At 35.7% G+C, this 922,746-nt stretch carries 861 protein-coding genes, 8 tRNA genes, 3 rRNA genes, 3 other RNA genes and 2 pseudogenes (2 of these 877 cut by a window edge); 427 read left to right on the top strand and 450 right to left on the bottom strand.

What is annotated here, in order from left to right; all coding sequences use genetic code 11:
• From LZF87_RS13835 to LZF87_RS13810, 6 genes are all read right to left on the bottom strand, one after another.
• A protein-coding gene (locus LZF87_RS13835; protein ID WP_244339852.1) for a M1 family metallopeptidase crosses the window boundary here: on the bottom strand, positions 1–1,895 show its 5' portion. It extends 349 nt beyond the left edge of the window; only the first 1,895 of its 2,244 coding nucleotides appear in the window; the start codon lies at positions 1,893–1,895; its stop codon lies beyond the left edge, outside the window.
• A 143-nt stretch (positions 1,896–2,038) separates the two neighbouring features.
• Positions 2,039–2,779 (bottom strand): head GIN domain-containing protein, encoded by a 741-nt coding sequence (locus LZF87_RS13830; RefSeq protein WP_244339850.1) that lies wholly within the window; start codon positions 2,777–2,779, stop codon positions 2,039–2,041.
• 118 nt (positions 2,780–2,897) lie between these two features.
• Positions 2,898–4,625, bottom strand: coding sequence for a PspC domain-containing protein (locus LZF87_RS13825; protein ID WP_244339848.1), 1,728 nt, complete (start codon positions 4,623–4,625; stop codon positions 2,898–2,900).
• A 5-nt stretch (positions 4,626–4,630) separates the two neighbouring features.
• Positions 4,631–4,960 (bottom strand): PadR family transcriptional regulator, encoded by a 330-nt coding sequence (locus LZF87_RS13820; protein ID WP_023574004.1) that lies wholly within the window; start codon positions 4,958–4,960, stop codon positions 4,631–4,633.
• 93 nt (positions 4,961–5,053) lie between these two features.
• The gene (locus LZF87_RS13815; protein ID WP_023574003.1) at positions 5,054–5,506 is read right to left on the bottom strand and encodes a DUF4870 domain-containing protein; all 453 of its coding nucleotides are present in this window, start codon (positions 5,504–5,506) and stop codon (positions 5,054–5,056) included.
• 241 nt (positions 5,507–5,747) lie between these two features.
• Positions 5,748–6,197 carry a hypothetical protein gene (locus LZF87_RS13810; protein ID WP_244339847.1) on the bottom strand — a complete coding sequence of 150 codons (450 nt, stop codon included), beginning with the start codon at positions 6,195–6,197 and terminating at the stop codon, positions 5,748–5,750.
• Between the two features lie 177 nt (positions 6,198–6,374).
• On the opposite strand from LZF87_RS13810, the gene LZF87_RS13805 reads away from it, so the two are divergent.
• Positions 6,375–6,827, top strand: coding sequence for a DUF4442 domain-containing protein (locus LZF87_RS13805; protein WP_244339846.1), 453 nt, complete (start codon positions 6,375–6,377; stop codon positions 6,825–6,827).
• 81 nt (positions 6,828–6,908) lie between these two features.
• Positions 6,909–7,814, top strand: a complete 906-nt coding sequence (locus LZF87_RS13800) for a TIGR01777 family oxidoreductase (RefSeq protein ID WP_244339844.1) — start codon at positions 6,909–6,911, stop codon at positions 7,812–7,814.
• A gap of 63 nt (positions 7,815–7,877) precedes the next feature.
• On the opposite strand, the gene LZF87_RS13795 is transcribed toward LZF87_RS13800, so the two are convergent.
• Positions 7,878–9,125, bottom strand: coding sequence for a LamG-like jellyroll fold domain-containing protein (locus tag LZF87_RS13795; RefSeq protein WP_244339843.1), 1,248 nt, complete (start codon positions 9,123–9,125; stop codon positions 7,878–7,880).
• Positions 9,126–9,529: 404 nt separating this feature from the next.
• Positions 9,530–10,189, bottom strand: coding sequence for a YceI family protein (locus tag LZF87_RS13790; protein WP_244339842.1), 660 nt, complete (start codon positions 10,187–10,189; stop codon positions 9,530–9,532).
• A gap of 207 nt (positions 10,190–10,396) precedes the next feature.
• Here LZF87_RS13790 and LZF87_RS13785 point away from each other — a divergent pair, with 207 nt between their 5' ends.
• From LZF87_RS13785 to LZF87_RS13760, 6 genes are all read left to right on the top strand, one after another.
• Complete coding sequence (locus tag LZF87_RS13785) at positions 10,397–10,933, top strand: nucleotide exchange factor GrpE (RefSeq protein ID WP_244339840.1); 537 nt, start codon at positions 10,397–10,399, stop codon at positions 10,931–10,933.
• 19 nt (positions 10,934–10,952) lie between these two features.
• Positions 10,953–12,080 carry a molecular chaperone DnaJ gene (dnaJ, locus tag LZF87_RS13780; protein ID WP_244339838.1) on the top strand — a complete coding sequence of 376 codons (1,128 nt, stop codon included), beginning with the start codon at positions 10,953–10,955 and terminating at the stop codon, positions 12,078–12,080.
• Positions 12,081–12,244: 164 nt separating this feature from the next.
• The gene (locus LZF87_RS13775) at positions 12,245–13,168 is read left to right on the top strand and encodes an ABC transporter ATP-binding protein (RefSeq protein WP_244339836.1); all 924 of its coding nucleotides are present in this window, start codon (positions 12,245–12,247) and stop codon (positions 13,166–13,168) included.
• A 32-nt stretch (positions 13,169–13,200) separates the two neighbouring features.
• A complete protein-coding gene (locus LZF87_RS13770) occupies positions 13,201–14,505 on the top strand; it encodes an ABC transporter permease (protein ID WP_244339834.1) in 1,305 nt (434 codons plus the stop codon).
• A gap of 76 nt (positions 14,506–14,581) precedes the next feature.
• Positions 14,582–15,745 (top strand): sigma-54-dependent transcriptional regulator, encoded by a 1,164-nt coding sequence (locus LZF87_RS13765; RefSeq protein WP_244339832.1) that lies wholly within the window; start codon positions 14,582–14,584, stop codon positions 15,743–15,745.
• A 74-nt stretch (positions 15,746–15,819) separates the two neighbouring features.
• On the top strand, positions 15,820–16,461 hold the full coding sequence (locus LZF87_RS13760; protein ID WP_244339830.1) for a DEAD/DEAH box helicase: 642 nt from the start codon (positions 15,820–15,822) through the stop codon (positions 16,459–16,461).
• Positions 16,462–16,512: 51 nt separating this feature from the next.
• On the opposite strand, the gene LZF87_RS13755 is transcribed toward LZF87_RS13760, so the two are convergent.
• Together LZF87_RS13755 and LZF87_RS13750 are read right to left on the bottom strand one after the other, a co-directional pair.
• Entirely contained in the window at positions 16,513–17,118 is a 606-nt protein-coding gene (locus LZF87_RS13755; RefSeq protein ID WP_244339828.1) for a hypothetical protein, read from the bottom strand.
• Positions 17,119–17,130: 12 nt separating this feature from the next.
• Entirely contained in the window at positions 17,131–17,625 is a 495-nt protein-coding gene (locus LZF87_RS13750) for an RNA polymerase sigma factor (protein ID WP_023573989.1), read from the bottom strand.
• 287 nt (positions 17,626–17,912) lie between these two features.
• On the opposite strand from LZF87_RS13750, the gene LZF87_RS13745 reads away from it, so the two are divergent.
• Both LZF87_RS13745 and LZF87_RS13740 read left to right on the top strand, forming a co-directional pair.
• The gene (locus LZF87_RS13745) at positions 17,913–19,217 is read left to right on the top strand and encodes an NAD(P)/FAD-dependent oxidoreductase (RefSeq protein ID WP_244339826.1); all 1,305 of its coding nucleotides are present in this window, start codon (positions 17,913–17,915) and stop codon (positions 19,215–19,217) included.
• A gap of 83 nt (positions 19,218–19,300) precedes the next feature.
• The gene (locus tag LZF87_RS13740) at positions 19,301–20,545 is read left to right on the top strand and encodes a GNAT family N-acetyltransferase (RefSeq protein ID WP_244339825.1); all 1,245 of its coding nucleotides are present in this window, start codon (positions 19,301–19,303) and stop codon (positions 20,543–20,545) included.
• 33 nt (positions 20,546–20,578) lie between these two features.
• Here LZF87_RS13740 and LZF87_RS13735 read toward each other — a convergent pair whose 3' ends face one another.
• Entirely contained in the window at positions 20,579–21,640 is a 1,062-nt protein-coding gene (locus tag LZF87_RS13735) for a DUF3810 domain-containing protein (protein ID WP_244339824.1), read from the bottom strand.
• A 100-nt stretch (positions 21,641–21,740) separates the two neighbouring features.
• Between LZF87_RS13735 and LZF87_RS13730 the strand changes: the two genes are divergently transcribed.
• Together LZF87_RS13730 and LZF87_RS13725 are read left to right on the top strand one after the other, a co-directional pair.
• The gene (locus LZF87_RS13730) at positions 21,741–22,034 is read left to right on the top strand and encodes a (2Fe-2S) ferredoxin domain-containing protein (protein WP_244339823.1); all 294 of its coding nucleotides are present in this window, start codon (positions 21,741–21,743) and stop codon (positions 22,032–22,034) included.
• Positions 22,035–22,119: 85 nt separating this feature from the next.
• Positions 22,120–23,583, top strand: coding sequence for an aminoacyl-histidine dipeptidase (locus LZF87_RS13725; RefSeq protein WP_244339822.1), 1,464 nt, complete (start codon positions 22,120–22,122; stop codon positions 23,581–23,583).
• Positions 23,584–23,597: 14 nt separating this feature from the next.
• Here the strand turns inward: LZF87_RS13725 and LZF87_RS13720 are convergent, their stop codons facing one another.
• From LZF87_RS13720 to LZF87_RS13710, 3 genes are all read right to left on the bottom strand, one after another.
• Positions 23,598–24,734 carry a PepSY-associated TM helix domain-containing protein gene (locus tag LZF87_RS13720; protein WP_244339821.1) on the bottom strand — a complete coding sequence of 379 codons (1,137 nt, stop codon included), beginning with the start codon at positions 24,732–24,734 and terminating at the stop codon, positions 23,598–23,600.
• Between the two features lie 72 nt (positions 24,735–24,806).
• Complete coding sequence (locus LZF87_RS13715) at positions 24,807–27,017, bottom strand: TonB-dependent siderophore receptor (RefSeq protein ID WP_244339820.1); 2,211 nt, start codon at positions 27,015–27,017, stop codon at positions 24,807–24,809.
• Between the two features lie 179 nt (positions 27,018–27,196).
• Entirely contained in the window at positions 27,197–27,709 is a 513-nt protein-coding gene (locus tag LZF87_RS13710; protein WP_244339818.1) for a DUF6265 family protein, read from the bottom strand.
• Positions 27,710–27,853: 144 nt separating this feature from the next.
• Between LZF87_RS13710 and prfA the strand changes: the two genes are divergently transcribed.
• The 3 genes from prfA (at position 27,854) to LZF87_RS13695 (ending at position 30,852) form a co-directional block, all read left to right on the top strand.
• Positions 27,854–28,927: a peptide chain release factor 1 gene (gene prfA / locus LZF87_RS13705; protein WP_244339816.1), complete on the top strand. Its 1,074-nt coding sequence runs from the start codon at positions 27,854–27,856 to the stop codon at positions 28,925–28,927.
• A gap of 257 nt (positions 28,928–29,184) precedes the next feature.
• Entirely contained in the window at positions 29,185–29,997 is an 813-nt protein-coding gene (gene pyrF, locus LZF87_RS13700; RefSeq protein ID WP_244339814.1) for an orotidine-5'-phosphate decarboxylase, read from the top strand.
• A gap of 45 nt (positions 29,998–30,042) precedes the next feature.
• Complete coding sequence (locus tag LZF87_RS13695; protein WP_244339812.1) at positions 30,043–30,852, top strand: ABC transporter substrate-binding protein; 810 nt, start codon at positions 30,043–30,045, stop codon at positions 30,850–30,852.
• A gap of 152 nt (positions 30,853–31,004) precedes the next feature.
• On the opposite strand, the gene LZF87_RS13690 is transcribed toward LZF87_RS13695, so the two are convergent.
• Positions 31,005–31,736, bottom strand: coding sequence for a DUF4197 domain-containing protein (locus tag LZF87_RS13690; protein WP_244339810.1), 732 nt, complete (start codon positions 31,734–31,736; stop codon positions 31,005–31,007).
• 229 nt (positions 31,737–31,965) lie between these two features.
• Between LZF87_RS13690 and katG the strand changes: the two genes are divergently transcribed.
• The 6 genes from katG (at position 31,966) to LZF87_RS13660 (ending at position 44,006) form a co-directional block, all read left to right on the top strand.
• Positions 31,966–34,167, top strand: a complete 2,202-nt coding sequence (gene katG / locus LZF87_RS13685) for a catalase/peroxidase HPI (protein WP_244339808.1) — start codon at positions 31,966–31,968, stop codon at positions 34,165–34,167.
• Between the two features lie 12 nt (positions 34,168–34,179).
• Positions 34,180–34,839 (top strand): VOC family protein, encoded by a 660-nt coding sequence (locus LZF87_RS13680; protein ID WP_244339807.1) that lies wholly within the window; start codon positions 34,180–34,182, stop codon positions 34,837–34,839.
• Positions 34,840–34,918: 79 nt separating this feature from the next.
• Entirely contained in the window at positions 34,919–35,980 is a 1,062-nt protein-coding gene (locus tag LZF87_RS13675) for an NAD(P)-dependent alcohol dehydrogenase (protein WP_244339805.1), read from the top strand.
• Between the two features lie 580 nt (positions 35,981–36,560).
• A complete protein-coding gene (locus LZF87_RS13670; protein WP_244339803.1) occupies positions 36,561–38,993 on the top strand; it encodes a T9SS type A sorting domain-containing protein in 2,433 nt (810 codons plus the stop codon).
• A 430-nt stretch (positions 38,994–39,423) separates the two neighbouring features.
• Positions 39,424–42,849, top strand: coding sequence for a methylmalonyl-CoA mutase family protein (locus LZF87_RS13665; protein ID WP_244339801.1), 3,426 nt, complete (start codon positions 39,424–39,426; stop codon positions 42,847–42,849).
• A gap of 179 nt (positions 42,850–43,028) precedes the next feature.
• Entirely contained in the window at positions 43,029–44,006 is a 978-nt protein-coding gene (locus tag LZF87_RS13660; protein WP_244339799.1) for a hypothetical protein, read from the top strand.
• A 114-nt stretch (positions 44,007–44,120) separates the two neighbouring features.
• On the opposite strand, the gene LZF87_RS13655 is transcribed toward LZF87_RS13660, so the two are convergent.
• Complete coding sequence (locus tag LZF87_RS13655; RefSeq protein WP_244339798.1) at positions 44,121–45,242, bottom strand: hypothetical protein; 1,122 nt, start codon at positions 45,240–45,242, stop codon at positions 44,121–44,123.
• Between the two features lie 39 nt (positions 45,243–45,281).
• A complete protein-coding gene (locus LZF87_RS13650; protein WP_244339797.1) occupies positions 45,282–46,010 on the bottom strand; it encodes a porin family protein in 729 nt (242 codons plus the stop codon).
• A gap of 405 nt (positions 46,011–46,415) precedes the next feature.
• Between LZF87_RS13650 and LZF87_RS13645 the strand changes: the two genes are divergently transcribed.
• The 5 genes from LZF87_RS13645 to LZF87_RS13625 all read left to right on the top strand — a co-directional run bounded on the left by LZF87_RS13645 (position 46,416) and on the right by LZF87_RS13625 (position 53,034).
• Positions 46,416–46,940, top strand: a complete 525-nt coding sequence (locus tag LZF87_RS13645; RefSeq protein ID WP_244339796.1) for a hypothetical protein — start codon at positions 46,416–46,418, stop codon at positions 46,938–46,940.
• A 318-nt stretch (positions 46,941–47,258) separates the two neighbouring features.
• Positions 47,259–49,448 (top strand): glutamine synthetase III, encoded by a 2,190-nt coding sequence (locus tag LZF87_RS13640; protein WP_244339795.1) that lies wholly within the window; start codon positions 47,259–47,261, stop codon positions 49,446–49,448.
• Between the two features lie 601 nt (positions 49,449–50,049).
• A complete protein-coding gene (locus tag LZF87_RS13635; protein WP_244339794.1) occupies positions 50,050–50,805 on the top strand; it encodes an OmpA family protein in 756 nt (251 codons plus the stop codon).
• A gap of 57 nt (positions 50,806–50,862) precedes the next feature.
• The gene (locus tag LZF87_RS13630) at positions 50,863–51,717 is read left to right on the top strand and encodes an OmpA family protein (protein WP_244339793.1); all 855 of its coding nucleotides are present in this window, start codon (positions 50,863–50,865) and stop codon (positions 51,715–51,717) included.
• Positions 51,718–51,855: 138 nt separating this feature from the next.
• Positions 51,856–53,034, top strand: a complete 1,179-nt coding sequence (locus LZF87_RS13625) for an AIR synthase related protein (RefSeq protein WP_244339792.1) — start codon at positions 51,856–51,858, stop codon at positions 53,032–53,034.
• Positions 53,035–53,062: 28 nt separating this feature from the next.
• Here LZF87_RS13625 and LZF87_RS13620 read toward each other — a convergent pair whose 3' ends face one another.
• Positions 53,063–53,917 carry a class I SAM-dependent methyltransferase gene (locus tag LZF87_RS13620; RefSeq protein WP_244339790.1) on the bottom strand — a complete coding sequence of 285 codons (855 nt, stop codon included), beginning with the start codon at positions 53,915–53,917 and terminating at the stop codon, positions 53,063–53,065.
• 263 nt (positions 53,918–54,180) lie between these two features.
• Here LZF87_RS13620 and LZF87_RS13615 point away from each other — a divergent pair, with 263 nt between their 5' ends.
• Together LZF87_RS13615 and LZF87_RS13610 are read left to right on the top strand one after the other, a co-directional pair.
• Positions 54,181–54,537: a hypothetical protein gene (locus LZF87_RS13615; RefSeq protein ID WP_244339788.1), complete on the top strand. Its 357-nt coding sequence runs from the start codon at positions 54,181–54,183 to the stop codon at positions 54,535–54,537.
• Between the two features lie 201 nt (positions 54,538–54,738).
• On the top strand, positions 54,739–55,176 hold the full coding sequence (locus tag LZF87_RS13610) for a hypothetical protein (RefSeq protein WP_244339786.1): 438 nt from the start codon (positions 54,739–54,741) through the stop codon (positions 55,174–55,176).
• A 67-nt stretch (positions 55,177–55,243) separates the two neighbouring features.
• Here LZF87_RS13610 and LZF87_RS13605 read toward each other — a convergent pair whose 3' ends face one another.
• The 4 genes from LZF87_RS13605 to LZF87_RS13590 all read right to left on the bottom strand — a co-directional run bounded on the left by LZF87_RS13605 (position 55,244) and on the right by LZF87_RS13590 (position 59,276).
• Entirely contained in the window at positions 55,244–56,455 is a 1,212-nt protein-coding gene (locus tag LZF87_RS13605) for a peptidylprolyl isomerase (protein ID WP_244339784.1), read from the bottom strand.
• Between the two features lie 70 nt (positions 56,456–56,525).
• Positions 56,526–57,611: a peptidylprolyl isomerase gene (locus LZF87_RS13600; protein ID WP_244339783.1), complete on the bottom strand. Its 1,086-nt coding sequence runs from the start codon at positions 57,609–57,611 to the stop codon at positions 56,526–56,528.
• Positions 57,612–57,640: 29 nt separating this feature from the next.
• Complete coding sequence (gene gldI / locus LZF87_RS13595; protein WP_244339782.1) at positions 57,641–58,198, bottom strand: gliding motility-associated peptidyl-prolyl isomerase GldI; 558 nt, start codon at positions 58,196–58,198, stop codon at positions 57,641–57,643.
• A gap of 43 nt (positions 58,199–58,241) precedes the next feature.
• Positions 58,242–59,276, bottom strand: a complete 1,035-nt coding sequence (locus LZF87_RS13590; RefSeq protein WP_413614304.1) for a DHH family phosphoesterase — start codon at positions 59,274–59,276, stop codon at positions 58,242–58,244.
• Between the two features lie 93 nt (positions 59,277–59,369).
• Here LZF87_RS13590 and guaA point away from each other — a divergent pair, with 93 nt between their 5' ends.
• From guaA to pafA, 13 genes are all read left to right on the top strand, one after another.
• Positions 59,370–60,899 carry a glutamine-hydrolyzing GMP synthase gene (guaA, locus tag LZF87_RS13585; protein WP_244339780.1) on the top strand — a complete coding sequence of 510 codons (1,530 nt, stop codon included), beginning with the start codon at positions 59,370–59,372 and terminating at the stop codon, positions 60,897–60,899.
• A 77-nt stretch (positions 60,900–60,976) separates the two neighbouring features.
• On the top strand, positions 60,977–62,926 hold the full coding sequence (locus tag LZF87_RS13580) for a LysM peptidoglycan-binding domain-containing protein (protein ID WP_244339778.1): 1,950 nt from the start codon (positions 60,977–60,979) through the stop codon (positions 62,924–62,926).
• Positions 62,926–63,330 (top strand): OsmC family protein, encoded by a 405-nt coding sequence (locus tag LZF87_RS13575; RefSeq protein WP_244339776.1) that lies wholly within the window; start codon positions 62,926–62,928, stop codon positions 63,328–63,330. The genes LZF87_RS13580 and LZF87_RS13575 overlap by 1 nt, the downstream gene beginning before the upstream one ends.
• 4 nt (positions 63,331–63,334) lie before the next feature.
• Positions 63,335–63,568: a DUF3820 family protein gene (locus LZF87_RS13570; protein ID WP_244339774.1), complete on the top strand. Its 234-nt coding sequence runs from the start codon at positions 63,335–63,337 to the stop codon at positions 63,566–63,568.
• Between the two features lie 264 nt (positions 63,569–63,832).
• Positions 63,833–65,449 (top strand): CTP synthase, encoded by a 1,617-nt coding sequence (locus tag LZF87_RS13565; protein WP_244339772.1) that lies wholly within the window; start codon positions 63,833–63,835, stop codon positions 65,447–65,449.
• Positions 65,450–65,547: 98 nt separating this feature from the next.
• Positions 65,548–67,434: a membrane protein insertase YidC gene (gene yidC, locus LZF87_RS13560; RefSeq protein WP_244339770.1), complete on the top strand. Its 1,887-nt coding sequence runs from the start codon at positions 65,548–65,550 to the stop codon at positions 67,432–67,434.
• Positions 67,435–67,514: 80 nt separating this feature from the next.
• On the top strand, positions 67,515–68,315 hold the full coding sequence (proC, locus tag LZF87_RS13555) for a pyrroline-5-carboxylate reductase (protein ID WP_244339768.1): 801 nt from the start codon (positions 67,515–67,517) through the stop codon (positions 68,313–68,315).
• A 194-nt stretch (positions 68,316–68,509) separates the two neighbouring features.
• Entirely contained in the window at positions 68,510–69,247 is a 738-nt protein-coding gene (locus tag LZF87_RS13550) for a toxin-antitoxin system YwqK family antitoxin (protein ID WP_244339766.1), read from the top strand.
• 23 nt (positions 69,248–69,270) lie between these two features.
• On the top strand, positions 69,271–70,458 hold the full coding sequence (gene mnmA, locus LZF87_RS13545; protein WP_244339764.1) for a tRNA 2-thiouridine(34) synthase MnmA: 1,188 nt from the start codon (positions 69,271–69,273) through the stop codon (positions 70,456–70,458).
• A 26-nt stretch (positions 70,459–70,484) separates the two neighbouring features.
• Positions 70,485–72,101 carry a S8 family serine peptidase gene (locus tag LZF87_RS13540; protein ID WP_244339762.1) on the top strand — a complete coding sequence of 539 codons (1,617 nt, stop codon included), beginning with the start codon at positions 70,485–70,487 and terminating at the stop codon, positions 72,099–72,101.
• A gap of 12 nt (positions 72,102–72,113) precedes the next feature.
• Positions 72,114–73,055: an NAD(P)H-dependent flavin oxidoreductase gene (locus LZF87_RS13535; protein WP_244339760.1), complete on the top strand. Its 942-nt coding sequence runs from the start codon at positions 72,114–72,116 to the stop codon at positions 73,053–73,055.
• Positions 73,056–73,074: 19 nt separating this feature from the next.
• Complete coding sequence (locus LZF87_RS13530) at positions 73,075–73,482, top strand: hypothetical protein (RefSeq protein WP_244339758.1); 408 nt, start codon at positions 73,075–73,077, stop codon at positions 73,480–73,482.
• A 50-nt stretch (positions 73,483–73,532) separates the two neighbouring features.
• Positions 73,533–75,146 (top strand): alkaline phosphatase PafA, encoded by a 1,614-nt coding sequence (pafA, locus tag LZF87_RS13525; RefSeq protein WP_244339757.1) that lies wholly within the window; start codon positions 73,533–73,535, stop codon positions 75,144–75,146.
• A 67-nt stretch (positions 75,147–75,213) separates the two neighbouring features.
• Here the strand turns inward: pafA and lysA are convergent, their stop codons facing one another.
• Positions 75,214–76,419 carry a diaminopimelate decarboxylase gene (gene lysA / locus LZF87_RS13520; RefSeq protein ID WP_244339756.1) on the bottom strand — a complete coding sequence of 402 codons (1,206 nt, stop codon included), beginning with the start codon at positions 76,417–76,419 and terminating at the stop codon, positions 75,214–75,216.
• Between the two features lie 204 nt (positions 76,420–76,623).
• Between lysA and sucC the strand changes: the two genes are divergently transcribed.
• Positions 76,624–77,817, top strand: coding sequence for an ADP-forming succinate--CoA ligase subunit beta (sucC, locus tag LZF87_RS13515; protein WP_244339755.1), 1,194 nt, complete (start codon positions 76,624–76,626; stop codon positions 77,815–77,817).
• Positions 77,818–78,125: 308 nt separating this feature from the next.
• Positions 78,126–78,467, top strand: a complete 342-nt coding sequence (locus LZF87_RS13510; protein ID WP_244339754.1) for a hypothetical protein — start codon at positions 78,126–78,128, stop codon at positions 78,465–78,467.
• A 72-nt stretch (positions 78,468–78,539) separates the two neighbouring features.
• On the opposite strand, the gene LZF87_RS13505 is transcribed toward LZF87_RS13510, so the two are convergent.
• The gene (locus LZF87_RS13505) at positions 78,540–79,001 is read right to left on the bottom strand and encodes a DUF1456 family protein (RefSeq protein ID WP_244339753.1); all 462 of its coding nucleotides are present in this window, start codon (positions 78,999–79,001) and stop codon (positions 78,540–78,542) included.
• Positions 79,002–79,082: 81 nt separating this feature from the next.
• Between LZF87_RS13505 and LZF87_RS13500 the strand changes: the two genes are divergently transcribed.
• On the top strand, positions 79,083–79,484 hold the full coding sequence (locus LZF87_RS13500; protein WP_244339751.1) for a TerB family tellurite resistance protein: 402 nt from the start codon (positions 79,083–79,085) through the stop codon (positions 79,482–79,484).
• Here LZF87_RS13500 and LZF87_RS13495 read toward each other — a convergent pair.
• The 6 genes from LZF87_RS13495 to LZF87_RS13470 all read right to left on the bottom strand — a co-directional run bounded on the left by LZF87_RS13495 (position 79,481) and on the right by LZF87_RS13470 (position 89,434).
• A complete protein-coding gene (locus tag LZF87_RS13495; protein WP_244339750.1) occupies positions 79,481–81,667 on the bottom strand; it encodes a prolyl oligopeptidase family serine peptidase in 2,187 nt (728 codons plus the stop codon). The two genes, LZF87_RS13500 and LZF87_RS13495, sit on opposite strands and share 4 nt — an antisense overlap.
• Before the next feature lie 399 nt (positions 81,668–82,066).
• Positions 82,067–84,055: an excinuclease ABC subunit UvrB gene (gene uvrB, locus LZF87_RS13490; protein WP_244339749.1), complete on the bottom strand. Its 1,989-nt coding sequence runs from the start codon at positions 84,053–84,055 to the stop codon at positions 82,067–82,069.
• A 45-nt stretch (positions 84,056–84,100) separates the two neighbouring features.
• Positions 84,101–85,405, bottom strand: coding sequence for a DUF389 domain-containing protein (locus LZF87_RS13485; protein WP_244339748.1), 1,305 nt, complete (start codon positions 85,403–85,405; stop codon positions 84,101–84,103).
• A 132-nt stretch (positions 85,406–85,537) separates the two neighbouring features.
• Entirely contained in the window at positions 85,538–86,200 is a 663-nt protein-coding gene (locus LZF87_RS13480; protein ID WP_244339747.1) for a thiamine diphosphokinase, read from the bottom strand.
• Between the two features lie 26 nt (positions 86,201–86,226).
• On the bottom strand, positions 86,227–87,054 hold the full coding sequence (locus LZF87_RS13475) for a DUF4249 domain-containing protein (protein WP_244339746.1): 828 nt from the start codon (positions 87,052–87,054) through the stop codon (positions 86,227–86,229).
• Positions 87,055–87,058: 4 nt separating this feature from the next.
• A complete protein-coding gene (locus LZF87_RS13470) occupies positions 87,059–89,434 on the bottom strand; it encodes a TonB-dependent receptor (RefSeq protein WP_244339744.1) in 2,376 nt (791 codons plus the stop codon).
• Between the two features lie 378 nt (positions 89,435–89,812).
• On the opposite strand from LZF87_RS13470, the gene LZF87_RS13465 reads away from it, so the two are divergent.
• The 7 genes from LZF87_RS13465 to LZF87_RS13435 all read left to right on the top strand — a co-directional run bounded on the left by LZF87_RS13465 (position 89,813) and on the right by LZF87_RS13435 (position 113,093).
• Positions 89,813–91,408 carry a helix-turn-helix domain-containing protein gene (locus tag LZF87_RS13465; RefSeq protein WP_244339742.1) on the top strand — a complete coding sequence of 532 codons (1,596 nt, stop codon included), beginning with the start codon at positions 89,813–89,815 and terminating at the stop codon, positions 91,406–91,408.
• 11 nt (positions 91,409–91,419) lie between these two features.
• Positions 91,420–92,607: a tetratricopeptide repeat protein gene (locus LZF87_RS13460; RefSeq protein ID WP_244339740.1), complete on the top strand. Its 1,188-nt coding sequence runs from the start codon at positions 91,420–91,422 to the stop codon at positions 92,605–92,607.
• Between the two features lie 450 nt (positions 92,608–93,057).
• A complete protein-coding gene (locus LZF87_RS13455) occupies positions 93,058–99,279 on the top strand; it encodes a T9SS type A sorting domain-containing protein (protein ID WP_244339738.1) in 6,222 nt (2,073 codons plus the stop codon).
• 187 nt (positions 99,280–99,466) lie between these two features.
• Positions 99,467–106,060 (top strand): choice-of-anchor J domain-containing protein, encoded by a 6,594-nt coding sequence (locus LZF87_RS13450; RefSeq protein ID WP_244339736.1) that lies wholly within the window; start codon positions 99,467–99,469, stop codon positions 106,058–106,060.
• A gap of 68 nt (positions 106,061–106,128) precedes the next feature.
• Entirely contained in the window at positions 106,129–107,064 is a 936-nt protein-coding gene (locus LZF87_RS13445; protein ID WP_244339734.1) for a PorP/SprF family type IX secretion system membrane protein, read from the top strand.
• Between the two features lie 17 nt (positions 107,065–107,081).
• Positions 107,082–108,953 carry an OmpA family protein gene (locus LZF87_RS13440; RefSeq protein ID WP_244339732.1) on the top strand — a complete coding sequence of 624 codons (1,872 nt, stop codon included), beginning with the start codon at positions 107,082–107,084 and terminating at the stop codon, positions 108,951–108,953.
• A gap of 141 nt (positions 108,954–109,094) precedes the next feature.
• On the top strand, positions 109,095–113,093 hold the full coding sequence (locus tag LZF87_RS13435; protein WP_244339730.1) for a T9SS type B sorting domain-containing protein: 3,999 nt from the start codon (positions 109,095–109,097) through the stop codon (positions 113,091–113,093).
• 274 nt (positions 113,094–113,367) lie between these two features.
• Here the strand turns inward: LZF87_RS13435 and LZF87_RS13430 are convergent, their stop codons facing one another.
• The 7 genes from LZF87_RS13430 to LZF87_RS13400 all read right to left on the bottom strand — a co-directional run bounded on the left by LZF87_RS13430 (position 113,368) and on the right by LZF87_RS13400 (position 120,439).
• The gene (locus tag LZF87_RS13430) at positions 113,368–115,590 is read right to left on the bottom strand and encodes an NADP-dependent isocitrate dehydrogenase (protein WP_244339728.1); all 2,223 of its coding nucleotides are present in this window, start codon (positions 115,588–115,590) and stop codon (positions 113,368–113,370) included.
• A 246-nt stretch (positions 115,591–115,836) separates the two neighbouring features.
• Entirely contained in the window at positions 115,837–116,187 is a 351-nt protein-coding gene (gene rplS / locus LZF87_RS13425) for a 50S ribosomal protein L19 (protein ID WP_244339726.1), read from the bottom strand.
• A 194-nt stretch (positions 116,188–116,381) separates the two neighbouring features.
• Positions 116,382–117,059: a tRNA (guanosine(37)-N1)-methyltransferase TrmD gene (trmD, locus tag LZF87_RS13420; protein ID WP_244339724.1), complete on the bottom strand. Its 678-nt coding sequence runs from the start codon at positions 117,057–117,059 to the stop codon at positions 116,382–116,384.
• 128 nt (positions 117,060–117,187) lie between these two features.
• The gene (locus LZF87_RS13415; protein ID WP_244339722.1) at positions 117,188–117,634 is read right to left on the bottom strand and encodes a DUF1569 domain-containing protein; all 447 of its coding nucleotides are present in this window, start codon (positions 117,632–117,634) and stop codon (positions 117,188–117,190) included.
• 4 nt (positions 117,635–117,638) lie between these two features.
• On the bottom strand, positions 117,639–118,310 hold the full coding sequence (locus tag LZF87_RS13410) for a TIGR00730 family Rossman fold protein (protein ID WP_244339720.1): 672 nt from the start codon (positions 118,308–118,310) through the stop codon (positions 117,639–117,641).
• A gap of 4 nt (positions 118,311–118,314) precedes the next feature.
• Entirely contained in the window at positions 118,315–119,712 is a 1,398-nt protein-coding gene (locus LZF87_RS13405; protein WP_244339719.1) for an MBL fold metallo-hydrolase RNA specificity domain-containing protein, read from the bottom strand.
• Between the two features lie 268 nt (positions 119,713–119,980).
• Positions 119,981–120,439 carry a GNAT family N-acetyltransferase gene (locus LZF87_RS13400; protein WP_244339717.1) on the bottom strand — a complete coding sequence of 153 codons (459 nt, stop codon included), beginning with the start codon at positions 120,437–120,439 and terminating at the stop codon, positions 119,981–119,983.
• Positions 120,440–120,569: 130 nt separating this feature from the next.
• Here LZF87_RS13400 and LZF87_RS13395 point away from each other — a divergent pair, with 130 nt between their 5' ends.
• The 5 genes from LZF87_RS13395 (at position 120,570) to LZF87_RS13375 (ending at position 125,364) form a co-directional block, all read left to right on the top strand.
• On the top strand, positions 120,570–121,502 hold the full coding sequence (locus tag LZF87_RS13395; protein WP_244339715.1) for a peptidylprolyl isomerase: 933 nt from the start codon (positions 120,570–120,572) through the stop codon (positions 121,500–121,502).
• A 441-nt stretch (positions 121,503–121,943) separates the two neighbouring features.
• On the top strand, positions 121,944–122,687 hold the full coding sequence (locus LZF87_RS13390) for a hypothetical protein (protein WP_244339714.1): 744 nt from the start codon (positions 121,944–121,946) through the stop codon (positions 122,685–122,687).
• Positions 122,688–122,816: 129 nt separating this feature from the next.
• Positions 122,817–123,260, top strand: coding sequence for a hypothetical protein (locus tag LZF87_RS13385; RefSeq protein WP_244339713.1), 444 nt, complete (start codon positions 122,817–122,819; stop codon positions 123,258–123,260).
• A 527-nt stretch (positions 123,261–123,787) separates the two neighbouring features.
• Positions 123,788–124,804, top strand: coding sequence for a hypothetical protein (locus LZF87_RS13380; RefSeq protein ID WP_244339712.1), 1,017 nt, complete (start codon positions 123,788–123,790; stop codon positions 124,802–124,804).
• 38 nt (positions 124,805–124,842) lie between these two features.
• Entirely contained in the window at positions 124,843–125,364 is a 522-nt protein-coding gene (locus LZF87_RS13375) for a hypothetical protein (RefSeq protein ID WP_244339711.1), read from the top strand.
• A gap of 52 nt (positions 125,365–125,416) precedes the next feature.
• Here the strand turns inward: LZF87_RS13375 and LZF87_RS13370 are convergent, their stop codons facing one another.
• Positions 125,417–125,977: a thioredoxin family protein gene (locus LZF87_RS13370; protein ID WP_244339710.1), complete on the bottom strand. Its 561-nt coding sequence runs from the start codon at positions 125,975–125,977 to the stop codon at positions 125,417–125,419.
• 84 nt (positions 125,978–126,061) lie between these two features.
• Here LZF87_RS13370 and LZF87_RS13365 point away from each other — a divergent pair, with 84 nt between their 5' ends.
• Together LZF87_RS13365 and LZF87_RS13360 are read left to right on the top strand one after the other, a co-directional pair.
• Positions 126,062–126,535, top strand: a complete 474-nt coding sequence (locus tag LZF87_RS13365) for a DUF962 domain-containing protein (RefSeq protein ID WP_244339709.1) — start codon at positions 126,062–126,064, stop codon at positions 126,533–126,535.
• Positions 126,535–126,867 carry a tRNA-binding protein gene (locus tag LZF87_RS13360; protein WP_413614291.1) on the top strand — a complete coding sequence of 111 codons (333 nt, stop codon included), beginning with the start codon at positions 126,535–126,537 and terminating at the stop codon, positions 126,865–126,867. Before LZF87_RS13365 ends, LZF87_RS13360 begins: the two co-directional genes overlap by 1 nt.
• Before the next feature lie 139 nt (positions 126,868–127,006).
• On the opposite strand, the gene LZF87_RS13355 is transcribed toward LZF87_RS13360, so the two are convergent.
• Together LZF87_RS13355 and LZF87_RS13350 are read right to left on the bottom strand one after the other, a co-directional pair.
• A complete protein-coding gene (locus LZF87_RS13355; RefSeq protein WP_244339708.1) occupies positions 127,007–127,393 on the bottom strand; it encodes a PUR family DNA/RNA-binding protein in 387 nt (128 codons plus the stop codon).
• A gap of 74 nt (positions 127,394–127,467) precedes the next feature.
• Positions 127,468–129,216: an ABC transporter ATP-binding protein gene (locus LZF87_RS13350; protein ID WP_244339707.1), complete on the bottom strand. Its 1,749-nt coding sequence runs from the start codon at positions 129,214–129,216 to the stop codon at positions 127,468–127,470.
• Between the two features lie 200 nt (positions 129,217–129,416).
• Here LZF87_RS13350 and LZF87_RS13345 point away from each other — a divergent pair, with 200 nt between their 5' ends.
• The 4 genes from LZF87_RS13345 (at position 129,417) to yajC (ending at position 132,330) form a co-directional block, all read left to right on the top strand.
• Entirely contained in the window at positions 129,417–130,523 is a 1,107-nt protein-coding gene (locus tag LZF87_RS13345; RefSeq protein WP_244339706.1) for a Glu/Leu/Phe/Val dehydrogenase dimerization domain-containing protein, read from the top strand.
• Positions 130,524–130,606: 83 nt separating this feature from the next.
• Positions 130,607–131,551, top strand: coding sequence for a transcription antitermination factor NusB (gene nusB / locus LZF87_RS13340; RefSeq protein WP_244339704.1), 945 nt, complete (start codon positions 130,607–130,609; stop codon positions 131,549–131,551).
• 16 nt (positions 131,552–131,567) lie between these two features.
• Positions 131,568–132,020: a DUF1573 domain-containing protein gene (locus LZF87_RS13335; RefSeq protein WP_244339702.1), complete on the top strand. Its 453-nt coding sequence runs from the start codon at positions 131,568–131,570 to the stop codon at positions 132,018–132,020.
• A 34-nt stretch (positions 132,021–132,054) separates the two neighbouring features.
• Positions 132,055–132,330, top strand: a complete 276-nt coding sequence (yajC, locus tag LZF87_RS13330) for a preprotein translocase subunit YajC (protein ID WP_244339700.1) — start codon at positions 132,055–132,057, stop codon at positions 132,328–132,330.
• Positions 132,331–132,397: 67 nt separating this feature from the next.
• Here the strand turns inward: yajC and LZF87_RS13325 are convergent, their stop codons facing one another.
• From LZF87_RS13325 to LZF87_RS13300, 6 genes are all read right to left on the bottom strand, one after another.
• Positions 132,398–133,075, bottom strand: a complete 678-nt coding sequence (locus LZF87_RS13325) for a hypothetical protein (RefSeq protein WP_244339698.1) — start codon at positions 133,073–133,075, stop codon at positions 132,398–132,400.
• A 101-nt stretch (positions 133,076–133,176) separates the two neighbouring features.
• The gene (locus LZF87_RS13320; RefSeq protein ID WP_244339696.1) at positions 133,177–133,758 is read right to left on the bottom strand and encodes a YdeI/OmpD-associated family protein; all 582 of its coding nucleotides are present in this window, start codon (positions 133,756–133,758) and stop codon (positions 133,177–133,179) included.
• Positions 133,759–133,765: 7 nt separating this feature from the next.
• On the bottom strand, positions 133,766–134,233 hold the full coding sequence (locus tag LZF87_RS13315) for a GNAT family N-acetyltransferase (RefSeq protein ID WP_244339694.1): 468 nt from the start codon (positions 134,231–134,233) through the stop codon (positions 133,766–133,768).
• Between the two features lie 103 nt (positions 134,234–134,336).
• Entirely contained in the window at positions 134,337–135,584 is a 1,248-nt protein-coding gene (gene pepT, locus LZF87_RS13310; protein WP_244339692.1) for a peptidase T, read from the bottom strand.
• A gap of 119 nt (positions 135,585–135,703) precedes the next feature.
• Positions 135,704–136,249 (bottom strand): DUF4468 domain-containing protein, encoded by a 546-nt coding sequence (locus LZF87_RS13305; protein WP_244339690.1) that lies wholly within the window; start codon positions 136,247–136,249, stop codon positions 135,704–135,706.
• A gap of 223 nt (positions 136,250–136,472) precedes the next feature.
• Entirely contained in the window at positions 136,473–137,561 is a 1,089-nt protein-coding gene (locus tag LZF87_RS13300) for a class I SAM-dependent methyltransferase (RefSeq protein WP_244339688.1), read from the bottom strand.
• 1,185 nt (positions 137,562–138,746) lie between these two features.
• Between LZF87_RS13300 and LZF87_RS13295 the strand changes: the two genes are divergently transcribed.
• The gene (locus LZF87_RS13295; RefSeq protein ID WP_244339686.1) at positions 138,747–139,313 is read left to right on the top strand and encodes an SHOCT domain-containing protein; all 567 of its coding nucleotides are present in this window, start codon (positions 138,747–138,749) and stop codon (positions 139,311–139,313) included.
• 373 nt (positions 139,314–139,686) lie between these two features.
• On the opposite strand, the gene ssrA is transcribed toward LZF87_RS13295, so the two are convergent.
• Positions 139,687–140,083, bottom strand: a transfer-messenger RNA (tmRNA) gene (gene ssrA / locus LZF87_RS13290).
• 204 nt (positions 140,084–140,287) lie between these two features.
• Here ssrA and LZF87_RS13285 point away from each other — a divergent pair.
• Entirely contained in the window at positions 140,288–141,490 is a 1,203-nt protein-coding gene (locus LZF87_RS13285) for an NAD(P)-dependent oxidoreductase (protein ID WP_244343823.1), read from the top strand.
• 59 nt (positions 141,491–141,549) lie between these two features.
• Here the strand turns inward: LZF87_RS13285 and creD are convergent, their stop codons facing one another.
• From creD to LZF87_RS13255, 6 genes are all read right to left on the bottom strand, one after another.
• On the bottom strand, positions 141,550–142,926 hold the full coding sequence (creD, locus tag LZF87_RS13280) for a cell envelope integrity protein CreD (RefSeq protein WP_244339684.1): 1,377 nt from the start codon (positions 142,924–142,926) through the stop codon (positions 141,550–141,552).
• A 77-nt stretch (positions 142,927–143,003) separates the two neighbouring features.
• Positions 143,004–143,300, bottom strand: a complete 297-nt coding sequence (locus tag LZF87_RS13275) for a winged helix-turn-helix domain-containing protein (RefSeq protein ID WP_244339682.1) — start codon at positions 143,298–143,300, stop codon at positions 143,004–143,006.
• Between the two features lie 2 nt (positions 143,301–143,302).
• Positions 143,303–143,911 (bottom strand): hypothetical protein, encoded by a 609-nt coding sequence (locus tag LZF87_RS13270; protein WP_244339680.1) that lies wholly within the window; start codon positions 143,909–143,911, stop codon positions 143,303–143,305.
• 134 nt (positions 143,912–144,045) lie between these two features.
• The gene (gene kdsA / locus LZF87_RS13265; protein ID WP_023573835.1) at positions 144,046–144,864 is read right to left on the bottom strand and encodes a 3-deoxy-8-phosphooctulonate synthase; all 819 of its coding nucleotides are present in this window, start codon (positions 144,862–144,864) and stop codon (positions 144,046–144,048) included.
• A gap of 97 nt (positions 144,865–144,961) precedes the next feature.
• Positions 144,962–145,423, bottom strand: a complete 462-nt coding sequence (locus LZF87_RS13260; RefSeq protein WP_244339679.1) for a 2-dehydro-3-deoxyphosphooctonate aldolase — start codon at positions 145,421–145,423, stop codon at positions 144,962–144,964.
• A 2-nt stretch (positions 145,424–145,425) separates the two neighbouring features.
• On the bottom strand, positions 145,426–145,902 hold the full coding sequence (locus LZF87_RS13255) for a DUF4199 domain-containing protein (RefSeq protein ID WP_244339677.1): 477 nt from the start codon (positions 145,900–145,902) through the stop codon (positions 145,426–145,428).
• A 117-nt stretch (positions 145,903–146,019) separates the two neighbouring features.
• Here LZF87_RS13255 and LZF87_RS13250 point away from each other — a divergent pair, with 117 nt between their 5' ends.
• The 3 genes from LZF87_RS13250 to LZF87_RS13240 all read left to right on the top strand — a co-directional run bounded on the left by LZF87_RS13250 (position 146,020) and on the right by LZF87_RS13240 (position 147,619).
• The gene (locus tag LZF87_RS13250; protein WP_244339675.1) at positions 146,020–146,577 is read left to right on the top strand and encodes a YeeE/YedE family protein; all 558 of its coding nucleotides are present in this window, start codon (positions 146,020–146,022) and stop codon (positions 146,575–146,577) included.
• A gap of 8 nt (positions 146,578–146,585) precedes the next feature.
• The gene (locus LZF87_RS13245) at positions 146,586–147,008 is read left to right on the top strand and encodes a DUF6691 family protein (protein WP_244339673.1); all 423 of its coding nucleotides are present in this window, start codon (positions 146,586–146,588) and stop codon (positions 147,006–147,008) included.
• A gap of 188 nt (positions 147,009–147,196) precedes the next feature.
• A complete protein-coding gene (locus LZF87_RS13240; protein WP_244339672.1) occupies positions 147,197–147,619 on the top strand; it encodes a lipocalin family protein in 423 nt (140 codons plus the stop codon).
• A gap of 55 nt (positions 147,620–147,674) precedes the next feature.
• On the opposite strand, the gene LZF87_RS13235 is transcribed toward LZF87_RS13240, so the two are convergent.
• Positions 147,675–147,950: an ATP-dependent Clp protease adaptor ClpS gene (locus LZF87_RS13235; RefSeq protein WP_244339670.1), complete on the bottom strand. Its 276-nt coding sequence runs from the start codon at positions 147,948–147,950 to the stop codon at positions 147,675–147,677.
• A gap of 28 nt (positions 147,951–147,978) precedes the next feature.
• Entirely contained in the window at positions 147,979–148,815 is an 837-nt protein-coding gene (gene prmA, locus LZF87_RS13230; RefSeq protein ID WP_244339668.1) for a 50S ribosomal protein L11 methyltransferase, read from the bottom strand.
• A 283-nt stretch (positions 148,816–149,098) separates the two neighbouring features.
• On the opposite strand from prmA, the gene ccsA reads away from it, so the two are divergent.
• Complete coding sequence (gene ccsA, locus LZF87_RS13225; RefSeq protein ID WP_244339666.1) at positions 149,099–152,245, top strand: cytochrome c biogenesis protein CcsA; 3,147 nt, start codon at positions 149,099–149,101, stop codon at positions 152,243–152,245.
• A gap of 109 nt (positions 152,246–152,354) precedes the next feature.
• The gene (locus LZF87_RS13220; RefSeq protein WP_244339665.1) at positions 152,355–152,939 is read left to right on the top strand and encodes a glutathione peroxidase; all 585 of its coding nucleotides are present in this window, start codon (positions 152,355–152,357) and stop codon (positions 152,937–152,939) included.
• 98 nt (positions 152,940–153,037) lie between these two features.
• Here the strand turns inward: LZF87_RS13220 and LZF87_RS13215 are convergent, their stop codons facing one another.
• Positions 153,038–153,535 (bottom strand): GNAT family N-acetyltransferase, encoded by a 498-nt coding sequence (locus LZF87_RS13215; protein WP_244339664.1) that lies wholly within the window; start codon positions 153,533–153,535, stop codon positions 153,038–153,040.
• 252 nt (positions 153,536–153,787) lie between these two features.
• Here LZF87_RS13215 and LZF87_RS13210 point away from each other — a divergent pair, with 252 nt between their 5' ends.
• Together LZF87_RS13210 and menD are read left to right on the top strand one after the other, a co-directional pair.
• Positions 153,788–154,387, top strand: coding sequence for a hypothetical protein (locus tag LZF87_RS13210; protein ID WP_244339663.1), 600 nt, complete (start codon positions 153,788–153,790; stop codon positions 154,385–154,387).
• Between the two features lie 61 nt (positions 154,388–154,448).
• The gene (menD, locus tag LZF87_RS13205) at positions 154,449–156,119 is read left to right on the top strand and encodes a 2-succinyl-5-enolpyruvyl-6-hydroxy-3-cyclohexene-1-carboxylic-acid synthase (RefSeq protein ID WP_244339661.1); all 1,671 of its coding nucleotides are present in this window, start codon (positions 154,449–154,451) and stop codon (positions 156,117–156,119) included.
• A 21-nt stretch (positions 156,120–156,140) separates the two neighbouring features.
• On the opposite strand, the gene LZF87_RS13200 is transcribed toward menD, so the two are convergent.
• Complete coding sequence (locus tag LZF87_RS13200) at positions 156,141–157,673, bottom strand: hypothetical protein (RefSeq protein WP_244339660.1); 1,533 nt, start codon at positions 157,671–157,673, stop codon at positions 156,141–156,143.
• Positions 157,674–157,783: 110 nt separating this feature from the next.
• Here LZF87_RS13200 and LZF87_RS13195 point away from each other — a divergent pair, with 110 nt between their 5' ends.
• On the top strand, positions 157,784–158,629 hold the full coding sequence (locus tag LZF87_RS13195) for a CvfB family protein (RefSeq protein WP_244339659.1): 846 nt from the start codon (positions 157,784–157,786) through the stop codon (positions 158,627–158,629).
• Between the two features lie 86 nt (positions 158,630–158,715).
• Positions 158,716–159,594, top strand: a complete 879-nt coding sequence (gene ygiD / locus LZF87_RS13190) for a 4,5-DOPA dioxygenase extradiol (protein ID WP_244339658.1) — start codon at positions 158,716–158,718, stop codon at positions 159,592–159,594.
• 71 nt (positions 159,595–159,665) lie between these two features.
• On the opposite strand, the gene LZF87_RS13185 is transcribed toward ygiD, so the two are convergent.
• The 3 genes from LZF87_RS13185 to LZF87_RS13175 form a co-directional block, all read right to left on the bottom strand.
• Positions 159,666–160,850, bottom strand: a complete 1,185-nt coding sequence (locus LZF87_RS13185) for a serine hydrolase domain-containing protein (RefSeq protein WP_244339656.1) — start codon at positions 160,848–160,850, stop codon at positions 159,666–159,668.
• A 325-nt stretch (positions 160,851–161,175) separates the two neighbouring features.
• Positions 161,176–161,373: a hypothetical protein gene (locus tag LZF87_RS13180; RefSeq protein WP_244339654.1), complete on the bottom strand. Its 198-nt coding sequence runs from the start codon at positions 161,371–161,373 to the stop codon at positions 161,176–161,178.
• Positions 161,374–161,484: 111 nt separating this feature from the next.
• Positions 161,485–162,603, bottom strand: a complete 1,119-nt coding sequence (locus tag LZF87_RS13175) for a C1 family peptidase (protein ID WP_244339652.1) — start codon at positions 162,601–162,603, stop codon at positions 161,485–161,487.
• Between the two features lie 70 nt (positions 162,604–162,673).
• Here LZF87_RS13175 and LZF87_RS13170 point away from each other — a divergent pair, with 70 nt between their 5' ends.
• The 7 genes from LZF87_RS13170 to LZF87_RS13140 all read left to right on the top strand — a co-directional run bounded on the left by LZF87_RS13170 (position 162,674) and on the right by LZF87_RS13140 (position 173,634).
• The gene (locus tag LZF87_RS13170) at positions 162,674–163,513 is read left to right on the top strand and encodes a 1,4-dihydroxy-2-naphthoyl-CoA synthase (RefSeq protein WP_023573815.1); all 840 of its coding nucleotides are present in this window, start codon (positions 162,674–162,676) and stop codon (positions 163,511–163,513) included.
• 138 nt (positions 163,514–163,651) lie between these two features.
• On the top strand, positions 163,652–164,188 hold the full coding sequence (locus tag LZF87_RS13165) for a PH domain-containing protein (protein ID WP_244339651.1): 537 nt from the start codon (positions 163,652–163,654) through the stop codon (positions 164,186–164,188).
• On the top strand, positions 164,181–165,695 hold the full coding sequence (locus LZF87_RS13160; protein WP_244339650.1) for a PH domain-containing protein: 1,515 nt from the start codon (positions 164,181–164,183) through the stop codon (positions 165,693–165,695). Before LZF87_RS13165 ends, LZF87_RS13160 begins: the two co-directional genes overlap by 8 nt.
• A gap of 43 nt (positions 165,696–165,738) precedes the next feature.
• Positions 165,739–166,632 (top strand): 1,4-dihydroxy-2-naphthoate octaprenyltransferase, encoded by an 894-nt coding sequence (menA, locus tag LZF87_RS13155; RefSeq protein ID WP_244339648.1) that lies wholly within the window; start codon positions 165,739–165,741, stop codon positions 166,630–166,632.
• 19 nt (positions 166,633–166,651) lie between these two features.
• Positions 166,652–167,329 carry a metal-dependent hydrolase gene (locus LZF87_RS13150; RefSeq protein ID WP_244339646.1) on the top strand — a complete coding sequence of 226 codons (678 nt, stop codon included), beginning with the start codon at positions 166,652–166,654 and terminating at the stop codon, positions 167,327–167,329.
• A gap of 182 nt (positions 167,330–167,511) precedes the next feature.
• Positions 167,512–168,555: an o-succinylbenzoate synthase gene (locus LZF87_RS13145; protein WP_244343822.1), complete on the top strand. Its 1,044-nt coding sequence runs from the start codon at positions 167,512–167,514 to the stop codon at positions 168,553–168,555.
• A 330-nt stretch (positions 168,556–168,885) separates the two neighbouring features.
• Positions 168,886–173,634 (top strand): T9SS type A sorting domain-containing protein, encoded by a 4,749-nt coding sequence (locus tag LZF87_RS13140; protein WP_244339644.1) that lies wholly within the window; start codon positions 168,886–168,888, stop codon positions 173,632–173,634.
• A gap of 67 nt (positions 173,635–173,701) precedes the next feature.
• Here LZF87_RS13140 and LZF87_RS13135 read toward each other — a convergent pair whose 3' ends face one another.
• The 9 genes from LZF87_RS13135 to LZF87_RS13095 form a co-directional block, all read right to left on the bottom strand.
• Positions 173,702–174,373, bottom strand: a complete 672-nt coding sequence (locus LZF87_RS13135; protein ID WP_244339642.1) for an FAD-binding oxidoreductase — start codon at positions 174,371–174,373, stop codon at positions 173,702–173,704.
• Positions 174,374–174,567: 194 nt separating this feature from the next.
• Positions 174,568–175,377, bottom strand: coding sequence for an alpha/beta fold hydrolase (locus LZF87_RS13130; protein WP_244339640.1), 810 nt, complete (start codon positions 175,375–175,377; stop codon positions 174,568–174,570).
• A gap of 22 nt (positions 175,378–175,399) precedes the next feature.
• Positions 175,400–176,413, bottom strand: coding sequence for an HAD family hydrolase (locus LZF87_RS13125; RefSeq protein ID WP_244339639.1), 1,014 nt, complete (start codon positions 176,411–176,413; stop codon positions 175,400–175,402).
• 51 nt (positions 176,414–176,464) lie between these two features.
• Positions 176,465–176,857 carry a hypothetical protein gene (locus LZF87_RS13120; RefSeq protein WP_244339638.1) on the bottom strand — a complete coding sequence of 131 codons (393 nt, stop codon included), beginning with the start codon at positions 176,855–176,857 and terminating at the stop codon, positions 176,465–176,467.
• Positions 176,858–176,887: 30 nt separating this feature from the next.
• A complete protein-coding gene (locus tag LZF87_RS13115; RefSeq protein WP_244339637.1) occupies positions 176,888–178,585 on the bottom strand; it encodes an arylsulfatase in 1,698 nt (565 codons plus the stop codon).
• A 1,492-nt stretch (positions 178,586–180,077) separates the two neighbouring features.
• Positions 180,078–180,659, bottom strand: coding sequence for a hypothetical protein (locus LZF87_RS13110; RefSeq protein ID WP_244339636.1), 582 nt, complete (start codon positions 180,657–180,659; stop codon positions 180,078–180,080).
• Between the two features lie 199 nt (positions 180,660–180,858).
• Positions 180,859–181,275 (bottom strand): hypothetical protein, encoded by a 417-nt coding sequence (locus tag LZF87_RS13105; RefSeq protein ID WP_244339634.1) that lies wholly within the window; start codon positions 181,273–181,275, stop codon positions 180,859–180,861.
• Positions 181,276–181,394: 119 nt separating this feature from the next.
• Positions 181,395–182,381 carry a phosphotransferase gene (locus LZF87_RS13100; RefSeq protein WP_244339632.1) on the bottom strand — a complete coding sequence of 329 codons (987 nt, stop codon included), beginning with the start codon at positions 182,379–182,381 and terminating at the stop codon, positions 181,395–181,397.
• 195 nt (positions 182,382–182,576) lie between these two features.
• Positions 182,577–183,917 (bottom strand): DUF2268 domain-containing putative Zn-dependent protease, encoded by a 1,341-nt coding sequence (locus LZF87_RS13095; protein ID WP_244339630.1) that lies wholly within the window; start codon positions 183,915–183,917, stop codon positions 182,577–182,579.
• A 768-nt stretch (positions 183,918–184,685) separates the two neighbouring features.
• Between LZF87_RS13095 and LZF87_RS13090 the strand changes: the two genes are divergently transcribed.
• Both LZF87_RS13090 and LZF87_RS13085 read left to right on the top strand, forming a co-directional pair.
• On the top strand, positions 184,686–185,423 hold the full coding sequence (locus LZF87_RS13090) for a hypothetical protein (protein WP_244339628.1): 738 nt from the start codon (positions 184,686–184,688) through the stop codon (positions 185,421–185,423).
• A 643-nt stretch (positions 185,424–186,066) separates the two neighbouring features.
• Entirely contained in the window at positions 186,067–187,614 is a 1,548-nt protein-coding gene (locus LZF87_RS13085) for a hypothetical protein (RefSeq protein ID WP_244339627.1), read from the top strand.
• 229 nt (positions 187,615–187,843) lie between these two features.
• Here the strand turns inward: LZF87_RS13085 and LZF87_RS13080 are convergent, their stop codons facing one another.
• The 90 genes from LZF87_RS13080 to LZF87_RS12635 all read right to left on the bottom strand — a co-directional run bounded on the left by LZF87_RS13080 (position 187,844) and on the right by LZF87_RS12635 (position 260,382).
• The gene (locus LZF87_RS13080; RefSeq protein WP_244339626.1) at positions 187,844–188,491 is read right to left on the bottom strand and encodes a hypothetical protein; all 648 of its coding nucleotides are present in this window, start codon (positions 188,489–188,491) and stop codon (positions 187,844–187,846) included.
• 111 nt (positions 188,492–188,602) lie between these two features.
• The gene (locus tag LZF87_RS13075) at positions 188,603–189,421 is read right to left on the bottom strand and encodes an IS3 family transposase (RefSeq protein ID WP_244343817.1); all 819 of its coding nucleotides are present in this window, start codon (positions 189,419–189,421) and stop codon (positions 188,603–188,605) included.
• A 23-nt stretch (positions 189,422–189,444) separates the two neighbouring features.
• Positions 189,445–189,828, bottom strand: a complete 384-nt coding sequence (locus LZF87_RS13070; protein ID WP_244338796.1) for a helix-turn-helix domain-containing protein — start codon at positions 189,826–189,828, stop codon at positions 189,445–189,447.
• 206 nt (positions 189,829–190,034) lie between these two features.
• On the bottom strand, positions 190,035–190,871 hold the full coding sequence (locus LZF87_RS13065) for a DUF4886 domain-containing protein (protein ID WP_244339624.1): 837 nt from the start codon (positions 190,869–190,871) through the stop codon (positions 190,035–190,037).
• Positions 190,872–191,067: 196 nt separating this feature from the next.
• Positions 191,068–191,643 (bottom strand): hypothetical protein, encoded by a 576-nt coding sequence (locus tag LZF87_RS13060; protein ID WP_244339623.1) that lies wholly within the window; start codon positions 191,641–191,643, stop codon positions 191,068–191,070.
• Between the two features lie 197 nt (positions 191,644–191,840).
• Positions 191,841–192,644, bottom strand: coding sequence for a hypothetical protein (locus tag LZF87_RS13055; RefSeq protein WP_244339621.1), 804 nt, complete (start codon positions 192,642–192,644; stop codon positions 191,841–191,843).
• Positions 192,645–192,844: 200 nt separating this feature from the next.
• Positions 192,845–193,444, bottom strand: coding sequence for a hypothetical protein (locus LZF87_RS13050; protein WP_244339620.1), 600 nt, complete (start codon positions 193,442–193,444; stop codon positions 192,845–192,847).
• 201 nt (positions 193,445–193,645) lie between these two features.
• Positions 193,646–194,386: a hypothetical protein gene (locus LZF87_RS13045; protein WP_244339618.1), complete on the bottom strand. Its 741-nt coding sequence runs from the start codon at positions 194,384–194,386 to the stop codon at positions 193,646–193,648.
• Positions 194,387–194,435: 49 nt separating this feature from the next.
• Positions 194,436–195,254 (bottom strand): IS3 family transposase, encoded by an 819-nt coding sequence (locus LZF87_RS13040; protein ID WP_244343817.1) that lies wholly within the window; start codon positions 195,252–195,254, stop codon positions 194,436–194,438.
• Positions 195,255–195,277: 23 nt separating this feature from the next.
• Positions 195,278–195,661 carry a helix-turn-helix domain-containing protein gene (locus tag LZF87_RS13035; RefSeq protein ID WP_244338796.1) on the bottom strand — a complete coding sequence of 128 codons (384 nt, stop codon included), beginning with the start codon at positions 195,659–195,661 and terminating at the stop codon, positions 195,278–195,280.
• 236 nt (positions 195,662–195,897) lie between these two features.
• Positions 195,898–197,298, bottom strand: a complete 1,401-nt coding sequence (locus LZF87_RS13030; protein ID WP_244339616.1) for a T9SS type A sorting domain-containing protein — start codon at positions 197,296–197,298, stop codon at positions 195,898–195,900.
• Between the two features lie 188 nt (positions 197,299–197,486).
• The gene (locus LZF87_RS13025) at positions 197,487–197,999 is read right to left on the bottom strand and encodes a hypothetical protein (protein ID WP_244339614.1); all 513 of its coding nucleotides are present in this window, start codon (positions 197,997–197,999) and stop codon (positions 197,487–197,489) included.
• Positions 198,000–198,160: 161 nt separating this feature from the next.
• Positions 198,161–198,742 (bottom strand): hypothetical protein, encoded by a 582-nt coding sequence (locus LZF87_RS13020; protein ID WP_244339613.1) that lies wholly within the window; start codon positions 198,740–198,742, stop codon positions 198,161–198,163.
• Positions 198,743–198,940: 198 nt separating this feature from the next.
• Complete coding sequence (locus LZF87_RS13015) at positions 198,941–199,297, bottom strand: hypothetical protein (RefSeq protein WP_244339612.1); 357 nt, start codon at positions 199,295–199,297, stop codon at positions 198,941–198,943.
• A 195-nt stretch (positions 199,298–199,492) separates the two neighbouring features.
• On the bottom strand, positions 199,493–200,014 hold the full coding sequence (locus LZF87_RS13010) for a hypothetical protein (RefSeq protein WP_244339610.1): 522 nt from the start codon (positions 200,012–200,014) through the stop codon (positions 199,493–199,495).
• 164 nt (positions 200,015–200,178) lie between these two features.
• Positions 200,179–200,862: a hypothetical protein gene (locus tag LZF87_RS13005; protein WP_244339608.1), complete on the bottom strand. Its 684-nt coding sequence runs from the start codon at positions 200,860–200,862 to the stop codon at positions 200,179–200,181.
• A gap of 164 nt (positions 200,863–201,026) precedes the next feature.
• Positions 201,027–201,797 (bottom strand): hypothetical protein, encoded by a 771-nt coding sequence (locus LZF87_RS13000; RefSeq protein ID WP_244339607.1) that lies wholly within the window; start codon positions 201,795–201,797, stop codon positions 201,027–201,029.
• Between the two features lie 277 nt (positions 201,798–202,074).
• Positions 202,075–202,482, bottom strand: a complete 408-nt coding sequence (locus tag LZF87_RS12995) for a hypothetical protein (RefSeq protein ID WP_244339606.1) — start codon at positions 202,480–202,482, stop codon at positions 202,075–202,077.
• 183 nt (positions 202,483–202,665) lie between these two features.
• Positions 202,666–203,484 (bottom strand): hypothetical protein, encoded by an 819-nt coding sequence (locus LZF87_RS12990; RefSeq protein WP_244339604.1) that lies wholly within the window; start codon positions 203,482–203,484, stop codon positions 202,666–202,668.
• A gap of 30 nt (positions 203,485–203,514) precedes the next feature.
• Positions 203,515–204,021, bottom strand: coding sequence for a hypothetical protein (locus LZF87_RS12985; protein ID WP_244339467.1), 507 nt, complete (start codon positions 204,019–204,021; stop codon positions 203,515–203,517).
• Positions 204,022–204,180: 159 nt separating this feature from the next.
• On the bottom strand, positions 204,181–204,792 hold the full coding sequence (locus LZF87_RS12980) for a hypothetical protein (RefSeq protein WP_244339603.1): 612 nt from the start codon (positions 204,790–204,792) through the stop codon (positions 204,181–204,183).
• Positions 204,793–204,997: 205 nt separating this feature from the next.
• Complete coding sequence (locus tag LZF87_RS12975) at positions 204,998–205,543, bottom strand: hypothetical protein (protein ID WP_244339601.1); 546 nt, start codon at positions 205,541–205,543, stop codon at positions 204,998–205,000.
• Positions 205,544–205,702: 159 nt separating this feature from the next.
• Positions 205,703–206,317, bottom strand: a complete 615-nt coding sequence (locus LZF87_RS12970) for a hypothetical protein (RefSeq protein ID WP_244339599.1) — start codon at positions 206,315–206,317, stop codon at positions 205,703–205,705.
• A gap of 170 nt (positions 206,318–206,487) precedes the next feature.
• The gene (locus LZF87_RS12965; RefSeq protein WP_244339598.1) at positions 206,488–206,826 is read right to left on the bottom strand and encodes a hypothetical protein; all 339 of its coding nucleotides are present in this window, start codon (positions 206,824–206,826) and stop codon (positions 206,488–206,490) included.
• A 240-nt stretch (positions 206,827–207,066) separates the two neighbouring features.
• A complete protein-coding gene (locus LZF87_RS12960) occupies positions 207,067–207,555 on the bottom strand; it encodes a hypothetical protein (protein WP_244339597.1) in 489 nt (162 codons plus the stop codon).
• 248 nt (positions 207,556–207,803) lie between these two features.
• Complete coding sequence (locus LZF87_RS12955; protein WP_244339596.1) at positions 207,804–208,565, bottom strand: SDR family NAD(P)-dependent oxidoreductase; 762 nt, start codon at positions 208,563–208,565, stop codon at positions 207,804–207,806.
• A 223-nt stretch (positions 208,566–208,788) separates the two neighbouring features.
• Positions 208,789–209,289: a hypothetical protein gene (locus LZF87_RS12950; protein ID WP_244339595.1), complete on the bottom strand. Its 501-nt coding sequence runs from the start codon at positions 209,287–209,289 to the stop codon at positions 208,789–208,791.
• A gap of 221 nt (positions 209,290–209,510) precedes the next feature.
• On the bottom strand, positions 209,511–210,080 hold the full coding sequence (locus tag LZF87_RS12945) for a hypothetical protein (RefSeq protein WP_244339593.1): 570 nt from the start codon (positions 210,078–210,080) through the stop codon (positions 209,511–209,513).
• A gap of 181 nt (positions 210,081–210,261) precedes the next feature.
• Positions 210,262–210,738, bottom strand: coding sequence for an HXXEE domain-containing protein (locus LZF87_RS12940; RefSeq protein WP_244339591.1), 477 nt, complete (start codon positions 210,736–210,738; stop codon positions 210,262–210,264).
• Positions 210,739–211,206: 468 nt separating this feature from the next.
• On the bottom strand, positions 211,207–211,791 hold the full coding sequence (locus tag LZF87_RS12935) for a hypothetical protein (RefSeq protein WP_244339589.1): 585 nt from the start codon (positions 211,789–211,791) through the stop codon (positions 211,207–211,209).
• Between the two features lie 515 nt (positions 211,792–212,306).
• Entirely contained in the window at positions 212,307–212,822 is a 516-nt protein-coding gene (locus LZF87_RS12930; RefSeq protein WP_244339587.1) for a hypothetical protein, read from the bottom strand.
• A 191-nt stretch (positions 212,823–213,013) separates the two neighbouring features.
• Positions 213,014–213,502 (bottom strand): hypothetical protein, encoded by a 489-nt coding sequence (locus LZF87_RS12925; protein WP_244339585.1) that lies wholly within the window; start codon positions 213,500–213,502, stop codon positions 213,014–213,016.
• Positions 213,503–213,719: 217 nt separating this feature from the next.
• Positions 213,720–214,079, bottom strand: coding sequence for a hypothetical protein (locus LZF87_RS12920; RefSeq protein WP_244339583.1), 360 nt, complete (start codon positions 214,077–214,079; stop codon positions 213,720–213,722).
• 184 nt (positions 214,080–214,263) lie between these two features.
• A complete protein-coding gene (locus LZF87_RS12915) occupies positions 214,264–214,656 on the bottom strand; it encodes a hypothetical protein (protein ID WP_244339581.1) in 393 nt (130 codons plus the stop codon).
• 739 nt (positions 214,657–215,395) lie between these two features.
• Positions 215,396–215,845: a hypothetical protein gene (locus LZF87_RS12910; protein WP_244339580.1), complete on the bottom strand. Its 450-nt coding sequence runs from the start codon at positions 215,843–215,845 to the stop codon at positions 215,396–215,398.
• 81 nt (positions 215,846–215,926) lie between these two features.
• Positions 215,927–216,772, bottom strand: coding sequence for a M23 family metallopeptidase (locus LZF87_RS12905; RefSeq protein ID WP_244339579.1), 846 nt, complete (start codon positions 216,770–216,772; stop codon positions 215,927–215,929).
• A gap of 183 nt (positions 216,773–216,955) precedes the next feature.
• Positions 216,956–217,378 (bottom strand): hypothetical protein, encoded by a 423-nt coding sequence (locus tag LZF87_RS12900; RefSeq protein WP_244339578.1) that lies wholly within the window; start codon positions 217,376–217,378, stop codon positions 216,956–216,958.
• 226 nt (positions 217,379–217,604) lie between these two features.
• Positions 217,605–217,985, bottom strand: a complete 381-nt coding sequence (locus LZF87_RS12895; RefSeq protein WP_244339576.1) for a hypothetical protein — start codon at positions 217,983–217,985, stop codon at positions 217,605–217,607.
• A gap of 217 nt (positions 217,986–218,202) precedes the next feature.
• The gene (locus LZF87_RS12890) at positions 218,203–218,970 is read right to left on the bottom strand and encodes a tetratricopeptide repeat protein (protein ID WP_244339574.1); all 768 of its coding nucleotides are present in this window, start codon (positions 218,968–218,970) and stop codon (positions 218,203–218,205) included.
• Positions 218,971–218,976: 6 nt separating this feature from the next.
• Positions 218,977–219,471 carry a hypothetical protein gene (locus LZF87_RS12885; RefSeq protein WP_244339573.1) on the bottom strand — a complete coding sequence of 165 codons (495 nt, stop codon included), beginning with the start codon at positions 219,469–219,471 and terminating at the stop codon, positions 218,977–218,979.
• 184 nt (positions 219,472–219,655) lie between these two features.
• The gene (locus LZF87_RS12880) at positions 219,656–220,042 is read right to left on the bottom strand and encodes a hypothetical protein (protein ID WP_244339572.1); all 387 of its coding nucleotides are present in this window, start codon (positions 220,040–220,042) and stop codon (positions 219,656–219,658) included.
• Between the two features lie 329 nt (positions 220,043–220,371).
• Entirely contained in the window at positions 220,372–220,926 is a 555-nt protein-coding gene (locus tag LZF87_RS12875; protein ID WP_244339570.1) for a dihydrofolate reductase family protein, read from the bottom strand.
• A 247-nt stretch (positions 220,927–221,173) separates the two neighbouring features.
• A complete protein-coding gene (locus LZF87_RS12870) occupies positions 221,174–221,581 on the bottom strand; it encodes a hypothetical protein (protein ID WP_244339568.1) in 408 nt (135 codons plus the stop codon).
• A 359-nt stretch (positions 221,582–221,940) separates the two neighbouring features.
• A complete protein-coding gene (locus tag LZF87_RS12865; RefSeq protein WP_244339566.1) occupies positions 221,941–222,414 on the bottom strand; it encodes a hypothetical protein in 474 nt (157 codons plus the stop codon).
• A 13-nt stretch (positions 222,415–222,427) separates the two neighbouring features.
• Positions 222,428–222,901, bottom strand: coding sequence for a hypothetical protein (locus tag LZF87_RS12860; RefSeq protein ID WP_244339564.1), 474 nt, complete (start codon positions 222,899–222,901; stop codon positions 222,428–222,430).
• Between the two features lie 197 nt (positions 222,902–223,098).
• A complete protein-coding gene (locus tag LZF87_RS12855; protein WP_244339453.1) occupies positions 223,099–223,608 on the bottom strand; it encodes a hypothetical protein in 510 nt (169 codons plus the stop codon).
• Between the two features lie 207 nt (positions 223,609–223,815).
• On the bottom strand, positions 223,816–224,490 hold the full coding sequence (locus tag LZF87_RS12850) for a hypothetical protein (RefSeq protein WP_244339562.1): 675 nt from the start codon (positions 224,488–224,490) through the stop codon (positions 223,816–223,818).
• A 46-nt stretch (positions 224,491–224,536) separates the two neighbouring features.
• The gene (locus LZF87_RS12845) at positions 224,537–225,355 is read right to left on the bottom strand and encodes an IS3 family transposase (protein WP_244343817.1); all 819 of its coding nucleotides are present in this window, start codon (positions 225,353–225,355) and stop codon (positions 224,537–224,539) included.
• 23 nt (positions 225,356–225,378) lie between these two features.
• Entirely contained in the window at positions 225,379–225,762 is a 384-nt protein-coding gene (locus LZF87_RS12840; protein WP_244338796.1) for a helix-turn-helix domain-containing protein, read from the bottom strand.
• 209 nt (positions 225,763–225,971) lie between these two features.
• A complete protein-coding gene (locus LZF87_RS12835) occupies positions 225,972–226,685 on the bottom strand; it encodes a hypothetical protein (protein WP_244339560.1) in 714 nt (237 codons plus the stop codon).
• Positions 226,686–226,778: 93 nt separating this feature from the next.
• On the bottom strand, positions 226,779–227,417 hold the full coding sequence (locus LZF87_RS12830; RefSeq protein ID WP_244339558.1) for a hypothetical protein: 639 nt from the start codon (positions 227,415–227,417) through the stop codon (positions 226,779–226,781).
• A gap of 266 nt (positions 227,418–227,683) precedes the next feature.
• On the bottom strand, positions 227,684–228,163 hold the full coding sequence (locus tag LZF87_RS12825) for a hypothetical protein (RefSeq protein WP_244339555.1): 480 nt from the start codon (positions 228,161–228,163) through the stop codon (positions 227,684–227,686).
• Between the two features lie 199 nt (positions 228,164–228,362).
• The gene (locus LZF87_RS12820; protein ID WP_244339554.1) at positions 228,363–228,971 is read right to left on the bottom strand and encodes a hypothetical protein; all 609 of its coding nucleotides are present in this window, start codon (positions 228,969–228,971) and stop codon (positions 228,363–228,365) included.
• A gap of 84 nt (positions 228,972–229,055) precedes the next feature.
• Positions 229,056–229,445, bottom strand: coding sequence for a hypothetical protein (locus LZF87_RS12815; RefSeq protein WP_244339552.1), 390 nt, complete (start codon positions 229,443–229,445; stop codon positions 229,056–229,058).
• 164 nt (positions 229,446–229,609) lie between these two features.
• Positions 229,610–230,065, bottom strand: coding sequence for a hypothetical protein (locus LZF87_RS12810; protein ID WP_244339550.1), 456 nt, complete (start codon positions 230,063–230,065; stop codon positions 229,610–229,612).
• Positions 230,066–230,279: 214 nt separating this feature from the next.
• A complete protein-coding gene (locus LZF87_RS12805) occupies positions 230,280–230,837 on the bottom strand; it encodes a hypothetical protein (RefSeq protein ID WP_244339548.1) in 558 nt (185 codons plus the stop codon).
• Positions 230,838–231,222: 385 nt separating this feature from the next.
• On the bottom strand, positions 231,223–231,531 hold the full coding sequence (locus LZF87_RS12800; RefSeq protein WP_244339547.1) for a hypothetical protein: 309 nt from the start codon (positions 231,529–231,531) through the stop codon (positions 231,223–231,225).
• Positions 231,532–232,304: 773 nt separating this feature from the next.
• The gene (locus LZF87_RS12795; RefSeq protein WP_244339546.1) at positions 232,305–232,970 is read right to left on the bottom strand and encodes a hypothetical protein; all 666 of its coding nucleotides are present in this window, start codon (positions 232,968–232,970) and stop codon (positions 232,305–232,307) included.
• Positions 232,971–233,192: 222 nt separating this feature from the next.
• A complete protein-coding gene (locus LZF87_RS12790; RefSeq protein WP_244339544.1) occupies positions 233,193–234,074 on the bottom strand; it encodes a restriction endonuclease in 882 nt (293 codons plus the stop codon).
• A gap of 185 nt (positions 234,075–234,259) precedes the next feature.
• On the bottom strand, positions 234,260–234,838 hold the full coding sequence (locus tag LZF87_RS12785; protein ID WP_244339543.1) for an immunity 53 family protein: 579 nt from the start codon (positions 234,836–234,838) through the stop codon (positions 234,260–234,262).
• Positions 234,839–235,032: 194 nt separating this feature from the next.
• Positions 235,033–235,461, bottom strand: a complete 429-nt coding sequence (locus LZF87_RS12780; protein ID WP_244339541.1) for a hypothetical protein — start codon at positions 235,459–235,461, stop codon at positions 235,033–235,035.
• A 183-nt stretch (positions 235,462–235,644) separates the two neighbouring features.
• On the bottom strand, positions 235,645–236,241 hold the full coding sequence (locus tag LZF87_RS12775; protein WP_244339539.1) for a hypothetical protein: 597 nt from the start codon (positions 236,239–236,241) through the stop codon (positions 235,645–235,647).
• A gap of 154 nt (positions 236,242–236,395) precedes the next feature.
• On the bottom strand, positions 236,396–236,671 hold the full coding sequence (locus tag LZF87_RS12770) for a hypothetical protein (protein ID WP_244339469.1): 276 nt from the start codon (positions 236,669–236,671) through the stop codon (positions 236,396–236,398).
• A 686-nt stretch (positions 236,672–237,357) separates the two neighbouring features.
• A complete protein-coding gene (locus LZF87_RS12765) occupies positions 237,358–238,257 on the bottom strand; it encodes a retropepsin-like aspartic protease (protein WP_244339537.1) in 900 nt (299 codons plus the stop codon).
• 181 nt (positions 238,258–238,438) lie between these two features.
• Positions 238,439–238,858: a hypothetical protein gene (locus LZF87_RS12760; RefSeq protein ID WP_244339535.1), complete on the bottom strand. Its 420-nt coding sequence runs from the start codon at positions 238,856–238,858 to the stop codon at positions 238,439–238,441.
• Between the two features lie 168 nt (positions 238,859–239,026).
• Entirely contained in the window at positions 239,027–239,869 is an 843-nt protein-coding gene (locus LZF87_RS12755) for a hypothetical protein (RefSeq protein WP_244339533.1), read from the bottom strand.
• Between the two features lie 196 nt (positions 239,870–240,065).
• Positions 240,066–240,917: a hypothetical protein gene (locus LZF87_RS12750; RefSeq protein ID WP_244339531.1), complete on the bottom strand. Its 852-nt coding sequence runs from the start codon at positions 240,915–240,917 to the stop codon at positions 240,066–240,068.
• Positions 240,918–241,760: 843 nt separating this feature from the next.
• Positions 241,761–242,372, bottom strand: a complete 612-nt coding sequence (locus tag LZF87_RS12745) for a hypothetical protein (RefSeq protein WP_244339529.1) — start codon at positions 242,370–242,372, stop codon at positions 241,761–241,763.
• Between the two features lie 151 nt (positions 242,373–242,523).
• Positions 242,524–243,033, bottom strand: a complete 510-nt coding sequence (locus LZF87_RS12740; RefSeq protein WP_244339526.1) for a hypothetical protein — start codon at positions 243,031–243,033, stop codon at positions 242,524–242,526.
• Between the two features lie 204 nt (positions 243,034–243,237).
• Positions 243,238–244,143, bottom strand: a complete 906-nt coding sequence (locus LZF87_RS12735; RefSeq protein WP_244339524.1) for a hypothetical protein — start codon at positions 244,141–244,143, stop codon at positions 243,238–243,240.
• A gap of 265 nt (positions 244,144–244,408) precedes the next feature.
• Positions 244,409–244,666 (bottom strand): hypothetical protein, encoded by a 258-nt coding sequence (locus LZF87_RS12730; RefSeq protein WP_244339522.1) that lies wholly within the window; start codon positions 244,664–244,666, stop codon positions 244,409–244,411.
• A 200-nt stretch (positions 244,667–244,866) separates the two neighbouring features.
• Positions 244,867–245,508, bottom strand: coding sequence for a hypothetical protein (locus LZF87_RS12725; protein WP_244339520.1), 642 nt, complete (start codon positions 245,506–245,508; stop codon positions 244,867–244,869).
• 222 nt (positions 245,509–245,730) lie between these two features.
• Positions 245,731–246,273, bottom strand: a complete 543-nt coding sequence (locus tag LZF87_RS12720; protein WP_244339518.1) for a hypothetical protein — start codon at positions 246,271–246,273, stop codon at positions 245,731–245,733.
• Between the two features lie 146 nt (positions 246,274–246,419).
• The gene (locus tag LZF87_RS12715) at positions 246,420–247,265 is read right to left on the bottom strand and encodes a M23 family metallopeptidase (RefSeq protein WP_244339516.1); all 846 of its coding nucleotides are present in this window, start codon (positions 247,263–247,265) and stop codon (positions 246,420–246,422) included.
• A gap of 150 nt (positions 247,266–247,415) precedes the next feature.
• Positions 247,416–247,607, bottom strand: a complete 192-nt coding sequence (locus tag LZF87_RS12710) for a hypothetical protein (RefSeq protein WP_244339514.1) — start codon at positions 247,605–247,607, stop codon at positions 247,416–247,418.
• Positions 247,608–247,615: 8 nt separating this feature from the next.
• Positions 247,616–247,885 (bottom strand): hypothetical protein, encoded by a 270-nt coding sequence (locus LZF87_RS12705; RefSeq protein ID WP_244339512.1) that lies wholly within the window; start codon positions 247,883–247,885, stop codon positions 247,616–247,618.
• A gap of 214 nt (positions 247,886–248,099) precedes the next feature.
• Complete coding sequence (locus tag LZF87_RS12700; RefSeq protein WP_244339511.1) at positions 248,100–248,471, bottom strand: hypothetical protein; 372 nt, start codon at positions 248,469–248,471, stop codon at positions 248,100–248,102.
• 200 nt (positions 248,472–248,671) lie between these two features.
• Positions 248,672–249,241: a hypothetical protein gene (locus LZF87_RS12695; RefSeq protein ID WP_244339510.1), complete on the bottom strand. Its 570-nt coding sequence runs from the start codon at positions 249,239–249,241 to the stop codon at positions 248,672–248,674.
• A 166-nt stretch (positions 249,242–249,407) separates the two neighbouring features.
• On the bottom strand, positions 249,408–249,779 hold the full coding sequence (locus LZF87_RS12690) for a hypothetical protein (RefSeq protein WP_244339508.1): 372 nt from the start codon (positions 249,777–249,779) through the stop codon (positions 249,408–249,410).
• 167 nt (positions 249,780–249,946) lie between these two features.
• Positions 249,947–250,681 (bottom strand): hypothetical protein, encoded by a 735-nt coding sequence (locus LZF87_RS12685; RefSeq protein WP_244339506.1) that lies wholly within the window; start codon positions 250,679–250,681, stop codon positions 249,947–249,949.
• Between the two features lie 180 nt (positions 250,682–250,861).
• Entirely contained in the window at positions 250,862–251,386 is a 525-nt protein-coding gene (locus LZF87_RS12680; protein ID WP_244339504.1) for a hypothetical protein, read from the bottom strand.
• Positions 251,387–251,551: 165 nt separating this feature from the next.
• On the bottom strand, positions 251,552–252,220 hold the full coding sequence (locus LZF87_RS12675; RefSeq protein WP_244339502.1) for a hypothetical protein: 669 nt from the start codon (positions 252,218–252,220) through the stop codon (positions 251,552–251,554).
• A 204-nt stretch (positions 252,221–252,424) separates the two neighbouring features.
• Positions 252,425–253,018 carry a hypothetical protein gene (locus LZF87_RS12670; protein WP_244339500.1) on the bottom strand — a complete coding sequence of 198 codons (594 nt, stop codon included), beginning with the start codon at positions 253,016–253,018 and terminating at the stop codon, positions 252,425–252,427.
• Between the two features lie 193 nt (positions 253,019–253,211).
• Positions 253,212–253,592: a DUF5958 family protein gene (locus LZF87_RS12665; RefSeq protein WP_244339499.1), complete on the bottom strand. Its 381-nt coding sequence runs from the start codon at positions 253,590–253,592 to the stop codon at positions 253,212–253,214.
• Positions 253,593–253,825: 233 nt separating this feature from the next.
• Positions 253,826–254,338, bottom strand: a complete 513-nt coding sequence (locus LZF87_RS12660) for a hypothetical protein (RefSeq protein ID WP_244339497.1) — start codon at positions 254,336–254,338, stop codon at positions 253,826–253,828.
• Positions 254,339–254,565: 227 nt separating this feature from the next.
• Entirely contained in the window at positions 254,566–254,910 is a 345-nt protein-coding gene (locus LZF87_RS12655; protein WP_244339495.1) for a hypothetical protein, read from the bottom strand.
• A 154-nt stretch (positions 254,911–255,064) separates the two neighbouring features.
• Positions 255,065–255,679 (bottom strand): hypothetical protein, encoded by a 615-nt coding sequence (locus tag LZF87_RS12650; protein ID WP_244339493.1) that lies wholly within the window; start codon positions 255,677–255,679, stop codon positions 255,065–255,067.
• 203 nt (positions 255,680–255,882) lie between these two features.
• Positions 255,883–257,199, bottom strand: coding sequence for a hypothetical protein (locus tag LZF87_RS12645; protein ID WP_244339491.1), 1,317 nt, complete (start codon positions 257,197–257,199; stop codon positions 255,883–255,885).
• Between the two features lie 784 nt (positions 257,200–257,983).
• Positions 257,984–258,490, bottom strand: a complete 507-nt coding sequence (locus tag LZF87_RS12640) for a hypothetical protein (RefSeq protein WP_244339404.1) — start codon at positions 258,488–258,490, stop codon at positions 257,984–257,986.
• A gap of 1,322 nt (positions 258,491–259,812) precedes the next feature.
• On the bottom strand, positions 259,813–260,382 hold the full coding sequence (locus tag LZF87_RS12635) for a hypothetical protein (protein WP_244339490.1): 570 nt from the start codon (positions 260,380–260,382) through the stop codon (positions 259,813–259,815).
• Positions 260,383–260,531: 149 nt separating this feature from the next.
• Between LZF87_RS12635 and LZF87_RS14750 the strand changes: the two genes are divergently transcribed.
• Positions 260,532–260,657 carry a hypothetical protein gene (locus LZF87_RS14750; RefSeq protein ID WP_262917897.1) on the top strand — a complete coding sequence of 42 codons (126 nt, stop codon included), beginning with the start codon at positions 260,532–260,534 and terminating at the stop codon, positions 260,655–260,657.
• Positions 260,658–260,684: 27 nt separating this feature from the next.
• On the opposite strand, the gene LZF87_RS12630 is transcribed toward LZF87_RS14750, so the two are convergent.
• From LZF87_RS12630 to LZF87_RS12620, 3 genes are all read right to left on the bottom strand, one after another.
• Positions 260,685–261,059: a hypothetical protein gene (locus tag LZF87_RS12630; protein ID WP_244339488.1), complete on the bottom strand. Its 375-nt coding sequence runs from the start codon at positions 261,057–261,059 to the stop codon at positions 260,685–260,687.
• 345 nt (positions 261,060–261,404) lie between these two features.
• Complete coding sequence (locus LZF87_RS12625; protein ID WP_244339486.1) at positions 261,405–261,881, bottom strand: hypothetical protein; 477 nt, start codon at positions 261,879–261,881, stop codon at positions 261,405–261,407.
• A gap of 197 nt (positions 261,882–262,078) precedes the next feature.
• On the bottom strand, positions 262,079–262,429 hold the full coding sequence (locus tag LZF87_RS12620) for a winged helix-turn-helix transcriptional regulator (protein ID WP_244339484.1): 351 nt from the start codon (positions 262,427–262,429) through the stop codon (positions 262,079–262,081).
• 94 nt (positions 262,430–262,523) lie between these two features.
• Between LZF87_RS12620 and LZF87_RS12615 the strand changes: the two genes are divergently transcribed.
• A complete protein-coding gene (locus tag LZF87_RS12615; RefSeq protein ID WP_244339482.1) occupies positions 262,524–263,261 on the top strand; it encodes an NADPH-dependent F420 reductase in 738 nt (245 codons plus the stop codon).
• Between the two features lie 277 nt (positions 263,262–263,538).
• Here the strand turns inward: LZF87_RS12615 and LZF87_RS12610 are convergent, their stop codons facing one another.
• The 20 genes from LZF87_RS12610 to LZF87_RS12515 form a co-directional block, all read right to left on the bottom strand.
• Positions 263,539–264,045, bottom strand: coding sequence for a hypothetical protein (locus LZF87_RS12610; RefSeq protein WP_244339480.1), 507 nt, complete (start codon positions 264,043–264,045; stop codon positions 263,539–263,541).
• A gap of 42 nt (positions 264,046–264,087) precedes the next feature.
• Positions 264,088–264,906 (bottom strand): IS3 family transposase, encoded by an 819-nt coding sequence (locus LZF87_RS12605; RefSeq protein WP_244343817.1) that lies wholly within the window; start codon positions 264,904–264,906, stop codon positions 264,088–264,090.
• A gap of 23 nt (positions 264,907–264,929) precedes the next feature.
• Positions 264,930–265,313: a helix-turn-helix domain-containing protein gene (locus tag LZF87_RS12600; protein ID WP_244338796.1), complete on the bottom strand. Its 384-nt coding sequence runs from the start codon at positions 265,311–265,313 to the stop codon at positions 264,930–264,932.
• Positions 265,314–266,201: 888 nt separating this feature from the next.
• Positions 266,202–267,122: a hypothetical protein gene (locus LZF87_RS12595; protein WP_244339478.1), complete on the bottom strand. Its 921-nt coding sequence runs from the start codon at positions 267,120–267,122 to the stop codon at positions 266,202–266,204.
• 203 nt (positions 267,123–267,325) lie between these two features.
• Positions 267,326–268,213, bottom strand: a complete 888-nt coding sequence (locus tag LZF87_RS12590; protein ID WP_244339476.1) for a hypothetical protein — start codon at positions 268,211–268,213, stop codon at positions 267,326–267,328.
• Positions 268,214–268,409: 196 nt separating this feature from the next.
• Positions 268,410–269,414 (bottom strand): DKNYY domain-containing protein, encoded by a 1,005-nt coding sequence (locus LZF87_RS12585; protein ID WP_244339474.1) that lies wholly within the window; start codon positions 269,412–269,414, stop codon positions 268,410–268,412.
• A 222-nt stretch (positions 269,415–269,636) separates the two neighbouring features.
• The gene (locus LZF87_RS12580; protein ID WP_244339472.1) at positions 269,637–270,488 is read right to left on the bottom strand and encodes a DUF4238 domain-containing protein; all 852 of its coding nucleotides are present in this window, start codon (positions 270,486–270,488) and stop codon (positions 269,637–269,639) included.
• Between the two features lie 169 nt (positions 270,489–270,657).
• Positions 270,658–271,269: a hypothetical protein gene (locus tag LZF87_RS12575; RefSeq protein ID WP_244339471.1), complete on the bottom strand. Its 612-nt coding sequence runs from the start codon at positions 271,267–271,269 to the stop codon at positions 270,658–270,660.
• Between the two features lie 268 nt (positions 271,270–271,537).
• Positions 271,538–271,813, bottom strand: a complete 276-nt coding sequence (locus LZF87_RS12570) for a hypothetical protein (RefSeq protein ID WP_244339469.1) — start codon at positions 271,811–271,813, stop codon at positions 271,538–271,540.
• Between the two features lie 235 nt (positions 271,814–272,048).
• The gene (locus LZF87_RS12565; protein WP_244339467.1) at positions 272,049–272,555 is read right to left on the bottom strand and encodes a hypothetical protein; all 507 of its coding nucleotides are present in this window, start codon (positions 272,553–272,555) and stop codon (positions 272,049–272,051) included.
• A 159-nt stretch (positions 272,556–272,714) separates the two neighbouring features.
• Positions 272,715–273,503, bottom strand: coding sequence for a LamG domain-containing protein (locus tag LZF87_RS12560; RefSeq protein WP_244339465.1), 789 nt, complete (start codon positions 273,501–273,503; stop codon positions 272,715–272,717).
• 212 nt (positions 273,504–273,715) lie between these two features.
• Complete coding sequence (locus tag LZF87_RS12555) at positions 273,716–274,588, bottom strand: DUF2971 domain-containing protein (protein ID WP_244339464.1); 873 nt, start codon at positions 274,586–274,588, stop codon at positions 273,716–273,718.
• 159 nt (positions 274,589–274,747) lie between these two features.
• Entirely contained in the window at positions 274,748–275,380 is a 633-nt protein-coding gene (locus tag LZF87_RS12550; RefSeq protein WP_244339463.1) for a hypothetical protein, read from the bottom strand.
• Positions 275,381–275,536: 156 nt separating this feature from the next.
• Positions 275,537–276,106 (bottom strand): hypothetical protein, encoded by a 570-nt coding sequence (locus tag LZF87_RS12545; protein WP_244339461.1) that lies wholly within the window; start codon positions 276,104–276,106, stop codon positions 275,537–275,539.
• 225 nt (positions 276,107–276,331) lie between these two features.
• A complete protein-coding gene (locus LZF87_RS12540) occupies positions 276,332–276,898 on the bottom strand; it encodes a hypothetical protein (RefSeq protein WP_244339459.1) in 567 nt (188 codons plus the stop codon).
• A gap of 225 nt (positions 276,899–277,123) precedes the next feature.
• On the bottom strand, positions 277,124–277,648 hold the full coding sequence (locus tag LZF87_RS12535) for a hypothetical protein (protein ID WP_244339457.1): 525 nt from the start codon (positions 277,646–277,648) through the stop codon (positions 277,124–277,126).
• A gap of 179 nt (positions 277,649–277,827) precedes the next feature.
• A complete protein-coding gene (locus tag LZF87_RS12530; RefSeq protein ID WP_244339455.1) occupies positions 277,828–278,388 on the bottom strand; it encodes a hypothetical protein in 561 nt (186 codons plus the stop codon).
• Between the two features lie 192 nt (positions 278,389–278,580).
• Positions 278,581–279,090, bottom strand: a complete 510-nt coding sequence (locus tag LZF87_RS12525; RefSeq protein WP_244339453.1) for a hypothetical protein — start codon at positions 279,088–279,090, stop codon at positions 278,581–278,583.
• Positions 279,091–279,266: 176 nt separating this feature from the next.
• Positions 279,267–279,908, bottom strand: coding sequence for a hypothetical protein (locus LZF87_RS12520; protein ID WP_244339451.1), 642 nt, complete (start codon positions 279,906–279,908; stop codon positions 279,267–279,269).
• 190 nt (positions 279,909–280,098) lie between these two features.
• Positions 280,099–280,848 carry a hypothetical protein gene (locus LZF87_RS12515; protein WP_244339449.1) on the bottom strand — a complete coding sequence of 250 codons (750 nt, stop codon included), beginning with the start codon at positions 280,846–280,848 and terminating at the stop codon, positions 280,099–280,101.
• A gap of 415 nt (positions 280,849–281,263) precedes the next feature.
• Between LZF87_RS12515 and LZF87_RS12510 the strand changes: the two genes are divergently transcribed.
• The 12 genes from LZF87_RS12510 (at position 281,264) to LZF87_RS12455 (ending at position 301,561) form a co-directional block, all read left to right on the top strand.
• A complete protein-coding gene (locus LZF87_RS12510) occupies positions 281,264–282,481 on the top strand; it encodes a site-specific integrase (RefSeq protein WP_244339447.1) in 1,218 nt (405 codons plus the stop codon).
• Between the two features lie 258 nt (positions 282,482–282,739).
• Positions 282,740–283,639, top strand: a complete 900-nt coding sequence (locus tag LZF87_RS12505) for a hypothetical protein (protein ID WP_244339445.1) — start codon at positions 282,740–282,742, stop codon at positions 283,637–283,639.
• A gap of 89 nt (positions 283,640–283,728) precedes the next feature.
• Positions 283,729–284,007 (top strand): helix-turn-helix domain-containing protein, encoded by a 279-nt coding sequence (locus LZF87_RS12500; RefSeq protein ID WP_244339443.1) that lies wholly within the window; start codon positions 283,729–283,731, stop codon positions 284,005–284,007.
• Positions 284,008–284,085: 78 nt separating this feature from the next.
• Positions 284,086–286,182 (top strand): VapE domain-containing protein, encoded by a 2,097-nt coding sequence (locus LZF87_RS12495; protein WP_244339440.1) that lies wholly within the window; start codon positions 284,086–284,088, stop codon positions 286,180–286,182.
• Between the two features lie 421 nt (positions 286,183–286,603).
• A complete protein-coding gene (locus tag LZF87_RS12490) occupies positions 286,604–289,303 on the top strand; it encodes a DEAD/DEAH box helicase family protein (protein WP_244339438.1) in 2,700 nt (899 codons plus the stop codon).
• 185 nt (positions 289,304–289,488) lie between these two features.
• The gene (gene dinD, locus LZF87_RS12485; RefSeq protein WP_244339436.1) at positions 289,489–290,328 is read left to right on the top strand and encodes a DNA damage-inducible protein D; all 840 of its coding nucleotides are present in this window, start codon (positions 289,489–289,491) and stop codon (positions 290,326–290,328) included.
• Positions 290,328–292,268, top strand: coding sequence for a site-specific DNA-methyltransferase (locus LZF87_RS12480; protein WP_244339434.1), 1,941 nt, complete (start codon positions 290,328–290,330; stop codon positions 292,266–292,268). The genes dinD and LZF87_RS12480 overlap by 1 nt, the downstream gene beginning before the upstream one ends.
• A gap of 9 nt (positions 292,269–292,277) precedes the next feature.
• Entirely contained in the window at positions 292,278–294,161 is a 1,884-nt protein-coding gene (locus LZF87_RS12475; protein ID WP_244339432.1) for an AAA family ATPase, read from the top strand.
• Positions 294,127–295,986: a phosphotransferase gene (locus LZF87_RS12470; protein ID WP_244339430.1), complete on the top strand. Its 1,860-nt coding sequence runs from the start codon at positions 294,127–294,129 to the stop codon at positions 295,984–295,986. The genes LZF87_RS12475 and LZF87_RS12470 overlap by 35 nt, the downstream gene beginning before the upstream one ends.
• A 51-nt stretch (positions 295,987–296,037) precedes the next feature.
• Positions 296,038–299,442 (top strand): P-loop NTPase fold protein, encoded by a 3,405-nt coding sequence (locus tag LZF87_RS12465; protein ID WP_244339428.1) that lies wholly within the window; start codon positions 296,038–296,040, stop codon positions 299,440–299,442.
• Positions 299,443–299,555: 113 nt separating this feature from the next.
• Positions 299,556–299,897, top strand: coding sequence for an excisionase family DNA-binding protein (locus LZF87_RS12460; protein WP_244339426.1), 342 nt, complete (start codon positions 299,556–299,558; stop codon positions 299,895–299,897).
• 1,241 nt (positions 299,898–301,138) lie between these two features.
• Positions 301,139–301,561 carry a DUF6943 family protein gene (locus LZF87_RS12455; protein WP_244339424.1) on the top strand — a complete coding sequence of 141 codons (423 nt, stop codon included), beginning with the start codon at positions 301,139–301,141 and terminating at the stop codon, positions 301,559–301,561.
• Positions 301,562–301,712: 151 nt separating this feature from the next.
• On the opposite strand, the gene LZF87_RS12450 is transcribed toward LZF87_RS12455, so the two are convergent.
• The 3 genes from LZF87_RS12450 to LZF87_RS12440 form a co-directional block, all read right to left on the bottom strand.
• Positions 301,713–301,967, bottom strand: coding sequence for a hypothetical protein (locus tag LZF87_RS12450; RefSeq protein ID WP_244339422.1), 255 nt, complete (start codon positions 301,965–301,967; stop codon positions 301,713–301,715).
• Positions 301,957–302,220 carry a hypothetical protein gene (locus tag LZF87_RS12445; protein ID WP_244339420.1) on the bottom strand — a complete coding sequence of 88 codons (264 nt, stop codon included), beginning with the start codon at positions 302,218–302,220 and terminating at the stop codon, positions 301,957–301,959. The genes LZF87_RS12450 and LZF87_RS12445 overlap by 11 nt, the downstream gene beginning before the upstream one ends.
• Positions 302,221–302,291: 71 nt before the next feature.
• Positions 302,292–303,095, bottom strand: a complete 804-nt coding sequence (locus LZF87_RS12440) for a hypothetical protein (RefSeq protein ID WP_244339418.1) — start codon at positions 303,093–303,095, stop codon at positions 302,292–302,294.
• Positions 303,096–303,192: 97 nt separating this feature from the next.
• Between LZF87_RS12440 and LZF87_RS12435 the strand changes: the two genes are divergently transcribed.
• The gene (locus LZF87_RS12435) at positions 303,193–303,684 is read left to right on the top strand and encodes a thermonuclease family protein (RefSeq protein ID WP_244339416.1); all 492 of its coding nucleotides are present in this window, start codon (positions 303,193–303,195) and stop codon (positions 303,682–303,684) included.
• A 111-nt stretch (positions 303,685–303,795) separates the two neighbouring features.
• Here the strand turns inward: LZF87_RS12435 and LZF87_RS12430 are convergent, their stop codons facing one another.
• The 10 genes from LZF87_RS12430 to LZF87_RS12385 form a co-directional block, all read right to left on the bottom strand.
• Positions 303,796–304,392 (bottom strand): hypothetical protein, encoded by a 597-nt coding sequence (locus LZF87_RS12430; protein WP_244339414.1) that lies wholly within the window; start codon positions 304,390–304,392, stop codon positions 303,796–303,798.
• A gap of 198 nt (positions 304,393–304,590) precedes the next feature.
• On the bottom strand, positions 304,591–305,115 hold the full coding sequence (locus tag LZF87_RS12425; RefSeq protein WP_244339412.1) for a hypothetical protein: 525 nt from the start codon (positions 305,113–305,115) through the stop codon (positions 304,591–304,593).
• 138 nt (positions 305,116–305,253) lie between these two features.
• A complete protein-coding gene (locus tag LZF87_RS12420) occupies positions 305,254–305,781 on the bottom strand; it encodes a hypothetical protein (protein WP_244339410.1) in 528 nt (175 codons plus the stop codon).
• Positions 305,782–305,993: 212 nt separating this feature from the next.
• Positions 305,994–306,491: a DUF1990 family protein gene (locus tag LZF87_RS12415; RefSeq protein ID WP_244339408.1), complete on the bottom strand. Its 498-nt coding sequence runs from the start codon at positions 306,489–306,491 to the stop codon at positions 305,994–305,996.
• 544 nt (positions 306,492–307,035) lie between these two features.
• Positions 307,036–307,368, bottom strand: a complete 333-nt coding sequence (locus tag LZF87_RS12410; RefSeq protein WP_244339406.1) for a hypothetical protein — start codon at positions 307,366–307,368, stop codon at positions 307,036–307,038.
• 800 nt (positions 307,369–308,168) lie between these two features.
• Positions 308,169–308,675: a hypothetical protein gene (locus LZF87_RS12405; protein ID WP_244339404.1), complete on the bottom strand. Its 507-nt coding sequence runs from the start codon at positions 308,673–308,675 to the stop codon at positions 308,169–308,171.
• A 194-nt stretch (positions 308,676–308,869) separates the two neighbouring features.
• Positions 308,870–309,358: a hypothetical protein gene (locus tag LZF87_RS12400; protein WP_244339402.1), complete on the bottom strand. Its 489-nt coding sequence runs from the start codon at positions 309,356–309,358 to the stop codon at positions 308,870–308,872.
• A 171-nt stretch (positions 309,359–309,529) separates the two neighbouring features.
• Positions 309,530–309,952: a hypothetical protein gene (locus tag LZF87_RS12395; RefSeq protein WP_244339400.1), complete on the bottom strand. Its 423-nt coding sequence runs from the start codon at positions 309,950–309,952 to the stop codon at positions 309,530–309,532.
• A 204-nt stretch (positions 309,953–310,156) separates the two neighbouring features.
• Positions 310,157–310,564, bottom strand: a complete 408-nt coding sequence (locus tag LZF87_RS12390) for a hypothetical protein (RefSeq protein WP_244339398.1) — start codon at positions 310,562–310,564, stop codon at positions 310,157–310,159.
• A gap of 193 nt (positions 310,565–310,757) precedes the next feature.
• Positions 310,758–311,828, bottom strand: a complete 1,071-nt coding sequence (locus LZF87_RS12385) for a tyrosine-type recombinase/integrase (RefSeq protein WP_244339396.1) — start codon at positions 311,826–311,828, stop codon at positions 310,758–310,760.
• A 166-nt stretch (positions 311,829–311,994) separates the two neighbouring features.
• Between LZF87_RS12385 and nadC the strand changes: the two genes are divergently transcribed.
• The 4 genes from nadC (at position 311,995) to priA (ending at position 317,508) form a co-directional block, all read left to right on the top strand.
• Positions 311,995–312,852, top strand: a complete 858-nt coding sequence (gene nadC, locus LZF87_RS12380) for a carboxylating nicotinate-nucleotide diphosphorylase (protein WP_244339394.1) — start codon at positions 311,995–311,997, stop codon at positions 312,850–312,852.
• 159 nt (positions 312,853–313,011) lie between these two features.
• Entirely contained in the window at positions 313,012–313,965 is a 954-nt protein-coding gene (locus tag LZF87_RS12375; RefSeq protein ID WP_244339392.1) for a YihY/virulence factor BrkB family protein, read from the top strand.
• On the top strand, positions 313,962–314,531 hold the full coding sequence (locus LZF87_RS12370) for a chalcone isomerase family protein (protein WP_244339391.1): 570 nt from the start codon (positions 313,962–313,964) through the stop codon (positions 314,529–314,531). Before LZF87_RS12375 ends, LZF87_RS12370 begins: the two co-directional genes overlap by 4 nt.
• A gap of 526 nt (positions 314,532–315,057) precedes the next feature.
• Positions 315,058–317,508, top strand: a complete 2,451-nt coding sequence (priA, locus tag LZF87_RS12365) for a replication restart helicase PriA (RefSeq protein WP_244339390.1) — start codon at positions 315,058–315,060, stop codon at positions 317,506–317,508.
• Here the strand turns inward: priA and LZF87_RS12360 are convergent.
• Positions 317,505–318,203, bottom strand: coding sequence for a LytR/AlgR family response regulator transcription factor (locus tag LZF87_RS12360; protein ID WP_244339388.1), 699 nt, complete (start codon positions 318,201–318,203; stop codon positions 317,505–317,507). The genes priA and LZF87_RS12360 overlap by 4 nt on opposite strands.
• Before the next feature lie 172 nt (positions 318,204–318,375).
• Between LZF87_RS12360 and rpsF the strand changes: the two genes are divergently transcribed.
• The 8 genes from rpsF (at position 318,376) to LZF87_RS12320 (ending at position 324,318) form a co-directional block, all read left to right on the top strand.
• On the top strand, positions 318,376–318,717 hold the full coding sequence (gene rpsF, locus LZF87_RS12355; protein WP_023574916.1) for a 30S ribosomal protein S6: 342 nt from the start codon (positions 318,376–318,378) through the stop codon (positions 318,715–318,717).
• Between the two features lie 5 nt (positions 318,718–318,722).
• Positions 318,723–319,019, top strand: a complete 297-nt coding sequence (gene rpsR, locus LZF87_RS12350) for a 30S ribosomal protein S18 (RefSeq protein WP_007138295.1) — start codon at positions 318,723–318,725, stop codon at positions 319,017–319,019.
• A gap of 66 nt (positions 319,020–319,085) precedes the next feature.
• Entirely contained in the window at positions 319,086–319,529 is a 444-nt protein-coding gene (gene rplI / locus LZF87_RS12345; RefSeq protein WP_244339386.1) for a 50S ribosomal protein L9, read from the top strand.
• 98 nt (positions 319,530–319,627) lie between these two features.
• Positions 319,628–320,101, top strand: a complete 474-nt coding sequence (locus tag LZF87_RS12340) for a DUF6495 family protein (RefSeq protein ID WP_244339384.1) — start codon at positions 319,628–319,630, stop codon at positions 320,099–320,101.
• An 81-nt stretch (positions 320,102–320,182) separates the two neighbouring features.
• Positions 320,183–322,183, top strand: a complete 2,001-nt coding sequence (gene ligA / locus LZF87_RS12335; protein WP_244339382.1) for an NAD-dependent DNA ligase LigA — start codon at positions 320,183–320,185, stop codon at positions 322,181–322,183.
• Positions 322,176–322,892 carry a hypothetical protein gene (locus LZF87_RS12330; RefSeq protein ID WP_244339380.1) on the top strand — a complete coding sequence of 239 codons (717 nt, stop codon included), beginning with the start codon at positions 322,176–322,178 and terminating at the stop codon, positions 322,890–322,892. Before ligA ends, LZF87_RS12330 begins: the two co-directional genes overlap by 8 nt.
• Positions 322,882–323,586 (top strand): lysoplasmalogenase family protein, encoded by a 705-nt coding sequence (locus tag LZF87_RS12325; protein ID WP_244339378.1) that lies wholly within the window; start codon positions 322,882–322,884, stop codon positions 323,584–323,586. Before LZF87_RS12330 ends, LZF87_RS12325 begins: the two co-directional genes overlap by 11 nt.
• Positions 323,587–323,619: 33 nt before the next feature.
• On the top strand, positions 323,620–324,318 hold the full coding sequence (locus LZF87_RS12320) for a hypothetical protein (protein ID WP_244339376.1): 699 nt from the start codon (positions 323,620–323,622) through the stop codon (positions 324,316–324,318).
• On the opposite strand, the gene LZF87_RS12315 is transcribed toward LZF87_RS12320, so the two are convergent.
• Together LZF87_RS12315 and LZF87_RS12310 are read right to left on the bottom strand one after the other, a co-directional pair.
• A complete protein-coding gene (locus LZF87_RS12315) occupies positions 324,289–325,221 on the bottom strand; it encodes a bifunctional metallophosphatase/5'-nucleotidase (protein WP_244339374.1) in 933 nt (310 codons plus the stop codon). The two genes, LZF87_RS12320 and LZF87_RS12315, sit on opposite strands and share 30 nt — an antisense overlap.
• An 11-nt stretch (positions 325,222–325,232) precedes the next feature.
• The gene (locus LZF87_RS12310; protein WP_244339372.1) at positions 325,233–326,015 is read right to left on the bottom strand and encodes a 5'-nucleotidase C-terminal domain-containing protein; all 783 of its coding nucleotides are present in this window, start codon (positions 326,013–326,015) and stop codon (positions 325,233–325,235) included.
• A gap of 48 nt (positions 326,016–326,063) precedes the next feature.
• Between LZF87_RS12310 and LZF87_RS12305 the strand changes: the two genes are divergently transcribed.
• The 14 genes from LZF87_RS12305 to LZF87_RS12240 all read left to right on the top strand — a co-directional run bounded on the left by LZF87_RS12305 (position 326,064) and on the right by LZF87_RS12240 (position 338,759).
• Positions 326,064–326,582, top strand: coding sequence for a DUF6913 domain-containing protein (locus LZF87_RS12305; RefSeq protein ID WP_244339370.1), 519 nt, complete (start codon positions 326,064–326,066; stop codon positions 326,580–326,582).
• A gap of 2 nt (positions 326,583–326,584) precedes the next feature.
• Positions 326,585–327,466, top strand: a complete 882-nt coding sequence (gene dapA, locus LZF87_RS12300) for a 4-hydroxy-tetrahydrodipicolinate synthase (RefSeq protein WP_244339368.1) — start codon at positions 326,585–326,587, stop codon at positions 327,464–327,466.
• Positions 327,467–327,489: 23 nt separating this feature from the next.
• Positions 327,490–327,996 (top strand): ferritin, encoded by a 507-nt coding sequence (locus LZF87_RS12295; RefSeq protein ID WP_244339366.1) that lies wholly within the window; start codon positions 327,490–327,492, stop codon positions 327,994–327,996.
• A 178-nt stretch (positions 327,997–328,174) separates the two neighbouring features.
• Positions 328,175–328,981 carry an outer membrane protein assembly factor BamD gene (locus tag LZF87_RS12290; RefSeq protein ID WP_244339364.1) on the top strand — a complete coding sequence of 269 codons (807 nt, stop codon included), beginning with the start codon at positions 328,175–328,177 and terminating at the stop codon, positions 328,979–328,981.
• Between the two features lie 6 nt (positions 328,982–328,987).
• A complete protein-coding gene (locus LZF87_RS12285; RefSeq protein ID WP_023574904.1) occupies positions 328,988–329,308 on the top strand; it encodes a DNA-directed RNA polymerase subunit omega in 321 nt (106 codons plus the stop codon).
• 9 nt (positions 329,309–329,317) lie between these two features.
• Positions 329,318–330,526: a bifunctional phosphopantothenoylcysteine decarboxylase/phosphopantothenate--cysteine ligase CoaBC gene (gene coaBC, locus LZF87_RS12280; RefSeq protein ID WP_244339362.1), complete on the top strand. Its 1,209-nt coding sequence runs from the start codon at positions 329,318–329,320 to the stop codon at positions 330,524–330,526.
• Positions 330,519–331,406, top strand: coding sequence for a DUF4835 family protein (locus tag LZF87_RS12275; protein WP_244339360.1), 888 nt, complete (start codon positions 330,519–330,521; stop codon positions 331,404–331,406). Before coaBC ends, LZF87_RS12275 begins: the two co-directional genes overlap by 8 nt.
• Before the next feature lie 33 nt (positions 331,407–331,439).
• Positions 331,440–333,092 carry a DNA repair protein RecN gene (gene recN, locus LZF87_RS12270; RefSeq protein WP_244339358.1) on the top strand — a complete coding sequence of 551 codons (1,653 nt, stop codon included), beginning with the start codon at positions 331,440–331,442 and terminating at the stop codon, positions 333,090–333,092.
• A gap of 76 nt (positions 333,093–333,168) precedes the next feature.
• Positions 333,169–334,359: an enoyl-ACP reductase FabV gene (fabV, locus tag LZF87_RS12265; protein ID WP_244339356.1), complete on the top strand. Its 1,191-nt coding sequence runs from the start codon at positions 333,169–333,171 to the stop codon at positions 334,357–334,359.
• A gap of 184 nt (positions 334,360–334,543) precedes the next feature.
• Positions 334,544–334,708 carry a T9SS type A sorting domain-containing protein gene (locus LZF87_RS12260; RefSeq protein ID WP_262917913.1) on the top strand — a complete coding sequence of 55 codons (165 nt, stop codon included), beginning with the start codon at positions 334,544–334,546 and terminating at the stop codon, positions 334,706–334,708.
• 88 nt (positions 334,709–334,796) lie between these two features.
• Entirely contained in the window at positions 334,797–335,795 is a 999-nt protein-coding gene (locus tag LZF87_RS12255; RefSeq protein ID WP_244339352.1) for a glycosyltransferase, read from the top strand.
• Position 335,796: 1 nt separating this feature from the next.
• Positions 335,797–336,381, top strand: coding sequence for a dephospho-CoA kinase (gene coaE, locus LZF87_RS12250; RefSeq protein ID WP_244339350.1), 585 nt, complete (start codon positions 335,797–335,799; stop codon positions 336,379–336,381).
• Between the two features lie 71 nt (positions 336,382–336,452).
• Positions 336,453–338,036, top strand: coding sequence for a sensor histidine kinase (locus LZF87_RS12245; protein ID WP_244339348.1), 1,584 nt, complete (start codon positions 336,453–336,455; stop codon positions 338,034–338,036).
• Positions 338,037–338,042: 6 nt separating this feature from the next.
• Complete coding sequence (locus LZF87_RS12240; protein WP_244339346.1) at positions 338,043–338,759, top strand: response regulator transcription factor; 717 nt, start codon at positions 338,043–338,045, stop codon at positions 338,757–338,759.
• Between the two features lie 240 nt (positions 338,760–338,999).
• Here LZF87_RS12240 and LZF87_RS12235 read toward each other — a convergent pair whose 3' ends face one another.
• From LZF87_RS12235 to LZF87_RS12200, 8 genes are all read right to left on the bottom strand, one after another.
• On the bottom strand, positions 339,000–339,734 hold the full coding sequence (locus LZF87_RS12235; protein WP_244339344.1) for an acyl-[acyl-carrier-protein] thioesterase: 735 nt from the start codon (positions 339,732–339,734) through the stop codon (positions 339,000–339,002).
• A gap of 105 nt (positions 339,735–339,839) precedes the next feature.
• Positions 339,840–340,769: a tRNA (adenosine(37)-N6)-dimethylallyltransferase MiaA gene (gene miaA / locus LZF87_RS12230; RefSeq protein WP_244339342.1), complete on the bottom strand. Its 930-nt coding sequence runs from the start codon at positions 340,767–340,769 to the stop codon at positions 339,840–339,842.
• Positions 340,762–341,601 carry an ion transporter gene (locus LZF87_RS12225; RefSeq protein WP_244339341.1) on the bottom strand — a complete coding sequence of 280 codons (840 nt, stop codon included), beginning with the start codon at positions 341,599–341,601 and terminating at the stop codon, positions 340,762–340,764. Before LZF87_RS12225 ends, miaA begins: the two co-directional genes overlap by 8 nt.
• A 29-nt stretch (positions 341,602–341,630) precedes the next feature.
• On the bottom strand, positions 341,631–342,992 hold the full coding sequence (locus LZF87_RS12220) for an exonuclease domain-containing protein (protein ID WP_244339340.1): 1,362 nt from the start codon (positions 342,990–342,992) through the stop codon (positions 341,631–341,633).
• 59 nt (positions 342,993–343,051) lie between these two features.
• Positions 343,052–343,714 carry a YggS family pyridoxal phosphate-dependent enzyme gene (locus tag LZF87_RS12215; RefSeq protein WP_244339339.1) on the bottom strand — a complete coding sequence of 221 codons (663 nt, stop codon included), beginning with the start codon at positions 343,712–343,714 and terminating at the stop codon, positions 343,052–343,054.
• Positions 343,715–343,833: 119 nt separating this feature from the next.
• A complete protein-coding gene (locus tag LZF87_RS12210; RefSeq protein WP_244339338.1) occupies positions 343,834–345,054 on the bottom strand; it encodes a DUF1015 domain-containing protein in 1,221 nt (406 codons plus the stop codon).
• 74 nt (positions 345,055–345,128) lie between these two features.
• Complete coding sequence (locus LZF87_RS12205) at positions 345,129–346,016, bottom strand: 3-hydroxyacyl-CoA dehydrogenase family protein (RefSeq protein WP_023574887.1); 888 nt, start codon at positions 346,014–346,016, stop codon at positions 345,129–345,131.
• Positions 346,017–346,047: 31 nt separating this feature from the next.
• The gene (locus tag LZF87_RS12200; RefSeq protein WP_244339336.1) at positions 346,048–347,016 is read right to left on the bottom strand and encodes a Gfo/Idh/MocA family protein; all 969 of its coding nucleotides are present in this window, start codon (positions 347,014–347,016) and stop codon (positions 346,048–346,050) included.
• Positions 347,017–347,182: 166 nt separating this feature from the next.
• Between LZF87_RS12200 and LZF87_RS12195 the strand changes: the two genes are divergently transcribed.
• A complete protein-coding gene (locus LZF87_RS12195) occupies positions 347,183–347,824 on the top strand; it encodes a protein-L-isoaspartate(D-aspartate) O-methyltransferase (protein ID WP_244339334.1) in 642 nt (213 codons plus the stop codon).
• Between the two features lie 77 nt (positions 347,825–347,901).
• Here the strand turns inward: LZF87_RS12195 and LZF87_RS12190 are convergent, their stop codons facing one another.
• From LZF87_RS12190 to LZF87_RS12175, 4 genes are all read right to left on the bottom strand, one after another.
• Entirely contained in the window at positions 347,902–348,537 is a 636-nt protein-coding gene (locus LZF87_RS12190) for a hypothetical protein (RefSeq protein WP_244339332.1), read from the bottom strand.
• Between the two features lie 72 nt (positions 348,538–348,609).
• Positions 348,610–349,062, bottom strand: a complete 453-nt coding sequence (smpB, locus tag LZF87_RS12185; protein WP_023574883.1) for an SsrA-binding protein SmpB — start codon at positions 349,060–349,062, stop codon at positions 348,610–348,612.
• Between the two features lie 42 nt (positions 349,063–349,104).
• A complete protein-coding gene (locus LZF87_RS12180; RefSeq protein ID WP_244339330.1) occupies positions 349,105–349,557 on the bottom strand; it encodes a SixA phosphatase family protein in 453 nt (150 codons plus the stop codon).
• Between the two features lie 10 nt (positions 349,558–349,567).
• Complete coding sequence (locus tag LZF87_RS12175) at positions 349,568–350,122, bottom strand: GNAT family N-acetyltransferase (protein WP_244339328.1); 555 nt, start codon at positions 350,120–350,122, stop codon at positions 349,568–349,570.
• Positions 350,123–350,243: 121 nt separating this feature from the next.
• On the opposite strand from LZF87_RS12175, the gene LZF87_RS12170 reads away from it, so the two are divergent.
• Together LZF87_RS12170 and LZF87_RS12165 are read left to right on the top strand one after the other, a co-directional pair.
• The gene (locus LZF87_RS12170; RefSeq protein ID WP_244339327.1) at positions 350,244–350,528 is read left to right on the top strand and encodes a hypothetical protein; all 285 of its coding nucleotides are present in this window, start codon (positions 350,244–350,246) and stop codon (positions 350,526–350,528) included.
• Positions 350,529–350,845: 317 nt separating this feature from the next.
• Positions 350,846–351,382: a hypothetical protein gene (locus LZF87_RS12165; RefSeq protein WP_244339326.1), complete on the top strand. Its 537-nt coding sequence runs from the start codon at positions 350,846–350,848 to the stop codon at positions 351,380–351,382.
• Between the two features lie 63 nt (positions 351,383–351,445).
• Here the strand turns inward: LZF87_RS12165 and LZF87_RS12160 are convergent, their stop codons facing one another.
• Positions 351,446–352,690 (bottom strand): MFS transporter, encoded by a 1,245-nt coding sequence (locus tag LZF87_RS12160; protein WP_244339325.1) that lies wholly within the window; start codon positions 352,688–352,690, stop codon positions 351,446–351,448.
• Between the two features lie 161 nt (positions 352,691–352,851).
• On the opposite strand from LZF87_RS12160, the gene LZF87_RS12155 reads away from it, so the two are divergent.
• A complete protein-coding gene (locus tag LZF87_RS12155; protein ID WP_244339323.1) occupies positions 352,852–353,277 on the top strand; it encodes a hypothetical protein in 426 nt (141 codons plus the stop codon).
• A 202-nt stretch (positions 353,278–353,479) separates the two neighbouring features.
• Here the strand turns inward: LZF87_RS12155 and clpB are convergent, their stop codons facing one another.
• Positions 353,480–356,083: an ATP-dependent chaperone ClpB gene (gene clpB, locus LZF87_RS12150; RefSeq protein WP_244339321.1), complete on the bottom strand. Its 2,604-nt coding sequence runs from the start codon at positions 356,081–356,083 to the stop codon at positions 353,480–353,482.
• 152 nt (positions 356,084–356,235) lie between these two features.
• Here clpB and ytxJ point away from each other — a divergent pair, with 152 nt between their 5' ends.
• The gene (ytxJ, locus tag LZF87_RS12145) at positions 356,236–356,622 is read left to right on the top strand and encodes a bacillithiol system redox-active protein YtxJ (RefSeq protein ID WP_244339319.1); all 387 of its coding nucleotides are present in this window, start codon (positions 356,236–356,238) and stop codon (positions 356,620–356,622) included.
• A 33-nt stretch (positions 356,623–356,655) separates the two neighbouring features.
• Here ytxJ and argH read toward each other — a convergent pair whose 3' ends face one another.
• From argH to fahA, 12 genes are all read right to left on the bottom strand, one after another.
• Complete coding sequence (gene argH / locus LZF87_RS12140) at positions 356,656–357,936, bottom strand: argininosuccinate lyase (protein WP_244339317.1); 1,281 nt, start codon at positions 357,934–357,936, stop codon at positions 356,656–356,658.
• Between the two features lie 11 nt (positions 357,937–357,947).
• Complete coding sequence (locus LZF87_RS12135) at positions 357,948–359,021, bottom strand: M20 family metallo-hydrolase (RefSeq protein WP_244339315.1); 1,074 nt, start codon at positions 359,019–359,021, stop codon at positions 357,948–357,950.
• Between the two features lie 4 nt (positions 359,022–359,025).
• A complete protein-coding gene (argB, locus tag LZF87_RS12130; protein ID WP_244339313.1) occupies positions 359,026–359,811 on the bottom strand; it encodes an acetylglutamate kinase in 786 nt (261 codons plus the stop codon).
• Positions 359,801–360,754: an N-acetylornithine carbamoyltransferase gene (locus LZF87_RS12125; protein WP_244339311.1), complete on the bottom strand. Its 954-nt coding sequence runs from the start codon at positions 360,752–360,754 to the stop codon at positions 359,801–359,803. Before LZF87_RS12125 ends, argB begins: the two co-directional genes overlap by 11 nt.
• Positions 360,751–361,887, bottom strand: a complete 1,137-nt coding sequence (locus tag LZF87_RS12120) for an aspartate aminotransferase family protein (RefSeq protein ID WP_244339309.1) — start codon at positions 361,885–361,887, stop codon at positions 360,751–360,753. Before LZF87_RS12120 ends, LZF87_RS12125 begins: the two co-directional genes overlap by 4 nt.
• Positions 361,888–361,898: 11 nt before the next feature.
• Positions 361,899–362,876: an N-acetyl-gamma-glutamyl-phosphate reductase gene (gene argC, locus LZF87_RS12115; RefSeq protein ID WP_244339307.1), complete on the bottom strand. Its 978-nt coding sequence runs from the start codon at positions 362,874–362,876 to the stop codon at positions 361,899–361,901.
• The gene (gene argG, locus LZF87_RS12110; protein WP_244339305.1) at positions 362,869–364,107 is read right to left on the bottom strand and encodes an argininosuccinate synthase; all 1,239 of its coding nucleotides are present in this window, start codon (positions 364,105–364,107) and stop codon (positions 362,869–362,871) included. Before argG ends, argC begins: the two co-directional genes overlap by 8 nt.
• A 4-nt stretch (positions 364,108–364,111) precedes the next feature.
• Positions 364,112–364,729: a GNAT family N-acetyltransferase gene (locus LZF87_RS12105; RefSeq protein WP_244339303.1), complete on the bottom strand. Its 618-nt coding sequence runs from the start codon at positions 364,727–364,729 to the stop codon at positions 364,112–364,114.
• A 464-nt stretch (positions 364,730–365,193) separates the two neighbouring features.
• On the bottom strand, positions 365,194–366,669 hold the full coding sequence (locus LZF87_RS12100) for an N-acetylmuramoyl-L-alanine amidase (RefSeq protein WP_244339302.1): 1,476 nt from the start codon (positions 366,667–366,669) through the stop codon (positions 365,194–365,196).
• Positions 366,670–366,672: 3 nt separating this feature from the next.
• The gene (locus LZF87_RS12095) at positions 366,673–367,524 is read right to left on the bottom strand and encodes a hypothetical protein (RefSeq protein ID WP_244339301.1); all 852 of its coding nucleotides are present in this window, start codon (positions 367,522–367,524) and stop codon (positions 366,673–366,675) included.
• Between the two features lie 131 nt (positions 367,525–367,655).
• On the bottom strand, positions 367,656–368,843 hold the full coding sequence (locus LZF87_RS12090) for a hypothetical protein (protein WP_244339300.1): 1,188 nt from the start codon (positions 368,841–368,843) through the stop codon (positions 367,656–367,658).
• A 180-nt stretch (positions 368,844–369,023) separates the two neighbouring features.
• The gene (gene fahA / locus LZF87_RS12085) at positions 369,024–370,307 is read right to left on the bottom strand and encodes a fumarylacetoacetase (protein ID WP_244339299.1); all 1,284 of its coding nucleotides are present in this window, start codon (positions 370,305–370,307) and stop codon (positions 369,024–369,026) included.
• A gap of 111 nt (positions 370,308–370,418) precedes the next feature.
• On the opposite strand from fahA, the gene glyA reads away from it, so the two are divergent.
• Together glyA and LZF87_RS12075 are read left to right on the top strand one after the other, a co-directional pair.
• The gene (gene glyA / locus LZF87_RS12080; protein WP_244339297.1) at positions 370,419–371,693 is read left to right on the top strand and encodes a serine hydroxymethyltransferase; all 1,275 of its coding nucleotides are present in this window, start codon (positions 370,419–370,421) and stop codon (positions 371,691–371,693) included.
• Between the two features lie 431 nt (positions 371,694–372,124).
• Positions 372,125–372,793: an FAD-binding oxidoreductase gene (locus LZF87_RS12075; protein WP_244339296.1), complete on the top strand. Its 669-nt coding sequence runs from the start codon at positions 372,125–372,127 to the stop codon at positions 372,791–372,793.
• 177 nt (positions 372,794–372,970) lie between these two features.
• Here LZF87_RS12075 and prfB read toward each other — a convergent pair.
• Positions 372,971–374,069 (bottom strand): peptide chain release factor 2 gene (gene prfB, locus LZF87_RS12070; protein ID WP_244339294.1). Its coding sequence is split into 2 segments (ribosomal slippage): positions 372,971–374,005 and positions 374,007–374,069, totalling 1,098 coding nucleotides; the frame shifts between segments, so codons are not numbered across the junction.
• Positions 374,070–374,116: 47 nt separating this feature from the next.
• Here prfB and LZF87_RS12065 point away from each other — a divergent pair.
• A complete protein-coding gene (locus tag LZF87_RS12065; protein WP_244339292.1) occupies positions 374,117–375,142 on the top strand; it encodes a threonine aldolase family protein in 1,026 nt (341 codons plus the stop codon).
• On the opposite strand, the gene LZF87_RS12060 is transcribed toward LZF87_RS12065, so the two are convergent.
• Positions 375,139–376,839, bottom strand: a complete 1,701-nt coding sequence (locus LZF87_RS12060; RefSeq protein ID WP_244339290.1) for an RluA family pseudouridine synthase — start codon at positions 376,837–376,839, stop codon at positions 375,139–375,141. The two genes, LZF87_RS12065 and LZF87_RS12060, sit on opposite strands and share 4 nt — an antisense overlap.
• Positions 376,840–377,018: 179 nt before the next feature.
• Here LZF87_RS12060 and LZF87_RS12055 point away from each other — a divergent pair, with 179 nt between their 5' ends.
• The 7 genes from LZF87_RS12055 to phoU all read left to right on the top strand — a co-directional run bounded on the left by LZF87_RS12055 (position 377,019) and on the right by phoU (position 384,338).
• Positions 377,019–377,870 (top strand): DUF2490 domain-containing protein, encoded by an 852-nt coding sequence (locus LZF87_RS12055; RefSeq protein ID WP_244339288.1) that lies wholly within the window; start codon positions 377,019–377,021, stop codon positions 377,868–377,870.
• Between the two features lie 426 nt (positions 377,871–378,296).
• The gene (locus LZF87_RS12050; RefSeq protein WP_244339286.1) at positions 378,297–379,538 is read left to right on the top strand and encodes a porin; all 1,242 of its coding nucleotides are present in this window, start codon (positions 378,297–378,299) and stop codon (positions 379,536–379,538) included.
• A gap of 175 nt (positions 379,539–379,713) precedes the next feature.
• Positions 379,714–380,583 carry a PstS family phosphate ABC transporter substrate-binding protein gene (locus LZF87_RS12045; protein ID WP_244339284.1) on the top strand — a complete coding sequence of 290 codons (870 nt, stop codon included), beginning with the start codon at positions 379,714–379,716 and terminating at the stop codon, positions 380,581–380,583.
• Positions 380,584–380,771: 188 nt separating this feature from the next.
• Positions 380,772–381,980 carry a phosphate ABC transporter permease subunit PstC gene (gene pstC / locus LZF87_RS12040; RefSeq protein ID WP_244339282.1) on the top strand — a complete coding sequence of 403 codons (1,209 nt, stop codon included), beginning with the start codon at positions 380,772–380,774 and terminating at the stop codon, positions 381,978–381,980.
• Positions 381,981–381,983: 3 nt separating this feature from the next.
• Positions 381,984–382,862: a phosphate ABC transporter permease PstA gene (gene pstA, locus LZF87_RS12035; RefSeq protein WP_244339280.1), complete on the top strand. Its 879-nt coding sequence runs from the start codon at positions 381,984–381,986 to the stop codon at positions 382,860–382,862.
• 1 nt (position 382,863) lies between these two features.
• Positions 382,864–383,616, top strand: coding sequence for a phosphate ABC transporter ATP-binding protein PstB (pstB, locus tag LZF87_RS12030; RefSeq protein ID WP_244339278.1), 753 nt, complete (start codon positions 382,864–382,866; stop codon positions 383,614–383,616).
• Positions 383,617–383,663: 47 nt separating this feature from the next.
• Positions 383,664–384,338 carry a phosphate signaling complex protein PhoU gene (phoU, locus tag LZF87_RS12025; protein WP_244339276.1) on the top strand — a complete coding sequence of 225 codons (675 nt, stop codon included), beginning with the start codon at positions 383,664–383,666 and terminating at the stop codon, positions 384,336–384,338.
• A gap of 30 nt (positions 384,339–384,368) precedes the next feature.
• On the opposite strand, the gene LZF87_RS12020 is transcribed toward phoU, so the two are convergent.
• Positions 384,369–384,692: a YbaB/EbfC family nucleoid-associated protein gene (locus LZF87_RS12020; protein ID WP_244339274.1), complete on the bottom strand. Its 324-nt coding sequence runs from the start codon at positions 384,690–384,692 to the stop codon at positions 384,369–384,371.
• Between the two features lie 132 nt (positions 384,693–384,824).
• Between LZF87_RS12020 and LZF87_RS12015 the strand changes: the two genes are divergently transcribed.
• Positions 384,825–386,885, top strand: coding sequence for a S9 family peptidase (locus tag LZF87_RS12015; RefSeq protein WP_244339272.1), 2,061 nt, complete (start codon positions 384,825–384,827; stop codon positions 386,883–386,885).
• 81 nt (positions 386,886–386,966) lie between these two features.
• A complete protein-coding gene (locus LZF87_RS12010; RefSeq protein WP_244339270.1) occupies positions 386,967–388,007 on the top strand; it encodes a PLP-dependent cysteine synthase family protein in 1,041 nt (346 codons plus the stop codon).
• A gap of 361 nt (positions 388,008–388,368) precedes the next feature.
• Here LZF87_RS12010 and LZF87_RS12005 read toward each other — a convergent pair whose 3' ends face one another.
• The 5 genes from LZF87_RS12005 to thrA all read right to left on the bottom strand — a co-directional run bounded on the left by LZF87_RS12005 (position 388,369) and on the right by thrA (position 395,022).
• Positions 388,369–389,079, bottom strand: coding sequence for a YebC/PmpR family DNA-binding transcriptional regulator (locus LZF87_RS12005; RefSeq protein WP_023574841.1), 711 nt, complete (start codon positions 389,077–389,079; stop codon positions 388,369–388,371).
• A gap of 112 nt (positions 389,080–389,191) precedes the next feature.
• Entirely contained in the window at positions 389,192–390,274 is a 1,083-nt protein-coding gene (gene gcvT / locus LZF87_RS12000; protein WP_244339268.1) for a glycine cleavage system aminomethyltransferase GcvT, read from the bottom strand.
• 76 nt (positions 390,275–390,350) lie between these two features.
• A complete protein-coding gene (gene thrC, locus LZF87_RS11995) occupies positions 390,351–391,637 on the bottom strand; it encodes a threonine synthase (RefSeq protein ID WP_244339266.1) in 1,287 nt (428 codons plus the stop codon).
• Between the two features lie 10 nt (positions 391,638–391,647).
• Positions 391,648–392,571, bottom strand: coding sequence for a homoserine kinase (locus LZF87_RS11990; RefSeq protein WP_244339263.1), 924 nt, complete (start codon positions 392,569–392,571; stop codon positions 391,648–391,650).
• 9 nt (positions 392,572–392,580) lie between these two features.
• On the bottom strand, positions 392,581–395,022 hold the full coding sequence (gene thrA, locus LZF87_RS11985) for a bifunctional aspartate kinase/homoserine dehydrogenase I (protein WP_244339260.1): 2,442 nt from the start codon (positions 395,020–395,022) through the stop codon (positions 392,581–392,583).
• 357 nt (positions 395,023–395,379) lie between these two features.
• On the opposite strand from thrA, the gene LZF87_RS11980 reads away from it, so the two are divergent.
• Complete coding sequence (locus tag LZF87_RS11980; protein WP_244339257.1) at positions 395,380–396,225, top strand: NAD(P)H-hydrate dehydratase; 846 nt, start codon at positions 395,380–395,382, stop codon at positions 396,223–396,225.
• 58 nt (positions 396,226–396,283) lie between these two features.
• Here LZF87_RS11980 and LZF87_RS11975 read toward each other — a convergent pair whose 3' ends face one another.
• Positions 396,284–397,648 (bottom strand): TlpA family protein disulfide reductase, encoded by a 1,365-nt coding sequence (locus tag LZF87_RS11975; protein WP_244339255.1) that lies wholly within the window; start codon positions 397,646–397,648, stop codon positions 396,284–396,286.
• Positions 397,649–397,777: 129 nt separating this feature from the next.
• Between LZF87_RS11975 and hutH the strand changes: the two genes are divergently transcribed.
• A complete protein-coding gene (gene hutH / locus LZF87_RS11970) occupies positions 397,778–399,286 on the top strand; it encodes a histidine ammonia-lyase (RefSeq protein WP_244339253.1) in 1,509 nt (502 codons plus the stop codon).
• Positions 399,287–399,313: 27 nt separating this feature from the next.
• On the opposite strand, the gene LZF87_RS11965 is transcribed toward hutH, so the two are convergent.
• The 7 genes from LZF87_RS11965 to LZF87_RS11940 all read right to left on the bottom strand — a co-directional run bounded on the left by LZF87_RS11965 (position 399,314) and on the right by LZF87_RS11940 (position 405,479).
• Positions 399,314–399,679 carry a DUF1304 domain-containing protein gene (locus LZF87_RS11965; protein WP_244339252.1) on the bottom strand — a complete coding sequence of 122 codons (366 nt, stop codon included), beginning with the start codon at positions 399,677–399,679 and terminating at the stop codon, positions 399,314–399,316.
• A gap of 2 nt (positions 399,680–399,681) precedes the next feature.
• Positions 399,682–399,879 carry a GldL-related protein gene (locus tag LZF87_RS14780; protein WP_413614284.1) on the bottom strand — a complete coding sequence of 66 codons (198 nt, stop codon included), beginning with the start codon at positions 399,877–399,879 and terminating at the stop codon, positions 399,682–399,684.
• A gap of 8 nt (positions 399,880–399,887) precedes the next feature.
• Positions 399,888–400,316, bottom strand: coding sequence for an SRPBCC family protein (locus tag LZF87_RS11960; protein ID WP_244339251.1), 429 nt, complete (start codon positions 400,314–400,316; stop codon positions 399,888–399,890).
• Between the two features lie 16 nt (positions 400,317–400,332).
• Positions 400,333–400,911: a TMEM175 family protein gene (locus tag LZF87_RS11955; RefSeq protein WP_244339249.1), complete on the bottom strand. Its 579-nt coding sequence runs from the start codon at positions 400,909–400,911 to the stop codon at positions 400,333–400,335.
• Positions 400,912–400,917: 6 nt separating this feature from the next.
• Positions 400,918–401,421: a DUF421 domain-containing protein gene (locus LZF87_RS11950; protein WP_244339241.1), complete on the bottom strand. Its 504-nt coding sequence runs from the start codon at positions 401,419–401,421 to the stop codon at positions 400,918–400,920.
• Positions 401,422–401,481: 60 nt separating this feature from the next.
• Positions 401,482–402,849, bottom strand: coding sequence for a 30S ribosomal protein S6--L-glutamate ligase (gene rimK, locus LZF87_RS11945; RefSeq protein WP_244339239.1), 1,368 nt, complete (start codon positions 402,847–402,849; stop codon positions 401,482–401,484).
• 80 nt (positions 402,850–402,929) lie between these two features.
• Positions 402,930–405,479, bottom strand: coding sequence for an ATP-dependent Clp protease ATP-binding subunit (locus tag LZF87_RS11940; protein WP_244339237.1), 2,550 nt, complete (start codon positions 405,477–405,479; stop codon positions 402,930–402,932).
• A gap of 266 nt (positions 405,480–405,745) precedes the next feature.
• Here LZF87_RS11940 and gyrA point away from each other — a divergent pair, with 266 nt between their 5' ends.
• The 6 genes from gyrA (at position 405,746) to LZF87_RS11910 (ending at position 413,622) form a co-directional block, all read left to right on the top strand.
• Positions 405,746–408,298 (top strand): DNA gyrase subunit A, encoded by a 2,553-nt coding sequence (gene gyrA, locus LZF87_RS11935; protein ID WP_244339236.1) that lies wholly within the window; start codon positions 405,746–405,748, stop codon positions 408,296–408,298.
• A gap of 20 nt (positions 408,299–408,318) precedes the next feature.
• Complete coding sequence (locus tag LZF87_RS11930; RefSeq protein ID WP_244339235.1) at positions 408,319–409,638, top strand: tetratricopeptide repeat protein; 1,320 nt, start codon at positions 408,319–408,321, stop codon at positions 409,636–409,638.
• A 147-nt stretch (positions 409,639–409,785) separates the two neighbouring features.
• On the top strand, positions 409,786–410,466 hold the full coding sequence (locus tag LZF87_RS11925) for a hypothetical protein (RefSeq protein ID WP_244339234.1): 681 nt from the start codon (positions 409,786–409,788) through the stop codon (positions 410,464–410,466).
• Between the two features lie 131 nt (positions 410,467–410,597).
• Positions 410,598–411,686 carry an efflux RND transporter periplasmic adaptor subunit gene (locus tag LZF87_RS11920; RefSeq protein ID WP_244339233.1) on the top strand — a complete coding sequence of 363 codons (1,089 nt, stop codon included), beginning with the start codon at positions 410,598–410,600 and terminating at the stop codon, positions 411,684–411,686.
• On the top strand, positions 411,686–412,942 hold the full coding sequence (locus LZF87_RS11915) for an ABC transporter permease (RefSeq protein ID WP_244339232.1): 1,257 nt from the start codon (positions 411,686–411,688) through the stop codon (positions 412,940–412,942). The genes LZF87_RS11920 and LZF87_RS11915 overlap by 1 nt, the downstream gene beginning before the upstream one ends.
• A gap of 2 nt (positions 412,943–412,944) precedes the next feature.
• A complete protein-coding gene (locus LZF87_RS11910) occupies positions 412,945–413,622 on the top strand; it encodes an ABC transporter ATP-binding protein (RefSeq protein ID WP_244339231.1) in 678 nt (225 codons plus the stop codon).
• Here LZF87_RS11910 and LZF87_RS11905 read toward each other — a convergent pair.
• From LZF87_RS11905 to LZF87_RS11890, 4 genes are all read right to left on the bottom strand, one after another.
• Positions 413,619–414,194, bottom strand: coding sequence for a pentapeptide repeat-containing protein (locus LZF87_RS11905; RefSeq protein ID WP_244339230.1), 576 nt, complete (start codon positions 414,192–414,194; stop codon positions 413,619–413,621). The two genes, LZF87_RS11910 and LZF87_RS11905, sit on opposite strands and share 4 nt — an antisense overlap.
• Positions 414,195–414,224: 30 nt before the next feature.
• Positions 414,225–414,605 (bottom strand): response regulator, encoded by a 381-nt coding sequence (locus LZF87_RS11900; RefSeq protein ID WP_244339229.1) that lies wholly within the window; start codon positions 414,603–414,605, stop codon positions 414,225–414,227.
• On the bottom strand, positions 414,605–416,962 hold the full coding sequence (locus LZF87_RS11895; RefSeq protein WP_244339228.1) for a sensor histidine kinase: 2,358 nt from the start codon (positions 416,960–416,962) through the stop codon (positions 414,605–414,607). Before LZF87_RS11895 ends, LZF87_RS11900 begins: the two co-directional genes overlap by 1 nt.
• A 113-nt stretch (positions 416,963–417,075) precedes the next feature.
• A tRNA-Arg gene (locus LZF87_RS11890) sits at positions 417,076–417,149 on the bottom strand.
• Between the two features lie 73 nt (positions 417,150–417,222).
• On the opposite strand from LZF87_RS11890, the gene LZF87_RS11885 reads away from it, so the two are divergent.
• Positions 417,223–417,774 (top strand): adenine phosphoribosyltransferase, encoded by a 552-nt coding sequence (locus tag LZF87_RS11885; RefSeq protein ID WP_244339227.1) that lies wholly within the window; start codon positions 417,223–417,225, stop codon positions 417,772–417,774.
• A 54-nt stretch (positions 417,775–417,828) separates the two neighbouring features.
• On the opposite strand, the gene LZF87_RS11880 is transcribed toward LZF87_RS11885, so the two are convergent.
• From LZF87_RS11880 to LZF87_RS11865, 4 genes are all read right to left on the bottom strand, one after another.
• Positions 417,829–418,221: a VOC family protein gene (locus LZF87_RS11880; RefSeq protein ID WP_244339226.1), complete on the bottom strand. Its 393-nt coding sequence runs from the start codon at positions 418,219–418,221 to the stop codon at positions 417,829–417,831.
• 38 nt (positions 418,222–418,259) lie between these two features.
• Complete coding sequence (locus LZF87_RS11875; protein WP_244339225.1) at positions 418,260–419,006, bottom strand: hypothetical protein; 747 nt, start codon at positions 419,004–419,006, stop codon at positions 418,260–418,262.
• A gap of 160 nt (positions 419,007–419,166) precedes the next feature.
• Entirely contained in the window at positions 419,167–419,658 is a 492-nt protein-coding gene (locus LZF87_RS11870; protein WP_244339224.1) for an SRPBCC family protein, read from the bottom strand.
• A 238-nt stretch (positions 419,659–419,896) separates the two neighbouring features.
• On the bottom strand, positions 419,897–420,037 hold the full coding sequence (locus tag LZF87_RS11865; protein ID WP_244339223.1) for an SsrA-binding protein: 141 nt from the start codon (positions 420,035–420,037) through the stop codon (positions 419,897–419,899).
• Positions 420,038–420,215: 178 nt separating this feature from the next.
• Here LZF87_RS11865 and LZF87_RS11860 point away from each other — a divergent pair, with 178 nt between their 5' ends.
• The gene (locus tag LZF87_RS11860) at positions 420,216–420,467 is read left to right on the top strand and encodes a 4a-hydroxytetrahydrobiopterin dehydratase (protein WP_244339222.1); all 252 of its coding nucleotides are present in this window, start codon (positions 420,216–420,218) and stop codon (positions 420,465–420,467) included.
• A 15-nt stretch (positions 420,468–420,482) separates the two neighbouring features.
• Here the strand turns inward: LZF87_RS11860 and LZF87_RS11855 are convergent, their stop codons facing one another.
• The 6 genes from LZF87_RS11855 to LZF87_RS11830 are packed head-to-tail and all read right to left on the bottom strand — an operon-like array spanning position 420,483 to position 426,575.
• Entirely contained in the window at positions 420,483–421,595 is a 1,113-nt protein-coding gene (locus LZF87_RS11855) for an ABC transporter permease (RefSeq protein WP_244339221.1), read from the bottom strand.
• 2 nt (positions 421,596–421,597) lie between these two features.
• Positions 421,598–422,704, bottom strand: coding sequence for an ABC transporter permease (locus LZF87_RS11850; protein ID WP_244339220.1), 1,107 nt, complete (start codon positions 422,702–422,704; stop codon positions 421,598–421,600).
• A 1-nt stretch (position 422,705) separates the two neighbouring features.
• Entirely contained in the window at positions 422,706–423,443 is a 738-nt protein-coding gene (locus LZF87_RS11845; RefSeq protein ID WP_244339219.1) for an ABC transporter ATP-binding protein, read from the bottom strand.
• Positions 423,440–424,396, bottom strand: a complete 957-nt coding sequence (locus tag LZF87_RS11840) for an ABC transporter ATP-binding protein (RefSeq protein ID WP_244339218.1) — start codon at positions 424,394–424,396, stop codon at positions 423,440–423,442. The genes LZF87_RS11845 and LZF87_RS11840 overlap by 4 nt, the downstream gene beginning before the upstream one ends.
• A gap of 12 nt (positions 424,397–424,408) precedes the next feature.
• Complete coding sequence (locus LZF87_RS11835; protein ID WP_244339217.1) at positions 424,409–425,335, bottom strand: HlyD family secretion protein; 927 nt, start codon at positions 425,333–425,335, stop codon at positions 424,409–424,411.
• Positions 425,325–426,575 (bottom strand): TolC family protein, encoded by a 1,251-nt coding sequence (locus LZF87_RS11830; protein ID WP_244339216.1) that lies wholly within the window; start codon positions 426,573–426,575, stop codon positions 425,325–425,327. Before LZF87_RS11830 ends, LZF87_RS11835 begins: the two co-directional genes overlap by 11 nt.
• Before the next feature lie 170 nt (positions 426,576–426,745).
• On the opposite strand from LZF87_RS11830, the gene LZF87_RS14745 reads away from it, so the two are divergent.
• Positions 426,746–426,880 carry a hypothetical protein gene (locus tag LZF87_RS14745; protein WP_262917896.1) on the top strand — a complete coding sequence of 45 codons (135 nt, stop codon included), beginning with the start codon at positions 426,746–426,748 and terminating at the stop codon, positions 426,878–426,880.
• Between the two features lie 49 nt (positions 426,881–426,929).
• Positions 426,930–428,699 (top strand): ABC transporter ATP-binding protein, encoded by a 1,770-nt coding sequence (locus tag LZF87_RS11825; protein WP_244339215.1) that lies wholly within the window; start codon positions 426,930–426,932, stop codon positions 428,697–428,699.
• 183 nt (positions 428,700–428,882) lie between these two features.
• Here the strand turns inward: LZF87_RS11825 and LZF87_RS11820 are convergent, their stop codons facing one another.
• The 5 genes from LZF87_RS11820 to LZF87_RS11800 all read right to left on the bottom strand — a co-directional run bounded on the left by LZF87_RS11820 (position 428,883) and on the right by LZF87_RS11800 (position 436,555).
• Positions 428,883–430,805: a M56 family metallopeptidase gene (locus LZF87_RS11820; protein ID WP_244339214.1), complete on the bottom strand. Its 1,923-nt coding sequence runs from the start codon at positions 430,803–430,805 to the stop codon at positions 428,883–428,885.
• Positions 430,806–430,810: 5 nt separating this feature from the next.
• Entirely contained in the window at positions 430,811–431,170 is a 360-nt protein-coding gene (locus LZF87_RS11815) for a BlaI/MecI/CopY family transcriptional regulator (protein WP_244339213.1), read from the bottom strand.
• Positions 431,171–431,707: 537 nt separating this feature from the next.
• A complete protein-coding gene (locus LZF87_RS11810; protein WP_244339212.1) occupies positions 431,708–433,372 on the bottom strand; it encodes a T9SS type A sorting domain-containing protein in 1,665 nt (554 codons plus the stop codon).
• 271 nt (positions 433,373–433,643) lie between these two features.
• Entirely contained in the window at positions 433,644–435,254 is a 1,611-nt protein-coding gene (locus LZF87_RS11805; RefSeq protein ID WP_244339211.1) for a tetratricopeptide repeat protein, read from the bottom strand.
• Between the two features lie 95 nt (positions 435,255–435,349).
• Entirely contained in the window at positions 435,350–436,555 is a 1,206-nt protein-coding gene (locus tag LZF87_RS11800; RefSeq protein ID WP_244339210.1) for an MDR family MFS transporter, read from the bottom strand.
• A gap of 109 nt (positions 436,556–436,664) precedes the next feature.
• Here LZF87_RS11800 and LZF87_RS11795 point away from each other — a divergent pair, with 109 nt between their 5' ends.
• Genes LZF87_RS11795 through LZF87_RS11785 form a run of 3 tightly spaced genes read left to right on the top strand, consistent with a single transcriptional unit; the run spans position 436,665 to position 438,665 of the window.
• Positions 436,665–437,255 (top strand): DUF1684 domain-containing protein, encoded by a 591-nt coding sequence (locus tag LZF87_RS11795; protein WP_244339209.1) that lies wholly within the window; start codon positions 436,665–436,667, stop codon positions 437,253–437,255.
• 9 nt (positions 437,256–437,264) lie between these two features.
• Positions 437,265–437,900: a TatD family hydrolase gene (locus LZF87_RS11790; RefSeq protein WP_244339208.1), complete on the top strand. Its 636-nt coding sequence runs from the start codon at positions 437,265–437,267 to the stop codon at positions 437,898–437,900.
• A gap of 48 nt (positions 437,901–437,948) precedes the next feature.
• Positions 437,949–438,665: a tRNA threonylcarbamoyladenosine dehydratase gene (locus LZF87_RS11785; RefSeq protein WP_244339207.1), complete on the top strand. Its 717-nt coding sequence runs from the start codon at positions 437,949–437,951 to the stop codon at positions 438,663–438,665.
• 40 nt (positions 438,666–438,705) lie between these two features.
• Here LZF87_RS11785 and LZF87_RS11780 read toward each other — a convergent pair whose 3' ends face one another.
• A complete protein-coding gene (locus tag LZF87_RS11780; protein ID WP_244339206.1) occupies positions 438,706–439,782 on the bottom strand; it encodes an SRPBCC family protein in 1,077 nt (358 codons plus the stop codon).
• Positions 439,783–440,083: 301 nt separating this feature from the next.
• On the opposite strand from LZF87_RS11780, the gene LZF87_RS11770 reads away from it, so the two are divergent.
• Positions 440,084–440,467, top strand: a complete 384-nt coding sequence (locus tag LZF87_RS11770) for a nucleoside triphosphate pyrophosphohydrolase family protein (protein ID WP_244339205.1) — start codon at positions 440,084–440,086, stop codon at positions 440,465–440,467.
• A 75-nt stretch (positions 440,468–440,542) separates the two neighbouring features.
• Here LZF87_RS11770 and LZF87_RS11765 read toward each other — a convergent pair whose 3' ends face one another.
• Positions 440,543–441,610, bottom strand: a complete 1,068-nt coding sequence (locus tag LZF87_RS11765; RefSeq protein WP_244339204.1) for a branched-chain amino acid aminotransferase — start codon at positions 441,608–441,610, stop codon at positions 440,543–440,545.
• A 302-nt stretch (positions 441,611–441,912) separates the two neighbouring features.
• Between LZF87_RS11765 and LZF87_RS11760 the strand changes: the two genes are divergently transcribed.
• The 5 genes from LZF87_RS11760 to LZF87_RS11740 all read left to right on the top strand — a co-directional run bounded on the left by LZF87_RS11760 (position 441,913) and on the right by LZF87_RS11740 (position 444,355).
• Positions 441,913–442,410: a DUF4920 domain-containing protein gene (locus LZF87_RS11760; protein ID WP_244339203.1), complete on the top strand. Its 498-nt coding sequence runs from the start codon at positions 441,913–441,915 to the stop codon at positions 442,408–442,410.
• Positions 442,410–442,853, top strand: coding sequence for a hypothetical protein (locus tag LZF87_RS11755; RefSeq protein WP_244339202.1), 444 nt, complete (start codon positions 442,410–442,412; stop codon positions 442,851–442,853). Before LZF87_RS11760 ends, LZF87_RS11755 begins: the two co-directional genes overlap by 1 nt.
• A gap of 3 nt (positions 442,854–442,856) precedes the next feature.
• Complete coding sequence (gene mnmD / locus LZF87_RS11750) at positions 442,857–443,516, top strand: tRNA (5-methylaminomethyl-2-thiouridine)(34)-methyltransferase MnmD (RefSeq protein WP_244339201.1); 660 nt, start codon at positions 442,857–442,859, stop codon at positions 443,514–443,516.
• Between the two features lie 139 nt (positions 443,517–443,655).
• On the top strand, positions 443,656–443,853 hold the full coding sequence (locus LZF87_RS11745; protein WP_244339200.1) for a hypothetical protein: 198 nt from the start codon (positions 443,656–443,658) through the stop codon (positions 443,851–443,853).
• Between the two features lie 301 nt (positions 443,854–444,154).
• The gene (locus LZF87_RS11740; RefSeq protein ID WP_244339199.1) at positions 444,155–444,355 is read left to right on the top strand and encodes a hypothetical protein; all 201 of its coding nucleotides are present in this window, start codon (positions 444,155–444,157) and stop codon (positions 444,353–444,355) included.
• 40 nt (positions 444,356–444,395) lie between these two features.
• On the opposite strand, the gene LZF87_RS11735 is transcribed toward LZF87_RS11740, so the two are convergent.
• Positions 444,396–445,349: a LysR substrate-binding domain-containing protein gene (locus LZF87_RS11735; protein WP_244339198.1), complete on the bottom strand. Its 954-nt coding sequence runs from the start codon at positions 445,347–445,349 to the stop codon at positions 444,396–444,398.
• A 247-nt stretch (positions 445,350–445,596) separates the two neighbouring features.
• Between LZF87_RS11735 and LZF87_RS11730 the strand changes: the two genes are divergently transcribed.
• The 4 genes from LZF87_RS11730 (at position 445,597) to can (ending at position 449,051) form a co-directional block, all read left to right on the top strand.
• Positions 445,597–445,881, top strand: coding sequence for a hypothetical protein (locus LZF87_RS11730; protein ID WP_244339197.1), 285 nt, complete (start codon positions 445,597–445,599; stop codon positions 445,879–445,881).
• 86 nt (positions 445,882–445,967) lie between these two features.
• On the top strand, positions 445,968–447,632 hold the full coding sequence (locus tag LZF87_RS11725; RefSeq protein ID WP_244339196.1) for a SulP family inorganic anion transporter: 1,665 nt from the start codon (positions 445,968–445,970) through the stop codon (positions 447,630–447,632).
• A 55-nt stretch (positions 447,633–447,687) separates the two neighbouring features.
• Positions 447,688–448,371, top strand: a complete 684-nt coding sequence (locus tag LZF87_RS11720; RefSeq protein WP_244339195.1) for a carbonic anhydrase family protein — start codon at positions 447,688–447,690, stop codon at positions 448,369–448,371.
• Between the two features lie 44 nt (positions 448,372–448,415).
• Positions 448,416–449,051: a carbonate dehydratase gene (gene can, locus LZF87_RS11715; protein ID WP_244339194.1), complete on the top strand. Its 636-nt coding sequence runs from the start codon at positions 448,416–448,418 to the stop codon at positions 449,049–449,051.
• A 30-nt stretch (positions 449,052–449,081) separates the two neighbouring features.
• Here can and LZF87_RS11710 read toward each other — a convergent pair whose 3' ends face one another.
• The 4 genes from LZF87_RS11710 to LZF87_RS11695 form a co-directional block, all read right to left on the bottom strand.
• The gene (locus LZF87_RS11710; RefSeq protein WP_244339193.1) at positions 449,082–450,281 is read right to left on the bottom strand and encodes an LETM1-related biofilm-associated protein; all 1,200 of its coding nucleotides are present in this window, start codon (positions 450,279–450,281) and stop codon (positions 449,082–449,084) included.
• 76 nt (positions 450,282–450,357) lie between these two features.
• Positions 450,358–450,927 (bottom strand): YdeI/OmpD-associated family protein, encoded by a 570-nt coding sequence (locus LZF87_RS11705; RefSeq protein ID WP_244339192.1) that lies wholly within the window; start codon positions 450,925–450,927, stop codon positions 450,358–450,360.
• Between the two features lie 195 nt (positions 450,928–451,122).
• Positions 451,123–451,380: a hypothetical protein gene (locus tag LZF87_RS11700; protein WP_244339191.1), complete on the bottom strand. Its 258-nt coding sequence runs from the start codon at positions 451,378–451,380 to the stop codon at positions 451,123–451,125.
• Positions 451,381–451,768: 388 nt separating this feature from the next.
• Positions 451,769–451,933 (bottom strand): hypothetical protein, encoded by a 165-nt coding sequence (locus LZF87_RS11695; protein ID WP_244339190.1) that lies wholly within the window; start codon positions 451,931–451,933, stop codon positions 451,769–451,771.
• A gap of 496 nt (positions 451,934–452,429) precedes the next feature.
• On the opposite strand from LZF87_RS11695, the gene LZF87_RS11690 reads away from it, so the two are divergent.
• Positions 452,430–453,839 carry a T9SS type A sorting domain-containing protein gene (locus LZF87_RS11690; protein WP_244339189.1) on the top strand — a complete coding sequence of 470 codons (1,410 nt, stop codon included), beginning with the start codon at positions 452,430–452,432 and terminating at the stop codon, positions 453,837–453,839.
• A 205-nt stretch (positions 453,840–454,044) separates the two neighbouring features.
• On the opposite strand, the gene LZF87_RS11685 is transcribed toward LZF87_RS11690, so the two are convergent.
• Both LZF87_RS11685 and LZF87_RS11680 read right to left on the bottom strand, forming a co-directional pair.
• The gene (locus tag LZF87_RS11685) at positions 454,045–454,788 is read right to left on the bottom strand and encodes a hypothetical protein (RefSeq protein WP_244339188.1); all 744 of its coding nucleotides are present in this window, start codon (positions 454,786–454,788) and stop codon (positions 454,045–454,047) included.
• Positions 454,789–454,999: 211 nt separating this feature from the next.
• Positions 455,000–455,524: a superoxide dismutase family protein gene (locus LZF87_RS11680; protein WP_244339187.1), complete on the bottom strand. Its 525-nt coding sequence runs from the start codon at positions 455,522–455,524 to the stop codon at positions 455,000–455,002.
• A gap of 214 nt (positions 455,525–455,738) precedes the next feature.
• On the opposite strand from LZF87_RS11680, the gene LZF87_RS11675 reads away from it, so the two are divergent.
• The 5 genes from LZF87_RS11675 to LZF87_RS11655 all read left to right on the top strand — a co-directional run bounded on the left by LZF87_RS11675 (position 455,739) and on the right by LZF87_RS11655 (position 462,785).
• Complete coding sequence (locus LZF87_RS11675) at positions 455,739–456,179, top strand: META domain-containing protein (protein ID WP_244339186.1); 441 nt, start codon at positions 455,739–455,741, stop codon at positions 456,177–456,179.
• Positions 456,180–456,250: 71 nt separating this feature from the next.
• Positions 456,251–457,576 carry an OmpA family protein gene (locus tag LZF87_RS11670; RefSeq protein ID WP_244339185.1) on the top strand — a complete coding sequence of 442 codons (1,326 nt, stop codon included), beginning with the start codon at positions 456,251–456,253 and terminating at the stop codon, positions 457,574–457,576.
• A gap of 218 nt (positions 457,577–457,794) precedes the next feature.
• Entirely contained in the window at positions 457,795–458,889 is a 1,095-nt protein-coding gene (gene ychF, locus LZF87_RS11665; RefSeq protein ID WP_244339184.1) for a redox-regulated ATPase YchF, read from the top strand.
• A gap of 254 nt (positions 458,890–459,143) precedes the next feature.
• Positions 459,144–462,377: a PAS domain S-box protein gene (locus tag LZF87_RS11660; protein WP_244339183.1), complete on the top strand. Its 3,234-nt coding sequence runs from the start codon at positions 459,144–459,146 to the stop codon at positions 462,375–462,377.
• Between the two features lie 9 nt (positions 462,378–462,386).
• Positions 462,387–462,785, top strand: coding sequence for a response regulator (locus LZF87_RS11655; protein ID WP_244339182.1), 399 nt, complete (start codon positions 462,387–462,389; stop codon positions 462,783–462,785).
• Positions 462,786–462,904: 119 nt separating this feature from the next.
• Here LZF87_RS11655 and LZF87_RS11650 read toward each other — a convergent pair whose 3' ends face one another.
• Positions 462,905–463,444: a hypothetical protein gene (locus LZF87_RS11650; protein ID WP_244339181.1), complete on the bottom strand. Its 540-nt coding sequence runs from the start codon at positions 463,442–463,444 to the stop codon at positions 462,905–462,907.
• A 227-nt stretch (positions 463,445–463,671) separates the two neighbouring features.
• Here LZF87_RS11650 and LZF87_RS11645 point away from each other — a divergent pair, with 227 nt between their 5' ends.
• Positions 463,672–464,199, top strand: coding sequence for an NADPH-dependent FMN reductase (locus LZF87_RS11645; RefSeq protein ID WP_244339180.1), 528 nt, complete (start codon positions 463,672–463,674; stop codon positions 464,197–464,199).
• A 67-nt stretch (positions 464,200–464,266) separates the two neighbouring features.
• On the opposite strand, the gene LZF87_RS11640 is transcribed toward LZF87_RS11645, so the two are convergent.
• Positions 464,267–465,100 carry a cyclase family protein gene (locus LZF87_RS11640; protein ID WP_244339179.1) on the bottom strand — a complete coding sequence of 278 codons (834 nt, stop codon included), beginning with the start codon at positions 465,098–465,100 and terminating at the stop codon, positions 464,267–464,269.
• Positions 465,101–465,384: 284 nt separating this feature from the next.
• Here LZF87_RS11640 and LZF87_RS11635 point away from each other — a divergent pair, with 284 nt between their 5' ends.
• The 4 genes from LZF87_RS11635 to LZF87_RS11620 all read left to right on the top strand — a co-directional run bounded on the left by LZF87_RS11635 (position 465,385) and on the right by LZF87_RS11620 (position 473,896).
• Entirely contained in the window at positions 465,385–466,068 is a 684-nt protein-coding gene (locus LZF87_RS11635) for a TIGR02117 family protein (protein ID WP_244339178.1), read from the top strand.
• Between the two features lie 203 nt (positions 466,069–466,271).
• Entirely contained in the window at positions 466,272–468,134 is a 1,863-nt protein-coding gene (locus LZF87_RS11630) for a DNA topoisomerase IV subunit B (RefSeq protein WP_244339177.1), read from the top strand.
• A 36-nt stretch (positions 468,135–468,170) separates the two neighbouring features.
• Complete coding sequence (locus LZF87_RS11625) at positions 468,171–471,140, top strand: ELWxxDGT repeat protein (RefSeq protein ID WP_244339176.1); 2,970 nt, start codon at positions 468,171–468,173, stop codon at positions 471,138–471,140.
• A 65-nt stretch (positions 471,141–471,205) separates the two neighbouring features.
• Positions 471,206–473,896 carry a DNA gyrase/topoisomerase IV subunit A gene (locus LZF87_RS11620; RefSeq protein ID WP_244339175.1) on the top strand — a complete coding sequence of 897 codons (2,691 nt, stop codon included), beginning with the start codon at positions 471,206–471,208 and terminating at the stop codon, positions 473,894–473,896.
• A 202-nt stretch (positions 473,897–474,098) separates the two neighbouring features.
• On the opposite strand, the gene LZF87_RS11615 is transcribed toward LZF87_RS11620, so the two are convergent.
• The 9 genes from LZF87_RS11615 to LZF87_RS11575 form a co-directional block, all read right to left on the bottom strand.
• Positions 474,099–474,872, bottom strand: a complete 774-nt coding sequence (locus LZF87_RS11615) for a TerC family protein (protein WP_244339174.1) — start codon at positions 474,870–474,872, stop codon at positions 474,099–474,101.
• A gap of 36 nt (positions 474,873–474,908) precedes the next feature.
• Positions 474,909–475,280, bottom strand: coding sequence for a DNA topoisomerase IV (locus LZF87_RS11610; protein ID WP_244339173.1), 372 nt, complete (start codon positions 475,278–475,280; stop codon positions 474,909–474,911).
• Complete coding sequence (locus LZF87_RS11605) at positions 475,277–475,852, bottom strand: DUF1572 family protein (protein ID WP_244339172.1); 576 nt, start codon at positions 475,850–475,852, stop codon at positions 475,277–475,279. The genes LZF87_RS11610 and LZF87_RS11605 overlap by 4 nt, the downstream gene beginning before the upstream one ends.
• On the bottom strand, positions 475,839–476,066 hold the full coding sequence (locus LZF87_RS11600) for a DUF6095 family protein (RefSeq protein WP_244339171.1): 228 nt from the start codon (positions 476,064–476,066) through the stop codon (positions 475,839–475,841). The genes LZF87_RS11605 and LZF87_RS11600 overlap by 14 nt, the downstream gene beginning before the upstream one ends.
• Before the next feature lie 3 nt (positions 476,067–476,069).
• Entirely contained in the window at positions 476,070–476,252 is a 183-nt protein-coding gene (locus LZF87_RS11595) for a hypothetical protein (protein ID WP_244339170.1), read from the bottom strand.
• Positions 476,253–476,285: 33 nt separating this feature from the next.
• Positions 476,286–476,756, bottom strand: a complete 471-nt coding sequence (locus tag LZF87_RS11590) for a hypothetical protein (RefSeq protein WP_244339169.1) — start codon at positions 476,754–476,756, stop codon at positions 476,286–476,288.
• Between the two features lie 11 nt (positions 476,757–476,767).
• Positions 476,768–477,580, bottom strand: coding sequence for an N-acetylmuramic acid 6-phosphate etherase (murQ, locus tag LZF87_RS11585; RefSeq protein WP_244339168.1), 813 nt, complete (start codon positions 477,578–477,580; stop codon positions 476,768–476,770).
• Between the two features lie 211 nt (positions 477,581–477,791).
• On the bottom strand, positions 477,792–478,487 hold the full coding sequence (locus LZF87_RS11580) for a ZIP family metal transporter (protein ID WP_244339167.1): 696 nt from the start codon (positions 478,485–478,487) through the stop codon (positions 477,792–477,794).
• A 1-nt stretch (position 478,488) separates the two neighbouring features.
• Entirely contained in the window at positions 478,489–479,232 is a 744-nt protein-coding gene (locus tag LZF87_RS11575; protein ID WP_244339166.1) for a class I SAM-dependent methyltransferase, read from the bottom strand.
• A 113-nt stretch (positions 479,233–479,345) separates the two neighbouring features.
• Here LZF87_RS11575 and LZF87_RS11570 point away from each other — a divergent pair, with 113 nt between their 5' ends.
• Positions 479,346–480,518, top strand: a complete 1,173-nt coding sequence (locus LZF87_RS11570) for a THUMP domain-containing class I SAM-dependent RNA methyltransferase (RefSeq protein WP_244339165.1) — start codon at positions 479,346–479,348, stop codon at positions 480,516–480,518.
• A 57-nt stretch (positions 480,519–480,575) separates the two neighbouring features.
• Positions 480,576–480,809 (top strand): hypothetical protein, encoded by a 234-nt coding sequence (locus tag LZF87_RS11565; RefSeq protein WP_244339164.1) that lies wholly within the window; start codon positions 480,576–480,578, stop codon positions 480,807–480,809.
• A gap of 92 nt (positions 480,810–480,901) precedes the next feature.
• Here LZF87_RS11565 and LZF87_RS11560 read toward each other — a convergent pair whose 3' ends face one another.
• Genes LZF87_RS11560 through rlmD form a run of 3 tightly spaced genes read right to left on the bottom strand, consistent with a single transcriptional unit; the run spans position 480,902 to position 483,521 of the window.
• On the bottom strand, positions 480,902–481,615 hold the full coding sequence (locus tag LZF87_RS11560; RefSeq protein WP_244339163.1) for a DUF6048 family protein: 714 nt from the start codon (positions 481,613–481,615) through the stop codon (positions 480,902–480,904).
• Positions 481,587–482,084: a DUF6452 family protein gene (locus tag LZF87_RS11555; RefSeq protein ID WP_244339162.1), complete on the bottom strand. Its 498-nt coding sequence runs from the start codon at positions 482,082–482,084 to the stop codon at positions 481,587–481,589. The genes LZF87_RS11560 and LZF87_RS11555 overlap by 29 nt, the downstream gene beginning before the upstream one ends.
• A 21-nt stretch (positions 482,085–482,105) precedes the next feature.
• Positions 482,106–483,521, bottom strand: a complete 1,416-nt coding sequence (rlmD, locus tag LZF87_RS11550; RefSeq protein ID WP_244339161.1) for a 23S rRNA (uracil(1939)-C(5))-methyltransferase RlmD — start codon at positions 483,519–483,521, stop codon at positions 482,106–482,108.
• Positions 483,522–483,671: 150 nt separating this feature from the next.
• Here rlmD and LZF87_RS11545 point away from each other — a divergent pair, with 150 nt between their 5' ends.
• Positions 483,672–484,391, top strand: coding sequence for a hypothetical protein (locus LZF87_RS11545; protein ID WP_244339160.1), 720 nt, complete (start codon positions 483,672–483,674; stop codon positions 484,389–484,391).
• 227 nt (positions 484,392–484,618) lie between these two features.
• On the opposite strand, the gene LZF87_RS11540 is transcribed toward LZF87_RS11545, so the two are convergent.
• Positions 484,619–485,086, bottom strand: coding sequence for a hypothetical protein (locus LZF87_RS11540; RefSeq protein WP_244339159.1), 468 nt, complete (start codon positions 485,084–485,086; stop codon positions 484,619–484,621).
• Positions 485,087–485,293: 207 nt separating this feature from the next.
• On the opposite strand from LZF87_RS11540, the gene LZF87_RS11535 reads away from it, so the two are divergent.
• Complete coding sequence (locus LZF87_RS11535) at positions 485,294–485,836, top strand: DUF1697 domain-containing protein (RefSeq protein ID WP_244339158.1); 543 nt, start codon at positions 485,294–485,296, stop codon at positions 485,834–485,836.
• On the opposite strand, the gene LZF87_RS11530 is transcribed toward LZF87_RS11535, so the two are convergent.
• Positions 485,837–487,606 carry a cytochrome c peroxidase gene (locus tag LZF87_RS11530; protein ID WP_244339157.1) on the bottom strand — a complete coding sequence of 590 codons (1,770 nt, stop codon included), beginning with the start codon at positions 487,604–487,606 and terminating at the stop codon, positions 485,837–485,839.
• 72 nt (positions 487,607–487,678) lie between these two features.
• A complete protein-coding gene (locus LZF87_RS11525) occupies positions 487,679–489,133 on the bottom strand; it encodes a hypothetical protein (RefSeq protein ID WP_244339156.1) in 1,455 nt (484 codons plus the stop codon).
• A 308-nt stretch (positions 489,134–489,441) separates the two neighbouring features.
• Between LZF87_RS11525 and rocD the strand changes: the two genes are divergently transcribed.
• A complete protein-coding gene (gene rocD / locus LZF87_RS11520; RefSeq protein ID WP_244339155.1) occupies positions 489,442–490,686 on the top strand; it encodes an ornithine--oxo-acid transaminase in 1,245 nt (414 codons plus the stop codon).
• Positions 490,687–490,754: 68 nt separating this feature from the next.
• Here rocD and LZF87_RS11515 read toward each other — a convergent pair whose 3' ends face one another.
• Together LZF87_RS11515 and LZF87_RS11510 are read right to left on the bottom strand one after the other, a co-directional pair.
• Positions 490,755–491,114 (bottom strand): CCC motif membrane protein, encoded by a 360-nt coding sequence (locus tag LZF87_RS11515; RefSeq protein ID WP_244339154.1) that lies wholly within the window; start codon positions 491,112–491,114, stop codon positions 490,755–490,757.
• 12 nt (positions 491,115–491,126) lie between these two features.
• Complete coding sequence (locus LZF87_RS11510; RefSeq protein ID WP_244339153.1) at positions 491,127–491,405, bottom strand: DUF2752 domain-containing protein; 279 nt, start codon at positions 491,403–491,405, stop codon at positions 491,127–491,129.
• 101 nt (positions 491,406–491,506) lie between these two features.
• Between LZF87_RS11510 and LZF87_RS11505 the strand changes: the two genes are divergently transcribed.
• A complete protein-coding gene (locus tag LZF87_RS11505) occupies positions 491,507–491,689 on the top strand; it encodes a hypothetical protein (protein ID WP_244339152.1) in 183 nt (60 codons plus the stop codon).
• Positions 491,679–492,236 carry a Smr/MutS family protein gene (locus tag LZF87_RS11500; protein ID WP_244339151.1) on the top strand — a complete coding sequence of 186 codons (558 nt, stop codon included), beginning with the start codon at positions 491,679–491,681 and terminating at the stop codon, positions 492,234–492,236. The genes LZF87_RS11505 and LZF87_RS11500 overlap by 11 nt, the downstream gene beginning before the upstream one ends.
• Positions 492,237–492,292: 56 nt before the next feature.
• Here the strand turns inward: LZF87_RS11500 and LZF87_RS11495 are convergent, their stop codons facing one another.
• On the bottom strand, positions 492,293–492,817 hold the full coding sequence (locus LZF87_RS11495; protein WP_244339150.1) for a hypothetical protein: 525 nt from the start codon (positions 492,815–492,817) through the stop codon (positions 492,293–492,295).
• A gap of 190 nt (positions 492,818–493,007) precedes the next feature.
• Here LZF87_RS11495 and LZF87_RS11490 point away from each other — a divergent pair, with 190 nt between their 5' ends.
• The 3 genes from LZF87_RS11490 to LZF87_RS11480 all read left to right on the top strand — a co-directional run bounded on the left by LZF87_RS11490 (position 493,008) and on the right by LZF87_RS11480 (position 496,897).
• Positions 493,008–494,789 (top strand): MFS transporter, encoded by a 1,782-nt coding sequence (locus LZF87_RS11490; RefSeq protein WP_244339149.1) that lies wholly within the window; start codon positions 493,008–493,010, stop codon positions 494,787–494,789.
• A gap of 77 nt (positions 494,790–494,866) precedes the next feature.
• Positions 494,867–495,775 carry an EamA family transporter gene (locus LZF87_RS11485; RefSeq protein ID WP_244339148.1) on the top strand — a complete coding sequence of 303 codons (909 nt, stop codon included), beginning with the start codon at positions 494,867–494,869 and terminating at the stop codon, positions 495,773–495,775.
• Entirely contained in the window at positions 495,776–496,897 is a 1,122-nt protein-coding gene (locus LZF87_RS11480) for a cysteine desulfurase family protein (RefSeq protein WP_244339147.1), read from the top strand.
• Positions 496,898–496,947: 50 nt separating this feature from the next.
• Here LZF87_RS11480 and LZF87_RS11475 read toward each other — a convergent pair whose 3' ends face one another.
• From LZF87_RS11475 to truA, 8 genes are all read right to left on the bottom strand, one after another.
• Positions 496,948–497,916 carry an MlaD family protein gene (locus LZF87_RS11475; RefSeq protein ID WP_244339146.1) on the bottom strand — a complete coding sequence of 323 codons (969 nt, stop codon included), beginning with the start codon at positions 497,914–497,916 and terminating at the stop codon, positions 496,948–496,950.
• Between the two features lie 7 nt (positions 497,917–497,923).
• On the bottom strand, positions 497,924–498,673 hold the full coding sequence (locus tag LZF87_RS11470; RefSeq protein ID WP_244339145.1) for an ABC transporter ATP-binding protein: 750 nt from the start codon (positions 498,671–498,673) through the stop codon (positions 497,924–497,926).
• A gap of 5 nt (positions 498,674–498,678) precedes the next feature.
• Positions 498,679–499,458, bottom strand: a complete 780-nt coding sequence (locus LZF87_RS11465; protein ID WP_244339144.1) for an MlaE family ABC transporter permease — start codon at positions 499,456–499,458, stop codon at positions 498,679–498,681.
• A gap of 123 nt (positions 499,459–499,581) precedes the next feature.
• A complete protein-coding gene (locus LZF87_RS11460; protein WP_023574725.1) occupies positions 499,582–499,854 on the bottom strand; it encodes a DUF4242 domain-containing protein in 273 nt (90 codons plus the stop codon).
• A gap of 215 nt (positions 499,855–500,069) precedes the next feature.
• A complete protein-coding gene (locus LZF87_RS11455) occupies positions 500,070–500,489 on the bottom strand; it encodes a cupin domain-containing protein (RefSeq protein WP_244339143.1) in 420 nt (139 codons plus the stop codon).
• 427 nt (positions 500,490–500,916) lie between these two features.
• A complete protein-coding gene (gene lpdA, locus LZF87_RS11450; RefSeq protein ID WP_244339142.1) occupies positions 500,917–502,305 on the bottom strand; it encodes a dihydrolipoyl dehydrogenase in 1,389 nt (462 codons plus the stop codon).
• Between the two features lie 102 nt (positions 502,306–502,407).
• On the bottom strand, positions 502,408–504,159 hold the full coding sequence (locus tag LZF87_RS11445) for an ABC transporter ATP-binding protein (RefSeq protein ID WP_244339141.1): 1,752 nt from the start codon (positions 504,157–504,159) through the stop codon (positions 502,408–502,410).
• Positions 504,159–504,902, bottom strand: coding sequence for a tRNA pseudouridine(38-40) synthase TruA (gene truA / locus LZF87_RS11440; RefSeq protein ID WP_244339140.1), 744 nt, complete (start codon positions 504,900–504,902; stop codon positions 504,159–504,161). Before truA ends, LZF87_RS11445 begins: the two co-directional genes overlap by 1 nt.
• Positions 504,903–504,946: 44 nt before the next feature.
• Here truA and LZF87_RS11435 point away from each other — a divergent pair, with 44 nt between their 5' ends.
• Both LZF87_RS11435 and LZF87_RS11430 read left to right on the top strand, forming a co-directional pair.
• Positions 504,947–505,228, top strand: coding sequence for a hypothetical protein (locus tag LZF87_RS11435; RefSeq protein WP_244339139.1), 282 nt, complete (start codon positions 504,947–504,949; stop codon positions 505,226–505,228).
• The gene (locus LZF87_RS11430) at positions 505,225–505,722 is read left to right on the top strand and encodes a metallophosphoesterase family protein (protein WP_244339138.1); all 498 of its coding nucleotides are present in this window, start codon (positions 505,225–505,227) and stop codon (positions 505,720–505,722) included. Before LZF87_RS11435 ends, LZF87_RS11430 begins: the two co-directional genes overlap by 4 nt.
• A 2-nt stretch (positions 505,723–505,724) precedes the next feature.
• Here LZF87_RS11430 and LZF87_RS11425 read toward each other — a convergent pair whose 3' ends face one another.
• From LZF87_RS11425 to LZF87_RS11410, 4 genes are all read right to left on the bottom strand, one after another.
• The gene (locus tag LZF87_RS11425) at positions 505,725–507,476 is read right to left on the bottom strand and encodes a tetratricopeptide repeat-containing sensor histidine kinase (protein WP_244339137.1); all 1,752 of its coding nucleotides are present in this window, start codon (positions 507,474–507,476) and stop codon (positions 505,725–505,727) included.
• A 4-nt stretch (positions 507,477–507,480) separates the two neighbouring features.
• A complete protein-coding gene (locus LZF87_RS11420) occupies positions 507,481–507,762 on the bottom strand; it encodes a hypothetical protein (RefSeq protein ID WP_244339136.1) in 282 nt (93 codons plus the stop codon).
• A gap of 18 nt (positions 507,763–507,780) precedes the next feature.
• Positions 507,781–508,446: a response regulator gene (locus LZF87_RS11415; protein ID WP_244339135.1), complete on the bottom strand. Its 666-nt coding sequence runs from the start codon at positions 508,444–508,446 to the stop codon at positions 507,781–507,783.
• Positions 508,447–508,650: 204 nt separating this feature from the next.
• Positions 508,651–509,061: a DUF4293 domain-containing protein gene (locus LZF87_RS11410; RefSeq protein ID WP_244339134.1), complete on the bottom strand. Its 411-nt coding sequence runs from the start codon at positions 509,059–509,061 to the stop codon at positions 508,651–508,653.
• Between the two features lie 183 nt (positions 509,062–509,244).
• Between LZF87_RS11410 and rho the strand changes: the two genes are divergently transcribed.
• Complete coding sequence (gene rho, locus LZF87_RS11405; protein ID WP_244339133.1) at positions 509,245–511,035, top strand: transcription termination factor Rho; 1,791 nt, start codon at positions 509,245–509,247, stop codon at positions 511,033–511,035.
• Positions 511,036–511,497: 462 nt separating this feature from the next.
• Here rho and LZF87_RS11400 read toward each other — a convergent pair whose 3' ends face one another.
• From LZF87_RS11400 to LZF87_RS11390, 3 genes are read right to left on the bottom strand one after another with little or no spacing between them, the layout of a single operon-like run.
• On the bottom strand, positions 511,498–512,613 hold the full coding sequence (locus tag LZF87_RS11400) for an endonuclease (RefSeq protein WP_244339132.1): 1,116 nt from the start codon (positions 512,611–512,613) through the stop codon (positions 511,498–511,500).
• Positions 512,614–512,630: 17 nt separating this feature from the next.
• Complete coding sequence (locus tag LZF87_RS11395; protein WP_244339131.1) at positions 512,631–513,845, bottom strand: RsmB/NOP family class I SAM-dependent RNA methyltransferase; 1,215 nt, start codon at positions 513,843–513,845, stop codon at positions 512,631–512,633.
• A gap of 49 nt (positions 513,846–513,894) precedes the next feature.
• Entirely contained in the window at positions 513,895–514,770 is an 876-nt protein-coding gene (locus LZF87_RS11390; protein ID WP_244339130.1) for a helix-turn-helix domain-containing protein, read from the bottom strand.
• A 102-nt stretch (positions 514,771–514,872) separates the two neighbouring features.
• On the opposite strand from LZF87_RS11390, the gene LZF87_RS11385 reads away from it, so the two are divergent.
• The gene (locus LZF87_RS11385) at positions 514,873–515,232 is read left to right on the top strand and encodes a DUF983 domain-containing protein (RefSeq protein WP_244339129.1); all 360 of its coding nucleotides are present in this window, start codon (positions 514,873–514,875) and stop codon (positions 515,230–515,232) included.
• A 42-nt stretch (positions 515,233–515,274) separates the two neighbouring features.
• On the top strand, positions 515,275–516,363 hold the full coding sequence (locus LZF87_RS11380) for a WD40/YVTN/BNR-like repeat-containing protein (RefSeq protein ID WP_244339128.1): 1,089 nt from the start codon (positions 515,275–515,277) through the stop codon (positions 516,361–516,363).
• A 23-nt stretch (positions 516,364–516,386) separates the two neighbouring features.
• Here the strand turns inward: LZF87_RS11380 and LZF87_RS11375 are convergent, their stop codons facing one another.
• Genes LZF87_RS11375 through LZF87_RS11365 form a run of 3 tightly spaced genes read right to left on the bottom strand, consistent with a single transcriptional unit; the run spans position 516,387 to position 517,817 of the window.
• Positions 516,387–516,833 carry a sensor of ECF-type sigma factor gene (locus LZF87_RS11375; protein ID WP_244339127.1) on the bottom strand — a complete coding sequence of 149 codons (447 nt, stop codon included), beginning with the start codon at positions 516,831–516,833 and terminating at the stop codon, positions 516,387–516,389.
• A 3-nt stretch (positions 516,834–516,836) separates the two neighbouring features.
• A complete protein-coding gene (locus tag LZF87_RS11370; protein WP_244339126.1) occupies positions 516,837–517,244 on the bottom strand; it encodes a hypothetical protein in 408 nt (135 codons plus the stop codon).
• Between the two features lie 30 nt (positions 517,245–517,274).
• A complete protein-coding gene (locus LZF87_RS11365; RefSeq protein WP_244339125.1) occupies positions 517,275–517,817 on the bottom strand; it encodes an RNA polymerase sigma factor in 543 nt (180 codons plus the stop codon).
• A 258-nt stretch (positions 517,818–518,075) separates the two neighbouring features.
• On the opposite strand from LZF87_RS11365, the gene LZF87_RS11360 reads away from it, so the two are divergent.
• Both LZF87_RS11360 and LZF87_RS11355 read left to right on the top strand, forming a co-directional pair.
• The gene (locus LZF87_RS11360; RefSeq protein WP_244339124.1) at positions 518,076–518,747 is read left to right on the top strand and encodes an HAD family hydrolase; all 672 of its coding nucleotides are present in this window, start codon (positions 518,076–518,078) and stop codon (positions 518,745–518,747) included.
• 71 nt (positions 518,748–518,818) lie between these two features.
• Complete coding sequence (locus tag LZF87_RS11355; protein WP_244339123.1) at positions 518,819–519,142, top strand: hypothetical protein; 324 nt, start codon at positions 518,819–518,821, stop codon at positions 519,140–519,142.
• Positions 519,143–519,195: 53 nt separating this feature from the next.
• Here LZF87_RS11355 and LZF87_RS11350 read toward each other — a convergent pair whose 3' ends face one another.
• Together LZF87_RS11350 and LZF87_RS11345 are read right to left on the bottom strand one after the other, a co-directional pair.
• On the bottom strand, positions 519,196–520,482 hold the full coding sequence (locus tag LZF87_RS11350; RefSeq protein WP_244339122.1) for a cryptochrome/photolyase family protein: 1,287 nt from the start codon (positions 520,480–520,482) through the stop codon (positions 519,196–519,198).
• 6 nt (positions 520,483–520,488) lie between these two features.
• Complete coding sequence (locus tag LZF87_RS11345; protein WP_244339121.1) at positions 520,489–520,947, bottom strand: SRPBCC family protein; 459 nt, start codon at positions 520,945–520,947, stop codon at positions 520,489–520,491.
• Between the two features lie 134 nt (positions 520,948–521,081).
• Here LZF87_RS11345 and LZF87_RS11340 point away from each other — a divergent pair, with 134 nt between their 5' ends.
• Complete coding sequence (locus tag LZF87_RS11340) at positions 521,082–521,933, top strand: DUF2911 domain-containing protein (RefSeq protein WP_244339120.1); 852 nt, start codon at positions 521,082–521,084, stop codon at positions 521,931–521,933.
• Positions 521,934–521,980: 47 nt separating this feature from the next.
• On the opposite strand, the gene LZF87_RS11335 is transcribed toward LZF87_RS11340, so the two are convergent.
• The 12 genes from LZF87_RS11335 to LZF87_RS11280 all read right to left on the bottom strand — a co-directional run bounded on the left by LZF87_RS11335 (position 521,981) and on the right by LZF87_RS11280 (position 533,542).
• Positions 521,981–523,663 carry a sodium:solute symporter gene (locus LZF87_RS11335; RefSeq protein WP_244339119.1) on the bottom strand — a complete coding sequence of 561 codons (1,683 nt, stop codon included), beginning with the start codon at positions 523,661–523,663 and terminating at the stop codon, positions 521,981–521,983.
• A 164-nt stretch (positions 523,664–523,827) separates the two neighbouring features.
• Positions 523,828–526,317 carry a PIG-L family deacetylase gene (locus LZF87_RS11330; RefSeq protein WP_244339118.1) on the bottom strand — a complete coding sequence of 830 codons (2,490 nt, stop codon included), beginning with the start codon at positions 526,315–526,317 and terminating at the stop codon, positions 523,828–523,830.
• A gap of 129 nt (positions 526,318–526,446) precedes the next feature.
• Positions 526,447–527,151: a hypothetical protein gene (locus tag LZF87_RS11325; RefSeq protein WP_244339117.1), complete on the bottom strand. Its 705-nt coding sequence runs from the start codon at positions 527,149–527,151 to the stop codon at positions 526,447–526,449.
• A 127-nt stretch (positions 527,152–527,278) separates the two neighbouring features.
• Positions 527,279–527,725, bottom strand: a complete 447-nt coding sequence (locus LZF87_RS11320; protein ID WP_244339116.1) for a hypothetical protein — start codon at positions 527,723–527,725, stop codon at positions 527,279–527,281.
• Between the two features lie 56 nt (positions 527,726–527,781).
• Complete coding sequence (locus LZF87_RS11315; RefSeq protein WP_244339115.1) at positions 527,782–528,375, bottom strand: Maf-like protein; 594 nt, start codon at positions 528,373–528,375, stop codon at positions 527,782–527,784.
• Positions 528,368–529,294, bottom strand: coding sequence for a geranylgeranylglycerol-phosphate geranylgeranyltransferase (locus LZF87_RS11310; RefSeq protein WP_244339114.1), 927 nt, complete (start codon positions 529,292–529,294; stop codon positions 528,368–528,370). Before LZF87_RS11310 ends, LZF87_RS11315 begins: the two co-directional genes overlap by 8 nt.
• Positions 529,295–529,332: 38 nt before the next feature.
• Positions 529,333–529,860: a KdsC family phosphatase gene (locus tag LZF87_RS11305; RefSeq protein WP_244339113.1), complete on the bottom strand. Its 528-nt coding sequence runs from the start codon at positions 529,858–529,860 to the stop codon at positions 529,333–529,335.
• Positions 529,853–530,608 carry a Rossmann-like and DUF2520 domain-containing protein gene (locus LZF87_RS11300; RefSeq protein ID WP_244339112.1) on the bottom strand — a complete coding sequence of 252 codons (756 nt, stop codon included), beginning with the start codon at positions 530,606–530,608 and terminating at the stop codon, positions 529,853–529,855. Before LZF87_RS11300 ends, LZF87_RS11305 begins: the two co-directional genes overlap by 8 nt.
• Positions 530,609–530,615: 7 nt before the next feature.
• Complete coding sequence (tpiA, locus tag LZF87_RS11295; RefSeq protein WP_244339111.1) at positions 530,616–531,371, bottom strand: triose-phosphate isomerase; 756 nt, start codon at positions 531,369–531,371, stop codon at positions 530,616–530,618.
• A gap of 9 nt (positions 531,372–531,380) precedes the next feature.
• Complete coding sequence (locus LZF87_RS11290) at positions 531,381–531,878, bottom strand: TlpA family protein disulfide reductase (protein ID WP_244339110.1); 498 nt, start codon at positions 531,876–531,878, stop codon at positions 531,381–531,383.
• Positions 531,879–531,880: 2 nt separating this feature from the next.
• Complete coding sequence (locus LZF87_RS11285; RefSeq protein ID WP_244339109.1) at positions 531,881–532,984, bottom strand: MauE/DoxX family redox-associated membrane protein; 1,104 nt, start codon at positions 532,982–532,984, stop codon at positions 531,881–531,883.
• A 12-nt stretch (positions 532,985–532,996) separates the two neighbouring features.
• Positions 532,997–533,542, bottom strand: coding sequence for a DUF1599 domain-containing protein (locus tag LZF87_RS11280; protein ID WP_244339108.1), 546 nt, complete (start codon positions 533,540–533,542; stop codon positions 532,997–532,999).
• 116 nt (positions 533,543–533,658) lie between these two features.
• On the opposite strand from LZF87_RS11280, the gene folP reads away from it, so the two are divergent.
• Both folP and LZF87_RS11270 read left to right on the top strand, forming a co-directional pair.
• Entirely contained in the window at positions 533,659–534,483 is an 825-nt protein-coding gene (gene folP, locus LZF87_RS11275; protein WP_244339107.1) for a dihydropteroate synthase, read from the top strand.
• 11 nt (positions 534,484–534,494) lie between these two features.
• Positions 534,495–535,115 carry a hypothetical protein gene (locus LZF87_RS11270; protein WP_244339106.1) on the top strand — a complete coding sequence of 207 codons (621 nt, stop codon included), beginning with the start codon at positions 534,495–534,497 and terminating at the stop codon, positions 535,113–535,115.
• Positions 535,116–535,290: 175 nt separating this feature from the next.
• On the opposite strand, the gene LZF87_RS11265 is transcribed toward LZF87_RS11270, so the two are convergent.
• The gene (locus tag LZF87_RS11265) at positions 535,291–535,743 is read right to left on the bottom strand and encodes a CHRD domain-containing protein (protein ID WP_244339105.1); all 453 of its coding nucleotides are present in this window, start codon (positions 535,741–535,743) and stop codon (positions 535,291–535,293) included.
• 207 nt (positions 535,744–535,950) lie between these two features.
• On the bottom strand, positions 535,951–536,424 hold the full coding sequence (gene rlmH, locus LZF87_RS11260; RefSeq protein ID WP_244339104.1) for a 23S rRNA (pseudouridine(1915)-N(3))-methyltransferase RlmH: 474 nt from the start codon (positions 536,422–536,424) through the stop codon (positions 535,951–535,953).
• 204 nt (positions 536,425–536,628) lie between these two features.
• Here rlmH and LZF87_RS11255 point away from each other — a divergent pair, with 204 nt between their 5' ends.
• Positions 536,629–538,116: an aminotransferase class V-fold PLP-dependent enzyme gene (locus LZF87_RS11255; protein WP_244339103.1), complete on the top strand. Its 1,488-nt coding sequence runs from the start codon at positions 536,629–536,631 to the stop codon at positions 538,114–538,116.
• Positions 538,117–538,194: 78 nt separating this feature from the next.
• Here the strand turns inward: LZF87_RS11255 and LZF87_RS11250 are convergent, their stop codons facing one another.
• Positions 538,195–539,082, bottom strand: coding sequence for a lysophospholipid acyltransferase family protein (locus tag LZF87_RS11250; protein ID WP_244339102.1), 888 nt, complete (start codon positions 539,080–539,082; stop codon positions 538,195–538,197).
• A 105-nt stretch (positions 539,083–539,187) separates the two neighbouring features.
• On the opposite strand from LZF87_RS11250, the gene LZF87_RS11245 reads away from it, so the two are divergent.
• The 4 genes from LZF87_RS11245 (at position 539,188) to LZF87_RS11230 (ending at position 542,208) form a co-directional block, all read left to right on the top strand.
• Positions 539,188–539,829, top strand: coding sequence for a rhomboid family intramembrane serine protease (locus LZF87_RS11245; RefSeq protein ID WP_244339101.1), 642 nt, complete (start codon positions 539,188–539,190; stop codon positions 539,827–539,829).
• Between the two features lie 50 nt (positions 539,830–539,879).
• Positions 539,880–540,575, top strand: coding sequence for an SIMPL domain-containing protein (locus LZF87_RS11240; protein WP_244339100.1), 696 nt, complete (start codon positions 539,880–539,882; stop codon positions 540,573–540,575).
• 76 nt (positions 540,576–540,651) lie between these two features.
• The gene (locus tag LZF87_RS11235) at positions 540,652–541,599 is read left to right on the top strand and encodes a phosphoribosylaminoimidazolesuccinocarboxamide synthase (RefSeq protein ID WP_244339099.1); all 948 of its coding nucleotides are present in this window, start codon (positions 540,652–540,654) and stop codon (positions 541,597–541,599) included.
• A gap of 222 nt (positions 541,600–541,821) precedes the next feature.
• Entirely contained in the window at positions 541,822–542,208 is a 387-nt protein-coding gene (locus LZF87_RS11230) for an ankyrin repeat domain-containing protein (RefSeq protein ID WP_244339098.1), read from the top strand.
• A gap of 69 nt (positions 542,209–542,277) precedes the next feature.
• On the opposite strand, the gene LZF87_RS11225 is transcribed toward LZF87_RS11230, so the two are convergent.
• Genes LZF87_RS11225 through LZF87_RS11210 form a run of 4 tightly spaced genes read right to left on the bottom strand, consistent with a single transcriptional unit; the run spans position 542,278 to position 546,460 of the window.
• Positions 542,278–542,994, bottom strand: a complete 717-nt coding sequence (locus tag LZF87_RS11225) for a LytR/AlgR family response regulator transcription factor (RefSeq protein WP_244339097.1) — start codon at positions 542,992–542,994, stop codon at positions 542,278–542,280.
• Positions 542,994–544,949, bottom strand: coding sequence for a sensor histidine kinase (locus tag LZF87_RS11220; protein ID WP_244339096.1), 1,956 nt, complete (start codon positions 544,947–544,949; stop codon positions 542,994–542,996). The genes LZF87_RS11225 and LZF87_RS11220 overlap by 1 nt, the downstream gene beginning before the upstream one ends.
• Positions 544,950–544,951: 2 nt before the next feature.
• Complete coding sequence (locus LZF87_RS11215; protein WP_244339095.1) at positions 544,952–545,365, bottom strand: septal ring lytic transglycosylase RlpA family protein; 414 nt, start codon at positions 545,363–545,365, stop codon at positions 544,952–544,954.
• A 6-nt stretch (positions 545,366–545,371) separates the two neighbouring features.
• Positions 545,372–546,460: a M42 family metallopeptidase gene (locus LZF87_RS11210; protein WP_244339094.1), complete on the bottom strand. Its 1,089-nt coding sequence runs from the start codon at positions 546,458–546,460 to the stop codon at positions 545,372–545,374.
• An 81-nt stretch (positions 546,461–546,541) separates the two neighbouring features.
• Here LZF87_RS11210 and LZF87_RS11205 point away from each other — a divergent pair, with 81 nt between their 5' ends.
• From LZF87_RS11205 to rrf, 6 genes are all read left to right on the top strand, one after another.
• Positions 546,542–547,255: a DUF4294 domain-containing protein gene (locus LZF87_RS11205; protein ID WP_244339093.1), complete on the top strand. Its 714-nt coding sequence runs from the start codon at positions 546,542–546,544 to the stop codon at positions 547,253–547,255.
• A gap of 861 nt (positions 547,256–548,116) precedes the next feature.
• Positions 548,117–549,632 (top strand): 16S ribosomal RNA (locus LZF87_RS11200).
• An 86-nt stretch (positions 549,633–549,718) separates the two neighbouring features.
• Positions 549,719–549,792 (top strand) — tRNA-Ile (locus tag LZF87_RS11195).
• Between the two features lie 91 nt (positions 549,793–549,883).
• A tRNA-Ala gene (locus tag LZF87_RS11190) sits at positions 549,884–549,957 on the top strand.
• 105 nt (positions 549,958–550,062) lie between these two features.
• Positions 550,063–552,938 (top strand): 23S ribosomal RNA (locus LZF87_RS11185).
• Positions 552,939–553,060: 122 nt separating this feature from the next.
• Positions 553,061–553,170, top strand: a 5S ribosomal RNA gene (rrf, locus tag LZF87_RS11180).
• The 16S, 23S and 5S rRNA genes sit together here with 2 tRNA genes alongside, the layout of an rRNA operon.
• 290 nt (positions 553,171–553,460) lie before the next feature.
• On the opposite strand, the gene LZF87_RS11175 is transcribed toward rrf, so the two are convergent.
• From LZF87_RS11175 to LZF87_RS11160, 4 genes are read right to left on the bottom strand one after another with little or no spacing between them, the layout of a single operon-like run.
• Positions 553,461–554,102 (bottom strand): endonuclease III domain-containing protein, encoded by a 642-nt coding sequence (locus tag LZF87_RS11175; RefSeq protein WP_244339092.1) that lies wholly within the window; start codon positions 554,100–554,102, stop codon positions 553,461–553,463.
• A gap of 3 nt (positions 554,103–554,105) precedes the next feature.
• On the bottom strand, positions 554,106–554,498 hold the full coding sequence (gene msrB / locus LZF87_RS11170; RefSeq protein ID WP_244339091.1) for a peptide-methionine (R)-S-oxide reductase MsrB: 393 nt from the start codon (positions 554,496–554,498) through the stop codon (positions 554,106–554,108).
• Complete coding sequence (gene msrB, locus LZF87_RS11165; RefSeq protein WP_244339090.1) at positions 554,495–554,971, bottom strand: peptide-methionine (R)-S-oxide reductase MsrB; 477 nt, start codon at positions 554,969–554,971, stop codon at positions 554,495–554,497. The genes msrB (LZF87_RS11170) and msrB (LZF87_RS11165) overlap by 4 nt, the downstream gene beginning before the upstream one ends.
• 4 nt (positions 554,972–554,975) lie before the next feature.
• On the bottom strand, positions 554,976–555,830 hold the full coding sequence (locus LZF87_RS11160; protein ID WP_244339089.1) for an alpha/beta fold hydrolase: 855 nt from the start codon (positions 555,828–555,830) through the stop codon (positions 554,976–554,978).
• A 173-nt stretch (positions 555,831–556,003) separates the two neighbouring features.
• Between LZF87_RS11160 and LZF87_RS11155 the strand changes: the two genes are divergently transcribed.
• The 11 genes from LZF87_RS11155 to LZF87_RS11105 all read left to right on the top strand — a co-directional run bounded on the left by LZF87_RS11155 (position 556,004) and on the right by LZF87_RS11105 (position 575,047).
• The gene (locus LZF87_RS11155) at positions 556,004–556,822 is read left to right on the top strand and encodes a M48 family metallopeptidase (protein WP_244339088.1); all 819 of its coding nucleotides are present in this window, start codon (positions 556,004–556,006) and stop codon (positions 556,820–556,822) included.
• Between the two features lie 62 nt (positions 556,823–556,884).
• Positions 556,885–558,204: an MFS transporter gene (locus tag LZF87_RS11150; protein ID WP_244339087.1), complete on the top strand. Its 1,320-nt coding sequence runs from the start codon at positions 556,885–556,887 to the stop codon at positions 558,202–558,204.
• Between the two features lie 64 nt (positions 558,205–558,268).
• Positions 558,269–558,793 (top strand): lipocalin family protein, encoded by a 525-nt coding sequence (locus tag LZF87_RS11145; protein WP_244339086.1) that lies wholly within the window; start codon positions 558,269–558,271, stop codon positions 558,791–558,793.
• Between the two features lie 193 nt (positions 558,794–558,986).
• On the top strand, positions 558,987–561,437 hold the full coding sequence (gene lon / locus LZF87_RS11140; RefSeq protein WP_244339085.1) for an endopeptidase La: 2,451 nt from the start codon (positions 558,987–558,989) through the stop codon (positions 561,435–561,437).
• 111 nt (positions 561,438–561,548) lie between these two features.
• Complete coding sequence (porQ, locus tag LZF87_RS11135) at positions 561,549–562,568, top strand: type IX secretion system protein PorQ (RefSeq protein ID WP_244339084.1); 1,020 nt, start codon at positions 561,549–561,551, stop codon at positions 562,566–562,568.
• 71 nt (positions 562,569–562,639) lie between these two features.
• A complete protein-coding gene (gene cmk, locus LZF87_RS11130; protein WP_244339083.1) occupies positions 562,640–563,329 on the top strand; it encodes a (d)CMP kinase in 690 nt (229 codons plus the stop codon).
• Between the two features lie 145 nt (positions 563,330–563,474).
• A complete protein-coding gene (locus LZF87_RS11125; RefSeq protein WP_244339082.1) occupies positions 563,475–564,728 on the top strand; it encodes a nucleoside permease in 1,254 nt (417 codons plus the stop codon).
• A gap of 545 nt (positions 564,729–565,273) precedes the next feature.
• Positions 565,274–567,043 (top strand): 30S ribosomal protein S1, encoded by a 1,770-nt coding sequence (rpsA, locus tag LZF87_RS11120; protein ID WP_244339081.1) that lies wholly within the window; start codon positions 565,274–565,276, stop codon positions 567,041–567,043.
• Positions 567,044–567,250: 207 nt separating this feature from the next.
• Entirely contained in the window at positions 567,251–569,740 is a 2,490-nt protein-coding gene (locus LZF87_RS11115; protein ID WP_244339080.1) for a DUF7619 domain-containing protein, read from the top strand.
• 156 nt (positions 569,741–569,896) lie between these two features.
• The gene (locus LZF87_RS11110) at positions 569,897–572,584 is read left to right on the top strand and encodes a DUF7619 domain-containing protein (RefSeq protein WP_244339079.1); all 2,688 of its coding nucleotides are present in this window, start codon (positions 569,897–569,899) and stop codon (positions 572,582–572,584) included.
• Positions 572,585–572,707: 123 nt separating this feature from the next.
• A complete protein-coding gene (locus tag LZF87_RS11105; RefSeq protein WP_244339078.1) occupies positions 572,708–575,047 on the top strand; it encodes a DUF7619 domain-containing protein in 2,340 nt (779 codons plus the stop codon).
• 53 nt (positions 575,048–575,100) lie between these two features.
• On the opposite strand, the gene LZF87_RS11100 is transcribed toward LZF87_RS11105, so the two are convergent.
• Together LZF87_RS11100 and pheT are read right to left on the bottom strand one after the other, a co-directional pair.
• Positions 575,101–575,817: a hypothetical protein gene (locus LZF87_RS11100; RefSeq protein ID WP_244339077.1), complete on the bottom strand. Its 717-nt coding sequence runs from the start codon at positions 575,815–575,817 to the stop codon at positions 575,101–575,103.
• 171 nt (positions 575,818–575,988) lie between these two features.
• The gene (gene pheT, locus LZF87_RS11095; protein ID WP_244339076.1) at positions 575,989–578,418 is read right to left on the bottom strand and encodes a phenylalanine--tRNA ligase subunit beta; all 2,430 of its coding nucleotides are present in this window, start codon (positions 578,416–578,418) and stop codon (positions 575,989–575,991) included.
• A 134-nt stretch (positions 578,419–578,552) separates the two neighbouring features.
• On the opposite strand from pheT, the gene LZF87_RS11090 reads away from it, so the two are divergent.
• Complete coding sequence (locus LZF87_RS11090) at positions 578,553–581,018, top strand: AsmA family protein (protein WP_244339075.1); 2,466 nt, start codon at positions 578,553–578,555, stop codon at positions 581,016–581,018.
• 67 nt (positions 581,019–581,085) lie between these two features.
• On the opposite strand, the gene LZF87_RS11085 is transcribed toward LZF87_RS11090, so the two are convergent.
• From LZF87_RS11085 to LZF87_RS11060, 6 genes are all read right to left on the bottom strand, one after another.
• On the bottom strand, positions 581,086–581,649 hold the full coding sequence (locus LZF87_RS11085) for a DUF4256 domain-containing protein (protein ID WP_244339074.1): 564 nt from the start codon (positions 581,647–581,649) through the stop codon (positions 581,086–581,088).
• Between the two features lie 36 nt (positions 581,650–581,685).
• Positions 581,686–582,315 (bottom strand): NAD(P)-dependent oxidoreductase, encoded by a 630-nt coding sequence (locus LZF87_RS11080; protein WP_244339073.1) that lies wholly within the window; start codon positions 582,313–582,315, stop codon positions 581,686–581,688.
• A 40-nt stretch (positions 582,316–582,355) separates the two neighbouring features.
• On the bottom strand, positions 582,356–583,381 hold the full coding sequence (locus LZF87_RS11075; RefSeq protein WP_413614274.1) for a proline iminopeptidase-family hydrolase: 1,026 nt from the start codon (positions 583,379–583,381) through the stop codon (positions 582,356–582,358).
• A gap of 17 nt (positions 583,382–583,398) precedes the next feature.
• Entirely contained in the window at positions 583,399–584,262 is an 864-nt protein-coding gene (locus tag LZF87_RS11070; RefSeq protein WP_244339072.1) for a bestrophin family protein, read from the bottom strand.
• Positions 584,263–584,323: 61 nt separating this feature from the next.
• Positions 584,324–586,426, bottom strand: a complete 2,103-nt coding sequence (gene recG / locus LZF87_RS11065) for an ATP-dependent DNA helicase RecG (RefSeq protein ID WP_244339071.1) — start codon at positions 586,424–586,426, stop codon at positions 584,324–584,326.
• Between the two features lie 53 nt (positions 586,427–586,479).
• The gene (locus LZF87_RS11060; RefSeq protein WP_244339070.1) at positions 586,480–587,235 is read right to left on the bottom strand and encodes a diphthine--ammonia ligase; all 756 of its coding nucleotides are present in this window, start codon (positions 587,233–587,235) and stop codon (positions 586,480–586,482) included.
• A 192-nt stretch (positions 587,236–587,427) separates the two neighbouring features.
• Here LZF87_RS11060 and LZF87_RS11055 point away from each other — a divergent pair, with 192 nt between their 5' ends.
• Positions 587,428–589,494, top strand: coding sequence for a M1 family metallopeptidase (locus LZF87_RS11055; RefSeq protein ID WP_244339069.1), 2,067 nt, complete (start codon positions 587,428–587,430; stop codon positions 589,492–589,494).
• Between the two features lie 201 nt (positions 589,495–589,695).
• Here the strand turns inward: LZF87_RS11055 and LZF87_RS11050 are convergent, their stop codons facing one another.
• Positions 589,696–590,214, bottom strand: a complete 519-nt coding sequence (locus LZF87_RS11050) for a hypothetical protein (RefSeq protein ID WP_244339068.1) — start codon at positions 590,212–590,214, stop codon at positions 589,696–589,698.
• 98 nt (positions 590,215–590,312) lie between these two features.
• Between LZF87_RS11050 and LZF87_RS11045 the strand changes: the two genes are divergently transcribed.
• The 6 genes from LZF87_RS11045 to LZF87_RS11020 all read left to right on the top strand — a co-directional run bounded on the left by LZF87_RS11045 (position 590,313) and on the right by LZF87_RS11020 (position 598,534).
• Positions 590,313–591,485, top strand: coding sequence for a carboxypeptidase-like regulatory domain-containing protein (locus tag LZF87_RS11045; RefSeq protein ID WP_244339067.1), 1,173 nt, complete (start codon positions 590,313–590,315; stop codon positions 591,483–591,485).
• A gap of 111 nt (positions 591,486–591,596) precedes the next feature.
• Positions 591,597–593,927 (top strand): ATP-dependent helicase, encoded by a 2,331-nt coding sequence (locus tag LZF87_RS11040; RefSeq protein WP_244339066.1) that lies wholly within the window; start codon positions 591,597–591,599, stop codon positions 593,925–593,927.
• A 101-nt stretch (positions 593,928–594,028) separates the two neighbouring features.
• Positions 594,029–594,649 (top strand): L-threonylcarbamoyladenylate synthase, encoded by a 621-nt coding sequence (locus tag LZF87_RS11035; protein ID WP_244339065.1) that lies wholly within the window; start codon positions 594,029–594,031, stop codon positions 594,647–594,649.
• A 286-nt stretch (positions 594,650–594,935) separates the two neighbouring features.
• Positions 594,936–595,301, top strand: coding sequence for a hypothetical protein (locus LZF87_RS11030; RefSeq protein WP_244339064.1), 366 nt, complete (start codon positions 594,936–594,938; stop codon positions 595,299–595,301).
• A gap of 596 nt (positions 595,302–595,897) precedes the next feature.
• Positions 595,898–597,349, top strand: coding sequence for a DUF1214 domain-containing protein (locus LZF87_RS11025; RefSeq protein WP_244339063.1), 1,452 nt, complete (start codon positions 595,898–595,900; stop codon positions 597,347–597,349).
• Between the two features lie 144 nt (positions 597,350–597,493).
• Positions 597,494–598,534 (top strand): acetylserotonin O-methyltransferase, encoded by a 1,041-nt coding sequence (locus LZF87_RS11020; RefSeq protein WP_244339062.1) that lies wholly within the window; start codon positions 597,494–597,496, stop codon positions 598,532–598,534.
• 147 nt (positions 598,535–598,681) lie between these two features.
• Here LZF87_RS11020 and LZF87_RS11015 read toward each other — a convergent pair whose 3' ends face one another.
• From LZF87_RS11015 to LZF87_RS11005, 3 genes are all read right to left on the bottom strand, one after another.
• Positions 598,682–599,515, bottom strand: a complete 834-nt coding sequence (locus LZF87_RS11015; protein WP_244339061.1) for an OmpA/MotB family protein — start codon at positions 599,513–599,515, stop codon at positions 598,682–598,684.
• A gap of 80 nt (positions 599,516–599,595) precedes the next feature.
• Positions 599,596–600,591, bottom strand: coding sequence for a glycosyltransferase family 2 protein (locus tag LZF87_RS11010; RefSeq protein WP_244339060.1), 996 nt, complete (start codon positions 600,589–600,591; stop codon positions 599,596–599,598).
• 7 nt (positions 600,592–600,598) lie between these two features.
• Complete coding sequence (locus LZF87_RS11005; protein WP_244339059.1) at positions 600,599–601,060, bottom strand: type I restriction enzyme HsdR N-terminal domain-containing protein; 462 nt, start codon at positions 601,058–601,060, stop codon at positions 600,599–600,601.
• Positions 601,061–601,106: 46 nt separating this feature from the next.
• Here LZF87_RS11005 and holA point away from each other — a divergent pair, with 46 nt between their 5' ends.
• Complete coding sequence (holA, locus tag LZF87_RS11000) at positions 601,107–602,111, top strand: DNA polymerase III subunit delta (RefSeq protein ID WP_244339058.1); 1,005 nt, start codon at positions 601,107–601,109, stop codon at positions 602,109–602,111.
• Positions 602,112–602,174: 63 nt separating this feature from the next.
• Here holA and LZF87_RS10995 read toward each other — a convergent pair whose 3' ends face one another.
• On the bottom strand, positions 602,175–603,254 hold the full coding sequence (locus LZF87_RS10995) for a glutaminyl-peptide cyclotransferase (protein ID WP_244339057.1): 1,080 nt from the start codon (positions 603,252–603,254) through the stop codon (positions 602,175–602,177).
• An 87-nt stretch (positions 603,255–603,341) separates the two neighbouring features.
• On the opposite strand from LZF87_RS10995, the gene ffs reads away from it, so the two are divergent.
• The 5 genes from ffs to fsa all read left to right on the top strand — a co-directional run bounded on the left by ffs (position 603,342) and on the right by fsa (position 606,886).
• Positions 603,342–603,440: signal recognition particle sRNA small type (gene ffs / locus LZF87_RS10990), an RNA gene on the top strand.
• A 78-nt stretch (positions 603,441–603,518) separates the two neighbouring features.
• On the top strand, positions 603,519–604,517 hold the full coding sequence (locus LZF87_RS10985; protein ID WP_244339056.1) for an enolase C-terminal domain-like protein: 999 nt from the start codon (positions 603,519–603,521) through the stop codon (positions 604,515–604,517).
• Between the two features lie 135 nt (positions 604,518–604,652).
• Positions 604,653–605,456, top strand: coding sequence for an SDR family oxidoreductase (locus tag LZF87_RS10980; protein WP_244339055.1), 804 nt, complete (start codon positions 604,653–604,655; stop codon positions 605,454–605,456).
• Positions 605,457–605,470: 14 nt separating this feature from the next.
• Positions 605,471–606,163 (top strand): hypothetical protein, encoded by a 693-nt coding sequence (locus LZF87_RS10975; RefSeq protein ID WP_244339054.1) that lies wholly within the window; start codon positions 605,471–605,473, stop codon positions 606,161–606,163.
• 66 nt (positions 606,164–606,229) lie between these two features.
• The gene (gene fsa / locus LZF87_RS10970) at positions 606,230–606,886 is read left to right on the top strand and encodes a fructose-6-phosphate aldolase (RefSeq protein ID WP_023574536.1); all 657 of its coding nucleotides are present in this window, start codon (positions 606,230–606,232) and stop codon (positions 606,884–606,886) included.
• Between the two features lie 103 nt (positions 606,887–606,989).
• Here fsa and LZF87_RS10965 read toward each other — a convergent pair whose 3' ends face one another.
• Positions 606,990–608,399 (bottom strand): TlpA family protein disulfide reductase, encoded by a 1,410-nt coding sequence (locus LZF87_RS10965; RefSeq protein ID WP_244339053.1) that lies wholly within the window; start codon positions 608,397–608,399, stop codon positions 606,990–606,992.
• A 157-nt stretch (positions 608,400–608,556) separates the two neighbouring features.
• Between LZF87_RS10965 and LZF87_RS10960 the strand changes: the two genes are divergently transcribed.
• A complete protein-coding gene (locus tag LZF87_RS10960; RefSeq protein ID WP_244339052.1) occupies positions 608,557–610,173 on the top strand; it encodes an ABC-F family ATP-binding cassette domain-containing protein in 1,617 nt (538 codons plus the stop codon).
• Positions 610,174–610,232: 59 nt separating this feature from the next.
• On the opposite strand, the gene LZF87_RS10955 is transcribed toward LZF87_RS10960, so the two are convergent.
• The 6 genes from LZF87_RS10955 to LZF87_RS10930 all read right to left on the bottom strand — a co-directional run bounded on the left by LZF87_RS10955 (position 610,233) and on the right by LZF87_RS10930 (position 615,315).
• Positions 610,233–611,183, bottom strand: coding sequence for an NmrA/HSCARG family protein (locus tag LZF87_RS10955; RefSeq protein WP_244339051.1), 951 nt, complete (start codon positions 611,181–611,183; stop codon positions 610,233–610,235).
• Positions 611,184–611,473: 290 nt separating this feature from the next.
• Positions 611,474–612,046: a uracil-DNA glycosylase family protein gene (locus tag LZF87_RS10950; RefSeq protein ID WP_244339050.1), complete on the bottom strand. Its 573-nt coding sequence runs from the start codon at positions 612,044–612,046 to the stop codon at positions 611,474–611,476.
• A gap of 26 nt (positions 612,047–612,072) precedes the next feature.
• Positions 612,073–612,954 carry a pirin family protein gene (locus tag LZF87_RS10945; protein ID WP_244339049.1) on the bottom strand — a complete coding sequence of 294 codons (882 nt, stop codon included), beginning with the start codon at positions 612,952–612,954 and terminating at the stop codon, positions 612,073–612,075.
• 26 nt (positions 612,955–612,980) lie between these two features.
• Positions 612,981–613,295: a GNAT family N-acetyltransferase gene (locus tag LZF87_RS10940; protein ID WP_244339048.1), complete on the bottom strand. Its 315-nt coding sequence runs from the start codon at positions 613,293–613,295 to the stop codon at positions 612,981–612,983.
• A gap of 89 nt (positions 613,296–613,384) precedes the next feature.
• Positions 613,385–614,263: a pirin family protein gene (locus LZF87_RS10935; RefSeq protein ID WP_244339047.1), complete on the bottom strand. Its 879-nt coding sequence runs from the start codon at positions 614,261–614,263 to the stop codon at positions 613,385–613,387.
• A gap of 137 nt (positions 614,264–614,400) precedes the next feature.
• Positions 614,401–615,315, bottom strand: a complete 915-nt coding sequence (locus tag LZF87_RS10930; RefSeq protein WP_244339046.1) for a hypothetical protein — start codon at positions 615,313–615,315, stop codon at positions 614,401–614,403.
• A 400-nt stretch (positions 615,316–615,715) separates the two neighbouring features.
• Here LZF87_RS10930 and pyrR point away from each other — a divergent pair, with 400 nt between their 5' ends.
• The 6 genes from pyrR to LZF87_RS10900 all read left to right on the top strand — a co-directional run bounded on the left by pyrR (position 615,716) and on the right by LZF87_RS10900 (position 620,113).
• Positions 615,716–616,267 (top strand): bifunctional pyr operon transcriptional regulator/uracil phosphoribosyltransferase PyrR, encoded by a 552-nt coding sequence (gene pyrR, locus LZF87_RS10925; RefSeq protein WP_244339045.1) that lies wholly within the window; start codon positions 615,716–615,718, stop codon positions 616,265–616,267.
• A gap of 23 nt (positions 616,268–616,290) precedes the next feature.
• On the top strand, positions 616,291–617,217 hold the full coding sequence (locus tag LZF87_RS10920; RefSeq protein WP_244339044.1) for an aspartate carbamoyltransferase catalytic subunit: 927 nt from the start codon (positions 616,291–616,293) through the stop codon (positions 617,215–617,217).
• Between the two features lie 79 nt (positions 617,218–617,296).
• Positions 617,297–617,629, top strand: a complete 333-nt coding sequence (locus tag LZF87_RS10915) for a ribonuclease Z (RefSeq protein ID WP_244339043.1) — start codon at positions 617,297–617,299, stop codon at positions 617,627–617,629.
• A 70-nt stretch (positions 617,630–617,699) separates the two neighbouring features.
• Positions 617,700–618,605: a ribonuclease Z gene (locus LZF87_RS10910; RefSeq protein ID WP_244339042.1), complete on the top strand. Its 906-nt coding sequence runs from the start codon at positions 617,700–617,702 to the stop codon at positions 618,603–618,605.
• Positions 618,606–618,800: 195 nt separating this feature from the next.
• Positions 618,801–619,445, top strand: a complete 645-nt coding sequence (gene pdxH / locus LZF87_RS10905; RefSeq protein WP_244339041.1) for a pyridoxamine 5'-phosphate oxidase — start codon at positions 618,801–618,803, stop codon at positions 619,443–619,445.
• A 191-nt stretch (positions 619,446–619,636) separates the two neighbouring features.
• Positions 619,637–620,113 carry a CAP domain-containing protein gene (locus LZF87_RS10900; RefSeq protein WP_244339040.1) on the top strand — a complete coding sequence of 159 codons (477 nt, stop codon included), beginning with the start codon at positions 619,637–619,639 and terminating at the stop codon, positions 620,111–620,113.
• Positions 620,114–620,223: 110 nt separating this feature from the next.
• Here the strand turns inward: LZF87_RS10900 and LZF87_RS10895 are convergent, their stop codons facing one another.
• From LZF87_RS10895 to LZF87_RS10870, 6 genes are all read right to left on the bottom strand, one after another.
• Positions 620,224–622,164, bottom strand: coding sequence for an OmpA family protein (locus LZF87_RS10895; protein WP_244339039.1), 1,941 nt, complete (start codon positions 622,162–622,164; stop codon positions 620,224–620,226).
• 11 nt (positions 622,165–622,175) lie between these two features.
• Positions 622,176–623,084, bottom strand: coding sequence for a PorP/SprF family type IX secretion system membrane protein (locus tag LZF87_RS10890; RefSeq protein ID WP_244339038.1), 909 nt, complete (start codon positions 623,082–623,084; stop codon positions 622,176–622,178).
• A gap of 49 nt (positions 623,085–623,133) precedes the next feature.
• Complete coding sequence (locus LZF87_RS10885) at positions 623,134–627,444, bottom strand: gliding motility-associated C-terminal domain-containing protein (protein ID WP_244339037.1); 4,311 nt, start codon at positions 627,442–627,444, stop codon at positions 623,134–623,136.
• Between the two features lie 630 nt (positions 627,445–628,074).
• Complete coding sequence (locus LZF87_RS10880; protein WP_244339036.1) at positions 628,075–630,015, bottom strand: OmpA family protein; 1,941 nt, start codon at positions 630,013–630,015, stop codon at positions 628,075–628,077.
• Positions 630,016–630,026: 11 nt separating this feature from the next.
• Positions 630,027–630,935, bottom strand: a complete 909-nt coding sequence (locus LZF87_RS10875) for a PorP/SprF family type IX secretion system membrane protein (RefSeq protein WP_244339035.1) — start codon at positions 630,933–630,935, stop codon at positions 630,027–630,029.
• A gap of 49 nt (positions 630,936–630,984) precedes the next feature.
• Positions 630,985–637,677: a gliding motility-associated C-terminal domain-containing protein gene (locus LZF87_RS10870; protein WP_244339034.1), complete on the bottom strand. Its 6,693-nt coding sequence runs from the start codon at positions 637,675–637,677 to the stop codon at positions 630,985–630,987.
• A gap of 444 nt (positions 637,678–638,121) precedes the next feature.
• Between LZF87_RS10870 and LZF87_RS10865 the strand changes: the two genes are divergently transcribed.
• The 3 genes from LZF87_RS10865 to LZF87_RS10855 are packed head-to-tail and all read left to right on the top strand — an operon-like array spanning position 638,122 to position 641,662.
• Positions 638,122–638,610 carry a SixA phosphatase family protein gene (locus LZF87_RS10865; RefSeq protein WP_244339033.1) on the top strand — a complete coding sequence of 163 codons (489 nt, stop codon included), beginning with the start codon at positions 638,122–638,124 and terminating at the stop codon, positions 638,608–638,610.
• Entirely contained in the window at positions 638,607–640,721 is a 2,115-nt protein-coding gene (gene ppk1, locus LZF87_RS10860; protein WP_244339032.1) for a polyphosphate kinase 1, read from the top strand. Before LZF87_RS10865 ends, ppk1 begins: the two co-directional genes overlap by 4 nt.
• 50 nt (positions 640,722–640,771) lie before the next feature.
• Complete coding sequence (locus tag LZF87_RS10855; RefSeq protein WP_244339031.1) at positions 640,772–641,662, top strand: Ppx/GppA phosphatase family protein; 891 nt, start codon at positions 640,772–640,774, stop codon at positions 641,660–641,662.
• 16 nt (positions 641,663–641,678) lie between these two features.
• Here LZF87_RS10855 and LZF87_RS10850 read toward each other — a convergent pair whose 3' ends face one another.
• From LZF87_RS10850 to LZF87_RS10835, 4 genes are all read right to left on the bottom strand, one after another.
• A complete protein-coding gene (locus tag LZF87_RS10850) occupies positions 641,679–642,284 on the bottom strand; it encodes a DNA polymerase III subunit gamma/tau (protein ID WP_244339030.1) in 606 nt (201 codons plus the stop codon).
• Between the two features lie 128 nt (positions 642,285–642,412).
• Positions 642,413–643,498 carry a DNA polymerase III subunit gamma/tau gene (gene dnaX, locus LZF87_RS10845; RefSeq protein ID WP_244339029.1) on the bottom strand — a complete coding sequence of 362 codons (1,086 nt, stop codon included), beginning with the start codon at positions 643,496–643,498 and terminating at the stop codon, positions 642,413–642,415.
• 86 nt (positions 643,499–643,584) lie between these two features.
• Positions 643,585–643,884, bottom strand: a complete 300-nt coding sequence (locus tag LZF87_RS10840) for a hypothetical protein (RefSeq protein ID WP_244339028.1) — start codon at positions 643,882–643,884, stop codon at positions 643,585–643,587.
• Positions 643,885–643,993: 109 nt separating this feature from the next.
• Complete coding sequence (locus LZF87_RS10835; protein ID WP_244339027.1) at positions 643,994–644,302, bottom strand: hypothetical protein; 309 nt, start codon at positions 644,300–644,302, stop codon at positions 643,994–643,996.
• A gap of 130 nt (positions 644,303–644,432) precedes the next feature.
• Between LZF87_RS10835 and rnpB the strand changes: the two genes are divergently transcribed.
• Positions 644,433–644,766, top strand: an RNA gene (gene rnpB, locus LZF87_RS10830) — RNase P RNA component class A.
• 102 nt (positions 644,767–644,868) lie between these two features.
• On the opposite strand, the gene rsmD is transcribed toward rnpB, so the two are convergent.
• Positions 644,869–645,465 (bottom strand): 16S rRNA (guanine(966)-N(2))-methyltransferase RsmD, encoded by a 597-nt coding sequence (rsmD, locus tag LZF87_RS10825; protein WP_244339026.1) that lies wholly within the window; start codon positions 645,463–645,465, stop codon positions 644,869–644,871.
• The gene (locus LZF87_RS10820; RefSeq protein ID WP_244339025.1) at positions 645,462–646,268 is read right to left on the bottom strand and encodes a DUF3822 family protein; all 807 of its coding nucleotides are present in this window, start codon (positions 646,266–646,268) and stop codon (positions 645,462–645,464) included. The genes rsmD and LZF87_RS10820 overlap by 4 nt, the downstream gene beginning before the upstream one ends.
• A gap of 249 nt (positions 646,269–646,517) precedes the next feature.
• On the opposite strand from LZF87_RS10820, the gene LZF87_RS10815 reads away from it, so the two are divergent.
• Both LZF87_RS10815 and kdsB read left to right on the top strand, forming a co-directional pair.
• Complete coding sequence (locus LZF87_RS10815; RefSeq protein WP_244339024.1) at positions 646,518–647,936, top strand: ATP-dependent DNA helicase; 1,419 nt, start codon at positions 646,518–646,520, stop codon at positions 647,934–647,936.
• A gap of 107 nt (positions 647,937–648,043) precedes the next feature.
• Complete coding sequence (kdsB, locus tag LZF87_RS10810; RefSeq protein WP_244339023.1) at positions 648,044–648,769, top strand: 3-deoxy-manno-octulosonate cytidylyltransferase; 726 nt, start codon at positions 648,044–648,046, stop codon at positions 648,767–648,769.
• Between the two features lie 12 nt (positions 648,770–648,781).
• On the opposite strand, the gene LZF87_RS10805 is transcribed toward kdsB, so the two are convergent.
• Entirely contained in the window at positions 648,782–649,444 is a 663-nt protein-coding gene (locus tag LZF87_RS10805) for a spermidine synthase (RefSeq protein ID WP_244339022.1), read from the bottom strand.
• 57 nt (positions 649,445–649,501) lie between these two features.
• Between LZF87_RS10805 and LZF87_RS10800 the strand changes: the two genes are divergently transcribed.
• Positions 649,502–650,059, top strand: coding sequence for a 1-acyl-sn-glycerol-3-phosphate acyltransferase (locus LZF87_RS10800; protein WP_244343819.1), 558 nt, complete (start codon positions 649,502–649,504; stop codon positions 650,057–650,059).
• Here LZF87_RS10800 and LZF87_RS10795 read toward each other — a convergent pair whose 3' ends face one another.
• A complete protein-coding gene (locus LZF87_RS10795) occupies positions 650,060–650,563 on the bottom strand; it encodes a helix-turn-helix domain-containing protein (protein ID WP_244339021.1) in 504 nt (167 codons plus the stop codon).
• Positions 650,564–650,866: 303 nt separating this feature from the next.
• On the opposite strand from LZF87_RS10795, the gene LZF87_RS10790 reads away from it, so the two are divergent.
• The 3 genes from LZF87_RS10790 to LZF87_RS10780 all read left to right on the top strand — a co-directional run bounded on the left by LZF87_RS10790 (position 650,867) and on the right by LZF87_RS10780 (position 653,185).
• Positions 650,867–652,021 (top strand): M14 family metallopeptidase, encoded by a 1,155-nt coding sequence (locus LZF87_RS10790; RefSeq protein WP_244339020.1) that lies wholly within the window; start codon positions 650,867–650,869, stop codon positions 652,019–652,021.
• Between the two features lie 80 nt (positions 652,022–652,101).
• On the top strand, positions 652,102–652,581 hold the full coding sequence (locus LZF87_RS10785; RefSeq protein WP_035629822.1) for an Lrp/AsnC family transcriptional regulator: 480 nt from the start codon (positions 652,102–652,104) through the stop codon (positions 652,579–652,581).
• Between the two features lie 79 nt (positions 652,582–652,660).
• Positions 652,661–653,185: a DinB family protein gene (locus LZF87_RS10780; RefSeq protein ID WP_244339019.1), complete on the top strand. Its 525-nt coding sequence runs from the start codon at positions 652,661–652,663 to the stop codon at positions 653,183–653,185.
• Positions 653,186–653,223: 38 nt separating this feature from the next.
• Here the strand turns inward: LZF87_RS10780 and LZF87_RS10775 are convergent, their stop codons facing one another.
• The 4 genes from LZF87_RS10775 to aroB all read right to left on the bottom strand — a co-directional run bounded on the left by LZF87_RS10775 (position 653,224) and on the right by aroB (position 657,427).
• The gene (locus LZF87_RS10775) at positions 653,224–653,580 is read right to left on the bottom strand and encodes a hypothetical protein (protein ID WP_244339018.1); all 357 of its coding nucleotides are present in this window, start codon (positions 653,578–653,580) and stop codon (positions 653,224–653,226) included.
• An 86-nt stretch (positions 653,581–653,666) separates the two neighbouring features.
• Positions 653,667–654,641 (bottom strand): deoxyhypusine synthase family protein, encoded by a 975-nt coding sequence (locus tag LZF87_RS10770; protein WP_244339017.1) that lies wholly within the window; start codon positions 654,639–654,641, stop codon positions 653,667–653,669.
• Between the two features lie 19 nt (positions 654,642–654,660).
• Positions 654,661–656,064 carry an arginine decarboxylase gene (locus tag LZF87_RS10765; protein ID WP_244339016.1) on the bottom strand — a complete coding sequence of 468 codons (1,404 nt, stop codon included), beginning with the start codon at positions 656,062–656,064 and terminating at the stop codon, positions 654,661–654,663.
• A gap of 295 nt (positions 656,065–656,359) precedes the next feature.
• The gene (gene aroB / locus LZF87_RS10760; RefSeq protein ID WP_244339015.1) at positions 656,360–657,427 is read right to left on the bottom strand and encodes a 3-dehydroquinate synthase; all 1,068 of its coding nucleotides are present in this window, start codon (positions 657,425–657,427) and stop codon (positions 656,360–656,362) included.
• Positions 657,428–657,523: 96 nt separating this feature from the next.
• Here aroB and LZF87_RS10755 point away from each other — a divergent pair, with 96 nt between their 5' ends.
• Positions 657,524–658,690, top strand: a complete 1,167-nt coding sequence (locus tag LZF87_RS10755) for a proline dehydrogenase family protein (RefSeq protein ID WP_244339014.1) — start codon at positions 657,524–657,526, stop codon at positions 658,688–658,690.
• A gap of 114 nt (positions 658,691–658,804) precedes the next feature.
• Here the strand turns inward: LZF87_RS10755 and LZF87_RS10750 are convergent, their stop codons facing one another.
• The 9 genes from LZF87_RS10750 to LZF87_RS10710 form a co-directional block, all read right to left on the bottom strand.
• Positions 658,805–660,340, bottom strand: coding sequence for a T9SS type A sorting domain-containing protein (locus tag LZF87_RS10750; RefSeq protein WP_244339013.1), 1,536 nt, complete (start codon positions 660,338–660,340; stop codon positions 658,805–658,807).
• A gap of 628 nt (positions 660,341–660,968) precedes the next feature.
• A complete protein-coding gene (locus LZF87_RS10745) occupies positions 660,969–661,235 on the bottom strand; it encodes a hypothetical protein (RefSeq protein ID WP_244339012.1) in 267 nt (88 codons plus the stop codon).
• A gap of 78 nt (positions 661,236–661,313) precedes the next feature.
• Positions 661,314–661,385 (bottom strand) — tRNA-Lys (locus LZF87_RS10740).
• Positions 661,380–661,631: a GIY-YIG nuclease family protein gene (locus LZF87_RS10735; RefSeq protein WP_244339011.1), complete on the bottom strand. Its 252-nt coding sequence runs from the start codon at positions 661,629–661,631 to the stop codon at positions 661,380–661,382. Before LZF87_RS10735 ends, LZF87_RS10740 begins: the two co-directional genes overlap by 6 nt.
• 47 nt (positions 661,632–661,678) lie before the next feature.
• Positions 661,679–661,753: transfer RNA gene (locus LZF87_RS10730), tRNA-Val, on the bottom strand.
• Between the two features lie 82 nt (positions 661,754–661,835).
• Complete coding sequence (locus LZF87_RS10725; protein WP_244339010.1) at positions 661,836–662,210, bottom strand: DUF4258 domain-containing protein; 375 nt, start codon at positions 662,208–662,210, stop codon at positions 661,836–661,838.
• Positions 662,211–662,258: 48 nt separating this feature from the next.
• Positions 662,259–663,452 carry an alanine dehydrogenase gene (locus tag LZF87_RS10720; RefSeq protein WP_023572538.1) on the bottom strand — a complete coding sequence of 398 codons (1,194 nt, stop codon included), beginning with the start codon at positions 663,450–663,452 and terminating at the stop codon, positions 662,259–662,261.
• A 53-nt stretch (positions 663,453–663,505) separates the two neighbouring features.
• Entirely contained in the window at positions 663,506–663,913 is a 408-nt protein-coding gene (gene tsaE / locus LZF87_RS10715; RefSeq protein WP_023572537.1) for a tRNA (adenosine(37)-N6)-threonylcarbamoyltransferase complex ATPase subunit type 1 TsaE, read from the bottom strand.
• Between the two features lie 49 nt (positions 663,914–663,962).
• Positions 663,963–665,516 carry a bifunctional response regulator/alkaline phosphatase family protein gene (locus LZF87_RS10710; protein ID WP_244339009.1) on the bottom strand — a complete coding sequence of 518 codons (1,554 nt, stop codon included), beginning with the start codon at positions 665,514–665,516 and terminating at the stop codon, positions 663,963–663,965.
• Positions 665,517–665,704: 188 nt separating this feature from the next.
• On the opposite strand from LZF87_RS10710, the gene LZF87_RS10705 reads away from it, so the two are divergent.
• On the top strand, positions 665,705–666,235 hold the full coding sequence (locus tag LZF87_RS10705) for a GNAT family N-acetyltransferase (protein ID WP_244339007.1): 531 nt from the start codon (positions 665,705–665,707) through the stop codon (positions 666,233–666,235).
• A 78-nt stretch (positions 666,236–666,313) separates the two neighbouring features.
• Here LZF87_RS10705 and LZF87_RS10700 read toward each other — a convergent pair whose 3' ends face one another.
• Entirely contained in the window at positions 666,314–666,694 is a 381-nt protein-coding gene (locus tag LZF87_RS10700) for a cupin domain-containing protein (RefSeq protein WP_244339005.1), read from the bottom strand.
• 262 nt (positions 666,695–666,956) lie between these two features.
• Between LZF87_RS10700 and LZF87_RS10695 the strand changes: the two genes are divergently transcribed.
• The 10 genes from LZF87_RS10695 (at position 666,957) to LZF87_RS10650 (ending at position 677,837) form a co-directional block, all read left to right on the top strand.
• Positions 666,957–669,005, top strand: coding sequence for a M13 family metallopeptidase (locus tag LZF87_RS10695; RefSeq protein ID WP_244339003.1), 2,049 nt, complete (start codon positions 666,957–666,959; stop codon positions 669,003–669,005).
• A 110-nt stretch (positions 669,006–669,115) separates the two neighbouring features.
• Positions 669,116–670,351, top strand: a complete 1,236-nt coding sequence (locus LZF87_RS10690; protein ID WP_244339001.1) for an HD domain-containing protein — start codon at positions 669,116–669,118, stop codon at positions 670,349–670,351.
• A gap of 117 nt (positions 670,352–670,468) precedes the next feature.
• A complete protein-coding gene (lpxD, locus tag LZF87_RS10685; protein WP_244338999.1) occupies positions 670,469–671,491 on the top strand; it encodes a UDP-3-O-(3-hydroxymyristoyl)glucosamine N-acyltransferase in 1,023 nt (340 codons plus the stop codon).
• Positions 671,492–671,507: 16 nt separating this feature from the next.
• The gene (locus LZF87_RS10680) at positions 671,508–672,896 is read left to right on the top strand and encodes a bifunctional UDP-3-O-[3-hydroxymyristoyl] N-acetylglucosamine deacetylase/3-hydroxyacyl-ACP dehydratase (protein WP_244338997.1); all 1,389 of its coding nucleotides are present in this window, start codon (positions 671,508–671,510) and stop codon (positions 672,894–672,896) included.
• A gap of 10 nt (positions 672,897–672,906) precedes the next feature.
• Positions 672,907–673,692, top strand: a complete 786-nt coding sequence (gene lpxA, locus LZF87_RS10675; RefSeq protein ID WP_244338995.1) for an acyl-ACP--UDP-N-acetylglucosamine O-acyltransferase — start codon at positions 672,907–672,909, stop codon at positions 673,690–673,692.
• Between the two features lie 29 nt (positions 673,693–673,721).
• Positions 673,722–674,288 (top strand): elongation factor P, encoded by a 567-nt coding sequence (gene efp / locus LZF87_RS10670; RefSeq protein ID WP_244338993.1) that lies wholly within the window; start codon positions 673,722–673,724, stop codon positions 674,286–674,288.
• 80 nt (positions 674,289–674,368) lie between these two features.
• Positions 674,369–675,310 (top strand): UDP-3-O-(3-hydroxymyristoyl)glucosamine N-acyltransferase, encoded by a 942-nt coding sequence (locus LZF87_RS10665; protein WP_244338989.1) that lies wholly within the window; start codon positions 674,369–674,371, stop codon positions 675,308–675,310.
• A complete protein-coding gene (locus LZF87_RS10660; RefSeq protein ID WP_244338987.1) occupies positions 675,300–675,662 on the top strand; it encodes a nuclear transport factor 2 family protein in 363 nt (120 codons plus the stop codon). Before LZF87_RS10665 ends, LZF87_RS10660 begins: the two co-directional genes overlap by 11 nt.
• 104 nt (positions 675,663–675,766) lie before the next feature.
• Entirely contained in the window at positions 675,767–676,648 is an 882-nt protein-coding gene (gene sucD, locus LZF87_RS10655) for a succinate--CoA ligase subunit alpha (RefSeq protein WP_035629829.1), read from the top strand.
• A gap of 94 nt (positions 676,649–676,742) precedes the next feature.
• Positions 676,743–677,837: a hypothetical protein gene (locus LZF87_RS10650; RefSeq protein WP_244338985.1), complete on the top strand. Its 1,095-nt coding sequence runs from the start codon at positions 676,743–676,745 to the stop codon at positions 677,835–677,837.
• Between the two features lie 52 nt (positions 677,838–677,889).
• On the opposite strand, the gene LZF87_RS10645 is transcribed toward LZF87_RS10650, so the two are convergent.
• The 4 genes from LZF87_RS10645 to LZF87_RS10630 are packed head-to-tail and all read right to left on the bottom strand — an operon-like array spanning position 677,890 to position 680,404.
• Positions 677,890–678,669 carry a DUF2490 domain-containing protein gene (locus LZF87_RS10645; protein WP_244338984.1) on the bottom strand — a complete coding sequence of 260 codons (780 nt, stop codon included), beginning with the start codon at positions 678,667–678,669 and terminating at the stop codon, positions 677,890–677,892.
• Positions 678,620–679,270, bottom strand: coding sequence for a DUF4956 domain-containing protein (locus tag LZF87_RS10640; RefSeq protein ID WP_244338982.1), 651 nt, complete (start codon positions 679,268–679,270; stop codon positions 678,620–678,622). Before LZF87_RS10640 ends, LZF87_RS10645 begins: the two co-directional genes overlap by 50 nt.
• Positions 679,267–680,019: a polyphosphate polymerase domain-containing protein gene (locus tag LZF87_RS10635; RefSeq protein ID WP_244338980.1), complete on the bottom strand. Its 753-nt coding sequence runs from the start codon at positions 680,017–680,019 to the stop codon at positions 679,267–679,269. Before LZF87_RS10635 ends, LZF87_RS10640 begins: the two co-directional genes overlap by 4 nt.
• Before the next feature lie 4 nt (positions 680,020–680,023).
• On the bottom strand, positions 680,024–680,404 hold the full coding sequence (locus LZF87_RS10630) for a hypothetical protein (protein ID WP_244338978.1): 381 nt from the start codon (positions 680,402–680,404) through the stop codon (positions 680,024–680,026).
• Between the two features lie 594 nt (positions 680,405–680,998).
• Between LZF87_RS10630 and fabG the strand changes: the two genes are divergently transcribed.
• Both fabG and LZF87_RS10620 read left to right on the top strand, forming a co-directional pair.
• Positions 680,999–681,745, top strand: coding sequence for a 3-oxoacyl-[acyl-carrier-protein] reductase (gene fabG, locus LZF87_RS10625; RefSeq protein WP_244338977.1), 747 nt, complete (start codon positions 680,999–681,001; stop codon positions 681,743–681,745).
• Positions 681,746–681,813: 68 nt separating this feature from the next.
• On the top strand, positions 681,814–683,841 hold the full coding sequence (locus tag LZF87_RS10620; RefSeq protein ID WP_244338976.1) for a hypothetical protein: 2,028 nt from the start codon (positions 681,814–681,816) through the stop codon (positions 683,839–683,841).
• 42 nt (positions 683,842–683,883) lie between these two features.
• On the opposite strand, the gene LZF87_RS10615 is transcribed toward LZF87_RS10620, so the two are convergent.
• Complete coding sequence (locus LZF87_RS10615; RefSeq protein WP_244338975.1) at positions 683,884–685,980, bottom strand: alkaline phosphatase family protein; 2,097 nt, start codon at positions 685,978–685,980, stop codon at positions 683,884–683,886.
• 143 nt (positions 685,981–686,123) lie between these two features.
• Here LZF87_RS10615 and LZF87_RS10610 point away from each other — a divergent pair, with 143 nt between their 5' ends.
• From LZF87_RS10610 to LZF87_RS10540, 15 genes and pseudogenes are all read left to right on the top strand, one after another.
• On the top strand, positions 686,124–686,789 hold the full coding sequence (locus LZF87_RS10610; protein ID WP_244338973.1) for a response regulator transcription factor: 666 nt from the start codon (positions 686,124–686,126) through the stop codon (positions 686,787–686,789).
• Positions 686,790–686,791: 2 nt separating this feature from the next.
• Positions 686,792–687,676, top strand: coding sequence for a cation diffusion facilitator family transporter (locus LZF87_RS10605; RefSeq protein WP_244338972.1), 885 nt, complete (start codon positions 686,792–686,794; stop codon positions 687,674–687,676).
• A gap of 2 nt (positions 687,677–687,678) precedes the next feature.
• Positions 687,679–689,058, top strand: a complete 1,380-nt coding sequence (locus LZF87_RS10600; protein WP_244338971.1) for a sensor histidine kinase — start codon at positions 687,679–687,681, stop codon at positions 689,056–689,058.
• Between the two features lie 67 nt (positions 689,059–689,125).
• Positions 689,126–693,460: pseudogene (locus LZF87_RS10595) on the top strand (CusA/CzcA family heavy metal efflux RND transporter).
• A gap of 10 nt (positions 693,461–693,470) precedes the next feature.
• Entirely contained in the window at positions 693,471–694,589 is a 1,119-nt protein-coding gene (locus tag LZF87_RS10590) for an efflux RND transporter periplasmic adaptor subunit (RefSeq protein ID WP_244338969.1), read from the top strand.
• Between the two features lie 201 nt (positions 694,590–694,790).
• A complete protein-coding gene (locus LZF87_RS10585; RefSeq protein ID WP_244338967.1) occupies positions 694,791–695,294 on the top strand; it encodes a hypothetical protein in 504 nt (167 codons plus the stop codon).
• A 243-nt stretch (positions 695,295–695,537) separates the two neighbouring features.
• Positions 695,538–696,395 (top strand): ATP phosphoribosyltransferase, encoded by an 858-nt coding sequence (gene hisG / locus LZF87_RS10580; protein WP_244338965.1) that lies wholly within the window; start codon positions 695,538–695,540, stop codon positions 696,393–696,395.
• Between the two features lie 40 nt (positions 696,396–696,435).
• Positions 696,436–697,761, top strand: coding sequence for a histidinol dehydrogenase (gene hisD / locus LZF87_RS10575; RefSeq protein ID WP_244338963.1), 1,326 nt, complete (start codon positions 696,436–696,438; stop codon positions 697,759–697,761).
• Positions 697,727–698,761 carry a histidinol-phosphate transaminase gene (hisC, locus tag LZF87_RS10570; RefSeq protein ID WP_244338961.1) on the top strand — a complete coding sequence of 345 codons (1,035 nt, stop codon included), beginning with the start codon at positions 697,727–697,729 and terminating at the stop codon, positions 698,759–698,761. The genes hisD and hisC overlap by 35 nt, the downstream gene beginning before the upstream one ends.
• Positions 698,761–699,900 carry a bifunctional histidinol-phosphatase/imidazoleglycerol-phosphate dehydratase HisB gene (gene hisB / locus LZF87_RS10565; protein WP_244338959.1) on the top strand — a complete coding sequence of 380 codons (1,140 nt, stop codon included), beginning with the start codon at positions 698,761–698,763 and terminating at the stop codon, positions 699,898–699,900. Before hisC ends, hisB begins: the two co-directional genes overlap by 1 nt.
• Positions 699,897–700,490 (top strand): imidazole glycerol phosphate synthase subunit HisH, encoded by a 594-nt coding sequence (gene hisH, locus LZF87_RS10560; protein ID WP_244338957.1) that lies wholly within the window; start codon positions 699,897–699,899, stop codon positions 700,488–700,490. The genes hisB and hisH overlap by 4 nt, the downstream gene beginning before the upstream one ends.
• A gap of 7 nt (positions 700,491–700,497) precedes the next feature.
• Positions 700,498–701,223: a 1-(5-phosphoribosyl)-5-[(5-phosphoribosylamino)methylideneamino]imidazole-4-carboxamide isomerase gene (hisA, locus tag LZF87_RS10555; RefSeq protein ID WP_244338956.1), complete on the top strand. Its 726-nt coding sequence runs from the start codon at positions 700,498–700,500 to the stop codon at positions 701,221–701,223.
• Positions 701,224–701,225: 2 nt separating this feature from the next.
• Entirely contained in the window at positions 701,226–701,981 is a 756-nt protein-coding gene (hisF, locus tag LZF87_RS10550) for an imidazole glycerol phosphate synthase subunit HisF (RefSeq protein ID WP_244338954.1), read from the top strand.
• A gap of 10 nt (positions 701,982–701,991) precedes the next feature.
• Positions 701,992–702,591: a bifunctional phosphoribosyl-AMP cyclohydrolase/phosphoribosyl-ATP diphosphatase HisIE gene (hisIE, locus tag LZF87_RS10545; RefSeq protein ID WP_244338952.1), complete on the top strand. Its 600-nt coding sequence runs from the start codon at positions 701,992–701,994 to the stop codon at positions 702,589–702,591.
• A gap of 42 nt (positions 702,592–702,633) precedes the next feature.
• On the top strand, positions 702,634–703,299 hold the full coding sequence (locus tag LZF87_RS10540; RefSeq protein ID WP_244338950.1) for a DUF2461 domain-containing protein: 666 nt from the start codon (positions 702,634–702,636) through the stop codon (positions 703,297–703,299).
• A 77-nt stretch (positions 703,300–703,376) separates the two neighbouring features.
• Here LZF87_RS10540 and LZF87_RS10535 read toward each other — a convergent pair whose 3' ends face one another.
• The gene (locus LZF87_RS10535; protein WP_244338948.1) at positions 703,377–703,772 is read right to left on the bottom strand and encodes a glyoxalase; all 396 of its coding nucleotides are present in this window, start codon (positions 703,770–703,772) and stop codon (positions 703,377–703,379) included.
• A 94-nt stretch (positions 703,773–703,866) separates the two neighbouring features.
• On the opposite strand from LZF87_RS10535, the gene LZF87_RS10530 reads away from it, so the two are divergent.
• Positions 703,867–704,286 carry an NUDIX domain-containing protein gene (locus tag LZF87_RS10530; protein ID WP_413614303.1) on the top strand — a complete coding sequence of 140 codons (420 nt, stop codon included), beginning with the start codon at positions 703,867–703,869 and terminating at the stop codon, positions 704,284–704,286.
• Positions 704,283–704,651, top strand: coding sequence for an acyl-CoA thioesterase (locus LZF87_RS10525; RefSeq protein ID WP_244338945.1), 369 nt, complete (start codon positions 704,283–704,285; stop codon positions 704,649–704,651). Before LZF87_RS10530 ends, LZF87_RS10525 begins: the two co-directional genes overlap by 4 nt.
• A gap of 1 nt (position 704,652) precedes the next feature.
• Here the strand turns inward: LZF87_RS10525 and LZF87_RS10520 are convergent, their stop codons facing one another.
• The 3 genes from LZF87_RS10520 to LZF87_RS10510 all read right to left on the bottom strand — a co-directional run bounded on the left by LZF87_RS10520 (position 704,653) and on the right by LZF87_RS10510 (position 706,729).
• Complete coding sequence (locus LZF87_RS10520; protein WP_244338944.1) at positions 704,653–705,891, bottom strand: mechanosensitive ion channel family protein; 1,239 nt, start codon at positions 705,889–705,891, stop codon at positions 704,653–704,655.
• A 9-nt stretch (positions 705,892–705,900) separates the two neighbouring features.
• A complete protein-coding gene (locus LZF87_RS10515; protein ID WP_244338943.1) occupies positions 705,901–706,176 on the bottom strand; it encodes a DUF3817 domain-containing protein in 276 nt (91 codons plus the stop codon).
• A 184-nt stretch (positions 706,177–706,360) separates the two neighbouring features.
• Positions 706,361–706,729, bottom strand: coding sequence for a hypothetical protein (locus tag LZF87_RS10510; protein WP_244338942.1), 369 nt, complete (start codon positions 706,727–706,729; stop codon positions 706,361–706,363).
• Between the two features lie 369 nt (positions 706,730–707,098).
• On the opposite strand from LZF87_RS10510, the gene pelF reads away from it, so the two are divergent.
• The 5 genes from pelF (at position 707,099) to LZF87_RS10485 (ending at position 716,924) form a co-directional block, all read left to right on the top strand.
• On the top strand, positions 707,099–708,646 hold the full coding sequence (gene pelF, locus LZF87_RS10505) for a GT4 family glycosyltransferase PelF (protein ID WP_244338941.1): 1,548 nt from the start codon (positions 707,099–707,101) through the stop codon (positions 708,644–708,646).
• Between the two features lie 12 nt (positions 708,647–708,658).
• Complete coding sequence (locus tag LZF87_RS10500; RefSeq protein ID WP_244338940.1) at positions 708,659–710,275, top strand: hypothetical protein; 1,617 nt, start codon at positions 708,659–708,661, stop codon at positions 710,273–710,275.
• Positions 710,262–711,071 carry an endo alpha-1,4 polygalactosaminidase gene (locus LZF87_RS10495; RefSeq protein WP_244338939.1) on the top strand — a complete coding sequence of 270 codons (810 nt, stop codon included), beginning with the start codon at positions 710,262–710,264 and terminating at the stop codon, positions 711,069–711,071. Before LZF87_RS10500 ends, LZF87_RS10495 begins: the two co-directional genes overlap by 14 nt.
• A 108-nt stretch (positions 711,072–711,179) precedes the next feature.
• On the top strand, positions 711,180–713,048 hold the full coding sequence (locus tag LZF87_RS10490) for a hypothetical protein (protein WP_244338938.1): 1,869 nt from the start codon (positions 711,180–711,182) through the stop codon (positions 713,046–713,048).
• A gap of 3 nt (positions 713,049–713,051) precedes the next feature.
• Positions 713,052–716,924 carry a DUF2194 domain-containing protein gene (locus tag LZF87_RS10485; RefSeq protein ID WP_244338937.1) on the top strand — a complete coding sequence of 1,291 codons (3,873 nt, stop codon included), beginning with the start codon at positions 713,052–713,054 and terminating at the stop codon, positions 716,922–716,924.
• Between the two features lie 57 nt (positions 716,925–716,981).
• Here LZF87_RS10485 and LZF87_RS10480 read toward each other — a convergent pair whose 3' ends face one another.
• Positions 716,982–718,613 (bottom strand): DUF4832 domain-containing protein, encoded by a 1,632-nt coding sequence (locus tag LZF87_RS10480; protein ID WP_244338936.1) that lies wholly within the window; start codon positions 718,611–718,613, stop codon positions 716,982–716,984.
• 476 nt (positions 718,614–719,089) lie between these two features.
• Between LZF87_RS10480 and LZF87_RS10475 the strand changes: the two genes are divergently transcribed.
• From LZF87_RS10475 to LZF87_RS10465, 3 genes are all read left to right on the top strand, one after another.
• The gene (locus LZF87_RS10475; protein WP_244338935.1) at positions 719,090–719,956 is read left to right on the top strand and encodes a DMT family transporter; all 867 of its coding nucleotides are present in this window, start codon (positions 719,090–719,092) and stop codon (positions 719,954–719,956) included.
• A 130-nt stretch (positions 719,957–720,086) separates the two neighbouring features.
• Positions 720,087–722,009 carry a DUF294 nucleotidyltransferase-like domain-containing protein gene (locus tag LZF87_RS10470; protein ID WP_244338934.1) on the top strand — a complete coding sequence of 641 codons (1,923 nt, stop codon included), beginning with the start codon at positions 720,087–720,089 and terminating at the stop codon, positions 722,007–722,009.
• Between the two features lie 4 nt (positions 722,010–722,013).
• Positions 722,014–722,619: a 3'-5' exonuclease gene (locus LZF87_RS10465; protein ID WP_244338933.1), complete on the top strand. Its 606-nt coding sequence runs from the start codon at positions 722,014–722,016 to the stop codon at positions 722,617–722,619.
• 36 nt (positions 722,620–722,655) lie between these two features.
• Here the strand turns inward: LZF87_RS10465 and acs are convergent, their stop codons facing one another.
• Genes acs through LZF87_RS10450 form a run of 3 tightly spaced genes read right to left on the bottom strand, consistent with a single transcriptional unit; the run spans position 722,656 to position 726,301 of the window.
• Complete coding sequence (acs, locus tag LZF87_RS10460) at positions 722,656–724,563, bottom strand: acetate--CoA ligase (protein ID WP_244338932.1); 1,908 nt, start codon at positions 724,561–724,563, stop codon at positions 722,656–722,658.
• Between the two features lie 5 nt (positions 724,564–724,568).
• The gene (locus tag LZF87_RS10455) at positions 724,569–724,796 is read right to left on the bottom strand and encodes a DUF6814 family protein (RefSeq protein WP_244338931.1); all 228 of its coding nucleotides are present in this window, start codon (positions 724,794–724,796) and stop codon (positions 724,569–724,571) included.
• Between the two features lie 11 nt (positions 724,797–724,807).
• Positions 724,808–726,301 (bottom strand): MFS transporter, encoded by a 1,494-nt coding sequence (locus LZF87_RS10450; RefSeq protein WP_244338930.1) that lies wholly within the window; start codon positions 726,299–726,301, stop codon positions 724,808–724,810.
• Between the two features lie 103 nt (positions 726,302–726,404).
• On the opposite strand from LZF87_RS10450, the gene LZF87_RS10445 reads away from it, so the two are divergent.
• From LZF87_RS10445 to LZF87_RS10405, 9 genes are all read left to right on the top strand, one after another.
• Positions 726,405–727,010, top strand: a complete 606-nt coding sequence (locus LZF87_RS10445) for a flavin reductase family protein (protein WP_244338929.1) — start codon at positions 726,405–726,407, stop codon at positions 727,008–727,010.
• Between the two features lie 4 nt (positions 727,011–727,014).
• Positions 727,015–727,470: an SRPBCC domain-containing protein gene (locus tag LZF87_RS10440; RefSeq protein WP_244338928.1), complete on the top strand. Its 456-nt coding sequence runs from the start codon at positions 727,015–727,017 to the stop codon at positions 727,468–727,470.
• 82 nt (positions 727,471–727,552) lie between these two features.
• Positions 727,553–729,856 (top strand): bifunctional salicylyl-CoA 5-hydroxylase/oxidoreductase, encoded by a 2,304-nt coding sequence (locus LZF87_RS10435; RefSeq protein ID WP_244338927.1) that lies wholly within the window; start codon positions 727,553–727,555, stop codon positions 729,854–729,856.
• A 23-nt stretch (positions 729,857–729,879) separates the two neighbouring features.
• Entirely contained in the window at positions 729,880–731,472 is a 1,593-nt protein-coding gene (locus LZF87_RS10430) for an AMP-binding protein (protein ID WP_244338926.1), read from the top strand.
• 43 nt (positions 731,473–731,515) lie between these two features.
• Positions 731,516–731,968 (top strand): acyl-CoA thioesterase, encoded by a 453-nt coding sequence (locus tag LZF87_RS10425; protein ID WP_244338925.1) that lies wholly within the window; start codon positions 731,516–731,518, stop codon positions 731,966–731,968.
• Positions 731,969–731,988: 20 nt separating this feature from the next.
• Entirely contained in the window at positions 731,989–732,969 is a 981-nt protein-coding gene (locus LZF87_RS10420) for a carbon-nitrogen hydrolase family protein (protein ID WP_244338924.1), read from the top strand.
• A 77-nt stretch (positions 732,970–733,046) separates the two neighbouring features.
• Entirely contained in the window at positions 733,047–734,156 is a 1,110-nt protein-coding gene (locus tag LZF87_RS10415; RefSeq protein WP_244338923.1) for a cupin domain-containing protein, read from the top strand.
• 70 nt (positions 734,157–734,226) lie between these two features.
• Entirely contained in the window at positions 734,227–735,135 is a 909-nt protein-coding gene (locus LZF87_RS10410; RefSeq protein ID WP_244338922.1) for a fumarylacetoacetate hydrolase family protein, read from the top strand.
• 98 nt (positions 735,136–735,233) lie between these two features.
• Positions 735,234–735,983, top strand: coding sequence for a maleate cis-trans isomerase family protein (locus LZF87_RS10405; RefSeq protein ID WP_272494273.1), 750 nt, complete (start codon positions 735,234–735,236; stop codon positions 735,981–735,983).
• Positions 735,984–736,180: 197 nt separating this feature from the next.
• On the opposite strand, the gene LZF87_RS10400 is transcribed toward LZF87_RS10405, so the two are convergent.
• The 3 genes from LZF87_RS10400 to LZF87_RS10390 all read right to left on the bottom strand — a co-directional run bounded on the left by LZF87_RS10400 (position 736,181) and on the right by LZF87_RS10390 (position 739,152).
• A complete protein-coding gene (locus LZF87_RS10400) occupies positions 736,181–737,602 on the bottom strand; it encodes a T9SS type A sorting domain-containing protein (protein ID WP_244338921.1) in 1,422 nt (473 codons plus the stop codon).
• A gap of 300 nt (positions 737,603–737,902) precedes the next feature.
• Positions 737,903–738,571 carry a DUF434 domain-containing protein gene (locus tag LZF87_RS10395; protein ID WP_244338920.1) on the bottom strand — a complete coding sequence of 223 codons (669 nt, stop codon included), beginning with the start codon at positions 738,569–738,571 and terminating at the stop codon, positions 737,903–737,905.
• Positions 738,572–738,606: 35 nt separating this feature from the next.
• Positions 738,607–739,152: a helix-turn-helix domain-containing protein gene (locus LZF87_RS10390; RefSeq protein ID WP_244338919.1), complete on the bottom strand. Its 546-nt coding sequence runs from the start codon at positions 739,150–739,152 to the stop codon at positions 738,607–738,609.
• Positions 739,153–739,383: 231 nt separating this feature from the next.
• Here LZF87_RS10390 and LZF87_RS10385 point away from each other — a divergent pair, with 231 nt between their 5' ends.
• The 29 genes from LZF87_RS10385 (at position 739,384) to LZF87_RS10245 (ending at position 766,370) form a co-directional block, all read left to right on the top strand.
• Positions 739,384–739,746 (top strand): TfoX/Sxy family protein, encoded by a 363-nt coding sequence (locus LZF87_RS10385; RefSeq protein WP_244338918.1) that lies wholly within the window; start codon positions 739,384–739,386, stop codon positions 739,744–739,746.
• Between the two features lie 221 nt (positions 739,747–739,967).
• Entirely contained in the window at positions 739,968–741,158 is a 1,191-nt protein-coding gene (locus LZF87_RS10380) for a DcaP family trimeric outer membrane transporter (RefSeq protein ID WP_244338917.1), read from the top strand.
• A gap of 61 nt (positions 741,159–741,219) precedes the next feature.
• The gene (locus tag LZF87_RS10375; RefSeq protein WP_244338916.1) at positions 741,220–741,768 is read left to right on the top strand and encodes a dihydrofolate reductase family protein; all 549 of its coding nucleotides are present in this window, start codon (positions 741,220–741,222) and stop codon (positions 741,766–741,768) included.
• Between the two features lie 124 nt (positions 741,769–741,892).
• Entirely contained in the window at positions 741,893–742,342 is a 450-nt protein-coding gene (locus LZF87_RS10370) for an SRPBCC family protein (RefSeq protein ID WP_244338915.1), read from the top strand.
• Positions 742,343–742,543: 201 nt separating this feature from the next.
• Positions 742,544–743,941, top strand: a complete 1,398-nt coding sequence (locus LZF87_RS10365) for an alpha/beta hydrolase family protein (RefSeq protein WP_244338914.1) — start codon at positions 742,544–742,546, stop codon at positions 743,939–743,941.
• A gap of 122 nt (positions 743,942–744,063) precedes the next feature.
• The gene (locus LZF87_RS10360) at positions 744,064–745,113 is read left to right on the top strand and encodes a hypothetical protein (protein ID WP_244338913.1); all 1,050 of its coding nucleotides are present in this window, start codon (positions 744,064–744,066) and stop codon (positions 745,111–745,113) included.
• A gap of 390 nt (positions 745,114–745,503) precedes the next feature.
• Positions 745,504–746,319, top strand: coding sequence for a hypothetical protein (locus tag LZF87_RS10355; protein ID WP_244338912.1), 816 nt, complete (start codon positions 745,504–745,506; stop codon positions 746,317–746,319).
• A 233-nt stretch (positions 746,320–746,552) separates the two neighbouring features.
• A complete protein-coding gene (locus LZF87_RS10350) occupies positions 746,553–747,095 on the top strand; it encodes a hypothetical protein (RefSeq protein WP_244338911.1) in 543 nt (180 codons plus the stop codon).
• Positions 747,096–747,150: 55 nt separating this feature from the next.
• Positions 747,151–747,819 (top strand): M24 family metallopeptidase, encoded by a 669-nt coding sequence (locus tag LZF87_RS10345; protein ID WP_244338910.1) that lies wholly within the window; start codon positions 747,151–747,153, stop codon positions 747,817–747,819.
• Between the two features lie 199 nt (positions 747,820–748,018).
• A complete protein-coding gene (locus tag LZF87_RS10340; RefSeq protein ID WP_244338909.1) occupies positions 748,019–748,402 on the top strand; it encodes a hypothetical protein in 384 nt (127 codons plus the stop codon).
• 3 nt (positions 748,403–748,405) lie between these two features.
• The gene (locus tag LZF87_RS10335) at positions 748,406–749,053 is read left to right on the top strand and encodes a sigma-70 family RNA polymerase sigma factor (RefSeq protein WP_244338908.1); all 648 of its coding nucleotides are present in this window, start codon (positions 748,406–748,408) and stop codon (positions 749,051–749,053) included.
• 335 nt (positions 749,054–749,388) lie between these two features.
• Positions 749,389–750,321: a hypothetical protein gene (locus tag LZF87_RS10330; RefSeq protein ID WP_244338907.1), complete on the top strand. Its 933-nt coding sequence runs from the start codon at positions 749,389–749,391 to the stop codon at positions 750,319–750,321.
• 124 nt (positions 750,322–750,445) lie between these two features.
• Complete coding sequence (locus LZF87_RS10325; protein ID WP_244338906.1) at positions 750,446–751,063, top strand: DUF2238 domain-containing protein; 618 nt, start codon at positions 750,446–750,448, stop codon at positions 751,061–751,063.
• 322 nt (positions 751,064–751,385) lie between these two features.
• Positions 751,386–752,765, top strand: a complete 1,380-nt coding sequence (locus LZF87_RS10320; protein WP_244338905.1) for a serine hydrolase domain-containing protein — start codon at positions 751,386–751,388, stop codon at positions 752,763–752,765.
• A 315-nt stretch (positions 752,766–753,080) separates the two neighbouring features.
• Positions 753,081–753,782, top strand: coding sequence for a hypothetical protein (locus LZF87_RS10315; protein ID WP_244338904.1), 702 nt, complete (start codon positions 753,081–753,083; stop codon positions 753,780–753,782).
• 285 nt (positions 753,783–754,067) lie between these two features.
• Positions 754,068–755,609: a TlpA family protein disulfide reductase gene (locus tag LZF87_RS10310; protein ID WP_244338903.1), complete on the top strand. Its 1,542-nt coding sequence runs from the start codon at positions 754,068–754,070 to the stop codon at positions 755,607–755,609.
• A 376-nt stretch (positions 755,610–755,985) separates the two neighbouring features.
• On the top strand, positions 755,986–756,372 hold the full coding sequence (locus LZF87_RS10305) for an STAS/SEC14 domain-containing protein (RefSeq protein WP_244338902.1): 387 nt from the start codon (positions 755,986–755,988) through the stop codon (positions 756,370–756,372).
• 37 nt (positions 756,373–756,409) lie between these two features.
• Positions 756,410–756,772: an iron chaperone gene (locus LZF87_RS10300; protein WP_244338901.1), complete on the top strand. Its 363-nt coding sequence runs from the start codon at positions 756,410–756,412 to the stop codon at positions 756,770–756,772.
• Between the two features lie 341 nt (positions 756,773–757,113).
• Entirely contained in the window at positions 757,114–757,956 is an 843-nt protein-coding gene (locus LZF87_RS10295) for a hypothetical protein (protein WP_244338900.1), read from the top strand.
• Positions 757,957–758,032: 76 nt separating this feature from the next.
• A complete protein-coding gene (locus tag LZF87_RS10290; protein WP_244338899.1) occupies positions 758,033–758,260 on the top strand; it encodes an alpha/beta hydrolase in 228 nt (75 codons plus the stop codon).
• A 48-nt stretch (positions 758,261–758,308) separates the two neighbouring features.
• The gene (locus LZF87_RS10285; protein ID WP_244338898.1) at positions 758,309–759,376 is read left to right on the top strand and encodes a serine hydrolase domain-containing protein; all 1,068 of its coding nucleotides are present in this window, start codon (positions 758,309–758,311) and stop codon (positions 759,374–759,376) included.
• Between the two features lie 695 nt (positions 759,377–760,071).
• Positions 760,072–760,872, top strand: coding sequence for a class I SAM-dependent methyltransferase (locus LZF87_RS10280; RefSeq protein ID WP_244338897.1), 801 nt, complete (start codon positions 760,072–760,074; stop codon positions 760,870–760,872).
• A gap of 22 nt (positions 760,873–760,894) precedes the next feature.
• The gene (locus LZF87_RS10275) at positions 760,895–761,245 is read left to right on the top strand and encodes a DUF2200 domain-containing protein (RefSeq protein WP_244338896.1); all 351 of its coding nucleotides are present in this window, start codon (positions 760,895–760,897) and stop codon (positions 761,243–761,245) included.
• Positions 761,246–761,350: 105 nt separating this feature from the next.
• The gene (locus tag LZF87_RS10270; protein WP_244338895.1) at positions 761,351–761,959 is read left to right on the top strand and encodes a dihydrofolate reductase family protein; all 609 of its coding nucleotides are present in this window, start codon (positions 761,351–761,353) and stop codon (positions 761,957–761,959) included.
• A 29-nt stretch (positions 761,960–761,988) separates the two neighbouring features.
• Positions 761,989–762,543 carry a dihydrofolate reductase family protein gene (locus tag LZF87_RS10265; protein ID WP_244338894.1) on the top strand — a complete coding sequence of 185 codons (555 nt, stop codon included), beginning with the start codon at positions 761,989–761,991 and terminating at the stop codon, positions 762,541–762,543.
• A 99-nt stretch (positions 762,544–762,642) separates the two neighbouring features.
• Positions 762,643–762,942 carry a DUF1905 domain-containing protein gene (locus LZF87_RS10260; protein WP_244338893.1) on the top strand — a complete coding sequence of 100 codons (300 nt, stop codon included), beginning with the start codon at positions 762,643–762,645 and terminating at the stop codon, positions 762,940–762,942.
• A gap of 281 nt (positions 762,943–763,223) precedes the next feature.
• The gene (locus LZF87_RS10255) at positions 763,224–763,556 is read left to right on the top strand and encodes a DUF6150 family protein (RefSeq protein ID WP_244338892.1); all 333 of its coding nucleotides are present in this window, start codon (positions 763,224–763,226) and stop codon (positions 763,554–763,556) included.
• A 92-nt stretch (positions 763,557–763,648) separates the two neighbouring features.
• Complete coding sequence (locus LZF87_RS10250) at positions 763,649–764,722, top strand: serine hydrolase domain-containing protein (protein WP_244338891.1); 1,074 nt, start codon at positions 763,649–763,651, stop codon at positions 764,720–764,722.
• Positions 764,723–765,104: 382 nt separating this feature from the next.
• Positions 765,105–766,370, top strand: coding sequence for an erythromycin esterase family protein (locus LZF87_RS10245; RefSeq protein ID WP_244338890.1), 1,266 nt, complete (start codon positions 765,105–765,107; stop codon positions 766,368–766,370).
• A 130-nt stretch (positions 766,371–766,500) separates the two neighbouring features.
• Here LZF87_RS10245 and LZF87_RS10240 read toward each other — a convergent pair.
• From LZF87_RS10240 to LZF87_RS10230, 3 genes and pseudogenes are all read right to left on the bottom strand, one after another.
• Positions 766,501–766,716 (bottom strand): annotated as a pseudogene (locus LZF87_RS10240) (transketolase C-terminal domain-containing protein); the annotation flags it as partial.
• Positions 766,712–768,088 (bottom strand): T9SS type A sorting domain-containing protein, encoded by a 1,377-nt coding sequence (locus LZF87_RS10235; protein ID WP_244338889.1) that lies wholly within the window; start codon positions 768,086–768,088, stop codon positions 766,712–766,714. The gene LZF87_RS10235 and the pseudogene LZF87_RS10240, both read right to left, overlap by 5 nt.
• 160 nt (positions 768,089–768,248) lie before the next feature.
• Entirely contained in the window at positions 768,249–770,225 is a 1,977-nt protein-coding gene (locus tag LZF87_RS10230; protein ID WP_244338888.1) for an alpha-ketoacid dehydrogenase subunit alpha/beta, read from the bottom strand.
• Between the two features lie 225 nt (positions 770,226–770,450).
• Here LZF87_RS10230 and LZF87_RS10225 point away from each other — a divergent pair, with 225 nt between their 5' ends.
• From LZF87_RS10225 to LZF87_RS10190, 8 genes are all read left to right on the top strand, one after another.
• A complete protein-coding gene (locus LZF87_RS10225) occupies positions 770,451–771,404 on the top strand; it encodes an isopenicillin N synthase family dioxygenase (RefSeq protein ID WP_244338887.1) in 954 nt (317 codons plus the stop codon).
• Positions 771,405–771,564: 160 nt separating this feature from the next.
• Positions 771,565–771,963, top strand: coding sequence for a GxxExxY protein (locus LZF87_RS10220; RefSeq protein WP_244338886.1), 399 nt, complete (start codon positions 771,565–771,567; stop codon positions 771,961–771,963).
• 43 nt (positions 771,964–772,006) lie between these two features.
• Positions 772,007–772,339, top strand: a complete 333-nt coding sequence (locus tag LZF87_RS10215; protein WP_244338885.1) for a translation initiation factor — start codon at positions 772,007–772,009, stop codon at positions 772,337–772,339.
• A gap of 62 nt (positions 772,340–772,401) precedes the next feature.
• Positions 772,402–773,274, top strand: coding sequence for a nucleoside phosphorylase (locus tag LZF87_RS10210; RefSeq protein ID WP_244338884.1), 873 nt, complete (start codon positions 772,402–772,404; stop codon positions 773,272–773,274).
• Positions 773,275–773,652 carry a VOC family protein gene (locus tag LZF87_RS10205; protein WP_244338883.1) on the top strand — a complete coding sequence of 126 codons (378 nt, stop codon included), beginning with the start codon at positions 773,275–773,277 and terminating at the stop codon, positions 773,650–773,652.
• Positions 773,653–773,654: 2 nt separating this feature from the next.
• Positions 773,655–774,182 carry a GNAT family N-acetyltransferase gene (locus LZF87_RS10200; protein ID WP_244338882.1) on the top strand — a complete coding sequence of 176 codons (528 nt, stop codon included), beginning with the start codon at positions 773,655–773,657 and terminating at the stop codon, positions 774,180–774,182.
• A gap of 7 nt (positions 774,183–774,189) precedes the next feature.
• On the top strand, positions 774,190–775,032 hold the full coding sequence (locus LZF87_RS10195) for a substrate-binding domain-containing protein (protein ID WP_244338881.1): 843 nt from the start codon (positions 774,190–774,192) through the stop codon (positions 775,030–775,032).
• Between the two features lie 22 nt (positions 775,033–775,054).
• Positions 775,055–775,987: a transglutaminase domain-containing protein gene (locus LZF87_RS10190; protein WP_244338880.1), complete on the top strand. Its 933-nt coding sequence runs from the start codon at positions 775,055–775,057 to the stop codon at positions 775,985–775,987.
• 84 nt (positions 775,988–776,071) lie between these two features.
• On the opposite strand, the gene ung is transcribed toward LZF87_RS10190, so the two are convergent.
• The gene (gene ung, locus LZF87_RS10185; protein WP_244338879.1) at positions 776,072–776,743 is read right to left on the bottom strand and encodes a uracil-DNA glycosylase; all 672 of its coding nucleotides are present in this window, start codon (positions 776,741–776,743) and stop codon (positions 776,072–776,074) included.
• A 73-nt stretch (positions 776,744–776,816) separates the two neighbouring features.
• Here ung and LZF87_RS10180 point away from each other — a divergent pair, with 73 nt between their 5' ends.
• Positions 776,817–778,988, top strand: coding sequence for an endonuclease MutS2 (locus tag LZF87_RS10180; RefSeq protein WP_244338878.1), 2,172 nt, complete (start codon positions 776,817–776,819; stop codon positions 778,986–778,988).
• A 1-nt stretch (position 778,989) separates the two neighbouring features.
• Positions 778,990–779,403 (top strand): thiol-disulfide oxidoreductase DCC family protein, encoded by a 414-nt coding sequence (locus LZF87_RS10175; RefSeq protein ID WP_244338877.1) that lies wholly within the window; start codon positions 778,990–778,992, stop codon positions 779,401–779,403.
• 46 nt (positions 779,404–779,449) lie between these two features.
• Here the strand turns inward: LZF87_RS10175 and LZF87_RS10170 are convergent, their stop codons facing one another.
• The 3 genes from LZF87_RS10170 to aroC all read right to left on the bottom strand — a co-directional run bounded on the left by LZF87_RS10170 (position 779,450) and on the right by aroC (position 782,810).
• A complete protein-coding gene (locus LZF87_RS10170; protein WP_244338876.1) occupies positions 779,450–780,544 on the bottom strand; it encodes a T9SS type A sorting domain-containing protein in 1,095 nt (364 codons plus the stop codon).
• Positions 780,545–780,731: 187 nt separating this feature from the next.
• Positions 780,732–781,688, bottom strand: a complete 957-nt coding sequence (locus LZF87_RS10165; protein WP_244338875.1) for a T9SS-dependent choice-of-anchor J family protein — start codon at positions 781,686–781,688, stop codon at positions 780,732–780,734.
• 60 nt (positions 781,689–781,748) lie between these two features.
• Positions 781,749–782,810, bottom strand: coding sequence for a chorismate synthase (gene aroC, locus LZF87_RS10160; RefSeq protein ID WP_244338874.1), 1,062 nt, complete (start codon positions 782,808–782,810; stop codon positions 781,749–781,751).
• Between the two features lie 245 nt (positions 782,811–783,055).
• Between aroC and LZF87_RS10155 the strand changes: the two genes are divergently transcribed.
• Together LZF87_RS10155 and LZF87_RS10150 are read left to right on the top strand one after the other, a co-directional pair.
• On the top strand, positions 783,056–783,886 hold the full coding sequence (locus LZF87_RS10155; RefSeq protein WP_244338873.1) for a hypothetical protein: 831 nt from the start codon (positions 783,056–783,058) through the stop codon (positions 783,884–783,886).
• A 99-nt stretch (positions 783,887–783,985) separates the two neighbouring features.
• On the top strand, positions 783,986–784,501 hold the full coding sequence (locus LZF87_RS10150; protein ID WP_244338872.1) for a hypothetical protein: 516 nt from the start codon (positions 783,986–783,988) through the stop codon (positions 784,499–784,501).
• A 36-nt stretch (positions 784,502–784,537) separates the two neighbouring features.
• On the opposite strand, the gene bshA is transcribed toward LZF87_RS10150, so the two are convergent.
• From bshA to LZF87_RS10105, 9 genes are all read right to left on the bottom strand, one after another.
• Entirely contained in the window at positions 784,538–785,671 is a 1,134-nt protein-coding gene (gene bshA / locus LZF87_RS10145) for an N-acetyl-alpha-D-glucosaminyl L-malate synthase BshA (RefSeq protein ID WP_244338871.1), read from the bottom strand.
• A 67-nt stretch (positions 785,672–785,738) separates the two neighbouring features.
• Positions 785,739–786,209: a DUF1801 domain-containing protein gene (locus LZF87_RS10140; RefSeq protein ID WP_244338870.1), complete on the bottom strand. Its 471-nt coding sequence runs from the start codon at positions 786,207–786,209 to the stop codon at positions 785,739–785,741.
• A gap of 29 nt (positions 786,210–786,238) precedes the next feature.
• Positions 786,239–789,148, bottom strand: coding sequence for a glycoside hydrolase family 3 N-terminal domain-containing protein (locus tag LZF87_RS10135; RefSeq protein ID WP_244338869.1), 2,910 nt, complete (start codon positions 789,146–789,148; stop codon positions 786,239–786,241).
• Positions 789,149–789,188: 40 nt separating this feature from the next.
• On the bottom strand, positions 789,189–789,671 hold the full coding sequence (locus tag LZF87_RS10130) for an ABC transporter ATPase (RefSeq protein WP_244338868.1): 483 nt from the start codon (positions 789,669–789,671) through the stop codon (positions 789,189–789,191).
• A 499-nt stretch (positions 789,672–790,170) separates the two neighbouring features.
• Positions 790,171–790,962: a (Fe-S)-binding protein gene (locus tag LZF87_RS10125; protein ID WP_244338867.1), complete on the bottom strand. Its 792-nt coding sequence runs from the start codon at positions 790,960–790,962 to the stop codon at positions 790,171–790,173.
• A gap of 77 nt (positions 790,963–791,039) precedes the next feature.
• Positions 791,040–792,374, bottom strand: coding sequence for a (Fe-S)-binding protein (locus tag LZF87_RS10120; protein WP_244338866.1), 1,335 nt, complete (start codon positions 792,372–792,374; stop codon positions 791,040–791,042).
• Between the two features lie 19 nt (positions 792,375–792,393).
• Positions 792,394–793,350 (bottom strand): MlaD family protein, encoded by a 957-nt coding sequence (locus LZF87_RS10115; RefSeq protein ID WP_244338865.1) that lies wholly within the window; start codon positions 793,348–793,350, stop codon positions 792,394–792,396.
• Positions 793,351–793,404: 54 nt separating this feature from the next.
• Entirely contained in the window at positions 793,405–794,553 is a 1,149-nt protein-coding gene (locus LZF87_RS10110) for an N-acetylmuramoyl-L-alanine amidase family protein (RefSeq protein WP_244338864.1), read from the bottom strand.
• Between the two features lie 13 nt (positions 794,554–794,566).
• On the bottom strand, positions 794,567–795,637 hold the full coding sequence (locus tag LZF87_RS10105; RefSeq protein ID WP_244338863.1) for an N-acetylmuramoyl-L-alanine amidase: 1,071 nt from the start codon (positions 795,635–795,637) through the stop codon (positions 794,567–794,569).
• 71 nt (positions 795,638–795,708) lie between these two features.
• Between LZF87_RS10105 and LZF87_RS10100 the strand changes: the two genes are divergently transcribed.
• Positions 795,709–798,432 (top strand): putative LPS assembly protein LptD, encoded by a 2,724-nt coding sequence (locus tag LZF87_RS10100; RefSeq protein ID WP_244338862.1) that lies wholly within the window; start codon positions 795,709–795,711, stop codon positions 798,430–798,432.
• Between the two features lie 100 nt (positions 798,433–798,532).
• Positions 798,533–798,913, top strand: a complete 381-nt coding sequence (locus LZF87_RS10095; protein WP_244338861.1) for a RidA family protein — start codon at positions 798,533–798,535, stop codon at positions 798,911–798,913.
• A gap of 122 nt (positions 798,914–799,035) precedes the next feature.
• Here the strand turns inward: LZF87_RS10095 and LZF87_RS10090 are convergent, their stop codons facing one another.
• From LZF87_RS10090 to LZF87_RS10075, 4 genes are all read right to left on the bottom strand, one after another.
• Positions 799,036–799,890, bottom strand: a complete 855-nt coding sequence (locus LZF87_RS10090) for an N-acetylglucosamine kinase (RefSeq protein WP_244338860.1) — start codon at positions 799,888–799,890, stop codon at positions 799,036–799,038.
• A gap of 57 nt (positions 799,891–799,947) precedes the next feature.
• Entirely contained in the window at positions 799,948–800,949 is a 1,002-nt protein-coding gene (gene gap / locus LZF87_RS10085) for a type I glyceraldehyde-3-phosphate dehydrogenase (RefSeq protein WP_244338859.1), read from the bottom strand.
• An 89-nt stretch (positions 800,950–801,038) separates the two neighbouring features.
• Positions 801,039–802,025 carry a 6-phosphofructokinase gene (pfkA, locus tag LZF87_RS10080; protein ID WP_244338857.1) on the bottom strand — a complete coding sequence of 329 codons (987 nt, stop codon included), beginning with the start codon at positions 802,023–802,025 and terminating at the stop codon, positions 801,039–801,041.
• A 127-nt stretch (positions 802,026–802,152) separates the two neighbouring features.
• Positions 802,153–806,553, bottom strand: a complete 4,401-nt coding sequence (locus LZF87_RS10075; protein ID WP_244338854.1) for a translocation/assembly module TamB domain-containing protein — start codon at positions 806,551–806,553, stop codon at positions 802,153–802,155.
• 233 nt (positions 806,554–806,786) lie between these two features.
• On the opposite strand from LZF87_RS10075, the gene tsaD reads away from it, so the two are divergent.
• The 8 genes from tsaD (at position 806,787) to LZF87_RS10035 (ending at position 814,476) form a co-directional block, all read left to right on the top strand.
• Positions 806,787–807,809 carry a tRNA (adenosine(37)-N6)-threonylcarbamoyltransferase complex transferase subunit TsaD gene (gene tsaD / locus LZF87_RS10070; protein ID WP_244338852.1) on the top strand — a complete coding sequence of 341 codons (1,023 nt, stop codon included), beginning with the start codon at positions 806,787–806,789 and terminating at the stop codon, positions 807,807–807,809.
• 1 nt (position 807,810) lies between these two features.
• Positions 807,811–808,515, top strand: coding sequence for a 16S rRNA (uracil(1498)-N(3))-methyltransferase (locus tag LZF87_RS10065; protein ID WP_244338850.1), 705 nt, complete (start codon positions 807,811–807,813; stop codon positions 808,513–808,515).
• A gap of 4 nt (positions 808,516–808,519) precedes the next feature.
• A complete protein-coding gene (locus LZF87_RS10060; RefSeq protein ID WP_244338848.1) occupies positions 808,520–809,161 on the top strand; it encodes a DUF4159 domain-containing protein in 642 nt (213 codons plus the stop codon).
• 189 nt (positions 809,162–809,350) lie between these two features.
• Positions 809,351–810,301: a zinc metalloprotease gene (locus LZF87_RS10055; protein ID WP_244338846.1), complete on the top strand. Its 951-nt coding sequence runs from the start codon at positions 809,351–809,353 to the stop codon at positions 810,299–810,301.
• A 294-nt stretch (positions 810,302–810,595) separates the two neighbouring features.
• Positions 810,596–811,549, top strand: a complete 954-nt coding sequence (locus tag LZF87_RS10050; RefSeq protein ID WP_244338844.1) for a zinc metalloprotease — start codon at positions 810,596–810,598, stop codon at positions 811,547–811,549.
• Positions 811,550–811,626: 77 nt separating this feature from the next.
• Entirely contained in the window at positions 811,627–812,718 is a 1,092-nt protein-coding gene (locus LZF87_RS10045) for an AI-2E family transporter (protein WP_244338842.1), read from the top strand.
• Between the two features lies 1 nt (position 812,719).
• The gene (locus LZF87_RS10040) at positions 812,720–813,898 is read left to right on the top strand and encodes a class I SAM-dependent methyltransferase (protein WP_244338840.1); all 1,179 of its coding nucleotides are present in this window, start codon (positions 812,720–812,722) and stop codon (positions 813,896–813,898) included.
• 8 nt (positions 813,899–813,906) lie between these two features.
• Positions 813,907–814,476, top strand: a complete 570-nt coding sequence (locus tag LZF87_RS10035; RefSeq protein WP_244338838.1) for a hypothetical protein — start codon at positions 813,907–813,909, stop codon at positions 814,474–814,476.
• 127 nt (positions 814,477–814,603) lie between these two features.
• Here LZF87_RS10035 and LZF87_RS10030 read toward each other — a convergent pair whose 3' ends face one another.
• The 7 genes from LZF87_RS10030 to LZF87_RS10005 form a co-directional block, all read right to left on the bottom strand.
• Positions 814,604–815,824 carry an efflux RND transporter periplasmic adaptor subunit gene (locus tag LZF87_RS10030; protein WP_244338836.1) on the bottom strand — a complete coding sequence of 407 codons (1,221 nt, stop codon included), beginning with the start codon at positions 815,822–815,824 and terminating at the stop codon, positions 814,604–814,606.
• Between the two features lie 2 nt (positions 815,825–815,826).
• Complete coding sequence (locus LZF87_RS10025) at positions 815,827–817,071, bottom strand: efflux RND transporter periplasmic adaptor subunit (protein WP_244338834.1); 1,245 nt, start codon at positions 817,069–817,071, stop codon at positions 815,827–815,829.
• Positions 817,072–817,073: 2 nt separating this feature from the next.
• Positions 817,074–818,252, bottom strand: coding sequence for a TolC family protein (locus tag LZF87_RS10020; protein WP_244338832.1), 1,179 nt, complete (start codon positions 818,250–818,252; stop codon positions 817,074–817,076).
• A 64-nt stretch (positions 818,253–818,316) separates the two neighbouring features.
• Complete coding sequence (locus LZF87_RS14740; RefSeq protein ID WP_262917894.1) at positions 818,317–820,254, bottom strand: efflux RND transporter permease subunit; 1,938 nt, start codon at positions 820,252–820,254, stop codon at positions 818,317–818,319.
• Position 820,255: 1 nt separating this feature from the next.
• Positions 820,256–821,545, bottom strand: a complete 1,290-nt coding sequence (locus LZF87_RS14735) for an efflux RND transporter permease subunit (RefSeq protein ID WP_262917893.1) — start codon at positions 821,543–821,545, stop codon at positions 820,256–820,258.
• A 90-nt stretch (positions 821,546–821,635) separates the two neighbouring features.
• The gene (locus tag LZF87_RS10010; protein ID WP_244338830.1) at positions 821,636–821,887 is read right to left on the bottom strand and encodes a heavy metal-binding domain-containing protein; all 252 of its coding nucleotides are present in this window, start codon (positions 821,885–821,887) and stop codon (positions 821,636–821,638) included.
• Between the two features lie 192 nt (positions 821,888–822,079).
• The gene (locus LZF87_RS10005) at positions 822,080–822,289 is read right to left on the bottom strand and encodes a DUF3347 domain-containing protein (protein WP_244338827.1); all 210 of its coding nucleotides are present in this window, start codon (positions 822,287–822,289) and stop codon (positions 822,080–822,082) included.
• Positions 822,290–822,300: 11 nt separating this feature from the next.
• Here LZF87_RS10005 and LZF87_RS10000 point away from each other — a divergent pair, with 11 nt between their 5' ends.
• From LZF87_RS10000 to LZF87_RS09725, 56 genes are all read left to right on the top strand, one after another.
• Positions 822,301–822,513: a type I restriction endonuclease subunit R, EcoR124 family gene (locus tag LZF87_RS10000; RefSeq protein WP_244338825.1), complete on the top strand. Its 213-nt coding sequence runs from the start codon at positions 822,301–822,303 to the stop codon at positions 822,511–822,513.
• Positions 822,514–823,227: 714 nt separating this feature from the next.
• On the top strand, positions 823,228–824,505 hold the full coding sequence (locus LZF87_RS09995) for a tyrosine-type recombinase/integrase (RefSeq protein WP_244338823.1): 1,278 nt from the start codon (positions 823,228–823,230) through the stop codon (positions 824,503–824,505).
• 608 nt (positions 824,506–825,113) lie between these two features.
• Positions 825,114–825,791 carry a hypothetical protein gene (locus tag LZF87_RS09990; protein WP_244338821.1) on the top strand — a complete coding sequence of 226 codons (678 nt, stop codon included), beginning with the start codon at positions 825,114–825,116 and terminating at the stop codon, positions 825,789–825,791.
• Positions 825,792–825,924: 133 nt separating this feature from the next.
• Positions 825,925–826,752 (top strand): HNH endonuclease, encoded by an 828-nt coding sequence (locus LZF87_RS09985; protein WP_244338819.1) that lies wholly within the window; start codon positions 825,925–825,927, stop codon positions 826,750–826,752.
• Between the two features lie 168 nt (positions 826,753–826,920).
• Positions 826,921–827,949 (top strand): hypothetical protein, encoded by a 1,029-nt coding sequence (locus tag LZF87_RS09980; RefSeq protein WP_244338817.1) that lies wholly within the window; start codon positions 826,921–826,923, stop codon positions 827,947–827,949.
• A gap of 220 nt (positions 827,950–828,169) precedes the next feature.
• Positions 828,170–828,625, top strand: a complete 456-nt coding sequence (locus tag LZF87_RS09975; RefSeq protein WP_244338815.1) for a DUF2750 domain-containing protein — start codon at positions 828,170–828,172, stop codon at positions 828,623–828,625.
• A 194-nt stretch (positions 828,626–828,819) separates the two neighbouring features.
• Entirely contained in the window at positions 828,820–829,464 is a 645-nt protein-coding gene (locus LZF87_RS09970) for an Imm26 family immunity protein (RefSeq protein ID WP_244338812.1), read from the top strand.
• Positions 829,465–829,617: 153 nt separating this feature from the next.
• Complete coding sequence (locus LZF87_RS09965; protein ID WP_244338810.1) at positions 829,618–830,292, top strand: hypothetical protein; 675 nt, start codon at positions 829,618–829,620, stop codon at positions 830,290–830,292.
• Positions 830,293–830,490: 198 nt separating this feature from the next.
• Positions 830,491–831,042, top strand: a complete 552-nt coding sequence (locus LZF87_RS09960; protein WP_244338808.1) for a hypothetical protein — start codon at positions 830,491–830,493, stop codon at positions 831,040–831,042.
• A gap of 182 nt (positions 831,043–831,224) precedes the next feature.
• Positions 831,225–831,761 carry a hypothetical protein gene (locus tag LZF87_RS09955; RefSeq protein WP_244338806.1) on the top strand — a complete coding sequence of 179 codons (537 nt, stop codon included), beginning with the start codon at positions 831,225–831,227 and terminating at the stop codon, positions 831,759–831,761.
• Between the two features lie 210 nt (positions 831,762–831,971).
• Positions 831,972–832,367: a hypothetical protein gene (locus tag LZF87_RS09950; RefSeq protein WP_244338804.1), complete on the top strand. Its 396-nt coding sequence runs from the start codon at positions 831,972–831,974 to the stop codon at positions 832,365–832,367.
• Positions 832,368–832,549: 182 nt separating this feature from the next.
• Positions 832,550–833,362 (top strand): hypothetical protein, encoded by an 813-nt coding sequence (locus LZF87_RS09945; RefSeq protein ID WP_244338802.1) that lies wholly within the window; start codon positions 832,550–832,552, stop codon positions 833,360–833,362.
• A 152-nt stretch (positions 833,363–833,514) separates the two neighbouring features.
• Positions 833,515–834,264: a hypothetical protein gene (locus LZF87_RS09940; RefSeq protein ID WP_244338800.1), complete on the top strand. Its 750-nt coding sequence runs from the start codon at positions 833,515–833,517 to the stop codon at positions 834,262–834,264.
• A gap of 148 nt (positions 834,265–834,412) precedes the next feature.
• Positions 834,413–834,898 carry a hypothetical protein gene (locus LZF87_RS09935; RefSeq protein ID WP_244338798.1) on the top strand — a complete coding sequence of 162 codons (486 nt, stop codon included), beginning with the start codon at positions 834,413–834,415 and terminating at the stop codon, positions 834,896–834,898.
• Between the two features lie 241 nt (positions 834,899–835,139).
• Positions 835,140–835,523: a helix-turn-helix domain-containing protein gene (locus LZF87_RS09930; RefSeq protein WP_244338796.1), complete on the top strand. Its 384-nt coding sequence runs from the start codon at positions 835,140–835,142 to the stop codon at positions 835,521–835,523.
• The gene (locus LZF87_RS09925; RefSeq protein ID WP_319800074.1) at positions 835,478–836,365 is read left to right on the top strand and encodes an IS3 family transposase; all 888 of its coding nucleotides are present in this window, start codon (positions 835,478–835,480) and stop codon (positions 836,363–836,365) included. Before LZF87_RS09930 ends, LZF87_RS09925 begins: the two co-directional genes overlap by 46 nt.
• Before the next feature lie 72 nt (positions 836,366–836,437).
• Positions 836,438–836,782 (top strand): hypothetical protein, encoded by a 345-nt coding sequence (locus LZF87_RS09920; protein ID WP_244338793.1) that lies wholly within the window; start codon positions 836,438–836,440, stop codon positions 836,780–836,782.
• Between the two features lie 163 nt (positions 836,783–836,945).
• Positions 836,946–837,203, top strand: coding sequence for a hypothetical protein (locus tag LZF87_RS09915; RefSeq protein ID WP_244338791.1), 258 nt, complete (start codon positions 836,946–836,948; stop codon positions 837,201–837,203).
• Positions 837,204–837,212: 9 nt separating this feature from the next.
• Positions 837,213–837,413, top strand: a complete 201-nt coding sequence (locus tag LZF87_RS09910) for an Imm27 family immunity protein (RefSeq protein ID WP_244338788.1) — start codon at positions 837,213–837,215, stop codon at positions 837,411–837,413.
• Between the two features lie 189 nt (positions 837,414–837,602).
• Positions 837,603–838,088 carry a hypothetical protein gene (locus LZF87_RS09905; protein WP_244338786.1) on the top strand — a complete coding sequence of 162 codons (486 nt, stop codon included), beginning with the start codon at positions 837,603–837,605 and terminating at the stop codon, positions 838,086–838,088.
• A 795-nt stretch (positions 838,089–838,883) separates the two neighbouring features.
• Entirely contained in the window at positions 838,884–839,447 is a 564-nt protein-coding gene (locus LZF87_RS09900) for a hypothetical protein (RefSeq protein ID WP_244338784.1), read from the top strand.
• Between the two features lie 200 nt (positions 839,448–839,647).
• Positions 839,648–840,895 carry a hypothetical protein gene (locus LZF87_RS09895; protein ID WP_244338782.1) on the top strand — a complete coding sequence of 416 codons (1,248 nt, stop codon included), beginning with the start codon at positions 839,648–839,650 and terminating at the stop codon, positions 840,893–840,895.
• Positions 840,896–841,054: 159 nt separating this feature from the next.
• Complete coding sequence (locus LZF87_RS09890) at positions 841,055–841,447, top strand: hypothetical protein (protein WP_244338780.1); 393 nt, start codon at positions 841,055–841,057, stop codon at positions 841,445–841,447.
• Between the two features lie 164 nt (positions 841,448–841,611).
• A complete protein-coding gene (locus LZF87_RS09885; protein ID WP_244338775.1) occupies positions 841,612–842,139 on the top strand; it encodes a hypothetical protein in 528 nt (175 codons plus the stop codon).
• Positions 842,140–842,346: 207 nt separating this feature from the next.
• Positions 842,347–842,742 carry a hypothetical protein gene (locus tag LZF87_RS09880; protein ID WP_244338773.1) on the top strand — a complete coding sequence of 132 codons (396 nt, stop codon included), beginning with the start codon at positions 842,347–842,349 and terminating at the stop codon, positions 842,740–842,742.
• A 175-nt stretch (positions 842,743–842,917) separates the two neighbouring features.
• On the top strand, positions 842,918–843,646 hold the full coding sequence (locus LZF87_RS09875; RefSeq protein WP_244338771.1) for a hypothetical protein: 729 nt from the start codon (positions 842,918–842,920) through the stop codon (positions 843,644–843,646).
• Positions 843,647–843,857: 211 nt separating this feature from the next.
• Positions 843,858–844,454, top strand: coding sequence for a hypothetical protein (locus LZF87_RS09870; protein ID WP_244338769.1), 597 nt, complete (start codon positions 843,858–843,860; stop codon positions 844,452–844,454).
• Between the two features lie 166 nt (positions 844,455–844,620).
• The gene (locus LZF87_RS09865; protein ID WP_244338767.1) at positions 844,621–845,280 is read left to right on the top strand and encodes a hypothetical protein; all 660 of its coding nucleotides are present in this window, start codon (positions 844,621–844,623) and stop codon (positions 845,278–845,280) included.
• Positions 845,281–845,467: 187 nt separating this feature from the next.
• Positions 845,468–845,923: a hypothetical protein gene (locus tag LZF87_RS09860; RefSeq protein ID WP_244338765.1), complete on the top strand. Its 456-nt coding sequence runs from the start codon at positions 845,468–845,470 to the stop codon at positions 845,921–845,923.
• Between the two features lie 94 nt (positions 845,924–846,017).
• Complete coding sequence (locus LZF87_RS09855; protein ID WP_244338763.1) at positions 846,018–846,452, top strand: ribonuclease E inhibitor RraB; 435 nt, start codon at positions 846,018–846,020, stop codon at positions 846,450–846,452.
• A 185-nt stretch (positions 846,453–846,637) separates the two neighbouring features.
• Positions 846,638–847,081 (top strand): hypothetical protein, encoded by a 444-nt coding sequence (locus tag LZF87_RS09850; protein ID WP_244338761.1) that lies wholly within the window; start codon positions 846,638–846,640, stop codon positions 847,079–847,081.
• Between the two features lie 179 nt (positions 847,082–847,260).
• Positions 847,261–847,617 carry a hypothetical protein gene (locus LZF87_RS09845; RefSeq protein WP_244338759.1) on the top strand — a complete coding sequence of 119 codons (357 nt, stop codon included), beginning with the start codon at positions 847,261–847,263 and terminating at the stop codon, positions 847,615–847,617.
• A 31-nt stretch (positions 847,618–847,648) separates the two neighbouring features.
• Complete coding sequence (locus LZF87_RS09840; RefSeq protein WP_244338757.1) at positions 847,649–848,035, top strand: hypothetical protein; 387 nt, start codon at positions 847,649–847,651, stop codon at positions 848,033–848,035.
• Between the two features lie 171 nt (positions 848,036–848,206).
• Positions 848,207–848,494 (top strand): hypothetical protein, encoded by a 288-nt coding sequence (locus LZF87_RS09835; protein WP_244338755.1) that lies wholly within the window; start codon positions 848,207–848,209, stop codon positions 848,492–848,494.
• A gap of 739 nt (positions 848,495–849,233) precedes the next feature.
• Entirely contained in the window at positions 849,234–849,701 is a 468-nt protein-coding gene (locus LZF87_RS09830; protein WP_244338753.1) for a hypothetical protein, read from the top strand.
• 499 nt (positions 849,702–850,200) lie between these two features.
• Positions 850,201–850,935, top strand: coding sequence for a hypothetical protein (locus LZF87_RS09825; RefSeq protein WP_244338751.1), 735 nt, complete (start codon positions 850,201–850,203; stop codon positions 850,933–850,935).
• Positions 850,936–851,075: 140 nt separating this feature from the next.
• Positions 851,076–851,576 carry a hypothetical protein gene (locus LZF87_RS09820; protein ID WP_244338749.1) on the top strand — a complete coding sequence of 167 codons (501 nt, stop codon included), beginning with the start codon at positions 851,076–851,078 and terminating at the stop codon, positions 851,574–851,576.
• A gap of 81 nt (positions 851,577–851,657) precedes the next feature.
• Positions 851,658–852,281, top strand: a complete 624-nt coding sequence (locus LZF87_RS09815; protein WP_244338747.1) for a hypothetical protein — start codon at positions 851,658–851,660, stop codon at positions 852,279–852,281.
• Positions 852,282–852,447: 166 nt separating this feature from the next.
• Positions 852,448–853,401 carry a hypothetical protein gene (locus LZF87_RS09810; RefSeq protein ID WP_244338745.1) on the top strand — a complete coding sequence of 318 codons (954 nt, stop codon included), beginning with the start codon at positions 852,448–852,450 and terminating at the stop codon, positions 853,399–853,401.
• 162 nt (positions 853,402–853,563) lie between these two features.
• Positions 853,564–854,148 carry a hypothetical protein gene (locus tag LZF87_RS09805; protein WP_244338743.1) on the top strand — a complete coding sequence of 195 codons (585 nt, stop codon included), beginning with the start codon at positions 853,564–853,566 and terminating at the stop codon, positions 854,146–854,148.
• A gap of 197 nt (positions 854,149–854,345) precedes the next feature.
• Positions 854,346–854,873, top strand: a complete 528-nt coding sequence (locus tag LZF87_RS09800) for a hypothetical protein (RefSeq protein WP_244338742.1) — start codon at positions 854,346–854,348, stop codon at positions 854,871–854,873.
• Positions 854,874–855,010: 137 nt separating this feature from the next.
• Positions 855,011–855,454 carry a hypothetical protein gene (locus tag LZF87_RS09795; RefSeq protein ID WP_244338741.1) on the top strand — a complete coding sequence of 148 codons (444 nt, stop codon included), beginning with the start codon at positions 855,011–855,013 and terminating at the stop codon, positions 855,452–855,454.
• 172 nt (positions 855,455–855,626) lie between these two features.
• Positions 855,627–856,073, top strand: coding sequence for a hypothetical protein (locus LZF87_RS09790; protein WP_244338740.1), 447 nt, complete (start codon positions 855,627–855,629; stop codon positions 856,071–856,073).
• 165 nt (positions 856,074–856,238) lie between these two features.
• Positions 856,239–856,694 (top strand): hypothetical protein, encoded by a 456-nt coding sequence (locus LZF87_RS09785; RefSeq protein WP_244338739.1) that lies wholly within the window; start codon positions 856,239–856,241, stop codon positions 856,692–856,694.
• 255 nt (positions 856,695–856,949) lie between these two features.
• A complete protein-coding gene (locus LZF87_RS09780) occupies positions 856,950–857,210 on the top strand; it encodes a hypothetical protein (protein WP_244338738.1) in 261 nt (86 codons plus the stop codon).
• A gap of 191 nt (positions 857,211–857,401) precedes the next feature.
• Positions 857,402–858,253, top strand: coding sequence for a hypothetical protein (locus LZF87_RS09775; protein ID WP_244338737.1), 852 nt, complete (start codon positions 857,402–857,404; stop codon positions 858,251–858,253).
• Positions 858,254–858,440: 187 nt separating this feature from the next.
• Positions 858,441–859,133 carry a hypothetical protein gene (locus LZF87_RS09770; protein WP_244338736.1) on the top strand — a complete coding sequence of 231 codons (693 nt, stop codon included), beginning with the start codon at positions 858,441–858,443 and terminating at the stop codon, positions 859,131–859,133.
• A gap of 174 nt (positions 859,134–859,307) precedes the next feature.
• Entirely contained in the window at positions 859,308–859,763 is a 456-nt protein-coding gene (locus LZF87_RS09765; protein ID WP_244338735.1) for a hypothetical protein, read from the top strand.
• A gap of 180 nt (positions 859,764–859,943) precedes the next feature.
• Entirely contained in the window at positions 859,944–860,342 is a 399-nt protein-coding gene (locus tag LZF87_RS09760; RefSeq protein WP_244338734.1) for a hypothetical protein, read from the top strand.
• A 713-nt stretch (positions 860,343–861,055) separates the two neighbouring features.
• Positions 861,056–861,841, top strand: a complete 786-nt coding sequence (locus LZF87_RS09755) for a hypothetical protein (protein ID WP_244338733.1) — start codon at positions 861,056–861,058, stop codon at positions 861,839–861,841.
• Positions 861,842–862,027: 186 nt separating this feature from the next.
• Complete coding sequence (locus tag LZF87_RS09750) at positions 862,028–862,363, top strand: SdpI family protein (RefSeq protein ID WP_244338732.1); 336 nt, start codon at positions 862,028–862,030, stop codon at positions 862,361–862,363.
• Between the two features lie 483 nt (positions 862,364–862,846).
• Complete coding sequence (locus LZF87_RS09745; RefSeq protein ID WP_244338731.1) at positions 862,847–863,806, top strand: hypothetical protein; 960 nt, start codon at positions 862,847–862,849, stop codon at positions 863,804–863,806.
• 71 nt (positions 863,807–863,877) lie between these two features.
• Entirely contained in the window at positions 863,878–864,159 is a 282-nt protein-coding gene (locus LZF87_RS09740) for a helix-turn-helix domain-containing protein (RefSeq protein WP_244338730.1), read from the top strand.
• A 4-nt stretch (positions 864,160–864,163) separates the two neighbouring features.
• Positions 864,164–864,448 (top strand): helix-turn-helix domain-containing protein, encoded by a 285-nt coding sequence (locus tag LZF87_RS09735; RefSeq protein WP_244338729.1) that lies wholly within the window; start codon positions 864,164–864,166, stop codon positions 864,446–864,448.
• A 32-nt stretch (positions 864,449–864,480) separates the two neighbouring features.
• Entirely contained in the window at positions 864,481–865,200 is a 720-nt protein-coding gene (locus LZF87_RS09730) for a hypothetical protein (protein WP_244338728.1), read from the top strand.
• Positions 865,201–865,431: 231 nt separating this feature from the next.
• On the top strand, positions 865,432–865,860 hold the full coding sequence (locus LZF87_RS09725) for a hypothetical protein (RefSeq protein ID WP_244338727.1): 429 nt from the start codon (positions 865,432–865,434) through the stop codon (positions 865,858–865,860).
• A 402-nt stretch (positions 865,861–866,262) separates the two neighbouring features.
• On the opposite strand, the gene LZF87_RS09720 is transcribed toward LZF87_RS09725, so the two are convergent.
• The 3 genes from LZF87_RS09720 to LZF87_RS09710 form a co-directional block, all read right to left on the bottom strand.
• Positions 866,263–866,336: transfer RNA gene (locus LZF87_RS09720), tRNA-Arg, on the bottom strand.
• 42 nt (positions 866,337–866,378) lie between these two features.
• Positions 866,379–866,453: transfer RNA gene (locus LZF87_RS09715), tRNA-Pro, on the bottom strand.
• Positions 866,454–866,466: 13 nt separating this feature from the next.
• A tRNA-Ser gene (locus LZF87_RS09710) sits at positions 866,467–866,550 on the bottom strand.
• Positions 866,551–866,827: 277 nt separating this feature from the next.
• On the opposite strand from LZF87_RS09710, the gene LZF87_RS09705 reads away from it, so the two are divergent.
• On the top strand, positions 866,828–868,006 hold the full coding sequence (locus LZF87_RS09705; protein ID WP_244343816.1) for an acetyl-CoA C-acyltransferase: 1,179 nt from the start codon (positions 866,828–866,830) through the stop codon (positions 868,004–868,006).
• 93 nt (positions 868,007–868,099) lie between these two features.
• A complete protein-coding gene (locus LZF87_RS09700) occupies positions 868,100–868,861 on the top strand; it encodes a C40 family peptidase (RefSeq protein WP_244338726.1) in 762 nt (253 codons plus the stop codon).
• Positions 868,862–868,909: 48 nt separating this feature from the next.
• On the opposite strand, the gene LZF87_RS09695 is transcribed toward LZF87_RS09700, so the two are convergent.
• Complete coding sequence (locus LZF87_RS09695; protein WP_244338725.1) at positions 868,910–870,217, bottom strand: inorganic phosphate transporter; 1,308 nt, start codon at positions 870,215–870,217, stop codon at positions 868,910–868,912.
• 24 nt (positions 870,218–870,241) lie between these two features.
• A complete protein-coding gene (locus tag LZF87_RS09690) occupies positions 870,242–870,886 on the bottom strand; it encodes a DUF47 domain-containing protein (RefSeq protein WP_035629852.1) in 645 nt (214 codons plus the stop codon).
• 180 nt (positions 870,887–871,066) lie between these two features.
• On the opposite strand from LZF87_RS09690, the gene LZF87_RS09685 reads away from it, so the two are divergent.
• The 5 genes from LZF87_RS09685 to LZF87_RS09665 all read left to right on the top strand — a co-directional run bounded on the left by LZF87_RS09685 (position 871,067) and on the right by LZF87_RS09665 (position 877,501).
• Positions 871,067–872,710, top strand: a complete 1,644-nt coding sequence (locus LZF87_RS09685) for an acyl-CoA carboxylase subunit beta (protein WP_244338724.1) — start codon at positions 871,067–871,069, stop codon at positions 872,708–872,710.
• 126 nt (positions 872,711–872,836) lie between these two features.
• Positions 872,837–873,391: a hypothetical protein gene (locus tag LZF87_RS09680; RefSeq protein ID WP_244338723.1), complete on the top strand. Its 555-nt coding sequence runs from the start codon at positions 872,837–872,839 to the stop codon at positions 873,389–873,391.
• A gap of 95 nt (positions 873,392–873,486) precedes the next feature.
• The gene (locus tag LZF87_RS09675; RefSeq protein ID WP_244338722.1) at positions 873,487–875,031 is read left to right on the top strand and encodes a S41 family peptidase; all 1,545 of its coding nucleotides are present in this window, start codon (positions 873,487–873,489) and stop codon (positions 875,029–875,031) included.
• 207 nt (positions 875,032–875,238) lie between these two features.
• Positions 875,239–876,855: a M1 family metallopeptidase gene (locus LZF87_RS09670; protein ID WP_244338721.1), complete on the top strand. Its 1,617-nt coding sequence runs from the start codon at positions 875,239–875,241 to the stop codon at positions 876,853–876,855.
• A gap of 220 nt (positions 876,856–877,075) precedes the next feature.
• The gene (locus LZF87_RS09665; RefSeq protein WP_023572386.1) at positions 877,076–877,501 is read left to right on the top strand and encodes a DoxX family protein; all 426 of its coding nucleotides are present in this window, start codon (positions 877,076–877,078) and stop codon (positions 877,499–877,501) included.
• Between the two features lie 104 nt (positions 877,502–877,605).
• Here LZF87_RS09665 and LZF87_RS09660 read toward each other — a convergent pair whose 3' ends face one another.
• On the bottom strand, positions 877,606–878,643 hold the full coding sequence (locus LZF87_RS09660; protein WP_244338720.1) for an AMP-binding protein: 1,038 nt from the start codon (positions 878,641–878,643) through the stop codon (positions 877,606–877,608).
• Positions 878,640–879,554: a CPBP family intramembrane glutamic endopeptidase gene (locus tag LZF87_RS09655; protein WP_244338719.1), complete on the bottom strand. Its 915-nt coding sequence runs from the start codon at positions 879,552–879,554 to the stop codon at positions 878,640–878,642. Before LZF87_RS09655 ends, LZF87_RS09660 begins: the two co-directional genes overlap by 4 nt.
• 108 nt (positions 879,555–879,662) lie before the next feature.
• Between LZF87_RS09655 and arsC the strand changes: the two genes are divergently transcribed.
• The 3 genes from arsC to fumC all read left to right on the top strand — a co-directional run bounded on the left by arsC (position 879,663) and on the right by fumC (position 884,397).
• The gene (arsC, locus tag LZF87_RS09650) at positions 879,663–880,004 is read left to right on the top strand and encodes an arsenate reductase (glutaredoxin) (protein WP_244338718.1); all 342 of its coding nucleotides are present in this window, start codon (positions 879,663–879,665) and stop codon (positions 880,002–880,004) included.
• Positions 880,005–880,101: 97 nt separating this feature from the next.
• Positions 880,102–882,657: a TonB-dependent receptor domain-containing protein gene (locus tag LZF87_RS09645; protein WP_244338717.1), complete on the top strand. Its 2,556-nt coding sequence runs from the start codon at positions 880,102–880,104 to the stop codon at positions 882,655–882,657.
• Positions 882,658–883,014: 357 nt separating this feature from the next.
• Positions 883,015–884,397, top strand: coding sequence for a class II fumarate hydratase (fumC, locus tag LZF87_RS09640; protein WP_244338716.1), 1,383 nt, complete (start codon positions 883,015–883,017; stop codon positions 884,395–884,397).
• Here the strand turns inward: fumC and corA are convergent.
• Positions 884,394–885,476 carry a magnesium/cobalt transporter CorA gene (corA, locus tag LZF87_RS09635; RefSeq protein WP_244338715.1) on the bottom strand — a complete coding sequence of 361 codons (1,083 nt, stop codon included), beginning with the start codon at positions 885,474–885,476 and terminating at the stop codon, positions 884,394–884,396. The genes fumC and corA overlap by 4 nt on opposite strands.
• A 70-nt stretch (positions 885,477–885,546) precedes the next feature.
• Here corA and hutI point away from each other — a divergent pair, with 70 nt between their 5' ends.
• Complete coding sequence (gene hutI / locus LZF87_RS09630) at positions 885,547–886,782, top strand: imidazolonepropionase (RefSeq protein ID WP_244338714.1); 1,236 nt, start codon at positions 885,547–885,549, stop codon at positions 886,780–886,782.
• 160 nt (positions 886,783–886,942) lie between these two features.
• Here hutI and LZF87_RS09625 read toward each other — a convergent pair whose 3' ends face one another.
• Complete coding sequence (locus LZF87_RS09625; RefSeq protein WP_244338713.1) at positions 886,943–887,818, bottom strand: hypothetical protein; 876 nt, start codon at positions 887,816–887,818, stop codon at positions 886,943–886,945.
• A 108-nt stretch (positions 887,819–887,926) separates the two neighbouring features.
• Here LZF87_RS09625 and LZF87_RS09620 point away from each other — a divergent pair, with 108 nt between their 5' ends.
• The 3 genes from LZF87_RS09620 to LZF87_RS09610 all read left to right on the top strand — a co-directional run bounded on the left by LZF87_RS09620 (position 887,927) and on the right by LZF87_RS09610 (position 890,956).
• Positions 887,927–888,961 (top strand): formimidoylglutamase, encoded by a 1,035-nt coding sequence (locus LZF87_RS09620; protein ID WP_244338712.1) that lies wholly within the window; start codon positions 887,927–887,929, stop codon positions 888,959–888,961.
• A 61-nt stretch (positions 888,962–889,022) separates the two neighbouring features.
• Entirely contained in the window at positions 889,023–890,291 is a 1,269-nt protein-coding gene (locus tag LZF87_RS09615; protein WP_244338711.1) for a DEAD/DEAH box helicase, read from the top strand.
• Positions 890,292–890,506: 215 nt separating this feature from the next.
• Positions 890,507–890,956, top strand: a complete 450-nt coding sequence (locus LZF87_RS09610) for an Hsp20/alpha crystallin family protein (RefSeq protein ID WP_244338710.1) — start codon at positions 890,507–890,509, stop codon at positions 890,954–890,956.
• A 74-nt stretch (positions 890,957–891,030) separates the two neighbouring features.
• Here the strand turns inward: LZF87_RS09610 and LZF87_RS09605 are convergent, their stop codons facing one another.
• The 12 genes from LZF87_RS09605 to dnaK all read right to left on the bottom strand — a co-directional run bounded on the left by LZF87_RS09605 (position 891,031) and on the right by dnaK (position 905,512).
• The gene (locus tag LZF87_RS09605) at positions 891,031–893,259 is read right to left on the bottom strand and encodes an ATP-binding response regulator (protein WP_244338709.1); all 2,229 of its coding nucleotides are present in this window, start codon (positions 893,257–893,259) and stop codon (positions 891,031–891,033) included.
• A 118-nt stretch (positions 893,260–893,377) separates the two neighbouring features.
• Positions 893,378–895,069 (bottom strand): energy-dependent translational throttle protein EttA, encoded by a 1,692-nt coding sequence (ettA, locus tag LZF87_RS09600; RefSeq protein WP_244338708.1) that lies wholly within the window; start codon positions 895,067–895,069, stop codon positions 893,378–893,380.
• Between the two features lie 180 nt (positions 895,070–895,249).
• Entirely contained in the window at positions 895,250–895,519 is a 270-nt protein-coding gene (locus tag LZF87_RS09595; RefSeq protein ID WP_244338707.1) for a hypothetical protein, read from the bottom strand.
• Positions 895,520–895,559: 40 nt separating this feature from the next.
• Positions 895,560–896,786, bottom strand: a complete 1,227-nt coding sequence (locus tag LZF87_RS09590) for a DUF481 domain-containing protein (protein ID WP_244338706.1) — start codon at positions 896,784–896,786, stop codon at positions 895,560–895,562.
• 77 nt (positions 896,787–896,863) lie between these two features.
• The gene (glsA, locus tag LZF87_RS09585) at positions 896,864–897,901 is read right to left on the bottom strand and encodes a glutaminase A (protein WP_244338705.1); all 1,038 of its coding nucleotides are present in this window, start codon (positions 897,899–897,901) and stop codon (positions 896,864–896,866) included.
• Positions 897,902–897,965: 64 nt separating this feature from the next.
• The gene (locus LZF87_RS09580) at positions 897,966–899,276 is read right to left on the bottom strand and encodes an OprO/OprP family phosphate-selective porin (protein ID WP_244338704.1); all 1,311 of its coding nucleotides are present in this window, start codon (positions 899,274–899,276) and stop codon (positions 897,966–897,968) included.
• A gap of 45 nt (positions 899,277–899,321) precedes the next feature.
• Positions 899,322–900,722, bottom strand: a complete 1,401-nt coding sequence (locus LZF87_RS09575) for an aspartate ammonia-lyase (protein WP_244343815.1) — start codon at positions 900,720–900,722, stop codon at positions 899,322–899,324.
• A 141-nt stretch (positions 900,723–900,863) separates the two neighbouring features.
• Entirely contained in the window at positions 900,864–901,940 is a 1,077-nt protein-coding gene (locus LZF87_RS09570; RefSeq protein ID WP_244338703.1) for a type II asparaginase, read from the bottom strand.
• 26 nt (positions 901,941–901,966) lie between these two features.
• Positions 901,967–902,197, bottom strand: coding sequence for a hypothetical protein (locus tag LZF87_RS09565; protein WP_244338702.1), 231 nt, complete (start codon positions 902,195–902,197; stop codon positions 901,967–901,969).
• A 294-nt stretch (positions 902,198–902,491) separates the two neighbouring features.
• On the bottom strand, positions 902,492–902,668 hold the full coding sequence (locus LZF87_RS09560) for a CAL67264 family membrane protein (RefSeq protein ID WP_244343814.1): 177 nt from the start codon (positions 902,666–902,668) through the stop codon (positions 902,492–902,494).
• A gap of 173 nt (positions 902,669–902,841) precedes the next feature.
• Positions 902,842–903,438, bottom strand: a complete 597-nt coding sequence (locus LZF87_RS09555) for a hypothetical protein (protein ID WP_244338701.1) — start codon at positions 903,436–903,438, stop codon at positions 902,842–902,844.
• 187 nt (positions 903,439–903,625) lie between these two features.
• Entirely contained in the window at positions 903,626–905,512 is a 1,887-nt protein-coding gene (gene dnaK, locus LZF87_RS09550; protein WP_244338700.1) for a molecular chaperone DnaK, read from the bottom strand.
• Between the two features lie 360 nt (positions 905,513–905,872).
• Between dnaK and LZF87_RS09545 the strand changes: the two genes are divergently transcribed.
• Complete coding sequence (locus LZF87_RS09545) at positions 905,873–907,294, top strand: L-serine ammonia-lyase (protein ID WP_244338699.1); 1,422 nt, start codon at positions 905,873–905,875, stop codon at positions 907,292–907,294.
• 31 nt (positions 907,295–907,325) lie between these two features.
• Here LZF87_RS09545 and LZF87_RS09540 read toward each other — a convergent pair whose 3' ends face one another.
• Together LZF87_RS09540 and LZF87_RS09535 are read right to left on the bottom strand one after the other, a co-directional pair.
• The gene (locus tag LZF87_RS09540) at positions 907,326–908,408 is read right to left on the bottom strand and encodes a porin (RefSeq protein ID WP_244338698.1); all 1,083 of its coding nucleotides are present in this window, start codon (positions 908,406–908,408) and stop codon (positions 907,326–907,328) included.
• A gap of 168 nt (positions 908,409–908,576) precedes the next feature.
• Positions 908,577–909,017, bottom strand: a complete 441-nt coding sequence (locus LZF87_RS09535; protein ID WP_244338697.1) for a nuclear transport factor 2 family protein — start codon at positions 909,015–909,017, stop codon at positions 908,577–908,579.
• 160 nt (positions 909,018–909,177) lie between these two features.
• On the opposite strand from LZF87_RS09535, the gene panB reads away from it, so the two are divergent.
• The 6 genes from panB to ypfJ all read left to right on the top strand — a co-directional run bounded on the left by panB (position 909,178) and on the right by ypfJ (position 914,241).
• Positions 909,178–909,996: a 3-methyl-2-oxobutanoate hydroxymethyltransferase gene (panB, locus tag LZF87_RS09530; protein WP_244338696.1), complete on the top strand. Its 819-nt coding sequence runs from the start codon at positions 909,178–909,180 to the stop codon at positions 909,994–909,996.
• A 78-nt stretch (positions 909,997–910,074) separates the two neighbouring features.
• Entirely contained in the window at positions 910,075–910,428 is a 354-nt protein-coding gene (locus tag LZF87_RS09525; protein ID WP_244338695.1) for a four helix bundle protein, read from the top strand.
• A 61-nt stretch (positions 910,429–910,489) separates the two neighbouring features.
• Entirely contained in the window at positions 910,490–911,179 is a 690-nt protein-coding gene (locus LZF87_RS09520) for an RluA family pseudouridine synthase (RefSeq protein WP_244338694.1), read from the top strand.
• Positions 911,180–911,223: 44 nt separating this feature from the next.
• A complete protein-coding gene (locus tag LZF87_RS09515) occupies positions 911,224–912,588 on the top strand; it encodes a DUF5723 family protein (protein ID WP_244338693.1) in 1,365 nt (454 codons plus the stop codon).
• 10 nt (positions 912,589–912,598) lie between these two features.
• Positions 912,599–913,348, top strand: coding sequence for a hypothetical protein (locus LZF87_RS09510; protein WP_244338692.1), 750 nt, complete (start codon positions 912,599–912,601; stop codon positions 913,346–913,348).
• A gap of 38 nt (positions 913,349–913,386) precedes the next feature.
• Complete coding sequence (ypfJ, locus tag LZF87_RS09505; protein WP_244338691.1) at positions 913,387–914,241, top strand: KPN_02809 family neutral zinc metallopeptidase; 855 nt, start codon at positions 913,387–913,389, stop codon at positions 914,239–914,241.
• Positions 914,242–914,385: 144 nt separating this feature from the next.
• On the opposite strand, the gene LZF87_RS09500 is transcribed toward ypfJ, so the two are convergent.
• From LZF87_RS09500 to LZF87_RS09490, 3 genes are all read right to left on the bottom strand, one after another.
• The gene (locus LZF87_RS09500) at positions 914,386–914,967 is read right to left on the bottom strand and encodes an outer membrane beta-barrel protein (protein WP_244338690.1); all 582 of its coding nucleotides are present in this window, start codon (positions 914,965–914,967) and stop codon (positions 914,386–914,388) included.
• Between the two features lie 11 nt (positions 914,968–914,978).
• On the bottom strand, positions 914,979–915,575 hold the full coding sequence (locus LZF87_RS09495) for a DUF4136 domain-containing protein (RefSeq protein ID WP_244338689.1): 597 nt from the start codon (positions 915,573–915,575) through the stop codon (positions 914,979–914,981).
• 149 nt (positions 915,576–915,724) lie between these two features.
• The gene (locus LZF87_RS09490; protein ID WP_244338688.1) at positions 915,725–917,260 is read right to left on the bottom strand and encodes a YifB family Mg chelatase-like AAA ATPase; all 1,536 of its coding nucleotides are present in this window, start codon (positions 917,258–917,260) and stop codon (positions 915,725–915,727) included.
• A 274-nt stretch (positions 917,261–917,534) separates the two neighbouring features.
• Here LZF87_RS09490 and LZF87_RS09485 point away from each other — a divergent pair, with 274 nt between their 5' ends.
• Entirely contained in the window at positions 917,535–919,079 is a 1,545-nt protein-coding gene (locus LZF87_RS09485; RefSeq protein WP_244338687.1) for a carbon-nitrogen hydrolase family protein, read from the top strand.
• 348 nt (positions 919,080–919,427) lie between these two features.
• The gene (locus LZF87_RS09480; RefSeq protein ID WP_023572339.1) at positions 919,428–919,805 is read left to right on the top strand and encodes a PH domain-containing protein; all 378 of its coding nucleotides are present in this window, start codon (positions 919,428–919,430) and stop codon (positions 919,803–919,805) included.
• 30 nt (positions 919,806–919,835) lie between these two features.
• Here the strand turns inward: LZF87_RS09480 and LZF87_RS09475 are convergent, their stop codons facing one another.
• Positions 919,836–921,869: a protein-disulfide reductase DsbD family protein gene (locus LZF87_RS09475; protein ID WP_244338686.1), complete on the bottom strand. Its 2,034-nt coding sequence runs from the start codon at positions 921,867–921,869 to the stop codon at positions 919,836–919,838.
• Positions 921,869–922,746, bottom strand: partial view of a tRNA lysidine(34) synthetase TilS gene (gene tilS / locus LZF87_RS09470; RefSeq protein WP_244338685.1) — the 3' portion only. 427 nt of this gene lie beyond the right edge of the window; 878 of the gene's 1,305 nt are visible here — the last part of the coding sequence; the start codon falls outside the window, past its right edge; its stop codon occupies positions 921,869–921,871. Before tilS ends, LZF87_RS09475 begins: the two co-directional genes overlap by 1 nt.

Below are 922,746 nucleotides of genomic sequence, written 5' to 3'. Positions count from 1 at the left end.
TTTGAATCGTGTTTGAATGTCCACTCGACATTTCGTTGCCAAATATCAACAGGTAAATTCACTCTTGTTACGGCGCCGCTTTTCGTCTTGATATCCATAGTTACCGGCATTGGCATTTTTTCAAGATTTGCAATGGTAATTAAAGTACCTTGTTTAGCATCATTTTTAACGTATTTCACTTTTGTGATGGCCTGATCCAACTGCCAGTTGTTGATGAACCAGCTTCTCCAAAACCAACTTAAATCTTCTCCTGCTACATTTTCAATGGTTCGGAAAAAGTCGTCCGGCATTGGGTGTTTGAAAGCCCAACGCTCAACATAAGTTCGGAACGCATAGTCAAATCGTTCTTTACCTAACATTTCACGCAACATGTTTAGTCCTTCACCCGGTTTTTCATAGGCAAGCAATCCTAAACGGGCTTCTTTTAAATTATCCGGGGCACTCATGATGGGTTCGATGGCCGGGTCTGTTAATGTATGTGCTCCATGATGCATGTTCTCTTTTTCTTGTTTGTATTCGCCGTTGTTGAAATCCTGTGAACTGATTCCGTTAATGAATGTGTTGAAGCCTTCATCCATCCAGGCAAATAAACGTTCGTTAGAACCAACAATCATTGGGAACCAGCAATGCCCGAATTCATGATCGGTTACGCCCCACAAGTCTTCGCCTTTGGATTTGTAATGACAAAAGACGATTCCGGGATATTCCATTCCGCCTACATTTGCTGCCACATTCACTGCTGCCGGATAAGGATATTCAAACCATCTTTTGGAATAATTTTCTATTGATGTTTTGGTGTATTCTGTAGCTCTGCCCCAAGCTTGGTTTCCATTGCTTTCAGCAGGATAAGCACCAATAGCTAACGATTTTTTTCCGCTTGGCAAATTGATTCTTGCCGCATCAATAATGAAAGCCGAGGATGAAGCCCATGACACATCACGGGAATTTTTCATTTTAAATTTCCAAGTTAAAGTCGGTTTTCCTGAAGGACGTGAAGAAGGATTGGTGACTTCTTCTTCAGAACGGATGATTACCGTTTTTTCGCTCTGTTTGGCTTGATCCCATCGTTTTAGTTGTTCAGCAGTATATACTTCTTTCGGGTTTTGCAATTCACCTGAAGAAACTACAATATGGTTTGCCGGAGCAGTGATGGCAACATCAAAATCACCATATTCTAGATAGAACTCACCGGCACCTAAGTATGGGTGTGTATCCCAGCCGCGAACATCATCGTAAACACACATTCTCGGATACCATTGAGCCATGGCAAATATTTTTCCATTTTTGGTATCTAAGACGCCCATTCGGTCTGAACCTTCAATAGGGGAGATGAAAGAGAAATCGATTTTTATTTTTACAGTTCCTCCATTAGCATTTAGTTCATGAGGAAGAATAACCTGCATTCGGGTATCTGTAATGCTATATTTAACTTCTTTTTCGATTGTTTTTCCATTTTGGATGCTAACTACCGAAACGGATTTGATTTTATGACCACCATCGAAAACCTGACCTCTAGCTCCGTTTCTGCTTCCTTTAACGGGGATGACAGCATTTCCGCGTGAATCTTTTTTAAATAAATTCTGATCCAGATGCATCCATAAAAAGCCCATTTTATCCGGACTGTTGTTGGTGTAAGTCAAAATTTCCGAACCGGTAATTTCGTTTGTCTGATCGTTAAGTGTTGCTGTTAAACTATAATCGGCTCTGTTTTGCCAGTATTTTGCGCCGAGTTGTCCGCTGGCGGAGCGGGTGTCTGTTCCGTTTTTTGTGTAAAAGTTATTACCGAAAGCCTCATTGTAATTGTACTTTGAAGTTTTGGCATCCTGCGCCTTTGCAACAAAACATCCTAAAAAAAGGAAGCTTATTGATAAAGCTTTTAATGCATTTTTTTTCATATTCAAATTAGTGGTGATTATTATAGACTATGTTTTTAAATCAAGAATTCATAAAAATAAGTAATTTCTGTACGCTTTCAAATTTTTCAGAAAAAAAGAGGCTTTATTATCTGCCTCTTTTTTTATTTTATCATTCTATTCTTTTATTCTTCACTGACACTTCCTCCTGAGGTACTTTGTTTTCGAAGTTGCTGAGGTACTTTTGTATAGTTAATGGAACTGCCGCTGGAAGCTTTTGCATCCAATAAAACTATAGGAGCCACTGTTATCGAACTTCCGCTCGTGGATTGTGCATCAATTTCGTTAGCCATCAGATTTCCTGCTTTGATGGAACTTCCGCTGGATGAATGGGCGTGGGCCTTTAACGCTTTTCCTTTTAGAGTTATTTCACTACCGCTTGTAGATTCGCAGGTAATGGTATCGGATTCGATGATTACTTCCATTTCACTGCCGCTGCTTGTTTTCACTGCGATGCTCTCTCCTTTTAATGTGTTTAACGACTTTAAACTGGAACCGCTAGTGCTTTCAAGACTTACTATAACCGGCATCTGAACAATGATTTTTTTTGAATTTACGTTTTTGTAACGGTTGTATTCCGAATCGATTTTCAAAACACCATTATTAACAGTAGTGATAATACCTTCGTGTAAATTGTCATCGGCTTCTACAATGACAGCGAATTTATCCGATTGTTGAATTTCGCAGTCCAGGCCATCGGATACGGTAACCTTGTTAAAACCGCTGAGGTTTCGAACTTCCTTAGTAACATTTCCGCTACCGGTTATACTGTTTCCTAAGCCAATATTTGAATGGCAGGAACCAAATAGTACGGCAAGCACAGTTGCTATAACTATTTTTGTAATGTGAAAAACTAATTTTGTCATAACTGTTCGTTTTTTGTCCCAATAGCTATCGGGTGATGATTTATTTGCTTTGAATTATATCTCCGGTTCAAAAGAGATAACTAAAAAATGCTTGATTGATGATGGTTTCACTTTTTAGTTATTTTTTCTTCACAACCACTCCGCTTTCATCTACTGATAAGTCACCAGATTTTTTGGTTTCAGTTCGTATTATTTCCTTGCCTCCAACTTTGATACTAACAGTTTTAATGGTGTCTTGATCTTTTTCGGATATATTCAGTACTTCATCTTCTGAATCTGCGTCTTCATCTTCCGGACAGTTCAAACATTTTAATTCTCCGTCTGTTACTTTATAATTGTAGCCTTCAGGTCCGTAGTAGTAATCAAAATCAGCATTGTCTCCGTCTAAATAGTTTGAAACGCTTTCTTCGGGTGCATAAACGATACCGTTCGGCAAGTATAAATATACTTCAACTTTTTGACCTCTGATCTTATTTTTTACATCAGTTAGTAAAAAATTATCTAAAATTAACTGATTTCCAATGATTTTGAAATTGTATTTGATTTTTTCTGCTCTTTTGTTAGCTTCCGGGAATGATTTTCCACTCGCGATTTTTTCAACCTGAATGTAAGGGAAGGCTTTGTCCGTTTTTTTCAGGTGAAGGCTTACATTGTTGGAATAAATCATCTCGTTTCCGACCGAATCCTGTTCGATTTTCAAATCTGTTTTTTTGTCAACATTTTTTGAAAAGAAATCGTTGTTAACAAATCGTACCTTCAGTGTATCGGTATTGGCAATCTGAATGTCTGCTTTCTGAACCATTTTTCCGTCAAATGCCAATTGACCGGCTTCTCTGATTCCGATTGTGATTAAGAATCCAGTAGCGATTAACCATATTGCCAATAAACTGTATTTAGTGATGGTTCCGATTGATCTTAAGTTGTTGATTAATAATTTCAATCCTAAAATAATAAGGAAGATAAGCGGAATACCAACTACCGACAATAATAACAAGCCTTGAATCCAGTACGGTGTTTCGATGCCTATTGGCGTACTGATGTGTTCAAGAACCGCATTGTCCGGCAGTGAAGAGGAGAATATCATAACTACAGAGGCAATGATAATTCCGATTAACGCACATCCGGATACTATTAAGATAAAAGCACCAATTAGTTTTGCAATCACTTTAAAGATTGTCATGAAAACATCTTCTATCGATGTAGCTACTTTAGAGGCTCCGTCTCTGGCTCCGTCGGCAATTTTTTTCTGGTCGATATTGCTGATGGTATCAGAGATTTCGCCAAACCCTTCCTTTACTTTTTTCTCGATATTAGAAATGGTTATTGGCTGTCCGGTCATTTCCAGTTTTTCGGCTGTTGTTTTAGCCTCAGGTACTAAAATCCAGAAGAGTAGGTATGGGATAATTCCAATTCCCCAAGTGAAAAGCAAGATAACCATGATGATGCGCAACCAAAGCGGATCTACTCCGAAATAGTGACCCATACCGGCCAATACACCACCCAGCATTCCTTTTTCCTTGTCGCGGTATAATTTTTTTGATCCGCTAGGAGAGTAAGTTGTGTATGTGGTTGTTGAACTTTCGTCTTCAATTCGGTAATCTTCCGGTTGTCCCATTACGGCTATAACCTGATCGATTTCGGTTAACGATACAACCTGTTTGTCATTTGAAAGCTTTTCGGATAACAATTCAGCAATCCTGCTTTCGATGTCGTTCATGATTTCGTCTCTTCCGTCAGGTGACAGGGAGCGTTTTATAGCATCAAAGTAGCGACTTAATTTTTGATAGGCGTCTTCATCAATATGAAAAGAAAAACCTCCTAAATTTATACTTACTGTTTTGTTCATGACTCTTAGTTTTGGCTGGTTATTGTGTTAACGGCGCCCGCTAATTCAGTCCAGGTTCCGCTTAATTCTTTTAAAAAATCTTTTCCTTCATCGGTTAAACCGTAATATTTTCTGGGAGGCCCCGAAGTGGATTCTTCCCAACGATAGCTCAATAAGCCGTCGTTTTTTAATCGTGTCAGTAGCGGATATACGGTTCCTTCAACTACTAACAGCTTTGCGTTTTTCAGTGTGTCTAAGATTTCGGAGGTGTAGGCATCTTTTTCTTTTAGGACCGATAGGATGCAGAACTCTAAAACCCCTTTTCGCATCTGAGCTTTGGTGTTTTCAATGTTCATAGAATTTCTTTTTTTGTGATTAAACTGTTCATTTTTTGATTGATGATGATTGATGATGATGATTGATGATGATGATTGATGATGATTGATGATTTATCTTAAGAAGGAGATACTCATCGGATAACGATAGTTTTCTCCGTTACTGGCTTTTACTGCGGCATATATAATAAGGAAGAACTCTACTACTTTTAAGGTACAGAACACAACCAGTGCCGTTGCGGCTACTGTAAGTAATCCGGAGTCGTTTCCTGAAAACAGTTGCTCGAATTCAAAATTTCCTGCTTCCAATTGATCGAATGTAATAGTGTTAAATAAGGCAAATAAAAAACTTGGGATTGCTACTACTGCTAATAATAAGGAGTACAATAACATGCTCAGTTGGAAGTTTAAGGTCTGTTTTCCGTTGTAATCCACAAATTCCGATTTGTCTTTTCTGAAAGCCCAGATTATAATCGGGAAGAAGTAATTTCCAAGCGGAATGAAATACTGTGTCAGCGTACTCAAGTGTACCAAGGTTGCTGTGTTTTTTTCGGTTACGGTTGTCATGATAATTGTTCGTTTTTGTCCCGATAGCTATCGGGAGATGATTGATTTTGATTGCTCCGCCAATTCGCCTAGCGGCTCGTGTGATGATTGAAACTTGATTGATTTTTATTTTTTATAATACTATAGATAGTCTATTAATTTCTTATACAAAGATAAGTTTAAAAGAAGATACCTTGCAATGCATAGTACATGAAATTAACGTTTGTTTAACAATTTTTGATTTTGAGTATTTGTAAGGTTATTATTTCTTGGGTTTTTCTAAAGCTATTGGCTGAATGTAATGTACAACGGGGCTTTCAATAATCTGATTGTCTTGTAGTATTATTTCCTCCATTGTTTTTTTATTATCGAGTGGATAAAAATCTGATGAGAGGTTTGCCAGATAATCTTCAGTTGTTTCTTCAGATGGAATAGTATTCTCGATAATTAGATTGTTTTCAGCAATAATTTCCGCCATGTTTTTTTTATAAGTTGGAATTTCAATCGTTTCTGGCTCAATACGTACCAGATTTCCATCCGTATTGCTCTTTCTTTCTGTTACATCGTTACCCTGAACGTTTCCTTCTGAATTTTCGTTTGATTGTGCAATTTGAGTTAAACTGTATTTAAACTGTGATTGCTGACCCAATGCTGAAATAACATTTGTAAAAGTTACTAAAGCGATTCCTAAATAAATGATTGATTTTTTCATGATGATTGATTTTACTTTTAATAATACTTTGGATAGTCTATTAATTTCTTATACAAAGATAAAGCTAAAAACAGATACCTTGCAATACAAAGTACTGTAAATTAACAAAATTTTAACAATGTAAAATTTACTATGAGTGCCTACTATTTTTTGTATATTAGCGTAAAATCAAGTGTTATGGAGTTTACGCCCTTAAAATTGAATACTTTTTTGTTTTTTAAATTGCCTTCCGCTTTTTGGTGCGGTGTTCGTGCAAAACACATTTCTCCTGAAAAGTGTGTGGCTTCTGTTAAGTTCCGTTGGTTCAATCAAAACCCTTTTAATTCCATGTATTTTGCCGTGCAGGCCATGGCTGCAGAACTAACAACAGGAGCCTTGGTAATGTATCAGATTAAAAAAAGCGAAAAGAATATCTCCATGTTGGTGGCTAATAATAAGGGAAACTTCACTAAAAAAGCCAAGGGGCGCATCACATTTACCTGTAATCAAGGCAATTTAATAGCCGAAGCAATTCAAAAGGCAATCGCAACCAGAGAGGGGCAGACCTTTTGGATGAAATCTGTAGGCGTTGACGAAATGGGCGAACAGGTTTCCGAAATGGATTTCGAATGGAGCATCAAACTCAAGTAAATTCTGAATAAAAGTTAAACCTACCTTAATTAACATTTATTTTTATCTTTAGCCTATTAAATTTGTAATAAAAAGCTGAGAATGAAAGTTTTAGTAACTGGAGCTACAGGGTTGATCGGAAAGGAGTTGGTTTCGTTGCTCTTGCAAAACGGCATAGTCATACACTATTTAACTACTTCAGCTAAAAAAATAGAAAGCGAGCCTAATTATCACGGTTTTTTTTGGGATCCGCAAAAAGGGGTAATCGATGAGAATTGTCTTTTAGGTGTGGATGCTATCATACATCTGGCTGGCGCCACCATAGCGAAACGCTGGACGGATTCTTATAAACAGGAGATTATCGAAAGCCGTATCCTAACAACAAATTTACTTTATAACGTACTTAAAAATAATCCCAATCAGGTTAAACAGATTGTGTCTGCTTCTGCAATTGGCATTTATCCGAGCAGTCTCACCGAATTGTATACTGAGGAAAACAATAGCATAAGTCCGACCTTTTTAGGAAGTGTTGTTGAAAAATGGGAAAAGGAATTAGAAAAGTTCCAGCGCTTAAATATTAGAGTTTGTAAACTCAGAATCGGTTTAGTATTGGCTAATGAAGGAGGGGCTTTGCCTCAAATGGTAAAACCTATTAAATCCGGAATGGGAGCTGCCTTTGGTACAGGGAAACAAATGCAGTCCTGGATTCATATCCACGATTTGGTTGCCATGTTCCTGTATTCTATCCGAAATAACTGGAGTGGTGTTTATAATGCAGTGGCTCCGCATCCCGTAAGTAATTCGGAACTCGTTAAAGCTATAGCCGATGCATTGGATAAGGATATTATTATGCCGAATGTGCCTCAGTTTCTGATGAAATTAGTGCTGGGCGAAATGAGCATTCTGCTTTATGAAAGCCAAAATGTAAGCTCGCAAAAAGCTTTGAACGACGGATTTCAGTATAAATTCAAAATCCTTGAAAAAGCACTCGATAATTTATTTGTGTAAATGACTTAATAGATATAAACAAAAAGCACCGTTATCTCGGTGCTTTTTGTTTTTTAAAAGGTATTATTTTTTGATAAGTTTAAGAGTTGCGAATTCGCCGGAACTTGTTTCGATTGTTGCAAAGTAGATTCCTGTACTTTCACTTACATCCAATGTGAATTCAGAAGTATTGCTGAAAGTTTTGTTCACAACGGTTTGTCCTGTTATTGTTTTTACGGAAACAGTTATTTTTTCTTCCGTTGAAGGTAACTGGAATGAGAATAAACCTGATGAAGGGTTAGGGTAAAGACTAATTTGTTCTCCGAAGTCGAATGAATCCGTTGCTAAGGTAATTTGTGTACATGTTGATACAGTTTTACATCCGTTTTTTGTGATTTCAACAGCAAAATTTCCTGATGCCGGCGGAGTGAATGATTGAGAAGTTTCACCTGGAATAACTGAATTTCCATTGTTGCAGTCCAACCATTTGTAAGTTGTGCCGGTTGCAGTGTTTTCAGCTGATGTTAATGTACCATTGTTAGCTGTAACGGAAGTATTGACTGAATTCAGAGTAAGTGATGCTCCAACAGTAAAGTTTGAAGAGCTTCCTGTAAGCGCAAAATTGCTTAGAGTTCCGTTGTTTGTGTTTACAGAATAATCTTCTGTTGTTGTGATTGATGTATTTGCTCCGTTGACCGTACCGTTATTGAACTTATAGTATGCGGTTAAATTCGGTTGAGGGGAACAGAATTCGGTATCTTTATAGTTCGCAATTTCGGTTGCAGTTCTGGCAACACTCCAAACGCGTACTTCATCGATACTTCCATTGAAAAAAGTTACACCATCCACTCGATTTCCAATTCTTAGTTTTACGGTAGACCCAGTGTTTACAGATATTGCAGGATTTCCGGCAGTATCGAGATTTCCGTCTACATAAAGACTGATTTTAGATGCTGCGGATGGATCATAAACAACTGCTACATGATGCCATGTCCCATTGTTAACCGGAATGGTTCCGTTAACTGAGCCACCATTTATTTCAAGACGGATAGCGTTATTGTTTAAAATGTTAAATGTAAAGCGGGATCCGCTGGAATTGGTTCCCCAATCGGTAATAATTTGCTGTACACCACCGGCACTAGGATTTGCGTTGGCAGTAGTTTTAATCCAAGCTTCTACTGTTCGCGCACTACTGCCGCTGATACCAGAATAGTTTGTTTGGATAAAATCATTAACTCCATCTAAGTTTATACTGTTTTGGGCTCTTAGATTTTCATTTGAAAAGAATGTTAATGTGGCAATAAATAATGCAGGAAGTAATTTTTTCTTCATATTCGTTAGTTACTATTGTTAATACTTATTAAATGTTTTGATTTTGTGTTGATTATTTATCGAATATCTACATAAATATATTGCTTATTTGCTTTTCTGAATTGTGCAGTTTTTCTTAAAAATAACAAAAAAAGCTTTTTTGGAAACTTTTTTAAGAAAGCGGGTTTTTTATAAGCAATATTCACAAAATAGATTATTTATGTTACTGTGTTTGTAGTTTTTTACTTATGTTTAAAGAAAATATGAGACTTGTAAATTTTGGGATGTATATCTTTGAAAAATGTAATAATGCTGATAGTTGAAATCAGCTGTAAATAAAGTTGATGATTTTTCTTGATTAGATAAAAAAATAAAAAGCACTCTTTCGAGTGCTTTTTAAGATTGTAACGTATGTGAATTAATAATTATTTTTTTGCTTTTACATTTACCTGTAAAATCATTTCGTCGTGAACGAGATTGTCTTTCAGTGTACCGGCAATAGTTTTTGATCCGTAAGTAATATTCCAGTAAGTTCGGTTTAATACTAAAGAGTCGCTTACAAAATTTATTTCGTTGTCGCTAACATTTATAGTAGCTGGGAAATTAACTGATTTAGTAACATTTTTTATGGATAGATTACCAAAAACAACAGTTTTGCCATTTTCTTCTTCAATTCGTCTAATCTGGAATAAGCCGGTTGGATATTTTTCAACGTTAAAAAAGTGGTCTTGTTCTTTCTTATCACCGGTTCCTTTCAAATGTGCCTCCAAATCTTCTTTACCATCATCTGGTTTTAAATCGGTAACCGTAATGGTGTTCATGTTAATCGTAAATTTTCCGCCAACAACTTTGTTGTCTTTTACAATAAATTCACCTTCCTGAAGGTTAACCGTTCCCATATGTTTTCCTGTTGGTTTCGATCCTGACCAGTATATGATGGATTCAGCCGGATTTGCTTTATATATGGTGCCTTCTGCGGAAGCTACCGCTTCAGCATTGTCTTTGTTGGTTTCCGTTTCATTTTTTTTGCAGGAGACAAAAACCATACTGGATACTATCAAAAGGCTTAAAACAATTTTTTTCATAATAATGAATTTTACGCGTTATACAAATCTATTTATTCGTAATCAAAAACTTCTTAAAATTATACTAAAGTTAGATAACTAATTCCGGGTTTGCAATATTTAATTAAAAAAACAAATGACAAATTGACATTTTTAAATGCTTTGGCAATACATTTGCAGTCCCAAAAGTGATACAAGAAAATAATGTTCAAAAAAATATTTAAAAATATGAGCCAGGAAAGTACTGAAAACATCGAGAATGAGCAGTTACAAAATGAAAATGTTTCAGAAAACCAGGAGATTGAAAATCCAGTATTGACTCCGGAACAGCAACTTGAGGAAGATTTAGCAAAAGAAAAAGATAAGTTTTTGCGTTTGTTTGCCGAATTTGAAAATTACAAAAAACGCACCTCAAAAGAGCGAGTGGAACTTTTTAAAACTGCCGGTCAGGAAGTTTTACAGTCAATGTTACCGGTTATGGATGATTTTGACAGAGCTATGGTCCAAATCTCAAAAACCGAAGACGAGAATCTGTTGAAAGGGGTTGAATTAATTTACGAAAAATTAAAATCAACATTGCTTTCAAAAGGATTGGAAGAGGTGGAAGTAAAAGCAGGTGATGTTTTCAATGCCGATTTCGCTGAGGCGATAACACAAATTCCAGCCGGAGATGATTTAAAAGGAAAAGTGGTGGATGTAGTGGAAAAAGGATACAAGTTAGGAGATAAGATTATCCGTTTTCCGAAAGTAGTTATTGGGCAGTAAGCCAAAATAAAGCAAGCTGATGAAAAAAAGAGACTTATACGAAGTATTAGGAGTTCAACGAGGCGTAACCCCAGAGCAGATTAAAAAGGCTTACCGTAAAAAAGCACTGGAATTCCATCCCGATAAAAATCCGGGCGACAAAGTGGCGGAAGATAAATTTAAGGAAGCTGCCGAAGCGTATGAAATTTTAGGTGATGCTGACAAAAAAGCACGTTATGATCAGTATGGTCATGCAGCCTTTGAAGGAGCCGGCGGATTTGGTGGTGGAGCTCACCACATGAACATGGACGATATTTTCAGCCAATTCGGTGATATCTTTGGAGGTGCCTTTGGTGGAGGTTTCGGAGGATTTGGCGGAAACAGCGGCGGTCAACGCAGAATGAAAGGCGGAAACCTTCGTATTAAAGTTAAACTTACGTTAGAAGAAATAGTCAACGGCGTAGAGAAAAAAGTTAAGGTAAAACGTAAAGTTCAGGCACACGGCGTTACCTATAAAACCTGTCCGACATGTCATGGTTCAGGTCAGGTAATGAAAGTTACCAATACGATCTTGGGAAGAATGCAAACGTCTTCACCGTGTCATACTTGTGGAGGCACGGGTCAGATTATCGACGGTAAACCATCACAAGCGGATGCGCATGGTATGATAATGGAGGATGAAACTGTTTCAATCAAAATTCCTGCAGGAGTTGTTGATGGTATGCAGTTAAAAGTTTCCGGAAAAGGGAATGATGCTCCGGGTTCAAACAGTATTCCTGGTGATTTGATTGTTGTGATTGAGGAAGTAGAACACGAATTCTTAAAGCGTGAAGGCGAGAACCTGCATTATGATTTGTACATCAGTTTTGCAGAAGCAGCTTTAGGGACTTCAAAAGATATTGAAGCAGTCGGAGGAAAAGTCCGAATTAAGTTGGAAGAAGGTATTCAGTCAGGAAAAATTCTACGCTTGAAAGGAAAAGGTATTCCAAGTCTCAACAGTTACGGAAGCGGTGATTTGTTGGTTCACGTAAATGTATGGACACCTAAAACCTTAACCAAAGAACAAAAACAGTTCTTCGAAAAAGCGTTAAACGAAGACAACTTCATTCCAAAACCCGAAAAAACAGACAAATCTTTCTTTGAGAAAGTAAAAGATATGTTTTCATAATTTTTTTGTTGTTATGTTTTTAGCATAGCAATTTTTTTCCCATCCTGATGTAAGTCAGGGTGGGTTTTTTGTGTAACAATATAACACAATCGACAACTAATGTGTACTTTTACACGCGCTAGGTTAAAATTGACCGAAGTGATGAAATAAATCAAAATTTTGCAATGAGTTCAATTCTTGAAGTTAAAAATGTTGTTAAGCAATATGGCGAGTATACTGCTTTAAACAGTGTTTCATTACAAGTTCCCCAAGGCAGTATTTATGGGCTTCTTGGTCCTAACGGTGCCGGAAAAACATCTCTTATCCGTATTATCAACCAAATTACCATGCCGGATGGAGGTGAAGTTTATCTGGATGGTGAAAAATTGGCACCGCACCACGTGCAGCACATCGGTTATATGCCCGAGGAACGTGGTTTGTATAAAACCATGAAGGTAGGGGAGCAGTGTTTGTATCTGGCACAACTGAAAGGCTTGCCTCATTCCGAAGCTAAAAAACAATTGAAATATTGGTTCGATAAATTTGAAATAGGTAATTGGTGGGACAAAAAAATTCAGGAATTGTCCAAAGGGATGGCTCAAAAAGTGCAATTCATAGTTACCGTTCTGCACGAACCTAAATTGTTGATTTTAGATGAACCTTTTTCAGGTTTCGACCCGGTTAATGCCAATCTTATTAAAGATGAAATCATCGAACTGAATAAAAAGGGAACTTCTGTAATTTTCTCTACGCACCGCATGGAAAGTGTGGAAGAAATGTGTGATTACATTGCTTTACTTCATAAATCGAACAAACTGATTGAAGGAAAGTTGATTGATGTAAAAAAATCACACAGGACCAACTCGTTTGAAGTCGGCATTCTATCCGATAACGTTGAGCGTCTGATGTATGAGCTGACTCAGAAATTCAAGTTGGAGCAAACCAATTTCAAATCCTTAAACGATGAGATTAAGCTGAATATAAAGCTTGATAGGGCAACACCAAATGAATTATTAAACATCCTTACGCAAAACGGTCAGGTAACTCATTTCGTTGAGAAAATTCCAACTGTAAACGATATCTTTATTCAAACGGTAAGTCAAAAGTAATTGTGAATGTTAATTCATAACTCATAACTCAAATGTCTGTAATATCATTAATCATAAAAAGGGAATTTATTGCCAAAGTGCGCAATAAATCATTTATCGTAATGACGTTTTTAAGTCCGCTCTTAATTGTCGGAATGTCATTTTTAATCGCTTACCTGGCTAACATGAATAAAGGAGAAGTGAAAAAAGTGGCGATTCACGATGAATTGGGTGTATTCAAAAAAGACTTTAAAAACACTAAAGAAACGGCCTATGTAGATTTATCGGCGATGCCTTTCAAAACGGCGAAAGACACTGCCAGTAAAAATTATGAAGGTTTGATCTATATCCCGAAAGTGACCAATCCTGAAGATTTGGCCACAAAGGTGGAGTACATTTCAGATGATAGTCCGAGTATGGAATTTATCATGGAGATGGAGGATGTGATTAATCATCAGCTTACCCAGAATAACTTAAAAGAATTAGGTTTTGATTCTGCAAAAATTGACAGTGCCCAAGTGGAATCCGATGTTCATTTGGCTAAATTTTCAGGGGAAGACAGTTTGAAGGGATTGAACGAAATCAAAATCGGAATCGGTTCTGCTTTCGGTTATCTGATCATGATGTTTATTATCATTTACGGGAATTTTGTGATGCGCAGCGTTATCGAAGAGAAAACAAACCGTATCATCGAAATCATTATTTCTTCGGTTAAACCTTATAAGTTGATGATGGGTAAAATCATCGGAAACTCGTTGGCAGGAATTCTTCAATTTGCTATTTGGGCAATTGTTGGGGGAATACTTCTGCTCGGTGTTTCCTCTTTCTTTGGCATTCAGGCCGGCGCAGCATCTTCGGTAGATCCGGCAATGGTAGATGCTGCCAAACATGAATTGGGAGGTACAATCCAAATGTATATTAATGAAATTTGGAACCTGCCTATCGGAACATTAATCACTTGTTTTATCATTTATTTTATAGGAGGTTATTTCCTGTATAGCTCGCTTTATGCGGCCATCGGTGCTGCGGTCGATTCGGAAACCGATTCACAACAGTTTTTATTGCCGATTATAATGCCTTTGATGTTAGGAGTTTATGTCGGATTCTTTACGGTTATGGATGATCCTCACGGAACTGTGGCTACGGTATTCTCCATGATTCCGTTTACATCGCCTATCGTAATGCTGATGCGAATCCCGTTTGGTGTGCCATGGTGGCAGTTAACATTATCGATTGCTTTACTTTTTGGAACGTTTTTTGGTGTAGTGTGGTTTGCCTCGAAAATTTATCGCGTAGGTATTTTAATGTACGGTAAAAAACCAACGTGGAAGGAATTGTATAAATGGCTTAAGTATTAGTAATTTAGTGGTTTAGGTTATAATTGGAAAATTCCGCCAGTTTAGTTATTAAGCAACTCTGAAACTCAAAAAAAGAATGTCAAAAATATTAATCATCGAAGACGAAGCATCCATCCGCAGGGTTTTGGTAAAAATCCTTTCGGAAGAAAGCGATACCTATAAAGTGGATGAAGCCGAAGACGGTCTTCAGGGCTTGGAAAAAATCAAGAACGAAGATTATGATTTGGTTTTGTGCGATATCAAAATGCCAAAAATGGATGGCGAAGAAGTACTCGAAGCCGTTAAAAAAATAAAACCGGAAATCCCGATGGTAATGATTTCAGGTCATGGTGATCTGGAAACCGCTGTAAATACAATGCGTCTTGGTGCTTTCGATTACATTTCCAAACCACCAGATTTGAACAGGTTGTTAAATACGGTTCGACACGCTTTAGACCGAAAACAACTGGTGGCGGAAAACAAAATTCTGAAAAAGAAAGTTTCCAAAAATTATGAAATGATAGGTGAAAGCGATGCCATCAATCAGATTAAAGAAATGATTGATAAAGTTGCGCCAACCGAAGCCCGGGTTTTAATCACCGGACCAAACGGAACCGGAAAAGAATTGGTGGCGCATCAGTTACATGAAAAAAGTGAGCGTTCCGGTGCCCCACTAATCGAAGTAAACTGTGCTGCTATTCCAAGTGAATTGATTGAAAGCGAATTGTTCGGTCACGTAAAAGGGGCCTTCACTTCAGCGGTGAAAGACAGAGCCGGAAAATTTGAAGCCGCAGATAAAGGAACCATCTTTTTGGATGAGGTAGGAGATATGAGTCTTTCGGCGCAAGCCAAAGTATTACGCGCTTTACAGGAGAATCTTATTCAGCGCGTAGGTGCTGATAAAGATATCAAAGTTAATGTACGTGTGGTGGCTGCAACAAATAAGGATCTGAAAAAAGAAATTGCGGAAGGACGTTTCCGTGAAGATTTATACCACCGTCTGGCCGTGATTTTAATTAAAGTACCGGCATTGAATGACAGACGCGACGATATTCCGTTGTTGATAAATCATTTTGCTGAAAAAATCGCGTCTGAACAAGGAACTGTGGTTAAGAAATTCTCTATCGATGCCATTAAATTATTACAGGAATATGATTGGACAGGGAACATCCGTGAACTTCGAAATGTAGTGGAACGCCTTATTATTTTAGGTGGAAATGAAATTTCGGAAAACGATGTGAAACTGTTCGCAAGTAAATAAATTAGTTGTAAGTGATGAGGCACAACATAAATTTAGTTTTCCTTATTCCTTCTCCCTTTTAACTTAGCTTTTAAATGAAACTAAAAAAAATAAACGATAAGCTGTCAAAGGCTTTAGCAGAAAACGGAATTGAAACGCCGAATGAAATTCAGAAAGACTGTTTTAGTACCCTGAAAAGTGGTGCGGATGCAGTTGTGATAATGCCTAAAGGTGGTGGAAAATCAACCACGATAGTGTACACGGTAATCCAGAAACTTGAAAAAGCTGTTGGTGAATCGACCCGAGCGCTAATCATGGTGCAAGACAAAGAAGCAGTTCTGGAAATGGTGGATACATTCAAAAAATTCGCACATTACACCAATTTACGTGTTTTTGGCTCTCATGACAAAGGGGATATCGATTACGATAAAAACCAGATTTCGTTAGGGGTTGATGTTCTGATCGGTACGCCTAACAGAATCAACGCAATGTTTTCTTCAGCAGGTTTTAACATGAACACAATAAAAATGTTTGTGATTGACGATGCTGACGAACTTTTTAAAATAAGAATGGATGCCATCGTTTTGCGTTTGTCCAACAGTGTTGAAAAAACGCAACGACTTTTCTTTGCAGAAGACTTAACCGAAAGGGTAGAAGCTCTTGCCGATAAAATCATGATTGAGCCTTTCTTGTTTGGTGTGGACGATTATGAGGATGAAGAAGATTACGAGGATTAAGATGAAATAGTAAACATAAAAAAAGCTTCAACATTGTTGAAGCTTTTTTTATTATAAATCGATTTTCTTTAATTCTTCATAATTTTTGTGAAGTCTTCTTAGCAAGAAACCGTAAATTAATCGGTAGAACAACCATACAATTAAAAGAATAACGAGTAAAAATACCAGTAACAATATACTTGCGCCCACTACAACTTTCATTTCCTGATGCGTGTCAATAAGTAACATTTTTACCTCAGAACCAATAATCAGCAGTCCAGCCAAAAACACATAGGCTATATTAAAGAAAATATAATAGGTTACCGTTTTTCTTGTTCTCAAAATACTCTCCATCAGTTTTTTTGTTGTAGATGTAGAGGATATGGATTGGAAGTTTTTGTAAAATAAATAGATAAAGAATGCTGCAATGGCATAACCCACATAATCCGAATAACGAACAAAAGTTTCTACCCATCCTAATTTTGAATCAAAATCATTCGGAAGCAATAAACTCAGGGAATTTAAAGCAATAAATTCAATGATACTGATAATAAAAATCCATTTTACAATTGATGACGATTTCTTATGCAACATTCCATAAATCTCCTGTTCCGAAATTTTCGGAAACTGAGGTTCGTTTTTCTTCCAGTCTTTTTTTAATAAATCTAACTCGTCCATGTTTTCCTTTCCTTAGGGATTTACTATTCGTTTTAATTTTCCTTTGATCCTGTTCATTTTAACCCTTGCATTTACTTCGCTAATCCCAAGTGTTTCGGCAATCTCTGTGTAATCTTTGTCTTCAAGGTACATAAAAACCAAGGCTTTTTCAATGTCGTTCAACTGGTGCACCGCTTTATATAACAACTTGATCTGTTCTTCCTCTTCGTAATTGTAGTCATCGTGGGCAAACCGGTGAATCGTACTGTCAAATTCGATAGTGTTGATCGATTTGGTTTTTTTCCTGTAAAGCGTGATGGCCGTATTCAAAGCCACACGATAAGCCCAGGTGGTAAATTTCGAATCACCCCGAAATTGAGGGAACGCTTTCCAAAGCTGAATGGTAATTTCCTGAAACAAGTCCTTATGAGAATCTTCATCAGAAGTATACAGCCTACAAATCTTGTGGATAATATTCTGATGTTCTTTTAATTGTGAAACAAAGGACTGCTCTAAACTCGAATTCATAAATAATTAGTATTAAATCCTAACCAATTGTTACAATTATTGAAGCTTTATTTTTTTGGAGCATCACTTCAGGTGTTTTTTTAAGCCATTTTCCCGCTTTCCGTTCCTCCCGATGAAAAATCGGGATCCACTGCAATCGGGGCTAAGTGAAAACTTATGGCTTCTTTTGAACTTTTATTTTTTTTCGAATCGAGAATTTTTTGAATTCCCTTCTCACTTTTTTCATTACTCTTCTGCCCACTTTCTTCGTAACTTAGCAACTCAGTAACTCAGCTACTCAAAAGAAGATGAATATTCCCCGATCGAGTTTTCCGCGCATCGTAATTATAGGTGGCGGTTTTGCCGGAATTTCACTGGCTAAAAAACTTAAAAATAAAAATGCACAGGTTGTCCTTCTCGACAAACACAATTACCATACATTTCAGCCGTTGTTGTATCAGGTAGCCACTGGCGGATTGGAAGCGGGGTCCATTGCTTATCCCATCCGGAAAGTAGTGCAGGATTATGAGAACTTCTACTTCCGACTGGCTAATGTAAAGGAAATCGATGCTGAAAACAAAAAAATCATTGCTGATATTGGTGATCTGTATTATGATTATCTTGTGATTGCTACTGGCTCCAAAACCAATTATTTCGGAAATAAGGAAATCGAGAATTTCAGTATGGCGATGAAAACCATTCCGCAGTCACTAAATATCCGCAGTCTGATCCTAGAAAATTTCGAACAGGCATTACTCACCAACGATATCAATGAAAGAAATGCGCTTATGAATTTCGTAATTGTAGGAGGGGGGCCAACAGGAGTAGAGCTGGCCGGAGCATTGGCTGAAATGAAAAAAGCTATACTACCGAAAGACTATCCTGATTTGGACATACGCAATATGGGGATTCATGTTGTTCAGGGGAGTGATCGTTTGCTCGATGCAATGTCGCCAAAATCATCGCAAAAAGCGGAAGATTTCCTCCACGGACTGGGGGTAAGTATTTGGAAAAGTGTAAGGGTAACCAATTACGACGGGAGAACGGTAACCACCAATTCGGATTTGACTTTTGATACCGCAACGGTTATTTGGGCAGCGGGGGTGAAAGGCGCTGTAGTGAACGGTTTGAAAAAAGAAGCTTTAACGGAACGCGCCGATCGTGTGATGGTGAACGAATTCAATCAGGCATTGGGTTATGATAATATTTTTGCCATAGGGGATGTAGCTTTAATGGCGTCCGATAAAAATCCGCAGGGTCATCCCATGATGGCACAGCCCGCGATACAGCAAGGTGATTTGTTGGCAGAAAACCTGATTCGGAAATTGCAAAATAAGACAATGCAGCCCTTCATGTACAACGACAAAGGCTCGATGGCCACTATCGGAAGAAATAAAGCGGTGGTCGATTTACCTCATTGGCATTTTCAAGGCGTTTTTGCCTGGTTTGTTTGGATGTTTGTACATTTGTTTTCGCTCATCGGATTCAAAAACAAAGCAGTGGTGCTGATGAATTGGATTTACAATTATATCAAATTCGATCGCGAAGGCCGTTTGATCATCCGTCCGTATAAAAAGAAAAATATCCAGAGTTTTACCAGTGACGAAATGTAAAGGTTTTAAGCCATATACTTGTGACGTAATGTAAAAATTTGTCCTCAGGCTAAATGGCGACAATGAAAATGCAAAATAATATCATGACTTTACAACTAATAATAAGACTAGGGACAATCTATGATTTAAAGGAGCTGTTACAATTATTTGCGGATACGATAACGACAGTCTGCATAAATGATTATAGTGACCAACAAATAAAAGTGTGGACTTCAAGTATTGAAGACGAGGAACGTTGGTTTGATATACTGAGGAACCAATTTGTATTAGTAGCCGAAGACACAGAAAAAATTATTGGCTTTTGCACATTAGACAAAGGAAATTATGTCGATTTGATGTATGTGCATAAAGACTATCAGGGGCAAGGAATTGCAAGTAGACTTTATTCTGAATTAGAAAAAGAAGCGATAAAAATTGGGAATAAGCGATTGACTTCAGATGTTAGTATAACTGCCAAGCCGTTTTTTGAAAAGATAGGCTTTAAAGTAGTCACAAAGCAAGTAGTTGTGCGAGAAGGAATTGAATTGATAAACTTTAAAATGTCAAAAGAACTGACAAACATGCAGACAAAAATTAAATTTTCTCCAGAAGAAATCGCAATAAAAAGAATTGACAATTATCCTGGGCGACCAACAATTATTTTTTTACATGATTCATTGGGTTGCGTTGAATTGTGGAGGGATTTTCCGGAAAAACTGGGGGCATTGACCAATTGTAATGTTTTGGTTTATGACCGTCAGGGTTATGGGAAATCCTGTCCGTTCATATACGCTAAGCGTGATAATGATTACATGGAACTTGAGGCGGATATGTTGAACGAACTCCTGAATTATTGGAATATAGATAAGGCAATCCTATTCGGTCACAGTGATGGTGGTTCCATAGCTTTGCTTACTGCTGCAAAATATCCGGAGAAAATTTTAGGAATCATTACCGAAGGAGCTCATGTTCTTGTGGAAGAAGTTACCTTAAATGGTATTAGAGAAGCGATTGATCTTTACAAGACAACCGATTTAAAGTCCAAATTAGAGAAATACCACGGAGATAAAACCGAGGATATGTTTTGGGCATGGGCCGGTAAATGGACGAGTGACGAATTCAAGGTTTGGAACATGGAAAGTTTTTTACCATTGATTAAATGTCCGTCGTTGATTATTCAAGGTGAAGATGATGAGTATGGTACCTTGGAACAAGTCGAAAAAATCAATTCGCAGGTAAACGGTCCTTCGTCAAAATTGATTATTCCAAACATAAAACACACGCCGCATAAAGAAGCACCCGATTTTGTTTTGGACAAGTCGGCCGAATTTATCAGTCAATTGGTTTAGAAATAAGTAATACTTAAAAAAAATCGGTTAAATCTAAAGCTTGTTGGTTTTATAATAATTAACCATCAGTCCGACAAACTTACTGTAGCCTTCCAAACCGTCTTTTTGCTGGTTTACTTTCAGGAAGTTGTCGTAAAATGTGTGGAAAATCACGTCGATAAATGTTTGATGGCTGTCCCAGAATTTTTCGGTTTCTTCAAAGTTTTTCAAGATTCCGGGATGAATCAGCGGAAGTAATTTTTCGGAAGAACCTTCTTTAAAGTTCTCCATGTTTCCTAAACAATAACGTAACGCATAGGCATAACCACAATATCTGAAATAAATATCGTCGTTGTAAATTGTCGCCATATAACCGATAAAATTCGCCTCACTTTCAGGGCCAATTCCGATTTGATGTGCCATTTCATGTCCGGTGGTAGTAGTAAAATTGTGCAAGGGAATCAGATTGTTTACCTGTGCTTCATTGGTAAACGGGTTGAGGTAACCGCCAAAGCCCATGTATGTCAGAGGTGTACTTAAAAGGGAAGGTTTAACCGAATGATTTTCATATTTTAGATAAGGGAAGGCTTTACAGAGATTGTCATAACCGTTCTGGGTTTTCTCAAAGATTTGTTCTCGATTGAAAGGCAATACAACTTTAACAGTATCATTTTTGACCAATTGTGAATGGATTGCATTGGTTTTTACAATCATCAGTTTGGTAAACGCTAATAATTCTTCGGGGGTGTATTCGCGTTCGATGTTGAGTTTTACATACATCGGAATCCGTAAATAGTTTATTCCCCACATTAGGTTGAAGAAAAAATAAAATACCGATACAAATCCTAAAAACGACAGCAGATTTGATTTCCACTGCATTTTCCAGGTTTTTCGCTGCTTCCAAAACCAGCGAAGCAAAAAGAAAACGGCAATACAATAGATAACGTCACCCACAGAAAACGGAATTTTTCCCAACGTGATTCTCGAAATTCTTGCCAAAGGAGGATAGAATCCGTTGCTGTAAAAGCGTTCCACAGTTTCAGGAAAAAAGGAAAGTATTTTTAATCCGATCAGTTGAAAAACGAGAAAGAGTGGTAAAATCAGTTTTCGGTTCATGGAGAAAATTTTGCTAAATATAAAAAATGTAAATTGAATGAAGGAATGAAAGAGTTGTCGTAAATTTGTAAGACGGAAGAAACGCTAAAAAAAGTACGCCATGAGAAAGCTAGAAATGCGGAAAAAAGTCATTTTGTTTTGCGATGGTAATAAATGCAGCAAAGACAACAAAAACAACCGAAAAGTGTTTCGCGGTCTGATCAAGCAAACCGAAATGAAAGGCGAAGTGGTGATTATAAAAACACAATGCACAGATAACTGCAAGTGCGCTCCTGTTATTGGTTTTCAACCCGACAATGTTTGGTATGGCGAGGTCTCCGAGAAAAAAATTCCGCAGCTTTTTGAGGATCATGTGGCACATTCAAAACTTCTGAATCACGATAATTCCGATTAAAAATTACGCGATTTTCTCTTCTGCAAAGTGGTAAAACTTTGTACCTTTGGGACTTTGTAGAAAAAAACAACATTAAATAAAAAATATGAGCCAGGAAGTAAGAAACCTTGAGCCTAAACAGCTTTGGAATAAATTTTCCGACCTGAATGCTGTACCGCGCCCGTCTAAAAAAGAAGAACGCGTAATTGCATTTATGATGGATTTCGGAAAAAAACTAGGTCTTGAAACCATTAACGATGAGATAGGAAACGTAATCATCAAAAAACCGGCTACGGCAGGAATGGAAAATCGTAAAACCATCGTAATGCAGTCGCATTTGGATATGGTGCACCAAAAAAATAACGATACTGTTTTCGATTTCGATACTCAGGGAATTGAAATGTATGTTGATGGTGACTGGGTTCGCGCCAAAGGAACAACACTTGGAGCGGATAACGGACTTGGTGTAGCAACAATCATGGCGATTTTAGAAAGCACAGATATCAAACACCCGGCTATCGAAGCGTTATTCACTATCGATGAAGAAACCGGAATGACCGGAGCCATGGGATTAAAAGGCGGTTTGCTCGATGGTGAAATCCTTCTAAATTTAGATACTGAAGAAGATGATGAGATCGGTATTGGTTGTGCCGGAGGTGTGGATGTTACGGCAACCCGTCAATATAATGAAGAAGAAGTTCCTGAAGGTTCTGTTGGGTATACCATTACCGTTAAAGGTTTAAACGGCGGTCACTCCGGAATGGACATCGATAAAGGTCTGGGTAATGCCAACAAAATCATGAACCGTTTATTGTTCGACGGATTTGAAAACTTCGGTTTGCAGATTGCAGAAATCAACGGAGGAAGTTTGCGTAACGCGATTCCGCGTGAGAGTGTTGCAAAAGTAATCATTGCAGAAATGTATGATGAGGCTTTCGTGTTTGATATGCAGGAAGTAATAAACGATATCAAATTCGAATTCAAAACGACTGAGAAAAACCTAACTATCGAAATCGTAAAATCCGATTTACCTTCAAAAGTAATGGATTTAGGAGTTCAGGAAGGTTTGTTGCGTTCAATTTATTCGGCTCATAACGGTGTTTACAGAATGAGTGCCGATATGGAAAGCCTTGTTGAAACTTCCAACAACATTGCTCGCGTAATTGTTAAAGATGGGGAAATCTCAATTCAGAACTTAACACGCTCATCTGTTGAATCATCAAAATTTGACTTGGCAAATGCATTACGTTCGGCTTACGAATTGTTTGGCTGCGAAGTGACAGTTACCGGTTCTTACCCTGGCTGGACACCTAATGTAACGTCTCCGATTTTAGATGTGATGGCGTCCATCTACGAAAAACAAAACGGTTCCAAACCAAACGTTGCTGCTTGTCATGCCGGATTGGAATGTGGTATCTTAGGAACCAATTATCCGGATATGGACATGATTTCCTTCGGACCGACCATCAAAGGAGCACACAGTCCGGATGAAAGAGCGTCGATTTCTTCGGCTCAGAAATACTGGAAATTTGTCCTTGAGATTTTGGAGAATATCCCAATGAAAAACTAAATAAAAAAAGGTTCTCAATTTCGAGAACCTTTTTTCTTTTTCCTTCCCCACCAAATCAAAAATCCGGTAACGGGTAAGCTGGCAATCAGTAAACTGATTAAGAAAGCAAATATTTTTCCGGGTAAGCCCATAATGGCTCCCGTGTGAATATCGTAATTCATCCGCATCAGTTTATCAGAGTTGCTTGCTTCAGGGAAACGCCCCCAAATATGATTAACCTGTTTTTCTTTTAAGGTGTATTGGTCGAAGTAACGGTAGTCTATTTTCCAGTACGTGCCTGTTTCCGGATTTGCGTTAGCGGCAATCGACATACTGTCAGTTTCAGGTGGATGCACTTCAATGGATTTGGCGGTCGGGTATTCCTCTTGCATCATTGCCCAAGTCTTATCCAAAGGATTGGCTGTTTTGGTATCAAAACCTTTTGGTTTTACAGAAACAGGGTCTTGGTAAATCAATTCTTTTTTGCCACCGGTTACCTTATAGTAACAATAAGCAAACCAAGGGAATCCCCAAACCAAGCCGGTTATGGCGAAAATCAGTGCGATACTCATCACATAAAACCCTGTGATATTGTGTAAGTCGTAGTTTTTTCGTTTCCATTTGAGTCCTTCTTTCCACTGAAACCAAAAGCGCTGTTTGGCTGCTTTTTTGTTTTTCGGATACCAAAGAATGAAACCGCTGATTATCATCAGAATGAAAATAAGGGTAAAGCTGGCCACAACGGTTTGTCCAATTTCATGGGGAAGCCACAAATAGAAATGGCCATCCAGAATAAAACGGAAGAATCCTTTTTCCATATTGACAGTTTCTAACACCTTTCCGTTATAAGGGTTAAGGTATACCGTATAGTGGTAAAAAGGTTCATAGTTGTAAAATATGGCTTCGACCGATTTATGGGGTTCATTGTATTTTATGGCATGTAATTTCTTGACAGGAAGTTCTTTTACAGCAATCTTTTGTAATTGCGATGGGGGCAAAAAGGGGGAGTTCTGTTTTTCGACAAAGCGGTACTCCTGAGTAAGATTCTGAATCTCTTCCTGAAAAGCATACAAACATCCGGTAAGAGCCAAAATGAAAACGACAGATCCACTGGTCAATCCCAGCCAAAGGTGAATTTTACGTATAGCTTTTTTTAAATTGAGGTTTTTCATTTCTTAACGATAAAAACTCCCCACCAAAGTGAGGAGCTTGGTTTAAACTAAACAAACACAAATTATTTAATATTAAAATCTGAAGGTCAATCCTGCGGTCAGGTTTCTCGATTTCTGTGGAGTAACAGTTGACCAACCTGAAAAATACTTCTCATTCAACAAATTATTCAGTTTCAGGTTGAAGATAAATTTATCATTGTTGTAAGACACTCCAGTATTTAAAACTACATACTCTGGTAATTCAAATGATCCTATATAGGTAGGTATCAGTTCTCCTGTAGTTGTGTCTTCCACTAATATAGTACCACGGTTTAAGGTTTTAAAATCACTGGCATAATTTCCTCCAAATCCGAACCCTAAGCCTTTTAGTTTTCCATTAGGAACAGTATAACTTGTCCAAAGATTCACCAACGTTTCGGGCCCTGCCTCCTCAGGACGCAAACCTAAATATCCATTATAGAAATCATCTTTCTTCGTCTCACTATGATTATTGCTGAATCCTCCAACGATGTTCAAACCTTTTATAGGACTGGCGATAATGCTGATTTCAATACCTTTACTTTCAACTTCTGCGCCTTGATTGGTATTATTGATATTATATGGATCACTGGTTATTTTGTTTTTAACATAGATGTTATAGTAACTGGCCGTAATGGAAACTTTATCCTTATATAAATTTGTTTTTACTCCAAATTCATATTGCTTAGCATGCTCCGGATCAAAGGATTTCATTCTTGTGTTAGTGCCATCCGCGTCCGAAACCTGTTTTGGAGCAACATTCACAAAGCCGTTCATGTAGTTGGCAAAAATTGAAACTCGATTTATAATGGGTTGATAAACCAAACCAAATTTAGGGGAAAAAGCAGTTTGTCCTTTGCTTTCATCTGTTGACCAATATTGTGTTTGTCCTTTAAAATGATCCAATCTACCACTTACCATTGCTGAAAATTGTGGGGTCACATTAAAGACATCCGACGCATAAGCACTGAAAACTTCATTTTCGGCTGTTGAATTTCCTTCGAAAGAACCTACAAGTAAATTGTCTACACCTGCCTGCGTTAGATCACCTGTGTCGTTTCCATCGGCTAGAGTAACAAGTCCGTTACCAACATATCCGGAACTTCCGTTCATAATGTTCGATTTGTAATAATCCAGTCCGGCAACTATTCTATTTCTAAAATTACCTATTTTGAAGTCCCCTATAAAGTTTTGCTGAATGTCCGTAGTGAAAGTTTCTCCGTTTCTTTTTGAAATAAAGCGGAAAAAAGTATTACCATCCGACAGATCCCACAAATAAGAATAATATCCATCAGTTTTACTGCTGCTTCTAGATAATACGGTTTGAGAAGTCCAGCTGTCATTCAAGGTATACAACATTTGTCCTTGCATGTTGAAAGTAGGGTTACTAATTGATAATTCGTTCGAAGTGAATGAATTTTTATAATTCTGCTCAAACAAATCGATCGAATTAAATGAAACAGGACTAGATCTATTAATAAACAGCATCGGTGCATTTGCAGAATTTCTGCTGGTGAATTCGGTATTAACCAAAAATTTCAAGCGGTCATTCACAATATAGGTTAATGATGGGGCAAAAAAGAGTGATTTTCCAAAACCAGCATCCTGAAAGCTGTTTTCTGTCTGGTAGGCTGTCGTAACGCGAAGTAAAACATCTTTTTGTTGGGTCAATGGGGTATTTATATCGGCTGTGATTCTGTTCATACCATAAGTACCGGCATTATATGAAATTTCACCTCCAAAATTCGAGTAAGGTTTTTTGGTAACGATGTTAATTAATCCTCCGTATGAAATTAAACTGCTTCCAAATAAAGTTCCTGAAGGGCCTTTGATGACCTCTAAGTTATCGACGTTTACAGGGTCAATGCTTCCATTGTTAATTCCCGGTAAGCCGTTGACCATTGTTGGCTGAACAGCAAAACCTCTCATAGAATAAAATTCAGCTCCGTCACCACCACGACCGGTCGATTCCCAAAGACGGGTAACTCCTGTGGCATTTTTTAAAGCGTCGTTGAAATTTGTAACGACTTGTTCTTTTAAAAGTTCAGCAGGAATAGCGTTGTATACCTGTGGATTTTCAATGTCCGACAAAGGCATTTTTGAAACGGAGGTGCTTTTTTCTCTTTTGAATTTGTTCGTCTTACCGTTTACGATAACTTCATCAAGTTTCTTGATCGAATCGTTTTTGATTTGCTTATCCTTTTCCTGTGCACTCAGTTGCAAGCCAATGAGAAAGATTGAAATAGGGACAATTAGTTTTTTCATTTTTATTTAGAATAAATTAAAATAATATCTTGATGCAAAACTAACTTCTGAAAAGATTAGATTCAAGATTTATTTAGACTTATTTTAAATAAATTTGTGATATTTTTATTACTTGTTGATTTTCAATTTTTTAGAAATAAAAAACCCTCGATTCGTTCGAGGGTTTCAATTGAGGTAGATTATTTTTTCTTCATCGGGAAGTTTTCCGTGCTTTCTTTTCCGTCTTTCAATCCCGAAATTACGGCCACTAAGCTATCGGAGGAAATCAGATTGTAAGTAATCTTGTTAGGAAAATCATGTTTCGGATTTTCAAAAACCAACTGTTTTTCATTCGCAGTGGTCATGTAAAAAGGAACAGGCTCGTTGTTGTTTTGCCCTTTTACTGTTACATTGTAGAATAAACTGTCGTTCTTTTGTTGTAAGACAACATTTTCATGAAATACAGTGTCAATTGCTGCTGTAATAAAGCTCTCTCCGACAAAAGTACTGTCGTTTTCCTGTTTCCAGGTCTCGGTTAAATTACCTTCCGCAGAAGCAGTTCCCCATTCACCCAAAAGCCAGTCTGCTTTTTCAAGCTCTTCGTAAGTTTTGGTTACAATCTCTTCCGGTTCACCAATTTGCAGTGAACTCTCCTTTCTTTGGTTACAAGCAGCTAGTGAAATTACAGCTAATGTAACAGTAATTTTTTTCATTTTCATTCGGGATTTTAATCGGGATAAAGGTATATAAATTGAATAATACGAAACAAAAAAATAGAAGTAGATTTTTGCTGTTTTTTGAACGTATTTTTTTTGTAATTTTGCACTCCAATACAACGTATATAAAACGTACAGAATATGTTAGACAGATTGCAATATGTAAAACAGCGTTTTGACGAGATCTCGGATTTGATTATTCAACCCGATGTTATCGCCGACCAAAAACGTTATGTTCAGTTAAATAAAGAATACAAAGATTTGAAAGCCTTAGTTGAAAAACGCGAGGAATACATCAATCTTGACGGAAATATAAAAGAAGCGAAGGAGATTATTGCCGATGGTTCTGATGCCGAAATGGTGGAAATGGCCAAAATGCAATTGGATGAAGCTCAAGAGCGTTTACCTCAATTAGAGGAAGAAATCAAATTCATGTTGATCCCGAAAGATCCGGAAGACGCGAAAAACGTGATGGTGGAAATCCGTGCCGGTACAGGTGGGGACGAAGCTTCTATTTTTGCCGGAGATTTGTTCCGTATGTATACCAAATACTGCGAAAGCAAAGGCTGGAGAACTTCAGTGGTGGATATGAACGAAGGAACTTCCGGAGGATTCAAAGAGGTGATTTTCGAAGTTACCGGTGAAGACGTTTACGGAACATTAAAGTTTGAAGCAGGGGTTCACCGTGTTCAGCGTGTACCGCAAACAGAGACTCAGGGACGTGTACATACTTCCGCAGCAACGGTTATGGTGCTTCCTGAAGCCGAAGAATTCGACGTACAAATCGACATGAACGATGTGCGCATCGACTACTTCTGTTCGTCAGGGCCTGGAGGTCAGTCGGTAAATACGACAAAATCGGCAGTGCGTTTAACACATATTCCAACCGGATTGGTGGCGCAATGTCAGGATCAGAAATCACAGCATAAAAATAAAGACAGGGCGTTAGAAGTTTTGCGTTCCCGTTTGTACGAACAGGAATTGGCAAAAAAACAGGAAGAAGATGCCACCAAACGTTCGTCACAGGTTAGTTCTGGTGACCGTTCGGCAAAAATCCGTACCTATAACTATGCGCAAGGCCGTGTTACCGATCACCGAATTGGGTTAACATTATACGATTTAGGAAACATCATGAACGGAGATATCCAGAAAATCGTAGACGAGCTGCAATTGGTGAATAACACCGAAAAGCTGAAAGAAAGCGAAGTTTTCTAAAAGAAAATAGAGTAAAGAGAATAGAAAAAAGATTCCATACTGAACTTGTTGATGTATGGTTTTTTTTTGGAGCGAATGGCTTGGGCTTTTTTGGAATCCATGTTCCCACTTTCCGCTCTGCAAGGCACCGCTTCTCCCGATAGCTATCGGGACGGGGCTAAAGAGTAAACTATTTGAACTTTTGGAATCGGATGGTATAAAAACATACTGAAAAATACTCGGCAACTTCGTAACTTTGCCGCTCAGCAACTTAAAAGATGACAACAGAACAATTACAAGAGCAAATTCAATCCAAAAAATCATTCCTGTGCATTGGATTGGATGTCGATTTAAACAAAATTCCGGAGCATCTGTTACAAACGGAAGATCCTATTTTCGAATTTAATAAAGCTATAATCGATGCAACACACGATTTGTGTGTTTCCTATAAACCGAACACGGCTTTTTACGAGGCATACGGAATTCAAGGTTGGCAGTCTCTTGAAAAAACCATCAATTATATCAACGAAAAGTATCCAGAAATTTTCACCATTGCCGATGCAAAACGCGGTGATATAGGAAATACTTCTTCCATGTATGCGAGAGCTTTTTTCAATGATTTGAATTTCGATTCAGTTACTGTGGCACCTTATATGGGGAAAGATTCGGTAGAGCCGTTTTTAGCTTTTGAAGACAAGCATACCATCATGTTGGCCTTAACGTCAAATGAAGGAGCTTTCGATTTTCAGACGCAGAATGTAGATGGGACAGAATTGTACAAAGTTGTTCTGGAAACATCAAAAAGCTGGAAAAACTCCAAAAACCTGATGTATGTGGTAGGAGCAACCAAAGCGGAATATTTTACCGAAATCCGAAAAATTGTTCCGGACAGTTTCTTATTGGTGCCGGGAGTAGGAGCACAAGGCGGAAGCTTAGCTGAGGTTTGCAAGTACGGAATGAATGAAAATGTCGGTTTGCTGATCAATTCTTCACGCGGTATTATTTATGCTTCTACCGAAGCTGATTTTGCCGAAAAAGCGAGAGTTGAAGCTTTGAAGTTGCAGCAGGAAATGCAAAGTATTTTAAGCTAAGCGTACGAATTTTAACTTAGAAACAGCAACTTTAAACAAAATCGCTTGAAACAATTAACCGATCAACTCGGAACGCAACATTCGTTCGCTCAAACACCTAAAAGAATTATTTCCCTGGTTCCGTCCCAAACCGAATTGCTTTACGATTTGGGTTTGGAAGACAGTATCGTGGGGATTACTAAATTCTGCGTACATCCGTTTCATTTCAAGTCGACTAAAACAATCGTTGGAGGTACCAAACAGGTTAAGATTGATAAGATAAAAGAATTACAACCTGATATCATCATTGCCAATAAGGAAGAAAATACGCTTGAGATTGTAGAATCGTTAAAAGATATTTGTCCGGTTTGGGTAACGAACATTATAACCATTGAAGACAATCTTCAGATGATTTCGGATTTCGGGGAGTTGTTCAATAAACGTACTGATGCCCAAAAGTGGATTGATAAAACCAATTTCGCCTTAGCTGATTTTCAAAACTTCATGAAAGATAAAGAAGTTCAGAAAGTGGCATATTTTATATGGGCCAATCCGTATATGGTAGCCGGCGGGGATAATTTTATCAATGAATTGCTGAAATTGAATAAATTCGAAAATATCTACGATAATCATCCTAAATACGAAGGAAGGTATCCTGAAATTGTGATTCAGAAAATGCGTATTCAGGGCGATCCGGATATAGTTTTGTTGTCTTCGGAACCCTTTCCGTTTAAGGACGAGCATGCTTTTGAATTAGGGCGTCATACCCATCATGCCAAAACTGTTTTTGTGGATGGCGAAATGTTTTCATGGTATGGAAGCCGATTAGTGAAAGCTTTTGATTACTTCAAGCAATTGCACCTTCGTCTGGATTAATTCCATAAAAAAACCACGCCCGAAAGCGTGGAATTCCTTTTAAACTAACCCTAACCAAATGAGAAACTCTCTATTTGATTACAAAGTTCCAACAATTTTTTTGTAGTTAGTGTTAACAAATTGTTATTTGTATCTTATTGATTTCTAAATTTTTAGCCTTGTTTTTTGTCTTGTAGAGCAAATACCTTTTTTAACAAATCGGTGCTTCTGGCTGTCAGGTTGTTACGGATGTCTTTTTCTTCAACCGCAATCATTTTGAATACACCTTCCATTGCTTTGTTGGTAGTGTAATCGGTTAAATCCGGATTTACCTTTTTGACCAACGGAACGCTGTTGTATTTTGTAATGATGGTAGTCCAAACTTTATCAGCGCCTACTTTAGCAAACGATTGTTTAATCACCGGGTTGAATTTTGCATATAAAGCCGTTGAGGTTGATGTTTCTAAATAGGTCGTTGCCGAACGGTCATTACCCAATAAAATATTTCGGGCATCGGTAAAACTCATTCCTTTTACAGCGTTAACAAAGATTGGAGTTGCTTCTTTTACTGCATCTTCAGCAGCGCGGTTCATAACTTTTAAACCTTCGTCAGCCAATTTACTCATACCGATATCACGAAGTGTTTTGTCTACTTTTTTAAGTTCTTCAGGCAAAAGTATTTTTACCATTTCATTTTTGTAGAAACCATCGGCAGCGGTAAGTTTTACTACCTGTTTGTCAATTCCTTTGTTCAAGGCTTCTTTCAATCCGGAAGAAATTTCGGCTTGGCCGACATAAACCTGTTCCAGTCCGCCTGGTGTTTGTGGTAACTGATCAATAACCTGTTGCATTTCGGCACATCCAAAAAAAGGAATAAAAGCCAAAAGAAGTACTGTTTTTTTCATGCTCATTTGAATTAGTGTTCAAAGGTAAACAAACATCATACCAATTTTTTTGTATTAGATTTTCTTATGAGAAAATAATAATAATCAATTTGATTTATAAAATAACGATAAGTTAATTCGGTAATTTTAATTAAATTTAACAGTTATAAAATGTTGGGCCCCAGAAATTTGATTTTGTAATTATACTGTTAATGAAAATAGAAATCAATCACTAATAACATTATAAAAAATGGAAAACAATTCGAATAGCCAAGGTAAGTGTCCGTTTTCCGACACAACCCAAAATGAGAACATGGGTGGAATCGGGACAAAAAACAAGGATTGGTGGCCCAATCAGTTAAAAGTAAACATGCTGCGTCAAAATTCATCCCTATCAAATCCGATGGGTGAAACTTTTAATTACGCAGCAGAATTCAAAAGCCTTGATTTGGCAGCTGTCAAAAAAGACCTTAATGACCTTATGACCGATTCGCAGGATTGGTGGCCGGCCGATTTCGGGCATTACGGACCTCTTTTTATCCGTATGGCATGGCACAGCGCCGGGACTTATAGAATAGGTGATGGTCGTGGAGGAGCAGGAGCCGGACAACAGCGTTTCGCACCGCTTAACAGCTGGCCGGATAATGCCAATCTTGATAAGGCGCGCAGACTACTTTGGCCGATCAAACAAAAATACGGACGTAAAATTTCATGGGCAGATCTTATGATTCTGGCTGGGAATGTTGCTTTAGAATCAATGGGATTTAAAACATTTGGTTTTGCAGGAGGACGTGAAGATGTCTGGGAACCGGAAGAAAATGTATACTGGGGTTCTGAAACGGAATGGCTGGATGATAAACGTTACTCAGGAGAGCGTGATCTTGAAAATCCGCTTGCGGCTGTGCAAATGGGTTTAATCTATGTAAATCCGCAAGGGCCAAACGGAAACCCTGATCCTCTTGCCGCAGCAATCGATATTCGCGAAACATTTGCCCGCATGGCCATGAATGACGAAGAAACCGTGGCACTTATAGCTGGCGGACACACTTTCGGTAAGGCGCATGGGGCAGGAGATGCTGCACTTGTAGGTGCTGAACCGGAAGGTGCAAGTATCGAACTCCAAGGTTTGGGCTGGGTAAGTAAACACGGTACCGGTAAAGGAGGAGATGTCATTACGGGAGGACCGGAAGTGACGTGGACACAAACACCAACAAAATGGAGCAATCACTTCTTCGATAATCTCTTTAATAATGAGTGGGAACTGACAAAAAGCCCGGCGGGAGCATTTCAATGGGTGGCAAAAGGAGGTGCGAAGACAATCCCGGATGCACACGACCCTTCCAAAATGCATATGCCGACCATGCTTACCACAGACCTTACGCTACGTTTTGATCCTATTTATGAAAAAATTTCAAGACGTTTTTATGAAAATCCGGATCAGTTGGCTGATGCCTTTGCCCGTGCATGGTATAAGTTAACACACCGTGATATGGGACCGATTGCCCGTTATCTTGGCCCTGAAGTCCCAAAAGAAGAATTGCTTTGGCAAGATCCGATTCCAGCAGTGGATCATGAATTGATCAATGAAAGTGATATTGCATCATTAAAAGCTAAAATATTGGATTCTGGTCTTACTGTTTCGCAATTAGTATGTACAGCTTGGGCTTCTGCATCTACTTTCCGTGGTTCCGACAAACGCGGTGGCGCTAATGGTGCCCGCATCCGTTTGGAGCCTCAGAAATCTTGGACGGTAAATAATCCTACGCAATTATCAAAAGTTTTGAATACGCTGGAAGGCATTCAGAAAGAATTTAATAATGCACAATCTGGCGGTAAAAAAGTATCACTTGCTGATCTTATTGTTTTGGCGGGCTGCGCAGGAGTTGAGAAAGCTGCAAAAAATGCGGGACATTCTGTAACTGTTACTTTTGCTCCCGGCCGTATGGATGCTACACAGGATAAAACCGATGTAGCGTCATTTGCTGTGCTGGAGCCGAAAGCCGATGGATTCCGAAATTATGCGAAATCCAAGTTTTCAATTCCAACAGAAGCAATGTTGGTGGATAAAGCACAATTGCTGACATTAACTGCTCCCGAATTGACGGTTTTGATAGGCGGTATGCGTGTATTGAATACCAACTTTGATAATTCCAAACATGGAGTGTTTACCAATCGTCCGGAAACACTTACCAACGATTTCTTCGTGAATTTACTCGACATGGGTACAACCTGGAAAGCAGTTGATGAACATGAGGAATTGTTTGAGGGAAGAAATGCCTCCGGTGTAAAATGGACAGGAACCCGTGCAGACCTTATCTTTGGTTCTAATTCGGAATTGAGATCATTGGCTGAAGTATATGCAAGTTCGGACGCTCAGGAGAAATTTGTGAAAGATTTTGTATCGGCATGGAATAAAGTCATGAACCTTGATCGTTTTGATTTGGCAAAATAACAGTACAGAATCATGAAAATATCGGAAGTTCATTTGTTGACCAATTCGCTTTCGGAAACCGAATTCTTTTATAAGCAAAAGCTAGGTTTCGAAGTCATTGTGAAAACGGATGAACTTCTTTGTTTACAAACGGGAACTTCTCAGTTGTGTTTTCATTTGTCGGAAGAAGTTCAAAAACCGGTTTATCATGTCGCCTTCGATATTCCGGAGAACAAACTTTTGGAAGCATTGGAATGGGTTAGTGAAAGAGCCGAAGCTATTCCGTATAACGACAATGACTATATAGTCGACTTCTCCAGTTGGAACGCCAAATCCTTTTATTTCTATGATTCCAATGGGAATATTTTGGAATGCATCGTGCGCTATGATCTGAAGAACGTTTCGGATGGAAATTTCAACAACAATTCGTTTATAAAAATCAGCGAAATTGGTTTTGTTGTGCCGGATGTTTTCGGATTTTGTGACGAAGTCAATCAGCAATACCAAACCGATTATTTTGCAAAACAGCCTAAACGTGAAAACTTCTCCGTTTTGGGAGATGAATACGGTTTGTTTATCGTTTCGGGGGAAAACCGAAATTGGTTTCCTACGATGCACAAAGCACATCCGTTTTGGTCAAAGGTCGTTTTTGAGAGTAATGATAAGCGACTTGAAATACTGTTTAACCCGTGAAAAAAAACCGATTTTATTATCAATAATTTGCATATTTTGAAAGTTTAAATAACAACCAATAAAAAAAGTAAATGTAATTATGGAAACAACCAACGTGAAAGCATACGGGACACAGGCGGCCGATGCGCCTTTGAAACTAATGAATATCGAACGCAGGGACGTTACTGCAAAAGATATTGAAATTGATATTTTGTATTGCGGCGTTTGCCACTCCGATTTGCACACGGCAAGGAACGATTGGGGCTTTACGACTTATCCGGCAGTTCCCGGACACGAAATTGTGGGCAAAGTAACCAAAGTAGGCAGCGAAGTGACCAAAGTGAAAGTCGGAGATTTTGCCGCCGTAGGTTGTTTGGTTGATTCTTGCCGTACCTGCAGTAGTTGTGCACAAGATCTAGAACAATACTGCCTGAACGGATGGGTAGGAACATATAACAGTGAAGACAAACATTTAGGCGGAATGACGTTTGGCGGCTATTCCGAAAAAGTTGTGGTAGACGAACATTTCGTACTGAAAGTGCCTTCCAATCTGGATTTGGCAGCTACAGCTCCGCTACTTTGCGCCGGAATCACCACTTGGTCACCGCTTCGTCATTGGAATGTTGGCAAAGGCAGTAAAGTGGCCGTTGTGGGTTTAGGCGGATTGGGGCATATGGCTATTAAACTCGCTAAAGGTTTAGGGGCAGAAGTAACCCTCTTTTCAAGATCACCCAATAAAGAAAAAGATGCTAAGGATTTAGGTGCCGATGCTGTAATTATCTCAACAGATGAAGCGCAAATGAGTTCTGTAAGCGGAAAATTTGATGTGATTATTGATACCGTGCCTTATATTCATGACGTGAATCCATATATTGGGACTTTAAATATCAGCGGTACTTTGGTTGTGGTGGGTTATTTGGGAGGATTGGAGCCTATTTTGCAAACTGTTCCGATGATTATGGGCAGAAAAGCTGTGGCAGGTTCTTTAATTGGCGGTATAGCCGAAACACAGGAAATGCTTGATTTTTGTGGCAAGCACAACATCGTCTCGGAAATTGAGGTGATTAAGATGCAGGATATTAACGAAGCCTACGAAAGAATGCTTAAAAGCGATGTTCGTTACCGCTTCGTAATTGACATGACATCTTTGAAAAAGGCATAGCCACTGAAAAACATAACAGTAAAAAGGGGTAAACAAGCCGAATTCGTAAGGTTGTTTACCCCTTTATTTTTTTATGATTTACAGCTCGTATTCGTTCTCATTCATTTTTTGTTCCAGACTGTTTTTTTAAGATGTCCAGACTTTCCTTTTTCCTAACAGCATTGCCATTTCTTCTTACGTTAAACCCAAAATACTTTTTATACCTCTTTTAGATTTCATTGTGACATTTTTTTTGTAGCAAAAATCTCGCCACAAATATTTCGCCACAAATATTGTTGCAATTTTTTTCGATTGTTTTTTTTTGTCACACATAGAAATGGATGAATAGTAGCTAAAGAGATCCGCAACGCAATAGCATCAAATTATAAAATCTTAAATTGTTTTTATTTTCTTACTTTTTGTAGATTTGCGGAAAATTGAGATAATGAATTTTCTCCAAATAGTAATGCGTTTTAAAATGAGTAGTTATATATACTAATTAATTCGGTACATCTATTTAAGAGTTACCAGTAAGTGCTAAACCATAAATAAGAATGTTATTACTAAAATCATATTGTATTTGCACACTTAAAATAAGTTTATGAAAAAAATTACATTGTTAAAAAATAAAAAATTTTTATTATCTGTCATATTATTAATTAGTAAGTTCTCATTTGGACAATGTTGGTCACAAATTAGTCAAGGAGGTTTCTTCGGACATGAAGAAGTATGTTCAATTGCCATTAAAAGTGATGGGACTCTTTGGACTTGGGGTAGTAATCGTTTTGGACAATTAGGGGATGGGACATATATAGACAAAAATATTCCTCAACAAATCGGCACAGATACAAATTGGAGTAAAGTTAGTGCTGGAACCAGTCATGTTCTCGCGCTTAAAACAGATGGAACACTTTGGGCATGGGGGTTTAATATTTTTGGAGAAATTGGAGACATTTCATTTACAAATAGAAAAAGTCCAGTTCAAATAGGAACAGATACAAACTGGGTTAAAATTGAAGCTGGTGAAGAATGTTCTTATGCCATAAAAATTGATGGGACGCTTTGGTCGTGGGGAAGTGGTGAATATGGTAAATTAGGTCTTGGTAGTCTTTCCAATAAAAACAGACCTACAAAAGTTGGTATTTCTACAAATTGGTCAGAAATACGTCATGGACAAAGACATGCAATTGCACTTAAAACTGATGGAACCTTATGGGGATTTGGTAGTAACGCTTCAGGAGAACTAGGCTTAGATACTAATTTAGTATTCACAACTACAAATCCTCTACAAATAAGTACAAATAATGACTGGGCAAGTATAAGTGTTAATTATGCTATAAAAACAAATGGAACACTTTGGTATTGGAGCGTATCTCGTCCAATTTCTCAAAACGGTTCAGACTCAAACTGGTTAAAAATAGACCAATATTATGGTCATGTATTAGCGATTAAAACAAATGGCACTTTATGGTCTTGGGGTGCAAATTTTTCTGGTCAACTGGGAAATAATACTAATATAACTGGGGATGGTTCAAATAATTATGTTGAGATTAAAAACCAAATTGGTACAGATACGAATTGGAATTTAATTAGCGCTGGTGGTAATTATAATTCAGCAGCTATTAAAAACGATGGTACATTATGGATTTGGGGAGATAATCAATTTGGGCAAATTGGAAATGGTGAATATGCCAATAAAACCATTCCTACACAAATTGGTGTTGATAACAACTGGAATAAAATTGATAAAGGGGATTTTTATTCAATGTCTATTAAAAATGATGGAACGCTTTGGGCCTGGGGTAAAAATACATATGGTCAACTTGGTAACAATACTGTCAATAGTGAGGTTATTCCTGATCAAATAACCTTAGACAATGATTGGAGTACTGTTTCCGGAAAAGAGTCGCATACTGTCGCTTTAAAAACAGATGGAACATTGTGGGCTTGGGGCTTAAATAGTAACGGTGAGCACGGAGATGGTACATTTACAAGAAAAAATGTGCCTACAAGAATAGGGACAGGTACAAACTGGCTAAAAATAAAAGCCGGTAATAATCACACTTTAGCAATTAAAAGCGATGGGACGCTTTGGACTTGGGGTCAAAATTCATCTGGTCAACTTGGTATTGGGAACTATGCTAATAAAAACTTACCAACACAAGTTGGTGTAGAATCAAATTGGTTTGAAGTATTTGCAGGAAATGAATATTCTTTTGCTATCAAAAATGATGGTACACTATGGGCTTGGGGCTTAAATGATGAGAATCAACTTGGTGATGGAACTAATGTTAATAGGGATGCACCAAAACGTATTGGTACAAGCTCTAATTGGAAAACAATATCTACTAATAATAGGCACACATTAGGCGTTAAAACAGATGGTACATTGTGGGCATGGGGTGTTAATTTATATAGTGCTTTAGGTATAGGTAATTATACGAACATGATTTCACCAATCCAAGTTGGTACTGCAAATAATTGGGATAAAATTTCAGCAGGAGATAATCATTCTGTTGCTATAAAAACTGATGGTACATTATGGGCTTGGGGTTATAATCGATTTGGTCAACTTGGTGATGGCACGAATGACATAGGGTTATATCCGCAGCAAATTGGTTCTGAGACAGATTGGTCTCAAATCTGTGCAGGATATGAACATACTATCGCGCTTAAAAACAACAATACTATTTGGACATGGGGTAGAAATAGAAATCAACAATTAGGTCTAAACTCGACAAAGTATCTGCCTTTTCCTGTAAATTGTTCAAACTTATCATCTGATGATTTTACAATAAGTGATAAAAATGTTGCAGTGTATCCTAATCCTACATCAAATATATTATTTGTCAAATCAAATTTTGAATTAATTGAAAAATTAGATTTATTTGATTTACAGGGTAGAAAAATAATTTCAAAAACAGCTAATAATACAAATTGTGAATTAGATATTTCAAACTTACCGTCCGCATATTATATATTAAAAATATTTACCTCAAAAGAAATTTTGAATATTAAAATCATTAAACAATAAAGACATTCTACAAATTAGGCTTCCTAGAAAGATGTTTTTCATCACACAGATACAGGAAGCCTTCCGCTGCGCAAAGTCTCCTGACTTTGAGCAATAATGTTTAAAACAGTGCTATCTGAAATAAGTAGAAGCTACAGCCTTAAGTTGTAGCTTTTTGTTTTTGTTCTAGAAATTAGCACGCAAAGTCAGGAGACTTTGCGGAACAGTATCAATAGAGGACTTTTATTTTACAACCCATGAATTCCTTTTTTGAACTGTGGGTGCACTACGCAAAGATTTTATCATCTGAAATAGGAATATCTTCCGGAAAACCATCAAGTTGTAAGTCCGACAAAATGACCGGATTTTTGTGTATAAGAATTTAAAATTTAACTCCTTTACTTTTTCAATAAATACGTAACTTGCAGCCTCAAAATTTATTACCAAAAAAATGGAACAAGTACAACCATATCAACCAAAAAATAAAGTTAGAATTGTTACTGCGGCTTCGTTGTTTGACGGACATGATGCAGCGATCAATATCATGCGCCGAATCATTCAGGCAACCGGTGTTGAGGTAATTCACCTTGGACATGACAGAAGTGTGGAAGAAGTAGTGAATACTGCTATTCAGGAAGATGCAAATGCTATTGCGATGACTTCTTACCAGGGAGGACACAACGAATATTTTAAGTATATGTATGATTTGCTTAAAGAAAAAGGAGCAGGTCATATCAAGATTTTTGGAGGTGGTGGAGGAGTAATCCTTCCTTCTGAAATTTCCGAATTGCACGAATACGGTATCGAGAGAATTTATTCTCCGGACGATGGCCGTGCATTAGGATTGCAGGGAATGATTAACGATTTGGTACAACGTTCCGATTTTCCGGTAGGAGAGGTGCTTAATGGAGAATTAAGTCATCTGGAAAGTAAAAACCCAACGGCAATTGCCCGCGTAATTTCTTCGGCAGAAAATTTCCCTGAAGTAGCGAAGTCGACTTTGGAAAAAATATACAAAATAAATCAGGACAGCAAAACTCCGGTTTTAGGTATTACAGGAACAGGTGGTGCCGGTAAATCCTCTTTAGTGGATGAGTTGGTACGTCGTTTTCTAATCGATTTCCCTGAAAAAACCATCGGATTAATTTCTGTTGACCCGTCTAAACGTAAAACGGGAGGAGCTCTTTTGGGAGACAGAATCCGTATGAATGCGATTAATAATCCGAGAGTTTACATGCGTTCATTGGCAACACGTCAATCAAACTTGGCATTATCGAAATATGTTCAGGAAGCGATTGAAGTATTGAAAGCAGCCAAATATGATTTAATCGTATTGGAAACTTCAGGAATCGGTCAGTCGGATACGGAAATTATGGACCACTCCGATGTTTCGTTATACGTAATGACGCCTGAGTTCGGTGCTGCAACCCAGTTGGAGAAAATTGACATGTTGGACTTCGCCGATTTGGTAGCTTTAAATAAATTTGACAAGCGAGGTGCTTTGGATGCTATCCGCGATGTGAAAAAACAATACCAGCGCAACCATAATTTATGGGACGTTGATCCTGATAAAATGCCGGTTTTCGGAACAATTGCTTCGCAGTTTAACGATCCGGGAATGAATACGCTTTACAAATCCATCATGGATAAAATTGTAGAGAAAACGGGAATCGATTTGCATTCGACTTTCGAGATTACGCGTGAGATGAGCGAGAAGATTTTCGTGATTCCACCACACAGAACCCGTTATTTATCTGAAATTTCAGAGAACAACCGTAAATATGACGAAACAGCACTTTCTCAAGTGGATGTGGCTCAGAAATTATACGGTATTTTCAAAACAGTGGAAACGGTTTCAGGACGAGTTCCTAAAATTGATAAATCAGGAATTGTTGAAGAATCGTTGAATCACTCACCGGAGAAACAAGAATTCTTATCATTGCTTACCAAAGAATTCGACCGCGTAAAAATGAATTTAGACCCTTACAACTGGGAAATCATTTTAACTTGGGACGAAAAAGTAAACAAATACAAAAACCCGGTTTACTCGTTTAAAGTTCGTGATAAAGAAATTAAAATCGCTACGCATACCGAGAGTTTGTCACACACTCAGATTCCGAAAGTTGCGTTGCCGAAATACCAGGCTTGGGGTGATATCCTGAGATGGAACTTACAGGAAAATGTACCGGGAGAATTCCCGTTTGCTTCAGGATTGTATCCGTTTAAACGTGAAGGAGAAGATCCGTCTCGTATGTTTGCCGGAGAAGGAGGTCCAGAAAGAACCAACAAACGTTTCCACTATGTGAGTGCCGGTTTACCAGCAAAACGTTTGTCAACTGCTTTTGACAGTGTGACGTTATACGGAAATGATCCGCACGTTCGTCCTGATATTTACGGGAAGATTGGTAATGCCGGTGTTTCCATCTGCTGTTTGGACGATGCGAAAAAATTATACTCAGGTTTTGATTTGAGCCATCCACTGACTTCGGTTTCGATGACCATTAACGGTCCGGCGCCAATGTTATTAGGATTCTTCATGAATGCGGCTATCGATCAGAATTGTGAGAAATATATCAAAGAAAACGGTTTAGAGAAAGAAGTTGAGGCTAAAATCAAAGCGATATATAAAAAGAAAGGTGTTGAGCGTCCGCATTACCAAGGGGAATTGCCGGAAGGAAATGATGGATTAGGATTGTTCCTTTTGGGAGTTACCGGAGATGAGGTGTTACCATTGGAAGTTTACAACGACATCAAAGTTAAAACGCTGGCTCAGGTACGTGGTACGGTTCAGGCGGATATCCTAAAAGAAGATCAGGCGCAGAACACTTGTATTTTCTCTACGGAATTCGCGCTTCGATTGATGGGTGACGTTCAGGAATACTTTATTAAGGAGAATGTACGTAACTTCTATTCGGTTTCGATTTCGGGTTACCATATTGCGGAAGCAGGAGCTAATCCTATCACACAGTTGGCATTCACATTGGCTAATGGTTTCACTTACGTGGAATACTACTTAAGCCGAGGCATGAACATCAACGATTTCGGTCCGAACTTATCGTTCTTCTTCTCGAACGGTATCGATCCGGAATATGCTGTAATTGGTCGTGTGGCGCGTAAAATCTGGGCAAAAGCCTTGAAAAACAAATACGGTGCTAACGAAAGAGCGCAAATGTTGAAATACCATATTCAAACATCTGGTCGTTCATTACACGCTCAGGAAATTGATTTTAACGATATCCGAACTACGCTACAGGCGTTATATGCAATTTACGACAACTGTAACTCATTGCATACCAATGCATATGATGAAGCTATTACGACACCAACTGAAGAATCAGTACGTCGCGCTATGGCAATTCAGTTGATTATCAATAAAGAATTAGGATTGGCGAAAAACGAAAATCCAATTCAGGGTTCATTCATCATTGAAGAATTAACGGATTTGGTTGAAGAGGCTGTATTGGCAGAATTCGACAGAATTACCGAAAGAGGTGGAGTACTTGGAGCTATGGAAACGATGTATCAGCGTTCAAAAATCCAGGAGGAAAGTTTGTATTACGAAACATTGAAACATACCGGGGAATTCCCGATTATCGGTGTGAATACATTCTTAAGTTCTAAAGGTTCGCCAACAGTTATTCCTGCAGAGGTTATCCGTGCTACGGAAGAAGAAAAGAAATATCAGATCGTGATGTTAGGGCATCTTCACGAAGCGAATAAACATGAAGTAGAGGAGCAATTGGTTATTATTCAGGATGCTGCAATTAATAATCAGAATATTTTTGAGAAATTAATGGATGCTACCAAAGTTTGTTCATTAGGTCAGATTACTTCGGCCTTGTTTGAAGTAGGAGGTCAGTACAGAAGGAATATGTAAGACTTATAGGTTTAAAAAAAGGCTCCATTTTGGGGCCTTTTTTATGTTTAATTTAAGATTACTTTTTAACCTTAAAAATGGATTTTTACTAATTTTGAAGATGTACCCCTGAGGTCAAATACCACGATTTGCATAATGCCCCATAATATTTAGAAATCAATCAATCAAATATAAATATTATGAAAAATTCTATTGCAATCGGAAACTTGAAGTCGTTAGGCTTCTTCTGCCTGGCATTAATTGCAGGCGGGTTTATTTATTCCTGTTCGGATGACGACTATGATGTGCCGCCGGATACTACTACAGCGGCCAGAGCACCGTATGTGTGCACCACATGTGCTACAACCTCACAAGCACTTCCTCAATATGATAACAGTGCAAGAGGAATATACAAAGGCGTGTTTTCAGAAGGAACATTCGCTATTAATTTTAAAAATGAAACTGAAGAATCTAGTGGAGTAGAAAGATCTAGTGGAGTAATTTATTACAAAAACAGAGTTATTAATTTAGCAGAAGCTCCAGAAGTGTTAGAAGCGTTTGATATTGGAGAAAAACCTTCCTTTATCTTGCTTAGAGGTATGTATGACAGTTCTCCTGTAACATTATACTTTTCGGTAAATGAAAATGGATCAAATCCAGAGTTGTTGGGTTTGAATATTGGAGGTAACATTATACAGTCTTCTACTGTTTTTAAAGAAAAATCAAATACATTAATTGAAGCTTATGAAGGAAATTATCTCCTTTCAGCTAAATTGAATCCAGGGGATTCACCAGGACCAGGGTCACCAAATTTTGAAGAACCAATCGAACCAGGGGTGCCAGGGGTACCAGAGGAACCAGGGGAACCAGAGGAACCAGAGGAACCAGGGTTGCCAAATCCGCGTAAAACTGATCCAGGCCTTATTCTTCCAAGTAATAATGCAGCAATTGTAGGTGGTTTGAGATTGATTATGTCAAGATCTGAAGGAATGTGGGTATTGTTCAAAACTATGAATGATGGTTCTGGCGGCGTTTTAGACCATGGAAGTTTGGAATCTGGTTCATTGATGTCAAGTATCAGTGGAAAAAGAGTGGCTTATTTACGTAGCGACGAGATAAATTTCAGTGAATATACTACAGATGGATTACTTTTTCTTCATGCCGAAAGAAAACGTTAAAACTTATGTTGAAGATAAAAAAAAACACCTCTTGATGTAAGAGGTGTTTTTTTATGCTTAGATTGTAATGGTCAATAACCGAACAATGAAATTGCCCTGCCAGACTACATGTTTTTATAAACCGAAACGATATTGAAGACTGGTTAAAAACTGTACGCGTGACGATAGGAACCCTGCTTCAGCTCTAAGCATCCAATGTTTGTTGTATTGATATTGAGATCCAATGATAAAATTCCATTTGTCTTTTGGTTGTTTGTCCATGGAATATTGTACGGTAGAATTAGAGATGTTGTTTACAGCGGTATCAGCGGCAGTAAGAAATTCGCCGGCTCTTTCTAAAATTTGATTGGCTCGGTTGTATTTTGCCTGATTGATCGGATTGGCTTGTCCTGCCGTACCCAAGCTGTCCCACCATGCGTCGACATCTTGTTGTTTTTGTTCCACGCCTGCAATGCCTTCCTGAATTTTTTGGTCCAATTCTCCTCCCTCAAAAACTTCACTAAGGCTTAAGGAACCATTAGTATCGGATTTAAGTTTTACGCGGAATGCTCCCACCCAAACGGCAATGTTTTGGTCAGGCCTCCCAAATTTGAAATTTTTACCAAGTCTGGGACCGAAGATAAAGGTGAAGGCAGGTTTTTGAAGTTGTGGAACATCTGTCCAGGCGACGTTCATATCCAAAGCCAAAAATCCTCCTGCTACTCCAATGGTAGGGGTCATCCCGAGACCAAACGTAGTGGCATCAAATTCCACTTTTGTGTCAAATGAGGTGATTTTCGTTTCCGAGCCAGTTGCAGGATCATCAAGCCAAACTCCTACACCGATGTCAGTGCTGGCTGACGTTTTTCCTAAGATGGCATAAACATTTAAAAAAGGAAACAGCCAGATGTCTGGGCGTACCGAAATGGTGTTTGAAGTAGCCACGGCTTTATCGAAACGGACGATTTGGTCTAGATTGTGCATCGGACCGTTGTTAAATCCAACTTCCAGATTGTTTATGATAATGTCGGACTCCTGCCAAAGATAATTAATGCTGACTCCGGCAGAATATGGGAGGTTGTATCCTGCTTTGGTTGCTTTATCTCCCCAAATGGGTAACGCATAGGGATAATCGGAGACTTTTAAACTGTCAATAAGTTCCTGGTTTTTCTTGCCGACTTCTTTGTTTGTGAAAACCTGTGCGTTTGCCGATATCGTTATCAATAGACAAAAGGCAAATAAAATATAATTTTTCATGGTATTCAGAGTTTGTTTTACGGTTCTTACTCAGTTATTTTATTCTCTTTCTCTTTTTTTTTCTAAATTTTCTTTTGCTTTACCTGCGCCGATAGGAATACCTGCAGTGATGTAAAAGCTTTGGTTGAAGACGCCGCTGTTTTGATCATCAATTTCGATGTCAACCAATCCATAGTAATAGCGAACACCTAAATTCATTCCGTTGCCACCCATTAAGCGATATCCTAATCCGACGAGAAGTCCTGCGTCAAGCGGATGATAATTGTCTTTAATGGATAATTTGTACTTCAGGTCTTTTTTATCTTTTACCTCTGCTGTGAATTCGTCTGTTGCTTTGTAAAGTAAGCCCAGTTGAAATCCTCCTTCGGCGTAAAAACTTTTGGGTAATTTTTTCTTCATCATTAACGGAACGTTGAAGTATTCCAAGTTCCGTCTGACTTCCCCATTGGCAAATTCACTGTCTAATTCGGGGTCATTAAGTAAATAGGGTTTGAGGTCTTTGGCTCCCATAGTTGATTTTACAATCACACCAGTGTGGAACATCCAGTCATTCTTCATTTTGATGTCAAAATAAAAGCCCAGATTGAAGCGAGCGCTTGCTTTGGAATCATCCAGTCCCCTCAGCGATGCAAAATTTACACCACCATCAAGCCCGAATTCTATTTTGCCTGTGTTGAGTTTGTCTCCTAACAATAATGAGATTAACACTTGTCCGTTTATGGAACATGAGAATAATAAGAGGCATGCTAATAGTATTGTCTTTTTCATATTGCGCAATGATTCTCAAAAAATAACTTCTCAATTTTGTGGGGCAAAATTTATCGGGATTGTTTGGGCTTATATGGTCATAATATGGTAAGGATATAGTGGTTAATGCCTGATTAAGCTAAAGTTACTATAAAAATCTGATATTATTGAAATTCTATTGTGATATTTTTCTTCATTTTATTATGTTAAACTTTTTATTTTCTATTTTGCAGTATTGGTTTAATAGTTTTTGCAGCTATTTTGTGTAGTGAAGGGAAGGTTTTAAGTGATGAATTGTATAGGAAATAAAGCATTCTAAAAGTTTGGCACGACTATTGACAATTAACAACTGAACAAGGTTATTCGGAATGAATGCCTTAATGATAATTTACTTTAGAAAGAATTAAGAAAAATAAATTTTTAGCTATGAGCAAGCAGATTACTTTATTGTTGGCTTTCATCGGGATGATTGGGCTTCAAAGTTGCACTACAGAAGAATATTATGTTCAGGATACTAACGATCAGGATACCATCAGTGAGGTGTTTGAATATTCTAATATTAATTTGGTTGAGGCTAATAATTATAGTGTCTTTTTGACGTACCCTCATGCAATTTATACTTCCGATATGGTCCTTGTCTACCGTTTGTCTGGCGTGGGGCCACAGGGTGACGAATGGAGATTGTTGCCGGAAACCTATTATTTTTCCGATGGGACTTTGGATTTTGGTTACAACAATGATTTTACACAATTTGATGTGAAGGTAGATTTGTACGGTTTCGATTTACCGACATTGCCCAATATTTATAAACTGAATCAGGTTTTCAGAGTGGTTATCATACCAGCTTTTGTAAATAACAAACAAACAAATAAGGTTGACATTAAAGATTATAACGCGGTAGTGAAAGCTTATAATATTGACGAATCAAGAATTCAGAAAATTAAAATGTAATCAATATATATTGAATAATTTTAAAAAAAAGGCTGTCTATGGATGGCCTTTTTTTATGTTTTGTGTTCTGTTAATTCGAAGATAATAAGGTGTTTGACTTTCTTTTCGTGTTATAATAGTCAAATGTAATGTTGTGCTGAATAAGTATTGCATTGGAAGTATATGAATCGACAGTGTGTAAATTATGGGGTTTTTTGGCGAATGAGTAATGGTTTTTTGTCTAGCCCCTATTTTTTTAGGGGGTAAATGTTTTTGTAATGTAAAATTTTATATTTTTGCGGTGTATAATTACAGGTCATAACCTTAAAAACACAACTTATGTCAACATTTCGTTTCCATGCTTTACAAAAAGCAACAGACAGAACACCCGTAACGGTAGATGATTCGGATAGAAAATCAGCGATTTTCGGAAGTAACGTTTTTAACGATAAGGCAATGCGACAATTTTTGACGCCAGAGGCTTATAAGGCAGTTAAAAATGCTATCGAAAACGGAATTAAAATTGATCGTAAAATTGCAGAATATATTGCAATGGGAATGAAAGAATGGGCACTTTCCAAAGGAGTGACTCATTATACACACTGGTTCCAGCCATTGACAGGAACAACTGCTGAAAAACATGATGCGTTTTTCGAAACATCAATGGACGGAAGCGATCCTGTTGAGAAATTTGGAGGAAGCCAATTGGTGCAACAAGAGCCGGATGCTTCGTCTTTCCCGAATGGAGGAATCAGAAATACATTCGAAGCACGCGGATATACTGCTTGGGATCCAACATCTCCGGCTTTCATCTTCGGAACAACATTATGTATCCCAACAGTTTTCATCTCTTATACAGGTGAGGCTTTAGATAACAAAACACCTTTGTTGAGAGCTTTGCATGCGATTGACAATGCAGCGACTGATGTTGCTAAATATTTTGACAAAAACGTTAAAAAAGTAACCCCTACTTTAGGTTGGGAGCAGGAATATTTCTTGGTTGATGCTGCTTTGGCAAATTCAAGACCTGATATCTTGGCAACCGGAAGAACTTTATTAGGACATACTTCTGCAAAAGGTCAACAATTGGAAGACCACTACTTCGGTTCTATTCCGACTCGCGTATTACAATATATGAGAGATTTGGAAAAAGAATGTATGTTGTTGGGTATTCCGGTGAAAACTCGTCACAACGAGGTAGCTCCAAACCAATACGAATTGGCTCCTATTTTCGAGGAAACAAACTTAGCGGTTGACCATAACTCATTATTGATGGATGTTATGCAAAAAGTAGCAGAGCGTCATCACTTTAAAGTGTTATTCCACGAAAAACCATTCAAAGGAGTTAACGGTTCAGGTAAACACAATAACTGGTCATTGGCTACAGATACAGGTGTAAACTTGTTAAGCCCAAGCAAAACGCCAATGAGCAACTTACAATTCTTGACTTTCTTCATCAATACCATCAAAGCGGTTCATGATTATGAAGAATTGATGAGAGCTTCTATTGCTTCTGCAAGTAACGACCACCGTTTGGGAGCAAACGAGGCGCCACCGGCTATCATCTCTGTTTTCATCGGTCAGCAATTGACAAATGTTTTAGCTGAATTAGAAGGTGTTTCCACTGGAAAACTTTCTCCTGAAGAAAAAACAGATTTGAAATTGAACGTAGTAGGTAAATTACCGGACGTATTGTTGGATAACACCGACAGAAACAGAACGTCTCCATTTGCCTTCACTGGAAATAAATTTGAATTCAGAGCCGTTGGTTCTACTGCAAACTGTGCGGTTTCAATGACGACTTTAAATACGATTGTTGCTAAGCAATTAAAAGATTTCAAAGTTGAGGTTGATGAATTGATCGAGAAAAAAGACATGAAGAAAGACGATGCTATCTTCAATGTTTTAAGAGAGTATATCAAACAAACCAAAGCTATCTTATTTGAAGGCGACGGTTACAGTGAAGCTTGGGAAAAAGAAGCTAAAAAACGCGGATTGAGCAATCACAAAACAACTCCGAAAGCATTGAAAGCAAAAGTATCTAAACAAGCGATTGCTTTGTTCGGTGAGATGGGTGTTATGGATCACGTTGAGGTGGAGTCGCGTTACGAAATCGAATTGGAAGAATATACTAAGAAAATTCAGATAGAAGGACGTGTATTGGGTGATATCGCTCGTAACCACGTAATTCCGACATCAATCCGTTACCAAAATACGTTAATTGAAAACGTAAAAGGATTAAAAGAAATCTTTGGAAAAGACTTTGAAAAAATTGCCAAAGAGCAAATCGGATTAATCAAAGAAATTTCAGAGCATATCGAAGGTATCAATTCAAATGTAGAAGCTATGACAGAAGAGCGTAAAAAAGCTAACGCTTTAAACAGTTCAGAGAAAATGGCCGATGCATATTGTGAAAAAGTAAAACCATATTTCGATATCATCAGAAACCACTGTGATAAATTAGAATTGTTGGTTGACGACGAAATCTGGACCTTGGCTAAATACAGAGAATTGTTATTTGTGAGATAATATTTTCTTCAATTTATTAAATTATTAAAAACCTCCTTTGGGAGGTTTTTCTTATTTTGAAATGTTGTTGAGCGGTTTTTTATTCGCTTGATAGAAAAGTTGTAATTGCTTGAAAAATAAATGATTAAAAAGTTTTGCGGACGAAAAATTTGAACTACTTTTGAAATGTAAATCAACCACAAGATTTTTTTTTCCAACTACATCTGGCAGATTATTTATTACTTTTTTAAGTTTTAATCCCTCTGCAATTAATTCGAGTTTTTTTATTGTCAATATACTTATGGGTTCTAGTAAAGTATACGATTTTCTCAAAAGAATCTCGTTAACCGAACAGGAGCAAACATCAATTTCATTCTCACCTATCAATAGGCAAGATGTTGCACAACAGTTGTGCTAAAATTCGATAATTTGTCCGACGTTTCTCCTGTACTCAGAAACAAACCAAACCCATAGGGAGAAGTGAGACAGACATCGTCTGTCTCACTTTTTATAATTTTTTGGACACTTGTTTTTTAATTGTGAAAAGCACTTTTCTTTTTTAGGGAAGTGCTTTTCTTTTTTTGTGCTAAATTTCATTATATTTCGTAGTATAAAAAAGAATATGAAAAAGTACGTGTTTTTATTATTAATCGGTTTCATAACCAAAACCTTTTCACAGGAAAAATTTTCAGTCTACTTTGATTTTGATATTTATGAAGTAAATCAAGATTCTAATCAAAAGCTTGGTGACTGGATGTTAAAGAATAAGAATGCCGAAATACTGAAAATATACGGTTATTGTGATAGTTTAGGTTCTCACGATTATAATGATAAATTAGCCTTGCACAGGGCAAATTTTGTTCTAAATGCATTGAGAAGTAATGGAATGCTGTTGACTGACAAGCTTGAAGTCAAAGGCTTCGGGAAAAGATTTGAGCAATCAAAAATTCAGGCTGATAATCGCAGAGTTGATATTTATTTTCAGTTGAAAGAAGAAAAGCTTTCCTCTAAAATTACTCAGATGAGAGTAGGGGATAAACTCCGACTGAAAAACCTTAATTTCTACAATCGTTCGGGAGTCGTTCTTCCGAGATCAGAACCGGTCTTGGCTGAATTGCTTGAAATCATGAAGCAAAATCCAAAACTTAAAATTGAAATCCAGGGGCACATCTGCTGTCAGCCCGAAGGGGATGTTGAAGATATTTCCACCCTTCGCTGTAAAACCGTTTATAATTATCTGATAGAAAACGGCATCGAAAAGAATAGGCTTTCATACAAAGGTTTCGGAAGCACAAGACCTTTATATCCAATTCCTGAACGAAACGAATTCGAAAAGGATGAAAACAGAAGGGTCGAAATTCAAATTATAGAAAATTAAAATTCAAACTATTTATCAGATTATTTTCGTTTATTCGTTATAATTAAAAAATATTCTATGAAGCGCGTTTTAATATTCCTGTTTTTTGTTTTTCCGTTTTTTGCATCAGCCCAGGAAGTGTTTACAGTGTATTTTGAAAGTAACAAACATGATTTGAACAAGAAACAAATAGCACTGTTGAATGACTGGATGATAGCCAATAAGGAATCTAAAGTAGTCGCGATTAACGGTTTTACAGATGAAGACGGAACTAACGCCCATAACGACACACTTTCCCAGCGCCGCGTGGATTTTATTTATAATGTTATCATAAAAAACCATATAAAGATCAGAGGTGATTTTAAAACCAGAAGTTTTGGAGAAGGACATGATCAGTCGAAAATAAAATCGGAAAACCGAAAAGTGGTTATCCATTATATCCAGTCGAAAGATTTGGCCCGTGAAGAAGAAATCTTAGGAATCAAACCGGTGCAGCCAGTCGTTGCAGAAATTGTTCCGATTGAAGAGGAAGATATGCATTTTCCTGCTAATGCGACTCTGGAAGAAAAAGTAGCTTTGGCAAAACCGGGGACCCGAATCGTAATCAAAAATATTTTTTTCTATCAGAATTCGTTTGGGATGATGCCTACATCAAAACCTGCCATGGATGAACTGATTGATGTTATGTTGAAAAATCCGACAATGGTAATCGAAGTGCAGGGACATATTTGTTGCGTTGATGCCGACAGAAGAAATCTTTCCCTTGAAAGAGCCAAGCAGGTGAGAAGGGTGTTGGAAGGAAACGGAGTCGATCAAAAAAGGGTGAAAGTGAAAGGTTTCGGAGTATCGCATCCTAAATTCCCTATTCCCGAAGCTAATGAAGAACAAGCACTCGCCAATCGCAGAGTCGAAATCATGATTTTAAGCAAGTAAGGGCGAGGGAAAAGAGATAAGGGATAAGGAGATTAAATTTAATGGAATTTTATTAAAGTGGTTAAAAAACTTATCACTTATCACTCATAACTTTTAACTTCTTTTTATCTTTGTCCTCACAACACACAAATAAATTACATGAGTTCTGATAACAGTCAACGTTATAACCTTCGTGGAGTTTCGGCTTCCAAAGAAGATGTGCACAATGCAATAAAAAACATCGATAAAGGATTGTTTCCTAAAGCTTTCTGCAAAATTGTTCCCGATCATTTAACTAATGACGATCATTATTGTTTGATCATGCATGCCGACGGAGCCGGTACGAAATCTTCGTTAGCTTACATGTATTGGAAAGAAACCGGTGATATTTCGGTTTGGAAAGGCATTGCACAGGACGCGTTGATCATGAATATCGATGATTTGTTGTGTGTGGGAGCTACAGATAATATCATGTTGTCTTCAACTATCGGGAGAAATAAAAACCTTATTCCAGGAGAAGTGATTTCAGCTATTATCAATGGTACTGAAGAACTGATTGAGGAATTGAAGGAATTCGGAGTGACAATTCATTCTACGGGAGGTGAAACGGCAGACGTGGGTGATTTGGTACGTACCATCATCGTTGATTCTACCGTAACGGCACGAATAAAAAGATCTAAAGTTGTTGATAATGCTCATATTCAGCCTGGAGATGTAATCATTGGATTGGCTTCGTATGGTCAGGCAAACTATGAAAAAAGCTATAATGGTGGAATGGGGTCCAACGGGTTAACATCTGCTCGTCATGACGTATTTGCACATTATTTAGCTGAAAAATATCCTGAAAGTTATGATGCTTCGGTGCCTAAAGACTTAGTGTATTCCGGGAATGTGAAACTTACCGATGCAGTTGAAGGATCTCCGATCGATGCAGGTAAACTAGTGCTTTCACCAACGCGTACTTATGCACCAATTATCAAAGCAATATTGGATAAGTATTCGGCAGGACTGATTCACGGAATGGTGCATTGCAGCGGTGGTGCGCAAACCAAAGTATTGCATTTTGTGGATAACGTACATGTTATTAAGGATAACCTGTTCCCCGTACCGCCTTTGTTTAAATTGATTCAGGAACAGTCCGGTACGGATTGGAAAGAAATGTATCAGGTGTTTAACTGTGGGCACAGAATGGAGTTATATATTCCGGACGATATTGCCGAAGACATTATTGAAATTTCAAAATCATTTGGTGTAGACGCACAAATAATAGGAAGGGTTGAAGCTTCCGAAACTAAAAAGTTAACCATTACTTCAGAATACGGAGTATTTGAATATTAAAAGAAAATCCCTCAATCGAGGGATTTTTTTATGCTTGAGGTTTTTCGCCGTAAATGACAATGGAACTGGCATCAATAACAACATTTCCATCGGGATATTTTTGATTCACCAGGTCGTAAACTTCCTGTTTTATTTTTGCTTTCATAGCATCATCTGCAGAAGCTAATGCCGCAACAACAGGAGCAGCTATTTCCGTAATCATATTCCAGTAGTTGTCTGCTGTTTTACTGTTTAATTTTCCGAGAACTTCATTTTGCGATACGTTTTTCAGTCCGGATTGTGATAATAAATCTGTCATCATTCCTTCTTTGGCGCACCGAAACATACCTGGCAATCCCGGAGGCGGCGGTCGAAGTTCCATGTTTTTATGAATAGTCCCCATCATGGCTGTGATCCAGAAGTTTTTTTCAGGGATGTTCCAAACCGATGTTGCAATTTTTCCTCCAGGTTTCAGTACGCGTACCATTTCTTTAGCGGCGAGTTCCATATCAGGGAAGAACATGAAACCAAATCGGCAGCTTATAGCGTCAAAGGTATTATCAGGAAAAGGAAGCTCACAAACATCACAGACAACGGTTTCAATATTTTTAATGCCTCTCAATGATGCATTTTCTCTGGCAATTTCCAGCATGTCTTCGGCAAGGTCGGTGAGGATTACTTTTCCGCCGTTCAGTTTACTCGCAATTGTTAAACCCGGTTCGCCGGTTCCGGTTGCAATATCCAAAACAATATCGTTGTTTTTTACATTGAGAAGCCGGATTATTTCATCGCCCATCGGTTTTAAAAAATCCATTGTAAGGTCATCCCATTTTTTCCATCCAGGAGAAAATTTATTCCAGGAAGCTTTTTGTTGTTCGCGAATTTGTTCAAGTTGCTGTTCCATAGTTTTTTCAAGTTAAATGGATTAATTATTTCAGTTAATTTACGCAGCAACATTAGTAGGGTTTGTAAAGGATTGGTTTTTAATTTGTTGAACTGTAAAGTTAGTGGAAAAATAAATTGGTCGATATTAGTTCTCAAAAAAACATGACAATTTTTTTGTTGCCGGCAGAACAAAAATTTTTCCAAAATGAATTGTGTTGAATGTTATTTTTTAGTTACTTTGTATTTCAAAGTACTTTTATTGTTAATGTAAATCCTGAAATCATGGAAGCACAAAATGAATTACACTACAGATTACCAAACGAGCCTTTGGGTAAGTTGGTATTACAAGGCGCTGGTATTGCGCTATTATTGGCGATTATTTTTCTGTCTATTATTTTTTCTGTCGGAGAAGTATTGAACGGGAAGACGTTTTGGCAAGGTGTTTGGCAGTTCTTACCATTAGTTACAGTGACTGCAGGAGGAGCCTTAGGAGGTATGGTTTACTATGCAATGGTACAGATTTGGAACCCGAGCGGATGGAGAAGAGAGTTGGCTACTATTTTCAGTCTGCTTTTTTATGTCTTATTACTTTGGCTTTGCCTGATTGTTGGTTTTAGTGCTACACGTCAATGGGATTGATGTAACTGTATAGCCTTTATAAATTATGAGGAGCCGATGTAAGTAGTTTAACAATGATATTCTATTAAATTGTAGTGCTGAAATTCATCGCTTCAGCAATATTCAAAAACGCAAGGGACTATTACAGAAACTTTTGTGAATAGGAAAAAATACAATTCACTGCAATTCTTAAAATCTTACCTTTGTATAAAATAAAAAATTATGAATATCAATCCAAAAAACGGAGTAGGAGAGTTGCTTTTCGGGATGCAGCAACAACATGTAGTAGCAGTGTACGGCAATCCCAGTAAACAGTTTAAAGACGAAGATCAAAATGTCGTTTATCTGTATAACCAGAATAAAATGCGTCTTACCTTTTATGATGATGAGGAATTTCGCTTAGGATATATCGTAGTTTCGGATCCTGAAACAACACTTTTCGATAAAAAAGTTATTGGCCGGAATCCGAAAGAAATTCAAGATGAATTACCACAAAAAGAATATAAGACTTGGGAAGTTGTAGAGGAAGATGGCGTGGTGAGTTATTTTAATGAAGACAATTGGCTGATGCTGATTGCTGAATTTGATGAAATCGTAAAAGTGGAAGTAGGAGCAATATTTAACAACAACGATGAGTTTGATTGGAAGTTTTCAGGATAACTTTAATAATCTATAATAAAAAAGGCTCGTAATTTTACGAGCCTTTTTTATTGATTTAAATCCAAACTTATTGTTTTGGAGCTGCAGGAGCAGCATTTTCATTCATTTCCAATTCGAAAATCAAATCGGTATTTGGAGGGATGACACCTCCGGCACCTCTTTCCCCGTATCCTAATTTGGATGGGATGAAGATTACGGCTCTGTCACCTGAATTCATGTTCTCCAATCCTTCAATGAAGCCTGGGATTAATCCTGATTTGTTGCCGTAAGTGAAAGGGAAACCTTTGTATCCGCCTTGCTCTGCACGCATCGGATCGTGTTTCCCGTATAATTTGGCAACGTCTTCAAAGCTGGCATCAAATAACTTACCGTTTTCGAAATAACCGGCATAACCAATCTGAACCTGAGATCCAGCAGCAGGTTTTTTACCGCTTCCTTTTTTTGTAATAACATACTTCAGGCCGCTTGCAGTTGTAGTAGCTGTAGCTTTCAGTTTTTCAAACTCGGCTTTTTTCATTTGCATTACCTGACCGTATTTTTCAGTATATTCTTTGTCTTTAACAGCATCAAGTTCTGCTTGTTTTTTTCTTTTTTCTTCTTCTAAAGCAGCTTGTTTTTTGTCGTCTTCTGCTTTGTTGGCATAGTAATCTCCGAAAACTTTTGCAGCGTCGAATTTCTTAGCCTCTTTTCCTTTACGGATGATGCTAACTTTAACGATGTTGTCGCCTTGTTCAATTTTGTTCACAACATCCATTCCCTGAGTAACTTCTCCAAAGACAGTGTGTCTGCCGTTTAACCAAGGAGTTTCTTTATGTGTGATGAAGAATTGACTTCCGTTAGTTGCCGGTCCTGAATTTGCCATCGATAGGATTCCACCTTTAGTATGGTTTAAAGTCGGGTCAATTTCGTCTTTAAATTTATATCCGGGATCTCCTGCTCCTGTTCCAAGTGGGTCTCCTCCCTGAATCATGAAATCTTTGATCACACGGTGAAATTTCAATCCGTCATAAAAAGGTTTTCCTTTAAATTGCTCGGCTACAATTGGATTATTTCCTTCGGCTAAAGCAACAAAGTTAGCAACCGTAACAGGCGTTTTTTGGTATTCTAATTTTAGGGTGATTGTTCCTTTGTTGGTTTCAATAGCAGCGAAAAGTCCATCGTTTGAACTTGTGGCAGCTGTAGTAGTTGTTTTTGCCTTTGATGTAGTCGACTTTTTAGTTTTTTGAGCATAACCACTCATCATTCCCAAAAACAGTAAAAGCAGAATTTTGTTTTTCATATTTTATAGTTGTATTGCCTTACTCTTTTTGCATTACGCCGGGATTTTCAGGATTTTTCCCTTGGTTAAATTATTTTTTTGCAGATAATTCGATTTCAAAAATAAGATTCGTATTCGGCGGAATTATAGGCTGTGCTCCTCTTTCGCCGTAAGCCAGATACGAAGGGATAAATAAAAGCAATTTGTCTCCAGTAGACATTTTTTCCATTCCTTCAATGAACCCCGGAATCAGACCTTCTTTTTTTCCATATTCAAAAGGAAAAGGACTATAGCCTCCTTGCTCATCTCTCATCTTGTCATATGTTCCGAATAATTCGGCCACATCTTTGTAGTTGGTATCAAAAAGCTCGCCATTTTCAAAATATCCTGCATAACTGAACAGTACATTGGTTCCCGGAGCTAATTTTGGCTGATTCCCTTTTGTAATAAAAACGTATTCCAATCCGGATTCAGTTTTAACGGCTTTTGTTCTTAAAGAAGCAAATTCGGCTAATTTATCCGTTTTGATTTTGGCTGTTTTTTCAGCAATTTTCTTCAGTTCAACTGCTTCTGTATCGTAATAGTTTTTGAAAACTTTCAAGGCATCGAAGGCAGAAGCTTCAGCTCCTTTTCGTATGATGGTTACTTTTGTGATTTCATCATTATTATCAATGGCAGCCACAACGTCCATTCCTTCGACTACCTTTCCGAAAATGGTATGAACGCCATCAAGGTGAGGTTGAGCAGAATGTGTTATGAAAAACTGACTTCCGTTGGTGTTCGGACCAGCGTTGGCCATCGATAAAATACCGCTGTTATCATGTTTTAATGTAGTGTCGATTTCATCTTTGAATTTATATCCCGGACCACCGTTTCCTGTTCCGTCAGGATCTCCTCCCTGAATCATGAAATCCGGAATTACACGGTGAAATGTTAACCCGTCATAAAAAGGCTTTCCCTTGTATTGAGCAGCCACAAATGGGTTTTTTCCTTCGGCCAGTGTTACGAAATTTGCAACAGTCACGGGAGCTTTCGTGTATTCCAGGGAAACAACGATATCTCCTTTGGGTGTTTCAATAGTGGCATATAAGCCGTCTTGTAAATTGTCGTGATTGTTTTTACAGGAAAATAATAGAGCGGTAAATAGTAAAAGAATACCGGTATATGTTTTTTTCATTACAATTGATAAATAGTATGTTTGGAAAATTAAGGTTTTACAGATCCTGGTCTAAAATCATTTAATGTTACGGTGCAGATGACAGGTTGGTTGGTTCCGATTTTTTCGTTATCACCATGATAGCCATAAGCCATGTGTGAAGGGAAAAGGAAAGTAACTTTTTCTCCTTTTTTCATCAGTTTGATACCATCGCGTAATCCCATCATAATATGTTGTTTGTCTACAACGTAATTCTGGGTTTGAAGCTCTTCCGCTGTATAGATAACATTGCCGGACAAATCCGTCACTTCGTAATCAAAAACGGCGATATCTCCTTTTTTAGGAGTCACGGTTGCAGTATCGCTTTTTACATTGTAATAATACCAATACCCTTTTGGTGAAGCGATATAATCATTAGCCGTATCTTTTTTGATGATGTTGGCAATTAAGGTTTCTTCGTTGTTTATAAGCTTCTTGTTTCGTTCGATAGACTCTTTAATAAAAGTCCCCGACGAATGCGAAACTGGTTTTCTGGCTTCCTGTTGCTGAGTGCAGCAGGCAAACAATAATCCGGAAAGCATAACTCCGTATATATGTATTTTTTTCATAATTCAATTTTTAAACTGACATTTTAAAAGTATGAGCCGCTTTTTAAGTAAGGACTGTTTCGTCAGTTGTTTTCTTTTCCGATGCTAAAATAGCAATAAATTGTTTTATCGTTTCTTCCATCGATAAATCGGATTTTCCTCCCGCAGCATTAATATGGCCGCCTCCGCTAAAATGATTTCTTGCAAATTGATTCACATCAAAGGCTCCTTGAGAACGGAACGATATTTTGATAAGGCCTTCTTCTTTGTTTTCGATAAAAATTGCGGTAAAGTCGAATCCTTTTAATGATAATCCGTAATTAACAATTCCTTCCGTATCGCCTTTTGCATAGCGAAACATGTCCAATTCTTCCTGACTCAATGTGATATATGACGTTTTGTACTCCGGTAAGAGTTTCATGTTTTGCAGAGCGCGACCTAATAATTGCAGGCGATTGTATGAGCTTGTGTCAAAAAGAAGGTTGTGTATTTTTGAATTCTCAACTCCTTTGTCAATCAAATCCGCTACAACGCGGTGTGTTGTGCTGGTAGTCAATGGAAAACGGAACGATCCCGAATCGGTAACAATACCGGTATAAATACAGGTGGCAACGGTTTTGTTTATCAGATTTTCTCCTCCTAACTGATGAATAAAGTGGTACACCATTTCGCAGGTAGAGCCATATCCGGTATCTGAAAATGTGAATTTGGAATAACTGTCCGGCGACTGATGATGGTCAATCATCACAAATGTTTTGTCCAGTTTCTCCAAACTAGCCTGCATGAAATCGCCAACGCGGTGCAGAGCATTGAAATCAAGTGTGAAAATAATATCCGCCTGATTTAATTTTTCAGTGCAATTTTCGGTGTTTTTTTCAAAAATCATGACTTTTTCAGCGTCAGGCATCCAGGCCAAAAAATTCGGGAACTCGTTAGGAGAGATTACCGAAACGTCATGTTTCTTTTGAGTCAGAAAATGATATAGTCCTAACGTAGAGCCCATTGCGTCTCCGTCAGGGTTTCGGTGAGGAATAATTGCTATTTTTTTAGGGGAAGCTAAAAGTTCTTTAAGTGCTTCAATTTCATTGGTTGTCATCATGTTGCGAAAATACATTTTTTCAGGATAATTTACATTACTTAAATCTTTCAAATTTTTAATTTTTCATTTTCACAGAAATAACTATTTTTGCACATGCAACACAATGTACTTATTTTAGATTTCGGATCGCAATACACTCAGCTTATTGCGCGTAGGGTTCGCGAATTAAACATATTCTGCGAAATTTTTCCTTTTAATCATTTCCCGGATGATTTGTCAAGTTATAAAGCGGTAATTCTATCAGGAAGTCCTTTTTCTGTTCGTGCAGAAGATGCGCCACATCCTGATTTATCCCAAATTCGTGGTAAAATGCCTTTGTTGGCAGTTTGTTACGGTGCTCAGTATCTGGCCCATTTCAGTGGTGGGGAAGTGGCGCCTTCAAACATTCGCGAATACGGTAGAGCTAATTTATCGTTTATTAAAGAGAACGAACTTTTCTTTGATAATGTAGATCTTCACAGTCAGGTTTGGATGAGTCACAGTGATACTATCAAGCAAATGCCGACAAACGGTGTTCGTTTAGCATCGACTAAAGATGTTGAAAATGCTGCATACCGTATCGATGGCGAGACTACTTATGCTATCCAGTTCCACCCGGAGGTTTATCATTCAACAGACGGAAAACAAATGTTGGAAAACTTCTTGGTTAAGATTGCTGAAGTGCCTCAGAACTTTACTCCAAATGCTTTCGTTGAAGAAATCGTAGCCGAAATGAAAGAGAAGATCAAGGACGATAAAGTAGTTCTTGGACTTTCAGGAGGAGTGGATTCAACGGTGGCTGCAGTTTTATTGAACAAAGCAGTTGGCACAAATCTATATTGTATTTTCGTAAATAACGGTTTATTGCGTAAGAATGAATTCGAGAACGTATTGAACCAATATAAAGGAATGGGCTTAAACGTTAAAGGAGTAGATGCCTCTGAACGATTTTTGTCTGAATTAGCCGGAGTGGAAGATCCGGAAACAAAAAGAAAAATCATTGGACGTGTGTTTATCGAAGTGTTTGACGACGAGGCACATCTTATCGAAGATGTAAAATGGTTGGCGCAGGGAACAATTTATCCGGACGTAATCGAATCGGTTTCGGTAAAAGGACCTTCTGCAACTATTAAATCGCATCACAACGTTGGTGGTTTGCCGGATTTCATGAAACTGAAAATTGCTGAACCTTTACGTATGTTGTTCAAAGACGAAGTGCGCAGAGTAGGAGCAACTTTAGGAATTGATCCGGAATTATTGGGAAGACATCCTTTCCCTGGACCGGGATTGTCAATCCGTATCTTAGGAGATATTACTCCGGAGAAAGTGAGAATTCTTCAGGAAGTGGATTATATTTTTACAGAAGGATTAAAAACCCACGGTTTATACAACAAAGTTTGGCAGGCAGGAGCAATCTTGTTGCCGGTAAACAGTGTTGGGGTAATGGGTGATGAGCGTACTTATGAAAAAGTGGTTGCCTTACGTGCTGTAGAATCTACAGACGGAATGACAGCTGACTGGGTACACTTACCGTATGACTTCTTAATGAAAATATCAAACGAGATTATCAATAAGGTAAAAGGGGTGAACAGAGTCGTATACGATATCAGTTCGAAACCGCCGGCCACGATTGAGTGGGAATAAAATAATTAAGAAAAATAGGAATTAAGTCGTTACAATCTATAACTTTGTGACGACTTGTTCGTTTTAAAAAATACCATATGAAGCACTTTTTTTTAGGATTGTCTACTGCTTTATTAGTTTCAGTTTCTGCTTTTTCGCAGACCAAAGAGCACAAAGTTGCCAAAGGTGAAACTGCCTATTCGATAGCCAAAAAATACAATGTGGCGCCGGAAGATATTTATAAATTAAATCCGAATGCCAAAAATGGTGTGAATGAAAATGCGGTGCTTTTAATTCCTGCAAAAGCAGGACAGGCGGCTAAAACTCCAATAAAAGAGACTCCAAAGTCAACAAGTAAAGAAACACCGAAGCCAACCGGTAAAGAAACACGTGTTTATCATGTGGTTGAAGCAAAAGAAACTGTCTTCAGTATCGCGAAGAAATATGATACTACAGTAGAATCGATTAATATAAACAATCCCGACATTGAAAAGGAAGGATTGAAATTAGGACAGTCGATAGTGGTTTTTACCACAAAAAAAGTAAATAAACCTGAAACTGTTAAACCAGTTGTAGCATTATCACCGAAATATCATACGGTAGAACCGAAGGAAACTAAATTCGGAATTGCTAAAAAGAATGGTTTGTCTGTTGAAGAACTTGAGACTTTAAATCCTGAAATAAAAGAAAATCTGGAAATCGGTCAAAAATTACGTCTTAACAAAAATACACCGGTTGTTGCAAAAGCTCCAGTAGTACAGCCTAAACAAATAGTACAGTATAATGATTATACCGTTCAGCCAAAAGAGACATTGTACAGTTTAACAAGAGGGGCAGGGATTAGCCAGGAACAATTGTTGGCAGTGAATCCTGAATTGGCTAACGGAGTTAAAACTGGTATGGTTATCAAAGTACCGTCTGGTGCCAAGTTCAACCAGATTGCTCCTAACAAACAGCAAATGGATATTTCAAAAACCATCAATAAGCAGGAAAGTAAAGAATTGGTTTTGTTGTTGCCGTTCCACATTGAAAAAATCGAAGCGGATTCTGTGAATTCAGTTACGGAAAGACTTAAAAAGGACAAGTTCCTGAACATGACACTGGATTTTTATGCCGGTGCTTTGATTGCGATCGATTCGGCTAAAACGCTTGGATTACCGCTTACGGTTAAAATTTTTGATTCGGAAGAGACTAAAAATTCATCTGCTATTGCATCAGTGATCAGCTCAAATGATTTTTCTAGAACCGATGCTGTTATTGGGCCGTTTTTCCAAAATCATGTGGAAACCACTGCTTCATTACTCGAAAAATACAATACTCCGGTAATTTCACCATTATCAAACGAAAGAGGAAAGCCTTTTTCCAATTTGTTTCAGGCGATGCCGAATGCGTTGGATGTGAAGCGTAAAATGTTCGATTTCATGATGGAGAAAAACGGGAATATTATCGCTGTTATCGATCCTAAAAAAGGAAGTGCAAAGCAATATATTACCGAAAATTACCCTTCGGTGAAAATTGCAGAAATCAATGATAAAGGTGTGCCGACTTTAGAGAATATCAAAAGTCTGATGGTTAAAGATCGAATCAATTATGTGATTCTTGAATCGGAAAAAACCGGAATGGTGTTGAGTACTTGCAATATATTGGTTAGTGCGACTTCTGAGTATCAGGTGCAACTGGTGACTTTGGAGAAAAATGAAACGCTTGATTTTGAAGAGATTCCGTTGAGTAAATTGACAAGGTTGAAATTGCTGTATCCGTCGGTATCAAGAGATAATGAAACACCACAGGCGGCTATTTTTGCAAAAGTGTTCAAAAAGAAAAATAATATCTTCCCTAATCGTTTTGCAACCAGAGGTTTTGATGTAACTTTTGATGTGATTTTGAGATTGTTCCAGGACGGTGGTTATAAAGAATCAGTAAACGAAAAAGCTTCTGAACAGATTGAAAGTAAGTTCAACTATGCAAACATCGAAGGAGGGTACTATAATAAAGGCGTTTATTTATTATATTACGACGAAGATTTAACTTTAAAAGAAGCGAAATAATGGCAACTTCAAAAGTAACGTACCTTGGCGATTTGAGAACGTCGTCTGTACATTTACAATCCGGGAATACAATTATTACTGATGCTCCAACGGATAATAACGGTAAAGGAGAGGCTTTTTCTCCGACGGATTCCGTAGCGAACGCATTGGCTACTTGTATGTTTACTGTAATGGGAATCAAAGCCCGTGATTTGGAAGTTGATTTTTCCGGGTCGACTGCCGAGGTAACCAAAATAATGGCGGCCGATCCAAGACGAATTATTGAAATTCAAATTACCTTTCAAATGAATGTTGCTGCCGATGATAAAACCAGTACCATTCTTGAAAAAACAGCGATGACATGTCCGGTTCTTTTTAGTTTGCATCCGGATATTAAAAAGGAAGTTGTTTTTAATTGGAAGTAATAAAGTGGACAGTCAACAAAAACTTTTAATAAAACTCGCACATACAAAAATGCCCTTCGGAAAATACGAAGGGTATTTTCTTATTGACCTGCCCGAATATTATGTGGTTTGGTATCAGAATAAAGGTTTTCCAAAAGGACAACTTGGCGAACAGTTGCAATTGGTTTATGAGCTCAAACTAAACGGGTTGGAAGAACTCGTGAGAAACATCCGCAGAAACTTTCCGAAACCAAAATAGACGTTTTAATTTGTTAGAGATACTTAGGTAGTTAGATTCGTTAAAATACGTTAATGTTTTAGGTTTTATATACTGTGAATTTTTAAAGAATTCAGATTTTTCGAAGCCTAAGAATGTCTAATAAGCCTAAATGTTTAACAGGAATAGTTAATTATTCGTTATTTTCTAAAAATCTGAGAATTCAACAATTCAAAAATCGAATTATAATCGTATTTTTGCCAGGTTTTTTTAAACAACAACACAACACACAATAAACAATACACAATGAATCAGACGAAGTATATTTTTGTTACAGGGGGCGTAAGTTCTTCTTTAGGAAAAGGGATTATTGCGGCTTCTTTAGCAAAATTATTGCAGGCAAGAGGGTACAGAACAACCATTCAGAAATTCGATCCGTATCTTAATGTGGATCCGGGAACTTTAAATCCATACGAACATGGTGAATGTTATGTAACAGATGACGGAGCTGAAACCGATTTGGATTTAGGGCATTACGAAAGATTTTTGAATGTTCCGACATCTCAGGCGAACAACGTAACCACCGGAAGAGTGTATCTTTCTGTGATTGAAAAAGAGCGTCGTGGAGAGTTTTTGGGTAAAACAGTTCAGGTAGTTCCTCACATCACCAATGAAATCAAGGAGCGTATGCAGTTGCTTGGTAAATCAGGTGATTATGACATTGTGATTACTGAAATTGGTGGAACTGTAGGTGATATTGAATCATTACCATATATAGAATCTGTACGTCAATTGGTATGGGAATTAGGTGAAAACAACGGAATAGTAATTCACTTAACGTTGGTACCTTACTTGGCAGCGGCTGGTGAGTTAAAAACAAAACCAACACAGCATTCCGTGAAAACGTTGATGGAAAGCGGAATTAAAGCCGATATCCTTGTTTGTCGTACAGAGCATGAATTATCACAGGACTTGCGTCAGAAATTAGCGTTGTTTTGTAATGTGAAGAAAGAAGCGGTTATTCAGTCAATCGATGCATCAACTATTTATGATGTTCCAAATCTTATGTTGGAAGAAGGATTGGATAAAGTTGCATTAAAAAAACTGGATTTACCGGAGAAAAATTTACCGGATTTATTGAACTGGAATGAGTTTCTGCATAAACTGAAAAACCCTAAACACGAAGTAAATATCGGTTTGGTTGGTAAATATGTGGAACTACAGGATTCATACAAATCTATTTTGGAAGCCTTTATCCACGCAGGTGCGACAAATGAAACCAAAGTAAACGTGGTAAGTATCCATTCAGAATACCTGGATGCTAAAACAGCGGAAAGTCAATTGAAAGGTTTGGACGGTATTTTGGTTGCTCCTGGGTTTGGTGGTCGCGGAATAGAAGGTAAAATCGAAACAGTTCGCTATGCAAGGGAAAACAAAATTCCGTTCTTAGGAATCTGTTTGGGAATGCAAATGGCTGTAATTGAATATTCAAGAAATGTTTTAGGATTTAAAGATGCGAACTCGACAGAGATGAACGAAAGTACAGCTCATCCGGTAATCAGCATCATGGAAGAGCAGAAAAACATTACCGATAAAGGTGGAACTATGCGTTTAGGTGCTTGGAAATGTCAATTGAAAGAAAATACATTAGCGCACAGAATCTACGGTAAAACCGATATTTTAGAGCGTCACCGTCATCGTTATGAATTCAACGGAGAATATCTGAACGAACTTGAAGCAGCCGGTCTGAAAGCAACAGGAGTTAATCCGGATACCGGTTTGGTAGAGATTGTTGAGTTAGAAAACCATCCGTTCTTCATCGGTGTACAATACCATCCGGAATATAAGAGTACAGTAGCAAATCCACATCCGTTGTTCGTAAACTTTGTGGCTGCTGCAGTTAAAAATAAAGTTGGTTGCTAAAAACAAGGAATTAAGACTTGTTCAGTAACGAATTATAAAAATTTTAGACTAACGAATCGCTTACTGCTAAAAGCCTAACGCTTAAAGCTAAATTAAAAATGGAAGAAAAAAAATTAGATGTTAAAACCATCTTTGGATTTGTGTTAATTGCCGGTTTAATGATTTGGATGATGTACAATAACATCTCCGATGAGAAAAAATCAATGGCAGAAGATGCCAAAAAAGCAACAACCGAAAAGGCAGAAAAAGCAAAAGAGCAAACCGTTGCTGCAGTAATTAGTGATTCGACTCAAACCGATTCCCTGAAAATAAAAGCATTACAGGGATCTTTAGGGGCTTTCGCTTATTCGGCATCATTACCTTCAGCAAAAGAAAATGTTACCGAACTGAAAAACGAAGTCTTAACCCTAAAAATAGCCAATAAAGGTGGTTATATCGTTGAAGTTAAGGTAAATGGTTTCGAGCAATTTGAAAAAGGTTCTGAAAAACCGGTTGAGATTATCAAAAACAATAATGCCAACCTTAATCTTCAGTTGCAGACCAAAGACAATCGTGTTTTAAATACCAAAGATTTATATTTCGAACCTACTCTGACAAAAGAAGGGGAGAATCAGGTGGTAACCATGCGTTTAAAAGCGGGAGCCAACCAATTCTTAGAGTATCGTTATGTGTTGAAACCAAAGGAATATATGATGGATTTTTCCATTCGTACCCAAGGCTTAAACAATGTAATCAATACTTCAAAACCGCTTGATTTAGACTGGCAGTTGAAAGCGTATCGTAATGAGAAAAGTGTAACGTATGAAAACCGATATACTGAAATCGTTTATGAATACGAAGACGGAAAGGACAACTATTTAAGTGCAGCAAGTAAATTGGATGAAACTACTGCAGAAAACTTAACATATGTGGCTTTCAAACAGGATTTGTTCACTTCCATTTTATTGACAGAAACTCCAATTAAAGAAGCGCAGTTAAAATCGGAAAACCTTGTTAATGATGAGGAAAAAGACACAGTTTATACTAAAAATTTCTCGGCTAAATTACCGTTGGAATTTAAAAACGGAGAGTTAAACTATGCCATGAACTGGTACTACGGACCGGCAGATTACAAGATTCTGAATTCTTACGATAAAAACCTTGACGAAGTAATGCCTTTGGGCTGGGGAATTTTCGGCTGGATTAACCGTTATGTTTTCATTCCCGCTTACGGATTCTTGAGTGGGTTCCTACCTCATGGAATTGCCATTGTGATTTTTACCATGTTGGTTCGTTTGGTAATGTCTCCGGTAACGTATAAGTCTTACCTGTCTCAGGCAAAGATGAAAGTATTACGTCCGGAAATTGCTGAACTTAATGAGAAATTCGGTAAGGATCCGATGAAGAAACAACAGGAAACCATGAAATTGTATGGTAAGGCAGGTGTGAATCCTATGGCAGGATGTTTACCGGCACTTATGCAGATTCCTGTGTTCTACGCCTTATTCCAGTTCTTCCCGTCTATGTTCGATTTACGTCAGAAGAGTTTCCTTTGGGCAGATGACTTATCGTCTTATGATTCGATTTTAGAATTGCCTTTCAATATTCCGTTCTACGGAAGTCACGTAAGTTTGTTTCCGATTTTGGCTTCGATTGCTATTTTCTTCTATATGAAAATGACAACAGGAGATCAGCAAATGTCGGCTCCACAACAGGAAGGTATGCCTGATATGGGTAAAATTATGAAAGTGATGCTTTACGTTTCACCAATCATGATGTTGTTCTTCTTTAACAATTATGCATCCGGATTAAGTTTGTATTACTTTATTTCAAACACCATTACTATCGGTATCATGTTAGTGATTAAAAACTACATTGTAGACGAGAAGAAAATCCATGCTAAAATTCAGGAGAATAAAACGAAAGACAAACCGCAAAGCAAGTTCCAAAAGAAAATGCAGGAAATGATGGAGCAGGCGGAAGCTCAGAAAAAAGCCAAAAAATAATTTAATTTAGTTATAATCCAAAAGCCCTGTTTTTAGAAAGTTTGTACTCATAAAATCAGGGCTTTTTTAATTATTAAATAATGAAAATAGCAATTGTCGGTTATGGAAACATGGGGAAGACCTATGCGGGCAGTTTCATTAATTCCCGATTTATTAAAGCAGAAGATATCATCGTTGTGGATAGATCTTTCCCCGGGGATAATGAAACTTTCGGTATTCCTGTTGCTAATTTCACAACTGAAATAAATGATGCTTTTTCGGAAACGGATATAGTTATTTTGGCGGTAAAACCACAGGATTTTATGTCGGTTTCTGAAAAACTGAAATCGAAACTGACTGACAGCCAGATAGTCCTTTCAATAATGGCTGGGGTAACAATCGGTACCATTCAAAAGATGACAGATTCGTCTAAAGTGGTGCGTTCGATGCCGAATATTGTTTCGCAAATCGGAATGGGGATGACGGTTTTTTCGGCTTCTCCGGACATTGACCGCAAGGATTTATTTATCATCCAAAATCTACTGAATACAACCGGAAAGTCAATCTATGTAGATAATGAAAAACTTATAGATGCGGCTACAGCTGTATCAGGAAGCGGACCGGCTTATGTGTTTTATTTCATGAAATCGATGATTAAAGCGGCGGAGCAATTGGGGTTCAAGCCTTCGGAAGCGGAATTGTTGGTCAACCAGACTTTTATGGGATCCATAAATCTGAAAAATGCCAATTCTCTTTCCAACGAAGAATGGATTGCTAAGGTAGCTTCAAAAGGAGGGACAACGGAACGCGCTTTACAGGTTTTCGATGCTTCGGCTACAGAAGATATTATTGCAAAAGCGGTTATGGCTGCTAATGAACGTGCCCTTGAATTGGGTTTATAAAAGTTTTTTTGCTGCAATTCTGAAATTGGAATGTAAATTGTAGATGGGTTGCTGTTTTTTCAGAAGCACAAAAGCACAGGATTTGAATTATTGCTGAAAAACTTAATTTGATTACTTTTGAAATATTTTTCTCAAGTCTGAGTTTTTAGGACTAATGAGTTAAAAAATACTAATTAAAATTGTTTAACAAACAAATGATGAAAATAAAACAAAATTTAGGTTTAGTTTTTTTATTGACACTTTGGTGTTCGGTTTTTTATGGTCAGGATTTTAATAAAATGGACGAAAACGGAAAGCGCCACGGCCTATGGAAAGGTGTTTATGAAGATACCAAAAATCCGCGCTATGAAGGTACTTTTGAGCACGGAACTGAAGTAGGCGTTTTTAAATATTTTGATAATACAGTAAAATTGGTAGTAATCGCTACCCGTGATTTTTCTGCTAAGGATGGTTCGCATTACACTACTTTTTATAATCAGAAAGGATTCAAAGTAAGCGAAGGAAAAGTCGTTGGTAAAGATACTTACGTAGGCGAATGGAAATACTATCATTTGGATTCCAAAGAGATCATGACGCTTGAAAATTATGTTGATGGTAAGTTGAATGGTGTCCGCAAAGTTTATTTTCCGAATGGAAAGATCGCTGAGGAAGTAACTTACATGAATGGTAAGAAAGAAGGCAATTATAAAAAATATGCCGAAAACGGAGTACTACTTGAAGAGTCGAATTATAAAAATGACCAATATGAGGGTGTGGCTACTTTCCGACTTTCTGATAAGCAAATCACCGGGCAGGGAATGTTTAAAAACGGAAAGAAAGTTGGCAAGTGGAAGATACTTGAAAAAGGAAAACTAAAAACCGTTAACATGGACTTGCAGGGTAAGAAATTCGAAAAAAGAACTAAACCTGTAGAAGATTATCCGGGCAAATAAATTAAATCATAGAGTTGAAAATAATGAAACGTGTAGTTGTAGGACTTTCAGGTGGTGTAGATTCGAGTGTTGCTGCTTATCTTTTAAAAGAACAAGGATATGAGGTTATTGGGCTTTTCATGAAGAACTGGCATGATGATTCTGTGACCATTTCAAATGAATGTCCATGGTTGGAAGATAGCAATGATGCATTGTTGGTGGCGGAAAAATTAGGAATTCCGTTTCAGACTGTTGATTTGAGCGAGCAATACAAAGAAAAAATCGTTGATTATATGTTCAGCGAATATGAAAATGGGAGAACTCCAAATCCTGATGTGTTGTGTAACCGCGAAATCAAATTTGACGTTTTCATGAAAATTGCCCTGAGTCTGGGCGCCGATTATGTGGCAACCGGACATTATTGCCGTAAAGGTACAATCCAGGCTGAAGGAAAAGAAATTTTCCAGCTTTTGGAAGGCGTGGACGGCAATAAAGACCAGTCATATTTCCTTTGTCAATTATCACAGGAGCAATTGTCAAAAGCTTTATTTCCTATTGGTGAATTGACAAAACCTCAGGTTCGTGAAATTGCCGCGAAAATGGATTTGGTTACAGCAGAAAAGAAAGACTCTCAGGGATTGTGTTTCATCGGAAAAGTACGTTTGCCCGAGTTTTTGCAACAGCAATTACAGCCAAAAGAAGGATTGATTTATGAAGTTGGTGCAGACAGTCCGATTTATTCCGTTCAGAAACCGGAATTCAATTCACTGGAAGAAGAATTAGCATACGAATCTAAAAATATAGAATACAAACCAGAATATGGTAAGGTAGTCGGAAAGCATCAGGGAGCACATTATTTTACCATCGGACAACGAAAAGGATTGAATGTTGGCGGAACTAAAGAACCTCTGTTCATTATAGCTACCGATGTTAAAACGAATTCGATTTATACCGGTCAAAGCTCCAATCATCCCGGCTTATTTAAAAATGCATTGTTGGTTAAGACTCCGGAAATTCACTGGATTCGTGAAGATTTAGCATTAAAGGATGGCGAATCTATGGATATCATGGCCAGAATTCGTTACCGTCAGCCGCTGCAGGAAGCAAAATTATACAAATTTGAAAGAGGGATGTATGTGGTTTTCGAAGAACCGCAGTCAGCCATAACGGAAGGGCAATTTGTTTCATGGCATATTGAAGATGAACTAGTTGGTTCGGGAGTAATTTCATAAATTAGCATTTCCCAAAGAAGCAAACCATGAAAAAAATCAGCCTTTTTATTGTCCTGCTGTTATCGTTAAAGTCATTTTCTCAGGAAGATGCCTGGATTTATTTCATGGATAAACCCAACGCTCAGTCCTATATTGACAATCCGATCAATATGCTTTCTCAAAGGGCAATAAATCGTCGGATCACTCAAGGTATTGCTTTGAATGTTCAGGATGCCCCAATTCATCAGTCTTATATCGATCAAGTTGAAGCAGCTGCAGGAATAACAGTAAAGGCAAAGTCAAAATGGCAGAATGCTGTGCATGTAAGAGGTACTCAATCAAATATAGCCGCTCTTTCGGCATTGAGTTTTGTCAGTAGTATCAGGTATGCTAATCACTCGCTAAATCCGGGAGGACGAATAGCTTCAGTATCTAATCGGAATACACAGAAGATCAATAAGTTTATGGATACTCAGGTGAATTATAATTACGGATCATCTGCAACACAAGTTCAAATGCTCAATGCACATTGGTTACACCAACAGGATTACACCGGTGAAGGGAAAATCATTGCTGTTATGGATGCTGGTTTTCCAGGAGTAAATACTCAAGAGCCGTTTCGCCGTTTAAGAGATTATAATCTGATTTTAGGTGGATATGATTTTGTAAACAGAACCAATAATCCTTACACAGGTTTTCAGCACGGTACACAAGTATTGTCAAATATGGGCGGTTTTGTGGATAATCAATTGATTGGAACATCACCTAATGCAAAATATTATTTATTCATAACAGAGGATATGAATGATGAAAATCCGGTAGAAGAAAGTTATTGGGTAGAAGCATTGGAAATGGCGGATAGTCTTGGAGTTGACGTTGTGAATACTTCTTTGGGGTATTTTGAATATAGCAACCCGGCTTACAGTTATACTTATAATGATTTAAACGGTCAGAAGTCATTTGCTTCAAGAGCAGCCAATATCGCTTTCAGTAAAGGAATGATTTGTGTTACTTCTGCCGGAAACTCAGGAAATACATCAAATCCGTACATTGGGGTTCCAGCAGATGCGGCTACAAATTTAACTGTCGGCGCTGTAAATACTAATGAAGTTAAAACGGGTTTCAGTTCTATTGGACCTACATTTGACGGCAGAATAAAGCCAGACCTGATGGCTATGGGACTTAATGCGACAGTGGCAACGGAAAACGGAACTATTAGCTCAGGTTCCGGGACATCATTTGCCGGGCCGATTTTGGCGGGTGCAGTAACTTCGTTTTGGAGTGCGTTTCCGAATAAGACCAATGCCGAAATCATTCAGTTGGTGAAAGGATCTGCCGATCGCTTTTCAAATCCGAATAACGATTATGGTTATGGGATTCCCGATTTTCAATTGGCTTTTAATAATGCAATATCGGCTTCGCAATTTGAGGAGAAGAAGTTCATGCTTTATCCGAACCCGGCAAAAAATCAGATAATCGTAAGTTTTACCCCGTCAGTTAAAGATTCTGAGATTTCGCTGTACAATATTCTCGGGCAAACGGTGTTAAAGAAGAAAATAAAAGACAATCAGTCAATCGATATAGACAATTTAAACGCAGGAATTTATACTTATAAAATTACTCTTAATCAAAAAACGGAAACCGGTAAATTGATAAAGAAGTAATGCTCTAAAACAATGAACAGAATAACAGAACTTTTTAATATTAAGTATCCAATCGTCCAGGGAGGAATGATTTGGAACAGTGGTTATAAATTAGCCAGTGCCGTAAGTAATGCCGGCGGATTAGGATTGTTAGGTGCAGGCTCCATGTATCCGGAAGTGCTTCGCGAACATATTCAGAAATGCCAGAAAGCAACCGATAAGCCTTTTGGGGTAAACGTTCCGATGCTGTATCCGGATATTGAACTTATCATGAATATAATCGTGGAAGAAGGCGTGAAAATTGTCTTTACATCCGCAGGAAATCCAAAAACATGGACTTCTTTTTTGAAAGAGAGAGGAATTACTGTTGTTCATGTGGTAAGCAGTTCAAAGTTTGCCTTGAAAGCTCAGGAAGCTGGAGTGGATGCTGTTGTTGCCGAAGGATTTGAAGCTGGGGGACACAATGGAAGGGAAGAGACCACTACACTTACTTTAATCCCGATGGTAAAAGAAAATATCACAATTCCGCTAATTGCAGCAGGAGGAATTGCTACCGGAAGAGGTATGCTGGCGGCCATGGCATTAGGTGCAGACGGTGTTCAGGTCGGGAGTCGTTTTGCTGCTTCTTTTGAAAGTTCTTCGCACGATAATTTCAAACAGACCATTATTGATGTTGAAGAAGGAGGAACTCACTTGACATTGAAGGAATTAGCTCCGGTTCGTCTGGTTAAAAATAAGTTCTATCATGACGTTCAGGAATTATATGCAAAATGTCCAACAACAGATGAGTTAAAAGCATTGCTGGGACGAGCCAGAGCAAAACGAGGTATGTTTGAAGGCGATTTAGAAGAAGGCGAACTTGAAATCGGGCAAATATCCGGTTTAATCCACGATATCAAACCAGTAAAACAAATTGTGGACGATATGATGTCTGAATTTGAAATTGCCAGAAGCCAAGTAGCATCATTATTGTAAAATCTGAAAGAAAAAATATATGAAGTTTTTAAAAAATATCAGTTTAGTATTCCTTTTGTTTATCGGACTAAGTGCTTCGGCGCAATCTTACCGTTTTGAAACATCAGGAGTGAGTATGAGTGTTAAGAATTCCAAAGGACAATGGAGTAAGTATTCCGATTTTAAAGAGGCTAAAATAGTTGTTACTTTAGACACGAGTAAAGACCGAATCGTAGTGTATTCTGAAGTGGTTCAGTTGTATACCATCCTGGGTTATGATGATCCGAAAACCAATGAAGAAGGAAGTGTTGATACCTTTCAATGTGTGAATGTTGACGGCGAGAAATGTGTGTTGGCCATCCGTTCAATAAAAGGAAGTGATGTAAAACAATTGTATATCTATGAAGACAGCAGGGTTCTGATATACAACATGAAATACGTAAAATAAAATAATTAAAGTCCCGGTTTTTCGGGATTTTTTATGCCAAAAAAAGAAATATGAGAAGATTACTTCAGCTTGCAGCTTTAGGGTTAGTTTCAGTAGTGTCGGCACAGCAAAAACCAAAATTGGTTGTTGGAATCGTGGTCGATCAGATGAAAATGGAATATTTATATCGTTTTTCAGATGATTTTTCAGCGAACGGTTTCAAACGATTGATGAATAACGGCTATACGTTTCATAACATGCATTATAATTATATGCCAACGTATACCGCTCCGGGTCATGCATCTGTTTATACCGGGACCACGCCTGCAACTCACGGAATTGTCGGAAACGAATGGTTCAATAAAGGGGAAGGCAAAGTAGTGTATTGCACCGATGACGCTGCAGTAAAACTTGTCGGTAACGGAGTGGAGAGCGAGGGAAAGATGTCTCCTAAAAACCTTCAGGCGACGACTATTACTGATGAATTGCGATTGGCTACAAGCTTTAAAGGGAAAGTGATCGGTATGAGTCTGAAAGACCGCGGAGCCATTTTGCCAGCAGGTCATTTTGCTAATGGCGCATTTTGGTACAGTCAAACAGGAGCTTTTATTTCGAGTACGTTTTACGGCGAAAAGTTACCGGAATGGGTTATGCAATTCAACAATGAAAAAAACTTTCAGAAATATATAGATAAAGGTTGGGATCTATTGAAACCCAAAGCAACTTACAATGAGAGTTTGACGGATAACAATCCGTATGAAGGTTTGTTGTTTAAAAAAACGCCTTTTTTTCCATATAGTTTAAAAGAAATGTATGTCAATAATGATGCAGGAATATTGCGCTCAACGCCCTTCGGTAATGATTTGTTGGAAGAATTTGCTGAAAGAGCAATCGCTGGAGAAGGTTTGGGTAAAGATGATATCACTGATTTCCTGACAGTCAGTTTTTCATCAACTGATTATATCGGACATACACTCGGCCCGCGTTCCATAGAATTACAGGATACTTATCTGCGTCTGGATGAAACCATAGCTGAATTTCTGTCTTGCCTGGACAAAAATGTAGGGAAAGGTAATTATTTACTTTTCTTAACTGCAGATCATGCCGGAGCGGAAAATGTCAAATATCTAAAAGACAATAAGTACGATGTGGATAATATTCCTTGGAAGAATATCGAATCTGAATTGGGTGAGTTTTCAACAAAGGCATTCGGAGTTAATCTGCTTTTGGATTATTCGAATTACAACATTTTCTTTAATAAGGAACTTATTAAGTCAAAAGGATTGGAATTGTCTAAAGTGAAGCAGACATTTAGGGAGTATCTGTATGCGCAGAAATACATTAAGAAAGTATTTACCGAAGAAGAAATCCTAGCAGCATCCGGTAATGACTATTATTTGAATGCTGTTGCAAAAGGATATGATCCTGTGCAAAATGGGGAATTGGCTCTGTTGTTTAAACCGGCTTATGTCGAGTATACCACTACCGGAACAACACATGGCAGCCCGTACACTTATGATACTCATGTACCGGCAATTTTCTATGGTTGGGGAATTGAAAAAGGGGAGTCGCACGATAAAAAAGCGATAACGCAGATTGCACCGACTGTGGCTCAAAAACTCCACATACAGTTTCCAAACGGAACGGAAGCCGAGGTGCTTACTGAAGTATTGGAAGGAAGATAAAAAAAAGGCTGTTTTATTTTAAAACAGCCTTTTTTCATAGTTATAACAGAATGAATTTTGGTTTCAATTAGATTTCAACCTCAATCTGATTTCTTAAAATATCATCAAGCGTTTCGCGTTGACGGATTAAATGCGCTTTACCATCATTCCAAAGTACTTCCGCAGGTTTGAAACGTGAATTGTAGTTGGACGACATGGAGAAACAATAAGCTCCTGCATTTCTGAAACTTAAAATATCACCTTCTTTAATTTCAGTGATTTTTCTGTTGGTTGCAAAGGTATCAGTTTCACAGATATAACCTACTACCGAGTAGAAACGCTCTTTTCCTTTTGGATGTGAAATATTTTCAATATGATGTTCTGAACCATATAACATCGGACGGATTAAGTGGTTAAATCCACTATCAACTCCGGCGAAAACAGTAGAGGTGGTTTGTTTTACTACATTTACTTTAGCTAAGAAATAACCTGCTTCACTCACAAGGAATTTACCAGGCTCAAAGGCTAAAGTCAATTCGCGTCCGTATTCTTTTTCGAAAGCCAAAAAGCGTTTGGTTAATTTTTTACCCATTTCTTCCACGTTGGTTTCAATATCGCCTTTTTTGTAAGGTACTTTGAATCCGCTTCCGAAATCAAGGAAATCCAATTGTTTGAAGTTCTTAGCTGTATCAAATAAAATCTCGGCTGCATATAAGAACACTTCGATGTCTAAAATATCGGAACCTGTATGCATGTGGATTCCGTTGATGTGCATTTTAGTATTTTCCACAATTCTCAAAATATGAGGTAACTGGTGGATTGAAATACCGAATTTACTGTCGATGTGACCTACAGAAATATTCGAGTTTCCGCCCGCCATTACGTGTGGATTGATACGGATACAAACCGGTACTTTAGGATGTTTTGCACCGAACTGTTCTAAGATAGAAAGGTTGTCAATGTTGATTTGTACCCCTAAAGCAGCTGCTTCTTCGATTTCGTCCAAAGAAACGCCATTTGGGGTATAGATTATCATTTCCGGAGAAAAACCGGCATGTAATCCCAGTTTTACTTCCTGGATGGAAACAGTATCAAGTCCGGAACCGATCTTCTTCAGTAGCTTTAGAACAGATAGGTTTGACAATGCCTTACATGCATAATTGATGCGTAGTCTTTCCACCTTGGAAAAAGCACTGGTTAAACGGTTGTACTGTGATTGAATTTTCGCGGCATCATACACATATAGTGGACACCCAAATTCTTCTGCTACTGAAAGTAATTGATTAGATTCCATTTTTAATTAAATTTTTCGTAAAAATAGTAAACATTTTTGACTTGGAACTGCCGATAATTAAATTTTAACAGAATGTTGAATTATTGTTCGACGCGTTATAATTTTTGTGAGGCATGTTATGTTATAAATCAAAAAAACATTAGGCACATTCAATATACTTTGTTATTTTTGTGGCACTTTTATTTTATAAGAAACATCTATATTATGAACTTACACGAATATCAAGGGAAACAAATATTAGCAAGCTACGGAGTACGTGTACAACGTGGTTATGTTGCGAATAACGCTGAAGAAGCGGTATTAAAAGCTAAGCAACTTACAGACGAAACCGGTACAGGTTGGCATGTAATCAAAGCTCAGATTCACGCGGGTGGTCGTGGAAAAGGTGGTGGAGTTAAATTGGCTAAGAATTTAGATCAAGTTAAAGAAATCGCTGATCAAATTATCGGGATGGATTTAATTACTCCTCAAACTCCTCCAACCGGAAAGAGAGTTCACAAGGTATTAGTTGCAGAAGATGTTTACTATCCGGGTGAGAGTGAAACTAAAGAGTTTTACATGTCAGTTTTATTAAACCGTGGTACAGGCCGTAACATGATTATGTATTCTACTGAAGGTGGAATGGATATCGAAGAAGTAGCTGAGCATACACCACACTTAATCTTTCACGAAGAAATCGATCCTGCTGTAGGATTACAAGGTTTCCAGGCAAGAAGAATTGCTTTCAACTTAGGATTATCAGGTGACGCGTTTAAAGAAATGATCAAATTTGTTGACGCATTATACAAAGCATACATTGGTTCTGACTCTTCTATGTTTGAAATCAACCCAGTGTTGAAAACTTCAGACAACAAAATCATGGCAGTTGATGCTAAAGTAACTTTAGATGACAACGCGTTATATCGTCATGCTGACCTTGCTGAAATGAGAGATATCACAGAAGAGCGTCCAATTGAAGTAGAAGCTAAAGAAGCTGGATTAAACTATGTAGACCTTGACGGTACAGTTGGATGTATGGTTAACGGTGCAGGTTTGGCTATGGCAACTATGGACTTAATCAAATATGCAGGTTTCGAACCGGCTAACTTCCTTGACGTAGGAGGAACTGCTGACGCAAAACGTGTAGAAGTAGCTTTCCGTATTATCTTAAAAGATCCTAACGTAAAAGCTATCTTAATCAACATCTTCGGTGGTATCGTTCGTTGTGACCGTGTAGCGCAAGGTGTAGTTGATGCTTACAAAAACATGGGAGACGATATCAAGGTGCCAATCATCGTTCGTTTACAAGGAACTAACGCTGAAATCGCTAAAGAATTAATCGATAATTCAGGTATGCCGATTTTATCTGCAGTTCAGTTCCAGGAAGCTGCTGATCAGGTTAAAGCTGCTTTAAGCTAATCTAAGAACGTTTTAGACCTATATAAAAAAGGCCTTAGCAATTGCTAAGGCCTTTTTTGTTACACCAATGTAAATTTATTGTGATTCGCCTTTAGAAGTTTAAGTTAATGTGATGTGCTGTATTTGATTTTTAACACCATTTTGTTCGTTAATCTAAATAAATCGATGTTTCATAGTATATTCTTTGAAGAATCAAGAATAGAGTTAGAGCTAGTTTTAAATGATGGTTAAGCTATTGAAAATTAGTTCTTTTGGTTGTGAGGTTTGTGTAATTTTGACCTGTAATCAAATCAAAAAAATCAAAAAAAATGAAAAAATTAATCGGATTGTTTATTGTTGTGCTTTTTATGAATACAACATTTGTTTCGGCTAACAATTCTAATGCAACAGTAGATTTACCAAAAGCTGTAAAAAAAGTGGTTAAGTTGTTAGAGACAACTAAATTCGACGTGGAACTTGAAAAAGAGGTAGTAGTAAAAGTACAGGTTAAGATTAATTCTGATAACGAAATCGTTGTATTAAATGTTGGAACAGATAACGAAGCGATTAAAAGATTCATTTCACAGAAACTGAATTACAAAAAGATCGATGCAGGTCAGTTAAAACAAGGCAGTGAATATTCCTTTTATGTGACTTTTAAACCGGAATAAATTGCAAATTTTCTGAATTGAAAATCCCAGGTCAGAAGCCTGGGATTTTTGTTTTATGTGCTGAAAAAAGAATTATTTATTGTCCTTTTTCTTTCCGAGGTTGAATTTCACTCTCTCAACGATTGGTTCTTTTTTCGGAGCGGGTTTGCCTTTGGAGGCAGACTTTTTAAAATCGGTTTTCGACTTAGGTTTATCGCCTGTACTTTTAGGCTTTTCATTGGAGAATTTAGGTTTGTCGTCCGTTCTTCGTCCTTCTTCTGTTTTTGGAGCGTCGTTTTTGTGGTTTTTTATGACGTCTAAGGGATTTTTAGGGCTTTCCTTTGTTCCGCGTAAATGAATAATTAAAGCGTTCAGGAAATTGCGTAAAACCTGGTCGCCACATTCCATGTATTTCGGATGGTCTTCATTACGGAAAAAATTACCTATTTCCCCTTTCGAAATTCGGAAATCCACCAATTCCAAAATAGTAACAATTTGATCGTCTCGCAATTGCAGTGCTACCCTTAATTTTTTAAATATATCGTTGTTTGTCATAAGTCTCAAGTATAAGTTCGACAAAGATACAGTTTTAAGAAATGAGATTTTGTTATAACTTCGCAAAAAAATAAAGTTAGAATGGATACTTACGAAGAAAAAATAAGCCTTATTTCCGAAATGATTGCTTTTGCAGTGGTTGATGGTGAATTGCATGACCGAGAATATGATTTTCTGTGGATTGTAGCTCAGGAACTCGGGATTAAGAAAGAGATTTTTCTTGAATTATTTGGAAAGCGTGACTCCGTAAAAGTGATTAAAGACGAACATCATCGTATTATGCAGTTTTATCGTTTGGCTTTATTGATGCATTCCGATGGTATCCTGCATGAAAGGGAAATACAGGCTATAAATGAAATTGGTATTAATATGGGATTGAATCCTATGGGAATCAAAAAGACCTTAAGAGCAATGGCCCAATCACCAAACCAAATGATTGAGCCGGAAAAATTGCTCTTTTCTTTTGAATTACAGCACAATTAATGACTCTGTATTTTTTGAGAAGGTTGGAATTTAGGATGTCCGGTATACTGATACGCAAAACTCATAATGTCTCCAATACTTTCAAAAGCTTTTGTTTTACTGTCCCCCATACCGTGTCCTGCTTCAAAATCGGTTAGGAAAAGGATTGGTTTATCCGATGAGTTAGCATTTTGTAATCGTGCTGCAAACTTTGAAGGTTCCCAAGCAATAACTCTAGGGTCGTTCATTCCTGCTGTAATTAAGGTCGCCGGATAAGCAGTTCCTTTTTTGACATGATGAAACGAATCCATTTCCAATAGTGCTTTAAACTCTTCTTCATTTTTAACTGAGCCAAATTCTGGAACATTGCCCGGTCCGTTAGGGGAGTTCTCAGCTCTTACCGTATTCAGACACCCGACTTCAGGAATGGCGGCAGCAAATAAATCAGGGCGCTCAGTTAATGCCCGGCCAATCAATATTCCACCTGCACTTCCGCCTAATATTGCAATTCTGTTTGTAGAAGTATATTTTTCCCGAATTAAGTATTCTGCAGAAGCTATAAAATCTTTCCAAGTATTTGGTTTAGTTGTTTTCTGACCGCCTTTGTGCCATGCATCACCCAATTCACCGCCGCCTCTTACGTGCGGGATCACAAAAATACCGTCATAAGCACAATACGATAATATAAATCCGGGACTAAACCAAGGTTGTAATGACATCCCATAAGCTCCATATCCCATCATAAGAACAGGATTGTTTCCATTAAGTTTCATGTTTTTATTATAGATAATCGAAACAGGTATCATTGTTCCATCATGCGATGGTACCATTACCTCTTTGGAAACCATATTTTTAAATTCGGGATACTCAATTTGTTTCGTTAGCGGTTGAAATGCAAATGAATTTGTTGCTGGGTTGTACTGGTAGCGTTTTGTAGGCGATGTCCAGCCTGAAATTGTTACCCAGATATCACCTCTGTTTTCACTAATAGCCGATAAGCTAGCCGACCCTGCTTCAAACGGTAATTTCACCTCTGAGGGAACAGATTTTTCCTTAGCTAGAAAATATACTTTGGCCTGAACGCCATTTTCCGTTACGGAATAATAAAGGCCGTCTTTTGTAACGGTAAAAGCTGTAATGTTTCCGTTTTTAGGTTCTTCAATGACAGTGACCGCATTTTCGATGTTTGGGTTTGCTATAGGAACTTTAATAATCTTGTAATTGGAAGCATTTTTAAAAGTCTGATAATAAATAAATTCTTTGTCTACAGCAAAATTTACGACTTCATCTTTTTTATCAACTAAAGTAGTCCATTTGGTTGGACTGAAGTCATTTTTGTAATCAGAGGTGTATAATTTAAGTCTTTTGTCTACAGTAACAACAAGACCATAATTTTTGTTTGAATTTTTATGGTAGTAGTTGATCGGAAATTCTTCAGGACCGATATTGAGTTCCGGATTGGTACTGTTAGAAAAGAATTCGACATCTTTTTTCGGATCATCACCTAGTTTATGATAAAATGCTTTCGAATTTAATAAACGATTTACATCAGTTACATCAGAAGAATTTAATCTGCTGTATGTGAATGAATTGCCGTCAGGAAGCCAGGAGGGCGAGCTGAACCAGCATCTGTTGTAAACTTCCGGATACAATTTTCCACTAGTGTTTATAATTAACAGTTCGGCACTCTCAGAACCGCTTGGCGCAATTTCAAAAGCAACTTTATCTCCTTTTTCATTTGGAGTAATGGAACTGATACTATAATTTAATCCGTCTGATTTTTTATACGTTTCGGGATCAAAAAGTAATTTTTCATCTCCCTTAAATCCTAGTCGATGGTATAGTTTTCCATTTTCTTCGTTGGCTTTTCTTTTCAAATAGAAATAATTGTCGTTTTCTGTGATCTGTAAATTGGTAATAACACTTTCTTTTCGTTTGTCAAGCTCATTCAGTTTTGCAATGAGCTTTTGTCGCTCAGAAATCTGATCAATTTTTGTTCTTGCATAATTAGCGTTGGATTTCATCCATTCCACTACTTTCGGATCACTTAGGTTTTCAAGATAACGATACGGATCTTCAAGTTTAACGCCGAAATATTCATCGGTTACCACTTTTTCGGGTGCCGTTTGAGGTTTTAATTGTCCCTGTGAAGGAAGGATTGTACTTAATGTCAATCCTAAGGTGAGAAGATAACTTTTTTTCATAAAGGGTTGGTTTAAGATGATAAGCCAGATTGCAGTTAGTTTATAAATATACTAACGCCTAAGGATTAATTGATTTAAAATGTTAAATAACCGACAAAACTTTAAAAAATCAGTTAAACAACATGGAATACCATAAGTTATTTGTTGGCTTTGCTTCGGAATTGTTAAACGGCATAAATTGCTGATATTGACTTTTTCGGGACTGATGATATTGATATTGGAACCCTCATTTGGCGTCAGAGGCAGGGTTTCCTCATTTGTGTTTTCAGATATAATCGGTTTTTTAAAAGATAGGGAACGCCGTTTACCACGTTTTGTAGTGGTTGGTTTCGAAAGTTTTCCTCAGTGGTCGATGCAATTGTGAAGTGGTCGGGATAGTTTTTCTGATGACGGAAAATATTACAATTTATCCTGTAATAGTTTTATTTCATCCCTTAGTTTGGCTGCCTGCATGAAGTCGAGTTCCTTGGCTGCTTTTTCCATGCTTTTTCGGAGTTCACGGATTTTCTTTTCGATTTCCGGTTTTGATAGATACAGGCTTTCTGGTTCTGCAGCTTTAAGGGCCTTGTCCTCGAAGTATTGTGTGGAAACTGAATTGCCGGCCAAAACATTGCCCAGACTTTTCTTCAGGGCTTGCGGAACTAGGTTGTTCTTCTTGTTGTAGCTCATCTGCTTGCTTCTGCGGTAATTGGTTTCGTCAATGGTTTTTTGCATCGATGCCGTAATCTTATCAGCATACATGATGGCTTTTCCATTAACGTTACGTGCCGCACGACCTACGGTTTGTGTCAGCGAACGATGACTGCGCAGGAAACCTTCTTTATCGGCATCCAAAATGGCTACCAGCGATACTTCAGGTAAATCCAAGCCTTCACGGAGTAAGTTCACCCCAATCAGTACATCAAACAAGCCTTTACGCAAATCCTGCATGATTTCCACACGTTCCAAGGTATCAACATCACTATGAATGTAACGGCAACGAATAGAAACTTTCGCTAAATATTTGGTCAGCTCTTCGGCCATGCGTTTGGTTAAAGTGGTTACCAAAACACGCTCATCGGCTTCGCATCGTAACTGTATTTCTTCGATTAAATCGTCAATCTGGTTTAAACTCGGGCGGATTTCTATAATCGGGTCAAGAAGTCCTGTTGGGCGGATAACCTGTTCCACATAAATCCCTTCCGATTTCTGCAATTCATAATCTGCCGGAGTGGCCGATACATAAATTACTTGATTTTGAAGTGCTTCGAATTCTTCAAACTTGAGCGGACGGTTGTCCATCGCTGCGGGTAATCGGAAACCGTATTCCACCAGATTTTCTTTTCGGCTTCGGTCACCACCGTACATGGCATGAACCTGGGAAATGGTAACGTGACTTTCATCAATAACCATCAGATAGTCGTCCGGGAAATAGTCGATCAGACAGAAAGGTCTGGTTCCTGGTTGTCTTCCGTCCAAATAGCGGGAATAATTTTCAATTCCGGAGCAATAGCCTAATTCGCGTATCATTTCCAGATCGAAATTGGTACGTTCTTCCAAGCGTTTTGCTTCGAGATGTTTGCCGATTTCCTTGAAATAGTCTACCTGTTTTACCAGATCCTGTTGAATTTCCCAAATCGCATTCTGCAATACATCAGGAGAGGTTACGAACATATTGGCCGGATAAATCGTGAGCTTCTCGTATTTCTCAAGAACCTGTGATGTTTTAGAATCGAAGGCTTCAATTTCTTCAATTTCGTCGCCGAAAAAGTGAATTCGGAACGGCTCATCGCCATAACTTGGGAAAATATCCACGGTATCGCCTTTGATACGGAAGGTTCCCGGGGTAAATTCGGCTTCGGTTCTGGAATACAAACTCTGCACCAGGCGATGTAGTAATTTTGTACGCGAAATCATTTGATTTTTCTCTAACGAAACCACGTTTTTCTGAAATTCCACAGGATTTCCGATACCATATAAACACGAAACAGAAGCCACTACTAACACATCACGTCGTCCTGAAAGCAGGGCAGAGGTGGTGCTTAAACGCAGTTTTTCCAGTTCGTCGTTGATGGATAAATCTTTCTCGATATAGGTTCCCGTTACCGGAATAAAGGCTTCGGGCTGATAGTAGTCGTAATAGGAAACGAAATATTGTACGGAGTTGTTCGGAAAGAACTGTTTGAATTCCGAATACAACTGCGCTGCCAGTGTTTTGTTGTGTGCTAGAACTAATGTCGGACGCTGTACTTCCTGAATTACATTGGCAACTGAAAATGTTTTTCCGGAACCGGTAACTCCAAGCAGCGTTTGGTATTTTTCGCCATTAATAAGCCCTTTAGCTAATTTATCAATGGCTTGCGGCTGGTCTCCCATCGGAGCAAATTCGGAAACAACTTGGAATTTCATTTTTAATACGTTCCTGTTTGAGGATGTACTGCAAAGATACAGAGATTATTTAGTATCTTTTTTTTCAATCAGGATTTTTACATCGTCTGAATTCAAGCGACTGGAAAGCCATTCTTTGATTTTTTGTTTTTCTTTCTCGTTAAAGGGACGCGTACTCGTAAAAGTAACAAGGTGAGTTGGTTTTGTGACCGTGTCTTTTGTGGTGAAGTATTCGGTTTTGGCAAATGCACAGCCCTCTAAATCAGGGTATATCGATTTAATCTCTTTTAAAAGCTGGTTGCCAATTTGAGTTAAGCTGTCGTTTGTTTTCTTTTTGGCTTCGATGAAGGTTTTTAAGCGACTGACTTCACTTTGAAGGTCTTCCGATTTTGATAATTCCTTTTTGGTACTAAAAGTCAGTGCTTTCTGGAAAACAATGTTGGTACTGTCGAGACCAAAATCTTTTGCTTTTTTATAGATTTTTGATTTATATCCTTTATCCAGGAGGTTTCCAGCGAATCCCAAAGTCAGTTTTTTTTCGGGAGCATCGATTTTGCTTTTTAAGAGATAATTACCTTCGAAAATTGCAATGCTTTCGATGATTTTTTTTGATTTTTCGGTGAATTTCTCGTTTTCTACCAATTTGTGCCCAAAGTAAATACTGGGTATGATAGTAATGAGGATAATCAGCGAGATAATATGGTTAATTTTTCGTTTTCTTTTCTCCTCTATGGGGGTTCTTATTGGGAATTCAAGAAACTGGCAAATCAGAGCAGATGAAAGTGCTATAAAAACGGTGTTTATGGCAAACAGATAAAAGGCACCCAGAAAAAAATCATATTGCCGAGTCGCCAGTCCGTAACCTGCTGTACACAATGGAGGCATTAACGCTGTGGCGATGGCAACTCCTGGAAGTACATTTCCCTTTTGTGTCGTGCTGATGGCTATAATTCCTGCCAATCCGCCAAAAAATGCTATTAATACATCGTAAATGGTGGGACTGGTGCGGGCCAATAATTCGGAATGTGCTGCAGATAGTGGACTGATAGTGAAATAAAGGGTGGAGGCAACTAAGCTGGCAAGAACTGCAAAACTAAAGTTTTTCAAAGCGGTTTTAAATAACGGAAAATTGTATGTAGCCACACTGTAACCCATGCCATTGATGGGCCCCATTAAAGGAGATATCAACATCGCACCAATAATAACAGCTGTCGAATTCGTGTTTAAGCCTACCGAGGCTACAAAAATGGCCAAAACCAATATCCAGAGGTTTGTCCCTTTGAAAATGATGTCCTTTTCAATTTGATCGTGAATGACATCGAAGTCGCCAGTCTCGTTTTCTAAATTCAGATATTCCAGAAGTTTTTTCATGGCTATCAATAATAAATAAAATGGATTTATCTGAAAATTATAAAAAAAATCGGACTTATCAAAGTCCGATTTTCGAATATCTGGCACTCGACCTATATCGTTTGAATGCTTTTTGAAGACTTAAAGGGTGATCTAATCCAATGATTCTATCAATAGTAAGTCGCCTTTATCATGGTTGATGGTTACCAGTCCGTCTTCCTTGGCATGGTTGCTGCTTCCCGAGCGGAACCCGATGGTCAGGGTATCGTTTTCCAGCGGATAGAACAGGTTTTCAGAATGGATTCCGGTCACTTCTCCAATAGGCATTAACGAGATGATGCTGTCTTTTGGGTACCATTTCTGGAAATGTTTTGGTAACAGGAAAATTTTGGAGTGATCATCAAGAATGACTATTTTCAGGTAGTCCCGATAACGCACAATGTTCGTGATATTGTTAAGGGTGTGATCAGCCCTTCTTCCGGTAGCCCAAATCACATTTACTGCTTTATGGCCTTTTTCGATGAGATAATCGAAGGCTTTTTCCAGATCGGTTTTGTCTTGATCAGGTGTATGTACAATTTCCAACGGATATTGCTTTTTCAGATAGTGTTGTGCATTGAATCCTCTGTCGAAATCACCCAAAAGAACATCTACTTTGATGTTTAATTTAAGGACGCGTTCTATGGCACTGTCCAACACAATGACAAACGGTGACCATTCCAAAAGCTGGCCCAATAATTCTTCGCTGCACGGAGCGCCGTTGGCAATGATTAAAGCAGGTTCCTGATCGTCGCGGACTATATGATGTGAAGACATTTTCGGATTATTTTTGTCAAAGATAATTATTGTACGGGATAATCCTGTAAATCAACTTCGCCTAAGCTAAAATAACCTAACGGATAATTATCGGGGTTGGTTTCATTGACAATATTTCCCCGTACGGTAGCTGGCGGCGTCGAATACGGATTTCCTGAATTAGTACTGGAAATAGTAATCAGTTTGTTCATGTAATCATAATAACCGTTTGAGATTCCTTGCAGTTGAAGCGATAACGTAGACCCATGTGTTGTGTCATCACTGTAATAAAATCCAAACATGATATTTCCTTGAAAGAATTCATCGCTCATAACCCCATAGTCAGGATTTCTTTTGTTAGGGTTTTTTACACCGATCAAATAAAAATTGTCTTCTTCGGGGTTGTCCTGATAATAAAATTTAACTTGAATTATATCTGAGCCATCAATATCGGGAACGACTTGCTGTTCGACATATTCGATGTTTGGTGTTGCATACAGTTTGTTCGTGGAGGTGTAATTTTGGCCGTTATATTGAACATGCAAGGTGTATTCCTCGTTTATGACCGGAACAAAATTATTGCATACATAATCGCCGGTGTCGGGTACCTCAATAAAATTAAAAACGGTGTTCGAGCTATTGGTTACGGTAACCAATGCACCTGTTGCAAAGACAATTTCGCTGGAATAAAAGTCATTGGTAAGGCTTAATTTAATGGTTTGTGTTTCTCCGGCGGTTTCTTTTTGCCATTTTATCACAGCATCGATAACTAATTTCGGTTCGTCATTTTGCAATTCCACATCTACAACTTCTTCGCATCCGTAGCTGAAAATCAGTAAGACGATTATATAACTATATGCGATTAATTTTTTCATGTTCTTAATATTTAAAATTATAAGAAACCGACGGAACGATACCGTATATAGAAAGCCTTACAGCTTCGTTGGCACCTGTGTCGCCGTTTTGGCGGAAACTTATTGATGCAGCATTTTGTCTGTTGTAAATGTTGTAAATCCCGAAAACCCATTCACTTTTCCATCGTCTTTCTTTTTTTGCTTTTGGTGTCAAAATTGCAGCAACGTCCAAACGGTGATAGGCGGGTAATCGGTCATCGTTTCGAGAGTTGTAGCTTGGGATAATGATGTCCTGAAAAACATATTTTCCTCTGGGGTAAGTTACGGGTTGACCACTTTGTAAAGTAAACCCCGAATTTAAAGTCCATTTTTTACTCAGTTTGTAATTTCCGGTTATGGCCAGATTATGTGGCTTGTCATAGGCAGAATCATACCAATCCCCATTATTGATTCCAATTTCTGTCGGAGTTCTTCCGGGGGTTTTTTGTTCTGATTTGGATAGGGTATAAGCTATCCATCCGGTTAAATTACCGGTGTTTCTTCGAATTAAAAACTCAAGACCATAACATCGCATCTCACCGTTAAGGATTACCTGTTCTATGGCTTCATTTGCGATTAAATCGGCCCCATCGATATAATCCATTCTGTTCTTTATTGTTTTATAGTATCCTTCAACTTCAACCGTATAATCATCATCTTTGAAATTTCTGAAATAACCGACTGCGAACTGATCTGCGAGCTGTGGTTTTATGTAGTTATCACTCGGTGTCCAGACATCCAACGGAGTTGGTGAAGAGGTATTTGAAACCAATTGAAGATATTGGGCCATTCTGTGATAACTCGCCTTAACGGATTGATTTTTGTTGATTTCATAGGAAACTGCAAAACGCGGCTCCAGATTATCGTATTGGGCAATTTTTTCATTTGTTCCGAAATATTTTGTTGTAATAGGAACACCTTTTTCGTAAATTTTTAATTCTTCGTTGTAGGTAACAGGCTGATCATTTTCATAGTAGTTTACCGTTGATTTTCCAAGGCGGTAGAACATGCTGTAGCGTAAGCCATAGGATAGGGAAATCTTAGAGCTTACATTATGTTCAATATCCAGATATAAAGCCGGTTCAAAAGCATATTTTTTATCCAGTTGTTGACTGTTTACAGGAGACCCGCTGTCTGTCGGTTCGATCGTCCCGGGATTGAAATCATAGTAGTTGGTGTTAATGCCATAGTTTAATTTGACCTTATCGGATAAATAATGCTTCAGATCGTATTTCACGTTGTAATTACGGATCCCTGATTTCCAGTCGAAGGACATAAAATCGAGGACCAGACCGTAGTAATAATCAGTGTAAATTGCAGACAGGTTTGAAAACAATTTTTTATTGTACAGGTGATTCCAGCGCAGGTTAATTGTAGTGTTGCCATAGGTGTTTGAAAACGTTTTATCCATTATAAAAAAATCACGACCGAAATACCCGGAGAGATACAGATTGTCATCTTTATTAAGTGTATAATGGAGCTTGGCATTTACATCATAGAAGTAGGCCGAGTTTTTATTATCAGTCAATTTCAGAAAAAGATGGGCGTACGATCCACGTCCCCCAACAAGAAAGGAGCCTTTTTCTTTTACAATGGGGCCTTCAATTAGTAATCGGCTGGAAATCAATCCAATTCCTCCGTTAAGACTCAGATGGTTGCTGTTTCCGTCTTTCTGATAAATATCCAGAACAGAAGAAGCACGGCCTCCAAAACGCGCAGGAATTCCTCCTTTGTATAATTTCAGGTCTTTAATCGCATCGGGATTGAATACTGAAAAAAGGCCGAATACATGTGAGGAATTGTAAATTGTGGCTTCATCCAGTAAAATAAGATTCTGGTCGGCAGCCCCGCCGCGAACATTAAAACCTGATTGTCCTTCACCGGCATTTGTAACCCCCGGAAGGTATAAAAGCGATTTTATGACGTCAACTTCTCCTAAAACCACAGGCATCTGCTTTATGGTTGCAATGGATAATTTGTTAGTGCTCATTTCCGGTTTTCGAATATTAGCTCTTTGCTTGCTGGCTATTACAATTTCGTCAAGTTGTTTGGTTTCTGGTTTCAGGGAGTAATTAAGGGTTAAATTTTCGATGAGGTCTATTTCCCGTTCGATGGTATGGTATCCTACGCTGGTTATGATCAATGTGTATTTCCCTTCAGGAAGTGTAAGTGAATAGAAGCCGTATTCATTCGTAAATGTGGTTATTTTCGTGTTTTTTACCTGAATGTTTACGCTTATTAATGTTTCATTGGTTTTAGAATCCGACATTATTCCGCTCACCGTAAATTTTTCCTGAGCCAGGGCGTCTGAAAAAATAAAAAGTGTAAAAAATAGTACTGCTATTTTTTTGAAATAGGCCATAAGGATACCTTTTAACCGCTGTTAAAGACATTGATTTTAATAAAAATGAGTGGTAATGAAGAAGTAATAAAGTTAGCGAAAACTCTTCGCTTTTCAATTAGTTTCTGTGAAAAAATTACAAAAAAAAATATTGTGTTAAAAAATGACACCGGCAATAATTGTTAAAATGCTGCTGTATTTTTATTTTTGAAACAAATTGTGTATCTATATGGTAAAAACACGAGAAAAGCAAAAGAAAGATTTTAAAAATGCAGTAATTTCGACATTATATCCCTACTTTTAACAAGGTGTTGATTGCGTTTTTATAAATGATAAATTTGCAAATAATAAGTGTGAGTTAGTAATAATACTTGAAACTAAATACGAACCAAAAGGCTAATGAGGTATTTCCGTGTTCCGTTTAATTTTTTTGTTGTCCTTGTTGCCAGCGCAGTATTTTTCTCAATAACTGTCGGAGCACAAAATACTATCGACGAACCGCTGCTGTTTAAGGAGTCGGAATCATTGGTTTACAGTAAGCCGGATGAAGCGCTGAAGATCGCACAGCACCTTTTGTCGAAAACCACATCGGAAACGGAAAAAAGCCAGATTAATTTACTGATAGCCGAAATATACAAAGTAAAGGGAGATTACAGCAAAGCGCTTGTTCATTTGTTTGAAGTGAATGAACAAAATACCGGCGCAGAAACTTTTACATTTATAAAAGCGACTGTCGCAAAATCTGAAATATTACAGAAATTGTATCTTGACAGCCAGGCTCAGAAATATTTTGAGGGAGCAGAGAATATGCTTGCTTCCATGAGCGACGAAAACGAAAAAAAATATTGTCGCGCTTTGATACTTCTTGAGAAAATAGGAGTCCAGGCAGATAGGCAAAACTTCAAGGGAGCCATGGAAATGATTGATAAAAATGCCAATCAGATTGATGAAGCCTCCAAACAGTATCCTTATTTTGATTTATGGTTCTCCCTTTCGAAAGGCCGCGTTTATCTGGGTTTAAATGACTTTGAAAAAGGGTACCGGAATTTTAATAGGGCACATCAGCTTTCAGCAAAAGGTAAAGACAAAAACAGTTATGCAGAAGCCTTCGCTTTAATGGGGCTGGCCAATGTGAATTTTCATAAGAAAGCCCATAATCTGGCGGTACCACAACTACTTAAGGCTCTGAAAACGGCAAAGGATTTAAATAATATTTATTTGTTAAGAGACATAAATCGAAATCTCATTGACAATTATATAGTTTTAAATGATAAGGCAAATTATAAATTTTATAATACAGATTTCCTTAACACTAATGCAGAGATTGAAAACATCGGACAGGAATCGCTTAATACGGCTTATAATTTAATCACTAAAGATTATGAAAATATGTATCAGGCTAAACGGGAGGGGTACTTTCGCGGTTTTTATCTGATATTAGGCGTGTTTATAATCGCGGTATTGATTTCAGCGGGGTTTTGGTTCCGTTTTCAATGGGATCAGAAACGTTTGAAGGAGATTATCAGTTATCTTGAAATCACCAGAAGTAATCTTGTCTTGCGTCAACCGGAAAAGAAAGAAGCGGTTAAAAAAGAACCATCCAAAAAAAGCTCTATTCCTGAGGAGACAGAACAGCTGTTGTTGAATAAATTGAAACGATTCGAAAACTCAACGCGTTTTGTCAACAACGATATGTCGCTTGCTCTTTTGGCCGGGCAGTTTGACACTAACATCAAATACCTTTCGGAAGTAATCAATAAGCACTATCAGGTGAATTTTAATACCTACATTAATAAGTTACGCATCAACTATATTGTGGAGAAGTTAAAATCGGATCCTAATTATATGAATTACAAGATAAGTTATCTTGCGGAAGCCAGCGGATTCTCTTCTCACAGCAGTTTTGCAACGGTTTTTAAATCCATAACAGGGTTAGCGCCTGTAACCTTTATAGAACTTTTGAAAAACGAAAAGGAAAACAGTGTCCCTTCTTAAAATCAGAATCCATGAAACATAGCATCCAAATATTTTTTTCGGGTTTCCTTATCATAGGGTTATTGTTGTTAGGTTTGAAATCTAATGCTCAGGATACTGATGTTAAACGATTGGACAGTATCATTAGACAGAGTTCTTCCGAGATGTATAAGAATCCCGATAGAGTGATTGCAACTGGAAAGCAACTTTTGAAAGAAGCGGGAAATGGAAATGATGTTGACATTAAAATCCTTATTTATAAATTGATTTCGGATGGTTATTCTTCAAAGAGGGATTATCAGAAATCACTGGAATATGTTATTAAGGCCAATGAGCTTTTGCCTAAGACAAAGAATAAACGCCTGAAAATATCTATCGTTACCAAAACAGGGATTCAATATCATCAGTTGAAAATTTACGATAAGGCGATTCAGTACCTTGATCAGGCGGAAAAGCTGTGTTTGGAGTATTCCAAGCGGGATTCTGTTCTTGTTAGTCTTGGGATTAATTATGTAGTGAGAGGTTTTATCTATAAAGAAAAATTAAACTGTGCCATCGCTATTAACTTTTTTGACAGAGGAATTAATGAAATTCTTAAATCCAAAGATTTAAAAGGCCATGCCAATGTGATCAGTATTGCAAAGTATAATAAAGGAAACTGTTATTTGATGATGTCTAATAATGCATCAGCCACAAAGAGCTTTCTGGAGTCGATAACTTATGCAAAGATGATGAAGGCGAACAGTTTGCAGGCATTTGCCCAAAAAGGACTGGCACAGGTATATACCATCGAGGGAAAGTATAATCAAGCCATTTCTTTATTACATGAGGCGCAATCAATTTCGAGCAGTGTCGATGATTTGATCCTGAATCAGGAAATCTATAAAGGTTTGTCTGAGAATTATCTAGCGGTTAATGATTGGGACCAATATAAAAAATACCATTTGAAATTCCTGGAGATTCAAAATGAGGTGATGGAACGCGAACGAAAATCGGCCAGCGACTCCCTCAATGCAATTGAAAAGGAAAATGAAAACAGGTTTAAAAGTGAGATTCCGGGTTATGTGTATCGTATAATAGTTGTTATTTTCATTTTAATGTTCCTGATGTTTTTCTTTCTGGTTTCGACCAGGAAAGCAAAAAGAAACATTGTGGAACTAGAAGAAATGATTAAAAACCTGCAGGGCGAAAAGATGCTCCAGGATCAAAATAGGGCTTAGGCGTTTTATTCTTTTCGGGTGCCGAAAAAGGACTTCAATCGGCTGCTTTTATCTTCTGAATTTCTATAATTAATAAAGACCTCTTGTTGCATAACAGGTTAAGGCTTGTTATTTTTATTTCTCAAAATTATACTACAGGAGTGGCTGTTTCAATCTTCTGAAGAAATCAGCTTTCTTACTTTCTTTGAAATCCCGTCTGCTTTTTTTACCAATCAATATCCTACAAAAGCCCAAAGGAATGCCTAAAAAGGACTACAAAATTGTGTGAAGATGCTATAAAACCAGAAAAAGTTAACTCTCGTCGATTTTTTTTGTATTACATTGTTGTTGAAGGCTTTGTTTTGTATTTTAGAGTTTCAAAATTACCGAATTTTGAAAGAATTGCTATTATTATATATGTATGTAATATATAATTTCACGTCTTTAACATTTAAACCAAAATGTATGATTATGCAAAAAAAATTACGACTCGGCAAAGTATTTGATTACTTTGGCTTAAAAAAAGAAAACCGACTCCTCCATGGAACGGTTGTCGCATTATCGCTTTTTTGTTTTTCAAACAATTCGTTTGCTCAACAAACTACGATAATCAATCCCGCCGCAGAGGGAGGATTTAATTCCGGAAACACTTTCGCGGCAAATGGATGGACAGTTGCCAACGAGGGGACCGGTCCCATCAAGTGGGCCGTTGGAACTGCTGCCTCAGGAACCACATCAGTGGGAGCAATCACCAATGGTTCGACAGATGTAACGCTGACCGCTGCCAATGCAAACATCCTTCAGGGTATGATTGTTTATGGAGATAATATTCCTGCCAATACTTTCGTGGCTAGTATAGCCGGTACAACTTTAACTTTATCTCAAAACGCAACTGCTACTTTAGGTACAGTTACTTTAGGTTTTGGGAAAACTTCAGGAGGCGGTATCAGTGTGGCAACATCACAGATGACTACAGCTTCTATTGCTGCTAATACGTATTCAATTACTTTAGCCGCAGCAAATCCAAATATTTCTGTGGGGATGTTAATTGCCCCTGTTGCCGGTTTTATTGGAGCTGATACCTATGTAGCGAGTATTAATGGTACTGCATTAGGATTGTCAAAAGCTTCTATCAATAGTGCCGCGTTTGCCACTGCACAAACGTTATCATTTTCAGCAACTGGATCTGGAATCTCAGGTAATGCTGCTTATGTAACCAATGATAATGGTGTTACCAATTCTTATGGAGGTTACTCAGGGAACAGAACGGTTTATTTCTACAGAGATATCACAAACGTTCCTTCTATTCAAAATGCAATGACACTGACTTTTGATGTGAAATCTGCTCCGACTTTCGGTGCTGGATGGCAAGTATGGGTGGCCCCTATTACACAACCAGTGGCGGGTACCAATACTCAGGTGACAGGACCTATGGCTTATGGTGTTTCATGGCCGGGTGCTACGTTGATTTCGTTCAATTCAGCTACACAGGTCGCTACTACTAAAAATACAGCATTTATTCCTAAATCTTTCGCAGGGACTCCTTTCCGATTGATTTTCGTATGGACTAATGGTACGACGGCAGGAACAGTTCCTCCGGCGGCTATTGATAATATTTCACTTGTCTCAAGAGTACCTGAAGAAATTAATTGTGCTCATTCCGGACTTTGGTCACAGCCTGGCACTTGGGAAGGTGGAAATGTACCGACCCCTGCCGATACTGCAGTTCTTAATGATGATGGCGAGGTGGTTATGATAGACTCAAGATATTCTGGAGCTGATGCTTTGTTCTTGTCGGGAACGAATACCTTAGTACAATTTGCTACGAGCAATATAATGGATGAATTTACTGTTGCTCGGGATTTGACTCTTTCTGCCGGCGGATCAAGATTTAATAATCATGATGGTGCCAATGGTAAGTACTTAAAATTAGGACGTAATTTAAATGTAGGTACAACAGCCAGATTTGACAGTAGTGTTGGTGGTTCTACCGCTTTACAAGGTCGTTTAACGCTTAATGGTTCTACTCTTCAAACAATAACTGTTGCCACGGGCGGTTTCGTAGGTGGATCTGCAGCAGGTGTAAACACTTTTTCTAACGTGGACGGTGTTTTAAATCAGCTTGAAGTTACCAATACCTCTACTGCAACACCGAACGTTGTGTGGAATGCTGATGGAGTTAGACTTAGAACGTCTATAACTTTAACCAGTGGTAGAATAAGTGTTTCTTCCGGAAAAAGATTTGTTATTGGAAACTTCGGTTCTATAAGCAGTAATAATATGAATATTGCTCCGGGTTCTGGTTTTATAAGCGGTACAGTATCCAGATTTATGAGTTCAGGAAGTACAAAACTTGTGCAGCCAGGTACAGAATATCCTGGAACAGATAATAATGCTAAGGCATTTTGGTATCCATTTATTAATGGTACGAGTGGTTCAGACAGATCAGTGTATTTCTTGGCGGATGCTAATCCAGCTACTAACGGTGAGGTTGCTATTACATATACTAATGCAAACACTGTGACAGGAAGCCTTTCTGTTGCAGATGGTGGTTATACTATTAATAAAAGATATGACGGAAATTGGGCATTCTCAACTCCGAACAGTAACGCTGTGCCATCTGGTCCGGCTTTAATTTATGTGCCTAACGCTACAACACCGACTAATAGAGTTGGTATATATGCAAACGGAGCTTATGAAGCTATCGACGGTACTTCAAGATTGATGTATCTTACAACTGCAATGCCTGGTACGCATCAGGACGGAACAGCTCAGCCATTTATCTTCAGAAACGGTTTAACTGTGGCAGATTTAACTACAGCTCCTTTATATGTTGGAGTTAGTAACGCATCTAGCTTGGATACAGCTACAGGAATTACTTCTCTTACATCTGGTAACTGGAACAGTACTTCAACATGGGTTGGAGGTGTTGTTCCGACTTGTAGCAATGTAGTAACTATCGCTAGCGGTCATAATGTTACGGTATCGGCTACAGCTAATGCTGCAGGTGTAATTATCGCAAAAGGTGGTACATTGACTAACAATGCAGGTACCAGTACAATGACAGTAGGTAATTGTGCAAACAACCTTAATAATGCTGCTTTCATCAACAACGGTACACATGCTATGATTGCCGGTAATTTAAAAGTGAACGGTTTTGTTGCTCATAAAAACGGAAGTTTCTTCAACCAAACGGGTGGGGATATAGTGATTGACAGTAATGATAATGGTAACCCTGCAACTTCTGTTGCTTTTGGAGGTGCTTCTTGTAAAATTGAAACATCTAACCTGGATTTGACAGGAGGAAAAATTACGATTGTTGACCCACTTGTAAATATTGGTACTCCAATTACAGGTACATCAATTTCGAGTTTTAATGTTAATACAGCTGGTGCAGCAGGTACTTTTTCGGTTAACGGAACTATTGGTGCAGCTACTCTTAACACGATCAACATAACAGGAACGTATAACATTTTTGAAGCTGGGCAGGTAGTGTCCGGACACGCTAATATTGTTCCGGGAACGAAAATTCAAACAGTTTCTGTTGGGGGTGTAGGAAGTCCGCCTGCAATTACATTAACATTGGATAGACCAGCTACTGGAGCAATTGCTGCAGGCACTCCAATTTCCTATTCTTCTATGGCAAATGGATTGTTTGGTGTTGTAATTGAGCCAAGCGCAGCGAATGCAAATTTATCAGTTGGACAGTCAGTTTCCGGAACTGGTATTCCTGTAGGGGCAAAGATTACTGCTTTAGCGTTTAATGGTCTTGGAACAAACTTTGTAGGTAAGGTAACCTTATCAGCGGCGGTTTCAGATTTAGGTACATCGCCTATTACAGCGCAGCAGCCAATAACTATTGCCGGGGTAAACCCAGGAGCGTCCACTGTAACTTTAACAGCTGTAAATCCGAATATTGTAGCAGGTATGAATGTTTCAGGGTCAGGTATAAAACCAGGTACTTTTTTAACTGATGTTACAGGTGCTAAATTAACTTTATCAGAACCGATTCAGGCAGGGGCTCCTTCTCCTTTAGTGATGGATTTCCATGTGTCTAACGCACAATCCAGTGGTTCGTTTATTTATGCTTCGCCAAATAATTATGCTACAGGACTGAACCATACGTTACAAATAGGGGATGGTGTTTCAACTCATAGCTCATCTTTGATGACTAACGGTTTTAACTGTCAGTTCCAGGCTGCAGGAGGGTTATTCTCTTTAGGGAATCTAATTGTTAATAATGCTCCTAATGGTGCAGATAGATTTATGAACGTTAGCAGTAACAATGTTAATAATCAATACAACATGAACGTTCAGAATGCATTCACGGTTACGGCCGGCAGTGTTTTCAAGAAAACGTTTTCCAATGCAACGGTTTATGTGGGAGGTAACATCGTAAATAACGGTACTATTAATTTCCCTTCTGGAAGTACACTATTATACTTAGGAAACTTTATTAACGGAGTTGCCGTGCCAACTGCACTTCCTCAGACTATTTCTGGTTCGGGTGTATTTGCCACTAATCAGTGGGCTTTAACTCCTGGTATAACCAATGGGTCATTCCCGAGTTTGCAAGTAAACAATACAAGTGCTCAGGGTGTTACAATCAGTGTTCCTAACTTCAGATTACTAAGTGGCGTGATATTAACCAATGGGATCGTTCACACTTCAGCAGCATATCCTATTTATGTAGGAAACCCTGATGTTACTGCAAGTACTCCTACAAGTGGTACTTTTTCGGGTGGTAGTGCCACTTCATATATTGATGGTCCTGCTGTGCATGCAAACATGAGCTCGGCTACTATGACTCAATCCAAATTATTCCCTCTAGGTAAAAATGGTAAGTACCTTCCGATACTTATTGCTTCAACAGGAGGTGTTGAATTAATGGCTGAGGCTTTCGATACCAATTCAGGTACTGTAAATGCAACTAACGTTTCTAATTTAAGTGCAAACAGATGGAAAGTGACAAGAGTTGGTTCAGCTGGAACTTTTACAGGTTATAACGTGAGGTTAGCGTCTTCAAGTCCTGTTGTTACTGCTTCAAATATTATTGTGCATTCAGCTACTGAGAATGGAACGTATGATATCGTTTCAACTCCTGCTTCTGCAACAACTTTTGATGCTGCTCACTTCTCTATTCCAGCATTTCCTTCTATCGTATTGGCTACTAATCAGACAGGTGGTTTCTTAGGAAACTTTGCATACGCTGAAGGTCCTGCTTGTACAGGAACTCCAACTCCAGGTGCTACTGTAGCTTCTTCTTCTTCAGTTTGTGCAGGACAATCTGTTACGTTAAGTTTAACAACTCCTACAACAGGAGCTTTGGTAACTTACCAATGGCAAAGTTCTGTTAATGCAGGACCTATGACTAACATCGCTGGTGCTACTGCAGCAACTTATGTGGCTACACCTACAGCAAATACTTCATACCAGTGTATTGTAACTTGTTCTGGAAGTTCAGGTACTTCAACACCGGTTGCTGTTACAACTGTGGCTTCATCTGTTACTGTTACAGGTACTTCAATGTGTACAGGCGGTACAGCTAATTTATCAGCTGCAGGAAGTGCAATTTTAAATTGGTATGATGCTCCAACAGGTGGAAACCTGGTAAATGAGGGAACAAATTTCACGCCTACTGTGTCTCAAACTACTACTTATTATGTAGCATCTGGTTCTGTATCATCTAATGGTTCTGCAAATACTGCAGCGTTTGGTGGTACTGCAGCTTCTAGTGCCGTTTATAAAGGTATTTCGTTTGATGCTGTTAATACTTTTGAATTAAAAACAGTAACAGTTTACCCTAAAAATACTGCGTCTCTTACACCAATTACAGTAGGATTATTTGATGCTAACGGTAATGTTGTTTCAGGAACTAATCAGGTAACTTTCACTCCGACACTTAATACAGGAACTATGGGCTCTGTATCTCAGGTTGTGACACTTAACTATACTATTCCGGTTGGTAAAGATTATAGATTAGTGGTTACTAATGGTTTAGTTGCAGCAAACAATACGTTAGGAAACAGTACTGGAGTGATAGATTATCCGTCTACAAACGGACCTATCAGATTGACAGGTAATGTTTCTGGACTTAATGATGCAATTGTTGTAACTGATAATACTACAAACGTTTTCCATAATTTAACGTATGAAGAAGTTTGTGAGGCGCTTAGAGTTCCGGTTACTGCAACTGTGGTAAATACTCAGGCTCCAACTGCAGCGGCTACACAAGATGCTTGTGCTACAAAAACAATTGCTGATTTCATTGTAAATGGCGGATCAGCTACTGCTAGCGGATTAACATGGTATGCTGATTCGGCTTTAGGTTTTACTATTCCAACGACAACACCTGCTGTTTTAGGCACAACGTATTATGTGTCTCAAACTATTAGCGGTTGCGAAGGCCCAAGAACTGGAATTACAGCAGGAGGTACTTGTTTAAGCACTGAGGATTTCAAAATTGCTGAATTGAAATACTTCCCGAATCCGGTTAACGATCAATTGACCATTACGGCAAAAGATGTAATAACCAGAATAGAGGTATACAATTTATTAGGTCAGCAATTAAAAGCTTTAGATACTACTACAAATAATGTTCAAATGAATTTTGGCGGATTTGCGTCGTCGACGTACTTAGTTAAAGTTTATTCGGAAGATCATGTAGATTTCTTTAAAGTGATTAAAAGATAATAAGTAATGCCAAGTAAGGCAATCAGTGTGATTGCCTTACTTTTTTTTCAATTTAAGTATTTCGGCATAGAATACATTTAACAAATAAAATTCAGAAAAAATGCAAAAAGAGTCAGCTATATCATGCTGGATGTTTATTTCAAAGTTTTTCCTTTCTTCAAGAAAGAACTTTGAAATAAGTATTCTTATGATACTAACATTTGGATTATTTTCAAGTTCAGCTTCTGCGCAGGGTTTACCTCTAGAAAATTTTAACAGCGGAATTCCTGGAACTTGGGGAAAAGCCAGTAACCAGACGGTTATTAATAACTGGGGACCGACAACACCAACGGGAGGTTATCAGGCTACACCTGGGGCAGTGGTAAATCCTGCTTTAAATACAACTACAGGTACAAGGGCGGAGTATTTTTTTATAACTCCTCAATTTAACCTACCTAACGCAACTGAAATCAGATTTTTTACAAAACAAGGGTTTACTAGTGATAGAGGTACAACTTATGAATTAAGATTGTCTACTGCACTTCAGCCAGATATCAGCAGTTTCAACGTAACGCTGAAAACCTGGACAGAAGCCGATTTAAATACAAGTCCGACTACTTATGAAGAAAAAATAGTTCCGGTTGCTTCACTCCCTGCCGGTATACCGGTTTTTCTTGCTTTTGTTGCAATCACGAATCAGGATGGAACTACTGATACCGTTGGAGATTCGTGGTTTATAGATAATGTCAGAGTAATCACAAGCTGTGCAAAAGTAACAGGAATTAATTCTGCCATGACCGCGACTGGTGGTCTAGTCACCTGGTCGCATGCTACAGCAAATAACTTTGAAATTCAGATCGTTCCGCGTGGAACGGGTAATGCCCCTTCTGGTATAGCGGTTAATGGATTTTCACATACATTTTCAGGTTTAACAGATGGTACTGATTACGATGTATACATCAAAACAATTTGTGATGCTACTACAGCAAGTGAATGGGCTGGTCCTTTCCCTGTTAAAACAGCCAGATTAGGTTTAGATTGTAGTACACCAATAGTTATTCCACCGACTTCCACGTCACCGGGACCCTATGTTTTAAGTTCGAACTTAAGTTCGTTCCACCCGGCGGCAAATTATACACCGATGAATTCCCAGGGGTTAAGTTGTCAGCCTGTGGGTCAGACTCAGAACTTGTTGTTAGGGGATCATGCCTTTTTAGCTTATACGCCAACGACTTCGGGGTTGGTTAACGTAGGTTTGTCTACGACCGTTAACACAGCTTCAGGATGTTTTAACAGCTTGGCAAGTGTTTTTATTTTCGACAGTTGTACCGGTATCGGTACCACAGCGAACTGTTTAGGGGGGCTAGCAGTAGGCAGTACTTCCAATAATGGAACGCAAGGGCAGATTCCTAACGTGTATTTACAGGCGGGACAGACGTACTATTTTGTAATTTCTTCGCCTTATCAATATAATGCTTCTCAGCCAGGAGCAAGTATTTGTTTCACCTTCACATTATCACAGCCTTCTTGTTCTATTCCGGCAGGAATTTCTTATGATAACTTAGCGCAAACCAGCGCAAGATTCTCATGGGGTAACCCACAGAATTTAGTGAGTAACTGGCAATATATTGCAAAATTGGCTTCGGCGGGACCTCCGATTGCTGGGGATGTTTTAACATCAACCAACACTAACGTAAATAATTTGGTTGGCTCGCTTACACCAAATACTGCCTATAATTTTTATGTAAGATCAGTATGTAGTGGTACACCGGGAGCGTGGAGTAATGCATTCCCGTTCAGAACACTATGTAATTTTTTCCCAACACCATATTCTACAGACTTTAACACGGCAACTTCCACTAATCCGGAGCCATGTTGGACAATATTGGATTTAAATGGTGATGGTACACAGTTCGTTTATTCAGGAGATGCTGCACCGGGAGCACCGCAAGGTAATCTTGCGAGACTTAATACATTTAATTCAGGTACGCAAACAAATGATATGTTAATATCGCCTCAGGTTCGTTTGGATGGGGTTGTTCAAAAACAACTTCGATTCAAATTTAAAGGATTTGGAGGGTATACCAACAGTACAGGATATGTATTAGGAGAATCTTCCTTCTCAGTTAAAATTTCTACAACAGGAGTAGGGGCACCTAGTTTTACTACTATACTATTGCCACTTGCTACGTATGAAACAGGAAACAACTGGGTTGAAAAAATTATAGCTATCCCGGCAAATATAGTTGGTGATATCAGCATCGCATGGCACGTAGAACCGGGTCATCCTCAAACATCAACGAATTTCTATGTTGATGATGTAACTATCGAAGATTTACCGGCATGTTCGCCACCACAATATCCAGGTGTAACGGCTGGCTCGATAACTCAAAATCAAGCGCAGTTTTTCTGGACACCCGGTATTAATAACTCGGAGTGGGAAATTGCCGTACAGCCTTTAAACTCTGGTGTTCCTACAGGAAACGGAGAAAGGGTTACCAATAATCCGTTTTTGAAAAATGGTTTAACAGCTTCTACCCGTTATGAATACTATATCAGAACGTATTGTGATGATGTTACGAAGAGTGTTTGGGTAGGACCAGTAAGATTCAACACATTGTGTGACGCCCTACCTGTACCATATTATGAAAGTTTGAATGATACCGATGTGACTACTAAAAAGTTCTGTTGGAAGGTTGATAACAGAAATAATGATGGTGGCAGATCCCAGTGGACTATAGATGGTACACAGGCATTTATCCAAGCCAGAGATCTTCCTTTTACTCCTTTTGAGAATTTTGACGATTACCTGATAACTGCTCAGGTAAACGCAGTGGGGACAAAAATGCTGAAGTTTAAGTGTAAAGCGAGTTCTAGTATCTTTACACCTGAACAAAGAGCTAATTTTGAGGTTTTAATGTCGGCTTCGCCGGACATGAGCAACCCAACGGTATTGATTCCTTCTCATGATATTACGAATGGTGAGTTCGTGGAGGATTTTGTGATTTTTACCGGAACAGGACCTGCTTACTTTGCATTCCACGTTCCGTCAACTATAGTACAGCCAGCTAATACTGGAGTACTTTATATTGATGATTTCAGTATTGATGACGCTTCTCCTTGTCCCAATCCTTCTGTGTTAACGGCATCTAATATTACAACAACGACTGCTACTTTGAGCTGGACGAAGGGATATCAGGAAACACAATGGGAAATTGCGATTCAGAGTCCGGGTTCAGGAACACCGACAGGTTCAGGAACGGTGGTTAGTACAAATCCGACTTATAATGCAACGGGCTTGACTGCAAATACAACTTATGAGTATTATGTTAAAGCTATTTGTGGTTCTGATCAAAGCGCGTGGGTTGGTCCATTTGCATTTAAAACCGCATGTAATGTACTATCATCACCATTCGTTGAAACGTTTGAAACAAATTCACCAACAGAATCTTGTTGGTCAACTGTAAACAGTAATTTAGATGGAAATGAATGGGATATGAATTTCCCGGTGAATCCTATTTTTGGAGGACAATCGGCAACTTTGAGTTGTTTTACAAACGGAAACAGTAATGATTGGTTAATTTCTCCAACAATAACAGTACAGCCAAATCAAAGATTACGTGTTTATTACAAAAGTCACTATGAGCCTGTAATTGGAAATGATTTAAAAGTTAAACTTTCGACAAACGGTGCTGATATCTCTCAGTTTACGACCACTCTTTATGATACGGACGTTACCGGAACCATAAATAATACGGACGTAAGGGAATTGATAATCAACCTTACCACTATTACAGCTCCTACCAATATTAACATAGCATTTCAAGTGCCGCCAGGGACACCAGGTCCTGAAGGTTATAGAGGATCATATGTAGTTATCGATAATGTAAGTATTGAGAATATTCCAGCATGTCCGCCTGTAATCAACGTGACTGCTGCTGCTAATACTACTTTTGATACTACATCGGTACTCAACTGGACGCCGGTAGGTTCTGAAACTTCATGGGAAATTTCAGTACAGCCTTTCGGTACTCCGGCTCCGGTAGGAAATACACAACCGCAATATTTACGTACAGCAACGACGCATCCTTATACATTAACAGGACTTACGCCGTCAACGCATTACCAATTCTATGTGAGAGCAGTTTGTAGCACTACTTCACAAAGCACGTGGGTTGGCCCATTTGAGTTGCTTACTAAATGTGATACTTCAAATTTATGTACATACACGGTTTCGTTAACAAACGGAGGAGGATCTCAGGCACTATCAGCCATAGATGTTGTTCAAAACGGAGTAGTATATCAATCACTTGTTTTCCCTACTGTTGCGCCAGGCCAGCCTACAGTTTTAGATTATCAGATATCTGTATGTAGAGGAATTGAATTTAACTTGTTTTGGAGACTTAATGGTAGTGCTACCGTAAATTCATGGCCAAATGCGACGGTAACGGTAAAAGATTATACCGGTGCTCAGGTTTTTAACACTACGCTTGGTCAACATACTATGAATACCAATATTTATACAGCAGTTTCGAACTGTACAACGGTTACATGTGTACAGCCTACTAACCTTGCAGTTAGTGATTTAGGTGTGCTTTCATGGACTCCGGGTGGTTCAGAAACACAATGGGAGGTTTTCGTACAGCCGTTAGGTCTGGGCGGAATTCCGCAATCGGGTGTTACTGTAACCGGTACTGCAAGTTATCTTCCGACAGCTACGGATTTCATTGTTCCTTTGGATGGAACTTATGAATTCTTCGTAAGAACGGTTTGTGGTGATACAAATAAGAGTTACTGGACAGGACCGAAAGTATTCGTTAGAAATGATGAGCCGCAAACTGCAATAGTTCTTCCGGTGAATACAAACGGTACTTGTACGTCTACAGGAACAAAAGCATCTTTCAAAGGTGTGAAACCTTCTACTGAACCGACGTCTTGCGCAGGAGCAAACGGAGGAGATATTTGGTATCAATTCGTGGCAACTTCGAAAATTCACACGGTGGAATTAAGCAATTGGACTCCGGGCAGCTGGTGGACGAACGCAGCCGTGGGAGTTTGGCCTAATGTTATATTATCTTTATATGAAGTGCAAGGAGATGGCTCTCTTGTTGAGAAAGCGTGTAGCGAAAACAACTCGTTAACTACAATGTATTCTACTGAGCTGACTGTTGGTACTACTTATAAAGTACGAGTTAAGCTCAATCAGACAAATAGTACTGATAAGATGTTTAATATTTGTGTAAGCACTCCGGAAAATACTTGTGATGTTAGTAATTTCAATTACAGTTTTGAAAAATTACCAATGCAGTTTGTAACAAGTGTTAGCACGATTGCAGAAACGTCAGTGGTTCCGGGATGGAGAACGAATACGGATGCTGATACAATATTCTTCCACGAAGGATCAGGCCCTGGTGCGGTAACTCCTTATGAAGGAGCCCAAAGTATTCAAGTAATTCAAGATCCGGCCAATACATGGGATCCTAACGGTCCTATCAAAGGAACCTATACGGATATCGAAACACCGGCTGAAATCCAAAAGGTGAAATATAGTTTTGCTTCAGCAACTAGAAGTGGCGTAAATGGAACAACTATAGAATTGTGGGCAGGACCGCCATCAGGTCCGTTTACAAAGCTAACCGAGCATTTTACAGCTTCAATGGTTTGGAGTTTAAGAACGGGAAGTTATACAATACCTGTTGGACAACCTGTGACAAGATTTATCTTCAGAACAAAAAATAATGGAATTGGGCATATGTTAGATGCTGCCAAATTTGTTCTTAATACTGATATTGTTACGGCTGACCCAACATTAACTTGTGACCAGACTTCGGTTAGCGTTACAGGTGAAGGAACAGGAGAGTGGATTGCGGATACAAACAACCCGGCTGTTACTGTAATTGAGACACCTCAAAGTCAGACAACGACTATTTCAGGATACAATACACCGGGTGTGTACACTTATTTCTGGAAAACTCGTTACTGTGAAAAACCATTTACGGTTACTTATTTAGGTATCCCAGAAGTGGCTGCTGTAACGTCACCGGTTAATTATTGTTTGGATGGACCATCTGCACCTTTAACAGCAACTGCGCCAGACGGCTTTACGTTATTATGGTTTACGGATGCTGTAGGAGGTACTGGAGATGTTGATGCTCCAGTTCCATCAACTGCTACAGTAGGTACAACAACGTACTACGTTTCAGTAGTTAACCCTCAAGGATGTATTGGAGTCAGAACTCCAATCGAGGTTATCGTAAACGATTTGTATGATCCGAAAGTTGGTTTCAAATATGACGATACTAAGTACTGTGGAACAGTAAACAATCCTGTTTTACTAGTTGATGAAGAAGAATTTACAACAGGCGGAACTTTCTTGGCTACACCTGCTGGATTGACTATAAACCCTGCAACAGGAGCTATCGATCTTTCTACTAGTACACCTGGAGAGTATGAAATTATATATACAATAGACGAGAGAGTAAATGGATGTAATAAAGAAGGATCATCAGCTATTGTAAAACTTCAATACGAAGGGCCTTGTCCAAATATTCCAAGAGGTATTTCTCCAAATGACGATGGTGATAATGATACTTTTGTCCTTAGAGATCTGGGTGTTAAAAAGGTTGCCATCTTTAACCGTTATGGTGTAGAAGTATATTCTTACGGAGAAGGATATGAAGATCAGTGGTACGGACAGTCAAATGACGGAGAGAAATTACCTGACGGTACTTATTTCTACAGTATCCAGAAAGCTGATAACACTACCGTTACCGGTTGGGTATACATCAACAGACAATATTAATAACAAATAAAATCAGTCTGCCTGCTAAAGTGGGCAGACTGTAATTATTAAAGCAATACAAGCTGAAAATGAAAAAAATTTATTTTGCTATTCTTCTGTTGGGAGCAATTACCACAGACATGCAAGCACAGCAAGACCCGCATTACACACAATATATGTATAACATGAATGTGGTTAATCCAGCATATGCCGGTTCCAAAGAGAATTTGGCTATTGGGGTCTTATACAGAGACCAATGGGTTAATGTGGAAGGGGCTCCACAAACCCTGACATTCGCCGCGAGCAGTCCGGTTGGTAAAAATGTTGGTTTAGGATTATCTGTGATTTCAGATAAAATCGGGCCGGTTGAAGAAACTAATGTTTATGGGGATTTCGCTTATACATTAAATTTAGGAGGCGAACATCGTTTGGCTTTCGGATTAAAATCAGGAGTTACTTTTCATAATGTAGGTCTCTACAGTGATATCGGAAACGGATATGTTCCTGATGGGGGAGACGTTGCATTCAGTGAAAACGTTAACAATACCTATTTCAATATTGGTAGTGGAATTTTCTATTACACTGATAAATATTACGTATCATTCTCTGTACCTAATATGTTAGATGCTAAACATCTTGATTTGCATGTGGACGGAGATGAATACAAATTTGGTAGTGAAACGCAGCATTACTTCTTAACGGGAGGATATGTGTTTCAATTATCAGAAAACACAAAATTCAAGCCTTCATTTATGTTGAAATCGGCTTTCAGCGCTCCAACATCTTTTGACTTGTCGGCTAACTTTTTGTTCTTTGAGAAGTTCGAAGCAGGAGCTACCTACAGACTTGAGGACTCGTTTGGTGCGATGGTAAATTACCGTATCACACCGTCAATACGACTTGGTTATGCATATGATCATATCGTTTCAGATTTGGATGCAACAACTAAATCGTCACACGAATTTATGTTGTTATTTGACTTGAATTTCCCTAAAAAGACATCAATATCACCAAGATATTTCTAATCAAAAGAAGCTATAAAATGAAAAGAATTTATATACAAATAGGCTTGTTGTTATTGATGACCACGGGGTATGCTCAGGACAAACAGTCTAAAAAAGCCGATCAGTATTTTGAAAGTTATCAGTACGTAAACGCTATTGAAGAATATTTGAAGCTTACGGATAAAGATACTGCTACTCCTTATGTTGCCAAACAACTAGGAGATTGCTATTACAATATCAATAATACGGCTGAGGCTGCAAAATGGTATGGCAAAGCAGTTGAAGGCAAAGCAGATGCTGAAACTTATTTCCGTTATGCACAGACTCTAAAAGCTTTAGGGAAATATGAAGAAGCCAACAAGCAAATGGATGCTTTTGCGGCGTTAATGCCTTCTGATTCGAGAGCTAAAGAACACAAAGCGAATCCGAATTATATTCCGAGCCTAACCAAAAAAGACAAGATGTTTGACGTTTCTGAGATAGCAATCAGTGGCAAAGGCGGCAGCGATTTCGGTGCGGTGCTTGCAAACGATAACACCTTATATTTTGTAAGTACAAGAAATTCAGGCGGGAAAAAGGACAAATGGGCTAACCAGCCATATCTGGATATTTTCCAGACAACCCGTAATGCAGACGGTACTTTTTCAGAGCCGGTTGCTGTGAAGGAATTGAATACTCCTTATCATGATGGTCCGGTTACTGTAAGCAAAGACGGAAATGTAATGTTTTTTGCAAGAGACGGACACAGCGTGGGGCAATTCGAAAAGAATAAAAAAAGCAACACGAAAATTGCACAACAAGGTTTGTACAGAGCCGAGAAAGTAAACGGGAAATGGACAAATATTACAGCGTTGCCATTTAACAGTGCAAATTATTCAGTGACCAATCCAAGCTTGAGCAATGATGGAAAGACATTATACTTTGCATCTAATATGCCGGATGGCTTAGGGGAATCGGATATCTGGAAAGTTTCGGTTGACGGAAATACCAGCGGTACTCCTCAGAATTTGGGACCTGCTGTTAATACTGCCGGAAAAGAAAACTTCCCTTTTATTACTGAAAACAACGTATTGTATTTCGCTTCTTCAGGGAAACAAGGTTTTGGAGGTTTAGATATTTTCAGAATGGATTTAAACAAATCTGAGCAACCTCAAAATGTTGGAAAACCGGTAAATACTGAAAAAGATGATTTCGCTTTCAGTTATAATAAATCAGCCAATGTTGGTTATTTTTCTTCCGACAGAAATGGTTCTGATGCTATTTATGGTGCCAAGGAAGTATGCAAAGCTGAGGCAATTGCTGCAGTAACCAATAAGAAAACAGGTGCTGTTCTTGCAAATGCTTCGGTAGCGATTTTAGATGCCAAAGGCAATGTTATCGAAACAAGACAAACAGATGCAAGAGGAAGAGTTGGTTATGAGGTTGAATGTGAAACCAATTATACTTTCCAGGTTAAAGCCGATAATTTTGAAACGGCAACTTTCCCAATTGATAAAATCAAATCGGGTCAGTCAGTCGTGGAAGCACAGTTAATGCCAGTTGAAGTAATTGTTACTGATACTGAGGTAATTTTAAACAATGTTTATTTCGATTATAACAAAAGTAACATAACACCGGAAGGTGCCAGTGAATTGGACAAGTTAGTTAAAGTGATGAAGGACAACCCGTCGATGGTGATTTTTGTAAAATCCCACACCGACTCTAAAGGTAGTGCGTCATACAACTTAAAACTGTCCGGGCAACGCGCTCAATCGACTGTTGAATATCTGATTTCAAAAGGAATTTCAAGAAATCGCGTAAGCGGTAAAGGATACGGAAGTACCGTTCCTAAAGTGGCTTGTGGTTCTGGTTGTACAGATGAGCAGCACGCTCAAAACAGACGCTCAGAATTTATGATTGTAAAGAAATAATAAAATTTAACAAAATGTTTACAATCTTTACGCCTCAATGTCGTTACACTTGCATTGAGAGTTTAAAATAAAACCCCAAAACAATAGCTAATTCCTGCTGAAAACAGGAATTAGCTTTTGCTCTTAAATAAACCTGATATAATGAAAAAGATTTTAGTACTATTTTTAGTATTTATTTTTGGAAATGTCGTTTTTGGACAAGTCGAGCCCAACGATTGTGTTAATGCAATTCCGGTATGTGGTAACGGTAGTTTTATTACTAATACCGATGGTTCTGGAAATGCGTTTGAAGTTGCCGGATGCGGTCCTGGTCGTGAGCACAATTCTCTTTGGCTGAAAATTACTATTGCGCAGGCGGGTACCTTGGGGTTTGATTTAATTCCAAATAATCCTGATCTTCTTACTGGTGATTACGATTTTTTTGTTTACGGACCAAACAGAACTTGCGGTACCGGTTTAGGTACGCCGATCCGATGTAATGCAACTAATCCTGATGAAGCTAATTTACCAAACAACATTACAGGTATGAATGGTAGTACACCTAGTAATTTTGCTTGGTCTGGTAGTGGAGGTAATAATTTAGCCTATGTACAATGGCTGACAGTTTTAGTGGGTGAAACCTATTACATCGCTATCGACAGGCCGTATTCTACTGATACTGGTTTCACGCTTAATTGGATTGGAAGTGCAACGCTCGGGACTGGTGCGTTTCCAAAATCGCCAACTTTAGTCCAAACTCCTGTTCCTGATATGGCTACCTGCTCAACTACTGGTACAGGTGTTTTTCAACTTAATACACATATACCCAAGATATGTACGGAGGCAAATACTGCAGTCAGATTTTACCCTTCATATGTTAATGCGGTTGATGATGTTAATAATGATAGTTTTTATCCTGGTGGTCTTCAATTGCCGGTGTTCTACGGGAATGTCACGAATCCGGAGGTAGTTTATGCCAAAGTGTATAATACCATTACTAAATGTTATATCATAACCACCTTTAATCTGGTGGTTTACCCGGTGCCGCAAGCAACAATGTCTGTATCCCCCTCGCAGATTTGTGCCGGCGAAAATGTCACGGTTGCTTTTACCGGTACTCCGGGAGCAACGGTTGATTACACGATAGGCGGCGGACCAATACAATCTGGTTTGCTAGATGCTGCCGGTAATTACCAATTTACAGACACGCCTTCAAACACACTAGTTTATACTTTAGTAGGGGTTAAAACTTTAGATAGTAATAATGCATTGATTTGTAATGGAACTGTAAATAATCCTTCTAGTACTACACTAACAGTTAACCCGTTACCTACAATTACAGGAGGATCATTGGGAATTTGTGTTGGAGGAACAACACAATTTATTGGTTCACCAACAGCTGCCGCTATTGATCCTTGGATATCATCTAATACTAATGTAGCTACAGTCGATTCAGCAGGAAATGTTTTAGGAGTTAATCCGGGTACTTCTGATATTACTTATACAAATAGCAATGGTTGTTCGGACAAGGTAACGATAACCGTTAATGCTTTACCGACAATATCGGGAACATTAGCAACTTGTATCGGTGCGACTACGACATTATCAGCTACAAATCCTCCGTTATCACCAAACGCATGGTCGACATCTAATTCAACTGTAGCTACAATCACCCCGGCAGGAGTTGTTACAGGAGTTAATGTGGGTACTGCGACAATTACTTATACCGACATCAACGGATGTACAGATACAGAGGTTGTAAATGTATTGTCATCACCGACAGCTAGCATTGCGATTGTAGGACCGTCTACTATTTGTAGCGGATCAACAGCTATTATTGAAATCAGCGGATCAGCGGGTGCAACGGTTAACTATACAGTTAACGGAACAGCTGCTTCTGTTGTTTTACCGGCAACAGGGATAGCAAATTTTCCAACTGCAGCTTTGTCGGTACAAACCACATATCAGTTAGTGAGTGTTAGTGCCGGAACGGGATGTACGACGCCATTAACGCAACAAGCTGTTGTAAATATCGCGCCACAACCGACAGCTTCAATTTCAGGTTCAACATCGGTATGTTTTAATCAATCGGCTACAATTTCGTTCTCCGGAACTCCGGGAGCAACTGTAGGTTATACAATTAATGGGGGGACAACTCAGACAGTGCTCCTTAATGCAAGTGGTTCTGCTACGGTTAGTACAGGTAGCTTAACTGCCGATACGACTTACGCTTTGGTTAATGTAACTGCGGGAACGGTGCCAAACTGTGTTGAGACAGTATCAGGTACAGCAACTGTAACAGTGGTGCAAACACCTACAGTAGCAGCTAATCCGACATCACAATCATTATGTTCGGGCCAGTCTAGTGGAATTCAATTGACAGGAACGGTACCGAATACCACTTTCTCATGGACTGTTACTCAAACTGGAGGGGCATCCGGAGCTACTAACGGAAGCGGAAGTATCATTTCTCAAGTGCTTACAACCGGAAATACAGTGGGAACAGTTACTTATACTATCACGCCGGCTGTAGGAAGTTGTGTTGGAACACCAATCGACGTAACTGTAACGATATCGCCGGTTCCGGTGGTTTTCGTGAATGTTACTCAGCAGACAATCTGTTCGGGTAATCCAACGAATATTACAATGACGAGTTCAATCCCTACCGCAACTTTTAGTTGGAATGTTACTCAGACATCGGGAGTAACCGGAGCATCAGCCGGAACAGGATCATCAATCAACCAGACTTTGACAGCTGCAGGTACACAAATCGGACAGGTAATCTATACCATCATAGCAACTAATGCAGGTTGTCAAAGTACGACTGAAACAGTAACGGTTACAGTTTATCCTTATCCTACTGCTTTACCGAGCCCGAATTCAGATACATTGTGTTCGGGAGAGACTACCAATATAGAGTTGAATAGTAATATTCCTGGAACTACTTTCGATTGGACTGTAGCACCTGTCGGCGTGTCTGGAGCGGCATCAGGTTCGGGAAATATTATCTCCCAAACTTTAACTACGATTAGTTTGTCTCAAGGTACGGTTGTCTATACAATTACCCCAACGGTTAACGGATGTACTGGTACTCCGGTTACGGTTACCGTGACAGTTAACCCAACACCGGAAGTGTTTGGGATCGGAGCTCCGCAAGAGATTTGTAGTGGTGATCCGTCAGGAATTATTGTTACGCCTAATATTTCTGGAACTTCAATCTCATGGACCGTCGTTCAAAATGGAGTTACCGGGGCTTCCGATGGCAGCGGAACGGAAACTACTCCGGGAGCAGGTATTCCGATAGATCAGACTCTGACAGCTTCAGGTGACACCCCTGGAACAGTTACTTATAACGTTACACCAATATATAATGGTTGTTCCGGACAAACGGTACCGGTTGTTATTGTGGTAAATCCAACGCCTAAAATTAACATACCTCCTGGTTTTGTCTGTACAGATAATGTAACCGGAGCATTGATTTCAGGATATATTATGGATACCGGTTTAAGTGCGGCAAGCTATAGTTTCCAATGGTTCTATAATAACGATATGAATACTGTTATTGCAACGAGCAGTTCTTATGAAGCTACTCAGGCAGGTGTGTATACCGTTTCAATAATGAACTCGAGTACGGGTTGTGATGCTGTTTTTGACATTAATGTGGAGGAGTCTAATCCTGCACAAAGTGCTTCAGCTGTAGTTACGAATTACTTTGCAGATACCCAGGCTATCACGGTAACTGTAGTAGGAAACGGAACGTATTTGTACAGTTTAGACGGAGGAGCGTTCCAGACAAGTAATGTATTTATTAATGTGTTACCAGGTACACATACAGTAACAATTCATGATACACATGGATGTACGGATATTGTTCTTAGCGATATCCTGACTATTGGTTATCCGCGTTACTTTACACCGAATGGTGACGGGTATAATGATACATGGAATATCTGGTCATTAAGCGATGATCAGCCGAATTCTGAAATTCATATTTACGACCGTTACGGTAAGTTGCTGAAACAAATCGTTCCTTCGGGAGCAGGATGGGATGGAACTTTCAACGGACAGACTTTACCATCTACGGATTACTGGTTTACCGTTAAATACAAAGAGAATGGTGCTGATAAGTTATTTAAGGCTCACTTCTCGATGAAGCGATAATCAATCGAAGATTTATAATTAAAAGGCCATCTCGTTACAGATAACGAGGTGGCTTTTTTTATTGGAGACGATTCCAAAAGGGAAAATGACTTTGTTCATAGCCCTGATGGGAGAGGAAATCCTAGCAATGTGAGATTGCCGCGCAAGCTCGCAATGACAGATTGAAACGGACAGCAGGAAAAGGGATTGCAAAAAAGGCCTAGTCTTTCGCTCCCAAAATAAAAAAGGCGATTCTTTCGAACCGCCTTAGTAATTATTTCAAGAGTGAATTACATTAAGATAACTTTTGTAAAATAGTGTTTAATGTTTCACTAGGACGCATTGCCTTATCTGTTAATTGGTTTGACGGCTGGTAGTAACCACCGATGTTTTGCGGCTTGCCTTGAGAACCGATTAGTTCTTCATTAATCTTTGATTCGTTAGATAGTAATTCAGTGGCAACAGGAGCGAATTTAGCTTGTAATTCGGTATCCTTATTTTGGTTTGCCAGCGCTTCAGCCCAATACATTGCCAAGTAAAAGTGAGAACCTCTGTTGTCGATCTGACCCACTTTACGAGCAGGCGATTTGTCGGTTTTAAGGAATTTGTCGTTCGCTTCGTCTAACGTTTCCGCCAATATCAAAGCTTTAGCATTGTTTTGTGTTTGACCTAAATGCTCCAATGAAGCACCTAAAGCCAAGAACTCACCAAGTGAATCCCAACGTAAGTAACCTTCTTCGATAAATTGTTCTACGTGTTTTGGTGCAGAACCTCCGGCTCCGGTTTCGAATAAACCACCGCCATTCATCAACGGAACGATAGATAACATTTTCGCAGAAGTTCCTAATTCTAAAATAGGGAACAAGTCAGTTAAGTAATCACGCAATACGTTTCCTGTAACAGAGATAGTGTCTAAACCGTTTTTCAATCGGTCTAAGGTAAATGTAGTTGCATCAACGATATTTAAGATACGGATGTCTAATCCGGTTGTATCGTAATCTTTCAGGTATTTCTCCACTTTCTTGATCATCTCACGGTCGTGAGCACGTTTGTCGTCCAACCAGAAAACAGCAGGAGTGTTGGATAATCTTGCTCTGTTTACAGCAAGTTTAACCCAGTCCTGAATTGGAGCGTCTTTAGTCTGACACATTCTGAAGATGTCACCCGCTTCTACGTTTTGTTCCATGAAAATAGTACCGTTTCCGTCGTGAACTCTCATGATTCCTTTTGCAGTAGCCTGGAATGTTTTATCGTGTGAACCGTATTCTTCCGCTTTTTGTGCCATCAAACCAACGTTTGGAACCGATCCCATGGTTTTAGGGTCGAAAGCACCATTCTTTTTACAGAAGTTCACAGTTGCTACATATAAACCAGCGTAGTTTCTGTCCGGGATTAAAGCTTTAGTGTCTTGTAATTCGCCTTTTGCGTTCCACATTTTTCCTGAAGAACGTACGAAAGCCGGAACCGAAGCATCCACAATCACATCAGACGGAACGTGGAAATTCGTGATTCCTTTATCAGAGTTAACCATAGCTACAGCCGGACCATTATTTAAAGCTGCTGCAAGAGCCGCTTCAATTTCAGCCTGTTGAGGGTGTCCTGCGATTTTTGCATAAACATCACCTAAACCGTTTTTGGTATCTACGTTTAATGATTTTAAAACATCAGCATATTTTGCGAATACTTCTTCGAAATATACATCTACAATAGCAGAGAAGATGATTGGGTCAGACACTTTCATCATCGTTGCTTTTAAATGCACGGATAATAATTGTCCTTTTGCTTTAGCATCGGCGATTTCTTTTTTCGCGAATGCTTTTAAAGCGGATAAACTCATAACCGACGAGTCGATTACTTCACCTGCTTTTAGTTTAGAAGCCGCTTTTAAGTTGGTTACGTTTCCGTTGGCATCGATAAAGTCGATCACGAATTGAGAGTCGTTTTCAACAGTAACCGATTTTTCACTTCCGTAGAAATCACCAGCTTCCATATGAGCTATTTCAGTGATAGAATCTGCAGACCAGGCTCCCATTGAATGTGGGTTTGCTTTAGCATAATTCTTAACTGATTTTGGAGCACGACGGTCAGAGTTTCCTTCGCGTAAAACAGGGTTTACGGCGGAACCTAAAACTTTAGAGTATTTTGCTTTGATTTCTTTTTCCGCGTCGTTGGCAGGGTCTTCCGGGTAGTTTGGAACTGCAAAACCATGGGCTTGTAATTCAGCAATGGCTTCTTTTAACTGCGGAATCGAAGCGGAAATATTTGGTAATTTGATGATATTCGCTTCAGGCGTTGTGGCTAACTGGCCAAGTTCTGTTAAAGCGTCACCAATTTTCTGATCGTCTTTTAAAAATTCAGGGAAGTTAGCTAAAATACGTCCTGCTAAAGAGATATCGCGTAATTCGATATCGATGTTGGCAGGCGCTGTAAAAGCCTGTACAATTGGTAAGAATGAATGAGTGGCTAACATTGGAGCCTCATCAGTCAAAGTGTAATGGATTTTTGATTTTTGTGCCATTTTGTTGAATTTTAAATGCTATAGCTGTGTTTTTAAAAGTATTTGTTGAAAGATGCTTAAAAAAGCATAGCAAATATAAGAAAATCAGTCCGAAAAGAAGGTGGGAAATTGTCGGGAAATGAACGAATTGCGAGATTGTTATTTTGGACGTTTTAATTTGTCAAAATGACAATTTGAGGTTTAATTTATTGCATAAAAAAAGCCCCGAGGTTATCGGGGCTGATCTTATAAACTTCAGAAAGTGAATTATCTTCTTCTTTCTTTGATTTTAGCTTTTTTACCAGTAAGTTCTCTGAAGTAGAAGATACGAGCTCTACGAACTTTACCTCTTTGGTTCAATTCAATTTTTTGTAAAGCTGGCATGTTTACAGGGAAGATACGCTCTACACCTACAGCACCAGACATTTTACGGATTGTAAAAGTTTCTGTTGCGCCAGTACCTCTTCTTTGGATAACTACTCCTTTGAAGAACTGTGTTCTTGTTTTTTCACCCTCTTTAATTTCGTAGTAAACTGTGATAGTATCACCAGCTGCGAATTCAGGGAAATCTTTTCTTGTTACTAATTCGTCTTGAACAAATTTTAATAAATTTGACATGATTGTTAAAGTTAAATGTTTGAATCAGAGCAACATTCACGGTTATCGTCAGAGGTTGGGCTGAATTAAGGTGCGAAATTACGAATTTTATTCTAATTCACAAATTTCTATCGGAACTTTTCAGGGTAGTTTACAGTCACAGCCGCAGTTCTCAGAACAAAAGATGTCTGCTGCGAATATCAACTGTGACTAAATTATTCATCCAATAAATCAGGTCGACGTGTTTTAGTATGTTCATACGCCATATTCTCACGCCATTTTTCAATTTCAGCAAAATTCCCACTTAGCAATACATCTGGGACTTTCCAGCCTTTGTATTCCGCAGGTCGTGTATAAATAGGAGGGGAAAGCAGATTGTCCTGAAAGCTGTCCGTTAAGGCAGAAGTTTCATTGCTCAAAACTCCCGGAATCAATCGGATGATAGAATCGCATAAAACAGCTGCACCCAATTCACCTCCGGATAAAACATAATCACCAATGGAAATTTCTTTGGTTATGAATTGGTCTCTGACCCTTTGGTCAACACCTTTATAATGGCCGCAAAGAATAATGATGTTTCCTAAAAGAGATAACGAATTAGCCATTTTCTGGTTGAGCGTTTCACCGTCGGGAGTCATGTAAATAACCTCGTCATAATCTCGTTCGCTTTTCAGTTTTGAGATGCAGGCATCAATTGGTTCGATACTCATTACCATACCGGCACCGCCACCAAACTGGTAATCGTCCACATTTTTGTGTTTGTTGGTGCTGTAATCACGAAGATTGTGCATGTGAACTTCCACCAGTCCTTTGGCAATTGCTCTTTTAAGGATGGAAGCTTCAAACGGACTTCGGATTAAATCAGGTAAAACAGTAATAATATCGATGCGCATAATTCAGTTGGGTTACAAAGTTGCAAAGGTAGTAGTTTTGAGGGAAAAGGGAAAAGGGAAAAGGGAAAAGGGAAAAGGGATTTGCCATTACTTATCCCTTTTCCCTTTTTTACTTATGCCTAAAAATGTTAAACTCCGAATTGTCTCAAATGATGGTCCAGATGTTTCCACTGAGCGGTGTCCCATTCTTTTTCAGTCATATGTCCGAAGAAAGGATGTTTAAGATTTTTAATTGTGGACGGGCCTTTGCTGAAACGGGAGATGCTATTGATAAGTTCGGCTTTTGCATTTTCAAATTCAGGGTCGTGTTTCACTATGAATTCTTTTGCAGTAGGTAGATTATGGTCAAAAGGTCTTCGTGAAACCAATTTCTTTTTAGCCATTTTTCCAAAAAGGAAGGCCATAATTCCTTTTTTAATTTGTATTTCGCCGAAGGCTACTTTTAATGGGCCCTGACAGTGTTCCAGCATTTGGCCAACCGTCATTTTTCCCCACTGTGATAATGCAGTAGGCTGAAGTTTGTTGATTCTTTCAATAATGTCTTGAGTACCCTTAGGGTCAAATAAACTTTCCATAGTGTTACGTTTTTTTGATGATGTGTGATTTTATGTATTCGATGGCTTCGTCTGTATTGTCTGTCATTAACAACAAATTCAAGTCTTCTTCGGAAATAGTTCCTTCCTGAATCATTGTGTCACGTATAAAATTACTCAATTTTCCCCAATAATTTTTCCCTAAACAAACAATAGGGCGGGGTGGTAGTTTTTTGGTTTGAATAAGGGTCAGAACTTCGAAGATTTCATCCATGGTTCCCAATCCTCCCGGCATCAGAACGTAAGCAAGAGAGTTTTTCCGCAAAATTGTTTTGCGTGTAAAGAAAAATTCAAATTCAACCATTTTATCTACATATGGATTGGGTTTTTGTTCAAATGGCAATACAATATTACATCCTAAAGAAGTACCGCCGCCTTCTTTCGCTCCACGGTTGGCAGCTTCCATTACGCCCGGCCCACCTCCGGTCATCACGGTAAAGCCATTTTCAGCTAATGTTTTTCCCATCGCCCTGGCCAATTTATAATACATGTGTCCCTCTTTGAACCGGGCCGAACCATAGACGGTTACGCAATTATTTATTTCCTGAAAGGCTGTTATTCCTTCCCATAAATCGGCCATAATTTTAAAGGAATCTCGTATCTCATCGGAAAGATCCCTTTTTGCTTCAAAAAAAATTTTTTGGCTTTCGTGTTTCATGATGTCAGATATTTTTAAAGAGTTCAATCTTATCCATATAATGTGGAACTTGGGCATCCCATCCTTGTTCTTTTAAGGTCTCGCATAAAGCACCGGCACTTTCCTTTTCGCCATGAATCACGAAAGTTTTCATCGGTGCCTGTTTAAATCCGCTTAACCATTGTAACAATTCGTTCCGATCCGCATGCGCTGATAATCCGTGTAGGGTAAATATTTTGGCGTTAACTTCAATTTCCTGGCCGAAAATCCAGATGGTTTTGGCTCCTTCCTGTAAAAGTCTTCCTTTGGAGCCTTCTGCCTGATAACCAGGTATCAGCACAACATTTTTTGGGTCTGAAAGACGACGAGAAAGATGGTGCATTATTCGTCCGCCCGACATCATGCCGTTTCCGGCGATGATAACCAAATCTTGAGTGATATCATTAATTTTTTTGGAATCATCGGGGGTTTTAGATATAATTAGGCATTCTTTTAGTGTCATAAAGGCTTCGTCATCTTCCAGATCGATGTCTTTTAGTTTATGATAGTCACTGTGTTTCCGGTACAATGCGGTTGCAGAAATAGCCATAGGGCTGTCAACTGCAATTTTGATCAATGGTATCTCTTTGGTCATCATAACATTTTTGAGGTACATCAACAGCGTTTGAGTGCGTCCTATAGCAAAAGCAGGAACAATAAGATTGCCGTCTTTCTCAAACGTCTCATTCATTAGCTCAATAATATCATTTCTGTCGGTTTGTTTAATTGCTTTATCGCCGTACGTGGATTCTACCAAGAGTACATCAGCATAGTCTATTGTTTTTGGCGGGTATAGCAGAGGATCATTGTATCGGCCTAAATCCCCGGAAAAAACAATCTTTTTTGTTTCGGTATCACCAGTGAGAGTTATTTCTACAATAGAAGCTCCCAAAACATGTCCGGCGTTATAAAAGGTGACAGCGATTTGTTCCGTGATTTGGATTGTTTCCTCAAAAGAAGCAGTCTTTAGTATTGGCTGAATGCACTCTACGTCCTTCTGGGTGAATAAAGGTTCCGGGTTTTTGTGCTTGGAATAGCCTTTTTTCTTGGCGAATTCAGCATCTTCAACCTGAAATTTTGCTGCATCCATTAACATAAGATGCATTAAATCAGCGGTGGCAGTGGTACAATAAACGGGGTTTCTATAACCTAATCGAATTAAACGGGGCAGATATCCGGTATGATCCGTATGGGCATGGGTTATTATAACGGCATTTATTTCTTCTGGTTTTATTGGCAATTCCGTCCAATTCAGTTCTTTTAATTTTCGTTTTCCCTGAAACAATCCGCAATCGACCAGTAGGTTGAAATGATCTATTTTTAACAGGTATTTCGATCCTGTAACTTCACTGGCTGCTCCTAAAAATAAAATACTTACGTCCATTGTTGATACTGCTTGTTTCGGGTTAGTTTGGGCAGCGATGATAAGAAGTTTTTAAAACTTCATTGTGAAAATCGTTTTTTGTGATAAAACCCTGACGGATGACGTTCAGTTTTCGAACAGTAAGTTAGTGAAATTTTTATTAAACTATTGTTTTATAGTGAGTTATTTTTTTGTTGTAGGTAACATGCACGTGTTTTTTGCTGTTCCAGGTTCTTTTATTGATGTCGAGATAATCTTTAGGGATTTCTATAACTGTTTTGAAATTTATTTAAAGATACAATTCCATTTGGATATCCGCACGATCGTAATCGGTTTCATCCATTGGTGTTTCCTTAAAATTGTATTTTCGGTACAGACTTAGCGCCGGTATTAATTTGGTGCTGGAAAGCAGCATGATTTTTTCGGCTTTTTTCGATTTAGCAAAGTCAATGCAGGCTTCTACTAATAAATTGCCTAGTTTTTGTCCTTGGAATTTCTTGTCGACGGCCAGTTTTGCCATTTCATACACGTAATCGCTTACTTTTTGCATCGCGACAGTTCCGGCAACTTCATCATCAACAAGACAGAAAAAAATCTCACCACCCGGTTTGAGGACAACTTCTTCTATATTTTCAAAGACGTCCAAATCGTGTGGCTCCACATAAAAGTATTCTTCCAGCCAGGCAGTATTTAAATTGATAAATTGCTGTTTGTATTTTGGTTGATAAGTGATTATCTGAATAGACATTTTTTGATGGTTTTCTCTTTTTCAAATGTAAACAGAATCCGAATTACCTGAAAATGGAAGTCGATTATTTATGAAACTTTTTACTTTTAAATTTGTAATTTTGCGGTTCAGAAATTTAAATCAAAATAAGATGCAAGACGGAATTTACGCAAAATTCAACACTTCTAAAGGAGTGATTTTGGTGAAATTAACTCATGATAAAACACCTGGTACGGTTGGAAACTTTGTTGGTTTGGCCGAAGGGAAATTAGAGAACGATGTAAAACCGCAAGGGAAACCATATTATGATGGATTGAAATTCCACCGTGTGATTCCTGATTTCATGATTCAGGGAGGTTGTCCTCTTGGAACTGGAGTTGGCGGTCCGGGTTATCAGTTTGATGATGAATTCCACCCGGAATTAAGACATGATAGTCCAGGAGTTTTGTCTATGGCCAATGCGGGTCCCGGTACAAATGGTTCTCAGTTTTTCATCACTCACATTGAAACTGCATGGTTAGATAACAAACATACTGTTTTCGGACATGTAGTGGAAGGTCAGGATATAGTGGATGCTATTGCTCAGGGAGATGAAATCGAAACATTGGAAATTGTTCGCATAGGTGAAGAAGCTCAGAAATGGAATGCTGTTGAGGCTTTCAGAACTTTTGAAGGTTCAAGAGAAAAAAGATTAGCAGAACAAAAACAATTAGCGGAAGAAGCATTGGAAAAACTGGCTGCCGGTTTCCAGAAAACGGATAGCGGTTTGCGTTACCAAATCATCCAGAAAGGAAGTGGTAAAAAAGCGGAAAAAGGTAAAATGGTTTCAGTTCATTACCAAGGTGCTTTGGATAACGGAACGGTTTTCGATTCTTCATACAAAAGAAAACAACCTATCGAATTCGCTTTAGGAAGAGGTCAGGTAATCGAAGGATGGGACGAAGGTATCGCTTTATTACAGGTTGGTGACAAAGCTCGTTTTGTTATCCCTTCTTATTTAGCTTACGGTTCTCGTGGGGCAGGTGGTGTAATTCCGCCAGATGCAACATTGGTTTTCGATGTGGAATTGATGGATGTGAAGTAATTCAGAATATTCTTAAAAATAAAAAAGCTCTCCTATTAAGGAGAGCTTTTTTTGTTAGTTCTGTTTTGAACTTGATTATAGGTACGGATTCCTTCGGCTGTTGAAGAGCTCGAGTGTAAATCTGTGCTGTCTGGTTTACAAATCTGCGCTATCGGTTTACAAATCGGTGTTATTGGTTTACATAGTTAGTGAGATGATGCTTTTTTATACAAAATTTTACGTTTTAACGTTTTTTTTAGACATTTTAACAAAAATTTTTTCACTCTTCTGAATTAGCTTATAAATTCACCTTCACAATACCACAAATTACAAAATTTAAATACCACAAAAAATTTCCCAAAAATAATTTTGCCTATACGGTTCATATTGCGCATCAAAAATTTTAATATGAATTATTAACCAAAATTATTAATCAAAATTATTAACCAAAATTATTTAATTATGAAACAAGTAAAAGTTTTATCCGTTTTAGCAATCTCAGCATTGCTGTTTGTAAGCTGTTCAAAAGAAGAACCAGTTTCTTCTGAATTTGACGAAAATTCAAAAAATTCAATAGAACAACTAACCGGAAATGGCGCGCCAAGTGGAGCTCATTACAATTTAAACATTATTGGGGTAAAGAATCCCAAAACGTTTAATTATGACGAATACAATCAATCTAATACGCAAGGCAACGGGCGTAGGATCTTTGTAAGTCTTATAGGAAACACAAAAATTCTCCTAAGCAAAGGTGATTTTGATGTGATTGATGCAAATGGTACAGATGGTATAGCTGCGTTCCAATTACCAGAGCCTGATGCAATAGACGATGGAGTAACTGATTATTCAGTTTTCATTCGTACGTTAGGAAAACCAGGGGGTAGCGGATCAATGAAGTCATGTATGGATGGAGATGGCAACCTTGCTACAACTGGAGACACTTACTGCAGTACTGGTGATTACATTGTAAATCTTACTCGTACAAAAGGTCAGAGCAAATTCCAGAACGTTACTAACCAATTGTTGTATGTATGGGCTGACATTGACGGTGACGGTGACATCGACAGAACAGAATTGTTTGACGATGATTTTGAATCTTATTGGTGGGATTATGAAAATGAAGGTTTAAAATTAGTTCAGATGAGATTCTATCCTGGTGTTGAGACACCTGTTTGGGATGATCCAGAACCAACTAGGGTAAACTAATAGCATTGGTGTAAAAAGTTAAAAAGTCTCTGCTTTATAGTAGAGGCTTTTTAAATAGCTTTCTTATAGCAAAACTAAACCTGTTGCTAAATATTCAAATAACCTCTATTTTTTAACTCAAGCTTACTTATGAATACTATCCACAACACCTCTAGTCCGCTGATCAATAAAGAAACTGCTTCATTAAAGAGGAAAATCTTTATCGCAGCATCTTTCTTGCTATTGATTACCTTTATTGCTGTTGTATTATTTTTCAATAAAAAGGAGCCTTCTACAGTTTATGGTTCATATAAGATCTATAGCAATGATCCTATGGTTAACAAGTTTACTTCCGGAGAGGATATCTACCTGAAAGTAAATAATGACCGAACGATTATTTATCATACAACTATCAACGGGAAGCTAAAATTTCATAATACAGGAGTTTTTACCCTTGATGAAAAAACAAATACCTTAGGCATTCGATGGAAAGAAGGTAAACTTCCTTCAAAGTTAAAAATTGAAAAACAAAAAGAAAATTACGTAATCAAAGTTGGCACAACTGTTTATATGAAGGAAAAGGCAAACAGTTAATTCAAACTTATCCTGCTATAAACCCGCTGGCGCGGATTTGTAATACGTGAGCGCAAAGAAAAGTAATAACTACAGCCCTAAAAAGTTGTAGTTTTTTTTTTAAAACCAATCACCATGTTCGCGCACAAAGAGCAAAACATTAATTCCAACGTTGCTTTGTTGCATTTGTTCTCATAGCGATTGTTGGTGCGGATTCCTTTGGCTGTCGCTATACTCAAGTGCAAATCCATGTATCGGGATTTATTTGAGACAATTTTTTGCATTCAATTTTTTTGTTACAGAATCTGTATCTTCTTTTTTACAGTTATTTTTTTGTTACAAGTGGAATTCAATATACTTTGGTTGAGGCTCCCTAAGCCCAATGCGTTATGTGTAAAAATAGATAGTGCGAATTGTATAGGAACGAAACGAACTGAAAAAGTAAAAATTTGCTATTGTGTTTACATCATAAAATATCTCCTTCAATTTGTCTGTTTGAAAGCTTTTCTTACATTTGAAATTTAAATACGTGATTTTTTTCTTTAAATATGAAAAGTAGACTTTTGTTAGTGTTGTCAGTTGTTTTTGTCTCATGTGCAAGTAAAAAAGAGATAATAACGAAGGCAACTGCGCAAATCCAAATTGATGACAGAATCTCACTTTTTAGGAACGCCTATAATATGGCGGTGGAAGATAAAGAAGCCGATTCCATTTATCGCAATATGGTAAATGATTACTATTTTGAATCCCGAAAAAAATACAGCAATTTAAGGAATCATCCGTTGATTGATTTTATAAGAGGAGGAAAGTATTGGGGGGTTGATCTGCCTTCTATAGCTTTATGTTTTGAAAATGAGACCTACAAAATCAGGAAAAATGTCGATTTTGAAGATTTGAATGATAACTTCAAATGGTATGCTGCCCGGATGGATACTCTTTCTGTTTTATTGGCTGATTTTCACGAAAAGAGTAAAAATACTGTTGTAAAATTAGAAGAAATCAATTTTGAGAAATTCAATAATGAGTTGCTTTTAAATAAGGTTGACGAGAAATTCAACGACTTTTTCAGAACAACGGTAAAAGCTAAAGTCAATATTTATTTCGATCCGTTGAATAGCTATGTGAATAAACCGATTACGTTTGTTGATGATGGACCGAAAATTACCAATTTTCTTATCGGTTACTATTCAAAAGACATAAATGATACTCCGAAACATTTTGATGTGCAATGGGATGAGAATTACAGAAGAGCCGTTTTTCAGGGAATTACAAGTTCGTTTACCGCCAAATTGTTTCGTAAATATTATGATAAAGAGTTGAAAACGGCTTTGCTTCGTCCGAAATACCTCGATGTTGATTTGGAAGCAGAAATAAACATGGGAATAGCCGCTAAACTAATGAGTGTTTATTATCCGAAAGAAGTTGGGGAGAAAGAATATGAAAGATTATCTCCGAATACAAAAATTGTCTTTGATGTAATGGGGAAGTATGTTGATGATAAAGAGATGAGCATCAAAACCATATACAAGGAAATTATGATTGAAATGAAAAAAGCTTATAGGTAAACTCACTTTTGTACATTTGTGCTATTAAAATATACAAAATGCGTTATCTGATTTTTTTATTTTTCCTGGCAATTCAAGTTAAAGCACAAATTCCTGCAATGCATTGCGGCTATGACTTTACATCTTATATGGTTTTGGATGTGCATGAAGACGGGAAAAAGGAAAATATCAAAAATCTGAAAATTACTGTAGTTGACAGTTTAGGGAAAGAGGTGGTGAATGTGAATAATATTTACAGTTTTAGGGACAGTAATAAAACGCTTCAGTTCTCGATGAACTATCAGATTGACGAAAACGGGAATAAAATAACTATCGAAAACACAAAAGCCCGTTGGTTTTTTCCTTACGCGAAAGACAATTACCTTTTGTCTATATCGGCCACTTTTCCTGCGGATAATTTCAGTGTTAAAATAGAAGATCCTGCTAAAAAGTACAAAACGCAAACCATACAGCTGTTTGCTTTTAATATGTATGTACTCTGTGCGAGTCAGGCAGAGAAGACCGTACAATTCGGACGCAAGGCGAACCGTCCTATTGACGTTGTTTTGGAGAGAAAGTAGAATATAGAGAATAGATGGTAAGAAATAGATATTGCCAAAATTTGACAAACGACTAACTCTCCTTCCATTTAATATTGCAGCCTAAACTAGGTTTTTGATTCGGATTGATGCTTCGGTTGTAAATTACTCCGTCAATGGCATTGCGTAAATCACTGCCGCTTAACGGAATTCCGTTTCCTGGACGACTGTCGTCCAATTGACCGCGATATACCAACTTATTCTGATTGTCAAATAGGTAGAAGTCGGGAGTGCAGGCAGCATCATAGGCTTTGGCTACTTCCTGGGTTGCATCATACAAATAAGGAAATTCGAATCGATGTTGTAGGGCGAAATCTTGCATCAGTTCCGGTGCATCCTGTGGATAATTTACGACGTCGTTGCTTGAAATGGCAATAATTCCTAAACCCTGAACTCTATAATCGTTTGCGATTCTGACAATTTCATCAATTACATGATGGACAAACGGACAATGATTGCAGATAAACATTACCAGTGTCCCCTTGCTTCCTTTTAAATCGGCAAAAGAATAGGTGTGGCTTGAATAGGTGTCCTTCAGATGGAATTCCGGAGCCATCGTGCCTAACGGTAACATATTGGAAGGTGTACGTGCCATGATGATTTTCGTTTACGCCAAATTACAATAAAAATAAATTTCCCGAAATTATTTTTTACATTAGTAATGTGAAACCCCAATTATATGAAAACATTACAGCAATGGTTTGATGAGTACGGAGTTAGTCATCAGAATCCAATAAACAAAAAAATACATTTTATTTGTGTTCCGGCCATTTACTTTTCTATTATCGGTTTACTGATGAGCATCCCGAGTGGTATCCTGATGAGGGTTTCACCTTTTAAAGAACCCATGATTGATAACTGGGCGGTAATAGTTTTGCTTTTTGTGTTATCTTTTTATTCCAGGCTGTCGTTAATGATGGCGATTAAGATTTCGATTTTCTCAGCGATTTGTATCGCAATCAATTACATTATAGGTTTGTCGTTTCCGTTGTGGAAGCTTTCCCTGCTTATTTTTGTTTTGGCTTGGATAGGTCAATTTTACGGGCATAAGATAGAAGGGAAGAAGCCTTCATTTTTGAAAGATATTCAGTTTTTGCTGATTGGTCCGGCCTGGGTTATTGAAAATCTGTTTACATCTAAAAATAAAGAATAATGCTTAGTTGGGAAGAATTTGAAAAAGTGGAAATGCGCGTGGGAACCATCATCGAAGTAAATGATTTTCCCGAAGCCCGAAAGCCGGCCTATCAACTCACTATTGATTTTGGTGCCGAAATAGGTGTCCTGAAATCATCAGCACAAATAACAAAACGTTACACTAAAGAGGAATTGGTGAAGCGGCAAATTATTGCAGTAGTCAACTTTCCGAAAAAACAAATTGGAAAATTTATGAGTGAATGTCTTGTGTTGGGAGCTGTTGGTGAAGATAATGATATTGTTTTACTGTCACCAGATTTTAAGGTAGAGAACGGACTGAGAATCGCTTAAGTTAATGTTGACGTTCTTTCCCAGATCGGATTTAATTTGAAAATGGATTTAGTCAAATCAATGAAGGTTTGCTAATGAAATAAAAAAGTCCAAAGTTGTAAGGCTTTGGACTTTTTTAATATATGTTTATGACGGATTATTAAATATCATCAAAATCAATATCAGTGTAGCTTCCTGAAACTTTTAGTTCTGCTTCTGCTTCTTCTCTTCTTTCGCTGAAATATTCTTTTTTGAAATCTTTTTGATGTCTTTCAGAGATTACTTCTTCCCCTTTATGGTTTAATACATAAGAAGTCATTTCGTCCAAAATATCTTTAAAGGCTGCGAAATCTTCTTTGTATAAGTAGATTTTGTGTTTTTTGAAATGGAAAGAGCCATCTTCTTCAGTGAACTTTTTGCTTTCGGTAACTGTAATGTAATAATCGTCAGCTTTAGTTGCTCTTACGTCAAAAAAATACGTTCTTCTTCCGGCTCTTAAAACTTTAGAAAAAATTTCTTCTTTTTCTAACAAATCATTTTCTCTCATAATCCTTCTGTCAAAATATTAATTGTGTTAAGTAGAAACCAAAAATCTGAAAAAAAACCAAAATAACAAACATTTTATTGCATTTCTTTTTCGGAAAGTTGCTTATAAAACAATTCTTTGTAATAACCTTCCTGATTTACAAGCTGATAGTGTGATCCTTCTTGAATTATTTTTCCATCTTCCAGAATAATTATCTGATCGGCATTTTTGGCAGAGGAAACACGGTGGCTCACAATGATTGTGGTTTTGTCTTTACAGAATTCCATTAGATTGTTCAGGATTGCTTCTTCTGTTTCGGTGTCAACCGCCGAAAGACAGTCGTCTAAGAGTAGGATGGGAGCATCTTTAATCATTGCACGGGCTATGGAAACCCTTTGTTTTTGCCCGCCCGAAAGTGTAATTCCGCGTTCTCCTAAAACTGTATCGTATTGGTTTTTGAATTTCACTATGTTTTTATGAACAACTGCTTTTTTGGCCGCCGCGATAACTTCTTCATCGGTAGCTTCTTCTTGTCCGAATTTGATGTTGTTTTTTATGGAATCAGAAAAAAGGAATGCGTCCTGGGGAACGAAACCGATATGATTACGAACATCATACAGGTTGAGGTTTTTGATGTTGGTTCCGTCAATTTTTACGGCGCCGTCTTTTACATCATATAATCGGCTGATAAGGGAAAGGATTGTTGATTTTCCGGAACCTGTTTTTCCTAAAATAGCCAGTGTTTCGCCTTTGTTTATGGTGAATGAAATGTTTTTCAGCGCTTCTATATTGGTGTCTTCGTAGGTAAATGAAACGTTTTCGAAAGTGATATTTCCTTTGATTTCGGATTTTTCATTTACGGTATTCTGGATTTCAGGAACTACTTTCAGGAATTCGTTGATTCGTTTTTGTGACGCTTCGGCTTCCTGAACCATTGAAGAAACCCAGCCCAAGGAGGCTACGGGCCATGTCAACATGTTGATGTAAAGGATAAATTCGGCAATCACACCAATATCCGGAATCGAACCGTTGATGTACATCATTCCGCCTACATAAATAACGACAAGGTTACTTATTCCGATCAGTAAAATCATCAGCGGACCAAATAAGGATTGTACCCTTGCCAAATCAAGGTTTTTGGTTTTGCTTTCTTCGGAAAGGTTTTTAAAATCGTTTTGTTTGTTGTTTTCTATGGCATAGGCTTTTATAACTCTGATGCCTGAAAATATTTCTTGTGTAAAAGTGGAAAGTTTCGATAAATTCTGCTGGTATGCTGTACTTCGTTTATTGATTTCGGAACTGATTTTGAAGATACTGTAACCTAAAATAGGTAAGGGTAATAATGAGTAAAGGGTTAACTTCGGTGAAACAACATACATCTGAACAGTAACCACCGCAAAACGGATAATTGTATTTATGGAATACATTACGGCCGGGCCTACATATTGACGCACTTTTCCAACATCTTCACTGATGCGGTTCATTAAATCTCCTGTTCGGTTTTGTTTGTAGAAATGTTGTGTAAGCCTTTCGTATTGCTGGAAAACCTCATTTTTCAAATCGAATTCAATATGACGCGACATTACTATTAATGTCTGGCGCATCAGGAAAGTCAAGAAACCGGCAATAAGGGTTGTGGCCAGAATCAATAAGATGTTTTTCAATAAGATTTCCTGTGTGATATTGTAAGATAATTTGCTATGTTCTAATGTTTTAATCGAGTCGCCGACTAACTTTGGAGTATATAAAGTAAAAAATTGGGCAGCAACCGTAATGAAAACACCCAGTAGGAAGCTGTATTTATATTTGATAAAGTATTTATTTAAATATTGTAGTTCTTTCATTTTTGGTTTTGCTTTATTAAAAAAATCTCATTTTTTATCTTAAAAAATTAAATAAAAATTTTAAAAAATAACGTTTAAGTCTTGAAAATAAATATTAATTAAAAATTAAAATAGGCGAACTGTATTGAAATATTCTGAATAAAGATGTAATTTTGCTTTCTGTTTTTGAATATAATTCAACTTTAAAAAAGATTTACAACATGATAACAGAAGTAACAAACGCTAATGAGCTTCATAAAATCGACCCTGTTTTTGGTCAGGTTTCATTTGATAATCATGAGCAAATCGTATTTTGTCACGACAAAGATACTGGTTTAAAAGCAATTATTGGTGTTCATAATACGGTTTTAGGGCCTGCTTTGGGAGGAACGAGAATCTGGAAATATACCAACGAATGGGAAGCATTAAATGATGTATTGCGTTTGTCTCGAGGAATGACTTATAAGTCAGCAATTTCAGGTTTAAACCTGGGTGGAGGAAAAGCGGTTATTATTGGAGATTCTAAAGTGGATAAAACACCTGAATTGATTATCAAATTTGGTCAGTTTGTTAATTCACTAAGCGGAAAATATATCACTGCTGAAGACGTAGGTTCTACTACAGCAGATATGGATTTAATCAGAGATTATACTCCTTATGTAACTGGAATTTCTGAATCAAGAGGTGGTTCTGGTAACCCTTCTCCAGTAACTGCTTACGGAGTTTACATGGGAATGAAAGCTTCTGCTAAATACCAATTCGGTTCTGATAATTTAGAAGGTAAAAAAGTATTGGTTCAGGGTATTGGTCACGTAGGTGAAACTTTGGTGGATTTAATCACTAAAGAAGGTGCTATTGTTCAGATTGCTGATATCAACGAAGCTCGTCTACAGGAAGTAGGTGCTAAATATGGTGCTAAAGTTTTCAATAGTGGTGATTTGTACAGTGCTGATGTGGATATCTATGCACCATGTGCTTTAGGAGCTACCATCAACGACGATACTATCGAAAAAATCAAAGCGAAAGTTATCGCTGGAGCTGCAAACAACCAGTTGGCTGTTGAGCAGGTTCACGGAGCAAGATTACAGGAAAGAGGCATTTTATATGCTCCGGACTTCTTAATCAACGCAGGTGGAATCATCAACGTTTACGGTGAAATTGCTGGTTACGGTAAAGATGAAGCGATGCGCAGAACTGAGAATATCTACAACACTACTTTAGATATCTTCAACTATGCTAAAGAAAATAACATCACTACACACCAGGCAGCTATGAGAATGGCTCAGGAGCGTATTGATGCAAGAAAAAAAGAAAACGCAGGAAAGTAATTTTCACTGTCAATAATATTTCATAATTTTGCGGAGCGGAAGATATTCTTTCGCTCCGTTAATTTTTAAAGTTCTTACAGCAGATGTTAAACAGAAGACATATCCGTGTAAAAGTGATGCAGTCCATTTATGCCATGCATCAAAACAATTCCGATAATCTTGATAAGGAAGAGAAATTCCTGTTTCAGAGTATCGAAAATATTCAGGATTTATATCTTATCATGCTTTCCGCTTTAGTGGAAATCAGAAAGTCGGAGGAAGATTTTATCGATAAATCCAGTAAAAAACATCTTGCTACAAAAGAAGAGCGTAATCCCAATACAAAATTTATAAAGAACCAGGTGCTTGAATTGTTGGAAGAGAATAATTCATTGAGCATTGCTTTGGAAGACAGAAAAATAACGAATTGGAAAAACAATGACGATTATATCCTGTTGCTTTTAGATGAAATCAAAAACAGCGAACTGTATAATAAGTATATGGAGACAACTGTTAATGATTTTGAAGAAGACAAGCAGTTTGTAGTGGATATCTTTTCGGAAATTATCGCGCCGAACGAAAAGCTGTATGATTATTTAGAGGATAACAAATTAACCTGGGTTGACGATATCCCGTTAGTAAATACAATGATCCAAAAGCAGTTGAAGCAAATTAAATCGGCTGATGATACTTCGTTTTTTGTACCTCGATTGTATAAAGATTCAGACGATAAGGATTTTGTGAAAAACCTTTTCCGCAAAACGGTTCTTAACAATAATGAACTGGCGAAAGAATTCATGGATAAAACTCCAAATTGGGATACAGACCGTATTGCCGAAATCGATACCATCATTTTAAAAATGGCAATCTGTGAATTTTTGAAATTCCCTTCAATCCCTGTTAAAGTAACTATTAACGAATATTTAGAATTAGCGAAAGAATATTCTACACCAAAAAGTAGTATTTTTATCAACGGAATTTTAGATAATTTAGTCAAAGAATACCAAAAAGAAAATAAATTAATCAAAACCGGAAGAGGTTTAATGTAATTAACTTTTTTAAATTATGATCAAAAGAACTTTAGGAATGTTGGCTGTAGCTGCTTTAGTGTTGTCGACTTCTTGTAAAAACAGAAATGTGTCGGAAAAAATCGATGAAACAAACGTTGAAAAAGTAACAGCTGAAAATGCGGTTAACGGAAAATTGCCTGTTATAAAATTTAATGAAATGGAGCACGATTTCGGAACTATCAAAGAAGGTGAAAAAGTAGAGACTGTTTTCAAAATATCGAATGAAGGTGAAGCTGATTTGATTGTAATGAATGCACAGGGAAGTTGCGGATGTACTGTTCCGGAATGGCCAAAAGAACCAATCAAACCGGGAACTTCTGCTGATATGAAAGTTACTTTTGACTCCAAAGGGAAACCGGGTCAGCAGCACAAATCAGTTATTTTAACAACAAATACTAAAGAAGGTTCTGAAAAAGTTGTAATTACAGCAATGGTTTCACCAAAATAATTTTACTCACACTGAATAATAAATACTAAGATATATGGGACAAATAGGGCAGTTTTTGCCGATACTTTTAATGTTTGTGGTTGTTTATTTTTTAATGATCAGACCGCAACAGCAAAGAGCAAAAAAAGAAAAAGAATTTGAGGCTTCAGTAAAAGTGGGAGACAAAATCATTACTAAGTCAGGAATTCACGGTAAAATAGCCGAGTTGTATGATGACACAGTGGTTGTAGAAACGATGGCTGGTAAAATTAAAATGGAGCGTTCTGCCATTTCTATGGAATTGAGTATGAAAGCTAATGCTGCAAAATAATTTTTAAGAAGCATAAGTAAAAAGTCCCGATTGATGTCGGGACTTTTTATTTTCTGAAATGATATGTTTAGTTTTCGCTGACATCTTCAGGGGACGTAATTTTATCGGCTAAAAATACTTCTGCCTTAATTAGCCATGAAAAGGCAAACGCCCATAAAGCAAGAATTTCAAAAGCGATGAAATAAACGGTATTTTCGACCGTGTTTTTTACAGTCGGAATATTGTAAAGAAGCAGCATTACGATACAGAAAACAATTGTCCATCCGCAAAATTTATAGATCTTGTTTCTGCGGATTTTCATTCGGGTTAGTGTGCCTTTGGTTTTGATAAACTGAACCAGTGAAAAATAGGCGAGGGATGCAAAAAACAAACCCGCGCAGATGTAATGAACCCAACTGACGGTATCTTGAGTTGCATTATTTTCTGCTGTCGGGAAAAAGGATACCCCAAGAGCGAAAATACCAGCGAAGTTTCCTGTAAAGTTATCAGATACTAACTCACCTTCTTCTTTATCGTGTCCTTTGTAGGTAAATAAAAAGATGGCAACGGCGCAGAGCAAACCTACAAAAACATCTCCCATGCAAGTGTAATAGTAATGACTGACAGAGTTTTGCCGGACAATTGCTTTTTGTTGAATGATATGTCCTATTATAAGAATTATGGGTAGAAAAAAGCCAGTGGCCCCCACGAATAAACGTAACTGTTTGTATGAGATTAACTCCGGAGTGGTTTTTAAGAAACTCATGATCAGTTTTTTGAAGGTTTAATCAAATATAAGTATTTATCTTACAGTTTTTATTTGAAAATGGTAATAAAAAAAAGCCCCTGTAATTCGGGACTTTCATATTATCTGTATTTATCATTTAAACCAATGCCTTTGAGAATCATCGGTTTTATTTTTTCGATTCGGCTGAGTTTGGTTTTCTCCTGTTTGGCTGTTTCAATGTATTCCAGAAATTCACGTTGCTTATAGGGTGAAAAGGCTTCGAAAGCTTTTGCTAATGCAGTATCGTTTTTTAATTCTGCTTCCAATAATTCCGAGACAATCGTTTCTTTCTTTTCCGGTTTTTTGGAAAGTCCGGCTTTTTCATTTGCGATAGCTTCATTTATATATTGAAGGATATATTTTTCATTATCGAGGATCTCCTGTTTCGATGCGAATCGCCATTGACGGAGCGCTTTGGTCACGCCTTCATTGGCATTGATAAGAATCTTTTTCTCGTCTTTCAGGAAAACGCCGTTGAAAAACCAAATGCCAACATAGGATTTAAATCCGCCAATACCCACTACGTTTTTTTTATTGACAGTATAAACTGGTCCGCCCCATTTAATCATTTCTTCCAATTCGGTTTTGGAGATAATGGATTTTACTAAATCAAGTTCTTCTGCCCATTGGTCGTTATTGCTCCATGGATTCTTTTCTTCCATAATGAAACTATTTTGTCCATTCGATTTTGGCTGCCGAAATGATATCCAGTTCCAAACGAATGGTATTGTTTATCTTAAATTGATTTCTAATGTAAAAATTTATTGGTGATTTATAATCGGAACCATTACTTTTTTTATCATTGTTATGGTCAATTACCCAGCCGTTGAGTATGTTGGTTTTGGATTTTAATCGTTCCAATAATTTTTGTCCGAACCCTTTTCTCTGAAAAGAAGCATCGATAATTTTGACAAACCAAGTTTCGTTCTCTCTTTCGAAAAGAAGTGCCCAGCCTACGATTTTTAGATTTTCATCCGTCAGTAAAAAATGTGTTTTATTTTCAAGTTTACCGAGATAATTTTCAAAATCAACAAGAGTTTCATAGCATAGTTTTTTTGGATACTCCTTATTCCAAAGTTCAAATAGCTGAAGTTTTTGTCCTTTCGATAAATCTGTTGTTTCTACTATGGTATGCATGGATTTTTTTGTTTAAGATTGAAAAAAAATAAACCGCAGATTCTCAGATTTAGGTTGATATATCTTCGAATCTGCGGTAAAATTATTCTGACGTCAGTAGGACTTATTTCTTGTATTTTTCAGCTGTCAATTCTGCAATTTTGATAATTACTTCAATAGCTTTCTGCATGCTTTCTACCGGAACATATTCGTATTTTCCGTGGAAATTATGTCCGCCTGCAAAGATGTTAGGGCAAGGTAATCCCATGAAAGATAAACGCGAACCATCTGTACCACCACGAATAGGTTTAATTAACGGTTTGATATCTAAAGCTTTCATAGCTTGTTCCGCTAAATCCACAATATGCATAACTGGTTCGACCTTTTCGCGCATGTTGTAGTATTGGTCCTTTACTTCGATTTCAACGATGTCGGTGCCAAATTGCTTCATGTATTTTTTATTGAACTTATCGGCAATTTTTGCAACCAGTTTTTTGCGTTTTTTGAATTTCTTGCGGTCGTGATCACGAATGATTAACTGCACGTTGGTCTCTTCAATGCTTCCGTCTAAATGTACCACATGGAAAAATCCTTCGTAACCTTTCGTTCTTTCCGGCACTTCATCTTTCGGTAATTTGGAGATGTATTTCGTAGCCAAAAGCATGGAGTTGATCATTTTTCCTTTAGCATACCCCGGGTGCACACTTTTTCCTTTGAATTTTAGTTTTACGCCAGCTGCATTGAAGTTTTCATATTCCAATTCGCCAATCTGGCTTCCATCCATGGTATAAGCCCAATCGCATCCGAATTTCTCTACGTCGAAGAAGTCGGCACCACGGCCAATTTCCTCATCAGGGGTGAAACCAACTTTCAGTGTTCCGTGTTTGATATGCGGATTCTGAATCAGGTATTCCATCGCTGTTACGATTTCGGTAACACCGGCTTTGTCATCTGCACCCAAAAGCGTAGTTCCGTCGGTTGTGATTAAAGTTTGTCCTTTATATAATAGCAGGTCTTCGAAATAATTCGGAGACAACACTATGTTTTTTTCTTTGTTCAGGATGATATCACCACCATCGTAATCTCTAACAATCTGCGGATTTACATTAGCCCCTGTAAAATCAGGAGTCGTGTCAAAATGCGACACAAAACCAATGGTAGGCACCTCGTAATCTAAATTACTTGGCAACGTTGCCTGAATATAAGACTTGTCGTCAATGGTTACATCCTGTAAACCGATGGCTTTTAATTCTTCGACTAATTTGTTGGCCAAATCCCATTGTTTAGCGGAACTCGGTGTTGTGTTTGAATTTGGATCGGCTTCCGTATCTATGGTTACGTAACCTATGAAACGATCGATTATATGTTGCATAGTATTTAAATTTTTGAGAACACAAATATAACGTTTATGCATCAAAATCAAGATGGAAATAAAGTTTAGGGAATAAAAAAAGCTCCCTGAAGGAGCTTTGTATTTTAAGTGCTGAATGATTACCAATCGCTTTTACTAGCGCTTGATTTAGCCATTTCTTTTTTGATGTTCGCTTTGATGTTTTCGATTTCATCGTTGATAGCTGCGTAGTAGGCTTTCAGTGTTTCTGCAGTTTTAGGTTTTTGAGCCGCTTTTTCGGAAGCCGTTTTGTCAAACATTTTCTCTATAGGAGTTTCGGAAACCTCTGTTTTAGTAAAGATGTTTTTTATATCATACTTGTATTTGTTGTCTTTTGAATAAATGTCAATAGTGTAGAACAATTTTACTTTAACATCGCTTGCATTTATTTTTACCGTCATGATGGAATACTGAGTGCTGCTAACTGATGCAGCTTCAGTGTTTTGTTTTAATTTATCTTGGGTAATTTTATAGGTATTCACAAAAAACATTTTGGAGTTAGTGAATAAATCCTGTTTTATTTTTCCTTCAGCCGGTACAACTTCAGTAAAAATAATCTGCCCGTTTTCGTTCAACGGGAATTCGAATTTTTCTTGCGCATTAATGTTTAGGGCGAATAGTACTAATAATAAGAATATTCTCTTCATGTCCTTTTTTCGTTTTAGTTAATAAATTTTAATTTAATGATTGGGTTGGTTTTTTATAGCGTTACAATATTAGTGTTTTTTTTAAATCTTTAAGAAAAAAAGAAAGTTCAGGGAGTAATTATTTTGGCCTAAAGGCAGGAGGGTAGTGCGGCCTTCAGTATGTTTTGGGAGTGTTGTCAAGAATAATACTGTGACCGTTTAATTAGTGTTTCAACAGATAATTTTAAAAACCTTGCAATCCGAGAAGTTCTTTTTTTAGATTACCTTTCTCCTGAATTAGGACCTTAAATTTCATACCCATATCAAATATAAGAGTTCGTGTAAGTAGTATTTCTTTTTCAATGGTTTCAATGAGATCTTCATCGGGTATTGCCAATTTATGGAGGGATTCCTTAAAACCAAGTGCCAGTAAAAAATTGGCTTGTGTAGTTAGGCCACAGCAGGTCAATCCGTTTTTTGCTCCCCAATGACATAAAGCGAAAAAATTTACATGTGATGTAATGTCTTGATTTCCTATGTTTTGGTAAGGATCTGCGTTTAAGGTATGTTTGGCATAACACATAAGTGTACCGTTGCGCCTCTCATCTTTGTATAGTTCTGAAGAAGTATGTCCATAATCAATTGTTAGCACATATCCTTTTTTCAAAGATTTGGCAATTTCCGTGATCCATTGTGTGGCCTGGAGGTTTATTTCTGTTTTGAACCCTTTTGGCAGGACAATATTCAGTTCCTTCAGGTAATCCTTCAGTTCTTCCGAAGCTGGTCGCAGTACTTCAACAAAACCATTTCGGTAATCCACAAAAATTTCCATGAGTTCATTTTCCATTACAACACGGTGGACGGCAAAATTATCCACTAATTCATTAGAAAGTATGCAGCCTGTAATTTCAGGAATATCCTGAATAGCATCATACCAGATTATATTTTCATGGAGAGTAGCTTTTTCTTTTTCCACTAATGCAGGACTTTTTTCAATGATGCAATACTTTAGTTTTTTGTAGAACTCGGGTATATTTTTAAGATAATCCAGAATGTCATGACAAAGTTTACCGGTACCGGCTCCGTATTCAACAACTGTAAAAGATCCCTTTCCTGTGAATTCCCACATTTCCGCAAGCTGACGGCCAATTATTGCTCCAAATAAAGGAGTAAGATTAGGACAGGTGTAATAATCGCCTTCAAATCCGGTTTTTTCTCCTGCAGAAGTGTAATAGCCCAATTCCGGGTAATACAGGGACATGTCCATGAAATCCCGAAAGGAAATCGGTCCTTCATTTTGAATTTTAGCTATTATGATATCATATAATCGCATAACTTTATCTTTTTGTGGTATGTAGTTGTTATGTCAAAGTTAAGAATACTATACTTGTCTAGGAATCAAATTGATAGGAAAGTATGTGACAGATTAATAGAAAATAGAATAAATTGTAATTCTTAAGTAAATTGGAATTAAACTATTTTTTACTTCTTTAACGGATTTCGCGAATTGATTTAGAAACACCAAAAGACTTTAATATTTCTGAAGGGAGATATTTAAAATTTAGAGATAATTTGAAATACTTTATGTCAATTTAAAGAAGGAAACCAAATATGTTTTTTTTTTGTTTTTAAATCGTTAATGTTCACTTCAATTATTCCTTAAAATTTAGGTTATTATTATGAGGTGTTATGGAAATTATCCGACGACAATAGGAGACTGTCTTACATTCCGGTTAAAGAGTCTAACTGAAAACAACAATTGCTACTTAACATCATACGGTACGCGCAAAGGTGTTACAAGCTGGAGCATTAAAGGACAAACACACTCGACAATAAGCATAGAAGTAAAGTAGTCAGAAAGCGAAACCTATATTATTTTTTATTACTGTAATAACGGAGAGCCTAAAAGATACAAAGTAAGGTTGATAAGTAAATTGTCAAATTTAGGTAAAGGTAGGGTGTGGCTTTTTGTTTGCCAAAGTACAGGGAAGTTATGCAGAAAACTGCATTTGTATGGTGGTCATTTTTTGCATCGTACCGCATTTATTGGTTTGATGTACAGTAAGCAAATTGAAAGTAAAAAGAGCAGAGAGATGCTTAAAATGTTTAACGGCTATTTTGTATCTGATTCGGTCTATGATGAACTTTATAAAAAATACTTCAAAGCGCATTATAATGGAAAACGACAAAGCGTTTTTTAAAACTTCAAAATAAAATTGATACCGCAAAAAACTATTCGCCTGATCATTTGAATGGCTGGTTATGATGTCGACCTGATTAATCAGTTTTTTTCAAATGCACGAAATGCACAAAATGCACGTCTGTAAAAAAATATACAAATAGATAAAAAAGCCGATCGAATTTTCCTTATTATTCTAAATGCCTTAAAGGTTGGATAAAGAAATAGCTTTTCTTTTAGTCAAATAAATTAAAGGTTAAAATGGTCTTAAATTTAGATTTGAAAAATTGTAATTATTTGTATTTCAGTAAATTTGCCGAAAATATATTGAAAAACATAATGAAAAAAACACTCTTTATTTTTACGCTGTTAATTGCTGGCATTTGTAATGCTCAAAATGAATCAAAACTTATTAATGATACTTTGACAACATCAACCGGGTTTAAAGTTTATAAAGGTTTACCTTTAAAAATTGGAACTGGTTCAATGAACGATGGAGATTTTAAATTTATTAGAATAAATGAAACATCAATGTTTAGATACAATTCAACAACGGGCTACAATGGTATGGTAAATCAAGCGAATGCTTTTGGCAGAAATAATGCTGGACTTACCTACAATGTAAAAGATGTTATGACGAAAGGGAGTAAGAAAAATGGATATGTTTATTATGGTAAAATAGGAAAAGGATTGGTCAATTATGAGGTCGATATAGAAAATGCAATTAAATTTGGAGAAATAGTCGTTCCTGATGAATTTATGCCAAAATTGAAGAATCAAGCACAAGTTTTATCGACAGAAAGCAAATATGACAGATTAAAAAAAATTAAAGAGTTAAAAGATTCTGGAGTACTTTCAGAAGAAGAGTTTCAAAAGGAAAAACAAAAAATAATGAACGAACAATAAAGGATTGTATTAGTCCTTAGCAAGTTTTGTTCCCTTACGCTCCGAAGTGTCACCACTTCGGAGTTTTTGTTTATTGGATTATTAGTATAATAAATATAGACAATCCAAATTTTACTTATTGAGTTTTATAAACATTTGGATTGCTATAGAATCTGAATTTAATTGTTTATTTATGAAATTTTCATTCTATAAATGAAGTGTGGGGTAATTTTTACTTGTTAAAATGCACGAAATGAAGCTATAAAGAACAAAGTTTTTTTCTCTCATTAAAATAAATCCTTTGGGATAAAAATAATTGACCGTACAATAATCGTACAATATTTAAAAAAACAAAACCGCAAAAGCCTTAAAATCAGCTTAATACGGTTTTTTAATGTGGAGTCGGAGAGAATCGAACTCTCGTCCAAACGAGCAATCGAAGAGCTTTCTACACGCTTAGTTTCCGATTAGGTTTTCGACAAAAAGCAAGGCCGGAAACCGCCACTTTTTGCTTAGCTCTATAAGTGTCAGAAAGGATTCAGAACATTACCTTTCCTAGGTTTACTTTTACGGTTCCCCTAAACCAGACGCCATAAACCAAGGCTTCTGAGGAGAATCTAGCTTTCCTACCTGGTAGGAACTAGGCAAATCTTACTATAATTCAGATTAAGCAGCTAAAGCGTAATTATTTTCGCCGTGTAAAATTTTGAAACCTTTTATTAACGAGAATTGTCCCAGTTCTCGACGTGCTTACTTTCCAATTCCACCCGCTGTCAAAACCAGTCGACCCCAATGGTAATTGTTATGATTATAGCAATAAATCATAATGCAAAGTTAAAGTATTTAAAATTCAATTGAAAATTATTGCGCCACTATTCTTTAAATGCTACATTTGGTTGAAAATAAATAAAAACAGACAAAACTAACTTATAAAAATTAAATAATTGTCACGTTTTGTGATATTTTATTAAAAATTATTGAAAGATTGAAGGATGATGAAATTTGGAATTATTAGAGAAAGAAAAAATCCGCCCGACAGACGAGTGGTTTTTACACCTTCTGAATTGGTTAAATTAAAAGCACAGTTTCCGGAGGCAGAAATTAAAGTGGAATCTTCAGATATCCGTATTTTTTCGGATAATGAATATCAAAAATTAGGTTTTGAAATAACCGATGACCTTTCGGATTGTGACGTATTACTTGGAGTTAAGGAAGTGCCCGTGGATGCATTGCTGCCTAATAAAAAATATTTTTTCTTTTCCCATACAATTAAAAAACAGCCGTATAACAAAAAATTACTTGTTGCCTGCCTGGAAAAAAACATCTGCTTAATTGATCATGAAACCATAGTGAACGAATCCAACAACCGTTTGATTGGGTTTGGACGTTATGCCGGAATAGTTGGCGCTTATAATGGATTCAGAGCATTCGGGATAAAATACGAATTGTTCAATCTTCCTAAAGCGGAAACTCTTGCAGATAAAGCAGCATTGATTGAACGCTTACGTCGTCCAATGTTGCCACCAATAAAAATTGTTTTGACCGGATTCGGAAAAGTTGGAATGGGGGCCAAGGAAATTTTGGATGCCATGAAAATTAAGGAGGTTTCTGTTGAGGATTATTTGACTAAAGTATACGACAAACCGGTGTATACCCAAATCGATGTTTTGGATTATAACAAAAGAAAAGACGAGACAATAGTATCAAAAGAAGATTTTTATCAAAATCCGCAGGAGTATGTGTCCGATTTTGATCGTTTTACTAAAGTTTCAGATATTTACATTGCCGGGCATTTCTATGGTAATGGTGCGCCAGTTATTTTAACCAGAGACATGTTAAACGCGCCTGGCAACAAACTTAAAGTAGTTGCAGATATTTCCTGTGATGTTGAGGGGCCTATTGAATGCACTTTGCGTTCTTCCACAATTGCTGACCCGTTTTACGGATATTATCCAAGCGAAGGCAGGGAAGTAGATGTTAATCATCCCGGGGCTATTATAGTGATGGCTGTAGATAATTTGCCGTGCGAATTACCAAAAGATGCCAGCGAAGGTTTTGGGGAAATGTTCCTGGAGCATGTTATCCCCGCGTTTTACAATAATGATAAAGACGGAATTTTGGAGCGTGCAAAAATTACTGAGAATGGTAAGCTAACCGAAAGATTTAAATACCTACAGGATTATGTAGATGGTAAATAAAAAAGTCCCGATTAAATCGGGACTTTTTTATTATCGTTTTTTGATAAAAATAGTTCTAGCTATTGATTATTGGAGTTGTTCCAGTCAATTTTTCTCGAGAAGTACATTACCAGACCTAAAATGATAAACAGTCCGATGCTTCCAACAAGCAGCGCATAATTCTCTAATTGTATAATCACATAGATGAAGGTATAAATACCACTCAGCGCCATTCCGATAAACAATGGGAACTTTTTGGTTTTCAGAAAGGTAATGGAGTATAAAACAATCATCCCGATTACAGCGACCGATGCAATCAGATAGGCCAGAGAGAAACTTGAATGCTCAGTTATAGCTATCAGTAGTGTATAAAACATGATAAGCGCCAGACCTAACATGGTGTACTGAAAAATATGAATGTTTATTTTGTTGATCAGCTGAATTAAAAAGTAAACTAAGAAGGTAAGTCCGATTACCAGGAATCCATATTTTGAAGCACGGTCGTTCTGTTGATATTCGTCGACTGTTTCAATTAGTTTTACGCCAAAGGAATATTCATTCAGATTCGGGATTTTTGTTATGTATTGTTGCGAAAATGAACGATTTACATCCAGTATTTTCCAGTCGGCATGGAACCCTTTTTTGCTGATGGATTTGGTTGCATCGTTTGCTGCAAACATGCCTTCAAAACTTGGAGAGTCCCAGTCCGAATTCAGACTGATCTGCGTCGTTTTTCCAATCGGGATGAATTTTACACTGTTGCTTCCGTTGTATTTCATCGCAAAACTGAAATCCAGTTTTCCGTTTGGTGCCAATGTTTTATAGTCGAAAGTTCCTGTTTCAAGCATGCCGTAAAAATTATCATCGGACTCTTTTGATTCAAAGTTGAAATTCTGTTGATTGAGTTTAACAGCCAAATCACTTTTAATGCTTTTCAGATTAGTTGTTTTGACTACCAATGAAGCCTTGTTCCATTCTAAATCCTCGTTTGTTAAATCCAGTTTTTCAAAATTCAGATTGCCGAAGTATCCGTCAAATTTCATATCGGCCGTATAGACCACATTGCTGTAAATACCTCTTTTTAATGAAGTGTTCTTTTTGATATCCGAAATATTGCTGAGATTATCCGGGAAGAAATAAGCATATTCTACGCTGGTTTTTCTTTCAATGCTGGTTTGATTCGTCTTAGAATCAACTACGGCAGTTTCAGTGTAACTTTTGTAGGGAACTTTTAGTGTCGGTCCATAAAAAAATACGTCTTTTCCCCATAACTGGTTGACTTCATTAACTACTTCTTTTTTTCTTTCTGATCGTTCGTGGATCAAGTCATTTACAAATGCGAGCGGAATCAGTAAAACCAATGTCAGCACTCCGACCATTATCATTTTGATGGTTGTTGACTGAAGGAATGATCCAAGGAATGATCCTTTGTTCTGATTGATGTTTTGATTTTCCATTGTGTTTTGATTTTATATTAAAGTTTTTTTGTTGTTTAAAGTACTTTGAATTTCAAAGTTTGTGCATAAAAAAATATTTAGCTCTTCTGTATCAATTTTTCAAGTGCTTCAATGTGATCGCGAAATGCCTTTCGACCTTCGGGAGTTGCCCTATAACTTGTATTGGGCTTTTTTCCTATGAATTGCTTTTCAACAATTATATAATTTTCCGACTCAAGTGCTTTGGTATGGCTCGCTAAATTCCCGTCAGTTACTCCTAATAGTTCTTTAAGCGTAGAGAAATCCGCCGATTCGTTGACCATCAATACCGACATGATTCCCAATCGGATACGGTGATCAAAAGCTTTGTTGATATTTTGAATAATATTTTTCACGGTTATTTTCTGTCGTATTTAAAGTACATAACCGATCCGTAAATAATATGACAAATCCCAAATCCGATAACCCAGAAATATAAGCCATATCCTGGAAATTCAACGGCCATAAGCCCTAAAATCACCTCGGTAATTCCTAAATAACGCACATCTCTTAATGTATATTTGCTGGCATTAACACAGGCTAAACCATAAAAAATAAGTGTAATAGGGGCCACCAGTCCGTAATAACCATTTCGCAGTAGCAATACGGCAAAAATTCCTCCGGTAACAAGTGGGATGAAAAAATTGATTAATAGTCTTTTTGAAGAAGTATTCCACACGTCTTCACCCACCTTTTTTGCTTTTTTTACTGTGAGTATATAGGAGGTTAGTAAAGAGGCGACAAGGACTATTAAGGCTGTCAGCAGAATAAGTTTAAAAGTGCTGCTTTCAAGGGTAATATAGTTTTCTGTATGATTTTCAATCAGATAATAAACATAGCCTGCCCCGACCAAAGCGTAGATTCCGGCCAAAACGCCAGACAAACCACTTAAAGAAATAAACTGTGTCGATTTGTTCATCAAATCTTTTATTTCCTTAATATCCTGCAAATAATCTTGAGTGTTCATATAAAGTACTTTGAAAAACAAAGTAAGTTATAATAATTGAAATGGACAAGTTTTTTTGAAAGTTTTTGTTGTGTGAAACTTTGCAGTATGTATGAATAAAATTTAAACCGGCTATATAGCCGGTTTAAATTTTATTAAAATTTGTTGATTGTTTGTCTGATGGCAACGAGTTTGTCCATTAGTCCTTCAAATAAATCCAGGTGAAGCATATTGGCTCCGTCGCTTTTCGCGTTTGCCGGATCAAAATGGGTTTCAATGAAAATTCCGTCAACACCTACAGCTATACCTGCTTTGGCAACCGTTTCAATCATCTCAGGTCGTCCGCCGGTTACACCAACCATTTGGTTTGGCTGTTGTAATGAATGGGTAACATCCAAAACGGTAGTGGCAAATTGCTGCATGGTAGGAATTCCACGGTAATCCACGATCATATCTTGATATCCGAACATGGTTCCTCTGTCGGTTACCATAACATTCTGATTGTTGCAGTCGATTACCTTTTGCACTGCGTGTTTCATGCTTTCCGGACTCATGAATTGTCCTTTCTTAAGATTTACGGTTTTTCCGGTATTTGCGGCAGCTACAACCAAATCGGTCTGGCGTACTAAAAAAGCTGGAATCTGAAGTACATCCACATACTCGGCAGCCATCGCCGCATCTTCATTGGTATGGATGTCAGTTACGGTAGGTACACCGAATTCTTTTGATACTTTCTGAAGTATTTTCAAAGCTTTTTCGTCACCAATGCCAGTGAAGCTGTCTATTCTGGAGCGGTTGGCTTTCTTAAACGACCCTTTAAAAACATAAGGAATTTTAAGTCTGTCGGTTACGGAAACCGCTCTTTCTGCAATTCGCATTGCCATTTCTTCTCCTTCAATGGCACAAGGTCCAGCTAATAAGAAAAAATTTCCGCTGTCTGTATGTTTAATCTGTGGTATGTTCTGTAAATTCATGATTGTATCTAAAAAAGTTGTACAAAGATATAATAAAAAAACCTTCTAATGAAGTTGTTAGAAGGTGTGAAATCTTATAAAAATCTTAAAGTTTTAATTATTTATTCTGAAAATTTTTAATCTTGAAGCCAACCGGGCACATAATTTTGCCTCTTTCGTAAATGTTGAAATACAAACGAACAGGTTTGTTCTGTCCTTCCCATTTTACTTCATAAATTGATAATAAGCCTCCTCCGATTTTGTTGTATTTGGTTGGAAACGGACAGCACGTTTCCACTTTTTCGTAGGTAACTTTCTCTCCGTTCGGGCCGGTGATCGCATTGAAAAAATAACCGATATACTGGTCTTCATTTTTTTCCTGAATAACGCCTATATTAATGGGATAGTCCTGGTTATAAGCGTATTTTTTTGAATCGGTATATTCTTTCAGTTGAAAAGCACCATCTTTAAGGGCTGGCTTAATTGCATTATTGTCAATATTCTGTATCGTTGATTTTGTACTGATACAAGCCGTCAGACCAATGAAAAGCAGGTTTAGTAAAAAGACTTTTTTGAACATAATTATTTTGATTTTGTAAAAAATGCCATAATTGCCGAAAAACTAATTCCGAATGATAAATTATCTGAAACTCCTTGAAGCATAGAGCTTTTTAAATTGAATCGTGCCGCAGCATCAATCGGATTTAATTTTCCGCTTTCTGTGTATAAAGCGATTGCTTTTTTGAAAAAGTCAGGTGCTACTAGTTCATAAGTCACATAACTCAATACAGGAACAAATAAAGTAGCAAGAACAATTACGAGACATCCAGAAATGAACCCTTGTTTCCACATCATTTTATTATTGAGGAAATTCTTTTTTTTATCCGTTTGCTCGAAATAAAAGAGCGGTATCAAAACCAAAACAATCAGAACTGAAAAAAAGACATGTCTTGAAATATTGCTATCAAAAAAGCCTAACGCTTTCTGAATGAATATCCATACAAAGGATACGATTACATAAACGATTGCCCATTTAATTTCAATACGGTAATTCTTCATTCGCTAATTTTTTAATAATCCAAAATTAAAGGTTTATTTCATTGTAACGAAAAATATGTAATGTTTGTTACACAAAATTTTTAAGCAATAATTACTTTTGCCAAAAAGAAATAAACTATGTATTCATTTTACGGAACATGGCCCTGGTATATTTCAGGGTTTTTGATAGGAGCAGTAATGCTCACCTTAATCTTCTTCGGAAAGTCTTTTGGAATGTCTTCCAATTTAAGAACACTTTGCACCATGGCAGGTGCAGGTAAAAATGTGGATTTTTTCAAATTCGACTGGCGCGAGCAAAAGTGGAATTTAGCAGTGGTTTTCGGTGCAATTTTGGGAGGGTTCTTCGCAGTTCACTTTTTAAGTGATGGAAGCGGAGTACAGCTGAATCCAAAGACCATAGAACAGTTAGCTGTTATGCATATCGAGGCGCCAAACGGAAAACTGGGGCCTGATACATTATTTAGTTGGGAAGCTTTGAAAAATCCTAAAATGCTTGCTATTCTTTTCTTCGGGGGATTGTTGATTGGTTTTGGTACCCGTTATGCCGGAGGCTGTACTTCCGGTCACGCCATTACCGGGTTAAGTAACCTTCAGAAACCGTCTTTAATAGCTGTTATCGGATTCTTTATCGGAGGGTTGGTTATGGCACATTTTATTTTACCATTAATTTTCTAAGAAAGCATATGAAATTTTTTAATTTAATCAAGTTTGTTCTGGTAGGTTTCGTTTTCGGAATCGTATTGACTAAAGCGGAGGCCGTTTCATGGTACAGAATCTATGAAATGTTTCACTTCCAGTCGTTTCACATGTTCGGAATTATTGGTGTTGCCGTAGTTACCGGTGTTGTGGGTGTTCAGGTTATAAAAAGAAATAATCTTAAGGATATTAAAGGACTTCCGATTGAGATAGCCGATAAAGAGAGAGGATTCGTTCGTTATGTTGTGGGCGGAATTTTATTCGGTTTGGGCTGGGCATTGGTAGGATCTTGTCCGGGACCGATATTCATTCTCCTAGGAGCTGGCTTTTATGGGATTGTAATCGTTTTGGTTGGAGCATTATTGGGAACTTATCTGTATGGTGTTTTCAAGCATAAGTTGCCACATTAATATATGATTCAATTTTTACCAGAGATAAGTAAAATAGTATAATGTATAAAAAGGCCCCGAATAACATTCGGGGCCTTTTTTTGAAAGAAGTTACGATATTTTTTTATATTGTCTAAATCGCAATAAAAATTGGATTTTTCTTATGGTTTTTGTAAATTTATTGTTAAATTTTAAAAACAAATAAGTATATGAAGGATATTTATATTTTATTCGTTTCTGCCTTGGTTTTGGGTTTGTCTTTCGCATCATGTAATGAAGATGATGATTCTTCAAATTCTTCTGCTCAATTGGAAGGTAAATGGATTTTTTCAAAAGAAGGCAGCATTACAGACGGTAATGAAGAGTTATGGGATTATGAAGGAAATGAAGACGGGTGTTCTAAAGATTACATTATGGTCAATTCTAACGGAAGTCTCACTGATGTTGATTACGATTCAACAGACTCCCCTTGTCAAATGTTTACGACCAATGGAACGTGGACTCGCTCAGGTAACAATCTTACAATAAACATAGAGGAGATTAGCTTTACTGGTGAGATTGTAAATTTAACTTCCAGAGAGCTTAAGTTAAAATTTGATAATGTATACATTATCGTTTTTACCAGAGGATAAGTAAAATTATAAAACATAAAAAGCCCCGAATAAAAATTCGGGGCTTTTTTTATTTTTATTGTATCTCAGCACTGAGACCGGCCTCAAGCAGTTTGCTGCACTTAGGTTCTAATTCTTTATAAGAGCCTGTTTTTACACCACATTTACCGGTATAATGAACCAAAATAGCACATTGTTCTGCTTGTAAGGGTTCATGATTACACACATCTATCAGCGTATCAATCACGTGATCGAATGTATTGACATCATCATTAAACAGAATAATTTCGTAATCAGAAGAAAGCAATTCTTCAATCGAAACCTTTTCCAGTACTTTTTCTTTTACACTCATAATCTAATTGTTAGATTGAAATTAACTACTAAATTACATATTTTAGAGCAACCCAATTGTTCTTTTGGAACTTTTTAACATAAGTCAAACCTTTCTCAGTGCAAGAAGCATCTATAACCGAAATATCTTCGTTGTAAAATCCGCTCAGCAATAAAAATCCGCCTTTGTTCAAGCAGTTCACATAGGTTTGCATGTCGTTCAACAAAATGTTTCTGTTGATGTTGGCAATGATCAAATCATATTTTTGCCCCTGATTCAACAGTGAAGCATCACCTTCATAAACCGAAATATGCTGGCAGTTGTTTCTTTCCGCATTTTCAATCGAATTCAGATAACACCAGTTGTCAATGTCAATCGCGTCAATCGGTTTGGCTCCTTTCATTTCTGCTAAAATCGCTAAAATCGCAGTTCCGCAACCCATGTCCAACGTTTTCATATCTGTCACATCCATTTCCAGAAGATGCTGAATCATCATGTGCGTCGTTTCATGATGCCCGGTACCAAAACTCATTTTCGGTTCAATGACGATATCATATTTAGCATCGGTTTTTTCATGAAAAGGTGCACGAACGTGGCAAACCCCGTCAACATCAATAGGATCAAAATTCTTCTCCCATTCTTCATTCCAGTTCACCTGCTCAATTTCTTCAAATGTGTATTCAATCTTAAATTCATCCGAGTGTAAAATCTGAATATCATCTAAAATATGTTCGTTCCAAAGCGCTTTTTGTACGTAAGCCGAAATTCCGTTTTCGGTTTCTATGAAGCTCTCAAATGCTGTTTCACCCAATTCGGCCACTAAAATTTCCGAACCCAGTTCTTTAGGTTCCACCGTAAAATGGTACCCGATATATGCGTTATCCATGATATTTTTTTTGCAAAGTTAGCAATTCCGTGCAGTTTCAATAGCTAGAAACATTAGTTTCCTGTCGTTTTTTGTGTTTGGAAGAGAAAAGGGGAGATGATAATTGTCAGTTGATGTCCCTGGAAATCTGTTTAAGTTTGTGTTAGTATATCTCGTGTTATGATTCTTACCGATAAAGTAAGTTTTTAGCTCAATAATATATTTCTTAAAATTCGTTAAAATGGGGTATCAAAACTTTGTTTTTAAGTATCTTCGCGACAATTTGTAAAAACCGATTTCCGTCATGGATAAAAAAATATTTTCCTTCCTTTTTTCAACCCGTTTAATGGCTGTGTTGTTCATCGCTTTTGCCACAGCAATGGCAGCCGGAACCTTTATCGAAAGTGAATACAATACCGACACTGCTCGTATATTAGTATACAATTCTAAATGGTTTGAAGTAATCATGGTGTTCTTCGTGATTAATTTTATCGGGAACATTAAGCGATACAAACTACTTCAATGGAGTAAATGGGCTTCATTGTTGCTGCATTTGTCTTTTATCCTGATTATAGTAGGTGCCTTTATTACCCGTTACATCAGTTTTGAAGGGATGATGCCTATTCGTGAAGGTCAGGAATCCAATCAGATATTTTCGGATAAAGTCTATTTGAATGTATTCGTTGACGGTGATTATCAAGGCGAAATGAAACGCCGTACTTTCGAAAAACAGTTACTGATGGCACCTATTACCAACAATCATTTTTCAATCCATGAAAATTTTGATGAAATCCCTTTTGAAATTGAATATAAGGATTTCATAATGGGAGCAAAAGAAGAGATTAAGGAAGATCCACAAGGTGTTTTGTATTTAAAAATCGTGGAATCGGGGGATGGAACGCGTCACGAACATTTTATCAAAGAAGGCGAAGTACAAAATATCCATAACGTACTTTTTGCATTCAATAAATTCACGGAAGGCGCCATAAATATTACAAAAATAAGTGAGGCCTACACGATTCAGACTCCATTTGATGGGAACTTTATGCGAATGGCGGATAAGATGCAGGGTACTGTAGAAAAAGATAAAATCCAGCCACTAATGCTGCGTTCACTTTATAACATGGGCGGAACCCAGTTTGTTATTCCGCAGCCGGCCATAAAAGGGAAAATGGTGATGGAATCAAACGGCGATTATAAAGACCAAAAAACAGATGACGCTTTAGTACTGACCGTTAAAAACGAAGGGAAAGAGAAGGAGGTTACGCTTTTGGGATCCAAAGGAAAAATGGGAGAGCCGCAGTCATTTAAGTTAGGAAAGCTAGAATACACTATCATGTACGGAAGTAAGGTTTATGAAACACCTTTCAAAATAAAACTGAATGATTTCATCGCGTCCAAATATCCGGGAACCGAGAAAAGTTATTCGGCTTTCGAAAGTAAGGTAACTGTAGACGATGCGGAGCAAAAAAATAAATTTGACGCCCGTATTTTTATGAACAATATTTTGGATTACAGAGGATATCGTTTCTTTCAGGCTTCTTTCGATCCGGATGAAAAAGGAACGGTTCTTTCCGTAAACCACGATTTCTGGGGAACTTGGATAACTTATGTTGGTTATTTCCTGTTGTTTGCCGGATTACTCGGAATCCTGTTTACCAAAGATTCCCGCTTCGGTGATTTAAAGGATAAACTTAAAAAAGTTAAAGATAAAAAAGCAGCTTTAACAACGATTATCGCGTTGGTTTTCAGTACGGGAATGATGGCACAACATCAGAACGAGCAGAAGATGCCGAACGGAAAACAAATCGATTCGCTGATTTTAAGATACAAAGTTTCGGACGAACATGCAGCTAAATTCGGCAGGTTGATTGTTCAGGATCAAGGAGGACGTATGAAACCGCTCAATACGTTTTCATCGGAATTGTTACGAAAAGTAAGTAAAAGCGATACCTATAAGGGAATGAATTCCGATCAGGTTTTCCTTTCTATGACGCAGTTTCCGCAGGTTTGGTATAATGTGCCGATTATATTTATCAAAAAAGGAAACGACAGTATTCATAATTTGATTGGTGCTGAAAAAGGGGCGAAATATGTTTCCTTGATGAAATTCTTTGATGACAGAGGAAATTATAAATTATCCCCATATTTGGATGAAGCTTATAAAGCACCGGTTCCTAATCAATTTCAGAAGGATTTCATGGAAACGGATAAGAAGGTAAATTTACTGTATTCGGCTTTAAGCGGACAGATTTTAAAAGTATTTCCTATTCCATTCGACAAAAACAACAAGTGGGTCTCACATTTGGAACTCAACGAAGCGCGATTAACAGGAATTGATTCTTTGTTTACAAAAAATGTAATTCCGTTGTATTTGAATTCTTTGGATGAAGTGCCGGTTAAAAAAGATTACAAAGCTGCCGAGATTTTCCTGGACGGATTAATCAAGTTTCAGCAGAAATACGGAAAAGAAGTTTACCCGAGCGAAGAGAAAATCGATTCGGAAATTATGTACAATAAGTACGATATTTTTAAAAAATTGTATTCATGGTATATGATCGCAGGCGTTTTGATGTTCCTGTTTGTGATTATCAAGATTTTTAATTCGGGAAAAATCATCAATGCTTTGGTGAAAGTGAGTCATGTGCTTATCGCAATATTTTTCGTATTGCACACCATCGGGTTAATTGCTCGTTGGTACATTTCCGGTCACGCACCATGGAGTGATGCATACGAATCAATGATTTATGTAGGATGGGCAACCATGCTTTTCGGTTTGGTTTTCGGAAGAAAATCGGAACTGACAGTAGCTTCAACCGCATTCGTAGCAGCGATGATCTTAATGATTGCGCACTGGAACTGGATGGACCCAGCCATTGCAAACCTGCAGCCGGTACTTAATTCGTACTGGTTAATGATTCACGTGGCTGTTATTGTAGCTAGTTATGGGCCGTTCACCCTGGGAATGATTTTAGGGATCGTTTCATTGCTACTGATCTTGCTGACCAATAAAAAGAACAAAGAAAAAATGGATCTTAATATCAGGGAGATTACCATTATCAACGAAATGGCGTTAACAGTAGGCTTGGTGATGCTGACAATCGGTAACTTCTTGGGAGGCCAATGGGCTAACGAAAGCTGGGGACGTTACTGGGGATGGGATCCGAAAGAAACGTGGGCTTTAATCAGTATCATGGTGTATGCTTTTGTAATTCACATGCGTTTCGTTCCGGCATTAAGAGGGAAGTGGATTTTCAACCTAATCAGCGTTTTTGCTTTTTATTCGATTATGATGACGTATTTCGGAGTGAATTTCTATTTAACAGGACTGCATTCTTATGCAAAAGGAGATAAAGTGGTGACACCGGATTTCGTTTATGTTTCAGTTGCACTTGTTTCATTACTCGGAATTGCTTCGTATTTTCAGTATAGAAAATACTACAAGAAATAGAATGAAAAACCCATGATCAAGAGATTGTGGGTTTTTTGTTAACAAAAATTTACAGCGGTAAAGTATTTGAAAACCGTCAATTTGATTAATTTTATAAAAAATAGAATTTATGAAAAACTTAATTATAGCTATCGGCTTGTTGTTTATTCCGGTTTGTTACGGACAAAAACAAACAAATAAAACGACGGAAAAAGCAGAAAAAAACAAAATCATGAAACAGAATATTTATCAGTTTAAAGTAGAAGATATCGAAGGAAATACTTTTGATTTCGCTACCTTAAAAGGAAAGAAAATCATGGTGGTGAATACCGCTTCCGAATGCGGACTGACACCACAGTATGAGCAATTGCAAAAAATATATTCCACATATAAAGCACTTGGTTTTGAAATTGTTGGATTTCCAGCCAATAATTTTGGAGCCCAGGAACCGGGAAACAACAATGAGATCAAAACATTCTGCACGAAGAATTATGGAGTCACTTTCCCAATGATGGCAAAAATTTCGGTTAAGGGAGGCGATATGCACCCATTGTATCATTTTTTGACCGAGAAAGCTAAAAACGGTTTGGAAGACAGTCAGGTAGAATGGAACTTCCAAAAATACCTGATTGACGAAAAAGGCGAACTTGTGAATGTGATCAGTCCGAGAGTATTACCGGATAATCAGGAAATAGTCGATTGGATAAAAGGATAATGTCTTAGTAAGATAATAATAAATAAAAAAAGCCAAAATTGAATAGTCAGTTTTGGCTTTTTTTATTGTATTGCCGATTTAAATTTCGGCAAAGCTACTTATCGTAAAATGAGTTCCACGAATACGGAATCCAGCCAACGGTCAAATTTAAAACCGGTTTCTTTAAGTTGTCCTGCTCTTTTAAAACCTTGTCGTTCATGAAAAGAAATGCTCCCGATGTTTTCGGAATCAATAACGCCAATCATCGCATGCATTTTCTGCAATTTCGCCATTTCTATTAATTCTTTCAGAAGGGTTGAGCCAATTCCATTTCCGGTATAATCCTTATGGACATATACAGAATGTTCAACAGTAAATTTATAAGCTTCTTTAAACCGGAACGGTCCATAGGTCCCGAAACCAACAATTGCATTGTTTTTTTCGGCAACGATAAAAGGAAAATTATGGTCCTTTTTGTCTTTGAAAATAGAAACCTGCTGTCCCAGTGTTCTGGGTTCATAATCATAAATTGAGGTTGAATTCAAAATCTCATGATTGACAATCTCCAAAACGGAAGTCATGTCTTCAACGGTTGCGGGACGGATACTAATGCTCATTTTGCTTGGTTTTACCTATCAAATTTAACGAATATTATGTACAACTCAAAAGAAAGAAAACTATAAGTAAGTATAAGCGTGGAGTTATGGCTGATGTTTTTTTAACAAAAACGATTTATATCTGTTATTGTTTAACAATTTATTGCTATTTTTAGTATAAAATGTTAATGAACAAGGAATTTGAAAAACATTACTAAGATACTTTTGTTTCTTTATTTTCTGAATCTTTTCCTGTACAGCTTGTTTTCTTTGATGAGCATTCAGGAAATGACAGATGTTTTTTGGTTTATCAGGATTCCGATTTTACTAATTCTGTATTTGGTAACTTCGATAAAGAGGAACCCTCTTTATATCATTGGATTGGCGTTGTATCAATGTGCGTCTGTCTTTTTTTATTTTGATACGCCTGAATCTTTTATTTATGCGACTTTTTCATCTTTACTTTTTAAACTGTGTCTGGTTTTGCTGATTTTGAGTTTGGTTACGCGAGAAAACTACAAAGCCGTAGGTATAGCTTTTATTCCTTTCTTTGTCATCTATCTTTATATAATCGAAATTGTAGTGTCATTTCTTGGTGATACTTATTATATATGGATTTTAAATGCTTTTTTAACTTCGTTCATAGGAGGAGTTGCCATTATTAACTATGTAAATAATTCTGGGCAAAAAAACTTCTGGCTGCTTATCAGTTCCATTTTGTTTATTATTCAGATAGCAGCATTTTTCATCAATAAATTTTATATTAAAAACGAAGACATTTACCAAATGGTGATTTTGTCTTACGGTATTTCACATTTCACATTTTACAAATTCATGATAATTCACGAAGAAGAAAAACTGCTTTCCAGATAACAGATATTGTATTTTTCCAGCATCTTAATATTTGTATCTTTGTGACTTAGCAGTCTTAAAAATGATTTACCCAAAAATACCTTTAGCTCAAAGTTTAATCGAAATCTGTAAAGCTAAAGACCTTCTCGATGTTGTGATTTCACCTGGATCCAGAAACGCCCCGTTAACCATTGGGTTTGCCAGTAATCCCGAATTTAATTGTTACAGTATTGCTGACGAACGTTGTGCAGCTTTTTTTGCGATGGGAATGGCACAGCAAAAGCAAAAACCCGTGGCTTTAGTCTGCACGTCCGGTTCAGCATTACTTAATTATTATCCCGCCGTGGCAGAAGCGTTTTACAGTCAGATTCCTCTGGTTGTGATTTCTGCCGACCGTCCGCAAAGTAAAATTGACATAGGTGACGGACAAACCATTCGCCAGGAAAATGTTTTTCAAAATCATATTCTTTTTAATGCTAATTTAAGTGAAGAAGCTTCAGAAGAAAACGATCTGAAAATCAATCAGGCAATTAATGAAGCAACAGCACAAAAAGGTCCTGTTCATATTAATGCACCTTTTGAAGAGCCTTTATATGAAACGGTCAGCGAGCTTACGGTGCACCCGGTAGGGGTCGATTATAAAACAGATGAAAAGCAATTGCCTAATCTGAATGTTTTCGCAAATCAATGGAATGCTGCTAAAAAGAAACTGATCCTTATCGGCGTGAATAATCCAAATGAAATCGATGTAGCTGTTTTAAATCGGTTGGCAAATGATCCTTCAGTTGTGGTTATGACCGAAGTGACCTCGAATGTCCATCACCCTGATTTTATCCCCAATATAGACACTATTATCACCCCTTTTACTGATGAGGATTTCAAAGCTTTTCAGCCTGAAATTCTTGTTTCCATTGGTGGAATGATAGTTTCAAAACGAATCAAAGCATTTATTCGGAAGTACAAACCCAAAGAACATTGGCATGTTGATACCCATAGGGCTTATGATACTTTCGGATGTTTGACACAGCATTTTGAAGTGAGCCCCAATGTGTTTTTCAATGAATTTCTTTCCATGGTGAATCCAACAGAAAGCGATTACAGACAGAACGCAATGAATTTAAAAGCGTTGCGAAAAAAAATGCACGGAAAGTACTTGAAAACAATACCGTTTTCGGATATGAAAGTATTTGAAAAAATTCTTCCGATGCTAGCAGAAAACAGCCAGTTGCAAATAAGCAACAGTTCACCGATTCGTTATGCTCAGTTGTTTGATATACATCCAAGCATCGAAGTTTTTTGTAACAGAGGAACGAGTGGTATAGATGGAAGTACAACTACAGCGATTGGAGCGGCTTTGGCGTCCGGAAAACCGACAGTCATGATTACAGGTGATGTGAGTTTCTTTTACGACAGCAATGCGCTTTGGAACAGTTATATTCCGCAAAATTTTAAAATCATCCTGATTAACAATCATGGAGGTGGAATTTTCAGGATTTTGCCAGGGCATCAGGAAACAGCTGTTTTCAATACTTTCTTTGAAACAACACATTCCTTAACAGCAGAGCATCTGGCTAAAATGTACCGTTTTGACTATTTCAAATGCAGTAGTGAATCGGAATTGAACGTAGAAATGAATATGTTTTCGGCTGCTGAAAAACCATCGATAATTGAAATTTTCACTCCAACGGAAGTTAACAATCAGGTTTTGTTGAGTTATTTTAAAAATTTAGTACCGCAGGAGATTTATAAATAATACCGGAAAATTAAAGATGTGTTAGTTTACAATTTTGTTTTCAAGTATTTTTCCGTCTTCATCAAAGACCATCAATCTTATTTTTGAGTTGGACAATGTCACGGAAAACGTTTCATTTTTTTCCAATAAATAACATCTGTAAGGTACTTTTTTCGAATAATCTGTTGATTTTAGCAGTTCTTCATCGAAATACAATGTTGCCTGAACATTTTTGGAATGGTTGTTTTTATAGCTGAAATTGCCTTTGTTTTCTTTAAATGAAAGGCTGTTAATGATTTTGTAATCCGTGGTTTGGTATTTTTTGTCCAAATCAACGCTTTTTAATAGAGTTATAGATTCCGTTAAGTTTGAATAAGAATTTAAGTCGGTTTGCGAAAAAGTAATGGGATTTATTCCAAACTTCTCTTTAAAAATGGCTGCCATCCATTTTTTGTCTTTGGAATCAGGCTCTTCCATGATATGTGAAATCCCTGCCAATACTACTACTCTGGCATTATTGTCTCTGGCAAAAGTGGCGTTGTAAAGGTTCTCAGCTTGACCGGTTTCCCTGTCTTTTGCCTTATCAAAGTTCTCATAAGTTACAAAGTGAAAACCTAATGCCTGAGCCGTTCGGATAAGTTCAGCATAATGTTGTTCGCGTGTATAAAAACCGCTTTCCATATCCAGTTTGCCACCATTGTTTAAAATGCTGTCCTGTTTTTCAGCCAAGGTTTCCAGTGCAATGTAGCTGAAGCCTGTTTTTTTTAGTTCCGGCAGCAGTTGCGTCACAAGGATTCTGTGGTTCGGATAAAAATGATTTTCATTAAACATGATTATCTTTTCATCCTTTGCAATTTCCAGGATTTCTCTTTCGACATTTCGTAATCCGTTGATGTATTTTTGTTTTATTAGCGCAGCAATTGTGTCATTGGTTTTGTTTGGGCTCCATTGTTTTATGAGTTTATTATAAGTATTGTTTTGTCCTAGAAAGGAAGCAAAAGTAAGCTGCATTTGTAGTTTGTTCCAGTTTTCCGCTTTTGTGTATGAAGGATAATTGTTGAATTCGGTTAAGCCTTTCAGGAACTGGTTGGATGATTTATTGGAACGGATAATGTCAAAAAGGGACGGGAGTTTTTTTGTGTAATCGTTTCCGGAGACGATTTTTTTGGATAACATGCTGAAGTCATTCGCTGGATTATATTTGTCCAACGAAATTCCAATGAAAGTAAATTTGTGATTATTAATTAAAGTGTCTTTCTGGAAATAATGATCATTCTTTTTTAAAGTCTTTTTGGAATCAACCAGAATGTAGTATTCATAAATTGGGTCGATCCAGGTTTTGCCGTATAACAAAATATTGTCAAAGGGGATTTTGACGGTTTTCAAATGTTTTTTTAATGCGGGTTTATCTTTAATAAAATTTACATCCCCATAGGATTCATGCGAAAATTGAAGGTTGTCATTTATTACGGAATTATTTTCGTTGATGTATTTGTTCGATTCAAAATAGGGGCTGATCTTACTAGTACAGCTGTTGAGCAAAATTATAACTATAAAAAGACTTAATTTTTTCATAGTATAAAAGTACTATTTTTCTTCTAAACTAAATATATTGACGTTTATTGTTTCTTGAAATCAGATGTTAAAACTAGTTTGTATCTTTGCAAACCAGATATATTAGAGAAATGATTGAAATAGGAAAATACAATACGCTTACAATATTAAGAGATACGAAGGTTGGTTTGTTTCTTGGTAACCCTGAAGCCGACCCTGAAGGCATTCACGACATACTGCTGCCAAACAAATACGTTCCCAACGATTTTAAAATTGGTGATGAAATTGCGGTTTTTGTTTACCTCGATCATGAGGAACGTCCTGTTGCCACTACATTGGAACCGTATATTTTCCTTAATGAATTCGCTTTGCTTAGGGTGAATTACACCAATAAATTCGGTGCCTTCATGAATTGGGGAATGGAAAAGGATTTGTTCGTCCCATTCAAAGAGCAGGCACGTCCGATGGAGCAGGGGAAACGCTATTTGGTGTACATGTATTTGGACGAAAAGACCAAACGGCTGGTCGGTTCCAGTAAAACCAATCAATTCCTCGACAATAAAGATATTACAGTTAACGTAGGCGATGAGGTTGATTTGATTGTTTCTCATATCACGGAAGTCGGAATCAATGTAATCATCAACGAAAAACACAAAGGACTTTTATATACGAACGAAGTTTTTGAAGATTTACGCACCGGTGACCGAATTGTAGGATTCATAAAAACTATCCGCCCTGATGGTAAAATAGATGTATCCCGCCAGCCTTTCGGTATGGAGCGCATCGATGCTTCTGCCCAAGCCATTCTGGATGAATTGAAAGCCAGCCGCGGTTTTCTTCGTTTAAACGATGATTCCCATCCGGAAGATATCAAAACGGTGCTAAAAATGAGCAAAAAAACGTTTAAGAAAGCCATCGGAACGCTTTACAAACAAAAACTCATTGATATTAAGGAAGACGGTATCTACTTGTTGTAAATCAATCTCTAGCTGTTAAAATTGCTTAAAAACTAGTTTCAGTATGTTTTTATTATTACATTTGTATATACAATTATTGTATAGTAATGAAAAGAGATGAGTTTATAAAAACAATAATAGGAGGAGCGGCTATGGCAACGTTACAACCATTTTATAATTGGACAAAAGAGTTAAGCGAAGAAGATACAAAACTTCCGGTTTTGTTTATTGGTCACGGTTCTCCGATGAACGGAATCGAAGACAATCAGTTTTCGCAAACCTGGAGAGCAATGGGGCAGAAAATTGAGAAACCAAAGGCGGTTTTGGTGATTTCGGCGCATTGGTTAACTAGGGGAACTCATATTACAGCCATGAACCAGCCTAAGACGATTCATGATTTCGGTGGGTTTCCTCAGGAGCTTTTCGAGGTACAATATCCGGCACCCGGAAATCCGGAACTGGCTCTGGCAACAAAACAATTAATTACAAAAACCGATGTTGGTTTAGATCATGATTGGGGTTTGGACCACGGGACATGGACTGTAGTTCGTCATATGTACCCTGATGCGGATATTCCGGTATTGCAACTAAGTATCGATTACAGCAAGCCCGCGGAATATCATTATGAATTGGCAAAACAATTGGCATCGCTTCGCAAAAAAGGAGTGTTGATCATAGGAAGCGGAAACATGGTACACAATCTGAGAATGGTGGCTTGGGACAAGTTGAACGAACCCGAATATGGTTTTGACTGGGCAACTGAAATGAATACGATTTTCAAAAGTAAAATTGCCGACGGAAATCACAAAGCCTTAATCGACTATGAGACTTTGCACAAAGCGGCAAAATTGGCGATTCCAACCCCAGATCATTATTATCCGATGCTGTATTCATTAGCGTTGCAGGATAATAATGACGGTATCAGTTTCTTTAACGATAAAGCCGTTGGTGGCTCGCTTACAATGACTTCGGTAAAAATAGGTTAATACTTTAAAAAAAAACAGGGAACAAAATGTTCCCTGTTTTTTTTTAAAGTATTTGTTTTCTTCTATGATGATTATTCTGCACCAATATCTTCTTTAAATTTAAAAGGATAATCACCAAAATGAGCAGCCAGTTTTTTGGTCTTATACGTTTTGTGTGTGTATTTATTGGAAAGTGCAATGATAGTCACATTTTCTTTTCGTAAGGTTACTAAAGAAGAAGTGTTACCGTGCCACCAGCCGTTGTGGAAGAAATATTTCTGTCCGGTTTCAAATTCCAGCATACGGATTCCAAGTCCGTAATTGCGTTGTCCTTTGGTTTCATAACTGTAACCTTTGAACATTTCGGCTTTCATTTTTTTGCTTAAGAATGCATCGGAATACGTAGCAGTTTCAAATTTCAGTAAGTCTCTCGGCGTAGAGTAAATATTTTTATCTCCGTATACCTGATCCAAAAATTCAAAGGCTAGTCGTAAATAATTGTTTTTGTACGATTGGCTAACCTCGTCTTTCTTTTTTAAATCGTCAAAAACAAAAGTGTTTTTCATCCCAAGTGGTTTGAAAATCATTTCGTTCATCGCAACAGAGTATTTTTTGTTGGTTGCCTTTTCAATAATTAATGCCAATAAAGCATAATTAGTGTTGCAGTAACCAAAACGTGTTCCTGGTCTTGATTCCAATCCGATTGGTTTCGTAGCCAAAAGGTTTAAAACATCCTGATTGGTCAATGTTTGTTTTTTGTTCCAAACGCCCTTATCATCTGTAAAGTAAGCATAGTTACGCAAGCCACTTCGATGGTTTAATAGCATGCGGACAGTTGTTTCCTTGTGAGGAAAACTCGGAAGATAGTTTTTTACACTGTTATCCAGTTTTATTTTGCCTTCGTCAACCAGTTTTAAAACACAAACGGCCGTCAGTGTTTTACTTACCGAGGCAATGTGAATAGGTTTATCAGCAGTGATTTTATCGCCTTTTTCTTTATAGGCATAACCACTGTAGTTCTCATAAATGATCTGTCCGTTTTTAGCAACTAAAAATCCGCCACTGAAATCTTTGGGATTATAGTGTTTGTTGTAGAAGTTTTCTACAAAGGCTCTTTCTTTTTCAGTGTATCTTGTATCTAATTTTGGAAAACTGACTTCGTATTTTTCGGCTAAAAGGACAGTGTCATTTTGATTGTTGCCTTTTTTTCCGTCTTTTCCATTGCAACTGAAAAATAAAAAAAGTGAAAGTATAGGGATATATCTTGAAATCTTCATTGTAATTATTGGTAAAGGGCAAATATAAATAACCCGAGCTATTTACAAAATCCCAAAACGAATTAAATTTGTTAAAAGTCACAATTTGTTAAAAGTCACTCTAGGGACACTGATTTTGATATAACAAAAAGGCTAACCTTTTGGGTTAGCCTCATTGTTTTTATTAAAATAAATTCTAACAATTGCATCAGCTGAAAAATAGCGCTGAACTTCAATTGTTTTAAAATTTCTTTGTCTTTAAGCAGAGAGTTAAAACTTCATCTCATTAATCCGACATTCGCGTCATTACCTATGGGTTTATGAAAACGTCTTCTAAAGAATTGACTTATTTCTTAGTCAGTGTATCTCCCTCAACTTCCACAGGTGCTACTTCATCAGTTTTAATGCTGTCAGTTGCAACCGAATCTACCTGCTCTTCCATAACTGCTTCAGTTGTTTCCTCAGGTTTAACTTCGGAATCTTTTTTACAACTTGTAAATAATACTACAGATAAAAGAGCGACAAAAATTACAGATTTTTTCAAAGAATAACTTTTTTAATTTATAAATCAGTGAACTAACTTCTTGTGAAAGAAGTACTTAAAATTACGAAATTTATAATTATCTTCTTTAAAAATATGCTTCTTTTTTTTCACTTAAACACCTAAATTTTTTGCAGTGTTTTTCTGTAAAGCATCCTTGTGTACCAGGACAGAAATTGCTTTCAATTTCATGTAAGCGACACTCATATATACATAACCGCCGTTGGCCACTCGTTTTTCATCCGTTCCCCAGGAGTTTTTTACTTTATAGTAAATGTTGCCTTTTTGATCTTTCATTTTTCCAACGATATGCATCAAATGATCGTCAGTAGTGGTTAAGTTTTCAAATTCCTGTTGACGGAATTCAGGCGTAATGTTTTTCTCGGCTTTTATCTCAGTTAAAATGATTTTAGCATCCTCATCACTGGCAGGGATAACTGCAACTCCACTTTTTCCTGAAAAAGTAGGCTCGCTAACGTCGCAATCCAATTCAACCGTATAACCTTTTGCCAAAGCATTATCGATAGTTTCCATAAATTCATTTAACGGAAGATTGTAAAAACTTCCATTTGAAAAATTGTCCGGAATATTTAAAATGAATGATTTGTAATTAGGAACATGCGTAAACGAAGTAACCGTTACATAATCCTTCGGGTTTATTTTTGCCATCGCCATGAAACTTTGCGGCGTGTATTTTTTTCCTTCAAAAGTAAATTCCGAAGGGTTTTTCCCGATATACACATCCAACATCGCATCGATTGCTTTTTTCCAGCTGGGCGATAGTTTTTTTGCAGGATTGTCTACGTAGGTTTTCAGCATACTTTCAATAACGGCAACCATTTCAGTGTGGTTATGATTCTCGGACATGCCATTCAAACCGCTGTAAACTGAATTGGGAACCAAACCATAATCCGCTGCCGAATTAATAACATCATGTGCTAATCCTCCTTCGCCAAATTGCGATTTCCCTTGACGCATCACATAATTTTCTGCTTTTTTAGGATAGGTGTTTCGCACCTGATACATTTCCGAAAGATCGATTTTCTTCCCCGTCAGACGGATGATTTCTGATTCTAAAAATGAAGATGTCGAAAAACTCCAGCAGGTTCCTGTTTGTCCCTGACTGATAACCGGTAACGTTTCTAAATCAGTAACCGTTTGGAATTCATATTTTTGAGCATTTGCGGCGAAAATCAAACCTAATAAAGCGGCTGAAACAAATATTTTTTTCATTGTTTTTAATTTTTTGAAAGCGCAATATAATGCAAAAAATGATTTATTTTTACGTTTTAAATTTGAAAACATGAGTGCAATTAACTGGAAGACAGTAAAAGAATTTGAAGATATAACCTATAAGAAATGCGACGGGGTGGCAAGAATTGCTTTTAACCGCCCGGATATCCGCAATGCGTTCCGACCAAAAACAACGAAAGAACTTTTAGAGGCATTCCACGATGCGCATGAAGATACTTCTATCGGAGTGGTTTTGCTTTCGGCAGAAGGACCTTCGTCTAAAGATGGCATCTGGTCATTCTGCAGTGGTGGAGACCAAAAAGCGCGTGGTTATCAGGGTTATGTAGGAGATGATGGTTATCACCGATTAAACATTCTGGAAGTACAGCGCCTGATTCGTTTTATGCCGAAAGTGGTTATTGCCGTTGTTCCGGGTTGGGCTGTTGGAGGCGGACACAGTTTGCATGTGGTTTGCGATTTGACGCTGGCAAGTAAGGAACACGCTATTTTCAAACAAACCGATGCTGATGTAACCAGTTTCGACGGAGGCTATGGATCGGCTTACCTTGCAAAAATGGTCGGACAGAAAAAAGCCCGTGAAATTTTCTTTTTAGGCAGAAATTATTCTGCTCAGGACGCTTACGAAATGGGAATGGTAAATGCTGTTATTCCTCATGCTGAATTGGAAGATACAGCGTATCAGTGGGCACAGGAAATCCTTGAAAAATCGCCTATTTCCATCAAAATGCTGAAATTCGCCATGAACCTTACCGACGACGGTATGGTAGGTCAGCAGGTTTTCGCCGGTGAAGCTACTCGTTTAGCTTATATGTCGGATGAAGCAATCGAAGGTCGTAATGCGTTCCTTGAAAAACGCAAACCTAATTTTGAGAAGAAATACATTCCTTAATAGAGAGTGAAAAGAGGAAAGGGAAAAGGGAAAAGGGAAACTTTACGGATTATCCTGCTTATCCCTAACAACTTATTTCTTTCAACTTATGCCTTATCCCTCACAACCTATCCCTTGTGATTTAAAAAATGATCAAAATTGAATTTTACCAACGAAACCATAAATATCACGGAACTTCCCAAATTTGAGGAAGTTTCGTTTTTACCGCTGCATAAGGATTATTGGAAAATCATCCTTATCGGTAATTTCATTTTCCTTTCGGTGATGAGCCTGGGGCTGGGAATCTTTTTGTTTTTTAATGAAAAAGCCCAGGGATACTGGTATTTGTTTTACGCTGCTGCCTTTCTTTTGTTTTTACTTTCTGTCGGATTCGGTAAGCTTAGTTTTAAAAAACGAGGCTTTGCTTTTCGCCAGCATGATGTATTGTACAAAAGCGGAGTAATTGCAGAAACGACGACGATTATTCCTTACAGCCGTGTACAGCACGTTGCTTTGCATGAAGGTTTCATAGCGCGTCAGTTCGGTTTAGCATCAATCCAGATTTTTACTGCAGGCGGTGGTGACAGCGATATCGAAATTCCCGGAATCGAAAAAGACAGGGCACAAAACATCAAGCAATTACTGATGTCAAAACTAACCTCTGACATGACTAATACTGCTGTTGAGAATGAGTAGTTCCGACTTTAATCACCCGCAAAGACAATCCTTAATTGGTGTTTTGGTAATGTTTGCCGATACACTCCGAAAGATAGTCCGCGCTTTGTGGCCTCTTTTGGTGGTTTGGTTATTTAAGTTCAACGAAATGAACAAACTGTATTTGGGCTTAGGGGTTATCGTAGTAGTTTCGGTAGTAGGGATTATTGCCTATCTGCAGTACCTCAATTTTACTTTCCACATAGATGAAGAAAACGACGAATTCATTATTCATGAAGGGGTTTTGAATAAGTCTAAAATAGCGATCCAACTGCATAAAATCCAGCAGGTAAATATCAGTCAGTCCTTTGTTCAGAAGATTATCGGCGTCCATGCATTAGATATCGACACTGCCGGAAGTACTAAAAAGGAAGTTTCCATTCGCGCTATTTCACATGATCTTGCCGTTGCTTTAAGAACAAAATTGCTTAGTGAGGTCAGCAGCGTTTCCGAAGTCACGACATTATTGGAATCTGTTAATGAAGAAACCGAAAAACCTTTCATTGCGATAAGTTTTTTGAGTCTGGTAAAAATCGGAATCACGTCCAATTATGTTCGAAGTTTCGGTTTATTGACGGCTTTTTTCTTTACGGTTTACGAAAATGTTCAGAACGTGGCCCGCAATTCCCACGCACTGGATCAAATGGATGCTGAAATTGAAAGCTACATTAATAGGAATATGGCATTGTATTCGGCAACGATATTAATTGGCATCGTATTTTTTGCAATTCTTGTCATCAATCTGTTTCGTACGATTATTAAATATTTCGATTTTAAAATCACAAAAAAAAGCCGCTCTTTATTGCTTTCGTACGGTCTGTTATCTACTAAAAACACCATCATAAAACCGAATAAGGTTCAAATTGTGGCATTGAGTCAGAACTGGCTCCAAAAGAAAATGGATGTGCTGAGCTTAAAAATCAAGCAGGCATCGGGCAGTGAAACGGAAAAAGAAAACAGGAAATCAGCCATCGAAATTCCGGGCTGTGATGAGGTTGAAAGAGAAGCCATTCTGAAGCTTTTATTTGGACAAATTCCGGAAAAAGGAGTGATGTTAAAACCCAATATCCGAAAATTATTGTTTCCGTCCTTCTTTTTGATTATCCTGCCGGTTTCCATAGTTTTTGGTTACGGATTTATCATAGACAATAAAGTGTTTGATTATATTTTAATCCTGCCTTTTTATCTGGCCTTTGTCGGATTGTTGCTTTACTTCGGATTCAGGAATTACCGTTTGTTTATAAATCAGCAGTACATTATCAGACAAAGCGGTGCTTGGGATGTCGACAACGAAATAATTGAGCCTCACAAGATTCAGGCTATAAAAGTCAGTCAGTTTTTCTGGCATAAACGCGCCAATGTAGGAAGCGTTACCATCACAACTGCTGGCGGGGATTTGTCCTTTTACTTAGGGAATTTTTCCAAAATTAAAGAACTGGTGAACACGTGGCTGTATCAGGTGGAAACCACAAAGGAAAACTGGATGTGATGCTGGTTTTAAATTATAAAATAAAGAATTTGAATTATTATAAATGAAAAAATGGATACAGGCCGCAAGGCTTAGAACGTTGCCGTTATCGGTTTCGGGAATAATTGTAGGAAGTGCTTATGCTTATTTTCAGGGGTTTGAAAATTTGCTGATTATTGTTTTTGCTTTGTTAACAACTTTAGGATTTCAGGTGCTTTCCAATTTTGCCAACGATTATGGCGATGGCGTAAAAGGAACAGACAATGAAAACAGGGTAGGGCCACAGCGAGCCATTCAAAGCGGAGCCATTTCGGTGGATCAAATGAAAAAGGCAATCATTATTACAGCAGTTTTGTCGCTGATTTCAGCAGTGACGCTGATTTACATTTCCTTCGGAAAAGAAAATTTCGGTTATTCGTTGTTGTTTTTCTTTTTGGGAATCGCTTCAATAATCGCAGCCATTAAATATACAGTTGGAAAAGGTGCTTACGGTTACAGCGGATTCGGAGATGTTTTCGTTTTTATTTTCTTCGGATTGGTAAGTGTATTGGGTTCTAACTTCCTTTTCACAAAACAATTTGACTGGATTCTTATTTTACCGGCCGTTGCTGTCGGTTTGCTGAGTGTGGCGGTTTTAAACCTGAACAACATGCGCGACATCGAAAACGACAGAAACTCGGGAAAGAAAACGATAGTGGTAAAAATGGGATTGCAGACTGCGAAATACTATCATTACACAATAGTGGTTATGGCAGTTTTAGCAACCGTTGTTTTTTCTTTTTTGGTTGAAATAAGCTATTTCGCGGCTTTGTTTATTGCCATTTTGATGTTCCGACATTTGAAAACGGTTCAGACGGCAAAAACGTACACCGATTTTGATCCGGAACTGAAAAAAGTAGCTCTTGGAACATTTGCTTTGGCAATTCTCCTTTCATTAACTTTGGTATTCTTCTACTAATCAAAAAATATATAAGATCATGAAAATTACATTTTACGGTCACGCCTGTATCGGAATTGAAGTAAGCGGCAAGCACATCTTAGTCGATCCTTTTATCACAGGAAACCCAAAAGCGTCTCATATCGATATCAATATTTTAAAAGCCGACTATATTTTAGTTACTCACGCGCATCAGGACCATGTGTTGGATGTGGAAGCAATTGCGAAAAGAACCAAGGCTACTATCGTTTCCAATTATGAAATCGCTACGCATTTCGGTCACAAAGGTTTGAATTACCATCCGATGAATCACGGCGGAAGCTGGAAATTCGATTTCGGAACCGTAAAATACGTAAATGCCATCCACACCAGTTCCTTTGCAGACGGAAGTTACGGAGGTCAACCTGGCGGATTCGTAATCGAAGGCGAACACAAAAATATTTATATCGCTGGCGATACGGCACTTACAATGGATATGAAATTGATTCCGATGCGCACCAAACTTGATTTGGCCATTCTTCCAATCGGCGATAATTTCACTATGAGTGTTGACGATGCCATTATCGCTTCCGATTTTCTGGAATGCGATAAGGTTTTGGGCTATCACTATGACACCTTCGGATTTATCGTAATCAACCACGAGGAATCAATCAAAAAATTCTTCGACAAAGGCAAAGACCTGATGCTTTTGGAAATAGGAGAAGCAATCGAATTATAATTTTTTTGGAGCGTCCCGATAGCTATCGGGAGGTTCGGGCTTTTTTTGAAAACCATTTTCCCGCTGTCCGCTGTATCTTTTGAAAAGGTCATTTCGAGAGCCTCAATGACCGTTTCAAAAGGATGCCCCTCCCATCGGGGCTATTAGATTAACCATTTTCATATCTGTAAAGTTTTCTAATGATCAAAGCTAGTTATCAAAAATACGTCCTTAATTTCAAACGTCCAGCCGGAACGTCACGAGGGATTCTTGACGAAAAAGAAACCTGGTTTATAATTCTTGAAAAAGAAGGAAAAAAGGGAATAGGCGAGTGTGGCATCCTGCGAACGCTTAGTGTTGACGACCGACCGGATTATGAAGAAAAACTAAAATGGGTTTGCCAAAACATCGATTTGGGAAAAGACAAACTTTGGGAAGCCATGATGGAATTCCCGTCTATACAATTCGGAATCGAACAGGCTTTTTTGTCGCTAGAGGCTGAAAATCCGTTTTTGTTATTCCCGTCTGCATTTACCAAAAGTGAAAAAAGTATTTTCATAAACGGCTTGGTTTGGATGGGCGATGAGGTGTTCATGAAGCAGCAAATCGATGAAAAACTAGCCAGCGGATTCAAGTGCATAAAACTCAAAATAGGAGCCATAGATTTCCAGAAAGAACTTGATTTATTGCGTTTTATCCGAAGTAATTTTGATGCCCAAACCATTGAAATCAGGGTAGATGCTAATGGTGCTTTTTCTTCAGATGACGCTTTAGATAAATTGAATCAGTTATCTGAGTTTGAGTTACATAGTATAGAGCAGCCTATCGCTAAAAACAACACTGACAGGATGGCAGAGCTATGCAAATCGACACCTTTTCCTATCGCCTTGGATGAAGAGCTGATTGGCGTGTTTTCTTTGGAAGAAAAAGAAGCGTTACTCAAAAAAATTAAACCGCAATACATCATATTAAAGCCGAGTTTAGTGGGCGGATTCCGTGGCACACAAGAGTGGATTACTTTAGCCGAAAAATATAAAATCGGCTGGTGGATCACTTCCGCTCTGGAAAGTAACATTGGGTTAAATGCCATCGCGCAATGGACATATACACTTCAAAATCCGATGCCACAAGGCTTAGGAACCGGCGCTCTTTATACCAATAATTTTGATTGCCCGCTGGAGGTCAAAAACGGACAACTCTGGAACGAAAAGCATAAAAATTGGGATACCTCAAAATTGAATTTTTGATAAGAATAGGACTTATAAAACTGCGTTATGCAGTTTTTTTTATTCCTTTTATCGAAAACTTAACGTCTTGTTAAGATTCTTACAAATCATAATTCTAAATTAGAGTTCAAATTATCGAATTTTTATTGCAATTGGTTTAAAGTGCTCAAATACCACTCCGGGCGCTTAATTAACCTTCCAAAAAAAATATCCCTTAACGATTTTCGGGGTCAAATATGCTATTTCTGTTTGATCTTCTGTTTGCATCTCTTGCAAGAAACACGTATGACTAAACCGTAACAATTTTGTTATGGTCTTAATAGAGTTTATTGTTTAATAAATACCACAACTATGGAAACATTATTACGGAAAAAAGGGGGTTGGAGTTGTATTGCAATCTTAACGTTGTTATTTGCAACTTTTTCTATGCTTGGCCATGAGCCTTTGGGGAAGAAACATGGGCCGTTGCCAATGAAAAAAATAACCTTAGGGAAATTATCACCAACTATTTACTCCGATAGGGCAGATTATCAGCCGGGTGATACTTTACGTTTATCCGGATCCGGATGGCAGCCTGGAGAAACCGTTACCTTGCATTTTGATGAAAGCCCTACAGTTTGCCCCAGTGGACATAACAGGTTTACTGTTGCCGATGCCAATGGGAACATTTTTTATGACCTGTTTTATTTTAATGATCGACACCTTGGAGTAACCTTTGTTGTAACGGCTACTGGACAAACTTCGGGATTAGCAGCTCAGACTACTTTTACCGATGGATTGCTTTTTACTGCAAGCATTGCATCAACACCTTCAAATTTGTGTTCGGGAGCAAGCGCAAACTATTCAATTACAGTTACTAATTTAACAACTGCTCAACCTACAGGAAATAATGCAAGGGCTGGATCATTCAGGATCGCCATACCAGCTGGCTTTACTTCGGTATCCAATGTAGCAACAAGTTTACCAGCAAAATTTTCTGCAATTTTTTCATCAGGTAATATTGATGTAAACAGGACTGGTGGTGCTTCAAACGGATTGGGAGCTGGTTCACCGGGTGAGTCAATTGTGATAACGTTTACAGCAACTGCCCCAGTAGTAATATCCAATCCTTATATATTTACAACGACTGCTTGGGTAGGAAATGATTTTTCGACTACACAATTTCCGGCTTTAGCAAATCAGCCTCAAGTTAATATCAATTCTGCTCCATCCATAATATCTGCTTCAGACATATTTGTTTCGAATCAGGATGGACTTTGTTCCTCTTCTGTAAGTTTGGGAAGTAATATTACGTTGTCAGGAAACCCTTCGCCAACTCTCAGTTATAGTCTTAGTAACTTTGGAGGGATTATACCAAACTCTAGAGTATTTCCTGTAGGAGAAACCACAGTTTATGTGAAAGCTTCAAATAGTTGTGGAGAAGTAATTGGTTCATTTAAAGTGGCAGTTACAGATAATGAGAATCCGGTACTTACTCCGGGATCGGATCAGGATGTTGTTTTGGGATCTGATTGTAAAATTTTAATACCAGACGTATCGGGTTCAGCAACGGATAATTGTTCGGGAGTGATTGTTTCACAATCTCCTGAGGCAGGTTCTTCTGTGAGCAGCGGTCATAACGCTGAAATCGTTGTAACTGTAACGGCTACCGATGCGGCAGGTTTAACTGATGTTGAATACGTGAAGCTTACTGCGAAAGACGTAACAAGCCCTGTTATCAGTCCCATATCGCCAATCAATGTTGGCACCGATGACAGAGAATGTTCAGCCCTAGTATCAATCACAGCCCCATCGGCCAGCGATAACTGTAATCCAGGAACTGCTTTGGGAGTTCGCAGCGATAGTCAGGCACTGAATGCGGCTTATCCAAAAGGGGTTACGACGATCACCTGGAGTTATAGCGACGGCAACGGAAATAATGCAGCGGCAGTTCAGCAAACGGTAACTGTAAATGACGAGGAGGCTCCCGAAATCAGTGCGGTTTCACCAATAAGTGTTGGAACGGATGATAACTCATGTAGCGCGATTGTAAACATCACGGCCCCATCGGCCAGCGATAACTGTAATCCAGGGACTGCTTCGGGAGTTCGTGACGACGGTGAATTGTTGTCAGCGGCCTATCCGAAAGGAGTAACCACAATAACATGGACTTACAGCGACGGTAACGGCAACGATGCGGTAGCGGTTGAGCAAACCGTAACGGTAAGCGATGACCAGGCGCCACAAATCAGTGCGGTTTCACCAATAATTGTTGGAACGGATGACAACTCATGTAGCGCGATTGTAAACATCACGGCCCCATCGGCCAGCGATAACTGTAACGCAGGAACTGCTTCGGGGGTTCGTGACGACGGTGAATTGTTGTCAGCGGCCTATCCGAAAGGAGTAACCACAATAACATGGACTTACAGCGACGGTAACGGCAACGATGCGGTAGCGGTTGAGGAAACCGTAACGGTAAGCGATGACCAGGCGCCACAAATCAGTGCGGTTTCACCAATAATTGTTGGAACGGATGACAACTCATGTAGCGCGATTGTAAACATCACGGTCCCATCGGCCAGCGATAACTGTAACGCAGGAACTGCTTCGGGGGTTCGTGACGACGGTGAATTGTTGTCAGCGGCCTATCCGAAAGGAGTAACCACAATAACATGGACTTACAGCGACGGTAACGGCAACGATGCGGTAGCGGTTGAGCAAACCGTAACGGTAAGCGATGACCAGGCGCCACAAATCAGTGCGGTTTCACCAATAAGTGTTGGAACGGATGATAACTCATGTAGCGCGATTGTAAACATCACGGCGCCATCGGCCAGCGATAACTGTAATCCAGGAACTGCTTCGGGGGTTCGTGACGACGGTGAATTATTGACAGCGGCCTATCCGAAAGGAACAACGACCATCACATGGAGTTACAGCGACGGCAACGGCAACGATGCATCGGAGGTGGAACAAACGGTAACGGTAAGCGATGACCAGGCTCCCGAAATCAGTGCGGTTTCACCAATAAGTGTTGGAACGGATGATAACTCATGTAGCGCGATTGTAAACATCACGGCGCCATCGGCCAGCGATAACTGTAATCCAGGAACTGCTTCGGGGGTTCGTGACGACGGTGAATTGTTGACAGCGGCCTATCCGAAAGGAACAACGACCATCACATGGAGTTACAGCGACGGCAACGGCAACGATGCATCGGAGGTGGAACAAACGGTAACGGTAAGCGATGACCAGGCTCCCGAAATCAGTGCGGTTTCACCAATAAGTGTTGGAACGGATGATAACTCATGTAGCGCGATTGTAAACATCACGGCGCCATCGGCCAGCGATAACTGTAATCCAGGAACTGCTTCGGGGGTTCGTGACGACGGTGAATTATTGACAGCGGCCTATCCGAAAGGAACAACGACCATCACATGGAGTTACAGCGACGGCAACGGAAATAATGCAGCGGCAGTTCAGCAAACGGTAACTGTAAACGACGAGGAGGCTCCCGAAATCAGCCCGGTATCAGCGATAGAAGTTGGCACCGATGACGGAGAATGTTCAGCCTTAGTATCAATCACAGCCCCATCGGCCAGCGATAACTGTAATCCAGGAATTGCTTTGGGAGTTCGCAGCGATAGTCAGGCACTGAATGCGGCTTATCCAAAAGGGGTTACGACGATCACCTGGAGTTACAGCGACGGCAACGGAAATAATGCAGCGGCAGTTCAGCAAACGGTAACTGTAAACGACGAGGAGGCTCCTGAAATCAGCGCGGTATCAGCGATAGAAGTTGGCACCTATGACGGAGAATGTTCAGCCCTAGTATCAATCACAGCCCCATCGGCCAGCGATAACTGTAATCCAGGAACTGCTTCGGGAGTTCGCAGTGATAGTCAGGCACTGAATGCGGCTTATCCAAAAGGGGTTACGACAATCACCTGGAGTTACAGCGACGGCAACGGCAACGATGCGGTAGCAGTTGAGCAAACCGTAACGGTAAGCGATGATGAGAATCCTGTTATTGTTTGTCAAGATGATATTCATCTGTCAGCTTGTGAAGAAACAGCAACTTGGTCTGCGCCAGTAGCCTCAGATAATTGCTCAGTTTCAAGTGTTATTCAAACTTCAGGTCCTCTTCCTGATTCAAATACAATCTTTGCTATTGGTACGAGTACGCCAATTATATATAAAGCAACGGATACCAGTGGAAATGTAACATACTGCTCGTTTAACGTCATAAGAGATTCTGAGTTAGTTGATACGTCAGCGGGATTATATATAAATGATGAACTTTATTTCGGATATGCACAAGATCAATCTTGTGAATTTAAGGTAACTCCTCAAGGAGGAAAGGGGCCTTACAAAGTAGTAATCACTATGAGTCGTGCTTTAAAATGCAATCAGGTTAATGATGCTGGAGATGAAAAGTGGACATGTAATGGTGTTGTAGGAACCACCACCGTCAACACCATCGTCAACACCACTGGCAATACTTGTTTGGCATTCCCATTAATAGCTTCATCTACCCCAGTATCGACGATAAAAGGAATTGAACTAGGTTCTTCTTGTTCCGTATCAGCGATTTTAATGGAAGATGCAATTATGATAGCTACCATAACTGATGATAATGGTTGCGTAGTTACAACCACTAAAGAAGTTAAAGGCAGCGATGTACGTTGCTTTAACAAAAATAGCACAAGAGAAAAAGTGAGCATATGCCATAAAACGGGTAGCGGTAAAAATCCATGCGTGCAAATTTGTGTTGATTACGATGCTTTGGAAGAGCATTTGGCGCATGGTGATTATGTAGGGAAATGTCTGCCAAATTGTATAGATCCTGCAAAACCAGATGATGGAGAAAATGTGGCATTATTTAATGTCAAAGCCTATCCAAACCCAAGTAACAATCAGTTCACATTTGAAATTGAGAGTGAGAGCAGCGACGATATCAATATAAGTGTATTAGATATTTCCGGAAGGTTGATAAAAGAAATGACCAATGTAAAAGAGTCTAAAGTAACTTTTGGTGAAAGTCTTCCAAGAGGGGTTTATTTTGCAATGGTTCAACAAGGTAATAATCAGAAAACGATCCGAATAGTTAAGGAGTAATCGATTTGATTATCACAAAAAACTCCGGCTTATGGCCGGAGTTTTTTTATTTAATAGAAAAGAGGATTTAGCTTTCGATGACGATTGCTTCCGGAGTTGCGCCCAAATCAAGTAAGATATCTGTAATGGTTTTTACAAAATCTTCCGGGCCACATACGTAGAAATTCTGACTGAAATCCAATATGTTTTCGATGATGAAATTGCGATCAATTCTTCGGCCCTGAAAACCAACCACATTTTCCCTTGTGTAGAAATTTATGAAATTGTTTTTCAGTATTTTTTGTAATTCGTTGGCCATTATTACGTCTTCGGAAGTTTTGTTAACGTATATCAATCGGTTACCATGAATCTGGTTGTTTTTGTAAAGGTTCCGGAATATTGAAATAAAAGGTGTTATACCTGCACCGGCGGCAATGAAAACACCCGGGCCTTTGTAATTGATTGTTCCGAAGACATCATGGAGAATTAATTCATCACCAGCGTTTATGCGCCCTAATTCGTTTGTTACTCCCTTGCGTTCTTTGTAAATCTTGATCATGAATTCCAAATTGTTTGATTCTTTCAGATTCGTAAAAGTAAATGGACGCTTTTCGTTTTTCCATTGAGGCCTATTAATGGATACTTCCGTGGCTTGTCCGGGCGTAAATGTATATCCTTCAGGTTTTTCCACTACAAAAGATTTCACATCATGGGTGATAAATTGGGCTTTCAAGACTTTTACGACATGACTGTGTTTCATAAGTTCTATATGAGATTGTGGAACAGTTTTTTTAACATTATTAAAGTTAATGAAAAAAAGTGAGTTGGGAAATCAGAAGAGGTGGGTATTTGAATGCGGGAAAAGGGGTAGCATAAAAGTTAAGGTACGTCCGTATCGTAGCTAATACTGCCGAATTCTTCATTTTGAAGATTTTCCTTTTATGTTGATGGACGTCAAGCTTCTGGTTTTTCGTTAAGGAATTTCTCAATCAAAGGAACGATAAATTCATTTGCTTTAAAGTCTGGACTTAATGTTGTTATTTCTCCTATATATTCGCCATGACCGCCTGGAATAATTGCCAGTTTGGAATCAGGAATTAGCTTCGACATGGCAACGATATGTTCGGAAGTTGCCACATCCTGGTCTCCATTAACGAGCAAAACAGGAACTTTAATTGATTTTATCTGTTCGTCTGAAAATTCTTTGAAGTTTATCATCCTTTCGGCGCATTTTTCATACATAGTCATAAGCTTTGTAATGTTGGGATTGACCATTAAAAAAGCATCTTTGTATTGTTGTGGCATCTGTTCAAATGTTCCGTTCTTCATAAACTCCCAAAACTGAGGAAATGCCCCGTCTCTTTTGAGTAGTGGAGAAGCTGCCACTATTTTATGGCAAAGTTCCGGATGTCTTATCGCCATTTGTAATGCAGTATTTCCACCATTACTAAAACCAAATAGATCTACTTTGCTTATGCCAAGGTTTTTAAGGAGTGCAGCAACATCATCGGCGTCTTGCTCAAATGAAATGGGAGTATTTCGGTCACTTGTCCGTCCGTGCGCCTGAAGTTCAACGCAAATGAGCTGGCGGTCTTTAGAAAAGAGAGGTATAACTCTTCCAAAAGTGGTCTCAATGGTAGAACCTCCGCCGTGAATAAGAACAAGTGGTTTTCCCTGTCCGTATATTTCATAATACATTGCTATTCCATTTACATGGGAATAACCACTTGTCATTACCGGGTTTTCAGTTGTTGAAATCGTCATGCTATTCTGTTTATCATTCGTATCACTTTGCAAATATAGTCTTCCAGTCTTTCTTCATATCAACCAGAACCCATCCATATTTTCCGGCATCATCTAACCCTTTCGACAACTGACCGATGTGCGATTCACGATCATAAGCCCATTCTCTTTCAGCATCGGTGTGATGAACAATTAGTCCGAAGCGTGGATAGCCTGTTGCAGTTGTAGTCCATTGTAACATTTGATGATCTCCATCAGAATTTCCGGCAGCAAAGACAGGGCGCTTGCCGATGTACTGATGAATGCCCACAGGTTTTCCTTCTTTGTCGTCAATAAAATTTAATTCGGGGAGTTTTATAAGTTTCGGCTGGCCGTCTTTACTAACCTCATACTTTACTTTTCCGGAACTGCCCACCACCATGTAAGGCGGAATGCCGTATGCTTTTTCCACCCACACACGCATGAAATCAACCCCGCCACCGGAAACGATGAACGTTTTGTAATCATTCGCGCGCAGATATTTAAGCAACTCTACCATCGGGAGATAAATCATTTCGTTGTAATGTTTTCCGGTTTTCGGATGTTTTGCGGAACGCATCCATTCATCTACAGTTTTTGAAAATTCATCGGTTGACATTCCGGCATGGGTGGTCATTATAATTTTGAGGATGTCATGGTCACCACCTGACAAAGCCGTTTTAATATCTCCCTCTAAAATCGCTTTGAAAGGCTGTTGGTTTTTCCATTCGGGATGTTCAGGCGCCATGGCACGGATACGATCAATGGCAAAAGCTAGTTGGAAATACATGGGCTGTTCGCCCCATAAGGTTCCGTCATTATCGAAAGTAGCAATACGGTCGGCAGTAGGAATAAAGTCGACGCTTCCTTTAGTTGTGGTTTTTTTGACAAAATTAATAATGGCTTGTTTTGTTGGTCCGTCATTCCATGAAGGCAGAGGGTCGGAAATTTTTTTCTGAGCTGTTTCCTCCGTCTCTGCCTGTTTTATCCATGCACCAAGCAACAATACCGCTATGCATAAGAAAGTTTTTATTTTCATATTATGTTTTCATGTATCTATGTCACCGGATAATCGTTATTTATTTCAGAACTAATAACCTTTATTTTTCTCTTTATATCGGGTTTTAACTTCCTCTTTTACCTCTCTCTTTTTTGTTGTGAATGTTTGGAATTGTTCCGGTGTTAAAATCTTTTTCAGTTCCTCCTCTTTTGCCGCTTCATTGCTTTTAATCTTTTTCATTTTTTCGTTTCTGGGCCCGCTCATGTTTTTCAGTTCCTCATTCATGCGTGCATACTTTAAATTAAGTTCCTGCACCAACGGAATCTGTTCGGCGGTGAGGTTGAGATTGTCTTTCATCCAGGTTGTAAGTTTTTCAGCACGCTGCTCCGGAGTAGATTGTGCTTTAGCGTTTTTAGATTGTGCATTAACGTTTACTACTGTAAGTAACATAACAGACAGTAGTGCGATGATGATTTTTTTCATAATGATCTATTTTTAAAAGTGATATTCAATCTATTTTTTCTTCTTTTTTGCATCAGTCGGCTGCGCCTTTTTATCCTGTCTTAACATAGGGAAACTCAATTCAAGTGCTTGTTTGGCTTTAATAGCCCTTAACTCACCTTCAATAATATTTGCAGGATTAAAGCTCGGCGGAAAAGATCGTGGAGGGAAGTCCTTAAAGGATGCGGCAAAACCGCTTACGTATTCCATGCCCAGATACATCTGTGGAGCATGGTCAAGAGTCCAGTCCCAATAGGTGTTGGATGTGAAATCAGCGCGCTCAAAAGGATCCTGCATCAGGTTAGTGAACTTCACCAGTCGCAATTTTGTGAAGGGTTCTCCCCATACACCTAACGTACCAGCCAGGCGCTGTTCGGCAAAAGTCATCTTCCATTCGCCTACACGCATGGCCACCAGTTCTGCCTCATCATCGGTATAGAAAAAGACTTTGCGTGCGCTCTTCACTCCATTATTCCGGCCTACCGTTCCATTAACGGTTGTGAGAAACTTCGACTGGTCGAAACCATCAAGGTGTACTTTATAATTCTTACCATTGGCTTTATGACCTTTCAGGCATTTACCAATAATGTCGGACTCCCCGGCTATAGCACATAGTGTGGGTATCCAATCGTTGTGACTCATTATTTCATTAGTTACTGTGCCAGGAGCAATATGACCAGGCCAGCGCACCAGGCAGGGAACTCGAAATGCGCCTTCCCAGTTTGTGTTTTTCTCACTGCGGAACCATGTCATTGCTCCATCAGGCCATGTGTTCATGTGGGGACCATTGTCGGTTGAATATACAACAATGGTATTGTTGGCAATACCAAGGTCATCCAATGCTTTAAGCAATTGACCCACAGTAATATCATGTTCAATCATGCCATCAAGATATTCGCTGTCACCATAAGTATATTTTCCGCGGTGTTCAGCTCTTACATGCGTGCGCAAATGCATGCGTGTTCCGTTCCACCAGCAGAAAAATGGTTTGCCTGCAGCGGTCATACGTTTGATAAAATCAATGGCAGCAGCTGATGTTTCATCATCAATAGTCTCCATGCGTTTTTTGGTAAGCGGACCAGTATCTTCTATGGTTTGCTTTCCTACCTTGCCCCAGCGCGGATCGTCAGTGGAATCATCAGTGTTGGTAGCTTTACATTTTAAAACACCACGCGGACCCCATTTTTCCCTAAATGCAGGGTCTTTTGGGTAGTCAGGCAATTCAGGCTCTTCCTCAGCATTAAGGTGATAGAGATTGCCGAAGAATTCATCAAAACCATTTACAGTAGGGAGGTTTTCATTGCGGTCTCCAACATGGTTTTTTCCAAATTGCCCCGTGGTGTAACCAAGACTTTTGAGGAATCCTCCAATGGAGGGATCTAACTGATTCATACCCATGGGTGCACCAGGATAACCTACCTTGGTAAGCCCTGTTCGGATACCATGCTGCCCTGTGAGAAAGGCAGCCCGTCCGGCAGTACAACTTTGTTCTCCATAGTATTGAAGGAAACGCATACCCTCATCAGCAATGCGATCAATGTTGGGTGTTGTGTAACCCATCAGCCCATCACTGTAAGCGCTGATGTTGGTGGTTCCTATATCATCACCCCAGATGACAAGGATGTTGGGTTTTTTATCTTGCGCTTGGGTCATGCAGTAAGCGAAGAAACTCATACAGAGGGCAACATAAATTTTGGCAACATTTTTCATAAAAAATCATATTAGTTTATATTCTAAATATTGAATCCGATGAACGTTTGCAGCCAAAGACATCTAAATTACCAATCTGTAATCAGTTCGCTTCGAAAAGGAAAACAGATGAATCTGACTGCATCAATAAATTTTTTTTGACATACTTATTTTTTAGTATTAGCTATAAATGTATGAATTTGGTTAACTTTCAGGTTTATTTTAAAGATTAAATTCATGAAAATCAGACAAATAGCATCATTTTATTAAAAAAGGGTGCCGTGACAAGAGAAAATACTGTTTCTGTAACAGAAGCCACAGTTATTTAGAAATAGTTCTTTTAGATGGGAGTAAATGAGTGGTTTGTGAAATTTACAGATTATGACGGAGTAATAAAAAAAAAAATCAACTGTTTTCTTTTCAGTCAAACTTGTTACGATAATAGTCAACTTTAAAATCGTAAACCGGCCTTGCGGATTTTTCGTATTTTTCCTTGTTTTCCAAATACAGTTTTGATTTTGAAAGTCCGACATTGGAAGAACCGGAAGGAGAGTAGAGGATGGTTAGTTTAATTGGTCATCCCAAAAATGTTTGTCGATAATCACTTCACGCTTTTTTATAATTTCATCTGTGATTTTAAGTCCTAAGATATCGACATAGAAAAGGCGGAATGCGTTGTTTTTGCCGAATCCGCTTGTAAAGAAAATTTCCTTGATTTCAGATTTCTTAATATAAGCGATAATTTTTTGGTTCAGTTCAACAGGTAAGTCTTTTACACGGTTTAAAATAACCGAAGTAGTAAATTCTATTTGAATACTGTCCTCATAGGATAGAACTCATATTTGTTCAATCCATTAGCCGGGTCGTTGTCGATAATCTTTTTTAAATGCTCTTCACTGTCAACAGATACAACGCCAACACCATAACCACCGTTTGGGGCAGATACAGGACCAAAAACAATTGCTGTTCCATCATTGAGAAGTGAAGTCCAATAGACAGCATGACTTTACATGATTGTTTTTTCTTCTGCCGTCATGTCAATCATAAATGTTGATCGGGGCGGATTTAATTTGAGGAAAAACTGCAGCTTAGCCATGATGTATTTAATTTATTGGTTGCTGCGAATCTTAGTTTATTCTGTATCAGTTATTACCGATAAGGTTCGCCTATTTTGTGGATCGAGGCGCTTGTTTTTGTTATTAAACCAAATATACAAGAAAAGAGATTTAGTTTAGCCTTACAATCTATTTGGATGAAGCCGATGTTAGTCTCTGGGCGATTGGTTTTCAGTAAAGTATATATTTTTTTGTGATTCAAAGATATCGTTCAGTGAGTTGCAGGAAACGTACGGAAGGCTTTAAGAGATGGTGTTTTTTATTACTGATGATTATAAGTATACCGAAAAGTCAGACAGGATAAATTGAAAACATAGGGGAGAATTACAATCACTGGCTCTTACCGTTATACACCCAAACTTCGCTTGTTCAAAACTGCTGTTGGTATGCTGCTGTAATTATTCTTTATCACAATATTTGAGTTTGTAATTACTTTGAGCATATTCTATAATTTTCGGAATCGAATCACAATTGACTGCTAATGTTGAAAAATTAATGGATCTTATAAAATTGTGCTCCTTTAAATTAATTTTTTCAAATTTTCTTAAACCAGAATTTAAATCATTTGATGTTTTCAAAATTCTATATTGAGGGATACCGTCAAAGTTATTTCCTAAATGCTGAATAATTATTAATTCTTTATTGCTTGTATTTTGATAAACAATCAAATCATTATTAAATGCTCCAAAATTATTTCCCTTAAATAATACAAATAAATAACTAACTGATATTATAAGTACCAAAGGGAAAAAAATTAAAATAATACCCTCAAGCCATTTATTTTTTCTAATATCATTTAATCCAATAATAATTAAATAGGTTAGTAATGTTAGAAATAAAAAAACTGATAAGTAGCCTTCAAATATTATTTGATAAAATTTTGTCCTAACATCAATGTTCCCTGGAAAAATAAAAACAGGAATTAGAGACAATAAAAATGCTGGGATAGAAAAAAGAAATAATTTGTTTATTAATTTCATATACGTTATCGTTAGAAACAGTTGAATACAACGTCTCAGGGATTTATGCCGGTAGGGACTTTTATTACTGATACTTGCAAATATATCGAAAATTTTGAAAGAAAAACCTTGTATTTGAAAAGAATGTGCAAACACTTACCTTTACCGATAAATCCTAAAAACCCCACTTGCATAAATCGCTTGTTAGCGGTTCAGTTGTTTAAAAATTCAATTTATCGTCTCTTTTTTCGTAAATATCATTTATTTCGATAAACATTATGGAATTTATTAATATGAAAATTATAGCATACCAAAAATTATAATAACCACTTAGCCAAGTTGATGCTCCAAATGTATGTGCAACCATGACAAAAAGAGCAAAAGTTTTGAGTTTTCTTTTTGATAAATTATAACCAATTATTCCTATCAATAGTAACCATATAAAACTAATAATGAATATTCCCGATGTATGATTAGCCATCATAAATGCACCAATAGGATTTCCTTCATTAGCTCTACTTAAATTTCCTTTCCAATATTCGTCAGACTGATTTACGATTGTAATGATCACGTCAAACAAACAAGCCCAATAAGCGGGAATTAATAAAATTAGTTTTGAATTTAGAATTTTATTCACGCTTTTATAATTCTGTTTAATTTTTTAATTGATTTTGAAGTAAAATTTTTACAAATATTGGTTAACCCGTAATTTTGTGTCAACTAACCGCTAACGTTCCGCGGGCTTGCTGCAAAATGCTAATTCTTTTGGATTTTATAATAATCAACCCAATCTTTTATTCTTCCAACAAACATTTTAAGATAGTTTTCAGTCAGAAATATATTTGACCAATCAAATCTTTGAGCTTGAACACCAAGATAAAAAATAAAAATTGATGCTCCAGTTTCTGGAATTAAGTTTATCTCTTTATCAGATAATTCTCTGAATTCTTTGTAACCTTCAAGAAAACTTTTGACTTTTAATTCGTATTGATTTTTGTCTTGTTCGATGAAGAATAATTGTTTGCAGAAATACCCAACATCTAAAATAAGTAATCCATTTCCGCAATTATCAAAGTCAAATATAGTTATTTCATTTTCTGCATTTATACTGAAATTGTCATACCAAATATCAAGATGAACAATTCCTTTTTGGTTATCTTCTAAATTGCTCTCTTGAAAGGTTTTTGATATTTTTTCACCAATTTCTTTTAGGAATTTCATTTCACTTAAATCTTCGGTGAAAAATGGTTTTAAATAATTATATGATTTTTTTAAAAGTATTTCAGAATTATAATTCACTCTATCGATTTTTTTGCTTGCCGTTATATTATGAATTTTAGCAATAAGAGAACCAACAGCAAAGCAATTCTCATTTGTCATAAATCGTTTTTTTTCACCATTTGCAAATGAAAATAGTACAACATACCGAATTCCTTCAGGAGCATTAATTTCTTGAATTAATTCATCGTTTTTATCAGAGATTGGAAATGAAATAGAAAGGTTGTTGTTTTTGAGTATTTTTAAGAGTTCTAATTCTTCCTTGATTTCAGTTTTACTTCTCCAATTATGACAGTAAACTCTAACAACATATTTTGTGTTTGAGTCTGAAATGAAATATGTGTGATTTACTCCAGTTCTAAATAATTTACATTCAAAATTGCTATTTAGGTTGTATTTTTCTATTATAAAATTGCCTAAATCTTTTTCTGATATTGTAGAAGCAATTACTGGGAATGTTGTCATTCGGCTTAGTTTTGGTTTAATTGTGGATAACGTCCCGCCGGCTTTGTGTCAGGTGGGGATTTTTATTACTGATGTTTAGAAATATATCGAAAATTTTGAAAGAAAAAGGTGAAAAACAGGAGTGAGGTGCAAGCACTGGCTCCTCCAATTACACTACGACCCCGCCATTATATAAAGCCGCTGTTAACAGAAGTTTTATTTTTTTTCCTTTTGGTCGTATTTACTTATTTGTAAAAACTTTATTGGATCTTTCATTTCTATTATATCAATTACTGCTTGTTTTTTGTCTGTTGCATTGTTATAATATTCTTTTGCGATTTTATATCCTATGTAATAACCTAAATCCGCTGGCTTGTCTTTAACGGTAGAATAGTTGTAAAGCCAATTCTTAATATTTTCATTACATAATTCATTTTTAAACTCTTTCCAAAGTTCTTTTTCATGCTTATCTCCATATTCTTGTGCAACTTTATTTATTTTGCTGCCAGTTGTAAGTTCACCAATGAAATCACAAAATCCTTCTTGCATAACGGCATATAAAAGGTCGCATCTTATTGCGTTTTTATCACCTGAACTAATTTGTTGCGTATGCACATATTCGTGTGACACAAAATTCTTTATTTTTTGAATAACATTATCACCGCTTCCCAAAACTTTACTAAGTGCATTATTATTAAATTCAGACAAATCTGTGTCTTTTGTTGATGCAGAAATTTCTGTGCCAATTAATAAAAAATTGTCAGATACAGTTCCTCCTGTACTGACTAAACCAATAGCAAAGCAAACTTTAAAAGGTTTGAAGTTAGGGTAAATTTCTTTAAATTTTAAAACAACTTCGTCAATTACCGGAACAGCCTTTTTTGCTTCGTAAGTATTTTTTCTGATAGAATTGTAAAATTTAGGCATTGTTGAGACAGCATTTACAAATTTTTCAGCGGTAAAATTTCTCTCTTTTATAAAATCTTCAAGACCGTTAGTCGCCCTGTCTAAATATAGTTTCTGAAATGATGCAATACTGTCATTTCGTGATTTGCATTTTTTCAAATTGTCAAATGCTTCCCAAAAATGGTCAATATCCAATGTTTGAATATTTTTTTTGTTTTCTGGTTCAAGCTCTTTTTTGATTTTTGCAATTTCTTTTAGTTCTGATTTTGAAAATTGTTTAATGGTAATTGAAACTTTGCCTTCAGCCGGATTTCCATTTTCGTCAAGTCTATTTATTGCTAAGTAAAAATCATTTGTTTCATTTGAAGTAAAATCAAAGGTTTCTAAACCATTTTGTCCATTTGGTGAATCTTTTTCTACGAGTTTTTTATTCGATTTATCAGTTAGAACTAAAACCACGTCAATTCCTTTTTGTAAAACCGAAATTTTATAGACTCCATTTTTCTCAAAATGTAGGGTGTATTTTAAATTTGCACTTTTATTAAGTTTTACGTCTGAATAATTTTTATTTAATTCAATTTTTTGAACATTTTGTCCAAAAGATATCATTGATAAAAACAATAATAATAGAATTGAGGATGCTTTTTTCATATTTCAGTTTTTCTGTTTCGTTACGTAAAATTTCTGCTAACGTACCGCCGGCTTTATGTTGAGGCGGATTTTTTATTACTGATGTTTACAAATATACCGAAAACTTTGAAAGGAAAAGCCTACTTAGGAGAAGAAAATATTCACTGATCATTACAGATAAATCCCTAAAGCTGTCATTTCTTAAAATCGCTGTTAGCGGAAGTTTTAAATATTTGAATTGTTTTTTTTCTTTAAGATTTTTATGTAAAGTTGTACTCCCATTATAATATTTTAAAAAAAAAAATCACAATACTGTTATGTTTTAAAAAAGTGATAAATTCTCTACTGTAAAGTCGCTCGGATTTCAAATTATCGCCATCGGGTTTTATTTGTTTTTAAGTATAGTTACTGTTCAATATGGGTACGGATTGCAAATCCGCGCGGTGCAACAACTGACCAATTTGCGCGATCGTGGCGTTTTTTTAAAAATATGGCAAAAACTACGGTACGAATACAAATCATAAATCAGAACACAAATTTCAGATCAATATTTTCTTATTCACAATGAAATTATATTTCCGCTTCTGTTTTTTTTATTACATTTAAATTTTAGAAGAACTTATTTTGAGTAAGCATGTTTTGAGGATTTTCTCCCGAATAATTTCGGGAGCGCAAAAAAAACACAACCTGTTTATTTTTAAATTAATAGGTTTAACTTCTTTTCAGAAATACATTAGGCGAATAGTAAAATTCCGTTAGCATTAAGCTAATTAATTTTAAGCAACCAAAATGAAAAAACATACAGAATCGATTTATTCAACACTAAAAGTGAATCATTCAAAACCAAATAGCCGAATAACAGCTGCCGATTTCTTACCCGATCCGGAATCTCGCTTAGATTCTGCACAAATGAAGTACAAACCATTGGCAGACTCTGATATTCCGTACAGAGACTTAACTAATGCTGAGACTAAACGAGAAAGCATTGGGCAATTGATCGATAAACTGGATGTTGTTAAAAACATTAGATACCAAAGAACAATAGAAGACACCTATTGTAATGTTTACTCTTACGATTATTGTCATTTCTGCAAAGTGTATCTTCCTACTGTTTGGTGGACAGATCAAGCCCTGGAAAAAATATTGGAAGGGCAAGATGTAGAACCACTTATGGGAGAAACGGTAGATCACATTTATTCCAGTGCCATACACGACTGGTTTTTAAAATGGGGAGATGATTTTGGATGGAAAAGGATGTTTACTGCTGAAGAAATTCAAAATAAAGTGAATACCAATGGAGGTGTTGGAATAATTTGTGCCAAAAGGAAAGAAAAAGGACTCTCTGGACATATCGCTCCTGTTGTCCCGGAAACGAACGAGCATCAAGCCTACAGAGAGAATGGCGTGGTAGTATACCCACTGCAATCACAAGCTGGAAAGGTGAATTACAATTATTTTTCAGAAGTTAAAAAAGATTGGTGGAATGACGAACTATATTCCTCCTACGTGTTTTATTACCATGACTAAGCAATGGACCGAGAGTTCATGATTTGATATACATACTAAACATCTGCAGGTTGCAGCCCTAATTTAGTAACCACAAATTACACGATTTAATTAGTGTGTATTTTTGTAATTTCTGCGCACTCCGCTATCTGCTCGAGTTATACTAAAATGCTTTTAAAGGCTAAAGCAAAATGCGCTAACCGCATAGTTTTAAACTATATCTGAAACCAATTAATCCAAATAATTAATCAGACAATTGGATGATTTTGTATTATTATTTGATTTTCAATGAATTAACCATTTGAAATAAGATAATAATGAGTACATTTGCAACCTGGAAAAAACAAGAACAGCAAAAACTGTAACAGGGTAATTTATATGCTTAAATTATTGATATGAAAGCGATTAATGACAGTAGTGATTTTATAACTGCATTACAAAATTTTGCTTTTTATCAATCGTTCAGTCGATTCAAATGCAAAATTTTTGAGACTGAAATATAAATTCCTATAATTTAAAAATAAGGGAATGGATTTAATAATTTGTTTAATCCGTTTGAATGACTGTTTTTATTTTGATTACCAGTAGATTAAACTAATGCTTCCGAATAAAAAATAATGACTTTAAAAAGTTCAAAATAACCATAAAAAGAAAACTAGTATAAATGAAAGACAATCAGACAAAAAAATATTATTGGGGAATTGGATTAGAAAACGAAACCTACATGCAATTTGAAGAATCCCTAATAGTTTCTGGTGAGTTTATACAAGAAAAAATTGGTTTTGAGCGATACAGCATTGATTATAGAAAATGCTATAAACCGGAAAGCTTGGCCCCCTTATTAAAAAAGGCTTTTGGTTGTAACGAAAACTACAAAGTGAGCCGAATGATTAATAGTCATTCGCTGGAAAAACTCGACAAAAAATACCAGCACAAAACGTTGCCGGATGTTAAATCATTAGTTGGAAGCGCCGGAGTAGATGCGGAGACGCCAAAACCGCTTTCAAATCCGGAATATTTGGGGAAATCCATTATGGAACTTTTTCTTGAGGATCAACCGTACAATATTCAAAGTATGATTACCCAAAGAAATAAAACGATGGGATCTGTACATTTTGATGGTGATTCTATCGAATTTGTAACCAAATATTTTGAAAACAGGACAATTTCAGATTCTTGTAAAGAGCTGGAAGCCACCAAAAAGTTATTCCTGGATAAAATTAATGAATCGTCAGTACTAAATGGGAAATTAAGCTTTCCGGATTACAATAGCGGTCTTAATATGTTCATGACCAATCAGGAAAATCTTGTTTTGTTTAATAATGGCACCTATCATTTTCATATTACATTACCCTCACTAACTGAAAACAGTAGGATTGTAGATTATATTGATTTTGATAAAACGCACGCAAATGCCATTTATTTGTTGCAATGGTTTGAGCCTTTTTTTATAGCGACTCTTGGCAGCCCCGATATTATGGGAGTAATAAGCGACAAATATAGCTTAGACAAAAAATTTACTTTAGGTTCTATGAGAAATGCCATGTCCCGATACATAGGGGTAGGGACTTTTAACAAATCGATGCCTAAGGGAAAAATTTTAACTTACAAAGTGGATGATTTCAGAAAGTTGCTAAAGTTTGAAAAAGAGGAGAACATTTGGTGGCGGGACCAGATTGAATTAGAAATGGAATATGAATTGCTTTCTGAAGTGGGTCTCGATTTTAATCAGGAAAAAATGTACCAAAGCGGTTTTGAATTCAGAAGTTTTGATGAATTTCCGGCAGCGTATTTAAATGACGTTCTTTTTTCAATTATCCTAATTTGTGAGCATTCTTTAAATCTTCCGGATGTTCAGTGGGGACATGACAGCGTGGCCTGGAATAATTTAGTTTTTAAAACCTTAAAATATGGTTATTTAACTGAAATTAATGCCCTCGAAAAGAAAGAAGTTTTAGATCTGTTACAAATAGTAACCCCCTCAGACAGTAACTACGATGCGCTCAAAACCGAATTTGAAGCTATTGTAATGTTGGACGAATTTTTCTTTAAAATTTTGGCTGTTTTACATGAAAAGTACAAAGACCATAACGTATGTCTGGATTCTATGTATGGGCAAAAAACCAGTTTTCCTCCAAAATGGGATAACTTCAACAAATACCAAACAGAGCAGCATCTACAACAAATAGAATCTTTCTCTATAATTCAATAAAGATAAATTTTATCATTTGTTGCATTAAGTTATTGAATTCTCCTTTGTTTCATTTTGCTTGCCTATAACGTAAAAGCATTGTTGCAATTGTGGTTAGACTGGCACAATGCTTAGATTTAAAACTAACCAAACAAGTACAAACACAATTATTAATTAAACCTGATGCCACAATTGCTACAATGTAGTGTTATCGGCAGTTTTTTTTCCACAATGTAGTTATGTTTTCCATTTAATTCGATGGTGCATTCTTGAAAACGCGAGCAATCATAACACATACGATTGGAAAGCCAACTCCATATCCAAAAATACCAATCAACCGCCAAATCAAATCTCCAACTACAGGTCCGATTAGTCCGAAAATGCATAACAAGCCTGTTGCTATTAAGGCTATGCGCACTGCTTTTTCACTCCCCTGGCCTCTAAAAGCAAATGCAGCAAAAAACATTGATAGCCCGAAAAACAAATGCCATGCAACAAGTTCAATTGCAAACATCATGGATGGCCATTCCCAACCCAGAAACCGCACGTAATCAATTTTTTGTTGAACGCTGATTTGTCTCCACAAAGTCAGGTTTACAAAGTGCACCATGACAGTTGTTCCTGCCAACAATAACATCCATCCCAAAGCCATCATGCTAAAAACTTTAGCACTTTGAGGCGTGCATTCATGTATAGCTGCCATAAGAAGTATTAATAAAGGAGCGCCAACAAGAGTAATTACTTCTGCAATTGCTAAGTACGGTTCTTTCAGGACACCTTGACCAATTACAATTCCTATGATTACTATTAAGTCATAAATAATGAATAAAACAAAATTTGCCCAAGCCGACCGCAATCCGAACTGTAATATCTTATGTGAACCTGAAATAATATCCATTTAGTTTTATACGATTTTGTTCATTATGATCACCGGTCTCGATTATTTATTTTTCATTGGCGAAATTACCACTGTCTGTCTTGTCCTGAAATAGGTTGACCATTTTGGTTATTAATTCAGGTTGTAAAATTTGTATTTATGCATTTGATTTTTGTGTGCAAACTCAGGTGTTTTCATATCTAAGCTGTAGTGCCTTCTTTCATTATTGTATGTGTTTACCGCCTGTTTAATCATTTTCTGAGCCAAGACTAAATTAGGTAATGTTTTTAATAAACCAAACTCATATTTCAAAATTCCGTTAATCCTCTCCGCTACTGCGTTTTCATAAGGGTCGTATTGCTGGGTTGTACTGAGTAACATGCCGTTGTTTTGCGCGAATTCGGAGAACTCGGGACAGCAATACTGTATTCCCCTGTCGCTGTGATGAATGATGTTTTGATGTTTATGCATTCTGTTTTTTAAAGCCATTTGAAGAGCATCTTTCACTAATGTAGCTTTCATATTCGTATCGAGTTTGAACCCCATTATTTTCTTGGAATAGATGTCTGTTACCAAAGCCAAATAAGCGTGTTTTTCTTGTGTTTTAAGGTAGGTTATATCGCTGACCCAGATCTGTTCCGCGTGAGTAGGAGTGATGTTCTTAATTCGGTTTGGCGATTTATAGAAAAAATGTTTGGAATCGGTTGTGATATGGAATTGCTTAGTTTTCTTAACCAATAACTGATGTGTTTTCAAGAACCTAAAAAAGTTATCTCTTCCCATTTTTATATCCCTCTTTTCCAAATCATCTTTAATGTCCAGGTACAGTTTTCTTCCACCGTACCGGGTTTGTTTTTTCCTGATAGGCGCAATGAGTTCTTTAATTACAATAACTTGTTCTTCTCGCTGTTTATCAGCTTTGATTCGTTTATAATAAGCTTGTTTGGATATTCCGAAACATTGATAAAGCCATTTTACTTTAAAAGGTTTCTTTTCTTTTTCTCTATCTCTTTTACTAATGTTTCGGGCAACGACTTTTTTGCGATATCCAGTCCTGTGGTTACTTCAAAATCAGCAATGATGTCTTGTTGGAAGTCTTTAATAAATTCCAGTTCTTCTATACGTTCTCTTAGTTTTTTAATCTCGTCGTTCTTGCTCATTGCTTTGGATTTGGATGTAAAGTTAGATAATTTCTTTCTCCAATAGTCAATGGAACTTCGAGAAATGCCATACTTTTTGGCAGCATAGTTTACAGAGATTTGTCCATTATTAATTTCGTCAATGATGGAAAGTTTGAGATCAAAACTGATTTTCTGATACTCATTTTTTCGGCAGGGTTGTTTTCTTGTTGTTTCCATAGGATACTAAAAGTGTTTAATTTTTAGTCAACCTATTTTAGGACGACGCATTTGGAAGTATAGCATACAACGTGTCGCGGCTTTAAGAAGTTGGGGATTTGTAAGCTCATAACTTTCGATTAAGCACTGAAAATAAAAAGCACAAAACAAACTTTAAATTAAGCCCTAAAACCCCAATTTCTTAAAACCGCTGTTGGCAGTAGTTTTTATTCTGCAATTTTTTTAAGTAATTTAGCTGTTTTAGGTTCAATTTCTCCGTTGTATTTTAAATTAGATACTTTTTTATTAGACAGCATTTGGTAAAAAATACAGGCATTTAAAAAAGCACCATACTTATTCGGATGGCTATCGTCTTCGTAAAGTTCAATTTCAGGATATTTTGTCCGTACTTCATAAAATTTATTTCCGTTATCCGATTTTATGAGGTCATTTTCTTTGGCAACCAAATCATAAGCCTCATTAATTATCTTAACCTCTTGTTCTAAACTTTCAAGAACAGGTGAGCAACATTTGTCCTTTTTTATTGATTTGTCAATTTGACTTGCTGGATAGCAATATTGTTTGGGATATTCGTTTTTTAATGGCCAAGTATTGAAAAGTATAAATCTACAGTTGGTATTAGAAACCAATTTCTTAATATCTGAAATTGCCTTATTCGTTTTTAGTTCACGATTTTCGGTGATTAAAACACTTATAGTTCCAGTTTGTAAAATGACAATATCCCATTGTTTCTCAGCAATCTTGATTTCTGTTTCTGTTTTTTCTCCCTCTTCTTTTTTTCTTGTGCTAATTCCATTTTCTGTTCTTGATGTTATTATGTCAGATAAATGACCAGTTAATGACATTCCAGGAAACGTGCTTTGTTCAATTTTTATATTTGGTTCTGTTTCATTAAGCATTTTTTGGACTGTCTGCGGCATATCGTAGAAATATGTCAAGCTATTTCCAATAAATAACACATTTATTTTTTCCGCTGTATCTTTTTGTTGCGAATTACAGCTAATGATTTGTAGTGTTATTAAAATTAGTAGAATGTTTTTCATAAATCACGATTTTTCTCAAATTACTGCCAACGTCCCGCCGGCTTTGTGTCAGGCGGGGATTTTTGTTACTGATGTTTACAAATATACCGAAAAGTCTGAAAGAAAAAAGTTGAAAAATAGGAGGGAAGTGCAAACACTAGCTCTTACCGATACACACCCAAACCCCGCTTGCACAAAACCGCTGTTAGCCGTTCGTTTAAATTATTATTGTTCCACTTTTACAAAACGTTAATTTGGCATTTTTGATAAAATCGGATAGTTTCGTATTTTTAGTAGCTTTCTTATTTTGTAATTCGAAATACCATTCCTGCGCATTCGCTCTCCCAGGTCTGAAAATCCAAAAACAAAATCTTTTGGTTTGATAATTAGGATTCAGTAGATATAATTCCTGCAAGTTTGAAATAGTTAAGGAATCTGTTCTACTTAAGTTATAGAATAATTTTTCATCCTTCGTCATCTTATCTAATTCCTCTTGTGATTTAATTTCTACAATGTGATTTCCGGTGATAAGATTTGGATAAAATAAACCGCTGGTGAATATGTCTATGTATTCTTTATTGACGTTAAGAGTCAAGGTTTTTTCATCAAACTTTATTGTGTTTTCATTTTCGATAATTATACGACCTCTAAACTTTTCAAAAACCGTTTCCGAATATTCTTTTTCAAAAACTCTTTGCGCAAACTGATATTTAGTTTGATTTAAATTTTCCTTTTGGGCATATACTGAAAAGCAGGATAAAACTATAATTATTGTTTTTAGTATTTTTTTCATCGTTTAGTTTTTCATAAATGACGGCTAACGTCCCGCCGGCTTTAAGAAGTGGCGGAATTTTGTTACTGATGTTTACAAATATACCGAAAAGATTGAAAGAAAAAGCCTCACTTCGGAGAAGAAAAATATTCACTGACCATTACCGATAAATCCCCAAACCCGCCATTTCTTAAAACCGCTGTTAGGCGATGTATTTATTAAAAACCATCGTCTGGATATTTTATAAATTCTATTTCTTTCAAGCAATTATTAAGCGCATAGATTATGTTTGTCAATCGCTCGTTGATTTTTAAAAATACATAGTCATTTTCTCCATTCATTTCTAAAAAAGTTTCATTCTTAAATATAAACTTTATGTTTTCAAATTCATATTCAAAATCTTTTCCTTTATAATATCCAGCAGAATGAGAAACACAATTTCTGAGGTTTGAGCAAAATTCAATAAACTCTAAATCTTTTTTATTGTCAAACAAATAGCAATTTTCTTTAAGTTTTGAAAGAAATCTAAATTTTCGCGATAATGGAATAAATGCATTTTTACGAAGTTCAATTAACAAAGATTCTTTTGCTTCGTCAGATAAGTCTTTGCATATTCGAATTAATTTTCTATTTAAGTCTTTAATTATATCATTTAAACTTGATTCGTCAATTATATCTTCAAAACAAAGTGAAATTGTTGTTTCAAAATTTGTAAAAGAGTCAACGAAAAGCTTTCTATTCAATTCGTTATGATATGCATCAGAGAGTAAATTATGATCAGCAATTTCGTAAATTCTGCCTATGTGAGGTTGAAGCTGAATAATATTAGAATCAAATTTTATTGTTCCTTTTTTAATTTCTTGGCTAATTTTAAAAAATACTTTTCCGTGATAAAATTCATTGACGATTGAATAAAGGTTTTCAAAATAAGCTTTGCGAACATCATTTTCTTTTAGTTCAAGACTATAAATTATTGACTTAATTTTTAAAGTCAAATCATGAAGCTTATTGAGATTTTCCATGTTTACCCGAATTTTGATAATATATCGCCTAACGTCCCGCCGGCTTTAAGAAGTGGCGGCATTTTGTTACTGATGTTTACAAATATACCGAAAGGTTTGAATGAAAAAGCCTCACTTCGGAGAAGAAAAATATTCACTGACCATCACCGATAAATCCCCAAACCCGCCATTTCTTAAAACCGCTGTTAGCAGTAGTATTTTTACTTCTTTTTTATCAATGAGAAAATAATTATAATAGTCAAAATAATCAGAAATAAAAGCAAAGGATAAAATTGAAATTTGTTTGAACGGTCATTTTTAATAGTTCCATTATTATTAACATTCAATTTTATATTTTTTAAATTTTGAACCAAATCATCATACTCTGAAATTTCAAATGAAGTAAATATTACTTTTTTACCGTTTTGAAGTTCTAATGTCATTTTTTCGCCGTTATATACATTAATTTTCCGGCTATTAGCAGTAGAATTTATTTCATAATCTTCTTCGTTAATGTTTTTAATATTCTCTAATGGAATTTTTAAACTTAAAAACAATAGAGGCCTGCTAATTATTAGATTTTTGTTTGTTAAAGTAAAAGTTTTTACGTTGAAAAGAATATATAAACACGATAAAGCAACAAGCCAAAAACAACTAATGATGCTCCAACATATAATTGAGTTCACATTGTCTGAAGATTCTGGTTTTACCCATTTTGATAGTAATAGTGGTAATGATAATGCAATCATAAAAACCGCACCAATAAGACCAAATCCTATCGTTAAGAAACTCACTTTACTTTTGAAAATTGTTGTTTCCATTTCGTTTTTCGTAATATTACTGCTAACGTCCCGCCGGCTTTATGAAGTGGCGGAATTTTTATTACTGATGTTTACAAATATACCTAAAAGACTGAAAGAAAAAAGCCTCTTTCGGAGAAAGAAATGCAAACACTGACCATCACCGATTAACACCGAACCCCGCCATTTCATAAAACCGCTGTTGTGCGATCGGCTTTTCGATTACTTTGTTTTTATATAGACTTCATCCACATATGTTCCCATTGCAAATACTTCTTCGCAATCCCGTTCTAATCTTTTTACGCTTACAAAGTCTTTATAAAAAGTTACTTTAATACTACAGTTTTCAGTATCAGGAATTTTATAAATGAAACTATTGTTTGTGATTTTATTTATTGTAGCATCTTCTATTTGGGAAATATTTGGACCGTCTCCTTTTCCAAGAGCTAGAATATTAAATGATATATTATTCACGTCTTTTTTTATAGCTAAATCGCCTTTGTAAGCAAATTTTCCATAGCTATAACTATATTCTCCATATATATCATTGGGGTTCGCTTTATGATTCGAATAAATTTGTAATGTGTCATTTTTTGTAGCTTTCAATGAATATTCTTGATTTGTATTTGGTGAAAACCATTTTCCATTTAGTTCTTTTTTATTTGGAGTTACGACAATAATTCCAGTAACATTTCCATTCTTATCATATTCTACAAGTCGTAATGATTCTGGATCTTGAGAATCATTATCAGTAAAATATTCCCCAATTAACTTTATTGGTTTTTTTTCTTTCGTTTTTGTATATGTAATTTCTCCAATCACCAAATCATTTTCTAATGAATAGTGAATAAATACCGGAATTTTATTATTAATAGTTCCGTTCCAGCACATGTCTGTTTGTTTTTTCGTCTGCCCAAGACAAAAATGAGTAATGAAGATTATAAGAAGGAGTAGTTTTTTCATTTAAGGTTTCGTTTTGTCTTGTCCTGAAATAGGTTGACCATTTTGGTTATTAATTCAGGTTGTAAAATTTGTATTTATGCATTTGATTTTTGTGTGCAAACTCAGGTGTTTTCATATCTAAGCTGTAGTGCCTTCTTTCATTATTGTATGTGTTTACCGCCTGTTTAATCATTTTCTGAGCCAAGACTAAATTAGGTAATGTTTTTAATAAACCAAACTCATATTTCAAAATTCCGTTAATCCTCTCCGCTACTGCGTTTTCATAAGGGTCGTATTGCTGGGTTGTACTGAGTAACATGCCGTTGTTTTGCGCGAATTCGGAGAACTCGGGACAGCAATACTGTATTCCCCTGTCGCTGTGATGAATGATGTTTTGATGTTTATGCATTCTGTTTTTTAAAGCCATTTGAAGAGCATCTTTCACTAATGTAGCTTTCATATTCGTATCGAGTTTGAACCCCATTATTTTCTTGGAATAGATGTCTGTTACCAAAGCCAAATAAGCGTGTTTTTCTTGTGTTTTAAGGTAGGTTATATCGCTGACCCAGATCTGTTCCGCGTGAGTAGGAGTGATGTTCTTAATTCGGTTTGGCGATTTATAGAAAAAATGTTTGGAATCGGTTGTGATATGGAATTGCTTAGTTTTCTTAACCAATAACTGATGTGTTTTCAAGAACCTAAAAAAGTTATCTCTTCCCATTTTTATATCCCTCTTTTCCAAATCATCTTTAATGTCCAGGTACAGTTTTCTTCCACCGTACCGGGTTTGTTTTTTCCTGATAGGCGCAATGAGTTCTTTAATTACAATAACTTGTTCTTCTCGCTGTTTATCAGCTTTGATTCGTTTATAATAAGCTTGTTTGGATATTCCGAAACATTGATAAAGCCATTTTACTTTAAAAGGTTTCTTTTCTTTTTCTCTATCTCTTTTACTAATGTTTCGGGCAACGACTTTTTTGCGATATCCAGTCCTGTGGTTACTTCAAAATCAGCAATGATGTCTTGTTGGAAGTCTTTAATAAATTCCAGTTCTTCTATACGTTCTCTTAGTTTTTTAATCTCGTCGTTCTTGCTCATTGCTTTGGATTTGGATGTAAAGTTAGATAATTTCTTTCTCCAATAGTCAATGGAACTTCGAGAAATGCCATACTTTTTGGCAGCATAGTTTACAGAGATTTGTCCATTATTAATTTCGTCAATGATGGAAAGTTTGAGATCAAAACTGATTTTCTGATACTCATTTTTTCGGCAGGGTTGTTTTCTTGTTGTTTCCATAGGATACTAAAAGTGTTTAATTTTTAGTCAACCTATTTTAGGACGACGCAGTTGGGTCGCTTGCGGTTAACGTCCCGCCGGCTTTGTGTCAGGTGGGGATTTTTGTTACTGATGTTTACAAATATACCGAAAAGTTTGAAAGAAAAAACTTGAAGTGAAGCAAAGACTTTTGATGTCAGATCGTCCCATTATGCACTAAACCCCACTTGCTCAAAACCGCTGTTGTGCGTAGTGCTTTATTGTTTTATCACTTTCATCATATTTCCATCTTCAGTCTTAAAAAAGTAAATTCCTGACAATAAAAAATCAAGATTTATTTCATTTAATCCACTCAATAAGTTTATTTCTTTTAGATGTTGTCCAATAGAGTTATAAATATTCATTTTGCAATCTGATTGTATATTTATATTTATTTTTTCATGCGTTGGATTTGGATAAAGAATAAATTTCGATAAATTGTAATTTTCATCAATTGAAAGACTTGCACACATTGCTGTAACCACCGATCGACTATTGCAACCTGGGGCGTTTGATTGTATATCTGTATTTGAGTTATTGTTTGCAAGATAATCACATATACTTTGAACTGCGCACATTGCCAATGAATTATTTAGATAAATATTAACATAGCTAATAGTACTATAATTAATGTTTTGAATACCATTTAAACTTGTCAAATTATCACAATATGACACTGTTAATGAGGTATGATTTAAATTTGTAAGGTTTTCCAATCCAATAAGGTTTTGAAGAAAATGGCATTGTGAAATGTATAAAGTATTCCCGATAGATGCTAAATTACTTACACCTTGTAAATTTATCATATTGTAATTGTTGGTAATTTCGAAAGCATTTCCAATTGTAGTCAAACCACTTAATCCTGCTAGATTTGGTAATGAATTACATGACCCAATTCTCGCCATTCCATTAATGGTTACGAGATTTTCTAATCCGTTTAATGTTAACAAATTATCATTTCCAAATAGATGTAAATTCTCATTAACAGTTGTAAGATTATTAAGTCCATTAAGATTAGTAAGATTATCGTTATCAGATATGAATAATCTATAAACATTTGTAAGGTTTTCCAATCCTGATAAACTGGAAAGCCCACTGTTAATTTCGATATTAAAAAAACGCCCTATTGAATTTAAACTGTTTAAGCCTTGAAGGTTTGTTAAAGAATTGTTTACCCTAATAATAAAATCTCTATTTACATTAGATAAATTATTTAAACCATTCAAAGATGATAACATTGGATTTCCTTGGATTTGTAAATCATTATTAATATTTTGAATATTATTTAAACCATTAATATTAGTTAGTGTATTATTGTCCCTTATTGATAAACTACCTCCAATAGTAGTCAAATTATTTAGTCCATCTAAATTTGTTAAAGATGAATTAAATTCGATAGTAAGATTTCCAGAAATCGAAGTTACCTGAGATAATCCAGAAAGATTAGAAATGTTATTTATTGTTACATTTCCTCCAATATGAGTACACCCTGGATAATTTGTTGAGAAATTATTTATTTGTGATTGAGAATTGAATGTAACTCCACTCATTAAGCAGTTTTGCGCTAAACTAATTGATGTTGTTAGTAATATTATTATTAATGCTAATTTCTTGATCACTCTATTTTTGAGTTTTTAATACGTCCATTTTTTGGTGCATTACGCACAACGTCCCGCCGGCTTTAAGAAGTTGGGGATTTTTGTTCCCAAACCATTCCATTAGGACAGAAGTCAAATATACAAAAAGACCTTTCCATTATACACTAAAACCCCAATTTCTTAAAACCGCTGTTAGCAGTAGTTTTTTATTATTCTACATAAAGTTTTTGTTCAATGTAGGTTTTGGTTTCATAAAATTCTATTAGTTTTTGTTCTTTACCTAGTGTGTCCTTAGGATTGACTGGATATCTTTCTAAAACGAATCCTCTAAGAATTTTAAGGCCACTTTTTTCAGAATTAATGTGGAATATGCCATTCTTTACTTTAATGGTGTCGTACTTAACCTTTTCTAAATTACTAAAATCCGACTTCACGTCCTGTGATAAAAAGATTAGAATTTCACTCTTGTCATTTATTCTTGGATAATAATTAAGTTTTGCATTATAAATTCCTTTATTTTTTGTTTTTTCAAATTCAATTGTAGCGAAATTATATTCAAGATCTTTTTCATTATCTCGATAATCTTCCCCATTAGAGACAGAATTTGTATTTTTAGATTCACTGTTACAGCTTTGAATGGTTAAAACTAAAATGAAATAAACGAAATATTTTAAATAGTTCTTTATCGTAATTTTATTTAGTTTTTTCAGAATTAAGTACATAGATGCTATTGATTCGCGTTTTTTAAAAATTACTGCTAACGTCCCGCCGGCTTTAAGAAGTTGGGGGTTTTTGTTCCCAAATCATTCCATTAGGACTGAAGTCAAATATACAAAAAGACCGTTCTATTATTCACCAAAGCCCCAATTTCTTAAAACCGCTGTTAGCTGTAGCTTTTATGATTTTTTTTTGATTTGATTACCTTGACTTTTCTTTCAACTATGTAATAAATTCCGGCAGAAATTAAAAACAAAAATATTTTTATAGTAATTCCTGTAACGATTTCCATAGTTGTAAAATGAATAAAAGGATTTGTAAAATCTCGATGAGATGAAATAAAAATAATAATAAGTTGTTCGATTGTAGCGAAAAATAATATGCTGAAAAAAAGTCTTAAAAATTTTAGCTTTCTAATCTTTTCAAAACGTAAAAGTTGAGATATCATTATCCATAATAATGGTTGTATCCAAAATCCAAACCAGTATTTTCCAAACATCCTGTCCAGAATTTCATCTCTTTCAGGCTCTGAAATATTGATAAAATTTGTTATTATTAAAGATATCCAACTAATTAAAAAAACTATTCCTATGAAACTAATCAGTTTATTTGAAGTTTTGTCAATAATATCAATAATTGAATTCTTTATAAAAATTGACAGTATGATGTAAATAATAGAATACATTCCAAAAGTAACGAAGAAAACTATTCTTATTGTTTGCAATATAAAATCTATATTTTCAATCATTGATTCAAAGTTGTGTTAAAGTTACAGCTAACGTCCCGCCGGCTTTAAGAAGTGGCGGATGATTTATTACTGATGTTTACAAATATACCGAAAAGATTGAAAGAAAAAGCCTCACTTCGGAGAAGAAAAATATTCACTGACCATTACCGATAAATCCCTAAACCCGCCATTTTTTAAAACCGCTGTTAGCCACAGGTTTTATTTTATTATTGAGTAAATAGTAAACATAATTATAATAACTAGAATAATTATACACCCAATATTCTCTTTCCTATATCTCTTTCTTTGTCTTTCGTGATATTCAATTGCATTTTGCTCAGTTAAAAAATAGCCTCTATCTGCATTATCTGGAATTGACATTACAAACTTTTCTTTGCAAGTGTTACATTGATAATACATTCTAAAATCCATTAGCGCACCTTCAATTTCGTTTTGTGATTCCAATATTTTAATTTTTTCGGACTTGCATTTTAAGTCTAAAATTTCTTCAAACTTTTCAAATTCAGTTTGTGAAGGAAAACCATAATATTGTTTATCAAAACAATCTTTACACATTTTATTTTTTTGTTTGTCTTTTCAAAGTAGTTTTTGAGTTCGTCTCGTAAACTTGTGGCTAACGGTTTCGGGCTTTGCGCTCGGGCGGGTTACGGAGCACAAAACTGTCAACCAGCACAGAACTTGAATAGAAGCACAAAGCTCCAAGTTTGCACGTCACCCCGCCTGACGCAAAACCCGTGTTAGCACACGTTTTTATTCAAAAAGTTCGGTAATTTCAACATCGGTTTCATAATAATCCTTTTCTTTCCCTGAGCCATAAAATGAATAGGTTCTTTTTTTATTGTCACAAGTAAAGGTTTGAGCGCCTTCCATTCCACCCATTATTGAAAACCGTATCCTTGTTATTGTATTCTGTTTTAGCAGGTCAATTTCAGTCTTTGTGAAATTGTAAAGTGCAATACTTTTGTTGTCAACGTGGTCTCGGATACCTTTGTCTGTGCATTTGATTGTTGAACCGTCACTTAAAAAGATTGTAACAGTCCCACCAATATAGTGCTGTTTAAATGGAACTTCAATTGAAATCATAAGATAACCACCATTTGGGTGTTTGGCAACAGTAAACTCAGGATTGCCTGTCCAATAATGTCCATTAAGTTCAAATTCCCAACTACTTGTCGCTTCGTATTGCTTGTCACCCCTGTAAATGTAATTTTGCCCTAAAGCTGTCAGACAGGTTGTAACTGTCAGAATTGTCGTTAAGATTATATTTTTCATATTCTGTTGTTTTTAAAATGTGTGCTAACGTCCCGCCGGCTTCATGAAGTTGGGGATTTTTATTCCCAAACCATTCCATTAGGACTGAAGCCAAATATATAAAATTACCTTTAAATTTTGCCCAAAACCCCAATTTCATGAAACCGCTGTTACACGCAGTTTTTTTATCTCATCCAACCTTCTACGATATAATTTTTTTCTGTGATTTTGTATTCGTTTCCATTTTTCGGTTTAAACCAAAGTTCAATTCGTGCTCCGTATTTATCATCCCAAGAACCTTCGTAAATTGTAAATTCTCCTGAGTATAGTTTTTCAGTTTGATTTTCAACAGAAACTTTTGACTGTTCAGTCATTCTTTCTTCTGATAATCTATCATTTGAAGTAATTTCGTAAGCTTTGATATATAATGTTCCTTTTTCTTTGGGTTGGTAGTTAGTGTAAAAATTATAAATTCCAGGTTGTGAAATTGAAGCTATTTTTAGATCGTTTGTTAATAAATCATTTTCATTAATTTCTCTTCCAATAGGACTTTCAATTTTTATATTCTTAGGAATGGTTTTATTTACTCCATAATAATCAGGAGGAGAAAACGTAAATATTAATGAAACGTAGAAAAATAGGAATCCGGAAATTAAAATTTGAAGCACTGAGAAATACCATTTCTTAATAACGATTTGAACAATTGAAGAAATTAAATTACCAAGAATGTTTATGTAAAATACAATTAGAGAGAAGTCAATAACATCATCGCTTTTTAAAATAGTTCCTAAAACATAAATTAAAAGTGGAAGTAAATATGAGATTATTGGAATCCACCAAGCGGTAAAATATTTCTTTATTACGTTCATTTAGATGAAGTTATGGTAAAATTGCGTGTAACGTCCCGCCGGCTTTGAGAAGGTGGGGACTTTTGTTCCTTCAGTTTGTTTTATCACTAAGCCAAATATACAAAAAAGAGTTTCAGTTTTGCCCTAAAACCCCACTTGCTCAAAACCGCTGTTAGCGGTGGTTTTTAGTGTGCAAAGCTAACCCCTGAAATTAAAGCCCTTACAATAAGAAATGAAAATAGAACTAAAATAATGTCAACATAATTGAGAGTTGGCGATATATACTCAAGAGTTTTAACTTTTCTCCTATTCAAAACAGCAGAAACTATTGGTATGATCCAGAAAATAGAACTCGAAATCATTCCTGTAATGAGGAAGCTTGGGAGCGGTAAAAAGGAAAGGGCTAAAAGCAACGTTCCTAAAATCCAGGGAATAAGCAGAAAACTTAAAATAACTACCTTGAAAGTGGTTGCGTTAATGAAAGAAAAAAATAAAACCTCTTTTCCTATTCTATACATGAATACTGACAGAAAAATCAATCCTGTTAAAGTAGCAAATAGCTGAAGCCAAAAAGGGAATTGCAATAATGTAGCTGCTGTATGAAAGTCTCCTCCAAATGCAGTTGAAAAGACATTGCCTGAAAAAAAACTGATTCCTGCAATGGCAGCATAAAACATGAACAATTTATAGCTTGAATTTTTACTCTTTTTGTATGCCACCCAAAATACAAGACCAAAAGCTAAGCTTAGAACAGGTCCTGCAACAGCAATTATTATTTTGTCATAAACCGACGTATGAGTATGGTCAATATTTACATAGAAATGGTAAAGAGTAGAATTTACATTGAGAAAATAAGCCGTAAGTGCATGAAACATTTCGTGCAAAGGATATGACAAGGCGTTTGCCGAAAAAAAGAGGAGTGTTGGTTTAAAAGAAATTTTATTTGCTTGTAACATCGAAGTTGTTTTAAAATCACCGCTAACGTCCCGCCGGCTTTGTGGAGTTGGGGATTTTTGCTCCCAAACCATTCCATTAGGACTGATGTCAAATATATAAAAATGCCTTTAAATTTTGTCTAAAACCCCAATTTCACAAAACCGCTGTTAGCAGCTACCTTTATGGTATTGAAGAAAGTCCGTAAAGTTTATATTCGTTGTTAATTTTTACGAATTGAAAGATATTACTTTGTCCTTCGTGTCCTTTTGCCCACTCATTGGGAAGAAATGTTTCAACTCATACTTCATATAATGTTAAATCTTTCGTATAATTTTTTGGTAGGTTTTTGGGTTTATAGTTTGTAATTACCGAGAATGATATATGGAAACCTCTTTTTTTTAGTGCTTTATAAACAGAGGAATTTTCGAAAGTTTTAAATTGATTAGCGTATAGATCTTTACTAGAAACGTAGTTTATCATTTCCATTGAATCACTATCACAACTCCTACAATCAATTTTATCAAGAGTTAATTTTAAGAATTTTTGCTCCGATTTATTTTCAATTGTTTTTATGAACAGTTCAAAAACTTTGCTTACTTCAATTGAATCTTTTGACGAAATTTTATGTAATTCCATTTTACTTTCTTCTTGAGCTTTTAAAGTGCAAGAAATCAAAATGAGAAAAATAAGCACATAGTTTTTCATAAGGTTGCTGCTAACGTCCCGCCGGCTCTCTGTCAGTGGCGGATTTTTATTACTGATGTTTACAAATATACCTAAAAGACTGAAAGAAAAAAGCCTCTTTCGGAGAAAGAAATACAAACACTAGCCATCCCAAATAAATCCCTAAACCCGCCATTGCAGAAAACCGCTGTTAGTGGCAGGCTTTTATTTCAATAAGTTTTTAAATTCTTGGGAAAGAAACTTTGAAATTTTATTAATAGTATCAAATTTTGGTTTTGATAAATCAATTAGATAATGAGAGTCCCAACGTACAATTGTTGTATCATTTTCATCTTCAACACTATTGTAATGACTTTCACGAACCCAAACTAAAGATTGAAAATCTTTCTTCTGAGTTTTGAATAACCACGCAGTTTTTTCTAAAACATCTCCTGCATCTCCAATGCTTTCACTTAATTCTATATATTGAGTTATCTTATCTTTTTCTTTGTTATAGACAAACAATTTAATTGAAGAAGGTAAATATTCAGAAGGAGTTCTTGCGATTAATCCAATTCTAGAAGAATCAATTGAAAATTTATAGCAAGCAAATATACCTGGAGGATCTATGAAATGATGTTCGGCTATTTCTTTTGGAAACAAAATAACATCTAAACTATCAAGTTCTTGGCCTTTAAATTTTTTGAAATTCTCTTCAGAGAATATTTTTAAAGTATCAAAAGAAATATTCTCAAACTTTTTGAGTAATCCTGAATATTTACTTTCTTTTTTGATTTCTACTTTTTGTTTAGCTAAAGATTTTGACTTTTCATTACAGCTAAAAAGAGTAAGTATGGTTATTAAATATAGTAGGTTTTTCATCTCGTTTTTTAAGCTTGCCACTAACGTCCCGCCGGCTTTATGAAGTGGCGGAATTTTATTACTGATGTTTACAAATATACCGAAAGTTAGAAAGAAAAAGGCTGAATGAAAAGAAGAAATAAAAGCACCAAGCCATTCCAAAAAATCACCAAACCCCGCCATTTCATAAAACCGCTGTTAACGGCTGGCTGTTTAGCAAGGAGACCAATATTCCAATCTTATTAGCTTTCCTTTTTTTATTTCAATTCTTATCCCATTATCATATTCAGGATGTTGAATAATAAATGTACCATTTGATTTGTCTTCTAATTGTTGAATAATCTCTTTACCAAATATGTTTAGCAATTCATTTAATGTTGTTTCACTAGTTAGTTTGTGTTTTTGATAATATAGAATTAAAGATTTGTCATTTTTAAAATCTATTATTTCAATAACATATTTTACATTTTCATTACCAGTAAACCTTATACTTCCGTAATCTAAACTATAATATATTTCGCCTTGTTCTTCAGTAGAAAAATCACCACATTCATAGTTGACAATGTATTCTTTTTTTGGGATTCCAAGTTTTTCTATTATTTGGTTTTTAGAAGAATAGAACCCCAAATCATTAAATTTTATTTTGTCAAAATCTAATTTTTGCGCAAAACTTATTTCCGTCAAAAAGAGAAATATTAGAAAGATTTGGTTTCTTTTCATATCGTTTTTTCCAGCTTGCCGTTAACGTCCCGCCGGCTTTAAGAAGTTGGGGATTTTTGTTCCCGAACCATTCCATTAGGACTGAAGTCAAATATACAAAAAGACCGTCCCATTAAATACCGAAACCCCAATTTCTTAAAACCGCTGTTACCAGCAGTTTTATTTTATATCAAAATTTAAGCGCACTTTGTTTGATAATATTGTGCGGTCATATAGTTCGTAGTTTAAATTTTTCAACGAATCTTTAACTTCGTTTGAAAGTAATGTTTTTACGTATTCATTTGGCTCATATGAAATAAGTTGTAAATAATATTTTGTTCCTTTTTTCATAAGTTCAGTTTGATAACCTATTTGACAATATTCGTTTACAATATACCTTATTTTAAAAGGTATTTTTATTTTGATTGTTTGGCCCTGTCGAATTTTTAAAATATCTCTTGTAGTAAATTTTTTTTTCTCATTTGTGGTAACATTTTCGCAATTATCTTTTAATGCTTGAGGAATGTAATTATTGTTTTCATCATACATATTAATTCCCATAGAATATAGTAGAGATTTTTCCTCATAGAAATTTAGTTTATGATGGAAACTTGCAGTGTCTAAAAGTAGATAATAATCCTTCTTGGTTTTATTTAGAATCTGTGCGTCAATATTTGTATTGTCATTCACAGCTGATTCAAGAATTTCCAGTTGTAAATCTCCAGTTTGTGTGGATTTTAAATTTGAACATGAAACTATTAAGACGAACAGAATGTAAAGTGCTTTTTTCATGTTTTTTTCGACATATGAATTTTTCCGTGTTTTTAAAAAATTGCTGGTAACGTCCCGCCGGCTTTGTGTCAGGCGGGGATTTTTATTACTGATGTTTACAAATATACCGAAAAGACTGAAAGAAAAAAGCTGAAAAATAGGAGAGAAGTGCAAACACTGACCATTACCGATAAATCCCTAAAACCCCGCTTGCACAAAACCGCTGTTAGGCGTTCGCTTTTCTTTCCGTCAAGAATGGTTGATGTTTTAGCTGTTCTTCGTATTGTTCCTTACTTATGAATGGCCAATAATCATAATCTCCCATTTTTTGCATTTCAGCAAACTCCTTTTCTTTTTCGTCCATTTTGTTTTTGTAATATTTTCCAAAGGATAAAAGGTTGGCAATATCTTCCCTAAATGAAGATTTAATTTGTGGATTTATAAAGTCATAATATGGCCACTCATATTCATTATCAGAATTCAAAAACAAAATATATTTAGCTATTTCTTTTAATTGTTCGTTAGTAAGTTTGTTTTTACCTTCTAATTTGTATTCTTTTAAGCTACTATATAAACACCAACTTAATTCAAGCATAGGTTGGATTATTGGATCATCAAGTTTAGCTTCCTTTGCTCTATAATATTGTTCCGGCAACCAGCCAAAGCTTACATCGTCTAATATATAGTTTTCAAATTCATCATTAGTTATTAATCCTATTGATAAATGTCTTAGATGATAGGCTAATTTTTTTCGTCTTTCTTTATCAATCATACTTTTTAGATTTCGTTTTGTCAAAGTGACGCCTAACGTCCCGCCAGCTTGCTGCAGGTGGGGAATTATTTTCCCAAAAGTATCAATTTAAGATTAAGTTTACAAACACAAAACCAACAATAAATTAAGCCTTAAAGCCCCACTTGCTGCAAACTGCTGTTAGCGGATGCCTTTATTCAAGCTGTAAATTTTTCTAATTGTGAAATAAACCATCAGTAAATATATAATAATTATCAGATAATATTTTTTTACAATATTTTGGATTATATCTAAATTAAAATTTGGTTTTTCACTTACGTAAGCCATATTTACGGTATTTCCACACACGAAAGTTTTTGTTTCTTTTTTGGGAAGTTTTGGATTGGTAAACCAAATATCATTTTTATATGGGACATAAAACTGTGCGTTCTCGTCTTGTAGAATTTCTACAACTTTTACATATGACCAATATTTTGACTTTTCGTCAAAATGAAATTGTATTCCATTTATTGAATCTTTAGTACTTATTAATCTTTGTATTTCTTTTTTAGAATTAATTAGTTTTATCTTGTCAGAATCATAATCTCCCGTTAAAGTGACTTTTGTAAATTTTTTAGAATTTAAGAAAGTAGTTATTTCATTATAGAAAATTTTGCCATCCCAAGTAGCTAAAGTTATTGAACCATATTGGGTAAATGCGTCTCTACTTTTTAAAAAAAGAATACACATAATTGGCAGTAAAATTATGCTAATCAATCCAGGCGAATAAAAAATTTTTCTGCTATGTTTTCGCATCGTTTTTCAAAGGTTTCCGCTAACGTCCCGCCGGCTTTAAGAAGTTGGGGATTTTTGTTCCCAAACCATTCCGATAGGAGTGAAGTCAAATATACAAAAAGACCGTTTCATTAAGCCCTAAAACCCCAATTTCTTAAAACCGCTGTTAGCCGTTCGGTTTTATTTCCTTTTTATTCTCCTTTTGAAATTTCTGTTACAATTAGTGTATTTGGGTTAAAATATATTTTCGGGTTGTCTGAAGCACCAAAAACCATATCATATTCAATCGCATACGATATTTTTCCGTTAGTATTTTTTGATATAATTATTTCTCCAGACTTATTATCCTGTGTCCAAGATTCATATTGAGAATCGCCAATAATTTTTCTAGCTTCTTCTAATGTCATCCCAACTTTTACTTTTTCTATGTTTTGCCAATATTTTCCAGTTATTCTTTCATTTTGAATATAGCCATAGGCTTCAAAAATTAAAAGTAAAACACCTAAAAAAGCTAAAATATTTTTAACCATTAAATTGATTTTTAGTTACATATGAAATTTATTCATCATGTTTAAGTTTCGTTTGGTCAAACTGACGGCTAACGTCCCGCCGGCTTTGTGTCAGGCGGGGATTTTTATTACTGACGTTTACAAATATACCGAAAAGTTTGAGAGAAAAAACCTCACTTCGGAGAAGAAAGTGCAAACATTGGCTCTTCCCGATACACACCCAAACCCCGCTTGCACAAAACCGCTGTTGTGTGTAGTTGTTTATCTTTTTTCAAGTAACCACCAAATTAATTTGTCTTGACCAGTTGCTAAATTTGATTTTATATCAGTCATTTTCATAATTGGATTATCTGTTCGGCCATAAAGGAAGTTGTTTCCATCTCTAGGTATGTTTAATTGATATTTGTATAAAGCAGCAACATATCTTTCCCTAGAATTTTTTATCTGGCAATCATATCTATTAAAATCGTCAAGCATACACAGTTTTAGGTCGTCTTCAGTTATGCTGTCAAAGTTTGTAACGACTTGAAAGGTGAATTTTATTTGATTAGTCACACTTGGTCTAAATTCTTGTGGATACATATTGATTGCAAGGAGTGTATTGAGAGCTATTATAGTTATCCAAATAAAGAAAAAATAAGCAAATTTCTTATTTTTTGAAATTCTCATTCCTAGAAGTATAATTAGAATTCCAATTATGTAAATTACAGGAACAAATATTATTGCTGCAAGTCCAGTCCAAGGGAACATATAGTTACAGATTCGTAGTATTACAATTAGTAAAATAAGTGTCAATAGTGCAGTTAAATTTGTCCTCGTGGATTTAAACATTTAGTTTGTTTTACAATTACACACAACGTCCCGCCGGCTTTAAGAAGTTGGGGATTTTTGTTCCCAAACCATTCCATTAAGACTGAAGCCAAATATACAAAAAGACCGTTCCATTAAACACTCAAACCCCAATTTCTTAAAACCGCTGTTATGTGCTGCCCAGTGTCTTAATGAATACTAAATCCGCCATCAACAACTAGGGTATGTCCAATTATCAAACTCGCAGCATCGCTACAAAGAAACAGAACGGCATTTGCAATTTCTTCGGATCGTCCTAATCTACCAATTGGAACTTCTTTCAGCAATGCATCTATGGCTTCTCCTTGACCATCGGCAATCAATTGATCTGCCATTGCTGTATGAATTAATCCAGGACAGATTGTATTTATTCGAATATTTTGCGGTGCATATTCTATTGCCGCACTTTTTGTTAATCCAATTACGCCATGTTTCGCAGCGTGATAAGTTCCTCTTTGCGCTCCTCCCAAAATTCCTCCAATGGAAGAACAATTTACAATAGCACCGCTTCCTTGTTTTCGCATATGTTGTAATTCATATTTCATGCAGCTCCAAACACCTCGAAGATTTATACTCATAACCCTGTCAAAATCTTCTCGTGTTTGGTCGGCCGCGCCCGCAAGCGCGTTTTGAACTCCAGCATTGTTATATGCGGCATCCAAACGACCAAATGTCGCAATTGTTTTTTCAATCATTGCCTCAACTTGTTTATCATCTGAAACATCACAAGTGATTGCTAGCACAGAATGTCCTTCGGATTCCAATTTTTGCGCTGCAATTTTCACAGCATTTTCGTCCCAATCGGATAAAACTACCGATGCTCCAGCTTCCGCAAAAGCTTTTGCAGTTGCAAATCCTAATCCTGAAGCCGCGCCTGTTACAAGAGCGACTTTGTCCTTCATTACTTTCATATAAATTTTTTATGGTTAAGTTCTTGATTATTAGAGTTTTCTATGGGTTGCACATAACGTCCCGCCGGCTTTAAGAAGTGGCGGATTTTTATTACTGACGTTTACAAATATACCGAAAAGTTTGAAAGAAAAAGCCTCACTTCGGAGAAGAAAAATATTCACTGACCATCACCGATAAATCCCTAAAGCCGCCATTTCTTAAAACCGCTGTTAGCAGAAGGCTTTATTTTGTCAACTTTATATTTCCTTTAAAATATTTTGATTCAGAATATATTTTTAATCCTAGAATTTTCCATTCTAAAATCCCTGAAACCTCATACAAATATTTGTTTTCTTTTTTCGAATTTTCAACGCTAACTGCTTCCACTTTCCAATTTGTTCCGCTGACAAATCCATTTCTATTTGTATGTGCAGAAAGAATTTTTTTTTCTTTTTCATTTTCACCGAACTTTACGGTAAGTTCAATTTCAGTTGCTAAATTATCTTCAAGTTTGACACTTTTTAAATAAGTATTTCCATGAAATTTATTATTGCTAAAATGAAAAGATTTCGTTTTAGAACTTTCATCTTTTGGAACAGCTACAAATGATAGCAAACCAAAAACAAAAATTAAAGCAGCAAAAACTCCAAGTTTTTCACGAATGATTTTTGTTGATTTAAAGCAGACGATTACAAAATAAATCAAGATTGCAATATTTAATATTCCCCAAATAATTTCAACCATAATCTTTCGTATTTAGTTTCTTATTTCGTTCAGTTTTTCCAAGCTTTCTGCTAACGTCCCGCCGGCTTTGTGAAGGCGGGGGTTTTTATTACTGATATTTACAAATATACCGAAAAGTTTGAAAGAGAAAAGTTGAAAAATAGGAGAGAAGTGCAAACACTGGCTCTTACCGATACAGACCTAAACCCCGCTTTCACAAAACCGCTGTTAGCCGTTCGGTTTTAAATCTTGATAATTACTTTTTTAAAATCTCCGTTTTCATCTTCTTCCCATTGATTTTCGCCGACTAAAAAATACTTGCCATTTTTTTTAATTATCCTGTTTTCAAAATCTTCATCATCAGAAACAAATGCTTTAGTAACTGCTAATTCATTCCAATTTTTACCATCAAATGACATGACAGAAATATAATTCCACCAGCCTTCATGAGTTCTAGAAAATATGATTATTTCATTTGCTTTGTCATTGTTTAAGTCTTCAGTTTTTGAAATAGAAACACCAAGACTTTGGTCAAAACTTATTTTAGGAATACTATTTTTGAATTCAATATTTATATAACAATTTTTGCCACCACATTCAATCTCACCAGTTTCTATATTTCTTTTTAGATTGACATAAGCAGTATCATTTACTTTGTCATTATTCACATCACCTATAAAAAACTTTCTGCTTTCTAAATCAATTTTAAACTGTGATGCTTTTTCAGTTTTTAGTTTTTTGGGATCACTATTTTTAGTTTTAGTTTCACAACCAAAAAAGATTAAAAGTGAAAGTAAAAATTGAATTTTCATGACAAGAATATTTGATTTTCGTTTTGTTGAGTAAACTGACGGCTAACGTCCCGCCGGCTTTAAGAAGTTGGGGATTTTTGTTCCCGAACCATTCCATTAGGACTGAAGTCAAATATACAAAAAGCTCGTTCCATTAAACACTCAAACCCCAATTTCTTAAAACCGCTGTTATGGGCAGTTTTTAGTCTTTCTGTAGCTTAATTTTTTTGTCTGCCCAAAGAAAAAATGCTAAAAGGATTACTGCATTCAATATTTGAGAAAGAGCAATAATGCTGTCAGCAATATTTATTTTTAAAGCTAGAAACATTGGACCAGTCAAAATAATGTGATACATAAGTCCGCCTAAAACGAGATACAATATGGCTCGTCTTTTATGTTTACCAGTACCAAGACATTTACTTAAAAGCCATGCTAATATTGGTATAAAAAGTAAAATGGTCGTTACAAGTCCCGCGTTATAACTACCGGTTGATAGTGTAGGCATTAAATGGAAAAATGTGTTAACTAAAATAATAGAGTAGACCGCTAGACCTGTAAATGGATGTTTTCTACTAAGTAATGCGCAAGTAGGAGACATAATCCAAAATGCAGTAATATTCACTGCCAAAAAGTAACTACTGGCTGGACCAGATGCTTTAGGGGCTATTTGTCCAAGCATGGTGTAAATTTGGTTTGGAAATGAGTTTTGATTTCCTAATAAATCTACGCATATTCTTCTACGTTATGCATTAAATAAATGGTCATCCCTAACCAAGAAAGCCAAGTAAAGTCTTTCCACCTAGAAATATTTAGATTATTACGGAGTTTATTCGTTGTAAAGAGAAGAATTAAAATGATTAAGCCGATGCCTAATCCAAACCATTCAAAGTTCAGAGCGAACCAATTCCAATTTTCTGTCCCCATAATTTTTATGTTTAAGTTTGATGTCATTTATATTGTCGTCCTCAAAATTGCCCATAACGTCCCGCCGGCTTTAAGAAGTGGCGGAATTTTATTACTGTTGCTTACAAATATACCGAAAAGTTTGAAAGAAAAAGCCTCACTTCGGAGAAGAAAAATATTCACTGACCACTACTGATAAATCCCTGAACCCGCCATTTCTTAAAACCGCTGTTATGTGAAGTAACTATTTTTCTAAAACTTCTCTGAATCTTTCCTCAAGTTTTTCTTTTAGCGGTAGGATTTGAATTGGAACTTCTTTGTAGCTGGTCATTGCTTTTATTCTTTCTTCTTTCTTCATTTCAATTTTATCATAAAAAATATATTTTGTGTATCCTAAAGTCGCTTCATGAGAATCCTTTATGAAGTTCTCAATTTGTTTTTCTAAATCTACATCATAATAAATCTTTTTTTGTGAAAAATAATCAAAGAGATTTTTATAAGCTTCAGCGTATTGTTCGTAATCTCTTTTATTTGGATCTGATGTTTCTTCAGGATTATAAATTTTTAAAGGATGAAGGAAGTTATTGAGGCTTGTATAATAGGAATTTACCAAGCTGTAAGTGTTTTCTAATACTTCTAATCTTTTTTCATGAAGTTTTGTAAACTTAAATGTTTCTTTACTTTTTAAAACTTCAATTTCCTTTTCAAATTTTGAAATCTCTTTGTTGAAATGATGGTTTACACTTGCTTTTATCCTTTCGTTAAGCCAAAGGTTTATAAATGGAGAAACTACAGAAATTATGATTGCTATTATTGGTAAATATTCCATTAAGTTTTTAATTTAAGATAGTTTTGGTGTTATTTCACATAACGTCCCGCCGGCTTTAAGAAGTTGGGGATTTTTGTTCCCAAACCATTCCATTAGGACTGAAGCCAAATATACAAAAAGACCGTTCCATTAAACACTAAACCCCCAATTTCTTAAAACCGCTGTTAGGTGTAGTTTTTTAATTTCATTCCAACAATGATTCTAATTATAAATATTTCAATCACACCAATTAACCACCAAATTGGAAATTTAAAAAATATATAGATCAGGTTAAAATCGTCAACTGTGATGAACTTTTTATAAGCATTTGAAACTTCCTTATTCACTGAAATTATTGGAATAACTACAAAAAGAATTATAAATAGTAGAAGCTTTAATTTCCAATCAATTTTCGTAATCAAATTTGTTTTGTGTAAAAATATATTAACAAGTATTAAAATGAAAACAAGGAGAAAATCGAAGTATGTGAATAAAAGAAAAGGACTTGCTGGTTCATCGATTATAGACATTATTTTTTAATTTTTATTTATATAAAATTCATCTCTTGAAGGGATTTCTTTTAATAATTCTAAAAGTTCATTTTCTTTTCCTAAAATGAAAATTGCTTCTTCGATTAGTTCAAAAATTGTATAATAACTTTCTATTTCGAAGTTTGATAAAAAATCTTTGTAATCAGAATCTAAATGAGCATAGAATTTATCCCTAGCGTTTGTTAATGATTTTATTTCCGTTTCAAATTCGTTTAATTTTAGTAAATGTTCTTTTGCTTTTGTTTGTGGATTTTGATTAAGAAGCATAAAAATATTATCAACAGTATTTTTACTGTTTTTTAATATTTTATAAAGTTCAATATGAACATCTTTCAATGCTAAATATCTTAAATAATATAGTAATTCATTCTCATCAACATATTTCCGTATTTCTGGCTTTGAATTTTTGAGGTCTATATTATTGAGATAGCACCAAGCTTCCCAACTTTTTCTGGAATTATAATAATTTTTGAGTAGTCTTTCTGACGCTTCGTTTTTCATAAAATTACACCTAACGTCCCGCCGGCTTTAAGAAGTGGCGGAATTTTTATTACTGATGTTTACAAATATACCGAAAGTTAGAAAGAAAAATCCTCACTTCGGAGAAGAAAAATATTCACTGACCATTACCGATAAATCCCTAAAGCCGCCATTTCTTAAAACCGCTGTTAGCCGTAGTATTTTGTTTTATTTTATTTTATTCTTCGGTATGTTTTCTCCGGATTACCACAAACTATAATACTTTCAGTCCCATTTTCAAGCAATTCTCCAGTATTTATAAAATGTAAAACATCGTTAGATTTTAAAGTAACTTTCCAAATATTGTTATCAGCGAAGATTAAATTTAAATAATCTTTTCCCCAAGTATTACCTTTAGTTGTAATTATTTCTTTTTTAATTAATTCCAATTTTTCTGAGTCATTCTTTTGAGAGTAAAATTGAAGCTCTTTTTCTGAAATAATTAAAACTTCATTATGACTTAATTCAGAAGTTTCATGTAATTCTTTAAAGGTATCCCTAATTTTTACAATCCAAGTTCCTTGAATGTTTTTCAAAAAATCTTTTTTTAATTCCAAAATATAATCATCTGCACTTTTTCCATTTTGAGTGGTTTGTGAAAATGAATTACAAAAACTTAAAAGAGAAAAAACTAAGAATATATGGAATTGACCTAATTTCATTTGTTGCTTTAAGTTACTGATTACGTTCAGTTTTTCTAATATTACGGCTAACGTCCCGCCGGCTTTAAGAAGTGGCGGAATTTTGTTACTGATGTTTACAAATATACCGAAAAGTTTAAAAGAAAAAGCCCCACTTCGGAGAAGGAAAATATTCACTGACCTTTACCGATAAATCCCCAAACCCGCCATTTCTTAAAACCGCTGTTAGCAGCAGTGATTATTTGAATACTATAAAAACTGGTATTATTAATCCAAAAACCCAAAATAGGGAATTAAAAATGCCATCTTTCATTAGTTTTATATCATTACTCCAAAATGAATCTTTAGGATTTTTACCATTTAAAGCGACGTATATTTTGCTCATAAAGAAGAAGATTAGCAATGTTAAAAATGGAATTTGCAACATTTCGATATTTCTAATTTGAACTCCAGCATTTTTTACAAGTAATGAAATCAATCCAATGAAAATACTTATTACAAATAGGAATATAAATGATTTCTTTTCAAAAAGAATTTCTCTTTTAAAAAGGAATATTAAATGAATACTTATAGCTATTATTGTAAAAATTAAAGTCATCGATTCGTCTCGTTTTTGCTCATTGCTGCTAACGTCCCGCCGGCTTTAAGAAGTGGCGGATTTTTATTACTGATGTTTGCAAATATACCGAAAAGATTGAAAGAAAAAGCCTCACTTCGGAGAAGAAAATATTCACTGACCATTACCGATAAATCCCCAAACCCGCCATTTCTTAAAACCGCTGTTAACTGCTGGCATTATTGTCTGATTTATTATTAATTTCTAAACTTCCATAATAGTCCAAGATATTTGCTATGATTTTGTCAAAATCCATTTCACCGTAATGCAATTTAGAAAGTTCAATCATTTCGCATATCGAACTTCCTGATTCATGTCTCCAGGAATTTTGAGTATCCATTTTAAGCTTTTTTGCTTTAATTTTTTCTATCGACAAAGGTTCGCCAAAATGTTCTTTTAACTCATTGATAAATTCATCAATGCGCACTTGGTTGTACGTTGGCCAATCATTCATTGCAGTCAAAAACAATTCCGCAATATCCTTTAATTTATGATTGGAATTATCAGATTCAATTAAATCTTCAAGTTCAAAATATGTTTCTATATGATTAGTATTCATTATAGTTTTTAAATAATATTATCCGACAGATTTCTAGCGCAAAGTTTGGCCATGCTTGCAGTTAACGTCCCGGGGCTTTGTGAAGTTGGGGATTAGTTCTCCCAAAAATATAAATTTAAGATTATGTTTACAAACACAAAACCAACAATATTTTTTGCCTAAAAGCCCCAATTTCACAAAACCCTTGTTAGCGGTTGTTGTACCGGCATAAAGAATATAACATATTGTGACCACAAACTTTTCACGTTAAGTTTCGTAACGTTTTTCGATTCTTATTTTCCATAAAGTTTGGCAATAAATTACACGGTTAGTTATTCATTTTATTGAATCCCAGTTTGTTTAATTTATTTATGTTTTTCTCAAAGTTTTTCCACAAGAATTTCCTCAAAGTTAATTTCAGAAAACTATGAAGAAGGTTAGGGGAGAAGGCATTATATTTTGGAATGTATCGTTTATTTAAATTTCAAATTTCACGTAAAGTTTTGCGCAATCTTTAAAACCTAAAAATCATTCTATCCTCTTTAAGACGAATGTGTTTTGAAAACAGAGGGACAATTACCGCTAACGTCCCGCCGGCTTTATGAATTGGCGGACTTTTTATTACTGATGCTTACAAATATACCGAAAAGTTTTAAAGAAAATCGCGATGAAATAGGAGAGAAGTGCACGCACCAAGCCATTACAAAAAATCACCAAGCCCCGCCATTTTATAAAACCGCTGTTAGCAGCATACCACGATTTACATTGAGAAAATGTTCATTATAAAACGTATAAGCGAAAAAGAAAAAACAATTAGCGAGGTAAATAAAAATGTTTTTACGAAGCGTTTTCCATAAGGTTGTTTTCGGTTAATGAAAATAGCAATTATTGAAGATAGTATTGCACAAACTAAAGGTATAGAAACGGTGGTACCTATTACAGCTGTTATTAATAATTCGCTACTATTGGCTTCGCTATATGTACCGTCCAGATTGTATGCTCCGGTTTTTTTTGCAAGAGTTATTACGCAAATTGCATTTAATACAAGTAAGGTGATGAAAGCAAGAAATAGATTTTTGTTAGTTAGGGTATTTAATTTTTGCGTTTTTTCCATTTTAAAAGTTATAATAATTAAGTTTTGTTTGGCGGTTGCTGCTAACGTCCCGCCGGCTTTAAGAAGTTGGGGATATTTGTTCCCAAACCATTCCATTAGGACTGAAGCCAAATATACGAAAAGACCGTCCTATTAAACACTAAAGCCTCAATTTCTTAAAACCGCTGTTGTAGCCAGTTATTTTTTTACTTTGTCTCCATTTTTTAATTCTATTCCTTTTTGTCCGTTAACAAAAGTAATAGGAATAGATTTTAGTCCATCTTCAGTATTTACAGGTATTAAACAGCTAAAATGTAAATGCTCTCTTGTGCTTTGTCCAGTATTTCCAGAAAGCCCAATTTTTTGTCCACGTTCAATTTTGTCTCCAACTTTAACTAAACTTCCATTTTTTACTAAATGAGCATATTGGCAAAAGATTCCAGAATTTGGTTCATAAATAGTGATGAAATTTGAAAAAGATTTCCATTCTTGCCCTTTTCCAGAATATTTGTAATCATTCACAACTCCGACAACATAACCATTTGTTGCAGAACAAATTGTGTCGTTCGTTTTTAAATTGAAGTCAATAGCATATTTAGACCAATTTGTGTTATGTGTAAAATTTGTATTATTACCTTGAAGCACAACATATTCTTTGTTGTCCTTAAAAGGAAAATCAAGTTCAATTTCGGTTATTTTTTTTGAAAGGCTTCCTAAACGAGAACTAAAACTTAGTTGGTTATTAAATTTAAGTATGTTTGTCAATGTTATTATAGTATCAGTTTTACTTTCCAACACGATTGGATTTATTTGATTCAATTTATTTTGTATTTCAGAATCGGAATTTATGAACCATATTCTTAAAGGGCTATATAGAGGATTTTTTATTTCAATTTTTAACGAATCGTTTTTATATGAATAAGATTTTTCATATTCATATTGATAATATTTCTTATTTGGAAGTTTTGTTGTTTTACATCCAAAAAGAATAAATATAAATGTAAAAATTATGTTCTTAATTATTTTAAGGATTCTGTTTGGCATAATTGGCTACAACGTCCCGCCGGCTTTGTGGCAAGTGGGGATTTTTATTACTGTTGATTACAAATGTACCGAAAAGTTTGAAAGAAAAAAGTTGAAAAATAGGAGAGAAGTGCAAACACTGACCATTACCGATAAATCCCTAAAACCCCACTTGCACAAAACCGCTGTTGTGTGTAGTGCTTTTTAATTTCTAACTATTGTTTTTTGTTTTTCTAGATCAATCCATTTTTGAATTAGTTGGTATTGTTTTGGTTCTTCTTTTGGATAGTTTTCTCCATTTTTATTCCAAATTTCCACACAATCAATAATTCCATTTGACAAATGAATAGAAACATCTGCTAAAATATTTAGCGATTCGTTTATTAATTCTAAACCATCAATCCTTTCAATTGGATTCCCATCAACATCTTTAGTCAAACAATTTGCTGTTGATATTTTGTGATTTGTAATATTTGGTTCTGCTTCAAAATTGATGAAAACTCCAACTCCTGTATGTTCTTGATTCCCTTCTTTTAGAAATGGAATTTGACAATGCAAGTTTTTTTCGTTTTCTAACCCGTCAAGTATTAAATCAAGTATATCAAGTATAAGTTGAGATTTTATCATTTGTTAATTAAGTATCGATTTCACATCGTTGAGCCAGCATTACACACAACGTCCCGCCGGCTTTATGCTGTGGCGGATTTTTTATTACTGATGTTTACAAATATACCGAAAAGTGGAAAGAAAAAACTTCTTTTTAAAGAAGAAATGCAAGCACTGACCAATCCAAAAAAAACCAAACCCCGCCATAGCATAAAACCGCTGTTATAGGAAGGCTTTATTTAATCGCTCACTTTTTCGAGTTTACATATTTTATCAATAAAGGTTTATATTTTTTGTATTGTAAAAAAATAGTATCTTCTTGAAATTTCAAAACTTTAAAATCTAATTCAAACATATTTAAAACACTATCTTTTTCAGAATACTTCCACTTAGTAGTTCTTATAGGTGTTTCTCCATCTACAAATGTATAGTACAATGTGACATTTCCATTTTTATTAAAAATATTATATGGAGGTGGAGGTAACGGCATTTCTGGATCATTTTTTTTCTGATTAAAATCAAGGATCCATTTTTTAGAATCATCAGACAGGATATACTCTAATTCACTTTCGTTTTTACAAGAAAAAAAGATAGTTGTAAGTAGAAGAATATATATGTATTTAACCATGATTGTCAATATTGATGTAGTTTTGCCAAGCTTTCCTATAACGTCCCGCCGGCTTTGTGGCAGGTGGGGATTTTTATTACTGACGTTTACAAATATACCGAAAAGTTAGAAAGAAAAAAGTTGAAAGGAAGCAAAGACTTTTGGTTCCAGATCGTCCCATTAAACACCCAAAACCCCGCTTGCACAAAACCGCTGTTATGGGCTGGGCTCTATTTCATTATTCTATTCCTCCGTTATCCTTAAATTTTTGATTGTATTCTATTTTCTTATCCGATTGTCCCAATTCTTCATAAAGTCTTGAAAGTTCCAAAAAAATATATTCTGAGGAAGGCCCAAACTCTTCACTTTTTTTAAATATTTCAATAGCTTCTTCAATTCGTCCTTCATCACGTAGAATATAGGCAAGATCTTCAGCAATAACATTTTTATTAATTGCTTTATCTAGGCCATTTCTTAAGATTTCGATTCCTATTTGTGGATTTTCTTTTGCATAAAATAATTCATAATCTCCAAAACACTCGGAAGCAATAGAAGGAATTATAGTCTTCTCTTGGTCATAAATATTTATTGCTTTTGTTTGCCCGATTATATTTTTCTTAATTACTGTTTCTGCAATTCTTTCAGGTGTAGATATTCCGAGATAGCAATTAGTAATATTTTTTTCAGAAACCTCTACAGCCTTTACAAAATATGTGTTTTCTTCTTCTGGTATAAGTTCAAAATCAGTTGGTTCTATAATCCAATTCAATTCATTTTCATCATCTTGGTTAGTAACAATGAATACTTTTGTTTGTTTATCAGAAAAGATATTTTTCAGTTTCATCCGTTTCGTTTTTTTGCCTTGCCCATAACGTCCCGCCGGCTTTGAGAAGGTGGGGACTTTTGTTTCGTTAGTTTGTTTTATCACTAAGTCAAATATACAAAAAGATCGTCCCATTATACACCCAAACCCCACTTGCTCAAAACCGCTGTTAGCAGCTGGCATTTCTCGCTAGTCGTAAACATTCTCGTTAACATCTCCATAGCGAATTTCACAAATTCTATCTGTCTCGTTGTCTATATGGATAAATAATTTTGCTTTGTTATAAACCAAAACTCTTGATTCAACAACATAGCCTGTAGCCCACATAATTCCTTCAGTTAGTTCTTTATCCGCTTTTCCTAAATTATGTTCAACTTCCTCTTTTGTTAATGAAGTAATTTTCTCAATGGATTTGTCTCTTAACTTAAAATATTTAATTATTTCGTTTGATATTTCAAGAGATATTCCATCAACAAGATGGACAAAGCCATCCACATTTTTAAGTTTATTAAATTTGTTTTCTAAACTCAATCTGTCTGTTTCCGGCGAAATATAAATTTCTTTAATCTTTTTGAAATCTATTTTTTCGTATTTATCATATATTTTTAAATTATCAACTTTAAAAGTGTTGGAGTCAAAATCCTTATCAAATAAATTTTCAATTAAATCTCTATGGTCGTTCATTTTGCGGATTTTTTTTGATGCTTGCTGCTAACGTCCCGCCGGCTTTGTGGAGTTGGGGATTTTTGTTCCTAAACCATTCCATTAGAACTGAAGTCAAATATATAAAATTGCCTTTAAATTTTGCCTAAAACCCCAATTTCACAAAACCGCTGTTAGTAGCCGTTTTTTTAAGACTAAAATGTGATTAATCTTTAAAAATATAAATTGTTTTAGATATGATTAAAAACAACTGAAAACCTGTTATTATTAATGTTAAGACTTTAAGATATGTAAAAGCTGGAAAAAAACTATCAGCCTTTAAACTTTTCGCAACATCAACTTTTTTATTGATGATTTTTTTTATAGTGTACAATATTAATATCGTCCAGCTAAAATTTAATAGAATAAAAAAACCAAAGCCATTTGGCAGGCCATCTATATTTAAATAATTGTATGATTTGGTAAGCATTATAACAAGAATGAAAAATGCTATTACAAATAGAAGCATTTTTTTTACTTCATTTTGGGTTTTTAAAACAAAAAAAATGGAATAATTTAAGGCTAAAATTAATGGTACAAGGCAAATGTGCATAAAAGATTATATAATTATTAAGGGTTAAATTTTAAATTTTTTAATATTTATCGAATTTCTAAAATTATTTTTCCAAACTAACATACAAGTTTCGTTTTCTCAAAATGGCTACTAACGTCCCGGGGCTTTATGCAGGTGGGGACTTTTATTACTGATGTTTACAAATATACCGAAAAGATTGAAAGATAAAATCTCACTTCGGAGAAGAAAGTGCAAACACTGACCTTTCCCGATAAATCCCTAAAACCCCACTTGCATAAAACCCTTGTTAGCGGCATGTGCTATTCTTCTTTCGGAGTTCGTCAGCTCAAAGCTTAACGAGTCCTCGGTCATAGTTCAGGTTTATATTGATTAGCAACTACACCACATTCAAACGACTTGCTGTTTATGAGTTTTAGTTTTGTTGTGTCCGTAAAAATTTTTAGTCCATTTCCAATTGCTGTCCGGTGAATGAAAAAATTATACTCGTCAATTAAATTGTGTTTGACAAGTGATGAAACAAAACTTGCTCCACCATATACAAGAATGTCTTTGCCTTTTTCTCTTTTCAGTTGGTTTACAATAGTAACCAGGTCGCCATTTTCAACTCTTACGTTTTTCCCTGGTATGGTTGTAATGGTTTTGCTAAAAACAATTTTAGAGATGTCAACCAGTTTACGAGCGAACACCGCATTAGGATTATCATATTGACTTTCCCAATGACTGATAAATACGTCTGTCATTTTTCTGCCCAATAGAAGTGTGTCAGCCGAGTCAACTATGTCTTTCTGATACAACTTTATAAACTCACTGTCCTGATTTCGTTCAAGCCAGTCCTGCTCACCATTTACACCACCGACAAAACCGTCAATGGTCATATTCATCTGTAGTTTTAATTTTCTCATGTCTTGATTTGATTATATGTCAAAGTTCGTTTTATGCAGCCAGTTTTCAAGTTAGCACTGTCGTCAAAGCATTGCCGCTAACGTCCCGCCGGCTTTATGCTGTGGCGGATTTTTTATTACTGATGTTTACAAATATACCGAAAAGTGGAAAGAAAAAACTTCTTTTTAAAGAAGAAATGCAAACACCGACCAATCCAAAAAATCCCAAGCCCCGCCATAGCATAAAACCGCTGTTGTGTGTAGTTGTTTATCTTTTTTCAAGTAACCACCAAATTAATTTGTCTTGACCAGTTGCTAAATTTGATTTTATATCAGTCATTTCCAAAATGGGATTATCTGTTCGGCCATAAAGGAAGTTGTTTCCATCTCTAGGTATGTTTAATTGATATTTGTATAAGGCAGCAATATATCTTTCCCTAGAATTTTTTATCTGGCAATCATTTCTATTAAAATCGTCAAGCATACACAGTTTTAGGTCGTCTTCAGTTATGCTGTCAAAGTTTGTCACGACTTGAAAGGTGAATTTTATTTGATTAGTCACACTTGGTCTAAATTCTTGTGGATACATATTGATCGCAAGGAGTGTATTGAGAGCTATTATAGTTATCCAAATAAAGAAAAAATAAGCAAATTTCTTATTTTCTGAAATTCTCATTCCTTGAAGTATAATTAGAATTCCAATTATGTAAATTACAGGAACAAATATTATTGCTGCAAGTCCAGTCCAGGGGAACATATAATCACAGATTCGTAGTACTACAATTAGTAAAATAAGTGTCAATAGTGCTGTTAAATTTGTCCTCGTGGATTTAAACATTTAGTTTGTTTTACAATTACACACAACGTCCCGCCGGCTTTCTGTCAGTGGCGGTTTTTTATTACTGACGTTTACAAATATACCGAAAAGTAGTAAAGAAAAATCTTCTTTTTAAAGAAGAAATGCAAACACTAGCCATCCCAAATAATTCCCTAAACCCGCCATTGCAGAAAACCGCTGTTAGCCGTAGTTTTTTATTACCTCAGATAATCGGTAGGAGGTAACTTTTTGTATTCATTGTTCTCCTTGATAATTTTTGTAATAAATTCAGATAAAAGAATTAGTTGTTTTTCTTTCGAATTTTCAATTTTGTATATGCAATCAGTAAATGTTCTAGAAGCTTTAGTTATATTATTTGCAGTTATTTCGATTTCAATATTTGTGAAGTTATTATTGAATCCTTTTTTTAGAGTATCGCATTCAAATTCAATTGGGAATTTTAAAAATTCAATTTTTTTATAATACTCATAAATTGCTTTTTTTTGATTGTTTGTGAATTCAATCTTAACGCTTTTATCTTTTGATTTTATAAATTTTCGAGTTAATATTTCTGATTTTGAATCATATGTTTGCTTGCCAAATTCTATTCTAAAAGCGAAGTCATCAGGTAATTCATTTTTGGTATTACAGCCGAGAAGACAAATAGTAAATAAACAAAATATGATTTTCATTTTTAATTAATGTTTAAAGTTTTATAATATCTGAACTTGGAATATTTCTATAAACGGGGTTTTCATCTAACATTTTTTGTAGTTTATCTGAAAATTCGTAAAGTTCTTTTTCTTTTTTCACTTCGATTTTCTCAGTACAATGACTATTCGTTCTTGAACCTTTGATTATTCCATTAGCTTTTATTTTTATTTCAAGTGATGAACTTGGAATTGTTCGTTCTGATTTTAGTGTATCACATTGAAATTCTGATGGAAAGCTTAAAAAATTAATTTTATTGTAAAATTTATATAATTCTAGTTTTTGTTGTTCTGTTAGCTTGATTTTTACATGATAATCTTTTTTCATATAATTAGACCTAACTAAAGTTTCAGTTTCTGAGTTGTAAATTTCACCATCAAAATCAACCGTTATTGCAAAATCTTTCGGCACTTTTGTTTGACAACTCATTAAAGAAATCAATGTTAGTATAATGATTAAATACTTCATTTTGAAATTGTTTTGTAAAATTACGGCTAACGTCCCGCCGGCTTTAAGAAGTGGCGGATTTTTGTTACTGATGTTTACAAATATACCTAAAAGTTTGAAAGAAAAAAGCTGAAAAATAGGAGAGAAGTGCAAACACTGGCCATTACCGATAAATCCCCAAACCCGCCATTTCTTAAAACCGCTGTTAGCAGCCGTTCTTACTTGATTAGTGTAGTTTTTTCAATGATTTTCCAGCCCAATCTTCCTTTACGAACTTTTAACTCAATAGCTGAATAGTCATTAATATTATCAATATTTTGAAATATAACACCTTTTATAATGCCATCCACTTCAATATCTGCTTTTGGATTATTTCCTTTAGTTGTAAAGCCTTTTTTTAAAATTGGAGTTTTTAGAATTTCAAAATCCTTTGTAGGATAAATATATAAGTTGATGGTCAATAATATACATGTCAATAAACTTCCAAAAGAAACTGTTGTATATGCTAGTCTAAGAAATTTGCTTAGTTTTATTTTGACAAATTTGTCAAAAATGAAATACAAAACTATTCCAGTAGTTATGTATAATAAAAAAATATCCTGTAACCTAATTACAGTTTTGGAAAACATCAGAACTACAAGAACATTTAAGACTAGACCCACAAAAAAAGGAATATTGAAAATTAGTATTTCCTTTGTTTTTTTTAATTCGACAGTTTTCTGTTTCATTTAGGTGATGTTTTCGTTCGGTCAGAATGGCTGCTAACGTCCCGCCGGCTTTGTGTCAGGTGGGGATTTTTATTACTGTTGTTTACAAATATACCGAAAAGACTGAAAGAAAAAAGTTGAAAAAGAGGAGAGAAGTGCAAACACTGACCATTACCGATAAATCCCTAAAACCCCGCTTGCACAAAACCGCTGTTAACGGCTGCTTTTTTAGTAAATATGACCTTTTGCTTTTAGCCATTCAATTTTCAATCCTGTTTGTTCTTTTATTTTTTTAAGATTGGCTTCTGTCTCGTAGCCTAAAATAAAATCCTGCCCCAATCCATAAAATGTAAATTTCCCAGAAGTTTTATATTTAGCAGTTAAGTCTTGGACTTTATCAAATAATGCTCCATCAGCCCAATCATTATCAACCTTTAAATCCCATTTGTATTTATCTCCATTAATTTCAAATGAAACCCAAGCTTTTTCATTATCAATATCAACGTAATCTTTGATATTTTCAAATTTCAATTCACCATTAGTTATTCGACTAATATTTTTCATTATATCAACATAAGCTCCATTGTCTTCAATTGCCTCTAAGTCAAAATGCCAGCATCTGTCGGTTATTGGTGTCCAAGGTTCTTTCTCGATTTCCATCCCAAGAGTTGTATACATTAAAACCCAAGGATCTTTTTCAAACTCGGATTTATTCCCATAGAATGATATAAGGTTTTCTTTAGCTATTCCTTTATTTAGTTTGAAACCGAGAGTTTCAAAAGTTGTAAGTTGTTGCTCAAAAGTAACTTTTTGAACTTTTTTGACATTGTTTTTTAAAAATCTATAGCTTTTGAAACCATATAAAGAGACTAAAACTGTCAAAAAAATAATTAGTGTTTTCATCGTTCTGTTTTTGTCTTGTCCTGAAATAGGTTGACCATTTTGGTTATTAATTCAGGTTGTAAAATTTGTATTTATGCATTTGATTTTTGTGTGCAAACTCAGGTGTTTTCATATCTAAGCTGTAGTGCCTTCTTTCATTATTGTATGTGTTTACCGCCTGTTTAATCATTTTCTGAGCCAAGACTAAATTAGGTAATGTTTTTAATAAACCAAACTCATATTTCAAAATTCCGTTAATCCTCTCCGCTACTGCGTTTTCATAAGGGTCGTATTGCTGGGTTGTACTGAGTAACATGCCGTTGTTTTGCGCGAATTCGGAGAACTCGGGACAGCAATACTGTATTCCCCTGTCGCTGTGATGAATGATGTTTTGATGTTTATGCATTCTGTTTTTTAAAGCCATTTGAAGAGCATCTTTCACTAATGTAGCTTTCATATTCGTATCGAGTTTGAACCCCATTATTTTCTTGGAATAGATGTCTGTTACCAAAGCCAAATAAGCGTGTTTTTCTTGTGTTTTAAGGTAGGTTATATCGCTGACCCAGATCTGTTCCGCGTGAGTAGGAGTGATGTTCTTAATTCGGTTTGGCGATTTATAGAAAAAATGTTTGGAATCGGTTGTGATATGGAATTGCTTAGTTTTCTTAACCAATAACTGATGTGTTTTCAAGAACCTAAAAAAGTTATCTCTTCCCATTTTTATATCCCTCTTTTCCAAATCATCTTTAATGTCCAGGTACAGTTTTCTTCCACCGTACCGGGTTTGTTTTTTCCTGATAGGCGCAATGAGTTCTTTAATTACAATAACTTGTTCTTCTCGCTGTTTATCAGCTTTGATTCGTTTATAATAAGCTTGTTTGGATATTCCGAAACATTGATAAAGCCATTTTACTTTAAAAGGTTTCTTTTCTTTTTCTCTATCTCTTTTACTAATGTTTCGGGCAACGACTTTTTTGCGATATCCAGTCCTGTGGTTACTTCAAAATCAGCAATGATGTCTTGTTGGAAGTCTTTAATAAATTCCAGTTCTTCTATACGTTCTCTTAGTTTTTTAATCTCGTCGTTCTTGCTCATTGCTTTGGATTTGGATGTAAAGTTAGATAATTTCTTTCTCCAATAGTCAATGGAACTTCGAGAAATGCCATACTTTTTGGCAGCATAGTTTACAGAGATTTGTCCATTATTAATTTCGTCAATGATGGAAAGTTTGAGATCAAAACTGATTTTCTGATACTCATTTTTTCGGCAGGGTTGTTTTCTTGTTGTTTCCATAGGATACTAAAAGTGTTTAATTTTTAGTCAACCTATTTTAGGACGACGCATTTTTCAAAGTTGCCGTTAACGTCCCGCCAGCTTGCTGCAGGTGGGGGATTGTTTTCCCAAAAGTATCAATTTAAGATTAAGTTTACAAACACAAAGCCAACATTAAATTTAGCCCTAAAGCCCCACTTGCTGCAAACTGCTGTTAGCTGTAGCTTTTGTTATTTAAATGTATGTTCCGCTTCTTTTATATCCCCATCTTCCATATCAGCATACTTATATTTGATTGTTTTTTTAGAGACTTTTAAAATTAAATTTTTAGAATCGAATTGATTTTCAGGTATTATACTCATGGTTTCATGTATAGGGAAATTGAAAATTTGAACGAACTTATTTTTATCCAATGTCATTATACGATAAGTATTTAGACTTGAAAAATCTGCCCAATCGATGGCGTAACCAAATTCATCTTTTCCATCTTCATTTATGTCTCCTAAATTTGAAAACAGATAAACTCCTTTCTGTTGGTAATGTTGTGAAGCAATTAACGTATCAATTAACTTATCACTTGAATATAAAATTGAAATTGGTTTGTTTTTTACTGTTAATTCTAAATCTTTATCCCAATCTAAACTGTCATGTATTTTATTAATCTCCTTTTTTGTTTCGCTATTTTGATATGATTCAAAAATTGTATCTTCAATTTTATCACCATTAAAATCTCCGACAATAGAATACCGTTTATCCAGTTTTGAAATAATTGGATTTTCATTTTTCTCTATCAACAAGTTTTCATTTGCTTTCTCATTGCAGGAAGCAAATAAGATTAATAAAATTGTGGATATTGATGTTTTTACGGTCATTTTTGGTAAAGTTACAGCTAACGTCCCGCCGGCTTTGTGGAGGTGGGGATTTTTGTTCCCAAACCATTCCATTAGGACTGAAGTCAAATATATAAAATTACCTTTAAATTTTGCCTTAAAACCCCACTTTCACAAAACCGCTGTTAGCGGCTGTACTTGTATAAATTATTGTTTCAAAATTGTTAAACACCAACGAACTGAATAATATAAGTAGCGAAAAGGAAAAATTAAAAGGAAAACAGTTAAAGTTGCCCATAGACTAAGTTTAGTTTTTTCATAGGGTGATAAAATACTATTTTTAATTTCTGCAGCTTTTGATTTAAGTAGATTATCAAATTTATTTTTTTTTACAATTTTTTCAATATCAGAAATTTCAGCTTTATTTAGATTATTTGTTTTGATAAATATCTCTACACTTTCTACATTTGTTAGACCTGCAAGTTTAAAACTTTTTTTGATGTCAGGGTAATGTTCGTATTTATATCGCAAACTATCTTTTTGGATTAAATCATTTAATCTTTTCCATAGTTTTTCCGGGTCGTTATATTTTGAATTTTCTAAATCGAATTCCGCATTTATTTTATTATATAACCATGCGTGTTTTTGATATTTTTTATCATAGGAATGATTAAGGTTGTTATTAGATGTTTCGTTTAAATTAATTTCATTTTGTAATTTATTGAACTTACTTTCTTTAATTGAATTGTAAGTAAAAAATGAAATGAATGTAATTATAAATACACCTAAACAAATCAGTAAGAGTAAAAATTCACGAGCAATTATTTTCTTTGTTTTTAATTCCATTTATCTCTTTTTTTTTTAGTATAGCCGCTAACGTCCCGCCGGCTTTGAGAAGGTGGGGACTTTTGTTTCTTTAGTTTGTTTTATCACTAAGCCAAATATACAAAAAGATCGTCCCATTAAACACTAAAACCCCACTTGCTCAAAACCGCTGTTAGCCGTCGTACATTTTTAATGCTCCAATAGTCAATACAATAATAATAAAGATGCCCAAAGCCCAAAGCAATTGTATTCAATATGCTGGTATATGGGATAAAGTTTAATAAATTTTATTCTTTTTTGTTTAGGGTTTGTCTAAGTGCTTTAATAAATTCAAAATAATTATTTGTTTCAAGAGTATTAAAAGTCAAAATGTTTGAAGAAGTCTTAAATTCTATTGTTGTCTCTTTTCCTTGATGAATTGTCATTCTACTTTCTTGAATTAATGGTTCAATTTTATAATTCTTTTCTTTGAATGTTTTGATATCTTGAAGGTTGTAGTATTTTGTTTTGAATAAGAATGGGTAAATGATTTTTATTTCATTTTTTGTCAAAACAATTTGCTTGAATTTAAAAAGTCCAATAAAGCCCCCGATGATGAAAAGTAAAAAAAATCCCGCCATAAAAAAATATGTCGAATTATAATTATGCGCAGTAGTTTGAATTGTCATTAAAGTGATTAATGCAGAAAATAAGAAAATTGCCAGAATGCAAATAAAAACTGAACGCTTGTCAGTTTGAGTAATAAATATTATATCCAACTCTTTCATCTTCAAGTTTTTCATGCATGACGGCTAACGTCCCGCCGGCTTTCTGTCAGTGGCGGTTTTTTATTACTGACGTTTACAAATATACCGAAAAGTAGTAAAGAAAAAACTTCTATTTAAAGAAGAAATGCAAACACTAACCAACCCAAATAAATCCCTAAACCCGCCATTGCAGAAAACCGCTGTTAACTGCTGCCAAAATTTATTTTTTGGTTATTTTTTTAATATCTTTTTTCAAAATAAGTTGAGAAAATAATACAGGAATATTCAACTTATAATTTTCTTTTATCATCGTAAGATACACGCTTTTATTATCAAGCAAGAAAATTCGACTTATTTTATATTCTGGATTAATATTGAAAGAGCTTTCTGTGTTGTATATTATTATATTTTTTGAGTTTCTGTATTTCTCATAACCCATTTTCTCACAGTATTCATTTATCAGTTTTCTGTTTTCTTCCGCGTCATATTTACTAATGATTTCGCATAATTTTTTTTCGGTTGCTTTTCTGTAAACAACATAAGCGCAAAATAAACTAAGAATGAAGATTAAATAATATTCAAATCCAGTTTTAGAATAATCTCTATGAGGATCGAAATATATTAGAAATGGTAAAACAAAACCCCAACTAAAAAAAATATAGATTACAAATCGGTCTAATTTATCAAACCAATTTTCAACATAAACTAATTTCTTTAGTTCTATGCTTTTTTCTACATCTAATTTTTTTAGGTTTCTCATGGAATTGGTTGCAGTTAACGTCCCGCCGGCTTTGTGGAGTTGGGGATTTTTGCTCCCAAACCATTCCATTAGGACTGAAGTCAAATATATAAAATTACCTTTAAATTTTGACTAAAACCCCAATTTCACAAAACCGCTGTTAGCTGCAGCTTATTATTTTTTTTGTTTTTCCTCTTCGTATTTTTTTCTCGCATCAAAGTATTCATTGTTGCCAAAATAATATGAAATAATAAATTCCACCAATTCATCTTGGCTTGTAAACTCTTTTTCAAAGTCGCCAGGGCCAGGGCCTGGAACCCAACTCCAGCAACTTAACAAAAAACGATCTTCGTTATACCAAAGATTCATAACTGGACAATCTGAAGTCAATTCTTCTATTGTTTCTCCCTTTTCGTTTAAAGAGACTGTCGGAATTGATTTATAGTTTGGAAGATTGTTTCCACCAATACCAGTTTTCTTTAATAACATACACCGTTTTTCACTTTCCCAGACAATTATACCTAATTCCTCTAGTTTGGTTATATTTTGGATATTTAATCGCATTAATTCTGTACGTTTTTTTTAAGTTGCAGCTAACGTCCCGGGGCTTTATGAAGTTGGGGATTTTTATTCCCAAACCATTCCATTAGGACTGAAGTCAAATATATAAAATTACCTTTAAATTTTGCCTAAAACCCCAATTTCATAAAACCCTTGTTAGCGGTAGGTTATTTTACTTTAATCAGCTTTATCATATTTCCAGGACCGCCTTCAAATCGATTTATTAATTGTTCAACAATAAAAGCATTTACAAACTTATTTTGATTGTACAATTGTAAAATGGTTTTTCCATCTTTTTCAATAACTTTTATTTTATAAATATCTTGTGTTGTGGTTGCTTTAATAGATGAAATTCCATTAGTAGTTTTACCACGAATTTCGGAAAAACTTTTTTTATTTTTAAATATCCAAGTTACGAACTCATTACATTTTTCATCGCCAATGTCAAAAAAATATAGTGTGTCAGATTTAAAAAATTTTTCATTTTCATTACAAGTTGTCCATTGTCTCGAATTATAGTATTTCCAACTCTTAAATGCTTCAAATACTTGTTTTTTTGTAGGTGATTGCGCTGAAATATTCAACGAAATTAAAGAAGTAAATAGTGCAATATATATATTCATTATTTTAACGAGATGTTGTTTTAACTTACCGCTAACGTCCCGCCGGCTTTGTGAAGGCGGGGATTTTTATTACTGATTTTTACAAATATACCGAAAAGTTTGAAAGAAAAAAGTTGAAAAATAGGAGAGAAGTGCAAACACTTACCATTACCGATAAACACTAAAACCCCGCTTTTACAAAACCGCTGTTACCTGCAGGCAAAACTAAACTTCATTATTTACCATTTTCAAAACTGAAGCCTTTGCCGTAATAATCTGAACACGTAATCTGAATAGAACCGAAAGAATCATTAACTTCTTGAAGTTTGTAAAACAATCCATTATTCATATTGTACCAGCCAAAATCGACATCATTTCTTGTTAGCATGAAGTTTAAATTGTTTTCATTTTTCAATTTTTCGCTAGCTCTAAAATAATCAATTATAGTAAGATGTCCCTCTCTTGGATACAATATTTCTATAAATAATATCTTTCTATTAGCGTCAAATTTGAATGTGAAATGTACAGTTTTATTGTCACGCCAATAGGTAACAAATTCATGATAATAAAAATTCCCTTTTTGTTCCGTTTTATAACCTTCAACGAATCCTTCAAGATATTTTACAAGTAGTACATTTTTTTTTTCAGTAATTAATGGAGAAAACCAATCGTTCTCGAGAATTTCTCTTTTTTGTGTATCAAACGTTGCTTTTTCGATGTCTTCCTGACAATAAATAAAATTATTTATAAGACATAATAATAGAATTAATAGAGTTGGTGTGTTTTTCATCATTATTTTGTTTTAGAATTGCTTGCAGGTAACGTCCCGCCGGCTTTGTGGCAGGTGGGGATTTTTATTACTGTTGATTACAAATGTACCGAAAAGTTTGAAAGAAAAAAGTTGAAAAAATAGGAGAGAAGTGCAAACACTGACCATTACCGATAAATCCCAAAAACCCCACTTGCACAAAACCGCTGTTAGCAGTAGTGCTTTATTCTTAGTCACCTATATCATTTTCTATTCTTTCCACTTTCTTTTCTAAGAGCTTAATTTTTGCATTCTGAATTACAACTTTTAATTTTAGTATTTCACTCCTTTTCGAAAATTTATGACAGTAAATAGAAACAATTATAATTAGAAGATAATTTGTATTAACGGTAACTCCTTCTTATTAAAATTATTCATTTTTTTTAGTTTTAATATAATTTAGAATCACACCTGTTATGCTTACAAAATATAGTAGGTAAAGGAATAAAATTGATTTTTCTGGTAGAAAATATAGATATTCTATTTTCATTCCTCCACTTATATAAACAATATTCCGACTATCGGCTGAATTCAATAATGATTTATATTGTTCCTCTGTAAAAGTAGAACCTACTTTATTTGCTTTATCTACAAAATAATATGATTTTGTATTTATAAAAGCAAAGTTTAATATTATCGTGAATATTAATAATGTAATAAAAGAATTTATTTTTTTCATTGTTGATGTTGTGTTGTTATTTTCTACGTGTCGGAGCATTACTGCTAACGTCCCGCCGGCTTTCTGTCAGTGGCGGTTTTTTTATTACTGACGTTTACAAATATACCGAAAAGTAGTTAGGAAAAAACTTCTTTTTAAAGAAGCAATGCAAACACTTGCCATCCCAAATAAATCCCTAAACCGCCATTGCAGAAAACCGCTGTTATGCGAAGTTTTTTTTAATCATTAATGTTAATTGAAATATTACGAAAGATATAAATACACTCGAAAATGACAATACATCTATATCATTTTTGAATAGATTAAAATCATTGTTCACAAACATTGTTAAAACAAATACTATCATAAATAGCCATAGACTTAACGATAAAGTTATTGTAATAAGATTTCTTATAACAGATATAAGTACTAATGATATTATAATCGCTATTGCTGAATTTATTAGTAAATAAAGAGGAGCCATAACCACCATTTGACCACCACCTACTTTAATTTTTAAGATAATGGCGAATATTACGGCAGTTATGAAACTAAATATGAGATAAGCAAATAAATTCTTAATTATAGGATTCATTTTTTAGATTTCGTTTACCCAAAATTTCGCATAACGTCCCGCCGGCTTTATGAAGTGGCGGATTTTTATTACTGTTGTTTACAAATATACCGAAAAGTTTGAAAGAAAAAGCCTCACTTCGGAGAAGAAAAATATTCATTGACCATTACCAATAAATCCCTAAACCCGCCATTTCTTAAAACCGCTGTTAGCCGTAGTTTTATTTTAAATTTTCTTTCAGTTTTTCGGCCATTTTGTCCAAAGTAGCATTACTAATTGCATCTGAAAAATGTCTGTGGATGAATATGTTCTCAAATTGATTTAGATCACTTATATTCATTTGACTTTTATCAAGATTGGCAAATTTTTGAAACATACCGGTTTTATTATTGAGGAATTTAAAATCATCTATTAAACCCCAAGCAATGAATATTATTTTGCTTTGGTCATTTATAAGATTATTCAATTCAGACAAATGATTTTTATTCGATTCGGAAATTAGATATTCCAAGAAAATTTTATTATTTGTTTTTGCCATTCCTGTAGTTGGAAATCCAATCAGTTCAATAAAAGAAATCTTATCCGAGAAATTGCTTTCTACTTTAAGTTTTGAAAAAATTATATGATATCTTTTTCCATCACCTTTGTAGTTTGGTAACAAAAAAGGATGATGAATATTATGCTTTTTCCAAAAGCTAATGCCGTCATTTAGGTATTCAGAAAAAAAATTGAACATATCATTGCTATCTACATCAGCCGCCCAATTTGGATCTCTACCAACAAATAGAATTTTTGCATCAAAAGGATTTGCTCCTTGATAATTTTTTTTTGAGTAAAGTTCATTTAATAACTTTGACGGATGCTTTTGAAATATAGATTTTTCCATTTAAATTATGCTTGAACGTTGATTGTTTTCGCAGTTTTTCAAAAATTACGGCTAACGTCCCGCCGGCTTTATGCTGTGGCGGATTTTTTATTACTGATGTTGACAAATATACCGAAAAGTGGAAAGAAAAAACTTCTTTTTAAAGGAGAAATGCAAGCACTGACCAATCCAAAAAATCCCAAGCCCCGCCATAGCATAAAACCGCTGTTGTGTGTAGTATTTTTATTGCTCAACAAAGAAATCCTCGTCAAGTTGTTTAACTTCATATGTAGCTTTGATTTGAACCCCTACATTAAATTCATGCATTAAATCAACTAATTTATTCCCATCTAATAAAATAATCTTATGATGAGCATTTTTAGCCTTTTCTTCAGCTCCTTTGTCAAACAGTGAAGTAGTTACAAATACTCCTTTATTTGTATCTCCACTCATTGCTCCAATAAAGTTTCTGATGTCCTTTTCCCGTACTTTGTTTTCTGTAAATCGTTTAGCTTGTATATAAATTTTGTCTAAGCCAAGTTTATCTTCATTTATTATACCATCAATTCCACCATCTGCAGACTTTGTTGTTTCTATGAAATCACCGTATCCCATTTTTTTAAGAAGTATTAATATTACTTTTTCAAAATAATAGGGATCCATTGTTTTTAATTTTTCTAAAAGGTCGTTTTTGACCTCTTTTTCAATTTGATTAAAACCTTCATCTATTAAATCTTCAGGTGAAGAATTTTGAATTTCTATTTTGTCTTCAATATAGCTTTTGTTGTCTTTATAGACATGAGATTTACTTATTTCATATTGAACATTTTTTAATGTAAGTAAATCGTTTTGTTTTAATCCTTTTGGAGTTATTTGAACAAATCCTCTTTTTGGATAGTTAACAAAATCAGATTGTTTTAAGTATGATATTCCCCAGGCAATTCTATTTTCAATTAGTATATCGCCAGATTTTATTTTCTCTTCAAGTAATTCCTTTGGAAGGTGTGAATAATATTTATCAATTACTTTTTTTATTAGTTCTCTTCTATGAAGTATTTCTTCATTCTTTAAAATATCCAAAATAGGATTAAAAGTTTCGTTATATTTTGGTATTTCTATTCCCATAGTTTATTTAATATTACACACAACGTCCCGCCGGCTTTGTGAAGGCGGGGATTTTTGTTACCGATGTTTACAAATATACCGAAAAGTTTGAAAGAAAAAGTTGAAAAAAAGTAGAGAAGTGCAAACACCAGCTCTTACCGATATACACCTAAACCCCGCTTTCACAAAACCGCTGTTACCAGCAGTTATTTATTTTCTTTTACAATTAGTTTTACTCCGTCAAACATTTCAATTAATTCGGTTTTTATATTATCACCAAGGGAGATATTTATTTTATAGTCAAAAATATCCTTTTCATTAAATGTTATATCCTCAAGAGTTATAGTTTTTATGTCTTGGTATTTTAATTCAGGAATATTTATTATTTCTAAAGTATCTTCTGTTATCATTCTTGCATTTACTGGACGCCAAATTTTTGTTGGTCCTCCTATTAATGGGATATAGACTTCATATGTGAAATTTTTATCAGCATAGTTTGGAATAATTTCGTCAAGGAATATTTTTAATATTTCAGATAATTTTGATGGGTCACCATGCGCTTCAAACACTTTATCTGCAGTTTTAATAAAATACCAGTCAAACCTTCCATTATCGACATTTCTCTCAAAGTTTAAATTTTCAAGTGGAGTTTCTGATAAATCAATACTAACAGTCCAACCAGGATTATCTATTGTTTCAATTGAAAAACCATAACTATGTTCCCAATCATCATTACAATTGATTTGATACCAATTTTGAATTCTGTTTAATAAGTTTTCTTGCACTTTCGTTGATTTATAATTGCTGGTAACGTCCCGCCGGCTTTAAGAAGTGGCGGAATTTTGTTACTGACGATTACAAATATACCGAAAAGTTAGAAAGAAAAAATTTGAAAGGGAGCAAAGACTTTTGATTCCAGTTCCTCCCATCAAACACTAAACCCGCCATTTCTTAAAACCGCTGTTAGTGGCTGGCTGAATTATCTAGATTTTTGCAATTTATATCGAGTTTTGGCTAATTTTTTCAAATCAGAACTTTCAATTTTAGTTATTAAAAGTGTAAATATATGTTTTCCTTCTGCGCCTTCAGCAACTCTTCCAATACTGAGGATTGAATCTTTTTGTATTTTATTTTTGTCAATTGTAGTTAAGCTATCTATTAGTTCATAATCATCGGTAGTTAATAAAGGTTCAGTGAATCCACTTTTATCTTCATCTAATATTCGTTCTATAGAAGGTGAATTGTTATAACATTTTCTAATTAGGGATTTCACATAAACCAACTTAAATTGGTCAAGATATATTTCTTTATATTGATCATCTTCATTATGATAACGGTCTTGATTTTGGGTTTTACAACCAAATAACAAGATGAGTAAAAATATGATTGTAAACTTTGAAATTGACATATAGATTTGTTTTACGTTCCGTTTCTCACAGCTTGCCACTAACGTCCCGCCGGCTTTGAGAAGGTGGGGACTTTTGTTCCTTTAGTTTGTTTTATCACTAAGCCAAATATACAAAAAAGAGTTTCAGTTTTGCCGTAAAACCCCACTTGCTCAAAACCGCTGTTAGCAGTAGTTTTTTGTTATTTAATACTTAGTGAATTCTAAATAAAGATCTTCGGTTAGTATATCAAAGCCATAAAATGTTTTAGAACTTTTGCCTGTTGAAATAGCATAAACATCCTTCATTTTACCAAATATTATATAAATATTTCCTTTTTTGTAGTGAAAGTCAATTCTGGAATCGCTAAATGATTCATTGATTTTAATAAAGCCTAATGCTATAATATCTTTTTTAAAACTATTGTAACATATTTCACTAAAATCCATTCTTAGCCCACTTGGTTTGTTGGTTTTATTAGTTAAAATAGTAATATTACTTTTAGCTTTTTCATTAAAATAATTTAATGAAGAATTGTGTTTAAAGTTAAGCTTGATTAGTTCGTCATCTTTTTCTTCGAGTGAATTTAGCTTGAATATTTTTTCTACAGTTTTATAGGTAATAAAACATTGTTTGTTTTGACTATATATAACATTACTTAGAAAAAAAAGTATAAATATTGTTTTCTTCATTTTTGGAAATTTAAGGGCTTTAGCTTTAAAATTTTTTCTCTTTTGTTTTTTAAAATTACTGCTAACGTCCCGCCGGCTTTGTGGAGTTGGGGATTTTTGTTCCCAAACCATTCCATTAGAATTGAAGTCAAATATATAAAATTGCCTTTAAATTTTGCCTAAAACCCCAATTTCACAAAACCGCTGTTAGCCGTTCGGTTTTTTCTATTTCTCAATAATTCTTAAAAACTATTGGAATAAGTTTTTATTAACATTTTAAACGAATTTAAGCGATTCTTTTTCTACCACCTAGTAGATATAATAATCCAGCAAGATAGTGGATGACTATAAAACCAATTGTCCACATGATTTTTTCAGATTGATTTATCTTTTTCGATACATTGACTTCGTATATTCCAATTATTATATAACCCAAAGTGGAAAGGATGCCAATAATGAATAAAATTTGAGAACCATTTATATTGCTAATTTTCATCATTGTTCCAATAATAATAGCGAAGAATGCTAGCAAGTATATTTTTTTGAATAAGTTGTTTTTCATATAGTTTTACTAAAGTAAAATACTTAAGAGGTTAGTGTTCATTTCGTTTGGCCAAACTGACGGCTAACGTCCTGCCGGCTTTGAGAAGGTGGGGACTTTTGTTCCTTTAGTTTGTTTTATCACTAAGCCAAATATACAAAAAGATCGTCCCATTAAACACCAAAACCCCACTTGCTCAAAACCGCTGTTGTGCGACGTTTTTTTAATTATGTTAAACAAGTTTTACCAAGCATAAAATACAAGTTGGGCAGCAGAAATTATACAAAGTAATAAACATAATATAAAACTTCCAATTATTAAATTCCGAGGAGCGTTTCCAGTCCTTATGAAGGTTTCTTTTTTATCTTCTTTACCAGATTTTTTTGCTCTATCCTAAACCTTGTTGCCAAGATTGTAAAAATCAATTGTTATTGCGGAAGTACAAAACACTCCGAAAACAATAGATGATAGGAGAGTACAAAGTAAAGAACGATAAAGAGAAATAGTGTCAACGGTTGGTTCGGCTAAAGTCGCAAGTAGAACAGCCAATTATGATTCTATAAGTATAGTATTGTTTATTACACTTGGAAGTAATACAGTTGTTGCATTATTTTTTAATTCTACGCCTTTTTCACGAAGTCTTTTTGCTTTTCTTTTACCCATGTAGTAAATAATTATTTCTGTATATTCAAATCAGATGCTTAAAACTATATTGAAAGTTCCAATATTTTAGCCTCATTATTAATTGACCAGCTTTTGAACTTATCTAAAAAATTCTTACCTAATAAAAGTGGACTATTCATATTTCCAACTGAAACGACTATATTCTTAACTGAATATTGATTAATAGATAATTGCTTGATAAGAATCCTTCTTTGAGAAATTATACTACCATCAGCGATTTTATATAATCCATCCGGTAAATAATCATTTTTAGTAATTAAACCATTTGAAATTAGTTGTTCTTCGAGGGTACTGGAAATAGTTGTCTCTGATGCACCAGTATCTAAAATAAATGATTTCCTAATGTTATCAAAATCAACCAATATTCCATATGTTCCATTTTGTTCTGATAATTTGATTTTTTTTGATTTATTATTATTATCCGATATAGTTATAGAATTGTTGTTAGAAGCAAATGGGTCATTTTCATCTCTTTTGAAATTGATGTTATCCAGTAATGAAAATAGATATTTAAAAGCGGTTAAAATCTTACGAGCTTGATATTCCTGCGTGATATAGATATTGTATTCATTTTGAAAATATTCGGTAGAACCTTTGTATAAAATGCAATTTTGTAATGCACATTCAAAAGTAATTTCCGTATTAGAACTTACATTTCTAAATCCAATATTTTTCTTTAAATCATCAACGTGTACTGTGTAGGTTACAGTATTTCTTTTATTAAGGTAGAAATTAATGCTTAAGTTCCCTTTATCATCAATATCATATTTGACTTCCATCAAGCCATCTTTATGTATTCTATATTTGTTATATTCAGTATGTGTTTTTCCAATATAATCGAGAGTTTCGTTAACACTTAACTGTTGTCCAAATATGAATATTGGATAAATAATAAATAACAAAGAAGTAAATAATTTAGTCATATTCATTTATGATGTTAGTTTTTCAAATGTTGCACAACGTCCCGCCGGCTTTATGAAGTTGGGGATTTTTGTTCCCAAACCATTCCATCAGGACTAAAGCCAAATATATAAAATTGCTTTTAAATTTTGCCTAAAACCCCAATTTCTTAAAGCCGCTGTTGGAAGCAGGCCGAATATTAATTTATAATTTTCCGGGTTTACTGATTACTAAATTTCTATAAGTTCCAGTATACATTGCAAACCATCTTTTATACTTACCATTTATGATTTTCACAAAGCATATCCTTTGTTTGCTTAAGTAATCGTGCAGTTCACAAGGAGTTTTGCTTTTTAAATCTTCAACAGTAGTATATTTTATTGTTGGAATTTCTACTCCGTTATCTTCAAATGACTTATTTCCATCAAGATTAGCAATAAATGTATAATTGTCTTCATCTCCGTTTTTTGAATTTTTTATTCTTAAACTTAATTCAAAAACACCCATCTCTGCATTTTTGTTACTAACCAAAATCTGATCAGTCAATTCCAAATAGATTTCAGGATTTTGAGAATAGGAAAGAGACGAAATGAAGAACAAAATAAATAAAACTTTCAGTTTCATATTTGTGACGTTTAGATTTTGACGTTTAGTTGCTTACGGCTTGCTGCCAACGTCCCGCCGGCTTGCTGCAGGTGGGGATTTTGTTCCTTTAGTTTGTTTATTCCTAAAGCCAAATATACAAAAAGAAGTTGGAGTTTTCCCTAAACCCCCACTTGCTGCAAACCGCTGTTAGCTGCTGTATCTTTTTGTCATCTTGTAATGTAATTTTAAAAACTGAATGCCATAAAACTTTAGATTGTGATCAGCTCGTAAAATATTTTCATCGTCAACATAAACCTTAATCCACTCATGCATTGACTTCACAAACTTAGCCCAATGTTTGCCCTTGTGATCAGTCAGTGTAAAATAGAAGCCATTATCTCCAAAATTTTTACCATCCGAACTTAACAGCAATGAACCATCAGATAGAACTTTTTTTGTCATTACTACTGAAGCGTTTCCATTTGGAAGTGGAAAGATGACTTTGAGTAATGATTTATTGTACTTTGGAACAAAGGCAGTTGTATAAATTCCCGCATAAATAACATCATCAGAACTTTTAAGTTTTCTATACCAAATAGTCCATTTAGTTTTGTCTTCGTTTGATAGTTTAATTATCTCGCTTTTTATTCCCTTAGAAGAGTCGAGCGAATTCAAAGGTAAATTTAATTGTTGAAGTCTTTTGCTGAAAATTATTGATAATGCTTTCCCAAATGGCTTAAAAAAGCTTTTCCACTCACTCCAAATTTCAAAATCATAGTTGGAAGTATTTTCATAAAAATCTATGACTTGTATGTTTAATAAATCCAATTCATCTTGGCTAAAATCTAAATCTGAAATATTTTCTAGTAATCCAGCATTGGCAATATTTGAACTATACTTTAGATTTTCATGTTCTACAAGATTTTGAATAAATTTATTACCTATAATATCTTCATCTCCAATTGGACCAATTAACCATTTTTCCGTTTCTGGATTGATTCTTTTTCCTGATGCTTTTACCCAATATTGAGTTATTTTATCTTGTATCATTGTTTTATACTTCCTGTTTTGGCGATATAGCAGCTAACGTCCCGCCAGCTTGCTGCAGGTGGGGAATTGTTTTTCCAAAAGTATCAATTTAAGATTAAGTTTACAAACACAAAACCAACATTAAATTTAGCCTTAAAGCCCCACTTGCAGCAAACTGCTGTTGTGCGATCGTTTTTCTTTTGTTAGTAATTAGTAATTATTTGTCACGTGGAATTACTAAATTTTCCATTTTTAATTCGATTTCTTTTGTTGATTTTTCGTTTTCAATATATAGTTTTATCATCCAATTATTTTCTGGAATCGTCTCATACAAGTGTATTTGAATCATAGAAGTAAATGATTTTGACCAAATATAAGGTCCCCAGGACTTCATATTCATTCCATTTTTATCATATGTTGAGATTTTTTGTATTTGCCTTTCTTCATCTTCTATGTAAATCAGTAGACTTTTCTTTAATTCGGAATTAGAAAATTTTTTACACTCTTGAAATGCTTTATTCATAAATGATGCTATTGAATCTTTTGCAACTTTATTTTTCTCTTCAATTTTTTCAATCAAAGTTTTATATCCCTTTTTGTTTTTTCTTTTTAGCTTTTTTAATGTGAAGAAGTCAAGTATAATGAATTTCATTTTCGGATACTCATTTTCAATTAAATTCATACCAATTTTTTGCAGAGGATTGTTAATTGTTAATAAAGACTTGTTTTCTTCAGTCGGCGTAAAGTACTTTACTTTAACTTTTAGGGAATCTAATCTATAGATTGGTTTGGATTGAGATTCAAAAATAATTTGTATCCAATTGTCAAAATTATGGTAGTACATGTCAGGATAAGCTTCCGAACTGTTTATTATTTGTTCTTTATTAATTTTTGCTGTTGCACTAAGAATTTCAATCGTATTTGTATTGTTGATTTCTAAAGTGTCAACAAAAGCATTTATTGTTATTGATTTATTTGTGTTGAGAGCCCAAATTCTGTCGATGGTTAATTGGGAATGTCCAATATTATGAAATATTAAATAAATTAAAATAAATAATGTTCTTTTCATTTTATTGTTTTATACGTGCAGTTTTCTAAAATGTCGCACAACGTCCCGCCGGCTTTGTGTCAGGCGGGGATTTTTGTTACTGATGTTTACAAATATACCGAAAAGTCTGAAAGAAAATAGTTGAAAAATAGGAGAGAAGTGCAAACACTGACCATTACCGATAAACACCCAAAACCCCGCTTGCACAAAACCGCTGTTGTGCGATCGCTTTTATATTTTCTTTTCCTCTTTAAGTTTATCTAAATAATCACTTGAATTTTCATTCCAATAACATTTAATACATCGATTATTCACGAATTCATGTTCACAATTTTCATAACCATATAAAATGTTTGAACATTCTGGACAAAGATTTTCCATCGATGATGAATCTTTATAGAATTCACTTCTACATTCGTCACAAATTTTTATTTCATGTATTTCTGAACTCATAGTTTATTTTTAAATATTCTATCGTAAAATAGTATAACTAATAAAAATAAGATTATTATTAATGGAGTAAGTTTCATTTCAGTTTTTACGTTATGATTTGAAGCCATAACACACATCCAAAAAAAAGCAACTATTAGTATTGCTAAAATTAATATTGATTTAAATAGTATTTTCATTTAGATGTGCTTCAAAATTTATCTCCAGTATTTTTACAGATTTCGGAATTGTTTCTAAGTTTTTCAGTTGCGTCCTGTTACACAAAGTGTCGCACAACGTCCCGCCGGCTTTAAGAAGTTGGGGATTTTTACTCCCGAACCTTTTCATTAGGACTGAAGCCAAATATACAAAAAGACCGTCCGATTAATCACTCAAACCCCAATTTCTTAAAACCGCTGTTAGCAACAGGCATTGTCATTGTTTTTTTTTGTGTAAATCAGTACTAAATGCAATTTGTTTCAAATCCGTGGCATCTTGAAAATCGCCAGTTGCTTCAGCTACTTCGCTAAAAGTCAATGTACTTGTCAATATTACAACATCGGCAGTTAAACCTCCATATTTTGACCAAAACCCTTCAGGTTTAAATTTAACTCTAGTTACCTTTCGTTTAATTAACTCGTCCTTAATCTCAAATATGTTTTTCCAGTTCTTAATATGAATTCTACCAATTAGTTTATTCCTATAGTTGCCTTTAAGTTTAATTTCAATTTCAGATCTATCTTTTTCAAATTTAATTTCTCGGAATGAAAAAATTAGTTTTTCATGAGGTATTTCAGTTTTGTTATTTTTTAAATGTGTACAAATAATTTGATTGTCTGTAAATTCAATACTTTTAATGAAGTTTTTTTGTCGATTTAAGCATCTTTTATTAGAGATTAATTCGATAATTAAGAATGGAAAAATTAATGTAAGTATGAGCCAATGTACATTGAAGAAGAAAAGTGAAAAGTAAATAACAAATTCAACTAAAATTATACTTAAGTAATATACTTTTTTGTTTTTTAGATTATCTCTTGAGTAAGTCATGTCTGCTTGTTGCTAACGTCCCGCCGGCTTTGTGGAGGTGGGGATTTTTGTTCCCATACCTTTCCATTAGGACTGAAGTCAAATATATAAAATTACCTTTAAATTTTGCCTTAAAACCCCACTTTCACAAAACCGCTGTTAGCAGCCGTTCTTACTTGATTAGTGTAGTTTTTTCGATGATTTTCCAGCCCAATCTTCCTTTACGAACTTTTAATTCAATAGCTGAATAGTCATTAATATTATCAATATTTTGAAATATAACACCTTTTATAATGCCATCCACTTCAATATCTGCTTTTGGATTATTTCCTTTAGTTGTTAAGCCTTTTTTTAAAATTGGAGTTTTTAGTATTTCAAAATCCTTTGTAGGGTAAATATATAAGTTGATGGTCAATAACATACATGTCAATAAACTTCCAAAAGAAACTGTGGTATATACTAATCTGAGAAATTTGCTTAGTTTTATTTTGACGAATTTGTCAAAAATGAAATACAAAACTATTCCAGTAGTTATGTACAATACAAAAATATCCTGTAACCTAATTACAGTTTTGGAAAACATCAGAACTACAAGAACATTTAAGACTAGACCCACAAAAAAAGGAATATTGATAATTAGTGTTTCCTTTGTGTTTTTCAATTCGACAGTTTTCTGTTTCATTTAGGTGATGTTTTCGTTTGGTCAGAATGGCTGCTAACGTCCCGTGGCTTTGCGAAGTTTGGGGATTTTTGTTACTGTTGATTACAAATATACCGAAAAGAGTGAAAGAAAAACGTGAATTTTTATGCAAGAAGTGCAAGCACAAACTTTTCCAAACACACACTCAAGCCCAAATTTCGCAAAACCACTGTTGGCAGCAGTTAATTAATTTCCAATTCGATATGCTGATTCTGTTTCGCCAAATTTGGATAATGAATATTCAAATGAATTTGAGCTCCGACGCTTTATATAAAAAATTTTATTGTTATTAAGAATAAGTTGATTACCTCTCAGAAACCACTCTTGCCAAGAATCATTTTTATTAGAATCAGTTGTCATGCAAGTTCCGTTCTCATAAAAACGTATAGAAAAATTGCTACAACTCCAATATCCAATAAAAAACGTTTTTTCAATTTTATAGCTATCTGCTATTTCTTCTAAAGATCGATTATCAGTATTGTCTGTTTCAGCGCCTCCATAAATGGTTTCTTCCGACGTTGCTGCTGCTACTGTATCAACTGCTTCAGTTGCTTCAACTGCTACAAGATCATCAAATAGAGATGGTTTGTTGTTATAGTATTCATTGTCAATTAAAATAAAAAAATAAACTGTTTTTGTTGATGAACTAAAATCATCAACAGTAGTTGTTATTTCAATTTTAAAAGTTGTTGTTAAACCCTGATATGTTTTGATTAGTGATCCTTCCGACATTTCACTGTCAATTAATTTGCAACCCAATGCTTTAATTCTGGCTAGATAGGATGTGTATTTTTCTTTACTATTAACTTGTACACTCATTTTTTTTTCAGAGCTATTATCTGAATAAAAATAAGTGATGAAAGATTGTGCTTTATCATCGTAAGTTGATTTTTTATATGCAAAAGTTGCAGAACCTAATTTACCAAAGTCAGGACTATTTCCTTTTATATAATTCCAACCTTTTTGAGTTAAGGTTTCTTCCACAGTTACTAAACTTTTTTTTCTAAGACTAACCAATTCGTCTAATGATAAGTTTTGAGAATTGCATATAAAGCTAATTCCTAATAATAAAAAAGTAAATACTTCTTTCATATAGTTTTTTTTTAATTGCTGCCAACGTCCCGCCGGCTTTATGCTGTGGCGAATTTTTTATTGCTGATGTTTACAAATATACCGAAAAGTGGAAAGAAAAAACTTCTTTTTAAAGAAGAAATGCAAGTACTGACCAATCCAAAAAATCCCAAGCCCCGCCATAGCATAAAACCGCTGTTAGCAGTCGTGTCATTTATTTAAGTTATTGTTTGGTTAAAGCAAATATTCAATTTGTTTATAATAAGGATTTAATACAAGATGGATATTAGTTAAAAAAGGTTCTTCCAGCAGGAGACATTGCTATGATTAACGCTAAGATTACTATTCCGAAAAAAATAACACCAACTACGTGATTTCCAGCACTATTTGTGAAGACTTCGTCTTTTCCTTCTTTAAAATAGGATGATAATGGCTTAACATTCTTTCTAGTGAATCGTGCGCAAAAATGATCAATAGCAAAACGGATTAATCCGCCCGTTACCTCTAGTAATCCTCTTCCAAATATTATCTCAAAAATATCCATTTAATATTTTGTTGTATTAAGTTAGTGAATTATCCGTCGCGTCTCGAGACATGACTGCTAACGTCCCGCCGGCTTCGCGCAGGTGGGGGATTGTTTTCCCAAAACTAACTATTTAAGATTAAGTTTACAAACACAAAACCAACATTATTTTTAGCCTTAAAGCCCCACTTGCTCGAAACCGCTGTTAGCTGTAGCTTTTGTTATTTAAATATATGTTCTGCTTCTTTTATATCCCCATCTTCCATGTCAGCATATTTATATTTAATTGTTTTTTTAGAAACTTTTAAAACTAATTTTTTAGAATCGAATTGATTTTCAGGTATGATACTCATGGTTTCATGTATAGGAAAATTGAAAATTTCAACGAACTTATTTTTATCCATTGTCATTATGCGATAAGTATTTGAACTTGAAAAATCTGCCCAATCTATGGCGTAACCAAATTCATCTTTTCCGTCTTCATTTATGTCTCCTAAATTTGAAAATAAGTAAACTCCTTTCTGTTGGTAATGTTTTGACGCTGTTAACTTATCAATTGATTTATCACTTGAATATAATATTGAAATTGGTTTGTTTTTTACCGTTAATTCTAAATCGTTATCCCAATCTAAACTGTCATGTATTTTGTTAATCTCTTTTTTTGTTGTGCTATTTTGATATGATTCAAAAATTGTATCGTCAATTTTGTCACCGTTAAAATCTCCAACAATAGAATATCTCTTATCAAGTTTTGAAACGATTGGCTTTTCACTTTTCTCTATCGACAAGTCTTCATTTGCTTTCTCATTACAAGAAACAAATAAGATTAGTAAAATTGCTGATATTGATGTTTTTACGTTCATTTTTGGTAAAGTTACAGCTAACGTCCCGGGGCTTTATGCAGGTGGGGACTTTTATTACTGATGCTTACAAATATACCCAAAAGATTGAAAGAAAAAATTTGAAAAATAGGAGAGAAGTGCAAACACTGACCATCACCGATAAATCCCTAAAACCCCACTTGCATAAAACCCTTGTTAGCGGTAGTAATTCTTGACTTTATAAATAATATTTTTATAGTTTTGTTATTCACTTTCTCGCCCTTCGTTGTCTATGTCAAGAGCTCCAATATTTTCTTTGATAGTTGGTTCAATCTCAAATGTCACAGGAATGTTGTGAACTTTGCCCAGCAAGTTTGTTCCTTTATGAAATTTATTGTTGCTAATTATAACTTCATTCTCATACCAACAATCAAAGAAGTTTACAAATCCTTTGAAGTTGCTGTTGGTAATAATTACAGGATTTCCTGTCTTGTTATGTCCGCCTGCACAAAAATCTAAATAGTCATCAAATGTGCAATTGTCTATTGTTAATCCTCCAAAAAAATATGCGCCGAAAAACTCGCATTTTTGGAAATGACAATTGATTAGTTTTACTGGTTTCTCAAATTGAATGTTTCCTGAAAAATGTTTTATAATGCAGTTTTCAAAAACAACTTCTTTTTCCCAATTATCAAGTCCCTCAATTACAACTTCTCCCTCAATATAAAAGTCAATAATCGGTTCTCCGTCCTTCAGTAAGTCAGTTGCCCTTTCTGTTGTAATGTTATGTTTCGGTTCTGTTTTCATATTATTACCGCTAACGTCCCGCCGGCTTTAAGAAGTTGGGGATATTTGTTCCCAAACCATTCCATTAGGACTGAAGCCAAATATACGAAAAGACCGTCCTATTAAACACTAAAGCCCCAATTTCTTAAAACCGCTGTTGTAGCCAGTTATTTTTTTACTTTGTCTCCATTTTTTAATTCTATTCCTTTTTGTCCGTTAACAAAAGTAATAGGAATAGATTTTAGTCCATCTTCAGTATTTACAGGTATTAAACAGCTAAAATGTAAATGCTCTCTTGTGCTTTGTCCAGTATTTCCAGAAAGCCCAATTTTTTGTCCACGTTCAATTTTGTCTCCAACTTTAACTAAACTTCCATTTTTTACTAAATGAGCATATTGGCAAAAGATTCCAGAATTTGGTTCATAAATAGTGATGAAATTTGAAAAAGATTTCCATTCTTGCCCTTTTCCAGAATATTTGTAATCATTCACAACTCCGACAACATAACCATTTGTTGCAGAACAAATTGTGTCGTTCGTTTTTAAATTGAAGTCAATAGCATATTTAGACCAATTTGTGTTATGTGTAAAATTTGTATTATTGCCTTGAAGTACAACATATTCCTTGTTGTCCTTAAAAGGAAAATCAAGTTGAATTTCGGTTATTTTTTTTGAAAGGCTTCCTAAACGAGAACGAAAACTTAGTTGGTTATTAAATTTAAGTATGTTTGTCAATGTTATTATAGTATCAGTTTTACTTTCCAACACGATTGGATTTATTTGATTCAATTTATTTTGTATTTCAGAATCGGAATTTATGAACCATATTCTTAAAGGGCTATATAGAGGATTTTTTATTTCAATTTTTAACGAATCGTTTTTATATGAATAAGATTTTTCATATTCATATTGATAATATTTCTTATTTGGAAGTTTTGTTGTTTTACATCCAAAAAGAATAAATATAAAAGTAAAAATTATGTTCTTAATTATTTTAAGGATCCTGTTTGGCATAATTGGCTACAACGTCCCGCCAGCTTGCTGCAGGTGGGGGATTGTTTTCCCAAAAGTATCAATTTAAGATTAAGTTTACAAACACAAAGCCAACATTAAATTTTGCCCTATAGCCCCACTTGCTGCAAACTGCTGTTGTGTGCAGTTTATTTATAAATCATCAAGATATTTTTCTAAGTTTTCAATTTCGATAGACTCAACTCTATCAATTATCATTTCAAGTCCAATATAGCTAAGATATTTTGTTTTATTTTTTTTCAATAATGTGTGGAGATAATTTTTACTCAAGTCTTTCTTGCGATATTTCAACAATTCTTTTCTGGATATTAATTGTGACTTCATCCATTGTTTTATATTGGCATTCTTGTTAAGCAAACTTTTAATCGTTTCAGAAGATTTTCTTTTTCTAGACAGTCGAGCGGTTTTAAATAATCTAATGCTGGAACACTTTTATTAATCCAATCATTGCTATCTTTTTCAAGTAGTCCAAAAATAACTTTCGCTAATTCTTCATTATCATTTAGTGACATTATCAAATTATTTGGCACGTTGAGACCTTGAAAAGTTTCTGAAAAATGTTTCCAATTTTCTTCGGAATAATATTTTTCTAATTCAATCACGCTCTATTTTTAAGATATAGTTCTGTTAAATTGCACACAACGTCCCGCCGGCTTTGTGTCAGGTGGGGATTTTTGTTACTGATGTTTACAAATATACCGAAAAGTCTGAAAGAAAAAAGTTGAAAAATAGGAGAGAAGTGCAAACACTGACCTTTACTGATATATCCTAAAACCCCACTTGCACAAAACCGCTGTTAGCTGCCGTTTAAACTAATTATTTTAATTTAATATCCTCTTCACTAAAACCTGCTTTTAAAATCTCTATGCTATCTGTAACTTCCTGATCGAAAAAGGCATTTATAGAAATGTATTTTTGAGAATATTGTATTCTGTAAAATTTTCCAATATTATTTGAAAACCCTTGCGGGGCACGACCACCATTTGCTCTAATTTTTTTGCCTTTAACATAATAAACGAAATAATTAAGATCACCTTTTCCCCAACCATCATGAGAAACATATTTGCCGATAGTCATTTTACCAAGATTTTCAGTATCGTATTTCATCATATAACCTTTGATGATAAAAAAAATTGTTCCTGCAAAAAGTACTAATAGTATAATTTTAGATATTTTATTTCTGATCATTATCTTTAAGTAATATTATAGACCCATTAATTCTAGGTTCTAATTTTTGATAAATGGCCGCTAACGTCCCGCCAGCTTGCTGCAGGTGGGGGATTGTTTTCCCAAAAGTATCAATTTAAGATTAAGTTTACAAATACAAAACCAACATTATATTTTGCCCTAAAGCCCCACTTGCCGCAAACTGCTGTTGTGCGTTGTTTTTATATTTTTAGTTTAGTTTTTAAAAATTCCCCATTTTTGTCTTCGTTCCACTGATCTTCTCCAATTAAATAATAATTGCCGTTTTCTTTTATTATTCTATTTTCAAAATCTTGATTCTCAAAAACAAATGCTTTAGTTTTTGCGATTTCATTCCAAGTTCCGTTTTTAAATGAAAAAACAGAAATATAATTCCACCAACCTTCATATGATTGCGAGAAAATGATTATTTCATTAGCATTGTCATTATTCAAATCTTCTGTTTTCGAAATAAAAACACCCAAACTTTGGTCAAAACTTATTTCAGGAATATTTTTAGAAAATTTGATATTTATATAGCAGTTTTTTTCACCGCATTCAATTTCGTTAGTTTCAATATTCCGTTTTAAACTTATAAAAGCTGTATCGTTTATTTTGTCATTATCAATATCACCGACAAAGAATTTTTTGCTCTCAATTTCAATTTTTCTCTCGACTGAATTTTGAGTTTTTGCTTTTTTAGGAATGCTTTTTTTGTTTTTAGATTCGCAACCAAAAATCAGTAAAAGCAAAATTAAAAATCTAGTTATCATACTCTCTTTGTTTCTTCGTTTCGTTCGGCCAAAATAACGCACAACGTCCCGCCGGCTTTAAGAAGTTGGGGATTTTTGTTCCCGAACCATTCCATAAGGACTGAAGCCAAATATACAAAAAGACCGTCCCATTATACACCCAAACCCCAATTTCTTAAAACCGCTGTTAGCTGACGGTCTTTGTTTCTCTTTTGCTTATTTGATAAAAAAATTCACAGGTTAACGCGGAAAAGACGCCAATTAGAAAGAAAATAATTAGTGATTTATTGACATTGATACCTAGATTTTGCCAATCAATTTTTCTACACATAAATGTAAGCAAAGCAGAAATGGGCAAAATGATAAGTCCTAAAATTATTTTCAGCCATAACTTAGTTTTTAATATTGAAAGAACTAAAATAAAATTTAAAATAAAATAGCAGATTAGCAAAGTATTATATCCATTTTTTGGGTTAAATGAAGGATAAGCAAATTTTATAAAAACTGGAATTGCTATGTATATAATTATAAGTAGTAAATAATAGTATATTCTTTTCATACTCATTTTTTTGCGTCTTGTTATGCGACTGTTAGCTAACGTCCCGCCGGCTTTAAGAAGTTGGGGATTTTTGTTCCCAGACCATTCCATTAGGACTAAAGCCAAATATACAAAAAGCTCGTTCCATTAAACACCGAAACCCCAATTTCTTAAAACCGCTGTTATGCCTAGTTTTTTATTTTTAGGTATTCGCTAATGTCAACGTAATTGTATTTTAATTCTATTATTGGTGTTAGATTCTTTATTGCGTTTGGGAGATAACATTTTTCAATTATTTCTAGATGATCTGAGAACAAAGCAAATGAATTTAACTCAAATGAATTGTCACAATTACCGTAATGCTCTAATGCCCATTCATAGCTGTCATCATCAAGTCCTGATTCTTTGTCAAGTAGCATTTTTTTCAATTCTATTCTCTGTTCGTCATATTTTTTGTCTTTGTCTGAAATAACAAGATTTTTGAATTTCCCCGTTGTATCGATAATTTCGTTAATTGTTACATATTTACCTGTTGTCACAGAATATGTAAAATAGTCTGTCCAACTTGTGCAATATGCTCCGCAACCTTCAGCACTAACATTTAGTGAAATAAGTCCATTCTTTAAGTAGGTTACTTCAAAGTCAAGATAGATTATTTGGTCGTCAGCCCATTTGATTAATGTCGAGTCAGTTGGTGAGTTAGGAAACTCATTATTTGTAAATCTATTTTTCAAGTCTTTATTTATCAATCTGTCAATTTTCAAATTACCTGTTTTAACTAAAGGAAATTTTAATTTATCATTTTGAAGTTGAGTGAATTTTTCTCCTTTAGGAAGGAATAATGTATCTATACTGATCTTCTGTCCGAATGAGTTCAGTCCAATAGTCAGAAGAAATATTATCGTTAAGATTCGTTTCGTCATTTTAAAATTAGGCATAACGTCCCGCCGGCTTTATGCTGTGGCGGATTTTTTATTACTGACGTTTACAAATATATCGAAAAGTGGAAAGAAAAAACTTCTTTTTAAAGAAGAAATGCAAGCACTGACCAATCCAAAAAAATCCCAAGCCCCGCCATAGCATAAAACCGCTGTTAGCTGAAGTTATTTTCCAACAATGCATATATTAAACTCAATAATAAAATCACATTTAATACCGGCAATATTGGCGGATCTCCACTTGTTCATCTCTTTTAAATTTAATACCCTTTTAATCTCTTTCTTAATGCGTTTGTCTTTAATATTTTGCATTTTATAAGACTTGATATTGTCATTTTTTCCAATAGTTAAAAATAATTTGCTTGTACTTTTAGAAGAATTTTTTGGTAACTTGAAATTATCATTGAATGTTTTGTAGAATTTTTGATATCCTCCTATAAAATTAGCCTGAGTTTCGCCTGCGTGAATAAGGCAATTTAAATTATATTTTTCGCAGCTATCTGCAAATTTTTTAGATTGGGCATATATTTTATTAAGTTCAACAGAATCTTGTTTTGTTAAAATAAATTCGTCATGAGCAAAATCAATTATGCATGAATTTGCGTAGCTTTTTTTTTGATGAATTGAACAAGAAAAAAAGCAAGAAATAATAAATATTCCGATAAGTGAATTTTTTACAAGATTCTTCATGTCTCGTTTTTCTATAATTTCAGCTAACGTCCCGCCGGCTTTGTGGAGGTGGGGATTTTTGTTCCTTTAGTTTGTTTTTATCACAAAGTCAAATATACAAAAAGATCGTCCCATTATACACCAAACCCCACTTTCACAAAACCGCTGTTAACGGCAGGATTTTTATCAGTGAAGTAGTTTTTTTAGAAAACTTATAGTTTCTTCTTTTCCTTGAATTATTGTAACCAATCCACTTAAAAGTGCTATTAGTCCACCAACACCAACAATTATTTTATAAACTATATTTGTTGTTACTTTTGATACTGTTTTATCAGTAAGTAAGCCAAACCAACTCAAAATATAAACAGGTAAACTAGCAACTTCTTCAAAACCTTCTCTGAACCAAATAATAGGATTTTTAAGTTTTTTTTTGACTTCCAATATTTGGTTTTCTATAACACCAATATATCTAATGAGACAATCATCAGTTGAATTTACATCCATTGCATCAATAGTTCCATCTCTAAATTTTGGTAAAGTATTTACAACAATTTCGTAATTTTTAATATGGATTCTTTGGAAAGGCCCTATATATTCGATTCGCCCAAAATAGCCAAGGTTAGTTTGAATTTTCCCCACATTTTTTGTTAACCAAATATACTTTTCGCTATCAAAAGTTCCTTCAGCCCATCTTTTTTGGAAGGTTGAAAAAAACAAATTTGAAAATTCAATAAATTGGTCTCGATATGTTTCCGTAAAATGGTGCTTTTGTTTATAATCATTTAATCGCAAAAGGATTTTAATAAAACCTAATATTATAATTAAAATGAAAACCAGAATGATAAATAATTTCATTTATTATACTTAATTGTTTTTTTAATCTTGCCGTTAACGTCCCGCCGGCTTTAAGAAGTGGCGGATTTTTGTTACTGATGTTTACAAATATACCGAAAAGTTTGAAAGCAGAAACTTCATAATGAAGAAGAAATGCAAGCACTGGCTCCTCCAATTATACACCGGCTCCGCCATTTCTTAAAACCGCTGTTAGCAGTAGTATTTTTACTTCTCTTTTATTAATGAGAAAATAATTATCATAGTCAAAATAATCAAAAATAAAAGCAAAGGATAAACTTGAAATTTGTTTGAATGGTCATTTTTTATAATTCCATTATGATTAACATTCAATTTTATATTTTTTAAATTTTGAACCAAATCATCATACTCTGAAATTTCAAATGATGTAAATATTACTTTTTTACCGTTTTGAAGTTCTAATGTCATTTTTTCGCCATTATATACATTAATTTTCCGGCTATTAGCAGCAGAATTTATTTCATAATCTTCTTCGTTAATGCTTTTAATATTCTCTAATGGGATTTTTAAATTTAAAAATAATAGAGGTCTGTTAATTATTAGATTTTTGTTTGTTAAAGTAAAAGTCTTAACGTTGAAAAGAATATATAAACACAATAAAGAAACTAGCCAAAAACAACCAATAATGATCCAACATATAATTAAGTTTACATTATCCGAAGATTTTGACCATTTTGATAGTAATAGAGGTAATGATAATGCAATCATAAAAACCGCACCAATAAGACCAAACCCTATCGTTAAGAAACTCACTTTACTTTTGAAAATTGTTGTTTCCATTTCGTTTTTCGTAATATTACTGCTAACGTCCCGCCGGCTTTAAGAAGTGGCGGATTTTTGTTACTGATGTTTACAAATATACCGAAAAGTTTGAAAGAAAAAGCCTCACTTCGGAGAAGAAAAATATTCACTGACCATTACCGATAAATCCCTAAAGCCGCCATTTCTTAAAACCGCTGTTAGCTGTAGTGCTTTAATTTAATATTTCATCTAAATTGTGCCATTCGTGGTTACAGCCTTCTTTACACCAAGTATTTCTTCGGAATGTATCTGCAACTTTGAAAACAGAAATTAAAGTAATAAATGCTTTTCTATATTCATTTTCGGGAAGTAAAATAATTTTTTGTAAAGCTTCTTTAAATACTTTAGTTTTTAATAATATGATTGGAGTTACAGTTGGTTTTAAAGGAATCAATTCAACTGCTTTTTCAATAGTTTCTGTATTTGGATGAGATTGTTCTAAACACAATCTTGCTCTAGAAATAGCTTCGCTTTGTTTTTTTAGATTTAGATTGTCAAACCAAACTAAAATCTGTTCAAGACTAATTCTTTCTTGAGCAAAACTGTTAATCATTATTTCATCTAGATATAGCAAATAGTATGTTTTTTACGTTCTTATTCGATCAGTTTTGCCGCATTACAGCTAACGTCCCGCCGGCTTTAAGAAGTTGGGGATTTTTGTTCCCAAACCTTTCCATTAGGACTGAAGTCAAATATACAAAAAGCTCGTTCCGTTAAACACCGAAACCCCAATTTCTTAAAACCGCTGTTAGCTGTAGTTATTTTGGTTTTAATTATTCCTTTTTATCAAATAAAAAAAGGCCATTTTTTCTGAAGTAAATAAAGACCGTAACCTAATCCCAAAAAGATTAATCCAGCATAAATGTCAAAGTATTTGTTTTCTTCTTTAATTATATCTGAGGAAGACAAGTAATTTCCATATTTACTATCAATTGACATACTTAATATAGTTTCGTCTTCATAAAGTTTTTCTTTTTCATTGTTTGGGATTCCTATTTTGATTGAATCTCCAATTACTAAATTTTGCTCAAATCTGGTTTTTTGAAAATAGGGTAAATAATCAGCAGCAATTTGGAACTTACAATCATATCCTTGTACCCAGATGTAAAATTGTCTTGAAATAGCTCTTCCGCCGCCTTTATATTTAAATGAATAATCTTTAATGCGTCCTTCAATAAATGTTATATCATCAATGCTTTTTATATTAGGTCTTTCATATTGATGATATAAAAAAAATATTCCGACAAGGGGAAACAAGGAAAGTACAAATAACCTTGAGATCTTTTGAGTTGTGGTCATTACTAATTTTTGCTTTAGTTTGTTGTATTCTAGATTTCGTTTAGCTAATTACAGCTAACGTCCCGCCGGCTTTGTGCTGGTGGGGATTTTTGTTACTGATGTTTACAAATATACCGAAAAGATTGAAAGAAAAAGTTGAAAAAATAGGAGAGAAGTGCTAACACCGACCTTTACCGATAAATCCTAAAACCCCACTAGCACAAAACCGCTGTTGTGCGACGTTTTTCTTATTCAGTTAGATTAAATTCAATCCATTTTCCGTTTACCAATTTTTCGAATTTTCCAAATTCGGGATTTCCGTTTTCGCGTCCTTTTACTCGAACTGGATTAATCCAATCATGTTGGCAATTTAATTCAGGGTTTGCTATTTCTTTCCAGTCAGTTATATTAATTCCGTATTCAGTTTTGCATGATTCTAGAGCATCGTTTTCTGATTCAAACCATTCGTCAAATTCTGAACTACAATCCTCTAATTTTTTATATCCAAAAAGATATGTTTCGTTTTCGTTATTGTATATCATAAGTCTTACGATTCCATTTTTTGGCTTAGCTAGATTTACAATTTTTCTCATTAAACGTCTTGTTTGTTCAAAATGTTGCACAACGTCCCGCCAGCTTGCTGCAGGTGGGGATTGTTATCCCAAAAGTATCAATTTAAGATTAAGTTTACAAACACAAAACCAACAATAAATTTTGCCTTAAAGCCCCACTTGCTGCAAACTGCTGTTAGCGGATGCCTTTATTCAAGCTGTAAATTTTTCTAATTGTGAAATAAACCATCAGTAAATATATAATAATTATCAGATAATATTTTTTTACAATATTTTGGATTATATCTAAATTAAAATTTGGTTTTTCACTTACGCAAATCATATTTACAGTATTTCCACACACGAAAGTTTTTGTTTCTTTTTTTGGAAGTTTTGGATTGGTAAACCAAATATCATTTTTATATGGGACATAAAACTGTGCGTTCTCGTCTTGTAGAATTTCTACAACTTTTACATATGACCAATATTTTGATTTTTCGTCAAAATGAAATTGTATTCCATTTATTGAATCTTTAGTACTTATTAATCTTTGTATTTCTTTTTTAGAATTAATTAGTTTTATCTTGTCAGAATCATAATCTCCCGTTAAAGTGACTTTTGTAAATTTTTTAGAATTTAAGAAAGTAGTTATTTCATTATAGAAAATTTTGCCATCCCAAGTAGCTAAAGTTATTGAACCATATTGGGTAAATGCGTCTCTACTTTTTAAAAAAAGGATACACATAATTGGCAGTAAAATTATGCTAATCAATCCAGGCGAATAAAAAATTTTTCTGCTATGTTTTCGCATCGTTTTTCAAAGGTTTTCGCTAACGTCCCGCCGGCTTTGTGGCAGGTGGGGATTTTCATTACTGATGTTTACAAATATACCGAAAAGTCTGAAAGAAAAAAGTTGAAAAATAGGAGAGAAGTGCAAACACTGACCATTACCGATAAACACCCAAAACCCCACTTGCACAAAACCGCTGTTAGCAGATGGTTTTATTATTTCGCTTATCTAAGATATTTAACACTTTCTCCGTTATAATATCCAATTCCATTATTTCTTGTTAAAAAAAGAATTTCTTTTTCGCTGATAAATTCAAATTTAGTTACGTTCAAATGAATACAATAATTGCTTTCATATTGATGTTTACAACTTAATTTTGGTCTAAAAAATAATTTTTTTGAAAATGTGCAGTCCGAATTATTTAAAACGTAAAAACCTTTTGAACTAAAGAAGTATAGTTTATTATCATATTTATTATATGTAATTGGGCCCAATTGATTGATTTCATTTTCTGTCAAAATGTTTTCTCTCGATGCTCTATCTTTGTTTTTAAAGCCCATAAAATTTTGCGCAAAAGCATACTTATATTTTTCATCTTCAAGGATGTCTTGGTCAAAGCAAGATTTATAATAATCAGTCTCTTTTTTTGAAATTTTTACAATTGTTCCGTCAATATAATAATAAAAGCCCTTTTCTGTAGCATATAGCATGGTATGTCCACCACCACTTGAAGTTATGAATAAATCATTATCATTATTATATGCAACACCTTTAGTTACACTTGAAATACTTAAATTGTATGGATATTTGTAAATAGTATCGGTTTCTGTAATTTTAATTTTATCAGGATAGGTTTCTTTTAATTTTGTAAAATATTCATTTTCGTCCTTATATTTTACTTCTTCACCAAATCCGCCATTATCAATCATTAACCAATGTTCGTAAATAAACTCTTTTTTATTCAAATCAAAAAAGCAGACATTTCCTCCAAATTCGCCTTCGTCAAAAGCAAACCATAGAAAATCTTTTTTGTCTAAATAAATGTAATCAGGTTCTATTAATTGGGTTCCTGTGTATTTTGCTCTAACCTTTCCATAAAAGTTAGTTTCCTTTTTAGGTATATAATTCTTTTTATTGTAGTAAATAGATTTGCTGCAGTAAACTACATATTCATTCTTTGAATCTATTAATATTGAAAAAATTTCTGCGTCTACTTTATCAATTTGATTGATCGTGCCATTTTTTTTGTAAATAAATATTTTACCTTCTTTACTTCCTAAAATTAATTCGTCGTTAGATTTTTTTGCAATTGTCGTTATATTACTTTTTATGATTTTGAAATTATCATTTTTAAAATCAATTTTGACAAAATCATTAGTATTGGTTATGGCATAAATTGTGTTTTTGACTGATACAAAATCTTTATAGTCATTACTTGCTAAATTTATTTGAATTGAAAGAGGATTATCTTCTGAAAGTTTGTTTTGTGCCGTTCCCAAAAAACTAAGCAAACAAAAAAGATATTTTACGTAGAATTTCATTTAAGATATTTTATTTTTCGGTTCGTTCTGTCAAACTATCTGCTAACGTCCCGCCAGCTTGCTGCAGGTGGGGGATTGTTTTCCCAAAAGTATCAATTTAAGATTAAGTTTACAAACACAAAACCAACAATAAATTTAGCCCTAAAGCCCCACTTGCTGCAAACTGCTGTTATGCGACGTTGCTTATTTTCGTTTTAGATTTAGAAATTAGGGAAAATAGATGGAAAAAAACAAAAAGATGGATAAAATTAATCCCAATTACCCAATCATTAATCTCAGAACCTTTTGAACAGATTAAAAAAACATTGAAAATTTTGAAACTCAGCGTAGATTTTAAATCTCCTTCACTGTATAGAAAAAATGATAAATCAGGGCCTAATAGAAATTTGAAGCTAAAACCAAATAGCATTAATGAGAAAGCTTGAATGAGATTTGTAGCGCACAAATAATGGTATGCATATTTTTTGGTAATGTGAAAAACACAATAAATTGAAACAATAGAATTAATAATAAAAAAAATATATTTAAGAAAAATATTTCCCGAAATCATATCTGCAATTGCAAGAGCAATTATGGCCGCATTTACCAAAAGGATATAAGATAAAGTAAATTTATTCATCATGAAGGTTTAGTTTTTTGCGATGTCGCATAACGTCCCGCCGGCTTTATGCAGTGGCGGTTTTCCACTCACGGAACTTCACAAATATACCGAAAAATTTCACAAAACATTCCAAAAAATCCCAAGCCCCGCCATTGCTTAAAACCGCTGTTAACGGCTGGCTGTTTAGCAAGGTGACCAATATTCAAATGTTATTAGTTTTCCATTTTTTATTTCAAATCTTATTCCATTATCATATTCAGAATGTTGAATAATAAACGCACCGTTTGATTCGCTTCCTATAAGTTCAATAATTTGTTTACCAAATATTTCTACTAATTCATTCAATGTTGTTTCACAAGTTAATTTGTGTTTTTGGTAATGTAGAATTAAAGATTTGTCATTTTCAAAATCAACTTTATCTATAACATACTTTTCATTTTGATTTCCAGTAAATTTTACACTTCCGTAATCTAAACTATAATATGTTGCACCTTGTTCTTCACTAGAAAAATCACCGCATTCATAATTAGAAATGTATTCCTTTTTGGGGTTTCCAAGCTGTTCGATTATTTGATTTTTTGAAGAATATAAACTCAAACCTTTGAATTTTATTTCATCAAAATCCAAATTTTGTGCAAAACTTATTTTCGTAAAAAAAAGGATTATCAAAATGATTGCGTTTCTTTCCATATCGTTTTTTTCAGCTTGCCGTTAACGTCCCGCCGGCTTTGAGAAGTTGGGGATTTTTGTTCCCAAACCATTCCATTAGGACTGAAGTCAAATGTACAAAAAGATCGTTCCATTAAACACTAAAGCCCCAATTTCTTAAAACCGCTGTTAGCAGCTGGTCATGTTTTCTGTCGATGTTTTTCTATTGTAATATATATCAGTCATGATAAAACATCCAAATATGACATTCAACATTATAAGTATGTTACCTAGTTCTAGAGTTGTTATAAATTCAATAATTGACCGCTTTCTAATTACTAAATAAATTAAATAAACAATTGGTAGAAACAAATTTGCTATTGCAGAAAAAATATAGAAAAAATTGTCTTTAAACCTTTCAGTTTGATTTCTAAATGTCGTAAATCTCAGAAGAATATTTAGCATTGCCAATCCACTAGCAAATGCGACTGCATTAAAATAATCAAAAAACAATGCTAGCTTAATAAATCCGTCAGTTTCTGTAAAGTAGTCAAAGAATACATAAACACACCAAACGATTATAATTAGAAATGTAAGCGATAGATTTTTATAATATTGTTTTGTCATAGTTTGGTTTTGACTTGCTGCTAACGTCCCGCCGGCTTTCTGTCAGCGGCGGTTTTTTTATTACTGACGTTTACAAATATACCGAAAAGTAGTTAGGAAAAGACTTCTTTTTAAAGAAGCAATGCAAACACTAACCATCCCAAAAAATCCCTAAACCCGCCATTGCAGAAAACCGCTGTTATGCGAAGTTTTTTTTAATCATTAATGTTAATTGAAATATTACGAAAGATATAAATACACTCGAAAATGACAATACATCTATATCATTTTTGAATAGATTAAAATCATTGTTCACAAACATTGTTAAAACAAATACTATCATAAATAGCCATAGACTTAACGATAAAGTTATTGTAATAAGATTTCTTATAACAGATATAAGTACTAATGATATTATAATCGCTATTGCTGAATTTATTAGTAAATAAAGAGGAGCCATAACCACCATTTGACCACCACCTACTTTAATTTTTAAGATAATGGCGAATATTACGGCAGTTATGAAACTAAATATGAGATAAGCAAATAAATTCTTAATTATAGGATTCATTTTTTAGATTTCGTTTACCCAAAATTTCGAATAACGTCCCGCCGGCTTTGTGGAGGTGGGGATTTTTGTTCCTAAACCATTCCATTAGGACTGAAGTCAAATATATAAAATTGTCTTTAAATTTTGCCACAAACCCCACTTTCACAAAACCGCTGTTGTACACAGTTTTTATTTGGAATTTGCAATTTTAATTTTTTCTTTCCGCAAGCTTTTTAGCTTTATTATGTATAATCCATATTGCTAATGGAGGAATTGATAAAATAATAAAATTACCTACAATATCGCTAAAATATATTTTACGGTTTAATTCAATAGTGGTGATTAGCTTACTAACAAAATAACCAGTATATACAAAAGATACAACACCTACAAACTGCATAAAACCAAAGCATAAAATTATATCAGTATTAGGTAATCCACTTTTTAAAAAAACAAAACTGAATATATATGCAACAAACAAAACAAAATTAAAAACCACAAGAACGTTTATTGCTAAACATATTTTGAAATTATTTAATTTTAATTCAACAAACTTATTTGAATTCGTAAAGAAAAAGTTTACAATACTGTATAGCCAATAAAGATAAGGCAAGTACAACAATCCAAAAAGCAAAAATGACAAATAGTAAATTATTTCACTGCCGTTGTGAATTACTTGAATTATGTTTATTAAAAATAATTGAATTATTATTGGAATTATCAATATCAAAAAGATAACTTTTTTTGCGTTTTGTTTTAAAAAATAATTGGAATTCATGGTATTAAATAAATTTCTTCATGATATGAAAAATGATGTTATTGATTTGTTTCGTCATTTTTTTGCAAAATTGTGTACAACGTCCCGCCGGCTTTATGAAGTGGCGGAATTTTTATTACTGATGTTTACAAATATACCGAAAAGACTGAATGAAAAAACCTCTTTCGGAGAAAGAAAAACAAACACTGACCATTACCGATAAATCCCTAAACCCGCCATTTCATAAAACCGCTGTTAACTGTAGTGCTGATTTGGAATTAGTAGATAGCAAGTAATGTGAAATTATTCACTATCCTAGAAGATTATTGGTATCTATTATAAATCCAACCATTGATAAAAATAAAGCCCCATGAAAAAATTATAAAAAGTATAATTTTACGATTTCCAACTTTTCTATCTTTTTTATCTTCAATACACCATTTTTCAGCAAACTCTTCAAACCTTCCCTTGTAAAGCTTACTATTATAATAATCTAAAGCAAAAAAAAGCAATACAAAAGTTATGACTACAGGATTACTTGGTTTACCTCTTAATTCTAATGGTCCTGCTATAAACAAGAAAATCATGTTTAGGAAAAGAGTAAATTGAGTCGTTGTTAGAACATGTATTGCATATTGATGATTTAAATTATCTAGTTTAGCAAATTTATAGTAAAAATATTCAAAAAAAGTTTTCATAAATACTTCTTCGTTGTTATTAATCTTTATGGGCCAAAGATAGCTAGTTAAGGATTAAATATCTTCATGTTTATTATTGCAAATTGCACTATATATCCTTTCATTAAGAATTTTTTCGTGGGAAAAACACAATTAAGAAATGTGTATTAATTTGATTGAAAAAATGAAAATATTCATGGTTATAGATTCAGTTTTTTCGCATTACAGTTAACGTCCCGCCGGCTTTAAGAAGTTGGGGATTTTGTTCTCAAACCATTCCATTAGAACTGTAGCCAAATATATGAAATTACCTTTAAATTTTGCCTATAGCCCCAATTTCTTAAAACCGCTGTTATGAGTAGTGCTTTATGAATTTTTCCGACTTTTCCATAAAATTATTATTGCTATTATAGTAAAAGTGGAACCGCCAATAAAATTTTCAACGGTAAAATCTCTTGAAAAAAGACCGCCAAATGAATTGAACAAATCATTTATGAAACCTTTTCTAAAAACTCCACATGCAAAAGGTATCATTATTAGAATAAAAGTTAAAAGTGAATTATAAATAGAAGTCTTATTTCTCCAATTTATTAGAGCGATTAAGATGATTCCGATAATCAATCCATAAAATCCGAAAACGAATCCACTAACCATAAAATCTCCCATTGTTTCATAAGGAGATTCAAATTTTTTCCAACAATCAGAATTTTGATCTTTAAGATATGCTAAAACACATTCATATTTTTCAGATTGTGAAAACATATAAAGTCTTTCAATCCCTTCAATAAGAAAGATAATCCCTAGTGATTGAATCAGTGCTAATTTTAAATCAATGTTTTTCATTCACTCTTTTTTCGCCGCGTTTGGGCGCATTACTCATAACGTCCCGGGGCTTTATGCAGGTGGGGACTTTTGCTCCCGAACCATTCCATTAAGACTGAAGCCAAATATACAAAAAGATGTTTCAGTTTTGCCTTAAAACCCCACTTGCATAAAACCCTTGTTGGCGGTAGTTTTTTTTCGGTTTAACCCTAAGAATTTTACTCTTTTGTAAAAATCTTTTTCTTGTGATTTAAACCCCAATCTTTTAATGCATAAATAATTGGCGTTAATGTGTCGGCATAAGTTTCTAATTTGTAAGATATTTTTATGGGATAATCGTCAATGATTATTCTCTTGATAAGTTGGTGTTGTTCCAAATCTTTAAGTTCTTTAGCCAATACTTTTGGTGTTAAGCCAGCAATGCTTTCTTGAATATCTGTAAATCTTTCGTTGCCAACTCCAACAGAAATAATGATTGGTAATTTCCATTTTCCATTAATTACGTCAAGTGTGTCTCTAACAGGTTTTACCGTGTCTAAACAATCACAATAAGCTTTTTTCTTTGCCATACTAAATTAAATTTCACTTTCTTTTGGGAAAGCACTATACAAAGGAAAGTAATTTTGAATAAATTTGCACTATAATTAGTAAAAAATAATCAAAATGAAAATAGGAATAATTGGCACTGGTGCTATTGGTGGCACAATTGCAAAAAAAATGATTGCGGCAGGTCATCAAGTTAAAGTTTCAAATAGAGATGTATTTGAAGAATTAGAGAAAAAAGCAAACGAAATCGGTGCTTTGCCCGCTTCGTTAATGGATGTTGTAAAAAATGTAGATGTTGTTATATTATCTGTTCCAACTATTGCAATTCCTGATTTGCCAAAAAATTTGTTTGAAGAAAGCCCACAAAATTTAATTATAGTCGATACCGCAAATTATTACCCTTTTCGAGATGGCGAAATTGAAGAACTAAAAGCTGGTAAAGTTGAAAGTGAATGGGTTTCCGAGCAAATTGGTCGTCCTGTTATAAAAGCATTTAATAATCTTTTAGCTCAAAGTCTTGTTAGCGGAAATGAAAATATTGCTATGGCTATTTCAGGAAATGATGAAAACGCAAAAAAAATAGTATCTGGCTTGGTCAAGGATGCAGGTTTTGATTTTGTCGATGCAGGGCTTTTGTCGCAATCTTGGAAACACCAACCTGGAACACCTGCTTATTGTACAGAATTAAATTCGTCTGACCTAAAAGAGGCACTCGAAAATGCTGACAAAAAAACTGCTCCACAAATTCGTGATTTGGCAATTTTAGATTTAATGAAATTTACCACGCAACCGACACACGAGGAAGTTGTAGCGTTCAATCGTAATTTATTTGCTAAAAATCCGAAGTCGATTTAATGATTTTTGATTATAAACGATAATTATATAAATGTCCAAAAGCGGAAGTTCTTAACTGTCCACTTTTTTTATTCTCAGATTTTGATGTCGGCTTGTTTGCGGTCGGTTCTGTAAAATTACCGCCAACGTCCCGCCGGCTTTATGCTGTGGCAGATTTTTTATTACTAATGTTTACAAATATACCGAAAAGTGGAAAGAAAAAACTTCTTTTTAAGAAGAAATGCAAGTACTGACCAATCCAAAAAATCCCAAGCCCTGCCATAGCATAAAACCGCTGTTACCTGCCGTTTTTTATTTCATCAAGTATTTTACTTATTTCGTCAAAGGTCAAGGTTTTGGATGTTTCTAGTGCGTCTACCGCTTGATTAATTGAAACATAAATTGTCGATTCGTCAAAAACAGTCTTCTCTTTACCTAATAAATAGTCTATTAGATTATAAACTGCATAAAATGTTTTTTGAACTTCGTTTGGTAATTCCCAATCGGTGTCTTGAAGTGCAACAATCGGGTCATCAAATTGTCTGCGTATTTCTGTGAGTTCGCTTTTCACACCAATGAATTTTTCAATCTTATTTGAGTTGAGATATTTTTCAACTGCATCAATAGTGTCTTTCAATATTTTCTTCTCCACAGTATGTGTCAAACCAATCACAGTGTCACGATATGTGAGTGAATTTTTGTCTGCATAATTTTCCCAAATTGGAAGAGCCAATTTTGTCAGTCGAATAGCAATTTTAAATTGTCCATCTTTGGGTAAGCTGTCCATATATTTTTGTAGTGTCATTTGTCTTTGTCTTGTCCTGAAATAGGTTGACCATTTTGGTTATTAATTCAGGTTGTAAAATTTGTATTTATGCATTTGATTTTTGTGTGCAAACTCAGGTGTTTTCATATCTAAGCTGTAGTGCCTTCTTTCATTATTGTATGTGTTTACCGCCTGTTTAATCATTTTCTGAGCCAAGACTAAATTAGGTAATGTTTTTAATAAACCAAACTCATATTTCAAAATTCCGTTAATCCTCTCCGCTACTGCGTTTTCATAAGGGTCGTATTGCTGGGTTGTACTGAGTAACATGCCGTTGTTTTGCGCGAATTCGGAGAACTCGGGACAGCAATACTGTATTCCCCTGTCGCTGTGATGAATGATGTTTTGATGTTTATGCATTCTGTTTTTTAAAGCCATTTGAAGAGCATCTTTCACTAATGTAGCTTTCATATTCGTATCGAGTTTGAACCCCATTATTTTCTTGGAATAGATGTCTGTTACCAAAGCCAAATAAGCGTGTTTTTCTTGTGTTTTAAGGTAGGTTATATCGCTGACCCAGATCTGTTCCGCGTGAGTAGGAGTGATGTTCTTAATTCGGTTTGGCGATTTATAGAAAAAATGTTTGGAATCGGTTGTGATATGGAATTGCTTAGTTTTCTTAACCAATAACTGATGTGTTTTCAAGAACCTAAAAAAGTTATCTCTTCCCATTTTTATATCCCTCTTTTCCAAATCATCTTTAATGTCCAGGTACAGTTTTCTTCCACCGTACCGGGTTTGTTTTTTCCTGATAGGCGCAATGAGTTCTTTAATTACAATAACTTGTTCTTCTCGCTGTTTATCAGCTTTGATTCGTTTATAATAAGCTTGTTTGGATATTCCGAAACATTGATAAAGCCATTTTACTTTAAAAGGTTTCTTTTCTTTTTCTCTATCTCTTTTACTAATGTTTCGGGCAACGACTTTTTTGCGATATCCAGTCCTGTGGTTACTTCAAAATCAGCAATGATGTCTTGTTGGAAGTCTTTAATAAATTCCAGTTCTTCTATACGTTCTCTTAGTTTTTTAATCTCGTCGTTCTTGCTCATTGCTTTGGATTTGGATGTAAAGTTAGATAATTTCTTTCTCCAATAGTCAATGGAACTTCGAGAAATGCCATACTTTTTGGCAGCATAGTTTACAGAGATTTGTCCATTATTAATTTCGTCAATGATGGAAAGTTTGAGATCAAAACTGATTTTCTGATACTCATTTTTTCGGCAGGGTTGTTTTCTTGTTGTTTCCATAGGATACTAAAAGTGTTTAATTTTTAGTCAACCTATTTTAGGACGACGCACTTTTTAAAATGGCTGGTAACGTCCCGCCGGCTTGCTGCAGGTGGGGATTTTTTGTGCCTTTAGTTTGTTTATTACTAAAGCCAAATATACAAAAGATGTTTGGTTTTTCCCTAAAACCCCACTTGCTGCAAACCGCTGTTGTGCGAAGGTTTTAATCATTTATTAAACCCCCATCCAAGTCGGTTTAGAACAAAGCTTAAAGTGAAAAGAATGGCTATTAGCATTAATGTAATATAAAAAAATGAAAATAAAATTTTATGGTTATTATTCATGTTTTTGAACCATTCTTTATGAATTAAAATTCTAGTAAAGGAATATGTGCCTAAGATTGACATAAATAATAAAAGTAGAGTAGGAGTAATAATATTCTTCATCGCCCAAGAATATGTTTCAGAAACAATTATCATAATTAAACACTGACAGGAAAGAATTATGATACTAAAAGCGTGTGTAATCAATGTATGTCTGTGTTTTTTTTCATATAAAGTAGGTAAAGAGCTTATAAATGATAATAGCAAAAAAAATAGACTCAAAATATTTGGTAATTCATTTTTTATAGGTAACGATGAGGAATATATAGCTAGTGCATTAAATATGCCTATTGTAGTAAGAATGTTTACATTTCTATTGATATAGTCTCGTAGGGAGTTTTTATTTGTATCCAAATTATTTATGTTAGTTTTGTTAACTTTCGCACAACGTCCCGCCGGCTTTAAGAAGTTGGGGATTTTTGTTCCCAAACCATTCCATTAGGACTAAAGCCAAATATACAAAAAGACCGTTCCATTATACACCCAAACCCTAATTTCTTAAAACCGCTGTTACCTGCTGTGTTTATTACCAGTTGAATTCTTTTTTTATTTTGTTGAAAGTTTCGATGCTTTTTAATGGAATTTCATTTTCATTTTTTCGAAGTTGTATGGGAATATCTTTAATGGTATAAGAGTTAAATTCTTGATAGCCATTATTTAAATAACTGTAAAAATCGTAATTCTGAAAAATGGTGTTATCAAGATCAAATTTTAAATATGATTTCTTTATAAGCGGAAATAGATATTCCCATGTTTTATCCATTGTTATTTTCTGTTGAAAGTTGTGAATTAACAAGCTTTGAAATCCGTTTTGAATTACAGCAAATCGTTTGCTATTTGGATAATAATCGATTTTTTGCGCTATTGAATTTAGTTCAGAAATATTTTCGAGGTTAAAACTGTTTAGTTCCTTTTGTATTATTTCCTTTTGTTCGCTACTCATCGAAGACGAAAAATAAATTTTTGAAGCAAATTTGTTTATGATTTGATCTTTAATCTGTAATTGATTTAGTTTATGTAAATCAATTAGTTTTTCAAAATTGTTTTCTAACCATATTCCATGATTTTTGATATACATTTTTTTGAACCATGATGACATATTGCCTTCAGTGATGGCATAATAATAAAGCTCTTTGTTTGAAGTGTATCTTATGTCGTAACCAAATTTCTCAACTAAGATTGATAATTGGGCTTTAAAATACAAAGTGTCTTTGTGATGGAAACTTGCATTTAACAACCGAGTTTGTAAATCGGTTTCATATCCATATTTTTTGGCTAACTCATTTAAGTCTTTTTTTACCAAGTCATATTTAGTTTTATTGTAAAAACTTTCGCTATTTAAAAACGGAAGTATTTTTTCCTTAATTTCTTTATCTCTTTCATTTTGAGAATAAGTTTTAACTGAAAATGAAAAAAAAATTATTAAAAGCAATAAAAAATTTGGCATATTTTCATGTGTTCATTTGGTGAAACATTGCTGGTAACGTCCCGCCGGCTTTCTGTCAGTGGCGGTTTTTTATTACTGACGTTTACAAATATACCGAAAAGTAGTAAAGAAAAAACTTCCTTTTAAAGAAGAAATGCAATCACTAACCATCCCAAAAAATCCCTAAACCCGCCATTGCAGAAAACCGCTGTTAGCAGTAGGATTTATTTTTTCTCATTTAATTCATTTGAAAATTTACTTAGCATGAGGAATAAAACGGGAAACATTTTTTCTAATTCAATGTAATATTCAAAAGATGAATTCAATTTATCATTTATAGGTAAATATTTAAACTCATAGTTTTTCAAAATCTTAAATTTATCATCTGGATTTGGTAACAAACTAAATGGCATTGCAGTACACATGATTGCGTACGATAATGTCAAATGTGAACTTTTTGATACTTTTCCAACACCTAAAAAATCACTATTAAAATCGTTTTCAAAATCTATATTATCTACAAGATTACTGGGATGTGATGTAGAGCTTAAAATTGTTTTCATATGTGAGATTTGATCATCTAAATCTCCTAACCATGTTAGTTTTCTTTTAGAAACTTCATCTTTTATGAATTTTTCTGTTTTACTACTTTTAATATATTTATGCCAAAATTCATTAGACTCTTTAAATCCTAGACTATTATTATAATCTTCTAAGAAATCTATATCAAGTTTGCAACGTGTCCATACTAGGGAAGTTTCGTAGAGTAGTCGTAAAATAGTTCTTGCATCTGTATCTAAACCATAGCTACACAACAATCTAATAGATGATAAGTGCTTAATTTGTCTTATAGTGATTTTGTAATATGTGCTAGAATGTTTGTTGTTTTCTTTTGAACCAATTAAATAAAATTGAGAAATTATTCTCAAAAGCACAATATATTCGTCCACATAAGCAAACAAAGAAGCGTATTTTGAATTTTTGATTTCAATATTGAATTCTTTATAAATATTCTCTCCTAAAGTTTTTTCATTAAAATCAAATCCACTTTTTTTATATAAAAGGTTGATTGTATTAATAGCATGCTGGTATGATAGAAAACTATTTGACATTGAAAAAAATAAGTTTTTGAATTTCGCGCTCTTTGGGCAATCTTACTGCTAACGTCCCGCCGGCTTTGTGGAGTTGGGGATTTTTATTTCCAAACCATTCCATTAGGACTGAAGTCAAATATATAAAATTACCTTTAAATTTTACCTAAAACCCCAATTTCACAAAACCGCTGTTAGCAACAGTTTTTTTGAATTATTAATTGCAAGGTACCTTTTTCCCAGCGTTATAACAACCAAATTTGTCCTTACCGATATAAGTGTAATCGTCAACTTTAAATGTTTTTGGATCAGCCCCTTGAACAACATTTTCGTAGTAGTATACATTATTGATGTCTTTTGAGTAATTGTTTTGAAGTGTTTGGAATGTTTTTCTATCAACATTAGGCATTGGTTTTCCTTGATAGTAACAAGTTGATTTGTCCTTTTCCCATTTCCAATCAATTATTTCAAAAGTTTTTGGGTCAGCATTTTTGACAACGCTGTCATTTTTATATACATGCAGCTTATCTTTTGTGAAGCCAAAATTTAAAAGTTCAAATGAATTTGGATCTTTAATGTTTAATTTTTTGCTTCCATCGAATCTATATTTTTTGTCTTGTCCGTACGCATAATCAATCGTTTTGAAAGTATTTGGGTCGGCATTTACTACAACACTATCTTGAAAATAGACTTTAACTTTATCTTTAGCATATCCATTTCCTATTATCTCAAATGACATGTAATCAGCTAATGGATGTTTTTTTCCAGATAAATAGTAAAAATTCTTGTCTTTTGCCCAATCTCCAAATGAAGATTCTTTATTTAAAATTTGGAATGTTTTTAAATCTGAAACTTTTAAAGCAATTGTATCATAGTAATAATCTTTCTTATCTTTAGAATATGGTCCTTTGTCTATTATTTCAAATGTTTTACTTTCAGCACCATTAATTTTCGCACCACCATAATAAGCAAATCTATTGTCTTTACCATAATAATCTAAAAGAGAAACAAAAGTTTTAGGGTTGGCGTCTTTTAATTTTCCAGCTTCATAGTAAACATTGTTTTTGTCAATTGCATAATCTGAATGTTCAAGTTCTTTAAAAGTTTCAGCATCTGCTCCTTGAATTAAGGTTTTGTTTTTTCCAGTTCCTTCATTCCAAGATACATAATAAACTTTATTGCCATCAATTTCATGACTATTGCAACTAATTAGAAATGTCATAAAGAATATTATTGAGATAAAATGGAGTTTCTTTAAATTCTTGTTCATCCTGAATATCTATTGCAGTTTTTCAAAATTGTTGCTAACGTCCCGCCGGCTTTGAGAAGGTGGGGACTTTTGTTCCTTCAGTTTGTTTTATCACTAAGCCAAATATACAAAAAAGAGTTTCAGTTTTGCCCTAAAACCCCACTTGCTCAAAACCGCTGTTAGCTGCTGTATTTATTACTCAAATTTTATAAAACTAAAAAATGCCTTAATATATTTTTCCGAACCAAAAATTAATTTTTCAGCATTTTCAACAGTTAGAAAATTAATGGTCTGAGCAAAATTGCAATCAACGCTCATTCTTTCAATTTTATTATAAAAGACTTTGCCTTCAATTGAAATTCCATTTCTGTCTGTAGCATTAGTCATTATGAGGCAATGTTTGGTATCTATTGGAATTATGAATTTGTTTTGTTCGTTAAATTGTTCCCTGAATTCCATATTTTTTAAATGTCCTTCTGAATTGACAATTAGGAAAGGATTATCACTTGTTAAAAACTCTGAGTTATCTGATAATTTCGCAACCTTGAATATTTTGTAATCGTGTTTCTTTATAAACTCAAGTAAAGTTTTTCCGATATGTCCTGCTTTGTATTCTTCTTTAATAATATCCATTTCGTGTGCGAGTTCTTTTGGAATATTTTTGAAAAATATATCAAATTGTTTTGGAGTTCTACAATGTAAGGAAAGGAAAAACATCAATAAACGGGTTCTTTCCTCCATAGTGATTATTATTTCTGAATCGTTACTGATTAATTTTTTATATAAATTATCGTAATAATTTTCAACTTCAAAATCATAAAAAATAGTTTCAACCATCATTGGTTCAATACTTTTTTTTATTGTATAAAAATTATCATTTACAGTAGCGCTTTTTAGAGAAATTGGTTTTTGTAAATCAAGATTTTCTTTTCCGAATTTATTTTTTTCTTTTAGCTTTCTAAATATAAATTTTCCATCATCTGAAAAGTTTTTCAAATAACATCTCGGAGTTGTATGATGGTCATTTTTATGTTGAAATTTTGCCATGAAGTTTTTAAAATATAGCAGCTAACGTCCCGCCGGCTTTAAGAAGTTGGGGATTTTTGTTCCCAAACCATTCCATTAGGACTGAAGTCAAATGTACAAAAAGATCGTTCCATTAAACACTCAAACCCCAATTTCTTAAAACCGCTGTTATGCACCGCTTTTCTGTCTGTCATTGAGAAACAAATTTTACTGAACTTAATTGCCCGTTTTCAAATGTGTAGATGTGTGTTACATCTGTCACGCACGACTCAAACTCCACAACGTTATATTTCTTGTTTAATTCTGTCGGAAAGTAGTCAAAGAATGTTTTGTAAAAGTCCTCCACGCTCATTCCAACTTTTATATTATCCGAAAAAACTACTTTGCTATCTACTATTTGTCCACCTCGAATGTATCCGTGAATCGATGCTTCGAGGTCATTGTCCAAAAATATATTGAGTTTATTGTTCGCAAGTTTTAAGTCCAATGATTCGCTCCATTGAAAAAATGGGGGAGTTATGTTTGTATTTGTAAAAGTGTCTCGTTGAAAATTTGTAATTGTAAAATCTTTAAGCAAGCTTGTTGTCAGTGAAGATTTGTCTGTCAACTTACCAAAAGGGAAATAAACATAGTCCGAACAAGTCACCAAGTGAAGAGTGTCGCCCGATGACTTTCCTAATGAATTGAAGTCAAATGATTTTTTTGGTTTCACCCAGTAATTATAAACTTTGAAAGATTTTGTTGTATCTACAGAGTTGTCTATTTCGGATTTGTTGTCTGAACGATTAGAACAAGCTGTCATAACAAGAAATATTGTCAATATGAATAGAAGTCGTGTCAAATTTGATGTTATTTTAAAGTGGTGCATAACGTCCCGCCGGCTTTGTGGAGTTGGGGATTTTTGTTCCCAAACCATTCCATTAGAATTGAAGTCAAATATATAAAATTGCCTTTAAATTTTGCCTAAAACCCCAATTTCACAAAACCGCTGTTAGCCGTTCGGTTTTTTCTATTTCTCAATAATTCTTAAAAACTATTGGAATAAGTTTTTATTAACATTTTAAACGAATTTAAGCGATTCTTTTTCTACCACCTAGTAGATATAATAATCCAGCAAGATAGTGGATGACTATAAAACCAATTGTCCACATGATTTTTTCAGATTGATTTATCTTTTTCGATACATTGACTTCGTATATTCCAATTATTATATAACCCAAAGTGGAAAGGATGCCAATAATGAATAAAATTTGAGAACCATTTATATTGCTAATTTTCATCATTGTTCCAATAATAATAGCGAAGAATGCTAGCAAGTATATTTTTTTGAATAAGTTGTTTTTCATATAGTTTTACTAAAGTAAAATACTTAAGAGGTTAGTGTTCATTTCGTTTGGCCAAACTGACGGCTAACGTCCCGCCGGCTTTATGAAGTGGCGGAATTTTATTACTGATGTTTACAAATATACCGAAAGTTAGAAAGAAAAAGGCTGAATGAAAAGAAGAAATAAAAGCACCAAGCCATTCCAAAAAATCACCAAACCCCGCCATTTCATAAAACCGCTGTTAACGGCTGGCTGTTTAGCAAGGAGACCAATATTCCAATCTTATTAGCTTTCCTTTTTTTATTTCAATTCTTATCCCATTATCATATTCAGGATGTTGAATAATAAATGTACCATTTGATTTGTCTTCTAATTGTTGAATAATCTCTTTACCAAATATGTTTAGCAATTCATTTAATGTTGTTTCACTAGTTAGTTTGTGTTTTTGATAATATAGAATTAAAGATTTGTCATTTTTAAAATCTATTATTTCAATAACATATTTTACATTTTCATTACCAGTAAACCTTATACTTCCGTAATCTAAACTATAATATATTTCGCCTTGTTCTTCAGTAGAAAAATCACCACATTCATAGTTGACAATGTATTCTTTTTTTGGGATTCCAAGTTTTTCTATTATTTGGTTTTTAGAAGAATAGAACCCCAAATCATTAAATTTTATTTTGTCAAAATCTAATTTTTGCGCAAAACTTATTTCCGTCAAAAAGAGAAATATTAGAAAGATTTGGTTTCTTTTCATATCGTTTTTTCCAGCTTGCCGTTAACGTCCCGCCGGCTTTGAGCTGGTGGGGATTTTTGTTCCTATAGTTTGTTTTGTCACAAAGTCAAATATACAAAAAGATCGTCCCATTATACACCGAAACCCCACTTGCTCAAAACCGCTGTTGTGCACAGTGCTTTATTGGCAACAAGCTTGTAAATTATATAGTTCAGTCATTTCAGTTTGTGTTAAAATACGATTGTAAATTATTACATCATCTAATAATCCTGTATAGTTTTTACCTAAGAATAGATCTCCCAGAATTGAAGAGGAACAATTACTGTTCGTAGAAGATGTTTGAGTAGTTAGAACATTGTTTCTGTACAGTTTAACATTAGAAGTACCATCATACGATACAACGATATGTTGCCATACATTTGATAAATCGGCAGTGGTTTCATCACAACCGTTACTGTTGAAATAATCATCCCATATAACATTTTGATTTGCTTCAAAAGCAGCTTTTCTACAATCGTGAAGATTAATAGACCATTGTCCAAAAGCTGAATTTGGACAATTTGTTGTGTAAGTTCTACCAATTAAAGTTTCAAAACTCCAATTATTCCCAGTAGGTTTATACCATAATGAAATTGAAAAAGGGGAGTTTTGAAAATTATCTAGGAAAGTTGGGTTTGTATATTTTAAAAAATCTCCATTCGCAGAAATAAAATTATAAGCACAGTTAAGGTTTCCAGCTCTATCAGGTCCAGACGAGGCTGTAGTTGTATTTGTTAAATGATAATTGTTTCCTGAAAAATCATTTATTGAACCATTACTGAAAGGATAAAAGGCGATGACCCCATTTTGTAAATTTGTAGATAAACAACTAGCTTGTGTTTTTGAAGTTTCGTTTGTATCATTATCATTACAACTAAAAAGTGAAGTAAAAATAAGTAATAGACTAATTTTTTTTAAGTTGAAATTCATATTTGTGTTTTCTTTTTAGAGGTTATTTTTTTAAAAGGTTACTTTTTTAAATGAATTTTGTTTACAAGTTTGGCTTAGCATTGTGCACAACGTTCCGCCGGCTTTAAGAAGTTGGGAATTTTTATTCCCGAACCATTCCATTAGGACTGAAGCCAAATATACAAAAAGCTCGTCCCATTAAACACCGAAGCCTCAATTTCTTAAAACCGCTGTTAGCGGCTGTCCATAATTTCAACTAATTCTAGTTTATTAGAGTTTTTTATTTTTTCAACTTTAAAAAACTTAATTTCTTCTGCGTTAGGCAGATTTTGTACTAATGAATAATATTTCTGTTTCGTTTCTTCTTGTGCTCGTAATCCAAAAATGACTTCAGTAATTTGACTTGGCAAAGGATATGTCCCCGGATTAGGCTCTATGTATCTCCATTCTTTTTCGTAAGTCCAAGATTTAGATTTTGTAGATATTGCTTTTCTAAAAGTTGGATCGTGAAATGCAATTTGTTGTTTATTTGTTCCATTTGGGTATAATGACGTTTCTAATATAAAACCATTCGAATCAAATTTTGGTAATTCGTCTGAATATTCAACTTTTATACACTTTTCTTCATTATCTAAAATAGTACCCTCCGATTTTGAAAAGCCTATAGCAATACCGTATGAATTTTCACCATAGTGAGCCCACATTAATTCATTTAGTGGATCTTCCGTTAAGCTAAATATTCCGACATTTTGAATTTGTTTGTCGAAATTTCTAAATGTATCAATTGGATTTGTTATCCTTACCCCAGAATATTTTAAATATGCATCTTGCATAATTTTATGTTTTTCATCCAAACTACTTGCTTTCCTTATCTTTCTTGCTACAGCATTAGTTGTAGGATCTGGCTTTAACCTAGCACTATGAGCGAAGCCCATTAAATGTGCTTCTTTCATGATTTTTACCTGCTCATTAATATATTCTTTTGCTATTTCTTGAATAGTACATTCAAAAGGATCGTTCAATCCTTTAGCATTAGATAACCACACGTTTTGATCTGTGAAAATTTTATCTGTATATTCTGAATTTCCTCTATATTTATATAACATTTTGTTTGTCTTGGATTGCCGCTAACGTCCCGCCGGCTTTGAGAAGGTGGGGGATTGTTCTCCCAAAAGTATAAATTAAAGATTTAGTTTACAAATACAAAACCAACTTTAAATTTTTCCCTAAAGCCCCACTTGCTCAAAACCGCTGTTAGCAGTAGTTTATTTTAAATCTCTTATTAACGTCAAAGTTTTATAACTTGAAACAATTGTTCCCCTTCTGCTTTCCTTTTTATGAAATAAACTTTTTTTATAATAATAGCCAATCCGCAACATTTCTAGATCAATTGTATCAATTGAGTTTACTTTCAAATTATATAATCCTTCATATTTTGAGAAAATAGAATCAATTTCTTTAAGTGTATAGCAATTCTGATTAGGTTTTTCTTTTCGACTTTTAGGGAGATTATAAAATTCTTGTTTTAACTCATTGAAATAAGGTACAAAATAGACTGTGTCCAAATTGATTGTATCTCGCCATTTGCCGGGAACAATTTTTGGATTGATAAAGTTTATTTGAGCGAATTCACCAGAACTCAACCAAAACTCTAATTTATTTTTGTCGATCGCATCATCAATTATGAATTCACCTTTAGAGTTGGTTTTAACTTTTTTATAGCTAGCTGGGTTGATTTTTTCATCGTCAAATATAATCTCATTTTTTTTTAATGGTTTTTTTGTGTAGAGATTAATTGCAGTCCCTTTTATATGAACAAATTTCAGATCACTTTCCTGTTTGGATTTAAAGGCAAACAGAATTAATAATGTAATTAATAGCAAAATGCTCTTTCTCATGTTTGGTTAAATTACTGCTAACGTCCCGCCGGCTTTAAGAAGTTGGGGATTTTTATTCCCGAACCATTCCATAAGGACTGAAGCCAAATATACAAAAAGACCGTTCCAATAAACACCCAAACCCCAATTTCTTAAAACCGCTGTTAACGGCAGTTTTTATTCATCGATGTCTTCAAAAATCAAAATGTTTTCTTTTTTGTTTATCCTAATTTTCCTCCAAATAGGAGCGTAGTTTTCGCCTTGAGGTTCAAATAATTCTTTTATAAATTCATTTTCCGTTTCATAATTTTGAGTAACTTTTTCACCTTCGTAATAATCGGTTGATTTGGTAATGTCGGTTATTATTGCATTAGATGTAAAAGTTGTAAAATTTGTGGTTTTCTTTATTTCTGAAATCATACGATTTTTATCTGAGTTAGAAATTTTCAAAGTGAAAGTGTGATAATAATCTCCAATTCCTGACATTGATTCATTCTCTAAAATTTCAAAATCTTCTTTGAGTGAAATTTCTTGTTCGGATAATAATTTTCTCGCATTGTTTTTCGAAAATAATTCATCTGCAAAAATATCTGAAACAGCAAAGAGAATAAAAAATAAACCAACAATAGAAGATAAAATAATTCCCGCTTTTCTTAATCCCAGTTTTTTCGGGATCCAATATGAAATAAAGGTTAAGCCACTGCATATGACAAAAAAGAAAAGAAAAACTAGTATATAAATTAGCATAAATAATTGTTTATCTTATTATGGTGTTTTTGCGTTTTTTTGGCACAAAATTGCCGTTAACGTCCCGCCGGCTTTATGCTGTGGCGGATTTTTTATTACTGATGTTTACAAATATACCGAAAGTGGAAAGAAAAAACTTCTTTTTAAAGAAGAAATGCAATCACTGACCAATCCAAAAAATCCCAAGCCCCGCCATAGCATAAAACCGCTGTTAGCAGTAGGCTTTTATTCAGTTAATATTTTCTGCTTTTCCACTCTATAAAGAAGTAGGACCAATCCCAGAGCAAAAACTAAACAGCTTAGTGCCATACACATTCCATTTTTCAATATGAAAAACGAATAGCCTACTGCTGGAGCTCCAATGATAACCATTAATGAGCTTATTGGATTGGTTTTGATAAAATTTGATGCGTGTACTGCTAATCCTATAAAGAGAAATGATGGCCCAATAATAATAAACGGAAACAAAATAGATGGAGTATTACTTATATGTTCACTTAATTGCGCTTTAGCGATATCATCATTCCCAAAACTCCACATTATAAAGTCAATAGTACAAAGACCTATGTGGGCAATAGCACCTAAAATTGTCAAAAAAGAAGCTACTGTATTAAGATTGTTTTTTGGAAATACTTTGTTAAATGAAATGAGTAAAACTGCACCAATTAAGTTGAACCAATGTGCAAAATCTATAGGCTTTTGAAAATAAGATAATTTTGAACCTTGAGAAAACATAATATAACTCACAACAAAAAAGAACAATCCGATTAAGCAAATAATTTTTGGTTTCATATTTTTTTGATAGAAAATAATTGTTTTTAATTTATTGCTGTTCTAGTTTTCGTTTTTTAAGCTTACTGCTAACGTCCCGCCGGCTTTATGAAGTGGCGGATTTTTATTACTGATGTTTACAAATATACCGAAAAGACTGAAAGAAAAAAGCTTCTTTCGGAGAAAGAAATGCAAACACTGACCATTACCGATAACCACTGAAACCGCCATTTCATAAAACCGCTGTTAACTGCCGTTTATTAAAGTTATTTTCCAATTTTCGCAATCAAGTTCCATTTCTAAATGTCTACTCCAATTCGTGAATTCATCACATGTAAAATTGAGTTTATTACCGTTCCAATTTTTAAATTTAATCATATCCATTTCGATTGGACTTTCAAGTTTTGTTTTTTCTTTGATTGTCTTCTCTATTTTGGCGATATAATAATAGTAACCTAATATGAATTCTCCACTCGGTGCAACTGTCATAATATTATATGCTGGATGTTCTTCTATTTCCAAAAGATCACCGTTTTCAATTTTTAGTTGATATAAATAATCAGAAGTCAAAACTAAAATGATATTAAGCTTTTCTGAAATTTGGACTTCTTTTGGAAAGCCACGAAATATTCCACACCATTCGTAATAATCATCATTTGTGAATTTTATTGTTGTCCAATTTTGAGAATTCCAAGCACTTTGATTGTCGTAAATTCTTTCCTCATAGGTTCCAGAATAAGTTTGGTTTATTATTTCTCCTTTTATTATCATTTCTGTTTACTCGAAAAGTTGTGTTTAAATGGCAGTTAACGTCCCGCCGGCTTTAAGAAGTTGGGGATTTTTGTTCCCAAACCATTCCATTAGGACTGAAGTCAAATATACAAAAAGACCATTCCATTAAACACTCAAACCCCAATTTCTTAAAACCGCTGTTAGCAGTAGCCATTTTTTTATTCTTTTTCCTTTATTTCAGTAGGAGAGAAGCCTAATTCTCTTTGTAGCTGGTTGTAGCTTTGGATATTTGCTTTTTTCTTATCGTAAACACGAATAAACAATGTTGAATCCGACTTTATAGCTGAAAATGTGTTACCGGCATGACCTAGGAAATTTTCTTCAATTTTTGATTTGAGTATTCTTTCTAAGTAATCAGTAATGGATTTTTTGTTATTGTTGTTTAATTTAATAGTTTTTGATAATTCCAGATTTTGGGATGGGTCTATGTTGGTATCGTTGATTGATTCACAGTTAACTTTAAATTTTTTATAGTTGAGGAAGAATCCTTTTTCAGGCTCGGCATAAATTACCATTTCTTCCTCATGGCCGCCCCATTCGCCACATTCATTAAATCTTGCATTTAATATTAATTTTAAATCTGAATTGAAATCACCTAAGCTATTCTCTTCGAAAAAAGTTATTTTAGATGATGGTTCATTTTTCTCAATTTTTGACTGACATGAGAGAAAAATTATAGAAATAGTTAAGAAAATAAACTTCGATATTGCTCTTTTCATACAGTTTTTTTATGGTTACTGCTAACGTCCCGCCGGCTTTAAGAAGTGGCGGATTTTTGTTACTGATGTTTACAAATATACCTAAAAGTTTGAAAGAAAAAAGCTGAAAAATAGGAGAGAAGTGCAAACACTGGCCATTACCGATAAATCCCCAAACCCGCCATTTCTTAAAACCGCTGTTAGCAGCCGTTCTTACTTGATTAGTGTAGTTTTTTCAATGATTTTCCAGCCCAATCTTCCTTTACGAACTTTTAACTCAATAGCTGAATAGTCATTAATATTATCAATATTTTGAAATATAACACCTTTTATAATGCCATCCACTTCAATATCTGCTTTTGGATTATTTCCTTTAGTTGTAAAGCCTTTTTTTAAAATTGGAGTTTTTAGAATTTCAAAATCCTTTGTAGGATAAATATATAAGTTGATGGTCAATAATATACATGTCAATAAACTTCCAAAAGAAACTGTTGTATATGCTAGTCTAAGAAATTTGCTTAGTTTTATTTTGACAAATTTGTCAAAAATGAAATACAAAACTATTCCAGTAGTTATGTATAATAAAAAAATATCCTGTAACCTAATTACAGTTTTGGAAAACATCAGAACTACAAGAACATTTAAGACTAGACCCACAAAAAAAGGAATATTGAAAATTAGTATTTCCTTTGTTTTTTTTAATTCGACAGTTTTCTGTTTCATTTAGGTGATGTTTTCGTTCGGTCAGAATGGCTGCTAACGTCCCGCCAGCTTGCTGCAGGTGGGGGATTGTTTTCCCAAAAGTATCAATTTAAGATTAAGTTTACAAACACAAAGCCAACATTAAATTTAGCCCTAAAGCCCCACTTGCTGCAAACTGCTGTTAGCTGTAGCTTTTGTTATTTAAATGTATGTTCCGCTTCTTTTATATCCCCATCTTCCATATCAGCATACTTATATTTGATTGTTTTTTTAGAGACTTTTAAAATTAAATTTTTAGAATCGAATTGATTTTCAGGTATTATACTCATGGTTTCATGTATAGGGAAATTGAAAATTTGAACGAACTTATTTTTATCCAATGTCATTATACGATAAGTATTTAGACTTGAAAAATCTGCCCAATCGATGGCGTAACCAAATTCATCTTTTCCATCTTCATTTATGTCTCCTAAATTTGAAAACAGATAAACTCCTTTCTGTTGGTAATGTTGTGAAGCAATTAACGTATCAATTAACTTATCACTTGAATATAAAATTGAAATTGGTTTGTTTTTTACTGTTAATTCTAAATCTTTATCCCAATCTAAACTGTCATGTATTTTATTAATCTCCTTTTTTGTTTCGCTATTTTGATATGATTCAAAAATTGTATCTTCAATTTTATCACCATTAAAATCTCCGACAATAGAATACCGTTTATCCAGTTTTGAAATAATTGGATTTTCATTTTTCTCTATCAACAAGTTTTCATTTGCTTTCTCATTGCAGGAAGCAAATAAGATTAATAAAATTGTGGATATTGATGTTTTTACGGTCATTTTTGGTAAAGTTACAGCTAACGTCCCGCCGGCTTTCTGTCAGTGGCGGTTTTTTATTACTGACGTTCACAAATATACCGAAAAGTAGTAAAGAAAAAACTTCATTTTAAAGAAGAAATACAAACACTAACCATCCCAAATAAATCCCTAAACCCGCCATTGCAGAAAACCGCTGTTGTGTGCAGTAAGATTAGATATTATCTAAATACATTATTCTTGAATCTATGTCAATTTCGATTCCCAAGTTATCGAAATTTAATAATCCATCGTCTAACAATTTTCTCTCAATTGCTGATAGCATTAGTTGTGAAAAATTAAGTACACCGCGTATATAATTTTCTGTTCTTGGGTAGGCTTGTTTTGATCCTCCAATCGAGAAATTTATATTTTCTTTTTCATCATGATGAGTTGATAATAACATTGTCTGAAGAAAATTTCCGTGAACTGAAGCGGAAAATTCCTCGTAAGCAGTTTGCATCTCTTTTATGTATTGCTCAAAGACCTTTCCATGCTCTGGGTTTTTAATTTTTATGCGCTTTATTGCTTTATTTAAATGTGTTTGCTTTGGTGTAAAGGGAAGAAATTGATCATTTCCTTTATTAGTTGTAAAATATTCAAAAAATTCATCATCAAATGTCATCACTAAGAGATTAGTGATTTGCTCGAATTGAGTTCTTAATATAATTTGAAGTTGGAAATGCCATCCTCCAATAAATAGCTTTTTACAAATCAAAAAATTATTTGTAATAGCCGTAATATAACCTCTTAAATAGAGATTCTTTTTTGAAACTTCATCAGTTTCTAAACCAGAGAATAGACGGAAAAATTTTAGAGTGGTGTGATTGATTTGCTCAATAGTTTTATTGTGTAACGTATTAATATTTGAAATATTTTCATTTTCAATATCATCGAATCCTTCTATCGTAATTTTTACCTTCATGTTTTCTACTTATTGCACACAACGTCCCGCCGGCTTTGTGAAGTGGCGGAATTTTATTACTGATGTTTACAAATATACCGAAAAGTCTGAAAGTAAAAAGCTGAATGAAAAGAAGAAATAAAATCACCAAACCATTCCAAAAAATCACCAAGCCCCGCCATTTCACAAAACCGCTGTTATCTCTACTTTTAAACCGCAAGTTCCAAAATGCACTAAAAGTACCGTGTTTATTGACTTTGTAAAAAACGAAAGAACAAAGTAGTGCAACAAAAAGCATCAAAATACTTGTTTTGTTGTACCTAATGTTGTACCTTAGTATCACGTTGCACCCGTTTGAATAGTCAGTATTTACAATACTTTCACTCGTTTGCATCCCTTTACAAATATAGTACAACATTTTAATTTTTTGTATTTTATGGCATCCATCAAATTAGTATTACGCACCAATCAGAAAGACCAATCCGGTCACAGTCCTTTGTACATCCGACTTATAAAAGACAGAAAAGCGAAATTTATCACTACTGGAGTGAAGTTGAAAGAGAGTGAGTGGGATGAAGTAAAGCAGCGTGTAAAAAAGAATCATTCTCACAGCGCAAGGATGAACGCTAACCTTACACAAAAGATAGCCGATGCTGAAGCACAGGTAGCCGATATGGAACGTAAAGTTAAAACCGTTTCAAGCAAGAAGCTCAAAGAAGCCATTAAGGGAAAAGAAGTGCCTAACTTCTTTGAGTATGCCTACAAGCATTGTGAGAAAATCAGAGGTAATGTGTCGGTGGGAACTTATCGAAACTATTTAGTCTACCTGGAGAAGTTTGAAAAATGGGTAGGAAGTAAGGATGTCTTTTTCGATGATATCACTGTTTCCTTGCTTTTAAATTACATCGGTTACATGAGTAATACGTTGAAAAACGGACAAACCACACAACGTTATTCTGTAATGATTTTGGCAATTATGTTTAAGGAAGCTATTAAAGAAGATTTGATTCCGGAATACATGTATCCGTTTAGTAAATTGACATTGAAAAAAGACACCGCCAAGCGAATGTTTTTAAAGAAAGACCAAATCGAAAAACTAATCAATTCAGAAGTAAAAAAAGAATCTGCTGCTGAACTAGCAAAAGATATGTTTCTGTTTTCCATTTATGCCGGTGGTTTGCGTTTTGGCGATGTGGTCGAACTGCAATGGCATCATTTCAACGAAGAAGAAAGCCGTATTAAAAAACTCATTCGCAAAACCGATAGGGTACACCAATTCAAAATCGGTAAGGTAGCACTGGATATCATTCAGAAATACAAAAAGGAAAACGCACAGCCTAATGATTTCATTTTCCCAATACCCAAGAACGAAGTCTTATACTCCAAAAATGAAGAGTATCGTCACGAACTCATTGAGAAAGCAAATAAAGCCTGTAATTTTCAACTAAACCGCATCGGCAAGAAAATGGAATTGCCTTTTGCGTTGACATTCCATTTAAGCCGCCACACTTTTGCGACCAATGCGTTAAACAACGGAATGCGTATCGAACACGTTTCTAAACTTATGGATCATCAGGATATCAGCACGACTCAGATATACGCCAAAATCATCAGCGAAGAATTAGATAAAGCGGTTGATGAATTTATCTACTAAAATCTTAAAAAGTTGTGATACTAAAAATCCTAATGGCACGTTAATTGCAAAGTATTTTTTAAGTAGTTAAAATCTTACTGAAAAATTAGTAAAACATTATGAAATCCTTCGCAGAAGGATTTTTTTTAATTTTTATTTTCGCTGATAACTTACAAGTTAAGCTCTGAAAGACAAAAGCGAAATTTAGTAGAAAGCTACTTGCAAGACGAGTTAAAAGTACAAGCCACAAACAACAAATAACAGGAACATCAAAATTCTATGGAACACAGCTATCAAACCGCTTCCTTTTCAGAAATGATTTCGGAAACTTCCACAATAACCATTGCTTCAAATTTTGATATCATTCTTGACCAAAACAATACTTTACAGAACTATTGCGATACTTTAATGCGGAAAATATTTGAGCTTCCGCACACCGATTACCCGGCTTTTATCAGCTATCAAACCAATTTGGTCAAAGAACCTACGCTTTGGCTGAATCACTTTGAAGAACTGATTTCAAACAACGAAGATCAATTCAGCGGAAAGAAAAGTCTATGTCGTTATCATAAACTATTAAATCAAATTGAATTTAGGCGTAAAGAGCTGCAATCTACGAGCGTAAACGAAACTAAATCGAATACGCCAAAACGCTTAATAAATGCCGATTCTGAGGACCGTCATTTTTCCTTTTTTGAAGTAAAAGAACGGGTTGAAAAGATGGAGAAGTTCAATGATAAGATACTTTTCATAACGGAAGAAGTCTTCGACTACAAGCAAGCCGACATCATTTCAATCAACAAAAAACTGCAACCATTCGACGAACAATGTTGTCAACTCATTGAGAAACTGCATACCGTAAGAAAAATGAAAGCCGATTTCGAGAAAGAACAATCGGAAAACAACGAAACTAAAAATACCAATGCAAAACTTCAATTCAACGGAAACGTGAATCAGTTGGTTGATGTATTTTATCAACTCAATCGAGAATTATTTGTAGAGGGTAAATCTTTTCTGGAAGGTAATAGTTGTGACATTGCTAATATGATAGTTAATTCCTTCGTAGACAAAGAAGGAAACGAAATTAGTCCCCAAACCGTTGAAACCATACTCAAGCCGTCAAGAACGGACAAACGCCCCAAACCCCACAAACGAATAGACATCGACAAAATCCTGTAAAACAAAATAGTCCCGCGGGACTATTTTGGGACTTTAGGACTTTTTGCTACTTCACACATTTGCACCATAAACTTTTAAAAATTAAAGAAATGGATGCAATTATCTTAACAAAAGACCAGTACAACGAAATCCTAGCACGTTTAGATGCTATTTCGCACCAAATCAACACCAAGGCAGACCCAAAGAAAGAAACTTTCCTGGACAATCAGGAGTTTCTTTTATTGCTTAAAATTTCCAAACGTACCGCACAAACCTGGAGAGACGAAGGACGTATTTCGTTCAGTCAAGTCGGAAACAAAATCTACTACAAACTATCCGACGTAGAGAAGTTAATGGTCGAGCACTACAACAAAGCTTTTAAAAAGTAGCAGTATGAAGCAATGTAACGGAACCTGTGAAAGCTGTGACTGTAAACCAAAGGAAATCATAAACTCTAATGCAAAACCATGATAACTATATTCAAAAACTTCAACGAGGTAGTGGAACACAAAACCATTCACGACATCCTTCAGGAAATCAAAACCGGAAAGTACAAACCTGGCATCGTGTACCTAAGAAAATCGCTTACCGAAAACAAAATGGAAGCCTATGAGAAAGCCAAGAAGTCCCTTCCGGCTTTCACGCCTTCCGGCAAATTTGAAGGCGGTAGAAAAATGGAATTCCTAAAGGAATACTCCAATGTAATCATTCTTGATATTGACAAGTTGACTTCGGAAGCATTAAGCAAAGCAAAACATACTGCCAACCAAAGCGAATATACTTTGGCGAGTTTTATCAGTCCTTCCGGAAACGGACTGAAAATCTTAGTCAAAACCGACAACGAAAAAGCCAATCACAAAGAAACCTTTTTGTTGGTTCAGGCTCATTATGAAAACCTGTTAGGTTTAGAAATAGACAAATCCGGAAAGGATATCACCCGATTATGTTTCTATTCTTATGACGAGAATTTGTATCATAATCCTGAAGCGACTATATTCAAAAGTACTGATGAACAACCCTATCATGCTGAACTTGTCGAAGCATCTCAACAGGAAACCGAAACGACGACTGTGAGTAACTATGAAGCTGTCTACAATCACTGCGTAAAATTCACTGAAAAAAAAGTGCAATTCGTGAATGGTAGCCGAAACGTATTCGTACACCAACTTGCATGCAACCTAAACCGAAAAGCAGTGCCGTTGGAACTGGCTCTAAATTACATTCAAAACGATTTTGGTTACGACGAAAAAGAAGTAGCCCAAACCGTAAACAGTGCTTACGGAAATCTGCATGAATTTGGTAAAAGCGAAAAATTGGAATCAATTAAGAAAGAAAAGAAAAAGGATAACTTTTCAATAACAGACACAACTGAAGACGATGATGAAGACAAACCACGACCAACCCAAATCGACAAACTAGAAACCTTTTTATCCTGTAAATACGTCTTCCGGCACAACATTGTTTCCGGCAAGTTAGAGTTCCAATATTTTGGTAAAAAGAAGTGGAATGTTATGAACGATTTTATAGAAAATTCAATGCTTCGCGAATGTTTAAAAGGGAGAATCAAAACGAACCTATCTTCGTTACGAAATCTATTGTATTCTGATTTTTGCCCATTGTACAATCCCTTCGAGGATTACTTCAACAATTTACCCGAATACGATGAAAAAGAAGACTATATCACCCAATTAGCCGATACGATAAGTACAACAAAACAGGAACTATGGCAGCAATGCTTTAAAAAATGGTTGGTGGCAATGGTAGGTTGTGTATTGGATGAAAAAGTAATCAATCACACGGTAATTGTCTTCAGTGGAAAGCAAGGACTTGGAAAAACAACTTGGGTTGAAAAACTAATTCCAAAACCGTTAAAAGAGCATTTGTTTTCCGGAACCATAAACCCGAACAATAAAGATACTTTGGTACAACTTTCAGAATGCATGTTAATCAATTTGGACGAATTGGAAAACTTAAACCGTTCCGAAATCGGAAGCCTAAAAGAAATCATAACAAAAACCCAAATCCGAATGAGAAGAGCCTATGGTCACAACAATGAAACCATGCCAAGAAGAGCATCGTTCGCAGGAAGTGTGAACACCGCTCAGTTTCTGAACGATAGTACAGGTAGCAGGCGTTTCCTTTGTTTTGAAGTGGAAAATATCCAATACCAACACGAAGTAGATATTAATCTGGTCTATGCACAGGCTTTGAAATTGTTCAAAGAAGGATTCCGCTTTTGGTTCGATCAGGAAGAAATCAAATCCATTACAGCCAATAACGAACAATACCAACTCCGAAGTCCAGAAGAAGAATTACTGTTAACGTGGTTCGTGCCTTGCGAAAAAGAAGTCGCTAACAATTATTTAAACGCTTCCCAAATCGCTGCAAAACTGGCTGATAGGGCAAAGCTGAATATCAATGACGGAACAATAAACAAATTGGGTAAAGCATTAAAAAAGCACAATTTCCTACGACTAAAAAAGAACGGGATATTTGTCTATGCATTAATCGAAAATTCATACGAAGAAGTGGACATCCGAAACAAAGAAATAGCAGAGGAATAACTCTTCAAAAAAGCAGCTTTTAAATACTTCATTTTACACTCATTTCATAGGGTAAGGAGGGTAGGCAAAAAACGTTGAAACTTTTTTCGTTTTTTTTCAAAATTAAAAATCAGGTAATATAAGACTATTGCAATGCAAATCAGAACACTACTTGTTCCGGTTTGCATTGTTTTTAGCGATTAAATCCGTTTTTGATACGCTAAAAATATTTCATTATGTTTCCTATGAAAATTGCTTACCCTGCTTACCCTGTTTTAATTTCCCTTAAATACTTCATTTTGTTGATAACAACTAAACACTTTACGGTTTTCCTCATTTTACTTTCGATTGCTTTTTTGTATTATTGTAAATAATTACTCAAAAAGTAATTAGTAGAAGGAAAGTTCGATTAACACTATAAATAATCCTCCAAAAATTAAAGATGAATTTTAAACTTGAGAGCCTAAAATATCAGGAAACAGCCATACAGACCATTGTAAAAGTTTTTGAGGGAACAGAAAGAAATACTTTTGATAATGCTTGTTTTGAAGGGATTCGTTCTAATAGAACACGTTTGACTTTGGAAGAAGTTAAAAGCAACTTTCAAAGTGTTTTATTTGAAAATGGTATTACTGAAGAAGTGGCAAAGCTTTCAGAAGAAAATGATATTTGTGTAGAGATGGAAACAGGAACAGGAAAGACTCTTGTATACATTAAAACCATCTATGAACTTTTTAAACACTACGGGTTTACAAAATTTATAATTCTCGTACCATCGGTAGCCATTCGGCAAAATATTATCGGAACATTCAAATCATTTGACAAACAGCTTGAAGATATATACGGTTTTAAACCTAATGCTTTCGAATACGACAGTAAGAAACTTCAAAAAGTAACACAGTTTATCGAAGACCAACATCCGCAGGTAATGATTATGACATTGGCTTCATTCAATTCAGAAGACAAGATTCTTAATCAGGCGCAGCGTGAAGACCTGTTTAATAATATTCCGTTTATTGATGCAATTGGAAAAACGAATCCAATTATTTTCATGGATGAGCCACAGGAAGGTATGGATACTGATAACTCGATAAAACAAATTGCCAAACTAAATCCGTTATTCAAACTTCGTTATTCGGCAACCCATAAAGTTGTCAAAAATCTGGTTTACAGGCTAACCCCTTACGACAGTTACAAAGAAGGATTGGTTAAAAAAATTGAAGTACTAACGGTAACGGAGAAAAACGACGAAGCAACGCTAAAGATTGAATTATCAGAAATTCAAACCGGTAAAGGAGATCCAAAGATTAAACTTAAAGCTTGGCATTTCAATAATACAAATAGTAAGATTGATTTAAAAAATACAGCTTGGTTGAAAGAGGGAGATAATTTGGGAGATAAAACAAACAATCCAAGTTATCTGAAATATAAGATTTCACGAATAAATAAAAGCCTTAAAACAGGAAAGTGGACAGTAACATTTTCCAATGGAACTGAAATACTTGAAAAGCAAATATCAGGTAGTTTAGAAAACATTTGGGCATTGCAAATAGAGTGGTTAATCCATAGGCATTTTGCCAAATCTCAAAAATTGGTTGAGAAAAATATAAAATGCTTGTCATTGATTTTCATTGACAGAGTAGCTAATTATGTGGGTGAAACACCGGTAATTAAGAATTTGTTTGTTCAGAAATACAAAGCTATATTTCCGGAATATCACGGTGGAAGGATTCCTACTGATGAAGAAATTCAAGCAGTGCAAGGGTATTACTTTGCTCAAAAGGCAAGCGGGGAATATGCCGACAACGAAGGCGGTGTAAAAGAACAAAGCAAAATTTACGATTTGATATTAAAGGGAAAAGAAGAACTCTTAACCTTATCCAACCCGGTACAATTTGTTTTCTCGCACTCCGCTTTGGGTGTGGGTTGGGATAATCCCAATGTATTCAACATCGCTACATTAAACTCGACTTATTCCGAAATAAAAAAACGCCAGGAAATTGGGCGTGGTTTGCGTATTTGTGTAAATCAGGACGGACAAAGGGTGTACGATGCAGCAGATGTAGACGAAAACGAACGCATTAATCAACTGACCGTAATTCCTAATGAAACCTACGAAACTTTCGTAACACAATATCAGGAAGAAATCAAATCCATTTATGGTACGTCAAATGCTGGGGCAGGAATGACACATACACACAAAGGAGTTCCGGTAGATGAAGTAACCTTCAAGCGAAACCCTTCGAGTGAAATTGACAAAGCTTTTAGAAAGTACTGGACAGCATTGGCTAGAAAAACAGAATATACCATGTCTTTTAACGAAGATAATTTGGTAAGTGAATCAGTCGAGAGAATCAATAAAATTACGATTCCTGATTTTGTTATTGAAGCTTCAAGCTTTTTAATCAATGCAATAACCGAAGAAGGTAAAGACGATACATTTCAGGGTTCAGAGAATATCGTACAGAAAACAACGTTCACCCCTTTAGATTTAATTGAAGAATTAAGCGAAAATACAGGAGTGAGTTACAATACTTTGTTTAAGATTATTAGCCGTATGACGAATTTGAATCAAATGGTAAAAAACCCACCTCGATTCATTCATGAAGCATCGGTTATTATTCGGGATGTGGAATTAGATGAAATGATTCGTGGCTTGGATTATCAAATAACTGGTGAAAGTTACCCTTTTGATTTCAGTGATTTTGTGAAGAACATTTCCAATAAAGGCTATGTGGAAACACCTCACAAGGGCGTTTTTGATAAAATGTTGGTGGATAGTGATGTGGAACGGGATTTTTCATTAGATGCGGACAGAGATGCCGAAGTAGTTTGTTTTCTCAAATTACCAAGTTGGTATAAAATTAAAACGCCAATCGGAAACTACGAGCCTGATTTTGGGTTGGTTATGAAACGCAAAAGCTTAAAAACAGGAGATGAAAATGAGTTCTATTTTGTAATCGAAACAAAAGGGACTAATGATATTAATGATAAAAAAGCATTAACAGAAAGCGAAATATATAAAATACGTTGTGCTATGAAGCACTTCGAAAAGTTAGGATTAGAAGTAAAATACAAAGCACCGGTAAAAGAATACAGTTATTTTAAAACACAAGCAAATCAAGCCGTAAGTGCAACGTAACAAAACCGTATCAGTTTCCTGATAGCAGGAAGGTGATACAACAAGCATTTTTTTAATGAGATATAAAACCATATTCCCGACATCAGGAAAATGGTTCAGAATAATAAAAAATCTTTAATTCCATCGAATCCGATGGAATTAAGAAAATAAAGAATTGAGTAGAATATTTATAAGGCATTTTTAGTATGAAAAAGGAAGAAATTTTACAGTTGTTTCAACAATTTGAGGCGGTAGCATCAGAATTGGAAGGAGTTGAATGTTGGAGTGCTAGAGAAATTCAAAAATTACTGGGATATAGTAAATGGGAAAATTTCGAGAAAGTAATCAGGAAAGCTAAAGATGCATGTAGTAATGCAGGGGAAGATGCGAATAATCACTTTCCTGACATCAAGAAGGTGATAGAAGCAGGTAAAGGGGCGCAACATATTATAGATGATATTGCTTTAACTCGTTACGCCTGTTATCTAATTGCACAAAATGGAGATAGTCGTAAAGAAGAAATTGCTTTTGCTCAGAATTATTTTGCTGTGCAAACTCGCCGAGCGGAAGTTATAGAACAAAGATTATTAGAATCCGAAAGAGTAAAGGCAAGAGAAAAACTTTCGCAAACCGAAAAACAACTTTCTGGAATATTATATGAACGTGGTGTAGATAATATTGGTTTTGGAATTATTCGCTCAAAAGGAGACCAAGCATTGTTTAGATTAACAACAGTTCAATTAAAAAAGAAAATGGGTATGCCAGACAACAGACCCGTTGCCGATTTTCTACCAACTATTAGCATTAAAGCCAAAGACTTAGCTGCTGAAATGACAGGGCTTAATGTACAGAGCAAAGATTTAAAAGGGCAAAGTAAAATTGAAAGCGAACACATTGCTAATAATACAGCGGTTAGAAACATGCTAACACAAAGAGGGATTATACCTGAGAATTTACCGCCTGCTGAAGATGTTAAGAAAGTACAGCGAAAGTTGGATAGCGACGATAAAAAGATATTGAAAGATTCTAAAAAGAGAAAAAAATAATGGAAACCATTAACGATTATATGCCATTAAGTAACGATTGGAACAACGAGCGTTTGCAAAACTTAAAGCAAATGTTTCCGGATTGGTTTACAAGTGAAGGAAGTTTAAATATCGACGAAGTAAAAAAAGCAGTTAATCCTGATAGTGTTAACGAAACCGAGCGTTACGAATTCCGTTGGTTTGGCAAAAGCTTTGAAAAACGTAAGGCTTTTACACCAAGTAATGCAACTTTGATTTTTGATGAGGCAAGAAGTGTAAATCCGGAAACAAGTGAAAACCTGATTATCGAAGGCGAGAATCTTGAAGTATTAAAACTGTTAAGTGGTAGTTATCGTGAAAAAATCAAGTGCATTTACATAGACCCACCATACAATACAGGTAATGATTTTGTGTACAATGATAATTTTACCCAAGATAAAAAAGCCTATTGGGAAGAAGCAGAATATGTAGAAAATGGGATTGTTATTGATACCAATTCAGAAACAGATGGGCGCTACCATTCCAATTGGTTGAATATGATGTATTCACGTTTATTGGTTGCTAGACAATTGCTAAGTGATGATGGGATTATATTTATTTCAATTGATGATAACGAGGTTCATCATTTGAGAAAATTATGTGATGAAGTTTTTAATGAGGAAAATTTTATTGGCTGTATTGTAAGAACCACAGGACAAACAACAGGTCAAGATAGCGATGGTTTAGGTAGTTCTTTTGATTACCTTCTTGTATATTCTAAAAACACAGATAGAGCCCTAAATGGTCTGCCTTTGACTGAGCATGATTTGAAAAGGTTTGAAAATGAAGATGAAAAAGGAAAATATGCTTATGATCAAATGCGTAAAACAGGAAGTAATGACAAGAGAGAGGATAGACCTAACATGTATTATGCTATTTTAAACCCTGATGGTGAAGAATTGTTTCCAATTGGTCCCGGAGGATATGAAAGTCGATGGAGATTTGAAGAGAACACATATAACAGATTGGTTGATGAAGGTTTTATTCTTTGGAAAAAAACAAAAAAAGAAGATTCAGAAATATGGTGGCCTTATGTTAAGTACTATTTAGAAGGCAGAACAAAAAGACCCTCTCCATTATGGGATGATTTAGATGGAAATAAAAAGGCAGCACGAGATTTAAGAAGTTTGTTCGATGGAAAAAAAATATTTGATTTTCCCAAACCTGTCCAATTATTGGAGAGGATAATTTCGATTTCTTGCGATAAGGATGATGATATCATTTTGGACTTTTTCGGTGGTTCAGGTTCAACAGGACATGCAGTGCATTCTCTTAATGAGAAAGATGGAGGGAGTCGTAAATACATTTTAGTTCAAGTCCCTGAGAAAACAGATGAAAAGAGTGAAGCTTATAAAGAAGGATATAAAAAGATTAGTGACATTACAATCGAACGTAATAAACGAATTGTTGAGAAAATAATTAAAGTAAAAGCTGAAGAAAAGCCCGATTTATTTTCTGAGGATAAAAAAGCTGAAGAAAAAAAACAGGCTCTTAAAGGATTAGGCTTCAAAGTATTCAAATTACAAAAATCAAACTTCCCAAGAGTTGAGTTTGCACCAAGCCCGGAGTTATCTGATGCAGAGAATTTGGACGCTTTAAAAAAATACATTACAGAAAAAGAAAGCCAGTTAGTAAATGCCTTCAACAAAGAAGAACTATTAACCGAAATTCTGTTAAAAAATAACTTCTCTCTAAATTACAAAACCGAAGCGCAGCCGCAGTTCAAAAAGAACGAAATCGTCTTGGTTATGGATGAAGAAAAGGAAACGCTAATCTGTTTAGATGTAAGTATTGATTTAGATACCGTAGAGTATTTTAAAACCAACACAGACAAGAAATTCATTTGCCTAGAAAGAGCCTTGGACACCACCAAAAAATACAACCTGAAACATTATTTGGGAGATAAATTTAATGCGTTTTAAATTGAAGATATGAAAAAAATTAAATCATTAGAAATAAAAAATTCACCCTTTTTTGAGGATATGATTATCAAATTTGATGAAAGGATGAATTGTATTATGGGAGGTAGAGGAACAGGTAAATCTACTCTTTTATTTTTTTTAAAATCGGCTTTGAATGTTGATTCACAGAGAGGTGAAACAAACGATATACTTAAAAGTAATTTAAGTAATGGTGAAATTAATGTTGAAATCGAAGCAGCTGATGGTTCGATGTATAGAATCGTTAAAACGTTTAATGAAGAGCCGCAACCATTTAAGTATCCTAATTCTGAATTTGTATCACTAGGTAGAATTATCAATGAAATAGAGTGTGATTTTTATGAAACAAATATGATTGAGAAAATTGGGAGGACCCCAATTCAGAGATTAGAGCTGATTGATAAAAAAATTAATTTAGAAATAAAAGATTTAAAAAAACAAATTCGATCCTCTCAAATTGATTTAGATGAAAATGCGCAGGATATTAAAACTAAAAACAATCAAATTAAACAATTAAATAGTTCAATTCTTCAGTACGAAAATATTGAAGATGAGATTGAAGACTTTAGAAAAAATGAGCCAATAGATATTAATCATAAAGAGATAAAAGAATTCGAAAATGCTGATTTAAATGAGAAAAAGAGAACAGATGAAAAAAGATTTTTCCAAAAGACACTCGCATTATATCATGATTTAGAAAATAGATTAAGCTTAACAGAAAATGATTTAATAGAAAGTTATAAAAATTCAATATCTGACAATGAAGAATTTCTTAACAAAGGTTTTATTAATGAAGTAATTGATTTTACAAAAAAAAATAATGCTAAAATAGAGGAAAAACTTAATGAGGTAATTAAAATAATCAATGCTAATAAATCTACATTAATTGAAAAATATAGAGATGTATCGTTAATTCATGAAGGACAACAAGCTGACTTCATTAAACTTAAGCAAAAATTTGAAACAAATAGGGATTATTTTAATAGACTAAATATTCTAACAACTAGGAAAAAAGAAAAAGAATTATTATTGAAAGATGTTGTTGATATACAACTAAAAAAAGGTAGATTAATAAAAGAAAGAAAACAGTTAATAGAAAATCTAGATAATCTTAAAAATAAGATATATTCTCTAAGACTTTCAGCTATTAAAGATATTAATAATATTCTTCAAGGTGATGTTAAAATAACATTGAAGTTTTCTGGGATTGTAAATGAATTTGAAGACAAACTTAAAGAAGCTCTCAAAGGATCAGGGTTAAGATATAATGAGTTAGTTTCAAAAATTATAGAAACATTTAAACCAGATCAATTCGCAAAGGTTGTTCAAGAAAAGGATTTTAATACATTAAAACAAATAAGTGGTATTGATGAAATGCGTTCTATGGCTATAATAGATTCTCTTTTTGACTCTGAATATATTTATCAAATTGAAAGCATTTATTGTGAAGATTTACCGGATTTCAAGCTAAGAATTGAAGGAGATGTAATGATTATGGATAATTATAGGAATTCTGATGAGCTTTCTATGGGGCAAAGGTGTACAACTGTTTTACCAATAATTTTTGCAGTTTCAAATAATCCACTAATAATTGATCAACCGGAAGATAATTTGGATAATAAATATATTAGTTCAAAAATTCATGAAATTATTAAATCGCAAAAAAATGAAAGACAACTTATATTCATAACACATAATCCAAACATACCGGTTCTTTCAGATTCAGAATATAATTTATTTTTAAATTATGAGAATAAGAAGTCAAATCGTTTAATTGATGGTTCAATAAATGAGGTTAAAAATGAAATTATTACCATTTTAGAAGGTGGTAGAAAAGCTTTTGAAACAAGGAAAAACATCTATGGTGATGAGTAGGAGTGAAGAAGTACAGTTGTTTTATACTATGCTAGAAAAAGCCACTGAAAAAGGTGTGATAAATTATTCTCAAATTCAAGAAATAGAGTTTAAATTAAAGCAAATTCCAAATGATCAAAGGACTAATTATACCGAATTCGTTAATGTTTTTTTGCAAATATGTTTTGATAATAATATCACTACGGATATTGTAAAAATAGATTTTAGTTTAGTTGACTCTGAAAATGAAAAAAAACTTGTTTCTGAAGAAGTTATTGCTGAAAAAAAACAAATTGATTCAGTAATAATTACTTATAATGGCTTGCTTAAAAAAGTAGTTACAGTACTTAGGGATTATTTTGAAACATATAAAGGATATTTTTTAATAAGATTAGAAAATGATCCTTCAGGTGAATACGAGTTGGTTTTTTTATATGAAGAAAATTATTTCTACAATCCTCTAAAGAAGAAGGTAGAAAAAGAATTTGGGACTTCTAATTTTTTATTAATAGATGAGTTTCATAAAAGAACCCCAGATGAAGGTAAAAATTATATTTGTATTTTTCTTTTAATGTCTAAAATGAATGATGAAAGTAATTTAATTAAATTAAAATCAAAAATTTCTGATATTATAAGCCCTGATGTTTTCGAGACCTTTGAGAGTTATTCTTTGATTTTTGAAAAAGGAGATATTTTTAAAATTGAAAAAACGAATGTTCGAAGACATTTTATAAATGAAATAGAAACAACTTTAAGTACCTTCATTTCAAATACTAAAATAAATTTTGAAGAGGAAAAAATAATTAAAAAATTATGTGAATCTTTTAAAACACCTTTGATTTTTTATAGGCTTTTATCAGGGGGATTCAGTGGAGCAAAAGTTCTGGAGATTAGACCTAAAAAATCTAACACTTTTGAAAGTGAAAAAAAATACATAATTAAGTTTGGGTTAAATGAGGGTGAGAAATTAAAAAATGAAATTCAAAATTTTCATAAATACATAAACGGTTTTAAAGGTTTTTCAGAATATAATGCTTCTTATTCAGAAACATTAACTCACGAAGGTATTCTTTACAATTTTGCCATATCAGAAAAAGGATCAAATTCTTATCCTTTTAGTGAAATTATGAATGATAATTGTGATGGTTTAATTTTAAATAAAAAGGATATTATTAATGATTTATTTTCATTGGGGATATTTTATCATTGGAAATCGGAGTATGAAAATAAAATTCATAAAACAGTAAAAGAATTATATGAAAATTATATAGATGAAGAAAAAATATTTGCCAAGATTTCAGAAATATTAAATATTAATAATGAAGAAGTCTTTGGTAATGAATTATGTCAGAATTTTAATAAAATATGGTCTTATAAATTAAGCTGTAATGAGAAAGTATGTCATGGTGATTTACACACAGAGAATTTTTTCATTGACAATGAAAAAAATATTTATTTAATAGATTTTGGTTACACAGATTACGGACATTCTTTAGTTGATTTTACTTCTCTAGAATGCTCTGTCAAGTTTAAACACATACCCAGATATATTCCTTTGGATGAATTATTACAGATTGAAGAAGAACTATTAAATGATAGTACTTTTCAACAAAGTTATAATTTCTCAAATAATAGAGAAAAGCTGCAAGAGATATTGGGGATTATTACAAATATTAGATACTGTTCAAGCTCTGATTTTATAAATCCAAATGAGTCTATTGAATATTTTATATCATTATTTATTATGACATTTAGACAAATTCAATATAAGGATATGAATCAATTATATGCTTATCATTCTGCACTAATGTTAAGTAAAAAAATAACTCATAATTTAGGATTGTGAAAATTTATTAGAGTTTTTGATGATATAATGAGTTAATTAATAATACAGTAAATGAGCACAAATTACAATTACAAAATTCTAAGAGAAGAGGTAGAAGTTACAGATTTTTATGAAGAGCAAACTCATGAAAATATTAAGTGCTCGTTATTGAATTTAATCAAAAATGAGGATGAGGGGATAACTATTGGCTTATCAGGTCCTTGGGGTTCAGGTAAGTCAACAATTATAAACCTTCTCAAAAATGATAAACAGAATAAGGATAATTTTTGTTTTTTTTATTTTGATGCCTGGGCTCACGAAGGTGACCCTTTAAGAAGGATATTTTTAGAAAGTCTGATAAACTCTTTTAAAGAAAATGGGAATGATGAAGATATAATAAAAGAACTTGAGGAAAAGAGAAAAATTATATCGAGAGAAAAAAGAGTAAAAACCACTGATATAACAAGAAGCACTACAAAGTTAGGTTTGTTGTTGACTGTTGCAATGTTCTTTTTTACAATTGGTGTAGCTTTACTTTCTGCGGTTAGTTATGATAATGTTACTTTAAAATTAGGTGGTTCTGTAAACAGTGCTCTACTAGTAGGTATTATTTTTTCACTTTCTCCTTTTGCCGTGCTGTTATATAATTATAATCTGTTAAGAAAAGATAAATCAAAGCTAAAGGATTTAAATAATTGGGCTTTTTTGCAAAATAATTCTAAGGAGACAATTACCGAAGATGTTGTTGGGGATGATGAAAGAAGTTCAATTGAATTTGAAAAATATTTTAAAGAAATTTTGGAGATATATAATGCTCAAAAAAAGAGAAAAATAGTTATTGTTTTAGATAATCTTGACAGGGTTGATGCAGATGTTTCCCTAAGAATTTGGTCAACATTGCAAACTTTTATTCAACATAAAAACCCAGCTTCAAAGGATTACGATACTTTTAAAAATGTCTTCACAATAATACCTTATGATGAACAGAGTTTAAAGAAAATTTGGGAAAATTATACTGAAAATCAAGATGGTTCGAGAAGTATTGATAATAAGTTTTCCAGCTCATTTTTTGACAAAAGTTTTCAAGTTAGGATTGATGTCCCCAAACCAATCATTTCAAATTGGTTAGATTTTATACAGAAGATGGTTGACAAAAGCTTTTCGGAGTGGAATAAAACCGATAAAGATGTTGTCATTGAGGTAATTGAGAAAACAAGAAAAGATATTTTAGATAATCCCAAACCACGAGAGATAAAAACATACATAAATCAGGTAGGTTTTCTAAGAAATCATATTTCAGAACAAATTTCTACTAAAAGTATTGCGTTTTATGTTTACAAGAGATACTTACAAGGTAATTCCAACGATGAAATAGCTAGTTATTTAATTGATAGGTCAAAAATTTCAAATGAAGAAGTAAACCTAATTGATGAAAATACAATTCTAGAGCTTGCTGCTATAATTTATGGTGTTAGTAAAGAACAAGGTTCACAAATATTATTAACTCCAAAAATTCTGGAGGCTTTGAATAATAATAACCCGGAATTATTAAAGGATTTGATTTCAAATTTCAATACAGTATTTTGGTCTATTTTTAAAAATAAAATTACAAACACCGATAAATTACGAGATTATTTAAGGTATTGTACACCAATCAATAAATGTTTTGAAAATTATGATGTGAATATTAATAATAATTTTATTCCTTCTTTATGCCAATATTTGAGTAAGGAAAAAGAACATAATTATCTATTCAATAAGAATTTTGTACAAGATATCAAAAGTACTTCTGATTTATTTAAAAAGTTCTCTAAAGATGTTAGTATTGAACATGTTTGGTCTTTTTTTATTAGCGTTTATGAATATCAGGAAAATAAAAATGAAGCTTCAGAGACCTTAAATGACCAGAGAAATAAATTTTTTATCGAGACATTAAACCACATTTCTCAGACTACACTAATAAACTTTAAAGTTAAAGTATTAAATATAAAATTTGAAAATTGGAGAGATTTAAGTGAGTATAGTGATTTTTCAAATATTTCAAACTTTTTGCTTCCCTCTCAACAAAATATTGCTGAAACTGCAAATCAGATAAATCCAGGACACAGTATTCCTCATAATGTATACTCTCTGATAAACAATTATATTCAACATGAGTCTTTAAATCTTGATCCAATATTATTAAACTTGAAAAATCATTTTTCTTGGAATTATGGCAATCAAAGTGGAAATGTTTTTAATTTTCAATCAATTGAATTATTTGAAAACATCTTTTATAATTACAAAAACCATGATTTTTCAGAATTCTTAAAATTGCCTCAATTTTATTCTGTCTGTTGTTCTACATTGCCTGAAAATGAAAAAGATATTAGTATTATAGCCACTTTATGTGCTGTATATTTTAAAGAGAAAGTTATCCATTTGACTGATGAAATTTCCCAAGAAAATTATCAGGCAAATAATATGATTAATAATATTCATGATTATTGGAAAAATTCTGATGGAGAAAATGCAAAGCGTTCTTATGAAATTTTGAAGAAAAATAATTTATTGAAAATCGTATGGGAATTAAGTTCTGATGCTAACAACATTCTGTGTTGTGATATAATAGACTTGATGGTTTCAAATGATGATGGTGATGCGTTCAATATTGAGAATCCTTTTAATGTTTTAATAAGAGTTCAGGATATTGAAAAAAAAGGGTTTAATATTTCTAATCTCATTACAAAATTCTTTGAGTATTCTAAATTAGAGGATGATGTTTTAATGATTGAGGATTTAAATTTGAGTTCAAATGATTATGTGATTTATAAAATTATAACTTCGAATAAGTCAGATAGAATACTTCGAAAAATCGAAAGTGAATTAAAAAAACTCGATGTTGAAGTTTTAAAAGAATCGTTATCTGTAAATGATTATTTATTTGATATTTTACTAAAAGTAAAAGAGTATAACAATCAGTTTTTCTTGGATAAATTAAACGATGCCTTATATGGATTCGTTTGTGGTTCTTTTTTTAAAAACAGCCCAATGCATAGCCTTAAAGATTGGCAAATAGAAAACTGGTCTAAAATTATTAAGCTACTGGAAGCTACTCATTATGATAATTTTTGTAAAAGGATAACTAAATTAATTGTTGATGAAAAGGAAAATTTAGAGGGAAGTTTTTTTGAATTAAATAACGAATTTATTAATAAGCAGTTCTTAATTGAATTGATTAATAAGGAAAAAGATATATTCACTCTTTATATTCAAGAAGCTTTGCAAGAACCGTCTAACATTGATAAATTAATATTTATAGAAAAATTATTTACCCTAGATAATGAGAAAAAAATAAAATTTGATAAAGGCTTTAAGGAGCTAATCAGGGATTATGTTTTTAGAATAAATACTGAAGACAATTCTGAAGAACTAATCAGAATATCTTCAATAATTGCTAAAAGGTTTTCCATTAATTTAGAGAAAGTGAAAGAATAAGCCTCTTGGTATTCTTAAAATTATCTCATTCAGCTGCACAAAAACCGTCTTTAGTCCAAGTATTCCTAAAGCCGGTTCTTTGTTTGCTTCATTTCGCTAATTTTAGGTAAAAAATGGAAAATCCTTTTGAACTTATTTTAGAAAGACTCGACAGAATTGAAAGAGCGATTGAAAGAATCAAAATTCCAGAGCAAAGACTACCAGTAAATGAATTAATGGATTTAAAAGAAGTTACGGCATATTTAAAAAGTTCGTCGTCGGCTATTTATAAACTAACATCTTCAAACGGAATACCACATTACAAGAACGGTAGAAAGGTATGTTTCAAGAAATCGGAAATCGATGATTGGGTATTTTCCAAACGGATAAAAACAATGGATGAAATAGAGGCTGAAGCAATGGAATACATCAGGAACAGTCCAAGATTTATTTCTTTAAGCAAACAGAAAAAGTAGCATTGTAAATAAAAACAACTGCTGTTACCGGTAGTTTTGTGCAATTCGGGTGCTTGGGTAATGGGGTATGTTGGTTTTGTGTTTGTTATGGTAAAAGATAAAGAGAAATCAAAAGGCATACTCATCCCAAACTTCACAAAGCCAGCCGGGAACAACAATTGTAACCCCCTGCACATAACACCTTCTTCCTTAAAAATCTCGACCGTCCACCTCACACGATTGTCGGTGGCTCCAGGGCAACATGTTTGGTAGCTTCCATCGCATCACCCGGCTACCAAAAATACCGCCCTTCACCACCGCCTTTAACAAGCGTCGTTTTTCAGAAGGAATTTTTAGGCAAAATTCATTTCAGAAGAAGTTTCCGTTTCCTGTTTTTAGCTTCTTTGTGTTTAAAGCGGTAGTAATAGTTTTGGCTTTGTAAGTGCTGTCCATTTTTCATAACACTATCCACAGTAAACTGAGCCTGCGACTTTCAACTCCAGTAAGCAGCACCCACAAAACCAAAAGCACCCCGCATAAGTATTGTTTCCTTATTTGTCAGTAGCATTGCCGTAATTGGTTTCACGCCAGCTCAATGCCTTACCATTCCATAACTAGGACCTCTTATTTATTTCTCACATTTCACTATTCACTTGTAAAGGCATCAAGCCGGCATAAAACCAATCAGAAGACCTTTCGTTTACAAATAAGGAAACAATACCCATGCTTCCGCTACTGCCACCGCACTATGAATGGTTTATAGTTGTTTTTTGGAGATGCCTTGCGTTTTCAGAACACCTCTTGTAATTTCCTTTTCATAAGTAGCCGTAGGCATCCCCAAAAATCAAACCCTAAGAAAGAGTATCAAATTTCGGTTCAGGTTGAAAGCATTTGTATTTGTTTCCTTTTTGGTATTTCAACCTGCCCCAAAATTCGATACCCTTTCAAGACCCCTGCCACATTGATACACGCCTTTGATTAGTAGTAAAAACACCTGATAGTTTTTCAGTTGAAACAATTCGGATATCAAAACAAAAAAGAAAAAAAAAGAAGGCAAAGTTTAGTTCCGGTTTTCAGAAAAGCAAGTTCAAGCCCTACGGGTTTCGGATAAAATCTCCACCCTATCGGGTAGTATTTTATCCGAAAAACTTGCTTTTCTGAAACCCTCCACTTGGCGGGATGGCTTTCTTTTTTTCTCTTTTTTCTTTTGAAGTAATTGTTGTGCGAGGCAAGGTCCGAGCATAACCCAAACATCCGGAGCCATGACAAACTACATTGTTAAAACCCACAGAAACGGCACTATTTACGCCAAACCACACGTATTCATCCTAAACAAAGGGATGAACAGCGGAAAGCCACAGAAAGCACCATTTACAAACAGCTTCGTAATTATCTTCTCAAACGAAGAGGATTGCGAAACGGTCTTCTGGATTGCGTTCAGCTTATGGAAGTCAAAATTTTGGCATATGTACCTTCGCGGTTCAGTCATTCCCTTTGTAAATCTGTACGATTTCAAAAAAGAGTTTTTCCCAAAAGTCACCCGATTAATCCAGGACCACGAGCAGCACCAAAAAAACATGCAGGCACTCAAACTCTTGGAACAGAAAGAAAAGCAATTCCAAGAAAACATAAATCTCATAAATGATTTACGAAAAACGATTTTATATCGCTATTACAAAGGATAATTCATTTGCTTGCGCTTCTATTCAGAGTAAACCAACGCATAACAGCAATATAAACGCACCAATTAAATAAAACGGTGAAAGGCAAAGCATTTGCCCATAGAAACGAAAAAAGCCCCGAATTTCGGAGCTCTTCATTTTTGATTGATACCGGTTAGATTACTTTTTCCGGTTCTGTTTTCTGTTCTTCTTCAGATTTTACAGCAGTTTGGGAAACTGCGGAAATTATACCGCCACCCAAAACCAAATATCCGGCAGCCGTGACCAGTCCGGCTGGCAAAGCTATTGGTGCAGCAATGATACTCCCGCCAACAGTTGCCAAAGCAAGCCCGATAGTGCGTAATACTTTGAACCATTTTGGAGTTGGTGCCTGAACTCTTTCCACAACATTCATTTTTCTATTTTTCATGATCTTGACTTTTTAAAAGTGATAGTTCTATTGTTTGTACTCTTTTTTCTAGGTATTCTACTTTTTGGTTGAGTAAATCGTTTCCGCTTTTAAACTCCGATTTGATGATTAAAGCCATTGTTTTGACTTCGACCAAATCTTTCTCCATTCTTTTGAAATCGGTGTGTAGTTGCTTAATAAAGTATGCCACAACCGAAAGCAGTAAGCTGATAAGTGTTCCAAAAAGTACTGTGAGGTTATTTACATTTTCCATCGCAAAATTGAAAGATTAGGTGTGAAACAAAAAATCCCTCAGACTAGCCGAGGGATTTGTCTTAACCTTTTTTAGAAAGCATCCTGTACTTTCAAACAGTTGCCGGTAGCAAACAAGTAGAAATTTGGTCCTACTTGTTGGTAGAACTCAATTCCGATACACTGTAAAACCGTTACGTTGGCAGTCGGAACCGTTCCGGCAGGTAGGGCAGCAGTAACCGTTGTAGCCGGAGCAGCTGCATACAAGTCCAAGAATCCGCTGAACTGTACATCGCTCACTTCATTCAGTGGCGCATCCATCGGCTCGTAACTGTTAGTAGTTGCATTGTACTCAAAGTCACTCACAACAGAAATTGTGTTGATTAAGCGGAAATGAGTAGAACCAGCAGGAGCATTCACCAGGTTAGCAGGATTAAAAGCTGGGATTACAAAATCCGCTGAATCTCTTCCCGCGTCATGTGTTACTGTGAATGGAGCATTGAAAATACCATTCAAGGAAGTGTTTTTGTCAAACTCAAACCCGATGAGGTAATTTCTCTGAGAACTGATTTCAATTTTTCGGTACCCTCTGGCTTCGGTTTGGTCTTCCAAATTGATTTTTTTCATGATAGCGGTCAAACGTCCTGCGACCTGAGTGTCGGACATTTGCTTCATTAATTGAGAAAGTCCGGTTCGAACCGATTTCCCTGCTTTGGCGCAAGCGCCAAATTCGTTCATGTTCTCACGAGTTCTTTCAAACTCTGGAGCAGTTAAAACTTGCTCCCCTGAAGGACCGCCAACCATTCCGGCAAAGTAGCCTTCTTGTCCTTTAATTTTGAAGTGACGAACATCTCCTAGAGTTCCCACATACTTTAAAACGCCTTTCTGTCTAGCCATTTTCTTTAGATTTAAATTGTTATTAATAAGATTAAACTGATAAGTCAAAGTTCAATTATTATCTTTGAAATGTCAATACTTAAATAACTGTAAATCAATGCAATACAGCGCAAAAGCACCGTACACAGTGGAAACCCACTGGCAAATTGACGAAGTCCTTGACGGAGACAGCATCATCATTTGCAATCAATTCACCCAAAAGAGAAAAGAAATCCGATTATATGGTTTAGATGCACCGGAAGTGAAGTTAAACCGCAAGATGATTGAGGACGAAGAGAAAAGCCATTTGCCGGCTCATTATTTACTTCAATTAGGTTTGCAATCCTTACACTTCGTTTTGTCGGTTGCACCGCCTAAAACGGCTGTAACGATTATTACTGAACAGGATAACTATTATGACTATTGGAATAGGCAATTAGGTTATGTAATTCTTCCAGGAGGGGAATGTTTAAATGATTTGCTTTTGATTAATGGGTATGCAAAAGCAGTACAACAGTACTACTGCGGTAGGTTGGCAGAGTTCCAAGAACTAAACCGGCAAGCACAGCTCAATAGAGTGGGGCTTTACAGGGATTTAAAAGTATTCTGATTTGTTGTACCTATGTTGTACTAATGAAGATTAAAAAGGTAAGAATAGTAGTAAAATAAGGTGGTTACAGGCGCATTGACACTAAACCGCTGTTAGCAGCTGTATCTTATTTTAATATTCTGACTCAAATTTTGAGTAATCGTTTATGATATAACTTGCATTTTTCGATTTCCAAAATTCATTATTGAGTTCAAAATCTGAGATTGGTAACGATACTGATTCAAAATTATAGTAGTTTTTCTTTTTATCAAGTATTTTGCAATTACATATTTTAGTTTTAATAGGTATTGCAGATATTGTTACTGTTTCATTGCGACCATTTTCCCATTTCTTTTTGATGGTTTGAATTTTTTTTGCGTTGCTTTTTAAAAACTCTCGAAATATCTTTTGTTTATTTTCAAATTCTTTTGTGAATTCAAATTTGGATTCAGTTGTAAATGTATAGAAATTAGAAGCTTTTCCCATACAACAATCATCGTAAGCATTGCTTGTATAGAATAGATTTAGAAATAGAGGTGAGAAATCAAATTCGAACTTATCATTTAGTTTATCTGATTCAGCAATCCAATATGAGAATCTTCCTGGATGTAAATTATCATTTTGTTTGACATCGAAAATTAATACGATATAATTTTTTTCAACAAGATTTTGAGTAAATCCAGATGTATTAATCATTATTAAAAATATGAGTAAAAAATATCTTTTCACTGAATTTGGTTTTTGCGTTTAGTTTTTTTGATATAGCTGCTAACGTCCCGCCGGCTTTGTGTCAGGCGGGGATTTTTATTACTGACGCTTACAAATATACCGAAAAGTATGAAAGAAAAAGCTTCAAAATGAAGAAGAAAATGCAAACACTTACCATTACCGATAAATCCCCAAAACCCCGCTTGCACAAAACCGCTGTTAGCTGCTGGTTTTGATTTTACTCTCTACAAGTTCTATAATTTTCTCATAGTTTTCCTTACCAATTTCTATTTTCCCGAAGATAAATGGTTTGTCTGTTTTTGTGAATAAAAATATTGTTTCATCAATAATTTTATATGCCGCAAAATCTTTCCACTCCAAATTAAAATCGCCTTGGAAATCTGAATATTTAAATGAATTATCAAAAAATTCCCAAGTAGAAATTGGATTTTTATTGTAAAGATTTATTGTTTCTTGTTTTTCTTTATTGAGTCTTTTTAAAAGAGATTTTCGCTTGAAAAATTTGACATAGTATGGAATAAGATTTCCAAAGGCAAAACATAATAATGCAAATGCAAAGAAATTTGGTTTATTGTAAAGTAAAATTAAGCTAACAAAAAGTAAAGCGAATCCAATATAATTTGACTTTTTATAATAAGTAATTTCGTTACTATATGCTATGTCATAAAGTAGTTGTAATTGTTTTGTATAAATTTCTTCGTTGAATTTAATTTCAAATTTCATTTCGATTCCATTTCGTCGAGTAAACTAGCAGCTAACGTCCCGCCGGCTTTATGAAGTGGCGGATTTTTTATTACTGATGTTTACAAATATACCTAAAAGACTGAAAGAAAAAAGCCTCTTTCGGAGAAAGAAAAATATTCACTGACCATTACCGATAAACAATGACCTTAGCCATTTCATAAAACCGCTGTTGTGCGTTCGTTGTTTCTCATGATTAAGTTTCCAAAATCGCTTTCCTTTTCGAATACTGAAAATTTCAAATTCTGTAAACCTTTCTCCAACTCCAATAATTATTTGTAAATCATTAATATTCCATAACTCCGTTGGTCTTCCATATCCATCATCTTTCCATTCGTTTGGATTTCCAAAATATGTTTTCATGAGCTCCGAATATTTTTCATACGTTTTCCAAGGCTCACCGTTTTGTTCTTCAAATTCTACTGATTCGAGTTTGTTATTGTAGTTATTGTAATCATTTCTAATTACAGACACATTAAGTCTTTGTCCGCCTAAACATAATTTATTTCGCCACTTTAAGATGTATCCATTTCTACATATTTCAGGATTATCAATTTTGCGAAGTGTTTCAAAATCTTCAAACCATAATAAAGTGTTCCCAGAATCTTCAAAGTGTATTCCTTTATCTAAATTAAATGGTGTTTTCATCTTGCAGTTTTTTACAATGACGCACAACGTCCCTCCGGCTTTGTGGAGGTGGGGATTTTTGTCACTGACGTTTACAAATATACCGAAAAGATTGAAAGAAAAAACTTGAAGTGAAGTAAAGACTTTTGATGTCAGATCGTCCCATTATACACCAAAACCCCACTTGCACAAAACCGCTGTTATGTGACGGCTTTCCTTTTTTACATTTAATTTTATTGATTTTCTAATTGTTGTTTTACGTGCTTCAAAGCAGTTTTGGTGCAGAAAATTTGATAAGGAACTGAAAAAAATGGTCCAACTAATTTAGTCAAAATGTTTCCTGGTGTCGAGTAAGTTTTAATTTTAAAAATTAACTTGTCGTTAAGTTGCTCAATTGTAAAAGTTGAAACTCCTTTTTCAACGTGTCCTTCAAGTGTCTCGTAACTAAATCCTTTTTTATTGATTTGATCAATTATTTCATTTATTCTTACTCCAAAAATTATTTTTTGCGAAAATGACTTTATTGGTGGAATGTAAACTTGTTGCGCAATTGTGTCGTTTATTTCCATTTTCCTTTTCTCATCAGTCCATTGGGTTTTAAAGGTCATAATGTTGTCAGGAAAGATTTGATAATCGAAAAGGAAATTAAGATCTAGTTCGTCAAATTTTTTTGTCGTTTTAATACTTACGGTCGTAGTTTTTTCTTTTAATCGAGCTTTGTTATAGACCATCACTTTTTTGGTCTTTAAGAACTCAAGGTGTTGCTTGAACTTGTTTTTCTGGTCTGTCAGATAAATTCTCATTGTCTGTTCGTAAAAGTCAATATAATTCCAATCAAATTAATTATCCAATGTAGTCCAATTGCGAACATTAGATATACAAGCCAAACAAGTCCCGAACCGCCTGAACTGTTAAATTTCAAGTTGTAAAAGAATAGTCCACTATAAAGTCCTGCAATTATTAAATTTATAATTACAGTTTTTAGTCGGTTTTTACTTCTTACTGCTAATATACTAAGTGTCAGCCCAAAAATCAGGTAGCAAAAAAGTAGATATAAATTGTCTTCGCTCATTGTTTGCTCTAATTTTTTTTAAGCTGTCGCATAACGTCCCGCCGGCTTTAAGAAGTGGCGGATTTTTATTACTGATGTTTACAAATATACCGAAAAGATTGAAAGAAAAAGCCTCACTTCGGAGAAGAAAATATTCACTGACCATTACCGATAAATCCCTAAAACCGCCATTTCTTAAAACCGCTGTTATGTGCTGGCTTTAATTAAAAAGTTGCTTTTTTTCTGTTTTCCTCAGTTTGTTTTTCTATTCTATTTTTTTCTTCATAATTGTAGATAATATCCTTTTCATTAAGTTCTTTTCTAATTGAGAAAGGGTAGAAAATACTAATCAAACCAGCTACTGTTAAAAACATAAAAATAGTTTGAAGCCAAAGATTTTCCGATATGTATTTTATTAAGTAATTATCACTGTAATAATTCACTAAATAAAAAATTATAGAGATTGTAAATGCAATAGCGAAAACAAAAATTGTCCATTTTTTTCTTGAAACTGTTTCTTTGAAAGATAATTTATCTCTATAATATTTTTTGCTCATAACGTTTTCAAGTTTAAATATTTGACTGCAATTTTCACGCAAAGTTGGCCGCTTGCACATAACGTCCCGCCAGCTTGCTGCAGGTGGGGGATTGTTTTCCCAAAAGTATCAATTTAAGATTAAGTTTACAAACACAAAACCAACAATAAATTTAGCCCTAAAGCCCCACTTGCTGCAAACTGCTGTTATGCGACGTTGCTTATTTTCGTTTTAGATTTAGAAATTAGGGAAAATAGATGGAAAAAAACAAAAAGATGGATAAAATTAATCCCAATTACCCAATCATTAATCTCAGAACCTTTTGAACAGATTAAAAAAACATTGAAAATTTTGAAACTCAGCGTAGATTTTAAATCTCCTTCACTGTATAGAAAAAATGATAAATCAGGGCCTAATAGAAATTTGAAGCTAAAACCAAATAGCATTAATGAGAAAGCTTGAATGAGATTTGTAGCGCACAAATAATGGTATGCATATTTTTTGGTAATGTGAAAAACACAATAAATTGAAACAATAGAATTAATAATAAAAAAAATATATTTAAGAAAAATATTTCCCGAAATCATATCTGCAATTGCAAGAGCAATTATGGCCGCATTTACCAAAAGGATATAAGATAAAGTAAATTTATTCATCATGAAGGTTTAGTTTTTTGCGATGTCGCATAACGTCCCGCCGGCTTTATGCAGTGGCGGTTTTCCACTCACGGAACTTCACAAATATACCGAAAAATTTCACAAAACATTCCAAAAAATCCCAAGCCCCGCCATTGCTTAAAACCGCTGTTAACGGCTGGCTGTTTAGCAAGGTGACCAATATTCAAATGTTATTAGTTTTCCATTTTTTATTTCAAATCTTATTCCATTATCATATTCAGAATGTTGAATAATAAACGCACCGTTTGATTCGCTTCCTATAAGTTCAATAATTTGTTTACCAAATATTTCTACTAATTCATTCAATGTTGTTTCACAAGTTAATTTGTGTTTTTGGTAATGTAGAATTAAAGATTTGTCATTTTCAAAATCAACTTTATCTATAACATACTTTTCATTTTGATTTCCAGTAAATTTTACACTTCCGTAATCTAAACTATAATATGTTGCACCTTGTTCTTCACTAGAAAAATCACCGCATTCATAATTAGAAATGTATTCCTTTTTGGGGTTTCCAAGCTGTTCGATTATTTGATTTTTTGAAGAATATAAACTCAAACCTTTGAATTTTATTTCATCAAAATCCAAATTTTGTGCAAAACTTATTTTCGTAAAAAAAAGGATTATCAAAATGATTGCGTTTCTTTCCATATCGTTTTTTTCAGCTTGCCGTTAACGTCCCGCCGGCTTTGTGTCAGGCGGGGATTTTTGTTACTGACGTTTACAAATATACCGAAAAGTTAGAAAGAAAAAAGTTGAAAAGAAGCAAAGACTTTTGGTTCCAGATCGTTCCATTACACACCAAAACCCCGCTTGCACAAAACCGCTGTTATAAGCCGTTTTTATTATTTATACTGATAGAACACAACTCTTCCTTTATTTTCTGGTTTGTCAACACGGATTAACTTTTCTTCTGGGTAAACATCTAAAATTTTTAGAGTGTCTTGACAATCTATGATTTGATTTAGTTTTTCATCTAGTTTGATCATAAATCCCACACCAATGTTTTCTCTATCAATTGTGTCTAACTCAATTTGGTATTTTTGATAAAGCTCATTTTGTCCGTATTTATATTCGGTTATCTTGTCAAGTGTTCCATTTGAGTTTAATATGAAAGCATATTCTAAATCATGAAATTTCTTATCTACAACGAATGGATGAGTAATTTCATCACTGTTTGTTAACTCTTTTACATTGTCAAAATTTCCAATTGTTTTAGAACTAATGTCATGATTAAAAACAATGTATTTTGCAGTAATCATTGAATTTTCAGGTAATTTAGAGCAACTTACTATTAGTATTGTTAGAGCTAAAATATTTAGTGTTTTCATCATTAGAGGTTTCGTTTTTTTAAAATGGCTTATAACGTCCCGCCGGCTTCGCGCAGGTGGGGGATTGTTTTCCCAAAACTAACAATTTAAGATTAAGTTTACAAATACAAAACCAACATTAAATTTTGCCTTAAAGCCCCACTTGCTCGAAACCGCTGTTGTGTGTAGTGCTTTTTAATTTCTAACTATTGTTTTTTGTTTTTCTAGATCAATCCATTTTTGAATTAGTTGGTATTGTTTTGGTTCTTCTTTTGGATAGTTTTCTCCATTTTTATTCCAAATTTCCACACAATCAATAATTCCATTTGACAAATGAATAGAAACATCTGCTAAAATATTTAGTGATTCGTTTATTAATTCTAAACCATCAATCCTTTCAATTGGATTCCCATCAACATCTTTAGTCAAACAATTTGCTGTTGATATTTTGTGATTTGTAATATTTGGTTCTGCTTCAAAATTGATGAAAACTCCAACTCCTGTATGTTCTTGATTCCCTTCTTTTAGAAATGGAATTTGACAACGCAAGTTTTTTTCGTTTTCTAACCCGTCAAGTATTAAATCAAGTATATCAAGTATAAGTTGAGATTTTATCATTTGTTAATTAAGTATCGATTTCACATCGTTGAGCCAGCATTACACACAACGTCCCGCCGGCTTTGTGTCAGGCGGGGATTTTTATTACTGATGTTTACAAATATACCGAAAAGTCTGAAAGAAAAAAGTTGAAAAATAAGAGAGAAGTGCAAACACTGACCATTACCAATAAACACCCAAAACCCCGCTTGCACAAAACCGCTGTTAGGCGCTGCTTTTTGTTTCTAATATATCAAGTCTATCTATCCTCCAATAAATATATTCTCCAATAACTTTTTCGTCATTTGTTGGTAAATGTATTTCCATTATAATGTCGCCAAAATCGACCACAGTTGGATTTATAGAAACTATTTGACCGTAAGCCAAATAGGAACAAAGTCCTTTTTCCAATATTAGACTTTTTATTTTCTCTTTGTTTTCAGAAAAAATTACATTCCAATCTAATGGATAATCAAGTGAAGTAAATTCAACTAAGTAATCTTTTTGTTCTTCAAATTTTTCTCCCCAAAAAAAGGCTTCAATTTGCTTTCCGTTTTGTGTTGTAAAAGTTATTTTTCCTTCTAGTGGATCAAATAATTCAATTTTATCTACTCGTAAAGTATTGGTCATCATGTTTTTGAGTTTCGTTTAGTCAAGTTGCGCCTAACTCATGTATATACGCAGTCCCAGCCTAAATACATTTGTTTATAAATTCGTTTAAAATCAGGATGTTGCGAAAATATATTGTAAAAAATGCATTTCGTTTTTGTGAATATATTCAAAATATATTTTTTGCAAACTGATCGTTTTCAAATATAGAAAATAATTATAAGTTGTCAAGTGGACTAATGATTTTTCTGATAGTTTTATCGGAAACATGGGTGTAAACAAAAGTGGTCTTAATGTCATTGTGACCCAGTAGTTCTTGTATAAATCGAATGTCTGTCCCGTTTTCCAGTAAATGCGTGGCAAAACTGTGGCGTAAGCTGTGAATGCCCACTTTTTTGCAGATGTTGGCTTTCTTCAACGATTTCTTAAAAACTTCCTGCACAGCACGGGAACTGTATTGGCCGCCATATTGTCCTTCAAATAAATAAACTTTTGGTTTGTATTCAATATAGTAGGAGCGAAGCTGCTCGAGTACGCTATCGGGCAAATTTACAAAACGATCCTTTTTTCCTTTGCCCCGTTCTATATGCACCCGCATGTTTTTACTGTCTATGTTCGCTATTTTTAAGTTGATTATTTCGCTCAGTCGCAATCCCATGCCATAACAGAGCTTGAGCATGGTATTGTGTTTTAAATTTTCTGTGGCATCAAGAATTTTGCGCACTTCATGCATGTTGAGTGCTTTAGGCAGTTTGCTTTGTTTTTTTGGTCGCGGAATCTCCAGGAAAATCTTCTCCTGAAACAGAACTTTTTCATAGTAGAATTTTACTGCGTTGATTCTGCTGTGCAGCGTGTTTTCTGTTAATCGGAGATCATCAATGCAATAAATAAGATAGCTGCGAACTTCTTTCTCGCCGCATTCCCGGGCCGGATAATCTTTTAAAAAATAAAGGTATTGCGCAAACTCGTTCACATAGGATCGAATAGTATTCGGGCTGTAGCCTTTAAGTTTAAGTTGGTGTATCAAACGATCTATTTCATCACGATTACCATTTGAAATTTTCGACAGTACGCGTTTTCCAACGGTATACACCTCCGGCAGATTAAAAAGTGTTCTGTATTCAGCAGTATCAGGAACATACCACGCATGAAATGCAGAATTCCATTGCGCCCCTTTGAGTTTTTTTATCTGGTTCTTAAGGGCTTCAGTATATTCAAATCGGATGAAGATAACCTGCTTACCGTTATATTCTTCAGCAGAAAAAGTAAAAGGCGTAAAATCGTTCATAAGGCGTATAGTTAAGTAACAAATATAATAAAAGAGTAATTAAAATCTGACTTTTTATAAATTTGTTTTATGTTGAAAAAATGGCTGACAAATGCTGAAAAACTTGACGAAAATATTGCTGTGAGATTAAAAATATGTTTTACATTAGCAGTTAAATAGCACGATTATGATTTCAGAAGCTCAGTTTCAAAAAGAACTCGAAATAATAATAACAAATGCCATCAGGGAAGATGTAGGAGATGGCGATCACAGTTCTTTGGCCTGTATTCCGGCTTTGGCTACAGGAAAAGCGAAACTTTTGGTAAAAGACGAGGGTGTAATTGCAGGCGTTGAATTTGCCAAAATGGTGTTTCAGCATGTCGACCCGAATCTTGAAGTAGAAGTATTCATTAACGATGGTGCCCATGTGAAATATGGTGATGTCGTGTTCCATGTTTCAGGAAGTTCGCAATCAATTCTTAAAGCGGAACGTTTGGTTCTGAATGCTATGCAGCGGATGAGTGCGATTGCCACTAAAACCAAAGTGTTTGTTGGTTTATTGGAAGGAACTAAAACCAAAATTCTGGATACCCGAAAAACTACACCGGGAATTCGTGCCATCGAAAAATGGGCGGTTAAAATTGCCGGGGGTGAAAACCATCGTTTTGCTCTATATGATATGATCATGTTAAAGGATAATCATATTGATTTTGCAGGCGGAATCACCAAAGCCATTGAGAAAACGAACGCTTATCTTAAAGAACAGAACCTCGATTTAAAAATTATCGTGGAAGCCCGTAATCTTGACGAAGTGGCAGAAATTCTTCAAAGCGAAGGTGTTTACCGAATTTTGTTGGATAATTTCGATTTTGAAACTACCCGAAAAGCGGTGGAAATGATTGGAGATAAATGTTTAACAGAATCTTCCGGAGGAATAGATGAAACTACGGTACGGGAATTTGCAGAATGTGGAGTGGATTTTGTTTCATCCGGAGCACTAACCCATTCGATTTATAATTTAGATTTAAGTTTGAAAGCTCTATAGTGTATAAAACCATAGCCACACTTAAGCCGTATATAAGCCATACTTAAGCCGTACTTAAGCCGTACTTAAGCCATACATAGTCCATGTAAAGCCGTGTAAAAAATTATGTCAAATAGATGTAAAATCACTAACAACTAATTACTAACCCTTAACTAAAAAATGTCCAAAGAAATAGAAGAATATATCGAGAAAATTCCGGTGCTCAATAAGCTCATGGCTTTTTGCAAGAAAGTGACTGTTCCGGGTTTGGAAGGTACGTCCCTCTATGAAATATTGGAATTGTACGGAATCGGAATTGCTCAAGGTGCTTTTTCCTACCGTGCTGCTGCCATTGCTTTTAGCTTTTTCATGGCACTTTTTCCGTTTGCACTGTTTATTCTGAACCTGATTCCGTATATCCCATTGGAAGGTTTTCAGGAAGACTTTCTGCAATTCGTTGCCGACAGTGTGCCGCCAAACACCTATGAAGCTATAGAAGCAATTCTTAAGGATATTATGAATAACTCCTATAAGAGCTTACTTTCTTTTGGTATCCTTACAGCAATATTCTTGATGTCCAACGGATTAAATGCTGTTTTGGGCGGATTTCAGTCTTCTTATCATATTGAGATAAAAAGAGGTTATTTCCGTCAGTACGCCGTTGCTATTGGTTTGTCGCTGATTTTTACTTTCCTGCTGATTATAACTATATCTTCCATAGTAGTTTCCGAAGTTTTTATTCAGAAATTTTCAAACAGGTTCCAGTTGGATGATGCTTTACTGGTCCAATGGGCGCGAAACGCTTTCCTTTTGACAATGCTTTTTGTTGGAAGTTCCGTTTTGTTCAAATATGGAACCAGGGAAACGAAACAGATTCCTTTTTTTAATGCCGGAGCGATGTTAACAACCGTTTTGGTTATCGTGACTTCTTATGTTTTTGGAATTTATGTAGTGCGGTTTGCCAGCTACAACGAATTGTACGGGTCAATTGGTACGCTTCTTGTTTTAATGTTTTATATATGGATTAACTGTATGATTTTATTGTTGGGGTTCGAATTGAACGCAATAATCAATAATCATAAAAGAAAAAATACTATATTTAACGGAAACAAAAACAAAAAACAGCCATTATGAAAAAACAATTCTTAACCTTATTATTGGTAACCGTAGTTGGTTTATTTTCGGCAAAAGCCCAGACAACAGAAGTGGGCGGAGTTAAAGTAGCGCAAAAGGTAACGCTCGAAGGACAAAACTTAGTGCTCAATGGAGCCGGAATCCGTGAAAAAATGTGGATTGACTTATATGTGGGTGCTTTGTATCTTCCCAAAAAGAGTAATAATGCTGCTGAAATCATCAATAGTGCAGATGCGGGAGCAATAAAACTGACCATCATTTCCGGAATGATCACCAGCGAAAAAATGATCGATGCCGTAAACGAAGGATTTGAAAATTCAACCAATAAAAATACAGCACCTATAAAAGCTAAAATCGCCCAGTTTAAAGCTTGCTTTAAAGATGAAATTAAAAAAGGAGACGTGTTTGATATTGTGAACGTACCCGGAAAAGGCGTAGTAGTTTCCAAAAACGGAAAAGAAAAAGGGGTTATCGATGGTGCTGATTTCAAAAAAGCGTTATTCGGAATCTGGTTGTCAGGAAAACCGGCCGATAAAAATCTTAAAGAAAAGATGCTAGGCAAATAATCCTTTTCTAAACTATAAATCAAAGCAGACTGCCTGAAAGAAAGCGTATGCTGTCTGAAAGAAAATGCCTTATCTGTCATTCCGACGCAGGAGGAATCTTAAAATCAATGTTTTTAACATTATGAGATTCCTCCTGTCGTCGGAATGACAGTTTTTTAGAACACCTCTTTTTTTTTGTTTTTGGAGCGATTGGTCTGGGCTTCATTGGTTTCTATGATCCTGCTTCCAGAAAGCTTTCGGGACGCTCTATCTTTTTATCGGGTCATGGAGGCTCTCGAAATGCCCCGATAAAAAGGATGCCACTCCTCCCGATAACCATCGGGACAGGGCTAAGAGATAAACTTTAAAACCTTTTGGAGCGTTCGGGAATAAATCCTTTTCATGCCTTAAAGTCAAAACCGAAACACAGATATCACAGATGCAAACAACACAGATTTTCACGCATTTAATAATCCTTAATCCATAATTCCTAATTCGTAATTCGTAATTCGTAATTCGTCTTATATTTGTAACTCAAAAGAAATCTATGCCGCATTTTGTCGAAGTCGTTTTGCCGTTAGCCTTGCCCAAGACCTTTACCTATCTGGTTTCGGAAGCCGAGTACCACTACATAAAAAAGGGTATGCGTGTGGCAGTACCATTCGGTAAAAGTAAAATCTACACGGCTTTGGTTATCGATTTACATCAGAATGCACCAACACTTTATCAGGCAAAGGAAATCCATCAGATATTAGACGAAACTCCGGTTGTCAACGAACATCAAATCGAGCATTGGCAGTGGATTGCAAACTATTATATGTGCTCAATAGGTGAAGTATTTAAAAGTGCCCTGCCGTCCGGATTTCTTTTGGAAAGTGAAACCATCATTTCCGCAAAAAAAGAAGCGGAGATTGACGATAAGAAACTTTCGGACAGTGAGTATCTCATCTATCAGGCCCTGCAACAGCAATCGGCTTTAAAAGTAGAAGACATCGTCTCTATTCTCGGGAAGAAAAACGTGTTCCCTGTTTTAAATACGATGCTGGCAAAAAACGTATTGGTGCTCCAGGACGAAGTTGCTGAGAAGTACAAGCCCAAACTAACGCGTTACATTCGTTTACAGGAAGAATTTTTACAGCAGGAACAATTATCGGAACTAATGGAAATCCTATCCCGCGCCCAAAAGCAGCGCGAACTGGTAATGCATTATTTTCAGTTGCAGGCGAAAGAGAGAAAACCGGTTTCGGCGAAGCAGTTGCTGGAAATTTCAGGGAGTACTTCGGCAGTAGTAAAATCATTGGTGGATAAGGGTATTTTCGAAGAATATTATATAGCCGAAGACCGGGTTTCGTTTGAAAAAGAAGAAGAGTCCGGTTTTCAGTTGAGTCTTTCGCAGCAAAAAGCCTTTGATGAAATAAAAGAATGTTTCGAACAGCATGCGGTTACCTTATTGCATGGCGTGACAGCTTCGGGTAAAACCGAAATTTACATCAAATTAATTGAAGAAATTATAAGTCAAGGGAAGCAGGTTTTGTATTTGCTTCCTGAAATAGCATTAACCACACAGCTGGTAACAAGGCTAACGGCTTATTTTGGAAATCAGGTGGCTGTTTTTCATTCAAAATATTCCAATAACGAAAGGATAGAGGTGTGGAATCAGGTGCTTCAAAATTCTGAAAAAGCTAAGATTGTCATCGGGGCGCGTTCAGCGTTGTTTTTGCCATTCTCCAATTTGGGACTGATTGTCATAGACGAAGAACACGAACAGACTTTCAAACAATTCGATCCTGCGCCACGCTATCATGCCCGTGATGCGGCTATCGTTCTCGCATCACAGCACAAAGCCAAAGTATTGCTGGGTTCTGCGACGCCGAGTCTGGAAACCTATCACAATGTAAAGGCAAAAAAATACGGATTGGTAGAACTTTTTGAACGCTTTGGGAATGTTGTCCTGCCTCAAATCTATCTGGTTGATTTAAAAGACAAGTATAAACGGAAGAAAATGAACGGGCATTTCAGCGATGATTTGCTGGAAGCGATGACGGAATCTTTGTCTAAAGGCGAACAGGTGATCCTGTTTCAGAATCGTCGCGGTTATTCCCCTTTCGTGGAATGTATGACGTGCGGACACGTTCCGCAATGTCCCAGCTGCGATGTGAGTCTGACGTATTACAAATTCAAAAACCAATTGCGTTGTCATTACTGCGGCCATTCGATTGCAAATCCAACACATTGTCATGCTTGTCAGTCGGTGGATTTGTCTACGAAAGGTTTTGGTACGGAGCAGATTGAAATCGAGTTGAAAACACTGTTTCCGGAAAAAACTATCGGAAGAATGGATCAGGATACCACAAGAGGCAAATTCGGATACGAGAAAATTATTGATTCGTTTAAGAATCAGGAAATAGATGTTTTGGTGGGGACACAAATGCTGGCCAAAGGATTGCATTTCGATAATGTAACGTTGGTAGGTGTGATGAATGCCGATAATATGCTGAACCAGCCGGATTTCCGTTCACACGAGCGTGCCTATCAGATGATGATGCAGGTGTCGGGACGAGCGGGAAGGAGTGAGAAATCCGGAAAAGTGATGATTCAGACCTATAATCCGTACCACAATATCATTCAGCAGGTAACGCACAACGATTACAATGGTATGTATAATGAGCTGGTGTATGAGCGTCATAATTTTAAATATCCACCGTATTACCGTTTGGTAAAACTAACATTAAAGCATCGGGATTTTGATAAGCTGAAAGAAGGTTCGTTGTGGTTGTATAACGTTTTGGTGCAGCAGCTTCAAATTCCTGTTTTGGGGCCGGAAGAACCAGCTATAAGTCGGATCCGAAACGAATATATCCGTACAATCCTGATTAAGATTCCGAATCAGAACCATTTGGGGCAAACAAAAAAAACTATCCAGCGCGTGCTGAATAGTTTTGAGGCAATTGTTCAATATCGAGCTATAAAAGTTACAATTAACGTCGATAATTATTAACCGTTTTCAATAGCTTTTACCAGGTCTTCTTTTTTGTTACGGCTCAACGGAATTTTATTCGTGCCGATTTCTGCAAATTTGCTGTTGAATTTTTCAATTTTATCAATGTTTACAATAAAGGATTTGTGAACACGGATAAATTTTTCTTTGGGTAATTCGTTTTCAAAGGCTTTCATGGTTGATAGAACCAGGTGGTTGTCTTCTTCGGTAATTACTTTAACGTAATCGCCGTAAGCTTCTATCCATTTGATTCGTGAAATGTAAATTTTCAGTTTTTTCAGGTTGCTCTTGATAAAGATGTGTGGGCTTTCTTCTTCACCGCCGTTTTCTTTACTTAACGAGATCATGCTAATGGCTTTTTTTACTGCCTGGGCAAAGCGTTCTCGTGTAATTGGTTTGTGAAGGTAATCCGTCGCGGCATAATCAAATGCTTTTACCGCATACTCGGCCTTGGAGGTAATGAAAATTACCTGTGGTTTTGCTTTTAAACCGTCCAGTAGGTCAAAACCATTTATGACAGGCATTTCGATGTCTAAAAAAACCAAATCCACATTCTTGTTTGTGATACAGTTTTTGGCTTCCACAGCATTAGAAAATTCGCCTACAAGCTCCAGATTTGGGTTGTCGTTTACCAGTTTGGTAATTGTCAATCTTTGGATGCTACTATCATCAACTACTATACAATTTATTTTCATAAGCTTAGTGGTTAAGAATTATTATCGAAATAAAAATAATTAAATTGTTTCAATATCCAAAGGAAATATGTGAAAAAGTTGCATTTCGTCTAAAATACCTAAAATGGTATTGCGGGTTAAATATAAATCGCTATTTTTGCACCCAATTTTATAACAAATAAATATTTTTACTATGAATCATTATGAAACTGTTTTCATCTTGAATCCCGTTTTATCTGAACAACAGGTAAAGGAAACAGTTAGCAAGTTTGAAGATTTTCTTACTTCTAAAGGAGCAGAGATGGTATCAAAAGAGGATTGGGGCTTAAAGAAAATGGCTTACGAAATCCAACACAAGAAAAGTGGTTTTTACCATTTGTTCGAATTCAAAGTATCTGGAGAGATTTTAATCGCTTTGGAAACTGAATTCAGACGTGACGAAAGAGTTATGCGTTTCTTAACTGTAAGTTTAGACAAACACGCGGTAGCTTGGGCAGAAAGAAGAAGAGCAAAATTAAAAGCAGCTAAAGCATAATTATTATGGCAACTTTACAACAATCCGCTTCAGGAAAAAAAGACGGAGATATCAGATATCTAACGCCTTTAAATATAGAAACTAACAAAACTAAAAAGTATTGTCGTTTCAAAAAATCTGGAATCAAATATATCGATTATAAAGATGCAGATTTCTTATTGAAATTCGTTAACGAGCAAGGGAAAATTCTTCCTCGTCGTTTAACAGGAACTTCATTAAAATACCAAAGAAAAGTGTCTGTAGCTGTTAAGAGAGCTCGTCACTTAGCTTTAATGCCATACGTGGCCGATTTATTAAAATAATTAAAAATTACAGTTGTTGGTTTCCGATCAAATGGAACCTAACTTCTAAAATATAAGGACAACAACATGGAACTTATTTTAAAACAAGACGTTCAGAATTTAGGATTTAAAGATGATGTAGTATCTGTAAAACCAGGTTACGGTCGTAACTTCTTAATCCCTCAAGGTTTTGCTATTTTAGCTACGCCTTCTGCTAAAAAAGTTTTGGCTGAAAACCTAAAACAAAAAGCACACAAAGAGGCTAAAATTGTTGCTGATGCAAAAGCTATCGGTGAGGCTTTAAAAGCTTTAGATATCAAAATTATTGCTAAAGCTGGTGGTGAGAAATTATTCGGATCAGTTACTAATGCTGACATCGCTCAAATTTTAGAGAAAAACGGTCAATCTATCGACAAAAAATTCATCACTTCAGGTATCGTTAAACGTACTGGTAAATACACTGCTTCAGTTCGTTTACACCGTGATGTAATAGTTGAATTAGCTTACGAAATTATCGCTGAACAAGCTTAATTTTTGAAAAGATAAATAGAAAAGTCCCGATGTAAATCGGGACTTTTTTTATAAATTTATAACTTTAGATTTCCCGATTCAAACACTTCGGATTCAAAATGAAATATACACGTCTTACAAAGGAACAACTGGAAGAACTGCATCCGGAATTTATTAACTTTCTGGCCTCACAGTCTATTGACAAAAGTGAATGGGATACCATCAAGAATAAAACACCGGAAGTGGCTGAACAGGAAATTGATGTTTTCTCTGATTTGATTTGGGAAGGGGTTTTGGGTAATGCGAAGTATCTGGAGCATTATTCTAAAAATTATATTTTCCTTTTCCACTGTACGGAGATTCATATGATGACGATTATTATTCGTTCCCTGATACCGGAAGTGGATCTGCTTAAAAAAGAGGGTTTGCAATGGTTGAGCGATAATTTGTTTACAGATAATGTTGAAATTCAGCGTGGTCAAAAAGTTTTTGCAGATGATCGTAACATGGAAATCTTCAATTTGATTCAGCAGGGAGCTATTTTTACACAAGGGGAATTGTTTGAACAGATGAACGGCATTTTAGAGCAATAGTTTTACTCTTTTAAAAAAGGATATTCGAAAAATTGGTTTAAATTAGTTGCATAAAACTAATCTTGCCAATTTTTCTTTTTTATGGATGTTTTGCAGACGATTCAAGCCCTACGGGATGAACTTAATCAGCATAATTACAATTATTATGTATTGGATAATCCCACGATTTCCGATTATGATTTTGATATAAAACTCAAAGAACTTCAGGTACTTGAAGCAAAACACCCCGAATATTTTGATGAAAATTCACCTACCCAAAGAGTAGGGGGAGCCATCACGAAAAACTTCGAAACTGTCCAGCATGAATACCGCATGTATTCACTGGATAACTCGTATTCCAAAGAAGATTTACTGGATTGGGAGAAACGTGCCCGTAAGATTTTAGGCGATGCACCGCTTGAATATACCTGCGAGCTTAAATATGATGGTGCATCTATCAATATTTCCTATGAAAACGGAAAACTGAAAAGAGCAGTCACTAGAGGGGACGGATTTCAGGGAGATGATGTAACCAATAATATTAAAACCATAAAAGCGGTCCCGATTAAACTGAAAGGCGATTTTCCGCAGAAGTTTGACATCCGCGGAGAAATCATATTGCCTTTTGCCGGTTTTGAAAAAATGAACCAGGAGCTGATTGAAATTGGCGAAACTCCATATGCAAATCCTAGAAACACGGCTTCAGGAAGTTTAAAATTACAAGACAGTGGCGAGGTGGCTAAACGACCGTTGGATTGTTTGCTGTATTCTTTGGTTGGAAATAATTTGCCAATCGCTACTCATTACGAAGGACTGGAAAAAGCCCGTCAGTGGGGTTTTAAAGTGCCAACTCAATCCCGTTTGGCTAAAAATATGGATGAGGTTCTTGAATTCATTAACCATTGGGACAAACACCGCCATGAAATGCCTTATGAAACTGATGGGGTTGTGGTGAAGATAAACGATTTGCATCAACAGGATGAATTAGGATATACGGCAAAATCACCGCGTTGGGCTATTGCCTATAAATTTAAAGCAGAACAAGTTTCAACCCGTTTAAATTCGATTTCCTATCAGGTAGGACGAACAGGGGCAATTACACCGGTTGCCAATTTGGAACCCGTTCAGTTGGCAGGAACCGTGGTGAAAAGAGCTTCGCTTCATAATGCTGATCAGATTGAAAAACTTGATATTCGTATTGGTGACGAAGTTTTTGTGGAAAAAGGAGGCGAGATCATTCCGAAAATTGTTGCGGTTGATTTGAATAAACGCCCCCAGAATTCGGAAGTCACAAATTATATAACACATTGTCCGGAATGCCAGACTCCGTTAGAACGTAAAGAAGGAGAGGCAAATCACTATTGTCCGAATTATTACGGCTGCCCACCTCAGATCATAGGCCGTATTCAGCATTTCATTTCCCGTAAGGCCATGGATATTGAAGGTTTGGGAGGGGAAACGGTAGCCTTACTTTATAATAATGATTTGGTTACCAATTATGCGGATTTATACGAGCTGAAAAAAGAGCAGATTATTCCGCTGGAACGTATGGCTGAAAAATCGGCCGACAATATGGTAAAGGGGATTGAAAATTCGAAAAACATTCCTTTTGAACGTGTTTTATACGCTTTGGGAATTCGTTATGTGGGAGAAACGGTCGCAAAAAAATTGGCAAAACATTATAAATCCATTGATGCAATTGCTTCTGCTTCATTAACAGAGCTGATTTTAGTCGACGAAATAGGTGAAAAAATCGCCCAAAGTGTGGTTGAATTTTTTGATAATCTAGAAAATAGGGCTATTATTGACAGGCTGAAAAGTTACGGCGTTCAACTTGAAGTATTGGCAACGGCTGATACGACAATCTCAGATCTTCTTTCAGGCAAAACCTTTGTGGTTTCAGGTGTTTTCGAAAAGTTTTCACGTGATGATTTAAAGAAAGCTATCGAAGATAACGGTGGAAAAGTTGGGAGCTCCATTTCGGCTAAAACCCATTTTGTGGTTGCTGGGGACAACATGGGGCCAGCAAAACTTGAAAAAGCAAATCAGTTGAATATTCCGATCATCAGCGAGGATGATTTTATAAAAATGATAAATGAATAAAAGCACACCAGCTTTACTGTTATATTTTGCAGCATCACTGATGTATGTTTTGTCAATTGCTTTTCAATGGGATGATACATTTGCGCTTTTATTTAAGCCAATGATTTTTCCGGCCATTTATTTTTATTATTGGCAAGAAAGCAAATCAAAGCCTCAACTAATGTCGTCATTGATTTTGTTGCTTTTTTTTGTAGGTGACATGATTATTCTTGTTGACAGTAAAAATCTTCTTATTCCGTTAATTTTATCGAATCTTTTTGCTTATTCGATACTGACTTTCAGCGTTACCGGAGATTTGCTTAAAATTAAGAATCCTGAAATTTCGAATTTGAAAATCTTGACCGTTTTTACAGTTATAACGATTTTGGTAAGTTTACTTTATTTTGCAATGTCGCTCGTTTTTAATGCTTCAGGTTCCAATTTCAGTTTGATGATGGTTTATGGGATAGTATTAATGTTGTTGAGTATTACTATTTTAATTTACTATGTTCTTAAAAGTGATACGGCAAGTTTTTTTGTTTTGATGACAATAATTTGTTTTATCATAAGTGATTTGTTTCATATACTTTACAATTATTACGAGCACTTTCAAGTGTTTATAAATATCAATGTTTGTTGCCAGGTTATTTCTTTTTATTTTCTGGTAAAATATTTTTTGCACCAAAGCAGTTATACAAGTCAATTGAATTATGAAGAGGATGATGAATAAGCCAGCTTTACTTTTGTATTTTATTGCTTGCGCCGTTTTTATGTTATCAGTAATTCTTAATAATACAGAGTTGATGCTGATTTCAAAACCTGTTATTGTACCGGCCATTGTGTTTTATTATTTGCAGGAAAAAAAGATGATAGTGAATTGGGTTTACATGGCTATTGTCAGTTTGTTTTTCGCTTGTGATATGATTACGCTTATTGATCCTCATAATTTTTTTCCGTTAATTATATCGCTCTTTCTTTTGGGGTATCTTATTTATTTCAAAGGAATTTTTGATGATTTTATAAGGATACGATATCATTTTGTCAATAGGACCCACCTGCTTGTTTTGCTGATTTGTATTTTTTTGCTTGTTTTTTTACAGGTTAGCTTAATGGATATTGTGATGGCTTCCAGAATGGAATATGTTTGGTTACTAGTGATTTATGGAGTTGTTTTGGTGTTAATTGGTTTTATTTCATCATGGAACTATATTATGCTTCCGTCACGATATACGACCTTTATGTTGTTGGCGAGTTTGTCATTTATAATTTCTGATGTTTTTTACGTTCTTAAAAAAGATTATTTTGAAATAGAGATTTTGGAGTATGTGAATAACTTAGCTCAGGTTTTGTCATATTATTATTTAACCAAGTACTATCTGATGAAAAAAAGCAGACAAAGAAATCGTAATAATAGCTATATTTAGAAACTAAGCAATAGAATAGGAATGGATTTCTAAATGGAAAAAGATAAATTAACAAAAGGACTAGCGCTAGCTTATATGGTTATAAGCTTAATTTTGGTTTATGCTGAATATTTCAAGTATTCTCCTTTGTTATATGTTTTTAAACCATTGCTGATGCCTATATTGGTTTTGATGTATATTAGAACCGAAACTAAAATAAATCGTTATTTCGTATTATCCCTTTTCTTTATTTGGCTTGCAAATATTTGTTTTATAAATGCTGGTAAAACAATGTTTGTTGTGGGGGCTTTCAATACTTTTTTAAGCAGGTTCTTTGTATTTCTTTTGCTGATAAAAAAATTCAGGTTTCCATCATCGACACCATTTATAATTGGAACATTGCCTTTTTTGATGTTGTCGATAACCGTTCTTGAACTTATAAGTGATAGTTTAGGTCAGGCATACATCTTCTTTATAATTAACGGAGCGCTGGTAATAGCGATAGGTGGTTTGGTTATGGCTAACTATTTTATCTACACCGACAGAGTGAATACATATATCCTGATAAGTGTTATCATTGCGACTTTTATGCAGTTTTTAGTGGCGGTTGATTTTTATTATGTTTCAATTCCGATTTTCAGACCTATGATAATTGCTGCTTTCTCTGTTTCGCAGTATATTTTTTATCGTAGCGTGCTGATGATGAAAAGTCCTAAGAAACAACTAAACTATAATGCTTCTGCCGGAATTTGATGTTGCTTTGTTCTTTTTGTCGAAATAAAAATCAATCCTTCCTAAATTAAGTCCGTAACAGCCTACCTGATTGATCAGAACTTCTTTTCCTTCAATGTTTTTTTCAATCACCGGTTTGTCAAGAAAAGTATGAGTATGACCGCCGATGATTAAGTCGATATCTTTTGTTTTTTGCGCAACAGTTACATCACAGACTTTTTCGGGATTATTGGGATACTTATAACCTAAGTGTGATAAGCAGATAATCAGGTCACAGTTGTTTTCCTGTTTCAGGATGCGCGTCATATCTTGGGCGATTTCTACTGGGTTGTTATAAATAGTTTCTTTGTAAAGTTGTTTATTCACCAATCCCTGTAATTCAATCCCTAGTCCGAAAATGCCAATCTTGATTCCGTCTTTATGCAGGATTTTATATGGTTTTACAAGACCGTTCAGAATGGTGTTTTTAAAATCATAATTGGCAGAAACAAAGTCAAATTTTGCATGAGGCAGTTGAGCGTAAAAACCATCTAAACCATTATCGAAATCGTGGTTGCCCATAGTGGCGACATCATATTGAAGCATACTCATTAATCTGAATTCCAACTCGCCACCATAGTAATTGAAATAAGGGGTTCCCTGAAAAATATCACCTGCGTCAAGCAGAAGTACATTTTCTTCTTCTTTTCGTATTTTTTCTATGATCGCAGCTCTTCTTGCCACGCCTCCCAGATTTGGATTTTTTGGATCAGTGACGGGAAAAGGGTCGATGTGGCTGTGAACATCATTGGTGTGAAGTATGGTCAGTTTTTTGGTTTTAACCGATATCAAATCCGGGGTATCGAAACTGCTCAATGATAATCCTCCCAAGGTTAACAGTGCTGAACTTGCTACGGTATTTTTTAAAAAAGCTCTTCTTTTCATCGTACAATTTTTTATTCCTGGATAATTCTTTTTGAGGTAATTACTGGGATTGTATCTACTTTTTTGAAGTAATCGATCATCAAATGCCTTAGTTTGTAGTTCATATCATGTGATTTCTCCGATTTCTTAAAGAAATTCATGTTGTCTCCGCCGCTTGACAAATAATCAGATGTAACCACATAATATGTTTTAGAATCTTCAAGAGGCTTTTCGTTTACAGTCAAAGATTTAACTGTCATGGAGTTTTTATCTGCAACAATTTTCAATCCATTAAGAGGATGTGGTTTTTTCTCTTTCAAGATATAGTTGGCCATTTCGCGGATTTCGGTTCCTTTGAGTTCAACAATCACTACGCTGTTATCAAAAGGCATTATTTCATAAGCAGTTCGGATTGTTACATCTCCTTTTGGTAAAACGGCACGGATACCGCCATGGTTCAAAAGACAGATATCGATGTTTTTATTTTCACGGGATTCAAAAATGGGATTTACCATTTCAACAGTCATGTCTGCCATCAGATTTCCGATGGTCGTTTGCCATTCTCCTTTGCTTTTGTCTAACGTTTCCGGGGCATACGCCAAAACACTGTCAAGTTCCTTGTCGATATGTTCGCGGTAGGGTTTTATAAAATTGTCAATCGCTGCTACTTCGCCGGTCTGCTCGGTAATGGCAATTTGTTTTCCTTCAATTTTGGAATTATAGTATTTGTTTCCACCACAGGAAATCAACAAAAAAACCGAAAAAGCTGTAATAAATAATGTGCTAAAACGGTAATACTTTCTTAACTTTACCATCCGTAATGTGTCTTAGTTAGTTTAATACGTATTTTAAGTAAAATTACTATGTTTTTAAGATTTATGAAGGATTTTGTGATTAAAAATTTGATTAAAAAATCCTTGTTAAATTATAAGCCGGATGTTATTCAGGAAAAAATACAGACTGTCGGATTACTTATTGACGAGAGTTATTTTACAAAAGAAAGTGAACTGATTGAGGGACTCGTTGCCGGAGGTATTCCTCGGAACGCGATTGATGTTTTGATATATAAGGATCAGGTTAAAAAAAAGGAAACTTTTGAAAATCCTTTTTTCTCCAGAAGAAATGTTTCATTTAAAGGGGAATTTCAAAAAAAAGAAGTATCTGATTTTATTCAGAAACCGGTTGATATGCTGATCAGCTATTATGATGTCGAAAAACCGATACTTAAATTGGTTACGTTACAGTCAAAAGCGGGGTTTAAGGTTGGATTTTCCACAATAGATAAACGACTGAACAGTTTTATGATAGGAACCGAGGCGGAAAAACATCAGGAATTTGTTTCCGAGTTATTCAAATATTTAAAAATTTTAAACAAAGTATAAAAATGCAATCATTTATGGGAACGGGTGTTGCTTTGGTAACCCCATTTAAAAAGGATTTTTCTGTTGACGTAGAAGCGCTTAAAAGAATCGTAAATTATGTTATTGACGGAGGTGTGGAATATTTGGTTGTTCTGGGAACCACTGCCGAATCAGCAACCCTTAGTTCTGAAGAAAAAGAATTGGTTATCAGTACCATTAAAGAGGCTAACAACGGAAGATTGCCGTTGGTTTTAGGTGTTGGAGGAAATAATACAGCGAAAGTGGTTGAGGAGTTAAAGACTAGAGATTTTTCAGGTTTTTCGGCTTTACTTTCAGTTTCTCCATATTATAATAAGCCTACCCAGGAAGGGATTTATCAGCATTTCAAGATGGTTGCAGAAGCTTCTCCGCTGCCTGTAATTTTGTATAATGTGCCTGGAAGAACTGCGAGTAATATGTTGCCTTCAACGGTAATGCGTCTGGCGAATGATTTTAAAAATGTTATCGGGATTAAAGAAGCGGCGGGAGATATTGTTCAGGCGATGAAACTAATTCAGGATAAACCTAAGGATTTCCTTGTGATTTCTGGAGACGACATGATTACACTTCCTATGGTTTTGGCCGGTGGGGCAGGTGTTATCTCGGTTATCGGAGAAGGTTTTCCGAAAGAATTCTCAGAGATGGTTCGTTTGGGATTACAGAGAAAAGTAGACGAAGCTTATAAATTGCATTATTTATTGGCTGACAGTATTGATATGATTTTTGAACAGGGAAATCCTGGAGGGATAAAAGAAATTTTCAAATCGTTAGGCTTGTCGGAGAACACATTGCGTTTACCGTTGGTGAACGTTAACGAAGATTTAGCAAATCGACTTGATGCTTTTGTAAAGAAAATTGTAAATTAGCAAAACATTAAAACCGTACAGCTATGTTATCTAAAACTATTCAGGAGGCGATTAATAAACAGATTAAGGTAGAGGCAGATTCTTCACAAATTTATTTGGCAATGGCGTCTTGGGCTGAAGTTCAGGGCTTTGAAGGTATTTCTGCATTTATGTACAAACAGTCAGATGAAGAGCGTATGCACATGCTTAAATTGGTGAAGTATGCCAATCAGCGTGGTGGAGAAGCGGAAATCCCGGCGGTACTACATCCGGTGTTAGATTGTTCATCATTTAAAGCACTGTTTACACAATTGTATGAGCATGAGGTTATGGTTTCAACGAGCATTAACGAATTAGTACATGTTTCGTTGGAAGAGCGCGATTATGCAACGCATAATTTCTTACAATGGTATGTTTCAGAACAAATAGAAGAAGAAGCAACGGCTCGAACGATTTTGGATAAAATAAACCTGATTGGTGATGATAAGGGTGGTTTGTATCTGTTTGATAATGATATGAAAAGTTTTAGCGGTAACGGAAACGGAGCTTAATAAGTATAATAAAACGCTTTGAAAAAGCGTTTGCCTAAAGATGCCTTTAAACCGGCATCTTTCGTTTTTTTAAGCGTAAAAAAAAAAGATTTTGTTATCAATAATTAATAATTAACTTTGCAGTTGCTTTTAAATCAATGAAAATTGAGGGTAGAGGCATAATAACGAAAATAAAAACATGAACAAATTTTTATATTTTTTACTTTTTTCAGTATTGTTTGTTTCTTGCAGTCCTTATCAAAAAGCTTTAAAATCAGAGGATTTGGCTTATAAATATGAAATAGCAACCCAGAAATACGAAAAAGGGAAATATGAAAAAGCCATCCGTTTATTCGAGCAGATAGCAGGTCCTAACCGAGGTAAGCCTCAGGCTGAAAAATTGTTTTACATGTTTGCACAATCGTATTATAAAACAGAACAGTATTATTTGGCTGGTTATCAGTTTGAATCATTCGCTGCAACATACCCTAAAAGTACACACAGAGAGGAAGCTTATTTTTTATCAGCTAAATCGTATTCAATGTTGTCTCCGGTTTATTCGTTAGATCAGGTAGATACTGATAAAGCTATTGATAAATTGCAAACGTTTATTAATGCTTATCCAAAATCTGCACATTATGACGAGGCAAACAAAATTATTGCTGAACTAAGGGATAAATTAGAAAAAAAGGCTTTTGAAATTGCTAAAGCCTACGGTTTGATTGAAAATCCTATAAATGATTATAAAGCTGGAATAACAGCTCTGGATAATTTCATTTCGGATTATCCGGGTTCTAATCACAAAGAAGAAGCGTTGTATTACAAATTGGAATTCTGTTACAATTACGCAATGAAAAGTGTAGCTTCCAAGATGGAAGAGCGTTTGAACAATGCGAAATTCGCTTATTCAGGGTTAGTGCGCTATAAAGGAGATACAAAATATAAAAAAGAAGCTGACGAAATGTTAGCAAATATTGATAAAGAATTACAAAAATTTTCTAAATAATTAAGTATGGATTTAAAGAAGACTACAGCTCCTGTAAACACGGTTACCTACAATAAAAGTAAAATCGAAGAGCCAACGGGAAATGTGTATGAAGCGATTACTATTATGGCAAGAAGAGCTAATCAAATCAATTCTGAAATCAAAAAAGAATTGATTGATAAGTTGGAGGAGTTTGCTACTTACAATGATAGTCTTGAAGAAATCTTCGAAAACAAAGAGCAAATCGAAGTTTCGAAGTTTTACGAAAAGTTGCCAAAACCACATGCATTAGCAGTTCAAGAGTGGTTAGAGGGTAAAATCTATTACAGAGATTCTAATCAACAATAAAACAAAACTATGTCTGTTTTAAGCGGTAAAAAAGTATTACTCGGTGTTTCCGGAGGGATAGCCGCATATAAAACAGCAACGTTAGTTAGACTACTTATAAAAGCAGGTGCTCAGGTTCAGGTAATCATGACACCTGCTTCTAAAGATTTTGTTACTCCGCTAACGCTGTCCACGCTTTCCAAAAATCCGGTTTACGCTACTTTTATCAATGAAGAGGAAGAGGAAGCTGAATGGAACAATCACGTGGATTTTGGACTTTGGGCCGACTTGATGCTCATTGCTCCAGCAACTGCCAACACACTTTCCAAAATGGTGAACGGCAATTGCGACAATCTCTTAATCGCTACTTATTTATCGGCAAAATGTCCGGTTTATTTTGCACCTGCAATGGACCTGGATATGTACAAACACCCATCTACATTAGCTAATTTTGAAGCTTTGCAGAATTTTGGAAATATCATGATTCCAGCAGAAAGCGGTGAATTAGCCAGCGGACTTTCAGGTGAGGGCAGAATGGCAGAACCGGAAAACATTGTTGCCTTTCTTGAAAAAGATATTGAGAGTAAACTCCCTTTAAAAGGAAAAAAAATATTGGTTACGGCCGGGCCTACTTATGAAGCCATCGATCCGGTGCGCTTTGTTGGAAATCATTCCACGGGAAAAATGGGATTTGATATTGCTGAGGCCGCAGCCGATTTAGGTGCGGAAGTCATCCTTGTTTCCGGGCCTACCCATCTTCAGTTAAAGCATGGTTTGGTAAAGGTCGAAAGAGTAACTTCTGCTCAGGAAATGTATGATGTTTGTCACCGATACTTTAACGACGTTGATGTGGCTGTAGCTGCTGCTGCTGTAGCGGACTACCGTCCAAAAAATGTAGCTTCACAGAAAATAAAAAAGAACGATGAAGCGTTTTCCATCGAATTGGAAAAGACAAAAGATATCCTTGCTTCGCTTGGTGAAATAAAAAAACATCAGTTTTTAATCGGATTTGCTTTGGAAACGGAGAATGAAATTGAACACGCTAAGCAAAAAATTCAGAAAAAAAACTTAGATTTGATTGTTCTTAATTCGTTAAATGATGAAGGGGCCGGTTTTGGGAAAGCAACCAATAAGGTAACTTTTATCGATAAGAACTTTGTAATTGAACCTATGGATTTAAAATCCAAAGAAGAAGTAGCTCGGGACATCGTTAATAAAATAATAAAACAGTATGCGTAATTGGATTCTTTTCGGACTTTTATTTGTTTCACTTTTTGGTTATAGCCAAGAGTTGAAATGTACTGTAAAGGTTAATTATGATCAGATTACATCGGCTAATGTGCAGATATTTAAGACGTTGGAGCGTTCGTTGGGAGAGTTTGTAAATAATACCAAATGGTCTACTAAAAACTTCGCCAATAATGAACGTATCGATTGCAGCATGTTCATCACTATTCAGTCGTACGATTCTAATGATTTTCAGTGTACGCTTCAGGTGCAGTCCTCAAGACCTGTTTTTAATTCAACATATACATCACCTGTTTTTAACTTTAATGATAAAGAGTTTAACTTCAGATATGTAGAATTTGAAAACTTTGTTTACAATCCAAATAGCTATGATTCTAATTTAGTAGCTATGGTGGCTTTTTATGCTAATATAATTATAGGTTTGGATGCCGATACTTTTTCAAATCAGGGAGGTACCAAATACCTGGAAGCTGCTTCCAATATGGCGAACCTTGCCCAGTCAAGCGGTTCTGCCGGTTGGACACAAACTGAAAAAAAGCAAAATAGATATTACCTGATTAACGATTTGCTGTCAAACACTTTTACGCCTTATCGTGAAGCCTTATATGAATACCATCAGTTGGGTATGGATAAAATGGCGGAAGATCAGAAAACGGCTAAGCAAAATATTTCTAAAGCCATTAAAACGGTTTCCAAAATACATTCTGTTCGTCCGAATGCTTTTATAACAAGAGTCTTTTTTGACGCTAAGGCTGATGAAATCGTGTACATTTTCTCAGGAGGACCTAGTGTTGACATCACTGATTTATCGGATACCCTCAACAGGATTTCTCCTTTAAATTCCTCAAAATGGAATAATATAAAATACTAAATTTGTGTTTTAATCTATCTTCAGACACAATTTATGCTTACACACTTAACTATCAAGAACTTCGCGCTGATTGAACAGTTGGAAATGAATTTTTCCGGACAATTGTCTATCATTACCGGGGAAACAGGTGCAGGAAAGTCTATTCTTTTAGGAGCTTTGGGTTTGGTTTTAGGCAAACGGGCAGATTTGACTTCCTTAAAGGACAAAGAGCAAAAGTGTGTAATAGAAGCACAGTTTAAGATTGATAAATACAATTTAAGATCTTTTTTCTCAGATAATGATTTGGATTATGAAGATCTTACCATTATCAGAAGGGAAATTCTCCCTTCCGGAAAATCAAGGGCATTTGTAAATGACAGTCCGGTAAATCTGAATGAATTACAGGAATTGGGTGAATTTCTACTTGATATCCATTCACAAAATCAAACAAGAGAATTATCGGAAGAAGCTTATCAGATTCAGATTTTGGACGCTGTTGCCGGGAATTCTGAAGTTTTAAGACAATATAGTGTTCAATTATCAGAGTACAAATCGGTTAAGAGTCAGTTAAAGAAACTGATTTCTGAAAAAGATGCCTTGACAAAAGAACAGGATTACAATTCTTTTTTACTTGAAGAGTTGCTTGCTGCCAATTTAAAAGCGGGTGAGCAATCCGAACTTGAGAATATTTATGAAAAGCTCAATAATGTTGAGTTTATAAAAGAAGCTTTGGATAAATCTATTGCTTTGACTAATGAAGAGCAAATCGGAATCATCCAAAGCATAAAGGAAGTAAAAGCTTCACTGCAAAAAATATCTGGTTTGACACCTGAATTCAGTGAGTTGGCAGAACGAGTGTCCTCTTTGTTGATTGAATTTGACGATATTTCAAACGAACTTTACAATCAATCTGAAAAGCTGATCAACGATCCGGAGCAGCTTGATTTGGTTCATCAAAAATTGCAAACCATTTATTCCCTGCAAAAGAAGCATCAGGTGAATACCGTGGAAGAGTTGCTTGAGATTCAAAATAATCTGGATTCTAAGGTTGTTTTAGCCGACGATTTGGAGAATACGATCAATAAATTAGAGAATGAAATTCTGAAACATGTTGAAAGGCTCGATGTGTTGGCGGATTCAATTTCAGCCAACAGAAGAAACGCTGTGCCAATTTTAACGGATAAGATTACTTCTGTGCTTGCGCAACTCGGAATGCCAAATGCCCGTTTTCAGTTTGAAATTAAGTCATCAGATACTTATACTGCTTTAGGAAAAGACGAAGTTCTGTTGTTATTCTCAGCAAATAAAGGAACTGATTTTGGTCTGTTGAAAAAAGTAGCCTCAGGCGGGGAATTATCACGAATTATGCTAGCTGTAAAATCGATTTTGGCTGAATATTCCAAATTGCCGACCATCATTTTTGATGAAATCGATACCGGAGTGTCTGGGGAGATTGCTCATAAAATGGGGGATATCATGAAAGCGATGAGTGCTCAAATGCAGGTTTTTGCCATTACACATCTGCCTCAAATAGCTGCTAAAGGGCAGCAACACTATAAAGTATTTAAATCGGCTTTTGGTGAAAGTACGATTTCCGAATTGAAGTTACTTTCTGAAGAAGAAAGAATTGCTGAAATTGCCGAAATGCTGTCAGGTAAAGACATTTCTGATTCGGCGCTAAATCATGCAAAAGCGTTGTTGAATTAATTTTTTAACTTACTTTTGCTATGCTTTATTTTCATACAAATAACAAACTAAAACCACATAAATAAAATATTAGGACATGATTATAGAACCTAGAATGCGAGGATTTATCTGTTTGACCGCTCATCCAAAAGGGTGCGAACAAAACGTAAAAAATCAAATTGAATATGTAAAATCAAAAGGTGAAATTAACGCGCCAAAACGTGTATTGGTTATAGGTGCTTCAACAGGATTTGGTTTAGCATCGAGAATTACCAGTGCTTTTGGTTCAAATGCTTCTACTATAGGTGTGTTTTTTGAAAAAGAACCAGCGGAAGGAAAAACAGCTTCGCCGGGTTGGTATAATACAGCGGCTTTTGAACAAGAGGCTAAGAAAGCTGGTTTATATGCTAAAAGTATTAATGGTGATGCTTTTTCAAATGAAGTAAAACAGCAAACTATCGATATGATTAAAACTGATTTAGGTCAGGTTGATTTGGTAATCTACAGTTTAGCTTCGCCGGTTCGTGTTCATCCTACAACGGGTGTTACGCACCGTTCGGTTTTAAAACCTATCGGAAATACTTTTACAAATAAAACAGTTGATTTCCACACAGGAAATGTTTCTCAGGTTTCTATTGATCCGGCTAACCAGGAAGATATTGACAACACTGTTGTTGTTATGGGAGGTGAAGACTGGTCAATGTGGATGGATGCCATGAAAGCGGCAGATGTATTAGCTGATGGAGCTATGACAGTTGCTTATTCTTATATCGGGCCAGAAGTTACAGAAGCGGTTTACAGAAAAGGTACTATCGGAAGAGCAAAAGACCACTTGGAGGCTACTGCTTTCGAAATTACAGATAAATTAAAAGACATTAACGGAAAAGCATATGTTTCGGTTAACAAAGCTTTGGTAACTCAGGCAAGTTCAGCAATTCCTGTGATTCCGCTTTATATATCATTGTTATATAAAATCATGAAAGAGGAGGGAATCCATGAAGGTTGTATCGAACAAATGCAACGATTGTTCCAACAGCGTTTATATAACGGTGCTGCAATTCCAACCGATGATAAAGGAAGAATCCGAATTGATGATTGGGAAATGAGGGAAGATGTTCAGGGAAGAATTGCTGAATTATGGAATGAATCCACAACAGAATCTCTTGCAGAAATAGGTGATTTAGCGGGTTATAAGCAAGATTTTCTAAACTTGTTCGGATTTGGTTTTGAAGGGGTGGATTATCTGGCCGATGCTGATGAGATGGTTCAGGTACCAAGTATTGCTTAAATAATTTCAAATAAATAGTATAAAAAACTCACGCTGGTCGTGAGTTTTTTTATGCTTTGTAATTTAATAATATAGATTTCAATTTGGTTATCAGAAAAAAATGATTTTTAATATAAAAACATGATTGGGATTTATAAATAAAATATAGAAGTTTAATTGTTTTGAATTATCATACGCAACTAAAATTTCTTCTGTTGAAGTTTACAATATGTTAGGGCAGAAAGTAATGTCGAAAACATTAAATGTTGCACAAGGACAAATCGATATGTCAAACTTAAATGCAGGAAACTATATTGTTAAAGTTACCGCTGAAGGTTTAACCAAAACAATAAAAGTAGTAAAACAATAACAAAATCGATTAAATACTTTAAAAAGCCGCTTTCTGAAGCGGCTTTTCGTTTTTATAGCAGTATCTTTGTTAAAATTTAGTTGCAGTAATGTATTTTTCGTTTATTATTCCGGTTTATAACCGTCCTGATGAAGTTGAAGAACTGCTGAAAAGTATAGCAGAGCAGGATTATCATGAAGATTTTGAGGTAGTTATCATTGAAGACGGATCATCAATCCCATGCCATGATGTAGTGAAAAAATATGAGGGAAAAATTTTTATTTCCTATTTTAATAAACCTAACTCAGGGCCAGGAGATTCTAGAAATTTCGGTATGAAACATGCTATGGGAAGTTATTTTCTCATACTGGATTCTGATTGTATTTTACCTGAAAATTACTTGGCATCAGTCGATGAAAATCTAAAAAAGGAATTCGTGGATTGCTTTGGAGGTCCTGATAATGCATTGGATTCTTTTTCTTCCGTTCAAAAAGCAATAAATTTTACAATGACATCTTTTTTGACAACCGGAGGTGTTCGGGGAGGATCTGAAAAGATAGGTAAATTCCAGCCTAGGAGTTTTAACATGGGATTGTCGAAGAAGGCTTTTGAAGCTTCCGGCGGTTTCGGGAACATCCATCCCGGCGAAGATCCGGACTTGTCGATTCGTTTATGGAAATTGGGTTTCAAAACCCGACTTTTTAAAGATTCCTATGTATATCATAAACGCAGGATTGACTTCGGTAAATTCTACAAACAAGTGAACAAATTTGGTAAAGCTAGACCAATATTAGATTCATGGTATCCAAATCACAGCAAGATAACATTTTGGTTTCCGACACTTTTTTTATTCGGATTCGTGATTTCGGTTATTTTGTTAATCGTAGGTTTTTCTCTTCCGATTAAAGTATATGCAGCCTATTTTATACTGTTATTCTGGATTGGGGCAACTGAGAATATGAATCCGTGGATTGGATTTTTATCTGTTTTTGCAGCAGCTTTCCAATTTGTTGGATATGGGGTTGGTTTTTTACAGTCTTTCATCAAAATCAAAATAAGAAAGCTACAGCCTGAGAAAGCTTTCCCGGAATTGTTTTTTAAAAAGTAATATGACAAAGATAATCGGACTTACAGGCGGAATTGGAAGCGGAAAATCTACCGTTGCCGGTTATTTTGAAGAACACGGTGTTCCAGTATATATAGCTGATGATGAGGCTAAAAAGCTGATGAACACTCCTGAAATGCTAAAAAAAATTCAATCGGTCTTTGAAGAGAATATCAGTGAAGGCAATCGGTTAAATAAAAAGAAAATCGCTGATATCGTTTTTTCTGCACCGGAGCAGTTGAAGAAATTAAACAGTATTGTTCATCCGGAAGTCAGGAAACACTTTTTAAACTGGGTAAAAGCCCACAAGGATCACACTTTTGTTATTAAAGAAGCAGCCATCCTTTTTGAAAGCGGCAGTTATAAAGATTGCGATAAAATCATTTTGGTTACCGCACCTAAGGAATTAAGAATTCAAAGGGTAATGAATCGTGATATGGTGACGGAGGAACAGGTTTTGGAACGGATGGCGCATCAATGGCCTGATGAAAAAAAAATCCCTATGTCGGATTATATTGTGAAAAATACCGATCTGACTGAAGTCAAAAAGAATGTTAGTGAAATTCTTAAAGAATTGAATAAAATGTAAAAACTTTAGCAGATGTTAATGTTTGGTTAATGTTTTTAAGGTCTAAATGTTAAAATGTTAATTTTGTTTGGATGAATAAAACGCGTTTCCGATTACTTGTTGTTTTAATGAGTATGTCTCTTTTGGGGATAATTCTCGTTCAATTGTATTGGATTGAAACTTCTTATAAAAATAACGAAGAACAGTTCAAGTTTCATGTTCAGCAGGTTATAGGAAATGTTGCCAACAAACTGCAGCAGCAGGAGGCATTTGAGTTTTTGAACACATACAACAAACTGAAAGATAGTACCGGAAGGGCGCCAAAACGAAGTGAGTTAAAGGAATATTTCTTTGTAGAGCGAGATCCGAAGACAAATGAGCAGATCATTTATTCCAATACCATCATTTCAGAAGATTATAGTTTAAACCGTTCGTTCTTTGATAAAAATTCTGATTCCATTCCCTTAAAAAGTTTCGTTGCCAAACGAAAAACAGAAATTTATAGTGGGAATATGATTGATAATTCTGGAATTCATAAATCCAATACGCCCGATGTGACGATTGAAAAATCCGGAAGTCTGGACATTCTGGATAAAGCACAGTATGAAATCATGTTTAAAGATTTTGCAGACTTGAAACCGATACAAGAGCGGATTTCAAAAGAGCGCCTTAAAGCCATGCTAGAAAATGAATTGCGGCAGTACGGTGTAAAAACCCCTTTTGAATTCGGGATTTACAGCAACGGACTGGCGACCAAAGTCAAATCGGAAGATTTTAATTACGATAGGGCATCAACCTACGGAATTCCAGTCTTTACCGATAACGACAATGAAAATAAATATCAGCTAATGGTAAGTTTCCCTCAAAAAGGAAAATTCCTGTTTTCATCGCTGATCGGGATTACATCGCTTTCGCTGATTTTTACTTTGGTAATTATTGTTGCTTATTTCAGTGCGCTAAACCAATTGATAAAGCAAAAGCAGATTTCGGAAATTAAAACCGATTTCATCAACAATATGACCCATGAGTTTAAAACGCCTATTGCAACCATCAATCTTGCTTTAGATGCGATTAAAAACCCAAAAATCATGGAAGACCGGGAAAAAGTGGAACGCTATCTGCAAATGATTCGTGATGAAAACAAACGAATGCATGCCCAGGTGGAAAACGTTCTCCGAATTTCCAAGTTGGAACGAAGGGAATTGGAAATAAGCAAAGAACCGACGAACGTTCATGAAATTATTGAAGACGCAATCGAGCACGTTAACCTGATCGTAGAAGATCGCGGCGGTGTAATTAAGAGCAATCTTCAGGCAAAACGGAACACAATTTTGCTGAATGATGTTCACTTTACCAACGTCATGGTTAATATTCTGGACAACGCCATAAAATATTCTCCAGAAGCCCCATTAATTGAGGTTTCAACGGAAAATGTGAAAGATTTTGTCCTTATATCCGTAAAAGATCACGGAGCCGGAATGAGCAAAGTGGCCTTAAAAAGAATATTTGAAAAATTTTACAGGGAGCATACCGGTGATTTACACAATGTTAAAGGACACGGTTTAGGGTTGGCTTATGTAAAAAGAATTGTGGATGACCATAATGGTCAGATTTTTGTGGAAAGTGAAAAAGGGAAGGGAAGTACCTTTACTATTAAAATGCCTTTAATTAATTAAAAAAATATGGATACAACTAACAAAAAAATTCTCTTAGTAGAAGATGATCCAAATTTCGGAGCAGTATTGAAAGATTATTTGATAATAAATGATTTCGATGTTACTCTGGCCAAAAACGGAATGGAAGGTTTCGAGAAGTTCAAGAAAGATAACTATGATTTGTGTATTCTTGACGTAATGATGCCTTATAAGGACGGTTATACGTTAGCTCGTGAGATACGTGAAAAAAACAAAGAAGTGCCTATTATTTTCCTTACGGCCAAATCAATGAAAGAGGATGTATTGAAAGGGTACAAAGTTGGAGCCGATGACTATTTGAACAAACCATTTGATTCAGAAGTATTATTGATGAAAATCAAAGCGATTATCATGCGTAAAGCTTCTGAAACAAAAACTGATAACACGAGATTTGAATTCGAAATCGGTAAATTCCACCTGAATTCAAAACTTCGTTTCTTAACGTACCCGGGTGACGAACCAATCAAATTGTCGCCTAAGGAAAACGAATTGCTGAAAATGCTTGCATTGCATGAAAACGATTTAATGCCGCGTGAATTAGCGTTAACAAAAATTTGGAGAGATGACAACTACTTTACTTCCAGAAGTATGGATGTTTATATTGCCAAATTGCGTAAATACCTGAAACAAGACGATGAAGTCGAAATCTTAAATATTCACGGTGAAGGTTTCCGTTTGGTAGTCAAAGGAAAAGCAGCCGAATAATTCATAGATTAATTATATTATTGGAAAGAAGCTCTGAGAAATCAGGGCTTTTTTTATTTGAAACTATTCCGGCTTTCCGCTTCAAGATTTTGAGAAAAAAAAAGTAGTTCCAAAGAACAAAAAAGAGCTTCCTTTGGTCGCTTTTTTTATTCAGGAACTTCTAATTTTTTTGCTCAAAATGCTTTTCGCTGTAATCCGGGTTAGGGAATGGTAATCAAAAGAAGTAGTACTGATTGCATCTTATTTTGTTTCCAAAACCAAAGCAAAACAAACTTTGTTGTCTTTCGTAACCGTGAAGAAATTTCTGTTTTCGTCCGAATGAATTTCAACTTGGTCATTAAGGTTCAATTCTCTCAGGAAGTTCATTTCCAGACTTTTGATTTCCTGCTTCAGAATTGTTTTCGGATTCATAGTATCGAGACACCATTCCAAGTACTTAGTGTTGTTCACGTGGTTTACAATGTCCAAATCCGATAGAACTACGGTTCGTTCCGTAATTTTCTCTGTATCCTGTAAAACATTTATACGTGAAAAACTTTGGCTGGTAGCTTTGTGATCCGGGTATTTTTCAAAGTGTTCGTGCGGTAAGGCCAAAGGTTCTGCTTTTCGGTGCTGCGTATTGAAAACAGCCCAATACGTAGTGGCTCCGGCTATTTTCTTTCCGTTAAGGTACATTTCAATATTACGTATCGAACGGGAACCCTCCAGGTTCTCTATCCACGTCTTAATGATGACTTTATCCTGCCACTTCGGTAAAGTTTCAATTTCAATGCGAATTCTGCTCAATACCCAAGCCTGATGGTGCTGCTGCATGTCGTTAAAACTCAGCCCTCCCAAAATGGAATGTTCTGCAGCAGTCAATTGCAGCAAATTGCACAAATCCACATATTTCAAATAAGCATTTGATGCGCAAAGGGTAAAATTAATGTCCCATTCATGTGTATATACTGAAGTGAAATTTGGTGATATTGGCATTTTTTTTTGGAGTTATAAATTATGAGCGAGTGTTAGAACATAGAACATAGAACATAGAACATAGAAAATGGAGATTAAAATATATGTGTTTGTATCTATCCTCTATTATTTGTTCTCTATTGATCGCTCTACAAAGTTAATGATTTCCGAAATATCAGTCTGATAATCAAACCATGTTGCATTTTCGGTGCGTTTAAACCATGTAATCTGGCGTTTGGCAAAGCGGCGGGTGTTTTTCTTGATTTCTTCAATAGCAAAATCCAAGGTTGTTTTCCCGTCGAAATAATCAAACAATTCGCGGTAACCCACAGTTTGCAGGGCATTTAAATCTTTGTTCGGATATAAAGTTTTCGCTTCTTCCAATAACCCTTCCTGCATCATTAAATCAACCCGAAGGTTTATGCGTTCGTACATTTTTTCCCTTTCTGCTTCTAGGCCAATTACAATCGGTGTAAAGTTTCTTGTGTTTTTCCTTTTTCCGATAAAAGAAGAGTAGGGTTTACCGCTGCCGATACAAACTTCCACAAAACGCTTCATTCGCTGCGGATTTTGCAGGGTTTGCGGATTATCTGAAAGTATTTTGGTATAATAATCAGCGTCTAGTTCTTTTAAAGAATCCTGAAGATAGTTAATCCCCAATGCATCATATTTGGCATTGATTTCATCTCGCACAGAAGCATCAATATCGGGAAAATCGTCAAAGCCTTTCAGTACGGCATCAACATACAATCCGGAGCCGCCTACCATGATCTGAACGTTGTTTTCCTTGAAAAGTTCTCCCAGTTTAGCAATGGCATCCGTTTCAAAATCTCCAACCGAATACGCTTCGAAAACCGATTTGCTCTGAATGAAATGGTGGTTTGCTGCCGCCAGCTCAGCCGGATTCGGAACAGCGGTTCCAATTGTCATTTCCTTGAAAAACTGTCGGCTGTCACAGGAAATAATGTTGCAGCCAAAATGCTGTGCCAGTTTTATACTTAAAGCTGTTTTTCCAATGGCTGTCGGCCCAATAATAGTAATAAGGTAATTATTCATTGTCTAATTTTTCGCCGCAATGAAAGCAATATTTAGCGTCTTCAATAGTAATTATTGTAGAACAGGATGGACATTTTTTGGCGTTTTGGATGGGTTTCTGATTTCTTTTTGCAGCTGCAAATTCGGCTGTTACGATTCCTGTCGGTACGGCAATAATTCCGTAACCTAAAATCATAATACAGGAAGCTATAATTTGGCCGGGTATAGTAACTGGAGCAATATCCCCGTAGCCAACGGTTGTAAGGGTAACGATGCACCAGTAAATGCTGGTTGGAATACTAGTAAAACCACTTTCTTTTCCTTCAACAACATACATGATGGCACCCAGTAATATGGAAACGATTAATACGAAGTAGACAAACACGATAATTTTCGACCGGCTGGCTTTTATGGCTAGTTTTAACTGTGATTCCTGACCTGTAAAGTGAACTAAATTCAATATCCCAAACAAACGAAGCAAACGCAGCGCTCTGATTACGGACAATATTCGGGAGCCCGGAATGAAAAAGGACAGATACATCGGCAGAATCGAAATGAAATCGACAATACCGTAAAAACTGAAAATATAAGTGAGTGGTTTTTTGTTGCAGATAATCCGAAGCAAATACTCTAAAGTGAAACAAACTGTAATGATCCATTCCAGTACAATTATAGTGGAATGGTATTTTTTATCCAGTTGTTCCACGGATTCCAGCATAACCAATAGGACACTCAGAAGAATAACGCTTAGTAAAACTATATCGAAAAGACGTCCCGCAACAGTATTTGAACCATAGACTATGATGTAGATTCTCTGCCGAAGAAGTTCGTATTCAGATTTAATTTTTTTCATGGTACGTAAAAAAGATACTTTAAAGTTAATTAAAACCTGACAATTTTAATAACTTTCTTTTTTCGGACGTAATTCAGAATAATGTTTCTCGAATCCCTGTTGTTTTCCATCGGGATAATTATGTTTTTCAGGATGTCAATATTGTTAATCTGATAATTCAAATCATAAAAACAATAGCCTTTGTAGATTCCGTTTTCAATCAGTACAGCGCTTCGTTCGTTCACGTTTCGTCCCTGATCCACAATTATCATACTCTGGTTTTGCAGCTGATTGTTTTCTATAAAATGAGTGACGCGTTTGTTGTATTCCACAGGAGCTTCTTCCCCAATACACGCACCGTAGCATTGTTTTAAATCATACTGAAAACAACTCTTTTTGGTATCATATAAGCCGTTTATTTTCTGGCAGAGATTATTCTCTTCCGTAATTTTATGTAAAAATGATTTCCCTTCAATCAAGGTGGAAAAAGAAGTAATCTCCTTTTTTCTGCGATCGGTTTTTTGTACCTGTAAAGCAATATAACCATCCTTGTTTTTTTCGGCATAAAGTCCAAATGGGAAAATGGTTTTTCGTTGCGATCTGTTATAAGGAGGGCGGTTTACTTTGATTTCTTCACTTTCTTTTAAAAGCGCGATCAATTCGCTCCCTGTTTCTTCAAAAGTTACAGCAAAAACCTCATTTTGCAGTTTTTTTGCCTTACGGTCGGAACTGGTAAAGTGCTGATTTACCCTTTTTTTGATATTCTTGCTTTTCCCTATGTAAATGATGGTCCCGTCTTCGCGATGGATGTAATAAATCCCTGTTTTTGAAGGGACACCGTCAATGATATCCAATAATTTGGGAGATATGCCCGCTTTTATTTCGGTCTTGATATAACTTTTCACGATTTCTTTTTCTAAGTCTTTAGATAAAAGCATTTTGAAAAGTTTTACAGTTGCCATGGCATCTCCGGTGGCACGATGTCTGTCGGCCATAGGAATTCCCAAGGCTCTGACTAATTTGCCCAAACTATAGGAATGATGTCCGGGAAGCAATTTTTTAGAAAGTTCCACAGTACAAAGCGTAGGTTTGCTGAAATCAAAGCCCAGTCGTCGAAATTCTGTGCGGAGGATTCGGTAATCAAACGACGCATTATGTGCCACGATAGTACATCCGTCTGTAATTTCAATTATGCGTTTCGCTACCTCATAAAACTTTGGTGCCGAACGCAGCATAGCATTGTTTATCCCGGTAAGCTTCACCACAAAAGGCTGAATAGGGATTTCCGGATTGACCAAACTGATAAATTGGTCCACAATTTCATGTCCGTCGAAGCGATAGATGGCAATTTCAGTAATTCCTTCTTCGTTGTATTGTCCTCCGGTGGTTTCTATGTCTAAAATTGCGTACAAAGTCAGTCTAAAGTTAAGTTATAAGATTGTTGTTACCAAGTGCAAAGCAATCCTTAATATTAATTTCGCTCTCCAAATATACTACTTCCAATCCGAACCATATTACTACCGCATTCAATTGCGAGTTCATAATCGCCTGACATTCCCATAGAGAGGATTGAAAGTTGAAAGTTGAAAGCTGAAAATTCTTTGTATTTGTCGAAAATCTGCTTAAGATGCTGAAACTCTTTTTTGATTTGTTCCTGATTCTCTGTGAAAGTTGCCATTCCCATCAAACCAACAATCCTGATGTTTTGAAAATCTTTGAACTCTTCAGAATTCAGGATTTCATTCAATTCGTTTTCATCTAATCCGAATTTCGTTTCTTCTTCAGCTATCGAAAATTGTAGCAGACAGTTGATTGTTTTTCGGTATCGTTTCCCTTGCCTGTCGATTTCTTTAAGCAGTTTAAAACTGTCAACGCCATGAATCAGTTTTACAAAAGGAACCATGTATTTTACCTTATTCGATTGAACATGGCCAATCATGTGCCACTGAATGTCCTTTGGCATTTGCTGCCATTTTTCGGTCATTTCCTGTACCTTGTTTTCACCGAAAATACGCTGACCGGCTTCGTAGGCTTCCATCAAATCACTAACCGGTTTGGTTTTGGAGACCGCTACCAACGTTACATCTGATGGTAATGTGGATTTTATATGCTGAAGGTTGGATTGGATTGACATGGTTTATTCTTTAAAAAACAGGATTAAAACTTTGCATGACTAATAGATCTTCTTACAAAATTAGTAAAGAATCAGGTTAAAATCAGTCTACTATTATTTTAAACTTCTAAATTCAAACATCATAACTCGTACACTACCAAACCACTTCTGAATTTAGGTTCGATATAAGTGCTTTTGGGCGGCATAATCATGTTTAAATCGGCTATGGCCTTAATTTCCTCAATATTGATAGGGTAGAGCATGAAGCCTACTTTGAATTCTCCGCTATCCACCATGTCTTTGATTGAAGTAATTGATTTTGTCCCGGGAACATAGGCAATGCGCTCATCGGTGCGCAAATCGCCCAAGCCTAAAACGGGATGTAATATTGTATCGTATAAAATTTGTGCATCTAATCGTTCCAGTACATTTTTAAAAGAAAATTGTTCTTCTTTCAATCGTAAAGCATAAAATTCGCCATCAAGATACATTCCGAACTCAAACTTATGTCTGGGTTTCCACAACTCTTGCTTTTTAGTTTTTATGATGAAGTTTTTGGCAATTTTTTTAATGAAATCATCTTTCGAATGGCCATTTAAATCACTTATCACACGATTGTATTCGTAAATCTTAACGTTCGAATCCGGAATCAGGAAACTCATGAAATAATTCAGATTCACATTTCCTGAAGCTTTGTTTTCTTTATACAATAATTCGGATGATGCAGAACGATGGTGGCCATCAGCTATGTACAACGTACCTATTTCCGAAAATTGTTTTTCCAGCCAATTGATTTCTTCTGAATCTGAAACCGACCAAAGAACATGTTTTTCTTTGTTAGTGGTTGAAAACTCATAAACAGGCCGTGATTTTTTCTTATTCGCAATCCACTCGGAAAGAGCCTGATTGTCTTTGTATGTTATTAAGACCGGCTCCGTATTAAAGCCTGTCTCGTGCAAATAATCCTTAAACAGATCCACGCGATACTGGAGTGTGTCTTCGTGTTTTCTGATAATGTTTTTTTGATAATCTTCAACAGAAGTTCCGGCTAAAATACCCGTAAATGTATGTCTGTTTGAATGAATTTCATACAGATAGAAGGCTGGACTTTCTTCCTGAATCAAAATCCCTTCATTCTTAAAATCCTGATATTTATGCTCAACCAGTTTAAACCGCTTTTCCCAACCTAACTTTTGTTGGTTTACATAAGCGGGATTAAGAATGTGCAGGAAAGAAAAGGGGTTGAACTCAAGATGGGATGCCAGTTCGGCTGCTCCGTAATCGTCATAGGAACGTGAAGTTACAAGACTGACTTTATCAGGTGTAGGGCGAACTGCTTTGAAAGGAATTATTTTGGCCATTTATTGAGGGATAAGTGATTAGAGAAAAGGGATATGTAATTGATTTTTCCCTTTTCTCTTTTCCCTTTTTACTTTTATACGAATTGTTTAGAAACTTTTTCCGCTTTTTTGCTTTCAGAGTAATCGTAGAAACCTTCACCTGATTTCACTCCTAATTTACCTGCCATTACCATATTTACCAATAAAGGACATGGAGCATATTTAGGGTTTTTGAAACCGTCATACATTACGTTTAAGATGGATAAACATACATCAAGACCGATAAAATCAGCCAATTGTAATGGACCCATCGGATGTGCCATACCTAATTTCATAACCGTGTCAATTTCCTGAACACCTGCTACACCATTGTATAATGTTTCGATAGATTCGTTGATCATCGGCATAAGGATTCTGTTAGCTACGAAACCAGGGTAATCATTTACTTCCGTTGGCGTTTTTCCTAATTTAACTGATAAATCCATGATGATTTTAGTAACTTCATCTGTAGTGTTGTAACCGCGGATGATTTCCACTAATTTCATGATAGGCACCGGATTCATAAAGTGCATTCCGATAACTCTTTCTGGATGAACTACCTGAGCTGCAATTTGCGTGATTGAAATTGAAGATGTATTGGTAGCTAAAATTACGTTATGATCACAAACTTCGCTTAATTGTTTGAAGATGTTTAATTTTAATGTAACATTTTCTGTAGCCGCCTCCACTACTAAATCACAACCAACAACTCCGTCTTTTACATCAGTATAAGTAATGATGTTTCCAATTGTTTTATGTTTGTCTTCTTCTGTAATAGAGCCTTTTGCAACCATTCTGTCAAGGTTAGCAGCAATTGTTGCCATCCCTTTTTCCAAGGCTTTTTCTGAAATATCAATCAATTTTACGGTGAAACCTGATTGCGCAAAAGTATGTGCAATTCCGTTACCCATGGTTCCTGATCCGATTACAGCTATGTTTTTCATTTTTGTATTTAAAGATTTATAAATTTAAAGATTAGTTTTTTTCCATGCAGTCAATAATCTGATAAGCAACGCGTAATGCTTCGGTTGCCTGTTCCAGTGTTACAACAGGAGTTGTGTTATTATTGATAGCATCTGCGAAAGTTTCCAGTTCGTCTAAGATGGCATTATTATGTTCAATTGACGGATTATCGTAATAGATTTGTTTTTTAACGCCTTCAGCATTCTGTAAAATCATGTCGAAATCTCCCGGAATTTCAGGAGCATCTTTCATCTTAACGACTTCACATACTTTATCAAGGTAATCCACAGAGATATAAGCATCTTTTTGGAAGAAACGCGATTTACGCATGTTTTTCATTGAAATTCGACTCGAAGTGATATTGGCCACACAACCGTTTTCGAATTCAAGACGGGCATTGGAAATGTCTGGAGAATCACTGATTACCGCTACACCACTTGCATTTACGCTTTTTACTTTTGATTGGACAACACTCAAAATCGCATCAATGTCGTGTATCATTAAATCCAGAACAACCGGAACATCTGTTCCTCTTGGATTAAATTCTGCCAATCGGTGTGTTTCGATAAACATTGGATTTTCAATTTTGTCTTTCACTGCTTTGAAAGCAGGGTTAAAGCGTTCCACATGACCAACCTGACCTTTAACGTTGTATTCTTTGGCTAAAGCGATAATTTCTTCTGCCTCTTCTACAGTAGTTGAAATCGGTTTTTCAATAAAAACGTGTTTTCCTGATTTGATGGCGACTTTGGCACATTTATAGTGGGAAAGGGTAGGTGTTACAATATCAACAACGTCTACCGCGTGGATTAATTTTGCAATGGTGTCGAATCGTTTATAGCCAAATTCGGAGGCAATTTTTTCGGCATATTCCTGATTTTCATCGTAAAAGCCTACTAATTCATATTTTTCTGATTGATTGAGTAATCGTAAATGTATTTTTCCAAGGTGACCTGCACCTAAAACGCCTACTTTAAGCATAGAAATTTATTTTTTATTTCATAACAGTTCGGCTTAAAGCCTCGAGTGAACAAAAGTATAATTTATTTGTTTAATGTTTAATGTTTTTTGGTGTAAAGTTTCGGGTTTTGACTTTTGTTTTTACGGTTTTTAAGCCTAATTTTACATAAATAAATATGCCAAAAAAGTGAGAGATTTAGCCAAACATCAAGGACTTCGAAATCAGTTGGTAAGCCTTTTGGAAAGAAAGGGAATTACCGATAAAAATGTATTGGAAGCTATCAGAAAGATTCCGAGACATTTGTTTTTGAATTCGAGTTTTGAGGATTTTGCCTATCAGGATAAACCGTTTCCAATCGCCGCGGGTCAAACGATTTCGCAACCTTATACTGTAGCCTTTCAAACCGAATTGCTACAGGTAAAAAAAGACGATAAGGTATTGGAAATCGGAACGGGTTCCGGCTATCAGACTGCGGTTTTATATACGATGGGCGCAAAGGTATATTCGATTGAAAGACAAAATGAATTGTTTAAAACAACGTCTTTATTATTGCCGAAATTAGGCATTCGTCCCAAACATCTTGCTTTTGGAGACGGATATAAAGGATTGCCAAATTTTGCTCCGTTTGACAGTATTATTGTTACTGCCGGAGCACCTTATATTCCTCAGCCTTTAATGGCACAATTAAAAATAGGAGGACGCTTGGTGATTCCTGTTGGTGAAGACGTGCAGGTAATGACTCTGCTTATAAGAAAGAACGAAACCCAATTTGAAAAACACGAATTTGGGGATTTTCGTTTTGTACCGCTTTTGGAAGATAAAAATTAAAATGTTGTAAATACTGAAAAGGCTGTCTGCAAAAACATCATCATTTGCAGACAGCCTTTTTATTTATATTCGGTTTTTTATTTTCTTTTCGGATCTAAAAAACCGTCTTTTTCCATCTGTTTTACAACTTCGATCATGATGTTATGAGTTGTTGTTTCTGCATCTGTAATGTTCGTGGATTTTGTAGTCCCGGTCCAAACCAATTTATTCTGATTTAAGGAAAAAACATTTGTTTCAATCAGATAGGAAGTATTTTCCTGATAATAGCCCGGAGAATAGAAATTTGGTGAATAATAGCCATACCAGTTGTCGAATCCATAACCATAACCGTATCCCATTCCACCATAATACATTGAGGTGTTAGTACCAGGAACATAAGTGGTCTCTTTTTCCGTGTTTACCAGTCGCATTGTTATCACTCCGTCGAAATTTTCGCTTTTAAGGATACTTAAGCGCTGTTCTTTTGTAAGGTCGACGGTTGCACCGTTTAGGAAAGCATACGAACTTTTAAATATAGGGTTGTTGTCAACAATTGCGTTTTCAATATTTCTTCTGGTTTTATCATCTTTTACCAGTGCAACTACCATTACTTTTTTAAATTGTTCTTTTGCTGCAGTCGATTCGGGATCTTTCCAGCTGTTGAGAATAGCGGTATCAGTACTGCTGCAACTCATAAGAGAGACGAGTAAAAACAAGGTTAAATATTTTTTCATGGTATACTTGTTTAAGTTTACACCAATTTAAGAAAAATATTATAAATATTTGTAAAGTGTTGAAAATTAAAGTTAGAATGACTTTTTTACACGGTCTAAATCCCGTTTTACGTCGCGGTCTTTTATAGTGTCGCGCTTGTCGTAATTTTTCTTACCTCGGCATAGCGCAATGTCCAGTTTTGCTAATCCTTTCTCGTTAGTAAAAAGACGAAGAGGGATGATGGTCAGTCCTTTGTTCTGAACACTTTTTAAAAGTCCTCTGAGCTCACGTTTGTTTAAAAGTAATTTACGTTCGCTTTTTGCTTTATGATTGTAGTGTGTTCCGTAAAGGTATTCCTCTATATGTGAGTTGATTACAAAAAGTTCAGTTCCGTGGAATTCGCAAAAACTTTCGGCAATTCCTGCCTTACCCAATCGGATGGATTTTATTTCGGTTCCGGTCAGTACAATTCCAGCCGTGTATTTTTCGAGTATTTCATAATCGAATTTGGCTCTTTTATTAAGTATGTTGACCGTTTTTAGCATAGGTTGACAAATGTAAGAACAAAATGAAGAAAGTACAATAGTTTAAGGCAATTTCAGTAATTGGTGGGTAATAGTTTCTCCAGTGATAGTTATGATATAAAGATTTCCGTAAATATTTTCGTCAATATCCTCATATATGTTTCGGTTAATCAATCTGTTGGCAATAACGGGAATGGTATTCATATGTCCGACCACTAAAACATTTTTTCCAAAACAGTCCTGTTTGAATTGTTCTGAATCGAATAGCCTTGAACTGTATTTTGTGATTTCTTTTTTGCTTTCACGGGCCGTTGGAGTAACCGTTTGGATTGTTCGAAGGTAATCGGTGCTGTAAATCATATCAAAATCTATTTCCGAAAATATCCTGCGCCAGTTTTCAGCGCGATTCAAACCGGCTTGGGTCAAACCAGGGTTGCTCAAATCAGCTCTTTTTTCAGCATGACGGATGAGATAAATTACCGTGGATTGCTGAAGCGGTTGTATTGATTTTTCCATGGAGCAAATTTTAATCGTTTCGGTTTAGTAGCGAATACACATAACTGTCAAGGTATTTTCCCTGCCAGTAACAGTCTTCTTTGAAATGGCCTTCACGGATAAATCCGTTTTTCTCTAAAAGTTTCCATGAAGCAAAATTTTCCGGATCGGTTATGGCTTCTATAGAATGCAGCTTCATTTCATTAAAACCATATTTAATGATTTCTGTGAGCGCTTCCTGCATTATACCTTTACCGTGGTAGTCTTTTGAAAGCATATAGCCCAATTCTGCTCTGTGGTTTTCGGGCTGCATCCTGAAATAACCTATGTTTCCAATCAGGTGATTATCTTCTTTCAGGCAAATGGCCCAATTGATACATTCGTTACTTTCCAAAAGTCCCTGCATGTATTCGATATGCGTAATTGCATCATCAATCGTTTTTGGAAGTTCTCTCGGAATATATTTCATGATTTCCGGATTTGACCGCAAAGCAAACATTTCGGGGGCATCTTCATTGGTAATCTGGCGTAGAATTAAGCGTTTGGTTGTTATGACGGGAAATACGGTGAAATCGAAAGTAATCATATTTTATAAGAGTTGATTTGTTTTTAGAATAACAGAAGAAAATTACTAAAAAAAATATCATTTATTCTTTCTTTTAAGAAAAATTATTAAATTAGAGAACCAAAACTAACTTGTTAATATTATGGATGACAATTTTGAAGTTATAGACAAAGAAAGAATCAGTTCATTAACCTTTCCGAATACGGATGTACTTGATGGAGATAAAGAAGCAATCAAACAGCGAAAAGAAGAATTAGACAGGGCGCTTACTTTGGGGAATTTGGAACACCATAAAATTAAGATTTATTTTGAAGATGATAAGTCAAAAAAAATGGTTGATACAACTATTTGGGGCTTGGCAGAAGAAAGGATAATCTTAAAGCAGGGGGTCGTAATCCCGATTAACAGAATTTACAAAACAGTTTAAGCTATCATGTGATAGCTTTTTTTATGAAAAATAATAATAATTACGTTGGCATAATTATAACATAACTTACAGATAAATTTAACACGCCAACCTTCTTTAAACACTTAACTTTACTCTGTTAAACTCCAAAACTACCTATACCGGATTCTTGTGTGGAAGGTTAAATGTCCATACAAATAGAATTGGTTACTAATGCAAGTATTGTATTTTTTGAATCAAAGTAGCGTACATCTTTTAACAAAAAGGGGAAGTAAATGGTAAGCCTTAGAATTGATACGTTATTCATCAATAAATTACTTAATCAAAAATCGAGCATTATGAAATCAATCATTTATTTATTAGTTAGTGTAGCCTTCGCATTTACGGGCTATTCACAGGTTAAGACAACTTCGGTGCCGGCAGAAGGAACTATGGAAACCAAAAAATTGCCGGAGATGGTAATTAAAAGAGCTGGAAACGATTTTTCGGTTTATCTTCCGGAATATGAAAATCAGGATGAAAAAATCAAAAGTCTGCAAGAAGCTTTTATAGCTTATGATTTAGGTAAAGACTATGAAGGTCACGAAAATTATTTGGTGACCATGAAAGTTAAAGACGGTTCACTTGCAGCAACTTATGACGAAAGTGGTAAATTAATGAGTGTTGTTGAAAAATACAACAACGTTAAACTTCCATCAGCCGTTATTTATAATATTTATAAAACTTATCCTGGTTGGAAAATCGTTAATGATAAGTATTTATATTCTCAAGAAGATGGAGATATAAAGAAAAAACAATATAATGTACAGCTTGCCAAGGGGAATGAAACCAAAAAAATTGTGGTAAACTCTAAAGGTGATATTCTAAAAGGTTAGATAACCGATAGTGTGATTTAAAATATATATAAAAAAAAGTGGTCTTTCTAAGACCGCTTTTTTTTATTCATTGAAATCCAAATCCTTATTATGCGTTTCCTCTATTGTCATAGTAGCATAAATGGCTAGCCCGAAAGCCATGCATCCGACTAAAGCTGCTGCCATAATTACGCCACTATTTATTTTAAGATTGTCAAAAGCAATCAGCATTACCGGAAGGAGTCCACGTACCATATTCGGAATGGTAGTCGTAGCTGTACTTCTGATATTTGTACCGAACTGCTCTGACCCGACGGTTACGAACATTGCCCAATATCCGGTTCCGAGTCCAAGCCATGCGCAGTAAAAATAATATGCGTTTTCAGATTTTGCACCGTGAAAGAGCAGCAGTGAAACTCCGATTAGTGTAAAGATCATCATATATAAAATGGCTTTCTTTCTGGAATGGAGCCAATGCGAAATAAATCCACTGGCAAAATCACCGACTGAAATTCCAACATAGGCCCACATAATAGCTTTTCCGGGCACAATGGAAGTGATCCCCATAACAGGAGCAAACTGATTGGCCATCATAGCCAAGATTCCGATACAAAACCAGGTAGGCAATCCAATGGCAATGCATTTCATGTATTTAACAAAACGATTCCAGTTGGTAAAGAAGGAAATGAAATTTCCCTTTTTTATTGAATCGGAATGTTTTATGTTCTTGTAAATTCCGGATTCCACAACGCTTACACGAAGAAACAGCAGCATCAGTCCCAAACCTCCTCCGATAAAGTAGGCGATCGTCCATTCGCCGGCCAATTCCACGGTTAATTGTGCCACAACAGCTCCTAATAATCCGAAACCGGCGACTATCGATGTTCCCATGGCTCGTAGTTGTTTGGGTAAAGATTCTGAAACCAAGGTAATTCCCGCACCTAATTCGCCAGCTAGGCCAATTCCGGCAATAAAGCGTAGTAAGGCATAGATTGTAGTCTTATTTTCAAAAGGCATTTGTGGTAAAAAACCACAAGCAATATTAGCGATGGAATAAACCAGGATTGAGCCGAAAAGCACAGAAAGTCTTCCTTTTTTATCTCCTAGAATTCCCCAGAGAATACCTCCTAACAATAATCCCGTCATCTGATAATTTAGAATCAATGTTCCGGCAGTGTCAACATCTAAATTCAGGTCTTTCAGGCTGGGTACTCTTACGATTCCGAATAAAAGCAAATCATAAATATCAACGAAATAACCCAAAGCAGCTACTATTACAGGGAATGAGAAAAGATGCTTCAGTTTTTCATCAAGGGTAAACTCTTTCATTTTGGTTTTCTGATTAGGGCTTCAAAAATAGAAAAATAAATGAGTTTACGTTTTTTATTGTTTTTAGATTAGATATTTGTCAGAATAAAGTATTGATTTTGTGGAATATTCACTAAATTAGTATTACGTTTTAGGTAATAATTTTTAAAACAAGCAAAATTATGGGATCATTTAATAAACTAATTCTAGCATTTGTACTTTTATTCAGTTTAACTGTTTTAAGTCAGACCACTAAACCTAAGAATCAGACCGATAAGAGTAAAGTGGTTACGAAAAAACTCTATACCGAAAAAGAGGTTGAAAAAATCCGGAAGAATTACCAGAAAGAGGTAAAAACTATCGGTATGTCGGCTGAAGTGCAAAAAAAGTATGCTAAGATTATCAACAATTATACTACGAAGTTAAGTTATATTAACAAAGACAGAACCAAAACAAAAGAACAGTATAGAGCAAGTGTTGACAGAATCGTCCGAGAGCAGAATTCCAAAATTCAAAAAATATTAACCCCAACTCAATATAAAAGGCATTTGATTATTTACAATCCGATTTGGGAAAGTGCCAAGTACCGTATTGAGCACTCAAAATAATTTTTTAAGGATTTTACGTATGCTTGTCTTGTTGATATAAGGCAATAATGTATCGTAACTATTTTTCTTAAGTTAAATTGAAAGCAAGATGTTTACTTTGTGGCAGTACGCAAAGTCTTGATTATTCAATTCTTTTAAATGAAAATCCCTGATAGTTTAAACTGTCAGGGATTTTTATTGATAAACGTACCGTGTGTCAATTTTACTCGTCAGTGTCTATATGGTTTCTGAAAACCAATTGTCCGTCAAAACAATCCAATAAGATGTTGCTGTCGGTTGAAACTTTACCGGATAGGATCTCTTTAGATAATTCGTTAAGAACCTCTTTCTGAATCACTCGTTTTACAGGTCTCGCCCCAAATTGTGGATCATATCCTTTTTCTGAGAGATAGGCAATTGCTTCCGGTGTGGCCTCCATCGTGATGTGTTGGTGTGCCACCATTTTGATTACATTTTTAAGCTGCAAAAGCACAATTTTCCCGATGTCCTCACTGTTTAACGGAGTAAACATTACAATTTCATCAATACGATTGATAAATTCCGGACGAACCGTTTCTTTTAACAAACCTAAAACTTCTGTTTTAGCAGCTTCTGTAGCGGCTTCAACTCCGCCTTTCAGATTTTCGAATTTTTCCTGGATGATGGCGCTTCCCATATTGGAAGTCATAATAATAATCGTGTTTTTGAAATCTGCCAGACGACCTTTATTATCTGTTAAGCGTCCTTCGTCCAACACCTGCAGTAAGATGTTGAATGTGTCCGGATGTGCTTTTTCAATTTCATCCAATAACACTACGGAATAAGGTTTGCGTCGAACGGCTTCAGTTAGCTGACCACCTTCATCATATCCTACATACCCCGGAGGTGCTCCCACCAAACGGCTTACACTGTGACGTTCCTGATATTCACTCATGTCGATGCGCGTCATCGCATTTTCATCATCGAATAAATATTCAGCCAAAGCTTTTGCTAATTCCGTTTTACCAACACCGGTGCTTCCCAAGAAAAGGAAGGATCCTATAGGTTTTTTTGGGTCTTGTAAACCAGCACGACTGCGGCGAACAGCATCACTGATTGCCTGAATTGCTTCTTCCTGACCAACAACACGGTGATGCAATTCGTCTTCCAGTTTCAGTAATTTTTCACGTTCACTCTGTAGCATTTTTGTTACTGGAACTCCAGTCCATTTGGCTACGACTTCGGCAATATCTTCGTGAGTTACTTCTTCTTTTATCAGCGATTTTTCAGATTGGTTCTCCTGCAATTGTTTTTGAAGACCATCCAGTTTTTCCTGAGCTTCCTTGATTTTTCCGTAACGGATTTCGGCAACTTTACCGTAATCTCCGTCGCGTTCGGCACGTTCGGCTTCTGCTTTGAAATCTTCAATCTGTTGTTTTACGTTCTGAATATTGTCAACAACATCTTTTTCCGATTTCCATTTGGTAAAAATTACATTGCGTTCTTCTTTCAGGTTAGCCAGATCCATGCCGAGAACCTTTACTTTATTCTCGTCATTCTCACGTTTAATGGCTTCGATTTCGATTTCCAGTTGCATGATCTTTCTGTCCAGAACATCCAGTTCTTCGGGTTTGGAGTTGATTTCCATTCGAAGTTTTGATGCTGCTTCGTCCATTAAGTCAATTGCTTTGTCCGGTAAGAAACGGTTAGTAATGTAACGTTGGGATAATTCCACCGCCGCAATTATAGCCTCGTCTTTGATACGTACTTTGTGATGTGTTTCATACTTTTCTTTGATACCACGTAAAATAGAAATAGCACTTTCCGTATCCGGTTCGTCTATCATTACTTTTTGGAAACGACGTTCCAACGCTTTGTCTTTTTCGAAGTATTTCTGATACTCGTCAAGCGTAGTGGCTCCAATGGCTCTTAATTCTCCTCGGGCCAAAGCCGGTTTTAGGATGTTAGCGGCATCCATCGCGCCTTCGCCACCGCCTGCACCCACTAAAGTGTGGATTTCGTCAATAAAAAGTACTATATCACCTTCAGCGGAAGTAACTTCTTTTACCACAGATTTTAAACGTTCCTCAAATTCACCTTTGTATTTTGCACCGGCTATCAATGCTCCCATATCTAAGGAAAAAACGATTTTGTCTTTCAGGTTTTCCGGAACGTCACCAGCTATGATTCTGTGTGCTAATCCTTCGGCAATAGCGGTTTTACCCACACCGGGTTCACCGATCAACATTGGGTTGTTTTTTGTTCTTCGGGTTAAAATCTGCAAAACGCGTCTAATTTCCTCATCACGTCCAATAACTGGGTCCAATTTCCCGGTTCGAGCTAATTCGTTGAGGTTTTTGGCGTATTTGTTTAAGGCATTGTACATTTCTTCGGCAGATGCTGAGGTTACTCGTTCTCCTTTACGGATTTCAGCAATGGCTGCTTCCAGTTCTTTTTCGGTAACTCCCTGATCTTTCAAAATTTGGGCAACTTTACTTCTCGATTTGAAAATAGCTAGAATCAAATGCTCGATGGAAACATATTCATCGTTCATTTTTTTAGCAATATTCGTAGCTTCCAAAAGAGTGTTGTTAGCTTCTCTGGATAACATTATGTCTCCGCCAGACACCTTAGGGAAACTCTGAATGGTGCTGTCCAGAATCTGTTTGAACAGATTTAGGTTTACATTCAGTTTTTTCAAAATGAAAGGAGTTACGTTTTCATCCACTTCAAGTATTCCCTTGAAAAAGTGTTCGTTTTCAAGCTGTTGTTGCCCGAAGCCCTGCGCAATTTGTTGCGCCTGTTGAATTGCTTCCTGCGATTTGATTGTAAAATTATTTAAGTTCATAGTGTTAAAAACTATTTATCGTTGTGTAATTGTTTTAGATTTGCATAGCTATGGACAATTTGTGTTCCAATGTTAAAATCAGGACAAAATGACTTGTTTTTTGCTTTTTCGGAAATAAAACCAAGACAAAATGTCGTAAAATCAGACAAAAAATGAGTTTTATCAAAAATATATTCGGTAGTGTAAGTGATGAAAGCCTTCAGTCAAAAATGGATTGGGTTTCACTTACCGATTTGGAACAACTAAATGAAATATCGGATTTGTCACATGAAAATCCGGTTGTAATCTTCAAACACAGTACGCGTTGCAGTATCAGCAGAATGGCGTTAAAACAGTTTGAAAACGAATTTGATTCGAAGGATAAAGTTACACCATATTTTTTGGATTTACTCAATCACCGGGAAGTTTCGAATGAGATTGCTTCCTTGTTCGGAGTGGTTCATCAGTCGCCGCAAATGATAGTTGTTAAAGAAGGGAAAGCGGTTCATGATGCTTCGCACAGCGATATAGCCGCGGAAGATTTGAAAAGATTCGTATAAACAAAAAAAGCTGTAGAAATACAGCTTTTTTTGTTAGTAACAGGTTTCCATTTTTTCTATTATTTCTTTCAGGCATAAATTATTGATACTGCCTTCATGGGTATGATTGGTAGTTGCCGGAATTTCAAATGTCCCGTTTTCAATCTGTTCGGCAACCATTTTGTAGGCATCTCTAAAGGGAATGCCACGCACCACCATTTCGTTGATAGTATCTACAGTAAAAGAATACTTGTATTTCGGATCATCAAAAATGCCTTCTTTCACTTTAATGTCTTTGATGGCATAATGCGTCATTTCCAAACAGGATTTAAGGTTTTCGATGGCCGGAAATAAACCTTCTTTTAACAACTGAAAATCCCTGTGGTAACCGCTCGGAAGATTATTCGTTAACAAGGTCAGTTCATAAGGCAAACTTTGTATTTTATTTGATTTCCCTCTGATCAGTTCAAAAATATCCGGGTTTTTCTTGTGAGGCATGATGCTCGAACCGGTCGTTAAATGCTCAGGCAGGGAGATGAAATCGAAATTCTGACTCAGATACAAACAAACATCCATAGCCAGTTTCGATAAAGTTCCGGCAACACTGCTCATGGCAAAAGCCATTGTTTTCTCCGATTTTCCTCTGCTCATTTGGGCTGCTACCACATTATATTTCATCGTTGTAAAACCCAGCGCTTCAGTGGTGAATGTTCTGTTGATAGGGAAGGAGCTTCCATAGCCGGCAGCCGAGCCTAACGGATTCTGATCAACAACCTGTAAGGCAGCATTTAACATGGTAACATCGTCAATCAGACTTTCGGCATACGCAGAAAACCACAATCCGAAAGAGGACGGCATGGCAACCTGTAAGTGTGTGTAACCCGGAAGCAACACATCTTTGTTTTTCTCAGCCAGTTCCATCAGTAAATCAAAAAGTTTCTTGATGAGGTTTTTAATGGTGATGATTTCATCTTTCAGATACAAATGAACATCGACCAAAACCTGGTCGTTTCTGGAACGCGCCGTGTGGATTTTCTTTCCGGTATCGCCCAGTTTTTCAATCAGCAGGTATTCGATTTTGGAATGAATGTCTTCAAAATTATTTTCTATGGTAAAATTTTCATTTTCAATTTTTGATAGTAGTTCATTTAAAGAAATACATAAACTGTTTGCTTCTTCTTGTGAGAGCAAATTTGTCTCCGCCAGCATCTTTGCATGAGCGATGGAACCCAAAATATCGTATTTGGCTAAAACGGTATCCAACTCCCTGTCGTTTCCAACCGTGAACTGTTCTATTTTTTTATCGGTGGCAATGCCTTTTTCCCAAAGTTTCATAGTATTTTCTTTTAATTCTGGAGAAGGAAACCCGAAAGTATTTTAATGTACAATTCGATACCTTCCGCAATTTCATTAATGAATATAAACTCGTCAGCAGAGTGTGAACGCAGGGAATTTCCTGGTCCTAATTTCAGTGACTGACAACTTAAAACGGATTGGTCGGAAAGCGTTGGTGAGCCGTAAGTGGTTCTTCCCAAGTTAATTCCGCTTTGTACCAGTTTGTGGTTTTTATCGATGGAAGAGGAGCGAAGATGCAACGAACGCGGTTTGACTTCCGCATCGATATTTTCGGTTACAACCTTTAAAATCTCTTCATTGGAATAACAATCATTAACTCGAATATCGACAACCAAATGGCATTCTGAAGGAACAACATTATGCTGTTTTCCGGCATTGATTTGAGTTACGGTCATCTTTACCGGACCTAAATTTTCGGATACTTTTTCAAAGAAATAAGTATTAAACCAATTAATTAAATTAACTGATTTATGAATCGGGTTATCAAAATTTTGATGCGCTGCATGACTTGCTGTTCCTTTAACGGTTACATCCAAAACCAGTAAGCCTTTTTCCGCTATTGCCAATTGCATTTCGGTCGGCTCTCCAACGATGGCACAATCCAATTCCGGAAGGTGTTTCAGTACACTATTCAATCCGTTTGGACCGCTGCTTTCTTCTTCGGCTGAAGCCACAATAACTATGTTGTGCGACAGATTTTCCATCGCATAAAAATGAACGAACGTTGCCAGAAGCGAAACCAGACAACCGCCCGCATCGTTACTTCCCAAACCAAATAATTTGCTGCCTTCTTCAATTGCCGTGAACGGATCCAACGTATATCCCAGATTCGGTTTAACGGTATCGTGATGCGAATTCAAAAGCAAGGTCGGTTTTGCGTCGTCAAAATGAAGGTTGTATGCCCAGATATTGTTGTTTTCCCTCTCAAAAGGAATATTGTTGTTTTTAAACCAGTTTTCAATTAAAAGCGCAGTTTGGTCTTCTTCACTTGAAAAGGAAGGAGTTTCAATTAGCTTTTTTAGCAGACTGATGGCTTCTTGTGTCAAATTTTCAATGTTTTTCATGGGCTTATAATTGAATGATAGTGTGGATTGAATTTTTATTTCCGATAAACGAATGGTGACTGATAACTACTTTTTTGACTCCTTTTTCCAAAGCTTCAAAACAGTTATTTAGTTTTGGAATCATTCCGGAGTGGATGGAACCTGTTTTACTTAAATCATCATATTTCTCTCCTGTTAAAATCGCAATTACTGAAGCATCATCCTCAGAATTCATCAAAACACCATTTTTTTCAAAGCAGTAACATAATTCCACGTCGTAATAGGGTGTCAGAGCAATCGCGATTTCACCCGCGATAGTGTCGGCATTGGTATTTAATAACTGTCCGTTTCCGTCATGGGTAATGGCGCAACAAACCGGAAGAATGTCGTTTTCTAAAAGTGTTTTCAATAACTGATGATTTACCGAAACGATATCTCCGGCAAACCCAAAATCAACAGTGTCTTTTTTTCTCTTTTCGGATAGAATTAGATTGCCGTCGGCACCAGTAAACCCAATGGCTGTTGTTCCAAACGTATTTAGCTGAGCTACAATTTTTTTATTAAGCAATCCGGCATAGGTCATCACCACTACATCCAACATCGAAGCATCAGTGATTCTTCTTCCATCAATCATTTGTGGTGTTAAACCTAATTTTTCGGCTAGTTTACTGGCTTCCTTTCCGCCACCGTGTACCAATATTTTTGGACCGTCAATATTTGAAAATGCCAGTAAGACTTCAGAAAGTGCTTTGGCATCGTCTATCACGTTTCCTCCAATTTTTACTATCGTTATTTTGGGTTTACTTACCATGATGTTCTAATATTTGGGTTAGAATTGCCTGAGTAGCAAAGGTTCTGTTATTTGCCTGATCGATAACAATCGAACTGTCGCCATCCAAAACTGCATCGTTCACAATCTGATTTCTTCTCACCGGAAGGCAATGCATGAATTTGGCGTTATTGGTCAGTCGCATTTTTTCTGAAGTGATAGTCCACGAAGTGTCTTGCGAATTGATTTGCCCATAATCGTTATAATTGCTCCAGTTTTTGGCATAGATGAAATCAGCATCCTTAAACGCTTCGTCTTGGTTATGAATTATTTTGCTGTCTCCGGTAATTTCAGGATTCAGTTCATAACCTTTCGGATGTGTAATTACGAATTCAACATCGGACAACTGCATCATTTTTACGAATGAATTCGGAACCGCATGCGGCAAGGCTTTCGGGTGCGGTGCCCAGGTCAAAACCACTTTCGGTCTTTTTTTAGTTTTGAATTCCGAAATAGTCAGGATATCAGCGACTGCCTGCAACGGGTGTTCCGTAGCGCCCTCCAGACTGATAACCGGCACCGACGCATATTTTTTGAACGAATTAATCACCTGTTCTTCTTCGTCTTGCACTTTGTCAGTTAAAGTCGGAAAACTTCTGATGGCGATAATGTCGCAGTATTGTGAAATTACCTGAGCGGCTTCCTTTATGTGTTCAGCCTTGTTTCCGTTCATGATGGCTCCGTCTTCAAATTCCAGGTTCCAACCATCATTGTTGAGGTTCATCACTATGGTATTCATGCCAAGATTGGTTGCCGCTTTTTGGGTACTCAATCTGGTTCTTAAACTCGGATTAAAGAATAATAACCCGATGGTTTTATTTTCTCCTAATGTTTTATTTTCATAAGGCGCCGATTTAATTTGTTTTGCCAAAAGCAAAAGTTCATTTAAATCCTGTATATCGTTAACTGATGTGAAATGTTTCATGATAAATTGTGTAAAGCGTTTTTTAATCCGCTAGTGAAAAAATCAATGTTTTCTTTCGTGATGGAAAGCGGCGGAAGGATTCTCAATAGATTTTTCTGTGAAGCGCTTCCGGTGAAAATACGTTCGTTATGAATCAGTTTTTTGCGTAATTCATTCACGTCAAAATCAAATTCCAGTCCGAGCATCAATCCTTTACCCTTTATTTTTTTGATTTGCGGAAACTGCTGTATCTGCTGTATGAAATAAGCTGTAGTTTCGTTTACATTGTTTAGCAGATTTTCCTTTACCATCGTTTCCAAAACCGAAAGAGCGGCAGCACAAGCCAGATGATTTCCTCCGAAAGTTGTTCCCAATAATCCGTGGGAAGACTTGAATTTCGGACTGATCAGAATGCCGCCAATCGGAAAACCATTACCCATTCCTTTTGCCATCGAAATAATATCCGGCTGGATGCCATGATGCTGATGCGCGAAAAACTTCCCCGATCTGCCGTAACCGCTTTGGATTTCATCTAAAATAAAAATCACATTGTTGTCGTTGCAGATTTTTTCCAACTGTTGAAAGAATCCAGTTGTGCCTTCATCCAATCCTCCAACTCCCTGGATTCCTTCAATAATTACGGCGCAAACATCATTTTTGGCAATTTCATTTTCCACCAGTCCGATTTCGTTTAACGGAAGAAAAACAACTTCATGGTTCTTGTTCAATGGAGCTACAATAGAAGGATTGTCTGTTACCGCTACAGATGCCGATGTTCTGCCGTGAAATGATTTTTTGAATGCGATAATTTTTGACTTTTTGTTGTGGAAAGAAGCCAGTTTCAGTGCGTTCTCATTGGCTTCCGCACCGGAGTTGCACAGGAACAGGGAATAATCGGGATAACCAGAAAGTTTAGTTAATTTTTTTGCCAATTGTTCCTGAATCGGATTTACAATCGAATTGGAATAAAAACCGATTTTATTAACCTGTTCAGTGATAGCTTTCACATAGGCAGGATGTGAATGACCAATGGAAATCACGCCGTGGCCTCCATAGAAATCAAGATATTCCTGATTGTTTTCGTCCCAGACTTTAGCTCCTAAAGCTTTGGTTGGGGTAATGTTGTATATCGGATAAACGTCAAATAAACTCATAGTCGTAAATTTTAAAAATTGCCTGATTTTAGTTGTAAACCTGTTTTTTCTTCCAATCCAAACATCAGGTTCATGTTTTGGATTGCCTGACCCGAAGCGCCCTTCACCAGATTGTCAATGATGGAGGTAACCAACAGATAATCGTCTTTTTTCATCAGACTGATATTGCATTTGTTGGTTTGCACCACTTGTTTCAGATGAATGGCTTCGGTAGTCACATTCACAAAAGGTTCATCTTGAAAATAGCTTTCATACAGTTTCGTAATTTCCTCCAACGACTTTTCCGTTTTTGTGTAAAGCGTGGCAAAAATTCCTCTGGTGAAATCTCCGCGATTCGGGATAAATAAAACCTCCTGATCAAAACCGTTTTGTGTTTGTTTCAGACTCTGAATGATTTCACCCAAATGCTGATGTTCAAAAGCTTTGTAATGCGACATGTTGTTGTTTCTCCAACTGTGATGCGTGGTTTCCGATGGTTGCACGCCTGCGCCGGTACTGCCCGTAGTCGCATTTACATGAATGGCATCTTTCAACAGATTGTTTTCCGCCAGAGGAAGTAAAGCCAACTGGATTGCCGTAGCGAAACAGCCCGGATTGGCAATGAATTGCGCATTTTTGATTTGCGGTTTATTCATTTCCGGAAGTCCGTATATAAATTCACAATCATTGAAAACCGCATCATTTTTCAATCTGAAATCGTTTCCTAAATCTATTATTTTGGTTTGGGGTGAAAATCTATTCTCCGTTAGAAACGACTTGGACTTTCCATGACCCAGACACAGGAAAACAATATTCACGTTTGGATTGATTGTGTCCGTGAAATTTAAATCGGTTTCACCCAATAAATCCTGATGAACAGTTGCAATAGGTTTCCCCGAATTGGTGGTGCTGTAGACAAAATCAATGACAGCTTTGGGATGATTCAACAACAATCTCAGTAATTCACCCGCGGTATACCCCGATCCCCCTATAATTCCGATGTTAATCATAATTCAAATCGTTTACTTGTGAATAAATCATTTGCGCGTTACCAAGAATCTTGATGAATCCTTTGGCGTCATCGGCTGTCCAGGCATTGTTCATTTCGCCGTACTGTCCGAATTGCGTGTTCATCAGATCATTTTCCGATTCGATTCCGTCCAATGAAAAATGGTATGGCTTCAGGGCTACGGTTACTTTTCCGTTTACGGTCGTTTGTGTGTCGGCCAGGAATGTTTCTATGTTTCTCATCACCGGATCTAAAAACTGTCCTTCGTGAAATAACATTCCGTACCAATTACCCAATTGTTCTTTCCAGTATTGTTGCCATTTTGATAAGACGTGTTTCTCCAAAAGATGATGTGCTTTGATAATAATCAGCGGGGCAGCAGCTTCAAAACCGACTCTTCCTTTAATACCGATGATAGTGTCACCAACATGAATATCCCTTCCGATAGCAAAAGCATTTGCCATGTTTTCAAGGATGATAATGTTTTGCGACGGGGATTTTTTTTCGCCGTTGATACTGATGAGTTCGCCCTTTTCAAATTCCAAAACAACTTTTTCGGGCGTATCTTTTTGCAATTGCGACGGATAAGCCTCTTCCGGTAAAGGAAGGTGAGAGGTTAACGTTTCTTTTCCGCCCACACTGGTGCCCCAAATTCCTTTGTTGATGGAATACTGCGCCTTTTCCCAGGAATAGCTCACGCCGTTTTGCTGTAAAAATTCCACTTCTTCCTGTCTGGATAATTTTAAGTCCCTGATAGGCGTAATGATTTCAATTTCAGGAGCGATGGTTTTGAAAATCATGTCAAATCTTATCTGGTCATTTCCTGCACCAGTACTTCCGTGAGCGATTGCAGATGCTCCCATTGATTTTGCATATCTGATGACTTCCAAAGCCTGAAAAACCCTTTCGGCGCTAACAGAAAGCGGGTAGGTGTTGTTTTTTAAAACGTTTCCGAAAATCAGGTACTTGATGGCTTTCTCATAGTATTTTTCTATGATATCTAAATTAGTGTGCTGAGCACTTCCTAATTCGTAAGCTCTTTCTTCGATAGCGGTTAATTCTTCTTCCGAAAAACCACCGGTGTTGACTAAAACGGTATGTACTTCAAATCCGTTCTTGATTAAATATTTTAAACAGTATGAGGTGTCTAATCCGCCGCTGTATGCTAAAACTACTTTTGTACTCACAGTTTTTATATTGTTGTTTTCGTGTTCGTGAATCTTCGATTTCATTTTATTATTTTTTTAGGAAAAGTGCCTGTTTGATGCTTTTTAAACGTGCCAGCACTTTTTGATTAAAGGTGTATTCTTCTTTTTGATTTTTCTTTTCCTTTGGGTCATATAACATTCCGGTGCAAAGGCACATTTTGTTTTCTTTGCGCTGAAGAATGTCATAGTTCGTACAGGTTTTGCAGCCTGCCCAAAAACTTGGGTCATCGGTTAATTCTGAAAAAGGAACCGGACGATAACCTAATTCCGAGTTGATTTTCATGACTGCCAAACCCGTTGTAATTCCGAATATTTTGGCGCTTGGATATTTTTTCTGCGAATAATCAAATACAAACGATTTGATTTTTTTAGCCAAGCCCAAATGACGAAAATCAGGATGAACAATTAGGCCGGAATGCGCCACGAACTTGCCGTGTTCCCAACTCTCGATATAGCAAAAACCTGCAAATTTTTCATCGACTAGCGCAATGACCGCCTCTTGCTGATCAATCTTTTTTCTGATGTATTCAGGAGTACGTTTTGCAATCCCGGTACCTCTTTGAAGCGCGGAAGTATGAATGGTGTCACAAATCAACTGTGCAAAATCATAATGCTCTTTTTGAGCGACAGCAATGGTTATATTCATTTTAAAACAATGATGAATAATTGATTAATAGATAAAAAAGAAAATAGGGATGAGGAGGGAACAAGACGCACTTGTTCCAAATAGGAAGACAGCAGACCTTACGGCCGGATTGTAATAGTTACAAACGGATGAGAATGTGTAAAAAGGTTAAGACCTGATAGTCCTAAAAAAAATGCAAATTGTTCCAAAACGGGAAAAATGAGAAATGAAAAAATAATTGAAAAACTCGGGTACTAGAATGTCGACCGCTCTGACCGTGAAGTAAGGGTCAGCGTTTTCCGTGTAGATAGGTTACTATGTAACTTTGTTTTTTTCATTGCTGCAAATGTATAGAAATTAAAAATATAAATGCAAATAAAAATGTTTAAAAAATGAAAAAATATAAAATATGTTATTGATTTACAGTTTATTAATAAAAAAAAATCCGAAGCCGTAACTTCGGATTTCACAGTTGAAAAAGGATTTTATTGCTTAATTAATTTCCTGGTGTATTCTTGATCATCAATTTGAATTCTGGCGAAATACACTCCATTTGCTAAATGACCAATGTCAATTTTTTGGACTAATTCATTTTCGTTAGATTGAATTAGAGCTTCACAAACGACTTTACCGTTAGAATTAAACAGAAAGTATTCAATTCTTTTATTCTTCACGTTGTTTATTATCAAATATAAAATTCCGCGATTTGGATTTGGACTCACAAAAATTTCCGTTTTGACAGTATTTGAGTCCATTTCGTTATTTTCTACAGCACTCTTTGCAGAACAATTAATAGCGGTTACGGTTTGTGTTCCGTTGGAATTAGTAACCGAACCTTCACTGTTTTTAGCTTTGATGTAATAGGTGTACGTTGATCCGGCCGAAATGAGATACGTATTTGCAAACGTTGTTGCAGTTAGAATCGATGCATAAAGGTTACCGTTCCTGTAAATGTCATAACTTGTTGCATTTGGCGATGTTGTCCACGATAAATTAATGGTACTGGTTGTTCCTCCGCATGTAGGTGCAGCCGTAAGTGTGAAATTTCCTGGGGGACAGGTTAGTGCAGTTGCAGTTAATGTTCCGTTAGAATTGTTTGTCGTACCGGTTGCGTTTTTTGCTTTAAGCGAATAAGTATAATTTGTTCCGCTGGTTATGTACGTATTGAGAAATTGATTTCCGGTTATATTGCTCGCATACAAGGCTCCATTTCTGTAAATGTCAAACGACGTCGCATTGGCGGAAGTTGTCCATGTTAATTTAATCTGGCTTGTCGAACCGTTGCATTCCGGTGTAGCTGTTAAAATGAAAGAACTCGGGAGGGGAGTAGAACAGGTGACATTCAAATTAGTCTTCAGAGAGTTGAAATAGGAAAGCGCAAAAGTGTCTCTCCATGTTGAACTTGTCAGTTTTGTTGCGTCTACCGAATCCACGAAGCCAATTTCATTCAGACACCCAATAGCAGAAGAATATTTTAAAACCCCCAAATGATAGGCGAGGAAACTGTTATCTTCCACGCATCGTCTGTTGTTCCAGGAACCGTTTGTGGACATGTCTGTTTGGATTTTTTGTGCAAAAGCGATATCTGGTGGGGTGTCGGTATCACTGTCAGTACAATAAAAAGTTTCTGTGCCGGTTCCGCCTCCCGCATTGCAGTGAATACTTAATAAACGGTCGGCATTCCAGTTGTTGGCCATTTGAGCTCTTTGCGTTACGGAAATCCAACTGTTTAAATTCGTGGTACGCGTCATTTGAACCGTCCATGAGGTACAGGAATTTTGGATTAATGCTTTTGTTCTCAGACCGACTTCCAAGGCTGTTTCTATTTCCGCTGCCGTTCTGCCATCCGGATTGTCACTAGCGGTTGCTCCATAACCATGTCCTGGATCGATAATAACTATCTGTGCTTTTGCCGTGAAAGAAATCAAAACGACAAAAAGTAGTTTTACTATGTTTTTCATGGCTTATAGTTTTAGTTCAGAAACATAAATTTTACCGGTTTTGTCATCGGAAAACATAACTTTATTGTCCCCGTAAAAGCAAGGAAACATTTCGTAATTGTCTTTAGTGTCGGTCAGTTTTTTTGATTTACGGGATTCGACTTCAAACAAATACAAATCGGAATTGCTCACCGAATGCCCATCTTTGCTTTCATCTATAAATCCAATCAAATATTTGTCGTCCTGTGACCATGAAGTAGCAATTCCGGTTCCGATTTTTATGCCTGCACTTTTTCCATCGACATCATAAATATAAATATCGGCTCCCTTGTGAACGGCTACTTTTTTTCCGTTGTGCGATAAAATGGCGTTATAAAATTGCCCTTCATCATTGGTAACTACCCAACTTTTTTGGGTTTCCAAATTTTTGGCTTCAATTTTTAAGGAGAAAAGATTGGTGTAAACCACTGTTTTGTTTTCTTCAAATCCTTTAAATGAAGGGAGCCAGTTAGGATTTGTTCCATTTTGCTTCATTAATTTTTTGGATTTAATATCGTAAGCAGTAATTACCGCATGAGAATGGTAATCTGCTTTGTTCTTTTCCCGAAAATAAAAAGTCGAACTGTTTTGATTCCATGAATAGGCATAACCACTGCCATTCTGATTTGAAATTTTTTTGACCTTGTTTTCTTTGACGTTCAAGAGATACACTCCCTTATTTTGTTCTTTTGTCAGTAATACAAATTTACCGTCCGGCGAAACTATGGGATTACTGAAAGATTCTTTTACCGGAAACGGTTTTGGTTGTTCCAGCTTTTGCGCCTGAATTGTTAAGCAACTAATCAATGTGGCGGCGAATACTACTTGTGTTTTCATATAAAATAGTTTAAAACACTAAAGTAGTATTTGTATGACAAAATTGAAAGAAAAAACTTATATTTTATGAAAAATGAATAAAAAAAACTTCCATTACGGAAGTTTTTTACTGAGTAAGTATAACGGAATATCTATTGTCGTCTGAATTTATTCCGAGTAATAATATTTTTCATTTTCGCTTTCAAATCCTCCCCGGAATCATATACCATTTGGTCATTCGTAGGGAAAGCTACTGCTTTTGCGTTGAAATAAGACAAATAGTTTTCATCACATGCGCGTTTGTCACCGTTGTAATTGGCATAAATGTGTTCGAAAACGAACTCGCTTGCAAGAGGAAACGTTTCTATCAACTGGTTGGTTTTAAAATCTATATAGTCAATTTTTGCAGTGACCTGACAGGCTTTAAACTGTCGGAATTCATAAATATTAGCGGTAATCATTTTAAAATTATCTACTTTAATGGGATGACCTAAACTGTCTTTAACCACATTTCCATTAGCATCAAGTAACGTTTTAGTTCCGTCCTTTATCTGCTTTTCTTTGATGAATTCCTTTTCTTTAATCTGCTCCGGAGAAATATTGATCTGACGGAAGTTCACAATTAATCCGTAATCATAATTGATTCCTTTTTGACGGTTGCTGTGGTAAACGGTCCATTTGTCATTTAAACCAAACGTGCTGAAATCCAGTAAGTCGTTTTGCAATTGACCGGGGATAACCATATTGGTTTCGTTTTTAGTAAATACACTAACGTAATCTGTTCCTCTGAACTGAGCTTCGTCTATTAATTTCTTTACATCTTTATAACCTGGATTGATGCTTTCCAGATAATTAAAATCGTCATAAGCTTTGCGGCAGCTCATCTTATCTTTTGACTGAAGAAGTAATTTCGAGTTGTCATAAAGATATTTTGACAGGGCATTTTTACTGCTGATAATCTGGTCAGAATAATTACCAAAATCAAAAGCAGCATTTCTGTGTTCTCCAATCAGGTATAACGGTAATAGGGGTCTGATTTTTTCCTGACGGTTGTTTAAGCCTAAATATAAATTATGAATTTTTTCAAGATTGGCCGGATTCGCATCCTTTGCCAACATTTCGATATCCCTTAAATCGCGTTCTTTGGCTTTTGCAAATGCTTCTTCCATCAGAAACACATAATCTTGCTTTCCTTTTGCGTTTTTGTTGGTTCGTAACGCATCCACGGCATTGTTAATGGCACCATCGTAGTTGCCACCACTCAACATACTTTGCGTATGGTTTACGCCGCAGGAAAAAATAAATAACAATAATAGGACTAAAGTGTAAATTTTATTCATAAACCGTAAATTTCAGCAAAAATATAATTTTTTAGAAGCTAATCCCGCTGTCCACTATATCTTTTTGTTTTGTTCAAAAAAACAAAACAAAAAGGATGCCGTTTCCATCGGGGCTAAGCCGGATTTAATGTACAGGCAAAAAAAACTCCGAAGGCTTAATTTCGGAGCTTATTGATTTTTTTATTTAGTGGTAATTGGAGGAAGCAATTTACTGGAAACTTCTCCAAATCCGATGCGGACATTACCATTTTGACAGTACCCACGCATAATTACGGTGTCACCGTCATTAATGAATTTACGCTCTGAACCGTCTTTCATTTTAAGTGGTTTTTGTCCGCCCCAGGTCAATTCCAACATCGACCCAAAGCTGTCTTCTGTCGTTCCGGAAATAGTGCCGGAACCCATCATGTCACCCGAGTTAATTCGGCATCCGTTAATGGTATGGTGAGCCAACTGCTGGCTCATTGTCCAATACATATATTTGAAATTGGATTTACATACTAAGGTTTCTTCGCTGTCTTCCGGAGCAATGGATACCGCAAGATTAATGTCGAATGCGTGATCACCGGTTTGCTGTAAATAAGGAAGTGGTTTCGGTTCTTGCTTAGGAGAAGCAGTTCTGAATGGCTCTAATGCATCCAATGTTACAATCCATGGAGAAATGGATGAGGCAAAGTTTTTTGCCAGGAATGGTCCAAGCGGTACATATTCCCATTTTTGGATATCACGAGCACTCCAGTCGTTCAATAAAACCATTCCGAAAATATAATCTTCTGCTTCTGTCAATGGGATGTTTTCACCCATAATGTTAGCATCAGTAGTAATAAAAGCAGTTTCCAATTCGAAATCCACTAAACGGGAAGGACCGAATACAGGCTGCGTTTCTCCGTTTGGTAATGTTTGGCCCATTGGTCGGTGTACCGGAATCCCTGAAGGGACAATAGTTGAACTTCTTCCGTGGTAACCAACAGGAATGTGTAACCAGTTAGGCAATAATGCATTTTCCGGATCCCGGAACATCTTACCAACATTGGTTGCGTGTTCTTTACTCGAATAGAAATCGGTATAATCTCCGATATGAACCGGCAATTGCATTTCCACATCATCAATATTGAAAACAACCACATCGCGGTGTGATTTATTGTCTCTTAAAGTTGCATTGGTTTCGTCAAAAATATCTGCAAGACGGTTACGTACCTGTCTCCAGGTTTTTTTACCATCTCCGATAAAGTCGTTCAGCGTGTCCTGCATGAACATATCGTCTGTCAAATCAATACCTTCAAAGTACCCTAGTTGCTGTAAAGCGCCCATATCGATGGCAAAATCACCAATTCGGGTTCCGATGGTAACTACATCTTCTTTAGTGATAAAAACACCGAAAGGAATATTCTGAATAGGAAAATCACTGTTTTCAGGTACATGTAACCATGATTTTCTATTGGGATCGTTTGCTGTAATTGCCATGATATAGTGTTTTTTGTATGTTCATATTTTGATACATCAAATATACTTGGTATTGTGATTTTACCAAACACTTTTCGTATTTTTGAACTCCATTTAACAAAATAATTGAAAATGCAACGCGACGAACAAATTTTCGACTTAATTCTTGAAGAACAAGACAGACAAATCCACGGATTGGAACTTATTGCATCTGAGAACTTTGTAAGCGACCAAGTAATGGAAGCAGCTGGTTCGGTACTAACCAATAAATATGCAGAAGGCTATCCTGGAAAAAGATATTATGGTGGATGTGAGGTAGTGGATGTTATCGAGCAAATTGCCATCGACAGAGCAAAAGCTTTATTCGGAGCTGAGTATGTAAACGTACAACCGCATTCAGGTTCTCAGGCAAATTCAGCTGTTCTTGCAGCGTGTTTGAAACCTGGTGATAAAATTTTAGGTTTCGATTTATCTCACGGTGGTCATTTGACACATGGTTCTCCAGTAAACTTTTCAGGTAAATTATACCAGACAACTTTTTACGGAGTAGAGAAAGAGACTGGTCGTTTGAATTATGATATCATTCAGGAGATCGCTACTAAAGAACAGCCTAAATTAATCATCGCGGGTGCTTCAGCTTATTCCCGTGACATGGATTTCAAACGTTTCCGTGAAATCGCTGATTCTGTTGGCGCTATTTTAATGGCAGACATTGCACACCCTGCAGGTTTAATTGCCAAAGGATTAATGAATGATCCTGTTCCTCATTGCCATATTATCACGACAACTACACACAAAACATTACGCGGACCAAGAGGCGGAATGATCATGATGGGTAAAGATTTCGAAAACCCTTGGGGCTTAACAACTCCGAAAGGCGAAATCAGAATGATGTCACACATATTGGATATGTCGGTTTTCCCTGGAAATCAAGGTGGACCATTGGAACACATCATCGCTGCTAAAGCAGTTGCTTTCGGTGAGGCGTTAACAGATGAGTTTTTCCGTTATGCAATGCAGGTTCAGAAAAATGCCAAAGCGATGGCGGAAGCTTTCGTAAAAAGAGGCTACAACATCATTTCTGGCGGAACTGATAACCATATGATGCTGATCGATTTGAGAAACAAAAACATTTCAGGTAAAGAAGCTGAAAATGCTTTGGTAAAAGCAGATATTACGGTTAACAAAAATATGGTTCCGTTTGATGATAAATCTCCTTTCGTGACTTCAGGAATACGTGTGGGAACTCCGGCAATCACAACCCGTGGTCTGGTTGAATCAGATATGGAAACGATTGTTGATATGATTGACAGAGTAATCATGAACCATACTAACGAGGAAGTTTTAGAACAAATTGGTGAAGAGGTTTACGATATGATGAGCGAGCGAGCGATGTTTGTATTCTAATTCAAGATTTACATATAAAGATAAAAATCCCTCAAATGAGGGATTTTTTTATGTCCTTATATTTCTCTATCTAAATCAATTACCCTCTAAAAAAGATGTGTTTCTAGAATGAAAAATATATAAGTTATTAGTTAATCAAAGTTGGAAGACTTTGCGTAGCTGTATCAAATCTTCTTATTGAAGTAAAATCATGACCCTATGTGTAACCTTTTCTTTTCAGACCTACTCTAATATAGTATTAGGTCAAACTCATTTGAGACAGTTTAAAATAGGAATAAATATGAAATATCAATTTAGATTAAGTAATTAAACCTAATTTTAGGTGTTATGCCAATCGTTACAGGGTTCGTTAAATTCATAAATTTATTAAACAATTTGGAATATTATACTCATGAATTTGGTAAATTTATAAGTAATATAATACATTCAAAATGAATAAACATATCGTTAAAATAATAGAGGCGCATTTCATTACCCATGATGTTAAGCGTTTTGTTGTTGAAAAACCTACGGGTTATGATTTTATTCCGGGACAGGCAACCGATGTTTCTCTAAACATTCCTGGTTGGGAAAAGAAATTGCGGCCTTTTACTTTTACTTGTTTAAGGGAACAAAATTATCTTGAATTTATGATAAAGATTTACACTGATCATGAAGGAGTAACAAACATGCTGGGGCGTATGAATGCAGGAGCAGAACTGATTCTTCATGATGTTTTTGGTGCAATCCAATATAAGGGGCCTGGAGTTTTTATTGCCGCAGGAGCCGGTATAACCCCTTTTGTTTCCATATTTCGGGACCTTTTTATAAAAGGACAGCTGAAGGGCAACAGTTTAATTTACTCCAATAAAACATCTTCTGATGTAATCATGGAAGGGGAGTTGCAATTCATGCTTAAAAATGATTTTATTAGAATATTTACGCGCGAAAATGTTATCGGATTTGCCGGGCGGAGAATTGACCGCAATTTCCTTATTGAAAATATTGGTGACTTTGGGCAACATTTTTATTTGTGTGGTCCTGATGAATTTGTAAAAAACATTAAACAACATTTACTCAACCTGGGTGCCACTGCGGAAACGGTTGTGTTTGAAAAGTAAAGCTTTGATGGTTTATTAGTTGCCAAGATCGAAAAGTCTCTGACTTTGCTGAGTTGTTTACTATATGATGAGCGAACGTGCTATGATGGTGTTCTAGTTCAAGATTTACATGTATAAAGTAAAAAATCCCTCAATTGAGGGATTTTTTATTTTTAGCTTATATCGAAATTTTTGGATTTATGATTCTTCCTTCTGACCCATCATCATCAGATAGGCTTTCAGGAATTCATCGATTTCGCCATTCATTACACCATCTACATCACTGGTTTCGTAGCTGGTACGAACATCTTTAACCAATTTATAAGGATGCATTACGTAGTTTCGGATTTGTGAACCCCATTCGATTTTCATCTTTCCTGCTTCAATATCGGCACGTTGCGCCATTTTCTTTTTCAGCTCAATTTCGTATAACTGAGAACGTAACATCTGCATCGCTCGCTGACGGTTGTCGTGCTGCGAACGTGTTTCAGAACACTGAATCTGAATTCCGGTAGGCTTGTGAACCAACTGAACTTTTGTTTCTACCTTATTTACGTTCTGACCACCGGCACCACTTGAGCGTGCAGTTGTAATTTCAATATCGGCAGGACTGATTTCAATTTCGATGGTATCATCCACCAAAGGATACACATACACGGATGCAAATGAAGTATGACGTTTTCCGTTACTGTCAAAAGGAGAAATGCGGACTAAACGGTGTACGCCATTTTCGCCTTTTAAATATCCAAAGGAATAATCGCCTTCAATTTCCAGCGTAACCGTTTTAATTCCGGCCACATCACCTTCCTGAAAGTTTAGTTCCTTGATTTTATAACCCTGTTTTTCACCCCACATCAGGTACATACGCATCAGCATTGAAGCCCAGTCGCAACTTTCTGTTCCTCCGGCTCCGGCTGTAATCTGAAGTACTGCACTCAAGTTATCGCCTTCATCTGAAAGCATGTTCCTGAATTCAATATTTTCAATATGTAAAAGTGTGGTATGGTAATGTTGATCAAGCTCTTCCTCGGTAGCATCGCCTTCTTTGAAGAATTCATAAATTAACTGAAGTTCTTCGCTTAAGTTATTGGCTTTTTCATAATCTTCCACCCATTTTTTCTTGGATCTCAGGTTTCTGACAATAACTTCCGCTTCTTTGGCGTTGTTCCAAAAGTCGGGAGCAAAGGTTTTTTCTTCCTCGTTGGCTATCTCAATAAGTTTCTTGTCGACGTCAAAGATACCTCCTTAACGCACCAAGGCGCTCAATAATATCCTTAATCTGTTCGGTATTTACCATAAAAATTGTAGTTTTATCCCGCAAAAATAGACATTCCTTTTTAGAATATGGAAATTAATTTAGTTAGCGATACGGTTACCAAACCAACCCAGGAAATGTTGCAGTATATGTTTCGTGCCAAAGTGGGCGATGATGTTTACCGTCAGGATCCTACGGCTGTGGAATTGGAAGAAACCGTAGCGGATTTGTTCGGAATGGAAGCTGCATTGTTTTTTCCATCGGGAACTATGGCAAATCAGACGGCAATTAAATTGCATACCCAACCGGGAGATCAGCTGATATGTGATAAATGGGCACATGTTTATTTGTATGAAGCAGGAGGAGCGTCGTTTAATAGTGGCGTTTCATGTTCACTGGTTGATGGAAATCGCGGAATGATTACATCCCTTCAGGTTGAGGAGCATATTACTGATCCTGAATTTTACCATAATCCTAAAACTTCTTTGGTTTGTATAGAAAATACAACCAATAAAGGAGGAGGAGCTTGTTATGATATAGAGGAATTAAGAAGGATTAAACAAGTTTGTGCTGATAATAATCTAAAATACCATTTGGACGGTGCGCGTTTATGGAATGCGTTGGTGGCAAAACGCCAGCATCCGAAGCAATATGGTGAATTGTTTGATACGATATCCGTTTGTTTGTCAAAAGGGATGGGGGCTCCAGTGGGTTCTTTGCTTTTAGGAAACAAAGAAACAATTCACAGAGCGTTGCGAATCCGTAAAGTATTAGGTGGCGGAATGCGTCAGATTGGCTATTTGGCGGCAGCAGGATTGTATGCGCTGCAACATAATGTGGGTAGATTGGAAGAAGATCATCGCCGCGCAAAAGAAATCGGTGCCTTATTACAACGATTGTATTGGGTGGACATTGTGGAACCGATCGAAACCAATATCCTTATTTTCTCCGTTAAGCCTCAGTTTGATGAAGCATTATTGATGGAAAAATTAAAACAGAAAAACATTTTCATAAGCTCGATGGGTAAAGGAAAATTGCGCATCGTTACCCATTTGGACTACAAACAGGTAATGCATGATTATGTGCTGGAAGCTCTTACGAAAATAGAACTTTAAAACTCGGCAGCGACTTCGAAAGTCATTGTTTCTCTGGATACCGGATGTTTGAATTCAATCCATTCAGCGTGCAGGTGCAGGCGGTCGGCTTTTGTTCCATATAAATCATCACCCACAATCGGACAGTTTAATCCGGAAGCATGGGAAGCATGCATTCGTAATTGATGCGTCCTTCCTGTGATTGGCCAGAAATGTACTCTGGTTTGCTCATTACTTCGTTCGACAACTTTCCATTTTGTTTTTGCCGGTTTTCCATATTCGTAGCAGACCAATTGTCGCGGACGGTCGTCTAAGTCGATTCGCAAGGGTAAATCGATCTCGCCTTCGTCTTCGGTTACGATTCCGTTTAGTAAAGCCGTATATCTTTTTTTAACGGTTCGTTTTATAAATTGTCCCTGTAAAAGTTTGTGTGAGTCTTTGTCTTTTGCAATCAGTAATAAACCGGAAGTAGCCATATCCAAACGATGAACGATCAGCGGACCGGTCGCTTCAGGGTATTTCAGTTTCATGCGTTCATAAACAGAGTCCAGGATATTGATCCCTGGAACGGATAGGAATTCGGCAGGTTTGTTGATTACGGCTAAATAATCGTCTTCGTAAATCGTTTCAATCTGAACTCCCAAAGCAGGATTTATCAGCAGCGGATTTTCATCTACCTCAAGGCCTTCAAGCATATGACCTAAGATTGGTTCGCATTTTCCGCGGCAGGCCGGATAAAAATGACCGTGTTTGCGTATTTCTGATTTGGGCGATTCACCCCACCAGAATTCGGCCATAGAAATTGGCTGCAGGTTATTCAGATAGGCATATTGCAAAAGTTTTGGCGCAGCACATTCTCCGGCAGCGGCAGGCGGTTTCAGTAAAGCGGTGGTTTCAAAAATATCGCAAAGGCTTTTGGGTTCTCCTTTATTGTTAAGGAAATGATACTGGTCGAAAAGCTGTTGCTGCAAATTGGCCGATTTTTGTTTGCGTTCTTCTTTTAAGAAAGCAATTTCATCGCCATAAACGGCTATTTTTTTCTTTATTTCTGAAAGACGTTCTTCAAGATATTCGGTTAATTCTCTCAGCAAAAACTTGTCTTTTAAGCTTTCGCGGACTAATTCGTTCATGAACGTTTCCAAAGATTCTGTATCCATGCTTTCTTCCTGAGCTTTTTTGCGAAGTAGTTTGCGGGCTTTTTTTGCCTCGCTCATTTTTATTTTCTGCTCTTCAATTTTCTGCTCAGCTGAGGTTGTTTTGATTTGAAGCTCATTGGTTAGTGAAATGAAATCCGGATTGTTTTCCAGGATTTCAATTCGCTCATTGATTTGAGTGAGTTCCTTAATCCCTCTGATAAAAAAACTGTCTTCTTCGAGCATATCATAAATGGGCGGAACAAATAAAGGATGATTGTTTTTATCGGCCAGTTTTCCTGAAAAAGCAGTTAAGTAACCGATTTCATTTTGCTGGTTTCGGACAACCATTACGCCAAACATTTTACCGATTACCAATCCTTCCTGATTTTCATCTAATCCGAAGTTATGTTCCCAATCCGTTTGATTTTGGAGATAATCTTGTAATTCCTTGGCAGCCAAAATGCTTAACGGATGCGGTTCGTAATAAAAAGGAAAAGTGAACCGTTCCGGCAGCGAATACGAATCTATCGCCGCTTTAAAGGGTATGAAACAACTTGGGGATGGGATTTCGGACAGATTCATTATTGGTAATAAACTTCGGTTTTACTATAAAAAGCTATTTAATACAATAGATTAGATATGCGCCGCAAAAATAGGTATAATTAAAAAGATAACGAGTATTTTAAGTTTTCAGAATGCGAACATTAACTCAATATTTGATAAATAGCACTAGTTTTGCCTAAAGATTAAGACAACATAAAATGAAAAGAATTTTTATCATCGTATTTTTAACAATTTTATCTTTTTATAATGTGGCTTTGGCCCAAACTTTTGATCCTAAAGTGGATCAGTATGATGCCTGGATTCTTTACACAGGAAATCACAAGCTTTCAGAGAAGTGGGGACTTCATACTGAATTGCAATGGAGAAGAAATGAGGGGTTTTCAGAACCAATGCAAAACCTGGTGCGATTTGGCGTTGATTACAAAATCAATAAAACCTATATGGTTACAGCCGGTTGGGCTTATGTTGAAACATTTGAGTATGGTGAATTAGCTAAAGAAATGCCGACGCCAAGATTCAATCAGTATACCTTTAATGAGCAGCGTATCTGGGAGCAATTTGTAATTAATCACGAAAATGTTGGCCGTTTCCAATATGACAGTCGTTTCCGTTTGGAGCAGAGATGGCTAGCCAATTTAGTGAACGTTGATGGTAATTATGTTAGGCCTTCGGATGCTTACCTTGCTGCGAATCCAAATGCGGAAGATTGGAGATTCCGTCAGAGAGCCCGTTACCGTTTCAGGGTTCAGGTGCCGTTGTCTAAACCGGAGATGAAAGATAATACATTTTTCTTTGTTGCTTCCGATGAGATTTTTGTAAACTTCGGAAAACACGTTACGGCTAACATTTTCGATCAGAACCGTTTGTACTTGGCTTTAGGTTGGAGATTTAATAAAGATTGTAATATCCAAACCGGCTATATGAACCAGTTCATTGAAAAAGGGGATGGAGCTCATAAGGAAAACAACCATACTTACCAGTTGGCATTAACGTACAACCTTGACTTTACAAAAATGTTTAAAAAGAAATCAACAGAAGAAAATAAATAATTAAAAAATTTTCATTTAACAGATAAAAGTGCAGTGAGGATATTTACTGCGCTTTTTTTTTTTTTTTGTGGGAAATACGCATGTAGTGTGTATTATAACTCGTTGATTGGAATTAAAAGATTTGATTTTTGATGTAATTTATTGATGGAAGGAAATAGTGGTTTCTATAGTCAAGATCAAATCTTTTTCACTTTGAATAGGTAAAAACTTATAAAGTTAAAATTATTTTGTTATTTTAATAAAAGTATGTTTTTTCGTTTGATTTAAGATGAAATCCTTGTTATTAGGGGAGTGCTTTGTTTTTTAATGAAAAAAATTGTTTGATTTTACAGTAAGTTGCTGTAAACATAACTTTAAGTTAATATTGGAAACAAGGTTTAACGTTAAGTTTGCGCAGAATTTAAACAACGGTAATTATTTATTAAAATGAAGAAATTTTTATTACAGTCTCTACTGTTATTATCATTAATGGCTTCGGCACAAGAACCAACTGTAGAAACAAAAACGGAAGTTCCTCCTCAAGAAGTTGCTCCTAAAAAGGAAGAAAAGAAATGGTATGATAAAATTTCCCTGAGAGGATATGCGCAAGTGAGATATAATAAGTTGTTAGAAACAAATCCGGATTTGGGATGTGAACAATGCGACCGATCTTGGGGGGGGAAAAACAGCTTTTTCCTGAGAAGAGCGCGACTTGTTTTTTCGGGCGATGTTCATGAGAGATTGTATATTTACATCCAACCTGATTTTGCCTCGGATGCTTCTCCAACCGGTAAGCACTTCTTTCAGATAAGAGACGCGTATTTTGACTTAAATTTAGACAAAGACAAAGAGTACCGAATCAGAGTAGGGCAGAGTAAAATACCTTTTGGTTTTGAAAACTTGCAGTCTTCTCAAAATCGTCTGACTCTTGATCGTGCAGATGCTTTAAATAGTGCGGTTGCAAATGAGCGTGACTTAGGGATATTCTTTTATTGGGCTACTAAGGAAAAAAGACAATTGTTTAAAAAATTAGTAGACGACGGATTAAAAGGTTCCGGAGATTATGGGGTTTTTGGTGTGGGTATGTTTAATGGTCAGACTGCTAACCGTCCGGAAGCTAACACCAGTCAGCATATTGTTGCAAGGTTTACTTATCCTGTTGTGTTGGACAACGGTCAGATTTTTGAAACAGGTATTCAGGCTTACAATGGTAAATATGTTGTGAATACTCTTACCACAGGTACAAATGCTCCATTAATTGAAAATGGTAATCCTGAATTTACGGATCAAAGAGCGGCTGTTCACTTTGTATGGTATCCAAAGCCTTTTGGTTTTCAAGGTGAGGCAAATATTGGAAAAGGACCTCAATATAATCCTGTAAATAATACAATTGAAGAAAAGCAACTTGAGGGGGCATACGGACAAATTATGTACAATGCCAAAATTAAAAATCACGTTTTGTTTCCTTTTGTAAAGTATCATTGGTATGAAGGTGGAAAAAAACATGAGCTTGATGCCAGAAGTTATAAAGTTAACGATTTGGAGATTGGTGTGGAATGGCAGCCTTTTAAAAATTTCGAATTTGTAGCTGATTATACTATATCAGACAGGATATATGAAGATGCAGCTAAGAGAGACAATCATCAGAAAGGAAGTTTATTGCGTCTACAGGCACAGTTTAATTTCTAAATCGTATATATAGGTAATATTTGAAAACTCAAAATCATATTGATTTTGAGTTTTTTGTTATCTTAGTATTATATGTTTTACTTATTATTATATTATTAATAATACAGTAATGATGAGTTAACAATAAGTTAATACATCTCAAGTAATTTTGCAATAAAATTAAAACAATAAAAAAATGACAAAAAAAGCATTATTCTTAATGTTACCTTTAATTGGAATGTTAAGTTGTGGTAAAGGAAAAAACGAAGAAGGAGCAACTGCTACTGAAGCGGCTTCGACAGCAACTGCCGTTACAATAAAAGGTAGTGATACTGTTTTGCCTTTGGCGCAAAAAGAATCTGAAGAAATGATGAAGAATAACAAGAACGTTAGTGTTACTGTAGTAGGAGGAGGCACTGGTGTTGGTGTAACTGCTCTTTTAGAGGGAACTACAGATATCGCAATGGCTTCCAGAGATTTAAAAACAGAGGAGAAATTGAAATTTTCTGAAGGTAAAAAAGAAATTGAAAAAGTTACAATTGCTTTTGATGCATTGGCGGTAATTGTTAACCCTGCTAATAAAGTTGGTCAGTTAACGCGCGAGCAAATTGAAAAAATCTATACTGGAGAGATTAAAAACTGGAAAGAAGTTGGCGGAGCAGACGAGAAAATCGTAGCGTACTCAAGAGAATCTTCTTCAGGTACCTATGAGTTCTTTAAAGAAGAAGTAATGGATAAAAAGAATTATGCATCAGATGTTTTAAGTATGCCTGCTACAGGTGCTATTGTACAAGCGGTTGGACAGACTAAAGGTGCGATTGGCTACGTTGGGTTGGCTTACGAATCTAAAGAGGTGAAACATATTGCTGTTTCTTATGATCAGGGTAAAACATTTGTAGCTCCTTCTATTGCGGCTGCTAAAGATAAAAGTTATCCAATCGCAAGACCTTTGTTTTACATGTTTGATAAAGCAAATGCGGCAAAAGTTAAAGTGGTTGTAGATTATGCCTTATCACCGGAAGGTCAGAAGGTGGTTTCTGAAGTAGGTTATATTCCGTTAAACTAAGAAAAGGTTTTTATTATACTTACAAAAGGGCAATCTGTTTTAAGGTTGCCTTTTTTTTATGTAAACAAAAAAGAAATTAGTAAATTTATAAGTGCTTACTTAACACTAACTTAACGCAAGGTTAATACAGAAAAAACATCCTTAAAGGTCGCCTCATGTACTTTTGCGGTGAAGATAAAATCAAGGAATTGAAAACAAATTTTAAGCAAATAAAGGAAAAAGTAATAGAAACGGTTCTGATGCTGAGTAGTGCTGCTACAAGTATCACGGTTGTCTTGATAGTGTTTTTTCTATTTATTGAAGGAGTAGGTATTTTTAATAAAAAACCAATTGAAGAAGGCTTTTTACTAGCCGTACATCCATCGAATACAATTAAAAAACTTGAACCGGCTCAGATTAAGGATATTTTTGATAAAAAAATAACAAACTGGTCGGCGTTAGGCGGTAAAAATGAACCAATCGTTCCGTTTCGTACAGAAGATATTACTGAATTTTATTCTGAAGAAGAGTTAGGTGAAAACTTTGAACATTTTCCTGAGAAGATAGATGAGTATGTGTCTAAAACACCAGGTGTAATTGCATTTTTCTCGGAAAAATACAAACCCAATAATTTTCACGGAAGAGAGCTGGATATCAATAAGATAACGGTTCGTGAATTTTTATCTGGGGAAGAGTGGTTTCCAACAGCGCATCCAGTAGCTCAAATGGGGGTTAAGCCTTTAATTTTAGGTACGCTTTGGGTGAGTTTCGGAGCGATATTGATTGCCTTGCCTATTGGTTTGGCTGCAGCAATCTACTTAAGTGAAATTGCCAGAAAACGTACCCGTAACATCCTTAAACCTTTAATCGAATTGCTTGCCGGAATCCCATCCGTAGTTTATGGATTCTTTGGTTTGGTTGTAATTGTTCCTTTGGTACAGGATATTTTTAATCTGCCGGTAGGAGAAACAGGTTTAGCAGGTAGTATTGTGTTGGCAATTATGGCATTACCGACCATTATCACGATTTCAGAAGACGCCATGAATAACACGCCACGTGCCATGAAGGAAGCCAGTTTGGCTTTAGGGGCAAGTCATTGGCAAACCATTTATAAAGTTGTTATACCGTATTCTGCTTCCGGGATCACTGCCGGAGCCATTCTTGGGATTGGGCGTGCGATTGGAGAAACTATGGCGGTTTTGATGGTTACCGGAAATGCAGCGGTGATTCCGCATACTCTGTTAGCGCCGGTCAGAACTATCCCAGCCACAATCGCTGCAGAACTTGGTGAAGCGGCTAGCGGAGGGATGCACTATAAAGCGTTATTTGCTTTGGGTTGTATCTTATTCCTAATTACTTTTTGTATTAATATGCTGGTCGAAGTGGTAACTCATAGAAAATCGCATAAAAAGCACTAAAAAATGAAGAAAGTAAATCGATTGGCAAAAATTAAAAGAAGAAATCAAAGTATAGCTTTCGGCTTATTTCAGCTCATAAGTTATTCGATTGTAGCTCTTTTGTTTATTATACTAGCTTTTATTGTAATTAAAGGATTTAGCGTTATCAGTTGGGAATTTATTACAGAAATGCCAAAAGAGGGGATGACGCAGGGCGGAATTTATCCGGCAATCATCGGAACGCTTTGCTTGGTTTTGGGAAGTATACTTTTTGCATTTCCTGTCGGGGTTCTGGCTGCCATATATATGAACGAATATGTAAAGGACGGCTGGGGAAAAAGAATTATCAAGCAAATGACTAATAATCTTGCGGGAGTTCCTTCCATTGTTTTTGGTTTGTTTGGAATGGCATTATTCGTAAACAAACTGGAATTTGGTGATTCGCTTTTGGCTGGCTCCTTAACATTGGGATTGCTTGTGTTGCCGGTGGTGATACGAACTACAGAAGAATCCCTTAAAGCGGTTGAAGATACTTTCAGACATGCCAGTTTAGCATTAGGGGCAAGTAAGTGGCAAACTACCAGCAATGTGGTTTTACCCATAGCTTTTCCGAACATTTTAACAGGTTTGATTCTTTCCATTGGAAGGGTTTCAGGAGAAACAGCTCCCATTTTATTTACAGTTGCAGCTTATTTCCTGCCTAAGTTGCCGTCATCAATTTTCGATCAGGCGATGGCACTACCGTATCACTTATACGTTATATCAACAAGTGGAACCAATATTGAAGCCTCAAGAGCAATGGCTTACGGAACAGCTCTGATCTTAATTATAATTGTATTACTTTCCAATTTACTGGCCAATGCGCTTCGTAAATATTTCGGAAAAAAAGTAAAAATGAATTAACATGCATAAAATTGAATCCAGAAACGTAAATTTTTATTACGGAGAAACACAGGCTTTGCACGATATTTCGTTATCGATGAAGGAGAACACGGTTACCGCACTTATCGGGCCATCAGGATGCGGAAAATCTACCTATTTACGTTTGCTTAACCGAATGAATGATTTGATTGATAATACGCATCTTAACGGTGAAATTTATATAGACGGACATAATATTTACGACAAAAATACCAATGTGGATGATTTGAGAAAGAATGTAGGGATGGTTTTTCAAAAGCCGAACCCGTTTCCAAAATCCATTTATGAGAATGTCGCTTATGGCTTAAAGGTAAATGGGGTTACCGATAAGAAAGTGATTGAAGAACGCGTAATCACATCCATTGAGCAAGTAGCGCTTTGGGGTGAGGTAAAAGATAAATTGCATAAATCGGCATTTGAGCTGTCGGGGGGACAACAGCAAAGGTTGTGCATCGCCCGTGCGCTTGCTATTCAGCCTTCGGTGTTGTTAATGGATGAACCAACTTCGGCACTGGATCCTATTTCTACAACCAAAGTAGAGGAACTTATTTATGAATTGAAAAATAAATATACTATCGTTATCGTTACTCATAATATGCAGCAGGCCGGACGTGTAAGTGATAATACTGCATTTTTCTATATGGGTGAGTTGATTGAGTATGATAAGACGAAAAATATGTTTACAAACCCAAGAAAAGAGAGAACCCAAAATTATATTACAGGTCGTTTCGGTTAAATTAAGCCAAATAGTATCTGTTTCTAATTATAAAAAAAAACAATCAGATGACTCAGTTAGAAAACGAAATACAGAATTTAAAAGATGAATTAATTGATTTATGGCTGTTGGTGAACCTGCAGCTGGAAAAAGCACATCAGTCATTATTTTCAATGGATAATGATTTGGCGAGGGAAATAATTGCCAATGAAAAAAGAGTTAATTCCTATGAGTTGAAATTGGATCGTAACTGTGAAAATGTTTTCGCACTTTTCAATCCCGTTGCCATGGATTTGCGATTCGTATTGGCTGTTTTAAAAATCAATACCAATCTGGAACGCACGGGTGATATTGCCGCCGGAATAGCTAGATTCATAAAGGAAATAGATGATGATTTCGATAAAGAACTTCTTGAAATTGCTAATGTCAAGGAGATGTTTGAAGTGTCTATCTTTATGATGTCCAATATTTTGGAAGCTTTTGAGAAAGAAGATACAAAATTGGCCCGTAAGATTTTTAAACAGGATGAAACACTGGATAAAATCAAAAAAAAGGCAAACGGTGTTATAGCGAAATACTGTAAGGAAAAGCCTGATAATATCGAGCAGGCATTGTACCTTTTATCGATAATCCAAAAACTTGAAAGAGTGGGGGATCATGCAAAAAATATGGCAGAAGAGACCATTTTTTACATCGAAGCAAAAGTGCTGAAGCACAAATCAAAACCGAATAAGAAGAAATAAAAAAGGGCGGATTTTAAAACCGCCCTTTTTTTATTTAAACATATCCAATCCTGGAATGTTTGGCATGCCGTCTTTGGCAACCGCAGCTAATTCTGCGTCATTTACATTGGTTGCTTTTTCGATGGCTTTGTTCATAACTAGAATCAAATAATCTTCCAATTGTTCTTTGTCTTCCAGTAAACGGTCATCAATTGTAATGGATTTTACTTTTCTGTTTGCTGTCAGCGTAACTTTCAAAAGCCCGTCATTGCTTTGTTCATCAATTAAAACGGTATCCAAACGTTTTTTAGTTTCTTCAATTTTTTGCTGGGTTTCCTTTAGCTTACCCATCATCCCCATGATATCTCCAAACATGTTAATAAATTTAGTAATTATTGATTTGCAAAATTATTAAATTGCCGATAGATTATAAATGAAAATTCAATTTCTTTTGAGCTCTGTTTGTTTTACTTTTGCATCCGCATTGCTCAAAATAATAAACCTAAAATGGTAGAAACAATAACGGCACCTTTGGCAACCGTAAAGCCAAAACAACTTGAAAAACACGGACATATTCGTACAGACGATTATTATTGGTTGAATGAAAGGGAAAACCCGGAAGTAATCGATTACCTTAACAAGGAAAACGATTACTACAATAAAATGACAGAGCATACCAAACAATTTCAAGCCGATTTGTTTGAAGAAATGAAGTCAAGAATCAAAGAGGACGACAGTTCTGTTCCCTACCTGTATAACGGATATTATTATATTACCCGATTTGAAAAAGGGAAGGATTACCCGATTTATGCCAGAAAAAAAGGAAGTTTGGATGCTAATGAGGAAATCATGTTCGATTGCAACGAAATGGCAAAGGGATTTGCTTATTTTCAGTTGAGCGGACTGAGTGTCAGTGAAGATAACAAATGGTGTGCCTTTGGTGTTGATACGGTTTCCCGACGAGAATACACTATTCAGATAAAAAACCTTGAAACCGATGAAATTCTTCCGGTAAAATTGGAAAAAACTACAGGAGGTTCAACTTGGGCAGCCGATAACAAAACGCTGTTTTATACACGTAAGGATTTGGTAACACTGCGTTCCGATAAGATTTATAAGCATAAATTAGGTTCGGAAGCCAATGAAGATCAAGTGGTTTTTTATGAAAAAGACGATACGTTTTCTACCTTCATTTATAAAGAGAAATCGAAAAAATACCTTGTAATCGGCTCTTCGAGTACGCTTACATCGGAATATCAGATTTTAAGAGCTGATAATCCAGACGGTAAATTTGAAATGTTCCAAAAAAGAACACGCGGACTGGAATATTCCATTTCACATTTCGACGACAGTTTTTATGTGGTGACAAATAAAGACAAAGCGACCAATTTCAAATTGATGAAAACTCCTGAAACTTCCACTTCAAAAGACAATTGGGTGGATTTGATTCCGCACCGAAAAGATACTTTGCTGGAAGGTATTGATATTTTCAGGGATTATCTGGTTGTGGAAGAACGCAGCAATGGTTTGAACAAAATAAGAATCATGCCTTGGAGTGGGGAAGGAGAATATTATCTGCCTTTTGATATCGAAACCTATACGGCTTATACCACAACAAACGTTGATTTCGATACGGAAATTCTGCGTTACAGTTATCAGTCGATGGCCACTCCTCCTTCGGTTATTGATTTCAATATGAGAACCAAAGAAAAAACCATCAAAAAAGAGCAGGAAGTTCTTGGTGGAAAATTCGATAAAAATAATTACACCGAAGAGCGAATTTGGGCCACTGCCAAAGACGGAACCAAAGTACCTGTTTCTTTAGTGTACCGAAACGGAATAAAGAAAGACGGAGAAAATCCTTTATTGTTGTATGCGTACGGGTCTTATGGTTCTTCAATGGATCCTTATTTTTCATCCATCCGTTTGAGTTTGCTGGACAGAGGCTTTATCTATGGTATTGCGCATATCAGGGGCGGTGAAGATTTGGGACGCGAATGGTATGATAACGGGAAATTACTTAAAAAGAAAAATACATTTACCGATTTTATTGATTGTTCCCGATATGTAATCGAGCAAAAGTACACTTCTGAAAATCATTTGTATGCTGAAGGCGGTTCTGCCGGAGGATTGTTGATGGGAGTTGTGATAAACGAAGCACCGGAATTGTATAATGGTGTAATTGCCCAAGTCCCTTTTGTGGATGTTGTGACAACCATGTTGGATGAATCTATTCCGCTTACAACTGGTGAATATGACGAATGGGGGAATCCGAATGAGAAGAAATACTACGATTATATGCTTTCTTATTCCCCTTATGACAATATAACAAAGCAAAAATATCCAAATATGTTGGTGACAACAGGATTGCATGATTCTCAAGTGCAATATTGGGAGCCGGCTAAATGGGTAGCTAGATTAAGAGTTATGAAGCTGGGAGACAGTAAGTTATTTTTGGATACCAATATGGATACCGGACATGGTGGCGCTTCCGGAAGGTTTGAAGCGATTAAAGAAGTTGCAAAAGAGTATGCTTTTTTGTTAGATTTAGAAGGAATTAAAAAGTAGATAAAGAATTTTTTATACATTTGTAAGGTTGTGAACATTTCAGAAAATGATTATATTCACGCCTTGAGTAATTTATTTTTTATGAAAGAAGAAATAAAAGCCTATAATAATGTATTAGAATTAATAGGAAACACCCCCCTAATAAGGCTTAATACAATCACCGAAGGATTAAAAGGTAACTTTTACGCGAAAGTAGAGGCCTTTAATCCGGGACATTCAACAAAAGACAGAATTGCTCTTTACATAATAGAAGAAGCGGAGAAAAGAGGTATTTTAAAACCGGGTGATACGATTATCGAAACAACTTCCGGGAATACTGGTTTCAGTATAGCAATGGTTAGTATCATTAAAGGATACGATTGTGTTTTGGCTGTCAGTTCAAAATCTTCCAAAGATAAAATTGACATGTTGAGAGCAATGGGAGCAAAAGTATATGTTTGCCCTGCTCATGTTTCTGCCGATGATCCACGTTCTTATTATAATGTTGCAAAACGTTTACACGAAGAAACCAAAGGTTCGGTGTATATCAACCAGTATTTCAATGATTTGAATGTTGATGCACATTACAATTCCACAGGTCCTGAAATCTGGGAGCAGACAAAAGGAGGAATTACTCACCTTATTGCCTGCAGCGGTACAGGGGGAACAATTTCTGGAACAGCCCGTTTTTTAAAAGAAAAAAATCCAAACATAAAAGTTTTAGGTGTTGATGCTTTTGGATCGGTATTAAAAAAATACCACGAAACAAGAGAGTTTGACAACGAAGAAATTTACCCATACAGAATCGAAGGTTTAGGTAAAAATTTAATTCCTACTGCAACCGATTTTGATGCGATTGATAAATTTACCAAAGTAACTGACGAAGAAAGTGCTCATACGGCTCGAGAAATTGCCAAGAAAGAAGGTTTATTTGTGGGGTATACATCAGGAGCAGCCATGCAAGCTGTTAAGCAATTTGCTGAGGAAGGGGAGTTTGATGAAAACAGTAATATAGTTGTGATTTTCCCTGACCACGGTTCCCGTTACATGAGTAAAGTGTTCAGTGATGAATGGATGAATGAGCAAGGATTCTTTGATAGTATTAATGCTGAGGAAGTTCAAAAGATTGAATTCATAAAATAGACGTCTTAGACAGTTAGATTTCTAGACTTCTTAGATTGTTAGATATAGAGAAAGAAACTCCGCTGAAAAGTGGAGTTTTTTGTTTCTGGTTACTATGATTAAAGTGAAGGGACTGTCTAATTATGCTGTGATTCCGACGAAAGGAGGAATCCCCGCTGTGCATTATATGGTATCATATCATGAGATTCCTCCTTACGTCGGAATTGTAGACTTGTGCAGTGTTTTTTTATTTTACATGAGGAATTGTAGAATGTGATCCTTGATAAAGTTACTCGATAAAAAAAACTCCGAAGTATTCTCCGGAGTTATTTATATCTGTAAGTCTAAAAATCTAACTTTCTAAGAAGTCTGAAAATCCAATCTATTCCTGCATAGTGTGATAAACGTTCATTACGTCATCATCTTCTTCGATTTTCTCTAATAACTTCTCGACATCGGCAACTTGCTCCGGTGTTAATTCTTTTGTGATTTGAGGAATGCGTTCGAAACCGGATGATAAGATTTCAATGTTTCTGTTTTCAAGTTCTTTTTGTATAGCACCAAAACTTTCAAATGGAGCATACATTAATATACCGTCTTCGTCTGCGAAAATTTCTTCCACCCCAAAGTCGATCATTTCCAATTCCAGTTCTTCCACATCTTGGCCTTCTGAAGGGATACGGAAGTTACATGTATGGTCAAACATGAATTCTACAGAACCTTGTGTTCCCATAGTTCCGTTACATTTGTTGAAGTAACTTCTGATGTTGGCAACCGTTCTGTTGTTGTTATCGGTAGCAGTTTCAATCAGAATGGCAATCCCGTGAGGTGCATAGCCTTCGAATAAAACCTCCTTAAAATTGGCGGTATCTTTATCAGATGCTTTTTTAATTGCTCTCTCTACGTTGTCTTTTGGCATATTAGCTGCCTTTGCATTTTGTATAACAGCTCTTAAGCGGGAATTGGTCTCCGGATTTGGTCCACCCTCCTTAACAGCCATTACAATATCTTTTCCAATTCGTGTAAACGTTTTAGCCATTGCCGACCAACGTTTCATTTTACGTGCTTTTCTGAATTCAAATGCTCTTCCCATTTCTAAGAATATATTTTAAATGTATTTTTTTGTTCTAAACAAGATACAAAAGTAAAATTATTAATGTATTCTGCCAAAAAAGGAGGTTCTTTCGAGCCTCCTTTTGTGATAATTATTTTTTGTAAAATGGTAATTTAACCACTTTAGCTGCAACATCATTTTTTCTGATTCTGATGAAAATTTCGCTGTCAACAGAGGATAATGATGTTGGCACATAGCCTAAACCGATACCTTTGTTCATTGACGGCGACATAGTTCCTGAAGTAACAACTCCAATAACACTTCCGCTTCCGTCAACGATTTCATAATCATGACGTGGAATAGCGCGCTCAGTCATTTCAAAAGCAACTAATTTTCTAGCAACGCCTGATTCTTTTTGATTTTTAAGGTTTGCAGAATTGGTGAATTCTTTATCGAATTTCGTAATCCATCCCAAACCTGCCTCTAAAGGAGACGTTGTGTCGTTGATGTCATTTCCGTATAAGCAGAAGCCCATTTCTAAACGTAAAGTGTCACGAGCTGCTAATCCGATTGGTTTGATTCCGAATGCTGCACCAGCTTCAAATACTTTGTTCCAGATCAATTCAGCATTTTCATTTTTGAAGTAGATTTCAAAACCACCTGAACCTGTATATCCTGTTGCAGAAACAACTACATCTTTCACACCGGCAAATTCTCCGATTTGGAAAGAATAATAGGGCATGTTGACTAAATCAATTGAGGTTAACGACTGCATTGCTTCAGCTGCTTTCGGGCCTTGAATAGCCAACAAAGAGTAGCTGTCTGAAAGGTTTTGCATATCTACACCCATATCGTTATGAGAAGAAATCCAGTTCCAGTCTTTTTCAATATTTGAAGCGTTAACTACTAACATGTAGTGATTGTCTTCAATTTTATAAACGATTAAATCGTCAACAATTCCACCTTCATTGTTTGGTAAACAAGAATATTGTGCTTTTCCGTCAACTAATTTCGATGCATCGTTTGAAGTTACTTTCTGAATTAAAGCCAAAGCATTTTCGCCTTTCAAAAAGAATTCTCCCATGTGAGATACATCAAAAACACCTACGCCGTTACGAACAGTTTCGTGTTCTATGTTAACTCCTTCATACTGAACAGGCATGTTGTAACCTGCAAACGGAACCATTTTTGCTCCTAAACCTTCGTGAACGTGCGTTAATGCTGTATTTTTCATCTTGTGTTGATTGTTTGTTTTCGGTCGCTAAGTTATTGATTTTTTACGGAGTGGCAAAGTGATGTACCCACAGAAATCAAGAGCTTAAAAAATTTTTAAGATCGGTGTAGTTTTCTATTTTAATACTAACCTTTTGCTTCTTAAATAAGTCTTTTAATTGATTTGGTACTTGTAGTTTTAAATCTAAAGTATGTTCAACGGTTTCTGAAAATTTTATCGGATGGGCAGTTTCCAAAAATATACCAATAGAATCTTTTTTGTTTTCTAACTCTTTTTTTAGTCCCAAATAACCGGTTACACCGTGAGGTTCAGTTATATAGTTACTGTTCTTGTAAATTAATTTTATAGTTTCCAATGCCTTATCGTCATTAAATGAATAGGAAGTAAAATCTTGGAAAAACTTTTCCGTGTTATTTTTGTATAGTTCCTGGATTCTTATAAAGTTGCTCGGATCACTAACATCCATTGCATTTGAAAGTGTTGCGATGGTTTTACTTGGTTGATAATGACCATTTTTTAAAAAACGTGGCACAGTGTCGTTGGCATTTGTCGCTGCCACAAAATGTGAAACAGGTAATCCTAATCGTTTAGCCATCACTCCGGCACATATATTTCCGAAATTGCCACTGGGACAGGAAATTACGATTTGTTTTTGGCGTTTTTTTAAAGCCTTGTATGCAAAGAAATAATAGAACATTTGCGGCAGCCAACGTGCTATATTTATAGAGTTCGCAGATGTCAGATTAAGATTTTCAAGTTTGGTGTCTGAAAAGGCATTTTTTACCATTTCCTGACAATCGTCAAAAGTGCCGGCTACTTCCAAAGCAGTAATGTTCTTGCCTAAAGTAGTGAGTTGTAATTCCTGAATTTCGCTTACTTTTCCACTGGGATAAAGTATAACCACTTCTGTATTTTTTACTCCCAAAAAACCACTGGCAACGGCACCACCGGTATCTCCGGAAGTGGCTACTAAAACAATTGTTTTTGCATCAGCATTGTTGAAATAACTTAAACAACGCGACATAAACCTGGCACCGACATCTTTAAAAGCCATTGTGGGGCCATGAAATAGTTCAAGGGAAAAAATGTCTTTTTCTATTTCAACAAGCGGGAAATCAAATGAAAGGGTTTCGTCAATTATTTGTTTTAATTCTGTTTCAGGAATCGCATTGCCAACAAATTGTTTAATGCATTCGTAAGCAATTTCAGTATTGCTGTAATTTTCAATTGTATTATAAAATGAATCTTTTAAAGGCGTTATCTTTTCCGGAAAATACAGTCCTTTGTCAGGAGCCAATCCACGTAAAACTGCCTCTTTAAAACTTACTTTATGTTCATGGTTATGTAAACTGTAATATAGCATCTTTCAAAAATTATTCAATTATACGAATCCCGTCTGGGTTCACTTTTGAAATAAACGTCTCAAATGGAATGTCATTCTTTTGGTATATTTCTTTTAATTGATCATTAACAGAAGTAGCATTCTTCAAACCTTTATTTAAAGTAAAAATTGAAGGCCCTGAACCTGAAATTCCAGCTCCCAAGGCACCGTTTTCTATCGCAGTTTTTTTCGCCTGGTCAAAACCCGGAATAAATTTGCTTCTTAATGGTTCTACGATATAATCCGTAAGGGATCGTCCTATTAAATCATAATCATTGGTGTATAAACCGGCGACAAGACCTCCAACATTTCCCCATTGCCTGATAGCGTTTTTAAGTTTGATTTCAGGTTTTAGAATCGCTCTCATTTCGGATGTTTTAAGTTCGATGTGAGGATGCAAGATTGTTACATACAATTCTTCCGGACTTTTGATTTTTATTACATCCAAAGGATCATAACCGCGAACCAAAGTAAAGCCGCCAAGAAGGGCAGGTGCAACATTGTCCGCATGTTCATTGCCGCTGGCTAAAGCTTCGCCTTTCATTGCATAATATATCAGTTCGTTACCGGAAAAAGGTTCTCCCAGTAATTTATTAATTCCGAAAACAGCACCCGCCGCACTTGCTGCCGAACTGCCTATCCCGCTTCCGGCTTTTATTTTTTTATGAATTTCTATTTCGAAACCAAAATCTGTTTCATACGTATTTACTAATGCCAAAGCGGCAACGCCGGCTACGTTTTTGTCAATCTCCAGAGGTAAATCTGCGCCTGTTATTTTGGTAATCCGGATACCTTTTTTATTGGATTTCCGAACAATCATTTCATCTCCAATAGTATCCAGGCACAAGCCTAAAACATCAAATCCGCAAGAAAGATTCGCTACAGTCGCAGGGGAAAAAATTCTAATACTTTCCATAGATCTCAATTAAATGTTAGCGATTCGTATTACATCTGCAAAAATTCCCGAAGCTGTTACCGCAGCACCAGCACCTGCGCCTTTAATAAGCAAAGGTTGTTCGGCATATCTGTCAGTATGAAATAGGACGATATTATCTTTGCCTTCCAGATTGTAAAACGGATGTTCTTTTTCAATCAGTTGTAGACCGACTTTAGCTTTTCCGTTTTCAAATTCGGCTACATATTTTAAGCGACAGTTTTTCAATGATGCTTCCAAAAAGAGGTTTCTAAAATGTATTTCATTTTTTTCCAGCGCTTTAAAGAAGTCATTGATAGATTCTGCTTCCAGTACTTCATTTGGCAGGAAAGATTCATTCTGGATCTGGTCTATTTCCATCTGATAACCACTTTCCCGGATCAGGATTAAAATTTTCCGCATCACATCAATTCCACTCAGATCAATTTTGGGATCGGGCTCAGTATACCCTTCATTACCAGCTTGTTTTACAACGTCATGAAAACTGCAATCTGCGCTAAAATTATTAAAGATGAAATTTAAACTTCCTGACAATACGGCTTGGATTTTATTTACTTTGTCACCTGAAACAATAAGATTTTTTAGTGTATTGATTATTGGGAGTCCGGCACCAACATTGGTCTCAAATAAAAATGGTGCTCCATATTTCAGGGAAAGATTTTTTAATTGAACGTAATTTTCATAATCAGAGGAACATGCAATTTTATTGCAGGTAACCACAGCAACATTTTGCTTTAAGAAATGCTGGTAAATGGATGCGATTTGATTATCTGCCGTATTATCAATAAATATGCTGTTTCTAAGGTTTAATACTTCGACTTTTGAAAGAAATGAATCAATGCAGGCTATTTCTCCTCTTTTTAAAAGATTTTCCCAATTATTTAAATCAATACCGTCCTGGTCAAAAACCATAGTTTTGGAATTGCAAACAGCTATTACTCTGATGTTTATCTTCAGGTTATCTTTTAAATATCTTTTTTGTTGCTGAATTTGTTCAATAAACTTGCTGCCTACATTTCCAACACCGGCTATAAAAAGGTTGAGTTGCTTAATATTTCCTTCAAAGAACTTTTCATGAAGGCAATTCAAAGCTTTTTTTACATCTTTTTTATCGATAACGGCTGATATGTTTCTTTCGGATGCGCCCTGAGCAATGGCTCTGATATTTATATTGTTTTTTCCTAATGTGCTAAATATTTTTCCACTTAGGCCCTGATGATTTTTCATGTTTTCACCAACAACAGCTATGATGCACTGATTGTTTTCAACAAGTGAAGGCTTAATTTTTTGTTGTTTGATTTCGTATTTGAATTCTTCATCAATGGCTGCTTTAGCTTTAAGGGAATCGTTTTCTGAAACTGCAATGCATATAGAATGTTCCGATGAGGCCTGTGTAATTAAAATGATATTGATTTTTTCTTTTGCAATTGCCCCAAAAAGTCTTTGAGATACTCCATAAACACCTATTAAACCAGAACCTTCAACTGTAATTAATGCAATATCCCCAATATGACTGATTCCTTTAACGGGATTTCTGCTGTCATTCTTTTTGTTGTCTATAAGTGTGCCTATGGCTTCAGGTTCAAAAGTATTTTTAATTTGTACCGGAATATTTTTATTTAGAACAGGTTGAATTGTCGGAGCATACAAAACCTTAGCTCCAAAATGTGAAAGTTCCATGGCCTCTCTGTATAAAATATGATCTATAGGCTTGGCCTGTTTTACAATTTTGGGATTGGCAGTGTACATTCCGCTAACGTCTGTCCAAATTTCCAATTGATCGGCATCCAGAGCAGCCGCGATAATAGCTGCTGTATAATCAGAACCGCCGCGGCCAAGGGTAGTAATGTTTCCATTCTGATCTTTGGCAATAAAACCAGGAGCAATAATGATGTCTGCCTGACATCTTTCAAAATAATATTGAATAGAATAATCGGTTAATTCAAAATTTACTTCGGCATTGCCAAAATTTGAATTTGTTACGATTAGTTCCTGTGCATCCCAATAGGCTACTTTTTGTTTTTCGGATTTTAGTTTTTCATATACAATTCTTGAAGAGAGAATTTCACCAAAAGCCAGAATAAAATCTTTCTTTTTCGGAGATAATTCCCCAAGGTAAAAAGAACCTTTTAACAGATTATCGATTTGCCTGAAACAGCTTTCCACTTTTTCCAGTATGCCTCCCTGGTTTTTTTCAGGAATTACTTGAACGACAACATCACAATGCTTTTGATACAATTCTTTTAAAATGATTTCGTATTCGTCATTGTTTGACTGCGACTTGTTAATGGCTTCATTTAAAGCATCAGTCACTCCTTTTAAAGCAGAAATTACAACTACTTTACGCTCTTTATATTTCTCCAAAAGAGCTACAACTTTTATTATATTATGGGCATTGGCAACAGAAGTACCGCCAAATTTTAAGACTTTCATGATGAAAATATATTTAAATTTTTAAATGTTCAGAATGAATTTATCCTGTTAACAGATTAAATTTTGATAAATAACTCAAAAGAGAGTAAGAGCTCCTGCGTGTAAAAAATACACGTATACAAACGGATTATATGAATTGATTATACCCCAAACGGGGTAGTGGTAGTTGTTGCAGCCGTCGTTGAAGTAACTACAGTAGCAACTGCAACCAAAGAAGTGGTTGTGGATGAAACACTGTATGAATGATTGTTACTCAACATACTACAAATTTAAGCCTTTTTGGATTACAAAATATTTTCTTGCAAAATTAATTTTTGAAACAGTTAATTTTTGTAATTTTATATAAAGCTCATACCTATGGAAAATACTGTATTGATAGATAGAAATGAAGCTTTAAAACGTTTCAGACCAATTTCCGGGAACAGCCACAAAGGTGTCCAGGGGCATGCTTTGATTGTGGGTGGAAGCTATGGAAAAATGGGTTCTGTTTGCCTTTCTTCAAAAGCTTGTCTTAAAGCGGGTGCGGGTTTAGTTACGGCCTATATTCCCAAATGTGGTTATGAAATCATCCAGACGGCTCTTCCAGAAGCAATGGTTATAACTGATGATTACACAGATCACATAACAGCTATTGGGTATAAAATTAAAGTTGATGCTGTTGCGATAGGAATGGGATTGGGACAACATTCGGATACCCAGCACGCCTTGTATCATTTTCTGAAAATGACAACGCTCCCGATGGTTATTGATGCAGATGCTTTGAATATTCTCTCCGAAAACAAATCATGGTTTGAAATGTTACCAAATCAGGCCGTTTTAACACCTCATAAAAAAGAATTGGAACGCTTGATCGGAAGCTGGAGTTCTCATGACGAAATGATGGAAAAAGTGAAAGCTTTTTCAAGGGATTTCGATGTTGTATTGGTGATTAAAGGTGCACCAACTCATGTTGTCTATTTGGATTCGGTTTTTGAGAATACTACAGGAAATCAAGCTTTGGCAACTGCAGGAAGTGGTGATGTTTTAAGCGGAATTCTAGCGGGATTACTTTCTCAGGGATATGCTGCCGTTGATGCTGCTGTTCTGGGAGTTTATCTTCACGGTTTAACGGCAAACATAGCCGTACCTGAAATCGGGCATCATTCCTTCATTGCTTCGGACTGCATAGATAATCTCGGCAAGGCTTTTTTAAGTTTATATTAAAAAATAAACCCTTTCAGAATGAGTTTTCGAAAGGGTTTATTTTTGTATTTTGATAAGGCTATTTAATGCCTAATTCCTCAAATTTAGCGATCAATTTAGGATCGGATGGGCGAGGAGCATCTGCAGAGATAATGTTACCTTTCGGATCTACTAAAATGAATCTCGGAATACCTTCGATGGCATAATCTTGTACGAATTTAGAATTCCAGTCATTGTCGGCAATTAACTGAACACCGCCAAGTTTCTTTTCTTCCACAAATTTTCTCCATTTTTCGTAGTCTTTTTTAGTATCGATAGAAAGGCTTACGAATTCAATGTTTTTACCGTGATATTGCTCTTCCACTTTTTGTAAGCTTGGAATTTCACGACGGCAAGGCCCGCACCATGTTGCCCAAACGTCAATGTAAACGTATTTTCCTTTTAAGCTTTCTAAAGTTGTTTTTCCGCCTTTAAAGTTTTCGTAATCAAATTTAGGGGAAATATTTCCAGGAGTTAAGGTTTTTATTTTGTTGAATTTAACAGTCAGGTCTTTTTTGAACTTTTCGTCAGAAGACATTGCCATTAATTCATTGTAAAGCATCGCTGCATCAGGATTTCCTGCGCTTACTTCATATGATAAATTTTGAATATGAGCATTTTTGATTGCCGGGCTTTTTACTTTTTTGATTTCAGGCAATGCTAATTTGGATGTGTATTCCTCATTTTCTGCCATTTGAGACATCAATGCATTATTGAACTTTGTCGCAACAATCTGTTTGTAAGATGATGAAAATAAGAAGTCTTCCTGATTGTCCAAATCGATTTTATCATCAAATTTAGGGAAAGTGGCTGATGGTGTAAAACCTTCAATTTTAGCGTAATGAGCGTGGTAAGAAGGATAATTCAGAATTTGCAACTGCTCAAAATATCCGATACTCTTCATTTCATTTTTCTTGAAAGCTGCATCGGTAATTTTTGATTTGTTTAATAAATCTGTCATCGAAGTTTTTACCTCTTTCAATTTTGCTAAAAAAGCAGTTTCCTCCAAGGTGTAAAACTCCTGAACGTTACCCATCATTTTGTTAACAGTAGCCGATTTATCACTTAAATATTGATTTTCAGCACTTCCTTTTCCAGAATACTTCAAAGTCGTAGCGAAGTTTTTATCATCAAAATTGATTACAAGCGCTGTTCCTTTTGTTAAATACAAAGAAGTACGATTCGCTTTTGTAGCGAAATTATAAGTTCCGTTGTAATCAATCTGCAGGGTTTCAGAAAATGTTCCGTCAGCTTTTAAAATGATTTCTTTTTCAAAAGATTCTCCTTTAATCTTTAGTTTGCCGTCTTCTGTATTAGTGATTTTCCCGGAAACGGTAATGGTTTCTTTTGGCGTCGTAAAAGAAGCGAGAACTACTACCAGCAAAAGGTAAAGTGTGTTTTTCATGTTTAATAGTTTTTGATGCCCAAATATAATAATTGTATCCTATAATTTTTCATAATGAAATACTAATAATAAATCTTGCTTTTTAAACGCAATTTGCTGAATTTTGCCCCCTTAATATAACCACGCAAAATGGATACAGTACATTATATTAGTTCTGATGTTTTTTCTCTGGAATTACTTCAGGAAATCGTTTCCCAGAATAAAACCCTTGAATTGTCTGAAGAGGCACGCATCAACATTGAAAAATGCCGTGCTTATCTGGATGAGAAAATGCAGTCGCACAGTGAGCCTATTTATGGCATCAATACTGGTTTTGGGTCGTTATGCAACATCAAAATCTCTAATGAAAACCTTACAAAGCTTCAGGAGAATTTAGTGAAATCCCATGCTTGTGGAACGGGAGAAGAAGTGCCGCACGAGATTGTGAAAATCATGTTGTTGCTTAAAATTAAATCGTTGAGCTACGGAAATTCAGGTGTTCAATTAGTAACAGTTGAACGTCTAATTGATTTTTATAATAATGATATTTTGCCGGTAGTTTATACTCAGGGCTCATTAGGGGCATCTGGAGATTTGGCACCTTTGGCACATTTGTCATTACCGCTGATTGGAGAAGGAGAGGTTTATGTTGACGGCTTCCGCCAGCCTGCAAAGAAAGTGTTGGAGAAAATGAATTGGAAACCAATCGAATTGCAGTCAAAAGAAGGTTTGGCCTTATTAAACGGAACACAGTTCATGAGTTCATACGGTTGCTACATTCTTTTGAAAGCGATGAAATTAACATACCTGGCAGATGTAATCGGTGCGATTTCCTTGGAAGGTTTTGATGGAAGAATCGAACCTTTTAATGAATTGATCCACATTGTCCGTCCACATAAAGGGCAAATAAATACGGCAAGACGTTTCCAGGAATTATTGGAAGACAGCGAAATTATTGCTCAGCCAAAACAACACGTACAGGATCCGTATTCTTTCCGTTGTATTCCTCAGGTTCACGGTGCTTCAAAAGATGCTATTGACTATGTGAAAAAAGTGTTTAAAACAGAGATAAATTCGGTTACTGATAACCCTAATATTTTTGTGGATGAAGATCTGATTATTTCCGGAGGAAATTTCCATGGACAGCCTTTGGCTTTGGCTTTGGACTTTTTAGGAATCGCCTTGGCTGAAATTGGAAACATCTCTGAAAGAAGAACTTATCAGTTGATTTCAGGATTAAGAGAATTGCCAGCGTTTTTGGTAAGTAATCCGGGATTGAATTCAGGGTTTATGATTCCGCAATACACGGCTGCGAGTATCGTTAGCCAGAACAAGCAGTTGGCTACTCCTGCGAGTATCGACAGTATCGTTTCTTCAAACGGGCAGGAAGATCACGTGAGTATGGGGGCTAATGCGGCTACGAAATGTTTGAAGATTATGGAAAATCTTGAACGTATTTTAGCTATTGAATTGATGAATGCTTCTCAGGCGATCGAATTCAGAAGACCTCTAAAATCAAGTGAATTTATTGAGAGTTTCGTGAAATCATACCGTGAAGAAGTACCATTGGTAGAAGAAGACAGAATTTTACATTACGATATTGAAAAATCCATAGCTTTCCTGAACAGCTTACAGCTTGACAGCGAAGTTTTAGAATAACAAAAAAGCCTCTTAATTGAGGCTTTTTTATTTCATGAAATGTATACTGATTATTGCTAGTATCGCCGGAAGCGACTGTACATAAAAAATGGACTTTTGTACTGTAATAGCGCCATAAATACCTGCAACGAAAACGCAGCTCAAAAAGAATAGTGCCACGTTGAAACTCCAATGTGTATTACCGATGAATAGTGACCAAATAAGTCCTGCAGCCAGGAAACCATTATATAGTCCTTGATTTCCTGCTAACTGTTTAGTTTTTTCAAACATATCAGCTGGAACTTTCCGAAATACTTTTTTGGCATGGGTAGTCCAGGCAAATATTTCCAACCATACAATGTAAATATGAATGAAGGCGACTAAACTTATCAGTATTTTGGATAAAATAGTCATGCTTATTTGTTGAAAAAACCGTTTGGATTCTGATCTTTATAAATTTTGACTACGAGTGCTATACCTGCATACGCTTCACATAACATTCCTAATATTAACAGAGCAGAGGCATAAGGCCAATGCATAATTTTAAAAAGTGCTCCAATGATAGTTATGATAAAGCCCAGTATAAATGCAATTATGATATGCTTGTTTTTCATGTCTTGAATTAATTTCTGTCTTCAAACGGAGTAATGATCCCTTTTTCAAGGTATTGCTTTAATTCTCGTAATAAATTGGCCCAACAATAACTTGCAATTCGAAATTCCTGACTAACCTCATACCAGTTTGTGTGGTAAAACTGAACATAAGTCCGATCGCCGTTTTCTTGTTTTAAAATGAATCCAAAACTTGTCGGTAACCATTCTTCCATTGCATCTGTCATGGAAAATTCGATAGCTTCATTTTCATTAAATTTGGAAAGTGAAGCAAACCAATCGTATCCTTCGCCGAAATATAAATTGTATTTTTCGTTTAATCCGGGCTTTCCCTTGCAGTGTAGTGTCCACCAGTTGTTTAATCCTTGAGGTGTTGATACCGCTTCAAAGACTTTCTCCCTTGAAACGTTGATGATAAGGTCGTGATAAATGGTCTGCATAATTCTAAGATTTTGTTTATTGGGAATCGATGATTTTTTCAATCCGTTTATCCGGAATCAACCACATTAATGCAACAGCTATATACATGACTCCGGCAATAATAGCATTAAAGTTAGCACAAATTATCCCGATAAGGTACAAAATAGGAGAAATTTTTCCTTTTAAATCACTTCCGATGGCTTTTGAAAGTACTGAGTCGGAACCGTGGTTTTTCAGAATTTGAGATTGCAAAACAAAATAAGCTATCGCGGCCATTAAAAGTACAATACCATACATCGTCATTGGGAAAGGAGCAAAGTTATTTTCGCCAATCCATGCTGTTACAAAAGGAAATAATGACAGCCAGAATAACAAATGCAGGTTGGCCCAGAGAATTCCGCCGGTAACTCTTTTTACGGTATGCATCATGTGGTGATGGTTGTTCCAATAAATTCCGACATAGATAAAGCTCATTACATAGCTCAGGAACTTTGGAAACAAGGGGAGAAGCGATTCAATATCTTTTCCTTCCGGAACTTTTAATTCCAGGACCATAATAGTAATGATAATGGCCAATACACCATCACTAAAAGCTTCTAACCGATTTTTGTTCATGCAGAATTAACTTAAAGTTTTATGGGTTCTTCGTTTATGATGAGATTGTTTTAATTGTTTTTCTCCTGTTATGATACTGATGTTTCCGTCAATTTCCAACATTGCCAATTTCACATCTTTATAATGCTCCACACCGTGTTCTCGCATGGCTTCTTCTATCTCGTCCGATGTAATGCCTAATTTGGCTAGTGTTTGATATTCGATTTTTCCGTTATGAATAAGGATTTCCGGTTTGTCCTGAATTAAACTGCTTAATTTTTTGAAACGGTACATCAGCCTTTTTAAGATATAGCTGACTATGAACAAAACCAAAGCTGCTGCCAATCCTCCTAAAAGGCTGGTGTTACTCCCAACCATGGCATTTTGAACAGAATTACTGATCAGTAAAATCAGGATGACATCGGCGGTGTTGAGTTGAGAAAGTTCTTTTTTACCAAAAACACGCAAAGCGATAACCATAAATAAATATACGGCCACGCTTCGCAGTACTATGTCAAGGTATGTATTCATTTTTAAAATGCAGTTTCAAAATATTTGTATTATCACAAAATACTTATTTTTGATAGCTGCTTATTTCCACTTAAAATTCTTTTCGATTGCCTTGATCATTTCACCGGCAATGTCTTTGTTGGTGGCGCCTTCGATTCCTTCAAGCCCTGGTGAAGAGTTTACTTCCAACAATAACGGACCTTTGGATGAACGGATAATATCAACCCCGGCCACTTTTAAGTTCATGGCTTTGGCTGCTTTGATGGCGATTCTTTTTTCTTCTGCTGTTACTTTTACAACCGAGGCAGTTCCTCCTAGATGTATGTTAGCCCTGAATTCTCCAGGTAAAGCTTCACGCTGCATCGCGGCTACCACTTTTCCGTCTACTACAAACAAACGCAAATCTTTTCCGTTGGCTTCTTTAATGAATTCCTGTACTAAGATGTTGGCATTTAAACTTTTGAAAGCATTGATAACCGATTCGGCTGCTTTTTTGGTTTCTGCCAATACAACTCCTTTTCCTTGGGTTCCTTCCAATAATTTAACGATCAGGGGAGAACCTCCAACCATTTTGATCAAATCGTTGGTGTCTAAAGGCGAATTGGCAAATCCGGTTGTTGGAATGTCAACCCCGTTGTTTAAAAGCAATTGTAGTGAAAACAGTTTATCTCTTGACTGGCTGATAGCTGCAGAACTGTTCAGGGAAAACACTTTTAATGCTTCAAACTGGCGCGTAAGTGCACAGCCATAATAAGTCATACTCGGGCGTATTCTTGGTATTACCGCATCGAAATTGTTCAAAACGCGACCACCTCGATAGTGAATTTCAGGAGTATCTGCATCGAGTTTCATATAACAGTATTTCAGATTCAGGAAATGCATTTCGTGTCCGCGCATTTCGCCTGCTTCCATAATTCGTTTGTTGCTGTATAAATCCGGATTACTCGCTAATACACCAATTCGAAGTCCTTTTTTTGAAGGTTCATCGTTGTAATAGTATTCTTTTATTTTTTCGTTGGTAGGTTGTCCAAGTAAATATTTTTGTTCGGGGTCGACCAAAATTCGACCAGACATTGCCTCTCGGCCCAATAACATACGGAATCCCATGGAATCGCGGTTCGTCAGTGTTACTTCCACTTCCCAAAGGCTTCCTCCGATTTCTAGGACCGTTGCGATTACATAACGCTGCTCGCGGTATCCGCTTGAACTTTTCACCACGCGCTTATCTACTAGAAGTGCCTCACAATGGATTACTGCTTTTAAGTTATTCTGGATTGGGTTGATATCAAATCGTACCCAGTTTTCACCGTCTTTTTCGAAAGTGGTAATGTTGGTGGCATGAAGTGCTGATGTTTTTGCACCCGAATCAACGCGGGCCTTTATGGTTGGGATTCCAAGAGCAGGAAAGGAACACCATTCTTCGCTTCCCACAATAACTTTGTCTAGCATTTTTTAATAGTAATTTATGATTCTAAAGTACTACTTTTTTTGGAATGCGAAACAATTTTGCTTAAAAAAGGAAAAACCTACTAATTAGTAGGTTTTTCTGATCTTTTAATGGTAACAAAGAGTTCTTGTTTTCCTTCATCCAGATCCATGTATATTTCGTCGCCTTCGTGAATTTTGGAAGTGATAATCTCTTCAGCCAGTTCATCTTCCACGTATTTTTGAATAGCACGTTTCAATGGTCGGGCTCCGAATTGTTTATCAAAACCTTTCTCAGCGATATAATCTTTTGCCTTTTCGGATAATTTCAGTTTGTATCCTAAATCGGCTACACGGTCGTATAATTTGTCCATTTCGATATCGATAATCAAGTCGATATGTTCTTTTTCCAATGGGTTGAATACGATAACATCGTCAATTCTGTTCAGGAATTCCGGAGCGAATGCTTTTTTCAGAGCATTTTCGATTACTCCTTTGGAGATTTCATCAGCTTGTGCATTTTTAGCAGAGGTCCCGAAACCAACACCTGTCCCGAAATCTTTTAATTGACGCGCACCAACGTTTGAAGTCATAATGATGATCGTGTTTCGGAAATCGATTTTACGGCCTAAACTATCAGTTAGGTGTCCGTCATCCAATACCTGAAGCATCATGTTGAATACATCCGGGTGGGCTTTTTCGATCTCGTCAAGTAGTACGACGCAATAAGGTTTTCTGCGTACTTTTTCGGTTAATTGTCCACCTTCTTCGTATCCAACATATCCAGGAGGTGCTCCAACTAATCTCGAAATCGCGAATTTTTCCATATATTCACTCATATCGATGCGAATCAAAGCATCTTCAGAATCGAATAATTCTTTAGCGATTACTTTAGCCAATTGCGTTTTACCAACACCGGTCTGACCCAAGAAAATGAAGGATCCGATTGGTTTGTTCGGGTCTTTTAATCCGGCACGGTTTCTCTGAATGGATTTGGCGATTTTCGTTACTGCTTCATCCTGTCCGATTACTTTACCTTTAATTAGGTCAGGTAAGTGAGCCAATTTGTTGCTTTCAGTTTGAGCAATACGGTTTACCGGGATTCCAGTCATCATGGAAACCACGTCGGCCACATTGTCTTCGGTAACGGTAATACGATTGTTTTTAGCATCAGCTTCCCATTGTTCCTGGGCGATGGCTAAGTCTTTTTCAATTCGTTTTTCGTCATCACGAAGTTTTGCAGCTTCTTCGTATTTCTGTTTCTTAACCACGGAATTTTTTAATTCGCGTACTTCTTCCAACTGTTTTTCAAGTTCCAGAATTTGTTTCGGAACATCAATATTGGTGATGTGAACACGAGACCCCGATTCGTCTAAAGCATCAATAGCCTTGTCCGGTAAGAAACGCTCCGACATGTACCGGTTGGTTAATTTTACACAGGCTTCGATAGCTTCTGGAGTATAAATTACGTTGTGGTGATCTTCGTATTTGTTTTTGATGTTGTTCAGGATTGTGATTGTTTCCTCAACCGAAGTCGGCTCTACAATTACTTTCTGAAAACGTCTTTCCAAAGCACCATCTTTTTCTATGTATTGGCGGTATTCGTCAAGGGTAGTGGCACCAATACATTGGATTTCACCTCTTGCCAAAGCCGGTTTGAACATATTGGAAGCGTCTAAAGAACCAGTAGCCCCGCCAGCGCCCACAATTGTATGAATCTCATCGATGAAAAGAATGATATCGTCATTTTTTTCCAACTCGTTCATTACGGCTTTCATGCGTTCTTCAAACTGTCCGCGGTATTTTGTTCCGGCCACTAAACTGGCTAAATCCAAAGTCACTACGCGTTTGTTGAACAGTATACGTGATACTTTCTTTTGAATGATGCGTAAAGCCAAACCTTCGGCAATAGCAGATTTACCTACTCCCGGTTCACCAATCAAAAGAGGGTTGTTTTTCTTTCTTCGGCTTAAAATCTGAGAAACGCGTTCGATTTCTTTCTCACGTCCTACAACAGGATCCAATTTGCCTTCTTCAGCTAATTCAGTCAAGTCACGGCCGAAGTTATCTAAAACAGGAGTTTTGGATTTTTTATTGGTTTTACCTGCAGCGCCCGGATTGTTGAAACCTGCGTCACGCAGACTGTCATCTTGTCCGGAATCGTCATTAAACGATTCGTTTCTTGGTAAGTTGTCGATATAATCTTCTTCGTTTGATGTCATAGCTATAAATTGTTCTTTAACAAGTTCGTAGTCAATTTTTAGTTTATTCAGAAGCTTGGTTGTTGGATCATTCTCGTTGCGGAGAATGCACAACAAAAGGTGTGCTGTACTTATCGAAGTGCTTTGAAAAACTTTTGCTTCCAGGAAGGTGGTACGTAAAGCGCGTTCCGCCTGACGGGTTAAATGCAGGTTTTTCTTGTCGTTATTTCTGTCAGCATTAGGATTTGGAGGGCTAACGATTTCAATTTTTCTGCGTAAATGTTCCAAATCTACCGAAAGGTTGTTTAATATATTGATTGCGGTACCGTTGCCGTCCCGTAGTATCCCCAGCATTAAATGTTCTGTACCAATAAAGTCGTGACCTAACCGCAAAGCTTCCTCTTTACTGTAGGTAATCACGTCTTTAACTCTTGGTGAAAAATTATCGTCCATTTCAAAAAATCTTTATACTGTAAATTTACTAATTCTCTAGAGGTTGTGCAAAAATCATACCTTTCAAAATCAGTTTTACCAATATTGCTAATAGACGAATAAAATTCGAGATATAAAAGACAAAATTGCAGGTTTTTTTAACTTTTTATGGCTTTGTTTGTGTTAATAAAATGGATAAAATTGTCAATAAAATACTGTTTCGGTACTGCAAAAATGTGTATATTGGCACGTTTTGAAATAGCTATAATTTTTTAATATAAATACTTATGTCTGAAGGAGAAAAGTTAATTCCTATTAACATCGAGGACGAAATGAAATCAGCTTACATCGATTATTCGATGTCGGTAATTGTATCCAGAGCACTTCCTGATGTTAGAGATGGTTTGAAACCAGTACACCGAAGAGTTTTGTTCGGGATGTATGAATTAGGAGTATTATCCAATAGAGCGCATAAAAAATCAGCGAGAATTGTAGGGGAGGTTCTTGGTAAGTACCACCCGCACGGAGATAGTTCAGTATACGACGCCATGGTTCGTATGGCTCAGGAGTGGAGTTTACGTTATCTTATGGTTGACGGTCAGGGTAACTTCGGTTCGGTAGACGGTGACAGTCCGGCAGCGATGCGTTATACGGAGGCCAGAATGAAAAAGTTCTCCGAAGAGATGCTTGCCGATATCGATAAAGAAACGGTAGATTTCCAGTTGAACTTCGACGATACCTTGGAAGAACCGAAAGTAATGCCAACGAAAGTTCCAAACTTATTGGTAAATGGGGCTTCAGGTATTGCAGTAGGTATGGCTACCAACATGGCACCTCACAACTTAACGGAAGTAATTGACGGTACTTTAGCTTATATTGATAATCATGATATTGAGATTGATGAGTTAATGCATCATATCAAAGCTCCTGATTTCCCTACCGGAGGTATTATTTACGGTATGGATGGTGTAAGGGAAGCTTTTAAAACCGGTCGTGGGCGTGTAGTAATGCGTGCTAAGGTGAATTTTGAGGAAGTTGATGGTCGTGAATCGATCATCGTTACTGAAATTCCGTATCAGGTAAATAAAGCAAGTATGATTAAACATACCGCTGATTTGGTAAACGAAAAGAAAATTGAAGGTATCTCTACTATCCGTGATGAATCGGACAGAAACGGTATGCGTATCGTTTACGTACTGAAACGTGAAGCGGTTCCGAATGTGGTGCTGAATACCTTATATAAGTATACGCAATTGCAATCGTCTTTCAGTGTGAATAATATCGCATTGGTGAACGGTCGACCGCAGATGCTGAATCTGAAGGATTTGATTCACCATTTCGTAGAACACCGTCATGATGTGGTAACCCGCCGCGCACAGTTTGATTTACGCAAAGCGGAAGAAAGAGCACACATTTTAGAAGGTTTGATCATTGCTTCCGATAATATTGACGAAGTTATCCAATTAATCAGAGCTTCTAAAGACGGAGATGAGGCGAGAGCGAAATTAATCGAGCGTTTCAATTTATCCGAAATTCAGGCACGTGCGATTGTTGAAATGCGTTTACGTCAGTTAACCGGTCTGGAACAAGATAAGTTAAGAGCGGAATACGACGAAATCATGAAATTGATTGCTTATTTGAAAGAGTTATTGGCAAGCAAAGAAATGAGAATGCAGGTGATTAAAGATGAATTAGCTGAAATTAGAGATAAATATGGTGACGGGCGTCGTTCTGTGATCGAATATTCTGGTGGTGATGTAAGTATTGAAGATTTAATTGCGGACGAGCAGGTAGTAATCACTATTTCTCACGCCGGTTATATCAAACGTACACCACTTTCAGAATACAAAACGCAGAACAGAGGAGGTGTCGGACAAAAATCGGCAGGAACCCGCGATCAGGATTTCTTAGAGCACATGTATGCGGCTACAAACCACCAGTACATGTTGTTCTTCACACAAAAAGGAAAATGTTTCTGGATGCGTGTGTATGAAATTCCGGAAGGAAGCAAAACAAGCAAAGGACGTGCGATCCAGAATCTTATCAACATCGAAAACGATGATAAGGTAAAAGCATTCATCTGTACACAGGATCTTAAAGACCAGGATTACATCAACAACCATTATGTAATCATGGTGACCAAACAGGGGCAGGTGAAGAAAACGTCGTTGGAGCAATATTCAAGACCACGTGTTAACGGAGTTGCCGCAATTACCATTAAGGAAGACGACGAATTGTTAGAAGCAAAATTAACTACCGGAAACAGTCAGGTATTGATTGCTGTGAAATCTGGTAAGTTAGTACGTTTCGAAGAAGAGAAAACGCGTCCAATGGGAAGAACAGCTTCCGGAGTACGTGGAATTACTTTAGCCGATGATAAAGAAGATGAAGTAATCGGAATGGTTTCTATCGACAGAGATCACGTGAATGATTCTCAGATTTTGGTAGTTACTGAGAACGGTTACGGGAAACGTACCAAAGTAGTTGATGAAGATGGAGAAGATGTTTATCGTATTACCAACCGTGGAGGTAAAGGAGTTAAGACTTTAAATATTACCGAGAAAACAGGTGCGTTGATTTCAATCAACAATGTTACTGATGAAGATGATTTGATGATTATCAACAAATCCGGCTTAACCATTCGTATGAAGGTTTCCGATTTACGCGTTATGGGACGTGCAACGCAAGGTGTCCGTTTGATCAATATCAAAGGTAAAGACGCTATTGCTGCAGTTTGTAAAGTAATGCGTGAAGACGAAGAGGAGGAAACAATTGAAGAATTGGTTGCAGATAACGGAGACGTTGCAATTTCTTCAGACGAAACAGATACTCAGGAATAACCAAAAACAGAATTATAAAAATGAAAGTTAAATATGTTTTATTGGCATCTTCAATGATGCTTTCAGCAGCTTCTTTTGCTCAGAAAGATGAGTTAAAGACTTTGAAAAAATTATACGGTAAAGATCAATTATCTGCCGATGATATTTCAAGTTACAAAGCCAATGTGAATAAAATTAGCGGAATGTCAGGTTTGGCTGAGGCAGATCAGGTATATCTTAATTTCTATAATGCGATGTTGCCGATTTTGGAATTAAACACAGCCATGACTAAGAATCCGAACGATATGCAGGCAATGGCAAAAAGTCTTTCGCCGGCAAACATTAATACAATGGCTAAAGGATTGAATGATGTGTTGGCGTTTGAAAAGAAATCGGGTAAAGAAATTTACACTGCTGATATCAAAGAAACTATTGAGAGTTTTAAACCAATGATGCTGCAATATGCCTACGGTTTAAATCAGGCATCTAAGTTTAAAGAGGCAGCTCAGGTATTTGCTGCTGTTTACAATCTTGATAAATCAGATGCTTCGAATTTATACAACGCTTCTGTTTTAGCGGTTCAGGCTCAGGATTACGATAATGCTCTTAAGTATTATGAAGAGTTGAAAAACATAAATTATACCGGAGAAGGTACAATTTATTATGCCGTGAATAAAGCTAGCGGTCAGGAAGAGCCTTTTGGTTCTGTAGCTGATAGAAAGAAAGCAATCAGCATGGGAACCCATGAGAAGCCAAGAGACGAGAAAATTCCATCTAAAAGAGGGGAAATCTATAAAAACTATGCTTCAATTTTGTTGGAAAAAGGAAGAGCAGAAGAAGCTAAGAAAGCAATTGCAGAAGCAAGAGCTCATAATCCAGAGGATACTGATTTGATTTTAGCAGAAGCTAATCTTTATTATGAAGCAAAAGATATGGTAACCTATAAAAAGCTTATCAATGAGGTAATCGCTAAAAAACCAAACGATCCCGATATGTATTTTAACTTAGGAGTTGTGAGTACAAATACGGGCGAAATAGAAGAAGCAAAAAAATATTACGAAAAAGCCATTGCAATTGATTCGAAATATTTCAATGCTTATAATAACTTAGGTGCTTTGTATTTAATGGGAGATGATAAAATTGTTAAAGAGATGAACTCTTTAGGAATGACTCCGAAGGAAAGCAAACGTTATGACGAGTTGAAAGCAAAAAGACAAAAAATGTTTACTAGTGCTATTCCTTATTTTGAAAAAGCTTTAGAGTTAGAACCTAAAAGTGAAAGTGTGAAATCGATCTTGCTAAATGCCTACCAGGTTTTAGAAATGGACGCGAAATATAAAACGCTTAAAGCAAAAAAATAATTATTAAAGCCCTCAAAAATGAGGGTTTTTTTATTTTATAAAGTATACGGTTTATTTAAATTTAACTAATATTAACGTTTTACAGTTCAATTTTAAGATTGGAATAGTTTTTGATTTAGTATTTTTGGAATAACTAAAAAAGATCACGTGAAATTTTTATACACTTTTGCAACGGCATTGCTATTTTCACTTCAGGGGTTTGCGCAACCGGATAATGGTAAGAAAACCGTTGTGATTCCGCGTATGAAAGATCCGGAAGTAGCGATCAATTCTCTGCCAGCAAAAGCAGATACCCCACGTTTTCAGCCTATGGATTTCAGCGATTCGGTTTTGGATAAGGATAGACCGCTTACATTTCCAAAAGAAGGCACATCAACAGCGCAAATAGGTCAAACGACAGATAAGAAGCCCGAACAGTTTATCAGTCCTTATGAAATCCCAAAAAATGCTGTACCGAAAGGGAGCGGGGATGAGAATACAAAGATATTTCGTCGCAATCAATCTTTCGGTGAATACAAAACAAAAGCGAATACTATAAAGATATTATGCCGTGACCACATGGCAATTGATGGTGACGTGGTTAAAGTTTATATCAATAACATGGTGATTGCGGCTCATGTCGAATTATTCCAAGGCTACAGAACAATAGAGATTGGTTTAACGCCTGGTTTTAATAAGATAGAATTTGAAGCACTAAACCAGGGAACATCAGGTCCGAATACGGCTGAGTTTTCCATTTTTGATGATAAAGGAAAGGTGATTACGAGTGACCAGTGGGATTTGGCCACCGGGTTTAAGGGCTCGGTCATGATTATCAAAGAGAATTAATGCACTTGAACTCCAAATTTGATTTGGAGTTTTTTTATGACCTTTATCAGTCTTATCCTCATAAAATTCCTGTAAATTTGATAGACAGAAGTAGATAATTTTTATTTGTATCTGAATTAAAGTTAAATACGATGAAGGTAAAAAGTATTTTTCCTTTTTTAGCTGTGTTGGTAATTACGGCTTGTAAAAACACAAATGCAGGTATTCAGCCAATTGTAGGCGATATTACCCAAAGTGTCTATGCCTCAGGAAGTGTGAAGGCCGAAGGTCAATATGTGGTTTATTCAACCGTAAGTGGCGAACTCAGAAAAATTAATGTTGAAGCAGGAGATATAATTGTCAAAGAACAGTCTTTGTTTGAACTGGATAGTGACAAAGCCCGGCTTAATACAGAAAATGCCCAATTGACTTATGAGTTAAGCAACGAAAAAAGTTCGTTTATCAAAAATAAAATAGCCGAATTGGAGTTGGCTGTGCTTGCAGCGAGAGATAAAGTTTCACTCGATGAATCCGTTTTCAAGCGAAATAAAAACGTGATAAACCATGGCGGAATTACAGAAGTTGATTTTGAACGGTCTGAGTTAGCTTATAAAAATTCAAAATTAGCGTATGAGGCAGCTCAAAAAAGACTGGAAGAACTTCGTGTACAACTTAAAAATGAGCAAGAGCGAAGTAAAATAAACTTGAGGCTCAGCCAAAAAAACCAAAGTGATTTTACTATAAAAAGTGCCTTTTCAGGAAAATTATTTGATGTGTTGGTTGATGTGGGCGACTTTATTACACCACAAACACCTTTAGCGGTTATCGGTAAAGCAGATTCTTTTTTTGTAGAGTTGGATGTCGATGAGAACGATATGGCTTTAGTAAAAATGAAGCAAGAGGTTTTGGTGACCATGGATAGTTATAAAGGAACTGTCTTTAAGGCTGTAGTGAGCAAGATTTATCCGATTATGGATGAACGTTCCCGAACATTTAAAATTGAGGCAGAATTTATCCAAACACCAAAAAAACTCTATCCGAATTTAACTGTCGAAACGAATATCATAATACAGACCAAAAAGCAGGCTATTACCATTCCAAAAAATTATCTGGTTGACAAAACCTATGTTTTGGTGGAAGGAAAAGAGAAACGAAAAATTAAAATTGGTCTTTCCGATTATGAGAAAGTGGAAATTCTGGAAGGATTGAAAGCAGGCGAAACCATTTATCTGCCGGAGTGATGAATTATAAACTAGTTCTGAATATTGCCTTACATTTGCTTCGTGCCCGGCTCAAACAAAGCGTGATTGCAGCTATTGGTGTGACATTTGGTATCACGATGTTTATTTCCCTGGTGAGTTTTATGAATGGTATGAATGATCTGCTGGATGGATTAATGCTCAACAGGACCCCTCATGTCCGTTTGTACAATGAAATAAAACCTGTCGAAAATCAGCCGGTCTCATTATCCGATGAATATAAAAAAAATACCAATTTTATTAATTCGATCAAACCGAAAGACAGAGGAAAAGCAATTTACAACAGTAAAACCATAATTGATGTGCTCCATAATGATAAAAGAGTGCTTGATGTGGCTCCTAAAGTTGTGACACCGGTTTTTTTTAATTCGGGAACCATAGAAATTTCAGGGGTTATTAATGGAATTGATATTGCAGCCGAAGAGTCGCTTTTCAAATTTAGTGATTATATACGGGAAGGAAAAATTACGGATTTAGAGCAAAATAACAGCGTCATCATTGGTTCCGGATTGGCTGCTAAAATGATGCTTGCTGTTGGAGATATGATTAGGGTTACCACGCCAAAAGGTAATTTAGCATTGCTTAAAATTGTAGGGATTTCACAAATAGGTTTAGCAGAAATAGACGATGTGATGACTACAACCTCAATAAGTACGGCACAGAAAATTTTGGGAGAGGCCACTAATTACATGACAGATATTCAGTTGAAGCTCCACGATATAAATCTAGCACCTGCTCTGGCAAAAGAATTTTGCTCAAAATTTGAATTGGATGCCATCGATTACCAAACAGCAAATGCACAGTTTGAAACCGGAACGACCATCCGAACTATAATTTCATATTCAGTGGGTGTTGTTTTGTTAATAGTGGCTGGTTTCGGAATCTATAATATATTGAACATGCTAATTTATGAGAAGATGGACAGCATTGCCATTTTGAAAGCGACGGGGTTTTCAGGTAGCGACGTAAAATGGATTTTCATTTTACTTTCTTTAATAATCGGAGTTACCGGCGGCATTTTAGGATTGATTTTTGGGTTTATATTTTCCAATATTATTGATTTGATTCCATTTGCTACAACTTCGTTACCTACGGTGGAAACTTATCCAATGAATTACAATCCGATGTTTTATGTTATCGGAATTACATTTGCCATATCAACAACATTCGTTGCCGGGTTATTTCCTGCGTTAAAAGCCGGTAAAATTGACCCTGTTGACATTATTAGAAGAAAATAGTCATGAGTAATAAAGTGTTGGAAACCATAGGACTGACAAAGTACTTTTACGATCCAGTGAAGTTTAAGGTTCTGGACAATATCAGCATGAGTATTGATCATGGTGAATTTGTCTCCATTGTGGGGAAATCCGGCTGTGGTAAATCAACACTTTTATATCTGCTTTCGACGATGGATACCGATTATGAAGGGAAAATACTTATCCATGAAGAAGATGTCACCAATAAAACAGATGTTGATTTGGCACGCATCCGTAATGAAAATATCGGTTTTGTGTTCCAGTTTCATTATTTGCTGTCGGAATACAATGCATTGAAGAATGTCATGCTACCGGGATATAAATTAGGTAAATTATCAGAAGAAGAGCTCGAAAATCGGGCTATGGAATACCTAAAAACTCTCGATATGCAGGATCAGGCTTTAAAAATGCCCAGTCAGCTGAGCGGAGGGCAAAAACAGCGTGTGGCTATAGCACGAGCACTTATCAATAATCCTTTAATTATTATGGGGGATGAACCAACAGGGAATCTCGATAAGAAAAACAGTGATATGGTTTTTGATATTTTTAAACAGTTAGCCCATGAGTGCAATCAAACCATTCTCGTTGTAACGCATGATAATGAATTTGCCTCAAGAACTAACCGTATGATTACAATGGAAGACGGGAAAATAATAATCTAATCCTTAATTACAAGATTATACTTTGTAAGCAATCCTTTTATACCTTCTGAAGAGAATATCGCTTTTTTAAGTTTGGTTTTTTCCGGATCAATTGTAAAATCGTAACTGGAGTAGAAATCGGTTTTTTCACAATTTGCGTCTGCAAAAACTGCCAAACGCAGATTGCAGTTGTCAAATAAAGCCTCTGATAAATCGGTTTTCATGAAGTCGACACTTACCATACTGCAATTGGTAAAACTGATTCGTTTCAGCTTTAAGGCATAAAACTGGGCGTAATCCAGCAAACAATTGTTAAAGTAAAATTCATGTAAAATTTGATCGGTCATTGCAAAATTCACAGAAGTAAAATTACAGTCATTAAAAACTGCGTTTCGCAATCCGACATGACCAACTTGTGCTTCTTTGAAGTTACAATGATAGAAGGTGCAGTCAATAAAAACGGTTCCTAAAAAATTGCAAAGCGTAAAATCGCAATGATTAAAAGTACAGTTTTCAAATTCCTTGAACTTTATTTCGTATTCAGCGAAGATGTTGTTTTTGTATTCTTTATCGAAAATAAAATCGGCATTCATTGTAGTGGGTTTGAATGCAAATATAAATTATTATTCAGCGGCAATGGTCTTCAATTTTTCAATATCCATGGGTTTACTGAGAAAATCTTTTACACAAGGATAACTTCTGGCTTTCATTTTGTCTTCCAATGCAATGGAAGAACTTGCAATATAGATTGTTGCATCTTTTTCAAAACTTTTTTCAATGTGTAATAATTGGTCAAGAAAATCCCAACCGTCCATTTCAGGCATTTCAATATCGAGGAGAATAATATCTGGGATGTCACCGGTATTTTCAAAATAAGATAAGGCTTCACTGCCGTTTACAAAAGATCTACTGTCTTCGAAAAGAGCGGTCTTTTCAATCAGTTTTTTTGTAACGAGCTGATAAATTGGGTCGTCGTCTATTATGTAAATTCTTTTTTGAAGCATTATTTGAAATAAATTTTGAAGGTGGTTCCTTCGTTTAGCTTACTTTCAACTTTAATTTTTCCTTTTAAGGCATCGACCTGGTTTTTTGTAATAAAAAGCCCGATACCACGTGATTCCGGATTGTTTGTAAATGTTTTGTACATTCCGAAGAGTTTGTTCCCGTTTTTATCTAAATCAATTCCTATGCCATTATCTTTGATTTCCACAACTCTGTAATTATCTTCAAGATAAGAATTTAATTCTATACTAGGATTTCTTTTGGGATGTTTGTATCGGATGGCGTTAGATAAAAAATTGAGTAAAACGCTTTCCAGATAAGCCGGATTGAATTTTACGGTTTGGTCATCGGTAATATTGTTTTCGATTTCGGCTTCGTTTTTAATAATCTGATTTCGAAGTACCTCTAATGTTCTATTAATAAATTTATTGAGGTTTAATTCCTCTATTACTGGTGTAATGTTGGTTTGGATGGATACTACTTCGTTCAGGTTGTCCATTGTTTCGTTCAAAGCCTCAGAAACGGATTTTAGCAGAACCAATAATTCTTTCTTTTCGTCTTCGTTATCACTCATTTCAATCAGATTGATCAACGACTGTATATTGCTGGTGTGCGAACGTAAATTATGCGAAACAATGTGCGAGAAGTTCAGTAAGCGTTTGTTTTGTTCGGTTACCAGTGTGAGTGAGTTGTTTAGGTCGATTTCGAATTGTTTGGATTTAGTAATGTCGATCAGGATTCCTCTGAATTTAATGGATTCTTCGCTTTCATGATAAATGCTTACGATGTCCCGCATCCAAACGATATTTCCTTTTTTGGCAATTATGCGGTATTCAGTGTCAAAAGCTTTTCTGGATTTTGCATTGTCGGTACTTTGTTTGATTACCCAATCCCGGTCATCCGGATGAATGATTTTTCTCCAGAAATATTTATCGACAAGCCATTCTTCCGGCGTATATCCCAAGATGTCTTCGGATTTTTTGCTTACGAAGGTAACGCCGGGTTCTACAGAGTTTCCTTCCCAAACAATGCCGTCAATACTGTTAATAAGATCTTTGATTTTCTTCTGTGATTCCAGAATCAGTTTTTCGGATTCTTTTCGTTGCGTAATGTCTTCTACAATAGTGATGTGATTGGTCGGATTGTTTCTATTTTCCCAGAGAGGCGTAACGGTGATGTTGACCCAAATGATTTTCCCGTTTTTGTCGAAATACCTTTTTTCCATGGAAAATTGATTGATTTCACCATTTTTGAGTCGTTGCATGTAGTCTAAGTCGGCTTGAAGATCTTCGGGATGTGTAATCTTCATAAAATCCATTGACTTTAATTCTTCTTTGTTGTATCCGATGAGTTCGCAAAATTTATCATTGGCATCAATGTAAGAACCGTCTTTGGAATTATTGTGTGTGATTCCTAAGCCGGCATGTTCAAAAATGGATTTGAAAAGGGATTCGCTTCTTGCTAATTTAAGAGTTTGTGCTTCGACCAGTTTCTGCAGTTCCGACGGTTTTTTTAGTAGTGTGGTTACAAAAAATCCACAAAGAAGGCTAAGTAAAAGTGCAATCGAAATAACCGGCATAAAGGCCCAAAAAAGTGCTGATTCATTTTTCGGAATGATATATAAATTCCAGCTGCCTTCCGGAATTTCAACTTTCTGATAATTTTTTTTTGAGAAATCACTCTTATCCTCAAGGAAGAATTCTTCTTTATGCGTAATGGGGCTTATCTTTGAAAATTGGAAATAATATTTATCGCTTTTGAAGGTTCCAATCCCTGTTGATTTGATAAATGTATCGAATTTTAGAATTACGGCAGAAAATCCCCAGAATCTTCCTTTTTTAAACACGGGCAAACGTCCTACAACTCCCATCCCGCCTTGTATCAATTCTCTTGGGCCAGAAAAATAAATGGATTTGGTCGCTATTGCTCTCAAGGCTGATTTTCTGTGTACTGGATGGTGAAGAATGTCGAAATTGATTGCTGCTTCGTTCCCTTTTAGCGGATAAGTGTATTTGATAACGCCTTTTGGAACCAGTTGCACCGCATCAACAGAAGTATAGTTGGCGACAAGTTGTTTTCCGACTTCTTCGAAGTTTTTCGGATTACCTGAATCGTCAATTGTTAATGCAAGTGTAATGGTAGTGGCATAGCTGCTTTTTAGGGTTTGCTCAATGTTTTGTTTGACTACATTTAATATGTAGGTCATATTACGCTGTTCGTTTTCCCGGATAGCCTCATATCGGAAATAAATAGCCAGATTTAAAATGGAGAAAAGCAGAGTAAAAACGAGTACTCCCGATATTTTTGGGCGAAGCAGAAACCATTTTATTAAAGCGGTTATTTCCTTTTCAAGACTCACTTCTTATCGTTTTAGAATATAAATATAGCTAAAATTCAGATAATTATTATTAAATTAGGGGTATAAATGAGGTAAGAGTATAATAAAAAAGCTCACCATTGGTGAGCTTTTTGTGACCTCGACTGGATTCAAACCAGTAACCTTCTGAGCCGTAATCAGATGCGCTATTCAGTTGCGCCACGAGGCCTTGTTTTTACGAGTGCAAATATAGGCATTATTGTATAATATGCAAATGAAATTTGATATAAATTAAAAAAAAAATGAGTTTGAAACACTACATACGTGATATTCAGGATTTTCCAAAAGTGGGGATTGTTTTTAAAGATATTACACCGCTATTGTCCAGTCCGGAGGGAACTAAAGAATGTTTGTCTTTGCTAATCAGTAGTTTAAATGGCAAAAAGATTGATAAAGTAGTAGGAGTGGAGAGCAGAGGCTTTTTCTTTGCAACGCTTTTGGCGCATGAATTAAATGTGGGGTTTGTTCCGGTTCGCAAACCAAAAAAATTGCCATTTACGACTATTTCAGCTTCTTATCAACTGGAATATGGTACCGATACTTTGGAAATGCACACCGACGCTATTAAAAAAGGGGACAGGATTTTAATTCATGATGACGTTCTGGCATCCGGAGGGACAGCAAAAGCCGTTTGTGAATTGGTAGAGAAATTAGGCGGGGAAATCGTTCAGTGTAATTTTCTTATTGAGCTGACGTCCTTAGGAGGAAGAAAAAAAATAGAGGGTAAAGAGATCTTTGCCGCGATAATTTACGATAAAGATGGTGGTCTTCCAGCGGCAGATAAGCATTCTTAACTCAAAGTCTTTTAAAATTTTCGATTTTATACAAAATTTACCCTTGTAGTGTTTTTATCTGTTTGCAGGCTGAAAAAGTTCTATAAGATTACCGGAAGGGTCAATCAGTAAGATTTGAGAACCACCTGGTCCGGTAATAATCTCGTTGCGGAAATGAAGTCCCTGTTCTTTAAGTTTAGCAACTTCTGCATTTAAATCTTCAACAACGAGCTCTATCCGGTTCCATCCACCGGGAAAGGGCAGTGTACCGTCAGGCATGGCTCTACCGGCTGAAATCGTTCTTCCGCTAAGCAATATTCGCAGGTTTCCTTTAACGACATCTGCGAATGCAGGAGCATTGTTTCTGATAAGAGAGAACCCAAGATATTTTATGTAGAAGTCTACGGATTTGTCAACATCCTCAACCATATACCTGACATTTACAAGGTTACTGTCTGTATGATTCATTTTGTTTTGTATTTTGTTTGCAAAAATTACAAACAGAACTATAAATTATCCTTTAAATCGCCTCTTTCTCCCTCAATCCATCGCTGCAGCATTACTCTTTCGGAAGGTGCCTGATGCGTTCCACCAGCCAGAATATCTAGAAAAATGTCCCAAAGATCTTTTTCCTCCCTAAATTCTTTCTTAAAAATTTCAAAGGCTTTCAGATAATCTTCTTCATATTTATCAGCATCCTCAAAACTGAAATTTTCCGGTATATGAGCCAGGAGAATTTGAGTTAGCCTGTGTATTTCTTCAGGCGTATATTTTTCCATCATCTGAAGTTCTATTTCACAAGCTTTAGCGTGAGAAACAATTAATGGTAAAATGGTATCTTCAAAATTGCATACGTCTTTTTTCCAATGCACATGTTCGCTTTTAGGAAGTATCTCGAATCCTAAATCTTCCTGACTTTTAATTGTTTTTTTCAGCTTGTTTAAATACAAATGAAACTGTTTCCATAATCCTGATGAATCGGATCTGTCATGGTTTTTAACTTTTTCTTTCGCAGAATTAAGAACATCATTTATACCATCCAAAGAACTATTCATTTCTTTTAAACCTTCCTTCCATCCTTCCTGTAATTTAGCAGAACTGTGGGCTTCGATTATCACTAAAGCATTTTTGTTCAACTCTTCCAGGTTTTTCTCTATTTGAAGCATTTGAGTATAATGCTTTTCCAAAGCGCTGTTAAAATTTCTTATTGACAGTAGGGCTCTGAGTTCTGAGTGATATGGTTCATTTTTCATGATTCCTCTGTTTTTTATTGTGTATTAACTTGTCTTCTTTGTACTATCAAATTTACAACGAAAAAATGATTTAAGAGTTCTGTTTTATCTATTATCTATAACGGTAATTACTTGTAAATGATTAAGTTGATATCTTTATAGATAAGGTTTTAAAAGACCTTTACTTCAATTTCCATTTCTCCGCAAGTTGGGCATTGAATCCTTCTCCCTCCAAAGGATTGGGTTCTCCTTTACCTGTAGTTATAAGGTTATAAAGGCTTTTTTTGATATAACCGGTCCAAGCATCAAAACAAATATCGTAGCATTCATATTCCGGGACTAATCCTTCGTGGGTGAACTGGACTTTTGTTTTATCCCCTTCACTTGTTATTTCAAAAATTAGCTTTGTATCAATCCATTCAGTTTTGTCTTTCGTGAAATTAAATTGATTGTCTAACACCTGATAAACTAATTTTTTATCAGGTACCATCTCTATGAGTTTTATTTTGCACAAATGAATGTCTTTATAGTGATAGAAAAATACTTCATTGAGTTGGTCTGTATTGCCTTCAATTTCTTCCGACCACCAAGCGCGGAAGTTTTTAATTGCGTTGAATGCCGTTGTCTGATTTTGGTCAACCCAAATAGTTGCCGAGTAATCTGATGTTGTCATTTTCTTTGTGATTTTTTATTATTTATCGATTCGTACTACTCCGGTTATGGAAACGCCATCTTCTATTGTTTTTATAATCATTTTTTGGTTTGTAACTCAAAAAAGTTATGTCGTAAAAACGGAACTTCGATTTCACCATTGAAAATTTCTGTATTGTTTAATTTTTTACTTGTTTATGCGGCAATACTAGTTTTGTTATCTCCAATATGTTAGTTTTTACTTTTTTTTACATACTCAATCATCCCAACGCTCTTGTAGTCACATAATACCGATAAGCGATAATTGCTTTTTGCCATTTCTTTGCTTTGGCTAAATCCAGTTGTTGTTTGGTAAAACTCGGTAAAATCAGTTTGTTTATTTTAGCTAAAACTTTGAACATAAGTGGTTTGTTTCTTACAAAGTTATGAAAAAAGTCAGACGTTTTAAGAACCTTTTTTGATCTGGACAGAAGAATAGGCGACTATATAATTTGTAAATGCAGAAATTAAAAATTGTTAAGGCAAATAGAATTTTGCGTAACTTTAAATTGTATAACAGCAACTTAAAACGGAATTCTCATGGCATCACAAAATCAATCAGAATGGGAAGAGATAAACAACAGTTTGTATAAAAGTTTTCTTTTCAAAGATTTCTCAGAGGCCTTTGGTTTTATGACCAGGGTTGCATTGGTAGCACAGCAACTTGATCATCATCCTACGTGGACTAATACTTGGAACAAAGTTGAAATTTGGCTGTCGACACATTCTGCAGGAAATGTTGTTACAGGCAAAGACCGCGAATTAGCTTCAAAAATTGATCGTTTGCTTTAAATAGAGGGAGGATGTTTAAAGTGTTTTTCGGTAATTTAAAACGGCCCAAAGATTAAAAAACAGCGCAAAACAGGATAGCGCAAAAAACTGTGTACCCAGATCGGAAAAACCGCTGCCTTTTAAATAAACCATACGCATTACCTGCATAAAATACTTCAAAGGGTTAAAAGTTGTAATTAATTGCGCCCATTCCGGCATACTTTGCACCGGAGTGAATAAGCCGCTCATCAGTATCAATATCAGCATAAAGAAGTACATTACAAACATAGCCTGTTGCATGGTATTGGAATAATTTGAAATTACAAGACCAAGCCCGGAAACTCCCAAAATATATATTGCGGCAAAAACATAAATAGTGCCTAAACTGCCTGCTGGAGATAAGCCGTAAACGATATAGGCTACAGCAAAAGCTATGGTAATGACCACAAAACCGATTATCCAATAAGGAAGCAATTTTGATAGTATAAAAATAAATTTAGGAATAGGGGTTACATTAATCTGTTCCATTGTTCCGGCTTCTTTTTCTCCAACAATATTAAGGGCGGGAAGAAAACCGCAAAGCATGGTTAAAAGCATGACCATCAGTGCCGGAACCATAAATATTTTATAGCTGAGATGGGTATTGAAACGGTTTTGGTTGACTATTTCCATAATTGGAACCCCTGATATAACTGTAGGTTGAATCCATTTCTCACGTATTTCAGATGAGAAATCAGTAATAATTCCTGAAAGGTAAGCACTGCCTAAACCTCCTTTGGTGCCATTGACAGAATTTGCAGAAATCAGAAGGCGGGCTGTTTGTTCACGGACTAAATTTTTCTCAAAATTGGAAGGAATTTCCAGAATGATATCGGATTTGTCTTTTTCTATAGCATCAAGTGCTTTTTTCGGATCAGTAGTAATCGATGTCAGCCTGAAATAACCGGAAGATATGATTTTTTGTACTAATTGATTTGAATAGCTGCTGTGGTCATTATCGATGATACAGAGATTTATATTCTTAATTTCAAAATTGGCAGCCATTGGAAATACCAGTAAGACCATCACTGGGAATAGCAGAATCATTCGAGGCAAAAATGAGTTTCGAATAATTTGTTTGAATTCCTTTTCTAATAAAAATCTAATCATAACTATTCCAGACGATTTTTAAAATTTTTTAAACTTACGGTCAGAATTACCGCAGCCATAAATCCAAGTATCATTATTTCTTTATAGATTGATGAAACGTCCGATCCTTTAATCATGATGTTTTTAACAGCGATTATATACCATTTTGCGGGGATGATATTCGATAGCCATTGTAACGCCTGAGGCATGTTTTCAACAGGAAATATCATTCCGGAAAGCAACATGATAGGCATCATAAAAATCATTCCGGAAACAAGCATGGCAGCCATTTGAGTCTGCGTGACTGTAGAAACCAATAGTCCCAAAGAGAGTGCTACAAAAATAAAAAGCATCGAAACAACCAGAAGCCAAAACAGACTCCCAGCCACGGGTACATCCAATACATAAACAGCCAGCAGCAATACAGTAGACAGATTAATGCAAGACAATAAAAAATAAGGTACCATCTTGGCAAGTATTATGTAAATAGGCTTAAGCGGTGAAACAAGCAATATTTCCATGGTTCCCATTTCTTTTTCCCGAACTATGGCAATGGAAGTCATCATAGCGCAAATCAGCATCAATATCAAACCTAAAACCCCTGGAACAAAATTGTAGGCACCTTTCATTTGAGGGTTATACAGCATTTTTGTTTCCGGTAAAATCTGAAACGGAATTTTCGTTCTTTGCATCAAATCCTGTTGATAATCCATGATTATGGCCCCGGCATAGTTCGTTAAAGTTGTAGCCGTATTTGGATCCGTTGCATCGGCAATAAGTTGTACCTGAGCTTTGCCTGAATGCAATAGGTTTTGGTCGAAATTTTCATCAAAGACAACTGCTAAGCCGACCTTGTTTTTACGAAATTCATGTTCGATTTCTGTCGGGTTGTTAAGATATCGAATCACATCAAAATACTTACTGGAATTTATCCGGTCAGTCATTTTTTTTGTGGAAATGCTTTTTGAAGGATCATAAACGGCTACCTGAGAATTTTTGACTTCAGTGGTAACGGCAAATCCAAAAAGGATCATCTGTATGACAGGCATGGCCAAAAGGAGCATCATTGTTCGCAGGTCACGAAAAATATGCAAGAATTCCTTTTTTACAAACGAGCCAAACTGTTTCATTTTAATCTGATTTTCGGTTTGCTTTTCTTGCCAGTTGCTGAAATACTTCATCCATATTGGTTGCCCCAAATTTCAGTTTCAGGTTTTTGGGCGTATCCAATGCTTCAATCCTGCCGTCAACCATGATGGAAACACGGTTGCAGTATTCAGCTTCATCCATATAATGAGTAGTCACAAAGACCGTAATCCCTCGTGAGGAGGCTTCATATATAAGCTCCCAAAATTGCCTGCGCGTAAACGGATCGACTCCTCCGGTCGGTTCATCCAGAAATACAATTTTCGGGTTGTGAAAAATAGAAACCGAAAAGGCCAATTTTTGTTTCCACCCGAGCGGAAGATCTTTAACTAAAGTGTTCCTTTCAGATTCAAAGTTTAACTTGTTCAGCAATTCATCTGTTTTTGAACTGATTTCTTTATCCTTCATCCCATAAATCCCTGCAAATAGCCTTATGTTTTCCCAAACTTTGAGATCGTTGTAGAGCGAAAACTTCTGGCTCATATACCCAATATTCTTTTTAATTTGTTCAGGATCTTTACGAATGTCAAAACCAGCTACATTCCCATTACCGTCAGTTGGGGTGCTCAAACCGCAGAGCATGCGTATGGCTGTAGTTTTTCCAGCTCCATTGGCTCCCAGAAAACCAAAGATTTCACCTTGATCTACCTCAAAAGTAATGTGGTCAACAGCAGTAAAATGACCAAAACGTTTAACCAGATTATTTACTTCAATAGCTTTCATTCCTGTTGTTGGATTTGTGTTTTTTCGAAACCTAAATTCATATAACAATCTTCAATACTTGCCTGGGTTTGATGTATATTGATTTCCGTATGTCCTTTCTCAGTCAAAAAAGTTTCTAATTTTTCTTTTGAAAATCCTTCTGTATCGAAGGTGACATGATGAGTATCTCCAAATGCGAAGCAGGTTTTAACATTGGGATAGTGGCGTAAATCAATCAGTAATTGATACATGTCTTTACTCTGAACCGACCACAGAATTTTATCAAACTGACTTACCATATTTTTGGGTGAATCTATTTTTAATATTTTCCCATCCGTAATTAAAGCAATGCGATCACACAGATTGGCTTCATCCATATAAGGAGTGGAAACCAAAATGGTTATTCCCTGTTGCTTCAGATTCTTAAGCATGCCCCAAAATTCTTTTCGGGAAACCGGGTCGACACCTGTTGTAGGTTCATCAAGGAACAAGACAGAGGGCTTATGAATCAAAGCACAGCACAAAGCCAGTTTCTGCTTCATTCCTCCTGAAAGCGCGCCGGCTTTACGCGTTTTAAAGGGTTCAATCTGTTGGTAAATATCTTTTATCAGTTCATAATTTTCTTCAATGGTGGTTTTAAAAACGGTGGCAAAAAAAGTAAGGTTTTCTTCCACAGTCAAGTCCTGGTACAGTGAAAATCTGCCGGGCATATATCCAACTCTTTGCCTTATTGCTTTGAAATCATTTACCACATCAAACCCGTCGACGAATGCATTTCCGGAATCGGGTATTAAAAGCGTGGTAAGTATTCGGAATATAGTTGTTTTGCCAGCCCCGTCCGGACCGATTAACCCAAATATTTCGCCTTTTTCTACCTGAAAAGAGACATCATTTACAGCCACCATTTTTCCATTGCCATACGATTTGGTTATCTGGTTGACCTGAATTGGAAAATTATAGCCTTGACTGTCCATTAGAAGATTTTTTTAAAAAACAACTGTTCCGTACATGCCTATTTTTAAAAGTCCGTCATTCTTTACCCTTATTTTTACTGCGTAAACCAGATTGGCCCTTTCATCTTTGGTCTGTATGGATTTTGGCGTAAACTCTGCTTTATTGTTTATCCATTCTACGGTACCTTCATAGGCCTTTGATTTACCGTCTTCGGTATCAACGTTCACCTTAACTTTATCGCCGATTTTAATTTTAGCAAATTGTGAAGCGGTAATGTAGGCTCTCAATTTGATAGTGGATAAATCGGCTATTTTATAAATCGGTTTGCCAATAGAAGCTATTTCATAAACATTGGCATATTTGGTTAAAACCGTACCTTCAATAGGATTGATGATATTGCATTTTTTCAGCTGATCTTCCAGTTGTGCCATTTGAATTTGAACTGTCCCGCTTTGTTCATTTAGGTTGTCAGTGGTAGTAGTCAGTTGGCTCCTTAATGCTTCTTTTTTAGATTGCAGTACAGCAATTCTGGAATTGGCATCATCCAATTGTTTTTGGGAAGCAACTCCGCCTTTTACCAGATTTTCGATTCGTTTTTTGTCATTAACCGCATTTTCAATTTCTCTTTGCAAAGCTTCAATTTGGATATTAATATTAGGACGGCCTGATAAAATAACTTTTCCACTTTGTTTTAACTGCATTTTTGATAAATACAGTTGGGTACTGTCTATGTAGCCAACTTTTTGTCCATTTTTCAGTATGTCGCCTTCATCAAAATTCAGCGCAAGGATTTTTCCGTTAGCTTCTGAAGAAACAATGGTTTCCGTCGCTTCAAAAGTTCCCGAAGCCTCATTGGTGTTTTCCTTCTCTCCGCACGAGGAAAGAATAATGCAAAAAGCTGCAATAGTTATTTTGTAAAAATTGGCATCCATTTTTGTATCGTTAAAATTAGTTACCATTAATCGTTTTATAATTGTAAATACTCATCAACAACTGTACTTTATGCAAAGCCTGATTCCCGGCTGCTTCGTTTTCTTTGTTCATGGCAGTTATCAGATCATTCATACTGCACATTCCATTATCGTACATTAACTGATATGATTTTTTGATGTTTCCTTTCAGTTTAATGATTTCTTCATCTTTGGCAATAATCGCTTTTTGTTTTTCGATATCACTGTTGGTGTGGGTCAGTTGCAATTTATTGTTGAACAAAAAGGTGTCTTGTTGGTTCTTGATTTTGTCTATTTCGATTTTATCGAGATTCTTATTGTTGGAATTTTTGTAGATGCCAGAGGTATTCCAAGACAAGCTCAGACCGGCTAAGGCAAATCCGTTGAACTTTGACGGACCGAAATTTATCCCGGGTTCTATCAAAACCCCAGCACCCAATAAACCAATTTTTGGCATTAAGGAAACCTGGTTTAAAGCCGAACGCGATTCAATAAGTTTAAGCTGATTGGAATACAGGCTTAATTCCGGTCTTTGGTTGGAAAGATTCTCTGCGGGTTCCACCATTGAGGGTTTTTCGAGCTTTACATTTTCATCGAGCTGTTCGCCTAGGAGATAAGACAACATTTGAACATAACCTTTGCGGGTATAATCGAATTCAATTTTCTTTTGTTCCAGATTGAGCAATTCGGCATTGACTTCATCTACATCGGATGAGTAAGCCAGTCCGTTTTCTTTTGAGAGTCTGACTTTGTTCAATCTCAATTTCAAATCGTTGTACAAAATGTCCAATTGTTTGGTTTGCTCGTCAATAACTAAAATTCCAAAATAGATTTGATTAACACGCTCCCGTATGGAATATAGGGAAACATCGACAGCTGATTTTTCTACTTCTGTTGAGGTTTTCGCAATATCTTTTTGAACTTTGGTTGCACCACCGTCCCATAGGGTTTGATTGATTTGCGCAATTCCGATAAATTGAGCTTTGTTTTGTTCAGAAGGAACTTGTCCGGGTATTGAAAATTCAGGAAGTCCGCTAAAGATAAAACCTCCGATTCCGGTAATGCTTACTTGAGGCAGATAGGCTTTATTCGCATTGGAAACAGTATATTCTGATGATTTAGAAATTAAATCGTATTGTTTGATTAACGGATAATTGGCTTTTGCTTTTTCCTGACAGCCGTCAATGGTTATTTGTCCGTTTGCGGTACAAAAAACGAAAAACAGAAACAATAGTAACCTTTTTTCCATGCTGGTTTAAATTTGATTTCCATTTGCAATCCGTCGATAGGCTTAAATCATTGGTTTATCCTAAATAAATAGCAGACTTAAGATTTGTCTTATAAAGTTACTGAATTTTCTTGATTACTTATTTTTCTTCAGGTATTTTGTTGTAAATCAGTAAAATAAAACGTCTATCTATGGAAAAGTTAACCCGTAAAGAGAGAATATGCCATGCTGCTATTAATATAAAAAAGACCGTTATGAAAGCGATCGGATACTCAGTCGCAAAAAAACAATCAACAATAGATAAAAAGAATAATGATAATCCATAATGAAATGATATAGTTGTAATTTTGTATTCTTTCTATTACTATAATTTCAATGAAAATACTATATACCTATATTAAGCAACACAAGCTGCTTTTGTTTTTCGCCCTGTTGTTAGCTGCCATTAATCAATGTTTTTCTTTATACGACTCTATCATTATTGGTAAGTTATTAAATCAATGTGGAGTGGGAGTGGATACTTTTAACAACAATCAGCCGGCCTTTATCAAGGCAGTTCTGGGCTGGCTGACCCTATCGCTCGGTGCCGCTATGATGTCTCGAATTGCTAAGAATTTCCAGGATTATTATACCAATATCATCATCCAGCGTACTGGTGCCCATATGTATACTGACGGGATCCAAAAAGCGTTGCAGTTGCCATATCAGGATTTTGAAGATCAACGTAGTGGAGAAACCCTTGGTAAACTCCAAAAGGTAAAAACCGATTGCGAGAAGTTTATCACCCTGTCTATCTCCATGGTGTTTCAAACGATTATCGGGATAATTTTTATCGTACTCTACGCTGTCAATATCCATTGGTTGTTAGGGCCTATCTTCTTAGCAACCGTTCCGGTGATCGCCTTTATCAGTTCTTTTCTGGGAAAAAAAATAAAAACCGTTTCACGTCAGATATTAGGTGAAACAACCGCCTTGGCTGGTGCTACGACTGAATCATTGCGCAATATTGAACTTGTAAAAAGTTTAGGGCTTACACAGCAGGAAGTCAACCGACTCAATGCAACAACTGTCAAAATATTGGGCCTTGAATTAAAGAAAGTACGTTTCATCCGTTCTCTGAGTTTTATTCAGGGCACTACCGTACATTTTATGAGAACCACTTTGGTCTTTGCATTGTACATGTTTATTTTTCAGGGTGTCATCAAGCCGGGCGATTTGATTACGTTGATGTTTTTCTCTTTCTTTTTGTTCAACCCGCTGCAGGAATTAGGAAATGTGATTGCTGTCTATAACGAGACCAAAGCCTCTATGGATAATTTCAGTGGTTTGATGAATGCCAAAAGCGAAGAGACACCTTTGCAACCGAAAACAATCGGTTCTATTACACAATTGAAATTCTCTAATATTTCATTCAAACACCAAACCGCTTCCACTTATGCGGTAAAAGATATTTCTTTTGAAGCCAAGGCAGGGGAGACCATCGCCTTTGTTGGGCCATCGGGAAGTGGTAAAACCACTTTGGTTAAGATGCTGGTGGGATTGTACACACCTGAGCAGGGTACTATTTATTACAATGGGACTAACGCCACAGCCATCGACCTTACCGAATTACGACAGCAGTTAGGTTTTGTGACTCAAGATGCACAACTGTTTTCGGGGACGATCAAGGATAATTTATTGTTTGTAAAACCCACAGCTACAGATGAGGAACTAAATGATGTGTTGCAAAAAGCAGCCTGTCAAAATTTGCTCGAGCGTGCCGAGAACGGTATCAACACCACCATTGGCGAAGGCGGTATTAAAGTTTCGGGTGGTGAAAAACAACGTTTGTCCATAGCCCGTGCCTTGTTGCGAAATCCGAGGTTGTTGTTATTCGATGAAGCTACTTCGGCTTTGGATTCGATTACCGAGGAAGAGATAACGAAAACTATCCGTAGCATCTCTTCAAAACAAGACCAGATTACGGTACTGATTGCCCATCGTTTGTCTACCATCATGCATGCAGATAAGATATTTGTTTTAGAACAAGGTAAAATCATTGAGCAGGGCAAACACCTCGATTTATTGGAGGAAAAAGGCTTGTACTATGCCATGTGGAGACAGCAAATCGGGGAAAGAGCACATCATCAGGGAGCAACTGTGTAAAAGTATTTAATTGCTCAGTAAAGCTTCCCTCGGTAGTTTAAATAAAAAAAGACCGTCATAAACATGACGGTCTTTTTAGTTTTGATTTTTTCCGCTGCGCTCCAATTAATTAATTTTCTTAATATCAAATGCCTCGGGTGATGATGATTGATGATTACTGTTGTAAAGTTTATTTTTTGTTTTTCAAGGCTTCTTGTTTTGCTTTTCAGCTTGCTCCAAAGCTTTTTCTCTTTCCTCTAAAGCTTTCTCCCTTGCTTTTAAGGCTTCTTCACGCTCTTTCATGGCTTCTCTTCTTGCTTCCATGCCTTGTTTTCTTGCTTCCATGGCTTCTTTTTTAGCCTTTTCGATTTCAGGACGCATACGTTTCATTTCAGCTTTTACTTCGTCGTTTATTTTTTTGAAGTCTATGGTTTCAACCGTTCTTGTAGTCTTTCCGTCTTCGCCTTTGGTAACGATAACGATCTTTTTGTCGCCGTCATTAATCACTTCAACTCTTTGATCGTGTGCCATGAATTTGTGGCCTTTCGGTCCTTTATGTCCTTTCGGGCCCTTGGTATCATAAACATATACATTGTCTAAGTCTTCCATATTCATGTCGCCTAAAATTTCTTCGGTTACTTTTTCGCCGTCAACCCAAACTTCTTTTTTATTACCGTTTTGCTTTACAGCAACAGTTTTTTTCATCATTTTAGGCGCTTTTGGCGCTCCTGGTGCATCGGGAGCTTCTGGTAAACCTGGTACTGCTGGCGCATCTGGAGCTGCAGGGGCATCCGGAGGTAGCGGAGGATCAATTCCCAATGCATCTGCCCAATCAAAATGATTGTCATCGTCGCCTTCAATAATTACCTGAATATCTTCTCCGTCTTCACTGATATGTTTGATTCGTTTCACTTGTACCAAATCAGATTTTTGTTTTCTGAAAAAATCTTTTGTTCCGATTCCGAAAAATTTATCGCCACCAAATTCTTTTACGATTTGTATAGGTTGGATTGGTGTCTTGCTGTTGTATTGAGAATCGGCAGAATTACCTTCATTGTCTTTTACTTTGATTTTAAGTCCGGTAATTTCACCACTGGAGTTTCTTTTGATTTTGGATACTTTTAAGGTGATGGCAAAATCTTTTTTCAGCATTTCAGCATCTTTTTTGATTTCGGCATCCGTGGTGTTTTTGTCAATTACCACAGAAACAACTTTTTTGGATTCCTGACTTTTTTCTGCCACCGGATTAGTTTTTTCCTGAGCCAAAACACGTGTTTGGAATTGGAACATAAAGAAAGCTAAGAGCGGCAATACAACTAGATACTTCCAGGAATTCTTCTTGTCTGATTGATTTTTGTTTAACATGACAATTCGTTTTTTGATTAATGATTGATAAAATGGATTGGTGATTGCAATGCATTGCGACTGCATTGTTACTTTTAATAGGGTTTTCTGATAACTTTTAACGTCTTCTATTTTTTTGGTTGCTTCGGCATCGGCGATAAACTCAAGGTTTTGTGCTATAGCTTTTTTGTAGAGCCAAACTATCGGATTGAACCAGAAAGCAATACAAAAGATCTGAGCCAAAAGCATATCTAAAGAATGTCTCTGGGCACTGTGTACTTTTTCGTGGTGCAGAATGTTCTCGAGTTCTTCTTCTTTCAATACGGCCGAATTATAAACGATATAGTTAAAGAATGAAAAAGGTGATTGGACTTTTTCAGTATCAATTAAATAGAATTCGCTTTTTTTGATGGCTTTCGGTTTCTCGATAATCTGTTTTATAGCGAAACAATCGATAGCGAATTTTACAAGAAAAACCAAAATCCCGATTCCATAAACAGTGGCCAAAACCAAAGACCAGTCAATTTCAAAGGTCGGATCCTGTACCGGAACGTAATTTACCGGAAGCGCAAGCGTACTATAATCATAAACAGGAGCAGGATCTACCCAAACTATTTTGGTATACGTCACAAACGGCAAACCTAATGAAGTAATCAACCCTGCCAGTAAAAACCAACGGTTCGAATTGAAAAATGTTTCTTTTCGAAGGAAAACAAAGTAAGCGAGATAGAAAATTACCATCAGTGCGCTCACTTTCAGCAGATAAATTCCCAAAGCTTCCATAGGCTTTATTTTTTCTTTTCGATCATTTCTAATATTTCGCGTAATTCTTTGGCACTGATTTTCTCTTCCTTGGCAAAAAAGGAAACCATACTTTTATAGGAGTTATTGAAATAATTTTCAATAGCAGTGTTCATAAAACCTTTACGGTAGTCTTCTTTTGTTACGATAGGGAAGTATTGGTGCGTATTTCCAAAGGCATTGTGCGAAACATATCCTTTCTCTTCCAGATTCCGGATAATCGTAGACAAAGTGTTGTAATGCGGCTGATCTTCTTTTATTTCTGCCATAACTTCTTTCACAAAGGCTTTTTCCAGCTTCCATAAAATGTGCATTACTTCTTCTTCTTTGTTGGTTAACTTTTGCATGATTGATGTTTTTAAATGGGCGTTCCCACAAGGGTCGGACTATCGGCTTTATCTTTTTATTTGGACATTGAGGCTCTCGAAATGCCCAAATAAAGAGGATATCGCCTTAAACGTAGTTCACTGAACTCCTATTAAAATAAAAGTTAAGTGAAGTAATCCCTAACGCTAATTAGCTGCGTAGATTTTTACCGGACAGCCACGGGCTGTCCTCCTCTTAATCTCAAATCTAACGCAAAATGTGCTTGCTAACTCTCAAGCACATAACAAACGTACAACTATATTTTTAGTTACACAACTATTTTTGTAGTTAATGAACTAATTTTATAGTTTTGTTAACAAATTTGGGAATTGTAAAAATAATAAAAATGCTGAGTACTAAAGTGTTAATTAACTTCTGAGAGGAGTGATACTTTAATTTATTTAGATGAGGTAACTGTCCTGTAATAAAAAATCCCGACGAATCGGGATTTCATAGATAGGACTTATTTGGCAGGCCTACCAAAAAAAAGTGATAGTTAAGTTATCGTTTAGTGGTGGTTATTCTTTAAGTAATTTTCTTGTCAGCGTTTTGTTGTCAGTCGTTTCAATGCTGATTGTATATAAACCTCTTGACCAGTTTTGAGTTGGTATGTTTAATTCCATTGAATCTACAAAGTCCTTCGTAAGAACATTTTGACCTAACATATTATAAACCGCAATAGTTTTGATTGTTGAAGCTGCTTTAATGTTAAAGTAACTGCTGGCAGGGTTTGGATATAGTAGTACAGCATTTTCCGCATCTTCAAAATCATTAACTCCAAGTGTCGGAAATACAAATTTCTGGGCATAAATTCTATTCTGTCCGCTGACCTTTGGTTCTGTGAAAACCACAACAGCCTCACTGTTGTTCACAGGTTTTGTTAAAGTTATATATCCTTTAGTAGCACTAAAAGTTGCTACAGGAAGGGATTGTTCCGGCCATGTAAAATCTCCATTAGAATTCAAAAGAACTGCTTTAACAGCCAATGGAGTCGTTCCACTGGCAAAGCCTTCCGTAATTAAAAAAAACGGGTTGTCATTAATTAATTGAAGTTTTCCGGCATGGCATCTGTAATTATTATCTACCGGAAAAACCTGTTTAGCATTATCAGTAAATTGTCTGGCCCCTGTAATTTTATCAAATTTTTGTATGTATTCTCCTCTAAGGTCTTGGGAAGAAGGAGTGTAGTTTGACATGGCCCAAACATATTGCGAACCCGGAGCAAAGGCAATTTGAGCATCGGTTTCGTACATCGTTGCATTGGTGTCAAAATCAACTCCATTAATGCCCCAAGGTATGGCACCGTCGGGATTGATTCTTTGCATAAATGAATCTGATCGCGTTCCTGTTTTTCCGGAATATCCATAATAAACCACATCCCCGTCCTGAACACCTCCGTAGCTTGGATTATTAAAATTAGTTCCTTTATCTGCTAATCGCGTTGGTGCTGCCCATTGGGCCAGTCCATCAGTATTGAATTTTTGCGCGAAAAGAAAACTGTTTGTACCAGTAGTTATTTTATGAAATACCAACATAACTTGTTGGTTTGATAATTCAAAAAAACTTGCCGGTGCCGTTCTGGAGGCAGGGATATCAGAAAGAACATCCACCGGTGAAGCCCAAACAGGAACTCCTGCAGCCGTATATTTTTGTAATTTTGCGGGACCACCTGCACTATTCATATAACTGATCAACACATTCCCATTCTCATTAATATTCTCCAAAGGAAGTATCGTCGGCTGATATCCGTTTCCTACGCTTATTCCGTTGGGTCCCCATAACATGTTTCCTTCTTGGTTTATTTTGTAGGCGAAAATTGGCGGATTAGATGGAGTTGATGTACCTCCGACCGACACATATAGGTTGTTTTTTGAATCGCCCGCTACACCACTAGTAATTGTGAAAGTGCTCATTGGTACGGTATTGCTTATCAGCATTCCTTCTGGTCCGAATTTGCGAACACCGTTAACGTCCAATAACTGTACTCTCAATTCAAAATTGCCTCCTGTAGTTACTTGTTTCCAAAATACAACATATGTACTTCCGTTTGGACATTTAACAACATACTGATCAAAGTTGATCACATCTGCCACCAATGTGTTTACCGCTGTATCTGTGGTCCACTGAGCATTTCCCGATAGGAAAGAAACTAAAAAAAGTAAAAGAAAAGTAATTTTTTTCATAGCATTAATAATTTAAGTTTGAAAAAATATAATCGTCATAGTTTTTTGATTCTAATTCAGATATCACCCTGAATTATTTTTTTTGGTTATTCCAAAATTATTTAATCACTATGTCCGATACTATTTTTTAGGCCTTTATAAACTACTCAAGCTGTTTATTTTTACACTTATTTACCACTCATTTTTTTGTAAATACCTGATTTTAAAGAGTTTTTTGAATTTATTTTGAATGATGATTTTGAGAGAGGAGTGTGGACGCTTTGTGGTATTTTTAATTTAAATTAACTAAATAGGTAACCAAATCGAGGTTTGTATTGGTTAAGTTCAGTTTTTTTCTCAGTCTCGTTCTCGCATTTTCCAACGATTTTATCGACTGCCCGGTAATCTGAGCTATCTCTTTGGTGGTTAAGTTAAGTTTTAATAAGGCGCAAAGTCTTTTATCACGATAGGTTAATTCCGGATGTTTATCGCTGAGGGTGTTGTAAAACGATTCGTTGACATTCCCGTAATGAAGTTCGAATTCTTCCCAAAGACTGTCATTGTCTCTTTTGCCCAATTGTTTAATAATCATGTCAATCGTCTGCATTGTTTCTTTTTTTGGGGACTGTAATTTCAGTTCTTTTAAATCATCTATGATTTGTTCAATGATTTCCGCCCGCTGAATTTCCATCATGGAATTGGTTATCAGTTCTTTATTTTTTAGTTCAAGATTGGCGTCCAACTCGTTTTTTTTGGCCTCGAACAGATCTTTTTCCAATTGTGCATTAGTGAGCCTGTTTCTGTATTTGATCAATAAAATAAAGAGTATCATCATCACCATGATGAGGCTTAATCCTATTATATAGTATTTGAAATTCTCTTTGCTTTCTTTTAATAATCGTAGCTCTTCATTTTCTTTATGTTCCTGCTCGAGTTTCAGTTTTTCAACATTCATGGCTTTGCTTTCAATATTCAGACTGTCCCTTATCTGATCATACGTTTCAAAATAAGTGGCTGCATTTTTATAATCGCCTTTCAAGAGGTAGGATTTGTAAATATTGATTAAAGCATTCTTATATTCAAAACTGTATTTTTCATTTTCCAGCAACGCTGCTGCCTTTTGGGCATAGGAAAGTGCTGCATCAGGTTGTTTTTTCAACAAATACATCTTCGAAATCGAATTGTATATCCAGGCTTTGTTTTTGTCTGTCGCATTATTTTCGGCAATTGCAATGGATTTGTCGAAGTAACTTTTGGCTTCCTCGAAATTATTTAAACGAGTATAACAAATACCGAGGTTGTTGTATAAAATGCTGTTTAATTTTTCGTCGTGAATTTTCTGACTGAGTAACAAGGATTTCTTAAAATTAACCATGGCACTGTCCAGTATGTCATTGCTCATGTAAAGCGTACCTATATTGTTAAAGGCTTTTGCTGTAAAAGTGGTGTTCTTTTTTTCACGATAGTGTTTCAGTAAATTATTGAAATAGTGTAATGCTTTTTGTTTATTATTCAGTCGGGCATAAATGATGGCCAAAGAATTTTCCAGATGGTATCTTTTTTCACCAACATTGTTTTCCCTGTAGTATTCATAGGCCTTCAGATAATAAGTTAAAGCAATGTCGAAAGCATCTTTCTCGTTGTAGATGTCTCCAATTTTGGTGTTGATATCGGCCGTAACTTGATCTGAGTCTATTTTTTTTACGAGCTTTTCAGAATATTCAATATAATGTAGCGATCTTTTCCAGTCGGAACTTTTTAACTCATGTGCAATTTTTAGAGCAATAGTTGCTTTATCCTTATCGGAAAGGTTCATCGTTAAACTGTCAACCAGCTTACTGATGTCGCTTTGAGAGAAGGCAAATTGACTTAATAAGAGAAGGAATAGCAGCGCCTTATGCATATAGAAACAGATGGTTAAAATAAATGTAACCTCTAAATTACAGTTTTCCTACAGAAAAAAAGACAATATTCTGTTATCCAACAAAAAAATCAGATTTAGTCATTTAGTATTCTTCGCAGCCAAAGACAGCAAACTAGTGCTGCAATGCCACAACTTCCCATGAAGAACCAGTTTACCGAATAACCAAATCGGGAAATGATCTCCATTCCGGTTTTGGAGCTCATAATGTGAGCTAAACTGAAACTCATCGTATAAAGTGCCATATAACGTCCTTCATGTCCTTTAGGAGCCCGGCTCATTGCAAAGGAATTGGAAAACGGGAAGGCAAACATTTCACCAAAAGTAACAAACAGCATGCTTACGATTAAAATACCTGCCCAAAGATTGATAAGGAGTAGATAGTAGCTGATGGCCATAAATAAAGCGCCAAAGAGAATGATTTTTACTTTATCAACTTTTTTACGCTCAAAGTAGGAGACAATCGGCATCTCGAAAAAGAAAACCATGAGGCCATTAAACGACATCAGCAATCCTGTTTGGAATTCAGTCATTGCAAATTGTTCATGATGATAAAGCGGGAGTGTGGTAAATAACTGGAAGAAAACCATGGCCGTAAGAAAGCTGATGAATAGGAATATCCAAAATGGCCTGTCCTTAAAAACGGATTTCTGTTGTGCATTTTCAAATTGGTCAAGATGTACTTGTTCTTTCTTTTTCTCTTTTACCAACAAAGCAAATATCAATATTGAAACAATGCAACTTGTACCATCTACCCAAAATAACCCTTTATATCCGATGCCCATGATAATCAATCCACCCAATGCCGGACCGGCAGCGAAACCAAGATTTACAGCTAAACGGACTAAGGTCAAAGCGCGGGTTCTGTTTTCAGGTTTGGCATAGGCTCCAAGTGAAACAAACATGGCCGGTCGGAACATATCGGCAATAATCATAATCGAAAACATACTTATACAGAGTCCGACAAAACTGGTGATGAACTGGATAACAAAAAACAATAGGCCACTTGTGAATAGACTGAAGATCATAATTTTATAGAAGCCTATTTTATCGGATAGTTTACCTCCTAACCACGATCCAATCATCGACCCTAACCCAAAACAAACCATAATCCATCCGACCTGACTGTAAGAAAAATGTAAATCTTCTTTCAGGTATTTGGATAAGAACGGCAATACCATTGTGCCGGCTCTGTTGATAAAAGTAATGAGCGTAAGGATCCAGATTTCCCGTGAAAACCCTCTGAAGTTGTTAATGTATCTTGAAAAAACTTGTAGGAACATACTTAAATTATGAAATACAAATCTATAATCTTATTGCCCGATTCACTGTTAAATGAATGTGAATTTTTAAAATGTAATTTTTGAGTACTTTTGTGAAAAATCTAAAAAAATGAAAAAGCTTCTTTTTATCGTTTTATTTCCGATGGTTGTTTCGGCACAATGCAGTGAAGAAACTGCTAAGGCTTATCAGTTGCAACTCAATAAAGAATATGCCGATGAAAAGGAAAGTCCTCTCAAAAAATCGGATTTAGAGCATTTCAAATCACTCGATTTTTATCCGGTTGATATGAGTTTTTGTGTGGAAGCTAAATTAGTGAAAACACCTAATGAAAAGCCATTTGCAATGAAAACTACAGGAAGCAGAACACCATTGTATGTTAAATACGGTGAATTACATTTTGTATTGAAAGGAAAAGAATGTAAACTGAATGTCTACCAAAGTATCGATTTGTCAAAACAGGAAAAGTTTAAAAACTATTTGTTCCTTCCGTTTACTGATTTAACGAGTGGGGTAGAAAGTTATGGTGGTGGACGTTATATCGATTTGGAAGCTTCGGATAGTTCTGCAATAACTTTGGATTTTAACAAAGCATACAATCCGTATTGTGCCTATAACGAAGGGTATTCATGCCCGATTCCTCCAAAAGAAAACGATATCTTGGTGGAAGTACGTGCCGGTGTGATGAAGTTTCATGATTAGTTTATCATAATGAAATTTAATATCCATACGCATAAAAGTACCAATCAGGAAAATGTTCTGGAAATTGTTAATCAGTATCCATATGAATTTGATGATACGGTTCAATATTTTTCCATAGGTATCCATCCATGGTATATTGATGTGGATAAAACCGATGAATTTCTGCAAATTATTGAAAACAAACTCCAACAGCAAAATTGCCTTGCCTTAGGTGAGTGCGGATTGGATAAACGAATTGAAACATCTCTGGAAATTCAGACAGCCGTTTTCGAAAAACAATTAGCATTGGCTGTAAAATACCAAAAACCTGTAATTTTGCACTGCGTTTCCGCCTATCAGGAAGTGATTGAAATTAAAAAACGATTCAAAATCGAAGTACCGATGATTATTCATGGATTTTCTAAAAACTGGCAGGTAGCCAAATCCCTTTTGGATAACGGTTTTTATTTGTCATTTGGAAAATACCTGCTTCGGAACCCGGAACTGGCATCTGTTTTTGAGCAGGTTCCGAACGACCGTTTTTTCCTGGAAACCGATACGATTGAAGAAAGCATCTCAGATGTGTATGATAAAGCTGCATTCATCAAAAAAATGAATGTGGAACAAATTATCGAAGATAATTTTAAGTTAGTTTTTAACCCGTAATGAAGACCGGTTTTTCGACCGGAATCACATTACACAAAATGTTGTAAAATGGCAGAATGGACAGAAAGAGCCGAATTATTATTTAAAAAAGAAGGATTAGAAAAATTAAGAAATTCCAATGTATTGGTAGTAGGAATGGGAGGAGTTGGTTCCTTCGCGGCCGAATTTATTGCCCGAGCAGGTGTTGGAAAAATGACTATTGTTGATGGCGATACAGTTGATATTACCAACGTGAACCGTCAGTTACCGGCACTACATTCTACAGTAGGACAGCCAAAGGTTAAAATTGTAGGTGACCGATTAATGGATATCAACCCGGAATTACAATTAACCCGAATTCAAGAGTTTTTATCACCGGAAAGAGCTTTCGAATTGGTCTCTCCGGAATTCGATTATGTTTTGGATTGCATCGATAGTATCACACCGAAATTGAATCTGATATTAGCGGCTAAACGCAAAAGGGTTCGTGTTATCAGTAATATGGGAGCAGGAGGAAAGATGCTGGCAAGTAAAGTTGTCGTAAAAGATATCAGCAAGACAGATGTTTGTCCACTTGCCAAAGTGATTCGTAAACGTTTGAAAAAAGAAGGTATTTCCAGTGGAGTAAAAGCAGTATTTTCAGTGGAAAAACCAGACGAAAGCAGTTTAAAAATGACTGACGGAACCAACTTTAAAAAATCGTTCTATGGAACAAACAGTTGGATGCCGGCCTTGTTTGGGCTGCATGCAGCCGAGACAGTAATCAAGCAATTGTTGAAAGACTAAATAAAATATAGAATAAAAAAAGTCCCAATTGGGACTTTTTTTATAATTGAACTTTTGTTGAATCTTTTGCTGCTGCCGGGATTTCAATAGGCTTGGCTTTTTCTACAATTGGGATGTAAATTTCCGTAATCCATTGTGAAGCTCTTCTCGTCTCATTCATTCCAACTTTGTAAACTTCAATATATTTTCCGGCATGATCTTCCATCCATTTGTGTTTTGCTATTTCAGCGTAAGCCTTATCCCATGCTTCTTTGCTGTGAGAGTAATCACCCGTAAGCGTGGTTTTTAAAGCCAAGTAGGAATAGAAACGACCTCCCTCAATGTCACTTCCTTCCGAGGTGAAAATTTCTTCGGCAATCGGTAAACAGGTTGAGAAGGTTACGATACCGTTTGTCGTGTCATATTTATAGTAAATAGCAAAAGGAGAACCGTTAACCGTTATGTTATTGTCTTTGGCAAATTTTGTAATCTTTCGGAACATGATTCCCATGTTTTTGGAAAGGGACGGAATTTTACAGGTAACCGTTTGTTTGATATAATAAACTCCCGATTTTCTGGTTAAACCATTCACTTTTACAGTATAGTTTTTTAGTTCTTTTACCAAAAGGTTGTCAATATTATTCAGGCCTTTTTCAAACATCGGAGCCATCATGTTTTCTACGCCACCTTTGAAGAAGGAGAAAAATTTCATCATGAAAGGCATTTTTCCCTTCATTTGCCAGGTTACTTTGGTGCTATTTCCTGTTTTTTCAAATCCCCAAATAATGTTATCAGGTTCGCCTTCTCCAAAATAAATTTTTTGGAAAATACTGTCGTTTTCCATGGTTTTAACCGTTTTCATTCGGCCTTCACCCTCTTTTCCAATCCATGAAAAAGAAGCACCCTCACCATGTGTTTTTTCAGCATAGGTGTATTGAATGGACTTATCTTCTTCACCCCATGGCCCCCAGTCTTCCCAGTTTTTATAATCGTTTATATAATTAAATAAAACGGGTTGAGGTATATTGATAACTTTACTTCGTTTAATATCATATTGGCTGTTTTGTGTGCCGATATAAACGGTAATGGCAATAATAGCAAGTAATATAAGGAGGAGTATGTATTTTACAATTCGCATAATTTTGTACTAATTATGATAATTTTCAAATATAAGGATATTTATTCTTTCAGGGCCAATTTGATTATAAATAAAATTCCTATAAAAAGCAGGAAGAAAAAGAGTATCCATAAACTGCCTTTGTAGTGGATTTTGTGCAGGGCCAAATCTTTCCGGTAAACATATATCATTACTGATACAAATACGACAACAAAAAATATGGCGAAAGTCAGTTGACCTGTTGAAAACATAGCTGGAAATTTTGACAAAATTAGTTTTTTGAAAATTATTTTATTTACTTTTCGCAACAAATTTTACGATTATGCAAAAACAACTTAACGCAGTTAAAGAATTTCATGAGGCTTTCGGTTTAGGAGTGAGTCACGAACCAAAAGGAGATTTGGGAGAACAGGTAAACAGGCTTCGTTTTAATCTGATGAAAGAAGAAAATGAAGAATATCTGGAAGCCGTACAGAATAATGATTTAGTCGAAATAGCTGATGCCTTAGGGGATATGCTTTATATTTTATGCGGAACCATTTTGGAGCATGGATTACAACACAAAATAGAAGAAGTCTTCGATGAAATCCAGCGCAGCAATATGAGTAAGCTGGGTGAAGACGGAAAACCGATTTACCGCGAAGACGGAAAAGTAATGAAAGGTCCGAATTACTTTAAGCCCAATTTTGAGGAAATATTGAGATAAAAAAAATCCCGATTAAATCGGGATTTTTTATTGTATAGACTCAGACAAAATTTACGTTAGGCTGTGACTGATAACTTATATTTTAACTGTCCAACCGAAAGTGTCTTCGGCAAGTTTGTATTGAATATTTGTCAGCTTCTCTTTAATTTCTGAAGCGAATGAATTTTCCATTTTTGGCAATTCATAATAGATGTCTTTAAATGAAAAACCTGAAATCGGACTAATTACTGCAGCGGTTCCGGCTCCGAAAATTTCTTTCAAAGTTCCTTTTTCAGCAGCTGCCACAATTTCAGAAACCAAAACCGGTCTTACTTCAACATCAATTCCATCACGTTCCGCGATGTCAATGATACTTTTACGGGTTACACCATCAAGAATACGCTCACTTGTTGGGGCTGTATATAAAGTATCGTTGATTCTGAAGAAAACATTCATTGTTCCTGCTTCTTCTAATTTAGTATGCGTTGCATCGTCAGTCCAGATGATTTGCTGAAAACCTTCCTGGTTAGCCAATTTTGTCGGATAAAATTGCGCAGAATAATTTCCTGCCGCTTTTGCAGCACCAATTCCTCCGTTAGCCGCACGGCTGTAATGATCTGCAATAACCACTTTAACATCTCCCGAGTAATAAGCACTTGCAGGAGAAAGAATGATGCAGAAACGGTATTGATTTGAGGGAGAGGCAACTACACCATGTCCCGTAGCAATCATGAAAGGACGAATGTAAAGTGAATTTCCTTTTCCTTTTTTAACCCATTTTTGTTCAATTTCGATCAGCTTTTTTAAACCATCAATGAAAATTTCTTCAGGAATTTCAGGCATCGCCAAACGTACAGCCGATTTGTTGAATCTTTCGTGGTTTTGATCAGGACGGTACAACCAAACGTCATTGTTTTCATCTTTGTAAGCTTTCATGCCTTCAAAAATTGCCTGTCCATAATGGAAAACACGTGATGAAGGATCCATGGTAAATGGCTCGTAAGGTTTGATTTCGGGATCTCCCCAAACACCATTGTCATAATCGCAAACCAACATATGGTCTGTAAACACATTTCCGAATGATAAATTATCAAAATCAACCGAAGTTATTTTTGATTCTTTTGCTGTAACAATTTTAATGTTGTCTAAAGCTGTTAATTCCATTGAATAAAAATTAGTATTAAAAACACTAAATAATTGGTTATTAGAAAAATATGAATTTTATTATTCCTAATAAACTTGTTGTGTCATTGCAAATCTAGCAAAAAAAAGAACTTTTTAGCAGGCGTTATTAAAAATAGTGTAATTGATTATGGATTTCCTAATTTATTTTTAAAAATTCAAAGAATGACTTCAAAAAGCTATTTTTTGATCAGATAAACAGAAAATTTTGATTATGGATTTTGTTGTTCAATATTAATTCGTTTCTTTTGAAATCTATTAATTAAGTCGAAAATCTGAATAATATGAAAAAAGTTGTCGTTTTAGCCTTTTCAGTTCTTGCTTTTATAAGCTGCAATAAGAAACAGGAGGAAGCAAATATCGCGGAATCAGAAAAAGTAGATTATGCTGTTTTTGGTGATAGTATAACTGATACTGAGACGTTAACGAAAGAAGAAATGTTTTCCAGGTTTAAAGATTTGAAAGAAGGAGATACTCTAAACGTTAAGTTTAAATCTAATATTATTGAAGTATGTCAGAATAAAGGCTGCTGGATGTCTATGGATTTAGCGGAAGGAAACGAGGCTTTCGTAAAATTTAAGGACTATGCATTTTTTGTTCCGATGAATGCTGGAAAACAGGATGCTATTGTAAACGGAAAGGCATTTGTGAGTATTGAAACGGTTGCAGATCAGAAACATTATGCTAAAGATGCCGGAAAATCTCAGGCGGCCATCGACAGTATTACGTCTCCGAAAGTCACCTATGCTTTTATGGCAGACGGTGTTTTAATCGCAAAATAATGAAAAAGGGAGTAGTAGTCTTTTTGCTGTCAGGACTTCTCTTCTCTTGTATGAAAAAGGAAGAACCAAAAGCTGAGGCAAAAAAAGAGACAGTTGGAAAGAAAGATTTCAAGATGTATGAAATGTCAGAGATGGCATTGTTGATGGAACAGATGTATGCCGACAATTTGCGTTTGAAAGACCGCATCAAAAACGGTGATACTATTGGGCAATTTCCTCAACATTTTACGGACATTCATAAAGCTGTAATGACGGATGAAAATGAAAACGATGCTTTTTTTAAAGAGCAGGCTGTAAAATTCATCAAAGCACAGGAATTGATCTATCAGGATCCGAAAAACGCAAAAGAACATTTTAATAATGGGGTGGATGCCTGTTTGAGTTGTCATCAGGTGAAATGCGGCGGACCAATTCCAAGAATTAAGAAACTATATATAGAATAAAAATTGAAACGAAAAATTATTCAGACTGAAGACGGTTCTTCGTCCTTACTGATGGAAGAGTGGGGGGAAACTTATCATTCTAAACACGGAGCGATTCAGGAAGCAAAACATGTATTCATTCAAAACGGGCTGTCACTCTTTAAGGAGCAATCCGTTGCTGTTTTAGAAATTGGTTTCGGTACGGGGTTGAATGCTTTTATCACCTTTCTGGAAGCTGAAAATTTGAATCAGACAATTGATTATGTTGGAGTGGAAGCATATCCGGTTTTTCCGGAAGAAGTTGAAAAACTGAATTATGTTTCCCAACTGAATGCCAATCAGTATAATGCAGCGTTTCAGCATATGCATTCCTGTGAATGGGGAAGTAAAACATTGATTTCTGACAGATTTACTTTAACAAAAAGAAAACAGTTTTTTAATGAAATAAACGATAAAAACCAATTCGATTTGATTTACTTTGATGCCTTCGGATTTCAATACCAGCCAGAGTTATGGTCGGTGGAGATTTTCCGGAAAATGTTCGATGCACTGAAAGGAAACGGAGTCTTGGTAACATATGCTTGCAGGGGCCCTATTAAGAGAGCTATGCTTGAGGTTGGCTTCTCTGTTGAAAAGCTGCAGGGACCTCCCGGTAAGCGGGAAATGCTGCGAGCTGTTAAATAGCATTTAGTTTGTTAAAAGATTGTGATATATGTCTAGTGTTAATAATTAATTAATTTAAACTTAAAAAATAATAAATTTTTTTTATAAATTTACTAATAAGTTAAATAACCGATTAAACAATTATTATAAGTTCATTATTATGTCAAGATCAATGTATGCTTACACCAAATCTATTTTAGAGCGAGTAAGTTTTGACCCTATATTATTTTGTAAAGAATTAGAAAAAGCAGTTAAAATACTATTACCTTATGAATTAGAGCAATTGACAGAATGGTTGCTTAACTTTACAGAAGAAAAACCCGAATTACGACAATGTTTGGTTTACATAAATGATTAAAAGGAGCTTCGGCTCCTTTTTTATTTAAGGATAATTACGAATAATCGCAATTGATTTTCATTTACTTGATAATTAAGTCAAATTTCTTTAGAATATTTAATAGTTTATTTATAAAAATGAGAAAAAATAAATAATAAAAATGTAAGTATTTTAACGTATTTACGATACAAAACACACATTTAATCGATTTATTTTGCATTTAATCGATAAATTTTTGCTTTTTTTCTTTGTTGTGATATTTAAATTAAGTAATTTTACATCACGTTCTTATTCTGTTAACCAAAATAAATATGAATAGATTATGTCACGAATGATTTATGACTATACAAAGTCAGTGCTTGAAAGAGTGAGTTTTGATCCGTTACTTTTTATGAAAGAACTAAAGAAAGCAATTAAGAGTTTATTGCCTTATGAAATTGAACAATTATGTAAATGGTTGAACTATTTTACTTCTGAAAGACCTGAATTGCAACCGTGTTTGATTGTAATTAAAGAAAATTAATATATCCCCACTAACTACTTAACTGAAAAATAAAAGGAGCCTAAGAGCTCCTTTTATTTTTTGACAGCGGACTGATAATCTGCACATTGTGAAAGGCAATTGCCCCTTTTACGACACCTGAAATAGTTGTTCTTAGGGCATCGATGATGTGTATTTTGAGTTCGTTTTTCGGGAATATTAAGCTTACTTCTCGAGCTGGTCTGGGCTCTTTAAAATGACGCAGGTTTAATTTGGTCTTCTCACTTAAATCCAATGTGTGTAAATATGGTAAGAGTGTTATTCCTAATCCTTCGTCAGCCAGTTTGATTAATGTTTCAAAACTTCCGCTTTCAATTTGAAAATGACTGTCACGTTTAAGATTGGCATTTTTGCACAAGTTCAGGATTCCGTCCCTAAAACAATGGCCATCCTGTAAAAGTAATATGTTCTCCGGGTCCAGATCGTCTACATCGATTTCTTCTTTACTGATATTTTTATGGTTTTCAGGAAAATAACCCACAAAAGGTTCGTAATACAAAACAATTTCCTTTATGGATTCTTCTTCTAATGGAGTTGCCGCAATGGCAGCATCCAGATGACCGCTTTTTAATCGTTTGATAATCTCCTCGGTATTATGTTCCTCAATGATCAAATTGATTTTTGGATACTTTTTGATGAAGTTATTTAAGAACATTGGTAATAGGGTAGGCATAATGGTTGGAATGATACCTATTTTAAACTCGCCTCCAAAATATCCTTTTTGCTGATCGACTATATCTTTTATTCTGTCTGATTCATTGACAATGTTTTTTGCCTGTTGAACTATTTTGGCGCCGATTTCGGTCAGTTGAATCGGTTTTTTACTTCTGTCGAAAATCTGAATGTCTAATTCTTCTTCCAACTTTTGAATCTGCATACTCAGGGTCGGCTGTGTCACAAAACATTTTTCTGCTGCCAAGGTGAAGTTCTTGTGTTCTGCAACAGCTAAAACATAATATAATTGAGTAATAGTCATAAGATAAATATTTTCGATAAAATTATAAAATCTATCAATTTAATTTATTGGTGAGCCGTGAAATTTTCAAATAATTTTGTTTCGCTATAATAACTAATATAAAAGACGGTAAAAATATTTCAAATGTTGAAAGCCTGGATGGAAGAGGAAATGTGATTTTTTTCTCTTTTAATGGTATGAAAGTATAGTTGTATTAAATATTTCACAATATGCTTTCAGTCTCTTTTTTATTTTTTAATTTCGCGGCATGAAGATTTGGGTAAACATAGTACTTTTTTTATTTATGACTTTTTTAGCGACCCCAACCATTGTGGGTATGCTGGAAGGTGATAACGATACATCTATGTTTTACTCTCTTTCAGAAGAAGAAGTTCAAAAAGAAATAAAAGAAATTCCTGTAGGCATCGCGGCAGTATTTCATTTTGAGACTGTAAAATTCCCTGAAAAAAAGATTACCGTTAACTTTCAAAATGAACAGAAGCACGATAATGTTTCTGAAGAAATTTTTTCCCCACCCCCCGAAAAAGCATAATGTAATTTAAAAATCAATTTTTTATTGATTATCTGTCAGATACGTACTCGTGTCTGGAGTATTAATTATATTATATTTTATCGGTTATGACAAAAAAGACAAATATTTTTGGCAGCCTGAATTCTGATTTACCTTCAGGATTGGTTGTTTTTCTAGTGGCTTTACCATTGTGTTTAGGTATTGCCATGGCTTCTGGCGCACCGCTTTTCTCAGGTATTATTGCTGGTGCAATAGGTGGAATTGTTGTTGGGTATTTGAGTAAATCCCACGTGAGTGTTTCCGGGCCTGCGGCTGGTTTAACGGCCATTGTGCTTACTGCGATTACAGATTTCGGCGCATTCAATATTTTCCTGATGGCTGTTTTTCTGGCAGGTTTGATTCAATTGGCTTTAGGCTTTTTGAAAGCGGGAAGTATCTCCAATTATTTTCCAATGAATGTGATTGAAGGGATGTTAGCGGGTATTGGTGTTATCATAATCCTGAAACAATTGCCTCACGCAGTCGGTTATGACGCCAATTTTGAAGGAGATGAGGCTTTCATTCAGGCGGATGGAGGTAATACTTTTTCCTCCTTATTTGGCGCACTGGATTATATTCAGTTAGGTTCTGTGGTTATCACGATTATTTCGTTGATAATATTGATTTCCTGGGATAAATTTCCCTTTCTTAAGAAGTTTAAATTAATTCCGGGTGCTTTAGTTGCTGTAATTGTCGGCGTAGTTCTGAATGAAATTTTCACGTCGTCGGGGAGCTCACTTGCCATCGCTAAAGAACATTTGGTTTCATTGCCTGTACCTTCTTCTGTAGACGATTTTAAGGCGATGTTCCTGCTTCCTGATTTTGCTTCCATAACGAATCCTAAAGTTTGGATTGTCGCTTTGACAATCGCAATTGTGGCATCAATAGAAAGCTTGCTTTGTATAGAAGCGGCCGACCGTTTAGATCCGCAAAAAAGATTCACCGACACGAATGTAGAATTGCGTGCACAAGGTATAGGAAACATGGTAAGTTCTCTTTTGGGCGGTTTACCATTAACATCGGTTGTTGTTCGTACATCTGCCAATGTAAATGCCGGAGCAAAATCCAAAATGTCTACAATTGCACACGGAATTCTGTTGTTGGTAAGTGTTTTGGCCATACCTGCATTTTTAAATAAAATTCCGTTGGCCACTTTAGCGGCTGTTTTGTTACTAGTAGGGTATAAGTTGGCTAAACCGGCAACAATCATGCATTTCTGGGAAAAAGGTAAATATCAGTTTGTACCTTTTATTGCGACACTTTTAGCGGTTGTTTTCCTTGATCTTCTTAAAGGAGTTGCGCTTGGAATGGTAATCAGTATCATTTTTGTTTTAAGAGGAAATCTGAAGAGAGCTTATTATTTCCGTAAAGAAGAATATGAGGATGGAGACATTATTCATATCGATTTGGCACAGGAAGTATCCTTTTTAAATAAAGCAGCAATAAAACTAACATTAAATAATCTTCCAGAAGATTCGAGAGTGGTAATCAATGCGTCTGATACGGTGTATATTGCCCATGATGTTATAGATCTGATAAAAGAGTTTAAGCATATCAATGCTGTTGATAAAAGGATTGAAGTTTCGCTGATTGGTTTTAAAGAAGCTTACCAACTTGAAAATTCAAAATACGAAAACAACCACGTTTTCATGGAGCATAATGCTTTAATAGATTACAGAAAAAATGCTATTTCGTCACATAAAGAGGTGATAAATGAGTTGACAACGAACTAAAAGATACAATAATAAGAAAGGCATATTTTTGCTGAACAAAAAAATAAAAAATAATATGAGAACTTTAAATAAAGAATTACAATCACAAATTGCACCAAGAAAAGCTTTAGAACTTTTGAAAGAAGGTAACAATCGCTTTGTAAATAATTTAAAATTGCATCGCGACTTATTAGAACAGGTTAACGATACTAGAGACGGTCAATGGCCTTTTGCGACAATTTTGAGCTGTATCGATAGCCGTACATCTGCTGAGCTGATTTTCGATCAAGGATTAGGGGATGTTTTTTCTATTCGTATTGCTGGGAATGTAGTCAATACAGATATTTTAGGTAGTATGGAATTTGCTTGTAAAGTTGCCGGTTCTAAATTAATTGTTGTTTTAGGGCATACCAAATGTGGAGCCGTAAAAGGAGCTTGTGACCATGTAGAAATGGGTAATTTAACTGAATTATTATCAAAATTGCAACCTGCTGTTTATGAAGAGCAGGAAACTAATGTGGAACGAAATTCTAAAAATGGCCAATTTGTAGAAAATGTTGCTGAAATCAATGTAAAACGTACTGTTAAATCAATTGTCCAAAGAAGTTACATTTTGGAGCAAATGATTGAAAATGGCGAAATAGGTATTATTGGCGCTATGTACAACATTGAAACGGGAATGGTAGAATTTTATCAAGACACTGAATTTATTAAGGACGAACTAAATCCTCAATTAAGTTTAAAAGAATTGGTAAACTAATTTTTTTGTTTTTTTAAGTACATTTGTTATTACAAAAACATACGATGAGCGATTTTTATAAAAAGATTTTAGAGAACAATAAAAAGTGGGTTGAAGAGAAATTAGCGATAGATAAAGATTATTTCAAAGATTTGGCAAAAGGACAACAACCGCCTTTATTATGGATTGGTTGCTCAGACAGCCGTGTGCCAGCTAATGAAATTATCGGTGCTGCTCCTGGTGAAGTATTCGTGCACAGAAATATTGCTAATATGGTGATTCATAGTGATATGAATATGTTAAGTGTTTTGGATTATGCTGTAAACGCTTTAAAAATCAAACATATTATCGTTTGTGGTCATTACGGTTGTGGTGGAGTGAAAGCAGCTATGGGGAATGAATCTATCGGTATTATCGATAACTGGATCCGTCATATTAAAGATATTTACAGATACCACCAAACTTATCTGGATTCTATTCTGGACGAGAAGGAACGATTCAATAAATTCGTTGAAATCAACGTGAAAGAACAAGTATTTGATTTAGCAAAAACATCGATTGTTCAGTCAGCTTGGAAAAACGGACAAGAATTGAGTATTCATGGTTGGGTTTACGGATTAAATTCAGGATATGTGACCGATTTAAATGTAAATTTCAGTTCAAATGAACAATTGGATGATGTATACCAATTGAAATTCTAATTAAAAAGTCCCGTTTTAAACGGGACTTTTTTATTCTATATCTAAGTTTTCGTTAAATGCGGAAGGCAGCATTTTCGGAATGAATTTGATTAGTATCGGAAGTAATAATCCTCCGCCTGGCAGCAGGAAAATGGTTAGTGACGGAATCGTTTTACAGATATCCAAAAGCTGTTTTTTTACTCTTTTCTTTTCTTTTGAATCTAAATCCCTTCTTGTGGAATGCGCCAGTAAAACCATGAGCTCTCCACTTTGCGAAATCTCTTTGATTAATCGGTTTTTGTTTCGCGTAATCAAAACGGCTACATTCTGGGTTGCCTGATCGTAAAAATGTTTTACCGGATTGGAATATTTGAAATAAGGAATTTCTTTTTGGTATTGTTTAATGAACGTATCAATAGATTCAATACTCTTTGCTGTGGTATCGGCACTAATGTCTAGCAGCTCAGCTAATCGGTATAGAAAATCGCTTTCCTGTTGCTCAAGGACATCATCACTCCACATCGCCATTCCTGCAATATCCAATAAATAATTTTTTTCAATTTCAGAGGTAAAATAGTCGAGTTGAAGCATTTCGATGTTCTCAACATCCACTTTTGAGAATTTGGTATACCGAACCGATGATTCGAACAGTTTTATCAGCAAATCGTCATAATTGGATTTGACGGATTTGGTTTTTAAAGCCAATGAAACAATGCTGATAATTTTTTCTTCCAGTTTTTTTACGTAATTGGATGGAATTTCCTGATGAAGCAGGTATTGACGAAACGCCAAAACATCCATGAACAACAGAGCATTGGTTAAGATATGCGAGAAATTTTTACTGATGATATTGTCGTTGGTCTGAACCCGTTCATCAATCATTTCCTCTAATTTGTAACTGTTGGAGGAACCCGGAAGCATTTTTTTCAACAGGCTGAATCCTTCCGGGTTCATCTGCTTGTAAAATTTTATCGTTTCTTCAATAAAGGTTTTCGGATTCCCATCGTGCGTTACTAATCCATAAATACCATAAAGCGTGTTCAGTAAAGCTACTTTGGTAATTTCTTCGGAAGTCCAGCCTTTGGTGTCGATGGGTTTTTCAACATCAAATCCAATCGTATGCCCGTAAATAAACCCCGTTTTTCGAACATTGGTGTAAAAGACGGAAGAATACACAACAAAGGGGAGGAGCAATGGCTTTTGCTCAGCAAAAAACTTGTCGATCCATCCGTTTATTGAAGGGTTAATCATTACTTGAAATTATACCACAAAGCTATAGCTTTTTAAGCATCGGATACAAACTTCGTATTAACTTTTCGGAAAATAATTATTGCCTTGATTTTATATTGGCTTCACAGAGTTTTATTATCTCTTCAATCCTCTTTTTTCGGGTTTCTTCGCGTTTCGCATGATTCAGCCAATATAGATAGCTTTTCTTGTAAGTAAAACTGAAATTATTGTAATTCTCGAGGGCAGTTTTGTTTGCGTCAAAGGCACGCTGCAGGTCATCGGGAATGATGATTTCTTCTACGTGATCCAAAGAATTCCACGAACCGTTTTGTTTGGCGATTTCAATTTTCGCCAACCCGCTTTCATGCATTAAATTTTCTGCAATCAGTTTCTCGACATACGCTTTGTTTATTTTGCTCCAAACGCTTTTGGTTTTTCTGGGTGTAAAAAGCTGTTGTCGTTTTTCATCATCCAGTTTTTTAACGGTAGAATCAATCCATCCGTAACAAAGCGCTACCTGAACCGCTTCTTCCCATCGCATGCTTTCATATGAACTGCCTACTTTGTAAAAAATGAGGTACACTCCGTCAGCCGAATTATGGTTTTCATGCAACCATTTCCGCCATTCATCTGTATTTTTAAAATAGAGCAGTTCTCTTTTGTTCATCGTATATCGGATAATAGCAGAGCAAGACACACATCCTCCCGTATTCCTCTGCTGTGCAAATGTGGGAGATTTTGCGGATTCGTATATAGAACAAAAATAAAAAACCACAACGTATTGCTGTAGCCTTTTATATTTTTTACTTTAAATAGTATTGTGAAAAGTCCCCTGACTTTGCGTGCAGAGGGTTAAAAATTATCAGTTCTCGAAGTAGCGGCTTTCAATGCCTAAAACAAAACTTATTAACAGATCTAACTGATCGCGGTTTTTTACATCAATATGTGTAAATGACAACATACAGTTTTTTTCTTCTATATAAACCGGTGATTCAATTATTCCCAATAATTCCCGATTATCTTCAAACTCAACTTTAATAAGATTGTTTGGAAACACATTTTCTGTTGAAATATTTACTGCAAATATCTCATCATTGAAAAGAATATCAATTTTTTCCATACCTGATTATTTTTTATCAAAGATACTTTTTAATTTGCTGAATATCAATCTATAGGGTGGTGTTTTAGTAAAATTTTATAATTTAAAAAAGGTGTAAAATTTTCATTGGATTTTATTAGTCTAAATAGGGAACTCAATTTTTTGTCAGAAAAAGAATTGAGATTTTTTTATTTCGTCCGCTCCTGCGAGCTTCTAGTTTGTGGATGCAATCTAGTTTAAATCTATTTCTAAAACAGCTAAACTTTTTATGTGCACAAGCAAGATGCTCGCGGGAGCGGGGGCACGGATTACTTCGTCGGTTCGCTTTCGCTCATGCGCAAATCCTCGTTATGGGGTAATTAGAAATACAAAGGGAAACATCATGTTGCCCTTTGTATTTCTTTTTGAATCAATAGCTACTTCTACCTTCATCATAGCCATCATTATAACCATCAATATAACCCTTATTGTAATCAGAGGATTTGTCTTCTTCTGATTCTTGTGATTTTTTAATAAGAAGACCTGCCACCACAGCACCACTTACCAAACATACTATTTTTAATAAATTACTCATGATGTAATAATTTTAACAAATTTAATGAAAAATCAGTTATCTTTTGGTGTATGTATTTGATTTGCAGTGATTTGAATTTAAATTTATTCCAATCTTTCTAAATCAATTGCTATCCGATGTTGGGGATTTACTTCGTCAGTTCGGATAAAGTCTCGGGTGTAATTTGTGCTCCCGATAGCGCGGATTTGCAAACCGTGCTCTTGCTCCCGCGAGTATCTTGCTCGTGGCCGCAGTCTAGTTTATATCTATTTCTAAAACAAGTAAACTCTTTATTTGCAAGAGCTGGAAGCTCGCGCTAGCGATGGATTGTTAGCGCGGATTACAAATCCGCGCTATCTGTAGCGGGATGCTTGAGCAACTAGGCCATTATTCTGCTAATTCTAATAACCATCCCTTATTTTGTGAAGTTATTTCTTATGCCTTTTTTCCATTTTTTATTACATTCGCAAAATAAAATATTAGACTAATAATAAATAAGTGTAAAAAAGAAGATTAAATGATAAAATACAAAAAGAATAAAAAAGTAACATATATTTTACTAAACATATTAATTTGTCTAAGCGGAACTGTAAAAGCACAAAAAATCACTGCTTGGGGGTATAGTGCCTCCCTAGTTTGCGATAATTTTGATGTGATGGTATGGGGCAGGAATAATTTTGGTCAATTAGGGGACGGGACTACCGTGAGTAAAAATGCACCGGTTAAATTAAACTCCTTTACTAACGTTAAGACCACGGACGGAGGTGAATATCATTCGCTGTTTTTAAAAAATGACGGAACTGTCTGGGCTTCAGGAAAAAATGATAGGGGCCAATTGGGTGATGGTACATACATTAACAGAAATACCCCGGTTCAAATAAATTCCCTGAGCGATATTGTTGCTATCGACGGTGGTGAAACTTATTCATTATTTTTAAAGAATGACGGAACAGTTTGGGCTTGTGGTCGCGAGGATATTGGAGAATTAGGTCTTGGTCCCCAAGCACATTTGGGTAAAAATATACCTGTACAAATTAGCTCTCTGAGTGATATTATTTCTATTTCGGCAGGACAAAATCATGCATTGTTCTTAAAAAGAGATGGAACGGTATGGGCGTGCGGCTCAAATAATTATGGAGAGTTGGGAAATGGAACTTATGGTGGTTCAATGATGCCCATTCAGATCATGTATCTCAATAATGTAATTGCAATAGCAGCTGGACAAAATCATTCTTTGTTTCTTAAAAGTGATGGAACAGTTTTCGCGTGTGGAGATGATTATTTTGGGGCATTAGGATCGTCATCTCAATCAACAACTACAAATACTGTAGTTCAAGTTGCGATTAATAATGTTGTTAAAATATCAGCTTACGCTCATTCGTTGTTTTTAAAAAATGACGGTACAGCCTGGTCTTGCGGATATAATTATTCTGGAGAATTAGGGTGGGGATCTTCATATGGTAGTTATAGAGATCTTCCAGGACAAGTTACCGGTATAAGTGATATAATACATATATCGGCGGGTTGGGGAACTTCAGTATTTCAGAAAAATAATGGGACTGCAATAGTTATGGGTAATGATTCTTATGGTCAACAGGGTAATGGACCAGGCAGTGGTTTATCATATCTTCAATTCACTACCCTATGTGAAACATTGGGGCTTGAAGAAAATGTGAAAACAAAAGGCATTGAGATTTATCCGAATCCTAATAATGGTGTTTTTTATATCGAACAATCATCTCGTGAAAGGATTATAAATAAAAGTATCATAATATATAATTCTTTCGGCCAGAAGGTATATGAAAGACGAATAAATGATACTAGTAAATTCGAAATTGACTTAAGAAATGAACCAAAAGGCTTTTATTTTTATGAATTATTCGAAAAGAATGAAATTCTAAAGACAGGTAAATTAGTGATTTTCTAAATATGAAAAAACCACCTCGATAGCGCGGATTTGTAATTCGTGCCCCCAAAGAGAATTAAAAGAAAAAACTACAACAGCAATAAGTTGTAGTTTTTTTTAAATTAAAGGGCATGTTCTTGCCCAGTTGCCAAGCGAATAAAAACTCTAGAAGTCAATCCTTTCTCGTCCCTTATAGTCTAAGAAACCCCACGTTGTTGACTGTTTTTCAAATTGCCCCCACAATCTTCAAATTACCCCCGGCTAATCGGTTAAGCTCCCCGTTTACTTCCTGTAAAAAACGAACACTTAAAAATCCAAAAACCGCAGGGCTGGCAGAAAAAGCAGAAGGCAGTAATAAGTCGGTAGGAGTGGTAGCGTCATTGCTGAAATCAAAAAGTAATTCGGCGCTTTCCTGTAGTTGAAATTGAGTTTGTTTCTCAAAATCCAAACCTAAAGTAAAAAATGTCAACGCCATATGCGTTGCCCCTTTAGGTTTAGTAATCATATCCGTTGTAAATTGTTTTATAGCCAATTGCCTCAGTTCCGCATCGATTTCCGTCTTAAAAGGAAAAAAACTGCTGAAAAGAGATGCTTTATTAAATTCGAATTTCGCTATAAGCTGTTTTGCTTCCTCGCTAACCAATCCGTTGGTAACAGTGCGCTTACCGCGTTCGCTATTAGTATCTAATTTGGTAATCTCCTGAAATAATTGCACTACAGCATTATGTACATACGGTATATGTAAAGGTTTTAGATACTTGGCAATTCCGTTTCTGAAATATTTGCCGGCTTTAGCACTTTGCGCAAACTCCGTGCTGTTTTCCCTAACCAGGACATAATTGGAATCGTTCTTTATTTTTTCCCCGTTAAATCCACCAGTTTTGCGGACGATGATCTTCCCATTTGCCTCATAGAAAGAAAGGCCGTCAAAATTTCCCGTCAATTGTAGTATCCCTTTTAATTTACCCACAGTTATGTTTTCTAAAGTTATAAGTAATAGATATAGCACTGATACAGCACTGATGTAGTACAAATATAGCATAGAAAAACCATCCCTACCTAAAAAATAAGTAAGGTAATAATTACGATTATTTTACTGGTTTAATGTGAGTCCGATATAATTTGCTGATAAACAGATCAAAAAAAAGCTGTTCCAAAACCGGTGTAACCTTAAAACCTATTTATCGGATAATAGCGGTACAAGCCACACGGCCACCGGCATTTCCTGTTGGTTGGGTTACGAAATCATCGGCACCTTTATGAACGATGATAGCCTTTCCTAAGACGTCTTTTGTCGCATCTCCGCAACCGATACACCATTCGTCAGTGGTTAAAGTGATTTTACCGTTACCTTTTTCATCTGCAGTGAAATTTCCGATATCGCCTTTATGATATTCACCTTCTCCCCATTTTCCGTGTTTTTTGAAAGTCGGATTCCAGTGTCCGCCTGCCGAAGCTGCATCTGCAGCAGAACAATCTGCTTTTTCATGGATGTGAATGGCATGTACTCCAGGTGTTAAGCCGGAAATAGTTGCAGTGAAAGTTACTTTTCCTTCTTTCTCGGAAAAAACAACATTTCCTGATGTGTTGGTATCGCTTTTAGGTTCTAAAGCCACTTTTAACTCGTTGACTTTTGTTTGTGTTTTTGTTTTACAGCCCACAAATGTCAGAGCAATAAAAAGGACGGGAAGAATTATTTTTTTCATAAAGAACTATTTTGAAGGTTTTCGTAAAGTTACTGCTAAATTTCTTACGTTGATTATGTATATGTAAAAAATGAAATTTCACTTATTTAGTTGATTTATGACGCTGATTTATAGATAAATGAAATAAAATTCGTAAATTCGATATTTCCTTTTAACACTTAATTTCTTAAGACGGCCCCATTATTAAGTTATTAAAATCTAATTTTTTAACAGTATGAGGAAGTGTTTATTTACCGCAGTTATAATGTGTCTTTCTTTTATAAGCTGCAATTCGGTCAAAACTCCAACAAATATCGAAGGTCAACTTGAAAAGCTAAACGGCTCTTGGGAATTAGTTGGTATTTCTGAGACTGGAGTTGTATTTGATGAACTGTATCGTGACAAAAAGCCCACCATTAATTTTGAAGTAAATGAAGGTAGAGTATCCGGAAATAACAGTTGTAATGCTTATACCGGAAAATTAAATGCTAACGGGAACAAAATCAGTTTCAAGGACCCTTTGGCGATGACTAAAATGATGTGCGGTGATGGAAAAGGGGAAACTGTTTATATGCAAAACCTTCTGAAAATAGATTCGTATTCTGTTTCAAAAGATGGAGAGACCCTGAATTTCAATATGGGTAAAAAGACCCTAATGCGTTTTAAGAGACAATAATGGACCACAGCATATAAATCTTCAATGGCTGTGAAAGATAGTTTTGAGAAAATCAACAAAAATTTTAGCGTATGAGAAAACTGGCCTTAACAATAGCATTAATCAGCAGTATAACGCAGGTTGTTGCTCAAATTACAGATCGCTCTTTCTTTGGAGCAAAAGTGGGAATGAATGTATCAATCATTAATTATGATCCTTCAGTAAATGGTCTGGAAACTGATTCTAAGGAAGGTTTGGTTGCCGGGGTGTATTATAACTATGCCATCAGCAAGAAGACTTCCATTCAGCCCGAACTATTGTATTCGAATATGGGTTCCGATATAAGCCAGTCGTTTCCCTCTCCTGATTTGGGCGGAAGACTGAAACTGGAATATTTGTCGGTTCCTATTTTGTTTAAGTTTAATCCAATCTGGAGATTCTCGGTATTTGCAGGTCCACAATTCGATTTTCTGATGAATGCAAAATCAGAAGCCGATGATAAGACTAAACATGATCAGTCCGGCAATCTTAAAGGCACAGATATAGCCGGTACGTTTGGATTGGAATACTGGGTAACGAGCTATATTGGAGTCTACGCAAGGTACATTTACGGATTTACAGATATCAATGATACTAACGGTACAGATGCAACAGTGCCTATAAATCCGCCAAACCCAATTCATGTTGTAGACGGTATAAATAACCGCGGTTTGCAGTTTGGATTGACCATTGGCTTCCGTTCGGCTCCAAAAACACTTGAGGATATGAAAACAAATCCTCCGTCACTTGAAACGATGGCTCCGGTTGCGGCTCCCGCTGCGGCAGTAACGGATAAAGATACAGACGGCGATGGTGTTTTTGACAGTAAAGATAAATGTCCGACTGTTGCCGGTTCGCCTAAGTATGATGGTTGCCCGATTCCGGATAGTGACGGGGACGGCATCAACGACGAGAACGACAAATGTCCGAAAGTTTTCGGCGTGGCTAAATACGCTGGCTGCCCAATTCCGGACGGAGATGGGGATGGTGTTAATGATGATGACGATAAATGTCCGAAACTTGCAGGTATAAAAGATAATTTAGGCTGTCCTGAAATGACTTTCCATTATAAAAAAGCGATGTCAGCATTAAGTGCAGAGGATAAAGCCAGTCTGGACAAAGTTGTGAAATTCCTTAATGAGAACCCCGACTTAAGTGTGGATGTGGAAGGACACACCAGTACGCCTGGTACTTCAGCATATAATCAGGCGCTATCCGAAAGGAGAGCAAAAGCCGCCGTAGACTACCTCGTTTCAAAAGGTATTAATAAGAAACGTTTAAAAGCTGTCGGTTACGGCGAACAATTCCCGATTGGTGATAACACTAAGGAAGAAGGAAAAGCTAAAAGCCGCAGAACACTCATAAGAGTAGTCAAATAATTTAGACAAAAATCAGGATGTAATAAATCAGGGAGGCGAAACAGAAAGTCTCCCTGATTTTTTTGTGTTTAAAAGTCATAGCAACCGAAAACGAAAAACGTTTACCATTATGTTAACAAACTGCTATTCTGTAATTCCATTATAATCGGTATATTTGCAAACTTTTTAAAACGATTATAAAATTTTGTTGGTTTTTTCCAACTGTAAATAAAAATATAATGAAAGCAGGAATTGTAGGATTGCCAAATGTTGGGAAATCAACGTTGTTCAATTGTTTATCTAATGCAAAAGCTCAAAGTGCTAACTTTCCGTTTTGTACTATCGAACCTAACATCGGAGTAGTAAATGTACCAGATCCAAGAATCAACAGATTGGAAGAATTGGTAAAACCGGAGCGTGTTCAAATGGCTACCGTTGATATCGTTGATATTGCAGGATTGGTTAAAGGTGCAAGTAAAGGTGAAGGTTTAGGAAATCAGTTCCTTGGAAACATCAGAGAATGTAATGCAATTATTCACGTTTTAAGATGTTTTGATAATGATAATATCGTTCACGTTGATGGTAATGTAAATCCAATCCGCGATAAAGAAACAATCGATATCGAGTTGCAGTTGAAAGACCTTGAAACGGTAGATAAACGTTTGGAAAAAGTAAATCGTTCGGCTAAGACCGGAAACAAGGAAGCTCAGGCAGAAAAAGCGTTATTGGATCGTATCCGTGAGGCTTTAATGCAGGCGAAATCGGCTCGTACCGTAGTTCCTCAAAATCAGGATGAAGAGGAACTGATGGAAGATTTTCAGTTAATTACCACAAAACCAGTATTGTATGTTTGTAACGTAGACGAAGCATCAGCTGTTAACGGTAACAAATATGTAGATCAGGTTCGTGAAATGGTTAAAGACGAGCAGGCGGAAGTTATTGTTCTTTCTGTTGGTGCCGAAGCGGATATCACCGAATTGGAAAGCTACGAAGAGCGTCAGGTTTTCCTGGAAGATTTAGGTTTGAGTGAACCGGGATCATCAGTTCTAATCCGTGCAGCTTATAAATTGTTAAACCTTCAGACGTATTTTACTGCAGGTGTGAAAGAAGTTCGTGCTTGGACGATTAATATCGGAGATACAGCACCAAAAGCGGCGGGAGTAATCCATACCGATTTTGAAAAAGGGTTCATCCGTGCGGAAGTTATCGCTTTTGATGATTATTCTAACTTCGGTTCAGAATCAAAAGTGAAAGAAGCTGGTAAACTGCGTGTTGAAGGAAAAGAATATATTGTTAAAGATGGAGATGTAATGCATTTCAGATTTAACGTGTAGTTAAAATTGTAAGAAAAAGATAAATAGACAAAAGCCGCTAAAGTAATTTAGCGGCTTTTGCGCTTTAATTCGTTTGAAGGGTTTTTTATGTAATTCATCTGTTTTGTAAGTATTTCTGATGGAGGAAACAAAATATATTCGTTAAATTTGGGTACAACGTTGTTTTTATCGGTTTGATTTAAAAAGATTTACCACCTTTTTTCAGAAAGATTTGCAATGTTGTAAAAGGAGAATTTCCACTAAAAACAAAAAACATGGTCAATAAGGCAAGATCATCCATGGAATTAACCTTCTTGGTATTTATCATGTCTTGTTTTATTGTAGGAGTAGGTGTTTACGGTTTTATACAAATCCGAATACTTAACCGAAATTCCCAAGAACTTTTTGAAGACAGATTGATTCCGATGGATCAGTTGGGAGATGTCCGTTATAATACTTCAGTAATACTTTCTACAGCGAATCAGGCGAGTAAGAAACAGATAAGTTTTAACGAAGCACTGGCAAAAATCAATCAGGCACAGGACAGCATCAATACTAATTGGAAAGCTTATGTGCAGACTTACCTCACACCGGAGGAAAAAATAATTGTAGATAAAACGACTGGTTTGCTGAAAGAATCATCGAAGTCGGTTGAAAAATTAAAATTGATTTTGGCTCAGGACGATGGCTCTGAGCTTGATCCCTTTATAAAAAATAAATTATCCCAAAGCTTAACCCCTGTCATGGATGAGGTGAGCAGACTGCGTATATTACAGGTCAAAGTAGGTAAAAAGATTTATGAGGATAATTTAAAAGGTTATACATCTTATACCCAAAAGTTTTTGCTGATACTTTTGATAGCCATGGCTTTTGCTGTTCCTTTTGCATACTATTTAATCAAGAAGAACCTAACCATAATTAACAGTGTTAACCTTAGTCGCGTCAAGCTGTTTCTTACCGAAAAAAATTACCGAAACCTTATAGAATATGCTGGAGAAGCCATTCTGATATTAAACGAAGAAACGGAAATTATCGATTTAAATGAGTATGCCTGTCAATTGTTTGGCTATACGCGTAATGAGATGCTGATGATGAAAATTTCATCACTGATCGCTCCTGAAGAAGTCAATGAACAGGCGTTTGCCATTGAAAATGTAAGGAAAAACAAGTCGGCTTTAGTTTACAGGAAAATAAAAAGAAAAGACGGAACATTGTTAGAAGCAGAAATTAGTGCCCGTCTCATGGAAGGGCGGGGTTTCTTTGGTATTATCCGCGACATAACCGAAAGGAATAAAGCAGAAGTAGCCCTAAAGGAATCTGAAGAGAAATACAGATACTTATTTAATAACAATCCTGCCTGCATTTTCATTTGGGATTTGGAAACTTTAAAAATTGAGGAAGTTAATGAAACAGTACTGAACAAATACGGTTATTCCAGAGATGAGTGGAGTACCATGACCGTCCTTGATTATCGTCCTGCAGAAGATCATGAGAAATTGAGAGAGTTTGCGCGCAAAATGCTTAATGGTGAAGAAACTTTCATAAAACAAAACTGGAAACATTTCAAAAAGAATGGTGAAGAGATGGTCATGGAGATTAATCCTCACAGAATATTTTATAACAACCGTCCGGCAGCTTTGACATTAGCCAATGATGTTACAGAAAAAGTAAGGGCAGAAGATAAATTAGCTGAACGTGAGGCACAGCTTAATCTGTTTATTGAACACAGTCCGGCATGTTTGGCCATGCTTGATAACGATATGCGGTACATTGCTACCAGCCGAAGATGGATAACCGATTATAATCTGACCGGTCAGGATATCATTGGGAAAACCCACTATGAAGTATTTCCCGAAATCGGACAGGAATGGAAAGATATTCATAAACGTTGTCTGAAAGGCGCAGTGGAGAAGCGGGAAGAAGATTCTTTTGTTAGAGTCGACGGAAGTATCGAATGGCTGCGATGGGAAATTCGTCCCTGGTACAAAGCCACATCGGAAATAGGCGGTATTATAATGTTTACTGAAGTGATTACCGAGCGAAAAAGAGCAACAGAACTTTTTAAAAATCAGTTTGAGAATTCCCCGGATATCATTCTTTATGTAAATAAATATTATAAAATTGAGGCTATAAACAGGACAAGAACTCCAGAGTTATCTGTAGATACAGTAATTGGTTTAGATTGTATTTCCGTCCTTCCTGAAGAGAGTCGTGAAGCAGCAAGAAAGGCTTTGGAAAAGTGCTTCAGCAATGCAGAACATCTTGAAATTGAGAATAAGATTTCTTCAGGCGAATGGGTACGTTCAAGGTTTGTACCCATTGTTACCAATAATGAGGTGACACACGTTATGATTTTTGGAACCGATATAACAGAGCGAAAACAAGCTGAATTAAAGTTGGTGCACAGCGAGGAAAAATACCGTGCTTTAACCGAAAACATAAGTGATGCTATCGTTTTGGTTAATTCAGATTTTGAAATCCAGTATCAAAGTCCTTCTGCAGCAAAGATATCCGGATATGGGTTGGAGGATTATAAATCAAAGCAGCTTCTCAGTTTTATATTTTATAAGGATTTAATCAAAGCCGAGAAATTTTTCAGGGAAGTAATCAGCTCTCCCGGGATTCCGTTACAAAATCAGTTCCGACTTACGCATAAAGACGGTCATTTGATTTGGGTTGAAGGTACTGCTTTAAATTTGTTGGATCAAGCCAATATCAATGCTCTGATTCTTAATTACAGGGATATTACAGAACGTAAAAGGGCAGAGCAAGACCTTATTCTTTCCAATGAAGAATTGAAGAAAACCAATTCAGAATTAGACCGTTTTGTTTACAGTACGTCCCACGATTTGCGCGCTCCTCTTAAGTCGATGTTGGGGTTAATTAATATTTCGAAAACTGAAATAGAAGAGAAAGGAATAACGGAAGAAAACAGTACTTTGATTGAGAGACTGACCATGCTCAATACAAGTGTTTCAAAATTGGATAATTTTATAGATGACATACTCAACTATTCGAGAAATGCCCGAATGGAATTGGAGAATAATGAAATTGATTTTAAAGCTTTAGTTAAAGAAATTAAAGGGAATCTAAAATTTGCTGAGGGAGCGAAAGTAGTCGATCTGAAAATACAGATGGATTCGGATGCGAAATTTGTCTGCGATTATAATCGGCTTACAATAATTATGAATAATATTCTTTCGAATGCCTATAAATATTTCGACAGAAGCAAGGAAAATCCTTTTATAATCGTTAACTTTAAGTGTGATAACAGAAAGGCCATAATCACAATTGAGGATAATGGCGTTGGTATAGATGAAAACGAGCAGGGGAAAATTTTTGACATGTTTTACCGTTCCAGCTCACTATCGACGGGATCAGGAATCGGATTATACATTGTTAAAGAAACATTGGATAAATTAAAAGGGACCATCACTGTACAGTCAAAGGTAAATGTAGGAACCTTATTTACTATTAAAATTCCCAATCGAATCAAATTTTTAAAATAATTTATGAAAATGGGCCATATAATGCTGATCGATGATAACCAAATCGATAATTTTATTACGAATCATATCGTTGAAAAAAGTGGCATAGCTGAAAGGATATCGCTAATGAATTCTGCTATAGAAGCACTGAAGCATCTGGAGAGTATTAAGGAGGATTATGATAAGTTTCCTGATTTGATTTTCCTTGATATTTCCATGCCTGTAATGGACGGATTTAGTTTTCTTGACAGAATAGTCAATTTTCCGAAAGTCAGTAAACATGACTGTGATATTGTGATGCTTACATCTTCCAATGATGCCAAAGATATTGAGCGGGCTTCAAAATACAGTATTGTTAAGGATTATTTTGTTAAGCCTTTAAAAAAAGACATGCTTGATCATCTATTTAATCATAGGGGAAATGCTTGATTTTCTTGTCAATAAATGATTTAGTATACCAATCTCTGATTTGATATGCCTATGACTATAGTCAGGCACATAAAAAAACGTCTTGCTTATTCCTGCAAGACGTTTTTTATTGTTACTGTTTACAATTCTGGTTTAATCATTTCTGCCTTTTCGATAATGACAGTATCGGTTTTCGGGTCGACTGATTGTAGTATCAGATTGCCGCTTTGGTCAAAATCCCCCATGGATACTTTGCCTTTACTTGTCACGATAAATGTTCCGTTTGATGTTTCTCTGAGCGTTGCAAGTCTTTGTTTAGTGTCAGGATTGATAATACTGTAGCCTATTTTATCTAAAATCAATTTGCATTTAGCTCCATTATAATTGTAAAATCCTGAGCGATCTTTACTTATTTCTCTGGTAACACCATCAACAGTAACTTTAATTTTTGTTGATACATCCGCAGGAGTGTCTTTTACTTCTTTTTCTTTTGTATTTGAATCTTTAAATTCAATTTTTTGTACTTCTTTAACCTCTTCGGTTTTAACAGTTTGCTTTTCACCTTTAGAATCTTTAACTGTTTTTACCGTAGTTGTACTTTCTTTCTTTACATCTGTGTTTTGAGCAGTAATACCCACTGTGGTGAATAAAGCTGCAATGATTAAAATTATCTTTTTCATAACCTTTTGATTTAATCATTAATACATTGTAAAATTAATTATAAAAAATAAGTAATATCTTTAAAATCATATTAAAATAAGTTTAAAAGTGTTAATTTGTGTTGAAATTAACATACTTCAGAAGTAAGTGTTGTTTTTTCTTTTATCAGAAGTTATATAATAAATTGTGATAAAAATAAAGGGGCTTCAGTTTCAATTTGATAAATTTGAGTACAAAACGAAGGGGTATGAAAATTATAGCATTTGGCGGAAGTATCAGCAAAAACTCAATAAATAAAAAACTGGCGACGTATGTGTCTCATTTATTTGAACACGCAGATGTTGAGGTTTTAGATTTAAATGATTTTGCCATGCCGGTTTTCAGTGTGGATTTGGAAAAAGAAATCGTACAGCATCCATTGGCACAGGCATTTTTAGATAAAATTGCCTCGGCTGAACTGCTTGTGATTTCCATGGCTGAAAACAATGGTAACTATTCCGCTGCTTTTAAAAATACCTTTGATTGGGCTTCACGTATTAATGTAAAAGTGTTTCAGGGTAAACCGATGCTGCTGATGGCGACTTCAGACGGGGCCAGAGGGGGAGCTCGTGTTCTTGAAATTGCCCAAACTGCTTTTCCTCGTTACGGGGCGAATATCATTGCTACATTTTCATTTCCGAAATTCTACGATAATTTTGATATGGAGAATATGAAAATATCCGATTCAGTTTTGGATAATCAAATAAGGGATATTGTTAAGAATCTTAGTTTTTAATTTTTTATTTAAATTATTTTCCGCTCAGGTTCTTCCTGACAAATGATCGCGATGTGAGGTATAGTTATTAAGGTTGGTCATTAATAATGGCTATAATTCTCAATGGAGCTCCACTTCCTCCTTTGATCTTCATTGGTAAAGCTATTATTTCAAATCCTTTGTTGGGTAATTTATCAAGATTAGCCAGATTCTCAAAAGTAGGAATGTTTTTAGAAAGCAAAGTCACATGACTTTCAAAATACTCCGATTGCCCATAATCAATGCTTGGAGTATCTATTCCAATTGCATTAATATTACGATTCTCAACCAGCCATTTTGCTGCTGCTGGCGAAAGCCCGGGGAAGTGTAATTCTTTTATGGCTTTTTCCCCGCGTTCATTGGTTCCAAGATATTTGATTTTGTCTGGATAATATTTAGAGAATCCGGTTTGCAATAAAACAATACTGCCCTCTGGAATTTTTGTGTTTTCTTTTTTTTCCCAGTCAAGAAAATCTTCAACACTTACTAAATAATCCGGATTTGTAAGCGCTTTTGAAGAAATGTCAATTTTAATTGCTTTTCCGAGTAATTTTTCAAGCGGGATTTCATCTACGGATTGCCCTGTTTTGGAGAAATGCACCGGAGCATCTATGTGTGTCCCACCATGTTCCGCTGCCTTAAAATTATTAGCGGAATAGTAATACCCTTTAGGTGTTTCTCCATTATACACCGTGTCTAATTTGAATTCCTCAGCAGTTACCCAATAAATAGTTTCATCTGAAAAAACATGAGATAAATCAATCAGTTTTCTCTTCTGGATTTCAGTAGGGATTGATGTATTTGATTCTTCTGAAGATTTTGATTTGTTATCACATGAAACCGATATCGAAAAAACTATTGCGCAAAATATAGCTGTTTTCATCTGTTAAAAATTATACTACAAATATACCAATAAAACGAGAGATGTTTTTAGTAACTTTATTTGTAATTGCTTTATAGTTAGTATGTTATTTTGGGTTTGTTATAAAAACGAGACATTTGATGTATAGTTTAATGGAGCAGACCACTCTAAAGGCTCCAACGTGATATTAGTCAATCTGTATTTTAGTAAATTGTGACTCCTTTCAATGAGTTGATGACTATCGCGAAAGTTGAAATGATTTAGAGTTTGGTTCAATAATTGTTCTGTAAGTAGAAAAAATAAGCATGAAAGCCATCACTAAAACCCTGAAAATCCTTTTCAGAACTATCTTAGCCATTATAGCATTTGTACTGCTTTATGTTGTTGCTGTCTTAGGATTATCCAGTATTTCAGTAAACTCTGATGTTAACCAGCCAGACAAAGGAATTGAAATTTACCTGCTTTCGAACGGAGTGCATACCGATATTGTGGTTCCGGTAAAAACACAAATTACAAATTGGTCTGAAAAAGTGAAATTCCAGAATACCAAAGCCAACGATTCAACGGCAAACTATTTGGCTTTCGGTTGGGGAGACAAAGGCTTTTACTTAAACACACCCACTTGGGCTGATTTGAAATTTTCCACGGCTTTTAATGCCGCATCAGGATTAAGTACCTCGGCTATGCATTGTACCTTTTACAAAAAATTGAATGAAGACGAACAGTGCAAGAAGATTATCATTACGGAAAAGCAGTACAAACAGCTGGTGGCATTTATTCAAAATTCATTTCAGATAAAAAACGGGCAAGTTATTAAAATTGAAACTGATGCGGTGTACGGAAACAATGATGCATTCTACGAAGCTAAAGGCAGTTATAATCTTTTTTATACCTGCAATACATGGACAAACTGTGCTTTAAAAGCGGCCGATCAGAAGGCGAGTTTATGGACAGTTTACGACAAAGGAATTATGAGGCATTATGAGTAAATTGTGTGTTTGAGGGATAAGGGATAAGGGATAAGGGATAAGGGATAAGGGATAAGGGGAGGAGTATTAGTATTATCTTCCGACTTTTTCCTTGTCCCTTATCTCTTTTTACTTTACCAATTTCATTGTCAATAAATTTGTACTCAACTCCTTTTATTTACGGGTGATTTACCTTATTTTAGCAGAAATTCCAAAATTTCTTTATGCTAGAGCAAAATCAGTACACCGAAGACAATATCCGTTCCCTCGATTGGAAAGAGCATATTCGTATGCGTCCCGGAATGTACATCGGAAAACTAGGCGACGGTTCTTCTCCTGATGACGGTATCTATATCCTTCTGAAAGAGGTGCTTGACAACTGTATCGACGAATTCGTTATGGGTGCCGGAAAGACCATTGAAGTCACCGTAAAAGACAAAACGGTTACTGTTCGCGATTATGGACGAGGAATTCCGTTAGGAAAGGTAGTCGACGTAGTTTCCAAAATGAACACCGGAGGAAAGTACGATTCCAAGGCATTTAAGAAATCAGTTGGTCTAAACGGGGTCGGTACCAAGGCGGTGAATGCACTTTCTACTTTCTTCAGAGTAGAATCTGTTCGTGATAACCAACAAAAAGCAGCCGAGTTTTCAGCTGGTGATCTGACTTTAGAAGAAGATGTTCAGGAAACGACCAAGCGTAAAGGGACTAAAGTTACTTTCGTTGCCGATGAAACTATTTTCAAGCATTACAAGTATCGGAATGAGTACATCGTAAAAATGCTGAAAAACTATTGTTACCTGAACACCGGGTTAACAATCATTTACAACGGTGAGAAGTTTTATTCCGATAACGGTTTAAAGGATTTACTGGAAGAAACCATTACCGAAGAAGATTCTGTATACCCGATCATTCACTTAAAGGGTGATGATATCGAAGTCGCCATAACACACAGTAAAACACAGTATTCAGAAGAGTATTATTCCTTCGTAAACGGACAAAACACCACGCAGGGAGGAACGCATTTAGGTGCTTTCCGTGAAGCGATTGTCCGTACGATTAAAGAATTTTACAACAAACCTTTCGAGGCTTCCGATATCCGAAAATCTATCGTTTCCGCTATTTCAGTTAAAGTGGAAGAACCGGTTTTCGAATCACAGACTAAAACGAAATTAGGATCTACAGATATGGGGCCTAATTCGCCTTCGGTTAGAACTTTCGTCAACGATTTTATAAAAACCAAATTAGATAACTTCCTTCATAAAAATCCGGAAGTCGCCGATGCTTTGCTTCGCAAGATTTTACAGGCCGAAAGAGAGCGTAAAGAACTTTCCGGTATCCGTAAGTTAGCCAAAGACAGAGCAAAGAAAGCCAGTTTACACAATAAGAAATTACGAGATTGCCGTGTGCATTTAACCGATGCCAAAAACCCGCGAAGTCTGGAAAGTACGCTTTTCATTACCGAGGGGGATTCCGCGTCAGGTTCAATTACAAAGTCACGTGATGTAAATACACAAGCGGTTTTCAGTTTACGTGGTAAACCTTTGAACTCCTACGGGATGACCAAGAAGATTGTATATGAGAATGAGGAATTCAATTTACTTCAGGCAGCTTTGAACATCGAAGAAAGTATGGAAGATCTGCGTTACAACAACATCGTTATCGCAACCGATGCCGACGTCGACGGGATGCACATTCGTTTGCTGTTGATTACGTTTTTCCTGCAATTCTTCCCGGAACTGATCAAAGAAGGACATTTGTACATTCTGCAAACTCCATTATTTCGCGTTCGAAACAAAAAGAAAACGATTTACTGTTACAGCGAGCAGGAGCGAATCGACGCCATTGAAGAACTGAAACCGAAACCGGAAATTACCCGATTCAAGGGATTGGGAGAGATTTCGCCGGACGAGTTCAAACATTTCATCGGAGAAGACATCCGTTTGGATCCGGTTATGTTGGATAAGGCTACTTCCATTGAAACATTACTTGAATTCTATATGGGGAAAAACACGCCAGACCGTCAGGATTTCATTATCAAGAATTTGAAAGTAGAATTGGATACTGTGGAGGAATTAACTACTTAGAACAAACTATTTTTCAATCACAATTAATGTAAAATCATGATTAAAAGAATACTTGTTGCCTTTTTTACGCTGTTAAGTTTTTCAAGCTTTTCACAGGATATTAATCTTTCTCTTTTAGATATTAATAAAATAAGTGCTTCAAATCCTAAAGATTTTGTGGTGGTAAATAATGTTTATTATTTTATTGCCAATGGATTAGGTAGAGGGTATGAACTGTGGAGATCTGATGGAACAGAGTCTGGAACTTATTTCGTAAAAGATATAAACCCAGGGAAGAATAATGCTTTCATTTATGGGGAAAAATCAAATTTAACAAATATCAACGGAGTATTGTATTTCAGTGCAAACGATGGAGTGAATGGATCTGAGTTATGGAAGTCGGATGGTACAGAGGCAGGAACTGTTATGGTAAAGAATATTAATGCTTCTTCAAGCAGTTTACCTTATGGTTTTACCGCTTTGAACTCTGAAGTGATTTTTGCCTGTGAAGACGGAGTTCATGGGATAGAAGTATGGAAAACAAATGGCACAGAATCAGGAACAGTTTTATTAAGTGATATATCTGCCGGAACTTCAACAAGCTATCCGACTCATTTTATTTTTTTTAACAACAAAGTTTATTTTGAAGCTAGAGATGGTTTGTACGGCAGAGAATTATGGATGACTGATGGTACTTCTGCTAATACAATTATTCAAAATGATTTAAATTCGGGGAGCAACGATGGAGTTGATAATTTGACGAAGATGATGGTCTTCAACAATGAACTTTATTTTAGAGGAAATGACGGTAATAGAGGTTTTGAGCTATGGAAGACAAATGGAGCCGCAGGGAATGCAACCTTAGTGAAAGATGTTTATCCGGGATATTTGGATGGTTTTTTTGGGAACTTTTTGACTTCTAATTCCAATATGATTTTTTTTGATGGTAGAAACAGTGGACAAGGACATGAGTTATGGAAAAGTAATGGTACTTCAGCCGGAACATCTATTGTAAAGGATATCTATCCAGGCTATGATGATGGATTAGATTACCAAATAAATTTTTCATTTATAGGAGAGACTTTGTTTTTTCCTGGAAATAATGGCAACGGATCAGAACTTTGGAAATCTGATGGCAGTTCAGCTGGAACTGTATTGGTAAAGGAAATAATGCCAGGTTTAAATTCTAGCGATATCCTTTATATGAATTCGATTGATGGTACTTTGTATTTTTCAGCCCGTCAGGAGTTAGTAGAAAATAAAAATTATCTTTGGAAGAGTGACGGAACTAATGCAGGCACACAGTTAATAAATGAAGTCAATCTTAGAGGAATGGATGGTTATGCCGGAAATAAAATCTTTAAATGCAATAACAGTATTTTTTTTGCTGGTATTTCCTCTACAAATGGTTGGGAACTTTGGAAAACAGATGGAACAACGCTAGGAACAAATTTATTTAAAGACATCAATTATGAATATGGTTCAGATCCTGAAGATTTGATAGAATTAAATGGAAACATTATTTTTTCTGCAATTGCTGAATTTGGCAGAGAACTTTATAAATCTAATGGGACAGAGGCAGGAACATTTTTAGTAAAAGATTTTTCAAGTAGTTATGATGGACTGCACGATAACAACAATTACAATAGAAGTATCAGAGTAGGGAATAATGTGTTTTTTTCAGCAAGCACTGATCCAGAGGGAAGAGAATTATGGAAAACAGATGGTACAGAAGCTGGAACCGTTTTAGTTAAGGATATTGCTTCAGGCCAATACTATAATGGTTTGGAAGAAAATTTTGGGACCATATATGCTGTTTTAAATGGTATTGTTTACTTTCCAGCTAATGATGGAGTCAATGGAAGAGAACTTTGGAGATCCGATGGAACTTATTCGGGGACATATATGGTAAAAGACTTAACGGCAGGATCTTCAGATAGTACAATTTCCTCTTTTTGTGTCTTTAACAATAAGGTCTTTTTTGTTTTAAGGGGAGGACGGGAAATTTGGTATACGGATGGTACTGAAACAGGCACACAACTCTTTTATACAGCATATAATATAAATTATTTGAAGCCAGTTGGGAATAAATTATTTATCTGTGGTAATGTTACTAATTTATCTAGTGGGTCATTTTCTGTATTTGTAACCGATACAACATTATCAACACCATCGCTTTTACGCACATTTAACACACCGTATACAATTGGTCCAGTCACTGAATTCAACAATGAATTTTATTTTTTTGCACATGGCACAAACAGGAAAGCACTATTCAAAAGTGATGGTACAATTTTCGGAACAGTTAACGTAAAAGATAATTTAAATTTTGACAACAATTTTATAAAATTTAAAATTTGTGGAAATAATTTATATTTTACATATGGGCTAAGTTCAACAGGTGGTGAAAAACAGTTATGGAGAACAGATGGTACAGAGACCGGAACATTTTTATTAGCTACAGCTACTTTAACCAACTATATTATTAATTGTTTGACCTGTCATCAAAATCAATTGTTTTACTTCTTTGATTATCCTGTTTCAGAACTTAATAAATATCATTATAAAAATGTTTGGAAGACAGACGGAGTAAATGTAAGCAATCATAATCTGGCAATTGACAATTCTCAACAATTTTTAAATGATAACAATCATGGAGCTTATGACATGTTTAGTAGTAATAATAAAATTTATTTTTTGGCTAACAATGGTTATTCAGGCTATGAATTGTATGTGGCGGGGCCTCAAAACGTATTGTCTTTAAACGAATATAATTCGGATATTAAATCAGACGATAAAAATCAAATTTTGATTTATCCAAATCCGACAAATTCAATTGTGACTTTAAGATCAAATAGTGTAATTAATGAAGTAGTTGTTTTCGATTCTCTAGGAAAAAAAGTTCTTGAAACAATTATTGCTTCAGAAGAAGGAAGGATAGATTTATCATCGTTGAACTCAGGTTTATATCTGTTGAAAATTCAATCGAATGATTCAGCATCTTTTAGGAAAGTTATTAAAAAATAGTAATTTACCAGTTTGCAGTTTTTCTGCTTACTGTCAACTGTTAACTGAATACTGTTAACTAATTTATGAGCGAAGAAAACGAAAATATTGAAGATTTAACCCCAGAAGATAATTTCTCGGAAGAATCCCATTCCCAGGAAAGCCAGTCTTTCGAAGGAAATCATTTTTACGAACAAGAAGAAAACAATCCGGAGGATACCATTACCAAAGTAACAGGCATGTACAAGGATTGGTTCCTTGATTATGCTTCTTATGTAATCCTGGAGCGTGCCGTACCAGCCATAGAAGACGGATTCAAACCGGTTCAACGTCGTATCATGCACTCCATGAAAGAGTTGGATGATGGACGTTACAACAAAGTGGCGAACGTAGTTGGGCACACCATGCAGTATCACCCTCACGGGGATGCGAGCATTGGAGATGCCATGGTGCAAATTGGTCAGAAGGATTTATTGATTGATTGTCAGGGAAACTGGGGAAATATTTTAACAGGAGACGGTGCCGCTGCTTCGCGTTACATTGAAGCCAGAATTTCTAAATTCGGTTTGGAGGTTTTGTATTCACCAAAAATTACCGAATGGGGAGTTTCCTATGATGGTCGTCGTGCGGAACCGATCAATCTTCCGGTAAAATTCCCGTTGTTGCTGGCACAAGGTGGGGAAGGTATTGCCGTTGGTTTGTCTACTAAACTATTGCCTCATAATTTCAATGAATTAATCGATGCATCGATAAAAATATTAAAAGGAAAACCGTTCACATTATTTCCGGATTTTCCAACCGCTGGTATTGCCGATGTTTCCAATTATAACGATGGGTTGCGTGGCGGACGTGTACGCGTGCGTGCGAGGATTTCCCAATTGGACAAACAGACCTTAGTGATTACCCAAATCCCGTTTTCAACAAATACGTCATCATTAATTGACAGTATTTTGAAAGCGAACGATAAAGGGAAAATCAAAATCAAGAAAATTGAAGATAATACTGCGGCTGAGGTTGAAATCTTAATTCATCTTCCGCCAGGTGTTTCTCCGGATAAAACGATTGATGCACTTTACGCGTTTACAGCTTGTGAAACGTCAATCGCACCATTAGGTTGTGTGATTCAAAATCATAAGCCGTTATTTATCGGTGTTTCCGATATGTTGAAAATTTCAACGAATCGCACGGTTGATTTGTTGCGACAGGAGTTGGAAATCCAATTGCAGGAACTTGAAACCAAATGGCATTTTTCGACGCTTGAAAAGATATTCATTCGTGAAGAAATGTATATCGACTTTAAGCTGTATTCTGACAAGGAATCGTTATATGAGTACATGTACAAGCGATTTGAGCCATTCAGGAAACTGCTGATGCGAGATATCGTTGATGAGGATTTGCAGAAACTGACACAGATTCCGATGATTCGTATCACCCGTTTCGACTCTGATAAAGCGGATGAATTAATCGCGAAACTGGAAGACGAAATGGCCCAGGTGAAACATCATTTGGCACATTTGATTGAATTCGCCATCGACTATTTTGCCAAGCTGAAAGAGAAGTATGGAAAAGGGCGTGAACGTCAGACGGAAATCCGTAATTTCGATACCATTGAAGCGACGAAAGTAGTATTACGTAATACAAAATTGTATGTAAACCGTGAAGAAGGTTTCATCGGAACCGGACTAAAAAAAGACGAATACGTTGATGATTGTTCCGATATTGACGATGTTATTGTGTTCCTTCGCGATGGTAAAATGATGATATCAAAAGTTGATGAAAAGAAATTTGTCGGGAAAGATATCATTCACGTTGCTGTTTTCGATAAAAATGACAAGCGAACCATTTACAACATGATTTACCGCGACGGAAAATCGGGTTCCTCATTCATAAAGCGTTTTAATGTATCGGGAGTTACCCGTGACAAGGCTTATGATCTGACACAGGAAAAACCAGGCTCACAGGTATTGTATTTTTCACATAATCCGAACGGTGAAGCGGAAGTCGTAACTATTTTACTGCGTCAGGTAGGAAGCGTTAAAAAACTGAAATGGGATTTGGATTTTGCCGATATTGCCATAAAAGGAAGAGCTTCCAAAGGAAATACCGTGTCTAAGTATCCTATCAAGAAAATCGAACTGAAAGAGAAAGGAATTTCGACGTTAAGGCCTCGTAAGATTTGGTTTGATGATACCGTTCAGCGTTTGAATGTTGATGGAAGAGGGGAGTTATTGGGCGAATTCCGTCCGAATGACCGCTTGCTGATCATCAGTCAGTCCGGTAAGTTGAAAACGATTATTCCGGAACTGACCTCGCATTTCGATGAGGATATGATCATCCTTGAAAAATGGCATCCGACCAAACCGATTTCGGCCATTTATTATGATGGGGAAAAAGAGCGTTACTACATAAAACGTTTCCTTATTGAAAATGAGAACAAAGAGGAGATTTTTATTTCCGAACACGAGAAATCGCAACTGGAAATTGTTTCCACCGATTGGCGTCCTGTAGCAGAAATTATTTTTGCCAAAAGCAAAGGCGTTCAGAAGGAAAACCAGACCATTGATATGGAGCAGTTCATAGCCGTAAAAGGAATCAAAGCGTTGGGTAATCAATTGACGACAGATAAACTGAAACAGGTTAATTTATTGGAACCGTTACCTTATGAAGAGCCCGTTGAGGAAGTTCCTGCAGAATCGGAAATGAATCCGAATACTGAGCTGACAGACTATAACATCGAACTGGATGATGACGGTCAGATAACGTTGACTTTGGAATAATAAAAAAGCTCTCAAAACTGAGAGCTTTTTTATTTATAATTAGATTATTTTGATGCTTTTTTTGCTTTTTCGGTAGATTTAAAAGTTTAAATCATTGCATATAGAATTACTTTGGTAGTTAGAAGTAAATAACTTTTGATTGGGAATAAACAAAAAAGCCCTCAGTTTTGAGAGCTCTTTGATTGTATAACTGTATAAATGATTATTTACCTTTTTTACGCATTTTCATGTTTAGGAATTCCACTGCCAATGAAAACGCAATGGCAAAATACAGATAGCCTTTCGGAACCACCCCGACATGTTGTCCCACTAAGGAAGCATCAGATAGGTGCATACTCTCGGTTATAAGCATAAAACCGATAAGAATCAGGAAAGCTAAACCTAAAATCTGGATTGATGGGTTTGCATTAACGAAATTACCAACCGGTACCGCGAACAATAGCATTACTCCTACGGAAATCACTACCGCAGTAACCATGATGTATAATGCACCAGTTACACCGTTGGTCATACCAACTGCCGTAAGGATACTGTCAACGGAGAAAATAAGGTCGATTAACAAAATCTGAACAATTACGCTGCCAAAAGATTTAGCTGCAGATGTTTTTAATTCTTTTTCTTCTTCTCCTTTATGATCTACTTTCTCATGGATTTCTTTGGTACTTTTATAAATCAGGAATATACCTCCAAGCAGCAATATTATGGCCTGTCCCGTAAACTTAGCGTTGAACCAGCCCAGTTCAAGACTAAACCACGGTTTTTTCATGGCAATCAGGTAAGTGATTCCCATTAATAAGCCAATTCGCATGAACATGGCTAAAAATAATCCAATTCGTGTGGCTTTTTTTCTTTTTTCAGCCGGTAATTTTCCGGTAACAATAGAAATGAAGATGATGTTGTCAATACCTAATACAATTTCCAAAAAGGTAAGGGTTAATAAAGCGATCCACGCATCAGGAGTCAGAAATACTTCCATTATAAAATTTTAAATTATAAAGCTGTTAAACGTATGTTATTCGATTTTTGTTACAGAACCGCGTTGTTTTTTACCGTCTCCAACGAAAGCATATTCAAATGAGTATCCTTTTTCATTGGTTGTCAGTATTTTCATTGCGATTGCTTTTTTTTCCTGCATGGTTTTAGGATGTAATTTTTGAAGCACAAATTCACAATCGTTTACCCAGCGCACAGATGCTGTATCTGTTTTTCCGTTGAAGGTTTCGATCTGAAGTGTTTCTGTACGTTCGAAAACCGATTTTTTTTCTTCACCGTTGATTTGCTGTACGAATTCAAATTTTCCTGTTTTGAAATCTTTGCAGTTGCGTTCCTGATTGTAGCAGGAAATTAATAAAGTAAGGATAGGAAGTAGGTATATTTTTTTCATTTTAGTTTGTTAAGTTCATCATCTGTAAAATGCTTTGTGCTTTTTTCTTTCGAAAATTTTTCGGCATTGTAATCGTCTGATTTGTTTTTCGGAATGGAAAGGCTTGTCCATTCTGTTTTTTTAAGCATTTTGGCATAAAATACAATTTGGCCTACATGGTACGGATAATGTGCCAGCTGACGGTTAATTGCTTCCATTACATTATGTCCTTCGTTTCTGATGTAGATGATTTGTGAAAGCTGTTTGGGCTCTAAAGCATCGAGTGCATCCGAAAAACATTTCCATCCTTTTTCCCAGGAAGCCATTACTTCTTCTTTGGTTGTGAAGGTTTGTTCGAATTCACCGTCCCTGTTGCGCCATTCTTTTTCGCCATCTGATGTAAGGAAATCGGTCCAACGCGACAACATATTTCCGGAAAGGTGTTTAACGATCACCGCAATAGAATTCGTATTGTCGTTAACAGTAACAAAAAGCTGTTCCGGTTCTAATTGCTCAATGGCTTTTTCGCCGATTGTTTTATAATACAGAAACAGTTTTTTTACACTTTCCAGATATGATTTATTGGTCTCCATCGAACAAGCTTTTTACCATGGTTTGTATTCCTTTGAACATCAAAAACATCGATCCGATACAAAAAAGGATACCTATCCCCAGAATTGGAATATATAATGGATGTTCCTGATTTTTAAATGAACTGTGAATTATTGTTGGTCCGATAAACATTAGCGGCACTGCAAATGCCAGATATCGGATTCCTTTCATTAATAATGCTTTGTTTGTTGACATGATTTAAAATGTAATTTGAAGTCCGTACCCGTTGGCATTCGTTAAAATATTCAGGTCAAAGCCTGTTGCACCTAGGGCTGTCTTTATTTCATCGTTATAAATTTCGAGAGCTTTTTGCAGCGAAATTTTCTGCGCAGAAGCCATTGTCAGGATAAAGAAGCAAAATAAAGCAAGCAATTTTTTCATGGTGACTTCGATATTGATTTGTTGTAACTGTTTTTAAAAAGTCATTCGTAAACCCAATCCTTTTCCGTTTGAAACTATGGACATCGATTCAAAATTGAAACCGCTGTCTTTTTTTGATAATGCAGCATTATAATCTTTCACGACGGTTTTTAATTTTTTAGTGGAAATGTATTTAATAGGTACTGACAAGAAAATCGACGCAACTCCTACAACCGTTAGTGCTGTTGGATATTCACCTTCTTTTGTGGCTGCGACAATTAAGTCGGTTGCCGCCAAAGCTATTCCTCCGTACATTAGTGCGTTTCCAAAGATTTTTTCTGATCTTCCTTCATTGTAAGATTCCAGTATTTCTGGTTGTTTTATCAGTAATTCCCTAACCTCTTTTGATGCCAGTTTTTGGTTGTTCGAATCAAAAATTCTTCCTCCCGTTTTATATTTAAGTTCTTGAGAAAAGGCTGATAACGATGCTAATAGGAATAAAGATACAATAATTTTGAATTTCATTTGATCCTAGATTATTTATTGAAATTTTCAACCGCTTTTCTAACGCTTCCGTGTTTTTCCAACAATGCTTTTGCTTCGTCATAGGATACCGGAATTTCTCCCATTATCATGCGGACACCACGATCGATTAATTTTACATTGCTCAATTGCATATCGACCATTTTATTACCTTTTACTCGCCCAAGCTGAATCATGGTTGCCGTAGAAATCATGTTTAAAACCAATTTTTGGGCAGTACCGGCTTTCATACGGCTGCTTCCGGTTACGAATTCCGGTCCAACAACTACTTCAATGGGGAATTGAGCCGTTTTGGACAACGGACTTCCTTCGTTGCAGGTAATACATCCGGTGATGATATTGTTTTCGTTGCATTTTTCCAATCCACCGATTACATATGGTGTCGTTCCTGAAGCCGCAATTCCGATTACAAAGTCATTTTCGTTGATATTCCATTCGGACAAATCTTTCCAGGCCTGTTCTTTATCGTCTTCTGCAAATTCCACAGCTTTACGGATGGCAGTATCCCCGCCCGCGATGATTCCGATTACCAAATCAAACTGAACACCAAAAGTAGGAGGACATTCGGAAGCATCTACAATTCCTAATCGTCCTGAAGTTCCTGCTCCGATGTAGAATAGTCTTCCGCCTTTTTTCATCTGTTCCACAACTTTAGAAACCAGGATTTCGATTTGTGGTAAAGCTTTTTCGACCGCAAGCGGAACGGTTTTATCTTCGTTGTTGATATTGGTCAGTAAATCGTGCACCGACATTTTTTCAAGTTGCTCGTAATTTGAGGATTGTTCTGTGGTTTTGGTAAAAGTCATTTTATAAGTTGCTAAGTGGCTTAGGTTCAAAGTTACAAAGTTTCTTTTGGATTGCGATCGTACTTTAGTGCAGTTTTTTGCGTGAGGGATAATAGTGGAAATCCTTTTTTGTTTAGAAAAAACGTAATTTTTAAGCCGAACGTTCTAACAAAAAAGATTGCAACGTCCCGATAGCTATCGGGAAGCCCGACCCTTGCGGTCACGCCTAAATCTACATAAAATACGCCAACACAATTCCGAGTAAAATAGCCGAAAGTTTTGCCATGTTGAATTTGTGTCCGTCACTGGTTTCAAAAATGATGGTCGATGAAATATGAAACAGGATTCCGATAACAAATGCCGTGATTTCTGAGTAGAAATGAGTAATCATTGGTGCTCTTTCCGAAACGATAGTTCCAAGAGGCGTCATGGCTGCAAAAGCGAGCATGAATACCAATATGGAAGCTTTGTTCAGATGTGATGCGCTTAAAAAAGTAGTCAGGATTATGGCAATAGGGAAGTGGTGTACCGCAATTCCCCAGGCTAAATCGTGATGATGGCTCACTGGCATTCCTTCCATCAGTGCGTGCAGACACAAACTTATGAATAATGCCCATGGGATATGATACATGGTATTGTGTCCGTGCACATGTCCGTGTTCGGCTCCTTCCGAAAAATATTCGAGTATGATTTGAAACACGATACCAAACATGATGAAAAAACCGATGTTACCGTGCACGTGACCGTCTGAGGTTGCGTGATGTGCCGATTCATAGACGGTAGGTAACAGGTGTGAAACCGTTAATGCCAATAAAAAAGAACCACTGAATGCAAGCAGTACTTTTAGGCTTTTTTTGCTTTTCGGACGGAAAAAAGTGGCTATAACATAACCTATAATAACCGAAAGTAAAGGCAGCAGGTATATCATATTATTTGAATATCATTATGAGGCGTTGCGAATCGTTTTTAAAGAATTTGCGCAGTTTATAATCGCCGAAAACATCCAAAAGATAAATTCCGGCTTCTTCCATCATCTGTTCAAAATCGTTTAAAGTTAAGGCTTTTACTTTTTCGGTGAAATGAAAATGTTGTCCGTCGGCATCAAAATCGATTTCTTTGAATATATGATTGTCTTTTACGTAGCGTTTTATGTGAAAATCGATTCCGTCTACAGTTTTTACTTCTTCCGGAACCAGATTGTTGATGACATAGTTTACGTTCATAAAGTCAATTACCCCAAACCCGTATTCGGAAAGGCTGTCGTGAATAGCTTTTAACGTGGTAAAGTTATCATCGTCGTTTTCAAAATACCCGAAACTCGTAAACAAATTGAAAACGGCATCAAATTTTTCTTCGAACGGAAGGCGCATATCGTGCACAGTGAAATGCAGTTTTTCATTGGCGGCCACAGAAGCTTCCGCAATACTGTTTTCGGATAGATCGGCTCCCGTAACATCAAATCCCAATGTGTTCAGATACATGGAATGGCGCCCTTTACCACAAGCCAGGTCCAGGATTTTAGCATCCTCCGGAAGGTTTAAATAATGCGTAAGGTTGTCCATGAAATGTTGGGCTTCCGCTTCGTCGCGCTCTTTGTATAAAATATGATAGTAAGGAGTATCGAACCAGGAGGCAAACCAGTTTTCGGTAGATTTTTTTTGTGCTTCAGACATGTATTCTTCTGTTGGAGGATAATTAATCTTGCAAATTTAGCGTATTTTTGCCGATGTAATCCAATTTAGGAATCGGAAATTAGGATTTTAAGGATTGCGATTGAAATTAAATTATGGAGCAGAATTTTAAAATGATTGCCAAAACTTTTTTTGGCTTCGAAGAAATATTAGCAAAGGAGTTGCGTCAGCTGGGCGCACAAGATGTTGAAATGGGAACCCGTATGGTAAGCTTTGCGGGGGACAAGGGATTTATGTACAAAGCGAATCTGGCATTGCGCACGGCTTTGAAAATTTTGAAGCCTATCTATCAGTTTCGTGTTTTTAATGAAGCGAGTCTGTATAAAGGTATTCAGGGGATTGACTGGTCAAAGTACCTAAATGAAAATCAGACATTTGTGGTGGATGTAACTTTGCATTCGGAACATTTTAATCATTCACAATTCGTGGCTTTGAAAACAAAAGATGCGATTGTGGATCAGTTTCGCGATAAATTCGGAAAGCGTCCGAGTATCGACAAGGATTTTCCGGATTTAAGAATTAATGTTCACATTGATCGTGACCAGTGTTCGGTTTCTTTAGACAGTTCGGGTGATTCATTGCATCACAGAGGGTATAAAACAGCAACCAATATCGCACCGATTAATGAAGTTTTGGCAGCAGGAATGTTATTGCTTTCCGGTTGGGACGGACAGGGTGATTTTATAGATCCGATGTGCGGTTCGGGAACTATTTTAGCCGAAGCAGCGATGATTGCCTGTAATATTCCTGCAAACATCAACCGTAAGGAATTTGCATTTGAACGTTGGAATGATTGGGACAACGATTTGTTCGACCAAATCATGAATTCACTGATGAAGAAGGTCAAGGATTTCCATTATACGATTACGGGTTATGATAAAGCGCCGTCTGCTGTTATGAAAGCTAAAGACAATATCAGAAATGCTAATCTTGATGAGTACGTAAAAATCTCAGAACGTAACTTTTTTGATACCGAAAAAGAAACACGCGGACCATTACATATGGTTTTCAATCCGCCTTACGGAGAGCGTCTGGATATTGAAATGGAACGCTTCTACAGGGAAATCGGTGATACATTAAAGCAAAGCTATCCCGGAACAAATGCCTGGTTCATCACAGCAAATCTGGAAGCGCTTAAGTTTGTAGGTTTAAAACCTTCCCGAAAAATCAAGCTCTTCAACGGTAAGCTGGAAGCACGTTTAGTGAAATACGAAATGTATGAAGGAAGTAAGCGTACTAAATTCCAGAATTTAGGGGATAACAATTAATAAAAAGAAATAAGTCTCAGTCTTTCAACTCATAACTAATAATTCATAATTAAGGGAATGACTTTAAAAACCAAATCAATAGTATATAATTTTTTAGGCTTTGCCTTATTATTCATTATCGTACGTTTTGTGGCGGCGACATTTACAAATCTTACCGGGTTTTGGTTGCCTTTAACGGCTGCTGTTGCAGCTTCAATTCTGGCACCAAAATTTCAGGTGATAAAAACACACGAAGGGGAGAAAATGTATGTGAAATGGTTGTTTATTAAAGGAGTGAAGGAGCTAAAATAGTTTCCTTTTAAAAATAAAAAATCCCAAATCAATAGAACATGATTTGGGATTTTTAATAAATTACAATTCCTTATAAGTAGTAATGTTATTTTTTATTTAGAACGCTTATAAAGTGGTATAAAATAGCTCACGCTGTAATTAAAACCTACACCAAAATGGCCGCCTTCATAAGTTCTGTTGAACCCAGGTATGAACAGATTATCAAAATTCTCAGGACGTTTTTCATGTAACATATAATTCAGACGTAGTGAAATACCTAAATACAGGTTATTAACCATCTCTGCTTTTAAACCGGTAACCACTTCAAGCCATCCGGCAGTCAGTCCATCAAATTTTTGTCCCGGATACTTAGTAGTTTCTCCAAAATATGGATTTGTATTATAGATACTGTAACTGTTCAGTTGTTGGGAAAACGAACTTGCCCCGTAACGCATTCCCACATAAATCATGTTTTCCATATCCAGCCAGTTCCCATAGGTGTTGTAGTCAAATCCTAATTTGACATAACTTCCGCGGGTAGTGAAATTTACCTGGTCTTCGTCAACGGTTTTCTTTTCATTTCCGAATTCGCCGGCAATATAGACTTTCTTTGTTAAACGATAATCACCTACAACTTCGAATCCTTTATAATGGTCGCTGTCATATATGGATTTTGCCAATCGGTGTAAATCCAATCCAACCCGAATTCCGTAACGTTCCGTTTTTGGTTTTTTTATTGTGTCTTTTGATTTTTCCTGAGCCGATAATGTTGTTACTGAAACCAACATCAAAGCTATACTAAAAATAGATTTTAATGTGTGTTTCATTTTCATATTGAATGTTAGGTTGTGCTACGAATCGGGACAAAACCCAAGGGGAGCCGTCGTCAGTTAAAATTGGATCTTCGGTAAGTTGAAATACTGTCTTGTATCCGCAGGCTCTGGAAACATAGATGTCGTTTCTGTCATAGTTAAAAGTCAAAACATCAATATTATCATTGGCCGGATTGGTATCGGAACCATTTTGAATAAATTGTAGTATGGTCTGATCTTCGTTTGTTTTTAAGGGAACCTCGATTTTGCTTACGCCAGTATATGCAAAACCAGTTGAAAATCCGGGTGCTACAACAGCAAGGTTAGTAACAGGTTTTAAATTTTCCGGATGGGCTGCATCATAAAATTCAATAACAAGATTTGGTGTAGTAGGGGTTCCTTCCGGACAGATATCATCTTTCTCGCAACTCCAGAATGAATTGGCGAGAAGTAGTGAAAGGGCGATTATTGTTAGTCTTTTCATCTGGTTTTTCAATTCTGAAATCTAACTTCTTTTTTCTAAAAGTACAACGTTTTCCACGTGATGCGTTTGCGGGAACATGTCTACAGGACGCACTCTGGTTACTTTGTACATTTCGTCCATCAAAGCCAAATCACGGGCTTGCGTAGCCGAATTACAACTTACATAAACCACTTTTTCAGGGGCGATGCTTAAAATCTGTTTCACTACATCGGCGTGCATACCGTCACGAGGCGGGTCAGTGATAATTACATCCGGGTGTCCATGTGTTCTGATGAAATCGTCATTGAATATATGTTTCATATCACCCACAAAGAATTCACAATTGGTAATGTTGTTGCGTTTTGCGTTTTCTTTAGCATCAGCAATCGCTTCGGGAACAGCTTCCACACCAATCACTTTTTTCGCTTTTTTTGAAACGAATTGCGCAATGGTTCCTGTACCGGTATATAAATCGTAAACAAGTTCTTCTCCTGTTAATCCAGCAAATTCTCTTGTGATAGAATACAGTTCGTATGCTTGTGCCGAATTTGTCTGATAAAAAGACTTTGCATTGATACTGAAATTCAGTCCTTCCATTTCTTCAAGGATATATTCTCTTCCTTTGAAAAGGATGACGTCCTGATCGTATATAGTATCGTTTGCTTTTTGGTTGATAACGTATTGTAAAGAAGTTATTTCCGGAAAACGCTCGGCAAGGAAATTCAATAATAGTTCGCGCTTTGCTTTATCATCTTCAAAAAACTGAATCAATACCATGATTTCTCCGGTAGAAGAAGTACGAATCATCAAAGTTCTTAATAAGCCTTCGTGATTTCTCGGATTGAAAAAAGACAAATCGTTCTCATTGGCAAATCTTCGGATTTCGTTACGAATATCGTTCGAAGGATCTTGCTGTAAATGACATTTGTTGATATCCAAAATTTTGTCCCACATTTTTGGGATATGGAAACCTACTGCATTTTTATTGTCAAGTTCTGCTCCGCTGTCCACTTCTTCCTGAGTCATCCAGCGTGAACTTGAGAATCCGAATTCCATTTTATTTCTGTAGAAAAACTGTTCTTTCGACCCTAAAATAGGCTCAAATTCCGGTAATTCAATTTTTCCGATTCTTTTTAAATGATTATAAACTTCCTGATTTTTATAGAACAATTGCTGTTCGTATTTCATGTTTTGCCACTTACAGCCACCGCAAACTCCAAAATGTTCGCAAACTGGTGTTGTTCTGTGTTCTGAATATTCGTGGAATTTTATCGCTTTTCCTTCAAAATAGGATTTACGTTTTTTAAATGTCTGAACGTCAACTACGTCGCCAGGAACAACATTAGGTATAAATATAACCTGACCTTCTGGGGCTTTTGCCACCGATACGCCTTTTGCACCTGCATCAAGGACTTTTACGTTTTCGAATACGATTTTGTCTGTTTTTTTTCTTCCCATGGGGCAAAGATAATGAAACCGTATTCAGTTATTAATAGTTAGTGTCGAGTTTTTTATCATATGAATAGGGTTAATAAAAACTCAATTAACATAAAATTAGTAATGCGTTACTGCATTAATAAATATTTTAGTTTGCAAACTAACCGACATATGAAAAAACTTTATTTTGTTTTGACTCTTTTAGGCTTTTCAACAACTTTGTTTTCCCAATCTAAAATGAATGGAAAAGTTTTAGATGAGAATGCTTTGATTCCGAATGTTGAAGTGATAAATGCTACTAAAAAACTAATTGTAAAAACTAATGATGAAGGTTATTTTCAAATTTTGGCTGATGTAAATGATGAAATCATTATTTATTCAAAAAATTACCTTGAGAAGTATATAAAGGTGAAAAAAGAAGATTTAACCAATGAAAATAAAATTGTTTTGCAAAAGAAACAAATTGAGTTGGAAGAACTTAAGATTGACAAACTTTCAACTTTCAAAGTGGATATGAGTTATGAATCTTTAAAAATGGCAAAAATATACAAAGAACAATCCAGGCCGAAACCAGTAGGCGTTTATACGGGCGAAATTCAAAATGGAGTTGATTTTGTTGCCGTAGGAGGTAAGCTGGCGGATTTATTTCGAAAACTTTTTAATAAAAATGGAAAAAAGGAAGAGTCAAAAAGAACAGAAAGTTTTAGCACAATGGCAAAAAACAGGTTTACTTATGATTTTTTTACCCGAAATCTTAACCTAGATGAAAATGAAATTGATTTGTTTTTGACTTTTTGTGAAATGGATAAAGCCTCTAATGCGTTTCATAAGAAATCCGGTATTCTTGATCTAATGGATTTCCTGCTTAAAAAAAGAGGAGAATTTAAATAGTAATTTTCATATGAAAAATCTCCTTATCATGAGAATATTGATATGATGGAAGCCGAAATTGACAAAATATAATCAGGTAACTTAAGATGAATTCTTACCAGATTATTATTAGATAAAATTATAAAAAGATAACGGCAGTTTGTTCAGTGCAAACTGCCGTTACCTATTTTAAAAAACTAACTCAAATCGTTTATAGTAAGCCTCAAATACAAGCGAGACCATAAAATTTAAAAATGAATTGTAAAATTACCATCCGTAATGGTTACAGATCCCGGTCCGCTCTCGGTCTCCTGCATAGTGCCTGAAAAAGTTCCGCTCATTTTTTTTGTTGAGTTTTCATTGATGGTTACAGGGAAAGATTCAACAGGTTTTGCCTCATAATAAGTTCCGGTTTCTGAATACTGGATAAAATACGGTACGCCGCTATCACGCGATAAATTCAGTTCAAACGTATTGGTTGGATCATCAGTCATCTGAGCCGTGATTTCAATATCGGTATAGGCCGGATATTCTAAAACCTTAGCACTTGCTACTTTGAAAACTTTTTGAACACCATTAACCTTTGCGGTAAAAACATTGTTAGAATTAGGATTCGGATTTGGATTTGGCGTAGCGTCATTGCCGTCTTCATCTTTTGAACAGGATGATATGAAACCGACAGACAGGATTGCTAAAAATAAGATAATTTTTTTCATAATCGTAGTATTTTGATTTCTAATTGAGTGAATTTAATCGAGTAAGTGAATTTAGCTATAATAACTGAATTTCTCTTTTCAGAAGTAGCTAAAATCGTTATCGGTAATGGTAAAATCGTTAAATAACACGTGAAAAAAAAAGGAGAACTTCGAAATACATTTGTATTTTTGGAGTACATTTTACCTCACTTAAAATCCAGGAAATAAATGAAAACCCATCTGGCACTTTTACGCGGAATAAACGTTTCCGGCCATAATATGATAAAAATGGAAGACCTTAAAGCTTTGTTGGAGCGTATGAGATTTGCCAATGTGAGAACCTATATTCAATCCGGCAATGTTTTTGTCGATTCGGATGAAGAAGATGGTCCAAGTGTCGGATTTAAAATCAAACAGGAAATCTTCAAAGAGTGGGGGTATGATGTTCCAATAATCGTAATTACCAAGGAAGATTTGGAGGCTTCACTTCAGAATAACCCTTATATGAAAGAAAAAGATGTTGATACAAAAAAGCTGTACTTTACTTTCATCTCTAAAGAATTAGACGCGAACAGTATCCATGAACTGAAAATGAGTCAGGTTAAACCCGATGAAGCAGTAATCGATAAGAATAGAATCTATATTAAATATGCAGTAGGAGCGGGTAAGACGCGTTTCGACCAAAAATACATTGAGAAAAAGCTCAATGTAACGGCAACGATGCGTAATCTGAATACCGTTACTAAGCTTTTGGAAATGTATAATGAATAGTTAGTATTTGTTGTTAAGTGTTTTTATAAAAGCAATCAAATCCTGAACTTCAGTTTTGGTTAGATTCAGTTTGTCTGTCGGTAAGGTCTGATTCTCTAAGTTGATACCAATACCGGAGCCTCCACCTCGATTATAGAAGTCGATAACATCCTCTAATGTTTGATAAACACCGTTATGCATGTACGGAAAAGTTACAGCACTATTTCGAACCGTCGGAGTTTTGAAGGCATGTTTTTTTAAAGGAGCTTTGGTTATCATGTATTCACCTAAATCGCCATCGACCACAGCATTTTTTGTGGCGTTTTTTGAAGGAACTCCCAAAACCTCGCTCTCCGTTTCGTTAAACAAAGGGGGGACACAGCCGTTAAAAAGCGGAAAGAAATGACAGGTCGCACATTTGGCTTTGCCCATATATAAATTGAATCCTTTTTTTTCATTTTCGGAAAGCATAGTTTTTCCCAGCAGATAATCGTCGAATCGGGAATTTAGCTTGGATAAAGAGCGCACATAACTTGCCATTGCTTTCAGCAGATTTTCTTCAGTGATTTCTTTTTCATCCGGAAATGCTTTTCGGAATCCGGCCTGATATTTAGAACTGGATTTAACCTTAGTCAGTGCATGAGCGAAACTGCCGTGCATTTCATCTTTATTGTTGATGACTGCTTTGGCTTGATCTTCAAGATAACTCACACGGCCGTCTAAAAACAATGTACTCTGAAAACCTGAATTCAAAAGCGTGGGCGTATTTCGGGAATGGGATTTGTTTTCAATAGCTTTGATTTTATGATCTGCATAGCCTTGAGAAGGAATGTGACAACTCAAGCAGGAGACTTTGTCGTTTCCGCTTAAAATCGTATCGGAGAAAAGTTGTTCACCTAATAAAATTTGGGCCGGAGACGGATTTCGGTTATAAACCGGGGCAAAATAATCAACATTGAAAGCCGTTTCTTCAAAAACGGAAGGAATATCAAAATTGATTGCACTAGGATACGGATTGTTCTTAATGTTAAGCTGTTTTTGAATCTGATGGATTTTTTTTGAAAGGGGAATGCAATACTTTACGATGAAATCGGCACGGTTAAAAGTATCGAAATTTTGATTGTTATTTAGATAATCGATGGTTTCGTTTACCAATTTAGTCAGGGATTTATCTTTTTTGAAAACCGAAACAGTTTCAACAATACTTTCAATGGTTGATTTTGTTTCAGGAAGGGAATGTAAAGCTATAGGCGAATCAAATCCCGAAATTCCTAAACTCATCATTCGCAACATTGCCAATTTCTGGGCTTCAAAAATGTTGCTGTCGGATAGCTGAATGGTTTCAATGGTAGCTTTTACAGATTGAGTGTAACCATTTAAAATTCCGGTTTGCTTTCGGAGCTCATTCCAATCTGTATCATCAGAAAAAAGCAATTCTTCCACTTTTTGAAATCCGCTCGCTTCTTCTTCTTTTCGGCTGTTTTCATGGATATCGTTTTTGTCGATAGCTGCACCATTTAATTTCAGTGCTGTTTCCGGAAGATAAAAAGCCAATAATGCTTCTGTTTTTTTATACTTAAGTCGTACTTCTTTGAACTTTTGCTGTGTTAACTTTTTGTTCAGACCATTTTGGACAGCAGTGTTCAATTCGACCGTTTTTTGTGCAAAATCGATGTAATTTTTAAAAAGAAGCTGCTTCGTTTTTTCTGTTGGGGGAAGATTTACGAATTCTTTTTCCTGACAGGAAATAGCTGTAATCAGGGTGAGAAGCAGTACAATTATTTTTTCCATTGTGCATGTAAATTGAAAATTAGGAACATGATAAGTCACGTTCCTAATTTATTGGGATTCTTTATTTTAAAACTATCTTGGTAAACCTTTAATTAAAACAACCTGACTTCCCTGATTTTCATTCGGACGTACAGTACCGCCGTCTACACCTTTGAAAGTATCCATCTTCCAGGTATGTGGCTGAATGGAAAGCATGAACGTATTTGGTATGCCAATAGTTTCTGATACGTCAATTAGCGCGCCATATTCCCATGAACCTAAAGCTGAAGTTGCACTTAAGAATTTGTTGTTTAGATCAGCTCGTTTGTGATCTAATTCGAAAACCACTTTAAGTTCTTTGGTAGCGATATTGTATTGGTAGATGTAAGCATCGTGTGTTTCGTCTCCATATCCGTTGGAATCTTCCTGAATATAAACATAGTTTTTGGTTACACAGATGTTGTCCGGATTTTGGAATAATTTTGCTTTTCCGCTTCGGTTATCACCATCCAATACTAGCGTAAGTTTTCCGGTTAACGCATTGTTTGCATCCAATTCCAATTTATAAACACGTCCGTATTTTGAACGGGAATTATCGGCATTAGAACCTGTATTGTTTTGTCCCGTTACGTTGAAGTAAATTTCTCTTTCTTTTCCGTCTTCTTTACGGTAATCGATGTCTTCAACACGGCCGAAGGAAATCGCATTTAAATTTTGTGCCGCCTGATTATTCTGTAAACCGGTGTTGGTTTTTGCATTAGGTACTTCAATGAACTGAACAGGATAGGAGCTGTTTTCAATCATTGTTCTTTCATTGGTAACATTATCAGTGCGTTTTAGAACAAAGACTCTTCCGTTGTTTAAATCTCCGGTTGATGATTTGTACATTACTAATTGTCCGCCATAAGCGCCTGAATCGTCATCACCTAATAAAACAACGGTTTGAGCAGTATAAGCATTTTTAGATAGAGGAACAGCGTTTTCCGCACACCATCTTCCGAAACCTAAAACAGGCCTTGGTGTTGAGCTGTTTGCTTTTGTATCAAATGGAGTAATTCCGTGAACTTGTGATTCGCTGTCGCTTTCTCCGGCTGTCAGGAAAAGAGGTCCGAATCCATGCGTTTCTGGCATTGCCAACGTTGCAGAACATAATCTGTTTCCTGATCCGTTCGAATTCAGGACATATTCGCCGGCAACGGGTTTGAAGGTTTTATCAAACTTGATTTTTGAAACAGAAAAGTTATCTTCATTATTTACCAGAAAGGAAAAAGTCCCGTCTGAATTTTTGAATAATCCTGAACCGTCAGCCGAACCACCAAAAACGAACTCCGGGGTTTCCCTGAAATCATCCTCACTTGAAAAAAGAGAAAATACTTTTAGTGAAGAAAATTCCGACTTGGCATTGATCAGTGCCGGAGTGACAGAATGATTTTTTAAAGTAACAGGATTGGTAGGCTCATTAGTAGTAGGAGCTGAACCTTCGTCAGAATTACAGGCAATTAAGCCGATAAGCATTGACGTACCTAAAAAGGCATAAGTAAACTTCATGGTTTTTAATTTTTTTGTTAGACAGGGCAAACCTAATGAAGCAGTGTTAAGTCAATTTTGATTGATTATTCTTATAATGTTATGTTTTTGAGTAATTTTAACAGATTTTGTTGTATTTTGTTATCAGAATGTAATGTAATTGGTTTTAATTACGATTATTATAATTTTAAATTCAATAGAAGGTATTTGTTATAAAACTATTAAATTAAATTTCTCAAACTTATTTTTTTCATTTTGAATTGCTAACTTGCGTAAAATTACCAATAACAGGTAAAATATAAAGAAACTACTACAAACACCTATATAATATGCAAGTTTTAAAGAAAATGAGTTCAGCCGAAGCAATTCAGTTAGAGGACAAATACGGAGCGCATAATTATCATCCGCTTCCTGTTGTTTTGAGTAAAGGAGAAGGAGTATATGTATGGGATGTGGAAGGAAAAAAATATTATGATTTCCTTTCAGCGTATTCAGCTGTAAACCAAGGTCATTGCCATCCAAGAATTGTTGGAGCTATGGTAGAACAGGCTCAAACACTTACGCTTACATCTCGTGCTTTTTACAATGATAAATTGGGTGTTTATGAAGAATTTGTAACCAACTATTTTGGTTTTGATAAAGTGCTTCCAATGAATACCGGTGCTGAAGCTGTTGAAACGGCTTTGAAATTATGCCGTAAATGGGCGTATGAGAAGAAAGGAATCAATGAGAATGAAGCTCAGATAATTGTTTGTGAAAATAATTTCCACGGAAGAACCACGACAATTATTTCTTTCTCTAATGATGAGAATGCACGTAAGAACTTCGGACCTTACACTGCAGGTTTTATTAAAATCGCTTATGATGATTTAGATGCTTTGGAAAAAGCAATAACTTCTTCACCGAACATTGCAGGATTTCTAGTTGAGCCAATTCAAGGTGAAGCGGGAGTTTATGTTCCTTCGGAGGGTTATTTGGCAAAAGCAAAAGAATTGTGCGAAAAGCATAATGTTTTATTTATTGCGGATGAGGTTCAGACCGGGATTGCCCGTACAGGAAAATTGTTAGCAGTACACCACGAAAACGTTAAGCCGGATATTTTGATTTTAGGAAAAGCAATTTCAGGAGGTGTCTATCCGGTTTCTGCAGTTTTAGCTGATGATGCTATCATGAATGTGATCAAACCAGGACAACACGGTTCTACTTTTGGTGGAAACCCAATTGCCGCTGCAGTAGCTATCGCTGCTTTGGAAGTTGTAACCGATGAAAAATTAGCTGAGAATGCTGATCGACTAGGAAAAATTTTCCGATCTGAAATTGGGAAATATATTGAAACTTCAACTATTGCTACATTGGTTCGCGGAAAAGGATTATTGAATGCAGTTGTAATTAATGATACAGAAGAAAGCGATACGGCATGGAACATTTGTATGGCATTGCGCGATAATGGTTTGTTAGCAAAACCAACTCACGGAAACATTATTCGTTTTGCACCGCCTTTGGTTATGAACGAAGAAGAGCTTTTAGATTGTGTTGGTATTATCATCAAAACGTTAAAACAGTTTGAGAAATAACATAAAGGATAAAGGACATAAATAAAAAAAATCCGCTGAAAAGCGGATTTTTTTATGGTTTAAAATGATTATTGTCCAAAATACTCTCTCATTTTTTCTTGCAATAATTCCTGATCCTGCAATGCTTCCCATCCGAAAGTACTAATTATCCAGGCAACCATAATAAGGTATAGAACTCCCAGAACAATTCCGATGATACAAAGTATTTTACCTGTTTTAATGTTATTGAAATTGGAATACCCACTTGGGTTTTCATTATATGTTTTGATGTCTTTGTTTGCTAAATACATTCCAACCCCTCCCAATAGGATGCTGACTATACCATAGCAGCAGCAGGTGATGATAGACAGGATTCCCAGTATAAGCACTGGTGTCGCATTAGGTAGTTTTTGTTGGGCTTCAAAATTGTTGAAATTTGTTTCTTCCATAATTGTTTTTGGTTAGATATGAAAATGTTTTATGAAATAGGAAACGACCATAATAATGGCGTTTGCTATTGCTAAGGTGATTATTGGTTTATGATAATTTCTGGATTTATCAATAAAGCTTATTCCTACAAGTCCAAGAAAGAATAGTAAGGTGTAGATGGCAGGAAACATTTTGAAGGCAGCTGTAAATTCGCCTTTGAATACCAAAACGAGTGCTCTTTGTGTTCCGCACCCGAAACATTCAATCCCTAAAAATTTTTTGCTCAAACAAGGTAACATATACTCTTCCATAGTAAGCTTTTTCTGTAGGCAATTTAGAGAAAAAATATAAGTTACAAAACTGTGGACGTATATTTTAAAGTTTAGTACTTTTGAATTCTCAATCTGAAGAAATGAAAACAATTTATATCATACTTATTTTCGCGCTGATGGGCTGGGCTTTTTACGAGCAGACAAAGCCTGAACCTAACGTTTTTATCCAGGTAATCGGTGTTTTGGTTTTCTTCTTCGGGATGATGAAATTGATGTCTAAAGTATCCTCTAACTCAAAAGATAAAGAAGAAGATGACGTTTAATATTGGAGATAAAGTTTCGGTTCTTGATGATGATTTCACAGGAGTAGTGGTCGGTTTTCAGAAGGATCAGATTCTTATTGAAACCGAGGATGGTTTTAAAATGGCTTACGCTGCAAATGAATTGGTTAAAGAGCAAAATATCAACGATTTAAACTCGTTTACTTCAAATCAAAGTATAAGTCAGGTTTTAAAGGAAAAGGAGCTTCCGCAAAAGCGTTCTTTTGTAAAAGAAAAGAAATCCCGTAAGGATGAATTTGTTTTGGAAGTTGATTTACACATTGAAAAACTGGTGCCTTCCAAACGTGGTATGTCCAATTTTGATATCCTGAATTTGCAGATGGAAACTGCTAAAGGGCAATTGGATTTTGCTATAAGAAACAGGATGCCTAAAGTGGTTTTTATTCACGGCGTTGGTGAAGGCGTGCTAAAAGCCGAACTGGATTTTCTTTTGGGACGTTATGACGGAATTTCTTTCCAGGACGCCAATTACCAAAAATATGGCTTAGGAGCTACAGAAGTGTATATCAAACAAAACCCCAGCCGTTAATCACCACCACCTAAAAATCCAAAATTCTATTTGTATTATTTTGAGATGAATTACAACTATGGAGCTGTAATGTAATCTCCGAAGAAATAATCTTCATACGCAAAACTGGTTTGTCCATTCACAAACTCAACATTGATGAATTTTATTCGGTGGTTATATCCTGTTATTGTTACCTCTCCGGTATCAGGGTCGGTTATTGTATTTTGAGTTGTTGTAATCTCAATCGTTCCCCCTTCGACCGCATTCCATTCCTGTTGAACCAATGGGGTTGCCGGTGGGACAGTTGAGCATATTACAGAATTATCATTAAGTTTTGCGTCGTATTTACGGTAAATGATTCTGTTTTCCGAAGAAACTGTTGCAATTCTCGGTTGTCCGTCCGGGGTTATTTCATTCGGAAAAAAAGAACTTGGAATGTCTAACAGCAATAATTCCTGACCATTGATTTTAAATAACGGATCCTTGTCAGGGCATTTCTGAATGGAAACATCGTCAAAATTGAAAGATTCCACAACTAAATCGCCATCATCACAAGAAGATAGAAGAAACAGACAAACCAGTAATCCGAATAATTTTTTCATAGCAGAAATTAATTTTTTATGGTTATGAGCCCGCCGATTATTTAAAAAACATGATTTAAAGCAAAGGCAATTTCATAAAATGAGAATTGTAAGGGACAAAAATAATATATTTAGATTGCAAATGCCAATAAAAGAACCGCTGAAAATTCATCATAATTCCTATATTTGGGTCCAAATGAAAAATTAATTTATGTCATCTAAACACCAAACCAATTATCCTGCTCTTTATACGCTGATTACCGTTTTCTTTTTTTGGGGATTTATAGCTGCGGGGAACAGTATTTTTATTCCGTTTTGTAAAAGTTATTTTTTACTGGATCAATTTCAGTCTCAGTTAGTTGATTTTGCTTTTTACACAGCCTATTATGTAGGGGCATTACTACTTTTTATTTTTGGCACATCAAAACAGAAAGATATTGTCGGGAGCTGGGGATACAAGAAGAGTATTGTTTTCGGACTGTTATTCTCTGCTTTAGGAGCGGGAGCCATGATTATTGCGGTAGAGGCAAATCTCTATGCGGGAATGTTGGCTGGATTATTTATTGTGGCATTAGGCTTTTCGTTGCAGCAAACCGCAGCAAATCCGTTTGCGATTTCATTGGGTAATCCTAAAACCGGTGCCGACCGAGTAAACCTTGGTGGAGGTATCAATTCCTTTGGTACGACGATAGGTCCATTAGTAGTGGCTTTTGCACTTTTCGGAACTACAGCTTCAGTTACAGATGATCAGATAAAGCATTTGGATCTGGGTAAGGTAATCCTCCTTTATATATGCGTAGGATTATTGTTCATTGCAGCGGCAGCCATGTTCAGATTTTCTAAAAAAGTACCTGCCGGAATCTCGGATGAACCGATGGAAAAAGCCAATAAGGCGTTACGTACTTTGGTAATCATGACCGGATTGTTGGCAATCATGTTTGCTCCGGTTTTTAATAGTTACAAAAGCAAAGAAGCACTTACGGTTGAAACTTTGGAAAGAAGAATCGAAACTATTAAAACAGAGAGTTTTGATGATCAGAAAGTTAAAGGTTTATCAGGTGATGAATTAGCTAAATTAAGGACAGAAGTTAAGGATCATGAAACTCAAATAAAAGAAATAAAAGGCGATTTGGAAAAATACCGAATGTATTGGCTTTTTGGTGCTCTTACTGTTGTTGTCGGTGGATTATTGTTTTCGTATAAATCGGCTCAGAAAAACAATGAAGGCTGGGGTGCAATGCAGTATCCGCAGTTGGTTTTGGGCATGTTGGCCATTTTTACATATGTTGGAGTAGAAGTTGCCATTGGAAGTAACTTAACTGAATTGTTGAAGTTGAAAGAATTCGGCGCTTTTAGTGTTTCGGACAGTGCGCCTTATATTTCAATGTATTGGGGAAGTCTTATGATCGGACGTTGGGCTGGAGCTATCAGCGTTTTTCATTTAAATTCAGCTAAAAAGACATTGGCTTTAGTCATCGTTCCGTTAATTGCTTTTTCGGTTATTATTGGCGTAAATACATTGGCACAGAAAGATATGACGCCTTTATATTACTATGTGGTTTGTATCGTTTTGCAAACAATAGCGTTCTTTATCAGTAAAGACAAACCGGCACGTACACTAACTGTTTTCTCTGTTTTCGGAGTTACAGCGATGTTAATCGGATTGTTCTCTACGGGGACGGTTGCTATTTATGCGTTCCTTGCAGGCGGATTGGCATGCAGTATCATGTGGCCGGCAATTTTCAGTTTGTCCATCATCGGATTGGGTAAATATACTTCACAAGGTTCTGCTTTCCTTGTAATGATGATTCTTGGAGGTGGAATTATCCCGCCAATTCAGGGGAAATTATCAGATATCATCGGAATTCACCAATCCTATGTTGTTCCAGTATTGTGTTTCGGTTATTTATTGTTCTTCGCGGTAGTTGTGAAATCGATTCTGAAGAAACAAGGAATTGAAGTTGATGAAATTGAAGCAGAAGGAGGACATTAAACTCAAATCTTAATAAAATAATAATATCAGATTCGGAGCAGGGGAAAAGACTTACCTTTGCTCCGAATTTCTTTTATATGCGAATCAACAAATACTATCTGGCCGCATTTACCGCTTTTGTTATATGGGGTTTTTTCAGTTTGGCTTTAAAGCCGATTCATAATTATCCGTCATTGGATATTTTGTTTTATCGCGTTTTTTTGAGCGTCGTACTTATTTCTGCCATTAATCTTATCCTAAGAAGAAATGTACTTCTGAAAGACTGGAATAATTTCAAGAAGCAATCCAAATCAGATAAGAATAAAATCATTCGTGTAAATGTTGGAGGAGGTTTACTGCTAACGGCCAATTGGTTTATTTTTATTTTTGTGATGAACCATATCAGCGTTAAAGCAGCATCGTTCGCTTATTTGGTTTGCCCAATCTTAACTACAGTTTTGGCCTTTTTCATTCTGAAAGAACGATTAAGCAAATTGCAGTGGATTGCAGTGGGAATAAGTGTTTCCGGTTGTGTTTTGCTTTCATTCAATAGTTTTGCCGATATTTTTTACAGCCTGATTGTAGCGTTGACTTACGCTCTTTACCTGGTTTCCCAACGTAAGAATATACAAGTGGATAAGTTCGTCGGACTTAATATTCAGATTCTGACTGCTGCTTTGATCATTCTGCCTTTTTTCCCTGTGTTTAGCGGACCGGTGCCAACAGAAAGTCTGTTCTATATTTGTTTGCTTTTTATTGTAATCCTTTTTACGATAATCCCTTTGTTTTTGAATCTGTATGCACTTAAAGGAGTGAATTCATCAACAGTCGGAATCATGTTGTATATCAATCCAATATTGAATTTCCTTTTGGCTGTTTTTTACTATAAAGAGGAAGTGACCGAAATTCAGATGATTTCGTATTCCCTGATTTTAATTTCCATCATAGTTTTCAACGAAAAACTTATCTTTAACCGAAAATTAAAGGAACACCGAGTATCAGAATAAATGAAAAAGATATACCTCGATAACGCATCAACCACTTCAGTTCGCCCTGAAGTTGTTCAGGAAATGACTAAAGTTCTTTTGGAAGATTTCGGGAATCCGTCGTCTACCCATAGTTTTGGGCGTAGTGCTAAAGTATTGATTGAATCGGCAAGAAAATCTATTGCCAAACAAATCAATGCCACTGCTTCGGAGATTATTTTTACGTCATGCGGAACCGAGGCAAATAATTGGATCCTGCGTTCTTGTGTCCGTGATTTGAAAATCGAACGTATAATTACAAGTAAAATTGAGCATCACGCTGTTTTGCATACTGTGGAAATTTTGGCGCGTGAATATGGTGTCCAAGTTGATTTTGTGAACGTAAAACCCAATGGGGAAATCGATTTTACGGATTTGGTTGAATTACTTTCGCAAGGCAAAAAGACCTTGGTAAGCTTAATGCATGTCAACAACGAGATCGGAACTGTTCTGAATCTTGAAAAAGCGATAAGAATTACGCACGATTACAACGCGTTATTCCATACTGATACCGTTCAGTCCATCGGAAAGACAGAAATTGATTTAGAGAAAGCTCCGGTTGATTTCCTTGTAGCCAGTGCCCATAAATTTCACGGTCCGAAAGGAATCGGATTTGCCTATGTAAAAAAGAACACGATTTTACAGCCGATGTTTTACGGAGGCGAGCAGGAAAAGGGATTGCGTGCGGGTACGGAAGCAGTGCATCAGATTGTTGGTATGGCAAAAGCTTTGGAATTAGCATATGAAAGCCTTGACAATGAAAGAAACTATATCTCGGAACTGAAGAAATATGCTGTTGCGCGTTTTGAAGTTGATTTTCCGAATTTCAAAATCAACGGCGAGGATACATTTTACAATATTCTGAACGTAAATTTACCGTTGCCAGAAGAAAAAACATCGATGTTGTTGTTTCATTTGGATATGAAAGGAATCGCGGTTTCAAGAGGAAGTGCCTGCCAAAGCGGTAGCATAAGGCCTTCACATGTTTTAGTTGAAATTCTGGATAAAGATGAAGTTAAAAAACCGAATTTGCGGATTTCCTTTAGTCATTACAACACAAAAGAAGATGTCGATTTATTGATGGAGGCATTAAAAAATGTATAAAATAAAAAGCGGCAATCAGGCTGCTTTTTTATTTTGGGGCTTATCCAAGTTTATTTTTTCTGTTCTTTTTCCTGTACCTTTTTCTGTTCTTTTTCCTGTTTTTTGAAATAACCTCTGAAAAGGAAATTGTGTCTCATGGCTTCCATGTTTTCGTTAAGTTTTATACTGGCCTTATTGATATTGGTCATGATTGAATCTATTTTCTGTACCAGTTTCGGATCGTTGGAAAGATAGTTTATAGCTCCTTTTCCCTCTTTAGCATTTGTAATTGTTGTATTTAGGTTTTTAACGGCATCGTCGATTTTCAAACTTGAATTTTCCAGGTTTTTTACAATCTGTTTTATTGAATTGGCTGTCCCTGTATCATTAAGTACACCAATCACATTATCTTTTCTGTTTAATGAAGTGGTTAATTGGTTTAAACTGGCTGCCGATTCTTTAAGGCGCTGAGTAATTTCTTTTAAATCGCCTGACATTATAGTATCATTTATCAGCATTCCAATGGTTCCTTTTCCTTTGGTAATTTCTTCTGTTATTTTTACCAGATTGGAAGTTATTTTGGCCGTATTTTCATTGGTTACATTCAACGTTTTAAGCATATCCTCAGTATTGAGACGCTTCATGGATTTTATGACATCGCCTTCTTTTACGGGTGTCTTATTGTCTTTTCCGGGTAGGATGCTGATGACCTTGTTGCCCACCAATCCGTCGGAACTAATTATGGCGACTGCATCTTTGTTTATATGGGAGATAATTTTGTCATCTATATCCATCTCTACCCGAATCATCGTATCATTAATCATTTCGATTGCAGTTACTGTTCCCACACTTACGCCTGAATAACGAACATTATTTCCAAGCTGTAATCCGTTTACATTATCGAAAATGCTGCTTATTTCTGTGGTTTTTCCAAATATGTTTTGCTTTTTACCAATAAAATAGACAGTGGTAATAAAGATCAATAGTCCCACAATAACAAATATTCCGAGCTGTATTTTCTGTGTTGCTGTTTTTTCCATTGCCATATCATTTAAAGAAAGCTTGTACTTTAGGATCCTTTGAAGTTGCGAGTTCCTGAAAGGTTCCTTCTGCGTAATTAATTCCGTCTACTAACAAAATCATGCGGTTTGCTATTACACGGGCGCAATCCACATCGTGCGTGATGATAATCGATGACGTTTTGTATTTTTCCTGTACTGATTGCATCAGCATGATAATTTCTTTCGATGTGATAGGGTCTAACCCAGTCGTTGGTTCATCGTATAATATTACTTTAGGCTGAAGTATCAATGTTCGTGCAAGAGCAATTCTGCGCTTCATTCCTCCCGATAGTTCATTAGGCATCAGATTGATTGCATTTTCCAAACCTACATTTTTCAATGCCGTGACCACCATCGGTGTAGTATCTTCAATGATACCAAATTTTTTTGTGTGTCTTCGTAAAGGAAATTCCAGGTTTTCCCTCACCGACATCGAATCGTAGAGTGCACTTCCCTGAAAAAGAAATCCAATTTCCGTACGCAAATCATCCATTTCCTCTTGTTCCAGTGTCATGATATCTTTGCCCATTATTTCGATTGAACCGCCGTCAGCTTCTTCAAGACCGATAAGACATTTAATCATAACTGATTTACCCGATCCCGATTTTCCCATAATTACCAGATTTTCTCCTTCATTAAGCTCCATATTAAAACCATTCAAAACATTATTAGAACCATAACTTTTCATCAGGTCTTTAATTATTATGATGGGTTTATTGAGAGCTGGTTTTTCCATAATTATCAATTGTAGAATATGTCGGTTACAAGAACAGCTATAAAATCAATTATAAACAGAAGCATTGACGTATAAACTACTGCTGAATTTGCAGCGATTCCAACTCCGGCAGTACCTTGTTTACAATTATATCCTTTGAAACAGCCTACTAATCCAATGGCAAACCCAAAAAAGAAAGTTTTAATGGTGGAAGGAATCAGATCGCTGAATTCCAAGTGTCTGAATACTTGATTGAAATACAACAAAAAAGACACATTTCCTTTAGTGTTTTCAACGAGAAATGAGCCGTAAATCGCAATAGCATCAGCAAAGAAAACCAAAATCGGAAGCATTAAAGTGGTGGCCAAAATTCGGGTTACCACCAGAAATTTATAGGGGTTGGTTCCGGAAACTTCCATGGCGTCAATTTGTTCCGTTACCCGCATCGAGCCTAATTCGGCCCCAATTCCCGAACCGATTCTTCCGGCACAAATTAAAGCGGTAATGATAGGTCCAATTTCCCGGATAATAGAAATACTAACCATTGACGGCATCCAGGAGACCGCACCAAATTGTTGAAGTGTAGGTCGGGACTGCAGTGTAAAAACTAAACCGATGATAAATCCGGTCACCCCTACTAAAAGGAGTGATTGATATCCCATGTTATAACACTGTTTCAGGAATTCCTTGAATTCATAAGGTCGTTTGCCTACTTCTTTAAAAAACCGACCTGAGAAATAGGAGAGTTCACCAATTTCTGTTAAAAAAGATTGTATAGGTTCGGATATTTTAAAAATTGTATTCATGGACTGAATTCATTTTTAGATAGCTGAAAACAATAAATCCGTTTCGCTTACACAAAACGGATTTAGTATTAGACTTATGATGCCTTAAATCGCATAAGGTACCTTAGGAATAGACAGTACATATTATTCTGCCGTTACAGGGTCTATAATTGCTGAAACTTCGCTTACCGAGTTTGCCGGAAATCCACCTAGTTTCGCATGTTCACGAACCATTTCTTCATTAGGTGCAATATAAACACAATAAATTTTGTCATCAGTTACATAACTGTGAACCCATTGAATATCGGGTCCCATTTTGATCAACACTCCACAAGAAGTTTCTGCAATTTCTTTTAACTGTTGAGGGGTAAGTTTACCTGCTCCGGGGATTTCCCTTTCGATTACATACTTTGGCATACTATTTAGTTTTTAGATTCCTAATCGTTTTGATTTTTGCTTCAATACTATCAATTAGTATTGAACTTTCATTTTTGTTTGAAAAGTTTTAAAGAACGATATTAAATTTACGAATTATACTTTTTCCTGTTAATTTGTTGTAAGCTTAATCGTTGTAAAATTGAAAAAATCCGTTTTGTGAAAGCAGAACGGATTTTTTAGCATGATGAAGTTCTCTATTTTTTAGGAGCAGGTGTTGCTGCAGTTTTTGCTTTTTTGCTACCAGGATGTTTTATTTCGGTAACAACCATTTTTATTGGGGATGTACCAAGATTTTTTGCCATGTGAGTTACAGCTGGAATATATAAGGCATCACCGGCTTTAATATCCATTGCTACAGGTGCTTTGCCTTTGTCTGTGATTTCTATTTTGCCGTCGGTAAGCGCATAGGCAACATGGTTCGGATGGCTGTGCCACGGAGTGGATTCCCCGGGTGCAAGTTCAATTTGTATCACTCTGACATTGTCGTTATCGAGAACTACTTTTTTGTAGATGTCCGGAGCGACTACAACGGGGTCCTGAGCATATAGCGAATTGCTTAGCATAGGAATTACTCCGAAAATAAATGACATTGAAATAAGTTTAATTGTTTTCATCGTATTCTTCATTTTTTTAATTGTATTGCATTTGTTTTTTCTTTTGCATCTTGTTTAAACAAGTTAGAGATCGGCATTCAAAAAATAGCAGCAATTAAGGTACGATGTGTTGAGGCGGTAATAAATTTTTCCTAAGTATTAGAAATTAAAAATGATTAATATGTAGTTGTAAATAGTTGAAAAACAATATTTTAATAAGTGCTAATTTACAAAAAAATAACCAGATTTGACTTCGTTTTTTTAATACGACGATTTATTAATCAAAAATTAAGTTATAAAGAAGGTGATTTTTGATTTGATCAGATAGTAAAATTGTGCTGATAACACTTCATCTTCCGTAATAAACAAGACAATAAAAAAATCCGCTCTGTTTTTCACAAAGCGGATTTTTGATATTTAAACTAATAAGATTTAGTTTCAGAAATAATTATAAGTGGATTACTTCTCCGTAAGCATCAGCAACAGCTTCCATAACAGCTTCACTCATCGTAGGGTGAGGGTGAACCGCTTTTAGGATTTCGTGACCTGTAGTTTCTAATTTACGAGCCACAACTGCCTCAGCAATCATATCGGTAACACCAGCACCAATCATGTGGCAGCCTAACCATTCTCCGTATTTAGCATCGAAAATTACTTTTACGAATCCGTCCGGAGTTCCGGCAGCTTTTGCTTTACCAGAAGCAGAGAACGGGAATTTACCAATTTTCAATTCGTATCCTTTTTCTTTTGCCTGTTTTTCAGTTAAACCTACAGAAGCAATTTCAGGAGTGGCATAAGTACAACCCGGGATGTTTCCGTAATCTAGCGGCTCAACATGTAAACCTGCGATTTTCTCCACACACAAGATTCCTTCAGCAGAAGCTACGTGAGCTAAAGCCTGACCCGGAGTTACGTCACCAATAGCGTAGTAACCTGGGATGTTTGTCTGGTAGAAATCGTTTACTAAGATTTTATCTTTATCTGTAGCGATACCTGTTTCTTCTAATCCAATGTTTTCGATGTTGGTTTTGATTCCAACAGCTGAAAGTAAAATATCAGCTTCTAAAACTTCTTCTCCTTTAGCAGTTTTAACGAAAGCTTTCACGCCGTTTCCACTAGTGTCGATTCTTTCTACAGAAGAATTAGTCATAACAGTGATTCCTGCTTTTTTCAAAGAACGCTCAAATTGTTTTGAGATATCTTCATCTTCTACCGGAACTACATTAGGCATGAACTCAACGATAGTAACCTCGGTTCCCATTGCGTTATAGAAATGAGCGAATTCAACTCCGATAGCACCGGAACCTACTACTATCATTTTCTTTGGCTGCTCCGGTAAAACCATCGCCTGACGGTATCCGATTACTTTTTTACCGTCTTGAGGTAAGTTAGGTAATTCTCTTGAACGTGCACCCGTTGCAATGATAATGTGGTCAGCTGTGTACTCAGTTACTTTTCCGTCAGCAGCAGTAACATCAACTTTTTTGCCTGGTTTTACTTTTCCAAAACCGTCAATAACATCGATTTTGTTTTTCTTCATTAAGAACTGAACTCCTTTGCTCATTCCTTCTGCCACACCACGAGAACGTGCGATAACAGCGTTGAAGTCTTTATCAAATTCCTTTACGGTTAAACCATAATCGGAAGCATGTTTTAGGTAATCAAAAACCTGAGCCGATTTCAATAAAGCTTTTGTTGGAATACAACCCCAGTTAAGGCAGATTCCACCAAGGTTTTCTTTTTCGATAACGGCTACTTTAAAGCCTAATTGTGATGCTCTGATAGCAGTTACATAACCGCCCGGACCACTTCCTAAAACAATAATATCGTATTTCATTTTTAAGGTGTTATTTTATATTAAGTTGATATTCAATGCGTAAATACATCAAATATCGGTTTTAATTTCAGCGTACGAAAATAGGGATTTATTTGAAAATTATCAATTGTTTTCTACTGCAAATTGCGATTCGTATAAACTTTTGTAATATCCATCCGGTTTACTGATTAATTCGAAATGTTTGCCTTCTTCTACAATCTGTCCTTTATCCATCACGATGATTTTATCAGCATTGATAACGGTTGCCAAACGGTGTGCAATGACAATGGAGGTTCTTCCTTTTGTGATTTTTTCGGTTGCCATCTGAATCAGTTCTTCCGAATAAGTATCGATGGAAGACGTAGCTTCATCCAAAATCAAGATACTCGGGTTGCTGACATAAGCACGCAAGAAGGCTATCAATTGGCGCTGACCCGATGAAAGCATAGCGCCCCTTTCTTTTACGTTGTAATCATAACCGCCAGGCAGACTCATAATGAAATTGTGTACACCGATTCTTTCTGCTGCGAGAATAACTTCTTCTCTACTGATATTTGGATTGTCCAGTGTGATGTTGTTCAGGATGGTATCGGCAAAGAGAAAAACGTCCTGTAAAACAATGGCAATCTGTCGGCGAAGGCTGTACAGATCAAAGTCGTTGATATTGGTTCCGTCAATTAAAATACGTCCGTTACTGATTTCGTAAAATCGGTTCAGCAGATTAATAATAGTGGATTTACCGGCTCCAGTAGCACCAACAATAGCAATGGTTTCCCCTGCGTTTATATCTAGGTTGATGCCTTTCAGTACTTCTTCGCCTTCTATATAACTGAAATGTACATTCTCCAGTGTAAGATCACCTTTAAAATGGCCAGCGGTCAAGCTACCGTTTTCTTGCACTAGGTCTTCACGCTCCAAAACTTCAAAAACTCGTTCGGCGGCAATGATTCCCATTTGCATCACGTTGAATTTATCCGCAATCTGGCGTAATGGGTTGAACAACATTCCGATAAGCATCGTATAAGCGAACAAATCCCCGAAAGTCGTCATGGTATCACCATGCATGATATTCCATCCGCCATACCAAACCACCATACCTAAAGTTAGTGATGATAAAATATCGGCAATAGGGAAGAAGATGGAGTTGTATAAAATGTTTTTTAACCAGGCTTTGTTGTGTAATTCATTGATTTTTTTGAATTTTTCCAGTTCAATTTCTTCACGGTTGAAAAGCTGGACGATTTTCATTCCGGTAACGCGTTCCTGAACAAAGGTGTTCAAATTAGCTACCTGATTACGCACTTCTTCAAAAGCGACTTTCATTTTTTGCTGAAAAATACGTGTCGCATACAGTAAGACAGGCATTCCGAGTATCACTATAAAGCTCAGTTTCCAGTTCATGTAAAACATGATTCCGAGTACGACCGTCATTTTCATTAAATCACTCACAATCATGAATAATCCCTGACTGAAGATACTGGCAATGGACTCGATATCGGTAACCGATCGTGTTACCAGTTTTCCCACCGGTTCAGTATCGAAGTATTTCATTCGGAACGTCGTAATATGATGAAATAATTTTTCGCGTATGTCTTTTACAATGTCCTGACCTAACCAGTTTGCCCAATACGTAAAGTAAAATTGAGAGCCTACTTCAAGGATTAAGACAATCCCCATTAATATAATGTAATAGAGCAACCCAACCTGATCGTGAACTTTAAGATAAGTATCTATGGTCTGTTTTAACAAATAAGGGCGGACTGCCGCAAAAACGGAAAGCGTAATTGAAAACAGTACAACCATATAAAGCCTTTTTTGATAAGGTTTTGCATAGTGCATTACTTTTTTAAGCGATATGGATTGTATGACTTTCATTATTGCTGATGAATATACGGATAAATTACTTTGGTTAAATATAATCCGTGAGCAGGTACTGAAAATCCGGCATTTCCTCTGTTTTTGCTTTCGATTATTTTTCGGAAATCCTCGAATGAAATTTTACCGATACCAACTCCGATTAACGTTCCGACAATTGCCCTGACCATGTTTCGTAAAAATCGGTCGGCGGAAATAGTGAAAACCAGTTTTGTTCCGTTTTGTTGCCAATAGGCTTCTTTGATAACGCAGTTAAAGGTTTTTACATCGGTATGTGTTTTCGAAAAGCATTCAAAATCGATGTAGTCGAATAGGATTTTGGCGGCTTCATTCATTTTATCCACGTCAAGCGGATGAAAATGATACCAGCTCCCTTCGTTTTCAAAGGCATCTTTGAAGGTGTGAATGTGGTATTCGTAGGTTCTGCTGGTGGCATCAAACCTTGCATGGGCATCGTCGTGAAGCGGAATAATTTGGAAGACAACAATGTCTTTCGGTAAGAATGAATTTAATTTTTGTGTCCAATAGGCTGAATCCAATGAGTCTTCATAGTCGAAATGTGCATACATTTTTTTTGCGTGTACACCTGTATCGGTACGGCCTGCGCCCATAATCTCTATTTCTTTTCTAAACAGAGTGGTTAAGGCTTTGGTGAGGGTTTCCTGTACAGATGCAGAGTGAGGCTGGTATTGCCAACCGTGGTAATTTTTTCCGTTGTATGCAAATTCGATGAAATATCTCAAGGTGTATAGCTGTAAGGTTACAAAGAGGCAAAGTTACAAAGTTTATGGGAAAAGAAGAAAGGGGTTGGGGAGGGAAGAGGGAAAAGGGAAGAGGGAAAAGGGATAAGGGAAAAGGGATAAGGGATAAGGAAGAAACGGAAAGGAGGAAGTTCTATCGTGCCCTTCAAATGGTCTTCCGTGTCCTGCAAAAGATCTTCCGTGTTCTTCAAATACTCTTCTGCACTCTAAATTCACGCTCCCGAGCAGTTATCCCTTTTCCCTTATCCCTTTTTCCTAAACTTCGTATCTTTGATACCGGACAACTTTACCACTCAAAAGAAAAATGAAAAAAATTCTTCTGCTTTCCGATACTCACAACCATATTGATGAAACGATTTTAAAATATGTCCACATGGCAGATGAAGTATGGCATGCCGGAGATATTGGCGATTTATCGGTTACGGATGCTATCAAGAAAATAAAACCATTGAGAGCGGTTTACGGTAATATTGATGATGGGAAGGCGCGCTTGGAATTTCCGCTGAATAATAGATTTATGTGTGAAGGGGTTGATGTCTGGATTACACATATTGGCGGTTATCCGGGAAAATACAATCAGGATATTCGAAATGAAATAAGAGCCAATCCGCCAAAGTTGTTTATTTGTGGACATTCCCATATCTTGAAAGTACAGTTTGATAAAGAACTGAATTTACTCCACATGAATCCGGGTGCTGCTGGGAAACACGGTTTTCATCAGGTACGAACAATGTTGCAGTTTGAAATCGACGGAGATAAAATTCAGAATTTAAATGTAGTGGAAATGGGAATGCGAGTCTGATTTTAGTTTTCAATCGGTATTTTGATAAAAATCAATGTTCCCTTTTTTTCTGTGGAATTGATATTTATATTTCCTTTTAGGCTTTTGATTCGAGTTTTTATCTGTGTAAGCCCAAGGCCTTCATTTATTTTACCTTCCTTATCATCGAATCCCTTTCCGTTATCTTCAATATTTACGGAAAGCTGACCACTTTCTTTATTAATGGTTAAAGAAGCTTCAGAAGCATCACTGTGTTTAATAATGTTATTGAATAATTCGGCAACGATAAAGTATAATTTCATTTCGAAATCATTTTGAAAACGGATTTCTTCTTCAATAAAATTGTCAAACTTAAAATGGATAAGCGAATTGGAGTTTTTTTCGCATAAATCCTCAAGGGCGGTAATTAACCCCAGTTTTTCTAAAACAGGCGGAATCAGAGCATGTGATAAATCACGGACTTTATCGTGTGCTTCTTTGATGATGCTTTTCGTTTTTTTGAGTTCTTCGGCTATTTCAGGATGTTCTGCTTCGAAGGCCATCATATGCAGACTGGCAGAAGATAACAAGGCGCTGATATTGTCATGTAATATCGCTGAAAGACGCTTACGTTCTTCTTCCTGGCCGTCAATTGTAGCATTTACAAGTTTTTGTTGTGTGTTGTGGCGAAGATCTTTTAGCTTGTTTTTTTGTTTTAGTTTCAAATTCTGGTAAAAGAAGTAGAACAAAACACCAACTAAAGACAGTAAAGCAATCAGCAAATAAAGCATTTTTTCACTTTTAAGTTGTTTCTGCTTTAAAAGCATTTCCTGTTCCTTAAATTCCATTTCCGCTTTATCCAGCTCATATTTGGTTCGGATACCTTCGAGTTCACCATCGAATTTGTGCTTTAGGGCATAGATGGCATATTCGGCATATTTATTCAGATATTTATTTGCCGATGCAAGGTCTCCTAAGTTTTCATAAGCTAAAGAAATGTTTATGTAATAATGAGAATACTCTTCATTAAGGGAATCGTTTTTATTTTTTTCAATTAAGTCAAGATATAAGTCGCGAGCTTTTTTATAATCGATTTCTTCGGTTAAATAATGTACACCTAAATTGCTTTGTGCATCATTAATTATTTTTTGTACCCCCGATTTTTTAGCATAAATGATAGAGGAATCTAGATATTTCTTAGCAATATCTCTTTCCTGAATATGGCTGTAGAAAGCAAAATGAATATTGTATGTTCTGGAAATTTCATAATCATCTTTTAGTTTTTTAGCCATTTTTAAAGAAGGTTCCAGGTATGGAAAGGCGTTTTGTGTATCAAAAAATGAAATATAGGCGGCAAGAATATTATAATTCAGCTTAAAAATGACAGTATCGTTTTTAGAAGCTCTTGCGGTTTTTAATCCTTTTTTGGCAATCTCCACTGCTTTATCAAACTTTTGTAAACGAAAATACGTTCTGGCTAGTTCCGGATAAAGCTTTACTTTTTCAAAATCAGGAGCATTGTTTAATGTAGTGAGTGATTCGTAAATTAGTTTTAACGATCGCTTTGGGTCTTTGATGTCATTGGTAAGAATAGTGGCTTTGTTTGTAATCTGTTTAGTGTAATTCGAGTACTGTTTTTTCTTTAAAAAATAGGCCGCTTTCTTATCTGAATATGTAAGTGCTTTTTGAAACTGGTTAGTTTTCTTGTAATATTCAAAAGAATCTTTCGCAGTTTTTTGCTGTGAAAAAGCTGCGAAAGACAGAAATAAGATGAAAAAATAATTATTAATTCTCAATGGTTTAATTTGAAACGGTAATCAGTGGTTTTTTTATCGTTATTCCGTTAAGAGTTTGCTCAAAGCTCACTCTTAAAACACCTTCGGAAGAATTAAAGGTGGTGTATTCTGTATTGTAAGTACTTGAAGGCTGAGACTGTCCTGAATTTAACACAATGTTGATGGTGTTGATATTTTCGCCTGAATCATACTCTGTTGTGAAATTACAGTTTGCTGGAATTTCAAAATTGAAGTCGAATTCGTCCTCTGCGGTAGTCTGATAGCCATATTTTCTTAAAAGTGCCATACTGTTTTTTTTTTAAGGTTAGTTATTGATTAATTTATGTTTCAAAGCGTATTTCACCAATCCGATGGTGGTTTTGATATTTAATTTTTTGAGAAGGTTTTTACGATGGGTTTCTACAGTGTTTACACTGATGAATAATGCTTCGCTTATTTCTTTCCCGCTGTATTCAAGTGAAATAAGTTTTAAGATTTCAAGTTCGCGATCTGTTATGGATACGGGCGACATTTCATTGTAGGGGTTATTGTTTTGTTCTGCCTTACCCGTGAACGAAAGGAAAATTTTTTCGCGTACCGATTTGGAATAATATTCTTCTCCGTTATAAACCGTGTTGATGGCTTCGATTATGTTTTCGCCGGCCGATTGTTTTGTTAAGTATCCTTTGGCGCCTAACTGAAGAACTTCCTTTATTAGTTTCAGGTCATCAAAACTTGAAAAAACAATTACATTACACGGGAAACCTTTTTGGTTGAATTGTTTGAGGACTTCAATACCGTCTTTTTTTGGCATGTTGATGTCCATGAGTAAGATGTCGATATTTTTACCTGTAACTTCATCTGCAAGATTTTCCCCGGATAGGGAATAGCCAACAACTTCAAAATTTTTGTTGGTCTTTAAAACGGCAATAAGCCCGTCAATCAGAATTTGGTGGTCGTCGGCAAGGTAGATTCGTATTTTTTCTGACATTCTTCTCAAATTGGTAAAACCAAATGTAAGATTTTAAATTAAGATTTGCATCACCAAATTTAGTGATTTTGCATCACCAAATTTGGTGATATGAATGCTGCTAATTATGGATAATAAGTAATGTCGTTTTGCTTTATTTCATAAAAAAATCCGAACCAGTTAAGATTCGGATTTTTCGCGCACTAATAAACTAAGATGAAAGGTTTATCGTAATCGGTCTACAGATTTTACGAGATCTTCGTCCTTTTTGATGGCCTTATTGGCTAAGACTAACAAAACGATAGAAATGACAGGAAGAAACATCCCAATACCCTTCTCAGAAACCGTAGCTTCTCCGGATAGGTTTAGTAATCGATACACAAATAATCCTAGTAATATAAAGTTTAATATTATGTTCAGTCGGTTCATCACAAACTGATTTTGTCTTTTCTTAAAACTAATGATGCTTACTAAGGCAAGTGTAGTACACAATCCAAAAATGGCAGCATACACTACATCCAGCATGAAATAGAAATCTTTTCCGGCCATATCTTTCCATAACGGAAAAATAAAAGGCAAAACCCCTGAACAAACAAAGGCAAGGAAAAGATAAACTGTCTGAATTCTTTGTATCATTTTTTGGTTTATTGTCGGACAAAAATAGTTTCTTTTTCCTAGAAATACTATTGTTTTTTAAATAAAATTCGTATTATTGCAATACAAAACCGTAAGTACTTCATTTTACGATTGTTTCAATTCAAAAAAATCCTTACCCAAATTTTAGTATCACATTACTCTAATTAAATTCAGATACACTACATGTTTGATATTTCTGTGTTAAAAGAAATGAAGCTGCCTGAGCTTCAAGAAATCGCTAAAATCGCTAAAATCAATAAATATCGTAATCTTAAGAAAGATGAATTGGTTTATCAGATTTTAGATTATCAAGCGGCTAATCCTGAGGTTGTTAAGCCTGCTCTTCAGGAAACTCCCCAACCGGAGGAGAAAGCAAAGCGCGCTCGCATTAAGCCTGTTAAAGAAGAATCCAGCCAACTTAAAGAAGAATCCAGCCAACATAAAGAAGAATCCGGCGAACCTGCTCAGGCTGAGAAAAAAATATTCACTCCTAAGCTTCACAAGAAAGTTGCTGAAACTGAATTAGCTGAAACTGAATTAAAAGAAGAAGTTGTTGAAAAACCTACAACAGAAGCAGCGGAACCAAAGCGCGAAAATTTTGTAAATAAAAAGAAAGAGTTTGTTAAGAAACAGCCCTTTACAAAAGAAAGCAATCAGAATACTAAGATCAGACCTGCACAAAATAAAGAAGTTGAAGAAACAGCTTCAGTTGCAGAAGTAGCGGAACCAGTTACAGAAGCTCCAGTTACGAAACCTCAAAATCCTAATCAGGGAGGAGCTAATCAGAATAATCCCAATCAGAACCAAAATCCAAATCAAAAACACAAAAAGCAGAATTTCAGAGAAGCTGAATATGAATTCGACGGAATCATTGAAAGCGAAGGTGTGCTGGAAATGATGCCGGACGGTTACGGTTTTTTACGTTCTTCGGATTATAATTACCTTGCTTCACCTGATGATATATATTTGTCGACTTCCCAAATTCGTTTATTCGGATTAAAAACAGGAGATACCGTAAAAGGTGTTGTTCGTCCTCCGAAAGAAGGAGAGAAATACTTCCCATTGGTGAAAGTGTTGAAAATTAACGGACACGACCCTCAAGTAGTGCGAGACAGAATATCATTTGAACATTTGACTCCGGTTTTTCCAACTGAAAAATTCCGATTAGCCGAAAGACAAAGTACGATTTCGACCCGTGTTATCGATTTGTTCTCACCAATAGGAAAAGGACAGCGTGGTATGATTGTAGCACAGCCGAAAACGGGTAAGACAATGTTGTTGAAAGACATTGCCAACGCGATTGCAGCCAATCATCCTGAAGTATATTTAATTGTATTATTGATTGACGAACGTCCGGAAGAGGTAACCGACATGCAGCGCAGTGTGAGAGGAGAAGTAATTGCTTCGACTTTTGACAGAGAGCCGCAGGAACACGTTAAAATTGCCAACATCGTTTTGGAAAAAGCAAAACGCCTGGTAGAATGTGGTCATGATGTTGTGATTCTTTTGGATTCGATTACGCGTTTAGCGAGAGCTTATAACACGGTTCAGCCGGCATCAGGAAAAGTATTGAGTGGTGGTGTGGACGCTAATGCACTGCAAAAGCCAAAACGTTTCTTCGGAGCGGCACGTAATGTGGAAAATGGTGGTTCGTTGAGTATCATTGCTACGGCATTGACAGAAACCGGTTCAAAAATGGACGAAGTTATCTTCGAAGAATTCAAAGGTACGGGTAACATGGAATTGCAGTTGGACAGAAAGATTGCCAACAGACGTATTTTCCCTGCTATCGATCTTACATCTTCAAGTACGCGTCGTGACGATTTATTGTTGGATGAGAATACAATTCAGAGAATGTGGATTATGCGTAAATATCTTGCGGATATGAATCCGGTGGAAGCGATGGATTTCATCAACGACAGATTCAAGAAAACAAGAAACAACGAGGAGTTCTTGATTTCGATGAATGATTAGATAAAGATTTAGAGAGAGGTTTTCAGCCTCTCTTTTTTTATGGCAATAAGCAGCATTACTGCAAAACATAAGAAAGGGATAGCGGAAAGAATTATTTTGAGATTGGAAGATAAGATTCCAACAAGTAACACCAAAAGCATAAGTAAGCTAAGCATTACTAAACCGAGTAAATTGAGTTTTTTTGAGCTATTGTTTTTGACGGTACAGTATAATAGTATCAGTTGACCGCCCAGGCTTCCAAGAATGAGAGGATGTGTTAGGGATTCCAATAAATGAGGTTGCCTGAAAAGTAGCTCGAATTCAATTTCATAAAGAAACGCACTTCTCCCTTTTCCCCATTCCGTATAACCGAATAAGGAAGTTGTTAAAAGACCGATATTTGCTAATCGTTTTATGCTGGTAAAGTAACAAAAAAATCCACCATTTGGTGGATTTTTTTATGTGTTAAGCAAAGAAAATGAATTAGTTAACTACTATCTTCTTTGTTATTGTTTTATTGTTTGCAGCGGACAATTTTACCAAATAAAAACCTCGAGGTAAATTATTCAAAGTGTGTGTGTTTTGGAATGCAGCCGGGCTTTTAATATCCTGAATTATCTGGCCATTACTATTGATTAACTGAATTTCATTCAATTCTGTTTCCGATGTTATGGTGATTCGGTTATCTTTTGTCGGATTAGGATAGATAGAAATGTTAGCTAAAGTATTGAAATTTTCAGTACTTAAAGTTGGCCATCTGTTTTGAGCAGTAGGTCCTCCCCAAATCAAGGTTGCTAAGTAAGGATTGTCAATGAAAGGATTTCGGTTACCTTGTGCATATGTGTTAGCTGTGTTTCCATGATATGTATTTCTGTTGTCTTCATATTGTGAGACAGGATCTTCAGCATTCCATTGGAGGAACAAATCGATCATATTGCCGTCAGCAGCAACTGGAGTTCCAACTCCAGCATATATTGGTAAACATTGTGATCCGTATCTCAGGTACATATACATAATCATTCGAGCAACATCACCTTTCCATTCGTCACCCGGATACCAGGTAGTGACTGTTACATCGTGTGAGTTTCCTGATCCTTGCGCAAATTTTTCGCTTGCTCTATCGTTATTTCTGTCAACATCACTGGAACGGATATGGTGTGCATCTTCTCCGGCATCGCTTGAACCTCCATCATCAAGATCTGGATCAGCTAATGATTTGGCAAAAACATGTTCTCTGTTCCATTCGCATAACGTTCCGCCTCCATTACTGTTTTTATCCCTTCTTCTGTGATCGTTGTCATCTGCAGTTGATGTAGGGCAAATGTTATTGCTGAATCCGTAAATCAATAATACATTAGTATTTGTTGCGTCATTTGGATCTAGGTCGGTCACTTTTGATGCTTCCCAAACTCCCGGAGTATAAGAAAGTAAATTAGTATGTGTCGTCGTTATTTTTGTTGCCAGAGCATTTTTCAAAGCTGTTCCGGTTAGGTTCCAGTTAAATCCATTGTAATATGGGGAAGCCGGTGCTCCTGTCTGAGCAAAACTTAAAGTAACGCTTAATAGTAATAGTAAGGTTAAGGTGTAGTTTTTTTTCATTTGGGAGGGCTCTGGATTTATTGTTTTCGGTCTAATAAAGCCATATAAAAACCATCAAATCCCGATTCGGAAGCTAAAACTTTTACGTCTTTTACGAACGTGAAGTTTTTACCGCTTTCCGTTTTTAGGAATTTTTCAATTTGTTCCTGGTTTTCAGATGGTAATACCGAACAGGTAGCATACACTAACTTTCCACCAGGTTTCACTATTTTTGAATAGCTTTCTAAAACTTCGGCCTGAACTTTTCGGATGTTATCGATGAATTCCGGTTGAAGTTTCCACTTGCTGTCAGGATTACGTTTTAAAACGCCTAAACCGCTGCATGGAGCATCAATTAAAACCCTGTCGGCTTTTTCGTGAAGTTTTTTGATTGTTTTTGTTCCTTCAATTACACGTGGCTCGATATTAAAGGCACCGTTTCTTTTAGCACGAAGTTTTAACTGCTTAAGTTTACTTTCGTATAAATCCATTGCAATCAATTGTCCCTTGTTTTCCATCAAAGAAGCAATGTGCAATGTTTTTCCACCGGCACCTGCGCAAGTGTCAACAATTCTCATTCCTGGTTTTACATCTAAGAAACGAGCTACCAATTGTGAAGAAGCGTCCTGAACTTCAAACAAACCTTCTTTGAAAGCGTCTGTTAAGAATACATTCGCTCTCTCCTTTAAAATAAGGGCATCCGGATATTCGTTCGGCATTTCGGTATCAATGTCTAAATCCATTAAAATAGCTCGCAATTTTTCGCGAGTGGTTTTCAAAGTATTCACACGTAGGATAACTTTTGCCTGCTCGTTTTGGGCGTGGAGTTCTTTAGTCCATAGATCTTCGCCTAATTCCTTAGTGCCCAGTTCATCCATCCAGTCCGGAATTGATTCACGGTATTTTCTGATTTTAGAAAGTTCGTCAAAACGTCCCTTGATTTTTCTAACAGGGGTTGCTTCAAAATATTTCCAATCGGGTAGGGTGTAACCACGTAAAACGGCCCAAACCGCAAACATTCTCCAGATATTGTCCCTGTCGTACGGTTCTTTTACTTCGGCAATTTCTGCATATAAACGCTTCCATCGAACGATTTCATAAATGGTTTCCGCAACAAATTTTCGGTCATGACTTCCCCAGCGTTTGTCTTTTTTCAAAGCTAAAGCTACTACCTTATCGGCATATTGTCCTTCATTGAAAATCGCCATCAGCGAGTCAATGGTTGTAAATACTAAGTTTCTGTGTAATCTCATTGTAAAAAAATAAGCCTGCAAAGATAAGTAATTTATCTGTTTATATGACTTATCTGTATTTTTTTATAAAAGAAGTAGGGGTTTCACCGCATTTTTTTCTGAAAAGTCTCGAAAAATAGGCATAATCTTCATAGCCCAAGAGATCGGCAATCTGATTGAAACTCAATTTCTGCGCAATCATTTCGCGTTTCGCTTCAAGGAAAACCCTGTCCAAAATGATATCGGTTGTAGTTTTTCCAACCATATTCTGAGTGATTCTGTTTAAGTGTTTTGCTGATATGTTTAACCTGTTGGCATATTGCGAAGGCGATTTCTCTGATTTATAATGTTCTTCCACCAAAGCTTCAAAGGTTTGAAATTTAAGCGTGTATGGATTTTTCGGAATCACTTCCATTTCGTTTTTACGGATATAGTGACGTGTACTTTCAATATAAATCAAGTCAATGAGCGAAATTATTTTATTGGTTTTTAATAGATTGTCGGATTGATTTTCAGAATAAATCTGTTCAAAAAGCGATTTGAAGAAAGCAGTATCAGACGATTGTAAATACAACAAAGGCGAATTCTTAACGCTGAAAAAAAACGGAAAATTGTTTATCCGATTCCTGGTATAATGGATGTCATAATACGATTGTGTGTGAAAGAATATGAAACCCTGAATGTCTGCTGATAACTCCCAATGATGCATTTGTCCTGGATTCATAAAGAAAAGGCTGCCAGGTTTTACGTCGTATTTTACAAAGTCAATTTCATGTATTCCGCTTCCATGTGTAAAAAGTACAGTTAGGTAGAAATTGTGTTTGTGGGGTTTGCAAATGTTTTTATGGCTGGAAATCAAATGTTGTTCCATCGTATTAGCGTAAAACTCCTTTCTTTTTTTGTCAGATTCGAATTGCTGAATGTCTAAAACGGTAAAACTTTTCATTGTCAGATGGTTTTGATAATGTCCTAAAAGTACAAATTATTGTGGAATTCGTCTATTGCTTGTTTCTGCATATTTATGAACTTTGTAAAAAAAATAATTATCATGTCAACTTTAATAGATATACTCACCGAAAAATGCCCGAAATGCGGAAAAGGGCATGTTTTTTCTGAAAAAGGTAATGTATTCCTTTTTCGTTTACCAAAAATGCATGCGAATTGTTCGTACTGTAATCATAGGTTTGAAAAAGAACCGGGTTACTTTTTTGGGTCAATGTTCGTTAGTTATGCCGTTGCTGTTGCCGAAATGGTCGTTTTCTTTTTGATTGCCAATCAATTCGTTGATAGCTATTTAACCATAGTAGTTTTAATTGGTATACTTTCAATTGTTTTGAGTACGTTTAATTTCAGGCTATCACGAATGCTGTGGATTTATATGTTGGACGGAAAAAACAAGCAGCTTTAACGAGAAAATCTTTTGTAAATTAGCATTTCTAAATTTTTAGGAATGAAAAAAAGTTTGTTGACCTTGCTTTCTGTGGTATGCATTTCCTGCGGTGTGAAAAAGGTTTCTGATAATCCGAAATCGGAAATTTCAAATACTACGGAAGGGATTTTCAAACCAAGTTTTATCTCTGTGGAAATAGACACTTTGCTGTCTGAAAAGCTAAGTATTAGGGCTATTTGCATCGATAGTAATAAAGTTTGGTATGCAGCGAATAATGGTAATTATGGATATCTTAGTTTGAACGGCGGGAAGAATTTCGTTGGCAACATCGTAAAAGATACCCTAAAACTGGAATTCAGGAGTATAGCACAAACAAAGGACAATGTTTTTGTTTTAAGTATAGGGAATCCTGGTTTGTTATACCGAATTTCAAAAGATGAAACAGAAACGCAACTGGTTTATCAGGAAAAAGGCGAAAAAGTCTTCTATGATGCCATACAATTTTGGAATGACAAAGACGGAATTGCTGTCGGCGATCCAACCGATGACTGTTTTTCATTGATAATTACAAACGACGGAGGACAAACGTGGAAAAAAGCATCCTGTAAAAATGTTCCCAAGGTGGCTGATGGTGAGGCATTTTTTGCTGCCAGTAATACCAATATCAACATAAAAGGGAATAAAGTCTGGGTAGCTTCAGGTGGAAAGAAATCCAATATTTATTATTCCGAGGACAAAGGGAAATCGTGGCATGTTATTGCAACTCCAATCATTCAAGGAAGTGCGATGACGGGAATTTTCTCAGCCGATTTCTATAACGAAAAGATCGGTTTTGCAACCGGAGGCGATTATGAAAAACCAAATCAGAATTTCGGGAATAAAATCATCACTCATGACGGAGGAAAAACGTGGAATTTAGTCGGCGAGAATGAAGGATATGGGTACGGTTCCTGTGTTCAGTTTGTACCTGGAAGCAACGGAAATGAATTGGTAAGCGTTGGTGCTTCAGGAGTATTTTATTCTTATGATCAGGGAAAAAAATGGAAGAAAATTGCGGATTATAAAGATTTGTTCACTATTCGTTTCATCAATTCAAAAACTGCGATTGCTGCGGGAAACAAAAAAATTCTCAGAATAAGATTTAAATAAAAAAGGAGCAAAATGCTCCTTTTTTATTTTCTACTCTCTTTAATCTGTTTAATCAGTTTCCGGTTGAAATCGTCTTCCGCTTTTCTCAGTTTAAGGATTTTTACAGAACCGATTACCGGACGTAAATCACTGCTGAGTTTTTTGCGTAACTGAAGCATTTTTTCTTCATTGTCTTCCATTTGGGCTAAAAGAGTTGCGGCTTCTTTCTCACTCATTTTATCTACGCTTTCTTTATCCATGCGTTTCTTAAAACTTCTCATTTTCTCATGACGCATTTCAAATTGTTTTTCTTCGAATGCGTTGTAAATAGGCCAGAATTTTTCCGCCTCATCCTTAGATAAATCAAGTTCCGTAGTTATGAAAGCTACTTTAAGCTGTTTGATCTGCTCTCGTTTTTCATCGCTTGGCTGTGCGAAAGAAAAGGTAGAAATCAGCAGAAAAACTATCGGTAAAAATTTCTTTAGTATCATATTTTATTCGTTTAAATAAAGGTCTATATCATTTTCGTTTTCAGACAAGTAACTCTCAACTGAATCATCATTCAACGCTATTGATTTTTCTAATTCATTAATATCATGCTGATCTAGTTCGTGCATAAGATCATATGATGTCACGGTACTTGCCAGATAGTTTTCAATCGTGGTGTCATCAAGGCTGCTTTTCGAATTAAAATTAAAATAAAAAGTCAAACCAAACACAACTAAAGCAACGGCAGCGACACTTGAAATCCAAACTGATTTTCGTTGCCATAATGAGATTACCTTCACTTCCTGCTGTGGAAGCTGGTTCATTAATCGAGCTTCAAAATCCTCAAAGTAATTCTCCGGAATTTTAAATCCAGTTTCAATTTTCTTATTGTTATGTAAATCAAACTTTTTCATAATTATTGGACAAAATTAACCTCTGAAGGTTTAATCTTCATTTAAAAATTCTTCTATTTTTTTGACGGCATGAAAATACGACGCTTTCAGTCCGCCTACCGAAGTCCCTAGTATTTCGGATATCTCTTCGTATTTCAGTTCCTGAAAATATTTCATTTTAAAAACCAATTGCTGTTTTTCAGGTAATATTGTCAAAGCCTTTTGCAGTTTCATCTGAATTTCATCACCATCATAATCAACATCGGCTTGTAAATTGTTAATCATCTTATCTTTTATTTCCTCACTGGAAATGCCTGATTTTTTGGCTCGCTGGTTAATAAACGTAATCGATTCGTTCGTCGCAATCCGGTACACCCATGAAAACAATTTACTTTCACCTTTAAAATTCTTCAGGTTCTGAAAAACTTTCACGAAGGTGTTTTGCAGCACGTCATCGGTATCATCATGATTCAGCACAATGGTACGTATATGATTGTACAACGGACGCTGGTATTGGCGTACCAACTTTCGAAACGCTTCGTTTTGCGTTTTCGGGTTCAGTAAGTCGGCTATGAATTCTTTTTCGTCCTGCAAGTGAAATCGTTTTTGTACTTAAGACTAAAGTTACGGCAAATAGTTTAATATTGTTGTTTTTAGAGCGAATGGCTTGGGATTTATCGGGCTTCCATTTTCCAGTTTTTCGTTCCAATCTTTTTTAAAACTTGCCCAAAGGCAAGTTCCCAAAAAAGGATTTCCTCTGCAACCAGGGCTAAATAGTAAGCCATTTTTATTTTTGTTAACAAATATTTCGCGTTGCATTTGTACCTTTGCGCCACACAACATAATGATATAATGATAAAGACTGTAATTTTCGACATGGACGGTGTGATTGTCGACACAGAACCGGTTCACAAATACGCTTATTTCAAACATTTTGACGAATTAGGGATTCAGGTTACCGAAGAAATGTATGCAAGTTTCACAGGGAATTCTACCCGTAATGTTTTCCAGCGCATTAAAGAAACTTTCAATCTGGATCATGACGTAGAAGATTTGATTCTGCACAAGCGCCATCTTTTTAATGAAGCTTTCGATACCAAACCCGATTTGGAACTGATTTCTGGGGTTCATGACCTGATTAAAAACCTTCATGAAAACGGAATGCAGCTTATCTTGGCTTCCTCAGCTTCAAAAGGAACGATTCAGCGTGTTTTCAATCGTTTTGACTTGCACCAGTATTTTACCCATAAAGTGAGTGGTGAAGATTTTCCGAAATCGAAACCGGATCCGGCTATTTTCCTGCATGCGGCTTCACTTTCGACTGCTCCAAAAGAAAACTGTATTGTTATTGAGGACAGTACTAGCGGAATCAAGGCTTCCAAAGCAGCAGAAATTTTCTGTATTGGTTTCAATAGTGAAAATTCTAAACATCAGGATTTATCGTTAGCTGATTATGTTATTAATCACTTCGACGAAATTAACTATGAAATTGTTTCGGCTATCAAGTTGAAAAACGGTATATAATAAATGGCAGGAGATTTAAGAATAAATTCATGTATAATTATAATATACAAAAACTGTTAAATTAAATCACGATGAAAAACTTATTAATCATTTTAATCATGATTATGTTTTCAAATGTAAAGGCACAATCAGTTGTATTTGACAATAAAGAAGTTCCCGTTAAAAACAACACAAAAATATCTAATAATATTGTAAATAAAGCTGTATTAAATGCTATTACAGAAACTAAAAATTTAGTTGATCCTTCAGTTAAATTTCGTCCATTAAGTGCTTCTGTATATAATGTAAGTGGCTTTAAAGTATATGTTACATATGATAGCAAAAAAGAAGGTCAAGCTACCATAATTTATACAATAACATTCTTATTTGATGAGAATTATAATATTATTAAATAAAACAAATTAGATCACCATGAAAAGATTATTAGCTTCAGTAGCTATTTTAAGGGTCAGCTAACTGCCTCTTTATAAATTCGCAAGCATTTTTCTCTTGCTTCTTTATGATCTACAATGGGTTTCGGGTACTTTGAAGTTTCAAGTTCCGGAACCCATTTTTTTATGTATTGTAAATCCTTATCGAATTTCTTGATCTGTTCGGTTGGGTTAAAAATCCTGAAGTAAGGAGCAGCATCGACGCCGCATCCTGCTGCCCATTGCCAATTCCCGACATTGCTCGATTGTTCATAATCCAAGAGTTTTTGAGCGAAATAGGTTTCTCCCCAACGCCAATCGATCAACAGGTGTTTGCAGAGAAAACTCGCGACTATCATGCGAACGCGATTGTGCATGTGTCCGGTAGTATTAAGTTCGCGCATTCCGGCATCTACAAAGGGATAACCGGTTTTTCCATCGCACCATTTTTGAAACAGTTCTTCGTCATTGCTCCATTTGATGGCATCATATTTTTCTTTGAAACTCCGGTTTACGGTATGAGGGAAATGCCATAAAATCTGCATAAAGAATTCACGCCAGATAAGTTCGTTCAAAAAAGTTTCATTTTTGGATCCAGCGGCTTTTTTTACTATTTCCCGAATAGAAACAACTCCGAATCTTAAGTACACTCCTAACATTGATGTGCCCGAAATAGCCGGAAAGTTTCGTGTGACTTCGTAATTTTCGATTAGTTTATCTGAGATATCAAAGGGTTGAACTTTTATTGTTGAAGTAGCAAAACCGATATCGGATAAAGTCAGAAACGGGTAGGAGTGTAGTTTAAAATTGTTAAGTAACTTTTGAGATGGATAATGAAGTAAAGGCTTTTTTCTGAAGTTTTCCTTCCATTTTTTCGAATAGGGAGTGAACACAACATACGGACTCCCATCATCTTTAACCACTTCACTCTTTTCAAAAATAACTTGGTCTTTATAGGTTTTGAATTCAATCTCGTTTTCTTTGAAAATAAGATTTAGCTCTTCATCCCTTTTCCAGGCATAAGGTTCATAATCATGATTGGTAAAAACAGAAGTAATTTTATTCTCGGCAATAAGTTTTTTGAATATATTCTTTGGAGTTCCGTGAAAAATAGCAAGTGATTTACCAACGGTTTTAAGTTGCGACTGAATTCTTTCTAATTGGTTATGAATGAATGTTATCCGTGCGTCGTCTTTTGATAATTGGGAAAGTATGTTTTCATCAAAAATAAAAACAGGCAACACTTCTTCGCTACTATTTAAGGCGTGAAAAAGTCCGGCATTATCGTTTAATCGTAAATCACGTCGAAACCAGAAAATTGTCATTGCTTATTATTTATATTCTCCAAAAAGTTCGGTGAGTTTTTGTTTTCTGAAATCGAAAATTTCCTTCAGTTTCGGCTTTACAAGTATTGGATGAAATAATCTTCCGATAAAACCAAAAGGCAATTTATAATGCACCACATCTTCGATTTCCACTCCACCTTCAATTTCCCTGAAAAAATGCTTGTGATGCCAGAATTTATAAGGGCCGATACGTTGCTCATCTACAAAATATTCATTTTCCTTAACATGTGAAATCTCCGTAACCCATTCCATTGTGACTCCGCTGAATGGTGAAAGTTTATAACGAATAATTTGCCCGGCAAACATTTTTCGTTCGTCACCCGAAAGCGTTTCAAACTTCATGGAATCCGGCGTTATGATATTAAGGTTTTTAGGATCCGAAAAAAAATTCCATGCTTCATCAATTCCAATGTGTAATTGTTGCTTGTTGCTTATCGAGTACATTTTTTTCTGTAAAATTACAATTTCGTTTAATTTTATATTATAGATGATAAAAAAAATAAATTTAGATATATATTAACAGCTGAATTTATATTTTTCCTTACTTTCGTTATGCATAAATCAAAAAACTAATAAATATGAAAAAAATAATGATTACTGCTCTTTTTGCTTTCGCGACATTGGCAATTCAGGCGCAGGTTAAAACACCACAAGGAAGTCCAGGAGCTAAAATTGAGCAGGTTGTAGGTTTAACGAATGTTGAAGTTGATTATTCCCGTCCGAGTATAAAAGGCAGAACCGTTTTTGGGGAATTGGTTCCATTTGGTAAAATTTGGAGAACAGGTGCCAACGCAAATACTACTATTTCCTTCAGTGAAGATGTGATTATCTCTGGTAAGAAACTTGAAAAAGGGAAATATGCTTTATATACTTTCCCTAAGGCGGACAGTTGGGATATTATTTTCTACAAGGATACCGATAACTGGGGGGTTCCTCAAAATTGGGATGATTCCAAAGTGGCATTGCGTACCACAGTGAAACCGGAGTCGTTAAACCGTAAAGTTGAAACGTTTACAATTGGCATTAATAATTTGGATAATGATTATGGCTTTTTGGAAATGATGTGGGAGAAAACTGTTGTAGCTCTTAAATTTGAAGTGCCTACACATAAAACTGCTCTTGAAAGTATCGACAAAACTTTGGCCGGACCAAAAGCTGAAGATTATTTTTCATCTGCAAATTATTTATATCAGTCAAACGGTGATTTGAACAAAGCACTTACATGGGTGAACAAATCCATTGAAATGAAAAAAGATAAAGATACTCCATATTGGTTTTACCGTCTTAAATCATTAATTCAGGCTAAAAAAGGCGATAAAGCAGGAGCTATCGAAACTGCTAAATTGTCTTTGGCCGGAGCTGAAAAAGATAAAAATATGGATTATGTAAAGATGAATAAAGATTCGATTGCTGAGTGGTCGAAAAAATAATTCGTTTTAATATATGAATAAAAAAGGCTGTCGATCGACAGCCTTTTTTATTCTTTTGTTTTTATTACCATTTGAAATAGCATTCCTAAAATTATAGTGAGAATTGCTCCGATGAAATTCAGCCAAAGAAAACTTACCACATCAAGATAGTAAATATAGAATATGGTCAGTTGGGTAATCACGGCGCTCCAGAAAACGGCTTCGGCTTTCACGAATTTCACGTAAAAAGCTACAAGGAAAATTCCTAAAACCGTACCATAGAAAATAGAACCGATTATGTTTACTAACTGAATTAGATTTTCAAAAAGGGTTCCCACGCAAGCAAAGAGAATAGCCACAACTCCCCAAAGCACCGTGAATAATTTTGTAGCATTCACAAAATGTTTTTCGGATTTATCGGTTTTGAGGTTTCTTTTGTAGATGTCAATCGTTGTGGTTGATGCCAACGCTGATAATCCTGACGACGACGACGACATGGCTGCTGAAAATATCACGGCAAGCAATAAACCAATCAGCCCTTTCGGTAAATAATTCAGGATGAAATACAGGAAGACATAATCTTTGTCATTGGTTTCTGTTTTGCCGTCCACCTCACTGATTATTTCTTTAGCCTGTTCGCGTAAATCTTTTTCTTTTCCGGAAAGGGAAACCATCTTTTGCTGTAAAATTGGGTTATCAAAATCCTGATTCAATTGCCCCACATACAACATGCTGATTTCTTTTTTTTCTTCCTGGACGGCATCTAGTTGTTTCTCTAATTTTTCAAAATCGGCTTTACGATCAGAATTTTTCACCAATTCATTATTGGTTGGATTGAAATGTAACGGGGCTGAATGGAATTGGAAAAATACAAAAACCATTACGCCTGTTAACAGAATTAAGAACTGCATAGGTACTTTCAACAGGCCGTTCATGATTAAACCTAACTGGCTTTCGCGAATTGATTTTCCTGTCAGGTAACGGCCTACTTGCGATTGATCTGTTCCGAAATAGGATAGAGCCAGGAAGAATCCGCCTGTAATTCCGCTCCAGAAAGTGTATCGGGTTTCAGGGTCAAAAGAAAAATCAAGGATGTCCATTTTATCATTGGCTCCGGCAATTCCTAGTGCATTACTAAAGCTTAGTTCATCTGGTAAGTAATTCAAAATCAGAAAAAAGGCAATAAACATTCCCGTCATAATAACAAACATTTGTTGTTTTTGGGTAACGTTAACAGCTTTCGCTCCACCCGAAAAAGTATAGATGATTACCAGTAGCCCAATGACAACATTCATCAGGGTAAGATTCCATCCCAATAAAGCTGATAGGATAATTGCCGGAGCATAAATGGTTAAACCGGTTCCGAGTCCGCGCTGCACTAAGAATAGGATAGAAGCAATAGAACGTGTTTTTACATCAAAACGTTGTTCCAGGAATTCATAAGCCGTAAAAACTTTTAACCGGTGATAAATCGGAATAAAAGTGATGCAGATGACTACCATGGCAATCGGTAATCCAAAGTAAAACTGAACGAAGCCCATTCCGTCATGATAGGCTTGACCTGGAGTCGAAAGAAATGTAATCGCACTAGCCTGAGTCGCCATTACAGATATACCAACCATCCACCAAGGCGTTTCGTTGTTTGCCAATATATATTCTTCTACATTTTTACTACCGCTGGTTTTCAAGGTTCCGTAAATAACTATGAACAAAAGCGTTACTGATAATACAATCCAATCGATTAGTTGCATGGCTTAGGCGTACATTTGCATTAAAAAATAGAACAATAAGATATAAAATGCATTAAGCAACAGTACAATAGTGTAGCTTCTTTTCCACTTAAATTCTCGTCCTTCTTTCATTTTTTTTATTTCTTTATTCTTATCCCTTGTCACTCATCCCTTATTCCTTCTAACTATTCTCCAACAGCAATCAGATTGGCCATTAATCGGAAAGCTCCCGGAACGCCTTCAGGTAATTCGCGGAAAAAACTTAAACCAGTATAAATATAGTGACCGTTTCCGTATTTTGCTACCAATAATCCGCCATCTTTTGGTGTCTCGTTTTTATCATGGGAAGAAAGTATCGGAGTGAATTGTTTTGCCCATTTGTTTGGATAGTATAATCCCTGTTCCTGAATCCAGCATTCAAAATCCTTTTCGGTGATTTTATTCGGGAAGTTTAAAACGGGGTGTTTCGGATTTAAGAATGTAACTTTTGCCGTTTCTTCAGTAACCCTGTCTTGTGAAAGTTTAAGATCAAATGGAGCAATGTCGTTCGTAACCAATTTTCCGGTCGTATTGTATTGAACAATCATCGTTCCCCCATTTTTTACATAATCAAAGAGGGTATTTTGTTTGAACTTTAAAGTCTCAACGGTATTATATGCACGGATTCCAACAAGGATAGCATCAAAATCTTTAATGTTATCGGGTGTTATTTTTTCAGGAGAAAGTAGGGTCACGTTGTAATCCATCTGACGTAAACTTTCAGGAATTTCATCACCGGCGCCCATAATATATCCAATATTAGTACCTCGGGTTTCAATTTCAATTTTATTGAATTTAGCTTCTGAAGGCATCAGAACCTGCTGAAGCGAAATATGCGAATAATCAATGGTAGCCAGTCTTTTATCAAAGCGGACACCATCAATTACAGCAATGCTTTTCGCAACAGCTTCGGTTGGATAGGATGGTGGAGTTACTTCGAAGGTAACTGTTCTTTCGCCTCCTTTTTGTGGGATTTCAAATGTGATTTTCTTTGGCCATACTTTCCAGTCGGCCGGTAAATCGAATATAACATCACCTTTGCAATTGTCTTTACCAGCTCTGACTTTTATCGAAACAATGTGCTTTCTGTTGTTCGGAAACAATTCTACTTTGTTTAGAATTTCGGTAGTAACCTCCGGAAGAACAGCAAATGGCTTATACATTTCTCCTTTCACGGGATCATTAAACTTGTATACCAGGTTTTTGTAAATGTCAAACGTAACATCGCAAAGTCTGATTTTCCAATGCAATTTCAATGGATCGGTTTCGGATTTACCAATCATGTTCATATCGGTCACGGAAAATAAACCTAAAGATCCTTTTTCGTTCAGCCAATAAGGGGATGAAAACGACACAGTTTCCGGAATCTTAATTTGTTTTTCTGTTTTAAAAGGGACGTTGTTTTCCAGTTTCACATCCTCTGTCAGAACCGTATTTAAAAATTCGGCTGAAATTATTTCTATAGGTTCACTGCAACGGTTGGTTGCTTCTAATTTTAAAGCGATTTCACCATTTGGATTTGTATTTTGCAATGAAGCGGCACTTTCAAGGTATAAACCACAGGTGGCAACAATAATGTTTTCCAGTTCCTGTTTTTTTATGGTTTTCCAGTGTTCATCTTCAAGCTGACTGATGAGTTTGTAAGCTTCGATCAATTTTGTCAAATGAACTTCCGGGTTTTTGAAGTTGAAATTTTTTTGAATATCGGTAAGGATTTTGCCAATGGTTTCACCGCCTTTAAGTCTTGTCCAAGTGGTATTTATACCTTCAAAAATGTTGTTTTTGTCTTTTGGAAAATCCCCTTTTAAAAATTCAAGATATTCCGTTTCATTGCCTCGTGTTCCTGTACTTCCGAATCCCTGGCATTGATGCTGGCTTCTGCTTAAAGCTGCTATTTCGCCGTTGCTTTTTCCTCTTAAAGGATAATAAACGCCGGTATTAATGGCTACAAGATTGGTTTTATCCACCTTTTTAAAATTTTCTTCACTTCCGTAAAAAAACCATGATGTATTGAAAAACAATCGTTTTGGCTGCCAAATGGAAACTGTTTTCAGATGTTCCGGATAAACAGCTGGGTCATTGGCTTTATCAAAGGCTTCAAAACTTAAAATTGCAGATGCCGTATGATGACCGTGTGTGGTGCCGGGAGTCTGGTGATTAAAACGGTTGATGATCACATCGGGTTTGAATCGTCTGATGGTTAGGATTACATCGTTTAAAATGGCGTCTTTATTCCATATTTCAAAAGTCTCAAGCGGTTCTTTTGAGTAGCCGAAATCATTGGCACGGGTAAAAAACTGTTCGCCACCGTCTATTTTTCTGGCGGCTAAAAGTTCCTGTGTCCGCAAAACACCTAATAGTTCTTTTAATTCGGTTCCGATAAGATTTTGACCGCCGTCGCCTCGAGTAAGGGATAAATAACCTGTACGTGCTTTGGTTTCATTTGATAAATAGGAAATAAGTTTGGTGTTTTCATCATCGGGATGAGCAGCAACATAGAGAACTGATCCCAGGAAATTTAATTTTTCTATTTGATTGTAGATGTCGGAAGAGGTTGGTTTTTGCGGTTGTTGTGCATGAATGGGTTGCAAAAAAAGCAGGGAAAATATATACAAAAGTAAGCAAGGCTTCTTCATAGTGTAGTGTTATTCTTGTTTTTCAAATATAGTGAAATAGACGTTTAGGCGATTGTATTTTACAAAAATAAAGAAGCAAAGCCTCTTATGACTTTGCTTCTTCTTTATATAGATTATGATAGTTTTGGATTATCCTCTTTGTCCACCATGACCTTTTCCGCCTCCATTACCATTTCCGTTTCCATGACCATTTCCTCTACCGTTTCCTCGTCCATGTCCTTGATCGTCGTCATTTCTTCCATATCCATTACCTGAACTTTTGTATTCTGTACGGTAGTAGTCATTATGTTTACGTTCTCCGCGATTACCATTTTCGTTTCTGTTATAATCACTTCTGTTGTAATCACTTCTGTTGTAATCACTTCTGTTGTAATCGTTTCTGTAATAGTCGTTTCTGTCATCATCATATCGTTCGTTTCGGTAACCTTCCCTTGGGCCATTGTAAACAACTTGAGGGCGATGGCCTATTGTTCTTTGATAATGGCCTTTGTGGTAACCATGATGGTATTTCACTTTGTGGTGTTTGTAATAAACATAAGGGTTTGGGCCGTAATCATGTAAACAAACTTTATAAGCACCGTATAAATCATAATGTCTGTATCGGTATGGCAGGTAGGCTGCTCTGACCCATCCGCCACCATCAAAATAGATAAACATTGCCGATGGGATATCGTAATACGCTTCAATATCAGGGATGTAGTAATAACGTGTTTCCGTATAGCCAACCGGACCCCAAAGTGGAGGTGTGTTAATGTTAACATTCACAGAAACCTGGGCGTTGGAACTTAAAGTCATTAAAAATAATCCTGCGAATAAAAGTTTGATAGTTTTCATAATTCTAAAATTTAATTAGCATTAGGGGTTTGTTATTGGAGTGTTTCCAACTACCGTGCCAAAAATTATTTGAACAAAAAAAAAGACAAGTATTACTTGTCTTTCTTCTATAGATAAATCCAATCTGTTAGTGTTTTTTTCCATGTTTACCATGCTTGGATTCATGTTTGTCTTCACCATAATGATGACCATTATTTTCTTTATATTTATAAGGTTTTTGACCTTTTACCATGTATCCTTTAGGGTATTTAGATTTATGGGTGTAGAAATGTTCATAAGGACTGTGACCTCTGTAAGGAAGGATTACTTTGCATCCATGATGTAAATCAAAGTGTGAATAGTGTGCTGGTAATCTTTTACATCTAATCCATTTATTTCTGTGCGGATAAATAAACACTGCATTTGGCACATCGTAATAAACCTGAATATCCGGAATATAATAGAAATGGGCATCGTGGGTATCAGCAGGTCCCCAAACCGGGATATTAATATTTACATTTACACCTATTTGTGCATTAGCTGAATTTGATAATAAGACGATTAGTCCGAAAAATAAAAATTTTAGTGTTTTCATTCGATTAAATTTTTTAGGGTTAGATTTGGGGTAAGTTATAAATGTAATATTTATTTTTAATTGTTTTCTATGAAATTTTTCAGATGTTGGTATACTTTATCAACCGGCATACCAACAACATTAGCATAAGAACCATCAATTCTGGCAATAGCCACAAGGCCGATCCATTCCTGAATTCCGTAAGAACCGGCTTTGTCGAAGGGCTTGTAATTATCCAGATAATATTTAATCTCTTCGTCTGAAAGCGGATTAAATGTTACTCGGGTTACCTCATGGAAAGTGTCTTTTTTTGAATTTGTTTTTATGCAGACTGAAGTTATTACTTCATGTGTTTTTCCGGATAGAGACTGAAGCATTTTGAAGGCATCATCATAGTCTTTCGGTTTTCCCAATGCTTTGTTTTTGTGCCATACAAGTGTGTCGCTGGTAATCAGGATATCATTATCCGAAAGTTCATTATCAAAAGCGCTTGTTTTCAGTTCAGCCAAGTAATCGGTAATGGCTCCTGCTTTTAGATTTTCGGGATAAATTTCTTCCACGTCTTTTAAACGGATTTCGAAATCAAGATCCAAATCCTTGAAAAATTGCCGACGTCTTGGCGAACCCGAAGCCAGAATAATATTGAAATTCTTCAGTTTATCTCTAAGCATTCCCTTTCATGTTTAGTGTTATAACTACTATTGAAAGAATTCCAAACAACATAACCAGCTTTAGTATCAGACTTAAATGATTAAAGTCTTTTTTTGTAGAGGCGCTCCAAATTTTTATCATGAAGTAGAGTAGCGGACCTAAAACGAAAAGTAAGGCATAGTACATCACCCATTGTATGTCCGACAGGTTTTTGTTCACATAAAATATTAGTAAGGCTATCGGAATTAAAGTCAATCCGAAAACCAGTTTTGACGTTCTGTCTTTACCCAAAACTATTGGAAGTGTACTCATACCCGAATTGTAATCGCCGTCCATATCTTCAATGTCTTTAACGATTTCCCTAATGAAATTGATGATAAACGCAAACAAAGCATAATCCAGGAGTATGCTGAAAATTAATCCCATTTGCTCACGGTTTCCTTCGTAAGTAGCCGGATATAAATCGAAAATTCCAACCAGAACAATGCTGAATGCCACTAAAAGGGCAACAATTACATTTCCGACAAGGAGATTTTGTTTCAAATTAGTGGCATATAAGTATAATGTCGCTGCCACAACGATGAATACCGCTGAAAAACTTGGCTTCTGAATTATATTTGCCAGGTAAAAACCAATACCGACACCGATAATATTCAGCGTCACATAAATGTTGTAAGCCATTCCTTCGGAAATGTGTTTGCCGACAATAACGTTATTCGGTTTAGAAAATCCGTCGGTTTCCTGATCCATAATATTGTTAATCACATATCCACCGGCTGCAATCGTTACTGTTGCGATAACTAAAAGGATAAATTGCCAATCGGCTAAAGCCAAAGGTAAATCCTGTTGGTTTTTAAAGAAAAGAAAATGAAAAACCAACTGTGTTAAGGCCAACATCAATAGGTTTTGAAAACGAATTAGTTTAAAAAAATGTGTCATTAGGTTGTTATGCAATTCTTAATTTCGGTATTCTTTATTTAGTCAAATTTCGCATCAAAATGTTCCATCCATTTTCCTTGGACTTTCATAACCTGTTCAATCACATCGCGAACTGCACCTTTTCCTCCGTTGCGGTGGGAAATGTAGTTGGAAATGTTTTTGATTTCGGGAACAGCATCCTGAGGGCAGGTTGGTAATCCGACCAATTGCATCACATGATAATCCGGAATATCATCACCCATGTATAAAACCTGTTCCGGTTTAATGTTGTAGATATCGGTGAATTCATTGAACGTATCAACTTTATTAGGAACACCCAAATGAATATCGGTAATACCAAGGTTGCGTAATCGGACACGAACGCCTTCGTTGCTTCCTCCTGAAATGATACAAACAGTGTAACCATTTTCAACTGCAGCTTTCATAGCATAACCGTCACGAATATTCATTTCGCGAAGCATTTCTCCGGTTGGTGTAATGTGTACGGTTCCGTCTGTAAGCACGCCATCAACGTCAAAAACAAACGTAGTGATGTCGTTCATGATTTCTTTATAACTCTTAGCCATTATATTTTTGTATGGATTGGGTTAACAATTCGTAGATTGTTTTTTTATTCTCGTCTTCTAAAAAAGACAAATGTTTTTCGATTGTTTTTTGGTCGTTGCGTTTTGCCGGACCGGTTTGTGCTTCTAACGGGGAAAGCGTTTTGATTTTATCGGCAGTTTCCTGAATCAGAGGCATTAAAATCTCGAAAGGAACCTGATTTTGGTCACAGATCTCTTTTCCTAATTGGTAAAGATGATTTACAAAATTGCATGAGAAAACTGCAGCAACATGTAAACTTTGTCTTTGTTCGGAATTGATTTTAAATACTTTATCAGAAACAGCTTTTGCCAGGTTTTCCAAAATAGCGTAATCCGAATCGTTTTCGGTTTCCAGACAAATTGGGACGACTTTAAAATCAACTGCCTTTGTTTTTGAAAAAGTCTGTAACGGATAAAATACGCCTCGTCGGTTTTTGGCACTTAAAGCACCCAGGCCAACACTTCCCGAAGTATGAACTACTAATTGGTTTTCAAACGGAAGTCGTTCCGAAACTTCAGCAATTGCATCGTCCGTAACAGAAATAATAGTGATATCTGCCCGTTTTATGTCGGAATACAACGTTGTAATTTTATCATCGGAAACCAAATGATTTATGTTTTCCTTTTTTCGTGAAAAAACCTGTTGCAGCACAACACTTTCAGTTTTCTGAAAAACCGAAATCAGATGCTGCGCCACATTGCCTGAACCGATGATATTTACTGTAATCATTGTTGGTTTATTCTACTGCACTCACAATCGCTACAAATTCTTCGGCTTTTAATGCAGCACCCCCAATTAATCCGCCGTCAACATCGGGTTTAGAGAAAATTTCTTTTGCATTATCTGGTTTTACGCTTCCTCCGTAAAGAATGGAAACATTTTCAGCTACAGAACTTCCGTATTGATGCTGGATAGTTTCGCGAATGAAATGATGCATTTCCTGTGCTTGTTCCGGTGTTGCAGTTTCTCCGGTCCCGATAGCCCAAACAGGTTCGTAGGCCAAAACAATATTTACCCATGCATTAGCTCCCAGATGAAACAATCCGTCGCGCAATTGAGTATCCACCACATTGAAGTGTTGTTTGTTCTGACGATCTTTTAATTCTTCACCAATACAGAAAATCACTCGCATTTCATGTTTTAATGCTGTATCAACTTTATTAGCTAAAAGCGCATCGGTTTCTTTGAAATAAGCGCGTCTTTCGGAGTGACCTAAAATTACGTTGCTTACACCTACAGATGACAGCATGCTCGCCGAAACTTCTCCGGTAAATGCACCGCCTTCTGCCTGATGCATGTTTTGTGCAGCCACACTCACATTGGTATGTTCCAATATATTTACAGCCTGCGATAAGTTAACAAAAGATGGAGCAACAATCACTTCTACTTCTTTTCCTGACGGAAGTTGGTTTAAGATATCCGCTAATAACTGCGTAGTTTCCGCAGCATTTTTATTCATTTTCCAGTTGCCTGCAACTATGTTATGTCTCATTATTTTATACTAGTTTATTGTTTTTAATGTTTCAATCAATTTTAAATCATCAGCTTCAATTGCATTGAAAAGGGCAATCTTGCCTTTTTTGTCAACGACCAAATAGCGTGGGATCCAGGTCAAATCTATGGCTTTTCCGAAAACACCTTTCATGCCGTCAGTCGCCATATAGTGTTCGCCTGTTACCTCGTGTTTTTGGATTCCTTTTTGCCAAGCTTCCTGCGTTTTATCCATTGAGATAAACAAATAGGTAACGTTTGGAAACTGACTTTGCAATGCCTTTACTTTTGGCATTCCTTTGATACAATCCGAGCACCAAGATGCCCAGATGTCAAGTACAATCGGTTTTCCCTTGTATTTTTTAAGAATGTCTTTAAATGTAATCGAACTTCCGTCTAAAGTAACCATTTCATTTTTTAATGCCTCTTTCTTAAAAGTCTTCTGGGTTCCCTGTGCACATGAAGAAAGCGTTAATGCAAAAAACAGAATTGCTAAAAATTTGTTCATGATTATTTTTTTAATTCCGAGTAGGGTTTGTTAATAATAGTTTGATATTCAGTGGGGTTGAATTTGTTATCAGTAATTCCGTAATAGAATTTATATTCGTTTCCGTTCCACAGGTATTTTACGCCGGGAGTGTCTTTTCCGGAGCCGAGTACGCCCCAAAACGGAATAACATCAATCATTACATACGGATATTGTGCGCCGGCAAACTTGAAGAAATCTGGAATTTTTTCCGGCTCTTCATTCATGAAAATGATTTTGATTTCTGGGAAATTAGGATCTTTCCTTTTCATCTCTGTAAGTTCTTTGGCAGCCTCCATGCAATGATCACATCCGGGAACAAAGAAACACAAAGTTTTACGGCCTTTGTCGATATCGGAAAAATATTTTGCATAACCTGATTTTCGTTTTGCCGGCTCATTAGCAGGGGCTTTTTCGACTACTTTTTCAGTTTCTTTTTTAGCAGTAGGAGTATCTTTAACTGTATCGGTTTTAGTTTCAGGTAATTTATTTTCTTCAGCCGGAATCGATGTGCTGTCGATGCTTGTTTCCAATGTTCCGATGTTTGTTACCGGTGCGATTACATCATCAGAAGTAGTTTTTTTGATCGGAGCTAATAAAAAGATCCCTAAAATCGAAAGAATTGTAATTAAGCCAACCACCCAAAATTTTGAAGTGGGGGCGTCCTCTTCGGTTAATTTGTAAAGCCAGGCCAATAATACAACCGCAACTATGTTTTTTATGATAGCTTCAATCGGAGTCATCGGAAGCAATTCCCCAAAACAACCGCAATTACCTGTGTTTCCACCGCTTAGAAAAGTCTGATACGACAAATGCCCTATGAAAACCACCAACAGCAAAATGGTACCTGGAATAATTAGTTTTTTCAGATAATTATTCTGTAGGATCAAAATACCCAAAGCCAGCTCGATTCCGATTAAAATTCGGGAAAACCATGGCGCAATCATCTCGGAAAAACCAAGAGGATATAATTGTTTCACTTCAAAAGTCGAAATAGCAAAATAGGGTGATGGGTACATTTTTGCTATTGCCGAAATGATGAACAAGAATGCTATTATAATTCGTATTGCAGTTGAAGTATATTTCATAGTTTAAGAATATTATTTTTTTGCAAATCCCGTTAAAATAAGAGCAAAAACAGAATAGTTGATCATGTCCTGATAATTAGCATCAATACCTTCAGAAACCAATGTTTTTCCTTTATTGTCTTCTATTTGTTTTACACGAAGGAGTTTCTGTAAAATCAAATCAGTAAGCGAACTTACACGCATATCACGCCACGCTTCACCGTAATCGTGATTTTTTGCTTCCATTAGATCTTTGGTGATTTGTACTTTCTCATCATATAATCTAACCGCTGTTTCCCAATCTAAATCAGGTTGGTCTGCTACGCCTAAATCCAGTTGAATCAGCGCCATAAGTGAATAATTGATGATACCGATGAATTCTCCGGTTTCGTCTTCGTCAATTTTGCGCACTTCGTTTTCCTGTAAACTACGGATGCGCTGGGCTTTGATAAAGATTTGGTCAGTCAGTGAAGGCAAGCGTAAAATTCGCCATGCACTGCCATAATCCTTCATTTTCTTTGTATACAAATCGCGGCAAATGGCAATTACCTTGTCAAATTCCTGTGAAGTAGTACTCATTATAATTATATTTGTTTCTTGAGTTTTCAAATGTAAAGAAATTAAGGCGAAGTACAAAGCCGAATGATTAGGCAATATTATTTGAGGATTCGTTTTCTTAATAGCTGATTTATAGTATGAACATCAATTGCAAAGGACAGCTTATCGATTTGTCTCAACCCAAAATAATGGGGATTTTAAACATTACACCCGATTCTTTTTTTGACGGCGGTAGGTATCAGACGGACGAGGATTTTCTGAATCAGACTGAAAAAATGCTTAGAGAAGGGGCTACTTTTATAGATATTGGCGCTTATTCATCAAGGCCTAACGCGGCTTTTGTGTCCGAAGAGGAAGAGTTATCCCGCTTACTTCCGATAGTAGAATTGATTGCTGAAAAATTTCCGGAGGCGATTTTATCCATCGATACCTTCAGGGCCAAGGTCGCCCAACAGGCAATTGAAAGCGGGGCGGCTATGATTAACGATATTTCTGCTGGATTGCTGGATGAAAATATGTTCAATGTTATTGCCAGTGCCAATGTTCCGTACATCATGATGCACATGAGAGGAACACCGCAAACTATGGCTACACTTACGCATTATGATGACATTGTAAAAGAAATGATTTTGTATTTCTCTGAACGAATTGCCGAAGCGAGAAAATTAGGCATCAATGACATCATTATCGATCCCGGATTTGGTTTTGCAAAGACTCTGGATCAAAACTATGAAGTGCTTCAGAAATTAGAATTATTTCAAATGTTGGATGTGCCTCTTTTATCGGCTGTATCCAGAAAATCAATGATATATAAAGTATTGGAAAACAATCAGAATGAAGCGCTTAACGGAACTACAGTTTTAAATACAATTTCTCTTTTGAAAGGAGCGAAAATCCTTCGAGTACACGATGTTAAAGAAGCTGTGGAGTGTGTCCGTTTGTGTTCTTTGATCCAAAATTAAATTTTTAAAATATGAAGAAAATCTCTTGCTTTTTTATAGCGTTATTATTGTTTTCCTGTGGCGAAAAAAAAGAGATTTTATTGCCAAAATCTGACGTTACGGTAGTTAAAGAGGTTTCGGATCTTTCCAAGGCAGATTTTTTCTTTTCAGTTGTAAACAAAGATACTCTGGCCATCGTTAACAAAAACTCAGTCATTACTACAACTAACTGGGTTTTTAATATTGACAAACGTCTTCCTCTAAAAGCTATCATTCCTGAAATAAAAAAGTTACAGGAGAAAAAGCTTAAACGAAAAAGCGATGAAGATCTTCCTAAGGATAACTTTTATTCGTATGCCGATAGTGTAGGGAAGAACTTGGCGTTCATTCCGTTTACGAACGTTATTTATAAAGAAGAAAAACCAAAATCAGGGATAATTGTATTTTTTAAGAAAGATAATCAGGTGTTGGTAAACGATTCACTGGTTAAAAGAGAGGAATTAGAGCAGTATATAAACAACACTAATCATTCTTTGGATGATGTAAGATTTTGTTTTGATAAAAACAGCAGTTTCGGAACTTATATTCGGGATAAGTTATTTATCAGAACTATAGAAGCGAAGATGATGAGCAATACTGAGTTTGTTTATTAAATTGGTTATACCAATATTAAAATGAACATTTTAAAAGTATAAAACCGTTGATATGAAAGGCTTCTGTTTTGTTCTTAGAGTACACCATAAATTTTGATTAAATGAGAAGGGCTTTTTATCTTTAAAGAAATAAAAAACCCTTTTGTCTCACTTTTATAAAAAACCGAATTGTGTCTTAATAGCCCGTAGCTTGCTTAAGGAGCTGGCCTCTGATTTCACCGCCTTCATAAGGTGCTTCATTATGTATATTTACATAGTAAAGTTCGGCTTTAAGATCCGCTTCTTCCTCAGCAGTTAAAGCTCTGCTGGTAAAATTGATTGGTGATGTAGAACTCGGGAATGGAAAAACTGGTAGGCCACTTACTCCAACGTCACCTAGATGTATGTGCCCATTAGTAGGGGTCTCTACATTATGAGTAACCTTAATGGTAAATATTTTAGTGGTATTGTTAAATGTAAGTGTAGCATTCCCTGTTGCTGTTGAAGCATTGGGAGGTACTTCATTTAAACCGTTTAAAGTTGCTTTGAAAGTAATAGTATTACTTGGGGTTGGAGCCATATAATCATCATTGTCATCACTGCATGAAACCATCCCTAATGTAAACAAAGCAACTACTAATAAACTCATATACAATTTCATCTTGAAAAAAATAATATGAATGAATAATTCTAAGAAAAGAAGCGCTTGATTTTTAGTTCTGCGCACAAGGTTATAATGTTACGATGAGTAACATTTTCATTCATTAGTAAAATTAAGCGTTTTTCACAAGATTAACCTTTATTTTTGATAAACTTTAACCCGTAATCGCCGGATTTGATATAATCGTGTGTGTTTTTACTGGTGATGGTACGGTTCGTTTTTAAGAATCGTGAAGCCACGGTATAACTGTTCGATAAAAAACAAACGGACCATCTGATGTGAGAAGGTCATTTGGGAAAGCGAAATTTTTCCTTGGGCTTTTTTATAAATTTCCTGACTGAAACCATAAGGCCCGCCAATTACAAAAACCAGCGTTTTTACCCCAGAATTCATTTTCTTTTGCAGTTCTTCCGAAAATCCAACACTGGAAAACATTTTTCCGTTTTCGTCCAGTAAAATCAGTTGATCGGTTGCCGATAATTTTGACAGGATCAATTCGCCTTCTTTCTCTTTTTGCTGAGCTTCTGAAAGATTTTTTACGTTTTTGATATCCGGAATAATTTCCAACTCAAACTTAATGTAGAACGAAAGCCGTTTTGTGTAATCGTCTATTAAGGTTTGCAGTGCTTTATTATCGGTTTTGCCAATAGCTAGGAGTTTGATATTCATGATTTCGGATTAAAAAACAAAGATAACAGAAATTTGCGAAATGGTTTTTCAGCAGCTGAAATTGACTGAATTAGAATCGTAATTATCATTAAATCAGATAAATATGTTAAATTTTAGTTATTCTCTTTAAAACGGGAGATCTGGAAATCCTCAAATAATCAAAATAATGTATCTTTGACCGCAAATGGTTTTTAAGTTTTAAGAATGATTACAACACAAACAACACAATTGGAACAATATTTTCTGCAATTCAGAAAAAACATCATCGGAATCGATCAGGAATTTGATTCTCCTTTCGGAAGAAAAAAAATAATTTATACTGATTGGACAGCTTCAGGGCGTTTATATCGTCCGATTGAAGAAAAACTGATGAATGAGTTTGGACCATTTGTTGCCAATACGCATACTGAAACTACGGTATCGGGAACAGCAATGACCATGGCATATCATGAAGCACGGCATATAATCAAAAAACATGTTAACAGTGATGAAAACGATGTTCTGATTGTTGACGGAAGCGGTATGACCGGTGTTATCAATAAATTTCAGCGTATTTTAGGATTGAAAGTTCCTGAAAATCTTCAGAAATATACTCAGGTTCCAGAAGAGAAAAGACCTGTTGTTTTCATTTCTCACATGGAGCATCATTCAAATCAGACTTCCTGGTTGGAAACTATAGCAAAAGTAGAGGTGATTCCGGCTTGCGAAAAAGGTTTGATTTGCTTGGACAGTTTTAAGGCATTGTTGGAAAAATACAAAGACGTTACTTTGAAAATTGCTTCTGTTACGGCTTGTTCTAACGTTACAGGAATCAGAACGCCTTATCATGAAGTTGCAAAATTGATCCATCAGTACAACGGAGTTTGTTTTGTGGATTTTGCCTGTTCAGGACCTTATGTGAAAATCGACATGCATCCGGCGGATAATCCTGAAGGTTATTTGGATGCCATTTTTATGTCACCACATAAATTCTTAGGCGGACCAGGTACTTCGGGAGTTTTGGTTTTCAATAAAAAGCTTTACAAAAACATGGTTCCGGATCATCCGGGAGGCGGAACGGTGAGCTGGACCAATCCATGGGGAGAGCATAAATATCTGGATAATATTGAAGAACGTGAAGACGGAGGTACTCCTGGGTTCCTTCAGGTTATCAAAACGGCTTTGGCAATCCAGTTGAAAGAGCAGATGGGAATTGATAATATCCTGAAACGCGAGCATGAAATTGTTGATTATGTTTTCGACAGATTAGGGAACATCCCAAATATCAATATCCTTGCAGGTCAGCACCATGACAGATTAGGTGTTATTTCGTTTTATATTGACGAACTGCATTTTAACCTTGGTGTGAAAATCCTAAATGATAAATTCGGAATCCAGACACGTGGAGGATGTAGCTGCGCAGGAACATACGGTCATTATTTGCTGCATGTAGATCAGGAAACTTCTCATTATCTGACGGATAAAATTACCCACGGAGATTTAATCGAAAAACCGGGATGGATCAGAATGTCAATCCACCCAACTACAACTTCTGCAGAAATTGAATTCGTTTGTGACAGTATTGTTGCTTTAGCCGAAAATCATAAAGAATGGGCTAAAGATTATGAATACAATAAGAACTCGAATGAGTTTCTTCATAAAGATGCTTCGCATAAAGAAAAAGAAATGGTTAAAAACTGGTTTTCTTTATAAGCAAAATACATATAGACATAAAAAAATCCACTTGTTATAAGTGGATTTTTTTTTTGCTGCCTGTGTTCTGCCATCTGACTACTGCAACGGTTGACTGTCTTTTGTGTGTTTCCACCTTTTGTGCGTCCACAGATAATATTCCGGTTTGTCAAGGATTTGCTGTTCTAGCATTCTGAAAAACATATCGGTGATTTCGTAATCCGGTACTCCTTTAATGTTCTCACCCATCGGAACGAAAGTCATCTGATACCGTCCACGCCCTAATTTTTCTCCTTTTAAGAAAAGTACGTTCATGTCTAATCGTTTGGAAAGCATTTCGGCTCCCGTATGCACGGGAACATCAATTCCCATAAATTTTGTCCAATGATGTGCTTTCCATACTTTAGGATTTTGATCGGCAATGAAACCGTAAAGACTTTTTATTCCTTTTTTATGGTTAGCTAATATGGTGGGAGTAGTTTCAGCGGTATCAATTAAAGTAGCGTCGAATTTACTGCGGATTTTTCGGACCAAATTGTCAAAATACCTGTTTTTAATTCGTTTATAAACTCCGTAACTTTTAAATTTAGCGTATTTGTTCATGATGATTAACCATTCGTAACTAGAATAATGGCCCGACAGAGCAATAATGCTTTTGCCTTTTGCTTCGTATTCATGATAGAGATCCATATTGGTGAATATAAAGCGCTTGCGCATTTCTTTTTCGGAAATAGTCATGGTTTTAATCATTTCCATGAAACCATCAACTAAATGATGGTACGATTTTTTCTCTACGATCAAACGTTCTTTTTCCGATAAATGAGGTAAAGCCAAAGCCAGATTTTGTCTGACCACTTTTTTTCTGTAGCGAATGATGTAATATACAAGTACGTAAATGCAATCGGAAACGAAGTATAATAATCGGAAGGGTAGAATTGATATACACCATAAGATAGGATATGCCAATAAAAATATTAATAACTGCATTTATTTAAATTTTTTGCAAATATAATTTAAAACAGATTATTCGGATAATAAATAACATTCTATAAAGAAACATTGGTTATTTTTACCCAACGAAAATGCAAATATATGAATCCTGTATTATTACTGATTATCGCAGCAACTGCCATTACAAGTTTTAAAGGCTTTGGAGATCAATCTTTTTTCAGAAAATATGAATTTCACATTGGCAGTATTCGTGCAGGGGAGCATATCAGAATGATAACTTCTGCATTTTTGCATGGTGATGTTGGGCACCTGTTATTTAACATGCTTACATTGTATTTTTTTGCACCTGTTGTAATTCAGAATTTTGACGCATTCACTTTTCTTGCGATTTACTTCGGGAGTTTGATTTGTGGCAGTTTACTCACTTTATACTTCCATCATAACGATTACTATTACCGGGCTATCGGAGCTTCCGGAGCAGTTACGGGAGTACTGTATTCTGCTATTTTATTATACCCCGACATGAGTCTTTATTTATTTTTTATTCCGATTCCCATTCCCGCGTACTTATTCGGAATCGGTTATTTGCTGTATTCTATTTACGGGATGAAAGCCAAGAATGACAATATCGGACACACAGCACATTTTGGTGGAGCAATCGGAGGTTATATCATTACACTTGCAAAAGTTCCGACAATGGTAACAGACAATACATCAATGGTTATTTTATTGTTGATTCCGATTATCATTTTGCTGATTTTATTAAAAATGGGCAAGATTTAACGCTTTTGGCATTGCTTTTGCTTTGTAATGAAAAACTTAAATTAAAAAATATGAAAAAATTAGTTTTATTTGGAATCGTATTGTTTACAACGGTATTTTCTTATGCACAAACTCAGGAAAACAAAATGATTCCACAGATTGTAGTTTCTGGTGAAGGGAAAATTAAAGTTGCTCCGGATCAGGCCGTGATAACTGTCGGCGCTGAAAATACCGGTAACGATGCAGCCGACGTAAAAACGAAAAATGATGTAACAATTGATGCTTTAATCAAATACATCAAGAAAATGAAATTAGCTGCTACTGATTATCAGACACAACGAGTGTCCTTATATAAGTCATACGATTATCAGAAAAAGAAAAATACCTATACAGCGTCACAAAATATCATTATTACACTTAAGGATCTGTCCAAATATGATGAGTTGATTATAGGATTGGTCGATGCAGGCGCAAACGTTATCCATGGTGTGGATTTCAAATCGTCTAAAGTAGCTGAATACGAAAGCCAGGCCAGAATTAAGGCGGTTCAGAATGCAAAAGCAAAAGCGGCTGACTATGCATCGGCATTAAACCAAAAAGTAGGGAAGACAATTATGGTTTCAGACAATTCTATGACAAACTATCCAAGACCAATGTATGCTGCTATGAAAATGGATTCAGAAATGGCTGCACCGTCAAGAGAAACATTGGCAATAGGAGAGATTGAAGTAATTGCAAACGTAACCATTAACTTTGCCATCGAGTAACAAATTTGTTTCGATAATTTTGTTTGGCTTTCAGAATCCAATTACATTTGCATTACTCAAAAACAACACATAAATAATGAACACAATTACGACTACCAATTTTAACTTTCCGGGTCAAAAATCTGTTTACCGTGGTAAAGTAAGAGAAGTTTACAATATCAACGACGAACTTTTAGTAATGGTGGCAACCGACAGATTATCAGCTTTCGATGTTGTTATGCCAAAGGGAATTCCCTACAAAGGTCAGATTCTAAATCAGATTGCTACTAAATTCATGCAGTTAACTGAGGACATAGTTCCGAATTGGTTAATTGCTACTCCGGATCCGAATGTTGCTGTTGGTCATTTGTGTGCTCCTTTTAAAGTGGAAATGGTAATCCGAGGTTATTTGTCTGGACACGCAGCTCGTGAATATGCAGTAGGAAAAAGAGTGTTATGTGGAGTTGAAATGCCTGAAGGATTAAAGGAAAATGATAAATTTCCAACGCCGATAATTACACCGACAACAAAAGCGGATAATGGCTCTCATGATGAAGATATTTCGCGTGAAGCAATTTTGGCAAACGGAATCGTATCGGAAGAAGATTATCTGATTTTAGAAAAATACACAAGAGCTTTATATCAGAGAGGAACAGAAATTGCTGCTTCCCGCGGATTAATTCTGGTAGATACCAAGTACGAATTCGGTAAAACCAAAGATGGGAAAATCGTTTTGATAGATGAAATTCACACGCCGGATTCATCGCGTTATTTCTATGCCGAAGGGTATCAGGAGAGACAGGATAGAGGAGAAGACCAGAAACAATTGTCGAAAGAATTTGTTCGCCGTTGGTTAATCGAAAATGGTTTCCAGGGTAAGGAAGGTCAACAAATCCCAAATATGACGGATGAATACATTGAAACCGTTTCAGAACGTTACATCGAATTATATGAGAATATTATTGGTGACAAATTCGTAAAAGCGGATATTTCCAATATCAATGAACGCATCGAGAAAAACGTGGTTGCTTTTTTAAGTAAATAAGATAACCCAAATTTAAAGATATACTAACCACGCTTTGCGTGGTTTTTTTGTTCTTTGTAATAATAAAATGAAAGGCGGTTTTAAAAATTTCGACAAACGGTTTTAAAACACCGATTATCAGTATCTATTTGTTAAAATTATGTTATAATCTGGATTTTAGAGTAACGAAAGCAAATTAAAAGCGTCTATTCATTAAATCATTAATCAAAAAAATAAATCATCATGAAAAAAACGATCAGTTTGTTAGGTTTAGCTTTAATCGCAGCTACAAATGTTGCTTTAGCTTCAAATGTTGAAACTTCAACTTTTAAAAATGTTGCAATTTACAATCACGATGTGACACCACTTATTGTGGCTATCAGTAAAGGAGATGTAATCACAGTTAAAAAATTCATCGAATACGGGGTAGACGTAAATGAAACTAAAAACGGAATGACACCATTAATGTTTGCAGCTCGTTTTAACAATGCTGAGATAGCAAAATTTTTAATTGAAAAAGGAGCGGATGTTTCAGTTAAAGACAATAATGGCCGTACCGCTTTGCAACTTGCCGAAGCAACAAAAGCTACCGAAGTGGCTGAAATTATCAGAGCTGCTTCAAAAAAATAAGTTTAAGTTGTTGTATAGTAGTTAAGAACCGGGTTGTATACCCGGTTTTTTTATGATCTAAAATAAATTTTAGGATTGAGAACTGTTTAATTCGGAAATTACGTAATCTTTATAAGTTTTTGAAATCGGGATTTTTTTACTGCCTATTGTAATAAAGGAAATGTTATACCCGTCAATTTTAGTTTTGTTTACGATAAAGCCTTTATGGGTTTTGATAAAATTACCGGGAAGTTTATCCATAAACTCGGTTATGGTCGAACGATAACGATATTCTTTTTCCTCAGTACCTATGAGCAGGTAATTCTTCTGGCTTTCGGCATAAATGATGTTTTCAATGGCCACTTTTTCAAAAATCTCATTATACTTTATATATATGAAAGCACTCTCCTTAGGAATAGTAACGTTTTGTTTGTTGTAGTTAAGCATCGCTATTTCTATGGCTGTAAAAAGTTCTGCTTTCTGGAAAGGTTTTATCAGATAGCCATAAGGATTTGTGGCTATGGCATTTTTGACTGTCACATCATCGGAATAAGCTGTTAAGAAAACATGAGGAATTGAATATTTTTCCTGAATATAATTCGCCAGCCAAATACCGTCTTTATCTCCCTGGATGGTGATGTCCAAAAGGGCGAATTCAACTTTATTTTCTGAAAGCACCGTAATGGCTTCCTGTGCATTCATCGAAGTTCCGACAACATTGTAGCCCATCTCTGTTAATAGGACAGTTAGCGTCTTTTGGGTTATGTATTCGTCTTCTACTACTAATATGTTTAGTGGGTGGTTCATTATACTATATCTTTAAAAGTAATAATTATGGTGGTTCCGTTATTGTTTTTCCAATCAAAGTTGCCTTCCAATTGTCTTGTCAGTCCAATTATCAGATCAAAACCAATTGATTGCAGCTTCTTTGGATTAAAATCCTCAGATAATCCGATGCCGTCGTCTTTGACAATAAGTTTGTAAATATCGTTTTCTTTAGTGAGATTGATTTTAATATTTCCGTTTTCTCTGTTTTTAAAGGCGTGCTTAAAACAATTGGTCATTATTTCATTAATAATCAAACTTAGTGGAATGGCTGTGTTGATGCCGAGTTCTATCTCATTTGCTTCGACATCAATATTTATTTTTGTATTATTATGGAATGCTGATTGAATAGCCTGAATTAATTCGGATAAATAATTTTGAAACGGAACCTTACTGAAATTTTCAGATTGATAGAGCGTTTTGTGAATTAATGCAATAGACTGTATTCGTGATTGGCCTTCTTTTAGAATAACCTTTGCATTTTCATCAATGATGTTCAGATTCTGAAGTTCCAATATTCCCGAAATAATCTGCAGATTGTTTTTCACCCTGTGGTGAATTTCCTTTAAAAGCATTTCTTTTTCAGCCAACGACTCTTTGATGGTTTCATTTTTTGCTGAAATTTCATCATTTTTCTGCTGAATCTCTTTCTGTTTTTTTCGGGAATTATTCAGGTACAACAAAGTTGTCATCAAAATGATTCCTAAGGCTGTTGCAACAATATAAAGTATCCCTTTTTCTTTGGCGTTAATATCCGATTGTTGTTTTTCAATTACATTGTCTTTTTCTTCCAATTGATAAAGAATTTCATTTCCAGCCAATAAAAGGCGTTGTTTCTTCGAATTTATCGAATCACTCAAATTGAACGCTTTCTCATTGTAGGTAAACGCTTCATCTTTTTTATTTTGCGCTTTCAGTAATTCTGCTTTTGTTTTATAGTAGAACACTTTTGTTTCAGGTGATATTCCCTTTGGTATGAGTTGTTCTGCAAGTTGTATGTTTTTTTGCGCCTCAGTGAAGTTTTTTAACTTAATGTTACATGTGGAAAGATTGATAATGTTTTTGACTATTCCATCGTTGTTGTTATTGTAGTCCTTAATTTTTAAACTGATGGATAAATCTTCCATGAGCAGTGGCAATGCATTTTTATAATCGCCTTGTTTCATTTTTAAAATACCCATATTTCCTTTCACCAGGCCAGACAATGTGCTGTAATTCCCAAAATCATTTTTTTTAAGAGCTGTCTCTGCTTTTTGTAATGACAGATTATAATAATGGTAGGCACTATCAACTTGATTGTTCTTGAAAAAATAAAATCCTAAATTGTTGTAAGCATTTGGAACTATGAGAGAATCACGTTTGGGGTTTTTTAGTATTTCGTTGATTTCCGATTTCAATTGTAGAATAGCCTTATCGTATAAGAACAATCGGGCATATAAGCTACTTTTATTATTATAACTCCACAAAGGATAATCCACCCCTTTTTTTCTGAGATAGGCTATTTCAGAGTTTATTTTAAAAACATTGGAATATAAATTAAGGTTCAGATAAGCACTTTGCAATTGAACCAATACATACATTTTTTTTGAGTCGGGGAGTTTGTAATCCTTGTTGTTCAGAATCTCTTTAAAAGTAATAATGGTTTTTAGGTCTTCCTGTTTAAAGACATGGATTTCGGCTAATGCGAATTTAAGTCGCATCGACGATTTTGTATCTGAGTTAATTTGTTCATCGGCAGATAGTTTAAGGAGATTCTGGTATAAAAAATCCAGATGATCTAATTTTTGCCTATGAGTCAGACTTTCGTAAAAACTGATTTTATCAATGCCTTTTTTTGAAGCATAAGTTTCCTCTATTTTATCGGTCGTTTGAGCTTTTCCATTAAATAATGGAATAAAAAGGAGTAAACAGAAGATTATTTTTTTTAAAGAAGGCATTATTATAAAACTTCAATTTTTACGGTCAGTTCACCATGACTTTTTTTGTCTGTTATTTTCATGAAGGCTTTTTTGGTCAGGTCAATTTCTCTTCCTTTTGTAAATGGTCCTCGATCATTGATGATAACCACAACCGACTTATTGTTGGCAAGGTTGGTGACTTTTACTTTTGTTCCAAATGGAAGTTCCCTGTGCGCCGCCGTATATTTCTTATTACTAAAACGTTCTCCGTTGGCTGTTTTACGACCGTTGAATTTATCATGATAATAAGAGGCAACTCCCGTGCTTTTGTGTCCCTTTACTTTTGAAACAGTGCTAGTTTTGCTTTTAGAATGCGATGACCCGCAACTGTTCATTACTAAAGTAAATGACAGTAGTAGGAGAGCTGCCTTGAATTTTGTCGGTAATGAAATCATTAAATGTTATTTGAAATAAGAGAAAGTTTCGTTGTTCTCAATTCGCAATAAACTTTCATAAATTAATTTGATGACATTTTCTACGTCTTCACGGTGAACCATTTCTACCGTAGTATGCATATAACGCAAAGGAAGCGAAATTAGTGCAGAAGCAACTCCGCCATTGCTGTAGGCGAATGCATCCGTATCCGTTCCCGTAGCTCTTGAAGTGGCATGACGCTGGAAAGGAATCTTTTTATCTTCTGCAGTAGTAACGATTAGTTCGCGTAATCTGTTCTGAACGGCAGGAGCATAGGCAATAACCGGGCCTTTACCCATTTTCAGATCACCTTCAATTTTCTTTTCGATCATCGGGGTAGTGGTATCGTGGCAAACATCGGTTACAATTGCCACATTCGGTTTGATGGTATGCGTAATCATTTCAGCTCCACGCAAACCAATTTCTTCCTGAACCGAATTCACTACATACAATCCGAAAGGTAATTTCTTTTTATTCTCTTTTAATAAACGCGCGACTTCCGCAATCATGAATCCTCCCATGCGGTTGTCTATGGCACGGCAAACGAATTTATCATTGTTCAAAACCATGAATTCATCTGGATATGTAATTACGCAACCTACGTGAACGCCTAATTTCTCCACTTCTTCTTTGGTAGAACAACCACAGTCAATGAAAATATTGTGAAGCGTTGCTGATTCTTCCTTACCGCGATTTCTCGTATGTATTGCCGGCCATCCGAAAACTCCTTTTACAATGCCGTTTTTAGTATGAATGTTTACGCGCTTTGAAGGTGCGATCTGGTGATCCGATCCTCCATTGCGAATAACATAGATCAATCCGTCATCCGTAATATAGTTTACGTACCACGAAATTTCGTCCGCATGTCCTTCAATCACTACTTTATATTCTGCTTCCGGATTTATAACACCGACAGCTGTTCCGTATGTATCCGTAATAAATGTATCTACGTAAGGTTTTAGGTACTCCATCCAAATTTTTTGACCACTTTCCTCATAACCTGTTGGAGATGCGTTATTTAGATAATTTTCTAAAAAAGTAAGTGACGATTCGGACAGTATTGATTTCGTTGCCATAAAATAATTTTTTCGCTAAAATAATAAAATGGCATCAGAGTTGTTAGTATAATGCATAATTTTGATATAATAAATAAGTCTATGAAGCGATATCTTTTTTTGAGTATTTCATTCTTTTTTTCCTCCTATATATATAGTCAGGTTACCAACGATACTGTCCAAACTCAGGAACAGGATACATCTGTTGTTTTTAAAACACAAATGGATGAAATGTTCATTGGTAAGGATAAGGCTAAACTGGAGGAAATGGAGCGTATCAAAAAAATTCAGCGTCGCGTTTATAAAGTGTATCCTTATGCAAAATTAGCAGCCGAGAATTTAAAGATTATGAACGCTAATATGGCCAAACTTAAAACGGAAAAGGAAAAGAAGAAGTATTTTAAGATTGTAGAAAATTATCTTGAAAATGAATTTGGGGACCGCTTGAAAAAATTCTCGCGCAAAGAGGGCCAGATCCTTGTAAAACTTATTCATAGGCAAACCGGCATTACGACTTTTAAACTCATCAAAGATTTAAAAAGCGGTTGGAAAGCTTGGTGGTCCAATAACGCGGCCAGTTTATATGATATCGATTTGAAAGCCGAATACGATCCTTTTAAAGAACTTGACGATTTTTATATAGAAGGCATGTTGGTAAAGGCCTTCAGGGAGGGAAAACTGCAACGTCAGGATCCTGCCAAGCCGATAGACCTTGCCGAACTTTCCGCAACTTGGAAAGAAAGGCTTAATAAATCCAGAAAAGCAAGAGAGGAAAAAGCAGCCAAAGAAAAAGCAGCTTTGGAGGAAAATAAATAATTTTAAAGCCTGGAGCGAAAGTTCCGGGCTTTTTTGCGATCTATGTTCCCGCTTTCCGCTGCAATTCCTCCGCTGCGCTGCGGGATTTCCACTGCTCCCGATAGCTATCGGGACGTGGCTAGGGGATGGGTTTTGTGGATTTACCAGTAAACTTTTTTGGGACTGTTACCTATATATAGTATAGTAGAAACAAACTTGACTGCTCCGCTGTTTTACTTCTTTGCGATTTTCGAAAAAAAATTTTCAAGGGTTATGAAATGGTTATCAGTGAGTTAAGGGAAAGAGGTGAAAAAACTTCAAAAAAAGACCGGAAATAATTAGGAGTTACGCAAAAGAGTGCTACTTTTGCACTCGCAATAACGGCACAGTTCTACTGACATTTTGAAACAAAACGGATCGAAAAGATTTTGAAAAAAGTTAAAAAAAGATTTGGTTTGTAAAGAAAAAAGAAAGTATCTTTGCCACCCGCAAAACACGGTAAAGTTCATTGGAAATATTGAGTAAGTGATTGGAATTACGGTTTAGAAATTAAATCGAAAAATAATTCAAAAAAGCTTGCGAGATTAAAAAAAGGAGTTACCTTTGCAGCCCGCTAAAACGGGAAGTTCTTAAAAATACTGACGACAAAATGGAAAGAAAATTTTTTCAAAAAAAAGTTTCAAAAAGTTTTGCCAGTTAAAAATTAAGTTCTAGTTTTGCACCCGCTAACCGAAAGGCTGGCGAGAAAAAATAAGAAGACACGTTCATAGACATATTGAATTGACAGCATTGAAACGAAGCAATTCGTTTCAAGATTAAGAGAGAGTAAGACTCGAGTAGATTAGAAAAAACCTAGCATCTTTATCGACAATATTAAAATATACGATGAAGAGTTTGATCCTGGCTCAGGATGAACGCTAGCGGCAGGCCTAACACATGCAAGTCGAGGGGTAGAGTTAGCTTGCTAACTTGAGACCGGCGCACGGGTGCGTAACGCGTATGCAATCTACCTTGTACAGAGGGATAGCCCAGAGAAATTTGGATTAATACCTCATAGTGTTATGATGTGGCATCACATTATAACTAAAGTTCCAACGGTACAAGATGAGCATGCGTCCCATTAGCTAGTTGGTGTGGTAACGGCATACCAAGGCAATGATGGGTAGGGGTCCTGAGAGGGAGATCCCCCACACTGGTACTGAGACACGGACCAGACTCCTACGGGAGGCAGCAGTGAGGAATATTGGTCAATGGGCGCAAGCCTGAACCAGCCATGCCGCGTGCAGGATGACGGTCCTATGGATTGTAAACTGCTTTTATACGGGAAGAAACACTCCTACGTGTAGGAACTTGACGGTACCGTAAGAATAAGGATCGGCTAACTCCGTGCCAGCAGCCGCGGTAATACGGAGGATCCAAGCGTTATCCGGAATCATTGGGTTTAAAGGGTCCGTAGGCGGTCTTATAAGTCAGTGGTGAAAGCCCATCGCTTAACGATGGAACGGCCATTGATACTGTAAGACTTGAATTAGTGGGAAGTAACTAGAATATGTAGTGTAGCGGTGAAATGCTTAGATATTACATGGAATACCAATTGCGAAGGCAGGTTACTATCACTATATTGACGCTGATGGACGAAAGCGTGGGGAGCGAACAGGATTAGATACCCTGGTAGTCCACGCCGTAAACGATGGATACTAGCTGTTCGGAGCAATCTGAGTGGCTAAGCGAAAGTGATAAGTATCCCACCTGGGGAGTACGTTCGCAAGAATGAAACTCAAAGGAATTGACGGGGGCCCGCACAAGCGGAGGAGCATGTGGTTTAATTCGATGATACGCGAGGAACCTTACCAGGGCTTAAATGGGAGACGACAGGACTGGAAACAGTTTTTTCTTCGGACGTCTTTCAAGGTGCTGCATGGTTGTCGTCAGCTCGTGCCGTGAGGTGTCAGGTTAAGTCCTATAACGAGCGCAACCCCTATTGTTAGTTGCCAGCGGGTCATGCCGGGAACTCTAACAAGACTGCCGGTGCAAACCGTGAGGAAGGTGGGGATGACGTCAAATCATCACGGCCCTTACGTCCTGGGCTACACACGTGCTACAATGGGCGGTACAGAGAGCAGCCACCACGCAAGTGGGCGCGAATCTTCAAAACCGTTCTCAGTTCGGATCGGAGTCTGCAACTCGACTCCGTGAAGCTGGATTCGCTAGTAATCGCATATCAGCCATGATGCGGTGAATACGTTCCCGGGCCTTGTACACACCGCCCGTCAAGCCATGGAAGCTGGGGGTACCTGAAGTCGGTGACCGCAAGGAGCTGCCTAGGGTAAAACTAGTAACTGGGGCTAAGTCGTAACAAGGTAGCCGTACCGGAAGGTGCGGCTGGAACACCTCCTTTCTAGAGAAAAGATTAAGATCTGGGATTTTAATTGAAAGAAGATTACTCTCGCTGTTAGTTCAAATATTACAATAATTAAAAAACAGAGTCTCGTAGCTCAGCTGGTTAGAGTACTACACTGATAATGTAGGGGTCCCCAGTTCGAGTCTGGGCGGGACTACTAAGTTTTTTGATTGTAAAAGGAAATTTTAGAGGTTGAGTGGCCGTTTGAAGTACTGTTAACTGAAAACTGTTAACTGAACACTAGAAACGGGGGATTAGCTCAGCTGGCTAGAGCGCCTGCCTTGCACGCAGGAGGTCATCGGTTCGACTCCGATATTCTCCACGAGTTTCGAAAGAGACGAAAGTTCATTGACATATTGAGATAAAAAAACATTTAAAAAGTAGAAAGAACACAGTTTTTGCCTATTTATAGGTAAGAATGAAAGTACAATAAGCAAAATAAGGGCGTATGGGGGATGCCTAGGCTCTCAGAGGCGATGAAGGACGTGATAAGCTGCGAAAAGCTGCGGGGATTGGCACATACGAATTGATCCGCAGATATCCGAATGGGGCAACCCACTATATTGAAGATATAGTACCCGATAGGGGGCAAACCCGCTGAACTGAAACATCTAAGTAGGCGGAGGAGAAGAAAACAAAAGTGATTCCGTAAGTAGTGGCGAGCGAACGCGGATTAGCCCAAACCAATGTTGTTACGGCAATGTTGGGGTTGTAGGACCACGACATTTCTTGCGGATTGAATTAGAATAACCTGGAAAGGTTAACCATAGAGGGTGATAGTCCCGTATAAGTAAGAAAAGATAAGGATAGTGGTATCCTGAGTAGGGCGGGGCACGTGAAACCCTGTCTGAATCTGGCGGGACCATCCGCTAAGGCTAAATACTCCTGAGAGACCGATAGTGAACCAGTACTGTGAAGGAAAGGTGAAAAGAACCGTGAATAACGGAGTGAAATAGATCCTGAAACCATACGCTTACAAGCGGTCGGAGCCCTTTAGTGGGGTGACGGCGTGCCTTTTGCATAATGAGCCTACGAGTTACCGTTGCTGGCAAGGATAAGCACTTCAGGTGTGGATCCGTAGCGAAAGCGAGTCTGAATAGGGCGCTTTAGTCAGTAGTGGTAGACGCGAAACCGTGTGATCTACCCATGGGCAGGATGAAGCTGTGGTAACACACAGTGGAGGTCCGAACCGGTTGACGTTGAAAAGTCTTCGGATGACCTGTGGGTAGGGGTGAAAGGCCAATCAAACTCGGAAATAGCTCGTACTCCCCGAAATGCATTTAGGTGCAGCGCTGTGTATAGTTATATAGAGGTAGAGCTACTGATTGGATGCGGGGGCTTCACCGCCTACCAATTCCTGACAAACTCCGAATGCTATATAATGTTTCACAGCAGTGAGGGCATGGGTGCTAAGGTCCATGTCCGAGAGGGAAAGAACCCAGACCATCAGCTAAGGTCCCCAAATGTATGCTAAGTTGAAAAAACGAGGTTTGTCTGCCCAGACAGCTAGGATGTTGGCTTGGAAGCAGCCATTCATTTAAAGAGTGCGTAACAGCTCACTAGTCGAGCGGACGAGCATGGATAATAATCGGGCATAAGTATACTACCGAAGCTATGGATTTACGTTTTACGTAAGTGGTAGGGGAGCATTCTAACAGGGCTGAAGGTGTGAGGCGACTCATGCTGGACCGGTTAGAAAAGAAAATGTAGGCATAAGTAACGATAATGCGGGCGAGAAACCCGCACACCGAAAGACTAAGGTTTCCTCAGCTATGCTAATCAGCTGAGGGTTAGTCGGGTCCTAAGGCGAACCCGAAAGGGACAGTCGATGGCCAACGGGTTAATATTCCCGTACTACTTATAATTGTGATGGGGTGACGGAGTGATGAAAGCACCGCGAACTGACGGAATAGTTCGTTAAAGTACTTAGCTATAGGTCCCGTAGTAAAATGCGCGGGAACTGGTGAAATACGATAGTACACGGAGTCTTCGGACAAAGTGATAGTGTGCCTAAGGGCTTCCAAGAAAAACCTCTAAACTTAGATTATAAGTACCCGTACCGTAAACCGACACAGGTAGTCGAGGAGAGAATCCTAAGGTGCTCGAGAGATTCATGGCTAAGGAATTAGGCAAAATAGACCTGTAACTTCGGGAGAAAGGTCGCCAGCGCAAGCTGGCCGCAGTGAAGAGGTCCAGGCGACTGTTTATCAAAAACACAGGGCTCTGCAAAATCGTAAGATGAAGTATAGGGCCTGACACCTGCCCGGTGCTGGAAGGTTAAGAGGAGATGTTATCTTCGGAGAAGCATTGAATTGAAGCCCCAGTAAACGGCGGCCGTAACTATAACGGTCCTAAGGTAGCGAAATTCCTTGTCGGGTAAGTTCCGACCTGCACGAATGGTGTAACGATCTGGACACTGTCTCAGCCATGAGCTCGGTGAAATTGTAGTATCGGTGAAGATGCCGATTACCCGCAGTGGGACGAAAAGACCCTGTGCACCTTTACTATAGCTTAGTATTGGTCTTGGATAAGTGATGTGTAGGATAGGTGGGAGACTGTGAAATGGCGTCGCCAGGCGTTGTGGAGTCATTGTTGAAATACCACCCTTTGCTTATCTGAGATCTAACCCCGCAAAGCGGGGGACATTGCTTGGTGGGTAGTTTGACTGGGGTGGTCGCCTCCAAAAGAGTAACGGAGGCTTCTAAAGGTTCCCTCAGCACGCTTGGTAACCGTGCGTAGAGTGCAATGGCATAAGGGAGCTTGACTGAGAGACATACAGGTCGATCAGGTACGAAAGTAGAGCATAGTGATCCGGTGGTTCCGCATGGAAGGGCCATCGCTCAAAGGATAAAAGGTACGCCGGGGATAACAGGCTGATCTCCCCCAAGAGCTCATATCGACGGGGGGGTTTGGCACCTCGATGTCGGCTCGTCACATCCTGGGGCTGGAGAAGGTCCCAAGGGTTGGGCTGTTCGCCCATTAAAGTGGCACGCGAGCTGGGTTCAGAACGTCGTGAGACAGTTCGGTCTCTATCTACTGTGGGCGTTAGAAATTTGAGTGGATCTGATTCTAGTACGAGAGGACCGAATTGGACGAACCTCTGGTGTATCTGTTGTTCCGCCAGGAGCACCGCAGAGTAGCTACGTTCGGAAGGGATAAGCGCTGAAAGCATATAAGCGCGAAACCCACCACAAGATGAGATTTCTTTTAAGGGTCGTGGAAGATGACCACGTTGATAGGCTATAGATGTAAAGGCAGTAATGTCATAGTCGAGTAGTACTAATAACCCGTAAGCTTATGTACGCTTTTCCTCCCGCTTCGGCGGGAGGGAGAAACTTTCTAAATAATGATTATTTATCTCAGTATGTTAAGATATTATTGTAATGTTGATTAGTAATAAGCTGATTACCCTTGCAAAAACGACTTAAGGTGGTTATTGCGGCGGGGCTCACCTCTTCCCATTCCGAACAGAGTAGTTAAGCCCGCCTGCGCAGATGGTACTGCAATCTTGTGGGAGAGTATGTCGCCGCCTTTCTTTTGAAAAGCCCTTCACGAAAGTGAAGGGCTTTTTTGTTTTACAATAATTTTGGTTTTGAAAGAATCAAGACTTGAAAAAATAGCTGTGTTCTTTTGAAAATTATCGTGTTTTAAAAGACAAACGAATATGGATTACCCTATAGCCCCGGGTGGAGTGGCACGAAGTAGAACGGAACACGGGAAAATGGTATAGCAATCAAAAACAACCTTTCGCTTCTAAAATATTCAACGTTATATTTTGTAATTAGTTGGTTTTTAATTGATTGGCTTCGTTGAAAAAGAGGGAATTTATAAGTTTTTGTAATAATTACAACAATAATTTACAGGACAGATATCACATTTAGGATTGGTTGGCCTGCAGATTTCCCTGCCTAAAAAGGACATGGACATGCCTATTTCGCCCCAAATGTCTTTAGGTAAAACCTGCATTAATTGTTTTTCGACTTTGTTGCCGTCTTTAGTTTCTGTAATCAATCCGATCCTTGGAGCTACTCTAATTACGTGTAAATCAGCAATAATGCCTTCTGCTGTAACGTTGGCTTCCCTCATGATTACATTGGCAGATTTTCGTCCTATACCTTTTAACGCGACTAAATTTTCCATTGTCAGCGGAATGTTTTTATCCTCTTTTAATGACTGGGCAATTTCAATAATCCAACTTGCTTTTGTGCCAAAATTGCGCACTTTTGAAATATGTGGAATCAAAGCATCTATATTTGAAACCGAAAGACTTTCTAAATTTGGAAATACATTAAAAAGGTTTGGAGCAATTTTATTGATATTAGCATCAGAATCCTGGGCTGACAGGATAACCATAATCATCAGCTGGTAAAGATTCTGATAGTCCAGAGGATGTTTTTTTCCTTTATATTTTTCTATTAGAGGCTTTAAATTGGCAGCCCAATCGATTTGTTCTTCAAATAAATCCATATTTTATTTTTTACGGAAATCTAAAGATAAGGAATTTACGCAATAGCGAATACCGGTTTTCGTTGGTCCATCATTAAAAACATGTCCGAGGTGTCCTCCACACTTCGCGCAAAGAATTTCAGTTCGCAACATTCCGTGTGACGTATCTTTGATGTACTCGACCTTTCCCGGAATACACTCGTCAAACGAAGGCCAGCCGCAATGACCGTCAAATTTGGTATCACTTTCAAATAAAGGTTCACCACAAGCACCACAGCAATAAGTACCGTTTTCAAAAAGCAGGTTATATTCGCCTGTATGCGGGTATTCGGTACCTTTTTGGCGAAGGATTCTGTATTTTTCTTCGCCTAATTGAGCTTTCCACTCATCTTCTGATTTTTCAACAGTATATTTCATTGTTTTGCAGGAATAAATTGTATTGAAACTGAATTTGTACAAAAACGTTTTCCTGTTGTTTCGGCTGGTCCGTCGTCAAATACATGTCCGAGATGTCCGCCGCATTTTTCACAGGTAACTTCTATTCGCTCCATACCGAAACTGTTATCGGTAGTATATTTTACGGATCCTTTTATAGCCTGATCAAATGATGGCCATCCACAATCGGAATCAAATTTGGCATCAGAGGTAAATAAAGGATTTTTGCAGGCAGCACAAACATAGATCCCTTTTTCAAAATGCTTCCAGTATTTTCCGGTAAATGGTCTTTCTGTTCCTTTTTCTCTTAAAACTTCGTATTGTTCGGGAGTTAATTTTGCTTTCCACGGATCTCCAGCTGTAGGAGTGGAAGCTGTTTGAGTTTCTTTTTTCTTTTCCTGACCACTGCAGGAAATAAACATACTCATTATTAATATGACAAATAAATTTTTCATGTCTTTACTGAATAAATGAAACAATTTTTCTGATTACTTTCGTATCGCCTAAAATTTTTCTGTGTCCCAATTCTTTGGTAATCAGTAATTCTCCATTTTTTAAATGCTGGTGAATGTGATGAGCGGCAGATACAGGAACGTCATCATCGTTTTCGTCGTGAATTACCAAAACAGGGATAGTAACTTCTTTTGAAGCTATATACGTAGAATAACTGTTCATGGTTTCCCCAATTTTATTTTCAAATGTAAATTTCATCTGTTTACTTATCACTGGCTTCAGACCAAGTTTCAGTACAAAGTCATCCATAATATCCTCAACAACATCACCACTGCCAATTATTACTGCTTTTTTTACATTCAAACCTCTTTTTATTGAATTCATTATGGTCATACCACCTAATGAATGTCCGATTGCAAATTCAAAAGGACCAAATTCTTTTGATATTTGTAAAACAGAAGCAATAAATTCAGTCATATTGCTTGTTTTTCCAGGGGCTTTTCCATGTGCAGGAGCATCAAAACTCACGATAGAATATCCTGATCTTATAAGTTCATCTGCAATCTTAACCAATTGTGTTCCTCTGCCAGACCAACCGTGTACCAATAAAACCTTTTTTTCGGAAGTCCCATATTGGTAAAGCATTATACTTTTATTTATAGATTTTACAGGAATTAATTGCTGTTTACTACCAGCATCCATTTCTATTTCTCTTTTAGGAATTTTATGGCGGATAGGTGTCGTAAATAATTTTATTGCAAATTTCGTCGCCAATTTTGGAGAAATACTCTCTAAAATCTTTGCAGAATAAAGAATTGCTTTCGGAATTTTAATGGTTTGCTGATGTTTCGGCTTTTTCATCTTCTGTAAAAATATACTGCAAGTTACTTTAATAATAAGTTATTAAGTGATAACAAATTCTTAAATATGCGAGACATTTTATGCGAACATAAAATTCATGAAAAATATTTTGTATCTTTATTCCTAGTGATAAATAGGCAATTGTTTAGTTTTGCCCGATAAAATCTTACATTATGAATCTGAAATCAAGTTTGATAATTGCCGGTTCATTAGCACTTGTTATTTCTTGTGCCAAGAACCCGTTTACTGGAAAAAACACGATGGCTTTGGTGCCAAATAGCCAAATCTTCCCATCATCCTTTCAGCAATACAATCAGTTTTTGGGAGAAAATAAGGTAATAAAAGGAACCAAAGATGCTGAACGTGTTGAAAACGTTGGAATGAAGATAAAGGCAGCCGCAGAAAAATGGTTGAATGCTAATGGAAAAGAAGGTTATCTTAAAGATTATCAATGGGAATACAATTTGGTAGATAATAAAGAAGTGAATGCGTGGTGTATGCCTGGAGGAAAAATAGTTTTTTATACCGGAATTATGCCGATCTGTCAGGATGATGCCGGTATGGCTACTGTAATGGGGCATGAGGTTGCGCATGCATTAGCGAATCACGGGCAACAACGTATGAGCGCAGGGATGATTCAGCAATTAGGAGCAGTAGGACTAGGCGTTGCTGCTGGAGGCCAAAGTAAAGAGACACAAGCGGCTATTATGACTGCTTACGGAATCGGATCTGAGTATGGAGGGATGATGCCTTTCAGCCGTTCTCATGAAAGTGAGGCAGACATGATTGGTTTGACGCTTATGGCAGTTGCAGGTTATAATCCTGATAAAGCTGTGGCGTTTTGGGAAAGAATGGCGGCCAATGCAGGCGGAAACAAACCCCCTGAATTTATGAGTACGCACCCTTCAGATGAGACCCGTATTGCAAATATTAAGAAGCTGATCCCTAAAGCTAAGGAAGAAGCTGCTAAATTCGGAGTAACATTTAAGTAAGAAAAAATATGTATATTCGAATCCCGATGTAAGTCGGGATTTTTTTATACCTATTTTTAACTATGAAACAACTCGAAAAAGGGAGTTCTAAATTATTAAATGCCTGGGCATCTTATGATTGGGCTAACTCGGTTTATAGCCTGGTAATTGCTTCGGCGATTTTTCCAATTTATTATGGACAATTATTTAAGGATAAAGGCAATCTGTATATTGAAATATTTGGAATCGCACTAAAAAGTACCGCTTTGATAAGCTTTACCACAGCTGCCGCTTTCTTAATGGTGTCGATTTTTTCACCGTTGCTTTCAGGTATTGCCGATTATGCTGGTAATAAAAAGTCGTTCTTGAAATTTTTTTGTTATTTGGGAGCACTATCGACTATTGGCCTGTGTTGGTTTGATTTGGATACTATTTATTTCAGTCTGGCATGTTATTTTTTTGGACTGATTGGTTTTTGGGGAAGTTTAGTGTTTTATAATTCGTATTTACCCGATATAGCATTTCCGGAACAACAGGACAACGTCAGCGCTAAAGGATATTCCATGGGCTATCTTGGAAGTGTTATTTTGCTTATCATCAATCTTGCCATGGTAATGAAACCGGATTGGTTTGGGATTACAGGGACTGAAGGTGAGGCTGCGATAAAAGCAATGCGGTATTCTTTCATATCAGTAGGTATTTGGTGGATTGTTTTCAGTCAGTATGCATTTTATTATTTACCAAAAGGAACACAGGAAAACGGGAATAAAATGCATAGTGCTGTTGTTTTTAACGGTTTTAAGGAGCTAAAAAAAGTATGGCATTTGCTTGAAGATAATCTTCGTTTGAAACGTTATCTTTTAAGTTTCTTTGTTTACAGTATGGCTGTTCAAACAGTTATGTTGGCAGCCACTTATTTCGGAGAGCAGGAAATTGCATGGGAGTCTGACGGACAGCGTACCATGGGGCTGATTATAAGTATCCTAGTAATACAGTTAGTGGCAGTTATTGGTGCTGTTGTCACTTCGAGAGCTTCTGTAAAATTTGGAAATATTCCGACATTAATTATTATTAATTGTATTTGGATGATAATTTGCGTTTGTGCTTTCTTTGTTGTTTTACCAGTACATTTTTATATTACTGCAGGTTTTGTTGGATTGGTCATGGGGGGGATTCAATCGCTTTCACGTTCAACGTATTCGAAATTTTTACCTGAAACTAAGGATACCGCTTCCTTTTTTAGCTTTTACGATGTTTCTGAAAAAATAGGGATAGTAATAGGAATGCTTTTATATGGGTTGATAGATCAGATTACGGGTAGTATGCGGAATTCGATTGTTTTTTTAGCGGTGCTCTTCGCTTCTGGTGTATTCTTGTTGATAAGAGTTCCTAAAAAATTATGACAAATGAAAAATAATATTATATTTGAAAAAAAATAGAATTAGAAAAGACTAGTAATAAATAATTATGAAAAGAATTACAATTTTAGCAACCCTGACATTATTTTCTGCTGTTTTGTTTACAGCATGCGGAGATACAGAGCCTGTTGATCCTGCGGTACTTAAAGGTGTTACCAATGTTGATATTGTTGGAAGATATAAACTGTCGGCTTTTAATACGGATGTTCAGACTGATTTAAATCGTGACGGAAGTGCTTCTTCAAACCAGATGTCTGAGACAACATGCTACAATAATATGTTTTTGACGTTAAATGAAGACAAAACCTTTACTGCTGATTATAAAGGAGTAGATATTTCATCTGTGAATACACTTCAGTGTTTTACAGATCCGTTAGTGAATGGAACATGGACTTATGACGGAAATTTATTGAAGTTGTCACACACTGAAAATAATATAGAATACAATGATACTTATACTGTTTCAGGTAATGAGCTTGTTTTCAGAAAAAATCAGGGTATTATCGTTGGAGTTCCTATTGATACGCCTGAATTCATTTCATCTGGTATCACGATGATTTATACGAAAGAATAATTTCTTAATGGAATGATAAAAAAGCCTGAAATCTCTTTCAGGCTTTTTTATTGGCATAAAGATTGACTAATACTAAGAAAGAATTTCAATAAAGCGTAAATTTGTATTGATATTCAATCGGATATATTTTATATGTTTGTTAAAACAGTTGTCTGTCCTTTATCGTTTAATGACAAAAAGTCTTAAAAATACTATGCCAAATCAAAAAATACTCACGCTTGACAATCTGTCACTTCAGGAGATTGATACGGATGCGGAATTAATTCCGTTGTTAACTCCGGAAGATGAAGAAGAGATGAATAACGAAACCCTTCCGGGGGAGTTACCTATATTGCCTTTACGTAATACCGTTCTTTTTCCGGGTGTTGTGATTCCGATTACAGCCGGAAGAGATAAATCCATAAAACTGATCAACGATGCCAATGCCGGTGATAAAATCATTGGGGTGGTTGCTCAAAAGGATGAGAACGTGGAGGAACCAACGGCGGCTGACATTCATACGGTTGGTACGGTAGCCAGAATTCTGCGCGTTTTAAAATTACCTGATGGGAATACGACAGTTATTTTACAAGGGAAAAAGCGTTTTGAAATTGATGCGGTAACAACCGATGAGCCTTACCTTAAAGCAAGAATTAAAGAAGTTGCCGAAAATCGTCCGGATGAGAAGGATGAAGAATTTTCAGCAATTATAGATTCTATTAAGGAATTGGCAATACAGATTATTAGAGAGAGTCCGAATATTCCAACGGAGGCAACTTTTGCCATCAAGAACATTGAGAGCAATCCATTTCTAATCAATTTTGTTTCTTCCAACATGAATTTGTCAGTTGAAGAAAAACAAGAATTGCTGTCTGTTAATGATTTAAAAGACAGGGCAATGGAAACATTGCGATATATGAATGTCGAATTTCAGAAATTGGAATTAAAAAACGATATTCAATCTAAAGTCCGTTTTGATTTAGATCAGCAACAACGGGAATATTTTCTTCATCAACAGATGAAAACCATCCAGGAAGAATTGGGCGGTGTTTCTCATGATCAGGAAATTGAAGAAATGCGCACTAAAGCCAAATCAAAAAAATGGGAAGAGAAAGTAGCCAAGCATTTTGATAAGGAAATTTCAAAATTGCAGCGCATGAATCCGCAATCGCCGGATTTTGGTATCCAGCGTAACTATCTGGAGTTGTTCCTGGAATTACCTTGGAATGACTATTCAAAAGATAAATTCGATTTAAAAAACGCCCAGAAAATATTAGATCGTGATCATTTTGGTTTAGACGATGTTAAAAAGCGTATCATAGAGCATTTGGCAGTTTTAAAATTGCGTAATGACATGAAATCTCCAATCCTTTGTTTATATGGGCCTCCGGGTGTTGGTAAAACCTCTATCGGTAAGTCAATAGCAGAAGCCTTGGGAAGACAATATGTGCGTATTTCATTAGGAGGATTACGTGACGAGGCAGAAATCCGAGGTCACAGAAAAACTTATATTGGTGCGATGCCGGGAAGAATCATTCAAAGTTTAAAGAAAGCCGGTACTTCCAATCCGGTATTTGTTTTGGATGAGATTGATAAACTGTCGAGCAGTTTTAACGGAGATCCTTCATCAGCCTTATTGGAAGTTTTAGATCCGGAGCAAAATTCGGATTTCTATGATAATTTCCTTGAAATGGGCTTCGATTTGTCTAAAGTGATGTTCATTGCGACTTCAAACAGTATGACAAGCATTCAGCCAGCTTTACGTGATCGTATGGAGGTTATCAATATGACAGGTTATACCATAGAAGAGAAAATTGAAATTGCAAAACAGCATTTACTTCCTAAACAATTAAAGGAGCATGGACTAACTTCGAAAGATCTTCAAATCGGTAAAAAACAGCTTGAAAAAATAGTTGTTGGATACACAAGGGAATCTGGTGTTCGTTCGCTCGAGAAAAAAATTGCTTCTGTAGTAAGAAATGCTGCCAAAAGTATTGCTTTGGAGGAAGAATATAATGTGAAAATTACCGAAGAAGATATTATAAAAGTATTAGGTGCTCCTCGTTTAGAGCGCGATAAATACGAAAATAATGAAACGGCCGGAGTGGTAACAGGTTTGGCTTGGACAAGCGTTGGCGGCGATATTCTGTTTATTGAATCCATTATTTCAAAAGGAAAAGGAGCCTTGACAATGACCGGAAATTTAGGTACGGTTATGAAAGAATCAGTTACTATTGCCTTGGAATACATTAAATCCAATGCCGAAAAATTGGGGATTGATGCTGAAGTTTTGGAGAAATATAATATTCATATTCACGTTCCTGAAGGAGCGACACCTAAAGACGGACCAAGTGCTGGTGTAGCAATGCTGACCTCCCTGGTTTCAAGTTTCACGCAAAAACGCGTTAAGAAAAGCCTTGCCATGACAGGGGAAATTACGCTTCGCGGAAAAGTATTGCCGGTTGGAGGTATCAAAGAAAAAATTCTGGCTGCGAAAAGAGCTAATATTAAAGAGATTATTCTTTGCAAGGAGAATAAGTATGATATTGATGAAATCAAACCGGAGTACATTGAAGGCCTGATATTTCATTATGTAGATACCATGGAAGACGTCCTGGAAATTGCCATAACGAATCAGAAGGTGAAAAACCCTAAAAAATTGTAAACAGTAAAGAATTCCAATTTAGAAATAAGTTGGAATTTCTTTTTTTGCGTAATCCCTTTTATAATTTTATCTTCGCAATTGCGTTATACACCCAGAAACGAAAACCAATAAATGTACAAGAAACTTCTGATTTTATTTTTACTGCTGATTTGTACTGTGAACTACGGTCAGATTGGTGGAAAATATACTTATCAGTTTCTGAGTTTAGTTACCTCTCCAAGACAGGCTGCTTTAGGTGGAAAAACAGTAACCATATACGATCAGGACGTAAACCAGGGAATATACAATCCGGCCACCATAAATGCTGAAATGGATAATCACCTTTCCTTGAATTACGGGAGTTATTTCGGTGAAGTTGCTTATGGTACTGCTGCTTATGCCTATACGTGGGATCGACATGTCCAGACATTGCATGTTGGAGTAAATTATGTAAATTACGGTCAGTTTGAAGGATACGATGAGAATGGGCAGAAAACAGGGGATTTCACAGGTAGCGAAATGGCGCTGTCCGGAGGATACGCCTATAATATTCCGTGGACACCAATTTATGTGGGAGCCAATGTGAAATTGATTTCGTCGACACTCGAGAGCTATAATTCGTTTGGTGTTGCTGCCGATATCGGAGGTTTGTATGTAGACGAAGATAATGATATCAACGTTGGGCTTGTAATCAGGAATGTCGGAACACAGATTTCGACGTATGCCGGTGACAGGGAAAAACTTCCGTTGGAAATAATTGCTGGAGTATCTCAGGAATTGGAAAATGTTCCGCTTCGATGGCATTTGACTTTGGAAAACCTTCAGCAATGGAATATAGCTTTCAGTAATCCTAACAGGGCAGAAGAGACAATTGATGGTCAGTCAGAGGAGGAAAAGGTGACATTTTTCAGCAATGTGTTCAGACACGTTATTTTTGGAGCTGAGTTGTTTCCTCAAAAAGCATTCAACATTAGGTTGAGTTATAATTTTAGAAGAGGCGAGGAGTTACGAATTGTAGATCAAAGAAATTTTTCGGGAATTTCAGCAGGTTTCGGATTGCGATTTAATAAAGTTAAATTTGATTATTCGTATTCCAGATATACAGTTGCTGCAAACATGAGTTTATTTGGTCTGACGATTAATTTCCAATAAAGAATTGTCAAAGCGAAAGTTTTTTAAGTCGTGGATAAAAAATCGAAAGAAGAATTATAATCATTAAGGAATTGAAAAAGATTACCATAGCAATAGACGGATTTTCGTCAACAGGAAAAAGTACTCTGGCTAAGCAATTGGCAAAGCATTTGGGGTATGTTTATGTGGATACTGGTGCGATGTATCGCGCAGTAACTGTTTTTGCAATGCAGCATAATTATATTTCTGAAGATCATTTGGAAAGAAAGAAACTGGTTGACAGCATGCCTGATGTGCACCTGCATTTTGAGTTTAATCCTGAATTGGGTTTTGCCGAAATGTTTCTGAACGGGAAAAATGTCGAAACTGAAATCAGAACTTTGGAAGTTTCTCGTTTGGTAAGTAGAATTGCCGAAATATCCGAAGTACGCTCCAGATTGGTAGAACAGCAACAGAAGATGGGAAAAAACAAAGCAGTTGTAATGGATGGTAGAGATATCGGAACTGTTGTGTTCCCACATGCCGAGTTGAAGATTTTCATGACTGCCAGTCCGCATACCAGGGCGCAACGTCGTTATGATGAGTTGTTGGAATTGGGGCAGCAGATAACGTTTCAGGACGTGCTTCAGAATGTTAATGAACGCGATTATATGGATACCCACCGTGAAGATTCTCCTTTGGTAAAAGCGGCCGATGCTATTGAACTTGATAATTCTGGGCTTACCAAAAAAGAACAGTTTCAATTGGTGTTAAATTTGGTTAACGAAAAGGTTACGGCGTAACAAACTGTTTAAATAATTTATATTGAATAATCCAAAATGATTTGGGCTTGTAGAATAGTCTAAATTATTTTGGGTTTTTTGTTTTTAATGTTAGATTTGCTGTCTTTTTGAAAAAATTATAATTTTTTATCACAAAAATAGACGTATGAATATAAAAAATCGCCTTGTCTTAATGAGCTTTCTGCAATTTTTTGTTTGGGGAGCATGGCTGATTACTGTTGGAAATTACTGGTTTGGTACAAAACAATGGAGTGGGGCCGAGTTTGGGGCTATTTTTTCCACCTTGGGACTTTCCTCAATTCTGATGCCGGCACTTACGGGAATTATTGCCGATCGTTGGGTGAATGCCGAAAGACTTTACGGTATTTTACACATTTTAGGAGGTTTGGCGATAGCCTATCTAGCTCAGGTGGATAATCCAACAACGTTTTATTGGGTGATTTTTGCAGCAATGCTGTGTTATATGCCAACTATTTCTTTGTCCAATTCTATCGGATATACGATTCTTAAGAATAATCAGTTTGATGTTGTAAAGGTATTTCCGCCGATTCGCGTTTGGGGAACGGTTGGTTTTATCGTTGCGATGTGGATTACTAATTTAACCGGTAACAAAGCTTCGGTAAACATGTTTTACATTTCTGCCTTTGCTGCGATAGTTCTTGGTGTTTATTCATTCACTTTGCCAGCTTGTCCGCCTCAGAATAAGACGGCGGAGGATGCATCTTTAGTACGGTCATTAGGTTTAAATGCTTTCAGACTTTTTGCGAATTACAAAATGGCGCTGTTTTTTATTTTTTCCATGTTTTTGGGAGGAGCATTGCAGTTGACCAATATGTACGGTGATACCTATTTGTCTGAATTTGAAAAAATACCTCAATATGCCGATTCCTTTGTAGTGCGATATTCGACGATTATCATGTCGATTTCTCAGATTTCGGAAACACTTTTTATTTTGGCAATACCGTTTTTCCTGAAACGTTTCGGGATTAAAAATGTGATGTTGATGAGTATGCTGGCTTGGGTACTGCGTTTCGGATTGTTTGCTTACGGAGATCCCGAAGGTGGTTTGTGGATGATTATCTTGTCTTGTATCGTATATGGAATGGCATTCGACTTCTTTAATATATCGGGTTCTTTGTTCGTGGAAACGACTACAGATTCTAAAATTCGTTCGAGTGCGCAAGGTTTGTTTATGATGATGTCTAACGGATTTGGAGCTTTCTTTGGGGGAATTATCAGTGGATATGTCATTGATAAATACTTCACGGTTGATGGGCAACGCGACTGGCACAATATATGGCTTGCGTTTGCGGGCTATGCTTTAGTAATTGCTGTAGCCTTTGCGGTGTTGTTCAAGCATAAACACGATCTGAAGGATGTGGAGAGTGTGAGTCACTAAACACTATGATAAAATTGAAAACCGACGGACATTGTTTGTCGGTTTTTTGTTTGCCGATGTTCATACAATTGATTGAATAACCCCGATAGGAGTAGAAATCCTTTTATTGTGAGATTGCTTTGCAAACTCGCGATAACAGATTGGAATGGATAGCGGGAAATCGAAGATTCAGCGAAGCTAATAAGGTTTGTAAAAATGCTCGTCCCGATAGTTATCGGGACATTCGCTTCTTTTTCGAATCTCTAAACTAAAATAGATTTTTAGACAGGCTTAGATTTTATTGATTTTAGTTTTTTGCCTTTAGATTTTAACTGTTTGGCAATTTGACTATCGGTGTAGTTTATCTATTTTAATAGTCCGATAATCTAAGAAGTCTGGCAATAGTTCAATAAAACTTTGGTAATTAAATAATTATTGTTAATTTTGCACACCTTTTAGCGAGTAAGAGTTTCTATTAGGTATCAACTATTTATGTAAAACACTGCTGTTGTTTTCTGTCGCATTAAGAAACTCGAGAGGCACGGCATACAAATTTTTTATCAGACATGTCTGAAGTAAACAAAACACAAGAAGAGTTTTTAGCGAATTTTAACTGGCACAACTTCGAAGAAGGTATTGATGCAGTAGATGCTCAGAACTTAAAAGAATTCGAAGATTTAGTTGCTAAAACTTTCATCTCTACAGATGCTGAAGAAGTAGTAGAAGGTGTAGTTGTTAGAATCACTGAAAGAGACGCTATCGTTGACATCAACGCTAAATCTGAAGGTGTTATCTCTTTAAACGAGTTCCGTTACAACCCGAACTTGAAAGTTGGAGACAAAGTTGAAGTATTAATTGACGTTCGTGAGGACAAATCAGGTCAGTTAGTATTATCTCACAGAAAAGCACGTACAATCAAAGCTTGGGATAGAGTTATCGCTGCTAATGAGTCTGGAGAAATCGTTAACGGTTTCGTGAAATGCAGAACTAAAGGTGGTATGATCGTTGACGTATTCGGAATCGAGGCGTTCTTGCCAGGTTCTCAAATCGACGTGAAACCTATCCGTGATTACGATCAATATGTAAACAAAACTATGGAATTCAAAGTTGTGAAAATCAACCATGAGTTCAAAAACGTTGTTGTTTCTCACAAAGCGCTTATCGAAGCTGATATTGAAGTACAGAAAAAAGAAATCATTGGTCAATTAGAAAAAGGACAAGTATTAGAAGGTGTTGTTAAAAACATTACTTCTTACGGTGTGTTCATTGACTTAGGAGGTGTAGACGGATTAATCCACATCACTGACTTATCTTGGTCAAGAATCAACCACCCATCTGAAGTTCTTGAATTAGACCAGAAACTTAACGTGGTAATCCTTGATTTCGATGATGAGAAAACAAGAATCCAATTAGGTTTAAAACAATTAAACGCTCACCCTTGGGATGCTTTAGATGCTAACTTGAAAGTTGGTGATAAAGTAAAAGGTAAAGTAGTTGTAATCGCTGATTACGGTGCATTTATCGAAGTTGCTGAAGGTGTTGAAGGTTTAATCCACGTTTCTGAAATGTCTTGGTCTACTCACTTAAGAAGTGCTCAGGATTTCGTAAAAGTTGGAGATGTTGTTGAAGCAGTTATCTTAACTTTGGATAGAGAAGACCGTAAAATGTCTTTAGGTATCAAACAATTAACGCAAGATCCTTGGACTGATATCACTGCTAAATACCCAGTAGGTTCTAAACACACTGGTATCGTTAGAAACTTTACTAACTTCGGAATTTTCGTTGAGTTAGAAGAAGGAATCGACGGTTTAGTATATATCTCTGACCTTTCTTGGACTAAGAAAATCAAACACCCGTCTGAATTTGTTAACGTTGGTGATAAATTAGACGTAGTAGTATTAGAGTTAGATGTTGATGGACGTAAATTATCTTTAGGTCACAAACAAACTACTCCAAATCCTTGGGACAAATATGAAGAAGGTTTTGCTGTTGGAACTATCCACAACGGAACTATCTCTGAAATCGTTGACAAAGGAGCTACTGTAGAATTCGGTGAAGATATCGTTGCTTTCATTCCTACACGTCACCTTGAAAAAGAAGACGGTAAAAAATTGAAAAAAGGCGAAACTGCTGATTTCAAAGTTATCGAGTTCAACAAAGAATTCAAAAGAGTAGTTGCTTCTCACACTGCTATCTTCCGTGAAGAAGAAGAGAAAAACGTGAAAGCTTCTGAATCTAACACTGCTGCTTCTACAAATGCACAAGCATCTACATTAGGAGACAACAATGATATTCTTGCTGAATTAAAAGCTAAAATGGAAAAAGGAGAAAACTAATATTTCCTTAATCTAAATAGTAAAAAGCCCCGCAATTGCGGGGCTTTTTTTATGCTTTATAAAATAGTCCGAATCCCATTTAATAAGTTATGATACGTATTTAAATACGTCCTGAACCCTTTTTATTGAAAAAAACCACAAAAATTAATAAGAAAAGTACAGGCGAAATTTCTTATTTCAATACTTTTACGAATCTAAATTTATCTTATGAAGAAAATCTACTTTTTGTTGTTGGCTTTAGGTCTTTTTACGGTTGTAAATGGCCAGAATGTTTACATTGAGGATTATGAATTTAAAACACTGTTATTAGGCGCAACTCCTGGAAGTGACGTTGTGAAGGATATACATTATAATTCAATAACTTTAGATGCAAATGGTGATAATGAAATACAAGTAAGCGAAGCATTACTCGTAGGTTATATATTAGTGCCTAATGAACGTATTGCATCTTTAGTTGGAATCAGAAGCTTTACAAATTTAAAATGGTTAGAATGTGGAGGAAACCGACTAACTAGTCTCGATTTGAGTGGATTAACTAATCTGGTTGAACTTCACTGTATTGGCAACATGATAACCTCACTCAATTTGGATGGATTAAATTCGTTAAAAGTGGTGGAATGTAGTTCAAATCAATTGGCAAACCTTAGTTTGAATGGGCCACTTTTAACTAGGTTGAAATGTGAGGATAACAGATTAACGAGTTTGACAGTAAATTTTGCAGATGATTTACCAATAAATGCCGACCTGTTCTTTTGTAATAACAATCAGTTAACTTCTTTGAACTTTACTGGGAATTTTAAGGAATTGCGATGTTCTAATAACCTTCTGACTCAGCTGGATATTTCTACAGTTCCGAGTTTAAAAATAGTTTATTGTGACAGAAATAGGTTAACAAGTTTAAATGTAACAGGATCAACAAGTATTGAAGAGATACATGGTGAGGTCAATCAGTTGACCTCTTTAGATTTTATACCTACAAGTTCTCTTAGTTTCAGTAAACTAAAAACTTTAAGTATAGGACATAATCAAATTACATCCCTTGATTTATCGCTTTTAACTAAGTTAAGCTCTTTACATTGTGTAGTGAATCAATTGACAGTTTTAGATGTGAATTTAAACGTATATTTAAGTGATTTATATTGTGGTGGTAATCCATTGTTAAGAGCTTTATTAGTAAAAAAACAAACATTACCGGCTAGACTTGAATTTCAAGACTGTCCAAATCTTAATTTCATTTGTGTAAAAGATTCTGATATTCCTGCTATTCAGCAAAAATTAAATACTTATGGATATACTAATTGTACAATAAACTCTTATTGTACTTTTACGCCGGCTGGCACATTTTACAGATTAAAGGGGAATAATAAATTTAGTCTTAGCGGAGATTGTAACGGTTCTGGTAATCCACTTCCTTTTTTAAGGTTTAATATAACCGGAGGATCTAATAGCAGAACTGTTATTGCGGATGATACTGGAGCATATGATATTCCTTTTCAATCGGGTACTTATACTGTAACTCCATTTTTGAATGGAAATCCAAATTATTTTATCAAAAATCCATCTGTTTTAAATATTACTTTTCCAGCTTCATCAAATCCGTATATTAAAAATTTCTGTGTATCCCCAAATTACAGTATTCCAACCAATGATCTAGAAATTAAGTTGCTTCCAATGGTTCAGGCAAGACCGGGATTCAATTGTAAATACAGAATCATTTATAAGAATAACGGTAATTCAGTCCAATCAGGTACAATTAATTTAGGTTTTGATGATGCTGTTCTCAATTTAATTTCGACTTCCTCTCCAACTGCAAACCAAACTACAAATAATTTATCTTGGAATTTTACCAATTTGCAGCCTTTTGAAACAAAGGAAATCGGAGTTTTATTTAGCCTCAATTCCCCTACACAGTCACCTCCTGTAATTATGGGTGATGTTTTGTATTTTAATTCATCAATAACTAGTAGTTTAACAGAAAATAGTGTCTCAGATAACAGCTTTAACTATGCCCAAACTGTAGTAAACTCTTTCGATCCCAACGACAAAACTTGTCTGGAAGGAGCAACAATTGCTCCAAGCGAAGTAGGGAAGTATGTTCATTACATGATCCGTTTCGAAAACACCGGAACTTTCCCTGCTGAGAACATTGTGGTAAAAGATATGATTGATACGAACAAGTTTGATGTCAATTCTTTGGTGCCGATCAAAGGAAGTCATCCGTTTGTAACCAATATCACTTCAGGTAACAAAGTGGAATTCATTTTTGAAAACATCAATTTACCGTTTGATGATGCTAATAATGATGGGTATGTTGCATTCAAAATCAAAACGAAACCTACATTAGCAAATGGGGATACTTTCAGTAATAATGCTAGTATTTATTTCGATTATAACTTCCCGATTGTAACTAATACTGCTACTACAACGATTCAGGCATTAAGCACTCAGGATTTTGGATTTGATCAGTATTTCAGTTTATATCCGAATCCGGTGAAAGACGTTTTGAACATCGAAACCAAACAAATTATTGCAGTAAGTTCCATCAATATCTACAATCAATTAGGACAATTGGTGCTAGTGGTTCCAAGCGCACAGAATGTCTCAAAAGTGGATGTTTCCAGTTTGGCTTCCGGGAATTATTTCATCAAAATCAATTCGGATAAAGGAACTTCGAATACCAAGTTTATCAAGCAGTAAGTTGCTGTTTTTCATACTTCAAAATCTCGATTACGGTTTGTAGTCGGGATTTTTTGTTTAAAAGAGAGATTTTTTTTTGAAATATCGTAAAAATTAGTAAGAAAAATACATTTGAAATCTCTTGCTTTAGTACATTTGCGACGATAAATTTATTTTATGAAGAAAATTTACTTTGCACTGATGGCTTTGTGCCTTTTTCCTACTGCTAACGCACAGATTGTTAACTTTCCGGATGCTAATTTTAAGGCACAACTATTATTAGCCACTCCTTCAAATTATATTGCATATAATCTGGGGAATACTCCTTTTAAAATTGATGCAAATAGCAATGGAGAAATTGAAGTTGCAGAAGCACAAATGGTTTCAAAGTTGATTGTGCCTCATACAAATATCTTTAGTTTAGAAGGTATAAGATATTTTACTAATCTACGAGAGTTAAATTGTTCGTATACACAAATTACCACACTGAATTTGAGTGGTCTTACAAATTTAAGAGAATTGAACTGTGAGGGTAGTCAATTGACATCAATCAATTTAGAAGGTCTTACAAATTTAGAGGTTTTTTCTTGTTCCGAAAATCAATTATCATCGCTTAATTTGACTGGTCTTACAAGCTTGAAGAATTTTGTTTGTTCTGGCAACCAATTGTCATCATTAAATTTGGCTGGTCTTACAAATCTATATTCATTGCGTTGTGAAAATAACCAGTTGACATCATTAAATTTAAGTGGTTTGTCAAATTTGGATGAAGCATATTGTGGTTCTAACCAATTAACATCACTTACTTTGAACGGTCTTCCAAATTTAAGGAATTTGAATTGTCGTAACAATCAATTCACATCACTGGATTTAAGCGGTCTTACCGATTTAATAGGTTTGTATTGCGGAGGTAACCGGTTAACATCACTGAATTTGAATGTCCTTCCAAATTTAGTTAATCTGGAATGTGATAATAACCAATTCACATCACTAAACCTAAGTAGTCTTACAAATTTGGCTTATATGGATTGTAGTAATAATCAATTCACCTCATTAAATCTAAATGGACTTACAAATTTAGGACTTTTGCATTGTCATCATAATCAATTAACGTCGTTAGATTTCAATGGTCATCCAAATTTATATTATTTGGATTGTAGTGACAATCAAATCACATCATTAAATTTGATTAACGCTGCAAATTTAACTGAATTGCTTTGTGAAAATAATCAGTTAACGTCATTGGATTTAAATGATCTTGCCAGTTTATATAATTTGAATTGTAGTAATAATCCGTTAGAATACTTGTTTTTAAAAAATAATTCTGATGAATATTATGTGGATTATGATGATCCAGCAAATGATTCTCCCATATTTAGGTTTAATAATATACCAAATTTAAGATATATCTGTGCAGATGATTTTCAAGTAAATGCTATTCAAAACAAAGTCAACGAATATGGATATACAAATTGTCATGTAAACACTTACTGTTCATTCGTTCCCGGAGGTGAATTTTATACTATCCAAGGAAATTATAAATTTGATGGTAATAATAATGGTTGTGATGTTTCGGATTCAGCATTTCAAAACCTAAAGTTCCGCATTTCCGATGGAACAAATAGCGGAACTTTTATCTCAGATACTTCAGGAAATTACACAGTCGCTGTTCAGGCTGGTACACATACTATAACTCCAATTTTAGAAAATCCAGCATATTTCAATGTCTCCCCATCATTGGTGAATGTAACTTTTCCAACACAAGCAAGCCCATTCACACAGGATTTTTGTGTGACAGCCAATGGTGTCCATCCCGATTTAGAAGTTACTTTTTTGCCTTTACGTCCGGCAAGACCAGGTTTTGATGCAAAATATAAATTGGTTTATAAGAACAAAGGAAATCAAACACAATCAGGTTCGGTTAACTTAACTTTTAATGATGACGTTTTAGATTTAGTAACGGTTAATCCAGTTACGACAAATCAAACTGTTAATAATCTTATTTGGGATTTTACCAATTTGAAACCTTATGAAACCAGAGAAATTACTATAACCTTAAACGTAAATTCCCCAACAGAAACTCCGGCTGTAAATAACGGAGATGTTTTGAATTATACTGCAACCATTACTTCGGCAGCAACAGACGAAACGCCAAATGATAACACATTTGCATTAAATCAAAAGGTAGTTAATTCTTTCGATCCAAATGACAAAACCTGTCTCCAAGGAGCAGCGATTGCACCGAGCGGAGTAGGGAAGTACGTGCATTACCTTATCCGTTTTGAAAATACAGGAACTTTCCCAGCTGAAAATATTGTGGTGAAAGACATTATTGATACGAGCAAGTTTGATATCAATTCGCTTGTTCCGATGAAAGGAAGTCATCCGTTTGTAACTAATATCACTTCAGGTAACAAAGTGGAATTCATTTTTGAAAACATTAATTTACCGTTTGATGATGCCAATAACGATGGTTATTTGGTGTTTAAAATCAAAACAAAACCAACCTTGGCTGTCGGAAATACATTTACTAATAAGGCAAGCATTTATTTTGATTACAACTTCCCGATTGTAACCAATACTGCGACCACCGCAATCCAGGCATTAAGCACTCAGGATTTTAGTTTTGCGACTTATTTTATGTTGTATCCAAATCCGGTGAAAGATGTTTTGAACATCGAAACCAAGCAAACTATCGAAGTAAGTTCAATAAATATCTACAATCAATTGGGACAGTTGGTGTTGGTGGTTCCAAACGCACAGAATGTTTCGAAAGTGGATGTTTCCAGTATGGCTTCGGGGAATTATTTCATCAAAATCAATTCGGATAAAGGAACATCGAATACCAAGTTTATTAAGAAATAAGATCGCAATTTAATAATAGATTAATCCCAACTGAAAACAGTTGGGATTTTTTAATGTTATTTAATTGTAAGAAAATATGGTTTAAATTTATTTAGATATATTTGCGACTTAAAATTATAACAGATGAAAAAATTATGCTTTTTATTTACTGTTTTCTTGTTGTTTGGTAAAGTGAATGCTCAAACAATCATATTCGGAGATGTTAATCTGAAGAATAGAATATTATGGAATTCAGTTTGTAAAGATATCAATGGTGCCACTTTCACAGTTGATGTCAACAATGACCTGGAAATTCAAGTTAGTGAAGCGTTAAATGTTTATCAGATAAATCTTGATTCATGGTCTAATACAGATTTAACAAGTTTATCAGGTATTGAATATTTTACGAATCTTACTGTTTTAAGATGTGAATCAAATAGTCTGAACAGTATTAATGTTTCCTCGTTGACAAATCTGAGAATACTATATTGTGCACATAATTTGATATCTAGTTTTGATTTGACTGGGCTTACTCGTCTTGAAGAATTCTCGTCCTTTGGTAATCCGGTGACTAGTGTAACTTTAAATGGGTTAAACAGTATTAAAAAGTTGCGATTCGATAATAATGACCTGACAAATTTAGATTTAAGCAATATTAATCATCAGACTTTGCTTGAACTTTGGGTACCTAATAATATGTTGACTACACTTGATGTTTCCGGATTTCCAAATCTTACTCATTTACATTGTAACGATAATCAATTAACAAGTTTAAATATTCAAAACACCAATAATCTGGTTAGGATTTATTGTCATAATAATAGTTTGCCAGAAATAGATTTTAACGGAAAAACCAGTCTTACAGATCTATGGTGCTATAATAATTTATTTGTCGATTTAGATTTTTCACAATTAATTAGTCTTGATGATTTTAATTGTAGCAATAATCATTTACTGACGTTAATAACCAAGAATGGTCATATTGAAAATACTACCATTGCTAATTTTTCCGGTAATAGGTTTTTACGTTATTTATGTGTTGACGAAGGGCAGACCTATCAATATCAGCAATTGTTAAATCAATATGGGTATAGTAATTGTAATTTGAATTCATATTGTTCTTTTACACCGGGAGGAAATTATAATATTATTCAGGGAGATAATATTTACAATTTGAATACTAATTGTGATAGTAGTAATCCAAAAGTTCCGAACCTTAGATATGCTATTAACACAAATGGTTCGAATGAGGGCTTAACCGCAAACACCTCAGGACATTTTGTAATTCCGGTTGTGGATGGAACCACTACGATTACACCAATTTTTGAAGAGCCGTCTTATTTTACATGTAATCCGACCTCAGTTTCTTTAGATTTTCCTTCACAGACAAGTCCTTATAATACTAATTTTTGTATAACTTCAAACGGCTCACATCCTGATTTAGAAATTGTTATTTTACCTACTTGTCCGGCAAGACCGGGTTTTTTAGTTACACATAAAATTATATTTAAAAATAAAGGGAATACATTAGAATCAGGCGTTGTGACTTTGAATTTCAATGATGCGGTTTTAGACTTAATCAGTTCAATTCCTGCGTACACTTCTCATACAACAAATGTAGTGACGTGGAATTATTCAAATTTGGCACCATTTGAAACAAGAGAAATTTCCCTTTCCTTTAATTTAAATTCTCCTCAATCCAATCCTCCAGTAAATAATGGTAACATACTTTATTATACAGCTTCTGTTTCTTTGCAAAACAGTGATGAAAGACCGAATGATAATAGTTGGTCTTACGCTCAAACAGTGGTGGGCTCTTTTGACCCTAATGATAAAAGATGTTTAGAAGGTACAACCATACCTGTATCAAAAGTTGGAGATTTTGTGCATTACATGATTCGTTTTGAAAATACGGGAACTTATCAAGCTGAAAATATTGTTGTCAAAGACATGATTGATACAAACAAGTTTGATATCAATTCAATTGTACCAATCAAAGGCAGTCATAATTACAATACTAGAATTAATGGTAACAAAGTGGAATTCATTTTCGAAAATATCAATTTACCGTTTGACGATGCTAATAATGATGGCTTTGTTGCTTTCAAAATCAAAACAAAACCGACATTGGTAAATGGAAATACTTTCAGCAATTCAGCAAGCATTTATTTCGATTATAACTTCCCGATCGTAACCAATACGGCAACTACAACGATCCAAACATTAAGCACTCAGGATTTTAGTTTTGCGACTTATTTTATGTTATATCCGAATCCTGTAAATAACGTTTTGAACATCGAAACCAAACAGACTATCGAAGTAAGTTCCATCAATATCTACAATCAATTGGGACAATTGGTGTTGGTGGTTCCAAACGCACAGAATGTTTCAAAAGTGGATGTTTCCAGTTTATCTTCCGGAAATTATTTCATCAAAATCAATTCGGATAAAGGAACATCGAATACTAAATTTATTAAACAGTAATTTATATTTTTTATAGATCGAAATCCCGATTACAGTTTGTAGTCGGGATTTTTTTATCCGCCAAAATCACTGTTCCAAATATTAACATTGAAATTTTTACCTCTTGAAACGGCATAGTAGATTCCGATAGCGCACCAATATTTAAATATAAACAGGAAGGAAATAAACCTCATCGTTGCAGTGTCTGACTTTCCTAAAAATGTTTCAGGCACTAACAAACAGCAAACGGCGCTCAACATTAGGAAAAATAGGATCAGAGTTCCAAGATTGCGGAAGGGTAGTACCAGCCATTTTCTGAGCGGATGCAAGTCATTTCCCCATTTGTGGATTAAATAATAATAGTCATTACCAAGAGGTGCAAATAAAAGCGGGTCATTGTATTTTTTTAATTGAAATACTTTGGAAGGGGCAATCATCTTAAATCCACACAATTGAGTATGATGCTTTTTTTCCAGATTTGTTATTTTAGAGACGGCTTCTTCGGGAAAAGGAAGTTTATAAAGATGGCTGTCTAAAAATCGTAAGCGGTAATCGATACAGATTGCCTTTATCTGGTTTAGGTGAAAGATTCTGTCGGTTTCCAGTAAATCAAAGTCGAATATGTTTTCTGTGACTTCTGATTTAGAACCGAGTTTTTTACGAATGGCAATTCTTTTGTTTTCGTCTTCTGCTAATAATAAATTGGCAAAAGCTACCGGATCGGTGTAAGAACCGGATTTATTTCGCTGATTAATTAGCTTCTCATGAATATTTGTTTTCTTAAGCAGCATGGTAATGTTTTTTTGGAGAAATAAACATTCATTGTAGACTCTAAGTTAGTAATTTAAATGCTGATTATCAAGTAGTTGTAAAGGTTTTTGTTGGGTGGTTTGCAAAAAAAAATCCTGCAAGTCCGAAAACTTTGCAGGATTTAAAATTGTATTTGTGGTCTTTATATAAGCTTATCGTAACTGAGCGCCAACTTCTTTTTCGAAATTCTGTTGCAATTTGCTCATGATTTTATCAATCTGTGCATCAGTAAGTGTTTTTGAAGCATCCTGAATCGCAAAACTTACCGCGTAAGACTTTTTACCTTCAGGAAGTTTATTTCCTTCGTAAACGTCAAATAAGTTAACGTCTTTCAGCAACGATTTTTCTGTTTGCTTTGCAATGGAGTAGATTTGTTCAAATTGTACATTACTGTCAACCAACAAAGCTAAATCCCTGCGTACTTCAGGATATTTCGGAATTTCAACAAACTTGATTTTATTCGAAATTAGTTTTAAAACTTCACTCCAATTAAAATCGGCAAATAAAACTTCCTGTTTGATGTCGAAATGTTTAAGGATCGATTTCTTAACGGTTCCGAATTCAACAATGGTTTCCTGGCCTACAGCCAACGCAATTCCTTCCGAAAAAACATCATTATCCAACGGTTGAGTTGTAGTTTTTTCAATTCCCAAACGGGATAATATTGCCGTAATATAACCTTTGAACAGGAAGAAGTCGGACGGTTTTTCAGCCGTGGTCCAGCTTTCCATTAATCGGTTTCCGGTCACGAATAACGTTAAATGCTTCATTTCGGTATAACCGGAAGGCATTTTATGGTATGATTTTCCGAACTCGAATAATTTCAAATCGGATTTTTTTCTGTTGATATTATAAGATACAGCCTCTAAACCGCTAAACAACAATGACTGGCGCATAGCCGATAAATCATTGCTCAACGGGTTCAGCATCGTTACATTATACTCTTCTTTCAGTTTTTCAGTTAAGCTGATGTACTGAGGAGAAGTCAGTGAATTTGCCATCATTTCATTGAATCCCTGTGAAGCCAATTGGTTGGCAATTACATTCTGAATTTTGTAATCTTCAGTGCGGGACGTATTGGAAATAGAAGCGTTTAATTTTGTCGTAAAGTTGATGTTGTTGTATCCGTAAACACGTAAAATCTCTTCAATCACGTCGATTTCACGTTGTACATCCACACGGTAAGCTGGAACTGTCAATCCTAAGCCGGCATCAGAAACACTGTTAACCTTGATATCTAAAGAAACTAAAATTTTCTTGATGGTTTCTTTCGGGATTTCCTGTCCGATAATCTTATTGACATTAGCAAAATTCAGCACTATAGAGAAATCCTCGATTTTTTTCGGATAAATATCGATAGGATCCGAAGTGATTTCACCACCTGCAACTTCCTGAATTAAAAGAGCAGCACGTTTCATCGCATATTCCGTAATGGTGGGATCAATTCCTCTTTCGAAGCGGAAAGAAGCATCCGTACTTAAAGTATGTCTTTTAGCAGTTTTTCTAATCGATATTGGGTTGAAGTAAGCACTTTCAAGGAAAATAGCAGTCGTGTTTTCAGTAACGCCGGAATTTTTTCCTCCGAAAACACCCGCGATGCACATTGGTCCGCTTTCGTCACAAATCATCAGATCTTCTTCGTGAAGTGTTCTTTCAACTTCATCAAGAGTGGTGAATTTAGTTCCGGCAGGAAGTGTTTTTACAATAACTTTATTTCCTCTGATTTTAGCAGCGTCAAAAGCGTGTAATGGCTGTCCCAATTCATGTAAAACATAATTGGTAACGTCAACAACGTTGTTTTTCGGAGTCAAACCGATTGCTTTCAAACGGTTTTGCAACCAACTAGGAGACGGTTTAACCGTGATACCCGATATGGTAACTCCGCAATATCTTGGCGCCAGTTTTGTGTCTTCAACTTTTATGTCGATTTTCAGCGTACGTTTTTCAACTTTAAATTTACTCACAGAAGGAGTCATCAATTCAGAATGATGATTTCCTTTCTGAATTAACCCTGCGCGCAAATCTCTGGCAACACCTAGGTGACTCATCGCATCGGCACGGTTTGGCGTTAATCCGATTTCGAAAACCTCATCGGTTTCGATATTGAATACTTTGGAAGCAGGAGTTCCCGGAACAAGATTCTCGGCAAGAATCATAATCCCGTCATGAGATTCACCAAGACCTAATTCGTCTTCGGCGCAAATCATTCCGTGACTTTCCTCTCCGCGGATTTTTCCTTTTTTGATTTCGAAAGCGTTTCCTTCATTGTCATACAATTTCGTTCCGATGGTAGCCACAGGAACTTTTTGACCGGCTGCAACATTAGGAGCTCCACATACAATCTGAACCGGCGCATTACCGTTGCCTAAATCGACAGTAGTGATTCTTAATTTATCGGCATTCGGATGTGGAATGCAGGTAAGTACGTGACCAACTACAACACCTTCCAGACCTCCTTTAAGGCTTTCATATTTGTCTACACTTTCTACTTCAAGACCTAAATCAGTAAGCAGGGCAGAAGTATCTTCAGAGTTCCAGTCAATTTTGATGAATTGTTTTAACCAATTGTATGATATGCGCATTTCTGTATCGTTTTATAAGTCTGCAAAGATAATAATTGTCTGTTATTTTTTGCTACAAAACAGGGAGCAATTATGTATGAAATTGAGTACTTCTAAATTAATATTTTCTTAAATTTGTGTAAACACTTACACATTTGGAAACGAAAGTAGGTTTGTACGATACAATTAAAAGGAACAAGGTTCTTTTTATGTTGCTGAAGGGCTTTGGCGTACTGTTACTTTTGTTTGTCTTAATATATTTAGGATTAGGTATTTATCTTTCTGCCAGAAAAGACAAAATCAAAAACAATCTCACCGAATTAATTAACGAAAAAAGTACAGGAGAAATAAAGATAGGAGACTTGGAAGTTTCCTTATTTCAGGGGTTTCCGAGTCTGACTGTCCAGGTTAAAAATGTAACCGTTAAAGACAGCCTGTGGCATCTTCATAAGAGAACGCTGTTAAAGGCGGATAAAGTGTATGCAAAAGTTTCACCTTGGGCGATTTTAAAGAAAACGATTTCGGTAAACAATCTGACCATTAAAAATGCGGTTATTGATATTTATGCCGATGAAAAGGGATATAGTAACGTGTCCGTTTTTACCAATTTCAAGAAAAAGAAAAAGGAGGAGGAAAAAGAAAAATCTGCTTTAGAAGTAAATATTGACGAAATCGACTTTACAGATGTTACATTTATTTCTGAGAATCAAATCAAGAAGAAAAATTTCAATTTCAAAACATCAAACCTGGAGGTGCTTATGTCCCGCAATGAAACAGGATGGAAAGCAGCTGTTGATGTGAAAACGTTTGTAAATAACATGGCGTTTAATACGACAAGAGGCAGTTTTGCAGAAAAGAAATCTATTAAAGGAAAGTTAGATGTTGTTTATGAAAGTGAAAAAAAACAAATAGGCATTTACTCTAACGAACTGAATATCGGAAATAATCCTTTTGAAGTCAAAGCAACATTTGGAACTTCAAAAAACAATCCGCTTTTTAAAATAATGCTTTTTTGTCCATCGATTCAATGGAGGGAAGCTTCTTCTTTGTTGTCCAACAATATCAAAACTAAATTAGATAAATTCAATTTGTCAGAACCTTTTGATGTACGATGTAATATCAAAGGCAATCTTAATATCAAAGGCAATCCTTCTATTCATGTGATTGCAAACATGGAAAACAATAAGTTGATTACAAAAAATGAAATCATCGATGATTGTAATTTTAAAGGGGAATTTACCAATAACTATGTGAAAAACGGAATCTTCGGAGATCCGAATTCAGCCGTATTTCTGCATGATTTTAGGGGGAATTACAGAGGAATCCCGTTCACAACAAAGGACATGATGATTTTTAATCTGAAAAAACCAACAGCATCAGGATCTGTAAAAAGTGATTTTGACGTCACAGCTTTTAATTCGATTTTCTCTAAAGACCTGCTTCAATTTACAAAAGGGAAAGCTACTGTTTCAGTACAATTTAAAGCGAACGTGGTTGATTTGAAAATCTCTAAGCCTTTTATTATTGGGAATGTCAGTATTTTGAATTCGGATTTTACTTATGGGCGCAGTAAGTTCGGTGTTGCTGACTGTAATTTAAAAATGAAATTTACCCAGGATAAACTCGACATAAGGACTTTTGGTTTTAAAACCCCGAAAAGTGAGTTTCAGATGAAAGGTTATGCAGGGAATTTCATGAATCTGTATTACGATAATCCTGAAAAAATAGTTTTGAACCTGGATATCAATTGTCCTAAAATAGATTTGTCGGAGTTTATTTTTATGCTGAAACAGAATAAGAAAGGAACGACAAAAAAAACGACAAAAACAAAGAACAGATCCGACTTTTTAGAAAAAGCACTTAATAGCAGCAATCTGTCTCTTAATCTGAAAATCAATAAACTGACTTATAAAAAATTTGCAGCTACAAATGCGGTTGCAAACATAAAAACATCTAGCGACAATATTACGATTGAAAAAGTAGCCATCCGCAAAGGAAATGGAGCTATCAACCTTAACGGAATAATTGATCGTACCGGTAAAAATGATGATTTTAATCTCGGTGTAAATGTATCGAAATTGGATATCAGGGATTTGCTATATTCATTTGATAATTTCGGATCTTCTACCATTAACTATAAAAACATTACCGGTATTATCGATCTGAATACCAGTCTTAATGGAATCCTTGAAGATAATGGCGGTATTGCGAGAAACTCATTGAACGGAAATCTTAATTTTGTTTTAAAGAATGGTGCCTTTATTAATTTCAAGCCCATTGAGAATGTTGGACAAAAAGTGTTTCCAAAGCGGAATTTTAAAAAAGTAACTTTTGAGATTTTAAAAGGAGATTTTAAAATAAGTAATAGAAAGGTTTATATAAGTCCTATGAAAATCAACACAAGTGTTTTAAATTTTGATTTAAGTGGAGTTTATGCTCTTGAAAAAGGTACAAATCTTTTAGTTGATGTTTATTTACGCGATCCACAAAAAGACAAAAACATCAAAAATGCTAAAACTAAGAAGAAAAAAAGGGACGAAGGAATGTCAGTTCATTTGATGGCTGTTGATGGTCCCGACGGAAAAGTGAAAGTAAAGCTTCGAACCCTTAAAATTAAATAAGGATTCAAAGCAGTTGCTTACTTAGATTAATAAACATCTAAATCAAAAGATATTTCATTTTCCGAATTTATACTCTTAAAGAGCCTCGAAATCCTCTGGCAGCATAATACGATTCTGCACCATTGTGATAAAGGAAGACTGTACCATAACGGAAATCACAGAAGACCGCACCTCCAAGTTTTCGGATATCGGCAGGTGTTTTCACCCAGCTTGATGTTTTTGAGTCGAATTTACCAAATTTCATCATTCCTCGGTATTCGTCTTCCGTTAGCAGTTCAATGCCTATCGAAGTGGCCATGTCAAGAGCACTGTCTGCTGGTTTATATTCTTTTCGAGAGTCAAGGGCAGCACGGTCGTAGCACAGACTTCTTCTGCCTTTAGGACTTTCTGCGGAACAATCATAAAAAATAAATTCGTCTGTATTTTTATCATAACCAACCACATCAGGTTCGCCTCCGGTTTGTTCCATTTCATTAAGGGACCAGAGTTTGTCTGTATTGGCTTCCAATTTTGCTTGCATTTTTGTCCATTCAAAGCCTTCATGACGGTTCATGTTTTTCTCGAAACGTGTTTTTAGTGTTTTGAACAGTTCTTCGCGTTGTTCCTGAGATAATTCTTTTTTATTTGCCATTGTTGTAATGTGTTGATTTGATTAGAGAATATTGGGTTAATACATAATTCTGGGTTTCTGCTTGATATATTGATTTTGTTCTGCCACTGAGAGCATAAATTGAGCTAAATCTTTTCGGGAGATGGTAAACAGTAACGAATTTGATAAAATAGATTCACCTACTCTGTATTCGCCTGTAAATTTGCCATTGGTTAACTTGGGAGCTCGCACAATAGTCCAGTCCAAATCACTGCTCTCAATTATTTTTTCCTTGGTTTTATGGTCCTGAGTAGCCTTTTCCAATATAAGTGGCATTATGTAATTCGCTAAGAATCCAAATCCTTTTTTGTTGTCGTCTACACCGATGAATGAGAGATAAACAAAACGCTTTACGGCTTTTGACTTCATGGCATTGACAATGTTGTTGATCCCTGCTATCAGGGCAGGATCACTTATGAAAGGCGTTTTGGCTCCTAATGCACAAATAACGGCATCCTGATTTTCAATGGAGTGTTCAACAGCATCTACATCGGTTACATCACCTTTAAAAACGGTTAAATTCGGATTTTGCAGATGGAAATTTTCAGGAGTCCTTACAAAAGCAGTAGCCTGATGTCCTTTTTCTACAGCCTGTTGAGTTAATTGTAAACCTGTTAAACCCGACGCGCCAAATATCAGTATTTTCATTATTTTTATGATTTAACGATGAGTCATTAATGTTCACGGCTTATTTCTTAAGAAACGAAATCAAGCCCTTAAAATAAACTTCCTGATCGTCATAAAAGTCCATGTGGCTTCCTTTAGGGCAGAACAGATAAGTTCCATTTTTAAGCGATTTTGCCATTTGTTCCATATGCTTCGGATCCATGGTGTCGTAACGTGCACCAATTACCAGGGTAGGAATGGTAATGTTTTTTAAGTCGGGCTGGCGGTTCCATTTCTCGAGTTTACCAGAAATGCCAAATTCGCTTGGTCCCTGCATGGTTACGTAAAGTGACTGGTTCATTTTCGAAAACGAACGCTGAACCGGTTCCGGCCAGTCTTTTGCAGGCATGCGTAAAACGTGTTTCTCATAAAAATTAGGCATCAGCAATTCCATGTAACGTGGATTGGAAAAATCGCTTTTTGCTTCAATGGTTCTCAATTCTTTCAGTACTTCAGGATCCATTTGTTTGGAAAGAACCTCATCGGCGTATTTTCCGTAGGCAACAGCATCCGACATCATATTGGAAATGATTAACCCTTTCATATTATTCTGGTACTTCATGGTATATTCCATCGCGAGAATTCCGCCCCAAGAGTGTCCCAATAAATAAAAATTGTCTTTGCTGAGGTTAAGAGCTTTGCGAACCTGTTCTACTTCTTCCACATAACGCGGCAAATCCCAAAGAGAAACATCATTAGGGTTATCTGAATTTCCACAACCCAATTGATCATAATAGATGAACTCGATTCCTTCTGCTGGGAGAAAACTTTCGAAACATTCGAAATATTCATGAGTGGCACCGGGGCCTCCGTTCAATAAAAGCACTTTGGTTGTTGGGTTATTTCCAAAGCGTTTTGTCCATACTTTAAATGTGCCTTTCGGGGTCTCAATCGGAATTATCTGAATACCTCCGGTTTGAATCGAATCATTACTTTTCTGAAAATAAGGATTTGTTTGGGCTGTTTGTTTTTCCGAAGTTTCCTTGCAGCTATGGAAAAACGAGGATGACAGTAATGCAAGCAATAAAAGGGAACATTTTTTTATCATGGATTTTTCTTATAAAATTAAAGAATTTCCCCGACATGTCTTTTAATGTTCTCTGATATTTTTTTTGTAGGTAAGTCGTTTTCATCATCCCCAAACGGATCTTCAATTTCTTCGGCAATCAGTTCCAAACTTGCGAGTACATAAAAGATGAAAACCACAACCGGAACTACATAATAGCCTAATGTGAAAGCATATCCGAAGGGCAAAGTCATCACATAAAAGAAAATGAATTTTTTAAGGAAAGCACTGTAAGAGTATGGAATAGGTGTGTTTTTAATGCGCTCACATGCTCCGCAGATATCTGTAAAGGATTGAATTTCAGAATTGAGAATGATTAATTGATCACCGGTTATTTTTCCTGAGTTGTACAAATCATTGATCTTTTCAAACATCATTTTAGCCACCTGATTTGGTCTGTGTTTTTCATGATCGATTTTTAAATCCAAACCATCAAAAAGCATTAAGCCGGTCTCTTCATTTTTTAAGTGTTTATGTAAGATTGAAGCATAACCGGGAATGGCTTTTCTGAAATAAGCACGGTCGTGTTCATCTCTTAAAATCACAGATAGTTTCATGGCCAAATTACGACTGTTGTTAACTAAGCTGCCCCACATTCTTCGGCCTTCCCACCATCTGTCGTAAGCGGTATTCGTTCTGAAGACCAACAGTAATGAAATTACAAAACCCAGCATTCCGTGCATGGCTCCGATATTTCTCACATAACTATCTTCAGGAAGATCTAAATAACTAACTTCTAAATAGCCAATGATGCCTGAATAAATGCTAATGAAAATCATTAGCGGCAGTAAAAGCCTAAAAGTGTCTGCCTTATGAAAACGAAAAATGAAAGTAATCCAGTCCTTTGGGTTGTATTGTACCATATCTTGATTTATGAGTTATCACTGTCCTCTAATTTCTTGTATCTTGTTTCTCTTCTCCAGCCTAACTAATGTAATTCCAGATGGTTTTCTTTTTGCTTATTTCAATGAATACCCTTCTGAGTGTCTGATGTTCCGGTTTTTCCATTGCAGCGTCATCTTTTAAAAGCTTTATGGCGTGGTGACGGGCTAACAGTAAAACATCCTTGTCTTTTACCAGATCAGCTATTTGTAAGTTTAAAACACCACTCTGTTGTTTTCCCATTATATCGCCAGGTCCGCGAAGTTTTAAATCGACTTCCGCAATCTCAAAACCGTCATTTGTCGCACACATGGTTTCGATTCGGGTTTTGGTATCGTTGCTCAACTTATGTCCGGTCATTAAGATGCAGTAACTCTGCTCGGCGCCACGTCCGACTCTCCCACGTAACTGATGCAATTGTGATAATCCGAAACGCTCGGCGCTCTCAATAATCATCACGCTGGCATTGGGAACATTAACACCGACTTCAATAACCGTCGTTGCAACCATTATATTGGTTTTTCCTTCTGAAAAGCGCTTCATTTCGGCATCTTTTTCAGACGGTTTCATTTGTCCGTGTACAATTGAAACGGAATATTGAGGTAATGGAAAATCACGTGAAATTCCTTCGTAACCATCCATCAAGTCTTTATAATCCATTTTTTCCGATTCCTGGATGAGCGGATATACAATATAGATCTGTCTACCCTTGGCAATTTCATCCCTCAGGAATTTCCATACTTTCAGTCGGTTATTGTCATAACGATGTACGGTTTGGATTGGCTTTCTGCCCGGCGGTAATTCGTCAATAACGGAAACATCCAAATCACCATACAAACTCATCGCTAAAGTACGCGGAATAGGAGTGGCGGTCATTACCAGAACGTGTGGAGGAACTTCATTTTTTTTCCACAACTTACTGCGCTGCTCCACGCCAAAACGATGCTGCTCATCTATAATTGCCAGACCAAGATTTTTGAATTGCACCTTGTCTTCCAATAAAGCATGTGTACCGATTATGATGTGCAGACTGCCGTTTTCAAGTTCTTCATGGATGATTTTTCTATCTGAAGTTTTAGTTGAACCGGTTAATAGTTTTATGTTGAGGTTTAGATCTTTGGCCAATTCGGTTATACCGACAAAATGTTGTGAAGCTAGGATTTCTGTCGGCGCCATTAGACAAGCCTGAAAACCGTTATCGATAGCCAAAAGCATACTCATCAATCCAACGATGGTTTTTCCGGAACCAACATCTCCCTGAAGTAATCGGTTCATTTGTGCATTGCTGCCTAAATCATTTCGGATTTCTTTCAGTACTTTTTTCTGCGCATTGGTTAAATCAAACGGAAGGTGATTGTTATAGAAGGTCGTAAAATAATCGCCTACTTTTTCAAAAGGATGTCCTTTAATTTTATGTTTGCGGATGAGGTTCTTCGTAATCAGTTGCAACTGGATAAAGAACAATTCTTCAAATTTCAATCGGAATTGCGCTTTGGCTAAAAGTTCCTGACTCTTCGGAAAATGAATGTTGAAGATCGCAGCGTTCTTCGGTATCAGCTTTAGTTCTTCGAGTAGATAGGTTGGAAGGGTTTCGGTGAATAAAGAATGCGTTTCAATAAACAACTGCTGCATCATTTTATTGATGACTTTGTTTGAAATCCCTTTATTGGCAAGTTTTTCGGTACTTGGATAAACCGGTTGCATGGCCGATCGTAAACTTGCTTTATGTTCTTCCAATAATTCCATTTCGGGATGTGCCATGTTGAACAATCCGTTGAAGGAAGTAGTTTTTCCGAAGATGACATAAGGCGTGTTTAATTTCAGATTTTCGCGTATCCATTTCTGTCCCTGAAACCACACCAGTTCCATTTCGCCGGTATCATCCACAAAAGTGGCTACCAGACGTTTGCCTTTTTTCTGTTCGACGGATTTAATGTGGATCACTTTCCCTACAATCTGAACCTCTGAGTTGCTGTTTTGCAGTTCGTTGATTTTGTAATAACGCGTGCGGTCGATGTAACGGTTCGGGTAAAGATTGATTAAATCGCCGTATCGATGAATGTTCAGTTCCTTACGCAACAAATCCCCGCGCTGAGGTCCAACGCCTTTCAGATATTCAATGGGAGTATCTAGCAAGTTATTCATTTTGGCTTGTAAAAAGTAAAGCGAATATAAAACTTAATTTTTCAATTGAAAAGTTATTTCGGAATCAAATCGCAATACCAAAATCCGTAATCAAAAGCACTGTCATTGGTATCGCATGCCGTATTGGAAGATTCTGTTTTTGGTTTTTCATATTTACGATACACAATTTCTCCTATTTCGAAATCGATTGGTTTGGAGAAAATAGGTCCGTCAAAAGTAAAGGTATGAAATTCTCCGTTTTCCCCACAAACATCAACGTTTTCAGGTAAATCGGTTATGAATTGCTCATCAATAACTCTTCCTACAAAACTTTTGTCAAGATTACGTTCGTTAACGCATGTCACTATTGTTTTGAAACCCAAATCCAGAAACTCTTGGATTAACTCTTTGGTATCAATTTTCCAAAGCGGAAAAACGCCTTCCAATTGCATTTCAGCTAATTTATCTTCTCGGTATTTTCGTAAATCTTCCAGGAAAATATCGCCAAAAACAGAATGAGTCACGCCTTTTTCTTTGAAATGATTCAGAGCCTGACGCATGACATCTTCATAAACTTCCATGGTTGGCATTTCGGGAATTTCCATTTTATAAAGTGGTAATCCGATGCTTTGTGCTTGTTGTTCCAGGAGTTCCGCGCGAACGCCATGCATGGAAATACGGTTGTATTGTTTGTTGACGCTCGTTAAAAGCGAAACGATTTCTATTTCGGAATTCTGGAGGGTTTTATATAAGGCGAGAGCTGAATCTTTTCCGCTGCTCCAGTTAAAAAGGGCTTTCTTTTTCAAATCGTGTAATTTGGAAGTAAACATACAAAAATGAGTTTAGTTTATTTCATAGAATTTTGCATGGAAATAATTCTTGTATCCTGTTCTGTCATTCCGACGGAGGAGGAATCTCCTTTTTATGAGATCTCTCCCGTTGGTCGAGATGACAACGTTGTGATTATATTTTTCCCGAGATTAAATTAACCTTTGTATTTTTGGGATTCTTATAAATTTAACATGAAATATTTTTTACTGATTATCACTTCATTCGCTTTTGCACAACAAAGCAAGAAAGTCGATTTTATTTCGTTACACGCCAATCTGAATCCAAATTCCATTGAAAAATCCATCAGTGGAAATGTTGCTTATGATTTTGTAGTGAAATCCAAAACGGATACCATTAAAATTGATGCTGTCAGAATGGAATTCAGTGATGTAAAAATCAATGGTAAATCAGTACAATTTAAAAACTCGGGAAAAACATTAAATCTTTTCGAAGGCTATAAGAAAGGAAAAAACAAACTTGAATTTTTCTATTCGGCAAAACCGAAGCAAACTATGTATTTTGTGGGTGATTTTTCAACAGGTTCCGGACAAATCTGGACGCAGGGTCAAGGGAAATATACGTCACATTGGCTGCCTAGTTTTGACGACGTAAACGAAAAAGTGATCTTTAATATCTCGGCACAGTTCAGAAATGATTTTACGGTTTTATCGAACGGTGTTTTAAAAAGCATCGTCATGAATTCAAAGGGGAATCTAAAAACCTGGAACTACCAAATGCAAAAACCTATGAGTTCCTATTTGGTAATGCTGGCCATAGGTAAGTTTGCTAAGAAAGCAGAAACTTCAAAATCAGGAATACCATTGGAATTTTATCTGCGGGAAGAAGACAAGGACAAATTCTTAACAACCTATAAATATTCAAAAGAGATATTTGACTTTTTTGAGCGCGAAATAGGTGTGAAATATCCTTGGGAAGTCTATCGCCAGGTTCCGGTGATGGATTTTTTATATGCCGGGATGGAAAACACCACATCAACAATTTTCGCGCAGGATTTTGTAGTGGATGAAATCGGGTTTAATGACCGAACTTACATGAATGTAAATGCCCATGAATTAGCCCATCAGTGGTTTGGCGACATGGTTACGGCCCAATCGGGAAAACACCATTGGTTACAGGAAGGTTTTGCGACGTATTATGCATTAATGGCCGAAAAGGAACTCTTTGGCGAGGACCATTTTAATTTCGAATTGTATCAGACGGCAGAAACATTGCAAAGAGCTTCGAAAAAAGATACGATTCCGCTTTTGAACGAAAAAGCAAGTTCGCTTACTTTTTACCAGAAAGGAGCCTGGGCACTGCATTATCTGAGAGAACAAGTTGGTGATAAAGATTTTAAAAAGGCAGTCGAACGTTATTTAAAGAAATACAGATTCGAAAATGTGAATACGGATAATTTTCTGGTTGAGATTAATAAAGTTTCCAAATTCGATACCAATGCCTTTAGAAAAAACTGGTTGGAAGCCTCCGGATTTCAGGTAAATGAAGCATTGGTTATTTTGAAGAAAAACAAATTCATGTCGGATTACCTTAATTTGGTAGAGCAATCGGAAGTACCTTTTTCGGAAAAGAAAACCCGTTTTGAAGCCATTTTGAATTCAGATGCTTTTTATCCGATGAAAGAGGAAGTTGTTTATCAGATGACAGAAGTTCCTTTCGAGGAGAAAAAAGTCCTGCTGGTTGAGGCAATGAAATCGAATAATAGTAAAGTCAGACAAGCCATTGCTGTTACGATGAAACAAATTCCGCCTGATTTCAAAACGGAATACACGACTTTACTGAACGACACTTCTTATTTGACAAGAGAAATAGCGTTTAAAAATTTAATGGCACAATTTCCGGAAGATCGGGTTTCATTATTGGAACAAACCAAAGACTGGGTTGGTTTCAGTGATAAGAATTTACGAATAGCCTGGCTGACATTGGCTTTGGCTAAACCGGACTATCAAGAAGAGAACAAGGTGAAGTTTTATGATGAATTATTGAGGTATACTACGCCGGATTTTGAAGCAAATACAAGACAAAACGCCATTGTAAATTTGTTGTTCCTAAACAAAGCCGATAAAAACGTGTTGCCTAATTTGGTAAATGGGTTGACACACCCAAAATGGCAGTTTACTAAGTTTTGTCGTGAAAAAATAAGGGAAATGCTGAAACAGGATACATTTAAAAAATATTTTCAGGAGTTGTTGCCTACCTTGCCTGAAAACGAAAAAATGCAGCTGCAAAAATTATTGTAAGAATTGTACGCAACCAATTTCTTATGCACGCATCTTTCTACTAGATAAATTTAATTAATGAGGGAATATTTTGGGGGTAAGATAAATATTGGAAGATTTAGAGGCTATATGCAGGCGGAGAAAGAAACATAACGATAAGAGTGGATTGTTATCATTAAAGATTGTATACAATAAAAAAGCCCCGATAATCAGGGCTCTTATTTATCCAAGAATTTCTGTGATTTCATTTTTTATGAAAGACAATGCTAAAACGGTAGGGGATTGCTTATCCAATAAATCGGTCAGGAGTTTTTCGCGCAATTTGTCTGCATTTTCAACTTGTAAAGTTGTTTTTCGGATAGTTTGAATAATGGTATTTTTTGCTGTAAGGATAATGTTCCAGCATTCGTCTGAAATATAAACCTGTTGCGTTAAATTATGTTCAAATTCCTGTTCGATATGATGAATCAATAAAGACTCATAATCGTTCTTGTCGATAGAAAGAGGAGCAACACGAACCAACAGTTTTCCGGGGTTAATACGCTCTAAAAATAAAGCCATGCGCTCATAAGCCTGTAAACGTAAGGGTAAAGCCGTTTTTTGGGATTCTTTGTGTAAAAGGAAACGTCTTCGGCCTTCTTCGTTTTTTAAATAAGAATTAAAAATGTAATAAGCTACACCTCCTGTTACTATTGAAGGTAGTGTGTAAGCTGCGATATCAATTATTTTAGAATAATCCATTTTTTGGGTTTAATTTATGCAAAAGTATAAGATTAACGGAATTCAGGATGTGTCCTTGAAATCTTTTTCGTTAATTTTGTCAATAACACGGTAAAAATATGAAAAAGTTATTACTGGTTTTTATGTTTTTTATGCATTTAGGGGTTTTTTCACAAAACGTTGAAATTACTGTTGCCCTAAAAGACTACGAAACCAATCTGCCTATTGAAGATGCTTCCATTACGGTCCTTAACACCAGACAGGGACTAGTAAGTAATAAAGACGGTATTTTTAAAATTTCCCTGGATAAACCTTCAAAGATTCAGATTTCGCACGCCTCTTATAAGACAATTACAATCAATTCATCTTCTTTAAAGCTGAAAGAGAACATAATTTATATGGATCGCAGTACCAAAACGCTTGAAGAAGTTATCATCACCACAAAACACCCTCAGGAAATTTTAAAGAAACTGGTAGAAAATTCCTCCGATAAATTAACAATTCCGGTAAACCTTAAAGTCTATGTCCGTGAATTCTTTAAGAAAAATGATAAGTACACGTCATTTAACGACGGACTTTTAAATTTTTACATTCAGGGAAGACCCACCAGTGTTAAGACTGATATACTGGTAGAACAAAACCGTTTTTACGGATTGATTAATGATGAAGTTGATGAAAGCACTTTGGGATACAATTTAAACGATATAATTGGTAACTACTATGAATTCAAATACCTTGAAAAAGTGGTCGAGGCTTATTCGAAGAAAAAATACGATTACGAAATAAAAACGTTTCCAAATAAGCAGGATTGTTACATTATGAATATCAGGCCGTTACAAAATATTGATGGTTATTTGCCGGATTTCTATATAGTTTACGATTATAAAAAGAATATCATAATCGAAATCAACTCTTCGGTACTAACTGAACGTTATGAGTTTAAAGGTGTAACCGATTTTTTAGTGATTAAAGGAAAAATTTTTAATTCCGTTTTTAACGCCACCTATAAATACGACGGAAAAAATTATTATTTAGCGAGTTCAAAAGAAGAGATAGGTTTCAAAACAACCAATAAGAAGAAAGAAGAAGAACGTATTGAAGTGAAGAATTATCTGGTTACGACAAACTTCGGTACAAAGCCGGTTCCATACGATAAAAGTGATGTTTATAAAGAAAAATCTTTATTTAATAAACGAAACACGATACTGACCAATTATTGGGAATTCGATTCGGGATTAACCCCAACGGAAGAAGAAAAACAGATAATCGAAAGTTTAGCTTCTAAATTGTAACGTTAAAAGGCATTCAAAACTTGAATGTCTTTTTTTTATGGTTATTTTTGTAGATTATAATTTCAATAACCAAGAAATCCAGTTATTTTGAAAGTCAGTGATTCAAATAAAATGCAACAGATAATAAATCAGCTTAACGAAGCTCAGCGTGCGCCCGTACTGCAAAAAGACGGACCAATGATAGTGATTGCGGGTGCCGGTTCCGGAAAAACTCGTGTGCTTACGGTTCGTATTGCCAATCTAATTCATCAGGGCGTTGATGCTTTTAATATCTTATCGCTTACGTTTACCAATAAGGCGGCACGTGAGATGAAAAAACGTATTACCGATATTGTAGGTCCGGAAGCCAAAAATCTTTGGATGGGAACCTTTCACTCGGTTTTTGCTAAGATTTTGCGTATCGAAGCTGATAAATTAGGATATCCAAGTAATTTCACCATTTATGACGCTCAGGATTCTGTGCGTTTAATCGGACAAATTATCAAGGAGATGCAGCTGGACAAGGATGTCTACAAACCAAAACAGGTTTTCGGCCGAATTTCGTCGTATAAGAACAGTCTTATTACTGTAAAAGCGTATTTCAACAATCCGGAATTGCAGGAAGCCGATGCGATGAGTAAAAAACCGCGTATGGGTGAGATTTACAATCAGTATGTGGAGCGTTGTTTTAAATCCGGAGCCATGGATTTTGATGATTTGTTGTTGAAAACCAATGAATTGTTAAATCGTTTTCCGGATGTATTGGCAAAGTATCAGGATCGTTTCAGATATATTTTGGTGGATGAGTATCAGGATACAAACCATTCGCAATATTTGATTGTTCGCGCTTTATCCGACAGATTCCATAATATCTGTGTGGTAGGTGATGATGCGCAGAGTATCTATGCTTTCCGCGGAGCGAACATCAATAATATTTTAAATTTCCAGAAGGATTACGAAGGTGTTCAAACGTATCGTTTGGAGCAGAATTACCGTTCCACCAGAAATATTGTGGAAGCCGCCAATACGATAATCGACAAGAATAAAACAAAGTTGGACAAAGTGGTTTGGACAGCGAATGAATTCGGTCCGAAAATTAAAATCCACCGCAGTTTAACTGATGGGGAAGAAGGCCGTTTTGTAGCTTCCACCATTTTTGAAGAGAAGATGCAAAAGCAGATGATGAACGGACAGTTTGCTATTTTGTACCGTACCAACGCTCAATCACGAGCAATGGAAGATGCTTTGCGTAAAAGAGATATTCCGTACCGAATTTACGGAGGATTGTCGTTCTATCAGCGCAAGGAAATTAAAGACGTGTTGTGCTATTTGCGTTTGGTTATCAATCCGAAAGACGAGGAGGCACTGATTCGCGTAATTAATTATCCGGCAAGAGGAATTGGTAATTCTACAATTGAAAAATTGACGGTAGCGGCCAATCATTATAAGCGTTCCATCTTTGAAGTCATGGAACACATTGAAAAAATCGATTTGAAACTGACATCGGGAACTAAAAACAAATTACAGGATTTTGTAATGATGATTAAGAGTTTCCAGGTTATCAACGAAAATCAAGATGCGCTTTATCTGACTGATCATGTAACCAAGAAAACTGGTTTAATTCAGGAACTAAAAAAAGATGCCACTCCGGAAGGTATCGCCCGTATTGAAAACATTGAGGTTTTAATGGGAGGTATCAAGGATTTTATCGAAGGTCAAAAAGAAGTTGATGGTGCCCGTGGTGCTTTATCTGAATTCCTTGAAGATGTGGCTTTGGCTACCGATTTGGATAATGATACCGGTGATGATGACCGTGTAGCATTAATGACCATTCACTTGGCAAAAGGATTGGAATTCCCGACGGTTTTTATCGTAGGTATGGAAGAAGATTTGTTCCCGAGTGCGATGAGTATGAACACCCGAAGCGAACTGGAAGAAGAACGCCGATTGTTTTATGTAGCCTTAACCCGTGCGGAACATCAGGCTTATTTAACGTATGCCCAATCGCGTTACCGTTGGGGAAAACTTGTGGATAGCGAGCCATCCCGTTTTATCGAAGAAATTGATCCACAATATTTGGAATATTTAACACCGGTGGAGACGAATTACCGTTACAAACCAATGATTAACACTGATATTTTCGGAGATGTAGACAAATCGAAACTTCGTTTGTCAAAACCTGTTGCAGGTACGCCTCCGAAATATATTACAAATAATGAGCCGAAACCTGACTTAAATATTCGTAAATTGAAGCCTGTTTCAGGAGCGGCACCTGTTGGTAAAGCCAATTTGTTTGACGGTAATCTATCAATAGGGGACATCGTAATGCATGAGCGCTTCGGAAAAGGGCAGATCCTGAATACGGAAGGAGCGGGGGCAGACAAAAAAGCAGAAATCAAATTTGAAGTCGGAGGAATTAAGAAGTTATTGTTGCGTTTTGCGAAGCTGGATGTAATTGGATAGCTTTAAGCTTTTGGCAATAAGCCTTAAGCTTTCACGAAATAGAAATTGTTTTACTAATTCAGGCTTACGGCATAAAGCTTATAGCTTATAGCATAAAAATTATGGCACAATTCATTAAAATTTACCCGGAAAACCCAAGCGAAAAAGAAATCGCCAAGGTGATTAAAGTACTTAAAGAAGGTGGATTGATTATCTATCCGACTGACACAGTTTATGGTTTGGGATGTGACATCACCAATACTAAAGCTTTGGAACGTATTGCTAAAATTAAAGGCGTGAAACTAGAAAAAGCTAATTTCTCGTTTGTTTGTCACGATTTAAGCAATATATCTGATTATGTGAAGCAGATTGATACGTCGACTTTTAAAATCCTGAAAAGAGCATTGCCAGGTCCTTATACCTTTATTCTTCCAGGAAATAATAATCTTCCGAAAGAATTCAAAAAGAAAACCACGGTAGGAATTCGTGTGCCGGATCATGAAATTGCACTGGAAATTGTGCGTAAGCTTGGAAATCCAATTGTTTCAACATCAATCCATGATGACGATGAGGTTATTGAGTATACTACTGATCCTGAACTTATCTTCGAAAAATGGCAAAATCTTGTCGATTTGGTCATTGACGGCGGGTACGGAGATAACGAAGCATCAACAATTATTGATTTGTCAAATGGAGAACCTGTTGTTGTCCGTGAAGGGAAAGGAAGCCTTGATGTCTTATAAGAATTAGTGAAAAGTGATTAATACGAAAAAACGCCTTGAGAATTTCAAGACGTTTTTTTTTATGTTGATAGCTACTGAAAACCAATTGACTGCAAAACCGACTTTTACATGTATTAAAAAGACATCAAATCCTCGAGGAGTTCACCCAATACAAAAGGTTATATTTTCTTATCAATATAATTCTTTCTGGTAAAATAATACATAACCTAAATAAAATAAAATTTTTTTAAATTAAAAAGTACTTTGTATTTCAAAGTTTATTAAATTTGTGGTGAGAAACTTAGAAATGAATGATTTGCAATTTGAAACAAGGTCATTTTTGCTCTGTTTTCATGGAAAAATTATTATCAAAACAAAATTTATGATTATACAAAACAAAAGGCTTTTAGAAATTGTGCTAGTGGTAGCAATTTTATTGTTTATTCCGTTTATAGCAATGCAGTTTACTGATGAAGTAAATTGGAGTTTATTTGATTTTATTGTTGCAGGAGTCTTATTGCTGAGTACTGGTCTGATGTGTGAACTTGTAATAAGGAAAGTAAGTAAAACTGAACATAAAGTTACCCTCTGTGCAGCGCTCCTTGTGGTACTTGCACTTATTTGGATTGAACTGGCTATAGGTATCTTCGGAACACCGTTAGCAGGATTGTAGCAGGAAAGCAGAATTCAGATTTGAAATTAAATTCATAACTCAATAACCGACAATTAGTACTTGTCGGTTTTTTTATTTGTTACAACGATTAATTTATAGGCTACAAAAAGTATTACAAAAATTTGTATGATATTACACTAAGGTATTGAAAAAGAGTGGATAAAATAGTGTTTTGTTATGGTGATGGTATGAGAATCAATACTGTAAAAGATAGGGTTTTAATTACTGAAATCGATATTTATTGATCGGTAGATAGTAATTTACTTGTGTGGCTGGCCAATGAGCAATGTCCATAGCAGGGTGGTAATGTTCGGCCGGTTAAAAAAGCCTATTTGTATTAGTGATGTTTTGCCAGGAGCTCACGTTAATCGTAAGTGTATGCTCACCGATTACATGAAGTCGGAACAAAGAGTCGTTGCCTGTCTCAACCAGGACGTAGTGTACGGACCAGGTATGATCGGAACCCGCCTGCCGTAATGAAAGTGAAATAGGTTGATGGAGTAAATGTAGTAACCTTTTGTAACTGAGGGGAAGTGAGAAGTTAGTTGTTAGTCTTGAGTGTTTTTTAAGAATAAACCAATACATAATATACTGTTATGAAAAATATCCTTCAATCATTTTTTCTTGTTTTGCTTTTGATAAGTTGTAATAAGAAGCAACAGGAACAAACAAATACTGATGCATCTGTAGAATCAGCAACAGAGGCCTTTCGACTTGCTAATATTCAGGAGGAAATGATTTACAGCCGTGCCTTGACAGCGGCGGTATGGAGCATGCCTGTGGTAAATTATCAACTCATGTATCAGGAGATGGCCACTAAACTTAAAGGCAACTTTAATCAGATTGTTATTTGGCCAAAACTTTTGGATTGGAAAAATCAGACACTTACCCCCAATCCCGATGTCATCTATCTCATGCCTTTTTTCAATACAAAAGATGTTGGTCCTATTGTTTTGGAAATTCCTCCTGCTGATAAGGGGGTGTTGAACGGAAGTGTAATGAACTACTGGCAAGCGGCTATTGAAGATATTGGACCTGGTGGAGTTGATAAAGGCAAAGGAGGAAAATATCTGTTTCTCCCACCAGATTATGACGTAAATAAGGTTCCGAAAGGTTATATCCCGCTTGCTTCTAATACCTACCAGGGTTATGCTCTGATTCGTTCGGTTCTTAAAAGCGGAAGTCCAGCTGATGTTGCAGCAGCCATCGAATATTCAAGACGAATCAAACTTTACCCTTTATCAAAGGCAAACCAATCACCACAGACTATTTTTTTGGATGCAAGCAATGTAGTGTATGATTCTTCCATCCCATATGATATCAGGTTTTTTAAATCGCTCGATATTATGGTTCAAGCAGAGCCTTGGCTTGAACGAGATAAGGCAATGATTGATCTTTTAAAAACAATTGGTATTGAAAGAGGGAAACCTTTTAATCCTAAACCACGTACAGAGGAAATCTTAAACCATGCAATCAAAGCTGCAAAAGCATGGCTTGATGTTAACTATGAATCGATGCCAAGATATTATATAGATGCTCATTGGTTTTTCCCGGCCTCGGAAGAAACACATCAAAGCATCATAAACGATTTCAAAGTGCCTGATTCATACCCTGTAGATAATCGTGCAGTGATTTATACAATGGCTTTTTTCAGCGCAAAACACATAGGTGAGTCGCAATATTATTTGATGACATTAAAAGATAAAGATGAAAAACCGTTAGATGGCAGTAAGCAGTATAAATTGAATGTGCCAGCAAACGCACCTGTTAACCAATATTGGTCGATGACGGTATACAACCGTGACACACACACCTTTATCCGCAATGTAAAATGGCAGGGTCGATCTTCACAAACTCCCGGTATTATGAAAAACAGCGATGGCTCCGTGGATATTTACTTCGGACCGACGCCTCCGCCTGAAGGTGAGTCAAACTGGATTCCAACAGACCCTAAAGGACAATTCGAAGTACTCGCACGTTTTTATGGCCCTAAAAAAGAGTTGTATGATAAATCATGGAAGTTGGGAGATATTGAGGAAGTAAAATAGTGAATACCGAATTGCACAAAGATTCAAAATAGCAATGCAAGTTTATGTAATATAATTGAATTTTATGCTGAATATCAGATAATAAGTAAATCGGATAAACTGAAAAACCGTTAAGAATACTTAATAACAAATATTTAAAATTATATGAACAACACACAAAACCATCCTAGCCCTGAAGGTATCCTTCAGATTGCCTCAGGCTTTTGGGCTTCAAAAATTCTTTTGAGCGCAGTAAAATTTCAAATCTTCACAACTCTTGCCGAACGAAAAAGTATGTCGGCCAGCGAAATCAAATCGCTTTTAGGCTTTAAGTGCTCCGACAGGAATGTGTGCGATTTTTTAGATGCACTTACTGCTTTTGGTTTCTTAAACCGTGAAGGTATACTGGAAACTGCGAAATACAGCAATAGTATTGATACCGACTTTTTTCTGGACAGAAACAAACCCTCTTATATAGGAGGATTGCTTGAAATGTTAAATAATAGACTGTATGGTTTTTGGGGAAATCTTGAAGAAGGATTGCTGACAGGTAATCCTCAAAATGAAGCGATTCAGGGAGAAAATCTTTTCGATAAACTGTACGCCGATCCGGCAAGGTTGGAAGAGTTTATTCACGCTATGAGTGGTGTTCAGATGGGAGCCTTTATGGCTTTGGCTCAGAAACTGGATTTTTCAAAATCAAAAACACTTGTGGATGTTGGAGGTTCGGCAGGAATATTGTCGTTGATGGTGGCCAAACACCAGCCGAACATGAACTGTATTACCTGGGATTTACCTGCTGTTACACCGATTGCTGACCAAACCATTCAGAAATTCCAGCTTCAGGACCGTGTTAAAACTGCTCAAGGGGATTTCTTTAAAGACGAATTTCCGAAAGCGGATATTGTAACGATGGGAAATATTCTGCACGACTGGGATGAGGAAACCAAATTGATGCTCATGAAAAAAGCGTATGATGCTCTACCTGAAGGCGGTGTATTTGTAGCTGTTGAAAACGTAATTGATGAAAACAGAAATAAAAATGCTTTCGGTTTGATGATGAGCCTTAACATGCTGATAGAAACAGGAACCGGGTTTGATTATACACTCGCTGATTTTAATAAATGGGCAACTCAAGTCGGTTTTAAATCGACATCGATGATGCCTTTAGCGGGGCCTACCAGTGCAGCAATAGCAGTCAAATAGTCGATTCTGGTTTCAATTGAATAGGATATCATTTGAAAAGCTGTATCATCGATACAACTAAATAAAAAAAAGAGTTTCAATTGAAACTCTTTTTTTTAATTTAAATTCTAATCAGAAGATCATTAAATCTTACCGACGGGATTATATTTATTTGCTCAAAGTCTTCATTTCTTTCTCAAGCATATCATAGAACTGGTCTATTTTAGGCATGATGATGATTCTTGTTCTTCTGTTTTTAGCACGGTTAGCCGGTGTGTCGTTTTCAACAAGCGGAATGTAAGAACTTCTTCCGGCAGGGATTAGCTGCTTCGGATTTACGCCTAAGTCTTTTTGTAAAACTCTGACGATCGATGTAGCTCTTTTAACCGATAAATCCCAGTTGTCCAACAATACGGCGTTTTTAATAGGCACGTTGTCAGTGTGACCTTCAACCATACATTCAAAATCTGGTTTGCTGTTGATTACTTTTGCAACTTTACCTAAAACACCTTTGGCTCTGTCACTTACTTCATAACTTCCTGATTTGAATAAAAGATTATCAGCAATGGAAATCATTACCACTCCTTTTTCAACATTGATATTAATATCCGGATCGTCAATACCCACTTCGCGTTTTAAACTTGTAACCAAAGCCAATGTAACACTGTCTTTTTTGGTTAAAGCATCCTGAAGACGTGAAATTTTCAAGTCTTTTTCCTTTAAACTTTCCAGTGATTTTTCAAGATTTTGAGCACCTTTCGTAGTCAAAACAGTCATTTCTTTAGAACTGTTGATCAGATCGGTGTTGTTTTTCTTTAAATATTCGTTCTGATTGTTTAACGCTTCCTTCTCGGTAAGGCAAGTGTTCAGTTTAACGGTACAAGTATTCAGTAAATCCTGAATTTCTTTGTTTTTGGCTTCCAGCTCTGCTATTTTCTTCTTGGTTCCGCAAGATGTCAGCGATAGACCAATAACAGAAAGTAAAATAAATAGTTTCTTCATGATTAATGATTTTTTTAAAGGTATTAACAAAGTTACTTAACTTACAAAAATGTTTAAAAGATTAAAATGATAAACTAATGTTAAAGATTAACATCAAAAATCTTACCATTTTTAAAGTAGTAACTGTAAACAATCGATTTCGTTTTATAATAATCTTTGGACTGAAAAGCGTCTCTTTTTCGTAAAAACCTGATAATCTGCATGTAAAAGTAATAATGAGCAACTAAAACGGCCCACAAATGTTTAGGTTTTCCTTGAAGAAGAAAACGAATTCCTGCAACTCCGTCAAAACACATTCGAATGAAAAGCGTTGGGAACAACTGCGCAGACGGAAGGTTTTTAATCATCATCCAGGTCGAGTTTCTAAAATTCAAGAATGTTTTTCTCGGACTTCCTGCTTCCAAAGTAGCTCCGCCAACATGATATACTGTAGAGGCACCGCAATATTTAATGCTGTATCCTTTGTTGAAAGCCCGCCAACAAAGATCAATTTCTTCCTGATGCGCAAAAAAGTCGGGATCAAAACCTTTCAATTCCCTAAAAATCTCTTTTCGTATAAAAAAACAGGCTCCGGATGCCCAGAATATTTCGACGGTGTCATTATACTGGCCATTGTCTTTTTCCAACGTTTCAAAGATACGGCCGCGACAATATGGAAAACCATATTTATCAATAAAACCACCAGCAGCACCGGCATATTCAAAATAAGCTTTGTTTTTAAAATCCAATAGCTTTGGCTGAATAATAGCCGTAGTCGGTTCGCTTTCAAATAAGTTGATAATAGGCTGTAACCAGTTTTCGGTTACTTCTATATCCGAATTGACCAAAGCGTAGATTTCTTCCTCAACAAACTGTAAGGCTTCATTATATCCCTGGGCAAAACCAAAATTTGCTTTGTTTTCAATAATGCTTACGGAAGGAAAATTACTTTTTATATACGCAACAGAATCATCGCTTGAAGCATTATCGGCCACATATATTTTTGCCTCGGGAGAATATTGGATTACTGAAGGTAAAAACTGTTCTAAAAGTTTAACCCCGTTCCAGTTTAGTATGACTACTGCAATTTTTTTCAAAAGATGATTATAGATTTGGTTCTTGGATTAAGAAATCTGGCAATTCACGAAGAAATTGATATTTTTCGTTTTCATAATCCATGTAACAAAAATAATGATTTAGTCCGTTGGTAACCATTAAATATTTTGCTTCCAGTGTCATGTTGTAACGTGCAATCTGATCGAATGTTTGCTGGGAAATGTTTACTTCCGGCGCTTTACATTCGATCAGTAAAAATATTTTTCCATCTGGCTGAAATACAACTACATCATACCGCTTGGTTAAACCGTTTATTTTAATTGATTTTTCTACGTTGATGTATGATTTCGAGTAGTTTTTCTGATGTAGCAAAAAATGAATTACGTTTTGTCGCACCCATTCTTCTGGAGTGAGAACCACAAATTTTTTACGGATTTCATCAAACACAGCGAGTTTATTTTCACTATTTTTGAACCGAAACGTATAAGCGGGAAAATTCAGTTTTTGCATCTGACAAAGCTATCATCAAATAACCAAATAACCAAATCAAAGCATTTTGGACGAAGTTTTAAAAATCATCAAAGACATACAAGCCGGAAACATCAAACCAATCTATTTTTTAATGGGTGAGGAGCCTTATTATATTGATAAGTTGGCCGAATATATCGAAGAGAATATTTTGCAGGAACACGAGCGCGATTTTAACCAAACTGTTTTGTATGGCCGTGATGTTACAGTTGAAGAAATTGTTGGAAATGCCAAACGTTTTCCAATGATGGCCGATCGTCAGGTGGTTATTGTAAAAGAAGCGCAGGAATTATCCCGAACCATTGAAAAATTAGATGCTTATGCAGAAAACCCTCAGCCCACAACGGTTTTGGTAATCTGTTATAAATACAAAACGTTAGACAAACGCAAGAAAGTCACCAAAACACTTGGTAAAGTAGGAGTTGTTTTTGAAAGCAAGAAACTGTACGAAAATCAGGTAGGAGATTGGTTGAAAAGGGTTTTAGCCGGAAAAAAATTGAGTATTGAGCCTAAAGCGGCGGCGATGTTTGTCGATTTTTTAGGAACCGATTTAAGTCGGATTGCCAATGAAATAGATAAACTGGCTATTATTTTAAAGCCTGGAGAAACAATAACGCCGGCAATCATTGAGGAAAATATCGGTTTCAGTAAAGATTTTAACCCGTTTGAATTGCGTAAGGCAATCGGCGAACGAAATCAATTGAAAGCCTATCAGATAGCCGATCATTTTGCCCAAAATCCGAAAGATAACCCCATTGTGTTGACAATCGGCTTGGTCTTTGGCTTCTTTTCTCAACTTTTACAGTACCACGGATTAAAAGATAAAAGTCCGGCCAATGTAGCAAAGACTTTGAAAATCAATCCCTATTTTGTGAAAGATTATGATGTGGCATTAAAGAATTACCCAATGAAAAAGGTGAGCGCCATTGTAAGTACGCTTCGTGATGTTGATGTAAAAAGTAAAGGAGTAGGAGCGAACAATCTACCACAGCATGATTTGTTGAAAGAGATGCTGGTGAAAATTTTCAATTAGATTGTGATAATAAAAAAAAGCCCGTTACTGCAACGGGCTTTTTTATGTTCACAGAATACGATCTTACTCATTAATTTTGATCTCAAACATCTTGTCCCAGTTTTTTCCGGTAACAAAAATGGTTTTCGTTTTAGGATTGTAAGCAATTCCGTTTAATACATCAATATCCGGGTGTTGTGTCACTTTTGATTTTAAATCGGATAAGTTAATAACAGCTTCAATAGCGCCATTTTTAGGATCGATGATTGCAATAGCGTCCATCTGATAAATATTGGCATAGATTTTACCATTGATCCATTCTAATTCGTTTACTGACTTGATTTTTGAATTGGCAGTATACACATTGATATAGTCAACTTCTTTGAAATCAGTAGGATTTACAAACCAGATTTTCTCAGTTCCATCCGACATTAAAAGGTTTTTGCCATCATTGGATAATCCCCAGCCTTCCAAGTTCGGTTTGAAATACTGGAATGTTTTTTCTTTTTTAAACGTATCGGCATTATAAACATAACCTTCACCGTTTTGCCATGTAATCTGGTAAACTTTGTTGTTTAAAACAGTACAGCCTTCACCAAATACACTTTCCGGCAGCTCTACAATTTTATGTACTTTACCGGTTTTGTAGTCTGTTTTTCGTAGGGAAGAAATGCCTTTTAAGCCGGTCCCGCTTCCGGTCCCATTTCCGGTACTTTCAATTAAGGTATCTCTGTAAAATTCCAAACCTTGAGTATACGCTTTTAAATCGTGTGGATACGTATTTACGATTGTATATTTCAATAATTTCGGTTCTACATCAGAAACCAATTCCACGCGTGAGGTTACTTCGCTGTTTTCGCCTTCAAAATATACCAATGCTTTAATGTTTTGGTATCCCAGTTTCTGATCGGCGAAAGCGAAATTCATTTTGTCGTTTTCTTTTGCTGTACCTATTTTTTTATCATTAATATAGTAAACGACGGAGTCTATTTTTTTGTTTTCAGGATTTTTTAAGGCCAAAGAAAGGGATTCCTGAGGCTTATATTGCTCTTTAAATTGGGAAGAATCGAAAGAAAATAAATTTTCTTCTGCTTTTTTATTACTGTCACAGGAAACAATAGCTGTTCCTAATAAAATGAATGTTAATAGGTTATGTTTTTTCATTGTTTAAAAATTGTTAAAGGCAATATACAATGATATTTTTAATCTTCAATTGCCTTGCAAAAAAATAAAAAGATTGTATATTTGCACCGGCAAGTCCTACACGACCAGCTCCTGCAGACTCCTCCAGGGTGGGAACGCAGCAAAGGTACGCGGTTGTAGCGGTGCGATGTAGGTCGCTTGCCGTTTTTTTTTTAGAATATCTTTTCAGTTTATATATCTCCCTTGTGGAGATTTTTTTATTTTTAGGGTATTCAAATATATCCTATGAACCTGTCCTGGCAAATCGTCCGTCTCAATCTTAAAGAAACTTTTTCGATTTCATATGGTAATTACGCTTTCAGGGAAGCGCTTATTATCAAGTTGAGTGCTTTAGGAACAAGTGGTCATGGCGAATGTACGGGAATTGATTACTATCATATAAGTTTAGCGGATTTCGATAAAAAACTCCATCTGATAAAAGATAAAATCGAATCCCGGAAAATTAATCATCCAATTGATTTTTACAAATTCCTGTTGACATTAGAATTACCAAGTTTCCTTCGCTCTGCATTGGATTGCGCCTATTGGGATTTGTTCGGGAAACTGGAAAAGAAGACTTTTTCGGAATTGAATATGATAAAAATCGGTGCTATTCCAGAGTCTTCAATAACAATAAGTGCCGCATCAATTGAAACCCAGCTTGATAAAATAAAAAATTCTTCGTGGAGCAAATTTAAAGTCAAATGTAACCGTTTTGACGAAAAGGAAATCGAAATGCTTTTGCAAACGGGAAAATCGGTGGCTTTGGATGCTAACGGGAGCTATACTTCGGAACAGTGTCGCTGGCTTGAAAATTTTGAAGCGGCAAAAGGTTTTACCTATGTGGAACAGCCTATGAAACCTGGAGCCGCTAATTTTGAAACATTGCATTCCGACAGATATCCCAACTGGATGGCCGATGAAGATTGTCAGGAAAACATCGATTTAAAGCTATTGCAAGCTCATTACAGAAGCATTAACATAAAACTGGTTAAATGTGGCGGACTAACACCTTCCTTAGATTTAATAAAAAATGCCAGATTGTTGGATTTCAAAATAATGATTGGTTGTATGACTGAATCGACCATCGGCATTTCGGCAGGTGCAGCTTTAGCTTCGTTAGTGGATTTTGCCGATTTGGATGGTGCCAATTTAATCGCCAATGATATTGCAAAAGGGAGCCAGGTTATAAATGGAATCATTCATCTTTCTGAAAAACCGGGCTTGGGAATCGAAATTACGTAAGCAGGGAAATGTGTAACCTACATTTTTTTTAACGTAATATCTTCCTTACTTTCGTAGAGGTTATGCCCCATAATCTAAAATCTAATAGTCAAATAATTTAAAATCAAATAATCGAGTAATCGAATAATCTAAAAAATGAGCAAAGTAGTTTTGATTACAGGAGGTTCCTCAGGTATCGGGAAATCTGTTGGCGAATATTTACACCAAAAAGGATTCATTGTATATGGAACGAGCAGAAATCCGGAACGTGTTGAGCATTCGGTTTTTCCATTGGTCGCTTTGGATGTGAGAGATTCTGAAAGCATTAAAAAAGCTGTTGCCGAAGTGATTACTAAATCAGGACGATTGGATGTTGTGATCAATAATGCCGGAGTTGGAATTACAGGACCACTTGAAGAAATTCCGGCCGAAGAAATAAAAAACAACTTCGAAACCAATTTATTTGGACCTATTGAAGTGATGAAAGCCGTTTTGCCTCAAATGCGCCTTCAAAAATCGGGTTTGATTATTAACGTAACTTCTATTGCTGGTTATATGGGATTGCCGTACAGAAGTGTGTATTCGGCATCAAAAGGAGCATTGGAGCTTATTACCGAAGCTCTGCGAATGGAAACCAAATCGTTTGGAATTCAGATTACCAATGTCGCTCCGGGAGATTTTGCGACTAATATTGCAGCTGGACGTTATCATGCGCCATTAGTTAAAGGTTCGGCTTATGAAATTCCTTATGGTAACACTTTAAAAACAATGGATGAGCATGTTGCCAGTGGAAGCAATCCGGACGAAATGGCGTTGGCGATATATGCCGTTATTCAAACTCCAAAACCCAATGTTCATTATAAAGTAGGCGCTTTGATGCAAAGGTTTTCAATCATATTAAAGCGAATTCTTCCGGATAAAATGTACGAGAAATTATTAATGAATCATTATAAGCTCTAAGGAAATAAATGCTTATGAAGTTTAAATTTTTTCTGTATTTCGTTTTGGTATCAAGCTACTGTTTTTCGCAATCTTTTGCGGAAAATGACACTATAAGAGCCGCTGTTATTGTAACAGGTGGTTATGGCTTTAGCTACAGGATCGTAAAAGTTCCTAAAGGATTGTCGTCAGCCGAAACGGATTATTTGAAGGACTTAAAAACCGGTACAAACTTTGATATCGGCGTTTATTACAAGTTTAATTCGTTAGACGGTGGTTTAGGACTGAAATTTAATAAATATAACTCCAAAGGGAGTGGTTATTCCAGTGAGTACGGTAGTTTTGGAGATGACATCAACATTACATTTTTCGGAGCTTCGGTTTTCCTCTCGTCGAACAGTGTATTTGATGGTAAAAAACAAGTGGGACAAGTATTTGTGGAATTCGCGATGGGCTATATCAAATACAGAAATGATTCCTATGCTTTTGCAAATGAACACACAATATATTTAGGTGGAAATATAGGATTTTCTGCTTCCGGAGCTTATCATTTTCGGATTACGGAACGTTTTTTAATAGGTCCGCAATTGGCATATGTAGGAGGTTTTTTGGAAAGAATTAATGTTAGCTATCCGGATAGTACTAGGGAAACTATAGTAATGGATGAAGAATCCAGAGAACGATTACATCGTATAGATTTAAATGTTTCGGCTAAATTTAGATTTTAAGTAAATTAATGAATAGTTTTGCACCAATTTTAAGGATTAATACACAACAATTTTAAATACATCAGGATGAAATTTTTTATTGACACAGCCAATTTAGAGCAGATTAAAGAAGCACAGGCACTAGGTATATTAGATGGTGTGACTACAAACCCATCATTAATGGCTAAAGAGGGAATTACAGGAAAAAACAATATTTTAAAGCATTATGTTGATATCTGTAATATTGTTGAAGGTGATGTTAGTGCCGAAGTAAATGCTCTGGATTTGGAAGGCATGATCAAAGAAGGTGAGGAGTTGGCTGAATTGCACGAGCAAATTGTAGTGAAATTGCCGATGACTAAAGAAGGAATCAAAGCTTGTAAATATTTCTCTGATCGCGGAATCAGAACCAATGTAACGTTGGTATTCTCTGCAGGTCAGGCGCTTTTGGCTGCAAAAGCTGGTGCAACCTACGTTTCTCCGTTTTTAGGTCGTTTGGACGATGTTTCAACTGATGGTTTAAATTTGATTGATGAAATCCGCTTGATTTATGATAACTATGCTTTCGAAACTCAGATTCTTGCGGCTTCTGTTCGTCATACAATGCACGTTGTAAATTGTGCTAAAATCGGAGCTGATGTAATGACAGGTCCTTTATCTTCTATCTTAGGATTATTAAAACATCCATTAACGGATATCGGTATTGCTCAGTTTGTTGCAGATTTCGAAAAAGGAAATAAATAGTTTACAGTTACAACCTAATTTAGGGTTGATAGTATAAAAAAGGATTCAATTTTATTGAATCCTTTTTTCTTTATAGATATCAGAACCAAATACAGGTTACTTTTTATTTTAGATATTTTTCAAAATCAGCATCGAAAAGGCTAACAAACGCATTTTTAACTGTACCGTCTGAATTTAAAAGTAAAACGCGGTGAATTTTAGTGATAACCCATTCATCTTTCAGTTTTTGCATATCTGTTGCATGAAGTTCTGTGGTATCATTGAAATTATAGGAAGCAAGCGTTTGTTGCCAATCCTCTATTGAATCATCCATATTGATACCGATGAAATTCAAATCAGGATATTTAATTTTTAAATCGTGCGCTTTTTTATGAACGCCTTCCAAATGCGATTTCGAACTTAAAGTCCAAAAGAAAACTACAGTCTCACCTTTGCCTTTAGCAATCGAATTAAAGTCGATTTTTTCATTACGGTTATTGATAAACTTCTGTGGCGGAAGTTTACTTCCTGGAGTTAATAGTTGAGCGGCACTCGATATTTTTCTGATTTCGTTGTGCTTGCTTTTATCGGTGGAAAGCTGAAAATAACGGTCTAAGAACTTTTTATTGTTCGCCATGTTTTGATCTTCAAGAAGATACATGAAGGCAATGTTGTTCAAAACACCGTTTTTTATTTTCTGATTTTTGATCAGCGTATCCGTAATGTTCAGTTTTTTTATGTTGGAGGCCAATGCACTCTGTTCATAGTCTTTTTCAGTGGTACAGTTTTTATAGGCGATGTTGTTTAACATAGCCGTTATGTAACGAACGAAATCAACGTAAGTGGTTAAATCCTCATTGTTGTAATCAATCGTGTTTCTGAAAGCATAGTAGTTTTTAGGTAAAACTTTGCAGATATCTTCCCCATTTCTTCTTTTATGGGCAATAGGGTATATTTCTTTTTTCGCCAGATAATCTAAATCCAATGAAGCTTTTGCAAAAACATCAAATTTTTCGTTCCAGCCGATTTCGGTCTTTCTTCTGAGATAAAATGATTTTTTTGCTGCGTATGAAGAATCGATTGTCTTTGAGAATCGCTTATAGTCTTTATCAAAAACATCATAACTTCTGTCGACTTCATTCTTGAGGAACATTTCGATCAGGTAATTGTTCTTCTGGTCGCCACGGCCGCAAAATACCAATGAATTATCGAATTCTTTTGTGTTCAACCGAAGCATTATACTATCGTTTTTGTCAAAATAGACATACTGGTATTCCGGTTCATGTCTGAAAGTATACATTCCGGGAGCAAGTGAATCGATTTTTTTGAAAAAACGGTTCTTATCATCCAAAAGTAAAGAATCAATTACTTTATTATCCTTTAAAAGTAGTACGTAACGGCTATTCGGATTGATTATTTCACCTCCAAAATAGGCAGTGTAGTTGTCGTCTTTGAATTCTTTGTTACAGGAACAAAGTCCGCACAGCACGACAGACGAGATAGGTAATAGTAGATTTTTAAAATAGGCGAACATTTAATCAAAATTAATTCAAAACAAATATAGGTCTGTAGGGGATAACTTGCTGTTAATGTACAGTTAAAATGCCAAAATGAACATTCTTATAATAAGGGGCCAAAACTCCGCTATTTTTTCTACTTTTGCAACACTTTTAAAAAAAATCAAAAAATCAATGCTAACAGTTTCAAATTTATCAGTTCAATTTGGTAAGCGAATTTTGTTCGACGAAGTAAACGTTACCTTCACGCAAGGGAACTGCTACGGAATTATCGGGGCAAACGGTGCTGGAAAATCTACTTTTTTAAAAATATTGGCAGGTGATATCGATCCTACTTCAGGTCGTGTTATTCTTGAACCGGGCAAACGTATGTCGGTTTTAAACCAGAACCACAATATGTTTGACGAGCATACAGTTTTGGAAACCGTGTTAATGGGGAATAAAACATTATTTGCCATTAAAAAGGAAATGGACGAACTGTATGCTGATTACGATGATAAAAATGCAGACAAAATTGGTGAGCTTCAGATGCAGTTTGATGAAATGAACGGATGGAATGCCGAATCAGATGCTGGTGCTATGCTTTCCAACTTAGGAATCAGTGCAGAACTTCATTATACATTGATGAGTGATATGGAAGGGAAGATGAAAGTACGTGTGTTATTGGCACAGGCATTATTCGGAAACCCGGACGTATTGATTATGGATGAGCCTACCAACGACCTTGACTTTGAAACGATTGGCTGGTTGGAGAACTTTTTAGCAAATTATGACAATACGGTTTTGGTGGTTTCTCACGACCGTCACTTCCTGGATGCGGTTTGTACGCATGTTTCGGATATTGACTTCGGAAAAATCAACCATTACTCGGGTAACTATACTTTCTGGTACGAATCTTCTCAGTTAGCAGCAAAACAACGTGCACAGCAAAATAAGAAAGCTGAAGAGAAAAAAGCAGAATTAGAAGAATTTATCCGTCGTTTCTCGGCGAACGTTGCAAAATCAAAACAGGCAACTTCACGTAAAAAGATGATCGATAAATTAAATCTGGATGAAATCAAACCTTCAAGCCGTCGTTATCCTGCTATTATTTTCGATCAGGAAAGAGAAGCTGGAGATCAGATTTTGAATGTTCAGAATTTAAGTGCTTCCATCGAAGGTGAAGTATTGTTCAAAAACGTTGATTTAAATATGGCAAAAGGGGATAAAGTGGTTGTTTTCTCTAAAGATGCCCGTGCCACGACTGCTTTTTACGAAATTTTGAACAATAACATGAATGCAGATACAGGTACTTTTGATTGGGGAATTACAACCACACAATCGTATCTTCCAAACGATAACCACAGTTTCTTTGAAAACGATTTGACTTTAGTAGACTGGTTGCGCCAATGGGCAAAAACAGAACCGGAAAGAGATGAAGTTTATGTTCGCGGTTTCTTAGGAAAAATGATTTTCTCAGGAGAAGAGGCTTTAAAAACGGGGCGTGTTTTATCCGGAGGTGAAAAGGTTCGTTGTATGTTATCCCGAATGATGATGATGAGAGCGAACGTTTTAATGCTTGATGAGCCAACAAATCACTTGGATTTGGAATCGATTACTGCTTTCAATAACTCGTTGAAAAACTTCAAAGGTTCTGTATTGTTTACCACGCATGACCACGAGTTTGCGCAAACGGTTGCCAACAGAGTAGTCGAAATAACGCCAAATGGAGTAATTGACAGATATATGACTTTTGATGAATATCTTGAAGATGATAAAATTCAGGAAATGAGAAAGAAAATGTATTCTTAATAATAAAAAATCCCGCTTACGTGCGGGATTTTTTATTTATGCTTATTTGTGAGTTTCTTTTATTCAATTGGAATCTTGTTTGCATTTTTTTCAACCCAACTGTCAAATGATTGTAATTCCGGATTCAATTCTTTGGCAAATTTCATGTCGCGGACACTATTGAAAGGACCTTCAAAATCACGATAAAATTGGAACATGTTTCCTAAATCTTCTGCACCGGGAAATCCAAAATTTCTGTATTGATCTGGGGTTACTTCATTATATACAACTTCCTGACCTAACTTTTTTGATAGTTTTTCTGCCATTTCGGTACAAGTGATCTGATCTCCTGAAATACCAATTCTTTTGCCGATTAACTCTTTACCTTTTTTGAATATGCCATAAGCGCATTTTCCAATATCTTGGGAAGAGATACCAGCCATTTTCTTATCTCCTAGTGGGAATGTTATCGCCAGTTTTCCGTTAGCATCTTTTTTTGGGCCCATGCCGAAATAAATTAGATTTTCCCAATAAAAAGAGGTCAACAAAAAGGTTACCGGCAACCCTGCGTCTGTAAAAAAATGATCCGATTCGCCTTTGCCATCAAAATGAGGGACTTTATATTTTTCCTGCAATGTTGGCAAACTGTTGTCGCTTAGAGGGACAAACTTTCTTACATCTTCGAGGGTTGACCAAATGACATGTTGCAAACCTACTTCTTTGGCCGCTGTTGCCATATTCTTTGCTTCTTTCATTTCTTTGTCAACAGAGAAGTGTTCCCAGAAGAAGGTAACAAAATAGGCACCATATGCCCCTTCCAAGACACGTTTGATACTTTCAATATCATCAATATTAGCGGATACTACTTCGGCTCCCAATGTAGCGAGCGCTTTCGCTTTTTCCGAATTGACATCTCTTGTTACCGCGCGAACAGAAAATTCGCTATTTGGATCACTAAGTATGGCATGAGCCAAACCGCCACCCTGAGCACCAGTTGCTCCGAATACTACAATAATTTTTTTTTGCGACATAATTGTATTTTTTTTATGTTAGAATTGTATCAATGAACTCCAAACGGATTGATAAAATATAAGATATAATGGAATAAGTTTTGCAAAAGAAATGAGGATGATGACAGAACGAATTCTAAATCGATGTATTGAAAAATAATTCGTAAACCTTTTTTTATGAGGTGATTAGAATTAAAATTTCGATAGTAAATATAATAATAAAATTTCGAAAACAGAGATTTTAAAAAGTATTATTGTAGCGATAAACTTATGAGGGTATCACTACAATTGGTTTGTGACTTTTAAGTATATCATTCTAAAATATTCCGGATTTCTTTTTTCAGTTCAGGTAATACTTCTTGGTTAAACCATTCATTTTTAGCAAGCCAGATATTGTTTCTTGGTGAAGGATGCGGTAAAGGAAAATAATTTGGCAAATAAGATCTGAATCGTTTAACTGTTTCGGTCAGTGTTTTACCTTTTTTATCACCGAGATAGTAGTTTTGGGCATAGTGTCCTACCAATAAAATAAGTTTTGCTTCGGGCATTAACGCCAGTAATTTGTTGTGCCATAAAGGAGCACATTCCGGTCTTGGCGGCAAATCACCTGTTTTTCCGGTTCCGGGATAACAAAACCCCATTGGCATTAAAGCTACTTTGTCGGTGTCATAAAAAGTAGCTTTGTCGATACCTAGCCAGTTTCTCAGATTGTCACCGCTTTTATCATTCCATGGGATTCCAGTGTTATGAACGATTCTGCCGGGGGCCTGGCCAACAATGATGAGTTTGCTTTTAGAGCTTGCGGCTATAACCGGATTCGCACCAAGTTCAAGATACTGTTCACAGACTTTACAGTTCCGGATTTCTGTTAAAAGCTTATCCATCGCAGTTGCGTTAAATCTTTGATTTTTTAAAATTTGGGCGGGGGAGGTAAAGGCACGAATTCGGCTTCACCGGGAACTTGTGGAAAATCCTGATTTTCCCAGTCGGTTTTAGCTTTTTCAATACGGTCTTTACTCGATGATACGAAGTTCCAATAAATGAATCGTTCTTCGGGAAAAGGTTCACCACCGAAAATATAAACGGAAGAGTTTTCACCGATTTCGAATTCGCAAAGTTTAGAGTCTTTGGCAATCAAAATCTGTCTCGATTCAAAAACAACTTCATCGCTTTTGATGGTTCCTTCTAAAATGTACAAAGCGCTTTCTCCAAACAGTTCGTCACCAATTTTTACTTTCTGTGGTGTGGTGCTTTTTATCTCGATAAGATAAAGCGGACTGTATATAGGTACTGCTGATTTTCTCCCGAATGCCTCGCCGGCTATGAGTTTAAATGACAGACCGTCTTGTTCCCAATGCGGAATGTCTTTTTCTTCTATGTGTGTGAAATTAGGTTCCATTTCTTCCATTTCTTTCGGAAGGGCAACCCAGATTTGTAATCCGTGGAGCATTTTTTCAAAACCTCTAAGAAATTGCGGAGTTCTTTCTGAATGCACGATTCCTTTTCCGGCGGTCATCCAGTTTACAGCTCCTGGCTCAATTACCATTTCGGTTCCTAAACTGTCTCTGTGCGTTATTCGGCCTTTGAACAGAAAAGTCAGCGTGGAAAGTCCTATATGCGGATGCGGTGCTACATCAAAATTTTCAAATTCACTTAAATAGGTCGGTCCCATGTGATCAAAAAAGACAAAAGGACCAACCGCTCTTTTCTCATGGAAGGGAAGAAGTCGTCCTACCATAAAATTTCCAATATCGGCAGCGCGTTCTTCTATTATTAATTTTACGTTTGACATAAGCAGTTTTTTATAAAGTTAATGAATTATTCGTCAAATCCTTTAAAATGTTCATCCACGATACGTTTCCATTCCGGATGTCTTTTAATATAGGCAAAAACGAACGGACACAGCGGAACTAATTTATAATCATTGTCTTCAATATAGGTCAGGGTTTTTTCAATAACCGCGGTTCCAGCTCCTTTTCCTTCCAGTTCGGGTTCAGTTTCGGTGTGGATTAATTTAATGACATGTGGCTTTTCTTTGTAAACGATAAAAGCTTTATGGCCATCAACTGTAATTTCAAACTGATGCTTTTCTTCGTTTTTTACTAATGTGATTTCTAAATACTCTGGTTTCATGATTGATTTTTTAGGAGTACATTAATTGATTTTGAAAATTAAAAAAAAACAACAAGCGCATGGTGTTGAGATTGCTGTTTTTTTATTGTTTAGTCTGCCAGGTAACCAAATTTTCCAGTATTCACATCGTCAAACGCCTGAAGGATTTCTTCGTAAGTATTCATTACAAACGGACCGTGGGCGACAATTGGTTCGTTAATGGGTTCGCCGCTTAAAACTAAAACGATCGAATTTTCAAGTGCTTCAATGCTAAAATCTTCACCTTTGTTTTCAAACAATACGAAATGGTCAGTTGGAACTATTTCTGTATCATTAACTTTGATGCTTCCTTCAATAACCAATAACGCGGTGTTATAATCTGCCGGAAACGAAAATGAAGTTTTTCCACCCGCATTCAGTATTGCATTTTGCAGATGAACAGGCGTGAAGGTTGACGCGGCACCTTTCACATCTTTGTAATTTCCCGCAATAACTTCTATGAATCCTGCATTATCAGGAAGTAAATATTTACCGATTTTCTCGTTGGTAATTCCCTGATATTTTGGAACCGACATTTTATCTTTGGCTGGTAAATTTACCCATAGCTGCACCATTTGAAATTCGCCACCTTTTTTGCTGAATTCTTGTTCATGGTATTCTTTATGTAAAACGCCTGAAGCAGCTGTCATCCATTGTACATCGCCTTCACCAATTACTCCGCCGCCCCCGGCACTGTCATGATGAGCCACTTTTCCTTTATAGGCTATGGTAACAGTTTCAAAACCCCTGTGCGGATGTACACCAACGCCTCTTGGAATTTCAGAAGGTGGAAAGTTATATTTGGAATTGTAATCTAACATAATAAACGGACTCATACGCTCCATATCCAAATGATAACCACTTGGAATAAAGTTGTGTACCCTGAAGCCATCACCAACGAAATGGGGAGTTCTTGGAGCTGCTACTAATTCAATATTTTTTGTTGCCATTGTAATTTTTCATTTAATTTGACACACAAAGTTAGTTTACAATATTACCAAAGCACTTAATTTAGATTAAGAAATAAGATGAAAAAAGCTGTAGTTTCCCACAGCTTTTATAGTAACTATACTCAAACTCAAATATTTTAATGACATTGTAATCCTGTAATCGGGTCTGCCAATTCAAGCCCGTTTTCATCTTTAACCGACCATTCACCGGTAATTACATCTCCTCCGTTGTCTGAATTCCATCGGATACGGATAGTTATGGTTTCACATTCCGAAACACTTCCTTCCACTGTTATTACTCTGTTGGAACTTCCGCCCGGAGATCTTTGTGAAACAACTAAATTATCTAAATTTTCGATTTCGTTTCCTTCTTCGTCTAAGAATGCAATTACCGCATCTTCACCAGTAAAATTGGTCAAACCACCCTGAATCTTGATGTAATCCTGATCGGCATCAGCAGTAAACGTATATATGGCTTCTCTGGTATCATCACAGGATATTGCTTCGCCTGTAAATGAGGTTTCACAACCATCATCGCAAATTCCGATTAAATTATAAAGGACATTATCAAAGACAGCAGGTTGACCATTACCAGCAACTTTTAGATCAAAATCTATAGGATCACAAGCCTTCCATCCGGGTGGCAAAAGATATGAATAACTTTGCCAAACATTTGGAGCTACATGTCCGCCTGTCCAAACGGACTGTTCATTAATAAGGAGGTCGCTCCATCCATTGGTGCTTTTTACTTGTAAAACAAAATGAGTTTCAGTGTTGTAGTATTTGATTTCTACTGTTTTACTATTGGCATCGTTATATCTTCCACCCCAAGTCACTATTCTTGAATCCTGAGTTTCAAAATAAGGGCCTCCAGGTACGATACAATCCGTTTCACAATTTCCGGATGGTAATAAACCAGTTGTTGTTGTCGAATCACTAGCTCTGCCTGTAATATCTTCATGATCTTCGTGCTGACAAGCATTGAAGAAAACCGTTAATGTTAGCAGGCAAAAAAGAGCCAGCTTACTCTTTTGGTAAGTAAATCTCTTCATGGGTTAGTTTTTTTATTGTTAATGGATGTGATAAAAATATTTTAAATTTTTTGTGAAAATTGAATTTAGTAAAATGTTTTAGTTGAATTTACATGATTTACCGATAAAATGCATAAAAAGGTATAATTTAGTTTTTCTATTAAACTTTAAAATGAGTATTACTGTAAGAAAGCCGGTTCTGTAACCAAGATGGTTCAATACCAGTCTGGTATCTATTTTATTAAAATTGCAAAAGCAGGATACGTAAGAACATTACGATTCATTAAAGAATAATTCCAATCAAAAACATTTAAAAAAAAGACTGCTCAATAAGCGGTCTTTTTTATATAAACTGAGTACAGCAAAATTTTTTTTAAATAAAAAAATTGTACTTTTACGCTCCAAACTCAACACTTCATATATGAGTCAAAAAGTATTGCTTACTTCAAAAGAAGTCAATATCATCCTGCATCGTTTGGCTTGTCAGTTAATCGAAAAGCATCTCGATTTTTCAAACACTATTCTTATTGGAATTCAGCCTCGCGGTAAATTCGTTGCAGAAAGAATCAAAAAAATTTTGGAAGAGGAATATAATATCAAAAACATTCCACTTGGATTTTTGGATATCACGTTCTTCAGAGACGATTTTCGAAGAACCGAAAAACCAGTTGAAGCCAATAAAACCCAAATCGACTTTTTGGTAGAAGATAAAAAAGTGGTTTTCATAGACGATGTTTTATACACCGGAAGAAGTATCCGTGCCGCTTTAACAGCAATTCAATCGTTTGGAAGACCATCCGGAATTGAGCTTTTAACACTTATCGACAGACGTTTCAGTCGTGATTTACCAATTCAGCCGGATTATCGCGGTCGACAGGTAGATGCAATCAATAACGAAAGAGTATTGGTGAACTGGAAAGAACATGACGGAGTAGATCAGGTGCTTTTAGTGGCCAAAACAACAAACAACTAAGAATTACAACAACACAGATAACAATGAAAGAACTAAGCGTCAATCATTTATTAGGAATAAAATACATCAACAAAAACGATATCGATTTAATTTTCGAAACTGCCGATCAGTTCAAGGAAGTTATAAATCGTCCGATTAAAAAGGTACCTTCATTACAACATATCACCATTGCCAATATCTTTTTTGAAGACAGCACGCGTACCAAACTTTCGTTCGAATTGGCACAAAAACGTCTTTCGGCAGATGTAATGAGTTTCTCCGTGGCACAATCTTCGGTTAAAAAAGGGGAAACATTGATTGACACTGTAAACAACATTCTTTCAATGAAAGTGGATATGGTTGTAATGCGTCATAAAAATCCGGGAGCTGCTTACTTTTTATCACAGAATGTGAAGGCAAGTATTGTAAATGCCGGTGACGGAGCACATGAGCATCCAACCCAAGCGTTGCTGGACAGTTATTCTATTCGCGAAAAACTTGGTGAAGTAGGCGGGAAGAAGGTTGTAATTGTTGGTGATATTCTACATTCACGTGTAGCGCTTTCCAATATCTTCGCATTACAGATGCAAGGTGCAGAAGTGATGGTCTGCGGACCTAAAACGTTGATTCCGCGCTATATTGAATCGTTAGGTGTGAAATACGAACCAAATCTTCGTAAAGCATTGGAATGGTGTGATGTAGCTAATATGCTCCGCGTGCAAAATGAACGTTTGGATGTGAATTATTTCCCATCGACCCGTGAATATGCGCAACAATACGGAGTCGATAAAGCGTTGTTGGATTCTTTAAGCAAAGAAATCGTAATCATGCACCCGGGACCAATTAACAGGGGAGTGGAAATTACTTCTGATGTGGCGGATTCTTCACAGTCTGTAATTTTAAACCAGGTTGAAAATGGAGTAGCAATTCGTATGGCCGTGATTTATTTATTGGCACAGAAGATCAAGTAAGCGTTTACGTTAAAAGTCAAATACAAGATAGTTGTTGAGAAAAAAAATCTCAGTAACTTAGCAACTCAGCCACTTAAAAATGAAAGTAGATCATAAAGTACACACTACAATTCTAAAAGATACCGAAGGTAATGTTTCGGAGTTTCTTAAGAAAGTTACAGACCAATACGAATCCTTTAAGGACCGCAATCTTATTTTGGATGTTTCTCATGATAAGTCGGCAGATGTAAAGGCTATCAAAACCTTTGTGGAATTATCTAAAAAACACAAGAAGGCAAAAAAATCATTTGTGATTGTTGCCGAAAACATCGATTTTAATGACGTTCCGGCTTCTTTGTTGGTTGTTCCGACGCTTTTAGAAGCGCATGACATGATTGAAATGGAAGAAATCGAACGCGATTTAGGATTCTAAATTAGCAGGCGGTTACAGTTTACAGTATTCAGAAACTGAGACTTAGTACTGCGACTGAAAACTGAAAATAATGAAACTGACAATTCTAGGCTGTTACGCTGCCACACCACGTACAATTACCAATCCGACTTCGCAGGTTCTGGAAATAAAAAACCGCATGTTTTTAATTGATTGCGGAGAAGGAACCCAAGTACAGCTTCGAAAAAATAAAATTAAATTTTCGCGAATAGAACATATCTTCATTTCGCATCTTCACGGTGATCATTTTTATGGTTTGGTTGGACTGATTTCCACTTTCATGTTGTTGAACCGTCAAACGGATTTACATGTTTATGGACCTAAAGGAATTAAGGAAGTAATCCTTTTACAACTCAGATTATCAAATTCTTACACTGGATACAATCTTTATTTTCACGAGCTGGAAAGCAAAAAAAGTGAAGTTGTTTTTGAAGACGAGAGAGTAATCATTAAAACCATTCCGCTTAGGCACAGAGTATATACGAATGGTTTTTTATTTCAGGAAAAAAACCGCGAGCGTAAACTAAATATCGATGCTATTTTAAACCACGATATCGAAACTTGTTATTATCAGAAAATAAAATATGGCGGTGATATAACTTTGGAAGACGGAAGAGTAATTCCCAATGAAAAGCTGACTTTCGATCCAGAACCGTCACGAAGCTATGCTTTTTGTTCTGATACTGCTTATGATGAAAGTATTTTACCAATCATAGAAAATGCTACCGTTTTATATCACGAAAGTACATTTTTGGAATCCGAAGAACATCTGACCGAAAAAACCATGCATTGTACTGCTAAGCAAGCTGCTACAATTGCCAAAAAAGCTAATGTGGAGCAATTGGTTTTAGGGCATTATTCCACACGATACGATTCTATTGAACGATTCAAAAATGAAGCCGAAACCGTTTTTCCGAATGTTCTTCTTGCTGATGACGGAAGAGAATTTGAATTCTAGACAACTTAGAATGTTGGAAAATTAGACTTCTTAGAATTTTTAATTAAGAAATTTCGAAAAAAACTGTTAAGTTTATATTCAAGAGAATCATCAATATATAACCAAAGTTTCTAAGAAATCTAGAAATGAAAGTAATCTAAGTTTTCAAGAAATCTAAATGTCTAACTGATCTAATAATCTAAGGAGTCTAAAATAATGTCTGATTTAAGAAATTACCGAAAATCATATGAAAAGAGCGAACTTCTGGAAACTAATATACCGGAAGATCCAATCAATTTATTTCATAGATGGTTTTATGAAGCCGAAGATTTAGGTGGAATAGAAGAGGTCAATGCAATGACTGTTACTACAATTGGTCTTGACGGATTCCCGAAAGCCAGAGTGGTCTTGCTTAAAAAGTTTAATGAAGAAGGTTTTATTTTCTACACGAATTATAATTCCGAAAAAGGAAAAGCACTGGAACATAACCCAAATGTTTGTTTATCTTTTTTTTGGCATTCCATGGAAAGACAGGTTATTATTAAGGGAGTTGCAGAAAAAACATCTGAAACCGTTTCCGATAATTATTTTGACAGTCGCCCGGACGGAAGCAAGTTAGGTGCTATAGTTTCTCCCCAAAGCGAAGTTATCCCTTCAAGGGAATTTTTAGAGCAAAACCTCAAAGCTTTGGAAAAAGAATATGAAAACAAAGAAATACCCCGTCCGAAACATTGGGGCGGTTACTTGGTTAGACCTGTTTCGGTAGAATTTTGGCAAGGAAGACCAAATCGACTTCATGATCGCATACTTTATCAACTTTTAGAGGATTTTAATTGGAAAATTGAAAGACTTTCGCCTTAAATATTCGTATATTAAAATTTAAATGTTAAAAATTTGTGTATTTTATCGATTTATTTTGTAGATAATCGATTAATGCGTAACTTAGCTCTGGAAATCAGTTAGTTATAAAAGCTAATTATTTTAAAAACCGAGCAAGACATTTAAATTATGATTTTATGAAGAGGATGTATTTTTTTCGTTTAATGTCCCTTATGGCTCTTTTTGTATTCTTGGGCTCTTGTTCAGCCGAGAGTGCAGATGAAACACCTCAAAATTCAGCTTCAGAAAATTACGTTACAAATAATGACTATACCTACAGTCAGATTGAATTGGATGTTGCTGACTTAATTAATGAATATCGGGTAAGTAAAGGATTGAATTCGCTGGAATTAATAAATCACATTTCTAATGTTTCAGAAGAACACGATGAATATATGATTTCAATCAATACATTAACACACGACCTTTTTGCCGAAAGAAAGGAAAATTTGAAAGTTACTTTAGGAGCCGTGGCTGTTGGAGAAAATTTAGCCTACAATTATCCTACAGCAAAGACTGTGGTAGATGCATGGATTAACAGCCCGGCTCATAAAGCTAACATGGAAAGTAATTATTCTCATTTTGGAATTTCGGTAAGAGAAGATGCAAAAGGAAATAGATATTTCACCGCAATGTTTATAAGAAAATAATCTTAATTACAATATGTGTTTAGTTTCTGGGTTTTAATAATCCTAAAATGAAAAAGCATTCACACAGGTGAATGCTTTTTTAATTAAACGAATTGTAAAAAAGAATGAAATTAATCTAAACTGATGACGATAAATTCACTTCGTCTGTTTTTCTGATGATCTTCTTCAGAGCATTTTACACCGTCAGAACAACCATTTATTAATTTTGTTTCTCCGTATCCTTTTGCAGTTAACCTGCTTCGATCGATACCATTTTTAACCATATATTCTAAAGTTGATTTTGCTCTTCTGTCTGAAAGCTTTTCATTGTATTTATGCGTTTGGCGACTGTCGGTATGTGAACGAATATCTACTTTCATGTTTGGATATTTTTCCATTACAGCTATAACTTTTTGTAAATCGGCAGCGGCATCTTCGCGGATATCCGATTTGTCCAAATCAAAATAAATAATACTCACATCCAGGATTTTTCCAAGGTCAACTCCGGGAACAATCGGAACCATTTTTTTCTCAAGCGAAATATCTGCTTTCGTTTCTCCGGAAGCCAATGGAATTGTAACGGGAATTTCTTTAGTTTCATAATCCTGATGTTCCCCTCTTAAATAGTATTTTTTATCACAATCGATATTTTCATTAAAGATAAAATCTCCATTTTCGTTTGCGTCTACTGTTTTGATCAGCGTCATATCAGCATCAAAAAGAGACACTTTTGCGGCCGGTATGCGAGCCATTGAAAGCATATCGGAAACGGATCCTTTTAATAGCTGCTCGCAAACGTTTTCCTTGAATTTATAAATATCATCGGAACCTACACCGCCTTCTCTGTTAGAAGTAAAGTAACCAACATGGGTTTTAGTATTTACTATATAACTGAAATCGTCTTTTGAACTGTTTACAGGTGCACCAACATTTTTAATCGAAGTGAATGAGCCGTCTTTATTCATTTTGGCTTCAAATACATCAAGACCACCGATTCCTAAATGATCATCGGATGAAAAATACAATACGTTTTTATCTGTAATGAAAGGGAATGTTTCACGTAAAGGTGAATTAATGGCTTTTCCTAAATTTTCAGGAGCTCCAAAAGAACCGTCTTCATTGATGGCTACCTTGAAAATGTCTGAACTACCTATACTTCCCGGCATATCAGATGAAAAGTACAATGTTTTTTCATCCGGACTCAAAGCTGGGTGGGCCACACTGTAATTATCGTTGTTAAACGGAAGTTCCTTTACATCCTGCCATTTTCCGTCTTTTAAAGTGGCTTTAAAGATTTTAAGCTTCATTACTTTATCGGTGCTTTTACCTTTTTTACCATCAAAATAATTGTTTCTGGTAAAATAAACGGTATTGCCGTCTTTTGAAAAGACTGGAGTTGCTTCGTGGAATTTTGAGTCCAAATCTTTTGAAAATTCCTGAGGGTCGCTTAATTTTCCGTCTTCGGCTGCTTTTGCAGTGAAAAGTCGAGTGAAGTATTGTCCTGTCCAACTGTGTTTTTTCTGAAATACATCCTTGTTTTTTCGGGCTGAAGTAAAAATAATGTCGGTTCCTTTAAAAACTGAGCCATAATCAGAATATTCACTATTGATATCGCCAGCATTTTCAACTTTATACCTGTCAGAATCTTTTCGTAATTGAGCAAGATAATCTTTATTGTTCACCAATTCTTCACCTGAAGGATTATTGGTTTTCTGATAAAACATTTTCAGATATTCATCTGCTTTATCATAATTCCCGACAGATTTCAGTGACTGTGCATATCTGAAATAATATTCAGGAGCAACATTAGCTGCTTCAGGCATTGCAAACAACTGCGAATACCATTTTTCGGCCTTATCATACTCCCCGTTAAAGTAATAGGCATTTCCGAGTTTTTCAAATAAGTTTACGGATTTATGCCCCTTTTCGGCGACTTTTTCATATACTTCAATTGCATCGACATAGGCGTAATTGTTGTATCTTTTGTCGGCTTTTGCTTCTTTCCCGAATTGAGAATATGTAGTATTACCAATACTGAAAATGACAATTATAAGTAGTGTTTTAATTTTCATAACTATTCAATTTAGAAGAAACGAGGAGTTAACATTTTAGAATTATTGAACAATTCCCATCTCAGGAAGATCTCATGAGACCCGTCGTTATAATTCTTTAAATCAGTAGTTTCCATATCATACGCATATCCTGCAAAGAGAGAGTTTGATATTTGAAATCCGGCCATTGCACTCCAGGCAGCATCCCATCGGTAGGCAGCTCCCAGAGTTAGTTTGTCATAAATCAAGAAGTTTAAAGAAGCGTCACCTTGAAACGGAGCTCCTTCTGCAGCTTTCGCAAGAATAGAAGGTTTTATTTTTAAATTGCTTCCAACATCAAAAACATAACCTGTTATGAAGTAGTAGTGTCTTTTTTCCTTTGTAATTGAAACGGAATTATCTTTGTAATGATTGGTTTCTAACCAATAAGGAATAGATAAACCAGCGTAGAATTTATCAGAATACAAATAAAACCCAACTCCGACATTCCCGGTAAAGTCGTTATCAAGATTTTGAAAACGAGGATCATCCGGATTCTCTATTCTCAGTTTATTAACATCAATATTGAAAAGATTTGCAGTTCCTTTTACACCGAATGCCAGTTTGTAATTATCAGAGATTTGCAGGTAGTAAGACAGGTCTGCCGATATTGCGCTTTCACTGGCTGGTCCGATTTTATCATTAACAAAGGACAAACCGACTCCAAAACTCGAATCGCTAATCGGTGAGTTTACTGAAAATGTCATTGTTTCTGGCGCACCGTCTAAACCTACCCACTGAGTTCTGTATAGTCCAAAGATACTCAGAACTTCTCGCGAACCGGCATATGCAGGATTTATGGAAATAGTATTATACATATATTGTGTATACTGTGAGTCTTGTTGAGCATAACCCATCATACCTATTAATCCCAAAACGAGTGTTATTAATTTTGTCTTCATGTTCACTAATTTAAATTAATTTGGTAAATAACTAATAGAAGTATGAGAATTATCTGCTTAAATATAAATAGCCAGATTTGTCATGCCAATTACCCTGCTCGTTGTCTTTGTATTTCAGGATGTAGAAATAGGTTCCACCAGGTAATAATTCACTTTTGTTAAGGGTAGCTCTTCCTTCTGATTTTCCGTCAAAAACAACTGTTGTATTGTTATATCCGCTTTTTTCGAACACCAGAATTCCCCATCTGTTGTATATCTGAACTTTGTTTTCCGCGTAGCACTCTAATCCCTGGATCACAAGGATATCGTTATCGCCATCATTATTCGGAGAGAATCCGTTGTACACGTTAATATCACACTCCGCCAAAACTCCGCAATTATCAACCACATGAACATAGAATTCTAATTTTCTTGGACATGTTGTTTGTTCAGTTGTAAGGATGTATTGGAGTGTATAATAACCAACTTCTAACTGAGTCACGTCAAGTGTATTATTCTCATGATTAATAAGGGCATCTAAAATGTTTACTCCCACCCAATGGCCTCCAGGCTCTGTTCCACCCGGAAGAAGCGACATCAAATTGAAAGCGGAATTAGCAGGAATATTGTTACAAATATCCGGATTGTCAGCATTAAACGTGTCGCCAACAGTTACATGAACAGTTTGTGAAACCACAGTTTGATTGCCACAACTGTCTGTTGCGGTCCATGTTCTGATGATGTCATAACTGCCTTCTATTTCAGAGTTCGGATCCACATGTTCTTCATAAGTAACTGTTACATCACCTCCGCAATTATCAGCGAATTCAGGTTGAAGGGGAGTTGGAATATTGGAACATGTTGCTTCTATCACTTCACTAATATTTTTAACTAATACCGGCGGAGTTTCATCAGAAACAGTTATTATCTGTGACATTGAGTTTGTATTATTGCAAGCATCCGTAAATGTCCATGTTCTGGTAACTACAAATGAATTAGGACAGCTTCCCGGAACAATTACATCTACACTTTCCGCTGTTATATTTCCGGTACAATTGTCTACCGCTGTCAGAGAATGAGGTGCCGGAACTTCAGATGCACAAGATACTGTAATGTCAGCTTGCAATTCAGGCAATACAGGAGCAGTTACATCCTGAACATTTATGGTTTGTGATGCTGTAGATGGATTTCCGCAGGCATCTTTAGCTGTCCAAGTTCTGGTTATAGAATAAGATCCTGCACATTGTCCCGGAGTAGTCACATCTGCAAAAGTAAATGTTATAGGTAAACTACAATTATCTGTGGCTACAGGTTGAGCGAATTCAGGCTGAGTTGGACAATTTATAGTTGAAACTTCAGGAAGGGCCTCAAATACAGGTGGTGTAGTATCCTGAACGTTTATCGTTTGCGAAGCGGTTGATTTATTTCCGCAGGCATCTTCAGCTGTCCATGTTCTGGTAATGGAGTAGGAGCCTGGACATTGTCCCGGTGCAGTCACGTCAGCATGTGTTAAAGCTATAGGAAGGCTACAGTTGTCTGTAGCTACAGCCTGAGCAAATACAGGTGTTGCAGTACAATCAATAGATGAAACTTCAGGAAGGGCCTCAAATACAGGTGGTGTAGTATCCTGAACGTTTATCGTTTGCGTAGCGGTAGAAGGATTTCCACAGGCATCTTTAGCTGTCCATGTTCTGGTAACAGAATAGGAACCTGGACATTGTCCTGGTGTAGTCACATCAACGTGTGTTAAAGCTATCGGAAGGCTACAGTCGTCCGTAGCTTGAGCTTGTGAAAATTGAACTTGTTGTTTACAGTCAATGGTTGTTTCCCCAGGTAAAGCGCTAAATACCGGTGGTGTAGTATCCTGAACGTTTATTGTTTGTGAAGCGTTGGCTGGATTTCCGCATGCATCTGTAGCAGTCCATGTTCTGGTTATAGAATAAGAACCAGGACATTGACCCGGAGTGATAACATCTCTATGCGTTAGTGTTACAGGTAAATTACAATTGTCTGCCGCTACGGCCTGCGCAAATTGAGGCTGTGCTTTACAATCGATAGTTGTTGCTGCTGGAAGCGGTTGAATTATAGGAGGTGTTGTATCACGAACCGTGATTGTTTGTGATACAGAATCTGAATTTCCGCATGGATCTGCAAATGTCCATCTGCGTGTAATGATGTACGAGCTAGGGCAATTTCCAGGTGTAGTTGTATCAACACCCATAACTGTAATTTCTCCTGCACAGGTATCTGTTGCAGTTAAAGAAACCATTGGAGGAACTTCACCGGCACAAGAAACTGTAATAGCAGGCGGTGCTGAAGGTAAAGATGGATCAGATGTATCTGATACATTGATAATTTGATTTACAGACGAAGTGTTTCCACAAGCATCGGTGAAGGTCCACGTTCTGGTTACGGTAAAACTACTGGAACAACTTCCCGCTGTTATGGAGTCTTTTCCTGCTACTGTAATTGGTCCGCCACAAGCATCATTGGCGGTTAATGAAATCATTTGCGGGATTTGACCACTACAAGAAACCGTTATGCCAGGAGGGGCTTGTGGTACTTGAGGAGGCGTTGAATCCTGAACAATTATAGTTTGTGATTTAGTAGATGTGTTTTGACAGGCATCCGTAGCGGTCCATGTTCTTGTTACAGAATATCTTCCGGCACAGTTTCCAGGTGTAATGACATCATTATGGGTTAAAGTAAATGCTGAACCACAATTGTCGGTGGCTGTAGCCTCTGCGAATTGAGGGACAGCCGGACAGTTAATGGTTGATGTTGCCGGTAAAGCCGCAATTAGCGGAGCAGTTACATCACGAACATTAATGGTTTGAGTTTTTGTGGATGTATTTCCACAAGCGTCTGTTGCTGTCCATGTTCTGGTTACCGAATAAGAGCCGGCACATTGTCCCGGAGTAGTTACATCATTGTGAGAAAGGCTAAAGCCAGGACCACAATTGTCGGTAACAATCGCTTGTGCAAATTGAGGAACCGCAGGACAATTTATAGTCGAAGGTGCTGGTAAAGCTGCAAATGCAGGCGGAGTTGTATCATCAATAGTGATAATCTGCTGGTCGGAACCAGGATTTCCACAAGCGTCAGTTAATCGGAACGTTCTGGTAACTATAGTAGGACAAGTGCCAGAAGCAACGTCCTGATAAGTAATTGTACTTATTGATGATGCATCAGTATAGCTTCCTCCAGCCGTAGTGAATTGAGCAAGGTTTATAGTAACAGGAGTGACCGAAAAAGCTAATTGCCCTGGTGATGTTAAAGAACTTGGCCCACATCCTTCTATAGATAAATCATTTGGAGCTGTTATCACTGGATTTGATGTGTCACCATTTCCAATTATAAATGATTGACTTTTTGTACATCCAAAAGCATCAGTTACGGTAAGAGTGTATGTTCCGGGAGCTAACCCTGAAATATCTTGTGTGGTTTGCCCATTGTTCCATGAATAGGTATAAGGAGGAGTGCCTCCTGAAACTGTAGCATTAATAGCACCATTATTCTGATTTGCACAACTCGCAGAAGTCACTTGACCTGTAATGGTTATCGGAGCAGGAGGAGTAATGACTTGCGTATAGGTGCTGACAAGAGGGATTGGAAGATTTGAATCCGTTACCGTTAAGGTGACAGTGTAAGGACCTCCGGGATAAGGGAAATTATGAGTTGGATTCTGTTGTGTTGATATTGGAGAACCATCCCCAAAATTCCATGAATAAGTATAAGGAGCTATACCTCCTGAAGTCAAGTTTTGAAATACTACAGTCGATTGGTTTCCGTTCCAACAACCGGTATACGAGTATTCAACTGCTAGTGGTGCAGCAACAATCATACAGTCGCCAAATTCACATTGTGATTTGCTGTATGTGTTACAATCGTACGAACTGAGTTCTGGATCATTAACACCTCCACTTGTTTGCCATACTACCAGAATTCGGCATAATCTCAACTCCTGTCCACAGGTCCAGGTAAAGGGGCCGTAGATTTGACGTTGACCGCCGCCAGGGGCTACAGAACCAAGATATTTGTTAATAGGAATGACATTTCCGTCAATTGATAAGTCGGCAAAAATTCGGGTTTGTGTAATGTTGCTGTTTGAATTAGAGGTATAATTCAACATAACATACATTTGCTGACTGGTTCCCGGGGTACACGTTGTGTTGGACAATGGTACTCCGTTTTGATTGGTCAAGCTGATAAAAACCTGATCTAGTGTATAATTATTAGAAGAACAATTAAAGTAACCTTCATAATAATTCGGGGCCGAACCACATAAACGTAAGTCTGGTTTTTGAGGCGTAAACTGAGGAAAAACGTTATTAATTCCCATCAGGAAGAATAACACGAATAAGGTAATTTTTGGTTTCATGGACATTACTTTATAGATTAAAATCCAATAAATCGTTAACATAAAAACATACTAATTTTAGAGGCAGAGATTTTATTTGCATTACAAAAAAGTATACAAACAGCATTCTGCTCCAAAATTTACACAGCAATGAAAATTTGTTGGAAAAGTAATGACGCAAGTACGTACCTATTCTTTTATAGAACAGTATACAAGTCGAGTGAAGGGTATCACTATTCTTGTTGTGGTATTATGATTTAAAATGATCTGATGATTCAAATAAGGTATTTCGATAACTTGCTGATGCTAAGTTACTTAAAATAAGTGCTAAAATGATAAAAGTTGTGGGTATTTCCGACGAAAGTAACCGTTTTATCTGTGAATTAACATTTATTTTATAAACAAAAACTTGTTTTTTTTTTGGTTATTTTTTACAAATTTCAATATAGTGATATCAATATTTTCGGACTTAATCATTTTAGAGAAATATCTCCAAAACTTGTTTTTTTTTTGGTTATTTTTTACAAATTTCAATATAGTGATATCAATATTTTCGGACTTAATCATTTTAGAGAAATATCTCCAAAAATGAAAAAGCATTCACACAGGTGAATGCTTTTTTAATTAAACGAATTGTAAAAAAGAATGAAATTAATCTAAACTGATGACGATAAATTCACTTCGTCTGTTTTTCTGATGATCTTCTTCAGAGCATTTTACACCGTCAGAACAACCATTTATTAATTTTGTTTCTCCGTATCCTTTTGCAGTTAATCTGCTTCGATCGATACCATTTTTAACCATATATTCTAAAGTTGATTTTGCTCTTCTGTCTGAAAGGCGTTCATTGTATTTATGCGTTTGGCGACTGTCGGTATGTGAACGAATATCTACTTTCATGTTTGGATATTTTTCCATTACAGCTATAACTTTTTGTAAATCGGCAGCGGCATCTTCGCGGATATCCGATTTGTCCAAATCAAAATAAATAATACTCACATCCAGGATTTTTCCAAGGTCAACTCCGGGAACAATCGGAACCATTTTTTTCTCAAGCGAAATATCTGCTTTCGTTTCTCCGGAAGCCAATGGAATTGTAACGGGAATTTCTTTAGTTTCATAATCCTGATGTTCCCCTCTTAAATAGTATTTTTTATCACAATCGATATTTTCATTAAAGATAAAATCTCCATTTTCGTTTGCGTCTACTGTTTTGATCAGCGTCATATCAGCATCAAAAAGAGACACTTTTGCGGCCGGTATGCGAGCCATTGAAAGCATATCGGAAACGGATCCTTTTAATAGCTGCTCGCAAACGTTTTCCTTGAATTTATAAATATCATCGGAACCTACACCGCCTTCTCTGTTAGAAGTAAAGTAACCAACATGGGTTTTAGTATTTACTATATAACTGAAATCGTCTTTTGAACTATTTACAGGTGCACCAACATTTTTAATCGAAGTGAATGAGCCGTCTTTATTCATTTTGGCTTCAAATACATCAAGACCACCGATTCCTAAATGATCATCGGAAGAAAAATACAATACGTTTTTATCTGTAATGAAAGGGAATGTTTCACGTAAAGGTGAATTAATGGCTTTTCCTAAATTTTCAGGAGCTCCAAAAGAACCGTCTTCATTGATGGCCACCTTGAAAATGTCTGAACCACCTATACTTCCCGGCATATCAGATGAAAAGTACAATGTTTTTTCATCCGGACTCAAAGCAGGGTGGGCCACACTGTAATTATTGTTGTTAAACGGAAGTTCCTTTACATCCTGCCATTTTCCGTCTTTTAAAGTGGCTTTATAAATTTTTAGCTTCATTACTTTATCACTGCTTTTCCCTTTTTTACCATCAGTATAATTGTTTCTGGTAAAATAAACGGTATTGCCGTCTTTTGAAAACACTGGAGTTGCTTCGTGGAATTTTGAGTCCAAATCTTTTGAAAATTCCTGAGGGTCGCTTAACTTTCCGTCTTCGGCTGCTTTTGCAGTGAAAAGTCGAGTGAAGTATTGTCCTGTCCAACTGTGTTTTTTCTGAAATACATCCTTGTTTTTTCGTGCTGAAGTAAAAATAATGTCGGTTCCTTTAAAAACTGATCCATAATCAGAATATTCACTATTGATATCGCCAGCATTTTCAACTTTATACCTGTCAGAATCTTTTCGTAATTGAGCAAGATAATCTTTGTTGTTCACCAATTCTTCACCTGAAGGATTATTGGTTTTCTGATAAAACATTTTAAGATATTCATCTGCTTTATCATAATTTCCGACAGATTTCAGTGACTGTGCATATCTGAAATAATATTCAGGAGCAACATTAGCTGCTTCAGGCATTGCAAACAACTGCGAATACCATTTTTCGGCCTTATCATACTCCCCGTTAAAGTAATAGGCATTTCCGAGTTTTTCAAATAAGTTTACGGATTTATGCCCCTTTTCGGCGACTTTTTCATATACTTCAATTGCATCGACATAGGCGTAATTGTTGTATCTTTTGTCGGCTTTTGCTTCTTTCCCGAATTGAGAATATATAGTATTACCAATACTGAAAATGGCAATTATAAGTAGTGTTTTAATTTTCATAACTATTCAATTTAGAAGAAACGAGGAGTTAACATTTTAGAATTATTGAACAATTCCCATCTCAGGAAGATCTCATGAGACCCGTCGTTATAATTCTTTAAATCAGTAGTTTCCATATCATACGCATATCCTGCAAAGAGAGAGTTTGATATTTGAAATCCGGCCATTGCACTCCAGGCAGCATCCCATCGATAGGCTGCTCCCAGAGTTAGTTTGTCATAAATCAAGAAGTTTAAAGAAGCGTCACCTTGAAACGGAGCTCCTTCCGCAGCTTTCGCAAGAATAGAAGGTTTTATTTTTAAATTGCTTCCAACATCAAAAACATAACCTGTTATGAAGTAGTAGTGTCTTTTTTCCTTTGTAATTGAAACGGAATTATCTTTGTAATGATTGGTTTCTAACCAATAAGGAATAGATAAACCGGCGTAGAACTTATCAGAATACAAATAAAACCCAACTCCGACATTCCCGGTAAAGTCGTTATCAAGATTTTGAAAACGAGTATCATCCGGATTCTCTATTCTCAGTTTATTAACATCAATATTGAAAAGATTTGCAGTTCCTTTTACACCGAATGCCAGTTTGTAATTATCAGAGATTTGCAGGTAGTAAGACAGGTCTGCCGATATTGCACTTTCACTGGCTGGTCCGATTTTATCATTAACAAAGGACAAACCGACTCCAAAACTCGAATCGCTAATCGGTGAGTTTACTGAAAATGTCATTGTTTCTGGCGCACCGTCTAAACCTACCCACTGAGTTCTGTATAGTCCAAAGATACTCAGAACTTCTCGCGAACCGGCATATGCAGGATTTATGGAAATAGTATTATACATATATTGTGTATACTGTGAGTCTTGTTGAGCATAACCCATCATACCTATTAATCCCAAAACGAGTGTTATTAATTTTGTCTTCATGTTCACTAATTTAAATTAATTTGGTAAATAATTAATAGAAGTATGAGAATTATCTGCTTAAATATAAATAGCCAGATTTGTCATGCCAATTACCCTGTTCGTTGTCTTTGTATTTCAGGATGTAGAAATAGGTTCCACCAGGTAATAATTCACCTTTGTTAAGGGTAGCTCTTCCTTCTGATTTTCCGTCAAAAACAACTGTTGTATTGTTATATCCGCTTTTTTCGAACACCAGAATTCCCCATCGGTTGTATATCTGAACTTTGTTTTCCGCGTAGCACTCTAATCCCTGGATCACAAGGATATCGTTATCGCCATCATTATTCGGAGAGAATCCGTTGTACACGTTAATATCACACTCCGCCAAAACTCCGCAATTATCAACCACATGAACATAGAATTCTAATTTTCTTGGACATGTTGTTTGTTCAGTTGTAAGGATGTATTGGAGTGTATAATAACCAACTTCTAACTGAGTCACGTCAAGTGTGTTATTCTCATGATTAATAAGGGCATCTAAAATGTTTACTCCCACCCATTGGCCTCCAGGCTCTGTTCCACCCGGAAGAAGCGACATCAGATTGAAAGCGGCATTAGCAGGAATATTGTTACAAATATCCGGATTATCAGCATTAAACGTGTCGCCAACAGTTACATGTACAGTTTGTGAAACCACTGTTGAATTATCACAACTGTCTGTTGCGGTCCATGTTCTGATGATGTCATAACTGCCTTCTATCTCAGAGTTCGGATCCACATGTTCTTCATAAGTAACTGTTACATCACCTCCGCAATTATCAGCGAATTCAGGTTGAAGGGGAGTTGGAATATTGGAACATGTTGCTTCTATCTCTTCACCAATATTTTTAACTAATACCGGTGGAGTTTCATCAAAAACGGTTATTATCTGTGACATTGAGTTTGTATTATTACAAGCATCTGTAAATGTCCATGTTCTGGTAACTACAAATGAATTAGGACAATCTCCCTGAACTGTTGTATCTACACTTTCCGCTGTTATATTTCCGGTACAATTGTCTACTGCTGTCAGAGAAAGTGGTGACGGAACTTCAGAGGCACAAGATACAGTTAAATCAGCCGGTACCTCCGGCAGGGCAGGAGGGATGATATCTGAAACGGTGATAGTTTGACTTACAGATGAAGTGTTATCACATGCATCTCTAAAAGTCCATGTTCTTACAATTGTGTATGAATTGCTACATACTCCAGGTGTAACCGCATCAATGCCTTCTACTGTAATATCTCCTCTGCAATTATCTGTAGCTGATAAAGTTATCATAGGAGGAACCTCACTTGTACAGGCAACCGTGATGTTTTCAGGGGCAACACGTGATACAGGTGCATCTATATCCTGAACATTTATTGTTTGAGATGCAGTTGATGTATTTCCGCAAGCATCTTTAGCCGTCCAGGTTCTTGTTACAGAATACGAACCATCACATGCTCCCGGAGCAGTTACGTCAACAAAAGTAAATGTTATAGGTAAACTACAATTATCAGTTGCTACAGCTTGTACGAATTCAGGCTGTGCAGGACAATTGATTGTAGCTACTCCAGGTAGCGTTTCAATAACAGGAGGTGTGATATCCTGAATATTAATTGTTTGTGATGATGTAGCTGAATTTCCACAAGCATCGGCAGCTGTCCACGTTCTTGTTACAGAGTAGGAACCAGCACACTGACCAGGTGTAGTCACATCAACGAATGTGAATGCTATCGGAAGACTGCAATCGTCTGTTGCTTGGGGTTGTGCAAATTGTGGTTGTTGTGTGCAATCAATAGTTGATACCTCAGGTAGAGCGTTAAATACGGGAGGTGTTGTGTCCTCTACAACTATAGTCTGAGATAAACTTGATGTATTTTGACAAGCATCTGTAGCGGTCCATGTTCTGGTTACAGAATAAGAACCTGTGCATGCTCCAGGAGTAGTTATGTCTACAAACGTAAATGTAACGGGCAGAATACAATTGTCTGTAGCTGTAGCCTGAGCAAACTGAGGTTGAACTTTACAATCGATAGTCGCAGTTGCAGGAAGTGGATCAATTACAGGAGGAGTTGTATCACGAACGGTGATAGTTTGCGATACAGATGCTGAATTTCCGCAAGGATCCGCAAATATCCATCTACGAGTAATGACGTATGAGCTTGGACAATTCCCAGGTGCAGCAGTATCAACACCCAGTACAGTAATTTGTCCAGCACAAGTATCTGATGCGGTTAAAGAAACCATAGGAGGAACTTCGCCTGCGCAGGAAATGGTAATGTCTGCCGGAGGAGTTGGTAAAACAGGATTAGATGTGTCTCTTACATTGATAGTCTGATTTACTGATGAAGTATTTCCACAAGCATCAACAAAAGTCCATGTTCTGGTTACTGTAAAACTGCTTGAGCAGCTTCCAGCTGTAACAGCGTCTGTTCCAGTCACAGTTATTGGCCCACCGCAGGTATCTGTTGCGGTTAACGAAATCATGGGCGGAATGTCACCGCTACAAGAAACAGTCACGTTTGCAGGAGCCTGTGGTATAACAGGCGATGTTATGTCTTGTACATTAATGGTTTGAGATCTTGTTGATGAGTTTCCACAAGCATCGGTAGCTGTCCAAGTTCTGGTTACTGAATATTTTCCGGCACATGATCCCGGTGTAGTCACATCATTGAAGGTCAGTGTAAATACAGAGCCACAAGCATCAGTAGCTGTTGCCTGTGCGAATTGAGGAACAGCAGGACAGTTAATGGTTGATGTTGCCGGTAAAGCAGCAATAACAGGAGCAGTTACATCCTGAACATTAATTGTTTGTGATTTTGTGGATGAATTTCCGCAAGTATCTGTAGCGGTCCATGTTCTGGTTACTGAGTAAGAGCCGGCACATTGTCCTGGTGTAGTCACATCATTAAATGTTAATGTAAAAGTTGAGCCACAGGCATCAGTAGCTGTTGCCTGCGAGAATTGAGGAACAGCAGGACAGTTAATGGTCGATGTTGCCGGTAAAGCTGCAATTACAGGAGCGGTTACATCCTGAACATTTATGGTTTGTGATTTTGTAGATGAATTTCCGCAGGCATCACGAGCCGTCCATGTTCTGGTTACGGAATATGAGCCAGCACATTGTCCGGGAGTTGTTACATCCTTAAATGTCAATGTGAAAACTGAACCACAATTATCGGTCGCGGTAGCTTGAGCAAATTGAGGAACAGCAGGACAGTTAATAGTTGATGCTGCCGGTAAATCTGCAATTACAGGAGCAGTAACATCCTGAACATTTATGGTTTGTGTTTTTGTAGATGAATTTCCGCAGACATCACGAGCCGTCCATGTTCTGGTAACGGAATAAGAACCGGCACATTGTCCCGGTGTCGTCACATCGTTGAATGTCAGTGTGAAAGCAGAACCACAATTATCTGTAGCTGTAGCTTGTGCAAATTGAGGAACTGCAGGACAGTCTATGGTTGACGTGGCTGGAAGCGGTGAAATTACTGGAGGAGTAGTGTCTCGAACAGTAATGGTTTGCGATACAGATGCTGAATTTCCGCAAGGATCCGCAACTGTCCATCTACGAGTAATAACGTAGGAATTCGGACAGCTTCCAGGTGCAATAGTGTCAACTCCCAATACTGTAATTTCTCCGGCACAGGTATCTGTTGCGGTTAAAGAAATCATAGGGGGAACTTCGCCTGCACAAGAAACGGTAATATTAGCAGGAGGGGTTTCTAAAACCGGATTAGATCTATCTGATACATTGATGATCTGACTTACAGATGACGTATTTCCACAAGCATCAACAAATGTCCATCTTCTGGTTACAGTATAACTGCTTGAGCAGCTTCCAGCAGTAATTGTATCAGTTCCTGGTACTGCAATTGGTCCGCTACAAGCATCATTAGCGGTTAATGATATCATTGGTGGAATATCACCGCTACAAGAAACAGTTACGTTTGCAGGAGCCTGTGGTATAACAGGCGGTGTTATGTCTTGTACATTAATGGTTTGAGATCTTGTTGATGAGTTTCCACAAGCATCGGTAGCCGTCCAGGTTCTGGTTACGGAATATTTTCCGGCACATGTTCCAGGTGTAGTTACATCGTTGTATGTAAGGGTAAATGCAGAACCGCAAGCATCAGTAGCTGTTGCCTGAGCAAATTGAGGTGTTGCAGGACAGTTTATGGTTGATGTTGCCGGTAAAGCGGCAATAACCGGTGCTGTTATATCCTGAACATTTATGGTTTGCGTAGCAGTTGATGAGTTTCCACAAGCATCGCGGGCGGTCCATGTTCTGGTTACGGAATAAGAACCGGCACATTGTCCTGGAGTTGTAACATCATTGAATGTCAGTGTAAAAGCTGAACCACAGTTATCTGTAGCTGTTGCCTGAGTAAATTGAGGAACAGCAGGACAGTTAATAGTTGATGTTGCCGGTAAAGCTGCAATTACAGGAGCGGTTGTATCCTGAACATTTATGGTTTGTGATTTTGTAGATGAATTTCCGCAGGCATCACGAGCCGTCCATGTTCTGGTGACAGAATACGAACCAGCACATTGCCCCGGAGTTGTCACATCGTTGAATGTCAGTGTGAAAGCAGAACCACAATTATCTGTAGCTGTTGCCTGAGCAAATTGAGGAACAGCGGGACAGTTAATAGTTGATGTTGGAGGTAAATCTGCTATCACTGGAGCAGCAACATCTTGAACATTTATGGTTTGTGTTGCTGTAGATGAATTTCCGCAGGCATCACTAGCCGTCCATGTTCTGGTCACTGAATAAGAACCGGCACATTGTCCTGGCGTAGTCACATCATTGAATGTCAATGTGAAAGCAGAGCCACAATTATCTGTAGCTGTAGCTTCTGCAAATTGAGGAACAGCGGGACAGTTTATGGTTGATGATGCAGGTAAAGCAGCAATCACCGGCGCAGTTACATCCTGTACATTGATTGTCTGTGATTTTGTAGATGAATTACCACAAGCATCAAGTGCTGTCCATGTTCTGGTTACTGAATAAGATCCAGCACATTGTCCGGGAGTAGTCACATCATTGAAAGTCAGTGTAAATTCAGAGCCACAAGCATCAGTAGCCGTAGCTTCCGCAAATTGAGGTGTTGCCGGACAGTTAATGGTTGATGCAGCCGGAAGAGCGGCAATCACCGGAGCTGTTGCATCTTGAACATTAATGGTTTGTGTTGCTGTAGATACATTTCCGCAAGTATCGGTAGCTGTCCACGTTCTTGTAACAGAGTATGCCCCAGTGCATTGTCCAGGTGTAGTCACATCGTTATGAGTAAGAGTAAAACCAGGACCACAATTGTCAGTAGCTGTAGCTTGGGCGAATTGAGGCGTATTCGGACAATTTATGGTTGAAACTGCTGGTAATGTTGCAATTACTGGTGGAGTTGTGTCGTCAATAGTAATAATTTGCGTATCTGAACCTGGATTTCCACAGGTATCAGTTAGTATAAATGTTCTGGTAACAATCGTTGGGCAACTTCCTGAAGCAACATCCTGATAAGTTATAGAAGTTATTGATGAGGCATCAGTATAACTTCCCCCGGCCGCAGTAAACTGTGCAAGAGTTATAGAAACAGGAGTCGTTGAATAAGCTAAGTATCCTTCCGATGCTATCGAAGCTGTGCCACATCCTTCAATAGATACATCGTTTGGAGCAGTTATCACCGGATTTGTTGTGTCACCATTTCCAATAATAAATGATTGACTTTTGGTACAGCCAAAAGCATCAGTTACGGTAAGAGTATAGTTGCCAGGAGCTAGCCCTGAAATATCTTGTGTGGTTTGCCCATTACTCCATGAATAGGTATAAGGAGTTGTGCCGCCTGAAACTGTAGCATCAATGGCACCATTATTCTGATTTGCACAACTTGCAGAAGTTACTTGACCTGTAATAGTTATCGGAGCAGGAGGAGTAATGATTTGCGTATAAGTACTAACGAGATTGTTTGGAAGATTTGAATCCGTTACTGTTAAAGTGACAGTATAGGGACCTCCGGGATATGGGAAATTATGTGTAGGATTTTGTTGCGTAGATATTGGAGAACCATCCCCAAAATTCCATGAATAGGAATATGGTGTAATACCACCTGAAGTTAAGTCTTGAAATACTACAGTCGACTGATTTCCTGTCGTACAAACAGTGTATGAGTATTCAACTGCTAATGGTGCGGCTACAATCATACAGTCGCCAAATTCACATTGTGATTTACTGTAAGTGCTACAATTGTATGAGTTTAATTCAGGATCATTAACACCACCATTTGGTTGCCATACGGCTAAAATTCGGCATAATCTCAATTCCTGTCCGCAGGTCCAGGTAAAGGGACCATAAATTTTACGTTGCCCGCCACCAGGAGCCACTGTCCCAAGATAGGCATTAATAGGAACTATAGTTCCATCTATAGATAAGTCGGCAAAAATTCTGGTTTGCGAAATGTTGCTGTTTGCGTTAGAGGTGTAATTCAACATAACATACATTTGCCGACTCGAACCCGGCGTACAGGTTGTGTTGGACAACGGTACTCCGTTTTGATCGGTAAGGCTTAGAAAAACCTGATTCAACGTGTAATTATTTGAATCACAATTGAAGTAGCCTTGATAATAATTAGGAGGCGAACCACATAAACGCAAGTCTGGTTTTTGTGGCGTAAACTGAGAAAAAACAGTATTAATTCCCATCAGGAAAAATAATAATAGTAATGTGGTATTTTTTGGTTTCATAGACACTTCTTTTCTAATTAAATCCAATAAATTGGTAATAAAAAAACACACTAATTCCAGAGGCAGAGATATCATTTGCATAACAAAAAAGTATGCACACAGCATTCTGCTCCAAAATTTACACAGCAATGAAAATTTGTTGGAAAAGTAATGACACAAGTATGTTCCTATTCTTTATATAAGAACAGTATACAAGTTGAGTGAAGGGTATTATAAATCTTGTTGTGGTATTAAGATTTACAATGACCCGATAGCTTCAAACAAAATGTAATTCGATAATTTGTTATGTCTAAATTATTTAATAAAAATCTGGGGTCAATAACAATCGATTGCATTTTCGATGAAAGTAGGAGTTTTATCCGTGAATTAACATTAATTTGACAATTCTTCTCTGGCTTTTCTGGTTTTTTTTGACTTACTTTATAATACTATAAATATCTAGTTATGAAAAACTTAATTCTTATTCGTCATGCAAAATCCAGTTGGAAAGCTCCTTTGAAAGATTTGGACAGACCTTTGTCTAAAAGAGGTATTGGTGATGCTCATTTAACTTCACATGCGATAGATCGATTTTTACCAAAAACATTCATAGTCTGGAGCAGTCCGGCAAGAAGAGCTAAAGAAACGGCTATGATTTATGCACAAAATCTCGCCATTCCGTTAGAGACTATTATGTATAAAGAGGATTTGTATACATTTGACGAAAGCAGTTTGGAAACAACCATAAAAAACTGCGAAAATAAATATGATAACTTAATTCTTTTCGGACATAATGAGGCAATCACAAATTTTGTTAATAAATTTGGAGACCACTATATAGACAATGTCCCAACATCGGGATTTGTCTCGTTAAAGTTTGAAGAAGAAGATTGGAAAAATATACAAAGAGGAAAAATAGTCAAGACAGTTTTTCCGAGTCAGTTAAAATCATGAGCATTACGCAGGAGAACAGATATATAGACAGAGAAAAAAGTTGGTTAGCCTTTAACGCAAGAGTACTTCAGGAAGCTGCAGACGAAACAGTTCCATTATTGGACAGGTTGCGTTTTCTGGGTATCTTTTCTAATAATTTAGATGAATTTTTCCGTGTCCGTTATGCTGCGATCCGCAGATTAAACTCAGAAGGTATTTCCGGGGAAAAAATCCTTGGTGGAATTTCTGCTGAACAATTGCTTAAAGAAATTACCGAAATCGTTATCGAACAGCAATCCGAAAGTTTACGGATCCTGAGCGTTATTGAAAAAATGCTGGAGAAGGAGAATATCTTCATCATCAATGAAAATGAAATCAATAAAGAACAACAAAATTTTATTAAGGACTTCTTTATTCAAAAGGTTAGTCCTGAGCTGATTACAATTATACTTAATGATTTGGATGAATTTCCTTTGCTGAAAGATACTTCTGGGTACCTGGCAGTGAAACTAGTGATGAAACCAAAATCACAAAACACGATTCTTTCCAAAATAGTTCAGAAGAAAGAAACGCGTTATGCTGTTATTGAAATCCCTAAAACTATCAATCGTTTTGTGGTACTTCCGTCAAGTACAGACAAGCAGTACATCATTCTGCTTGATGATGTTATCCGATATAATCTGCACAATATTTTCAATATTTTCGATTATGAAAGTATTTCGGCACACATGATCAAAATTACCCGTGATGCCGAATTGGATATTGATGCCGATTTGAATAAAAGTTTCATGGAAAAAATTTCGTCGAGTGTAAAAGACAGACGAATAGGAGAGCCGGTACGATTTGTTTACGATCAATCCATTGATAAAGATACGCTTGCTTTCTTCCTTACGCGTATGGGAATCGATGCCACGGATAGTTTAATTCCGGGCGGCCGTTACCACAATCGTCGTGATTATATGGATTTTCCAAATCTGGGCCGATACGATTTATTGAAAAAACAGAATTCTCCGCTTCCGGTGGTCGGATTAAATCTCGAAGGTAGTATCCTTGAAAAAATTAAGCATAAAGACTATTTGATTAATGCGCCCTATCAATCTTTCTCTTATGTGATTAAATTTCTTCGTGAAGCGGCTTTGGATCCGAAGGTAGTTTCAATCAAGATAACGCTTTATCGTTTGGCTAAAAATTCCCAAATCGTGAGTTCGCTTATTAATGCTGCCAAAAACGGGAAAAAAGTGGTGGTTCAGATTGAATTGCAGGCTCGTTTTGACGAAGTCAGCAATATTTCCTATGCCGAAATGATGCAAACCGAAGGGATCGAATTGATTTTTGGAGTGAAAGGCCTTAAAGTTCATAGCAAGATTTGTGTTATAGAACGTATGGAAGAAGGTAAAATTAGGCGTTACGGATTAATTTCCACAGGGAATTTCAATGAAAGTACCGCCAAAGTTTATACTGATGTTACCTTACTTACAAGTCATGTACAGATAATGCGTGATATTTCAAAAATTTTCGAATTCTTTGACGTGAACTATCGTGTGTATCGTTACAAGCACTTGTTGGTTTCACCACATTATACCCGTTCCAAGTTTTATAAATTGATCGATATTGAGATTTTAAACGCATTGGCCGGAAGAGAAGCTTTCATTAAATTGAAAATGAACAGCTTATCTGATCTGAAAATGATCGATAAATTGTATGAGGCGAGCAGGGCCGGTGTAAAAATACAGCTGATTATAAGAGGAATTTGTTCCCTGATTCCGGGCATTCCTGGAATGAGCGAGAATATCGAGGCTATCAGTATAGTAGATAATTATCTGGAGCATTCGCGATTGTATATTTTTGGGAATGATGGCAACCCACTTATTTATATTTCTTCAGCCGATTTTATGACCCGAAATCTCGATGCTAGGGTAGAAGTTACCTGTCCGATTTACGACGAAGATGTTAAACAGGAACTTTTGGATACTTTCGAAATAGGATGGAAAGCAAATGTTAAAGCCCGTTTGCATTCTGAAAAGTTAGACAATAAATACAGAAAGCAGCCAGATCAGAAAATGTTCCGCGCCCAAGAGGAAATGTATAAGTATTATTGCGATAAGTTAGAAGTTGTTACTGAAAACATATAATAGTTTTCCAACTTTTAATTTCTGATTAACGAATAACGCTATCGACAAAGATGATTTCAATTAAAAAATATGCCGCAATTGATATTGGTTCTAACGCCATGCGATTGCTGATAATGAATATAGTGGAACAAGCCGGAAAAGAAACGCAGTTTAATAAAAGTGCTCTCATTCGAGTACCCATCCGTTTGGGGCAGGATGCTTTTACGGTCGGAGAAATTTCTGAAGAGAATATCGACCGCATGATTGATGCTATGAAAGCGTTTAAACTACTGATGAAAGTATATAAAGTAGAGCGTTATATGGCATGTGCTACCTCTGCTATGCGTGAGGCATATAACGGAAAGGAAGTTACTGAAATCGTTAAGAAAAAAGCCGATATTAAAATTGAAATCATAGATGGTAAAAAAGAAGCAGCTATCATTGCTTCTTCCGATTTACATCATTTTATAAAAACCGACCAAACCTATTTATATGTAGATGTTGGTGGTGGTAGTACGGAGTTTTCATTATTCTCCGAAGGGAAAATGGTCGCCTCAAAATCCTTTAAAAACGGAACGGTGCGTTTGTTGAACAATATGGTAAATGATATTGTCTGGCAGGAGATTGAAAAATGGATTAAATCCAAAACAGAATCCTATGAGGATATCACGCTTATTGGTTCCGGAGGTAACATCAACAAGATTTTCAAATTGTCCGGCAAAGCACAAGACAAACCGCTTTCCTATATTTATCTTAATGCCGAATACCAAAAATTGAACGCTTTAAGCTATGAAGAACGAATTGCCGAATTAGGATTGAATACAGACCGTGCCGACGTTATCATTCATGCTCTTCGCATTTACTTGAAAGCTATGAAGTGGAGTGGTTCAAGAAACATCTATGTACCTAAAATAGGACTATCAGATGGTGTTGTAAAAGCGATGTACAACGGGAAGATTTAGATTTTTCCTAAGAAGTTTACACATCCAGATCGAAAATCTTTCTTAAAACATCAATCGCCGGGTTAATCGATTTTAATTTTTCGAATTTTTCAATTGGAGTAAAAGCGTATTTAGTTTCAGTTACCTCATTAACATGAACATCAATAATAATATCATGGTTGTGAAGTTTACCGCGTAAGTAACCCAATAATTCATTTTTATTAGCATCAAAATCTACTTTCGAACCTTCGTTAGGTAATTCCAGTTTTATAGTAAAACCATCTAAAGTCGGATCGTTGATGAGCATGTAAGTTGCCATGATTTTCTGCCCCTTGTCACTAAGTTTTTGTGCAAAGTTGTTCCATTGTAAGCGCATTTCCGTTTCTGTAAAAGGCTCTTTCGGTAATTCATCATACTGTTTTACACTGGCTTTTTGAGAAGCTTCCATCTCACGTTTTGCCTTAATACTTGCCAATGAAAAAGCAGAAACTTTAGGCTGGGCAGTCATTGAAGCAGGTGAAACAATCTCACTCTTTTCAATTGGTTTTGCTATTTGAGTACTGCTTGCAGTTGCAGTTTCAATTCTATCTTCAACTTGAACTCCGTAAGCTGTTTCAGCTTTATTATTGCTGTTACTGTTCATTGCGACTGCTGAAGTTGTCTCAGCCGTTGCGATAGTCTCAGTCTGTATAGCAGCAACAGTGATTGCTTCCGACTTTGGTTTAACCTCGGTAATTGAGTAAGCGGAATTTCGGTAATAAGTAGGAGGGATTATAAAGGACTTAGCTTTTTTTTTTCTCCATCAAATGTGATAGAGGCAAGCTGCATAAGGCAAAGTTCAACCAAAAGACGTTGGTTTTGCGATGCTTTGTATTTCAAATCACAATCATTTGCTAATTCAATTCCCTGTAAAAGAAATTCCTGTGATGTTTTTTGCGACTGTTCACGGTATAAATTCTGAGCATGTTCGCCGGCTTCCAATAAAATCAGAGTTGCCGGATTTTTACAAACCCATAAATCCCTGAAATGAGAAGCTAAACCGGCTACGAAATGATGTCCGTCAAAGCCTTTAGCCAAGATATCGTTGTAAGCCAATAGTAATTCCGGGATTTTATTTTCCAGAATTAAATCGGTTACTCTTATATAGTATTCGAAATCAAGTACATTTAGATTTTCGGTTACTGCCTGACGGGTAAGATTGCTTCCGCAGAAAGAAACCACGCGGTCAAATATAGATAAGGCATCACGCATTGCGCCGTCAGCTTTTTGGGCAATAATGTGTAATGCATCATCCTCAAAAGTAATATTCTGACTTGCTGCTACTTCCGCCAAATGTTCTTTGGCATCTTTAACGGTAATTCGTTTAAAATCAAATATCTGACAACGGGACAAAATCGTTGGAATGATTTTGTGTTTTTCGGTTGTAGCTAAAATGAATATAGCATGACGTGGCGGTTCTTCCAACGTTTTAAGAAACGCATTGAAAGCGGCCTGAGATAACATATGTACCTCGTCAATAATATATACTTTGTATTTTCCGGTCTGCGGCGGGATACGAACCTGATCAATCAGATTTCGGATATCGTCAACCGAGTTGTTCGAAGCGGCATCCAATTCAAATACGTTGAAAGCAAAGTCTTCATACGGATCGTCATAGCCTTCCTGATTTATTTTTCGGGCAAGAATACGCGCACAAGTCGTTTTTCCAACTCCACGGGGCCCTGTAAAAAGCAGCGCCTGAGCCAGGTGATTGTTCTCTATAGCATTCAGTAAAGTATTCGTAATCGCCTGTTGCCCAACTACGTCCTTGAACGTTTGGGGTCTGTATTTACGGGCTGATACGATGAATTGTTCCATAGAATTTTAATCGGACACAAATATAGAAGTTTTGTTGCTTTTTGTATCCGACAATTCGATTATTTGGAGAAAAGTTATTCACAAATTCAGCGTCGCCCTTTTATAACCAAATCTAAGAGGACTCTGGCTGCATCGTTATCTGAATTAGCAGAAAATCCGGCCACAAAAACACCTTTTTTACCGTTTTTCAAAGATTTAATTCCGTAAACAGTTGCTTCATCATCGGGATCGGAATCGCCTTCATAACGATATACGTGAACAATCTGAAAATTTTCAGGATGTTCTACAATATCATCTCCATGGATGTTGAAATCGTAAGTGAAGCCATTTTCATGTAATTCGTCTAAAGCTTCGGAAACAGTCGCGTATTGATATTGGTGAGCCATAACTAAGAGTTTTTGGTTAAACGTCAGTATAAAAATAGTTGCACTAAATAGTATTCTTTGATTAATGACAATCGTGGACTTGAAATTTGCCTCTGCTTACTTCTCTTACTTACAGTCCCTTTCTTGATTTGATTGAAAGCCCGATTAAATAACGAGCAGAATCAGATTCCGAGTTTGCTGCAAAACCTGACACAAAAACTCCTTTTTTATTTTCGGATGATTTTGATCTTATACCATATACCGTTGCTTCATCATCAGGATTAGAATCACCTTCATATCTGTATATATGTACAATTTCAAAATCATGCGGGTTCTTTATGAATTCGCTGTCGTTAATGTTGTAATCAATGACAAAACCTAGTTCTTTAAGTTCCTGTAAGGCCTTTGAAGCGCTGGCATAATTATAAGTATGTGCCATGATAATTGTAATAATTAGCGTTGATTTAAGAAAATTAAATATACGATTTTTATGAGCAATTTTTTCAGAAACTAATGTTAAAGTGTTTTTCTAAAAGTTGACATCAGCCAATTATTTGTCGTAAGTTTGCACCGCAGACCGCCTTATCGTCGTTCCGGTGAATAATCGGGAGGGAGGAAAGTCCGGACACCATAGAGCAGCATAGCGGGTAATGCCCGTCCGTCGAGAGATGAGGACAAGTGCAACAGAAAGTATGTACAGGTAATGCTGTAGTGAAACCAGGTAAACTCTATGCGGTGAAATGCCAAGTATATCAGCAGTTTCCGGTTCGCCGGAATAAGGGCGGCTCGTCCGATGCTGAAGGGTAGGCAGCTTGATCCCGATAGTAATATCGGGACTAGATAAATGATAAGGGTTCCGATTTTATCGGAATACAGAATCCGGCTTACAGGTCTGCTTTTTTTAGATCTTTAGAATATTAGATTTTTGGATCTTTAGATTTTTTTAGATTGAAAGATAAATTGAGTTATAGTTACACGACTTAAAAAAAATAAATTTGCTAACTACTAAGCATCAAACTCGTCATCATCACCATCTTCATCAATCTCTTCTTCATCTTGGTTTTGTTCCAATTCAAAGAAAGAAAACACGGAACCGCCATAGTTTCGGCTAAAAGAGAAATTTTCCATGTGTTCAAGTTTGGTGTGCTTTGAATGTTCAATCACCATCATGCCGTCTTCTTCCAAAAGTTCGTTATCGAAAATTAACAAGATGATTTTTTCAAACTCTTTTTGTTCTAATCCATAAGGAGGATCGGCAAAAATAATGTCGTAACTCGCTTTACATTTTTCCAGAAATTTGAAAACATCACTTTTGATAGGAGTTATGTCGAAATCAAATTCCTTCGTAGTTTTTTTTATGAAGTTCACACAGCCCATATCGCCATCAACACTAGTGATGGGTTCGCAGCCGCGGGAAGCAAATTCATAGCTGATATTTCCGGTACCGGCAAACAAATCAAGTACTTTTAATTCGCTGAAATTGAAGTTGTTGCCTAAGATGTTAAACAAGGCTTCTTTTGACATATCCGTAGTGGGACGAACAGGCAGGTTTTTTGGCGGACTGATGCGTCTTCCTTTATATTTTCCGGAAATTATTCTCATGAATTAAGTAAGATATAATGTTGTAATGCTTGTGCTTGCGAAAGCGAGTAATTAGATGCTAAGGCTGAAACATCCAATAATGAAATATTACGGATGTAACGGTAAGCAATTTCAAAACAAGGGTCTTTTTCTGAAATTTTACCCAGCATAAATACCGAAACCGTTTCTGGATTCAGTTGCAGCTGTTCTAAGGTGAAAAGAAGGTAATAAACAAAATCTTCCGGAGTTTTGTATTCGAAAGAATTGTACAACAATAACTTTAAATTATGTGTTATAACAATTTCAAAATGAGTTTCCTGAAAATGTATGTAAACCTGTTTTTCTTCTTTGTTTTTGGATAATTCCAATAACCTCGAAACCAAAACCGTATTTACATTTTTGTAGTCGAAAGAACCAAACTGATCGATCAGAAAGTTGTTTACGTTGACAAACGGGACATGCACATTATTCATGTCGTAAGTGCTCATTTCGTCGTAAGCAAAGAAATCGGATTCAAAAACCTTGGTATTGTATTGCAGGTAGCTGCCCAGATAATGTTCGTCGAAAAGTGGTTTTGGTACAAATGTGCTGAAGTTATTATCGTGTAAAACCACAACTTCATCATAAAATTTGGTTAACCAGGAAAAATCAACAAAGGCACGCCAAAGCTGATCTTCCAGCGATTGCGTGTAGTTAAATTTCACTTCCTGAATGTCGAGCACAGTTCCGTTCAAAGTATCGAAAATACAAAAGGAAAGCCCGTTTAAGGCAATCTGAAGTGATAGTTTTTTATAATTTTTTGAAGCGATTGTAGCTGTACTCATACGTTTAATCCGATTATGGCAAATTTACATTTTTTTTCATGCGCAAAACCAAGATTGTGTTTAAATTCATTATTATCTTTGGCTCATCACTTTATATAGGTGTGAAAGTTTAAAAGGAGTCCAGAGTTTTTCTTTAGTCCTGGTCCAATAGCTATCGGGAGCAACGGAAAGCAGGAAATCGAAGATTAAGCGTAGCTAAAATGGTTTGATTCATACCGGAAGTTTTGCTCCAAAAATTCAATAATATAAATGATTTCAGCTAAGTTTTATTCCTTACTCAAACAAAATTTCCCTTTTCAGACAACAGCTAAGCAGGATATTTTTTTTCAACAGATTGCCGATTTCGCTACCAATGAAAATCAGGACGAGATTTTTGTTTTGAGAGGATATGCCGGTACGGGAAAAACGACAGTGATTTCCACGATTGTAAACCAGCTGAAAGAAATCAATAAAAAGTACGTTTTGCTGGCACCGACCGGACGTGCTGCAAAAGTGATTGCCAATTATTCCGATAAACCGGCGCATACAATTCACAAGCGTATTTATTTTCCGAAAAAGAGTGGAGGCGGAGTGACCTTTACCATGCAGCCCAACAAATTTAAGAATACCATTTTCATTGTCGATGAGGCCTCGATGATTTCGGATTCTCCCACAGAATCAAGTATGTACGAGAACGGTTCGCTATTGGACGATTTGATCATGTATATTTATTCGGGACACAATTGTAAGATGGTTTTGGTTGGGGATACGGCTCAGTTGCCTCCGGTGGGGATGGATGTGAGTCCGGCTTTGGACATCAATAAACTGGCCATAAATTACAATATGGAAGTGCCTCATATTGAGTTGGATGAAGTTATGCGTCAGGCTGAAAAATCGGGCATATTGTTTAATGCCACCGAATTACGTGAAGTATTGAAATCTCATTTTATAGATACGTTTCAGTTTCAGTTGCGCGGATTTAAAGATATTATCCGATTGGAAGACGGTTATGACATTCAGGATGCTATTCACAATGCTTACTCGAATTACAGTATAGAAGATACATGTTTTATTGTGCGTTCAAACAAGCGTGCGAATCAGTACAATCAGCAAATCCGACTCAAAATTCTGGATAAGGAAAGTGAACTTTCAGCAGGCGACTTCCTAATGGTGGTAAAAAACAATTATTTCTGGCTGAAAGACAATGAAACAGTAGATTTTATTGCCAATGGTGATATCATTGAAGTATTGGAAATTTTCAGGTTTGTAGAATTATACGGATTTAGATTTGCCAAAGTAAAAATCAGAATGGTTGATTATCCGGACCAGATTCCACTCGAAACGGTTTTGATTTTGGATACTTTGACCAGCGAGTCTCCGTCTCTGACTTATGAAGAATCGAACAGGCTGTATCAGGAAGTGTTGATGGATTATGAAGGAGAGACCAGCAAATACAGGATGTTGCAAAAAGTGAAAAGCAATGAATATTTTAATGCGCTTCAAGTGAAATTTTCGTATGCCATAACCTGTCACAAATCACAAGGAGGACAGTGGAACACCGTATTTATTGAGCAACCTTACTTACCTGAGGGTATCGACAGGGATTATATTCGTTGGCTGTATACTGCGGTTACCCGTGCGAAAGATAAATTATATCTGATTGGATTTAAGGATGATTGTTTTGAATGATAGATTATGAGTTAATAAACTACTTTGAATCTCAGTAACTTTGAAACTTTGCAACTTACTAAAAACTCAGTAACTTAGCCACTTTAGAACTCAGCTACTCAAATAATATGAAAATAATAGCAGTAATCCCCGCCCGATATGCTTCCACACGTTTTCCTGCAAAACTGATGCAGGATTTAGGAGGAAAAACCGTGATTTTAAGAACGTATGAAGCTGCGGTGGAAACACAATTGTTTGATGATGTTTTTGTTGTAACCGATTCCGATTTGATTTACAATGAAATTGTGAACGACGGTGGAAAAGCAATCATGAGTATCAGAGAACATGAAAGCGGCAGCGACCGAATCGCGGAAGCGGTTGAAAACATGGATGCTGATGTGGTAATCAATGTTCAGGGGGATGAGCCTTTCATCAACAAAAAGCCTTTGGAACAGGTTATTGAAATCTTCAGAAAAGATATTGAGAAGAAGGTAGATTTAGCTTCGCTGATGTTCGAAATCAAAGACAAATCCGAAATTGAAAATCCGAATAACGTAAAGGTAATAGTTGACCAACAAGGGTTTGCGTTGTATTTTTCACGTTCTGTGATTCCATACCCAAGAGAGGAAAATGTAGGTGCTCGTTATATGAAACACATCGGGATTTATGCTTTCCGAAAAGAAGCACTGATGGATTTTTACCGTTTACCGATGTTGCCCTTAGAAGCTTCTGAAAAATTGGAGCAACTTCGCTATTTAGAATATGGAAAACGAATCAGAATGGTGGAAACCGATCATGGAAGTATTGGTATTGATACGCCTGAGGACTTGGAAAAAGCAAGAAAACTGGTTTAACCAGGATAAGGTTTACTTCAGTTTTTTAATGGTAAACAATTCGTTGTGATCTTCAACTTTAGGATACATCCTGACTGAATAATCATCGTTGAATCGCGAACGGTATGCAACATTTCGTTCTTTATCCTTCTTGTCTAATGTCATGGTATTGAACAAAATAAAGCCATTAACATTTAGCAGTAAATTGATTCTGTCTATAAAGAAACTTTCAAATAAAAAGTTAGGCATTTTGGTGTCTTGAAAAATATCAATGATGATCAAATCGTATTTTTCTTTGGCTTTTAATACAAATTCAAACGCGTCTTCATTTACTATTTTGAGGTTCGGAATCTGATTCAGGCCAAAATAAGTATTCGCGATTTCGATTACTGTCGAATCCAGTTCCACACCGGTAATGTTTCCTTTAAATTTGATTTCATCAACCAAAGTTTTAATCACGCTACCTCCAGCTACACCAAGAACGAGAATGTTTTCAAATTTACGGATGCGCTCAAAACCAATATAATGCAATCCTTTTCTCAGAATGCGCTGCAGACTGCCATAAGAATAATTAGTGTTTTCAGAATCGAGTACTAATTCACCATTTGTCCACGTTACTTCAAGACTTTTGTTGATTTCAGAATTTTTTCGGTGTATATTTATAGGTATAAAATAACTCAGAATTTTTTTAATCATCACGCTTCGCATTTCTATTCGTAAATATAATGTTATTTTTGAACCAAATAATTTATGATGAAGCAAATTCTCTACAAGTTTATATTCTTAAGGCTGATGGGATGGAAGATTATTGGCACCATTCCCCCTGAAGTTAAAAAATGTGTATTGATAGTTGTCCCGCATACAAGCTGGCATGATTTTTACCTCGGACTTTTCACAAGAGGGATTTTGCAAATGGATATTAACTTTGTTGCAAAAAAAGAATTGTTTCGATTTCCGTTTGGTGCTTATTTCAGATGGATGGGCGGTGAGCCTTTGGACAGGCAGAAAAATGAGAATAAAGTTGATGCCATTGCTAAAGTGTTTCTGAATAACGAAATTTTCAGATTGGCCATTGCTCCGGAAGGTACAAGAAAGAAAGTAACCGAATGGAAAACCGGTTTTTATTACATAGCCATAAAAGCCAATGTCCCGATCTTGCCGGTTGCCTTTGACTGGGGTAAAAAAGAGGTCAGGATTTTAGAACCGTTCCAACCAACAGGTGATAAAGAATCCGATTTCAAAATTCTGCAACATAATTACAAAGGAGTAGTGGGTAAAGTTCCTGAAAATAGTTTTAATCCTGAAGATTAATTATTCGGGTGAGTAACTTTTAAAAGTCCCATTTTTATAAAAAACGACAATTCGATCAATTTCTTGGTTGTTTTGCACCTCTTCAAAATTTCGCGTATTTGAAAAAAAATCTTTTTGATTTTCAAATACGCGATTTTTTTCGATACTCGGTTCAGCCGAAAACAAATCCTGCTGCACATCATTTTTTATGTCTGATTTTTTTTCTTGGTCGACATCGGAAAATAGGGTAGCGCCAGCAGACAGATTTTCGACCCTGATAGGTTCCTCAAAAAAATCACTTTTAGGAAAATTACCTTTTCCGTTTAGAATCCAATACAAATCTACTTCTGGAAATTCCTGAATTATTTTTAGTATAAAATCCAAACTTGGTTTGTTTCTACCAGAAAGTAGGTGGGACAAACTTGAACGCTGAACACCAATTTTATCTGCAAATCCTGAAGCAGATAAACCGTAATAATCCAGTATTGTTTCAAGTCTTTTTACAAAATCATCAATGTTTACCATTGTAAATTATATTTGATTAACTAAACTATTACAAATGTAAACAATTTAGTGTAATCCACCAATATTACAATTGTAATAAGTGAAAAGTACTTAATTTAAAACTTTATTTAAAAATATTTAACTAATTGATTTGCAAATAAAAACAAACTATAATTAACAACAATACTTCTTGATAAGTCTTATTAAACACCTAACTATGAATCAGTTCTAATTAGTGTTTATAAATGTAAATTTAAACAGTTTTCTTTCTGTTTACAAATGTAAAAAATAAGATGTTTACTTTTGTAAATAGAAAAATAAGCCATGGATTTTACTATTTTATTCGACAAATATAAAGAGGAGAGACTCTTTGGGAGGTATATCACCAATGAACATGTTGAACCTTTATTGCAAAACTTTAAAGCCGATTTCGAAGTTTCTGTTGCAGGTAAATCTGTAAAGGAAAAACCGATTTATACTGTTAAAGTCGGAACCGGAAAAATTAAAATTTACATGTGGTCGCAAATGCACGGAAATGAATCGACCACTACAAAAGCACTTTTTGATTTTTTTAATGTCCTTAACTCTGATTCAGATTTAGCTGCAGATCTGAAAAAAACATTTACTTTTTTATGTATTCCGATATTAAATCCGGACGGAGCAGAAGCTTATACCCGAGTGAATGCTAATGAAGTGGATTTAAATCGAGATTCTAAAGACTTGTCACAACCGGAAAGTCAGCTGGTTAGACAGCTTTTTGAGGATTTTCAACCGGATTTTTGTTTTAATCTTCATGATCAGCGTACAATATTTGCGGCAGGAAACACAAATAATCCAGCAACAGTTTCTTTTTTGTCTCCATCATATAATGAGCAGCGGGAAGTTAATGAGGTAAGACAGAAAGCAATAAACATCATTGCTGAAATGGATGCCGAATTGCAAAAGTATATTCCTAACCAAGTAGGGCGTTTTGATGATTCCTTTAATATTAATTGTATAGGGGATATGTTCCAGTCGCTTGGGGTGCCGACTATACTATTTGAAGCAGGACATTTTCAGGATGATTACCAGCGTGAAACAACGCGAAAAATGATTTTTATTTCCTATTTATCTGCTTTGCAGGCTATTTCTGAAAATCGAATTCTTGACAATAAAACATTAGAATATTTTAATATTCCTCAAAATAAATCTATTTTTTATGACTTTATTTATAAAAATGTCAAAGTAGTACTTGATAATTTTGAAAAAAGCATTACTTTTGCAGCCCATTACAACGAAATTCTTTTAGATAAAACGATTGTTTTTAAAGCGACAATCCGACAAATAGGAGGATTAGAAGATAATTTCGGACATTATACTTACGATTTCCAAAATCAATTATTTGAAAATCAAGAAGATGTTTTACCGGAAATTGATTCTGAAGCAAATTTCACCATTGGAAATTTTAGTGAAATTGTTAATGGATTGCTAAAAAAATAAAAAATTAAAAGTTTTATTGATAAAAAATTAATTTTTTATTCTTAATTTTGACTTTTTAAAATAAATAGATAAATCTTATTATGAGCAAGTTTCGTTTAGATGAAGTAGATCATCAGATATTAGATATGTTGATTGATAACACGAGAGTGCCTTTTACAGATATCGCAAAAAAATTGTTGATTTCTGCTGGAACGGTGCACGTTCGTGTTAAAAAAATGGAAGACGCCGGAATCATCCAGGGATCTTCTTTGACATTAGACTATGAAAAGCTTGGATATTCCTTTATTGCTTATGTAGGTGTTTTTCTTCACAATACATCTCAAACTAAATTTGTATTAGAAAGAATTAATGAAATTCCGTTTGTTACTGTAGCACACGTAACTACAGGTAAATTTAATATTTTCTGTAAAATTAGAGCCAGAGATACTAAACATGCTAAAGAGGTAATTTACATGATCGATGATATTGATGGTGTTTACAGAACAGAAACAATGATTTCTCTTGAAGAAAGCATTAATGACAAGAAACGCTTAATGCATACAATCTTTAAAGATCTGTAAGCGCTCAAAAAAAGAAAACCCGAAGTTAACGCTTCGGGTTTTTTATTTTAAATTTACCATTCAACCAAATTTGTATTTTATGAGCCCGAAACAACTTACCCCGGATGAATTTGCACCTTATTACAAAACATACATAGATGCTATGGAAGATAATGTGAATTTATTGGATGAATTGGAAATCAGTCTGTACAAAACCATTAAGTTTGTTCAGGATATCCCGATGGATAAATTTGATTATCGCTATGCAGAAGGAAAATGGACAATTAAAGAAATTCTTCAGCATATAATTGATGCGGAACGCGTGTTTGCTTATCGTGCTTTGCGTTTTTCAAGAAGCGATGAAACTCCTTTGCCTGGTTTTGATGAAAATAAATATGCCGATGTGGTAAATCCTATAGCGAACAAACGTCATTTAAAAGATTTGCTGACAGAACTTACTGCAGTCCGTCATGCTACAATAGCGCTCTTTAAAAGTTTTACGGAAGAAGATTTAGTAAAGAAAGGTGTGGCTTCAAATAATCCTATGTCGGTACGGGCTTTAGGGTTTGTTATTATTGGTCATCAAAATCATCATATGAATGTTTTTAAAGAAAGATATTTATAAATAAAAAAAGGAACTCAATTTTGAGTTCCTTTTTTTATTTAGTCTTCATCGCTTTCTTCGTCTTCATCAGAAGCTTCATCTTTTGGTTCCTCTTCTTCATCTTCATCGGAATTGTCTTCGATATCCAATTCTTTCAATGCGTCTAATGAATCTTCTCCTGCGTCAATATCGTCATCTTCATCGTCAAAGTTTTCGATTCGGTCTGCTAATTTCATACTTACTTTTACTAAGTAAATAGTATCTTCTGTACGTACTTCTACAGCTTCAATAGTCTCATTTTTAGCGTTTTTGAAACGGACAATATCAGAATCATCATATCCGTCAGGAAACTTCTCAACCAAAAGGGTTAAGATCTCATTCGTTAGCTTAGCGTAATCTACAATTACTCTTTTCATTCGTTGCGTTTTAATCTTTGTATCTGCTCAAATGTAATAACCTAAATTCTATTTTTCAAATAAAAAATTCCTTTTTTTTCAAAAAATTACCAACCCAAAACGTAAGCAAACATCAGTGGTGCCACGATGGTAGCATCTGATTCTACAATGAATTTAGGCGTAGTTATGTCTAATTTACCCCAAGTGATTTTCTCATTAGGAACTGCTCCTGAATAAGAACCGTAACTTGTTGTAGAGTCGGAAATCTGGCAGAAATAGCTCCAGAACGGAACATCATGCATTTCCATATCCTGATACAACATCGGAACGACACAAATAGGGAAATCACCTGCAATACCACCACCAATCTGGAAGAAACCAATTCCTTTTCCAGCACAGTTTTTAGGATACCAATCTGCTAACCACATCATGTATTCAATACCGCTTTTCATTGTAGTAGCTTTGAATTCACCTTTAATGCAGTAAGAGGAGAAAATATTACCCATTGTACTGTCTTCCCATCCGGGAACAACAATAGGTAGGTTTTTTTCAGCTGCAGCTACCATCCATGAATCTTTCGGATCGATTTCATAATACTGTTCCAATACACCTGAATTGATCATTTGGTACATGAATTCATGTGGAAAATAACGTTCTCCTTTAGAATCCGCATTATTCCAGATGTTAAATAAATGCGATTGTAAACGACGGAAAGCTTCTTCTTCAGGAATACAAGTGTCAGTTACACGATTGTAGTGGTTTTCTAATAAATCCCATTCTTCCTGCGGACTCAAGTCGCGGTAGTTTGGAACTCTTTTATATGAATTATGAGCAACAAGGTTCATAATGTCTTCTTCAAGATTTGCACCAGTACATGAAATGATGTGCACCTTGTCCTGACGAATCATTTCGGCTAATGATTTTCCAAGCTCTGCAGTACTCATCGCACCTGCAAGTGTAATCATCATTTTTCCGTTGTCTAATAAATGCTCTTCATATCCTTTTGCTGCATCTACAAGCGCTGCGGCATTAAAATGAAGATAATGTTTTTCAATAAACTGACTGATAGGTCCTTTGCTCATTTTCGTTTCTATTATGAAATTATTTTTTCTTGTTATATCCTAAAATCTCTAAAACTTCTTCGACTCTTTGTTGTTCTGAGAAAACCTCAGTTGCAAAAATTCCGTTTTTATCCTTATCAATAAGGATGTGTTTCGGTTGTGGCAAAATACAGTGGCTTAAACCTCCGAAACCACCAATCGTTTCCTGGTAAGCTCCTGTATTAAAGAATCCGATATATAATGGCTTTTCTTTATTATATTTAGGAAGGTAAACCGCATTCATGTGCTGCTCGGAGTTGTAATAATCGTCGCCATCGCAAGTCAAGCCTCCTAAAAGAACACGCTCGTAAGTGTCATTCCAACGGTTAACTGCTAACATTACAAAACGTTTGTTGATTGCCCATGTATCCGGTAATGTTGTGATGAAGGAAGAATCAATCATATTCCAGTTTTCACGATCATTTTGTTTTTTCTGATATAAAACCTGGTATAATGCTCCTCCGGATTCGCCAACAGTGAAAGAACCGAATTCAGTGAAAATATGAGGAACCGGAACTTCGGCTTCGTCGCAGGCAATTTTGATCTGATTCAAAATCTCATCCACCATATATTGGTAGTCATATTCGAATGCCAATGAACTTTTGATAGGGAATCCACCACCAATATTCAAACTGTCAAGGCTAGGGCATTCTTTTTTCAGGGCAATGTAAACTTTCATACATTTTAAAAGCTCATTCCAATAGTAGGCAGTGTCGCGAATACCTGCGTTGATAAAAAAGTGAAGCATTTTTAACTCAACTTTTTTATTGTCCTGGATTTGCTTACGGTAAAACGGAACAATATCTTTATATCCGATTCCTAAACGTGAAGTATAGAATTCAAATTTAGGTTCTTCCTCAGCGGCGATACGGATACCGATTTTGAATTTGCCGTCAATTTGTTCCTGAAGCAAGTCCAATTCTTCAAAATTATCGATTACAGGAATTGTATTTCTGTGTCCGTTGTTGATTAAACGGGCAATATTAGTAACATATTGATCGCGTTTAAAGCCGTTGCAGACAACAAATGTATTCTTGTTTATTTTTCCTTCTTCCATCAATCGTTCAACAATATCGATGTCAAATGCAGAAGAAGTTTCAATGTGGATGTTATTTTTTAAAGCTTCATTTAAAATAAATTCAAAATGAGAACTTTTGGTACAGTAGCAGTAAAAATATTTCGCCTCATAGTGGTGTTTCTCCATTGCATTTCTAAACCACATTTTGGCTTTGTTGATGTTTTGGGAAATCTTAGGCAAATAGGTAAATTTTAAAGGTGTACCGTATTGCTCTACCAATTTCATTAAGTCGATGCCATGAAACTGAAGGTTGTCTTTATTTAAAGTGAATTCTTCCTGAGGGAAGTAAAATGTTTGGTTGATTAAGTCAAAGTATTTAGTATTCATTTGAATAATAAGTTGTTAGATTATAAAATTACTATTTTTTATTTAAAACAACTTGCTTTTCAAACTCTAATATTTGCATATACTATCTGAAGTTCATCATGTAGTGGGTTGGCAAACTCAAAAACGTCAAAATTTTGAATACTCTTTATAGAGAACACAATACGCTGCAACCGCAACAGTAATTTGTTTTGTCTGTTATTCCTGTCGGAACGAAATGTAGTATTCTGAGTTTTTTTCATTGGCACAAAAGTAAAAAATATAAAAACGTATTTAAAAAGAATTTTGTAAAAAAAAGTTAGTTTTTATAATCTTCAAAAGCTTTAAAAATCAGGTTGTTTGCTGCGAATTGATTGATTTTTATATCTCCGATTCCGTTTAACAGTGCGAATTGTATTTTTCCGAACTCATTTTTTTTATCGTGAATAAGAAGGGAAATGATTTGCTCAATATCGTTTTGCGTAAATTCGACAAGCCCGAAAATATCAAGTATAACCGATTTAATTTCGTTGTATTCTTCTTCTGAAATTAAAGATTTTTCCATCGAAAGATAACCTTCCAGAATCATTCCTACGGCAATAGCTTCTCCATGGAGAAGGGCTTTTTTTTCTTCATTCTCAAGAAAATAACTCTCTATCGCATGGCCTAAAGTATGACCAAAATTTAACGCTTTTCGGATGCCGTTTTCGGTCGGATCCTGTTTAACCACATTGTTTTTTATTTCAACAGACTCATGAATTAAAACGCCTAAATCATCTGTACTTAAACTATTTAAGTTTTTAAATTTATTCCAATACACTTTATTCTGAATCAAACCATGCTTCAGCATTTCTGCCAGGCCGGAACGCATTTCATTTTGCGGTAAGGTTGACAGGAAATTAGTATCGATCAATACGGCTTTTGGGGTGGTTATGGTTCCGATTTGGTTTTTCAGGTTTCCTAAATCAACACCGTTTTTGCCACCAATTGAAGCGTCAACCATCGCTAAAAGAGTAGTGGGTACATTAATATACTCTATTCCTCTTTTAAATGTAGAGGCGACAAAACCTCCTAAATCAGTAACAACACCGCCGCCAAGATTGATTATGATACTTTTTCGGTCTGCTCCAAGTTCGGTTAAAGCAGACCAGATTTCAAAACAGGTTTCTATGTTTTTAAATTGCTCGCCGCACTCAAATTCGATGATTTCCAGCGGAACTTCAGTAGCCAGGTTGGCAATGAAATCAGGCAGGCAATATTCGCTGGTTTTACTGTCAACAACTATAAATGCTTTCGAATAAACGTCAGGTTGAAGCTCCGAACTTAAATAGGTGTAAATTGAATCATTAAAATAAACCGAATATCCGTTGGCTTTTATTGTCTGCATTTTTCAAGTATTGATAATAGTTGAGCAAAATAAGGTATTTTTTATCAATTATTTTCAAACCATGTGTATATTTGTATGCCTATTTATAAATTTACAATGGAAAAAATATTCAACAATACAGAGGTTGCCTTCGCTTTAAAAAGCAACAACGAATTAACTAGAGCACATTTTCTTTTTAAATTAATTGGAAATCCTTCATTGGTAAAAATTGGAACATCGTTAACTAATTTTGCTTTAAATTTCCATCTTCCTGTAGAAGGATTGATCCGTTCAACTGTTTTTGATCATTTTTGCGGAGGAATTAGTGAAGACGACTGCCTTAAGGTTGTTGATAAAATGTATACTAAAAAGGTTTCTTCGGTTTTAGATTATTCTGTGGAAGGAAAAGAAGAAGAGGCGCAGTTTGATGCTGCTTTACAAATGACTTTAAAAACAATTGAGTTCGCTAAAGCCAAAGAGGCAATTCCTTTTGCAGTGTTTAAACCAACCGGTGTAGGACGCATTGATTTGTACGAAAAAATAGGGGAGAAGAAAGCACTGACTGAGACAGAAAAAGCAGAATGGAATAAAGTGGTGGCGCGTTTTGAGACCATATGTAAAACAGCTTTTGAAAAAGATGTGATGTTGTTGATTGATGCAGAAGAAAGCTGGATGCAGGATGCTGCTGATGATCTGGTTACGGATATGATGCGCAAATACAATAAAGAAAAAGCGTTAATTTTCAATACCCTGCAAATGTATCGCTGGGACCGTTTGGACTATCTGAAAAAACTTCACGAAATAGCCAAGGCAGAAGGTTTTCATATCGGAATGAAAGTGGTGCGTGGTGCATATATGGAAAAAGAAGCTGATAAAGCGAACGAAAAAGGATATAAAAACCCGATTTGCGTTTCAAAACAGGCTACAGACGATAATTATGATGCTTGCATTGACTACATGATGGCTAATATTGATAAAATGGCCATTTTTGCAGGTACTCATAACGAATTAAGTTCTTATAAACTTATGGAACTGATGGCACAGAAAGGAATTGCTAAAAACGATAAACGCATTTGGTTTGGTCAATTATATGGTATGAGCGACAACATTAGTTATAATTTAGCCGAAAGCGGTTATAATGTTGCCAAATACCTTCCGTTCGGGCCGGTTCGTGACGTTATGCCATATCTGATTCGCCGAGCTCAGGAAAATACTTCTGTGGCAGGACAGACCGGAAGAGAATTAATGCTTCTGGAAACTGAAAAGAAAAGAAGAAAATTATAAGTAATAAATGAGGCTGTTCCTTTTGAAACAGCCTCATTTATTTTATACTTACACTTTTTTTGGATTATGTCTTTTATACTTACACAGTTAGTGAGATACTTCATTTAAATAGTACTATTCCTTTATAATCTTTCTGTTTGTTTTGACCTTGTCGCCTATACTCAAAATATAAACCCCTTTTGGCAGATTGTCTGTTTTTATAACTGAATTAACTTCATTTAGTTTTCCTTTCATAATGGATCTTCCTGATTGATCATAGATGATGTATGGCAAATCGAGAGTATTTCCATTGATATTTACATGCAGTTCATTGTTTATAGGGTTTGGATAAACACTAAACAAATTGTCAAGGGTTGATTCGTTTGTGCTTAATGCACTACTTAGCTTAACTATCCAATAATCATAGTCACCGTGATTTTCAGTCACATCATTATTGTTTGAATTAGAGTATCCTGCAATTGCATATCCTCCATCGGCAGTTTGTTTAATGGATGTTATTTTATCTGCACCAGTCCCTCCAAAAGATTTCTGCCATTGGATATCCCCTACAACAGATAGTTTAAGTACCCAATAATCAAAATCACCATGATTTCCGGTGACATCTCCATTATTTGAATTAGAAAATCCAGCAACTATATATCCTCCATCGGAAGTTTGCTGAATAGAATATGCCTCATCAATAAGAGTCCCTCCAAAAGATTTCTTCCAATCGATGTCTCCTGTATTGGTCAGTTTAACTACCCAATAATCGGTACCACCATGATTTTCGGTAACATTACCATTATTTGAATTGGAGTGAGCGGCAATTATATAGCCTCCATCGGCAGTCTGCAAAATTGAATATGTAGCATCTAAATTGGTTCCTCCTAAAGATCGCTGCCACGCCATTGTTCCTGTGCTGGTCAGTTTAACTGCCCATACATCATAATAACCATGAGGATCGGTAACGTCGATATCATTTGAATTAGTGTCTCCGGCAACTATATATCCTCCGTCAATGGTTTGTTGTATTGAGCATGCATAGTCATTAAGAGTTCCCCCAAAGGATCTTTCCCATTCGATAACTCCCATGCTGTTTAGTTTAACTACCCAATAATCAAAACCACCTTTATTTATTGTAACATCGCCATTATTTGAATTAGTTTGACCGGCAATTATATATCCCCCGTCGGTAGTTTGTATTATGCAACTTGCCTCATCCCTTAGTGTTCCACCAAAAGATTTCTCCCAATCGATAACTCCTATGCTGTTTAGTTTCACTATCCAATAATCAGAGCTGCCGTGGTTTTCGGAAACATCACCATTATTTGAAGAAGAGGTTCCTGCAATTATATAGCCTCCATCAGTGGTTTGTACTATTGAATCTGCTATCTCATTGCCAGTTCCTCCAAAAGATTTCTTCCAATCGATGCTTCCTGAATTGGTCAGTTTAATTACCCAATAATCAGTACCGCCGTGATTTTCGGTAACATCACCATTATTTGAATTAGAGTGACCGGCAATTATATAGCCACCATCGTAAGTTTGCTGTATTGAGGTCATTACATCAATCCCAGTGCCTCCTAAAGATCTCTGCCAGGTAATGGATGGCTGTGAGTAACAATAAATAAAAGTTAAGAATATTACTAGTAAAAGTGAATATTTTTTCATGGAATTATGAATTTAATATTTAGCAAAATAAAGTTACGTTTTTTTTTGACTAAAATTAATTTAAATGATTGATTTTCAACATTTTACATATAAATATATTTGTTGTTATTTTGTTGATTTTATGGTTGTGGGATGGGGCAGTATATCTTAGCAGGGGATTGAATTTTCTTATCTCTTTCAAATTCTCCGGATAAATTTTTAGGTATAAAAAAATCATTTCTGAGAGGTTTACTTTAGGTATCCATTTTTGACATAATTTAAGTTTCAAAATACCCTATGTTGTTCCGGATAATATTTTCTTTGATTAAAAGCCTGATTTAAATTGCAGCTTTAGGCTAACCTGAATGTGGTCTATATGATGGAAAATAGTGAGCAATTACAATTAGGCTCCAATATACCAAAGAGGCTGATGAAGCACAAGGGTAGTGGTAAAAACGGCAATTGTACCAGTTTGGTCAGTTACATGGGATGAACGACAGTATAAGTTTTAGTGGAAAACGGACATTAGCCTAGTTCAGGAAAATAATTCGGCAGTATGACAGATGGGAAGGGGGGTGATGCTTCTTGCAACTGAAAAGAAAAGGAGATCGTTATAAAAAATGAAACCCATTAATTTTGGGTTTTTTATTTATAGGAAGCGCATTAAAATCAGAAAGCCCGGAAAAACAATCAGGTTAATAATTATTTGGTAAAGTCGTTTGACTTTGATTTTTTCAAGTAGTGAGTTTAAAAGTAAAAGCATTCCAAAAAGCACAAAAAAATAGACTACAAATACCATCCAGTTCCCTAAGTCTTTCATCCATCGGAAATTGTAGTAGCCTTCATCTATAAAGAAAAGAAATTGAGCTACTATAAAACTGTTTAAGGCCGAAAAAAGTGGCAGGCTAAGTTTCATAATGCTTTTTTAGTAATAACGAAATTTTTGAAGGTATAGTATAAAAAAAACTCCTCAAGATAATTGAGGAGTTTTTTGTGGGCGATGAGGGGTTCGAACCCCCGACCGCTCCCGATAAAATCGGGATGCTCTGAATCAGCTGAGCTAATCTTGTTTTCCGATTAATTCCTGAATTTTAATTTTACTTTTCCAAGATTTAATTTGCAACTCTCTTTGCTGCGCTTGTTCTTTTGTTTTGTACTTTTCGATATAAACAATTTTCCAATCATTTACATTACCTGTAAAACCTTTGCTTTTTTGATTGTGTCGAACTATTCGTTCTTCCAAATTAGAGGTGAAACCAATATAATAACGATTTTTAGTTTCGCTAAAAAGTATGTAAACAATAAATTTCATAAAGTATAATAATAAAAAAACTCCTTAATTTCTTAAGGAGTTTTTTGTGGGCGATGAGGGGTTCGAACCCCCGACCCCCTCGGTGTAAACGAGGTGCTCTGAACCAGCTGAGCTAATCGCCCTATTTAATGCTTTCAAGTATTCCCTGATTGCTGTGCAAATATACAGCAGGATTTTGATTATGCAAGATTTTTGATGGTTTTTTTACTGTTTTTTTACGTCTTTCAATACAACTCTTTCAGTGTAATTGATCATTTCTACAGTAATTGGCTCATTTTTAATGTTTTTGCCTTCGATGATATACAGTTTCCCGTTTTCGAAAGGTTTGTTGCTTTTGTCAAAATCTACGTCACCATACTGCATGCAATTTTTGATATCCTCCACAGTAACCCATTTTTCATTGAATTTTGCCTGAGCCTCTTTGGAGTAGGAAATAGGTTTGCTTCTCAGGTCTTTTAAAACCCGGCAATTTGGCATGTAGCAAAATTCTGTTTTCTTCTGTTGAAAGAAGAATACTAAGAACATTCCGCCCAAAAGCAGTCCAAAAAGATAATACGCTAAACGGTGTACGAATTTCATGGTAATTAATTTGCAGCAAAAGTAATCAAACAATCGGCTATTACCAACTTAAAATACAATCAGGTTTATATCGCGGTAAGAAATGTTAAACCAATCGGCAATGGATTTATTTGTTAGGATGCCATGGTAAAAATAAACCCCGTTTTTTAATCCTCTGTCACAACGTATAGCACTTTCAAGTCCGCCGTCATCGGCAATTTTCAACAAAGAAGGTGTAATGATATTGCTTATCGTCATAGAGGCCGTTTTGGAATAACGGGACGGGATATTAGGAACGCAATAATGAATTACATTGTTCTTGATAAAAGTAGGTTTTTCATGTGTTGTGATTTCCGAAGTTTCAAAGCAGCCTCCGGTATCTATACTTACGTCAACAATAACGGCTCCTTTTTTCATATGTTCAACCATAGTTTCTGTTACCACGACTGGTGTCCGGTTTTTTCCGCGCATGGCTCCGATCGCTACATCACAACGGCGCAAGGCTTTTAATAACGATTTTTCCTGAATAGTGGAAGTAAAGACACGTTGGTTTAACATATTTTGCAATCGGCGCAATTTTGTAATGGAATTGTCAAATATTTTTACGGTAGCTCCCAATCCAATGGCTGTTCTTGCGGCATATTCAGCAACAGTTCCAGCGCCTAGAATGACAACTTCTGTTGGGCGAATTCCTGTGATGTTTCCCATCAGCAATCCTTTTCCGACCGATTGATTAATCATCAACTCAGCTGCTATAAGTACCGAAGCAGTACCCGCAATTTCACTGAGTGATTTTACGGCAGGGTAGGAACCATCCTCATCTTTAATAAATTCGAAGGCCAGTGCGGTTATCCTTTTAGCTGCCAGGGCTTCAAAATAGGCTTTCTTTTGTGTTTTTAACTGAATTGCCGAAATAAGAAAGGTTTGCGGATTCATCAGTTCGATTTCATCAAGTGTAGGCGGTTCTACCTTAAGAATCATCGGGCAGCTGAAAACCTTTTTGGTATCACTTGTGATTTTCGCACCGGCATCACTGTATTCTTTATCAGAAAAACTTGAATTTGCTCCGGCACCAGATTCAATTAACACCCTGTGTCCGTGTGAGGTTAAAGAATTTACAGCATCAGGAGTAAGGCAGATACGTCTTTCCTGATACGATGTTTCTTTAGGTATTCCTATAAAAAGAGCACTTTTGTGCTTTTCTATTTCTAACTTCTCTTCTTGAGGGAGCAGTTGTTGTTTGGAAAAAGGTGTTATTGACATGCTTAATTTTATGAATTGTTCACAAATTACGAAATTTTAGCAAAAAACCATAATCATTTAACGGTCAAATGTCTTTTTCCGTTTGGCAAAAGTTTTATGTGGATTGCGGAATGATCAAGTGGAATCAAATTTGGTGTTTTTTCAGGCCATTCTATAAAACACCAGTTCCCGGAATAAAAATATTCATCAAGGCCCATATCGTATGCTTCTTCTTCAGAATTTAACCGATACAAATCAAAATGATAAATGATGTCGCCATTTGCGGCTTTGTATTCATTTACTAACGAAAATGTCGGGCTGGATGCCATATGCTTAACGCCCAGATAGCTTACCAATTCTTTTATTAATGTGGTTTTTCCCACGCCCATATCGGCGTGGAAAGTGACCACTTTTTTTATACTGTTGGCAAAAATCTGTTTTACAACGTCCTGAATTTCTTCAAGAGTGAACGTGATTTCCATAAATGTATCGGCTTTATTTGACTGTAAGAAATTTACAAATCAAATATACCTATTTTGGATTGAAAACCAAGAAAGGAACAATCATTTCTTCCAAAGAAATTCCGCCATGCTGGTAGGTATTGCGGTAATAACTTACATAATGATTGAAATTATTAACATAAGCAAGAAATAAATCATTCTTTGCAAAAATGAAGGAGCTACTCATGTTTATTGCCGGCAAACCAATTTTTTTCGGATCTTTCACAGCATACACGTCTCTATCTTCATAGGTAAGGCTTCTTCCGGTTTTATAGCGTAAGTTTAAACTCGTTTGTTTATCGCCGATTACTTTAGAAGGGTTTTTGCAGTTGATGGTTCCGTGATCTGTTGTTAGAATCAGTTTGAATCCCTGCTGTTGTGCTTGCTGAATAATTTCCAGAAGCGGTGAATTCTTAAACCAACTCAATGTTAGCGATCGATATGCTTTATCATTGGAAGCTAATTCTTTTACTACTTCCATTTCTGTTTTTGCATGCGAAAGCATATCCACGAAGTTATAAACAACAGTAGTTAAATCATTGCTTTTTAATCCTTTGAAGTTGTCAACCAGTTTTTTTCCGTCTTTAAAATTGGTTATTTTATAATATTCCTGTTTGATGTCAATGCGAAGACGTTTTAACTGTTCGGTTAAAAATTCTGCTTCATACAGGTTTTTTCCGCCTTCATCAATATCATTTTTCCAGTATTGCGGAAAGTTTTTCTCCATTTCCAAAGGTGTTAAACCTGAGAAAATTGCATTTCGCGCATATTGTGTAGCTGTAGGAAGAATGGCAAAATAGCTGGTTTCCTTTTCTAGTTTATAATGATTGTTAACCACGCTTTCAAAAGCTTTCCATTGATCGTAGCGCAGATTGTCAATCACGACAAACAAAATCGGTTTATCTTTTTTACGGATTTCCGGAACCACAAGTTTTCTGAAAATTTCATGGGATAGATAAGGACGGTCTTCTTCGGTAGCAAACCATTTTTCATAGTTTTTTTCAATGAATTTCCCGAATTGCGAATTGGCTTCCGTTTTCTGGCTTTCCAATATTTCCACCATGCTTTGGTCTTCGATGTTTTCCAGTTCAATTTCCCAAAACAATAGCTTTTTGTATAATTCTACCCAATCTTCATAAGAGTTGACCATTGCCATATCCATAGCAATCTTTCTGAATTCTTTCTGATAATCTAAAGTAGTTTTTTCGGAAACCAGACGCGAATGATCTAAGTTCTTCTTCAAACTCAGTAAAATCTGATTCGGATTTACCGGTTTGATAAGATAATCGGCAATTTTTGAGCCGATAGCTTCCTCCATGATGTATTCTTCTTCACTTTTGGTAATCATGATTACCGGTGTAGCCGATTTTTTTTCCTTGATTTCAGCCAAGGTTTCCAATCCACTTAAACCGGGCATGTTTTCATCCAAAAAGACGATATCAAAATTTTGATCTTCGAAAATTTCAATAGCGTCTTGCCCGTTATTACAGGTGGTTACGTTGTATCCTTTCTTCTCAAGAAACAAAATATGGGGTTTCAACAAGTCAATTTCATCGTCAACCCAAAGTATTTTTATATCGCTCATGATGTTTCGTTATATAATTTATAATGCAATATATAGATTTAACAACGGAATCAGGTTAAAATTATTGTAAAAATAAACGTATTGTTTCGTAATATTTTTTCTAAAGATTGAAAGCGTATTTTTTAAAAAGTAGTATTTTGTATAATGGTAAATCGCAATATATTTGAAATACAGAAACAATTTTTAACATGATGACTAATCAGAAATATACAATAAGAAATGCCAAACCCGGAGAATTTGCCGAAATCGGGAAACTGATGGTTCAGGTTTATTCTCAGCTTGAAGGTTTCCCGAAAGAATCCGAACAGCCAAATTATTATAAAATGCTTGCCAACATTGGTGATTTGACCAATAACCCCGGAACAGAGCTTTTAGTTGCGGTTTCCCAAGATAATGAAATTGCAGGCGGAGTTGTTTTCTTCAATGATATGAAATACTATGGTTCGGGGGGAACAGCAACCAAAGAGGTGAATTCTGCCGGTTTCAGGCTATTGGCTGTAAGTCCAAAAGAACGAGGAAATGGTGTTGGAAAATTACTGACAGTTGAATGCATTGAAAAAGCTAAGAATAAAAAACTAAACCAAGTAATTATTCATTCAACCAAAGCCATGGCCATTGCCTGGAAAATGTATGAAAACATTGGTTTCAAGAGATCCGAAGATTTGGATTTCATGCAGGGAGAGTTGCCTGTTTTCGGATTTAAACTGACACTTGAGTGAAATAGAGCAAAGCATAAAATAAAAAAGATGAACATTTTAGTAGTCATCTTTTTTATTTTGCAAAGTGTATTTTTAGTGTCATTTTTTAGGTTTAGCCTCTTTATAAGGATGCTCTTTTAATTCCACGATTAGAAATTTAACGGTAGTTTCTCCAACATTTTCAGTAACATGGGGACGTTCTGGATCTCCATAACCTGAAACACCGGTAGTTAATACCATCAGTTCATCTTTTCCGTCTTTGTAATGAATCATGATTTTTCCATCAGATAGTGCATAGTAGAAATGCGCCGGATGGGTATGCATATCTGTTTTTTGACCGGGTTCAATCGATATCTCTACCGCATGAATCAATTTGTTGTCTACTAGATTATTCATCATCTTATTTGAGCCCATATTATTGGATTCTATTTTTTTGTCCTGGGCCACAGCTCCTAATGTAAATAGCAAAAGAACGAACATTCCTTTGACTAAAGTTTTTTCAAAGTTTTTCATAAGGATTTTTTTAAAGAATTATACTGTAAAAACAATTGTAAAATGAACAATAAAATTACAGATTTTAACACGATTATACAATCAAAAATTGATTTAAATAGTTGATTTGTAATTGATTGTGGTTTTATTTAAATAGTTTAAATTTGAACTGTTTTAAGTAGATTTGTAAAGGATGTAAGAAAAATATACCTTTGAAAAAACTAATCTAATCCACTAAATTTTAAACTATATGAAATTTAAACATTTTGCACTTCTTGCTGCAGGAACATCCTTAGCATTAACAAGTTGTAAAAACAAGGAAACCTCCGAATTAATCCAACCTGATCCCTTGGCAATAAACAGGGATACGACTTTAAATCCTGGAGAAAATTTTTTCCATTATGCTAACGGAGGCTGGTTCAAAAAACATCCGATTCCTGAAACTGAAAGCAGCAACGGAATTTTCAGAACCATCGGTGATACCATCAACGCCCAAATAAAAGCAATCTGTATTAAATCTTCTGAAGATAATGAGGCTGCGAAAGGGAGCAACAAACAGAAAATAGGGGATTTTTATGCTTCAGGAATGGATACTTTAGCCATTGAAAAAGCAGGAATCAATCCGCTTAAAGCTGAAATGGCCAGAATTGACGCTATTAAAGATGTTAACTCTTTATCAGAAACCATCGCCTACATGCATACCATCGGAACTGGTCCGGCATTTAACTTTTATCTGGGGCAGGATGATAAAAACAGTACGAAATATGCTTTGTTTTTCTCTCAAGGTGGATTAGGACTTGGAGACCGCGATTACTATTTCAATACCGATGAGGAAACAGTAACCATCCGAAAAGAATATCAAAAACACCTTCAGGCTATGATGCAGCTTATTGGACAGGATAAAACCTCGGCTTCTAAAAATGCGGCTACAATCATGAAAATGGAAACAGATTTAGCTAAAGTTTCACGTAAATTAGAAGCCCTTCGTGATCCAATAAAGAACTACAATAAAATGTCGGTTACCCAATTTAAAGCATTGGCTCCTAATTTAAGTGTTGATAAAATGCTGGCAACTTTGAAAGTAGCTAAAGCCGACTCTGTTATTGTAGGTCAACCTGAATTTTACAAAGGATTGAATGAATTAACAAAAACATATGCCATTGAAGACTGGAAAGTGTATTTAAAATGGACTTTAGTAGACAGTTATGCATCGTATTTAAATAATGCAATCGAAGTACAGAATTTCAAATTCTATTCTACAGTAATGAATGGGGTAAGCAAACAAAAACCGAGATGGAAAAGGGTAGTGAGTACTACAGATGCTTCCCTTGGAGAGTTGATTGGTCAGGTATATGTTGATGAATATTTACCAAAAGGAACTAAAGAAAAACTTCTGGAAATAGGTAATAACATCAGGGACGTTTATGCCGAACGCATCAAAAAATTAGATTGGATGAGTCCTGCCACAAAGCAAAAAGCATTGGTAAAACTGAGCAAAATTGTCATGAAAGTCGGATATCCTGATAAATGGAAAGACATGAGCAGTGTTTCCATTGACAGAAAATCATATTGCGCTAACGTAATGAATACCAATAAATGGGAATACGATTATATGATTGCCAAATATGGGAAACCGGTGGACAGAACAGAGTGGGGTATGTATCCACAAACTTATAACGCCTACTACAACCCAAGCAATAATGAAATTTGCGTTCCAGGCTGTAATATCATCGTTCCTGGATTTGAAGGAAGAATGCCGGACGATGCTGTTTTATACGGAATCATAGGCGGATCGACATTCGGACATGAAATCACTCACGGTTTCGACGATCAGGGAAGTCAATATGATGAAAAAGGAAACTTAAACAATTGGTGGACGGCAGAAGATCTGATAAAATTCAAAGCCAAAACAAAATTAATCGTTGAACAGTTTAGTAAATACGAAGCGTTGAAAGGTAAATTCGTAAATGGAGATGCGACGCAAGGCGAAAATATTGCTGATTTAGGAGGTGTTGTTATGGGATATGAGGCATTTAAGAAGACCAATCAATTTAAAAACAAAGACAAAATTGCAGGTTTGAATCCGAATGAGCGCTTCTTTTTAGCTTATGCTTATGCTTGGATGGTAAATGTTAAAAATGAAGCTTTAGCGCAGCAAATCATGACCGATGTTCATGCTCCGGCGCAATTCCGAATTAACGGACCGCTAAGTAATATGCCTGAATTCTACGCGACATTTAAGATTAAGGAAGGTGATAAAATGCATCGTCCGGAAAGCGCCAGAGTATTTATTTGGTAAGTTCTAGATAGTCAAAATCAACCACCCAAAAGGGTGGTTTTTTATTTCTGATTGGTTTGAGGAAGTTGTCAATGTTAAATTTCCTATATTTGTTTAAATATTATACTTGCGTGAATCAGATTAACAAGCTCAAAATACTTAACGACCCCATTTATGGTTTTATAACCATTCCGAATACCTTAATTTACGACTTAATACAACATCCTTATTTTCAGCGGTTACGACGTATTTCCCAAATGGGAATGTCCTATCTTGTTTATCCGGGTGCGCATCATACGCGTTTTCATCACGCTTTAGGCTGTATGCATATTATGCAGAAAGCTGTTCAGACGTTACGCTTTAAAGAAGTGGAAATTTCCGAAGATGAAGAAAATGCGCTTTATATCGCAATATTGTTGCATGATATCGGGCACGGACCATTTTCACACGCCATGGAGCACAGTATTGTGGAATCGGTTCATCATGAAGAGATTTCATTATTTTTTATGAATGAACTGAATCGTGAATTTGACGGAAAATTATCTTTGGCTATCCAGATTTTCAAAGGAGAATACCACAGAAGATTTATGCTGCAACTTATTTCCAGTCAATTGGATATGGACCGAATGGATTACCTGAAGCGAGACAGTTTTTACACTGGTGTTGCTGAAGGAAACATCAATTCGGAACGATTGATTCAGATGATGCACGTTGTGGACGATGTTTTGGTTATTGAAGAAAAAGGGATTTACTCAGTAGAGCAGTTTTTAGTGGCAAGACGATTAATGTATTGGCAGGCTTATCTGCACAAAACCAGTCTTGTGGCCGAATTAACGCTGACAAAAATTTTGAAACGCGCCAAAGAGCTCACTCAAATGGGCACAATGCTTCCTTGTAGTGAACCGTTACAGTTTTTTATGCAGAATAAAATTGACTCTAGCGGTTTCGACAACCCGACTTTAAAAAAATTCGCATTATTGGATGATTTTGATGTCGTCAGCGCCATAAAATCATGGCAATTTCATGATGATTTTGTACTTTCTTCTTTAAGTAAGATGATCATCAATCGGGATTTGCTTAAAATCAGAATGGTTTCAGATAAAGTGAGCAAAGGACATATGGGCGATTTGAAATCGAAAATGATGAACCTTCACAATTTATCTGAGAAGGAAGTTAATTATTTTATTTTTAAGGGTAAAATCAAGAATCAGGCCTATAATAAAACCGGAGAACCAATCCATATTTATAAGAAAGATAAAACCATAGAAGATGTGGTTGAAGCTTCTGACCAGCTGAATTTAAAAGCTTTATCAAAACCGGTGACAAAATATTTTATCTGTTTTCCAAAAGTACTCTTAGAAAGTTAAGATTCGATTAAATTTTATATTTTTGCACAGATAAAACGAGCTATGCTGAAAACAGACATGCAACAAACAAAAATGCGAGTTTTATCTTATACCTAAGGTAAATTTAAATGATATAAGATGAAATTTACAGCAGAACAAATAGCTGGTATTTTAGAAGGTGAAGTTGTTGGGAACCCATCAGCGGAAGTCTACAAATTGGCTAAAATAGAAGAAGGGACAGAAGGTTCACTTACTTTTTTGGCTAATCCTAAATACCTAAACTACATATACACTACAAAAGCGACTATTACCATAGTAAATTCGACTTTTGAACCAGATCAGCCAATAACTACCACTTTAATCAAAGTGGAAGATGCCTATAAATCGTTTTCCAAACTTCTGGAATACTACAATCAGGTAAAACTGATGAAATCGGGTATCGAACAACCTTCCGTTATTTCCGAAAATGTTGAATACGGTGAAAACCTGTATTTAGGAAGCTTCTGTTATATTGGGAAAAATGTAAAAATCGGTAATAACGTAAAAATTTACCCTAACAGTTTTGTGGGGGATAACGTTATTATTGGAGATAATACTGTCTTATTTGCAGGTGTTCGTATTTATTCTGAAACAGAAGTTGGTAATAACTGTACGATTCACTCGGGTTCAATCATAGGATCAGACGGATTTGGATTTGCTCCTCAGGAAGACGGAACGTATTCGAAAGTACCGCAAATCGGAAATGTAATTATCGAAGATAATGTCGATATCGGTTCTTGTACTACTATAGACAGAGCTACTCTAGGTTCAACGGTTATCCGTAAAGGCGTAAAACTAGACAACCAGATTCAAATTGCCCACAATGTAGAAATTGGAGAGAATACAGTTATTGCATCTCAAACAGGAGTGGCAGGTTCAACCAAAATTGGTAAAAACTGTATGATTGGAGGTCAGGTTGGTATCGCGGGGCATTTAATAATCGGTAATGGCGTACGAATCCAGGCGCAATCCGGAGTCGGAAGAAACATCAAGGATGGAGAAGCTATTCAAGGAAGCCCATCTTTCAATTACGCCGATTTCAGCAAATCATACGTTCATTTCAAAAACCTGCCGAAAATCGTAGACGATTTGAACAAACTAAAAAAAAAGAAAACTAACTAAACTAAATAAAATAACCATGGTTAAGCAAACAACCATCAAAAACGAAGTTTCATTAAAAGGAGTAGGGTTACACACCGGCCAGGAAGTAACAATGACATTTAAGCCGGCACCAGTTAACAACGGATTCACATTTGTTCGAGTTGATTTGGAAGGTGAGCCGATTATAGAAGCTGATGCAAATTATGTCGTAAATACTCAAAGAGGTACAAATCTTGAAAAATTAGGCGTTAAAATCCAGACATCAGAGCACGTATTAGCTGCTTTTGTTGGATGCGATGTTGATAACGTTATCATAGAATTAAATGCTTCTGAGCCTCCAATTATGGATGGTTCTTCAAAATATTTCGTGGAAGCCATTGAAAAAGCAGGTGTAGTAGAGCAGGATGCTGAGCGAAATGTTTATGTTGTTAAAGAAGTTATTTCATATACAGACGAAGCTACCGGAAGTGAAATTACAGTAATTCCTTCTGATGAGTATTGTGTAACTGCTATGGTTGATTTTGGTACAAAAGTTTTAGGTACTCAAAATGCTAACATGAAATCCATTGGTGAATTCAAATCAGAAATTGCTGATTGCCGTACTTTCAGCTTCCTTCATGAATTAGAAGGTTTGCTTCAAAATGGTTTAATCAAAGGAGGTGACTTAAATAACGCTATCGTTTATGTTGATAAGGAGATTTCCGACGAGACAATGGAACGTTTGAAAGTGGCTTTCGGAAAAGATACTATTTCCGTTAAACCAAACGGCGTTTTAGATAACCTTACTTTGCATTATCCAAATGAGGCTGCTCGTCATAAATTACTTGATGTGGTAGGGGATTTGGCATTAATCGGAACAAAAATAAAAGGAAAAATTATCGCTAATAAACCCGGACATTATGTGAACACTATGTTTGCAAAAAAATTGTCCAAGATTATTAAAAACGAACAGAAAAATCAGGTTCCTGTTTTCGATTTAAACAAAGAGCCTTTGATGGACGTAACTAAAATCATGTCGATGTTGCCACACAGAAATCCGTTCTTGTTGGTAGACAAAATTTTAGAAATGTCAGACAGTCATGTGGTCGGATTAAAAAATGTTACAATGAATGAAGAATTCTTTATTGGACATTTTCCGGGAGCTCCAGTTATGCCGGGTGTTTTAATTATCGAAGCTATGGCACAAACCGGAGGTATTTTAATTTTAAGTACCGTTCCGGATCCTGAAAACTACTTGACGTATTTCATGAAAATAGACAATGTGAAATTCAAACACAAGGTTTTACCAGGGGATACTTTAATCTTTAAATTATCGTTATTATCGCCAATCCGTCGCGGAATCTGTCATATGCAGGCCAGCGCTTATGCAAATGGTAAATTAGTTACTGAAGCCGAATTAATGGCGCAAATTGTAAAAAAGAACTAAAAAAGAGAATATGAATCAACCTTTAGCCTATGTTCATCCGGGAGCAAAAATTGCCAAAAATGTGGTAATTGAGCCCTTCACAACCATTCACAATAATGTTGAAATTGGTGAAGGAACCTGGATTGGTTCAAATGTAACCATAATGGAAGGCGCACGTATTGGTAAGAATTGCAATATTTTTCCCGGTGCTGTAATTGCTGCAGTACCTCAGGATTTAAAATTTGGAGGTGAAGATTCACTTGCGATAATAGGTGATAACACAACTATTAGAGAGTGTGTTACGGTTAACAGAGGAACCATTGCTTCAGGACAGACTAAGATTGGAAAAAACTGCCTGGTTATGGCAACTGCGCACATTGCTCACGATTGTCATATCGGGGACAATGCCATCATTGTAAACGGAGTGGCTTTAGCCGGACACGTTACTGTTGGTGATTATGCAGTTATTGGAGGATTAGCTGCGATACATCAATTTGTTTCCATTGGGGATCATGCTATGATTTCAGGTGGTTCATTGGTTCGTAAAGATGTTCCTCCTTACACAAAAGCAGCTAAAGAACCATTATCATACGTTGGAATCAATTCTGTTGGACTTAGAAGAAGAGGCTTTTCAACTGAAAAAATTCGCGAAATTCAGGATATTTACAGAATTCTGTTCCAAAAAACCTACAATACCACTCAGGCATTAGGTATCATTGAAGCAGAAATGGAAGCAACTCCGGAACGCGATGAAATTATCCTTTTTGTCCGTAATTCACCTCGAGGAGTTATGAAAGGTTATACAGGAAGCATTTAATAAAAAATAAAACAACTAAATAAATCAAAATGGCAAGTACAGCTGATATCAGAAACGGATTGTGTATTAAATTCAACCACGATATTTATAAAATTGTTGAATTCTTACACGTTAAACCGGGTAAAGGTCCTGCTTTCGTAAGAACCAAACTTAAAAGTTTAACAAACGGAAAAGTATTGGATAATACATTTTCTGCAGGTCACAAAATTGATGTTGTTCGTGTAGAAACACATACATTTCAATTTTTATATGCTGAAGGACAGGAGTTCCACTTTATGAACAACGAAACTTTCGAGCAGATTTCATTAAACAGAGATATCCTTGATGCTCCGGACTTATTAAAAGAAGGAACTAACGTGATGGTTCAGATCAATACTGAAACCGATGCTCCGTTAGCTGTAGATATGCCTGCTTCGGTAATTCTTGAGGTAACTTATGCAGAGCCGGGAGTAAAAGGAAATACTGCTACCAATGCAACAAAACCGGCTACTGTTGAAACAGGAGCTACGGTAAACGTTCCTTTGTTCATCAACGAAGGTGATAAAATCAAAATCGATACAGCTTCAGGTTCTTACATGGAGCGCGTAAAAGAATAATTTGAAGTTTCCGGTAATCAGTGTTTGTTTATGAAAACAGATACTGATTGCCATGAACTTTTACTGATACTAATACTATTATGAAATTTCCAAAGACACATACTCTGAAAGAGATAGCCGACATTATTCAATGCGAGTATGTGGGTGATGATCGTTTTCCGGTTCACGGAATGAATGAAATTCACGTCGTAACACGAGGTGATATTGTTTTTGTTGATCATCCTAAATATTACGATAAAGCGCTGCAATCGGCTGCTACTATTGTTTTAATAAACAAAAAAGTAGATTGCCCTGACGGCAAAGCTTTGCTGATTTCCGACGATCCGTTTCGTGATTTCAATAAACTAACACGACATTTCCGACCATTCCTGTCTTCTAATTCAGCAATCTCGGGAACTGCCGTAATTGGTGAAGGTACTGTAATTCAGCCGAATTGTTTTATCGGAAATAATGTGGTTATCGGTAAAAATTGTCTTATTCATTCTAATGTTTCCCTTTATGATAACACTGTTATAGGAAATAATGTTATCATTCATTCTGGAAGTATTTTAGGTGCAGATGCATTCTATTATAAAAAACGTCCAGAAGGTTTTGATCAATTATTATCCGGCGGGCGTGTAGTTATTGAAGACAACGTTGGAATAGGGGCATTGTGTACCATTGACAAAGGAGTTACCGGAGACACTACAATTGGCGAAGGAACTAAAATTGATAATCAGGTGCATGTGGGCCACGATACTGTTATCGGAAAAAAATGTCTTATTGCCTCACAAACCGGAATTGCCGGATGTGTGATTATAGAAGACGAAGTAACTCTTTGGGGACAGGTTGGCACCACTAGTGGAATTACAATCGGTGAAAAAGCGGTTGTTTTAGGTCAGACCGGTGTTACTAAATCAGTAGAAGGAGGAAAAACTTATTTCGGGACTCCAATAGAAGAGTCGCGGGAGAAATTAAAGCAATTGGCTAACGTTAAAAAGATTCCGGAAATACTTAATAAGTTGAACAAAAATGACGGCTAAAGCAATAGTTACGGAATTCTATCATTCCGGATCGCTAAGAAGTAAAGAAATCCTTCAACGATTTCTTCATGATGAATTGGATTTTCATTGGCACAGTTCCAAAGGATTTCTGCAATTAAATAAAAGTGATTTGATTGAATTATCTTGTGAAATGGAACGTTCATATACTTCATCACGTATAAACATAAGTCATGTTTTACAGGATGATAATATGGTTACTGTCAGATTCACTTATTATGTAACACCCATTGAAACGCCTTCGGAAGAAACAGTTTTGGCACATTTTGTTACTATTTGGGAAGTTAAAGAGGATAAGCTATTCCGTGGTTATCAAATGAGCCAGTTAGGTTAAATCAGGATAAAATCTTTGAAAGTTTATAGCAAAATTCTTTATATATTTCTTTCAAAAGTCTATTTTTGCAATACATTTTTAAAAACAACATAAAAAAATATATCATGAGTGTTTTAGTTAATAAAAATTCTAAAATAATTGTTCAGGGATTCACAGGAAGTGAAGGTACTTTCCATGCTTCTCAAATGATCGAATACGGAACAAACGTTGTAGGTGGTGTAACTCCGGGAAAAGGTGGTTCTCAACACTTAGACCGTCCGGTTTTTAATACTGTAAAAGATGCGGTAGTTCAAGCTGGAGCTGATACTTCTATCATTTTCGTTCCGCCTGCTTTCGCTGCAGATGCGATTATGGAAGCTGCAGACGCAGGTATCAAAGTAATTATTTGTATCACAGAAGGTATTCCAGTTGCTGATATGATTAAAGCTTATGATTATATTAAAGGTAAAAACTGTCGTTTAGTAGGTCCTAACTGTCCGGGCGTAATCACTCCGGGTGAAGCTAAAGTTGGTATCATGCCAGGTTTCGTTTTCAAACAAGGTTCAGTAGGTATCGTTTCTAAATCGGGAACTTTAACATATGAAGCTGCTGATCAGGTTGCAAAACAAGGATTAGGAGTAACTACAGCTATCGGTATCGGTGGAGATCCAATCATCGGAACTACTACAAGAGAAGCTGTTGAATTATTAATGAACGATCCTGAAACTGAAATCATCATCATGATTGGTGAAATCGGAGGTCAGTTAGAAGCAGATGCTGCTCGTTGGATTAAAGCTGACGGAAACAGAAAACCAGTTGTAGGTTTCATCGCTGGAGAAACTGCTCCAAAAGGACGTACAATGGGTCACGCTGGTGCTATCGTTGGTGGTGCTGATGATACAGCAGAAGCTAAAAAACGTATCATGAGAGAAAATGGTATTCACGTTGTGGATTCACCTGCTGAAATTGGTAAAAAAGTTGCTGAAGTTTTAGCAGTTTTGAAATAATTATCAACTTTATCATATATAAAAGATAGCCTATTAATTTAGGCTATTTTTTTATGCTTTTTTAATTCAACTATAATAAAAATCTGAATAAAAAATGAAGAAAAAAATTTTATTGTTATTAACGTTATTGTCTATGTCCCTGGGATATTCTCAGGTTTCTGTTTCTAAAAAAGCCGGAGAAAAAGAGAAGGAAACCGAGAATACATTATTTAAGACTTTCAAAAACACAACAACAGTTTTTGTCTTATCAAATCTTTATGAGAAATCACAATATGAAAAAATTCTGAAAGAGTCTTGGACAGTAACTCCTTTCGAAGTTGTGATGCCTCACGAATTTAATATTAAGAATTATTTAAATGGTAATTACTCTTTCGCACATCTTAACGGTTCTGTAACCGAGATGAAGAATGTATTTCTTTTAAAATGTCAAATTGAATTTTTCTTGCCTGATCTTAATAAAATACAAAGCAAGTATAAACCTGAAAAACATGATGATCATGATTTATACAAACTTTTATCTAATAGCAAATTAAACATTGCCTCAATAAGTGTTTCTCCAAATGGAGAATTATTAGGAAAAGTTAATGGTAATTTTCTAGGTAACAGACATGACGTATTTAATTTAAATACCGGCCGTCCATACCACATCACCATGTATGAATATGACAAAATTTTTTCAAAATCAAAGGCAGAAGAAGATAAAAAAGTTGAAGATTATATTTATGAAGAGAAGGTGTTTACAAATTACAATTTGGGAATGCTGAAAAATTATTTACAAAAAGTTAATCAGAAAATTTCAAATGAAGAACCCTATTCTGATAATGAAAATGAAATTTCTGCAGAACTTAAAAATTTAAAAAACGGAGTTTTGTATTTACCAGAAGCTTTAAAAATCAAATATAATCCTAGAAAATACAAAGATGAAAATTGGAAAGAAGGTGAATTGGAAGAAATATTAGGCCTTTACAAATACAAATATGAATTTATTAGCGAAGAAGAGCTAGATAAAAAGATTCTGGCTAATGAATCAATTTATTATTTACGCTATGCCAAGGTTAATAGTCATAAATACATTAATGTTGTTAACGGACAATCAGGTGAAATTATTTACCGTTTTCATGATTCTGGTTTTTCACAATTCAATATAAAAGATGAAGACTTTGAAAATTTAAGCAAAGCTATTCTTTAATATTTTCTCATAATAAAAAAACCTTACATTGTGTAAGGTTTTTTTGTTTGTATTATGGTTGTGTTGAATCAGCGTCTCTTTTTGCTTTTTCTGCTTTGTCCTTTTTAATTTTTTTAATCATATCATCAATCGACAAAGTGTATTTCGTTTCAAGTACAAATCGGTCATTTTTTTCAGGATCATATTTATCATCATAAAAAACGGATAATCCTAACTTATTTCCGTATTTGAATTTGTAATCACTTCCTATATTGTAACGGGTTCTGTTGTATTTAATCGGATCATCATCGGCTAACTTTAAAAAAATCTCAACATGCGCATTGAAAGATAATTTTGATTTGGGTATGTTATAGTCAATACCAATTTTTTCACGAACCATCTGCACAGGCTCTTTAAAATCATTCATATAGCGCTCGTTAAAACTTCCTGTTGACCACTGGTATTTAATAGCACCAAACAAACTGATAGCGCCAAAGTCTTTATCGTATTTTAAGGCGGCGAAGAGGCGGTGCGCATCCGTTATGTGAGAGGTGGTAAAACGGTATCCAGGTTCAATACTCAGTTCTGGTGTAAAATTATACTGAACGGAAGCTTCAACCGCACTGGAGCGGAATTCCTGAAAATCCTTTTGGACGGAATAACGGTATTCACCGGAAACCTTCCAACGGTCATTGAATCTGTAACTTACCCCCGGAATCAATCGATATTGCCAGTCAGTGTAGTTTTGGCAAAAACCTTCCAAAGTGCTAAACAGTATGAAGAATAAAAGCAGGTTCTCTTTTTTAATCATCATTGTCGGATTTTGGTAATACAAATTCGCTTTCTTTTGCATAATAGTAGGCTTTCAATAATGCAGTATCTTTTAAATAATCAATAGAAACAATTTCTACTCTATGAATATTTAATCCCGTACGGTTATTTAAATCCTCTAAAAGCTGTTCTTTGTATTCCGGTTTAATGAATTCAACTTTGTCATAAACTATTTCTTTCGCATTTTCGTTTTTTAGGAAATCAAGACGTTCCATTACGAAGGTAAGGAGCAGAACTATAGCATTACAAATTATTAATAGTACGAAACCATCATTAATGGTTGCAAGCGAATTTAACATTCCCAACGCCACACATACGAAGAAATACCCCATGTCTTTTATTGAAATCGCGATAGTTCGGTATCGGATAATAGAAAACATGGCAAAAAGACCAAATGCAAATCCTATTTTAATTTTTGCTGCACCAAGCAAACAACATATCATAAAATTTACAACATTAAACAAAATGAATGTGAATATGAAGTCTTTATTTTTATGTTTAGGATAGTATATAAGAGCAACGAGTACAACCACAGCAACAAAATCTATGATTGAACGAATAATAAAATCATTCAGGCTTAAAATACCTATTAAATTATCGTCTGTTTCAATTGTTTCCATCATCGCTGAAGTTTATTTATCTTTTTTAGTATTGGCATAAAATTGTTTTTTTTCACATTAGGAATTAATGTAATTACGCCGTAGATGTATTTGCTGATACTTTGTTCTCTGATGTTATTGTATTTCAAGAAAGTGGTCAGCGGTGATGAATTTGTGTTTTTTGATTGCTTTATTTCAATTATTGCAATTTTTTTAAATTTAATATCGTGTTCATCATCCATAAAATGCAGGTTCATGTCAATCGTAACCCTTTCTGTAAATTGATTGTTAACCAATGTAATTCGGTTAAAATTATTTTTTAAGATTAGAGTTATTTCATCAATAACTTTTCGACTGTATTCCTGAATAAGATTTTTTCTGAATTCATCGATATCAGAAATCATATAAGGTATAAGTTCTCTGTGTTTGTTAGTACGATCGACTTTTTCTTTCTTTTTAATTTCAAAAAAGCACATATCCGATTCTACATACCTTCTGCTTCTCACTTTGATCCGGTTGACATATCCATTGTGATGGTCCTTGAAAAACTGCAAATCAGGCGTATCAAAATAATTGTTTTCGTATGAAAAAATTCTTGTCCCGTTAATTTCCAAAACATTATAATGTTCGACCAGACAAGGAACTATTTTCAGCAAATCTTCACTTCTGAGCGTGTACTTACTGTCGGTCCTGTTTAACAGAGAAACAGCTTCCAGTTCCGTAAGGGAAACCGGGTTGAGTAAAGAAAGCTGGTTAATAAATTTTTTAAACATGACTTTAGATTTTAATTACAAAATCTTCCAGTACAACATTGGCTTTTTTTGAGGTTACATTAGCTGTTTTAAAATCAATTTCTTGATCCCAGGTGCAAAAATCACAATCTCCATAAACCCACACATCATACTCGCCTTCCTGTAAAAAATCGAATTTGAACGAACCATCATGAGAAGTTCGTACATCATCGTAAAAATCCGTGCTGCCTCGCGAACTGATATATACCCTGACATCTCCGATATAATGCTCGTCTAAAAGGACCTCGTCCTGATTATAATTCTTCGCATATACTTTACCTGATATCGACGCAAGTCCGCCATATCCTTCATCTTTGGAACAAGCGATAAATACAACCGCTAGTAATAGGAATAGATATTTTTTCATGATTTTTCATTTTTTATCAGTAACATTCTTTTTAAAAAAAATGAAACTTTTTTTGATTATTTTAAAGAAGTATAATAGATGGAAATTTCAGAAGAAAATTGAATGGGTATTTCTTACAATTTTTCTCATAGTAAAGTTAGCTATAACATTGATATTTATCAATTTAACCTTTCAAATTGATAAAAAAACCGTTAAATGGCATTTTATCAAAAAAAGAAGCAACAGATTTCGTTTGCAATTTTCAAAATCTGCTTGTAACAGGGATTTTAATAAAATGAGTAATAGTGATTTACAAGTAAAAACTGCTTTATTAAAGAAAAAATTATGTTTACAGTATTATTTTAATATTGATTTAATGGCACCTAATGTAAATTTTAAGTAGAATTCAATTTAAATCGATTGGTCTCTAATAGGTTTTCCTTCATAATTTTTTAAAGTAATTCTTCTCAATATGAAGGATTTACAATTCAGATATGAATTCTAAATTTACGGTTAAAATACTTGTTAATAGTTTAAAAGTGCAATGATTTTTTTTTATGTCAAAATAGAATATCTTTGGAGACTGTAATTAAAAAAATAAACTAATCTTATATTATGAAATTACTGGAAGGAAAAACCGCTATCATTACGGGCGCTAGTAGAGGAATCGGGAGAGGAATTGCCGAAGTTTTTGCTAAAAACGGAGCTAATGTAGCTTTCACGTACAGTTCGTCTGCAGCTGCTGCACAGGAATTAGAAAATGAATTAACTGCTTTAGGAGTTAAGGCTAAAGGATACCAGTCAAATGCTGCTGATTTTAATGAAGCTCAAAAGTTAGTTGATGATGTTATCGCTGAGTTCGGAAACGTTGATATTTTAATTAACAACGCCGGAATTACAAAAGATAACCTTTTAATGAGAATCACAGAAGAAGATTTTGATACGGTTATCGATGTAAACTTAAAATCTGTTTTCAATATGACCAAAGCTGTTCAGAAAATCATGTTAAAAAACAGAGCCGGTTCTATCATTAATATGAGTTCTGTTGTAGGCGTGAAAGGAAATGCAGGACAAACAAACTATGCGGCTTCTAAAGCAGGTGTTATCGGTTTTTCAAAATCTGTAGCATTGGAATTAGGTTCACGTAACATTCGTTGTAATGTAATCGCTCCAGGTTTCATTGAAACAGAAATGACTGCAAAATTAAATGAAGACGTGGTTAAAGGATGGAGAGAAAGTATTCCTTTAAAACGTGGTGGTTCTCCTGAAGATGTTGCTAATGTGTGTGTATTCCTATCATGCGATATGAGTGCTTATGTTACCGGACAGGTTCTCAATGTTGATGGGGGAATGCTAACCTAATAAACAGTATTTAGTGATCAGTTAGCAATAACTGAATGCTGGACACTTTTAACTGAACACTTACAATTATGACAACAAGCACGATTTTACTTTTATTATTATCAGTACTGATTGCTGCCGGATTGTCGTTTTATCAATACCTATACAAAGCCAATTACAGATCAAAACTGAATCTGTTTTTGGCTTTTTTGCGTTTTTTCTCGTTGTTTCTGATTTTTGTGTTACTCATTAACCCAATTATTTCAAGAAAAACGTTTGAAACCACCAAAACGCCTTTGCCGATTGTTGTCGATAATTCACAATCAATTGCATTGTTAAATAAAGATGTCAATGTTCCGGAACTGATTCTGTCATTGACTCAGAATAAAATGATTAAAGCTAAATATGATGTCCAGCTATTTAGTTTTGATGACGATTTTTACAGTAATACAGCTATTGATTTCAAAGGGAAGCAGACCCATATTGATATGGCTGCCCAAAATTTGAAACAGTTTTACCGAAGCCAGAATTATCCGATGGTTTTGTTAACTGATGGGAACCAGACGATTGGAAATGATTATGTTTACAGCTTTCAGCAAAATACCACTGTTTATCCTTTGGTTTTAGGTGATACTACGACTTTTTTTGATTTAAAAATCAATCAGCTGAACGTAAACAAATATGCTTTTCTGAAAAATAAATTCCCTGCCGAAGTTTTTCTGCAATACAATGGAACTAAACCGGTCAATGCAACATTTAGTATTCAACAGGGAAAATCAACGGTTCATAAGCAAAACATTAGTTTTTCGCCATCTAAAAAAGCACAGGTCGTATCTGTTTTATTGAATGCGGATAGAGTAGGTGTACAAACTTATAAAGCTGTAATTTCATCTTCGGAAAAAGAAAAAAACAATTACAATAACACGAAGAATTTCGCTGTGGAAGTAATTGACCAACGTTCGGAAATTGCATTGATTTCGTCAATAAACCATCCTGATTTAGGTGCCTTGAAACGCGCAATAGAATCTAATCAACAACGTAAAGTAACAATAGTTAAGCCTAGTGAAATCAAATCATTACAAGATTACAATGTTTTGATTTTATACCAACCAAATTTCGAATTTAAATCGATTTTGGAGCTGAATAAAAAACTACAAGTTAATACGTGGGTTATTACTGGGATCAATACCGATTTTACTCTTTTAAATCAATATCAGGATCAAGTCCAGTTTAAAGTTTCGGGTCAAAACGAAGACTATTCGGCAGATTACAATCCGCAGTTTACATCCTTCTCTACTGAAAATATCGGCTTTGAGCAATTTCCGCCATTAGAGCATCCTTTTGGAACCATTACGGTTAAGGAAAACGCAAATACGCTTTTAAAGTCACGAATCCGAAACATCGGTACTGAAAGTCCACTACTGACATTTTCAGAAAACGGATTAAAACGCAACGCCTTCCTTTTTGGAGAAAATATCTGGAAATGGCGTATGGAGAATCATGTAAAAACGAAGTCATTCGAACAATTTGATATCCTTACAGACAAAATAATCCAGTATCTCGCTTCCAATGCGGCAAAAAAATCACTTGTGGTAGCACACGAAAGTTTTTATAATTCTGGAGAAACCATTGAAATAACCGCTCAGTTTTTTAATAAAAACTACGAATTCGACGACAATGCTAATCTGACAATCAATCTTCAAAATAAGCAAACAGGTAAAACTAAGAAATACGATTTTCTTAAAGGAAATGCCGAATATAAGGTCAACTTAGACGGTTTAGAACAAGGAAACTACAACTTTACAGTTTCTGAAAACAGATCAAAAAACAAATATTCAGGCAGTTTTGAAGTACTTGATTTTGAAATCGAAAAGCAATTTGTAAATCCTGATGTAAATCGTTTGAAACAATTAGCTAATAACACCAATGGAAAAGTATACTATCCTAATCAGGTTAACGAATTAATTAAAAACTTACTCGATAACGAGAACTACATTCCAACCGAAAAAGCGGTTATCAAGAAAACACCTCTGATCGATTGGATTTGGTGTTTGATTATGTTGGCTGTTAGTCTTTCTTCAGAATGGTTTATCCGCAAATACAACGGGTTATTATAATTCCACAAAAAAAGCCGATTCATTTGAATCGGCTTTTTAATTTTACACTTTCTGATATTTTTTGTTTTTAAGCATTTCCGAAGCAGTTTCATAATAGGAAACAGCTTCATTCACTAATTTTTTGTCAATTATTTTTCTTTGTTTTTCTTCGAAATGAATTTGAAATTCTCCCGATAATTTTTTTTCCCGTTTACAAACCAAATCAAATTGTTTTACTTTTTTTACAGGGGAAATGATTGTCAACTTATCGTCTTTAATTAATCCTAGATCCTGATAGGTAGCAATAAAGGCCCGAGGGTCATAGCTTGCTTTCATGATATCTTCGCCATAAAACTTGCTTTGATAATCAAAATTCAGCAAACCAAAAAGCGTTGGCATTAAATCGATTTGCGACATTAATGTCTGATTCCTTTTGGGCTTGATGAAACCGGGTGCATAAATCATAGCCGGAATTCGGTATTTCTCCATCGGCAATTCTGTTTTCCCTGAACTGGAAGCACAATGATCGGCCACAATTACAAAAACTGTATTTTTAAACCAAGACTGTTTTTCGGCCATTTTGAAAAACTGATTTAAAGCATAATCGGTATATTTCACGCCGCCTTCACGGGATTTTGAATTGGCAGGAATATCAATTTTGTTTTCAGGATACGTAAATGGTCTGTGATTGCTAACAGTCATCCAATGGTTAAAAAAGGGTTTTCCTGATTTTGCTTCTTCATTCATGACCTTAATTGCTTTTTTAGCCATGTCTTCATCACAAACGCCCCAAATGTTTTCAAAGGAAATCTCATTTGGCTGAAGCGTTTTTTTATCTACGATTTCATAACCGTTGCCTCCAAAGAAACTCTCCATATTGTCAAAATAAGCATCGCCTCCGTAAAGATATTTTACATCATATCCTTTTTGTTTAAAAACACTTCCCGTTGAAAATTTATTTTTATTGTCTTCACGTTTTACCACGCTTTCTCCAGCAGTGGGAGGAATGCACAATGTCACAGCTTCCAATCCTCGCACAGTTCTGTTTCCGGTCGCATAAAGGTTTGTGAAAAGTAGACTTTCATTCGCCAATGAATCCAGAAAAGGAGTTATGGTTTGTTCGTTACCATATGTTTTCAGAAAATCGGCACTCAGACTTTCCACAGTAATCAGCATAACATTTTTATGAATCTCTTCACCATCGTCCTGAATAGCTCTTAACGTTGATGCTGCCGTAAACGATGGGATATGCTGTTTTAAAATGGAATAGGCTTCTTTTTCAGGCATGGCTTTATAGAACTTTTCATAATCCAATTCACTGTTCATAAAAGCCAGATAGAATTTATAAACGCCGTTGGCCTGAAGCTCGTTTACAAAAACATTTTGTGAGTTCTCAAATTTCGTCATGAATGGAACAGCAAAAAGCGAAACGATAAAGAGAAAAACATAAACAGCAGATAACTGTATTTTTTCTTTAAATGATGGAAGTCTGTCTAAAAATACCCTTGTCTTTTTTACAATAACATAAGTCGAAGCCAATGCAATAATTCCAATTCCGATAAACAAAGGAACTACCGGATAGGATTCCATGATATTTCCAATCACAGTATTAGTATAAACAAGGTAATCGACTGCAATGAAGTTGTATTTTACGCCAAATTCATTCCAGAAGAAGAATTCACTCACCGCATTTTGAATAATGACCAAAACAAAAATGAAAACCGTAACGGAATAGAGTGCCAATCGTATGTTTTTACGATATTTTGGAAAAAAAAGAAGTAAGCCAAACAATAAAGTTTTAAGTCCTACTAAGGCAACACCAATGGTAGGTACCACACCTCCGTATTCATTTAAAGTGGTGTTGAAAAAGGAAATGTAAATCAATAGCCCGGTTAATATTCCGAAAATAATGCATCCCCAAGGTTTATGGTATTTTGAATCGGAAAGGAATAACAGGTATAGCCATAAAAATACGCTTGCGATTGTGAATACGAAAAAGTCGGAAGCTACACCTAAAAACAGCATTTTTACTACAGATACAAATCCGAAAGTTGATTGTGTAATCGGATGAAAAATGAGAATTATTCTTAAAATCAGATTTACAATTAAATAAAAAATGCCTAATTTTAGAAATGGTGCGATGTTTTTTGCAGATTTCATTATAATTAATTTACAATGCAAACTTATAAAGCCATCATTTTTAATCGCTTAAGACTGACTTAAGGTTCGCTTAAGATAGTTTTATGGGATCCGGATGTTTTCATAAATAGTTAATTTCGTTTCAAATATTTACAACCTTTATTATGAAGATTTTAATTGTAGAAGACGAGGAAGGCATCTCCAACTTTCTAAAACAAGGTCTGGAAGAGGAAGATCACACCGTTTTTATTGCCACTGACGGATTAAAAGCATTGGAAATGGCCAAAAACGAATCACCGGATTTAATCCTTTTGGATTGGATGCTTCCAAAATTATCAGGATTGGAAGTTTGTAAAGCAATTCGAAAAAAAGACGAAAAAACGCCCATTTTATTCCTTACGGCAAAAGACACCGTTCATGAAACTATTGAAGGCTTGCGCTCGGGGGCGAACGACTACATTAAGAAACCTTTCAGTTTTGATGAATTACTGGAACGAATTAAAATACACTTTCGGGATAAAGACAGGCAAAATGTTTTAAATTTGGGCAAAATAAGCATTAAAACATTGAGCCATCAGGTTTTTGTTGATGATCAGGAAGTTATATTTACACAAAGAGAGTATGAATTGCTGAAATACCTGATTGAGCGTAAAGGAACTGTCTGCACCCGCAATAACATAATTGAAGATGTCTGGAACATTCATTTTGAATATGACACCGGTGTAATCGATGTATTCATAAATGCCATCCGAAAAAAGCTCAATTTGTACAAGGATGTTGAATTGATTAAAACAATCAGGGGCGTTGGTTATATCGCCAACGAGAATTAACTATGTCAAAAACCGAAACAGCAATAAAAGCCACCTATTTCAGTATCATCAGCAATACGCTGTTGGCATTAATTAAAGGAATTGCCGGATATTTTGGTAATTCATATGCCATGATAGCCGATGCCATTGAATCTACTGCCGATATTTTTGCTTCCTTTTTGGTGCTTTTCGGAATCAAATATTCCAACAAACCTGCCGATGAAAATCATCCGTATGGACATGGCAGAGCTGAACCGTTAATCACCTTTATTGTGGTTGGTTTTCTGATTATATCGGCTACTATTATAGCTTACGAAAGCATTCACAATATCAACACACCGCACAATTTACCAAAACCGTTCACACTTTTTATTTTGGGAGCTATTATTCTATGGAAAGAATACTCCTTTCAAACCGTACTAAAAAAAAGCAAAGAAACCAACAGCAGTGCTTTAAAAGCCGATGCCTGGCACCACAGAAGCGATGCGATTACTTCCGTTGCTGCATTTATTGGAATTTCTATAGCGCTTTATTTCGGAAAAGGGTATGAAGAGGCTGATGATTGGGCAGCGTTGTTGGCGTCCGGTTTTATTTTTTACAATTGCTATAAAATTTTCCGGCCGGCCCTTGGGGAAATCATGGACGAACATGTGTATCATGAATTAGAAGATGAAATAAAAAGGATTGCAGCTACTGTTCCAAATGTTATCGTAATTGAAAAATGTTTTATCCGAAAAGCAGGGATGAAATACCATGTCGATTTACATCTCATGGTCGACGGAAATAAAACTGTAAAAGAAGGCCATGATATCGCCCATGCTCTCAAAGATACTCTTCGCGCCGAATTATCCGAATTGGGCCACGTATTAATTCATGTGGAACCCGATTTTGAATCCATACACCGCTAATTATGCTGCCTTTTTCGTTTAAAAACCGTATTGCATTCAACTATATTATCAGTACGGCACTATTAATTTCGTTTGTATTCATTGTTTTATATCAAACAGTGAAATTACAGGTGTACAATCATATAAACGAAGATATCAATAATGAAGTTGTAAAACATCTCGAAGAAATTGTAATTGATGATAATGATAACTTCAAAATAAATGTAGATGATTGGAGAGAAAGAGAGCACAATACTGTAGATGTGAATCCGGTTTTTGTGGCTTTTTTGGATATGAACAATAAACTGATTGATAAATCTCCCAATCTGAAAGGTTTGGAACTTCATTTTTTGGGTGAGCAAAAGAATTATGTTTTTGTTGATACTTTTTTAAATAATATTCCCATCCGTCAAATCCAAGCCGAAATCAGGCATGGAAACAAGGTTGTGGGACATTTGGTTCTTGCCATGTCACTCGATGATGCCGCAATGGTTCTGATAAGTCTGCGAAACATCTTATTGATTTCTTTTCCGTTGATTTTGGTCGCCTTGTTTTTTATAGCCAGAATTATTGCCGGAAGAAGCATTAAGCCCGTGAGTACCATAATCGAAACTTCCTCTGTAATTACAAAAGATAATTTAAGTTCGCGAATTGAACTGCCAAAAAATAAGGATGAACTTTATCAATTGTCAAAAACCATTAATGAACTTTTAGACCGAATTGAAAGCACTGTTGAGCGCGAAAAACAATTCACATCCGATGCGTCTCATGAATTACGTACACCTTTAGCAGTAATTAAAGGAACATTAGAAGTCCTGATTCGCAAGCCAAGGGAAAAAGACGAATACGAAACTAAAATAAGATACTGTATTTCGGAAGTGAACCGCCTGAACAATTTGGTAGATGAGCTTCTCTTATTGGCACGCTTCGAAAATCAGAAACAGTTTATCAAAGAGGAGGATGTTCTTTTAAATTCGGTTTTTCTTGATGTCATTACCCGATTATCTCCAAAATTCAAAAGTGAAAACATTACCGTTACTGCTGATTTTCCACAGGAATTCTACGTTAAGACAGACAGCTATTTGTTTTCTATAATTGTCGGTAACATAATTTCAAATGCCTTAAAATACACACCTAAAAATGGAAACGTAAGGGTAAGTATTTCAAAAAGCGGCCAAAAAACTCTTTGTAAAATAAAAGATGAAGGCATCGGTATAAAAAAAGAAGATCAGAATAAGATTTTCGAACAATTTTACCGCTCAGAAGCCGCTAATCATCCCGAAGTAAAAGGAACGGGTTTAGGTTTGTCAATTGTTAAGAAATTATGCCTACTTTTAAGTATCCAAATCGAGATTAGCAGTGTAATAAATGAAGGGACAGAGGTTGTTTTAATATTCCCATAAGATGATATTAAGGCTGTCTTAAGATGTTTTTTTTCTTTCATTTTTAAATTTGTTAAAATTTATTGCGATGGAAAAAATAATACGATTCAGCTTAAATAATAAGTTTATAGTAATCCTCTTTACTATTGGGATTTTTGGATTCGGTTTGTTTTCCATGTTTCAGATTTCAATTGGAGCGGTGCCGGATGTAACCAACAATCAGGTTCAGGTAATTACCACATCACGTAATCTTTCAACCGAGGATATCGAACAGTACATTACGTATCCGGTAGAATTAGAAATGGCCAATTTGCCCGGGGTTAATGAAATTCGCTCCATCTCAAAATTTGGATTGTCGGTGGTAACAATTGTTTTTGATGACGAATCCGGAACCTATCTGCCCAGACAATTAATTGCCGAAAAAATAAAATCAGCTTCGGAAAAAATACCGCAAGGTTTCGGAACGCCTGAAATGGGCCCCATTACAACAGGTTTGGGTGAAATTTACCAATATACGCTTGATGTAAAACCAGAATACAAAAATCAATATTCGGTAACCGATTTACGCACTCTGCAGGATTGGGTCGTGAAAAGACAACTTTCCGGAATTAAAGGCGTCGTTGAAATTAATACTTGGGGAGGTTTTTTAAAACAATATGAAATCGCCATCAATACGGGAAGCTTAAAAGCCATGGGGATTGAAGTACACGAAGTATTCAAAGCCTTAGAAAGCAACAACAGCATTGCCGGGGGCGCTTATATCGAAAAAGAAAATCAAAGTTACTTTATAAGGGGAGAAGGCAAAGTTAATTCCATCCAGGATATAGAGAATATTGTGGTTAAAAATGACAACGGTATTCCCGTTTACATTAAAAATGTTGCTCAGGTTCGTTTCGGAAGCGCTAATCGTTTCGGAGCCATCACGGCCAATGGGGAAGGAGAGAAGGTATTAGGTCAGGTCATGATGTTAAAGGGAGCAAACTCGAAAAAAGTTATCGAAGATGTTAAAAATCGTGTTGCCCAAATTCAGAAAATACTTCCGGAGGGGGTTTATATTAACGGCTTTCTGGAAAGAAGTGAACTGGTTACCAAAACCACATTTACTGTGGCTGAAAACCTTATATTAGGATGCCTTATCGTAATTTTCGTGGTGGTTCTTTTATTAGGTAACTGGCGCTCCGGATTGGTGGTGGCTTCGGTTATTCCCTTATGTCTGTTATTTGCCATTTCATTTATGAATATTTTGGGAATCGATGCCAATCTGATGAGTTTAGGAGCAATCGACTTTGGTATAATTATAGACGGAGCCGTTATCATTGTAGAATTCATAGCTTTTCAGATATCACAAAATTCATCACAACTGATACTGTTGCCTAAAGAAGGACAACAATCAGAAATTGATAAGATTACGTTTAAAAGCGCTTCAAAAATGATGAATTCAGCCGTTTTTGGGCAATTAATCATTCTGATAGTTTTTATTCCGATTCTTTCACTGTCGGGTGTAGAGGGTAAAATGTTTAAACCAATGGCGATGACGTTCAGTTTCGCATTGGTGGGAGCTATGTTGCTTTGCTTTACCTATGTACCTGTTATGTCGTCCTTGTTTTTAATCCCGAAAGAAGAAAATCCGAATTCTTTTTCAAACCGGTTAATCAACAAAATAAATTCCTGGTACCTGCCTGTAATTACCTGGGCAATAGGAAATACGAAAAAAGTACTTTACGGTGCTTTTGGTTTGCTTTTACTGGCTTTTGGTTTGTTTGCTACGATGGGAGGTGAATTTATTCCCACATTAGATGAGGGTGATTTCGTGATTCAGCCTGTTTTAAAAACCGGAACATCTCTGAGCAAAACGATAGCCACCACCACTAAAATTGAAAAAATAATCCTGAAAAATTTCCCCGAAGTCAGTCAGGTGGTCAGCCGCATCGGTGCAGCTGAAGTACCAACAGACCCGATGAGTATGGAAGAAAGTGATGTAATCGTAAAACTTAAACCAAAATCGGAATGGGTTTCAGCCGACAGCAAGGATGAATTGGCAGATAAAATTAAGACAGCCATAGAAAAACAAATTCCGAATATGGAAATTGAGTTTACCCAACCCATAGAAATGCGTTTTAACGAACTGATTTCAGGTACACGTTCCGATTTGGCCGTGAAAATCTTCGGAGAAGATCTGGAGGTATTGGCACGAAAAGCCAAAGAAATTGAGAAAGCCATAAGAAATGTGGAAGGTGCATCGGATGTCATTATTGAGAAAACTGAAGGTTTGCCACAAATGGCAGTTCGCTACGACCGCAGTAAAATTGCACGATACGGTTTGAATATTTCCGATTTAAATGAAATTATCGCCCTTGGCTTTGCTGGAAAAACCGCGGGGAGCGTTTTTGAAGGCGAAAAGCGATTTGATTTGGTCATCCGATTGGACAAAACCAACCGAAAAGACATTGAAGATTTGAGAAATTTATACGTATCAACACCGGTTGGAGACCAAATTCCGTTAAGAGAATTGGCAGAAATCGATTATAAAGAAGGTCCTGCAAAAATTTCAAGAGATAATACACGAAGAAGGATTGTTGTCTGAATTAACGTGAGAAACCGTGATTTGCAAAGCGTAGTTGATGATGTTCAGCGTATTATAGAAACTAAAATCAAACTGCCTTCCGGTTATCATGTAACATACGGCGGACAGTTTGAAAATCTTCAAAGTGCCAAAGTACGCCTAATGATTGCTGTTCCGATTGCATTGGTGTTGATATTTATCATGTTGTACTTTGCGTTCGGGTCTGTAAAAGAAGCTTTGTTGGTGTATTCCGCCATTCCGCTTTCGGCCGTGGGCGGTATTTTATTTCTATGGATGCGCGATTTGCCGTTCAGTATATCAGCAGGAGTTGGATTCATTGCACTTTTCGGTATTGCCGTTCTAAACGGAATCGTATTGATTGAACATTTTAAAGAATTGAAACATGAAGGGATTGAAGATATGAACGAATTAATCTTAAAAGGAACCTCGGACCGTCTGCGTCCTGTTTTATTAACGGCTTCAGCCGCAGCATTGGGTTTTCTTCCCATGGCGATTTCATCTTCAGCAGGAGCGGAGGTACAACGTCCTTTAGCCACTGTAGTCATCGGAGGCTTGTTTACTGCAACGTTATTAACCATGATTGTTTTGCCTGTGTTGTTCAAGGTGTTTGATACTAAGAAATTTAAAAAAACAATACGTAGTAAAAAGCACAACGGAAAGCTTTCAGTTATTTTACTTTTGCTAAGCACATCTTTTGCTTTTTCTCAAAATCCCACTCACGAATTAGACAGTTTACTTTTAAAAGCAATAGCGAATAATAAAGGGATTCAAGCCGGACAATTGCAGGTTGACAAGGCTAAAGCCAATATTAAATCGGCTTTCACCTTTGATAAAACTAATTTGTATTACAGTTATGATGAAAACAATCTGGCTGTGAATAATGTACCGTTAAAGGTTTTTGGAATACAACAAAATTTTTCTTTTCCTACGGTTTATGGGGCTCAGAAGAAACTTTACAAATCGGAATACGCGACAAAACAATCGGGTTTTGAGATTCAGAAAAACAAACTGGCTCATGGCATCAGCACGGTCTATAATGAAATCGTATTTCTGCAGCATCAGGAAAAACTGTATCACTATCTCGATAGTTTGTATGAAAATTTCTCTAACGCCAGCAACAGGAAATTTGAATTGGGGGAAACCAACTATCTTGAAAAAATTACTGCTCAGGCTAAATTCCGACAAATAAAAACCACGCTTTCCCAGATTGATAAAGAAAAGAAATCGAATTACGAACTGCTGCAGTCTTTATTGCAATCGGATGAGGCCATCATCATCAGAAATAATATAATAACACCGCTTCAGGCATCAAGTATGGATTCAAATAAAGAACTTTATACTTCTTATTTTGAAAATATTACCAAAATACATGAAAATAATCTGGCTCTCCAGAAACAGAACTGGCTTCCCGATTTAAACTTTGAATATTTTCAGGGCAGAAACAGCGGTTTATCGCAATCGCTGTATGGATTTCAGGTAGGTGTGGCCATACCTGTTTTATTTTCGGGTACAGTTGCAAAGTCAAAAGTGGCCGAACTGGAATTGCAGAGTTGGGAACAACAAAGACAAAACGAAGTAGTCAGAATTGAAAAATACATCAGTCAGAAAACCAATGAATTGAAAAAACATGAGGAAGCCATCAATTATTACAATCAGTACGGCAAAAAATTATCGGAAGAAATCGTAAAAGTAGGAACCATGAGCTACAAACAAGGCGAAATCGATTTCTTTCAGTACATACTGAGTCTGGAAAACGCAACAACAATACAAGTTGAATACCTGAATAGTGTTTTACAATTCAACAAAACCCAACTGGATATTCAATACCTTAATTTTTAATCGGTTACCAATGAAAAAACACATATTGACACTACTCGCGGTTTTCGTATTGATTTCCTGTAAAAAAGAGGAAAATACTCCGCAGGAAAATGGGAATAACGGCTTAATTTCGATAACGAAAGAACAGTTTCAATCGGGAGGAATGGAAATTTCCAACCCCACGGAACAGGATTTTAACGTTACTGTTAAAGCATCCGGAGAAATTGATGTTCCACCTCAGAACAGAGCGAAAGTAACCACTTTTTTGGGCGGATACGTAAAATCAACTACGTTATTGGTTGGCGATAGGGTGTCCAAAGGACAAGCATTGGTAACACTGGAAAATACCGATTTTATTGACCTGCAGAAAGATTATCTCGAAGTAGCTGAGCAGATCAATTATCTGAAATCGGAATATGAAAGACAAAAAACGTTGTACAACGAAAAAATCTCTTCCCAGAAAAACTATCTGAAGGCGGAAAGTGACTATCGCAAAACCAAAGCCATGTACAACGGATTAAGAGAAAAACTGTTATTGCTGAATATTAATCCGACAAATGTGGAACGTGGAAAATTAACGTCGACAATCACGATTTACGCTCCGATTTCGGGAGATGTTGTGGTTATGAATGTAAATAAGGGAATGTTTATAGCACCATCGGATGTAATTTTAGAAATCGTTCAAACCGACCATTTGCATTTGGAATTGGCTGTTTTTGAAAAAGATATACTGAAGATAAAAGAAGGTCAATCCATTAAATTTACGGTACCGGAAGCCACAAAAGACATCTATGACGCTCAGGTTCATTTGGTTGGAAAGTCTATCGAAGGGAAAGACCGGACCATTAATGTTCATGGACATTTATCTGATGACGTAAAACAAAAACTGCTCACCGGAATGTTCGTCGAAGCTCAGATTATTGTAAATTCAAAAAAAGGATTAGCCATACCGTCTGAGGCTTTGGTTACGGAAGACAATAAGAATTTCGTCCTTTTATTGGAGAATAATGACCAAAACACCTATTCATTTAAAAAGGTTGGAGTGGAAACCGGTGAAAAATCTGAAAAATTTGTTGAAATTATTCCGAACAGTAAAATCAATTCCGATTCAAAACTGCTTACGAAAGGAGTTTTCGATGTAGCTAATTAACTATCAATTATTTATATTATAATTCAGATCGGAAAAATACGGAGTCGAAGAGCAGGTTACGTACCCAAATTATATTTTTTCTTTGGATACCGTAATTCCGTTATGTTCTTTATGTATTTTGGATCGAAAAAATACAATATATTTGATTTTCCATTATCGGAATGAATTAAAGTTAACCAAACCTATTTTAAACCATTTACTATGAACGACGCTCATTTACACATGTTGGTAAATCATTTTCCAATTATCGGAACCATTTTCGGCCTCGGAATCTTAATTGCAGGATTGATTTATAAAAATGATGCCGTTAAAAATACGGCTTATATTTTATTTGTTGTTGCAGCCATTTTTGGGTTCGCCAGCATGAATACCGGAGAAGGAGCGGAAGAGCTTGCAGAAAAACTTCCATCCGTAACCCATGAAATAATTCACGAACACGAAGAAATTGCCGAAAAACTTGCCCTAGTTCTGTATGCTTTGGGAGCGGTTTCATTATTAGGTTTGTTTTTGAATATTAAAAAGCATGCTAAGGCCAATATGATTACTTATTTCGCAATCGTAATTGCTGCTGGTGGTGTATTTTTAGCGCAAAAAACAGGGACTACCGGAGGTGAAATCCGTCATACAGAAATCCGTGAAAATGTAAGCGGAAACGCAGATTCTGCTCAGGAATTCGGCGACGAACACCACGAAAAAAATCACTAAAAAGCATATTTTTTTTAAATTTATTTGTTTTTATAAAAATAATGACTTTAAATTTGCAGTATCAAAACAAAAGAAAATGTTTTTAAACCAACTACATCATCATCATTATTTCTCCGCTCAAGCGAAGTGATAATGGTATGTGTATAAATCATATATTTTTAAAACCCGTTTGAGTACATCAAACGGGTTTTTTATTTGCACTCATTTCGTTGTACTCAGACATAATTTCCCAACAGAAAAACAATGAGTACATTAAAAATTGCAATTCAAAAATCAGGACGTCTTAATGAAGACAGCCTAAAAATCCTCAACGATTGCGGTATATCCGTAGAAAACGGAAACGATCAGCTTAAAGCAGCTGCATCAAACTTTCCTCTTGAAATTTTATTCCTTCGCAATTCAGATATTCCGCAATACCTTATGGATGGTGTCGCGGATATCGCCATCGTTGGAGATAATTTATTGGTGGAAAAAGGTGCTGCTATTGAAATCGCAGAACGTCTTGGTTTTTCAAAATGCCGCGTATCTGTAGCGGTTCCGGAATCATTCAAATTCAATGAAATTTCCGATTTGAATGGTTTGCGTATCGCGACTTCTTATCCCAACACGGTTTTAAATTACTTCAATTCCAAAAACATCTCGGTAGAATTACACGAAATATCGGGATCGGTGGAAATAGCTCCAAATATCGGATTGTCGGATGCTATCGTCGACATAGTTTCCACAGGGAATACTCTTTTCAAAAACAACCTTAAAGAAGTGGCTGTTATCCTTAAAAGTGAAGCCGTAATAGCTGTTTCACCCAAGCTTTCAGCTGAAAAAAAAGAGATTTTGGACAAATTTATTTTCAGAATTCAATCGGTTTTAAAATCCCGAAAATCAAAATACATTTTAATGAATGTTCCTAATGATAAGATTGAGACGATTAGCTCGATCCTGCCAGTTTTAAAAAGCGCAACTGTCTTGCCCTTAGCAGAAAAAGACTGGAGCAGCCTGCATTCTGTCATCAATGAAGAACAGTTTTGGGACGTCATCGACCAGCTGAAAGAAGCTGGTGCCGAAGGAATTTTGGTTTGTCCGATAGAAAAAATGGTACTTTAAAAAGAGAGAAAAGAATTAGACATAAATGAAAAAATTAAAGATGAATATAATACTAAACCCAAACGTGTCCGAATGGACAGCGATTTCACAACGACCAGCGCAAAGTTTTGAATCCATAGAAGAAACTGTAATGGGAATTTTTAAAGAGGTAAGAAAAAAAGGAGATGAAGCAATAAGTAAATACACTTCTTTTTTCGATGGAATTTCAATTGACGAATTAAGTGTTTCTAAAACTGAAATTCAGGAAGCCATTGTAAAAGTCCCGCAAGATTTAAAAACAGCAATACAAACTGCAAAATCAAATATCGAAGCTTTTCACAGGGCTCAATTGTCCAAACCGGTTAAAATCGATACTACAGAAGGCGTTACTTGTTGGATGGAAAAAAGACCGATTCAAAAAATCGGACTCTATGTCCCGGGAGGTTCGGCGCCTTTGTTTTCAACGGTATTAATGCTTGCAGTTCCTTCACAAATTGCAGGATGTAAAGAAATTATTCTTTGTACACCACCTGATAAAGACGGAAAAATCAATCCGGCCATTTTGTTTACAGCTTATTTATGCGGGATCACTCAAATTAGAAAAGTAGGAGGGATACAGGCAATTGCTGGAATGACATTTGGCACAAAATCAATTCCGAAAGTTTATAAAATATTTGGTCCGGGAAATCAATTTGTAACAGTGGCAAAGCAAGTCGCAACAAAATTTGGTGTGGCTATAGATATGCCTGCAGGGCCTTCAGAGTTGTTGGTGGTTGCCGATGATACAGCCAATGCCAAATTTGTAGCATCCGATTTGTTAAGTCAGGCGGAACACGGAACTGACAGTCAGGTTGTATTGGTTACGACTTCCAAAAAAATGCTTTCTGAAGTGGGTGTGGAAGTCGAAAAACAACTGGAAAACCTTCCGAGAAAGGAAATTGCCGAAAAAGCAATAAAAAATTCGAAGTTAATCTGCTTTGAAAACGATAAAGAGGCTTTGGATTTTATTAATGAGTATGCGCCGGAACATTTCATTATAGCTGCGGCAAATGAACAATTTTATATTGACGGAATCGAAAATGCGGGCTCAGTGTTCATCGGAAATTATACTCCTGAAAGTGCCGGTGATTATGCATCGGGAACGAATCACACGCTGCCTACAAATGGTTATGCGAAAAACTACAGCGGAGTGAATCTGGATAGTTTCTTAAAATCGATGACGTTTCAGAAGATTACAGAAAAAGGAATTCAAAATATAGGAAAAACAATTGAAATCATGGCTGAAGCTGAAGGTTTACAGGCTCACAAAAATGCCGTAACGCTGCGTCTTAATAACTTAAAAAAAATAAAAAATGGAGTTGGAGAAACTAGTACGAACCAATATTAAGGCAATGAAGCCTTATTCTTCGGCAAGGGATGAATTCAAGGATTTCAACCAGCAGATGATTTTTCTGGATGCCAATGAAAATCCGTTCGAAAATGGAGTAAATCGTTATCCGGATCCACAACAGCGTGCTGTTAAGGAGGCTCTGGCCAAACAAAAGAAGGTAAATACAAATCAGATTGTCTTAGGAAACGGAAGCGATGAAGTATTGGATTTGTTGTTTCGAGCTTTCTGCGAACCTAATCGTGATAATGTAATTACACTTCCGCCGACTTACGGAATGTATGGTGTTTTGGCAGACTTAAATGCGGTGGAAAATAGGGAAGTGCTTTTATCGACCGACTTTCAGCCGCAAATCAATCTCATTTTAAAAAGTGTAGACGCAAATACGAAAATGATTTTTATGTGTTCTCCAAACAACCCGACCGGGAATTCCTTTTCCAATGAAAGTGTCGTAACTTTATTAAAGAATTTCAATGGGTTAGTGGTTTTGGATGAAGCGTATATCGATTTTTCAGAAAGGGAAAGTTGGTTGAAAAAGTTGAACAATTATCCGAATTTAATCATCACGCAAACGCTTTCCAAAGCTTATGGTTTAGCCGGAATACGAATTGGTATTTTATATGCTTCTGCAGAAATAACATCGGTTTTGAATAAAATAAAACCTCCGTACAATCTGAACAGTTTGTCTCAGGAAAAAGCATTAAAAAACATTAGAGAAATCGATAATTTAGAAATAGAATTGCTTTTAATAAAAGGAGAAAAGAATATTTTACTTAAACAATTACTTCAAGTATATTTTATTCAAAATGTATATCCTTCGGATGCTAATTTTATTTTGATTAAAGTCGACGATGCTGAAAAAAGATACAGTCAGTTACTCGAAAAAGGAATTGTAATCCGTAACCGAAGTAATCAGCCTCTTTGTGAAAATTGCCTGCGTATTTCAGTAGGCACCGCTGAAGAAAATCAATATCTCATCAACACGCTAAAAACATTGTAATGGCCAAAAAAGTTTTATTTATAGACAGAGATGGAACTATAGTTTTAGAACCAAATGATTATCAGATTGACAGTTTATCTAAGCTTGAATTTTATCCCGAAGTATTTCAATATCTTTCAAAAATAGCCAAGGAACTGGATTTTGAAATTGTTATGGTGACAAATCAGGACGGACTGGGGACTGAAAGTTATCCTGAAGAAAGTTTTTGGCCTGTACAGGATTTTATTTTAAAATCTTTTGAAAATGAAGGTATTGTGTTTGATGAAGTATTCATAGATCGCAGTTTTCTGGAAGACAATTTACCGACCAGAAAACCTAAAACCGGTATGTTGACTAAATATCTGGATAATCCTGAATATGATTTGGAAAAATCGTTTGTTATCGGTGACAGGATTACAGATGTTGAATTGGCCAAAAACCTGGGTTCCAAGGCAATTTTTATTAATAATGAGGAAAATTTAGGAGGAAATGAAATCGAATCTTCAGCAGAAGAATTGACTTCGTTTATTGCCCTCACAACCACTTCATGGAAAACGATTTATGAATACCTGAAATTAAAAGAACGCTCGGCAACCATCACCCGAAAAACCAATGAAACTGACATCATTATTACGATAAATTTAGACGGAACCGGGAAAAGTAACATAAATACAGGATTGCCTTTTTTCGATCATATGCTGGATCAAATTGCGCGTCACGGACAAATCGATATAGATATTGTGGTAGATGGTGACCTGAAAATAGATGAACACCATACCATTGAAGATACGGCTATCGTATTGGGTGAAGTGTTTGCAAAAGCTCTTGGAGATAAATTAGGTATCGAACGTTATGGTTTTTGTTTACCTATGGACGATTGTCTGGCTCAGGTAAGTATTGATTTCGGAGGAAGAAACTGGCTGGTTTGGCAGGCCGATTTTAAACGCGAAAAGATTGGGCAAATGCCGACGGAAATGTTCTATCACTTCTTTAAATCGTTCACAGACGGAGCAAAAGCCAATCTGAATATCATAGCTGAAGGAACCAATGAGCACCATAAAATCGAAGCTATTTTCAAAGCTTTTGCCAAAGCCATAAAAGCAGCTGTAAAAAGAGATGTTGAAAAAATGATTTTACCATCAACAAAAGGAACATTATGAAAATATCCATTATTGATTATGGTGCCGGAAACGTGCAAAGTGTATTGTTTGCTCTTGAACGGTTAGGTTTCCAGGGAACTCTTACCAACGATTGGAACGAAATAAAATCAGCAGATAACGTGATTTTTCCCGGCGTGGGAGAGGCGAGTTCAGCAATGAATCAATTAAAAAACAACGGATTGGATGTTTTGATTCCAACCTTAAAACAACCTGTTTTGGGAATTTGTTTGGGGATGCAGTTAATGTGCAACAGTTCGCAGGAAGGCAATACTAAAGGACTCGGAATTTTTGATGTTGATGTTATACGATTTTCAAATTCGGTAAAAGTACCCCAAATGGGATGGAATACCATTTATGATTTGCATTCAGAGTTGTTTCTAGGGATTAAAGAAAATGAATTTATGTATCTGGTACATAGTTTTTATGCTCCGAAATGTAAAAATGCCATTGCTACATCGAATTACGAATCTGAATATGCCACTGCCTTGCAGAAAGATAATTTCTACGGCGTTCAATTTCATCCCGAAAAAAGCGGAGAAGCAGGAGAACAGATTTTAAAAAACTTCCTTCTTCTAAACTCTAAGATCTAGTTTTAATATGAGAATTATACCGGCTATTGATATAATCGACGGAAAATGTGTCCGTCTATCAAAAGGTGATTATGACACCAAAAAAATCTATAACGAAAATCCTCTCGAGGTCGCTAAATCATTCGAAGCGCACGGAATAAAATATTTGCACCTGGTTGATTTGGATGGAGCTAAATCGAGTAGGGTTGTCAATTATAAAGTGTTGGAACAAATTGCTATGAAAACGGGTTTAAAAATAGATTTCGGAGGCGGAATAAAATCGGATGAGGATTTGAAAATTGCTTTTGAATCCGGTGCCAATCAAATTACAGGAGGAAGCATTGCCGTAAAACAACCCGAAATTTTCAAAAATTGGATAGAAAAATACGGAGCTGAGAAAATTATTTTGGGTGCCGATGCCAATAATGAAAAAATAGCTGTTTCAGGTTGGTTGGAAGAATCAAAGGAAGATTTGATTCCGTTCATTCAGGACTATCGACAGGAGGGAATCCGGTATGTCATTTGCACTGATATAGCTAAAGATGGTATGCTGGAAGGGCCTTCCTTCAACTTGTACCAGAAGATTTTAGAGCAGGTAAACGGAGTTAAACTAATCGCTTCCGGTGGAATTTCAACTTTTGACGAACTGCCCCGATTAGCAGACATCGGTTGTGAAGGAACGATCATTGGCAAAGCAATTTATGAAGGACGAATCAAACTGAAGCAACTTGAAAATTACATTTTAAATTACTAAAAATGCTTACGAAAAGAATAATACCTTGTTTAGACATTAAAAACGGAAGAACGGTAAAAGGCGTGAACTTTGTTGATTTAAAAGACGCCGGTGATCCGGTGGAATTGGCTAAGAAATATGCCGAAGCCGGTGCTGACGAACTGGTTTTTCTAGACATAACTGCTACTGAAGAAGGGCGTGGTACATTAATCGATTTGGTCCGAAAAGTAGCTTTCTCTACAAATATTCCTTTTACAGTCGGAGGTGGCATTTCATCTGTTGAAGATGTTGATACATTATTGAAAAACGGAGCGGATAAGGTCTCCATAAATTCTGCAGCAGTAAAAAATCCAGATTTGATTAATGAATTGGCTGCAAAATTCGGAAGTCAATGTGTAGTTGTCGCGATTGATGCAAAAAAAATATATAACCGATGGCTGGTTCATTTGGTTGGAGGGAAAGTGGCTACCGAATTAGACTTGTTTGACTGGGCAGTAGAAGTAGAGCAACGAGGCGCCGGAGAAATTTTGTTTACGTCGATGGATAATGACGGAACCAAAAACGGTTTTGCCAATGAAGCACTGGCAAAATTATCCCAGATTGTAAACATTCCGATAATTGCTTCAGGAGGAGCAGGAACAATGAATCATTTTGCTGATGCTTTTACAGACGGAAAAGCTGATGCTGCCTTAGCTGCCAGTGTTTTTCACTTTCAGGAGATTGGTATTCCTGAATTGAAAAGTTTTTTGAGCGACCAAAATATAGATATCAGATTATAGAACAACTAAGATGAAAATAGATTTTAATAAAAATGCTAACGGTTTAGTTCCGGCCATTATTCAGGATAACGAAACTAAAAACGTATTGATGTTAGGTTATATGAATAAGGAAGCCCTGGAAACAACTTTTTTGACTGGGAAAGTAACATTTTTCAGCAGGACGAAGAACCGGTTATGGACAAAAGGCGAGGAGAGTGGCAACTTTTTAAAGTTAATTTCTGTTACGGAAGATTGTGATAATGATACACTTTTGGTTAAAGTAAAGCCTGTCGGACCTACTTGTCATACAGGTTCAGATACGTGCTGGCAAGAATTTAACAATCAGGAATTTGGTTTTTTAACAAAATTAGAAAAAACTATCAAAGATCGTAAAGAAAAAACCGAATCCCAAACAAGTTATGTGGCTTCTTTATTCGAAAAAGGAATAAACAAAATTGCGCAAAAAGTAGGTGAAGAAGCTGTTGAAGTTGTTATTGAATCGAAAGATACCAACGACGATTTATTCTTAAATGAAAGCGCTGATTTGTTATTTCATTATCTGATTTTATTGCAGGCAAAAGGGTTTCAGTTGAACGATGTGGTAAAAGTACTGCAATCGAGAGAAAAATAATTTTTCTTTTAGTTCTAAATGATGTATTTTTAAAATAAAAAAATGATTACAAAAGCCGAACTTGATTTTCTGTCCGAATTGAAGCAAAACAACAACAGGGAATGGTTTACCGAAAATAAAAAGCGATTCGAAAAACATAATAATGAAGCAAAGGTGTTTTTCAATGAAATAGCTGAACTATTAGGAAAGCAAGACAGCATTGAACATGTTCAGATTTTCAGGATCTACCGTGATGTACGTTTTTCCAAAGATAAGGCTCCGTATAAAAATCATTTCAGCGTTCATTTTTCACGCTCCAAACCAATGCTCCGTGGAGGATATTATCTGCATATACAGCCGGGAGAAAGTTTTGTAGGCGGTGGTTTTTGGGATCCGAATCCTGAAGATTTAAACCGTATCCGTAAAGAGTTTGAAATGGATGATGAAGAAATCCGATTGATTACTGCCGACACTAATTTTAAAAAGTATTTCGGAGCATTGAAAGGTGATGAATTAAAAACAGCTCCAAAAGGCTTCGATAAAACGCATCCGGCCATTGATTTAATCAGAAAAAAGCAATATCTGGTTACCCGACCGTTTTCTGACAAAGAAGTTTTATCTCCTAATTTCAAACAGGAAGTATTAGACACTTTCCAGGCTATGCGCCCATTTTTTGATTATATGAGCGAAGTGCTCAGTACCAATCTTAATGGGGAAAGTCTTTACTAAAAAATAAAATCTATAAAAAAAGCTATCAATCAAGATAGCTTTTTTTGTTTGTGGTATTGGTGCAATAAGGGTTAAATTTACTCTTCAATTAAAATCATAACCTGACTTTTCAGCCGTTCAATAAGCATGTTCATCATTCGCTTGTTGATGTTTGAGGAATTTTTAATGTATTCTTTATATTCCTCAACAGTAAAAAGTCCAATGATAATTCCTTTGAGCGAATTTCTGAATTTGATGTCGCGCTGAATTACATTTTCAATGTATGCCATCTTTTTTTCCGGTGACAATGAAAAGAATACGTTTTTTTGCTTCACCACATAATTCAGAAATACTTCGATAAAAAGTTCGTTCTGTATAACCAGTATAGGTCGTAAAGTCCTGTTCTGAAAAATTTCTTCAGAGGTTGACTGAGCCGAAATCGTTCCAAGAGGTTCTCCTCTCAAATCAATAAGAAAAGTGTCGCGATTTTCCATGGTTTTTATACTTTACTTAAAGTTACGAAGAATGAAAATTCGATATATACCATGATTTGAAAAGTTATTAGTAGTTTCGTGTTGAAAACTTTGAATTATGTATACTTCTAAAATATTTGTGACTGTCGATGCGGTTATCCTTCGAAAAAATGAAGATTACAAATTGCTTCTGATCAAACGGAAAAATGAACCTTATAAAGACTATTGGGCTTTGCCGGGTGGTTTTGTAGATGAAAATGAAGATCTTAAAGCGGCAGCCATTCGGGAATTGGAAGAAGAAACGCAAATAAAAGTTTCTGACTTAGAGCAGGTTGGTGCTTTTGGAAAACCATTTCGTGATCCGAGAGGACATATGATTTCGGTTGCTTATTTTGGAACTGTTTCATCAGAAACCGTTGCCAAAGCCGCTGATGACGCTAAAGAGGTAGCATGGTTTTCTTTAAAAAAATTACCAGAGTTAGCATTTGATCATTTAGATATTGTAACTTTGACCTTACAAAAATTTGAATTATGAATTACCAAACCAGAAAATGGGTCAGACCGGAAGATTTAAATGCGAACGGAACCTTATTTGGAGGAAAATTATTGTCTTGGATTGACGACGAAGCTGCATTATATTCCATCATGATCTTAAAAAACAACCGCATTGTTACCAAATTCATGTCGGAGATCAATTTTACGAGTTCAGCCCGCCAAGGAGATATTATTGAAATCGGTCTAGATATTGTAAAATTCGGAAAAACATCAATCACGATGCGTTGTGAAGTACGAAACGTTATGACAAAAGCCGTAATCATCACTGTAGATGCGATTACGATGGTAAATCTGGACAGTTTCGGTCAGCCGGCCATTCACGGAAAAACGAGTGTGGAAGAATAGATTAGTATTCTATTTTAATCGCACCGGTTTCATTGATTTCCATTTCGAAATAGCGGACAGATGCTAAAATATGATCGAATATGTCGGCCATTATCGCTTCGTATTCCACTAGGTTTTTATCTTTTACGAAAGCATAAATCTCCAATGGCATACCGTTTTGCGTAGGCTGTAATTGTCGACACATAAACAGCATATCCTTGTTGATTCCAGGATGGTTGGCAATGTACAGGTCTATATATTTACGGAAAACACCAAAATTGGTCAGGTTGCGGCCGTTTATCAAGACCGACTTGTCAATAAATTTCGTTTTATTGAAATTATCGATATCCATTTGACGCTCGTTCAGATATGATGAAATCAATTGAATTTTCTTTAAGTTTTCAATTTCCTCTTCATTTAAAAAGCGGATACTACTGGATTTCAAAAGAATCGAGCGTTTTAAACGGCGCCCATCCGAATCAAGCATACCACGCCAGTTCTTAAACGAGTCGGAAATCAGGAAATAGGTCGGAATTGTGGTAATGGTATTGTCAAAGTTCTGCACTTTCACCGTAACTAGATTGATTTCGATAACATCACCGTCTGCACCATATTTTTCCATGGTAATCCAGTCACCAATACGGACCATATCGTTCACCGTAACCTGTATACTGGCAATAAATCCGAGAATCGTATCCCGGAACATCAAGATAATTAATGCAGAAACAGCTCCTAATCCAGTTAAAAGCTTTATAAATTCTATGTTAAGCAGCGTTAAAATAAAGTATGTAATTCCATACACCCACAAGCAAATCATTACAACTTGAATGTAACTGTCAATAGGTTTATCTTTATACTTCGGCTTATCTTTTAAGTAATCTTTCAGGGAATGAAAAATACTTCGGATGATCCAAAGCGACAATATAATGATGTAAAATTTAACCCCTTTCGTGAAAAAGCCTTCCCAGTATACGAATTCTTTCAGAATAATGGGAACGGTTTTATAAACAAACGAAAGCGTAAAAAGGTGCGCAACATATTTGGCCGTCTTGTTGGCAACTAAAAAATCATCAAAAGTTGATTTTGTTCTTTCAGCAACAATAGCCATCAGAATAATCAAAATCTTTTTAAAAATATAATCTATAATATAAGCAACAACAACAAGGACTACAATATTAACGGCCAAGTTAATATAGTCAGCCATCGTATCGCTAAAATCCCATGATTTAAGGAGTTTATGTGCCCAATTAAAGATTTTCATACTTTAAAATTACAGTATTTTTTTCTCAACATAAAAAGTTCCGAACGGAATTACCGATGCCACGCAAACCTGGAAGTATTTTTTCCATGTCCAGTTGTCTTCCATTTTAAACATTGTTGCCAAAACAATATAGCCTATGAACAACAGTCCGTGAGTCATTCCGATAGGGAAGAGCAGGGTTTTGTACAAATCGAAATTTGTCGGTTTCAGGAAAATCATATTACTGAATAATACTAAAAGAGAAAGTCCTTCCAGTAAAGCAATAATTTTAAAAATACGTGTCATATAAATAAAAGTTTGAAAATTAAATATTTAGAACATATGACTATGTCTAAACATTGAGTTTTTGTCATAAAACCCATCAAATGTAACGCGGAAATTAAAGAAAAATTCCATTTTTAACTAAAACTTATAAAAAAACTACGCATTAAGCGTAGTTCTCATATTGTAAAAAGATTGTTCTTTAAAATTAATACGCCAAAAAAGATTTGCTGTATTCTCTTAAGTCAGCTATGTTGTTTTTGTTCTTTAAATCAGAGAAAAGAGAAATCAAATATTCTAGACTCTCGATATTTGTCGTTTCCTCAGTTACATTGGTTGAAGTACCATCAAATCCTTCAATAGGTTCGTCATCCGGAATGGCAATGAAAAAACCATTATTGTTTTCAATGTGCTCATAGGTTAAACGAATAGCTTTAACTAACACAGGATTTTGTTCTTCAAGAGCATATTCTCTTAATTTTTTTAAATCTGTGATTAATATTTCAGCATTAAATCCGTTCTTGAATAAATCTAGTTGGATTTTATTGATTAATTTTTGTGCAGTTGGATTTTCCACGGTATTTTGTTGATTAGTTAAGAACTTGAAATTGGACTGCAAAAATAAACTTTATTCTCTTTTTTAAAATAAAAAACACGCATTTATTTTTTATAATCTGTCATCCCAAGTAAACTTACTAAACATTGCACACATTATCGAACTGTAGCTGCATTTCATCGGTATTTTTTTTTATTTAACTGATTTAACACTGTATACTTAAAGTAAAACATAAATTTAAGCTAAATTTATATGAATCAATATGTTACGATATTTTAAAGGCAGTTAACCACAAGCTGAATTTTGTTTCAAAAACAACCCATTGAGTTTTAGTATTTCATTTCTTTGAAAGGTATTTTTTTACCGAAGAGAAGAGTAAAAGTTTTTGAGATGAATAAAAAGTACGATGTTCTTCTGATCCTCGAGGGTACTTATCCTTATAATGGTGGCGGTGTTTCAACATGGTCACACATGCTTTGTAATGAAATCAAAAACGCCAATTTTATCTTATATTCCATTAATGCACAATATGAAAGCAGTCCGCGTTACTCTTTAAGCGAGAATGTAAAACAAATAGTTCAAGTTCCTTTGTGGGCGCCGTTTGAGCCGCAGGAAATGATCAACTACGGAAAACATTACTATACGATTGTTGATGAGAAAGAGGATTTGAGTGAAAAAATAGTCCAAGAAGAATTCATTCCCGTTTTCAGGAGAATGATAACCAATATTTATTCTGATACACGAAAAGCTGAAGATTTTGATGATATTATCTTTAAAATGTGGCAGTTTTTTCAGTTACATGACTACAAGAAAACCATGCAAAGTATGGCTGTATGGAGGTGCTTTTGTGATTTGGTCATCGATTTGAGCCGAAACACCAAAGAGGAAGCCACATTGAATGATTTGACTTTTGGAATGCGCTGGATCTACCGATTTCTGATTCCGCTTTCCATTGATGTGCCTAAAGTTGATATTTCTCATTTAACCATTTCAGGTTTTCCGGTAATTCCTGCTTTAGTGTTGAAATACAAATACAATACCCCTATGATCGCTACAGAACATGGGGTATTTATCCGTGAAAGATTATTAGCCATCAATTCTTCTGAATACTCTTATTTTCTTAAAAAAATGCTTGTCAAATTTTCAGAAAGCATAACCGAATTGGTGTATTATAAGGCTGACATGATACTTTCGGTTAATAAATTCAATATTTTATGGGAAAAACTATATGGCGCTAATCCGGATATTATCGATGTGATATACAATGGTATAGATCACAATCTTTTTGTCCCCGCTCCCAAACCCGAAGCGCTGATTGGCATTCCTACAGTAGTGGCGGCAGCCCGTATTTTCGACTTAAAAGACATCATTACGATGATTAAATCCTGTCACGTCGTTAAACAACAAATTCCAAATGTTCAGTATTTGGTTTATGGTGATAATGACGCCGTTCCTGAATATACTAAAGAATGTGAAGATCTTATTAACGAACTGCAATTACAAGACAATTTTAAACTGGCAGGTTATCACAGTAAACCGCATCAACTTTTCTGTGAAGGCGACATTTCCATTCTTACTTCAATTTCAGAAGGTTTCCCATACACCGTTCTGGAATCCATGAGTTGTGGAATTCCAGTTGTGGCGACCGATGTGGGAGGGGTTACGGAAGCTTTGGATGAAGATTGCGGATTCATATGTAAACCCAAAGACTATGAGGAAATAGGAAATTGTGTTATCAAACTTCTGCAAAATGACGAATTACGAAAACAAATGGGGATAAATGCTCGCCGAAAAGTGACTGAGAATTTCACTATCGGGAAGTTTATCAAAGAATACGAAGAGGCATATGAAAAAATAATGAAAAGAACAAGGCAACAATCTGAAAATCAACAAATTTATATTGATCTGGGTCAAAACAACACTATGGAGGCTTCATAAACAATCTGTATAATGAACAGTCATATAAAAAATATAGAAACTCTTAAAAATGCCATCAAGGACAAGATCGGCAAACCCGTGAGCAATCGCGTGGTTGCTGCTACTATTGAGTCATTGGGAATCAGGGACAAAGACACCATGAATGATTTTGGCATGGTTTCCATACGTGCTTTGGCAAATTTGGTTTTTAATCAGTTAGTAACTGCACCCGATTACATTGCCCTAAAAAACAAAAAAGAAAAAGAGTTTGAAAAAAATGAAGAATTCAAAACATTTCAAGTTTCAGATTATTTGATGATTAAAGTAAGGATTTTTGGCAAATATTACCCTTTAGGAATTCTGCATTTATTACCAGTTTTCATCCAAATTTTAGCTATCATTTTTTTCGGGTACTCATTGTGGACTTACATTGGTTTTAATCATATGCAATCCACAGCAGTAGTAATGGGCGTTATTGTCGGGCTGATTTCAACAGGTGGTTTTGTTCAGGTAATAGGGAGACAGGCTTCATTTTACTGGAATTATGAAGATTATACCATGACATATAAAACAATCAATTTTTTGGTCTTATTAGGTGCTAAATCAATCGCTTTGACAATGCTATGCATTTTCTTTTGTAATTTCATCTTTCATGTTTATCCGGCCAAATTGCTCTTTGTTTTATTTATGTATGCTTTTTTGGTCGGAATGCTTCTTTTGATAATAGCCCCTTTGCACATTATAAAACAGCGATGGATTGTTTCCTTCGCCATATTTTTAGCTACAATAATTGCTGTTATTCTAAGACAGTATACCAACATCTCAATATATGTTACACATTGGATCGGAATTTCGATAGTCGTAATTTCGGCAAGGGTTTATTTATATTACTTTTTTAAAAATAAAATCGACAAACTTCAGGTTGACTGTAACATGGAAATAAAAAAACCTGTGATGCTCTACCAAAACTATCATTATTTTTTTTACGGGTTACTCATCTATATATTCATTTTTATAGATCGAATTCTGGCTTGGTCTGCTGATGTGACCGGCACTATTCCATACATTATTTATTTTGAAAAGAATTATGAAATTGGAATGGATGTGGCAATTTTATTCTTTTTACTTCTTTCCGGAGTATTGGAATACAGTCTGGCAGCATTTTCGAAATTTATCGATATCGGTCAAAAAAATACGTCTTACAGTTTTGCTGAAAAATATAATCGAGGACTCTACAAAATGTATTGGCAGCATATTGGTATTCTTTGCATTTCCGCTGTAGTCATTTACTTCATGATTTATCTAATAATGACATCTTCCTGGGGTTATCAGGCACAGTTTAATGAAGTTTTTGAAGAAGTTAGTTTAAGGGTCGCTCTAATTGGTGCCCTCAGCTATTTTTTTCTGGCATGGGCGATGCTTAATACGCTACATCTATTTACTTTAGGTCAACCCATAAAACCTTTGAGGGCCATCATTGTTGCATGCATCGTCAATGCTGTAACGGGCTTTCTTGCGAGCAGGTTTATTTCATATGAATATAGTGTTATAGGACTTTTTTTGGGTTGCTTGGTTTTCATGCTTTTGACATTAAAGGCTAATGTTGAGTTTTTTAAAAATCTAGATTATTACTATTATGCAGCGTATTAAATTATTCTTCTGTTTACTTCCTTCGTTGATAGGATTTAAGGTTTGGTCAAATGCTGATCAGCAACCAAATGTTTTTTTTTGCTACGGAAAATTAAATCCGACTGAAATTAAAGGTTACGATTATGTGGTCCTCGAATCGAGAAATTTCAACGCCTCAGATATTAAAAAAGTAAAAAGCCTGAATGGAAAAGTTTTAGCGTACATCAGTTTAGGTGAAGTAAACAGTCAAACAAAACATTATAAAAAACTAAAAAATATCACTTTAGGAAAAAATGAAATTTGGGATAGTTATTATTTGGATTTAAAATCCGATTCAACTAATCAGGTTCTTTTTTCCGAAATAGACCGAATGTTATTTGATGGTTATGACGGTTTGTTTCTGGATAACATAGACAATTTTACAACATTCGGCCCTCAAAAAGACCAAAAAGCTGAAATTATAGCTTTCATGGGAAATCTTAAAAGAAAGTATCCGCAACATTATATTCTTCAAAATGCAGGAATTGAACTCTTGGAAGATACACATAATTTTATTGACGGTATCGTTGTGGAATCGGTTGCGAGCAATTATTCGTTTCCAGACAAAAACTATAAACTCAGAGAAAAAAATGAATACGATGAATATATTAAGAAATTGAACCTGATACGAAGGAAATACAAACTCCCCATAATTTTGGTAGAGTATGCAGATACACAATTACTTTACAACGATATACAAAAACGGATTTCAAAAACTAACTTTTTATATTTTATCGGTACAATCGATCTACTAGGAGTTCCAAATTTTACTAACTAAACGGCTATGATAATTCCGAGTGCCATAATTGAAGGTTTTGTAAGACTGTGTTTCATGATATTATTTCTATTTTATTTGAACAGGAAATTTATATCATATGGCAAATCTGTGAATTATTTTGACTTCATAGCAAAACAATGGTTTAAATATGGAAGTCTTATCATGTTGCTTGTTTTTGGATTAGTGCAATTGGGAATATATAATCTGCTGAATGTAATAATCTTATTGATGGTAGTAATTTTTGTGGATTATTTTGGAATCAGACAAATTCCTCATTCCATAGGTATAATTTCTCAAAAAATAAAACGAAATATTTTCGAGCTTATTGAGAATATCGAACTTAAAAAGCCGATTGGCTTCTTTGTTTTAACACGTTCTGATCCAGAAGAACGCAAAAGTAGGCTTTGGTATCTTTTTTTGCTTTCAACAATTGGCATAGTAGCTTTTTACAGCAGATATATCTTTTATCAATTTGATATGTTTTCCCTGTCCGGTTCCTGGATTTCCGATCTGGAAAGCATCATCGATTTTGATTCTCAGAGATGGTTCACCAATGGAATTCAAACCATTGGTGAACTTGCCATGATTAATTTCTACGGAAAATTCACAAGCGTCAGCCCGGAAGTAGCGCTGCAGTCAATGGGAATTTTAGAGACAGTATTAATTAGTGTCCTTCTCTTTTGGGTAATTAATAAAATCACCTATTCTAAAATAATTGCCCCAATGATCGTAGCTCTTTGTTACAGCGTAAGCTATACCATCATGCCATTAAACATTACTTATATATTGCAGCACCAAGCCTTGTTTTTAGCAATCAGTTTTGCGCTTCCAGCAATGGTTATTTACCTTAAACCAGGATTTATGCACAGTAATAATGTTAATTGTTTTATCAATTATATTCTGGCTTTTACAGCAATTGGTTTAATTGACATTTTCACTTTAGTTATCCTTGTTTTTCCATTTTTAATTATCGGACTATTAACTTCTTCGATTAAGTATAAAGTTTCAAACCTGATAGCTATTGGGGCATACTTCATTTCACTGATGGTACTTTTTATCATATATGGAACAGCCTGTTATCATTTTAGTGACAATCTTGTCCTATTTGTGCATTCCAGTCTAATGTCGGTTAGTACCTACACTTATTTTTCGCATCTGGTTGTTTCCTATGAACAATTAATAGTTTACTATCAATATTTAAGTTATTTCTGCATGGTTTGCTGTCTGTTGTTGATTTTTCTAAAAAATGAAAAATGGAATGCAGCTATGTGTTTTCTGGTTTATTTTAATTTTTTGGTAGCCTTGTCTGAAATTGATAACAATTGGATTGATACAGACTTGGTGAAATTATCACTAGGAGTATTTATCCCTATTTTATTTGGGATCGCAATAGCCTTAATTATCCGATTTTCATATTTCATCTATACTAAAGCAGAAGTCATTAAACCTGTTTTTGCCTTGTTTATAATTGGAGGCGTACTGTATTCAGCAGTTCATTATCAGACTAAAGAATATAAAAAACTGCATAAAACAGATGATATTCCCAGAGATATTATTAATGTGTATGAAAAAATAACATCAAGTTTTTATCCCTATTCTTATGCCGTCGTAAATGATTATACAACTGAGTCAATAAGTATAAACAAGCATTTTTTTATTCATTATACTGAATTTACGAAAGATTACCTGAAAAGGGATTCCATCTATTTTAAAAATAAAAAAAATAAAAAATTTCTAAAAAAAAATCCAGAGTATGTACTTCCAAAGAGTGTTTTGGTTTTCGTCTATAAAAAAAGTGATCGTAAAACAAACCGCATTATCGTTAACAGTGAAATCACGCCTGTACTGATATCGAAACTGGAAAAACTAAAAAAAAGAGGGCGAAAAATATCAGTGTTTTATGAAAGCCATCTGATCAAAATTTTTGAGATTGAGAACGATCCCGGTCAGAGTAAAACGGATGATTTAATTTTCTAGATTATGAAGTGTGGCAAGCTAAATATATCATTGAGATGCTGTGTCTTTTTTTCATTGCTTTTGGCTGTAATTACTGCTGGTTGTGCACATATTGAGGAGCTGACCGGTTTTGATGCTAATAAAAGGAATGGGGAATTGACGCTGCGACGATATACAGGAATACCTTTAAATCTTCCTCCTTTAGTTATGTTTATTACCGACAAAAGTGAAGTTGAAAGTTTGTTGCTTAACAGAAATATGAGAAAAGTCTGCGATTACATGAAAATGCCTTTTCGAAGTGTCACTCTTGAAGATTGGAATAAAGATCATAAAATAGACAGCAGCGTTAAAGTTTTAAGCGTTTTTAATACTAAAAAATTAAATAATCAAAGTATTGACATCCTTACGGATTTTGTTGCCAGGGGAGGTACATTATTCCTTCCTTTCGGGAGTGAAGACAAACGCTTTTCCTTTTTGATTGGAATGAAACCTGATAATCAGTTCGATACGGATGCCGTCGCAGCAGGCTTTTTATTTAAAACAAATATTTTTCCCGGATTTAAAGATCAAACTTATTTAGAAAACGCAAAACTTTTCGGTTTAAAAAGTTCGGTTTTTTCTGATAAAATTAAAGTTGAAGCTACAGCAGCTAATGATGAAAATTATCCGCTAATAACTGAAAATTCAATAGGTAAAGGAAAAGTTATTTACTATAATGCATCCTATTACTTTATTAAGGAGGACCGTGGTTTGATAACTTCCGGAATTCTGAAAGGACTCGAAGGTATTCCATATCCGGTAATTAATACAGGTGTCATCTTTTTAGATGATTTCCCTGCTCCACTATATGACATCAAAAGCGAACCAGTTGCATCAGAATTGAATCTAACCATAAGGGATTATGTACATAATGTCTGGTGGCCTGATTTAGAAAAATTAGCAAAAAAACATGATATCAAATATTCCGCAATGACCACGTTTGATTATAATGAAAATATCAAACCTCCATTTTTATTCAGGGAATGGGACTCAAAAAAAATTAAGATAGACGGAAAAGAAACCGGTTTGAGTTCCTGGCTGATGAATGATGTGGCAAAAAAAGGTCATGAATTGGCTTTTCATGGCTATAATCATGTTTCGTTACTTGTATCTGACTGGAAAAATCCGGATTTTATGGTGACTTCTCTTAAGGCCGCTGAAAAGAAATGGGAGGTAAATGATTTTGGCCCTTTGCCTGTAACTTATGTCCCGCCTTCAAATCATATAGATAGGGTAGGGCTGAAACAACTCAAAAAAGGCATGCCCTCCCTGAAATTCATGTGTAGCCTTGCTTTTGGGGATAAAAAAGAAGGTGGGGACAGGGAATTTGATTTTGATCCATATGAACCTGAATTATTTGATTTTCCAAGGATTTCCTTCGGATTTTATATTGATCAGGATTTAAAATTCACTATCTATTCTTTATATATGTATACCGGAATTTGGACGCATTTTCTTCATCCGGACGATATCTACCAGATTCCTGGAACCACTTTAGGTAAAGGAGACTTTGACTCGCGGAATCGTGATAAATTAGGTTGGTACAAAACCCCAAACAGCGACAGAGCAATGTACCCTGAATTTGATAAACTTTTAAAAACAATACGTACTGATTTTCCAAATATCCGTTTCAAAGATGCAAGGGAAAGCGGCTTGATGACAAATGACTGGAGAGCTTCCTATTTCAATCATAAATCTGTTAACGGAATGTATACCGTTGAAAAAATCAAACCTGAAGATTCTGATTTTTCCGAACAGGATTGGTTTGTTTACGGCAGTATGGATAAAACTTCGAGAATTGAAGAACAACTGAAAAGAGAAGGGGCCACTTTCAAAAAAGTACCTTATCTGGACGGCTATTTGTATTCAGTACGAACCAATAAATCAAGAATTACACTCCCTGATTTTAAAAACGATTTACAAGCAAGCAATTTGGATTTGGTTGCAGCTAATGTTAAAAACGAATACAAAAAGTTCAATGACGAAGTAGCAAGACTGCTGAGGGAAGCTGACTGGGATGATGATGATGCGGATAGAAAATTAGCTTTAGAAATTGAAGTTTTGAGACAAAGAATGCTTACCGAACCAAAAATCAATCCGGAAGTATGGAATAAATATGCCGAATATCTCTCGTGGGATGACAGGACTGAAGAGGTTTGGAAAATGCTTGAAGAGCATTGTATTAAATATCCATTGCCTGAAAACATAATGTATTCACAGGCATTAAGTAAGTTGGTATATTATCCTAATGATGCTGTTCAGGAGAAATGGATGAGCGCCCAAATGCTGATAACTCCAACCGATGAAGCATTACTTAATAATTACATTACATTTTTTAATTCGCCAGAAAATCTGGAAAAAATAAAGACAGCGCTTATTAACTTACTAAAAGTGGATTCCTCTCGCGAAAACTATCTTAGGTATATTGATTATCTGGTAAATTATGAACCTGAAAACGCTATTCCGGAACTTAATAAAATAATTCCATCTGAAGAATATAAAGATTTAGCAACAATGATTAGCTGGATTTATGCAGACAACAATGAATTTCAAAAAGCCTATGATTGGTCGGAATTTAGTAATGAAATCGATTTTTACAACAAAATGCAATGGCTGATTGAATTGAAAGATTATCAAAAATTAATCAATGAATATAATACCTATATGGGTAAAAACCCTGATGATTACAGAGTTAAAGCACAGATGAGCAATGCTTATCACGACATGGGAAAATTCAAAGAATCATGGATTTTGGCCAGTGAGCTTCCTGAGGAATCTGCGGATAAAGAAACCATTAAAAAAATGCTGAACACCGATGTGATTTATGAAAAAAGCGATCTCCAAAATTATCTTGTGGAAAACTACAGAGGTTTATTTTACGAAGATGTACTCCAAAAAGTGATTAAAACAAATCGCCGGGAATACGGAAATTTCATTAATTATGATACCGAAATGCAAACGAATAAGGATAAACTTTCTGCTTTTGAAAACGTATTATCTTATAATGTTTACGATAAAAAGAAGAATTTGCATGGCTTTGGATTTACCTACAGTTCAATGTACCGTGTTGAATATGAGGTTCCTGATTATGACGATAATAAAACACACGATGTATTCGGAATTCAATATCAGTTTAATAATCCTAAGTCATATGATAAACTGCAGTATTGGTCAAATATACGTTATGAATACAGCCTTCTTGAAAAATCATTTTTTCAATTTGGTGCGGGTGTAAATTATTCAAAAAACAAGAGTTATTCTTCAGCCGAACTTAATATTGCTCCCGCTGAAAACGGACCGTCATACAGTAAGAGCATTTACCGTTTTCAGTTGAATCTTTATGAGAATTATCATTTTTTCAAATATTTCAACACAAGTTTATCTCTTGAGGGGAATTACTATAATAAGAGTGAAAAACTTAATGAAGATTTCTATGTTGATGAATCCTATGAAGGAAGCGTAACCGCAAAAGTAATATTTGACCGTTGGATGCAAAAAAAATACAGATTCGAGCCTTTTGTCGAATCCACCAGAACACAAGCTTCTTTAGGAGAATCGACAATTCCGTTATCAACCGGATATCCTTATTGGATGATAGATGACCGCTTTTTCATTGGTGGCGGACTGGGATATTCTATCGGAAATTCGGAAGATGATTTTAATATGAAAGTAGAAGGAGGATGGTTTTATGATGATTACGCTGATGAATTCACCCGTTTTATCGGTAATCTTAACTATCAGATTTTTGATTATACAGCCATTACAGCAATATTCGAATTTTATCTTCAGGACAAATTTTATTCAAATGCATTGCAGTTGGGTGTGAAGTATAATTTGAAACAAAAGAAAAAAAAATAGGGACCGTTTTTCAACAATCCCCATTTCTCAATCAACTAATAAAAAAATATGAAAGGTTTAGTGTTTTACTACCACACGTCTGGTATCATTTTTTTGACTATTATTTGAAATTTTGATGTAGTACACACCGTCACTCAAACTTTCAGTATCAACGGTTAATTTATTTGCTGCCACTGTAGTGTTTACATTTACTTTTTGTCCTAATGAATTGTACATTCCAATTGCATACTGATCTACACTTTCCAATTCAACAAATATTTCGTTGTTTGCAGGAATTGGGTAAACTAATGCGTTAACTGTTGTAGCAGTATCGCCAGTTCCAAGGGTCTGTCCAACATTCACGGTAGCATTAAGATTGTTATATCCTGTAGATGCTTCCCATGTATTAGTGTTTGCCATTCTGATTGCATATTCAGGACGAGCGCTTAAACCTGATGCCGCATCCGGAAGATGTAAATACAATTTATATGAACCTTGAACAATATTTGTTGGCAATGTAATTGTTTCATTTATAGCTGTTTCAGCCTGACTAGTCCATAATCTTGGATCTGTAGCCAACGCCTTTGTGAAAACATCACCAGTCACTGTATTTTTGAAAACGATATATGCTGTTCTTTGGTTGTAAGGGGTTGCGAAACCTGAGTTTTTAACTTTGAAATTCACTACCATTGATCCGCCAACATTAGCTGCTTGAGGGAATGAACCATTAACCAATTCAAAACGGTAACCTAATTTTTTCTTAATATCATCTAAACATCCTTCAGATGAAAAACCACTAATTACTGAGGAATGAAACTCTACATTCAGATAAGACCAATGGAATTTCTGCATTTCCTCCAAAGCAGTAACACAACCCGAACGAGGTAAGTTCACTCTACAAGTTTCTCCACCCATAGGTAAAAATTTAGTTTCTTGCTCTAAATACGGGTACTCTGTCGAAATATTCGTATAGGTTCCGACATCAGTCGAACTGGAAAGGAAACAGTCATTGTGGTGTCCTAGTCTGGAAACAGCCGAACTGTTGAAAGCTTGGTTTTGTGTCAGTGCTGAACTGGTTGAATATAATTTTTGTTTTAATTGAGGTGTTCTCATCTGTACCATTCTTGAAGAAGGAAGTGCATTTAAGAGAGCGTCAACGACCTCTTTTCTGTTAGCATAATCTGTAGAGGTCAACGGCGACGACATCCCAAAATGATCGGTGTAGTACCATTCTCCCCAAGTCCCGATAAATCCAGCCTGCACAACAGCGATTACATCAGCGTTATTTTGTAAAAGAGGTTTAACCTGCTGTATATGAGCTAAAATCTGTGCTTTAGAAGCATCTCTTTGTCCTGGCGCATCGTCGTTAGAATATGCAAAACGAATGATACATTTAAGACCTGCATTTCTGAGGGTATTAAAATCAGTCTGCATTTTATTCAGATAATCCTGTGATATAGGGCCATTTCTAAAATTCTCCAAATAGAATAGTCTAAGTATCAGAGTAATACCTTCATTATTTCTGAAGCTTGTCAATGTAGACTGACTTAAACTTGAATATCCGGTAGAGTGAGCTCCTGCGTGGTGATATAAACCACGTTCAGGGTTAGGGAAATTTTCGGTTGAAGTGGTGTAGGTTACGTTTGTAGTAGTTTGGGCAAAACTTAAAACTGATAAAAGTAATGTTAAGGTTAAAATTGTCTTCTTCATAAATCTTTCTTTAGTTGTTTTGTTAATTACTTTGAGTGACATTTAAATTGTAACTCGTTGCAAATCTATCAGTTAGCATTCAAATAAAAAAATTATTTTATCGTTAAAATGCACTTTTTATCGTCAAAATGCACAATTTAACTTTATTAGTAAGACTAACTCCACAGAATTGGGATTTTTGCATCGGAAAATACTGAACAACAACAATTTTAAATTTTAAAAATACAATCATAACTAATTAATTTTGAATTTTTTAAGTAGGAATAGTAATAAGATTAGAAAGGTGATTATATCAAATATCTACAAAGTGATTTTTTTATCGATGAAATGCATATTTTTTTGGTTCTTCTCATTGTTTTTGAAATCACACTATTGAACTATAATATACATTATGTAAAATAGAAAATTATTAAACCAATATATCAGCAATTATCAAATCTTTCTAACTTTGCCTTTATAACAACTTCCCCCATCATATGTTATACATACTCTTAAGTGTTTGTTGCAGTATTTCGGTTGCTATACTCTTGAAAACAGCGAGGCGTTTCGAAATAAATATTCAACAAAGTATCAATTGGAATTATTTAGCAGCATTAGTGCTTTGCTATCTGACATTTTCTCCAGATGTCAAAATTTTGAAGAATTCAGTACCATGGAAATTTTATTTTCCTTTATCCATATTATTACCGGTAATATTTCTTTTTCTGGCGGCATCTGTCAAAAATATCGGAATTGTAAAAACAGAAATCGCTCAGCGTTTATCCTTATTTATTCCAATATTGGCATCGTTTTTCATTTTTAATGAAAATATCAGCGTATTTAAGTTCATCGGACTTGCCATCGGTTTTATGGCAATATTTTTAACGCTGAACCGGAAATCAGAATCTGCAAACGAAAATAACAGCTGGATTTATCCCTTATTTGTTTTATTCGGATTTGGGATAATTGATGTCCTTTTCAAACAAATTGCACTTTATAATGAAATACCGTTTACCACGTCGTTATTTTTTATCTTTTGCGGAGCATTTTGTATCGCCTCTTTAATCACTCTTTATTATCTGATCTTCTGTAAACGAAATTTAACCTTGCAGAGTTTTTTATTTGGAATAATATTGGGCATCTTTAATTTTGGTAATATCCTTTTTTATTTGAGAGCTCATAAAGTGCTGTCAGACAATCCTTCAACTGTTTTTGCAGCAATGAATTTTGGTGTAATCATTATCGGAACTTTAATTGGTGTCACTGTCTTTAACGAAAAAATTACCAGGATAAATTACTTAGGAATTGCCTGTGCAGTAATGGCTGTTATCATAATAACCATTTCACAATTATATGCTTATTAAAGTTTAACCTTCCCTCCTTTTGAAGTCTACTATTTTTTAGTATATTTAGAGAATTATTATCCGTTATACTATGACTAATTTCTTACATGTTATTTAGTTAGAAATGAGTCATTAAATATTATAATTTGATATGAGAAACCCAATTGCAGAACGAATTGCCGACTTTTTAAAACATTATCCGCCGTTTACAAGCCTGACGTATCATGAACTTGTAGCAATTTCCGAACAGGTAAAAGTGCTTTATCTGGAAAAAAATCAGATTTTGTTTAAAATCGGAGATCTCACTCACGACTGCTTTTATGTAGTAGCTTCGGGAGCAATTGGCCTTTCTGTAATTTCTGATGCCGAAGAAACCCTGATTGACAAATGTGATGAAGGTGACATATTGGGGTTGCGTCCCTTTTTTGCTAAGAATAATTACCTGATGACCGCAAAATCAAGGGAAGATTCTATTATTTATGCAATTCCGATTGAAGTTTTCAAACCTTATGTAACCGGAAACAGTAGTGTATTAAGCTTTCTTTTGGAGAGTTTTGCATCCAACACCCGAAATCCGTATGACAAAGATCATAGAGGGAAATTGATTTCTGAAAATGTGATTTTTAATGAACAAACTGCCACAGACATTCAATATTTCCAGCCCATTAAGTATACGAAAAAACCAATCACTGCAAGCCCTAATGATATAGTAAAACATGTCGCCCAAACTATGGCCAGCAGGCAAATCGGGAGCGTAATCATTCAGGAAAACCAAATGCCCATCGGGATTGTAACCGATAATGATTTAAGTTCAAAAATAGCTACAGGTCTTTTTCCTATTAATGTGACCGTGGATAAAATAATGACAGTACCGGTTGTAACTGTTCCTGAAGATATTTCTATCGCCGAAGCACAAATGATGATGCTTAAACATAATGTTCCCTATTTGTGCGTTACCCGCGACGGAACTGAAAAAAGTACAATTTCAGGAATTATTTCAGAACATCATGTTGTAGCTGCTCAGGCAAACAATCCGGGAGTGCTTTTAAAACAGATAAAACGTGCTGAACGATCCAAAGACCTGAAGATTGTACGCGATAAGCTTACCGACCTTATCCAGAATTCTATTGATAGGAACATCCCGATTTCTCATATTACCAATGTGGCATCCGAGATTACCATTGCGATAACCAAAAGAGCCATTAGTCTGGCTATTGAAAAAGAAGGTACTCCTCCTCCTGTTCGTTTTGCATGGTTTAATTTAGGCAGTCAGGGAAGAAAGGAGCAGCTTCTATTAACCGATGTAAATAATTCATTGATTTTTGAAGATGTACCTGCCGATCAATACGACCAGGTAAAAAAATACTTTTTGAGATTAGCAGAACGTGTTTTGGAAACATTCGAAAAAATAGGTTACGAAAAAAGCGAACAAGGTTTGAACGCCAACAATGAATTGTGGTGTAAGTCCTTGACAGACTGGATAAAACAATACAATACTTGGATAAATACTCCAGGTGAAAAAGGAATTCACAGGAGTTCCATTTTCTTTGATTATAGCTTTATATACGGCGATCCGTTTTTAGAAAAAGCATTAACTGAGGATATTTTTGCCAAAGCAGCAAACAATCAATTGTTTTATGCATTTTTAGCTACCGATGCAATCAAAAAGCCTGCTCCGCTTGGATTTTTCCGTCAGTTTTTGGTGGAACAGGACGAAGAACATAAAGATACTTTTGATATTAAGAACAGAGCGATCACTCCTTTAGTAGATGCTGCCCGCGTTCTAGCCATCAGTAAAGGTATTAAAGGAATCACCAATACATATCAACGCTTTAAAAAGTTAGCCGATTTAGAACCTCAAAATGCAGATTTGTATCTTGAATGTGCCGAAGCATTTCACATATTACATTGGTTCAGAACGGAAGACGGACTTAAAACGGATTCCAACGGAAGTTATCTTAACATAGAAGAACTGACCAAAGTTGACAAAGTAAAACTAAAAAACTGTTTTCAGCCTATCAACGATATTCAGGATTTAATTAAAAACCGTTTTCAATTAACTTATTTTACATAAAACTATGCTGGATTGGTTAAAAGGCAAAGGAGATCCAACATTTTGGAAAGCGTATTTGGATAATTTCGAAAAAGAAATTACCAATACTCCAACGCGTTATGTAATTTTCGATTGTGAACGAACGGGTCTGGACTGGAAAAAGGACACTATTTTATCTATCGGTTGTATCGGAATTACAAATGATCAGATAGAAATCAAGGACTTCTTTGAAATTTTTATCGAAAATAAAAATGATAAACGCCAAAATGAAGCCGTAGAAAAACTCTTTAAGTCGCATTCGAATGAAGCAGTTTCCGAATTAGAAGCGATGATCCAATTTTTAGGTCATATAAAAAACGCAACTCTTGTAGGCCATAGTACCAATTTGGATATTGAGATGATCAATCAGGCTTTAAAACGGATGAATCTCGGAAAATTAAAAAATAACATATTGGATATCAACGTAATGTACCAGCGTTTCAAAAACCTTCCGGAAGATGAGCATCATACATTAGAAGAATTATGTGATTTGTTTAAAATAAGAAAAAGCCACAGACATACTGCTTCAAACGATGCTTACATCACGGCGTTGCTTTTTTTGAAACTGAAAAAGAAACTGAAAATGAAGTAATAAAAAAAGCCCTGAAATTCAGGGCTTTTTATCTTTTTAAATTTTGTTATCTTTAATTTCATCCACAATTTCAGGATTCAGTAATGTCGACGTATCTCCAAAATTACTAAAATCACCTTCGGCAATCTTACGCAAAATTCGTCTCATGATTTTTCCCGAACGGGTTTTTGGCAAACCACTTACAAACTGAATCTTATCCAATTTCGCAATAGGCCCTATATGACTTGAAATATGTTCGTTAATTTCTTTAGTTAAATTATCTCGATCACGGTATTCCCCAGTTTCTTTCAAAATAATAAATCCGTAAAGTGCATTACCTTTAATATCATGAGGAAAACCAACGATAGCAGATTCAGCAACTGCAGGATGTTCATCAATCGCATCTTCAATGGGGGCAGTCCCTAAATTATGTCCTGAAACAATAACCACATCATCTATCCTACCCGTAATCCTGTAATACCCAACTTCATCACGAAGTGCGCCATCACCAGTAAAGTATTTTCCTGGGAAAGCGGTAAAATAGGTTTCTATATAACGCTTATGATCACCCCAAATAGTTCTTGCCATTGACGGCCAAGGGAATTTAATACATAAACTTCCCACTACCTGATTACCTTCAATTTCATTGCGCAATTCATCCATTAAAACTGGTTGAATTCCAGGTAACGGCAATGTAGCATAAGTTGGTTTTGTCGGCGTAACAAACGGAACCGGAGAAATCATAATACTTCCCGTTTCGGTTTGCCACCAAGTATCTACAATCGGACATCTTTTTTTGCCAACTTGGTCATTATACCAATGCCAAGCCTCTTCATTGATCGGCTCACCTACCGAACCTATAACCTTTAATGAGGATAAGTCAAATTTTGTAACCCAATCAGTACTTTCTTTTGCCAAAGAACGAATTGCTGTTGGTGCAGTATAAAACTGAGTAACTTTGTGTTTGTCAATTACTTCCCAAAAACGTCCGAAATCAGGATAAGTGGGAACACCTTCAAACAGAACTGTGGTCGCACCATTCAGCAACGGACCATATAAAATATATGAATGTCCGGTAATCCATCCGATATCGGCTGTACACCAGAAAATGTCATTTTCCTCGTGGTTAAATATATTTTTAAAAGTATAAGCCGTTTGCACCATGTATCCTGCAGTGGTATGTAGCATTCCCTTTGGTTTCCCTGTTGATCCCGATGTATAAAGAATAAACAAAGGATCTTCTGCATCCATAATCTCTGCAACATTATTTGGCACGGCAATATCTAAAAGAGGTTGCAACCACTGGTCTCTTCCCTCTTTCATGGTAACGGTTGTATTTGTTCTTTTGACTACGAGCACTTTTTCCACGGATGGACATTTTTCAAGTGCTTCATCGATAATTCCTTTTAAATCAACAATTTTATTTCCACGGAAACCACCATCTGAAGTAATTACCATTTTACATTCGCAGTCATTAATTCTCGAAGTAACCGCAGAAGCAGAAAATCCGGCGAAAATCACAGAATGGATTGCTCCGATTCGCGCGCATGCCAATACAGCAACTGCCAATTCCGGTATCATCGGTAAATAAACACAAACCCTATCCCCTTTTTTGATACCCTGCTCACGAAGAACATTTGCCATTCTCGCTACACGATCATATAATTCGTTATAGGAAATATAAAGTGCCTTTTCGTTAGGATCATTTGGTTCAAAAATTATCGCTGTTTTTTCTCCACGTTTCGCTAAATGTCGGTCGATGCAATTTTTAGTGATATTTACTTTCGCATTTACAAACCATTTCACATCGGCTTCCCCCATATTGAAATCCACCACTTTGTCCCAGGCCTGATACCAAACAAAGTTTTCTTCTGCTATTTTACCCCAAAATTTACGAGGCTCACGAATGGATTTATTATAATGTTTGAAGTATTGCTCAAGGTTGTTTATCTTGTAGTAGCTCATAAAAATTACATTTTGTTTTTGTCGTATTCACCGTTTAATGCAAAGTAACCGAAAATTGCCAAACCTGAAACTATTAATGGTGTTAATATAAATAAAATAATTATCCCGAAAACCAAATCATCCTGCTTGCCCGAATTAAATTTAGGCAATCCAAAATTCATTATACAGAAGTAAGCCGCTGCTACAGATAGTAATATGCAGATTAAGCCTAGTAAACGTTTTATAAGATTCATGTTTTTGTGTATTAATTCCTTTTTTTGTGATCCAAGTAAATTATTCCGATTACCATACTTAAAGAAGCCACTATTATTGGATACCACAATCCTTCCAGATAAAATTCGGGATCTCCGTTTTCTTTCGCATTGGTTACCAGATAAGTCGAAATAGCCGGCAGTAGTCCGCCAAAAATTCCGTTTCCCACGTGGTAAGGCAATGACATGGAAGTATAACGGATTCTCGTAGGGAACAATTCCACTAAGAAAGCTGCAATCGGACCATAAACCATGGTTACAAAAAGAACCTGTACCCACACCAGAAAAACCAAAAGCCATTTATCATTTGGAGAAACCATAATTATGGTTGATTTAGTTTCGGGGGCAAAGGGCATTTTATTTAAATCTGTTGAAATGATTTTTGTCGCTTTTGAACCGTCGGTGAAACTGTAATGAAAAGTAGCAGTTGAAATATTCTTTTCTCTGTCTAAATCGGTGGAACTTTCAGTTTTTGCGACAGTTTTATTACTTACATCAGCAGTTTCATACATTGTTTTGTATAATGGGCGATATAACAAAACTGCCAGTAACATTCCGGTAATCATGATACTTTTTCTCCCTATTTTATCACTAAGCCAGCCGAAGAACACAAAAAAAGGCGTTCCCATAACTAAAGCAATACCCAATAATGTGTCAACTTGAGAACTCTCCAAATTCATCACGGTTTTCATAAAACTCATGGCATAAAATTGACCGGTATACCAAACAACCCCTTGTCCCATTGTTGCACCAAAAAGTGCCAAAAGCACAAATTTTAGATTGTATTTATGTCCGAAACTTTCTTTTAAGGGGTTCTTACTTGTTTTTCCTTCCGCTTTCGCCTTTTCAAATTCAGGCGATTCGTTCATTCTCTTTCGGATGAGATAAGAAACATAAACCATTATGATAGAAATCCAGAAAGGAACACGCCATCCCCATGTATCAAAAGCTTCTTCTGAGAGCAAGGAACGTGTCGCCAAAATCACCATCAGCGAAACAAAAAGACCGGCGGTGGCAGTAGTTTGTATCCATGAAGTCCAATATCCTCTTTGATGTGCGGGAGCATGTTCAGCAACGTAAGTAGCAGCCCCGCCATACTCTCCCCCAAGCGCCAAACCTTGCAAAAGCCTTAGAACAAGCACCAGCAACGGAGCGACAAAACCAATGGTTTCATAACTGGGAATACAGCCGATTAAAAATGTAGCCCCTCCCATAAGCAACAATGTCGCCATGAAAGTATATTTTCTGCCGATTAAATCTCCTAACCGACCAAAAAACAAAGCTCCAAATGGCCTGACCACAAAACCTGCAGCAAATGTGGCCAACGTCGATAAAAAAGCCGCTGTGGGATTACCTGATGGAAAAAATTTCGTTGAGATAACAACGGCCAGACTTCCGAAAATGTAGAAATCATACCATTCAATCAATGTGCCCATTGATGAAGCCGAAATAACCTTCCAAATTCCTTTAGTATCTGTCTTTACCATACGTAAGATTTGTAACTAAAATACAAAATTTCTTTAATTATTTAATGAAAGCCAATGCATTGTAATTACAAATAATTTATTTTATTTGTACAAACATCGCAAAATGCACTTTGACCCTGAAATAATTGACCAGAAGGCCACCTATAAGCTATTGACCGGAGCCGTGATTCCGAGGCCAATCGGCTGGATTTCAAGTATCAGTGAAGACGGTATTTTGAATTTAGCTCCGTTTTCTTTCTTCAACGCTGTGGGTGAAGATCCACCTCACGTAATATTTTCAACGGTCCGTCCAAACAATTCCAACAAAGATACTTTGGATAATATTTTGGCTACAAAACAATTTGTAGTGAATATGGTTGTGGAAGAAATCGTGGGACAGATGAATATTACCTCACAATCGGTAGCTTCGCATGTTAATGAATTCGAACTTGCCGGTCTTACTCCTGCTCCATCATTAAAAGTAAAAGCACCAAGAGTAAAAGAAAGTCCTATAAACATGGAATGTGAATTGGTGCATCATTACACTTTAGAGGATAACAAACATGGAGGAGCCACAATTATTGTCGGACGTGTTGTAATGTTTCACATAGACGAAAGTGTTTTACTTGACGATTTCAAAATCAATATGGAAACATACAAACCTGTCGCACGTTTGGCGGGTTCTAATTATAGTAAATTAGGAGAGATTTTTTCAATCAAAAGAACGTAAACTGATGACACCAGAAAAATTAGAAATCAACGTTGCCATGCAAATCGGAAAACCGATTAACGAGGTTTTTGAAGCTATCGTAAATCCGGAAAAAATGACGAATTATTTCATCTCCGAAAGTACCGGAATGATGGAAGAAGACAAAAAACTAATCTGGAAATTTCCCGAGTTTGATTTCGAATGTCCGGTTCGTGTCGGTAAAATAGAAAAAAACAAATACGTTTCGTATTATTGGGAAAGCAACGGAGCTGAATTATTGGTTGAAATGACTTTAACGGAAAGAGAAGACAATTCAACACTTGTTTCTATTTCAGAGAAAAGCATGAACAATGATGAAGCCGGCCTGCAATGGTTATCCGGAAATTCCTTCGGATGGTCTAATTTCCTGGCTTGTTTAAAAGCTTATCTGGAATATGGAATCAATCTGAGAAAAGGAGCATTCGATTTCATGAAAAAATAAATTTGGTATTTACACCATTCATTTTAAAGAATATAAAATAAATAAACCGTGGTTTGATCATCTTGCCACGTTAAATTAAAATATGAAAATAACAGTTATTGGTGGTGGTCCGGGCGGACTTTACTTTTCTATCCTTACAAAAAAAGCAATGCCTCATTGCCAAATTGATGTATACGAACGTAATAAAGCAGATGACAGTTTTGGTTTCGGAGTTGTTTTTTCCGATGAAACTTTGGGCGAATTTTTAACCCGCGATACAAAATCCTACGAATTAATCCGAAGCAAATTTGCCTATTGGGATGACATTATCGTGGCAAGAAACGGAGAAACCGTTAACGCTTCAGGAAACGGTTTTTGTGGTTGTTCCCGCAAGACATTACTTCAATTATTACAGCAACGCTGCCGTGAAGAAGGAGTAAATCTTCATTTTGAACAAAACGTGGATGATCTTTCCCAATTTAAGGACAGCGACATAATTTTGGCAGCCGACGGAATCGGTAGTGCTATCCGTACTCAGTATGCAGAAGAATTCGGAACCAAAGTAGAATTACAGAAAAACCGTTTCGTTTGGCTGGGTTCTACAAAACCGTTAGATGCATTTACCTATTTCTTCAGAACAACTCCTTACGGAACCATCGCGGCACACACCTACCAATATGAGGCAGGTATGAGTACGTGGATCTTTGAATGTTCTGATGAAACCTGGAAAAAAGCCGGATTTGAAGTGGAAAATGAAGCCGATACGGTTGCAAAATTGACTGAACTTTTCAAAGAAGAACTTGACGGACACCCGTTAATTACAAATAAATCACACTGGCGTCAATTTCCACATGTAACGAATGAAAAATGGTACCATAATAATATCGTTTTATTAGGAGATTCCAAAGCTACTGCCCACTACTCTATCGGTTCGGGAACGAAATTAGCTATGGAATGTGCCATCGCTCTTTCCGATGCGGTTGTTGCAAATCCAAATGATATTCAAACAGCCTTTTTCCATTACGAAAAAGCAAGAAGAAACCGAGTTGAAATGATTCAATATGCTGCAAAAGTTTCTTTGGATTGGTTTGAGCATATGGACAGACACATGCAACATCCTTTTTATCAGTTTGCTTTCGGTGTGATGACCCGCGCTAAAAAGGTTACTTATGAAAACCTGCAATTAAGAGATGTTTCTTTTACTGAGAAGGTTTTGACCGAATTTAATACGATCAACAACTCTGAAAATAAAAATACTCCGGCAGCCTTTACTCCTTTTACATTGCGTAAAATGATGTTGCAAAACAGAATCGTAATGTCGCCAATGGGACAATATTCTGCCGAAAACGGCTTGGTTAATGACTGGCATTTTTCGCACTACACCACGCGTGCGTTGGGTGGACTCGGATTAATTCTTGCTGAAATGACAGCAGTTTCAGAAACCGGAAGAATTACTTTAGGATGTGCTGGTCTTTACTCTAAAGAACAAGTAGTTAGCTGGAAAAGAATTACCGATTTCATTCATAAAAACACATTAACAAAAATTGGTGTTCAATTAGGACATTCCGGAAGAAAGGGCGGAATGACAAAACCTTGGGAAGGTGGAAAACCTTTAGACCAACAATGGGAATTACTTTCGGCATCAGCGATTCCGTTTAAAGAAGGATTGGCTACTCCGAGAGAAATGACTTTAGCAGATATGGACACTATTGTTTCTGATTTTGTTCAGGCAACTAAAAATGCCGACGAAGCCGGATTTGATATAATTGAGTTACAGGCACATCACGGATTCTTACTAGCTTCGTTCCTTTCTCCGTTGACTAACCTTCGAGCCGATGAGTTTGGTGGTTCGATCGAAAACAGACTAAAGTTCCCGATTCGCGTTTTTACCGAAATGAGAAACGTATTTTCACAGGAAAAACCGATATCGGTGAGAATCTCCGCTACGGATTGGGCAGAAAACGGAATTTCAGAAGAAGACGTAATCTTTATAGCCGAAGCGTTTAAAAAAGCCGGAGCAGATATCATAAGTGTTTCAACAGGGAATACAGTAGCCGAACAAAAGCCGCAAACAGGCAGAATGTGGCAGACACCTTTCTCTGATATGGTGAGAAACAGCGCTCACGTTCCAACGATGACAGCAGGTTACATTCAGGATATCGATCAAATCAATACGATTATATTAAATGGCAGAGCCGATTTGGTTTCTTTGGGACGACCTTTATTATTGGATCCGAATTTCGTCAGAAATGTTCAGGCTTATGAAGGTTTCCAGCCGACCGATATTCCGAAACAATACATGGCCGGAACTTCACATTTGTATCCATTAAGGGCTTCGGAACGAAAAACAACCGAAGGCATGAAAAAAGCTTTGAAGCCAGAAAGCCATAAAATAATTAAGAATTAGAAATTACGCATTACGAATTACGAATGAAACATTACGAAGATAATTTCGCTCACAATAGTTTACCTGCTCCGGATTTACAACCGGAATATAATTTTTTAGAATTACCGCAGTTTCAGCATCCCGACTTGCTGAACTGCGTGGACCGATTATTGGATTCCCATATTAAGAATGGCAACGGAGATGCAGTTTGTATTCAGACATTTGAAGAAAAATGGTCATATCACGACTTGTATGAAAAAGCCAATCAGATTGCACACGTTTTAGTTGAAGATTTAGGTTTAAAATCCGGAAACCGTGTTCTGATCCGTTCTGCCAATAATCCTATGATGGTAGCGTGCTGGTTTGCTATCCTTAAAGCCGGCGGTATCGTTGTGGCAACAATGCCTTTATTGCGCTCTAAAGAATTAACGACAATTATTGATTGCGCTGAAATCTCACATGCTTTTTGCGACAGCTCACTGGCAGAAGAAATGCAGTTGGTTAAATCTCCTTTTTTAAAGGAAGTAAGCTATTACAACAATTCTGATTTGGAAACCCTTATGCAGGGCAAACCAAAAACTTTTGACAATTACCACTCTAAATCAGACAGTATTGCGTTAATTGGTTTTACTTCAGGAACAACCGGTTTGCCAAAAATGACTGCGCATTATCATAAAGACATTTTGAATATCTGCGAAGCATTCCCGGCCTTTTCCCTTCAACCTACTAAGGATGATGTTTTTGCGGGAAGTCCACCACTCGGATTCACCTTCGGTTTAGGAGGATTAGTGCTATTCCCGATGTATTATGGTGCTTCAACATTCTTAATTGAAAAGCCTACTCCCGATTTACTTTTAGAAGCTATACAGAAACACAAAGTTTCCGTTTGTTTTACTGCTCCGACAGCCTGGCGTGTAATAACATCAAAAGTTAAAGATTATGATATTTCCAGTCTCCGCAAGTGTGTGTCGGCAGGAGAAACATTGCCTTTAAAAGTTTGGGAAGACTGGTATAACGAAACCGGACTGAAAATCATTGACGGTATCGGAGCCACTGAAATGCTGCATATTTTCATTTCATCCAATGAAGAAAACATGGTGCCCGGAGCTACAGGAGTTCCAGTAACCGGATATGAAGCAAAAATCGTTGATTTAAAAGGAAACGAACTCCCTAAAAACGAACCTGGTCGCTTAGCTGTTCGCGGAATTACAGGCTGCAAATACCTGAATCGTGAAGAAAAACAACTTGACTATGTTGAAAACGGCTGGAATATTACCGGCGATATTTTTCGCCAGGATGAAAACGGCTATTTCTGGTTTGTGGCACGAGGAGACGATATGATTATTTCTTCCGGTTATAACATTGCTGCTATTGAAGTGGAAAGTGTACTTTTGACACACGAAGAAATCCTGGAATGTGCCGTTGTAGGTTTACCTGATGAAGAACGCGGAATGTTGGTTTGCGCCAATATCGTTCTGAAAGAAAAAGATAAAGCAACAGATCAATTAGCGAAAGATATTCAACAGTGGTTCAAGGAGGTAGCGGCTCCATACAAATATCCGAGAGTAATTAATTTCCTGGATGTATTGCCAAAAACAGAAACCGGTAAAATCCAACGTTTTAAACTAAAATCGTAAATTACAATATCACTTTCGTGACACAATTGTTCAAATATAAATCATGAATCAACCCTTTATAAAACAAGAAAAAATACGCTTCCAGCATATCGATTATGCAGGAATTGTATTCTATCCGAGATTTCTGGAAATGCTTAATGGCATCGTAGAAGACTGGTTCGAAGAAGAACTGGGCCGCCCATTTTCCAAAATGCACGAGACGAATGGTATTCCGACTGTCGATTTAAAAGTACAGTTCAAAAAAGCCGCTCGTTTAGGCGAAACCTTAACCAAAAAACTTTGGGTAAAAAAAATGGGGGATTCTTCCCTCCTATGCGGTTTTAAATTTGAAGATGAAAACGGAAAAACCTGTTTGGAAGGCGAGGTAACTTTGGTTAACGTAAAAATAGCAGAAGACCGTCATACTATTTCTGCCGAGACGTTCTCTGAAGAAATGAAGCAAAAAATATCTAAATTCGTGATCGATTTAGAGCAGTTTAAAACTCATAATTTATAACTTATAACTCATAATTGAGAATGGATTTTTCAAAATTCAAAGCCGCTACCGTTCAGACGTCACCTGTTTTTCTAAACGTTGAAAAAACGGTCGAAAAAGCTATTTCTTTCATTAAAGAAGCAAGCAGCAACGGAGCGCAGTTAATCGCATTTCCAGAAGTATTCATTGCCGGTTATCCATACTGGAACTGGATTATGACCCCGGTTCAGGGCAGCAAATGGTATGAAGAATTGTATAAGAATTCTGCAGCCGTTGATGATGCTGCCATGCAGCCATTATATCAGGCAGCGAAAGATAACAACATACACATCGTAATCGGGATTAACGAGCGAGGTAAAAGTTTTGGTGAGATTTACAACACCAATTTAATCATCGACAACAACGGAAAACTTATCGGAAGACACCGAAAATTGGTACCAACCTGGGCTGAGAAACTAACATGGACATCCGGAGACGGTTCTTCTTTGAAAGTTTATGATACAGAAATTGGTCCGATCGGAACGTTAGCTTGCGGTGAGAATACCAATACGTTAGCACGTTTCACACTTCTGTCGCAAGGTGAATTGATTCACATAGCGAATTACATTTCGTTGCCGGTTGCGCCACCAGACTACAATATGGCTGAAGCAATTAAAATCCGTGCCGCAGCACATTCTTTCGAAGGAAAATTATTCACCATTGTTTCGTGTTCTACTATTTCTCAGGAAATTATGGATGCGTTACGCGATGATGTTCCGAATGTTGATGAATTGCTGACACGCAAAAACTCTGCTTTCTCAGGATTTGTGGGCCCGAACGGAGCAGTTATCGGGGAACCATTAATTGATGAGGAAGGAATCGCTTATGCTGAAATTGATTTGGCGAAGTGTATTCAACCGAAGCAAATGCACGATATTCTCGGACATTACAACCGATTTGATATTTTCGATTTGCGTGTGAATGTTTCACCAACCAGAAAAATTACTTTTATTGACGACCAGGAGGAGTTTTACAAAAGATAAAGCGAACAGCAGGAATGGACAGCAAAAATGACCATCCCGATAGTTATCGGGACATTCGCTTCAAAAAAAATAAAATTATGGAAGATAAATTTTCAGATGACGTAATAGGTCGCGCGCGAGTTCAGGACTCTCCGGAACTAATAGCCTATTATAAAGAATTAGAAGACCTTGGTGCCGGTGCTTTGTGGACTGTTGCCAATGATATCGAACCCTGGGAGCCTCGCTCCTCTTCTGTTCCGATGCTTTGGAAATATGAAGATTTGCGTTCGCTGGTTTTAAAATCATCCGAATTAGTTACTCCGGAACAGGCAGGCCGTCGTGTAGTTTATCTGGTAAACGACAAACGCAAAGACGTGAGTGCCGCTGTGGGTTGGTTGTATACCGGAATTCAGGTAACGCGCCCTGGCGAAAGTACGTCGGCGCACCGCCACAAGGCCTCTGCCCTACGCTTTATCATGGAAGGAAGCAAAGGCTATACTGTAGTGGACGGCAATAAAATAATGCTGGAAGTCAACGATTTCGTGATTACGCCAAATTCAACCTGGCACGAGCACGGTGTAGAAGCTGACGGGGAAACTTGCATTTGGCAGGATGGTTTGGACATTCCGTTGGTGAATGCGTTGGAAGCTAATGATTATGCGGTTTTTGACGGAAAACAACCTTTGGTCTCGCCTATCAACCACTCTCCGATGACCTACGGTGGAACTGGATTGATTCCTGCCGATAAAGAATGGAACAAAGCCTATTCGCCACTATTTAAATATTCATGGAAAAACGTTTATCCGGCTTTACTGGAAGTTGCCAAAGTAAACGAAGGCTCTCCTTTTGACGGGATTATCATGCAGTATTCCAACCCGTTAACGGGTGGACATGTAATGCAGACCATGGGAGCATCAATGCAGTTATTACCGGCAGGTTTCAAAGGAAAAGCCCACAAGCATACGGGTTCTTTCGTGTATCAGTGTGCTAAAGGTCACGGTTATACCATCATTAACGGTAAGCGATTTGACTGGAAAGAAAGAGATATTTTCTGTGTACCATCATGGGCTTGGCACGAACACGTGAATTTATCGGAAACGGAAGATGCTTGTTTATTCTCATTCAATGATTTACCAGTGATTGAATCATTGGGATTGTATCAGGACAGAGAATACACTGAAAACAATGGTCATCAGGAATTAATTTAGAAGAAAGAAAATAGAACATAGATAATAGATTAAAACTTTGTAACTCAGTTACTCAGAAACTTAAAAGAAAATGAAACTACTTACATACAAAACAAAAGAGTCTGAATCAAGATTAGGTTTTATACACAATAACCGCGTGGTGGATATGGAAGATTTTGGAGGAATTCATAACTTCCCGCTTCCTGACGACATGTTGGACTTAATTGACATGGGATTTGAAGTTATCGCGGAAATCAATGAAATGATCGGAAATACAAGAGAAATTGATTTTGAAATGATTTCTTACCCAATGAATGACGTAACGATTTTGGCGCCAATCGAAAAACCTAGAAAAAACATCATCGGAATCGGATTAAACTATACAGAGCACGTAGCGGAAAGTGCACGTACTTTAGATACTTCAAATGAATTACCACAACAACCCGTAATTTTCTCCAAACCACCAACAACAGTTACGGCTACCAATACGGAGATTTTACACAATCCAAAACTAACCCAGCAATTGGATTGGGAAGTTGAATTAGCGGTTGTTATCGGGAAAGAAGGAAAGTATGTTCCGAAAGAAAATGCTATGGATTATGTTTTCGGTTATACCGTGATTAACGATATTTCTGCGAGAGATTGCCGTCGTTCAGGACAGTGGATTGTTTCCAAAGGTCAGGATACTTTCGCTCCAATGGGGCCGATTTTGGTAACCAAAGACGAAATCCAAGATCCGCACAACCTAAATTTATCGTTAAAACTAAACGGAGTTGAAAAACAAAATTCCAATACTAAATTCATGTTATTCAACATCAACGATTTAATTAATGACTTGAGTACTGTTTTCACTTTAGAGCCAGGTGACATCATTGCTACAGGAACGCCTGCCGGAGTTGGTGCCGGGAGAAATCCTCAGGAATGGATGTGGAACGGTGATGTAGTGGAAGCTACTGTGGAAGGCATTGGAACAATCGTTAACACGATCAAAGAAATTTAATTATCAGATTATAGAATACAGAACAAAGAAAAAATAGAGAAATCCGCAAAAATCCGCGTTAGAATATCCGTTTCATCTGCGTTCCAAAATAACAAAAAATGAAAAAATTCAGAATTGGACAAATAGTGCCATCGTCGAATGTAACGATGGAAACAGAAATACCAGCGATTTTCCGTTCGCGTGAAACGATTTTGCCGGAGCGTTTTACTTTCCATTCAAGCAGAATGCGAATGAAAAAAGTAACCAAAGAAGAATTGGAAGCAATGGATGCCATGAGTTTAAAATGTGCTCAGGAATTATCCGATGCACATGTAGATGTAATGGGTTACGCTTGTTTGGTAGCTATTATGAGCATGGGCCGTGGTTATCACTGTGTTTCTGAAGTAAACTTACATCAGGAAACCATCGCTAACGACTTCCCTACTCCGATTGTAACTTCTGCCGGAGCGTTGATAAACGGTTTGAAAGTATTAGGTGCGAAAAAAGTATCTGTTATTACTCCATATATGCGTCCGCTTACCGACTTGGTTGTGGATTATATTGAACACCAAGGTTTTGAAGTAGTGGATTCGATTGCATTGGAAATCCCGGACAATTTAGAAGTTGCTGCTCAGGATCCGATGAATTTATTGGAAATCTACAAACGATTGGATTTAACCGGCGTTGATGTTTTAGTAGCATCGGCTTGTGTGCAAATGCCTTCTTTGGAAGCAATTGACCAAATTCAGAAGGAAGTCGGAATCCCAGTAATTTCTGCTGCGGTTTGTACTACTTATGAAATGATGAAAAAATTAGGTATTGAAGCTAAAGCTCCTATCGGAGGAGAATTATTAAGCGGAAAATATTAGTCCGTTAAATCTCATAATATTATGTCATGCCAACAAAAGGAACTTAATGCTCATAACCTACTTATGAATCCGATTAGCCGGCATGACAGATATAATTTTGATCCATGATTGAAACCGATAAATGAGTGTTAAAAAATAATTAAGCATCATACGTGACAATAAAAAATGAGTTTCCATTGAAACTCATTTTTTATTTCTTAATGTTTTACAAACTTAGATGTATAGATAGAATCAATTGTTTTTATTTTAATCAGATAAACACCTTCTGAAAAACCGCTTACATCAATTACGTCTTCATTTAATCCGTCGAAATCGATTTTTTTCATAGTTACATCATAAATTTCAAGTTCATCTATATCTGCATCACTTATACCATCCGGAAATTGGATATACAGAAAATCCGCAACCGGATTCGGGTAAATAGCAAAGCCAGTACTGTCAAATCCGTTTGTTGAGAGTCTTTCGGTAGTAATACGGATAAGATTAGGAACTGCGAATCCGTTATATTCATTAAAGGAACCTGCAATTATTATTTTACCGTCGTCTGGTTGAACGGCAACACTAGATATCACACCATCTATACCATTTCCCGGGTTAAATGTTTCATCGAGCGAACCATCGCTGTTTAATCTTAAGATTCCGTTAAATTCTGTTCCATAATAATCTATACATTCATTACCTGTCATAATTATTTTTCCATCATCCTGTAAAAAAGCTGGAAAGATACCTAAGACACAATCGTTTGTAATGGGTGTTGGGTGATAATAAGTGACTATGTTTCCATTTGGCGACAATCTGACGAAATTAAACCCTAAGTCTTCATTCGGTTCTGAAAAAACCCTAAATGGCCATCCGATCAAAATATTATCTTTATTATCAAGAGCTAAAAATTGCGGTCTCCATAAATCCCCGTCAGCCCAATCGATATTTAAGGGTTCATTGAAAGTCGTGTCTAATGCACCATCAGAATTTAGCATAAAGACCCTTCTATCAATTCCATTAACAGTAACATGACCAGCTGCTATAATTTTATTATCTGGTTTCATTACCACAATATTTGAAACCGACTGACCTTCTGGTTTTGAATCAATTGATGATTCAAAAAATGGATCTATACCTCCGTTCGAATACAATCTTACAATCCCTTCAGGGAAATCTCCCCCAATCAGGATTTTATCATCAGGCAAAACTGCTATGGTTTCGATTCCTGTATAATCCGCTTCCGCAAAACTTTCATCGAAACTACCATCTTGATTTAAGCGAGCCATCCTTGATACCTTACCGTCTTCTATCTTAGCAAAATTACCGGCAATTAAAATCTTACCGTCAGACTGAATCGCAAGTGTGGAAACTTCATTAAAAACGATTAATCCAATTCCGCCAGAAAAAGTCATATCATAAGACCCATCTGGATATAAGCGACTTATTTTAGTGTATTCAGTTAAATCATCGATTCCTCTGAATTTTTCTAGTAATATTAGTTTACCGTCTGGTTGTATTTTCAGTATCGTTTCAGGACTAACTGTTCCTTGAAAATTAAAACTAAAATCCAAAGAACCTCCCTGAGCAAAACCAATCAATGAGGCAAGAAAACTAATTAAGAATATAATTTTTCTCATAACGTTAATTTTTTAATAGTTAAACAATTAAGTATAAGAATTAAACAATATGGAAAAATTTGAGGTGTATAAAGTTACGATTTAATCTCCTTTTTTTCTTAGAAAATCATTATTTTTAACTTGCTAATTAACTAACAATCAGTAAATTAATATAGTTTAAATGTTATTTCAAAATAAAGCTTGTAAATACATGTTTAGAAAATTTTACAGATAACGAAACATCATCATAATCATTCCTATTCAATTATTCAATTTACAAATCCACTTCAAAAACGGTAGCAGGGACTTTTTCTTCTTCGATCAGATAACCAATGAAATTAAACCAATGAGAGCAATTTCGATGATAAAGGCATCGGACGAAACCGTGATTTTCTGTTGTTCGATGATGGACTGATCTGCATTGTTCTCTAAAATAACGGTCCAATTCAGATTTTCTTTGTCTGCTAATTCCTCAATCATTTTTTTAATCCTTCCGCTGTTTGACACCGGCTTATCAAATATCCAGATAATATTTCCGATTTCGTGCTTTTTATAAAACCTGGCAACACAATCCAGGGCTTGAGAGGTCTGGCTGACCTTTTTATACGTTCCGTGAACACTTGACAAATCGCGATAACAACCATCCATACCCCTGAACAAATAGGCATTGGAAAACAAGCTTTCCAGTAAAATAAGCACATTGAACCCATCCAATACTAAATCTTTCCCTTTCAGATTTTCAATAGTGACAATCTTACTTTTCACAACAGTCAGCTGCTCCTCCGATGCAGCCATACTTTGAATCGCCCGAATCTGTCTTTGGGTCAATTTATACCGTGTTCCTACTGTCTGCAAGGCATTCTTTTCGGAATAATTTCTGGAGAGCAGATAATGTAAATCTCGTAAAGCTTCTTTAAAAATCAGTCGCGCCTGATTTCCAAACAAGACATCGTCTTTTGCATCTTTCCCCCTATTGGATTGTTTTCCCATACATTCAAATGAATTTTATTTATAATTCCAATGCATCAATCATTTATACTAAATTTGTAATGCTTTAACTCCTTTTCAAGTTCGTTCTGATACTTTTGAAGCGCATTTATTTTGAGTTCCAATTTTTTCTGTGCAGAGAGTCCGTTTTTATCCATTCCTCTCAAGCCTTTAGTACGTATCACACCGATAAATTCTTTTCCGGGTTTTTCACCTTCCTCAAGCTGCGTTTCCAAATATTCAGCAAGCTGCAAATTTGAAAGGCTTTTTTGATGATTGGATTTCAAACGCGCTAATTCTCGCTCCAGCAATGCCTGTTTATATTTATTTTTTACGATTTCTACTTCCAATAGTTTAATGATTTTAGAATTTTCAGATTTCTGGTCTATATGCTGAACCTTTTCCTGCTCCTTGTTTTGCAGGTAATTATGCATAGTTATCAGTTTCAGCATTGCTTTCGTAGGCAAATCACGTTGCCCGATTTCAAACATAGCCAATTGACTTTTGGTAACCCTTAACAACATAGCTGTTTCTTCCTGTGTTAACCCTAAAGCATCTCTTAAGTAGTTTTTTGATTTAATCATAGTTTTATGATATGATATCGTGATTATTTTATTTTTAAATTATATTTAATCACTAAACTGTGATTTTATTTTTTATATTTCTTGTTTGACCACAATTTAGTGATTATTTTTTTAAACTTAAAAATTAATCACAAGACACATTACGGTTCGTTTTTTTTTGATGTATTTTATTACATTTATAAATACGTTTCTTAATGACAGTCAAAACCAATATTTTCTAAATCAAAATTTATGGCATTTAACGAAAACACTGCTCAAAGAATCCGGGAATTCTTTCAGCAAAAAAATGTTGACTTTTATGAAAAGAAAATGTTCAGCGGCGTTTGCTTTATGGTTGATGACAAAATGTGTTGCGGAACCCATATCGATAAAAAAACAAATGAAGATTTTTTGCTTTGCAGGATCGGTGAAGATGCCTACGTAAAAGCAATCGAAATGGATAATGTCATTCCAATGGAATTTACCGGAAAACCAATGGCCGGTTTTATATTTGTTACTGAAAGCGGGCATAAAAGCGCAAAAGATTTAGCCTATTGGCTGCAACTTTGTTTAGACTTTAATCCGCTTGCTAAAGCGAGTAAAAAAAGAAAATAATTGTATGTGATTTTATTAAAAAATGTAATTAAATAAAAATCAACATTTTATCAATATTTTTCTTAATTTTATAGGAACGAAAGTAAGCAAGTTTTCTCTTTCGGTAGCCCCTTTTAATGTATACATGTCATTGGAAAACAAACCTTCCAATTGACAATCAACAGATTGAATAAATATTCGGACTTTGACTATCAAATACAGTGGCCATCGCCTTCTTGCTTATGAAAAAGTTCTCCTTAACATTGGCTATAAGCCTAATTTCCTTTAGCCTTGTGGCTCAACAGGAAAATCAAAGTACTTTTATAATTACGGGACAGATTATGACTGATACGGGTTACAATTTTAACCAGATCAATCCCGATTACTATGATGTCTTGCGTCCAACACAACTGCCGTCCCATAAAAATGAATTTGGTACTGATGGAAATGTTTTTTTTGGCGTTCGACAGTCCATGCTGGGACTTAACACTTCAACACCTACACCTTATGGCGAGTTAACGACGCGTTTTTCATTTGACTTGTTTGGAGTCGGTGTCGATGCAGGACAAACTACATTTCACTTGCTTTATGCGTATGCCGAATTAGGAATGTTGGGTTTTGGTCATAATTGGGGTTTGTTCTGCGATTTTGACGGGTTTCCGAATTCCATTGAATACTGGGGCCCTTCAGGTATGTCACTGTGTAAAAATGTCCAGTTGCGTTTTATTCCTCTTAATGGCAGAAACAGACTGGCAATCGCACTTGAACGCCCGGGTGCAAGTGCCGACCAAGGTGTCTATCGCGACAGGATTGAACTCAGTGATGTTAAACCGAAATTTGATATGCCTGACCTGACAGCCGAATTTCGGGTTACGCGAGACTGGGGTTATGCTGAATTAGCTGGTGCCGTCCGTAAAATTGAATGGGTAGACCAAGGTGAGCTTCCTGATGATTATAGCGGTAAAGTCTATGGATGGGGCTTTAACCTGAGTTCCAATCTTAAATTAAGTAAAAAGAGCTTATTCATTGGGCAGACAGTGGTAGGAAAAGGCATTCAGAACTTCATGAACGATGCCCCTACAGATATCGGCATCGAAAATGATCCTGGGAATGCAAAAGCTCCCATCAAAGGTGTAGCATTACCGCTTTATGGCTACACAGCCTATCTTAATCATCAATGGAATGAAAAGTTTAGCAGCATAATTGGTTATTCCGCAATAAAAATTGACAATTCTAATGCGCAAAGTCCGGATGCCTTCCGTCACGGACGTTATGCCAGTACCAATCTTTTATACAAACCCTTCTCTAATTTTACTTCCGGAATTGAACTTCAGTGGATTAACCGCGAAAATTATAAGGACGGCTGGACAACATCTGCCACAAAAATCCAGATTAGCTTCAGGTATTTTTTCAGCCAACAAATCAAAAAATAGAAATTCAATTTAATGAACATCTTGTTTAATATCATAACTATAAAAGATACATATAAGCAAAATGACAACGGATAGAAAAGTAATTTTATATATCGCAACAAGTTTAGACGGCTACATCGCAAAACCGAATGACGACTTAAGTTTTTTATCAATAGTTGAAAAAGAGGGAGAAGATTATGGATACGCAGATTTTATAAAGTCGGTCGATACTGTAATACTCGGAAGAAAAACATACGATTGGATTATGGCACATGTGCCGGAGTTCGTCCATGCCGACAAAAACACATTTGTAATAACAAGAACAGAAAGATCAAGTATCGGTAAAACAAATTTTTACAATGACTCACTTAAAGCTCTGATTACAAAATTAAAAAACGAACCCGGCAAAAACATTTTTATTGATGGCGGTGCCGAAATTGTAAACGAGCTTCTAAAAGAAAATCTAATTGACGAGTTTATTATTTCCATCATTCCGATCTTAGTTGGCAATGGCACAAGACTTTTCAAAGACGGACGACCTGAACAAATCCTCGAACTTGTTTCCGTTAAGCATTTTGATAAAGGATTGACTCAGCTCCATTACAAATGCAAAGCTGAATTAAAAGTGTAACTCAAAATTTATTTTAAGAATAATCCGACGTAATTAATTGAAAATAATTAAATTTATAAACTTGCTAGAACAGCGCCTACTTAAAAAGTCAAAACAAACAGGAATTTTTTAATCAATCAATATTATGGCAACAAACAGCGTTTCATTACACAGAGTTATCAAAGCCTCTCCTGAAAAAGTCTATCGTGCATTTACCGAAGCTAATGCACTTGCATCCTGGATACCTCCCTATGGCTTCCTTTGTACTGTACACGAAATGACCGTAGCGGTTGGAGGAACCTATAGAATGTCATTTCACAATTTTTCAACCGGTAATAGTCATTCCTTCGGAGGAAAATATATCGATATCAAACCTAATGAATTTCTGAAATATACCGATCAGTTTGATGACCCTAACCTTCCCGGCGAAATGATTACGACGGTTTGGATAAACAAAGTTTCTTGTGGAACCGAAATAAAAATCACACAGGAAGGAATTCCTTCAGTTATACCGGCTGAAATGTGTTATTTAGGGTGGCAGGAATCCCTGGAAAAGCTAATTAAGTTGGTTGAGCCCGAAATTCCGGACGCATAAATTTTTAACAAACTGTCAAATATAAAATAAGGGGAAAGCTTAACTTTCCCCTTATTTTATTATAAAACAAAACTACAGTGCGATGAATTTTCTTATTTTTACAAATTATTCAGAGGTAGAAGTTTTATGATGGGATCATTTTGAATCAGCAAAATTCACATCAAACCATTCTAATACCAAACAACTAACAAACATCAAAATATGAAACCGATCTTAACCCTATTTTTATCATTAATTACAATCATAACAGCATCTGCCCAAGACATAACCGGGCAATGGAATGGTGTTTTGAAAGTCCAGGGCACTCAGTTAAGACTGGTTTTCCATATTACCAAATCTGGCAACGGTTTTACTTCCACAATGGACAGTCCGGACCAAGGTGCTACCGGAATCCCAACAACAAGTACTTCTTTTGAAAATTCTAAACTTAAAATAGAAGTTACCAATGCGCGAATTGAATACTCAGGCGAATTTAAAGAGGGTGAAATAATCGGAACATTCAAACAATCGGGTTATGAGTTTCCAATGAACTTGTCAAGAAAACCAATTGAAAAGGAAACCATTAAAAGACCTCAAGAACCCGTAACACCCTATCCTTATTATACTGAAGACATTACCTTTAGCAATCCAAAGGCAAATATCTCACTGGCAGGAACATTATCACTACCCAAAAAAGAAGGTAATTTTCCGGTCGTAATTTTAATTACAGGCAGCGGACCTCAAAACAGAAATGAAGAACTTTTAGGACATAAACCCTTTTTAGTTATCTCGGATTATCTAACCAAAAACGGCATTGCTGTTTTAAGGTATGACGACAGAGGTATCGGACAATCAAAAGGCGATTTTAAAACAGCTACTTCAGCAGATTTTGCTACGGATGTGGAAAGCGCAATTGCCTATTTAAAGACAAGAAAGGAAATCAACAAAAAGAAAATCGGTTTAATGGGCCATAGTGAAGGAGGCCTCATTGCTCCAATGATCGCTTCAAAATCAAAAGACGTTGATTTTATTGTGTTACTGGCAGGAACCGGGATTCAGGGAGATAAATTGTTATTGCTTCAACAGGAATTAATTGGAAAAGCTGCCGGCGCTTCTGAAACCGACATCCAAAAAACATATCAAAACAACAAGAAGATATTTGAGATGGTAATTAAATCGACAGATGACGAAAAACTAAAATCCGACGTAAAGCAAATTATCAAAGAAATGCTTAAAAACGATCCGACTGCCGAAATTCCAAGCGGAATGAGTGAAGATGAATTCATTTCCGTTCAGGTTGAACAGATTACAAGTCCGTGGATGTTATATTTCTTAAGATTTGATCCGTCAACAACTTTAGAGATAGTGAAATGCCCTGTTTTAGCCGTTAATGGAGAAAAGGATTTACAGGTTCCAGCAAAAGTAAATTTATCAGCAATTGAGAACTCCTTAAAAAAAGGCGGCAACAAAAAAGTAACTGTAAAGGAATTTCCAAACCTGAACCATTTATTTCAGGAATGTAAAACAGGATCACCGAGCGAATACGCCGAAATCGAACAGACCTTCTCCCCTGTCGCTTTAGAGGAAATCACGAAATGGATACTAAATCAAACTAAGTAAAAATTTATGTTGACACAGTTTTCCTATGACTTGGAATTAAAAACAAAACTCGAACTTTTCGTAAATTTGAGATAAACGGTCAATAGGAAGAAAAAACAATGACCCATAAAAATTCAATTATTATGGACAAGGAAAAAGATAAAGCCACCTCCGAAATAAAGACCGGAAATTCTAAACAAATACCCTTTATCATCCAAAAAAATATGCGTTTTACATCTATCCTATTTTTTCTGCTTTCCTTTTTCGTTTCTTTTGGTCAAAACTCAAAAACTGAAGTTTTCAAAAAAGACAGTTTGATTATTGTCAATCAAAACCCCAAAAAAGGATTTCAAAATGAATACATTTTATTTATTCCAAAAGGAACTCCGCGAAACAAAAAAATATTTTTGCTTGTAGAACCCAACAATACAGGCAAAGTATCGGACAGTATTGAAATTCATAAAAAACATGCTATTGATTTGGCATCTGTAAGCTCAGTAGGCAACAACGTTTCGACTGAACTTAAAATCCCATTACTTGTTCCCATTTTCCCTAGACCTTCGTCACAACCTTTGGTTTATACCCATGCTTTAGACAGGGACGTCATAATGGATAAGTCATCCGAACTAAAAAGACTTGATTTGCAGTTATTGGAAATGATAAAAGATGCCAAACGTATTTTGAATGAAGCAAATATTGAAGTGGACACCAAAGTTTTCATGAATGGATTTTCAGCTTCTGCAACATTCACAAATCGTTTTTCCTATATCCATCCCGAAATTATTAAAGCCATGGCCATCGGTGGATTTAACGGAAACTTAATGCTTCCTGAAAAGAAACTAAATACTGTAAAACTTAATTATCCGATTGGTCTAAATGATTTCACACAACTATTTGGTAAAAGCTTTGATTCTGATCAATTTAAAGCCATACCACAATTCGTATACATGGGAAAACTGGACGATAATGATGCTGTTCAGTATGATGACGCCTATAGCGATAAAGAGAGTAAACTAATCAACGATAACTTGGGAAGAAATACACAGGATCGTTACATAAAGTGTCAGGAAATTTACAGGAATTACAACGTTAATGTAATTTTTAAAACGTATGAAAATGTTGGGCATTGGACTACTTCAGAGGTAAATCTTGAGGTAATAAAATTTTTCCTTAAACAAATGCAGACGAAATAGAATAACTTCAGCTAATGATGAGTTTAGGTGGTTCCATGGTGTATTAATCGGAGGAGCCACATTAGCATTCTATTTTAAAAACGAAAACTTTTCTTTCATTTTTTTATATATTTGCCAACATAATCGACAAATCAGCCGCCAGACTCGGCAAAACAATCCATTTTGGACTGATTTATCAACCTTCAATATTGAATTTAAACAATAAACCCGAATTCATATATGAACAACAAATCAGTTTGGAAATAAATTGGAGAATTAAACTTGGTAATCTGCGAAAAAACAAATAATTGCTACCAACAAACATTTTGCACAAATAAGATTTCAGAACAAAATTTGAACTTTTCGTCTATTTAGAATTTAGCAGTAATCTTTTATAAACTAAAACTATATATGAAACTACATTTAACATTAACAATTTCATTATTTCTTTCTATAAATAATTTTGCACAAAGTAAAATCGAAAAACTTAAAGAAAATACTTTAAAAGAGGGCCTTTTATTATATCAATCAGAAAAAGCATCATGGCATGGAACTGATCTTTTTCTCGAGCAGTATAAAAATGAATCTAATGTTGGAGGTTATGTTTCTTACACAGACGGAGATAGTCCTAAATGTGTATTTGTTTCAAAAAATGATAAAACAATTGTAATTGGAACAATATCTTTTGACAAATCCTTTGATTTAAGTAAAGCTAAAATTGATTTATCTGAGCGAAAAGTGAATTCATTAGAACAAGATTATTTGAATTTGAGGACAAAAACTATTGAAGCGCTTCAAACTGATACAATCTTTAAATATTATGAAAATACAAGCTATAATATTGTCCCACTGATCACAGGAAAAGAAAAGAAAGCATATGTTTTAACTGCTTCAAAAGAAAATGGTAAAGTAATAATAGGCAATGATTATTTAATCAATTTTAATAAAAACGGTGATTTAAAAAAAACAAGTAGACTTCATAAGGGGATGCTTGCTTTTGATTATGGAAAAAAAGACATGTTAGGAATAATGCACAATCATCTACCAGGATATAACGAAATATTTACTCCAACCGACATCTGTACAATGATGCTATACCAAACACAAGCTGGATGGGAAAAAAATCACGTCGTTTCAAAAAAATATGTTTCAATTTGGGATTGTAAAAAAAATGATTTAGTTGTGCTTACAATGGAAGCATGGGAAAAAATATCAAGAAAAGAATAAAGTAAGACTGCTGCTAACAGTGGTTTTGTGAAAGTGGGGGTTTAAGGCAAAATTTAAAGGCACTTTTATATATTTGACTTCAGTCCTAATGGAATAGTTTGGGAACAAAAATCCCCAATTTCTTGAAGCCGGCGGGACGTTATAGGCAAACTAAAAACTGTAAGAAACAATCACCAATTTCTAAAAGAAATTATTCCTCCATCCGATTATCAACTATTAAAACCAATTGGTCCATGAAAAAAATAATATTTCTAACTTTTTTAGTTTTGTTATTTGCTTCTTGCAATAAAGATGAAAATACAACTCCAATTTCTGAACCCCTAACTTTTGAACCCAATTTATTGCTCAAAGGCTGGTCCTACGACACCATACTATGGAATGAAACACTTTATCTCTATGACCATAACCCAGATTGTAATAGAGATTATTTTGGATTTAGAAACAATGAAGGTCAAGTATATCAGTTTGAAGACACCTATTTTACAAATGATTATTGCACTAATAATACAACTGTTTTAAGATGGGAACCTGTTGGCAATCATATCAATTTTTATTTCGGAACACACAAGGTAGGTAAATTTGAAATAATTTCCTTGACCGACAATCTTTTTACTTTGGCCATTGATAGAGATATCGACAACGATGGTAAAAAAGAACATTTAATAATTACTGCAATACCTTATGACCCTTATAATTCTTTTGGGATTAAAGCTGAAAAGTTTCAAAAGCTGAAAATATTTCCAGTAAAATTGCATTTTAATGATATCAAAATTTAGTGTTACCACTGTTGTACGAAACACAAAAAAACAAACCAAATTTTTTGAATAAAAAATGATTAAGACAAAATTATTAGAAGCCGAAAACATTGCAATTCAATTATTTAAAACAGTTGAAGAAAAAAAATTAATTTTAGCAGGGAAATCAGAGGAAGAACTTAATAAGGAAATTTTCAATTTAGCATTTGAGATGTTTGGTATTGAAAATCATTGGCACAAAAAGATTGTGAGAAGTGGAGAAAATACTTTATTTCCATACACTGAAAACCCACCAAATAAAATATTAAAGGATGATGATATTTTATTTTTTGATTTTGGACCAATTATAGAAAATTGGGAAGCGGATTTAGGAAGAACTTATGTTATTGGAAATAATTCAGAAAAACTGAAATTAAAAAATGATGTTGAAAAGGCTTGGTATGAAACAAAGAATTGGTTTGACAACCAGAAAACTCTTAAAGCAAGTGAATTATTTGATTTTGTAAAACAAAAAGCAAATGAATTTGGTTGGGAGTTTGGAGGCGAAATTGCAGGACATTTAATTGGGGAATATCCACATGAAAGATTAGAGCCTGGAAATTATCAATTATATGTTCATCCTGAAAATCACAATGATATGTTTTCACTTGACGCAAACGGTAATGAAAGACATTGGATCTTAGAAATACATTTTGTTGATCGAAAAAATAAAATTGGTGGATTTTTCGAACAATTATTAGTATAAATGAAACAACGAACCGCTAACAACGGTTTAGAGTAAGTAGGGTTTCGGTGCATAACTGAAACCTTTTTTTGTGTAATGACATAGCTAAACGAACAAAATCCCCACACACGCTCAATTACTATCCCAAACAAAATTTTTTGTAACCTTTCCCCTTTTGGTTTACTCTAATAATTATAGAAACAATGTAAAACCAAAAGAAATGGAAACTAATAATGTAAAACAGTCTTTAACACCGGTGTTGAACCTGTTAAAATTTACATTTGGTATTGTACCTATGGTTGCAGGAGCCGATAAATTCACTAATTTGCTTACACATTGGGAAGATTATCTTAATCCGACTATGGCGGGCATGCTGCCTTTTTCCGGCCATACGTTTATGATGATTGTAGGTATTGTTGAAATCATTGCCGGAATCATCGTACTGAAAAAAACAGAAATCGGTGGTTATATTGTGTCGGCGTGGCTCGTCCTAATTGCCCTGTCACTACTGATGGGAATGCAGTATATAGATGTTGCGGTACGCGATCTTGTAATGGCGGTTTCCGCTTTTGCGATGGCAAGAATAGCTAAAATAGTAGGTTAAATTATGATCCAGTTTGAAAAACTCAGCGAAGCAGAAATTATCCAACGTATTGCCGGCGGAGAGAAAGCGCTTTACGAAATTATTGTACGCCGGTTTAACCCCTACCTCTACAAGATAGGCCGATCGTACAATTACAATCACGACGATACACAGGATTTAATGCAGGAGACCTTTATAGATGTCTATAAAAGCCTACTGCAGTTTGAAGGCCGCTCGGATTTTAAAACCTGGATAATCCGCATTATGCTGAATAACTGTTATCGAAGAAAGGAAAAAACCAGTTTTAAAAATGAAATTGCACAGGATGTTAACGCAAACGCAAAGCCTATGTTTACCAGCTCGAATAACGATACCGATAAAATGATTCAGAACCGCGAACTGGGGCATATTATTGAGGACGCACTCGCCAAAATTCCGTTGGACTACCGGATGGTATTCTCGCTTCGAGAAATAAACGGACTGAATGTATCCGAAACAGCCGATCTTTTGAAAATTAGTGAAACCAATGTAAAAGTTCGACTAAACCGATCAAAAGCCATGTTACGGGAAGAGATAGAAAAAAAATACTCAGCCAGTGAGTTGTTTGAATTTAAATTGACATACTGCAATGCCATGGTGGAAAACGTGATGAAGAAAATCCATGAACTCTGATGGCGAATAAATCATGAGCCATCCTTTTTACTATAAAATAAATAATCCCTGACTAGCTTAGGGATTATTTATTTAAGTGACTCCTCTTTTCTACTCTCTAAACAATTGCGACAACCAAAGGAATCTGTGCCTGCAATCAACTTCAAAATAAATCCAATAAAAACGAATTTTAAATAATTATCTGATCCTCCATATTGCTGCCTCTTTACTTCAAGGGAAAACTATCCACCTATTCTTTCTTCTTTAAAGTTTTCCATTCAAATTTTCGGTAAATTTGTTAGGCACTCCCCAGAACAATTGAAGATATCATAATTCAATTCCAATTCATCCGTAATATGAAAACAGCCAAAGCATATTACATAGAGGCATTCCTTCTGATGGTATGCATATTTCTCATGGCTTCCTGCTCAGCGACAGGACGTTCGTCAGAAATCATTTTAGTTGGCAGCACACCAGGAGATGAGTTAATAAAATCCTTGCTCACGATTCCCTCCAATACCAAAGTGGACTTTATCAGATGGAATCTAAAGTTAAACGAAGGAAGTGCTAATCAGAATACTTTTATCCTGAATATCAATTTTGGTGAAGGACAGCCCAATACATCGGGGTTTAAAAAAGGAGGGGAAAAACGTATTTTTGAAGGAACTTTTTCCGTTTCCAAAAACGGGAATGTAAAAATGGGAAGCACAGTTTACCATCTGAAAAACAGTAGTTGGCCAAGCAAAATCACCATCGTAAAAATCAGTGAGAACATATACCACCTGCTAACGCCCCAAAACCAGTTGATGATTGGAAACGGAGGCTGGAGCTATTCTTTAAACCGAAAAAACGCAATTGATTCTGGTAAAATTTTAATAGCTTCAGCATTAACAGAAGACAAGTCTTTACAGTTAACTTTCGACGGAAGAACTCCTTGCCGCGATATATCAACTGATCATCCCGAAATGAATGCGAGTAAATCCTGTTTTAAGCTGAAATGGAGATTAATTCTTAATTGGGATCCTGCAAATCATCTTCCTACAACTTATACCATTCGTAAAATTGTGGATAATGAGCCTCGTGATGTTTCCGGAAAGTGGACAATCATCAAAGGAATTGCTTCCAATCCTGATGCAGTAATCTATCAAATCGATCCCGACAAACCTGCAGAATCAATGTCTTTCCTTGTTGGTGACAATAATGTTTTATTTTTCCTGAGCAAAAAGAACGAACCTTATATCGGGAACGAAGATTTCAGTTTTACACTGAATAAAAAAATTTCCAAGTAGAAAAAGTAATCAAGAACACTGAATTTTTGTGAGTTTGTAACGAATACTCTTTTTTGTATATTTAACCTGGTCCGAACAAAAAATGTCCTATTTGCACAAAACAGCCGAATCTAAACCAAAACATATGAAGCTCATGCACAGAAAAACGTATTACCTGTTTATCATATTGGTTGTTGTGGGGTTATTAATTTCAGGAATCAATCCGCATGATTACTTCACATGGTTTTTAGAAGTTTTTCCCGCAATCATTGCCATTATAATCATAGCGTTTACCGACAGATCTTTTCCTCTCAGCAATTTGTTACTGACCTTAATTGCACTTCATTGTTACATCTTATTTATTGGCGGACATTATACCTATGCCCAGGTTCCCTTGTTTGACTTAATTAAAGACGCCTTTCATCATTCAAGAAATAATTATGATAAGATAGGCCATTTCATTCAGGGTTTTGTTCCCGCGATTATAGCAAGGGAACTTTTAATCCGAAAGCAAGTGGTAAGGCAAATGAGTTGGTTATCTTTCATTTGTATCTCAATTTGCTTGGCCATCAGTTCGTTTTATGAGTTAATAGAAGCCTTTGTTGCGATTATGACAGGCGAATCCGCAGAGGCATTTCTAGGGACCCAAGGTTATGTTTGGGATACCCAGACCGATATGTTGTTAGCATTAGTAGGTTCAATTGCAGCATTGACATTTTTACCAAGATTACACAATGCTTCAATTGAAAAGCTGAAGTCTTAAACCCCAACAAACAATCCCTGATTTGAGTTAGGGATTTTTATTTTAATCACTCCCCTCTTTTACATCTCCAAATAATGATGATTGGGGTGAAATGTATTTTTTCATTATTACGAAAAGTCATCGTTAACCATTATTTGTGAACAATTAAATTTGGGATATTTCTTATATTTTTTAATTTTACCACTCTTAAAGACATAGCACCCAACTTTAGTTTAAAATACAGATTAATATATTTTAGAGTTGGCATTCAGTTTGACGGGAAATAAAACCTAAAGATAAATAATTGCACCGGACCAATTAAATTTGAGTCTTTTAAAGTAAAATGAAGAAAATAATTTTTGCAATAATAATTTTGAATTTTTTGATGTCCTTCGGACAATCAAAAAAAAATCAGAATTTAGATTTCTTGATGAAATCAGCAAACGAGATTGGAATATTTAATGGGAATATAATTGTTTCTGAAAACGAGAAAATTATTTATCAAAATGAACTCGGATTTTCAGATTATACAAAAAGTAAAAAATTAAATCGAGAATCTACAATGCCAATTGGCTCGATAACTAAAGAATTCAACAGCACAGGAATTTTACTTTTAGTAGAAAAAGGAAAACTAAATTTAGATGATAAAGTTTCCAATTATTTGACATATTTACCAAGTTGGGCAACTAAAATTCAAATGAAACATTTGCTTCAATATACAAGTGGTTTACCAAGAATATTTAAAAATACAGATTCCGAATATTTATCGGAATTGAATAATGTTGAAAAATTGGAATTTGAACCTGGAACCGGATATATTTATAGCAACGCAAATGTTTTTCTTCAACAAGAAATAATTAAAAAAATAACAAATCTGTCTTATGAAGATTTTTTGAAAAACGAGCTATTCAAAAAACTAAAAATTAGCGGCGGTATAATTCCCAAAGATTCCATATTAACTGCAAATATGGCTGGTTCATTTGACAACGATTTTAAAGAAACAACTTTCATTCACGGAGGTGGGGAAATGTATTATTCAATAACTGATTTGTATAATTGGGTTGATAATTTACAAAACAAAAAAATAGTAAATAAAAACTCACTAAACATTCTTGCAAAAAGTTTTGACAAAAATTCTGAATCAAGCCTGGGAAACACAATTATTGAAAACAATGAAATTGTAGAACATTCCCATCAAGGTTCAGGCAATAATTATGAATCAAACGTTTATTATAATTCAAAAAACAAAACAATTATTGTATTAATAACCAACAATCAAAATTTCAAACTTAGTGCAATTACAGAATCAATATTAAATATTTTAGCCGACAGACCTTTTACAATTCCAAAAAAATCAATTTATCTTGATATTAGGGGAAAATTATTAGACGACTTTCAAAATGGAATTTTATTCTACGAGCAAATTAAATCAAGTCAAAAAGAAAAATACGATTTTTCAAATGAATTTGCAGATTTAATAAATACTGGAAAATATCTAATGCGAAGAAATCGATTTGAAGACGCAGTCAAAATTTTTGAATTAAGCACAACAATTGATTTAAAAAATTCAATTGGAATTTCAAGTTCATATTCATTTATTGGAGAATGCTATGACAAAATGAAAAAAACAGACTTGGCAATTATAAACCTAAAAAGAGCATTAGAATTTGACGCAAAAAACAAAAACGCTGAAGAAATGTTGAAACGAATCGAAAATAAATAAAAACCGAAAGGCCAGCAGCGGTTTTATGAAATTGGTGTTGAGTGTATAATGAGGGATCTGGAACCAAAAGTCCTTCCTCTTATCAACTTTTTTCTTTCTAACCTTTCGGTATAATTATAAACATCAGTATACAAATTCTCAACTTCATAAAGCCAGCGGGACGTTATACGTAAATTTAGGAAGACACGCCTCAAAGGACAGGACTGACGCCCAAAGTGACAACTGAAATTAACAAATGGATCCAAACGACCATTTTTAAAAACAGGCCGACACCGAAAAGCCATACGAGTAGGAAAATCATAAAAAAGAAAAATAATGAAACTAACAAAGTACATAAGAGATGCAGGTTATGACCTTATTGAAGGGCCCGTAAGAAATCACAAACCACTTCAGCTTTGGCTTAAAACAACATTTGATGAAGCTGAGTTGTATTATGGAGAAATCAATCATGCTTTTAACAGTTCGGTTCAACTGACTATTACAGAAGACCTCGCTTTAAGTATTGACATAACAAAAAGTGATGAGTATGGATTTAATATTGGGGTTTCTTTATTGGAAGAAATATTAAATTCCCTTGGTTTAGGCAATTTTGAGTTGTCAGCAAAAGTAAAGTCAGGAAAGAAGGTAACTATTAGTTATGATAACTCCGTAACAAAAATAATTCCTCTTGGAGAAATTACAAACTATTTATCAACTGCTGACTTTAGGCATCCTAATCCAGTACTTTTGAAAAACGCAAACCGAAACAACATTCTTGTAATTACAGGAGTTGTTTTTGCACAAAATTTAGTCGTCGAAATCGAAACCGACTTTAATATTGATGCCAACTTAGTAGCAACATTAAATCAAGCAGCAGGCGGTAAACTAGAGTTTGCAGCAAACTCTCAGCAAAAATTAAAAATGGTTTCAAGCGGTACCAATTTCTTTCCGATTGCAATAAAAGCGAATAGGATTGATTTTGACAAGGGTGTATTTAAAGGATTAACATTAGTGACCGATAATAGAAACTTCTTCTAAAATCTCCACATAAAAGCCATTCCGTACAAACGAAGTTTTAGGATAAAACCAAAATTATCCTTCTTCATCATGAAAACAAAAAATCCACAACCCTCGTTGTGGATTTATATTTTGTACAATTTATATCAAAATGCTCATTTTTGTTGTAAAATATTTGGGAATTTTTCTTATAATTTATACTTTCGGACTCAAGATAAATTATAATAACTCTGAAATGTATTACATTTTGTTGTTCGCAGTAATATCGAGACAAGAAGCCAAAAAAATCAAATCATGATCAAAAAAATGAAAGCTAAATTTCTGATTTTCCAATTTATTATTATTTCAAATTTCGTTTTGGGACAAGTGCCCAAAAAAACAATAGCACTTGAAGACAAGGAGTTTAACAGCTATTTTCAGAATAATAAAAATATTCCTGTTGTAAAAGGGAAGATCCTAAACTTAACATCAGAAGAAATCAATCAAGTTAATATAGAATGTTCCATTGTAACTCCATTGGGGAACCTGCATGAAAAAAAGAATTATAAACTTAATGCTGATGGAACCTTTGAGATTAAACTTGATCATGCTTTACCATATCAGCAAATTTGGTTAAGCGTTGGGGAATTATTTTACACGGGATTATATGCAAATAAAGACCTTTATATTGAATTGGATGCACAAATTCTAAAATCTCAAAAGGAAGCAATGTTCAATGGACCAGGAGTGAAATTTCTTGGTAAAGATGGTGCGTTCAATGCTTATATGAACAATCATATTTTATATATAAGAGAAAAATATTTTGAATTAAGTAAGGGAATATCGGAGTTAAGCTCAAAAAAACTGGAAGTCCCTATTTACGTTAAAAAATACGATAGTATATATACAGCCATAAACAAACTTGACGATGAATTTATAAAGCAAAATCCTTCCAATTTTTCATGGATGATTAAAAATGAAAGCCAATCAGAATATTACGGCGGCCTGTGTGTTTATTTTTGGTCGAAACAAATGCCAGCCGAACTTTTTGAGAAAATGAAAAATCACAAGGCATATTTGACTTCAAACAATGGTATGCTTTTTTACAATTACTTTCTTACTTATCTGGAAACATCTGGTAATAAAAAGAAGCCTGCCGGTATAGCTAGAGCGACAACTGAAAAAATAAAAATGCTGGATAGTTTATTTGCTCCTTCAAAATCAGATTTTTTAAAAATCAAATTCATGAGTAAAGATCCAATCGAGCAAAAAGAGATATTGGAAACAGTGCTGCCTAGTATAAAAACTGATTGGTGTAAAACCTTGATTCAGGATAGCTATAGCACAACATTGGAAAAATTGGCATCTTTAAATAAAACTCTAAAAGAATCCAAGCCAATCGTTTCAGATAGTAAACTTGATCAACCAATTGGAGAATTGCCCTTTGGTGCTAAATTGTATAAAGTTGACTCGTTAAATGCAAAGACTTTATTAACAAATCTTAAAAATTCATTTCAGGGCAAAGCCTTGTATATTGATATGTGGGCAACATGGTGTGCTCCTTGTATCGGGCAGTTTCCATATAGCAAAAGACTGCATGAAGAAACAAAAAGTTTGCCAGTTGAATTTGTGTATTTGTGCACCTCTGAAGGTTCTGACATTGAAAAATGGCAAACTAAAATTGTAGAATTTCAATTGAGTGGGACACATATTTTTGTAGCAAAAGAAATTGAGAATGAATTAATGGAGATGTTCTCTGCAAGCGGTTTCCCTACTTATATTTTAATAAATAAAGAGGGCGAATGCAAACCTGGAATAGGAAGGCCGTCAAGTTTGGACAAGGACAAACTTGCAGAATGGATAAATTAGCAGAGAAATGTACTGCTGGCAATAAGATATTTCCAAAAACAGGGTTGACGTAACACCAAGGGATAACAACGGTTTCACACAATAAGGGTTTTAGTTTAGCACTAAAACCCTTTTTGCATATTTGGCTTGGTACAAGTAGGAAATATAAAATAAGTGAAAATGCAGGAGCCTATTCTGTTACTTCTACCATAGTGAATTAGGCAGATTTTTTTAATAGATTTAAAATAGATTGTGGGCACGAGCAAGATGCTCTAGTCATCAGAGAAAACTTGAAACAATAATTCAGAGTTTGGTTTTCTGGATTTGTTCTTATGTCTTACCTTTATAAATTAAATATGGATCCGGAAAAGTATTGTTTCATTTTAAAACTCTAATTATGATTAATCAAATTCAAAAATTCGAGAAAAATGCTCTTGCTTTAGAAATACAAGGAACCTTTACTGAAGCTGATGCCTTGTTGACAGAACACCTTTTTGAAGAAAAACTAAAAGAAGGCTACAAACATGTAAACATATTAATCAAGGTTAAAGACATGTCTATAATTAAAGATATGGAATTGAAAGGCTTTTTAAAAGGTGAATTATGGGGGATCAGGCACATTGGCAAACTAGGACGCTGTGCCATAGTATCACATTCGGATTTTATCGAGTCGGTGGTCAAAATTGAAAACAAAATCCTTCACTTGTTTAATTCCGCTCTGGAAGAAAAATATTTTGATAATTCACAATTAGACGAAGCGTTGAAATTCATAAATCCTGATTAAGAAATCGTAAAATACCAATTGTTTATAAAATAACCATATGAAAGTTGATTTTAAAACTGTTGATGAATATATCGAAACATTTCCAAAAGAAATTCAATCAATTTTGGAAACGATTCGCACCATAGTTTTAGATAATGCTCCAAAAGCTGCAGAAAGTATTTCTTATGGAATGCCAGCATACAAAACTAGCGGAAAGCCTTTAGTGTATTTTGCGGCGTTTAAAAATCATATTGGATTTTATGCAACACCAACTGGCCATTCCGAGTTTGCTAAAGAACTTTCAAATTATAAACAAGGAAAAGGATCTGTTCAATTTCCCTTCAATAATATTCCTTACGAACTTGTGAAAAGAATAGTTAAGTTCAGGGTAATGGAAAATGAACAAAAAAATATAAAATAGCAACCACCACTATCAGGGCTTCAGTCTACAATGAACAGCCTGTATAATTATCAAACTTCATTACATCGGTAAACACCAATAACAAACGATCCCTGACTTATCTTGGAAATTATTATTTTAGGGTCTCCCCTCTTCCACATCTCGAAACAATCGTGATCAAAACAAAATGCATCTTTCATTTTCACAAAAAGTTATTGTAAATCATTTTTTTACAACTAAAATTTGGTATATTTTCTTATAATTTTTAATTTAACCCCGATTAAAAATATAATACCCAACTTTAATTAGTTAATAAATACATTTTTCAATTAACTGTAATCTTAAAAAACGAGACGCACAAAATGAAAATTATCAAATTTATTCCAATCTTACTATTTCCAATTTCCGGCCTTTCCCAAGCCAACTTAGAAAAATACGTTATTGATGATGATGGAATTACTGCAGAGAAACCTAACAGCAGCAAAACATATGATGAAAACTATAACTCCAATAACATTATTTACACAGCCGGGAGAAGATTTACTTATTCATATTACTATCAAAATATAAAAGGCGAAAAATTCTTGATAAAAAAAGGCGGAGACATTTTGCAACCAGGAGGTTACAGCATTTCTGATTGGGAATTTGTAGATATCGAAAAACAAGACGACAAAACTGTTTGTCTTCTGATTTTAAAACCCAATTCTGGAAATCCTTTTGCAAAAGATACTCCAGACTATAATCAAACAGCAATCGGTTATGTATACTTGATGAAAAATGGAAAATCATTTTCAATGGAAATAACAGGGGCCATTGAAAATGAAATGAATGTCTGGATACATCCACCAAGAAGTAAATTCTTTGAAATTTTAGAATTAAATCCTTTTCCGTATATAAAAGCTCCTTACAAAATCGGAACAAAATGGAATTGGAAACTGAAAATTGGAGACCATTGGTCTGATAAAAGATGGTTAGAATGGAAAGGTGAAATTGAAAATATTTATGATTACGAAATTATAAACAAGACAAATATCTCAACAAAACTGGGAAATTTAGAATGTTATGTTGTCAATGCAAAAGCCAAAAGCAAAATAGGAGAAACAGAATTAGTTTCTTATTTCAATCCCAATTTTGGATTTGTGAAACTTGAATACAAAAATATTGACGGAACAAAAACAGTTCTTGAAATCGAAAAAGTGGAATAAATAGACTAGAGATAATGACGGTGACGACTATTCGTTTGTAAATTTTGCAGGCGATAGTAAATCAGGCGTACAATCTATGGCCGCATCAATTGATTTTATGAAAGACAATCTGGATTTTAAAATTCCTGTATATTTAATCCAAGGCAATGAAGATAATTTGACACCAAAAGAAATGTCAAAAAAATATTTCGCCGCTATAAAAGCACCTAAAAACGAATATTTTATATTACCAAAAGCAGCTCATAGATTTAATTTATCCGTTTTGGAAACACAATATAAAATATTCAAGACTATAAAAACTTAGTGCCAAATTAAATATCTCTTTTCAATGTAACACATCTAAAAACTGATTATGAAAAAAATATCTTTTACCCTGCTACTAACCTTTTTCATTAATATTTTATCAGCTCAGGAATTTGAAAAGAAAATAGATAGCATTATAAAAACAGAATTTAGTGATGCTAATGAACCGGGTGGCGCTTTCTTAATTGCGAAAAACGGAAAAGCCATGTATAAAAAAGCTTTCGGTAAAGCTAATTTGGAACTGAATGTAAACATGACTACCGACGATGTTTTTCAGATAGGTTCAATGACAAAACAGTTCACCGCCGTGTCCATATTACTTCTTGAAAAGCAAGGAAAATTAAATATAAATGACCCTATTTCTAAATTTGTTCCCGATTATCCATCCGGAAATGAAATTACTATAAAACATTTGCTTACACATACATCCGGAATTAAAGATTTTACTAAAATAAAAACCATATCTGAAATTGCTCAAAAAGAAATGACACCAAAAATGATGATTGATTTTTTCAAAAATGAACCTATTGACTTTAAACCTGGTGAAAAATTTGAATATAATAATTCCGGTTATGTTTTATTGGGATATATCATAGAATTGACTTCCGGTACTACCTACGAAAATTTTATACAAAAAAATATTTTTGAAAAAATCGGAATGAACAATTCCTACTACGCATCAGACAGAAAGATCATAAAAAATAGAGCGTATGGATATCATAAGAAAAGTTATGGATTCGTTAATAAAACAATCATAAATTTTAGTGTCCCTTTTTCTTCCGGCTCTTTAATGTCTACACTGGATGATATGTTGAAATGGCAAAATGCGTTGAATCAAAACATGCTGTTAGATACTGCAGATCTAAATAAAGCTTTTAAAAAGTATAATTTAGGTAATGGTGAAGAAATTACATATGGATTCGGATGGCATATAAAAGATATTAATGGCATTCCGACAAGAGAACACGGTGGCAGTGTTTTTGGGTTTAAATCAATGGCGGTGTATATCCCAAGCAAAGATATTTATGTAATTGGATTGAGTAATTGTGATTGTCATTCACCAACTGAAATAACAAAAGAAATTGCTAAACTAACCCTTAAAAGCATTGAAAATTAAAAAATACTTCGAAAAAACATTACCCTGAACTTGTTTCAGAGTATTGATTCAAAACAAATTTTAATTTCCATTTTCATAAAAAAGATTTTGTTAGTCATTTTTTCACAACTAAACCTAGGGCTGTTTTCTTATAATTTTTAATTTTTTCTTATTGGCTTTTAGCTAAATTTGTTAACATTGATACTTCCATCAATGTAAAACTAAATGAAAAAGAACCAATAAAGTTCGCCTTGTAAGCACTGAAGTAGCGACAGTCATTTCAATCCCCACAATCGCATTATTTAAAAACACAAAAAAGTGATGTTTTCTAAAATCATAAAGCGTGAATTTCAAGTAGCATTCTCCAGGAACGCACAACCAATATGGTTTAGGGTTTTAAAGTATGTTGTGCTGGGCTGTTGTATTTATTTCTTTTGGCATAGTCCTTTGTTTTGGGTTATTTTGGGCATAATATTTATTTTGGGTTTGCTATTGCATTTCTGGTACAGGTATAAAACCGAAGGATGGACAAAAAGCTATGGTGGATGGGATTATGAAAAAAACAAACCCGGCTGATCAAAAGAGTACACCCCACCCATCTTTCATTTTTTAAAAAATTTTCATCCCAAATTTTCGGTATATTTGTGTATAGCAGTGACATATCAGCTATTCCAGTCAAACCACCATCTTTACTATCAAAAAACCAAACTCAGAAAATGAAAGCAGAGGATAATTATTTAGAAATTAACCGACAATCCTGGAACAACAGGACGGAGATACATTTAAAATCCGAATTCTATAACCTCGATGATTTTCTAAAAGGAAAAACCTCTTTAAACGATATCGAATTAGATCGGCTCGGAGATATAAAAGGCAAAACGATACTGCATTTACAATGCCATTTCGGACAAGACTCTATTTCATTAAGCCGGCTCGGTGCTGAGGTTACCGGCGTAGATTTATCAGACAAAGCCATTGAAAGTGCCAAGCAAATCGCTGCGGAAACCAATTCAAATGCAAATTTCATCTGCTGCGATATTTACGATTTACCCAACCATTTAGACAAACAATTTGACATCGTTTTCACAAGCTACGGAACCATTGGCTGGCTCCCCGATTTAGACAAATGGGCAAAAATCATTTCCAGGTTCCTAAAACCGAACGGCAAATTCATATTTGTTGAATTTCATCCCGTCGTTTGGATGTTTGACAGTAACTTTGAAAAAATAGATTATAATTATTTCAATTCAGGCCCCATCATAGAAACAGAAACCGGAACCTATGCCGATAAAAATGCAGCCATAACCCAAACGTATGTATCGTGGAATCATAGTTTAGGCGAAGTCATAAACTACCTGATTAAAAACGGACTTGAAATAAACACCCTCGATGAATTTGATTATTCGCCCTACAACTGTTTCAATAAAACAATCGAACCTGAACCCAAAAAATACAGAATAGAACATCTGGATAATAAAATTCCGATGGTATATTCCATAACCGCAACAAAGAAGTAAAACAACAGCAGTAATTAGTAAAATGGATAATACAAGAGTTTTTAAAATGTCGTTTGCCGGTGTCTACCCGCATTATATTGCTAAAGCAGAGAAAAAAGGCCGTACAAAAGAAGAAGTACACGAAATCATTTTTTGGCTGACCGGCTATAACGAACAAACCTTTCAGCAGCTCTTGGACAATAAAACCAATTTTGAAGACTTCTTTGCCCAAGCCCCTCAAATCAACCCAAATGCTTCAAAAATTACCGGTGTAATTTGCGGCTATCGCGTAGAAGACATGGAAGATAAACTCATGCAGCAAATCCGTTATTTAGATAAGTTAATAGACGAATTAGCCAAAGGAAAAGCAATGGAAAAGATTTTGAGAAAGTAAGAACCCTAAAGTCATTCCGAGACCATTTATATAAAAAACAGCCCCACTATTTTTATTATTTCTTATGTAGCCTTTTAAAAAGTAAATCATTAAATAAAGAGAAATATGAGAAAAATAATCGTTTTATCAATGATCACATTAGATGGTGTAATGCAAGCCCCCGGCGGCCCTGAGGAAGACACATCAGACGGTTTCAAATATGGCGGCTGGACAGCACCTTATGGTGATGACGTTTATGGCAAAGTCGTGCAGGAAGAACTAAAACCCGCCGATTATCTTTTAGGCCGGAAAACATATGAAATATGGGCAAACTACTGGCCCGAACATGGAGACTTTTGGCCGGGCATTAATGATGGTACAAAATATGTATTTTCCAAAAACCTCAAAGAATCAGACCCGTTAGTTACAGGATGGAAAAACTCAGTAGTAATAAAGAACCTGGAGGATATCAAAAAAATCAAAAATTCAAAAGGCCCTGACATTCAGGTATGGGGCAGCAGCGAACTCATCCAGCTTTTACTTGAGAATGACCTTGTAGACGAAATCAGACTCAAAATTCACCCGTTAACACTTGGAAAAGGTAAAAAACTGTTTAATAATGGAACGATTCCGGCAGCATTCACATTAATCGAAAGTATCGTTACATCAAAAGGAGTAATCATAGTCAGTTACAAACGAGCCGGAGAAGTGAAAACCGGAACTGTAAGCGTGTAAAAAAAAATAATCACAAATAGGAATTATACATGAGAAAACTAATTGCAGCTATAAATATGACGCTTGACGGGTTTTGCGATCACACAGCAGTGAATGCCGATGACGAACTGCATCAGCATTATAATGACCTGTTAAGGAATGCCGGCATCCTCATATACGGAAGAATCACCTATCAGCTCATGGAAAGTTTTTGGCCGGCCGTAGTAAAAAATCCTACTGGCAACAAACCAATTGATGAATTTGCCGTACTGATAGATGATATCCCAAAGATTGTTTTTTCCCGCACCTTGAAAAATGTTGATTGGAAAAATACAATATTGAAAAAGGAAATCATTAAAGCCGAAATTTTAGAACTCAAGCAGCAGGAAGGCAAACCCATTTTCGTTGGCAGTCCAAGTCTGATTGTAAACTTAGCGCAGCTAGACGTAATTGATGAATACCAGATTTGCGTTCATCCAATTATCTTAGGAAATGGCTTACCATTATTCAAAAACATCAGGAACAGAATTGATCTTAAACTCTTAAACACAAAAACATTGGCTTCTGGTGCAGTAGTTCTCTATTATGAGTCTGTAAAAAAATAAATGCATCGTAAAAGAAGCAGATCTTCATAACAACAACAGCACAGCATTTGATAATTTAAAAAAACTGTACCGAAACAAAACGACAAACAGTTCAAGATAATGGACGGTAAAATCAAATACGTGTTTTCTGCAAAAATCTGGCAGTATCCTGGACCCGATGGCTGGCATTTTGTTTCGCTTCCGGAAGAAATGGCAAAAGAAATACGGGAGAATCTCAAATGGCAGGAAGAAGGCTGGGGCCGGCTGAAAGCAACGGCGAAAATCGGCAATAATGAATGGGAAACCGCCATTTGGTTTGACACAAAAATGAAGACATACCTGTTACCCTTAAAAGCCGAAATCAGAAAAAAGGAAAAGATTGAAAAAGGCGAAAATATCGCAGTAACTCTTTGGCTTTAAACATCGAAAAGAATTTCAGACATAAAGCCGGAAACTATAAATGTAAAATTGAACGTTTGTATTTCTATTCCACATAAGCTGGTTTTATTTCCTTTTTCGTAATTTAGTAGATAGAAAATGGCTTATGCAAGGGTGCGTAAATTTTGAAATTTTGTGTTTTCCCGAAACGATTTCCGCAGAAATACAATCAAAGTCTTGCCGTTTCGTTTTTCCTCAAGGAGGCTCATGAAACACTTCTAGAATTATAAATTTATTGGTAAACTTTCAAATACTTATTTAAGATGAAAAGTTCCTTTACTATTTTACTTTTATTCTTTACTTTCTTTTGTTATTCACAAAAAGTATTTTCCGTCAAATACCCTAATCAGGCTGATATTAAAGTATTTGTAGTTAAATACGAGAATCAAGCCGACTTAAATATTTATAAAGTAAAATACCAAAACCAAGCCGGCAAAAATGATGGAAAGTGGTTTTTTGTAGAATATGAAAATCAAGCTGATAAAAAAATATATTTTGTAGATTATGAAAATCAGGCCGACATAAAAATATATTTTGTCGAATATGAAAATCAGGCCGGTTGGAGAAACAAAGAAAAAATACATTTGATGTATTGAAGGTCTTGAAACCGCCCGTATCATCCTGAAACAAGTTGACTAAAAATTCAACACTTTTAGCAATCTATGGAAACTCCAGGAAAACAAAAGACATGACAGACATAGAGCAAATCCTCGCCAGCGAAGTTGAAAATGACAAAACGCCTTCTGTCCAGTACTTCTTGTTTAATCAGGACAACGTTTTAAAATCGGTTCAAATGGGTTTTGCCAACATTGCGAAACAGAAACCAATCAGCGCCGTCACGACTTATAATGCTTTTTCCGTAACAAAAACCTTTACTGCATTAGCAATTTTACAGTTGGCCGAACAAGGAAAAATTGATATAAACAAGCCTGTAGTTCAGTATTTACCAGAATTTCAATACGGAACGAAAATCACAGTAAAACACTTATTGAACCACACAGCAGGTATACCAAATCTCATCCCGCTTGCTTGGATACACCTAGACAGCGAACAGAGCGTTTTTGACCGCAATAGGTTCTTTCAACCGATTTTTGAAAAGAACAATAAAGTAAAATCAAAACCAAATGAAAAATTTACATACTCAAATCTTGGCTATGTTATTTTAGGACAGCTCATTGAAAAAGTGGCAAATACGACTTATGACGAATATATTTCCCAAAATATCATCCGAAAATTACCCATTAACCCCAATGATTTAGCCTTTACTATTACCAATAAGGAAACACACGCAACAGGCTACCACAAAAAACTGTCATTTACCAATCTTCTGTTGGGTTTTTTCATTGACAAATCCAAATTCATGGAAGAAGCTGAAGGGAAATGGCGACCATTCAAAAACTTCTATCCTAACGGCGCATCTTATGGCGGACTGATTGGCACGCCTCTCGCTTTTATGGCTTACATTCAGGAACTTCTGAAAGACAATTGTACTTTGATTTCCGATAAATATAAAGCAATGCTTTTTCAGGAAAACAAAAACAACAAAAGTAAAAATACAGCTATGTGCCTATCGTGGTTTGTCGGGGAGCTTAACGGAAGAAAGTATTTTACTCATGCCGGTGGTGGAGGTGGCTACTATTGCGAAATCAGAATTTATCCTGATTTAAAAAAAGGAAGTGTAATCTTCTTCAATCGTACAGGAATTACAGACGAAAGGTATTTAAACAAATTAGATAACTTTTACATCAGCGCAGGCACATAACAAACGGTCAGGCAGTAATGCTTAACAAGTCCTGCGGGCATTGTCCAGCCTGAACACCAAACCAGAGAACACTACCCTAGCTCACGTCAGGGATTTTTTTATTTAGCATTACTGTATCATTAAATATTGTGATTAAATAATTTTGTATTTTAATTAAATCACACTTTTGTGATCATTCAATTTAAAATTTTGATTTGGTCACGAAAGTGTGATTAAAAAATAATAATTTTCATTTTGACCACAATCTGTTAACAATAACACTGCTATAATGTTGACAACTTTATTTGGGAAGTTTTCTTATAATTATTTACTTAGCTTTTAAATTATATTCTTACAATTATTACAACCCTTTTAACCTGTATACTATACTAAAATAATGGAAATGAAAAAAATATCCATCCTGCTTATCACTATTTTCTGCATCTCATGCAATAAAAAAATAACCACGGAACTCTCCGATAAAATGACAGAATTAAAATCTGAAAATGGAATTCCTAATGACTTTAAAAAATTAGATAAATACCTTGAGAATAAAGAAATCATACTTCTTGGTGAAGCGGCTCATGGTGAAGGAAAAACATTTGAAGTAAAAACCCAAATTGTTAAATATCTGGTTGAAGAAAAAGGGTTTAACACCATCGCTTTGGAAGGCATGGATTTCATTGAAATGGAGTACATTAACGGACGCAGTTCTCTAAAAGATAATTTAGCTCCCAACTTTGAAAGTGACTGGTATGACTATTGGAGTCCTTGGAATTTCGCAAAGCAAATGATACCGTTAGAGAATTTTATAAAAAATAAAAACATTTCTTTAGTTGGTATAGAACCATATGAAAGAATTACCGCAATACTAACTATAGATTTTATTAAAAATGAATTAGAAAAAAATAATTGGTCAACTTCAAACAAAGATAAATGGGTTAAATTATCTCCAATTTTTGATAAAATTCAAGACAATGAAAAGTCACTCACTATAGAGGAATATGATTTTTTCATTTTGCAGTTACAGAAAATAATAGAAGCCAACGAAACTATTTTTTTTAACGACAATCTCTTTACGCAAATGTTAGAAAACCTAATCACTCATGTGAATATGAAATGTAATCCTAAATCTTTTAGCAATGAAGATGAAAAATTAGCTTATGAAGTAAATATGAGGGACAATCAAATGGCAAGGAATTTAATCTATTTCAAAGAAAGAAATCCAAATGCTAAAATTATAGTTTGGCTTGCCAATTTTCATGGTGCTACAAACGTGAGAGAAGTGACTTCTGCGGTAGGTGATCCAGAAATATATTCTAAAGTGACCGTTTTCGGTGAACATGTTAAGAACAAATATGCTGACAAAGTTTATAGTATTGCAACAACTTCTTCTAAAGGTTTTTCAAAAATGCCTTTTAATATTGAAAGCATTAAAGTAACTAAAATTATGGCACCAAAAGAATCTTTAGAATTCGAATTGGATAAACGAAAATTCAATTTTGGCTTTATTGATTTTAATGAAATTTACAAAAGTAATCCTGAAAAGCGTAATGAAATATTTAATAGTATAATGCTGGGACATATAAGTCAAAAAGGAAAGTGGTTGCAACTTTTTGACGGCTTGCTTTATATCAAAGAAAACGAAATAGCAACACCAAAAGGTTAAAAGTAAGTAAACAAACAACTCATTTATTATAACTCTAACTCCCGATAAGGGATACATATCAAAATCTACTCTGACAATTTACATGAACGGTCAAAAAAAATCCCTAACTCTCGTTAGGGATTTTCTATTTCTAATATTTCAATAATTCCAGTAACTCCTTTTCAAATCGTTCTTTCGGCAAATACTGATCTTCCAACGATTTCATAAACGGAATATCCAATTCCAAACTTCCCACTCTGCGAACCGGAGCATCTAAGTACTCGAAGCAGTTTTCCATGATCATCGCTGAAATATCGCTGGCCACATCTTCATACAACATATCTTCCTGAAGGACAACCACTTTATTCTTTGACAAAATTACTGGTAAAAACGCCATTATCTGTTTTAATTTTAAGTATGTAAATCCCCTCGGCCAGATTACTTACATTAATCTGATTTTCATTTAATGAGTTGGTTACAATCCTTTTAGAAACTAAATCATAGATTTCATATTCTCCTATGGAATTTTCTTCAGGCAAACTTAAATGCAAAATATCTTTTACCGGGTTTGGGTAAAATGCAAATTGCTTCTCTTCAAACGGGTTGACAGCTAATCTTGAAACGCCGATTATTTGGGCTACATAATTTTTGGGAACACCATTGTATTCTGTAAAATGTCCACCAATTACAACTTTCCCATTTGGTTTAAACACAATAGCGTCAACACGATGATTTGGACCGGTTCCTGTCTGAAAACTGGTATCAAGAGTTCCATTTGCATTTAATCTCGCCAACATTTTTGGATTAGAAGTATAGGAATTAAAATCCCCTCCTATGAGTATTTTACCATCTGATTGCAAAGCAATTGAATTAATATTGTACTCCATATCATCTAAAAATGTTGATCCAAAAGTTACATCATGAGATCCATTTGCATTTAAGCGTGATACTTGATATAGTGAATTAACTATAGGGAAAGCAAAATCAATTTCTCTTGAAAATACGATTTTCCCGTCCGGCTGTAAAAGAAATTTACTCGCATAAGTTTCTTCGGGTGCATTAAAACTTAAATCTAAAGAGCCATTTGGATTTAAACGTGCTAATTTTACAACACCAAGTTTTTTAGTATTAATAATAATTTTATTATCCGGTTGTATAAGTATTGCATGACCACTGGTAGAAGCGTTAAAAAAATTCGCTTCTACTTCAGATGAAAAAGTAGGGTCGAATGATCCATTTGAGTTTAATCGAGCTAAATTGATTATTGAATGCCCATTAAAACTAACAAACCCCCCTGAAATAATTATTTTCCCATCAGATTGCAATCCTAAAGAAGATATACTTCCTGCACTATTTCCAATGTTAAAAGTCTGATCAACTGAACCATTAGAGTTTAAACGGCGGATTTTGCCTTCAAAATTTACCCCATCCCATTCGGAATAAATAATCTTTCCATCCGGTTGCAATAATATATCAGAAATATAATTGAAATTTGAATAGAAATTAAAACCGGCATCTAATGACCCGTCCGAATTAATTCGGGCAATCATGTCTCTGGGTACATTATCATAAGTATCAAAAAAGCCAAAAACAACAATTTTACCATCTGGTTGTAACAGAATTTCACGTACAGATCCATTAAATCCAACACCAGAATTAAAGTCTAAATCCAATGCTCCATCCTGAGCAAAACCAAATATTGATAAAAGACATACTATTAAAAAGTAAATTTTTCTCATAATGTTAATTTTTAGAAATTAAACAATTTGAAAAAATTTGAGGTACATAAAGTTACAAAATTCAAATATATTACACTAGCAATCAATTAATTAACAATACAAATAAAAAAAAGCCGGAACTTTCGTTACGGCTTCTTTTAAATAAATATTAACTCAGCTTTTAGTATTTCAACAATTCCAATAATTCCTTTTCAAAGCGTTCTTTCGGTAAATACTGATCTTCCAGAGACTTCATAAACGGAATAGCTGATTCCAAACTTGCTACCCGGCGAACAGGAGCGTCCAGGTGTTCAAAACAATTCTCCATAATCATCGAAGAAATGTCGCTCGCAATTCCACCAAACAACGTATCTTCCTGAAGAATAATCACTCGGCTTGTTTTCTTAACCGAAGTGTAGATAGCTTCCCAGTCTAATGGCTGCAAACTTCTCAAATCTAATAAGTCTGCAGAAATATCTGCATGTTTTGCTAAAGTTTCCAATGCCCAGTGTACTCCGGCTCCAAACGAAATGATAGTTACATCATTTCCTTCTTTCAACAACGAGGCTTTTCCAAACGGTAAAGTATAGTAATCTTTCGGTACATCCTGATAAACACTTCTGTATAATAATTTATGCTCGAAGAACATTACCGGGTTCGGGTCGTTAATTGCCGTGTTCAACAGTCCTTTTGCATCATAAGGAAAAGCAGGGTAAACTACTTTCAATCCCGGAGTTTTGGTAAACCACGCTTCATTGGTTTGTGAGTGGAAAGGTCCCGCCTGAGTTCCGCCTCCACAAGGCATACGTACTACCACGTCGGATTTCTCCTGCCAACGGTAGTGTTGTTTTGCCAATAAGTTTACAATCGGGTTAAAACCTGTCGATACGAAATCAGCGAATTGCATTTCTACAACGGCTTTATGTCCGTTAATTGACAAACCGTTAGCTGCTGAAACAATAACGCTTTCGCAGATTGGCGTATTGCGGACACGGTCTTTACCAAACTTGTCTACAAAACCATCAGTAATTTTGAAAGCGCCGCCATATTCGGCAATATCCTGCCCCATCGCAACCAAATTCGGGTGACGCTCCATCGACTGGCTCAATCCCTGTGAAATTGCATCGATCACACGTATATTTTCTTTCTCACCTTTCGGTTCTATATTTTCAAATGTGTACGGCGCATAAACATCGTTTAATTCTTCATTCAAATCCGCAACAATAGCAGGCTCTTCCTGAACCTTAGCCCAATCCGTATCGATTTCTTTCTTGATTTCTGCTCTGAAAGCTTCGTCTTGGTCGTCGGATAAAACAGCTGTAGTTTTCAAATACTTTCTGAAATTCTCTACCGGGTCTTTAATCGCCCACATATCCATCAATTCCTGCGGAACATATTTGGTACCACTCGCCTCTTCATGCCCACGCATACGGAACGTCATGAACTCTAACAAAACCGGACGTGGATTTTCAATCATAGAAGTTTTCAATTCGGATATCAAATTATAGACCTCCAAAATGTTGTTTCCATCCACCACATGGCTTTCCATTCCGTAACCTGCTCCTCTGTCGGCCAATTGTTTGCAACGATACTGCTCATTAGTTGGTGTTGATAATCCGTAACCATTGTTTTCAATTACAAATAAAACCGGTAAATCCCAAACAGAAGCCACGTTCAATGCTTCATGGAAATCACCTTCCGAAGTTGCTCCTTCACCAGTGAAAACAGCAGTAACTTTACCGTTTTTCTTCAATTTATTGGCCAAAGCGATTCCATCTGCTACACCCATTTGCGGACCAAGATGCGAAATCATCCCAATGATATTGTATTCCTGAGTCCCGAAGTGGAACGAACGGTCACGTCCTTTGGTAAATCCGTTGCGTTTTCCCTGCCATTGTGAAAATAAACGGTGTAACGGGATTTCTCTTGTGGTAAAGACACCTAAATTACGGTGCATCGGTAAAATATATTCATCTTTATCCAATACCGAAGTAATCCCAACCGAAATAGCTTCCTGTCCTATTCCCGAAAACCATTTGGATACTTTTCCCTGACGGATCAGGATAAGCATCTTCTCTTCAATCAATCGCGGTTTTAGGATTTTTTTATATAAATCCAACAACTGCTCATTGGATAAATTCTTTCTGTCAAAATTCATTATAAAGTGTTTTTTTAAACGCTTTCAAAAGTATAAAAAATAACACTTTAAGCGCAAAATGTTTAATATTTTATTTTCTTATAAAGACTTCTGTTCTAAGTATCAGACGGGTGATCTCTTAAAAATGTTGACAACTTTATTATTTTTCTACGGTTAATATTACATACATTTGTTTCAAACATACGGTTTTATACCGAAAAACGTTATTAACAAAAACTAAGTACAATGCAAAACATTCCTAGTGTTGACTTACGTGATTTCCTGTCGGATGATCCGGCACGTAAACAAAAATTTGTAAATGAAATCGGAAAAGCCTACGAAGAAATCGGCTTCGTAGCATTAAAAGGTCATTTCTTAGATGACAAATTAGTAGGAGAACTTTATAGTGAAGTTCGCAATTTCTTCAACCTTCCTTTAGAAGTAAAAACCAAGTATGAAATTCCGGGCATTGGAGGACAAAGAGGTTATGTTTCTTTTGGAAAAGAGCATGCTAAAGGTCGTTCAGCCGGCGATTTGAAAGAGTTCTGGCATTTCGGACAGTATTTAAGCGATGGTTCAAAATATACTTCTGAATACCCTGAAAATGTAAATATTACCGAATTACCAAAATTCAACTCCATAGGTAAAGAAGCTTATCAGATGCTTGAAAAAACAGGCGTTTATGTTTTAAGAGCATTGGCCATTTATATCGGTTTGGATGAATTTTATTTCGATAAGTTCATTAAAGACGGAAACAGCATTTTAAGACCAATCCACTACCCTCCCATAACCGACGAACCTAAAGACGGCGCCGTTCGTGCAGCTGCACATGGCGACATCAACCTTATTACTCTTTTGATGGGTGCTCAAGGCAAAGGTTTACAAGTGCAAAACCATGACGGACAATGGATTGATGCAATAGCTCAAGACGACGAATTAGTGATTAATGTGGGCGATATGTTATCCCGTCATACTAACAATAAATTGAAATCGACTATTCATCAGGTTGTTAATCCTCCAAGAGAATTATGGGGGACATCCCGTTATTCCATTCCTTTTTTCATGCACCCGATCAGCGAAATGCCTTTGAACTGCCTGGAAAAATGCATCGATGAAAATCACCCTAAATTATACGAAGATATCACAGCCGGCGACTTCTTATACGAGCGCCTGGTTGATTTAGGATTGATCAAAAAATAATCTCATTAAATTTTCAGTTAATAAATTCCAAATTCCAAGTCAAATTGGGGTTTGGAATTTAATTTTTAAATAACTTTGAAGGTTACGATTTGCAATCACGTTTATTATTGAACGCGGATAAAACTGATGAATTAATTCAACGCAGATAAAACAAGGATATATGCAGCTATTACACGAAGAACTAACCAATGAAATTATAAAAACATTTTACGAAGTGTACAATGAGTTAGGCTATGGTTTTCTGGAAAAAGTATACCAAAATGCATTATATTTAGAATTAAAAAAACGGGGGTTTGATGTTGTTCCACAGAAAAAATTGACTGTTTATTTTAAAGGTCAGGCCGTTGGCGACTATTATGCAGATTTGATCGTTAACAATAGTATTATCTTAGAATTAAAAGCATGTGATTATATAGTCGAAGAATTCGAATTCCAACTTCTAAATTATCTTCGAGCAACAGATTGTGAAGTGGGATTACTTTTGAATTTTGGAAAGAAGCCTGAATTCAAAAGAAAAGTATTTCAGAATAATCGTAAAACTAGAAAAGCAACAATTTAAAATCTGCGTTGAAACATCCGTTTCATCAGCGTTCTATTTAAAAATGGATTTACAAGACCAACTAAAAAACCTGTTTCCTGACCATATACCTTCAAATGAGCCAGAAGAAACTCACGATGAAGAACATACTCTTTTCATTCAAAAGGAGCCTTTAATCTGTAAATACGAAAAGCGAAAAGGCAAAGCAACCACTATAATTGAAGGATACGAAGGCGATATTGAAGATTTTAAAATCTTAGCCAAAGAAATCAAAACCAAACTTAGCGTTGGCGGAAGCTTTAAAGACGAATCCATTATTATTCAAGGTGATTACCGCGACAAAATAATGGAAATTCTGAAAGAAAAAGGATTTAAGGTAAAACGAGTTGGAGGATAGTTAATTCACAGTGTCAATCTCAGTCGGAAACAAAAATTAATTAACTCAGAAACTCAATAATAATGTCAAACATAAAATCATCTGAATTAATACTAAACCCGGACGGAAGTGTTTATCACCTAAACCTGAAGCCGGAAAATATCGCACATGACATCATTTTTGTTGGTGATCAATACCGAGTTGAAAAAATCACCCAATTTTTTGACACTATTGAATTTTCAACTCAAAAAAGAGAGTTTAAAACCCAAACAGGAACTTACAAAGGCAAGCGACTGACAGTCATTTCAACAGGAATCGGACCGGATAACATTGACATTGTAATGAACGAATTGGATGCGCTTGTCAATATCGATTTAAATACACGACAGCCAAAAAACAATCTGACTTCTTTAAATATCATCCGTATTGGAACATCCGGTTCTTTACAAGAGGATGTCCCGGTAGACAGCATCGTAATGTCGGAATATGCTATTGGACTGGATAACATGCTTCGCTCCTATTTAATTGATTCAGTAACAGATAAAGAAATCGAAGATGCTTTTATAAACCATACCAACTGGGATTTACAAAAAGGGAGACCGTATGTGGTTAAAGGAAGTGAAAAACTTTCAAAGCTAATTGAAAGCGACTCAACTCATAAAGGATTTACCGGAACAGCAGGCGGATTTTACGGTCCGCAAGGTCGCGTTTTACGTTTAAATATTCAGGACGAGCAATTAAACAGTAAAATGGACTGTTTTAACCACAAAGGAATCCGAATGACAAATCTTGAGATGGAAACGGCTGCCATTTACGGTTTAGGGAGATTATTGGGACATGCGACATTGTCAATGAATGCCATTATAGCCAATCGAGCTAATGGGACGTTCAGCGCAGATCCGTATAAAGCTGTAGACGAATTAATTATTTACGTTTTGAATAAATTAGTAAGCTAAATGAAACTAAGGATTGCCAGACATACCAATGATTTAGAAAGAATTAAAGCATTTTATACCGATGTTTTAGGTTTCGACTTATTGGGAAGTTTCGAAAATCACGATAATTACAATGGGATTTTCATCGGCAGACCAAATTCCGATTGGCATTTTGAGTTTACTCAATCAGATGCAAAAGCCAATAATTTTAGCGATGAAGATGACATTACGGCTTTATATCCTCAAACAATAGAAGAGTACAATATTTTGATTAATAAACTATTATACTATAACATATCAACCATTACTTCAAAAAACCCATATTGGAACAAAAACGGAAAAATGTTTCTTGACCCGGACGGATTCAGGATTATTATTTCTAATTTAAAAGCTTCGTAATTATGAATCTAATCATAGAAACAGAACGTTTATTGCTTCGCGAACTCTTATTTTCTGATGCTGAAGCCATGTTTAAAATGGATTCTAACCCAATTGTTCATAAATATTTATGGAACAAACCAACAAAGACAATTGAAGAAACACTAAAAACAATCGAATTCGTCAGAAACCAATACATCGAAAATAACATCGGTAGATTTGCCATGATTTCGAAAGAAACAAATGAATTTATGGGATGGGCAGGTCTAAAATTTAATACCGAGACCATCAACAACAAAACAAATTTCTATGATATCGGCTACCGATTAGATGAGCCTTTTTGGGGCAAAGGGTATGCCACCGAAGCTTCATTCGCTTGGTTAACTTACGGATTCAACACAATGAAAATCAAAACAATGACCGCTTCTGCTCAATCCGGAAATGACGCTTCAAACAGAATTCTGCAAAAAATCGGAATGCAGTTAACGGAACAATATCTGGAGGATGAAATATTGTGGAATTGGTATGAATTAGAGAATAAAAATATTTAAACGAAGTATGAAAACAGTAAAAATAGCAGGAGTTCCCGAACATTTTAATTTACCTTGGCATTTGTGCACAGAAAACGGCGAATTTGATGAAGTAGATATCGATTTACAATGGACAGACGTTCCGGAAGGTACAGGGAAGATGTGCCAAATGCTTCGTGAAGGAACTACCGACATGGCAGTAATCCTAACGGAAGGCATCATAAAAGATATCGCAGCCGGTAATGACAGCTCAATTGTTCAAATTTACGTGCAATCGCCACTAATTTGGGGAATCCATGTGAACGCAAAATCTAACTTTCAGCAATTATCTGATTTAGAAAACAGAAAAGTCGCTATTAGCAGAATGGGCTCAGGTTCGCACTTAATGGCTATCGTAAACGCTAAAAATCAAAATTGGAATACCGATTTAGAATTCGAAATTGTCAACACTATTGATGGCGCTGTTGAAGCTTTATCTAAGGGTACAGCCGATTATTTCATGTGGGAAAGATTCATGACAAAACCATTGGTAGACAACGGAACTTTCCGAAGAATTGCCGATTGCCCTACCCCCTGGCCTTGCTTTGTTATTGCCGTTCGAAATGAATTCTTGAAAACTAACAAACATGTTGTAGATCAAATTCTTGAAATCATCAATAATACTACGATTGAGTTTAAAGATATCCCGAGCATCGACAGGACATTGGCTACAAAATACAATCAAAAACCGGAAGATATTCAGGAATGGCTGAAGCTGACACGATGGTCGCAAAAAAAACTGGACAAACAAACATTCGATAAAGTTCAAAATCAATTATTTGAATTAAATTTGATTACTGACAAACTTGACTACGAATCGGTTGTAAAATAACTTTAGAGAAGGAAACAAACGAATGACTCCAACAACTTCCCCTAAACTCAAAATGCTGAGAGAAAGGCTTTCTTTACCGAAGCCATGGGATAATGTTGTTATTTTTCTGCTGAACATTCTTATTGCTGTTCCCATATTTATTATCGCGCACCAGAAACTTATTGACCCTGAATGGTGGATGGAATCCGACAGAATTCTTCTTTTTCTGATTATCCTTATCATCATTCAGCTCATCTTACGATTGCTTAAAACGGTAATCATTATCTGCATCTTTGTCTATCTGCTTGCTTTAGCTTGGGGAACTATTTTTGACGGATACGGATTCTTTTCTGTATTTGAAGATTACCGTTCAATGGTCTACTCAATGGCAGACGATCCTAATCCTCAAGACATAATAATTTCAAAACTGCTGCCTTTCCCTAATAAAAGTAAAATTATTAATGCAGTGAATTTTGATAATCCGAAGGTTAGAAATTTTGCTCTGATGGCCACGACCAAACATTTTACAAACGTTAAGGGCTTCAGGCAGTATCGTCGTATTATTCAATGTTTTGCGGTCTTTACTGAGGTTCGCAACCGTTGGAATTATGTAAATGACCCTAAAGGAAAAGAATATATAGCCTATGCCAGCGAATCCCTGCAGCATTTCTCGGGGGATTGTGATGATCATGCCATTTTAATGTCGGCATTAGTCAGAGCTGTTGGTGGAACGCCGCGCATTATCCATACAGGAGGTCATTTGTATCCAGAAATGCTGATTGGTAAAAAAGCCGATCTTGAAAGCATCAATTACCTTATCAAAGAAGTTCTTTTCAAAGAAGAAAGCCGCGGTAAAGAGGTACATTATCACATTGATGAACGTGGTCAAATTTGGCTAAACCTAGACTATACCGCAAAATATCCGGGAGGGCCTTTCATGAGCGAAGAAATTCTGGGAGCCTTAACTTTTAATTAAGTAACCATTTTTACATATTTACTTCGACCATAGAAATAACCAATGAAAAAACTGTCTCGACCTTTTGGGACAACCTTTTCTTTTTTACCATATAATTTCCGATTTCCCCTTTTCCTTCAAAAATGCATTTGCTTTGCTAAAGTGTTTATTTCCAAACCATTTTCCCTGATTAGCACTTAATGGAGATGGGTGTCCGCTTTCCAAAACGAAATGCTTGTTCCGATCAATTTTCAATCCTTTTTTATGAGCAAATCCGCCCCAAAGCAAAAAAACCACATTTTCTTTTTCATCTGAAATCTTCTGAATCACAGCATCGGTAAAAAGATTCCATTTTAAATGCTTATGACTGTTAGCCAAGTCTTTTCGAACCGACAATCCTGCATTTAAAAGCAAGACTCCCTGATCCGCCCAGCGCTCTAAATTTCCTGAAGTTGGAAAAAAAACACTATCAAAATCGTCGTTGATTTCCCTGAAAATATTACGGAGTGACGGAGGAATCAGCACACCATCATTAACTGAAAAGCACAAACCGTTTGCTTCACCATCTCCATGATAAGGATCCTGACCGATGATAACCACCTTTAAATCATCAAATCTGCAATGTTTAAAGGCGTTAAAAATCAATTCCTTTGGAGGAAAACATGTATGATTTTCGTATTCTTCCGTTACCGACGACATTAAGCCGTCAAAATAATTCTTTTGAGACTCGGTATCGAAAAAATCCTGCCAGGAAGAATGAATTGGCCCAACAAACATTTGCTAATTTTTTACAAATATAATCACTTTCTAACTCCACTACTTTGTAACTTTGATGCTTTGACACAATAACATGATTTCAATTAATACCAAAACTTTACAAGATTTAGAATTCAATACGGTTTTAGAAACCATTTCCGCACTTTGCAACACGGAAATCGGTAAACAAAAAGCCCTGGAAATAACACCTTTTAATGAAAGAGGAACATTGATGGATGCTTTACTGCAAACTTCAGAATATGTTTCTTCGTACACGAATAACAATGCAATTCCGAACCATTATTTCGATGAAATAACAAACGAGATAAAATTCCTTGCTATTGAAGACAGTTTCCTCGAAGTGGGAAGCTTCAGAAAGATCGCAACTGTTTCGGAAACCGCTAATAACTTATTGGTTTTCCTTAAAAAATTTGAAGATTATTATCCCAAATTGAATCAGCGCGCTTCTGAAGTTGAATTAACAAAATTCATCATTCAAAAAATTGATGAAGTCGTTGATAAATATGGTGAAATAAAAGACAATGCTTCACCTCTATTGGTTGAAATTCGAAAAAACATGAATCTTGTCCGTGGAAAAATAAACCATAGCTTCATTGCAGCTTTATCAAGCTATAACAGCTTAGGTTATTTGGACGATATTCGGGAAACCATTGTAGATAACCGAAGAGTTTTGGCTGTCTTAGCCATGTACCGTCGAAAAGTAAAAGGAACAATTCTGGGGAATTCAAAAACCGGAAGCATTACTTACATCGAACCTGAAGCTACCCTGCGCTATTCAAGAGAACTGAATAATCTTCAATATGAGGAAAAGGAAGAAATTGTCCGAATCCTAAAAAATCTAACCAATGCCATACGCCCCTTCCTGGAACTTTTAAAGCAGTATCAGGAATTTTTAAGCGACATTGATGTCGTTTCGGGTAAAGCACGATATGCTAATAAAATAAACGGTTTATTACCGACGATTATTGAAGAAAAAAGATTGTTTTTCAGGGATGCGTACCACCCTATTTTGTTATTAAACAACAATCAAAAAAATGTTCCTACCCATCCGCAAACCATCGAACTTAAAAATGACAGCAGGATAATTGTGATATCGGGTCCGAATGCGGGTGGAAAAAGTATTACCTTAAAAACTATAGGTTTACTGCAATTGATGCTACAAAGCGGTATGCTGATTCCCGTTCATGAACGCAGTGAAACTTTTCTTTTCGATAGGATTCTGACAGATATAGGCGATAACCAATCCATTGAAAATCATCTCAGTACCTACAGTTACCGATTAAAAAACATGAACTACTTTTTGAAAAAATGCAATTCAAAAACGTTGTTCTTAATCGATGAGTTCGGTACAGGATCCGACCCGGAATTAGGAGGTGCTTTGGCAGAAGTTTTCCTTGAAGAATTTTACCACCGGGAAGCTTTCGGAATCATTACAACGCATTACACCAATCTGAAAATATTGGCGAACGAATTGCCTTTTGCCATCAATGCCAACATGCTTTTTGATGAAAAATCATTAGAGCCGATGTACAAACTTAATCTTGGACAAGCCGGAAGTTCCTTCACCTTTGAAGTAGCGCAAAAAAACGGGATCCCGTTTGGTTTAATCAATCGGGCTAAAAAGAAAATTGAAGGCGATAAGGTACGATTTGACAAAACCATTGCGAACCTCCAGAAAGAACGCTCTAAACTTGAAAAAACGTCTCAGAATCTAAAAGAAGAAGAAATCCGGGCACGTGAAGAAAGTAAAAAGATGGAGAATATCAATACAAAAATTCAACAAAAACTGGAAAGTTATCAGGAGATGTTTGATGCGAATCAGCGTTTGATTTACATTGGACAGAAAATGGATGATATTTCTGAAAAATACTTCAACAATAAAAACAAGAAAGAACTGATTGGTGAATTTTTAAAGATGGTGGAAATTGAGAATTCCAAACGTAAAAAAGTAACCGCCAAGGAGAAAAAAGAAAAAGAAGTTGTTGCAAAAAAAATTGTTGAGGAAGTAAAAGAAAAGGTAGAAGAAATCCGTAAGGAAAAGAAAGAGAAAAAAATAAAAGCTCAAAAAGAAGAAACAAACAAACCAAAAATCCCTTTGAAAGTTGGCGACCGCGTACGAATGATTGACGGAAAAGCCGTAGGTACCATCGATGCTATTGAAAAAAATAAAGCAACGGTAAACTATGGCATTTTTACTTCGAAAGTAGATTTAGACAGTTTGGAGCTGGTGGAAAGAAAGAAATAATATGGAATTACCTACGAATAAAAAAATCATACTATTTGACGGAGTTTGCAACCTATGTGATGCTACGGTTCAAAAGGTTATCAAACACGATAAGAATGATACTTTCAGATTTGTATCATTACAATCTGATTTAGGAAAAGAAATCGTTCGCTATATTGGAATAGATATAACAAAGACTGACAGCATAATCCTGTATGAGCCCGGTCATGCTTACCATATTAAAGCAGAAGCAGCCTTCGAAATCGCTAAGTCTATAGGAGGAATCTATTCACTTTTGGGATTATTTGCTATTTTCCCAAACTGGCTTACGAACATTGGATATGATTTTGTTGCCAGAAACAGATATAAGTGGTTTGGAAAAAAAGAAAGTTGCATGATTCCTACGCCCGAAATAAAATCGAAATTTTTAGAATAAAAAAAGCCCTGAAATTCAGGGCTTTTGTTTTTATACTCAGAACAAATTAGTTCTTAATGATTTTCTGAGTTGCAGTACCTTCATTAGTATCAATGCTCATGAAATAAATTCCTGAATTCAAATCTGAAACATTAATCTGAGTTTCAGTAACTCCATTAAAATCTAATGTTTTAACTGTTCTACCGTTAATATCAGTAATAGCTACTTTGTTAATTTGAAGATTTTCTCCGTTTGAGATTTTTACGATATCATTTACAGGATTTGGATAAACTGTAAATTTAGAAGATTCTACTGAAGAGAATGCTTCTGTACCTAATAATGTATCAGTAGCTGATGCTCTAACTACAAAATTATCCATTGTCACTGTTGCTGCAACAGTATTTGGAGCTAATCCTGGTTGTGGACCTACTCCTGCTGCACTTTCAAAATCAGCTTCTGCCGGTGCTATACCTATCGCACTACCAGTTAAACCTGCGCCTGCCGCCGGAAGCCCAGGTCCTTTAATTTTTACAGCACCTGTTGTCATATTGAAAGAAACCCCTACTCTGCTGAATTGATTTGCAGGCAACTGAATTCCAGGAGCAGCTGCTAAACTATAAGTATAATTGTTAGCAGGTGTACCTACTGGAGCACCTGGAGGTACGGAATATGCCATTAAATACAATTCACCTGTACCAGCATCCACTTTAACTCCAACTAAAATTTTTGAATAAGCTGCATCATATACATTGATACCAAAATCATTACGACTTGTTCCTCTTGCGCCAGGATTAATGTCAACTTCAAGTTCAAGAATATTATTTCCAGAAGTTCTGGCAGTCCAAGCCGCTGGTAAACCATTTTTCCACATTAATCGTCCACCTTGATCACCGTTTGGTCCTTGGAAAGAAAACACATTAAGGTTAGATCCACCTGCAGCTACTATTTGGAAGTTTGCGTTCCCTGAGTTAGTAGTAGTCGTAGTACCTGAACCATTAGAAGAAACTGTATAATATCCTCCCTGACCAGCAGTTGTTCCGGTAAAATCAGTACCAATGTTACCTACCGTTAAAGAATTAAAATTATCTGATTGTAAAACCTGTGCTTCTGCTGGGACATACAACCCAAACAAAACACTAAATAGAAGTAATTTTCTTTTCATTGTTTATTTTTTTAAAAATTTGTACTAAAATATCTTGATTATTTGAAATAAAAAAAAGGCTTTTTGTGATATTTTTTTAATCACATCACTTTCAGGTAAACAAAATTTATTTTTTTAAGAAATAAATTGAATATATGAAAATCTTGAAATGATTCAAGTTTTTTTTTAAAAAGGTTACGTCCTAAAACTAAATCTTGATAATTCTTTTTGTAGCAATTCCTTGGTTTGTATTTATGCTCATAAAATATACCCCGGCATTTAAATCAGAGATATCAACTTTCGTTTTTGATACTCCATCAATGCTTAAAATCTTAACTGTTCTTCCTTTAATATCTGTAACAACTACTTTATTAATCTTAATATTTTCGTTATTGGAGATAGTTACAATATTGTTGGAAGGATTCGGATAAACTGAAAATTCAAAAGAAGCGAAATCAGTTGTTGACATCGTGGTTCCCGTAACTCTAAAATCGTCAACCATGAACATTAATTGATCTGAGGAAAGACAATGAATACCAATCCTGATTGTTTGTCCATTATAAGCGTTTAATGAGTATATCTGCTCTGTCCATGTCAAATAACTTGTTGCCTGAAGAGGTGTACTCCCTGAGATAATATTAAAATCCGAACCTTGCGTAGGATTACCGCTGCCAATATACACGCCTACTCTATAAAGCTCAGGAATATAACAATCTGACAATGCTTTATACCAAAAACTTAATTGTGTTCCTGACATTCCTGTTAAATTAATAGGACGACTAATTAACCAGTCATTATTAGCGGTAGCTGTCTGACCGTTTGTATTTGGAGCTCCCGCCCAACAGGCAGCATATTTAGCTCCGGTTCTTGGATTAAAATTTAATTTGTCTATCTGGTTACAATCATCTATGGTTGTCTGGTTGGAAACCATGGCTGTGATCGGATTAAAAATCTGATAAGCCTGAGGAGCCCCATTATTTGGCCATGCAGGAGTGTCTGTCCCCGCCGTATTAGTTTCTAACAGGTCTAGATCAAGAGTTCGCCACTCACCAAATCCCGTGATCAAAAAATCATTATACGAGTCAAAACTATCTTGAAAAATCGTGGTTTGGGAAAAACCCTGCGCTGAAACAAATAACGAAGTAAATAGTAAAATTCTTTTCATAAATCTAAAGATTTAATATTTATCTTATAAATTTAGAAAAGAATAATACAATTCCGTAAGTTATTTAAGATTTATCGACAAGAGGTAAAAATCTGCTATAACCAACGCAGCCATAGCTTCAACTATAGGAACAGCCCGGGGGACTACACAAGGATCATGCCTTCCTTTTCCTTGCTGTTCAATAATATTTCCGCTGCTATCCAAAACATCCTGTTTCTGTATTAATGTAGCAACCGGTTTAAAAGCTACACGGAAATATATGTCCATACCATTTGAAATTCCGCCCTGTATACCACCTGACAAATTAGTTATAGTTGTTCCGTCAGGATTATACAAATCATTATGTTCGCTGCCTTTCATTTTAGCGCCGCAAAATCCACTACCGTATTCAAATCCTTTGACTGCATTGATGGACAGCATAGCCTTACCCAATTCGGCATGAAGTTTATCAAAAACCGGCTCACCCAATCCTATAGGCACATTCTGTATTACACAAGTAACGGTTCCGCCTACTGTATCTCCTTGCTTTTTTATCTGCTTAATATAATCTTCCATTTTAGCAGCCGTTGCCTGATCAGGACAACGTACAGGATTACTTTCAATTAGTGAAAAATCCAATTCCTGATAAGGTTTGTCAACAAATATTTCTCCTACCGAAGAAACAAAGGCGTTGATTTTAATATCAGGTATAATCTGCTTGGCAATGGCTCCAGCCACCACTCTGCTCGCAGTTTCCCTGGCAGAACTTCTACCACCGCCGCGATAATCTCTTATCCCGTATTTTTTTTCATAAACATAATCAGCATGGCTGGGACGGTAAGTATCTTTTATATGGGAATAATCATCCGATTTCTGATTGGTGTTCGGAATTACAAAACCGATTGGAGTCCCGGTTGTTTTGCCTTCAAAAATTCCGGAAAGAAACTGAACTTCATCGGCTTCCTTTCGTTGGGTAACTATTGCGGACTGACCTGGTTTTCTGCGTTCCATTTCTTTTTGAATGGCTTCAAAATCCAATTCAATTCCGGAAGGACACCCGTCAATTATTCCTCCAAGTGCTTCACCGTGTGACTCTCCAAAAGTCATTAGTTTTAAAATATTCCCAAAAGTATTTCCTGCCATTGTTTGATGCTATTTAAACAAAAATAAGCTTTTTCATGATTTTATTTAAAAAAAACCTCTTTTTTTCTTTCAGGATTAAGCATTCCTCAATTTCAAATATCATCCTGTTCACGAACGATATCTCAGAAAAAAATTTTACTTTTAAGAAAATATTCAGAACCAAATTACCCTCTCAAATATTTTAACAGAAAGTTAAATATTATTTCATTTTTGCTATATTGCACAGCTAATCAACAACCAAAAAAATGAAAAACAGAATCTTACTTTTGACAGCCGTATTTAGCGGTCTTCTTTTATCTTGTTCTTCTGACGATTCCAATACCGGAAATAATGGAAATAACGGAGGAGACGACAATCCAGATACTCCAAGTTTCTCAATTCCTCTAACGACAAGCAAATTTTGGACTTATGACATTGTTCAAGAAGGCATACCCGACACCAGAGACTCATTGTATATTTCCAACGATATAATAATTGAAGGCAATACTTATAAACAGTTTAAAACCAGAGACGATATGGCAACCGGATTTTATTCTTCATCACTTAAAAATAACGGTGTCAGAGAACTAAATAATAAGTTGCTATTATCCGGAGATTTATCACTGGCTGGTGAAGGACAAGGATTACCAATAGAATTAGATTTATCCCTTTTGGATTTTGTTATCTTTAAGAAAGATGCAACTTTAAACGAAATATTGTCAGCCAAATCCGGTTCATTTCAGCAAGATTTTAATGGATATCCTCTAACTATCACTTATTCTTTAAAGTCCAAAGGTGGTGAGAGTTTATCTTCATTCACATCTCCAAATGAAGATCATGATGTCTATACCAATGTAAAAACTTCTAAAATTGTTTTGAATGTCAGTATCAAGACAGAAATTGGAGGCTACCCCATTATGGTACTACAACCACAGGATGTTGTAACTTCTGTTCAGTACTTGTCTGATGGTATTGGGGTCGTATACACAAACACGGTTACAACCTATACTTTAACACAAGCTGCCGCAACAATGTTAAACAACGTTCCGCGAACAAATACACAAACTCAAGAAGAATTTTTAGATACTCACAATTAATCTTTATAAATAGCGTTAGTGAGATAAATAAAAATGTAAAACCCCAAATCTATTAATGATTTAAATAAGTTTACATTTGTTACAAACAAAGTTTTATTTATGAGAAAATTAATTTTATCCGCCTTTATGGTTATGGGCCTGACGTTTAGTGCAGAGGCTCAAAATTTAAAAAATGCAATTGGTCTGCGCTTAGGTAACAACGATGGATTTGGTGCCGAAATTTCCTATCAAAGATGGGTATCAAAGAAAAATCGTCTTGAATTTGATTTTGGATGGAGAGATTCAGATGACTATGACGCCGTAAAACTTACCGGTATTTATCAGTGGGTATGGAATATTGAAAATGGCTTTAAATGGTATGCGGGTCCAGGACTAGGTATAGGCAGTTATAGTGTTGATCATGATCATCACCATGACAAACACCACCACGATCATGACGATTCTGGTATGTTTTTGATTGCTACCGGTGATATCGGTATTGAGTATAACTTTGATTTCCCGTTACAGCTTTCATTTGATTTCCGTCCGGAGATTTATGTAAGCGATGAATATGGTGATGTAAGAGATGACCATTTTGGAGGTGATTTCGGTTTGAGCGCGAGATACCGATTCTAAATAGAAATAAAAAAGTCCCCAAAATTGGGGACTTTTTTATTTAAACTTTTTCACAGCACGTTCATATAAATCCTCATACATAGGCATAATGTTCAAAATGTCAAAATCTTTTGCCAGCTCATAAGCGTTTCTTTTAAATTTGAGCAATACATCCTCATTAGCCAATATCGATATAGCATTTTTCGCCATAGATTCAACATCTCCGACATTGCTCAGATAACCTGAAAAACCTTGTTTATTCACTTCAGGCAAACCACCTGAATTACTTGAAATAACAGGAACCCCGGAAGCCATAGCCTCCAAGGCCGCCAATCCAAAACTTTCAGTTTCTGATGGCAATAAGAAAAGATCTGTAAAATTTAAGATTTTATCTATTTCATTACTGTTTCCGAAGAAAATCACTTTATCAGCAATATTTAAATCCTCACACATTTTCTCTGCCTCTTCTCGTTCCGGACCTTCCCCTACCATCATCAGTTTAGAGGGAACTTGTTTTTGGATTTCATAAAACACCTTCACGACGTCCGGAATTCGCTTAACTTTTCTGAAATTCGATATGTGTGTGATGATTTTCTGATCCGGATTTGCCATTACCGTACGTTCACAATCAGAAGTAACGTCAATCGGTTCTTTCCCTATTTCGATGAAATTCGGAATAACTTCAATTTCACTTTTAACATCGAATAACCTATATGTTTCATCTTTCAAACTTTGTGAAACTGAAGTGACATAATCCGATTTATTAATACTAAAAGTTACGGCCGGTTTATAAAACGGGTGATTCCCCACCAAAGTGATATCTGTTCCGTGCAAAGTGGTAATCATTGGAATTCTAATCCCTTCGCTTTTTAACATCTGTTTGGCCATATAGCCCGCATAAGCATGTGGAATAGCATAATGCACGTGCAAAACCTCGATTTCATGCAATTTTACCATATCGACTAATTTACTGGACAATGCCAATTCATAAGGTTGATAATGGAATAAAGGATATTCGGGGACGTTCACTTCATGATAGTGAATATTCGGATTTAAAAGCGCCAAACGGACTGGCTGACTGTAAGTTATAAAATGAACTTCGTGACCACGGCGGGCAAGCTCTAAGCCTAATTCAGTAGCCACAACCCCACTGCCTCCAAAGGTCGGGTAACATACGATTGCAATCTTCATTTTTTTGTTTTAAGTGGTTACTAAATTAAACTAAAAAAGGAAGGCATTCCCTTACTTTTAGATAATATTAACTTTGTCTTGATTGCCCGTTTAAAACAGACTCATATTGTGAAATCCAATCGGCAACAGTTACTTTCTTGAACAATTCGGCCAATAATTCATATGGTATCTGATCTAACTTTTTAAATCGGATACATGATTTTCCCATATCCAACCTTGTTTTAACGTGATTTGGATATTCCGAAGTAAACCAATTTAACAATTTCTCATCAAGATATATTCCCATATGGTAAACCGCAATAAAATTCTTTTGCGAAGCAACACTTAAAAAAGGAAGTGGTGTTTTGGGATCACAATGATACCCGTTTGGATAGATTGAATGTGGTACAACATAGCCGATCATACCATAACTAATCGTTTCCTGAAAACCTTCAGGTAAATTTTTTAAAATTACAGAGCGAAGTTTTTCAATTGCCGTTTTTCGGTCGTCCGACAGCAAATCGATATATTCCTGAGGCGTTTTTGCTGTAGATTGCATGAAATTGATTTTTAACTAAGTTAAAAAAATTATTTCAAAATCGATTCATAAATAACTTTCTGAATGTCTTCCCTGATATTTCCTTTTGACAATTTATTTTCGGCAGCACTTGGAAATGTTCTGTTAGATAAGAAAATATAAACTAAATCTTCTTGAGGATCCGCCCATGCAATTGTCCCGGTAAATCCGGTATGTCCAAAACTTGTCATAGAAGTACATCCGCAAGTAGGTCCTGCCCCGCTCAATTGTGGTTTATCAAACCCAAGTCCGCGACGATTTCCGGTGCTACAATAAACACAGGTATTGAAAACGTCAAAAGTTTTATCCGAAAAATATTCCTTATCCCCATAACGTCCTCTTTGCAAATACATTTGCATCATTTTAGCCACATCCATTGAATTAGAGAACAACCCTGCGTGCCCTGCCACTCCTCCTTGCATAGCTGCTGCCATATCATGAACATAACCTTGCACTTTTGTGTATCTGAAGTAGTTATCCATTTCTGTCGGCGGAATCAAACTTATATCCATCTTCCTTAGAGGATTATAGGTCATCGTACTCATTCCCATAGAATTATAAAAATTATTCTGACTTAAATAATCCAATGACTGATGGGTCGTTTTTTCAAGATATTCCTTCAGGATGATAAACGTAAAATCGCTGTATTTGTATTCTTTTTTAGGCAATAATTTACTTTCTGCGATACGTTTCATGATAGTATCATTATAAGTTCTTCTCAAAAACAAATTTTCAGAAACCTGCAATGGAAATTCGGCTGAATATGTTTTTCTGTAATATTGCTTAGACGGATGTTTTGTACTATCAAGTGTTGACTGATAAAAAGGAATCCAGGCCTGTAACCCAGCCTGATGTGCCAATAATTCCTTCAAATGAATATTTTTTTTATCTGTTTTTTCGAATATCGGAAGCATATCGCCTAATTTCGTTTCCATCGTAATCTTATGCCTATCATAAAGCTGCATCAGATTTGGTAACGTGGAAAGAATTTTTGTTAATGATGCTACATCATAAACATCCTGATTCGTTACTTTGACATTCTTTGTATAATCCTGATAACCGAACGATTTCTGATATATCACTTTTCCCCTTCTGGCCACTAAAATTTGCATTCCAGGCGTCATTTTTCCATCAATGGCTTTTTTAGCCAAAATATCAATTTTGGAAAGTATTTTAGGATTCATCCCAACACGCTGTGGAGTGGAAAATGACAGTATATTACTGTTTTTAGTTGTCTTCAGTCCATCACCTACCTTAAAGAAATCGTTGATAGAAACCGGGATTTTACCTTTTGCTTCAGCAGCTCCAAAAATGATTTCTCCGGCAACCGTTTGAGCTATATCATTATTTTGATACGCTAAAACCACGTTTTTTATATTTCCGAAATAGTAAATAGGCAGCAATGTATAAGGTTTAGCAAAAACAGCTAAAGTAACATTATTATGTCTTGATATGGAATCTAGGATAGCCAGTTCATTAGTCTCGAAACTATGCTTTTTCCAGGCGCCGTCAGCTTTATGGAAACCAACGATTACTTTTGAATATCCCTTTAATTCCTTTAAAAGCAGATGAATACTGTCCAGATAGACTTCGGTAACGGGCGCATACGTTTTTAACGAATTCAAAAATGCCTGATTCTTGTCATCCCCAAGCTTAACATAAGCTATTTTTTCATTTTCAACTTTTTTGATAGGAAAATGATTTTCTTCCTTTTTTAAAACCGTTACGGCATTTTCATAAAGCTCATAATTCAAATCCTCGTATTCAGGAGCATTCAAATCTTCATATAAATTATTTAAATCGATTGGCTTGTAATTCCCTAATCCAGCTCTGAATTTATATTTCAAAATCTTTTTAACCGACTGTTCCAAGCGCTCATCAGTGATTAATGAATCGCAATAATATGCATGACAAAATTTTTCCACAGCAACCGGAACATTTTCAGCAAAAAGCAGAATATCATTTCCCGCTAAAAAAGCTTCAAGATCGATATCTCCCGGCTGTTTGAAGTTACTTGCACCTTTCATGTTAAGGGCATCCGTAAAGATCAAGCCGTTAAAACCCAACTCCTTCTGTAATAAATCAGTAACTACATTATGGGAAATAGAAGTTGGATACCCATCTCTTGATTCTAGGCTTGGTACATTCAAGTGAGCAACCATTACACTCGACAATCCTTCTTTAAAAAGCTTTTTGTATGGATAAAATTCCACCTCATTCAGGCGTTCTCTAGAAAAATTAACAGAAGGCAACGTGTGATGCGAATCGGTTGCAGTATCTCCATGTCCTGGAAAATGTTTTCCAGTTGCATAAACACCTTCACTCTGAATCCCTTTCATCAAAGCCAATGCCCTATTGGTAACATTTTCTTTGTTTTCTCCGAAAGAACGATTCCCGATGATTGGATTGCTCGGATTGGTATTGATATCCAAAACCGGAGCAAAATTGAATTGAAGGCCAAGTCGTTTCGTTTGTTTGGCCATTTGCTTACCCATTTTTTCAATGAGTTTCATATCCTGAACCGCACCTAAAGTCATATTCCAAGGATAACGGTAGGTTGAATCCAAGCGCATGCTTAATCCCCATTCCGCATCAATACCTACAAAAAGTGGTATTTTGGATTTTGACTGATATTTGTTCGTCAATTTTGCCTGACGGATTGGTCCGCCCTGAAAAAAAATAAGACCTCCGATTTTATAATCTTCTATAAGTTTTTCGATCGACTTAACATGCTCGCCGTCTTTATTGGAGTAAGCAGCGACCATGAAAAGCTGTCCTACTTTTTCTTCAAAAGTAAGATTATTGTAGATGCTGTCTACCCAAACTTTTTCCTTGGCCAACGTATGTCCGTTAAAATAAATTTCGTCCTGGGAAAAGGCAAACTGGCTTATAAAAACTATTATAAAAAGGAAATATCTCATTTAAAAAACACTTGGAAATTATAAATCGTTGGAAATCTTTTTAAAAAAATCGGTTGTGCCAACTTTCTTTCGCAGGAACTTCCCAATAATCCTGCCATTCTCCGATGGTGTTCACTAAATTATTGAAAACGATGGTGTTTTCGGAAACCGCCTTTTCCTTGGCCATTTTTTTGAAATCGATTAACGGCTTGTAAGCGATGTGATCTCCTAACTTGAAAGTAACATTCATTTTGTCCAATAAATCGACATCATATTTCTTTTCTAGACTTTGAATAAAACTGACAGAAGCATCAATGGAGCATCCTGTTGCCGCCTGAATTGACTGATCAATAGCCAAGACAATGAAACGGCCGTATTTCGTTATGAAAGAAGCATGAAGTCCGGAACCGTGAGCTGTCCATTCTTCAATGAAAATTTTTAAGGAAGATTCTATTTCAGCCAATTCTTCTTCAGAAAATTTTCTGTTCGACTGATAAATCCAAATTTTTGATTCTTCGGGAAGTGTATTGAAATCTACATACATAATTTTAAAGTAAACTACAAAAATAACCTTTTAGAATTAGAATGCAGAAAACTTAAATTAATTTTAATAAAAAAACCATTGCAGTATGAGATGCAATGGTTTTTCGCCACAATAATAACTAACCCCTTTTTTAAAAAATATAACTAACCTCTTTTTAAAAATCTCTTATTTTGAATTTATTAATCTCAGAGACCAACAACAATCCATTTCAATGCCCTTCCATCATACGAATTCCACAGTTTTGATTCCGACAATTGATGTTGATGAGACAAAAAACATAAAATTGCTTGGTAAAGTTGACGACAACTTTTAACCCTTTCGATTATATAACTAAGTTAGTTTTTGAAATCATAACTGATAAATTAATCCGATTAAATGTCATAAAACCTGATAAAAAACTTTTGAATCGACAAAAAACAAAAATATATCGACAAAAAAATAAATAAAAAAAAGCCACAAAATGCTTTGTGACTTTCTATCATTTTAAAAAAGGTAAATCTTACAAATCTTGAGCGTTAGCAATTAATTCGGCAACGTCCATTACTTTAATTGAGCCTTCTTTTTCTTTAAACTTGATTCCGTCGGTTAACATCGTATTACAGAACGGACAACCTGCGGCAATAATATCTGGTTGGGTTTCCAATGCATCTTCTGTACGCTCTACATTTATATCCTTATCCCCTTTTTCAGGCTCTTTGAACATTTGAGCACCTCCTGCCCCGCAACATAAACCGTTTTTCTTCGAGCGTTTCATTTCTACCAATTCGGCATCCAATTTCTGAATTAAATCACGTGGCGCTTCATAAACATTATTGGCACGCCCCAAATAACAAGGATCGTGGAATGTGATTCTTTTTCCTTTAAACTTACCGCCTTCAATCGTCAGACGACCTTCGTCTAATAACGATTTTAAAAACTCAGTATGGTGAACCACTTCATATTTCCCTCCCAATTCCGGGTATTCATTTTTAATGGTATTAAAGCAATGCGGACAAGCCGTAACGATTTTTTTTATCTCGTAAGCATTCATCACCTCGATATTGGTCATCGCCTGCATCTGAAACAAAAACTCGTTTCCGGCGCGTTTTGCAGGATCTCCTGTACAACTTTCTTCGGTCCCCAAAACCGCAAACGACACATTCGCCTGGTTTAAGAGTTTCACAAATGCTTTCGTGATTTTTTTTGCTCTATCATCAAAACTACCCGAACAGCCAACCCAAAATAACACATCCGGTTGTTTACCCTGTGCCATCATTTCGGCCATTGTAGGTACTACTAAATTTGCTGACATATCTTTTATATTAATTGCAACGCTGCAAAGATGCAATATCGCAAAGTTTTATATTTCTTTCCTTAATTCTGTTTAAACTATTGTTCGTCTTTCCAATTTAAACGATCCATCTGGTTGTATTGCCATGGAGCACCGTTATTTTCTATATTGGTCATCATAGCGTTCAATTCTGTCGGAGCAGCACTCTGTTCCATTACAAGATAACGTCTCATGTCCATAATAATGGAAAGTGGACTGATATTAACCGGACATTCTTCAACACAAGCATTACAAGATGTACAAGCCCATAGTTCTTCCGGAGTAATATAATCGTTCAGTAATGATTTTCCGTCCGGAACAAAAACACCTTTATTACTGTCGATATTTCTGCCGACTTCTTCTAAACGGTCACGGGTATCCATCATAATCTTACGAGGAGATAATTTCTTCCCCGTCTGATTAGCAGGACAAGAAGAAGTACATCTACCACATTCCGTACAAGTGTAAGCATTTAACAACTGAACCCAGTTCAAATCCTGAACATCGCTGGCTCCAAATTTAGTATGCACTGCATCAGCATCCGGAGCTGGTGCTGCAAACGGGTCTGCATTCGGATCCATCATCAGTTTTACTTCGTTAGTTACCGATTCAAGATTATCAAATTGTCCCTGAGGTTTTAAATTGGCGAAATAAGTATTCGGAAACGCCAGTAAGATGTGTAAATGCTTCGAGAAATATAAATAGTTCAAGAAAACTAAAATTCCCGCAATATGAAGCCACCATGTCCCTTTTTCAAGTAAGTGAACCAAACTTTCAGACATTCCGTTAAACATCGGAGCTATATTTTGAGAAATTGGAAATGCTGAAGATCCAATGCTTTCATAACCTGGAGCGCCTAATGTCTGTAAATGCAGATCAGCAGCGTTCATGAACAGGAACAAACACATCAATACAGTTTCAAAATATAAAATATAATTGGCATCATTTCTTGGCCATCCATTTAAATCGCCGTGAACAAAACGCTTCAGTCTCACAACATTACGCCTCATCCAAAAAGTAACAACGGCAACAATTACGAGTAGTGCCAGTACTTCGAATGAAGCTATTAAAAAGCTGTAAAACCCACCCATAAATGAAAATACGCGGTGCGTACCGAAAAGACCATCGATAACGATTTCAAGAACTTCAATATTGATAATGATAAATCCTAAGTAGACTAAAATGTGAAGAAATCCAGCAACAGGTCTTCTAACCATTTTCGACTGCCCTAAAGCAATCATTGCCATATTTTTCCAACGCTCTGAAGGATTATCAGTGCGGTTTACATCTTGACCTAACTTAATATTACGGATAAGCTTCTTTACATTCCCTGCAAAATATCCACCTCCTAAAACAAGAAGTACTGCAAACAATATATTGTCTAAATAACTCATAGGCTTAGTTTATATAGTTCTATTTTTTAGGTTGTTCTTCTTTTGGCGCCACATATGGTTTCTCTTTCTTACCGAACATCGAAACATTTACGTAACGTGTTGGGTGCAGACGTACATCCTGTAACAATAATTCCAACTCTTTAGAAGCTTTTGTCAGGTTGTTGTACATGGCTTCGTCTTTCATGAGTTTACCCATTGTTCCTTTACCGGATTCCATATCGGCAACCATTTTATTGACATTAGCCAATGTTTTTTCAAGATTTTCAACTGTTTCACCCAATTTAGCTTTTTCCAGGTCTTCTGAAATTTTAGCAAAATTGCTCGTTGTCTTATCTAAATTGGTTACCGCAGTTCCAAGTTTATCCTTGTTATCAGCTAACATTTTATCCAGGTTTCCTGAAACGGAGTTGAAATTAGCCATCGTTTCATTTAATTGGGCAACCGTTTGTTTAAGATTTGTTTTTGTTCTTGCATCGAGAATTTCATTAATGTTAATCATCAATTTATCAGCGTTTTCAAGAACATTATTCAATTTTTCCTGAATCGGAGCCAAATTTTTCTCTAAAGAAGCGGTCAAACCTAATATTACTTCAGGTTTCAGATAGTCCCCTGATTTTGCATAATTAGTGTCCTGAAAATTAGGATTGATGGCTATTTGTTTACCACCGATAAACCCAGGCTCATAAATACTTGCTGTGCTTGATTTCGAAATTGGAAGATCATTGTCCATTTGGATTTCCACCAACAATTTCCCAGTTTTATCCTGAATTGTTATTGCACTCACTTTTCCAACCGTAAGACCATTGATAGTAACAGCGGCCGCAGGAACTAATCCTTCAACATTATCATATACAACGTAAAATTTTCTGGATGTGTCAAATAAGTTCTTCCCTTTTAAAAAACTGTATCCCCAAAAGAATAACAATATGGAACCAATGACTAAAATTGCGGTTTTTACTTCTCTAGAAATTTTCAAAATCAATTATTTTTTTAACAAAATTAAAACAAAATAGTTTAGAATGGTTTTATATTAACGCAAAGCTTCATTTAATGTAACTTTCTGGCCATTCTTATATGCTACGATAAAAGCCGAACCGTATCCTTTTGCCTTGGCTTCCTCCAATAATTTTTTTGATTCGTTGTAATCATTTGTATTCCCATAGAAGTATTTGACGATTGTACCGTCATCTTCCATCGAAATGGTATTCAATCCTTTAAAATTACTTGGCACCAATTCCATTTTTTTTGTACTGGCCGAAATCTGAATCTTAAAAACAGTACCATTTACAGTTGTCGGTTTTACTTCCTTAACTTTAGGCGTATCTATTTTTTGTTTAGGTAAATCCATTTTCTGAATATCCTTTTCCGGAACATTTGGTCTCTCAACCGGAACAAATTCTTCCGTACCCGCAGCAAAATATTCTTTTCTATAATCCAAAATCGCTTTTGCAATGGCTTGGGCAATTTGTTCCTGACCTTCATCGGAACTTAAAAATGCTCCCTCTTCTTTATTGGAAACAAACCCCATTTCTATCAGTACGCGGGGCATGTATATTTTTCGTAAAACAAGGAATCCTGCCTGTTTTACACCTCTGCTTTTTCTGCTTAGCCCTTCTTCGAAACCTTCCTGGATACCAGCCGCAAGCTCAATACTCTGATCAAGATATTCTTCTTGAACTACCGTCATTCCAATTACCGACTCAGGCGAGTTGGGGTCATAGCCATCATATTTGATTTTATAATCCTTCTCCATGGTCACTACCTCATTCTCTTTTCTTGCCACTTCTAAATTGGCTGCGTTTCTCGTTACCCCCATTACATAGGTTTCGGTTCCACTCGCCGCTAAGTTTTTATTGGCATTACAGTGGATGGAAACAAAAATATCGGCTTTCGACTTATTGGCAATGTCTGCACGCTCATCCAAAGGGATAAACACATCAGTTTTTCGAGTATAAATTACTTGTGTACCGACATCACCTTCAAGAATTCTCCCCACTTTCAAAGCAACATTCAGTGCATTGTTTTTTTCCACATAACCGTGATAGGTTGCACCAAAGTCGTTTCCTCCGTGCCCCGCATCAAGAACAACTCTGAATTTCGCATTATCTTGAGCCTGGCCTGTACTTGTTCCCAGTACAAAAGCCAGCATAGTCATTTTAAAAAACGCATTCATTTTCATACTCCTTAATATATTATTTATTTTCATTGTCGGAGACAATAAAAGCCGAATCATAACCTTTCTTTTTAGCCTCAGCTAATAATTTTTCACAATCGGAAATGCTGTCATCACTCCCGTAAAAATACTTGTAATACCCTTTCTCAAATATTCTGGTAACATTTTTAAGTCCTTTAAAATTATAAGGACTTGTTGCCAGTTTTGTTTTACTTGATCCTATCTGAACTTTATATAATTTACCTTTCGTTTCTTTTACAGGTTCAGTGTCATCTGATTTAACATCATCTTTTACAGATGTATTTTGTGACCTGATACCCGATTCAAAACCCGAAAAATATTCTTCCTTATACTGAATGATCGCTTGGGCTATAGCTTTGGCCATTTCATTCTTCCCTTGTTCAGAACCTAAATATTTAGCTTCATTCTTATTAGAGATAAAACCAAGTTCTATCAAAACGCCAGGCATACAAGTGGCATCTAAAACCCACAATGGCTGCTGATGCACACCCTTATTTTTTCTGTTTAACTTATTTTCAAATTTATTCTGAATGGAACTTGCTAAATTAATACTTGATTTTAAAGATTCTTCCTGTAAAATTTTCAGCCCAATCATTGTTTCGGGCTTATTCGGATCAAATCCTTTATAGTTTTTCTTATAATTAGCTTCCTGAAAAATTACGGCATTTTCGGTTTTGGCAATCTCTAAATTTTTCGATTTACGCGAAAGCCCCATTACTAAAGTCAAAGATCCATATGGAGTCGAAGAATTATTTGAATTACAATGAACCGACACAAACAAATCCGCTTTTGCTTTATTCGCTTTATCCGCTCTTTCTCTTAATTCGACAAAAACATCTGTCTTCCTTGAATACAGAACAGAAATATCGTCATTATTGTTTAAAATTTTACCGATGCGCATTACCACATCCAACGCCACATCCTTTTCTCTTAATCCGTTTTTTATTGCTCCGTGATCCTTACCTCCGTGACCTGCATCCAATACAACCTTGAATTTAGATTGCGAGAACAGAAAACCTGGCACAAGCAGGACAAATAAAAATAAATATAGTCTAACTTTATCTGGCATATACGAACTAATAATTCCGAATGATTATAATTTTATTAAATGCTTAATTTTGACGAAAAATATATGTAAGTTTGACCCGTCAAAAATTAAGCCACATTTTTACAAAAATAGTATTAAAAGCGTTGCATACAAACTTATTTCATATCGTTTTATTATCAATTTTCCTAACACTTGGAAATTTTGAAATTCAAGCTCAGGAAAATCGTTCCAAATCAATTCCCATACCTGCTGCAAAACAGAAAGATAGCGTAAATATAGGGCTGAAAGACATCGTCAAACCAGCAGACACTGTCAAGAACGACACCATCAAAAAAAAGAAAAGTTTACTGGAAGGAATTGTCAAACGTAAAGCAAAAAAATACGAAAAAATTGATCAGAAAAAGAAAGAACTGACGCTTTACGATGAAGCCGAATTAATCTATAAAGACATCGAACTCAAAGCCGGAATTATCGTTTTTAACTATGAAAAAGACGAAGTGTATGCCGGTAGAATCAAAGACAGCTTAGGAAATTACATACAAATTCCGGTTTTCAAACAAGGACAGAATGTCATTGAACCCGATTCAATCCGTTTTAACACCAAAACAAAAAAAGCGCTAGTCTGGAACTCTAGAACCCAGCAAGGTGAGTTTAAGGTAAAAGCCGAAGTAAGTAAAAGAGAAAACGATTCGGTTTATTTCATGAGAAATGCCCGATTTACCACTTCAGAAAATATCGAAGACCCTGAATACTATTTTCTAGCACGAAAAATAAAATTCGTTCCTAAGAAAAAAGTAGTTACCGGTTTTACCAATATGGTAATTGCCGATGTCCCTACTCCTATTGCCCTGCCTTTCGCTTATTTTCCCATGAGTGAAAAGGCTGTTTCCGGATTCGTAATCCCAACCTTTGGAGATTCTGCGCAAAAAGGATATTTCTTCCAGAACGGAGGGTATTATTTTGCCCTGAGCGATTATTATGATTTACAGGTTTTAGGGGATTATTATACCAACGGAAGTTATGCGTTCCGATTGGAAAGTGCTTATGCCAAACGATACAACTTTAACGGACGTGTGAACTTTCGATTTGAAAACCAGATAAACAGTGAAAAAGGGTTTCCGGATTATGCCAGATCAAAACAATACAACATTCAATGGTTTCACTCCCAAGATGCTAAAGCAAACCCGAATTCCAGATTTTCGGCTTCCGTCAATTTGGGAAGCAGTCAATATTTCAGACAGTCTTTAAATCAGACAAACATTGGTTCTTCATTGAATAACAACTTGAGTTCTTCCGTTTCTTATCAAAAGACATTTCAAACTGTTCCGATGGTTAATTTTTCTGTGACGGCAAATCATTCTCAAAATACCAATACAGAAGAAATTGACATGACATTGCCGACAGTTCAGGCCAGTGTGGATCGTATTTTCCCATTTGCCCCTAAAAACGGTATCAAGAAAGGTTTCATAAAAAATATCAATTTCCAGTACAATTTCAGAGGAGAAAACAGAATTCACACTACGGATTCCCTTTTCTTTAAACCCGGAATGTTTGATACAGCTAAAAACGGAATTCAGCACACAATTCCAATCAGTACGAATTTTAAAGTTTTCAAATACTTCAGTGTAACTGCGGCTACTAACTACAATGAAGTATGGTACTTTAAAACGATCGAAAAAGAATTCAATCCCAACACCAATACTGTTGAAACTAATCCTGTAAATGGTTTTGACGCTTACCGAACTTATGATTTCAGAACCCAAGTGGGAACTACAATTTATGGAACCTTTAATTTCGGTAATGATAAAAAAATTCAGTCTATCCGACACGTTATGTATCCGTCAATTAGTTATTCTTATTTGCCGAGTTTTAATCAGTACTATGATACATATGCTTTGGACAACACAGGAACCAGATACGCTGAATATACCCGTTTTCAAGAAGGAATCTTTGGAGGACCCTCCAATTCAAAAGCCAATAGAATAGGAATGTCTTTAAACAACAATTTTGAAGCTAAAGTTCGTGACAAAGACGAAACCAAAACAGAACCTAAAAAGGTTATGTTACTCAGCAATTTAACCTTTTCCACCGATTACAATATTGCTGCCGATTCATTGGCTTGGTCACCATTATCGGTAAATGGGGGAACTCAATTTTTTGACAATAAATTAAACCTGAATTTCGGAACTTCACTAGACCCATATGCGGTAGATAATTCAGGCAGACGAATCGATAAATTTAACATTGATAATGGAGGAAGTCTTTTCAGAATGACAACAGCCAACATGACAATTAATTATGCCATTTCCAGTGCCGATGGTAAAACAAAAGGCGATTCTTCCCAACAAACTGTTTTAAATGGAGGACGTACAGATGATTTATTTGGCCGTGGTACTGACCTTAGTGATAACAGACAGAGTCTTTTCAAAAAGGAAGATGAGAAAAACAAAGAGAATGACGACTCTGAATTCTATAAATTAGAAATCCCTTGGAATCTGACCATGGCTTATTCCTTAACCTATTCCAATGTGAATCGCGAAAATGAAATTATTGGAAACTCTCTAATGATGTCCGGAAACATTGATTTAACGCCAAAATGGAAAATGGGATTCTCGTCCGGATATGATTTTGTGCAAAAAGGAGTAACATTCACCCAGTTACGTTTTGAAAGAGACTTATTAAGCTGGAGAATGAGTTTCAACTGGGTACCGATTGCTCCTAATACAAGTTGGGGCTTTTTCATCGGTATCAAATCTTCTGTGTTGAGCGATATCAAGTATGACAAACGCAGTTTACCGGACCGAACTTTACAGTAAACAGAAGTAAAATAAATACATCACATAAGATTTACAGAGCCAGATTCTAAAATTTTATGTGAATCAATATTCATATAAGAAATCAAAGTTTACATAAAACATGAAAAAAATAATTTTTACAGAGAAAGCACCAGCTCCAATCGGTCCATATAACCAGGCAGTTTTAGTTGGAAACACACTTTATACTTCGGGACAGATTGCTATCAATCCAGCCACTGGCGATTTGGTTTTGGATAACATCGAAACAGAAACCAAACAGGTTATGGAGAATATGAAAGCTGTTTTGGAAGCTGCAGAAATGACCTTTGAAAATGTTATCAAGACTTCTATTTTTATCAGTGACATGAACGATTTCGCAAAAATAAACACTGTTTACGGAAGCTATTTTGACGAGAAAACCGCTCCGGCACGTGAAACAGTTCAAGTCGCTTGCCTTCCGAAAAACGTAAATGTAGAAATCTCGATGATTGCAATTAAATAGTTCTGCACTATAGAACAGTTGATATTTGGCTGCTAACCAAATATGGTAAAACACCCTTATGAAAAGATCTATATCAAATCATAAGGGTGTTTTGCTAAAATATCTTTACTGAAGAATGCCTATTATTGCTGAGGAACGGAATGATAATTTATAAGTCCGTCAATAGGTTTACGGAACACATTCCCTAGTTTCAATCCATTTTTAGACAGAACATATTCCAGTTCATTTTTCAAATAATAAGCTATCGAACCAATAAAATGCACCGGAACTTCTCTACAGTTTTCGTATTGTGTAATGTAAAAATCCACAAAATTCTGCATGTCATTCAGAATTATTTTCTGAAGGAATTCATCATCTTTATGCTGAATCAAAAACTTGGCAAAGGTTGCCAGATAAGCATTGGGATTAGGCACTTTGTATAAATTATGCTTGATGGCATCGGCATCCAAATCGTATTCTTTTTCAAAGATTTCAGCCAAAGCTTTCGGCATCTTGTTGAAATAGTATGCACGGATTAAATGACGTCCAAATTGGTTTCCACTACAATCGTCCATCGCAAGATAGCCCAAAGACTGCACTTTCTGATGCAGTTCCGTTCCGTCATAGTAACTGCAGTTGGAGCCAGTTCCTAAAATACAAACGATGGCCTTCTCTCCTCTCGGTGTCGTGGCAAATACCGCTGCGTAGGTATCTTCTTTAACTTCAACATGAGCATTTGGAAAATATTCGTGAAGGATTTCTGTTAAATGATTTTTCATCCGATCAGTTCCGCAACCGGCTCCGTAAAAATAGACCTCTTTTACAATGGAAGCATTTTGCGCAATGTCGAATCGATTATTAATTCTGCTGATTAGTTCTTCTTTCGTTAAAACTTCAGGATTTAAACCCAAAGTACTTGTTGTGAACTGAATATCTCCGTTGTCGTCTAAGGCAATCCAATCGGCTTTTGTGGAGCCGCTATCTACTACTAATTTCATATGTGTTGAGTATAAAAAAATCCCGCTTTAACGGGATTCAGTAAAAATACTATTTTTTTACAAATTTGCAATATAAACTGACAGATCGATCAGCTTTGACGAATAACCATATTCATTATCGTACCAAGCGACAATTTTGAAAAAAGTTGAGTTTAAACCAATTCCGGCCGTAGCGTCTACAATACAAGTACGAGAATCAGATATAAAATCCTGTGAAACTACATCATCTTCGGTAAACCCCATAATTCCATTCATGGAAGTTTCCGAGGCATTCTTAAGCACATTCATGATTTCCTCGTAAGTAGTCGCTTTTTTCAATTTAATGGTCAAGTCGACAACCGAAACATCGGTAACCGGTACGCGCATTGACATTCCTGTCAACTTTCCTTCTAATGCAGGAATAACTTTCGTTACCGCTTTTGCGGCTCCTGTTGATGTAGGAATTATATTTACCATTGCCGATCTTCCTCCTCTGAAATCCCTTCTGGAAGGTCCATCAACAGTTAGCTGTGTTCCTGTTGTAGCGTGAACCGTAGTCATTAGTCCTTCTACAATTTCAAAATTATCATGAAGGACTTTAGCTAAGGGAGCCAGACAATTAGTGGTGCATGATGCATTGGATACAATTACATCGGATGCCTTAGCTTTATCGTGATTTACTCCCATAACGAACGTCGGAGCATCGTTTGAAGGCGCTGAAATCACCACCTTTTTTGCTCCTCCTTTAATATGATCGTAAGCTGTTTCAACTGTAGTAAAAAAACCGGTACACTCAGCTACAACATCTACTCCCACTTCATCCCATTTTAAGAGAGAAGGATTTTTTTCTGTTGTTACACGTATCTGTCTGTCGTTTACGAATAAATGTCCGTCTTTAACTTCTACTTTTCCTTTAAAACGACCATGAACCGAATCGTATTTTAACAAATAGGCCAAATGTTCAACAGTTAATAAATCATTTATAGCAACTACTTCGACATTATCTCTATTGATGGATTCCCTGAATATAACACGTCCTATTCTTCCAAATCCGTTAATTCCTATTTTTACTTTCGTCATACTCTTAATATGCTTAAGGCAATTACAGCAAACTTGACACCTACTATGATTACCTCATTAAACAATTGATTTTTATTCCCTTTTTCGATTTATGTAGACATGATATCGGAAACCCTGAGTAATTCTCCGTCTATTTTAGATTTCCCTTTAACTGCTTGTTCTAATGGCGTCAGTTCAATGTTATCGCCTTGAATTCCGACCATGTAATTTGTTTTCCCTTCCAATAATGATTCTACAGCCTTGACTCCTAATCGTGAAGCTAAAACCCTGTCGAAACATGAAGGCGAACCACCACGCTGTATATGTCCCAAAACAGAAACACGCACCTCATATTCAGGCAAGTTTTCTTCCACGTAATCTTTTAGCTCGAATACGTTCTTTCCGATTTTATCTCCTTCAGAAACAACAACAATACTGGACGATTTTCCGGAAACTTTACTTTTTCTCAACGATTCCAGCAAACGTTCTAAACCCATATTTTCTTCGGGAATAAGGATTTCCTCTGCACCAGCCCCAATACCAGCGTTCAATGCAATATGTCCTGCATCGCGCCCCATTACTTCAACGAAAAATAAACGGTTGTGAGAGTTGGCCGTATCCCTAATTTTGTCAATAGCTTCAACAACAGTATTCAACGCTGTGTCGTAACCAAGGGTATATTTTGTTCCGAAAATATCATTGTCTATAGTACCCGGAATTCCCATAATCGGAAAACCGAATTCTTTATTAAAAATCAATCCGCCGGTAAAACTTCCGTCACCACCAATAATTACCAGAGCATCGATTTCGTTTTTCTTAAGATTTTGATAAGCTCTCTGACGGCCCTCAGGACTCATAAAATCCATTGAACGGGCCGATTTTAAGATTGTACCGCCTTTGTTGACTATGTTTTTAACGGCTCTTGGCCCCATTTCGATTATATCTCCTTCAATCATGCCTTGGAATCCGCGATAAATCCCCATGCATTCAATTTTATGATAGGCACAGGTTCGAACGACAGAACGTATGGCGGCATTCATACCCGGGGAATCTCCTCCCGATGTTAGTACTCCAATTCTTTTGATACTTGCTGACATTACCAATTTGTTTTTAATAAATTTAGTAAATAAAACATACGATAGCTTAAAGAATAACCAATTTCTATAAAAAAAGGTTTTTCCTTACATATATCGCCGTAAAATTAGAAGTGTTATTACAGGTAAGTTATTCTATTTCAGGAATTTTTTGCGGCTCCTTTTTAGGTTCGGGAGTTTTCTTATTTTTCTTGCTTTCAATGTATTTGATAAACTCAGGTGATAAATCGGAATCCGGCATCTGGTCTGAAGGATTCTGACGTTTATTATCATTTTCCTTTTTGGAGAATACTTTTCGCCACAGCTCGCGCATATTGTTAAAATCGACCTGATATGATATTCCTACCCCTTGTGTATACCCAACCCCTTCTCCAACATAATTAATATCGTTTTCACGGTTAAACACTCTGGCTTTCAGACTTCCTTCGTTGTTAAGAAGCATTTGTAATTCCACATTACCAACAATAGACGATTGCTCAGTTCCTCCAACAGGCACACCAAGTTTTCCGTTAATTGTAATTCGTTCATTGATTTGTGTCGACATGGTAACACCCACTGTACTTTGGGTTTGCAGCATCGGATCTTTATCTCTTTGACTATAATTTACACCCACCTTGAACTTGTCGTCACTTCCGGTTATCAAATCATTTACTACTGAACTAGCTTTCTCAATCAATGTTCCGGTAACTGAACTTGAAGCATTTTCAGGAGAAAGGAATCCTCCTCCGGACAACAACGCGATAGCCTGTGTTTGACGTACATCTTTATCGCTTAATTTATAATCTATTTCAGATTTCAAAACCGAACTTACAGTTGGAAATTCAATTCTGAAATCCGGTTCGGGAGCGCTTAAATTTCCATTAATTGAAATAACCACTTCCGTTGGAACTTTTTTATTAAAGGACGCATTATCCAGAATTACAGCCGGATTAGCTTCGGTTTTATATACGGCCTCAAGATCTAAAACAGCATTAAGCGGTTCTCCGTACCAGCGAATCGTGCTGAACTTTTTAACCTGAAATTTTTTATCAACTATTCCGCCGTATTTATAGTTATATTCCCCCTGATAAACCTGATAATCCCCGTACATATTGAATTTTCCAAGCGTGTTCATTTCCATGGTAATGGTTCCTTCACCTCTTCCTTTCATGGCATGTCCCGTCGCACGATCCAAAATTATTTCAATTTCCGCATTCTGGTTTATGTTCAGATTAAAATCCAACTCCATACCTTTATACTTATTTTCAGCAATCGGGGTTCCTTTTTCTTTACTTAATTTCTCTTTTTCCGTAATGAAATGAATAAACGAGTTACTTGACTGACCCTGAGAATCATTTACAGGGATTTTTATTGAAGTTCCCTTATTCGATTTTGCATCAACCTTAACGACCAATGCATTTGTCGGCCCTTTGATACTTGCTTTTCCATCAATAAATGCAGTCCCATAATATGCTGCATCCTCGCTGTCTTTGGTATCCAATATCAGCATATTATCTGATTCAATATCCAAATCCAAACTCCAATCGGCCAATTTATTATGACGCACGCTTCCGTCTAATATTCCCGATGTTTTGTATTTTGTATCGGTAAGTTCAATATGACGGAAAAGAAATTCATGTTCTGTCACATCAACAACCGCATTGGGTTCCATGTTGAAATCCACACCCAAATACGGTACGCGCATTCCTGCCTCGTTCAGATAAAGACGTCCGTCAATTTCCGGATTGCTGACTGTTCCCACAATGGCAGCCTGACCGGAGGCGAATCCGCGAACATCAGAAAAAATAGTTCCTAACAGCGGTCCGAAAGCTCCAATGTTAAATCTGGAAAAACCGGTATCTAGAGACAGTAAACTTTGCCCGCCTACAATTTCAACATTCCCTCTGAGATAAAAATTCTCAACATCGTCATTTTTGATGGTAGAATTTACATTGAATTTTCTGAACGAATTATCCCCGGTAACCTGTAAATCAAGGTCTCCCAAATCATAATTATTGATTTTAAGTGAATCAACGGTTAAAGCCGAAGCAGGTTGGTATATATTTTTATCCTGTTTTAGGCTGACGTTACCATTTAAATTCCCTCCAAAAGACAAATTGGTGAGTGATGGCGTTACTTTTGCCAAATCTACTTTGTCAAAGGAAAGTTGTATATCTTTATGGTCTTTTCCCTGCAACATTCCGGACAATTCCATTTTCTGGCCTTTGTGTGTCAATGCAATCTTTTCAATGGAAAAATCAGTCAGTTTCTTATTGAAAACCACTTTATTATCATCGGTATCGTTTTCATTTAAAAACCACAAATAATTTTTAAAGTTAACCTCTGATTTTTTAAAACCAACTACCGATTTATTATCCTTATCGATGGTGTGATATAAATTCAAGTTATAAACATCCTGATTCTTATTTCCTCCTTTAAACTCGGAACGAACAAACATGGTGTCATTCATCGTAACGTTTATAAGACTGAAGTCAGAAACTTTATAATTCTTCATTTTAATGCTGTCCAACTCGATAAACGCATTATAAAGCTGGTTTTTGTTGTCAACATTTATTCGGATATTATCAAACTTGTTGTTATAGGCAACTACATTCGGAGAGGAGAAATTCATTTTAAAATTACCTTCATCCGCATTGATATTTCCTTTTAAAACGGTGTTTTCAGCCAAAGAAATATTCGGATCAAACACTTCGATAATCTTGCTGTTAATGACAAAATCGAAATCAAGGAACTGCCCTGGATTTAATTTATTGGGCGAATAATTTGCATACAAACTACCAAGAGCATTTTCAACAATTTTTGCGACCTGATTCACTTTGTATTTACCAATTACTCTTCCCTGAACGATATCGGGCGAATTGACCGTAATTGTTCTGACACGATCTGCGTCAAAAGTTGATTCTACGTGGAAATCATCAAAAAAGTAAGTATCTTTTCTGTTTTGATAAGACGCATTGGCTACTTCAAGTATCCCTTCAATATCATCAACTGTATTTCCCTTGGCCTTAAAACTAAGCTGTCCTTTGAAGATTGCGATGGAATCTTTTTTTCTGAAATTCAGCAAATGCAAATCGGCATAATCGATATTAGCCTGAAAATCATAATTTTTAACCTTAGAACTTAAATCGATGAGTCCGTTAAAATCCATTCTCAGATTCGGATCATTACTGTTGAAATATCCTTTAAAGTAAGGCATTTTCATTGTTCCGTCCAACGTAATGTTCTGGTATGTATAACCGTTATATCTGAATTGATGAATCTGCCCTTTTACAGAAGTATTAAGGTACTTTTTGTTGAAGCCTTTTCCGTCGACATCCAAATCTACAGTTGCGTGCTCAATGTCTGATCGACCTGTCAACGGACCTAAATCAAAATTACTTAAAGAAACATAACCTTTATAAGTCGCATTATTGATGTTATTGATGTTGGTCATCGCCAATTTCGATTCCAATTTTCCAAGAGCCGACAATAAAAGAATATCAGCATCAATAGTTTTCTTGGTTAATTTCACATCACCAACCAAATCGATATTCCCAAGTTTTTTCAGTACCTGCGGAAGACTTTTTCCTAAAACTCTCGGTAAAATTGCTTTCAGGTTTTCATAATTGGCACTAACCCTGTCAAAATTACCGTTCATGTAAAATTCCTTTTTCTTGTTGAAAAGGTTTTTAAAGTTCACTTTTCCGATAATTTCAGTTTTATTGCGATCCAATAATCGTAAATCATTTAATACGAAATCATTCAGTGTACCTGTAAGATGTGTGTTGAGATAAAAACGTAGATTTTTCCCGAATTCGTTGTAGAAGAAATTCAGTTCGTTGGAAGACACCGAAGCTTTTTCCATCTTAACATCAAAGACAACCTTGTTGTTAAAGTCAGAAAAATCTCCAGGATGATATTTTAAAGTAACATCGCCAATTACAGTGGATTCATCTGTTTTTAAATCCATTTTTTTGAGGATGATATTTTTCTTTGTGTAGGTGAAATCAGCTGCAAGATTTTCGACAATCAAACCACGATGATCTTTTAATGCCATTTTTTTTATGTTGGCAGTAATATTCGGGCCTTTAATGAAAAAGTCCTCCAATTCACCATTCAGGTTAGTAAAATCTAGTATTTTAGGCCTTTGCAGGTTTTCATCAATAAAACGGAAATGGCTGTTGGTAATGTATAATTCGTCGGTTTTTAATCTGAATTTTCCCGAGCCTGGCTTTCCATCGTCAAAAGCTTCAACAAACAAATCGATATTTGCCTTTGTTTCTCCTTTGTATTTTTTCAGTTTGAAATTCAGCCCGTCAATTCTAGCTTGCCCAAAAAACAAACGGGTATTTTTCAACTCTTTAAAACTTAAAATATTGGATTGCAAACGATTGACATAAAACAATGTATCCTTGTGGTGATCGGATATCAGAATACCTTTCAGCTTTACAGTTCCAAAAACAGAAATAGCTACTTTCTCAATTTTTATATCGGTGCCGAAGTCGTGGTTGATTTTCTCGGTTACCTTAGCAGCAATTTCCGTCTGCACCACCGGTAAAGAAAGAGCTATACCAAGTAGTAATAATAATAGGATAATTCCTAAAATTATTCGAAATGCTATTTTTTTAAATTTTTTGATACCCGAATTTGTTTTAAATTTGTCGAACCGACTGGTAAAATTACGTTTTTAACAAACAATTGCAAGCGTTTTTGGCTGCAAATGAAACGTAAATCCAAAGATAATACAGTCGATACAAATTGTAATACAAATTTCGTGCCTTTTTTATGACAAACCAGCCGATTTACATACTTGCCATTGAAAGCTCCTGTGACGATACCGCGGCAGCCGTGCTTAAAAATGATATAGTTTTATCAAATATAGTTGCGCGCCAGGCCATTCACGAAGAATACGGAGGTGTTGTTCCTGAACTGGCTTCGAGAGCCCATCAGCAAAATATTGTTCCGGTTATTGATGTCGCCTTAAAAAAGGCAAATATCGATAAAACACAGCTTTCAGGAATTGCATTTACCCAAGGCCCCGGATTAATGGGTTCGCTTTTGGTAGGAAGTTCGTTTGCCAAATCAATGGCACAGGCTTTAAACATTCCGCTGGTCGCTGTTCATCATATGCATGCGCATGTTTTGGCTCATTTTATTGATGAAGCAGGTTACGACAAACCGGAATTTCCTTTTTTAGCCATGACGATTTCTGGAGGACATACTCAGATTATCAAAGTCAAAAGTTTTTTTGAAATGGAAGTTATCGGAGAAACAACTGATGACGCTGTAGGTGAAGCTTTTGATAAAAGTGCTAAAATATTAGGCCTTCCCTATCCTGGCGGACCTTTGATAGATAAATTTGCACAAAACGGAAACCCGAAAGCCTTTCAGTTTACAAAACCGAAAGTCGACGGTTTGAATTTCAGTTTCAGTGGGTTAAAAACACAGATTTTGTATTTTATCCAGAAGAATGTAGCGGAGAATCCTAATTTCATTGAAGAAAACAAAAATGACATCTGCGCTTCCATTCAATATACCATCATTCAGATTCTGATGGATAAGCTGAAAATGGCCGTAGCTGAAACCGGAATTAACCAAATTGCTATTGGCGGCGGTGTTTCTGCAAATTCAGGAATCCGAACGACATTGAAAGAAGCAGAAACGAAATACGGATGGAAAACATTTATCCCTAAATTTGAATATACTACTGACAATGCTGCCATGATTGGAATTGTCGGTTACTATAAATTTTTGGAACATCAGTTTGAAGATGCTTCTGTAGTATCTAAAGCACGTATCGAATTTTAATATGCAGTTATTTTACACTCCGGACATAAATTCAACTTTAAATGAGTTTTCTTTTGATAAGGAAGAGAGCAAACACATTATTAAAGTTTTACGTAAAAAAGAAGGCGACATTCTACATGTTACCAATGGTTTAGGTTTTTTATTTATCACCGAAATCATATTAGCATCGGACAAAAAATGTACCGTAAAAATCAACAATATCGATAACCAAAAACCAACCGATTTTTACCTTCATTTAGCAGTCGCGCCAACAAAAATGAACGAGCGATTCGAATGGTTTTTAGAAAAAGCAACTGAAATAGGAATACACGAAATCACTCCACTTATTTGTGATCATTCCGAAAGAAAGACAATCAAGACCGAACGTTTTGACAAAATTATTCAGTCAGCCATGAAACAATCGCTACAGTTCTATTTGCCAATACTGAACGAACCAATGTCTTTCAAAGAGTTCATCAACAAAAATCATGATGGCAATTTATACATCGCCCATTGTGAGGAAACCGATAAAAAGCTATTAAAAGATGTAGTTCAGGCAAAAGAGAAATGCACCATATTAATAGGTCCCGAAGGTGATTTTTCAGAAAAAGAAATTGCATTGGCATTAGAAAACAAATACATTCCGGTATCTTTGGGTAATACAAGATTACGAACCGAAACTGCCGCTGTTGTTGCTTGCCACAGCGTAGTTTTCACAAACGAATAAGTACATGAAACAAATTGTTGTTTTACTTCTTGGACTATCTTCTTTTCTTGGTTTTTCTCAAGAAATAGCCCTTTTGAAATATTCGGGAGGTGGCGATTGGTATGCAAATCCGACTTCGCTACCCAACTTGGCTAAATTCTGTAATCAAAACATCAATACTAAAATCAATACTAAAATCCCAACCGTTGAAGTGGGAAGCCCGGATTTATTTTCATATCCTTTTGTACATATGACAGGTCATGGAAATGTGGTTTTCAGCGATAATGATGTCATAAATCTAAGAAACTATCTTACCTCCGGCGGTTTTCTACATATTGATGACAATTACGGAATGGACCAGTACATCCGAAAAGAAATAAAAAAATTATTCCCTGATAATCCATTAGTTGAACTACCTTCTTCCCATCCTGTTTTTCAAAAACCATTTGTTTTTTCAGGAGGAGTACCAAAAATCCATGAACACGACAACAAAAAACCTGAGGCATTTGCCATTTTTATCGAAGGAAGAATCGTTCTGATTTATACCGTAGAAACAGATTTAGGAGATGGTTGGGAAAACCAGGAAGTACATAATGATCCAATTGACGTAAGAACAAAAGCCCTAAAAATGGGAGCTAACTTAATTTACTATGTTTTCAATAATTAGTAAACCACAAAACAAACAGCCGGTTTTTAACAAAAATACAATGAAAATTGTTTTAAAATAACAAGATTTTACACTTTATCGATTTTTTTTGCCGATTACAAACTATTTTTCTTAATTAGTTGTTTCATTAATAGAATTGCTTCAAATTTTTAGAACATTTCTACAATTATCAACTTAATCTTACTAATTATGAAAAAATTATTTTTAGCAGCAGGGGTTTTGACAGTGCTGGTTTCCTGTACGAACGAGGAATCATCGACAAAAAACGAACAAATTTCGAGTACTGACAAAAGAAATTGTGCATCCTACGAAGTTTTACAGGAACAGTTAAAAGCTAATCCGAATTTAGCCGTTACCATGAATGAAATTGAATCATTCACAGAAAGAGCTATTAAAGAAGGCCGTTTGGTTAATGGTAAAATTGAAATACCTGTTGTGGTCAATGTTCTGTACAGAACTGCTGCCCAAAACATTTCTTTGGCACAAATTCAATCACAAATTACTGCGCTTAACCAAGACTTCAATGCCACCAACTCCGATTTCAATCAAGTACCTGCCTTATTTTCCGGAGTAAAAGCTAATGTTGGAATTTCTTTCGTATTACAAGGCGTTGTTAGAAAATCCACAAATACAACTTCATGGAGTACCAATGACGCTATGAAAAAAGCACCTAAAGGAATCCCTCCTACTACACCATCAACTGTATTAAACTTATGGTGTTGTAATATGGGGGGTGGAATCTTAGGATATGCACAATTCCCAGGAGGACCTTCCTCTACTGACGGTGTAGTTATTGATGACAATGCTTTCGGTACGACAGGAACTGCAGCTTATCCATTTAATTTAGGAAGAACCGCCACACACGAAGTTGGGCACTGGTTGAATCTTCGTCACATCTGGGGTGATGCCACTTGCGGAAACGACTTTGTTGCCGACACGCCGTTACATAATGCACCTAATTATGGAGCGCCAAGTTCTCCGCATTACAGCACTTGTACAGGAACTCCTGTAGAAATGACTATGAACTATATGGATTATACAGACGACCGAGCCATGTATATGTTCTCAGAAGCGCAAAAACAAAGAATGCTTACCGTTTTTGCTGCCGGAGGTCCAAGAAATTCATTCGCGCAACCATAATAAATACAACTAAAAAAAACTTAAAAAACTCGCTTGAACAGCGAGTTTTTTTTTATTTATACTGAAGTTCTACAAAAAAATAACAATTTTAGTATGAATTTTTCAGTCAAATAAATCATAACATATCAATTATTAAATTTTTTACACACTAAATCTAATTTTAATAATTATTTAACAAAAATGCAGCATAAACATCGATTTCGACACAAACTCCCTTGTTTAAGAAAATAAATTGTTATAAAATTGCAACGTATTAATCATAAACATAAATATTTAACACAAAAACCTGCATTTATGAAAAAAATTATTTTGTCAGCAGCATTGTTGATTTCCCTAATCTCTTGTAACAAAGAGGAAAATTCTACCGCAAGCACAACCGAAATGTCATCAGCCAAAAGAAACTGTGCTTCAAACGAGGTTCTTATGGAACAAATGAAACAAGACCCTTCATTAGCTATCAAAATGAACGAAATCGAATCATTCACTGAGAGAGCTATCAGAGAAGGTCGTTTAGTAAATGGAGTAATTGAAATCCCTGTAGTTGTAAATGTATTGTACAGAACTGCTGCAGAAAACATTTCACAAGCTCAAATTCAATCACAAATTGATGCTTTAAACAAAGATTACAACGCTACAAACTCTGATTTCAATCAAGTTCCATCTGCCTTCTCAGGTGTTAAAGCAAATGTTGGGATTTCTTTCGTTTTAGATCAGGTTATCAGAAAATCTACAACAAAATCATCTTGGGGTACAAGAGATACAATGAAAAAAACAAAACAAGGTGGATTGGATCCTGTATCTCCAACAACAAAACTTAATTTATGGGTTTGTACAATTGGTGGTGGTATCTTAGGATATGCACAATTCCCTGGTGGAGCATCTTCAACTGATGGTGTAGTAATCGATTCTAAATATTTCGGAACTACGGGAACTGCGACATACCCATACAACTTAGGAAGAACAGCGACTCACGAAGTTGGTCACTGGATGAACTTACGTCACATTTGGGGTGATGCTACTTGTGGAAACGACAATGTTGCTGATACGCCATTACACAATACAGCTAACTACGGAGTTCCTGCTTACCCTCACTACAGCACATGTACAGGAACACCTATTGAAATGACCATGAACTACATGGATTACACAGACGACAGAGGAATGTATATGTTCTCTGAAGGACAAAAACAAAGAATGTTAGCTGTATTTGCAGCAGGTGGAGCAAGAAATTCATACGCACAACCATAAAACTAACCAAAATAAATCATTAAAACTCGCTTAATAAGCGAGTTTTTTTTTACTTTTAATTCATCAAATTAATTCAGATGACTTCAAAAGATATTTCAAACGGTATTCTTGGGGCAATTTTCAAACTAACCGGAATCGCTATTTTGATTTATATCCTCTATTTAATAAAAACCATACTTATCTATATACTAATTTCACTGCTTTTAGCGATGATTGGCAATCCGATCGTGGATTTTTTCAAACAAAAACTAAAACTGAAAAGAAACATCTTGGCCGTATTACTAACCATGTTATTCTATGTCTTGATAATATCAGGGTTTATATTGCTTTTCATCCCACTGTTTATTTCTCAGGGAGAAAATCTCTCCCTTTTAGACACTAAAGCATTTGAAAAAGTGTTTTTTAATTTAATTAATCAGCTGTCTGCATTTTTAGATTCACATCACATCGATGCTGAAGAAATTTATAAAAAGCTGAACATCTCATCAAAACTGAACTTTAGCATAATAACATCTTTTTTAAATTCATTTATTAATCTTCTGAGCAGTTTCAGTATTGGCCTTGCTTCTGTTTTCTTCATCACTTTTTTTATGCTGAAAGACAGGCGTTTATTCAAAATGATTTTTATAAAAGTAATTCCGGATCAACATGAAGATAAAATATTGGCTTCAATCGACAAGATTACTCACTTGCTGTCTCGTTATTTTATCGGAATCTTATTGCAATTATCGATTGTTTTCTTACTGTATTTAATAGTGCTTTTAATCGTTGGAATAGATAATGCCCTAACCATTGCCTTTATCTGTGCCATATTAAACATCATCCCATATATTGGTCCGCTTATCGCGAATGTTTTAGCTATACTATTGACCATGCTTAGCTTTGCAGGTGCTGATTTCGCATCCGTAATACTTCCGAATTCTTTATACATCATGATTGGATTCATGATAGTTCAGTTTATTGACAACAACATCAGTCAACCGTTTATTTTTTCAAACAGCGTTTATTCCCATCCTTTAGAAATTTTTCTAATCATACTGATAGGTGGCTTTCTGTTTGGAATTTCCGGGATGATCCTCGCTGTACCCACTTACACTGCTTTAAAAGTGATTGGCAAAGAATTTATTCCTGAAAATAAAATTATCCGGATACTAACTAAAAATATTTAATTTGGATTCTCCTCTTTTAAATTCAGACGTTCAGGATTTTATAACCGATTCATTGCAGGCAAATTTTGCTAAAATTGCACTGATGAAAAATCCGTTTCCGGACATCAAATGGAATGATATTTTAAATCAGATAGCTTCAAAAAATAAAGCAAAAGAAAAACTGCCTACATGGTTTAGTCATAAATATATCATCTATCCTTCAAAAATTTCAATAGAACAAACATCCTCGGAAAGAGCCGCAAAATACAAAGCTTCACTTATTGACGGTGTAACACTAATAGATCTTACCGGAGGTTTCGGAATAGACGATTACTACTTTGCTCAAAAATTCAATAAAGTAGCACATTGTGAAATCAATGAGGGGTTATCAAAAATAGTACAACACAACTATCAGATTCTAAATCAACGAAATATAGAATGTTATCAGGGAGACAGTTTAGAAATCCTGAAGAAACTAAAATTCAAATGGAGCTGGATTTACATCGACCCTTCCCGACGAAGCGATGTAAAAGGCAAAGTCTTTATGCTAAAAGACTGCTTACCCAATGTTCCTTACCATTTAGATGACTATTTTGAGTATTCTGATCATATATTAGTAAAAACAGCTCCTATATTAGATATTACGGCAGGATTGTCAGAACTTCAATTTGTCAAAAAAATCCATTGTATAGCCGTAGACAACGAAGTAAAAGAACTGCTTTGGGAAATTGAGAAGGACTATAACGGAAATATAATGCTGAATGCCGTGTCATTAACAAAAGACCAAACCGAAATTTTCTCTGTCGATTATGGTGATACTGATATAAAGGCGAACTATTCCCTTCCAAAAAAATATCTGTATGAACCAAATGCTGCAATGATGAAAACCGGTGCATTTGAAGCCATTGGTGTTACTTACGATATTGAAAAACTGCATCAGCACTCACATTTATATACTTCAGATAAAGAAATTGATTTTCCTGGCAGGAAATTTGCGATAAAGCAAATTCTGTCGTTTGACAAAGCAACATTAAAAAAGCATTTGGAAGGCAAAAAATTCAACATAACAACACGTAATTTCCCTATGTCTGTTGAAAATATCAGAAAAAAATGGAAAATAAGCGACGGAGGAACCGACTATTGCTTTTTTACGACTGACTTAAATAATGATAAAATAGTTTTACTTTGCGAAAAAATTTAAAAACAAAAATGAAAAATTTAGTATCAGCCCTATTCTTATTTATCGGAATCATCGCCAATGCTCAACAAAAAAACTGTGAATACGATGTTGATGAAAAAACAGATTCGACTTTCATAAAGAAAACACCCGATTACCTTATCCACGAAAAAGACTTTGTAAATTCAAACGATTTTGTACTTTTTTCCTTAGTTAATTCAGATGGAATACCATATTTAAATTTCCAACTATTACAAAAAAGCAAAGATTTTATCAGTCCGAAATGTTTTGACGGAACTTCTAAAATCTCACTTCAGTTATCCAACGGCAAAATCATAACACTTTTAAGTGCGGGCGAAACTTGCGGTCAGTTGAACTATAATGAAAAAGAAAAAAACAACATTCGCCTTTTAAACAGTTATTTCATGTTTGAAAAAGACAGTTTTGAGGATTTAAAAAAATATCCGGTAACTATAATGAAAGTGAAGTTTGCTACTGAAACAGTTGATTATATATTCAAAAAAGAACTGAAATCAGAAAAAATCAAAGGAACATATTCGCCCGAAATGTACTTTATAAACTATTTAAAATGTATTGAATAACAATTCAATAACATATAATAAACCAAAAAACCACTGAAATTCAGTGGTTTTTTGGTAATCCCGTCAGATTTGTTGATGTAACAATTACTTTCATTTCTTACATCAGTTTACTTAATGGCTACCTTTCTTACATTTTCATATTGTCCATCGGGTCGCTTCCTTTACGGAATTTATATTCACTGTTTATGGCATACGCCCCAGTAATTACTACCTTTTTTGAAGCATCAATCTCTGATTTAATTTCTATCAATCCATTGGTTTCTATTCCCGTTTCAACCATAAGGTTTTCAAATATGCCCGGACTTTTTTCTATCCAAATGTATGAGGCATCTTGTTCTCTGATAACCGCATCCGCCGGAATAAAAAGCCCTTTTATATTGGATTGGTTTAGTTTAACGATGGCCTGCATACCCGGTTTCAATGCAAAATTTTGATTGGGCACTTGCAGTCGTATTAAAAGCAGTCGGGTATCGGGATTGATTTCGGGATTGATAAAAGTAACTTTTGCATTGATTGTTTTATCCGGGAAATCAGTAAAAGAAACTTTAGCATTTTGTCCAATGCTAATACTTTTTGCATAGTTTACGTTTACTTGTGCTTCGAGCCAAAGATTGCTTAAATCCGCCAATTTAATTATAGCGGAACCTTCCATCATATAACTTCCCTCTGTTGCCATTATCTCTGAAATATAACCACTTGTGGCACTGTAAAAGGTTGTATAGGGTGAAATCACCCTATTGCTTTTTATGTTTTCGATTTGAGAATTTGACAACCCGAAGAATAAAAGTTTTTGTTTGGCTGCATTAAGCATATTTTGAGCGTTCTTTCCAAAATCACCCGGCATGGAAAGCTGTTTGTAAGCCGTAAAATAATCCTGTTTGGCTATGGCTATGTCTTCACTGTACAAAGAGTACAAGGCATCATTTTTACGCACATATTCCCCAATTGTTTTATAATAAAGCTTTTCAATTCGTCCCATTGCTCTTGCTGAAATGGTATTAATCTTCTCCTGATTGATTGTTAGGACTCCCGTATAACTTTGTTCTAAATTGTTCTGCGTTGCAGCAATAGTTTGGGTGGTAATATTTCCCAGTTGTATTTGCTGTTTGCTCAAACTTATTTCGTTTGTATTTGTATCGTTGTTTTGTATTGGAGTTAAAGACATATGACAAATAGGACATTTTCCGGGTTTGTCTTCTTTAATTTGTGGATCCATTGAACAAGTGTAGAAAGTAGTTTCTTTACTCATGTCATGTCCTGAATGGTCTTCTTTATTTTTAGTGTTACAGGCCAGTACCACCATGAATAATAGTAGTACTGTAATACTGTGGTTTATTATCTTTTTCATTTTTACTCTGTTTTAATGAAGCTTTCACTGTCTATTAAATACTGTGCATTTTGGGCAATAGCATCATTAACAGAAATCCCATTGATTACTTGAATATAATCCCCCATTTCAATTCCCGACTGTATTTCTTTTGCCTTAAAGCCGTTATTCATTTTGACAAAAACTATCTTCTTATTTCCAATACTGACGAATGCTTGTTTGTGCAACCAAAAGCCTTTAATCGGGTTTGCTTTTACTCTTCCCTGCAAACGTAATCCTATAGGTAGTTTCAACGTATTGTTGTTTAGATACACCCTAATTCTACTGGATTTGTCGGTTGCGCTAAGCTGCGTTTCTATAAAATTTATATGAGCGCTGATACTGTGATTTTCATCTAATTCTGTTGTAATTGCAATGGGTTGATTCATTTTTAGCAATCCGCTATATCCTTGTAAGACATTAAAAACACCCCATACTTTATCGGTATTCACTAATTTAAACACCGTTTCTCCCTTTTTTATATAATTCCCTTCTTTAACATTTAATGCTTCAGAGGTGGCACTTGTATTAGACATCGTATTGCTATTGACATCCATTGATTCCGTTCCTCCTATTATTCCGTAAGCAGGACTATAAATTGAAATTACGGGATTTGCCTTTTTGGTTGCTATTAATGCATTAATTTGATTACCACTCATACCGTAGAGCTTTAATTTTTGTTTTGAAGCTTCGACAATTGAAGTATTATCTGCATCATTTGAAATTAAATAAATGAAGTTTTGCTGTTCAGTCAGTAATTCTGGACTGTATAAATCAAAAAGCTTTTGTCCTTTATTTACCTTTTGGTATTTGTAATTCACATACATATTTTCAATTCTTCCACTTGCCCTTGCCGCAATGTTTACAAAAGAATTTGGATCGTAAGCCACAATACCGGGTAAATTAATTTCACTGCTTACCGTTGTGTCTTTCGCAGTCGTGGTTTGATAATTTCCCACAATAAAATTATCTGTTGGCTTTAAAACATTTTCAATCGAATTGTTTTCTCCAGTGTGATTATTGGTTGCCTTTTTTACTAAAGTCATTCCACAAATAGGACAGTTTCCGGGTTTGTCTCTAATGATTTGGGGGTGCATAGAACAGGTAAAAATTTCTTTCTGTGACTGTGCCTCTGTTCTTGCATTTGATTTTTTTACAACATAGTATATCGCAAATCCAATGATAGAAATTGCAATAACCACTAAACAATATTTCAAATATTTATTCATAGTTATTTGATTTCTAAATGTTTTTCAATTTCTACTTGCATAATCAAAATAGCTTGCAATTTATCTAAAGTATCCATTTGAGCCATATTTAGTGCTTCCCACGCGTCCAATATGACAAACAAATCACCCGTATTGTTTTGCCAAGCTATAACAGCTGTATCATAATTTTTTCGCAGTGTGGGAATGATGCTTTTTTCGGCAATATCATATTGTGCCTTGAGATTGGTAAGTTCGGTATTCATTCCTGAAACCATTCCTCGAGCTTCATTCAAAACCATTTTTTTTTGCCAATTCAAGCTTTCACTTTTTAATTTAAAACTATTTATATTGGCTCTGCTCATCCTGGAAGACCAAGGGGCTAATGGAATATTTACCATCAACATTAAATTAAATTGCTGCGGTTGTTGTCCAAAAGCGAACATGTGTTCATAATTGATTCCAAATTCCGGCAATAATTTTGCTTTTTCGACTTCTATTTTCAATTGATTTAATGCAATTGTTTGCTCAATAGCCCTGACATCACTTCGGTTTTCTACATCTGATGCTGTATGCATTGTTATTAAATCAAAAACTTTCAAATCATAGGTTTCTTCAATCTCAAACGGAGTATCTTTATCCGTCGCCATCAAGGTATTAATCATTATCCGTTTTTGTGAAATGTCATTTTGTAGCATTACTATCATGCTTTGCAGTACACTATATTGCGATTTTGCCTTATAATAGGTGGACAATTTATCCATATTGTATTGATAGCGTATTTCCATACTTTTAATCATATATTCCAAAAGCAACAAATTCTCATTGGCAATTTTTATTTTTTTATTTAAAATTAACCATTGATAATAATTAGTTTTTGCTATAGCATATAACTGATTGATTGTATAGTTTTTGTTTTCGGCTTCTACCGAAGACATAGCACTCATATATTTGAAATCTGCCTTTAACTTTGAAGGATTAGGTATCATTTGTGTAATACCAAGTGTGTAAAAACCCATTCCGGGTGACATTTCATCTGCTTTCCACATTTTGGAATTGTATGGTGTCATAAAGAAACCTGAATTTACCTGTGGTGGCATCCAGCTTTCTGCCCCTTTTGCCGCAGCATCCATACTCTGAATATCGGCATCGTACATTTTTAATTGTGGATTATTTGTTTCGATCTTTTTCAAAACTTCTTCCAACGAAACTGTTTGAGCCCTACTATAAGTGAAGCTTAAAATCAAACAACCTATTGCTATATAATACTTATTCGTTAGCATCTAAAATTTCAATTTTACCGTTTGTTTTCAGTTCGCGGAGTTTTACCATTTCAAAAACAACAGGGGTTACTAGTAAAACATAAATAGTGGACGTAATTGTGCCGCCAATAAGCGGGACAGTAATAGGAAGCATCACATCGGCTCCTGCTCCAGTAGCCCACAGAATGGGTATCAAACCAAATAATGAAACCGAAACGGTCATTAGTTTTGGTCGAAGCCTTTTTGCTGATCCATCAATAATATATCGTCTTAATATCGTTTCGGTGATAACCTCTTTGCTGTTTCCGTATTTCGCCACCATTTTGTTCATGGATTCATTTAAATAAATGGTCATTAACATTGCCGTTTCTATGGCCATTCCAAACAATGCAATAAAACCGACAGCCACCGCTACCGACAAATTGATACCATAAAAATAGACCATAAAAATTCCGCCTATTAATGCAAACGGAACTGTTATCATGGTGATTAAGGCTTCTTTCATGGAATGATAGGTGAAAAACAGAATAAGAAAAATAATAACAACCACTATAGGTAAAATCAAACTCAATGTTTTGTTGGCTCTGATTTGGTTTTCCCATTGCCCGCTCCATTCTATATAATATCCTTTGGGCATTTTGGTTATCATGGCGTTTAATTTTTTCTGGGCTTCTCTTACCGTACTGCCCAAATCACGTTCCCGAACATTAAACAGTACGCTTCCTCGAAGCATCGCATTTTCACTGTTTATCATGGGAGGTCCATCGCTTATCTTAACATCGGCGACCGTTTCTAAAGGAATGGGGCCATATTGCATCGTTTGTACTTGTAGTTTTTTTAAAGCATCGAGGCTATTTCTGTATTCCTGAGCATATCTTGCATTTACAGAGAACCGTTGTCTCCCCTCAATGGTTGTCGTTAATTTCATTCCGCCAATAGCAGCTTCGACTACATTATTGATGTCATCGATGGAAAGCCCATATCGGCCAATAACTTCTCGTTTTGCTTCAATGTCTATATATTTTCCTCCTGTGATGGGTTCTGAATATAAATCTTTTACCCCGGAAGTACCTTCCAAGGTTTTCTTGATTTTTTGAGATAAAACCTCGATAGTATCTAAACTTGCACCGTAAATTTTTATTCCGACATCCGTTCGGATACCGGTTGAAAGCATGTTGATACGATTGATAATAGGCTGTGTAAAACCGTTTGTTACTCCCGGAATCTGCAGTTTATTATTTATTTCAGTGATAATGTCATTTTTTGTTTTGCCTTCTCTCCATTCAGCTTCGGGCTTTAACAAAATTATGGTTTCAATCATGCTTATCGGACTGTTATCGGTGGCCGTGTTTGCCCTACCCGCTTTTCCTAAAACGTGTTCTACTTCGGGGACTGATTTTATTAACTTGTCCTGTACTTGCAAAATCCTTTTTACTTCAGAATTTGACACATCCGGTAATGTTACCGGCATAAATAAAATGGAACCTTCATCTAATGGAGGCATGAACTCTGACCCTAAACGGGTAAACATCAACACCCCAATCAATAATGCAGCAATGTTAAAACCTAATACTGTTTTACGCCATTTCAGACAATAGGTTAGTATAGGTGTGTAAATTGTTTCAAGTTGGCTATTAATTGGATTTTTTTCTTCCGGACGGAGTTTTCCTTTGAGTAAAAAGCTAATTAGGACCGGTGTCAACGTGATTGCCAAAAAAGCATCGACAATAAGAATAAAGGATTTTGTATATGCTAATGGACTAAAAAGCTTCCCTTCCATTCCCGTGAGAAGAAACACGGGTAAAAAAGAGGCTATTACAATTACTGTTGAGTAAAAAACACCTGGCCCCACCAATTTAGAGGATGATTCAATTATCTTGAGTTTTTCTTCTGAAGATAATGGATCCTTTTCTTTTTTGAATATTTTCAGCAGTTTCTCTTTCATCTTAAACGGATTCTTTGTTGTTAACCATTTCTTCCTGTTTCTCCGAAATATTCCGATATGAATTTTCCACCATTACAATACCATCGTCAACAACTACCCCTATAGCCAGTGCAATACCCGTTAATGACATAATGTTGGAAGAGATACCGAAACCCTCAAGTAAAATGAAGCCCACAGCTACTGATATAGGAAGCTGTATAAGGATAATTAACGCACTTCTCCAGTGAAAAAGAAAAACGAGGATAACAAGAGATACGGCAATCATTTCTTCAATTAGCGTTCCTTTAACTGATGTAATTGCTTTTTCTATCAGTTCACTTCTGTCGTAGGAAGTTTTAAAAGAAACTCCTTCCGGTAAACCTTTTTCGACCTCCTTCATTTTTTCTTTTACAGCCTTTATCACTTTGTCCGCATTTTCACCGTAACGCATCACTACAATTCCGCCAACAACTTCTCCTTTTCCATTTTCGTCAAAAATTCCCAGTCGTAAATCACCACCCATTTGTATCGAGCCAATATCTTTTACTCGTACAGGAACAGCATTGTAATTTTTTATCGCAATATTTTCGACATCTTTAATATTCTTAATATATCCTAAACCTCTTACGATGTAAGACATATTACTCATTTCAAATTTTCGTCCTCCAACATCGTTGTTATTTGATTTTACAGCATTCATTACTTCCATCATGCTGACGTTGTAATATTGCATTTTGAGCGGATCTAACACCAGTTGGTATTGTTTTTCAAAACCTCCAAAAGAAGCTACTTCGGCTACACCGGGAACTGTTTGCAATGCAAATTTCACATACCAGTCTTGCAAGGCGCGTTGTTCTCCCAAGTCCATTCCATTGGTTTCAAAATGATACCAAAAAATGTGACCTACTCCTGTACCATCAGGACCTAACGTTGGAACAACATCTTGCGGAAGTAAGCGTTGGGCGTAATTTAATCTTTCCAACACCCGTGTTCTTGCCCAGTAGGTATCCGCACTGTCTTCAAAAATGATATAGACAAAGCTCATCCCAAACATGGAGGCACCACGTATATTTTTAACTTTTGGTATTCCCTGAAGATTAGAAACCAAAGGATAAGTTACTTGCGCTTCGATTACCTGTGGACTTCTTCCCATCCATTCCGTAAAAACAATAACTTGATTTTCTGATAAATCAGGGATGGCATCAATAGGATTTTGTTGAACACTGTATATTCCCCAACCAAATAAACCGGCTGCCACAAGCAACACAATAAATCGGTTTTTCAAGGAAAATGAAATCAATTTTTTGACCATACTCTTTTAGTGTTTGTCAGTTAGGAAGACCTACAAAATTCCTCAAACTTTTGCAGGTCTTATTTGACTAACCGCATTGATTTTTACGTGCTATTTTGTGACCTCTTCAGTCAAATCCATATCACATTTCGGGCATTTGTCGCCTTTTTTACCGGTCACTTCCGGGTGCATTGGACAGGCATACATTTTTGAATCGCTTCCCATTGTTTTAGAGTCATGATCCACCATTGTGGAGTCGTGATGCATCGTTTCTGAATTATTAGTATCCATGTCTTTATTTTTTTGGTTGCAGGAAGTCATTACAAATGCCATTAGTGCGGCGGAAAAGATTATATTTTTCATATTCTTATTAGATTTAAATTATGTGTTATTTTTATTATTAAAAGTACAAATATTATTTAACAATATAATCAAGCAATACCCTGTATATTAACCCATTATAAATTAAGACTAATTAATTGTTTCAACCGTTTTCCCACAGCTTAACATCATGGAACCATAATAAGGATTTCGGACTGCTATTTCTTTACTTTATCAATTTGCCTCTTTAGCATCATTAGCCAAAGAACAGAATTGATAATACACAGTAGTTTCATTTTTAGAAACCTTGATTAAAGCATATATGTCTTTTGATAAAATCATAAAATGTTCCCGCTGGTGCTTTACATTCTCAGTATCTGCAATATGTTCTGTATCTTCTTTAATTTGATTTAAAACTTTCATCCAAACCATGTGAACATCCATTTTCCGAGTTATTGTTAATACACCGTGACGATATTAATGTAAACTATATTGTCCAGCCCTTAATCAAGATAAAGGCTAATACAAAAGGAGATACTTCAAGAGCTGAAAAAGAAATTTTCAACATTTTGAATACCGAAGCCGATTTACGAATCAAACGGGAACTGATAGAAAAGTTTATCAAAGAGAATCTTCCAGTTATCGAAGATACCGATGATATTACATAGGAATTCGACAGATTTTGGAGTGAGGAACAGCACAAGGCACTCTTATTATGCTCCGTCTGATTCTGCCATACTATCCATTTCGACCTTATAGTTAAAGGGTTGATATACTAATTTAGCTTACAGATAAAGTGATAGAAATTTCACGTAACATGTAAAATAAAAATTCATAAAAAAGGATACCAAACAGCCACAAAAAAAATTTACATCTGGACAAAAAATTAAAAATTCAGACCATTCTACGATCCCAAAATCTTCAAAAGTAAACTGGTAAATTAAAAAGATATAATTAAGTGATTAAATTTTCGAGAAATTAAACTTAATTTAATAGTTCATTTGTACAGAAGTTGTAAATGAAAAGAAATATTTGAAAAAATAATTACCGAGGAATTATTAAATGTAATTAACTCTAAAGGAAGTTAAAAAAACACTTTGTTTTCGGCCAAATTTCGACCAAAAGAAAAAAAAGCTACAAAACACTAATTTACAGCGCTTTATAGCTCTTTAATGTGATCCCGTCAGGAACACAAATGCACAAATTTACTTCGGCAAATAAACACTAAAAATACTGAAATCATAATTTAACATCAACAATTACAGCACTTTATAAGTAAATCTTACATTCATTTAGTTTGCAATAGTTTTAAACAATTTGTATTTTACCGTACAAATATCGTACAAGTTATTTATATTTGTACTGTTCAAAATATTAACACAATGGCTACTGTAAATTTTTTATATCGCTCAACGAAAGACAAAGCAAATTTAGTTTTACGCCTCTTGTATCGTTTTAATGATACTGATTTCGTTTTTGGAGCAAATACAAAATTTGAAACAACAAAAGAGTACTGGAGCAAACAGCACAAAAAGAAGTCTAAGGATATTAATATTACAAACGAGCAAACCCGAGTTACCACCGAACTTAATAAAATCGAAAACCACGTCTTAAAGGCTTTTGATTCAGTTAGCCCGAAAGAGGTAAACAAAAAATGGCTACAAACTCAAATTGACTACTATTACAATCCACCCCAACAGTCTGAAGATATACCTACTAATTTAGTAGATTACATTGAATATTATAAAGTTGCACGAAGACACGATTTAAAACCTGTAATGATTAGAAGATGTAATGTCATTAAAAATAAACTTGAAAAGTACGAAAATGACAATAAAACAAAAATCTTGATCGAGAATGTAAATGATAATTTCAGAAACGCTTTTTTGGACTTTCAGTTTAAACAGAAATACTCATTATCCACCATAAGGAGAGAATTGGTGTTTATAAAAACCATTTGTACGCATGCAAAAAAGAAAGGATTAATAGTAAGTTTGGAGCTTGAGGATTTTTCGAAAGAAATAAAAAGAGATAATTTAGAAAATGCAAATAAAACTTTTGTGTATCTAAATGATAATGACCTCAAGAAATTAGAAAATATTAATCCCAATAGACTAACAAAGACATTGGAAGACGTTAAAAACTGGTTATTAATTAGCTGCTATATAGGACAAAGAATTTCCGATTTTATGAGGTTTGACACTTCAATGATTAGAGTACAAAACAATATAAAATATATTGATTTTACACAGGTTAAAACTGGACATAAAGTATCAATCCCTCTTGATAGCAAAATATTAAGAATATTAGAAGATAATAACAACCAGTTCCCGAAACCCATTTCAGACGTTAAGTATAACGAGTATGTAAAAGAAGTTTGTAGAATTGCTAAAATTGATGATGTTATAACGGGGGGTAAAGTATCCAATTTAGGGACTGAAAAAAATCCTATTTGGCGTAAAGAAGTAAAAGAATACAAAAAATATGAGTTGGTTAGTAGTCATATCGGGCGTAGAAGTTTTGCAACTAATAATTTTGGTAAAATTCCAACTTCAATACTTAAGACGTTAACTGGTCACAAAACAGAAAAAATGCTTCTTAATTACGTTGGTAAAAGTGAAAACGATATGTTAGAAGAAATTTCAAAATATTTTAAGTAAAAAATTTTTTAAACAAAAACTTAGATTTCGTGCAATTGTTACATTATGCAACCAAAAGGGACACAGAAACAAAGCTTAATTCTATCTAAATCGTTTGCTTTATAAGAATAAAATTTCGTTTCGCTTAGATTTCCATTTGTTTATCTTCAAACTATTTATTTAAACTATGTAACAGGGCATAGCACTGAAGCAATGTTTTTAAACTACATAGGCAAAAGCAACAAGGATCTAGCAATCGAATTGACTAATTAATTTTAGACCAAAAAAAGTTGTTTTTAGGTGTGCATTTTTGCACATTTCGCACCGACATACATTTTATTCAAGAATTATCAGGCCACAATGACATTAAGACCACCTTTGTTTACACCCATGTTTCCGACAAAACTATCGGAAAAATCATTAATCCGCTTGACAACTTATAATTTCTGCCTATATTTGAATCGGTCAGTGTTCGAAAAAATATATTTTACATCTATTCAAAAAGGCGAATAGCATTTTTTCAAATATATTTTCACAACTTACTGATTTTAAACAAATTTATAAATACATGTATTTGTACTACTAGTGCGTATATACATGAGTTAGCAGCTATTATACCGGACGAGACAATGAAACAGTACTTGACAAAACAAAATCGTAAGACAATAGACTTTGTACTCATAGAAGCGGACGATAAATTTGTTCGACATTCTGAGGGGAAAGTTGGTAAATCAGGAATTGCAAACTCGACACTAAATGCTGGTTCTCCTGACAAAGCCATAGAAGAAGTAAAGCTACAAGTTCAACAACTAATAGATAGGGGTTTTGTAATTACAGACTTACCTAAAAACATGTCAACTGAAAATGTTGTTTTTGACAAAGCAAAATGGCATCTAAATGACGACTTTCCAGAGGACCTTGACCACCATCAAAGTTACATCCATTCTGGGCTTTTTATTTGTTGGCTCATTAACAACGGACTTATAGAGGATGACTTTAAAACCGAAAATTCAGTTGGAATTAATTTGCTATTATCTCGACAAGTTGCACCTTCACAATTTTACGTTGACTATCTTGACGGTGTGTTTGACACAGAAGGCTTAACAGAAGAGGCTATTGAGTTCACGGAAGATTACTTTGAGTTTGAAAAAGGGAACTATGTAACAGACTATTTGACGACACTTGACCCATCAGACAGTTTACCTTCATTATTTCATGTTGCTGACACTTGGGCGAATTACGATGCTCTAAAATCGATAATTAACAAGAGATATGCCGAGTGGAAACTATCAAACAAGAAAAAATAACAGCTGCTAACAGCGGTTTTATGAAATGGCGGGGTCGGTGTGTAATTGGAAGAGCCAGTGCTTGCATTTCTTTCTCCGAAAGAGGTATTTTCATTCAGTCTTTTAGGTATATTTGTAAACATCAGTAATAAAAATGCCGCCACTCCATAAAGCCGGCGGGACGTTAGCCGTAACCTTAAAAAAAAATTGCGTGAAAAAATGTATTTGGTGCTCTAAGACAGAAGAATATGTTGAATTTAAAAAATTAGCACATACAATTCCTCAAACACTTGGTGGAAAAAAAATTTGTCAAAACGTATGTGATGAATGCAATAAATATTTTGGAAATTATAACAATAAGTTGCCTCCTATTGAAACCGTGATCAAAGAAACCTTTAACATTTCCAGAGGAAGGTTTTTGCAAAGTGATAATGAAATTGGAAAGAATAAGGCTATGCCTAAATTCTCCTCAATATATTTTAATGTTGATTTTGCCAAAAATACATTATCATTAAAAGCAGCTTATAAACATCATGCTTATTTTCAAGAGAAAATATTAAGGCAATTAAAAAAAGGTCTGTATAAAATCTTTTTAGAGGAAACTGAAAGACAAAGACAAGATGGCCATATTGATAAATATGATTTCATCCGCGAATTTAGCCGATTTGATTTAGGAGATTACCCTGTTTTCTATTTTCAACGTAAACACGGCATAATTTTAATGTCAACAGATTGGGCCAAAACCCCAGAATTATTCATTGATGATGATTTAAAATTTAAATATTTAGTCAATGAACCCTGTTTCTTTGAATTTGAATTATTAGGTCATGTATTTGGAATAGCTACATCAAGACATTGGGAGATCGCGCTCGATAACTATATCAAAAAAACCTCAGAAGCAAAGAAAGACCAATTTAAAAGTTTTAAGTTGGTAAAAAAATTTAATGATATCGATTTAACGTTATCAATTTTAAATGGATAAAAAGGCTACGGCTAACAGCGGTTTTAAGAAATTGGGGTTTGAGTGTTTAATGGAAAGGTCTTTTTGTATATTTGACTTCAGTCCTGATGGAATGGTTTGGGAACAAAAATCCCCAACTTCTTAAAGCCGGCGGGACGTTGGGCGCAATACTACTAAACGAGAATTGATATGACCGAGAAAAGCTTACTTCTTAAACATGGAATAATTACCGATATATTTGACTATGAATTTTTAGACGATGAATTAATATCCACATATATTTTTTTTGAATCCAGATTTGAAGAATTATTTAAATCTAAAGCTGAAATATTTAAAATAAATGATTGTCATTTTTATTTCAAAAATGGTTTTGGTTTTAATGCATTTGCAAAAAGATTTAAAGGCTACAATTTAATCGGTGTTACGAATGGGTATGTTATACACACTTCTAAAATATTTCACGAGAATTATTTCAAGTATATATTCTTAGCGGGACTAAAAGGAGAAAAAAAGCTTTCGGATGCTTTTGCGTATCTCGAGGAAAATCCCAATTTTAAATTTAGCAGTTATATGATGAATTGCTCTATTGAATTTACTTTCGGTCATGAGTTTCAACATATTCTACAATTCAACAGTGCCAAAATAAGTAAAAACTACGAGTTTAGTGAAAACTTTGACGAGTCGGAATTCTCAATGCAAAAACATGCTTGGGAATTTGACGCGGATAGATTCGGTTCTTTTGACGTTTTAAAATATGCATTTGAAGTTTATCGTAAACTGAACTATAGAAATGTCGAGATTCTTAAATCTTTAATTTATTCAGGAATTTCAAGCGTAATTATAACACGAATGCTCTTCTATTTAAATGTCTTAGATCCAAATCAACAAATTAAAGTTCAAAACTTTTACACCAAAGAGTTTTCTCATCCTCATCCATTTCTTAGAATATTTAACATCATAGAATTTAGCGTTGACAGCGCTAATGACCTATTTTCCGAATTAAGAATTGAAACTCAAGATATGTTAAATAATACTTTAAACATTTCAAACATTTTCTTTCAGTCGTTCCTTCCAAACCAAAATCCACTTGAGAACTTTTTCAAAATGCTAGATATTGACAGTATAAATCTTTATAACAATGAGTTATACGAATATGCTGTTAAAGATGAAGCGATAAAGAATTTATTGAAAACAAGAAGAATAAACTTCGAAGAATAAGTACTGCGCCCAACAGCGGTTTTGTGAAATGGCGGGGCTTGGTGATTTTTTGGAATGGTTTGGTGCTTATATTTCTTCTTTTCATTCCGCTTTTTTCTTTCAGACTTTTCGGTATATTTGTAAACATCAGTAATAAAACTCCGCCACTTCACAAAGCCGGCAGGACGTTAGCCGTAATGGCAACAGAACGCAACGAAAAACAGTACTAAAATATTTAGAGATGTTTAAAAACCATATTGACATAAGATTAAAACACGAAAAATTTATAAAGAAAGTTTGTGAAACAAATATTGTTTATGGATTGGAAAGTGAAGATGGATTTGCAACTTCAAGTTCAAATGATTTGGAAGACGAAGATGGTGAACCAATCGGAATTATATGTTTTTGGTCTGAAAAAGCATTAGCAAATTCTTGCGCCAAAAATGGTTGGGAAGAATATAAACCAACAGAAATAAATTTAGCTGAATTTATTGAAAACTGGTGTATTGGAATTGATAATGATGGGCTTTTAATAGGAACAAATTTCGATCAAAATATGTTTGGCTACGAAGTAGAAGGCTATGAACTTATTTTGGAATTGATTAACGAACTTAAAAAAAACAAAAAAGAATTAGAGTTTCAAAAATTTGAAAATTTAGCAGATTTAGAAACCCAAATTAAAGAAGTACTTGAATAAAGCCACTACGGCTAACAGCGGTTTTGTGCAAGCGGGGTTTTGGGTGTTTATCGGTAATGGTCAGTGTTTGCACTTCTCTCCTATTTTTCAACTTTTTTCTTTCAGTCTTTTCGGTATATTTGTAAACGTCAGTAATAAAAATCCCCGCCTGACACAAAGCCGGCGGGACGTTATGCACCATTATAAAAAAACGTATGACTAAACTCAACAATTTATTAAGCGGACAAATAATCGGAATTCCATTAAACCACAATCTAGGATATATTTTTGCGAAAATTGTTAACCTAATGGATTTTGCAGAATTAGATCTCTCAAAGACTTTTCATTTCCTAATTTATCCTTTTGATTATATTGAAAAAGATTTAAACTCATTTTCATTAACTAAATTTCAAAATTCAGAACCGCTTACAGGTGGTATTTTTGTAATTGACATACAACCTGTAGTAAATAAAAATAAATGGAAAATAGTTGGGCAAACAGATTTACTGGATTATGAAAAAAGAATTCCAGATTTTAGAGGATTCAATCCAATATTTGCTAAATATGAGAACGAAGCTACATCATGGAGATATTATCAAAAAGGTTTAGCTACCAAATGGATTTTAGCAGAATATGAGGCTGTAGAACATTTGGAAAATAACACTGCATATTCACATGATTTAATCGAGAAACGACTTTCAATGGAAATTCTAAGACAGTCTAATAATGATATCGAAAAATTTTATGAATTAAAAGAATGGAAGGATTTATCTGTGTATTATAACATGCTTTATACAAAACCGTTTCGAAAAATTCCAAATTCAATGAAAGGAAAGGTTAATAACAATAACGGTGCATAACAGCGGTTTTGTGAAATTGGGGTTTTAGGCAAAATTTAAAGGTAATTTTATATATTTGACTTCAGTCCTAATGGAATGGTTTGGGAGCAAAAATCCCCACCTCCACAAAGCCGGCGGGACGTTACCTGTAATTTTGAAAAAACGAAACGCTAAATGAAAAACGAAACTAAATTCTCAACGGAAACAATTTTGCCAATTATTATTATTCTTTTGAGTGTAATGAATATTTCAAATCATACTGATGATTTAATTTCTTTATCCGTTTTAAATTCCTTAATCGGAATAATTGGTTCAGCTTTATTTTTCCTAAAAAAACCAATTTCAACAAGATTAATATATACATGGATTGTAGCGCAAATACTAATTATAGATCCTATTTTTGATTTATCACAAGGTTTTAATTTTAAATTTGGTTTTACACTTGGCTTAAAGAGCGGTGATGTTGGTTTAAATATTAACATTCTAGCAATTCTAATGTTAGGATTTATTAAAATACTTGAAGCTGCTAACTTGATTGGAAAAAGAATTACGCTTAAAAATTTTAGAGATAACGAATTAGAATACATTTTCCCTATTAATGGCACAATTACTGAACGAATTTCTTTAGAAAATGAAAAAAATTGGCTTTTAGTAGAATTGGATAATTCTTTTAGTTACGATGGCCAAAATATTAATAAAATTTTGACTAAAAGAAAAGATGATAAAACCATAAAACTAAAAGCTAAAAATCAAATTTCTTTCCTTAGGATTGTGCTTAATGAAAATGATTTGACTAATACATCAGACAAATCAAAATTTCCATTTATTGATTGGATCATTTGTGAATAAAAACTACAGGTAACAGCGGTTTTGTGCAAGTGGGGTTTTAGGATTTATCGGTAAAAGTCAGTGTTTGCACTTCTTCTCCGAAGTGAGGTTTTTTCTTTCAAACTTTTCGGTATATTTGTGAGCAACAGTAATAGAAATCCCCACCTGCCACAAAGCCGGCGGGACGTTAGCAGCAAGCTTATGACAACAACAATAAATATGAAAACTAAATTCTTTTTCATTCCTTTACTACTTTTATTTTTTGCATGTTCTAAAAAAATAGAAACATCAAGAAGTAACGAAGACTCTTTAACTGAAGTTGAAGAACCTAGAAGACCTGGAAAAGCATTTTTTGATTTTGATAAAGTAGAGCATTATTCCAATGATATTTCCGAAAGCGATGCTGAAAATTTATCCATAAAAGATAAACCTTCAAAAAAAGAATCAATATTATCGCAGTTGTTAACTGAGGATGATATGGAATACACTGACGAATTAGAAAAGTATAATTTCAAAAAAAGCGTAATTAATAGTTCTAAACTGGACTCTATAAATAAAATTTTCAGTGAAAACCCTTGTAAAACAGTTTATGTGACTGCATGTATTCCTGTTTATAGAGATATTTTCATTTTTAAAAAGAATGAAAAAATAGTAGGAAAAGCCAAAGTTTGTTTTGGCTGTCGTTCATATTCTATTGAGGGAACAAAACTTAATACTGAGAATTTTGGTCAATGTGGAGATTTTGAAAGATTAGGAAAATTAATCTATTAAAGCCAGCTGCTAACAGCGGTTTTAAGAAATTGGGGTTTGGGTGTATTATGGGATGGTCTTTTTGTATATTTGGCTTCAGTCCTAATGGAATGGTTTGGGAACAAAAATCCCCAACTTCTTAAAGCCGGCGGGACGTTATAGGCAATTCGCCAAAATTGCGATTAAACCAAGATTATAAAATAATGGAGTATCAGTTATCTAGAACTTGTAAAAATTGTGGAAACATAGATACGTTTCCTTTAACAAAAGTTGAAGCGGCTTTTGAGTTATACGATTCTAATGAAATTTGGAACTTACCTTGTTCTAAGTGTGCTTCTACAGAATGTCAATCAACATATCAAAACAAACCTGACATTGATAGAGAGTTATTAGACTTATGGGGAAACGACCCTACTTTATTTTTTATGGAACAAGATGAAGATTTAATAATTGCTGATATCGACAATCTACATCTTATTTTAGAAGTACTTGATGAAAAAAAATATTCAAAAAAGAAGAACAGCATTTTGATACAATCTTTATGTGCTCTTTTGTATGACTATACCATTTCACCTGAAGAATACTCAGAAAAAGAGAATGAGGATAGAAGAAAAAGTGCTGCCAAGATTATTCCTGAATTAATCAAACGAAAAACAGAAATATTAGAGAACGATGAAGATATAATGGATTATATAAAAGTTGAAATATATCCACAAATCGGACTTACAAATAAAATTTAAATTAGAACTGCCTATAACAGCGGTTTTAAGAAATTGGGGTTTGGGTGTTTAATGGAACGAGCTTTTTGTATATTTGGCTTCAGTCCTAATGGAATGGTTTGGGAATAAAAATCCCCAACTTCTTAAAGCCGGCGGGACGTTATCTGCAAGCTTACCAAAAATTGCGCAAAAACTTAACGCAAAACAATTGATAAACCAAAATCATAGCGCATGAATTATTTTGAAAAATTAAAATCTTTTTTTGACAAATATGGTAAATATATAATAATAGCTGCCGTATTGTTAATATTGATTTCTACAGGTAAACAGTTTTTTTATTATAAAGAAATTAAAGATTACAAAAAAGAAACTATTGGGTTAATTGAAGATTTTAAATATACTAGTAGGGGTTCTTATAATTTAATTTATAGTTATAAAGTGAATAACGAAAACTATAAAAACACTATTGGTACTTCAGGTTTTTTTGGTGATAATAAAAGAAAAGGATGCATTGGGTGTGAATTCAAAGTACTATATTCTTCTAAAGACCCTAAAAAAAGTAGTATAAGATTAGGGAAATATGAAAAATACAAAAGAACTGTTGAGTTTGTGGATTTAGATAATTGATAGATATGTAATTTAAAGCCTGCAGATAACAGCGGTTTTAAGAAATTGGGGTTTGAGTGTTTAATGGAAAGATCTTTTTGTACATTTGACTTCAGTCTTAATGGAATGGTTTGGGAACAAAAATCCCCAACTTCTTAAAGCCGGCGGGACGTTAGCAGCAAGTGACCCAAAAAAACGTAAAAATGTTTGACTTCAAAAAAAAATACTTTTATCTAATTAAGTTATATAAAATAACCGATCAAAATTCTGCTGAAAAGTTTCCTACAAGCAAACTTATATCCGAAAGTATTGATGAATTAAAATCATTAATAGAAATCCCACCAACAGACTTTGAACTTAATTATTCAAAAAAATACAAGTCTCTAAAAACGTTTGAAACTGCTTTATCTAAGTCCGAAGTAATTTATAGTTATGTTGGGTTTGACACTGAGAAAACAAAATGCTACTTCACAGTAGATAATTCAATGTTAAATTATACAAACAAACCAAAGAACTCAACCATTGAATTGTATATGCAATTTGATGAAAAGTATTTTAATAACAACGCTATTAAAATATGTCAGTCATTAATTAATAATTTTGGTTTCGAATATGGATTTATCCATCGGTTTCCAAAAAACATTGATGGCGATACCGAGAAAAAAATCAAGCGCGGTTTATTTTCTTCAGGAATTGAAATAACTGAAAATGACTTAATTTGGCAATTTCATAGCATAGGCATTAATCACGGTTATATCAAAAAGTTATATAATTATAATTTTCTAAATAAAAGTCAGTTTGAAAATTCGATGATTAAAGAACAATTAGAAAAATATGGGAAAAATGAATTTATTTCACCAAACATGCTTTTGTGGAAAATTAGTGATGAGGAATTAAAAAAATTAATCAATGTAACTTCAATAAAGAAAAATACAATAGATGCTCCCGTTGAAGAAAATATATTCCTTAAAGATGACAAGGCAAAAATTTTCTATGACTTAATGAGAATTAAATAAACACCTGCTGCTAACAGCGGTTTTGTGAAAGTGGGGTTTTAAGGCAAAATTTAAAGGTAATTTTATATATTTGACTTCAGTCCTAATGGAAAGGTTTGGGAATAAAAATCCCCACCTCCACAAAGCCGGCGGGACGTTAGCAGTAATTTAAGATGAACGAAATCGAAAAACCTTCAATTCCATATTTAGATTTTGAATTTCATAATAAAGTGGATGAAATTCAAAATTTTGTGCTTTTCAAAGAATTAAGATTTGGTAAAATATATAATTACAAAAATCTTGATGAATTTTGGTATTATGACCAAGAGACATTGAGAATTCGCTTTATAACAAAAAGAATTTTAAAATTAATCCTTGAATGGAATAATGAGTCTCTAATCTTAAATGAAAAACAATTTAAATCTCTGGAATCCATTCAAGGTTTGCCAAGATCAAAATATACAATTTCGCCAAAGGACATAGAATTTCCTTGTAAAGTGAAATTGAAAAATGGTGAAATTATAGATTTTTGCATACTATTAACTTCAAAATGTGCTCCTTTTCAAAATTATTATAAAAATGTAATCATGTTAAGTGAAGTAGATGAGATTATAGAAAGTGAATATTCATTGCCTCATTCATATAGAATATCAAGTATGAATGCAAAAGAAATTATGATGTCAACTTATCCATTTGTATTAAAAACTCACGCTGACCAAAATTTAATATACAATGGGAAAACTCAATTTGCTTCATTCGGTGAAATAAAAGGAAAAGAAATCGAAAGAGAGATTGAATTTAGCCAATCCGTTAGAGGAAAATTCATTGACAATGACTATGAAAAACTAACTTACATTGTAGCAGATTGGGATGACAGAATGGATAAACTTTACGAGGAATATCATTTGAATATTTTTGAATAAACTACTGCTAACAGCGGTTTTAAGAAATTGGGGCTTGAGTGTTTAATCGAACGGTCTTTTTGTATATTTGACTTCACTCCTAATGGAATGGTTTTGGGGACAAAAATCCCCAACTTCTTAAAGCCGGCGGGACGTTAGCTGCAACTTTATGAAAATAGGGAAACTAATATCCATTCTTTTTATTTTTACAGTCTTATTTTTAGGCTGGAAAACATATGACTTATTTAATCCCAACTATGAGAATAAATTTAAAAGCAACATCTACCAAGTAGAAGACAAAAGAGCTGAACTCGAAGAACTTGTCAAACTAGCTACTATAGAAATTACAGGTAAAAATATTCCAAATAACGCGATGGATTTAGACGATGTTGACTATGAATTGCGAGAAAAAATGGAAGATTTAGGCTTTAGAAGTTTTAGGTTTGAAACCCTTGATAATTGTAGTCAAAAATATAGTTTTATCTTCATAGTTTGGGAAGATTGGAATGTAGACACGCTTAATTATGTTGAAATTATTTATTCACCATGCGACAACGAAACGAAAAAAGGATTTCACAGTTTTGATGGTAGTCATATAGATACATTTGGAGTGGGTGGAAATTGGAAAATTTATTCTGATACAGATTTCATATAGTAAAAGCTGCAGCTAACAGCGGTTTTGTGCAAGTGGGGTTTTAGGGATTTATTGGTAATGGTCAGTGTTTGCACTTCTGTCCTATTTTTCAACTTTTTTCTTTCAATCTTTTCGGTATATTTGTAAACATCAGTAACAAAAATCCCCACCTGACACAAAGCCGGCGGGACGTTATAGGCAATTATAATAAATGCGTCGTCCTAAAATAGGTTGACTAAAAATTAAACACTTTTAGTATCCTATGGAAACAACAAGAAAACAACCCTGCCGAAAAAATGAGTATCAGAAAATCAGTTTTGATCTCAAACTTTCCATCATTGACGAAATTAATAATGGACAAATCTCTGTAAACTATGCTGCCAAAAAGTATGGCATTTCTCGAAGTTCCATTGACTATTGGAGAAAGAAATTATCTAACTTTACATCCAAATCCAAAGCAATGAGCAAGAACGACGAGATTAAAAAACTAAGAGAACGTATAGAAGAACTGGAATTTATTAAAGACTTCCAACAAGACATCATTGCTGATTTTGAAGTAACCACAGGACTGGATATCGCAAAAAAGTCGTTGCCCGAAACATTAGTAAAAGAGATAGAGAAAAAGAAAAGAAACCTTTTAAAGTAAAATGGCTTTATCAATGTTTCGGAATATCCAAACAAGCTTATTATAAACGAATCAAAGCTGATAAACAGCGAGAAGAACAAGTTATTGTAATTAAAGAACTCATTGCGCCTATCAGGAAAAAACAAACCCGGTACGGTGGAAGAAAACTGTACCTGGACATTAAAGATGATTTGGAAAAGAGGGATATAAAAATGGGAAGAGATAACTTTTTTAGGTTCTTGAAAACACATCAGTTATTGGTTAAGAAAACTAAGCAATTCCATATCACAACCGATTCCAAACATTTTTTCTATAAATCGCCAAACCGAATTAAGAACATCACTCCTACTCACGCGGAACAGATCTGGGTCAGCGATATAACCTACCTTAAAACACAAGAAAAACACGCTTATTTGGCTTTGGTAACAGACATCTATTCCAAGAAAATAATGGGGTTCAAACTCGATACGAATATGAAAGCTACATTAGTGAAAGATGCTCTTCAAATGGCTTTAAAAAACAGAATGCATAAACATCAAAACATCATTCATCACAGCGACAGGGGAATACAGTATTGCTGTCCCGAGTTCTCCGAATTCGCGCAAAACAACGGCATGTTACTCAGTACAACCCAGCAATACGACCCTTATGAAAACGCAGTAGCGGAGAGGATTAACGGAATTTTGAAATATGAGTTTGGTTTATTAAAAACATTACCTAATTTAGTCTTGGCTCAGAAAATGATTAAACAGGCGGTAAACACATACAATAATGAAAGAAGGCACTACAGCTTAGATATGAAAACACCTGAGTTTGCACACAAAAATCAAATGCATAAATACAAATTTTACAACCTGAATTAATAACCAAAATGGTCAACCTATTTCAGGACAAGACAAAACGTCACGTATAGAAAGATATTGGCAAACTTAGCAATGAAAAACAAGCTTTTAAAAATAACATTCTTGAGTATTTTGTTTGCGATTTTATCCGTCGCAGTTTGGATAATATTACCAATATCAATTAAATATTATTCCGAAATAAGTTTTGGAAATAGACTTATTGAAAACTTACAGAAATACAAAGTATCAAACTTTAAATTACCAAATAACCAAGATTGGGAAACTCTGGATAAATTAGATTTTGAAAAGACAGAATTAACAACAAATCCGGAGTATAAAAAGATTGGTGAAAATGATTTTAAATTAATTTTCATTAAAGGATTCGATGGTCCGTACTTAACTTATAATTCTGTAACCAAAGACTGGAAAGTTGAATAACTGCCTATAACAGCGGTTTTAAGAAATTGGGGCTTTAGGGCTTTATGAAACGGTCTTTTTGTATATTTGACTTCACTCCTATCGGAATAGTTTGGGAACAAAAATCCCCAACTTCTTAAAGCCGGCGGAACGTTAGCGGCTATGTTCATAACTTTACGCTCATATGATTACGTTAGAAAAACTAGAAATTTATGACAAGTATGCGGGTGACGAAGATCACCTTGCAAGAGTTGGTAGTGAAAAAGAGTTGGAACTTTTCAGGCAGAATTTAGATTGGTATGAAATAAACAACTTCAAGCAAGATATATATTTAATTTCGCAACATTTAGTATCAGAAAAGTATAAAGAAACCGCGATTAAGAGAATAAAAACTTTATGCGACAATCAAACTTTTGACATTCTTACACAATCAATCCAGTAACTAAAAAAGATGGAGGAACAAATATTGACCGCAGAAAAGCTTCTCGAAAAGAAAAAGACCTTGACAAAAGTTAAAACTGACGATAGTGGTTGGTATACTTATTATGTGGATGAAAATTCACAAAAGTGGCTTGAAGAGTACCCAAATTCAGAATGTCACGGCGGAGGATTACCACAATTGAGATTACTCGATAAATTTCCTTGGGAATAAATAACTACGAAAAAACACAGCCGCTAACAGCGGTTTTAAGAAATTGGGGCTTTAGTGTTTAATGGGACGGTCTTTTTGTATATTTGGCTTCAGTCCTGATGGAATGGTTAGGGAATAAAAATCCCCAACTTCTTAAAGCCGGCAGGACGTTAGCGGAAATTTTACCATAACTGTAGAGAAATAAGAATTATGAAAAAAATATCAACAATTTTATTTTTATACTTATCAATTATAACATATGGACAAAATACTAATTTAACAGTTAAAGAAATTGATAGCATTGTTAATCAAATTGATTTAACTTGTATTAGCGGAGGCATTGAAGATTATACTATTCAAAAAAAAGGAGACAATAAAAAGGATTTTGGTGGTGGGGCAGATTGGTATTATACAGACACTTCTAAAACAAAATTATTGAAAGTTTATAGAGAATATTCGATTGGATATCAAAATATAGAAGTCTATTATTTTCATCAAGATTCATTAATTTATTTAACGATATCCAATATTACATATGATAAAGACAAAAAACATATTAATTGGGAAGGGCAATACTATTTTCAAAACAACAAATTAATTTTCAAACAAGACAATCTGAAAAGGTCTTTCAAACCCGAAATATATTTAAAAAGTGCTGGGCAATTTTTTAGTTTAGAAAAAATTTGGAGAATATAGGAATAACTATAATCTTAAAATTATTTGAAAAACTTCCGCTAACAGCGGTTTTAAGAAATTGGGGCTTTAGGGCTTTATGAAACGGTCTTTTTGTATATTTGACTTCACTCCTATCGGAATAGTTTGGGAACAAAAATCCCCAACTTCTTAAAGCCGGCGGGACGTTATGCGACATCGCAAAAAAACTAAACCTTAAAGATGAACAAATTTACTTTATCATATATTCTTATTGTAAATGCCAGCGTAATTGCTCTTGCAATCGCAAATATGATTTCGGGAAATTTTTTTCTTAGAGACATACTTTATATAATTATCTCTAGCATTTCAATTTATTGTGTTTTTAACCTTACCAAAAAATATGTATATCATTTTTTGTGCATTACAAATTTCATCCAATCTTACTCATTAATACTATTTGGTTTTAGTTATAAATTTCTATTAGGACCTGACTTATCATTTTATTTTTACAGAGAAGGTGATTTATTTACAAAATTTGAATTCAATATTTTTAATGGTGCTTCACTATATTCAAAAGATTTAAATAGTAATAATTGGTCAATAGGGATTAATTTTATACATCTCTATATTGTTTGCTATTCGTATTCTCTAATTTATAAATCTAAAACGAAAATAAGCAACGTCGCATAACAGCGGTTTTGTGAAAGTGGGGGTTTAAGGCAAAATTTAAAGGTAATTTTATATATTTGACTTCAGTCTTAACGGAATGGTTTGGGAACAAAAATCCCCAACTTCTTAAAGCCGGCGGGACGTTATGGGCAAGTTAAACGCAACTAAATGAAAAAGAAAACATTATTAATTATTATATCCTTCGTCACTGGTTTTCTTTATTCGCAAAACAAAAATGAGTGCCTAAAAGAAAAAGGAAAATTTATTTTTTATCAAATAACAATTTTAAAAGAAGGATCCCCTCCTTTTTTTTCAAATGCGATGTCTGAAGAACGTTTAGATAACCAGCTGACAAATAATAACTACAATTTAATTGAATTTTTAAATGTTTTGTATAAAAAATCATTTTTTACACCCTTATTTACTGACAATTTCAATTATTATGTAGACTGTTTAAAAAACGAAGAAATAGGACATAAAAAAAAGGAGATATTTGATTTAAAATTCGACTCTTTATTCAAAAAACATTTAAAAAAGAATATCGTTAAATTAAAAAATAATGTAGATGTTATTATTGAAGACGTAGTTATTGAAGGTACATTTTTTAAAACCAAAATAGACTTTGAAAAAATTCCTATGTCAACACTAAATGCTCCTGAAATGAAGACCGTAAATTCAATTGAATTTTTATATATCCCGTTAGAAATAGATAAAATTTATTCAGTAAGATAGAGGCCCGTATACAACTTTGAGCAATTACATTAAGTACTCACAAAACAATTATAACCTGCCCATAACAGCGGTTTTAAGAAATTGGGGTTTTAGGCAAAATTTAATGGTAATTTTATATATTTGGCTTCAGTCCTAATGGAATGGTTTGGGAACAAAAATCCCCAACTTCATAAAGCCGGCGGGACGTTACCAGCAATTTTATGAAAAACGTAATTCTAATAGTATTTATTTTCATTGGGACAATTTGTTATTCTCAAAATATTAAACAACTTGAAACTGAGTTGAGATATTGGAAAAGTGGTGAAGAATATGGTGACAAAATAAAACTTGCTCGTTCTTTGCAAAAAATTGATCCTTTTAATGAAATAGCTATAAATTATATTTGTGATTATTATCATGATAGGCAAATCGATTCAGTAAATATTTTTTTTGAAAATTTAGCAACTAAATTCCCAAATCAACCAGAACCCTTTCTTTTAAGAAGTGAATTTCTTCATTCTCAGTCAGGGGTCGAAAATTATACATCAAAGAAAGTTGAATATCTATTAAAAGCTAAAGAAATTGACCCATCTAATTTTTTTGCAAATTATTGGTTATCTGAAACTTACTATCAAGACTTTATACTTCCATTTAAAAAACCTAAATACGATCTATTCTCTGAAGTCGAAAATGATTCCATATTTGATACTAAAATAGACAGTCTTAAGAAAATTAAGCCAAAATCATTTTTTCCAAACTCGGCTGAATTAGCCCTACAAAGTTTTAAAAATCTTTGGGATATTAGTGACGTCCACAAAAATGTAATTTATTATCCCATGAAACAATTAGCATGTTTTTTAAATGTAGAATTACCTACTAAATATATGTTTGAAAAAAATACAAATCAATACTTTCCAACCAATCAGTTCATGAATCTTACAACAGATTGGGAATGTGACATTACTATTGATTATTTATTTGAAGCTGAGAAATCCCAAGCAACTGGTAGTTGGTTAACCGATCAACTTATAAATTTGGATGAGCCAAAATTATACAGTATGAATTCTAATATAAATGCTATAATCTATCGATTTACATGGCTTAGAAGTTTTGATCATCCAATATCAGTTAGAATAGAAAAAATAGATGAAAAATACAATTTATATTGGGCTATTGGAAAAGGTTCTGGAGGTTACGAACCAAAGGGATTGAAAAGTAAAGGGAAAAGAAAAATTACGTCAAATGAATGGCAAACCTTCGAATCTTTGCTTAATAAGACAAACTATAAAAATTTACCTAATGAAGAATATGTTCTAATGACAGATGGAGCAACATGGACACTGGAACATTCCGAATCTGATATATTTGATGCAAAGAATACAAATAGTCCTAATAAAGAGTTTGAATCGTTATGTCTATATTTGATCAAGCTGGCAAAAATTAAGATTAAAACAGAAAGAATTTATTAAAAACTGCTGGTAACAGTGGTTTTAAGAAATTGGGGTTTGAGTGTTTAATGGAACGGTCTTTTTGTATATTTGGCTTCAGTCCTAATGGAATGGTTTGGGAACAAAAATCCCCAACTTCTTAAAGCCGGCGGGACGTTAGCTACAATGTCGCAAAACAGTATGAAAAAACTCGTATTAACTCTATTTATATTCAGTGCCCTCGTTGGGTGCGAACATAACAAACCAAAAGATTTAAATGTAAAATTCACCTATGTTGCAGAAGGAGCATCAGCTACATTTAAAAATCAATTCACAAAGAATGAAAAAATTAATACGCAAAAGACGGAAAAAGGAATTGAAATAACTGTTGACAAATATGTTACGGGAATTCCGTATTATGGAAAAGCAGAAATTATCAATGATACTTTGATTCTGAACTATTGGACTAATATAGATAGCAAAATGATACCCAGTGTTATCATCCCATCAAGATTTAAGTATGAAATTTTAGACGTTCCTTACAAAGAGATAAAGTTTAATTATTTAGGAAATAAATATAAAAATAAAGAATAGACACTGTAGCTAACAGCGGTTTTGTGAAATTGGGGTTTTAGTGTTTAATGGAAAGATCTTTTCGTACATTTGGCTTCAGTCCTAATGGAATGGTTTGGGAACAAAAATCCCCAACTCCACAAAGCCGGCGGGACGTTGTGCGTAATAATGAAAAAACGAGATGTATGAAAAACTCACATTTTATAATATTTATATTTTTTTTTATTAGTTTTTTTAGTTACGGTCAAAAAAAAGAAATAACAAAAGGTGAAAATATCAAAAACGAAAATTATTCATTCCCCAAAGATTTTTATTTTGAGATTAACACTGGTGGAAATGACAGCTACAATTCTCAATACAATACTTTTTTCAGAAGTTACTCTGATGGCGATAAAATGATAAAGGTCGAATCGACAAATGCCGAAAAGGAGAGAATTTATTCTTTTATGAAGAAAATAGATTTTTATAAAATGCCAACGAAATTTGAGCCAAAAGAAAACATAGTAACAGTTTCAAGCAATAGCTTCAAAAGAAGTATTGTAATCTACTCAAACGGAAAGAAAAAATTTGTTTCTTATGATACAGGTGTTACAAGTGAGTCAAATAAAAAAAAAGCAAAGCCATTTTTGGATTTTTATAAAATGATCTGGGACATAATATATAGCAAAGAAGAAATATCCAAACTGCCGAAATCAGACTACTTTTATGAATAGAATTACTACGCACAACAGCGGTTTTGTGCAAGCGGGGTTTTGGGTGTGTATCGGGAAGAGTTAGTGCTTGCACTTCTCTCCTATTTTTTCAACTTTTTCTTTCAAACTTTTCGGTACATTTGTAATCAACAGTAATAAAAATCCCCACCTGCCACAAAGCCGGCGGGACGTTAGCAGTAATGCCATTACAAACTTCATCTAAACTATATGTCAGAAAATAAAATTGATAATTTTAACGTAAAAGGCAAAGAATTATTTCAAATCTTAACCAACAAATATGACTATACTTTAAAAGAAATTAAAGTTTCCGAAATTAATGGTCAAAAATGGACAACTCAACATATTTATATAAACAATTCCAAGAATTTAAAAATAGTAATTAAACAAGAACCATATTATACAGATTATGGTTTTTCATTTTTTATCTATAAAATTGGAAACGACGAATACAATATTCTTTGTAATGTTCCTCATGAAAAACAAGATAAAGACGATGATTTTTTAAAACTCGCATACGAAAAATTATTCTCAACAAAAGAAACTGTAGATCTGATAAGTGGAGAAAATTGGAAAGAATTAAAACGAATTCCTCATCAATTTTAAAAGGCTCTACTGCTAACAGCGGTTTTGTGCAAGTGGGGTTTTCGGGGCATAATGGGACGATCTTTTTGTATATTTGACTTTGTGACAAAACAAACTAAAGGAACAAAAATCCCCGCCTCCACAAAGCCGGCGGGACGTTGGCTGCAATTTTGAAATAACTAAACCTTAATTACTTATGAGAAATATAAATATAATTATAATAACAATATTATTTTTTAGTTATATTAATACTTCTCAAAGCCAGTCAATAAGCAGCGGTTATTATTCTAGTCCTAAATCAAAAAATAACTACTTTTTTGATTTTTTTTACAAATTTGAAGACACTAACACATTCAAATATACCTACTTTGGTTGGGAAGGAAAAGGATTTGGTATAGGTAAATATGAAATCAAAAATGATTCACTTTATTTAAAATTTGAGAATTGTCACCCATGTGGTGAAGAAAGATATCTCGAGAGAATTGAAGGCCAATCTGACTCTTTAAAAATCAATTTAAAAATGATGTACGAATCAGATTTAATGAATTTAGCTGGCACCGTAGTTGAGACTAACGAAAATTTAAATCCTGACTACTCAAATGTCATTATAAAAAAAACAATCCCTAAGAATGGAGGCGACTTAACTTTACGTTTTTCATTTATTGGTCATGATGATGTTTTCGTCAAAATAAAAAAAGATATCTCAGAATTAAATGGCACAATAATATTTGACGATTATTTTACATCTTTTACAAACGAGATAGAATCATATAAAATTATAAAAATGAAAGAAGATTCTCTTAAATTATATATGGTCGATGAAAAAGTGAAGCTTAAAAAAATATCAAAAGAAGATCTTGAAAAAAAGCTCAAAAAATATAATTCAAATGATAAATATGAGTTTTATATTAAATATTTTCTATAAAAAACTGCAGCCAACAGCGGTTTTAAGAAATTGGGGTTTCAGTGTTTAATGGAACAATCTGGAATCAAAAGTCTTTGCTCCATTTCAAGTTTTTCCTTTCAAACTTTTCGGTATATTTGTAAGCGTCAGTAACAAAAATCCCCAACTTCTTAAAGCCGGCGGGACGTTAGCGGTAATTATCCCAACGAAACGAAAATTCAACAACTTAATAATGACAGAAGAAATAATTTTTACATTACAATTAATTCAAATAGATTTCTTTACAGCTTTTGGGTTATTTACTATACTATACTTTCCTTTCTCAATATTTATTAAAAATCCTATTATCAAAAATATAGATGAAGAATCAAATCGATTTATTTCCTTCATTGGAATAGTCTATTTAATATTATGGATTATCGGAATATTTGTTGAATTAAATATCCTAAATCAAGAAGACAAAACTGAACTTTTGAACAGAATGTTTGGAAAATATTGGTTTGGGTTTTGGATTCAACCTTTACTTTGGGTATTAATCACACAATTGTTACGATTCAAGGCAATTAGAAAAAACATTTTTCTACGAATATTATTTAGTGTTCTTTTGATGATATCAATAGAAAGAATGATTATAATTATTACCATGTTTCATAGAGACTATCTCCCAAGCTCTTGGACAATGTATAATGAAGTTGGTATTTACCCTTCGAATTTGGTACTCTCCTTATTTTTAAAAGTAATTGTATTTTTAGTTTTCGTCGGAATATTTCAATTAATCAATAATAAATTAAAAAGTTTAAAACTGCGCAGAGAAAATAACTACCGCTAACAGCGGTTTTGTGAAATTGGGGTTTGAGTGTTTAATGGAACGATCTGACATCAAAAGTCTTTGCTTCATTTCAAGTTTTTTCTTTCAAACTTTTCGGTATATTTGTAAACATCAGTAACAAAAATCCCCAACTCCACAAAGCCGGCGGGACGTTATAAGCCATTTTATGAAAAACGAAACTTTTATAATTCTACTTCTACTTGTATTTACATCATGTAAATATGACAATCGAGATGAAATAGATCGAATGTTAGATAATACAAGAGAGAATTTGAAACAAGAAGGTAAAAAAATAAATGCGAAAAATCGAGAATGGGACAGCTTAATTAATAATATCTACGAAGTTTCAAAACAAAATCAAATTTTGGCATATAAAAAAATAGATGGAATAATTTCGAATAATCCACAACTTGAAGAATTTGATATTCAAGATTTACATTTTGTAAAAGGCGACATATTATATAAAAATGACAGTCTAAACGAAGCCGTAAAAGAATTTACAAAAAGCGGTATAAATTTCCCTAAATCATTAGGTGCAAGAGCGGGAGCATTTTTAAAGTTAAAAGAATACGAAAAATGCTTATCCGATTTAAATAAAGCAGCAGAAATAAATGATGAATATCTTTGGTATATTGGAAACTATTATGAATCAATAAATAAAAAAGATTCTGCTGTTTTCTTCTATAAAAAACTACTTAATAACGATAAGGTTATTTATAAATATTGTGGAGATAGAATAAAGGAGTTGGAAAATAAAAAAACAAAACTCTATACAGAATTAAAATTTATTGATAATCAAAAAATGACTATTGTATGGCCAGAATAAAAACGGCTTATAACAGCGGTTTTGTGCAAGCGGGGTTTGAGTGTTTAATGGAACGATCTTTTTGTAAATTTGGCTTCAGTCCTAATGGAATGGTTTGGGAACAAAAATCCCCAACTTCTTAAAGCCGGCGGGACGTTAGTGGCAATGCACCCAAAAATGACGTAAAATCAACTAGTTAACAAACAAAATGAAATTACTTAAATCAATATTTTCGCTTTTAAGCTCACCAAAAAACACTCATAAACAAACTGATGGTGAAGTGTTGAAAATCCAAAAAGAAGGTGCTCAGCATGCAATTGAATTAGCTAAAGTTTTTAGTTATAAATTAAATTATTCTGATGAATCTTTGAAAAATGTAGACAAAGTATTGATTAAACTAAATAAAGAATACATCGGCACAAAAAATGAACATCTTCTACCTGGCTTTGCAATGGCTTTCGGATTATATATTATAGAAGTCTTTGAAAAAAATCATGAACAAGGTTATTTAAAAAGACAACGCAATGAATTTGGCGAAGATACATTTCCATACTATTGGAGAAAAAATTTAATCTATCCATGTATGTGGTGTTTGGAAAGAATATTTGACGACAAGGCTTCTGATGTTTCCTTAAAATATAACTCGATAATTTCTGAAGAATAGTTAATAAATTTGCACAGCCACTAACAGCGGTTTTGTGAAATTGTGGTTTTAGGCAAAATTTAAAGGCAATTTTATATATTTGACATCAGTCCTAATGGAATGGTTTGGGAACAAAAATCCCCAACTCCACAAAGCCGGCGGGACGTTAGCGGTAATTTCAGCCAAAAATGACGACAAGCGCACAATGATAACAATAGAAACAGTAATTGATTTTTTTAATGATTTAAAAAACAAGGATGATTTTGACACATCAAAACCATTGCTATACGGGTATTTTTTTACTGACGAAAGCAAAAATAAACTTTTGAAAGTGAGTGGAATCCTGGAAAATATTGGATTTAAAATCGTAGATATTTTTGATGCTGAAGTTGAAGAAGATGAAACTCCTTTCTTTTATCTTCATATTGAAAAAATTGAAATCCATACACCTAACTCATTAGATGCAAGAAATAAATATTTCTATGAGCTAGCCGATAAATATGGTTTAGAATCTTATGATGGATTTGACATAGGAAATATCGATAGTTAAGAAACTACCGCTAACAGCGGTTTTGTGAAATTGGGGTTTTAGGCAAAATTTAAAGGCAATTTTATATATTTGACTTCAGTCCTAATGGAATGGTTTGGGAACAAAAATCCCCAACTTCTTAAAGCCGGCGGGACGTTACCAGCAAGCTTGCCAAAAATGACTTTAAAAACTATACTGTCCATATTATGCTTAGATATCTATACCTTATTACCTTTATATTTTTATTAATTTCGTGTGAAACTCGTGAAGAATTAGCCTCAAAAAAACTAATTGGCCAATGGGCTATTTATGAAATGTCATATAATGGAAAAGATTGTAAAGATGATTTACTTGTAAATTATATTATGTTTTATGAAAAGAAATTCGCAATTCCAGAAATTTATAATTATTTAGCGGAAGACGAAACAGACAATACTCAATGGAACTTAAGTTTTGATAATCAAAAAGTCGCAAAATTGAATTTAAAATGTCAGAATAAAATCTTCAACGGTCCATATGAATTAATATATTTTAAAAATCATCAAGAAAAGCTTCTTGGAATAAAATTAAAATCAAAAACGACAAGTATTGTAGCTTATAAATTATTGCAAAACTTTGATTCATATAGAAATTGGGATACAGAATATTAAGCCTGCTGGTAACAGTGGTTTTAAGAAATTGGGGTTTGGGTGTATAATGGAACGGTCTTTTTGTATATTTGACTTCAGTCCTAATGGAATGGTTCGGGAACAAAAATCCCCAACTTCTTAAAGCCGGCGGGACGTTGTGCGACATTTTGACCGAACAAAACGAAATAGTAGCTAAAAATATGATAGTAGGAGATATAGAAATAGTTACTGTTCTTGTAATATTATTATTTTTAATTCCAGTTGTATGGAATATTTACAAAACTGAAATTTTTAAAAAATTCTCAATTACTAGATTGATTAAAATCCTTAACAAATCTCTTATAATTCAAGTTTTTATTGTTATTTTTTTGATACTTGTAAATTGGGCTTGGAATAAAGCAAATTTCAAATTTGAAAATATTATAGCAGGAACGTTATATACATACTTAGTTGTTGGAATATTTATGTATTTACCAAGCTTAGGAATCTTGAACTTAATAAAATTTATTCTTCAAAAAAGAGCAAAAACTGAAGCTGAATTATCAAAAAAAAATTAGATAATTTTAATACCTAAACATTTCAATTTAAATGGACTCTAACAGTTATATAGTTACTTGTAAAATAGCTTATCAAAATGATATAGAACCTTTTCAATTTGATAAAAAAGAAAATGAAATTTATAAAAAGTTAGATGAAATTACAACTTACTATAAAGAAACTAGGACTTTAGAAGATTTTTACACTTACCTACAAGAAGGACAATATTGGATCAATGTGTGGACCGCATTTTTTTTGATTGAAAAATTTGAAATTAATAAAAGTGATAAATTAATAGGACTAAACGATGAAACTATTTTTGCTTTTTGCATAAATGAAATCGAAAGACACTTGCCACATTTTAAAAAAGAAAATCAAAGAATAAATTGTCAAAAATGGTTAATTGAAAAGAAAAACGTCGCACAACAGCGGTTTTAAGAAATTGGGGCTTTAGTGTATAATGGAACGGTCTTTTTGTATATTTGGCTTCAATCCTAATGGAATGGAATGGGAACAAAAATCCCCAACTTCTGAAAGCCGGCGGGACGTTAGCTGTAATTGGCCAAACGAAATGAAAACTAACGAAATACAAAACCTAAACAATATAAAATGCTTAAAAATTTTATTGTATTTAATATATTGATTTCAATTTTTATGTTTGCTTTTATCTTTTATCGCTGTGCAGGAATGTCGGGCGGAGATTTAGCTATTATTGCATTTAATATTATGTTTGGTATTTTTCAATTAATATCAAATAATATTTATCTGAGCCGATTTAAACCTAAAATGGTTTTCAAAGTTTTGTTTTCAATAATAATTATTCAAATCATCGAATTAATTATTTTTATTATTTATGGATACCAAATTAATGAATGGATAAAGAGCAACTACAGCTAACAGCGGTTTTGTGCAAGCGGGGTTTTGGGGATTTATCGGTAAGGGTCAGTGTTTGCACTTCTCTCCTCTTTTTCAACTTTTTTCTTTCAAACTTTTCGGTACATTTGTAATCAACAGTAATAAAAATCCCCATCTGCCACAAAGCCGGCGGGACGTATTGCGACACTTTGTGTAACAGTACGCAACTGAAAAACTAAGAAACAACTCTGAAATCTGTAAAAATATTGGAGATAAATTTTGAAACGCATCTAAATGAAAATACTATTTAAATCAATATTAATTTTAGCAATATTAATAGTTGTCTTTTTTTGGATCTGTGTTATGGCTTCAAGTCATAACGTAAAAACTGAGATGAAACTTACACCATTAATAATAATCCTATTTTTATTAGTTATACTATTTTACGATAGAATATTTAAAAATAAACTATGAGTTCAGAAATACATGAAATAAAAATTTGTGATGAGTGCAAAAGTGAATTTTATAAAGATTCATCATCGATGGAAAATCTTTGTCCCGAATGTTCAAACATTTTATATGGTTACGAAAATTGTGAACATGAATTCGTGAATAATCGATGTATTAAATGTTATTGGAACGGAAATTCAAGTGATTATTTAGATAAACTAAAAGAGGATAACAAAATATAAAAGCGATCGCACAACAGCGGTTTTGTGAAATTGGGGTTTTAGGCAAAATTTAAAGGCAATTTTATATATTTGACATCAGTCTTAATGGAATGGTTTGGGAACAAAAATCCCCAACTTCTGAAAGCCGGCGGGACGTTAGCAGTAATGCCGTTACAAACTTCATCTACAACTATATGTCAGAAAATAAAATTGATAATTTTAACGTAAAAGGCAAAGAATTATTTCAAATCTTAATCGACAAATATGACTATACTTTAGAAGAAATTAAGGTTTCCGAAATTAATAGTCAAAAATGGGCAACTCAACATATTTATGTAAACAATTCCAAGAATTTAAAAATAGTAATTAAACAAGAACCGTATTATACAGATTATGGTTTTTCATTTTTTATCTATAAAATTGGAAGCGACAAATACAATATTCCCCATGAAAAACAAGATAAAGAAGATACTTTTTTAAAACTGGCATACGAAAAATTATTCTCAACAAAAGAAACTGTAGATCTAATAAGTGGAGAAAATTGGAAAGAATTAAAACGAATTCCTCTTCAATTTTAAAGGCACTACTTCTAACAGCGGTTTTTTAAGAATTTTATAATCAGTAATTATTTTATTATTAACTAAGATCATAACGCTCAAAACCCTCCAATATGACAAATAATAAAACAATAAAACTAAAGTCATATTTATCAAAAGGATTAATTACCATAGGAGGATTATTATGCTTAAACCCATATTCATTAATTGCGGGACTACCTATTTTTCTAATTGGAATAATTTTAATCATCTTATTCTACAACGATAAAAAAGTAAGAATTAATTGGATTGCATTTCCTTTAGTACTAATTATTTTTTTATATGTAATTGTAATGGGAACTATTTATTTTTTTAAACTATAATTTTTATAAAACTCCAGCTAACAGCGGTTTTGTGCAAGTGGGGTTTTGATGTATAATGGGACGGTCTTTTTGTATATTTGACTTTGTGATAAAACAATTTAAAGAAACAAAAATCCAAAACTTCTTAAAGCCGGTGGTACATTACTCTTAATTTTAAAATGACTAGACAAATCTTAACTATAATATTTCTTCTGACTATTGGACTGAACTCATTCGGACAGAAAATTAGTATAGATACAATATTCCTTCCTAAAGGAGAAAAATTCACTCAGCTTCAAAATAACAAATTGAAATTCCCTTTAATTAAAACTGGTAATTTGAAAATTGACAGATTGATAAATAAGGACTTGAAAAACAGATTTACAAACAATGAGTTTCCTAACTTACCAACTGACTCGACATTAATCAAATGGGCTGACGACCAAATAATCTATCTTGACTTTGAAGTAACCTACTTAAAGAATGGACTTATTTCACTAAATGTTAGTGCTGAAGGTTGCGGAGCATATTGCACAAGTTGGACAGACTATTTTACATATTCTGTGACAACAGGTAAATATGTAACAATTAACGAAATTATCGATACAACGGGAAAATTCAAAAATCTTGTTATTTCAGACAAGGACAAAAAATATGACGAACAGAGAATAGAGTTGAAAAAAATGCTACTTGACAAAGAATCAGGGCTTGATGATGACAGCTATGAATGGGCATTAGAGCATTACAGTGATTGTGACAATTCATTTGAGTTAAATTCATTTGCTTTGTACTCATATCATCTAGAAATAATTGAAAAATGTTATCTCCCAAACGCAATAAAAAATCTAACACCAATAATAGAATTAAAATACAATTACGTTGACATTAGCGAATATCTAAAAATAAAAAACTAGGCATAACAGCGGTTTTAAGAAATTTGGGTTTTGGTTTAGAATGGAATGGTCTTTTTGTATATTTGGCTTCACTCCTGTCGGAATGGTTTGGGAACAAAAATCCCCACACCCACAAACCCGGCTGGACGTTAACTGTAATTATGAGACAAACTTTATCCATAATATTCTTTTTGATAGCATTAGTTTGTCATTCTCAACCTAATGAAAAGCAATGGGTTAAACTTAATGAGTTTGCAAAAGAGAAATATAAAAATGATATTTTAGAAAAGAATCCATTAATCTTAGTCGATGGAAAGGTTGTTGGTCCTCTTTCTGAAATTGATTTGAAAGATTTTAAAATTAATCCTAAACATCCATCTTCACTTCAAGTTTTACCTAAAGGATCTATTTATTTACAGAGTATTTGGGGAAAATATGCAAAAAATGGAGTGATAAATATTCAAAACCATTTACCATTATGTTATGGTTCTAATAGACCAAAGCATAAAATTATATTAAATGACAATGAAACTACATGGGAAAACATATATCAATTACAAGGAAAAGATATTAAAGATTGGATAGAAATCTTTACTACAATTGACTTGCAAGGAAATATTCTAAATTTGACGGTGGTTAATACTAAAAAAGAAAAAGAATAACTACAATTAACAGCGGTTTTAAGAAATTGGGGTTTGGGTGTTTAATAGAACGATCTTTTTGTACATTTGGCTTCAGTCCTAATGGAATGGTTTGGAGACAAAAATCCCCAACTTCTTAAAGCCGGCGGGACGTTAGCAGTAACCTTAGACAAACTGAACGAAAACAGCATGTTTAGAAAACTCCCAATCTTATGTTTAAGTTTATTAATGTTTAGTTGCAGTGACAAAACTAGGCATAACAAATCTAATGTAATCGTTGAGCAGAAAACTGAAAAGACAATTGACTCAATATATTTCAAAAATATTCTTGAGGTTATAAATGATAAAAATAGTGTGCCTTGGGTAAAATTTGAAAAAAATTCTCCTTCATCTATTTTGCATTTTAACCTGGAAAATCCACAAACGCTTTCCATCGAATTTACTCCAGAATGTTGGGCACATTTTCCAATAGAAATTATAGAAAAAAAGATTGTTGTTTATTGGGATGTAAACATTGATTCTAAGTACAATTTTGATATTGTTAAAGCAATGAACAAAATTGACAAAACATTAAAAGGTAAACCTTTCATTATTTTAGAATTACAAAATGGGAATATGTTGAAAGCAAATTATCAAATGAAAGAGTTAAGAGATCAATTAAACAATACCAATATGAATGATTACTTTTTTGCTGATGAATTTTATGCCACAGGAACATACAAATAAGGCTACTGCTAACAGAGGTTTTAAGAAATTGGGGGTTTGGTGTTTAGGGGTTTGGTGTTTAATGGAACGGTCTTTTTGTATATTTGACTTCACTCCTAATGGAATGGTTCGGGAACAAAAATCCCCAACTTCTTAAAGCCGGCGGGAGGTTATCACCAATTATAAAATGACACGACTGAAACAGAAATACGGACTTTTAATAATCGGAATTGCTCTTGGTATTGCATACGGACTTGTGACAAGGTTAGTATTCGGAGAAAAAGCAACTTTGGCTTCCGTGACATATTTATTTATCATTCCCACAATTTTGGGAATTATACCTTTAATGTTTGCAGACAATGACAAGCTCAAATCTTACAAGAACATAATTTTTATTCCTTGGCTGACAGTTTCGACTTTCTTTTTGACAATGTTTTTGTTTGGTATTGAGGACTTCATTTGTCTATTGGTTCTTGCAGCACCATTTTTTATTTTAGGAACAGTTGGAGCCTTAATTTATAGAATTGTCCAGATTAACAGACAAAATAGTAAAGGAAAACTTCTGACCTTGGTTTTGTTGCCTTTTCTAGTCGCACCTATCGAAGAATACATACAAAGCCCTTCTGACATTTACAATGTAAAAAGTGAAGTTATCATTGACGCAACACCTGGAAAAATTTGGAATAATATTGTAGAAGTTAAGACAATTGACCCGAAAGAATATAATTCAGGTTTTTTCAATTCAATCGGGATTCCCCGACCAGTAAGTGCAACTGTTGACAAAAAAGAACTTGGCGGACAAAGAATAGGAAATTTTGAAGGTGGTTTAATGTTCGTTGAAACAATCACTGAATATGAAGAAAATAGAAAAGTTTCCTTTAACATAAAAATTGACCCTTTAACTGTTCGAAAAAAGGTATTTGACCAACATGTCCTAAATGGCAACTATTTCAACTTTGTTGACGCAACATACGAACTGACCGAGTTAAAAAACGGACAAGTAAAATTGACTCTTTCCTCAAGTTATCAGTTGACTTCAACAATTAATTTTTATGGCAAGTTTTGGGGTGACGTAATATTAACTGACTTTCAAGACAGACTATTGAACGTAATTGAAAACAGATGCGAAATGAAAGAATAACTGGTGGTAACACGGGTTTTGCGTCAGGCGGACTGATGTGTTAACTTGGTGTTTTGTGCTTCTAATAAACTTTAGTAATAAATTGAAACTTTGTGTTCAGAAACCCGCCCGAACGCAAAGCCCGAAAACGTTGTGCGTCAGCTTAAAAAAACTAAATCCTAAGTGAAAAATAGATTACAATTTTTGTTTTTATTACTTACTATAAATTGTTTGGGACAAATTCCTGAAACTGGAATATACAATGAATTAATTCTTGTCAGAAACGATGCAAAAAAAGAAATTATTGGATATTTTAATTCAAGTACAGGAGATGGACAAATTTCTTGCATATATGAGTTTAGAGGTAATTACAAAACATTAAATGACAAATCAATAAATGTTATCGCAATTTGGCAAGATGAGGATGAAAAAATTACAGGGAAATTAACTTGTGAAGGGAAAAATAAATTTATCTTGAAATTTAGCGAAAGCCTTCTTGGTGATATGGCTTGCGCTGGAGCATCACAAGATGGAGCAATATTCGAAATTATGATTCTAAAAAAATGGGAAGATATAAGAATTGCAAAGAACGATAAAACATACTTTTATAAAGAACCGAAAGAAAATACAAAACGAAAAGCATACATAACAGATTTGGACGCTGTTGGTGTAATCGAAGACAGAGGAGAATGGCTTTTAGTTGAATATAATGGAATCAAACTTACTAAGGGTTGGGTAAGAAAAAGAGATTTATATAATAAAAAATAAAAGCCGAACGCACAACAGCGGTTTTGTGCAAGCGGGGGATTAGGGATTTATTGGTAATGGTCAATGTTTGCACTTCTCTCCTATTTTTCAACTTTTTCTTTCAGACTTTTCGGTATATTTGTAAACATCAGTAATAAAAATCCCTGCCTGACACAAAGCCGGCGGGACGTTGTGCGTCATTGTAAAAAAACTGCAAGATGAAAACACCATTTAATTTAGATAAAGGAATACACTTTGAAGATTCTGGAAACACTTTATTATGGTCTGAAGATTTTGAGACACTTCGGAAAATTGATAATCCTGAAATATGTGGAAATGGATACATCTTAAAGTGGCCCAATAAATTATGTTTAGGCGGACAACGACTTAATGTGTCTGTCATTAGAAATGATTACAATAACTACAATAACAAACTCGAATCAGTAGAATTTGAAGAACAAAACGGTGAGCCTTGGAAAACGTATGAAAAATATTCGGAGCTCATGAAAACATATTTTGGAAATCCAAGCGAATGGAAAGATGATGGATATGGAAGACCAACAGAGTTATGGAATATTAATGATTTACAAATAATTATTGGAGTTGGAGAAAGGTTTACAGAATTTGAAATTTTCAGTATTCGAAAAGGAAAACGATTTTGGAAACTTAATCATGAGAAACAACGAACGCACAACAGCGGTTTTATGAAATGGCTTAGTTCAGTCTTTTTCGGTAAGGGTCAGTGAATATTTTTCTTTCTCCGAAAGAGGTATTTTCATTCAGTCTTTTCGGTATATTTGTAAACATCAGTAATAAAAATCCCCACCTGCCACAAAGCCGGCGGGACGTTAGCAGCAAGTTTACCAAACTGTACGAAATAGCAATGATAAAATCCGAAATAGAAAATAACTGGATCGATATAGATAACGGAAATACAATTGGGACACTTGGTTCAGAAGGTGGTGAAATTATAGTCGATATTGAAAACATTGATGGAGCCAGAATAACCCTGGAAAAAGAATGCGGAACTATTCCATTTGCTATTACTTTTGGAATATATGGATTAATGTTTCATACTCATTTCGAAAATGATTTAAGCAGCTCTAAAGAGTACATTGAACTGAAAAAGATTCAAATGAATAAAGTTTTTAAGCTTTATGAAGTTCAAGAAGAAGAAAGAGATGATGATTGGTGGGATAAGCATAGTGAACTAATGGATTTACTTACTGACGTTATTAGTACACAAACTGAAATTAAAAAACCAGCTGCTAACAGCGGTTTTATAAAATGGCTGCGTTCAGTTATATCAGGAAACTTTCGGCTTTAAAGTCTTTGCTCTAATTTTACTTTTTCTCTTTAAACTTTTCGGTATATTTGTGAACATCAGTAACAAATCATCCGCCACTTCTTAAAGCCGGCGGGCCGTTGTGCGACATTTTGGCCGAACGAAACGAGAAAGTATTATGTGTTCACAATAATTAATATCTGTAAATCATCGAATGAAAAATATCAAATGGTCGGGAAAAGATTATCTAAGGTTACTACCATTATTAATTATAGCAATTTTGATAATAATTTCCGTAATAGATCAAAACGAAATCGAAAAAGAAATTGAAGAGAATGAATATGAAACTGTTTGTAAAATTTCTGAAATTTCGAAAAATAGAAATGCAACACATATCAAATATTACTATTTCTATAATGGAGAAAAATATACTTCTTCTGAAATTGACAATTCTGTTAGTCAACAATATTCATTTAGATTTTTCAAAGTAAAAATATCAAATAAAAAACCTAATTTTTCGAGAATTCAGCTAAATGAAGAAATTGGTGATACAACAAAAATACTAAATGCTGGCTTCAAACATATTGTGAAAAATAAAGCTGAATATAACTACAACAACAATTCCTATGAGATGATTAAATCAGATTACGGATTTGAATAATAACTCAAAAAAACGTCGCACAACAGCGGTTTTAAGAAATTGGGGTTTGGGTGTATAATGGAATGGTCTTTTTGTATATTTGACTTTAGTCCTAATGGAAAGGTTTGGGAACAAAAATCCCCAACTTCTTAAAGCCGGCGGGACGTTGTAACCAATACCACCAAAATGAAAACTTTAAAATTCAATATAAAACATCTTGCTATTTTTAGCATAATAATTCAGATTGTAACACTCTTAATTTTTTTAATTGTAGCTGGAATATTTAAAATTCCAATCATAGAATACATTTTAAATTTTCTTGGTATTTTCTATTTCTTCTTTTTCTTTATTTCTTTAAATAAATTCTTTGAAAAAGAAAATCCATACAATAAATTGAGATTCAAAAATATACTGTTTCTAATTTTATGCTTTCCAATAATCTACATTTTTCTTTTCCTAATAGTAACTTTTAGTGATATCTTCACGAATCAATCTACAGAAGAAGACGTTGAACTATATAAGGTTGAGAATTATAAACTTACGAAAACAAACAAAATTAAAGTTGAAAACGGTGAAGTCACAGAAACTGATACATTAGCCGTAATTTATCAAAATGACACAATAAAATTTAAACCTAATTAAAGGTACTGGTTACAACAGCGGTTTTGAGCAAGTGGGGTTTTAGGGATTTATCGGTAATGGTCAGTGTTTGCACTTCTCTCCTATTTTTCAACTTTTTCTTTCAATCTTTTAGGTATATTTGTAAGCAACAGTAACAAAAATCCCCACCAGCTCAAAGCCGGCGGGACGTTGTGTGCTATTTTGCCAAACGTGACTTTAGAAAAAATAGTTTGCTTAAAAAAGAATGTAAAAAGTAATTAAGAATAAACCAAAAAAATGTCAAAACGCTCAATTATTTTATTTCTCATAATAGCTTCCATATTAATTTTACTTGTGGGTTTTTATAGAGTTTATGAAATATTTTATCATTCTTACTTTAATCAAACAGAGTATTCTCAAATTGCATTTATTGGAAATGAAGAGATTCCAACTAAAAAGGAAATAGTATTTTCAGAATTTAAAAATTTAAAAACTATAACAATAAGTTCCGTTATCAGTATTTTAATAATCTATGGAAAAAAATTAAACCGAAAATAAAAACAGCACACAACAGCGGTTTTATGAAATGGCTGGGTTCAGTGTTTATCAGTAATGGTCAGTGTTTGCATTTCTTTCTCCGAAAGAGGCTTTTTTCATTCAGTCTTTTAGGTATATTTGTAGACATCAGTAATAAAAATTCCGCCACTCCATAAAGCCGGCGGGACGTTAGCGGAAAGCTTGAAATAACGATGATATTAAAAAAGAAATATTCAGACAGTTTCGGAGTTAATTTTTTCATTTTGGCAATGTTAATAATTGCAATGCTAATTTCATTCCAACATATTTATTTTGACTTAACGTTTATACCTATATTTTTCTTCCAATTAATTGTAATATCATACAATATTTTAAAATCAACTTATCAAATAATGTTTTCACATGAATTGATTGAATTTAGGGCTAATGTTTTCTCTAAATTTAAAAAATACTCTTATGAAAATATTACTTTCAAAAAAGTAAACTACCTTGATAAAAAGGAGAAAAAAGAAAAAATTATTTTATACCTCGGAAATCAATCAATTACTATAAGAGAAGGTGAAAACGGGTATAAAGAATTGCTCGAAAAATTATCAAACTCTTCAAAACAAATCAATACAAAAAAGTATGATTTTAAATTTATTATTGTTTTTATTTTAGCAATTCTAATCATAACACCTATAATTTTATTCGCCAGAAAAAATTATAATTTAAAAAATATTGACAACGACTCTTCAATTGAAAAAGAAGGTTTTATTACAATTTCTGGAATATTGATAGATAAAGAATATGGAGGTAAGGGATCATCAGGTTTTAAAAGAATTGTAATAAATCCATTCAATACTTTTAAATTTATACCAAATAGCAACCGATTTGACGTAGATAACTTCTATAAGAAGTTTAAAGATGGTGATTCTGTGAAAATTTACATTTCGCCAAATGAATTTAAAAAGAAAATTACAAAAAAAGATTCATTGACTTTTCATGACAAATATTTCTCATATAATTACATCACATTTTATGGCATTGAGAATTCAAAATATAAATTTATCCCTAAAAAATAAATCCATCCGCTAACAGCGGTTTTAAGAAATTGGGGTTTGAGTGTTTAATGGAACGTGCTTTTTGTATATTTGGCTTCAGTCCTAATGGAATGGCTCGGGAACAAAAATCCCCAACTTCTTAAAGCCGGCGGGACGTTAGCAGAAATTTTATCCCAACAGTAAATCGAATAATCAATAATAAATCAAAATGAAAAAAATATTATTAAGCATTTTAATTACAATATCATTAACAAGTTGTAAAGACTATGAAAATCTATCGAAAGCTGGAAATTTAATTGCAGAATATTGTGCTTCAAATGATGTTACAACATCAATATCAACTTACACCAGTACTGATAAAGGATCAATAGATTCTTACGAAATTAAAATAAAAAATGTCGCTGATATTAATAATGGAAATTATCCTGCTGAATATTTAGCATCAATTGCTGCAAAAACACTATTTGATAATCTAAATCAAGATGAAAGAAATGATAGAGATTTAATTGTCGTAAGTATTGAAACACCTAATAAAAAATTTGAATATAATTATTCAATAAAAGAGCTCAGTAAAGTTGAACAGTACTTTACAATTACTAAAGAATTCATTCAGAAATTAAAAAACGGAAAATTTGATAATTTAGAAAATCATTTAAATAGCAAAACAATTAACATTGATGAGTTTAATAAAAATATCATTGAAACTTTAGTTGTTAAAAATCAATCCGCTTTTAACAAAATTGAAAAAATTGATTTGCATTGTATTAATATTTCAACTGAAGGTCAAAACAAAATTACTGAATTGATAACATTTGCAGTATTTGGCGATTCACATATTAAATTTTCAACTAGGTTCACTGAAAATGACCCAAAAAGAATATCAGGAATTACAATAAACTAAAAAACTACTGCTAACAGCGGTTTTTAAGAAATTGGGGCTTTAGTGTTTAATGGAACGGTCTTTTTGTATATTTAACTTCAGTCCTAATGGAATGGTCCAGGAATAAAAATCCCCAACTTCTTAAAGCCGGCGGGACGTTAGCGGCTATTTCACGAAAAAATGAGCGTAAAAAAAATGGAAAAAAATACAGAACTAAATAATAAACAAATCGAGGTTCTAAAAATTTTGACATTTTCTTTAAGTGCATTACTGTTTATAGCCTCTCTGACTCAAAATACATATCTTGTAAACAACAACGAAGAGTCTGTTGGATCTTTTGGTCTAATCGCTTTCCTATTGGGATGGATGAATCTTTTTGGTGCTGGAATATCTTGGTTGGCAAATCCTTTTTTATTAATTTCTTGGGGAACGTTACTATTTGGAAATACAAAAAAGACATTGATTTTTAGTGGATTGGCATTATTGTTCTCTCTTTCCTTTTTACTTTTTGGTGATATCATTGCAAATGAAGGTGGTGGACACAAACAGATTACAACTTATGCAATCGGATATTATTTATGGACGTCAAGTTGTGGAATAAATTTTATTGGAAATCTAATTTTATATTTTAATAAAAGAAACAGCCGCTAACAGCGGTTTTAAGAAATGGCGGGTTCAGGGATTTATCGGTAATGGTCTGTGAATATTTTTCTTCTCCGAAGTGAGGCTTTTTCTTTCAAACTTTTCGGTATATTTGTAAACATCAGTAATAAAAATCCGCCACTTCTTAAAGCCGGTGGGACGTTAGCAGTAATTACAAAAAACCAAACAATGAAAACTATATTGACAATCATAGCAGGACTATTTATAACCTTTGTAAGTAACTCGCAGACATTGGACTGCAAAAAATTTAAAACAGGTACATTTTATACAAAACAAGCTCCAGACTATGGTTATTCAGTCCGTACAAAAAAGACTCAAACAAGTTTCTACAAAAAAAATAATATGGAAATCACTTGGAAAATAAAATGGACAAGTGACTGCACATATGAGTTAACGTTTGATAACGCAAAAAATGGAGATGGGGTTTTTAAGAAGGGTGACAAGATTATTGCAACAATCACTTCAATTGACGGTGATTGTTATGCATTCAAGGCGACTTTATACAATTCAGAAAACCCAGAAGGAAGAGAATTTCCACCGGCCGATATGTGTCTGAAGAAAGAGTAAATGCTGCTAACAGCGGTTTTAAGAAATTGGGGGTTTAGTGTATAATGGAATGGTCTTTTTGTATATTTAACTTCAGTCCTAATGGAATGGTCCAGGAATAAAAATCCCCAACTTCTTAAAGCCGGCGGGACGTTATGACTAATTTTATTGAAAAACCCAGCTAAAGAAATTGAGGCAATAATTTATTTTAAATGAAAGCGAAAATTATATATGTGCTATCACTCATTTTAATCTTGATAAAGTACTCCTCGGAAATAGTCTTTATGCCAAATTATAAAGAGAGAGGTGATATGTGGCATTTATTTACGTGGATAATGATATTTTGTATTACACTTATTTTTGTTGCATTAATGAATTTGATTTTTATGCTAAAAAATCGAAAAGCTAACCTAGAAGTCTTACTAATTTTATTTTTTACATTTTTATTCTTTGCTTTCTTAAACAATCCAAAATCAGATTTACAAGAAGTTGGTTTTATTGGAATGATTTTAATTTTAATCTATTACAGCTTTTATAGTTCAAAAATAAAATTAAAAAACTAGTCATAGCAGCGGTTTTAAGAAATTGGGGTTTTAGGGCTTAATGAAACGGTCTTTTTGTATATTTGACTTCAGTCTTAACGGAATGGTTTGGGAACAAAAATCCCAACTTCTTAAAGCCGGCGGGACGTTAACGGTCAGGCTTTACCAACTTTATTAAAACAACTTTTGTCTATGTCTCGTAGAAAAATGCAAATTGGAATATGCAGAATTTGCAAAAAGAAAACTGAATTGAGTTTTGAACATATTCCGCCGAAAGCGGCTTTTAATAAATATACCAAATTCCGTAGTGTTCCTTTTTTGGAATACGTGCAGAATGCACATCGGGAAGATTACAAGCCCACAACTAAAATACAACAAGGAGGAATTGGTGATTATTGTTTATGTAGAAACTGCAATAGTTTTTTAGGACAAAATTATGTGCCAGATTATTTTAAAATGGCACAAATTGGAAAGATTATATTTCAAGATAAAAACTTTGAAAAAGCAATATTTTCCACAGTTGATATTTCCCCATTAAGATTGTTGAAGCAAGCATTGGCTATGTTTATTTGCATGAATGAACCTGAATTCACAGACGATGAACCAGAATTGTTAAATTTTATTAAAAATCCAAAAGAGCAAAACCTACCAGATAAATTCAGAGTATTTATGTATTTAAACCATGCAGGGAAAATTCGTAAATTGACAACAATGTATACAAATATTTATGGCTTAGTTAATGAATTAGCTTTTCCTCCCTTAGGATTTGTTTTAAGTATTAATTCGGAAAATTCATTTCCGTTAACAGAAATAACACACTTTAAAAATATTGACGCTGACTATAAAGGAGTTGTTAATTATACACTTTTAAATCATCCAACGCATCTTCCTTTTCCAATTGATTATCGCTCACTACAAGAAATTGAAGAAACGGTGAATCAAAATGAAAAATATAAAGAAGAGTTAGATAAAAATTAAGCCCGAACCGCTAACAGTGGTTTGGCGCTATTGCTCCCACTGTAATAAAATCACGTTTTATTTTCATAAAACGTTTATCTTAGCATCAAATAAATATCTCCGAAGCCGCAACAGACGCCAAGCCACGGGACGTTAGCAGAAATGGCCACCAACATTGTGAATAATACCTAAATCAAAAAAAAGTCTATGACGTTACTTTTAACAATCTTATTATTATTTAATGTTTGTTTGAAACTGTTTCCTCCAAAAAAACCGAATTATTTATACGGTTATCAGTTAGGAAGCGCTAAAAAAAGTTTGGAACATTGGAAAGTTGCAAATAAGTATGCTTCAAGCTATTCGATAGTACTTTATGCATTTATGACAACATTATCTTTAGTTTTTGACAACGGGGAGTTAAATACCAGAATACCAATTTTAATATTTTTTATCATCGGTTTGGTTTTAGTCTATTATCTTGTGGAGAAAAAATTGAAAAACGATGAAAAAAAAATGAGAAAAATGAAAAGCCACATCTGCTAACAGCGGTTTTGTGAAGGTGGGGCTTGTGTATAAGGGGTAATGTATTAAGTTGAGAAAACAGCACACTGAATTTGGCTTTCAGAACCGAATATACCGACTATAACGTTGATATTTTCAACAAAACTGGAAAAAACATCCATGCTGTAGTGGCTATTAGTCCAGGAATAAGCTTCAGGCCATCATCTCAAACCGTTTTCCGATTTAACTATCCCAATATTTGGGAAACAGATATTTTTTGAAATGATCCTTCCAAAACAGCGGGTATTCAGTTTGGTTTTTCGACTTATTTTTAATAAAAAACGCTCTCAAACTTGGGAGCATTTTTTTTGTGAATTATATTATTATAAACACCACAAAAGCTATCTTTTTATATTGTTTTAAAGTAATAAGGATTAGGCAGAAATAGGAAACCATTTTTAAATTTAAAATTAATTTCTAATTTTAGGTATATATTCTAAGCCTATTACATTAAAAAAAATAATCATGGTTGAAAAATTTAACGAACCCCAACAAACCGTAGCAGAAATAATTGCTGAATATAAAAAATCTCTTTTTTCTACATATTTTAATAGAGTTATCAATTCAAAAGATAACGATGGTGATAAAAACCCTCATTACTATAATGACATCATTAATAGCTTTAGAAATAAAAACGATGACCGTTTAATTTCAAATAACAATTTTAAAGACTGCCTAGAGCTATTAAAGTTCTATAATGCTATACTTTCCACTTTAATGGTAGATTTAGTTCAATTATTTATTGCTATTAATAAATACGACGGTACTGATGAAACTATTATAAACGACATTAATTTGAGCAAAATAGATGTTTTAAATGGTCTTAAAACCATTACAGAATTTAAGCAAAATATTCTCTACAATATTGGTGACGGTAATCCTATTTTAGCAATTAAAATTAAAAATTACTGTATTCCATTATTCAATGAAATAAAGATTATTTTTAGGGATAAATTTTTTATTGATATAGAAAATAGTCCTTTAAAAATTGATTTTGATGAGGTTTTAAATACTTTGGAAAATTCCATCAATATTGATGAAATTAATCTTTTACAGCAGTTAAATAAGAACGACAGTGAACAACCTCCGCAGCCAGAAACGAGTAAATCCGTTGAAGTAGTAAAAAACAATTACCCAAAAATATTTAAAGATGATTTAAGTTTTACTTTGTTTAATAAAATGTTTGATTATTACAAGACTGAAACAACACACTTAGCTCATTTTAGTTTTCTATTTTACGCAATGCAAAAGGATGGCTTTATTATTTGTACGAATAGTGAATTTATAGATTTTTTAGAAAATGAACCTTATAATGTCGTCATTGAGAAAATAGATAGCAGACAAGCTGGGCAGAATAAAAAAACAACGTTATACAATTCAATAAAAAAAAGATTAACCGCAGAGCACACAAAAAGCACGATTTAAGCACAAAAACGTGCTTTTAAAACACCAATAATTAATGGAACTTTGGTTTATAAATATAAAATATATGCCAAATGACAAATTCCATTTTACTACAAAATGTAAGTCCCGAAGCATTAGTCGAACTAATCAAAGAGGGCGTAAAAAATCAACTGGAAGACTTCAAAAAGAGTTTAAATACTCACGATCCTGATGAACTGTTAACAAGAGAACAAGCGTGCGAATTTCTACATATCCACGGCGTAACGTTATGGCATTGGACGCGTCGAGGGATTGTTACAGCTTATGGAATTGGAAACCGCAGATACTACAAAAAAGCGGAGCTACTAGATTGTTTAAAACCGTTAAAAAAATAGGGCTATGAAAAGTATAAACCATCCTTTTCAGGAAAGTTTGAAGAATATCGAAAGCCGACTAGAGGAATTAACAAATATTGTTTCCAAAATACAACCAGCTAATACCGATGATAAGTTTATTAGTAATGAAGAATTTCAAAAGCTTATGGGTATAAGTTCGGGTACTGCTAAAAATTGGAGAGAGCAAGGTTTAATCCTATATAGTCAGATTAGAGGGAAGATCTATTATAAAATGAGGGATGTAGCAAAGCTAATCGATACTAATTATAGTGGTTCTAAAAAAAAATAGCTATCGATACTCATATATCGGTTCCTATAGAAATGTTTATTGATGCTCAAAAACAGGGTTATCAAAATGAATTAAGGTTCTTTCTTTTACTCAAATTAATGTATCGAGATGGGAAAGTTGGACTTGACAATGCTGATTTGAAATTCATTGAGTTTGTTGAGCAGATAAAACTGCGAAAAACATCAGTTAGATATATAAAGTTCCTCTTGGAATTAGGCTTTTTAAGGTATAATTCTAAAACCGGATTCTACTTATTACAATCATTTGATACGATTAGGGAAATGCAAAATTGGAAATCTCGTTTAGCTTTCCGAATTGATTTCTCAAACTATTATAAAATACAGGCAGTTACAGGAGCCGTTGTATATGGTTATCTCCATAAGGTTTATTGGAGAAATGTTAAAAGAAAGAGAAGCGTACCGATAAAAGGGAGTACCTATCATTCTCTTTCTTTAACATATAACTATAAACAACAATTTGCTCCTGTTTCTGTTATTGGTATCAAAAAGATTTTTGGTATTTCACAAGCCGCAGCTTCTCGTTTGAAAAACGCGGCAGTAGCAGAAAAGTATATCAAAGTCAAAAAGAACTTCAGCGAGCCTATCTCAAATAAAATCCTAGTCGAACGTGCGCTGCAGTATAATGATATGCCTAATAAAATTGTTTATCACAATCACGAATATCGTTTGCAGTTAATTGATACTATTTGTCCTCTTTTTTTCTTTACAAAGCGTACTAAATTGAAAACATAAAGGAAAGGGATATATAAGGGGAAACAAAATATATTTAAAACAGAAAAATGGGACTCCAAATAATAAAATAAAGCGCATTATAAAACCAAATATCTTTTTTGAATTTTTCATGAAAAAGTAAAAATTAATTTGGATTATAGGGGTATACAAAACGTTTCCCAAAAGTATATTATCATAGTATAGGATAAAATTGTCTTTTTCACTAAATTTGTGTTTTAAATGCTTGAAATCATGGCAACTAAAGCGAAGAGAGAGATGATAATCAATGATATAATGTGTTTAATGAGCGCACACACAGAGCCAAAAGAAATTTTTGACAAAAACGGGCAAAATTGGCATGTTTCATATCGCACGTTTTATAGATATGTTCAAGAAGCATCTGGAAGGCTTTCAGCTCAACAAAAAACGATTCAAAATGAATTGATGGTTAAGATTGCCTCCCATACAAAACAACGCCTTAAAATGGCTCTAATGACAAAAGAGGACGCACTAAGAAAATTACAAGATATTGCTATGAATGGCAAAAGGGACAGTGACAAAATCAATGCAATTAAAACAATGATGGAAATGGAAGGTTGGAAAGCTTCAGTTAAGTCAGACGTCAATTTGATTGGAATTACCCCCGTATTTGGCTTTAACCCTCTTATTGACAATATTTAGATAGTTAACGAGTTTATTCTAATTTTGGTAAAGTAAGCTTTTATTAAATATATAAGTGAGAAAGGAGAGTTGTTTTTGGCTCTCTTTTTTTAGTTATTCGAACTAATTTTATAATTAAAAAACGTTACGTTAGTTTCAAAATAGTAGTAATGTATAGGAAATAAAATGAAAGAGCTAGTATATAAGGCAATTACCTTTTAAAAGATAAAATTTTTTGGTTTTAAAAAAAATAACTTATTTTCAGTGTGTCTAATGCCTGAAATTAAGTTTTAAAAAAAATATTTTTGTTTAGTAATTGGTGTTTTTTATGTTGAAATATAATTGACCGTACAAAAATCGTACAGATTTAAAAACAACAAAACCGTAACAACCTTAAAACAAGCTAATTACGGTTTTTCAATGTGATCCCGTCAGGATTCGAACCTGAGACCTACTGCTTAGAAGGCAGTTGCTCTATCCAGCTGAGCTACGGGACCTTAAGTCTTTTTTCAGTTGTATTGGAAATACTGAAAATATTGTCGGGGTGGCAGGATTCGAACCTGCGACCTCCTGGTCCCAAACCAGGCGCGATGACCGGGCTACGCTACACCCCGTGCAAAAAAAAAGCGGAGAGACAGGGACTCGAACCCTGGCGACGGTTACCCGTCGACAGATTAGCAATCTGCTCCGTTACCACTCCGGCACCTCTCCTGTTTTGCAAAGAACTTATCCTTATTTTGCGGTTGCAAATGTATGTTAACGATATTGTTTCTGCAACTATTTCTTGAGTTTTTTTTCAATTTTTCGAAAGAAATTTTAAAACTGTTTCATTGTCAGTCTAATAGAAATATAAAAAAATTGACATTTTTAAAGCTCTAACCTCAAATTAGCCCTTTAACTGGAAAACCTCATATTTTTAGATTCAAATTTAGTTATATGGACAATTTTGGTTAAATTCGCATCTTGAATGAATAAACAACATAATATCATGAATAAAAAAGTAGTTATTGTATCAGCTGTAAGAACTCCAATAGGAAGTTTCATGGGTAGTTTATCAACCGTTACAGCTCCACAATTAGGTGCAACAGCAATTAAAGGTGCTTTAAATAAAATCAATTTAGATCCGAATTTAGTAGAAGAAGTAATAATGGGTAATGTAGTTCAAGCCGGTGTTGGTCAGGCTCCAGCCCGTCAGGCAGCTATTTATGCAGGATTACCTAACACAGTAGCTTGTACTACTGTAAATAAAGTATGTGCTTCAGGAATGAAAGCGATTATGCAAGGTGCTCAGGCTATCATGGCCGGAGATGCTGAAGTAATCGTTGCAGGTGGTATGGAAAACATGAGCTTGATTCCTCACTACGTACACATGAGAAACGGAGCAAAATTCGGACCTACAACTCTTGTGGACGGAATGCAGAAAGACGGTTTAACAGACGCATACGAGCACACAGCTATGGGTGTTTCTGCCGACTTATGCGCAACCGAATATAAAATTTCACGTGAAGAGCAGGATGCGTTCGCAATTCAATCTTATGAGCGTTCTGCAAAGGCTTGGGAAGCAGGTAAATTCAATAATGAGGTTGTTCCTGTGTCAATTCCTCAAAGAAAAGGAGATCCAATCGTTTTCGCTAAAGACGAAGAATATTCAAACGTGAAATTGGACAAAATCCCAACCTTAAACGCTGTATTTACAAAAGATGGAACGGTTACAGCTGCTAACGCTTCAACCATCAATGATGGTGCTGCTGCTGTAGTTTTAATGAGTGAAGAAAAAGCAATTGCAATGGGATTAAAACCATTGGCTTACATCAAATCTTACGCAGATGCTGCACAAGAACCAAAATGGTTTACAACTGCCCCTGCTAAAGCATTACCAAAAGCATTAGACAAAGCTGGTCTTTCAGTTTCTGATGTTGATTTCTTCGAATTCAATGAGGCTTTCTCAGTAGTTGGATTAGCTAATGCGAAAATCCTAGGCTTAGACAACGATAAAGTAAACGTAAACGGTGGTGCTGTTTCTTTAGGTCACCCTCTAGGATGTTCCGGAGCTAGAATCGTGGTTACGTTAATCAATGTCCTAGAACAAAACAATGCTAAAATCGGAGCTGCTGCTATCTGTAATGGCGGTGGTGGTGCTTCAGCAATTGTTATCGAAAGAGCTTAATCACTTATAAATTTAAGAATTATGGGTTATAGGTTTTGAACTTATTTGAGTTCAACTTATAACTCATAATTTATTAACTCATAATTTCCTTAAATGTTTGCTATTTGTAATTTAGCCATAGTTCCATTACGCGCAGAACCAAGCGATAGAAGCGAATTAGTTTCTCAGGTACTCTTTGGCGAACATTTCAAAATTTTAGAACAAACGGACAAATGGTCCCGAATTCAATTAGCTTTTGATAGTTACGAAGGCTGGATTGACAACAAACAATTTCAGATAATTTCTGAAGCGAATTATGCTTATCTTTCTAATTCGGCATCCATATTGAATGCTGACCTGATAGAATATATCACAACACACAACAATTCCTTATTACCTATTCCAATTGGAAGTTCACTGTCTTTTTTAGACAACCAGGAAATCAATACTTCACAATTTTCTTTTGAAGGAATGAAAGCTTGTGGTATTAAGCCAAAATCAGAGCTAATAAAAACCGCATTCATGTATTTGAATGCCCCTTATTTGTGGGGAGGAAAAACGCCTTTCGGTATTGACTGTTCCGGGTTCACCCAAATGGTTTATAAACTGAATGGTTACTCCTTACTTCGCGATGCCTCACAACAAGCTACACAAGGAGAAGCATTGAGTTTCATAGAAGAAAGCGAACCGGGTGATTTAGCCTTTTTTGATAACGAAGAAGGACGAATTACACATGTGGGCCTGATAATGGACGACAATTACATTATTCACGCACACGGAAAAGTACGCATTGACCGATTGGATCATCTAGGAATTTACAATATTGATACCGGAAGACACACTCACAAACTCCGGGTCATTAAAAAAATCATATAAAAAAACCACGCTATTTGCGTGGTTTTTTTATATCCTTTTATATGATTATTATAATATTGCGCTTAACAAATAATAAGTGATAGCTGCAATAACCGCTGAAACAGGAATGGTTAATATCCAAGCCCATAACAAGCTAACGGTTACACCCCAACGAACAGCAGAAACCCTTTTTGTTAAACCTACCCCGATAATTGAACCTGTAATGGTATGAGTTGTCGAAACCGGAATTTTAAAGTGTTCCGTCATGAATAATGTCAGTGCACCTGCTGATTCCGCTACAACACCCTCAAAAGCAGTTACTTTCGTGATTTTAGACCCCATTGTTTTTACAATTTTCCATCCACCACTTAAAGTACCTAAACCAATTACAGTATAACAGGTTATTGGAATCCAACCCGGCATTGTTCCTTTATCAATATCAACATTTAAATCAAACCAACCCGCAGACAAATCAATATTCGGGTTTGCATTGGCATAAACCGCAACTGCAGCTGCGATGATACCCATTACTTTCTGAGAGTCGTTACCTCCGTGCCCCAAACTGAAAGCTGCTGATGATAACAACTGCATCTTTTTAAGGATAGCTTCAGATTTCGCTACAGAAAAATAACTAAAAATCAAGTTGAAAATAGACAAGCTAAAAAAGATAAAGCCTACCAACAGGAATTTTATATTATGAGGTTCTGCTACGACACTCCAAAAATGACTATCAAATCTTGGTTTTTCTATTTTTTCATAAGGATGCAGAACAGAAGACAGGAACAAAACTCCCAGCAACATTATTAAAACGGTTACAATCTTCGGATAAATACTTTTCTTAGAAGCATACATCATCCATAGTGATATAAAATAAGAAATTATCATACCTAACAACGGAGCAAAAACAATAAAAAGTATTACTATGAAAACCCCTGTAGGCAGCAACTCCCCTTCTTTGGCTGCTTTAAACCAGTTAACAATTTTAAAACCTGCATGCTCAGGATCAGTAACTGATGATAATCCGTGCGCGATGGCAGCACCCGCAAAACCTCCGATAAGCGTATGAGAAGATGAAGACGGGATTCCTTTCCACCAGGTCAATAAGTTCCAGATAATTGCAGCAATAATCCCTGCCAAAATCACCGTTAAATTAATACTTCCGGTGTGAGCTGTTTTAGCTACTGTATCAGCAACTCCAAAACCAAAAACCCAATAAGCCAGGAAATTAAAAAATGCAGCCCAAAATACAGCCTGAAAAGGCGTAAGCACTTTAGTCGCAACAATAGTCGCAATCGAGTTCGCCGCATCGTGAAAACCATTGATATAGTCAAAAATCAGCGCTAATACAATGATTATTATTAATAGTGTAAAATCCATAAATACTTTCTGATTGAAAAAGAATTAAGAATGCTTAACAACAATTGATTCTAAAACATTCGCAACGCCTTTACACTTATCAGTAGCCGTTTCTAACGAAGAAAGAACTTCTTTGTATTTAATAACGTTTTTCGCATCTGTTTCGTTTTCAAAAATATCCGCTACGGCTTTATCGAAAACGCTGTCTGCTTTACTTTCTAATTTGTTGATACGTTTACAAGCATCAGTAATTGACTTAAGATTTTTCAAATCTCTCAATTCATGAACCGCCTTACTGATTAACTTACAAGCCTCAAGATTGATTTCTGTCAGCTTACGAATAGATTTGGTGATTTTCTCCACCTGATACAAGCGCATTCTGCTTCCACCTTCATGCATATAATCCGCTACATCGTCAATCGCTTTAATTAAGGCGTGGATATCTTCTCTGTCAAACGGTGTAATAAAGTTTCTGCTTAATTCCAAATGAGTCTTATGAGTAATCTCTTCTATATTAGCCTCTAACTCCTCAATTTTCTTATAATAACTCTCTCTTTCATTCTTAGGAGCATTTACAGCTTCGTGCAAAGTCTCTGCCAATAAGGTTAAGTTATTTGCAGCTTGCTCAAATAAAGGGAAGAACTTTTTGTCTTTTGGTACCAAAAATTGGAAAATACTGTTTATTGACATCTTATATTAATTTTGGGTGCAAAAGTATCTATCCAATGTTAAGTTAACGTTAAGTCAACGTTAATTCGTAATTAATATGAGCGTCAGAAAAGTATGGGAAATGATTGTATTTCAGAATAAAAAGTTTCGTATTTTAGCCAACCAAAATTACATCTTTACAGCTAATAAAATAAAAGCACAATGGATATTAACTTCAACAAAAACGAAGATCACAACAAACTTTTACTTTCCGATTTAAAACAACGTTTAGCCAAAGTAAAACTCGGCGGCGGAGAAAAGCGCATCGCTAAACTCCATGGCGAAGGAAAAATGACTGCCCGCGAACGTATCGAATATTTATTAGACAAAGGCGCCAAAAACATAGAAATCGGAGCATTTGTAGGCGAAGGTATGTACAAAGAACATGGAGGCTGTCCATCCGGAGGTGTTGTTATTAAGATTGGCTATGTGAACGGAAAGCAATGTGTGGTTGTAGCCAATGATGCTACTGTAAAAGCCGGAGCCTGGTTCCCTATCACAGCTAAAAAGAACTTACGTGCACAGGAAATAGCGATGGAAAATAAACTTCCAATTATATACCTTGTTGACAGTGCAGGAGTTTACCTTCCGTTGCAGGATGAAATTTTCCCTGATAAAGAACATTTCGGACGTATTTTCCGCAATAACGCTATCATGAGCAGTATGGGAATAACTCAGATCGCAGCCGTTATGGGAAGTTGCGTTGCCGGAGGTGCTTACCTACCTATTATGAGTGATGAAGCACTAATCGTAGATAAAACTGGAAGTATTTTCCTTGCCGGAAGTTATTTGGTGAAAGCCGCTATTGGCGAAACTATCGACAATGAAACACTTGGAGGAGCAACAACACACTGCGAAATTTCCGGTGTAACAGATTATAAAGCTAAAGATGATAAAGACGCTTTAGATACCATCAGAAACATCGTTGGAAAAATCGGTGATTATGATAAAGCTGGATTCAACAGAGTAAAAGCTGAAAAACCAGCATTGGACGAAAATGAAATCTTCGGACTTCTTCCAAAATCGAGAGCGGAACAGTACGACATGATGGAAATCATCAAGCGTTTGGTTGATAATTCTGAAGTAGATGAATACAAAGCCGGTTACGGTCAATCCATCATCACTGCTTATGCACGTATTGACGGCTGGGCAGTCGGAATTGTAGCCAACCAGCGTAAAATCGTAAAGACAACCGGAGCAAAAACCAAACCAAGTGAAATGCAGTTTGGAGGCGTAATTTATTCTGACTCAGCAGATAAAGCAACACGTTTTATTGCTAACTGTAACCAAAAGAAAATTCCGTTGGTATTCGTTCACGATGTAACCGGTTTCATGGTGGGTTCAAAATCAGAACACGGAGGAATCATTAAAGACGGAGCTAAAATGGTAAATGCTGTAGCCAATTCAGTTGTGCCGAAATTTACTGTTGTAGTTGGAAACTCTTACGGAGCAGGAAATTATGCTATGTGTGGTAAAGCATACGACCCTCGTTTAATCTTTGCCTGGCCAAGTGCCGAATTAGCCGTAATGGGTGGTGCTCAGGCAGCAAAAGTACTTTTACAGATTGAAGAATCTGCAATGAAAGCAAGAGGAGAAGAAATTACTCCGGAAGTGGAAGCCGAGTTATTCAATAAAATAAAATCGCGATACGACGAGCAGGTTTCTCCATATTATGCAGCTTCTCGTTTGTGGACCGACGCCATCATTGATCCATTGGATACAAGAAAATGGATTTCAATGGGAATCGAGGCTGCTAACCACGCTCCTATTGAAAAACCATTTAATTTAGGTGTTATCCAAGTGTAAATACTTAAATTATAATAATCTAATTATTAGCCTGACGAATTTATTTTTGTCAGGTTTTTTTTATGTAATGAAATTTTTATTTATACATTAGCCCAAAAAATAATTTGGTGACCAAAAAAATCATGTATGATAAAATTTATAACACTCCTTCTTTTTTTTATTACATCACAAATTGTAAAATCTCAACCCGCAAATTATAAAAACACTCAAGATGTAACCCTTAAAGATGCATTTCCGAATGATCATGATAAATTGACACCAGGTTGTCTGGGAAAAGTGGTACTAAAAGATCTGAAACAATTTCTTCATAAATTGAATATCAATCTTGATTCGGTTAAAACATTGCACTTCTACTATTCCAATCATGAAATAGAATGCAAAAACCTAAAAAACAGAATAGTCGACAAAATGTATTTTACTTTTGATCATAGCCACAATGTTACCGCCGTTTATAAGCCAATACTATATATCAAACCCGAATTCATAGAAGCCGATAAAATTTGGATAGATGATACTTCAAATTACTTCTTCAATCTGTTTTTAAAAGATTTCAATAGAAAATTTGACGCAGTCATTGTTACAATCAATAGCAAAGGAATCTATTTCACAAATATCGGATACTTTAACCCCATCGTTTTCAACGCTTTTTCAAATGAAGTAGACAAATACAGTTGCGAATAACATTTCAGTGATTAAAATTTGTCTTACAAGCTTATACACGAGTTTTTAAAATAATTCGTAATTTTAGGAGTGCCGATTTTCAACACCCTTCTGAAATGAAAAATACATTACTAGTTTTTTTAGCACTTAGTGTACTTGCAGGCTGCAATTCGGTCAGAAATAAAAATCTTTTTCCGGAAAAAATGATATCCGAGAAAAATTTAAAAGCCGATGTCGACTTTACATACAAGAAACTCCGAAAACTGCACCCGAAACTATATTGGTACATCAGCAAAGAATCCCTGGACTATAAATTTGACAGCCTAAAATCGACTATCACTAAACCAATGACAAGTGTTGAGTTTTACACAAAAATAAGTCCGGTCATTGCTGCCATAAAACAAGGACACACATCTATATATCCTTTACCGAGACACTTGTCCAAAAAAGAAAGAGATACCTATGCAAAAAAAGGAGTTGGACCACTGTCTCAATTTGAATTCGATATTCATGATAATAAGTTATACATTATTAAAAACAATTCTCAAGACAAGTCAATCAAACCAGGTACCGAGGTTGTGGCTATCAACAACAAAAACACCCCTGACCTACTCCAAACCTATACAACTCGTTTCACTTCAGACGGCTTCAACAAAACCTTTAAGAGAAATGAATTATCAAGAAGTTTTTCAATCTATTATACATTAGAAAATGGCATTCAGGACAGCATTAAATATGCTTTCAAACACAACGACACCTTAAAAACATCGGTAATTAAAAGGAGTGAAATCGATTCGCTAAAAACAGCCGACAACAAAAGAAAGAAAAAAGAAAAGACAAGAAACAAAACAGAAAAGAAAAACACCCGTGGATACGATCCGATTACAGGAACATACAACAGAAACCTCCGGTTCATGGAGAAAGACAGCAGCATAGCAATTCTTAAAATCAACGAGTTTTCATTAGGAGATTACTATGGTTTTTACAATGATAGCTTTACCAAAATGTACCGGTACGGCACAAAAACACTGATTCTAGACTTAAGAGATAATCCCGGAGGAAGGCTGGATGAAATAGCTCATCTGTACACCTATTTAGCGGATGGTACGTTCATTTTCATGGATGACTCCCAGGTAGTTTCTAAAACAAGTATGTTAAGCGGGGAGTACTTTAGAGACAGTTCTTTCGGTGTCAAAATAATCAGAGCCTTAATTATTCCTGTCTATTACCCGTATATGTTTTTTAAAACTCATAAAAAATCAGACGGAAACTACTATTTCAGTGTGGAAACAAAACCAGAATCTATTAGTCCTATTGCTTTTGGAGGTAAAATCTATGTTTTGATTAATGGCGGAAGCATTTCAGCATCCAGTCTTATTTCTTCAAACCTTAAAGGTTCCGGAAGGGCTTTTTTCGTAGGAGAAGAAACCGGAGGGGCATTCAACGGAACGGTGGCCGGGAAAATGTATGTTTCCAAACTTCCTCATTCCAAATTGAATATTCGTTTCGGATTAATGGTCAATTCCTCTAATTATGAAACTGTTGTTGACGGACGCGGCATATTTCCGGACAAGGTCATCATACCTACATTGAAAGATCGGATTGAAGACAGGGATCCCGAAATGGAATGGATTTTACAAGATATAAAAGCCAATCAGTAATCCTGAAAATAGCATCCGCAAAACGTAACAAAACAACAGAATCTGCTACTTATACTTCAGTGGATTTTTTTAAACTTTATGAAAAATAAACAAAGTAAATTCAAATGGGATTGGACACATCCCGGTGCAATTATGACAATACTAATAATCATTAGATTTATTTGGATGATTTTTTTAAGAGACCTATATTATACTTATTTTTAAGATATGAAAAACATTCTATTCTATTCCCTACTCCTTTTGGGATTGCAACAGGCAACAGCACAACATTTTACCCGAAAAGACTCGCTTCAGGGCGGTTTACGCCATGAACGTACAAGTTTTGACGTGCAGCGTTATGATTTGAATATCAAAATCAATCCTGAAACTCAAACCATTGTCGGCTATAACGATATAACATTTAAAATTGCTGAACCGACTAACAAAATCCAAATTGACCTGTTCGACAACATGAATGTGGACAGTATTGTTTTCAATAAGAAGAAATTAAAATACAAAAGGGATAATCACGCCGTATTCATCGACTTGAACGGAACTATGCCTATTGGAAAAGAAGGCAAAATCCGTTTTTACTACTCAGGAAAACCATTGATTGCAAAAAATGCACCGTGGGATGGTGGCTTTGTATTCAAAAAAGATGCCCAGGGTAAAGACTGGATTGGTGTTGCGGTACAAGGAACCGGTGCAAGTTTATGGTATCCAGTTAAAGATACGCAAAGTGATGAGCCGGATTTTGGAGCTTCTGTTAAAGTGGCGGTTCCTAACGGATTAATGAATGTTTCTAATGGCCGTTTCTTAGGTTCGGAAGATTTGAAAAACGGTTATACCCGTTGGGACTGGGAAGTTAAAAGTCCGATAAACACTTATGATATCACAGTAAATATTGCTGATTATGTTCATATTCACGATAATTATAAAGGTTTGGATTTGGATTATTATGTATTACGTGAGAACGAAGAGAAAGCCCGTAAACATTTTGAAGCCGATGTAAAACGCATGATGGATTGCTTTCAATCGAAATTCGGCACCTATCCTTTTAAAGAAGACGGCTATAAATTGGTTGAAACTTCTTATTTAGGCATGGAACACCAAAGTGCTGTCGCTTACGGAAATAAATACTTAAAAGGTTATTTAGGACGTGATAACAGCCACACAAGCATAGGATTGACTTTTGATTTCATCACCATTCACGAAACAGGCCACGAATGGTTTGGAAACAGCGTGACATCAAAGGATATTGCAGATATTTGGATCCACGAAGGATTTACAACCTACTCCGAAGCCGTTTTTGTGGAATGTACGCTGGGTTATGAAAAAGCATTGCAATATGTTAACGGACAAGGTGCAAACGTTCGAAATGACAAACCAATTATTGGGCATTATGGCGTAAACAATGAAGGCTCCGGTGATATGTATTACAAAGGTTCTTTACTATTGAACACAATTCGTCACATTGTAAATGACGATGCCAAATGGTGGAAAATGATTTTAAAATACTCTGAAACCTATCGTCATAAAATCATCGATACAGAAACCGTTGTCACTTTTTTCAATAAGGAAACCGGTATGAATCTGACTCCCGTTTTTGATCAATACTTACGTTATAAAAACATTCCTGCATTAGAAGTACGTCAAAACGGAAAGAATGTGGAAATACGCTGGAAAACCGATGTAGCTAATTTTGAAATGCCATTGGAATACACCTTAAATGGAAAAACAACAAGGATAAACACTACAAACAACTGGCAAAGTATTCCTAAAGCAAGTATAGATAAAGTGGAGTTCAACAAACTGAAAATGTTCTACACTATTTCCAAGCAATAAACTTGTTTAGGTAACCATTTATATGAAAGCTAAATCCCGGAATTCCCGGGATTTTTTTTATTTTTATTACTCCAATTATCCGGTTTTAATAGCACTATTTTTATTTATAGCCAATTCCACACAAAAAAACACTTCATCGATTTTAAGGTTCTTTTCGACGGAAAAATTACGATAAGTAATTCGTTATTAATAATTTAGAACTAATCAAATAAGAGAAGCCATGGATACTGTAAAAAATTTAAACAAATGGGCAAACTCACATACCAGTTATCCGCTGGATGTGTTGCGAGTGGCACTTGGAATTTTTTTAATTGTCATGGGGGGTGTTTTTATCACAAACAAACATTACCTTCATGAAATCATTTTGAATTCGATGCAGAATTTTGGCAGTGAGATGTTAATGATTCATTACATTGCTTCAGCACATATGATGGGAGGTATAATGATTATCTTCGGGTTACTTACAAGATGGGCAATTTTGGCACAAATACCAATTTTAATCGGGGCGATTGCCGTTAACTTTATGGGACCATTTTATACTCAGAATTTCATTCTTGCATCAGTATCGCTGTTAGTTTGTATATTCTTCCTTTTCTATGGAAGCGGCAAACACTCAGCAGATTATTATTTTAAAATGCAGCAATAAATAAAAGCGAAAGCAAAACAACTTTTTTTCAAAATAACCACAAAGCATGCTTAACCTTCGTCGTGTGGGCGATGTGAACATTAAAAGGCAGCTTTGTGGTTCATTTATTTTATAGTTTCAGCTCGTTTGATCTTTCCGGTTTCTGTTTCGGAAAATTTAGGTACAAATAAAATTTCTTTCGGTTTTTCGTATTTATCCAAATCATCAAAAAGAGATGTTTCAAGTTCATATGGACCGCCCTCTATAACCAAAACCAGTTTTTCCCCAAGCGAAGCATCAGGTTTACCAACGACAAAAAAACGATAAGGAATTTTTCCTCCGAGCTTCTCCTCTATTCTTTCAGGAAACAATTTTACTCCTCCGCTGTTTATCACATTATCAAAGCGACCCAGCCAAACAAACTTATTTCCTTCCTGTAACTCCACTACATCGTTGGTGACAATTTTTGTATCGGATAATCGGGGAGCATCAATAATCAGACAATTTCTGTCATCTGCAGAAACAACAATACCCGGCAATACAGAAAAAGCAGTATCCTGAATTCGTTTTGCCGCGATATGCGTAATGGTTTCTGTCATTCCGTAAGTTTCGTAAATAGCTGTCGGAAGCTGTTTCAACTTATTGGCTAAATCCGGATTCAATTTTGCACCTCCGATAATTACTTTATTTACACGATGCAATCGCTCAATCGAATTTTCCACCTGAAGTGGAACCATAGCCGTAAAATCATAGTGATTATCGTTTCCGTCGAGCGGATGCAAATCCGGTTTTACAAAATCCAAATACCAGCCCAATACCATCGCACGAACCAACATCATTTTTCCGGCTATATATTGCATTGGTAAACAATGTAAAGCTTTGCAATTGCTCTTCAGATCAAAGAAAGCAGCTGTTGCTATTGCCGAATTCACCATTGCTTCTTTCTTCAGTCGGATTATTTTAGAAGTTCCTGTTGTTCCGGAAGTTACAACTTCAACATAGTCATTTTCATCAAACCATTCCAAAACAAATTTGGACAAATGTCTTTCAAACTCTTCATCCGAATTCGTCAATTCTTTGGCAAACGAATAAAATCCGGCTGAATCATATTGTTTTCCGTTGAACTTAAAATCAGAATGTATTTTCAGAAAACGATCCATCATATTTCTTTTGTTTCAATATCAGATTCCTGAACAAGTTTCCCAGTTAATTTCCCCTTCCAGTCACTCCATCCGTATCTTTTTGCAAAAATATACAGCAACATTGGAAAAATTATGAAAACCGGAACCATAATGTCAAATCCGGCTGTAGGCTCGGAAATGTCTTTTAAAATTGAATTCGTCTGAAAAGCTGTCCAATCCGCTGTAACCAAAAGAGCCCCAATTAAGTTATTGGCAGCATGAAATCCCAAAGCTAGCTCCAATCCGTCATCCATTAAAGTTACTATTCCCAGAAAAAAACCAGTTCCTATGTAGTAAATCATGATAACTAGACCCAATTTCCCAACTTCCGGATTAGCAATGTGCATTAATCCGAACAAAATCGACGAAACTAAAAAAGGGATAAATCTGCTGTTGGTTATTACACCTAAACCCTGCATCAGATAGCCGCGAAATAAGTACTCCTCAAAACTGGTTTGCAATGGAATCAAAATTACAGCCAGAATCATGAAAGTAAAAAAAGGAATTGGTTCAAAATTAAACACAAAATTCTCAGGCGACGACAAATAGGAAAGTAACGTCAGTAAAGCGGAAACTGATGCCCATAACCCGAAAGAGAAAAAAATCCTGCTCCAGTCTACTTTCTTTCTTGCTGTTGTGAGGCTTCTAATACTTTGTCTGTGGATGAATTTAACCCAAAACAATAATCCGAGGCACATTAACGACAATGGGATAATTACAAAAACAAACGTGAGATTGCTGCCCCAGCTTTCAATCATCTGATCCATAAGCGCATCGGCACTCACATCCTGAGTCATCAGATAATTAGCTAACATTAATCCTGTAAATCCAAGTAAAACAGGCAGATAAAGTATGAAATTAAAATCTTTGTTCTTTATTTGTTCAATAAACATAGGTACGCTTTTAAAAAAAACAGGTAGGTTTTGGGGAATTTTTGTGATATCGCAATATACTTCATTTTTTAAATTTTATGGAGTACTTTTGCCGAAAATATAAAAACCATGATTACAATCTATCATAATCCAAGATGTAGTAAATCCAGAGAAGGAGTTTGTTTATTGGAAGATAATGGCATCGAGTTTAATACCGTTAAATACCTTGATGAAAAGATCTCATTAGAAGAGCTGACCGGAATACTTCAAAAATTAAATTGTAAGCCGATTGAATTAGTCAGAACAAAAGAATCGCTTTGGAAAGAATCGTATAAAGATCAAAACCTTTCTGATGAAGAACTGATTACTGTTATGGCTGAAAATCCGGTTTTAATCGAAAGACCCATAATTATCAATGGTAATAAGGCGGTAATTGGACGACCGACCGAAAAGATTCTGGAGATTATTTAGAATTATTCAATCTTCGTTTTAACAAAGATTTGGGAATTCATGCATAAACCAAAGGATATTTTTGCAGTCTTAAGAAGCAAATCAAACCAAATTATACATGAAAAATATCAAATCTTTAGTAACTTTTTTAGTACTGATAACCTCGTTATTTTCATTTTCACAGCAAAATCCACAAGCTCAAAAAGTGAAAGTAACGGGAAAAGTTATTGAAAAATCTACGAATCAGCCTTTAGAATACGCTAGTGTTTATGTTCAAAACACGAAAAACCCTTCATTGGTTTCCGGAGGAATGACGGATGCAAAAGGAGAATTTTCATTTGATGTTCCTGCGGGTGTTTACTATATCAAAATCGAATTTTTAGGTTTTAAGACGGTAGAATTTAAAGACAAAGCCATCAATTCCAATACAAATCTTGGTGTAATTGCCGTTGTGGAAGATTCCAAGCAATTGGACGAAGTTGTTATCGTTGCCGAAAAAGCTGCAGTTGAAATAAAATTAGACAAAAAGGTATACAATGTCGGTAAAGACATGACTGTAAAAGGCGGTACTGCTAGTGATGTTTTGGATAACGTTCCTTCCGTTTCGGTAGACGTTGACGGAAATGTAAGCTTACGAGGGAATGAAAACGTAAAAATACTTATCGACGGAAAACCATCAGGAATGATTGGTGTAAACGTAGCGCAAGCCTTAAAGCAGCTTCCGGCAGATGCCATCGAAAAAGTTGAAGTAATCACTAACCCTTCATCCCGCTATGAAGCTGAAGGTGGTGCCGGTATAGTGAACATCGTTCTTAAAAAAGGAAAAAACCAAGGAATTAATGGTAGTGTTACCGGCACGGTGGGCTATCCTGAAAACTATAACCTAACAGGTAATTTTAATTTCAGAGGTGAGAATTTCAATTTCTTCACCAATCTTGGTTACAATAACAGTACGAGTCCGGGTAACTACCTAAGAAACTCTGAATACACAACCCCTTCACCCGGATCACCAACATACATCGAGGAAACAAGAGAGAATGACAGAGAACGAAGAGGAAAGAACAACAATTTTGGTTTGGAATGGTATTTAACCAAATCCTTAAGCTGGACAAACTCGGTAGGGTTTTCAAAAAATGAAGGAGGAAATCCAGAAGATGTAAATTATTACAACTATGATGCAAATCGTGAGTTAATGTACATCAGAAATCGTTATAATGATCAGACCAATGAAAATGACAACCTTAACTTCTCTTCCAACATTACCAAAAACTTTAAAAAAGAAGGACATAAATTAACGGCTGACTTTTCGGTTTCCGGAAATCATGACAATGATATTTCTATTATTAAGGAAACTATTCTAGGAAGCTCAGCTGCACCGGAAATAACAGGAACAATAAACTTTCAGAAGCAAAATCGTACTCTGGCACAAACGGATTATGTTTTACCTATTGGTAAAGGGCAATTTGAAGCCGGATACAAAGGAGATTTTTCCGATATGTTAACTGATTATAAAGTTGAGGAAGATATCGACCCTGCTGTGGGACCAGGTTCAGGAATCATCAATGAAGACTTAACAAACAAACTGAATTATAAGGAAAAGATAAACGCTGTTTATTCACAGTACGGTAGTAAAATAGGTAAATTCAGTTATTTAGCAGGTCTTCGTTTTGAAGATTCAAATATCGATATCAATTTACTGACAACTAACGAATTCAATAATAAAAAATACAACAATCTTTTCCCAAGCTTGTTTTTGACTTATGAATTAGCAGAAAGAAGCAGTGTCAGTGTAAATTACAGCAAAAGAATTAACCGTCCGAGAGGCCGTCTTATAAACCCGTTCTCAAGTTATTCCAGCGACATAGCCTACTTTAAAGGAAATCCGGATCTGGATCCTTCCATGACGAATGCTTTTGATATTGGATACATGAAACAATGGGATAAATTGACGCTTACTACTTCTGTTTATTTAAATCATACTGAAAACTCATTTCAGTTCGTTCAAAGAGAATCAGGAAAATATGCAGTTACGGTTGTTGACGGAGCAGATATAGTTGATCCTAATACAGGAGAAATTATTGTTGTAGGTGCTCCGGATATCAGAATCCCTGTAATCGAAACTACTCCAATTAACCTTGCAACAGAATACCGTGGAGGTTTTGAATTTACACTAAACTACACTCCATACAAATGGTGGAAATTAAACGGGAATTTCAACTTCTTCAGAAATGAAACGCAAGGAGATTACACTTACGTAAATTATTTGGGAGAAACTGTAATACAGGATTTCAACAACATTGCTTTTACCTGGTTTACACGTGTTTCTTCAAGAATTACATTACCATATGCTATTGAATGGCAAACCAATGTTACCTACAATGCACCACAGGAAAATGCACAGGGAAAAAGTTTAGGTGTTGCTTCTGCAAACTTAGCATTCAGTAAAGATGTATTAAAAGACAAAGGAACTGTTACTCTAAACGTAAATGACCTTTTTAATTCAAGAAAGAGGATTTTCGACAGTAATTTACCATCTGCAATAACTCATACAGAAATGCAGGGCCGTGAAAGACAAATCAACTTATCGTTCACATATCGTTTCAATAAAAAGAAAACTGATAAAGACAGACAGCCTAAAAATGTTGGTGAAGGCGAAGACTTCATTGGAGGTTAAAATAAAAAAAGTCCCGATAAATCGGGACTTTTTTATTGTAAGAATAATTAGTTTTCTAATTTATTCATCACGCTTTTTATTTCTCTTCTCTTTAATTTGCTCGAAGATTGCTCCTCCTACCCAGTAAAACACGAAGTTCACTAAGAATAGCATAAGCCAAAATCCTGTCAAAAAGATTCCTAAGAAAAGTAAAAAGCCTAAATACTGTTTAAATTCAAACATGTTTTCCGGAATTTTATGAATTCGAGCCAAATATACGGGGAAAATTCAGGGTGGACAATACTTCTCTTAAATTTATTTTAACAATACTTATTAAACGACTGATATTCATTAATTTTAAGGAAAAATTCAGATATCATGGACTTCCGAATAGAAAAAGATACTATGGGTGAGGTACGTGTTCCTTCAGAAAAATACTGGGGTGCACAAACCGAACGATCAAGAAACAATTTTAAAATTGGTGAACCGGCTTCCATGCCAAAAGAAATTATTGAGGCTTTTGCTTATTTGAAAAAAGCGGCAGCTTACACTAATTCTGATTTAGGTGTCTTGTCTACCGAAAAGCGTGATGCCATTGCTCAAGTTTGTGATGAAATCCTTGCCGGACAATTATCCGATAATTTTCCGTTGGTAATCTGGCAAACCGGTTCGGGCACACAAAGTAACATGAACGTAAACGAAGTCATTGCTAACAGAGCTCAGGTTTTGTCCGGTAAGAAAATCGGAGAAGAACCATTTATCAAAGCCAATGACGATGTAAACAAATCACAATCATCAAACGATACTTTTCCTACCGCGATGCATATTGCTGCCTATAAAGCTATCGTTGAAACCACTATTCCGGGAATAGAACAGTTGCGTGATACGCTAAAATCCAAATCGGAAGAATTTATAAATGTTGTCAAAATTGGCCGAACACATTTAATGGACGCTACTCCCCTAACCCTCGGACAGGAACTTTCGGGTTATGCGTCTCAAGTAAATCACGGATTAAAAGCACTAAAAAACACACTTTCCCATCTATCCGAATTGGCTTTAGGCGGAACAGCCGTAGGAACAGGTTTGAACGCTCCTGAAGGTTACGATGTGAAAGTGGCAGAATATATTTCAAAATTCTCGGGATTGCCTCTAAAAACTGCCGAAAACAAGTTTGAAGCATTGGCCGCTCATGACGCTATGGTAGAAACACACGGAGCCCTAAAACAATTAGCAGTTTCACTAAATAAAATCGCCAATGACATAAGGATGATGGCTTCGGGTCCGCGTTCCGGAATTGGAGAAATTCATATTCCTGAAAATGAACCGGGATCTTCCATCATGCCCGGAAAAGTAAATCCGACGCAATGCGAAGCTTTAACGATGGTTTGTGCCCAAGTTATGGGAAATGACGTTGCCATTACAATTGGCGCGACCCAAGGACATTATGAACTTAACGTTTTTAAACCATTGATAGCAGCTAATTTTTTGGAATCGGCCAGATTACTTGGAGATGCATGTGTTTCTTTTAACGAGCACTGCGCCGTTGGTATTGAACCAAATTATGCACGAATCAAAGAATTAGTCGACAATTCACTGATGCTGGTTACCGCTTTGAACACAAAAATAGGCTATTACAAAGCGGCGGAAATTGCCCAAACAGCACATAAAAACGGTACAACCCTAAAAGAAGAAGCTGTTCGCCTAGGTTACATTTCAGCTGAAGATTTTGACGAATGGGTAAAACCGGAAGACATGGTTTAAAACCATCTTTTCTTCTTGAAATAAAACACCATCCCAACAACAACCAAAAACATGAAACCCAACACTAAAAAATAGCCATTTTGCTGCCGCAATTCAGGCATGTAATCGAAATTCATTCCATATACCCCTACAATGAAGGTTAACGGTATGAACACCACTGAAACCACGGTCAACGTTTTCATAATCTCGTTCATTCGCTGGCTCTGCGCCGAAAAATGAAAATGAGAAGCACTATCCAACGAATTCAAATCGTAATCTATCTGCTCCAGAAGCTCGAGGCATTTTTGATGCAAACGGGCGAAAAAAGTATAATTGGCAACTTCTATTCCATTGTAATCCCTGTCGTCCTGAAAACTCTTCAGACTGAACAAGGCATCCCTTAGCGGAACAATAGAACGTTTCAGGAAATTAAGATTTTCACGGTTATTTTCTATTCGTATCAAAACATCCTGACGGTGATTCGTTTTAGATTCAACCATTAGCGCTTCAATACGGTCTTCATAATTCTCAATAGTGATATAGAAATTTTCCATGACAGCATCCAGCAAAAGATACAAAAGGTAATCGTTTTTTTTTTTGCATACTATTCCGGAATTGGTTCTGATACGCTCGCGGATATGCGTGAAAAAGTCACTCTTTTTTTCCTGAAAAGAAACCAAAAGATTTTCTTTAAGGATAAAACTGATTTGTTCTACACGGACACTGTATAAATCTTCTTCCGGTAAAATCGATTTAATACTGAAGAACAATGTATCATTAAGTTCTTCCATTTTTGTACGACGCGTGGTATTCAGAATATCACCGATTATATAGGGCTCCACCTGCAGGAGATTACCAACGTTTTTCACCAGTTCCAAATCATGCAAACCGTGTATATTTAACCACTTAACATCATTTACCTGACGTTTATCTTTAAGCTCCTCATCTACCTTCTTTAACTGTACTTTCTGGTATTCTTCATAGCGATTTTCATCATATACAAACAACTGCATTTCCACAGGATGCGTTCTGTGAACCCCCGTGTATTCGTAAAAATTAGGTTGCGCTTTACGTCCTTTCTTGTATTTAATCTTCCTCAAAACCGAATAATTTGATATAAAGATAGGAGTTTTTAAAATTCCATTTTACATTTACCAAAAAATTAAGGCGATGAAAATACTTATCAAAAATATAAAAGAACTTTTACAGGTTCGCGAAAGCAACATCGACAAAGTTTCGGGTGCCGAAATGGCAGTTTTACCAAAAATTGAAAATGCTTTTTTAATTATTGAAAACAACCTTATTGCCGATTTCGGAACAATGCGCAACTGTCCGGATGGTCATTTTGACAAAGTTATTGATGCTGCCGGAAAAGCAGTACTTCCAACATGGGTCGACAGTCATACCCATATTGTTTATGCCGGTAATCGTGTACAAGAATTCGTAGATCGCATCAACGGGCTGAGTTATGAAGAAATTGCAAATCGTGGCGGAGGGATTTTAAACTCGGCAAAAAAACTTAACGCCACTTCCGAAGAAGAAATTTACAACCAATCGAAAGTGCGCCTGGAAGAAGTTATGCAACAGGGAACCGGTGCTGTGGAAATTAAATCCGGTTACGGCTTAACTGTTGAAGGCGAATTGAAAATGCTAAGAGTTATCAAAAGGCTTTCCGAAAACTTTCCGATAAAAATCAAGTCTACTTTTCTTGGAGCGCATGCTTTTCCGATGGAATACAAAGAAGACCATTCTGCTTACATCGATCTAATTATCAACGAAATGCTTCCAAGAATTGCGAAAGAAAATTTAGCTGATTATATTGATGCTTTCCTGGAGACAGGCTATTTCTCAATAGAAGAAACAGAACGGATTATGGAAGCCGGAAAACAATTCGGACTGAGAGCAAAAATCCATGTAAATCAGTTTACAACAATCGACGGAATTAAAGCCTGCGTAAAGCATGATGCCTTATCGGTCGATCATTTAGAAATTGTAACCGACGATGATATCACAGCTTTAAAAGACAGCAAAACCATGCCAGTTGCCTTACCAAGCTGTTCTTACTTTATAAGTATTCCTTATACTCCGGCACGAAGAATGATTTCGGCTGGATTACCATTAGCGCTGGCATCCGATTTCAATCCGGGAACAACTCCTTCAGGAAATATGAATTTTGTAGTAGCAACTGCCTGCATCAAAATGAAAATGACTCCCGAAGAAGCAATTAATGCAGCAACAATCAACGGAGCATATGCCATGGGAATTTCCGAAACACACGGGAGTATTACCAAAGGAAAATCTGCGAGTATTATAATCACCAAACCGCTTACCTCCTATTATCAACTGCCATATGCTTTTGGAACCAATTTGATTGAACAGGTTATCATCAACGGAAAATTGATTTAATCAAAAAATGTCCAGGTTAAAAATAACAACCACGGATTCAAAGATTAAAAAGATAAAAAATCTGCAAGTCTGCGGCGAAACACCTAAAATAACAAGAATAAAACACAATAAGAAAGGCTGTCAAATGACAGCCTTTTATTTATAAACTAAGTATAGTTAATTATCTCAATGTAAAACTTGTTTTAGAAACCAACTCTCCTTTATCAAAGATATTTACGTAGAAAATACCGCCTTCAATATCTTTAACCGGTAAATCTTGTGATACCTGAACCGTTTTGTTTTCGTATTTAACTGTTTTCTCAAAACTATAGGTTAGCGTTTTTTCACCGAAAGACTCTGTCTTTTTATCTCCTAAAACATTATTCTTGCTGTCAATAACCTGGATATGATATGTTTTATCTCCAGATTTAGCAATCTGATTCTCTGCGATCATAAAACTGATTTTTAACACATCAGCTCTGCTTGCTTTGTCTGTATCGATCTGTTTTCCAGAACTTCTTTGTTTCACAGCCGTTGTCTGAAGATTTAAAACAGAAAGTTTTGAACCTCTTTCCACCGTTTTTGCCAAGTTATCGTTTTTAGCAACTAAAGTATCACGCACTTTACGGGTATCTTCCAATACAACCTGAGTACTGTCACGCTGAGTTGTAAGCACTGTATTTTCTTTTTTCAATGCATCGTTTTCTTTCATTAAGTTGTCCATTTCGCGTTTTAAGCGCGCATAATTATCCTTAAATTTTCTCAACGAAGCTACATCGCCCTGGGATTTTTCTAATTCGGCTTTTAATTGTACTAATTTTTCTCTTTCTGCTGACAGTTCATCGGAAAGCTCTGTATTAGCTGCAATCGCTTCATCATATTTTGCAATGGAAGCTTGCAACTCTTCGCTCAACTTTTCTTTTTCTGACATCATTTTATTTTCAGAAGTCTGATTATCAGTACTCATCTTGTACATATACCCTAAACTTCCCAATAACAATAGTACTAAAACAACGATAATAGCTTTTAAGCTTGAATTACTTTTTTGATTTTCCATAGTTAACTAGATTTTCTTCAAATTTAATTTTTTTTTTATTTAAACCTAATTCCTAAACGGTAGTTTTGGATAAAATAGTATTTTTGGGAGCATCATTTTAGCTTTTTTATGGAGAAACTCATCCGTTTTACAGTAAGTGATCTGACAAAAATCACCAATCACAGAAATACAGAAATCAAGTTTGGAGAACGGATTCAAACAGTTCCGAAAGAAATCGATATTATTGAATTCCTTAAAACAAGTTCTGCCGAATTTGTTCTTTTAGGAATTCCGGAAGATATTGGAGTACGGGCTAATTTAGGGCGTCGGGGAACGGCTTCGGCTTGGGAAAGCGCTGTAAAAAGTCTTGTAAACATCCAAAACAATAAATTCTGCAAAGGAAGTCGGGTTATTCTTCTTGGTACGCTCAACGTAAGGGAAGAAATGGAAGCTGCAGCCAATCTGGACATTACCAATAAAGACGACAAAAAGGTATTTTTTAAACTTATTGATAAAATCGACAAAGAAGTATCGCATATTATCTGTCAGATTATCAAAGCAGGAAAAACTCCGATTGTAATTGGTGGCGGACATAATAACGCCTACGGGAATATCAAAGGCCTGGCCTTAGCAAAAGGAAAACCGGTAAATGCAGTTAATTTCGATGCTCATACCGATTTTAGAGCATTGGAAGGAAGACATAGTGGAAACGGATTTTCCTATGCTTACGAAGAAGGTTTCCTGAAAAAATATTTCATTTTCGGTTTACATGAAAGCTATACTTCCAAGAGTATTTTGGAAAGCATCAAAAGAACTGAAGACAAAATCAAATTCAATACTTATGAAGAAATAGCTGTTCGAAAAGAGAAAAACTTCGAAACAGAAATGGAACTGGCCCAAAAACATGTCGGTAGCGACCCATTCGGTATTGAAATCGATTTGGATGCTGTACCAAACATTCCGAGCAGCGCCATGACATTGAGCGGTTTTTCAGTTGAGCAGTTGCGACAGTTTCTGCATTATTTCGGACAGAATGACAATGCTTCTTACCTACATATTTGTGAAGGTGCTCCCGATTTGGATTTTGATAAAAACAACCATCTTGTCGGTAAATTAATCGCCTATCTGATAACCGATTTCATGAAAGCGAAATCGAATAAATAACAATCTCGAAATTTTAGAGTACTTTTGTAAACGATAGTCACTAAACACTATCGTTTTTTTTATGCTTTTTAACGAACTCGATTTATTCAAAAATATACAGCACGCCATTAACGATGAAGGATATACCAATCCTACTCCCATCCAGGAAAAATCCATTCCGATTATCCTTGACGGATTTGATTTGGTAGGATGTGCACAGACAGGAACCGGAAAAACAGCGGCTTTCGCCATTCCGATTCTGAATCTTTTACACCGCATTGTAGGCTCTTCCAGCAAAGTAAAGCACATTCGCACCTTAGTAGTTACTCCTACGCGTGAATTAGCCATTCAGGTAGGCGAAAGTTTTGATACCTATGGAAAATATACCAACATAAGATCGCTGGTAATTTTTGGTGGTGTAAACCAGACGTCACAAGTAGATCAGTTAAAAAAAGGTGTTGATGTACTTGTAGCCACTCCGGGACGTTTATTGGATTTGAACAAACAGGGATTTATCAATTTGGATCACTTGCACCATTTGGTTTTGGATGAAGCTGATCTGATGCTGGATATGGGATTCATCAATGATGTAAAGAAAATTATCAAACTAACGCCGGATAATCGTCAGACGTTATTATTTTCTGCGACAATGCCGATTGCCATCCGTGAATTAGCCGACAGTTTTTTAACAAAACCTGAATATGTTTCCGTTACCCCCATTTCCAGTACAGCCGAAAAAGTAAATCAGAAAGTTTATTTTGTTGATAAAGAAAATAAAAGAAACCTTCTTTACCAAATTATTGAAGGGGAGAAACTGGAAAGCGTATTGGTTTTTGTGCGTACGAAACACGGCGCTGACAATGTGGTAAAGGCACTAAAGAAACACCATATTAACGCAGAGGCTATTCACGGAGATAAATCACAAAGTGCAAGACAACGAGTACTGGAAAGCTTTAAAAGAAACGAAACTACCGTTTTAGTAGCTACTGATATTGCTGCCAGAGGTATCGATATTGAAATGTTGCCATATGTAATTAATTTCGATTTACCGAATATCCCCGAAACCTACGTACACAGAATTGGGCGTACTGGTCGTGCCGGTAATTCGGGTATGGCCATTTCATTTTGTTCCAAAGACGAAAAAACCTATTGGCAGGATATAGAAAAACTAACTCGTCAAAAAATAAAAGTAGTTACCGACCATCCTTTCCAATGGACCGAACAGGAAAAGAATCCGGATGCTAAACCTGATTTCAGAAATAAAAAGAAACCGCAGGACTCGAATAAAAAAGAAAGTTCTAATTCGCGAAAATCAGAAGCGTCCAAGAAAAAGAAAAAACGCTGGTATTAGTCACTTAATTGTATATGTTTCAGGAAAAAGAGATGTTTGTTAATCATATAGTCCGTTTTCACTTCAGAAACATCGGCTTCAAAATTTAGCAAATCTAACTTCAAAAATCACAAATCACTAAATATCAACATTTTAATATTTCATTAATATTAGCAATCCATCATTTTTAGTAAATTTGGCAAAATGAATTATTTTTTAATTTAAATCTAAAAATTATGGGACTATTAGCTAAAAAAGATTTTATACCTACCCCATATACCTTTTTAGAAGAGTTCTTTCCTAAAAACATGTTAGAATGGGGGTTAAAAAATGTTGGAAATATGGGTACCACGATTCCTTCTGTTAATTTATCCGAAACAGAAGAGGAATATCATATTGATTTGGCTGCTCCGGGAATGAAAAAAGAAGATTTTAAAGTTGAAATTGAAGATAAAATAATTTCCATTGCTTCGGAGAAAGAAGAGCGAATTGAGGAAACTGACAAAAAAGGTAATTATACACGAAAAGAGTTTAATTACAGTTCATTCCATCGTTCTTTCCATCTCCCTGATGCCGCCGAAAAAGAAAAAATTGACGCTGTTTACAAAGACGGAATTTTACATGTGACTATTCCAAAAAACAACAACAGAAGTACGAAATCTAAAAAAAACATTCCAATCCACTAATTTTTCAGATTGGAATTTAAAAAACAACCGTGAAATTTAAAATCATAAACTTCACGGTTTTTTATTTTACTATTCTATTTCATTTTCGTCTTTACTATCTCGTCTTTTTTTTCGGAAAGATGCTTGATCATTCTATACAAATGATTCGGATCAAAAGGTTTCACGATAACTTCATTCATTTTGGAAGCCACTATCTGCTCCATAATTTCCTGCTTATCGAAAGCGGTTACGGCAATTATAGGAGTATTAATCCCCATTTTTCTGATAAGTTTTGAAGTATCAAAACCATTTATTTTAGGCATATTGATATCCATCAGAATAACATCAAAAGTATTGTTTTCCAATATCTTGATCGCTTCATAGCCATCATCAACAATAACACTTTCAAAATGGCGGATATCCAATATTTTCTTCGTCACAATCTGGTTAATCTTGTTGTCTTCAACAACCAATACTTTATAGGTATGTTCTTCTGAAAAATCAACTTCAAGGTTTTTGAGTAAGTCATTGCGATGATTTTCATCCGTATCAAAACCAATCGTAAAAATCATTTGCGTACCTAAATTCTCTTCGCTCTCACAATGGATTTCGCTTCCAAACAAAGAAATCAATTGCTTAACGATGGACAATCCCAAACCGGTTCCTTGATAATCGTCCTCTTTTCGCTCAATCTGGACAAATTTTTCAAATATTTTTTTCTGATGCTCCTTTGCAATTCCGATTCCGTCATCTATCACTTTGAAAGTAATAAAGCAATAAGAAGCCTCATAACGTTCCAACTTCGCGCAGATTTTCACTTCACCATCTTTAGTAAATTTCAGCGAGTTACTCACTAAATTCATGAAAATCTGTGATAATCGCACCTTATCCGTAATAATAAATTCAGGGATTGAATCGTCTACTTCCAATAGTAACTGATTATTGTTTTTTATTGCTAAGAATTGTAGGCTGTCAACGATTGAATTCAATTCATCGGAAAGATTAAATATGGAATTTTCCAGGACTATTTTCTTTTCTTCAATTTTATAAACCTGAAGAATATCATTTACTAATGACAGTAAGTACTTGGCAGAAAACTTTAAGGATTTAAGATAGGTGCTGTTCTTAAGTTCTCTGTGCTCATCAGCAATCATGTCGGTAATTCCGACCACACCATACAAAGGAGTTCGGAGCTCATGAGTGATTGTAGAAATAAACTGAGATTTTAACAGCGAAGCTTCTTCCGCCTGTTCTTTGGCAATCATAAGCTCGTCATTGGCCAATTTTAATTTCTTGTTTGTTTTCTTTCTAAGCTGATTATTTTTATAAAGCGTATATACTAACAGTAGAAGAATGAAAAAAATGAATATAAACATTACTACTATTAATCGTGTATGTTGCAACCTGCTCATCTGCACAAGTTTTTCATTCTCTATTTTATCGATTTCTCTTTTATATTCGTCTACTTCTATATGAGAACCGGCTATTTTTACTTCATCGGCACGTGCTTCATTATAAATTTTTTCTTCTAATGTATTGTGCTTTTCTAAATATAGGTAGGCATTCTTGTAATCCTTTATTTTCAGATAATACTTGGATATGTCCCCATACAACTCCGCCACATTGGTTTCAAGAATTTCAACATCGTTGGTTTGGCAAACTTTTAGTGCTTCCTTGAAGGAAGACTCCGCTTTTGCATATTCATTTTTAAAGGTGAAATAGGAACCGTACATTGAATTCATCGCCAAGGTCGATTCCATTATGTTCAACTTCTTAACAAACGGTTCAGCAAGTTTTAAATAGGGAAATCCTGAAACATAATCCTCTTTGGCAAAATAAGCCGAGGCAATATTCAGGTTCGTAAACATAATTTCGGTTGAATCCTTTATTTTTTGTTTATAGAAAAGAGCTCTCTTATAAGAAGCTATTCCTTTATCAAAATTGATTTTTCTGTAACAGTATAAATTCCCGAGATTATTGTGCAGCCATCCTTTTAAGGAATCATTAGTTGTAAGGTTGGCGAATTTTAATCCTTTTGAATAATAACCAGCGGCTTTATCGTAGTCTGAAAACTCTTCAAAGTTCAATCCTATCAGATTATACGCTTTGGCGACCAACTGATTATCTTCAATCTTACTGGCTTCATTTAATGCCTTTTTAGCATATGATAATGACTTTCCATTTTCAAGATTATTAAAATGCTCAGCTGATTTCGATAAAAGCTTTGAAATACTTTTATGGCTAACTGATTCAGATTGAGCAAGCGCCCCCTGAAAAGCCAGCAGAATAAACAGAAGTGAGAATTTTAATATGTTTTTGCTCATCAAAAATTTCAAAGTGTTAATTTAATAAACAAAAACCAAATAACGGCTACAAATAATCAAAAAATAATTAAAAAATGTTGTAAAAAAAGCGACCTGAAAAGGTCGCTTTTAATATCATTTATCCTCTGATAAGTTTTTTGTACTTGATTCGTGTTGGAGCAACATCTCCCAAACGTTTTTTACGGTTTTCTTCATATTCAGAGAAACCTCCCTCGAAAAAGTACACTTGAGAATCACCCTCAAATGCCAGGATATGTGTACAGATTCGGTCTAAGAACCAACGGTCGTGCGAAATAACCACCGCACATCCTGCAAAATTTTCCAAACCTTCCTCTAAAGCACGAAGCGTGTTGATATCCAAGTCATTCGTTGGCTCATCCAGTAACAATACGTTTCCTTCTTCTTTTAACGTCATGGCTAAGTGTAAGCGGTTACGTTCTCCTCCTGAAAGCGTAGACACTTTTTTGTTCTGTTCGCTTCCTCCGAAATTAAAACGTGACAGATAAGCTCTTGAATTTACCTGACGGCCTCCCATCATAATCAGTTCCTGACCGTCGCAAAAGTTTTCCCAGATAGATTTGTTCGGATCGATATTCGCATGCGACTGATCCACATAAGCGATTTTCACTGTTTCACCGGTGTGGAATTCCCCACTGTCCGGTTTCAATTCATCCATGATCATTTTGAAGATCGTTGTTTTACCGGCACCATTTGGCCCAATAATACCAACGATACCGGCTTGCGGCAAAGTGAAGTTCAGATTATCATACAACAATTTGTCTCCGTATCCTTTCGCAACGTTTTTCGCTTCGATAACATTTGTCCCTAAACGCGGTCCATTCGGGATGTATAATTCCAATTTTTCGTCAAGTTCTTTTTGATCTTCGTTCAATAACTTGTCATAGTTCTGTAAACGTGCTTTTTGCTTTGTCTGACGTCCTTTCGCTCCCTGACGAACCCAGTCCAACTCACGCTCTAAAGTCTTACGACGTTTTGAAGCTGTTTTCTCCTCCAGAGCCATTCTGCTTGATTTCTGGTCCAACCAAGATGAATAATTTCCTTTCCATGGAATACCTTCTCCTCTGTCGAGTTCCAAAATCCAACCTGCAACATTATCAAGGAAATAACGGTCGTGCGTTACTGCAATTACTGTTCCCGCATATTGTGACAAGTGCTGCTCTAACCACAATACTGACTCAGCATCCAAGTGGTTGGTAGGCTCATCCAATAATAGAACGTCCGGTTGTTGTAATAGTAAACGGCATAAAGCTACGCGGCGCTTCTCTCCTCCTGATAGCACGCTGATTGGCGTATCGGCATCCGGAGTACGTAAAGCATCCATTGCGATTTCCAGTTTAGTATCGATTTCCCAAGCGCCTGCAGCATCGATTTTATCCTGCAATTCCGCCTGACGATCCATTAATTTCTGCATCTTATCAGCATCCTCATACACCTCCGGAAGTCCGAACATATCGTTAATTTTATTGAACTCGTCTAAAATTGCCATTGTTTCGGCAACTCCTTCACGAACAACATCAATAACTGTTTTGGTTTCATCCAAATGCGGCTCCTGCTCTAAATAACCAACTGTATAATTTGGTGCAAATACCACATCTCCCTGGTAGTTTTTATCAACACCAGCAATAATTTTCAATAATGACGATTTACCTGAACCGTTCAAACCAAGGATACCAATTTTAGCTCCGTAGAAAAAACTTAAGTAAATATCTTTTAAAACCTGCTTATTCGTGCTTGAGTAAGTCTTACTTACTTTCGACATCGAAAATATCACTTTCTTATCGTCTGACATACTTTAATGTTTATGATTATTGTTTGATTTTGAACTGAATATGTATCCTAAAAAAGATACCGACAAATATAAGGTTAAATAAAAGAATTTAAAAGATGATTTTGCAATTCTGTAAATGCATTTTCGGATAATTTAATCCCTGATCGGCATTAGAAACCGTATAAATTAATTTCTCGCAGATTATGCAGATTTTCTCAGATTACATTTTTTAAGAAAACGTAGTGAAAATCTTTTTTTATACGTTAGATCAGCGAGTTTTCTCTCCGCAGTAGCGAGTTTTAATTTTGCAGTAATGAGTTTTAACTCTGCAGTAGCAAGTTTCAAGTTCGCAGTGACAAGTTTTAACTCTGCAGTAACGAGTTTTAACTTTGCAGTAACAAGTTTCAACTTTGCAGTAGGGAATTTTAACCACGTAGTAACGATTTTCAACTCCGCAGTAGCGAGTTTCAACTCTGCAGTAGCGAGTTTTAACTCCGCAGTAAGGAGTTTTTTACTTGAGTTCTAATAAAAAAGACAGTTCTGTACCGCTATCTTCTTTTGTGTTTTTTCCGACTATGTTTTTATTGTCATAGTTATAATAAAAACTGAATTGTATTTTGAAATCGTTGAATATCTCCCAAGTAAGATCGGCGCTCACATCGAAACGATATCTGTCTTTTTCAGTGAGTCCGACATAAGAACCCGCTTTTAATGTTGAGGAAAGATTCGGACTTATAAAACTGTAAACTGTATGCTGCAATGTTACAGGCCATTCACTGTTTGCAATAAACTTATCCGTATCTATATTATCTTCAAAGTTCTGCAAAAAACCTGTGAACACCAGTAATCTCTGGCGTTCGGTAATAATGAGATTATTTCCGATTCCGAAACCGAATGATAGTTTTGCATCGATACCCAATTCGTCATTCCTATTGAAGGAATTCGCCTGATACAGTACCCATTTCCTGTACAATGAATAAAACTCCTGCAAATTTTCCTGTATTCTCACCGAATAATCCGAACTTTCTGTTGAAGTCGCCATATATGAGAAATCGTTAACAAAGCGCCATCGTGAAATGACGTAAAAAAGGTTACTTTCCGCGCTAATACGTAGTACTTCAGAAGACTTTGTATAACTCACCCCTGCTCCTATATCGCCCTTAAATCCCTCATACCATTTTTCTTCAAGAGGAAAAATTCTTAAAATTTCTTCAAACTTAATTGTTGTTCCTTTTGGCACACTTTTTTTTAGCTCGGCTGTTGCGCTGGACTCGGCTGTTACACTTGATTCGATTATTTCATCTGGTCCTGTTAAAACAATTATTTCTCCCATCATATCAGATTTGGCTATTTTCCCGATGAAAATTTCGCCGTAAATATTTTCCACTTTATATATTTTACTTCCGCCGTCAATGGAAAATATTTTGTACCATTTTATGGAAACAACACCTGGCCCCTGTGCATCAAAACTTAATCTCCCCTGTTGGAACGATAAAATTTTACCGGTTAACCTGTCGCCGTTTATCAAGTGTAAAATATCCGGGGTAAAAGCCTCTTTTCTGACTTTTTTTTCACTTTCTGAAAGTGTGGTATCTACTTCTACTTCTAAAACTTTTTGTACTGTATCGTGTTCTACGGAAGGAATGGAATCAGTTTTCTTTTTTTCAGGGATTTGGGCATACAAAAACAATGGAAAGACCAGCAATAAGACCATCACTATTTTTGAATAACTAAACATCCCTTTTTTATTAAAAACTTAAACACAAAATAAAACCTGCTGGTTTCCAAATACACAACAGGCCTGATACGATTAAATTATTTAGGCTGAATTAAATATGGATTAGCCTTTAGCTTTTCTACCACATATTTAATTACCAACTGGGATTTCAGACTATTGCCTGCGGCATCTAATGGCGGAGAAACGACTCCGATTCCGAATTTACCCGGACAGACCGCTATAATACCTCCCCCAACACCGCTTTTTGCCGGTAAACCTGAATTGTAAAACCAAATTCCCGAGTCATCATATAGACCGGCTGTTGCCATAACCGGAAGCGTGTACATTACCGTTTCGGGAGATACTACTTTCTTTTTGGTCACTGGGTTAACACCGCCATTGGCTAAAGTGGCCGACATTACAGCAAGATCTTTTGCGCTTACATTAAGGGCGCATTGCTTCGTGTAAATATCGGTTGACTGAACCGGGTCGAAATACAATCTGCCATAAGAAAAAAGCAAATGGGCGATTGCCTGATTTCGGAGATTATCACTGGCTTCACTGATATATACAGGCTTGTTCAATGATAGGGCCCGACCGGCAAATTCACTTTGCTTCGTAAGAATGCTTTTCCATTTGGCAATAGAATCGTTGCCTTTTACCATACTTGTTGCAGCTATGGCTCCCGGATTTACCAATGGATTAATTTCCCTTCCATTGTGCTCTTCTATTGCAACGATCGAATTAAAGCGCATACCGGTTGCATCTACCCCAATTTTGTCCTGAATGGCCTGATGCCCGTTCTCCTCGATAATCTGAGCCATCACAAAAGCCTTGCTTATGCTTTGTATGGACACCATAGCATTGTAATCACCGACTGTGTATACCTTACCGTATGTAGTTACCAGGGCAATCCCAAAAATATTCGGATCTACATTGGCTAATTCTTTAATATAGTCGGCGTTCTTTCCTTCTTTTATGTCTTTAAATTTTGAGTATGCTTCTTTCAGTACAGCCTCTATATTTTCTTTAGACATGATATTGGCAGATTTTTCTTTTGATTGACCGTAAATCAGAGCAGTAACTAACAACAACGATAAAGACATTATCCTTTTTCCAAAATAGTTTTTTTTCATGATAATGTATTTATTTTAAATTCATCATGCAGTCTTCATACCTTCAGATAGTGCGTTAAATCCGCTATAACATTAGCAATACTCGGCTTTGAAAAAAGTTAGTGACACCTTGTTGACTATCCTTATCCAAAACTCCATATCCGTAAGCAAAATAGAATCGGATATTTTCAGAAAGATACCAGTTAACCATCGGCGTAATTCTCCAAAATTCGCCACCCTGTAACGTTCCATCAGTGAGATCGAGCGATGAAAAACGAAGAATTGCTTCAACAGCTCCGTATCCCCCATCAAAAACAGATTTTTTTGGTTTAAGGAATGAAAATATTCCCGGATTACTCAAGTAAGGACGTACTTCACCTGTAATCGAATAAGCCACAAACACTTCACCCCCATGGAATACAGGATTATTTGTTTCGGTCGAATTCATCATATGAAAATTGTATTCAGAACCTAAAAGGAAAGCACCTGATCTGTAATAAAATTCACCTCCAACATGATTCGAATTAAATACAGAAAATACGCCGGTATCTAAGAAATAAGGTGCCTGGTTAGCCTCTGGGCGTGAACGTACTTGCAACTTATGATCTTTAACCTCTCCATATCTGTAATTAAGGCCAACATGCATTACCGGTTTTAAAGCATCTGTATAAATCGGGAGATAACCTATTCTGGAAACAAATTGCCATTTGTATTTTGAAAAACTCTGTGCTTTAGACAGTACATCTGTATAAGCGCCAATATTCCAGTTTATTTTTTGTTTTGGAAGAAACCCCATATACTTCACACCATCTGCCAATATTGGAATAATATCTATAGACATATTTCTTTCCATATGCCACATGGAATATCCATTCATGACCTTACTCATTGAATACCCTTCTTTGGTCCGCCCAACAAAAATATGCCCTGCTAATTTCGGAACCCCAAACATGACACCACTTTCCCTTGCGAGCCAGATTCTGGAATTACCATCATACATGATTCCGACTTTCCAGCTTATGTCTCTTTTGGTTTTTAACTTTCCTGATAGCGTAACCCTAAAATCCCTCACAATAAAGCCGGGAGATAGCTGTACCTGGTTTTTACTCTCATCATCCTGACTGTAAAACGCATGTTCATACATAAAACCTCCCCCAAACCTTAATGTAGTTAGATCGTTTTCAAATTCGTTACCTCTTGAGATTTTCTTTTCTGGGACAATCGTATCCTTTTCCTTAAAAATTTCACCTTCAGTTCCGTCAAGCCTCTGTTCTTTAGGAACATCTTGTGCAAACGAAACAAACCCTGTTACCACAAAAAGCAGTGATAACAAGGTTTTCATAATGATATTCGATTGTTTTGCTTGGCTTTCGCCTTCAATTTCAAGTAATTTCATTGGGACACATTTTATTTCCGAATTACTCCGAAAAAGATTCCACAATTATTTTTTCTGTTGTCCGGTCATTGTTGCCGGATCTAACAATTTCTTAATCTGATCTTCGGTAAGCAATTTCTTTTCTCGGATCAATTCAAGAATTCCCTTATCTTTCTCAAGGGCTTCTTTGGCCAATTCGGTTGTTTTTTCATAACCAAGAACCGGATTAAGAGCCGTAACAATACCTACGCTGCGTTCAATGTAATGTTTCAGTACTTTTTCGTTGGCAGTAATTCCGTCAATACAATTTTTACGGAATAACGGCATTGATTTATAAAATAACGCCTGAGATTCCATAATAGCTACTGCAACGACCGGTTCGTAAGGATTCAGCTGTAAAAGTCCGTCCTGAGATGCGAATGCAACCGTTACATCATTACCCATCACTTTAAAACAAATATTGTTCATCAATTCCGGCATAACAGGATTTACTTTTCCAGGCATAATGGATGAGCCAGGCTGAAGTGCCGGTAAATTGATCTCGAAAATACCTGTTCGCGGACCACTTGCAAGGAATATCAAATCGCTACTGATTTTAGAAAGTGTCACAGCTAAGTTTTTTAAAGAAGATGAATACATAACAAAAGCCTGCATACTGCTTGTGGCAGCAATCAGATCTTTGGCCAATACAATTGGTTTTCCGGTGATTTTAGCCAGCTGTGCCGTACATTTTTCAGCATAACCCGGAGTTGCTGTCAGTCCTGTACCGATAGCCGTTGCCCCCATATTTACCTCATACAGATAGGCTTCCGATTTACGCATGGCATCTATGGCTGCATCAAGCTGATAACCGAAGGCATGAAATTCCTGTCCTAATGTCATTGGTACAGCATCCTGCCCTTCCGTACGACCCATCTTTAACAGATGATTAAACTGATCTCCTTTTTTATGGAAAGACTGCGCTAACAGTTGAGCTTCCTTCATCACTTTATCGTTATGCAGAATCAAAGCGATGTGTATTGCTGTTGGGTACACATCGTTGGTGGACTGTCCCATGTTTAAATCGTCATGAGGTTCGATGTACTGATACTCCCCTTTCTTTTTTCCCATCATTTCCAGGGCAATATTTGCCAGTACTTCATTGGCATTCATATTAGCCGAAGTTCCCGCACCTCCCTGATACAAATCGGTCAGGAACTGGTCGTGATACTTCCCGTCCATAACAGCCTGACAAGCTTTTTCTATGGCGGCAAGTCTGTCTTTTTTCATTCGACCAACCTCGCCGTTGGCTCTTGCTGCTGCCAGTTTTACCATGGCATAAGCCTTTACATAGTCGGGATAAAAATTTGTTTTAACTCCGCTAACCTGAAAGTTTTCCAATGCCCTGAGGGTTTGTATCCCGTAGTAAGCATCAGCGGGTATTTGCTTTTCACCCAACAGATCTTTTTCTGTTCGGGTTTGAGCAATTGAATATTGTGATGAAGCAATCATCAGCAACATAAGAGAGATATATTTTACTTTTCTCATGACTTTTTATTTTACTCGGAAATAATTTTAAAAATCATTCCGATGGTTTTTTTAGAAGGACGCACTTATTGATTTAAGCGATTAGTATTCAAAGAAATACTGTTGTAATTGCTTTTTGTCTTTGGTTTTGGTTAAACCAACCATCAATAATATACGTGCTTTTTGAGGATTCAAATCGTCACTTACAATAGTTCCCAACTTATCATCGTCTACCTCATCCTTAAGTACAACACGGCCGGAAACACATCTTGTTGCTCTACAAACCACCACACCTTTTTTCACGGCGGCATCAATAGCATCATAATACGCTTTGTTGAAATTCCCGTTTCCTACACCTGCTATAACAATTCCGTCTACTTTTTCATTTACTAAAGCATTGATCAGAGAAGGATTAGCATCGGCATACATATAAACTATTTCCACACGAGGCATTTTTGTTACTCCTGAAATATCGAATGGCGTGTTTTTGTCTGATTTACGTCCCGATTCCTGATAATAAACCGGTTTCGCATCATATACCTGTCCGATCGGACCGGCATTTGGAGCAGTATAGGCTTCCATGTGAGTGGAACTTGTTTTCACGATATCCCTTCCGTCAAAAATACTTTCCGAGAATACCACAATAGGCCCTCTGCCTTTACTTTTCGGACTTGCGGCAACCACAACAGCATCAAACAGGTTTTTAGGTCCGTCTGCACTAATAGCCGTTGCTGCACGCATTGATCCTGTAAATACTACGGGTTTGTCGCTTCTAAGCGTCAGATTAAGGAAAAAGGATGTTTCTTCCTGAGTATCGGTTCCGTGGGTAATCACTACAGCATCTGCTTCGTTTTTACTGAATATTTCATTGATGCGTTTGTTAAGCTTCATCCAGATTTCGATGGACATATCCTGACTTCCGATACTCGAAATCTGCTCACCGGTAACAGTTGCATATTTATGAATCTGTGGTACGGCGCTTAGTAACTGATCAATAGGAAGCGCGCCCGCCTTATATCCTGCCTGGTCTGCAGCAGCACCGGCACCGGCAATGGTTCCTCCTGTTGCAAGAATTTTTACACGTGGTAAACTTTGTGCCTGAACACTAAATCCTATAAATAAACCTAAAAAAAGGCTCATTATTTTTGCTGTTTTTGCTGAAAATATAAGTGCTTTCATTGTTTATGGAATTAAAAGTTGATTAATTATGTTTTATTGCTTCTTTTTATATTAAATCTCATTGAAATAGTACTTAAAGGAAAACTGATTGTGTGTAATGGCTCATCAATCAGATCGGGAACTTTTCCTTTATGAAAGTTTGCACGGTCATCCCACCGGAACTCACACCTGCCATTGTATTTTTTGTTGGGTTCGTCCTGCGCATTCAACATTACAATACAAAAGAAAAACCCTATAATAACTAAAATACTCTTCATGTTTTTAAGATTTTAGTAGAATAAAAGTAAAAAGTTTTTAAAAAATTAACATATTTGTCCGATAAACCGCAACTATAATCGTTAAGAAGTAAAATATTACAAACAAGAAAGTTAATATATCATTTTGTAAGTAGTACTTTATAAATAAATCGAATCCATCCAAAAGAAAGAGCCACAGTAATATTACTGTGGCTCTTTCTTTTGGATTATTTAAGTGCTCTTAAATAATTTTAAAATATCTTTAAATGCTAACGTAAATCATAAAAGAACTTTCTGTTTCATTTATGATTTAGCTTACACTCTTCCGTTTAATGCGTTAAAAACCCATGCAATGGAAAAAAAACCAATACCTACAGCTCCGAAACCCCATCCGGCTACATCAGCATAACGGTATACTGCTAATCCTATCAATATGCAACCCATAACAATCATAATAAATGTTGCCCAGCCTAAAACAGTATTTTTGTTCATCATAATTTCTACTTTTAGAATTGGTTTTTTGTAATACAAATATCGCTTTTTTATATTCATTGAAAAAAATTGTTACTATTAAATCGATTTTATTAATCTATTAAAGACGTAAAGAAATAAACAGAAAAATAGTAACTAAAAAAACCAGTGACATTATCACTGGTTTAATTGGTTTATTTTTTCTTTCCTCGTACCGCTACATATTTTTTAGTTACAGGATCAAATGTATATTTGGTTTCCCCCGATTTCCCCTTTAGAATAGCATCTCCATTAGGCAATAACTTGAACTCGGATCCTTCAACTCGTCTTCTTTGCTGGGTTTCAGAAACCTCTTTTGCCTGATCCAAAAAGACTTTTTCAGTGATATTCGTTATAGTGTGTGTGTTTGCAGCAACCTGCGTTTTTGTAGATACTTCCCAGATTTCGGACACAGTACTTGTTACTTCTTCTGTTTTTAAATCGGTCTTATTGGTTCCTTTTTCTATCCACGAAATATAATACAGTTTGCTATCCTTTGCTTTATAACTCGTAATCTTGCATTCCGACAATTTCCTTTTGGGATCTATAGGGCGCGTAAAAAGAGCTTCCTTTTTACCACCTTCATTGAGATATAAATTAAATGCATTCTTTCCCATTTCTGCGGTAAGATTATCGGATTTAGCCAAAACTTCAGAAGATGAGCCTGCATTTGAACCGTTTTTTTTCTTCTTCTGACTATACCCGACAGTGGTCATTATTGCTAAAGCAAATAATAAAAGTGTCTTTTTCATAAATTTTTAATAGGTTTCTTGGTTTTGGAAAAGTACAATTTTTTTTCGCAAAAACAAATTTTTTAAAAAACCTCAAACAATTATAACATATTGCTCAGATTTTAACGAATCAGTTTAAAATAAAGCATGTGAATAATAAAAAAAAACCACGCCGTTAAGCGTGGTTTAAAAGTATAATTGGGAAAGATTATTTCACTTCCTCAAAGTCTACATCCTGAGTTGTGTCTCCTGAAGCATCTGCCTGTGGCTGTGCTTCGTGAGTTTGCCCTTCAGCCTGTGCTTTGTACATTTCCTCTGAAGCATTTTTCCAAGCCTCATTAATTGCATCTAAAGCAGGTTGAATAGTTTCAACGTCTTTAGTTTCGTAAGCTTTTTTCAATGATTCTAAAGCAGTCTGAATGTTTGATTTGTTACCTTCTGATAATTTATCTCCGAATTCAGACAATTGCTTTTCAGTCTGGAAGATCATTCCGTCAGCCTCGTTCAATTTATCTACTTTCTCTTTAGCTAATTTATCAGCTTCAGCATTAACCTCTGCTTCTTTACGCATTCTTTCGATTTCTTCCTGAGTCAATCCTGAAGAAGCCTCGATACGAATATCGTGTGATTTACCAGTTCCTTTATCAACAGCAGTTACATGAATGATACCATTAGCATCGATATCGAAAATTACTTCGATTTGAGGTACACCTCTTGGTGCTGGCGGAATTCCGTCTAAGTGGAAACGACCGATAGTTTTGTTATCGTTTGCCATTGGACGCTCACCCTGTAACACGTGGATTTCCACTGATGGCTGATTGTCTGCCGCTGTAGAGAATACCTGTGATTTTTTAGTTGGAATAGTCGTATTTGAGTCAATTAATTTTGTCATTACGCTTCCCATAGTTTCAATACCTAATGAAAGTGGCGTAACGTCAAGTAACAATACGTCTTTCACGTCTCCTGTTAATACACCACCCTGAATTGCAGCTCCAATCGCTACAACCTCATCTGGATTAACTCCTTTTGATGGTTTTTTACCGAAGAATTTCTCAACCTGCTCCTGAATTACAGGGATACGAGTTGAACCTCCCACTAAGATTACTTCGTCGATATCAGATGTTGATAAACCAGCATCTTTTAACGCTTTAGCAACCGGATCCATAGAACGTTTCACTAAAGTATCAGCCAATTGCTCAAATTTAGCACGGGTTAACGTTTGTACCAAGTGTTTTGGTCCTGAAGCTGTAGCCGTAATATATGGTAAGTTGATTTCTGTTTGTGCAGAAGACGATAATTCGATTTTTGCTTTCTCAGCCGCCTCTTTCAAACGCTGTAAAGCCATAGGATCTTTACGCAAGTCTACACCTTCAGCTGAGTTGAAATCGTTAGCCAACCAATCGATGATTACCTGGTCGAAATCGTCACCTCCTAAGTGAGTATCTCCGTTTGTAGACAATACTTCGAAAACTCCGTCTCCTAATTCAAGGATGGAAATATCAAAAGTACCTCCCCCTAAATCGTAAACTGCAATTTTATGATCGTGGCCTAATTTATCCAAACCGTAAGCTAACGCAGCAGCTGTTGGTTCGTTGATGATTCTGCGTACTTTTAAACCAGCAATTTCTCCAGCCTCTTTTGTAGCCTGACGCTGAGCATCGTTAAAGTAAGCAGGAACAGTGATAACCGCTTCAGTAACTGTAGTACCCAAGTAATCTTCAGCTGTTTTTTTCATTTTCTGAAGTACCATTGCTGATAATTCCTGTGGCGTGTAAAGTCTTCCGTCGATATCAACACGTGGTGTATCATTATCACCTTTAACAACTTTGTAAGCTACAGTTGATGCCTCTTTAGCGCTTTCAGTGTATTTATTACCCATGAAACGTTTGATAGAAGCGATAGTTTTTGTTGGATTCGTTACTGCTTGTCTTTTCGCAGGATCACCCACTTTAATTTCGCCACCTTCCACAAATGCAATTACAGATGGTGTTGTTCTTTTTCCTTCGGCATTAGCAATTACAACCGGCTCTCCACCTTCCATTACGGATACGCAGGAGTTTGTTGTTCCTAAGTCGATTCCAATAATCTTACTCATTTTTATAATAGTTTAATTTTAATTCAAAAGTTCAAAACTCGAGTTGCAAATGACAATGATTGTGCCAAGCGGAAAAAAAACATAAAATGTCATATTTCTTAATAAAACAAAATAAAATAACTGACAGGATGACATTGATTTCTATTTTTCCGGACATAAATAGTCTTTAAAAAATTATATTTGACATTTAATTTCAGGTACGTTAATGATATTTCTTAAAAATTACGGCCACGTTTACTTGTTTTAAAATAAGAGGTATAACGTTAATTGTTATAAAAAAGTAAAACGTTATGAACAATGGAATTATCGAATTATCTTTGTATTAAACAAACGATTTTCAGAATAAATTCAGAATAAATTATGGAATGTATTTCCGTTTTCGATATGCTTAAAATTGGTGTAGGACCTTCAAGTTCACACACTTTAGGCCCTTGGCGTGCTGCCGAGCAGTTTCTTGCCGAAATCCGTGAGCGCAATCTTATTGATAATATCAACCGTATTAAAGTAGATTTATATGGTTCGCTTTCGCTGACAGGAAAAGGACACGCTACTGATTTAGCTGTAATGCTCGGATTAAGTGGCGCTGATCCAGAATATATCCCCGTGGAAAGCATTGATGTGATCATCACGGCCATTAAGAACAAAAAGGAGATTTTCCTCGGAAATGAAATTATTATTCCGTTCGATTTCGAAAAGGACATCGTTTTCAATAAAAACTTCCTGCCGTTTCATGCAAACGGACTGACATTTACGGTCATCACTGATACTGAAGAATATACCTCTACCTTCTATTCTATTGGTGGCGGATTTGTGGTAAAAGAAGACAGTAATAACTCAAAAGAAAACACCAAAATAATGCGCAGTTTCCCTTTTCCGATTGAAAAGGCAGACGAATTACTGAAGTATTGCCAAAAAGAAGGTAAAAAGATTTCCGAAATCGTATTGGAGAACGAGAAATCCATGCGTTCCGAAGAGGAAATCAGTCATGAACTGATGCGCATCTGGAATACCATGTTAGAGTGTATTTACATTGGTTGTCATACCGAAGGTACTTTACCTGGCGGATTAAATGTGCGCCGTCGCGCTTATGACATGCACAAAAACCTTATTGGCGTTTTACCATATGACAATCCGCAATCCTGGCTGGAAACCATAAGAATGACCGAAGTTAAATTCCGTCAGATCTTAAAATGGGTAAGCTGTTTTGCTTTGGCAGTTAATGAAGTGAATGCTTCTTTGGGCCGAGTTGTAACGGCTCCTACCAACGGAAGTGCCGGAGTTATCCCTGCCGTATTGATGTATTACCTTGTAATTGAAAACCACGAAGCAAACGAAGAACATATCAAACAATTCCTGATGGTTGCCGGCGAAATCGGAAGTATCTTTAAAAAGGGAGCTACCATTTCAGCAGCTATGGGAGGATGTCAGGCTGAAATCGGAGTTTCTTCTGCTATGGCTGCCGGGGCATTATGTGAAGTAATGGGCGGAACTCCCGAACAGGTTTTAGTTGCCGCAGAAATCGCAATGGAACACCACTTAGGTTTAACCTGCGACCCGATTGGCGGCTTGGTTCAGATTCCATGTATCGAAAGAAATACTATGGGAGCCATAAAAGCCATCAACGCGGCAGAATTGGCTATGGAAACCGATCCTAAAAACGCAAAAGTGCCTTTAGACAAAGTAGTCGACACGATGTGGCAAACCGCTAAAGACATGAATAATAAATATAAAGAAACCTCGGAAGGTGGTCTGGCAGTAGCTGTAAACATGTCCGACTGTTAAAAAAAAGGAAGCTTAATAGCTTCCTTTTTTTTTAAAATTCAAACGACATTGCTGTGGTTACAAATACATTGTCCTTTGAATAACCGCTTTGCGTTTTAAGATTCCCGGTATCAGAATGCAGCCATCTTGCCTCTCCTCTTATTTTCACCTTTGAATTAGGAATAAAATCCAGATTCAATGAATTTCCGATGGTCTTAAAACTTCCGTAAGATGCTGGAATCACAATATTTTCCTTATCCTGATAGTATTCTGAACGATAAGCAATCTGCCATTTATCTGAAATTCCGTATTGTGCAATAAGTACCGGACTGTACCAGTTGGCATAACCATCATCATCAATTCGTTTTTGTAAACCATAATCGAACCCTGCAATTGTACGCCATTTCTCATTCCATTGATAATCCCAGTAAAGATTACTGAAATAACGGGTTCGAAGGTTATTACCTATTGGTTCATCTCCAACAAATGTACTCCAGTTCAATGTGCTTTTTGAAGACGATTTATAGACAATCTGACTGCTAAAAGCCGGCAGTGCATTTCGATTAGGCTTACTGATTCGTTGCCAACCGTTATTCAGCATCCCCGTGAAAACCCATTTTTCGTTCGGTTTGTAATTCAGTTTTACACCGGTTAAAAAGTAAGGAGAACCTTCTGCCAAAAGAGAACGTGTCAGGTTCAGATTACTTGCCAAGGAAGCCGTTTCAAACCCGACATGCGAAGCGAAAATTCCGGCTTCGATACTCGTTTTCTGATTCTTATCCAGATAAGCACCAATATTAGCTTCGTTGATAATCTTTATATCTTCATTTACATAATTGTCCTGCACGTAAGTTCCAGCGTGAATCGCAATCTTAGCGTAAAAATTCTCATAAGAAACAGCACTTCTTAGCAAAGCCATGTTAACATTAAACTCGTTATGTCTGTTATGGTTATAGAGGAAATCCTGTCGTTTTACAGTTTCAGCCCGGTTGAAATCATACGTATAAAATGTTTCTATGTATCCCGAAAAATCAATTTTCACTTTTGAAGAAGGGATAGTATCTTGTGCTGAAACAAGAAATCCGCTCATCAGAAATGACAATATAAAAGTCACCTTGTTTTTACTATACTTCATTTAGGTAAATTGACTTGATTTTCGTTCCAAAGCAATATTGGAAATGGCATGATAAGCGATAGTTTTTCATCTTATAAGACTTAATTACTTACACCACAAAGTTAAGCCATAAGTTGTAAGTATTTTATAAGATGAAATCGTCTATGTATAAAGATTTTATAAAGATTCCTATTTATTGCTTTTTCTTCTGGTATCTATCAGATAAATGATTTTCCATGTATCGTTTTCTTTATAAAGCGTAAACGCATTTACTCCTGAATGACTAAATTTTCCGTTTAGGTAAAATTCATAAGGTGTCCAGGCATGCGCCATTTTCCCATCAATCTGAATGTTGTAACTTAAAATTCTTTCTTCAAATTTCATATCATTCGGAAACGTGGAAACCGATTTGTAAAACTCGGATGCCTTTTCATCTGACAACCTGCTACCCTTCTGCCCTTCTGAAATAGATTGCAATATCATTTTATCATTACAGACTGATTTGATTTTCAAGGTGTCTTTAGCATGAAACCCTTCAAAAAATGTCTTAATTGTATTTTCTACTTCGGTTTTCTGAGCATTTGCAGCGAATGCGAAACAAAAGGCAAACAATAAAATCAGCTTTTTCATAATTTTTATTTTTATCTGCTAAATAAGTAGCATTTATCTCATTAATGTTACGTCATTCTGGAAATTGTAGTAATTTTACATTCTGATAAAGAAGAAAATCACTTGTTAAAAGTTTAATACGAACTTCTAACTCTAATTTCTAACTTCTAACTTTAAAATTATGTCTGTAGCCAAAAAAGATTACAAAAGAATTACCACAAAATCATTAATCGAAATGAAAGCCAACGGAGAGAAAATTTCCATGTTGACGGCTTACGATTACACCATGGCAAAAATCGTTGACAGTTCCGGTGTGGATGTAATTTTAGTTGGTGATTCAGCCAGTAATGTAATGGCGGGACATGAGACCACGCTTCCTATCACTTTAGATCAAATGATTTATCATGCCTCTTCAGTAGTTCGAGCTGCAGAAAGAGCATTAGTTGTGGTAGATTTGCCTTTCGGAAGTTATCAGTCGGATCCAAGAGAAGCGTTGCGTTCTTCCATCCGAATTATGAAAGAAAGCGGTGGCCATGCCGTGAAACTTGAAGGAGGAAAAGAAATTAAAGAAAGTATCAAAAAGATTCTTCATGCCGGGATTCCGGTTATGGGACATTTGGGACTGACTCCGCAATCGATTTATAAATTCGGAACCTATACTGTTCGTGCCAAAGAAGAAGCAGAAGCAGAAAAGTTATTAGAAGACGCTAAAATGCTAGAAAAAATTGGTTGTTTCGCTTTAGTTTTGGAAAAAATCCCATCTGCATTGGCAAAAAAAGTTGCTGAAACCATTTCCATTCCTGTAATTGGAATTGGCGCAGGGAGCGGTGTTGACGGTCAAGTTTTGGTTTTGCACGATATGATTGGAATGACTCACGAATTCAGTCCGCGTTTCCTTAGACGTTACATGAACCTTTACGAAGACATGACTAAAGCCATCGGGCAATATGTAGATGATGTAAAATCTGTTGATTTCCCTAATGCTAATGAGCAATATTAGTTAGACTGACTTAGACTCCTTAGAACTTTAGCTTGTTAGATTACTTTGATTATTAGACATTATATACGCCAAAATTATATGCATCAATTTAAAGAATTAGGTATTTGGAAAAAAAGCAGGGTATTTTGCTCAGACATTTACTCCATCACTGCCTCTTTTCCGAATGAAGAAAAATTTGGTCTTACCAACCAATTAAGAAGAGCGTCCGTTTCTATTCCTTCCAACATAGCTGAAGGCTCTTCCCGAAATTCAAACAAAGATTTCTCAAGGTTTTTGGAAATTGCCATAGGTTCTGCATATGAAATCGAAACACAACTTATAATTCCTTCCGATTTAGGTTTTATTGATTCAGAAAAATTAGTATTGTTATCTAATCAACTTAATGAAATTATAAAAATGATTTCAAAATTCCGTTCTACACTTAAAATCTAAAAAATCTAAGTCAGTCTGATCATCTAACAATCTAAGAAGTCTAAAAATCTAAGCAGTCTAAATGAAAATTCTTTCCACAAAAGACAATCTTCAAATCCTTCACGAAGACAATCACATCATTATTGTCAATAAACGTGTTGGAGATATTGTACAAGGTGATAAAACCGGCGACAAACCATTGTCGGATATTGTCAAAGAATATATCAAGGAAAAATATAATAAACCCGGAGAGGTTTTTTTAGGCGTTGTCCACCGATTGGACCGACCGACAACCGGAATCGTTGTTTTTGCCAGAACTTCGAAAGCTTTGGCGCGACTGAATGAGATGTTCAGCAAAAGGGAAACCCAAAAAACCTATTGGGCCGTAGTCAAAAACCAACCTCCAAAAACAGAAGATGTTCTTGTTCATTTTCTGAAACGAAACCCTAAAAACAATACCTCAAAGGCACATATAAAAGAAGTTCCGGATAGCAAAAAAGCCAGTTTGGATTATAAAATCATTAAAAAACTGGATAATTATTATGCTTTAGAAATCAATCTGCATACCGGAAGACACCATCAGATCCGCAGTCAGCTTTCTGCCATTGGCTGCCCTATAAAAGGCGATTTGAAATATGGTTCAGACCGAAGCAACCCTGATGGCGGTATACATCTTCATGCCAGAAAATTAGTTTTCACTCATCCCGTAAGCAAGGAAATTTTAGAAATTATTGCCTCTGTCCCAAATGATGTGGTTTGGAGAAGTATCTAACTTTTTGTTTATTTACCCTCTTAAATCAAGATTAAATCATAAACATGAGAAAAACTTTACTATTTGCCTTTTCACTATTTTCTATTACTGCTTTTTCACAAGAACACTTTTCAGGAATCAATATTTCCAGAAGAAACGGATTGCTTAATGCCTACATTAATCCGTCCGAATTAAATAATATGGTCACCAAATATGACGTGAATGTTTTCAACATGAGCACTAATATTTCCAATAACAAAATCAAAATTTCTGACATTATTGGAGGCGAAAACATTGAAGACAAAATTTTTACAGGAACAGAACCTGTCAGTATGCGCGTAGACGCTTTAGTTTTGGGGCCATCATTTGGTATGAAAGTAAAAAAATGGGCTTTTGCCGTTACTTCTGCAGCAAACATTAAAGCAAATGCCATTGATGTTGATGTTACTTTAGGAAACGCACTTAACAGTTCATTTTTGGGAACAGCACAAATAAACTCTGATTATAATCAGAGAATGAATGGCGCTACATGGGGAGAGATCAATCTTTCCGCGGCCCGAACGCTGTATGAAAATGACGCACACAAGTTCAATGCCGGCGCTACTTTTAAATTACTTTTCCCTGGCTCGTACTCAAATTTCGGATTAAACAACCTACATGGGACTGTTACTGTTGATCCAGCCACAGGAGATGTTTATTTGTATAATGCAACTGCTACAATGAATTTTTCATATGCCGGAGCATTAGCTGAAAGCTATGAAAGCCGCTCTAATTATAATGAAGTTTTCGCAGGCGGATTAAATGGCTTCGGGGCCGATTTTGGTATTAACTATCAATTAAAAGAAAAAGCATCCGTTGCTGCAGATGGTACAACCCAAAAAACAAGCGGATATAAATTGAATGCCGGCCTTTCATTCAGAAATATGGGTAGCATGACCTTTAAATCAGAGAATAATCAATCAGCCAATTATACGCTTAACATTCCAACAAGCAACCCGCTTAATCTGGAAGAATTTAATGATGCAGAAAGTGTTGGGGATATCGAACAGATTTTAAAAGATAATGGTTATCTGACGCAACAAAATTCAAGTACCGATTTTAAAGTAACACTTCCTGCTGTAATTAATTTGTATGCAGATTATAAAATTCACAACAAATGGTCGGTTTCAGCATACACACAACAGAAATTATCTGACGACACTCAAAATGATTTTACGACAATCCAAAACATTATAACATTAACTCCTCGATTTTCAAGTGAAAACTATGAAATCTACATGCCTTTTTCCGACAATGAGGTTTCCGGATTTACGGCAGGTTTCGGGTTCCGTGCAGGAGGCTTTTTCTTAGGTTCCGGGTCGGTTGTAACAGCATTGCTAAATAATTCTAAACAAGCCGATTTATACTTAGGATTCCGAATCGGATTTTAAATTTTAAAATATGACTTACATAAATAATCGTCTTAAAGAGATTAAACAAAACGGCTATCAGATTGATTTAGGTGACTTGATTAATGAAAGTTTTGAGAGTTATAAAAAAATCGCTCTTTTATCAGGGTTAGCAGTGCTTATTGTGATTTTAACGCTTTTGATCGTATCTGTTTTCGGAATGTCATATTTCTTTGACTTAGAGAATCTTTCGGAAGAAACGCTGAAAATGGATTTCTCTACATTCACTCCAGAACAAATCGCATTATATTTTGGAGGAGTTTCCCTATTGGCAATCATACTTACCCCATTTACGGCAGGTTTAATAAAAGTTGCTCATGATGTGGAAACTCAGGATGAAATCTCCTTTTCAACAATTTTCGAATGTTACAAGGCTGACTATCTGAAAGATTTGCTGTTATCAGCTTTAGTAATTTCTTTAATTACTAGCACAATCACGGTTGGTTTTCAGATGATTAATTTGGACATTGTCGGTTCTTTATTAAGTTATCTGATCGGTTTCTTTACGTGTTTAACTGTTCCATTAATTATCTTTGGACGATTATCCGCCATGAATGCTATTGCCAATAGCATCATGGTAGTATCCAAACAACCGCTGATTATATTCCTGGCCATATTACTTGCCACAATTGGTTCATTTATAGGTTTATTCGCTTTTTGCATAGGTTTATTCTTTACAATGCCTTACCTTTATTGTATGTATTATTCTATTTATAACCGCAGTGTAGGTTTTGAAAAATAAAAGGTAATTATAGAAATTAATCATTAAACTTTTTTCCTATGAAATGGCAAGGCAACAGAAAAAGTGACAATGTTGAAGACCGCAGAGGAATGTCTACCGGCGGTAAAACCCTGGTTGGTGGTGGAATTGTCGGTATCATAATTTTACTTGTAAATCTTTTTGGTGGAGAAAACGCCCAACAGCTGACCCCTATTTTAGAGCAAATGCAACAAGGCCAACCCCAACAGACGGAACAAAGGGCTCTTACCTCGGAGGAAGTTGAAATTGGTGATTTCGTAAAAACCAATTTTGCCTTTATGGAAGACACCTGGACTAATATATTTCAGGAAAACAATTTGACCTACGAAAAGCCGAAAATGGTTTTATTTACTGATCAGGTTCAGACTGCTTGCGGCGGCGCAACTTCGGCTTCCGGACCGTTCTATTGTCCCGGAGACAGAAAAGTATACATGGATATGGCTTTTTTTGAAGAACTCAGAACACGATTTGGTGCCAAAGGCGGAGATTTTGCGATAGCTTATGTTATGGCTCATGAGGTTGGTCACCATGTCCAAACCCTTTTGGGAACGTCTGCGAAAGTAAGACAGCTACAAAGCAGCAAAAGTGAAGCCGAAGCTAACAAATTATCGGTTTGCTTAGAGCTTCAGGCTGATTTTTATGCCGGAGTATGGGCTTATTACAATAAACAGTTTTTAGAAGAGGGCGATATCGAAGAAGCCTTAAGCGCAGCCAACGCTGTTGGTGACGATGCCATTCAATCCAAAATGCAGGGACATGTCAATCAGGAATCATTTACGCATGGTAGTTCGGAACAACGAATGAAATGGTTTATGAAAGGATATAAAACCGGTGATATTAAACAAGGTGATACTTTTGCAGAGGAACTGAAATAACTCGTTTATTCAATTTCTTTTAAACATAAAAAAAGTCTGGATTAATAGATCCAGACTTTTTTTTTTTAACTAAATCAAATAAAGTATTGAAAACATTTAATTCATTTTTAACCATGTAAACTAGTGTTGGTACACTTTTTTTCCTTAAAATACAAATCCTAAATTCAATGCAAAGTAGTTTACCGCATCAATATCATCAGCATCCGTACCTATAAGGTATTTAGCAGTAAATGAGATATTGGCATTTGGTCCGGCTTGAAAGATCGCTCCTACTTCAGGTCTCATTGCGAACTGGAAGGCTTCATCATCGATTAGAAAAACTCCCATTTCAGTCCTTTTAAAGATATAATTACCTCCAATCCCAAATCCAACGAAAGGGTTGATTTTTTCATTCGGTTTAAAATAATAATCACCCGCTACTATCATTGGGATATTGTGCAGGTAACGGAATTGCTTTCCTGAAAATGATTGACTCCCATCGGTGTAAGTTTCATAATCTCTTTCTTCATAGAAGAAGTTGTATCCGAAACCAACCCCTACGCCAATGTTGGGTTTTATCATATTTCGATATTCAAATCCAATTCCTCTGAAACTGGCATTATCAATAAAATCGGTACCCAATCCCACTGAATATTCCAGGATATAAACATGTTTCTTACTCTGACTATATGTTACGGAAGTTGATAAACATCCAAAAACCAAAAGTGTAAAAAATATCTTTTTCATACTAGCTTCAATTAATTGATTTTTAAATAAGGAGATTGTGCAAAAGCCTGGTTAATCCCTTTAGTAATTCTAGATCCATCAAAGGAACCTTCAAACAATCCATTGAGGGCACCTGTCCATACCCCTTTTTTACCTCCAGTCGTCGGATCAACAATCATATTCATTACTAAGGTTCCCGTGGTATAACTGGTCACTACAGGATATGGGTAGTACCAGCCTCCTCCACAATAGTATGGATCCCAATAACACCAATATCCACCACCCCAATAGGAAATAGTTGTAGTGGTCCACGATCCCAGTAAAAGCTGTGCATCGGGATTAGCATCGTTGGCTACCCTGGTCCATCCCAAATTTGAAAGATTACGCTCAATATTAGCTATAATTTCATCAGCATAGATATCAGGAATGAACTCTGGTTCATCACTGTCTCCCAAAATTACAATCTCATCAGGCATTGAATAAGTAGAAGCATTCTGAAAATTATAACTTTCATCATAATCCGAATAAACAATATCAAAATCTTCCGTATTTTCCGCTCCGTCGGGGTAGCATCCTGAGAATATTAGAAAAGATGCCATTAAAGCGAGAGTTAAAATTTTTTGTTTCATAATTTTCTCTATTGAATCATTAAAGTTTTTTAACAACTACACAAGTAAACTTACAAAACAAAGTATCAAAAGACATAACATGATTTTGAAAAATCGTTAAAATGTCAAAAAAATCCTTTCAAAAACTTTATGAATGAAAATACACAAACCTATCCTAGCCACCCTTCCCTATCAAGACTTCGGTATTGTATCGCTTCCGAAATATGATTGGATTCCACTTTTTCAGAACCATCCAAATCAGCAATGGTTCGGGATACTTTTAATATTCTGTCATAGGCTCGTGCAGAAAGATTTAACCTTTCCATGGCGGTTTTCAGCAATTGAAGAGAAGTCTCATCCAAAACACAATGTTCCCGGATTTGTTTCGTTCCCATCTGCGCATTGTAATGTATATTTTCAAAAAGTTCAAACCGTTTGGATTGAATTTCCCGTGCTTTTGTCACTCTCTTTCTGATTTCCGCACTGCTCTCCCCATTTCGTGTATCAGACAATTTTTCAAAAGGAACCGGAGTTACTTCGATATGAATATCTATTCGGTCCAATAATGGTCCGGATATCTTACCCAAGTATCGTTGCATTTCAGCAGGAGAAGAACTTATAGGCGCATCAGGATCGTTGAAATATCCTCCCGGACTCGGATTCATACTGGCCACCAACATAAACGAAGATGGATATGTTATGGTAAATTTAGCCCTCGATATAGTGACTTCCCTATCTTCTAAAGGCTGACGCATCACCTCTAAAACTTCACGCTTAAACTCGGGCAGTTCGTCCAAAAACAAAACGCCATTATGTGCCAATGATATTTCGCCAGGTTGCGGATAACTTCCCCCACCAACCAAAGCGGCACTTGATGCATTATGATGCGGACTCCGGAACGGTCGCTGATTCATTAACCCGGTGTCTTTCACCTTCCCGGCAACACTGTGAATTTTAGTGGTTTCCAGTGCTTCCTTAAGTGTCATTGGCGGTAAAATACTCGGCAAGCGCTTAGCCAACATGGTCTTCCCTGCACCTGGTGGTCCAATAAGAATAAGGTTATGTCCTCCAGCAGCTGCAATTTCCATGCAGCGTTTGATAGACTCCTGTCCTCTTACTTCGGCGAAATCAAACTCGGGATAATCTAAGGTTTTGTAAAATTCTTCGCGAGTGTTAATCACCGTTGGTTCCAAAGTTCCTTTTCCTTCGAAAAAATCTATCACTTCCAACACATTTTCAACTCCATACACATCCAATCCGGCAACGATTGCAGCTTCTTTGACGTTTTCTTTCGGAAGAAAAAAACCTTTATACCCTTCTTCTTTTGCCTTTATAGCGATTGATAAAGCTCCTTTAATCGGCTGCATTCCCCCATCTAAGGAAAGTTCTCCCATGATAATATACTTTCCAACTTCTTCTGATTTTATCTGACCTGTAGCAGCCAAAATACCGATAGCAATAGGCAGATCATAGGCAGAACCCTCTTTTCTTAAATCGGCGGGAGCCATATTGATGGTGATCTTTTTAACAGGAAGTTGATAACCGTTGTTTTTTAAGGCTGCAGCAATGCGGTAACTGCTCTCTTTTATGGCGTTATCAGGTAATCCTACCAAGTGGTACCCTACTCCTTTATCAATGTTTACCTCTACGGTGATGGTCGTGGCGTCTACACCGAATACGGCGCTTCCAAATACTTTAACTAACATGGCGTATAAATTTTATCAAAAATAGTATTTTTCTTATATTTTTAAAATTTATGATATAAAAAAAGGAGCAATTTTGTTCCCTTTAATAACGGTTTATCGTTTTTAAACCGCAAGAAATTCTTCATTAAATGAGTAAGATTTCTTAAATTTGTTGTTCCTCATCACGGTAAGGCTCAACGCCGCAACAATAGAGCTGCAACCATTTGGCTGCAATGCGATTTTCAATAGATACTTTTACAGTCGGCCTTTTAAAATCAGGCAAAATAGAGAAATCATGAATGATATTGTTGAAATACGGGAGCTGAAACTAGAAGACTACAAACAACTCATTGAAACCATGGAGGCCGCCTATACAAATTGGGCCGGCGGTATGTGGACATACGCGAATATCGATACCCTTATCCAAAAATTCCCCGAAGGACAGCTGGTAGTTTGTTTCAACAATAAAATTGTAGGATGTGCCTTATCCATCATCGTGAATTATGACAACTTTGGAGATCGTCATACCTATAAGGATATTACCGGAGATTATACCTTTTCTACTCATGACAAAGACGGGGATGTACTCTATGGTATTGAAATATTCATACATCCCGATTACAGAGGCAGACGTTTGGGAAGAAGACTGTATGACGTCCGTAAGGAATTATGCGAAAAGATGAATCTGAAAGCTGTGGTTTTTGGAGGCAGAATCCCAAACTATTATAAGCATGTGACAGAAATGAAGCCCCGGGAATACATAACTAAAGTAAAGAACAAAGAAATTTACGACCCGGTTCTCACGTTTCAGTTAAGCAATGATTTCCACGTAAAAAAAGTGCTTACCAATTATATGCCTGGAGATTCTCAAAGCCGGGAATATGCAACCCTTTTGCAATGGGACAATGTATATTATGAAGACATAGAGGCAATCGAATCCAAAAGATTGACCCGCAGTGTGCGTTTAGGTTTGATTCAGTGGGAGATGCGATATTATACTACCTTAGAACAATTGTTCAAGCAGGCGGAATATTTTATCGACTCTGTTTCGGGATATAAAGCTGATTTTGCTATGTTTCCGGAGTTTTTTAACGCTCCAATGATGGCTTTACTGGACAGTAAGAACGAAGCGGATGCCATGCGTCAGCTTTCGGAATATACTATACAAATCCGAGATCAGTTCAGCGAATGGGCCATTAAATATAATGTGAATATCATTACCGGAAGTATGCCGTTTGTGGAAGATGGCCGACTTCAAAATGTTGGCTTTTTATGTCATCGCAGTGGTAAAATAGATTACTACGAAAAGATTCACATCACACCCGACGAAGAAAAATACTGGGGATTGAAAGGAGGAGATACTATTCAATCCTATAATACTGATGCCGGTAAAATAGGCATATTAATCTGTTATGATATCGAATTTCCTGAATTGGCGCGTTTGTTATCTGAAGACAGAATCCAGATTTTGTTTGTTCCTTATCTGACCGATACGCATAATGCATACATGAGAGTCCGCCATTGTGCCGCAGCCCGTGCCATAGAAAACGAATGTTTTGTTGCCATTACGGGAAGTGTTGGAAACCTACCCCAAGTGGAAGCGATGGACTTGCACTATTCACAGGCTGTTGTCTTTACCCCTTGTGATTTCGCCTTTCCTTTTAACGGAATTAAGAGTGAAGCTACAGCCAATACAGAAATGATACTAATATCGGATGTCGATTTGAGTCTGCTGGAAAATTTGCATTTTCATGGCAGTGTGAAAAACCTGTTGGATAAAAGAACCGATTTGTATTCCACAAAATTCAATATGAAATCACAAACACCCCCAAGCGAATAATTTCAGCGCGAAATTGTTCTGGTGGCAACAAAATAAAAAATAAATTTCTGTGGAAAAAGAGTTGAAAGCGGACTTATATAAAAGTAAAAAGTCGAGGTGGAGCCCCCGACTTTTTGGTTGAACGTGTAACCACATTGCTGTGCGTTCGAGTGCAAATATAAGTCAAGCATTTGAAAAAACAGCTATTTATTTTATAAATATTTTTATTGAATCCGCATTCCTTGTATAATAACAACAAAAAAAGCCATTATACCGGAGTACAGCGGCTTTCAAACCAAATAATATTACCTTTTGACCTAGTCTATTATTTTTTCATACATTTAAAAAAATTTAAAAACGTAAAAAATAATGGGATTATTTAACGCCATCATGGGCAACGCTTCGGAAGTAAGTACTGAGAAAATTTCACAAGAATTTCAACCAATCCTTATTAACGGAGAACACATTGAAAAAGCATTCAAAATTGTTCGCGACATGTTCGTATTTACCAACAAACGCCTGATTTTGGTTGACAAGCAAGGGTTAACAGGTTCAAAAGTGGATTATCAGTCGATCCCGTATTCAAGCATTAAGAAATTCTCAAAAGAAAGCGCCGGTTTATTGGATTTGGACGCAGAGTTGAAAATCTGGGTAACAGGAGAAACACTCCCAATCAAAAAACAATTTGGCAAAGACAATAATATCAACGAGGTTTATCAGATTTTAAGTCAGCATATCCTTAAATAACAAAAAAGCCACTCAATCGAGTGGCTTTTTTTATTTTTTGAATTTTGCAATCCCGTCTTCTAACCATTTTTTGTACTCATTCACATCCGGAGTATATCCAACAGGTTCTGATAAACTATTCGCTTCAGTATCTAAAACTATATAATACGGTTGGGCATTGGCTTTATATTTCGTAATCTGAAAATCGCTCCATTTGTTTCCCACGGTTACAATCTCTTTTCCTGTTTCTTTGGACGTATATTGTTCGTTTTTAGGCAATTCGCGTTTATCGTCAACATACAATGAAATCAGAACTACTTTATCTTTCAAAATGGAAAGAACTTCCGGTTTTGACCATACGAAATCTTCCATTTTACGACAGTTCACACAGGCAAATCCTGTAAAGTCCAAAAGAACCGGTTTGTTAACTGATTTGGCGTAAGCCATACCTTTTTCATAATCTTCAAAAGCCACGATGTCGTGAGCCCCTAAATGTGCTCCAGCAGGTAAAATCTGTGCAGTTGCATTTCCATTCCCTTTTGAACCGCTTAAACCATAAGGACTTTCACTGTAAGTCATTGGTGGCGGGAAACCTGAAATCAATTTCAATGGAGCACCCCAAAGTCCCGGAATCAAATAAATCGTGAAGGATAAAACCAATAATCCCAAAAACAATCTTCCTACAGAAATATGGGAAAGCGGACTATCATGCGGCAAGGTAATCTTCCCGAACAAATAAAACGCTAAGGTTCCGAAAATAACGATCCATATTGCCAAGAAAATTTCTCTTTCCAATAAATGCATCTGAAGAACTAAATCAGCATTGGAAAGGAATTTGAATGCTAAAGCCAATTCCAAAAACCCTAAAAATACTTTTACTGTATTTAACCAACCTCCCGATTTTGGCAAAGAATTCAACCAACCCGGGAACATGGCAAATAACATGAAAGGTAAAGCTAAAGCCATTGAGAATCCCAACATACCAATGATTGGAGCAAATCCTCCTTTAGAAGCGGCTTCAACCAATAATGTTCCAACGATTGGTCCTGTACATGAGAACGAAACTATTGCCAAGGCCAATGCCATAAACAAGATTCCGATAATTCCTCCTCTATCCGCCTGACGGTCTACTTTATTTGCCCATGAATTTGGAAGCATGATTTCGAAAGCACCCAAAAATGACGCAGCAAAAACCACCAATAAAACAAAGAATATAAGATTAAACCAAACGTTTGTAGATAAAGCGTTCAAGGCATCGGCACCAAAAATCGCGGTAACCAATGAACCTAATAAAACGTAAATAAAAATGATTGAAATTCCATAAATAATGGCGTTTTTAACTCCCTGTGCTTTCGTTTTACTCTGCTTGGTAAAGAAGCTCACTGTCATTGGAATCATCGGGAAAACGCACGGAGTAAGTAATGCTGCAAATCCGGAAAAGAATGCAAGGATGAAAATCATGAAAACACCTTTCTCTTCCGCTTTTTTCTTAGTTGGTTGCTCTGTTTCCACTATCGATGTTGTTGCAGTTTCTTTACTTTCTGATGTAGGAACTGAATCCGTTTTTACTTCGGTAACAGCTGAAGCAGTATCTACAACCGCGGTTGCAGCAACGACCTCTGATGGTTTTACTGATAAAGCCGGCAATTTAATATCGAAAGTCTTGTCCTGTTGAATACACGCTTCTTTACAAACCTGATATTCCACAGTAACTGAAACCGATTTCAAATTAGGATTAGTAACTTTTATCGTCTGACGGAATTGCGCCTTGTTTTCAAACATGTATTCGTCTACTTCGAAAATATCGCTGTAGACTTTTTTGTACGGACTTTCCTTAGTTTTTCCAACTAATTCATAGTTACCTTTCGCATTTTTGAAATTGAAAACAGATGGTGAAGAACCACCTTCCGGTGTAAACTGGGAAAACATGTGCCATTCGTGTTCGATAACAGCATCAAAAACCAGGACCACTTCGGTATCCGATTTCTTTTCCACCGAAGTTTTCCACGAAACCGGGTTAAGAATTTGTGCCTGAGCACTTAAAAAAACAAAAAATAATACCAGCAGGGCGCTTAACTTCCTCATTATTTTAATTCAATTTTTATAATAGTTTGTGTCTTTTCATTAACTGAAAATCGTCTGTCGGCTCGTTTTCCAACCAACCAAACCACCAGATTTTCAGAACATAAAAGCCACGTATTTTCTTTTTCAATCAGCGAGAATTTTTCATCTTTAAAATACTTGCTGAGCTTTTTCTTTCCGGTAATTCCGAAGGGGTAAAAATAATCACCTTCTTCCCATTTGCGAAATTCTAAAGGAAACTTTAACGTATCTTTATCAACAAAGATAATGTCTTTGTTACCGTAAGCAATATCTTCTTTGTCACAAACTGATATTTTCAATGGAATTTTACTGTTTTCAGCCTCTTCATAAACAGCATAAACTTCCTTTTCAAATTCTTTTTTTTCCGTTAAAATGAGAGTGTCACGGTCTTTCAGCAGTCGGTACCGTTCCGAAAAAACCTGTTTCCCGGATTGTGCCTCAACCAAATCATAAATATCTTTCCAGGCCTTAAACCCGAAAGGCTTAAGCCATTGATACAAATACGCCTGATAATTAGGTAAAACCATTAATTTCGAAAGATTTATTCTCTTCTGATCATCAACATCCTCCACCACTTTTCGGTAAACAATCCGTGAAGCGTCATCAATCATCGATTCCGATTGCTGTAGATTTTCGATTGTTTGTAAAAAGGAATCTGAAAAACCGGGATTCAGTTCTTTTAAAATAGGAATCACTTTGTGGCGGAGTTTGTTGCGCAGATATTTGTCTGACACATTACTACTATCTTCCCGCCACTCTATTTGATTTTCTTTGGAGTAATTTTCAATTTCTTCGCGTGTAAAAATCAAAAACGGACGTATAATCTTATCATTTTGCTGTGGTATTCCGGTTAATCCGT

The organism is Flavobacterium enshiense, from assembly GCF_022836875.1.
GTDB lineage: Bacteria > Bacteroidota > Bacteroidia > Flavobacteriales > Flavobacteriaceae > Flavobacterium > Flavobacterium enshiense_A.
The sequence above is the reverse complement of the archived record's forward strand: the minus strand, read 5'-3'. Positions and strand labels throughout refer to the sequence as shown.

Excerpts from the sequence above, each read along its gene's own strand:
- LZF87_RS13830 (WP_244339850.1), bottom strand. The coding sequence starts at position 2,779 with ATGACAAAATTAGTTTTTCACATTACAAAAATAGTTATAGCAACTGTG.
- LZF87_RS13825 (WP_244339848.1), bottom strand. The coding sequence starts at position 4,625 with ATGAACAAAACAGTAAGTATAAATTTAGGAGGTTTTTCTTTTCATATT.
- LZF87_RS13820 (WP_023574004.1), bottom strand. The coding sequence starts at position 4,960 with ATGAACATTGAAAACACCAAAGCTCAGATGCGAAAAGGGGTTTTAGAG.
- LZF87_RS13815 (WP_023574003.1), bottom strand. The coding sequence starts at position 5,506 with ATGACAACCGTAACCGAAAAAAACACAGCAACCTTGGTACACTTGAGT.
- LZF87_RS13810 (WP_244339847.1), bottom strand. The coding sequence starts at position 6,197 with ATGAAAAAATCAATCATTTATTTAGGAATCGCTTTAGTAACTTTTACA.
- LZF87_RS13805 (WP_244339846.1), top strand. The coding sequence starts at position 6,375 with ATGGAGTTTACGCCCTTAAAATTGAATACTTTTTTGTTTTTTAAATTG.
- LZF87_RS13800 (WP_244339844.1), top strand. The coding sequence starts at position 6,909 with ATGAAAGTTTTAGTAACTGGAGCTACAGGGTTGATCGGAAAGGAGTTG.
- LZF87_RS13795 (WP_244339843.1), bottom strand. The coding sequence starts at position 9,125 with ATGAAGAAAAAATTACTTCCTGCATTATTTATTGCCACATTAACATTC.
- LZF87_RS13790 (WP_244339842.1), bottom strand. The coding sequence starts at position 10,189 with ATGAAAAAAATTGTTTTAAGCCTTTTGATAGTATCCAGTATGGTTTTT.
- LZF87_RS13785 (WP_244339840.1), top strand. The coding sequence starts at position 10,397 with ATGAGCCAGGAAAGTACTGAAAACATCGAGAATGAGCAGTTACAAAAT.
- dnaJ (WP_244339838.1), top strand. The coding sequence starts at position 10,953 with ATGAAAAAAAGAGACTTATACGAAGTATTAGGAGTTCAACGAGGCGTA.
- LZF87_RS13775 (WP_244339836.1), top strand. The coding sequence starts at position 12,245 with ATGAGTTCAATTCTTGAAGTTAAAAATGTTGTTAAGCAATATGGCGAG.
- LZF87_RS13770 (WP_244339834.1), top strand. The coding sequence starts at position 13,201 with ATGTCTGTAATATCATTAATCATAAAAAGGGAATTTATTGCCAAAGTG.
- LZF87_RS13765 (WP_244339832.1), top strand. The coding sequence starts at position 14,582 with ATGTCAAAAATATTAATCATCGAAGACGAAGCATCCATCCGCAGGGTT.
- LZF87_RS13760 (WP_244339830.1), top strand. The coding sequence starts at position 15,820 with ATGAAACTAAAAAAAATAAACGATAAGCTGTCAAAGGCTTTAGCAGAA.
- LZF87_RS13755 (WP_244339828.1), bottom strand. The coding sequence starts at position 17,118 with ATGGACGAGTTAGATTTATTAAAAAAAGACTGGAAGAAAAACGAACCT.
- LZF87_RS13750 (WP_023573989.1), bottom strand. The coding sequence starts at position 17,625 with ATGAATTCGAGTTTAGAGCAGTCCTTTGTTTCACAATTAAAAGAACAT.
- LZF87_RS13745 (WP_244339826.1), top strand. The coding sequence starts at position 17,913 with ATGAATATTCCCCGATCGAGTTTTCCGCGCATCGTAATTATAGGTGGC.
- LZF87_RS13740 (WP_244339825.1), top strand. The coding sequence starts at position 19,301 with ATGACTTTACAACTAATAATAAGACTAGGGACAATCTATGATTTAAAG.
- LZF87_RS13735 (WP_244339824.1), bottom strand. The coding sequence starts at position 21,640 with ATGAACCGAAAACTGATTTTACCACTCTTTCTCGTTTTTCAACTGATC.
- LZF87_RS13730 (WP_244339823.1), top strand. The coding sequence starts at position 21,741 with ATGAGAAAGCTAGAAATGCGGAAAAAAGTCATTTTGTTTTGCGATGGT.
- LZF87_RS13725 (WP_244339822.1), top strand. The coding sequence starts at position 22,120 with ATGAGCCAGGAAGTAAGAAACCTTGAGCCTAAACAGCTTTGGAATAAA.
- LZF87_RS13720 (WP_244339821.1), bottom strand. The coding sequence starts at position 24,734 with ATGAAAAACCTCAATTTAAAAAAAGCTATACGTAAAATTCACCTTTGG.
- LZF87_RS13715 (WP_244339820.1), bottom strand. The coding sequence starts at position 27,017 with ATGAAAAAACTAATTGTCCCTATTTCAATCTTTCTCATTGGCTTGCAA.
- LZF87_RS13710 (WP_244339818.1), bottom strand. The coding sequence starts at position 27,709 with ATGAAAAAAATTACTGTTACATTAGCTGTAATTTCACTAGCTGCTTGT.
- prfA (WP_244339816.1), top strand. The coding sequence starts at position 27,854 with ATGTTAGACAGATTGCAATATGTAAAACAGCGTTTTGACGAGATCTCG.
- pyrF (WP_244339814.1), top strand. The coding sequence starts at position 29,185 with ATGACAACAGAACAATTACAAGAGCAAATTCAATCCAAAAAATCATTC.
- LZF87_RS13690 (WP_244339810.1), bottom strand. The coding sequence starts at position 31,736 with ATGAAAAAAACAGTACTTCTTTTGGCTTTTATTCCTTTTTTTGGATGT.
- katG (WP_244339808.1), top strand. The coding sequence starts at position 31,966 with ATGGAAAACAATTCGAATAGCCAAGGTAAGTGTCCGTTTTCCGACACA.
- LZF87_RS13680 (WP_244339807.1), top strand. The coding sequence starts at position 34,180 with ATGAAAATATCGGAAGTTCATTTGTTGACCAATTCGCTTTCGGAAACC.
- LZF87_RS13675 (WP_244339805.1), top strand. The coding sequence starts at position 34,919 with ATGGAAACAACCAACGTGAAAGCATACGGGACACAGGCGGCCGATGCG.
- LZF87_RS13670 (WP_244339803.1), top strand. The coding sequence starts at position 36,561 with ATGAAAAAAATTACATTGTTAAAAAATAAAAAATTTTTATTATCTGTC.
- LZF87_RS13665 (WP_244339801.1), top strand. The coding sequence starts at position 39,424 with ATGGAACAAGTACAACCATATCAACCAAAAAATAAAGTTAGAATTGTT.
- LZF87_RS13660 (WP_244339799.1), top strand. The coding sequence starts at position 43,029 with ATGAAAAATTCTATTGCAATCGGAAACTTGAAGTCGTTAGGCTTCTTC.
- LZF87_RS13655 (WP_244339798.1), bottom strand. The coding sequence starts at position 45,242 with ATGAAAAATTATATTTTATTTGCCTTTTGTCTATTGATAACGATATCG.
- LZF87_RS13650 (WP_244339797.1), bottom strand. The coding sequence starts at position 46,010 with ATGAAAAAGACAATACTATTAGCATGCCTCTTATTATTCTCATGTTCC.
- LZF87_RS13645 (WP_244339796.1), top strand. The coding sequence starts at position 46,416 with ATGAGCAAGCAGATTACTTTATTGTTGGCTTTCATCGGGATGATTGGG.
- LZF87_RS13640 (WP_244339795.1), top strand. The coding sequence starts at position 47,259 with ATGTCAACATTTCGTTTCCATGCTTTACAAAAAGCAACAGACAGAACA.
- LZF87_RS13635 (WP_244339794.1), top strand. The coding sequence starts at position 50,050 with ATGAAAAAGTACGTGTTTTTATTATTAATCGGTTTCATAACCAAAACC.
- LZF87_RS13630 (WP_244339793.1), top strand. The coding sequence starts at position 50,863 with ATGAAGCGCGTTTTAATATTCCTGTTTTTTGTTTTTCCGTTTTTTGCA.
- LZF87_RS13625 (WP_244339792.1), top strand. The coding sequence starts at position 51,856 with ATGAGTTCTGATAACAGTCAACGTTATAACCTTCGTGGAGTTTCGGCT.
- LZF87_RS13620 (WP_244339790.1), bottom strand. The coding sequence starts at position 53,917 with ATGGAACAGCAACTTGAACAAATTCGCGAACAACAAAAAGCTTCCTGG.
- LZF87_RS13615 (WP_244339788.1), top strand. The coding sequence starts at position 54,181 with ATGGAAGCACAAAATGAATTACACTACAGATTACCAAACGAGCCTTTG.
- LZF87_RS13610 (WP_244339786.1), top strand. The coding sequence starts at position 54,739 with ATGAATATCAATCCAAAAAACGGAGTAGGAGAGTTGCTTTTCGGGATG.
- LZF87_RS13605 (WP_244339784.1), bottom strand. The coding sequence starts at position 56,455 with ATGAAAAACAAAATTCTGCTTTTACTGTTTTTGGGAATGATGAGTGGT.
- LZF87_RS13600 (WP_244339783.1), bottom strand. The coding sequence starts at position 57,611 with ATGAAAAAAACATATACCGGTATTCTTTTACTATTTACCGCTCTATTA.
- gldI (WP_244339782.1), bottom strand. The coding sequence starts at position 58,198 with ATGAAAAAAATACATATATACGGAGTTATGCTTTCCGGATTATTGTTT.
- LZF87_RS13590 (WP_413614304.1), bottom strand. The coding sequence starts at position 59,276 with ATGATGACAACCAATGAAATTGAAGCACTTAAAGAACTTTTAGCTTCC.
- guaA (WP_244339780.1), top strand. The coding sequence starts at position 59,370 with ATGCAACACAATGTACTTATTTTAGATTTCGGATCGCAATACACTCAG.
- LZF87_RS13580 (WP_244339778.1), top strand. The coding sequence starts at position 60,977 with ATGAAGCACTTTTTTTTAGGATTGTCTACTGCTTTATTAGTTTCAGTT.
- LZF87_RS13575 (WP_244339776.1), top strand. The coding sequence starts at position 62,926 with ATGGCAACTTCAAAAGTAACGTACCTTGGCGATTTGAGAACGTCGTCT.
- LZF87_RS13565 (WP_244339772.1), top strand. The coding sequence starts at position 63,833 with ATGAATCAGACGAAGTATATTTTTGTTACAGGGGGCGTAAGTTCTTCT.
- yidC (WP_244339770.1), top strand. The coding sequence starts at position 65,548 with ATGGAAGAAAAAAAATTAGATGTTAAAACCATCTTTGGATTTGTGTTA.
- proC (WP_244339768.1), top strand. The coding sequence starts at position 67,515 with ATGAAAATAGCAATTGTCGGTTATGGAAACATGGGGAAGACCTATGCG.
- LZF87_RS13550 (WP_244339766.1), top strand. The coding sequence starts at position 68,510 with ATGATGAAAATAAAACAAAATTTAGGTTTAGTTTTTTTATTGACACTT.
- mnmA (WP_244339764.1), top strand. The coding sequence starts at position 69,271 with ATGAAACGTGTAGTTGTAGGACTTTCAGGTGGTGTAGATTCGAGTGTT.
- LZF87_RS13540 (WP_244339762.1), top strand. The coding sequence starts at position 70,485 with ATGAAAAAAATCAGCCTTTTTATTGTCCTGCTGTTATCGTTAAAGTCA.
- LZF87_RS13535 (WP_244339760.1), top strand. The coding sequence starts at position 72,114 with ATGAACAGAATAACAGAACTTTTTAATATTAAGTATCCAATCGTCCAG.
- LZF87_RS13530 (WP_244339758.1), top strand. The coding sequence starts at position 73,075 with ATGAAGTTTTTAAAAAATATCAGTTTAGTATTCCTTTTGTTTATCGGA.
- pafA (WP_244339757.1), top strand. The coding sequence starts at position 73,533 with ATGAGAAGATTACTTCAGCTTGCAGCTTTAGGGTTAGTTTCAGTAGTG.
- lysA (WP_244339756.1), bottom strand. The coding sequence starts at position 76,419 with ATGGAATCTAATCAATTACTTTCAGTAGCAGAAGAATTTGGGTGTCCA.
- sucC (WP_244339755.1), top strand. The coding sequence starts at position 76,624 with ATGAACTTACACGAATATCAAGGGAAACAAATATTAGCAAGCTACGGA.
- LZF87_RS13510 (WP_244339754.1), top strand. The coding sequence starts at position 78,126 with ATGAAAAAATTAATCGGATTGTTTATTGTTGTGCTTTTTATGAATACA.
- LZF87_RS13505 (WP_244339753.1), bottom strand. The coding sequence starts at position 79,001 with ATGACAAACAACGATATATTTAAAAAATTAAGGGTAGCACTGCAATTG.
- LZF87_RS13500 (WP_244339751.1), top strand. The coding sequence starts at position 79,083 with ATGGATACTTACGAAGAAAAAATAAGCCTTATTTCCGAAATGATTGCT.
- LZF87_RS13495 (WP_244339750.1), bottom strand. The coding sequence starts at position 81,667 with ATGAAAAAAAGTTATCTTCTCACCTTAGGATTGACATTAAGTACAATC.
- uvrB (WP_244339749.1), bottom strand. The coding sequence starts at position 84,055 with ATGAAATTCCAAGTTGTTTCCGAATTTGCTCCGATGGGAGACCAGCCG.
- LZF87_RS13485 (WP_244339748.1), bottom strand. The coding sequence starts at position 85,405 with ATGAAAAAACTTCTGGAATATCTGAATTTAGAAAACGAGACTGGCGAC.
- LZF87_RS13480 (WP_244339747.1), bottom strand. The coding sequence starts at position 86,200 with ATGTCTTCACATCATATAGTCCGCGACGATCAGGAACCTGCTTTAATC.
- LZF87_RS13475 (WP_244339746.1), bottom strand. The coding sequence starts at position 87,054 with ATGAAAAAATTAATCGCATATAGTTATATAATCGTCTTACTGATTTTC.
- LZF87_RS13470 (WP_244339744.1), bottom strand. The coding sequence starts at position 89,434 with ATGGCCTATTTCAAAAAAATAGCAGTACTATTTTTTACACTTTTTATT.
- LZF87_RS13465 (WP_244339742.1), top strand. The coding sequence starts at position 89,813 with ATGAGGTATTTCCGTGTTCCGTTTAATTTTTTTGTTGTCCTTGTTGCC.
- LZF87_RS13460 (WP_244339740.1), top strand. The coding sequence starts at position 91,420 with ATGAAACATAGCATCCAAATATTTTTTTCGGGTTTCCTTATCATAGGG.
- LZF87_RS13455 (WP_244339738.1), top strand. The coding sequence starts at position 93,058 with ATGCAAAAAAAATTACGACTCGGCAAAGTATTTGATTACTTTGGCTTA.
- LZF87_RS13450 (WP_244339736.1), top strand. The coding sequence starts at position 99,467 with ATGATACTAACATTTGGATTATTTTCAAGTTCAGCTTCTGCGCAGGGT.
- LZF87_RS13445 (WP_244339734.1), top strand. The coding sequence starts at position 106,129 with ATGAAAAAAATTTATTTTGCTATTCTTCTGTTGGGAGCAATTACCACA.
- LZF87_RS13440 (WP_244339732.1), top strand. The coding sequence starts at position 107,082 with ATGAAAAGAATTTATATACAAATAGGCTTGTTGTTATTGATGACCACG.
- LZF87_RS13435 (WP_244339730.1), top strand. The coding sequence starts at position 109,095 with ATGAAAAAGATTTTAGTACTATTTTTAGTATTTATTTTTGGAAATGTC.
- LZF87_RS13430 (WP_244339728.1), bottom strand. The coding sequence starts at position 115,590 with ATGGCACAAAAATCAAAAATCCATTACACTTTGACTGATGAGGCTCCA.
- rplS (WP_244339726.1), bottom strand. The coding sequence starts at position 116,187 with ATGTCAAATTTATTAAAATTTGTTCAAGACGAATTAGTAACAAGAAAA.
- trmD (WP_244339724.1), bottom strand. The coding sequence starts at position 117,059 with ATGCGCATCGATATTATTACTGTTTTACCTGATTTAATCCGAAGTCCG.
- LZF87_RS13415 (WP_244339722.1), bottom strand. The coding sequence starts at position 117,634 with ATGGAAAGTTTATTTGACCCTAAGGGTACTCAAGACATTATTGAAAGA.
- LZF87_RS13410 (WP_244339720.1), bottom strand. The coding sequence starts at position 118,310 with ATGAAACACGAAAGCCAAAAAATTTTTTTTGAAGCAAAAAGGGATCTT.
- LZF87_RS13405 (WP_244339719.1), bottom strand. The coding sequence starts at position 119,712 with ATGGACGTAAGTATTTTATTTTTAGGAGCAGCCAGTGAAGTTACAGGA.
- LZF87_RS13400 (WP_244339717.1), bottom strand. The coding sequence starts at position 120,439 with ATGTCTATTCAGATAATCACTTATCAACCAAAATACAAACAGCAATTT.
- LZF87_RS13395 (WP_244339715.1), top strand. The coding sequence starts at position 120,570 with ATGCAAGACGGAATTTACGCAAAATTCAACACTTCTAAAGGAGTGATT.
- LZF87_RS13390 (WP_244339714.1), top strand. The coding sequence starts at position 121,944 with ATGAAACAAGTAAAAGTTTTATCCGTTTTAGCAATCTCAGCATTGCTG.
- LZF87_RS13385 (WP_244339713.1), top strand. The coding sequence starts at position 122,817 with ATGAATACTATCCACAACACCTCTAGTCCGCTGATCAATAAAGAAACT.
- LZF87_RS13380 (WP_244339712.1), top strand. The coding sequence starts at position 123,788 with ATGAAAAGTAGACTTTTGTTAGTGTTGTCAGTTGTTTTTGTCTCATGT.
- LZF87_RS13375 (WP_244339711.1), top strand. The coding sequence starts at position 124,843 with ATGCGTTATCTGATTTTTTTATTTTTCCTGGCAATTCAAGTTAAAGCA.
- LZF87_RS13370 (WP_244339710.1), bottom strand. The coding sequence starts at position 125,977 with ATGGCACGTACACCTTCCAATATGTTACCGTTAGGCACGATGGCTCCG.
- LZF87_RS13365 (WP_244339709.1), top strand. The coding sequence starts at position 126,062 with ATGAAAACATTACAGCAATGGTTTGATGAGTACGGAGTTAGTCATCAG.
- LZF87_RS13360 (WP_413614291.1), top strand. The coding sequence starts at position 126,535 with ATGCTTAGTTGGGAAGAATTTGAAAAAGTGGAAATGCGCGTGGGAACC.
- LZF87_RS13355 (WP_244339708.1), bottom strand. The coding sequence starts at position 127,393 with ATGAGAGAAAATGATTTGTTAGAAAAAGAAGAAATTTTTTCTAAAGTT.
- LZF87_RS13350 (WP_244339707.1), bottom strand. The coding sequence starts at position 129,216 with ATGAAAGAACTACAATATTTAAATAAATACTTTATCAAATATAAATAC.
- LZF87_RS13345 (WP_244339706.1), top strand. The coding sequence starts at position 129,417 with ATGATAACAGAAGTAACAAACGCTAATGAGCTTCATAAAATCGACCCT.
- nusB (WP_244339704.1), top strand. The coding sequence starts at position 130,607 with ATGTTAAACAGAAGACATATCCGTGTAAAAGTGATGCAGTCCATTTAT.
- LZF87_RS13335 (WP_244339702.1), top strand. The coding sequence starts at position 131,568 with ATGATCAAAAGAACTTTAGGAATGTTGGCTGTAGCTGCTTTAGTGTTG.
- yajC (WP_244339700.1), top strand. The coding sequence starts at position 132,055 with ATGGGACAAATAGGGCAGTTTTTGCCGATACTTTTAATGTTTGTGGTT.
- LZF87_RS13325 (WP_244339698.1), bottom strand. The coding sequence starts at position 133,075 with ATGAGTTTCTTAAAAACCACTCCGGAGTTAATCTCATACAAACAGTTA.
- LZF87_RS13320 (WP_244339696.1), bottom strand. The coding sequence starts at position 133,758 with ATGGAAGAAAAGAATCCATGGAGCAATAACGACCAATGGGCAGAAGAA.
- LZF87_RS13315 (WP_244339694.1), bottom strand. The coding sequence starts at position 134,233 with ATGCATACCATAGTAGAAACAACAGATTTATCGAAAGGACAAAAACTT.
- pepT (WP_244339692.1), bottom strand. The coding sequence starts at position 135,584 with ATGCAACATATAATCGATCGTTTCATAGGTTACGTAACCATAGATACG.
- LZF87_RS13305 (WP_244339690.1), bottom strand. The coding sequence starts at position 136,249 with ATGAAGAGAATATTCTTATTATTAGTACTATTCGCCCTAAACATTAAT.
- LZF87_RS13300 (WP_244339688.1), bottom strand. The coding sequence starts at position 137,561 with ATGCGATTATATGATATCATAATAGCTAAAATTCAAAATGAAGGACCG.
- LZF87_RS13295 (WP_244339686.1), top strand. The coding sequence starts at position 138,747 with ATGAAAAAAACACTCTTTATTTTTACGCTGTTAATTGCTGGCATTTGT.
- LZF87_RS13285 (WP_244343823.1), top strand. The coding sequence starts at position 140,288 with ATGAAATTTGGAATTATTAGAGAAAGAAAAAATCCGCCCGACAGACGA.
- creD (WP_244339684.1), bottom strand. The coding sequence starts at position 142,926 with ATGGAAAATCAAAACATCAATCAGAACAAAGGATCATTCCTTGGATCA.
- LZF87_RS13270 (WP_244339680.1), bottom strand. The coding sequence starts at position 143,911 with ATGAACACTCAAGATTATTTGCAGGATATTAAGGAAATAAAAGATTTG.
- kdsA (WP_023573835.1), bottom strand. The coding sequence starts at position 144,864 with ATGAATTTACAGAACATACCACAGATTAAACATACAGACAGCGGAAAT.
- LZF87_RS13260 (WP_244339679.1), bottom strand. The coding sequence starts at position 145,423 with ATGTTCAAAAAAGTCTTTTTACTAAACCTGCTTTTCATTGGTCTGACG.
- LZF87_RS13255 (WP_244339677.1), bottom strand. The coding sequence starts at position 145,902 with ATGAAGAATTACCGTATTGAAATTAAATGGGCAATCGTTTATGTAATC.
- LZF87_RS13250 (WP_244339675.1), top strand. The coding sequence starts at position 146,020 with ATGTATTCATTTTACGGAACATGGCCCTGGTATATTTCAGGGTTTTTG.
- LZF87_RS13245 (WP_244339673.1), top strand. The coding sequence starts at position 146,586 with ATGAAATTTTTTAATTTAATCAAGTTTGTTCTGGTAGGTTTCGTTTTC.
- LZF87_RS13240 (WP_244339672.1), top strand. The coding sequence starts at position 147,197 with ATGAAGGATATTTATATTTTATTCGTTTCTGCCTTGGTTTTGGGTTTG.
- LZF87_RS13235 (WP_244339670.1), bottom strand. The coding sequence starts at position 147,950 with ATGAGTGTAAAAGAAAAAGTACTGGAAAAGGTTTCGATTGAAGAATTG.
- prmA (WP_244339668.1), bottom strand. The coding sequence starts at position 148,815 with ATGGATAACGCATATATCGGGTACCATTTTACGGTGGAACCTAAAGAA.
- ccsA (WP_244339666.1), top strand. The coding sequence starts at position 149,099 with ATGGATAAAAAAATATTTTCCTTCCTTTTTTCAACCCGTTTAATGGCT.
- LZF87_RS13220 (WP_244339665.1), top strand. The coding sequence starts at position 152,355 with ATGAAAAACTTAATTATAGCTATCGGCTTGTTGTTTATTCCGGTTTGT.
- LZF87_RS13215 (WP_244339664.1), bottom strand. The coding sequence starts at position 153,535 with ATGAGCATTAGTATCCGTCCCGCAACCGTTGAAGACATGACTTCCGTT.
- LZF87_RS13210 (WP_244339663.1), top strand. The coding sequence starts at position 153,788 with ATGAGCATTCAGGAAATGACAGATGTTTTTTGGTTTATCAGGATTCCG.
- menD (WP_244339661.1), top strand. The coding sequence starts at position 154,449 with ATGATTTACCCAAAAATACCTTTAGCTCAAAGTTTAATCGAAATCTGT.
- LZF87_RS13200 (WP_244339660.1), bottom strand. The coding sequence starts at position 157,673 with ATGAAAAAATTAAGTCTTTTTATAGTTATAATTTTGCTCAACAGCTGT.
- LZF87_RS13195 (WP_244339659.1), top strand. The coding sequence starts at position 157,784 with ATGATTGAAATAGGAAAATACAATACGCTTACAATATTAAGAGATACG.
- ygiD (WP_244339658.1), top strand. The coding sequence starts at position 158,716 with ATGAAAAGAGATGAGTTTATAAAAACAATAATAGGAGGAGCGGCTATG.
- LZF87_RS13185 (WP_244339656.1), bottom strand. The coding sequence starts at position 160,850 with ATGAAGATTTCAAGATATATCCCTATACTTTCACTTTTTTTATTTTTC.
- LZF87_RS13175 (WP_244339652.1), bottom strand. The coding sequence starts at position 162,603 with ATGAAAAAAATATTTGTTTCAGCCGCTTTATTAGGTTTGATTTTCGCC.
- LZF87_RS13170 (WP_023573815.1), top strand. The coding sequence starts at position 162,674 with ATGAGTGCAATTAACTGGAAGACAGTAAAAGAATTTGAAGATATAACC.
- LZF87_RS13160 (WP_244339650.1), top strand. The coding sequence starts at position 164,181 with ATGAGTAGTTCCGACTTTAATCACCCGCAAAGACAATCCTTAATTGGT.
- menA (WP_244339648.1), top strand. The coding sequence starts at position 165,739 with ATGAAAAAATGGATACAGGCCGCAAGGCTTAGAACGTTGCCGTTATCG.
- LZF87_RS13150 (WP_244339646.1), top strand. The coding sequence starts at position 166,652 with ATGAAAATTACATTTTACGGTCACGCCTGTATCGGAATTGAAGTAAGC.
- LZF87_RS13140 (WP_244339644.1), top strand. The coding sequence starts at position 168,886 with ATGGAAACATTATTACGGAAAAAAGGGGGTTGGAGTTGTATTGCAATC.
- LZF87_RS13135 (WP_244339642.1), bottom strand. The coding sequence starts at position 174,373 with ATGAAACACAGTCATGTCGTAAAAGTCTTGAAAGCCCAATTTATCACC.
- LZF87_RS13130 (WP_244339640.1), bottom strand. The coding sequence starts at position 175,377 with ATGACGATTTCAACAACTGAAAACCCGGTAATGACAAGTGGTTATTCC.
- LZF87_RS13125 (WP_244339639.1), bottom strand. The coding sequence starts at position 176,413 with ATGAAAATAAAAACTTTCTTATGCATAGCGGTATTGTTGCTTGGTGCA.
- LZF87_RS13120 (WP_244339638.1), bottom strand. The coding sequence starts at position 176,857 with ATGAAAAAAATCATCATCGCACTACTGTCTGTTATGTTACTTACAGTA.
- LZF87_RS13115 (WP_244339637.1), bottom strand. The coding sequence starts at position 178,585 with ATGAAAAATGTTGCCAAAATTTATGTTGCCCTCTGTATGAGTTTCTTC.
- LZF87_RS13110 (WP_244339636.1), bottom strand. The coding sequence starts at position 180,659 with ATGAAATTAATAAACAAATTATTTCTTTTTTCTATCCCAGCATTTTTA.
- LZF87_RS13100 (WP_244339632.1), bottom strand. The coding sequence starts at position 182,381 with ATGACAACATTCCCAGTAATTGCTTCTACAATATCAGAAAAAGATTTA.
- LZF87_RS13095 (WP_244339630.1), bottom strand. The coding sequence starts at position 183,917 with ATGAAAAAAGCATCCTCAATTCTATTATTATTGTTTTTATCAATGATA.
- LZF87_RS13090 (WP_244339628.1), top strand. The coding sequence starts at position 184,686 with ATGAAAAAACATACAGAATCGATTTATTCAACACTAAAAGTGAATCAT.
- LZF87_RS13085 (WP_244339627.1), top strand. The coding sequence starts at position 186,067 with ATGAAAGACAATCAGACAAAAAAATATTATTGGGGAATTGGATTAGAA.
- LZF87_RS13080 (WP_244339626.1), bottom strand. The coding sequence starts at position 188,491 with ATGGATATTATTTCAGGTTCACATAAGATATTACAGTTCGGATTGCGG.
- LZF87_RS13070 (WP_244338796.1), bottom strand. The coding sequence starts at position 189,828 with ATGGAAACAACAAGAAAACAACCCTGCCGAAAAAATGAGTATCAGAAA.
- LZF87_RS13065 (WP_244339624.1), bottom strand. The coding sequence starts at position 190,871 with ATGAAAAACATTCTACTAATTTTAATAACACTACAAATCATTAGCTGT.
- LZF87_RS13060 (WP_244339623.1), bottom strand. The coding sequence starts at position 191,643 with ATGAAAAAAATACTAAAAACAATAATTATAGTTTTATCCTGCTTTTCA.
- LZF87_RS13055 (WP_244339621.1), bottom strand. The coding sequence starts at position 192,644 with ATGGAAAATCTCAATAAGCTTCATGATTTGACTTTAAAAATTAAGTCA.
- LZF87_RS13050 (WP_244339620.1), bottom strand. The coding sequence starts at position 193,444 with ATGGAAACAACAATTTTCAAAAGTAAAGTGAGTTTCTTAACGATAGGA.
- LZF87_RS13045 (WP_244339618.1), bottom strand. The coding sequence starts at position 194,386 with ATGAAAAAACTACTCCTTCTTATAATCTTCATTACTCATTTTTGTCTT.
- LZF87_RS13035 (WP_244338796.1), bottom strand. The coding sequence starts at position 195,661 with ATGGAAACAACAAGAAAACAACCCTGCCGAAAAAATGAGTATCAGAAA.
- LZF87_RS13025 (WP_244339614.1), bottom strand. The coding sequence starts at position 197,999 with ATGTACTTAATTCTGAAAAAACTAAATAAAATTACGATAAAGAACTAT.
- LZF87_RS13020 (WP_244339613.1), bottom strand. The coding sequence starts at position 198,742 with ATGATTGAAAATATAGATTTTATATTGCAAACAATAAGAATAGTTTTC.
- LZF87_RS13015 (WP_244339612.1), bottom strand. The coding sequence starts at position 199,297 with ATGTGTAAAGATTGTTTTGATAAACAATATTATGGTTTTCCTTCACAA.
- LZF87_RS13010 (WP_244339610.1), bottom strand. The coding sequence starts at position 200,014 with ATGAAAAATATAATCTTAACGACAATTCTGACAGTTACAACCTGTCTG.
- LZF87_RS13005 (WP_244339608.1), bottom strand. The coding sequence starts at position 200,862 with ATGAACGTAATAAAGAAATATTTTACCGCTTGGTGGATTCCAATAATC.
- LZF87_RS13000 (WP_244339607.1), bottom strand. The coding sequence starts at position 201,797 with ATGTTACAAGCAAATAAAATTTCTTTTAAACCAACACTCCTCTTTTTT.
- LZF87_RS12995 (WP_244339606.1), bottom strand. The coding sequence starts at position 202,482 with ATGAAAAACTATGTGCTTATTTTTCTCATTTTGATTTCTTGCACTTTA.
- LZF87_RS12990 (WP_244339604.1), bottom strand. The coding sequence starts at position 203,484 with ATGGCGGGGTTTGGTGATTTTTTGGAATGGCTTGGTGCTTTTATTTCT.
- LZF87_RS12985 (WP_244339467.1), bottom strand. The coding sequence starts at position 204,021 with ATGAAAAGAAACCAAATCTTTCTAATATTTCTCTTTTTGACGGAAATA.
- LZF87_RS12980 (WP_244339603.1), bottom strand. The coding sequence starts at position 204,792 with ATGAAAAAAGCACTTTACATTCTGTTCGTCTTAATAGTTTCATGTTCA.
- LZF87_RS12975 (WP_244339601.1), bottom strand. The coding sequence starts at position 205,543 with ATGATTGATAAAGAAAGACGAAAAAAATTAGCCTATCATCTAAGACAT.
- LZF87_RS12970 (WP_244339599.1), bottom strand. The coding sequence starts at position 206,317 with ATGCGAAAACATAGCAGAAAAATTTTTTATTCGCCTGGATTGATTAGC.
- LZF87_RS12965 (WP_244339598.1), bottom strand. The coding sequence starts at position 206,826 with ATGGTTAAAAATATTTTAGCTTTTTTAGGTGTTTTACTTTTAATTTTT.
- LZF87_RS12960 (WP_244339597.1), bottom strand. The coding sequence starts at position 207,555 with ATGTTCCCTTGGACTGGACTTGCAGCAATAATATTTGTTCCTGTAATT.
- LZF87_RS12955 (WP_244339596.1), bottom strand. The coding sequence starts at position 208,565 with ATGAAAGTAATGAAGGACAAAGTCGCTCTTGTAACAGGCGCGGCTTCA.
- LZF87_RS12950 (WP_244339595.1), bottom strand. The coding sequence starts at position 209,289 with ATGGTTGAAATTATTTGGGGAATATTAAATATTGCAATCTTGATTTAT.
- LZF87_RS12945 (WP_244339593.1), bottom strand. The coding sequence starts at position 210,080 with ATGAAAATTCAATTTTTACTTTCACTTTTAATCTTTTTTGGTTGTGAA.
- LZF87_RS12940 (WP_244339591.1), bottom strand. The coding sequence starts at position 210,738 with ATGCTTGGACAAATAGCCCCTAAAGCATCTGGTCCAGCCAGTAGTTAC.
- LZF87_RS12935 (WP_244339589.1), bottom strand. The coding sequence starts at position 211,791 with ATGGAATATTTACCAATAATAGCAATCATAATTTCTGTAGTTTCTCCA.
- LZF87_RS12930 (WP_244339587.1), bottom strand. The coding sequence starts at position 212,822 with ATGAAAAACGAAGCGTCAGAAAGACTACTCAAAAATTATTATAATTCC.
- LZF87_RS12925 (WP_244339585.1), bottom strand. The coding sequence starts at position 213,502 with ATGAAATTAGGTCAATTCCATATATTCTTAGTTTTTTCTCTTTTAAGT.
- LZF87_RS12920 (WP_244339583.1), bottom strand. The coding sequence starts at position 214,079 with ATGACTTTAATTTTTACAATAATAGCTATAAGTATTCATTTAATATTC.
- LZF87_RS12915 (WP_244339581.1), bottom strand. The coding sequence starts at position 214,656 with ATGAATACTAATCATATAGAAACATATTTTGAACTTGAAGATTTAATT.
- LZF87_RS12910 (WP_244339580.1), bottom strand. The coding sequence starts at position 215,845 with ATGGAATGGTTTGGGAACAAATATCCCCAACTTCTTAAAGCCGGCGGG.
- LZF87_RS12905 (WP_244339579.1), bottom strand. The coding sequence starts at position 216,772 with ATGCCAAACAGAATCCTTAAAATAATTAAGAACATAATTTTTACATTT.
- LZF87_RS12900 (WP_244339578.1), bottom strand. The coding sequence starts at position 217,378 with ATGATAAAATCTCAACTTATACTTGATATACTTGATTTAATACTTGAC.
- LZF87_RS12895 (WP_244339576.1), bottom strand. The coding sequence starts at position 217,985 with ATGGTTAAATACATATATATTCTTCTACTTACAACTATCTTTTTTTCT.
- LZF87_RS12890 (WP_244339574.1), bottom strand. The coding sequence starts at position 218,970 with ATGCCAGCTGCTAACAGCGGTTTTGAGCAAGTGGGGTTTGGGTGTATA.
- LZF87_RS12885 (WP_244339573.1), bottom strand. The coding sequence starts at position 219,471 with ATGAACGACCATAGAGATTTAATTGAAAATTTATTTGATAAGGATTTT.
- LZF87_RS12880 (WP_244339572.1), bottom strand. The coding sequence starts at position 220,042 with ATGCACATTTGCCTTGTACCATTAATTTTAGCCTTAAATTATTCCATT.
- LZF87_RS12875 (WP_244339570.1), bottom strand. The coding sequence starts at position 220,926 with ATGAGAAAATTAAAACTACAGATGAATATGACCATTGACGGTTTTGTC.
- LZF87_RS12870 (WP_244339568.1), bottom strand. The coding sequence starts at position 221,581 with ATGAGAATTTCAGAAAATAAGAAATTTGCTTATTTTTTCTTTATTTGG.
- LZF87_RS12865 (WP_244339566.1), bottom strand. The coding sequence starts at position 222,414 with ATGAAAATCATATTTTGTTTATTTACTATTTGTCTTCTCGGCTGTAAT.
- LZF87_RS12860 (WP_244339564.1), bottom strand. The coding sequence starts at position 222,901 with ATGAAGTATTTAATCATTATACTAACATTGATTTCTTTAATGAGTTGT.
- LZF87_RS12855 (WP_244339453.1), bottom strand. The coding sequence starts at position 223,608 with ATGAAACAGAAAACTGTCGAATTAAAAAAAACAAAGGAAATACTAATT.
- LZF87_RS12850 (WP_244339562.1), bottom strand. The coding sequence starts at position 224,490 with ATGAAAACACTAATTATTTTTTTGACAGTTTTAGTCTCTTTATATGGT.
- LZF87_RS12840 (WP_244338796.1), bottom strand. The coding sequence starts at position 225,762 with ATGGAAACAACAAGAAAACAACCCTGCCGAAAAAATGAGTATCAGAAA.
- LZF87_RS12835 (WP_244339560.1), bottom strand. The coding sequence starts at position 226,685 with ATGGAATGGTTTGGGAACAAAAATCCCCACCTCCACAAAGCCGGCGGG.
- LZF87_RS12830 (WP_244339558.1), bottom strand. The coding sequence starts at position 227,417 with ATGGAATTAAAAACAAAGAAAATAATTGCTCGTGAATTTTTACTCTTA.
- LZF87_RS12825 (WP_244339555.1), bottom strand. The coding sequence starts at position 228,163 with ATGAAAGAGTTGGATATAATATTTATTACTCAAACTGACAAGCGTTCA.
- LZF87_RS12820 (WP_244339554.1), bottom strand. The coding sequence starts at position 228,971 with ATGGAATGGTTTGGGAGCAAAAATCCCCAACTCCACAAAGCCGGCGGG.
- LZF87_RS12815 (WP_244339552.1), bottom strand. The coding sequence starts at position 229,445 with ATGCGATTAAATATCCAAAATATAACCAAACTAGAGGAATTAGGTATA.
- LZF87_RS12810 (WP_244339550.1), bottom strand. The coding sequence starts at position 230,065 with ATGAATATATATATTGCACTATTTACTTCTTTAATTTCGTTGAATATT.
- LZF87_RS12805 (WP_244339548.1), bottom strand. The coding sequence starts at position 230,837 with ATGATGAAAAACACACCAACTCTATTAATTCTATTATTATGTCTTATA.
- LZF87_RS12800 (WP_244339547.1), bottom strand. The coding sequence starts at position 231,531 with ATGAAAAAAATAAATTCTTTTATTACATTATTAATATTCACGATAATA.
- LZF87_RS12795 (WP_244339546.1), bottom strand. The coding sequence starts at position 232,970 with ATGGAAAAATCTATATTTCAAAAGCATCCGTCAAAGTTATTAAATGAA.
- LZF87_RS12790 (WP_244339544.1), bottom strand. The coding sequence starts at position 234,074 with ATGGGAATAGAAATACCAAAATATAACGAAACTTTTAATCCTATTTTG.
- LZF87_RS12780 (WP_244339541.1), bottom strand. The coding sequence starts at position 235,461 with ATGTCAATTTCAAAGTTTACAATCATATTTTTACTCATCTTGTTATTT.
- LZF87_RS12775 (WP_244339539.1), bottom strand. The coding sequence starts at position 236,241 with ATGGTTTGGGAACAAAAATCCCCAACTCCACAAAGCCGGCGGGACGTT.
- LZF87_RS12770 (WP_244339469.1), bottom strand. The coding sequence starts at position 236,671 with ATGAAAAACAACTTATTCAAAAAAATATACTTGCTAGCATTCTTCGCT.
- LZF87_RS12765 (WP_244339537.1), bottom strand. The coding sequence starts at position 238,257 with ATGACTAAATTATTTACTTCTTTGTTATTTATTATTTATCCAATATTC.
- LZF87_RS12760 (WP_244339535.1), bottom strand. The coding sequence starts at position 238,858 with ATGAAACTGAAAGTTTTATTTATTTTGTTCTTCATTTCGTCTCTTTCC.
- LZF87_RS12755 (WP_244339533.1), bottom strand. The coding sequence starts at position 239,869 with ATGATACAAGATAAAATAACTCAATATTGGGTAAAAGCATCAGGAAAA.
- LZF87_RS12750 (WP_244339531.1), bottom strand. The coding sequence starts at position 240,917 with ATGAAAAGAACATTATTTATTTTAATTTATTTAATATTTCATAATATT.
- LZF87_RS12745 (WP_244339529.1), bottom strand. The coding sequence starts at position 242,372 with ATGACTTACTCAAGAGATAATCTAAAAAACAAAAAAGTATATTACTTA.
- LZF87_RS12740 (WP_244339526.1), bottom strand. The coding sequence starts at position 243,033 with ATGAAACAGAAAACTGTCGAATTGAAAAACACAAAGGAAACACTAATT.
- LZF87_RS12735 (WP_244339524.1), bottom strand. The coding sequence starts at position 244,143 with ATGAAAGAAGTATTTACTTTTTTATTATTAGGAATTAGCTTTATATGC.
- LZF87_RS12730 (WP_244339522.1), bottom strand. The coding sequence starts at position 244,666 with ATGGATATTTTTGAGATAATATTTGGAAGAGGATTACTAGAGGTAACG.
- LZF87_RS12725 (WP_244339520.1), bottom strand. The coding sequence starts at position 245,508 with ATGAACGTAAAAACATCAATATCAGCAATTTTACTAATCTTATTTGTT.
- LZF87_RS12720 (WP_244339518.1), bottom strand. The coding sequence starts at position 246,273 with ATGAAAACAGAACCGAAACATAACATTACAACAGAAAGGGCAACTGAC.
- LZF87_RS12715 (WP_244339516.1), bottom strand. The coding sequence starts at position 247,265 with ATGCCAAACAGGATCCTTAAAATAATTAAGAACATAATTTTTACTTTT.
- LZF87_RS12710 (WP_244339514.1), bottom strand. The coding sequence starts at position 247,607 with ATGAAGTCACAATTAATATCCAGAAAAGAATTGTTGAAATATCGCAAG.
- LZF87_RS12700 (WP_244339511.1), bottom strand. The coding sequence starts at position 248,471 with ATGATCAGAAATAAAATATCTAAAATTATACTATTAGTACTTTTTGCA.
- LZF87_RS12695 (WP_244339510.1), bottom strand. The coding sequence starts at position 249,241 with ATGATAACTAGATTTTTAATTTTGCTTTTACTGATTTTTGGTTGCGAA.
- LZF87_RS12690 (WP_244339508.1), bottom strand. The coding sequence starts at position 249,779 with ATGAAAAGAATATACTATTATTTACTACTTATAATTATATACATAGCA.
- LZF87_RS12685 (WP_244339506.1), bottom strand. The coding sequence starts at position 250,681 with ATGACGAAACGAATCTTAACGATAATATTTCTTCTGACTATTGGACTG.
- LZF87_RS12680 (WP_244339504.1), bottom strand. The coding sequence starts at position 251,386 with ATGAAGAATCTTGTAAAAAATTCACTTATCGGAATATTTATTATTTCT.
- LZF87_RS12675 (WP_244339502.1), bottom strand. The coding sequence starts at position 252,220 with ATGAAATTATTTATCATTCTGGTTTTCATTTTAATTATAATATTAGGT.
- LZF87_RS12670 (WP_244339500.1), bottom strand. The coding sequence starts at position 253,018 with ATGGAAACAACAATTTTCAAAAGTAAAGTGAGTTTCTTAACGATAGGG.
- LZF87_RS12665 (WP_244339499.1), bottom strand. The coding sequence starts at position 253,592 with ATGATTAACAGTTTTGCTCAAGAAAGAATTAGTCTTGAACAGATTTTA.
- LZF87_RS12660 (WP_244339497.1), bottom strand. The coding sequence starts at position 254,338 with ATGACCACAACTCAAAAGATCTCAAGGTTATTTGTACTTTCCTTGTTT.
- LZF87_RS12655 (WP_244339495.1), bottom strand. The coding sequence starts at position 254,910 with ATGAGAAAAATTGTAAATCTAGCTAAGCCAAAAAATGGAATCGTAAGA.
- LZF87_RS12650 (WP_244339493.1), bottom strand. The coding sequence starts at position 255,679 with ATGCGAAAACATAGCAGAAAAATTTTTTATTCGCCTGGATTGATTAGC.
- LZF87_RS12645 (WP_244339491.1), bottom strand. The coding sequence starts at position 257,199 with ATGAAATTCTACGTAAAATATCTTTTTTGTTTGCTTAGTTTTTTGGGA.
- LZF87_RS12640 (WP_244339404.1), bottom strand. The coding sequence starts at position 258,490 with ATGGAAAGAAACGCAATCATTTTGATAATCCTTTTTTTTACGAAAATA.
- LZF87_RS12635 (WP_244339490.1), bottom strand. The coding sequence starts at position 260,382 with ATGAATTCCAATTATTTTTTAAAACAAAACGCAAAAAAAGTTATCTTT.
- LZF87_RS14750 (WP_262917897.1), top strand. The coding sequence starts at position 260,532 with ATGAAAAAACCTCTTTCGGAGAAAGAAAAACAAACACTGACCATTACC.
- LZF87_RS12630 (WP_244339488.1), bottom strand. The coding sequence starts at position 261,059 with ATGAAAACTTTTTTTGAATATTTTTACTATAAATTTGCTAAACTAGAT.
- LZF87_RS12625 (WP_244339486.1), bottom strand. The coding sequence starts at position 261,881 with ATGAAAAACATTGATTTAAAATTAGCACTGATTCAATCACTAGGGATT.
- LZF87_RS12620 (WP_244339484.1), bottom strand. The coding sequence starts at position 262,429 with ATGGCAAAGAAAAAAGCTTATTGTGATTGTTTAGACACGGTAAAACCT.
- LZF87_RS12615 (WP_244339482.1), top strand. The coding sequence starts at position 262,524 with ATGAAAATAGGAATAATTGGCACTGGTGCTATTGGTGGCACAATTGCA.
- LZF87_RS12610 (WP_244339480.1), bottom strand. The coding sequence starts at position 264,045 with ATGACACTACAAAAATATATGGACAGCTTACCCAAAGATGGACAATTT.
- LZF87_RS12600 (WP_244338796.1), bottom strand. The coding sequence starts at position 265,313 with ATGGAAACAACAAGAAAACAACCCTGCCGAAAAAATGAGTATCAGAAA.
- LZF87_RS12595 (WP_244339478.1), bottom strand. The coding sequence starts at position 267,122 with ATGCCAAATTTTTTATTGCTTTTAATAATTTTTTTTTCATTTTCAGTT.
- LZF87_RS12590 (WP_244339476.1), bottom strand. The coding sequence starts at position 268,213 with ATGTCAAATAGTTTTCTATCATACCAGCATGCTATTAATACAATCAAC.
- LZF87_RS12585 (WP_244339474.1), bottom strand. The coding sequence starts at position 269,414 with ATGACATTTCTAATTAGTTGCAATAGTCATGAAATTGATGGCAATAAA.
- LZF87_RS12580 (WP_244339472.1), bottom strand. The coding sequence starts at position 270,488 with ATGGCAAAATTTCAACATAAAAATGACCATCATACAACTCCGAGATGT.
- LZF87_RS12575 (WP_244339471.1), bottom strand. The coding sequence starts at position 271,269 with ATGACAGCTTGTTCTAATCGTTCAGACAACAAATCCGAAATAGACAAC.
- LZF87_RS12570 (WP_244339469.1), bottom strand. The coding sequence starts at position 271,813 with ATGAAAAACAACTTATTCAAAAAAATATACTTGCTAGCATTCTTCGCT.
- LZF87_RS12565 (WP_244339467.1), bottom strand. The coding sequence starts at position 272,555 with ATGAAAAGAAACCAAATCTTTCTAATATTTCTCTTTTTGACGGAAATA.
- LZF87_RS12560 (WP_244339465.1), bottom strand. The coding sequence starts at position 273,503 with ATGAATTTCAACTTAAAAAAAATTAGTCTATTACTTATTTTTACTTCA.
- LZF87_RS12555 (WP_244339464.1), bottom strand. The coding sequence starts at position 274,588 with ATGTTATATAAATATAGAGGAAATTCAGAATATACAGATAAAATTTTC.
- LZF87_RS12550 (WP_244339463.1), bottom strand. The coding sequence starts at position 275,380 with ATGAGAAAGAGCATTTTGCTATTAATTACATTATTAATTCTGTTTGCC.
- LZF87_RS12545 (WP_244339461.1), bottom strand. The coding sequence starts at position 276,106 with ATGCTAATTTATATACTAGTTTTTCTTTTCTTTTTTGTCATATGCAGT.
- LZF87_RS12540 (WP_244339459.1), bottom strand. The coding sequence starts at position 276,898 with ATGAAACCAAAAATTATTTGCTTAATCGGATTGTTCTTTTTTGTTGTG.
- LZF87_RS12535 (WP_244339457.1), bottom strand. The coding sequence starts at position 277,648 with ATGATAATAAAAGGAGAAATAATAAACCAAACTTATTCTGGAACCTAT.
- LZF87_RS12530 (WP_244339455.1), bottom strand. The coding sequence starts at position 278,388 with ATGAAAAGAGCAATATCGAAGTTTATTTTCTTAACTATTTCTATAATT.
- LZF87_RS12525 (WP_244339453.1), bottom strand. The coding sequence starts at position 279,090 with ATGAAACAGAAAACTGTCGAATTAAAAAAAACAAAGGAAATACTAATT.
- LZF87_RS12520 (WP_244339451.1), bottom strand. The coding sequence starts at position 279,908 with ATGACCGTAAAAACATCAATATCCACAATTTTATTAATCTTATTTGCT.
- LZF87_RS12515 (WP_244339449.1), bottom strand. The coding sequence starts at position 280,848 with ATGAAGGTAAAAATTACGATAGAAGGATTCGATGATATTGAAAATGAA.
- LZF87_RS12510 (WP_244339447.1), top strand. The coding sequence starts at position 281,264 with ATGGCATCCATCAAATTAGTATTACGCACCAATCAGAAAGACCAATCC.
- LZF87_RS12505 (WP_244339445.1), top strand. The coding sequence starts at position 282,740 with ATGGAACACAGCTATCAAACCGCTTCCTTTTCAGAAATGATTTCGGAA.
- LZF87_RS12500 (WP_244339443.1), top strand. The coding sequence starts at position 283,729 with ATGGATGCAATTATCTTAACAAAAGACCAGTACAACGAAATCCTAGCA.
- LZF87_RS12495 (WP_244339440.1), top strand. The coding sequence starts at position 284,086 with ATGATAACTATATTCAAAAACTTCAACGAGGTAGTGGAACACAAAACC.
- LZF87_RS12490 (WP_244339438.1), top strand. The coding sequence starts at position 286,604 with ATGAATTTTAAACTTGAGAGCCTAAAATATCAGGAAACAGCCATACAG.
- dinD (WP_244339436.1), top strand. The coding sequence starts at position 289,489 with ATGAAAAAGGAAGAAATTTTACAGTTGTTTCAACAATTTGAGGCGGTA.
- LZF87_RS12480 (WP_244339434.1), top strand. The coding sequence starts at position 290,328 with ATGGAAACCATTAACGATTATATGCCATTAAGTAACGATTGGAACAAC.
- LZF87_RS12475 (WP_244339432.1), top strand. The coding sequence starts at position 292,278 with ATGAAAAAAATTAAATCATTAGAAATAAAAAATTCACCCTTTTTTGAG.
- LZF87_RS12465 (WP_244339428.1), top strand. The coding sequence starts at position 296,038 with ATGAGCACAAATTACAATTACAAAATTCTAAGAGAAGAGGTAGAAGTT.
- LZF87_RS12460 (WP_244339426.1), top strand. The coding sequence starts at position 299,556 with ATGGAAAATCCTTTTGAACTTATTTTAGAAAGACTCGACAGAATTGAA.
- LZF87_RS12455 (WP_244339424.1), top strand. The coding sequence starts at position 301,139 with ATGACAAACTACATTGTTAAAACCCACAGAAACGGCACTATTTACGCC.
- LZF87_RS12450 (WP_244339422.1), bottom strand. The coding sequence starts at position 301,967 with ATGAAAAATAGAAAAATGAATGTTGTGGAAAGAGTTCAGGCACCAACT.
- LZF87_RS12445 (WP_244339420.1), bottom strand. The coding sequence starts at position 302,220 with ATGGAAAATGTAAATAACCTCACAGTACTTTTTGGAACACTTATCAGC.
- LZF87_RS12440 (WP_244339418.1), bottom strand. The coding sequence starts at position 303,095 with ATGGCTAGACAGAAAGGCGTTTTAAAGTATGTGGGAACTCTAGGAGAT.
- LZF87_RS12435 (WP_244339416.1), top strand. The coding sequence starts at position 303,193 with ATGCAATACAGCGCAAAAGCACCGTACACAGTGGAAACCCACTGGCAA.
- LZF87_RS12425 (WP_244339412.1), bottom strand. The coding sequence starts at position 305,115 with ATGAAATTTGAAATTAAATTCAACGAAGAAATTTATACAAAACAATTA.
- LZF87_RS12420 (WP_244339410.1), bottom strand. The coding sequence starts at position 305,781 with ATGAAAACACCATTTAATTTAGATAAAGGAATACACTTTGAAGATTCT.
- LZF87_RS12415 (WP_244339408.1), bottom strand. The coding sequence starts at position 306,491 with ATGGTCTATAACAAAGCTCGATTAAAAGAAAAAACTACGACCGTAAGT.
- LZF87_RS12410 (WP_244339406.1), bottom strand. The coding sequence starts at position 307,368 with ATGAGCAAAAAATATTATAGAGATAAATTATCTTTCAAAGAAACAGTT.
- LZF87_RS12405 (WP_244339404.1), bottom strand. The coding sequence starts at position 308,675 with ATGGAAAGAAACGCAATCATTTTGATAATCCTTTTTTTTACGAAAATA.
- LZF87_RS12400 (WP_244339402.1), bottom strand. The coding sequence starts at position 309,358 with ATGATGAAAACACTAAATATTTTAGCTCTAACAATACTAATAGTAAGT.
- LZF87_RS12395 (WP_244339400.1), bottom strand. The coding sequence starts at position 309,952 with ATGATAAAATCTCAACTTATACTTGATATACTTGATTTAATACTTGAC.
- LZF87_RS12390 (WP_244339398.1), bottom strand. The coding sequence starts at position 310,564 with ATGATGACCAATACTTTACGAGTAGATAAAATTGAATTATTTGATCCA.
- LZF87_RS12385 (WP_244339396.1), bottom strand. The coding sequence starts at position 311,828 with ATGAACGATTTTACGCCTTTTACTTTTTCTGCTGAAGAATATAACGGT.
- nadC (WP_244339394.1), top strand. The coding sequence starts at position 311,995 with ATGATTTCAGAAGCTCAGTTTCAAAAAGAACTCGAAATAATAATAACA.
- LZF87_RS12375 (WP_244339392.1), top strand. The coding sequence starts at position 313,012 with ATGTCCAAAGAAATAGAAGAATATATCGAGAAAATTCCGGTGCTCAAT.
- LZF87_RS12370 (WP_244339391.1), top strand. The coding sequence starts at position 313,962 with ATGAAAAAACAATTCTTAACCTTATTATTGGTAACCGTAGTTGGTTTA.
- priA (WP_244339390.1), top strand. The coding sequence starts at position 315,058 with ATGCCGCATTTTGTCGAAGTCGTTTTGCCGTTAGCCTTGCCCAAGACC.
- LZF87_RS12360 (WP_244339388.1), bottom strand. The coding sequence starts at position 318,203 with ATGAAAATAAATTGTATAGTAGTTGATGATAGTAGCATCCAAAGATTG.
- rpsF (WP_023574916.1), top strand. The coding sequence starts at position 318,376 with ATGAATCATTATGAAACTGTTTTCATCTTGAATCCCGTTTTATCTGAA.
- rpsR (WP_007138295.1), top strand. The coding sequence starts at position 318,723 with ATGGCAACTTTACAACAATCCGCTTCAGGAAAAAAAGACGGAGATATC.
- rplI (WP_244339386.1), top strand. The coding sequence starts at position 319,086 with ATGGAACTTATTTTAAAACAAGACGTTCAGAATTTAGGATTTAAAGAT.
- LZF87_RS12340 (WP_244339384.1), top strand. The coding sequence starts at position 319,628 with ATGAAATATACACGTCTTACAAAGGAACAACTGGAAGAACTGCATCCG.
- ligA (WP_244339382.1), top strand. The coding sequence starts at position 320,183 with ATGGATGTTTTGCAGACGATTCAAGCCCTACGGGATGAACTTAATCAG.
- LZF87_RS12330 (WP_244339380.1), top strand. The coding sequence starts at position 322,176 with ATGAATAAAAGCACACCAGCTTTACTGTTATATTTTGCAGCATCACTG.
- LZF87_RS12325 (WP_244339378.1), top strand. The coding sequence starts at position 322,882 with ATGATGAATAAGCCAGCTTTACTTTTGTATTTTATTGCTTGCGCCGTT.
- LZF87_RS12320 (WP_244339376.1), top strand. The coding sequence starts at position 323,620 with ATGGAAAAAGATAAATTAACAAAAGGACTAGCGCTAGCTTATATGGTT.
- LZF87_RS12315 (WP_244339374.1), bottom strand. The coding sequence starts at position 325,221 with ATGAAAAGAAGAGCTTTTTTAAAAAATACCGTAGCAAGTTCAGCACTG.
- LZF87_RS12310 (WP_244339372.1), bottom strand. The coding sequence starts at position 326,015 with ATGGTAAAGTTAAGAAAGTATTACCGTTTTAGCACATTATTTATTACA.
- LZF87_RS12305 (WP_244339370.1), top strand. The coding sequence starts at position 326,064 with ATGTTTTTAAGATTTATGAAGGATTTTGTGATTAAAAATTTGATTAAA.
- dapA (WP_244339368.1), top strand. The coding sequence starts at position 326,585 with ATGCAATCATTTATGGGAACGGGTGTTGCTTTGGTAACCCCATTTAAA.
- LZF87_RS12295 (WP_244339366.1), top strand. The coding sequence starts at position 327,490 with ATGTTATCTAAAACTATTCAGGAGGCGATTAATAAACAGATTAAGGTA.
- LZF87_RS12290 (WP_244339364.1), top strand. The coding sequence starts at position 328,175 with ATGAACAAATTTTTATATTTTTTACTTTTTTCAGTATTGTTTGTTTCT.
- LZF87_RS12285 (WP_023574904.1), top strand. The coding sequence starts at position 328,988 with ATGGATTTAAAGAAGACTACAGCTCCTGTAAACACGGTTACCTACAAT.
- coaBC (WP_244339362.1), top strand. The coding sequence starts at position 329,318 with ATGTCTGTTTTAAGCGGTAAAAAAGTATTACTCGGTGTTTCCGGAGGG.
- LZF87_RS12275 (WP_244339360.1), top strand. The coding sequence starts at position 330,519 with ATGCGTAATTGGATTCTTTTCGGACTTTTATTTGTTTCACTTTTTGGT.
- recN (WP_244339358.1), top strand. The coding sequence starts at position 331,440 with ATGCTTACACACTTAACTATCAAGAACTTCGCGCTGATTGAACAGTTG.
- fabV (WP_244339356.1), top strand. The coding sequence starts at position 333,169 with ATGATTATAGAACCTAGAATGCGAGGATTTATCTGTTTGACCGCTCAT.
- LZF87_RS12255 (WP_244339352.1), top strand. The coding sequence starts at position 334,797 with ATGTATTTTTCGTTTATTATTCCGGTTTATAACCGTCCTGATGAAGTT.
- coaE (WP_244339350.1), top strand. The coding sequence starts at position 335,797 with ATGACAAAGATAATCGGACTTACAGGCGGAATTGGAAGCGGAAAATCT.
- LZF87_RS12245 (WP_244339348.1), top strand. The coding sequence starts at position 336,453 with ATGAATAAAACGCGTTTCCGATTACTTGTTGTTTTAATGAGTATGTCT.
- LZF87_RS12240 (WP_244339346.1), top strand. The coding sequence starts at position 338,043 with ATGGATACAACTAACAAAAAAATTCTCTTAGTAGAAGATGATCCAAAT.
- LZF87_RS12235 (WP_244339344.1), bottom strand. The coding sequence starts at position 339,734 with ATGCCAATATCACCAAATTTCACTTCAGTATATACACATGAATGGGAC.
- miaA (WP_244339342.1), bottom strand. The coding sequence starts at position 340,769 with ATGAATAATTACCTTATTACTATTATTGGGCCGACAGCCATTGGAAAA.
- LZF87_RS12225 (WP_244339341.1), bottom strand. The coding sequence starts at position 341,601 with ATGAAAAAAATTAAATCTGAATACGAACTTCTTCGGCAGAGAATCTAC.
- LZF87_RS12215 (WP_244339339.1), bottom strand. The coding sequence starts at position 343,714 with ATGTCAATCCAATCCAACCTTCAGCATATAAAATCCACATTACCATCA.
- LZF87_RS12210 (WP_244339338.1), bottom strand. The coding sequence starts at position 345,054 with ATGGCCAAAATAATTCCTTTCAAAGCAGTTCGCCCTACACCTGATAAA.
- LZF87_RS12205 (WP_023574887.1), bottom strand. The coding sequence starts at position 346,016 with ATGAAAAACATAGCTGTAATCGGATCAGGAACCATGGGTAACGGAATT.
- LZF87_RS12200 (WP_244339336.1), bottom strand. The coding sequence starts at position 347,016 with ATGCTTAAAGTAGGCGTTTTAGGTGCAGGTCACCTTGGAAAAATACAT.
- LZF87_RS12190 (WP_244339332.1), bottom strand. The coding sequence starts at position 348,537 with ATGAAAAAATATTTAACCTTGTTTTTACTCGTCTCTCTTATGAGTTGC.
- smpB (WP_023574883.1), bottom strand. The coding sequence starts at position 349,062 with ATGCTAAAAACGGTCAACATACTTAATAAAAGAGCCAAATTCGATTAT.
- LZF87_RS12180 (WP_244339330.1), bottom strand. The coding sequence starts at position 349,557 with ATGGAAAAATCAATACAACCGCTTCAGCAATCCACGGTAATTTATCTC.
- LZF87_RS12175 (WP_244339328.1), bottom strand. The coding sequence starts at position 350,122 with ATGATTACTTTCGATTTCACCGTATTTCCCGTCATAACAACCAAACGC.
- LZF87_RS12170 (WP_244339327.1), top strand. The coding sequence starts at position 350,244 with ATGGATGACAATTTTGAAGTTATAGACAAAGAAAGAATCAGTTCATTA.
- LZF87_RS12165 (WP_244339326.1), top strand. The coding sequence starts at position 350,846 with ATGAAATCAATCATTTATTTATTAGTTAGTGTAGCCTTCGCATTTACG.
- LZF87_RS12160 (WP_244339325.1), bottom strand. The coding sequence starts at position 352,690 with ATGAAAGAGTTTACCCTTGATGAAAAACTGAAGCATCTTTTCTCATTC.
- LZF87_RS12155 (WP_244339323.1), top strand. The coding sequence starts at position 352,852 with ATGGGATCATTTAATAAACTAATTCTAGCATTTGTACTTTTATTCAGT.
- clpB (WP_244339321.1), bottom strand. The coding sequence starts at position 356,083 with ATGAACTTAAATAATTTTACAATCAAATCGCAGGAAGCAATTCAACAG.
- ytxJ (WP_244339319.1), top strand. The coding sequence starts at position 356,236 with ATGAGTTTTATCAAAAATATATTCGGTAGTGTAAGTGATGAAAGCCTT.
- argH (WP_244339317.1), bottom strand. The coding sequence starts at position 357,936 with ATGAAACTTTGGGAAAAAGGCATTGCCACCGATAAAAAAATAGAACAG.
- LZF87_RS12135 (WP_244339315.1), bottom strand. The coding sequence starts at position 359,021 with ATGAAAAACATTGAAAATTTGACACAAGAAGCCATCAGTCTGCTAAAA.
- argB (WP_244339313.1), bottom strand. The coding sequence starts at position 359,811 with ATGGTAAGTAAACCCAAAATAACGATAGTAAAAATTGGAGGAAACGTG.
- LZF87_RS12125 (WP_244339311.1), bottom strand. The coding sequence starts at position 360,754 with ATGAAACATTTCACATCAGTTAACGATATACAGGATTTAAATGAACTT.
- LZF87_RS12120 (WP_244339309.1), bottom strand. The coding sequence starts at position 361,887 with ATGAGTTTATTTGACGTTTATCCGATATACAACATTACCCCAACCAAA.
- argC (WP_244339307.1), bottom strand. The coding sequence starts at position 362,876 with ATGATTAACATCGGAATTATAGGGGGATCGGGGTATACCGCGGGTGAA.
- argG (WP_244339305.1), bottom strand. The coding sequence starts at position 364,107 with ATGAAATCGAAGATTCACGAACACGAAAACAACAATATAAAAACTGTG.
- LZF87_RS12105 (WP_244339303.1), bottom strand. The coding sequence starts at position 364,729 with ATGAATATAACCATTGCTGTCGCTCAAAAAGAGCATTATGATTTTGCA.
- LZF87_RS12100 (WP_244339302.1), bottom strand. The coding sequence starts at position 366,669 with ATGAAAAACATAGTAAAACTACTTTTTGTCGTTTTGATTTCTTTCACG.
- LZF87_RS12095 (WP_244339301.1), bottom strand. The coding sequence starts at position 367,524 with ATGAAAACACAAGTAGTATTCGCCGCCACATTGATTAGTTGCTTAACA.
- LZF87_RS12090 (WP_244339300.1), bottom strand. The coding sequence starts at position 368,843 with ATGAATAAAATTTACACTTTAGTCCTATTATTGTTATTTATTTTTTCC.
- fahA (WP_244339299.1), bottom strand. The coding sequence starts at position 370,307 with ATGGCAATTACAGCAAACGATCCCAATAGAAAATCATGGTTACATGTA.
- glyA (WP_244339297.1), top strand. The coding sequence starts at position 370,419 with ATGCAACGCGACGAACAAATTTTCGACTTAATTCTTGAAGAACAAGAC.
- LZF87_RS12075 (WP_244339296.1), top strand. The coding sequence starts at position 372,125 with ATGAATAAACATATCGTTAAAATAATAGAGGCGCATTTCATTACCCAT.
- LZF87_RS12065 (WP_244339292.1), top strand. The coding sequence starts at position 374,117 with ATGGAAATTAATTTAGTTAGCGATACGGTTACCAAACCAACCCAGGAA.
- LZF87_RS12060 (WP_244339290.1), bottom strand. The coding sequence starts at position 376,839 with ATGAATCTGTCCGAAATCCCATCCCCAAGTTGTTTCATACCCTTTAAA.
- LZF87_RS12055 (WP_244339288.1), top strand. The coding sequence starts at position 377,019 with ATGAAAAGAATTTTTATCATCGTATTTTTAACAATTTTATCTTTTTAT.
- LZF87_RS12050 (WP_244339286.1), top strand. The coding sequence starts at position 378,297 with ATGAAGAAATTTTTATTACAGTCTCTACTGTTATTATCATTAATGGCT.
- LZF87_RS12045 (WP_244339284.1), top strand. The coding sequence starts at position 379,714 with ATGACAAAAAAAGCATTATTCTTAATGTTACCTTTAATTGGAATGTTA.
- pstA (WP_244339280.1), top strand. The coding sequence starts at position 381,984 with ATGAAGAAAGTAAATCGATTGGCAAAAATTAAAAGAAGAAATCAAAGT.
- pstB (WP_244339278.1), top strand. The coding sequence starts at position 382,864 with ATGCATAAAATTGAATCCAGAAACGTAAATTTTTATTACGGAGAAACA.
- phoU (WP_244339276.1), top strand. The coding sequence starts at position 383,664 with ATGACTCAGTTAGAAAACGAAATACAGAATTTAAAAGATGAATTAATT.
- LZF87_RS12020 (WP_244339274.1), bottom strand. The coding sequence starts at position 384,692 with ATGTTTGGAGATATCATGGGGATGATGGGTAAGCTAAAGGAAACCCAG.
- LZF87_RS12015 (WP_244339272.1), top strand. The coding sequence starts at position 384,825 with ATGGTAGAAACAATAACGGCACCTTTGGCAACCGTAAAGCCAAAACAA.
- LZF87_RS12010 (WP_244339270.1), top strand. The coding sequence starts at position 386,967 with ATGAAAGAAGAAATAAAAGCCTATAATAATGTATTAGAATTAATAGGA.
- LZF87_RS12005 (WP_023574841.1), bottom strand. The coding sequence starts at position 389,079 with ATGGGAAGAGCATTTGAATTCAGAAAAGCACGTAAAATGAAACGTTGG.
- gcvT (WP_244339268.1), bottom strand. The coding sequence starts at position 390,274 with ATGAAAAATACAGCATTAACGCACGTTCACGAAGGTTTAGGAGCAAAA.
- thrC (WP_244339266.1), bottom strand. The coding sequence starts at position 391,637 with ATGCTATATTACAGTTTACATAACCATGAACATAAAGTAAGTTTTAAA.
- LZF87_RS11990 (WP_244339263.1), bottom strand. The coding sequence starts at position 392,571 with ATGGAAAGTATTAGAATTTTTTCCCCTGCGACTGTAGCGAATCTTTCT.
- thrA (WP_244339260.1), bottom strand. The coding sequence starts at position 395,022 with ATGAAAGTCTTAAAATTTGGCGGTACTTCTGTTGCCAATGCCCATAAT.
- LZF87_RS11980 (WP_244339257.1), top strand. The coding sequence starts at position 395,380 with ATGGAAAATACTGTATTGATAGATAGAAATGAAGCTTTAAAACGTTTC.
- LZF87_RS11975 (WP_244339255.1), bottom strand. The coding sequence starts at position 397,648 with ATGAAAAACACACTTTACCTTTTGCTGGTAGTAGTTCTCGCTTCTTTT.
- hutH (WP_244339253.1), top strand. The coding sequence starts at position 397,778 with ATGGATACAGTACATTATATTAGTTCTGATGTTTTTTCTCTGGAATTA.
- LZF87_RS11965 (WP_244339252.1), bottom strand. The coding sequence starts at position 399,679 with ATGACTATTTTATCCAAAATACTGATAAGTTTAGTCGCCTTCATTCAT.
- LZF87_RS14780 (WP_413614284.1), bottom strand. The coding sequence starts at position 399,879 with ATGAAAAACAAGCATATCATAATTGCATTTATACTGGGCTTTATCATA.
- LZF87_RS11960 (WP_244339251.1), bottom strand. The coding sequence starts at position 400,316 with ATGCAGACCATTTATCACGACCTTATCATCAACGTTTCAAGGGAGAAA.
- LZF87_RS11955 (WP_244339249.1), bottom strand. The coding sequence starts at position 400,911 with ATGAACAAAAATCGGTTAGAAGCTTTTAGTGATGGTGTATTGGCCATT.
- LZF87_RS11950 (WP_244339241.1), bottom strand. The coding sequence starts at position 401,421 with ATGAATACATACCTTGACATAGTACTGCGAAGCGTGGCCGTATATTTA.
- rimK (WP_244339239.1), bottom strand. The coding sequence starts at position 402,849 with ATGCTAGACAAAGTTATTGTGGGAAGCGAAGAATGGTGTTCCTTTCCT.
- LZF87_RS11940 (WP_244339237.1), bottom strand. The coding sequence starts at position 405,479 with ATGGACGATAATTTTTCACCAAGAGTTAAAGACGTGATTACCTACAGT.
- gyrA (WP_244339236.1), top strand. The coding sequence starts at position 405,746 with ATGTCTGAAGGAGAAAAGTTAATTCCTATTAACATCGAGGACGAAATG.
- LZF87_RS11930 (WP_244339235.1), top strand. The coding sequence starts at position 408,319 with ATGAAAGTTAAATATGTTTTATTGGCATCTTCAATGATGCTTTCAGCA.
- LZF87_RS11920 (WP_244339233.1), top strand. The coding sequence starts at position 410,598 with ATGAAGGTAAAAAGTATTTTTCCTTTTTTAGCTGTGTTGGTAATTACG.
- LZF87_RS11915 (WP_244339232.1), top strand. The coding sequence starts at position 411,686 with ATGAATTATAAACTAGTTCTGAATATTGCCTTACATTTGCTTCGTGCC.
- LZF87_RS11910 (WP_244339231.1), top strand. The coding sequence starts at position 412,945 with ATGAGTAATAAAGTGTTGGAAACCATAGGACTGACAAAGTACTTTTAC.
- LZF87_RS11905 (WP_244339230.1), bottom strand. The coding sequence starts at position 414,194 with ATGAATGCCGATTTTATTTTCGATAAAGAATACAAAAACAACATCTTC.
- LZF87_RS11900 (WP_244339229.1), bottom strand. The coding sequence starts at position 414,605 with ATGCTTCAAAAAAGAATTTACATAATAGACGACGACCCAATTTATCAG.
- LZF87_RS11885 (WP_244339227.1), top strand. The coding sequence starts at position 417,223 with ATGAGTTTGAAACACTACATACGTGATATTCAGGATTTTCCAAAAGTG.
- LZF87_RS11880 (WP_244339226.1), bottom strand. The coding sequence starts at position 418,221 with ATGAATCATACAGACAGTAACCTTGTAAATGTCAGGTATATGGTTGAG.
- LZF87_RS11875 (WP_244339225.1), bottom strand. The coding sequence starts at position 419,006 with ATGAAAAATGAACCATATCACTCAGAACTCAGAGCCCTACTGTCAATA.
- LZF87_RS11870 (WP_244339224.1), bottom strand. The coding sequence starts at position 419,658 with ATGACAACATCAGATTACTCGGCAACTATTTGGGTTGACCAAAATCAG.
- LZF87_RS11865 (WP_244339223.1), bottom strand. The coding sequence starts at position 420,037 with ATGTTCAAAGTTTTAGCTAAAATAAACAAACTGATTTTACCGAGTTTT.
- LZF87_RS11860 (WP_244339222.1), top strand. The coding sequence starts at position 420,216 with ATGGCATCACAAAATCAATCAGAATGGGAAGAGATAAACAACAGTTTG.
- LZF87_RS11855 (WP_244339221.1), bottom strand. The coding sequence starts at position 421,595 with ATGATTAGATTTTTATTAGAAAAGGAATTCAAACAAATTATTCGAAAC.
- LZF87_RS11850 (WP_244339220.1), bottom strand. The coding sequence starts at position 422,704 with ATGAAACAGTTTGGCTCGTTTGTAAAAAAGGAATTCTTGCATATTTTT.
- LZF87_RS11845 (WP_244339219.1), bottom strand. The coding sequence starts at position 423,443 with ATGAAAGCTATTGAAGTAAATAATCTGGTTAAACGTTTTGGTCATTTT.
- LZF87_RS11840 (WP_244339218.1), bottom strand. The coding sequence starts at position 424,396 with ATGGACAGTCAAGGCTATAATTTTCCAATTCAGGTCAACCAGATAACC.
- LZF87_RS11835 (WP_244339217.1), bottom strand. The coding sequence starts at position 425,335 with ATGGTAACTAATTTTAACGATACAAAAATGGATGCCAATTTTTACAAA.
- LZF87_RS11830 (WP_244339216.1), bottom strand. The coding sequence starts at position 426,575 with ATGGAAAAAAGGTTACTATTGTTTCTGTTTTTCGTTTTTTGTACCGCA.
- LZF87_RS14745 (WP_262917896.1), top strand. The coding sequence starts at position 426,746 with ATGGAAAAGTTAACCCGTAAAGAGAGAATATGCCATGCTGCTATTAAT.
- LZF87_RS11825 (WP_244339215.1), top strand. The coding sequence starts at position 426,930 with ATGAAAATACTATATACCTATATTAAGCAACACAAGCTGCTTTTGTTT.
- LZF87_RS11820 (WP_244339214.1), bottom strand. The coding sequence starts at position 430,805 with ATGGAAGCTTTGGGAATTTATCTGCTGAAAGTGAGCGCACTGATGGTA.
- LZF87_RS11815 (WP_244339213.1), bottom strand. The coding sequence starts at position 431,170 with ATGCAAAAGTTAACCAACAAAGAAGAAGAAGTAATGCACATTTTATGG.
- LZF87_RS11810 (WP_244339212.1), bottom strand. The coding sequence starts at position 433,372 with ATGAAAAAAATTACTTTTCTTTTACTTTTTTTAGTTTCTTTCCTATCG.
- LZF87_RS11805 (WP_244339211.1), bottom strand. The coding sequence starts at position 435,254 with ATGCATAAGGCGCTGCTATTCCTTCTCTTATTAAGTCAATTTGCCTTC.
- LZF87_RS11800 (WP_244339210.1), bottom strand. The coding sequence starts at position 436,555 with ATGTTCCTACAAGTTTTTTCAAGATACATTAACAACTTCAGAGGGTTT.
- LZF87_RS11795 (WP_244339209.1), top strand. The coding sequence starts at position 436,665 with ATGAAAAAGCTTCTTTTTATCGTTTTATTTCCGATGGTTGTTTCGGCA.
- LZF87_RS11790 (WP_244339208.1), top strand. The coding sequence starts at position 437,265 with ATGAAATTTAATATCCATACGCATAAAAGTACCAATCAGGAAAATGTT.
- LZF87_RS11785 (WP_244339207.1), top strand. The coding sequence starts at position 437,949 with ATGGCAGAATGGACAGAAAGAGCCGAATTATTATTTAAAAAAGAAGGA.
- LZF87_RS11780 (WP_244339206.1), bottom strand. The coding sequence starts at position 439,782 with ATGCGAATTGTAAAATACATACTCCTCCTTATATTACTTGCTATTATT.
- LZF87_RS11770 (WP_244339205.1), top strand. The coding sequence starts at position 440,084 with ATGCAAAAACAACTTAACGCAGTTAAAGAATTTCATGAGGCTTTCGGT.
- LZF87_RS11765 (WP_244339204.1), bottom strand. The coding sequence starts at position 441,610 with ATGGAATTAACAGCTTTAGACAACATTAAAATTGTTACAGCAAAAGAA.
- LZF87_RS11760 (WP_244339203.1), top strand. The coding sequence starts at position 441,913 with ATGAAAAAAGTTGTCGTTTTAGCCTTTTCAGTTCTTGCTTTTATAAGC.
- LZF87_RS11755 (WP_244339202.1), top strand. The coding sequence starts at position 442,410 with ATGAAAAAGGGAGTAGTAGTCTTTTTGCTGTCAGGACTTCTCTTCTCT.
- LZF87_RS11745 (WP_244339200.1), top strand. The coding sequence starts at position 443,656 with ATGTCAAGATCAATGTATGCTTACACCAAATCTATTTTAGAGCGAGTA.
- LZF87_RS11740 (WP_244339199.1), top strand. The coding sequence starts at position 444,155 with ATGTCACGAATGATTTATGACTATACAAAGTCAGTGCTTGAAAGAGTG.
- LZF87_RS11735 (WP_244339198.1), bottom strand. The coding sequence starts at position 445,349 with ATGACTATTACTCAATTATATTATGTTTTAGCTGTTGCAGAACACAAG.
- LZF87_RS11730 (WP_244339197.1), top strand. The coding sequence starts at position 445,597 with ATGAAGATTTGGGTAAACATAGTACTTTTTTTATTTATGACTTTTTTA.
- LZF87_RS11725 (WP_244339196.1), top strand. The coding sequence starts at position 445,968 with ATGACAAAAAAGACAAATATTTTTGGCAGCCTGAATTCTGATTTACCT.
- LZF87_RS11720 (WP_244339195.1), top strand. The coding sequence starts at position 447,688 with ATGAGAACTTTAAATAAAGAATTACAATCACAAATTGCACCAAGAAAA.
- can (WP_244339194.1), top strand. The coding sequence starts at position 448,416 with ATGAGCGATTTTTATAAAAAGATTTTAGAGAACAATAAAAAGTGGGTT.
- LZF87_RS11710 (WP_244339193.1), bottom strand. The coding sequence starts at position 450,281 with ATGATTAACCCTTCAATAAACGGATGGATCGACAAGTTTTTTGCTGAG.
- LZF87_RS11705 (WP_244339192.1), bottom strand. The coding sequence starts at position 450,927 with ATGAACAAAAGAGAACTGCTCTATTTTAAAAATACAGATGAATGGCGG.
- LZF87_RS11700 (WP_244339191.1), bottom strand. The coding sequence starts at position 451,380 with ATGGAAAAAATTGATATTCTTTTCAATGATGAGATATTTGCAGTAAAT.
- LZF87_RS11695 (WP_244339190.1), bottom strand. The coding sequence starts at position 451,933 with ATGAGTAATTTATTAAAAATAGTATGTTTGGTAAGTGGTGCTGTGGTG.
- LZF87_RS11690 (WP_244339189.1), top strand. The coding sequence starts at position 452,430 with ATGATAAAATACAAAAAGAATAAAAAAGTAACATATATTTTACTAAAC.
- LZF87_RS11680 (WP_244339187.1), bottom strand. The coding sequence starts at position 455,524 with ATGAAAAAAATAATTCTTCCCGTCCTTTTTATTGCTCTGACATTTGTG.
- LZF87_RS11675 (WP_244339186.1), top strand. The coding sequence starts at position 455,739 with ATGAGGAAGTGTTTATTTACCGCAGTTATAATGTGTCTTTCTTTTATA.
- LZF87_RS11670 (WP_244339185.1), top strand. The coding sequence starts at position 456,251 with ATGAGAAAACTGGCCTTAACAATAGCATTAATCAGCAGTATAACGCAG.
- ychF (WP_244339184.1), top strand. The coding sequence starts at position 457,795 with ATGAAAGCAGGAATTGTAGGATTGCCAAATGTTGGGAAATCAACGTTG.
- LZF87_RS11660 (WP_244339183.1), top strand. The coding sequence starts at position 459,144 with ATGGTCAATAAGGCAAGATCATCCATGGAATTAACCTTCTTGGTATTT.
- LZF87_RS11655 (WP_244339182.1), top strand. The coding sequence starts at position 462,387 with ATGGGCCATATAATGCTGATCGATGATAACCAAATCGATAATTTTATT.
- LZF87_RS11650 (WP_244339181.1), bottom strand. The coding sequence starts at position 463,444 with ATGAAAAAGATAATTTTAATCATTGCAGCTTTATTCACCACAGTGGGT.
- LZF87_RS11645 (WP_244339180.1), top strand. The coding sequence starts at position 463,672 with ATGAAAATTATAGCATTTGGCGGAAGTATCAGCAAAAACTCAATAAAT.
- LZF87_RS11640 (WP_244339179.1), bottom strand. The coding sequence starts at position 465,100 with ATGAAAACAGCTATATTTTGCGCAATAGTTTTTTCGATATCGGTTTCA.
- LZF87_RS11635 (WP_244339178.1), top strand. The coding sequence starts at position 465,385 with ATGAAAGCCATCACTAAAACCCTGAAAATCCTTTTCAGAACTATCTTA.
- LZF87_RS11630 (WP_244339177.1), top strand. The coding sequence starts at position 466,272 with ATGCTAGAGCAAAATCAGTACACCGAAGACAATATCCGTTCCCTCGAT.
- LZF87_RS11625 (WP_244339176.1), top strand. The coding sequence starts at position 468,171 with ATGATTAAAAGAATACTTGTTGCCTTTTTTACGCTGTTAAGTTTTTCA.
- LZF87_RS11620 (WP_244339175.1), top strand. The coding sequence starts at position 471,206 with ATGAGCGAAGAAAACGAAAATATTGAAGATTTAACCCCAGAAGATAAT.
- LZF87_RS11615 (WP_244339174.1), bottom strand. The coding sequence starts at position 474,872 with ATGGAAGTATTTCTGACTCCTGATGCGTGGATCGCTTTATTAACCCTT.
- LZF87_RS11610 (WP_244339173.1), bottom strand. The coding sequence starts at position 475,280 with ATGAAAAAAATATACCTACTTCCTATCCTTACTTTATTAATTTCCTGC.
- LZF87_RS11605 (WP_244339172.1), bottom strand. The coding sequence starts at position 475,852 with ATGGAGACCAATAAATCATATCTGGAAAGTGTAAAAAAACTGTTTCTG.
- LZF87_RS11600 (WP_244339171.1), bottom strand. The coding sequence starts at position 476,066 with ATGTCAACAAACAAAGCATTATTAATGAAAGGAATCCGATATCTGGCA.
- LZF87_RS11595 (WP_244339170.1), bottom strand. The coding sequence starts at position 476,252 with ATGAAAAAATTGCTTGCTTTATTTTGCTTCTTTATCCTGACAATGGCT.
- LZF87_RS11590 (WP_244339169.1), bottom strand. The coding sequence starts at position 476,756 with ATGAAATTCAAAATTATTGTATCTTTATTCCTATTAGCATCGTTATCA.
- murQ (WP_244339168.1), bottom strand. The coding sequence starts at position 477,580 with ATGACTTTTACCAAAACCACAGAACAATCCTCAAATTACGAGCAACTT.
- LZF87_RS11580 (WP_244339167.1), bottom strand. The coding sequence starts at position 478,487 with ATGATATACCTGCTGCCTTTACTTTCGGTTATTATAGGTTATGTTATA.
- LZF87_RS11575 (WP_244339166.1), bottom strand. The coding sequence starts at position 479,232 with ATGTCTGAAGCACAAAAAAAATCTACCGAAAACTGGTTTGCCTCCTGG.
- LZF87_RS11570 (WP_244339165.1), top strand. The coding sequence starts at position 479,346 with ATGGAGCAGAATTTTAAAATGATTGCCAAAACTTTTTTTGGCTTCGAA.
- LZF87_RS11565 (WP_244339164.1), top strand. The coding sequence starts at position 480,576 with ATGACTTTAAAAACCAAATCAATAGTATATAATTTTTTAGGCTTTGCC.
- LZF87_RS11560 (WP_244339163.1), bottom strand. The coding sequence starts at position 481,615 with ATGAAACACACATTAAAATCTATTTTTAGTATAGCTTTGATGTTGGTT.
- LZF87_RS11555 (WP_244339162.1), bottom strand. The coding sequence starts at position 482,084 with ATGAAAAGACTAACAATAATCGCCCTTTCACTACTTCTCGCCAATTCA.
- rlmD (WP_244339161.1), bottom strand. The coding sequence starts at position 483,521 with ATGGGAAGAAAAAAAACAGACAAAATCGTATTCGAAAACGTAAAAGTC.
- LZF87_RS11545 (WP_244339160.1), top strand. The coding sequence starts at position 483,672 with ATGAAAAAACTTTATTTTGTTTTGACTCTTTTAGGCTTTTCAACAACT.
- LZF87_RS11540 (WP_244339159.1), bottom strand. The coding sequence starts at position 485,086 with ATGAAAAAAATTATCTTATTTTTAGCAATCCTGTCTGTCGGTTTCATA.
- LZF87_RS11535 (WP_244339158.1), top strand. The coding sequence starts at position 485,294 with ATGAAAACCCATCTGGCACTTTTACGCGGAATAAACGTTTCCGGCCAT.
- LZF87_RS11530 (WP_244339157.1), bottom strand. The coding sequence starts at position 487,606 with ATGGAAAAAATAATTGTACTGCTTCTCACCCTGATTACAGCTATTTCC.
- LZF87_RS11525 (WP_244339156.1), bottom strand. The coding sequence starts at position 489,133 with ATGAAGTTTACTTATGCCTTTTTAGGTACGTCAATGCTTATCGGCTTA.
- rocD (WP_244339155.1), top strand. The coding sequence starts at position 489,442 with ATGCAAGTTTTAAAGAAAATGAGTTCAGCCGAAGCAATTCAGTTAGAG.
- LZF87_RS11515 (WP_244339154.1), bottom strand. The coding sequence starts at position 491,114 with ATGGAAGAAACAAATTTCAACAATTTTGAAGCCCAACAAAAACTACCT.
- LZF87_RS11510 (WP_244339153.1), bottom strand. The coding sequence starts at position 491,405 with ATGGAAGAGTATATGTTACCTTGTTTGAGCAAAAAATTTTTAGGGATT.
- LZF87_RS11505 (WP_244339152.1), top strand. The coding sequence starts at position 491,507 with ATGAAAACAATTTATATCATACTTATTTTCGCGCTGATGGGCTGGGCT.
- LZF87_RS11500 (WP_244339151.1), top strand. The coding sequence starts at position 491,679 with ATGACGTTTAATATTGGAGATAAAGTTTCGGTTCTTGATGATGATTTC.
- LZF87_RS11495 (WP_244339150.1), bottom strand. The coding sequence starts at position 492,817 with ATGAAAAAATTATTCGGATTACTGGTTTGTCTGTTTCTTCTATCTTCT.
- LZF87_RS11490 (WP_244339149.1), top strand. The coding sequence starts at position 493,008 with ATGTCATCTAAACACCAAACCAATTATCCTGCTCTTTATACGCTGATT.
- LZF87_RS11485 (WP_244339148.1), top strand. The coding sequence starts at position 494,867 with ATGCGAATCAACAAATACTATCTGGCCGCATTTACCGCTTTTGTTATA.
- LZF87_RS11480 (WP_244339147.1), top strand. The coding sequence starts at position 495,776 with ATGAAAAAGATATACCTCGATAACGCATCAACCACTTCAGTTCGCCCT.
- LZF87_RS11475 (WP_244339146.1), bottom strand. The coding sequence starts at position 497,916 with ATGGAAAAAACAGCAACACAGAAAATACAGCTCGGAATATTTGTTATT.
- LZF87_RS11470 (WP_244339145.1), bottom strand. The coding sequence starts at position 498,673 with ATGGAAAAACCAGCTCTCAATAAACCCATCATAATAATTAAAGACCTG.
- LZF87_RS11465 (WP_244339144.1), bottom strand. The coding sequence starts at position 499,458 with ATGAATACAATTTTTAAAATATCCGAACCTATACAATCTTTTTTAACA.
- LZF87_RS11460 (WP_023574725.1), bottom strand. The coding sequence starts at position 499,854 with ATGCCAAAGTATGTAATCGAAAGGGAAATCCCCGGAGCAGGTAAACTT.
- LZF87_RS11455 (WP_244339143.1), bottom strand. The coding sequence starts at position 500,489 with ATGAAAACAATTAAACTTATTTCAATGTCATTTATTTTCGGAGTAATT.
- lpdA (WP_244339142.1), bottom strand. The coding sequence starts at position 502,305 with ATGAAATACGATATTATTGTTTTAGGAAGTGGTCCGGGCGGTTATGTA.
- LZF87_RS11445 (WP_244339141.1), bottom strand. The coding sequence starts at position 504,159 with ATGAAAGTCATACAATCCATATCGCTTAAAAAAGTAATGCACTATGCA.
- LZF87_RS11435 (WP_244339139.1), top strand. The coding sequence starts at position 504,947 with ATGGGAAAAGAAGAAAGGGGTTGGGGAGGGAAGAGGGAAAAGGGAAGA.
- LZF87_RS11430 (WP_244339138.1), top strand. The coding sequence starts at position 505,225 with ATGAAAAAAATTCTTCTGCTTTCCGATACTCACAACCATATTGATGAA.
- LZF87_RS11420 (WP_244339136.1), bottom strand. The coding sequence starts at position 507,762 with ATGGCACTTTTAAGAAAATATGGCTATCAGACTACCGCAGAGGACGAA.
- LZF87_RS11415 (WP_244339135.1), bottom strand. The coding sequence starts at position 508,446 with ATGTCAGAAAAAATACGAATCTACCTTGCCGACGACCACCAAATTCTG.
- LZF87_RS11410 (WP_244339134.1), bottom strand. The coding sequence starts at position 509,061 with ATGATACAAAGAATTCAGACAGTTTATCTTTTCCTTGCCTTTGTTTGT.
- rho (WP_244339133.1), top strand. The coding sequence starts at position 509,245 with ATGTTTGATATTTCTGTGTTAAAAGAAATGAAGCTGCCTGAGCTTCAA.
- LZF87_RS11400 (WP_244339132.1), bottom strand. The coding sequence starts at position 512,613 with ATGAAAAAAAACTACACCTTAACCTTACTATTACTATTAAGCGTTACT.
- LZF87_RS11395 (WP_244339131.1), bottom strand. The coding sequence starts at position 513,845 with ATGAGATTACACAGAAACTTAGTATTTACAACCATTGACTCGCTGATG.
- LZF87_RS11390 (WP_244339130.1), bottom strand. The coding sequence starts at position 514,770 with ATGAAAAGTTTTACCGTTTTAGACATTCAGCAATTCGAATCTGACAAA.
- LZF87_RS11385 (WP_244339129.1), top strand. The coding sequence starts at position 514,873 with ATGTCAACTTTAATAGATATACTCACCGAAAAATGCCCGAAATGCGGA.
- LZF87_RS11380 (WP_244339128.1), top strand. The coding sequence starts at position 515,275 with ATGAAAAAAAGTTTGTTGACCTTGCTTTCTGTGGTATGCATTTCCTGC.
- LZF87_RS11375 (WP_244339127.1), bottom strand. The coding sequence starts at position 516,833 with ATGATACTAAAGAAATTTTTACCGATAGTTTTTCTGCTGATTTCTACC.
- LZF87_RS11370 (WP_244339126.1), bottom strand. The coding sequence starts at position 517,244 with ATGAAAAAGTTTGATTTACATAACAATAAGAAAATTGAAACTGGATTT.
- LZF87_RS11360 (WP_244339124.1), top strand. The coding sequence starts at position 518,076 with ATGATAAAGACTGTAATTTTCGACATGGACGGTGTGATTGTCGACACA.
- LZF87_RS11355 (WP_244339123.1), top strand. The coding sequence starts at position 518,819 with ATGAAAAACTTATTAATCATTTTAATCATGATTATGTTTTCAAATGTA.
- LZF87_RS11350 (WP_244339122.1), bottom strand. The coding sequence starts at position 520,482 with ATGACAATTTTCTGGTTTCGACGTGATTTACGATTAAACGATAATGCC.
- LZF87_RS11345 (WP_244339121.1), bottom strand. The coding sequence starts at position 520,947 with ATGTACTCGATAAGCAACAAGCAACAATTACACATTGGAATTGATGAA.
- LZF87_RS11340 (WP_244339120.1), top strand. The coding sequence starts at position 521,082 with ATGAAAAAAATAATGATTACTGCTCTTTTTGCTTTCGCGACATTGGCA.
- LZF87_RS11335 (WP_244339119.1), bottom strand. The coding sequence starts at position 523,663 with ATGCAACTAATCGATTGGATTGTATTATCAGTAACGCTTTTGTTCATA.
- LZF87_RS11330 (WP_244339118.1), bottom strand. The coding sequence starts at position 526,317 with ATGAAGAAGCCTTGCTTACTTTTGTATATATTTTCCCTGCTTTTTTTG.
- LZF87_RS11325 (WP_244339117.1), bottom strand. The coding sequence starts at position 527,151 with ATGAAAACTATCAAACTTTTATTCGCAGGATTATTTTTAATGACTTTA.
- LZF87_RS11320 (WP_244339116.1), bottom strand. The coding sequence starts at position 527,725 with ATGAAAACACTAAAATTTTTATTTTTCGGACTAATCGTCTTATTATCA.
- LZF87_RS11315 (WP_244339115.1), bottom strand. The coding sequence starts at position 528,375 with ATGCTTAGAGATAAACTGAAGAATTTCAATATTATTCTGGCTTCGGGT.
- LZF87_RS11310 (WP_244339114.1), bottom strand. The coding sequence starts at position 529,294 with ATGACACATTTTTTTAAACTAATTCGTTTTCAAAACCTATTGATGTTG.
- LZF87_RS11305 (WP_244339113.1), bottom strand. The coding sequence starts at position 529,860 with ATGGCTAAGAGTTATAAAGAAATCATGAACGACATCACTACGTTTGTT.
- LZF87_RS11300 (WP_244339112.1), bottom strand. The coding sequence starts at position 530,608 with ATGATTACAGTAAATATCATCGGTTCAGGCAATGTGGCGCAGCATCTG.
- tpiA (WP_244339111.1), bottom strand. The coding sequence starts at position 531,371 with ATGAGACATAACATAGTTGCAGGCAACTGGAAAATGAATAAAAATGCT.
- LZF87_RS11290 (WP_244339110.1), bottom strand. The coding sequence starts at position 531,878 with ATGAACAAATTTTTAGCAATTCTGTTTTTTGCATTAACGCTTTCTTCA.
- LZF87_RS11285 (WP_244339109.1), bottom strand. The coding sequence starts at position 532,984 with ATGAAATATACTTCAACTGCAATACGAATTATAATAGCATTCTTGTTC.
- LZF87_RS11280 (WP_244339108.1), bottom strand. The coding sequence starts at position 533,542 with ATGAGTACTACTTCACAGGAATTTGACAAGGTAATTGCCATTTGCCGC.
- folP (WP_244339107.1), top strand. The coding sequence starts at position 533,659 with ATGAACATCAATTGCAAAGGACAGCTTATCGATTTGTCTCAACCCAAA.
- LZF87_RS11270 (WP_244339106.1), top strand. The coding sequence starts at position 534,495 with ATGAAGAAAATCTCTTGCTTTTTTATAGCGTTATTATTGTTTTCCTGT.
- LZF87_RS11265 (WP_244339105.1), bottom strand. The coding sequence starts at position 535,743 with ATGAGTTTATTAGTAGTTGCTTTGTTTACATTAGGGATGGTTTCATGC.
- rlmH (WP_244339104.1), bottom strand. The coding sequence starts at position 536,424 with ATGAATATCAAACTCCTAGCTATTGGCAAAACCGATAATAAAGCACTG.
- LZF87_RS11255 (WP_244339103.1), top strand. The coding sequence starts at position 536,629 with ATGATTACAACACAAACAACACAATTGGAACAATATTTTCTGCAATTC.
- LZF87_RS11250 (WP_244339102.1), bottom strand. The coding sequence starts at position 539,082 with ATGCAGTTATTAATATTTTTATTGGCATATCCTATCTTATGGTGTATA.
- LZF87_RS11245 (WP_244339101.1), top strand. The coding sequence starts at position 539,188 with ATGAATCCTGTATTATTACTGATTATCGCAGCAACTGCCATTACAAGT.
- LZF87_RS11240 (WP_244339100.1), top strand. The coding sequence starts at position 539,880 with ATGAAAAAATTAGTTTTATTTGGAATCGTATTGTTTACAACGGTATTT.
- LZF87_RS11235 (WP_244339099.1), top strand. The coding sequence starts at position 540,652 with ATGAACACAATTACGACTACCAATTTTAACTTTCCGGGTCAAAAATCT.
- LZF87_RS11230 (WP_244339098.1), top strand. The coding sequence starts at position 541,822 with ATGAAAAAAACGATCAGTTTGTTAGGTTTAGCTTTAATCGCAGCTACA.
- LZF87_RS11225 (WP_244339097.1), bottom strand. The coding sequence starts at position 542,994 with ATGAACCACCCACTAAACATATTAGTAGTAGAAGACGAATACATAACC.
- LZF87_RS11220 (WP_244339096.1), bottom strand. The coding sequence starts at position 544,949 with ATGCCTTCTTTAAAAAAAATAATCTTCTGTTTACTCCTTTTTATTCCA.
- LZF87_RS11215 (WP_244339095.1), bottom strand. The coding sequence starts at position 545,365 with ATGATTTCATTACCGACAAAATTCAAGGCAGCTCTCCTACTACTGTCA.
- LZF87_RS11210 (WP_244339094.1), bottom strand. The coding sequence starts at position 546,460 with ATGGCAACGAAATCAATACTGTCCGAATCGTCACTTACTTTTTTAGAA.
- LZF87_RS11205 (WP_244339093.1), top strand. The coding sequence starts at position 546,542 with ATGAAGCGATATCTTTTTTTGAGTATTTCATTCTTTTTTTCCTCCTAT.
- LZF87_RS11175 (WP_244339092.1), bottom strand. The coding sequence starts at position 554,102 with ATGGATTTATTTGAAGAACAAATCGATTGGGCTGCCAATTTAAAGCCT.
- msrB (WP_244339091.1), bottom strand. The coding sequence starts at position 554,498 with ATGAAATATACTGTTGAAAAATCAGAAGATGAGTGGAAAGCTCAATTA.
- msrB (WP_244339090.1), bottom strand. The coding sequence starts at position 554,971 with ATGAAAAATTTATTTGTCATATTAATAATGAGTATGTTTATTTCCTGC.
- LZF87_RS11160 (WP_244339089.1), bottom strand. The coding sequence starts at position 555,830 with ATGAAAAAGCCGAAACATCAGCAAACCATTAAAATTCCGAAAGCAATT.
- LZF87_RS11155 (WP_244339088.1), top strand. The coding sequence starts at position 556,004 with ATGAATCTGAAATCAAGTTTGATAATTGCCGGTTCATTAGCACTTGTT.
- LZF87_RS11150 (WP_244339087.1), top strand. The coding sequence starts at position 556,885 with ATGAAACAACTCGAAAAAGGGAGTTCTAAATTATTAAATGCCTGGGCA.
- LZF87_RS11145 (WP_244339086.1), top strand. The coding sequence starts at position 558,269 with ATGAAAAGAATTACAATTTTAGCAACCCTGACATTATTTTCTGCTGTT.
- lon (WP_244339085.1), top strand. The coding sequence starts at position 558,987 with ATGCCAAATCAAAAAATACTCACGCTTGACAATCTGTCACTTCAGGAG.
- porQ (WP_244339084.1), top strand. The coding sequence starts at position 561,549 with ATGTACAAGAAACTTCTGATTTTATTTTTACTGCTGATTTGTACTGTG.
- LZF87_RS11125 (WP_244339082.1), top strand. The coding sequence starts at position 563,475 with ATGAATATAAAAAATCGCCTTGTCTTAATGAGCTTTCTGCAATTTTTT.
- rpsA (WP_244339081.1), top strand. The coding sequence starts at position 565,274 with ATGTCTGAAGTAAACAAAACACAAGAAGAGTTTTTAGCGAATTTTAAC.
- LZF87_RS11115 (WP_244339080.1), top strand. The coding sequence starts at position 567,251 with ATGAAGAAAATCTACTTTTTGTTGTTGGCTTTAGGTCTTTTTACGGTT.
- LZF87_RS11110 (WP_244339079.1), top strand. The coding sequence starts at position 569,897 with ATGAAGAAAATTTACTTTGCACTGATGGCTTTGTGCCTTTTTCCTACT.
- LZF87_RS11105 (WP_244339078.1), top strand. The coding sequence starts at position 572,708 with ATGAAAAAATTATGCTTTTTATTTACTGTTTTCTTGTTGTTTGGTAAA.
- LZF87_RS11100 (WP_244339077.1), bottom strand. The coding sequence starts at position 575,817 with ATGCTGCTTAAGAAAACAAATATTCATGAGAAGCTAATTAATCAGCGA.
- pheT (WP_244339076.1), bottom strand. The coding sequence starts at position 578,418 with ATGCGCATATCATACAATTGGTTAAAACAATTCATCAAAATTGACTGG.
- LZF87_RS11085 (WP_244339074.1), bottom strand. The coding sequence starts at position 581,649 with ATGGCAAATAAAAAAGAATTATCTCAGGAACAACGCGAAGAACTGTTC.
- LZF87_RS11080 (WP_244339073.1), bottom strand. The coding sequence starts at position 582,315 with ATGAAAATACTGATATTTGGCGCGTCGGGTTTAACAGGTTTACAATTA.
- LZF87_RS11075 (WP_413614274.1), bottom strand. The coding sequence starts at position 583,381 with ATGATAAAAAAATGTTCCCTTTTATTGCTTGCATTACTGTCATCCTCG.
- LZF87_RS11070 (WP_244339072.1), bottom strand. The coding sequence starts at position 584,262 with ATGGTACAATACAACCCAAAGGACTGGATTACTTTCATTTTTCGTTTT.
- recG (WP_244339071.1), bottom strand. The coding sequence starts at position 586,426 with ATGAATAACTTGCTAGATACTCCCATTGAATATCTGAAAGGCGTTGGA.
- LZF87_RS11060 (WP_244339070.1), bottom strand. The coding sequence starts at position 587,235 with ATGTTTACTTCCAAATTACACGATTTGAAAAAGAAAGCCCTTTTTAAC.
- LZF87_RS11055 (WP_244339069.1), top strand. The coding sequence starts at position 587,428 with ATGAAATATTTTTTACTGATTATCACTTCATTCGCTTTTGCACAACAA.
- LZF87_RS11050 (WP_244339068.1), bottom strand. The coding sequence starts at position 590,214 with ATGGATTATTCTAAAATAATTGATATCGCAGCTTACACACTACCTTCA.
- LZF87_RS11045 (WP_244339067.1), top strand. The coding sequence starts at position 590,313 with ATGAAAAAGTTATTACTGGTTTTTATGTTTTTTATGCATTTAGGGGTT.
- LZF87_RS11040 (WP_244339066.1), top strand. The coding sequence starts at position 591,597 with ATGCAACAGATAATAAATCAGCTTAACGAAGCTCAGCGTGCGCCCGTA.
- LZF87_RS11035 (WP_244339065.1), top strand. The coding sequence starts at position 594,029 with ATGGCACAATTCATTAAAATTTACCCGGAAAACCCAAGCGAAAAAGAA.
- LZF87_RS11030 (WP_244339064.1), top strand. The coding sequence starts at position 594,936 with ATGAATGATTTGCAATTTGAAACAAGGTCATTTTTGCTCTGTTTTCAT.
- LZF87_RS11025 (WP_244339063.1), top strand. The coding sequence starts at position 595,898 with ATGAAAAATATCCTTCAATCATTTTTTCTTGTTTTGCTTTTGATAAGT.
- LZF87_RS11020 (WP_244339062.1), top strand. The coding sequence starts at position 597,494 with ATGAACAACACACAAAACCATCCTAGCCCTGAAGGTATCCTTCAGATT.
- LZF87_RS11015 (WP_244339061.1), bottom strand. The coding sequence starts at position 599,515 with ATGAAGAAACTATTTATTTTACTTTCTGTTATTGGTCTATCGCTGACA.
- LZF87_RS11005 (WP_244339059.1), bottom strand. The coding sequence starts at position 601,060 with ATGCAAAAACTGAATTTTCCCGCTTATACGTTTCGGTTCAAAAATAGT.
- LZF87_RS10995 (WP_244339057.1), bottom strand. The coding sequence starts at position 603,254 with ATGAAAAAACATAACCTATTAACATTCATTTTATTAGGAACAGCTATT.
- LZF87_RS10985 (WP_244339056.1), top strand. The coding sequence starts at position 603,519 with ATGAACCTGTCCTGGCAAATCGTCCGTCTCAATCTTAAAGAAACTTTT.
- LZF87_RS10980 (WP_244339055.1), top strand. The coding sequence starts at position 604,653 with ATGAGCAAAGTAGTTTTGATTACAGGAGGTTCCTCAGGTATCGGGAAA.
- LZF87_RS10975 (WP_244339054.1), top strand. The coding sequence starts at position 605,471 with ATGAAGTTTAAATTTTTTCTGTATTTCGTTTTGGTATCAAGCTACTGT.
- fsa (WP_023574536.1), top strand. The coding sequence starts at position 606,230 with ATGAAATTTTTTATTGACACAGCCAATTTAGAGCAGATTAAAGAAGCA.
- LZF87_RS10965 (WP_244339053.1), bottom strand. The coding sequence starts at position 608,399 with ATGTTCGCCTATTTTAAAAATCTACTATTACCTATCTCGTCTGTCGTG.
- LZF87_RS10960 (WP_244339052.1), top strand. The coding sequence starts at position 608,557 with ATGCTAACAGTTTCAAATTTATCAGTTCAATTTGGTAAGCGAATTTTG.
- LZF87_RS10955 (WP_244339051.1), bottom strand. The coding sequence starts at position 611,183 with ATGTCGCAAAAAAAAATTATTGTAGTATTCGGAGCAACTGGTGCTCAG.
- LZF87_RS10950 (WP_244339050.1), bottom strand. The coding sequence starts at position 612,046 with ATGGATAAGCTTTTAACAGAAATCCGGAACTGTAAAGTCTGTGAACAG.
- LZF87_RS10945 (WP_244339049.1), bottom strand. The coding sequence starts at position 612,954 with ATGTCAAACGTAAAATTAATAATAGAAGAACGCGCTGCCGATATTGGA.
- LZF87_RS10940 (WP_244339048.1), bottom strand. The coding sequence starts at position 613,295 with ATGAAACCAGAGTATTTAGAAATCACATTAGTAAAAAACGAAGAAAAG.
- LZF87_RS10935 (WP_244339047.1), bottom strand. The coding sequence starts at position 614,263 with ATGGCAACAAAAAATATTGAATTAGTAGCAGCTCCAAGAACTCCCCAT.
- LZF87_RS10930 (WP_244339046.1), bottom strand. The coding sequence starts at position 615,315 with ATGAAGAGATTTACTTACCAAAAGAGTAAGCTGGCTCTTTTTTGCCTG.
- pyrR (WP_244339045.1), top strand. The coding sequence starts at position 615,716 with ATGAGTCAAAAAGTATTGCTTACTTCAAAAGAAGTCAATATCATCCTG.
- LZF87_RS10920 (WP_244339044.1), top strand. The coding sequence starts at position 616,291 with ATGAAAGAACTAAGCGTCAATCATTTATTAGGAATAAAATACATCAAC.
- LZF87_RS10915 (WP_244339043.1), top strand. The coding sequence starts at position 617,297 with ATGAAAGTAGATCATAAAGTACACACTACAATTCTAAAAGATACCGAA.
- LZF87_RS10910 (WP_244339042.1), top strand. The coding sequence starts at position 617,700 with ATGAAACTGACAATTCTAGGCTGTTACGCTGCCACACCACGTACAATT.
- pdxH (WP_244339041.1), top strand. The coding sequence starts at position 618,801 with ATGTCTGATTTAAGAAATTACCGAAAATCATATGAAAAGAGCGAACTT.
- LZF87_RS10900 (WP_244339040.1), top strand. The coding sequence starts at position 619,637 with ATGGCTCTTTTTGTATTCTTGGGCTCTTGTTCAGCCGAGAGTGCAGAT.
- LZF87_RS10895 (WP_244339039.1), bottom strand. The coding sequence starts at position 622,164 with ATGAAAATTAAAACACTACTTATAATTGTCATTTTCAGTATTGGTAAT.
- LZF87_RS10890 (WP_244339038.1), bottom strand. The coding sequence starts at position 623,084 with ATGAAGACAAAATTAATAACACTCGTTTTGGGATTAATAGGTATGATG.
- LZF87_RS10885 (WP_244339037.1), bottom strand. The coding sequence starts at position 627,444 with ATGAAACCAAAAATTACCTTATTCGTGTTATTCTTCCTGATGGGAATT.
- LZF87_RS10880 (WP_244339036.1), bottom strand. The coding sequence starts at position 630,015 with ATGAAAATTAAAACACTACTTATAATTGCCATTTTCAGTATTGGTAAT.
- LZF87_RS10875 (WP_244339035.1), bottom strand. The coding sequence starts at position 630,935 with ATGAAGACAAAATTAATAACACTCGTTTTGGGATTAATAGGTATGATG.
- LZF87_RS10870 (WP_244339034.1), bottom strand. The coding sequence starts at position 637,677 with ATGAAACCAAAAAATACCACATTACTATTATTATTTTTCCTGATGGGA.
- LZF87_RS10865 (WP_244339033.1), top strand. The coding sequence starts at position 638,122 with ATGAAAAACTTAATTCTTATTCGTCATGCAAAATCCAGTTGGAAAGCT.
- ppk1 (WP_244339032.1), top strand. The coding sequence starts at position 638,607 with ATGAGCATTACGCAGGAGAACAGATATATAGACAGAGAAAAAAGTTGG.
- LZF87_RS10855 (WP_244339031.1), top strand. The coding sequence starts at position 640,772 with ATGATTTCAATTAAAAAATATGCCGCAATTGATATTGGTTCTAACGCC.
- LZF87_RS10850 (WP_244339030.1), bottom strand. The coding sequence starts at position 642,284 with ATGAACAGTAACAGCAATAATAAAGCTGAAACAGCTTACGGAGTTCAA.
- dnaX (WP_244339029.1), bottom strand. The coding sequence starts at position 643,498 with ATGGAACAATTCATCGTATCAGCCCGTAAATACAGACCCCAAACGTTC.
- LZF87_RS10840 (WP_244339028.1), bottom strand. The coding sequence starts at position 643,884 with ATGGCTCACCAATATCAATACGCGACTGTTTCCGAAGCTTTAGACGAA.
- LZF87_RS10835 (WP_244339027.1), bottom strand. The coding sequence starts at position 644,302 with ATGGCACATACTTATAATTATGCCAGCGCTTCAAAGGCCTTACAGGAA.
- rsmD (WP_244339026.1), bottom strand. The coding sequence starts at position 645,465 with ATGAGAATAATTTCCGGAAAATATAAAGGAAGACGCATCAGTCCGCCA.
- LZF87_RS10820 (WP_244339025.1), bottom strand. The coding sequence starts at position 646,268 with ATGAGTACAGCTACAATCGCTTCAAAAAATTATAAAAAACTATCACTT.
- LZF87_RS10815 (WP_244339024.1), top strand. The coding sequence starts at position 646,518 with ATGATTTCAGCTAAGTTTTATTCCTTACTCAAACAAAATTTCCCTTTT.
- kdsB (WP_244339023.1), top strand. The coding sequence starts at position 648,044 with ATGAAAATAATAGCAGTAATCCCCGCCCGATATGCTTCCACACGTTTT.
- LZF87_RS10805 (WP_244339022.1), bottom strand. The coding sequence starts at position 649,444 with ATGATTAAAAAAATTCTGAGTTATTTTATACCTATAAATATACACCGA.
- LZF87_RS10800 (WP_244343819.1), top strand. The coding sequence starts at position 649,502 with ATGAAGCAAATTCTCTACAAGTTTATATTCTTAAGGCTGATGGGATGG.
- LZF87_RS10795 (WP_244339021.1), bottom strand. The coding sequence starts at position 650,563 with ATGGTAAACATTGATGATTTTGTAAAAAGACTTGAAACAATACTGGAT.
- LZF87_RS10790 (WP_244339020.1), top strand. The coding sequence starts at position 650,867 with ATGGATTTTACTATTTTATTCGACAAATATAAAGAGGAGAGACTCTTT.
- LZF87_RS10785 (WP_035629822.1), top strand. The coding sequence starts at position 652,102 with ATGAGCAAGTTTCGTTTAGATGAAGTAGATCATCAGATATTAGATATG.
- LZF87_RS10780 (WP_244339019.1), top strand. The coding sequence starts at position 652,661 with ATGAGCCCGAAACAACTTACCCCGGATGAATTTGCACCTTATTACAAA.
- LZF87_RS10775 (WP_244339018.1), bottom strand. The coding sequence starts at position 653,580 with ATGAAAAGAGTAATTGTAGATTACGCTAAGCTAACGAATGAGATCTTA.
- LZF87_RS10770 (WP_244339017.1), bottom strand. The coding sequence starts at position 654,641 with ATGAGCAAAGGACCTATCAGTCAGTTTATTGAAAAACATTATCTTCAT.
- LZF87_RS10765 (WP_244339016.1), bottom strand. The coding sequence starts at position 656,064 with ATGAATACTAAATACTTTGACTTAATCAACCAAACATTTTACTTCCCT.
- aroB (WP_244339015.1), bottom strand. The coding sequence starts at position 657,427 with ATGCAGACAATAAAAGCCAACGGATATTCGGTTTATTTTAATGATTCA.
- LZF87_RS10755 (WP_244339014.1), top strand. The coding sequence starts at position 657,524 with ATGGAAAAAATATTCAACAATACAGAGGTTGCCTTCGCTTTAAAAAGC.
- LZF87_RS10750 (WP_244339013.1), bottom strand. The coding sequence starts at position 660,340 with ATGAAAAAATATTCACTTTTACTAGTAATATTCTTAACTTTTATTTAT.
- LZF87_RS10745 (WP_244339012.1), bottom strand. The coding sequence starts at position 661,235 with ATGAAACTTAGCCTGCCACTTTTTTCGGCCTTAAACAGTTTTATAGTA.
- LZF87_RS10735 (WP_244339011.1), bottom strand. The coding sequence starts at position 661,631 with ATGAAATTTATTGTTTACATACTTTTTAGCGAAACTAAAAATCGTTAT.
- LZF87_RS10725 (WP_244339010.1), bottom strand. The coding sequence starts at position 662,210 with ATGAAATTCGTACACCGTTTAGCGTATTATCTTTTTGGACTGCTTTTG.
- LZF87_RS10720 (WP_023572538.1), bottom strand. The coding sequence starts at position 663,452 with ATGTCAATAACACCTTTTTCCAAACAACAACTGCTCCCTCAAGAAGAG.
- tsaE (WP_023572537.1), bottom strand. The coding sequence starts at position 663,913 with ATGGAAATCACGTTCACTCTTGAAGAAATTCAGGACGTTGTAAAACAG.
- LZF87_RS10710 (WP_244339009.1), bottom strand. The coding sequence starts at position 665,516 with ATGAGCGATATAAAAATACTTTGGGTTGACGATGAAATTGACTTGTTG.
- LZF87_RS10705 (WP_244339007.1), top strand. The coding sequence starts at position 665,705 with ATGATGACTAATCAGAAATATACAATAAGAAATGCCAAACCCGGAGAA.
- LZF87_RS10700 (WP_244339005.1), bottom strand. The coding sequence starts at position 666,694 with ATGTTCGTTCTTTTGCTATTTACATTAGGAGCTGTGGCCCAGGACAAA.
- LZF87_RS10695 (WP_244339003.1), top strand. The coding sequence starts at position 666,957 with ATGAAATTTAAACATTTTGCACTTCTTGCTGCAGGAACATCCTTAGCA.
- lpxD (WP_244338999.1), top strand. The coding sequence starts at position 670,469 with ATGAAATTTACAGCAGAACAAATAGCTGGTATTTTAGAAGGTGAAGTT.
- LZF87_RS10680 (WP_244338997.1), top strand. The coding sequence starts at position 671,508 with ATGGTTAAGCAAACAACCATCAAAAACGAAGTTTCATTAAAAGGAGTA.
- lpxA (WP_244338995.1), top strand. The coding sequence starts at position 672,907 with ATGAATCAACCTTTAGCCTATGTTCATCCGGGAGCAAAAATTGCCAAA.
- efp (WP_244338993.1), top strand. The coding sequence starts at position 673,722 with ATGGCAAGTACAGCTGATATCAGAAACGGATTGTGTATTAAATTCAAC.
- LZF87_RS10665 (WP_244338989.1), top strand. The coding sequence starts at position 674,369 with ATGAAATTTCCAAAGACACATACTCTGAAAGAGATAGCCGACATTATT.
- LZF87_RS10660 (WP_244338987.1), top strand. The coding sequence starts at position 675,300 with ATGACGGCTAAAGCAATAGTTACGGAATTCTATCATTCCGGATCGCTA.
- sucD (WP_035629829.1), top strand. The coding sequence starts at position 675,767 with ATGAGTGTTTTAGTTAATAAAAATTCTAAAATAATTGTTCAGGGATTC.
- LZF87_RS10650 (WP_244338985.1), top strand. The coding sequence starts at position 676,743 with ATGAAGAAAAAAATTTTATTGTTATTAACGTTATTGTCTATGTCCCTG.
- LZF87_RS10645 (WP_244338984.1), bottom strand. The coding sequence starts at position 678,669 with ATGCAAAAGAAAGCGAATTTGTATTACCAAAATCCGACAATGATGATT.
- LZF87_RS10640 (WP_244338982.1), bottom strand. The coding sequence starts at position 679,270 with ATGATGGAAACAATTGAAACAGACGATAATTTAATAGGTATTTTAAGC.
- LZF87_RS10635 (WP_244338980.1), bottom strand. The coding sequence starts at position 680,019 with ATGTTTAAAAAATTTATTAACCAGCTTTCTTTACTCAACCCGGTTTCC.
- LZF87_RS10630 (WP_244338978.1), bottom strand. The coding sequence starts at position 680,404 with ATGAAAAAATATCTATTCCTATTACTAGCGGTTGTATTTATCGCTTGT.
- fabG (WP_244338977.1), top strand. The coding sequence starts at position 680,999 with ATGAAATTACTGGAAGGAAAAACCGCTATCATTACGGGCGCTAGTAGA.
- LZF87_RS10620 (WP_244338976.1), top strand. The coding sequence starts at position 681,814 with ATGACAACAAGCACGATTTTACTTTTATTATTATCAGTACTGATTGCT.
- LZF87_RS10615 (WP_244338975.1), bottom strand. The coding sequence starts at position 685,980 with ATGAAATCTGCAAAAAACATCGCACCATTTCTAAAATTAGGCATTTTT.
- LZF87_RS10610 (WP_244338973.1), top strand. The coding sequence starts at position 686,124 with ATGAAGATTTTAATTGTAGAAGACGAGGAAGGCATCTCCAACTTTCTA.
- LZF87_RS10605 (WP_244338972.1), top strand. The coding sequence starts at position 686,792 with ATGTCAAAAACCGAAACAGCAATAAAAGCCACCTATTTCAGTATCATC.
- LZF87_RS10600 (WP_244338971.1), top strand. The coding sequence starts at position 687,679 with ATGCTGCCTTTTTCGTTTAAAAACCGTATTGCATTCAACTATATTATC.
- LZF87_RS10590 (WP_244338969.1), top strand. The coding sequence starts at position 693,471 with ATGAAAAAACACATATTGACACTACTCGCGGTTTTCGTATTGATTTCC.
- LZF87_RS10585 (WP_244338967.1), top strand. The coding sequence starts at position 694,791 with ATGAACGACGCTCATTTACACATGTTGGTAAATCATTTTCCAATTATC.
- hisG (WP_244338965.1), top strand. The coding sequence starts at position 695,538 with ATGAGTACATTAAAAATTGCAATTCAAAAATCAGGACGTCTTAATGAA.
- hisD (WP_244338963.1), top strand. The coding sequence starts at position 696,436 with ATGAATATAATACTAAACCCAAACGTGTCCGAATGGACAGCGATTTCA.
- hisC (WP_244338961.1), top strand. The coding sequence starts at position 697,727 with ATGGAGTTGGAGAAACTAGTACGAACCAATATTAAGGCAATGAAGCCT.
- hisB (WP_244338959.1), top strand. The coding sequence starts at position 698,761 with ATGGCCAAAAAAGTTTTATTTATAGACAGAGATGGAACTATAGTTTTA.
- hisH (WP_244338957.1), top strand. The coding sequence starts at position 699,897 with ATGAAAATATCCATTATTGATTATGGTGCCGGAAACGTGCAAAGTGTA.
- hisA (WP_244338956.1), top strand. The coding sequence starts at position 700,498 with ATGAGAATTATACCGGCTATTGATATAATCGACGGAAAATGTGTCCGT.
- hisF (WP_244338954.1), top strand. The coding sequence starts at position 701,226 with ATGCTTACGAAAAGAATAATACCTTGTTTAGACATTAAAAACGGAAGA.
- hisIE (WP_244338952.1), top strand. The coding sequence starts at position 701,992 with ATGAAAATAGATTTTAATAAAAATGCTAACGGTTTAGTTCCGGCCATT.
- LZF87_RS10540 (WP_244338950.1), top strand. The coding sequence starts at position 702,634 with ATGATTACAAAAGCCGAACTTGATTTTCTGTCCGAATTGAAGCAAAAC.
- LZF87_RS10535 (WP_244338948.1), bottom strand. The coding sequence starts at position 703,772 with ATGGAAAATCGCGACACTTTTCTTATTGATTTGAGAGGAGAACCTCTT.
- LZF87_RS10525 (WP_244338945.1), top strand. The coding sequence starts at position 704,283 with ATGAATTACCAAACCAGAAAATGGGTCAGACCGGAAGATTTAAATGCG.
- LZF87_RS10520 (WP_244338944.1), bottom strand. The coding sequence starts at position 705,891 with ATGAAAATCTTTAATTGGGCACATAAACTCCTTAAATCATGGGATTTT.
- LZF87_RS10515 (WP_244338943.1), bottom strand. The coding sequence starts at position 706,176 with ATGACACGTATTTTTAAAATTATTGCTTTACTGGAAGGACTTTCTCTT.
- pelF (WP_244338941.1), top strand. The coding sequence starts at position 707,099 with ATGAATAAAAAGTACGATGTTCTTCTGATCCTCGAGGGTACTTATCCT.
- LZF87_RS10500 (WP_244338940.1), top strand. The coding sequence starts at position 708,659 with ATGAACAGTCATATAAAAAATATAGAAACTCTTAAAAATGCCATCAAG.
- LZF87_RS10495 (WP_244338939.1), top strand. The coding sequence starts at position 710,262 with ATGCAGCGTATTAAATTATTCTTCTGTTTACTTCCTTCGTTGATAGGA.
- LZF87_RS10485 (WP_244338937.1), top strand. The coding sequence starts at position 713,052 with ATGAAGTGTGGCAAGCTAAATATATCATTGAGATGCTGTGTCTTTTTT.
- LZF87_RS10480 (WP_244338936.1), bottom strand. The coding sequence starts at position 718,613 with ATGAAGAAGACAATTTTAACCTTAACATTACTTTTATCAGTTTTAAGT.
- LZF87_RS10475 (WP_244338935.1), top strand. The coding sequence starts at position 719,090 with ATGTTATACATACTCTTAAGTGTTTGTTGCAGTATTTCGGTTGCTATA.
- LZF87_RS10470 (WP_244338934.1), top strand. The coding sequence starts at position 720,087 with ATGAGAAACCCAATTGCAGAACGAATTGCCGACTTTTTAAAACATTAT.
- LZF87_RS10465 (WP_244338933.1), top strand. The coding sequence starts at position 722,014 with ATGCTGGATTGGTTAAAAGGCAAAGGAGATCCAACATTTTGGAAAGCG.
- acs (WP_244338932.1), bottom strand. The coding sequence starts at position 724,563 with ATGAGCTACTACAAGATAAACAACCTTGAGCAATACTTCAAACATTAT.
- LZF87_RS10455 (WP_244338931.1), bottom strand. The coding sequence starts at position 724,796 with ATGAATCTTATAAAACGTTTACTAGGCTTAATCTGCATATTACTATCT.
- LZF87_RS10450 (WP_244338930.1), bottom strand. The coding sequence starts at position 726,301 with ATGGTAAAGACAGATACTAAAGGAATTTGGAAGGTTATTTCGGCTTCA.
- LZF87_RS10445 (WP_244338929.1), top strand. The coding sequence starts at position 726,405 with ATGCACTTTGACCCTGAAATAATTGACCAGAAGGCCACCTATAAGCTA.
- LZF87_RS10440 (WP_244338928.1), top strand. The coding sequence starts at position 727,015 with ATGACACCAGAAAAATTAGAAATCAACGTTGCCATGCAAATCGGAAAA.
- LZF87_RS10435 (WP_244338927.1), top strand. The coding sequence starts at position 727,553 with ATGAAAATAACAGTTATTGGTGGTGGTCCGGGCGGACTTTACTTTTCT.
- LZF87_RS10430 (WP_244338926.1), top strand. The coding sequence starts at position 729,880 with ATGAAACATTACGAAGATAATTTCGCTCACAATAGTTTACCTGCTCCG.
- LZF87_RS10425 (WP_244338925.1), top strand. The coding sequence starts at position 731,516 with ATGAATCAACCCTTTATAAAACAAGAAAAAATACGCTTCCAGCATATC.
- LZF87_RS10420 (WP_244338924.1), top strand. The coding sequence starts at position 731,989 with ATGGATTTTTCAAAATTCAAAGCCGCTACCGTTCAGACGTCACCTGTT.
- LZF87_RS10415 (WP_244338923.1), top strand. The coding sequence starts at position 733,047 with ATGGAAGATAAATTTTCAGATGACGTAATAGGTCGCGCGCGAGTTCAG.
- LZF87_RS10410 (WP_244338922.1), top strand. The coding sequence starts at position 734,227 with ATGAAACTACTTACATACAAAACAAAAGAGTCTGAATCAAGATTAGGT.
- LZF87_RS10405 (WP_272494273.1), top strand. The coding sequence starts at position 735,234 with ATGAAAAAATTCAGAATTGGACAAATAGTGCCATCGTCGAATGTAACG.
- LZF87_RS10400 (WP_244338921.1), bottom strand. The coding sequence starts at position 737,602 with ATGAGAAAAATTATATTCTTAATTAGTTTTCTTGCCTCATTGATTGGT.
- LZF87_RS10395 (WP_244338920.1), bottom strand. The coding sequence starts at position 738,571 with ATGGGAAAACAATCCAATAGGGGGAAAGATGCAAAAGACGATGTCTTG.
- LZF87_RS10390 (WP_244338919.1), bottom strand. The coding sequence starts at position 739,152 with ATGATTAAATCAAAAAACTACTTAAGAGATGCTTTAGGGTTAACACAG.
- LZF87_RS10385 (WP_244338918.1), top strand. The coding sequence starts at position 739,384 with ATGGCATTTAACGAAAACACTGCTCAAAGAATCCGGGAATTCTTTCAG.
- LZF87_RS10380 (WP_244338917.1), top strand. The coding sequence starts at position 739,968 with ATGAAAAAGTTCTCCTTAACATTGGCTATAAGCCTAATTTCCTTTAGC.
- LZF87_RS10375 (WP_244338916.1), top strand. The coding sequence starts at position 741,220 with ATGACAACGGATAGAAAAGTAATTTTATATATCGCAACAAGTTTAGAC.
- LZF87_RS10370 (WP_244338915.1), top strand. The coding sequence starts at position 741,893 with ATGGCAACAAACAGCGTTTCATTACACAGAGTTATCAAAGCCTCTCCT.
- LZF87_RS10365 (WP_244338914.1), top strand. The coding sequence starts at position 742,544 with ATGAAACCGATCTTAACCCTATTTTTATCATTAATTACAATCATAACA.
- LZF87_RS10360 (WP_244338913.1), top strand. The coding sequence starts at position 744,064 with ATGGACAAGGAAAAAGATAAAGCCACCTCCGAAATAAAGACCGGAAAT.
- LZF87_RS10355 (WP_244338912.1), top strand. The coding sequence starts at position 745,504 with ATGAAACTACATTTAACATTAACAATTTCATTATTTCTTTCTATAAAT.
- LZF87_RS10350 (WP_244338911.1), top strand. The coding sequence starts at position 746,553 with ATGAAAAAAATAATATTTCTAACTTTTTTAGTTTTGTTATTTGCTTCT.
- LZF87_RS10345 (WP_244338910.1), top strand. The coding sequence starts at position 747,151 with ATGATTAAGACAAAATTATTAGAAGCCGAAAACATTGCAATTCAATTA.
- LZF87_RS10340 (WP_244338909.1), top strand. The coding sequence starts at position 748,019 with ATGGAAACTAATAATGTAAAACAGTCTTTAACACCGGTGTTGAACCTG.
- LZF87_RS10335 (WP_244338908.1), top strand. The coding sequence starts at position 748,406 with ATGATCCAGTTTGAAAAACTCAGCGAAGCAGAAATTATCCAACGTATT.
- LZF87_RS10330 (WP_244338907.1), top strand. The coding sequence starts at position 749,389 with ATGAAAACAGCCAAAGCATATTACATAGAGGCATTCCTTCTGATGGTA.
- LZF87_RS10325 (WP_244338906.1), top strand. The coding sequence starts at position 750,446 with ATGAAGCTCATGCACAGAAAAACGTATTACCTGTTTATCATATTGGTT.
- LZF87_RS10320 (WP_244338905.1), top strand. The coding sequence starts at position 751,386 with ATGAAGAAAATAATTTTTGCAATAATAATTTTGAATTTTTTGATGTCC.
- LZF87_RS10315 (WP_244338904.1), top strand. The coding sequence starts at position 753,081 with ATGAAACTAACAAAGTACATAAGAGATGCAGGTTATGACCTTATTGAA.
- LZF87_RS10310 (WP_244338903.1), top strand. The coding sequence starts at position 754,068 with ATGAAAGCTAAATTTCTGATTTTCCAATTTATTATTATTTCAAATTTC.
- LZF87_RS10305 (WP_244338902.1), top strand. The coding sequence starts at position 755,986 with ATGATTAATCAAATTCAAAAATTCGAGAAAAATGCTCTTGCTTTAGAA.
- LZF87_RS10300 (WP_244338901.1), top strand. The coding sequence starts at position 756,410 with ATGAAAGTTGATTTTAAAACTGTTGATGAATATATCGAAACATTTCCA.
- LZF87_RS10295 (WP_244338900.1), top strand. The coding sequence starts at position 757,114 with ATGAAAATTATCAAATTTATTCCAATCTTACTATTTCCAATTTCCGGC.
- LZF87_RS10290 (WP_244338899.1), top strand. The coding sequence starts at position 758,033 with ATGGCCGCATCAATTGATTTTATGAAAGACAATCTGGATTTTAAAATT.
- LZF87_RS10285 (WP_244338898.1), top strand. The coding sequence starts at position 758,309 with ATGAAAAAAATATCTTTTACCCTGCTACTAACCTTTTTCATTAATATT.
- LZF87_RS10280 (WP_244338897.1), top strand. The coding sequence starts at position 760,072 with ATGAAAGCAGAGGATAATTATTTAGAAATTAACCGACAATCCTGGAAC.
- LZF87_RS10275 (WP_244338896.1), top strand. The coding sequence starts at position 760,895 with ATGGATAATACAAGAGTTTTTAAAATGTCGTTTGCCGGTGTCTACCCG.
- LZF87_RS10270 (WP_244338895.1), top strand. The coding sequence starts at position 761,351 with ATGAGAAAAATAATCGTTTTATCAATGATCACATTAGATGGTGTAATG.
- LZF87_RS10265 (WP_244338894.1), top strand. The coding sequence starts at position 761,989 with ATGAGAAAACTAATTGCAGCTATAAATATGACGCTTGACGGGTTTTGC.
- LZF87_RS10260 (WP_244338893.1), top strand. The coding sequence starts at position 762,643 with ATGGACGGTAAAATCAAATACGTGTTTTCTGCAAAAATCTGGCAGTAT.
- LZF87_RS10255 (WP_244338892.1), top strand. The coding sequence starts at position 763,224 with ATGAAAAGTTCCTTTACTATTTTACTTTTATTCTTTACTTTCTTTTGT.
- LZF87_RS10250 (WP_244338891.1), top strand. The coding sequence starts at position 763,649 with ATGACAGACATAGAGCAAATCCTCGCCAGCGAAGTTGAAAATGACAAA.
- LZF87_RS10245 (WP_244338890.1), top strand. The coding sequence starts at position 765,105 with ATGAAAAAAATATCCATCCTGCTTATCACTATTTTCTGCATCTCATGC.
- LZF87_RS10235 (WP_244338889.1), bottom strand. The coding sequence starts at position 768,088 with ATGAGAAAAATTTACTTTTTAATAGTATGTCTTTTATCAATATTTGGT.
- LZF87_RS10230 (WP_244338888.1), bottom strand. The coding sequence starts at position 770,225 with ATGAATTTTGACAGAAAGAATTTATCCAATGAGCAGTTGTTGGATTTA.
- LZF87_RS10225 (WP_244338887.1), top strand. The coding sequence starts at position 770,451 with ATGCAAAACATTCCTAGTGTTGACTTACGTGATTTCCTGTCGGATGAT.
- LZF87_RS10220 (WP_244338886.1), top strand. The coding sequence starts at position 771,565 with ATGCAGCTATTACACGAAGAACTAACCAATGAAATTATAAAAACATTT.
- LZF87_RS10215 (WP_244338885.1), top strand. The coding sequence starts at position 772,007 with ATGGATTTACAAGACCAACTAAAAAACCTGTTTCCTGACCATATACCT.
- LZF87_RS10210 (WP_244338884.1), top strand. The coding sequence starts at position 772,402 with ATGTCAAACATAAAATCATCTGAATTAATACTAAACCCGGACGGAAGT.
- LZF87_RS10205 (WP_244338883.1), top strand. The coding sequence starts at position 773,275 with ATGAAACTAAGGATTGCCAGACATACCAATGATTTAGAAAGAATTAAA.
- LZF87_RS10200 (WP_244338882.1), top strand. The coding sequence starts at position 773,655 with ATGAATCTAATCATAGAAACAGAACGTTTATTGCTTCGCGAACTCTTA.
- LZF87_RS10195 (WP_244338881.1), top strand. The coding sequence starts at position 774,190 with ATGAAAACAGTAAAAATAGCAGGAGTTCCCGAACATTTTAATTTACCT.
- LZF87_RS10190 (WP_244338880.1), top strand. The coding sequence starts at position 775,055 with ATGACTCCAACAACTTCCCCTAAACTCAAAATGCTGAGAGAAAGGCTT.
- ung (WP_244338879.1), bottom strand. The coding sequence starts at position 776,743 with ATGTTTGTTGGGCCAATTCATTCTTCCTGGCAGGATTTTTTCGATACC.
- LZF87_RS10180 (WP_244338878.1), top strand. The coding sequence starts at position 776,817 with ATGATTTCAATTAATACCAAAACTTTACAAGATTTAGAATTCAATACG.
- LZF87_RS10175 (WP_244338877.1), top strand. The coding sequence starts at position 778,990 with ATGGAATTACCTACGAATAAAAAAATCATACTATTTGACGGAGTTTGC.
- LZF87_RS10170 (WP_244338876.1), bottom strand. The coding sequence starts at position 780,544 with ATGAAAAGAAAATTACTTCTATTTAGTGTTTTGTTTGGGTTGTATGTC.
- LZF87_RS10165 (WP_244338875.1), bottom strand. The coding sequence starts at position 781,688 with ATGAAAAGAATTTTACTATTTACTTCGTTATTTGTTTCAGCGCAGGGT.
- aroC (WP_244338874.1), bottom strand. The coding sequence starts at position 782,810 with ATGGCAGGAAATACTTTTGGGAATATTTTAAAACTAATGACTTTTGGA.
- LZF87_RS10155 (WP_244338873.1), top strand. The coding sequence starts at position 783,056 with ATGAAAAACAGAATCTTACTTTTGACAGCCGTATTTAGCGGTCTTCTT.
- LZF87_RS10150 (WP_244338872.1), top strand. The coding sequence starts at position 783,986 with ATGAGAAAATTAATTTTATCCGCCTTTATGGTTATGGGCCTGACGTTT.
- bshA (WP_244338871.1), bottom strand. The coding sequence starts at position 785,671 with ATGAAGATTGCAATCGTATGTTACCCGACCTTTGGAGGCAGTGGGGTT.
- LZF87_RS10140 (WP_244338870.1), bottom strand. The coding sequence starts at position 786,209 with ATGCAATCTACAGCAAAAACGCCTCAGGAATATATCGATTTGCTGTCG.
- LZF87_RS10135 (WP_244338869.1), bottom strand. The coding sequence starts at position 789,148 with ATGAGATATTTCCTTTTTATAATAGTTTTTATAAGCCAGTTTGCCTTT.
- LZF87_RS10130 (WP_244338868.1), bottom strand. The coding sequence starts at position 789,671 with ATGTATGTAGATTTCAATACACTTCCCGAAGAATCAAAAATTTGGATT.
- LZF87_RS10125 (WP_244338867.1), bottom strand. The coding sequence starts at position 790,962 with ATGTCAGCAAATTTAGTAGTACCTACAATGGCCGAAATGATGGCACAG.
- LZF87_RS10120 (WP_244338866.1), bottom strand. The coding sequence starts at position 792,374 with ATGAGTTATTTAGACAATATATTGTTTGCAGTACTTCTTGTTTTAGGA.
- LZF87_RS10110 (WP_244338864.1), bottom strand. The coding sequence starts at position 794,553 with ATGAAAATGAATGCGTTTTTTAAAATGACTATGCTGGCTTTTGTACTG.
- LZF87_RS10105 (WP_244338863.1), bottom strand. The coding sequence starts at position 795,637 with ATGCCAGATAAAGTTAGACTATATTTATTTTTATTTGTCCTGCTTGTG.
- LZF87_RS10095 (WP_244338861.1), top strand. The coding sequence starts at position 798,533 with ATGAAAAAAATAATTTTTACAGAGAAAGCACCAGCTCCAATCGGTCCA.
- LZF87_RS10090 (WP_244338860.1), bottom strand. The coding sequence starts at position 799,890 with ATGAAATTAGTAGTAGATAGCGGCTCCACAAAAGCCGATTGGATTGCC.
- gap (WP_244338859.1), bottom strand. The coding sequence starts at position 800,949 with ATGACGAAAGTAAAAATAGGAATTAACGGATTTGGAAGAATAGGACGT.
- pfkA (WP_244338857.1), bottom strand. The coding sequence starts at position 802,025 with ATGTCAGCAAGTATCAAAAGAATTGGAGTACTAACATCGGGAGGAGAT.
- tsaD (WP_244338852.1), top strand. The coding sequence starts at position 806,787 with ATGACAAACCAGCCGATTTACATACTTGCCATTGAAAGCTCCTGTGAC.
- LZF87_RS10065 (WP_244338850.1), top strand. The coding sequence starts at position 807,811 with ATGCAGTTATTTTACACTCCGGACATAAATTCAACTTTAAATGAGTTT.
- LZF87_RS10060 (WP_244338848.1), top strand. The coding sequence starts at position 808,520 with ATGAAACAAATTGTTGTTTTACTTCTTGGACTATCTTCTTTTCTTGGT.
- LZF87_RS10055 (WP_244338846.1), top strand. The coding sequence starts at position 809,351 with ATGAAAAAATTATTTTTAGCAGCAGGGGTTTTGACAGTGCTGGTTTCC.
- LZF87_RS10050 (WP_244338844.1), top strand. The coding sequence starts at position 810,596 with ATGAAAAAAATTATTTTGTCAGCAGCATTGTTGATTTCCCTAATCTCT.
- LZF87_RS10045 (WP_244338842.1), top strand. The coding sequence starts at position 811,627 with ATGACTTCAAAAGATATTTCAAACGGTATTCTTGGGGCAATTTTCAAA.
- LZF87_RS10035 (WP_244338838.1), top strand. The coding sequence starts at position 813,907 with ATGAAAAATTTAGTATCAGCCCTATTCTTATTTATCGGAATCATCGCC.
- LZF87_RS10030 (WP_244338836.1), bottom strand. The coding sequence starts at position 815,824 with ATGAAAAAGATAATAAACCACAGTATTACAGTACTACTATTATTCATG.
- LZF87_RS10025 (WP_244338834.1), bottom strand. The coding sequence starts at position 817,071 with ATGAATAAATATTTGAAATATTGTTTAGTGGTTATTGCAATTTCTATC.
- LZF87_RS14740 (WP_262917894.1), bottom strand. The coding sequence starts at position 820,254 with ATGAAAGAGAAACTGCTGAAAATATTCAAAAAAGAAAAGGATCCATTA.
- LZF87_RS14735 (WP_262917893.1), bottom strand. The coding sequence starts at position 821,545 with ATGGTCAAAAAATTGATTTCATTTTCCTTGAAAAACCGATTTATTGTG.
- LZF87_RS10010 (WP_244338830.1), bottom strand. The coding sequence starts at position 821,887 with ATGAAAAATATAATCTTTTCCGCCGCACTAATGGCATTTGTAATGACT.
- LZF87_RS10005 (WP_244338827.1), bottom strand. The coding sequence starts at position 822,289 with ATGGATGTTCACATGGTTTGGATGAAAGTTTTAAATCAAATTAAAGAA.
- LZF87_RS09995 (WP_244338823.1), top strand. The coding sequence starts at position 823,228 with ATGGCTACTGTAAATTTTTTATATCGCTCAACGAAAGACAAAGCAAAT.
- LZF87_RS09990 (WP_244338821.1), top strand. The coding sequence starts at position 825,114 with ATGAAACAGTACTTGACAAAACAAAATCGTAAGACAATAGACTTTGTA.
- LZF87_RS09985 (WP_244338819.1), top strand. The coding sequence starts at position 825,925 with ATGCCGCCACTCCATAAAGCCGGCGGGACGTTAGCCGTAACCTTAAAA.
- LZF87_RS09980 (WP_244338817.1), top strand. The coding sequence starts at position 826,921 with ATGACCGAGAAAAGCTTACTTCTTAAACATGGAATAATTACCGATATA.
- LZF87_RS09975 (WP_244338815.1), top strand. The coding sequence starts at position 828,170 with ATGTTTAAAAACCATATTGACATAAGATTAAAACACGAAAAATTTATA.
- LZF87_RS09970 (WP_244338812.1), top strand. The coding sequence starts at position 828,820 with ATGACTAAACTCAACAATTTATTAAGCGGACAAATAATCGGAATTCCA.
- LZF87_RS09965 (WP_244338810.1), top strand. The coding sequence starts at position 829,618 with ATGAAAAACGAAACTAAATTCTCAACGGAAACAATTTTGCCAATTATT.
- LZF87_RS09960 (WP_244338808.1), top strand. The coding sequence starts at position 830,491 with ATGAAAACTAAATTCTTTTTCATTCCTTTACTACTTTTATTTTTTGCA.
- LZF87_RS09955 (WP_244338806.1), top strand. The coding sequence starts at position 831,225 with ATGGAGTATCAGTTATCTAGAACTTGTAAAAATTGTGGAAACATAGAT.
- LZF87_RS09950 (WP_244338804.1), top strand. The coding sequence starts at position 831,972 with ATGAATTATTTTGAAAAATTAAAATCTTTTTTTGACAAATATGGTAAA.
- LZF87_RS09945 (WP_244338802.1), top strand. The coding sequence starts at position 832,550 with ATGTTTGACTTCAAAAAAAAATACTTTTATCTAATTAAGTTATATAAA.
- LZF87_RS09940 (WP_244338800.1), top strand. The coding sequence starts at position 833,515 with ATGAACGAAATCGAAAAACCTTCAATTCCATATTTAGATTTTGAATTT.
- LZF87_RS09935 (WP_244338798.1), top strand. The coding sequence starts at position 834,413 with ATGAAAATAGGGAAACTAATATCCATTCTTTTTATTTTTACAGTCTTA.
- LZF87_RS09930 (WP_244338796.1), top strand. The coding sequence starts at position 835,140 with ATGGAAACAACAAGAAAACAACCCTGCCGAAAAAATGAGTATCAGAAA.
- LZF87_RS09920 (WP_244338793.1), top strand. The coding sequence starts at position 836,438 with ATGAAAAACAAGCTTTTAAAAATAACATTCTTGAGTATTTTGTTTGCG.
- LZF87_RS09915 (WP_244338791.1), top strand. The coding sequence starts at position 836,946 with ATGATTACGTTAGAAAAACTAGAAATTTATGACAAGTATGCGGGTGAC.
- LZF87_RS09910 (WP_244338788.1), top strand. The coding sequence starts at position 837,213 with ATGGAGGAACAAATATTGACCGCAGAAAAGCTTCTCGAAAAGAAAAAG.
- LZF87_RS09905 (WP_244338786.1), top strand. The coding sequence starts at position 837,603 with ATGAAAAAAATATCAACAATTTTATTTTTATACTTATCAATTATAACA.
- LZF87_RS09900 (WP_244338784.1), top strand. The coding sequence starts at position 838,884 with ATGAAAAAGAAAACATTATTAATTATTATATCCTTCGTCACTGGTTTT.
- LZF87_RS09895 (WP_244338782.1), top strand. The coding sequence starts at position 839,648 with ATGAAAAACGTAATTCTAATAGTATTTATTTTCATTGGGACAATTTGT.
- LZF87_RS09890 (WP_244338780.1), top strand. The coding sequence starts at position 841,055 with ATGAAAAAACTCGTATTAACTCTATTTATATTCAGTGCCCTCGTTGGG.
- LZF87_RS09885 (WP_244338775.1), top strand. The coding sequence starts at position 841,612 with ATGAAAAACTCACATTTTATAATATTTATATTTTTTTTTATTAGTTTT.
- LZF87_RS09880 (WP_244338773.1), top strand. The coding sequence starts at position 842,347 with ATGTCAGAAAATAAAATTGATAATTTTAACGTAAAAGGCAAAGAATTA.
- LZF87_RS09875 (WP_244338771.1), top strand. The coding sequence starts at position 842,918 with ATGAGAAATATAAATATAATTATAATAACAATATTATTTTTTAGTTAT.
- LZF87_RS09870 (WP_244338769.1), top strand. The coding sequence starts at position 843,858 with ATGACAGAAGAAATAATTTTTACATTACAATTAATTCAAATAGATTTC.
- LZF87_RS09865 (WP_244338767.1), top strand. The coding sequence starts at position 844,621 with ATGAAAAACGAAACTTTTATAATTCTACTTCTACTTGTATTTACATCA.
- LZF87_RS09860 (WP_244338765.1), top strand. The coding sequence starts at position 845,468 with ATGAAATTACTTAAATCAATATTTTCGCTTTTAAGCTCACCAAAAAAC.
- LZF87_RS09855 (WP_244338763.1), top strand. The coding sequence starts at position 846,018 with ATGGAATGGTTTGGGAACAAAAATCCCCAACTCCACAAAGCCGGCGGG.
- LZF87_RS09850 (WP_244338761.1), top strand. The coding sequence starts at position 846,638 with ATGCTTAGATATCTATACCTTATTACCTTTATATTTTTATTAATTTCG.
- LZF87_RS09845 (WP_244338759.1), top strand. The coding sequence starts at position 847,261 with ATGATAGTAGGAGATATAGAAATAGTTACTGTTCTTGTAATATTATTA.
- LZF87_RS09840 (WP_244338757.1), top strand. The coding sequence starts at position 847,649 with ATGGACTCTAACAGTTATATAGTTACTTGTAAAATAGCTTATCAAAAT.
- LZF87_RS09835 (WP_244338755.1), top strand. The coding sequence starts at position 848,207 with ATGCTTAAAAATTTTATTGTATTTAATATATTGATTTCAATTTTTATG.
- LZF87_RS09830 (WP_244338753.1), top strand. The coding sequence starts at position 849,234 with ATGGTTTGGGAACAAAAATCCCCAACTTCTGAAAGCCGGCGGGACGTT.
- LZF87_RS09825 (WP_244338751.1), top strand. The coding sequence starts at position 850,201 with ATGACTAGACAAATCTTAACTATAATATTTCTTCTGACTATTGGACTG.
- LZF87_RS09820 (WP_244338749.1), top strand. The coding sequence starts at position 851,076 with ATGAGACAAACTTTATCCATAATATTCTTTTTGATAGCATTAGTTTGT.
- LZF87_RS09815 (WP_244338747.1), top strand. The coding sequence starts at position 851,658 with ATGGAATGGTTTGGAGACAAAAATCCCCAACTTCTTAAAGCCGGCGGG.
- LZF87_RS09810 (WP_244338745.1), top strand. The coding sequence starts at position 852,448 with ATGACACGACTGAAACAGAAATACGGACTTTTAATAATCGGAATTGCT.
- LZF87_RS09800 (WP_244338742.1), top strand. The coding sequence starts at position 854,346 with ATGAAAACACCATTTAATTTAGATAAAGGAATACACTTTGAAGATTCT.
- LZF87_RS09795 (WP_244338741.1), top strand. The coding sequence starts at position 855,011 with ATGATAAAATCCGAAATAGAAAATAACTGGATCGATATAGATAACGGA.
- LZF87_RS09790 (WP_244338740.1), top strand. The coding sequence starts at position 855,627 with ATGAAAAATATCAAATGGTCGGGAAAAGATTATCTAAGGTTACTACCA.
- LZF87_RS09785 (WP_244338739.1), top strand. The coding sequence starts at position 856,239 with ATGAAAACTTTAAAATTCAATATAAAACATCTTGCTATTTTTAGCATA.
- LZF87_RS09780 (WP_244338738.1), top strand. The coding sequence starts at position 856,950 with ATGTCAAAACGCTCAATTATTTTATTTCTCATAATAGCTTCCATATTA.
- LZF87_RS09775 (WP_244338737.1), top strand. The coding sequence starts at position 857,402 with ATGATATTAAAAAAGAAATATTCAGACAGTTTCGGAGTTAATTTTTTC.
- LZF87_RS09770 (WP_244338736.1), top strand. The coding sequence starts at position 858,441 with ATGAAAAAAATATTATTAAGCATTTTAATTACAATATCATTAACAAGT.
- LZF87_RS09765 (WP_244338735.1), top strand. The coding sequence starts at position 859,308 with ATGGAAAAAAATACAGAACTAAATAATAAACAAATCGAGGTTCTAAAA.
- LZF87_RS09760 (WP_244338734.1), top strand. The coding sequence starts at position 859,944 with ATGAAAACTATATTGACAATCATAGCAGGACTATTTATAACCTTTGTA.
- LZF87_RS09755 (WP_244338733.1), top strand. The coding sequence starts at position 861,056 with ATGTCTCGTAGAAAAATGCAAATTGGAATATGCAGAATTTGCAAAAAG.
- LZF87_RS09750 (WP_244338732.1), top strand. The coding sequence starts at position 862,028 with ATGACGTTACTTTTAACAATCTTATTATTATTTAATGTTTGTTTGAAA.
- LZF87_RS09745 (WP_244338731.1), top strand. The coding sequence starts at position 862,847 with ATGGTTGAAAAATTTAACGAACCCCAACAAACCGTAGCAGAAATAATT.
- LZF87_RS09740 (WP_244338730.1), top strand. The coding sequence starts at position 863,878 with ATGACAAATTCCATTTTACTACAAAATGTAAGTCCCGAAGCATTAGTC.
- LZF87_RS09735 (WP_244338729.1), top strand. The coding sequence starts at position 864,164 with ATGAAAAGTATAAACCATCCTTTTCAGGAAAGTTTGAAGAATATCGAA.
- LZF87_RS09730 (WP_244338728.1), top strand. The coding sequence starts at position 864,481 with ATGTTTATTGATGCTCAAAAACAGGGTTATCAAAATGAATTAAGGTTC.
- LZF87_RS09725 (WP_244338727.1), top strand. The coding sequence starts at position 865,432 with ATGGCAACTAAAGCGAAGAGAGAGATGATAATCAATGATATAATGTGT.
- LZF87_RS09705 (WP_244343816.1), top strand. The coding sequence starts at position 866,828 with ATGAATAAAAAAGTAGTTATTGTATCAGCTGTAAGAACTCCAATAGGA.
- LZF87_RS09700 (WP_244338726.1), top strand. The coding sequence starts at position 868,100 with ATGTTTGCTATTTGTAATTTAGCCATAGTTCCATTACGCGCAGAACCA.
- LZF87_RS09695 (WP_244338725.1), bottom strand. The coding sequence starts at position 870,217 with ATGGATTTTACACTATTAATAATAATCATTGTATTAGCGCTGATTTTT.
- LZF87_RS09690 (WP_035629852.1), bottom strand. The coding sequence starts at position 870,886 with ATGTCAATAAACAGTATTTTCCAATTTTTGGTACCAAAAGACAAAAAG.
- LZF87_RS09685 (WP_244338724.1), top strand. The coding sequence starts at position 871,067 with ATGGATATTAACTTCAACAAAAACGAAGATCACAACAAACTTTTACTT.
- LZF87_RS09680 (WP_244338723.1), top strand. The coding sequence starts at position 872,837 with ATGATAAAATTTATAACACTCCTTCTTTTTTTTATTACATCACAAATT.
- LZF87_RS09675 (WP_244338722.1), top strand. The coding sequence starts at position 873,487 with ATGAAAAATACATTACTAGTTTTTTTAGCACTTAGTGTACTTGCAGGC.
- LZF87_RS09670 (WP_244338721.1), top strand. The coding sequence starts at position 875,239 with ATGAAAAACATTCTATTCTATTCCCTACTCCTTTTGGGATTGCAACAG.
- LZF87_RS09665 (WP_023572386.1), top strand. The coding sequence starts at position 877,076 with ATGGATACTGTAAAAAATTTAAACAAATGGGCAAACTCACATACCAGT.
- LZF87_RS09660 (WP_244338720.1), bottom strand. The coding sequence starts at position 878,643 with ATGATGGATCGTTTTCTGAAAATACATTCTGATTTTAAGTTCAACGGA.
- LZF87_RS09655 (WP_244338719.1), bottom strand. The coding sequence starts at position 879,554 with ATGTTTATTGAACAAATAAAGAACAAAGATTTTAATTTCATACTTTAT.
- arsC (WP_244338718.1), top strand. The coding sequence starts at position 879,663 with ATGATTACAATCTATCATAATCCAAGATGTAGTAAATCCAGAGAAGGA.
- LZF87_RS09645 (WP_244338717.1), top strand. The coding sequence starts at position 880,102 with ATGAAAAATATCAAATCTTTAGTAACTTTTTTAGTACTGATAACCTCG.
- fumC (WP_244338716.1), top strand. The coding sequence starts at position 883,015 with ATGGACTTCCGAATAGAAAAAGATACTATGGGTGAGGTACGTGTTCCT.
- hutI (WP_244338714.1), top strand. The coding sequence starts at position 885,547 with ATGAAAATACTTATCAAAAATATAAAAGAACTTTTACAGGTTCGCGAA.
- LZF87_RS09625 (WP_244338713.1), bottom strand. The coding sequence starts at position 887,818 with ATGGAAAATCAAAAAAGTAATTCAAGCTTAAAAGCTATTATCGTTGTT.
- LZF87_RS09620 (WP_244338712.1), top strand. The coding sequence starts at position 887,927 with ATGGAGAAACTCATCCGTTTTACAGTAAGTGATCTGACAAAAATCACC.
- LZF87_RS09615 (WP_244338711.1), top strand. The coding sequence starts at position 889,023 with ATGCTTTTTAACGAACTCGATTTATTCAAAAATATACAGCACGCCATT.
- LZF87_RS09610 (WP_244338710.1), top strand. The coding sequence starts at position 890,507 with ATGGGACTATTAGCTAAAAAAGATTTTATACCTACCCCATATACCTTT.
- LZF87_RS09605 (WP_244338709.1), bottom strand. The coding sequence starts at position 893,259 with ATGAGCAAAAACATATTAAAATTCTCACTTCTGTTTATTCTGCTGGCT.
- ettA (WP_244338708.1), bottom strand. The coding sequence starts at position 895,069 with ATGTCAGACGATAAGAAAGTGATATTTTCGATGTCGAAAGTAAGTAAG.
- LZF87_RS09590 (WP_244338706.1), bottom strand. The coding sequence starts at position 896,786 with ATGTTTAGTTATTCAAAAATAGTGATGGTCTTATTGCTGGTCTTTCCA.
- glsA (WP_244338705.1), bottom strand. The coding sequence starts at position 897,901 with ATGAAAAAAAACTATTTTGGAAAAAGGATAATGTCTTTATCGTTGTTG.
- LZF87_RS09580 (WP_244338704.1), bottom strand. The coding sequence starts at position 899,276 with ATGAAATTACTTGAAATTGAAGGCGAAAGCCAAGCAAAACAATCGAAT.
- LZF87_RS09570 (WP_244338703.1), bottom strand. The coding sequence starts at position 901,940 with ATGAAAGCACTTATATTTTCAGCAAAAACAGCAAAAATAATGAGCCTT.
- LZF87_RS09565 (WP_244338702.1), bottom strand. The coding sequence starts at position 902,197 with ATGAAGAGTATTTTAGTTATTATAGGGTTTTTCTTTTGTATTGTAATG.
- LZF87_RS09560 (WP_244343814.1), bottom strand. The coding sequence starts at position 902,668 with ATGAACAAAAATACTGTTTTAGGCTGGGCAACATTTATTATGATTGTT.
- LZF87_RS09555 (WP_244338701.1), bottom strand. The coding sequence starts at position 903,438 with ATGAAAAAGACACTTTTATTATTTGCTTTAGCAATAATGACCACTGTC.
- dnaK (WP_244338700.1), bottom strand. The coding sequence starts at position 905,512 with ATGAGTAAGATTATTGGAATCGACTTAGGAACAACAAACTCCTGCGTA.
- LZF87_RS09545 (WP_244338699.1), top strand. The coding sequence starts at position 905,873 with ATGGAATGTATTTCCGTTTTCGATATGCTTAAAATTGGTGTAGGACCT.
- LZF87_RS09540 (WP_244338698.1), bottom strand. The coding sequence starts at position 908,408 with ATGAAGTATAGTAAAAACAAGGTGACTTTTATATTGTCATTTCTGATG.
- LZF87_RS09535 (WP_244338697.1), bottom strand. The coding sequence starts at position 909,017 with ATGAAAAAGCTGATTTTATTGTTTGCCTTTTGTTTCGCATTCGCTGCA.
- panB (WP_244338696.1), top strand. The coding sequence starts at position 909,178 with ATGTCTGTAGCCAAAAAAGATTACAAAAGAATTACCACAAAATCATTA.
- LZF87_RS09525 (WP_244338695.1), top strand. The coding sequence starts at position 910,075 with ATGCATCAATTTAAAGAATTAGGTATTTGGAAAAAAAGCAGGGTATTT.
- LZF87_RS09520 (WP_244338694.1), top strand. The coding sequence starts at position 910,490 with ATGAAAATTCTTTCCACAAAAGACAATCTTCAAATCCTTCACGAAGAC.
- LZF87_RS09515 (WP_244338693.1), top strand. The coding sequence starts at position 911,224 with ATGAGAAAAACTTTACTATTTGCCTTTTCACTATTTTCTATTACTGCT.
- LZF87_RS09510 (WP_244338692.1), top strand. The coding sequence starts at position 912,599 with ATGACTTACATAAATAATCGTCTTAAAGAGATTAAACAAAACGGCTAT.
- ypfJ (WP_244338691.1), top strand. The coding sequence starts at position 913,387 with ATGAAATGGCAAGGCAACAGAAAAAGTGACAATGTTGAAGACCGCAGA.
- LZF87_RS09500 (WP_244338690.1), bottom strand. The coding sequence starts at position 914,967 with ATGAAAAAGATATTTTTTACACTTTTGGTTTTTGGATGTTTATCAACT.
- LZF87_RS09495 (WP_244338689.1), bottom strand. The coding sequence starts at position 915,575 with ATGAAACAAAAAATTTTAACTCTCGCTTTAATGGCATCTTTTCTAATA.
- LZF87_RS09490 (WP_244338688.1), bottom strand. The coding sequence starts at position 917,260 with ATGTTAGTTAAAGTATTTGGAAGCGCCGTATTCGGTGTAGACGCCACG.
- LZF87_RS09485 (WP_244338687.1), top strand. The coding sequence starts at position 917,535 with ATGAATGATATTGTTGAAATACGGGAGCTGAAACTAGAAGACTACAAA.
- LZF87_RS09480 (WP_023572339.1), top strand. The coding sequence starts at position 919,428 with ATGGGATTATTTAACGCCATCATGGGCAACGCTTCGGAAGTAAGTACT.
- LZF87_RS09475 (WP_244338686.1), bottom strand. The coding sequence starts at position 921,869 with ATGAGGAAGTTAAGCGCCCTGCTGGTATTATTTTTTGTTTTTTTAAGT.